This window comes from Jiangella mangrovi (assembly GCF_014204975.1).
Classification (GTDB): domain Bacteria; phylum Actinomycetota; class Actinomycetes; order Jiangellales; family Jiangellaceae; genus Jiangella; species Jiangella mangrovi.
Genome location: NZ_JACHMM010000001.1, coordinates 5,692,642 through 6,615,387, shown reverse-complemented (window position 1 = coordinate 6,615,387; position 922,746 = coordinate 5,692,642). Strand labels below are relative to the sequence as shown.

Below are 922,746 nucleotides of genomic sequence, written 5' to 3'. Positions count from 1 at the left end.
AGCCGGCTCGGCGGCGGGCGCCTCGGCGGCGGGCGCCTCGGCCTCGGCGGCCGGCGCGGCCGGAGCCTGCTCAGCGGCCGGAGCGGACTCCTGGGCCGGGGCCTCCTCCGCCGGCGCCTCGGCCTCGGCCGCAGCCGACTCCTGGCCGCCGCTGGCGCCGTCGCCGCTGGACTCGCCCGCCTCGCCGATGACCGCGAGCTCGGCGCCGACCTCGACGGTCTCGTCCTCGGCGACCTTGATCTCGAGCAGCGTGCCGGCGACCGGCGACGGGATCTCGGTGTCGACCTTGTCCGTCGAGATCTCGAGCAATGGCTCGTCGACGGCGACCGTGTCGCCCGGCTGCTTGAGCCAGCGCGTGACCGTGCCCTCGGTGACGCTCTCGCCGAGTGCGGGCAAGGTGACGGAGGTTGCCATCGTCTGTCCTCTCGAGTCCTACATACCGTCTTCGCTACAAGGCCGAGGCAAGCTTATGCCCCGGCAGGTCAGCCGTGGACGTGCAACGGCTTGCCGGCGAGCGCCATGTGCGCCTCGCCCAGCGCCTCGCTCTGCGTGGGGTGCGGGTGGATCTGCTGGGCGACCTCGTAGGGCATGGCCTCCCAGTTGTAGATGAGCTGGGCCTCGCCGATGAGCTCGCCGACCCGCGCGCCCACCAGGTGGATGCCGATGACGGGGCCGTCCTTCTCGCGGACGACCTTGGCGAAGCCCTGAGTCTTGAGGATCTGGCTCTTGCCGTTGCCCGCGAGGTTGTACTCGAACGCCTGGACCTTGTCGTCGCCCAGGCGCTCCTTGGCCTGCGCCTCGGTGAGCCCGACGGAGGCGACCTCGGGGTCGCAGTAGGTGACCTTGGGGATGCCGAGGTCGTCGACCGGGACCGGGTTGAGGCCGGCGATGTGCTCGGCCACGAAGATGCCGTGCGCGAAGCCGCGGTGGGCGAGCTGCAGGCCGGGGACGAGGTCGCCGACGGCGTAGACGTTCGGCACCGACGTGCGCAGCCGCTCGTCGGTGACGACGAAGCCGCGGTCGAGCGTGATGCCGTTCTCCTCGTAGCCGAGGTTCTCGGTGACCGGGCCGCGTCCGACGGCGACCAGCAGCACCTCGGCGTCGATGGTCTCGCCGTTCTCGAGCGACACGGTGACGCCGCCGTCGCGCTTCTCGACGCCGGCGAACCGGACGCCGGTCTTGAAGCCGATGCCGCGCTTGCGGAACGTGCGCTCGACGACCTTCGACGACGCCTCGTCCTCGGCCGGGACCAGCCGGGGGAGCGCCTCGACGATGGTGACCTCGGCGCCGAACGAACGCCACACGCTGGCGAACTCGACGCCGATGACGCCGCCGCCGAGCACGACCACCGACGAGGGCACGCGGTCGAGGGCGAGCGCCTCGGTGCTGCTGAGGACATGGGTGCCGTCGATCTCGAGACCGGGCAGCGAGCGGGAGCGCGAGCCGGTGGCCAGGATGACGTTGCGGCCCTCGTACCGGGTGCCGTCGACCTCGACGGCGTTGGGCGCGACCAGCTGGCCCTCGCCCTCGATGAGCGTGACCTTGTTGGCCTTGACCAGGCCCTGCAGGCCCTTGTACAGCCGCGCGACGATGCCGTCCTTGTAGGCGTTGACGCCCGGCATGTCGATGCCCTCGAACGAGGTCTTGACCCCGAACTGCTCGCTCTCGCGGGACTGGTCGGCCACCTCGGCGGCGTGCAGCAGCGCCTTGGTCGGGATGCAGCCGTTGTGCAGGCAGGTGCCGCCGACCTTGTCCTTCTCGATCAGGGCGACGTTCAGCCCCAGCCCGCTGGCGCGCAGAGCCGCGGCGTAACCGCCGCTTCCGCCGCCGAGGATGAGGACGTCGAATGCGGCGGTGTCGGCCACGGTGGTGCTCCTCGATGTCGTCGGTGTCGTCGAGACGTCTGTCGCGGGTGGCTCCGGCCGGGATCGGCCCTCCGGAGCTCCTTCCACGTCAACAGCATCCTTCCATCTGCTGTTCCGACACCATTCACCGGACCGGAACGTTGCACTGTGGGGAGGTACTGTCGCGATACGGTCCTGGTTTCCACCAGGCGAACGAGACTCGGAGGTCGACACGATGGGGTTGTTCCGGCGACGGCGGAAGAGCGCCGAAGGCAGCTTGGACCGCGCTGCCGACTCCGCCGACGTCAAGCACCTCGAGGAGTTCGCCCGGACCCGCCGCGGCGTCGAGGCGTTCGTCGAGCCGCCGACCACCATGACGGCCACCACCGTCGTCTTCGTCGCCCACGACGGCGAGTGGACCCGCCGCCGGGTGCGCGACGCCGCCGCGGCGCACGGGCTGGCCCGCAAGCTCGGCATCCCCGCCTACGACGCGCAGGTCGTCGGCTACCCGCAGCGCATGCGCGACTGGAACCGCAAGAACGGCGGCCGGGGGGCCTGAGCCCCCGCGAACCGCACGCTCACGCCGTCGTCGACCGTCAGATGACGCCGTCGGCGACGTCCTCGACCAGCTGCACCAGGGTGCGCACGCCGGCGCCGGTGCCGCCCTTGGGGGTGTAGCCGAACGCCTTGTCGCTGAACGCCGGGCCGGCGATGTCGAGGTGCGCCCAGCCGATGCCGTCGGCGACGAACTCCTGCAGGAACAGCCCGCCCTGCAGCGCGCCGCCCCAGCGGTCGCCGATGTTGGCGATGTCGGCGATGGGGGAGTCGAGCTTCTCGCGCATGTCGGCCGGCAGCGGCAGCGGCCACATGGCCTCGCCGGCGCGGCCCGCGGCGTCGTGGATGCGGGCGCCGAGGTCGTCGTCGTTGGCCATGATGCCGGAGACCCGCTTGCCCAGTGCGACGACGGCGGCGCCGGTCAGCGTGGCGACGTCGATGATGAGGTCGGGCTCGTCCTCGGCGGCGCGCACGATGCCGTCGGCCAGCACGAGGCGGCCCTCGGCGTCGGTGTTGAGCACCTCGACGGTCTTGCCGCCGTAGATCGTGATGACGTCCGACGGTCGCTGGGCGCTGCCCGACGGCATGTTCTCGGCCATGGCGGCGTACGCGGTGACGGCGACCTTGGTGCCGAGCTGGGCGATGGCGTGGATGGCGGCGACGACGGCCGCGGCGCCGCTCATGTCGCTCTTCATCTCGACCATGCTGTCGGCCGGCTTGAGCGAGAGACCGCCGGAGTCGAACGTGATGCCCTTGCCGACGAGCGCGACGTGCTTCTTCGCCCGCGACGGCCGGTAGGCGACGCGGACCAGCCGCGGCGGGTGCGCCGAGCCCTGCCCGACGCCGATGAGGCCGCCGTAGCCGCCCTTGGCCAGCGCCTTCTCGTCGAGCACCTCGACGTCGAGCTTGACGCTCTTGGCCAGCTTGGTGGCGGCCTCGGCGAACGTGGCCGGGGTGAGGTCGCGCGGCGGGAGGTTGACCCAGTCGCGGGCGCGGTTGACGGCCGTGGAGACGGCCTCGGCGCGGGTGACCGCCTCTTTGACGCCCTTGGCCTTGATGCCCGGGCCGATCAGCGTGACCGACGCCAGGGGGGCCTTCGGCTCGCCGCTCTTGTACTGGTCGAACGAGTAGCCGCCGAGCAGCAGGCCCTCGACCACGGCGGCGGCGTCCTGCTCGTCGAGGACGGGCAGCGCCACGGCCGCGGACTGCGTGCCGGCCAGCGCGCGGGCGGCGGCACCGGCGGCGCGGCGCAGTGACTCGTGGCGGGCGGGCGTGCCGGGCTCGGCCAGCGGCCCGGTCCCGACGGCGACCAGCAGGCCGGCCTTCGCGGCGCCCATGGCCGGCAGCTTCGTGACCTCGTCGGCCTTGCCCGCGGCGCCGAGCTGCCCCAGCAGCTCTGCCAGCGAGCCCTTGAGGGCCTTGTCGAGGGATTCGCTGCCCGGCAGCAGGGCGACCTCGTCGTCGCCCGGGGCCACACCCACGACGACGGCGTCGACCTTGAGGCCGGTCGGGGCGGCGGAGGACAGGGCAATGCTGGTCACGGTTCTCCTGACAGTCGCTCGTTTCAGTTGATTCCGCCCGATGCTACCGCCGGGTCGCCTCGCGGCCGTCTCGCGGTGCGAACACCGTCAGGGCCTCGGCATCGGAGTGGACGGTGCGCGCATAGGCGTCCGCCCATTCCGCCCGGGCCGGGTATGCGCTGGCCGCGACGACGGCGTCGGCCAGCGCCTCGAGGTCCGCGGCGGTGGCCCGCAGCGTCACGACGCCGTCGCGCAGCAGCGCCCAGTGCGGGCCGGGTCGGCCGTACGGCATGCCCGCGCTGCCGGGGTTGACGACCAGCCGGCGGTCGACCAGCCGCTGGAACGGCATGTGCGTGTGGCCGCAGACGACGGTGCGGACGTCGGGCGGGACGGTGGACAGGACCTCCGCCCAGCGCGCCAGCGAGCTGTCGACCAGCACCACCTCGTCGTCGTCGCGCGGCGTGCCGTGGCAGAACAGCACCGGCCCGAACCCGTCGACGTCGAGCGTCACCGGGTGCGGCAGGCTCGCCAGCAGCTCGACCTGGTCCGGCCGCAGCTGCCGCCCGGCCCAGTCGGACACGTCGATGCCCGACGTGCCGCCGCGGGCGACGGCGACCAGCTCGCGGTCGGCGTTGCCGCGCCCAGACGACGCGCTCACCCTCGGCGACCAGCCGGTCCAGCGTCTCGACCGGCGGCGGCCCGGCCGCGATGTCGCCGGTGAGCACGATCCGCTCGGCCGCCCGCACGTCGGGCTCGGCCAGCACCGCCTCGAGTGCGGGCAGGGCGCCGTGGACGTCGGACAGGACGGCGACCGAGGCGACCATCCCCAGAGAATAGGCGGGCGGACCCACCGCCGTTCGCCGGCGCTGCGCTCGCCGCCCTCACCCGAGTTGATCATGGCGAGGATCCGGTTGCCGATGGCTGAGAACCCGATCTTCCGGGCCCTGGACGGTGTGAGATCGGTGCGGCAACGGTGTGGCATCACTGGTGTTCCAGCGACTGTTCCAGCGACAGCAACGCCACACGCACGACGCAGCAATCTCACACCGTTGGCGCCGGAGCTGCTCGGCGACCCGCGCCGCCGTCACCGCTGACGGCGGGTATGGACGCCGTAGGGTGTGCCCCGTGAGCACCGAGAACCTCGCCAGGACGTCCCTGTACGACCGCCACGTGGCGCTGGGCGCCAAGTTCGCCGAGTTCGGCGGCTGGTCCATGCCGCTGCAGTACACCGGCGTCGTCGACGAGCACACCGCGGTGCGCGAGCGGGTCGGGCTGTTCGACGTCAGCCACCTCGGCAAGGCGTCGGTCACCGGGCCGGGCGCGCGGGCGTTCGTCGACTCCTGCCTCACCAACGCGCTGGACAAGATCGGACCGGGACAGGCGCAGTACACGCTGTGCTGCGACGAGTCCGGGGGAGTGGTCGACGACCTCATCGTGTACCTGCGGGCCGACGACGACCTCCTGCTGGTCCCGAACGCCGCCAACAACGCCGAGGTGGTCCGCCGGCTCGCCGCGGCCGCGCCCGGCGGCGTCGAGGTGCGCGACCGGCACCGCGACCACGCCGTCCTCGCCGTGCAGGGCCCGAACAGCGACGAGGTGCTGACCGCGCTCGGGCTGCCGACCGGCCACCCCTACATGTCGTTCGCCGAGACCGCGCACGACGGCGTGCCCCTGGTCGTGTGCCGCACCGGGTACACCGGCGAGCGCGGCTACGAGCTGCTGGTGCCGTGGGACGACGCCGGCACGGTGTGGGACGCGCTGCTGGCGGCCGGCGAGCCGTACGGCATCGCGCCCGCCGGCCTGGGCGCCCGAGACACCCTGCGCACCGAGATGGGCTACCCGCTGCACGGCCAGGACCTCTCCCTCGACATCTCGCCGGTGCAGGCGCGGGCGGGCTGGGCGGTCGGCTGGTCCAAGCCGGCGTTCTGGGGCCGCGACGCGCTGCTGGCCGAGAAGGCGGCCGGACCGGCGCGACGGCTGCAGGGCATCAAGGCACGCGGACGGGGCATCCCGCGGCCGGGCATGACGGTGACGGTCGGCGGCACGCCCGCGGGCACCGTCACCTCGGGCACGTTCTCGCCGACGCTCAAGCAGGGCATCGGCCTGGCGCTGCTGCCACCGGACGTCGCCGAGGGCAGCGAGGTGCGGGTCGACGTGCGCGGGCGGGCCGAGGCCTTCGAGGTCGTGAAGCCGCCGTTCGTGCAGCCGTCGACCAAGGGGAGCTGACCGCTCGCCGTGACGCGGGTGATCGTCCTCAACGGCGGCTCCAGCTCGGGCACCACCGCGCTGGCCCGGTCGCTGCAGGCAGCGTTGCCCCACCCCTGGCTGCTCCTCGGCGTCGACACCTTGATCGACGCGATGCCGGCGGCCATGCAGGGTGACGACGGCGACGGCATCGGCTTCCCGGACGGCGGCGAGGTCGTCGTCGGGCCGGGGTTCCGGGCCCTCGAGGACGCCTGGATCGCCGGGGTCGCAGCCATGGCCCGCGCCGGCGCGCACGTCATCGTCGACGAGGTCTTCCTGGGCGGGGCGCAGTCGCAGGAGCGGTGGCGGCGCGCGCTCGACGGCGTCGGCGTGCTCTGGGTGGGGGTCCGCTGCGACGCCGCCGAGGCGGCCCGGCGCGAGGCCGCGCGCGGCGACCGCGTCGCCGGCATGGCGGCGGCCCAGGCCGAGCTGGTGCACCGTGGTGTGACCTACGACCTCGAGGTCGACACCACCCGCACCTCCCCGCCGGACTGCGCGCGGACGATCGCGGCGGCCCTAGTCCTCGGCGACCTCGAGGTGCCGCGGCGCCGTCCGCAGTGACGAGAACCAGGCGACCAGCGCGGCGGCCGCGAGCGACAGCTGGCTCAGGAACAGCGCCTCGTCGGTGTCGAGGGCGCCGGCCAGCGCTCCGGCGACCAACGCGCCGAGGGGGTAGCCGAGCCCGAACGTGACCATGCGCCCCGCCGTCATGACCCGGCTCATCAGCGGCTCCGGCGTGACCTGCTGGCGCAGCGTCACCGAGACCGTCGCGATGACGACGTAGCCGATGGACCAGGCGATGATGGCCAGCGCTCCGGCGACCCAGCCGTCGGCCAGGGCCAGCGCGACACCCGTGGCGGCGGCGAACGGCAGCGCGACCAGCGCGGCCCGGACGCCGCCCAGCCGGTGCATGAGCTGCGGCACGATGACGCTGCCGATGACCCCGCCGACGCCCCAGGCGCCGAAGAGCATGCCCAGCCGCCAGTCGCCCTCCTGGACGCCGAGCGTGCGGTCGGCCCAGACGACGAGGATGGCCATGAGGGCGCCCGCGCTGAAGGCGACCAGGATGCCGATGACGATCATCACCCGCACGATCGGGTGGCGCAGGATGAACCGCGTCCCCTCGGCGACGGCGCTGAGCCGCAGCGGGTTGACGCGGTCGCGTGCGCCGCTCAGGGGCCGGGTGATGCTGCGGATGAGCAGGGCCGATGCCACGAACGTCAGCACGTCGACGGCGATGATCGAGGCCGGCGACACGACGACGATGAGCGCGCCGGCCGCCATGGGGACCACGGTCTCGGCCACCGTGCTGCCGCCGAACACGAGGGCGTTGGCCGCCGGCAGCCGGTCGCGGCCGACCAGGCTGGGCAGCGCGCCCTGGTTGGCGGCGTCGAAGAACACGAAGATCGTCCGGACGCCGAACGCCGCGATGAGGACGTGGGCCGCGGTGAGGGCGTCGAGCCAGTAGGCGACGGGGACCGTGGCGAGGGCGACCGCGGCGAGGAGGTCGGCACCGACCATGACGCGGCGCCGGTCGACGTGGTCGGCCAGCGCGCCGGCCCACAGGCCGAAGATCAGGTACGGCACCGCTTCGGCGACGATCACCAGCGAGGTCCACGTGGCCGACCCGGTGATGCCGTAGATCAGCACGGGCATGGCGATGAACGTGACCGCCGAACCGGTCAGCGAGATGATGCGCGCCGCCACGTACCGGAAGACATCCGGATCGCTGAGCAGACGCGCGCGCCGCGTAGGCGCTGAACTACTCACGTCGATGTACCCCCGCCCCCCGCGGCAAACTGAACTTTACGCGGAAGGCAACAGCATGACGCGTGACTTGTCAAGGCGCGCCTGGGCGCGTCAGCGAGGACCTGAATCGGGCGCGTCGTTGCCGTCCCCTGCGCGGCAACGACGCGCCCTTGTACCCGTCAAGACAGAGCAGGCGCGCGATCATGACGCCCGCTCGCGAGGAATTTTCGTGTGACGTGGGCAACACGAGGCCGGTGGTCGTTCCGTCGGTGCCGGACCGTACTGTCGGGGCGGAGAGAACGGCGCTGATGGGGAGGCGAAGATGAGCTGGACGTGGCGGTTCCTGGCGCCGGACGGAGAGCCCGCACCGGGCGTCGACGACGGTGCCGGGCGCTCGGAGGCCGGGTTCCCGACGCAGTCCGACGCCGAGAGCTGGCTGGGCGAGCACTGGCGTGGCCTGGTCGAGGCCGGCGTCGACTCGGTGGTGCTGGTCGAGGACGGCCGCGAGGTCTACGGCCCCATGAGCCTCAAGCCGCCGGACTGACCCGGACATGGAACGGCGAGCCGGTCCGGTGTGGACCGGCTCGCCGTGTCCGGAGAGCCCGTACCCGAAGGGTTCGTGACTGCCGTCAGTACTTCGGCGACCGCTTGGCGGTCTCGGCCGGGTCGCGCACGACGGCGTCGCCCAGCACGTCGTCGATCGCCTTCATCAGGTCCGCCTCGAGCGTGACCCCGCTGGCCTTGACGTTCTCGGTGACCTGCTCGGGCCGCGAGGCGCCGACGATGGCGGCCGCGACGTTGCGGTTCTGCAGCACCCACGCGACCGCGAGCTGGGCGAGCGAGAGCCCGGCCTGGTCGGCGAGCGGCTGCAGCTGCTGCACGCGGCCGAGCACGTCGTCGGTGAGCCAGCGACGGGTGATGTCCGAGCCGCCCGTCGTCATGGCGCCGCGAGAGCCCTCGGGCGCGGCCTGGCCCGGCTGGTACTTGCCGGTGAGCACGCCCTGGGCGATGGGGGAGAAGACGATCTGCGAGACGCCCACCTCCTCCGACGCCGGCACGACCTCGGACTCGATGACCCGCCAGAGCATGGAGTACTCGGGCTGGTTGGAGATGAACGGGATGCGCAGCTCGCGCGCGAGGGCGTGGCCCTGGCGGATCTGCTCGCCGGTCCACTCCGAGACGCCGATGTAGAGGGCCTTGCCGGCGCGGACGAGGTCGGCGAACGCCTCCATCGTCTCCTCGAGCGGCGTGCTCGCGTCGTAGCGGTGCGCCTGGTAGAGGTCGACGTAGTCGACGCCGAGGCGGCGCAGGGAGTTGTCGATCGACTCGTGGATGTGCTTGCGCGACAGGCCGCGGTCGTTGGCGCCGTCGTGACCGGCGGGCCAGAAGACCTTGGTGAAGATCTCGAGCGACTCGCGCCGGATGCCGGCCAGCGCCCGCCCGAGCACCTCTTCGGCGCGGCCGCCCGCGTAGACATCGGCGGTGTCGAACGTGGTGATGCCGGCGTCGAGCGCCGCGCGGACGCAGGCGACGGCGGTGTCGTCCTGCACCTGGGAGCCGTGCGTGATCCAGTTGCCGTACGCGATCTCACTGATCTTGAGGCCGGATCGGCCGAGGCTGCGAAAGTCCATGCACGTGAATCTATCGGTCCGGCGCGGGCGGCTCGTGCCGAGGGTCCCCAGACGTCAGATGTCGTGAGGAAGCAGCAGTTCCTTGGTGAAGAACCGGCTGAACTCGGCGTCGCTGTAGTAGCCGTACGGGTCGGTGGGGACGTACCCGCTGGACTGGTACAGCGACATCGCCTCGGGCTGCTTGAGGCCCGTCTCGAGGACGACCTTGCGGTAGCCGGCCTTGGCGGCCTGCGCCTCGAGCTCGGCCAGCAGCCGGCGGGCGTGGCCGCCGCCGCGGTGGTCGTGGGCTACGTACATGCGCTTGATCTCGGCAACGCCGTCGCCGTGGCGGCGGAACCCGCCCGTGGCGACCGGCTCGTTGCCGACGAACCCGACGAGGAACTGGCCCTCGGGCGGAGTGAAGTCCTCCGGCGCGATGGGCCCGACGTCGGGGTCGCCGTAGCGCTCGGCGTACTCCAGCTGCAGCTCGCTCTCGAGCGCCCGCACGACGGGGTCGGCGTAGCGCAGCGCCCGGATGAACAGGCCGGTGTCGTCGCGGTCGGCCGTGGGCAGGGTGCTCACACGAGCGTCCCGGGCTTGACCTGGGGCTTGGGGAGACGGAGCCGGCGCAGCTGGGTGGCGCGGGTGATGGCGTACAGCACGTGTCCCTTCCCGGGGTCGTCGGGGAAGCGCTTGCGCACCTCACGCTTCACCCGGGACCCGAGGATCGTCAAGTCGACGATGAGCAGCACCATGGCCGCGACCCAGATGACGGTGGACGCGAGCTGGACGACGGGGATGCCGATGAGGCTGGTCAGCAGGATGACCAGGATGAGCGGCAGGAAGAACTCGGCCACCGTGCGCCGGGAGTCGACGTAGTTGCGGACGAAGCGCCGCACGTCGCCCTGGTCGCGCGCGAGGTAGTACTTCTCGTCGCCGGTGTTCATCGCCTCGCGGGTCTTGGCGCGCTCGGTGCGCATGCGCTCGCGGTCGCGGCGCATGGCCTCGCGCCGGTTCAGCGCGGGCCTGACCCGCTGCTTGCGGGCCTTCTCGGCCTCGGAGCGCTTGGGCGTGGGACGGCCCTTGCCACCGGCGCGGCCGGGGGCGTCCGCGGCTTCGGCGGCGGGGACGTCAGCGGTCTCGGGAGAAGTTCGGCGACGGAACACGTTTACAAGGGTAGGACAGTATTCCCACCGGCCCTGCCACGCTTCGCCCCCTACGCCGTAGGGTTGGGTGGAAACACTGTGCTCGACAGTGCCACCAGCGCGAGAAAGGGATACCTGGCCTCATGGGGATCCTCCAGCGAATGTCCATGATCTTCCGGGCGAAGGCCGAGAAGGCGCTCGACCGCGCCGAGGACCCCCGGGAGACGCTCGATTACTCCTACAAGAAGCAGCTCGAGCTGCTTCAGAAGGTGCGCCGCGGTGTGGCCGACGTCGCCACCAGCCGCAAGCGCATCGAGGTCCAGATGACCCAGCTGCAGTCGCAGTCGGGCAAGCTTCAGGAGCAGGCGCAGAAGGCACTGTCCCTCGGCCGCGAGGACCTCGCCCGCGAGGCGCTCACCCGCCGGTCCGGGCTGCAGAACCAGATCAGTGACCTCGAGGCCCAGCACCAGTCGCTGCAGGGCGAGGAGGAGAAGCTCACCCTCGCCGCCCAGCGGCTGCAGGCCAAGGTCGAGTCCTTCCGCACGAAGAAGGAGACCATCAAGGCCAGCTACACCGCCGCCGAGGCGCAGACGCGCATCGGCGAGGCGTTCAGCGGCATCTCCGAAGAGATGAGCGACGTCGGCCTGGCCATCCAGCGTGCCGAGGACAAGACGGCGAACATGCAGGCTCGTGCGGGCGCCATCGACGAGCTGCTGGCCTCGGGTGCGCTCGACGACCCCACCGGCACCACGAAGGACGACATCACGCTCGAGCTCGACCGCCTCGCGTCCACCAGCGACGTCGAGCTGGAGCTGTCGCGCATGCGGCAGGAGCTGTCCGGTGGCGCCGAGCCGCCGAAGCAGCTCGAGGGCAACGGTGCGGCCCCGGCCGCCGACGCGGCGGAGCCGCAGCGGCAGCGCGAGGAGGGTCAGCTGTGATCATCCGGATCATGGGTGAGGGCCAGTTCGAGGTCGACGACACCCACCTGACCGAGCTCAACCGTCTCGACGACGCGCTGGGCGAGGCCATCGACGGTGGCGACGACGACACGTTCCGCGCGGCGCTGTCGGCGCTGCTCGCCGAGGTACGCCGGGTCGGCACGCCGGTCGCCGACGACGCGCTGGTCGACAGCGACCTCGTCCTCCCGTACGACGAGGCGCACATCGACGAGGTGCGCGAGCTGCTCACCGACGAGGGCCTCGTCCCGTCGGAGCCGCCGGTCAAGTAGTCCCTCCTCCGCGGGGTGGGCCGGTGCTCGGCCCACCCCGGCGGTGGCGGGAACGGGGGCCGCGGGCGGCGCGTTGCACTCAGTAGGTGGGTGTCGCCCGCCGCAGGTAGGAAAGGAACAGCGTTGGCGCGCTCGAGGTTCGCCCCGGACCGCGGTCTGTCGACCCGGATGGGTCTGACGATCGTCGTCCTCGCTCTGCTCTACATCGTGCTCATCGGTGCCATCTCGTACGGCACCAGCAGTCTCTGGCTCGGCATCATCGTCGGTCTCGGCGTGCTCTGGGGCCAGTGGTACTTCTCCGACAAGCTGGCGCTGCGGGGCATGGGCGCCCGCGAGGTGACGCCGCAAGAGGCGCCGCAGCTGCACGCCATGATCGACCGGCTGTGCGCGCTGGCCGACATGCCGAAGCCGCGGGTCGCCATCGCCGACACCGACATCCCCAACGCCTTCGCCGCCGGCCGCAGTCCTGACCGCGCCGTCGTCGCCGTCACCACCGGACTGCAGCGTCGCCTCGACGAGCGCGAGCTCGAGGCCGTGCTCTCGCACGAGCTGTCTCACGTGGCGCACCGCGACGTGCTGGTCATGACCATCGCCTCGGTGGTGGGCGTGCTGGCCGGCTTCCTCACGCGCATGCTGCTCTGGTCCGGTCTGGGCAACAACCGCAGCAACAACAACAACGCCGCCGTCATGGTGCTGGCGGTCACGCTCATCGCGGCCGTCGTCTACGGCGTCAGCTACCTGCTCACGCGGCTGCTGTCGCGCTACCGCGAGCTGGCCGCCGACCGCGCCGGCGCCATCCTCACCGGGCAGCCGTCGGCCCTGGCCAGCGCGCTGACCAAGATCTCCGGCGACATGAGCCGCATCCCGAAGAAGGACCTTCGTGCGGCCGAGCCGTACAACGCGTTCTTCTTCGTTCCGGCCATCGCCGGCAAGTTCGACATCGCGTCCCTCTTCGCCTCGCACCCGCCGCTGGAGAAGCGGCTCGAGCAGCTCAGCCGCATCTCCGTCGAGCTGGGCCGGGAGTGAATTCGTGGGTCTTCTCGACGCCCTGTTCGGCCGGTCCAAGCAGGTCCAGCCCAACCTCGACGCCCTGTTCGCGCTGCCTACGGCGGCACTGACGCTGGAGGCGTCGGCGCAGATGCACCCCAGCGGGGTCGGCGCGGTCTGCTTCCGCCAGGTCGAGGGCGGCCCGTTCGCCCGCCTCAAGGCCGACGTCACCACGCTGCTCGGCGGCTCCGAGCCCGAAGAGATCCACGACGACTACGGCTACACCTGGCTGGTCGTGAAGCGCGAGCCGTCGCAGATGTCGGAGTTGTGCACCGACCTCCACGCGGTGAACTCCACGCTCGAGGAGGCCGGCTTCGGGCCGTCGCTGCTGTGCACCACCATCGGCCTGCGCTCCGAGGACGGGCGCGGGCTGGCGCTGGTGTATCTGTACAAGCGCGGCACGTTCTACCCGTTCGCCCCGCTCGACGCGCAGCGCCAGGACCGCGACAACGCGCTGGAGCTGCAGGTGCGCGCCCTGGTCGGAGGCGACCTCCCCATCGAGGCCGACGTCACCCGCTGGTTCCCCGTCTGGGGCGCCCCGGGCGTCTGACCCCGCTCACGCGCCATCGTGATCATCCAAGAAATGGGTCGGCATGACAGCCCGTTTCCAGGATGATCATGGGCGCTGAGGCGTCAGCAGTCCCGTCGTCAGCAGGGTGAGGACGCGGTCGACCTGGTCGCGGCCGGGTGGCGCGGTGTGCAGGAGCAGCCGGTAGTACAGCGGCGCGTAGAGCAGCTCCACGGCCATGCCGAGGTCGGCGCCGTCGTGCACCTGGCCGTCGGCCTGCGCCTTCTCGAGCCGCGCCCGGCACTCGGCCACCCGCGGCGCGACGATGAGGTCGAGCACCCGCCGGGCCAGCTCCGGGTCGGACTGCGCCGCCGCGATCAGCGCGGTGTACGGGACGAACGCCGGCGAGGTCATGGCCGACACGACGGCGTACATCTGGGCGCGCAGGTCGGCCACCACGTCGCCGGTGTCGGGGAAGGTGGCCGACGGCTGCGTCTGCTCGTGCAGGGCGTCCAGCACGACGGCGGCCTTCGACGGCCACCAGCGGTAGATCGTCTGCTTGCCGACGCCGGCCCGCTTGGCGATGGCCTCCATGGTCATGTCGGTGAAGCCCGGATCGCGGCAGAGCTCGATCGCGGCCCGCAGGATCGCCTGCCGGGCCCGTTCACTGCGCCGGTCGCTGTTCGGGGGTGTCATGCACCACGACCCTAGCAGAGACGAGACGTATCGTCTTGACACGCGACGAGACGCGGGTCTAGCGTCACGAAAGACGAGACGAGACGTCTCGTCTGATGAGGTCCGCGCGCCGCCGGCGCGGGCACCGTGGGCCCACGTGAAGGGGATCACCATGACCGAAGCACCGACCCGTCGCTACGCCGGCCTGTTCGGCATCGTCGCGAGCCTGTTCATCGTCGTGCAGGTGCCGTTGTACTTCCTCTACTCCGACGCGCCGCCGGACTGGAACATCCTGACCCGCAGCCTCATCGGCGTCGTCGGCTGCACGATCTACATCGTGTTCTTCATCGGCCTGCGGTACGTGGTGCAGACCGCCGACCCGGCGTACACCTGGCTGGCGACGGTGCTGCAGTCGGCCGGCCTGCTCTGGGTCGCCATGGTGTTCGTGCCGCAGTCCATGGAGGCCGGCGCCGCCATCGCCGTCGACCAGGACATCGACACCACCACCGAGGGCCCGTTCGCGGCGGCGCAGTACCTCATGCAGGGTGGCATCTCGCGGCTGCTCATGGCGCTGTTCATGATCGCCCTGGGGATCGCCGTCTTCCGGCTGCGGGTGCTGCCGCGCTGGGTGGGCACGTCGGCGTACGTGCTGGCCGCGGTGAACCTGGCCTTCCTGCCCGCGGTGTTCTTCGGCGACGACGCCGCGGACTTCTACAGCGCGCAGGGCTGGGGCACGACCGCCAGCATGGGCATGGTGTGGAGCCTCTGGACGCTGGCGGTGAGCATCAGTCTGTACCGCAGCGCCCGCCGGGTCCCCGCCGGGAACCTCCGCGCGGCCGGTCACCCTGTGCGGGCCGCTGCCTGACGCCGTCGGCAACCGGAAGCGCCCCTCGTCCCAGCACGGGACAAGGGGCGCCGGTGTCGCGGGGGAGTCAGTCCTTGACGGCGCCGCTGCCCGGCAGGGCGAGCATGCGGTCCAGCGCGACCCGCGCCCAGTGGGCGGTGTCGTCGTCGACTTCGATGCGGTTGACCACCCGGCCCTCGACCAGGCTCTCGAGCGCCCACACCAGGTGCGGGAGGTCGATGCGGTTCATCGTCGCGCAGAAGCAGACCGTCTTGTCGAGGAAGACGACGGTCTTGTCGGGGTGCTCGGCGGCCAGCCGCTTGACGAGGTTGAGCTCGGTGCCGACGGCCCAGGCCGAGCCCGCCGGGGCCTCGGCGATGGCCTTGATGATGTACTCCGTCGACCCGACGTAGTCGGCTCCGACGACGACCTCGTGCTGGCACTCGGGGTGGACCAGCACGTTGACGCCGGGGATGCGGGCCCGGACGTCGGCCACGGACTCGGCGCTGAACCGTCCGTGCACCGAGCAGTGACCCTTCCACAGCAGCATGGTCGCCGCGCGCAGCTCCTCGTCGGTGACGCCGAAGCCGGGCTTGTGCGGGTCGATGACCACGCAGTCGTCCAGCGACAGACCCAGCTGGAGGACGGCGGTGTTGCGGCCCAGGTGCTGGTCGGGCAGGAACAGCACCTTGTCGCCCTGGTCGAACGCCCACTCCAGCGCCTGCTTGGCGTTGCTGGACGTGCAGACGGCGCCGCCGTTGCGCCCGCAGAACGACTTGATGTCGGCCGACGAGTTCATGTACGTGATCGGCACGGTGCTCGACGCGACCCCGGCCTCCTCGAGCCGCGCCCACGCGTCCTCGACCTGCAGGATGCGGGCCATGTCGGCCATGGAGCAGCCGGCGGCGAGGTCGGGCAGGATCACCTGCTGGTGGTCGCCGGTGAGGATGTCGGCGGACTCGGCCATGAAGTGCACGCCGCAGAAGACGATGAACTCCGCCTCGGGGCGGGCGGCGGCGTCGCGGGCCAGCTTGAAGGAGTCGCCGGTGACGTCGGCGAACTGGATGACCTCGTCGCGCTGGTAGTGGTGCCCCAGGATGAACGCGCGGTCGCCCAGCGCCTCGCGCGCCTTGCGGGCACGCTCGACCAGGTCGGGGTCGCTGGCGGCGGGCAGGTCACCGGGACACTCCACGCCGCGCTCGCTGGTGGGGTCGGCGCCTCGGCCCAGCAGGAGCAGCGGGACGGGTGTCGACGGGGTCTGGGTCACGGTCACGGCTCGTCAGCCCTTTCTCGCCTCGGCGCTGGTGACAACACGCACCGTTCTCTCAATCGTCCCACGCGGTCAGCCGAATCCGGTCGACGGGATGTACGGCGACGGCGGGCGCATGTGGCGTAACGCCAGGTAGGAGTCCTGGTCGACGCGCAGACCAGCGGCGAGGCCGACGTCGATGGCCCACTCCTGGTCCGATGTGAGATTGCGCACGTCGACGGCGGATCCGGGCGCCGACCGGGCCAGTGCGGACCAGAGCAGCCGCTGCGCCACCGCGCGGTTGGTCGCGGCCAGCCGCGTGACGCCCCACGGCGCGACGCAGGCGTAGCCGCTGCCGGTCAGCAGGTCGCAGACCAGCAGGGTGCTGTAGCCGAGGACGTGCGCGTTGTCGGGCCGGTGCGTGGCCCCGCGCACCTGCCGGTCCACGGAGTCGACCAGGTCGAAGTCGGCCGCGGTGCCCTCGCGGACGCCGTCGACGGCGGGCAGAGCGGACCGGTCGACCACGCCGGTGAGCCGCATGGTCGGGTGCAGCGTGAACCCGGCCCGCCGGTAGCGGCGCAGCGCCTGGTGGTCCGGAAGCGAGGTCAGCATGCCGCGCAGGCAGCCGGCGCCGTAGCCGACGGCGGCGTCGAGCAGCGCGGTCCCGATGCCCCGGCCCTGGTGATCGGGGTCGACGGCGTACGCCGACAGGATCCACAGCAGGTCCCGGCGCAGCGAGATCGCGACGCCGACGACGGGGCCGGGCCCACCGCCCTCGTCGGCCACCCAACAGCCGCCCGGGTCGGTGGACAGCAGGTGGGCGGCCTGCTCGCGCCAGCGGCGGCGGTGGTCGCCGGTGCGCTCGGCGCGGTACGCGAGCGCCGTCAGCCGCTCCACCGCGTCGACGTCCTCGGGTCGCATCGGCCGGATCCGCATGCCCCCACCGTGCCAGAGGTCAGAGGTCGATGAGCAGCCACGTCGCGCAGGCGACGCCGACGCCGAGCACCGCCAGCCGCAGCCCGCGGTCGGACAGCCGCTGGGCGATCCGCGCGCCGATGATGCCGCCGGCCAGGCTGAACGCCGCCAGCACCACCGCTACCGACCAGTCGACCGGCCCGAACAGCGCGAACACCGCCACGGACAGCGCGCTGATGAGGAAGGACAGGAACGTCTTGAGCGCGTTGGCCTGCTGCAGCTTCGACGGGTGGACCAGCGCCAGCACGGCGAACAGCAGGATGCCCAGTCCCGCGCCGAAGTAGGCGCCGTACGCGCCCGCGGCGAACACTCCGCCCTCGGCGACGCCCGGCCGGCCGTCGCGCTCCGGCGAGGCCGCGGCACCGCGCGCCGCCAGCGCCCGCGACAGCCGCGGTTGCACGACGATCAGCACGCAGCTCCCGACCAGCAGGAACGGTACGACCATCTCGAAGACGCCCGGCGGCGGGAGCAGCAGCAGGACGCAGCCCAGCCCGGCGCCCACCAGCGACACGACGCCCATCAGGACCAGCTGCCGCCGCGTCACCCCACGAAGCTGGGCCCGGTAGGTGAACGCGCTGGACGCGTACCCGGGCAGCAGCCCGGCCGCCTTGGTGACGTTCGCCGTCAGCGGCGGCAGCCCCATCCAGACCAGGACCGGGAAGGCGAGCATCGCCCCGCCGCCCGCGACCGCGTTGACGATGCCGGCGAGCAGCCCGGCGGCCGCGACGACGACGAGTTCCAGGCCGCTCACGTCACTGGACCGTAGGTCTCGTCGAGCAGCCGCCGGGTGTGGTCGACGTGCTCGGCCATGCGGGCGGCGGCGCGGTCCGGGTCGGCGGCGGCCATGGCGTCGTGGATGGCCTGGTGCTGCTCCCACGACACCGGCGCGCGGTCGAGGATGATCGACGCGAGGTACCAGTCGATGCGCAGCTGCAGTCCGGCCAGCGTCTCGGCGAGCACCTGGCTGCCCGCGGCGTCGGTGACGAGCTGGTGGAACCGCCGGTTGAGCCCGACCAGCTCGCGCTTGTCGTCGCGGTCGAGCGCGGCGAAGCCGTCGGCGCAGGTGGCGGCCATGGCCCGCAGCGTCTCGGGGCCCATGTGCCGCGCCGCGAGGCGGGCGCTCTCGGCCTCGAGCAGGGTGCGCAGGTGGAACACCTCGTCGACCTCGCGGCGGGTCGGCTCGTGCACGAACGCGCCGCGGCCGGAGCGCAGCTCGACGAAGTGGCTGCGGGCCAGCATCTGCAGCGCCTCGCGGACCGGCTGGCGGCTCACCTGCAGCCGCTCGGCCAGCACCTCCTCGCGCAGGTGCTCGCCCGGCGCGAGGACGCCGTAGATGATCAGCTGCTCGAGCTCGGAGCGCACCCGGTCGCGCAGCGGCCCGCCGCGCGCGATGGGCCGCCACCCGGGCGTCCGCGTCCGCTCGCCCGCGACGCTCACGTCATCTCCTCGCGGTCGTAGACGATCTCGCCGCGGACGTACGTGGTGCGCACACCGAGGTCGGCGTCGAGGACGACGATGTCGGCGTGCTGGCCGGGGATCAGCCGGCCGCGGTCGGCGAGGTCCAGCGCCTCGGCCGGGACGACGGAGGCCATGCGCAGCGCGTCGGCCAGCTCGACCCCGCCGGTCCGGACGATGGTGCGCACGGAGTCGGACAGCCGGTGGACGCCGCCCGCGATGGTGCCGCCGGGGGTCATTGCGCCCGCCTCGCCGACGTCGACCTCGGTCCCGTCCCAGCGCCGATGCCGGCCGTGCGGCAGGCCGGACACGTCGGAACCGTCGCTGATCAGCATGACCCGCTCCCAGCCGGCGACGCCGACGGCGAACCGCACCATCTCAGGGGCGACGTGGACGCCGTCGCCGACGATCTCGCAGGTCACCCGCGGGTCGGCGAGCAGCGCCGGCACCGGCCCAGGGGAGCGGTGGTGCATGGGCGGCAGCGCGTTGAACAGGTGCGTCGCGCGGTCGACGCCGCGCGTGACGGCCGCCTCGGCCTGCTGGAACGAGGCGCCCGAGTGGCCCAGCGACGGGTGCACGCCGGCCTCGGCGAGGCGGGCGACGGCGTCCATGCCGTCGGGCAGCTCCGGCGCCAGCGTCACGACCTCGATGGCGCCGTCGCCGGCCTCGAGCAGCGCGTCGACGGCCTCGGGAGACGGCAGCCGGAGGTGCTCGGGACGGTGGACGCCGCGGTGCGCGGGGTCGAGGAACGGTCCCTCGACGTGGATGCCGATCAGGTCGACGCCGTGACCGCCGGCCAGCCGCCCGCGCAGCCCGGCCAGCCCGTCGAGCGACCGGTGCAGCTGGTCGGCGTCGGCGCCGGACGTCGTGGCCAGGCAGGACGTGACGCCGCCCGCCGCGAGCCAGCGCGAGATGCGGGTGCCGGCGGCGGCGTCGGCGGCCATGAAGTTCGCGCCCAGGCCGCCGTGCACGTGGGTGTCGACGAAGCCCGGCGCGACGATGCAGCCGGTGGCGTCGTGGACGATGTCGACGCGGATCGCGTCGGTCGGGTCGGTGCCGGCCGGGACGTCGCCGGCCGCGATGGTCTGGATGACGCCGTCGCCGAACACCACCGAGCCGGGCTCGAGGCGCCCGTCGGCCCAGAGCAGGATGCCGCCGGTCAGCGCGGTGCGCGGCGACCTGGTGCCGGACGCCCGGCGGCTCGACGCCGTCACGGCATACCCCCCAACCGCGCGGCGGGCCGGGCCGCGGCGCTCGCACCCGGCGGCGCCATCGCGTTCCCGGACTCGCAGCCGCTGGTCATGTCGTCCAGGGACGATACCCGGCGTGGCGGCCCGCCTAACCGGCCGATGCCACGGATAGTCGTCGGCCACCGTGTCACCGAGTGACTTGCGGGAGACGACACTGCTCATAGTATGAATGCATACAGGATGCAAGGATCTCTGGTCAACCCTCGCCGCCCCGGCGCGGGACAGGGCTCCGCTCGGTGGACGGCGCCGCGCCCGGCCGGCGCGATGCGGCAGACTCGGGCCATGCGGATCCTGGTTGCACCGGACAAGTTCGCCGGAACGCTCACCGCGGTCGAGGCCGCCGACGCCATCGCCGAGGGCTGGCGGCGCAGCGCCCCCGGCGACGAGGTCGTGGCCGTGCCCATGGCCGACGGCGGCCCCGGCTTCGTCGACGTGCTGCACTCCAGCCTCGGCGGCGAGCTGCTCGCGTCGACCGTCGCCGGACCGCTCGGCGAGCCCGTCCCGGCCACCTTCCTGCTGGCCGGCGGCACCGCGTTCATCGAGTCCGCGCAGGCCTGCGGGCTGGCGCTGCTGCCGCTGGGCGACGACGGCCGCACGCCGGTGCCGGGGGTGGCGGCGCGGGCGTCCACGTACGGCGTCGGCGAGCTGATCGCGCACGCCGTCGACGCGGGGGCGCGCCGGGTCGTGGTGGGGCTGGGCGGGTCGGGCACCAACGACGGCGGCGCCGGGCTGCTCGCGGCGCTGGGCGCGGTCGCGACGCCGGACGACGCGCTGCGCGGCGGACCGGACGCGCTGGCCGGGCTCACCTCACTGGACCTCGAACCGGCCCGGGCCCGGCTCTCCGGCGTCGAGCTGGTCGCCGCGTCCGACGTCGACAACCCGCTGCTCGGGCTGCGCGGCGCCACCAACGTGTTCGGCCCGCAGAAGGGCATCGTCGACGACGGCGCGAAGCTGGCGGCCGACGCGGCGCTGACGACGCTCGCCGACCTCGCCGACCGCCGGGTCGCCGACCACCGCGGGGCCGGGGCCGCCGGCGGACTGGGCTACGCGCTGCTGCTGCTCGGCGGCGTGCGCGAGCCGGGGTTCGACACCGTCGCCGGCGCCGTCGGGTTGCCCGACCTCGTCGCCGGGGTCGACCTCGTCATCACCGGCGAGGGGAAGCTCGACTGGCAGTCCATGAGCGGCAAGGTCGTGTCCGGCCTGGCGGCGCTGGCCGGGCCGGCGCTGCGGCCCTGCATCGCGTTCGCCGGCGCCGTCCAGGTCGGCAACCGCGAGCTGCGGGCCAACGGCATCGAGGCCGCGTACGCCATGGTCGACGTCGTCGGCACCGAGGAGTCCTTCGGCCGCCCGCGCGAGAGCCTCGCCGCCGTCGCCGAGCGCGTGGCCCGCACGTGGAGCCGCTGACGGGGTATGTGACGCGGAAGGAATGTCCTTCCGGCGGGTCGCGTTGTAGCGTTGAGACGTAGTCCGACCTCGAAGCAGGAGAACGAGATGACGGTTCAGGATCAGGTCGCCGACGGTGTCGTGCTGACCGACGGCGCGGCCTCCAAGGTCAAGGCGCTGCTCGACCAGGAGGGCCGCGACGACCTGGCGCTGCGCATCGCCGTTCAGCCCGGCGGCTGCTCCGGTCTGCGCTACCAGCTGTTCTTCGACGAGCGCTCGCTCGACGGCGACGTCGTCAAGGACTTCGGCGGCGTCAACGTCGTGGTCGACCGCATGAGCTCGCCGTACCTCGGCGGCGCCACCATCGACTTCGTCGACACCATCGAGAAGCAGGGCTTCACCATCGATAACCCCAACGCGGGCGGGTCGTGCGCCTGCGGCGACTCCTTCCACTGACCGACAGCGAGAGAGCCCCCGCCGTCTGACGGCGGGGGCTCTCGCGCGTGTCAGTGCAGGCGGCGGACGGTGTAGGCGTCGCCGTCGGCGCCCAGGTACTCGTGTCCGCGCATGCGGCACCAGGCGGGCACGTCCGACGCCGCCGCGGGGTCGTCGGCCAGCACCGTGACCGGCGCGCCGACCTCGACGTCGCCGATGTGCCGGGCCAGCTCGATGATCGGGAGCGGGCAGCGCATCCCGCGGCAGTCGAGGAACAGTGGGGTGTTCGTCACAGTGCCCCCAGCCCGGCCCGCAGCCGGGTGACGACGCCGGCGACGGCGGCGAGGAAGCGGTCGACGTCCTCGCGGGTGGCGTCGCTGGTCAGCGACACCCGCACGTTGCCGTGCGTGAGCGCCCCCATGGCGGCCAGCACGTGGCTGGGCCGCAGCGTGCTCGACGAGCAGGACGAGCCGCTCGAGATCGCGAACCCGGCCCGGTCCAGCTCCGTGACCAGGGCCTCGCCCTCGACGTAGAGGCACGAGAACGTCACCAGGTGTGGCAGCCGCAGCGTCGGGTGCCCCACGACGTCGACGTCGTCGAGCAGTTCGGGGACGCGGGCGCGGATGTGGTCGACCAGCTCGCGCTGCCGGTCGGCGACGGCGCCGGCCTCCTCCCAGCGGGCCCGCAGCGCCGCCGCGGCCGCGAGCGCGCCGGGGACGTTCTCGAACCCGGGCGCGCGGCCGCCCTCGCGCTCGTCCTCGGGCAGCGGGGAGCGCCAGCGCACGTTCCTGCGCACCGCGAGCACGCCGACCCCGGCCGGCCCACCCCACTTGTGCGCGCTGGCCGTCAGCACCGACCAACGTCGGGGGAGTGCGACCCTGCCGGCGGCCTGCGCGGCGTCGACCAGCAGCGGGACGCCGTGCGCGGCGCAGTGCTCGGCGACCTCGTCGACCGGTTGGACGGTGCCGACCTCGTGGTTGGCGGCCTGCAGGCAGGCCAGCAGGGTCTCGTCGCCGACGGCGTCCGCGAACGCCGCGGGGTCCACGCGACCGTCCCGGTCGACACCGACCTCGGTCGTCTCGGTGCCGGAGTGCCGGGCCAGGTGCGCCGCGGACTGCAGGACGGCGGAGTGCTCGACGGCGGAGACGGCGACCACCCGCGGGCCGCCACGCTCACGCCGTCGGGCCCCGGCCGCCCCCAGCACGCCCAGCTGGATCGCCTGCGTGCCGCTGGCCGTGAACGCCACCTCGTCGGGCCGGGCGCCGACGACCGCGGCGACGACCTCGCGGGCGTTGTCCAGCAGCATGCGGGCCCGCCGGGCCGAGCCGTAGAGGCGCGCCGGGTCGGCCCAGCCCTCGTCGGCGGCGGAGAGCAGCACCTCGCGGGCGGCCGGATGCAGCGGCTCCGTGGACGCCGCGTCGAAGTAGCCGGCCGGTGCCGACACGCCGCGCGTGCTCATCGTGTACCTCCCGGAATGACGGCGGACGGCTACCGCTAGGGTTGGGCGCGACAGGAGAAGTTTGCTCTCGCCACGGTGCCGGTTGCCAACCGCCCGCCCGGGCGAGCGGGTCGAAAGAGAAGGGCGCCTCGTGAGTCAGTCTGGCAGGGTCCGCCCGGCGCGTCGCCGGGTTGCGACCGCCGCCGTTCTCCTCCTCGGCACGGTGCTCGTGCTGGGTGGTTGCTCGGCACAGCAGCGCGACGACTGGTCGCGCCTGGCGCTCCCGGAGCCGGCCACGGAGGAGACGCCGCTGATCGGCGACCTGTGGATCGGCGCCTGGATCGCCGCGTTCGCCGTCGGTGTGCTGGTGTGGGGCCTGATCATCTGGGCGGTCATCGCCTACCGCCGCCGCAGCGACGAGCTGCCGAAGCAGACGCGGTTCAACATCCCGATCGAGTTCCTCTACACGGTCGCGCCGCTGTTCATCATCGTGCCGCTGTTCTGGTACACGGCCGACCACCAGGAGCAGATCACCGAGCTGTCCGACGACCCCGACGTCACCATCGGCGTCATCGGTCAGCAGTGGTCCTGGACGTTCAACTACATGGACGAAGAGGCGCACGACGTCGGCACCATCAACGACCGGCCGACGCTGTTCCTCCCCGTCGGCCAGACGGTCCGCTTCGACCTCATGTCGCCGGACGTCATCCACTCGTTCTGGATCCCGGCGTTCTACATGAAGATGGACGTCATCCCCGGCCACCCCAACGCGTTCCAGGTCACGCCGGACCGCGAGGGCAGCTACGTCGGCCGCTGCGCGGAGCTCTGCGGCGCCTACCACCAGTCGATGCTGTTCAACGTCGAGGTCGTGTCCGAGCAGGAGTACCAGGACCACATCGACGGACTGCGCGAGGCGGGTCAGGACACCATCATCGAGCCGCCCATCCGCGGCGCGTACGACGACGAGGTCCTGGACGACGTGAACACGGGAGGTGACCACGAGTGACCACATATCTGGAGCGCACCGCCGCCGCGGGAGCCGCCATCACGCGGCCCAAGCGGAAGGGCAACGTGGTCGTCCGGTGGATGACGTCCACCGACCACAAGATCATCGGCTACATGTACCTGATCGCGTCGTTCGGGTTCTTCCTGTTCGGCGGCGTGCTGGCGCTGTTCATCCGGGCCGAGCTGTTCTCGCCGGGGCGTCAGGTCGTCAGCGACGAGATGTACAACCAGCTGTTCACCATGCACGGCACGATCATGCTGCTGTTGTTCGCGACGCCGTTGTTCATCGGTTTCGGCAACATCATCGTGCCGCTGCAGATCGGCGCGCCGGACGTCGCGTTCCCGCGGCTGAACATGTTCAGCTTCTATCTGTTCCTGTTCGGCGGGCTGATCGTGTGCGCGGGGTTCATCACTCCGGGTGGTGCGGCCGACTTCGGCTGGTTCGCCTATGCGCCGTTGCACAACACCGTCTACAGTCCGAACGTCGGTGGTGACCTGTGGGTCGCGGGCCTGGCCATGAGTGGTTTCGGGACGATCTTCGGCGCGGTCAACTTCATCACGACCATCGTCTGCATGCGGGCGCCCGGCGTCACGATGTTCCGGATGCCGATCTTCACCTGGAACATCCTGGTGACGTCGATCCTGGTACTGATCGCGTTCCCGCTGCTGGCGGCCGCGCTGTTCGCGATGTTCGCCGACCGCAACCTCGGCACCCACATCTACGACCCCACGGCGGGTGGTGCCGTCCTCTGGCAACACCTGTTCTGGTTCTTCGGCCATCCCGAGGTCTACATCATCGCGTTGCCGTTCTTCGGCATCATCACCGAGGTCATCCCGGTCTTCAGCCGCAAACCGATCTTCGGCTACAAGGGCCTGGTGTTCGCGACGCTGTCCATCGCGGGTCTGTCCGTCGCGGTGTGGGCGCACCACATGTTCGTCACCGGAGCGGTGAACCTGCCGTTCTTCGCGGCCATGACCATGCTCATCGCCATCCCCACCGGGCTGAAGTTCTTCGCCTGGATCGGGACCATGTGGCGGGGGTCGCTGACGTTCGAGACACCGATGCTGTTCTCCATCGGTTTCCTGGTGACGTTCCTGTTCGGCGGCCTGACGGGCATCATCCTGGCGTCGCCGCCGCTGGACTTCCACGTGTCCGACACCTACTTCGTCGTGGCGCACTTCCACTACGTGGTGTTCGGGACGGTCGTGTTCGCGATGTTCGCCGGGTTCTACTTCTGGTGGCCCAAGTTCACCGGGCGCATGCTCGACGAGCGCCTGGGCAAGGTGCACTTCTGGCTGTTGTTCATCGGTTTCCACGGGACGTTCATGGTCCAGCACTGGCTGGGGGTCGAGGGCTTCCCGCGCCGGTACTCCGACTACGAGCCCGGCGACGGCTTCACCTTCCTGAACCAGTTCTCGTCGGTGTTCGCCTTCGTGCTGGCCGCCTCGACGCTGCCGTTCCTGTGGAACGTGTGGCAGACCCGGCTCGCGCCGAAGGTCGAGGTCGACGACCCGTGGGGCTTCGGCAACTCCCTCGAGTGGGCCACGTCCTGCCCGCCGCCGCGGCACAACTTCACGTCGCTGCCGCGCATCCGCAGCGAGCGGCCGGCGTTCGACCTCAAGTACCCCGAGGTCGCAGCCGTCGCCCAGGGCAAACCGGCCGGTGCCGGACCACTCACGCAGACGCTGGGACCCGCTGACGTCGCAGGGCCGGAGGAGGACAAGTGAAGATCGAAGGCATGATCTTCGCCATCGTGACGGTCTTCTTCGCGGGCGTCACGCCGGTGTACTGGTTCATGTCCGAGGACCCCACCGGCACGACGGCGCTCGTGCTGACGTTCGGCCTCGGCGGCATGATCGCGTTCTACTTCCTGCTGCTGTCGCGGCGCTTCCCGCCGCGGCCCGAGGACCGCGACGGCGAGGTCGAGGAGCTGGCCGGCGAGTACGGCTTCTACAGTCCGCACTCGTGGTGGCCGCTGGCCGCCGCCGGTGCGGTGTCGATGGTCTTCATCGGCCTCGTGTTCGCCTGGTTCATCTTCATCATCGGGGTCGCGCTGGCCGCCATGGCCGCCGTCGGCTGGGTGTTCGAGTACTACCGGGGCGAGTACGCCCACTGAGGGCCGTCACGTCGCTTTCGTCCATCGCCCGCGGGTCCTGTACCCGCGGGCGATGCGCGTTCGTGACCCTCGAAACAGGTTTCGGGGCGCCCGATCCGGGTTACCTCTGAAGGTGTCAGACGCGACAGACATCCTCGGAGGAGGTCGCGACGATGGCTCAGCCTCTGACGGCGAAGATCCGGCGCGTGGACGACACCCTGCGCAAGCTGGTCGAACGCCGCGGCGACAGCGACGACCCCGCCAACGCCCTGCGGACGGCGGAGTCGATCGACCGGTGGCTCGACGAGCGGATCCTGCTGATGCGCAGCCGCGACGGCGACCCCGAGCTCGCCACCATGGGCGAGCGGCGGAACTGACGCGGCTCTCGTTCGTGGTGCCCGGTCAGGGTTCGGCGACGGGGCTGGCGATGTCGTCGCAGGTGACGTCGAGCGCTTCGCGGCGCCCCTGGCCGGCCGGGCCCGACGCCGTCGTCGATCCGGCCGGTGACACCACGGCCGGCACGGGCTCGGGCTGCTTGTCCTTCGAGGTGGCCAGCACCGAGCCGATGAGGATGAGGCCGAACCCGAGGCCGGTGAAGACGGTGACCCGCTCGTCGAGCACCGCGACGCCGAGCACCAGCGCGACCGCCGGGTTGACGTAGGTGATGACGGTGGAGCGGCTCGGCCCGACCTCGGCGACCAGGGCGAAGAACACCAGGAACGCCACCACCGTGCACACCACGCCCAGGCCGGCGATGCTGAGCCAGACCTCGCTCGACACCGGCTCGCCGGGCCACTGGGCCAGGCCGAGCGGCAGGTACAGGACCGCCGACGCCGTCAGCGACGCGGCCATGACCCCGAGGCCGGGCAGCCGCGAGAGCCACCGCGACAGGATGATCGGCCCGACGGCGTAGCAGACGACGGTGCCGGCGACCGCCAGGACCGGCACCGGGCTGCTCGCCTCGACGTCGAAGCCGACGAGGGCCGCGACGCCGGCGAAGCCGAGCAGAAGGCCTGCCAGCCGCCGCCTGCCGGGCCGCTGCTCGGTTCCCATGACCCACACCAGCACCGCGCCGACCAGGGGCACCGCGGCGACGAGCAGGCCGGTGAGCGAGCTGGACAGCTCTTGCTCGGCGTAACCGAGCAGGTACCAGGGGATGCAGACCTCGACGAGGGTGAAGGCGAGCAGCGGCCGCCAGTGGGGGAGCAGCGGGCGCAGATAGCCCTTCCGGGCGGCCAGCGGCAGCAGCAGCGCGGCGCCGATGGCCGTCCGCGCCAGCACGATCGAGGCCGGTGACAGCTCGTCGACGGCGACCTTGATGAGCAGGTAGGGAATTCCCCAGATGATCCCCAGCGCGACGAAGAGGATCCACCCTCGACGGGACAAACCGGGCCTCCTTGCCCCTCACGCGCGCCCCCACCGGAGCACGTCGTCCACAGCGTTCTCTGGCGGCGGCAGTCGTCCACATTTCGGCGATCGGCGGTTGAGCCGGGCGGCCGGGCAGGGGAGTGTCGCCTCCATGAAGATACGCGAACACCGCAGCGACGCGATCGCAGGCGGGCCGGGCGACCTCCTGGCCGCCGTCCCGCACCTCATCGGCTTCCACCCCTACTCCAGCATGGTCGTCGTCTGTGTCGACCTCGAGGAAGGGCGCACCGGCCTCATCATGCGCCTCGACCTGCCCGCGGCCCGGCACGAGGAGGAGTATGCGGCGCAGCTGGCGCAGCGCATCGAGTGGCATCCGCCCGACGCCGTCATCCTCGCCTGCTACGGCGCCACCGGCGCACCGCCGGGCTCGGAGCCGGCGGAGTCGCTGGTGCCGCCCGAGCGGGGCGGGCTGCCGGGGGCACGGCTGATCGAACACCTCCTCGACCACCTGGCCGGAAGCCCGGTCCAGGTTCTTGGCACCGTCTACGTCGACGACGGACGGTGGTGGACCTACGACTGCGACCATCCGGGCTGCTGCCCGCCCGACGGCGTCCCGTTGCCCGGACCCGGCACCGGCGCGGCGGCCCAGGTGGCGGCGCGGACAGCGCTGCAGGGCCGGCGCACGCTGGCGTCGCGGCGCGAGCTCGAGGACGGCGTGCGCGGCCCGTCCGGCGCTCGCGAGGCCGACCTCCTCGACGTCTTCGCCCGGGTCGACCGCGAGCTGGCGGCCGAGGCGCTGGCCGGCGGCGGCTCCGCGGTGCGCGAGCGGACGGTGGCCCTCGCCCGCGACCTGGTGGCTCGCTCCGCCGAGGGCCGGCTCGACCTCACCGACGACCAGGTAGCCCGGCTGAGCCTCGGCGCGTCCGACATCCTGGTGCGCGACCGGCTGGCGGCCTTCGAGACGTCCGATCCGGCCGCCTGGCTGGGGCTGCTGACCGCGCTGGCCCGGCGGACGCCCGACGCCCGGGCGACGGCCATCTGCGCCATCCTCGCGTGGGTCGCCTACCAGCAGGGTGACGGCGCGGTCGCGAACGTCGCGCTCGACCGCGTCCAGGCCGTCGATCCCGGCCACACCCTGGCCGGCCTCCTCCGCGACTGCCTCGACGGCCAGGTCGAGCCCGGCCACATCGCTGCGGCGACCCGTGCGGCCATCGACGCCGCCGGCCGCGCCCGAGGCGAGGTGCGCCACGTCGGGGCACCCTAGAGCCGGCCTGTGTGGGGCTGACGCACCCGGGTGGTCACGACCCGGGAATGCGGAACGCCCGGGCCGTCCGTGAGGACGACCCGGGCGCTCCCGGTGGAGACCTATGGGTTACTGCTGGCCGCTGGGCAGCTCGTCGCGGTGACCGGCCTCGACCTCGTGGCCGTGCTCGCCGTCGTGGTGGGCCGACTCGAGCTCTTCCCGCGTCGGCTTCTGCACGACGTCGCCGAAGTAGAAGCGGGAGAGCCGGGCCTGCGCCCTCTTGGCCCGGTACCGCGGGTTCGGGATGCCGTTGGCGTCGGTGGCCGGCCCCGGGTCCGACGGCAGCTGCCGCTCGTGCCACGTGAGCTGGTAGGCCTGCGGCTGCGACAGCGGAGCGTGCAGTTCCGAGAACTCGCCGTCGGGGCTGACCATGACGATGCCGGTCTCGCGGCCGTGCATGACCTTGTCGCGGTCGCGCCGCTCGAGGCCCAGGCAGATCCGCTTCGTGAACAGGAACACCAGTGGTGGCAGCACGAAGATGCCGACCTGGATGAATCTGGTGATCCAGTTGACCGGTATCTCGAGCACCGTGGCGAAGAAGTCGTTGCCGCCGGCGATCATCAGGAGCACGTAGAAGGTGATGAACGCGGCGCCGATGCCCGTACGCACCGGGACGTTGCGCGGCCGGTCCAGCAGGTGGTGCTCGCGGGTGTCGCCGGTCGCCATCTGCTCGAGCCACGGATACAGCGCGAGCGGCGTCAGGATGATGCCGGGCAGGATGACCGCCGGGATCAGCACGCTCATCGTGACCGGGTGACCGAAGACGTAGAACTCCCACGGTGGCATCACGCGCAGCGCGCCGTCGAGGAAGCCGACGTACCAGTCGGGCTGGGTGCCTGCCGACACCACTGACGGATCGTACGGACCCCACAACCAGACCGGGTTGATCTGGATGGTCGCGGCCAGCAGGACGATGACGCCCATGACGATGAACTGGAATCCACCGGCCTTGGCGACGTAGATCGGGAAGAACGGCGCGCCGGCGACGTTCTCGTTGGTCTTGCCCGGGCCGCCCCAGTGGGTGTGCTTCTGGTACCAGAGGATCATCAGGTGCGCCGTGACGAGCGCCAGGATGAGCCCCGGGATCAGCAGGATGTGCATGGGGTAGAGCCGGGCGATGATGTCGTCGCCCGGGTACTCGCCGCCGAACAGGAACGACGACACGTAGGTGCCGACGATCGGGATGGCGAGCATGCCGCCCTCGATGATGCGCAGGCCCGTGCCGGACAGCAGGTCGTCGGGGAGGGAGTAGCCGGTGAAGCCGGCTGCCACGCCCAGGACCAGCAGGATGACACCGATCAGCCAGTTGATCTCGCGCGGCTTGCGGAACGCGCCGGTGAAGAAGACCCGCAGCATGTGCGCGGACATGGCGGCCAGGAAGATCAGCGCGCCCCAGTGGTGCACCTGGCGCATGAGCAGGCCGCCGCGCACCTCGAACGAGAGGTCCAGCGTCGTGGCGTACGCCTCGGACATGCCGACACCGCGCATGGGGGTGTAGGCGCCCTCGTAGACGATGTGCGCCATCGACGGCTTGAACCAGAGCGTCAGGAACACGCCGGACAGCAGGATGATGATGAAGCTGAACAGCGCGATCTCGCCGAGCAGGAACGACCAGTGGTCCGGGAAGACCTTGCGGATGTTGCGCTTCAGCCAGTTGGATGCGGTGATCCGCTGGTCGACGAAGTCGACGACCTTGCCGGCACCGTTGACGACGGCGCTCATCGTGTGCGCTCCCAGTAGCTCGGCCCGACGGGCTCTTCGAAGTCGCTCTGCGCGATCAGGTAGCCCTCGGAGTCGACGGCGATCGGCAGCTGCGGAAGGCTCCGCGTGGCCGGGCCGAAGATCACCTTGCCGTTGTCCGACAGGTCGAACGTGGACTGGTGGCACGGGCAGAGCATGTGGTGCGTGGTCTGCTCGTACAGGCTGATCGGGCAGCCGACGTGCGTGCAGATCTTGGAGTACGCCAGGATGCCGTCGACACCCCAGTTCTCGCGGCCCGGTGCGACGTGAATGTCCTCGGGCAGCATGCGCACGAGCATGACGGGCGACTTGGCCCGCTCGTTGATGCGCTCGGGGCCGTGCTCGGGGAGGTCCTCGAACGTGGCCGGCATCGTGTTGACCAGCTGGCCGATCTCGAGGTCGGCGGCGCGGATCGGCATGAACGTCACGTCGGTGAGGACGCGGACGCCCTCGCCCCAGATGGTGTGCGCCTTGCGCTCGCTGGGCGACAGGCCGGTGTTGGGGCCGAGGTCGCGCAGCATGAGCACCGCGGGCAGCGGCAGCAGCGCCAGCGCGCCGAGCAGCGAGTTGCGGATCAGCTTGCGCCGGCCGAAGCCGGTCTCCTCGGTGCCGGTGTTGAAGTCGGCCAGCGCGGCGGCGCGGGTCTCGTCGTCGCTGCGCAGCGGGTGCCGCTCGTGCACGACCTCGGGGGAGGTCATGAGCGACCGGGCCCACTGGACGGCGCCGGCGCCGACCAGGAACAACGCCAGGCCCAGGGTCAGGCCGAGCGTGATGTTCGAGATCTGCACGTCGCCGAGGCTGACGCCCGTCTCGGGGTCGTCCGGATGGATGCCGAAGACCACGTAGGAGACGATGAAGGCGACGATGAGGATCGAGGCCAGCGCGAACATGCCGGCCACCTGGCGCTCGGCCCGGCGCCCGGCCTTCGGGTCGACGTCGGTGAGCCGCGGCTCCTCGTGGTGCAGGCCGGGGTCGGTGATCGGGTCGCCGTGCGGGACCACCGCGTCCGAGCCGTGGGGGACGACGGCGTGCTCGTCGCCGCTGGGGTTCTGGTTGTGAGTGCTCATGCCTTCGACGACCTCGTCACGATCCAGGTGGCCATGCCGATCAGCAGGCCGATGCCCACCAGCCACGCCCACAGGCCCTCGGCGACCGGGCCGACGCGGCCGATGGCGAGGCCACCGGGGTCGGGCTCGTTCTGCACGGAGTCGAGGAACGCGATGATGTCGCGCTTGTCCTCGGGCGTGACCGTCTTGTCGTTGAACACCGGCATCGCCTGCGGGCCGGTGAGCATGGCCTCGTAGATGTGCCGCGGCTCGACGCCGGTCAGGTTGGGCGCGAACTGGCCCATGGTGAGCGCGCCGCCCTGGCCGGTCGTGTTGTGGCACTGGGAGCAGTTGGTGCGGAACAGCTCGCCGCCACGGGCGACGTTGCCGGCCGCCGGGTCGAGGTACTCGTCGGCGGGGCGGTCCGGGCCCGGCGCCAGCGAGGCGACGAACTCGGCCATGGCGTCGATCTGGTCCTGGTTGTACGAGACGGGCTTGCGCTCGGCCTGCGCCGACGGGGCGGCCAGCGGCATGCGGCCGGTGCCGACCTGGAAGTCGACGGCGGCGGCGCCGACGCCGATGAGCGACGGCCCGAGGACCTCGCCGTCGCTGGTGCGCTGGCCCTCACCGTTCAGGCCGTGGCACGAGGAGCAGCCGATGGCGAAGAGCTGCCGGCCCTCTTCGATCTGCGTGGACGAGGCGGCCTGCACGTTCTGCGACGTGGACGGAGCCAGCGCGGCGTAGGCGCCGCCCGTGGTGAACAGAACGGCGACCAGCACGCCGACGGCGGCGAGCGGGTGCCGCCGCCGGGTGGACACCAGCCGCCCGATCCACGAGCCGCGGGATCGGCCGGGCAACGATCTGGGCACGTCTCTCCTCGTCACTTGACCACGTAGATGGTGAGGAACAGGGCGATCCACACGACGTCGACGAAGTGCCAGTAGTAGGACACGACGATCGTGCTGGTGGCCTGTTCGTGGGTGAACCGGCGCGTCATGTAGGTGCGCCCCAGCAGGAACAGGAACGCGATGAGCCCGAGCGTGACGTGCAGGCCGTGGAAGCCGGTGGCCAGGTAGAAGATCGAGCCGTACGGGTCGCTGGAGAGGGTCAGGCCCTCGTGCATGGCCAGCTCGGCGTACTCGAAGACCTGGCCGCCGATGAAGAAGGCGCCCATGAGGAACGTCAGCACGAACCACTCGCGCATGCCCCACTTGCCGACCTGGAACACGTTGCCCAGCCGGCCCACCTGTCCGCGCTCGGCCCGCAGCACGCCCAACTGGCACGTGACGGACGACAGCACCAGAACGCTGGTGTTGAGCAGCGAGAAGGGGACGTTGAGCAGCTCGGACTGCTGTTCCCAGAGGGCCGGGGCATTGGACCGGAGCGTGAAGTAGATCGCGAACAGGGCCGCGAAGAACATCAGCTCGCTGGACAGCCACACGATGACCCCGACGGCGACGAGATTCGGTCGCTCGGGTTGCCTCGTGTGGGCAGCGTCGACGGCGGTTGCAGAAGCCACGCCCGTCATTATGTCGGTCGCTCTTCGCGAGCACGACAGGACCCCGGGGTAGAGACGCCCGGCGTGTCCCTATCGATACTCGCCGAGGCGGCGGAGATGAAGCAAGCCTTACCTTCATCATCTGGACGCGGCAGCGCCCTCGCCGGTGAGAACGAGCGCACCGGTACCATCGTTCCGACCAGCCAGCCACCACGACTGATTCCAGCGAGGGCCCGCAGGATGAGCAGCACCGAGCCGACCATGACGATCCTCGTCTACAGCGACGACCGCACCACCCGCGAGCAGGTGCGGCTGGCCGTCGGCCGGCGTCCCGCGGCCGACCTGCCGAAGGTCGAGTTCGTCGAGGTCGCCACGCCCGCCGTCGTCATCCGGACGCTCGACGCCGGCGGCATCGACATCGCCGTGCTCGACGGCGAGGCGGTCCCCGAGGGCGGCATGGGCCTCGCACGCACCATCAAGGAAGAGATCTACAACGCGCCGCCGGTGCTCGTGCTCATCGGCCGGCCGCAGGACGCCTGGCTGGCCACCTGGTCGCGTGCGGAGTCGGTCGTGTCGCACCCGCTCGACCCCATCGCCGTCGCCAACGCCGTCGCCGACCTCATGCGGCGCCGCGCCAACGGCGTCTCCGCCACGTCATGAGCGAGTCGCAGCAGACCTGGCCCGCCGTCCTGACGGCGCTCGTCAACGGCGAGGACCTCTCCACCGAGGCGGCCGCCTGGGCCATGGGCGAGATCATGCGCGGCGAGGCGACGCCGGTGCAGATCGCCGGGTTCGCGGTCGCGCTGCGCGCCAAGGGCGAGACGGTCACCGAGCTCGAGGGCCTGGTCCAGGCCATGTACGACGTCGCCACGCCGTTCCCCGACCCCGGGCCGGCGCTCGACATCGTCGGCACGGGCGGCGACCGCGCCCAGACCGTCAACATCTCGACCATGGCCGCCATCGCCGCGGCTGGCGCCGGCGCGCGCGTCGTCAAGCACGGCAACCGCGCCGCGTCGTCGCTGTGCGGGTCGGCCGACCTGCTCGAGGGGCTCGGCATCCGGCTCGACCTCCCGCCCGCCCGGGTGGCCGAGATCGCCGCCGAGGCCGGCATCACGTTCTGCTTCGCCCCGGCGTTCCACCCGTCGCTGCGGCACGCGTCGACGGCGCGCAGCGAGCTCGGCATCCAGACGACGTTCAACATGCTCGGCCCCATGGCCAACCCGGCCCGGCCCAGCGCCCAGGCCGTCGGCGTGGCCGACGCGCGGGTCGCGGCGCTGATCGCCGGCGTGCTGGCCGGGCGTGGCACGTCCGCCCTGGTCTTCCGCGGCGACGACGGCCTCGACGAGCTCACCACCACGACGACGTCGCGGGTGTGGGTCGTGCGCGGCGGCGACGTGACGGAGGAGCGGTTCGACCCCGCGTCCGTCGGCATCGCGCCGGTGCCGGCCGAGGCGCTGCGCGGCGGCGACGTCGCCTACAACGTCGGCGTGGCCCGGCGGTTCGTCGAGGGCGAGAAGGGGCCGGTGCGCGACGCCGTCCTGCTCAACGCGGCGGCGGGGCTGGCGGCCTACGACGCGCTGGACGCTGCGCTGACCGACCGGCTGGCCGCGGGCCTCGAGAAGGCGGCCGCCGCCATCGACTCGGGCGCGGCGGCGCAGGTGCTGGACCGCTGGGTGGCGGCCGCCTCGGCCTGACGGACCGGCGGGGTCAGTCCTCGGCGCCGAGCGCGAAGGCGGCCTCGAGGTCGTGCTTGGAGTACGCCCGGAAGGCGATGTGCGTCTCGGTGTTGAGGACGCCGTCGACCTTGTTGAGCTGGTCGGCGACGACGTCGGCGATGGCGTCGTGCGTCCGGACCCGCACCAGCGCGACGAGGTCGATCTCGCCGGTGACCGAGTAGACCTCGCTGACGCCGTCGAGTGCGGCGATCTCGGTCGCGACCTCGGGGATGCGCGCGACGTCGGCCTGGATGAACACGATCGCAGTGATCACGTGATGTCTCCTCGGGGTGTGCCTGTTCAGCGCCGACACTACCGGGCTGGAGGCACCTTCTAGCGCAGCGGCCGCAGAGGCCGGCGGTCGGCGAACGGGCGGGCGGAGCGCTGGTCGTCCTCGCGGGCGTCGGCGAGGGCGGTGTAGCCGGCCGCGCTGGGCCACGGCAGCGTCCAGATGCCGTCGACGCGGACCAGCCGGGTGCCGGGAGTCTCGAGCCAGCGCAGCACGCACTCGGTCTCTTCGGCGGTGGCGGCGGGCAGCGGGTGCGGCGCGGGGCGGACGGTCTCAGCGGTGGCGATCAGCGCGTCGACGTACGGAAGCGGGTCGGCGCCGGGCGGCGACACCTCGGCCCCGGCCAGCCGGCCGTAGCGGACGACGTGCAGCTCCCACCCGCCCACCTCGCGCCGTCGGGCCGCCACCAGCTGCGGCACGATGGCCAGCGAGGCCATGCGCTGCGACCGGACGAGCGAGCGGACCAGCGTGGCCAGGCGGTCGCGGCGGACGGCGGCCTCCTCGTAGCGCTCCTTGCCGGCCAGCGCGGTGATGCGGGCGAGCAGCCGGTGCACCAGCAGGCCGGGGTCGCCGGTGAAGGCCCGCCGCACCTGCTCGACGTGGACGCCGTACTCGGCCGCGGACTCCTTGCCCGTGCACGGCGCGCCGCAGCGGCCCATGTCGGCCAGGATGCAGGCCGACGACGACGGCGACGCGGACAGCCGTTGGGTGCACTGCCGGATGGGGACCGCCTCGTGGACGGCCGTCATGGCGGCCTCGGCGATGCGCCGTGACCCGAACGGCCCGAGGTAGGCCGAGCCGTCGTCGCGGACCTGGCGGACCAGCGACAGGCGCGGGAACGCCTCGACGGTGAGCTTGAGCCAGCTGCCGCGCTCGGGGAAGCGCGAGCGGCGGTTGTAGCGGGGCTTGCGCTCGGCGATGAGCCGCAGCTCGCGGACCTCGGCCTCGAGCGGCGTGGCGCACTCGATGCCCGTGACGCCGGTGGCGATGGAGACCATCTCGGTCATGCGGGGGCGGGTCTCGGACGCCGTGAAGTAGGTGCGCACGCGGGTGCGCATGTCCTTGCTCTTGCCGACGTAGAGGGTCTCGCCGTCGGGAGCGGTGAACATGTAGACGCCGGGGGCGTGCGGCAGCTGCTCGGACAGGTGCCGCTTCTGCCGCTGCGCCGGGGTGACCTTGCTCTGCCAGAGCGCGAGCTCCTCGACCGTGTGCACGCCGACGTTGCCGAGGCGCTCGAGCAGGCCGTGCAGGACGTCGACCGTGGCCCGCGCGTCGGCCAGGGCACGGTGGTTGGGCGTGGTGGAGGCGTGGAACAGCCGCGCCAGCGTGGAGAGCTTGCAGTCGCGGGCCTCGTCGCGCGAGAGCACCCGGCGGGCCAGCCGCGCGGTGTCGAGCACCTGGAACGCCGGCCAGTGCCGGCCGGTCTGCTCGCACGCGGCCTTCAGGAAGCCGACGTCGAATGGGGCGTTGTGGGCGACGATGACGCTGCCGCGGGCGAACTCGAGGAACGCCGGCAGCACCGACCCGATGCGCGGCGCGCCGGCCACCATGAGGTCGGTGATGCCCGTGAGCACGGCGATGAACGGCGGGATGGCCGACGCCGGCCGGACCAGGGAGTCGAACTCGCCGACGACCTCGCCGGCGCGGACCTTGACCGCGCCGACCTCGGTGATCTCGTTGCCGTCGGGCGCGCCGCCGGTGGTCTCGAGGTCGACCACGACGAACGTGGTGGAGACCAGCGGCATGCCGATCTCGTCGAGCGTGCCCTGGATGGCCACGGCCGTCATGTCCCACCCCTCTCGGTCGATTCGGCCACCTGATCGAACAGTAGGGACCGCCACCGACAATCTCCGGGCACGACCCGCCGTCGTACGGCCTACGCTGGGACGGAGCAGGTTCCACGCACCGACGCCGAGGAGGAGCACATGCCCGTTCCCCAGCCGTCCGAGAACACTCGGTGGCGCTGCGCGCAGTGCGGCAACCTGACCCGGTTCGACGTCGTCCGGTCCAGCCGCGTGCGCGAGTTCGTGCACGTCGACCTCGCCGGCGTCCCGAAGGTCGAGGAGACGGACGTCCTGGCCGACGCCGTCGAGCGCGTGGTCTGCCGCTGGTGCGGCGGTGAGGGAACGGTCGAGCTCGTCGCGCGGCCCGACTCCGCGTGAGCACACTGCCCGACGCGGTACGGGCGCGACTGGTCGCGCTGGGGTCCGACGTGCTCGGCGCACTGCCGGCGGGCGACGTGCCCGGCGTCCTGCGCCCCGTCGCCCGGTTCGCGGCGGCCAAGCGGGCCCGGCTCGGCGGCGGCGCGATCGCCTCGGCCCTCGACACCGAGGCCGGGTTCCGTCGCCGCGTCTACGAGGCCGCCGCGGCGGCCGACCCCGGGCTGGCGAAGGCCCTGGGCGAGGGGGCCGCCCCGGCCGCCTCCGACCCCGTCGACGTCGCCGTCATGGCCTACCTGCTGCGCCCCGACGGCTGGGAGAGCATGATCGAGACGGCGGCCACCTCGGTCCGCCGCGGCGACGACGAGGCCCGGCTCACCCGCGAGGCGGCCGCGGCCGAGCGGCTGCGCGAACAGCTCGAGGCCGCCCGCGCGTCGGCCCGCGAGATGCGCACCACCATGCGCGCCGAGATCGACCGGCTCAAGGCCGAGAACACCATGCTGCGGCGGCGGGTCCAGGAGACTCGCGAGCGGCTCAGCGAGGCGCGCCAGCAGGAGCGCGACGACGAGGATCAGGCCGGCCGCGAGCTCACCGACGCCCGCGCCGCCCTGCGCGCCGCCGAGGTCGAGGCCCGCCGGCTGCGGGCGCGGCTGGCCGACGCGGAGGGGGCACTGGAGGCGGCGCGCCGCAGCGGCCGGGCCGAACGGGGACTGGGGACGGCCCGGCTGGCGCTCCTGCTCGACACACTCGGCGAGGCCGCCGCGGGGTTGCGCCGGGAACTGGCGTTGCCGGCGTCGACACTGGCGCCCGCCGACACCGTCGAGGCGGCCGTCCCCGGCGACCCGCTGGCCGGCGGCGCGGTGGGACGGGCCCGAGGAGTGGGGGACCCCGGGTATCTGGACGAGCTGCTGGCGCTGCCCCGGGTCCACCTGATCGTCGACGGCTACAACGTCACCAAGGCGGCATGGCCCACCATGCCGCTCGACGCGCAACGCTCCCGGCTCGGGCAGGGGCTGGCCGCGGTGGCGGCCCGGACGGGGTCCGAGGTGACCCTGGTGTTCGACGGCGCCGACGTGACGGTCCCGCCGCCCGTCGCCGCGCCCGGGATCCGGGTCCGGTTCAGCCCGACGGGGCAGACGGCGGACGAGTTGATCCGGCGCATGGTGCGGGCGGAGCCGGAGGGGCGCCCGGTGGTCGTCGTGTCGTCGGACCGCGAGGTGGCCGAAGGGGTGCGCCGGCCCGGCGTTCGGAGTGTCGAGTCGGTGGCGTTGATCGGGTTGCTCAGTCGCTAGTCCTACGGTGGGGTGCTGACGTGGGTGGGCCCCTGCTGTCCTTCATTGTCGAGGGCGCGGCGGCGCGCCTCAAGTCCGCGCCCGCTGTGGTTGGGCTGGTGCTGTGGTTGGGGGGCTTGGACTTGACCCGCGCCGCCGCGCCCTCGCCTTTCACAGCACCAGGGCCCCCTCCCCAGAATGGACCCGGCCCTCAGGCCCGCTGTTCTCTCTTTGCGCTGGCCGCTCACTGTTGATCATGGAGAAGGGCGGCTTCTGTGGCCCGTTTAACCCGCACTTCTCCATGATCATCAAGGATTCGACCCCCTATGGTGTGGTGGATCCTTGATGATCATGGAAAGCGGCCGGCGGGGGCAGGGCGCCAGCGGGGGTGGGGGCCGGCCAACTGGGCAAACCCGGCGCGCGGGTGCCCGGCGAACCCCGAGCGGCCAACCACTCCTGTCACACCCGTCACGCGACTCTCGACGGACTTTGTCGGACCCTGCCTTTAACGTCGTGGATCAGGCAGGCGAGAGGACTCGCCGCAACCGGCGTGAGAAGTGAGGGAACGTCATGCACATCGACTGCGATCGGTGCGAGATGCGGGGCCTGGCGTGTTCGGACTGCGTGGTGTCGGTGCTCCTGGGGCCCATCGACTCCGAACTGGGTGGTGAGGAGCGTCAGGCGCTGGGGGTGCTCGCGGAGGCGGGCTTGGTGCCGCCGCTGCGACTGGTCGTGACAGAGGGTGACATCGCGGCGAGAAAGTCGGCCGAAACCGGGCCGAGGGATTTGCGGGAGGCACGTGAGGCTGGCTAGGCTCCCGGCCCAGGTGCCTGATTCCCCCCGAAGGAAGGACCAGAGTGCCTGAGCCAGGTGGTCACCCCCGCCGTCCGCGTCGCGCGCTTGTCGCATTGTGTACAGCGGCCGTCAGCGTCACCGGGGGACTGACCCTCATCACGCAGAGCCATGCCGATCCGGAGCCCACGCTGGCCGAGGTCAGGGAGCAAGTCGACGCCCTGTACCACCAGGCCGAGCAGGCGACCGAGCGGTACAACGCAGCCACCGACGAGCTGACCGAGGTCAAGCGCCGCATCGAGCGCGCGCAGGCGTCGGTGGAGCGCCAACAGGAGGCGGTCGACGCCGTCAGGGCGCAGATCGGGGCGTTCGCGGCCGCGAGCTACCGGTCCGCGGGGACGGTCGACCCCACCATGCAGACGCTGCTCGCCGAGAGCCCCGAGGACTTCCTCGCCCAGGCGTCGGTCATGAACGCGTTCGCCGGGCAGCAGGCCGACAGCCTCGCCACGGCCGCCGAAGTGAGCCGCAGCTTCGAGCAGGCTCGCATGGTCGCCGACGAGGAGCTGACGCGTCAGCAGGCCATCGAGACCACCCTCGACTCCGAGAAGGCGAACGTCGAGAAGCTGCTCGACGAGGCGCAGGCCATCCTCGACCAACTGGAGGCCGAAGAGCAGGCCCAGCTCGAGGAGGACCGCGAGGAGAACTCCGACGCACCCAGCCGCGGCGAGGACGAGGAAGAGGAGGACGGCGGTGGCGAGACGCCGCCCGACGTCCCCGTGTCCGGCCGTGCGGGTGTCGCCGTCGAGTTCGCGTTGGCGCAGGTCGGCGACCCCTACGTCTGGGGCGGCAACGGGCCCGACGGCTGGGACTGCTCGGGCCTCACGAAGGCCGCCTGGGGCGAGGCCGGCGTCAGCCTGTCGCGCTCGTCGGGCTCGCAGATCAACGACGGCGCGCGGGTCTCGAAGAGCCAGCTGCAGCCGGGCGACCTGGTCTTCTACTACAGCCCCATCAGCCACGTCGGCATCTACATCGGCGACGGCAAGATCGTGCACGCCACCCACCCGGGTGACGTCGTGAGCATAGACGACATCGACCTCATGCCGTTCGCGGGCGCCGCCCGGCCGGGCTGACCCCGCACCTCACCCAGACACACGACGAGCCGGGCGCCGCGATGGCGTCCGGCTCGATCAGTGACTGAGGGGCGAGAGAGAAGGACGAACCGAACGAGCCACCCGCGACTCCGTTGTCACGGGCGCTCGCTCCACCGGTTGCTCTCGCGGTGCAACCGCTGATCGGTTTCGGTCAGCTCACCGTGATGGCGTGAGCCAACTGCCAGCTGATGAACCACGTGCCGGCCAGGATCACAGCGAACACGGCCAGCCGCATCAGAGCGCTCTCGATGCGCAGAGAACTCCGTTGCTGTAGTACGTCACGCATGGTCGATCACCCCCGGGCTTCTCAACCTCATTCCGGCAGGTCGCTACCTGCCTACATCAAGGATGAGGTCTGATGACTTCGGGGTCGATGGAGCGAGCGTCTACTTACGTATCGACCGAACGGGGGAGGTGCGTCACACTCGGTGACGGCGCGTCACCGAGTGTCACAGGCAGGGCCCCGATGTCACGGGAGCGCGTCCCGGTGTCACATTACCCCGGCTGGCCCTCTTCGCCATTGCTCAACAGGCCGGCGCGTACCGCTGCCATGATGGCCTGAGCGCGGTTGGACGCGTTGAGCTTGTCGTAGAGCTTCGACACGTGGGTCTTGGTGGTCGACTCGCTGATGTACAGCTTGCGGGCGATGCTGGACACGCCCAGACCGTCGGCGAGGAGGTCGAGCACCTCGCGCTCGCGCCGCGTGAGCTGCGGCCCGGTGGGGTGCAGGCGGCGCTGCATGGCCTCGGCCAGGCCGTCGGCCACGAACGCGGACGGCGCGGTGGCGGCGTGCCGGGCCGCGGCGACGACGTCGTCGCTGGGCGAGCTCTTCGGCACGAACGCCGACGCACCGGCGTCGAGCGCGCCGAACAGGTGGTCGTCGCCGGCGTACATGGTGAGGATGACCAGACCGATGTCGCCGCGGTGCTGCCGGAGCTTCTGCGCCAGCTCGAGGCCGCTGCCGTCGGGAAGCCGGATGTCGATGACCGCCACCGTGGGCTGCGTGGCCTCGGCGAGCTTGTGCGCCTCGGCGACGGTGGCCGCCTCGCCGACCACGGTGAACCCGGCGTCACGCTCGAACGCGCGGCGCAGGCCTTGGCGGATGAGCTCGTGATCGTCCACGAGCATGACCGACATGGGCACGGTTGTTACCCCTCTCCATGAACGTTGCCGAGGGATACGTCGACGACCGTACCGCTCTCGGGCCTGTCTTCGATGACGAGTGTGGCGCCCACTCGCCGGGCACGCTCGGCCATGATCTCCAGACCGTAGCGGCCACGTGGTTGCTCCCGCATGCCCATGCCGTCATCGACCACGCGAATCTGCGCGTTGGGCGGGCTGACCGACACGGTGACCCACAGGTTCTTCGCCTTCGCGTGCTTGCGCACGTTGGTGATGGCCTCTTGGCCGATGCGCAGCAGCTCGGCCTCGACCTCGGGCCGCAGGCGGTCGTGCTCTTCCTGGTGCACGAGGTGGACCTTGAGCCCGGCCTGCGCGCCGACCTGCCGGGCATAGGCCGACAACGACGTGCCGAGGCCGCCGTCGTGGTCGAGGTCGCTGCGCAGGTCGAAGATCGAGTGCCGCAGGTTGGACAGGATGCGGGTGAGCTCCTGCCGCAGGGTGGTCGACAGCGACTTGGCGTCGGCGTCGGTGGTGCGGGCGATGAGGTCGTCGACGAGATAGCCCAGCGAGGTCAGTTCTTGGGCGATGCCGTCGTGGATCTCGCGTGCCAGCCGCCGCCGTTCTTCGCGGGTGGCCAGTTCGCGCACCTCGTCGAAGAGCAGGGCGGTCTCGAGCCGCAGCGCGCCCTCGTCGGTGGACCCGACGAGCAGTTGCAGCTCGTCGGAGGACACCTGGTCGGGCACGTCGGCGACGATGACGCCCATGGTCCGCGACCCGACCCGCAGCGGCAGCACGACGCGGTAGCCGCGCCGCCCGTTGGGGGTCCAGGCCGGGGTCTCGCTGCTCCACGCCTCGAGGACGACGGGGTCGCGCTCGGCGCCGAGCAGCCAGCCGTCGTCCTCGCCGCGATGGGCGAGCGGGAACAGGTTGCCGCCCTCGCGCCGTACTAGCAGCGCGGCGCGGCGGACCGAGAGCGGCCCGGCGACGTTGTCGAGCAGGCCCTCGGCGAGCGTGCCGGGGTCGAGGCCGACGGAGAGCCGCCGCGACACCACCCGCAGCTCGGACAGCAGCCGGTACGCGGCGGCATAGCGTCCGCCGTCGGCGATCTGGATGCTGTCGAGGCGCAGCACCCACGCCCCGATGGCGCCGGTGGCGAAGATGATGACGACCCAGACCGAGACGCTGCCGAACGTGGGCAGCTCGATGAGGCTGCCGCCGGCCAGCACGTTGCCGATGGCCAGGCCGATGGCGCCGGTGAGCGTGGTGATGGCGGTGCCCATGATGCTGCCGGCCAGCCCGGCGGCGAACGCCGGCACCAGCAGGTACGGGAGCGCGAGGTAGGCCTCGGGCAACCCGAGCCCGACGATGATCGAGGCCAGCGACATCTCCGCGGCCACCCGCACGCGGGTGCGGGGGAGGATCCGCTCGGAGATGGCGGCCGCCAGCGCGACGAGCGCCAGCGCGCCGAGCCACCACCAGTCGGTGACCACGCTGCGGGCGGACCCCGTCAGGGCGATGACGAGCGCGAGCATTCCGGGGCGCGCGACGGCGACGCCATGCCAATGACGCTGGACGGAATCGGGGGCCCACACACTCACAGGCGGCAGTTTGCCGCAAAACATCGATCCGCGAGTTCCGAATCGCGGCATGTGCCCGCACTTCGAGACATGGATTGGATCAAGAAAACGTGATCTGCCCCACAGATCGCTCCGTTACTGGCAGTGACGGCCCGAAAACTCACTGTGACGCTGTGACGCACCCTTCGCTTCGATTCGCGCGATCGCCGGAATTGGGTTATGAGCCCGAATCGGCGACGATCTTTCCCTGCCCGATTCGGACATCGCGGGCTCAGCCGCGCGGGTCGGTCATGGTCACCGCGGCCGCCTGGGTGCGGGCCTCGTCGACGCGGATGTAGGTCTTCTGCACGACGACGCCGAGGTACGGGTTCCCCGGTGACATCGGCAGGAACGCGGTGGGAATGCGCATGAGCGGCACCGTCACTGTGGCGCCGTCGGCCAGTGAGCACGTACTGGTGCCAGGACGCCAGCAGACGCTCACCCATCCGGCCACCGCCCCGGATCCCACTGAACCCTCACGCCGGCTCGGGGAAGGACCTCTCCCCGCACACCGCGCGGAATGGGTGAGGGATAGGTGTAGCCCCAGCGACACCGATCCCTCAACCATCGCGATGGGCGGTCAGTCCGGGGCGGCACCGAGGGCGTCGATGAGCTTGCCGACTTGGCGGCGGCCGTGGCACCAGTCGATGATCGCCCAGGTCTCGTGGGTCTTGAGTTCGAGTTTGGTCTCGGCCGGTGACACCTCGGACAGCCGCACCGTGATCTCCGCGCCGCCGGAAGCCGCCGTCGCTCGTGGTCCTCGGTCCGCTCGCGCACCCAGGCGTCGATGTCGTCGGCCGTCTCCTGCGCCCGAGGTCGGCGTCCTCGATGGTGGCGCCGAAGGAGTCGCGGGCGAACACGACCAGCAGTGCGGCCGTGGAGACCGGCGAGGTGACGGTGTTCTCCGTGCCGGCGGGTCAGCCGCGCGGGTCGGTCACCGCGCCGAGGAACACGATGGTCCCCGTCTGGCTGTCGGAGATGGTGAACGCGAACGGACGGTCGGCGCGGAAGCTGTCGCCGGCCGACGTGCGGGTGGCGCCGCCGGTGACCGCGGCCGCCTCGGTGCCGGCCTCGTCGACGCGGATGTAGGTCTTGTGCACGACGGTGGCGAGGTCCTGCGGCTGCGGCGACATGGGCCGGAAGTCCGCACCCGAGAAGGCCGGGCCCATGCCGAGCGCGGTCAGCGCGTCGGCGAGCTCTGAGCTCCACTCCAGCTCGAACTTGGGGATGGCGACCGTCTGCAGCTCCACCGGTGCGAGCGCGGCGACGGCGGCGGACCACTCCGCGGCGTCGAGGGACGCCAGCAGCTGCGGCAGCCCGGAGTCGGCATCGGGGAGCAGGAGCTCCATGCCGTACCGGCCGTCGGCCCCGTAGGGCAGCCGCAGCATGGTGTAGCCGTCGCGCTGGACGAACGGCAGCGTCTGCTGGCGCAGAATCATGAGCGGCACCTCGGCGCTGCCGCCGTCGGCCAGCGTGAACGGCTGCGGCCGGGTGTCGGCGGGGTCGAACTGCGTGGTCCAGGTGCCGAGGAAGTACACGGCGTTGACCAGCACCAGCGCCGCCTGCGCGTCGGGCAGGCCGAGGTCCTCGGCGATGCCCTCGATGCGGTCCTCGGTGTGCTCGCGCACCCAGGCGTCGATGTCGTCGGCGGTGTCCTGCGACCCGAGGTCAGCGTCGTCGACCGTCGCGCCGAAGGAGTCGCGGACGAAGTCGAGGTAGCCCTCCTCGAACGGGATGCCCTGCTGCGCCCACAGCGCGTTGGCCGCGGACAGCGTGACGTCGTCGGTGTCGGAGAGCTGCTGGAGCAGCTGGCCGACCCGGACGTCGCGGGGATCCTGCAGGTGCAGCGTCGCGGCCATGGCGTCGGCGGTCTCGCCGCCCGCGCCCGCCAGCAGCATGGCCAGCATGGACGCGACGGAGACCGGGGACGTGACGGTGTTCTGCGTGCCGTCGGTCAGCTGCCCGAGCAGGTCGAAGCCGAACTGGTTGACCGACGAGCCGACGGTGCCGGCGTCGGCGGGCGCGAGGTCGGCGACGACGTCGATGCGCGGCGCCGGCCCGGGGTCGATGCTCGGAGACTCGGCCGCCTCACCCCCACCCGCGGAACCGTCACCGTCGTCGCCGGCCTGGCCGGAGCCGCAGCCGGCGAGCAGCAGGGCACCGGCGAGCACCGCGGTGACCACGCGGGGCAGGGACATGAGCGCACCTCCGGACCACGATTCAAGCAGGTTCCTTCGTTTGGACGTCGCCGGAGGCGGAGCGGTTGCCGGGAAGATCGGCGAAGTAGAACCGGGACGCCAGGGCCCGGTGGTGCTCGGCGCGGTGGTGCGGATGCGGGATGCCGTTGACGTCGGCCGCGGGGGCGCCGGCGCCGACGGGCACCAGTGTGGCCCTCGGCGCCCGCCGTTCGGCCTGCCAGGGCGTGAGCGCCTGGTGCAGCTCGCTGAACCCGCCGGTCGGGCTGACGACGACGATACCCGTCGCGCGTCCGTGGGCGAGCTCCTCGCGGTCCTGCAGCTCCAGGCCGAGGCAGATCCGCTTGGTGACCCAGAACGCCACCGGCGGGACCACGAACACGGCGACCTGCAGGGCCCGGGTCAGGCCGTTCAGAGGGATGTGCAGCAGCGTCGCCAGGACGTCGTTGCCACCGGCCAGCCAGAGCACCAGGTAGAACGACACGAACGCGGCGACCAGCGCGGTGCGCACCGGCACGTCGCGCGGCCGGTCCAGCACGTCCGGGTCGCGGCGGTCGCGGGTGGCCCACTGCTCGAACCACGGGTACAGCGCCAGCGTCGTGAGCAGCACCCCGGGCAGCACCATGACGGGGATGACCACGCTCAGCGTCAGCGTGTAGCCGAAGACGTCCATCTCCCACGGCGGCATCAGCCGGACGGCGCCGTCGAGGAACCCCAGGTACCAGGGCGGACGGCTGCCGGCCGCGGCCTGCGACGGGTCGAACGGCCCCCACAGCCACACCGGGTTGACCTGCAGCGTGGCCGCCATGAGCACGAGCACGCCGCTGACGAGCGCCACCAGGCCGGCCATGCGCGCCGCGTAGCCGGGGAAGACTCGGTCCGACGGCGGCACCGCAGCTGCCGCCGTCCCCTCCGCACGCTCACCCCGTCGCCGCCGGTTCAGCAGCACCAGCCGCGCCACGAACAGCGCGACGATGACCACCGGCAGCACGTACACGTGCACCACGGTCAGCCGGGCGATGATCTCGTCGCCCGGGAAGGAGCCGCCGAACAGCAGCCACGACAGCCAGGTCCCGACCACGGGCGCCGCCAGCAGATAGCCCTCGGTGACCTGCAGCCCGGTGCCGGACTGGAAGTCGTCGAGCATCGAGTGCCCGACGTAGGCCTCGACGATCGACAGCACCAGCAGGCCCAGCAGGAGCAGCCAGCCGATCCGCCGTCGCCCGCGGAACGCGCCGGTCAGGAAGTCGCGCAGCAGTTGCGCGGACAGCGCGGCGATGAACACCAGCCCGGCCCAGTGGTGGGCCTGCCGGACCAGCAGCCCGCCGGGGACCTCGAAGGAGATGTCGACGGTGGACGCGTATGCCTCGGACACGCGGACCCCGCGCAACGGCTCGTAGCCGCCGTCGTACACGAGCTGCCGCGACGACGGCTCGAACCAGAGCGTGAGCAGGACGCCGGTGACGAGCAGGACGAGGAAGCTGCCCACCGCGATGTGGCCGAAGAGCCCGGACCAGTGGGTCGGGAAGACGGCGCGGCGACGGGCCAGCCGGCGGACCGGGCCGCCGTGGCGATCGGCCAGCCGCACCGCGCGGCCGGCCCAGTGGCGTGGATCGAACTCTGACATGGTGCGCTCCCGTGGTGTCGCTCCTGCACATACGACCCGGGACGGGCGGCGGGTGTGACATGAGGTGCGTCACGTGGACCCCGTAGGCTGCCGCGATGGGACCGGCGATCGACCTCATGGACGACACGTTCGTGGTGGCCGACCGGGCCGAGCTGGCGACCTTCTTCCGCGATCCCGCCGTCGCCCGCGCGTGGTGGCCGGGACTGACGCTGACCGTCGCGCAGGACCGCGGCCTCGAGGGCGTGCGCTGGACGGTGGCGGGCGAGCTGACCGGCAGCACCGAGATCTGGCTGGAGCGGTGGGGCGACGGCGTCCTGGTGCACTGGTTCCTGCGCGCGGACCCGCTGTCGACGCCGTCGCCCCGTGAGACGCGGCGGCTGACCCGCCGCTACACCGTCGCCTACAAGGAGCGGATCCACGAGCTCAAGGACCGGCTCGAGCACGGACGCCCGGCCGGAGTGCCGCGGCTGCCGCCGGCTCGGTAGTCTGCGATCTCCGCCTTCCGGCTGATGGGACACTGTCACACATGGCTGCGCAGACCACGTCGAGCATCGTCGTCGCCGCGACCCCGGACCGCATCATGGCCGTCATCGCCGACCTCGACGCGTATCCGGAGTGGACCGCCTCCGTGCGCGAGGTCGAGGTGCTGACGGTTTACCCGGCCGAGCCACGCACCTCCGGTGAGGCCGGAGATCATTCAGGCACCGGACGGCCGAAGGAAGCAAGGTTCGTGCTCGACGCCGGCCCCATCAAGGACCGCTACACGCTGTCCTACGAGTGGGACGGCGACGACGAGGTCCGCTGGAGCCTGGTCGAGGGCGGCCTGATCAAGGAGCTGACCGGCTCCTATGCGCTGGCCGCCGTCGACGCCGCGAGCACCGAGGTGACGTACCAGCTGACGGTCGACGTCTCCATCCCGATGCTCGGGCTGATGAAGCGCAAGGCTGAGAAGGTCATCATCGACACGGCTCTGAAAGAGCTGAAGAAGCGCGTCGAGGACGGAGTGGGCGAGTGAGTCTGACCATCGGGGTCGACGTCGGCGGCACGAAGATCGCCGCCGGCGTCGTGGACGAGAAGGGCGTCATCGGGGCGCGGGCGCGGCGCGAGACGCCGTCGCACGACCCCGCGGCCATCGTCGACACCATCATCGAGGTCACCAAGGAGCTGGCGGCCGATCACGAGGTCGACGCGGTGGGCGTCGGCTCGGCCGGCTTCATCGACTCCGCCCGGTCCCGTGTGCTGTTCGCGCCGAACCTCGCCTGGCGCGACGTCCCCGTCCGCGACCAGGTCGCCGACGCCACCGGGCTGCCCGCCGTCGTCGAGAACGACGCCAACGCCGCGGCCTGGGGCGAGTTCAAGTTCGGCGCCGCCGAGGACGTCGACGACATGATCCTGCTGACCATCGGCACCGGCGTCGGCGGCGGGCTGGTGCTCGACGGCCAGATCTACCGTGGCGCGCACGGCGTCGCGGCCGAGGTCGGGCACATGCGCGTGGTCCCCGACGGCCACCTGTGCGGCTGCGGGCTGCGCGGCTGCCTCGAGGCGTACGCCAGCGGCACCGCCCTGGTCCGCGAGGCGCGGGCGGCGGCGTCGCTGCCCTCCGCGGAGCGGCTGCTCGAGCGGGCCGGCGGCGACCCCCAGCGCATCACCGGTCCCATGGTCACCGAGCTGGCCAACGACGGCGACGAGCTCGCCATCGTGCTGATCGCGCAGGTGGGCCGCTGGCTGGGCGAGGCCATGGGCTCGTTCACGGCGCTGTTCGACCCCGCGGTGTTCGTCATCGGCGGCGGCGTGTCGGCGGCCGGCGACCTGCTGGTCGGCCCGGCCGAGGAGGCGCTGCGCAAGCACACCACCGGCGCCGGTCACCGCCCTGAGCCCGAGGTCCGGGTCGCGACGCTGGGCAACGACGCCGGCGTCATCGGCGCCGCCGACCTCGCGCGGGTGTGACGGCCGTCCGGCTGCGGGTCGTCAGCTACAACGTCCACGGACTGCGCGACGACGGTGCCGCCGTCGCGCGCGTCCTGCGCGAGCTCGACCCGGACGTGGCGTTCATCCAGGAGCTGCCCCGCTATGTGTTGTGGCGCGGCCGGGCAGCGTCGTTCGCCCGTCGTGCCGATCTGCTGTACGCGGCCGGCGGCGGCACGACCGGCGGGACGGCGCTGTTCACGGCCGTCCGGGTCGACCTGCGTGAGGTGCAGGAACACCGGCTGCGGCGCACCCCCGGCCTGACCCGGCGCGGCGTGGTGCTGGCGCGCCTCGAGAAGGACGGCGTGTCCTTCGGGGCCGGGTCGCTGCACCTGGGCCTCGACGCCGGCGAGCGGGCCCGGCACCTCACCGACATCACCGGCCTGGTCAACCGCCTGGGCGCGGCGTCGATGCTGCTCGGCGGCGACGTCAACGAGGGCCCGGCGGCGCCGACGTGGACCCGGCTGGCCTCGCAATATGTGGACGCCGGCGCGGATGACGCGACGCCGACCTTCCCGGTGGCGAACCCTCAGCACCGCATCGACGGCCTCTTCGTCCGCGGCGCTTCGGTGACGTCGTATCGCGTCGTCGACACCCCGGACGCCCGGGCGGCGAGCGACCATTTCCCGGTGGTCGCGGACGTGACCCTGTGGGACTAGGGGGTGTCTGGCGGATCTTCGGCGGCGCGACCGCCGCAGGGTGCGGCTTGCGGCCCTTTGGGGCGCTGACGGCATCGCAACGGTGTGAGATCACTGCCCTGAGTGGGTGAGGAAACTGTCGTCACAGCGACAGCATTGCCACACAGATCACGCAGAGATCTCACATCGACCTGGCTGATGCCAGCCGCTATCGGGCCTCGACGCGCTCGAGAGTGCCTGACGATCAAGGAATCCGCGACTGGCCGACGTGATCATCAAGGATCGGTGGGGTGATGACCCCACCGATCCTTGATGATCACCGGGAGGCGCGGGGGTGGCCGACGACGACCGGCGGACGATCCGTCAGACACGTCCTAATGGCGCTCGCACGGCCGGTCCCGCTGGCGACGCGTCCTCACGTCCCAGGGCCGACTTCACTAGCGGGAACCGTCTTCTGCGTGCGATTCCGGGCCCAGAGGACGGCTGGCGATAGTGAAGACGGTCGACGGAGGTGAAGTCGCGGGCGGCGACACCGTGTCGAGGGCGGGGCGTGGGCCGCCCACCACGCCTACCCGAGCCTCAACACGCGTGCAGGCGTAGTGCGACACGGAATTTCGTGCTGAACGTGATCATCTCGGGGCTGGGTGGCGCCCAAGCGGCTAGATGACCGCGCCGTCGTCGGGGTCGTTGGGGTGGTGGCCGCGCATGCGGGCGACCAGCGTGACGAAGCCGGCCACGAAGGCGACCACCGCGAAGAAGACGATCTCGTCCGACGGCCGCCAGGACATGATGGCGACGATGATCAGCGCGATGGGCGGGGCGATGACGCCGGCCCAGGCCACCTGCTGGATGCGGTCGCCGCGGGGGAGGGGCGCCGGCGGCGGGGGCACGAAGTGGTTGGCGGCCTCGTCGGCGGTGGCGTCGTCGATGCCGGCGCCCACGCCGCCCTCGGCGGCACCGTCCGACGGAGCCGCGCCGCGCCCGGTCAGCGAGCCCAGCGTCACCGAGGCGTCGCGGAAGTCGTCGGGGCGGGGCTCCTCGAGGCGTTCGTCGGGACCCAGTTCCTCGGCCGCGGGCCAGGGCTGATCGCCGTCGCCCCCGGACGATGGAGCAGGGGACGCGTGGAACGAGTCGATCAGCTCGGCCCAGGTCTGGTCGTCGTCTCGGCTCATCGCGGCAGGCCCCGGTTCCTCTTCGTGGTGACTCGTTCGACGAACGCCGTGGAGCCCGAGAAGATTTCCGGGGCGTCGTAGTCGAGGGTGGCGACGTGGTAGCTGCGCTGCAGGACGACCTCGGCGACGTCGGTGGAGGAGATGCCGGAGAGGATGACCGGGGCGCTGGTCGCGTCGACGACGTGGTCGTTCACGCTGCGGTACAGCAGCAGTGGCTGGGTGATCATGGCGAGGTCGCGGCGGACCACCTGCCACATGCGGGTCTGCGACCACAGCGCCGGCAGCGGGGTGCGGTCGTAGGCGCGCTCGTCCTGGCCGGGCATGGCGATGTCGCCGGACAGCCCGGTGGTCGACGGGCGCAGCAGCCGCAGCAGGGGCAGCGCGAGCAGCCGCTTGTCGGCGCTGGTGACGACGGGGTTCACCAGAACGAGGCCCTGGACCAGCGGGCCGTGGTCCTGGGCCAGCCGCAGCGCCAGGCAGCCGCCCATGGAGAGGCCGGCGACGACGACCTGCTCGCACCGCTCGGCGAGGTCGAGCAGAGAGCGCTCGACGCGGCGGTACCAGTCGGGCCAAGCGGTGTGGTTCATGTCCTGCCAGGTGGTGCCGTGCCCGGGCAGCCGCGGGAGGTCGACGCTGTAGCCGTGGGCGGCGAAGTGCTCGGCCCAAGGGCGCAGCGCGGCCGGCGATCCCGTGAAGCCGTGGCAGAGCAGCACGCCCACCGGGCCGCCGTCGTGCCGGTACGGCTCGATCGAGTCGACCGCCTCGCCCTCAGAGAGCATCGAGTCCCCTCCCGTTCCCGCGCCGGCACTCGCACCAGCATCGTCGCATGCGCCCGATCCGTCCGTGCGGCCGAGGCCCCCCGGTCGCTGCGCTCGCGGCGCCGATTGGCGGTAGTGTTCCGACGTGTTCTATTGGCTGATGAAGAGCGTCTTCCTCGGGCCGATCCTCAAGTTGATCTATCGTCCCTGGGCCGAGGGTGTGGAGCACGTCCCCACGAAGGGTGGCGCGATCCTGGCGGGCAATCATCTGACCGTCATCGACTCCTTCTTCATGCCGCTCGTTCTCGACCGTAAGGTCAGTTTCCTCGCCAAGAGCGACTATTTCACCCAGCGCGGTGTCAAAGGTTGGTTGAAGCGCGTCTTCTTCGGCGGGACGGGCAACGTGCCGGTCGACCGCTCGGGCGGCCGGGCCAGTGAGGCGGCGCTGAACACCGCCATCCAGATCCTCAACGAGGGTGACCTCCTGGGCATCTACCCCGAGGGCACCCGCTCGCCCGACGGCCGGCTCTACCGCGGCAAGACCGGCGTCGCCCGCATGGCGCTCGAGGCGCGGGTCCCGGTGGTTCCCGTCGCCATGATCGGGACGGCCGAGATGCAGCCGGCGGGGCGCATCATCCCCAAGCTCATGCGCCCGGGCATCCGGTTCGGGGCGCCGCTGGACTTCAGCCGCTACTACGGCATGGAGAACGACCGCCACGTGCTGCGCTCGGTCACGGACGAGATCATGTACGCGCTCATGGGTCTGTCCGGGCAGGAGTACGTCGACGTCTATGCGGCGACGGTGAAGGCGAAGGCCGTCGAGCCGAAAGAGTGACGACGGGGTCAGTGCCGACCCGGGTAGCGGTCCGGTTCGGGCTCGGCCGGCTGGACGCTGTGGCTGGGGAAGTCCGCCAGCGAGCCGCTGGGGCGGTCGTCCCACTCGCTGAACGTCAGCGGGCTGGACAGGTACGCCGTCAGCAGCTCGGCCGTGCGCCGGATGCCGTCGAGGTGGGTGCGCTCGTGCCCGTGGCTGGAGTCGACGCCGAAGCCGATGAGCGCGGTTCGGCACTCGAGCCCGGACTCGACGGCGGGCGCGGCGTCGGAGCGGTAGAAGCGGTACACGTCGCGGCGGAACGGCAGGTCGTTGCTCTCGCACAGCGCGATGAGCCGCCGGGTCAGGTGGTAGTCGAACGGGCCGGTGGAGTCGAGCATGCCGATGTTGACGGTGTCCTCGCGGGACTCCTGGCCCTCGCTGACGACGGCGTTGTCGACGGCGACCAGCTCGGCCACGTACTCGTCGAGGCCGTGGGTGGCGCCCATGCCGACCTCTTCGCCGATGGTGACCAGCAGGTGCGTGGTGACCGGCCGGCTGCGGCCGTCGTCGATCAGGGCCTTGGCGGCGGCGAGGCAGGCCGCGACGCCGGCCTTGTCGTCGAGGTGTCGTGCCTTCACGTAGCCGTTCGGGGTGATCTGCGGCGCGGCGTCGAGAGCCACGAAGTCGCCGACCGAGATGCCGAGGTCGATGAGGTCCTGCCGGCTCTCGACCGGCTCGTCCAGCCGCACCTCGACCTGGTGCCAGCCGACGCCCTGGGTGTCGACGGCGTCGCCGAAGTTGTGCCCGCTGGACATCAGCGGCAGGACGGTGCCGGTGTGCAGGTTGCTGAGGTCGTCGGTGAAGACGGTGACGTGGGCGCCCTCGGCGAAGCGCGCGCTGTGCGTGCCGACGGGGACCACCTCGAGCCGGCCGTTCTCCTTCAGCCGCTTCACCATGCAGCCGATGGTGTCGGCGTGGACGACCACGGCCCGGCTCGCGCCGCCGACGGGGCCCTCACCGGGCAGCGTCGCGCGCAGCACGCCACGCCGGGTGAGCCGGATGCGCACGCCCATGGCCGAGAGCCGGTCGCCGACGATCTGCATGACGGCGTCGGTGCGGCCCGACGGACTCGGCGTGCGCAGCAGCTCGATCAGGACCTCGCGCAGGTACTCCTCGTCGATCGGCAGGCTCTTCATGGCTCTACCCTGACATGCCCGCGCGGATGGTCGCGAGCCGCCACCAGCTCCGTCAGCGCGGTGATCAGCCGGTCGGCGTCGTAGCCGTCCAGGACGCCGGGCAGGGTGAGGTTCTCGATGATCAGCCAGCTCAGCGCCAGGTACATGAGCACGACGTCGACGTCGTCGCCGGGCAGCCCGGACTCGCGGTGCGCAGCGATGTTCCGCTCGAGGTTGGCGCGCATGGTCGCCGTCAGCGACGCCCGGACCTCCGGCCGCCGGATCGCCTCGAGCCGGAGCTCCAGCAGCGCCAGGTAGTCGGTCTGCTGGCCGGCGAGCCGGTGGTACATCGCCGTCAGTTCGCGCTCGAGCACGCCGGGCGACGGCGCCGGGCGGGTGCGGAGCATCTCGGCGACGGTCGCGTCGTCGGGCCGGAGCCGGACGTGGATGCGCTCGGCGGCCTGCGCGAGCAGCGCGTTGCGGCTGGCGAAGTAGTTCGAGGCCGTCCCCGCGGGCACGCCGGCCTGGCCGTCGACGGCGCGGAACGTGAGTCCGCGGGCGCCGTCGCGGGCGAGCACCTCGATGGCGGCGTCGGCCAGCACCGTCCGCCGTTCCGGATTCTGGACCATGGCCCGATTCTCCTCCAGGACTTGACATCCACTACACCTAGAGTACTACAACTGTAGTTGTTCGCTTCGGCCGTTCTCAGGAGGAACCATGCGCCAGCTCGTCTACTACGTCGCGTCCACCCTGGACGGCTTCGTCGCCGGCCCTCGAGGTGAGGTCGACTTCTTCTCCGCCGACGGCGACCACATGCAGGCGATCACCGAGCAGTATCCGGAGACCGTCCCGGTGCACTTCCGGACCATGCTCGGCATCGACCCGCCGAACCGGACCATCGACACCGTCCTGGAGGGCCGCGGCTCCTACCAGACCGGCCTGGACGACGGGGTCGCGAACGCGTTCCCGCATCTGCGGCACTTCGTGTTCTCGCGGACGCTCGCCCCCGACGTCGCGCCCGGCGTCGAGGTCGTGGCGAGCGACCCCGTCGAGCGGGTCCGCGAGCTGAAGCTCGAGCCGGGTGAGCGCATCTGGCTCTGCGGCGGCGGCGAGATCGCCGGCGCGCTGCGCGACGAGATCGACGAGCTGGCGATCAAGATCTATCCGGTCGCCATCGGCGCCGGCCGGCCGCTCTTCGGCACCGCCGGGTTCGCGCCGTCGCACCTCACGGTGACGTCGAGCCGGACGTTCGACGACGGCGTCGTCTTCGTCCACTACACGCGGGGCTAGCGCCGGCGCGCCGGCGCGCCGCTCAGGCCTGCGGCACCGGCGGTGGCTGCCAGGCCCGCGGGGTGGTGCGGGTGGCCGGGAATAGCAGGTCGACGAAGCGGGCAGCCGTGGGCTGGGGCTCGTGGTTCGCCAGCCCCGGCCGCTCGTTGGCCTCGATGAGCACGTACTCGCTCTCCTCCGGGCTGGGCACGATCAGGTCCAGCCCGGTGACCGGGATGTCGATGGCCCGGCTCGCCGCCACCGCGGCCGCGCCGAGCGCCGGGTGCAGGGTCGCCGTCACGTCGTGGATGGTGCCGCCGGTGTGCAGGTTGGCGGTGCGCCGGACCTTCAGCGCGACGCCGTCGGGCAGCACGTCGTCCAGCTCGTGGCCGGCCGCCCGCACCGTCGACACCGTCGTCTCGTCCATCGGCACGCGCGACTCGCCGCCCGTCGCGGCCGAGCGGCGGCGGCTGTGCGCGTCGATCAGCTCGGTGACGGTGTGCCGCCCGGTGCCGTACACGGTGGCCGGACGGCGGACGGCGGCGGCCACGACCTCGTGGCCGATGACCACGATCCGCAGGTCGTCGCCGTCGACGCACTCCTCGATGAGCACGTCGGGGCAGAAGGTGCGGGCGAGCGTGACGGCATCGGCCAGTGCCTCCGGCGACGACACGCCGACGGTGATGCCGCGGCCCTGCTCGCCGCGCACCGGCTTGACGACCACCTCGCCGACCTCGGCCAGGAACGCGGCGTCGGCCTCGGGCGAGGACGCCGCGACCCCGCGCGGCACCGACAGCCCGGCCCGCTGGAGGATCCGCCGGGTGTGCTGCTTGTCGTCGCACCGGCTCATCGCGACCGCCGTCGTCAGCTCCGACAGCGACTCGCGGGTGACGATGCGCCGGCCGCCGTGCGAGAGCCGCAGCTCGCCGCTCTCGGCGTCGGTGATCTCGACCAGGATCCCGCGCCGCCGGGCCTCGTCGGCGATGATCTTCGCGTACGGGTTGAGCGCGGTCGACTCCGCCGGGCCGGCGACGAACAGCGGCTCGTTGATCGGGTTCTTCCGCTTCACCGCGAACACCGGCACCCGCTGGAACCCGAGCTTGGTGTACAGCCGGATCGCGGGGTCGTTGTCGTGCAGCACGGAGAGGTCGAGGTGGTCGCGGCCGCGCCCGATGTAGCGCTCGGCCAGCACCCGGACCAGCGCCTCGCCCACGCCGGGGATGGTGCACTGCGGGTCGACGGCGAGGCTCCACAGGCTGGCGCCGTTGTCGGGGTCGTCGAATGCGCGCACGTGGTCGACGCCGGTGACCGTGCCGACGATCGTGCCGGTGCGCTCGTCCTGCGCGACCAGGTACGTGAAGGTCGGCGTGCGCTGGTTGGCCCACATGAGCTCGGTGTCGCCGGTGACCATGCCGCGCCCCGCGTACAGCCGGTTGATCTCCTCGGCGTCGGCGAGCTCGCTCATCTTGCGCACGAACACGCCGGCGACGGGGTTGCGCCGCGGCCGGTAGCGGTGCAGCTCGAGCCGGTACGTCAGCGACGGATCGATGAACAGCTCGCCGGGCGCGTGCGACACCAGCACGTGCGGGTCGGCGACGTACATCGCGATGTCGCGGCGGCCCTCCTCCTCGGCGCGGAGCAGGTCGATGACGTGCCGCGGCTCCTCGAAGGTCTGGGCGAAGACCAGCCGGCCCCAGGCGAGGTCGACGACGACGTCGCGTTTCATGTCCCGGACGAGGTGCTCCGGAGCCTCCTTCCACGGCCGGCTCCACAGTGACTGGCCGCTGCCGCCCCGGTTGCGACGGACGTCGCTCACCTGGCCACGCCCTCGCCCGGCAGGTGCGACTGCAGCCACAGCTCCAGCAGGCCGAGCTGCCAGAGGCGGTTGCCGCGCAGGGGAGTGAGGTCGGCGTTGGGGTCCTGGCGCAGCCGGTCGACGTACTCGGGCCGGAACAGCCCGCGGTCGCGCGCCGCGCTGGAGTGCAGCGCGTCCTCGACCAGCTCGAGGTACGGCCCCTGCAGGTACTTGAGCGCCGGCACCGGGAAGTAGCCCTTGGGCCGGTCGATGACCTCGTGCGGGATGACCCGGCGGGCGGCCTCCTTGAGCACGCCCTTGCCCTCCTGGGCGAGCTTCAGCTCCGGCGGGCACTGCGCCGCCAGCTCGACCAGCTCGTGGTCGAGGAACGGCACGCGAGCCTCGAGGCCCCAGGCCATGGTCATGTTGTCGACCCGCTTGACCGGGTCGTCGGTCAGCATGATCTGAGTATCCAGCCGAAGTGCCGCGTCGACGCCGGTCTCGGCGCCGTTCTTCGTGAAATGGTCGCGGACGAAGTCGAGGCTGACGGCGTCCTTCGTGCGGTGGGCGGGGGCGACGACCTCGGCCATGGCCGCGTGGTCGCGGTCGAAGAAGGCCTTGGCGTAGGTGCCGACGGCGTCGGCTCGGCCTACGCCGGCCAGCGGCGGGTACCAGTGGTAGCCGGCGAACACCTCGTCGGCGCCCTGGCCGGACTGCACGACCTTGACGTGCCGGCTGACCTCCTTGCTCAGCAGGTAGAAGGCGACGGCGTCGTGGCTGACCATCGGCTCGCTCATGGCGGAGATGGCGTCGCCGAGCGACGGCAGCAGGTCGGCGCCGATGCGGATGCGGTGGTGCTCGGTGCCGAACTCGCGGGCGATGACGTCGGAGTACTTGAACTCGTCGCCCTCCTCGCCGCCGACCGCGTCGAAGCCGATGCTGAACGTGTTCAGCCCGGTCTGGCCCTCTTGAGCGAGCAGCCCGACGACGAGGCTGGAGTCGAGTCCGCCGGACAGCAGCACGCCCACCGGGACGTCGGCGACCAGACGCCGGCGCACGGCCACGCGCACCGACTCGAGGACGGCCTCCTCCCAGTCGCTGGCCGACCAGCCGCTCTTGGCCGGGTCGCGGGTGAACGGCGGGTCCCAGTAGACGCGCTCGCGGCTGGCGCCGTCGGCCTCGACGACACGGATCGTGGCCGGCGGCAGCTTGCGCACACCCGCGAGAATGGTGTGCGGGGCGGGGACGACGGCGTGCCAGGTCAGGTAGTGGTGCAGCGCGACCGGGTCGATGGAGGTGTCGACGTCGCCGGCGCGGACCAGGGCGGGCAGCGTGCTGGCGAACCGCAGCCGGCCGGGCGTCTCGGCGAGGTACAGCGGCTTGATGCCGAGGCGGTCGCGGGCCAGCACCAGCCGGCCGCTGTCGCGTTCGTGGATCGCCAGCGCGAACATGCCGAGGAGGTGGTCGACGAGGTCCTCGCCCCACCGGTGGTAGGCCTTGGCGATGACCTCGGTGTCGGACGTGGAGAAGAACCGGTAGCCGTGGCCGCTCAGCTCGTCGCGCAGCTCGCGGTAGTTGTAGATGCAGCCGTTGAAGACGACCGTCAGTCCGAGCTCGGCGTCGACCATCGGCTGATGGCCGTGTGGAGACAGGTCGATGATGGACAGTCGGCGGTGGCCGAGGGCCAGCGAGCCGTGCGCGTAGGCGCCGGAATCGTCCGGTCCGCGCGACACCATGGCGTCACACATCAGGCCGACCGCGGCGAGGTCGGCGGGGCGGTTGTCGAACCTGAATTCTCCGGTGAGACCGCACATGTGTTTCGACCCTACCCACCCTCGTCGCCGGACGCCTGCGGAACGGCGCCGGGCGACGCCGCCTCGGATGGGCAATACCCGCAGCTCAGGGGCTGAAACGCAGGTCAGCGGTGGCGCATCCGTGAGATGCGCCACCGCCGAACCGGTGTTACGGGTCTAGCCGGGTGTTACGACGTGAATCGGCTCAGACGTTCGAGCCGGCCGCACGCCGCCGGGCGGCGAAGGCCACGCCGGCGCCACCGGCGGCCAGCAGCAGAGCCAGGCCGACCATGGTGGTGGTGCTGCTCGAACCGGTGTCGGGCAGCTCCTCGCCGTCGCCACCCTCGCCGTTGTCGTCGCCGTCGTCATCGCCCGGGTCCTCGGTGGGCGTGTCGGTCGGCGTCGGCGTCGGCTCCGGGGCGTCCGAGACCGTGATGGTCACCGTGGCGGGCACACCATCGGTGGCGCCGTCGTTGGCCAGGTAGAGGAACGTGTCCTCGCCGGTGAAGCCGTCGTCGGGCGTGTACGTGATGGTCGCCAGGGTGTCGTCGTCGGTGGTCAGCGTGCCCGAGCCGGGTTCGCTCACCTTGAACGACACGTCGTCGCCCTGGGCGTCCTCGGCTGTGAGCGCGATCTCGACCGGCGTGCCGGGGGTGGTTTCGACCTGGATGTCGGCGACCTCGGCCGGTGTGTCCTCGCCCCATGCGACGGCGAGGATGTCCTCGGAGAAGGAGCTCACCTGGGTGTAGATGCCCGGGAATCCCTCGCGGGCGCAACCGTTGCCCCAGCTCACGATCCCGACCACGACATCGCCGCTGTCCGTGCGCTTGATCAGCGGGCCACCGGAGTCACCCTGGCAGGAGTCGATGCCGCCATCGAGGAAGCCGGCGCAGAGCTCCGCGTCGGCGGTGAAGTCCTCGCCGTAGGCGGTGGCACAGTCCTCGTCGCTGAGCGCTGGGACGACCGCCTCCTGGAGGACCGGGCTGCCCTCGTTGGCCCCCTCGGCCAGGTCGCCCCAGCCGACGACGACCAGATCGTCGTCGTCGTCGAACGAGGTGTCCGCGGCGAGGCCGGTCGGACCGAGGATCGTGGTCCCCAGTTCCTGACTCACCGGCTCGGACAGCCGGACCAGCGCCCAGTCGTTCGGGATGCCGGAGATGTTGCCGGACCACACGTAGTCGGACTGGTAGGTGACGATGGCGTCGCTCGTCAGGTCCACGGAGCCGAAATGCGCCGTGATGCCGGTGTTGGGGCCTGTGCCGTCGACGCAGTGCGCCGCGGTGAGGACGAGATCCTGAAGCAGCAGCGAGCCGCCGCAGGCGAAGGTGCCCTCAGGGGTCTCGATGGTCAGGTGGGTGACATACGGGTACTCGCCCTGGTCGGCGGGTGCACCGCCGACGATGCGGGGCTCGATCTCGAGCTTGTCGGACTGACTCTGGACGATGAGGGACTCCTGCGGAATCTCCTCGGCGGCGGCAGCGGTGCCGGCGGCACCGATGACGGTGGCACCCGTCAGCAGGGCCGCCGCCAGCGCGCCCGCAGCGCGGACGCGCGCGCGGAGGGAGGTGGTCACACTGTCTCCAATTCACATGAATGTCAGTTCAGCGACGAGCCCTCCTGTCACCACGGTGTGCCCGTGGAACAAGAGGGCTCGAAATGCGGAAATTCTATCCGATGCATGGATTGATGGGAACTAATTAGACGGTGCGTTCCGTCCCGTCGGTTCGGCGCAGCGCAGGGGGCTGAAACGCAGTTCGGCGGTGGCGCATCCGAGAGATGCGCCACCGCCGAACCGGGTGTTACGGGTCTAGCCGGGTGTTACCGACGTGATCGGCTCAGACGTTCGAGCCGGCCGCGCGCCGCCGGGCGGCGAAGGCCACGCCGGCGCCACCGGCGGCCAGCAGCAGAGCCAGGCCGACCATGGTGGTGGTGCTGCTCGAACCGGTGTCGGGCAGCTCCTCGCCGTCGCCACCCTCGCCGTTGTCGTCGCCGTCGTCATCGCCCGGGTCCTCGGTGGGCGTGTCGGTCGGCGTCGGCGTCGGCTCCGGGGCGTCCTTGACCGTGATGGTCACGGTGGCGGGGATGCCGTCGGTGCTGCCGTCGTTGGCGAGGTAGAGGAAGCTGTCCTCGCCGGTGAAGCCCTCGGCCGGGGTGTAGACCAGCGTGGCGAGGGTCTCGTCGTCGGTGGTCAGCGTGCCCGAGCCGGGCTCGCTCACCTTGAACGAGACGTCGTCGCCGTCGGCGTCGTCAGCCGTGAGCGTGATCTCGACCGGCGTGCCGGCCGTGGTCTCGATGGTGACGTCGGCGACCTCGGCCGGCGTGTTGTCGCCGTTCGAGACGTCGGCGATCTTGCCGGCGAAGTTGCTCAGCTGGGTGTAGATGCCCGGGAAGCCGGCCTGCGCGCAGCCGTTGCCCCACGACACGACACCGACCTGGATGAGGCTGTCGTCCTCGTTCTGGGCGAGCAGCGGGCCACCGGAGTCGCCCTGGCAAGAGTCGACGCCACCGTTCTCGAGGTCGCCGCCGCAGAGCTCGGCGTCGGCGGTGAAGTCGGCGCCGTAGGCCGCGGCGCAGTCCTCGTCGGCGACGGCCGGAACCCGGACCTCCTGGAGGAACTGGCTGCCGGCGTTGGCGCCCTCTTCGAGGTCGCCCCAGCCGATGACGGTGAAGCCGGGGACCTCTTCGTCGTCGACGATGGTGCCGCCGTCGAGCGAGTCGTCGGTGACGACGTCGACCGGGTCGATGCCCGCGACGTCCTCGGTCAGCTTGACCAGCGCCCAGTCGTTCGGGATGCCGGAGATGTTGCCGGAGTACACGTACTCGGACGTGTACGTGACGATGTCGTCACTGGCGAGGTCGACCGAGCCGAAGTGCGCGGTGATGTTGTCGGCCGGGCCGGTGCCGTTGACGCAGTGCGCGGCCGTGAGGATGGTGTCCGGCGCGTACAGCGAACCGCCGCAGGCGAAGGTGCCCTCGGCGGTCTCGATGGTCAGGTAGGCGACGAACGGGTACTCGCCCTCGTCGGCGTCCTGGCCGCCGACGATGCGAGGCTCGATCTCGAGCTTGTCGGAGTGGTTCTGCACGATGAGGGACTCCTGCGGAATCTCCTCAGCGGCGGTCGCGACAACGGCGGTGCCGATGGCCGTCGCGCCCGTCACCACTGCCGCCACCAGCGCGCCCGCAAGGCGGGCGCGGCTGCGGAGGAAGGTAGCCACACTGTCTCCAATTCACAGAAAAAAATGTCAGTTCACAGTCGAGCCCCCTGCTACCGCGCGTGCCCGCGGGCGCAGGAGGGCCCGAAATGCTGGGAATGCTACACGAGCCACAGACCCGCGGGAACCAACGGGGGGCGAAGGGCGTCTAACGCGCCCACGACCCCCCGGAAGCCCCCGCGAATCGGTGCCACGCAGGGTCGGGTCACGCCACGTCGGCGTCATATCAACACAGGTCAGAGACGTTTCCCGGTCCGGTCGCATCGGTGACCCGGCACGACCGGCAGATGAAGGATGTCATGAATTGCCGCGATCCCGGGCGTGTCGCGCCGAACTGGGGGAGAAAATTCACGCGATGGCACCCGAGGGCCGAAGCTAGGCTCGGCGAGGTGACCGACACTTCCCGCACCGCACCCGCCATCCCGGACCGTCTCACCGTCGACGGGCTGGACGAGGTATGGGTGACACGCTGGGAGCGCGACGGCGTCTACCGGTTCGACCGCACGCGCCCGCGCGCGGAGGTGTTCTCCATCGACACCCCGCCGCCGACGGTGAGCGGCTCGCTGCACGTCGGTCACGTCTTCTCCTACACGCACACCGACGTCATCGCCCGGTACCAGCGCATGCGCGGCAAGGCCGTCTTCTACCCGATGGGGTGGGACGACAACGGCCTGCCGACCGAGCGTCGTGTGCAGAACCACTTCGGCGTGCGCTGCGACCCGTCGCTGCCCTACGACCCCGGCTTCGAGCTGCCCGCCGGCGGATCAGGCAAGGCGGCGAAGGACCAGCTGCCCGTCTCGCGGCGCACCTTCATCGAGCTGTGCGAGCGCCTGACGGTCGAGGACGAGCGCGCGTTCGAGGAGCTGTGGCGCCGCCTCGGCCTGTCGGTCGACTGGACGCACGGCTACCAGACCATCGACGCGACCGCCCGGCGCGCGTCGCAGCGGGCGTTCCTGCGCAACCTCGAGCGCGGCGAGGCCTACCTGGCCGAGGCGCCCACGCTGTGGGACGTCACGTTCCGCACGGCGGTCGCCCAGGCCGAGCTCGAGGACCGCGAGCGGCCGGGCGCCTACCACGACCTCGCCTTCACTCCGGTCGACGGCGGCGAGCCGCTGGTCGTCGCCACCACCCGGCCCGAGCTGCTGCCCGCCTGCGTCGCCGTCGTCGTGCACCCCGACGACGAGCGCTACACGGCACTGGTCGGGTCGAGCGTCCGCACCCCGGTGTTCGGCGTCGACGTGCCCGTGGTGGCGCACCGCCTGGCCGACCCGTCGAAGGGCACGGGCGCGGCCATGGTCTGCACGTTCGGCGACACCACCGACGTCACCTGGTGGCGCGAGCTGGCGCTGCCCACGCGGCCGGTGGTCGGGCGCGACGGCCGGTTCCTGCCCGACGTGCCGGGTTGGCTCGACGGCGCGGGTGCGGCGGCGTACCAGCAGCTGGCCGGCGCGACGGCGCACACCGCCCGGCAGCGGGTGGTCGAGCAACTGCGCGAGACCGGTGGCCTGCGGGGCGAGCCGCGCGCCATCACGCATCCGGTGAAGTTCTACGAGAAGGGCGACCGGCCGCTCGAGATCGTCACCACGCGGCAGTGGTACATCCGCAACGGCGGCCGCGACGAAGAGCTCCGCTCGGCGCTGCTCGAGCGCGGCGCCGAGCTGGCCTGGCATCCCGCGCACATGCGGGTGCGCTACGACAACTGGGTCGGCGGGCTCAACGGCGACTGGCTGATCAGCCGGCAGCGCTTCTTCGGCGTGCCGATCCCGCTCTGGTACCCGCTCGACGGGTCCGGCGAGCCCGTGTACGACGCGCCGATCGTCCCGGCCGAGGCGGACCTGCCGGTCGACCCGTCCTCCGACGCCCCGCCCGGGTTCGCCGAGGCGCAGCGCGGCGAGCCGGGCGGGTTCACCGGCGACCCCGACGTCATGGACACCTGGGCGACGTCGTCGCTGTCGCCGCACATCGCCGGCGGCTGGGGGAGCGACGACGACCTGTTCGCCCGCGTCTTCCCCATGGACCTGCGGCCGCAGGCGCACGAGATCATCCGCACCTGGCTGTTCGCGAGCGTGGTCCGGTCGCATCTCGAGAACGGCGTGCTGCCGTGGCGGCACGCGGCCATCTCCGGCTGGATCCTCGACCCCGACCGCAAGAAGATGTCCAAGTCCGTCGGCAACGTCGTCACCCCCGTCGACCTGCTCGAGCAGTACGGGTCCGACGGCGTCCGCTACTGGGCCGCCAGCGGCAGGCCGGGCGCCGACACCGCGTTCGACCCCGGCCAGATGAAGATCGGCCGGCGCCTGGCCATGAAGATCCTCAACGTGAGCCGGTTCGTGCTCGGGCTGGGCCACGTCGACGAGGCGGCGACGGCGACGCTGCCGCTCGACCGGGCGCTGCTCGCCACGCTCGACCGTGTGGTCGCCGACGCCACCCGTGCGCTCGACGACTACGACTACACCCGCGCGCTCGAGGTCACCGAGCGGTTCTTCTGGGACTTCTGCGACGACTACGTCGAGCTGGTCAAGGCGCGGGCGTACGGCGACGACGGTGACGGCGTGGGCTCGGTGTCGGCGAGGGCGGCCCTGCGGCGGGCGCTGTCGGTGCAGCTGCGGCTGTTCGCGCCGTTCCTGCCGTTCGTCACCGAGGAGGTCTGGTCGTGGTGGCGCGACGGCTCCGTGCACCTGGCGTCGTGGCCGGCGGCCACCGGCGGGCCGGGCGAGCCGGGACTGTTCGCGACGGCGTCGGCGCTGATCGGGGCGGTGCGCAAGGCGAAGACCGAGGCCCAGCTCTCCATGCGCACCGACGTGGCGCGGGCGGTCGTGCGGGTCCGGCCGGGTGACGTCGACGCCGTCGGCACCCTGCTCGACGACGTGCGCGCGGCCGGGCACATCGCCGTCGTCGACGTCGAGCCGGACGCCGCCGCCGAGGTGGTCACCGTCACGCTCGCCTGAGTCGCCGCGCCGGAATACCCCTAGGGGGTATGGTGGTTCCGTGGTCAGAACCGACGAGAGGTGAGTGACCATGGAACAGCACGATCACGCCGTCGCGACGGACGAGCACGCGGCCCACGCCGGGCACGGGGGCGGGCACGCCGCCGGTCACGACAAGCACGCCGGTCATGGCGACGGGAGCATGTTCCGCGACAAGTTCTGGGTGAGCCTGGTCCTGGCCGTTCCGGTCGTCGGCTTCAGCGAGATGTTCGCCGACCTCATCGGTTACGACGTGCCGGGCTGGGGGACGTGGATCCCGCCGGTCGTCGGCACGTTCCTGTTCGTCTACGGCGGCTGGCCGTTCCTCACCGGCGCCAAGGCGGAGCTGGCCGACCGGCTGCCCGGCATGATGACGCTGATCTCGCTGGCCATCACCGTGGCGTTCGTGGCGAGCGCGCTGACCTCGCTCGAGATCGGCAGTTTGGACCTGGACTTCTGGTGGGAGCTGGCGCTGCTCATCGTCGTCATGCTCCTCGGGCACTGGCTCGAGATGCGGGCGCTCGGGCAGGCGTCAGGGGCGCTGCAGGCGCTGGCCGAGCTGCTGCCCGACACCGCCGAGCGGATCGGTGCGGACGGGTCCGTCGTCTCCGTGCCGCTGGACGAGCTCGCCGTCGGCGACGTCGTCCTCGTGCGCTCCGGCGGGCGGGTGCCGGCCGACGGCGTCGTGACCGAGGGGACCGCCGAGGTCGACGAGTCCACCGTCACCGGCGAGTCGAAGACTGTGGCCCGCGGTCCGGGCGACCGCGTCGTCGCCGGGACCGTCGCCACCGACACCGCGATCCGCATCGAGGTCACCGCCGTCGGCGACGACACCGCGCTGGCCGGCATCCAGCGGCTGATCGCCGACGCGCAGGCGTCCAGCTCGCGGGCGCAGGCGCTGGCCGACCGCGCCGCGGCGTGGTTGTTCTGGTTCGCGTTGGGCGTGGGCCTGCTGACGTTCGTGGTCTGGGCGCTGCTCGGCGAGGCGTCGGCGGCGGTCGAGCGGACCGTGACGGTGCTGGTCATCGCCTGCCCGCACGCCCTGGGGCTGGCGATCCCGCTGGTCATCGCGATCTCGACGGCGATATCGGCCCGGGCCGGCATCCTGGTGAAGGACCGGCTGGCGCTGGAGCGCATGCGCCAGGTCGACGCCGTCCTGTTCGACAAGACCGGCACGCTGACGGTCGGCCGCCCCGCGGTCTCGGGTGTGGCGGTGGCCTCGTCGTCCCTGGGCGAGGACGAGCTCCTCGCGGTCGCCGCGGCTGCCGAGCGCGACTCCGAGCACCCGCTGGCCAGGGCGATCGTGGCGGCGGCGTCGGCTCGCGGTCCGGTGCCCGCCGGGTCGGACTTCCGCTCGCTCACCGGCAAGGGTGTGCGCGCCGTTGTCGACGGTGCCGAGGTCGCCGTGGGTGGCCCCGGACTGTTGCGTGACCTGGACCTGTCGGTGCCGTCTTCGGTGTCGGACCGGGTGGGTGAGTGGGCGGCGGCCGGGTCGACCGTCCTGTACGTGGTCCGTTCCGGTGCCGTGCTGGGCGCGTTGGCGCTGGCCGACGAGATCCGGCCGGAGTCGCGTGAGGCGGTCGCCCTGCTGCGCGACGAGGGCGTCCACACCGTCATGATCACCGGCGACGCCCGCAACGTCGCCGAATCCGTGGCCGCGAAGGTCGGCATCGACGAGGTGTTCGCCGAGGTGCTGCCCGAGGACAAGGACGCCGCGGTCACGTCGCTGCAGTCGCGCGGGCTGACGGCCGCCATGGTTGGCGACGGCGTCAACGACGCACCCGCGCTGGCCCGGGCCGACGTCGGCATCGCGATCGGCGCCGGCACCGACGTCGCCGTCGAGTCCGCCGGTGTCGTGCTGGCGTCGGACGACCCGCGCGGCGTGGTGTCGGCCCGCGTGCTCTCGCAGGCCAGCTACCGCAAGATGGTGCAGAACCTGGTGTGGGCGACGGGGTACAACCTGCTGTCCGTGCCGCTCGCGGCCGGTGTGCTGGCGCCGATCGGGTTCGTCCTGCCGCCCGCCGCTGCTGCTGTGGCGATGACGGCGTCGACGGTGATCGTGGCGGCGAACGCCCAGTTGCTGCGGAGGTTGGAGCTGCGGCCGGATCGGTTGGCTCGTTAGCCGGGGTTCTGCGGTGCGGTGCTGACGTGGGTCGGGCCCCTGCTGTCTTCATTGTCGAGGGCGCGGCGGCGCGCCTCAAGCGGACCGAATGGCGCTTCGCGCGAAGAGGACCGCTTGACCCGCGCCGCCGCGCCCTCGCCTTCAACAGCACCAGGGCCCCCTCCCCGGGATGGCCCCGGCCCTTGGTGGCGCTGTGTCTTGGGTTGCGCTGGCCGCTACCTGTTCGCGTGTGGTTGTCGGCAGTTGGTCCCGCCGTGGGTGGCGGTCTCGCCGGCCGCTGGCGGTGGTGGCGACGCCTCGCGATCCGGCTCACGCTCGGGAATTCGGCGCTTGTGGCCTGGATTCCGCTGCCAACCGCCGGTTTCCGAGGCGTCCGCCGGTTTCCGGGGCGTCGCGCCGCGCTGATTCCATGATCATCAACCTTTTGGGCTGCTCTGGCGACACGAAAGGTTGATGATCATGGTCGAGGGCTGGGGATGATCACGTTCGGCACGAGATCTCGTGTCGTACTACGCCTGCAAGCGTGTTGAGGGTCGGGTGATCCTCGTGATGTGGCGCAGTTGGGGGTGGTAAGCGGTTGCCGGGGGACGTCACGAGGGGTTCTCCTGCTTCACGAGGTCTGCAGGCCTGTGGAGCAGGGAATTGGGTGTTGTACGTGGTCATTTCGAGGCCAGCGCGACCGTCAGTGCGGCGGGACCGGTCGCCACACCCCAGCGGCGCCGTCAGCGGCCGGCGCAAAGAGGGGGCAGCGGTAGGAAGGGCCGGGGCCATTCCGGGGAGGGGTCCCTGATGGTGCTTGAGCGGGGGCGCGGGAGTCCGGGTCAAGCGGATCCTCCTCCGCGCGAAGCGCCCATTGGTCCGCTTGAGGCGGTCTCCCGCGCGCCCGACAATGGAGAGCAGCAGGGGGGCCGGACCAACTGGGCAAGCCGGCCAACGGTCACCTGGCGCACCCGGAACTCAACCGACCTAGCGGCTCCGATGGCGGCGGACGGCTTCGCGGTTGGCGCAGCGGATGGAGCAGTAGCGCTGCCGCCCGTTGCGGGTGACGTCGGCGAAGGCGACCGAGCAGTCATCGGCCCCGCAGCGGGCCAGCCGGTGCAGGCCGCGTTGGGTCAGGAACCAGGCCAGCCCGAACGCGGTGATCGCCGCGAACTGTCGTTCCGGCGGGACGTCGTCGGGGCGGAAGTGGAGGTGGGGTGGGCCGTTGTGGAGGCTGATCCGCGGGTGCGAGGTGCCGGCGGCGAGCAGCCGGTCCAGCGCCTCGATCCGCTCGTCGTCGGTCGCGGCGTCCACCACGGAGGCGAGCGCCGTCTGCCAGCGCCGCAGCCCGGCCGCATCGGCCGCCGTCGGCGCGCGCTCCAGCAGGAGGTCGTGCGCGTCCGCCAGGCGGGCGACGTCGGCCGCCGATTCGAAGCGGCCGTTCACCACCGCCGCGGCCAGTAACGCCCCCTCGTCGCTGTAATGGTTGAAATGCACAATGCCATTACAGCACGCTGGAACACATGAGCGAACGAACCCTGGAAGTGGTCCGGGCCTGCGGCCGCTGCGGCGCGGCGAAACGCCCCGGCGCCGTGACGTCCTGGCACCGCACCGGCGACGGCTTCGTCGGCTACGGCCGGTGCGCGTGCGGCGGCCTGCTCGTGGTCCGTCCGGGCTAGAGCCGCAGGACGTCGACGGCGGCGCGGGCGGCCCGGCCGATGGCGCGGTCGGCCTCGGGCTGCGACGCGGCGGCGACGGTCGAGGCGGTGAGGGCGGCGACGGCGATCCGGTCGCCTCCCGCCGTCGTCACCACGCCGGCCTCGTGGCGCAGGTTGAGGAACGTGCCGGTCTTGCTGTGGATGGTGAGGGAGTCGGCGGTCAGTTCGGAACTGAACCGGTTGCGGCTCACCTGGTGGCCCAGCAGTTCCCGCAGCCGCGCCGTCGCGGCCGGCACGCTGACGCCGTCGGTCCAGATGCGGGTGAAGAGCGAGACCAGCCCGGCGGCGGTGCCGTGGGTGGCGGCGGCGATGTCGAGCGTCGGCAGCACGTGCCCGCCGCCGTCGGTGGTCGCGCGGACGGCCAGCTCGAGCGCCAGCACCGGGTTGCCCGGGGCGACGGCGGCCGCGACCTCGTAGAGCCGGCGCATCGGGTGCCGCACGACGATGCCGTCGCACCCCCACGCCTGCAGCGTCCGCGTCACCCGCTCCGGCGGAATCAGCTCGAAGACGGCGTCGGCGGCGGCGTTGTCGCTGACCGACAGCATGAGCAGCAGCAGGTCCTCGAGGGCGATGCGGCTCGGGTGCCGGAACAGCGCGACCCCTGTCGGCCCCCGCGTCATCGAGCCGGGGACCAGGTCGATGGGCGACGACGGGTCCAGCTCACCCGCCGCGACGAGGTCGAGCGCCACCAGCGCCAGCGGCAGCTTGCTCACCGAGGCGAGCGCATAGGGGACGTGCACGTCGAAGCCGAGGTCCTCGCCGGTCTCGAGGTTGACGGCGTGCAGCGAGCCGCGCAGCCCGGTGCCCGCCCAGTCGGCGCGGATGTCGTGCGCGGTGCGCACCGCCTCGCCGGAGAACCCGAACACCTCGGCCGTCATCGCGGCACCTCGGACGACTCGGGGTCATCGGCCAGGCCGGCCGCCCGGGCCAGGGCCGGCAGCAGCGAGTCGACCAGCGGGCGCGACACCTGCGGCCGGACGGCGACGGCGTACGACCGGCGGACGGCGACGTCGCCGAGCGGGCGCCAGCGCAGCCGGTGCGCCGCGGCCCAGGCGCGCGTGCAGAGGATCGCGTCGCCGAACTCGAGCGCGCCGGTCAGCGCCTCGGTGTCGGGGGTGCCGACGCGCAGCTGCCCGTCCAGCAGGCCGGCCCGCCGGGCCGCGCGGTGCACGGGATCGCGGACCCACGGCACGTCGTCCTCGGCGGACAGGTGCACCGACCGCGGCCGGCCCTCGTCGCCGCCGGAGCGGCGCAGCTGGTCGAGGTGCAGGCGGCGACCGCGCAGGCCGTCGGTCGCGGTGGCGGCGCCGAGCTCCGCACCGGTCTCCTCCTGGTCCGGCGGGCACGGCAGCAGCGCGACGTCGAGGCGGCCCCGGCGGACCAGCTCGGCGCGACGCTCGGCGGGCTCGGCGGCGAACGTCAATGTCATCGCGGCGACGGTGTCAGCGGCGGCTCGGCGGGCGGCGACCAGGGCGTGTGGGTCGGGGCCGGGCGGGATGCCGACGACCAGGCCGGCGGCGCGGGCCGTGGCGGCCAGCTCGCGGAAGTGCCCCGCGCGGGCGACGAGGTCGGTGGCGTGGGGGAGCAGGGTGCGGCCGACCTCGGTCAGCTCGACCTGCCGTGACGTCCGGTGCAGCAGCGTGGCGCCGAGGTCCTGCTCGAGCGCCGCGATGCGCCGGCTCACCACCGGCTGCGGCGCCCCGCAGGTGTCGGCGCCGCGGGTGAAGCTGCGCGCCTCGGCCACGGCCACGAACGCCTCGAGCTGCCTCAGCAGGTCCACGGTCAGCGACGATACACATCCGGCATGGATCGGTGGCAGTTGCGTCTTGGACATCGGTGCGGCGGGCTTGCGACGGTGAGCGGGCTCGCGCCGCTTCGACCAGGAGGACCCCCGATGGACCGTCGCACCCCGTCCGCCCCGCAGCCCAGCCGCCGCACCGTCCTGCGACTCGGCCTCGCCGCCGCCCCGGTCGCGCTCTCCGCGGGCGTCCTCACGACGGCGGCAGCCGGCCTGCCCGCGGGCGCGGCCCCCGTCGGTGCGCAAGCCGGCGCCGTCGTCGACCCCGAGATCCTGGAGCTCGAGCGCACCTACGGGGTCACCATGGGATTGAGTGCGACCAACCTCGCGACCGGCGCCCGGGTGGCGCACCGCGCCGGCGACCGGTTCCCGATCCTGTCGGTGTTCAAGTCCCTCGCCGCGGCCGCCGTGTTGCGCGACCTCGCCGCCGCGCGGCTGGACCACCGGGTCTGGTATCCGCCGGCCGACATCCTGCCGGCCTCGGCGATCACGGCCGAGCACGTCGACACCGGCATGACCGTCGCCGAGCTGTGCGACGCCGCGATCCGCTTCAGCGACAACGCCGCCGGCAACCTGCTGCTCCGCGAGATCGGCGGGCCGCGCAGGCTGACCGCGTTCGCCCGCTCCGTCGGCGACCGCCACACCCGGCTGGACCGCTGGGAGGTCGAGCTGAACTCCGCCGAGCCGGGCGACGTCCGCGACACCTCCACGCCCGCGGCGCTGGCCAGGACGGTCGCCGGCCTGCTCGTCGGCGACCTGCTGCGCCCGGCGGACCGGCGCCGGCTGCGGGACTGGATGCTGGCCAACACGACGTCCGGGCCGCGGTTCCGCGACGCGCTCCCGGACGGCTGGCGGCTGGCCGACAAGACCGGCGCCGGCGACTACGGCACCAACAACGATGCCGGGGTCGCGTGGAACCCGGCGGGCGAGCCGATCGTCATCGTTGCCATGAGCCGTCGCGCCGAGCGGGACGCCCCGCGCGTCGACGCCGCGCTGGCCGACGTGGCCCGGCTGGTGGCGCGGAGGCTGGGCTGACGGGCGCTTCCTGCATTGGCGCTAGGGTATCCGGAACGACGGGCAGGGAAACGGGGAGCAATGATAAGGACGAACCCGCTGCGACGGAGCGTCGCGGCCGTGGCCGGTGGCGTGCTCGTGGCGACGGCGGCAGGCTGCAGCAGCGACCCGCCCGACCCCACACCGGTGGTCAACGCACTGATCCACGGCATCACCAGCGGCGACTTCTCCGACGTCCCGCTCGCCAACGCCACGCCCGAGGAGGCCGGGGCCGCCGTCGAGGCGATCAAGGGCGACCTGGCCGATCTCGTGACGCAGATCGGGTCCAGCCAGATCACCGAGACCGACGAGAACACCCGCGAGGCGACCATCGACATCGCGTGGGACTTCGACTCCATCGACGCCTCCGACGAAGCGCCCACGGGGCCGACGTCCACCAGCGACCCCGCGGGCCAGTTCGACTGGACCTACCAGACGACCGCCACGCTGCACCGCGACGAGGGCAGCGAGCTCGGCTGGACCGTCGACTGGTCGCCGTCCCTGCTGCACCCGCAGCTCATCGAGGGCGCCACGCTGAACCTCTCACGGACGCAGGCGCAGCGGGCCGACATCCTGGGCGCGGGCGGCGAGGTCATCGTCACCGAGCGGCCGGTCTACCGCGTCGGCATCGACAAGACCCGCGTCGACGCCGCGCTGGCGCCGGACTCCGCCACCGCGCTGGCCGAGGTCGTCGGCGTCGACCCCGCCGGGCTGGCCGAGCGGGTCCAGGGCGCGGGGGAGCGGGCGTTCGTCGAGGCCATCACGTTGCGCGAGGCCGACGCCGCCCCGCTGCTCGACCAGATCGCGGCCATCGAGGGCGCCGTCGCCATCGAGGACACGCTGGCGCTGGCGCCGACCCGCGAGTTCGCGCGGCCCGTCCTCGGCACCGTCGGCGAGGCCACGGCCGAGCTGGTCGAGGAGTCCGGCGGGCGCATCGAGGCCGGCGACGTCGTCGGGCTGTCCGGGCTGCAGCAGCAGTACGACGCCGTGCTCGGCGGGACGCCCGGTCTCACCGTCGAGCTGGTGCCGCCGGAGCCGTCGGCCGACGCCACGTCGTCGCCGTCGCCGACGGAGGGCGCCGAGGGCGAGAGCGCCGAGGAGCCGGCCGAGCCCGAGGTGCTGTTCGAGCGCGAGGCGGTCGCCGGCACGCCGCTGACCACCACGCTCGACATCGACCTGCAGTCGCGGGCCGAGGGCATCCTCGCCGACGTCGAACCGGCCAGCGCCATCGTCGCGGTCCAGCCCTCCACCGGCGCCGTTCTGGCGGCAGCAAGCGGGCCGGGCGGCGACGGCTACTCGACCGCCACGCTGGGGCAGTACGCGCCGGGGTCGACGTTCAAGGTCGTGACGTCGCTGGCACTGCTGCGCGCCGGGCTGAGCGCCGACTCCGTCGTCGAGTGCACCCCCGCGGCCACCGTCGACGGCCGCGCGTTCGAGAACTACAGCGACTACCCGTCCGGCGCCATCGGCGAGATCACGCTGCGTCAGGCCGTCGCCAACTCCTGCAACACCGCGTTCATCAACCAGAACGGCGTCGCCGACCAAGCGTCGCTGGCGCAGGCCGCCGCGTCGCTCGGCCTCGGGGTCGAGACCGCCACCGGCGCGCCGTCGTTCCTCGGCTCCGTCCCGGCCGAGGCCGACGGCACCGCTCACGCCGCGTCGATGATCGGGCAGGGCGAGGTGCTGGCGTCGCCGCTGGCCATGGCGACGGTGGCAGCCTCGGTCGCCGCCGGGCACACCGTCGCGCCCATGGTGGTCGAACAGCCCCTGGCCGACCCGGCGCCCGAGAGTACGCTGACCGCCGACGAGGCCGCCGTCCTGCAGGACCTCATGCGCGCCGTCGTCGAGGAGGGGAGCGGCGAGTTCCTCGGCGACGTCCCCGGCGACCCCGTCGGCGCCAAGACCGGCACCGCCGAGTACGGCACCGAGTCGCCGCCGCGCACGCACGCCTGGATGATCGCCACCCAGGGCGACCTCGCGGTCGCGGTCTTCGTCGAGGACGGCGAGTCCGGCTCGCGCACCGCCGGCCCGCTGCTCGAGGAGTTCCTGCGCGGCTGATTCCTGGGGTCGCGGAGCGAGACGCTCCGGTGGCGCGGGTGGGACCATGAGGTCATGGTGACCCCGACCGGCGGGATGCGGTGGACGCCCTACGAGGAGGCGGTTCGCGTCCTCAGCGGCCCGCCGCTGGAGCCGTGGAACCGCGACGAGCCCGAGGAGATCCTCGCGCCCTCGGGTGCCCGCGAGCCCTAGTTCGCCGACTCGAGCAGTTCCGCCACCAGGAAGGCGAGCTCGAGCGACTGGGTGCGGTTGAGCCGCGGGTCGCACACCGTCTCGTAGCGGCTGCCGAGGCCGTCCTCGGCGATGGGGTCGCCGCCGCCGACGCACTCGGTGACGTCGTCGCCGGTGAGCTCGATGTGGACGCCGCCCGGGTGGGTGCCCAGGGCGCGGTGGACCTCGAAGAAGCCGCGCACCTCGTCGACGACGTCGTCGAAGCGGCGGGTCTTGTGGCCGCTGGGCGCCTCGTAGGTGTTGCCGTGCATGGGGTCGCAGATCCAGGACGCGACCAGGCCGTCGGCCGTCGCCTTCTGGACCAGGGCGGGCAGGGCCTCGCGAATGCGACCCGCGCCCATGCGGGTGACGAAGGTCAGCCGACCCGGTTCGCGCTGCGGATCGAGCCGCTCAGCCAGCGCCAGCAGCTCGTCCGGTGTGGTCGTCGGGCCGACCTTGACACCGATGGGGTTGCGGATGCGCGCCGCGAACTCCAGATGCGCGCCGTCGAGCTGGCGGGTCCGCTCGCCCACCCACACGAAGTGCCCGGACACGTCGTACGGCGCGCCGGTGCGGGAGTCGACCCGGGTGAGTGCCAGCTCGTAGTCGAGCAGCAGCGCCTCGTGGCTGGAGTAGAGCTCGACGGTGCGTAGCTGCTCGACGTCGATCTCGATGGCCCGCATGAACGACAGCGCCTTGTCCAGGCGCCGGGCCAGCCGCTCGTAGCGCTGCCCGGCCGGCGAGGTGCGGACGAAGTCGGTGTTCCAGGCGTGCACCTGGTGCAGGTCGGCGAACCCGCCGCCGACGAACGCGCGGGTGAGGTTCAGCGTGGCCGCCGACGCGTGGTAGGCGCGGACCATGCGGTGCGGGTCCGGGACGCGGGCGGCCGGCGTGAACTCGAAGTCGTTGACGATGTCGCCGCGGAACGCCGGCAGTGTGACGCCGTCGCGGGTCTCGGTGGACTTGGAGCGTGGCTTGGCGTACTGCCCGGCGAGCCGGCCGATCTTCACGATCGGGACGCTGGCGGCGTAGGTGAGCACGACGGCCATCTGCAGCAGCGTCTTGAGCTTGTTGCGGACGTTGTCGGCGCTGACGCCGGCGAAGGTCTCGGCGCAGTCGCCGCCCTGCAGGACGAACGCCTCGCCCCGCGACACCGCGGCCAGCCGGTCGCGCAGCAGGTCGCACTCGCCGGCGAAGACCAGCGGCGGCATGGCGCGAAGCTGGGCGACGGCGTCCTGGACGGCGACGGCGTCGGGCCACTCGGGCTGCTGGCCGGCCGGCAGCGCGCCGACCGCCTCGGTCAGCTCGTGGTACAGCGCAAGGTCCTCCGGAGAGTTCACGTCCTCCAGGGTAGGCCGCTGCGGCCCCGTCCGCCCCGCAGGCCCACACCCCGGACAGCCAGGCCCGGGACGGGCCGGGGCCGACGATAGGGTGGCTGCCGATCCGTCCCTTTCGACAGAAGGTCACCTCACATGCCCGAGAGCACTCCTGTGCGCAAGGTCGCCATGCTCACGGCCGGCGGCCTGGCCCCGTGCCTGTCGTCGGCCGTCGGCGGCCTGATCGAGCGGTACACCGAGATCGCGCCCGAGGTCGAGATCATCGCCTATCTCGACGGCTACGCGGGCCTGCTGACCGGCCGCTCCATCACCGTCACCCCCGAGATGCGCGCCACGGCGTCGCGGCTGCACCGCTTCGGCGGCTCGCCCATCGGCAACAGCCGGGTCAAGCTGACCAACGTCGCCGACTGCGTCAAGCGCGGGCTGGTCCAGGAGGGCCAGGACCCGCTGCACGTGGCGGCCGAGCAGCTCACCCGCGACGGCGTTCACGTGCTGCACACCATCGGCGGCGACGACACCAACACGACGGCGGCCGACCTCGCCGCGTACCTCGCCGGCAACGACTACGAGCTGACCGTCGTCGGGCTGCCGAAGACCGTCGACAACGACATCGTGCCGGTGCGGCAGAGCCTCGGCGCCTGGACGGCCGCCGAGCAGGGTTCGATCTACGCGCGCAACATCATCGCCGAGCACTCGTCGAACCCGCGCATGCTCATCGTCCACGAGGTCATGGGCCGGCACTGCGGCTGGCTGACGGCGGCGACGGCGCGCGCCTACCGCAAGTGGCTGGCCGCGCAGGAGTGGGCGCCCGAGCTGGGCGTCGACCCGCGCCGCTGGGACGTGCACGCCGTCTACGTGCCGGAGCAGAAGCTCGATCTCGACGCCGAGGCCGGTCGGCTGCGCTCGCTCATGGACGACCTCGGCTGCGTCAACATCTTCCTGTCCGAGGGCGCGGGCGTCGACGCCATCGTCACCGAGCTCGAGGAAGCCGGCGAAGAGGTCCCGCGCGACCCGTTCGGCCACGTCAAGATCGACAAGATCAACCCCGGCGCCTGGTTCGCCGACCAGTTCGCCGCCCGCGTGGGTGCTGAGAAGGTCATGGTGCAGAAGAGCGGCTACTACAGCCGCTCCGCCGCCGCGAACTCCGACGACCTGCGCCTGATCAAGAGCTGCACCGACCTCGCCGTCGAGTGCGCGCTGCGGCACGAGGGCGGGCTCATCGGGCACGACGAGGAGCGCGGCGGCCGGCTGCGCGCCATCGAGTTCGACCGCATCAAGGGCGGCAAGGAGTTCGACCCGTCGACGCCGTGGTTCGCCGACCTGCTCGGCGCCATCGGGCAGCCCGCCTGACCTCCTGCTCCACGTCCGGCGCCGGCCGCGACGCGCGCTCGGGCGCGTGTCGCGGCCGGTTCTGGGTACGACCCCGGTAGTCCCACGACGATTTCACCCGGCGGCGCCCGGATGGCATCATCGTGGGCTTTGATGCTCCCGAGGTGCGTGCGCGAGGTGGTTCGATGACGGCAGCGGTCCCGTCCGCTGTCCGGGGTTCGCGGGTCGACGCGGGTGACGGTGACCGTCCCCGCTTCCGGCCCGACGTCGAGGGCCTGCGCGCCGTCGCGGTGCTGCTGGTGCTCGCCTACCACGCCGGGTTGCCGCTGGTCAGTGGCGGTTTCGTCGGCGTCGACGTCTTCTTCGTCATCTCCGGGTTCCTCATCACCGGACTGATCCTGCGCGAGATCGACACGACCGGCCGGGTGCGGCTGGGCCGGTTCTACGCCCGGCGGATCCGGCGGCTGCTCCCGGCGACGGCGGTCGTCCTGGCGGCGACGGCGGCGCTGACCCTCCTGCTGCTGCCGCCGCTGCGGTGGCCCGCCATCGCCGGCGACATCGCGGCGTCGGCGACGTACGTGCTCAACTGGCACCTCGCGTCGGAGTCGGTCGACTACCTGGCCGCCGAGGACGCCCCCAGCCCGGTCCAGCACTTCTGGTCGCTGGCGGTCGAGGAGCAGTTCTACGTCCTCTGGCCGGTCCTGATCATCGCGCTGGTGTGGTGGCACCGGCGCCGCCGCGGCACGCCGTCGCTGCGGCGGACGCTGCTGCTCGGGCTCGCGGTGGTCGCGGTGCCGTCGTTCGTCTGGTCGCTGCACTTGACCGGCGCCTCGGCCGGCGCGGCGTACTTCGTGTCGACGACGCGGGCCTGGGAGCTGGCGGCGGGCGCGGCGCTGGCGATCGGGGCACGACGGCTGGAGCGGCTGGGGTCGCGCGCAGGAGCGGGCTGGGCCGCCGGCGGGCTGGGCTGGGCCGGGCTGGCCGCGATCGGCTGGTCGGCGCTCACGTACGACGCGGCGACGGCGTTCCCCGGCGTCGCCGCGCTGGCCCCGGTGCTCGGGACGACGGCGGTCGTCGCGGCCGGCGTGCTGGCGGCGCGGACGTCCGCGGGACGCGTGCTCGGGACCGCGCCGATGCGGTGGGTGGGCGGGCTGTCGTACTCGCTGTACCTGTGGCACTGGCCGCTGCTCATGGCGGCGAGCGCGGTGTGGGGCTCGCTGTCGCCGGCGCAGGGCACGCTGGTCGTCGCCGCCGCGTTCCTTCCCGCCTGGCTGACGTTCCGGCTGGTCGAGGCGCCCATCCACCACGCCCGCGTGCTCGCCGTCCGGCCGAGCCGCGCGGTCGCCGTCGGGGTGCTCGCGACGGCGACGGCGCTCGTGGCCGCACTGATCACCGTCCGGGCCGTCCCCGACTACGCCAGCGCCGACGAGGGCGCGCCCGGCGCCGCCGTCCTCAGCGCGAACCCGGCCGGCGACCCCGACGGCGTCCCCGTCGACGAGGTGCCGGCCCTGACCCCGTCGCCGATCGAGGTGCCCGAGGACAACCCGGACATCTATCCCGACGGCTGCCAGCAGAACGCCCAGGACGCCGACCTCGCGAGCTGCGCCTACGGCGACCTCGACTCCGACCGCGTCATCGCCCTGGCCGGCGACTCGCACGCCGCGCAGTGGCAGCCGGCGCTGGACGTGCTGGGCGACCGGTACGGCTGGCGCATCGAGACCTACACGAAGTCGTCGTGCGGGTTCTTCTCCGCCGAGATCACGACGGCGGCGGGCGTGCCGTACACGTCGTGCCGCGACTGGAACCAGGCGCTGCTCGAGCGGCTCACCGGGCCGGACCGGCCGGACCTGGTCGTCACGTCGGGCAGCAACTCCTACCGGGTGTTCGAGGACGGCCGTGAGCTGGGCGACGACGCCAGCGCCGACCGCCTCGCCGACGGCCTGCGCGAGAGCTGGGAGGCCGTGCGCGCCGCCGGCGTCGAGCTGGTCGTGCTCGAGAACACGCCCTGGCTCGGCCAGGACCCGGCCGAGTGCGTCAGCGCGCATCCCGACCGGCTCACCGAGTGCGCCCAGCCGCGCGCCGACGCCGTCGAGAAGGCCGGCGACGAGCAGCTGGTCGCGGCCCGCGAGCTCGGCGGCGTCGACGTCGTCGACCTCACCCGCGCCATCTGCCCCTCCGACCAGTGCCCGGCCGTCATCGGCAACGTCGTCGTCTGGCGCGACGACCACCATCTGACGGCGACGTACTCGCGCACGCTCGCCTCGCACCTGGAGCCCGAGCTGGCGCCCTACCTGTCCGGCTGATCGCGGGCAACCCCCCGTTGATCATGGAGAAGGGCGGGTTCCGCGTCGCTGGGAACCTGCCCTTCTCCATGATCAACGAGGGTCCGGGGGTCGTCGGGCTAGTCGTTCTCCCACGCGAAACCGTCGGGGTCGATGAAGGGGCCGGCCGCGCCGCCGACGGCGATCCGGTGCGACCCGCTGCCGTCGGGGTCGACACCTACGACCTTGGCGAGTGCCTTGCGCTTGTTGAGGGTCAGCTTGACGGCGCCGGTCTCGAACTCGACGTACTTGCGGCCGAAGCTCTTCGCGACGCTGAGGCCGTGGTCGACGTAGAACTGCTTGCTCGCGGCGACGTCGTCGACGCCCAGTTGGAGGACGATCTCGTCGACCTGCCGGGTGGCCGGGCCGGTGTCCTTCTTCGACGACGACGCGACCGTCACGACGGTCCCGTCCGGCGCCTCGACGGTGCCGCCGTAGCCCCAGAGCGACTTGGACGCCGGCTTGAGCTCCTTGGCGCCGGCCTCGAGGGCGGCGCCGACCAGGGCGTCGACGGTGCTCGGCTGGGACACGACGAGCGACAGCGTGAACCCGCTGAAGCCGCTCGCCGGTGCGTCCGAGGCGCGCACGCGCACCCGCTCGTCCAGCCCGAGGGCGGAGTAGAAGCGGCCGGCGGTCGTGGGGTCGGCCACGTCGAGGGTGATGTGCTCGATCGTCGTCATGAGAGGGGTCCCTTCGGTTCGGTGGGAGAGGGGTGGGTGGTCAGCGCTGGAGGAAGCCGAGGACGTTGCCGCTGGGGTCCTCGACGACGGCCGCCAGCTGCCCGCCGCCGACGTCCTTGACGTCCTGCCGGGTCAGCCAGCCCGCCTCGACGGCTTCGCGCAGGGCGGTGGCGACGTCGCCCACGTGGCAGTAGCCGACCGGGCCGGTCATGCCGTGGTGGTGCCCGTTCGGGTCGAGCCCGATCTCCTGGTCGCCCACCCGGAAACCGACGTAGTAGGGCTCGTCGGCGTAGGGCGCCACGCCCAGGACGGTCGCGTAGAGCGACCTGGCGGCGGCGAGGTCCCGGACCGGGACGATGATGGTCTTGATGCCGTGGCTCATGAGCGGTCTCCTCGGTGCTCCGTTCTGGTGCCACCAGCCTCTCGCCGGGCCGGCCGGGCCCACATCCGTGCCGAGCACGGGGCGCGTCACGTACCCCGTACGTAGCCGGGCCGGTGTCCGCGGCGATACTGGACCGATGGCGAAGCGGCCCGTGACCACCGCGATCTCGGCCCGCGAGGCCGAGATCCTGACGCTGGTCGGCGAGCACCGCAGCAACGCCGAGATCGCCGCCGAGCTCTACATCTCGGTGCGCACCGTCGAGACGCACGTGTCGTCCCTGCTGCGCAAGCTCGACGCGCCGGACCGCCGGGCGCTCGCGGAGTTCGCGGCCGAGTCCGCCCGTGAGGAGCGGGCGGGCCAGGCGCTGGCCGGGCTTCCGGCGCCGCTGAACCCGTTCATCGGCCGGGCCGAGGAACGCCGCGCGCTGGGTGCGGCCGTCGGCGCGCACCGGGTGGTCACCGCCGTCGGACCCGGAGGCGTCGGCAAGACCCGGCTCGCGCTGGCCGTCGCCGCGGACCTGGCCGGCGACCACGCCGACGGCGTCTGGTTCGTCGACCTCGTGCCGGTCACCGATCCCGCCATGGTCGGCGCCGCCGTGGCGGACGCACTCGGCGTGGGCGAGCAGCAGGGCCGCGGCATCGACGACTCCGTGGTGGCCGCGCTGGCCGACCGGCGCACGCTGCTGGTGCTGGACAACTGCGAGCACCTGCCCGACGGGGTGGCCCCGTTCCTCGAGCGGCTCCTGGCGCGCTGCCCGGGCGTGAGCGTGCTGGCCACGAGCCGGGCCCGGCTCATGGTGCCGTTCGAGCGGGTCTACTCGGTGCCGCCGCTGTCCCTCGACGACGCGTCCGACGCCGTCGCCCTGTTCACCGACCGCGCCGCGGCCGTCGGCTGGACCGTCGAGCCCGGCCAGCTGGACCAGGTCGCCGACGTGTGCCGGAAGCTCGACGGGGTGGCGCTGGCCGTCGAGCTCGCCGCGGCCCGGCTGCCCGCGCTCGGGCTCGACGGCCTGCTCGCCGGGCTCTCCGACCACCTGCGTCTCCTGGTCGGCGGCTACCGGGCCGACGACCGGCACCGCTCCGTGCGCGCCGTGCTGGACTGGAGCCGGGCGCTGCTCGACGAGCCCGACCTGACCCTGCTGCGGCGGGTCTCGGTCTTCGTCTCGCCGTTCACCGCCGCGGCGGCCGGGACGGTGGCCGGGTTCGACCCGCTCGAGCCGGACCAGGTGGTCGACGGGCTGGCCCGGCTCGCGGACCAGCACCTGCTGAGCGTCGCCCCGTCGGCCGGCGGCACCCGCTACCGCGCGCTCGAGACGATCCGCCAGTACGGCGCCGAGCAGCTCGCCGAGGCCGGTGAGCTCGACGCCACCCGGTCCCGGCAGCTGCGCTGGTGCCTGGCCGCGGCCACGGAGCTCGCCGATGACGCGGCGCCGGGCGCCGGCGACTGGCGGGTCCGGTTCGACGCGATCGCCGACGACCTTCGCGCTGCCCTGGGCTGGGCGGCCGAACGGCAGGACCGGCGCGTTGACGCCCACCTCCTCGCCCTCGCGCTGGCCGGACTGGCCTTCACCCGCAACCTGCTCGGCGAGTCGCAGCTGCGCTACGAGCAGGCGGCCGCCCACGCCGACGACCCGGCGGCCGCGGGCGGCGCGCTGAGGTCCGCCGCGAGCGTGGCCGCGTGCCGCATGCTCGGGGACGACACCTACCGGTTGTGGCGGGCTGCCGCCGAGGCCGCCCTCGCCGGCGGTGACACGGCCGGCGCGGCCCGTGACCTCGCCATGGCGGCCGTCACCTCGTACCGCAAGGCCGGCACGTTCGCCCAGCGGCCACCGGGCGACGAGCCGGCCGGCCTGCTCGCCCGGGCGCACGAGCTGGCCGGCGACGACCCCGCGGCGCGGGCGGCCGTCACCCTCGCCGACTGCGACGCGCTCGGCTACGCGTTCTTCGCCGACCCGGGCCGGCCCCAGCCGTCGGCGGCGGAGCTGACCGGCCTCGCCGAACGGGCGGTGGAGCTGGCTCGCGGGCTCGGCGACCCGGTGGCCGAGAGCGCGGCCCTGCAGGCGCTGACCGCGGCCCGGCGCCGGGCGGGCGACACCTTTGCGGCCGCGGCCACCGCGGGCCGGCGCGTCGGCCTGCTCGACGCCGTGCCCGTCACCCCGGCCGCCGCCGACGAGCTGATCGACGCCCTCCTGATCGCCACCGCGACCAGCATCGGTGTCGGCGACCTGCCGGCGGCCCGGCGGTGGGGGCGGCGGCTGCGCGACCTGCCGCCGCTGGCCGAGACCGGCCACGTCGCGACGTCACGGCTGCTCATGGCCGACGCCCTCGCGGGCCACGCCACCGACGTCGTCGCCGCCAGCGGCCGGTTCCTCGACGGCTGGACCAGGGTCGGCCGGCCGCCGGCGCGCGGCTTCGGCCCGGTGGCCGCCGCGGTCGCGATGATCCACGCGCTGCGCGGCGACGACACCGCCCGGGCCGAGTGGTTGGCCGTCCTCGACCAGCTGGGCGTCACCCTCGAGGACCGCGCCGGCTACAGCCCCGCCTTCGACGCCATCGCCCTGCTCCACGACGGCCGGGCCGACGCGGCCCTCGACCTGCTCGAACCCGCCGACGGCGAGCCGGCCCCGTGGCGCACCGGGATCCTGCTCCACTGGCACGTCGCCCTGCGCGCCGAGGCGGCCGTGCTGGCCGGCCGGTCCGACGCCGGCGCCCTGGTCGACTCCGCCCGCCCGACGGTCGGCGACAACCCCGTCGCCGGCGCGATCCTCGACCGGGCCGAGGCGCTCGCCGCCGACGACCACGAGCGCCTGCTCGCCACCGCCGCCGCGTTCGAGGCGGCCGGCTGTCCCTACCAGCGGGCCCGGACGCTCCTGCTGGCCGACGGCGACGCCGCGGCGGCCGGTCACGCCGTCCTCGCCGAGCTCGGTCTCACCCCCGCCTGACCCCCTGGGAATGATCACGTTCAGCACGAGATCCCGTGCTGGACTACGCCTGCAATCGTGGTGGGGCTCGGGTAATCGTGGTGGTGTGCGCGGCAATCGCTTTCCGCATGGCGATGAGGGCCACCACACGATTACCCGCGCATCATGCGGCTTGCAATCGTGGTACGGCACGGGATCTCGTGCTGAACGTGATCATTCCGGGACGGGGTCAGGCGGCCGCCAGCGCGCCCGTCGTCGCCGCCAGGACGGGGCCGTGGTCGCCCGCCCAGCGCTCGGCGAGCGCCAGTAGGTCGGGCAGCTCGCGCTCCTCGATCACGAACGACGGCACCGGGAGAGTGGCGCCCAGCTCGGCGAGGACGGGACGCAGCTGCAGGTCGGCGACGAACCGATGGGTCGGCGCGGCGGCGACGGTGACCGGCACGGCCACCGTCCCGCGCAGCGCACCGCCGGGTAGCCGGTCGAGGAACGCCTTGAGCAGCCCGGTGTAGCTGGCCTTGTACGTCGGCGTCGCGACGACCAGCACCGAGGCGGCCGCGGCCGCCTCGAGCGCCGACTCGCCGTCCGGCGAGAGCGAGCCGAGCCACTGCCCGCCGAACCCGGCGAGGTCGAACACCGGCCCCTCGGAGAGCGCGCCGCCAGAACGCGCCGCGGCCGCCGACGACAACGCCGTCGCCACCCCCAGTGTGCGCGACCCGGCCCTCGGGTTGCCGACCACTGTCACGATGCTCATCCCGCACGAACCTCCAGACCGGACTGAACTGCAGAACCACCGGAACCGGTCGAGACGACCGGCGCGCCGGGCACGACCCGCACGGACACCGTCGACCCGACGCCGAGACCCAGCCGGAGGAACTCCGTCCGGGTCATCGTGGCGAGCACGACCTGCTCGCCGGTGCTGACCTCGACCCGCACCTCGAACCCGACCCGCACCACCCGCGCGACCCGGCCGGCGACGGCGTCGGGATCGTCGGCACCGAGGGAGAGCGCGACGTCGTGCGGCCGCACCAGCTCGGAGCCGAGCTGCGTCACCGGGCCGAGGAAGCGCATGACGAAGTCGCCAGCGGGGGAGTCGTACAGCTCGTCGGGGGTGCCGACCTGCTCGACCCGGCCCTCGTTGATGACGACGATCTCGTCGGCGACCTCGAGCGCCTCCTCCTGGTCGTGCGTGACGAAGACAGTGGTGACGTGCACCTCGTCGTGCAGGCGGCGCAGCCACTCGCGCAGCTCCTTGCGGACCTTCGCGTCCAGGGCGCCGAACGGCTCGTCCAGCAGCAGCACGGTCGGTTCGACGGCGAGCGCCCGGGCCAGCGCCATCCGCTGCCGCTGCCCGCCGGAGAGCTGTGCCGGCAGCCGGTCGGCGAACTGCTCGAGGTGGACGAGCTTCAGCAGCTCGTCGACGCGGCGCTGGATCTCGTCCTTGGGCCGCTTGCGGATCTCGAGCCCGAACGCGACGTTGCGGCGCACGGACAGGTGCTTGAACGCGGCGTAGTGCTGGAAGACGAAGCCGACGTTGCGCTTGCGCGCGGGCAGATGGGTGGCGTCGAGGCCCTCGATGCCGACGGTGCCGGTGTCGGCGTGCTCCAGCCCGGCGATGATCCGCAGCAGTGTCGACTTGCCGCCGCCCGACGGGCCGAGCAGCGCGGTGAGCTGCCCCGACGGGATGCTGACGGACACGTCCTCGAGCGCCACGAAGTCGCCGAAGCGCTTGGTCACGCCGGTGATCTCGATGCTCAACGGGGTTCTTCCTTCGGCCGGATGACGGACACGATGACGATGCACGCGACGGCGACCAGTGCCAGCAGGAACGCGGTGGCGTAGGCGCCGCCCTGGTCGAAGTTCAGGTACTTCTCCTCGACGACGAGCGTGGCGGTGCGGGTCTCGCCGAGGACGTTGCCGGAGACGACCTTGACGGCGCCGAACTCGCCCAGCGACCGCGCCAGGCTGAGCACCGCGCCGTACGTGACGCCCCACCGGATGGCCGGCAGCGTGATGCGGCGGAACGTCTGCAGCGCCGTCGCGCCCAGGCTCTGCGCCGCCTGCTCCTGCTCGGTGCCGATCTCCTCGAGCACGGGGACGACCTCGCGGATGACCAGCGGCAGTGCCACGAACGTCGTCGCCAGGACGATCCCGGGCGTCGCGAAGATCACCTGCAGTCCGGCGGACTCCAGGCCGGGCCCGAACCAGCCGGAGCGGCCGCCGTAGACCAGCACCAGCGCCAGGCCGACCACGATCGGCGACACCGAGAGCGGCACGTCGAGCAGCGCGTTCAGCAGCCGCCGGCCGGGGAACTCGTAGCGGACGATGAGGATCGAGATGCCCACGCCGAACACCGTGTTGATGACGACGGCGACGACCGCGACCACCACAGTGAGCTGCAGCGCGTGCACGACGTCGGGGTCCTCGACGATCCCGCGCAGGTTCTCGAGACCGCCGTCGAACGTGTTCTGGGCGACCAGCCAGAGCGGCCACGCGACCAGCAGGAACAGGTACGCCGTCACCACCGCCCGTGCGACGAACCGGCCCGGTCCACGCCCCCTACCCACGGCGGCCCACCCGGCGCTGGATGACGTCGAGCGCGACGATGACCGCGAACGAGATGGCCAGCAGGACGGCCGCCACCGCCGCCGCGTTGTCGAGGTTGTCGTTCTCGATGCTGCTCAGGATCCGCACCGACGTCACCTCCGTCTGCATCGGCAGGTTGCCCGACAGCAGCACCAGCGAGCCGTACTCGCTGACACCGCGGGCGAAGGAGAGTGCCGCGCCGGCCGCGATCGCCGGCGTCAGCGCGGGCAGGATGATCCGCCGGAACGTGGTGAGCCGCGAGGCGCCCAGCGACGCGGCCGCCTCCTCGACCTCGCGGTCCAGCTCGGCGAGGACCGGCTGTACCGTCCGCACCACGAACGGCAGCGTCACGAACAGGAACGCCAGGAAGACGGCCGCGCGCGTGTTGGCGACGTCGATGCCGAGCGGGCTGTCCGGCCCGTACAGCGAGAGCAGCACCAGCCCGGCGACGATCGTCGGCAGCGCGAACGGGACGTCGATCAGCACCTCGAGTGCCCGCTGGCCGGCGAACCGGTCGCGCACCAGCACCCACGCGATCAGCGTCCCCATGACCACGTTGACCACGGTGACCAGCAGTGCCGTCCCGACGGTGAGCCGGATCGCCGCCGCTGTCTGCTCGTTGGTGACGGCCTGCCAGAACCCGCTCCAGCCGCCGCCGGCCGCCGTCGCGACGACCGCCGTCAGCGGGATCAGCACCAGCAGGCTGAACCAGAGCATGGCCACGCCGAGGCCGAGCCCGGAGACGCGGGTGAGCCGGCCGCCGGCGCCGGCGGGCGGCCGGCGCCTCCGCCCGCCCGCGACCCCGGCCGGGACTGAGCTCACTGCGCCTTCCCGGACTCGGCGATGATCGTCGTGATGATGCCGCCCTCTTCGGCGAAGAACTTGTCCGAGAGTGCGCTCCAGCTCTCGAAGTCGTTCTCGACGGTGAGCAGGTGCTCCGGGGTGGGGAACGGGTCGTCGGGGTCCAGCGCGCCCTCGATGCCGCTGGTGTCGACGCCGTCGATGATCGGCCGGAAGCCCTTGAGGGCGAACTGCCGCTGGCCGTCCTCGCTGAGCACGAAGTCCAGCCACTCCTGCGCCTTCGGGTCGGCGTCCGTCAGCACTGCGCCCGGGTTCTCGATGAGGATCGTGGTGTCGGGGATGACCCAGTCCAGCTCCTCGCCGTTCTGCGTGGCCAGGATCGTCTCGTTCTCGTAGGCGAGCAGGACGTCGCCGGTGCCGCCGAGGAAGCTGGTGGTGGCGTCGCGGCCGCTGTTGGGCAGCGCGACGACGTTGGCGAAGAGCTGGCGCAGGTACTCCTCGGCCTCGGCGTCGGTGCCGCCGTTCGCGGCGACGTGCCCCCAGGCGGCGAGCGCGTTCCAGCGGGCCGCCCCGGACGACGCCGGGTTCGGCGTGACGATCTCGATGCCCGGCTTCACGATGTCGTCCCAGCCCTGGATGTTCTCGGGGTTGCCGGGCCGGACCGCCAGCACGACGACCGACGACGAGACGACGCCCTTGTTCGGGCCGTCGTCCCAGGTGTCCTCGACCAGCCCGGCGTCGACCAGCCGGGTCACGTCGCTGGTGACGGAGAAGTGGACGTAGTCGGCCTCGAGGCCGGACTCGACCGCGCGGCTCTGGTCGCCGGAGGCCCCATAGGAGCTGCGGAAGCGCACGCCGGCGCCCTCGTCGGTCTGGTTCCACGCTTCGGCGATCGCGACGTTCGCCGCCTCGGGGACCGCGAAGCCCACGATCGACAGCGTCGTCTCCTCGCCGCCGGACGCGGAGTCGGCGTCGTCGCCCCCGCAGGCCGCGAGCGTCAGGCCGCCGGCGAGGACGAGCGCGGCCGCTGCTGCTCTGGTTCGGGTGCTCATAGGTGGGTCCCCCTCGGATCGTTGGTGTGAACGGCGAGTCATAGTAATCACGGTGGTTTAGTAGTTAATAAGATGTGTCTCGAATGTTGAGCCGATTTCGCTCGAATCGTGGTCAGTTCAGCCGGTAGCCGTGCCCGAGCGGCGTCAGCGGCACCGCGCGGCCGTCGACGACGGCGGTGCTGCCGGACCGGCGGGCCGGCGCCTCGTCGACCTCGACGAAGACGACCACGCCCCATGGCGACGGCTCGGGCGGCGGTTCGAGGGTGTCACCAGGGTGCGGAGGGGACACGGACGCAAGGGTCATGGGTGACTCCAGGGCGGCAGGCCGGGGGTGGCGGCCGGGAGAGGAGGATCGCGGGTGGCGACGGCGTGCGCGGTAGCGGGCGGAGCCCGTCAGCGACAGAGCTGGCTGGCGACGCGCATCAGATCGACGGCGCGTCGCTGGGTGAGCAGCAGCTCGGGCATACCACCAATCTCCTATGGGTTTGATGTGAAAGCAACCGGCCATCCGGATGCTGGGAACTGCGGCAGGGATTGAGGCCGACCGCGAGGTCCTGGACGCCGGGGAGTCCCGCAACGAAACAGGAAATAGAATCCGAGACGTGATCGACCTGCGCAGCGACACCGTCACGCGGCCCACCGCCGCCATGCTGGCCGCGATGTCCACCGCCGAGACCGGCGACGACGTCTACGACGAGGACCCCTCGGTCCACGCCCTCGAGGAGCGGGTCGCCGCCCTGCTGGGCCACGAGGCCGGGCTGTTCACGGTCAGCGGGTCGCTGGCCAACGTGCTCGGGGTCCGGTCGCTGGTCGCGCCGGGCCAGGAGCTGCTCTGCGAAGAGCGGGCGCACGTGGTCCGGGCCGAGCTCGGCGCGCACGCCGTCACGCAGGGCGTCACCACGCGCACCTGGTCCGACCAGCGCGGGCACGTCGACCTCGACGCCGTCCGGCGCCTCATGACCCCCGACGCGGGTCCGTACATGGTGTCGACGGCGGCGGTGGCGGTCGAGAACACCCACAACTTCGCCGGCGGGACGGTGCAGCCGCTCGACACGCTGCGCGAGCTGCGCGCGCTGGTCGACCCCGTCGGCGTCCGGCTGCACCTCGACGGCGCCCGGCTCTGGAACGCGCACGTCGCCACCGGCGTCGCGCTGGCCGACTACGGCCGGCTGTTCGACACCGTCTCCGTCTGCCTGTCCAAGGGCCTGGGCGCGCCGGTCGGCTCGGTGCTCGTCGGCTCGGCCGCGGCCGTCGCCGAGGCGCGGGTCTGGCGCAAGCGGCTCGGTGCCGGCTGGCGGCAGGCCGGCGTGCTGGCGGCGGCCGGTCTGCACGCGCTGGACCACCACGTCGAGCGGCTGGCCGATGACCACGCGCACGCCCGGCTCATCGCCGAGGCGGTCGCCGAGGCCGACCCCGGCGCCGTCGACCCCGCCTCCGTCGAGACGAACATCGTCATCCTCGACGTGGGCGAGCGGGCGGCCGCCGTCGTCGACCGGGCCCGGGCCGAGGGCGTGCTCACCGGCATCGTCGGGCCGGGGCTGGTCCGGCTCATCACGCACCTCGACGTCGCGCCCGCGGACGCCCAGCGTGCGGCCAAGGTGCTCGCCGGAGCGGTCGCAGGCTGAGACGGACCGTCCCGCACTTCGAGACGGTGTTCTCCACCTGTTGACCCCGATTCCCTCCTTCAGCCACTATTCCTATAGTTCTGACGGGTTAAGTGGTTGGGAGGCCGCCGAGTGCGCACGCTCGTCCTGCTGGGCCTGGTCGGTTTCGCCGCCCAGCTCGTCGACGGCAGTCTCGGCATGGCCTACGGGGTCACTTCCAGCACGCTGCTGCTCGCCGTGACGGCGAACCCCGCGGCGGCGTCGGCCACCGTCCACCTCGCCGAGATCGGCACCACGCTGGTCTCCGGCCTGTCGCACTGGCGGTTCGGCAACGTCGACTGGAAGGTCGTCGCGAAGATCGGCGTCCCCGGCGGCATCGGGGCGTTCGCCGGCGCGACGTTCCTGTCCGGCGTCTCCACCGAGACCGCGGCGCCGGTCATGTCGCTGATCCTGCTGGCTCTCGGCACCTACCTGCTGGTCCGCTTCACGCTGCGCGGGCTGCCGGTGCGGCGCGACCCGCGGCCGCCGGGCAAGCGGTTCCTCACCCCGCTCGGACTGGTCGCCGGCTTCGTCGACGCCACCGGCGGCGGTGGCTGGGGCCCCGTCGGCACCCCCGCCATCCTGGCCAGCGGCCGCATGGAGCCGCGCAAGGTGATCGGCTCGATCGACACCAGCGAGTTCATCGTCGCCGTCGCCGCCAGCGTGGGCTTCCTCATCGGGCTGGGGACCGAGAACATCGACTTCGCCTGGGTCGGCGTGCTGCTGGCCGGCGGCGTCATCGCCGCGCCGATCGCCGCGTACCTGGTGCGCATCGTCCCGCCGCGGATCCTCGGCTCGGCGGTGGGCGGCATGATCGTGCTGACCAACAGCCGGACCATCATGCGCAGCGACTGGATCGACGCGCCCGGTGGCGTGCGGGCCGCCGTCTACGTCGTCATCGTCGTGGTGTGGGTGGCCGCGCTGGCCTACTCGATCCGCGCGCACCGAGCTCAGCAGCGGGCGGCCGCCGTGGCCGGCGAGAGTGAGCTGGCCGCCGTCAGTCGATGACGGGGTCAGCTGCGGCTCGGTCTCACATCACCGCGGGGGAGGGCTCGCCCAGCCGCCGCCCCGACGCCGGCACCAGCCGCCGCAGCGTCGACGCGAGCTCGCGCACGTCGGCCCCGGCCAGCGCCTGCGGACCGTCGCACAGCGCCGCCTCGGGGTCGGGGTGGACGTCGACCAGGATGCCGTCGGCGCCGACGGCGATGGCCGCCCGCGAGAGCGGCAGCACGAGGTCGCGCCGCCCGGCGGAGTGGGACGGGTCGACGATGACCGGCAGGTGCGACAGCCGCTGCGCGATGGGCACCGCGGCGATGTCGAGCGTCGTGGCGGTGGCCGTCTCGAAGGTGCGGATGCCGCGCTCGCACAGCACGATGTCGAGGTTGCCGCGCTGGGCGACGTACTCGGCCGCCATGAGCCACTCCTCGACGGTGGCCTGGATGCCGCGCTTGAGCAGCACCGGCTTCCGGGCCCGGCCGACCGCCTGCAGCAGCGCGGTGTTCTGCATGTTGCGCGCGCCGACCTGCAGCATGTCGGCGTAGCCGCTGACGAGGTCGACGTCGGCGGCGTCGATGACCTCGGTGACGACGGGGAGCCCGGTGACCTCGCGGACCTCGGCCAGGATGTGCAGCCCGACCTTGCCCAGACCCTGGAAGTCGCGGGGCGCGGCGCGCGGCTTGAAGGCGCCGCCGCGCAGCATGGTGGCGCCGGCGGCCTTGGCCATCTCGGCCGCCTCGAGCGTCTGCTCGAGCGACTCGACGGCGCACGGGCCGGCGATCAGGGTGAAGGTGTCGGGGCCGATCATGACCGGGTGCGCCCCGGTGCCGGTGCCGACGACGACGGTGCTGCGGGCGGGCTGGTGGTCGACGCTGACGAGCTTGTACGGCGTCGAGACCGCGATGACGTCGGCCACGCCGGGCATGCCGCGCAGGTTGAGCGCGCGGAAGTCGTCGACGTCGCCGACGAGTCCGATGATGGTGCGCTGCACGCCGCGGCTGACGAAAGCCTCGCCGCCCGTGGAGAGCACCCGCGCCACGATGGCGTCGATCTGTTCCGGCGTCGCATCGGGCGACATCACGACCACCATGACGCAACCTCCCGCCTCGTCCCCACCTGAAACTAAGCTACCGAAAGCCGACTTCGGCAGGGTTGTCCGGAGGGCAAGACAGTTGGTCACAATCAGGTCACTTGACATCTCATGTTGTTATTTCTGGGAACTCGGCTGTAATTCCTTCAGCAGCGAAAGATCTTCGGCATAAGCCGGAGGGCCACCCGGCGTCTCCAGCACCACGGGCAATCCGGCGACCGATTTGTGGTGCAGCAGCTCGCCGAACGCCGCGGCGCCGATGTGCCCCTTGCCGATGCGCTGGTGCCGGTCGCGGAACGAGCCGCACACGTCCATGGAGTCGTTCGCGTGCACCGCGGCCAGCCGGTCGGCGCCGGCGACGTCGGCGAAGCGGTCCAGCATGGCGGTCATGCCGCCCTCGGCGGCGAGGTCGTGGCCGGCCGCGAACAGGTGGCAGGTGTCGAGGCAGACCAGCGCGCGCCGATGGTGGTCCAGCGCGGCGAGGTACGGGCCGAGGTCGTCCACCGTCGCGCACAGGGACTGGCCCTGGCCGGCGGTCGGCTCGAGCAGCAGGTCGGGGCCGCCGGGGGAGGCGTCGAGCTCGTCGAGCAGCGGTAGCAGCAGCTCGCGGACCTGGCGCATGGCGTCGTCGCGGCTGCCCGCCGTGACGCACGAGCCGGTGTGCACGACGACGCCGCGCGCGCCGACCTCGCGGGCCCGGCGCAGCGAGTGCGCCAGAGCGGCGGCCGAGCGCTGCGCCGTCTCGGGCACCGGGCTCCCGAGGTTGACCAGGTACGCGGCGTGGACGAGCACCGTCAGGCCGTGGTCGTCGGCGGCCGTGCGGAAGGCGGCGTCGGTGTCAGGGTCGCCGGGCGTCATGGCCCAGCCGCGCGGGTTGCCGAGGAACACCTGCACCGAGGAGGCGCCCATGCCGGCGGCGCGTTCGGGCAGCGCCACCAGCTTGCCGGCGACAGGGAGGTGGGTGCCCAGCAGGGCGAGTGCAGCGGTCACGGAGTCCTCGGGGTGGGCCGGGGCCGGGTCAGAAGTGGATGATCCGGACGACGGAGTTGGGAGCGAGCGGCGTGCCCGGCTCGGGCTCCTGGCGCTGGATGCGGTCGCCGCGGCCGCCGCCGCCGATGCCGGGGATGAGGTCGACGATCTCGGGCTGGAATCCTGCCTCGCGGACCATTTGCTCGGCCCTTTCCACCCTTTCGCCGATGACATTCGGAACCTCGATCAATTCCGGCCCGAGTGACACCACGATCGTGATCTCGTCCTGACGGAATCCGGTGCCGCTGGCGGGGTCCTGCCGGATGACGGTGCCCGCGGCGACGTCGGCGTTGTGCTCCTCGGTCTTGTTCACCCGGAATCCGGCTTCGGTGAGCGCGGTCTCGGCCTGATCGGCCGGCTGTCCGGTGAAGTCCTGGATCTCGACGGGCTCCGGGCCGCGGCTCACGGTGACCACGACCTCGGTGTCGCGGCGGACCTGCTCGCCCACCTCGACGCTCTGGGTGATGATCAGGCCCGCCTCGACGTCGTCGTTCCAGACCGGGTCCTCGGCGCGGATGGTCATCGCCAACGGCTCGGCGAGCTCCTGCGCGGCCTCGACGGTGAGCCCCGTCAGCGTCGGGACCTCGTAGCGCTCCGGGCCCTTGGAGAGGACGTAGGTGATCTCGCCGCCGCCCAGCAGCCGCTCGCCGGGGCCGGGGCGGGTGCTCAGGACCAGGCCGGCCTCGACGGTCTCGGAGAACTCCTCGCCGCCGTTGACCGCCGTGAATCCGTCCTCCTGGGCACGTGCCTCGGCCTGCTCGGCGCTGAGGTCGAGCAGCGACGGCGTGGCCTCCCACCGTCCGGACCCGTACCACCAGGCCGCGGTGGCGACGCCGACGGCCAGCAGCAGGACGAACAGGAACAGGTAGAGGCCGCGGCGGCTGCGGGCCTGCTCGGTGCGGCGATGGGTGGCGGCGCGGGCGCGTGCCTCGGCCGCGCGCGCCGCCCGGGAGCCGGCCCGCGGCTCGTCGCCGCTGCCGCCGTCGTCGTCCTCGGTGAAGCGGATCGAGAGCGGCGCGTCGATGCGGCGGGTCGAGCCGGGGTGGCTCTCCTCGACGCGGGCGTGCGACGTGCCGGCGCGGCTGTCGGTGCGCCGGACGCCGTCGTCGTCGGTGAAGTCGTGGTCGGTCTCGTCGGCGTCGGCGGCGTCGTACCCGTGCACGCGGCCGACCTGCCCGGCGAGGACGGTGCCGGCCAGCGCTTCGTCGAGGGTGACGCCGGCGGAGTCGCGCGGTTCGGCGTGGATCTCGGTGAGCTCGGGGTCGTCCTCGGGCTCGACCAGCGGGACACCGGCGATGGCGGAGCGGGTGGACCGGACCGCGGCGAGGAACGTACCTGCGTCGGCATAGCGCTTCCGTGGCTCGCGCGCCGTGGCTGTCAGCACGAGGTCGTCGACGGGGGCCGGCAGCGGCACCGCCTCGGAGGGCGGCGGGACGTCGTCGTCGATGTGGCTGCGCACCACCACGAAGTCGGTGGGTCCCTCGTGCGGAGTCTTCCCGGTCAGCAGCTCGTAGAGCATGATGCCGGCGGAGTAGACGTCGGAGCGCGGCGTGGCCCGCTCACCCAGCGCCTGCTCGGGGGAGATGTAGCTAACGGTGCCGAGCAGGCCGCGGGTGGTCTTCGAGGAGCTGCTGTTGGCGCGGGCCAACCCGAAGTCGGCGACCTTGACCCGGCCGTCGTTGCCGACCAGCACGTTCTCGGGCTTCACGTCGCGGTGGACGATGCCGGCCCGGTGCGCCGCGGCGAGCGCCGACAACACCGACTCGGCGACCTCGAGGGCGAGGTCGGCACCCAGCCGCCCGCGCTCGTGCAGGACGTCGCGCAGCGTGCGGCCCGGGATGTACTCCATGGCCAGGTAGACGGCGCCGTCGTCCTCGCCCTGGTCGAAGACGTTGACGACGTTGGGGTCCGACAGCTGGGCGACGGCGCGGGCCTCGCCGATGAACCGGGCCACGAAGTCGTCGTCGGCGGCCAGCTCCGCATGCATGATCTTCAGTGCGACGGGGCGGTCGAGCCGGGTGTCGGTGGCCTTGTAGACCGTCGCCATGCCGCCGCGCGCCAGGAGCGCCTCGATCCGGTAGCGTCCGTCGAGGAGACGGCCCACCGGTGCGTCGGAGACGGAGAGGTCCACGGGTGGAGTGTACGTTCACCTGAGGGCCCTGGCCGATCGACACGGGGCGGCGATCCAGGCCGCCCGGTAGGTCGTGTCTCGCCCCGACCGGTCCGTATTGTCGTTCTTGGGTAGATCTGCGTGGCCGAAAAACCGCAGTCGGATGGCGCCGACGCCATGGGCGGGCTATGGTCGCGCCCCGTGAGTGCTGCGCCCCGACGCTCCGTGCCGTCCACGCCCTTCGGCGACGACGACGGCACGGCCGACCCCCGCATCGTTGCGGCGCTGGCGGCCTACGACCGGGGCGAAGGCGGCTCCGCCGACGTCCTCGCCGCCCTGGCCGCCGGGCGCTTGCTGATCCCCGTCGTCGCCGTCGCCGAGTCCGTCGACGCCACGGGCGCGGAGAAGGAGACCGCCATGGCGGCGGTCCTCACCACCGGCCGCGACGGCCGGCGCGGGCTGCTCGCGTTCACGTGCGTCGAGTCGCTGCAGCGGTGGAACGCCTCGGCTCGGCCGACCCCGGTCCCGACCCGCAGCGCCGCCGAGGCCGCCTTGGCCGACGGCGCCGAAGCCCTGGTCATCGATTTGGCTGGGCCCGTGACGTTCGCCGTCGATGCGCCGGATCTGCGGTCGCTGGCGTCGGGCTGGCGGCCGCTGGGTCCGTGGCCGGGCGTGGAGGAGGCGGACCCTGCGCCCCGTGGTGACGTGGCTCCGCGTGGGGCGGCTCGGGTGTGGCGTGGGGTGCGGCGGAGGGTTCGGCGGGCGTTGATCCGCTAGTTCTGCGTCAGGTCGAGGTTCGGCGGTGGCGACGCCCCGCAATCCGGCTCACGCTCGGGAAACCGGCGCTTGCGGCCCGGAATTCGCTGCCAACCGCCGGTTTCCGAGGCGTCCGCCGGTTTCCAGGGCGTCAGCGCCGCCCCCGGACCATGACCATCAACATTTGGGCTGCTCTGGCGACACGAAAGGTTGATGATCATGGAAGCGGCCGGTGGGACTGGATGTCGGCGGGACAAGTCGCCACACCACAGCGGGACAGTGAGCGGCCGGCGGGACAGGGCACCAGCGGGTCTGAGTGCCGGGGCCATTCTGGGGGCGGGGTCGCTGATGGTGCTTGAGCGGGGGCGCGGGAGTCCGGGTCAAGCGGTCCTCTCCGCGCGAAGCGCCGTCGGTCCGCTTGAGGCGGTCTCCCGCGCCCCCGACAATGGAGAGCAGCAGGGGGCCGGCCAACTGGGCAAACCCAGCCAACGCCGCACCCGGCGAACGCAGAACCCGCCGAACCTACGAGTACACCGGCCCCGTGTACTTTTCGCCCGGCCCCTCGCCCACCGGGTCGGGATAAGGCGACGCCTCGCGGAAGGCCAGCTGCAGCGTCTTCAGCCCGTCGCGCAACGGCCCCGCGTGGTGGGTTCCCAGGGACGGCGCGGCCGCCACGATCAACCCCGCGAGCGCCTCGATGAGCGATCGGGCCTCATCGAGATCGCGGTGCTCGGGCAGGTCCTCGGCCAGGCCGAGGTGGACGGCGGCCGCGCTCATGAGGTGGACGGCGGCGGTGGAGATGACCTCGACGGCGGGGACATCGGCGATGTCGCGCCCTGCCTGGGTCGCGATGTGATCCGGCGTGCTCATTCATGGTAGGCTCTCACACCGACCGGACCGTCTGACTCGAGACCCTCGGGACAGGCGGCCAGCAAGCGGAGTCCTCTCCCACCCGCATCGACCCTCGGGTCGTCGGGTTCCCTGGTCAGGGCGTCCAGTGGACGCCCTTGTGGTCGTGGTGCAGGAATGTGCCGCGACGCCGATGGGTTGGCCTCTGCGTGCACGTTCGCGGGGGCCTTTCGTGTTTTCCGCGGCGTGGTCGAGGCACCACCCCGGCGATTTCAGGAGGAAGGCATCAGCGCAGAGCCCCGCATCAACGACCGGATCCGCGTTTCGGAGGTCCGGCTCGTCGGCCCCAACGGTGAGCAGGTCGGCATCGTCCGCATCGAGGACGCGCTCCGGCTTGCGGCGGAGGCCGATCTCGACCTGGTCGAGGTCGCTCCCGGCGCCCGGCCGCCGGTGGCCAAGCTCATGGACTACGGCAAGTTCAAGTACGAGTCCGCCATGAAGGAGCGCGCGGCTCGCCGGAACCAGTCGCACGTCCTGATCAAGGAGCAGAAGCTCCGACCCAAGATCGACAAGCACGACTATGAGACCAAGAAGCGCAACGTCGAGCGTTTCCTGGCCGAGGGTGACAAGGTCAAGGTCACCATCATGTTCCGCGGCCGTGAGCAGTCGCGGCCGGAGCTCGGCTTCCGGCTGCTGCAGCGCCTCGCCGAGGACGTCAACGAGCTTGGCTTCGTCGAGTCGTCGCCGAAGCAGGACGGCCGCAACATGATCATGGTGTTGGGGCCGCACAAGAAGAAGGCCGACGCCAGGGCCGAGAAGGAAGCGGCGAAGGTCGAGCGGCAGCAGCAGAGGCAAGCCGACGAAGAGGCCGAGCGGGCCGAGCGTGCGGCGGGCCGGGCGGCGGCCGAGGCCGAGAAAGCGCAGCGGCCCGAGGTCGAGCGGCCCACCCCCGACAACGAAGACTGACGAGGAGATTGACGGCGCCATGCCGAAGAACAAGACGCACAGCGGCACGAGCAAGCGGTTCCGGATCACCGGGAGCGGGAAGGTGCTGCGCCAGAAGGCGAACCGTCGCCACTACCTGGAGCACAAGCCGTCCACGCTGACCCGGAAGCTCGCCGGCACCACCGAGGTGGCCAAGCCGGACCAGGGCCGCATCAAGAAGCTGCTCGGCAAGTAAGCGGCGACCGTCCAATCCGATCTTCGGCCGGTCCGGCCGAATCCAGCAAGGAGTACCAGTGGCACGCGTCAAGCGGGCAACCAACGCCCACAAGAAGCGCCGTGAGACCCTCGAGCGGGCCAGCGGCTACCGGGGTCAGCGCTCCCGCATGTACCGGAAGGCGAAGGAGCAGGTCACCCACTCGCTCGTCTACGCCTACCGCGACCGCAAGCAGCGCAAGGGCGACTTCCGGCAGCTGTGGATCACGCGCATCAACGCGGCGTCCCGGGCCGAGGGCCTGACGTACAACCGCTTCATCCAGGGTCTGCGCCTGGCCGAGGTCGACGTCGACCGCAAGATGCTGGCCGACCTCGCCGTCAACGACCCGGGTGCCTTCAAGGCGCTGGTCGAGGTCGCGCGCGCCGCGCTGCCCGCCGACCGCAACGCTCCGGCGGCACCGGCGGCCTGAGCGCCGCCAGCAGTACGCCGAGACCGGGCCTGTCGCGTGAGGCGGGCCCGGTCTTCGTCTGTTCCGGTGATGATGTCCTCTGGCGGTCGCAGGGTGACCGCCAGGGAACATGATCACCGGAAGGATGGGATGACCCGATGCTGACCGAACGGTCCGGCCGGGTGCGCGAGGCGCACAAGCTGCTGCGCCGGCCGGCCCGCGAGAAGGCCGGGTTGTTCCTCGCCGAGGGCCCGCAGGCCGTGCGCGAGGCGGTCGGTTCGGGCTCGGGCCGGGTCGTCGAACTGTTCGCGACGGCGACGGCGGCGGCCCGCTGGGCGCCCATCGTGGCGGCCGCTGACGCCGCCGGCATCCCTGTGCACGCGGCGGACGACGCCGCGCTGGCCGCGCTGTCGGAGACCGTGACGCCGCAGGGCCTGGTGGCGGTCTGCCGGTCACTGACGGTCGACCTCGCCGAGGCGCTCCACGGCGAGCCGCAGCTGGTCGCCATCCTCGCCGAGGCGCGCGATCCGGGCAACGCGGGCACCGTCATCCGGTGCGCCGACGCGGCCGGAGCGGACGCCGTCGTGCTCACCCACGGCTCGGTCGACCCGCAGGGCGGCAAGGCGGTCCGGGCGTCGGCCGGCAGCGTGTTCCACCTGCCCGTCTCGGCCGGTGCGCCGACGGCGGACGCGATGGCGGCGCTGCGCGAGCGCGGCCTGACGGTGCTGGCGGCCGACGGCGCCGGCTCGCTCGACCTCGACGAGGCCGAGGACGACGACCTGCTCGCGGGGCCGGTCGCCTGGCTGTTCGGCAACGAGGCGTGGGGTCTGCCGGCCGAGGTCAGCGCCCTGGCCGACCACGTGGTGCGGGTCCCGATCTACGGCCGCGCCGAGAGCCTCAACCTCGCCACCGCGGCGGCCGTCTGCCTGTACGGGTCCGCCCGTGCGCGTCGCCGCGCGTCGGCACGGCGGGCCTGACACACCCCCTGCGTAGGGTGTCACCCATGCCGAACATCGCCACGAACACCACCGTCGATCTCGCCGGGCTGCTCGAGTTCGTCCGGGTGCGCCACCACGGCATCGTCATCACCCAGCGCGCCGATGGCGGCCCGCAGGCATCGCCTGTCACGTGCGGGGTCGATGACTCCGGCCGCATCGTCGTCGCGACCTACCCCGACCGCGCGAAGGCGCAGAACATCCGGCACCGCCCGCGCGCCAGCATCCTCGTGCTGTCCGACGACTTCGACGGCGCCTGGGTGCAGGTCGACGGCCTGGCCGAGATCATCGACCTGCCCGACTCCGTCGAGCCGCTGGTCGAGTACTACCGCAACGTCGCCGGCGAGCACCAGGACTGGGACGGCTACCGCGAGGCCATGCACCGGCAGGGCAAGTCGCTGCTGCGCATCACGCCCGAGCGGTGGAGCCCCATCGCCACCGGCGGGTTCCCGCCCGGGCTGTTCCCCGACGAGGGCGACGGCCACGGTCACGGCCACGGCGGGCACGACGGTGGCGACGACGGCCACGGTCACGGGCACTGATGGCGCAGGTCGTCGCCGTCAGCTCCAACCCGGACCACACCTTCGGCAAGCCGACCCGGCCGGCCATCGCGCTGCTGGCCGGGCTCGGCGTCGAGGGTGACGCGCACCTCGGCACGACGGTGCAGCACCTGTCCCGCATCCGCCGCGATCCGTCGGCGCCCAACCTGCGCCAGGTGCACCTCATCCACGCCGAGCTGCACGACGAGCTCGCCGCCGCCGGGTACGCCGTCGGCCCCGGGCAGCTGGGCGAGAACGTCACCACCCGCGGGGTCGACCTGCTCGGGTTGCCGACGGGAACCCGCCTGGGGCTCGGGAACCAGGCGGTCATCGAGGTCACCGGGCTGCGCAACCCCTGCTACCAGATCGACGACTTCCAGCCGGGCGTGCTGAAGGAGGTCGTCGGCCGCGACGCCGCCGGGGCCATCGTGCGCAAGGCCGGCGTCATGGCGATCGTGCTGGTGGGTGGCGAGGTCCGCCCGGGCGACGCCATCGCCGTCGAGACCCCGCCGGAGCCGCACCGGCCGCTGGTCCCCGTCTGACCGAGGTCCGCGTAGACTCGCGGGGTTGCGAACCCCGCGTGAGTAGACGAGGAACATGTCCGCGCCCAACAGCGACTACGACCCAGTCCAGGTGACCCCGCTCGACCCCGACCAGGTCGCGCGCATGGTGTCCGATGCCCTGGCCGCCTTCGCCGCGGCCGGCGACCTCGACGCGCTGAAGGAGGCCCGGCTCGCCCACACCGGCGACCGGTCGCCGCTGGCGCTGGCCAACCGCGAGATCGGCGCCTTGCCGCCGGCCGCCCGCAAGGAGGTCGGCCAGCGGGTCGGCACCGCGCGCCGCGACGTCGCCGCCGCCCTCGCCGAGCGGCAGACGGCGCTCGAGGCCGAGCGCGACGAGCGGGTGCTGGTCGAGGAGGCCGTCGACGTCACGCTGCCGTGGGACCGCGCGCCGCAGGGCGCCCGGCACCCGCTGACGACCATCCAGGAGCGGGTCGCCGACGTCTTCGTCGCCATGGGCTGGGAGGTCGCCGAGGGACCCGAGGTCGAGGCCGAGTGGCTGAACTTCGACGCCCTCAACATCGGCCCCGACCACCCGGCGCGGACCATGCAGGACACCTTCTTCGTCGAGAACGAGGACTCCGGGCTGGTCCTGCGCACGCACACGTCGCCGGTGCAGGCGCGGTCGATGCTCACGCGGACGCCGCCCATCTACGTCATCTGCCCGGGCCGCACGTTCCGCACCGACGAGCTCGACGCCACGCACACGCCGGTGTTCAGCCAGGTCGAGGGCCTGGCCATCGACGAGGGCCTGACCATGGCGCACCTCAAGGGCACGCTCGACCACTTCGCTTCGTCGATGTTCGGCGCCGGCATCACCACGCGGCTGCGCCCGTCGTACTTCCCGTTCACCGAGCCCAGCGCCGAGATGGACCTGCAGTGCTTCGTCTGCCGCGGCGCGTCGGTAGGCGACCCCGACAACCCGTGTCGCACCTGCGGGTCCGAGGGCTGGATCGAGTGGGGCGGCTGCGGCATGGTCAACCCGCGCGTGCTGGTGGCCTGCGGCGTCGACCCCGAGCGGTACACCGGCTTCGCGTTCGGCATGGGCCTCGAGCGGACGCTGATGTTCCGCCACGGCATCGCCGACATGCACGACATGGTCGAGGGCGACGTCCGGTTCGCCGCGGCCTTCGGGATGGAGATCTGATGCGCGTCCCCCTGAGCTGGCTGCGCGAGTACGCCCCGCTGCCCGACGGCGTCAGCCCGCGCGACGTCGCCACCCGGCTGATCCGGGCCGGCCTCGAGGTCGAGACCGTCGACGAGGCGGGCGCCGACCTGGTCGGACCGCTGGTCGTCGGCCGGGTGCTCGAGTTCGCCGACGAGCCGCAGAAGAACGGCAAGACCATCCGCTGGTGCTCGGTCGACGTCGGCGAGGCGGAGCCGCGCGGCATCGTCTGCGGCGCGCACAACTTCGCCGCCGGCGACCTCGTCGTCGTGTCGCTGCCGGGCGCCGTGCTGCCCGGCGGGTTCGCCATCGCCGCACGCAAGACCTACGGGCACACGTCCGACGGCATGATCTGCTCCGCCCGAGAGCTGGGGCTGGGCGACGACCACGCCGGCATCATCGTGCTGCAGCCGGACGAGGCCGCGCCGGGCGACGACGCGATCGAGCTGCTGCACCTGCGCGACGACGTCCTCGACATCGCTGTCACGCCCGACCGCGGCTACTGCCTGTCGGTCCGCGGCGTGGCGCGTGAGGCGGCGACGGCGTTCGGGGTGCCGTTCACGGACCCGGGCGTGCGCGCTGAACTCTCGACGACGGGCGACGACGGGTACCCCGTCGTGGTCGAGGACGCCTTGCGGTGTCCCGTGTTCGCGGCCCGGACGGTCACCGGCTTCGACCCGTCCGCCCCGAGCCCGCGCTGGCTGCAGCGCCGGGTCCAGCTGGCCGGCATGCGGCCCATCTCGCTGGCCGTCGACATCACCAACTACGTCATGCTCGAGCTGGGCCAGCCGATCCACGGCTACGACCGCGACGCGCTGCGCGGCCCGATCGTCGTGCGCCGCGCGGTGGCGGGGGAGAAGCTGACGACGCTCGACGGCGCGGTCCGGGCGCTGGACGCCGACGACCTGCTCATCACCGACGACTCCGGGCCCATCGGCCTGGCCGGCGTCATGGGCGGCGGCTCGACGGAGCTCAGCGACGCCACCACGGCGGTCGTCGTCGAGGCGGCCCACTTCGAGCCCACCGGCATCGCCCGCACAGCGCGCCGGCACAAGCTGCCCAGCGAGGCGTCCAAGCGGTTCGAGCGCGGCGTCGACCCGGCGCTGCCGTCGGTTGCGGCCCAGCGGGTCGTCGACCTGCTGGTGTCGCTCGGCGGTGCGGTCGAGGAGCCGGGGCTGACGGTCGCCGGCGCGGTGCCGTCGCCGTCGCCGATCGAGATCCCGGTGTCGCTGCCGGCCCGGATCGCGGGCGTGGACTATCCGGCCGACGAGGTGACGTCGCTGCTCACGGCCGTGGGCGCGACGGTGTCCCCGGCGGCCGGCGATCGGATCGCCGTCGTGCCCCCGACCTGGCGGCCCGACCTCACCGACCCGTACGACCTGGTCGAAGAGGTGGCGCGGCTGCACGGCTACGACGCGGTGCCGTCGGTGCTGCCGGTCGCCCCGGCCGGGCGTGGCATCACGCCGTCGCAGCGGCTGCGCCGGCGGGTCGAGCGCGCGGTCGCCGCGGCGGGCTACGTCGAGGCGCCGTCGTACCCGTTCGTCGGCGAGGCCGACTTCGACGCGCTCGGCTTCCCGGCCGACGACGCACGACGGGTCGCGCTGCGGCTGGCCAACCCGATCTCCGAGGAGCAGCCGCTGCTGCGCACGACGCTGCTGCCCGGCCTGCTGGCCACGCTGCGGCGCAACGCGGGGCGCGGGTCGGTCGACGTGGCCGTCTTCGAGGCGGGACTGGTCTTCCGGCCGTCTCCCGGCGCGCTGCCAGTGCCACCGCGGCTGCCGGTCGACCGCCGTCCCACCGACGCCGAGCTCGCCGAGCTGCTGGCCGCCGTCCCGTCACAGCCGCGCCGGGTCGCCGTCGCGCTGGCCGGCGACCGCGAGCCGACCGGCTGGTGGGGCGCGGGCCGAGCGGCGAGCTGGGCCGACGCCGTCGAGGCCGCGAGGGTCGTCGCCCGGGCCGCGGGCGTGACGCTGCGGGTCGAGAAGGACGAGCACGCGCCCTGGCACCCGGGCCGCTGCGCCGCGCTGTATGTCGGCGACACCCTGGTCGGGCACGCCGGCGAGCTGCACCCGCGGGTCGTCGCGGCGCTGGGCCTGCCGGAGCGGACGGCCGCCATGGAGCTCGAGCTGGAGCGGTTCTTCCCTGGCGGGCTGGGCGAGCTGACCGAGGCGCCGGTGCAGGCTCCCGCGGTGTCGACCTTCCCGGTCGCCACGCAGGATGTCGCGCTGGTCGTCGACGTGTCGGTGGCGGCCGCCGACGTCGAGGACGCGCTGCGTTCCGGCGCCGGCGAGCTGCTCGAGTCGGTGCGGCTGTTCGATGTGTTCACCGGTGCGCAGCTCGGCGACGGCAAGAAGTCGCTGGCCTACGCGCTGCGGTTCCGCGCGCCCGACCGCACGCTCACCGTCGAGGAGACCACCGCCGCCCGCGACGCCGCCGTCGCCGCGGCCGCCGAGCGGACCGGCGCGGTCCTGCGCGGCGCATGACGGACGGCGTTCCGGCCGGGGTGCCCGCGGCCCGCACGGCGGTGATCACCGGTGCGAGCCGGGGGATCGGCCGGGCGCTCGCCGTCGGGCTGGCCGCGCACGGGGTGTCGGTCGGCCTCGTCGCACGCGACCGGGCCCGGCTCGACGATGCCGTGGCCGAGTGCCGGTCGCACGGCGTGGCGGCGGTCGGCATCACGGCCGACGTCACCGACCGGGCCGACGTGGCGGAGGCCGTGCGGGCGCTGGCCGGCAGCCTCGACCGCATCGACCTGCTGGTCAACAACGCCGGTGTCATCGAGTCGGCCGAGGCGCCGTTCCTCGACACCGACGTCGAGGACAGCTGGCGCTCCGTCGAGGTCAACGTGCGCGGTCCGCTGCTGGTGACGCACGCCGTCCTGCCGGTCATGCTGGCCGGTGGCGGCGGGCGGGTCGTCAACCTCAACAGCGGCCTGGGGTACCGGTCGGCGGAGATCTACACGGGGTACGCGATCTCGAAGGGCGCGCTGGCCCGGTTCACCGGGCTGCTCGACCTGCAGTACCGGTCGCGGGGCGTGCGGGCGTTCGACCTCGCGCCCGGCCACGTCGAGACCGAGATGACGACCTCGATGCCCATGCACGCCGGCCGCACCGAGTGGACGGCGCCATCGGACGTCGTCGACCTCGTCGCAGCCATCGGCGACGGCGTCCTGGACGACCTGGGCGGACGGTTCTTCCGCGCCGGCACCGACACCCCGGAGTCGCTGCTGGCGCTGCGCGACGAGATCCTCGCCCGCGACGCGCGGACCCTCCGCCTCCCCACCGCCGGCCCGGACGACCCCCTCCGCTGAGTTATCCACAGCCCTGTGGATAGCGATTCGCGCCGCGAGGCGTCGCGTGGCAGCGTTGGCGGTCGTGACGAACAGGAGGCACGATGGTGGTCATGACCGTTCCGCGCAGCGACGAGCTGCCGCCGCTCAACCCGGGGCCGATCACCCGGGCCGAGCTGGACGCGATGCCCGATGACGGGCGGCGGCACGAACTCCTCGACGGGGTGCTGCTCGTGACGCCCGCACCGGCGCGGCGGCATCAACGCGCGACCCTACGACTCTGGCGACTGCTCGACGACGCCTGCCCGAGCGGGTTCGAGGCCATAGCGGCGCCGTTCGACGTCGCGCTGAGCGACGACACAGTGCTCGAACCGGACCTGCTCGTCGCCCGTGCCGACGACTACACCGAGCGGGATCTGCCGACGGCGCCGTTGCTGGCGGTCGAGGTGCTGTCGCCGTCCACCCGGCGGTACGACCTGCTGCTGAAGCGGTCTCGCTACGAGGCCGCCGGCACGGCGTCGTACTGGGTCGTCGACCCGGAGGAACCGTCCATCACGGCCTGGGAGCTGCGCGACGGCGCCTATGCCGAGGTCGGCCGTGCCAGCGGCATCGACGCCCTCGAACTCACTCAGCCGTACCCTGTGCGCGTCGTCCCGGCCAAGCTGGTCGCGTCCCGCTGACGAGTCACTCCCAGCCGGTGCGCCGGCGGACCCAGGCGAGCGTCGTCGCGTGCTGGGCGAGCTGGAAGGCGCGCAGCGTCGGCAGCCCGGGCGGCGCCGGCCGCCGGCCACTCGAGCCGAAGAACCCGGCCATGCCGGCCACGAACGCCGTCACGTGCCACGGGTCGACGTCCGCGAGCAGCGGGTGGTCCTGCAGGTAGGGCTCGGGATCGTGGCCGTGGAACGCCGCGTTCTTCAGCAGCATCACCGAGTCGATCCACGCCGCGCCCCGGAACGCCCACGGCCAGTCCACGAACCACACGTCGTCGCCGGACAGCAGCACGTTGTCGGCGCGCAGGTCGAAGTGGACCAGCGTGTCGCCGTCGACGACGTCCAGCGCGGACGCGGCCAGGTCGGCCAGCTGGTCGAGGTGCCGGCGCTCCCACGGGTCGAGGTCGGCGGGCGGGTCGGCCGCGAGCTCCCGGTAGCCCAGCATGATGTCGCCGACCTCGTCGGCCGCGACCAGCGGCGACGGCACCGGGCACGGCGTCAGCGACCGCGACAGCTCCGTCACCGCGCGGACCACGACGCTCAGCTCGTCCGGCCGCCACGGCTCGTGCGGCATCCTGCCGTCGACCTCGTCGAAGACCAGGGCGACCCAGTCGCCGTCGTCGAACGTGCCCCGCAGCCGCGGGACCGGCACGCCGTCGGGCAGGGCCGCGGTGACCACGGCCTCGCGCCGGTGGATGTCCGGCGACTCCGGGTTGAGCGGCGTGCCGACCGCCTTGACGAACGCCCGGCCGCCGTCGGCGCAGCGCACGCGCGCGGCCAGGCCGGGGGAGAAGCCGCCGGACTGGTTGACGGCGGCGACCACCGGTGAGCCGAGCACGTCCTCGACACCGGCGCGCACGGCCGCCGGCAGCGACTCCCAGGTGGCGCGGACTCCGGACGCGGTGACGGGCGACATCGCACCATGGTCCCCAACGCCCATCGGCGGGCGCACGCGATTTTCTGCGTGACAGGAACCACGTTGCATGGATTTGCGAGACTCTGCATAATCATTCGCATGGGAGCGACTGTGGCGATCGCGGGAGCGAGCGGCTATGCGGGCGGCGAGCTGCTGCGCCTGCTGCTCGCGCACCCCGAACTCGGAGTAGGGACGGTGACCGCGCACTCGAAGGCGGGCGAGAAGCTGGGCGCGCACCACCCACAGCTGATCGAGCTGGCCGACCGGACCCTCGAGCCGACGACGGCCGAGACGCTGGCCGGGCATGACGTGGTGATCCTGGCGCTGCCGCACGGGGCGTCGGCGCAGATCGCCGCGCAGCTGCCCGACGACGTGCTGGTGCTCGACTGCGGCGCCGACCACCGCCTGACCGACGCCGCCGCCTGGCAGAGGTTCTACGGCACCGAGCACGCCGGCAGCTGGCCCTACGGCCTGCCGGAGCTCGTCCACGCCGACGGACACAAGCAGCGCGACGCACTCCCCGGCGCCCGGCGGATCGCCGTCCCCGGCTGCAACGTCACCGCCGTCACGCTCGCGCTCGCCCCCGGCCTGGCCGCCGGCGTCGTCGCCCCCGACGACCTCGTGGCGGTGCTGGCCTGTGGCACGTCCGGCGCCGGGAAGTCGCTGAAGCCGCACCTGCTGGCCAGCGAGATCATGGGCGCCGCCAGCCCGTACGCGGTCGGCGGCGTGCACCGGCACATCCCCGAGATCCAGCAGAACCTCCAGCTGGCCTCCGGCGGCACCCCGGTGACGCTCTCCTTCACCCCTACGCTCGTCCCGATGAGCCGGGGCATCCTCGCCACGGTGACGGCCAAACTGAGCGACGGCGTCGACGGTGGCAGCGTGCGGGCCGCGTGGGAGCAGGCCTACGCCGACGAGCCGTTCGTCCACCTGCTGCCCGAGGGCCGGTGGCCGACCACGGCCGCCGTCCTCGGCGCCAACACCGCGCACGTCCAGGTGACGGTCGACGAGGCCGCCGGGCGGGTGGTCGCGGTCGCCGCCATCGACAACCTCACCAAGGGCACCGCGGGCGCCGCCGTCCAGTCGGCCAACCTCGCGCTCGGTCTGCCCGAGACACTCGGCCTGCCGACGACGGGGGTGGCGCCGTGAGCGTCACCGCGGCCGCCGGCTTCCGGGCGGCGGGCGTGGTCGCGGGACTGAAGCCCAGCGGCAAGCCCGACGTCGCGCTCGTCGTCAACGACGGCCCGCTCAGCGCGGCCGCCGCCGTCTTCACGTCGAACCGGTGCAAGGCCAACCCGGTGCTGTGGAGCGAGCGGACCATCGCCGACGGGAGGCTGACCGCCGTCGTGCTGAACTCCGGCGGCGCCAACTGTTACAACGGCCCCGAGGGCTTCCAGACCACGCACGCCAGCGCCGAGCTCGTCGCCGAGCTGACCGGCGGCCAGGCGTTCGACGTCGCCGTCTGCTCCACCGGGCTCATCGGCCAGCCGCTCGACCGGCCGATCCTCGAGGCCGGCATCCGCGCCGCCCACGCCGAGCTGTCGCCCGACGGCGGCTCCGCGGCGGCGACGGCGATCATGACGACCGACACCGTGGCGAAGGAGTCCACCGCGTCGGGGGAAGGCTGGGTCGTTGGCGGCATGGCCAAGGGCGCCGGCATGCTCGCGCCCGCGCTGGCCACGATGCTCGTCGTCATCACCACCGACGCCGTCGCCGACGCCGCCACGCTGGACGCCGCGCTGCGTGCCGCCACGAAGAGCACGTTCGACCGGCTCGACACCGACGGCTGCATGTCCACCAACGACACCGTCGCGCTGCTGGCCAGCGGCGCCTCCGGGGTGACGCCGCCGGCCGAGGAGCTGACGGCCGCGGTCGCCGCCGTCTGTGCCGACCTCGCGCGGCAGCTCTGGCACGACGCCGAGGGCGCGCACCACGACATCGCCATCGAGGTCGTCGGCGCGGCGAGCGAGGACGACGCCGTCGAGGTCGCCCGCTCCGTCGCCCGCAGCAACCTGTTCAAGGCCGCGGTCTTCGGCAACGACCCGAACTGGGGCCGCGTGCTGGCCGCCGTCGGCACCACGCGGGCCGCCTTCGAGCCCGAGAAGATCGACATCTCGATGAACGGCGTCAAGGTCTGCGTCGCCGGCGGCACCCAGTTCGGCCGCCCATCCACGGACGTCGATCTGTCCGGCCGCGACGTGCACGTGCTGGTCGAGCTGAATGCCGGGCCGGCGACGGCGACGATCCTGACGAGCGACCTCACGCACGACTACGTGCACGAGAACTCGGCGTACTCGACGTGACGGCGGCTGTGAACGGGGCGCTCACGAACGGGGCACTGGCGAAGGCCGGTGTGCTGGTCGAGGCGCTGCCCTGGCTGAAGCGGTTCCACGGCAAGATCGTCGTGGTGAAGTACGGCGGCAACGCGATGATCGACGACGACCTCAAGCGGGCGTTCGCCGACGACATCGTCTTCCTGCGGCTGGCCGGGCTGAAGCCGGTCGTCGTGCACGGGGGCGGGCCGCAGATCACCGCCATGCTCGACCGCCTCGGCATCGCCAGCGAGTTCCGCGGCGGCCTGCGGGTCACCACGCCCGAGGCCATGGACGTCGTCCGCATGGTGCTGGTCGGCCAGGTGAGCCGCGAGATCGTCGGGCTGATGAACGCGCACGGCCCGCTCGCGGTCGGGCTGTCCGGTGAGGACGCTGGCCTGTTCACCGCCGAGCGGCAGTCGGCCATCATCGACGGCGAGCCGGTCGACATCGGGCTGGTCGGCGACGTCGCACAGGTGAACGCGGACGCCGTCCGCGACCTCATCGACGCCGGGCGCATCCCCGTCGTCTCGTCGGTCGCGCCCGACGCCGACGGCGTGGTGCACAACGTCAACGCCGACACCGCGGCCGCCGCACTGGCCGTGGAGCTGGGCGCGGAGAAACTGGTCGTGCTGACCGACGTCGAGGGGCTGTACCGGAACTACCCCGTCGACACCGAGATCGTGCAGGAGATCACGGCCGGCGAGCTGACGACGCTGCTGCCGTCGCTCTCGTCGGGCATGATCCCGAAGATGCAGGCCTGCCTGCGCGCGGTCGAGGGCGGGGTGCCCGAGGCGACGATCATCGACGGCCGGGTCCCCAACTCGCTGCTGCTGGAAGTGTTCACCGATGAAGGCGTGGGAACGATGGTGATCCCCTCATGACGTATCAGGCCGAGGCCTCCGCGCTGGTCCCCGGGCTCACCGAGGACTCGCTGGCGGCCAGCAACAACGCCGCGTGGACCGCGCGCTACGACCAGTCGCTGATGAACACGTTCGGCAGCCCGCAGCGCGTGCTGGTGCGCGGCGAGGGCTGCTACGTGTGGGACGCCGACGGACGGCGCTACCTCGACCTGCTCGGCGGGCTGGCGGTGAACTCGCTCGGGCACGCGCACCCGCTGCTGGTGTCGGCCGTCACCGCACAGCTGGCCACGCTCGGGCACGTGTCGAACTTCTTCGCCAGCGCACCGCAGGTCGCGCTGGCCGAGCGGCTGCTCGACCTGCTGGGCCCGACGGCGTCCGTGCTGGGCGGGCGGGTGTTCTTCACCAACTCCGGCACCGAGGCGAACGAGGCGGCCTTCAAGATCGCCCGGCGCACCGGTCGGACGAAGGTCGTCGCCGCCGAGAACGGCTTCCACGGCCGTTCCATGGGCGCGCTGGCGCTGACCGGCAAGCCCGCCATCCGCGAGCCGTTCGAGCCGCTGCCCGGCGGGGTGACGTTCGTGCCGTTCGGCGACGTCGAGGCGCTGGCGGCCGCGGTCGACGGCGACACCGCGGCGGTGTTCCTCGAGCCGGTCCAGGGCGAGGGCGGCGTCGTCCCGGCGCCGGCCGGCTACCTCGAGGCCGCGCGCGAGATCACCGAGCGGACCGGGACGCTCCTGGTCATCGACGAGATCCAGACCGGCATCGGCCGCTGCGGCGACTGGTTCGCGCACTCCGCCGAGGGCATCGTGCCTGACGTCGTCACCGTCGCGAAGGGCCTCGGCGGCGGCTTCCCGATCGGGGCCTGCATCGGGCTCGGCCGTGCCGCGGACCTGCTCGGCCCCGGCGCGCACGGCACCACGTTCGGCGGCAACCCGGTCGCGGCCGCCGCCGGCCTGGCCGTGCTGCACGCCGTCGAGCGCGACGGCCTGCTCGAGAACGTCCGCACCGTCGGCGCGCACCTGCGGGCCGAGGTGCTGGCGCTCGGCCACCCGCTGGTCAAGGGCGTGCGGGGGCGCGGTCTGCTGCTCGGGATCGAACTGGCCGCCCCGGTCGCGGCGCAGGCGCTGGGCGAGGCGCTCGGCGCGGGGTTCATCGTCAACGCCGTCACTCCCGATACGATCCGGCTCGCGCCGCCGCTGATCCTCGACACCGCGCAGGCCGACGAGTTCCTGGCGGCGCTCCCGGCGATCCTGGACGCCGTCGGGACGGCCCCGAAGGAGATCCGATGACCCGGCACTTCCTCCGCGACGACGACCTGTCGCCGGCCGAGTACCTGCAGGTCCTCGACATGGCCGCCGAGCTCAAGGCGGACCGGTTCGCGTACCGGCCGCTCGAGGGCCCGCGCGCCGTCGCGGTGATCTTCGACAAGCGCTCCACCCGCACCCGCGTCTCGTTCAGCGTCGGCATCGCCGAGCTGGGCGGATACCCGCTGGTCATCGACGCGCAGACGTCGCAGATGGGCCGGGGCGAGCCGATCGCCGACACCGCGCGGGTGCTGGACCGGCAGTGTGCCGCCATCGTCTGGCGCACCTACGAGCAGGGGCGCCTCGAGGCCATGGCCGCAGCTGCCGCCGTCCCCGTCGTCAATGCCCTGACCGACGAGTTCCACCCCTGCCAGCTGCTCGCCGACCTGCAGACCGTGCGCGAGCGCAAGGGCACGCTGGCCGGGCTGACGCTGACCTACGCCGGCGACGGCGCGAACAACATGGCGCACTCCTACCTGCTGGCCGGCGCCACCGCCGGCATGCACGTGCGCATCGCGTCGCCGACGGGGTACGCGCCGGCCGCCGCCGTGCTGTCGCGGGCGGCCGAGATCGCGGCGCAGACCGGCGGCTCGGTCGCGCACGTCACCGACCCCGCGGACGGGTTCGCGGGCGCCGACGTGCTGGCCACCGACACCTGGGTGTCCATGGGGCAGGAGGCCGAGGCCGGCGACCGCGAGGCGCCGTTCGTGCCGTTCGCGCTGACGGCGGACGCGGTGAAGGCCGCCGCCGCTGACCCCGTCGTGCTGCACTGCCTGCCCGCCTACCGGGGCAAGGAGATCGCGGCCGAGGTCATCGACGGCCCGGCGAGCGCCGTCTGGGACGAGGCCGAGAACCGGCTGCACGCGCAGAAGGCGCTGCTGACCTGGCTGCTCTCGCAGGAGGCCGTGGCATGACGCAGCCGGCCACCCGCGCGGCCCGGCACGGCCGGATCGCCGAGATCCTGGCGCAGACGCCGATCCGGTCGCAGACGGAGCTGGCCGAGCGGCTGTCCGAGAGCGGCATCGAGGTCACGCAGGGCACGCTCTCGCGCGACCTCGACGAGCTGGGCGCGGTGAAGATCCGCGGCGCCGGCGGCTCGCTCGTGTACGCGCTGCCCGGCGAGGGCGGCGACATGCGCCCCCGCGCGGCGGAAGAGGGCGCCGTCGACGCCCGGCTCGTCCGCGTGTGTGAGGAGATCCTGGTCTCGGCGCGGTCGTCGGCCAACCTGGTAGTGCTGCGCACCCCGCCGGGCGCCGCGCAGTACCTCGCGTCGGCGATCGACCATGCAGCCCACGCGGGCCTGTTGGGCACCATCGCGGGCGACGACACGGTCCTCGTCATCACGACCGACCCGGCGGGCGGGGAGCGCGTGGCCGCCTGGTTCCTGGCCCTCGCCGAGGGCAACGTGCCCGCGCCGCCGTCATGACCGTCACGTTCGATTCGGGCCGTCCGGTCGCGCTGGACGGCGAGACCGTCACGCTGGCCGAGGCGCTGCTGCTGGCCGGGCAGCTGGCTCGCGCGCACGGCCTGGTCGGGCCCGGGGGATCGGTCCTGGCCGCAGGCGCCGCCGTCCTCGATGCTGCCCGTCGCGAGTTGGCCGCCGACACGGGGACCGTGCGGGTCCCCCTTGCTGAACAGGAACGACGAGTGGCATGACGGAGGACGAGTGAGTAGCAGTGCACTGTGGGGCGGCCGGTTCGAGGGCGGTCCGTCGGACGCGCTGGCCGCGCTGTCGAAGTCGACGCACTTCGACTGGCGGCTCGCGCCGTACGACATCGCCGGCTCGAAGGCGCACGCGACGGTGCTCGAGCGGGCCGGGCTGCTGACGCCGTCGGAGCTGGCCGCGATGCTGGACGGGCTGGACCGGCTGGCCGCCGACGTCGCGTCGGGTGCCTTCGCGCCCGCGCCGGATGACGAGGACGTGCACACCGCGCTCGAGCGCGGGCTGATCGAGCGGGTGGGCGCCGACCTGGGTGGGAAGCTGCGCGCCGGCCGGTCGCGCAACGACCAGGTGGCCACGCTGTTCCGGATGTACCTGCGCGAGTCGGCGCGGACGGTGTCCGGGCTGGTGCTCGACGTGGTCGACGCGCTGGTCGCGCAGGCGTCCGCGCAGTTCGGGGTCGCCATGCCGGGGCGGACGCATCTGCAGCACGCGCAGCCCGTCCTGCTGTCGCACCACCTGCTGGCGCACGCGTGGGCCCTGCTCCGCGACGTCGACCGGTTGCGCGACTGGGACCGGCGCACCGACTCCTCGCCCTACGGCGGCGGGGCGCTGGCGGGGTCGTCGCTGGGTCTGGACCCGCTGTTCGTCGCCCAGGAGCTGGGCTTCTCGACGTCGGCGGAGAACTCGATCGACGGGACCGCGTCGCGCGACTTCGTCGCCGAGGCGGCCTTCGTGTTCGCGATGATCGGCATCGACGTGTCGCGGATCGCCGAAGAGATCATCCTGTGGGCGACGAAGGAGTTCTCGTTCGTCACCCTCGACGACGCCTGGTCCACGGGGTCGTCGATCATGCCGCAGAAGAAGAACCCGGACATCGCCGAACTGGCGCGCGGCAAGGCGGGCCGGCTGGTGGGGAACCTCTCGGGGCTGCTGACGACGCTGAAGGCGCTGCCGCTCGCGTACAACCGCGACCTGCAGGAGGACAAGGAACCCGTCTTCGATTCCGTCGACACGCTGACCGTGCTGCTGCCCGCGTTCACAGGGCTGGTGGCGACGCTTCGGTTCGCGCCCGATCGGCTGGAGGAGCTTGCGCCGCAGGGGTTCTCGCTGGCCACCGACGTCGCGGAGTGGCTGGTCCGCGAGGGGGTGCCGTTCCGGTCGGCGCACGAGATCGCGGGGGCGTGCGTGCGGGCGTGTGAGGCGCGCGGTCTGGAACTGTGGGAGTTGTCGGACGCCGATCTGGTGGAGATCTCGCCGTCGCTGACGCCCGGGGTGCGGTCGGTGCTGTCGGTGGCGGGATCGTTGGCCTCGCGGTCCGCGCGCGGCGGGACGGCGCCGGAGCGGGTACGCGAGCAGCTCGCCGCCGTGCAGGACGCGGTGGCAGCTGGGCGGGCCTGGTCCTAGGGTCGGCATCATGGCTCGGGTCGAGGTGGTGCAGGGCGACATCACCCGCGAGGACGTCGACGCGATCATCAACGCGGCCAACACGTCGCTGCGCGGCGGTGGCGGGGCCGACGGCGCCATCCACCGGGCCGCCGGGCCGCGGCTCGCGGAGGCCGGGGGAGCGCTGGCGCCATGCCATCCGGGCGACGCCGTGGCGACCCCGGCGTTCGACCTCGACCCGCCCGTCCGCCACGTGATTCACACCGTCGGCCCGGTCTGGCGCGGCGGCTCGGCGGGGGAGGCGGCCCTGCTGGCGTCGTGCTACCGCCGGTCGCTCGAGGTGGCGGACTCCTTGGGAGCGCGGTCGGTCGCGTTCCCGGCCATCTCGACCGGCATCTTCGGCTACCCGCCCGACCAGGCCGCCCGCATCGCCGTCGACACCGTCCGGTCCGTTTCGACGCAGGTGGAGCTGATCCGGCTGGTCGCCTTCGACCGCGCCACCCACGACCTGCTCGCGGCCGCCCTCGCGACCTGACCCCGTCTTCGCGCCCGGGCAGCAGAAACCCCGGCGCGGGAACCCAGTGAGTGAGAAGCGCGCCGGGGTCCGGCCGGGATCATCGGTGTGACAGCACCTCCACCGGCCACGATCAGCGTACCGCCGTTGACGGTCGATTGATCAGGTGTCATTCCGAAGGGCTAACTACATCGGGCACCCGCCCGGCGTAGTCCAGAGATGGGCTACCGGGCGGGCATCGCTCGAAGTAGCTGCGGTCGGGGCGGATCCGCGGCTCGTCGGCGTGCCAGGTCCGCAGGGGAACGGCCGGGTGCGCCTCGTAGGCGAACAGCGTGCCGCCCGGGCGCAGCAACAGGGCCACGTCGCGAGCCCACGACCGCAGGTCGGTCAGCCAGATGAGCGTGCCCTTGCCGGTGTACACGAGGTCGGCGCAGCCGTCGCGCAGCGGCACCCCCACAGCTCCGCCGACCACGCCGACGACGTACCGGCACGGAACGCCCAGCTCGTCGTACTCGCGCACGTGCTTCTGCGAGGCATCGTCTCAGGCCGATCGGTTACGTTCCACGGTCGCGCAGCCAGGCGGTCACCCGGGCCTTCGAGGCGCGCGAGATCCAGGCGTCCTGGATCTGCTCAGCCAGCTCGGCGCGGGTGAGCTCGCCCAGCCGGCTGGCGCGCACGAGCACCGAGCGGTGCCCGTTGAAGTGCGGGGTCGTGAAGTACGGCGTGCGCTCGTCCTGCACCAGCGCCGTCTTCTCGGCCTCCGACTCCACCCACAGCACGATCACGTCGTCGTAGCGCTCGCCGGTCGACGGGTCGACGGCGTCGGGGCGCGGGTTGCGGAAGAACACGAACGACTTGCCGCCCACCTGGTAGACGGGTTTCTGCTCGGTGCCGGGGTAGACGGTGGCGTGTGGCATGGCCGCCGCGATCTCGTGCACGTCGGCGACGGTCGCGGGCCGGTCGCCGTCGTCTGCCATGGACCGCAGCCTAGCGTCCGCCCATACCACTACGATGTGCGCGTTTCGGTCACTCGACCCAACTGGGGGGGGCACATGTCGGACGAGCTGCTGCGCCCGACCGTCCAGGGACTCATCGGCACGTCCGAGAAGCCCTGGCGGTTGACGTCGCAGGCCTACGTCGCGTTCTTCGGTGGCGTGCTCGCGTCCACCACCATCGCCGTCGTCAACGCCCGGCGGCTGGGCGTTCCGCCCGACAAACGGCGGCTCATGATGCTGGTGGGCGGGCTGGCGTTCGTCGCCGCGGTGGTCGTCGGTGCGCTGCTGGCCGACGACGGCACCGGCGCGGCCCGGCTCGGCGCGCGCGTCGTCGCCGTCGTCGCGATCCTGCTCCTCATCCGGCTCCAACAGCCCATGGACCGGGCGTTCGTCCTGCGCAACGGCGAGTACGGCTCGCTCTGGGGACCCGGCCTGCTGGCCGTGTTCACACTGGGCCTCGTCGAGGTGCTCGTCATCGTGGCGCTGGCGGGTGCGCTGTGACCGAGACGACGGACTCCGGCCGGCCGGGCACGGCCGAGCTGCGCATGGTCTGGGGCTGGATCGAGCGGGGCAGGCCCGAGAAGGCGCTCGAGGAGCTGCAGAGGGTCTGGCACCTCTCGTCCACCGATGTGCGGCCGCACATGCTGCGGGCCGTGGCGTTGTCGGGTCAGCAGCGCTGGGCCGAGGTGATCGAGGTCATCCGCGAGGGTTTCGCCCTGCACGGCCCGGTCGGCGTCTACTTCCCGATCATCGGCGACGCGCTGCGCAAGCTGGGGCGGCTCCAGGAGGCCGAGTCCGCCTACCTCGAAGGGCTGCGGCACTGGCCCAACGACGCGGACCTGCTGCTCGGCTACGCCCGGGTCTGCGTCGACGCCGGCCAGGCGGACAAGGCGGCGGCCCTGGCCGACCGCGCGGCCGCCCAGAACCCGGAGCATCCGCTGCTCGACAAGGACCGCGCCACCATCGCCTTCGCCCAGGGCAAGCACACCGAGATGCACCGGCACACCACCCAGGCGCTGGCCGGTGACCCCGACGACGTGGCCGCGCGCGCCCTGCACGGTGCGGCGGCGCACTCCACCGGCGACCACGACGCCGCCTACCGCTCGCTGGCCCGCGCGGCCGCAAACGAACCGGGGAACGCGCCCCTGCTCGAGGCCGCGCGCGAGGCCCGGATGATCCGGCACCCGCTGATGCGCCCGCTCACCGTCTTCGGCACCGTCAACCCGCTGGCCCTGTGGCTCGGTGCGATCCTCGTCATCGGGGTGCTCAACGCGGCCGCGCCGCAGCCGGCCGGGTTCGTCGCGGCCATCGTGTGGCTGGTGTTCTGCGTGTACTCGTGGGTGGTCCCTCCGGTGCTGCGGCGCTGGCTGGACTGGAGGGCGCGCCGATGAGCACCGAACGCATCGCCGCGCTGCGCAAGGCCGTCGAGGCCTCGCCCGACGACGACATGCTGCGGCTGATCCTGGCCGAGTCGCTGGCGACCGCGGGTGACGCCGTCGGCGCCCTCGACGAGTACGCCGTGCTGCTCGACCGCGGCGCGCTGCCCGCCGAGCACCTGGTCGCGGTCGGCGAGCTGGCGGCGACGGCGGAACGGCTGCCGTTGCTCCGGGGCTGCCTCGAGGCCGCCCGGCAGGCCGGGGTGGTCGAGGGCACCGGGCGGCTGCAGCAGCTGGTCGACGAGATCGTCACCCGGCGCACCGGGGTCCTGGTGCCGGCCGGCGGTGTCGATCCGGCGCCCATGCAGGCCGAGGTGCTGAGGGAGTCGACCACCTTCGACCGCGTCGGCGGCATGGACGATGTCAAGCAGCTGATCCACCGGCTGGTGATCCTGCCGCTCAGCCGTCTTGAGCTCTACGCGAAGTACGGGCGGCGCGCCGGCGGCGGTGTCCTCCTGTACGGGCCGCCCGGCTGCGGGAAGACGCTGCTGGCGCGGGCGACGGCGGGCGAGTGCGGGCTGCCGTTCGTGAACGTCCGCATCGAGGACGTCATGGACCCGTACCTCGGCGTCTCCGAGCGCAACCTGCACGCGGCGTTCGAGCGGGCCCGGGCCAGCGCACCGTGCGTGTTGTTCCTCGACGAGCTCGACGCCCTGGCGTTCGCCCGGCACAAGCACGGCGGCTCCGACGCGCGCCGTCTGGTCGACGTGCTGCTCCAGGAGCTGGACGCCATCGGGTCGGAGAACGACGGCCTGCTCGTGCTGGCCGCGACGAACGCACCCTGGGACGTCGACGAGGCGATGCTGCGGCCGGGCCGGTTCGACCGCGTCGTCTTCGTGCCGCCACCGGACGAGGCGGCCCGGGCGTCCATCGTCGACGTGCTGCTGCGCGACGTGCCGACGGCGGGGGTCGACCTCCGGGCGCTGGCGGCGCGGACGCCGATGTTCAGCGGCGCCGACCTGCGCGCCGTCGTCGAACGTGCCCTCGACCGCGTCATCGACGAGGCACTGGCGACCGGCCAGGAGCCGCCGCTGTCCGGGGCGCACCTCGAGGCGGCGGCCGAGGTGGTGCGGCCCACCACACTGGACTGGCTGCACCGGGTGCGCGGCTACATCGAGTTCGCCAACCACAGCGAGCGCTACGACGACGTCGCCGCCTACCTGCGGACGAAGGACGTGCGGCGGCGCATGGCCGGGTAGTCGGACGCAACGTATCGAGGCTCCCGTGCGTCTCACGCAGTGAGGGGGTGACGGCGTGCCAGGTGCGGTCCGGACGACCACGGTCACGGCGCTCGCCGCGCTGCTCGCCGCCGCCCCGCTGCTGAGCCTCATGGCGTCGCCGCGGTGGGCGCTGGCCGTGCCGCCGGCCGTCCTGCTGGTGGCGCTGGCCGGCTGGACGCTGCGCCGGATCGGGTCGGGGGACCTGCTGGTCGTGACCGGGCAGGTCGTCGTCCTGGGCTGGTGGCTGAGCGTGCTCGCGTCCGGCCGGCCGCTGCCCGCGCCCGCCGACCTCCTGACCACCGTCCGGGCCGGCATCGACGTCGTCCGGTCGCACAGCGCGCCGCTGCCGGTCGAGCCCGGCGCCGTCGTGCTGCTGGTCGCGTGCGCCGGCGTGGTGGCGATCGCCGCGGACCTGCTCGCCGCCGGGCTGCGGCGCGCGGGGTACACCGGCCCGGTGCTGGCGACCGGCTACCTCATCGCCGCCGGCGTGCTCGCCGACGGCGTCGCCTGGTACTGGTTCGTCCCGCCCGCGGCCGGCTACCTGCTGGTGCTGGCCGCCGAGGGCCGCGGCCGGGTCGTCGCCTGGGGCCGGGTGGTGCGCGCCGACGACGAGCGGGCGCGGCCGGCCGTGTTGCGCACCGGCCGCAGGGTGGGGCTGGCGGCGGTGTCGGCGGCGGTCGTCGTACCGGCGCTGCTGCCCGGGCTGGGCGACGGCGTCATCGACGGGTCGCTGTTCGCGGCGGGCGGCGACGGCGGCAGCAGCGGCCCCGTCGTCCCCGCCGAGAACCCGATCGTCGACCTGCATCGCAACCTCACCCGGCCGCAGAATCTCCCGGTGCTGCGATACCGGACCCAGGCGCCGGAGCCGGCCTACCTGCGGGTGGCCGTCCACGACGAGTTCGACGGCTGGCGCTGGCACCAGGGGAGCGGGTCGACCCTGGTGCCGGTCGATGAGGGGCTGCCCCCTCCGCCGGGCCTCGGGAGCGAGCCGCCGCTGGCCGCCATCGACATCACGGTCACGGAGAACTACCCGTGGCGGTCGCTGCCGCTGCCGTACCCGCCGCGGCACGTCGACCTGGCGGGGGAGTGGTACGCCGACCCGGACACGCTCGAGATCGCCTCGCCCGACGGCGACCCGCGCGGCCTCTCGTACCGCGCCCAGATCGCCCAGGTCCCGGCCGACGCCCGCCGGCTGCGCTCCGCCCCGGCGCCCGGCGCCGAGCTCGAGCCGCTGGTGCGACTGCCCGACGGCGTCGGCGAGAGCATCGACCCGTTCCTGACGGAGGCCGTCGGCGACGCCCCCACGCACTACGACGCCGCCCGCGCTCTGGAGGCCTGGTTCCGCGAGGGCGGCGGTTTCGTCTACGACACCGACACCGTCGACCCCGGAACCTCCACCGGCTCGCTGCTGACGTTCCTCGACGACCGGCGCGGCTATTGCGAGCAGTACGCCGCGACCATGGCGGTCATGGCCCGGCGGCTCGGCATCCCGGCCCGGGTCGTGGTCGGGTTCCTCCCCGGCGACCCGCTGCCCGACGGCTCCCGCCTGGTCACCGCCCACGACGCGCACGCCTGGCCCGAGCTCTGGTTCGAGGGCACCGGCTGGGTCGCGTTCGACCCCACCCCGCCGGACCGGACCCCGTCGCCCCCGCCGTCGCCGTCGGGCGAGCCGGCGCCGTCGGGCAGCCCGTCGCCAGGCCCGAGCGCGGGTGCCGGCGCGCTGCCCTCCCCGCCCGAGGAGCCGGCCGGTGCCGCCGGTGGATCCTCGGGTGACGACGGCGGCAGCCTGCGGCCGGGCGCGGGTTCCGCCGTCGGCCTCGCCGCGCTGCTCGCGACCGCCCTGGTGGTGGCTCGCTCGGCCGCCACCCCGATCCGCCGCCGACGGCGCTGGCGGTGGGCCGCCGGCGACCCGCACCGCGAGGCCGAGGCGGCCTGGACCGACGTGCGGCTGACCGTGCGCGACGCCGGACTCGGGCCGGCCCCGCCCACGCCGCGCGGGATGGTCGCGCGGGTCAGCACGGCGGTCGCTCTCGATACGGAGGCGCGGGCGGCGCTGCACCGCGTCGCGACGGCGGTCGAGCGGGCCCGGTACGCGCCCCGGGCCGACCCGGTCCCGACGCTGCGCCGCGACGCGCACACCGTCCGCCGCGCCGTGCTCCGGTCGCGGCCGGTCCCGATGCGGCTGCGGGCCACGCTCTGGCCGGCCCGCACGCCGTCGCCGTCCGCCCCCGCGGTCGCGCTTCGCGCGCCCGCCGTCCCTGCCCCGTGATCATCAACCTTTCGTGCCGTGATGGCAGCACGAAAGGTTGATGATCACGGGGATCCCCAGGGGGCGGGGACGATGTCCGGGCCGTCCGGGGTGTCGACGAGCCGCCAGAGGAACGACTCCAGGGTGACGTCGTCGCGGGCGCCGAAGACTCGCAGCAGCGTCGCGACGTCGCCCTTCGGGAGCCGGCGCGCCACGCCGGCGAACAGTCGCGCCGGCTTCACCCCCAGCTCACGGGCGACATGGACGAACGGCGCCAGCGCGACCATCGTGTCGCGCGGGTCGATCATCCGCAGCCGCTCCGACAGCGCGGCCGCCGTCAGGGCGTCGCGCAGCCGGGACTTCGAGCGGGTGCGGAGCGCGACGACCACCTGCCGGGCGCCGTACCGGCCCAGCGCCAGCACGTCGCCGTCATCGAGGGCCGCCACCGTGGCCGCGTCGATCCGCCTCGGCAGGCCGCGGAGGATCCGCTCCGCCCGCGCGTCGCCGTCGCCGGGGATCCGCTCGAGGTTGGGCCGCAGCGGATCCACGACGACAGCATCGCACGCCGTCAGCCGGTCGAGACCACCGCGAAGCCGCCGGGGCGCAGGGTGATCGTCGTCCGCTCGCCGATGGACTGCGACGCGATCTCGCGGCCGGTCCCGTCGTAGACCTGCACCGTGCCCGGTCCTTCGACGGGGACGCGCCGGGGCGAGGACGCCGCGGAGTGCAGCAGCTCCGCCCGGGCCCCGCCGTCACCGGTCAGCTCGAGCCGCGACACCTCCGGCCGGACGAGCAGCGCGTCCAGCTCCACCTCACCGCCCGCCGCCGAGACCGACACCGCCGAGGCCCCGGCCGGCACCGGCCGGCGCAGCGGTTGCGGCAGCAGCGCGCCCGGCACCGCCGTCAGTCCCTGCGCTCCGACACCGTGCCTCAGCGTCCCGACCGCGCGCCCGTCCGCCGTCCACGCCGTCCGCGCGTCGCCGCCCAGCGGCAGCCACGACACCGGCTCGACCAGCCGCGCGCCGTCCGACGCGCCCAGCGAGAACGTCGCCGTCTGCCCGGGCGACAGGGCGAGCAGCGTCCCGCTCCACAGCGACTCGCCCGTCCACGCGGCCGACGGCGCCCGCACCGTCCCGGTCGTCGACGTCGCCGTCTCGGCCTCGACGAGCCGCAGCCCGTCGCGCGCCTCGACCGAGGTCAGCCCCACGGCACGCGACCGCACCTCGTCACCGGCGGCGTCCAGTGCGAGCATCGACAGCTGGCCGTGGATCGTGCTCTCGGCGCCGCTGTTCCGGTTGATCGTCCCGTCGGCCGCGACGCCGTCGAAGGTCACGCCCGTCGCGGGGTCGTACATCGGCTCACCGGCCACGTTGGCGCCGAAGTACCACGAAGCCGTCAGCCCCGCGAGCTCGTCGAACGCCGCCCGCCCCGTCGCCGCCGACACCGCCAGCAGCGACTGCAGCCGCGAGTCGACGCCGTAGGCGATCTGGACGCGCTCGGTCGGCGTCGGCAGCCAGCCGTTGTCGGCCCCGCCTGCCGTGAGCAGCACCGGCACGAACCGGGCCGAGTCGGCGACGGCCGGGCGCAGCAGCGACGGCGACGACAGCGCCGTCGACGCCGCGGCCAGCGACGCCGGCATCTGCGACCCCCACGCGTGCCACATCGACCGCGACTGCGCCCACGGCAGGATCGCGCCGTACGGCCACGAGTCCGCGTCGCCGCCGCCCATGGCCGCGACGCCCTCGGCCAGCTTGCGCAGCGCTTCACGCGCCACGCCATCGGATGGCGCGGCCGCGACATACGCCGACAGCCCCAGCACGGCCTCTGCGGTCGCGTCGGCGCCGTCGACGATGAGCCACGACGGCACCCGCAGCCCGTCGGCGACGGTGAACTCGCCGTAGCGCGTCAGTACCTGCCGGTCGACGGCGTCGACGGCGAGCCGCAGCCGCTCCCGCAGGAACGCCGCGAACTCGGTGTTTTCGGACGCGAACGCCGCGTACCCCTCGCCGAACGCCCAGATCGTCCGCGCCAGCCAGTAGCTCGGCCCGGAGTCGGATGGATCGGGCAGCTCGACCGGCTCCGCGCTCGGGTTCAGCGTGCCGTCGGGCTGGATCCACAGCACGACGTTGCCGGCGTCCGGCCCGCTGACCGTCTGCAGGTAGGCGAGCGAGCGCAGCAGCTCGTACGCGCTGTCGCGGCTGGCGGACGAACCGGTCTGCTGCCAGTGCCGCAGGTAGACGACGGCCGCGCGGGACACGTCGTCGGCGTTGTAGGCGCCCTGCGACCAGTGCCCGGTCGCGGGATCCAGCGCGCCGCCGCCGATCCGCTCGAACATCCCGCCCGGCCGCGCGTCGGCGTAGGTCCACGGGAACGTCAGCGCCGGCTCCTCGGCCAGCCGGTACGTCGTGTGCCCGTCCACCGCGACCGGCGACGCCTCGTCGAGCAGGAAGTCCAGATGCGCGGTGTTCGCGAGGGGCTCGACGGTGTCGGCTTGCGGCCCGACGGTGCCGGCCTGCGGCGCCGCCGTGGCCACCAGCGTCCCCGCCGTGAGCAGTGTGGCAGCAGCGGCCGCCGTCCATCCGATCCGCGCCATGGTGCGCTCCCTTCGGTCAGGTGTCGGTGCGGTCCAGCCGCGCGACGCCGATCTTGCTGTCGGCCATGCCGTAGAAGACGTAGTGCGCGCCGCCGATCTCCTCGATCGCGGTGGGGAAGACGACGTTGGGCACGATGCCGCTGCGCTCGTCGTCGGTCTCGGGGGCGAGCAGCGGCGACGGCGTCCGCGCCAGCACCGTCGACGGGTCGTCGGCGTCGAGGAGCAGCGCGCCGGCGGCGTAGTTGACCCGCTGCTGCTGCGCGATGCCCGAGGCCAGCACGCCGGTGACGCCGTGGTGCAGCAGCAGCCAGCCCTCGCGGACCCGCAGCGGCGCCGGGCCGCCGCCGATCTTCAGCTCCTCGAACGGGAACTCCGGGCCCGCGAGGAACCGGTGCTCGCGCCAGTGCACGAGGGCGCGGAGGTCGGCGAGCACCCCGGCCAGCGGCACGTACGAGATCCAGATGCTGTGCCGCTCGTCGGTGACGCCGCGCGGCAGCACGACGCCCTGACCTGGGCGGATCTCGCCGAGGTCCCACATGGGCCGGTGCAGCACGGCCAGGCTCTCGACCCCGTCCGGCGACACCACCGGCGTCGGGAAGAACACGGTGTCCTTGTTGTGGAACAGGTTGAGGTCGACGTCGAGGTCGTCGTCGTACTCGAAGAACACCGGGCCCAGCCGTCGCCACGACCGCAGGTCCTCCGACACCGCCAGCGCGGTGCGCGGACCCAGGGGCCCGTAGGCGACGTACGTCATGACGTGCAGCCCGAGCGCCGGGACGTACGTGACCCGGGGGTCCTCGACGCCGCCGTGGGCGACGCCGCGCTCCCAGGCCCGGTCCGGCTCGAGCACGACGCCCTCGCGCTCGACGCCGACGGGCACGCCGTCGTCGTCGATGACCACGCGCGCCAGGCCGACGCGTGACACGTTGCCCGCGGCGACCAGCCGGGGGAGCAGGTACAGGACGCCGTCGGGGCCGCGGCCGGACGCCGGGTTGAGCACCCCCTCGGCCTCGTTCGGGTCGCCGTCGCGCGGGGTCATGACGACGCCCAGGCGGGTCAGCGTGTAGGGGATCGCGGTGGAGACGGTCATGCCTAGCCTTTCACTCCGGAATCGAGGTTCGTGGAGGTGAAGTAGCGCTGGAAGACGATGAACAGGACGACGGCGGGAGCCGCCAGCACGACGGCGCCGGCGAGGATCGCGCCGAACGGGTTGGCCGCCGTCGCAGCGATGTTGCCGATGTAGTTGGCCAGCGACACCGCCAGCGGCTGCATCGACTGCTCCTTGGTGATGAGGAACGGCCACAGGAACTCGTTCCACGGCCCGATGAACGTGATCAGCACGACGGTCAGAAGCACCGGCCGGACCAGCGGCAACGCGACGCTCCACAGGGTGCGCAGATCGCCGGCTCCGTCCACAGCCGCCGCGTCGAAGAGCTCGCGCGGCAGCTGCAGGAAGTAGGCCCGGAACACGATCACCGCCGTCGAGTTGATCGCGAACGGCAGGATCATGCCCAGGTAGCTGTCGGCCAGCCCGTAGTCGCGCGCGATCAGCACGTACAGCGGGATCATCAGCAGCTGGAACGGCACCACCTGCACCAGCAGCGCCAGCGCGAACGTCGTGCCGCGCCCGCGCCACTGCAGCACCGCGAGCGCGTAGCCGGCCAGCACGCCGAACACGACCGTCCCGAGCAGCACGCCGCCGGTGAAGATGCCGGAGTTCACCAGCCCCTGCAGCAGGTCGATGCGCCCGTCGATGGCGGCGTAGTTGTCCAGCGTCAGGTTCGACGGGTCCGGGAAGGCGCCCGACGGGGTGGGTTCGGGCTCGGCCTGCAGGGACCCGACGACCATGTAGTAGAAGGGGAACAGGAACGCCAGCGCGCCGATCCCCAGCACGACGTAGCGGCCGACCGTCGCCGCGGCCACGCGCCTCACGACTCACCACCTCCGACGAAGCGCCGCTGCAGCCAGGCGACCAGCAGGACCAGCAGCACGAGGATCACCCCGATGGCCGCGGCCACGCCGGGCGAGCCCTGCTCGATGCCGCGCTGGTACATGATCAGCACCGGCGACGCGGACGCCCCGTTCGGCCCGCCGCCGCCCGTCAGCAGGTACGGCTCGGTGAACAGGTTCGCGCCGGTGATCGTCGCCAGCAGCACCACCAGCACCGTCGCCGGCCGCACGGCGGGCACCGTCACCGACCGGAACGTCCGCAGCCGCCCGGCGCCGTCGGTCGCCGCCGCCTCGTACAGCTCGCGCGGCACGTTCTGCAGCGCCGCCAGGTACAGCAGGATGTAGAACCCGAGCTGCTTCCAGGTGACGAAGAACGCGATCGACGGCATCGCCCAGAACGAGTTGATCAGCCACGGCGGATCCGGCGCCAGCGGCCCGAGCACCTCGTTGACCAGGCCGTTCCCGCTGAACAGGAACAGCCACACGCCCACGACCGCCACGGACGCCGTCACGTACGGGACGTAGAAGGCGACCCGCAGGAACGTGCGGGCCCGCACCACCTGGTTGAGCAGCGTCGCGAGCACCAGCGACAGCAGCACCGTCAGCGGCACGTTGATGAGCAGGAAGATGCCGATGTTGACGAACGAACGGCGCACGTCCGGGTCGCTCAGCACCGAGGTGTAGTTGTCGAGGCCGACGAACGGGCGGTCGACGTCGGCGCCGGGCGCGGCGAAGAAGTAGTCGTGGAACGAGATCCACACCGCGAAGCCCAGCGGGAACGCGAACACCACCAGGACGAACGCCAGGTACGGCGTGCTGAACAGCAGCCCGGCCGGGTTCTTGCCCAGGACGCCGAGGATGCCGCGGCGGCGGGCCGGCCGCCGGGCGGGCGACGGTGCTGCGTCGCCCGCCGGCGGGGCGCCCGTGTCGACGACCGTCATGTCCGGCCGCCCGTCAGGACTGGCCGGCCAGGCCGTCGATCTCGTCGGCGGCGCCCTGCAGCGACTCCTCGACATCGCCCTCGCCGAAGATCACCGACTGCGACCACGCGTCGCGCAGCGTCTGCCACACCGCGACGGCGTTCGGGACGTTCGGGACCTCGACGGTGCGCGCGGCCTGGTCGCCGAACGCCTCGTAGGCCGGGTTCGCGGAGAAGTAGTCCGGGTAGGTGCCGGGCAGGTCCTGGCGCACCGGCATCTGGCCGGTCATCTCCAGCAGCAGGCCGTCCTGCTCCTCGCTGGTGGCGAACTTCAGCACGTCCCACGCCGTCGCCTGGTTCTCGCAGGCGGTGTAGAGGCCGATGTTCTTGGCGTCGCTGAAGGTGTACGTCTCTTCGGCCGGCGTGCCGGCGGAGGTCGGCACCGGCACCGCGCCCCAGTTGACGTTCTCGCCGTAGACGCTGATGGCCCACGGGCCGACGATGGCCATGGCGGCCTGGGCGTCGGCGAACGAGTCGCCCTGGTAGGCCTCGCGGCTGGCCAGGCCCTCGTCGTAGAGCGTCTTCCAGAACTCCGCGACCCCGAGGCCGGCGTCGTCGGTGAACGTCGCCGCGCCGTCCTCGACCAGCGCCGTGCCGCCCGTCTCGGCCGCGTACAGCGGGTAGAAGTCGAACCAGTTCTGGAAGAACTCGCTGGTCGGGGCCGGCCAGATGGCCTTCGGCGCGGCGCCGGACGACACCAGCGTGCGGGCCGTCGCGAGGAACTCGTCGTACGTGCCCAGCGGCGGGTTCTCGGGGTCGAGGCCGGCCGCGGCGAACATGTCCTTGTTGTAGAAGATCATCACCGGGTTCGACTTCCACGGCAGCTGGAAGTACTCGCCGCCGGGGGAGCGGTACTGCTCGGCGATGTCGCCGCTGCGCTCCTCGACGTAGTTCTCGCCGTCGTCGAAGCTCGACAGCGACACGAGGCCGCCCTGCCGCTCGAAGTCCGGCACGGCCACGGGGGCGGTGTTGAAGATGAGGCAGGGCGCGTTGCCGGCGGTGATGGCCGCGCCGATGACCTCCTCGCTGCTGGCGCCGGCGGGGATCTCCTGCGCCTCGATCTGCTCGTCCGGGTTCTCTGCGTTCCAGGCCTCGACCATCTGCTGGCCCCAGGCCACCTCGGCCTCGTTGTTGGAGTACCAGATGGTGATGTCTCCGCGGCCGCCGTCCTCGCCGCCGCCTCCGCCGGAGGTCTCGTCGTCGCCTCCACAGGCCGCGACGGTGAACAGGCCGGCCGCCGCGGTGAGGGCGGCGGCGACTCGGGTGCGTCGTTGCACGGTGTCTCCTTCTGTCGTCCCGGACGGCGTCAGCGGCCGGTCCGGGTGGGGGGTTCGGAGGGTTCGCTGTACGGAGCCGTGGATTCGCGCGGCACGAAGCGCGCGGGCGGCAGGTCGGTGTCGCCGGGCTCCTCGCCGGCGATCGACCGCAGCAGCACCCGCGCGGCGACGGCGCCCCAGCTGACCGCGTCGGTGGCCACGGTGCTGAGGGAGGGGAAGAGGTGCTCGCCGACGTCGCTGCCGTCGAAGCCGGTGATCGAGAGCTCCTCGGGGACGCGCAGGCCCGCCCGCTGGGCGAAGCCGAGCCCGGCGATGGCCATGGGGTCGTTCGCGTAGACGATGGCGGTGGGGTAGTCCGGGCCGGCGAGCAGATCGCGGGTCGCGAGGGCGCCGTCGGCGGCCCGGAACTCGGTCTCGACCACCAGGTCGGCGGGCAGGCCGGCCGCGGCCATGGCGTCCTCGAAGGCGTGACGGCGACGGCTGCCGTGCAGCATGCGGGCCGGACCGGCGACGTGCGCGATGCGGCGGTGGCCCAGCCCGACCAGGTGCTCGACGGCGGCGGCGATGCCGGCGCGGTCGTCCATGGAGACGGCCGGGAACGGCGACGGCGCCTCGGGGTGGCCCAGCGTGACGGCCGGGATCTGGAGCTCCTCGGCGAGCGCGATGCGGGCGTCGTCGTGGCGGAGGTCGGTGACGAACACGCCGTCGACCCGGCGGTCGGCGACCAGCTTGCGGTAGGCGGCCAGCTCGGCTGCCTCGTCGGGGACGACGCTCAGCACCAGAGCCTGGCCGGCCGGGGCGAGCTCGCGCTCGATGCCGGCGATGAACGACGGGTAGAACGGGTCGCCGGTGATGATCTCCGGATCCCGCGTGATGACCAGGCCCAGCGCGAACGCCCGGTCGACCGAGAGCGCACGGGCCCGCAGGTTCGGCTGCCAGCCCAGCTCGCGGGCGGCCTCGAGGATGCGCTCGCGGGTCTGCGCCGAGACGCCCGGGCGGCCGTTCAGAGCGAACGACACCAGCCCCTTGCTGACGCCCGCGCGCTGGGCGACGTCGGCGATGGTGGGCCGGGCGGCGGGCATGCGGTTCCCCTCGACGATGAGTGCTAAACCGGTTTAGAGTGGGAGCCTATACCGGTTTAGGCCCGGTCGCAAGGGTGGTCCGGTGTGGTGCGGTGCCCGCGCGGGCGGCCCGATGCCGGCGCCGGCGTCAGGCGGGCGTCAGCCGGCGGCGGACTGCCAGAGGCCCATGACGTTGCCCTCGGTGTCACGGAAGTACGCCGCGTACCCCATGCCCATGACCTCGGTCTTCGGCAGGACGGTGGACCCGCCGAGCTGCTCGACGGTGGCCAGCGCCGCGTCGACGTCGGGCACGTCGAGGGTGATGATCGGGCCCGGTCGTGCGTCGTCGCGGGTGAACATGCCGCCGTTGATGGCGCCCGGCTCCTTCGGCCGGCCGGACTCGTCGGCCGGCGTCGTCATGGCGATGGTGTAGTCGACCTCCGGCATCGGCGTGAGCTCCCAGCCGAACGCGGCGCGATAGAACTCGCGGGCCCGGTCGAGGTCGTCGGCGGGAACCTCGAAGTGCACGACTTGTCCGGTCACGATGACCGCCCCCTCAGTGGCTGTAACCGCTCTACGGGGCGAGCGTAGACCCGTTCGCGGGGTACGGCTGACGTAGATTCGAGGCAGCAGCGGCACGCGACGAAGGAGCCGACCATGGCGCACAGTCCCAGGACCATCCAGGCGGGCGACGTCCAGGACGAGCGGGTGGCGCGGCTGGCGCTGAGCGCGGCCTACACCTGGGCGTATCTGCCGACGGTGCTCGACGACGACGGCCGCGCGGTCGACAACGCCGCCGTGGTCAACGGGCGGCTGTGGGCGCTGCGGTTCGACGAGCACCCCACGGCCGCCATGACCGACGACCTCGAGGCGCTGGCCACCGAAGGCCTCATCTGCCGCTACGCCGTCGACGGCCAGTCCTACCTGCACGACCCCGCGTGGCGACGGCGGCAGCGGCTGGTCCGCCCGGAGAGGTCGGCGCTGCCGCGCTGTCCGGTGCACGACTCCGGCATCCGCGAGTTCGTCGGCGACACTCTCACCTCGGTGCAGGACCAGGTCAGCTCCATCCTCGGCGGCGCGGCCACCAGCGCCGGCACCACCAAGGTCCGCGACACCGTCGCCCGGCTGGTCGAGGACGTCACGTTCCCCGTCGACCCCAGCAGGGCGACGGCGTACGGGCAGCGCATCCGCGACTTCCTCGGCGGCGCCCCGGCCCGCCACGACGACGATCCCGCCGACGCCGAGCGGTTCCCCGTCGCGGGCAGTCCCGGGGCCGGCGCTGGGGCCGCGGCCGACCCGCCCGAGGTCGAGTACGACGCCCATGGCAGCGCGGTGACGAGGGACGCGGGGGAGGCGAGCCCCGCGGAACCGCAGGCTGACGCCGTCGTCGATGAGGGCGGGGACGGCGCCGCGGGCGAGCAGCGGGCGCCGGGCGAGGTGTGGCGCGACGCCACCGACGACCCGACCCCGGGGAGCAAGGCACCCTGACGCTGTCGGTGCGAGCGGCCACAATGGCCGTGTGACCCGCTGGGTGCTGCACGTCGACCTCGACCAGTTCCTCGCCGCCGTCGAGGTGCTGCGCCATCCCGAGCTGCGGGGCAAGCCGGTCGTCGTGGGCGGCGACGGCGACCCCACCAAGCGCGGCGTCGTCGCCACGGCGTCGTACGAGGCGCGCGCGTTCGGCGTGCACTCCGGCCTGCCCATGCGCACGGCGCTGAAGCGCTGCCCGGACGCCGTCTTCCTGCCGTCGGACAAAGAGGCGTACGAGGCGGTGTCGGCCGACGTCATGGCCACGCTGCGCGAGTTCGGCACGGTCGAGGTGCTCGGCTGGGACGAGGCGTTCGTCGACCCCGGCGAGGACGATCCCGAAACCGTCGCGCGGCGCATCCAGCGGCGTGTGCGCGAGGCCACCGAGCTCGAGTGCACCGTCGGCATCGGCGAGAACAAGCTCCAGGCCAAGCTCGCCACGGGCTTCGGCAAGCCGGCCGGCGTCGCCACGCTGACCTACGCGTCCTGGTTCGACGTGCTCGGCGACCACCCCACCGACGCGCTGTGGGGCATCGGCGCCAAGACGGCGAAGAAGCTGGCCGAGATGAACATCCACACCGTCCACGATCTCGCGACCACGCACCCCGACGTCGTCGCCGCCCGGTTCGGGCCCGCCACCGGGCCGTGGCTGGTGCGCATCGCCCGGGGCGTCGCGTCGGCGCGGGTCACCGGCGAGGCCTGGCTGGCCCGCTCGCACGGCAAGGAGACCACGTTCCAGCAGAACCTCGAGGACTGGTCCGAGGTGCAGGCCCAGGTCGTGCGGCTGGCCCACGACGTCACCCGCGAGGTCGTCGCCGAGGGCCGGCCCGCCGTCCGCGTCGTCGTCAAGGTCCGCTACGCGCCGTTCTTCACCTCCACCCACGGCCACAAGCTGCCCCAGCCCACCAGCGACGGCGACGCGCTCGCCGCGGCGGCCCTGGTCGCGCTCGACCGGTTCACCGACCGCAGACCGGTCCGGCTCCTGGGCGTTCGTGCCGAGTTCGGTGGTTGAGGGCCGCGACATCCCGAATGCTCTGGACTCCTGGGCCGGGGGAGAGGACCATGTCCGCCAGGGTGGGAGGGGCGCGTGCCCGCAGGCGCGACGCGGGGAAACGGGGTTGGAACTATGGGGATCGTGTCTCCGGGGTTCCGGAGGAAGAGGCGTGACGACGTCAGGCTGCCGCCGGGCCAGTACCTGACCGAGGACTTCCCGGTGCTGTCGGCCGGGCCGACGCCGTACGTCCCGCTGGACCGGTGGGAGTTCACCATCACCAGCGAGACCGGCCAGTCCTACCAGTGGTCGTGGGACGAGCTGCAGGAGCTGCCGGCCGAGGAGCCGACGGTCGACATCCACTGCGTCACCAAGTGGTCCAAGCTCGAGACCACCTGGCGCGGTGTGTCGCTCGACCTGCTCATGGAAGAGGTCGAGACGACGGCCGACTTCGCGCTCGTGCACTGCTACGGCGGCTACACCACCAACCTGCCGCTCGAGGACCTCCTCGACGGCAAGGCGTGGGTCGCCTACGAGTTCGAGGGCGACGAGCTGGCGCCGCAACACGGCGGGCCGGCCCGGCTGCTCGTGCCGCACCTGTACTTCTGGAAGTCGGCGAAGTGGGTGCGCGGCATCCAATTGCAGGAGTTCGACGAGCCCGGATTCTGGGAGAGCGTCGGCTATCACAACTACGGTGACCCATGGCGCGAACAGCGCTACCAGGGCGATTGAGCCCCCGGCTCGAGTGGCGCGTCGCAACCCTCGCTGACTTCGTCGACGAGACCGCGACCGCGCGCACGCTGCTGCTCGACGTCCCCGGCTGGCCCGGACACCTGCCCGGGCAGCACGTCGACGTCCGGCTCACCGACGAGGACGGCTACAGCACCCAGCGCAGCTACTCGCTGGCCGCCCCCGCCGACGGTGAGCGCGTCGAGCTGACCATCCAGCGCGTCGAGGACGGCGAGGTGTCGCCGTACCTCGCCGACACCCTCGCCGTCGGCGACCCCATCGAGCTGCGCGGACCCGTCGGCGGCTGGTTCCTCTGGCATCCGTCGCGCACCGCGCCCGTGCTGCTGGTCGGAGGCGGGTCGGGGATCGTGCCGCTCATGGCGATGGTCCGGGCCCGGCGGCAGGCGAGGAGCCGGGCACCGTTCCGGCTCATCTACTCCGTCCGCACGCCCATGGACCTCATCTACGCCTCCGAGCTGCGCCGCTCCGCCCGCGACGACGGCGGCCTCGACATCACGACGGTGTACACGCGGTCGGCGCCCGAGGCCTGGCCCCGCCCGCCCGGCCGCCTCGGCCTCGACGACATCGAGCGGTTCGGCTGGCCGCCGCAGTTCGAGCCCACCTGCTTCGTCTGCGGCCCCACCGGCTTCGTCGAGCACGTGGCGACGACACTGGTGCACCTGGGTCACGATCCGCGCCGGATCCGCACCGAACGCTTCGGCCCGACTGGAGGATGAGATGGTGACGAACGCGTACGAGTACGAGGACGGCAACGCGCTGGCCGGCCCCCTGTCCGAGCTCTTCGCCGTCGACGTCACCGCCGCGACCGGCCGGTGCGTGTCGTGCGGCGACACCGGGCGGGTCGCTGACCTGCGGGTGTACGTGAACGCGCCTGGTTACGTGGCCCGGTGCCCGGGGTGTGACCACGTGATGCTCCGGCTGGTCCGTTCCCCGGACGCGGCGTGGTTGGACCTGCAGGGGACGTTGTCGTTGCGGGTCCCGATGCCTCCGGGATGATCTTTCTCGTTCTGCGGGGATTGAGGTTCGGCGGTGGGGTCCGAACGTGGGTCGGGCCCCTGCTGTCTCGATTGTCGAGGGCGCGGCGGCGCGCCTCAAGTCCACGCCCTCTGTGGTTGCTTCGCTGCTGTGCTTCCGGGGCTTGGACTTGACCCGCGCCGCCGCGCCCTCGCCTTTCACAGCACCAGGGCCCCCTCCCCGGAATGGACCCGGCCCTCAGACCCGCCGTGCTCCTGTTCCGCTGGCCGCTGGCGGTTCCGCTGGGGGTGTTCGGCAGGTGGTTCTGCTGGGGTGGGGTCGCGCCGGCCGCTGGCGGTGGTGGTGACGCCCGGCAAACCGGCTCACGCCTCGGAATCCGGCGCTTGCGGCCCGGAATCCGCTGCCAACCGCCGGTTTCCGAGGCGTCCGCCGGTTTCCGAGGCGTCGCGCCGCCCTGATTCCATGATCATCAACCTTTTGGGCTGCTCTGGCGACACCAAAGGTTGATGATCATCGGCTGGGTGCTCGAGATGATCACGTTCAGCACGAGTTCTCGTGTCGTACTACGCCTGTAGGCGTGTTGAGGGTCGGGTAATCGTGGTGATGGCCCGCCAGGCGGCCTGGTAAGCGGTTGCCTGGCGGCGTCACGAGGTGTTCTCCTGCTTCACGAGGTCTGCAGGCCTGGTGGAGCAGGGAATTGGGTGCTGTACGTGGTCATTTCGAGGCCGGCGGGGCCGTCACCCACGGCGGGACCGGTCGCCACACCTCAGCGGAGCCGTCAGCGGCCGGCGCAAAGACAGAACAGCGGGGCTGGGGGCCGGGGTCATTCTGGGGGAGGGGTCCCTGGTGGTGCTGTGAGCGCGCCCGACAATGGAGAGCAGCAGGGGGCCGGCCAACTCGGCGAACCCGGCGCACGGTCACCCGGCGAACGTAGAACTCCTCAGAACCCCAGATCGGGCTCCACCAACCGCACCCCGGTCGACTCGCGCAGCATCAGCCACGCCGGCACCGTCTCGACCCCACCCTCGACGGAGCGGCCGGCGATCATGTCGAGGAGCCGGGTCGCCGCGAGCTGGCCCACTTCGCGCAGGTTCGGGTCGACGGTGGTGAGCGGCGGCCGGCAGCCGGCGGCCATGGGCTCCCAGTTGTCGAAGCCGATGACGGCGATGTCGCCGGGCACCCGTAGTCGCCGGTCGCGCAGGGTCTCGACCACGCCGCGCGCGATCTGGTCGGACCCGCAGAAGATGGCGTCGGTGTCGGGGGCGGCGTGCAGCAGCATCTCGACGGCCCGCCGGCCCCAGTCCTCGCTCCACTCGCCGTAGAACACCTGCCCGCCCGCCAGTGACAGGCCGGCCTCGTCGAGCACCGCGCACAGGCCGGCGGCGCGTTCCTGCGGGTCGGCGAAGCGCTCGGGCCCGGTGATGTGGCCGATGCGGGTGCGTCCGCTGGCCAGCAGGTGCCGCCCCGCGATGGCGCCGCCGCCGACGTCGTCGGTGGTGACGCAGAAGTCCGACGGGTCGCTGGACTGTGCGATGACGTAGACCACCGGTACGCCCGACGCCACCGCGAGCGGGGGCCGGGTCTGCTTGCGGCGGCCGGCGACGATGATGCCGTCGACCCGGCGCTCGTCGAGGGTCTGCGCGTGGTGGTGCTCGCGGATGGGGTCGTCGCGGGTGTCGCAGAGGAAGACGGAGACGCGGTCGGCGCCGAGGGCGTCCTCGACGCCGAGCATGAGCGGGTTGCCGAACCGGCCGAAGCGGTCGGTGGTGATGACGGCGACGGTGTAGGTGCGCCCGGACTGCAGGCTCTGGGCCAGCGCGTTGGGCCGGAACCCCAGGTCGCGCGCGGCGGCGAGGACGCGGGCGCGGGTCGCCTCGCGCAGCTGTCCGCGGTTGTTCAGCGCCTTCGAGACCGTCCCGACGGACACCCCTGCGCGCGCGGCGACGTCACGGACGGTGGGCACCCGCTGGGACACCGTCGACCACCCCTTCCAAGCCCTGGCGGGCCGGCCCGCCGCGATGATCCGCTCATTGTGCTTCCGCTTGACGAGTTCTGGCGACGCACACTAGCGTGCCGACAGAAAACCTATTCCGGATGTTCACCATACATCCTCGCCACGCGCAGGAAAACAGTTTCCGAGCGGAGCAGCTATGACAGAGTCCACGCCGGCCGGCCCGGTGGCGCCGTCCGCCGCGGCTGCCGTCAGGCTCCGTCCGCTCGGGGTCGGCCAGGTGCGCATCACCGGCGGCCTGGCGGGTGAGTGGCAGCGCCGCACGCGTGAGGTCACGGTCCCGACGGCGGTCGCCCTGGTCGAGAGCACCGGCACGCTGCGCAACCTCGAGATCGCGGCCGGCGAGGCCGACGGCGGGTTCCAGGGCATGCATTTCGCCGACTCCGACGTCGCCAAGGTGCTCGAGGCGGTCGCCTGGCGGTTGGCCGCGCACGGGCCGGACGACGATCTCCGCCGCACCGTCGACCACTGGACCGGCGTCCTCGAGCGCGCCCAGCGCCCCGACGGCTACCTGAACTCCTGGGTCCAGATCACCGCGCCCGACCGCCGCTACGGCGCCCTCGTCTCCAGCCACGAGCTGTACTGCTACGGCCACCTCATCCAGGCCGCCGTCGCCCTCGACCGCGCCACCGGCGACGGCCGCCTGCTCGCCGTCGCCCGCCGCGTCGCCGACCACGTCGTCGCCGAGTTCCTCCGCGCCGGCCGGCCCGACCTCGACGGCCACCCCGGGGTCGAGACCGCGCTGGTCGAGCTCTACCGCCACACCGGCGAACGCTCCTACCTCGACCAGGCCGCCGACTTCGTGGAACGGCGGGGTCACGGTCACGCCGGGCGGTCCGACCGCGGCTCGGTCTACCTCGTCGACCACGAGCCCGTCCGCACGTCCACCACGCTCAACGGGCACGCCGTCCGAGCCCTCTACCTCGAGGCCGGTGTCGTCGACGTCGCGACCGAGACCGGCGACGACGAGCTGCTGGCCGCGTCGGTCCGGCGCTGGGAGGACACCGTCGCGCACAAGACGGCCCTCACCGGCGGGCACGGGTCCCGGCACCTGTTCGAGGCGTTCGGCGACCGCGACGAGCTGCCGCCCGACCAGTCGTACAACGAGACCTGCGCCGCCGTCGCGAGCATCCACTGGAGCTGGCGGCTTCTGCTGGCCACGGGCGAGGCGCAGTTCGCCGACCTCGTCGAGCGCACGCTCTACAACACCGTCGCCGCCAGCACCAACGTCGACGGCGACCGGTTCTTCTACGTCAACGCGCTGCAGCGCCGCCCCGACGCCACCCCGCCGCCCAAGGGCGGGCGCCGCCGTGCCTGGTTCACGTGCGCCTGCTGCCCGCCCAACGTGGCGCGGCTCCTCGGCTCGCTCGGCCACTACACGGCCACCACCAGCGCCGACGGCGTCCAGCTGCACCTGTTCGTCCCCGCAGAGATTCAGGCGAACGACGGCGTCCAGCTCAGGGTCGCGACGGAGTACCCCGACGACGGCCGCGTCCGCGTCACCGTCGACGCCACGCCCACGACGCCCTGGCGGCTCGAGCTGCGGCTCCCCGCCTGGAGCGCCCCCGGCCGCACCGCGCTCACCGTCGCCGGCACCCCGGCCGACGTCCGTCCGGACGAGCGCGGCTACCTGGTCGTCCACCGCGCGTGGCGGGCCGGTGACACCGTCGAGCTCGACCTCGACGTCGCGCCGCGGCTCACCTACCCGCACCGCCGACTCGACGCGCTGCGCGGCACCGTCGCCGTCGAGCGCGGACCGCTCGTGTACTGCTTCGAACAGGTCGACCAGCCCGCCGGCGTCACGCTCGACGACCTCGCGCTGACCGGCGGCGACCCTCTGACGGCGCACCAGGAGAGCAGCCTCGGGCTGCCCGGCCCGGTCACCGTCGTCGACACCGGGGCCGACGTCCTGGCCGCGCCGGCCCACGACGGCCCCGTCCACGACGGCCTGCCCTACGGCGCCGCCCACGCGGCCGCCCCGGCCGTCAAGGCCCGGGTCACCGCCCGGGCCGTGCCCTACCACCTCTGGGACAACCGCGACGGCGGCGCCATGCGCGTCTGGTTGCCCCGCTCACCCCGATCCACCCGATGAACCCGACAGGAGATCCGACGATGCCTCTCTCCACGATCCGCCGCCGGCCGGGCCGGCGCCGTCTCGTCCTGGCGCTCACCGCGGCCGCGGCCACGCTCGCCGTCGCCGCGTGTGGTGGTGGCGACGACACCGAGGGTGACGGCGGCGAGTCGTCCGAGCCGCTGACCTTCTGGACGCTCGAGTCCGAGCCGAACCGCGTCGCCCGCACCGAGGCCAACCTCGAGCGGTTCACCGAGCAGACCGGCATCGAGGTCGAGCTGGTCACCGTCGAGGAGACCGCCGTCCCGCAGCAGATGATCACCAACGCCGCGTCCGGCACCCTGCCCGACGTCGTCGACCACCCCATGGTCATGACGAGCCGGTGGCTGGCCGACGGGCTGCTCGACGCCGAGGCCGCGCAAGAGGTGGTCGACGAGCTCGACCCGTCGACGTTCCGCGAGGCGGGACTCGACTTCGCCACCGTCGACGGCACCGTCGCCGCCGTGCCCACCTCGGGCTGGGGCCTGATCATGCACTACCGCAAGGACTGGTTCGACGCGGCCGGCCTCGAGCCGCCGACGTCGTTCGAGAACATCCTCGCCGCGGCGCAGGCGCTGCACGACCCCGACAACCAGCGCTACGGCATCGTCCTGGGCAACGACCCCGGCCACCAGGTCACGCAGCAGATCTTCGAGCACTTCGCGCTCGGCAACGGCTGCCAGCTCATCGGCGAGGACGACCAGCTCGCCCTCGACGACGAGCGCTGCGTCGAGACGTTCGAGTTCTACGACGAGCTGCTGCAGAACTACTCGCCGGCCGGCACGTTCAACAGCGTCGACCAGCGCGCCGCGTACCTCGCGGGCCAGGCCGCCATGATGCCGCAGGGACCGTTCACGCTGCACCGCCTCGCCGGGCTCGAGGACGCCGAGCTGGCCAACTGCGCCGAGTGCGCCGCCGACCCCGGCTACCTCGCCACCAACACCGGCATCGTGTCCGAGATCGAGGGCTTCCACGGCGACACCGCGCAGTACGGCCGCATCAGCAACCTCGGCATCACCGTCGACGCCGACACCGAGAACGCCCAGGAGCTGGTGAAGTACCTGGTCGGCGACGGCTACACCGAGTGGCTCGCGCAGGTTCCCAACGGCATGATCCCCATGCGCACCGGCACGCCGGACAACCCCACCGAGTTCGTCGACGCCTGGCAGGACCTCGACATGGGCGTCGACCGCGAGGGCACGCTCGTCGAGTACTACGGCGAGGACACGGTCACCGAGCTCGTCGACGGCGCGCAGAACTTCGACGCGTGGGGCATCCAGCAGGGCTTCGGCGAGCTGGTCGGCGTGCTGTACGAGCTCACGACCATCCCGGCCGCCGTCGGCGACGTCCAGAACGGCGTCCTGACGCCCGAGGAGGCCGCGGCCGACGTCCAGCAGAAGCTGACCGACGAGCTCGACCTCATCGAGTCCGCCGGCTGACCCCGCACGCTAGCCGAAGTGCGCTTCTCAGCTGAGGCTCAGGAGGCCGGGAACCAATGACCACCACCACGCAGGCGCCGCCGGGATCCGACCGGCCCGGCGGCGCCACGCACCCCGGCAAGCGCGACCGCAAGCTGTCGCTGTCGCGCCGCCGGGAGGCGCGCTTCGCCTACCTGCTCCTGCTGCCGGCGATCCTCGCCACCGTCGTCCTGGTCGTGCTGCCGGTGCTGTGGAACGTCACCATCAGCCTGCAGAGCCTCCGGCTCATCGAGCTACGCAACTTCACGCCGTTCGGGTTCCTCCAGGCCGAGCTCGGTTTCGACAACTTCCGGCTGGTGACGGGGCAGCGCGAGTTCTGGTCGACGGTGGGGCGCACCGTCGTCTACGCCCTGCTCGGCACCACGCTGTCGCTGCTGCTCGGCGTGTGGGCCGCGCTGGCCATGCGGCGCCCGTTCCGCGGCCGCGCCGCGGTGAAGGCGCTGCTGCTGGTGCCGTACGTGCTGCCGGTCGTGGCCGCGGCGTTCGTCTGGCGGACCATGCTGTCGCCGCAGTACGGCGTCGTGAACGCCTGGGGACAGGACTGGTTCGGCTGGTCGCGGGTCGATTTCTTCGGCCAGCAGAACATCGACCTGCCGCTCGTGGGCACCGTCCCGCTGGCGTTCAGCACCGTCATCGCATTCGAGGCGTGGCGCTACTTCCCGTTCGCGTTCATCTTCGTCTACGCGCGGCTGCAGGCCATTCCCAAGCACCTGTACGAGGCGGCGACCATCGACGGCGCCACCATCACCCAGCAGTTCCGCCACGTCACGTTCCCGGCGCTGCGCGGGGTGCTGGCGGTGCTGTTCCTGCTGCGGTTCATCTGGAACTTCAACGACTTCACCAACATCTACCTGCTCACCGGGGGCGGCGCCGGCACGCGGGTCATCTCCATCGAGATCTACGAGTGGCTGATCGGGCGGAGCAACCCCGGCGCGGCGGCGGCGCTGTCGCTGATCCTGGCCGCGGTGATGCTCGTCGTCCTGACGGTGTACGTCCGCTGGCAGGCGAGGAGGGACCAGACATGAGCCGGCACGCGTTCGAGGAACGGTTCTTCCGCATCTTCCGCTGGGTCAGCATCGCGTTCTTCATCTGCATCACGGCGTTCCCGCTGATCGTCATGCTCGGGTTGTCGTTCCGGCCGGTGTCGTCGCTGCTCAACGAGCCCAGCCGGCTGCTGCCGCGGCTGTCCGAGATCGACCTCGACGGCTACACCCGCATCCTGTCCAGCCGCGAGGACGGCGGCTTCGGCTTCGGCGGCTTCATCGGCAACAGCGCGTACATCGCCGGCGTCACCGTCGTCCTGTCGCTGACGTTCGGCATCTTCGCCGCGTACGCCGCCACCCGGCTGCGCTACCGGGGCGCCTCGTTCGTCAACGCCTCGATCCTCATGGTGTACCTGTTCCCGCCGCTGGTGTTCGCCGTGCCGCTGTTCGTCATGTTCACGCGCATGGGCATGCGGCCGTCGTTCACCGCCGTCATCATCATCTACTTCGCCTACACGCTGCCGCTGGCGCTGTACATGCTGCGCAACTACTTCAGCAGCGTCCCCGTCGACATCGAAGAGGCGGCACGCATCGACGGCGCCTCCCGGCTCGGCGTCATCCGGCACGTCATCGTCCCGCTCTCGGCGCCGGCCATCGCCACCGTCGGCATCTACGTGTTCATGTCGGCGTGGGACGAGTTCCTGTTCGCCCTGCTCTTCCTGGTCGAGGACCGCGACTCGTGGACCGTCGCCCTGGGCATCAACCAGCTGGAGGCGAACGTCGGCACCCCGACGACGGTGCTCATGGCCGGCTGTGTGGTCATCACCATCCCCGTCGTCGTGGCGTTCTCGCTGGCCCAGCGTTTCCTCACCGAAGGACTCACGTCCGGCTCGGTGAAGGACTGACCCGTTCAGTAGACACCGTGGAGAAGACACCGTGATCGTGACCGATGTTCGTCCCCTCCTGCTCGACCGCTACCTGCTGGTCGAGGTTCGGACCGACACCGGCCTGACCGGGCTCGGCGAGTCCGGTGCGTGGGGGTTCCTCGAGGCGTCGGCGGGGGCGGTCGAGGCGCTCGGCCGCTACCTCGTCGGCAAGGACCCGCTGCTCATCGAGCACCACTGGCAGTACATGTACCGCTCCAGCCACTTCGGCGGCTCGGCGGTCATGGGCGCGCTGAGCGCCATCGACATCGCGCTGTGGGACATCAAGGGCCAGCACTACCAGGCGCCGGTCTACGACCTGCTCGGCGGCAAGGTCCGGTCGAAGGCGCGGGCCTACGGTCACGTCTTCGGCTCGACGCGGCAGGAGCTGGTCGACGGTGTCATCGCCGCCAAGGCGGCCGGGTTCACCGCCGTCGGCCACCTGACGCCGTTCCTCGACGAGCCCTTCTCCGAGCCGTACTTCGAGACGCACGCCCAGAAGGTCGAGGGCGCCATCGACGCCGTCCGGCAGTACCGCGAGGCCGTCGGCGACTCCGTCGACCTGTGCATCGAGATCCACCGCCGGCTCACCCCCACCGAGGCCGTGCAGGTCGCGCTGGGGATCGAGCAGTACCACCCGATGTTCATCGAGGACCCCGTCCTGCCCGACAACGCCGACGAGATGGCCTACGTCGCCGACAAGATCAACATCCCCATCGCGACTGGCGAGCGGCTCACCAGCATCTGGGAGTTCGACATGCTGCTGCGCCGCGACGCCGTCCAGTACGTCCGCCCCGACGTCTGCCTGGTCGGCGGCATCACCGGCGCCAAGAAGGTCGCCGCGCTGGCCGAGGCCCGTCACGTCGGCGTCATCCCGCACAACCCGCTGAGCCCGGTGTCGACGGCGGCCTGCCTGCAGATCGCCGCCAGCGTGCCGAACTTCGTGCTGCAGGAGTACCCGCTGGGCGAGGACGAGTTCCCGAAGAAGGACATCGTCGAGCGCGCCTACGGCTACGACGGCGCCGGCTTCCTCACCATCCCCGACGTGCCGGGCATCGGCGTCACGCTGCGCGAGGGCGCGGTCGAGGCGGCGCCGCCGAAGCCCTGGGAGATTCAGACCCGGCTGCATGTCGACGGGTCGGTCATCGACCAGTAACCGATACTGGCGCCGTGACGACGGCGACGATGGAGCGTGCGTTCCTGGCCCGGCCCGGCCTCGCGGTGGCCCCGGACCTCTTGGGCTGTGTACTGCGGCACACGACCCCCGAGGGGACGGTGGCCGTGCGGCTGACCGAGGTCGAGGCCTACCAGGGCTCCGAGGACCCCGGGTCGCACGCGTTCCGCGGCCCCACCCCGCGCAACGAGGTCATGTTCGGCCCGGCCGGGCACCTGTACGTCTACTTCACCTACGGCATGCACTTCTGCGCGAACGTGGTGTGCGACGTCGAGGGGACGGCGACAGCTGTCCTGTTGCGCGGTGGTGAGGTGATCCAGGGCGCGCCACTGGCCGCGACGCGACGGCTGTCCGCACGGTCGCCGCGCGACTACGCGCGCGGTCCGGCCCGGCTGGTGTCGGCGCTCGGACTGGGCCGGTCCGACAACGGCGCCGACCTGTGCTCGTCCTCGTCGGCGACCCAGCTCCTGCCGGCAGCCGACGCCGTCGACCCCTCCTCGGTGCGGACGGGCCCGCGGGTCGGAGTGAGCGGGCCGGGCGGCGACGGCGTCAGCTTCCCGTGGCGGTTCTGGCTCGACGGGGAGGCGACGGTGTCGCCGTACCGCCCGCACGTGCCCAAGCGCCGGAAGTGATTGGCCTCGCTCGGCAGGGGTGCGGAATCATGGGGGCGTTGTGCTGTTGACCACCCACGAGGAGACCGAGGACCGACCGTGACCGACATCCTGGACGAGCTGCACTGGCGCGGGCTCATCGCGCTGTCCACCGACGAGCAGGAGTTGCGCTCCGCTCTGGCAGCCGGTCCGGTCACCTATTACTGCGGGTTCGACCCCACGGCGCCGAGCCTGCACATCGGCAACCTCGTGCAGATCCTCACGGTGCGACGCCTCCAGCTGGCCGGCAACGATCCGCTGGCGCTGGTCGGCGGCGCCACGGGGCTCATCGGCGATCCGAAGATGACCAGCGAGCGCTCGCTGAACGACCGCGACATCGTCGCCGGCTGGGTCGAACGCATCCGCAAGCAGATCGAGCCACTGCTCGACTTCGACGGTCCCCATCCGGCCCGCATGGTGAACAACCTCGACTGGACGTCGCCGATGTCGGCCATCGACTTCCTGCGCGACATCGGCAAGCACTTCCGGCTCAGCCGCATGCTGGCGAAAGAGACGGTGAGCGCGCGGCTCAACAGCGATCAGGGCATCAGCTTCACCGAGTTCAGCTACCAGATCCTGCAGGGCATGGACTACCTCGAGCTGCACCGGCGCTACGGCTGCGTCCTGCAGACCGGCGGCAGCGACCAGTGGGGCAACCTCACCAGCGGCGTCGACCTCATCCATCGGGTCGAACGGCAGTCGGTGCATGCCCTGGCCACGCCGCTCATCACCAAGGCCGACGGCACCAAGTTCGGCAAGACCGAGTCCGGCACCGTCTGGCTCGATGCCGAGATGACCAGTCCGTACGCGTTCTTCCAGTTCTGGATGAACGCCGAGGATCGCGACGTCATCGGCTACCTCAAGGTGTTCAGCTTCCGATCACGCGAAGAGATCGCGGCGCTGGAACAGGAGGTCGCCGACAAGCCGGCGGCGCGGTCGGCGCAACGGGCGCTGGCGTCCGACGTCACGTCACTGGTGCACGGCGAGCACGAGACCGCGAAGGTCATCGCCGCGTCCAGGGCGCTATTCGGTATGGGCTCGCTCGAAGAGCTCGACGCCGGAGTCGTGAAGGCCGCCCTGGACGAGGCGGGGGCGCCGGTGGTCGAGGCGGGGGAGGAGCTGCCCTCGTACGTGGACCTGTTCGTGCGATCAGGGCTCGTCGACTCACGCTCCGCGGCCCGGCGGGCGATCTCCGACGGCGGCGCGTACGTCAACAACGTGCGGCTCGATCCCGGCCTTTCGCCGGAAGATCGTCCCGCCCGCGATGATCTTCTGCACGGCCGGTGGCTGGTGCTCCGCCGCGGCAAGCGGACCGTGGGCGGCGTCGAACTCGCGTGATCTTGCCGCGCAAGGCGCTGACCTGCGCAAACGCGGATGAGACGGCCGTCACAGTAATTCACCGGATCTGGATTTGACTCCCGCTCCCTGGGACCGTAAGTTTCTCTTCGGCTCGCAGGGAGCGGGACGCCGGAAACGGCGGCCGGCCGGCAGAGTCACCCACTACTTCAGCTCGCTGGGACGACCCATGTCCGGGTCCGATCGGAGCGGTAGCGGGAACTGCGAAGCGGTTTGTTTCGGCGGACCGGACGCAGTAAGCTTGAGGAACTGCTTCGGGCAGGGGTCCTGGTTCCAGGACCGTCCGCCGGAAGATCCACCTGATGGTAGGGTCCCGGCGTTGACCGAAGAAGATCCACACGGATCAAAAGCGTCTCACGCTGACTCCCTAGCGGGTCGTCATGTGAGTGCGTCCGATTTTTGAGAACTCAACAGTGTGCCTGATGATGTTTGGTTGATGCCAATTGTTTGTGTCCTCGGGCCAGCTCTTTGTGGGGTTGGTTTGGGGTTCCTTTGGTGATGCAGCCATCTCTTACCGGGGGTGGTTGTGTTGCTGGGGTTGAGTTTCTTCTGATGATGGTTGATCCACCCTTTTTGGGTGATCGGATATTCATTGATGGAGAGTTTGATCCTGGCTCAGGACGAACGCTGGCGGCGTGCTTAACACATGCAAGTCGAGCGGAAAGGCCCTTCGGGGTACTCGAGCGGCGAACGGGTGAGTAACACGTGGGTAACCTGCCTTCAGCTCTGGGATAAGCCTGGGAAACTGGGTCTAATACCGGATATGACGCGCCTCCGCATGGTGGTGTGTGGAAAGTTTTTCGGCTGGAGATGGACTCGCGGCCTATCAGCTTGTTGGTGGGGTAGTGGCCTACCAAGGCGATGACGGGTAGCCGGCCTGAGAGGGCGACCGGCCACACTGGGACTGAGACACGGCCCAGACTCCTACGGGAGGCAGCAGTGGGGAATATTGCGCAATGGGCGGAAGCCTGACGCAGCAACGCCGCGTGAGGGATGACGGCCTTCGGGTTGTAAACCTCTTTCAGCGCTGACGAAGCCTTCGGGTGACGGTAGGCGCAGAAGAAGCACCGGCTAACTACGTGCCAGCAGCCGCGGTAATACGTAGGGTGCGAGCGTTGTCCGGAATTATTGGGCGTAAAGGGCTCGTAGGCGGTTTGTTGCGTCTGCTGTGAAAGCCCGGGGCTTAACCCCGGGTCTGCAGTGGATACGGGCAGGCTAGAGTCCGGCAGGGGAGACTGGAATTCCTGGTGTAGCGGTGGAATGCGCAGATATCAGGAGGAACACCGGTGGCGAAGGCGGGTCTCTGGGCCGGTACTGACGCTGAGGAGCGAAAGCGTGGGGAGCGAACAGGATTAGATACCCTGGTAGTCCACGCCGTAAACGTTGGGCGCTAGGTGTGGGTTCCCTTCCACGGGATCCGTGCCGTAGCTAACGCATTAAGCGCCCCGCCTGGGGAGTACGGCCGCAAGGCTAAAACTCAAAGGAATTGACGGGGGCCCGCACAAGCGGCGGAGCATGCGGATTAATTCGATGCAACGCGAAGAACCTTACCTGGGTTTGACATACACGGAAATCCGGCAGAGATGTCGGGTCCTTCGGGGCTGTGTACAGGTGGTGCATGGCTGTCGTCAGCTCGTGTCGTGAGATGTTGGGTTAAGTCCCGCAACGAGCGCAACCCTCGTCCCATGTTGCCAGCACGTAATGGTGGGGACTCATGGGAGACTGCCGGGGTCAACTCGGAGGAAGGTGGGGATGACGTCAAGTCATCATGCCCCTTATGTCCAGGGCTTCACGCATGCTACAATGGCCGGTACAAAGGGCTGCGATACCGTGAGGTGGAGCGAATCCCAAAAAGCCGGTCTCAGTTCGGATCGGGGTCTGCAACTCGACCCCGTGAAGTTGGAGTCGCTAGTAATCGCAGATCAGCAACGCTGCGGTGAATACGTTCCCGGGCCTTGTACACACCGCCCGTCACGTCATGAAAGTCGGTAACACCCGAAGCCGGTGGCCTAACCCCTTGTGGGAGGGAGCTGTCGAAGGTGGGACTGGCGATTAGGACGAAGTCGTAACAAGGTAGCCGTACCGGAAGGTGCGGCTGGATCACCTCCTTTCTAAGGAGCATTCAGCACACCGTTTCCTGGCTCTGAAGGCCGGGGAGGGTGGTTGACCACGCCACTGACGAGTGTTTGGTGGGTGGTTTTGCTCATGGGTGGAACGTCAACAAAACGCTGCTCACGTGAACTCGTGGACCGCCTTCATGGTGGTCGTGGGGTTGGGGTGGGTGAGAATCAGTGCACACTGTTGGGTCCTGAGAAATCGGGCCCGCTTTTGGCGTGTCTGGGTTTCTTTCAGGGCCGGCCCTCCTGAGACCGCATCACTTCTTTGTTGGTGTGGGTCAGGGGTGTGGGTTGGTGTCTGGTCGTTGTTTGAGAACTGTATAGTGGACGCGAGCATCTTCATCTTTGTGGTCAAGTTAGTAAGGGCACATGGTGGATGCCTTGGCACCAGGAGCCGATGAAGGACGTGGGAGCCTGCGATAATCCCTGGCGAGCTGGCAACCGAGCTATGACCCGGGGGTGTCCGAATGGGGAAACCCGGCGGCAGTCATGTGCCGTCACCGTCACCTGAACACATAGGGTGGTCGGAGGGAACGTGGGGAAGTGAAACATCTCAGTACCCACAGGAAGAGAAAACAACATGTGATTCCGTGAGTAGTGGCGAGCGAAAGCGGATGAGGCTAAACCGTGCGCGTGTGATAGCCGGCAGGCGTTGCGTGTGCGGGGTTGTGGGGTTGCGTTGACTAGTGGCTGCCGCTGCTGGTCTGGAGTGATCAATCGCTTGTGAAGTCGAAGGACTTGAGAGGTCCGGCGTAGAGGGTGTTACCCCCGTAGACGTAAGTGAGCGACTCCAGTGGCGTGATTCCCGAGTAGCACGGGGCCCGAGAAATCCCGTGTGAATCTGGCGGGACCACCCGTTAAGCCTAAATACTCCCTGGTGACCGATAGCGGACAAGTACCGTGAGGGAATGGTGAAAAGTACCCCGGGAGGGGAGTGAAATAGTACCTGAAACCATGTGCCTACAAGCCGTCAGAGCCGTGTGCCCTTCGGGGTTGGTGATGGCGTGCCTTTTGAAGAATGAGCCTGCGAGTTAGTGGTATGTGGCGAGGTTAACCCGTGTGGGGGAGCCGTAGCGAAAGCGAGTCCGAATAGGGCGTATCAGTCGCATGCTCTAGACCCGAAGCGGAGTGATCTACCCATGGGCAGGGTGAAGCGGAGGTAAGACTTCGTGGAGGCCCGAACCGACCTACGTTGAAAAGTGGGCGGATGACCTGTGGGTAGGGGTGAAAGGCCAATCAAACTCCGTGATAGCTGGTTCTCCCCGAAATGCATTTAGGTGCAGCGTCGCGTGTTTCTTGCCGGAGGTAGAGCACTGGATGGCTGATGGGCCCTACAAGGTTACTGACGTCAGCCAAACTCCGAATGCCGGTAAGTGAGAGCGCGGCAGTGAGACTGCGGGCGATAAGGTTCGTAGTCGAGAGGGAAACAGCCCAGATCACCAGCTAAGGCCCCTAAGCGTGTGCTAAGTGGAAAAGGATGTGGAGTTGCGAAGACAACCAGGAGGTTGGCTTAGAAGCAGCCACCCTTGAAAGAGTGCGTAATAGCTCACTGGTCAAGTGATTCTGCGCCGACAATGTAGCGGGGCTCAAGCACACCGCCGAAGCTGTGGCAATCACACGTGTACTAAGCCTTTGTGGTTCAGGTGTGTGGTTGGGTAGGGGAGCGTCGTGTGGCGGTTGAAGCGGCGGGGTGACCCAGTCGTGGACGCTACACGAGTGAGAATGCAGGCATGAGTAGCGAAAGACGGGTGAGAAACCCGTCCGCCGAATGACCAAGGGTTCCAGGGCCAGGTTAATCCGCCCTGGGTAAGTCGGGACCTAAGGCGAGGCCGACAGGCGTAGTCGATGGACAACGGGTTGATATTCCCGTACCGGTTGTGGCGCGACCATGCTGAGCCCGGTGATGCTAACCACCCGAACTCATCTCTGCTCCTTCGGGAGTGTTGGTGGGGGAGCGTGGGACCCGAGCCGGTAGTAGGCAAGCGATGGGGTGACGCAGGAAGGTAGCCCAACCCGGGCGATGGTTGTCCCGGGGTAACAGTGCAGGGCCGTGGTAGGTAAATCCGCCACAGTAGCGCCCGAGGCTGGATGCCGAGCCGATTGCGGCGAAGTGGGTGATCCTATGCTGTCGAGAAAAGCCTCTAGCGAGTTCCATAGCCGCCCGTACCCCAAACCGACACAGGTGGTCAGGTAGAGAATACCAAGGCGATCGAGTGAACCGTGGTTAAGGAACTCGGCAAAATGCCCCCGTAACTTCGGGAGAAGGGGGGCCGGATGCGTGAACGGACTTGCTCCGGGAGCGTTGAAGGCCGCAGAGACCAGGGGAAAGCGACTGTTTATTAAAAACACAGGTCCGTGCGAAGTCGCAAGACGATGTATACGGACTGACGCCTGCCCGGTGCTGGAACGTTAAGGGGACGAGTTAGCCTCACGGCGAAGCTCAGAACTTAAGCGCCAGTAAACGGCGGTGGTAACTATAACCATCCTAAGGTAGCGAAATTCCTTGTCGGGTAAGTTCCGACCTGCACGAATGGCGTAACGACTTTCCCACTGTCTCAACCACGGACTCGGCGAAATTGCACTACGAGTAAAGATGCTCGTTACCCGCAGCAGGACGGAAAGACCCCGGGACCTTTACTATAGCTTGGTATTGGTGTTCGGTTCGGCTTGTGTAGGATAGGTGGGAGACTGTGAAGCCGGCACGCCAGTGTCGGTGGAGTCAACGTTGAAATACCACTCTGGTCGTACTGGATATCTAACCTCGGTCCGTGATCCGGATCAGGGACAGTGCCTGGTGGGTAGTTTAACTGGGGCGGTTGCCTCCCAAAAGGTAACGGAGGCGCCCAAAGGTTCCCTCAGCCTGGTTGGCAATCAGGTGTCGAGTGCAAGTGCACAAGGGAGCTTGACTGTGAGACCGACAGGTCGAGCAGGTGCGAAAGCAGGGACTAGTGATCCGGCAGTGGCTTGTGGAAGCGCTGTCGCTCAACGGATAAAAGGTACCCCGGGGATAACAGGCTGATCCTGCCCAAGAGTCCATATCGACGGCATGGTTTGGCACCTCGATGTCGGCTCGTCGCATCCTGGGGCCGTAGCAGGTCCCAAGGGTTGGGCTGTTCGCCCATTAAAGCGGTACGCGAGCTGGGTTTAGAACGTCGTGAGACAGTTCGGTCCCTATCCGCTGCGGGCGCAGGAGACTTGAGAAGGGCTGTCCCTAGTACGAGAGGACCGGGACGGACGAACCTCTGGTGTGCCAGTTGTTCCGCCAGGAGCACCGCTGGTTGGCTACGTTCGGAAGGGATAACCGCTGAAAGCATCTAAGCGGGAAGCCTGCTTCAAGATGAGGTCTCCCACACGGTTGACGTGGTAAGGCCCCCAGCTAGACGACTGGGTTGATAGGCCGGACGTGAAAGCCCAGCAATGGGTGAAGCTGACCGGTACTAATAGGCCGAGGACTTGACCACACACACTCTTTCCCCACCACCCACACTCCGGTGTGCCTGGTGGGGGCTGCGAAGACAAAACGCGTCCACTATACGGTTCCCGACCAACGAACGGGCACCACCCCCACCGCACCCACCCCCACGCACCATCCCCGGGGCGTGTCGAGTGCGAACGGGGCCGGTGACACAACTCCATAGATGTGCCGGCGGTCATAGCGGCGGGGAAACGCCCGGACCCATTCCGAACCCGGAAGCTAAGCCCACCAGCGCCGATGGTACTGCCCTCGAGAGGGGGTGGGAGAGTAGGACACCGCCGGACACTTACCCACCGTGAGGCCCCGACCCCTAGTGCGTCGGGGCCTCACGCATGTCCGTACCCCCTCCTCGACGGCGCCCAGGTGGTCGACGGGGGAGAATGGGGTAACGGCATGAGGAACGAGAGGAATCATTGATGTCTGGTCGCGACCGCGATGACACGCCCGAGTCGTCCGACGGCGGCCGAGCTCGGCGAGGCGGCGGAGACGACCGGCCGGCCCGTGGCTCGGGCGGCAACCGGTCCTCGGGCGGTGGCCGTTCTTACGGTCAGCGCTCCGGTGACGACTCCCGCGGCGGTGGCCGGCCTTCGGGTGGTGGCCGTTCCTATGGCCAGCGCTCCAACGATGATTCCCGTGGCGGCGACCGTTCCGGTGGCGGGCGTTCCTACGGTTCGCGTTCCGATGACTCCCGCGGCGGTGGCCGCCCCTCGGGTGGCGGCCGTTCCGGCGGCGGTGACCGCTGGAGCGGTGGCTCCGGCGGCGGTGACCGCTGGAGCGGTGGCTCCGGTGGCGGCGAGCGCTCCGGCGGCGGCCGGCCCTCGGGCGGCGGTGGCCGCTCCTACGGTCCGCGGTCGGGTGATGAGTCCCGCGGCGGTGGCCGTCCTTCGGGTGGCGGTGGCCGCTCCTACGGTCCGCGCTCCGGTGACGACTCCCGCGGCGGCGACCGCGGAGGCTCGGGCGGAGGCGGCCGCTCCTACGGTCCCCGCTCCGGTGACGACTCCCGCGGCGGCGACCGCGGAGGCTCGGGCGGAGGCGGCCGCTCCTACGGTCCCCGCTCCGGTGACGACTCCCGCGGCGGCGACCGCGGAGGCTCGGGCGGAGGCGGCCGCTCCTACGGTCCCCGTTCGGGTGATGACTCTCGTGGGGGAGACCGCTCCGGCGGCGGCCGTTCCTACGGTCCCCGTTCGGGTGATGACTCTCGTGGGGGAGACCGCTCCGGCGGCGGCCGTTCCTACGGTCCCCGTTCGGGTGATGACTCTCGTGGGGGAGACCGCTCCGGCGGCGGCCGTTTCTACGGTCCCCGTTCGGGTGATGACTCTCGTGGGGGAGACCGCTCCGGCGGCGGTGGCCGCTCCTACGGTTCCCGCTCGGGTGACGATTCCCGTGGCGGTGGCCGTCCCTCGGGTGGCGGCGGTAGCCGCCCCTACGGGCCCCGCTCCGGTGACGACTCCCGCGGCGGCGACCGCCGCGGTGGCTCGGGTGGCGACCGTCCCGGCGGTGGCTACCGCGGTGGCCCGAGTGGCGGCTCCCGCGGCCCGGCCGACGGTGGCGACCGCTCGGCCCCCGGCCCGTCGAGTGCCCCTCGCGTCCCTGACCCCATCGTCGACGAGGATGTGACCGGCCGCGAGCTCGACGAGGAGATCCGGGCGGAGCTGAGCGCGCTCTCCGGCCAGATGTCCGCCGCCGTCGCGCGACACCTGGTCATGGCGCAGCGCCTGCTCGAGGACGAGCCGCAGCGTGCCTACGAGCACGCCATGGCCGCGCGCCGCAAGGCCGGGCGCATCGGTGTGGTCCGCGAGGCCGCCGGCGTGGCCGCGTACATGGCCGGCAAGTACGCCGACGCGCTCGCGGAGCTGCGCGCCGCCCGGCGCATGACCGGCTCGGCCGAGTACCTGCCCATGATGGCCGACGCCGAGCGAGGGCTCGGGCGGCCGCGGCGGGCGCTCGACCTCTCGCACGATCCCGCCGTCACCGGCCTGAACACCGCCGGGCGCATCGAGATGCTCATCGTCGCCGCCGGCGCCCGCCGCGACCTTGGTGACCACGAGGCGGCCGCGGTGTCGCTGCAGGTCCCGGAGCTGCGGTCGAATGCGCACGCCGAATGGGTCGCCCGCCTGCGCTACGCCTATGCCGACGCGCTGCTGGCCGCGGGCCGCGACAAGGAAGCACGCCGCTGGTTCCTCCGCTCGGCCGACGCCGACATCGACGGCGAGACCGACGCCGCCGAGCGCGCGGCCGAGATCGGCGAGGACTGATCCTGCCGATGCGGCCGTTCGAGGCGACTCGAACGGCCGCTCAGCAGGGCGATCGTCCACAGCCCTGACGACTTCGGCTCGTCGTCCACAAATCGGCGATCCGCCGCTGCACGACTACCCGGCCGCACTCCACGATGGGGACAGCACCCGATCCCCGTCAGCCGAAGGAGTCGTCATGAACACCACCGCGGTGGTCGCCGAGCATCTGAACCAGGTCCGGCTCATCGGCCGGTTGTCCGCCGAGCCCGAGGTCATCCTGTTGCCCAGCGGCGACGAGATCGTGTCGGCGCGCCTCGTGGTCCAGCGCCCACGCCCGCCCGCCGGGCTGGGCGCGCCCCGCCGGGTCGACACCGTCACCTGCACGGCCTGGGCCTCCGCCCAACGCCGCAAGCTCCGCGTCCTCGAAGAGGGCGACACCGTCGAGATCACCGGTGCGCTCCGCCGCCGGTTCTGGCGCTCCGGCGGCGCGGGCCAGAGCACGTTCGAGATCGAGATCGACTCCGCCAGCCGGGTCGCGCGGAAGCCGCCGGTGAAGCAGAAGAAGCGGTCGGCCAGAAGGGCCGATCCACCCGCAGAGCACGGCTCGGCGCAGCCCGAACGCCGGCTCGCGCTGGTCGGAGCCGGCGCCGGCTCCGCGGCCGCTGGCCCGTAGGGGGCGGCCGGGCGGCGCGGGTGCTGGCGGTTTACTGGTGGTCGGTGGTGAGCTCGCGCATGAGCAGGCCGGTCCACGGCTTGGGCCCGAACGAGGTCGACTTGCGGGGCATCCGTTCGCCGCGGGCGGCCAGCGCGAGCACGTCGTCGAGCGCGGGCGGCCGGGTCAGGACGGCGACACCGGCCTCGCGGCCCGCGGCGAGCAGGGCGTCGGAGCCGTTGTGGTGGTACGACACGCGCGGGTCGGCGTCGTCCACGCCCCACAGGTGCGCCAGCAACACGTCCACCAGCACGCCGGCGTCCAGGTCGCGCCAGCCCTCGGGCCGGTCGGCGGGTACGGCGTCGTCGATGACCGAGGACCGCGGCGAGCGCAGCAGGGCCAGCCGCGTCCCTGCGCCGATGACGAACGCGGTGCCACGCTCGGCACCGAGCACGGCGGCCGGTTCGTCGCCCGCAGACAGCGGGACGACGTCGAAGCCCTTGGCCGCCGCGGCCGCCGCGTCGTCGAAGGAGAGGCCGCCGACGCTGCGGTGGATGCCGCGCAGCTCCAGCGGGTGCCGGGCGGCGTCGACCAGGAGCGCCAGGCCGTGATCGGCGCCGATGGGTGCCTCGCCGGCCGCGTGGACCGCGCGGTAGGCGGCGAACCGGTGGTGTCCGTCTGCGATCAGCGCGGTGCGGCCGGCCAGGTCGGCGGCGATCTCCGCCAGCTCGCCGGGGTCGGCGATCCGCCAGAGCCGGTGCACCTGACCGGCCACGGTGAACTCCAGCATCGGTGCGGTGGCGGCTGTGCGATCGACGACGTCGCTGGCCGCGCCGCCCCCGTCATACGTCAACAGGATCGGCTCGAGCTGCATCCGGGTCGCGCTCATCAGCGCGGCGCGGTCGGCCACCGGGCCGGGGAAGGTGTTCTCGTGCGGAAGTACCGGGCCGTCGATCCCGACGCCGCCCACCAGGCCGATCGCCGCGCCACCGTCGGTCGTGTGCTCGTAGACGTACAGCGCGGGCGACGGGTCGCGGACCAACACGCCCGCCTCGCGCCAGGCGGCCAGCGAGCGCGCGGCCCGGGCGTACCGGTCGTCCTCGCCCGGCGCCGGCCGGGGGAGCGTCAGGTGGACGATGTTGTGCGGGTCCTGCGCCTCGAACGTCGCGAGCCGGTCGCCGATGACGTCGTACAGCGGGCAGACCACGGCCGCGAGATCGGTGCCGGGGGCGTAGGTCGTCGCCCGGAACGGCGTCAAGCGCAACGGCGGCCTGGCGGAGGTCATCAACGGATGGTACGCGGGCCCCACCGGCCGCCCGGCCGCGACCACCAGGAGCACTGGCTGGGAGGATGGGTGCCGTGCCGCACTTGACCGAGCTCTACGACGTCGCCCTGCTCGACCTCGACGGGGTCGTCTACATCGGACCCCGGCCCGTGCCCCACGCACCCGAGGCGTTGCGGCAGGCCCGCGAGGCCGGCATGCGGCTGGCGTTCGTCACGAACAACGCGTCCCGCCCGCCGGACCGGGTCGCGGCGCACCTCACCGAGATCGGCGTCGAGGCGCGGCCCGAGGAGGTCGTGACGTCGGCGCAGGCGGCCGCCCGGTTGCTCGCCGAGCAGCTGCCGGCGGGCTCGAAGGTGCTGGTGGTGGGCGGCGAGGGGCTCGAGGTCGCGCTCCGCGAGCAGGACCTCGTCCCGGTCTCGGGCGCCGACGACGGCCCGGTGGCTGTCGTGCAGGGCTTCTCGCCGAAGGTCGGCTGGCCGCTGCTCGCCGAGGGCACCTACGCCGTGGCGTCCGGGCTGCCGTGGGTGGCGAGCAACACCGACCCCATCGTGCCGACCGACCGTGGCCGGGCCCCGGGCAACGGCACCCTCGTCGACGCCATCCGCACGGCGACCGGCCGCGACCCGGTCGTCGCGGGCAAGCCGGAGCCGCCGATGCACCGCGAGGCGATCCTGCGGTCCGGGGCGACGCGGCCGCTCGTGGTCGGCGACCGGCTCGACACCGACATCGAGGGCGCCAACGCCGCCGAGGTCGACAGCCTGCTGGTGCTCACCGGCGTCACGGATCCGATCGACGTGGTGCTGGCGCCGGCGCGGCTGCGCCCCACCTACGTCGGACACGACCTGCGCTCGCTGCACGCCTCGCCCGGCGGGCTGAGGGTAGGCGCCGGCGACGCGACGGTGGGCGACTGGCATGCGGTCGTCGACGGCGGCACGCTGCGGCTCACCCGGGCGGCGGCCGACGGCTCCGGGCCGGGTGACGGTGCGTCCGGCGGTGCCGGGTCCGGCGGCGAGGATGACGGAGCCGAGGGCGACGGCGCGGAGGCGGATCGGCTCGCGCTGGACGGGTTGCGGGCGGTCTGCGGCGCGGTGTGGGCCGCGGCCGACGACGCTGGTGCCGGCGGTGCGGCCGTCGACGCCGGCGGTGCGGCCGTCGACCGGGCGTCGGTCCAGGCCGCGCTCGATGCCGCCCGAACCACCCGTGCGCCCGCACGGCCGTACTAGCGTTACCGTCATGCGGGAACTGACGGACGACGGCGGCACCGGCGACGCCCAGGTGGACGAGGCGGTGCGGACCCTCGAGACGCTCGACGGGCTGCCGGTGCACGAGCACGCGGCCGTGTACGAGCGGGTCCATCAGGTGCTGCAGGACCGCCTGACCGGCGAACCCGACGCCCACGACGACCAGGAAGCCGCCGACGGCTTCGGCGACGGCGAAGGCTGACCGGCCGGTGCCGCCTCGACGACGCCTGGACGCGGAACTGGTCCGCCGTGGGCTGGCCCGCTCGCGCGAGCACGCGGCGACCCTCGTCGGCGACGGCCGGGTGCTGGTCAGCGGCCGGGTCGCGACGAAGCCGGCCACGGCAGTCGACCCGGCCGACCCGGTGCTGGTCACCGAGCCGGCCGAGGGCGACGAGTACGTCTCGCGCGGCGGGCACAAGCTGGCCGGTGCACTGGACGCGTTCGAACCGGCCGGCCTGACGGTGAACGGAAAACGCTGCCTCGACGCCGGCGCCTCGACCGGCGGCTTCACCGACGTCCTGCTGCGGCGCGGGGCGGCGTCCGTCGTGGCCGTCGACGTCGGGTACGGGCAGCTGGCGTGGTCGCTGCGCTCCGACGAACGCGTCGAGGTGCACGACCGCACCAACATCCGCGACCTGACCCCCGACACGGTCGGCGAGCCGGTCGCCGTCGTGGTGGGCGACCTGTCGTTCATCTCGCTGCGACTGGTCCTCGGCCCGCTGGTCCAGGTCAGCAAACGCGACGCCGACTTCGCCCTCATGGTGAAGCCGCAGTTCGAGGTCGGCAAGGACCGCGTCGGCAAGGGCGGCGTGGTCCGCGATCCGGAACTCCGCGCGGCAGCGGTCGTCGACGTCGCGCGGGCGGCGGGCGAGCTCGGCCTCGGCGTCAACGGCGTCACCGCGAGCCCGCTGCCCGGCCCGTCCGGCAACGTCGAGTACTTCCTCTGGCTGCGTGCCGGCGCACCCGAGGTCCGCCCCGAGGACGTCCAGCGTGCAGTAGAGGAAGGGCCGCAATGACCCGCACGGTACTGCTCGTCACCCACACCGGGCGCGAGGAGGCCAGACAGGTCGCCGCCAAGGTGATCGACAAGCTCAGCGACGCCGGCGTCGCCGTCCGCGTCATGGCCGACGAGCGCCACGACATCCCCATCCCCGAGGCCGACACCCGGGTCGCCGATGTCGTCGCCGAGGGCGACCCGCTGGCCGCCGACGGCTGCGAGCTCATCGTCGTCATCGGCGGCGACGGCACCATCCTGCGCGGCGCCGAGGTCGCGCGGTCCACGGGCACCCCCGTTCTGGGCGTCAACCTCGGCCACGTCGGCTTTCTCGCCGAGTCCGAGGTCGACGACCTCGGGTACACCGTCGACCACATCGTCAAGCGCGACTACGCCGTCGAGGAGCGCATGACCATCGACGTCTCCGTGCGCCACGACGGCACCGAGATCGCCACCGGCTGGGCGCTCAACGAGGTCAGCGTCGAGAAGGCCAGCCGCGAGCGCATGCTCGACGTCGTCGCCGAGATCGACGGGCGGGCGCTGTCGCGCTGGGGCTGCGACGGCGTGGTCATGGCCACGCCGACGGGGTCGACGGCGTACGCGTTCAGCGCCGGCGGCCCGGTGGTATGGCCCGAGGTCGAGGCGCTGCTGATGGTCCCGATCAGCGCGCACGCCCTGTTCGCCCGCCCGCTCGTGGTCGCGCCGTCGTCGACCATGGCGGTGACGATCCAGCACCGCACGCCCGGCGCGGTCCTCTGGTGCGACGGCCGGCGCGCGGTCGAGCTGCCCGCCGGCGCCCGGGTCGAGGCCTGCCGCGGCTCGCAGCCGGTCCGCCTGGCGCGGCTGCACGAGGCCCCGTTCACCAAGCGCCTGGTCGCCAAGTTCGCCCTCCCCGTCGAGGGCTGGCGCGGCGCCCGGCCATCGCGCAGCCATGATCATCCGACGTGACACCCGGGGCGGCCGACATCCCGGACCATCCGCACATCGACCACTAGGCTGAGGTTCCGTGCTTGAGGAAATCCGTATCCGTGGACTCGGCGTCATCGACGACGCCCAGCTCGAGCTGGGTCCGGGGCTCACCGTCGTCACGGGCGAGACCGGCGCAGGCAAGACCATGGTGCTGACCGGCCTCAACCTGCTCATGGGCGGTCGCGCCGACGGCGGCGCCGTCCGCACCGGCACCAGCCGCGCGCTGGTCGAGGGCCGCGTCACCATCGACGCCGGTGGACCGGTCGCCGAGCGGGCCGCCGAGGCCGGCGCCGAGCTCGAGCCCGCCGAGCCCATCGGCAAGGGCAAGAGCAAGCGGGAACGCCTCGAGCTGCTGCTCAGCCGCACCGTCATGGCCGAGGGCCGTTCGCGCGCCCACGTCGGCGGGCACAGTGCGCCGGTGAGCCTGCTCGGCGAACTGGCCGACGGCCTGGTCGCGGTGCACGGCCAGAGCGACCAGCAGCGGCTCCTGCGCAGCTCGCGCCAGCTCGCCGCGCTCGACCGGTTCGCCGGCGCCGCCGTCGCCGAGCCGCTGGCCGACTACGCGACGCGCTACGCCCGGCTCCGCTCCGTCGAGGCCGAGCTCGACGAGGTCACCTCCAAGGCCCGCGAGCGCGCTCAAGAGGCCGACCTGCTGCGCCTCGGCCTGGGCGAGGTCGAGTCCGTCGACCCGCAGCCCGGCGAGGACGAGACCCTGCGCGCCGAGGAGGGCCGGCTCGCCCACGCCGACGCGCTGCGCACGGCCGCCGTCACGGCGCACCAGAGCCTTTCCGGCGACGAGTCCTTCCCCGACGCGCCGGACGTGCTGGGCCTGCTGGCCCAGGCCCGCCAGGCGCTCGACCCCGAGCGCGACCACGACCCCGAGCTCGCCGCCCTGGCCGACCGGCTCGCCGAGGCGACCTACCTCGTCGGCGACGTCGCCGCCGACCTCGCGTCCTACGGCGCCGGCGTCGACACCGACCCCGAGCGCCTCGCCGAGGTCCAGTCCCGCCGCGCCGCGCTCACCGCGCTGACCAGGAAGTACGGCGAGACCATCGACCAGGTCCTCACCTGGGCGGAGCAGGGATCCCGCCGGCTGCTCGAGCTCGACGGCGACGACGACCGCGTCGCGGCGCTCGGCCAGGAGCGCGAGCGGCTCACCGCCGAGCTGGGCGACCTCGCGGCCACCATCACCAAGGCCCGCACCGAGGCCGCCGCCCGGTTCGCCGACGATGTCAGCGTCGAGCTCACCGCGCTCGCCATGCCGCACGCCCGCATCGTCGTCGAGGTCCGCCCGCGCGACGGCTTCGGCCCCACCGGCGTCGACGACGTCGAGATCCTGTTCACCGGGCACAACGGCGCCCAGCCGCGGCCGCTCGACAAGGGCGCGTCCGGCGGCGAGCTGTCGCGGCTCATGCTGGCCATCGAGGTCGTGTTCGCCGGCGCCGACCCGGTCCCGACATTCGTGTTCGACGAGGTCGACGCCGGTGTCGGCGGCAAGGCCGCGGTCGAGGTCGGCCGCCGCCTGGCCATGCTCGCCCGGCACGCGCAGGTCCTCGTCGTGACCCACCTGCCGCAGGTCGCGGCGTTCGCCGACCATCACCTCAAGGTCGTGAAGTCCGACGACGGCCGGGTCACCAGCAGCGGGGTCGAGATGCTCGACGACACCGGCCGGGTGAACGAGCTCTCGCGCATGCTGGCGGGCCTCGAGGGCTCCGCGTCGGCCCGGGCGCACGCCGAGGAGCTGCTCGAGACCGCGGCCGGCTCCAAGCGCGGTCGCTGACCCGCCGCCCGGCGCGGCGATCGTGGCGAAGGTCCTGTCCGGCGGGACCCGTCCGGGCTAGGGTGATCACAGTTCGGTGGGGGAGCGACGCCGTCGCGACCCGGACCCAGGGGGCACCTATGGTCGCGGCTCTCATCGCCCTGCTGGCTGTGGCCGCCACGTCGGTCCCGGCGCAGCAGGCGACGGCGCTGGACGCTGCCACGACGCCCGCCGCAGCCGTCCCCGTCGTCGCCGCCGAAGACCTGCCGCCTCCGCTGCCGGAGCCCGAGGACGTCCCGCCGCCCGAGCCGAGCACGCCCGAGCAGGACCGCGCGTCCGCCGAGCTGATCGAGCGGTACGCGCCCGTCGTGCGGATCCGGGAGCAGCTCGAGGCGTGCGGCGACGGCGAGCCGTACCTGCCGGTCGACGTCGACGTCGTCATGGACAACGACGGCGTCGCCTTGCGCGGGCCGTGGACGCAGAACGACCTGGTCGAGATCGCGCCCAGTGAGGAGCGCATCGGGACCGGCCTGCTCGAGTACCACCTCGACTTCCCGGGCGACGCGCTCAACCCCGGCTGCGGCTACGAGCAGTGGAGCCGTCAGATCAGCGAGGGCACGGCGCCGACGGCGTACGGCCGGGTGGTCACCGAGCGGGCCCGCCCCGGCAAGGTCGCGGTGCAGTACTGGTTCTTCTACGTCTACAACGACTTCAACAACCTGCACGAGGGCGACTGGGAGATGATCCAGCTGATCATCGACGCCCCGGACGCCGTGGCCGCCCTCGACGCCGAGCCGTCGAGCGTCGGCTACAGCCAGCACTCCAGCGCCGAACGGGCCGAGTGGGGCGACGACAAGCTCGAGATCGTCGACGGCACGCACCCGGTCGTCTACCCGGCCGAGGGGTCGCACGCCAACTTCTTCAGCCCAGGGCTCTACCTCGGCGCCAGCTCGGCGGCCGGCGTGGGCTGCGACGACACCACCGGCCCGCACACCGAGCTGGACACCGAGACCGAGGCGGTCCCGACCGACACCGAGGACTACCTGGCCGGCTACCCGTGGCTGGGCTTCGAGGGCCGCTGGGGCGAGCGCCAGGAGGCCTTCTACAACGGCCCCACCGGCCCGAGCATGAAGACGCAGTGGGCGTCACCGATCCGCTGGTCCGAGCGGAGCTGGCGCGACGACAGCGCGACCGTGCCGCTCGGCTCGTCGCTGGGCCCCAGCGCCACCGGCGCGTTCTGCGGCGTCGTCGAGGCCGGCTCGAACCTGCTGCTCCAGCTGATCCGCAACCCGGCCGCCGTCCTGCTGGCGCTCGCCGCCATCGTCATCGCGATCCTGGTCATCGCGACCCGCACCACCTGGTCGCCCAGCGACCCGTACCCCGTGGCGCAGCGGCGCAGCTGGGGCCGCATCATCGGCGCCTCCCGCCGCATGTACGGACGGCACCCGCTGCTGTTCAGCGGCATCGGGCTGGTGTACGTGCCGGTCATGCTGGTGGCGGCCGGGCTGCAGTGGGTGCTCGTCGAGGCCGGCGAGCTGACGTCACTGGTCGACACCGACGGCGACCAGAACGCGGCGACGGTGTTCGTGGTGGTCCTGCTGGGCGGCGCGATCTCGCTGCTGGCCTACTTCTGCGTGGTCGCGGCCGTCGCGCAGGCGCTGCGCGACCTCGGCGCCGGCGTACCAGTCACCGTGCTGTCCGCGTATCGCGAGGTCAGACGGCACATCCGGCCGCTGGCGCTGGTCGCGGCGCGACTCGTGGTCGTCTGCTGGGTGCTGCTGGTGTTCGTGTTCACGGCGCCGCTCGCGCTGTTCTACGCCGTCCGCAACGGGTTCGCCGTCCAGGCCGTCATGATGGAGGACCGCGCCGCCGGCGACGCGTTCCGGCGCAGCCGCGAGGTCGTGCGCGGCCACTGGTGGCGCACCACGGCGGTCGCCGCGCTGGTGGTGGGCCTGGGCGCCATCACCGGGCCGCTGATCGGCGTCATCCTGCTGCTGGTGTCGGACGGCTCGTTCAACGTCATCAACCTCATCACCGCGCTGGTGTACGTGGTGACCATCCCGTTCGTCGCGCTCGTCCTCGGCTACCTGTACCTCGATCTGCGCATCCGCGCCGGATCACCTGAGGCGGGTGAGGACCGCCCCGAGGTGGCCGCGGGAGCCTTGCCGTGATGCGAGGTGGCGCGATGGGCGCGAACGGGACGGCAGGCAGCAGCCGGCCGGCGGTGCTGCGGGCCGCCGGCCGGGCGGGACGCGTGGTCGCCGGGGCGGCCGGGCTGGCGATCCGCGTGGCCACGGAGTCCACGCGACCGGGTCACCACGACCGCACGCCGGACGGCTGGGAGGCCCCGCCGCCACCGGTCCCGGAGGGTCCCGGCCAGACGGCCGCGGTCGTGCGGCTGGCGGCCGTCCGGCTGGGCGAGGCGGCGCTCGGGCTGGCCGCCGTCTCCACCCGCCGGGCGCTGGACGTCGCCTCGGCCGTCGCGATGCCGGTCGAGGCCGCCGCCACGCTCGTCGTCCGAGTGGGCACGTCCGTCGCCGGCCAGAGCCGCGTCGCCCGGCGCATCGACCGGCTGGCCGCCGTCGGCCGCGCGGAGCAGCGCCGGAACGAGCGTGAGGCGGCGCTGCTCCTGCGGTCGGCGTGGCGCCGGTCGGTGGCCCGCGTCGTCGCCGAGACCGACGTCGACGCCGTCCTCGAGCAGGTCGACCTCGACGCCGTCGTCGCGCGGCTCGATCTCGACGCCGTGGTCGCGCGGGTCGACATCGAGGCGGTCATCCGCAGGGTCGACGTCGACGCCGTCGTCGCCGGGGTGGACGTGGACGCCGTCGTCGAGCGGCTGGACATTCCCGAGCTGGTCGAGCGGGTGCTCGACGACATCGACCTGGGCCGGATCGTCCGCGAGTCCAGCACCGGCATCGCCGCCGAGACCGTCGACGCGGTCCGGACGCGCAGCGCCGGCGCGGACCGCGCGATCAACGGGTTCGTCGACCGCGTCGTGCTGCGCCGCCCGCCCCGCGACGCCGTCCCACCGGCCGACCCCGTCCCGCCTGCCGACCCCGGCCGGGCGCCGCCGTGACGGGCGCCGGTCTGGTCTCGCGCGGCGCCGCGTCGCTCGTCGACGTGGGTGTCGTCGCCGCGGTGTCCGCGCTGGTGGGCTTCGTGCTCAGCGGCATCCGCTACACCGTCGACGGGCCGCCGTTCGAGTACCCGTCGGTGCCCGGCTGGTCGCTCGCCGCCGGGCACACGCTGCTGGTGCTGGCCTACCTGACCATCTGCTGGTCGTTCGCCGGGCGGACGCCGGGCCAGCTGATGCTCGGCCTGCGCGTCATCACCGCGGGCGGCCGGCCGCCGGCTCCGCTGCGCGCGCTCGTCCGCGCCCTGGTCTGCGTGTTCTTCCCGATCGGGGTGCTGTGGGTGCTGGTCAGCCGCCGCACGGCCGCCGTCCACGACCTCGTGGCCCGGACGGCGCTCGTCTACGACGCGCCGCGGCGGTGAGGGAGGGGGCCGCATGGGACACGTCGTCCGCAGCACCGCGATCCTGCTCTGCGCGCTGGTCGCCTACTACGCGCTGCCCCTGAGCATCCCGGAGGACCTGCCGGGGGCCGTGGGCGGCGTGCTGTTCCTGGCCGGCGTCGGCGGGCTGGTGTGGCTCACCGTGCACGAGGTCCGCCGCTTCGCGGCCCGGCTCAACGAGGCCAGGACCAGGGTGTTCGGCCTGATAGCGGTGCTCTACATCGTCGTCGTGTTCTTCGCGCTCGCCTACTACCTCATGGAGCGCAACGACCCGTCCCAGTTCGCCGACCTCGAGACGCGCACCGACGCGCTGTACTTCTCCATCGTCACGCTGGGCACCGTCGGCTACGGCGACGTCCACGCCACCGGGCAGGGGGCGCGGATCGCCGTGATGGTGCAGATCGTCTTCGACCTCGTGGTCATCGGCGCGCTGTTCGCCGTCGCGTCGTCGCAGATCGCGCACCGGATGAACGTCGCGCGCACCGGCCAGGGCCACGAGGACGCCGGGGACCCCCCACCGCCCGAGATCACCCCTCGGGGGTGAGACGGAGCACCGTCCCGGCCTGCCACGCTGCGACCGGAGGTGGACCATGGACGACTACCCGCTCCTCAACCTGTTCCTCACGATGCTCTGGTTCTTCCTGTTCATCGCGTGGATCTGGCTCCTGGTGACCCTGCTCACCGACGTGTTCCGCAGTGACGACCTCAACGGCTGGACGAAGGCGCTGTGGACGATCTTCATCCTGGTGCTGCCACTGCTCGGCGCGCTGATCTACCTGATCGTGCGCGGCTCCAGCATGACCGAGCGGATGGCGCGCGAGTACCAGCGCCGCGACGACGCGTTCCGCGAGTACGTGCGCGACGCCGCCACTACCAGCAACGGCGCGAGCACGCCGAGCACCGCGGACGAGCTGACGAAGCTGGCCCGGCTGCGTGACGAGGGCGTGCTGAGCCCCGACGAGTTCGCGGCGCAGAAGGCGAAGCTGCTGCAGCACACGACCGCCGCCTGACCCCGTCGTCACCCGCACGACACACCGTCACCACCGTCTGACCACCACAAGGGGGATCTCCACCATGCCGCTGACCGAGTACCCGGCCGGGCGGGCGTTCCCGGGCGTCATCGGCCGGACGTTCGACGTCTCCGAGCCGGCCTGGCCGGAGCCGCGGCGAGCGGCCGACGGCGCCCCGAACGTGCTGTTCGTGATCCTGGACGACACCGGTTTCGGTCAACTCGGCTGCTACGGGAGCCCGATCGAGACGCCGAACCTGGATCGGCTGGCGGACGGCGGCCTGCGCTACGCGAACATGCACACGACGGCGTTGTGCTCGCCGTCGCGCTCGTGCGTGCTCACGGGCCGCAACCACCACTCGAACCACATGGCCGGCATCACCGAGATCTCGACCGGCTTCCCGGGCTACGACGGCTACATCCCGTTCGAGAACGGCTTCCTGCCGGAGATGCTGCTGGGCCACGGCTACAACACCTACGCCGTCGGCAAGTGGCATCTGACGCCGTCGGACCAGACGTCGGCGGCGGGGCCGTACGACCGCTGGCCGCTGGGCCGCGGGTTCGAGCGCTACTACGGCTTCATGGGCGGCGACACGCACCAGTACTACCCGGAGCTCACGTTCGACAACCACCGCGTCGAGCCGCCGCGCACGCCCGAGGAGGGGTACCACCTCACCGAGGACCTCACCGACCGGGCGATCGCGTTCATCGCCGACGCCAAGCAGGTGGCGCCGGACAAGCCGTTCTTCCTGTACTTCGCGACCGGCGCCATGCACGCCCCGCACCACGTCCCGCGCGAGTGGGCCGACCGGTACGCGGGCGTGTTCGACGACGGCTGGGACGCCTACCGCGAGCGGGTGTTCGCCCGGCAGAAGGAGATCGGCCTGCTGCCGGCGGACGCGCAGCTCTCGCGGCACGATCCCGACGTGCAGCGGTGGGAGGACTGCAGCGCCGACGAGCGCCGTCTGTACGCCCGCATGATGGAGGTCTTCGCCGGCTTCCTCAGCCACACCGACCACCACATCGGCCGGCTGCTCGACTTCCTCGAGAGCATCGGCGAGCTGGACGACACGCTGGTCATGGTGCTGTCCGACAACGGCGCCAGCGCCGAGGGCGGGCCGACGGGCTCGGTCAACGAGAACAAGTTCTTCAACTACGTGCCGGAGTCGCTGGAGCAGAACCTCGCCGCCATCGACGAGCTCGGCGGCCCGAAGCACTTCAACCACTACCCGTGGGGCTGGACGTGGGCCGGCAACACGCCGTACCGGCGCTGGAAGCGCGAGACGTACCGCGGCGGCATCAGCGACCCGTTCATCGTGCACTGGCCGGGCGGGTTCGGCGCCCGCGGCGAGATCCGGCACCAGTACGCGCACGCGATCGACATGGTGCCGACCGTCCTCGACGCGCTCGGGCTGGAGCCGCCGGACCGGATCCGCGGGGTGACGCAGGCGCCGCTCGAGGGGGTCAGCTTCGCGCACACCTTCGACGCCGCCGACGCGCCGACCAGGCACGTCACGCAGTACTTCGAGATGCTCGGGCACCGCTCCATCTACCACGACGGCTGGCGCGCGGTCTGCCCGTGGCCGGGGCCGTCGTTCAGCGAGGCCGGCCGCCCGTTCGGGCAGCCGATCACCGCCGAGGAGCTCACCGCGCTCGACGCCACCGGCTGGGAGCTCTACCACGTCACCGAGGACCCGACCGAGACCCACGACGTCGCCGCCGAGAACCGCGCCACGCTGATCGAGCTGATCGCGCAGTGGTACGTCGAGGCCGGCAAGTACGACGTGCTGCCGGTCGACGGACGGGGCCAGGAGCGCCTCGCCGAGGAGCGGCCCACCATCGCGCGGCCGCGCACCCGCTACGTCTTCCATCCGGGGACCCAGGAGGTGTCGTCGGTGGCGGCGCCGCGCATCGTCAACCGCGCGCACACCATCACCGTCCTGGCCACCATCCCCGACGACGGCGCCGAGGGCGTGCTGGTCTCGCAGGGCGGCGTCGACGGGGGGTTCACGCTCTACCTGAGCGACGGGCGGCTGCACTACGTCTACAACTACGTCGCCGACCAGGAGTTCCACATCGTCTCCGAGGGCACCGTCCCGGCTGGACGGCACGCGCTGAGCTTCGAGTTCGAGCCCACGGGGGAGGCCCGGCCCCTGGAGGGCAAGGGGACCCCGGGGACGGCGTCGCTGTTCGTCGACGGCGAGCCGATCGGCTCCGGCGAGCTGCCGGTGACCATCCCGATCGCCATGGGACTGGCGTCCGGCATCGCAGTCGGCGCCGACGCCGGCTCGCCCGTCACGGCGCTCTACCGCACGCCGTACGCGTTCACCGGCACGATCGAGCGGGTGGTGTACGACCTCTCCGGCGACGGAGTCGTGGATCATGCTGCGGAGATCCGTATGGCGCTCGCCCGGCAGTGACGCGCGAGGGGTCGGCTGAACGGCCGGGAAACGGCCAACACACACCGGACCGATGCGGTGTTACGGGCCTGGACGTGGCAGGATTCGCTTGGTGAGGATGCCCGCACTGCGCCGCCGCAAGCCCGATGACCTGCCCGGGGTCAGCGGCGTGGTGCGTCTGGACCACCGCACGAAGAACCTCACCAAACGCCTCAAACCGGGCGAGATCGCCGTCATCGACCACCTCGATCTCGACCGCGTCAGCGCCGAGGCGCTCGTCGCCTGCCAGGCCGGTGCCGTCGTCAACGTGCGCCCGTCGGTCAGCGGCCGCTACCCGAACCTCGGGCCCGACATCATCGTCCGGGCCGGCATCCCGCTCATCGACGACGTCGGCCCCGACCTGTTCAGCGCGGTCAAAGAGGGCGAGCGGCTGCGGGTCGACGGCACCACGCTGCACCGCGACAGCACGGGCGAGGCCGTCGGCGTCGGCATCCGGCACGACGAAGAGAGCCTCGCCAAGCTGATGAGCGCGGCCCGCGAGGGCCTGTCGGCGCAGCTCGAGGCGTTCGCCGCCAACACCATGGAGTTCCTCAAGCGCGAGCGCGAGCTGCTCCTCGACGGCGTCGGCGTCCCCGAGATCCGCACCGACCTCGACGGCCGCCACGTCCTCATCGTCGTGCGGGGGTACGACTACAAGGAAGACCTCTCCACGCTGCGGCCGTACATCCGCGAGTACGACCCCGTCCTCATCGGCGTCGACGGCGGCGCCGACGCGCTGCTCGAGGTCGGGCTGAAGCCGCACATGATCGTCGGCGACATGGACTCCGTCTCCGACTCCGCGCTGTCCAGCGGCGCCGAACTGGTGGTGCACGCCTACCGCGACGGCCGTGCGCCGGGCCTGGGACGGCTCGAGCGCATGGGCCTGTCCGGCGTCCCGTTCGCCGCCACGGGGACGAGCGAGGACATCGCCATGCTGCTGGCCGACGACAAGGGCGCGAGCCTCATCGTCGCCGTCGGCACACATGCCACGCTGGTCGAGTTCCTCGACAAGGGCCGCTCCGGCATGGCCAGTACCTTCCTCACCCGCCTGCGGGTGGGCAGCAAGCTCGTCGACGCCAAGGGTGTGAGCCGGCTCTACCACAGCAGCGTCCCCACGTGGATGCTGGCCGTGCTCATCATCGCGGGCATCACGGCGGTCGCGGCCGCCATGTACTCGACCCCGACGGGCCAGGCCTACCTCGACATCGTGGGCTCGTGGTGGGACCGCTTCTACTTCTGGGTGCAGGGACTCTTCTGACGTGATCGACTTTCGTTACCACCTGGTCTCGATCATCGCCGTCTTCTTCGCGCTGGCGGCCGGCATCGTGCTCGGCGCTGGCCCGCTCGGCGACACCGTCGACGACACGCTGGCCGAGCAGACCTCCTCGCTGCGCGACGAGAACCGCGAGCTGCGCCAGCAGCTCGAGGCCACCGAGGCCGACACCGCCTACCAGCAGGCGTTCCTCCAAGAGGTGACGCCGCGGCTGGTCACCGGCCAGCTCGAGGGCCAGTACGTCGGTGTCATCGCGCTCCCGGGCGCCGACGAGGACACCGTCACCGCCGTCCGCGAGACGCTCGAGACCGCGGGGGCGACGGCCGACCTCACCGTCCGCATCGAGCCGACGTGGACCGACCCCGACTCCGAGCCGGTGCTCGACGAGCTCGCCACCGAGCTGGTGTCGTCGGGCACCGAGCTGCCGTCCACCGGCGACGGCTACGCCCGCGGCGCCGCCGTGCTGGCCGCCGCGCTGCTGGCGCCGCCGGTCGAGCCGGGCGCGTCGCACGAGACCATCGACACCGCCACGGTCACGGCGTTCGAGGAGTCCGACCTCATCACGCTCGAGCAGGACGCCTCGGTGGCGCCGTCGCTCGCGGTGCTGGTGGCCGGGTCGGTCTCCGGCGACGACGCCGACGACCGGCTGAACCGGCTGGCCACGCTGGCCGCCAGCGTCGACGCCGCCGGCGCCGGTGCCGTCGTCGCCGGTCCCGCCTCGACGGCCGAGGACGGCCTGCTGCGCACCATCCGCGACGACGGCGACGTCGCCGAGATCGTGTCCACCGTCGACTCCGTCGACCTGCCCAGCGGCCGCGCGGCCGTCGTCTTCGCGGTCAGCGAGCAGTCCGAGGGCGGCTCCGGGCAGTACGGCGTGGTCGGCGAGACCGACGGCGCGCTGCCGCCCGTGCCCGAGGAACCCGGGCAGAGCGTCACCGACGAGGCCACCGAGGGGAGCTCGGAGTGAGGCGCATCGTCGGCTCGCTCGTCGCCGCCGGGGCCGCGGGCGCCGCGGCCTGGGTCGCCTCGCGCCGCATCGGTGCCGCGAAGCCGGGCGGCGCCGAGCTCTGGGAGCGCAAGAACTTCCGCGGCTCGACGGTGACCCTGGCGGCCGGTCCCGCCGTCGCCGCCGGAGCCGCCGCGGGCGTGCTGGTCGCGCCGGGCCTGCCGTCGCGCGTCCGCACGGCCGGGGTGTGCGCCGCCGTCGCCGTCGGCGCGGTCGGGCTCTACGACGACCTCTTCGGCTCCACGGCGAGCAAGGGCCTGCGCGGGCACCTGTCGGCGCTGCAGTCCGGCGAGGTCACCAGCGGCGTCGTCAAGATCGGCGTCATCGGCGCGGCCGGGGTCATCGGCGGGGCGCTGGTCAGCGACAACGTCGTCGACGCCGCCATCGGCGGTGCCGCCATCGCCGGGCACGCCAACCTGCTGAACCTGCTCGACCTGCGCCCTGGCCGGGCCAACAAGACGGTGCTGCTGCACACGCCGCTCGTGGTCGGCGGGCCGGCGGCGCCGGTCGGTGCGGCCGCGGTGGGCGCCGCGCTGGCCATGCTGCCGGACGACCTCGGCGAGCGCACCATGCTCGGCGACGCCGGAGCCAATACGCTCGGCGCGCTGCTCGGGCTGGCGCTGGTCGCCCGCGAGGGCCGGGCCGCACGGCTGGCGCACCTCGCCGTCGTCACCGGGCTGACGCTGGCGAGCGAGAAGGTCAGCTTCACCAAGGTCATCGAGCGCACTCCGGTGCTGCGCGAGCTCGACGGCCTCGGCCGCCAGCGCTGACCTCCGTGAGCGCACGCCGGTCTGACGCCGGGCGGGTCGCCGCGGGGGTGGCGGCCGGGATCGCCGGGGGAGCGGCGCTGATCGCCGTGGTCAGTGTGCTGGCCCGGGTGGTCGGCTTTGGCCGGCAACTGGTCTTCCAGGCGCAGGTCGGCGAGACGCTGCTCGGCTCCGTCTACGCGACGGCCAACGCGATCCCCAACGTCGTCTTCGAGATCGTCGCCGGCGGCGCGCTGGCGGGCGCCGTCGTGCCGCTTCTGGCCGCCGCGGCCGGGCGGGGCGACCACGCCCACGTCAAGCAGACGGTGTCGGCGTTGCTGGGCTGGACGCTGGTGCTGCTGGTGCCGGTGGCGCTGCTCGGCGTGCTGGTGGCCGGCCCGCTGATGTCGGTCATGCTCGGCGACGCCGGCGGCTCCGAGGGCGTCACCGTCGGGCGGGCCATGCTGCTGCTGTTCCTGCCGCAGATCCCGCTGTACGGCATCGCGGTCGTGACCGCGGGGACGCTGCAGGCGCACAAGCGCTTCCTGGCCGCGGCGCTCGCGCCGGTGGTGTCCAGCGTCGTGGTGGCGACGGCGTACGTGGTGTTCGGGGCGGTGTTCACGGGGTCCGCCGACGACCTGTCGACGCTGGACCGCCGCGACGAGCTGGTGCTGGCCGGCGGCACGACGGTGGGCGTGCTGGCCCTGGCGCTGGCCACCCTGCTGCCGATGCTGGTGCGGGTCACCGGCGTGCGGCCGACGCTGCGCTTCCCCGACGGCGTGCGGCGGCGTGCGGCGCTGCTGGCCGGCGCCGGGCTCGTGACGCTGGTGGCGCAGCAGTTGGCGTATCTGACCTCGTACTTGATGTCGAACGAGCACGGCGGCACCGGCGGCGCCGTCACCTACCTGAACAGCTGGATGGTGTACCTGCTGCCGTACGCCGTGCTGGCCGTCCCCATCGCGACGGCGGCGTTCCCGCGGCTGTCGGAGCACGCGGAGACGTCGCGGCCCGCGTATGCCGACGTGCTCGCACGGTCGACCCGGGCTGTCGTGCTGGTGTCGCTGCTCGGCGCGGCGGTGCTGACGGCGGTCGCCTGGCCGGTCGCGCGGTTCTTCGCGGCCATCGGCGCCGGTGACGCGCCGCCGGAGCGCATGGCGTGGGCGCTGGTGGCGTTCGCGCCGGGCCTGGTGGGCTACGGGCTCGTGGCGCACCTCGGCCGGGCGCTGTACGCGCGCGGCCGCGGCAAGACGTCGGCGGCGGCGACGGCGGGCGGCTGGCTCGTGGTCATCGCGCTGGCGGTCGTGCTGTCGTCGTCGGTCGGCGAGGACGGCGTGACGGCGGCGCTGGGCGTCGCGCACACCGTCGGGCTCAGCGTGGCGGGCGTGTTGCTGCTGGCCGGCGTCGTGCGCGACTCCGGCGGCGTGGCGCTGGCAGGCGTCGCGCGGACCTTCGTGGTGGGGCTCGTCGCCGCGGGGCTGGGCGCGGCGGTGGGATGGGCGGTGGCGTCGGCGTTCGGCGACGGCTCGGCGGGGTACCTGGTGCTGGCCGGCGTGGCGGCGGCGCTCGCGGTGACGGTGGTCGCCGCCGTCCTGGCCTGGCCGCTCCTGGGCGGCGACCTGCGCGCGCTGCTCCGCCGCTGACGCTTGCGTGGGGAGTCTGGCAACGGGTGGGTGACAGCGTCCTGGTCTGCCGTCACGTGCTGGTCTGGCGTCACGCGAAACGGTCGAACTCGGCCCGAACGCGTGACTGGGGACCAGGACGTGACAGCAGACCAGCGCGCGCGGCGAACGTTAGGTTGGACCCTTTCCAGCACAGGAGGAGAGCGATGAGGCTGACGATCGTCGTCGGCATGACGGCGGGGGGCGTCGGCATGCACGTGCGGTCGCTCGTGGAGCGGCTCGGCGGGCTGGGCATCGAGGTCGGCGTCGTCGGCCCGGCCGAGACCCAGGAACGCTTCGACTTCACCGGGGCCGGCGCCCGGTTCGCGCCGGTGCGCATCGGCAGCGCGCCGAACCCGCCGGCCGACCTCGCGGCGGTCCGCGGGCTGCGGCGGGCGTTCCGCGGCACCGACGTCGTGCATGCGCACGGGTTCCGCGCGGCGGCGCTGTCCGGGCTGGCCCTGGGCCGACGGCGTCCCGGGCGGGTCCCGCTGCTGGCCACCTGGCACAACGCCGTCCTGGCGACGGGGCCGAAGCGGGTGCTCATCGGCAGGCTGGAACGGCTGGCCGCGCGCCGGGCCGACGTCACGCTGGGCGTGTCGTCGGACCTGGTGGCCCGGGCCCGCGAGCTCGGCGCGCCCGACGTCCGGCTGGCGCCCGTGGCCGCGCCGCGCGTCCAGCCGGCGAAGCGCGACGCCGCCGCCGTCCGGGCCGAGCTCGGCGCGGGGGAGCGGCCGCTGCTGCTGGCGGTGAACCGGCTGGCCGAGCAGAAGGGCCTCGACGTCCTCCTGGCCGCCGCGAAGCGGTGGCGTGAGCTGACGACGTCGCCGCTGGTCGTCGTGGCGGGTGACGGGCCGCTGGAGGACGAGCTGAACCGGGCCATCACGTGGGACGACCTGCCGGTGCGGCTGCTCGGCCGGCGCTCGGACATCCCGGACCTGCTGGGCGCCGCCGACGTCTACGTGCTGACGTCGGTCTGGGAGGGCCGCCCCCTGGTCATCCAGGAGGCGATGCAGGTGGGCCTGCCGGTGGTCGCGACGGCGGCCGGCGGCGTCCCCGAACTGGTCGGCGACGGCGCGCAGGTGGTGCCCGTCGGCGACGTCACCGCCGTCGTCGAGGCCGTGACCGCGCTGCTCGACGACCCGGTACGGCGGTCGGAGCTGGGCGAGCGGGGCCGGCGCCACGCCGCCACCTGGCCGGACGAGGACGACAACGCCCGGCTGGTCGCCGGCCTGTGCCGGGACCTCGCCGGGCGTTGACGCATGCTTGGTCCGCCCCCGCCAGCCGCGAGTCCGGCGGGGGCGGTGGCCACCACGGGGGAAAGTGGCCGAAGCCAAACGTACCGGATCAAGATCGGCAAGCCACCCCGATCGGAGAAAGATCTCATCAAGTTCTACGACGGCGAACACGGGTCGCGGCGAGTCGGCACGGAGGACCCCGGGAAACTGTTAGGCTGGAGGTCCGTGGGAACAAGGTTCAGCGTTCTTCGCCTTGAGCCACCAGCTGACGGATTGACCACGGGAGCCCCTCTTGGCCTTGCAGCCGACCACCCATGTGTTCGTGACCGGTGGAGTCGCGTCCTCTCTCGGCAAGGGGCTCACCGCCTCCTCGCTGGGGAGCCTGCTCACCGCCCGCGGCCTCCGGGTCACCATGCAGAAGCTCGACCCGTACCTCAACGTCGACCCCGGGACGATGAACCCGTTCCAGCACGGTGAGGTCTTCGTCACCGAGGACGGCGCCGAGACCGACCTCGACGTCGGCCACTACGAGCGGTTCCTCGACCGCGACCTCAACAAGTCGGCCAACGTCACTACGGGTCAGGTGTACTCCGACGTCATCGCGAAGGAGCGCCGCGGCGAGTACCTGGGCGACACCGTCCAGGTCATCCCGCACATCACCAACGAGATCAAGGACCGCATGATCGGCATCGGCGACGGCGAAGTCGACGTCGTGATCCACGAGATCGGCGGCACCGTCGGCGACATCGAGTCGCTGCCGTTCCTCGAGGCCGCGCGCCAGGTCCGCCACGACGTCGGCCGCGACCGCTGCTTCTTCCTGCACGTCTCGCTGGTGCCGTACCTCGCGCCGTCGGGCGAGCTGAAGACGAAGCCGACGCAGCACTCCGTCGCCGCTCTGCGGCAGGTCGGCATCACGCCCGACGCCATCGTGTGCCGGTCCGACCGGCCCATCCCGGCCGGCGTGAAGAAGAAGATCTCGCTGATGTGCGACGTCGACGCCGAGGCCGTCGTGGCCGCCGTCGACGCCCCGTCCATCTACGACATCCCCAAGGTGCTGCACGCCGAGGGCCTCGACGCCTACGTCGTCAAGCGGCTCGGGCTGTCCTTCCGCGACGTCGACTGGACCGCCTGGGACGAGCTGCTGCGCCGCGTGCACCACCCGCGCCACGACGTCACCGTCGCACTGGTCGGCAAGTACGTCGACCTCCCCGACGCCTACCTCTCGGTCACCGAGGCGCTGCGGGCCGGCGGGTTCGCCAACGACGCCAAGGTGCACATCCGCTGGGTCCCGTCCGACGAGTGCGAGACGCCCGAGGGCGCGGCGGCCCGGCTGCACGACGTCGACGGCGTGGTCATCCCGGGCGGCTTCGGCATCCGCGGTATCGAGGGCAAGATCGGCGCCATCCGGTACGCCCGCGAGCACCAGATCCCGACCCTCGGGCTCTGCCTCGGCCTGCAGTGCATGGTCATCGAGTACGCCCGGTCCGAGGCCGGCCTGGTGCAGGCCAGCTCGGCCGAGTTCGACCCCGGCACGCCGGAGCCGGTCATCGCGACCATGGAGGACCAGAAGGGCATCGTGGCCGGTGAGGGCGACCTCGGCGGCACCATGCGGCTGGGCTCGTACCCGGCGGTGCTGGGCGAGGGCACGCTGGCGCGCGAGCTGTACGGCTCCGGCCGCGTCACCGAGCGGCACCGGCACCGCTTCGAGGTCAACAACGAGCACCGCGACCGGCTGGTCAAGGCCGGGCTCGTGGTCTCGGGCACCTCGCCCGACGGCACGCTGGTCGAGTTCGTCGAGCTGCCCCGCGACGTCCACCCGTTCTTCGTGGCCACGCAGGCGCACCCTGAGCTCAAGTCGCGCCCGACCCGCCCGCACCCGCTGTTCGCCGGGCTGGTGGCGGCCGCCGTCAGCCGCCAGCAGGAGACCCAGCTGCCGGTCGACGTCGAGCCGGCGGTGGTCAGCTAGCCGGCGGTCGTCGGTTCGTCGGTCGCCGTGGCGCGAGCTTCGCGCCGCAGACGGAGCCGGACCTCGTCCAGGAGGGCGGGGTCCGGCATGGGCAGCCCGGCCAGCGCGCTGAGGTAGAGCCCGTCGCCGACCAGGCGCAGGATCTCGGCCGTCACCGGGTCCTGCACGTTCCTGCGGATGATCTCGGCCCAGCGAACGAAGCAGTAGATGACCAGTTCGCGGGCCTCGTCGCTGGCGATGTCATTGGTGCGAAGCGCCGCGAGGAGCGGCCAGTAGACGGCGTCGTCGGAGCTCGCCACAGACGACCGCAGGTAGTAGTCGACGACGTCGTCCGGGGTCATGGTCTCGGTCTTGTCGAAGTCGGCCTCGACGTTGTCGGCCAGTCGCCGGGCCAGGCCCGTGATCAGCGCTTCCTTACTGGGGAAGTGGTAGAGCAGGCCGCCCTTCGACACACCGGCCTCGTCGGCGACGGCCTCCAGCGTGACCGCGTGCAGGCCGGTGTCGACCAGGATCCGCTGCAGCGCGTCGAGGATGCGATCGCGGGACGAAGGACGTGGCACGGGAATGGACCTCGCTTTCGATGAGTTACTGTACCGTCTGGACGGTTAAGTTTACCTCGGCGGAGGATGAGATGGCGATCATGGAGCAGGACCGCTTGCTTGCCGGACGTCGCGAGTGGCTGGCGCTGGTGGTCCTCCTGCTGCCGGTGCTGCTGATCTCCATCGACATGACGGTGCTCAGCTTCGCCGTCCCGCACCTGAGCGCGGATCTGGCGCCGTCGGGCACCGAGCTGCTGTGGATCGTCGACGTGTACGGCTTCATGATCGCCGGGCTGCTGGTCACCGCGGGCACGCTGGGGGACCGGATCGGACGGCGGAAGCTGCTCCTGGCCGGCGCGACGGCGTTCGGCGTGGCGTCCGCGCTGGCGGCGTACTCGACGTCGCCGGAGATGCTGATCGCCGCGCGGGCGCTGCTCGGCGTGGCCGGGGCGACGCTGATGCCGTCGACGCTCTCGCTCATCCGCAACATCTTCCACGACGTCCGGCAGCGGACGCTCGCCATCGCGATCTGGGCGACGATGTTCTCGGCCGGCGCCGCCCTGGGCCCGGTGGTCGGCGGCTGGCTGCTCGAGCACTTCTGGTGGGGCTCGGTGTTCCTGGTCGCGCTACCGGTGCTGGCGCTGCTGCTGATCTTCGCGCCGATCCTGGTGCCGGAGTCGAAGAACCCCGCGCCGGGGCCGTACGACCTGCCCAGCGCCGGGCTGTCGCTGGTGGCGATGCTGGCGGCCGTGTACGGGATCAAGGGCCTGGCGACGGGGTCGCTGTCGGTCGGGTACGTGGCGGCGCTGGTGGCGGGCGTGCTGGTCGGGGTGGCGTTCGTCCGGCGGCAGCGCCGGCTCGAGACGCCGCTGCTGGATCTCGGGCTGTTCGCCCGGCCGGCCTTCCGCGCGTCCGTCGTGACGAACCTGCTGACGACGTTCGCGATGATCGGCGCGCTGTTCTTCATGACGCAGTACCTGCAGCTCGTGCTGGGCATGCAGCCGCTGGAGTCCGGCCTGGTGCTGGTGCCCGGGCTCGTGCTGGCGATCCTGACCGGGCTGGTCGCCGTCCCGCTGATGCGCCGGGTGCCGACGCCGTGGCTGCTCTTCGGGGCGCTGCTGGTGGTGGCGGGCGGGTTCGGGCTCATGGTGCTGGCCGGGCGGGGCTTCGGCGCCGGACTGGTCATGACGGCGTTCGTGCTGGTCGGCGCCGGGGTCGGGCTGGTCCAGACGATCACCAACAACATCATCATGGGCTCCGTCGACCCGGCCCGGGCCGGTGCCGCGGCGGCGGTGTCGGAGACGGCGTACGAGGTGGGCGGCGGTCTGGGCACGGCTGTCCTGGGCAGCGTGCTGACCGCGGTGTACGCGTCGTCGCTGGGTGCGGTACCGGGGGTCGACGGGGCGGCGTTGTCGCAGGCGCGTGAGACGCTGGGCGGCGCGGTGGACGTGGCCGGGTCACTGCCGTCGTCGGCCGGGGCTTCGCTGCTGGCGGCGGCGGACGGCGCGTTCACGCACGCGGTCGAGGTGACCAGCGTCATCGGGGCGCTGGTGGTCGTCGGCGCCGCCGTGCAGGCGCTGGTCGTGCTGCGCCGCTCGCGGAGCGCCGCGCTGCCGTCGCCCGTGTCGTCCGGCGGCGAACACTGAGGCCAGGCGGGTAGCCTGGGCGACCGTGGGGATTCAGATCGCGCCGAGCATCCTGTCGTCCGACTTCGCCAACCTCGAGTCCGAGATCGCGCGCCTCGGCGACGCCGACCTCGTGCACGTCGACGTCATGGACAACCACTTCGTCCCCAACCTGACGCTCGGGCTGCCGGTGGTCGAGGCGATCCTTGCCAGGACGGACCGGCGGATCGACTGCCATTTGATGATCGAGGCACCCGACCGGTGGGCGCCCGCGTATGCCGAGGCCGGCGCCCACAACGTCACGTTCCACGCCGAGGCGGCCGCCGCGCCGGTCCGGCTGGCCCGCGAGTTGCGCCGGCACGGTTCACGGGCCGGGGTCGGGCTCCGGCCCGCCACCCCGATCGAGCCGTGGGCCGACCTGTTGCCCGAGATCGACATGCTGCTGGTCATGACGGTCGAACCCGGCTTCGGCGGCCAGGCCTTCCTCGACGTGTGCCTGCCGAAGATCCGCCGGGCGCGCGAGCTGGTGTCGCGGTCCGGCCTCGACATCCGGATCCAGGTCGACGGCGGGGTGTCCGCCGACACGATCGAGCGCTGCGCCGACGCCGGCGCCGACGTCTTCGTCGCCGGCTCCGCCGTCTACGGCGCCGAGGACGCGGCCGCCGCGGTGACCGAGCTTCGTGCGCTGGCCCAGAAGGCCGCCCCCGGCCACTGACCGCCGCCCGCCCTCGACGTTGATCTTGGAGTAAGTGGCGTATTGCGATCCGATATGCCCGATTGATGGCCCGCTTCCTCCAAGATCAACTTCCGGGGTTCGGGAGGCATGCGGGGGTAGCCGTGGAGTTTGCCCGACGGTGCGGGGCGGGAGCGGGCGGAGTTGCCCGATCAGGGCAACCTTTCGGGCAACCGGCGGGCTAACGCCACGAGGCGACAGCGGGTGAACCGGCTGCTTAGCGTGGTGCGGGTCGCGGATCGATCGCGACGGTCCAGCCCGCATCCGTGCCCCTGAGGAGTCCCCGTGAACGCCACCCACGTGCTCGACCGCACCCCTGGACCGCTGGGGTTCCGCACGTCCGACCTGGACGCACTGCCCACCGACGGGCCTCGCTATGAGCTCATCGAGGGCTCCGTCGTCGTGTCGCCGCCGCCGACCGCTGCCGAGACCGCGCTGACGGAGTGTCTGGCGAACATGCTGGAGGTGGCGAACCGCGGCAGTCCGCTGGTGGTCGATCGCGCTCAGCCGGTGCGGATCGGCGAGTACGACGAGGTCGGGCCGGACATCGTGGTCGCGCACGTGTCGATGGCCGAGACGACACCGATTCCGATCGAAGCCGTCGCACTGGTCGTCGAGGTGGTGTCGTCGACCTCGCTTCTGCGTGATCTCACGACGAAGCACGCCCTCTACGCGTCGGCCGGGGTGCCCGCGTACTGGATCGTGGTGCCGAACCGCCATCCGGCCAGTGCCAGCGTCGTCGAGCTGCGCCTCGATGCATCTTCCGGCTGGTACGTCGAACGCACTCGAGCCTCGTCGGCGATGTTCAGCACCGATTACCCCTGGCCCGTCACCATTGACGTCTCCGCTCTGGCCGACGCGTGGGCGGCACTGGTGCTGGACGCGCGCCGGCGCGGAGAGGAGGTCTGAAGCGGGGCCGGGAATGCGTGCCGGACGGCGGCGGTTACCCTTCAAGAGACACAACGCGTGCTCCGGGGTCGGTGAAAGTCCGAACCGGCGGTGACAGTCCGCGACCCGGCCGTCGTCTACACGAGGCGTCCGGTTGACTCGGTGGAACTCCGAGACCGACGGTGAAAGTCCGGATGGGAGGCAGCACGCGCGGCCGTCTCGGCTGGTCGCGCCTTGGTGCGCGCCCGAACCGCCGAGCCGGTCGTCAGTGGCGCACCCGCGCCCGCCCCGGAGCTCGCCCGAATGAGGCGAGGAGGGCCGGTGGCGAGTCCTGGGGAACTGGCGGCGATGCGCCGTGCCGTCGAGCTGTCCCTGAACGGCGCCTACACGACGCCGCCCAACCCCGACGTCGGCTGCGTGATCCTCGACGCGACCGGCGCGACGGTGGGCGAGGGCTGGCACGAGCACGCCGGCGGCCCGCACGCCGAGGTCAACGCTCTCGCGCAGGCGGGCGAGCGGGCCCGGGGCGGCACCGCGGTCGTGACGCTGGAGCCGTGCGACCACACCGGCCGCACCGGTCCGTGCACCCATGCGCTCCTCGAGGCGGGCATCGCCCGGGTGGTGGTCGCGGTCGCCGACCCGAACCCGGTCGCCGCCGGGGGAGCGGCCACCCTGCGCGCCCACGGCGTCGACGTCGAGGCCGGCGTGCTCGAGGACGAGGCGAGCACCGCCAACGCGCGCTGGCTCACGCCGTTCCGCACCCACCGGCCGTTCGTCGTCTGGAAGTTCGCCGCCACGCTCGACGGGCGCAGCGCGGCCGCCGACGGCTCCAGTCGCTGGATCACCGGTCCCGAGGCGCGCGCCGACGTCCACCGGCTGAGGGCCGCCGTCGACACCGTCGTCGCCGGCTCCGGGACCGTGCTCGCGGACGACCCGCAGCTCACCGCCCGTCTCGACCCCAGCGACGCCGGCCCGGCCGACGCCGGCCCGGCCGGCGAACGGCCGCAGCCACTGCGCGTCGTCGTCGACAGCCGGGGCCGCACGCCGGCGACCGCCCGGGTCCACGACGACCAGGCGGCCACGTGGATCGCGACGGCGGCAGAGGTCGGCGCGACCCCCGACGGGCGGGTCGACCTCGCGAAGCTCCTGAACGCCCTCTACGAGCAGGGACGCCGCTACGTCCTGCTCGAGGGCGGACCCACGCTGGCCGGCGCGTTCTGGCAGGCCGGCCTCGTCGACCGCGTCGTCGGCTACGTCGCGCCCGCGCTGCTCGGCGCCGGTCCGGCCGCCCTCCACGACGCCGGCGTCGGCACCATCGCCGACACCATCCGCCTCGACGTCACCGACGTCCGGACCGTGGGCCCGGACCTCCGCATCACCGCAACACCGCGCGAACGACCGCAAGACCACAGGAAGGCGTGAGGCCATGTTCACCGGGATCGTCGAAGAGCTGGGCGAGCTGCTCCGGACGGAGGGCGACGCCGAGGACGGCCGGCTCACCGTCCGCGGCCCCAAGGTCGCGGGCGACGCCGTGCACGGCGCATCGATCGCCGTCGACGGCGTCTGCCTGACGGTCACCGCCGTCGACGGCGACACCTTCACCGTCGACGTCATGCGCGAGACCTTCGACCGCACCACGCTGGCGAAGCTGACCAGCGGCGACGCCGTCAACCTCGAGCGGGCGGTCAAGGCGTCGGACCGGCTCGGCGGGCACATCGTCCAGGGTCACGTCGACGGCGTCGGCAGCGTGGTCGCGCGCACGCCCGGCAGCCGCTGGGAGGTCGTCCGCATCGAGGCCCCGGCGCACCTGCTCCGCTACGTCGCCGAGAAGGGATCGATCGCCGTCGACGGGGTGTCGCTGACGGTGTCGGGGCTCGGCGCCGACTGGTTCGAGGTGAGCCTCATCCCGACCACGCTCGAGCTCACCACGCTCGGCCGCCGGCAGCCCGGCGACGGCGTGAACCTCGAGGTCGACGTGGTCGCCAAGTACGTGGAACGACTGCTCGAGACAGGAGTGCGCGCATGACCGTCCAGCTGGACTCCGTCGAACGGGCCATCGCCGACATCGCGGCCGGAAAGGCGGTCGTGGTCGTCGACGACGAGGACCGCGAGAACGAGGGCGACCTGATCTTCGCCGCCGCCCGCGCCACGCCGGAGCTGATGGGCTTCATGATCCGGCACACCTCGGGCGTGGTGTGCGTCCCGATGCTGGCCAGCGAGCTCGACCGGCTCAAGCTGCCGCCCATGACGTTCGTCAACGAGGACCGCAAGGGCACCGCCTACTCCGTCTCCGTCGACGCCCGCGACGGCATCAGCACCGGCATCTCCGCCGCCGACCGCGCGCACACGGTGCGGGTGCTGGCCGACTCCGCCACCGAGGCGTTCGAGCTGACCCGGCCCGGCCACGTCTTCCCGCTGCGGGCGAAGGACGGCGGCGTGCTGCGCCGGCCCGGCCACACCGAGGCGTCGGTCGACCTCGCCCAGCTCGCCGGGCTGTCGCCGGCCGCCGCCATCTGCGAGATCGTCCACGACGACGGCTCCATGATGCGGGCGCCGGCGCTGCGCGAGTTCGCCGACGAGCACGGCCTGGCCATGATCTCCATCGCCGACCTCATCCGCTACCGCCGTCGCACCGAGCGGCAGATCCAGCGCGTCGCCACGACCCGCCTGCCCACCCAGCACGGCACGTTCACGGCGCACGCCTACCGCGACGTCCTGGACGGCAGCGAGCACGTCGCCCTGGTCATGGGCGACGTGGCGTCCGACGAGGTCGGCGACGACGCCGTCCTGGTCCGGTTGCACTCCGAGTGCCTGACCGGCGACGCGTTCGGCTCGCTGCGCTGCGACTGCGGCCCCCAGCTGCGCGCCGCGCTCGACATGGTCGCCGGCGCCGGCCGCGGCGTCGTCGTCTACCTGCGCGGACACGAGGGCCGTGGCATCGGCCTGGCGCACAAGCTGCAGGCCTACGAGCTGCAGGACGGCGGCCTCGACACCGTCGACGCCAACGTCGAGCTGGGGCTGCCGGCCGACGCCCGCGACTACGGCACCGGCGCGCAGATCCTCGCCGACCTCGGCGTGCGCACCATCGCCCTCATGACTAACAACCCGGCCAAGCTGACCGGCGTCGAGGGCTACGGCCTCAAGCTGGCCGAACGGGTCGCGCTGCCGGTCGCCGTCAACCCCGAGAACCTGCGCTACCTGACGACGAAGCGGGACCGCATGGGACACGACCTGCGCGATCTGCCAGGCTCGGGGCCACAGGAGCCCCACGAGGAACGAGAGGACGTCGGACGATGAGCGGTCAGGGCGCGCCGGAGCTGCAGATCGGCAAGGTCGGGGACCTCCGGGTCGCCGTCGTCGCCTCGCTGTGGCATCAGCAGGTGATGGACGGGTTGATCGCCGGGGCGCAGCGGGCGCTGGACGAGGCGGGCATCGACGACCCGCTGGTGCTGCGGGTGCCGGGCTCGTTCGAGCTCCCGGTCGTCGCCGCCCGGCTGGCCCGCGCCAACTACGACGCGGTCGTCGCGCTCGGCGTGGTCGTCCGCGGCGAGACGCCGCACTTCGACTACGTCTGCCAGGCCGCCACCGAAGGGCTCACCCGGGTCGCCGTCGACACCGGCGTCCCCGTGGGCTTCGGCCTGCTGACCTGCGACGACGAGGAGCAGGCGCTGGCTCGGGCGGGGCTGCCGGGGTCCAAGGAGGACAAGGGCTACGAGGCGACGCAGGCCGCGCTGGCCACCGTCGTTGCGCTGCGCAACTGCTACGCGTAGACGGGCCGCGTGTCCGGACCGTGAGCCGGTCCGGCGTCGAGGGGTGCGGTATCCGTACCCTTGTGCGACGTGAAGAGTTTCGATGACCTCTGGGTCGAGCTGTCCGCGAAGGTGGAGTCCGGTGAGGCCGGCTCCGGAACCGTCGAGGCGGTCCGTCATGGGGTCCATCACGTCGGCAAGAAGGTCGTGGAGGAGGCCGCCGAGGCGTGGATGGCGGCCGAGCACGAGAGCACGGAGCGGGCGGCTGAAGAGATCTCCCAGCTGCTCTACCACGTGCAGGTACTCATGCTGGCCCGCGGCGTGACCCTCGCCGACGTCTACAACAAACTCTGAAAGGGCTCTGTCCGATGACATTGCGGATCGCTGTGCCCAACAAGGGCTCGCTGTCCGGACCCGCCGCGGAGATGATGCGCGAGGCCGGTTACCGGCAGCGCTCCGACGGCGGCCGCGAACTGGTGCTGCGCGACCCCGACAACGACGTCGAGTTCTTCTACCTGCGCCCCCGCGACATCGCCGTCTACGTCGGCGCCGGCACCGTCGACGTCGGCATCACCGGCCGCGACCTGCTGCTCGACTCCGGTGCCTCGGCCGCGGAGCTGCTGCCGCTCGGCTTCGCCCGGTCGACGTTCCACTTCGCCGCCCGCCCCGGCACGGCCGAGAAGGTCTCCGACTTCGGCGGCCTGCGCGTCGCCACGTCCTACGCCGGCCTGCTGCGCGACTACCTCGCCGACCGCGGCGTCGACGCCTCGGTGGTCCGGCTCGACGGCGCCGTCGAGACCGCCGTCCAGCTCGGCGTCGCCGACGTCATCGCCGACGTCGTCGAGACCGGCACCACGCTGCGCCAGGCCGGCCTCGAGATCGTCGGCGAGCCCATCCTGCGCTCCGAGGCCATCCTCATCGGCCGGCCCGACGGTGAGCGCCCGGCCTCCGTCGACCTGCTGCTGCGCCGGCTCAACGGCGTCATGGTCGCCCGCGGCTACGTGATGATGGACTACGACATCCGCGCCGACCGCGTCGACGAGGCCAGCGCCCTCACCCCGGGCCTCGAGTCGCCGACGGTGTCGCCGCTGCACCGCGAGGGCTGGGTCGCCGTCCGGGCCATGGTGCCGAGGGCCGAGGCGCAGCGCGTCATGGACGACCTCTGGGCCGTCGGCGCCCGCGCCATCCTGGTCACCGAGATCCTCGCCTGCCGCATCTGACTGACATACTGGACGCACATCGTCACGATGCAAGCCGCTCCACTGCGCCAGGTGGTGGCGCGGGCGCGACGAGCGACAGGGGCGGACCATGCTGGGCATCGACGAGGCGTCGTACGGCGAGTTCGTCCGTGCCCGTCGCCGGTCGCTGCTGCGCACCGCGTTCCTGCTCACCGGCGACTGGCACGCGGCCGAGGACCTCGTGCAGGAGACGCTGACCAAGCTCTACCTGCACTGGAGGCGGGTGCGGCGGCGTGAGGACACCGACGCCTACGTCCGCCGCATCCTCCTCAACGCCTACATCGACTCCACCCGCCGGCCCTGGCGGCGCGAGCATGCCGTCGGAGTCGTGCCCGAGGACGCCGTCGGCGGCCAGTCGCCCGACCTCGGCGACCCCGGCACCCGCGGCCAGCTGCTGACGGCGCTGGCCGAGGTCCCGCCGCGGCAGCGTGCCGTCCTGGTGCTGCGGTTCTGGGAGGACCTGTCGGTCGACCAGGTCGCGGCGCTGCTCGACTGCAGTCCCGGCACGGTCAAGAGCCAGACCGCCCGCGGCCTCGACCGCCTGCGCGAGGTGCTGGGGTCCGAGACCCTCGCGGCCATCAAGGAGCAGCTGTGAGTCCCCGCGAGCTCAGGGAGCTCTTCGAGGACGCTCTGGCCGGCGAGCCGGAGCGGGAGGTCCCCGTCCGCGACGACGTCGACCGCGGCCGGCGCTCGCTGCGGCGCCGGCGACGCCGCTGGACGGCCGGCGGCGCCCTCGTCGCGGCGGTGTCCGCGGCGGTGCTGGTGCTGCCCGCGTCGCCGTTGTCGCTGGTCGACGGCGATCCCGCGGACCTCGACGAGGTGATCCGGGACGAGGCGGTGGCGGGGCCCGACGGCGGCGTCGACGCGCTGGAGCAGGAGATGTGGCAGGCGGTCGAGGCCGTGCTGCCCGGCGACGTCGGCCCGGCGGCGGACTTCGCCCCCGGCGGCGACGGTCCCGGGCCGGACCTCTCGCTGCGGCTCGAGCGCCGCGGCGCCCCGTTCACCGTGCGGGTCTGGCTGCAGGAGGCCCGCACCGATCCCGAGGCGTTCCGGCCCTGCAGCCGGCCCGGCACCGCGCTCGAGGTCACCGGCGGCTGGCAGGACTGCCAGGAGGGCGCCGACTCCGACGGGCGCTGGCGCATCTCCGCCGACGTCGACCAGAACGATCACATCACGGTGCTCGAGGGCGATGGAGCCGCCGTCACCGTCGTCCGTCCGGCCGGCACCGGCGTCACCCTCACCCAGGACGAGACCGACGCCGTCGCCGACGCGGTGTGGCAGGTCGGCCGCGACCGCCCGGCCGAGCAGCTGCGGACCGCGATCGACATGGACGCCGCGGCGTCCGAGGCCACGGTCGACGACGTCGTGGCCGTGTTGCAGGAGCGCCTCGGCCTCGGCACGTTCGGCTTCCGGACCTCCGGCCTGACCCACAGCGCGCTGTCCGAGCTGGGGCCGGACTCCGCGTCGGTCTGGGGCCGCTACGTCACCACGTCCGGGGTCGGCGTCGACGTCGTGCTCTGGCAGAAGGACCGCGTCTACGAACCCCTGTGCATCAGCGCGGTCGACGGGTGCCTGGCGCATCCCGGCTCCGTCGTCTACTTCGGCAACGAGCTGGCCGGCCGCTACGACGGCCCCAGCCTGCTGCTGCCCGCCGGGCCGCGCGGCGGCCTGTGGCTGCACCTCGGCTCGACCGATCCCGAGCTCGGGCAGCGCTTCGAGGCGGCCGGCGCCGAGGCGGCCGGGCGCATCAGGTTCGCGGGCGACGACCCGTACCCGCTGCCGTGACCGGTAGCACCGTCAGCCGGCGGTGACCCGAACCTCGTCGCCGACGGCGATGGTGCCGGTGCCGTCGGGGACGAGGTTCATACCGAACCAGACCTTGCCGTCCCAGTTGCGGTGCCGGGCCAGCGTGCGCAGCGGCTCCTTGCCGCGCGTCTGGGTGTCGGGGTCGATGGTGGTGAGCACGCACCGGTCGCACAGCTTGACCGCCCGGAACGGGACGTCGCCGATGCGCAGCTTGCACCAGGTGTCCTCGGCGAACGGCTCGGCGTTGTCGACGACGACGCTGGGCCGGAACCGGCGCATGGGCAGCGGCGCCTCGGGCGGCTCCTCGCCGCGCAGCAGCGCCTCCTCGACCACCCAGTCGTTGAGCCGCGCGAGCGACCCCGTGGTGGTGGCCAGCAGCGGGAACGCGTCGGCGAAGCTCACGCGGTCGGCGGGCAGGCCGTACGCGGGGTTGACGGGGCGCCGGGTGGGGTCGTCGAGCCAGACCAGGCGGACGTCGTCGTCGAGGAGCTTGCCGAACCAGGCGTCGGCGGTGACGCTGGGCCGGACGGCGTCGAGGGTGTTCTTCCAGATCTGCACCGGCACGTACTCGCGCGACGTCGTGGCGTCGACCTCGACGGCGGCGGCGTGCGGCCCCTCGAGCAGGATGCGGCCGCGGCCCAGCGGCGTCACCCGCACGCCGAGCAGCGCCGGCCGGACGCGCGCCGTCACCACGTAGCCGGAGTCGTCGACGACCATCCAGCGGCGGTCGTCGACCAGCCCCCACGGCTCGACCTGGGCCTGCGTCAGCGGCAGTGCCCGGGTCGACTTGACGGGGTAGATGTTCAGCTCGGCGACACGCACGGCAGTACGCTAACCGAGTTCCGGCACGGGCTCATCCTCCGCTTCGACGACCACGTCCCGTAGGGGATCGTGGGGGACGGCGGACGCCGTGTCGACGCGCAGGTCGGCCCGTTCGCGGGTGTGCTCGGCGGCGAAGAGCGCGGTCTCCTGCCGGGCCCAGCGCTCCCAGTGCGGCCGGAAGGCCTCGCCGTCGCGCTCGATGCCGCGGGCCAGGCGCACGTCGTGCGGCGCTTCGACCCAGAGCAGGAACGCCAGGTACGCCGCCCCGGGCGTCGAGCCGCTGCCGCAGCCCTCGACCACGAGGACCGGCGCCGACGGGACCTCGACCCACTCGGCGTAGCGGTCGGCGTGCCAGTCCCAGCGCCGGTACCGGGCCGGGCGCCCGCCGGCGAGCGGCACGAGCACCTGCTCGGCGACGGTGGTGGCGGCGTGCGCGAGGCCGTCCCAGCCGGGGTAGAGGTCGTCCATGTGCACCACCGGCGCGTCGTCGAGGCGCGCCGCCAGCCGGGCGGCCAGCGTCGTCTTGCCCGAACCGGCCGGGCCGTCGACGGCGACCACCGTCGTCGAGCCGGCCCGCGGCAGGGTGGCGCGGATGCGTCGGACGAGGGCGTCCAGCGAGACGACGGGCACGCCCGGAGCGTACCCGCCGCGGCCGCCGTCTAAAGGAAGGTCTTGCCGTCGCCGCGGTAGGTCGCGATGGTGTCGACCAGCCGCTCGCCGCGGACGAGGTAGTACTGGTCGAACCGTTCGGACAGCTCGCCGGCCTTGGCGTGCCGGAACCAGACGCGGTCGCCGATGGCGAGGTCGTCGGCGGGGGAGCCCAGCAGCGGCGTCTGCGCCTCGCCGGCGCCCTCGTTCTTGTCCAGCGTGAGGCCCTCGGGCAGCCACGGGACCGGGAGGCGGTCGCCGCCGGCCGCGCCGCTGGCGATGTAGCCGCCGCCCGCGACGGTGACGATGCCCGCTGCCGGACGGCGGACCACCGGCACCGCGAAGAACGCCGCCGGCCGCGGCGAGAAGCTCGTGTAGCCGTCGAACAGCCGCGGGGCCAGCAGCCCGGACCCGGCCGTGACCTCGGTGATCGACAGGTCCGACACCGTGCGCTCGACGGAGCCGCTGCCGCCGCCGTTGACGAACTCGAGGTCGGCGAACTTGCGGACCGCCTCGACGGCGGCGATGCGCCGTTCGGACAGCTCGGCCCACGACCGCTTCTGCATGGACCGCACCATGCGCCCGCGCCAGCCGCGCCCGGGCGGGGCGTCCTGCACGCCGGCGATCTGCGACTCGTAGCCCATGACGCCGACCAGTCGGAACCCCGGCCGCGACTGCACCGCGTGGGCGAGCCGGACGAGGTCGTCGACGGAGTGCAACGGCGAGCGCTTGGCCCCCACGCGGACGCGCCCGCCCACGGGCTGCCACGAGAGGTCCAGCTCGAGGCAGACCCGGATCTCGACCCGACCGTCCGACGGCGCCACCGCGTCGACCAGGTCGAGCTGCGCGACGTCGTCGACCATGATGGTGATGCCGGCCGCCAGCTCGTCGTCGCCGGCCAGCCGGGCCAGGCCGCGCCGGTCAGCGGTGGGGTAGCCGACGACGACGTCGGAGCTCAGCTCGGTGCCCACGAGCCAGAGCGCCTCGGACAGCGTCAGCGCCAGCACGCCGTGGAAGCCGTCGCGGCCCAGCACCTCGCGCAGCAGCGCCCGGCTGCGCAGCGACTTGCTGGCCACCCGGATCGGCTTGCCCGCGGCGCGCCGGACGAGGTCGGCCGCGTTGACGTCCCACGCGTCCATGTCGATGGCGGCGAGCGGCGCCTCGAAGCCCGCCGTGGCCGTGTTGAGCCGATGCCGCAGGTCAGCGCGGGAACTCGCGACCGGTGGCGTGGGCGCAGGGGCAGCGGGCGGCGGGGGTACGTCTGGCACGGTGGCATCGGGCACGGTGATCTCCACAGCGAATCCTTACCAGATCGGGACGATCGTGGCCATGTCCGCCGGAGTTGTGGCGGGACGACCCCATCCTGCCGCAGGGTACTGGAGCGCTTAGGCTGCGTGGATGGCGAGGACCCTCGTTCTCATCCGGCACGCGAAGGCCGTCCACCCAGAAGGGCGCGACGACCACGCCCGCAAGCTGGCCGACCAGGGCCGCCGCGACGCGCCCGTCATCGGCCGGTGGCTGCGCTCGCAGGACGTCGCGGTGCAGGTGGCGGTCGTGTCGAGCGCGCGGCGAACGGTCGAGACCTTCCGCCTGCTGGCCGACGAGCTGGGCTCCGGTGCGCCCGACCCCGTCGTGACCGACGACGTCTACTACGCGTCGGCCGGCGACCTCCTCGAGATCGTGCGCGCCCTGCCGGCCGAGGCGGCGTCGGCGGCGATCGTCGGGCACAACCCCGGCATCGGCATGCTGGCCGGCGCGCTCGACGACGGCGAGTCCGCGGTCGAGGCGGTGCGCATGCGGGCCGGCTTCCCGACCTCCTCGGTCGCCGTCTTCACCGTCGACGGCGACTGGGCGACGGTCGATCCCGGCGGCGCACGGCTGGTGGGGTACTCCGTCGCCCGGGGTTGATTCGAGGTTCGGCGGTGGGGTGCTGACGTGGGTCGGGCCCACTGCTGTCCGATTGTCGAGGGCGCGGCGGCGCGCCTCAAGTCTGCGCGCGCTGGGGTCGTTTCGCGCTGTGGTGGGGGCGCTGGACTTGACCCGCGCCGCCGCGCCCTCGCCTTTCACAGCACCAGGGCCCCCTCCCCGGAATGGACCCGGCTCTCAGACCCGCTGTGCTCTCTTCTCGCTGGCCGCTACCTGTTGGCGCGTTGGTTTGGCCATTGGTCTCGCTGTGGTCCAGTTCCGCCGGCCGCCCACTGTTGATCATGGAGAAATGCGGGTTCCGAGGCCGGTTTAACCCGCACTTCTCCATGATCATCAAGGATTCGACCCCCTATGGTGTGGTGAATCCTTGATGATCATGGAAAGCGGCCGGCGGGGCTGGATGTCGGCGGGGCGGGTCGCCACACCCAGCGGCACAGTTAGTGGCCAGCGCAAACTGAGGCACAGCGGGGCTGCGGGCCGGGGTCATTCTGGGGGCGGGGTCCCTGATGGTGCTTGAGCGGGGGCGCGGGAGTCCGGGTCAAGCGGTCCCCGATGCGCGAAGCGCCTACTTGGTCCGCTTGAGGCGGTCTCCCGCGCCTCCGACAATGGAGAGCAGCAGGGCCGGCCAACTCGGCAAACCCAGCCGACGGCACACCCCGCCGAACGCAGAACCGAAGGAACCTCAGCGGACGGGTGGCGACGGGGTCGGGGTGCCGTCGGCGGCGTCGGCGGCCTCGATGTCGTCGCGGCTGATGCCGAGCAGGTAGAGGATCGCGTCGAGGTAGGGCACGTTGACGGCGGTGTCGGCGGCGCTGCGGACGATCGGCTTGGCGTTGAAGGCAACCCCCAGGCCGGCCGCGGCGATCATGTCGAGGTCGTTGGCGCCATCGCCCACGGCGACGGTCTGCGACAGCGGGATGCCCTCGGCGGCGGCGAACCGGGCGAGCGCGGCGGCCTTGCCCGCCCGGTCGAGTACGGGCCCGACCAGCCCGCCGGTCAGGACGCCGTCGGCGATCTCGAGGGTGTTGGCGGCGGAGTAGTCGATGCCGAGCTCGTCGGCCAGCGGGTCGGTGATCTGCGAGAACCCGCCGCTCACGATCGCGCACTTGTAGTCCAGCCGCTTCAGCGTGCGCACCAGTGTGCGGGCGCCGGGCGTGAGCTGCACCTCGGCCCGCACCTCGGCGACGGCGGATGCGGAGAGTCCGGCGAGCAGCCGGACCCGCTCGCGCAGCGACGCCGCGAAGTCCAACTCGCCCTGCATGGCACGGGTCGTCACCGACGCGACCTGGTCGAGCTTGCCCGCGCGGGCGGCCAGCATCTCGATGACCTCGCCCTGCACCAGGGTGGAGTCGACGTCCATGACGACCAGGCGTTTGGCCCGGCGCAGCAGCCCGGACGGCTGGACGGCGACGTCGGCGCCCTCGGCCAGCGCGACGGCGGCCAGCTCGGTCTTCAGGCGAGCGGGGTCGGCACCGGACACCTCGAACTCGATGGACGTGACGGGGTACGACGCGAGCCGCACGATGCGGTCGATGTTGGCGCCGGCCTTGGCGACGGTGTCGGTGAGGGCGGCGACGGCGCTCGGGCGCAGCGGGAAGCCGAGGGCGGTGATGTGCGCGCGCCCCGGGGGCCGGCGGTGGTCGCCGTGGCCGGGGGAGAGCTCGACCTCGACGCCCAGCTGGTCGCCCAGCCCCACCAGCGACCGCCGGAACGCGACCTCGTCGAACGAGGCGGCGGGATTGAGGAGGACGGCCAGCACCAGCCGGCCGCGGACCGTGACCTGTTCGACGTCGAGGACCTCGACGTCATGGGCGGACAGTGCGGTGAACAGCTGCGCGGTCAGCCCGGGCCGGTCGCGGCCGGTGAGGCTGACGAGCAGGGTGTTCGCGGGGGGTTCCGGTGGCAGGCTCATCGCAAGCTGAAACGCTATCGCGTCGCCAACGCGTTGCACGCGGCGGCCAGGGCCGAACGCGACGCCCGCTCCAACGGCGTCAGGGCGTCGCGACGCGAGGCCGCCGACGACACCGTCACCGCGCCGCCGTCGTCGCCCAGCGCGAATCGGACGACGGCGAGCAGCCGCGCCGCCCGCGCCGCCACGGCCTGCGCCTGCTGCGGGAATGCACGAGGCAGCGGGTCGGACTCGCGGTTGGTGCGGATGTCGGTGAGCAGCGCCTCGACCTCGGGCCGCCAGGACGGCACGTCGAGGTCGGTGAGCGTCGACCCGGCCGCCAGCAGCGCCGTCGTCAGCTCCTTGTCGGCGTCGGCCAGCGACGGCCCGAGGGGAGCCGGCTGCGCAGAGCGGACCATCCACGTGACCATGTGGCCCTGGTCGCCGGGCGGGCCGAACGTGCGGACGTCGGGCACCAGGGCGTACGGGGCGCCGTCGGCGATGACCGCTTCGCCGGCGTCGACCGCGTAGCCGTTGAGGTCGGCCGGACCACCCAGGCCGGTGGGGTCGCCAGGCGCGGGCAGCGCGACCAGGAACGCCGTCGCGCCGGCGCCGCGCAGCGCCCGCAGCGCCTCGGACAGCCCGGTGGCGGTGGCCGCGCCGGGGACGTCGACGGCGTCGTGCGGCTCGTCGTCGGCACGGACGCGGTCGACGACGTCGTCGACGCTGGCCTCGTTCCGCAGCCAGGCCGTGCCCCACGCCGCGAGGCGTGCGGACCGGGGGAGGGTGACCATGAACCAGAGCCTACGACGTGCCCGATAGAGTCGGGCGGGGGTTCCGGGGCGAGCACCCGCCATCGCCGCCGCTAGTCGTTTCGAGGGAGCCGGGTCCACGCGATGTCCGATGTGCTCGAACTGGCCGACGTCACACTCGTGCGCTCGGGGAACCGGCTGCTCGACGAGGTCACCTGGTCGGTGTCCGACGGGCAGCGCTGGGTGATCCTCGGGCCCAACGGCGCCGGCAAGACCACCCTGCTGCAGATCGCGGCCGCCCAGATGCACCCCACCAGCGGCTATGCGGCCGTGCTGGGCGAGATGATGGGTGCGGTCGACGTGTTCGAGCTGCGCCCGCGCATCGGCATCACCAGCGCTGCGCTGGCCGAGCGCATCCCGCGGCAGGAGTCCGTGCTCGACGTCGTGCGGACCGGCGCGTACGCCGTCGTCGGCCGGTGGCGCGAGTCGTACGAGGACCTCGACGACGACCGCGCCCGCTGGCTGCTCGGCCGCATGGGGGTCGCGCACCTCGCCGAGCGCACGTTCGGCACGTTGTCCGAGGGCGAGCGCAAGCGCACCCAGCTCGCCCGCGCGCTCATGGCCGACCCCGAGCTGCTGCTGCTCGACGAGCCCACCGCCGGTCTCGACCTCGGCGGCCGCGAGACGCTGGTCGCCACGCTCGGCGAGATCGCCGCCGACCCCGCCTCGCCGGCCACCGTCCTGGTGACCCACCACGTCGAGGAGATCCCGCCCGGGTTCACGCACGCGCTGCTGCTGGCCGGCGGCCGCGTCGTCGCCGCCGGGCCCATCGCCGAGACCCTGACCGACGAGCATCTGACGACGGCGTTCGGGCTCCCGCTGCGCATTCGCCACGACGACGGACGATGGTCCGCCAGAGCCGTCGCAGGGGAGCGCGAGGGCGTCGCCACGCCCTAGACTTGACGCTATGCAGGACTTCCTGGACTGGCTCGCCGACCACGACTGGGTCGCCTGGCTGGGCCTCGCGTTCGTCCTGGGCATCGTCGAGACGACCACCGTCGACCTCATCTTCCTCATGCTGGCCGGCGGCGCACTGGCCGGTGCGCTCGCGGCGGCCATCGGCATCGACGCGCTGTGGCTGCAGATCGTCATCGCCATCGCCGTCAGCGTTGCGCTGCTCGGGTTCGTCCGGCCGGTCGCCAAGCGGCACCTGCGCACCGGCGGCAGCACCCGCACCGGCGCCGCCGCGCTGGTCGGCCGCAAGGGCGTCGTCGTCGAGACCGTCGACTCCGAGCGCGGTCTCATCAAGCTGGCCGGAGAGATCTGGACCGCGCGCAGCTACGACGGCAGCTCCGTCATCGAGGCCGGACGCGACGTCGATGTCATCGAGATCCAGGGCGCGACGGCGCTCGTGTTCGAGGCCGACCCGCGCTAGACACCTCCCGGAGGGTCGGGCGAAGCCGGGAGCGACAGGGGGCCGGAGGCCTCCTCGAGCTCTCGGCCCGCCGCAAAGGACTAGGTGACCGTGCAAGGGTTCGCCCGGCCCGACCTGTGTTATTGATAGGTTGTCGCAGACCCGCCTGGCCCCCAGAAAGTAGCGGAAGGTCGTTCATGGAAGCCGGTCAGATCTTCGTCCTCCTCGTCGTCATCCTCTTGGCCATCTTCGTCCTGGTGACGCTGGCCAAGTCGGTGCGCATCGTGCCCCAGGCGCGGGCCGGCATCGTCGAGCGCCTCGGCCGCTACCAGCGCACCCTCGACCCCGGCCTGACGGTCGTCGTGCCGTTCATCGACCGCGTGCTGCCGCTGCTCGACCTCCGCGAGCAGGTCGTGTCGTTCCCGCCGCAGCCGGTGATCACCCAGGACAACCTGGTCGTGTCCATCGACACCGTCATCTACTACCAGGTCAACGACCCCAAGGCCGCGACGTATGAGATCGCGAACTACATCCAGGGCATCGAGCAGCTGACGGTCACCACGCTGCGTAACGTCATCGGTGGCATGGACCTCGAGCGCACGCTGACCAGCCGCGAAGAGATCAACAATGCGCTGCGCGGCGTCCTCGACGACGCCACCGGCAAGTGGGGCATCCGCGTCAACCGCGTCGAGCTGAAGGCCATCGACCCGCCGCCCTCCATCCAGGACTCCATGGAGAAGCAGATGCGCGCCGACCGCGACAAGCGGGCGGCGATCCTCAACGCCGAGGGTGTGCGGCAGTCGCAGATCCTCACCGCCGAGGGCCAGAAGCAGTCCGCGATCCTCACCGCCGAGGGCGACAAGCAGTCGACCGTCCTGCGGGCCGAGGCCGAGAAGCAGGCGCAGATCCTGCGCGCCGACGGCGAGGCGAAGGCCATCGGCGCCGTCTTCGATGCCATCCACCGCGGCAACCCCGACCAGAAGCTGCTGGCCTACCAGTACCTGCAGATGATGCCCGAGATCGCCAAGGGCGACGCCAACAAGGTCTGGATCGTGCCGAGCGAGTTCGGCAAGGCCCTCGAGGGCCTGGGCGACGCCGTCGGCCGGTTCGGCTCCGGCTTCGCGCCGGGCGCCATCCCGGCCGACGACACCGCCGCCGAGGAGATCGAGGCCGCCGCCCAGGAGGCCGCCGCCGAGGGCGAGGCCGCCGCTGCCGCCGCGCAGGAAGAGGTCCGCCGCGCGCTGCAGGCCGCCCAGGTCGCCTCCGACCCGACGACGCCGCTGCCGTCCGGCATCAACACCGGCGAGCCCGGCTCGGCCGAGGACGCCCCGGCCGACGGAGCCGACGCGACCGCCCCGGCCGACGAGGACGACGCCACCGCCGCGGACGACGAGGCCGACGCGACCGGCGAGATCCCGGTGACGGGGACGCATGACCGTCCGGGGACGGGGAACGGCCCGGCCATCGGGCGCGACCTGACCCAGGACGAGCCGCCCTCGACGCCGCCGAACCACCCGCCGGCGCCGCCCGCGCCGCCGGCGGGGTGAGCCTGCTCGACGTCGTCGCGATCGTCGCGGCCGGGTTCGCGGCGGGAGCCATCAACGTCGTCGTCGGCTCCGGGACGATGATCACGTTCCCGACGCTGCTGGCGCTCGGCTACCCGCCGGTGGTGGCCAACGTGTCCAACACCGTCGGGCTGGTGCCGGGCTCGGTCATGGGCGCCTGGGGCTACCGCGAGGAGCTGCGCGGCCAGCGCGACCGGCTCGTGCGGTTCGGGGCGCTGGCGCTGGTCGGCGGGGCGGCGGGCGCCGTCCTGCTGCTGGCGCTGCCGCCCGGGGCGTTCGAGGCGATCGTCCCGGTGCTCATCATCCTGGCGTGTGTGCTGGTCGCGCTGCAGCCGTGGATCGCCCGGCGGCTGAAGGAGCGGCCGGCCGGGCGCGAGCACGGAGGCCCCGTCGTCTGGTTCCTGATCCTGCTGACGGCGGTCTACGGCGGCTACTTCGGCGCCGCGCAGGGCGTGCTGCTGCTCGCCGTCATGGGCGTCGCGCTCTCCGACACGCTGCAGCGGCTCAACGCCGTCAAGAACGTGCAGGCCGGGCTGGTCAACCTGGTCGCCGGCATCGTGTTCGTGTTCGTCGCCGACGTCGACTGGGCGGTCGCCGGGCTGATCGCGGTCGGGTCGGCGCTGGGCGGCCTGCTGGGCGCACGCATCGGGCGGCGGCTCTCGCCGGTGGTGCTGCGGGTGGTCATCATCGTGGTGGGTGTCGCCGCGGTCGTCTACCTGGTGGCGGGGTGACGGTGCCACCGGCCGGCAGCGGCCCGCGGATCGTCGAGGTCGACGCCGTCGACGACGAGCGGCTGGCCGACTACGTCTCGCTGCGTGACGTGCAGCTGCGCCAGTCGCTCGAGGCCGAGCACGGGCTGTTCCTGGCCGAGGGCGAGAAGGTGGTACGCCGAGCGGTCGCCGCGGGGTACCGGCCGCGCTCGTTCCTCATGGCGCCGCGCTGGGTCGAGGCGCTCGCCGACGTCCTGGCCACGGCCGCCGACGCACCCGTCTACGTCGCGCCGGAGCCGGTCATCGAGGCCGTCACCGGCTTCCACGTGCACCGCGGCGCGCTGGCGTCGCTGCACCGCCGCCCGCTGCCGCCGGTCGCCGACGTGCTGGCGGACGCCGCGCGGGTGGTCGTGCTCGAGGACCTGGTCGACCACACGAACGTCGGCGCGATCTTCCGCTGCGCCGCGGCGCTGGGCTGGGACGCCGTCCTGCTCGGGCCGCGCTGCGCCGACCCGCTCTACCGGCGCGCCGTCAAGGTCTCCATGGGCACCGTGTTCTCGGTCCCGTACACGCGGGTCGACGAGTGGTACGACGCGCCCGGCGCGCTGGCCGCGGCGGGCTTCGAGACGCTGGCGCTGACGCCGGCCGACGACGCCGTCGACCTCGCCGACGTGGCGCCCGCGGGCCGGACGGCGCTGCTGGTCGGCGGCGAGGGGCACGGGTTGTCGGCGCGCTGGATGGCCGTCGCGGACCGCCGCGTGCGCATCCCCATGCAGGCCGGCGTCGACAGTCTCAATGTGGCTGCAGCGACTGCTGTGGCCTGTTATGCCCTACGTCGTCACAGGTAGTCTGTGCCGATCATGCGTGGGGGAAACGGTTGCCGAGCCGGCGGACAGCACCGATGAGGGTCAAGCGCGCGCGTGCCCACGGCGCTGTCATCGCCACCGTCGCGGCCTGGGTGTTCGTGGTCGCCGCCGTCACCACCGGACTGGTCGGTTACCTGGTCGTGGCCAGCCAGGACGGCGTCCGCGAGGCCCTGCGCGACGCCCCGCCCGCCGAGGCCGCCGTCCAGGCCACCACCCGGCTCGGGCCCGACCCCGCCGCCCAGGACGCCGCCGTCCGCGAGGACGTCGCGGCTCGCTCCGGCGGCGCTCCGCTCGAGGTCCACCGCAGCCTCGCCGGCGGCGAGGACGCGCTGGCCGTCCCCGGCAGCGACGACGAGGCGCGCGGCGTCCTGACCGTCTACGACGACCTCGGGGCGCACGCCGAGCTGGTCGACGGCGCCTGGCCCATCGAGGCCCAGGTCGGCATCACGATGCCCGAGGCGCCCACCGCCGTCGCCGCGGCTCTGCACGCCACCGCCGCCGAGGCGCTCGGCCTCGCCGTCGGCGACGAGATCACCGTCGGCGAGACCGTCGTGCAGGTCACCGGCACCTGGCTGCCCGCCGACCCGCGCGACCCGTTCTGGTTCGGCGACCCGCTCGAGGTCGCCGGCGTGGACGGCTCCGCCTACGGGCCGTTCGTGGTCACCGAGGCCGCGCTCGCCGCCGTCGAGCCGTCGCCGCAGGTCCGCTGGCGGGTGACGCCGCAGGCCGACGCCATCACGCCCGGCCAGGTCGCGGCACTGGCCGACACCCTGCCCGGCCTTGCGACCACCCTCGAGGACGACGATCGCGTCAACGTCCGCGGCGTCGCCGTCAGCGGCGAGCTCGCCGCGACCGCCGCCGCCCTCGACGCCGACGTCGACCGCGGCACCAGCGTCTCGGCCGTCCCGCTCATCGTGCTGGTGGCGGTCGCCGTCGTCACCGGGGCCCAGGTGGCGCGGCTGCTCGGCGTGGTGCGCGAGGTCGAGACGACGCTGCTGCGCTCGCGCGGGCTGTCCGCGGGCCAGCTCGTGTGGTGGTCGGTCCTCGAGTCGGTGGCCGTGGTGCTGCCGTCGGCGGCGCTCGGCGCGGCGGCGACGGTGGCCGCGCTGCGGGCGGGCGGCGGCCCGGCCGTGGACGCCGGCGTGGCCGCGTGGTGCGCCGCGGGCGTCGCGGTCGGCACCCTCGCGCTGCTGGTCACCGGCGCCGCCCTGACCGCGCGTCGCGGCGTCGAGGACACCGTCGCGTTCACCAGCCGGCGGGCCACTGGCGCCATCGGCTGGACCTTCGCCGCGGTCGCGCTGATCGCCGCGGGGGTCGCCATCTGGCAGCTGCGCCGCTACGGCACCGGCGCCGACGGCGGCGGCAGCGCGGACCTGCTGGCGACCCCCGGCCCGGCGCTCGCGCTGCTGGCCTGCGCGGCACTGGCCCTGCTCGCCGTCCCGTTCCCGCTGGCGCTGACCGAGCGGGTGCTGTCCGGACGGCGCCGCCTCGGGCTGCTGCTACCGGCCTGGCAGGTCACCCGCCGGCTGCCTGTGTACGCGTCGGTGGTCGTGCTCGTGGTGGTGACGGCGGGCGCCGGCGTGCTCGCGGCGTCGTACTCCGCAACCTGGACCGGCCTGCAGGAGGACCTCGCCGACGTGCGCACCGGCGCGGACGTGCGGGTGACCTTCGACCGCGCCGGCCCGCTCACCGCGGCCCGCCCGGCCGAGTCCGCGGAGCCGTTCCTGCAGGTCGACGGCGTGAGCGACGCGGTCGGCGTGCTGGCCACCGGCGCCCGGGTAGGCGACGAGAGCGCCGCCCTGCTCGCCGTCCCGGCCGGCGGGCTGCGCGACGTGGCCGAGACCCGCGACGACGTGTTCCCGGCGGACCGCGTGGCCGACGCCGTCGCCCCCGGGCAGGAGCGGCTGACCGGCCTCGAGCTGCCGGCCGGCACCGAGCGCGTCGAGATCGAGTCCGACGGCGTCTCCGCGGCCACGCTGCTGGTCGCCGACGACGACGGCGTGCTGGCCCAAGCCGAGGCCGACGGCGGGATGGCCACCGTGCCGGCCGGGTTCGGCACCGTCGTGGCCGTCGACCTCACCGTGTCCGTGGCCGGCCCGACCACCGCCGCGGTCACCGCGCTGCGCGCCGTCGACGGCTCCGGCGCCGCCACCGACCTGCCGCTGGACGGCCTCGCGCCGTGGACGCCGCAGGTCGCGGCCAGCTACCGCGTGAGCATGGGCGACCCCGGTGAGACGCCGCTGTCCGCCGTCATCCACGCCGACAGCTCCGGCGCCGTCGTCCGGCTGATGCCGCCCGGCAACGCGAGCGAGCCGATCCCCGTCGTCGCCTCGCAGGCCGCGCTCGACCGGTTCGGCCTGCAGGTCGGCGACCCGGTCAGCCTGCACGTCGTGGGCACCCGCGTCGACGCGAAGGTCGAGTCGGCCGTGGCGGTCGTGCCCGGCGTCGCCGACCCGGTCGCGTTCGTCGCCGACCTGCCGAGCATCACCGAGACGCTGCTGCGCACCGCCGACCGGCCGCAGCGGATCACCGAGGTCTGGCTGAGCGCGGGAGCGACCGACGGCGCCGGCGGCTCCGGCGGCTCCGACGGCGACACCGCGGCGCTCGCGGCCGCCGTCGAGGACGCCGGGCTGAGTGGCGCCGCGCAGGTCACCGACCGGCAGACGGTCCGCTCCGGGCTGCTCGACCACGGGCTCGCACGGCACGTCGTGCCGGCGTTCTGGTCGGTCGCGGTGGCGGCGATCGTGCTGACGGCCATCGGCGCGGTCGCGTCGGCGGCGACGCTGCAGCGGCAGCGACGGGGTGAGCTGGCCGTGCTGCGCGTGGTGGGAGTGGCGCCGTCGGAGCAGGCCCGGTCGCGGCGCATCGAGCAGGCCGGCATGGGGATCCTGGCCATGGTGGCCGGTGCGGTGGGCGGGGTGGTGGTCGCCGCGCTGACGGTGACGGTGCTGGCCCGCGCCGCGACGTCCGGGGTGCCGGAGGCGCTGGACCCGGTCGGCGGGGCGAGTCTGGGCGCGCTGGCGGTGTTCGCGCTGGTCCTGGCCGGGGTCGTCGCGGCGGTGGCGCTGCTGCACGCCTCGCGAGCGGGTCGTGACGCCGCGCTGGCGGTACCGGGGGAGGAGCGGCGATGAGCGGGCGACGGGGTACCGGGCGCCTGGGGACCGGGCGGCTGTTCCGCCGGCAGTTCCTCGCCGACCGCGCGGCCGCGCTGGTCGTGGTCGGCGTCGTGTTCGTGCTCGCGCTGGTGGCGGCCGCGCTGCCGCGGCTGGCCGAGCAGGTGTTCACCGACGACCTGCGTTCGGAGATGGCCGGCACGCCGGCGACCCTGCGCGACGTGACGTCCGTCGCCGCCGTTCCGCCGCCCCTCGGCAGCGGCGACGACGTCTGGACGACGTTCGACCAGGGGCTGGCCTCGGTCCGCGACTCCGCGCCGGCCGCCGTCCGCGAGGCCACCGGGCCGGGCCGCTTCGTGCTCACGACGCCGACCGCCCGGGTCGAGGTGCGCACTCCCGAGGCCGTCGTCGACGTGCTGCCGACCGTCGACCCGTACTGGACCGAGACCGTCCGCGTCGTCGACGGCGAGCCGCCGGCCCCGTTCACTGCGCCCGCGACACCGGGCGAGCCGGTCGTCGTCGACGTCATGCTCGCAGCAACGTCGGCCGAGGCCCTGGGCTGGGCGGTCGGCGACACCACCGCCGTCGAGCCGGCGCGTGGCGCGACGGTCACCACGGCGCCGCTGGTCTACCGGCTGTCCGGCGTCTACGAGGCCGTCGATGCCGCCGCGACGGGGTGGACGCACCACCGCGCCGCGCTGGAGCCCGAGGTCTTCGACGACTGGGACCGCGGCCGCGTGCTGACGGTGGCCGCGTACGTCGAGCCGAACTCCTGGCCCGAGCTGGCGCCGTTCATCGGCTGGCCGGTCGAGACCCGGCTCTGGTTCCCGGTCGACGTGTCCGACGCGCGGGCCGGGTTCACCGAGCCGCTGCGTGACGGGCTCAGCCGGTTCGTCGCCGCCGCGCCGACGCTGGCCGCGGGCGACGCCGCCGACCCGACCCGCACGCTGGTCAGCCCGATCCTCACCACCGGCTCCATCGACGTGCTCGACCGCGTCGCCGACCGGCACGCGAGCTCGTCGGCGGTCATGGCGATCGTGGCTGCTGGCCCGCTGGGCGTCGCGCTCGCGGTGCTGGCGCTGGCCGCCCGGCTCATGGTCGAACGGCGGCGCACGTCGCTGGGGCTCATCGGCGCCCGGGGCGCGTCGCCGCTGCAGTTGCGGCTGCTCATGGCCATCGAGGGGCTGCTGCTGGGGCTGCCGGCCGCCGCCGTCGCGACGGTGCTGGCCCGGCAGGTCGTCGACGGTCAGGGCGGCAGCGCCGGCCTGCTGCTGCCGGTCGCCGTCGGACTGGCGCCCGCCGTCCTGCTCCCGCTGGCCGCGCGCCCCAAGGGGCTGCGTGCCGTCCGCCGCGACCTCGGCCTGGCCCGCCCGTCGCGGGCCCGCAAGCTGGTCGAGGGGCTCGCCGTCGGCGCGGCCGTCGCGTCCGCCGTCGCGCTGAACTCCCGCGGCCTCGACGCCGGCGAGGGTGCCGGGGTCGACCCGCTCACAGCCGCGACCCCGCTGCTGCTCGCCCTGGCGGTGAGCCTGCTGGTCATGCGGCTCTACCCGCGGCCCATGGCGGCCATGGGGCGCCTGCTCGGCGGCCGCCGCGGCACCGTCGCCTATCTCGGCACCGCGCGCGCCCTCCGCGATCCCGTCGCCGGGTTCGTGCCGATGCTCGCGCTGGTCGTGGGCATGTCGATCGCCGCGTTCTCCACCGTCGTCTGGTCGACGACGGAGCGCGGCATCGAGGAGACCGCCTGGCAGCAGGTCGGCGCCGACGTCCGGGTGTCCGGGTCGCCGCTGACCGAGGCCGAGCTGGCCGCCGTCCGCGACCTTCGCGGGGTGGCCGCCGTCGCGCCCGTCGTCACCACCGGCTCGACGCTGTTCAAGGTCGGCGCCATCGACAACCGCATCCCGCTGTACGTCGTCGACGTCGAGGAGCTCGACGCGGTGCGCGCCGGCGGGACCGCACTGGACCCGCTGCCCGGCGGGCTGACGACGCTCGGCCCCGGCGGCGAGGTGCCGCTGCTGGTGGGCGACGGGCTGATCGACGACGGCGCCACCGGCACGCTGACGCTGAGCGAGAAGCTGGACGCCTTCGTGGCTGGGTCGGCCGGCCCGATCCCGGGGCTCACCACGGGCAACCGGTGGATGATGGCCGACCGCGGAGTGCTCGAAGATGCCGGCGTCCGGATCATCCCGCCGCGGCTCACACTGGTCGACCTCAGCGACGGCGCCAGTGCGGCCGCCGTGGCCGACGCCGTCGGTGCGCGGATCGTGACGACGCCGGACTCCGCCATGGCCGACCTGCGCGGGCCGGTCAACGACGGCACCGCCAGGGCCATCGTCGGGGCCATCGCGCTCACCGGGCTGTTGTGCGCGGCGGCCGTCGTGCTCACCATGGTGGTCGGGGCGCCCTCGCGCGGCCGGCTGCTCTCGCAGCTGCGCACGCTGGGGCTCTCCGGCCGGCAGGGCGAGGGCCTGGTCGTCTGGGAGGCCGCCCCCGTGGCGGCGGTGTCGCTGGTGACGGGGCTGCTGCTCGGCGTCGGGCTGCCGTGGGCGGTGCTCTCCGGCGTCGACCTGCGGTCGCTGACCGGCGGCGGCGAGCAACCGGCGGTGCACCTGCCGTTCGGACTGCTGGTCGCGGTGACGCTGGGCTTCGTGCTGGTGGTCGCGGTGGCGGTGGTGGTGGCGGTGCTGACGGGACGGCGACTGGCTCCGGCCAGCGTCCTACGGATGGGTGACGAGACGTGACAGCTGTTCTGGACGGCGCCGAGCGGCGCGACATCGTGTGCGAGGACCTCGTGCGCATCTACACCGCCGAGGGCGTCGAGGTGCAGGCGCTGCAGGGCCTCAACCTGCGCGTCGACGCGGGCGAGGTCGTCGCCGTCGTCGGCGCCTCCGGGTCCGGCAAGTCGACGCTGCTGAACATCCTGTCCGGGCTGGACACCCCGACGGCCGGCGTCGCGAAGGTCGCCGGGCACGACATGCTGACGATGCGCGGGCGCGAGCGGGTGCGCTACCAGCGCCACACCGTCGGGTTCGTGTGGCAGCAGACGTCGCGCAACCTGCTCCCGTACCTCACCGCCGCCGAGAACGTCGCCGTTCCCGCCGCCATCGCCCGTTCGGGTGGGCGCGCGCGGTCGTCGCGGGTGGAGTTGCTGCTCGAGGCCATGGGCGTCGGTCACTGCCGCGACCGCCGTCCGGCCGAGATGTCCGGCGGCGAGCAGCAGCGGGTGGCCATCGCCGTCGCGCTGGTCAACGAACCGCGCGTCCTGCTGGCCGACGAGCCCACCGGCGAGCTCGACGAGGCCACCTCGGCCGACGTGTTCGAGGCGATCCGTCACGCCAACACCGAGTTCGGCGTGACGGTGCTCGTGGTGACGCACGACCAGGCGGTCGCCGGGCACGTCGGGCGGACGGTGCAGATCCGCGACGGCCGCACGGCGACGGAGATCCTGCGGCGCACCGAGCTCGACGAGCACGGTCAGGAACAGCACATCGCCGAGGAGTTCGCCGTCCTCGACCGCGCCGGCCGGCTGCAGCTGCCCGACGACTTCGTCGGCGCGCTGGAACTGCGCGACCGCGTCCGGCTGGCGCTGGAACCGGACCACATCGGCGTGTGGCCCGACGAACGGGACCGACGGACGGAAGGGGTCGCCGGTGAGTGAGGGTCACGCCGTCCGGGCGGTCGCCGTGAGCCGGGTGTTCGGCAGCGGGGCGCGCGAGGTGCACGCCTGCAACGCCGTCGACCTCGAGGCCCACCCCGGCGAGCTGCTCGTCGTGAAGGGGCCGTCCGGGTCCGGCAAGACGACGCTGCTCAACCTGCTCGGCGCGCTGGACCGGCCGACCAGCGGGCAGGTCTTCATCGGCTCGCTCGAGGTGTCGGCGATGAGCGAGAAGGACCTCGTCCCCGTGCGCCGGCACGAGATCGGCTACGTGTTCCAGTCCTTCGGCCTGATCCCCATCCTCACCGCCGCCGAGAACGTCGAGATCCCGCTGCGGCTGCAAGAGCTGGACCCGGCCGCTCGGACGGCGCGGGTTTCCGAGTTGCTGGCGCTGGTGGGGTTGGACGGGCACGCCGAGCAGCGGCCGTACGAGCTGTCCGGCGGGCAGCAGCAGCGGGTCGGCATCGCGCGGGCGCTGGCGGGCGACCCCGACGTGCTGATCGCCGACGAGCCGACGGCCCAGCTCGACACCCGGACCGGTGCCTCGGTGATGGCGCTCATCCATGATCTGGTGCGGACGCGCGGGATGACGGCGGTCGTCGCGACCCACGATCCTGCGCTGATGGAGCAGGCCGACCGGACCGTCGAACTGCGCGACGGCCGCGTGGTGGACGCCGCCGTGGCGTGAGTCTTGTCGTTCGGCGGGGGAGTGCTGACGTGGGTCGGGCCCCTGCTGTCCTTCATTGTCGAGGGCGCGGCGGCGCGCCTCAAGTCCGCGCCCGCTGTGGTTGCGTTGGTGCTGTGGTTGGGGGGCTTGGACTTGACCCGCGCCGCCGCGCCCTCGCTCTCAACAGCACCAGGGCCCCCTCCCCGGAATGGCCCCGGCCCTTGGTGGCGCTGTGTCTCGGGTCGCGCTGGCCGCTGGCGGTTCCGCTGTGGTGTTCGGCAGTTGGTTCCGCTGGGGTGGGGTCGCGCCGGCCGCTGGCGGTGGTGGCGACGCCTCGCGATCCGGCTCACGCCTCGGAATCCGGCGCTTGCGGCCTGGATTCCGCTGCCAACCGCCGGTTTCCGAGGCGTCCGCCGGTTTCCGGGGCGTCGCGCCGCGCTGATTCCATGATCATCAACCTTTTGGGCTGCTCTGGCGACACGAAAGGTTGATGATCATGGTCGAGGGCTGGGGATGATCACGTTCGGCACGAGTTCTCGTGTCGTACTACGCCTGTATGCGTGTTGAGGGTCGGGTGATCCTCGTGATGTGGCACAGCTGGGGCCGGTAAACGGTTGCCAGGGGCGTCACGAGGGGTTCTCCTGCTTCACGAGGTCTGCAGGCCTGGTGGAGCAGGGAATTGGGTGTTGTACGTGGTCATTTCGAGGCCAGCGCGACCGTCAGTGCGGCGGGACCGGTCGCCACCCCAGCGGGACGGTGAGCGGCCGGCGCGACCCGAGATACAGCGGCGGGAAGGGCCGGGGCCATTCTGGGGGCGGGGTCCCTGATGGTGCTTGAGCGGGGGCGCGGGAGTCCGGGTCAAGCGGTCCCCGCTGCGCGAAGCGCCCTCTTGGTCCGCTTGAGGCGGTCTCCCGCGCCCCCGACAATGGAGAGCAGCAGGGGGCCGGCCAACTCGGTAAACTCAGCGCACGGTCACCCGGCGCACCTAGAACCCAACCGACCGTCGTCGATCAGACTGCGACCGGCTGGAAGATCGACTCGATCAGTGGCAGGTCGCCGTTGAACACGGCGGCCGAGCACTCCCGGCAGGCGAACTCCACGCCCAGCCCGCCCGGGACCTTGTCGAACTCCGTCTCCGCGTCGCACTCGCCGCACCAGGCCGTGAGGGACCCGATGAGCAGCTCGGGCGCCGCGACGTTCAGGTTTCTTCTTGCCCTCATGCCTTCGAGGGTGACACGCGGGATCGGCGGGGCCCAGGAGGCGCGCCGAAGGCCGTGACGAGCCACACTAGGCTGAGCAACGGGCACGCATCGGATGAAGGTGCCGGCGGACGGAGTGGAACATGCCTGCTGTACAGACGGTTTGGAAGGGCTCGATCTCGTTCGGCCTCGTGTCGATCCCGGTGCGGTTGGTGTCGGCCACGCAGGAGAAGGATGTCAGCTTCCGGCAGGTCCACGCGGCCGACGGCGGGCGCATCCGCTACAAGCGCGTGTGCGAGGCGGGCGGCCACGAGGTGGCGTACGCCGACATCGCCAAGGGCTACGAGCTGCCCGGCGGCCAGCTGGTCGTGCTCACCGACGAGGACTTCGAGGATCTTCCCATCACGTCGTCACGCGCGGTCGAGGTGCTCGGGTTCGTGCCGTTCTCGCAGATCGACCCCACGTCGCTGAACCGCGCCTACTACGCCGAACCCACGGGCGACACCAAGCCGTACGCCCTGCTGCGCGACTCCCTCGAGCGGTCCGGCCGGGTCGGCGTGGTCAAGGTGGCACTGCGCAACAAGGAGCGGCTGGCGGTGCTGCGCTCGTTCGAGGGCGTGCTGATCGTGCAGACCATGTTGTGGCCCGACGAGATCCGCCGGCCCCAGTTCGACTTCCTCGACGAGGACGTCGAGGTGCGCAAGCAGGAGATGGCCATGGCGGAGTCGTACATCGACACGCTCTCCGGCGACTTCGACCCCGACGAGTTCCACGACGACTACCGCGAGGCGTTGCTGAAGGTGGTCGAGGCCAAGGCCGAGGGTGCCGAAGTCATCCCCGCGCCCGAGGCTGCGCCCGCCGAGGGCAAGGTCGTCGACCTCATGGAGGCGCTGCGCCGCAGCGTCGAGGAGGCCAAGCAGGGCCGGGCCACCAAGGCCGACGACGACGAGGCCGCTCCGGCCAAGAAGACGGCGAAGAAGACCGCCGCCAAGAAGACGGCCGCCAAGCGCAAGTCCGCCTGACGGCGTCAGCTGCGACGGCCGGCCAGCTCGAAGAGGGTCGACGGGCCGATGTGCTCGCCGCCTGCGGCGTCGACGCGGGAACGGAGCTCGCGGTCGGCGGTCACGGCGATGACGTGGTCCTGGGGGCGGTCGGTGACGGCCGAGGCGACGGCGGCCGCGATGGCGTCGTCGCCGCTGCCCGGGGCGTCGATCACGGTGACGCCGTCGAGCGACGGCACCCCGCGCGCCTTGCCCTCGGCGACCAGCACGATCCGCGGCCACCAGTGCGTCGCCGGCAGTCCGAGCGACGCCGCGGGGACGGGTGACAGCAGGCTCAGCTCGTCGCGCAGCCGGGCCGTCGCCCCCGCGCGGTCGCGCCACCAGCCGTCGGGGCGCGAGCCGACCACGTTGGCAGCGTCGACCACCAGCACCAGCTCGGCGGTGGCCGACGCGAGGATCCGCGGCCACATCGCCCCGAACGCCGGCAGCAGCGGCAGGTCGCCCACCGAGTCGAGCGGCACCCAGGTGATGTCGAGGCTCTCGGGGTCGGCCGGCCGCGCGTCGACCGGCCGGGCCGGGTCCGCCAGGTGGGCGACGATGGTCGTGTAGGACCAGGTGCCGTGGTCCTCGACCCAGGCGTGGCTGGGGCGGACCGCGTCGGGCGGCACGGCGGCCTCTTCGGCAGCCTCGCGCAGGGCCGCCTCGAGCGCCGTCTCGGCCGACGAGCGTGCCCCGCCCGGCACGCCCCACGTGCCGCCGTGGTGGCTCCAGAGGGCCCGGTGCTGCAGCAGCGCGCCGCGCTCGTCGTCGACCAGCAGCAGTCCGGCCGCGCCGAAGCGCCCCCAGTGTCGCTGACCGCAGTCGCAGTCCACCCAGCCGTCGCCGTCGTGCCGGTGGTGCACGAGCGTCAAGACCGGCCTCCCGCGCGCACCCGGCCGGGGATGACGTACCAGAACGTGACGAACCAGAGCAGAGCGACCGACGCGACGGTGATCGCCAGCCAGCGGACCAGCACGACGTCGAGCGCCAGCAGCAGCCCGCCGCACACGGCGAGCATCAAGAAGAACAGGCCACCCGCGGTCATCTTCGAAGCCATCGGGATCATTCTGTCGCGAAGCTTCTTCTTGTACACCACCCGGTGGAAGGAGACCGGCGCGATCAGCAGCGCCATCGACAGCGCGGCGAGGACGATCGTCACCGCGAACACGTCGTGGGTGAACTCGTCGGAGTCGTCGCGGAAGGGGGTCGTGAACGCGATGGTCAGCAGGAACGCGAACAGGATCTGCACGCCCGTCTGGGCGATCCGCAGCTCCTGCAGCAGCTCGTTCCAGTGCCGGTCGTAGCGCTCGGCCTGGTCCTCGTCGCGCCTGTAGCGAAGCTCAGCCACCGCTCCTCCTCGTGGACCGATGCGTACCCAATGCCGGGATTGTCACCGCACTGTGGCGTTCATTCTCCGTTCACGCCGGTCTGCGAGCCTGGGGCGAATGACGGAGCGGGACGGCGAACCGCGGCAGCCCGGATGGTACCCGGACGATGCCGGAAATGTCCGGTGGTGGAACGGCCAGTTCTGGTCGCACACCTCGCCGTCGGCCCGGATCCAGGCGCCCGCGGCGGCACCGAACCCGCCGATGCCGCCGTCGTCCCCGGCCTCCGAGCCCAGTGGCGACGGCGTCCTCCTCGGCGTCGCCGGGGTCGTCACGGGCCTGGTCGGCAACGCCGCCGGGCTGTACTCGTTCGTGCGGCCCGTGAGCGAGATCGGGAACGGGAGCGTGTCCCTGCCGGTCGTGCTGGGGATCGTCGCCGTCGGGCTGTCCATCGGGGCGTTGCGACGGCGGCGGCTGCTGCTGGGCGTGCTGGGCATCATGGCGGGGACGGCGTCGTTCATGCTGACGGCGCTGGTGATCCTGGTGCTGTCGACCCTGGCGTACTGAGGACGCGGCGGTCGGTAGAGTCCCGCACGTGGGTGACCAGGACGATGCTGAACACGACATTGGGGCCTACGAGCGGCGGTTCCGGCGCAGCGGGCTGCCGCTGTTCATCGAGGACTACACCGCGAGCGAGGACATCTTCACTCGTGCGGCGCCCTGGCTGGCGCTGGTGTTCCTGGGCGAGATGCTCGGTGCGACGGAGCTCGAGTGGCCGTTCCTGCTCAACGTGGTGGCGGCGCTGGGCGGGCTGGCGATCCTCGTCGCCGCGTTCGGCCTGCTCAACCGTGCGCGCGGCCGGCGCTTCCTCGAGCTGCCGCGCGAGGTCGGCTGGCCCGAGCTGACGGCGTTCGTGCTGGTCCCGGCGCTCCTGCCGCTGATCTTCGGCGGCCAGTGGCGGCAGTTCTTCGGCATCGCAGCCGGCAACACGCTGTTCCTCCTGCTGGTGTACCTGGTGGTCGGCTACGGCCTGATCGCGACGGTGTTCTGGGCGCTCAGCCGCATGGCCGACGAGCTCGCGGCGTCGCTCGGCCGGCTGGTGCGGACGCTGCCGCTACTGCTGATCTTCTCGGTGGTGCTGTTCGTCAACGCCGAGATGTGGCAGATGTTCGGCACCATGCCGCGGGCGTTCGTGTTCGTCGTGACGGGGATGCTGTTCGGGCTGGGTCTGGTGTTCCTGGTCGTGCGGGCGCCGGGCCTGGTGCGTCAGCTCGAGGCGGAGCTGAACGAGGGCGCCCGGCCGCTGACCCGCCGCCAGCGCGTCAATGTCGGGCTCACACTGGTGGTGAGCCAGGTGCTGCAGGTGTCCGTGGTGGCCGCAGGCATCGGGGCGTTCTTCGTGGTGTTCGGCCTGTTCGCGCTGACGCCGGACGTGGGGGTCGAGTGGGCCGGCACCGCGGGCTCCTGGTCGAACGAGTTCAGCCTGCTCGGCCATCCCGTCGAGCTCACCGAGACGCTGCTGCGGGTGGCCGGCGGGATGGCGGCGTTCACCGGGCTCTACTACGCCATCTCCATCCTCACCGACTCCACCTACCGCGACGAGTTCATGGCCGGCGTGACCCACGAGATGCGCGGCGTCTTCGAGGCCCGCACCCGCTACCTGTCGCTGCGCGGCTGACCGCGCTTCACTGCGGCTTCCATGCGTCGAGCAGCCGGGAGTCCCCTCCGGGCACGCGCCCGACGGTCGCGGCGATGGCCAGCAGTTCCTCCGGATCGTCGGCGCCGTACAGGATGGTCGTGGTGGCCGGATCGAGCTGCCAGCTGAGCCGCCAGGTGCCGCCGCCGTCATCGGACAGCAACCCCGGCACGCCTGCGACGTCCACCTCGCGGGTGCCGGCCATCGCCTCGATCCAGAGAGTCCGGTTGTCGTCGTCGACCATCAGCTGCAGCTGCGGCGTCCCGCCGTCGAGCTGGACCGTCGCGCTGTACGCGTACGTGGCGGGCCGGTCGCCCACACCGGCGTGCTGAATGATCTGCTCGGCGTCCTGGGCCACCGACCAGGCCGACAGGTCGATCTCGTCGCCCACGGTCCCCATGGTCTGGACCAGCTCGACGAGCTCGTCGTCGGTGAGCGAGCTGCCGGCGACGTACCAGGTCATGCCGTCGGCGTCGTGCCACCATGCGGTGACCAGCCCGTCCAGGGGTCGGGCCTCCGACTCGATCAGGATCTCCGCCGCCCCCGCGTCGATCGTGCGCACGACGTCGCTGATCTCGCGTTCCTGGCCCACCGCCATGACCAGGACGCGGCGCTCGACGACGCCACCGGCTGACTGCACGACCACGACGCTCAGGTCATCAGGCGGCGGGCACTGCTCGAAGGCGGCCTCCAGCGCGGCTGCCTCGTCGCTGTTGTTGAAGGCGGAGGCCTCGGTGGGCGGCGGCGCGGCGCTCTCGTCCCAGAGCAACCGGATCGACGGCGGCAGCATGTCCGGACGGGCGAGTTGCGCCCAAGTGTCGATCGGCTGGATTGAGGTGAGCCGGTCGTCGTAGGTGACGGGGCAATGGGCCGGGTCGTCCGCGGGGGTGGGGGTGCCGCCGTCGCCGCTGGTGAGGGCGAGCGCCGACGGGATCCCAACCGCCACTGCGGCGGCCGCCGCGACCCCGGCGCCGGTCAGCCGGCGGCGGACGTGCAGTTGGTGCGCGCGGTTCTGCAAGCTGTCGAGTGACGCGTAGGTGCCGACGGGGACCCGGGCGAGCGCGCGGGCCAGCTCGTCGTCGTCGAACGGGGTCATGATGTCTCCTCGTGGGTGAGGGCGGTCGCGAGCTGCTGGCGGGCCCGGCTCAGCGTCGACGCGACCGTGCCCCGGGTGATGCCCAGGGCGGCGGCGATCTCGTGCTCGGTGAGGTCGAGAACGTAGCGCATCGCGATCACCTGGCGACTGCGCTCGGGCAGCGCCGCGACCGCCGACCACAGCGCGTCGTCGCGCGGCTCGGCGGCCGGGGTGTGCCGTTCGGGCTCCGCGGCCAGGCGCTGCAGGTGCCGCCGCTCGAGCCGGCCGCGCCGCCAGCGCGACCGGACCTCGTTGACGGCGACCTTCAGCAGCCAGGTGACGGGGGAGTCCAGGGCCGCGCCGGCGGGCCAGCGCGCCAGTGCGCGGGCGAACGCCTCGGCGGTGGCCTCCTCGGCCAGGTCGCGGTCGCCGACGGCGATGGTCACGGCCCGCAGCACGCGCGGCCGCAGCGCCACGTACCAGTCGGTGAAGTCCTCGTCCGTCGTGCTCACACAGTCAACACGCTCAGCAGCCGCGATGTGTTGCGCCGGCCGTCACCAGTTGCTCGTCCGGTAAGGAATGTCGAAGGTGTCCGGGTCGTCGTCGAGGACCTGCGGCTCGGTCGCCAGCTCGCACTCGCCGTCGACCGTGCACCGGACGAGCGCGGCCGTGGCGCCGTCCTGATACGCGCCGAAGACCAAGCCGGTCTCGTTTTCCCACACCGGCAGCGACTCCGGCGCCTCGGTGTCGAGCCGGACGACCTCCTCGCCGCTGTACGCGTCGCGGATCACCAACTGGTCGCGCCCGGTCCCGGTGCCGAGGGTCGTCCCTGGCCGGGTGATCGTGGCGACATACCGGCCGCCAGGGGAGTAGACCGGCCAGCCCGGGTCGGCCTCCGGGACCAGCGTCGTGCCGGCCTCGAGGTCGAGGGTCATCGGAGGAGAGGCGGCCAGGCGGACGAGGCCGGTGCCCTGTGACACGGCGTCGACACCGGTGTCCGCCCGTAGCAGCGTGACCTCGCCGTCGAATTCCCAGACGTAGGCGCCCCAGGCCGTGTTCGCCGCCGCTTCGAAGACCACCCGGTCCTCGCGAACGAAACCCTTCGGGCTGGCGCTGGGACTGGGCGCCTCGTCGAGGCGGTGCGCTACCTCGCCGGTCGTGAGGTCCACGACGACGATGGAGCTGGTGACACCCTGCTCGCGGGCCTCTTCGTCGAGGACCCAGTCGTCGTTCCGCACTCCCCAGGCGGCGATGTCGCCCGCCGCGGACACCACCGGCGGTGTCAGATCGCCCGAGCCCAGCTCCACCCGCTCGCCGTCGTCGGGAACCAGCCAGATCGTTGCCGTGTGGTCCGCCGAGTCCGGGCCGGGGACGCTCTCCCAGACGAGGTATCCGTCGGGTAGCCGGATGATGACCGGATAGTCGGTCTCCAGGTCGAACGGGGTCGACTCTGTGCCATGGTGCAGGGCGCCGTCGGCGTACCAGGCGATCTCCGGCGGCGGGCCGGCGTCGAGGTGCGCGAGGTCGACGACGGTGCCGTCGGTCCCGCCGGCCGGTGGGGCGTCGGTGCGTATCTCGGTGGGGTCGACGACGGCGATGGCTGCGGCGGCGAGCCCGAATGCCGCCACCCCGCCTGCGACGGCGATCCGGGTGGTCCGCCGCTGCCGCTTGGCCCGCCGGATCGCACCGTCGGCGAGGCCCGGCGGCACCGAGCGGACGCCGTCGTCGACCGCGGTCCTGAGCAGTTCTTCGAGGTTCATGCGTGCCCTCCGTCCACGGGAAGCGTGGCATTCAGTTCCGGTGCCAGGACGCGGAGCCGGGCGATGGCCCGGGACGCCTGGCTGCGAACCGTGCCGAGGGAGCAGCCGAGCACCGCGGCGATCTCGCGTTCGGACAGGTCCTCGTAGTAGCGCAGCACCAGCACCGCCCGTTGTCGTGGCGCCAGTTGCTGCAGCAGCTCCCACACGTCGAGGCGGGCGTCGACGCTGGCGACACGGTCGGGGAGCGGCGCATCGGGGACGGCGTCGACGGGGTCCTCACGCAGGATCCCGCGGCGGCGCCACTTGCTGACCTGGTCGTTGTAGAGGATGCGCCGGACGTAGCCCTCGGGATCCTCGACTTTCTGCCATCGCCGGTACAGCTTGGCGAGGGCGCCCTGCACGAGGTCCTCGGCGGCGTGCCGGTCGCCGCACAGGGCGTACGCCGTGCGCAGCAGCGCGAGCGACCGCCCCTCGACGAAGCTCCGGAACTGCTCCTCGGTCTGCGCGTCCACGCCTGGCCTCCTCCGCCGCACACGGTCTCACAGCCGAGGACGCATCACCCCGCGGAAACGATGCATGCGACGGCGACGGCGTCAGCGGGCGGTGATCGGGGCGAGCGCGAGGACGTCGTCGGGCGAGGCGAGGTCCTGGACGGCGACGAAGATCGTCCGGACGCCGCGGGCGAACAGCTCCTGGTACCGCTCGGCCGTCGCCTGCACCGTCGCCGCGTGGTGCTTGGCGGCATAGGCGGCGGCGGGGGCGTTGCCGCGGGCCCGCTCGACCCGCCGCCACACGTCGTCGCGGTCGCGGCCGACGATCGGCAGGTCGAGGACGGTGACGGCGACATCGCGCCCGGTGCGGTCGCGGTGCTTCTCGAACACCGCCAGCTTCTCCTCGAAGCCGTCGTCGGTGCGCACGTTGCAGGCGTCGCCCAGTTCGGCGGCGATGCGCAGCGACCGGTCGCCGCCGCCACCCACGATGATCTGCGGCGACCCGGTGGGCCGCGGGTAGGAGGTGGTCTCGGGCAGGCTGACGTGCGCGCCGGCGTAGGCCTTGGTGCCGCTGGCCCAGAGCGCCCGCATGGTCTCGACGGCGCGCTCCAGCTCGTCGAGGCGCTCCTTCGGCGACGGGAACGGCAGGTCGTGCACCTCGTGCTCGCGGCCGAACCAGCCTGCGCCGATGCCGACGAACGCCCGCCCGCCGGACAGCACGTCGAGCGTGGCGATCGACTTCGCGATGACGCCGCCGCGGCGGAACGTCACCGGCGTGCACAGCGGGCCGAGCCGCAGCCCGGTGCCGAGGCCGGCGATCATGCCGAGCGTCGTGAACGGCTCCGGGACCGGGTCCCACGCGCGGCCGACCTGCGGAATCTGGATCAGGTGGTCCATCAGCGCCAGGCCCGCGAACCCGGCGGCGTCCGCGGCCAGCGCGACCTCCCTGAGCCAGGTCGCGGGGTCGTCGCCCCAGGGGAAACGCGAGACCTGCAGGATCACCTGCCGGTCGGGGTCGCGGGCGGGTTCGGCTGCTGTTGCGGGGGAGACGACCGGAGCGGCGGCCGAGCGGACGCCGTCGTCGCTGCGCACCGTGACGACGAGGTCCCAGCCCTCGCCGTCGAGCTCGGCGCCCACCTGTCCGGCCTTGCGCAGCTGACCCGCGAGCGCCGGCGCCGGCACCGGCCGGTCGCGGGCGGTGTTGCGGGCCCGGCACACGTCGGCGGATGTGTCGACGAGGACGGCGACGGCGGGCAGCCCGGCAGCTCGGGCCTGCGCGAGGTACGACCGCCGGCGGGCGCCGTCGAGCCCCAGGGTGTCGACGACGACGGTGAGCCCGCGGCCCGCCCGTGCGGCGACGATGCGGTCGAGCAGGTCGAACGCGTCGTCGGTGGCGTCGAGGTCGTGCCGGCCGCTGCCGACCACGCCGCGCAGGTCGTCGGACGAGACGATCTCCTGCGCGCGGTAGCGGGCCTGCGCCCACGTCGACTTGCCCGAGCCGGAGGCGCCGACCAGCACCACCAGCGCCGGATCGGGGATCGGCGGCTCCGTCGTCACGCGCCCAGGCTAGCCGCCCGACGTCACGGTGGGATCACGGCGCCATCCTCGCGCGGCCACGGCCCGTAGTACACCGTGTGGCCGCGAACGCCGCGGCGGGAGGGGGATCCTCATGAGGATCAGCACAGCGGTCGCGCTCGGCGCCGGACTCGTGCTCGCGCTGGCGGGCTGCTCGGACGACGACGGCGACGGCGGCAGCGGCGACACCGCGGCTCCGTCGGCCGAGGCGCCCGCGGGCGGCACGACGCCGTCGGAGGGCGTGACACCGCCGTCGGAGGAGCCCACCTCGGAGGCACCGGCGGCGGCCGCCGAGCTGGCCGTCGCGACCGGCGACCTCGGCGAGGTCGTCGTCGACGGCCAGGGCATGACGGTGTACATGTACACCAACGACACCCAGGGCTCCGGGTCCAGCTCCTGCGCCGACCAGTGCGCGGCCGCCTGGCCCGCCGTCCACGCCGCGTCGGCGACCCCGACGGTCGAGGGCGTCACGGGTGAGGTCGGCACCATCACCGGTGTCGACGGCGAGCTGCAGGTGACGCTCAACGGCTGGCCCCTCTACACCTACGCGCAGGACCAGGCCGCCGGCGACGTGACCGGCCAGGGCGTGGGGAGCGTCTGGTACGTCATCTCGCCCGCGGGCGAGCCCGTCATGTCGGGCGGCTCGACCTACTAGACCGGCGGCTCCGCGGCCGCGAGCGCGTCGATGCCCGCGGTGGGCACCGCGATCCAGCCTTCGACGGCCGCCGCGGCGGCCTGGTCACTCGCAGGGGTGGTGACCAGGCCGATCGCCGCCGCCCGGGCACTGAGCGCCGCGACGACGGCGTCGAGCGCGTGGTCGGACGCGCGGCATTGCTCGTCATGGGCGCCGAGGTCGAGCCAGGGTGCCGCGGCACGCAGCTCCGTGACGATCTGGTCCCGCTCCGCGCGGTGGGCGGCTCCCTTGTAGCCGCGCTGCCGCAGGCCCCAGACCTTCAGCGAGGCCGCCGGATACACCTCGACGACCCGCCCGGTCCCGGCCCGGTGCACGTCGACGCCGCGCCGGCTGAGCTGGGCGAGCAGCCAGGCGCACCGGAACGCGGCGTGCCCGATGCGGTCGGCGGCGACGCTGAGCGGGATCAGGCCGGTCCTCTCGCGGACGGCGGTGTCGGTGGTGCGGTTGGCCAGCTCGCGCCGCCAGTCGCGCCCCTCCAACGTCGGATGGCCGGACACGTGACCGTCGCGATGCCCGGACACGAAGTCGACGAACGGCAGCGGCCAGCCGAACGGGCAGTCGATGCCGGCCTTGTCGGCCTTCGTGATGGCTTCGAGGACGACCTCGTCGTCCGCCCGCTCGGCCAGCCCGGTGACGACGGCGGCACCGTCGGCCCACTCCAGCGTGGCGACGGCCGTCCCGGCCGGTTCCGCGCTCAGATCGACGCCGACGGTCCGCACGCTCATCCCTGCGTCGGTCCGGCGAGGCAGCTCCCGTCGGCGATGTCTGCGGGGAGGCTGGTGTCGAACGGCTCGAGGTCCGTGATGAGGGCCCAGTAGGAACGCATCACCGTGCCCTCAGGGAACGGCTGGCCCGAGAGCTCGCCCATGACCTCACTGAAGTCGATGCTGACCTCGAGCGCTCCGCCGTCGGGCGGCAGCAGGACCTCGGCGACCGTCTCCATGCTCGTGAGGGTGTCGACGACCGAGGGGTTGGTGCGCTGCTCGGCCGCGATGGTGAGTCCGGCCGCGGCCGGCAGGGCAACCTCGTACGTCGAGCCTTCGGCAGTGGTCTCGACGTGCACCGGCTCGCCGACGGCCTGGTCCAGGACGTCGAGCGGCTCGATGATCAGCGCGAGAAGATCGTCGGTCAGGCCCGGGACGGACGGCAGGTTGTCGCTGCTGGTCAGGTCGACCCACGACGCGCCACAGCTCTCCTCGATGCCCGGCACAGACATGTAGTAGGCGGTCCCGGTCTGAATGACGCCGAAGGTCAGGCCATCCGGGGCGAGCGCAGCCTGTTCCGACGGCATGCCGTCGGCGGGGATCTCGATCGTCCGCTCGAGATAGCCGGCCTCGAGGTCGTACCGGGTGGTCTCCTGCAACATCGTCGTCTGCGCGCCGCTCTCGTTGACGCCGTGGACCTTGGTGTACCGGCCGCGCGGCGCGGCGAGGTAGTCCTGGAGCGTCTCCCACGGGACGTCCTCGAACTCGGCGGGCTCAGGGGTCTCGGACTCGGTGGCCGGCACCGTCACCGTCGCCGTCCGCTCGACCTGGCTCAGCGCCGCGAAGACCTGCGGATGTTCCGGAAACTGCGGCAGCCCGAACCAGCCGGGAACCGGGACCTCGTAGGTCGTGACTCCGGTAGCGGTGCGCACGTGCCGGGGCTCGTCCGGTCCGACCGTCGCGGCCAGCACGGCCGGCACGGACGACAGGGTGTCGGCCCGCTCGGCGGCGCTGCGCTCGAGGTGGACGTCCGTCAGGTCGAGCCAGGGTGTCCCGCACCGTCGCCCACCGATCGGATCGCATGAAGCTCGTGGAGTCGGTGTAGACGATCGAGATCGGCTCGGCGGCGCCGTGGATCGTGAGCTCGAGGAACGAGGCGTCCAGGTCGAACCGCGTCGTCTCGTTGGTGATGATCTCGGTGCCGTCCGCGGCGATCCCCGACTCGCGGACGGCGTACTCGCCCTGCCGCGCTGAGAGGATCTGCTCGATCGCCTCCCACGGCACGACCTCCTCGGCGGGCGTCCCGGTGGTGGCGACGGCCGCCGGGTCGGCGCCCTTCGTGCCTGCGCAGCCCGCGGCCACGATCAGGGCGAGGACGAGGAGGCCGGCCCGGAGCCGGCGGCGCGCCGTCATGTCGCCGTCCCGGGGTCCATGCAGGTGTGGTCGGCGACGTCGGTGGGGAGCGTGGTGTCGAACTCTGGGATTTCCGGCGTGAGGGTCCACGAGGTGTGGGCGGTGTCTCCCGCCGGGAGGCCCCTCCCGCCGCCGATGGCGCCGTAGACGTCGGTGACGTCGACGCTCATGCGCAGCGAGCCGTCGTCGGGTGGCAGCAGCACTTCGACCACGGCCTCCATGTCGAGGATCGCCTCGTAGTCCTCCGGGTTCCTGGCCATGTCGCTGGTGATCGAGAGGGTCATGTCGGCGGGCACCGTGACCTCGTAGGTGGAGCCCTCCGGGGTGGTCTCGATGTGCCGGGGCTCGTCGACCGCCCAGTCGAGGATGTCGAGCGGCTTGACGGCGAGGAACTCCTCGAGGTCGGTGTCGAACCCGAGGATGGCGCCGTAGTCGACGTCCGTCATGTCCACCCAGGGCGTGCCGCAGGCGTCGGCCGCGCCGGGGTTCCACATGAGGATGGACGTGTCCGTGTAGACGAACTTGAGGTCGCCGAGAGGGTCGGCCCCGGCGGTGGGGATCCGAACCGTCCGCTCGAGGTACGGCGCGTCGAGGTCGTAGCGGACGGTCTCCTGGAGGATCGTCTCGTACAGAATGCCGTCGGTGCTGGCCTGGACCACCTCGGTGTAGCGGCCGCGGGCGGCCTCGTAGAACGCGTCGATGGTCTCCCAGGGGACGGCATCGTCGGGCGCGGGCGCCGGGGTCGACTCGGCCACGGGCGACGGCTCGGCGGGCGCCGGTTCGACGCTGGGAGATGCGGAGGGAACGACGTCAGCGGCCCCGGGCGACCCGATGCCGGCGGCGCACCCGGCTGCGGCGAGCACCGCGAGACCGAGCCCGGCACGGACCGTCACGCGAAGTGTCACGTGTGTTCGACGATGCGCTCTCACGAGCGGACTATAGCGGCAATCCAGCCCGCCCGCGCGCGAGCGTCACCTTGGCACGGCCGGCCATGCTCTTGGCTCTGCTGGCCGTCACTCCCGTGGGCGAAATGTCCGATCCTGTGCGACGGTGAGCCGTGCCAAGGCCTGGGCACGAGCGTCAGCCCTGGTCGAGGAGGCCGTGCTCGTGGGCGAAGACGACGATCTGGACCCGGTCGCGCAGGGCGAGCTTGCGCAGGATCGCGCCCACGTGTGTCTTCACCGTCGACTCGCTGGCGAAGACGAGGCCGGCGATCTCGGTGTTGGACAGTCCGCGTGCGACGGCGGTGAAGACCTCGCGCTCCTTGTCGGTCAGCGACAGGTACGCCGTCGGCACCGCGGAGCGGGACCGGAACTGGCCGTCGAGCAGGGTCGCGAGGTCCTGGGGCGCCAGCACCGCGTTTCCCGCGTACACCGTGCGGATCGCGTCGCGCAGCTGCAGTGGCGTGGTGTCCTTGAGCAGGAAGCCGCTGGCGCCGTAGCGGATCGCCGTCGCCGCGCGGTCGTCGAGGTTGAAGGTCGTCAGGACGACCACCCGCACGGGCGAGGCGCGCCGGGCCACGCGGTCGGGCAGGAAGATCTGCCGGGTCGCCTCGACGCCGTCCATGTCGGGCATCCGGATGTCCATGAGGACGACGTCGGGGGAGAGCCGGTCGACCAGGCGGACCGCCTCGAGCCCGTCGCCCGCCGAGCCGACCACCGTCATGCCGTCCTGGGCGTCGACGATGACCCGGACGCCCTCACGGAAGAGCTCCTGGTCGTCGACCAGGAGCACCCGGATGTCGTCCGCCGAGCCAGCCGTCATGCGCCGCCCGCCCGCACCGGCACCCACGCCGTCGCCGTGAAGGTCGTCCCGTCCGCTTCGTCGCGGCGGCGGACGTCCAGGCGGCCGCCGACCGACTCGAGGCGGCGGCGCATCCCGTCCAGCCCGGCCCCGCCGGAGCCGCCGGTCCCGCCGGAGCCGCCGGTCGACGGCGCGAACGGCGACACGTGGACGACGTTGCGGACCTCGATGCGCAACTCGCCCTCCCAGTGGCGCTCGACGTGGACGGGGGAGTCGCGCCGACCGTGCTTGATCGCGTTGGTCAGCATCTCCTGCAGCACCCGGAACGCGACGACCTCGAGTTCCGGCGGCATCGGCCGGGGCACGCCGATCTCCGCCGACACCACCTCGTGGCCGCTGGCCCGGACGCCGTCGATCAGGGTGTCGAGGCCGGCCGGCTGCGCGGGCGGCTGCTTGGTGTCGGCCAGCACCTGCCGCACGTCGCGCAGCGAGGTCCGTGCGGACGTCGCGATCTTCGCCATCGTGTCCTTCATGGCCTGCGGGTCGGTGTCGTCGAGGTACTGGGCGGACTCGGCCTGCGCCAGGATCACCGCCAGCGAGTGCCCGACCACATCATGCACGTCGTTGGCGAGGCGGGCCTGCTCTTCGCGCAACCGGGCGATCTCGCGGGCCTGCTCGGTCTCGCGGACGGCGCGCGCGGCGTCCTCCTCGGCGGCCTCCTGCGACGCCTGGGAGGAGCGGGCGCGGTCGCCGTAGCGCAGCGCGAGCCCGATCAGCCACGGTGCCCCGAGCGTCGCCATCCCCATGACGGCGGCGGCGAGCTGCCACGTCACGCTCAGCTCGCGGACGGCGTCGAGGAGGCTCCGGTTGCCGGCGAGCTGGGCCAGCCCGCCGAGGCCGCGCGAGTTGACGATGACGGTGACGATCATCGCGGCGACCGGGATGGACAGCGCGCTCAGCCACACCGTCGCGGCGCTGCCCCAGCGGGCCGTCCCGAACGCCACCGCCGCGACGAACAGCTGCACCAGCATGAGGTCGATGCCGGCCAGCAGCTGCAGCCCGCACACCGCCCACGCCAGGCCCAGCGCGGCGGCCGGCAGCCGGCGGCTCAGCCCGACGGCGGCGGCGGTCCCGACGGCGACGAACGCCAGCTGGACCTGGTGCCCCGGCAGCACCCACGCCGTCGCCGCCTCGTACAGCCCGAGGAACGCGACGACCACCGCCGCGGAGATGTCGGGGACCCAGCCCCGCCAGTCGGTGGTCATGGGCAATGGAACCACGTGCGTCATCCGAGGACGTCGCGGACGAGCAGGTCCAGCAGCTCGGCGTAGGAGACCCCCGCCGCGGCGAACATCTTCGGCACCTGCGACTGCTCGGTGAAGCCCGGCATGGTGTTGACCTCGTTGAGCACCGGGCCGTCCGCCGTCAGGAAGAAGTCGATCCGCGCGAAGCCGGCGCACCCGAGCCCGTCGAACATCGCGACCGCGGCGTCCTCGAGGGCCTTGCGCTCGGTGTCGGCGAGCTCGGCCGGGATGCGGAAGTCCGCCCCGCCGCCGTACTTCTGCTCGTAGTCGAACACCCCGCCGGCGACGACGATCTCCAGCGCGGGCGCGACGGTGCGCGACCCGTCCGGGCGGGCGAGGACGGCGAGGTCGATCTCGCGGCCGACGACGAGGTCCTCGACGAGCACGCGGTCGTCCAGCGCGAACGCGGCATCCAGCGCGGCGGGCAGGCCGGCGGCGTCGCGGACCAGAGTGACGCCCTGGCTGGATCCCGCGGCGACCGGCTTGACGACGACGGGACGGGTCCAGCGGCAGCCGGGCGCCGTCGACGGCGTCAGCAGCACGCCGGGCGCGATGGCGATCCCGAGGTCGGCCGCGATCAGCTTCGTCGCCCACTTGTCCATCGCCAGCGCGCCGGCCAGCACGCCGGACCCGACGTACGGCACGCCGGCCAGGTCGCACAGGGCGGCGAGCGTGCCGTCCTCTCCGCGCGGCCCGTGCACGACGGGGACGGCGACGTCGCAGGTCCGGAGCACGTGGATGGCGTCGGCGAGGTCGACGGGACAGCCACCGTCGCCGGGTGGGGAGCCGTCGTGCCGCCAGCCGCCGTCCCGGTCGATGGTGAGGCGCACGACGGTGTATCCGGCGGTCTCGAGGGCGTCGGCGACGGCGGCCGCGGAGGCCAGCGACACCTCGTGCTCGCAGTTCTGCCCGCCGCCGATCACGGCCACGCGCGCACTCATCGGACGCTCCTCAGCGTCGCGCGGGCCGGAGCCGTCCGTCGGGCGACCCGGCGGCCGATGCCGGTGACGATCTCGTGCTCGATCGTGCCCGCCCACGCGGCCCAGTCGGCCGCCGTCGGCTCCCCGTCGTCGCCGGGGCCGAACACCGTCGCGACCTCGCCGGGCGGCACCGCGTCGTCGCCGAGGTCGACGACGGCCTGGTCCATGGAGATCAGCCCGACGACGCGCCGTCGGCGGCCACGGACCAGGACCTCGGCCCGGCCGTCCGGCCCGGACGCCGACCGCGGCAGCCCGTCGGCGTACCCGAGCGGCAACAGCCCGAGGTGGGTCGCCGCGGGCGCCGTCCAGGTGTGCCCGTAGCCGACCGGCGTCCCGGCGCGAACCCGCCGGACGGACACGACCGGGGCCGTCAGCGTCTGCGCCGGGCGCAGCCGGACCGTGCCCGACGGGTCGATGCCGAACAGGCCGGCGCCGACGCGGACCAGGGTGTGGTGGGTGCGCGGGTCGGTGAGGGTCGCGGCCGTCGCGGCGAGGTGCCGGTGCACGGGCCGCAGCCCGGTGGCGCGGGCGACCTCGACACCCCAGGCGAACCGGGTCCGGCCGGAGGCGTTGGACGGGTCCGCAGGGACGTCGGCGCAGGCCAGGTGGCCCATGACGCCGTCGACCCGCAAGAGCCCGCGCTGCTCGGCGAGGCGGGCGGCCCGGCAGAGCTGGGACCACTCTGCCGGGGGAGCGCCGTCGCGGGCCAGCCCGGTGTCGAGGTGCAGGTGCACGCGCGCGGTCCCGGCGTTCGCCGCCGCGGCGACGGCGTCGAGGTGTTCCCGGCTGGGGACGGCGAGGTCGATCCCCACTGCGACGGCGGCCGCGAAGTCCGCGTCGACGGGGTTCAGCCAGCTCAGGATCGGCGCGTCGATGCCGGCGGCGCGCAGGGCGAGCGCCTCGTCGACGCTGGTGACGCCGAGCCGGGTCGCGCCCGCGGCGAGCGCCGTCCGGGCGACCGCGGCGGCGCCGTGGCCGAACCCGTCGGCCTTGACGACCGCCATCAGGGCCGAGGCGGGCGCGTGGGCGGCGAGCGTGCGGGTGTTGGCGGCGACGGCGGCGAGGTCGACGGTGAGCGTCGGCCGGCTGATCACGGCGGGGGCGGCGGTCTCCACGGCGACGGCGGCAGCGGCGGTCATGCCGCCACCAGGTGGGCGCCGATCGGGCCGTAGAGCGCGGCCGGCGCGCCGATCACCAGCGCCCAGTAGCGGTCGCCGTAGCTCCAGTGCCACCACTCGGTCGGGTAGTTGACCAGCCCGACCGAGCCGAGCACGTCGGCCAGCAGCGCGCGGTACACCCGGGCCTCCGGGCCGATGTTCCGCGCGGCGAAGTAGCAGGCGCCGTCGCTCCGCTCCGGCGTCGCGTCGATCGGCGTCCCGAGGTCCAGCTCCCGCCCGTCGCCGTCGACCAGCGTCAGATCGACGGCCGCGCCCGCCACGTGCGGCGCGACCGCGACGGGGGAGACGAACCGGCTGGTCAGCCGCTCGAGCTCGGGGAGATCGTGGACCAGTCCGGGGTGGGCGGCGGACAGCTCGGCGGCGTAGCGGGCGATGATGGCCCGTTGGTCGGCGATGCTGCGGTGCCCCTCGACCACCCGCAGGCTCACGCCGTCGGGCATCCGGTCGCGGGCCAGCAGGAGCCGCTGGGCGAGCGAGACCCGCACCCGCGCGCGGGCCGGGCCGAACGCCGCGGTGAGCTCGACGAGCGGCTCACCCTCGTCGTCGACGGGTATGGCTGCGACCCGCGGGTCGGACAGGAGAATCGTCATGTCCAGCACGCTAGGAATCGCGGCCGGTCCGGGTCCTCCACCTGAGGTGCCGGAGCGCTGTCCCCGAGGACGAGATCCCTGACCCGCGGTCCCGGGCCGATACCCTGCGACGGAGTACGTCGGTCATCGGGGGAGGCGCGCGGTGTTGCTGTCGTTCGGGCGGCCCCTGCACCTGCTCGTCATCGGCGTCTTCGGGCTGTTCGTCGGCGCGCTGTTCGCCCTGCTCGCCCTCGCCGCGTCGTCCCGGCCGGCCGATCTCGCCGGCTCGCCCGTCTGTGAGCACGGCTTCGCCGACCGCTGCGTGACCGAACGCACCGTGCTGGCCGCGGCCGACCGCGTCAACGCGGGGAACTGGCTGGCGGGGACCCGGACCTGGGAGCTGACCGTCCAGGGCGGCTGGCCCTACGGGGACCACCCGAGCGTGTCCGTCCGTTCCCAGCCCTCCGACGACGGCCTGCGTGCCGGCCGGCGGGTCACAGCGATCTTCAACGGCCCGGACCTGCTGGGGCTGCGGCTGCCGTCCGGCGTCGTCCTCGAGACCGAGCTGCACCCGCGGTTCGCCGTGCCGGTGAACGCCGGTGTGGCGCTGCTCGCCGGCGGCATCGGCCTCATCCTCGTCGGGTTCGCGGTGAGCACGGCACGCGAGTACGGGTCCTGGCGGGTGGACGCCGGCGCGCCCGTCGCGCGGCCGAACGTGGGGATGGTCGTCGCGCTGCTCGGCGTCGTCGCGTTCGCCGGCGCCCGGGCCTACCCGCGGCCCGCGCCGATCGTATTCGTGCTGCCGATCGTGGTGGCGGTGATCGTTGTCCTGATCGTGCGCGCCCGCCGCACGGCGCAGCGGTGGGCCTGGCAGGAGCGGCGCGGCGCGGTCGATCCGACCAAGGCCATGGCCGCGCTGATCGCCGCCGACCCCGTCCCGTCGCGAGCCCGTCGGAACGGGCACCTCTACCTGCTCGCCCGACCTGCGGCGCCGCCGGAGGCCGCGTTGCCGGGCCCGGCCCGCCTGGCCGTCGACGTCGAACGTCTCCTGGCTGCCCAGGGCGTGGCGGACTCCTGGCCGGGACTCCGCCGGCTGCTCTGGGCTTCCGACGGTGGCGGCGACGGCGACCGCGTGCGGCTCACCCACGGCGTCGTCGCGGGCCGGGTCGACGAGGACCAGCTCCTGGTCCTGACGGTGACGGCCGACGGCGCCGTGGCCTTGACCTGCGGCCGCGGCACGGCCGGCCCGTCAATCCGTGAGCCGGACGTGCGCGAGCTGGACCCGGCCCTCGTGCTCGGGCTGATCCGCACCGTCCTGCTTCTCGCCGGCTGGCAGAGCGGACCGGGGGACCATCGCGAGTGGTCGCTGGAGCTGTACCTCGACGGGCTCCGGGGTGCGGTCATGCGGAACGGCGCCTCGCCCGACGTGCCGCCGCGGCCGTATCGCCGCGACGCCCACCGGCAGCTGATCCACGCCAGCGGGCGGGGGCTGCGGGAGCGCACCGACGCCGTCGCGGGCCAGCTCGCCGCGCTGTTGCTGGCCGGCTTCGGCGTGCCGCGTGGGTGACCCGGCCGGACGTTCAGTGGATGGTCACTTCCTGTCATACTCCCCGTTAACCCCCGCGGGAAGCGTGAGTCCATGGATGTCTCCCCCCAGCGTCCCCTGTCCCGTCGTCTCTTCGTCACCGGCCTCGGCGCAACCGCCGCGGCCGCCTCCGTCCCCGGCCTCATCCGCGTCGACGGCGCGCATGCGGCGCCGCCCGGCACCGGCGGCACGCTGCCCGACGGTGTCTTCTCGCTCGGCGTCGCCTCGGGCGACCCGCTTCCCGGCGGCGTCGTGCTGTGGACCCGGCTGGCGCCGGACCCGCTGTTCGGCGGCGGCATGCCGGACCGTCCCTACCCCGTCGAGTGGGAGGTCGCCGACGACGACACGTTCGCGCGCGTCGTCCGCCGCGGCCGGGTGGTCGCGCTGCCGCAGCAGGGTCACAGCGTGCACGCCGAGGTCGAGGGCCTGCGGCCGGGCGCGACCTACGCCTACCGCTTCCGCGCCGGCGGTCGCATCTCGCCCGTCGGGTACACCAGGACGGCGCCGGCGGGCTCCGTCGCGGCCGTGCGCTTCGCGTTCGCCAGCTGTCAGAACTGGCAGGACGGCTACTTCACCGCCTATCACCACTTGGCCGGTGAGGATCTGGACTTCGTCGCGTTCCTCGGCGACTACATCTACGAGTCCGTTCCGCGCACCACCACCGTCCGCACCCACGAGGGCACCGGCGAGCCGGTCGGCCTGGTCGAGTACCGCAACCGGCACGCGCAGTACCGCTCGGACCCGAACCTGCAGGCCGCACACGCGAACTTCCCGTGGATCGTCACCTGGGACGACCACGAGGTCGACAACAACTGGGTCGACGAGATCCCGCAGGACCCTGCCCAGCAGAGCCCCGAAGCGTTCCGGGCCCGCCGCCAGGCCGCGTTCCAGGCGTACTACGAGCACATGCCGCTGCGGCGCGGGTCCCGCCCGCGCGGCCTCGACCTGCAGCTCTACCGGCGGCTGCGCTTCGGCGACCTCGTCGACCTGCACGTGCTGGACACCCGGCAGTACCGCTCGGACCAGCCGGCGACGCTCGAGGCCGCGTCGACCGACGCGTCGCTGACCATGACCGGCGAGGAGCAGGAGCGCTGGCTCGTCGACGGCCTCACCGACGGCGGCACGCGCTGGAACCTGCTGGCCAACCAGGTCATGTGGGCGCAGAACGACCGCACCGCCGGCGAGGTCGACACCTTCGACTTAGACAACTGGGACGGCTACCGCGTGCAGCGCCGGCGGCTGCTCGAGCTGTTCGGCAGCGGGTCGGTCGCGAACCCCGTCGTGCTGACGGGGGACCGGCACTGCACGTGGGTCGCCGACCTGGAGCCCGACTTCGACGACCCGTCGTCGCCGGTGGTGGGCGCGGAGATCACCGGCACCTCGATCTCGTCGGGCGGCGACTCCGACCCCGTCGCGTTCCAGAACACCTACCGGCCCATCGCCGAGGAGAGCCCGCACTGGAAGTACTGGGACAACCAGCGCGGCTACGTCGTCTGCGACGTGACACCGGAGCGGATGCTCAGCTCGCTGCGGCTGGTCGACACCGTCTGGCAGTCCGAGGGCGCCACGGTGCGGACGTCGGCGGAGTTCCTCGTCGAGGCAGGCCGGCCGGGCGTCACCGTCGAGTACCAAGAGCCGCGGACGGTCCAGCAGCGGGCGCAGTCCCGCCGCGACTCCGGCCCCGTCTACGACGTCGACGACGTCGACGAGACCGCGGACCTGCAGCGCTGACGCCGTCGCACCCCAGGACGGTCCGGCGCCGCGCTTTCATCGGGCGGGCGCGGCGCCGGACCCCGTCGGGCGCACACCGTCAGTCGCGCCCGGTCGCGCAGGTGACGTCGACCTCGTTGCCCTCGGCGTCGGCGAGCGTCCACCACGTCGGCCCCGCGTCGCGGACCAGGTGCCCGCCGGCCGCGAGGGCAGCCTCGACCCGGGCCTGCGCCAGCTCCGGCGGCACCCAGACGTCGAGGTGGAAGCGGTTGCGCTGCGGGCGCGGCGCGTCCATGTCCTGGAACCAGATCGACGGCCCCCGCCAGCGCGGGTCGACGAGGTCCTCGTCCGGGCTGTCGGCGCGCCGCTCGTACCCGAGCACGGCCGCCCAGAACGGCATGACGTCGGCGCTGACCAGCGCGTCCATGGTGACCTGGACGCACTGGATCGACGACGGGTCGGCGGTGAGGCCCTGGTCGCGGGCCAGTTCCGAGATCCGCAGCGCCAGCTCGAGGTCGCCGGTCGTCAGGCCCATGTAGTCGGGCCGCTCGGTGAGGATCCGGACGGTGACGGTGTCGTGCCGCAGGTCGACGTCCGGATGATGCGGCCCGGCGTCGCCGACGGCCCCGGCGATCGCCTCGACCAGCGCGGCGCCGGCGCCGAACGATCCCGTGCGGAAGACCGCGGTGGCGCCGTCGCCGACCACCCGCCAGTCGCTGGTGCGCTCGTCGGCGTGGAACTCGCGCATGGTGAAGGGCTCGGACATGGTCACTCCCCGGTGCTTCCGTCGACGGACTCGCGCAGGAGGTCGGCGTGGCCGTTGTGCCGCGCGTACTCCTCGATCATGTGGGTGAGGATCCAGCGCAGGCTGGGGGAGCGGCCGTCCGGCCAGGTGCGCTCCGCGGGCTGCTCGAGGCCGCCGTGGGTGAGCGCCTCGACGAGACCGGCGCGGGACCGCTCGACCGCCGTCTCCCAGAGCGCGAACAGCTCTTCGGCGGTGTCGTCGGCGGCGGAGTTCCAGTCCCAGTCGTTGTCGGCGGCCCAGTCGACGGTGTTCCAGGGTGCGCTGCGCTCGCGTCCGAACAGGGCGCGGACGAACCAGTCGTCCTCGACGTAGGCGAGGTGCTTGAGCAGTCCGCCGAGCGTCATGGTGGAGGCGCCGACGGTCGCGGTCAGGCCGGCGGGGTCGACGCCGCGGCACTTCCACGCCAGCGTGGCGCGCTGGTAGTCGAGGAAGCCGGCCAGGGTCGCGAGTTCGTCGCCGTCGACCGGGGGCTGAGGCCGTCCGTACTCGTCGAGGTCGGTCATCCCGCGGCCTGCGTCGCCTTGGCCGCCGCGTCGTTGATGGCGCGGCCGAGGTCCTCGGGGCGGCTGAACTGCGGCCAGTGGCCGGTCGGCAGGTCGACGTACTCGACGTCGCGGAGCCTGGTGAACTCCTGCACGGGCGGCGCGCCGCCGTCGATCCACTCGCGCAGGTCGGCGGCGGTGAACTCCGGGCAGATGACGGTGACGGGGACGTCGTAGCGGCGGTCGCTGGTGAGGCGGACGGGGTCGGTGGTGACGCGCTCGGGCGACGGGATCGCGCGGGCGCGGAAGTCGGCGCGGGCGGCGTCGTCGAGGTCCTTGAGGTCGTCCTCGCCGAGGTCCTCCCAGCTGGGCAGCGGGATCTCGCCGTTCTCGGCCGCGAAGCTGCCGAGCGGCTCGCCGTCGACGGCCGGGAAGCCGCCGACGTAGACCGTGCGGGCCACCCGGTCCGGCCGTGCGTCGGCGACGGCGTAGGCGAGCCCGGCCCCGAGCGAGTGCCCGACGACCAGCACCTGGCCGTCGTCCTCGGGGACGGCGTCGACCGCCGCGACGATCGCGTCGATGTGGTCCCGCAGGCCGATCGTCGAACGGTCGGCGTCCTTCGACTCGAGACCGGGGAGCGTGAGCGGGTGCGTCGTGTGGCCGGCCTGCTCGAGGACGGGGATCACCCGGTCCCACGACGAGCCGTCGAGCCAGAGCCCGGGGATCAGAACGATGTGCATGGTCGAGTCGCCTCTCGGGGTTTCTCTGTATGATCGGGAACCACGGATCAATCCAAACTAGTGGAACGGACCGTAAATGTCGATCGATCGGACGATGCCCGACTACGACCTGGACGACCAGGCCGTCGTGACGGCGCCCGCGCAGCTGCGCGCGATGTCCGACCCGCTGCGATCGACCATCCTCGATCTCGTCCTCGAGCGGGCGGCGACGGTGTCCGAGCTGGCTCTGGCGGTGGGGCGCCCCAAATCGACGGTGGCCCACCACGTGGGCGTGTTGGTCTCGGCCGGGCTGTTGCGGGTCGTCCGGACCCGGCGGGTCCGCGCCATCGACGAGCGCTACTACGGCCGGACGGCGCGGCTGTTCCGCATCGGCAAGATCGACCACCCGGTCATCTGGGAGAACGACCTCTCCGTCGCCGCCGCCGAGGCCCGGGCCGCGTACGAGGCCGACGTGATGATGAGCATCCACCGGCACGCCCGGATCCCGCGCGAGCGTGGGATGGAGTTCTGGGAGAAGGTGCTCGAGCTCGTGCGCGAGTTCAGCACGATGGAACGCTCGGGCGACACGGTGTTCGGCTTCGTGGCGGGCCTGTACCCGACCGACCACCCGGCGCTGCCCGACCCTCCGCGTGAAGATTGAGGTTCCGTGGGGTCTCGCGCGGTTACGACGGGGGGAGTCTGGCGACGGGTGGGACGCGTCTTCGATAGTGGCCGCCATGCTGGTCTGGTGTCACGTGCTGGTCTGGTGTCACGCGAAACGGCCGGAATGAGCCCGCACACGTGACGGAGAACCAGGACGTGACGTGAGACCAGGACCTCGACGACGGCGAGGCGAGCCCACCTCACCACCCCCGCAGAACCTCGCGCACCGGACAACCGTGGGCCACATCACGAGATCGCGGCTTGCATAATCATGCGGAACCTTGCATACTTTTGCTCGTGTCCAAGGTGCTCACCTCCCTGCCCGCCGGCGATCGGGTCGGCATTGCGTTCTCCGGCGGCCTCGACACCTCTGTGGCGGTGGCGTGGATGCGCGACAAGGGGGCGGTGCCGTGCACGTACACCGCCGACCTCGGTCAGGCCGACGAGGACGACATCGACTCGGTGCCGGGCCGGGCGAAGTTGTACGGCGCTGAGATCGCGCGCCTCGTCGACTGCCGGGCCGCGCTGGTCGAGGAGGGTCTGGCCGCGCTGACGTGCGGCGCCTTCCACATCCGGTCCGCGGGCCGCGCCTACTTCAACACCACCCCGCTCGGCCGCGCCGTCACCGGCACGCTGCTGGTGCGGGCGATGCTCGAGGACGACGTCCAGATCTGGGGCGACGGGTCGACGTTCAAGGGGAACGACATCGAGCGGTTCTACCGCTACGGCCTGCTCGCCAACCCCAACCTTCGCATCTACAAGCCGTGGCTCGACGCCCAGTTCGTGGGCGAGCTGGGCGGCCGGCGCGAGATGAGCGAGTGGCTGCGCGAGCACGACCTCCCGTACCGCGACAGCACCGAGAAGGCGTACTCGACCGACGCGAACATCTGGGGCGCGACGCACGAGGCGAAGACGCTCGAGCACCTCGACAACGGCATCGAGACCGTCGACCCGATCATGGGGGTCCGGTTCTGGGACCCGTCGGTCGAGATCGCCACCGAGGACGTCACCATCGGCTTCGAGCAGGGCCGCCCGACGACCATCAACGGCCGAGCGCACGCGAACCCCGTCGAGCTGGTCCTGGAAGCCAACGCCATCGGCGGGCGGCACGGCATGGGCATGTCCGACCAGATCGAGAACCGCATCATCGAGGCCAAGAGCCGCGGCATCTACGAGGCGCCCGGCATGGCCCTGCTGCACGCGGCCTACGAGCGGCTGGTCAACGCGATCCACAACGAGGACACCGTCGCCAACTACCACAACGAGGGCCGGCGGCTCGGCCGGCTCATGTACGAGGGCCGCTGGCTCGACCCGCAGGCGCTCATGTTGCGTGAGTCGCTGCAGCGGTGGGTCGGCTCGGCGGTGACGGGCGAGGTGACGCTGCGGCTGCGGCGCGGCGAGGACTACTCGATCCTCGACACCACCGGCCCGGCGCTGAGCTACCACCCGGACAAGCTGTCCATGGAGCGCACCGAGGACTCCGCGTTCGGCCCGCTCGACCGCATCGGCCAGCTCACCATGCGCAACCTCGACATCGCCGACTCGCGCGCCAAGCTCGAGCAGTACGCCGGGCTCGGCATGGTCGGCAGCACCCACGCGGAGCTCATCGGCGCCACGCACCTGGTCGGCGAGCTGCCCCAGGGCGGCGCCGAGGCCATCGCCTCGCGCGGCGAGGTCGACGCCGACGACGTCATGCTCGACCGGGCGGCCATGGAGGCCGGCACCGACTGACCCGGCACCACACAGCCCATCGACGACGGCGGCAGCTCCCCTCCCGCGGGAAGCTGCCGCCGTCGTCGATCAGGCACTGAGGAACGAACGGAAGGACTCGGCGACGGTGTCGGGTGCCATCCAGAACGCACCGTGGTCCTGGCCGGGCAGCTGCTCGACAGTGACGGCGGGCAGGATCTCGGCCAGCGCGTGGGCGCCGTCGAGGAAGAACTGCTCGCTGTTCTCGCCGACCAGCACCAGGATCGGCGCCTCGACGGACCAGCGGTCGCGGGGGAGCGGCCGGCCGGACAGCAGGCCCTCGACGATGCGCCCGTCGTAGGCGTAGGTGTGCGCGAGTGCGGCCATCGCGTCCCAGGACGGGTCCTGCTTCATGGCCTCGACCCACTCGGCCGGGACCAGGAGCGTGTCGGTCATGAAGTACTCGACCGCCTCGCTGCGCCTGCCCGCCGCGACCAGCGCCTCCTGGTGCGCGACGTAGCCCTCGGGAGCCGGCGGCCGGGAGTCGTCGATGATGAACGGCGGCTCGTACAGGCCCAGGCCGGTGACCTTCGGGCCCAGCGCCGTGGCGGCGTCGAGCGCCAGGATGCCGCCGGCGGAGCCGCTGACCAGCGCCGCCGTGCCGCCGACGGTGTCGATGAGCGCCTCGATGTCGTCGATCTCGCGGGCCGGGTCGTAGGGCTGCGGGTCGCCGCTGCCGCCGCGGCCGTGCCGGTCGTAGTTGACGACGGTGAAGTGCTTGGCCAGTGCGGCGGCGATGCCGGCGACGCCGGTGTGGTCCTCGGCGACGGTGCTGATGACGATGACGGCGGGGCCGGAGCCGGCCGTCTCATAGGCGATGGTGGTGCCGTCCTTCGAGGTCAAGGTGTCCATGGTGGTGTCCTTTCAGAGGATGGTGTCGAGGCGCTCCAGCGCCTCCAGGTAGCCCTCGCCCATGCCGCTCGCGACCCACTGGCGCAGGGTGTCGCCGTCGGGGAAGCCGGCGTTGATGCTGACGTGGGTGCCGGTGCCGTCGGGCGTGAAGACGACATCGGTGGGGATGCCGTCGCCGACGGCGACCCAGTCCGCGGTCGCCTGCCGGTCGAGGTAGCTCAGCCGCTCCCGCGGGCGCACCTCGCCGTAGGTGGCGACGAGGTGGACGGGGCCGCCGGAGCCGTCGTCGGCGGCCATGGAGTACCGCCACTCGCCGCCGGGGCGGACGTCCATCCGCTCGACGGTGGTGGTCCAGCCGTGCGGTCCCCACCAGCGGGCGATGGCGTCGGGCTCGGTCCACGCGGCCCACACGCGGTCGGCCGCCGCGGGGTAGCGCCGGGCGATGGTCAGGGTGTAGTTCTGCTCGTCGATGACGATGCCGTCGGCGCTCATGGGCGCTCTCCGTTCGGTTCGGTAGTGGTCTCGGCGGCGCCGAGGAAGTCGCCGAGGCGGTCCAGCCGGTCGGTCCACAGGACGGCGAAGGTCTGCGCCCAGGCGCCGATGTCGCGCAGCGGCTCCGGACGCAGCCGGTAGATGCGCTGCTGGGCCTGCCGGGTCGCCTCGACGACGCCGGCGTCGGCCAGCAGCCGCAGATGCCGCGACACGTGCGGCTGCGCCAGCCCGAGCGCGTCGACGATGGCGCCGACGCTGCGCGGGCCGGACCGGAGCAGCTCGACGATGCGGAAGCGGTTGGGCTCCGCGATCACGCTCAGCCGGTGCTGCAGCTCGTCCATGCCTCGAACATACACAAGTACATATATACATGCAAGTAGATGTTCGAGACATCGCTACGCTGAGCCCGTGGTGCGGATCGAGCCGGTGACGGTCGCGGTCGACGGCGCCGTGCTGGACGACCTCGGCGCGCGGCTCCGGGCGACGCGGTGGGCGCGGCGCGAGGCGTCCAGCACCGCCCTCGGGCCGCGCAGCGCCGAGCTACGGGAGCTCTGCGACCGATGGGCCGGCGGGTTCGACTGGCCGGCGGCCGCGGCGCGCATCAACCAGGCCCGCCACCTGCTCGTGCGGGCGAGTGGGGGCGCGGGCGCCGTCCATGTTGCGGTCCACGACGGCGACGGGCGCCCGCCGCTGCTCCTGCTGCACGGCTGGCCGAGCAGCTTCCTCGAGTTCGAGCGGCTGGTCCCGCTGCTGGTGCCGCGCACCGTCGTCGTCGCGTCGCTGCCGGGCTACGGGCTGTCGCGACGCCCGGCCGGACGGTGGACGACGCGCGACACCGCGGGGCTGCTGGCGTCGACGATGGCAGCGCTCGGCTTCGGCCGGTTTGTCGCGCACGGCACCGACTTCGGGTCCGACGTCGCGAGCTGGCTGTCCCTGGACCACCCGCGCGCCGTCGCCGGGCTGCACCTGTCCAACGTCGACCTCGCTCCGTCGCTCCCCGAGGGTGACGAGCCGACGGCCGAGGAGCAGGCCTACCTCGCCCGGTTCGGCGGCTGGTGGCGCGGCGAGAACGGCTACAAGGAGATCCAGTCGACCCGGCCGGGCGCGCTCGCCCCGGCGCTGCTGGACTCGCCGGCCGGGCTGGCCGCCTGGGTGCTCGACAAGTGGGACGCGTGGACCGACCCCGCGCTGGGTCCGACGGTGGCCGCCCGGGTCGGGCCCGACGCCCTGCCCGAGCTGCTGACCTGGTGGTGGGCGACGGCGACGGCGGAGACCTCGGTGCTCGACTACGCCGACAACCGCGCCGCCGGCACGACGGTGTTGCCCCGTGGTGTGCGGATCGAGGTGCCGACGGAGGTCGCCAGGTTCGGCCACGAGCGCGGGTTCCGCGAGGACGCGCCGCGCTCCTGGCTGGAGCGGATGTACCGCCTGGAGCGCTGGACCGACCAGCCGCGCGGCGGCCACTTCGCCGCCCTCGAGGCGCCCGACCTCCTGGCTGCCGACCTGCTCGCCTTCGCCGACGAGGTCGGCTGACGGTTCGGCCCGACCTTGTCGGTGGTGGGTGAGAAGGTACGACCATGATCATTTCGCATCGTGTTCCCTGGCCCATGCACCGGCGTCGCCTCGAGCGCGCCTCCGACTACTGGCTCAGCACCACCCGGCCCGACGGCCGGCCGCACGTGGCGCCGTTGTGGGGCGTGTGGCTCGACGGCCGGCTCTATTTCAGTACCGACCCGGCCTCGGTCAAGGGCCGCAACCTCGCGAGCGAGCCGCGCGCCGCCGTCCACATCGACGGTGGCCACGACGTGCTGGTCATCGAGGGGACGACGGCGCGGGTCGACGACGACGCCGTCAGGCAGCGGGTCGACGACGCCATGGCGGCCAAGTACCTCACCCCCGACGGCACCGCGTACCGGCTGGCCATGGACCCTCCCAACCGCCTCTGGGAGCTCCGCCCCGAACGCGCGCTGGCTTGGTGGGAGGCGCTCACCGGCCCCACGTTCACTCGCTGGGTGTGGAACGGCGGCCCCGACCCGTCGCCCGACTGACCGTCGCCGGTGCCCGGGCGGCCAGCGCGTCGGCCGTGGCCACGATGACCTGCTGCATCGCCGCGGCGGCCCGGGTCGGCGTCACGTCCGAGCGGTGCGCCAGGCTGACGGTGCGGGTCAGTGTGGGCCCGGTGAGCCGCACCGAGCGCAGCCCCGGCCGGTCGAGCAGCACCATGGCGGGCACGACGGCGACGCCCAGGCCGCGCTCCACGAAGCGCAGCACGGCGTCCATCTCGGCCCCTTCGAGCACGACCGACGGGGCGAGGCCGGCGGCGCGGAACGCCGCCTCCGTGGTCACCCGCAGGTCGTAGCTCTCGTGGAAGACGATCTGCGGCAACTCGGCCAGCCGGTCGAGGCCGATCGACGCCCGCGTGGTCACGGGCGGCCGAGCGGCCGAGGAGACGACGACGAGCTCCTCGGTCAGCAGGGGCGTGCGGGTGAGGCTCGCCCCGGCCACCGGTGGTCCCTCGGACGCGGTGATCAGGGCGACGTCCAGCGCGCCGCCGGCCAGCTGGTCGATCAGCACGCGCGAGCCGCCCTCGGTGAGGTGCAGGTCGATGCCCGGATGCGCGCCGTGGAAGGCGCTGACCGCCTCGGCGACCAGACTGATGCACAGCGTCGGTGTGGCGCCCAGCCGCACCCGGCCGCGGCGCAGCCCGGCGAGCTCGGCCATCTCGCGGCGGACGGCGTCGGCGTCGGCCAGCATGCGCCGGGCCAGCGGCAGCAGGGCCTCGCCGGCCGCGGTCAGCGCGATGTGCCCGCGGGCGCGGTGGAACAGCTCGGCGCCCAGGTCGTGCTCGAGTGACGCGATCTGCCGGCTGAGCGAGGGCTGGGCCAGGTGCAGGTGCTCGGCCGCGCGGGTGAAGTGGCCGAGCCGTGCGACCTCGACGAACCCGCGCAGTTGCTCCAGGTTCATGCTTCATAGTCTATGCGTATCGAAACGAGCCGAACTATGCATTGGAGTTATCGTCGGATCCGGCCTAGCGTCGAAGACATGACTGAACGCCAGCTGTCCACCACCGTCCTCGTCATCGGAACAGGAGGGTCTGGCCTGCGGGCGGCCATCGAGGTCGCCGAGCAGGGCGTCGACGTGCTCGCCGTCGGCAAGCGGCCCCGTCACGACGCCCACACCGCCCTCGCCGCCGGGGGCATCAACGCCGCGCTCGGCACCATGGACGCCGACGACAGCTGGCAGCAGCACGCCGCCGACACGATCAAGGAGAGCTACCTCCTCGCCAACCCGCACACGGTCGAGATCGTCGCGCGCGGCGCCGAGCAGGGCATCCGCGACCTCGAGCGCTACGGCATGGCGTTCGCCCGCGAGGCCGACGGCCGCATCTCGCAGCGCTTCTTCGGCGCCCACACGTTCCGGCGCACCGCGTTCGCCGGCGACTACACAGGGCTGGAGATCCAGCGCACGCTGGTGCACCGCACCGAGGAGCTGGACATCCCGATCCTCGACACCGTGTACGTCACGCGCCTGCTCGTGCGCGACAACGTCGTGTTCGGCGCGTACGGCTTCGACCTGCGCGACGGCACGCGCTACCTGATCCACGCCGACGCGGTCATCCTGGCGGCCGGCGGCCACACCCGCATCTGGCGCCGAACGTCCTCACGCCGCGACGAGAACACCGGCGACGCGTTCCGGCTGGCCGTCGAGGCAGGCGGGCGGCTGCGCGATCCCGAGCTGGTGCAGTTCCACCCGTCGGGCATCATCGAGCCCGAGAACGCGGCCGGCACGCTGATCTCCGAGGCCGCGCGCGGCGAGGGCGGCATCCTGCGCAACGCGCTCGGCGAGCGGTTCATGGACCGCTACGACCCCGACCGCATGGAGCTGTCGACCCGCGACCGCGTCGCGCTGGCCGCGTACACCGAGATCAAGGAGGGCCGCGGCACCGCCAAGGGCGGCGTCTGGCTCGACGTGTCGCACCTGCCGCGCGAGACGATCATGAGCCGGCTGCCGCGCGTCTACCAGACCATGCTCGAGTTCCAGATGCTCGACATCACCACCACCCCGGTCGAGGTCGCGCCGACGGCGCACTACTCCATGGGCGGCGTGTGGGTCCGGCCCGACGACCACGGCACCGGCGTCGACGGCCTCTACGCCATCGGCGAGGCGGCCAGCGGGCTGCACGGCGCCAACCGGCTCGGCGGCAACTCGCTGATCGAGCTGCTGGTCTTCGGGCGCATCGTGGGCCGGGCCGCCGTCGCGCACTCCGCCGGCCTCGACGCCCAGCGACGCTCGCCCGACGCCGTCGCCCAGGCCCGGGCCGAGGTCGACGACCTGCTGGCCGCCGACGGTCCCGAGAACGTGCGCGCCCTGCAGCGGGCCATCCGCGACACCATGACCGAGCACGCCGGCGTCGTCCGCGACGAGACGGGACTGAAGGCCGGGCTGGCCGAGCTCGACCACATCGACGCGCGCATCGCCGACGTCGGCATCCACCCCGACATCGCCGGGTTCCAGGACCTCGCGCACGCCTTCGACCTGACGTCGTCGGCGCTGGCCGCCCGGGCGACGCTCGAGGCCGCACTCGAACGGCGCGAGACCCGCGGCTGCCACAACCGCGCCGATTACCCGCAGCTCGACCCGTCGCTGCAGGTCAACCTCGTGTGGTCGCCCACGGCGGGCGTGGTCCGCGAAGAGATCCCGCCGGTGCCGGCCGAGATCGCCGCGCTCATGCGCGAGGTCGACACCGCGGGCAAGCTCGTCGAGTAGGAGCCTGCACGCTTCGTCCATGATCATCGCTTTCTCCAGGTGTGGGCGCGTTTTCGTCATTCCGGACGACACCGGGTCACGACTAGCGTCACGCGGCGGGGGACCCCCAGCCCCGTCCGCAGCACCTCGAGGAGGAGTGCCGTGATCCCAGGTTCGAGACGCCGCCGGCGGCCCGCCGCACTGGCCGCAGCCGCCGTCGTCGTCACCACGTCCGTCGTCGCGTCGCTGATGACGACCGACATCGGCGTGGTGCCGGCGCAGGCGCTGACCACGCACACCGTCACGTCCCCGGACGGCGAGATCACCTTCGCCGTCCACGAGCAGGCGTCCGGCGCGCTGACCTACGAGGTCACCGCCGGCACCACCACGATCTTCGAGGAGTCGCCGCTGGGCATCGCCACCAGCGGCGTCGACTTCTCGACCGGCCTGGCGTACGCGTCGCAGAGCCGCACGACCATCGACGACACCTACACGCTGCCCGCCGGCACGAAGCCGTCGTACCGCGACCACGCCAACGAGCTGGTGCTCAGCTACACCAAGGGCGGCCAGACCATGCGGCTGGTGGTGCGCGCCTACGACGACGGCGTCGCCTACCGCTACGAGCTGCCCGGCGGCAGTGGCGCCGTCAGCATCACCGACGAGACGAGCGGGTTCCGGCTGCCGGCGCCCACCGGCGGCTGGGCCGCGGTGTGGAACGGCAACTACGAGCAGGACTACGTCTACCGGTCCGCGGCCGGACTCAACGACGGCACCGAGCTGACGATGCCGCTACTGGCCTCGATCGACGACAACGCCTACTTCACCGTCATCTCCGAGGCGAACGTCTACAACGCCGACGCGAGCTACGCGCCGTCGCTGCTCAAGGGCAGCCAGGCCAACGACGGCCTGCTGAACGTGGAGCGGACGCCGGACCAGGCGTTCCCGATCTCGAGCACGTACCCGTTCCAGACGCCGTGGCGGGCCGCGGTCATCGCCGCCGACCTGGACACGCTGGTCAACTCCGACCTCGTGCAGCACCTCAACCCGCCGGCAACGGCCGATGCGGACTGGGTGAAGCCGGGCCGGGCGGCCTGGTCCTGGTTCAGCGACGGCGACAGCGCGGCCGACCTCGACAAGCAGAAGCAGATGGTCGACTTCGCCGCGTCCATGGGCTTCGAGTACGTCACCGTCGACTGCTGCTACGACCCCGACGTCGACCTGCCGGCCATCTCGCAGTACGCCGCCCAGCGCAACGTCGACATCTTCGCGTGGGTCACCGCCGAGCCGTTCGCGACGCCCGCCCAGGCCGACGCGCTGGTCTCCGAGCACAAGGCGTACGGCGTCGTCGGGCTCAAGGTCGACTTCTTCCTCAACGACTCGCAGGAGGTCATGGGCTGGTACCAGTCCATCGGCGACGCCGCCGGCGAGCACGAGCTGATGCTGAACTTCCACGGCAGCACCAAGCCGGGCGGCGAGAACCGCACCTGGCCGTGGGTCGTGACGTCCGAGGCGGTCGCCGGCACCGAGCACTACCTGTACCCGCCGCCCACGACGGCCCGGCTGGACGCCACGTTCCCGTTCGTCCGCAACCCCATCGGCGGCATGGACTACACGCCGACGATGATCTCGCTCAACGGCTCGATCCTCACCCAGGCGCACACCCTGGCGCAGGCCGTCGTGTTCACGTCGGGCATGGTCAACTACTCCGACTCCGCCGCCGCATACGAGCAGTGGCCGGGCCGGCACCTCATGCGGGCGGTCCCGACGGTGTGGGACGAGACCCGCGTGGTCGAGGGCTTCCCGGGCGACCACGTCACCATGGCCCGGCGCAGCGGCGACGACTGGTTCATCGGCGCCATGACCGACCCGGCCCGGACCGCGTCGGTGCCGCTGTCCTTCCTCGGCTCGGGGACCTACACCGCGACGATCTTCGGTGACGACGCCAACGGCCGGGTGTCGTCGGTGACGACGCAGCAGGTCACCAGCGCGTCGACGCTGTCCCTGCCGATGATCGCCACCGGCGGCGCCGCCGTGCACATCTCGAAGACCCCGCTGGCGCAGATCGGCAGCGGCGACGTGCGCTACGAGGCCGAGGCGCCGGGCAACACGCTGTCCGGTGGCGCCGTGACCGACAACTGCAAGGGCTGCTCCGGCGGCGCCAAGGTCGGGTTCCTCGGCAACGGCGGCGCGGTGCAGTTCAACAACGTCATGGCCGGGGTGGCCGGGACGCACGAGCTGACCTTCACCTACACCTCCGGCGACCCGCGCTCGATCCAGATCGAGGTCAACGGGTCGGTCGTCGGCACCGAGGCGCTGAAGGACTCCGGCGGCTGGGAGTTCGTCAACAAGTGGACCATCGACGTGCCGCTGAACGCCGGCGCGAACACGATCCGCTTCTCCAACCCGGCGGCCTTCGGCCCGGACATCGACGCGCTCATCGTGTCGCGGCACACCGAGGCGGAGGCGGCCGGCAACACCCTGGCCAGCGGCGCGACGGTGTCAGCCTGCGGTCCGTGCTCGGGCGGGTCGAAGGTGACGGGGCTCGGCGGTGGCGGCTCGGTGCGGTTCAACGGGCTGACGGCGACAGCGGCCGGCAACCACACCGTCCGGGTCGACTACGCCGCGACGGTGGACAGCACGGCGCAGGTCAGTGTGGGTGGTGCCGCCCCGGTTACCGTCGAGTTCCCGTCGACCGGCGGCGCGACGGCGACCGCGACGGTCACGCTCGGGCTCGGCCTCAACGCCGGCGCGGGCAACACGGTCACCGTCACCGGCGGCTCCGGCGCTGCGCCTGACATCGACCGCATCACCGTCACCAACTGATCCATCGGGAGTTCCGTGGGACGGGGGACCCGCGTGGTTGCGCTGGGTTCCCCGTCCCCCTGCTGCCCAGTGTCTTGGCCGCGTGCACCCGCCTCAAGTCCGCGCGCCCTGGGGGCGCTTGGACTTGACCCGGCTACCCGCGGCCAAGAACTCGGCAGCTATCAGGGGGACGGGGGGAGTCTGGCGACGGGTGGGTCGCGTCTTTACTAGCGCCAGCCGACTTCACTAGCGAGAACCGTCTTCTGAGCTCTGGCGGGGCCGCAGAAGATGGTTGTGCCAAGTGAAGTCGCCAATGGCGAGGTCAAGTCCGGTGACGTGGTGTACGAGGTCTGATCCCTCGTCGTTGTGCTTCAGGCCGTGATGGCTTGCAGGGTCAGCTCCTCGTCGGTCACCTCCTGCTCGGCTGTTGCGACGGCCTGGGAGCGGGTGAGGACGTCGAGTCCGAGGTAGCGGCGGCCTTCGGCCCACTCGTCGTGCTGTTCGGCCAGGACGGCGCCGACGAGGCGGATGATCGAGGGCCGGTCGGGGAAGATCCCGACCACGTCGGTGCGGCGGCGGATCTCGCGGTTGAGGCGCTCGTTGGGGTTGTTCGACCAGATTTGTCGCCAGATCTCCTTGGGGAACGCGGTGAAGGCCAGGATGTCGGCGCGAGCGTGTTCGAGGTGGTCAGCGACGGCGGGGAGTTTCTCGGTCAGGGCGTCGACGACGCGGTCGAACTGGGCATGCACCGACTCGGCGTCGGGCTGGTCGTAGATGGAGTGCAGCAGGGCCTTGACCCAGCCCCACGAGTTCTTCGGTGTCGCTGACATGAGGTTGGCGGCGTAGTGGGTGCGGCAGCGTTGCCAGGCCGCACCCGGCAGAGTCGCCTCGATCGCGGAGGTCAGCCCGCGGTGGGCATCGGACGTGACGAGCTTGACCCCCGTGAGGCCGCGGGCGGTCAGATCTCTGCAGAAGGCGAGCCAGCCGGCGCCGTCCTCGCTGGTGGTCACGTGGATGCCGAGGATCTCGCGGTGCCCGTCGGCGTTCACGCCGGTCGCGACCAGCGCGTGGACTGCGACGACCCGGCCACCCTCGCGGACCTTGAGCACGAGTGCGTCGGCGGCGACGAACGTGAACGGCCCGGCGTCGGCCAGCGAGCGGGTGCGGAACTGCTCCACGTGCGCGTCGAGGTCCTTGGCCATCTCCGAAACCTGCGACTTCGACAGGGCCGTGATGCCCAACGACTGCACCAGCTTGTCCATCCGCCGGGTGGACACCCCGAGCAGGTAGCAGGTCGCCACCACCGAGGTGAGTGCCCGCTCGGCCCGCTTCCTGCGCTCGAGCAGCCACTCGGGGAAGTAGGACCCCTGACGCAGCTTGGGCACCGCGACATCGATCGTGCCGGCACGGGTGTCGAAGTCGCGGTGCCGGTAGCCGTTCCGCCGGTTCACCCGCTCCGGGCTGGTCGTGCCGTACTGCGCACCACACACCGCGTCAGCCTCGGCCGACAACAGCGTGTTGATGAACGTCTGCAGCAACTCGCGCAACAGATCCGGGCTGGCCTGGGCCAGCTGTTCCTCGAGCAGGCGGGCAGGGTCGATACTGGTCCTGACGGTCATCGTTGGTGTCCTTCTTCGAGTCGGTTGTGAGAGATCACTCGAAGGATCACCCGGTGGCCGTCACCCACATCTACAGCGACACGCTCACCGGGATCGGTACACCACTCTGCCGGACGTCACTAATGGCGAGTGAAGTCGACCCTTTGATGGTGTCGGGAGGGACTTCCCTCGCTATGGTGGGGAGAACTCTCTCCTGACGGGCGTCGTGGGCGAGTTACTGCTGCTAGAGCGGTAGTAACTCTCCCTCGAGATCCGCGGTGTCCCACGATGTGGGATTTCGGGGGCGTTTGCTGGGCCGCCCACCACGATTACCTGATCCTCATCACGCCTGCAATCGTGTTGGGGCTCGGGTAATCGTGGTGATGTAGCGGATCGTTGATGATCATCGCGGCCCGCAGCCCGCCAAAGCGGGACGAAACGGGCACGGAAGGGGCGAGGCGTGCCCAGGGCCTCCCCGTCCCCCTGATAGCTGCCAGGTTCTTGGCCGGGTGCGCGCGGGTCAAGTCCGCCTCTCCGGCGCGAAGCGCCTCCATGTCGGACTTGAGGCGCGCGTGACCGGCTAAGAGAATGGGCAGCAGGGGGACGGGGAGCCCAACCTCATCCCCCCGGCCAACCATCAACCGGAAGAGCGCCGGCGGAAGTCCGTCGGGCTCATCGCGTGCGCCTGGCGGAACTGGCGCGAGAAGTGGAACGGGTCGCCGTAGCCGACGTCGCGGGCGATCTCGCCGACCGTCGCCTCGGTGGTGGTCAGCAGCAGCCGGGCCCGTTCCATGCGCAGCGTCGTGTGGTAGGCGTGCACCCCGCCGCCGGTGGCCCGCCGGAACAGCGTCGTCAGGTGCGACGTCGACACACCCACCAGGGCGGCCAGCTCCGGCACCCGCACGGTGCCGTCGAGCCGCGAGGCCAGGTACGCCATGGCCCGCTCGAGCGGGTCGTCCGCCGCCGGCGGAGTCGCGGCGCGGTCGGCGATCAGCTGGGTCAGCAGCTTCCACGCCGTGCCGGCCACCCCGACCAGCCGCGCCGGACCGCCGTCGTCGTCGCGGGCGAGGCGGGCCACGATCTCGTCGGCCAGCGCGACCGCACGGTCGAGCCGGCGGATCGGCACGACGGGGGAGCCCAGCGCCTCGACCAGCTCGGGCACGTCGCTGCCGCGCAGCCGGCACCACCACACCGTCCAGGGCGACGACGGCGACCCGCCGTAGGCGTGCGGCGTCCCGGCCGGGACGACCAGGGCTGCGCCGGCCCCGATGCGATGACGGCGGCCGCTCACCTCGGCCCAGCCACTGCCGGAGGCGCACACCGCCACCAGGGTCTGCCGCGCACCGTCACAGCCGGCCACCCCGAACCCCACGGACGCGGGGGAGTAGCCGGCGTCGGTGACCACCAGCCGCCGTGTGACAGGGGCGCCCAGTGCCGCCGTGATCTGCCGCCGCGGCACGGCGTACAGCCGCTCCTGCTGGCGTAGACCGTCGCGGGCTGGCACACGTCCACTATGTCACGAGTTACATACTTGACAAAGTTTATTAAGTCTCCGTAGCGTCGGCTACGTGCCGATCCAGCGAGGCGGCCCGGTCGAGGGAACCCCGGCCGAGGGCGCCGTCTTCCTCTCCGCGTTGACCGCCGGGCCCATCGCCCGCGTCGACATCGCCCGCGAGACCGGGCTGTCGTCGGCCGCCGTGACGCGGGTGGCGAAGCTGCTCATCGACGAGGGCTACCTCGAGTACGCCCCGGACCAGCCCCAGCAGAACAACGGCGACGAGACCCGCATGGGCCGGCCGAGCAGCCCGCTTCAGGTGCACGCCCGGCAGACCGGGTCGTTCGGCATCATCGTCCGCCGCGACGAGCTGATCGGCATGGTGTGCGACCTCGCCGGTGCACCTCGGGTCTCCGAGCGCCGCCCGCTGCCGGACAACTCCGTCGACGCCACGGTCGCCGCGATCGCCGCGTTCCACCGCGAGCTCGTCGCCCGCGCCGAGGACGTCGGCTTCGTCGTCGCGCCGCACGACCTGGGGCTCAGCCTCTCCGGCGACATCGACCACGACACCGGCTACGTCCGCTACTCGCCGTTCCTCGGCTGGCGCGACGTCGACCTCGGCGCCGCCGTCAGCATCGCCGTCGGCGCCCCCGTCGTCGTCGAGAACGACGTCAAGGCGCTCACCGTCGCCGAGCAGTGGTTCGGGCTCGGGCGCGGCATCACGAACTTCGCCGTCGTCACCATCGGCACCGGCATCGGCTGCGCCCTCGTCGTGGACGGGAGCCTGGTCCGCGGTGCGCACAGTGTGGCCGGCGAGATCGGGCACCTGCCGCTCGGCGACCCCGCGGTCCGCTGCCACTGTGGCGCGCACGGCTGCGTCGAGGCCGAGGCGTCGACGAAGGCGCTGCTGGACAGTTGCCGCGCCGTCACCGGCCGCGACGACCTCACCATCGAGTCCGCGGTGGAGCTGGCACGCACCGGCGACGACGGCGTCCGCGCGATCTTCGCCCGGGCCGGCCGGCTCATCGGGCTGGCACTCGCGTCGGTGGCCAACCTGCTCGGCCCGGAACGCGTCATCGTCGCCGGTGAGGGCGTGTCCAGCTTCGACCTGTTCGAGACCGCCCTCCGCGAGGCCTTCGCGGAGCAGGCGTTCGGCGCCGCCCACCAGGTGCCCATCCACGTGCGCGACCTGCCGTTCGAGGAGTGGGCCCGCGGTGCCGCCGCGGTCGCCATCCAGGAGCTCGTTTTCCCGTCCCGCCAGCGCGTCACCGCCGACGTGCGCCGTCGCCCAGGGGTCCGTCGTGTCTGAGTCCTCCACCTGGTCCGTGTCCCACGGCGCGAACACCATCGCGCTCACGTGGTTCCGCGGCCGCCTCACCTGGACCGCGCTGCACGACGGCGTCCAGGTCACCGCACCCGCGCCGCTGCACCTGCGCACCGGCGACGGCCGCGACCTGCTGTCGGGCGCGACCTACCGGGGCGACGACACCCGCGAGGTGACCGAGGAGTACGAGCTGGTCGTCGGCAAGCGGGTCGGCCCGCACGCCGTCGACCACCGCGAGCGCACCATCCGCTTCGCCACAGCCGGCGACGGCGGTGGCGAGGTCGCCGTCGTGCTGCGGGCCGCGCCCGACGGCGTCGCCTTCCGGTTCGTCCTGATCGGGCTCGACGGCGTGACGGTGACCGGCGGCGACGCGGGCCTGCGGTTCCCGGCGACGGCGCCGGTCTGGCCGCTCACCTACACGCCCTGGTACGAGACCACCCGATTCACCAGCACGCTCGACGCGCTGGAGCCCGGCGACTACGGCTTCCCGTTCCTCGTCGAGCTGGCAGAGGACACGTTCGCGCTGGTCACCGAGGCCGACCTGGACGGCCGCTACGGCGGCTCGTTCGCGCGGTACGACGGCGGCGGCGCGCTCACCGTCACGCTCGCCGACGACGTGGTGCTCGACGGCGACAGCGTGGCGACGCCGTGGCGGGTCGCCATCGTCGGCGACCTCGGCACCGTCGTCGCGTCGCACCTGGTCGACGACCTCGCTCCGCCGGTGGCCGGCGGCACCGTGCCCGTCTGGGCGCGGCCGGGTCGCGCCGCGTGGTCGTGGTGGTCGGACTTCTACAGCGGTGCGCACCTGTCCAAGCAGTTGCGCATGCTCGACTACGCCGCCGCCCGCGGCTGGGAGTACGTGCTGGTCGACTGCGGCTGGGACGGCGTCTGGATGCCCGAGCTGGTGTCGGCCGCCAGCGAGCGCGGCGTCGGCGTGTTCGTCTGGGTCGTCTGGGACCACCTGGCCACACCGGAGCAGCGGCGGAAGCTCGCCGAGTGGGCGTCGTGGGGCGTCGCCGGCGTCAAGGTCGACTTCATGGAGTCCGAGGCGCAGGCGCGCTACCGCTGGTACGACGAGGTCATCGCTGAGTGCGCCCGCGTGGGCCTGATGATCAACTTCCACGGCTCGGTCATCCCGCGCGGCTGGTCGCGCACGTATCCGCACGTCATGAGCTACGAGGCGGTGCGCGGTGCCGAGTACTACGTCTTCTACAGCGAGCCGCTGACCCCCGAGCACAACACGATCGTGCCGTTCACCCGCAACGTCGTCGGCTCGGCCGACTACACGCCGGTGACGTTCTCGGCCGCCGCCCGGCTGACCACCGAGGCGCACGAGCTGGCGCTGGCCCTGGTGCTGGAGTCGGGGCTGCTGAACTACGCCGACGAGATCGACGAGTACGCCAAGCGGCCCATCGCCGAGGCGGCGATCGAGCGGATCCGGGCGCACTGGGACGAGACGCGGCTGCTGGCCGGGCGGCCGGGGGAGTACGTCGTGCTGGCCCGCCGCTCGGGCGCCGAGTGGTTCGTCGGCGCGCTGTCCGCGCTGGCCGAGCCGAAGCCTGTCACCGTCGACCTCACCGTTCTAGGCCTGAACACCGGTGAGTACACCGCTACGATCATCACCGACGACGACGGCGGCAAGCTCTCCCGGGCGATCCGGCCGGTGACCGCGGCGGACGCCGTCGACCTCACCCTGCGGCCCAACGGCGGCGCGCTGGTCCTGCTCGCCCCGCCCGGCGGCGCGGGGGCCGCTGCGTCACGACAGCCGCAGCCGGCAGCCGTCGCCGTCGCCGTCGCCGACCCGATCGTGCGCGGCGTCCCCGGTGAGCCGGTCGAGATCGCCGCCACCGTCACCGGCGCCGAGCCGCACCTCGTCGTCCCGCCCGGCTGGGACCCGCCGCGCCCAGTCCGCGACGGCGTCTGGTCGGTCACCGTCCCCGCGGACACCGAGCCCGGCCACGTCGCCGTGCTGGCGGTCCACGCCGGCGAGCCGCTCGGACCCCGTCGTTCCACCCTCGCGCACGTGCGCGTCGTCAGCCCCCTCGGCGCGCAACCCGCGTCGCTCGTCGCGCTCACCCCCGTCGCCGCCGTCAACGGCAGCGGGCCGGTCGAGCGGGACATGTCCAACGGCGAGGGCAACCCCGCCGACGGCCGGCCGATGTCCGTGGCCGGCGTGCACCACCCCCGTGGCCTCGGTGTCTGCGCCCCGGCGGACGTCACCTGGGTGCTCGACGGCACGGCGGCGCGGCTCACCGCGTCCGTCGGCGTCGACGACGAGAGCCCGGCCGGCACGACGGCGACCTGCGCCGTCGTCGGCGACGGGCGCGTCCTGTCCACCGTCGAGGTCGCGCACGGCGAACCCGCGCGCGAGCTGGACGTGGACCTCACCGGCATCACCCGGTTGCGGCTGGTCGTGCAGCCACCGCCCGCCGGCGCCGAGCCCGCGCACGTGGACTGGATCGACCCGCACGTGCGGCCCCTGACCTGAGTCACGCTCCCATACGAACGGAAGGTACGACGATGAAGTCGACGAAGACCCTGCTCGGCCTGATGGCCGCGGCGGCCGTCCTGACGCTGGTCGCATGCGGCGACAACGGCGCCTCGGCCGGCGGCTCCGACGACGGCGACGGCGGTGACAGCGCCGAGGAGGTCAACCTGACCTTCGCGACGTTCTCGCCGGACCAGGAGTCGGCCATCCGCGAGGTCCTCGACGTGTTCGAGGAGCAGAACCCGGGCGTCTCGGTCGAGATCCAGATCATCCCGTGGACCGACTACTGGAGCACGCTGCAGACGTCGACCGCCGGCGGCACCGGCCCGGACGTCGCCTGGATGCTCGGCGCGAAGATCGGCCAGTACATCGACGGCGGCGTGCTGCTGCCGCTGGACGACGCGTTCGAGGAGTCCGGCCTCGACATCGAGAAGTACCCGGAGCAGCTGGTCGACCTGTTCGTCGACGACGGCACCACCTACGCGCTGCCCAAGGACTTCGACACCATCGGCCTCTGGTACAACAAGGCGCTGTTCGACGAGGCCGGCCTGGCCTACCCGACGCCGGACTGGACCTGGGACGACGTCATCACCAACGCGAAGGCACTGACCAAGCCCGACGGCAGCGTCTACGGCATCGGCGCGCCCATGGACCCGCAGGCCACGTACTACAACACGATCTACCAGGCCGGCGGCGAGGTGATCTCCGAGGACGGCACCACGTCGGGCTACGACAGCCCCGAGGCGATCGAGGGCATCAAGTTCTGGACCGACATGATCAACGTGCACCACGTGTCGCCCACGCTGGAGTCGTTCGCCGACACCGAGTCGGTCGCCCAGTTCATGTCCGGCCGGCTCGCCATGCTGACCACGGGCTCGTTCTACGCGATCCGGTTCGCGAACGACCCGTACTCGTCGGAGAACTTCGACGTCACCGAGCTGCCGGGCGGCGCCCAGGAGGCGACCATCATCAACGGCATCGGCAACGTGGCCCTCGCCTCGACCGAGCACCCCGAGGAGGCCGCCCGGCTCGCCGTCTTCCTCAGCGGTGAGGAGGCCTCGCAGATCTCCAGCGAGACCGGCACCGTCATCGGCTCCTACGACGGCACCCAGCAGGCCTTCGTCGACGCGTTCCCGCAGTTCAACCTGCAGGCGTTCCTCGACCAGGCCGAGAACGGCGTCGTGCTCCCGGTGTCGCGCAACACCGACGCCTGGGCCAGCCGCGAGGGCGAGTTCCTGACCCCGGCCTGGACCGGTGAGCAGACCGTCGAGGAGGCGGCCGCGGGTCTCGCCGGGGCCATGAACGAGGCACTGGCGCAGGAGAACTGACGCTCTGATGACCGTCACCCAGACGAAGGGCTCGGCGGCGCCACCCGCGCCGCCGGCCCCGCCGGGCGGCCGCCGCCGGCCGAACCGGCACCCGGACAACGCGTGGGCGGCGATCCTGCTCGCGGTGCCGTTCGCCGGCCTGGTGATCTTCTACCTGTGGCCGCTGCTGCGGACTGTGCTGCTCAGCCTCTCCGAGGGGACGGCGTTCACCGGCTACACGGTCACGGGGTTCGACAACTGGCGGCAGCTGTTCGAGGGCGACGACGTCTGGCGGGCGCTGGTCAACACGCTGGTGTACGCGGCGATCGTGCTGCTGGGCGTGCCGCTCGCCATGGTGATCGCCGCCCTGCTGCACCAGAAGGGCCTGCGCGGCCGGTCGTTCTACCGCACGCTGTACTTCGTCCCCGTCGTGACCATGCCCGTGGCCGTCGCGATGGTCTGGCGCTACATCTACAACGGCGACTTCGGCCTGCTCAACGAGGTGCTCGACTCCGTCGGCGGGCCGACGAGGGCCTGGGTGGCCGACCCCGACACCGCGCTGTACGCCGTCGCCGTCGTCGGCATCTGGATGGCGCTGGGCACCAACCTGATCATTCTGGCGGCCGGGCTCGAGGCCGTGCCGGAGACACTGGAGGAGGCGGCGATGCTCGACGGCGCCGGGCCGATCCGGCGGTTCTTCTCCGTGACGGTGCCGCTGCTGACCCCGTCGATCTTCCTGGTGTCGGTGCTGAGCGTGATCGGGTCGCTGCAGATGTTCGACCTGCTGTTCATCATGCTCGGCCGCACGAACCCGGCGCTGGCCGACTCCAAGACGATCGTCTACCTGTTCTACGAGGAGGCGTTCGTGCGCAACGACCGCCCGCTCGGCGCGGTGATCGCGCTGGTCACCCTGGTGGTGACGCTCGCGGTGACGGCCGTGCAGTTCCGCCTGCAGCGACGGTGGGTGACCTATGCGTGAGTCTGCGCGTTCTTCCCGTCACCTGGTGACGCACGTCGTGCTGATGGCCGGCGCGCTGCTCATGGTGTCGCCGTTCCTCTGGCAGTTCCTGACGTCGCTGAAGACGCTGGGGGAGTCGACCCGGATCCCGCTGACGGTGCTGCCGTCGTCGCCGCAGTGGTCGAACTACTCCGAGTTCTTCGACGTCGTGCCCGTCGGCTCGATGGCCGTGAACAGTGTGCTCGCGCTGGTGCTGCGCGTCGTCGCCCAACTGCTGATCGCGTCGCTGGCGGCGTACGTGTTCGCGCGGCTGCGCTTCCGCTTCCGCGGGCCGCTGCTGGCCTGCTTCCTGGTGGTGCTGATGGTGCCGCCGCAGCTGTTCGTGATCCCGCAGTACGAGGTGATCCGGACGATGGGCTGGCTGAACTCGGTCCAGGCGCTGGCGCTGCCCGGTGCGTTCAGCGCGTTCGGCGTGTTCGTGCTGTACCAGTTCATGCGGACGCTGCCGCCCGAGCTGGACGAGGCCGCGAAGATCGACGGGGCCAACCCCTGGCAGATCTATCTGCGGATCATCCTGCCGCTGTGCCGGCCGGCGCTGGCCGCCCTGACCATCCTCACCTCGCTGTTCTCCTGGAACGACCTGCTCTGGCCGCTGATCGTCAACACCATCCCGGACCGGATGACGCTGCCGGTCGGCCTGGCCACCCTGCAGGGCGCCCAGGGCACCGACTATCCCGTCCTGATGGCGGGCTCGCTGCTGACGATCCTGCCGATGGTGCTGGTCTTCGTCCTGCTGCAGAAACAGTTCATCCGCGGCATCGCGATGTCCGGAATCAAGGCCTGACGGCCCCTCTCTGAAAGCTCTGTCTATGTCTCTCTCTCCCGGTTTCGACGTCGTGCACGAGCTGACCGCTTCCTCCTCGGGGGCCGAGGTGTTCGAGCACGGCTGGCAGTCCTTCAGCCCGACCACCGCCTACCCACTCGGCACCCGGCCGCACCGGCCCACGTCCGAGCGCAACCGGATGCTCAACTACCGGCAGGCGTCGCACCCCGGCCGCGAGGGTTACTTCAGCGAGGGCGTGCTGGCGGTGGCCGACGGTTCTGGTGCCGTGCACGTCGTGGCCGCGGCCGACCCGTTCACGACGGGGGTGCGGCTGCAGGCGGTCGCTGACCCTGGCGGCTCGGTCGTGGTGGGGGCGGACGGGCCGGTGGCCGTCACCGTCGTGCCCGGGTCGTCGGTTCAGGAGGCCCTGCGGTCGTGGGCTGTCGGTGCCGTGGAGGGGGCCGGTCTAGCGCCTGCTCGCCCCGCGCCGACCGCCTGGTGCTCCTGGTACGAGTACTGGGGCGACGTCCGCGAGACCGACGTCGTCGAGAACCTCGGGGCCATGCGCACGCTCGACCTGCCGATCGACGTCGTGCAGATCGACGACGGCTACTCCGCCGAGATCGGCGACTGGCTGACGCCGTCGTCGACCTTCACCGATCTCCGTGGCCTGGTCGAGAAGATCCGCGGCGAGGGCCGCCGGGCCGGCATCTGGCTGGCGCCGTTCTTCGCCGGCGCGCGGTCGCGGCTGGCCGACGAGCACCCGGACTGGCTGCTGCGGCACCCGCACGGCGGCCTGTTGCACGCCGGCAACAACTGGAACCAGGACCTGTACTCGCTCGACCTGTCGCACCCCGGCGCGGCGGAGTGGATGAGCTCGGTGTTCTCCACCTTCGCCGAGTGGGGGATCGACTACTTCAAGATCGACTTCATCGCGGCCGGGGCGATCCCGGGCTCGCGTTACTCGGGAGTCGATCCGGTGACGGCGTACCGGGACGGGTTGCGGCTGATCCGGTCGGCCGTGGGTCCGTCGGCGCACATCCTCGGCTGCGGGGCGCCGGTCCTGCCCTCGGTCGGCCTGGTCGACTCGATCCGCGTCAGCGCCGACACCGGCCACACCCTCGAGCCCGGCGACGGCGACATGTGCTCGCCGAGCCAGCAGGCCGCGGTGCTGTCGGCCGACGGGCGGCAGTTCATGAACGGCGTATTCTTCGCCAACGACCCCGACTGCCTCATCGTCGGGCCGAAGGTCGAGAACCGCGAGACCTGGGCCGCGCACGTCGAGAAGGTCGGCGGCGCCGTCGTGAGCAGCGACCGCCTGCTCGGCCTGGACGACTGGGGCCTCGAGACCACCCGCCGGTTGCTGACCCGCTGACCGGCTGGTCGCGTCGGGAGGGAGTTGTCCGCGCTATAGCGGGTGAAACTCCCTCCTGACGACGCCCACAGTGTCGGTGCCTGTCCGTACTCTCATCCGGACGGATGGAGGCACGGGTGCAGAACTGGGGTGCGTCGCAATGGTCCGCGGTCGGAACCGTCGCGACTCGCCCCTGACATCCTCGTTGCACGACACGAGGCTCGAGGGCTCTTACCTGCTGGTCAATGGGATACCAACCATGCCTCCGCGCATGCGCCTGGCCCGAATCTTCGATTCGGCCATTCAACGGAACAAGGATCCCGAGCTCCCTTGGCGCTTCGACGTGTGCGTGCAGTTCTCGGATTATCGCGGGAAGGGGCAGGAGCCGCTTCGCTACGTGCTCGATCTTGAGCCGTTCCGAAGCGGCCGTTTCGTCAATGAACGAGGCATCCATCACGCGGCTGAGGCCCTGGGGGAGATTCGTACGCTATTGAAGCGTTCCATGCGAGGCGGCCGCTTGAGAGTCTCGATCCACGACGAGGATTACGCGCGTTGGTCCGATCGGTGGCAGTACGACCGCAGCGGCGACACTCCGTCCCTGGGTAACAGATGGCCTGCCGGCCGCCCGTCGCCCTCGAAGTTTCAGAATCTCGAGGAGTCATGGGTGAGGCGTGTCTGGTACTCGACGAAAGTGCGAGTCCGCCGTCGCTGAGGGCGGGGTTACTACCGCTATAGCAGTAGCAACTCGCCCTCGACCCCTACCGGCCGTCGTCAGTTCGCGCACAAGCAGCGACCTAGATTGGGCGCAACGTGCGACCCAGGGAGGATCCATGCCACATGTGAGATCGGCCGACGGCACCAGCATCGGGTACGACCGGCTGAGCGACGACGGCGACACCGTGGTGCTCGTCGGCGGCGGGCTCGACGACGGCAGCGAGAACGTGCCGCTGGGCGAGCACCTCGCGGGCGCCGGGTTCGCCGTCGTCAACTACCGGCGCCGCGGCCGGGGCGACAGCGGCGACACGCAGCCGTACGCCGTCGAGCGGGAGATCGAGGACCTCGCCGCGGTCATCGACGCGACCCGCCGTCCGGCGCACCTGTTCGGCGCGTCGTCGGGCGGGGCGCTGGTGTTGGAGGCGGCGGCCGCGGGGCTGCCGGTGGGCCGGATCGCCGTGCACGAGGTCCCGTACCTGCTGACCGAGCCGATGGTCGCGGCCTGGCGCCAGTACGTCACCGACCTCGGCCGCGCCCTCGATGCAGGGGACCGCGACGAGGCGTTGCGGCTGTTCATGCGGCTGGCCGGGTCGTCGGACGAGGACATTGCCGGGGCCGAGGCGGCGCCGGTCTGGCCCGCGCTGCTCGACCTCGCGCCGACGCTGCGCTACGACGCCGCCTGCCTGGGCGACGGCCCGCCGCCCGCGGACCGGCTGGCGCAGGTCGCGCAGCCGGTGCTGCTGTCGACCGGCGCGACGGTGGACCCGCACTCGGCCGGGCTGCCGGTCGACTTCTTCGGTGCGGCCGCAGACGCCGCGGCAGACGCGCTTCCGGACGCCCGGCGGCTCACCGTCGAGATCGCCGGCCACGTCGCCGATCCCGCGCTGCTGGCGCCGAAGCTGGCGGAGTTCTATCGCACTGGCTGAGCGGGTCAGGGCTCCCAGCGCAGCCGCTCGTGCAGGATCGCCTGCTCGGCCGGGTTGCTGGTGAGACGCAGGGCGCGCTCGTCCGCCGCCCGAGCCTCAGCCGGTCGGCCGAGGTCGCGCAGCAGGTCGGCCCTGGTCGCGTGCCACAGGTGGTACGCGTCGAGCCGCCCGGCCGGCTCGCCGTCCAGCTCGGCCAACGCCGCCTCGGGCCCGGCCACGTACCGCAGCGCCACCGCCCGGTGCAGACGCGTCACCGGCGACGGCGCGACCGCCAGCAGCAGGTCGTACAGCAGCACGATCTGCTCCCAGTCGGTGTCCTCCCACCGCGGCGCCTCGGCGTGACAGGCGACGATCGCGGCCTGCAGCTGGTAGGGCCCCGGCTGCCGGCGCCGGGCCGTGCGGGTCAGCAGGTCGACGGCGTCGGCGATGGCCGCGTGGTCCCAGCGGGACCGGTCCTGGTCGGCGAGCAGCACGAGGTCGCCGCCGGCGGAGAAGCGGCCGCCCGCCCGGGCGCGGTGCAGCCGGATCAGCGCCAGCAGCCCGGCGACCTCCGGCTCGTCCGGCAGCAGCTCGTGCAGCAGCGCCGCCAGCCACTCGGCGTCGTCGACCAGCCGCTGTGACGCGACCTCGCCGCCTGAGGACAGGTAGCCCTCGTTGAGCATGAGGTAGACGACGGTGAGCACCTCGGCCGTCCGCGCCCGGAGGTCCGCCTCGACCGGTAGCCGGTACGGGATCCCGGCGTCGGCGATCTTCCGCTTCGCCCGCGTGATCCGCTGCGCCACCGTCGTCTCCGGCACCAGGAACGCGCGCCCGATCTGCGCCGTCGTCAGCCCGCACACCACGCGCAGCGTCAGCGCGACCTGCGCGGACCGGGGGAGCGCCGGGTGGCAGCAGGTGAAGATCAGCCGCAGGCGCTCGTCCGGTTCCGACGGCACCGGCCACTGCACCTGGGCCAGCTTCTCGCGGTAGCGGGCCTCGCGGCGCAGCACGTCGAGGCCGCGGCGCCGGGCGACGGTGAACAGCCAGGCGTCCGGCCGGTCCGGGATGCCGTCGACAGGCCACCGCCGCAGCGCCTCGACGACGGCGTCCTGGACCAGGTCCTCGGCGGCGCCGAAGTCGCCGATCAGCCGGACCAGGGCGGTCGCGAGCCGGCCCGCGTGCTCGCGCACGGTGCGGGCCAGCTCGTCGTAGGCCGCCTCGTCGCGAGCCGGGCCTGCCGCCGTCATGACTCCAGCGGCCGGATCTCGATCACCGGGCAGCCCGGCCAGCTCTTCGCCATGCGCAGCGCCTCGTCGAGATCGGCGACCTCGATCTCGAAGTAGCCGCTCACGACCTCCTTGCCCTCGACGAACGGTCCGTCGGTGACGACCGGCTCCGGCCCGTCGAGGCGGACGGTGGTCGCGGTGTGGGCGTCCTGGAGCTTGTTGCCGCCGCGGATGACGCCGCGGTGCTCGGCCACCCACGCGTCGACCAGCCCGAACGCGCGGGCGCGGTCGTCGGGCGTCATAGCCTGAAGGTCGGCGTGGAACTGCTCGGTGTCGACGAACAACAGCACGTACTTCATGTAGTCAGGCTCCCTGCAGCGCGGCCAGGCGGCGGCCCAGCTCCTCGGGCTCGACGTCCTCGACGTGCGTCGCGATGGTCCAGCCGTGCCCGAACGGGTCGACGACGAAGCCGTCGCGGTCGCCGTAGAACTGGTCCTCGGGTGCCCGCTTCAGCGTCGCCCCCAGCTCGACGGCGCGGGCGACGACGGCGTCGACGTCCGCGACGTAGAGGAACAGGAACGACGGCGACCCCGGCAGCCCGCCGGCCGGCGGCGCCTCGGTGCCCATCATCGGCGACGCGTCCTCGACGATCAGCACCGAGTCGCCGATCTCGATCTCGGCGTGCGCGACGCTGTCGCCAGGCCCGGGGAACCGCATCCGCTCGGTCGCGCCGAACACCTCGGCGTAGAACTCGAGCGCCTTCGCCGCCCCGTCGACGACGAGGCAGGGGGTGACGCGGCGGTAGTGCGCGGGGGTCGGCTGCACGCTCATATGGTCCTCCTGGGTGTCTCGGCCCGTGTGGCCTTTCTACCCAGGAGACGAACGACGGTGTGCCGGTTACGACAACCCGGCCGCCGGTTTGATCACTTTTCGCCGAACCGGCGGCGGGCGCGACCGGGCTGTGCTTACCGTTCCGGGGTGCGCAACCGTCTCCGGCCTGCCGGCCTCCTCGTCCTTCTGCTGCTCGTGACGGCGTGTTCGAGCGACGGCGACGGCGACGGGGACGGCGGCGGCTCCCCGGACGCCACGCCGACCGACGGCGGCGCCGAGCTGGTCCGGGTGCCGGCCGACGCGGCCACGATCGCTGCCGCCGTCGACGCCGTCGCCCCGGGTGGCATGGTGCTGATCGATGCGGGCACGTACCCCGAGGCCGTCGTCGTCGACAAGACCGACGTCACCATCCGCGGCGCCGACCGCAACGCCGTCGTCGTCGACGGTGAGGGCGAGCGGTCCATCGGGATCCTCGGCATCGCCGACGGCGTGCGGGTACAGAACCTCACGACCACCCGGTACACGCTGGCCGGGGTGCTGATCTCCGGCGTGCACGACGCGTCCGGCACCGTCCCCGGCGACGGCTACTCCAGCGCCGCGCCGGAGGAGGAGCTGCTGCAGCGCTACGAGGTCCGCAACGTCACGTCGACGAACAACGGCCTGTACGGCATCTATGCGTTCCACTCCCAGCACGGCGCGATCATCGACAGCTACGCGTCGGGCGGGGCGGACTCCGGGCTCTACCTCGGCCAGTGCGTCGACTGCGACGCCGTCGTCACCGGCAACGTCGCCGAGCGCAACGCCGTCGGCTTCGAGAACGCCAACGCGTCGGGTGGCGTGCTGATCACCGGCAACCGGTTCGCCGGCAACCGCGTCGGCATGACGCTGACCTCGGACTACCAGGAGGCGTTCGTCCCGCAGCAGGGCAACGTCGTCGTCGGCAACGTCATCAGCGACAACACCCAGGCCGACTCGCCGGCCCACGCCGAGGGCGGCTTCGGCGTCGGCATCGGGATCAGCGGCGGGCAGCAGAACGTCGTCGAGCGGAACCTCATCGGCGGCAACACCACCGCGGGCGCGCTGATCGGCAGTGCGGAGGACGTGCCGTCGCTGGGCAACCGGTTCGTGTCCAACCTGTTCAGCCGGAACCGCGTCGACATCGCCGACGTCTCCACCGAGCGGGCGCCGTCGAACGGCACCTGCCTCGAGGACAACGGGTTCGCCTCGGTGCTGCCGGACGTCCTGGGGACGGCGATCTGCCCGGCCGGGACGGCCGACATCTCCGGCGTGACCCTGACCGACGTCCCCGCCGCCCCACCCGGCGTCCCCTTCCTCGACGTCACCCCGCCCGGCCCGCAGCCCGGCCTCGACGGTGACCTCACCGTCGTCCCCGAGCCTCTCCCGGACACCCCCGAGCGCCCCGACGCCGCCGCAATCGCCGTCCCCGACCCGGCCCTGCTCGCCGACCGCTCCGCCCTCTGAGGGTGATGGGTGCGGGTAGCCATAGCAGCACGGATCCCTCAACCATCGCGCCCGGGTGCCCTCGGGCGTCGATGGGTGAGCGTCTGGTGGCGCTATGGCACCAGCAGGTGCTCACCCATCCTGGGCCGAGCGTCCCAGGGGTGAGCAAGCAATCACCCTCGGGGGGTGATGCGACCGCACCCCCGGTCGGGAGAGCGTCGCACCTAGCCGGCGCGAACCGCGTGCCGGCAGTAGACCGCCGTCGAGGCAGGTGCGAGATGACCGATCTCCACATTCCGAGAGACACGGAGGACGACTACCGCGAGCCGAGTGCGTGGGCCGTGGGCTGGATCGTCTTCGCCGCCGTCATGATGGTCATGATCGGCGTGTTCCACGCGATCGCCGGACTGGTCGCGATCTTCGACGACGACTTCTTCACGCAGGTCAGGGAGTACGTCTTCGACTTCGACGCGGACACCTGGGGCTGGATCCACCTCATCCTGGGCATCGTGCTGGTGATCGCGGGGGCCGCGCTGTTCACGGGGTCGGTCGCGGCCCGCACCGTGGGCGTGATCCTCGCGGGACTCAGCATGCTGGCGGCGTTCGCGTGGCTGCCGTACTACCCGATCTGGGCAGTCGTGATCATCGCGGTGGCCGTGAGCGTCGTCTGGGCGCTGACGGTCCACGGCCGGGACATCACCGCCGGCAGCTGACCGGCCGGCGCCGATGAACATCGTCGTCGCCGCGGTGGTCGTCATCGCGGTGACGGCGGTGGCGGTCGGCGTCATGCTGCTGGTCCGGCGCGGTGCACCGGACGGCGGCTACTTCCACGACGGCGACCGCGCGGCCGGGGTGTTCGGCGTGCTCGCGACGGGGTTCGCCGTCCTGCTCGGCTTCGTCGTCTTCCTGGCCTTCACCAGCTACGACGCTGCCCGCGTGGGCGCGGAGGACGAGGCGCTGATCGTCGCCCAGCAGGTCGAGACCGCGCAGCTGCTGCCGGCCCCCCAGGCGGCGGAGCTGACGGGGGAGCTGGTCTGCTACGCGCGGTCGGTCGCCGGGGTGCAGTGGGAGCGGATGTACGCGGGCACCCTCGGCGAGGAGCTCAACCCGTGGGGTGCGGAGCTGTTCCGGACGATCCGCACGGTGGAGCCGACGACATCGGTCCAGGAGTCGGCCTTCGACACCTGGCTGAGCCAGACGTCGGACCGCGAGGCGGCGCGCAACGACCGCATCCACGGCGCCGTCGGCGTGATCCCGGCGCCGATGTGGATCGTGCTGCTCTTCGCCTCGGTGCTGATCTTCTTCTACATGCTGTTCTTCGCCGACAGCGGCGAGGCGATCCAGGTGCAGGCGCTGCTCATGGGCACCGTCGTCTCGGTCATCACGGCGCTGCTGCTCCTGGTCCAGGCGCTCAACGACCCGTTCCATCCCGGCGTCGGCGGGCTGCAGCCGGTGGCGATGGAGCGGGTGCTGCAGGTCATCGACCAGGAGCTCGAGCTGGTCGGCACGGACGACCCGCCGCCCTGTGACGACCGGGGCATCGCCCTGGAGGCCGGCCGATGACCTGGCTCAGCTCGCTCCCGGCCGGCGTGCTCGTCGGGGGCTGCCTCGTGCTGGCGCTGCTGGTGGTCGTCGCGTCGACGGCGGCCGTGCGGGCGCTGGTCCCCGAGGCCGAGCGGGACCGCGTCCAGCGCATCGCCGCGCCGCTGATGCCGGCCCTGGGGGCGGCGTTCGCCATCCTCAGCGCGCTGACGCTGTCCAGCGAGGCCGGCTACCTGCGCGCCGCGGAGGGCTACGTCAGCGACGAGGGCGCCGCGGCGGCGCGGCTGGCCTGGGCGGCGACCAACCCCGGCGTGGACTCCGAGCCGATCCACGCGGCCCTGCGCGACTACCTGATCACCACGCGCGAGCGGGAGTGGAGCGGCCCGGCCGCCGCCACCGGCGACGACGCCGACACCGAGCGCGCCATCGCGGCCATGGAGCAGGCCGTCCGGACGCAGGCGGGCCGCTGGCAGCAGATCGGCACGCCGGCCTCGACCGAGCTGCTCACGGCCGTGGACGCCGTCACCAGCACTCGCCGGGCCCGCATCGTCGCCGCGGACCACGAGATCCCGGCGCTCTACGTCGTCACGCTGGTGGCCAGCGGGGTCGCGCTGATCGTCAACGCGAGCGCGCTGGCGGTCCGGGGCGGCGCGCGGATCTCGCTGCTGGTGGTCGGTCTGGCCGGCGTGGTCGGCCTCAGCCTGGCGCTGCTGTTCGCGCTCAGCGCGCCGTGGCGCGGCCCGATCACGGTCGGCGGCGATGCCGTCGACGCCGTCGTGCGCGACCTGGATACCGGCTTCTTTCAGCGCGGATGAGAGTGCTCTCACCTTTTTCGGGTGATGGCTCACGGCCGTAGCCGTGAAGGGATGTGGAACACGGGGGTGAGGCATCGTGACGGGGCACGCTGCCAGAACGATCATGGGTGAGCGCGTGAGCGGCGCACGGCCGCCGGCGCTGCCCGCCCGGCTGCGCCCGCCCCGGCCCGCCTTCCCGGTCGTCGACCGGCACCGGCTGGTCGACGCCGTCGCGGCAGGGGTGCAGAGCGCTCCGCTCACGCTGATCCGGGCACCGGCGGGATCCGGGAAGACGGTGCTCGCCGCGGCCTGGGCCACCCGGGCGCGCCGGGGTGTGCCGCCGGCGCGGCTGGCCGGCCCGCCCGCGTGGCTCACGCTCGACGACGGCGACGACCGGCCCGGCGTGTTCTGGTCGCACGTGATCGCCGCACTCTCCCGGACCGGCGCGGTGGTCGACGGCGCCCCGGACCCGGGCCGCGACCTGGACCCGGCGTTCGTCGACCGGCTCGCGGCCGAGCTGCTCACGCACGACGCCCCCGTCGCCCTCGTCCTCGACCAGGCCGAACGGCTGACCGACCGGCGCATCGGCCGCCAGCTCGACCAGCTGCTGCGCGCCGCCGGGCCGCGGTTCCGGCTGGTCATGGTCACGCGGACCGATCCCGCGCTGCCGCTGCACCGGTACCGGCTGGACGCGACGGTGGCGCAGGTCCGCTACGACGACCTCGCCTTCACCCCCGCCGAGGTCGCCGTGCTGCTGGAGCTGCACGGCGTCCGCACCCCCGAGCTGACCAGGATGGTCGCCGAGCGCACCGAGGGCTGGGCCGCGGGCGTCCGGTTCGCCGCCATGGCGCTGCAGGACCACCGCACCGCCGCCGCGGCCGACGAGGTCCGCGCCAGCCTGGAGCCGGACGGGTCGGTGCTGGGGGAGTACCTGGCCGCGGAGGTGCTCGACGCGCTGCCGCCCGCCCACCTGGACTTCCTGACCCGCACCAGCGTCGTGGCGGAGCTGACGCCCGGCCTGGCCGAGGCCCTCAGCGGGCGCCGCGACAGCGAGCGGCTGCTGGCCGAGCTGGTCCGCGGCAACGCGTTCGTCCTGGCGGTGCCCGACGCCGCCGGCGCCTACCGGACCCACCCGCTCGTGCGCGACCTGCTGGGCACGGTGCTGGCGCGGGAGAGCCCGGGCGAGGCGGTCACGCTGCACCGCCGGGCGGCGCGCTGGTTCGCCGCGTCGGGCCGGCTCACCGAGGCGGTGGACCAGCTGGTGGCCGCGGGCGACTGGGCCGGCGCGGCCACCCTGGTGGTCGACGGCGGCGCGCTGGCGCCGCTGCTGGTGCCCGGCCCGGGATCGGCCCTGGTGGGGCGGCTGGAGCGGCTGCCCGCCGACGTGGACACGCCGGCCGCCGCGGCGGTGCTGGCGGCACTCGCGGTCGGACGGGGCGAGCCGCGGCGGGCCGCACGCCGGCTGTCGCGGTGTGACGAGCGGCTGGCGTCGCTCGGCCGAGGCGCGTCCGGCTCCGGCCTGGCGCTGGCGGTCGCGGCCACCCGGACGATGCTGGCCGACGGGGTCGGCGACGCCGGCGCGACGCTCGCGGCCGCCGGGCACCTGCTCGAGGTCGTGCGCGGCGCCACCTGGGTGGACCCGGCCCGGCTCGGGGAGCTGCGGGCGCTGGGGCTGCTCGCGGCCGGCACCGCCCGGCTGCGCGACGGCGACCCGGTGGCCGCCTGCACCGACCTGGCCGAGGCCATGGCGGCCCTCGCCGCCGCCGGCGACGAGCAGCCGGGCACGGACGGTAGCGCCGGGCGCCGCGCGAGCGCGGGCGGCGACGGCGCGGGTGGGAACGGGGTCGACGGGGTCGACGGCAGGGCGGCCGGCCCGGGCGGCGGCGGGGACGACGGCGTCGACGGCTGCGCCGCGGCGATCCGGCTGCGCTGCCTCGGGATGCTCGCCCTCGCGGAGGCGAGCCGGGGCCGGCTGTCGCGGGTGCGGGAGCTGGCCGGCGCGGCCGAGGCGCTGGCCGGCGAGTCGTCCGTCGCGGCCGCCGACCGGCCCGCCGCGGCGCACCTGGCGCGGGCGTGGACGGCGTTGCAGCGCCAGGACCTGGCCGGCGCCCAGCACTGGCTGCGCCGGGCCGTCCGGATCCAGGAGAGCCGCGACGACCCGCTGCTGGCGTCGGTCGGGGTGCTGCTCCAGGTCCGGCTCCGCCGCGACCAGGGCGACGCCGACGGCGCCCGGCGGCTGCTGGAGCGGTCTGGGACCGGCCCGGCCTGGGTCCGGGCCCTGATCGACGCCGAGGCGGCCGCCGTCGACGCCCGCAGGGACCCCACCCGGGACGCCACCCGCGACACCCCGGCCGCACCCCGTCCCGCCGGGATCGAGCCGCAGGCCGCGCGGGTCGAGCAGCTGCTCCAGCAGGCGCATCGCCAGCTCGCCCGCGGCGAGGCCGAGGCGAGCCGGGCCGCCGTCGTGCGCGCCCTGCGCCTGGCCGAGCGCGACGGACTGCGGCGCCCGTTCACGCACGTCTCGCCGCGGGTGCGCCGGCTGATGCGCCTCGACGCGGACGTGGCCGCCCGGGCCGACTGGCTGCGTCCCGGCGGCGCCGGGCCGGCGCACACCACCCGCGCGGAGGACGAGGACCCCGACGGTGGCGTGCCGCCCGGGCGGGCGCTCTCGGACCGCGAGCTCGAGGTGCTGCGGCACCTGTCGTCGCTGCTCACGACGGAGGAGGTCGCGTCGGCGATGTACATCTCCGTCAACACCGTCCGGACCCACATCCGCGGCATCCTGCGCAAGCTGTCCGCGTCGCGCCGCAACGAGGCGGTCCGCCGGGCCCGTCAGCTGGGCCTCGTCTGAGATGGGCTCCCTCGCCGCGGCGCTGGCCGCCGTCGACCCCGTCCCGTGGGCACGCGGGCAGATGGCGTTCACGCTCGGCTTCCACATCATCCTGGTGCCGCTCGGGGTGTCATGGGCGTTCTTCACCCTCATCGCGAACTATCGCGCCCTCAAGCACGACGACCGCGACGCGCTGCTGCTGGCCCAGCGCTGGTCGAAGTACATGGCCGTGACGTTCGCTGTCGGCGCCGTCACCGGCACCGTCCTGAGCTTCGAGTTCGGCCTGCTCTGGCCCAGGTTCATGGGTCAGTGGGGCGACGTCTTCGGCATCCCGTTCATGTTCGAGGGGATCTTCTTCTTCACCGAGGCGATCTTCATCTCGATCTACATCTTCGGCTGGCGCCGGCTGCGGCCCTGGACGCACTTCTGGACCGGCGTCCCGATCGTGCTGGCCGGCATCTTCGGCAGCGCCTCCGTCGTCGCCGCGAACGCCTGGATGAACGCGCCCGGCGGCTTCACCCTGGACTCCGACGGGAACGTCGTCGACGTCGACCCGGTGCAGGTGATCTTCAACGACTCGATGCCGCTGCAGACCGCGCACATGATCATCGCCGCGTACCTGGTGGGCGGGTTCCTGGTCGCCTCCGTCTATGCGACGGGGATGCTTCGCGGGCGCCGCGACCACTACCACCGGCTCGGCTTCGTCATCGCGTTCTCCGTCGCCGCCGTCATGACCCCGATCCAGCTGGGGGTCGGCGACGCCCTGGCCCGCTGGGTGTACGACAACCAGCCGGCGAAGTTCGCCGCGATCGAGCTGGTGCCGGAGACCGGCAGCGACGTCCCCGAGACGCTGCTCGGCCGGCTGAACGACGACGGCACCGTCAGCGGCGGCTTCCCGATCCCCGGGCTGGCCTCGTGGCTGTCCGACCCGAGCACCGGCAGGGACACCGTCGTGCAGGGCCTCGACGCGTTCCCGGCGGACGAGCGGCCCACGACGCGGCAGGTCAACATCGTCCACCTGGCCTGGGACGTCATGGTCGGGCTCGGGACGCTGCTGTTCCTGCTCTCGGTCTGGTACGGCGTCGTCTGGGCGTTCCGCCGGCACATGCCGCAGAGCAGGTGGTTCCTGCGCTGCGCCGCCGCGTCGGGCGTGCTCGCCGTCATCGCCATGGAGGCCGGCTGGGTCGTCACCGAGGTCGGCCGGCAGCCCTGGATCGTGTACGGCCACATGAAGGTCGAGGACGCCGCCACCGGCAACACCGGCGTCTGGATCATGTTCGTCTCGGTCGTCGTCCTCTACGCCGCGCTCGGGACCACGCTGGTGCTCGTCCTGCGCGGGATGAGCCGGCGGTGGCGGCAGGGCGAGGGGCAGCGCGAGGGCGACGCCCCGTACGGCCCGCGCGCACCCGCCGAACGCGGAGCCGGGGCCGGGGCCGGGCGGGAGGCCGAGTCCGAGGAGGAGACGGTCCCGTGAGCACGACGGTCGCCATCGTGCTGCTGGCCGGGATCATCGCGTACGCGATCTTCGCCGGCGCCGACTTCGGGGCGGGGTTCTGGGACCTCGTCGCGGGCGGGCCGGAGCGGGGCGCCCGGCCGCGCGCCGTCATCGAGCACTCCGTCGGCCCCGTGTGGGAGGCCAACCACGTCTGGCTGATCTTCGTGTTCGTCGTGCTGTGGACGTCGTTCCCCGAGGCCTACGCGTCGGTGACGCTGACGCTGTTCGTGCCGCTGGCCATCGCCGCGCTCGGCATCGTCCTGCGCGGGGCCGGGTTCGCGTTCCGCAAGGCCGTCGTCCGCCTGGAGCACCGGCGGGTGTTCGGCGGGGCGTTCGCGCTGTCGTCGGTGCTGGTCCCGTTCGCCCTGGGCGCGATCGCGGGTGGCATCGCGTCGGGCCGGGTGCCGGCGGGCGGGCGGGCCGGCGACCCGGTGGACAGCTGGATCAACCCGACCTCGATCCTCGGCGGCGTGCTGGCGGTCGCGGCCGTCGCCTACCTGGCCGCCGCCTACCTGGTGTGGGACGCCCGGCGGCTGGGCGACCCCGAGATGGCGGCCTACTTCCGCCGCCGCGCGGTGGCCGCCGCCGTCGCCGTCGCCGTCATCGGGATCATCGGCCTGTTCGTGCTGCGCGCCGACGCGGAGTACGTGTACGGCGAGCTGACGTCGCGGGCACTGCCGGTGGTCCTCGTCAGCGTCGCGGCCGGAGTCGGCGCCCTCGTGCTGCTGGTCCGCGACGCCGCGCGCGGCGGGCGGCTGCTCGCCGTCGGCGCCGTCGCGAGCATCGTCGCCGCCTGGGGCGTGGCGCAGTGGCCGTACCTGCTGCCCGAGAGCCTGAAGGTGTCCGCGGCCGCCGCGCCGGACGCCACCCTGACCACGGTCCTGGTCGTCGTCGGGCTCGCCGTACTCGTCGTGGTGCCCGGCTTCATCGTCCTCTACGTCCTGGACCAGCGCGGACTTCTACCCGAGGAGGGCTCATGAGCCTGTCCACATCCCCGTTCCCGCCCATCGCGGACTACGCGTTCCTCTCCGACTGCCACACCGGCGCACTGGTCGCACCGGACGGCTCGGTCGACTGGCTGTGCGTGCCCGCCTTCGACGCGCCGAGCGTCTTCGGCAACCTGCTCGACCGGGGCGCGGGCTCGTTCCGGTGGGGCCCTTACGGCATCAACGTGCCGACGTCGCGGCACTACGTGCCGGGCACGAACGTCCTGGAGACGACCTGGCACACCACCGGCGGCTGGGTGCGCATCCGCGACGCGCTCGTCATGGGGCCGCGCCGGGGGACCGACATCGTCACACCGCACACCCGGCCGCCGACGGACGAGGACGCCGAGCACCTGCTGGTGCGCACGGCCGAGTGCCTCGACGGCGAGGTCGAGATCGAGGCCGTCTGCGAGGCGGTCTTCGACTACGGCCGCGAACCCGCCAGCTGGACCGTGGTCGACGCCGACGACGGCGCGCACGCGGCCGACGCCTCGGGGAACGGGCAGACCGTCCGGCTCAGCACCGACCTCTCGATCGGCATCGAGGGCGGCTCGGCACGCGCCCGGCACGTGCTGGCGAAGGGGGAGCGGTCCTGGTGCGCGCTGTCCTGGAACCACGACCTCACCGTGCCGGACGGCGACGAGGACGCCTTCGGCCGCCTCGACCGGACCATCGAGTTCTGGCGCGACTGGCTGGCCCGCGCCCGCATCCCCGACCATCCGCTGCGCCACCCGCTGGAGCGGTCCGCGCTGACCATCAAGGGCCTCACCTACATGCCGACCGGCGCGACGGTAGCCGCGCTGACGACATCGCTGCCGGAGACGCCGGGCGGCGAGCGCAACTGGGACTACCGCTACACCTGGATGCGCGACACCACGTTCACGCTGCAGGCGCTGCACTACCTCAACCTCGACTGGGAGGCCGAGGAGTTCATGCAGTTCGTCGCAGACGTCGAGCCGCGGACCGACGGCAGCCTGCAGATCATGTACGGCATCGACGGACGGCGCGACCTCACCGAGACCACCCGCGACGAGCTGTCCGGCTACGAGGGCGCCCAGCCGGTGCGGATCGGCAACGGCGCCTTCGACCAGCGGCAGAACGACGTGTACGGCGCGGTCCTCGACGCGATCCTGCTGCACACCCGGCGCAGCAAGCACCTGCCGCGACGGCTCTGGCCGCTGGTGACGTCGCAGGCCGAGGCCGCTGCCGCGGTCTGGCGCGACCCCGACCAGGGCATCTGGGAGGCGCGAGGCAAACCGCAGCACTACGTGTCGTCGAAGCTCATGTGCTGGGTGGCCATGGACCGCGCGGCGCGGCTGGCGGCGATCCGCGACGACCCCGCGAAGGAGCGGGAGTGGGCCAAGACCGCCGAGGAGATCCGCGAGGACATCCTCGCTCACGGCGTCAGCGACCGCGGCGTGCTGCGCCAGCACTACGACACCGACGCCCTAGACGCGTCGACGCTGCTCGCGCCGCTGTTCGGGTTCCTGCCCGGCAACGACGAGCGGATCCGCAAGACCATCGACGCCATCGACGAGGAGCTGACGGACAACGGCTTCGTGCTGCGCTACCGGACCGGCGAGACCGACGACGGCCTCTCCGGCGAGGAGGGCACGTTCCTCATCTGCTCGTTCTGGCTGGTGTCGGCGCTGACAGCGGTGGGCGAGATGGACCGGGCGAGCGCCATGATGGAGCGGCTGCTCGCCATCGCCTCGCCGCTGGGCCTGTACGCCGAGGAGTTCGAGGTCGGCCGGGCCCGCCACCTCGGCAACACCCCGCAGGCGTTCTCGCACCTCGCCCTGATCCAGGCGGCCGGGCGGATCGTCCTGCACGAGCGGCTCGAGGAGCTGTCGCTGTGACCGGGACCGCCGACCGCGTGCTGGTGCTGGGCGGCGGGCTGGCCGGCGTCGCCTGCGCGCGCCGGCTCGCCGAGGAGGACGTCGCCGTGACGCTGGTGGACCGCAACGACTACCACCAGTTCCAGCCGCTGCTGTACCAGGTGGCCAGCTCGCAGCTGCCCGCCGTGGACGTCGCCCGGCCGCACCGGGCCATCTTCAGGGAGCACGACGCGGTCGAGGTCGTGACGGCCGACGTGGCCGAGGCGCGGCTGGCCGAGCGCGGCCTCGTCCTGGCCGACGGGCGCACGCTCAGCGGGTCGCACGTCGTGGTCGCGGCCGGCGCCCGGCCGAACTTCTTCGGCATCCCGGGCGCCGCCGAGCACGCGTTCCCGCTGTACTCCGTCGCCGACGCGGAGCGGCTGCGGCTGCACCTGCAGGACCTGCTGCGGTCGCCGGACGAGCCGGGTGCGCTCGACGTGGTCGTCGTGGGCGGCGGGCCGACCGGCGTCGAGACCGCCGGCGCGCTGGCCGAGTTGATGGGCGTCTGGGACGAGACCGGCCGCGTCGTGCGGCCGGGGCGGATCACCCTCGTCGACCGCGGCGACGCCCTGCTCGGCGAGTTCTCGCCGAAGGCGCACGAGTACGCCGCCCGCAAGCTCACCGAGGCCGGCGCCGAGGTGCGGCTGGGCACCGGCGTCGCGGCCGTGCGCCCGGACCGGGTCGAGCTGGACGACGGCGGCGGCATCCCGGCCCGGACGGTGGTGTGGGGCGGCGGCGAGCTGGCCTCGTCCGTCGCGCGGTCGGCCGGGCCGTCTCCCGGACGGGGCGGACGGCTGGACGTGCGGGCGGACCTCGGCGTCGACGGCTACCCGGGGGCTTACGCCGTCGGCGATGCGGCGAACATCCCGTCGGGCTCGGGCGGCGGGACGTGGCCGCAGCTGGGCTCCGTCGCGCAGCAGTCGGGGAAGTGGGCCGCCGAGAACATCCTGCGCGACCTGAAGGGCGAGCCGGCCCGGCCGTTCCGCTACAAGGACAAGGGCATCATGGCGATGATCGGCCGCAACGCCGCCGTCGCCGAGGTCGGCAAGCGCCACCACCAGGTCGAGGGACCGGTCGCGTTCGCCGCCTGGCTCGGGGTGCACATGATGCTGATGAGCGGCGTGCACAGCAAGACCGACGCGTTCGTGACGTGGGCCTGGGACTACTTCGACCGCGACCGCACCGCCACCATCGAGGCCTCGTCCGCGCCGCAGCGCATCGCCTGGGGCGACGACGAGGCCGACCGGCCGCACATCTCGCTGGACTGAAATCGCTGAGGGGGCCGTCATGGCCGACGAGTACGACGTCATCATCGTGGGATCCGGGGCCGGCGGGGGCACGCTGGCGCACCGGCTGGCACCGTCGGGCAAGCGCGTTCTCATCCTCGAGCGCGGCGACTGGCTGCCGCGCGAGATCGAGAACTGGGACGCGGCGGCGGTCTTCGTCGACAACCGGTACGTGTCGGCCGACACCTGGTACGACGGCGACGGCAAGCCGTTCCAGCCGCAGATCCACTACTACGTGGGCGGTGCGACCAAGTTCTACGGCGCCGCCCTGTACCGGCTGCGCGAGCGCGACTTCACCGAGCTGCGCCACCACGGCGGCGTCTCGCCGGCCTGGCCCATCGGCTACGACGAGCTGGAGCCGTACTACACGCAGGCCGAGCAGCTGTACCAGGTGCACGGCGCCCGCGGCGAGGACCCGACCGAGCCGCCGTCGCCGTCGCCCTATCCCTACCCGCCGGTGTCGCACGAGCCGCGCATCCAGCGGCTCTTCGACGACCTCGCCGACACGGGGCTGCACCCGTTCCACGCGCCGAGCGGGATCATGCTGGACGAGGCCCGGCCGGAGCTCAGCGCCTGCATCCGGTGCGCCACCTGCGACGGCTTCCCCTGCCTGGTGCACGCGAAGTCCGACGCCGACGTCGTCGCCGTCCGGCCCGCGCTGCGGCACCCGAACGTGACGCTCGTGCGCAACGCTGAGGTGCGCCGGCTCGAGACGGACCCGGCCGGGCGGACGGTGACTACGGTGGTCGCTGCGGTCGGCGGGGTCGAGCAGCGGTTCACGGGGTCGGTGGTCGTCGTGGCGGCGGGGGCGGCGAACACGGCGAAACTGCTGCTGGCGAGCGCTGGTGAGCGGCATCCGGGTGGGCTGGCCAACGGGTCGGACCAGGTCGGGCGGAACTACCTGTTCCACAACAGCCGCGCGTTCCTGGCGGTGTCGACGGAGAAGAACGACACCCGGTTCCAGAAGACGCTGGGCCTCAACGACTACTACTTCGGCGACGACGACTTCGAGTACCCGATGGGCAACGTGCAGATGGTCGGCAAGTCGTCGGCGCCCATGTACCGCGGCGAGAAGCCCGTGCTGGCGAACCTGGCGCCGATGTTCGCCCTCGACGAGGTCGCCGAGCACGCCGTCGACTTCTGGCTCTCCGTCGAGGACCTGCCCGACCCGGACAACCGGGTGACGCTGAGCCCCACCGGCGACGTCGTGCTCCACTACACGCCGAACAACCGCGAGCCGCTCGAGCAGCTGTACAAGCGGGTCAAGGGCCACCTGGGGCACCTCGGGATGCACCCGCACCACCTGATCCCGCGCGACGTCTACATGAAGAACGACGTCCCCGTCGCCGGCTGCGCCCACCAGGCCGGAACGGCCCGGTTCGGGAGCGACCCGGCCACGTCGGTGCTCGACCGGAACTGCAAGGCGCACGAGCTGGACAACCTGTACGTGGTCGACACGAGCTTCTTCCCGAGCATCGGCGCGGTCAACCCGGCGCTGACGGTCATGGCCAACGCGCTGCGGGTGGGCGACCACCTCCTCGACCGCCTGAACTAGGCGCGGTTCGCCAGGCCCGAGTTGATCTCGGAGTAACGCGGGATCAATCGGGCGAATCGGGCGGTGACTCCGCGGTTACTCCAAGATCAACTTCTGGGGAGGGGTCGCCTCAGGGGTCGTCGGGTGGGGGGACCGCCTCGGGGAGGGTGCGGGCGTCGGCGGCGTGGTACTCGGCGAGGAGGCGGGACTCGTCCTCCTTGACCGGGAACAGCAGGCTGACCAGCGCGGACCCGATGAGGATGGCGACGATCCCGGCGATGTAGGCCCAGTCGGCGCCGTCGAGGAAGGACTGGGCGGCGGCAGAGGTGATGGCGTCGGCGTACTGGGGGTACTGCTGGGCGGTCGCCTCGGCCGACGCGAAGGAGTTCATCAGCTCCGTCTGCACGCCGTCGGTGATGTCCTGCTTGTTGGGCGCGGCGGCGATCGCGGCCGAGACGGCGGACGCGTAGCCGGCGGTGAGCAGCGCCCCGAGGATCGACTGCATGATCGCGCCGCCGAGGTCGCGCTGCAGGTCGGCGGTTCCCGACGCCATGCCGGCCCGGTGCACGGGCACCGACCCGGTCAGCGCGTGCGACGCGGGCGTGCCGGCGAACCCGACGCCCGCCCCGACCAGCGCGTAGGCGAGACCGATCACCCAGTACGACGCGTCCTGGTCCCACAGCAGCAGCATCGCGACGAAGCCGAGCAGGCAGCAGGCGTAGCCGAGCAGCAGGACGACCCGCGACCCGTGCGACTCGACCAGCGAGGCCGACCGCGGCGCCACCAGCACCATCAGGATGGCGGCAGGCAGGATCGACAGGCCCGCCTCGAAGGTGGAGTAGCCGAGCACGTTCTGCAGGAACTGCTGCCCGACGAACATGGCACCCATCAGTGTGCCGAACACGATGATCCCGGCGACGGCGGCGACCCAGAAGATGCGCCGGCCGGCCACCGTCAGGTCGTAGAGCGGGTTCGGCGCCCGGCGCTGGCGCAGGAGGAACGCCGCGCCCGCGGCCAGAGCGATCACCGCCAGCCCGATGGCCAGCGCGCCCTTGCCCGGCACCGGCGCGAAGTTGATCGCCAGTACCAGCGATGCCACGAGCACGATCGACAGCAGCCCGCCGAGGTTGTCGACGGGGTCGGTGGTCTCGTTGACGTGGCTCGGCACGAACAGCCACGCGAGCACGAGCGCGACCACCGCCAGCGGCAGCGTCACCAGGAACACCGAGCCCCACCAGAAGTGCTCCAGCAGCCAGCCCGACAGCAGCGGCCCGAGCGAGGCGATGGCGCCGCCGATGCCGGACCACAGCGCGATCGCCTTGGTCCGCGCAGGACCGGCCCACAGCGCCGTGATCAGTGCCAGCGTCGTCGGGTAGGCCATGCCGGCGGACAGCCCGCCCAGCACCCGCGCGAGGATCAGCACCTCGTCCGACGGCGCGTACGCGGCCAGCAGGCAGGCCGGTATCGACAGCGTCACGCCCAGGATCAGCATGAGCTTGCGGCCGTAGCGGTCGCCCAGCCCGCCGAGGTACAGCACCGACGCCGCCAGCCCGAGCGAGTAGCCGACGGCGATGAGGTCCAGCGTGGTCTGCGACGAGCCGAACGCCCGCCCGATGTCGGGCAGCGCGACGTTGGCGACCGCGAGGTTGAGGTTCGCCACCGCCGCGACCAGGATCAGCGCGCCGAGGACCAGCCCTGGCCGCGCCGGCGTGCGGGGCGTGCGCGCCGGCGCGCCCATGTCGTGACGCCTACCTTCCGGCCGTCGTCACGACGACACCCACGGATCCTGCCAGCCGCCCTCGCCGGCCGTCAGCGCGTCGGCGGCCGCCGGACCCCAGGTGCCGGGCTGGTAGCGGTGCACCGGCGGCGCGGCCTCGAGCAGCGGCTGCATGACCCGCCAGGTCTCCTCGATGCCGTCCTGCCGGGCGAACCTCGTCGACTCGCCGCGCATCGCAGCGAGCAGCAGCACCTCGTACGGCGTCGGGCCCTCGCCGCCCTCGGCCGCGAACTCCATGTCCAGGCCGATCGGCGCCGCGCCCTGGCGGTCGGCCCGCCGGGCGTCGAGCACGACCCTGATGCCGGTCGACGGGTCCAGCCGCACCACGATCTGGTCCGACCCGGGCCGGCTCTCGGCCGGCCAGAACCCCAGCCGCGGCGGGTGCTTGAAGACCAGCCGCAGCTCGGTCTGCGTCGCCGCGAGCCGTTTGCCGGTGCGGATGAAGAACGGGACGCCCGACCAGCGCCAGTTCTCGATCTCGAGGCGCAGCGCGGCGTACGTCTCGGTCTCCGAGTCCGCCGCGACGCCGTCGATGCCCAGGTAGCCGTCGTACTGCCCGCGCACGTAGTGGGCCGGGTCGGCGTCGGCGACGGCCCGGAACAGCGCGACCTGCGACTCCTTGATGGTGCGCACGTCGCCGCGGGCCGGCGCCTCCATGGCGGCCGCCGCGACCACCTGCATGAGGTGGTTGACGACGACGTCGCGCAGCGCGCCGACGGGGTCGTAGAAGTGGCCGCGGTCCTCGACGCCGAAGCTCTCGGCCATGGTGATCTGCACGCAGCGCACGTGGTCGCGGTTCCACACCGGCTCGAGGATCGAGTTGGCGAAGCGCAGGTAGAGGATCTCCTCGATCCCCATCTTCCCGAGGTAGTGGTCGATCCGGTACAGCTGCGACTCGTCGACGTACTGGTGCAGTTCCTCGGCCAGCGTGTGGGCCGAGGCGAGGTCGTGGCCGAACGGCTTCTCGACGATGACGCGAGCCGACTCCGTCAGGCCGGCGTCGGACAGCCCCTTCACGACGGTGCCGAACAGGAACGGCGGGATCTCCAGGTAGAAGACCGGTGACTCCGCACCCTTGATCGCGTCACCCACCCGCCCGTACGTGGCCGCGTCGGTGAAGTCGCCGCTGACGTAGGACAGCCGGGCGGCGAACCGGTCGAAGACGGCCTGGTCGACGTGCTCGCCGGACCCCTCGATCGACGCGCGCGCCCGCTGCACCAGGCGGTCCACCGTCCAGTCGTCGACGGCGACGCCGACGACCGGGCAGGTCAGCAGGCCGCGGGCCTCGAGCCGGTACAGCGAGCGGAACGTCATCACCCGCGCGAGGTCGCCGGTGATCCCGAAGACCACGAGGACGTCGGCCGGGCTCGTACCTGTCGTCGTCATGGCCACCTCCACCGGTGCGGGTCAGCTACCCCCACCCTCCCGCGGGGCCGCGGCGACCGCTTCGTCCGTTCCGGATGAGGTGGCGGGGCCGGTCTCGGCCTCGACGGCCGGGCGGCGGTTGCGGGCGCCGAGGGTCGCGGCGACGAACGCGGCCCGCGGGTGCTGCACCGAGAGCAGCGACGCGATGTCGCGCCCGTAGAACAGCGCCGCGACCCAGACCAGGAAGACCCGGACCTTGCGCTCCCATGTCGGGACGGCCAGCACGTGGTAGCCGCGGTGCATGAGCCAGGCCAGCAGGCCCTTGATGACGATGCGGCGGTACTGGAAGATCCCCTTGCCCAGGCCGAGCGTGGCGACGGTGCCGAGGCTGTGGTGCACGTACGGCTTCACCGTGCGTCCGCGCAGGTCGGCGACGAGGTTGGCGGCCAGCCGCTTCCCCTGCCGGACGGCGTTCTGGGCGTTCGGGACGGTGTAGGCGCCCGGCACGTCCGACGCGAGGTCCGGGACGGCGGCGTTGTCGCCGGCCGCCCACGCGTCCGGCACGGGGGCGTCGTCGGTCCCGACCCGCAGGTCGGCGCGGACCTGGAACAGCCCGTCCGGGTGCACCGGCAGGTCCGTGTGCCGCGCGACGACCGGGTTGCTCTGGTTGCCGGCGGTCCAGACGAGCAGGTGGTTGTCGTACTCGGTGCCGTCGGAGAGCACGATGTGGTCGTCCGCGGCCGACACCAGCTTGGTGCCGAGGTGGACGTGCCCGCCGCGCTTCTCGAGGTGCTCGACCACCCACTGCCCGGGCTTGTCGGTGACCTCCGGGAGGATGCGGTCGCGGACCTCGACGAGGTGGAAGTCGAGGTCGTCGAAGCTCAGCTCCGGGTAGAACTTCAGCAGCGCGGTGCCCAGCGAGAGCAGCTCGCCGAAGCCCTCGACGCCGGTGAACCCGCCGCCGACGAACGTGACGGTGAGCAGCTTGCGCCGCTCCGGGCCGGGCGGGAGGGTGGCGGCGCGCTCGAACGCCGTCAGCAGCCGGTCGCGGATGGCGACGGCCTCCTCGACGTGCTTGAGCCCGATGGCCTCGTCGGCGACGCCCGGGATGGGGAACGTCCGGGTCACCGCGCCCGCCGTCAGGACGATGGTGTCGTAGTGGAGCTCTCGCTCCGGCCCCTCGGCCGGGTGGACCGTCGCCCTGCGGTGGGCGTGGTCGATGTTGACGACGGTGCCGGCGATCAGCCGGGTGCGGCGCAGGTTGCGCCGCAGCGGGACCGCGACGTGCCGCGCCTCGACCGAGCCGGCGGTCACCTCGGGCAGGAACGGCTGGTACGTCATGTACGGCCGCGGGTCGACGAGCGTCACCTCCGCCTCGTCCCGGCGAAGCTTCTTCTCCAGCCGCCACGCGGTGTAGAAGCCGGCGTAGCCGCCACCGACGATCAGGATCCTGCGCATCTGCGTGCCTCCTCGTGTTCCTACCCTGACGACGGCGTACGGGCCTCCGACGTGACAACTATCGACCCGATGTGACCGGCGGAACAGTGGCGCGTCGGCTCCAGTTCGCGCAGGGACCCGTCGACGGGTGGTTGAGGGATTGGTGTCGCCCTGGCGACACCAATCCCTCAACCACCTCCGGACCGCGTCAGGAGATCGGCAAGGCAGGTGGGTGCGGCCGTCCGAGGTGTCAGCTCGAGGATGCCAGTGAACGTTGGGGTGCATCGCAATCTAGTCGTTCAAGGATCTCGACAGATGATCACTCCCTGGTCGACAATCCATGACCAAGTTGGGCGATACGTACGGTCAATGTGGGGCGAGGGGCAGCATGGCGCGACGGCGTTCATTCACGGCAAGTCTGGTGTAGATGCAGCGTGAGATGGCTCGCGCAGAAGCAGCCAGGGCGCGCGAGCAGGCGAGGGCACGTCGGGAGGCGGAACGTGCTCGGGCGGCTTACGCACGGGGGCTTGCCGCAGAAGAGAAGGAACGGAAGAGACTCTACGTGGAGAGTCGCGCTGCCGACGTCGAGGTGATGAACGAGGAACTCGACTCTCGTATGAAGGCCTTGGACGACCTGTTGCGGGACACGCTCGGCGTCGACGATCACCTCGACTTCGAGACACTCAAACAGCCGCCGCGGTTGCCGGGATGGCGGTTCTCCGAACTCGAACGTGCAGCCCACCCGCCGCGGCCGGAGCAGTTCGCTCCGCCATCACCGTCGGGACTGAACAAGGTGTTCGGAAAGACGAAGCACCAGAAGGCGGTCGAAGCCGGCAACACCGCGTACGCAGCGGCTTTGACGGCCCATCAAGGTCAGGAACGCTCACGACTTGCCGAGCTGGATCGGCGACAGAAGGACTACGCTGCCGCAGTTCGGGATGCGGAGGCGAAGGCAGCAGCCCAACACGCCGAGGTCGATGCGTTCCGTCGGGATTTCGAAGGCGGTGATCCCGAGGCCGTCATCAACTATTTCGAGCTGATCCTCCAAGCCTCGGACTACCCAGAGGGCTTCCCGCAGTCGTTCAAATTGGCTTACGTTCCGGAGTCCCGACAGGCGGTGGTGGAGTACGAACTGCCGCCCGTCGACGTCGTCCCGGCCGTCAAGGGATACAGGTACGTCAAGTCCACCGACAAGGTCAACGAGACTGCTCGGCCGGCTTCACAGGTGCGGGCGACGTACGCGTCCGTGGTCGCACAGATCGCGTTGCGCACGGTACACGAGCTGTTCGAGGCTGATCGCGGCCGTCACCTGGATGTGGTGGTGCTGAACGGCGTTCTCCACACGATCGACCCTGGAAGTGGCAGACCGATCAAGCCGTGCCTGGTCACTCTGCGGACGACCAGGGACACCTTCGGCGAGCTCGATCTTGGGCGGGTTGAGCCATTGGCCTGCCTGAAGCACCTCTCCGCGGGTGTTTCGAAAAGTCCTGCAGAGCTGGTGCCGGTACGTCCCGTACTCGAGTTCGACATGGTGGATCCGCGCTTCGTTGCCGAGTCTGATGCTTTGGCCCTCCTCGATCAGCGGACGAACCTCATGGACCTCAGCCCCGGTGAGTTCGAGTCCCTGATTCAGAACCTGTTCGCCAAGATGGGCCTGGATACGAAACAGACCCGAGCATCTCGCGACGGCGGAGTCGATTGTGTCGCATGGGATCAACGGCCGATCTTCGGCGGCAAGGTCGTCATCCAAGCCAAGCGGTACAGGCACACGGTCGGGGTCTCTGCCGTTCGGGATCTGTTCGGGACGCTTCAGAACGAAGGCGCCAGCAAGGGGATCCTGGTGACAACGAGCGGCTACGGACAGGCGTCGTTCGATTTCGCGAAGAACAAGCCGATAGAACTCATCGATGGCGCGAATCTCCTGTATCTCCTGGAGGAACACACGGGAACAGCCGCGAAGATCGTTCCGCCGGAGGGTTGGAAGGATCCCCTCCCGGACTCGCCGGTGCACGAGTAGCCGATACGGCTAAGCACGGGGACGGGCGGCGGAGGTGCGCTCGACCAGGACGGCCGGGCGGGTGATCAAGGTCGGTGCGGGGTCGGCGTCGCGGGGGGCGGGGATGCGCTTGAGCAGCAGCTCCGTCGCCAGCTCACCCACGCGGACGGCGTCGCTGTCGATGGTGGTGAGGCCGATGCCGGGGAGCTGGCCGACGGTGACGTTGTCGAAGCCGACGATGGAGACGTCGTCGGGGACGCGCAGGCCGAGGTCGGCGCAGGCCATGAGGCCGCCGAGCGCCATGGTGTCGCTGGCGAAGAAGATCCCGGTCGGCGGTGAGCCGACGTCGAGCAGCCGCAGCGCCGCCGCCCGGCCGCCCTCGATGCTGGACTGCGCGACCGCCACCGGCACCTCCGCGCCGAGCCCTGCTGTCTCGAGCTCGAACCCGCGCCGCCGGTCGGCGAACGGCTTCACCGTCGCCTCGCCGGCCACGTGCGCCAGCCGCCGGTGCCCCAGCGACACCAGATGCCGGGTCGCGGCCCGGCCACCGGCCAGGCTGTCGACGACGACGGTGTCGGCGACGAGCTCGGGCAGGTCGCGGCTGGCCAGCACGATCTGGATGCCGCGCCGGCGCAGGTAGTCGATGTTGTCGCTCTCGGAGCGCACGGCCACCAGCACGACCCCGTCGACCCGGCGGTGGGCCATGGAACGGACGATGTCGAGCTCGCGGTGCGGGTCGTCGCCGGAGCTGCCGAGGACCAGGGTGTAGCCGGCCGCCTCGGCGGCGGCCTGGATGCTGGCGACGAGGTCCGGGTAGAACTGGCTGCGGATGTCGGCGACCACAAGGCCGATGGTCGACGTGGCGCTGCGGGTCAGGCCGCGGGCCAGCGGGCTGGGCTCGAAGTCGAGCTCCTGGATGGCCGCCCTGATGCGCTCGCGGGTCGACGCCGCCATGGCGTAGCCGTGCGCGCGGTTGAGGTACTTCGAGACGGTCGCCTTCGTGACGCCGGCGCGGTCGGCGACGTCCTTGATGGTCGGCCGACGGGTGTGCTCGGGCGCGGCCTGGTCGTCGTCCATCATCTGCACCTACTGAAAGTACTCGGGCTCCATCGTCTTCACGTCCTCGACGAGCACGGGGAACGGGAGGTGTTCGACGACGTCGCGCCGCACGTCGACGCCGGGCGCCACCTCGAGCAGCCGCAGGCCGCCGGCCGTCAGGTCGAACACCGCCCGCTCGGTGACGTAGCGGACCCGCTGCCCGCGGGCGACGGACTCACGCGCGCTGAAGGTGACCTGCGTGACGGCGGGGACGAACTTGGGGTGCCGGCCCTCGGCCAGGATCGACAGCTCGCCGCCGCCGACCCGGACGTCCAGCCCGCCCGCGGTGAAGGTGCCGCAGAACACGACGGTGCCGGCGTTCTGGCTGATGTCGACGAAGCCGCCGGTGCCCACCACCCGCGAGCCGAACTTCGACACGTTGACGTTGCCGACGGCGTCCACCTGCGCGAACCCGAGGAACGCGATGTCGAGCCCGCCGCCGTCGTAGAAGTCGAACTGGGCCGGCTGGTCGAGGATCGCCTCCGGGTTGGTCGCGACGCCGAAGATGACGCCGCGGGCGGGGATGCCGCCGACGGCGCCCTGCTCGATGGTCGTGGTGAACTCGTCGAGCCGGCCCTCCTCGGCGGCCACCGAGGCGATGCCGTCGGCGATCCCGACCCCGAGGTTGACGACGTCGCCCGGCGAGATCTCCGCCAGCGCCCGCCGCGCCACCACCTTCCGGGCGTCGAGGGCGAACGGCGGCAGCGTCGACACGGCGGCGCGCACCTCGCCGGAGAACGCCGGGTTGTACTCGTGCGTGACCACCTGCCGCTGCGACGGGTGGTGCACGACGACGTCGACGCAGATGCCGGGGACGACGACCAGCCGCGGGTCCAGCGTGCCGGCCTTCGCGACGTTCTTGACCTGGGCGACGACGATGCCGCCGCGGTTGTGCGTGGCCTGCGCGATGGCCAGCATCTCCAGCCGCGCGCCCTCCTGCTCGAACGAGAGGTTGCCGCGCTCGTCGGCGGTGGTGCCCCGGATGAAGCAGACGTCGAGGTCGAACGCCGGGTAGAACAACCACTCGCGACCGGCCAGCTCGACCACCTCGACGCGGGTCTGCGGGCTGACGTCGTTGAGCCGGCCGGCCTCGACCCGCGGGTCGCAGAACGTGCCCAGCCCGACGTGGGTGACGACGCCCGGCCGGCCCGCGGCGATCTCGCGGAAGAGCTGGCTCATGACGCCCTGCGGAAAGTTGTACGCCTCGAACTCGCCCGCCACGGCCATGGCGCTCATGGCGGGCGCCATGCCCCAGTTGCCGGCGACGACGGAGCGCACCAGCCCACGCTGCGCGAGGTGGTCCATGCCGCCGCCCTCACGGTCACCGATCCCCGTCGTGTGCACGAGGTCCAGCCCGCGCGGCGACCCCGTCTCGCGGAACCGCCGCCCGAGCGCCGCCAGCAGGGCGTCCGGCTCGAGCAGGCCGCCGCCGGACCCGCCGACGGCGAGCGTCTGCCCGTCCTGGACGAGGTCGGCCGCGGCCGCCGCCGTCAGGAACCGGATCGGCCGGCGTCCGCTCACGCCATCACTCCGCCACCGTTGAGGTGCAGCGTCTGCCCGTGCATCAGCTCCGCGCCGGGCCCGGCCAGGAACACGACGGCCGGACCGATCTCCTCGGGCGCCCCGAGCCGGCCGGCGACGGAGTCGCGCGTGCGGGCGTGCACCCACTCCGGCGTGGCGTGGGGCCGGACCATCGGCGTGTCGATGGGCCCCGGTGCGATCGCGTTGACCCGCACCCGCGGCCCCACCTCGCGGGCCAGCGCCTTGGTGAAGCCGAGCACGCCGGCCTTCGCGGTGGCGTACGCGACGTAGTCGACGGCGCCCTTGAACGCCAGCTGCGACGACACGTTGACGATGCGCCCGTGCATCTCGAGCATCCCCGGGAGGACGTGCCGCGTGACGATGAAGACGCCGTCGAGGTCGACGCCGAGCGTGCGGCGCCAGTCGGCCAGCTCGGAGTCGACGATGCGCACCGGCTCCATGAAACCGGCGTTGTTCACCAGGACCGTGATGGTTCCCAGCTCGCGGGCGACGACGGCGACCGCCTCGGCCACCTGGTCCCACGACGTGACGTCCGCGGACACCGTCGTCGCCCGGACGCCGAACGACGAGGTCAGCTCGGCGGCCAGGGCCTTCGCGGCGGCCTCCTCGCCCAGGTGGTGGACGGCGACATCGGCGCCGGCCCGGGCGAGATCGCGGCACATCGCCGCACCCAGGGCTCCTGTCGCGCCGGTGACCAGCGCGACCTCGCCGGCGAGTGGTCGGGTCTCGGTCATACGCGGGCCTCCTCGAGGGTGTCGGAACCGAGGAACGCCGTGAGCGGCTCGCCGCGCGCCAGCATCCGCAGCGCCCGGCGACCGAGCATGGTCTCGTGGATCTCGCTGGTGCCGTCGAAGATCTGCGTGACCTTGGCGTCGCGGTGCATGCGGTTGACGTCCTCGTCGGCGACGACGCCCAGGGCGCCGTGGATCTGCATCGCCTCGTCGGTGTGCCGGCGGGCGGCGTCGGAGGCGAACATCTTGGCCATCGACACGACGTCCTGGTCGCCGCCACCGCCGAGGGCGAACGACTCGGCCGCGCGCCGGGTCAGCTCGCGGGCGGCGCGGTAGTCGGCGGCCATGCGGCCGAGCTTGCGCTGGATGACCTGCAGGTCGCCGATCGACCGGCCGAACGCCTGCCGCGCGTTGGCCCGCGCGAGACTGACCAGCAGCGATCCGCGCAGCAGTCCGCACGCGTAGGCGGCGGCGTCGATGCGGGCCATGTTGAGGCCGTCCATCATGCCGGCGAACCCCTCGACGTCGAGCCGGTCGCCGCGCGGCACCCGGACCGCGTCGAAGTGCAGCTCGCCGTTGGGCATGCCGCGGAAACCGGACAGCGCAGGTCCGGGCCGCCCGGATGCGCCGGGGGAGGCCATGTCGACGACGAGCGCGACCATCGGGGCATCTCGGTTCGTCGTGCCGACCTTCGCCAGCACGATCGCGACGTCCGCCACCGGCGCGAACCCGACCCAGCACTTGTGCCCGCTCAGCAGGTAGTGGTCGCCGTCGGGGATCGCGACGGTGCTGAGCGCGCGCACGTCGGTGCCGGCGTCGGGTTCGGTGATGGCGAACGAGCCGTACGTCCGCGCCGCGAGCGTCGAGGCCACCCACCGCTCCCGCAGGTGCGCCGGCGCGTACTTGGCCAGCAGGTACGCCGACAGCCGCGCCCCGGCGACGCCCAGCGCCACCGCCGGGCTGTGCACCGAGATGCGCTCGGTCACCTCGCGGGCGAGGTCCATGCGCGACACGTCGAGCGAGCCGGCGCCGTCGTGCACGAGTCCCTGCAGCCCGAGCGCCGCCGCACCGGTCAGCAGGTCGGGGAAGAAGTCGGCGTCGGCGTCGATGGCCCGGGCGGCCGGCGCCACCCGCGTCTCGATGAAGTGGTCGACGGCATCCAGCATCAGGCGTCTCCCTCCGGCGGGTAGCAGTAGAGGACGTGGGTCCCAACGAGGACCGGCTCGCCGCCCGTGGTCGCCGTCATCGCCGCGAACGCCTTGCGCGCCTCGGCGTCGACGCGGTCGATGACGTAGTCGACGGTCACGGTGTCGCCGAGGTAGACCGGGCGCAGGAACCGGACCCGGTCGTAGCCGTAGGACACCGCCGTCACGCCATGCGCCTCGCAGAGCCGGGCCGCCGCCGTCGACGTCAGGCCCAGCGTCAGCACGCCGTGCGCGATGCGCCGGCCCTGCGGACGGGAGCGCATGTACTCGTCGTCGGTGTGCTGCGGCGCGAAGTCGCCGGTGATGCCGGCGAACAGGCCGACGTCGGACTCAGTGACGGTCTTGCGGTACGTGCTGCGCGCCCCGACCGGCGGGAACCAGGACGTGGTGGTCATCGGGGCACCTCCACGACGCCGTCGGCCACCAGTTCGTCGGCGTCGAGGCCGAGCTCGGCCAACAGCTCGGCGGTGTGCTCGCCGAGCAGGGGAGCGGGGCGGCGGGCCGGCAGCTGGTCGCCGTCGAGCGTGATGGGGTTGCCGACCAGCTCGACGGTGCCGGCGACGGCGTGTTCGACCTCGAGCCGGCGCCGGTCCCAGCGGACGTAGGGGTCGGTGGTCATGGCGCGGTGGTCGTTGACCGGGGCGCACCAGACCCCGGCGGCGTCGAGCGCGTCCAGCACCTCCTGCGCCGGCCGCGTGGCGACCAGGGCGCTGACCAGTGCGTTCAGCTCGTCGCGCCCGGCCGTCGCGGCCTCCTTGTCGGGGAACTTCTCCAGGATCTCCCGCGCGTCCAGGGCCTCGGCCAGCGCCTCCATGGTCGTCAGGGATATGGCGACGTAGCCGTCGGCGGTCGCGTGCACGCCGTAGGGCGCCTCGATGTAGGCGCTTCCCGGGACCGACGACGGGCGAGTCGGCGGCTCGCCGGAGTTCACCGTCGCGACCACCTCCTGGACGGTCTGGTGCAGCATCGCGCCGACCAGGTCGACCTCGACCAGCCGGCCGCGCCCGGTCCGCACCCGCTCGACCAGCGCCGCCGTCGCGCCGAGCGCCAGCATGGTCGCGGCGTGCACGTCGGCCACGAACGGGCCGGCCGGCGTCGGCGGGTCCTCGGCGGTGCCGGTGAGCCAGAGCGCGCCGGTGCGGGCCTGGGCGAGCAGGTCCTGGCCGGGCTTGCGCGGGTCCGGCACGTCGGCGCCGTACCCGCTGGCCGTGCAGTAGACGAGTGACGGGTTCAACTCCCGCACCCGGTCGACGCCCAGGCCGAGCCGCTCCATGACTCCGGGACGGAAGTTCTGGATCAGCACGTCGGCGGTTCCGACCAGCGCCTCGGCCACCCGCAGGCCGGCGGCGGTCTTGAGGTCGACGGCGACCGAGCGCTTGTTCCGGTTCATCGCGAGGAACTGTGCGCTGACGCCGTTGAGGAAGGTGGTGCCGGACTGCCGGCCGCGTTCGCCGCTGCCCACGACCTCGACCTTGATGACGTCGGCGCCGAGGTCGCCGAGCATCTCGGCGGCCCACGGGCCCTGCATCATGTGGGCGAAGTCGAGGACCCGGATGCCGGTCAGCGGAAGACTCTGCACGTCGCTCACCTCCCGTCGAAGACCGGCGCGCGCTTCTCGAGGAAGGCGGCGGTGCCCTCCCGGAGGTCGTGCGTGGGCAGGGTCTCCTCGACCAGCGCCGTCAGCGCCCGCCGGACCTTCGGCAGCCCGACGGCGACCAGCTCCTCGTTGAGGAAGCGCTTGGTCATCCGGACCGCGTGCGGTGACGCGGCGCGGATGCGCCCGACGGCCGCGGCGACCTCGGCCTCCAGCTCCGCGGCCGGGACGACGCGGTTGACGAGGCCGATCCGGCGGGCCTCCTCGGCGTCGAGCCGGCCCATCTCGTAGACGAGCTCGCCGAACGGCTTGCGCCCGGTGACGTGCGGCGCGACGCCGACGGCGATGGTCGCCCAGGCGCCGATGCGGCCCTCCGGCAGGCTGAAGGTGGCGCCGTCGGACGCGATGGCGAGGTCGCTGACCAGCACCAGCTCGCACCCGCCGCCGAAGGCCAGTCCGTTGACGGCGGCGATCACTGGATACGGGTGCAGGGCGATCGCCTCGACGGTCCGGTAGAGCCCGCCGATGAAGAAGTCCATGCCCTGCTCGGGCGTGGCGTGCTCCTGGAAGGTGGCGATGTCGTCGCCGGCACAGAACGCGCGCCCTGTCCCCGTCAGCACCACCGGGCCGGGCGCCTCGTCGGCCGCGCGCGTCAGGTGGTCCGTGATGGCGTGCCACCCGGACAGGTCGAGCGCGTTCAGCTTCTCCGGGCGCTCGATCCGGATCCAGGCGGTCCCCTCGCGGACCTCGTAACCGACGTACATGCGACTCCTTCTCTGCGGCGAACGACTTACTTGATGGCCCCCGCGCCCCAGCCCGCGACCAGGTACTTCTGGACGAAGAGGAACGCGATGAGGACGGGCACGTTGATGAGGACGGCGGCCGCCATGAGCAGCGGCCAGTCCTGCAGGCTGGCGTTGTAGAGGTCGTGCAGCGCGATGGGCAGCGTCTTCAGCTCGTCCTCGGTGATCAGCACCCGGGCGAACAGGTAGTCCTCCCAGGCCAGCAGGAACGTGAAGACCGAGACCGCGATCAGCCCGGGAAGCGCCTGCGGGAACACGACGTACCACGCGCTCTTCACCCGGTTGGCGCCGTCGACGAACGCCGCCTCCTCGAGCTCGCCCGGGATGGCGCGGAAGAACGGCTGCAGCAGCCACAGGCTGAACGGCACGCCGAACGAGGCGTAGGCCAGGATCATGCCGAGGTGGCTGTTGATGAGCCCGGCCTCGCGGAACATCCCGTACAGCGGCACGACGATGACGATCGGCGCGAAGGTGTACGCGTAGAGGATCGCCGTGCTGAAAGCCCGGCTGCCGGGGAACGGGAACCGCGTCAGCCCGTAGGCCGCCAGCGCGGACACCACCACCGACACCACCGTCGCGCCCGTCGCGATGATCAGGCTGTTCTTGGCGTACGTGAGGAAGTTCGTGGTCTCGAAGAGCCGCTCGAAGCCACTGAAGTCCGGCGCCGTCGTGATGAACCGCGGCGGGAACGCGAACAGCTCCGTCCCCGGCTTCACCGAGGTCAGCGCCATCCAGTAGAACGGGAAGCCGTTGATCACGACCAGCACCACGATGCCGATGACGAGGTACCAGCGGACCCGGCTCAGCCGGTGCAGGGCGGCGGTCATGCCGTCTCCTCCCTCTCGCGGTAGAGCGTGCGCAGGTAGACCGTGGTGAAGATCAGCAGCAGCACGAACAGCACCATCGCGACGGCGGCGCCGGAGCCCAGCCGCGCCTCGCCGAAGATCCGCTGGAACGTCAGCACCGGCAGGGTGCGCACCTCGGTCCCCGTCCCGGCGAAGAGGTACACCACGTCGAACTTCGTGAACATGAACATGAAGCGCAGCAGGATCAGCGTGTAGAGCACGGGCTTGAGCTCCGGCAGCACGATGTGCCAGAACCGCCGCCACGCCCCGGCGCCGTCGACGGTCGCCGCCTCGACGACCGACGGGTCGATGGTCTGCAGCCGAGCCAGCACGCTGATGACGATGAACGGCGTGAACATCCACACCGACACCGCGATCAGCGACCAGAAGATCAGGTTCGGGCTGAGCAGGTTCGGCGGCTCCGAGCCGGGCCAGACCTTGTCGATCGCCCACGAGTAGGCGCCGGTGGTCGGGTCGAGCAGCCAGCGCCACACCAGCGCCACCACGATCGACGGCACCATGTACGGCGCCAGCGCGACCAGCCGCACGACGCCGCGGCCGCGGAACCGCTGGTGCAGCATCAGCGCGATCAGCACGCCGAGCACGAGCTGCAGGCCCACCGTCAGCCCGGCGTACCAGACCGTCGTGCGGACGCTGTCCCAGAAGTGCGGCGCGCGCAGCAGCGCGGCGTAGTTGTCGAACCCGACCGAGCTGAACTTCGGCAGGTAGGCGTGGGCGTCGGTGAAGCTGAGCCGCACCAGGTAGGCGATCGGCGCCGCGATGACGCCGAGCACCAGGAGGAACGCCGGGCTCAGCAGCAGCGCGCCCCAGAACCAGCCCGGCATGCGCCGGCGTGGGGCGCTCGCCCGGGGCTCGGTATTCACGGCCGGGGCGCCGGTCGTCGTCGTTCGCGTCAGAGACATCGTCGTTCCCTTCGCGCTGGTCGGTTGTGCGCTGGTCAGTCGGCGTACAGGGGGGAGAGGAGCTCGTCGGCGCGGGCCTGGGCGTCGGACATGGCCTCGTCGATGTCCTTGCCGCCCTCGACGACCTCCATGACCATGTCGACGAGGATCTCCGAGCCGTAGAGGTCGCTCAGGTACGGCAGCTCGAGGTCGGACGGCCGCGTCACCATGAGGGGGTAGGCCCGGCCGGTCTCGAGCATCTGGCGCTGCTGGTCGATCCAGAAGCCCCAGTTCCGCACCTCGGGCAGTGCCTGGTACTCGGGATCGTCGAAGAGCGACGCCCGCACCGGCAGCAGCTGCGTCGGGACGGAGCCGATCCAGCGCAGGTAGTTCTGGCGCTCGAAGAAGAACTCGAGGAAGTCGGAGGCCGCATCGGCGTCGGGGGAGTCCTTGAAGACGACCCACGGCTCGGCGTCGAGCTGGGTGATCCACTCATCGCCGGACGGGCCGACCGGGCGGTTTGCGGTGACCTTGATGTCCTCGCCCGGCACGAGGTCCGGCGCCTGGTCCTCGAACGTGTACGTGGCCCGGCCGAACGAGAAGATGGTGGCGGCCTCGCCGAGGGCCAGGGCGCTCAGGCTGTCGGCGTAGGTCTGCGACGACCACGCCGGCGACAGCGCCCCGCTGTCGCGCAGCTCGACCCAGTACTCGAGCACCTCACGCATCTCCTGCGTGTCGATGGTGACGTGGCCGTCGTCGTCGAACAGGCGCCCGCCGTTCGACCCGAGCCAGAGGTAGGTCTCCTCGTTGACGTTGTGGGCGGCGTCGCCGGCGAGCATCAGGCCGTAGGCGTCGTCGTTCGCCTCGGACACGGCCTGCCACTGCTCGACGGAGTCGTCCCACGTCTCGAGGTCCTCGGGCGTGCCGGCGCCGGGCGCGTTCGCGTACAGGTCGGCGCGGTAGACGACGGAGTCGGTGCCCCACGCGTGCACGACGCCGTAGTCGTGACCGTCGGGCAGCGCGAACATGTCGCGCAGCTCCGGCAGGTAGTCGTCGCCCAGCGAGTCGACCACGCCGTCGAGCGGCACCAGCAGGTCCTGCGAGTAGAGCGTGCGGACGAACATCGGCTCGACCTGGGTGATCTCCGGCAGGTCACCGGCGGCCAGCGCCGCCTGGAACTTCACCTGCAGATCGCCCCAGCCGACCGACTCCTGCGAGACGGTCACGCCGGGGTTGGCGGCTTCGTAGTCGGCGATGATCTCGTCCAGCGCCTCGACGGTCGTGGGCGTCGACTCGGTGTGCCAGACGGTGATCTCGACACGGCCGTCCTCGGCCGTGGAGTCACCGCCACAGCTCGCCAGTGCGAGTGACGACGCCAGCGCCAGCGACGAGGCGGCGACCAGGACGGTGCCTCGGCCCTTCGCGCGCATGTGGCCTCCTTTGGCGACATCGTGCGGTGTGTTGCGGTGTCGTCCGGCTGTGGAAACCGGTTTCCGTGGCAATGATGGACACCGGTTTCCGTCCTGTCAACACCTGGTACCGACGTACCCCCACGGCGATCACGGACCGGCGGTCTCGGCGGGGAGGGCGCTGAGGAACACGTCGTGGGCGGCGGAGTGGCGGTTGGCGCGCCAGGCGACGACGAGCGTGCTGGAGTGGCCCTCGACCGGGACGAAGGAGAGTCCGTCGTCGCCCCAGGAGGCGTAGCTGGCCGGCATGAACGAGATGCCGAAGTGCGCCCTGACCAGTGAGAAGATGCCGTGTGTCGCGCCCATCTCGTCGGTGACGCGCGGCTCGAACGGCCAGTCGCGGCAGTGCGTCGCCATCCACGACGGGTTGGTGAGGAACGGCGTCTCGGCGATCTGCGGCAGCTCCGACCGGAGCACCAGGGCCCGGCCGGCGAACGGGTGGTCGGCGGGGACGACCAGGCACACCGGCTCGGTCGCCACGTGCGCCGTCGTCCAGGGTGCGCCGGGCGGGAGGTCGCGGACGAAGGCGAGGTCGTCGTCGCCGTTCTCCAGCCCCGCCGCCTGCTCGACCCAAGGCCGGTCGATGAGCGTGAACGTCAGCCGGGGATGCCGCCGTCGCACGGTCTGCAGCGTCGGCACGACGAACGAGTCGATCGACGAGCCGATGACGCCGACGAACAGGTGACCGACGTCGCCGCGCCCGGCGCCGCGGACCCGCTCCACCGTGCGCTCGAGGTCGGCCAGCAGCCGAGTCGCCTCGCGGTGCAGCAGCCGGCCGCACTCGGTCAGCGCGACGGTGCGGGTGTCGCGGACCAACAGGTCGGCTCCGATGCGTCGCTCCAGGTCACGGATCTGCCGGCTCAGCGCGGGCTGGCTCACGCGCAGCCGCTCGGCCGCCCTGCTGAAGTGCAGCTCCTCGGCGACGACGGTGAAGGACCGGAGCAGGCGCATCTCGATGTCCATGCTCGCAAGTTATCAATTATGACCAATTCAGTATTGGACCGCATAGCCGAGGCGGCCCTAGGTTCCAAGGGAACCGCACGCACAGCCATCCCGCGGAGGACCCGTTGAAGACGCAGGATCACTACGACGTCGTGGTCGCCGGCGGAGGTACCGCCGGCGCCTGCGCCGCCATCGCCGCCGCCCGCACCGGCGCCCGCACGCTCGTCGTCGAGCCGTACTCGTACCTCGGCGGGAACATCGCGCTGGGGATGAACCTCCTCGGCGCCGCCGACGCCGAGGGCCACTGGGCGCTCGGCGGGGTCGGGCGCGAGCTGGTCGACCGGCTGGAGCGCGAGGGCGGCGCGACCCCCGTCTCGCTGGACCCGCAGTTCGGCTCGATCCTGGGTCACGATCCCGAGATGGCGAAGATCGTCCTGCTGGAGATGGCGGTCGAGGCCGGCGTCGAGATCCTCTACCACGCGCTCGTGGTCGACGCGGTCGTCAGCAACGGCGCCGTCACCGGCCTCACCGTCGCGACGAAGCAGGGGGTGCGCACCATCGGCGCGCGCGTCGTCGTCGACACGACCGGCGACGCCGACGTGCTGGCCAAGGCCGGCGGGGCGCACACGTTCGGCCGCGACGCCGACCGCAAGACCCAGCCGGCGAGCCGGATCTTCCGCGTCGGCGACGTCGACCTCAAGCGCGTCTACGAGTACCTGTCCGAGCACCCCGAGGACCTCAAGCCGCCGAAGGGCTGGAGCGGCGGCGACTACGACGTCGACACGCTGGCCGCGACGCCCGGTGCCACCATCGAGGCGTTCGGCGACCTCATCAGGCGGGCCCGCGCGGCCGGCCACTGGAGCATCCCGCGCTGGCGGCTCGGCCTCTACACGCTGCCCGGCCGGTCCGACGTCGGCGTCAACGTCACCCGCGTCCACGGCGTCGACGGGACCGACCCCGACGACGTCACCCGTGCCGACGTCGAGACCACGCTGCAGATGGCCGAGGTCATGCGGTTCCTGCGCGGCTACGTCCCCGGCTTCGAGAACTCGCGCATCGTGTCGGCCCCGCACCAGGTGGGTATCCGGGAGACACGGCGGGTCCGCGGGGGCTACGCGCTCACGCAGGAGGACGTGGTGGAGGGTCGCAGCTTCGACGACCAGATCGGGCGCGGCGCCTACCCCCTCGACGTCCACGACGTGGAGCCGGGCCTCGGCGGTTCGGTGCTCTGGCCGATCCGCAGGTCGTTCGGCATTCCGGTGCGCTGCCTGGTTCCGGTCGACGTCGGCGGGCTCGTCGTCGCCGGGCGGGCGATCTCGGCCACGCACGAGGCGGCCGGCTCGACCCGCGGCCAGGCGGTCTGCATGGTCACCGGGCACGCCGCCGGCACCCTCGCGGCACTGGCGGCGGCCGGCGACGGCGTCACCTCGGTCGAGGTGACGCGGTTGCAGGACACACTGCGGGCCCAGGACGCCGTGCTCGAGCGCGGCCGTCTCATCGAGTCACTGACGGACGGTGGGTGAGACGCCATGACGACCTCGGTCACGCCAACGCTGCCGTCGACCGCCGAGCAGAACCGTCCGGCCGCCGGCGGGGCCGGCCGGGCCCGCCGCCGTCGTTCCACCGGCTGGCTCTACATGGCACCGGCGTTCGTGCTGGTGCTGGTCGTGACGGCGTACCCGCTGTACTTCGCGGCGCGCTACAGCGCGTTCCGCATGCGCATGTGGGAGCCGGTCGAGTTCGTCGGGCTGGGCAACTACACCCATCTGCTGACGGAGCCGCGGTTCCTCACCAACCTGCTGGCGTCGGCCGTCTACGTGTTCGGAGGCGTCCTGGCCTGCGCGGGCATCGGGCTGGGGCTGGCGCTGGCGCTGCGGGGCGGCGGTCGCTGGCAGCGGGTGCTGCGTACGTTCATCCTCATCCCGTGGATCACGTCCGAGGTGGTCGTCGCGATCACCTGGCGCTGGCTGCTCAACCCGCAGTACGGGCCGCTGACCTCGGTGTTCGAGCGGCTCGGCCTGCCCGACTTCCCGAACCTGTTCGCGTCGGAGACCAGCGCGCTGGCCGCGTTGACGCTGGTCAACGTCTGGCGGTCGCTGGCGTTCCCGATGCTGATGTTCCTGGCCGCGCTCCAGGCGGTGCCGAAGCAGACCGAGGAGGCCGCCGAGGTCGACGGCGCCGGCTACTGGAAGCGCGTGCGCTACGTGCTGGTGCCCGCGATCATGCCCGTGATCGTCGTGACGGTGATCGTGCTGACGATCAACTACTTCAACATGGTCGTGCTGGTGCTCGACCTGACCGGCGGCGGCCCGACCGGCGCGACGGAGATCCTCGGCCTGCGGTTGTACCGCGAGGCGTTCGAGTACTTCAGCGTCGACACCGCCGCGACCCTGACCATGGTCATGCTGCTGATCAACTTCGTGCTGGCCATCTTCTACTTCCGGGCGCTGCGGCGTCAGGCGGGAGGCGAGGCATGACGACCACGGTGGAGGCGCGCCCGGCCGCGGTCCGGCCGTCCGGGCCGGTCGCGACGAAGCGGCGGCGTGCGTGGCGGATCGCCGCGATCGTGCTGGTGATCCTGGGCGTGGTGGTGTTCTCGGCCAACACGCTGTGGGCGCTGAGCACGTCGCTCAAGGCGCCCGACGACATTCTGGCCTATCCGCCGTCGCTGATCCCGAGCCCGGTGTCGTTCGACAGCTACGCGCGGGTGCTCGACGGGCAGTTCCTGCGCTGGATCCTCAACAGCCTGATCGTCGCCGTCGGCACGGTCGTCGTGGTGCTCGGCGTATCGATCCCGGCCGCGTACGGCGCCACGCGGTTCCAGTTCCGCGGGCAGACGGCACTGCTGTTCGTCATCCTGGCCGGGATGGCGGTCGGCCAGGTCGCCACCGTCGTCCCGTTCTACTTCCTGGCGTCGCGGCTCGGCCTGATCGACACCTACGTCGTGCTGATCCTCGTGTACTCGGTGTGGATGACGCCGTTGTCGGTGTGGCTGCTGCGCGGCTACTTCAAGTCGATCCCGGTGAGCCTGGACGAGGCGGCCATGCTGGACGGCTGCTCGCGGTTCCGGGCGATGCTGCGGGTCGTGGTGCCGCTGGCCCGGCCCGGCGTCGCGGCCGCCGCGCTGATCGTGTTCGTCTACGCGTGGAACGAGTTCATCCTCGCCGTGGCGCTGACCATGTCCGACTCGATGCGCACGGTGCCCGTCGGGCTGCACATGTTCCTCGCCACGTACGGGGTCGACTGGGGCGCCATCAGCGCCGGCTCCATCGTGTCGCTGCTGCCGGTGCTGATGCTCTTCCTGGTCCTGCAGCGCCAGTTCATCTCCGGCCTGACCGCCGGCACGCTCGGAAGCCAGTGAGGGGAGTGGCGATGCGATCGACACGAGGGCTTTCTCGCCGCGACTTCCTGGGCCTGGCCGCCGGTGCCGCGGGCGCCGCGGTACTCGGCGGCGGGCTCGCCGGCTGCGCGCGCGGCGCTCAGGCGACGCCGGGGACGCTGCGGTACTGGACGCTGCTGGACCCGAACGGCGACGACCCGCGCGGGCACGCCGAGCGGCAGATCTTCGACCTGTTCGAAGAACGCACCGGCCTGACGGTGTCCGAACAGGTCATCCCATGGCAGGAGATCGACCCGAACCTGCTGACGTCCGTGCAGGCCGGCATCCCGCCGGAGGTCTCGCGGACCAACTACTACAACTTCCGCCGCCACGCCGAGGCCGGCAGTCTGGAGCCGTTGCAGGCGATGGCCGACGCCGACTTCACGAACGGCGAGCTCGACGACTTCGTCGTCAGCCTCGAGGGCGAGGAGGGTGTCGAGGCGTTCCTCATCGAGAACATCGGCAACGCGCTGTTCCTGCGCCGCGACTGGCTCGACGCGGCCGGCATGTCGGTCCCGACGACGTGGGACGAGTTCGTCGAGGTGGGCAAGGCGTTCGTGGCGGCGCAGCCCGACGTCAGCGGGTTCCTGACCTTCGGGTCGACGACCGAGACCGGGCACGTCGCGTACATCTTCCAGCCGATGATCCTGGGCCGCGGCGGCCGCATCCTCGACGACGACGGCCGGGCCGCGTTCCACGAGGACGCCGGCGTCGAGACGTTCGAGTTCCTGCGGTCCCTGGCGTACGAGCACGAGATCATGCCGCGCGACGCCGCCACCATGGCGTACTCGGAGCAGATCGACGCGTTCATCGCCGGGCGCACCGGCATGATCATCGAGGGCTCGCACCGCTACGCCCGCATCGTCGAGAGCCTCGGCGCCGAGAACGTCGAGGTCGCCGTCATCCCCGGTCCCGCCGCCGACCGGCCCTCGCCGTGCAGCATCACCGGCTGGGCGATCGCGATCCCGCAGGGCTCACCCGACGTCGAGGGCGCCTGGGAGCTCATCAAGCACCGCACCGACCCCGCGATGCAGGAGATCTGGGCCGAGGTCGCCTTCGGCCTGCCGACCCGGCGGTCCACCCTCGAGCTGCCGTACTTCCAGCGCGACGAGGCCGCGATCATGCGATGGTGGCTGGACTACATGGAGACCGACGGCCAGCTGGTCACGTCGCCGGTCGACGACACGCAGCTCAACGAGATCCTCGCCGAGGCGCTTCAGGAGGTGCTGCTCGACGACGGGGTCGGCGTGCGGTCCGTGCTGGCCAAGGCGGCGGAGCGGTTCGACGCGGTGGTGCGCTGATGCCGGTAGTAAAATGCAAGCAGTAGGCGTCGGCGGAGGAGGGGCATGCGCGAGCCCGCCCGGTCAGGGTGTCCCATCAACCTGGCCGTCGAGGCGTTCGGCGACCGGTGGACGCTCCTGGTGCTGCGCGACATCATGTTCGGCACCCGCCTGTACTTCCGCGAGCTGCTGGCCGGCTCCGAAGAGCGCATCGCCTCCAACATCCTCGCCGACCGGCTCAAGCGGCTGGTCGAGGCCGGCCTGCTCACCCGCGACGCCGCCGGCCGGGGACAGCGGGCCGCCTACCGGCTCACCGAGGCCGCCATCGAGCTGGTCCCCGTCTTCGCCGAGCTGGGCGCGTGGGGCGTGCGGCACCGCGAGACGACGCCGCGGCTGCGGATCCGGGCCGAACTGCTAGCGGCCGGCGGCCGGCCGTTGTGGGAGGAGTTCATGGCCGAGCTCCGCTCGATCCACCTGGGGGAGCCGCGGCGCGACCCGGCGGCGCCGTCGTTGCTGGAGCAGATGGGTGCGGCCGTGGCCGAGATCGAGGCGAAGGCCGCGTCGGGCGGGGCCGCGGGCTGACGCCGATCAGTAGACGGCGCGCCCGCCGGTGAGGTCGAAGGTGAAGCCGGTGGTGAAGCTGCAGTCCGCCGAGGCGATCCAGGCGATCATCCGGGCCGCCTCGTCGAGCCGGCCGAGGCGGGCCATGGGGATCTTCTCCGTCATGTAGCGGACCTGCTGCTCCGGCATGGCCTCGACCATGGGGGTCTGGATGACGGCCGGCGCGAGCGCGTTGACGGTGACGCCGCTGGTCGCGTACTCCTTGCCCATCGACTTGACCAGGCCGATCAGTCCCGCCTTCGTCGCGGAGTAGGCGGCCATGCCGGCGTTGCCCTCCTTGCCCGCGATGGACGCGACGTGCAGGACGCGCCCGTAGCCGCGCTCGACCATGCCCGGCAGGACCGCCTGCGAGAGCAGTAGCGCGCCGCGCAGGTTCACCCGGTAGACCAGGTCGAAGTCGTCGACGTCGACCTCGTGGGTGGGGTGGCCGGTGCGGCCCGTGGTGCCGGCGCAGTTGACGAGCGCGTGCAGGTCGTTGCCGAGGACGGGGTTCGCGAAGGCGGCGCGGACGGAGTCCTGGCTGGTCACGTCGAGGTGGACGGCGACGGCGTCATGCGGGAGCCCGGCGGCGACCTCCTTCGCGCCGTCGGCGTTCAGGTCCAGGCAGATCACGCGGGCGCCCCGGCCGGCCAGCTCGACGGCGGCCGCCCGGCCGATCCCACTGGCCGCCCCGACGACGGCGACGGTCTGGCCCGCGTACTCCACGATGACGCTCCTTCGAATCGTTTCAAAGTTCGGCTCTCGGGAACGCTAATCTCCGCGCTCGGGCGCGGTCAATGCACGGATCGCCGGTCAGGCGTCGACCGTGAAGCCGAACATCATGCCGCTCTCCATGTGCTCGGCGATGTGGCAGTGCGCCATCCAGCGGCCCGGATTCGTCACGTCGAACAGGATGTCGACCGTCTGGCCGGTGCGGATGAGGATGGTGTCCTTCCAGACCAGGTTCGCCTCGGTGACGCCGTCGCGAGCGAGGACGAGGAACCGGCCGGCGCCGTGCAGGTGGAACGGGTGATGCATCGGGTGGTCCGAGTCCAGCCCGTTGACCAGGCGGATCTTGACCCGGTCGCCGACGGTGAACCGCCAGTCCGGCGGCCCGCCCGTCGCCGGGTCGACGAAGCTCCAGAGCATGGTGGCCGGCGTGGAGACGCGGTTCATCTCCGCCATCTCGTCCTCCCACTCGATGCCGCCGGCCGTGGCTTCGCCGTGGCCCATGTCGCCGTGGCCCATGTCGTGGCTCATGTCGTGGCCGTGATGCATGTCGTGGTCGCCGTGGTCCATGCGCATCTCGGCGACCAGGGAGAGGACCTCATGCGGCTCGGTCGCGAGCCAGGCGTCGAGGCCGGCGCGTTCGACGGCCAGGTCCGGGTCGCCGCCCAAGGCGTCGAACTCGGCCGCCAGGTCGGGTGCCGGCGGGACCGCAGCTGACACCGTCACCGTCGACAACCGGTGGGTGCCGACGGGGGTGTGGTGCTCGATCGCGTACTCGCCGGCCGCCGGGAACAGCACGTCGACGACGGCCCGCTCGGACGGCGCGATCAGCACCTCGTCGACGAACTCGTCGCGCTCGAGCCGGCCGGAGTCGCCGCCGACCAGCTTCAGCCGTGCGCCGGGGATGCGCACGTTGAACACGCGCGTGTTGGCGGTGTCGACGAGCCAGAACCGCACGACCTCGCCGGCGACGGCGCTGAGCGACGACGGCGCCGGCTCACCGTTGGTCAGGTAGACGTTGCCGAAGCGGCCCATCGCGGCGTGGGTGGTCTCGGTGGGGCTGAACGGGGCGATGCGGCCGTCCTCGAGCAGCAGGTCGTCCAGCGTCAGGACGACGTCGCGATGCGCGCGCGGCCAGTAGCCGTCGTCGGCAGGGCGGACGAGGATGGTGCCGTAGAGGCCGAGCTCCTGGGTGTAGTCCTCGCGGATGTGCGGGTGGTACCAGTACAGGCCGGGGTCGGGGAAGCGCAGCCGGTAGCCGAACTCGCCGCCGACCTCGATGGGCGCCTGCGTGTCGTGCGGGACGCCGTCGCTGCTGTTGTCCAGCCGCAGGCCGTGCCAGTGCACGGTGGTCTCGAGGTCGCCGTGGTTGCTGACGTCGACGCTCAGCTCCGTGCCCTGCCGCACCACCAGCGTCGGGCCGGGAACCGAGCCGTTGTACGCGAGCATCCGCACCGTCGTGTCGCCGATCCGCTTCGCCACCGGCCCCACCGCGAGCGCGACGGTGTCGCCGTCGCCGGGCTCGATGATCGCAGGCGGGGCCGCCTCGGGCAGCCCGGCCGGATCGGTGGGGAACGGCGTCGCGGGCGGGTGCGCAGAGCCGTGCGTGTGGTGGTGAGAGTGATCCATGCTCCGACCTTGACCCAAGCCGCTTCTGATGCCGAGTACCCACCACCGTACTGTCCGAAATCCAGGGATTCTCGGCCGGTTCCTGGGCCGGCTGATGATCATCCAGGATTGGTGGTGTCATAGCGCCACCAATCCTGGACGATCTTCGGTCAGGGCCCGAGCCAGACGGCTGGCCAGCAGCTGAGCGGCGACATCGGCGCGATCGCCGCGCGGCAGTGCGAGCGCAGCGCGCAGTAGTTCCTCTCCCTGGCCCGTCATGAAGAACAGTTAGGCGGGACCGACGACAGGCGGCGCCTGCCCAGTCGCGCGAAGGGAGACGCCGGCTTCGCCGGTCTGGAGGAGGAAGGTGAAGGACTCCTCGAAGTAGAGCTGCACGGTGTCGGCGTCGTGCGAGAGGTACCCGATCGAGAGGTCCTGCGCGAGGTGCAGCTCGTAGTCGCCGCCCCGTGACGACAGCAGGAGCGCCCCCGAGATGGCCGGCGCCCAGATGATCTCGCCGTCGTGCAGGACGCGGGCGACGTGCTCGCGGATGGGGTAGCCGTGGTCGGTGGTCTCCTCGAGAGCCGTGTAGAGGTCGGCCGACAGCAGCAGGCTGTACGGGCCGCCGACGCCGGCGAGCCGCAGGGTGGTGACGGCCTGGGCGACGGCGTTGTCGAGCTCGCGGATGTCGGCCGGCACGGTGATCGGGGCGTTCGTCGTGCCCGCCAGGAGCCCGCCCATGCCGGCCGCCGTGAACCCGTTCACGATGGCGCGGTCCTCGACGAACGCGATCTGCTGCGCGGCGTCCTTGACCGGTTGCCAGTCGGCGTCCTTGGCGCCGCGCTCGACGTCGTCGACGGCCTGGCGGTCGACCGTGAAGGGGACCCGGAACTCGACGATCGGCTGCACCTCGCGTGCGCGCGCCAGGACGCCGTCGCCGGGACCGTCGAGCCGGCGGAGGTGACCGGTGCCCACGCCGTGCACGACGTCGTCGCCGGGGCCGATGACGTCGACGACGCGGCGGCACGCCACGTACTGGACGAAGGTGCGGCGCGCCTCGGCCTCGATGTCGGCCCAGGCGGCCGCCGAGATGGGTGCGAGTTCGCGGTGCAGGTTGTTCATGAGGCGCTACCCCTCTTGAGACTGCCGATGTTCAGACTGCCAGTACCCGGCCCGCCCGCACCGGAGGACGACGGCGGATCCGCGAGCGACTCCAGGAAGTCGCCCGACGGAGCGAAGAACAGCCCGCCGGTCACCGCGAGCGAGAAGTCGAGGATCCGGTCGTGGTTGCCGGGCGGGTCGCCGACGAACATGTGCTCGAGCATGAGCTCGGTGACGGCGGGGTCGGCGGCGTAGCCGATGAAGTAGGTGCCGAACTCGCCGGAGCCCGGCCGACCGAACGGCATGTTGTCGCGCAGGATCTCGAGCTCCTCGCCGTCGTCGTCGGTGATCGACGTGAGCGCGACGTGCGAGTTCGCCGGCTGCTCGGCCTCGGACAGCTCGACGTCGGAGAGCTTGCGCCGGCCGATGACCCGCTCCTGCTCCTCGGTCGGCAGCGCGTTCCAGGCGTCCATGTCGTGCAGGTACTTCTGCACGATGACGTAGCTGCCGCCCTCGAACCCGGGCTCGTCGGTGAGGACGGCGGCAGCCGCGGCCGCGCCGGTCGGGTTCTCGGTCCCGTCGACGAACCCCAGCAGGTCGCGCTGCTCGAAGTAGCGGAACCCGTGCACCTCGTCGACGACGGTGGCAGCTCCGGCCAGGCGGGTGGTCACCAGCGACGCCAGCTCGAAGCAGAGGTCCATGCGCCGCGCACGGATGTGGAACAGCAGGTCACCCGGGGTGGCGATGGCGGTGTGCGTGGGGCCGCTGATCTCGCGGAACGGGTGCAGCCCCGACGGCGGCTCGCCGCCCACCAGCCGCGGCCACGCCTCGGCGCCGATGCCCGCCACGCAGGTGAGGTCGCCGTCGGCCGCGCGGAAGCCGACCGCCCGCGTGAGACCGGCGAGATCGGCCAGCAGGTCGCGGGCGGTGTCCTCGCCGCCGCCGTCGACGGTGGCGACGAGGAAGATCGCCGCCTCCGTCAACGACCCCAGGACGGCCTGCGGGCTCGCGGGATCGGTCACTGCCGCATTATCGCTCACCAGTACGCCACGCCGAACCCGTACCGGTATTCCTCCTGGCCGAGACGCTCCACGGGCGCGGCAACCTCGCAGGAGCCGGCGAGGTCGCACCGGAGAATCGCCGCCAGCCGGTCGTCGCCGTCGACGAGCCGCACGCTGATCAGCAGGTGGTCGTCGTCCTCGAACGTCGCCTCGTTGATGAACCGGCCCTCGTAGGTGTGGACGACCTCGCCGGTGCGGGCGTCCACCACGACGGCGTACGGGTTGCCCTCGCCGTCGCGATAGGCCACCGACCCCACGAGATACCGCCCGTCCGGGCTGAAGTGGTCGAACGAGTAGTCACACGTCTCCCACAGTGGCTCACCCGCGTCGGCCTCGTACACGGCCGAGCAGCTGCCGTCGTCGCGCAGCTCCGTGTATCCGGCGACGAGTCCCGCCGGCGCGGAGACGGCCGAGACCCGCTCGAGGTCCCAGAGCAGGTCGGTCGGATCCACGTCCATCCCACCGGCGAGGTCGTTGAGCAGGTTCATCTCCAGCGCCCCGTCCGGGGTGAGGACGCTCGACACCAGGACCCCGCCGTCGAGGAAGCCGACCGGTTCGATCCGCCGGCCGGGTGGCACCTCGTGTGCGCGGGGCTCGGTGCCGCTCCCGTCGGCCGGCTCGGCCCAGAGCTGGCCCGCGTCCTGGTCGTAGTAGGCCTGCAGGGAGCCGTCGGGGGAGACCACCGGCCCGGCGCCGGCCCGGCTGTCGGTGACCCGGCCGTCGTCGTCGAGCGACACCACCTCGGCCCCGTCGTCGCCGACGCGGGCGGCCGTGAAGCCGTCCGCCAGCTCCAGCACGTCGTACACGTTCTCCGGCAGCTCCACCGTCGAGCCGTCCGCGCGGTGGAACGTCCGCCCCGCGGACCAGCCGATCGCCGGGGGCGGGCCTTCGGGCAGGCCGTCGAGCTGCAGCTCGGTCGTCCCGCCGAGTGTCGGCGGGCCGGCCGGCTCGCCCGCCGTCTGCGGCACGGATCGCAGCGACAGCGCCGTCGGGACGGCGATGGCCAGCGCGACCGCCGTCACCGCACCCACCGCGACGGCACGCCGCCGTCGCACCACGCGAGCGCGACGCCGCGCCCGGTCGGCCATGCCCGAGGTGGGGAACACGTCGCCGGAACGGTGACGCAGCTCCGCTGCCAGCGTGTTCTCGAGATCGTCGAACTCGTTCACCGGTCGTTCCCCTTTCGCTCCTGGAGCCGGGTCCGCAGGGTCGCGAGCGCCCTGCTGGTCTGCGACTTCACGGTGCCCACCGAGCAGCCGAGCGTGATTGCGACGTCCTGTTCGCTCATGTCCTCGTAGAACCGGAGGACGACGGCGGCGCGCTGCCGTGGCGGCAGCGACTGGACCACGGACCACAGCGCGTCGCGTTCGACGAGCGTGTGGCCGAAGTCCGTGGTGGCGGCCCGTTCCGGGACGGCGTCCGTGGTCGTCTCGACCCGCCGCCAGGCACGCCGCCACCAGCTGGAGTGCTCGTTGATCATGATGCGTTTGGCGTAGGCGTCGACGGAGTCGGCGCGCTCCACGCGGTTCCAGGCCAGGTACAGCTTGGCCAGGGCGGTCTGCACGAGGTCCTCGGCCGCGTGCTGCTCGCCCGTCAGCAGGTAGGCGAGGCGCAGGAGTGCCGACTGCCGTACCTCGACGTACTGCTCGAATGCGCTGTCACGATCCATCGCGACCAGTGTCGCGTCTGCTTCGATGTCCATCCCACCCCCTTGGGTTTCTCTGAAGACGCGAGCCGTGGCCGCGGAGTCGCATGCCGTCCGGCGCAATCCATTCGATCTCTGCCGCCGTATTACGGCCCGGTATTGGCCTGGCAACAACTCATCGTCAGTGAGGAGTGTCATGTCCGCTCCATCCATCCCCCTCACCCGCCGGATCCGGCTCGCCCTGGTGCTGCCCCTCGTCCTGATCGCCTCGGTGGCGACGACGGGGGCGGCGTCGATGTCCGACCGCGACCGCACGCTCCCCGTCGACCGCCTGACCGTCGGCAGCGAGCTGGTCGCGACGACGGGGCTCCGCCTCACCGCGATCGCCACCCCTGACGACCGCAGCGGGCGCATGTTCGTCGTCGACAAGGGCGGGCGCGTCCTGGTCTTCCACCCCCACACCGGGACGCTCGATCCGCAGCCGCTGCTGGACCTCACCAGCCGCGTGAGCACCGCCGGCAACGAGCGCGGCCTGCTCGGCGTGGCGCCGTCGCCGAACTTCGCGAAGACGAAGACGCTCTTCGTCAGCTACACCGCGCTCGGCACGGGCGTCGAGAACGGCGCGCTCACCGTCTCGCGGTTCATGCTGGACAGCGCCGGTCAAGCGACCATCGACCCGGCGACGGAGCAGCGCGTGCTGCGACAGCAGCACAACCTCAACGGCAACCACAACGGCGGCGACCTGATGTTCGGTCCCGACGGCTACCTCTACTGGTCCACCGGCGACGGCGGCAGCGCGGACGACCCGCTGTTCGGCGCGCAGAACCTCAGCACCCTGCTGGGCAAGATCGTGCGCATCGACGCCATGCGCGAGTGCGACGGCCGGCTCTACTGCATCCCGAAGGACAATCCGTTCGCGCGCAGCGCCATCGGCCGGCCGGAGATCTGGGCGTACGGCCTGCGCAACCCGTGGCGGTTCTCGATCGACGAGAAGAGCGAGTCGATCTGGATCGGCGACGTCGGCCAGAACCGCTGGGAGGAGATCAACCACGTCTCCGTCGACGACGATGACCAGCCGCGCGACGGCTGGAACTTCGGCTGGTCCTGCCGCGAGGGCAACGACATCCACCGTGTGCCCGCGTCGGCCGGCGAGGCGCCCGACCCGTTCATCGACATCCGCTGCAACTCGCGTGCGGACTTCGAGGACCCGGTCTACGCGTACGGGCTGGCCGACAACGACCGCTGCGCGATCATGGGCGGCGTCGTCTACCGCGGCGAGGAGTACGAGGACATCGCCGACGGCACCTACGTGGCGGCCGACTACTGCACCGGCCAGGCGTTCGCGGTCCAGGAGCGCCGCGGCCGGCACCAGGTGAGCGACGCGGTCGGCTCGCTGCCGCCGCGGGTCACGTCCTTCGGCCTCGACGCCGAGGGCGAGACCTGGTTCGTGACCGACAACGTCGCGGGCGGCCTCGGGGAGATCTACAAGCTGACCTTCGCCGAGGCGACGGCACCGTAACGGGCTCTCTGCAGGGCCGGGGGACGACGGCGACCGGCTGCGGTCGCCGTCGTCCCCTGTCTGACACTTCGGCCCGTTGCCACGCGCCGTCCCTGCCCATGAAGGGGTGTCGACGCGGCAAAGGTGTCTGATACGTTGCGGCCCATGTCCGACACCGCACTGGCCCGGGCGGTCGCCGCCGCCGAGGGCCTCGTCGTCGACGAGTACGAGCCGGGGGCGCGGCTGCCCGGCGAGGCCGAGCTGGCCCAGCGGTTCGGGGTGAGCCGGCTGACGCTGCGCGAGGCGCTCAAGGTGCTCGCCGGGCGGGGTCTGGTCGAGCTCGGCCGGGGCCGCCGCCCGGTGGTGCGCGAGCCGGACGGCTCGGTGCTGTCGGGCTATTTCGCCGTCGCCATGCGGCGCGACCCGCACGCGTTGCTCGAGCTGGTCGAGATCCGCGAGTCGCTCGAGGTACTGGCCGCGGGCAAGGCCGCGCGCCGCTCCGGCCGGGCGACCGCGGCGGTGCTCGAGACCGCGCTGGAGCGCATGGCCGGCGCCGTCGACCTCGGCGAGCCCGAGCGCGAGCGGCGGTTCCACGAGGCCGACGCCGCCTTCCACGAGGCGCTGGCGCTGGCCGCCGGCAGCCGCATGCTGGCGTTCGTCCTCGAGGGGTTCGAGGACTCCCTGAAGCGCAGCTTCGCCGCCAGCTACCGCGGCCACTTCGCCCGCGGCGGCGACTTCGCCGAGGTCCTGGGCGCGCACCGGGCCGTCGTCGAGGCCGTCCGGGCACACGACGTGCCGGCGGCCGAGCAGGCCATGCGGGCACACCTGCGGCAGGTCGAGAAGGACCTGCGCGCGGCGATCGAGGCGGCGGCGTGAGCGCGGCGCTGCTGGACGAGACTTCCGTCGTCGCGTACCTGCGCGACCGGGGCGTCGTCGGCGCCGGCCCGGCGACCGCGGCCGCGCTCGGCGGCGGGGTGAGCAACGTCGTGCTGGCGGTCGGCGACGGTCGGCGCCGGCTGGTGGTCAAGCAGGCGCTGCCGCGGCTGCGCGTGGCCGCCGAGTGGACCGCGCCGACCGACCGCACGCTCACCGAGGCCGACGCGCTGGTGCTGGCCGCCGGGCTGACGCCGGGCGCCGTCCCCGCCGTCGTCGACCGCGATGACGACCGGCACGTCCTCGTGCTCGAGCACGCGCCGCCCGGCTGGCGGGACTGGAAGGCCGACCTGCTGGGCGGGACGGCCGACCCGGCGGTCGCGGCGCGGCTGGGCGAGGTGCTGGCCCGCTGGCACGCCGGGACGACGGAGCCGGACGCACTGCCGCCGCGGGTGCGCGCGGGCGGCGACGCGTTCGAGCGGCTGCGGGTCGAGCCGTTCTACCGCCGGGTCGCCGCCCAGACGCCGGGCGAGCTGGGCGAGCGGATCCTCGCGACGGCGGACGCCATGACGGCGCGCCGGACCTGCTTCGTGCACGGCGACTTCTCGCCGAAGAACGTGCTGGTGGCGCCGGACGGGCAGGGGCCGGGACCGGGGCTGTGGGCGATCGACTTCGAGGTGGCCCACCTCGGCGATCCGGCCTTCGATCCGGCCTTCCTGCTCTGCCACTTGTCGCTGAAGGCGGTGCACCGGCCGGCGTCAGCGGCGGCCTACGCGCGGTGCGCGGCGGCATTTGCCGCGGCCTACGAGGGCGGCGGCCCGGCGCCGGACTGGCCGTACGTCCTGCGCCACGCCGGCTGCCTGATCCTGGCCCGCGTGCGCGGCGCGTCGCCGGCCGAGTACCTCATGGCGGCCGAGCGCGAGACCGCCTGGCGGCTCGGCGTGGACCTGCTGACCGGCGCCGTCGCCGGTCTCGACGACCTGTTCGCGGAGGTGACCCGATGACGGCGACGACCATCACCGAGGTGCTGGCCTGGGAGGCGCTGGACTCCCGCGGCCGCCCGACGGTGGCCTGCCGGGTGGAGCTGGCCGGCGGGGCGACGGGCCGCGCGGTGGCGCCGTCGGGCGCGTCGACCGGCGGCCACGAGGCGCGCGAGCTGCGCGACGGCGACCCCGCCCGGTACGGAGGCTACGGCGTGCTCCGGGCGGTCGCGTCGGTGGGCGCGACGCTCGCGCCGCTGGTCACCGGCCTGGACGCCGTCGACCAGACCGCAGTCGACGCCGCCCTCGAGAGCGCCGACGACGACCCGCTGCTCGGCACCGTCGGCGCGAACGCGGTCCTCGCCGTGTCGCTGGCGACGCTGCGGGCGGCGGCCGCGAGCACCGGCCGGCCGCTGTGGCGGCACGCGGCGGACGACGGCGGGGGAGCGCCCCTGCTGCCGCTGCCGATGGTCAACATCGTCTCCGGCGGCGCGCACGCCGGCCGGGCGCTGGACCTGCAGGACGTGCTGGCCGTCCCGGTCGGCGCAACGAGCTTCGCCCAGGCCATCGAGTGGGCCGCGCGGGTCCGCGCGGCCGCCGCGGACCTGCTGGACCAGCGTGGCGTGCCGACGGCGCTGGTCGCCGACGAGGGCGGGCTGGCCGGTGGGCTCGACGGCAACGAGGCCGCGCTCGCGCTGGTCACCGACGCCGTCCAGCACGCGGGCCTCACCCCGGGCGCCGACGTGGGCATCGCCGTCGACCTCGCCGCCAACCAGCTCCACGACGGCACCGGCTACCGGCTCGAGCGCGACGGCGTCACGCTGGACACCGCGGCCTGGCTGCGCCGGCTGGAGGCGTGGTGCCGCGACTACCCGGTGGTGTCGCTCGAGGACGTGCTGGTCGAGGACGACTGGGCGGGCTGGGCGACGGCGACCGGGGCGCTCGGGGCGACGCGGCAGCTGCTCGGCGACGACCTGTTCGCGACGAACGCCGGGCGGCTGCGGCGCGGCATCGACGACGGTGTCGCCAACGCCGTGCTGGTCAAGGCGAACCAGGCCGGCACCGTCAGCCGTGCCCGTCACGTCACCGAGCTGGCTCGAGCCGCCGGCTACGCGACCGTCATCTCCGCGCGCTCCGGCGACACCGAGGACGACTGGCTGGCCGACCTCGCCGTGGGCTGGCGGACCGGGCAGATCAAGGTCGGCTCGACCATGCGCTCGGAGCGCACCGCCAAGTGGAACCGGCTGCTCGAGATCGAGGCGACGGCCGGCGACGGCGGTGCCGCCTTCGCCGGCGCGGCGGCGCTCAGTAGGTCGCCCGCCCGCCGCTGATGTCGTACACCGCGCCGGTGGAGAAGCTGACCCGCTCGGAGCAGAGGAACGCCACCAGCTCGGCGACCTCCTCGGGCCGGCCGACCCGCTTCATCGGGATGAGGCTCGTGATGTGCGCCAGCACCTCGGGCGCGGTGTCGTCGTTCATCGGGGTCGCGATGACGGCCGGCGCGATGGCGTTGACCAGGACGCCGGTGGTGGCCAGCTCCTTGCCCGCGGACTTCGTCAGCCCGATGACGGCGGCCTTCGACGCCGAGTACACCGACAGGTTCGGGTTGCCGTCCTTGCCGGCCATGCTGGCGATGTTCACCACCCGGCCCCAGCCGCGCTCGCGCATGCCCGGCACGAACGCCCGCATGGTGTTCACGGTGCCGATGACGTTGACCTCGAACACCCGGCGCCAGTCGTCGGCCGTCGTCTCGACCAGCGGCCGGTTCGGCCCGACGACGCCCGCGGAGTTCACCAGCACGTCGACCGGGCCTACGTCGGCGGCGACCCGCGCCAGCGATGCCTCGTCGGTGACGTCGGCGTCGACGTCGGCGCCCTTCAGGTCCAGCGTCGTGACGGTGACGCCGTCGGCGCGCAGCCGCTGTGCCGTCGCCGCGCCGAGACCGCTGGCGCCGCCGGTGACCAGTGCCGTTCTGGGGGACATGGTTCTCCTGTCAGTGGGATTCACGGCTCACGTCCGAGCCGCTGGAGCCGAGGAGGAAGTCGAGGTCGGCGCCGGTGTCGGCCTGCAGCACGTGGTCGACGTAGAGCCGCTGCCAGCCGCGGGCGGGGCGCGCATAGGCGGCGACGGCGGCAGCTGCCGGTTCGCGCCGGGCCAGCTCGTCGTCCGGCACCTCGACGTCGATGCGCCGCGCCTCGATGTCGAGGCTGACGACGTCGCCGGTGCGCACCAGCGCCAGCGGGCCGCCGGCCGCCGCCTCGGGCGCCACGTGCAGCACGACGGTGCCGTACGCCGTTCCGCTCATGCGTCCGTCACACACCCGCACCATGTCGCGCACGCCCTGGGCCAGCAGTTTCTTCGGCAGCGGCATGTTCGAGACCTCGGGCATGCCGGGGTAGCCGCGCGGGCCGCAGCCGCGCAGCACCAGGACGGAGTCGGCCGTCACGTCGAGGTCCGGATCGTCGATGCGGGCGTGGAAGTCCTCGATGCTGTCGAACACGACCGCCGGTCCGCGGTGGCGCAGCAGGTGCGGCGAGGCGGCGGCGGGCTTGACCAGCGCGCCGCCGGGCGCCAGGTTGCCGCGCAGCACCGCGATGCCGCCCTCGGCGACCAGCGGCGCCGAGCGCGGCCGGATGACCTCGGGGTCCCAGATCTCGGCGTCGTCCAGGCCCTCGACCAGCGGCTTGCCGGTGACCGTCAGCGCCGTGGGGTCGAGCAGGTCGCGTACCTCGCGGAGCACCGCGCGCAGCCCGCCGGCGCGGTGCAGGTCGTCCATGAGGAACCGCCCGGCGGGCAGCAGGTCGACCAGCACCGGCACCCGCGAGCCGATGCGATCGACGTCGTCGAGCGTGAGGTCGACACCCAGCCGCCCGGCGATGGCCAGCAGGTGCACGACGGCGTTCGTGGAGCCGCCGATGGCCGCCAGCGCCACGATCGCGTTGTGGAACGAGGCCTTCGTCAGAACGGTGCTGGGCCGGCGGCCGGCGCCGATCAGCTCGACGGCGAGCCGCCCGGTGTCGTGGGCGCCGGTGAGCAGCCGGCTGTCCGGCGCGGGCGTGCCGGCCAGGCCCGGGACGACCATGCCGAGCGCCTCGGCGACCAGCGCCATGGTCGACGCCGTGCCCATGGTGTTGCAGTGGCCGCGACTGCGGATCATGGCCGACTCCGAGCGCACGAACTCCTCGCGCGACAGGGTCCCGGCCCGGACCTCCTCGGACAGCCGCCACACGTCGGTGCCGCAGCCCAGCGGGACGCCGCGGAACGTGCCGGTGAGCATGGGCCCGCCGGGCACCACGACGGCGGGCAGGTCGACCGACGCGGCGGCCATGAGCAGCGCCGGGATGGTCTTGTCGCAGCCGCCGAGCAGCACCACGCTGTCGATCGGGTTGGCGCGCAGCATTTCCTCCGTCGCCATGGCGGCCATGTTCCGCCAGAGCATCGCCGTCGGGCGCAGCTGCGTCTCGCCCAGCGACACGACGGGCAGTTCGAGCGGCAGCCCGCCGGCCTCGAAGACCCCGTCGCGCACCGACCGTGCGACCTCCGTCAGGTGCGAGTTGCAGGGCGTGAGGTCCGACGCGGTGTTGGCGATCGCGACCTGCGGCCGGCCGTCGAACGCGTCGTCGGGCACGCCGCGGCGCATCCACGCGCGATGGATGTAGGCGTTGCGGTCGCCGCCGCCGTACCACTGACTGCTGCGGAGCTCGCCCACGAGTGGTCCTTCCGATTATCGACACGGCGGTCTAATCTTTGGAACATGGACATGGTGGGCGGAAGTGCGGCCCCGGGTCAAGCGGACGACGGCGACCGCCTGGTCGGCTCCGACCGCGTGCTGGCGGTGCTCAAGGAACTGGCCCGGCACCCCGACGGCGTCACGCTCGACGAGCTGACGCGCGCGATCGGCAGCCCCAAGCCGACGGTGCACCGGGCGCTGCGCTCGCTGCGCCGGGCGGGCCTGGCGAGCCAGGACGCCCGCGGCCACTACCTGCTGGGCGACGAGTTCCTGCGCATGGCCTTCGCCCACCACGAGGCCCGGCCCGAGCACGTGCGCATCCTGCCGGTGCTCGAGGCGCTGGCCGAGCGGTTCGGCGAGACCACGCACTACGCGGTGCTGGACGGCCGCGAGGTCGTGTACCGCGCGAAGGTCGACCCGCCCACGGGCGCGGCCCGGCTCACGTCGACCATCGGCGGGCGCAACCCGGCGCACGCGACCGGGGTGGGGAAGCTGCTGCTCGCCCACCAGCTGACCACGCGCGACGCCGTCGACGCCTGGGTCGGCGACGGTTTGCTGGAACGGCGGACGGCGCACACCGTCGGCACCGCGGCCGAGCTGCACGCCGCGCTGGAGTTGATCCGCGCGCGCGGCTACGCGCTGGACGAGGAGGAGAACGAGGCCGGCGTCGGCTGTCTGGCGCTGCCGGTCTACGCGCTGTCGCCGTCGGTGCCGTCGGGTGCGCTGAGCGTCAGCGCCCTCACCTACCGCACCCCGCTGCCCACGCTGATCGACGCCGTCGACGAGGTCCGCGCGGTGCTGGGACCACTGGGCTCGGCGGGCGGGTCGGCCGCATGAGCGGCTCTATGCGGGCCGTCGTGCTCACCGGCCCGGGGAAGTGCGTCGTCCAGGAGGTCCCGCGCCCGGTCGCCGCACCGGGCGAGGCGGTCGTCGACGTCGAGCGGGCCGGCGTCTGCGGCACCGACGCCGAGCTGTTCCACGGCCACATGGCCTACCTGCACACCGGCCACACCACCTACCCGCTGCGGCCCGGGCACGAGTGGTCCGGCGTCGTCTCCGCGATCGGCGACGGCGTCGACCCCGCCTGGCTGGGCCGGCGGGTCATGGGCGACACGATGATCGGCGACGGCGTGTGCCGGCGGTGCCGTCGCGGGACCCAGCACCTGTGCGAGCGGCGCGGCGAGGTGGGCATCCGCGACGGCCGGCCCGGCGCGCTGGCCGAGCAGATCGCCGTCCCGGTCTCGTCGCTGCACGAGCTGCCCGACTCCGTCGACGCCGTGCTCGGCGCGCTGGTCGAGCCCGGCGGGAACGCCCTGCGCGCGGCCGTGGCCGCCGGGGTCGGCGAGGGGGACCGGCTGCTGGTGTTCGGGCCGGGAACCATCGGCCTGCTCGTGGCGATGTTCGCCCGTGCTGCCGGCGCCGAGGTGCACCTGATGGGCCGCACCGAGTCGTCGCTGCGGTTCGCCTCGGACCTCGGCTTCACCCACGTCTGGCCCGAGGGCGCCGTCCCCGACCTGCCCTTCGACGCCGTCGTCGACGCCGCCACCGCCTCGCACCTGCCGGCGTATGCGGCCGATGTGGTGGAGCCCGGCGGCCGGGTCGTCTACATCGGCCTGTCCGTCACGCCGAGCATGTTCGACACCCGGACCCTGGTCTTCAAGGACGTGACGGCGATCGGCATCCTGTCCGCCTCGCCCGGCCTGGCCGCCACCATCTCCGCCTATGCGAGCGGGACGGTCGACCCCCGGCCCCTGGTGGGCGCCACCGTCGGCCTCGACCAGGTCGGCGCGGTGCTGAGCGGCGAGTACGAGGTCGGGCCAGGGCCCAAGGTGCACGTGGACCCGCGGTTGGCTTGAGCGCGCGTGGTTGCGCTGGGGGAGTCTGGCGACGGGTGCGGGGTCGCGCGGCCTGCTTGGTCCTGGGTGTGACGTCGTGGTCTGCCGTCACGTCCTGGTCTGGCGTCACGCGAAACGGCCGATTTCGGCTCGCGGGCGTGACGGGGGACCAGGATGTGACGGGAGACCAGGATCTCGACGCCGGCGAGGCGTGCCCAGGGTCTCCCCGTCCCCCTGATAGCTGCCAGAGTTCTTGGCCGCGGGACCGCGGGTCAAGCGGTCCTCCCTGGCGCGAAGCGCCCCTATTGGTCCGCTTGAGGCGCGGGCCTGCGGCTAAGACACTGGGCAGCAGGGGGACGGGGAGCCGACCTCAGATCCCCGGCCGAACCTCCAACAACCGACCCGCCCACGGCCCCGGCAGACCGACACTGAGGACACCCGCGGCATCGTCCCAGGTCAGCGACGTCGGGAGGTCGACCGGGAAGAGCACCTCCACCCGGGCACCGGTGCCGGCCAGCCACGGCAGCGGCACCTCGACCCGGTCAGGCCCAGGACCGCGGCCGAGGTCGCGCCGCCACACCGACAGCAGCGTCCCGGCGTCATCGACCTGGGCGAGCGCGACCCACGGATCGGACCAGCGGGGGAGACCCAGCGGCCAGCGCGGCAGCATCTCCGCCAACCGGGACCGGATCGACTTGTAGACGTCGACGGCGCCGGACACGGCCGCAGCCTGCACACCGTCGAGCAGGTCGATCCGCCCGCTCAGGTGGACCCGGCCCAGTAGCGCGTTGACCATCGTCAGCGCGTTCTCCTCGGCGGTGAAGTGCGGCTGCGGGTAGGCCCACACGGCGGCCTGCTCGGGCGGTGCGACGGTGGGGGCGGCGGCCGCGATGGCCGGGTAGCGGCGGTGGTCGGTCTGGTCGCTGGTCGAGTGGATGCTCAGCCGCGACAGCATGGCGCCGTCGGCCCGCATGCCGCCGGAGGCGCAGTTCTCGATGACCAGCCCGGGGTGCCGGTCCAGCACACCGTCGAGCCAGGCGAGCAGGGCCCGGTCGTGCCCGAGCAGGCCGTTGCCCAGGCTGTCCGACGCGAAGTCGGTCCCGGGGCCGATGTCGATGTTGTAGTCGAACTTCAGGTAGCCGACGCCGTAGTCGGACACCAGGCGATCGACGACGGCGTCGAGGTGCGAGCGGGCGGCCGGGTGGCGCAGGTCGAGGTGGTACCGGCTCACTTCGACGATGCGGCGCCCGTCGCGCTGGAAGAACGCTTCGTCGGGCAGGGTGCGCGCGGCCGGGCTGCGGACGCCGACGACCTCGGGCTCGACCCAGAGGCCGGGCACCATGCCCGCGGCGCGGATGCGGTCCATCGTCGCGGCCAGTCCGTGCGGGAACCGCTCGCGCGACTCCTCCCAGGCGCCGACCTCGTCCCACCAGGGCTTCGGGACGGCGTGCCAGCCGGCGTCGATGACGAAGTACTCCGCCCCCGCCGCGGCGGCCGCGTCGATCAGCGGCACGAGGTCGGCCTCGGTGGGGTCGCCCTTGAGGCAGTTCATGTAGTCGTTGAAGACCACCGGCAGCCACTCGTTGTCGGCGTGCGGCCGGCGCACCACGCGGCGGTGCCCGGTCAGCAGGCCGAACGCGTGCTCCAGCCCATGGTCCGAAACGACGACGGTGACCGGCACCGACTCGAACGTGTCGCCGGGCGCGAGCCGCCGCCGCCACTGGTGCTCGGCCGACGCCGGCCCGGAGCAGAGCAGGAACAGGTCGCCGTCGTGGTCGCCGACGGCCCAGTGCGACGGCCCGTTGTGCTCGATCTGCCACAGCCAGGTCGCCCCGCGGCCGCCGTCCTCGATCGCGCCCATGGGCAGGTGGTCGCCGGTGGACCAGCTGCCGGTCGTGGTGACGGCGAACTGGCCCAGCGTGGTGTCGGCGACACCGCCGAGCCGGGCCACGTCGACGATGCCGGCCGACTCGAGGTCGACCTGCTGCCAGCGCGCCTCGGCACACCAGGCGTTGCGGGCGTGGTGCAGCCGCAGGTCCGCGTCGAGGCCGCCGAAACCGGTCAGGACCAGCGACGACACGAAGTCCAGTAGCACCGGGTCGGAGCCCGCGTTGTGCGTCGACGTGTGGCATCGGACCGTCCCCGGCGTGGTCCGCTCGACCACCGAAGTGACCACGAGCCCGCTCGCCGGGTCCGCCTGGACCACCCGCAGGTGGTCGCCGTCGGCGCTGTGCGAGCGGTACCGCAACCGGCTGCCGGCGGCGGTGAAGCGGTGCTGGGCGTGCGCGCTGCGGTCGACCCGGCCCTCGCCGCCCACCGCGAGCTCGACGAGCGGATGCCCGCGGTCACCCATGACGACGCCTGGGCGCAGGCCCAGCACCCGCACGGGCCCGTCCACGGGAACGGACAGCGCCAGCCGCACGCCGTCGCCGGTCCACTCGATCGTCTCCGGCTCCTCGGACACCGAGGCCTCCCGTCGCAAATCTGGAACTCCATTCCAACAATCGATGATCTGCGAGGTCGGAGCCCGGAGTCAAGAGTGCGGGGGACGTGACATTCCCGCTGCTAGCATCTCAATCTGAAACTGAGTTCCTTTCTTCCGACACCTGGAGGTCGTCCCATGTCCCGCTCCCAGCCGCCCGGCTGGCGTCGCTCGTCCGACAGCGAGACCGACGCCGTCCACTACCACGCACAGGCCCTCTCCAGGGGCCTCAACCTGCTCGAGATCCTGGCCCGCGGCCGCTCGCCGCAGACCATCGCCGACTTCCACGAGCACACCGGCATGCCGAAGAGCACGCTGGTCAGGCTGCTCAGCGTGCTGGACCGCGAGGAGTACGTGGTCCGCGTCGACGAGCGCCCGGCCTACCGCCTGGGGCACAAGGTGCAGATCCTGTCCGACGCCTACGTCGCGCAGCTCGACATCTCGCAGGTGGCCGGCCGCTACCTCGAGGAACTGGCCGGCGAGACCGGGCAGACCGGCAACCTCGGGCTGCTCGACGGCGACCAGGTGCTGCACGTGTGCGTCCGCGAGCCCGACCGCGCGCTGCGCTACGCCAGCGCCGCCGGCCACCGGGCGCCGGCCTACGTCAGCGGCCTGGGCAAGGTGCTGCTGGCCACGCTCGACGCGGCCGACGTCGCGCCGCACACGCCGGCCGAGCCGTTCCCCGCGTACACCGACCGCACCATCACCACGCTGGCCGCGCTGCAGCGAGAGCTGCGCACCACCATGCGCCGCGGCTACGGGTTCGACGACAACGAGTCCAGCACCGGCCTGCGCTGCCTCGCGGTGCCGGTCGCGGTGCGCGGCGAGGTGCTCGCGGCCATCAGCGTCTCGGGGCCGTCGGCCGAGTTCGGGCTCGAGGAGCAGAAGCGCTACCTCACTGTGCTGGGCCGCATCGCGTCCGGCCTGGCCGGCGACGCCGACGTGGTCGCGGTGCTCGAGTACCTGCGCTCGTCGCTGCTGCGTTCCACCATCGAGCCCGTGGGGTAGACCTTGACAGTCACCTGAACCGCCGCAATCCTTGGAACACTGTTTCAGATTGCGGCGGGCTGGTGATGTCATGCTCAAGGGTCGGGGGGTCGGCCGGTGACGGCGTACCTCGTGCGGCGCTTCGCGGTGAGCGTCCTCGTGCTGTTCCTGGTGACTGTCGGGCTCTTCGGGCTCGTCCACGCCGCTCCGGGCGATCCGGTGACGATGATGGTGCCGGTCGACCAGCTAGGCGCCGACAGCGCCGCGTTCATCGAGCAGAAGCGGCAGGAGCTGGGGCTGGACCGGCCGCTGCCGGTGCAGTACTGGTCCTGGTTGCAGGGCGTGGCGACGGGTGACCTCGGCTACTCGCTCACCAACAACCGGCCGGTGTCGGAGCTGCTGGCCGAGCGGCTGGTGCCGACCATCGAGCTGATGGGGCTCGGCCTGGGTCTGGGCATCGCCATCGCGATCCCGCTGGGCATGCTGGCCGCGGTGCGGCGCAACACCGCCGCCGATTACTGGACCGCGGCGCTGAGCCTCGGCGCGGTGTCGATCCCCGGCTTCTTCCTCTGCATCCTGGCCATCTACGTGTTCGCGCTGCAGCTGGGCTGGGTGCCGTCGGCGGGCATGTCGACGCCGGGCGCGCCGAGCCTGGGCGACTCGCTGCACCACCTGGTCATGCCGGTGGCGATCCTGGCCTTCGGCGTGGCCGGCCCGTTCACGCGCTACGTGCGCAGCGGCGTCATCGCCGAGCTGGGCTCGGAGTACGTGCGCACGGCGGAGTCCAAGGGCGCGACGCCGAGGCGGATCCTCTTCGGGCACGTGCTGCGCAACGCGCTGATCCCGCTCATCACGGTCCTCGGCCTCACGCTTCCGGCGCTGCTGGTCGGCGCCGTCGTGGTCGAGCAGATCTTCGCCTGGCCCGGCATGGGCCAGTTGGTCATCTCCGCGGTGAACCAGCAGGACTACCCGGTGATCATCGGGTTCGCGTTCTTCGTCGCGATCCTCGTCCTGCTGTCGAACATGCTCGCGGACGTCCTGTACTCCGTCGCCGACCCACGGGTGAGCCTGCAATGACGACTGCCATCGAACCGGCGCCGGCTCTCGCCACGGCGGTGCCGGCCACACGCGGACCGCGCGGCCTGGCCTGGCGGCGCTTCAAGCGCCACCGCATGGCCATGGCCGGGCTGGTGACGCTCAGCATCGTCATCCTCGCCGCGCTGCTGGCCGACGTCATCACGCCGCACCACCCGAACGCCGTCGACCTGACGGCGTTCCGGCAGCCGCCGTCGGCGGAGCACTGGCTGGGCACAGACTCCGCCGGCCGCGACGTGTTCGCCCGGCTGCTGCACGCGGGCCGGGTGTCGCTGGGCGTGGGCATCGCGGCGTCGCTCATCTCGGTGGCCATCGGGACGCTGCTCGGCGCCGTCGCCGGGCTCTTCCGCGGCTGGGCCGACACCGTCATCATGCGGACGGCGGACATCATGCTGTCCTTCCCGGCGCTGGTGGTCATCATCGTGGTGGCCGGCGTGCTGGGGCCGAGCGTCGTCACGCTGGTGCTGGCCATGGGTGTGTTCGGCTGGCCGGCCGCGGGCCGGGTCGTCCGCGGCGTCACCCTGTCGGTGCGCGAGCGCGAGTTCGTCAAGGCGGCGCGGTCGTTCGGCGCCGGCGGCTGGTGGCTGATCACCCGGCACCTCGTGCCCGCCGCGCTGGGCCCGGTCACCGTCGTCGCCACGCTGGGCGTCGCGCAGGCGATCATGGCCGAGGCGACGCTGTCCTTCCTCGGCCTCGGCGTGGTCCCGCCCGCGGCGAGCTGGGGCAACATGCTCACCGACGCGCAGAACCTCACGCTGATCAGCGGCATGCCGTGGATGTGGCTGCCACCGGGCATCGCGGTGGCGCTGACGGTGCTCGCGGTCAACTTCGTCGGCGACGGCCTGCGCGACGCCCTCGACCCGCAGACGGCCCAGGGGAGGCTGCGATGAGCCCGCTGCTGGAGGTCCGCGACCTCGTGGTCGAGTTCGCCACCGAGGGCGGCACGGTGCACGCCGTCAACGGCGTCTCCTTCGACGTCGAGCCGGGCGAGATGCTCTGCGTGGTCGGCGAGTCCGGCTCCGGCAAGAGCGTGACCGCCATGGCCGTGCTCGGCCTGCTGCGCCGCCCGCCGGCCACTGTGACGGCGACGCGCGTCGGCTTCCGTGGCGAGGACCTGCTGGGGGCGACGCCGGAGCGGCTGCGCGAGCTGCGCGGCGACGACATCTCCGTCGTCTTCCAGGATCCCATGACCGCGCTCAACCCGGTGCACCGCGTGGGCAAGCAGATCGCCGAGATCGTCCGGCTGCACCGGCCGGTGTCGCGCAAGCAGGCCTGGCAGCGTGCCGTCGACCTGCTCGCCCTCGTCGGCGTCCCCGACCCGGCGGCGCGGGCGCGGCAGTACCCACACGAGTTCTCCGGCGGCATGCGGCAGCGGGTGATGATCGCCATGGCCATCGCCAACGAGCCCGCGCTGCTCATCGCCGACGAGCCGACCACCGCGCTCGACGTGACCATCCAGGCGCAGGTCCTGGGGCTGCTGCGCAAGGCCCAGCGCGAGACCGGCGCCGCCACCATCCTCATCACCCACGACCTCGGCGTCGTCGCCGAGATGGCCGACCGGGTCGTCGTCATGTACGGCGGCGCCATCGTCGAGCAGGGCGACGTCGCGACGGTGTTCGCCGCGCCCCGCCACCCGTACACGCTCGGCCTGCTGCACAGCCTGCCCCGGCTCGACCGCGACACCGGCGAGCTGACCCCGATCGCGGGCAGCCCGCCCAACCTCACCGCGCCGCCGGGCGGCTGCACGTTCGCGCCGCGCTGCGCGCAGTCGGCCGGCCGCGAGCGCTGCCTGACCGACCGGCCCGCGCTGGTGCCGCTGGGGACGGGCCACGAGACGGCCTGCCATTTCCACGACGAGCTGCTGGCGGTGGCGCGATGACGACGACGGCGGTGGAGGAGGTCGTCGGCGTCGAGGACCTGACCAAGGCGTTCCCGGTCCGTGGCGGCGTGCTGAGGCGGCAGGTGGCGGCGGTGCGTGCGGTCGACGGCGTCAGCTTCGCGCTGCACGCGGGCGAGACGCTGGGCCTGGTGGGGGAGTCCGGCTGCGGGAAGTCCACCGTCGGGCAGATCCTGGTCGGCCTCACCCGCCCGACGTCGGGCACGGTGCGCTTCCGCGGCGTCGACGTCGAGCGGATGTCCGCCGCCGACCGGCGCGAGCTGCGCTGCCGCATCCAGGTCGTCTTCCAGGACCCGTACTCGTCGCTGAGCCCGCGCATGACGGCGCGCGAACTGGTGTCCGAGCCGCTGCGGGTGCAGGGCGGCTACCGCTCCGGCGGCCGCGAGCGGGTCGTCGAGCTGCTCGAGATGGTCGGGCTGTCTGCGGCGCACCTGAACCGGTACGCGCATGAGTTCTCCGGCGGGCAACGGCAGCGCCTCGGCATCGCCCGCGCGCTGGCGCTGGAGCCGAGCGTGCTGGTGCTCGACGAGCCGGTGTCGGCGCTGGACGTGTCGATCCGGGCGCAGGTGGTCAACCAGCTCGCGGCGCTGCAGCGCGACCTCGGCCTGGCGTACCTGTTCATCTCGCACGACCTGTCCGTGGTGCGGCACGTCTGCGACCGCGTCGTCGTCATGTACCTCGGGAAGATCGTCGAGGCCGGCGACAAGCGCGACATCTTCGAGCGGCCGGCCCACCCGTACACCCGGGCGCTGCTGTCGGCGATCCCGCTGCCCGACCCCGCCCTGCGCGATCGCCCCGACCGGATCGTCCTGACCGGCGACGTGCCCAGCCCGCGCAACCCTCCGAGCGGCTGCCGGTTCCGCACCCGCTGCTGGAAGGCGCAGGACGTGTGCGCCCGCGAGGAGCCGGTGCTGACGCCGACGGGGTCCGGCGCGCAGACGGTCGCCTGCCACTTCCCCGAGTCCTAGCCGAGTAGGAGTCACCCGTGTCCGCGAGTTCCCTCGAGCACTTCGCCGCGTCGGTGAGCCGGTCGCCGTCGGCCCCGTGCCTGATCTACTTCGACACCGTCCTCGACTATGCGACGGTGGACGAGCTGTCCGGCGCGCTCGCCGTCGCGCTGTCCGAGCGCGGGGTGGGCGCCGGGTCGCGGGTGGCGCTGATGACGCAGAACGTGCCCCAGTTCATTCTCGCGGAGCTGGCGGTCTGGAAGCTCGGCGCGATCTGGGTGCCGCTGAACCCGATGTTCAAGTCCGCCGAGGTCGAGTACCACCTCACCGACTCCGGCGCGACGGCCATGGTGGTGCTCGAGTCGCTGTACCGCGACGTGGTGTCCGACGTCGTCGCCGGCACCGACGTGAAGGCCGTCATCACGACGTCGGAGCTCGACTTCCTCGCCGAGCCGCTGCCGCCGCTGCTCGCCGGGGTGCGCCGCGACCCGCCGGAGGGGACGGAGGACCTGCTGGCGCTCACCCGGCGCTACGCGGGCCGCACGCCGCCGCCGCACCACCCGGCGCCGGGCGACGTCGCCGTGCTCAGTTACACGTCCGGCACCACGGGCCGGCCCAAGGGTGCGATGAACACGCACCGCAACCTCGCCTTCATCGCCGAGCTGTGGCGCTCGTGGGCGCGCGTCGACGACCGCGACGTGGTGGCGGCGCTGGCGCCGTTGTTCCACATCATCGGCCCGACGGCGATCACGGGGGTCGCGTTCGCCGCGGGCGCGCCGATCGTGCTGACCTACCGGTTCGACCCGGCCACCATCCTGGGAGCGCTGGAACGCCACCGCGGCACCTTCACGCTGGCGAGCATCACCGCGTTCCGCGCGCTCATGGCCTGCCCCGACATCGGCACCCGCGACCTGACGGCGTTCACCAAGGTGTTCAGCGGCGGCGCGCCCGTCCCTCCGGCGACCGTCGAGCAGTGGCAGGAGCTCGCCGGCGGCTACATCCACAATTGCTACGGCCTGACGGAGACGACGTCGCCCACGCACATGGTCCCGTTCGGCGGCCGTGCGCCGGTCGACGAGGGCACCGGCGCGCTGTCCATCGGCGTCCCGGTGCCGGACACCGACGTGCGCGTGGTCGACCCGGACACCCGGCAGGACGTGCCGGTGGGCGAGGTGGGCGAGTTCTGGATCCGCGGCGAGGGCGTCGTGCCCGGCTACTGGCAGCGGCCGGAGGCGACGGCGGAGGCGATCGTCGACGGCGGCTACCTGCGCACCGGCGACGTCGGCAAGCGCGACGCCGACGGCTGGTTCTACCTGCTGGACCGCTCGAAGGACATGATCATCGCGTCCGGCTTCAAGGTGTGGCCGCGCGAGGTCGAGGACGTGCTCTACCAGCATCCGGCCGTGCACGAGGCCGCCGTCGTCGGGCTGCCGGACGAGTACCGGGGCGAGACGGTGAAGGCGTTCGTGTCGCTGCGCGCCGGCGCGTCCGCCGAGCCGGCCGAGCTGGTGGAGTTCTGCCGCGAGCGGCTGGCCGCCTACAAGTGCCCCCGGACCATCGAGATCCTGCCCGAGATCCCCAAGACCGCCACCGGCAAGGTGCTGCGACGAGAGCTGCGCGCGTGACGTCGCACCTCAAGTCGCCGCTGAAGTCGCCCAGTTGGGAGGCGGTCGAGGTCGGCGAGGAGCTGGGCCCGGCCGTCGTCGCGGTCGACGAGCACGCGATCAGGGCGTTCGCGTTCACCCAGGACGACCACCACCCGTGGTACCTCGACGACTCGCCGTTCGGCGGGCCGGTCGCGCCGCCGGGCCTGCTGGCCAACGAGCTGCTGCTGGTCTACTACCACCAGTACCGCCAGGAGGAGTGCCGGCAGATCCACACCCACGAGCGGCTCGACTTCCACCACCCCGTGCGGCCGGGCGACACGGTCACGATCCGCGGCCGCTACGTCGACAAGTACGAGCGGCGCGGCAAGGGCTACGTCGTCATCGAGGCCGAGGCCCGCGGCGCCGACGGGACGCTGCTGGTGAGCCACCGTGGCGTCGAGATCCTCAGCGCCCGGCCGGGGGAGTTCGTCCGCCCCGGCGAAGGCCCGGCCGCCCCGGCGACGGCGACGCTCTCGCGGCGCAAGGTGCCGCACGCCGACCAGGTCGTGCTGTTCTCCAACGCGGGCAAGTTCCAGCGCAACATCCACACCGACCTCGACAAGGTCCGCGACGCCGGCCTGGACGCGCCGCTGGTCCAGGGCCTGCAGCAGGCCTGCTACCTGCTCGAGCTCGGCGTCGAGCGGTTCGGCGCCGCCTGGTTCACGGCCGGCCGGCTCGACGTCCGGTTCGTGGCGCCGCTGGCGGTGGGCGAGCCGGTGTGGGCGGAGGCCGACGGCGACGACTGCTGGGTCCGCGACGGCGCCGGCCGCCTCACCACCGTCGGGACGCTCGGGGTCAGCGCAGCGCGAACCAGTCCTTGACGTCGTCGGTCAGCCGGGCGCCCCAGCCCGGCGCCTCCGGCGGCAGCAGGCGGCCGTCGCGGACGGTGACGGCGTCGCCCCACAGCTCGGTGTGCAGCGGGCCGGGCGACGGCGGCAGCTCCAGCGCCAGCGTGCTCGCGCAGGCGAACCCCGCGTGGATGTTCTGCAGCGTGCCGACGCCGGCGCTCCAGCTGTGCGGCGCGATCGGCACCCCACCGGCGGCGACGGCGAGCAGGTCGGTGAGCCCGGCCCACGAGGCGTCCGGCTGGGCCACGCCGAAGGCGCCGGCCCGCAGCCAGGGTGCGAACTCGGCGTGGCTGGCCAGCCGCTCGCCGCCGGCGACGAGGACGTCCGACGCGTTACGCAACGCCGCGTAGGCGGCCGGGTCGTCGTAGACCAGCGGCTCCTCGACGTACAGCGGCCGGTACGGCGCCGCGGCGGCCAGCACGTCCGCCGCGGCCGCGACGTCCCAGCGCCGGTCCGGCGGACGCAGCTCCATGTGGCAGTCGAACGCCAGCTCCGGGCCGGGACCGAGCCGGTCGCGCAGCTGCGCGAGCAGGGCGGCGAGGTCGTCGTCCTCGTCGACGCCGAGCCGCACGCCGGCGAAGCCGCGGTCCAGGTGTCGTTCGATCGCCCGCAGCAGCTCGCCGGCCGGCTGCCGCGCGACCCCGCCGGTGACCAGGACCGGCAGCCGGTCGTGCTGAGGCCCGCCGAGCAGCCGGTACACCGGCAGCTGGAGCGCCTTCCCGCACAGGTCCCACAGCGCCGCCTCGACGCCCGCGAGCACACCCGCGCCGAGCCCCGCCGACGCCCAGAACGCCGTCTCGCGGCGCAGCCGCCGCAGTTCGGCGGCCGGGTCGTCGGCGTCGATGCTGCGGCCGGTCAGCAGCGCCGCGAACCGGTCGACGAGCGGTGGCACGGTGTGCGGGACGAACGCGCCGGCGTAGGTCTCGCCGATCCCCACGAGCCCGGCGTCGGTGCGCACCTCGACGATCGCGGCGGTGTGCTCCGCGCGCAGCAGGACGGTGGTCACGTCGGTGATGATCACGTCAGTGCCTCGCCTCGATCGGCCACTGGTCGACGACGGCGCCGTCGTCGACCACGTGCACGGCGCTGAACATGTTCGTCGTGCCGCAGGCGTGGTTGGGCACGATCCGCAGCAGGTCGCCGACGGCGAGCCCCGCCGTCCCGGGCCCGGTGAGGAACCCGTGCTCCTCGTGTGCGTAGGCGAACACGACACCTGGCAGGGGAGCGAGAACGGCGTTGCAGACCGTCCCCAGCCCGCCGCCGGCCGCGGCCGGGTCGTTGCTCATCGCCTTCAACCCGGCGTCGACGATCACGCGGTCGCCGCGCTGGGTGCTGACGACGCGCGTGAGCACCGTCAGCGCGCAGTCGGCGAGGGCCGCGGCGCCGACGGCGACCTGGTTGCTGTCGTAGTAGACGTACGTACCGGGCCGGGCCTCGGTGACGCCGGGGACGCACGGCGTGCTGGCCGCGCCCGGGGTCGACCCGACCGACACGACCGGGCAGTCGTGCCCGGCCGCCCGCAGCGCCTCGGCCGCCTCGACCATCGCCGTGCCGGCAGCTCGTCCGGCCTCGGCCTGCGCCTCGCGGTCGCCCAGCGCGGCGCCGACGTGCCCTTCCTGCGTCATCACGCCGCGCAGGACCAGCGAGCGGTACGGCGCCAGCTTCTCGACCGCGGCGACGGCGTCCTCCGGGGCGACGCCCATGCGGCCCAGCCCGGTGTCGACCTCGAGCAGGTACGGCACGGTGACCCCGGCGGCCGACGCCGCCGCAGCGAGCGGCTCGGCCACCTCGGCGGAGTCGAGCGCGACGGTCAGCCGGCCGTCCGCGGCGGCCGCCACGGCGAACGCGACCTTGGTCGGGCCGACCGGCGCGTGCGCCCACAGGACGTCCTCGACGCCGGCGTCCAGCAGCAGTCGGACCTCGGCCGGGGTCGCGCACGTGAACCCAACGGCACCGTGCGCGAGCTGCCGCCGGGCCACCTCCAGGCACTTCGAGGTCTTGAAGTGCGGCCGGTGCGCCACGCCCGCCGACGCCAGCAGCGCCGCCATGCCGGCCAGGTTGGCGTCCAGCCGCTGCTGGTCGACCAGCAGCGCCGGGGTGGCGACGTCGTCGAGACCGCTCGTCACGCGAGCCCCAGCGCCGGCCGCGGGTCGCCGTCGATCAGCCACTCGAGGGTCGACGCCTCGATCCGCGGCAACCCGTCCGGGCGCATGCCGGCCAGCATCCGCAGCCCGTCGGCGGCCTGCGCCGGCGTCCACAGCGGGTAGTCCGAGCCGAACAGCAGCTTCGGCACCACGTTCCACTCCTGGGCGCGCACGAGCGCGTGGTAGCCGTCGAACGGCAGCGCCCAGGCGGCGGACACATCGGCGAAGACGCGGCGGTTCTTGCGCAGCACGACGATCGTCTCGCGCTGCCACGGGTGACCCAGGTGCGCGATGATCTGCACGAGGTCGGGGTGCCGCCGCGCGACGTCGTCGACCAGCAGCGGCTCGCTCAGCGACAGGTCGCCGGCCGGGCTCGGCGTGGCGCCCATGTGCCACAGGACGACCAGCCCGTGCTCCGTCGCCGCGCGGTAGAACGGGTCGTACGCGGTGTCGCGCGGGTCGAACCGGGCGAGCACCGGGTACAGCTTGATGCCGCGCAGCCCCTTCGCGACGCCGTCGGCCAGCTGGTCCAGCGCGTCCGGGTCCGACGGGTCCAGCGCCATGAAGCCGACGGTGTCGGTGGCGGTGTTCGCGCAGAACCAGGCCACGAAGTCGTTCGGCGTCGCCACCCCCACGGCCGTGGCGCGCAGGCCGAACACGAACGCCGTCGTGACCCCCTGCATCGCCTCGTCGAAGTGCTCGGTGCTGACGTCGGTCCACTCGCGGCCGTACACCGGCTGCCAGTGCCGCTCCCACTCGTGGCCCCAGTGCTCACGCAGCAGGCAGTGGGTGTGTACGTCGATCACAGGGCTTCTCCTCGGGTTCGAAGGACGCTCCCGGGCCGCGTGCCGGTGTGGCCGCGGCCGTCCACCACGATCATCCCGTTGACCATGACCAGCGCGATGCCGCCGGGGAAGCGCTGCGGGTCGGCGTACGTGGCGTGGTCGGTGACGGTGTCCGGGTCGAGGACGACGATGTCGGCGGGGCGGCCTGCCGTCAACACGCCCCGGTCGCGCAGCCCGGCCCGCGCCGCCGGCGCGGACGTGCACTTGGCGACGGCCTCGGGCAGGCTCAGGCGGCCCGGCCCGGTGTAGTCGCTGAGCAGCCGGGCGTAGGTGCCGTAGGAGCGCGGGTGCGGCAGGCCGGCGCCGGTGGGGCCGTCGGGGTCCGTGGCCAAGCCGTCGGAGCCGATGACCGACACCGGGTGGCGCAGCGCCGCGAGCAGGTCGTCCTCGCTGCGGCCGGTCCCGACGGCGAGGACGGCGTTGCCGTGGCGCTGGATGAGGTCCATCGCGGCCTCCGCCGGGTCCGCGTGCTCGGCCAGCGTACGGCCGGTGGTGGCGTCGTCGGGGGACCCGGGGGAGCCGGGCGGCACCCGGCTGACGGTGATCTCGTCCCAGGTCCACGGCAGGTCCCGCCAGGCGACGGCGACCCGCTCGCGCACGTCCGGGTCGGCCAGCCGCGCGCGCATCGCGTCGGCGCCGCCGTTCTGCGCCCACGCCGGCAGCAGCTGCGAGAGCGGGGCGTTGCCGGCGAGGTACGGGTAGACGTCGACGGCGACGTCCACGCCGCGCTCGCGGGCGGCGTCGATGCGCTCGAGGGCGGCCGCGACCCCGCCCCAGTTCTTCCTGCCGACGGAGACGAGGTGCGAGAGCTGCGTCCGGCAGCCGGTGCGCTCGGCCACCCGCAGCGCCTCGTCGACGGCGTCCATCAGGCCGGCGCCGTAGTCGCGCAGGTGCCATGCGAACAGCCGGCCGTGGCGCGCGGCGACCTCGCCGATCGCCGTCAGCTCCGCCTCGTCCGCGTGCGCCAGCGGGCCGTAGCAGAGCCCCGTCGAGACCCCCGCCGCGCCCGCCTCGAACGACTCTGTGAGCAGGCCGCGCAGCCGGTCGAGGTCGGCCTGGCCATCGTCCCAGCCGGCGGCGGCGACGTGCAGCGGCAGGTGCGGGACGAGCGCGGCGACGTTGACGCTGGTCCGGGCCGCCGTCAGCGCGTCGAGGTACTCGCCGAAGCCGCGCCAGCCGAACGCCACGTCCGGGTCGAGGTCGAGGTATCCGGCGGCGGCGCGAAGCTCAGGTACGTCGGCCTCGTCCGCGATGGGTGCGACACCCAGGCCGCAGTTGCCGACGACCTCGGTGGTGACACCCTGGCGGACCTTGCTCGGCGCCTCCGGCGCGGACAGCAGCGTGAGGTCGGAGTGCGAGTGCAGGTCGACGAAGCCGGGGCAGACGGTGAGGCCGGTGACATCGACGGCGGTGTCGGGGCGCCCGTCCGCGACTACCCTCCCGTCGCGGACCAGCACGTCGGCGCGGACCGCCGGCCCGCCGAGCCCGTCGAGGACGTCGCCGCCGCTCAGGAGGATGGTCAGGCCCCCGGTCACTTCACCATCCGGTTGGTCAGCTCGCCGAGCGCCCCGATGCTCACGGTGACCTCGTCGCCGTCGGCCAGGAACTCGCCGCTGGCCATGCCGACGCCGGCGGGGGTGCCGGTCAGCAGCACGTCGCCGGGCTCGAGGGTCATCAGCCGCGAGGCGAAGGCGAGCAGCTCGGCCACGGTGAAGATCATGTCCTTGGTCGAGCCCGCCTGCTTGAGGTTCCCGTTGACCGTCAGCGTGATCGGCAGGTCTTGCGGGTCGGGCACCTCGTCGGCCGTCATCAGGTACGGGCCGAAGGGGCAGAAGCCGTCGGGCCACTTGCCCGCCAGCCAGTCGAAGAACCCGACGGCGGCGTCGGTGTCACGCGGGTAGCCGTAGTCCATCGAGCGGGCCGAGACGTCGTTGCCGGTGGCGTACCCGGCGACGACGCCGAGCGCCTCGTCCGGCGTGAGGTCGCGGGCCCGGGCGCCGACGACGACCACCAGCTCGGCCTCCCAGTCGATCTGGCTGCTGACCGAGGGGAGCGTGATCGGGTCGCCGGGGCCGGCGACGGCGGTCGGCGGCATGAGGAACAGCCGCGGCGCCAGGGCCGACTTGTCCAGCGGCGCCGCGCCGCCCTCGACGACGTGCGCCTGGTAGTTCGCGGCGGTGGCGAGCAGCTTGCCGGGCCGGGTGAGCGGCGCCCGGAGCCGGACGCCGTCGAGCCGGTGCCGCGGCCCGCCGGGCGGGGTCCAGTCGCGCAGCGTGCCATGCGCCTCGAGCAGGACAGCGAGGTCGCCGTCGCCGAGCTCGACCACGTGCTCGGCGTCCGCGACCACGCCGTGGCGCAGTGCGCCGTCGCGCAGGTAGCTGACCAGCCTCATGCCGTGCTCCCCTCGGTGATGACCCGCTGCGCCTCGACCGCGTCGTCGAGGCTCAGCTCAGCCGGCCGTCCGGTGACGACGGCGGTGTGCAGTTCGGTGAGCAGCCCGGCCATCGACGCGCCGCCGGCCCAGGCGGGCTTGCTCGCGTCGACGTCGAGCATGCCGTGCGAGCCGCTGATCCGGTAGCGGTGAGTATCCGCGCCGGGTGCGTGCCCGACGGCGAGCGTGCTGGTGACGCCGTGGTCGTGGGTCAGCAGGAGCAGCAGCACGCTGCCGGCGTCGTGCGTGCGCACCGCGCGGACCGGCAGCCCGACGAGCGCCCGCGCGGTGTCGACGGCGTGGACGGCCAGCGACTGCGGGCGGGCGTCGGTGTCGGCGCTGACGAGGTCGCCCTGCAGGTTCCACGGCAGCCCGATGCGGCCGGCCGCCACCGCGGCCCGGGCCGCGCGCACGGCCGGCTGGAACCGTACGTGGTAGTCCGGCAGGCAGACGGTGCCCTGGTCGCGTGCGAGCGCGGCGATGGCCGCGGCGTCGTCCGGGTCCTCGGCCAGCACGCCGTGCACGACGACGTGCTTGCCGGCCTTGATCGCGGCCTCGACGGTGCGCGGCCGGTCGGCGAGCGGCGCGGCGACGAAGACGACCTCGGCCTCGTCGTCGCCGGTGACGACCCGGAAGCCGGGGTGCGACCGGAACGCCGTCACGTACGGGTGCTGCTCGGTCAGCCCGAGGAGCCGGGCGCGGAGCGTGGGGCCGGTCATGCCGCAACCTCCACCGGGACGCCGTCGGCGATGGACCGCCGCGCGGCGACCGCGAGCGTGACGGCCAGCGCGGCCTCGGCGGCGGGCATCGGGTCGGGGCCGCCGCGCACCGCCGTCAGCCAGGCGTCCAACTGGGTGGCGAAGCCGTCGGACTCGGCGACCGGGAGCAGCGCCGTGCCGGACTCGCCGAACAGCACCGACGCGGCCGCGTCCCACGGGACCGCCAGGCTGCCGCCGTCGCCGACCGCTAGCACGTCGCGGTAGCCGAGCGTCGCCGGGCGGTGGCCGCGGCTCATCTCGCAGACGGCGACGCCGCCGCCCTCGAACTCGACGACGAGCTCGAGGTAGTCGTGGATCTCGAGCTCGGCCGCGGTCTGCTTGCGGCCGCGCGCGAAGACCCGCGTGGGCCGGTCGCCCATCCACCAGGTCACGAGGTCGAGCAGGTGCACGCCGTTGTGCAGCTCGTGGCCGCCGGACTTCGCCGGGTCGAGCACCCAGGCGCGCCAGTCCGGCCAGATCCAGCCGCCGAGGACGCTGAGGCGGATCAGCCGCGGCAGCCCGACCGCGCCGGCCGCGATGGCGGCGTGCACGGAGCGCGCGTACTCGTAGTGCCGGTGCGTGTGCGCGGCGGTGAGGATCAGGCCGCGCTCGGCGAACGCCGCGACCAGCCGGTGCGCGTCGTCGACGGTCGTGGCCAGCGGCTTCTCGATGAGCAGGTGCTTGCCCGCGGCCGCGACCGCGACGCCGATCTCGGCGTGGGCGTCGTTGGGCGCGCAGGCGATGACGGCGTCGACGCCGGGCCAGGCCAGTGCCTCGGCGAGGTCCGCGCTCCACGGGGCGCCGCCGTTGGCGCGGGCGGCCGCGGCGGCGCGCGCGGGGACGAGGTCGACGACGCCGGCCAGTTCGGCATCGGGGTGACGGTGGACGGCGGCGAGGTGCAGCTCGGCGATGGCGCCGGTGCCGACGACGAGGACGCCCACCCGCGGGTTATATCCGGAACTCGATTCCACAACTCAAGACTAGGTCTCGGTAGTCCACTGTCAAGTGCCTGGTGGTTGACATGGAACTGTGGCGGTCCTTAGCCTCCAAATACAAAACACAATTCCAGATCAAGGTTCAGATCAAGGGGACGACATGGCCATCCCAGACCTGCAGCCGCGCACGGTGGGCACCCTGTCCGTGGGCTCCGTCGCGTCTCCTCGCGGCGCGGCGCTCGACGAGGCGGCCCGCCGGGTCATCCCGGGCGGCGCGAACACCGTGACGCGGTGGATCGGCTCGCCGTACGCGTTCACCGGGGCCGACGGCGCCTACGTCACCGACGCGGACGGGCGGCGCTACCTCGACTACCACGCGGCGTTCGGCGCGGTGCTGCTCGGGCACAACCACCCGGTGGTCAACCAGGCCGTGATCAGCGCGATCACGGACCGGCCCGACCTCATCGGCCTGGGCATCACCGAGCTCGAGATCGAGATGGCCGAGCTGCTGACCAGCGTGATCCCGTCGGCGGAGCAGGCTGTGACGGTCATGAGCGGCAGCGAGGCGGTGGCGCACTCGATCCGCATGGCCCGCGCCGTCACCGGGCGGCCGCTGCTGGTGAAGTTCCAGGGCACCTACCACGGGTGGTCGGACTCCGTCGCCCGCAACATGATCTCGCCGCCGGAGCGTGCGTACGGCCGCGACCCGTTGTCGGCCGGCATCCTCGACGCCGTCCTCGACGCCACGGTGATCGCGGAGTTCAACGACCTCGACTCCGTCCGCGCCCTCTACGAGGCGCACCCGGAGCAGATCGCGGCCGTGATCCTCGAGCCGATCCCGCACAACGTCGGCGCGCTGCTGCCCACCCAGGAGTTCGTCGAGGGTCTGCGCACGCTGACGCGCGAGCAGGGCTCGCTGCTGATCTTCGACGAGGTCATCACCGGCTTCCGGCACAGCCTGGGCGGCTACCAGCAGGTCTGCGGCGTGCTGCCGGACCTCACGACGTACGGCAAGGCGATGGGCAACGGCTTCCCGGTGTCGGGGCTGGCCGGGCGGCGCGAGCTCATGGAGCGCTTCGACACCGCCGGCGGCGACGTCCTGATGGCCGGCACCTTCAACGGCAACCGCGTCTCGGCCGCTGCGACGATCGCGACGGTGAGCTACCTGCGCGACCACCCCGACTTCTACGAGCGGACGCACCGGCTGGGCCAGCGGATGCGCGACGGGCTGGCGGCGCTGCTCGCGGAGAACGGCATCTCGGCCTCGGTCAGCGGTTTCGGCGGCACGTTCAACGTCTACTTCGTCGCGCCGCCGGTCCGCGGCTACCGCGACCTGCTGCGCAACGACGCCCGCGCCTACGTCACCTTCCACCGGCGGATGACCGACAAGGGCTTCCTCATGCTGCCGATCGCCCTCAAGCGCAACCACGTGTCCGGCTCGCACACCGACGAGGACATCGAGCGCACGCTCGACGCCGCCGGCGCCGTGCTGAAGGAGATGGCCGCCGAGGGCCTCGCCCCCCGGGTCTGACCGGCCACTGGTGGTCATGGCGGGTCGGCTCCGCTGACGGGGCCGATCCGCTCGAGTGGTCGGGTGAAGGTGTGGCCGGTGGGGCTGATCCATCGGGTGGTTCCGTCGGGTAGCCGGGTCACTCGCCAGCGTCCGTGGTGTTTGAGCAGGTGGTGGGTCTCGCAGAGGGTGTGGCAGTTCGCCGCGCAGGTGGTCCCGCCCTGGTGGAAGGGCTTGACGTGGTCGATGTGACCACCGCGGGCGGCCCGGTGGCAGCCGGGCATCCGGCAGGTCCGGTCCCGGGCGGTGATGAAGTCGGCCAGCGCCTTGGACGGCCGGTACCGGGTGCGGCCCATGTCGAGCAGGTGCCCGGTCCCGGGATCGGTCTTCAACCAGGTCCAGACACCTTCTTCGGCCAGGGTGCGGGCGACCTGGGCGGTGATGGGCCCGTAGCCGTCGAGCTCACCCGGCTCATCGGTCAGCCCGACCAGCGACCCGAACGGGATGGTGACGTGCACGCTCACCGGCCGCGCCCGCCGCTTCGACGCCCTGGTTCCGGGAGCGGCCGAGCCGGTGGTCGAGTCGGCAGCCGCGGCATGACCGGTCGGGTCGGCGAGGCCGGTGTGGTCGGGCGTGGTCGCGGCGGGATGGCCGAACGCCGTGGTGCCGGTGGCGCCGTCGGCGCACGCCGTCAGGGCGGCCCAGCCGAGCTCGGCGAGCGCGTCGGCGCGGCGCTGGTCCTTCGACCTGACCGGCCCACCCGCGGCCGCGTCGGCGCGCTTCAAGTCCGCGGCGGCGGCGTTCAGCGCGGTGTTCAGGGCGGCGGCGTCCTCGGCTGGCAACCGCGCCTCCAGGTGAGCCATCCCATCCGACGCCGGGGTCACCATGACATAGCGGGAGTCGCGGGCGACCTGATGGCGCTGCGCCGCCGACACCGGCGCGAGCTCGTGCAGCAACTGCCGGATCAGCTTCCGCAGCGCGACGGAGTCCAGCTGCGGCGCCCGCGGCAGTACGGCCGCCTCGACCCGCCGCCGCACGTCCGGGTCCTGCCCGCCGAGCTCGTCGAGGATGGCGCGGACTCGCCGCCAGTCGATCAACCCGGCCCACCACGCCGCCCACGTGTCGGGGAAGTCACGCAGGAGTTGGACCGCGGGTCCGACCAGGCCCTCGGCCTGCTTGGCCGTCAGCTGACACCGCCCCGCCACCACCACCGCCGCGTTCGTCACCGGGTTCACCGAGCGATAGCCCGTCTCGGCCGGCCGCAGCTCCGCCCGCGCCGCCAACGCCGCGAGCGCCCGAGCCCGCCCGGCCTCGGCCCAGGCGACCTGCCGCACCCACCCGGCGACCTGTTCGACCACGTCGAACACATCACCCGCCGCAGCAGGATCGCGCCGCGCCAGCAACGCCGCCAACTCCGGCCCCACCGCCACCGCATCAATGTCCAGCACCGCCGCCGAACCATCCGCATACGACGCCGCCACCCCATTCAACAAGGCACGCAGCTCGGCATCCATCGCCGGGGCATCACCCGGCGACGGAGCAGACAGCTCGGCTTCTTCGAACATGCAAATGATCTTACCCGGACCCACCGACAAGGTCGCTCAGCCTGAGTAACCGGGCGACCGGCGCGGCCGGCAGCGTCACCGTCAGCACGCCGCCGTCGCCGTCCCACCGCAGACCGACGTCGGCGCCGGCGGGGTACGCACACTCCACGGTGACCGGGCGGCCGCGCAGGTGCGGGAGCGGCAGCTCCACGGACGCAGGCCCCACGGCGCCCCGCCGCCACACGGCGAGCAGCGTCTCGGCGCCGGCCACCAGGCCGTAACTCACCAGGTCGTCGGTCCAGCCGGGCAGCCCGAGCGGCCACAGCGGCCGCCCCGAGCGGATCAGCCCGCGCAGCGACCTGTAGACGGCGATCCCGGCCGCGACCGCCTCGAACTGCTCGTCGGACAGCAGGTCCGGCCGGCCGCTGACGTGCATGCGCCCGAGCAGGCCGTTGACCACGCAGAGGTGTGTCTCGTCGAGCGTCAGCTCGGGCCGCGGGCTGACCCACACGCCCGCTTGCTCGGGCGCGACGGCGCTGGCGGCGGCCGCGGCGATGGGCACGGTCCTCAGGTGGTCGGCCTGGTCGCTGGTGGACTGGAGGGTGTGCACGGCCAGCGTCGCGTAGTCGAGGCGGGCGCCGCCGCCGGCGCAGGACTCGATGACCAGCCCGGGGTGGCGGTCCAGCAGGTCCTCGACCCAGCGCAGCCAGGCCCGGTTGTGGCCGAGCAGCCCCGCTCCGGGTCCGTCGGCGTCGACGTCGGTGCCGGTCCCGATGTTGATGTTGTAGTCGAACTTCAGGAAGCCGACTCCGTACTCCGACACCAGGCGGTCGACGACGGCGTCGAGGTGCGCGCGGGCGGCGGGGTGGCGCAGGTCGAGCTGGTACCGACCGCGCTCGTCGACGCGGTGGCCGTCGCGCTGGAAGAACGCCTCGTGCGGCAGCGACGCGGCGACCGGGCTGTCGACGCCGACGACCTCGGGCTCGAGCCAGAGCCCGGGCGTCATTCCCAGCGCGGCGATCCGGCCCAGGACGGACGACAGCCCGTTCGGGAACCGGCGGGCCGACGGCTCCCACTCGCCGACGCTGGACCACCACGACGGCTCGTCGCTGTACCAGCCGGCGTCGACGCAGAACACCTCGCAGCCGGCCTTGGCGGCGGCATCGACGATCGGCAGCAGCTTCTCCTCGGTGGGGTCGGCCCACAGGCAGTTGAGGTAGTCGTTGAAGACCACGGGCAGCTCGACGGTGTCCGGGTGCGGCCGGCGGATCGCCCGGCGGTGCTCCGTGAGCGAAGAAATCGCTCCAGTCAGGTCATCCCCGACGGCGACCGCGACCGGCACCGTCCGGAACACCTCGCCGGGCCGCAGCACCTGCCGCCACTGGTGCTCCTGGTCGGCTGGGCCGCTCACCGCGAGGTACCCGTGGTCGCGGTGGTCGCCGACCTCCCAGTGCCAGGCGCCGTTGTGCTCGATCTGCCACGCCCACGTGGTCCCGCCGACGGTGTCGGTGACGGCGCCGGCCGGCAGGTACTCGCCCGACGGCGTCGAGCCCAGGCTGGTCAGCGCGATGCGCCGGCGGGTCGACCCGGCGATGCCGACGTCGACGATGCCCAGCTCGGCCGGCGTCTGCGTGCGCCACTGGAACTCCGCGCACGTGTCCATCGACGCGTACGAGAGCCGCAGCCGCTCCGTCCAGTGCGGCCCCGGCGCAGAACCGCCGAGCCCGGCCACGACCAGCGACGACACATACCGGAGCGTCACGGGCGCCGTGCCATGGTTGCGCACCTCGGCGTGACACTGCAGGACGGGGACCGCTGCCCGTCGGCGCCAGGTCTGCACGACCAGCAGGCCGGTCTCGGGGTCGGTCAGCCGCAGTTCCAGCCGCTCCTCGGACGCGTCGTGGCCGGCGTAGCGCAGCCGGGCCGACGCAGCCTGCTCGACGTGGCGCGACCCGCGGCCCTTCGCGGCGCCGTGGAACTCCAGCTCGACCGGTGGCAGCGCGACCTCGAGCGGCACCGCCGAACCGGGCGGGCCGAACCGGACCAGCCGCGGCCGGTCGTCGTCGAGCGCGATCGCCACGGTCAGCGGCGCCTCGCCCCATTCGACGACGGTGTCGGTCACCGCTTCGCCCACGGCTGCGGCTCGGCCCGGACCGCTTCGCCCGACGCCGCCGCCTCGTCGATCAGCGCGGCCAGGTACTGGTCCTGGGCGGCCTCGGCCAGGCCGTAGCCGCAGCCACCCCCGTCGCCGCCCGTGCGCACGAACTCCGCCAGCTCGGCCAGCACGCCGGCCCCGGCGAGCTCGTCGTCGGACAGCCGGGCCGTGCCGAACGGGTTGGTCCACGCCCGCCGCCCGTCGCAGTCCAGCCCGCGCAGGTGGTGGCCGGCGAGGTCGCCGTCGAGCCCGGTGTCGTCGCGCACGATGCGGGTGCGGACGACGTCGCGGGGGCCGCGCACGTACGCGACGGCGTCGTCGGCGATCTCGCCGCGTTCGCCGCGGATCGTGAGGTGCCGGCCGCGGATGGGGGAGAGGTACTGCTCGCCGGTGAACTCGTAGACGCCCATGCGGTCGCCGAAGTCCAGCGTCGCGATCGTGTTCACCCCCGGCCGCACGACCACCTCGGCATGCCAGTCGTCGCGGCCATGCACGCGTGCCGCCGGGTCCAGGTGGGTGACCGCGCGGACCAGCGGCGACTCCATGCCGGCGTCGAGCGCCAGCCGCAGCAGGCTGGTCGCGTGGTAGCCGTGCGCGACGGAGACCCGGGCGTAGCCGACCGGGCCGATGACGCCGGAACCGGCGAGCGCGAGCCGCGCTGCGTGGTGCGGCTGCAGCCGGTACTGCTCGGCCACGCGCACCGGGGCGTCGCCGCCGAGGACCGCCCACAGCTCGTGCATGGCCGCGACGTCCGGCGCCGGCGGCGTCTCCGTCAGCACCGGCGTCCCGGCCTTCACCAGCGCCGTCGTGACCTCGGGGGCCGCGGCGGCGGGCAGCACGACGACGGCGGCGTCGCCGGCCCCGTCGCGGAACAGGGCGTCGACGCCGTCGACGACCCGCACGCCGTAGACCGCACGCAATCGCTCCGCACGCGCCTCCGAACGGGCGACCACGGAACGCACGGCGAACAGCGAGGGCAGCGCCTGGGCGATGCGCAGGAAGAACTCGGCGCGCCAGCCCGCGCCGACCACGGACAGCTCGATCATCTACAGCTCCCGCCCGTTGCGACCGCCGCCGGTCCCGGAGTACGGCATGCCCGGGTCCCACGGCGCGGGGTCCGGCGGGGTGTACGACGACAGCGGCAGCGTCACCGCCGCGCGCACCCGGTGCGACAGGTAGGCGGCCTCGACCAGCTCCAGCGCGGCCAGCGACGTCTCGGGCACGTAGTCGTCGGTGGTACCCGCGACGACGAGGTCGGCCAAGTGCTCCAGGTGCCGGCGGTGCAGCGCGACCTCGTACTGCTCGACCTGCACGTCGAGCCGGGGCTGCCCGTCGGCGACGATCGTGTAGCCGTTCTCCCACGGGGCGTACTCGATGAAGCCCGTGGTCCCGACGATCCGGAACAGCGCGCCGGTGCGCTCGCGGGCGATCGGCAGGTAGTCGCCGGTGTTGAGCACCACACGCACGCCGCCGCGGGTGCGGGCGAGCACGACCGCCTCGGTCTCGACCTGCATCCCGTCGCGGTAGGTGCGGCTGGACGTGTCGGCGGCGGTGAGGACGGTCTCGACCGGGTCGGGGTGGACCAGGGCGAGGAAGAACTGCAGCCAGTGGATCCCGGCGTTGATGACATCCCACTGGGCGCACTCGATCTCGACCAGCCGCAGCTCGCCGACGGCGCCGTCGCGCACCCGCGACAGCACCTCCGCCGGCCCGCTCATGGTCATGAGCCCGTGCGGGACGACGACCGGCACGCCGCGCTCGAGGGCGAGGTCGAGCACGGCCCGGCCGTCGGCCGTCGTGTCCGACAAGGGCTTCTCGACCAGCAGCCCGCGCGCCCCGGCGTCCAGGGCGGCGCGGGTCAGCTCGAGGTGGCTGGGGGCGTAGGTGGAGACGCACACGACGTCGGGCGTGCACGTCTTCAGCATCTCCTCGTGGCCGGTGAAGGTGGCGACGTCGGCGGCGTACTGCTCGAGCGCTTCCGCCCGGACGTCGGCCACCCCCACCAGCCGGAACCGCGGCGACTCGCGCAGCGCGCGGATCGACAAGGACCCGCCCAGGCCGGCACCGACCACGGCCGCGGTCAGTGGGGAACTCTCCTGCATGGACGGGTCCTCTCGGTTCATCGGTTCGTCAGTGGATCTGGTTGAAGCACACGGTATTGCGGCCGGACAGGTGGGTGAGCTTGCGAGCCGACGTGAAGCTGCGCACCCGCACCGACAGGGTCACCGTCGGGTTGTAGGCGGTGGTCCAGCCCGGCATGACCGCCCACGCCGTGCCGCTCCATCGCTTCAGCACCTTCGTCTGCTGGTTGAACCAGAGCAGTCCGGCGTCGCCGCTGTTGACGCCAGGCGGGGGTGTGGCCCCCAGATAGGTGTCACGCTGGATGGCCGCCACACTGGCCTCGAAGGTGAACGACTCGGGGTAGTTGGTGCTGAGCGCGCCGGTGCAGACCCGGCGGAAGTCCGACAGAACCACGTCGGTCGGATTGGGGACGGCGGCCGGGTCCAGCGGGACGCCGTTCTCGTCGAGCGTGATGGTGCGCTGGATGACCGAGACCTGGATGACGTCCCCGGCGATGGAGTCGGACAAGGCCAGCGTGCCGTTGACCTGGTAGACGCCGGAGCCCTTGACGAAGTACCGCCCGGTCGGCGCGTCGCTGACGACCTGCATCCGCTTGTACGGGTCGAAGATGACCTGGGTGAACGGTACGTCGACCGCCGTCGTCGGCACGACGAACCCCAATGCTGGCTCGGCGGCGCCGGGGACGCGCGCGAGCGTCGTGTTGTTGCCGCCGACCATGTGCGGGCGGTCCAGTGTCCAGTCCTGCACGTCGATCAGCGCGAAGGGCTGGGTGTCGTCGAGGTTGGCGAACTTGGTGTAGGTGGCCGGCAGCTGGCTGGGCACCGGCATCTCGACCTTGATGGCGGCGTTGGCGATGGTGCGGCCGAAGTCGTACCAGTTCACGTTGTTGTCGCCGATCGCCTCCTTGATGACCGCGCCGGCCCCGATGGCGAGGGTCTCGGTGGGCGCGTTCTCCAGCACCATCTCGTCGTTGTCGTAGTCGACCGACTCGACCGTGGTGGTGGTGCCGCCGCCGGCGAACGTGACCAGGGTGCCGCCGGACTTGACGATCTTGACGGTGACGCCGGGGTAGAAGTCCAGGATCGGGTTCGCCGCGTGGTCCTCGGTGAACGTGACCGTGTCGTTCCCGCTGCTGGTGGCGACGGGGCTGGTGGCGACGAAGCCGTCGTTCGGCTGCGCCCGGTGGATGCACCGGCTCAGCTTGATGCCGTTGTTCGCGACCCGGTAGTTGCCGATGTCGAACTTCACCTGCGACGGCGGCAGCTGGCCGATCCGGGGCACGATGTCCGGCCTGATCGTCACCCAGGAGTTCATCCGGGTGTCCTCGACCAGGGCGCCGGACGCGCCGTCGAAGCAGATGTGCGCGTAGCCGTTGCCGTCCAGCTCGCAGCCCTGGGTCCGGAACCCGTTGACGCTGGAGTAGCCGCGGCGCACCCAGATACCGGGGAAGAAGCCGGCCGTGGGGTGCACGCCGTTGGACGCGACCGCGCCACCGATGATGTGGGTGGAGTTGCCGCCCACGATGACGCCGTGCATCTTGTTGTCGACGATGTAGCAGCTGTAGAGGTGCCCGCCCGAGGCGAAGTGTGGCATCGAGACGCCCCACCCGTCGTTGCCGACGATGATGACCTCACGGAACGTGAAGCCGGCGACGTTGAAGGCGTCCTCGTTGTTGTAGAGCGTGTCGGTGTCGTAGCCGCTGCCGTTCTCGTCGACGACGATCGCGGTGATGCCGCCGTTCGCGTCGACCGCCGAGACGTGCCCCTCGAAGCCCGACCCCGTACCGGTGACACGGACCGGGTCGTTCACCTGGTAGCCGAAGCCGGCCCGGCGGATGAGGAAGCCCTGGATCGCGCCGCCGTCGATGTCGACGTGCGCCAGGATCTCGGCCATGCTGCCGTGCCGGTTGCCGGTGTTGTCGACCCACGCGTACGGCTTGTCGTTGGGCCGGCGCTGGTCCGCGCCGGACAGCGGGTTGCCCCCGTCGCTCACGCTGATGTCGATCGCGGTGAACCGGGTGGGCGCCCAGATGCCGTGCCCGTGGGTCTTGATGATCGAGACGCTCTCGATGCTGAACAGCCACCAGTTCGACAGCTCGATGCCGGCCGCCTGCGAGTTCGGCGGTAGGTCCGGATCACCGGGCCGGGGCTCGGCGTCGATGCCGAAGTCGCGCAGATAGCCGCCCTCGTTGAAGCGCTGCGGCTCGTCGTTGCTGATCCGCAGCAGTGAGTGGCCGGTGAACCGCCAGTGCAGCGCGGTGCCGACCGGGCCCATGACCTCCGCGTCCTGACGGTGCCCGGCGCCGCGGATCTGCGGCCCGACGGAGTGGCCGGACGTGACGTAGCTCAGCGGCGAGCGGATGTCGTAGTCGCCGGCCGGCAGGTACAGCTCGTACGGCGTGTCGTGCGCCATGAAGTCCAGCGCGTTCTGCAGCGCCGGTGCGTCGTCGGTGAGGTTGTCGATGTGCGCGCCCCACGCCTTGGCCGACATGGTGCCGTTCTCGATGATGCGGTGCCAGCGGCCGCTGCCGCTGGTGGGCGCGATGTAGGTGCCGGCGTTGTCGTCCTTGGTGGAGCCCGAGTCGAAGACGAACCGGCCGTCGCCGCCGTCGCCGGCCTCCCAGTAGCCCAGGACGTCGGCGAGGGTGCCGTCGGCGGGGACGGACGCGGCCTTGAGGTCGGCGATCGTGTCGTAAGTCGCCATGACGTCAGCCCAGCGCCGGGACGTGGAGGTGGTCGAGCAGCCGCGCCTCGTGGGCGCGGGTGGCCTCGTCGGGTCCTTCGTCGGCGGGCGGGAGAACGTCCAGGCGGGTGACGGCGGCAGCCACGGCCGCCGCGCCTCCCGCGGTCGCGAGCACGCCCACCAGGGCGGATCGTCGGCTGAGATTGACCATGCTGACCTCCAGGGGAGAGGGAGAGGGAATGGCCGAATTCATGCAGTCGATCGTGGAATGACCTGTCAGAAACGCGCTCATGAGCCGACGTCAGCAGGGAAGATGGCGTAATCCTGATCCAAAAGAGAGTTTCATGTCAAGAGTCCGCAAGCTCCAGATCGTCCCGCGCGATCACGTTCAGCATGCGGTCGCCGCCGAGGTGCCGCTCGAGGTTGCGGGCGAACAGGTCCCAGATCCGCTCGACGAACCAGGTGCTCGAGTTGGACCCGGAGACGTGCGCGGTGACGATCACGTTCGGCAGGTCGAAGAACGGGTCGTCCGGCGGCATCGGCTGCCGGTAGTGGTCGTCCAGGGCAGCCCCGGCGATGGTCCCCTCGCGCAGCGCCGCCAGCAGTGCCGCCTCGTCGACCACGCCCGCCCGCGCGGGGTTGAGCAGCACCGCGTGCGACGGCAGCAGCTTCAGTGCCGCCTCGTCGACCAGGCCGCGCGTCGTGCTGGTCACCGGCGTGGTGACGACGAGGACGTCCAGTCCGGCGAAGAACTCGTCGCGCTGGTCCCGGGTGAACGAGCGGTCGGGGACGGGGACACTGCCGGCGGGCCGGTCCAGCGGGTCGTAGCGCAGCTCGCGCCCGCCGGGGCGGAACCGCGACAGCGCCCACACCTCCAGGCCGTGGGCGCGGCAGAGCCGGGCCAGCTCCTGGCCGATGTTGCCGTAGCCGAGGATGCCCACCCGCCGCCCCCGCAGCTCCGCCTGGAACCGCGCGTCGCGGTCCCACCGGTGCTCGCGCTGCGCCTCGAGCATGCCGGGGACGTCGCGGGCCAGCGCGAGCATCATCAGCACGCACCACTCCGCGATGGGGATGTCGTTGACGCCGCTGGCGTTCGCCACCACCGCGTCCCGGGGCAGCGGCACGCCGTTGAGGTGCGAGTAGCCGTGCGAGCCGAGCTGCATCCAGCGCAGCCGGGTCATCGCGGTCACGTTGGCCGGGCACCAGTCGGAGAACAGCACGGTCGTGTCGCGGACCAGCTCGTCCGGCAGGACGGCATCGGGGCCGAACGGCTCGACGACGTCGACGACGGCGTCCGGCGCGAGTCGCCGGACCCGCTCCAGGCCGGCCTCGAGCACGGGTTGGGCGACGAGAATGCGCTCGGTAGGGGTCACTTGGGTCATCGTCAGCTCCGCAGGGTCTTGCCGGGCACACTGGAGAACTCCTCCATGCCGGGCTGGAAGGGGAACCGCCGCTTGACCTCGTCGGTCAGCTCGACGCCGAGGCCCGGCGCGGTCGGCGGAAGGACGTGGCCGTCCTCGATGACGAGGTTGTCGCCCCACAGGGCGGTGTGCAGCTCGCCCGGGTCCGGGGCCATCTCGACCATCAGCGTCGACGGCGACGCGAACGCGGCGTGGACGTTCTGCATGAACCCGCCGCCGGCGCTCCACGCGTGCGAGACGACGTGCCGGCCCTGCGTTGCGGCCAGCTCGCCGACCCGCACGAACTCGGGCATGCTCAGCAGCGCGGCGTCGGGCTGGGCGATCGCGAACGCGCCGCGGCTCATCCAGAGCCGGAACTCCTCGTAGGAGAACAGCTGCTCGCCGCCGGCGATGGGGACCGGGGACGTGCTGGTCAGGGCCGCGTACTCGTCAGGGTCCTCGTAGGCCAGCGGCTCCTCGAAGAACGCCGGCCGGTACGGCGCCGCGGCCTCCATGACGGCCTGGGCGGTGGCGAGGTCCCAGCGGTGCACGCCGTTGCGGTGGCCCATGTGGCCGTCGAGCATGATCTCGGCGTCCGGGCCCAGGTGCCCGCGCATGAGCGCCAGCTTCTCGGCCTCGAACTCGGCCGCGGCCTGCGGGCCGGGGGCGGGCAGGATCTCCTCGCGCCCGGACATCTCGAGGTAGCCGGTGGCGACCTTGAGCGCGGTGAAGCCGAGCTCGGTGTACCGGTCCAGCTTGCGCTTCAGCTCGTCCGGCGGCCACGGCGACGGCCCGCCGGTGGCGTACGCCCGCAGCCGGTCGTGCTTGCGGCCGCCGAGCAGCTCGTGCACGGGGACGCCGGCCGCCTTGCCGGCGAGGTCCCAGAGGGCGGCCTCGACCCCGGACAGCACGCCCGCGCCGGCGCCGACCCGGGCCCAGAACCCCAGGCAGCGGCGCATCCGGGTGCTGAGCACGGCGGGGTCGGTGGTGTCGCCGTCGACGAGGATGGGCCGGACGTAGTCGACGACGTGCGGCACCACCTCGGGGAAGAAGTAGCCGATGTAGGTCTCGCCGATCCCGACGAGGCCGGCGTCGGTGCGGACCTCGATGAACGCGGCCGTCCGCAGCTTCTTCGCGAACGTGATGTAGGGGTCGTTGCTGGACGGGCCGGTGAGCAGCACGGCCGTGACGTCGGTGATACGCATGTGAGCCATCGTTTTTGACACGATGTTCCAAGTCAAGCCCTTCGCCTTCAGATCCTGCCTGATCAGCGATGGTCTTGACAGTGAGAGCCTGTCGCCAGGACACTCCCCAATGTGAAAGACCGTTTTGAATCCGGCGATTGTTCACCACACTGAGAGGTCCTCATGGCCACACACATCTCGCGTCGGGAGCTGCTGGGCGCCGCGGCACTACTGTCGGCGGCGAGTCTGGTCGGCTGCTCCGACCCCACGAACAACACGCCGGCCCGGGCGGCCGAGCGCGTCGTCAACGTCTACCTGGGTGGCAAGCCGAAGATCTGGAGCCCGCTGGCACCGGGTTCGGCGCCGGACCAGCAGGTGATGTCGTTCATCTGGCACGCACTGGTCCAGGCGGACGACAAGGAGGTCCTGCAGCCGATGCTCTGCGAGAGCTTCGACGTGTCCGAGGACGCCCGGACGTTCACCTTCCACCTGCGCCAGGGGCTCGAGTGGAGCGACGGCACCCCGTTCACCTCCAAGGACGTCCTGTTCACGTTCAACACCTACGCGGACCCGAAGAGCACCAACGCCGCCGCCGGCGTCTACAAGGTGGTGCAGGGTGTCGCGGAGTTCACCGCCGGCACGGCCACGAGCATCTCCGGCTTCGAGGCGCCCGACGAGCACACCTTCGTCGTCACGACGGTCGACCCGAACTACGGCTTCCTCATGCAGATCAGCTCGCACTGGATCCTGCCCGAGCACATCCTCGGCGCGGACCCGATCGAGTCGGTGGCGCAGAACCCGTTCTTCATGAACCCGAACGTCAGCCTCGGCCCGTACGTCTTCGTGCAGTACAAGACCGACCAGTACGTCGAGCTGAAGAAGAACCCGTCGTACTTCAAGAACGAGGTCCAGATCGACAAGGTCTTCCTCAAGCCGCTCACGTCCGACGTCGCCGTCGCGCAGCTCGGCACCGGCGAGGTCGACATCGCCTCGATCTCGGCCACGGACCTCCCGACGGTCGAGGGCCAGGACGGCGTCGAGGTCACCACCATCGAGGGCATCGTCCTGCAGCGCCTGGTGGTCAACCAGGCCAAGCCCTACTTCGCCGACGTGCGGGTGCGGCAGGCGATCCTGTGCGGCATCGACCGGCAGGGCATCGTCGACACCGTCCTGGGCGGGCAGGGCAAGGTCCCGAACTCGATCCTGGGCCCGGCCTGGACGCCCGACGACGTCGACCCGTACGCGTACGACCCCGACCGCGCCACCCAGCTGCTCACCGAGGCCGGCTGGGACTTCGACCGGACCATCGACCTCATGATGATCCCGGGCGCGCGCGACAAGGACCAGGCGGCCACCATCCTGCAGGACCAGCTGGGCCAGATCGGCGTCAAGGTCACCATCAGCAACGTCCAGGGTGCTGAGATGGCCGACGGGTACACGAACAAGACCTACGACATGCTCATCGGCGGCGCGGGCGCGGCCGACCCGTGGCTCAACTACGGCATCACGGGCTGCGACCAGCAGTTCCCGGCCGGCGGCAACATCGGCTACGGCTGCGACCCGGAGTTCGACGCGCTCATGAAGGAGGCCAACGCCACCGCCGACGAGGCGCAGCGCCGCGAGCTGTACGAGCAGGCCGCGCGGCAGGACAACCAGACCATCTCCTACCCGCTGCTCTACAACGCGTACTCGCTCTGGGCGCACAACACCCGGGTCGAGGACTTCAAGGCCAAGGACGGCGCCTTCTGGGGGCAGGGCGACTGGAAGATCAAGGCCTAGGACGGCGCCGGTGTCGCGGGGGGCGGTGGCCGCCCGCGACGCCTGGGTCCGCCGGGGTGCTGGGTCCGGGCGCCTGGGCCCAGAGTTCTAGCCCCAGTCCTCGCAGCCGCGGAAGGCCAGATGCGTGCCCTCGACGTAGCGCGGCCGCGGCTGGTAGACGTTCACGCCCGGTTCGCCGCGCAGCAGGAACGCGCTCGGGAACGGCTGCTCCGGGTGGGTGATCCGGGTCGACGTCGGGATGTAGCGGATGGTCAGCCCGCACCGTCGTCGCGGCGAGGTGTTGGCGTTGCTGCCGTGCACGATGTTCGGGTGGTGCACCTCGACGTCGCCGGGGGCCAGTACGACGTCCAGGACCTCGGACTCGTCGACGTCGACCTCGATGTCCACGCCGAGGACGTTCTCGACCTCGTCGCTGACCCGCACCGGCTCGAAGCTGCGCAGGTGGCTGCCCGGAACCACACGCAGGCACCCGTTCTCCGTCGTCGAGTGGTCCACCGAGAGCCAGAGCGTCGTCACCTCCACCGGGTCCAGCGGCCACAGCGAGCCGTCCTGGTGCCAGAGCACCGGCTGGCCGGAATACGGCGGCTTGCTGATGTAGTGCGACGCGAACAGCGCGATGTCCGGGCCGACGAACTGCTCGGCGATGTCGAGCAGGCGGTCGTCGCTCACGAGCCGGATCCAGAACGGGTCGTCCTTGACGTACTTGTGCCCGAGCTGCTCGGGCCGGACGTCGGGATGGCGGCGCTGCAGCCATGCGACGTGCTCGTCGACCTCGGCCATCAGGTCCGGGTCGAGGACGTCGCGGAAGATCGCGTAGCCGTTGCGGTCGTAGTGCTCACGCGGGGTGAGCCGTTCCTGGGTGTGGGTCATGCACCTCACTGTGGGCGCGCATCCCGGCCGGCGGATACCACGCTGATCGCAGGCGATTGCACTGTGGTGACCTGCCTCGGTTCGCGCCGCAGCGCAGGGGAGTGCGGCTCTGTACGCTCGTGACATGCCCGACGGGGTGACCCGGTTCCGGTTCCAGGAGCACGCGCTCGGCCAGCCCTGCCACGTGGCCCGGGTGACCATCCGCGGCGTCTCCGAGTCGCACCTGCATCTGGACTATTACGAGGTCATGGCGGTCTTCGGCGGCGCCGGCGAGCAGCGGCTGCGCTCCGAGCGGCAGGCGCTGGCCCCGGGCGACGTCGTGCTGGTCCGCCCGGGCGACCAGCACGCCGTCGTCGGCGACCCGCTGACCGGCGTCGAGTTCTTCAACGTCGCGTTCTCGGCGCAGTCCTGGCGCACGTTCGCCGACCTCGCCCAGCTCGCCGAGCCGCGCCGCTGGGATGACGCGCCCCGCCCGCCACTGGTGCGCCCCGAGCCGGCCGGCCACGAGGCCGTCCTGCGTGCCTGCGAGACGCTGGCCCGGCGGTTCCCCACCGGCACGACCATGCTCGACCTCGTCCGGTTCTGGACGGCGCTGACGGAGGTCGTCTGCCCGGAGGCGCCCGCCGTCCCGGCCGGCCCGTCGCCGTCGACGCCGTCGTGGCTGTCGGCCGCCTGCGCCGCCATGCGCCGCGAGGAGAACCTGCGCGACGGCGTGCCGCGCCTGCTCGAGCTGGCCTGCGTGAGCCCGGCGCACCTGTCGCGCAGCATGCGCCGGCACTACGGCGTCACCCCCACCGAGTACGTGACGGCGCTGCGGCTGCAGCACGCGGCCGGCCTGCTCGCGACCACCACCGGCACCGTCACCGGGATCGCGTTCCGCTGCGGCTTCCTCAGCCAGTCCTACTTCATCCGCTGCTTCGGCCGCCTGTACGGCAGCTCGCCGCAGCGGTTCAGGCTCGAGCTGCAGCGCAAGTACGTCCCGTGAGCGGGGGCTTCGGAATGGGGCAGCGAACAGGTTAGGCTCTCCTTACCCTGTCGTCGCTTCGAGGAGCGCGGATGTCCGTCGGTGCCGATCTGCCCATGCGGTTCTTCCGTGCCGAGGTCCTCGATGCGCGGCCCGTGTGCGCCGACATGATGCGTGTGGTCTTCGGCGGTCCCGGCCTCGCCGACTTCGCCTCGACCGGCGTGGGCGACGAGTACCTGCGGGTCTTCTTCCCCACGGGCGACGGTGCCGAGCCGGTCCTGCCGGTCATCCACGACAACGGCCGCTGGACCTATCCCGACGGCGCCGAGCCGTCGCCGATGCGCACCTACACCGTCCGCGACCACCGCCCCGAGCGCGGCGAGGTCGTCATCGACTTCGTGGTCCACGACGGTGGGGTGGCGGCGGAGTGGGCGCGCACGGCCGGGCCGGGTGACGTCGTCACCCTCAACACGCCGACCGGCATGTACGACGCGCCCGCGGACTTCACCTGGCAGCTGCTGCTCGCCGACTCCGCCGCCCTGCCTGCGGCGACGCGCATCCTCGAGAGCTGCCCGCCCGGCGTGCGGACCCGCGCGGTCTTCGAGGTGGCGTCGCCCGCGCACGAGGTGGACCTGCCCGCGCGCGACGGCGTCGAGGTCGTCTGGCTGCACGGCGGTAACGGCCACGGGCCGAGCCGGCTCGCGGACGTGCTGCGCGCGTGCGACCTGCCTGAGGGTCTCGCGTCCGGCGCCGGCTACGTCTGGGTCGCCGGCGAGACCGCCGTCCTGCGCGACGCCCGCCGCTACCTCCGGCACGAGCTGAAGCTGCCGCCGTCGGCCTACAAGGTGGTCGGCTACTGGACCGACAACGGCGAGGAGTACAACCGCCGCCTCGCCGAGCTGGACGAGAAGACGCAGGAGTGGCTGCTCGAGCCCTGGGACTCCGACGCCGACGAGGAGGACCAGGAGGACGAGTACATCGCCCGCCTGGAGAAGCTCGGCCTCTAGATGGGTGGTGGGCTCCCCGTCCGTCGTGGGCGAGTTACTACCGCCATAGCAGGAGTAACGCGCCCACGGCGCTCGCCGGGAGGGAGTTCTCCCCGCTATAGCGAGGAAAAGTCCCTCCCGACGACGCAGTAACCCCGCACCCGTCGCCAGACTCCCCCCGTCCCCTGATAGCTGCCCGTTCTTAGGCCGCGCGCCTGCGGGTCAAGCGGTCTTCTCCGCGCGAAGCGCCATCAGTCCGCTTGAGGCGCAGGTGCGCGGCCAAGAGAATGGGCAGCAGGGGGACGGGGCCACCCAACGCAACCACGCGCACCCACCCGATTGGTTCACCCGCCGGTAAGGCTCAGCCGGCCGGGGGCGTCGGGGCCGAGGCGGTGGTGGCGCGGGGTGGTGCCGCGCACCCGCTTGAACGCGACGCTCAGGGCGAAGGCGTTGGCGTACCCGACCCGGCGGGCGATGGTCTCGACTGTCGAGTCGGTCTGGCGCAGCAGGTCGGCCGCCAGGGTGAGCCGCCAGCCCGTCACGTAGGTCATGGGCGGCACGCCGACGAGCGCGGCGAAGCGGCGGGCGAACGCGGCCCGGGAGGCGCCGGCGCGGGCGGCCAGCTCGGCGAGGGTCCACGGGAACGCGGGGTCGTCGTGGATCAGGCGCAGCGCCGGGCCGACGACGGGGTCGCTGAGGGCGCGGTACCAGCCGGGCGCCTGCGCCTCGGGGCGGGCGAACCAGGCCCGCAGGCTCGCGATGAGCGCGAGGTCGAGCAGCCGGTCGAGGACCACGGACTGGCCGGGGTCGTCGCGCTCGAGCTCGGCGGCGAGCAGGGCGAGGACGGGGGCGACGTCGGCGTCGCGGGGGACGTGCACGATGGTGGGCAGCGCGCTGAGCAGCCGCGCCCCGATGTCGCCGCCGACCTGGTAGGTGCCGCTGACGACGACGGCGGCGCCCTCGCGTTCGGCGTCGCCCGGGCCGGCCTGGCCGATCAGGGCGAGGGCCTCGGCCATGGAGACGTCGGCGCCGTCCATGGTGCGCAGCGCGTTGCCGGCCAGCACCTGCAGCATCGGCGCGGTCGAAGGGTCGTCGCCGACGGTGTACGGGTGCGGACCGCGGACGATGGCGACCTCGCCGGCGCGGACGAGCACGGGCTCGGCGTCGTCGGGCACCACCCAGGCGTGCCCGCGCAGCACCGTCGCCAGGGCGAGGGCGGCGCCGTCGGTGATCCGGAGCGCCCACGGCGGCTCGAGCACCGTCCGGCAGAAGTCGGCCGAGCGCGCCCGGACGCCGTCGAGCACGTCAGCGAGAGCGTCCATACCCGCGAAGCCTAGACGATCAGACATGCAATCGACCAGAGCAGATATGGATCGTCTCGCCCACCGCCGCTGTACTGGACTCACCCGAACGGAAGGAGAGACCGATGTACGCGATCACCGGCATCACTGGTCACGTGGGCGGGGCGGCGGCGCGGACGCTGCTGGCCGCCGGAGAGCAGGTCCGGGCCGTCGTCCGCGACCCGGCCCAGGGCGAGGCGTGGCGGCGCGCGGGCGCCGCCGAGGTCGCCGTCGCCGACTTCACCGACCCCGCCGCCCTGGCCGCGGCGCTGGACGGCTGCCGCGGCGCGTTCGTCCTGCTGCCCACCGTCGCCACCGGCGGCGACGCCGAGCACCGGGGGCTGGCGGACGCGATCGCGGCGGGCGTCGCCGGCAGCGGCGTCCTGCACGTGGTCGCGCTGTCCTCATACGGCGCCGACCTGCCCGACGGCACCGGGCCGGTCCGCTGGCTGCACCACCTGGAGAACGCGCTGCGCGGCACCGGTGCGGTGGTGACGGCGATCCGCTCGCCGCACTTCCAGGAGAAGGCCGGCGACGTGCTCCCGGCCGTCCTGGCCGACGGCGTCTACCCGGTCTTCGCGAGCTCCGCCGACGTCGAGGTCCCGATGGCCGCCACCCGCGACATCGGTGCGGCGGTCGCGGCGGCACTGACGGACCCGCCGCTCACCTCGGAGGTCGTCGACCTCGACACGCCCCAGTACACCGAGCGGCAGGTGGCCGAGACTCTGGCCGGGCTGCTGGACCGGCACGTCGAGGTGGTCGTCCTGCCGCGGCCGGCCTGGACCGACGCCTTCCTCGGCGCCGGCCTGCCGCCCGAGCTGGCGGCGGAGCTCGTCGCGCTCTACGAGGCCACCGACCGCGGCCTCCTGGTCCCGCGCGGCGACCGGACCCACCCCTGCACCACTCCGTTGGAGACGACGCTGCGCGACCTGGTCGCTGACGCCGTCGCCGCCGCGTAGTCGCCTACGGCGCCACCGCGACGTACTTCTCCTCGAGGAACTCGAGGATCCCCTCCGAGCTGCCCTCGCGGCCCAGGCCGCTCTGCTTCGTGCCACCGAAGGGAGCGGCCGGGTCGCTGGCGACGCCCCGGTTGACGGCGACCATGCCGGCGTCGAGGCGCAGCGCCACCCGCAGCGCCTCGTCCTCGCGGCCGAACACGTAGCCGATGAGGCCGTAGATGGTGTCGTTGGCCATCCGGACCGCGTCGTCGACGGTGTCGAAGGGGACCAGCGCGGCGACCGGGCCGAAGATCTCCGTCCGGTTGATCGTCGAGCCGTGGGCGACGTCGACGAGGACGGTGGCGGGGTAGAAGGCGCCGGCGCCGGACGGGGCGGTGTCGCCGCCGAGCCGCACCTTCGCCCCCTCGGTGACCGCGGTGTCGACCAGGGAGGCGACCTTGTCGCGCTCCTCGGGCGAGACCAGCGCGCCGAGGGTGCTGGCGCGGTCGGTGCCGGGACCGAGGACGAAGGCGTCCATCGCGGCGGTGAGCTTGGCGGCGAACTCCTCGTACAGCGACGCGTGCACGTAGAACCGGTTCGCCGCGGTGCAGGCGGCGCCGCCGTTGCGCATCTTCGCGACGATCGCGCCGTCGACCGCGGCGTCGACGTCGGCACCCTCGAGGACGACGAACGGGGCGTTGCCGCCCAGCTCCATGGACGTGCTGACGACGGTGTCCGCTGCGGCGTGCAACAGGACGCGGCCGACCTCCGTCGACCCGGTGAAGGAGAGCTTGCGGACGGCGGGGTGGGCGACCATCGCGGCGACGGCCGGGCCGGTCGGCACCGGCGTGACCAGGTTGACCACACCGCGCGGCGCGCCGGCCCGCTCCAGTACGTCGACGACGTAGGCGGCGGTCAGCGGCGTCTCACGGGCCGGCTTGAGCACCGTCGTGCAGCCTGCGGCCAGCGCCGGAGCGAGCTTGCGCGTCGCCATGGCGGCCGGGAAGTTCCACGGCGTGACCAGCAGCGACACGCCGATCGGCTGGTGGGTGACGACAATGCGCTTGTCGCCGCTGGGGGAGAGGCGGAAGTCGCCGCCGACCCGCACCGACTCCTCGGAGAACCAGCGGAAGAACTCCGTCGCGTAGACCGCCTCGGCCAGCGCGTCGGGGAACGCCTTGCCGTTCTCGCGCACGATGATCTCGGCGAGGACCTCGCGCTCGGCGGTCAGGAGGTCGAACGCGCGCCGCAGCAGCTCGCCGCGCTCGCGCGGCGGGGTTGCCGCCCAGCCCTCGAACGCGGCCGCGGCCGCCTCGACCGCGGCCAGGCAGTCCGCCTCGGTGGCCGCGGCGAACGCCGCCAGCTCCGTCCCCTCCGCGGGGTCGAGCACGGGGAACGTGCGGCCCTCGCCGCCCGCGCGCCAGGCGCCGTCGATGTAGAGGTCGCTGCGGTAGTCCATGTGTGCCCCCTGGGCGCCGAAGAGAGTCAGGTGAGTGCCGAGACGTCGCCGGTCAGGGCGGCCTCGAGGATCGCGAGCAGCAGCTCGCGGGTGGCCGGGCGCGGCGAGTTGCCAGCCAGGCGGGTGACGCCGAGGGCCAGCTCGGCGATGCGGGGAAGCTGGTCGCGGGTGATGCCGATCTCGGCGAGCGTCGCCGGGATCCCGACGGCCGCCCGGATCTCCGCGACCCGGTCGATGGCGGCGTCCGGGGTGGCCGGCGCTCCCAGCGCCGCGCCCAGGGCGCTCAGCCGCGGTGCGCAGGCCGGCCGGATCGCCGCCATGACGTAGGGCAGCATCATCCCGGTGCCGACGCCGTGCGGCGTGTGCGTCAGCGCGCCGATCGGGTACTGCAGCGCGTGCGCCAGGTGTGTCCCGCCGCTGCCGAACGCCATGCCGGCCAGCAGGCTGCCGTAGGCGCACTGCTCGCGGGCGGCGAGGTCGGCGCCGTCGGCCACGGCCCGCGGCAGCGCGTCGCCCAATGCGTGTGCCGCCTCCAGCGCCAGCACCGAGCTGAGCCGGTTGTGCCCGACGAAGATCGGCAGCTGCGCGTCCCACGACGGCGGCCGCTCGATCGCGGTGTACGACTCGACGGCGTGCGCCAGCGCGTCGATGCCCGACGCCGCGGTCACCGACGGCGGCACGCCCACCGTCAGCTCCGGGTCGACGATGGCCACCCGCGGGACCAGCGCCGCGTCGGAGACGCCGACCTTCAGCTCGCGGTCGGGGTCGGACACGACGGCGACCGGCGTGACCTCCGAACCGGTGCCGGCCGTCGTCGGCACCGCCACGACCGGCAGCACCGGGCCGGGCACCGCGTTCTCGCCGTAGTACGCCGACAGCGGGCCCGGGTGCACCAGCAGCAGCGCCACCAGCTTGGCCAGGTCCAGCGCGCTGCCGCCGCCGAACCCGACGACGACGTCGGGCCGCACGTCGCGCGCCGCCGACACCGCGGCGTCGATACCGTCCAGCGGCAGCTCCGGCACCACGCCGGTGAAGACGTGCGCCTCGACGCCGGCCGCCTTCAGCCCGTCGAGGGCCGCCGCGAACTCCGTCATGCCGGCCACCACCGGGTCGGCGACCACGAACGCGCGCCGCCCGAGCCGCGCCACCGCGACCGGGATCCCGGCCCGCGCGCCGCGGCCGAACTGCACCGCGTCCGGCAGTCTCAGCACGCTCATTCCGTCTCCTCCGCCAGCTCACGAACCTGCCGCCACACCGCCGCGTCCACGGGGACACCGTCGCGTAGGTGCCGCTCCCGGGTCGCCCGGGCGCGGTCGCCGGGCACCGTCACGGGAGCACCGTCGCCGCTGGCCCGCACGTCGTCGAGGTAGCCGGCGATCCCGGCCAGCCGCGGCGCGAGGCCCATCGCGTCGACCGAGAACGCGACGAAGACGTCGCCCTTCGTCGAGGGGTGCTCGGTGTCGAGGGTGCCGGTGACGGCGGCGCCGAGGGCGCTGCCGGTGAGCGCGGCGACCAGCGTCTCCAGCGCCACGCCGAGCGCGTACCCCTTCGGCCCGCCGAACGGCGAGATGGCGCCGCCGGCCGCGGCGGTCGCGTCCGTCGTCGGCGCCCCGGCGGCGTCGATCGCCCAGCCGAGCGGGATCGCCTCCTCGCGCGCCGCGTGGTCGAGGATCCGGCCCATCGACACCGCGCCCGTCGACATGTCGAGGATCAGCGGGTCGCCGCCGGTCGGTACGCCGATGCCGACGGGGTTGGTCCCGACCATCGCGCGCGCCCCGCCCCACGGGTGGACCAGCGCCTCGCTGATCGTCAGCACCAGCGCCACGCAGTCGCCGTCGACCATGGTCTCGAGGTACGGCGCCAGCATGCCGACGTGCCCGGAGCCGCGGACCGCCGCGACGGCGACGCCTTGCGTGGCAGCCCGCTCGACCGCGAGACCGGCCGCGTGCCGCGCCACCACGGGGCCGAAGCCGCGCCGCCCGTCGACCACCGCCAGCCCCGGCGTCCGCCACTCGCAGCCGACTCCGGCGCCACTGACGATCAGGCCGGCGCGCAGCCGTGTGACCAGCACCGGAAGACGGCGCACCCCGTGCGACGGATGCCCGCGCAGGTCGCCCTCGACCAGCTGCTCCGCCTGCACGGCCGCCTCGTCCGGCACCGCGCCGGCGGCGGTCAGCGCCGCGTGCACCGCGGCGCGCAGCTCGGCCGCGCCGACCCGCGTCACCGTCGCCTCGACGGCGCTCATCGTGCGTCCTCGTTCATGCGGCCAGCGTCGCGGCCGGGCTAGTCTCCCGCCATGCCCCGTCCCGTGCAGCAGGACACCTACTCGTCGCTCCAGCGCGCGTTCGCCCTCCTCGACGTGTTCGGCTCCGACACCGGCGAGCTGAGCATCCGCGCGCTCGCCCAGGCCAGCGGCGTGCCGCGGTCGACGACGCACCGGCTGGTCCGCGAGCTGCTCGACTGGGGCGCGCTGGAGGCGGGGGAGTCCGGCGTGCGGCTCGGGGTGAAGCTCTTCGAGCTCGGTGCGCTGGTCCCCAGCCCGGCCGGCCTGCGCGAGGCCGCGCTGCCCTACATCCACGACCTCAGCGAGGTCACCGGGCTCACCGCCAACCTCGCCGTGCGCGACGGCACCGACATCGTCTACGTCGAGAAGGTGTCGCGGCGGTCGCTGCGGGTGCCGCACTCGCGGCTGGGCGGGCGGCTGAGCCTGCACGCCACGGCGCTGGGCAAGGCGATCCTCGCGTTCAGCGACGATGCGACCGTCGACGCCGTCGTGGCCGCCGGGCTGACGCGGCTGACCGACGGCACGCTCACCGACCCCGCGGCGCTACGGCGTGAGCTGGCCGCCGTCCGCCGGCAGCGGGTCGCCTACGACCTCGAGGAGTCCCAGCCCGGGCTGTTCTGCGTCGCGGCGCCGATCCTGTCGCCCCGGAAGGACGCCGTCGCCGCGGTCTCGGTGACGGGGGCGACGGCCCGGTCGCAGGCCCGGCTGTTCGCCGCCGCGGTGCACGGCGCGGCGCTGGCGATCGCGCGGGCGCTCCCGCCGCGGGCGCTCCCGCCGCGGGCGTCGCGTTAACGTTATCCTCAGCCGAACGACCGACGAGCGACGTCGATAGGGTGGCGATCATGGACGAGGGAGCAGGGCGCCCCGCGCGCCGCGAACCCGGCATCGCCGCGGTCGCCGAGGCCGCCGGCGTCTCGTACATGACGGTGTCGCGCGTCATCAACGGCCGCGGCGGCGTCGGCCAGGCCACCCGCGAGCGGGTCCGCAAGATCATCGACGAGATGGGCTACCGGCCCAACGTCGTCGCGCGGGCACTGCGCACCGGGCGCACCCACTCCATCGGCGTGGTCTGCTTCGCCTCGACCTTCCACGGCCCGGCCAGCCTGCTGTTCTCCGTCGAGCAGGCGGCCCGGTCGGCCGGCTTCTCCGTCAGCGTCGTCACCCTCAACGTGCTCGACGACATGAGCATCGACCAGGCGCTGGCCGAGCTGCGCGAGCAGGCCATCGAGGCGATCATCGTCATCTCGCCACACCGCTCCTCCGGCGACGCGCTGCGCTCCATGCACTCCGACATCCCGGTCGTGGCCATCTGGGGCCCCGAAGAGGTCGGCATGCACGTCATGGGCATGGACCACGTCGAGGCCGCCGCCAAGGCGACCACCCACCTGCTCGACCTCGGGCACCCCACCGTCTGGCACGTGTCCGGCCCGGCCGGCTGGACCGGCAGCGACCTGCGCGTCAAGGGCTGGCGCTCCACCCTGGCCGACGCCGGCCGCGAGATCCCGCCCGTCTACGAGGGCGACTGGCTGGCCACCAGTGGCTACGAGGCGGGGCGGCAGATCCTGGGGCGTGGCGACGTCAGTGCGGTGTTCCTGTCGAACGACCAGATGGCGCTGGGCTTCATGGCCGCGGCCCGGGAGCTGGGGCGGACGATCCCTGATGATCTCAGCGTGGTCGGCTACGACGACGAGCCCGGGTCGGCGTTCTTCAGCCCGCCGCTGACGACGGTGCACCAGGACTTCGAGCTGATCGGGCGGCGGGCGTTCGAGCTGACCGAACGGCTGCTCGACTCCGGCGACCGCGACTCCACCATGGTGACGGCGTTGCCGCCCGAGCTCGTGGTTCGCGCCAGCACGGGTCCCTACGCGGGGTGACGCGTTCGGCGGTGGGGTCTTGGCGTGGGTCGGGCCCACTGCTGTCTCGATTGTCGAGGGCGCGGCGGCACGCCTCAAGTCCGCGCCCTCTGTGGTTGCGTTGGGCGCTGTGGTCGGGGGCTTGGACTTGACCCGCGCCGCCGCGCCCTCGCCTTCAACAGCACCAGGGCCCCCTCCCCGGAATGGACCCGGCCCTCAGACCCGCCGTACTCCTGTCCCGCTGGCCGCTGACGGTTCTCGTGTGGTGTTCGGCAGGCGGTTCCGCCGGGGTTGGGTCTCGCCGGCCGCTCTCCATGATCAACAACCCTTTTGTGCTGCCCTGGCGACGCGAAAGGTTGATGATCATGGAAACCGGCGGGCGTGAGCCTGTCCGCGGTCACGGAGAGGTAACGTTAACGTTCGTGCCCGCGAGGTAGTTGACAATCCCCGCAGAGTTAACGTTAACCTACCCGGACGTTCGTGCTGCGGAGGTCATTTTGAAGATCACTGAGATCGTCACCACGCCGGTCGAGATCAACTACCGGTCCGAGTACCAGGCCGACAAGCGGTTCTATCCGAAGGCTCCGGAGCAGACCAACGTCATCGTCGAGATCCACACCGACACCGGCGTCGTCGGCATCGGGGAGGCGGCGCACTCGCCCGGGGTCTACGGCGAGACGGCCTGGCAGACCATCGAGGGCATCGAGTACCTGAAGCCGCACATCGTCGGCAAGGACCCGCGGCAGATCACGCGGATCCTCATGGAGGTCGACCGGCACTCGCCGATCAGCAACGTCGCGGCGAAGGCCGGCATCGACATGGCGTTGTACGACACCGTGGGCAAGGCCCTCGGCGTCCCCGTGTACCAGCTGCTCGGCGGCCGGGTGCACGACTCGCTGCGGACGCACATCACGCCGGCCACGTACGACGACACCACGTCGGACCTGCTGGCGCTGATCGACCAGGGGTACCGGGCGTTCAAGCAGAAGATGAGCGGCGACACCGACTACGACATCGCCCTGGTCAACCAGATCCTCGACGCCATTCCCGAGGACGTCGTGCTCAGCATCGACGTCAACCAGGGGTGGAGCGTCAACCAGACCCTCGACATCGTCGGGGTACTGGAGCGCCGGGCCCGCTTCCCGCGCAACCTCATCCTCGAGCAGCCCATCGACGGGTACGACCTGAAGGGCGCCGCCGAGATCCGGCGCGCCACCAGGATCCCTCTGATGCTCGACGACGGCATCCGCTCGGTCGCCGACCTGCGCAACGTCATCGACGCCCGGGCTGCCGACATCGTGAGCCTGAAGATCAGCCGGGTCGGCGGCATCCAGCCGTGCCTGCAGATGATCAAGATGGCCGAGGCGGCCAACATCGCCTACATCGTCGACGAGATCAACGAGATGCGCGTGGCCAACACCGCCGTCGCGCACCTGGCGCTGGCGTCGAAGCGGCCGATCTACACCGGCGTCTGCTGCCACCTGCTGCTCGAGGAGGACATCGTCACCGGCGGCGGCGTCCGGGTCGAGAACGGCGCCGCGGTCGTCGACGACGCGCCGGGCCTGGGCATCGAGGGCCTGGACCTGTCCAAGGTCCGCGCCAGCCGCAAGGCGGCCTGACATGAGCGTCCCGTTCGACCGGAAGGTCCGCGTCGGCGTCACCGAGAAGAACCAGCACGCGTACTGGGACATGGTGAACGCCGGCTGGCACGACGCGGCCGGGGCGCTCGGGCTGGACCTGCGCATCGAGGCCCCGCCGAGCGAGGACGTCGCGGCGCAGGTGGAGCTCATGCGCCGCCAGCTCGACGACGGCGTCGACGCGCTCGCGTTCGTGGCCACGCGGGCCGACGCGTTCGACGAGATCGTCGCCGAGGCGGACCGCCGCGGCGTCCCCGTCGTCGCGTTCGACCTGGACGCGCCGACGAGCGGGCGGCTGACGTTCGTCGGCATGCCGGCGATCAGGGACGTCGCGAACCGGCTCGGCGACGTGCTCGCCGAGCGGTTGCCGGCGGGGTCGACGGTGATCGCCCAGACCGGCTCCGACCACGCGCCCGGCGCGGCCGCCAAGCTCGCCGGGTTCCTCGAGTCCATGCAGCGCCACGGCCACCGCGTGGTGGTCGGCGAGAGCGACGGCGAGGACGTCGCCCGCTCGCTGCAGGTCGCGCGGCGGCTGCTCGAGGAGAACCCCGAGGCAGCCGGCATGTACGGCGTCTACGGCTACCACCCGATCGTGCAGGCCAGGGCCGCCGAGCTGGCCGGCCGCCCCGACCTCACGATCGTCGGCTACGACCTGCTGCCCGAGACCGTGGACCTGGTCGAGAGCGGCGCCGTCGCCTGCTCGGTCTGGATCCAGGAGTACTACTTCGGCTACCACACGGCCGTGCTGGTCAACGCGCTCGCGCGCACCGGGTCGCGCGAGGCGCTGCGAGCGTTCCGGATGGACCCCGACGACCTCGCCGGCAACGCCGTCTACCCGCCCGTCGCCTTCCACACGAAGGACACCATCGCCGGCTTCCGCAGCTTCGCGGCGGCCAAGTCGCTGCAGGCCCGCACGGCCACGACCGTGCTCTAGGCCTACGACCGCCGCCGCTCTCCTCAACGTCGACAGGAGGCACCATGATCATCGGAACACCCACCCGCCGGGTGCGCCGCGCGCTCGCGGCCCTCACCCTCACCACCGCCGCGGTCGCGCTGTCCGCCTGCGGCGGCGGTGACAACGCCGGTTCGTCCGGCGACGGCGACGTCACGCTCAACGCCCTGTTCCTGGACACCGACGTGTACACGCCGTGTGTCACCGACTACGTCCAGCGCTTCACCGACGAGACGGGCATCGAGGTCAACGTCCAGTCGGAGGGCTTCCAGGGCTACCACGACAAGCTGCTGACCACGCTGTCCAGCGGCTCGGACACCTACGACCTCACGATGATCGCCTACCAGTGGACGGGGGAGTTCTCGCCGTTCATGGTGCCGATCACCGACAAGGTCGAGGAGGACGAGGACGTCCTGGGCGGCATCCTGCCGGCGTCGACGGACACCTACGTGTTCGAGGACCAGCAGTACGCCATCCCGTTCACGGCTCAGGCCGAGACGCTGTTCTACCGCACCGATCTGTTCGAGCAGGCCGGGCTGGAGCCGCCGACGACCTGGCAGGAGTTCACCGACACGGCGGAGTTCTTCTCCGACAACCCGGACTTCCCAGGGGTGTACGGGACCTCCGTCAAGGCGGCGCCGTCGCACGCGCAGACGATGTTCGACAACCGCTACTACGGCTTCGGCGGCGAGGCGCTCGGCGAGCCCGGCAGCGAGATGGACGTCGACGCGGCCGCGCAGGCGCTGCAGCAGCTGAAGGACGACGCGACGGTGTACTCGCCGCCCGGCGCGCTGGCCGCGACGTTCGCCGAGGTGGCCGCGCAGTTCGCCGGCGGCACGGTCGCGATGGCCGAGCTGATGCCGACGACGGTGCTCGGCCTGGTGAACGACGAGGGCGACAGCAACAAGGTGCTGGGCAACGTCGGCGCGACGGTGATCCCCGGCGGGCACGGTGAGGCCGGCGGCTGGGGCCTGAGCGTCACCCAGACGTCGAAGCAGCAGGACGCCGCCTACGAGCTGGCCCGGTTCATGACCTCGGAGGAGGCGGACCTCGCCTGCTACAACGACTACGGCAAGCCGGCCGTGCAGCAGGCGACCTACGACGACCCCGACGTGCAGGCGGCCTGGCAGACCCAGGGCATCCTCGACGCGCTGTCCAGCTCGCTGGGCAAGGCCCGGGGTGCGACCGCCGCGCAGATCAACGGCATGATGGACGACACCGTGTCGCGGTTCCTCGCCGGCCAGGCCGGCAGTGCCGAGGAGGCCGCCCAGGAGCTGGCCGACCAGTACCGCGACCTCGTCGGCGACTAGGACCGCACCTCATGACGACCACCCTGAGTCCGCGCACGCGGCGGACCGACGTCGGCGGGCCGGCTCCCGGCCGGTCCCGCCGGCGGACGCCGACGGCGTACTTCTGGATGCTGGTGCCCAGCGTGGCGCTGCTGCTCGCGTTCGCCGGGTATCCGCTGGTCCGCACCGTGATGTACAGCTTCACCGACCTGAACGCGGCCGGTGTCGGCGACATCGTCGGCCTCGACAACTACGTGCGGCTGTTCGAGGACGACCTGTTCCGCGAGGCGGTGCGCGTCACCGTCGTCTACACCGTCGTGTCGGTGGCGATCGAGGTCGTGCTCGCGTGGGGACTGGCGCTGCTCCTGCAGGGCCCGATCTCGCGGCTGGGGCACCTGCTGCGGGTGATCATCGCGATCCCCATGGCGCTGTGCCCGGTGGTCGTCGGCATCGTCTGGCGGTTCCTGTTCAACCCCCAGTACGGGTGGATCAACGCGCTGCTCGGGACGCCGGACCGCGACTGGACCGGCGATCCCGAGCGGGCGCTCGGCGTCATGATCTTCGTCGATGTGTGGGCGTGGACGCCGTTCGTGTTCATGATGCTCTCGGCCGGGCTGCTGGCGATCCCGGACGACATCAAGGAGGCCGCCCGCCTCGACGGGGCCAATGCCGTGCGCAGCTTCTGGAGCATCACGCTGCCGCTGATGATGCCGGTGACGCTGGTGGCGATGCTCCTGCGGATCATCGACGCCGCCAAGGCGTTCGACCTGCCGTACGCGCTCACGTCGGGCGGGCCGGGCAACGCGACCACGACCGTCGGCATCTTCCTGTACAAACGCGGCTTCGCGGAGTTCCAGCAGGGGTACGCGTCGGCGCTGGCCGTGGTGTTCACGCTCGCGCTCGTGGTGTTCGCCGTGGTGTACCTCGGCGTCATGCGGCGCGCGGACAGGAGGGCCGGGCTGTGACTCGCATCCTGCTGACGGCGCTGCGCACGGTCGCCGTGCTCGTGCTGCTCGTGGCCACCCTGCTGCCGCTGGTGTGGGTCGTGAGCACGACGTTCAAGTCCAACAGCGACATCCTGGTGTTCCCGCCGCAGGTCATCCCGCTGAACCCGACGCTGGACAACGTGGTCGACTTCTTCTCCGACCCCGCCCGGCTGAAGTTCTTCGGCAACAGCCTGGTGGCGACGACGGTGTCGACGGTGCTGACCATCGCGCTGGCGGTGCCGGCGGCCTACGCGCTGACGGTGCACCGCTTCCCGCGCGACGTCGGGCGGCACGTGCGGGTGGGGTTCCTGCTGCTGCGGTTCCTGCCCGCGTTCGCCGTCGTGGTGCCGATCTTCGTCCTGCTGCGACAGGCCGGCCTGATCGACAGCGTGGGCGCGCTGATCCTCGTGTACACGGCGTTCCACCTGCCGATCGCGATCTGGATGATCAGCCCGGCCATCGCGCAGCTCCCGGTCGAGGTGCGCGAGGCGGCGTCGGTCGACGGCGCCGGGCCGGTGCGCGCGCTCTGGTTCGTGGTCGTGCCCTTGATCCGGCCGGCGACGGCGACGGCTGCGGCGTTCTGCTCGATCCTGTCGTGGAACGAGTTCTTCTTCGCGCTGATCTTCACCAACCAGAACGCGCGGACGTACCCGATCCTCATCAGCTCGTTCGTCACCGACTCCGGCCCGCAGTGGGGCGCCATCGCGATGACCGCGCTCATGGCGATCGTCCCGATCGTGATCCTGTGCGCGTTCCTGCAGCGCAACCTGGTCAGCGGCCTGACGGCGGGAGCGGTGCGGTGAGCGACGGGCGCGGGTCAGCGCGAGGCGAGGACGGCCGTGATCGCCGTCGCCGCGTCGACGACCCGGGCGCCCAGCCGGGCCCGGTCGTCGACGCGGTACCGCAGCACCGGCACCACCAGGACGATCGCCGCGACCGGCGCGCCGGACCCGTCGGTGATCGCGGCGCCGATGCCGACGGTGTGCCCGCTCTCGGCGGGGCGCACGCAGTAGCCGTCGCGGCGGGCGGCGGCCACCAGCTCGTCGGCCGCCGCGTCGCCGGTGGTCTCGCCCGCGGCGGCCAGCACGGCCAGCCCGCCGGCCGTCGTCGTGCCGTCGAAGACGGTGCCGATGGGCGCGACGATGCGCAGCTCGTGCCGGCTCTCGGCGTGGTCGACGACGACCATGCGGCCGCCGGGTCCGGGGACGGACAGGTGGACGGTCTCGCCGGTGTCGTCGCGCAGCGCGGCCATGACCGGCGCCGCCGCCTCGCCCAGCCGCAGCGGACCCCGTCCGGCCGACAGCGCCTCCCGCGGGCGCGGCGCGACCTGCCAGCGGGTGACGTCGCCGGAGGCGATCTCGATCCAGCCGGCGCTCTCGAGCGTGCGGAGGATGCGTTGCACCGTCGACTTCGACAGCTCCAGCAGCGGGACCAGCTCGGCCAGCCGGACCGGCTGCCGCTCGGCGATGAGCTCGAAGGCGCGCAGGCTGCGCAGCACGCTCTGCATGCCGGGGTCGTCGCGCACACCCCATCGTGGCACGGCAGGAGCGTCGGGGATCATGCGGTGCTCACGATGCCCCGCGACTCCATGAGGAAGCCGGCGAGGTAGTCGTCGTGCGGGACCCGCGGGTCGGCCCACCAGGTCGGCCGGGCGCCCACGTAGACGTTGCGGATGGTGCGCTCCTCGGCGAGCGCGTCGATGAGCGCGTCGTCGTTGGTCAGCGCGGTGAGGACGAGCGTCCCGCGCAGCGGTGCGACCCCGTCGCCGGCGCGGCTCCAGGGCGCGACCCACACGCACGGGAACGGCAGCTCGGCGCCCAGTTGCGGCGCCGCGGCCGACGCCAGCAGGTGCACGGCGGGCCGGAGGGCGGCACTGCCGTCGCCGAGCTCGGCGACGATCGAGTCCGCCGTCGCGCCGACCGGCTCCGCGTCCGCCGCGACCGACCGGAGCTGCGTCTCCAGCGCGCGTGCCGCGGCGACGGGGTGGACCGGCAGCACGGCGTCGTCGTCCTCGGGGTGGGTCACCGGCAGCGTCGCGAGCCGGTCCGCGAGCGCCGTCGCGAAGGCCCGGGCCTCGTCCGCGCCGCCCTCGACCAGCACGCCGGTGACGTTGGTGCAGCCCGCGCCGCCACTGCGGGCGGCGGAGTCGGCGACCAGGTCGACGAGGTCCGCGTGGTCGCGCCAGTCGGCGTCGGCGGCGAGCAGGATCTTCGTCCGGCCCGGGCCTTGGGGGAGCACCGTGGGGTCGGCGCCGTAGCGCTGGATCACCGCGTCGCCGCCGTAGACCATCGAGAGGTCGGCCAGTCGCAGCATCGTGGCGGACACAGCGTGGTCGGTGGGCAGCAGAACGACGGCGTCGGCGCCGAAGCCGGCCTCGCGCAGCGCCGCGACCAGCCGGGCCGGGGTGAACGGCTCCTTGCGCGACGGCCGGACGGCGACCCGGTAGCCCAGGGCGAGCGCCTGGATCCAGGCGGCGTGCACGGACGGATGGTTGCCCGCGGCGTGCACCCCGAACACGTCGCCGCGGCGGGACCAGAGCGCGGCGCCGTCGCGGGCCTCGGGGTCGCGCCAGCCGGTGACGGCGCCGGCCGGGCGCGCCGCCTGGGCGTCCTCCCACGCCGACGCGCAGCGGGCGACGATCTTCTCCGTCGACGCGCGGACCGCGGTGATGCCCAGTCCGGCGACCCGGCTGACCAGGTGCTGGTAGTCGTCCGGGCCGAGGCCCAGCAGGGTCGCGGACCCGAACAGCCCGGCCGCCGTCCGCAGCATGGCCCGGCGCTGCTCGAGCGGGGCGGTCGTGCCCTTGCGCAGCGCGGCCATGGCGCGGGCGACGTACGGGTCCGGAACCAGGCCGACCTCGGCGACGGTGCGGCCGGTGACGTCGGTGACCGGCTCGCGGTACCGGGCCCGGTAGGCGCCGGCCGGGCCGAGCGCGTCGACCTGCACGAGGGCGTCGGTCGTCATCAGTACACCCCTTCGACGACGGCCACGCCGCCGAACTCCGCCAGCGGCGCGACGTCGGCGATCGCGTCGCCGACGTGGCCGGGCAGCGGCTCGAGCCGGGTCGCGGTGTCGCGCTCGGCGTTGTTCGGCAGCAGGAACGACTTGCTCACGTGGTGGACGACGAGCCGGCCACGCTCGCCGTAGGGCACCGGCTCGCCCGTCTGGGCGTCGACGACGCTCAGCGTCACGTACGGCGACACCGACGGGTCGAGGGCGCAGGGCGCGTCGTCGTCGAGCCCGGGCCGCTCGGCGCCGCCGGCGCCCAGAGCCATCGTCGTGCCGTAGCGGCAGGACAGGACGGCGTCCGGCAGCAGCTCTGTGCGGTAGTAGTGCCGCGCCTCCGGGTCCATGGACGCGCCGCCCCACACCAGGTAGCGGATCTTCTGCTGGACCGCCTCGAGGAGGTCGTCGCGCTCGGTCAGCCGGGCCAGCACCGGCGGCGTGATCCGCATGGCCGAGACCGGCTGCTGCAGCAGGACGAACGCCGCCTGGTCGAGCAGGTGGTCGACGTAGGCGTCGACGCCCTGGCCGGCGCCGGCCAGCTTCTTCACCCACCGCGGGTCGAGGTCGATGCCGAACACCAGGCTGCCCCGGCTGTGCGCCGACGCCGCGCGCTTGACCTGCTCGAACGCGCCGTGCGGGCCGGCCGGCAGCATGGCCAGCCAGTGCGTGCCGGGCCCCAGGCCCGCGGCGGTCAGGACGCCGGCCTCGCGGTGCGAGAACAGGTCGGCGAACGGGCGCAGCAGCGGGATCCGCTTCGGCGCGCCCGTGGTGCCGCCGCTCTCGATGACGGAGACGACGTCGGGGTGCGGGCCGAAGCCCAGGGGGATGAGGTCCGCCACCGCGACGTCGCGCAGCTCGTCGGTGACGTTCGGGAACAGCCGCAGGTCCGCCCAGGTCCGCACGTCGGCGACCGGGTCGAACCCGAGCGTCGCGGCCCGGCGCAGCCAGAAGGGCGTACCGGTCTCGGGGCCGAAGTGCCAGCGCATGGCCGCCCGGACCAGCTCGTCCGGGTCGACCCGGGCGTCCGGGCCGACGTCGAGGATCCGCAGGGCGGTGTCGAGATCGAGGTCCATGATGCAGCACGCTATGCCACGATGCGGCACATGCGCCAGGGTCGGTCTCGCCCGTCGGGATTGGTGATCGTCAAGGGCTTACCAACCCGCCCGTTTTCTGATAGATCACCCGGCTAGGCGAAACCTTCGGGGGGCAGGTATGAGCCTGTGGGACGACATGCCGTCGTCGCTGAAGAGCGGCGGCCAGCTGGACTCTCTGGAGCCCGTGCTCGACAGCGTCGACACGCCGGTCGAGACGGAACGCACCGAGGACGACGGGTTCACGTGGCGCATCTGGACGACCACGGTCGGCGGTGACCAGCCGCTCAGCGTCGACCCAGCGACGGGGTCGTTCAGCCGCAGCCCGAGCGCCGCGATCAGCACCGGGACGCCCGTCGTGTTCCCGGACCCGCGGGTCGGGTTGGAGCTGGGCCTGCGCCTGACCGGGCCGGGCGGCGATCCCGACGGCACTGTCCGGCTGGTCATCGACACGCCGAGCGCGTTCGTCAGGGTGCCGTTCCTGCGCGGGGCAAAGCTGGACGCGCAGGGCCAGCTGCGCGCCGACCCGGACAACCCGGACGTGCGCTTCACACTGCCCGCGATACGGGTCCGGCTGCTGCGCCCGTCCGGCGGCGGCATGGAGGTCGACCTGCTGAGCAGCACCATCGGCGGCGGGCCACCGCGGGACCAGATCTTCGACTTCATCCGCATGGAGCCGCGGCACGCGCTGATCGGGCCCGGCGAGGTGGTCGGGTTCGCGTTCCGCAGCGCCACCCTCGACCTCACCGGCGAGGCCGGGCCGGCCGGGGTGCCGGCGAACGCGCGCACCCAGCCCGACGACTGGCAGGGGCTGTACCTGCCGGAGGTGCGGTTGTTCGTCGCGCCGTCCGGGCTGGAGGGCCTGGCTGCCAGCGCCGGCGTGCGCGACCTGTGGATCGGCATCGGCCGGCACGCCGGCGTGACCGGCCTGTTCGAGGCCGAGGTCGTCAACCGCGGGCAGTCGCCGACGGTGCGGCTGTCGTTCCAGGGGCCGGCGGGGGAGTGGTACTCCGTCCAGGACGGCGACCCGGTCCTGAGCCCCGTCGAGCTCCCCGACAGCGCCACCCTGTACATCAGCGCCGGCGGTGGGCTGGCGCCGTACGCCTACCGCGTGCAGGTGAACGGGGACGACCCCACGACGCTGGACCGGCGGACGATCCTGCTGCCCGCGACCGGAACGATGACGCTGGACGTGCGGGTCACCGACGCCGGGCTGCACGAGTACACCCGCACCGTCACCGTCCGCCGAGCGACCTCCGCCGGCGGCGGCGCGCCCACCCCGCCGGAGCCGAAGGAGGTGAAGCCGCGCACGCTCACCAGCACCGGCCACCGGGTCGTCGTCCTCGGGCAGACCGACACGCACGCCACCGTCGCGCTCAGCCCCGGCGACGACGGCGGCACCATCGCCTGGAGCTGGCCCGGCGGCAGCGCCACCGGGCCGACGGCGCAGATCCCGGTGGCGGCCGGCCCGCCGGTGACCGTGACGGCGACGCGTACGGTGACGGCGGCGACGGTCGCGCCGTTCAGCATGTACACGCTGTTCGACCGGCCGAAGAAGGCGGAGTTCCCGTCGCCGCCGGCCAACGACTGGACCCGCAACCCGGTGAACGTCGGCACGGCGCCGGCGTCGTCGCGGGACGGCTGGGGGAGCACGCCGTCGTTCCTGGGTGAGGACTCGCTGGCCCGGCTCGAGCAGCTGCCGAAGGACACCCCGATCGAGGTCGAGGGCTTCGCGTCCTACGAGAACAAGGACGACGCCGACACCGTCGACTGGAACCAGGAGCTGAGCGAGCGCCGTCGCGACGCCCTGATCCACCTGCTCACCACCCACCCGAGGCTGGAGTTCACGGCCGTCACCCCCGGCACCGCGCACGGCCAGGGCGAGGCCAAGGGGTCGACGGCGCCCGCGCCCGGCGCGTCGGACTGGTGGCGCGCGACCGCGACCCCGGAGCCGGCCGACGACACCGTCGAGACGATCACCGCCGAGCTGACCCGGCCGCCGGCCGAGACCGGCGACGTCGACCCGGAGCCGCAGCGCCCGCTGGTGCCGGACTGCTTCCGCAAGATCGGCGTGCGGGTCGAGCTGATCCGCGGCACCTTCGTCCGCGCCGAGGTCTACGGCGAGTTCGACGTCCGCACCGCCGCCGAGGCGCGGCTGGACGAGCACACCAGCGAGGAGCTGCCGGCCCGGACCAACCCGAGCGACGGCATCTGCACGTTCCTGGTCCGCCTGCGCATCGCCGAGGACCGCGCGAACTGGCTGGCCAGCGCGGAGTTCCGGGCGATCGAGGGCGACCTCGACGGCCTGGCGAAGGTCGAGCGGTCCGCCACCGGCTCGAACACCGCGCTGAACGTCCTGGGCGCCGTCGCCGCGCTGTCGCCGCTGCTGGCCGCCGCCACGCCGCCCAGCCCGACCGCGGGCGAGCTGGTGCCGCTGGTGGTCCTGGGCAGCGCCGCTGTCGGGCTCGGCGCGGCCGGGCGGATCCAGGCGCAGTCGGTGATCCTGCGCGGCGGCGAGCTGATCGTCACCGACGGCCTGATCGACCCGGCGACCGGCAGCGGGCCGACGACGACGCAGGTCAGCGTGCTGCTGGACCTCGAGACGGCGTTCTCGTTCGACCTCGGCTTCATCCGGGTCGACCCGGCCAAGCCGATCGTCACCCGGTACAAAGCTGTCGGCGTCCGCAGCTCGTGGGACACCCGGACCGACGGGGACGGGACCGTCGAGTACGTCCCGCTCCCGGTCTTCGACCCCAGCCGCGGCTACACCCTCGACGTCCCGGCCGGGTCGCTGGCGGCCGCCCCGCCGCTGGACTCGCTGCTGCGCGTCCTCGGGGTGAAGGTCAGCCGGCTCAACCCGACCTACCTCGAGGTCGAGGTGGGCCTCGGCGTCGACCTGGGCATCGTCGAGGTCGACACCGTCCGGGTCCGGCTCCGGCTCGACGCCGACGAGGCGCCACAGCTGACCAAGCTCGGCGCGACACTGGACATCCCCGGTGCCGTCCACGGCACCGGCTACCTCGAGATCACCGAGTTCGGCTTCAAAGGCGCGTTCGACCTGACCTTCCCGTCGGTCGGGCTGCGCGCGGCGGCGATCCTGGCGCTGGAGAGCCGGGCCGGGACGACTGGCGTGCTGGTCGGCGCCGAGGTCGAGTTCCCGGTGCCGCTGCCGCTGGGCAACTCCGGCCTGGGCATCTTCGGGTTCCTCGGCGGCGTGGGCGTGAACTACCGCCGGCTGGAGCCGACGGGCGTGCAGGCGCCGGCGCTGAAGTGGCTGGAGGCGCAGCTCACGCCGGCGCGCGGGTTCAACGTCATGCACCCGGCCGGCTGGGAGCTGGCGGGCGGTTCGTTCGCCATCGCGGCGGGCGTCATGCTGGGCACGGCCGAGGGCGGGTTCCTGCTGCACCTCAAGGGCATCGTGCTGGTCGAGGTGCCGGGGCCGCGGCTGCTGCTGATGATGAAGGCCGACGTGCTGAGCCTGCCGCCGGTGCTGAAGTCGCAGAGCAGCGCGACCTTCCTCGCCGTCCTCGACCTCGACTTCGGCCGCGGAACCATCACCATCGGCATCGTCGCCGAGTACGACGTCGTCGACCTCGTGCACATCCGGGTCCCGGTGACGGCGTTCTTCGACCTGACGGAGTCGAAGGACTGGTTCATCGACCTCGGCCGCTACGACGACCCCGTCACCGTCCGTGTGCTCGACGTCTTCAAGGGCACCGGCTACCTGATGATCCACGGCGACGGCACCACGCTGGCGAACCCGGACCTGCCGATCGTCACCAGCGGCCTGGCCATCGCCATCGGCTTCCACCTGCAGGCCGTGCTCATGGGCAGCAAGGCCGTCGGCCTGTACTTCGAGGTCGCCGCCGGGTTCGACGCGCTGATCTCGTTCGAGCCGTTCGCCATCGGCGGCAAGATCTACGCCCGCGGCGAGCTGCGGCTCTGGGTCGTCGGCGTCTCCGCGAAGGCCGAGCTGACGGTGCTCGTCGGTCGCCAGCTCGAGAACGGCGTCGAGGTCGAGCGCACGTACATCCACGGCGAGGTCTGCGGCAAGGTCGACCTGTTCTTCTTCGACATCGAGGGCTGCATCGAGCTGACCATCGGCGAGTCCGAGCCGTCGCCGCCGCCCGCGCCGCCGCTGGTGGCGGGCGTGTCGCTGGTGAGCCGCTCGCCCGCGCTGATCGAGGGCAGCGCGACGGACCGGGCGGTCGACGGGAAGCTGGCCGACGCGCTCGGGGCGGGTTCCGGAGAGCCGCTTCCCACCGTGCCGCTGGACGCCGTGCCGGTGGTGCTGTTCGACGTCCCGCCGATGGTCGCGTCCGGCGACGTCGTCCTCGGCGGCGTGGCGCGCGGCGAGTCCGGCGTCGGCGCCGACCCGTGGGTCCGCCGCGGCGACCGCTGGTGGCGCTACCAGGTGACCCGGATCGAGCTGGCCGGCGACCTGCAGCCGGACCCGCCCGCCGGCAAGACCCCGGCCACCTGGTGGGCCCGCAACGCCCCCGGTCAGAGTCAGCTGGGCCCGGCGCTCGCGCTGCTGTCCTGGCTGCCGACGCCGACGCCGCGGGCCGTGCCCTACGGCGAGAGCCTGACGACCAGCGTCCGCGAGCGCTGGGGGCACATCTGCGCCGAGGTCGCGCCGCCCGCCTTCGTGCTGTGGACGTTCGACGGCAAGCCCCCTGGCCCGAACCCGCCCGGCTGGCTGCTCGACGGCGTGCCCTGGCCGGACCCGGACGGGGCGTTCCGGACGGCGGACGTGCGGGCCGCTCTGGACGTCACCGAGGCGTGGCGCACCGGTGACGCCGTCGCCGACCTGCTGCAGGGGACCGACCCGGCGATCGTCGTCGGCGACGTCGTGCCGTGCCCGAAGGGGCGGATCCGGCTGGTCGAGTCCGTCCACGACTGGGACGCCGGCAACCCGCTCGAGTACGGCAACGGCGCGCTGCCCACCAGCGGCGACGCGCTGGGCGACGTCGTCGAGCTGATGGCCGCGGGCGCGTCGCTGGCCGACGTCGCCGCCACCTGGGTCGACACCGCATGGGACAAGGAGCTCTCGCGCACGCCGCTGCGCTGCCAGGGCCGGGTACTGCGCTCGCCGTCCGGCGACGAGCCCGAGGTCGCCCCGGACGCGCCCGAGGACGAGCGTGCGCTGGTGAAGCGGGCCTGGGAAGAGACCGGCTTCAGCCCGTCGGAGCTGGCCAACTGCCTGCGGCTGCGCTGCGACGACGGCGTCGAGGCGCTCGAGCTGCTGCTGCTCGTCTCCGAACGGATGCTGAACGAGGGCCTGACGATCGTCTGCCGCGACGCGTCCGGCGCCGAGGTCGCGCGGCAGCCGGTCACCGGCGACAGCATGGTGACCTCGTCGAACCCGCTGCCGGCCGAGTGGACCGACCCGGACCGGCCGTGGGCCGACCCGATCGAGCGGGCCGGCCGGCTCGCCGCGCGGGTCGTCGCCAACCAGCGCGACCTGCTGCTGAGCCGCGTCGTCGTCGACGTGCCCGGTCCCGTCACGGTGGTCGAGATCGGCGCCGACCGGAGCGAGGAGAACCTCGTCGGCACGCCGTACTGGCTGATCGCCGCCGTCGGGCTGACCAGCGCCGAGCGCTACCGCTTCGACTACGACAGCCGCGTCGTCACCACCGAGCGCGACCTGCTGGAGTCGACCGTCAGCCAGGACCCGACCGACGTCGCGCTGCTGGTGCCGTCGGAGCAGTACACCGTCCGGGTGAGCTGGCGGGCGGAATCCGTCCAGCAGGAGGCCAAGCCGTCGGCCACCGCGACGGAGAACTGGGGTCCCGAGGAGGTGCAGGAGTTCCGGTTCGGCGCCGACGGCCCGGACGAGGCGCCGGCCGACCTCGGCGGCTGGCTGCTGGCCAGCGCGCCGTCCATGGGCGAGACCGGCGTGCTGTGCGCGGAGCCCATCCGGATCGCGCTGGCCACGCAGAACGTCACCGCCCTGTTCGACGCCTACGGCGAGGAGCTGCGCGTCAGCGTCCAGGCGGCGTCGGGCTTCCACCCCGAGCCGCCCGGCGGCGGGCCGGCGGGCGGGGCGCTGACGCTGCCGGTCGGCGTGGGCGGGGTGCTGGGCGCGCTGACGCCGGCGCTGGCCGGGGTGATGACGCCCTGGCAGCAGGCGGCGACCGAGCTGCTCGACGAGCTGCCCTGCACCAGCAGCGGCGGCAGCCGGTCCTACGGGACCATCGTGACGCTGCCGTACGACCTGCAGCCGCTCACCGACTACCTCCTCGACGTCGAGGCCGTGCCGAAGAACGCGCCCGTGGGGGCAACCGGCCGCCGGGTGCACCGGGTCGGGTTCACGACGTCGCGGTTCGCCACGGTGGCGGACCTGGCCGAGCTGATCCGGCTGGCGCCGCGCGAACTGCGGCTGGTGCCGACGCCGTCGGGCCTCGGCTCGCTGCCGGTCGCGCCGGCCGGCGACGTGCTCGACGCGGCGTACCAGGCGGCCGGGCTGGCCGTGCCCGAAGTGCCCCGGTACCCCGTCGTGCACGTGCTCTGGTCCGGCGACGCGGTGCCGCAGCCGGTCGCCGTCGTCGTCGAGAGCAGCGAGGCGATGTGGCGGTCGCGGCCGATGCCCGCCGTCGTCGCCGGGCCGCCGGACCCGTCCGCCGGACCCGGGCACCAGTGGTGGGCCGCGGTCGAGGCGGACTGGCTGTCGCTGCAGCCGAGCACCGCGGTCCCGGCGGGCGGTGATCCGCCGCGGGCCGGCATCACCCGGCTGGTCCGCGGGCCGGGCGGGACGCGGGCGGTCGTGCTGCTCGCACCCGGCTCGCGCGGCGCGGAGCTGCGGCTGGACCTCGTCGTCGCCGGCGATGCCCTGGCCGGCAGCGCCGAGCAGCGGGCCGAGGCCCTGCGGATCGTGCTGGACAAGGCACCGTGGGAGGTGGAGGACTGATGGCCCGTCGCATCGCCTGGCCCTATTGGTTCCGCGCGGAGTCGGCCAAGCTCGTCTGGCCCGCCATCGCCGACCTCCAGCTGACGCAGATCCGCCAGCACGGCGTCGACGTGGACCCGCGCGTCCTCGAACGCCTCAAGACCATCCGCGAGCTGCGGCCCACCGAGATCCAGCTCCGCTGGGCCTGCGCGAAGGAGCTGGGCGTCCCGGCCGAGCCGTTCGTCGTCTGGCGCCGCGACCGCCGCGACGAGCCGCGCGAGGTCGACGTCCGGCAGCGGCTCGCGCACGGCGGGCTGGCGCTGTCGTGGGGCCGCGTCGCCGCGTACGTCGAGGTCGAGTGCGACGTCATCAACCCGACGCGCGCCGTGGGGCTGCTGGTGACCCGCGGCGGCATCGGCCTGCGCGAGACCGTCGGCGCCGACGCCGTCCCGCCCGGCGGCGGGTCGCGGGTCACGCTGACGGTGCGCTGCCCGGGCGGCACCCGGGCGCTGCTGGTCAACGGGTTCAACCCGACGGTCCGGATCGTCACGCTGCAGCGCGTCATCGAGGACGACGGCTGGAAGCCGTTCGAGCGGGTCGGACTGCCGGTCGACGACCCCTGGCCCGGCACCTCCTACGACACCCGTGAGCAGGGACTGGCCGACGACCCCGTCGACCCGGTCGAGGCGGCGATTCGACGGCTGCAGCGCGGCGGGCCGCCGCTGGGCTGGTACCCGGTGACCAGCACCGCGCGGACCGCCCCGGTGTGGGTGCCGCCGGACTACGAGCGGCTGCTGAAGGAGGTGCGCAGCGAGACGCTGCCGCGGATCGAGCGCATCTATCGTCCGGCACTGCCGCCGTGGCAGCAGCACGAGGTTCTGGACACGTCGCCGGTCGACGGGCCGGAGGGGTCCTCGCTCCCCGCGACCGCACAGCTGCCGCCGTTGTCGCTGCTCACCCTGCCCGCGGCCGGCGATCCGTTCCTCGCGCTGGCACTCGGGTTCGGCACGTCGTACCTGGAGGAGCCGCGGTTCGACCTGCCCGCCGTCGGCGGCGACGACCTCATGGTGACCGCCGACTACACCGACCTGCCCGACCGCAGCGGGCCGGCGACGATGGCCGCGTACGTGCCGTCCGCGCCCCGGCACGTCTCGACCGCGACGCCGACGACGGTGACGGCGGTGCGCGACGGGCTGGGCGCGCCCGAGGTCGTCGACGGGCCGTGGCGCGAGACGATCCGGGTCTCGTGGGACCGGCCGGAGCCGACGGCGGCGCTGGGGCAGGGGACGGGCGCTTCTCTGGCGCGGTTCTCGTCTCCTTCCGATGTCGGGGCTGAGTGCCTGCTGCCGGTGAGGGCGGCCGGTGACTTCCGGCCGCTGCTGCCGGTGCCCGACGGCGAGCGCGGCGAGCCCGGCTTCCGCCGCACCGGCATGGTCGACGCCGTCGCCGAGATCTCGATCGGCAGCGGCGGGCGGCAGCCCGGCTACCCCGTCGCCTGGCAGGACGTGTTCGGCGTCTGGTCGCGCTGGCAGGACGCGCTGTACGCGGGGACGGAGCCGGCGCCGCCGCGGCCCCGTCTGGTGGCGATGGCGCTGACGTCGGTGTTCGCGGGCTCGCCGGTGTGCCCCGCCACGCTGGAGCTCGAGGTCGCCGTCGGCTGGGAGGAGCGGACGCCGTCGGCGCTCGAGGTGCGGGCGGTGCTGTTCCCCATGCTGTCGTCGACGACGTCGCCGCCGGCCGGCGTGACCCCGTTCGGGGCGGCGCCGCCGGGGTGCTTCCGGCGCGACGCCGTGCTGACGTTCAGCGGCGCGACGTTGAGCGGGGGCGCCGGTGTCACCGTCGAGCACCTCGACTCCGCCGGCGAGAACGTCGTGGCGCCCGGTCCGGCACAGGGTGAGGAGGGGCGGCGGTACCGGCTGCGGTTCGCCGTCCCCGTGCTGGACTTCGCCACGACGCAGCGGTGGGGGATCGCGCTGTGGACGCGGACCCAGCTGGCGATCGGCATCCCGTCGGGGCTGTCGCCGTCGGCCGGGTCGCCGGCCCTGACCAGCGCCGCCAGCCCGGTGCCGGTCGCGCCGATCCCCCCGCCGCTGCCCCCGGGCGTGCCGATGGGCAGCGCGCCGGACGCGCAGGGCCGGTCGCACGTGCGGGTGCACTGGTCGGTGCCGGGCGGGGCCGACCTGGACCCGTCGCGCGGCGTCATCGTGTGGGAGGTCGCCGAGACGTCGCTGCGCCAGTCCGTCGGCCTGCCGCCGCAGGCGCCCGAGGGGACGCTGCCGGGCGTGCGGCTGCAGCAGCTCTGGGACGCCTACGACGCGCTGTCCCAGGACCGGCGCCGGGCGCTGTTCCGCCGGCTGACGGTGCTGCCGGGGTCCTCCCGTGAGGCCGACGTCCCGCTGCCGAAGGGGTCGGCGGACATCCACCTGTTTACCGTCACGACCCTGTCCCGGTCCGGCGTCGAGTCGCCCTGGCCGGCGCCGACGGCCGGGCAGGACGCGCACGAGCACCTGCAGGCGGTCGCGGCGCCACGGGTGCGGGCGCCGTCGGAGCCTCGGGTGGCCTCGGTGATCGGCGCGGGCGGGACGGTGACGCTGTCGCTGTCCTCGGAGAGCCGGATCCCAGTGCGCGAGTTCCGGGTGTTCCGGTCGCGGTCCGCGGTGGCGGCGCGGTCGTACGAGTCGATGGGGCCGCCGTTCGCGGTCGTGCCGGCGGTGCCTGCTGGTGGGTCGGCGTACGCGGCGGAATGGTCCGGTCCGTTCGACGCCTCCTGGGACGACTGGTTCGTCCGCGCGGTCGCGGTGCCCGTCGACGCCGTCCCGGTCGAGGCGGTCCGCGGCCGGCCGTCGCCCGCCTGCGAGCCGGTGGTCGTCACCGTCCTGCCGGCGGCCGGTCCCGACCTGGCGCCGCTGGTGGCGTCGCCGCTGGGTGCCGGCTCGCTCGTGCTGGTCACGACGTCGACGGCGGCGCCCGCGCGGGCGGTGGGGCTGGGCAGTCACCGCGTTTCGGTGGAGGTCGCCGGTCCGGGAGCGGGCGGGATCGCGCCGGCGGCGCCGTTGCCGCTGGAGTCGGTCCCGGCCGGTCCGGTGGCCGACGGCGCCGGCGGACCGCCCGCGGGGGCCGACCCGGGCGCGGTCCTGGTGTCCGGTCCGCGGTCGGGCGGGCGGACGCCGCTCGCCGTCTGGCTCACCCGCGCCGACCCGCACCAGCCCCTCGACGTCGTCGTCCGGCTGGCCGACCCGCTGAGCCGGCTCACCGAGCAGCGCGTCACCGTCCCTCCGGTGGCCGACGAGCCGCCGTCGCTCGAGCTGATCGACGTCATGACGATCGTCGGGCGCGGCGTGGTGCTCCGGATCCGCTCCGACGCCGACATCGAGGCCGAGCCGCCGTACGTGCTGCTCGTCCAGGCGCAGCGGACCCGCCGTCCGTTCCCGATCGCCCCGCCACCGCCGCCCGTCCGTGCCCGCTTCGAGCTCGACGACATTCCCACCCGGGCCGGCGGTTTCCCCGCGGGCACCGTCATCCAGGCCGTCCGCGTCACGACGTCCGAGCCGCACGAGTACCAGGTGCTGGTCCAGCTCGCCCCGCCGCTGCTGGTTACCCTGACCCTCGTCGCCCCGGACGGCGAGCGGGCCCAAGTCATAGTGCCGGTGCCCGGCCCGTAGGGTTGCGCGGGTGAGTGCTGCTCTTCGATGGTTCCGGATCGCCGCGATAGCCGAGGCCGTGTCCTGGGCCGGCCTGCTCGTGGGGATGTTCTTCAAGTACGTCGTGGTCGAGAACGAGATCGGGGTGCAGATCTTCGGGCCGATCCACGGCGTGATCTTCCTCGCCTACGTCGGCACGGTGCTGGCGGTCTGGCGGGCCGAGCGGTGGAGCTTCTCCACGACCATCCTCGGCCTGGCGTCGGCGATCCCGCCGTTCATGACGGTCTGGTTCGAGCGACGGGTCATGAATCGAGAAGCGCGGGCCGCGGAGGCCTCCGTAGCCTGACCGGCATGACGGACGCCTCGCCGGTCAACCGGTCGTACCGCGAGGTGCTGCGCGACCGGCGGGTCGCCGGGCTGCTGGTGGGCGACCTGCTCGCGCACGTCGGCACCGGCATGATCATCGTCGCGATGCCGGTGCAGACGCTGGCGATCCACGGCAGCATGCCGAAGGCGATCGCCGTCGGGCTGGTCGAGGCGGCCCCGTTCGTGCTGTCGACGATGCTGGCGCTGGCCATCGGGCTGGGCCGGGTGCGGGTGCCGCCGCGGACGCTGCTCGTCGCCGACTGCGTGCTGCGCTCGGCGACGTTCGCCGTGCTGGGCTGGCTGTCGCTGGCGGGTCGCCTGACGCTGCCGGTGCTGATCGGCGGACTGCTGATCGGCGCGACGTTCCGCGTGGCGGGGTCGAGCAGCCGCCGGCTGCTGGCCACGTCCATGGCGGGGGAGTCGGGCCGGTTCGCCGTCAACGGCCTGCTCGGGGTCAACCAGACCTTCGCCCTGTACATCGTCGGGCCGGTGGTCGGCGGCCTGATCGTCGCGACGACGAGCGCCGGGGTCGCGCTGCTGGCCGATGCGGCCGGGGCGCTGATCCTGCTGGTGGCGGTGGTGCTGACCGTGCCGCGGTCGGCGGGCGACGACGGCGGCCGCTCGCGTGCCGCGGGGGTCGAGTCGGGCTGGCGGATCCTGCGCCGCCGCCCGGTCGCGGCCCGGCTGCTGGTCGTCGTGTTCTTCTTCGACTTCTTCTACATGCCGATCGCTGTGGCGCTGCCGCTCTACGTCGGCGACCCGCTCGGCGGCGACGCGTCGTCGCTGGGCCTGTTGTGGGGTGCACTGGGTGTCGGCGCCTTCGTCGGTGCCACGCTCGTCGACCGGCTGCGCAACCTGCCGCAGCGGCACCTGCTGATCGCGATCATCGGGCTCTGGGCGCTCTGCCCGATCGCGCTCGCCCTCGTCGACGACCTCACGGTGGCGATGATCGTGTTCGGGCTGGGCGGGCTGGTGTGGGCGCCGTTCACCCCGGTCGCGTACAGCTTCCTGCAGTCCGGGGTGGCGGCGCACGAGCAGCAGCAGGTCGTGACGCTCTGGACGACCGGCACGATGCTCGCCGCGCCCCTCGGCCTCGCCGCCGGCGGCCCGCTGATCGAGGCCGCCGGAACGGCCGGCGGGCTGGTGATCAGCGGTGTCCTGACCCTGCTGTTGCTGCCCGTCGCGGCCCTCGCCGTCCTCCGTCGTTAGCTGACCGCCCTCGGAGATCGTCCAGGATCACTGGTGCCATCACGCCAGTGATCCTGGACGATCTTGGATCGCGGCCGGGCATCCCGGCCGGCAGGTACGGATGGTGCCGGTCCATCCGCGGGCGCTGAGGACGCGGGCCTGCTCGGTCGCGACCCCACACGGGTCACCGAAGACGTCGGCGTGGCCGTACCGGAGCGTCACGTGACCGTCGACGGTGGCCCGGTTGTCCCGGCGACGGTCGCGAAACCGGCCCTCGCCGGTGTGCCCGACCCGGCCGTCCAGCTCCACCCGCACCTGGTATTCGGAATAGTCGACGTCGACCCAGGTCACGCGCCGGCCCTCGACACGGCGCTGCCGGCAGCCCGCCGGCAACCCATGGGCGCGTTCGACCCGGCGCAGGTGGTGGAGCTCCAGCGCAGACTGGGCGCCGTCGGCGACATCGCTGAGCATCGCCTCGACCATGCTCCGCCGGCGGATCCGCTTCCGTTGCCGCAGCGCGAGCGCCAATCGCCGAGGTGTGGTCAGACGGCGTTGGCAGGCGGCCGTCACCCAACCCTCCGCCTCACCCGGGTTCGGTGCGGCGTCGACCAGGTCCAGCACCGTCGCCTCGACCCGAGTCCGCGGCGGGGTCTTCACCGGGTGCCGCGTCAGCGCCAGACGGCGCGAGAGATGGACCCGAACCCCGTCGATCCCGGCCTCGACGTAACGGCCGGCGGGCACGGTCACGTGAATGACCGGGCCCGGGTCGTCACACAGGCCGTCCAGGTAGGCCGCGGTGCGGTGGCAGGCAACGGCGCCGGTACCGGCACGCAGGATCGCCGCCCATACCCTGGCCTCGAACTGCAGCGGTCCGGTGAACGTCGCATAGACGCCGGCGTGCACGCGCTGCCATCTTCCGGTTCGAAGCAGCCAGCGCAGCGCGTCCGCCGTCATGCCGGCAGCCAGCGCCTGGGCACGGCTCACCACGCCGAGCTGGACGGCTGCCTGGCGATCGAGATCGGACACCTGCTCAGCCTGCGCGGCCAGACGGGGCTGCGCCAGACCCATTCCGTGATCTGTGGATATCGATGTTCGTCCAGGATCAGTGGGGCTCGAACTGGCGCAACTTGTCGGGGTTGACGACGAAGAAGATCCGCTCGACGCCGCGTTCGGTGGCGTCGAGGGCGAGGATCGCCTGGGGTGTGCCGGTGCGGTCGGTGACGAGCATGCCGGCGCCGCCGTTGACGTCGACGACGGTGAAGGTGGCGTCCTGCCAGTACTTGCGCAGGATGTTGTCGATGAACAGGACCACCCGTTCGGCGCCGTGCAGGTCGATCTTCGAGGCGTGCACCTTGCCGCCGCCGTCCGCGCGGGCGACCGCGTCGTGGGTGAAGAGCCGTTCGAGCGATTCGAGGTCGCCGTTGCGGGCGGCCGCGACGAACGTCTCGAGCAGCTCGCGGCGGACCTCGGGCGGCACCTCGGCGGCCCGGCCGGACTCCAGCGCCTGCCGCGCCCGCCGGGCCAGCTGGCGGGCGTTGACCTCGGAGATCTCGAGGATCTCGCCGATGTGCCGGTAGGAGTAGTCGAACGCCTCGTGCAGGACGTAGACGGCCCGCTCGGCGGGGCTGAGCTTCTCGAGCAGCACCAGGACGGCGAGGTCGAGCGCCTCGGCCCGCTCCGCGCCCAGCGTGGGGTCCTCGCTGGTGTCGACGGGCTCGGGCAGCCACTGCCCGACGTACGTCTCGCGGCGGGCGCGGGCCGACGTCGCCGCCGTCAGGGCCAGGCGGGTCGTCGTGGTCGTGAGGAACGCGGCCGGGTTGCGCACCTCACGGCGGTTGGCGCCCTGCCAGCGGATCCACGCGTCCTGGACGATGTCCTCGGCCTCGGCGACGCTGCCCAGCATGCGGTAGGCGATGCCGAACAGCTGCGGGCGCACGTCGAGGAACTCCGCGACGTCTGCATCGCGGACCTCGTCGGGCTCGGCGACGTCGTCCCTGCTCACCCCCTCAACATACGGGAGGAAGGACTACCTCGCGGCCTGCGCGGCCTGCCAGTCCGCGAGCGTGGTCGGGCCCTGCTCGGCCTCGCCGGCCGGGACCAGCGTGGTCTCCTCGAGGGGAGCGCCGAAGTACCGCGCCGACGGGTCGGTGCGCACCTCGCGCGGGTCCTGCCGGGCTGCGAGCGTGGCGCGGACGAGTTCGTCGAGGCGGAAGCGCTCCGGCCCGGCGATCTCCTCGATCCCGTTCAGCGGGCCGCCGACCGCAACCCGGGCGACGGCGGCAGAGACGTCCTGGGCGGCGATCGGCTGGATGTACACCGGCGCGAGCCGGACCACGCCGTCCTCCGTCGCGTCGTCGGTGATGCCCTCGAGGAACTCGAAGAACTGCGTCGCGTGGACGATCGAGAACGGCACCGCGGACTCGGTGATCAGCCGCTCCTGCACGATCTTCGCCCGCATGTAACCGCTCTCGGCGAGCTTCTCGGTGCCGACGACGGACAGCGCGACGTGGTGGCCGACGCCGGCCTTCTCCTCGGCGGCGAGGATGTTGCCGGTCGCCGTCCGGAAGAACTCCATCGCCGGCTCGGTGTCGAACGACGGCGAGTTCGACACGTCGACGACGACGTCGGCGCCGTCGAGCGCCTCGGACAGCCCCTCACCCGTGATCGTGTTGACGCCCGTGTTGGGCGCGGCCGGCACGGCCTCGTGGCCCTCTCCGGCGAGGATCGAGACGACCTTGGAGCCGATCAGCCCGGTGCCACCGATGACGACGATCTTCATGGTGCTGCCTTTCGCGAGGGTCTGCGCGGTCGGTGACCGCCCTACATCAGGACGACCGGACAGCCTGCCGAAGCGTGACAGCGTGACGGCGGCGGATCGGGGCTCACGCGGTGAGGCGGGCGGCGTAGCTGCCGGGGGTGCGGCCGAAGTGCCGGCGGAACGCGCCGATGTAGCCGTTGGCGCTGCGGTAGCCGACCCGGGCCGCAACCGCGGCGACCGGCAGCTGGTCGGCCAGCAGCGGCAGCGAGGCGCGCAGCCGGACCCGCGTGCGCCAGTCGGTGAACGTCATGCCGGTCTCGGCGAGGAACGCGCGGCGCAGGGTCTTCTCGCTGACGTGCAGGGCGGTGGCCCACTCGCGCAGCCCGCGGCCGTCGGCGGGCTGCGCGACGATCGCCTCCGCCAGCGCGCGGGCCGGCGCATCGACGGGCATCGGGACGTCGGGCGCCGGGCCCGGGTCGGGACGGAGCAGGTCGACGAGGAGCGCGCGGGCCCGCTGGGCGGCGACGACGGTGGTGGCGGTCCAGTCGACGACGCAGTCGGCCGGCAGGAGGTAGAGGCAGTAGAGCTGGGTCGGCCGGGTCGCGCGCAGGGCGTGCGGCGTTCCGCCGGGGATCCAGACCGCGTGCGACGGCGGCAGGGTCCAGCTGCCGTCCGCGGCCTCGACCGCGAGCTGGCCGTGCGCGACCCAGGACAGCTGGTGCTCGGCATGCTCGTGGGTGCCGAAGCCGCTCTGCCGGGGGAGGTCGAACCGGGAGAGGTGGAACGCCTCGGGGTCGTCGATACCGGCGCCGAACGACCGCGCGAACACCCGTACCTCCCGTGACGATCGTCGACGATGTGTCCGCGCCCAGGTGCGACCTGACCGCTGGGTTGGACCCCATCAGGTTAGTCGACCCTAACCTGGCGTGATGCCCACCCCGACCCGCGGCCCCGGCCGCAGCCTGCTGAGCGAGGTGTCCGCCGGCGGCGGCGCGTCCTCGTCGCCGGCCTGGCCTGCGGGCTGGCCGGCCAGCTCGCCTACCTGGCGACACCGGCGCTGGTGCAGCGCGCCGTCGACGACGGCCTGGACGCGGGGGAGCCGGGCCGGGCGGCCGGGTGGGCTGCCGCCGTCGTCGCGACTGCGTTAGTGGTGCTGGTGGGCGGGCTGCTGGGGGAGCGGCTGACCCGGCACGCGGCCAACGCGACGGCGCAGGACCTGCGCGAGCGGCTGCTGGACCGCGCCGGCGCCGCCGACGGAGCCGTGGCGGCCCGCTTCGACCGCGGCGACCTGGCCTCGCGCGCCGAACGCGACGTCGCCGCCGTCGCCGACTGGGTCGACAAGCTCACCTACTGGACGCTGGCGATCGGGACCATCCTCGTGGTGGTCCCGGCCATGGCCACGCTGCACCCGCGGCTGCTCGTCGTCACCGCCGTCATGGCGCCGCTGGTCGTCCTGACCCAGCTGATCTTCCCGAGCCGCTACGGGGCGGCCGCCGAGCGGGTCGCCGGCGCCCACGCGCAGCGGGCCGGCGCCGTCGAGGAGCTGCTGTCGGCGCTCGGTGCGGTGCGCGGCCTCGGCGGCACCGGACGCCTGGTCCGCCGGCACGCCGACGCCAGCGCCGAGGTCTCGCGGCAGACCCTGGCGCTGGCCCGGATCGCCGCCTGGTGGGCCGCGGTGCCGCCGTCGGTACCGCGGCTCGCGATCGCCGCCGGGCTGGCCGCCGGTGGGCTGGCGGTGCTGGACGGCGACCTCAGCATCGGCGGGCTGATCGCCTACACGTCGTGGATGACCATGCTCACGATCGCGCTGAGCTTCCTGGTGCTGCTGGTGTCGAACCGGCGCGACGCCGAGGTGTCCGGGACGCGGATCGCGGCGGTGCTGGACGTGGAGGTGGAGGTGGACGTGCCCCGCCCCGTGAGGGAGGGTCCCCACCCTACGGGCGGGCACCGACAACCGCCGGAACCGAGCGGGAACGCGCACCCGCCGGACGTTCCCTCCGTCCTGCCGGACCGGGGCGAGCTGTGGCTGATCGACCTGTCCGCCCGGACCGGCGCGGACGGGGCGCCGACGCCGCCGCTGCGGCTGACGGCGGCGCCCGGCGAGCTGGTGGTCCTGCGGGGGCCGGTCGGCAGCGGCAAGTCGTCGCTGCTGCGCGTCGTGGCCGGGCTGGACGCGCCGGCCGCGGGCACCGTCTGCTTCGGCGGCGTCGACCTCGCGCTGGCCGGCCGCGAGGAGTGGTGGGCGCGGCTCGGCTACGTGCCGCAGCGCCCACTCGTGCTGACGGGCACCGTCCTGGACAACGTGCGGCTGGGACGCGACGCCGGCGACGACGAGGTCGCCTGGGCCTGCGCGGTGGCCGGCGCCGACGGCTTCGTCGGCGAGCTGCCCGGCGGGTACGAGACGGCGGTCGGCGAGCGGGGGACGACGCTGTCCGGCGGGCAGGTGCAGCGGCTCGCGCTGGCCCGCGCCGTGCTCGGGCGGCCGAAGGTGCTGCTGCTCGACGACGTCACCTCGGCCATCGACGTGGTCACCGAGCGGGCGATCCTGGACCGGCTGCGCGCCGACCTGCCGGAGACGGCGATCGTCGCGGTCTCGCACCGTTCGCAGATCCGGGAGCGAGCCGACCGCGTCGTCGACCTCCTCGAGCCGGTCACCGCGGGGAGGGCCGATGGCTGAGGCGCCGGTCCTCGCCGAGGCGCCGCCCACCCGCGGTGCGTTCCGGCGCTTCGCCGCGTTCGCCCGGCCGCACCGCCGCGAGGCCGTCGGCGCGCTCGCCGTCAGCGTCCTCAGCGCCGGCTCGTTGGTGGCGATGGCGCCGCTCATCGGCCGCGCGATCGACGAGCTCGTGCAGCGGTCCCGGTCCGGCCTGTTCACGACGGTGGCCGTGCTCGCCGTCGTCGTGGTCGCCCGGATCTTCCTGCTGCGGACGTCGGAGGTGCTGCTCACGCGCGTGGGCGAGCGGGTGGTCCGCGAGCTGCGCGACACCGCCGTCGCCCGGATCGCGTCGGCCCCGCTGCGGTTCATCGAGTCGCACCGGGTCGGCGACCTGCTGCAGCGCACGACCGGCGAGGTCGCCGTCGTCACCGACTTCGTCCGCCAGCAGCTGCCCGACGTCGTGAACCTGTCGCTGTCGCTGCTGCTCACGCTCGTGGTGCTGGTGTCGTACTCGTGGCAGCTGACGCTGATCACGCTGGCGGTGACGCTGCCGGCGACCTGGCTGGTCATCCGCTGGTTCCGGCGCGACGCGACGACGGCGTACGCTGCGGCCGCGACGGGCCGGGCCGGGCTGGCCGCGATGTTCACCGAGACGCTGACCGGCCGCGAGACGCTGCACCTCATCGGCGGCATGGCCGACCGGCGGCGCCGGTTCGCCGCCCGCAACGCCGAGCTGCGCGCCGTCGAGGACCACACCGTGGACGTCGAGCTGCGGCTGCGCGGGGTCGGCTTCCTCGAAGGCCTGTCCGTGGCGGTGCTGTTGGTGGCGGGCGCCTGGCTGGCCGGGTCCGGACGGGTCACCATCGGCACGGTCGCGGTGTTCGTGCTCGCCGTCGCGAACCTGTTCGAGGGCGTGCTGCGGCTGTCGCAGGTGCTCGGCGAGCTGCAGTCGACGGCGGTCAGCCTGGCCCGGCTGCTCGACCTGCTGGACCGGACGGCGACCCCGGCGGCACGGCAGGCGTCGCCGTCGTCGCCCTCGGCGCCGGAGTTGCCCGCCGCCGGTGACCTCGTCCTGCGAGGGCTGCGCTACGCCTACCGCGACGGCGTCGACGTGCTGGCCGGCGTCGACGTGACGTTCCCGCACGGCGCGCACGTCGCGATCGCCGGTCCGACGGGGTCGGGGAAGAGCACGCTGGTGAAGCTGGCCAGCGGCCTCTACCGGCCCGACGGCGGCAGCGTCACCTTCGCCGGGGTCGACCTCGCGGACGTGCCCGAGGGCGAGGTGCGCCGGCGGATCGTGCTGGTCCCGCAGCAGGTGCACCTGGTCACCGGCACGCTTGCCGACAACCTCGCGCTGGTCCCACACGCGCCGACCCGCGAGGAGATGCGCGACGCGGCCGAGCGGCTCGAGCTGGGCGCCTGGCTGGCCGGGCTGCCCGACGGGCTGGAGACGCTGGTCGGCTCGCACGGCGGCGCGTTGTCGGCGGGGGAGCAGCAGCTGGTCGGCATCATCCGGGCGGCGCTGGTCGACCCGGCCGTCCTCATTCTCGACGAGGCGACGGCCGACCTCGACCCTGGAGTCGCCGCCCGCATCGAGACCGCCGTCGACCGGATCCGCGCGGGCCGCACGCTGATCCTCGTTGCGCACCGGCCCGAGACGATCGCCCGGCACGCCACCGTCGTCCGGGTCGACGACGGTGTCGTCACCGTCACGTGAGGGGTGGGACGGGGCCGCCGCCCGGCACTGCGGCGGCCCCGTCCCGGCGGGGTCAGCGCTGCTCGACCACGCGGAAGATGAGGGTGTCGGTGAACTTGCGGCCGTAGACGTCGGTCGCGGTCACGTGCGCCCGGTGCGTGCCCGCGCGCAGGTCGGCAGGGAGCTCGAAGCGCCACAGGTGCATGGTCCGGTCGGCGGGGCCGCCGCCGTGGACCAGTTGCTCCGCGATCGCGGCCGGGTCGGAGTACTCCGGGCCGACGAGCTGGTCCTCGCCGCGCATCGGCTGGGTGCGGACGGCCTGACGGGGCCGGCCGTGGTCGATGCGGACGCTCACCGTGGAGCCGGTGGAGCCCATGAAGAAGTTCGTGGTGAGCCAGGTCGTGCCGGCCAGGTCGGCCCGGTCGATGACGAGCGGGTCGCCGAGCTCCGGCGCCGGCGTGGTGGGCTCGTCCTCGTCGTTCCACGCGTCGCGGGCGACGTACCACTCCCGGTAGGTGGGGCTGTTGAGGCCGAGCTGGGTCTGCACCCGGTCGTTCTCGCCGGTGACCGTGAACCGCTCCTGGAAGCGGTTGTCGTTCAGGTCGAGCGTCAGGACACCCGGCCGGCCGCCGTCACGCTGCAGCGCGGTGGGATAGCCGTCCTCGGTGACCCGGCCGGAGAACCAGTCGCCCGCGATCGCGCCCGCGGTCAGGTGCGGGAAGGGCAGGCCCTCGAGGCCGAACAGGTCCCTCCACCCCTTCATGAGGTCGCCGGTACGCATGTTCTCGATCGAGTGGCTGTGCCCGGCCAGCGCGACCGCCCGGCGGCCCTCCAGCATGGCGTACACCTCGTTGGCCTGGTCGACCTGGTGGATCATGCTGCCCTCGTCGGCGTAGTTCATCAGCGCGATGTGGCCGGCGATCACGATGAGCTTGTCGCGGTCGACCTTGGCCAGGTCGCGGCGCAGCCACTCCATCTGGGTGTCGTCGATGCGGCCGTTGTAGCGCGGCCGGGTCGTCGGGTTGTTGCACTCTGGGTGCCGGCCGTCGGCGTTGTCGAGCTCCGGCGTGCACGGGTAGCGGACGGTGTTCAGCGCGATGATGTGCGCCTCGCCGACGTCGTAGGAGAAATACGCCGGCGCGAGCTGCGCGCGGAACGTGTCGAACGAGTGCTCCGGCGTGGCGGAGTCGAAGTCGAGGTCATGGTTGCCGGGGAGGAACCGGGCCGGCCCGTTCGTCTGGGCGGTCAGCTCCTTCACCTCGTCGTACAGCGAGAGGTCGTCACCGACCACGTCGCCGAGGAAGAGGCTGCCGCAGCCCTGGTAGTCGTTGCGCCGCGCGAGGTCGCGGATCGCGCCCTTGCGCGCGTACTCGACCTCGGTGATGTTGTACGTCTGCAGGTCGCCGGCCATGATGCAGCTGAGCTGGCGGTCGTCGGTGAGCCTGCTCTCCACCAGCGGGAAGTTCACCGCGTCCGGGATCGCGCCGGTCGGGCTGATGCCGCCGTAGCGCAGGGTGGGCGACCCCGCGGGCAGGTGGTTGTAGTGGAACTGCGCGACGTTGAACTCGTCGACCGGCACCTGGTAGCCCGCGGGCTGGGTGACGAAGACGGTCATGTTGTCGTAGACGGGCAGCCGGTAGCGCCCGCGCGAGTCGGTCGTGGCGACGTCGCGCCCGTTGGACACCTCGACGCCGGCGATGCCGCGCTCGCTCCGGTCGTGGCGGCTGTCACGGTCGCGGTCGTCGAAGACGGTGCCGTTCAGCACCGTCGGGTCGGCGGGGCCGTCGTCGCTGCGGACGACCTCGATCTGGCCACGGTAGGCGGTCCGGTCCCAGTCCTGGTGCCGCCCGGACGCGGCGGCGCCGGGCGCCGCGACGGCCGCTCCGACGGCGACGACGGTCGCCACCGCCACGAGGGTGCGCTTTCTCGAAGACATGCAGGCTTCTCCCTGTAGTCGTCGGGTGCCGGCCGGGGGTGACCGGCCCGAGCGACTCTTCCCGACAGGGCTGAATTCCTACCGACGAGATCGATAACGTCAGAAATCGCCCACGAGAACCGCGGTGGCGACTACTAGTGCGGATAGTTGTCACGCGCGCGAGACGGCTCCGCCGGCCGCTCACTGTTGATCATGGAGAAGGTCGGTTTCCGAGGCGCTGTTGAGCCGACCTTCTCCATGATCAACAAGGATTCGACCCCCTATAGGTGGTCGGATCCTTGATGATCACGGGGAGGGGGAGGCGAGGTGGGCGGCGAGGTGGGCCACCACTGCGCGGGCGTCGTCCTCGATGCCGTGGATGAAGGTCGACCGGCGACGGCGGAGGACGGGGAGGCCGAGCGCATAGAGGCCCGGGCTGGCGACGACGCCGCCGTCGTGGCGGAGGCGGCCCTTCTCGTCGACCACGGGGACGTCGAGCCAGGAGTAGTCGGGGCGGTAGCCCGTCGCCCAGACCACGGTGCGGATCTCGCCGCTGCGCAGGTCCAGCTGCAAACGCGGGGCGGCGGGCACGCGGGTCGGCTCGAAACGCTCGCCAGCGGCGCCGTCGCCGGCCCACTCGTCGAACGTCCCCAGCAGCCGGTCCATTTTCAGGTCGGCCAGCGCGAACACGTTGCGCAGGCCGCCGGAGAACAGCGCCCGGCCGTCGCGCACCGCCGCGAACCGGCCGACCAGCTCCACTCCGAGCGCCGAGAGCGCGTTGAGGTCCAGCGTCGAACGCTCGGGGGTCCCGACGAGCTGTGGTGACGGGAGCCGCCGGGCCCGCTCGAGGTCGTCGATCTCGTCGTGGCGCTGGTCCCACACGCCCGACGCGTCCATCCACCAGAGCACGTCGCGCCCACGATAGACGCGCGGCAGCCGGACGTGCTCGCCGACCGACAGGGTGACCGGGCGGCCGGAGCGCTGGATCTCGGCCGCCAGCTGCACGCCGGTGGCCGACGCTCCGACGACCAGGACGCCGCCGTCGGGCAGGGCGGAGGGGTCGCGGTAGTCGAACGACGTGAGCTGCTCGATCTCCTTCGGCACGGCGTCCGCCAGAGCCGGTACGACCGGCCGGTTGCAGGCGCCGCTCGCGATGACGACGGCCCTGGCCTCGACCGGGCCCTGGTCGGTCGCCACCACGTAGCCGTCATCGGACCGGCGCGCCGAGGTCACCGTCGTCCCCGTCCGCACCGGCGCATGCGAGAACCGCGCGAAGCGGTCCAGCAACCCGACGACCTCGCCCATCGACAGGTAGCCGTCCGGGTCCGGGCCGTCGTAGGGCAGCCCGGGCAGGCCGCTCTGCCAGTTCGGCGTGAGCAGCCGCAGCGAGTCCCAGCGCTCGTGCCGCCACGAGTTCGCCACCTCGCCGCGCTCGAGCACGACGTGGTCGATCGACCGCTCGCTCAGGAAGTGGCTGGCGGCGAGGCCGGCGTGACCGGCCCCGATGACGACGACGTCGACCCGGCCGGCGTCCCGGCCGGCCAACTCAGGCGACCGTGACGGAGACGTCCGTGGGGTTGGTCAGCGCGTCGAAGACGGCGGAGCGCTTCTGCGACTGCGCCACCAGCGCCTCGATCTCCTCCTGGGAGGCGTCGGCGTCGATGCTGAAGGTCACCCGGACGTCGTTGAAGCCGTTGCGGACGTCGCTGTCGGCGCCAAGGATGCCGCGGATGTCGTGGTTGCCCTCGACGGTCGCCTCGACGGAGCGCAGCTGGATGCCGCGGTTCTGCGCGACGGAGGCGACGCCGGCGGTGAGGCAGCTGGCCAGGCCGACGAGCAGGTACTCGATGGGCGTGATGCCGTTGTCCTGGGCGGCGAAGACCTCGGGGTGGTCGGCGTCGAACACCGCCTCGCTCTTGTGCGTCTGCTCGGCGCCGAGGCCGAAGAAGTTCTGGATCCGCGTCTGGCTGTGCACGCCGTTGCTCCACGTCGACTGCGCCCGCCACGTGAACTGGGCGGCCTCGGGCGCGCCCTTCAGCACGTCGCGCGCGTCGAGCAGCGCCTGCACGTTGACCCCGTTGTCGATCGTCATCTCGCCGATGCCCCTCTCGCCGGTACCCGAGATTCCCTACGGTCTTGCTGGACAATACACCGCGGCGGCCGAAAGTGGGGACTGCTTATGATCGGGGGCATGACGCCGGCTTCGACCCTCGCGGCCGGCTCGGCCGGCACCGTCGAGACCCACTTCGTCGACCTGCCGGCGCCCGTGCGGCTCGACTCCGGCGGCGAGCTGCACCCGGTGCGCGTCGCGTACGAGACCTACGGCACCCTGGCGCCGGCCCGCGACAACGTGATCCTCGTCTGTCACGCGCTCAGCGGCGACGCCCATGCGGCCGGAGTGTCGGCGACGGCGGCAGCTGCCAGCACGCGCGACGGCTTCGGGGCCGACGACCGCGACGGCTCGGCCGGCAAGGCACTGGGCTGGTGGGACGGCATGATCGGCCCGGGCAAGGCGTTCGACACCGACCGCTACTTCGTCGTCTCGACCAACCTGCTGGGCGGCTGCCGCGGCACGACGGGGCCGTCGTCCACGGACCCGGCGACGGGGGAGCCGTACGGCCCGGACTTCCCGGTCGTCACCGTCGCCGACATGGTGCGCACCCAGCGCGCGTTCCTCGACGAGCTCGGCATCGAGCGGCTGGCCGCGGTCGCGGGCGGCTCGCTCGGCGGCATGCAGGCGCTGCAGTGGGCGGTGCTGTACCCGGACGCCGTCGACGCCGTCGTGGTCATCGCCAGCACGCACGCGCTGCACCCGCAGGGCGTGGCCTGGAACGCCATCGCACGCGAGGCGATCATGCGCGACCCCGACTGGCAGGGCGGGCGCTACCACGGCACCGGCCGGGCACCCGACGCAGGCATGGGCGTGGCGCGCATGGTCGGGCACATCACCTATCTGTCCGCGCCGGCGCTCGAGGACAAGTTCGGCCGGCGGCTGCAGTTCGCCGACGACGTCCGCTACACGCTCACCGAGCCGGAGTTCGAGGTCGAGAACTACCTGCGCCACCAGGCCGAGACGTTCGTGCAGCGGTTCGACGCCAACACCTACCTGACCATGTCGCGGGCGCTCACCTACTTCGACCTCGCACGCCAGCACGGCGACGGCTCGCTGGCCGCGGCCCTGGCCGGGGTGCGGGCGCGCACGCTGCTCATCGCGTTCAGCTCCGACTGGCTCTACCCGCCGGCCGCGTCCGAGGAGCTGGCCGGCGCGCTCACCGAGCAGGGCCTGCCGGCCGAGCTGCACGTCATCGACGCGCCGTACGGCCACGACTGCTTCCTCCTCGAGGAAGCCCGGCAGACCCCGATCATCCAACGGTTCCTGGAGGGACAGTGACCGACCGCGTCGAACAGGACCGGACGTTCGGGTTCGAGACCCGGCAGCTGCACGCCGGGCAGCGGCCCGACCCCAACACCGGCGCCCGCGCCGTGCCGATCTTCCAGACCACGAGCTACGTGTTCGAGGACCCGGAGTCCGCGGCGGCCTACTTCAACCTGCAGGAGTACGGCAACACCTACTCCCGCATCATGAACCCCACCGTCGCGGTGTTCGAGGAGCGCGTCGCGAACCTCGAGGGCGGCGCCGGCGCCGTAGCGTTCGCCAGCGGCATCGCCGCGCAGGCCGCCGCGCTGTTCACGCTGCTCGAGCCCGGCGACCACGTCGTCTCGTCGTCGGCGCTCTACGGCGGCACGGTGAACCAGCTCAAGCACCTGCTGCGCAAGATGAACGTCGAGCTGACCTGGGTCGACCCCGACGACGTCGACGCCTGGCGCGGCGCCGTGCGGGCGAACACGAAGGCGTTCTTCGCCGAGACCATCGGCAACCCGGCCGGCAACGTGCTCGACATCGAGGCCGTCGCGACCGTCGCCCACGAGTACGGGCTGCCGTTGATCGTCGACAACACGTTCGCCACCCCGTACCTGTGCCGGCCCATCGAGTGGGGCGCCGACATCGTCGTCCACTCCGCCACCAAGTTCCTCGGCGGTCACGGCACCAGCATCGGCGGCGTCGTCGTCGAGGCCGGCACGTTCGACTGGTCGAACGGGCGCTATCCCGTGGTCGCGGAGCCGTCGCCGGCCTATCACGGCCTGAAGTTCCACGAGACCTTCGGCATGTACGGCTACCTCATGAAGCTGCGCGCCGAGACCCTGCGCGACCTCGGCGGCGCGATGTCGCCGTTCAACGCGTTCCTGTTCCTGCAGGGCCTCGAGACGCTGTCGCTGCGCATGGAGCGCCACGTCACCAACGCGGCGGCCGTCGCGGCCTACCTCGACGCGCACGAGCTGGCGTCCAACGTCACCTACGCCGGGCTCGCATCCAGCCGGTACGCGCCGCTGGTCGCGAAGTACCTGCCGGGCGGGGCGGGCGCGGTGTTCTCGTTCGACTGCGCCGGCGGCCGCGACGGGGGACAGGAGCTGATCCGCGGCATGTCGCTCTGGTCCCACCTGGCCAACGTCGGCGACGCGAAGAGCCTGGTCATCCACCCCGCCAGTACCACACACCGCCAGCTCAGCGACGACGAGCTGACGGCGGCCGGCGTGGCGCCGGGGACGGTGCGGCTGTCGGTCGGCACCGAGTCCGTCGACGACCTCATCTGGGACCTCGAACAGGGCTTCACGCACGTCCGGAAGGTGGCGACGGCATGACGGACCTCGACCTCGACCTCGCGCGCTACCAGGACCCGCTGACCATCCAGCGGGTCCTGAACGGGGCCAAGACCATCGCGATCGTCGGCCTGTCCGCCAACGAGCTGCGGGCCAGCTACTTCGTCGGCTACTACCTGCAGCGCCACGGCTACCACGTCATCCCGGTGAACCCGCGCGAGACGACGATCCTGGGCGAGAAGAGCTACCCGAGCCTGCGCGACGTGCCGGAGCCGATCGACATCGTCAACGTCTTCCGCGCGCCCGACGCCGTGCCCGGCATCGCCACCGAAGCGGTCGCCGTCGGCGCCAAGTCGATGTGGTGCCAGTTCGGCGTCGTCAGCGAGGAGGGCGCGCGCATCGCCGACGAGGGCGGCCTGACGGTCGTCATGGACCGCTGCCTCAAGGTCGAGCACGCCCGCTACGTCGGGCGCATGCACTGGCTCGGGTTCAACACTCAGCGCATCACGTCGGTCCGCGCCGGCCTGCAGTGAGCCGGCCTGCGGTGAGCAGGACGCAGCAGCGTCCTTCGGCGGGGTCGAGGCGGGCCTCGAGGGTGCCGGGCGCGAGTTCGTCGGCCAGGGCGGCGAGCAGGGCGTGGTTCATGCCGCAGACCAGCTCGGTGTGGGTCTGTGCGAGCGGGTGGAACGGGCAGTTGGCCAGCACGACGGTGTGATCCTGGCGGCGCGGCTCGTAGCCGTTCTCGCTCAGCGTGTCGGCGGCCAGGTGGAGCGCGTGGTCGGGGTCCGTGGTCTTCGGCGTGGTGGCCGCGCCGGCCAGCCGGCGGCCGTGCTCGCGGGCGACGCGGGTCAGGGCCTCGCCGACGGGGGCGCCGGTGGCGGCCGCGTCGCTGATGGCGCGGGCCATGAGGTCGGCCGCCAGCTCGTAGCGGCGATCCGGCAGCGAGACGGCGACCCGCTCGGCGGCGCGCCGGTACAGCTTGGCCGGGCGGCCCGCGCCCGGGCCCGTGCGGCCGGTCAGCCGGGCGTACTCGGCCTCGAGCAGGCCGGCCTCCTCGAGCCGGTCGAGGTGGAACTTGGCCTGGTGACGCGGGAGCTCCAGCGCCGCCGCGGCCTGGTCGCGGCCGACGGGGCCGGGCTGGGCGCAGACGTAGAGGTAGAGCTCGCGCCGGGTGTCGTCGGCCAGCGCGCCGATGCCGGCGACGTGATCCTCGAACTCCGCCACGGTGGCTCCCTCGGTCGTCTCGAGTCGTATCGAACGGATCCCTTGACGATAGGCGCTGGTAATTCTAACGTAGAGAGATCAATCCGTTAGAAGGAGTCAACATGGCCCAGACCAGCGGAACCACTCTGTCGCGGACGTGGAGCACCCCCACCGGCCGCGCCTTCCTCCTGTTGCGCACGGCCTTCACCGTCGCGCCGATCCTGTTCGGCCTCGACAAGTTCCTGAACTGGATGGTCGACTGGCCGATCTACCTGGCGCCCTGGATCAACGACATCGTGCCGGGGAGCGCGGCCGACGCCATGAAGATCGTGGGCGTCGTCGAGATCGCGGCCGGCCTCCTGGTCGCCGTCGCACCCCGCATCGGCGGCTACGTGGTGGCCCTGTGGCTGGCCGGCATCATCGTGAACCTGCTGACCATCCCGGACTTCTACGACATCGCCCTGCGCGACTTCGGCCTCTTGATCGGCGCCCTCGCCCTGGCCCAGTTGGCCGAGGGGGCGCACCGCGAGGGCGGCAGCAGTTGACGCCGTCGCCGCTCATTGTCACGTTCCGCGGCTATGGTCGGTCAGTAGTGCATCCGAGTGCACTGGCCGAGCCGCGAGGTAAGAGTGGGAGACCGGGTTTCAGACGGCTTCGGGTCCGAGCAGACGTCCCGGGGTAGGCGTCAAGCAGACCGCGGCTGGTCCCGCCCGCCGCCAGCGCACCGGCTGGAAGGGTGAGGCCATGACCAACGACTCCGAGCCGCGCATCCAGGGCGCCGTCCTGCATGTCAGCGACCTCGAGCCGGCGACCGCGTTCTACACCGAGCTGCTGGGGCTCGAGGTCGCCCGCCGCACCGCTGACGCCGTCATCCTGGCGACCCGGGCCGGCGCCTTCTCGCTGGCGCTGCGCCAACGGCCGGTCCGCCGGGTCACCGACCGGACGGTGCAGGCGCTGGTCTGGCGGGTCGCGAGTCTCGACCGGCTGGACCGGATCGAGCAGCAACTCGCCGGCCTGGGCGCCAAGTCGACCCGGCACGTGCTCGCCGAGGACCCGACCACACTGGTCAGCACCTGGGACCCCGACGGGCAGCGGGTCGTCTTCGTCCACCACGACGGCGAGGAGGACGTGCCGCAGACGATTCCGCCCGAGGTGTTCTGGTACTGAATCGCGGGTCATGGCCGATGCTGGTGTGATGTACGAGCGTCTCACCGTGCACCAGCGCATCACACCGATGGTCAACCGGTACGCCGTCCACACCCTCGGCATCGACGGCCGCGAGGGCGAGCTGATCGCGTTCGCGCAGCAGAAGCGCATGGCGCTCAAGGAGCAGGTCACCTTCTACGCCGACGAGGACCGCTCGGACCCGCCGCTGTTCGCGTTCAAGGCCCGCTCACGACTCGACGTCGGCGCCGGCCACGACGTCACCGGCCCGGCCGGCGAGCCGATCGGCTGGTTCAAGAAGGAGTTCCGCAAGTCGCTGACCCGGTCGACCTGGACGCTCGGCGAGCCGTCGCTGGGGCTGGAGGCCGTCGGCCGGGAGCGCAGCCAGGGGGTGGCGATCGTGCGGCGCGTCTGGGACATCGTGCTCAACGACGTTCCCGGCCCGTGGCGGTTCCACTTCGACTTCACCACCGCCGACGGCACGCTCGTCATGTCCTCGGAGCGTCGCAAGACCCTGCGCGACGCCTACGACGTCGAGCTGCCCGCCCTGCCCGACGGCTCCCGCCTCGACTGGCGGCTGGGCGCGGCCATGGCGGTGGCGCTGGACGCGCTGCAGTCCCGCTGATCCGGCGGCCCACCGAGGATGTCGATGAGTGGAGGGTGCGGGGGCGAAAGATGGCCACGTGCTCCCATTCTTTTATAGCAGAGTTCCGGCGATCTCATGAGCCAGAAAATTTGGATCTAAGGTGGCGTACCTCGGAACGGAGCTCATGAGGTGAATCCCTTGACGACCAGCGCATTCGACCTTCCCGGCCACCTCGCCCACAAAGCCGACCCGGCCTTGATCGCCGCCGACGACCAGCATTTCGCCCGCATCCGCGAGAGCCTCGAAGAGACCATCGCCGAGCTCGACGAGCGGCTGGCCGCCGAGCTGAAGCGGCCCGGCGGCAGCGGCCAGGAGGCCATGGACCGCGACCTCGAGGTCCACCGGCTGACCAGCCGCCTGCGCACGCTGCGCCGGTTCGGGCTGGACCTCTGCCTCGGGCACATGGTCACCGCCGACCACTCCGAGCCCGTCTACGTCGGCCGCCTCGGCCTCACCGACCGCGCGGGCCACCGCCTGCTGCTCGACTGGCGTGCCCCGGCGGCCGAGCCGTTCTTCGGTGCGACGCACGCGAACCCCATGGGCCTGGCCAGCCGCCGCCGGTACCGCTGGACCCGCGGCAAGGTCGGCGACTACTGGGACGAGGTGTTCGCCGCCGACGACTTCGACGGGCACGCCGCGGCGCTCGACGACCAGTCGGCGTTCATCGCCAGCCTCGGCGGCACCCGGTCCGGGCGCATGCGCGACGTGCTGGGGACCATCCAGGCCGATCAGGACGCCATCATCCGCGCGGGCTCGCGCGGCGCCCTCGTCGTCGACGGCGGGCCGGGGACGGGGAAGACGGTCGTCGCGCTGCACCGCACGGCGTACCTGCTCTACTCCGACCCGCGGCTCGGGCACCGGCGCGGCGGGGTGCTGTTCGTCGGGCCGCACCAGCCGTACCTCGCCTACGTCGCCGACGTGCTGCCGAGCCTGGGCGAGGAGGGCGTGCGCACCTGCACCCTGCGCGACCTCGTCCCCGACGGCCACAAGGCGGCGGCCGAGCCGGACCCCGTCGTCGCCCGGCTGAAGTCGTCCGTCGACATGGTGAAGGCGATCGAGAAGGCGGTCCGGTTCTACGAGGAGCCGCCGACCGAGGCCATGACCGTCACCACCCTCTGGGACGACGTGCGGCTCAGCGCCGAGGACTGGGCCGAGGCGTTCGAGGCCGCCGACCCCGGCATGCCGCACAACGAGGCGCGCGAGGAGATCTGGTCAGCGCTGGTCGCGATCCTGCTGGACCGGCAGAAGGAGGACGTCCCCGAAGACCGGTTCGCGGCGTCGCTGCGGCAGAACCGGCCGCTGGTCACCACGTTCAACCGGGCCTGGCCGGTGCTCGAGGCGGCCGACGTCGTGGGCGACCTGTGGTCCGTGCCCGCCTACCTGCGTCTGTGCGCGCCGTGGCTCGGCGCAGACGAGGTGAAGCTGCTGCAGCGGGCCGAGGCGCAGGCGTGGACGGTGCCGGACCTGCCGCTGCTCGACGCCGCGCGGCTGCGGCTCGGCGACCCCGAGACCTCGCGGCGCCGGCGCCGGCAGGAGGCCGAGGTGGCCGCCCGCCGCGCGAACATGGCCGACGTCGTCGACCACCTCATCGAGACCGACGACTCCGAGATGGCGCTGATGTCGATGCTGCGCGGACAGGACCTGCAGGGCGCCCTGGTCGACGCCGCCGTGCTGCCCGACCTCGACCCCGACGAGCTCGCCGGCCCGTTCGCCCACGTCGTCGTCGACGAGGCCCAGGAGCTGACCGACGCCGAGTGGCAGATGCTGCTGCAGCGCTGCCCGTCGCGCAGCTTCACCATCGTCGGCGACCGCGCGCAGGCCCGCCACGGGTTCACCGAGACGTGGCAGGAGCGGCTCGCGCGGATCGGCCTCGACCGCGTCGAGATCGCCGCGCTGAGCATCAACTACCGCACGCCCGAAGAGGTCATGACCGAGGCCGAGCCGGTCATCCGGGCCGCCCTCCCGGACGCCAACGTGCCGACGTCCATCCGCAGCACCGGCGTCCCTGTCACGCACGGGCCGGTGTCGGAGCTGCGGACGATCCTCGACACCTGGCTCGCCGCCCACGTCGACGGCGTCGCCTGCGTCATCGGCGACCCGGCGTTCGCGCCGACGACCCGGGTCCGGTCGCTGACCCCGGAGCTGGCGAAGGGCCTCGAGTTCGACCTCGTCGTCCTCGTCGACCCCGAGGACTTCGGCACCGGCATCGAGGGCGCGGTCGACCGCTACGTGGCCATGACCCGCGCCACCCAGCAGCTGGTCGTCCTGACCAGCTCCTGAGCCCGGGGTCGCACCAGGGACGCCCACGGGTGCGAGCGGGCGGTGCGGGCGCGACGCTGAGGAGTGCGCGCGCCCGCACCGCGCGAAGGGGGTGCCCGATGTCCGCACGGCGGCAACTGCCCGCGCTCGACGGCGCGGTGGCGTGGATCGGCTCCGCGCCGCTGCGCCCCGCCGACCTGCACGGCCACGTGGTCCTGGTGAACTTCTGGACGCTGACCTGCATCAACTGGCTGCGCACGGCGCCCTACGTCCGCGCCTGGGCCCGGGCGTACCGCGACGACGGGCTGGTCGTGGTCGGCGTCCACACGCCGGAGTTCTCCTTCGAGCACGACGGCGACCGCGTGCGGCGGGCGACGGCGCGCCGGTCGATCGAGTACCCCGTCGCCGTCGACAGCGACTACCGGATCTGGTCCGCCTTCGACAACCACTACTGGCCGGCGCTCTACTTCGCCGACACGGGCGGGCTCGTCCGCGACCAGCACTTCGGCGAGGGCCGCTACGCGTGGTCGGAGCGGCTGCTGCAGAAGCTGCTCGGCGTGGAACGCGAGCTGGTCACCGTCGCGGGGGAGGGTGACGAGGCCGAGGCCGACTGGGACCGGCTGCGCACCGGTGAGACGTACCTCGGCTCGTGGCGCGGCGAGCGCCGGGCGGACGTGCCGCCCGAGCGGCTGCGCCACCAGCAGTGGACGCTGCGCGGTGAGTGGACCGTCGGCGGCGAGTGCGTCGTGCTCGGTGCGCCGGGCGGCAGCGTCGCCATCCGCTTCCACGCCCGCGACGCGCACCTGGTCCTGTCACCCGGTGCTGGCGGCGGTCCGGTGCGGTTCCGGGTCCTCCTCGACGGCGCCGCGCCCGGCCCGTCGCACGGCGCCGACGTCGACGCGGACGGGAACGGGATCGTCGACGACGGGCGCATGTACCAGCTCGTCCGCGTGCACGACGGCGTCCGCGAGCGCACCGTCGAGGTCGTCTTCCTCGACGCCGGCGCCGAGGCCTACGCGTTCACGTTCGGCTGACCGGCGAGCCTGCTCACTCCCAGGTCGCCGTCGCGGGGTCGACGCCGTGGGCGGCGGCGTTGGCGTCGACCACCTCGCGTAGCCAGCCGGCGAGCCCGGCTCCGAACTGCTCGTAGTGGGCGACGAACTCCGGGTCGTCGGCCTGGCAGCGCAGCAGAGCGACGTGCATGGCGTGGGTGCAGTCGAAGTAGGCGCCGATGCTGGCCCGGTGCCGCTCGGCCAGAGCGTTGGCGGCCGGGCTGCCCGGCGCCACGCCGTCGCGGTGTGCGGCGGCGAGGTCCTCGTACAGGGCGGTGACGCCGGCCGCGATCTCGCGCCAGTCGTCGGCGGTGCGGGTCGCGGAGCGCTCGGCGAACTGGCGCCACTGCGGGGTGTCGCCCCACCGCTCGCGCGCCTGGCCGGCCCACTCCGGCCGCCAGTCGGTGCCGAACAGCGCCACCTGCTCCTCGGGGGTCAGCAGCACGCCGCCCTCTTCCGCCTCGATCATGCGGTCGACGGCGTCGACCATGCCGCGCAGCCGGTCGATGCGGGCGACCAGCTGCTCGCGCTGATCGCGCAGGGGCACGGCCGCGCTGAGCGACGGCTCGTCGAGCAGTTCGGCGATGCGCTCGAGCGGCAGGCCGAGCTCGCGGTACACGAGCACGCGGTGGATCCGGGCGACGGCGGCCGCGTCGTACAGGCGGTAGCCGCTCGCGGTGCGGCCGGACGGCGAGACCAGCCCGACGGCGTCCCAGTGGTGCAGGGTGCGGACGGTGACGCCGACCAGCGCCGCCGTGGCGGCGACGGTGAGTCCGTCGTCGCCACGCTCGTCGTCGGGGCCCGGGCTGGTCACGCCCCCCAGTCTGGCAGCTGCCGCCGTCACGCCGGGGGAGCCTCGATGCCGACCGCCCGCCAGTTCGCGGCCAGGTCGGAGTCCGGATCCCACGGCCGGGCCGCCGTCATGACGACGTGGGCCCGCTCCGGCGTGACGACGTGCAGCTCGAGCGAGTTCCACGGCGTCGGCTCCGGTCCGGTCGTGCTCCCGGGCAGGGTCGCCTCGCAGGACCGCACGAGGCCGTCGAGCTGACTCTCGACGCACGAGAAGCTCACCGTCATCGTCGGCCGCTCGGACGCCGCCGGGCCCGGCACCAGCAGGACGTCCTGGAAGGCCCAGCGGCGCAGGTGGGTCACGCCGCCAGGAACCGTGAAGAGGTCGATGAACCCCAGACCGTTCGTCCAGAAGTCCACCGACGCTGCCAGGTCCTCCGTCGGGACGATGACGAACATCGGCATGCCGTAGATACCCCGATAGACCTCCGGCGCGACGGCGTCGGGGCCCGGTTCCGGGACGGGACTGATCTCGAAGGCGTTGAAAGTGTCGGTCATGCCGTCGATGCTGAGGTCTGACGTAGCGTGAGGGTCAAGCCGGGTTTCTTGTGGGTGTCGCCTACGGTGGGCGGATGACGGTGCGGGAGCGGCGACCGGCCGACGTGGAGCCGCTGGCCGAGGTGCTGGTCCGCCTGCACGCGGCGACGGGGTACCCGCACGTCCTGCCGGACGACCCCGAGGCCTGGATCGCCGGCCCCGCCGACCTGGCCGCCTTCGTCGCTGTCGACGTCGACGGGGGTAGTCGCGTGGTCGGCCAGGTCGGCATCGAGCCGGCCGCCGCCACCGACCACGGCGGCGCGGGCTCGGCCCTGCGGCAGGCCTGGAGCGCCGCCCACGGCCGGCCGGTCGAGGAATGCGCCACGATCGGCCGCCTGTTCGTCGACCCGGACCGGGCCGGACTGGGCCACGGAACCGCTCTTCTGACCGCCGCGGTCGGCTGGATCCGCGCCCACGACCTCGCGCCGTGCCTCGACCTCTTCCCCATGGGCCCGACCGCGACCGTCCAGCGCTGGTACGAGTCCCACGGCTGGGTCGTCGCCGGCACCGCCTGCCCATCCTGGCGCCGCCCCGGCTGGCCACCCCTCGTCGCCATGATCATCAAGGATTGATGGGGTCAGGGCACCACCGATCCTTGATGATCATGGGACCGGACGGGACAGCCGGGCCTGCACCTGCGGGCGGTTCCGGTCCAGCCGCGGGCGGTGAGGACGCGGGCCTGTTCGGCGGCCACGGCGCAGGGGTTGCCGAACACGTCGGCGTGGCCGTAGCGCAGCGTGGCGCGGCCGTCGACGGTGGCGTCGTTGTCGCGGTGGTGGTCGCGGAAGCGTCCTTCGCCGGTGTGGCCGAGGCGGCCGTCGAGCTCGACCCGCACCCGATACTGCTCGTAGTCGACGTCGATCCAGCTGACGCGCTGGCCGGCGACGCGGCGTTGGCGGCAGCCGGTGGGCAGGCCGTGGGCGCGTTCGACCCGGCGCAGGTGCCGCAGTTCCAGCGGCGACTGTGCCCCGGACGCCACGTCGTCGAGCATGGCCTCGACCATGGCTCGCCAGCGGATCTTCTTCCGCCGCGCCAGCGCCCCGGCCAGCCGGTCGGGCCTGGTGAGGCGGCGCTGGCAGGCCGCCGTCACCCAGCCTTCTGCCTCGCGCGGGTGCGACGCCGCGTCGACGAGGTCCAGGACGGTGTCCTCGACCCGGGTGCGCGGCGGGTTCTTCGACGGGTGTCGGGTCCGCGCGAGACGGTGCGCGAAGTGGACCCGCACGCCGTCGATGCGCGGCTCCACGTACCGGTCGGCGGGAACGGTCACGTGGATGACCTCGCCGGGCTCGTCGCACAGCCCGTCGAGGTAGGCGGCCGTGCGGTGACTGGCGACGGCGCCCGGACCGGCGCGCAGGAGCGCCGCCCACACCTGCGCCTCGAACGGCAGCGGGCCGGAGAACATCGCGTACACACCGGCGTGCGCCCGCTGCCACCGCCCGGACCGCACCGCCCAGCGCAGCGCCTCGACCGTCAGGCCGGACGCGAGCACCTGGGCGCGGCTCGCCATGCCCTGCTGGGCACCGGCCAGCTCATCGAGATCGGTCACCCGTCAAGCCTGATCGGGCGATGGGCCGCGCGCCAGGCCCGAATCGCGATCTGTGGACAACCATGATCATCAAGGATCGGTGTGGGCAGGACCCCACCGATCCTTGATGATCATGGAATGTCAGGGGGCGTAGAGCTCGACCTGGGTGAGCCAGAGCCGCTCCGGGAAGCCGGCCGAGCCGCCACCCGCGGGCTGCACCAGCCGGACGTGCGTCGCACGGCGGGCAGGAGCGTCGTGGACCGAGTACGGCGTCTCCGGGCCGGACGTCACCTCGACCCAGGGCTCCCAGGCGCCGTCGTCGCCGTCGCGGGTCTCGAGCCGGTAGGTCGCGCTGCTGTGGTAGCTGAGCTGGTACTCCGGCCAGTGCAGGACGGCGCGACCGAGTAGGCGCGGCCCGGCCAGCGCGATCTCGACCGTGTGCTCGGCCGCCGAGTCGGCAGACGCCCAGCTGGTCCGGCGGTTGCCGTCCGTCAGCACCGGCGTCACGTCGGTGTAGGGCTGGGCTACAACGACCGGGCCCATGAGGTGCGGCTGCAGCCGGTTGTCCGACCCGCGGTGCCACAGCAGCGGCGTCGCGGTGTCGTCGACGAGGTGGGCCATGGTGACCGGGCCGTCGGTGTCGCTGAGGAAGTCGTTGCGCATGAGCACGGTGACGTGCGCGTAGTAGGCCGGCAGGCCGGTCGCGAAGAAGTCGTCCTCGTCGGGCAGCCGCTCGCCGTAGGCGTTGAACGACAGCGAGTGTGGACCGCGCTGCGGCTCGATCTTGGCCAGCTCGTCCTCGGCGAACGCCTCGTGGATCTCCCAGGCCGACAGCGGAATCCCGTCGCGCTGGTAGTGGACGTCGAAGTCCGTGTCCATCATGACCCATTTGTCCAGCTCCGACGCCCAGACCTCGGCGACGACGTGCTCGTCGACGGGCGGGTCGGCGACGGCCTCGTCGCCGATGCGGTAGTGGTCGGAGAGGCCGCGGTGCAGGTTGATCATCCGGGCCGGCAGCCCGAGCGCGAGGCAGCACTGCACCAGCGACACCGAGTAGTGCACGCAGATGAAGTGCTCGACGCCGCGGGAGCCACGGTCGAGGATCAGCAGCGCGTTCCACTCCGGCATCCGGTAGGGGATGTGGTGCGGGAACAGCGACTTGATCCAGTCGCGCAGCCGGATGGCCTTCTCGACGTCGGTGCCCTCGCCGGCCACCTCCTCGAGCGGGAACCGCTCCCGCAACTCGGCAAGAACCGGGTGGTCCGGGTCCTCCGAGGTGAACGGCAGCGCGGTCGCGCCGGGCGCCTGCAGGTCGTAGTAGACGTCGCCGACGGCGTGCGCGTTGGCGGTCCCGAGGAAGCTGTCGACCCGCGTCGTCGCGCCGGCCTCGCGGGCCAGGTTCACCCGAGGGAACGTCGGCAGCACGGGCAGCTCGTCGAGCCGGTCCATGCGGGTGAGGATCTCGGTGCGCCACTCGGCGAGCCGTTCGTCCAGCGTGCGGTAGTCGGCGTGCTCCTGCACGGTGTCCTCCAGGGGGTGACGTCGTGTCGGTTTCGAGGCTACGGACCGGGGGTCGACGGCGACAGGCTCAGACTTGTCCTGCGAACTCGCGCAGTCCGGCGGCGACCGCGGTGACGACGGCGTCGAGGTAGCGGCGGCCGTCCTCGGCGGTGCCGGCCGAGGGGTCGTCCGAGAACCCGTCGCCGCTCGCCATCGCGTCCGGCTGCTCGACGTGGTAGCGGCCGAAGTAGCCGGCCGGGTTGCGCTCGAACCGGGTGCCGGGACGGTGGGGAGGGTCGACGACGAGGTCCGGGCGCAGCGCCAGGGCCAGCGACGTCTCGAACGCGCCCGCGTGCCCGGGCAGCCGGCCGCGGTCCTGCGCGCCGGCGGCGATCAGCTCGTCCCACGCCATGACCCAGTAGGAGCCCGCGCCCACCCGCACCCGCAGCGTCTGCCCGGCCTCGCGGGCCGCGACGACGACCAGCTCGGCGTTGCCGCCGTGCCCGTTGAGCAGGAACACCCGGCGGAACCCGGCGGCCGTCAGCCCCGCGCACACCTCCTGCAGCTGCGTCAGCAACGTGACGACGCCGGCCGTCAGGGTCGCGCCGATGGGCACGTGGTGCGGCGAGTACCCGACGGCGACGCTCGGCGCCACGACGACGTCGAGCTCACCGGCCAGCCGCGCCGCTGCCGCCGTCGCCACGTGCTCGGCCACCATGAGGTCGGTGCCGAGCGGCAGGTGCGGGCCGTGCTGTTCGCAGGCGCCGACGGGGACGACGGCGACCGCGTCCGGCGCGCGCTGGGCGACGGCGGCGCGGGTCAACTCGGAGAGAAGGCTCACGAGGGCCCCGCGTGCAGTGTGTGGTCGCCCGATCGCAGCACGTGGCTGCGCATCAGCGCCTCGGCGCGGTCGGCGTCGCCGTCGAGGATCGCGTCGCCGACGTCGATGTGCTCGGCGTTGCCGCGCTGCAGCTCCTCGGGGTCGGCGAGGGCGCGCTTGCGAACCGCGGCGTCGACGCCGAGGAGCGTGCCGACGAACTGGACGATCACGCGGTTGCCGGACAGCTCGCGGATCGCCTCGTGGAAGCTGGCGTTGATGCCGACGATCTCGTCGACCGGCCGCAGGATCGGGTCCTTCATCAGCGCCAGCGGCACGGTCAGCGCTTCGAGGGTCGGGCCGTCGATCTCCCCGGCCGCGACGCGGACCGCGCAGAGCCGGGCCGCCAGCCCTTCCAGCCAGGCCCGGACCGTGATGACCTGCTCGAACGAGGTGAGCGCGTTCTCGCCGACCACGATGCCGCGGCGCGGGATGGTGCGCACGAAGCCCTCGTTCTCGAGCCGGCGCAGCGCCTCCTTGACCGGCGTGGTGCTGATGCCCAGCTCGCTGGCCGTCAGCCGCTCGGTGATCTTGTCGCCCGGCGCCAGCTCGCCACTGATCAGCTTCGTCAGGAGCACCTGGTACACCTGGTCGCGGATCAGCGGCGCCTCCTGGATCAGCGGCATTCTCGGCTGCTGGTCGGTCACCATCGGACCACCGTCCCCTCGCGCAGGGCCTCGGTGACGGCGGCCCCGAGCCGCAGCGAGGCGAGGCCCGCCGCCGTCGACGTCTCCGGCTCCGTGCGGGTGCGCACGCACTCGACGAAGTGGGCCAGCTGCCGGTCGAAGCACTCGTCGTTCCACGGCCGCTCGAACCGGACCTCCTCGGTCCGCAGCGCGCCGTCGTCGTCGCGGGTCGTGAGCGTCGCAACCTGCTCGGGACGGTCGATCAGCGCGACGCCGCGCGGGCCGAGGATGCGGAACTCGCCCTTCGGCGAGGTGGGGAAGAACCAGCCCACCTCCATGCGCGCGACGTCGCCGTTGTCGTAGTCGACCAGGGCGGACACGAAGTTCTCGCCGTGGAACGACGGCTGTGACCGGACCCCCGCCGCCCGCACGGACACCGGCGCCGCACCGGTCAGGTAGGCGAGGTAATCGGCCAGGTGCGCACCCTCGTGCAGGTACGACGGACCGTGGGCGAGGAAGTCCTGGATCCGCCCGACGTGGACGGTGTCGGCGGCGTCGTAGCGCTCGTCGAAGCCGCCGAGCGTGTAGACGACGGGCGAGCCGATCAGGCCGTCGTCGAGCCAGCGCCGCGCGGCCCGGACGAGCGGCGAGAACCGGTTCTTGAAGCCGATCTGGACGATCCGCCCGGTCCGCCGTCCCGCGTCGTGCACCCGCTGGGCGGACGCGAGGTCGACGGCCATCGGCTTCTCGCAGAGCACGTCCAGCCCGGCCTCGACCGCGGCGATCGTCGGCGACGGCGCGACATGCGGCGGGACGGCGACGACGGCGGCCTGGGCGCCCACGCCGGCGGCCAGCGCCGCCTCGAGCGAGTCCCACGCCGGCACGCCGTACTTCGCCGCGGCGGCCTCGCGATGCGAAGCGACCACGTCGACGACGGCGACGAGCTCGACATCGGGGGAGCGGTCCAGCGCCGGCAGGTGCCCCGTCGTCGCGATGTCGCCGCAGCCCACCTGGACCACGCGCAGGGTCCCAGCGGTGTCAGCAGTGCTCACGGCAGCCCCAGGAGTCGTTCGGCGTTGCGGTGCGCCAGTGCCGCGGCGTCGTCGCCGGGCAGTTCGGCCAGGATCGCACGATGGACGGACAGCCGGTGCCGGGGAAGGTCCGGGTCGCCGAAGCCGCTGTCGGTGCCGAGGCTCAGCTTCTCGACCGGCACCTGCGCCACGATCTGCCGGAAGATCGCCCCAGGCGCCGTCCCGCACATCGTGACGTGCACGTTCGGGTAGCGCAGTGCGGCGGCGACGGCGTCCTCCCACAGGTCGAACAGCCCGCCGTGCGCCAGCACCACCGTGAGCTCCGGGAAGCGCGCGGCCAGCCGGGCGATCTGCAGCGGCGACGCGTACGGCGGCGTGCCGTCGTGGACGACGAACGGCAGCCCGTGCTCGATGGCGGCCTCCGCGACCGGGTCCATGTACGCCTCGAGCGGCGAGAACCCCTGCATCCACGGGTGCAGCTTGAGCGCCCGGAAGCCGCGGTCCGCGCAGCGGTGCACCTCGGCGGCGGCATCGGGGCGGCGCGGGTCGACGGTGCCGAGCGGGATCAGCCGCCCGTCCGACCCGGCGCAGGCCTGCGCGACGACGTCGTTGCCGGCCACCGCGTCGAAGCCGAGCCCATCCAGCGTCATCACCGCCGCCCGGGTGACGCCGTGGCGGTCCATGGCGGCCAGCACGTCGGCCTGCCGCCAGCGGGCCCAGTCCGGCGACGTCGCGGCCGGCAGGTGCGTGTGCATGTCGACGAACGTCATCGCGACGCACCCCCGCCCAGCAGCAGTTTCGTGGCGGAACCGCCCAGCACGGCGGCCCGGTCCGCGTCGGCCAGCCCGGCCCGCTCGGCCCGCGCCAGCTCCAGCCCGGCGTCGTTGAACGGCGCGTCGCTGCTGAACAGCACCCGATCGGCCCCCAGCGTCGCCACCAGCGTGGCGATCAGCGAGGCGCCGTTGTAGGCCGTCTCCGCGACCAGGTTCGGCCCGGTCGTCAGCGCCGGCAGCAGGTCGAGGGAGAAGTCGGTGCGCCCGGACCGGCCCATGACGAACGTCAGCCCGGGCCGGCGCAGTGCCAGCTCGGCCAGCTGCAGCGGCTCGCTCGCGACCGGCACCCCGGTGACGACGTAGACCGGCCGGCCGTGCTCCTCGGCGACGTCGAGCACCGGCTCGAGCAGCGGCGACAGCAGCCCGAACCCCTGGACCGACGGCGCCAGCTTCAGCCCGCACGCGCCGTCGGCGAACGCCCGTTCCAGCTCGGCGCACGCCCGGGCTCCGTACCAAGGGCTCACCGTCGCCCAGAACGCCAGCCGGTCCGGGTGCGCCTGCGCCCAGCCGGCCAGCGTGCGGTTGCCCTCCGCGTTGTCGACGGCGACCCAGCGGCCGACCGCGCCCACGACGGCGCGCTCGATGCCGCCGTCGTCCATTGCCTGCAGCAGGGCGTCGACCCCGAGAGTGGGCAGGCTCGGATGCTCGCCGGCGGCGACGTGGGCGTCGACGACGGTGTTCATCAAGCGACGGGTTCCGGGCGCCGGTAGCCGCAGCGGTCCAGGTGCTCGGCCAGCGCGGCGCGGTCCTCGGGGCGCAGCGGCAGCAGCGGCAGCCGGACCGCCGGCCCGCACCGTCCGAGCAGAGCCATGGCCTCCTTGATGACGGTGATGTGGTAGCCGGGGCGGGCGGTGCGCAGGGCGGCGATGGGGGCGATGCGCTCCTTCACCAGCGTCGCGTGCCGGTCGGCGTCGCCGTCGAGCGCGGCCGCCCACACGTCCAGCGCCACGTTCGGGTCGAGGTTGACCAGGCCCGAGGTCATGGCGACGGCGCCCATGCGGGCGTACTCGACGGCGGGCAGCTCGGCCATGCCGTTGATCCAGACGTAGCGGTCGCCGAGCCGGTCGACGCAGCGGGCGAACAGCGCCTGGTCGCCGGCCTCGTCCTTGACGGCGACGGCGGCCTCGACCTCGGCCAGCCGCTCGAGGTCGGCCTCGTCGTAGACGGCGCCGTCGGTGCTGAACACGATCATCCCGAGCCCGGAGGCCGCGCCGATCTCGCGGTAGTGGCGGACCATGCCGTCGGCGTCCGGGGTCACGAAGTAGAGCGGGTTGACCATGAGCCCGTCGGCGCCGGCACCGGCCGCGATGCGGGCCAGCCGGGTCGCGATGTCGGTGGCGTGTCCGACGCCGGCCAGCACCGGGACCCGCCCGCCGACGGCGTCGACGGTCTCGCGGACCAGGTCGGCGTACTCGGCCTCGTCGAGGGCGTAGAACTCGCCGACACCGCCGGCGACCACGACCGCCCCGACGCCGCTGCCGGCGAGGAAGGCCGCGTGGCTGCGCTGGCCGTCGAGATCGAGGGCGCCGTCGTCGAGCAGGCACGTCGGGGTGAAGGCGAGGACGCCGCGCAACGAGGTGCGCAAGGTCTGCAGGTCCACGGATTGGCCTTTCCTCGAAGGGAGAGCTCTGGTATATCAGACATCAGCTGGTACTGAACAGCCCGCTGACTGGAGGAGCCATGCGACACCACGCGACCGTTCTCGGCCAGCCGATCGCCGTGCCGGAGCAGGAGACCGACGAGGGCCACGTCCTCGTCGTCCTGGCCGACGTCGACGACTTCGAGGTCAGCCGGCTGGCCCGCGGCGACGAGTGGGCGTCGAGGATGCTGGAGGCCGCCGCTGCCGCCGTCGAACGGTGCGCCGCGAGCTACGCCCCGGACAAGCACGGCCCCGTCGTCGCGGTCCCGCCGGACGCGTGGATGGTGACCTTCCACGGCGACGACGCCACCGAGCTGCGGGCCACCGGGCGCCGGTTCGCCGCGCTGGTGCGCGACCGCGTGCAGGCCGCCTGCGGGGTGGCCGTGACGGTGGGCATCAGCCGGCCCAGCTCGGGTTCGGCCCGGGTCGAGGCGGCGACGGCCGAGGCGGTGTCGGCGCTGGATCACAAGCTCGTGAGCGGCGGCGACGCGGTGTACGACCTCGCCGAGGTGCGCTCGGCCCGCGGCACCGGAGGCGCTCCGGTACCGGTGCCGGACCGCGTCGAGGAGCGGCTCGCGCAGTGCGTCCGGCGCGGCGACGCGACCGGCGCGGTGGCCACGCTGCGCTCGTGGATCGACCGCGTCAGCGCCGTCGACGGCGTCACCCCCGACGTGCTGCGCGAGTGGCTGGCCGCGGAGGTGCTGTACGCGCTGGAGGTGGCGGGGCAGCGGCGGCTGTCCGACGGGTCCACCGACTGGATCGCGGCCTGCTCGAGGCTCCCGCTCAACGAGGTGGTCGAGATGTACGACATCCACGACCGGTCGTACCTGGTGCTCTGGCTCGAGCAACTGCTGCCGCGGATCGTCGCGTCGCACGAGGCGCCGTCGCCGGCCCGGCACGTGCTCGCCGTCGTCGAGCGCTACATCCAGGACCACTACGCCGACGACCTGCGGCTGGTCACCGTCAGCGAGGCCGTCTTCGTCAGCCCGTACTACATCAGCCACCTGTTCCAGCGCGAGCTGGGCACGACGTTCCTCAAGTACCTGACGGCGGTGCGCATGCGCCACGGTCGGCGGCTGCTCGCCGACACCGAGCTGCCGGTCGAGCTGGTCGCCGAGCAGGTCGGCTACCAGGCGCCGAAGCGCTTCCGCGAGCTGTTCAAGCGGACCTTCCACGTGACGCCCAGCGAGTACCGCCGCCAGGTCACGACGCCGGTGCTGCGGGCGGTGGGCTGATGCCCGCCGGGCTGGGGTCCGACGACGCGCGGATCGTCGACGTCCACACCCACGTCATGTGGTACCCCGACCACATCAGCGAGCAGACCGCCGGCGAGGCGCAGGCGGCGAAGCTGGTCAAGCTCGAGCGCAGCGGCGGGCTCACCAACGCCGCCCACCTCGACCTGCACTGCTACGACTCCACGCCGGCCGAGCACTGGGCGGCCGCACAGCAGGCCGACCGCGTCGTCGTCTTCGGGCTGGCCGCCAAGCCGACCGGGTTCGACGTGCCGAACGACGTCATCGCCGACTACGTCGCCGAGCACCCGGAGCGGCTCGAGGGCTGGGCGTCGGTCAACCCGGGGGAGCCGGACGCCGTCGACGAACTGGTCCGCTGCGTCGAGGACCGCGGCCTGCGCGGGCTCAAGGTCGGCCCGACGTACCAGCACTGGGACCCGCGCGACCCGTCGCTGTGGGGCGTGTTCGAGTACTGCGAGCGCCACGACCTGCCGGTGATCATCCACCAGGGCACGACGTTCCCGACGACGGCGCGGCTGGAGTACGCGCAGCCGCTGCTGCTGGAACGGCTGGTCATGCGGTTCCCGGCGCTGCGGGTGATCATCGCGCACCTCGGGCACCCGTGGGAGGAGGACGTCGTCGCGCTGATGCGCAAGGCGCCGAACGTCTGGGCCGACATCTCCGCCCTGCACTACCGGCCGTACCGGTTCTGGCACGCGATGACGACGGCGTTCGAGTACGGCGTGACGGGGAAGCTGCTGTTCGCGTCGGACTTCCCGAGCGCGACCGTCGCGCAGACGCTCGAGGGGCTGCACCGCGTGAACGACGTCGTCGCCGGGACACCGCTGCCGACCCTGCCGGTCGATGTGCAGGACCAGATCGTCCACGAGAACTGGAAGCGGTTCTTCGGTACCCCCTGACCGCGGGCAACGGGGCAAGTCTCCGGTCCGCCGGGCAACTATCCGGCTGTTGCCGCCGCCCGCCGCGCACCTAGGTTCGCGGCAAGCGTCCTGGCTTCATCCGAATCGTCCCCCCCCGGCCGTCAGGAGCACTCATGCCCTTCCTGCGCGCACGATTCCCACGACGTCGATCCCTCGCCGCCCTGGCGGTGGCCGCCGCGGGCGCCTTGCTGGTGCCCGCGGCGTCGGCACCCGCCGCGCCCGAGTCCGACCCGGGTGTCGTCGAGAACCTCGGCATCCCGATCTCCACCTACCTCGTCCTCGACACCGTCCTGTCCGACGACGCGAACGGCGACCCGACGCTCTACGGCAGCACCTACAACGCGCCGAGCGACGCCGTCACCTTCTTCGGCGTCGACCCCGAGACCGGCGCCGTCCGCACCGAGCTGCCGATGCCCGGCGCGTGGGGCGGGTACCACGTCGCCGCGGCGCCGAACGGGCACGTCTTCCTCGGCCCGCTGAACTCGTCCAGCGCGTCGCAGATCTGGGAGTACGACCCGGTCGCCGACACCGTCACGCTGGCGGCGACGATGCCCAGCGGCATCATGTGCTTCGGCATCACCGTGTCGCCGTACACCGGCAAGGTCTACTGCGGCGTGCACTCCGGCACGGGCGTCTACGAGTACGACCCGGCCACGGACGCCGTCCGGCTCGTCGTCGCGACCCGCACCTATCCCAAGGGCCTGACGGTGCTCGACGCGAACCGGCTCGTGGTCGCGCAGGGCACCGACGCGAGCGTCCTCGTCGTCGACATCGCCACCGGCGCGACGACGGAGGTGCTGCCGGCGGCGTACCAGCACTACTCGTTCGCCTACAACTCCCTGCGCATCGGCGACTGGGTGTACGTGCAGCTGGTGACGCCGGACTCGAGGATCATCCGGTTCGACGCGGCGACGATGACGTTCGACGCCGAAGTCACGGGCATCACCGGCATGGGGTTCGCCCCACAGGGCGGCGCCGATCCGAACGACTTCTACGCGATCGGCGGCGGCGCCGGCGGCACCAGCATCATCGCCGTCGACGGCGACACCCTCGCCACCACCGACACCGGGACGCCGCCGTCGTTCGTGTCGGCCGCGCGGATGTGGCCGGTGACCATCGACGGGCAGCAGTGGTTCACCAGCGTCGGCAGCGGCGGCCTGCTCGGGCGCTGGAACCCGGCGACCGGCGAGGTCTGGACCCACCAGCTCGCGCTGCCCGGCAACCCGACGAACATCACCGCGCTGGTCACCGGCCCCGACGGGTCGGTGTACGGCGGCACGTACGAGACGAACGCGCTGTTCGGCTACGACCCCGGCACCGGCGACACCACCGTCTACGGCAACGTCGCGCCCGGGCGGACCGGCGAGATCCTGTCGATGGCGACGGCCGGCGACAAGATCTTCATCGGGTCGTACATCAACAATGTGGTGACCGTGTTCGACCCGTCGGAGCCGTGGAACCCGGGCAGTTCGGCGACCTCGAACCCGCGGGACCTGGGCCCCGTCGGCGACAACCAGTACCGGCCCTGGGACATGGAGGTCGGTCCCGACGGGCGGGTCTGGGTCGCGTCGTCGGCGGCGTACGGTGCGCTGCAGGGTGCGCTGACGGCGATCGACCCGGTGACGTACGACGTCGAGTCGTTCCGCGGGCTGGCCGGGAACCAGCATTTCTTCGCCGTGGCGGCCGGCGACGGCGTCATCTACGGCGGCACGACCCGCTACGGCGACGACACCGACGCCGGCGGCGACGCGCAGGTGCTCACCGTCGACCCCGATGACGGGACGGTGATCGACTCGGTCGTCCCCGTGCCGGGCGCGACCCGGATCCTGTCGCTGGAGACGGCGGCCGACGGGACGCTGTACGGGTCGGCGGACGGCTCGTGGTTCCGGATGGACCCGGTGTCCGGTGCGGTGACCGTGCTGGGCGCGTTCCCGGGCGGGCAGCTGCTGGGCCTGATCGACGGTCCCGGCGGCGACCTGTACGGCCACACGGGCAGCGCGATCGTCCGCATCCCGGCCGGCACGGACACCGTCGAGACGGTGGCGACGCCGGGCAGCGGCTACTACCGGACGCTGGCGTTCGACGGGTCGGACCGGGCGTACTGGGGCGGTGGCGCGGCGTTGCTGCGGGTGCTGCCGGACGTGGCGCCGGCTGCGACGTCCACCGCGGCGTCGACCGGGCTGCGGCCGGCGGCGGCCGGTGGGCCGGCCTCCGTGACCGTCCGGGTCGACAGCCCGCCGGGGGAGCCGCAGGGCACCGTCACGCTGCACCGTGTTCGTGCTGATGGTGGGGTGGGCGAGGCCGTCGCGTCGGCGTCGTTGGCCGACGGCACCGCCGTCGTGACCGCCAGCGCATCCGATGTGGGCGGGCCGGGCCGGTACTCGCTGGTCGCCGTGTACGGCGGCGACCTGGCGCACGCGCCCAGCACGTCCGCGCCGGTGCGGGTCATCGTCGGGCCGGGGCGGTGAGGACCGTGTCCGGACGCAGGCTGATCTCCGCCGTCCTCGCCGTCGCGACCCTCGTCACCACGGCCGTCGCCGGGCCGATCGCGCCCGCCGCGGCGTCGTCGACCACCGTCTCGACCATCTCGTCCACCATCGGCGCCACCAACGTCACGCCGATGCACAGCCCGCAACTGCCGAAGATCGTCCAGGACTCGAACGGCTGGCGCTATGCCGTGACGCTGGACGGCTCCGGCACCTCCTACCCGTGGATCTCGCGCATCTGGAAGTCGCCCGACGGCGTCAACTGGACCCTCGCCGTCACGCTGAACCAGTGGGTCTACCAGCCGCCGTCGCTGCTGCTGGACTCGGGCAACAGGCTCTGGCTGACCGTCCCGTGCTACACCGGCGGCCAGTGCTACCCGGGCGTCGCCGCCGCCAGTGGCGCGTCCATGGAGCGCGTCTACCTGACCCGCCTGCAGTTCTCGACGCGGCTGGGGGACGGGTCGTTCGACTTCGGCTCGTGGAGCGACCAGTCGGTGCGCTCGGCCGGCGCGGAGCGGTACTACGGCGGCATGGCGATCGACAACGACCGCCGCTACATCTACCACGCCTACAGCAAGGCCGACTGGAGCCTGAACGTCAGCCGGTTCGACACCTGGACCAACACCGAGACGAGCACGCTGGTGGCCAACCCGGGGGTCGACGAGGCGTACCTGTATCCGCGGGTCCGGCCGGGCACGTCGAGCGGCGAGGTGTGGCTGCTGTTCAACCAGACGGTGCTCAACACCGGCAGCAGCGCGACGATCCACGGCGTGCAACTGTGGCGGTCGACCGACGGCGGCGCCTCGTTCCCGTCGGGCCAGCGCTACATGGTCGCCTCGTGTCCGTCGCCGGACGGGGTGTCGAACTGGTGCGACGCGGCGGACCTGGTGGTCGACGGGTCCAACCAGCCACACGTCCTGTTCTACAAGATGATCTCCGGGGTGTCGCACCTGTACTACTGGCGCGGCAACGCCGGTTCGGTGACGCTGCCCGGCAGCCCGGTCGACCTCGGCACCTACGAGAACCACGCGCAGCTGGCGGTCGCGGCGTCGGGTGAGCGGTTCGTGCTCGGCACACCGGCGGCCGGCTCCGGATCGCTGCACGTCCTGCGGTCGACGACCGGGACGTCGTGGGCGACGGAGACGTTCCCGGTCAGCGGGGCGGCGCAGGTGTACTCGCCGAACCTCGAGCGCAAGGAGACCGGCTCCTGGGTGCCCGACGCCGGGAGCGGGATCCGGATGCTGCTCTCGACCCGCCCGACCGGCTCGTCGGCCTTCACCCGGCTCGACTACCTCACCTACACCCCGACGTAGGGATCGGTCAGTCCGACATCGCCGCCGCCACCTTCGTGAGGGCGGCGGCGATGTCGTCGACGTCGGCGTCGGTGTAGTTCTCGTTCCACTGCAGCACGACGAGAGTGTCGTCGACGAGCCGCTCGGCCTGGGGGCAGAGACCTCGGTGAAAGGTCCAGTCCCTCCGGGCCGGGGGACTGGTCAGGGGGAACGCGGACTGCCCGTACGTGCGCCGCTCGGTCAGTGCCGGGTAGAGGTAGACCGGCGACTGCAGCCAGCCCGCGACCGCCGGGATCCCCTCGGCGGTGAGCGCCTCGGCCCAGCGTCGGTTGCGGTGGTTGCTGCCGTCGACGATGAGAGGGAGGACCCACCAGGCGTGCAGGTCCGGCTCCGGTGGGAAGCGGACGCCCGGGAGGTCGCCGACGGCGTCGAGCAGCCGGGCCGCATGCTGACGCCGTCGTTCCACCACGTCGGGGAGCCGGCGCAGCTGGACGCCGGCGACGGCCGCGGTGAGGTTGGTCATGCGGTAGTTCAGGGCGAGGAAGCGGTGGAACCGGCCCTCGTCGCGCGGCCAGGCCTTGTCGGCGAAGAGCCGCATCCGTTCCGCCACCGCGGGGTCGTCGGTGATGCAGAGGCCGCCGTCGCCGGCGGTGACGTGCTTGTACTGCTGCAGGCTGAAGCAGCCGACGGCGCCGTACGTGCCGACGGGCGGGGCGCCGGAGGCAGGGCGGGCGAGGTAGGCCTGGGCGCAGTCCTCGATCAGCGGGACGCCGGCGCGGTCGGCGAGCGCCCGGAGCTCGCGGACCGCCGCGGCCGCGCCGAACAGGTGCACGACGAGGATCGCCCGGGTCCGCGGCGAGAGATACGCGGCCACCGAGGCAGGGTCGAGGTTGCCGGTCAGCGGGTCGACGTCGGCGAAGACGGGGACCGCGTTCTGGGCGAGGATCGCGGCGATCGTGCCCCAGTCGGTCAGGGGAGTGGTGATGATCTCGTCGCCCGGCTCCGGATCGACGGCAGCGACGGCGAGGTGCAGTGCGGCCGTGCCGGACGAGCTGGCGACGGCGTGCCCGATGCCGTGCAGGTCCGCCATGGTCGCCTCGAGCTCGCGTAGCCACGGTCCGCCGCACGACGCGTTGAGCACCCCGCTGTCGATCACCTCGAGGACGGCCGCGCGCTCCTCCGCGCCGAACGTCCGCCCGGCCGGGACGAGGACGGTGGGCAGCGGGCGGGTCCGCACCGGCCTGCCGCCGTCGAGCGCGAGCCGGGTCACGCCGGGACCAGCCTGAGGGCGCGGCCGTCGAGCCGGACCTGCGTGAAGGCGCGGCCGTAGCGGACGACCCGCTCGTGCGCCTCGCCGCCACCGGGCCGGAGGTGCGCCGGGAACAGCAGCGCGACGCCGTCGACGTCTCCCTCGACGGTGACTGTCACGGCGCCGTCCTCCTGCTCGCTCACCCGCAGCCGCAGCTGCCGCCGTCGCTCCGACCAGTCCGCCAGTGCGGCGCTGGTGTGGAACCCGACTCCGGCGGCGCGCAGCCGATGCACCGTCTCGGCCAGCGCCGACCGGACCTCGACGTGGTGCTGCAGGTGCTGGCCGTGGAAGAGCAGGTGCACCAGGCCGTGCCGGCGCAGCACCTCGCCGACGAAGGCGTCGCGGACCTCGAGTGTGCAGGTCAGCCAGAGGTCCTGCGTCTGCAGTGGCAGGTCGAGCACGTCGGCCGGCCGGTTGCCGTGGGCGGCGCTCGTCAGCGGATGGTGCGGGTGGCAGGTCCCGAACGGGAACCCGATCGCGCCCTGGACGCTCGGCCCGTGGCTCTGGTCGACCCGCAGGCCGAGATCCTCGCACCACAGGTGGAACTCGTCCCACCCCTCCCACCGGGTGAAGTGGTTCTTGTTCGTGACGATCGGCGCGCCGCGCACCTGGTGGGTCGCCCAGGCCAGCTGCTCACGCAGCCGCTCGAAGCCCCACGTGCAGTCCGGCGTGTCGAGCATCGCGTTGTAGTGCAGCGCCGGCTCGTGCCCGGCCGCGACCACCTCGTCGTACACGTCCTGCGAGTAGCCGCCCGGATACAGGAAGCACCAGGTCACCGGGATGCCGGCGGCGGCGAACGCGTCCAGCGCGGCGCGGGCCGACGGGTCGTCGTTGGCATCGGAGTCGTGGCTGACGTGCGCCGCGGCGGGCGCGCCGTCCGGCCACGGCGCCACCAGCGGCAGGACGGTGCCGGCCTCGCCGGCCAGGTCGAGCAGCAGGTGCAGCAGCACCTCGCGCCACCGGTCGGCCTGCGCCGCGCCGAAGAACGGCAGGCTGCGCGTGGGCGGGTGGTCGTGCTCGTAGGCGGCGTCCGGTGTGCCGCCGTCGGCGGTCGTCCGGTCCTCGGCCCACGAGAGCGCGATGCCGTCGTCGCACTTGAGCAACCCGTCGTCGATCGGCGCGGACCCGTCGGCCGGCGGAACCCCGTCGCGGTGCACCGGATGACCCTGCGTGATCCGCACCAGCGTGTGCCAGAGATCCGGCCCGACGACGGCGACCGCGCCATGCCCGCGCGCGGTCGTGACGATGGCGGGGCTCTGGTCGTGGGCCCAGCGGGCGCCGACGCTGCCGCCGTCGGGCACGGCGAGCGACCAGCCGCCGAACGCGCGCAGCCGGTCGTCGCCGACGTGGACGAGCGCCTCGGCGGGTGCCGGTGTCGCCGTCAGGCCGGTCCAGCCCGGGTCGTGACCGCACACCACGAGCGCGCCGCCGCCGTCGGCCCAGTCGAGCAGGGCGGCGGCGGTGTCCGGGTCCGGCTCGTCGACGACGAGAACCGGCAGGCTGACGCCGTCGTCCATCGGCGGGAGCCCGTCATGGACGGTCGCGGGGACGCCGAGAATGCTCAGCGCTTCGGCAGCGGCCGGCGCCGACCAGACGTCCCGCCCCTCGCGCCGGGCCGCGTCGGCGCCCTTCTGATCGGTGACGATGCGGATCATTGCCGCCACGATAGGGAGCGCGGCGGCGGCGCACAGGGTGGATTCTTGCCCTCTGAAGTGCGCAATCACGCGCCTGGGCCGGGGCGTGCCGCACCGTCTACCGTCCGGGGCAACCATCGTCAGAGGAGGCCCCCGGATGCTCAGACGGCTCACCGCTCTGCTCGCCGCCGTCCTCATGGCCACGGGGGCGACGGCCGCAGCCGCCCCCGTCGCCCCAGCCGCCATCGGTCCTGCCGCCATCGGCACGGTCGAGGACCTCGGCGTCCCGATCACGAACTTCCTCATCCTCGACAGCGTTGTCGGCGCCGACCGCGACGGACGCCCGATGCTCTACGGCAGCACCTACGCGGCCAGCTCGCCCGGCGTGACGTTCTTCGCGATCGACGTCGAGACCGGTGAGCTGGTCAAGGAGCTCCCGATGCCCGACTCGTGGGGTGGCTACCACACCTCGATCGGCTCCGACGGCCGCGTTTACCTCGCCACCCAGCACGGCGACGGCCTGGCGCACCTGTGGCGCTACGACCCGGAAACCGAGCAGCTGGGGATCGTCGCGACCACCGACGAGACCGACATCGGCCACACGTTCTTCTTCGGGGTCGGCGCCGGCCGCGGCGGCAAGACGTACCTCGGCACCTACCCGTCGGGGAAGCTCTTCTCGTACGACCAGGAGTCGGCGGAGCTTCGCGATCTCGGTGTCGTGCAGGCGGACCGGCTCTATGCGAAGGCGATCGTGCCGCTCGACGGCCGGCGGGTCTTCGTCGGCGGCGGCACCCCCGCGTCGGCCAACATCGTCGACACCCGCACCGGCGTCGCGACGTCCATCCTGCCGGAGCAGTACGCCGACTACTCGTTCGCGTACAACGCGGCGGTCGTCGGCAACAACCTGCTGGTGCAGCTAGTCGTGCCGGACCAGCGGGTGCTCCGCTTCGGGCTGCGTGGCACCCGCACCGAGTTCCTCGGCGAGGTCCCGGGACTGACCGGGACCGGGATCGTGCCGATCTCCGCGAACGAGGCCTACGCCGTCGGGACCTGCCCGGGCTCGGCGTTCGGGATCGTCCGGCACTCCTTCAGTTCTGGATCCTGCTCGTACCTGACGGACGCGTCCTGGGTGTCCGGGCAGATCTCGCGGGCGACGATCGACGGGTCGGAGTGGCTGGTCGGCGTCGGCCAGAAGGGCCTGTTCGGCCGCTTCAACCCTGCGACCGGCGAGGTGGTGACGGCACAGCTCACGTTCGCGGGCTCCGGCAGCAACGTCACGGCTCTGCGCACCGGCCCGGACGGCGCGATCTACGGCGGCACCTACGAGACGAATGCGCTGTTCCGGATCGATCCTGGTTCCGGGGCGACAACGGTGCTGGGTGGGGTGGCCGCGGGGCGCAGCGGCGAGATCCTGTCGCTGGCGTCGACCGACTCCGAGCTCTACATGGGCTCGTACACGCACAACGTGGTGACGGTGTACGACCCTTCGCGGCCGTGGGCGCCCGGGGTCGATCCGTTGGTATCGAACCCGGTCGATCTCGGGCCCGTGGGGGAGGAGCAGTACCGTCCGTGGGACATGGTCCAGGGCTCGTCCGGCGACGTCTATCTGGCATCGGGCGCGGCGTACGGGCAGCTGGGTGGCGCGCTGTCGCGGATCGACGGCGACACCCATGCGGTGTCGTCGTGGCGCGGCCTGGCCGGCGACCACAACCTGTTCGCCCTGGCCGCAGGCTCCGGTGAGGTGTATGTGGGCTCGACCACCCACGGCGACGGCGTGACGGCGACGGGCCCGGCTCAGCTGCTGGTGTTCGACGAGGCGTCGTCGACGGTGACGTATTCCGTGGTCCCGGTGCCCGGCTCGGAATGGATCGCGTCGCTCACCGTGGCCGGGAACGGTGTCGTCTACGGGTCGACGCTCGAGGGCGACTGGTTCCGCTTCGACCCGTCGACGCGCGTGGTGACGGTGTTGGGCTCGTTCCCGCTGGGGTCGGCTCTGGCACTGGCGACCGGTCCGGACGGCCTCGTGTACGGGACCTCGGGCGGCGCCCTGTTCCGCATCGACCCGGCAGATGACTCGGTCACGACCCTCGCCGAGGTGGGTGGTGGCTACTACCGCACCATCGCCTTCGACGATTCCGGGCGGGTCTACTGGGGCAGCGGCACCCACGTCATGCGCTGGACCCCGTAGTGCACTGATGGCGGGTGGTTTGGTGGTGCTATAGCCCCACCAAACCACCCGCCACGCGCTGAACCCGGATGGTGAATGGTTGAGGGATCAGTGTCGCCAGAGCTACACCGATCCCTCAACCATAGAGATCGGGGCGGCGGTCGGCGCGGTAGGTGGCGATGCTCGACCAGCGGCGGGTGTCCTCGTCGTCCGTCTCGAGCTGGGCGGTGGTCACGCCTTCCTCAGACCCGAGCGATGCAAGGACTCGGCCGGAGGCCGAGGCGATGGTCGAGTGGCCGATGCTGGTGAAGCCGCCACCGGCACCCGCCAGGCAGGACATCACCACCGGCACGCCGTTCTCCAGCGCTCGCACCCGCGCCAGCGACCGCACCATCGACCCGTCCCAGCCCATGCCGGTCTGCCACGGATCGGTGATCCAGTTGGTCGCGTTCACGATCATCGTGGCGCCGGCGTCGACCAGCGCGCGGACGTACTCGGGGAAGATCAGGTCGTAGCAGACCGTCAGCCCCAGCCGCCCGATCGCGGTGTCGACGACCAGAGGACCGGGCCCGGCGGCGTAGACCGAGCGCTCGGTGCTGAACAGGTGCGCCTTCCGGTACGTCGCGAGCCGCGAGCCGTCCGGGCCGAACAGCGACAGCGCGTCGTACAGGTCGGCGCCGGACGACTCGATGTGGCCGGCCGCGAGATGCACCCCGAGTGAGGCGGCCACCGTCCCCAACTCCTCAGCGACCGGGCCATCGGCCGGTGACGCCACGGCTTCGGCGTCGGAGCGGGAGAAGGGATAGCCGGTCACCGCGCACTCCGGAAGGACGACCAGCGATGCGCCGCCCGCCGCGGCTTCACGTGCCGACGACGAGATTGCGGCCAGGTTGGCGGGCACGTCGCCCAGGACCGGTGCGACCTGGGCGCAGGCGACCGTCACGGCCATCAGACCGGTGCCCCCACGGTCGCGCGTTCGTACGCCGCGGTGTTCACCAGCGAGCCCACGCCCTCGACCGTCGCGACCATGGTGCCGCCGTCGTCGACCTTGCCGATGCCCGACGGGGTGCCGGTGGCGATGATGTCGCCCGGCTCGAGGGTGATGCCGGCCGAGATCACCGAGATCAGCTCGGGCACGCCGAACACCATGTACCGCGTGTTCGACGACTGCCGCACGACGCCGTCGGTCGTGAGCGACAGGTCCAACGACCCCGGGTCGGCGATCTCGTCCGCCGTCACCAGGTACGGGCCGCAGGGGGCGAACGTGTCGAAGCCCTTGCTGTGGTCCCACGGCTGGTTCTTCTCGATCGCCACGAGCTGCAGGTCGCGCGCCGTCATGTCGTTGAGGACGGTGTAGCCGAGCACGGCGTCCCGCCAGTCGGCGACGGCGACGTCCCGGGAACGGCGCCCGATCACGACCGCGAGCTCCACCTCGAAGTCCAGCCGCTCGGAGCGCGCCGGGCAGCGGACCGTCTCGCCGTGGGGGAGCAGCGACGACGGCGGCTTGAAGAAGATGACCGGCTCGGTGGGCACGGCCTGGGCGCCCTCCTCGGCGTGGGCGACGTAGTTGAGGGCGACGCAGACGATCTTCTGCGGGCGGGCGACGGGCACGTCGAACCGCGCCGACGCGACCGGAATCCGCACCCCGGCAGCGGAAGCCGCCAGTGCGGCCACCTTCGCCTCGAGGTCGGGGGTCTGCAGCAGCTCCACGAGGTCGTCACCACCGAGCGGCGACAGGTCGAGCAGCGTCTCGTCGTCGAGCCGGACGGCGGGGACGGTGCCGGCGTCGGTGCGGATACGGCAGAGGAACATCAGTGACCTCCTGCGAGCGGTGAGGGGGAGCGGGCCGACAGGCCGAGGACCCGGCGGGCGTTGCCGCCGAGCACGAGCGCCTGGGCGGCGGCGGAGAGGCCGGCGCCGAGCACGCGCCCGACGCCGTACCGCGGGTCGATGAGGCAGGCGTCCGTGCCGTGCAGCACCCGGTCCGCCCCGAGTTCCGAGACCAGCCGGCGCAGCCACCGGCCGGTCATCCACGAACCGCAGGTCTCGGCCAGGATCGACGGGTGCTCCTGGGCGACGGCGATGGTGCGGCGGAAGCCGTCGACGGTCGCGCCGGAGTGGCCGACGATCAGCGGTAGCGACGGGTAGCGGGCGGCCACCGCGCCGAACAGCAGCGGGTCGCTGTGCACCGTCCCGGCGAAGCCATGCGCCAGCACCGGCACCGACGCCTCCACCGCGAGCCGCCAGACCCAGTCCAGCCGGGCGTCGTCGATGGGGCAGTCGTGCGTGTCGGGGTGCACCTTGAACCCGCGGACCAGCGGCGATTGCAGTTGCTCCGCCAGGAGCGCGGCGTCCTGCGGCCGGTTCGGGTTCGCGACCAGCCACACGGAGAGCCGGTCCGGGTGCGCCTCGGCGGCGGCCAGCGCGGCGGCGTTGCCGGCCGGGGTGTCGCCGCCCCAGATCGAGGACAGGTGCGAGATGACGGCGTGCCGGGTCCCGGTGCGGTCGTACGCGGTCAGCAGCGTGTCGGCGTCGGGGTGCGGCAGCCAGGACGACGGCCAGCGACCCAGGTGGACGTGCGCGTCGACGATGTCCGGCTGCTCATCGACGACGGCGTCAGCCTGCGGTTCCGCGGTGTTCGGTCCCCGCCCGGTCGGGAGGGTCCCCACCCTAAGGGCGGGGACCGACAACGTGCTTTCGCCGACCGGATCCGGGACCGGATCCGCGGCGAGACCGAGGAGGCGGGCGGCGGTGCCGCCGACGACCATCGCCTGGTCGGCGGTCGACAGTCCTGAGTGCGAGAGCAGGAACAGCGGCGCGGCGTCGTCGCGGACCGGCGCCCCCGTGCCCAGCAGCACCCGCGAGGCCCCGTACCGCGACACGAACAGCTCGAGCCCGTCCAGCGCCGCGAGGTAGGAGAGGTCGACGTGCAGGCGAGGGCGCCGGTCCATGACGGGGAACGCCTGCCGCAGCGTCCGGTACCCGATCCCGGCGACGACGACGTCGACGGACGGCAACGCGGCGCACAGGGCGTCGATCGCCGACCAGTCGGTCTCCTCGAGGTCGATGAACACAGGGAGACCGGCTCGCCGCAGCACGTCTTGCAGCGAACCGGCCTCCGGTCCAGTGAGGCTCCAGCCGTGCCGCGCGGGCAGCAGCCAGATCGCCTTCGCGCCGGCAACGGGGTCGGCGCCGTGCTCACCGCAGTCCAGCGGCCCCAGCACGAACGACGGCAGCAGCCGCGGGTGCCCCTCGACGTCGGCCAGCAACGCAGCGTTGCCCAAGGCAGCGTCGTACGTCACCGCCAGCGCGGACCGCACGAGCGCAGCCGACAGCCCGAACCGGTCCAGATGCCGCTCGACGTCGTCGACCGTCCACGACGCAGACGCGTCCGACGGCCACGGGCCGACCACGACGTTCGCATCGACCCGCATCGAACCCCCGGTCATCCGGCGTCCGGCAGGTCGGTGAGCAGCCCGGCCTCGTGCGCCCGCCGCAGGAACGGCAGGTGCCCGCGCCATTCGGCGACGTCGTTGCTCAGCGCAACCCCCACCCCACGCGGCCGGTACCAGCGCAACCCGCCCGCCAGCCCGGCCCGCAGGAAGGCGTCGTCGCCGGTCGCGTCGAACGCCAGCGCCAGCGCCTCGCGGATCAGCGCGGACCGGTTGGCCCAGCGGTAGTCGAACCGGGTCAGGTAGACGAAGCTGCCGTCGCGGTTGCGGCCCAGCGTCAGCAGCGCCCGCGCTCCGGCCTCGAACGCCGCCGCGACCTCCGATGACGGCGACAGCGCCTGCAACCGCGCCAGCCCGGTCAGCAGCACCGCGTTCTGCCAGGCGCAGTAGTCGTCGACCAGCCCGAGCCGCATCAGCCAGCGCCCGTCCGGGTGCTGCGCGGCCAGCGCCGCCTTCGCCGTCCGCGCCGCGGCGTCGAGGTACACCGGCGAACCGGTCGCGGACGCGACAGCACAGAGCGCCTGCAGCGACCAGCCGCTGTTGCGCGGGCCGGGTTCCGGCCGGGTCCAGCCCAGATCCGTCAGCCCGACGATGCAGTCGGCGACTCGCCGCGCGGCCTCGAGATACCGCCCGTCGCCCGACACCTGACCGAACAGCACCAGCCCCTCGGTCCACAGGTGCCCGGTGTCGATCGACGTCCGCACCGGGCCCGACGGCGTCCGCGCGGTCACGTAGTGCACGTGCGCCCGCCCGTGCGCCCGCAGCCCGCCGACCTCGTGCGGATGCACGCTGTGGTGGATGAGGTCGACGTCGCAGAGGTGGTCGGCGTAGGCCTGCGCGGAGTCGTAGTACGCCCGCTCGCCGGACCTCAGGTAATGCAGCGAGAGCGCCAGCAGCGCGTCGTGCTCGTTGTTCGCGCTGTACCCGGTGCGCGGCCCGGTGGTGATGCCCTGGACGCTGTCGCCGAAGTCGTGGAAGCCCAGCGACTGCCCGCCCTGGTACCAGCCGGACAGTTCCTCGCGGATGTGCGCCTCGAGGTTCGGGTACCGCTCCGGCAGGTACGGCAGATACCCGGGCACCATCGACGCGACAGCAGGCACGAGCGGCGAGTCCAGCACCGCGCCCGCCCGCCGGTCCTCGCCGCCGGTCACCCGCAGCAGCCGGGTCTTCGCGGCGCCCTGGGTCAGCCGCAGCGGTCCCGCGTCGGCCGGCCAGAACCGCACGGTCACGCCCGACGGCGTCACCGCCAGGTCGCTCGGGTGGTTCTCGGCGAACCGGTGGACGGCGACGGTGACGGCGTCAGCCCCACCCGGCCGCGATGCCACCAGCCAGTTCACCGCCTGCCGGCCGTGCAGCTCGGCCCACTCCCAGCGGGTCGCGTAGTCCGGCTCGCTCGCGTCCTCCCACTCCGACCCGCCCACGACCTGCGACGTCGCGAAGATCCCGCGCGGGTGTCCCTCGCCCCGGTGGCTGACGGCGAACGGCGGCGCGCTGCGGTGGGCGGCCCCGAACACGCCGCAGACGGCGGAGTCGACGGGGCCGGTGGACAGCTCGACGGCCCACTCGGCAACCTCGCTCTCCGGCGCGTCGTCGTCGTTGACGATCGCCACCTGCAGGTCCACCGACGAGGCCCCCGCGCGCGCCGTCAGCCGGGCCCGAAAACCCCAGGACGGTCCGTACCGCCCGGCGAGCTCCACCTGCGCCACCAACGGTCCCGTACAAGTGACGGTGACACCGTCGTCCGGCACCACTGCGGCGTGCCGGACGCCGTCGTCGCTCACGAGCACGACCTCAGTAGCCGGCAGCCCGAGCGCAGGCACGGCGACGGCGAACGGGTCCAGCCCGACGACCGCCGACACCGTCCCCGTCGAGACCTCGGAGACCGTTGCCGAGGCGGCCACCGGCACACCGGGGACATCGCCGGACCCGGGCCGCACCACTACCGGCACCGACCCGAGCGCGCCGACCGTCACGGGGAACGCCAGCCCCACCCACCCGGCCTGCCGCCACAGCACCTGGTGCGGCACCTCGATGCCGTCCACCAGCACCGACACCGGTCCGTCGACAGCCCAGGGGACGCCGCAGCGCACCACCTCGCCGCTCCGGGGGACGCCGATCTCCTCGGTGACGCTCAGCCGCACGTCGGTCATCTCAGCCCTTCAGCGCTCCGACACTGACACCCCGCGCGATGCGTTCCTGCGCGAAGGCGAAGAGCACGAGCATCGGGATCATGGTGATCACCAGGCCCGCGAACAGTTGCACCCAGTTCGCGCTGTACTGCGCGTTCACCGACAGCCCCAGGACGCCGACGGGGATCGTCTGCTGTTGCGGGTCGGTGAGGAACACCAGCGCGAAGAAGAACTCGTTCCAGATGGTCAGCGTGTTGAGCAGCGCCACGCTGGCGACGGCGGGGGAGACCTGCGGCAGCACGACGGAGAAGAACGTGCGCGTGGGCGAGGCGCCGTCGACGCAGGCGGCCTCCTCGAGCTCCTTCGGCAGCGACTGGAAGAAACTCTGCAGCAGGTAGATGCTGAACGGGATCTGGGTGGCGATGTAGACCAGGATCAGGCCGTGCAGCGAGCCGAGCAGGCCGAGGTTGCGCAGCAGGAAGTACAGCGGCACGATCACCAGGAACGCGGGCATCATCAGCCCGCTGAGGAAGACCATCCGGACCGCCGTCCGGCCCGGGAAGTCGACCCGGGCCAGCACGTACGCCGCCATCACCGAGAACAGCAGGCTGATGCCGACGCTGGCCACGGTCACGTAGAGGCTGTTGACGAAGAACCGGCTGATCTGGGCGCTGCTCCACGCCTCGGCGTAGTTGCCGAACTGCGGGTCCGACGGCAGTGACCAGGGGCTGGTGGAGAAGAACTCGGGGTTCGTCTTCAGCGACACCATGACGCACCAGACGAACGCGCTGACCGAGGTCAGGCAGTACGACGCGAGCGCCAGGTGGGTCAGGACGCGGCCGGGACGGACCGGCTTGCGCGGCCGCGACGGGTGCGGCGGCGCCGGCGGCGACGGCGTGACGGCGGCGGCCGGCGGGGTGGTGGTCGGGGTCGTCATCAGTACTGCTCGCTTTCGCGCCGGGTGAGTCGCTGGGAGAGCAGGGTCAGCACGAGGATCGCGGCGAACAGCACGACGGCGATCGCGGCGCCGTAGCCGAACTCCGACGACGCGAACGCGACCTTGTACAGGTAGGTCCCGATGACCTCGGTGGCGCGCAGCGGGCCGCCGTTGGTCATCGCGATGATGAACGCGAACGTCTGGAGTCCCTGGATCATCCAGAGCACCAGCAGCGTGCGGGTGACCTCCCACATCAGTGGCCAGACGACGAACCGGAACACCTGGAACGAGCTGGCGCCGTCGAGCGTCGCCGACTCCTTCATCTCCGCCGGCACCCGTTCGACCGCGGCGGCGAAGAACGTCATCCAGAGCCCGATGCCGTGCCAGACGGTGGCCAGCACGACCATGACCATGGCGGTGGACGACCGGCCGAGCAGCTCGATCGAGGCCAACGAGTCCAGCCCGACGGCGCGCAGGATGCTCTGCAGCGCGCCGAAGTTCGGGTCGACCAGGAACTTCCACAGCAGCGCGGCGGTCGTCACCGACAGCGCGACCGGCGCCAGGATGAGGAAGCGGTAGAGCCGCCCGAACTTCAGCCGCTGCGTCACATAGCCGAAGAACATCGCGCCGGGGAAGAGCACCAGCGCGCCGAGCACGGTGAAGACGATCGTGTTGGTGATGGTGCTGGTGAACAGCGGGTCGTCGGCGAGCCGGCTGAAGTTGCCGGCCCCGACCCACTCCGGCGCGGACACCCCGTCCCACTTCGTCAGCGCGACGTAGAAGGTGGTGAACGCCGGGTAGAGCATGAACAACCCGTAGAGCACCAGGGCGGGCAGGAGGAACGGCACCACGAGCCGGCGTCGCTGCCGTTCGAGCAGGTTGGGCCGGCTGCGTGGCACCGTCGCTCCCTTCGTCCTCATCGTCTACGGGGTCCCGCGGCTCAGCCCGCGGCGGCCAGCAGGCCGTCGGACATCGCCGTCAGCATCTGCGCGCCGTCGATCTCGCCGAAGAACAGCTGGGCGATCGGCTGCTGGTAGGCCGTCTGGACCTCCTGGCTGAGTGCCAGCAGACCCATGTACGACGGCGCGAACGCCGCGCCCTCCTCGAGCATGGCGGTGACGTCCTCGAAGCCCTCGGGCGCCGCGACGCCGGTGTAGGCGGAGATGCCGCCGGTGCCCTCGACGTAGGCCGACTGGTTCTCGGGCTCGGCGATGAACTGCAGCCAGGCCACGGCCGCGTCGGTGTTCTCGGCGTCCTGCGCGACGACCTGCGCGTTGGTGCCGCCGAAGAGCCCCTCCTGGTCGCCGCTGCCGCCGTCGACTGCCGGGAACGGGAACGTGCCGACCTGGAAGTCCGCCGGGATCGCGGCCGCCATCTCACCGATCAGCCAGGAGCCCATGAGGATCATCGCGGCGTCGCCCTGGAAGAACGACATCTGCGCCGAGGTGAAGTCGACGCCGCGGAAGCCGTCGAGGAAGTACCCGCCGGTCGTCAGCCGCTCGAGGTCGGCCGCGGCCTCGGCGGCGCCGGGCAGCGTGGCCAGCTCCGTCTCGCCGGCGATGGCCTGCTGCAGCCCGTCGAGGCCGATGTGGCGCAGCGCCAGATAGTCCCAGTACATCTGCAGGTACGGCAGGAACGTGCCCGTGACGGTGAACGGCGCGATGCCGGCCGCCTTCAGCGTGTCGGCCGCCGCGACGAGGTCGTCGAAGGTCTGCGGGGGCTCGATGCCCTGCTCCTCGAAGATCGCCGCGTTGTAGAAGAACTGCAGCGTGGTCACCGACTCCGGCGCGCCGTAGATCTCGTCGCCGACGCTGATCAGCGGGCGGACGCCGGGCAGGATCGCGTCCTCCCAAGTGCCGTCGTAGCCCTCGAGCGGCTCCTGCATGACGTCGTCGAGCGACATGACCTGGCCGCCCGCGACCCAGGGGCCGCCGTCGGGCGCCGCGGCGTCCATGAAGCCGTAGTTGACCTCGGGCGGGTCGCCGGCGCGCCAGCGCGCCTCGATCTGCGGGGTGTCCTGGCCGCCGCCGAACGTCAGCGTGACGGTGACGCCGGGGTGCCGCGACTCGAACTCCTCGGCCAGGCCGGTGAGCCGCTCGTGGTCGGGGGAGCCCTCGGGGTAGAAGCTGACCACCTCGAGGTCGCCGGTGAGCTCCGCCGGCTCCTCGCCGGCCGCGCCGGTGGCGTCGCCGGTGTTCTCCGTCTCCGGCTCGTCGCCGGAGTCCGAGCCGGTGATGCACGCCGTCAGGCTGAGCATGACGGCGGTCGCGACGGCGGTGCCGCGCAGGATGGATCGTCGGTTCATCAGTCTGTCTCCACGGTCAGGTCGACCGGCCGGCCGGAGCGCCAGGACCGGTCGATGGCGGCGAGGACCTCGGTGACGTGCACCGAGCTGTCGATCGACACGATCGGCGGGTGGCCGTCCAGCACGGCGTCGACGAAGTGTTGGACGGCGCCGGCGATCGAGCCCGACGGCTTGCCGCCCACCCGCCCCGCCAGCTGGTTGCGCGGGTAGGCGTACGCGTCGTGGGTCGCGATCTCGATCTGCTCGTGCTTGCGGTCGAGGTGGATCACCGCGTCGCTGAACACGAGCTCGAGGAAGGAGTCCGTCATGGTGGGGAACGTGTCGGGGTAGATCCAGCAGGCCTCGAGGGTGACGACGGCGCCGCCGGACAGCCGGAGCTGGGCCTGGACGGCGTCGGGGGTGTCGATGCCGCGGTCGCGGAGCACGCCGTGCACCGCGGTCGCGTAGACCTCGACCACGTGGTCCTCGAAGCACCACAGGATCAGGTCGAGGTCGTGCCCGGACAGGAAGAACGACGGCGTCGTCCGGTCCGCCCAGTCCAGCATCTCGGTGGGGACGAAGAGGGTGTCGTTCTTGCGCGCGTAGGCCAGCACCGGCCGGCCGAGCGCGCCGTCTGCCGCCCGCTCGTGCGCCTGCCAGTAGGCCGGCACCCAGCGGTGGTTGTAGAGCGTCATCACGGTGACCCCGGCGGATCGCGCCGCGTCCCGGATGCGCCGGGCGTCGTCGACGGTGGTCGCCAGCGGCTTCTCGATCAGGACGGACCGGCCGGCCTCGACGGCGGCCAGGGCGGCCTCGGCGTGCGCGTGGTCCGGGGTGGCGACGAGGACCGCCCCCACGCCGTCGTCGGCGAGCAGGTCGGTGAGGCTGCCGTGCACCGGCGCCGGGCCGAACTCGTCCAGCCCGGCGGTTCTGGCGCTGCCGGGGTCGCGGCTGGTCCAGCCCGCGACGCGGCTGCGGTGGTAGGCGGCGAGCACGGCGGCGTGCTGGCGGGCCATGATGCCCGTCCCGACGATGCCGATGCCGAGCTGGTCCACGGTGCGCTGTCCTCCCCGTCGTGTCGCTTGCGTCTCGTGCCGCCAATGCGGCGAGGCCGCCACGCTAGGGGTCGCGCGACGGCGGCAGCAAGCGCAGTTCGTGTCGTGCCGGGTCCGTTGTTGTCCTGTTGGCGGGCAGCGGCGCGGTGCGGTTGACACGCCCGTGACGAGGGACTCTACGGTCGGACCACCGCTGATCGAGGAGGATCGATGACCAACCCGACCGTCGCCGTGGGCGCCCGCACACCGCTGCGGCGCGGCGCCGAGCTGGCCGCCCGGGCGAGCCGGGTGCTGCCCGCCGGCGTGTCCAGCGACGCCCGGCGCGGCCTGCCCGAGCCGGTGTACGTCGACCACGCTCTCGGGGCGCACCTGACCGACGTCGACGGCAACGACTACGTCGACTACGTGCTCGGCCAGGGCCCGATGATCCTCGGCCACAGCGCGCCCGAGGTGGTCGAGGCCGTGACCCGCCAGGTGGCGCGCGGCCAGGCCTACGCCGGCCAGCACGCCCTCGAGATCGAGGCGGCCGAGCTGGTCCAGGCGATGGTGCCGGGCGCGGAGCTGGTCCGGTTCAACACGGTCGGCTCCGAGGCGGTCATCGGCGCGTGGCGGCTGGCCCGCGGACTGACCGGGCGGCAGAAGATCCTCAAGTTCGAGGGGCACTACCACGGCTGGCTCGACGCCGCGCTGTGGAGCCTGCACCCGCCGGTGGACGCCGCGGGCCCGCGTGAGGCGCCGCTGCCGGTCGCGGGCAGCGGCGGGCAGCAGGTCAGCGCCGCCGGCGACATCGTCCTGGCGCCCTGGAACGACCTCGACGCGTTCAGCGCCGTCCTCGCCGAGCACCGCGACGACATCGCCGCCGTCGTCATGGAGCCGCTGCTGTGCAACACCGGCTGCATCGCGCCGGCGCCGGGCTTCCTCGAGGCGGTGCGGAAACTGACCTCGGCGGCCGGCGCCCTGCTGGTGTTCGACGAGGTCATCACCGGTTTCCGGCTGGCCCGCGGCGGAGCGCAGGAGTGGTTCGGCGTCGTGCCCGACCTCGCGGTGTTCGGCAAGGCGATCGCCGGCGGCCTGCCGGTGGCCGCGATCGCCGGGCGCGCCGAGGTCATGGACCAGATCACCGCCGGGTCGGTGGGCCACGCCGGGACGTTCAACAGCAACCCCGTCGGCATGGCCGCGGCGGTCGCCACGCTGGGCCGGCTGCACCGCGACGGCGACGAGCTCTACCCGTCGCTGCGGGCGACGGGGCAGCGCCTGATGTCCGGGCTGCGCTCGGCGGCGGCGTCGGCCGGGGTGCCGATGCTGGTCGACGGCCCCGGCCCGGTCTTCCAGACCTACCTGACCTCGGCGGACGCCGTGAACGACTACCGCGACTTCGCCGCCACCGACCGCGCCGGCATGGCCCGCCTGCACGCCGAGCTGCTCCGGCGCGGCGTCAACATCGTGCCGCGCGGCCTCTGGTTCCTCTCCGCCGCCCACACCGACGACGACGTCGACCGCACCGTCGAGATCGTCGCCGACATCCTCCGCACCTGGTAACCGCGCGCTCCCACCAACGGAGGGTGGGGGGACTGGGCAAGATCGGGGGAGCGCCGGGCAACGAGGGGTCCTGCCGGCCCGGCGGCGGGTCCCTAGCGTCGGGGGCACATCCACCGACGTCACCAGGGAGCCGCCATGCCCGTGCACCGTTCCCTCCTGCTTGCCGTGGCCACCGTGGCCGCAGTCCTCTCCGGAGGCTCCGCGGCCGCCGAGCCCGATCCGCCCGCCGTGGTCCGCGCGTCCGTCGTCTCCGACGACCTCGCGCTGACCAACGTCGTCCCCACGTGGGGCGCGCAGATCCCGAAGGTCGTCTACGACGGCCGCTTCTACTACGCGGCCACGCTCGACGGCGACGGGGCGCAGTACCCGTGGTCGGCGCAGGTGTGGCGCTCGCGCAACGGCACCGTCTGGACGCCCGTCGTCCGGCTGCCGGGGCACGTGTACCAGCCGGTCGCACTGCTCGTCGACGGCGAGGGCGACCTGCACCTGCAGGTGGCCTGCTACACCGGCGCCGAGTGCTACCCGGGCGTCGCGCCCGCCCCCGGCGCCGACCTGGGCGCCGTCTACCCGGTGCGGCTGGAGTTCACCGAGCACCATGCCAACGGCTCCGTGGACTTCGACCAGCCGACCGACCACACCATCAGGCAGCCTGGCAGCGAGCGCTACTACCAGGGCCTCGCCATCGACAGGGACGGCCGCTACCTGTACTCCGCGTACGCCGTCGACGGCTGGGACCTGTGGATCAACGTCTTCGACACCGTGACCGGGCAGGACGTCCACACCAGCAAGGTCGGCAGCCCGCCGGCCGGCCGCGCCTGGCTCTACCCGCGGGTGCAGCCGGGCACGGAGCCGGGGGAGGTGTCGCTGAGCTTCAGCCAGTACGTCCTGGGCACGCCGAACTCCGCGTACCTCGACGCCGCGCTGCTGTTCTCGTCGGCCGACGACGGCCGCAGCTTCCCGGAACAGCGCATCCTCACCGAGAACCCGGCGCCCGACGGCGACGGCAACTGGGTCGACGCGTCGGACCTCACCGTCGACGCGGACGGTGTGGTCCACAGCGTCTTCTACCGGCGCGACGGCGGCGTCGGCACGCTGTACTACCAGCGGGGGCTCGACGGCGACCCGGTCCCTGTCGGCGCCATGGACAACCACTCGCAGGTCCTGGTCGCGCCGGACGGCGAGATCACCGTCTTCTCCAGCGAGGGCGCTGACCTCGTGGTCGCCACCAGCACCGACGGCGTCGACTGGACCGTCGACCACCACACCATCCCCGGCGTCGCGGCCGCGCTCTGGCCGAACCTGCTCAGCGCGCGCCAGGGCAGCCGGGTCCCGCCCGGTTTCGGCGGGCGGCGGCCGACCACCGGCATGCTCATGGCCGGCCAGCTGACCGGCGACCCGTCGTTCCACCCGCTGCTGTTCGTCCGCTACAAGGACTGACGGCACCGGGGCTGACGGAGTCAGCACCGCATCGCCTCGATCGCCTCGGGGTCGACCTCGACCCCGAGGCCGGGGCGGTCCGGCGGGACCAGCACGCCGCCGGCGATGACCGGCGGCTCGTGGACGATGTCGCGGACGTAGCGCAGCGGCCCGACGACGTCGGACTCGTAGGCCAGGTTGCTCACGACGACGCCGACGTGCGCGCACGCGGCTGTGGCGAGGCCGAGTTCGCACTGGCTGCCGAGCAGGCCGACCAAGCCGGCGGCCTCGCCCGCGGCGAACGCCTTGACCGCCTGCGCCGGCCCGCCCATCTCCGTCACGTACACGTTGAGCACGTCGCCGGCGCCGCGGCGGACGATCTCGCCGACGTCGCGCAGCTCCCAGCAGGACTCGTCCAGCAGCAGCGGCGTCTCGAGCCGGTCGCGCAGGCGCGCCAGCTCGTCCAGGTCGCGCGGCGGCAGCGGCTGCTCGATCAGCTGCAGGCCGTGCCGCTCCAGCGGGCGCAGCGCGGCCAGCGCCTGGTTCGCGCTGCGGTAGGCCATGTTCGCGTCGACCTTGATGGCGATGTCGTCGCCGACGGCGGCCCGGACCGCGGCGACCACGGTCTCGTCGAGCCGTCCCGCTCGGCCGATCTTGAGCTTCACTGTCGGGAAGCCGGCCGCGACCGCCTCCTCCGCCGCGGCGACGGTGGCCTCGACGGTGCCCCAGGGGATCGGCCAGGCGACGGGGACGGTGTCGCGGGCGCGGCCGCCGAGCAGCTGGTACGCCGGCAGCCCGGCCGCCTTCCCGGCCACGTCGAGCAGCGCCATCTCGACGCCGGCCCGGGCCGCGTGCCCGCCGTCCATCGGCAGCGGCAGCCGCTGCTCCATGGCGGCGGCGCAACGCGGCAGGTCACGCGGGTCGAGCCCGTTGACCGTGGGGCCGAGGGTCAGCTCGACGTCGCGGCAGAGCGCGCGGCCGACCCGGCCCCACGACATCGCGATCTCGCCCCAGCCGGTGAGGCCCTCGTCGGTGTCGACGCGCACCACGCCGAACTCGGACACGTCGATCGAGCCCTGCGTCGCCACCATGGGGGTGTGCCGGCGCGCGCGGATCGGGACGGCCGTGACCGACGTGATCTTCATGCGAGTCCTCCTGTGTGGGGCCTTCGGGTCCGCTCCCGATCCTGCCCCCTCGGGCCCGTCGCGCCAGGCCGGTTCTTGCCCAGCTGGACGGCGACCTCGATGCGCCCGGCGTCCGGCTCGACGGTCGCGAGGGGGTACGCGCGCGGGTCGGTCTCGACGACGTCGAGCAGGCCGTAACCGGCCCGCAGGTCCGGCCGGTACCCGTCCGCGGTGATCTCCGTGACGGTGCCGGCGACGACGGCGGGAGTGGCGGCCGTCGCCCACCACCAGCGCCGGCGATGCCCGTCGAGGCGCAGCACGGTGACCGTCCGCCGGCGCCGGTCGACGCTCACCCGCAGCAGCGGCCGGCCGTCCGCGTCGGCCCCGGTGACGACGACGGCGTCGCCGAGGTCCGCGACCCGCAGCCCGGCCGGCTCCAGCCCGGGCGGTTCGACGCGGTAGACGCCGGAGCCGGTGCGACGCGACTCCTCGACGTCGACGACGGTGTGGGGGGTGAGGTCGGCGAGCGCGCAGACGCCGTCGGCCCACGCCGTGACCTTGCCACGGCGGACGGCGACGACGAACGATCCGGGGCCCCAGCCGGAGCGGACGTACGCCTCGCCGAGCGTGGGGGAGTGCCAGCTCAGTGCGGGCGGCGGCCCGACGGCGTCATCCTCCGGCCCGCCGGGGTGCCAGAGCGCCGCGTACGCGTTCCATGCCATCCAGAGCTGCTCGCCGCGGCGCGGGGACCGGGCGGGCCAGACCTCCATGCGCCCCGCCGCGGCCTCCTGGGCGGCGACGGCGGCCAGCCCGGGGTCGTCGCGCTCGCGGGCCAGCGCCGAGAACACCGCGCACAGGCCGGTGCTGGGCCCGTAGTGCGGGTGACCCTCGGGCGTCGCCGTCCGCCGGGGCAGGTACATCGCCAGGCCCGGCACCGGGTCCAGCGAACGCGCGTGCGCCGTCAGCAGGTCGTGGCCGGTCGCGCGGCGCAGCGGGTCGAGGAACTGCACCTGGCTGAGCACCGTCGACGCCCAGAAGTCCATGCCCTCGGGCGCGGCGCCGTCGGGAGCCAGGGCGCCGGGCAGCAGGTGGTCGCGGAACTGCCGCTCGGCATCCTCGACCCACGTCGAGGCCTCAGGGAGGCGCCCCAACAGCGCCAGCGCGCCGATCCCGAACGAGGACCACTCGACACTGGAGTGGTGCGGGGAGTGCCGGTCCGCCCCGACGCCCACCGGCCCGCGGACCAGGGGCCGGGAGAACCAGTCCGCCGCGAGCCGGCGCAGGCAGTCCGCCAGCACGCCGGTCACCTCCTCGGCGGCGGCCGACGGCAGCACGTCGCGCAGGCACTCGTAGCCGACCGCGAGCGCCTTGACGATCCGCGTCGTCGCGTACGCGGTCCCGTAGTCCGGCGCCAGCTCTGCCTCGCGCCGCCACCGCCGGGCCGTCCCCAGCAGCCGGGTCGCCGCCGCGTCCGCCGCCCACCGCGAGCCGTCCACCCGCGCCGTCAACGCCAGGTGCTCGAGGGCGGCGGCGTCGGCCATGATCGCCCAGAACCGGTCGTAGAGGTTCTCGTACACCGGGTCGTCGGCGACCGGGGCGATCCACTCCACGCCCACCGGCCGCGACGCCCACACCCGCGCGTCGGCCAGCATCCCGTCGGCCACCCGGTCCCGGAAGCCCATCGGGCCGCAGCTCATCGCTCCGCCAGGAACCGGTCCAGCACGTTCCGGGTCAGGGCCGACACGACGTCGTCGGCCAGCAGCGACATGACGAACGCGATGGACCCGGCCGACACCACCTCGCCGCGGCCGAACGCCGGCACGTGCACCAGGTGCGCCCCGCCGCCGTCCGCGTTCACGCCGCGCGCCAGCAGCGTCGTGCCGGGCGGCGAGTGCGGCGAGATCTTGTCCGTCTCGTGGCCGGACGCGCCGCCGAGGATCCGCCCGTTCAGTGACCGCTCGCCGAACAGGTCGCCGGCGCCCACCCCCGTTCCTTCGAACGCCCAATGCGAGGGCGACACCACCTCGTACGGCGCCGCCGTCAGCAGGCCGCGCTGGTCGTAGCCGACGCCCAGCAGCGCCGCCTCGGGCTCGCGCCGGGCGGTGAACCGGCTCCAGTCCGGACCCTCGCCGGGACCGAGCTTGCGGGTGTCGCCGTTGTGCACCAGCAGGCGGTCGCCGTCGAGCAGCTCGACCTCGCAGTTGAGGCCGTTGCCGCCGAGGTGCAGCAGCCGGCCGCCCGCGTGCACCCAGTCGCGGACCCGCTGGAACATCGCGTACGTCCAGTACTCCGGGTGGCAGCCGAGGACCAGCACGCGGTAGGCGTCCAGCGGCACCTCGCCGCGGTCCAGCCGCGACTCCGCGTACAGGTCGTGGGCATAGCCCTGCCGCTCCAGCCAGGCCAGCAGCCGCCAGTCCGCGGCGGCCAGGTGCGGGCCGGGCCGGGTCGTCGTCGGGCCGTCGACCTCCTCGTCGAGCGGGATGCTGGCGTCGGGCTCGGGGCGGCGCAGCGAGAGCGGCGGGTAGTACTCGTCCTCCCACTCGCCCCGCTCCGGCGTCGCGTAGAACGCGAGGTCCTGGCGCCGCGACACCGTCGGCGCCGGTGGCAGCCCAGCCGGGTTCAGGTAGTTGCTGCGCCCGCCGAAGGAGTTGTACGCCGTCCACGTCAGGTCGCTGGCCAGCACCGCCACGGGTGCCGTGGGGGCCGACGGCGACACGATCCAGGGCAGCCCGTGGAACCCGCCGCCCTCGTCGTCGACGTGCACGAAGTACAGGCCGCTCCGCTCCGGCGCGACCACGCGCTGGCCGGGAAAGTCGCCGGGCGACCAGTCCACGCCGGAGCCGGCGACGTCGCCGTCGGGCAGCGGGTTCGCCGTGGCGCCGGGCTCGTGCTCGCCGACGCCCAGCGGCGCGACGGGCTCGCGGGCGGCGCCGTAGCGCCAGAGCGACAGCCGGTAGGGGAGCGGGCACGAGACGCGGATCTCCGCCGTAGTGCCCGACGTCGTCTCCTTCGGCCAGACGAACCCGTACGTCCGGTCGCTGAGCAGGCGGAACCGCACCGGCTCGGCCCCGACGACGGCGGTCGTGCGCTTCGGCCCGTAGCCGTCGCGCGCCAGCACGACGTCGTACCGGCCGGGCGCGACGTCGGCGTCGACGCGGCCGCTCGCGCTGGACCGGCAGACGACCGGGACGCCGTCGGCGCCCATCAGCTCGACGGCGGCATCGGCGATCGCGACGTCGTTCTCGTCGCTGACGTAGCCCACTAGCATGAGGCCTCCAGCCTGGAGCCTAGGTCTGAGGTGACGTGATGACGGCAGAGACGACGGAGGTCACGACGGCGGACGTGCGCGCCGCCGCGGAGCGGCTCGGGCTGGCCGGGCGGCCGGTGTGCCTGCACTCGGCGCTCTCGTCGTTCGGCCGGGTCGCCGGGGGAGCGGACGCCGTCGTCGACGGGCTGCTCGCGGCCGGCTGCACGGTGCTGGTGCCGTCGGCCAGCGCGACCTTCGCCGCCCCGCCGCCCGCCGGGCACGTCCCGCTGCCGCACAACAGCGAGGACGACGGCTCGATCCCGGCCGTCGCGCCCGCCACCGGGTACGACCCCGCGGAGGACACCGTCGACCGGGGGATGGGGGCGATCCCGCGGGCCGTGCTGGCCCGGCCGGACCGGTACCGCGGCGCCAACCCGCTGTCGTCGTTCGCCGCCGTCGGCCCGCTGGCGGAGCCGCTGGTCGCCGGGCAGAGCGCCGCCGACCCGTTCGCGCCGCTGCGCGAGCTGGGCCGGCACGACGGCGTGGTCGTGCTGGCCGGTGTGGGGCTGGACGCGCTGACGCTGCTGCACGCCGCCGAGGAGGCGGCCGGGCTGGCGCTCATGGTCCGCTGGGCGCGGGTCGGCGGTGTCGACGCACCCGTCGAGACGCGCCACGGTGGCTGTTCCCGCGGGTTCGAGCGGCTCGCACCGGCCGTGGCCCACCTGGAGCGCACCGGCGTCGTGGGGGCGAGCCGGTGGCGGACGTACCCGGCGGCCCAGGTGCTGGCCGCGGCGGCGGACGCGTTCCGTCGCGACCCGCTGGCCGGCGTCTGCCACGACCCCGGCTGCCGGCGCTGCGCCGCCCGGGTCGTCGCGCGCTGACCCGCGAGCGCGGCGGCGGGTGCGGCGCAGGAAGAGCGCCGGGACGATCGTGAGCATCACCAGGGCAACGGCGACGGCGTAGGTCGACGCGAACGCCCGCGCCACGGCGGACCGGTCGCCGGCGGCGGGGACCTCGAGCAGGCGGCTGGTCAGCAGTACCGACGTGACGGCGATCCCGGCGGACGTCGCGGCCTGCTGGACGATGTTGATCAGCGTCGAGCCGCGGGCCACCTGGGCGGGGGCGAGGCTGGCGAGCGCGGCGGCCGTCAGCGGCATCGTCGTCATCCCGAGGCCCAGCCCGATCACGACCAGCGAGCCGGCCAGCAGCGCGTACGACGTGTCCGCCCCGACCCGGGCGAGGGTCGTCAGGCCCAGCACCACGAGCGTCAGGCCGCCGGCCACGAGCCGCCGCGGCCCCGTCCGGTCGGCGTACCGGCCGCACACGAGCATGGTGACGATGGCGGCGACGCTCTGCGGGGCCATCAGCAGCCCGGCGGTCAGCGCGCTCTCGCCGCGGACCTGCAGGAAGTAGGCGGGGAGCAGCAGCCCCGTGCCGGTGAACGCCACGAAGAACATCGCCATGGTGACGACGGCGACGGTCAGCTCACGGTGACGGAACATCCGCAGGTCGATGACCGGGTGGTCGGTGCGCAGCGCGTGCAGGACGAACGCCGCGACCAGCAGCAGGCCCGCGGCAGCCGGCACCAGCACCGCCGCCGTGGCGAGGGACGACCGTCCCGGCGCCGACGAGACACCGAAGAGGATCGCCGCCAGGCCGGGCGACAGCAGCGCCAGGCCGGCGAAGTCGAAGCGCTCCGTCCGCTGCGACGGGACCCTCGGCAGCACCCGGAACGCGGCCGCGAACGTGACGACGCCGAACGGCACGGTGACGAGGAAGACCCAGTGCCAGGAGGCGATCCCGAGCAGCCAGCCGGCCAGGACCGGCCCCACGATCGCGCCGGTGGCCGCCACCGCGAAGAGGACGGCCGTGAGGCGGCCGACGCGGCCCGGCCCGGCGGCGCGGGTGGTGATCGTCATGGCCAGCGGCACGAGCATGCCGGCGCCGGCCCCCTGCATGGTCCGGGCGCCGATCAGCGCGCCGATGTCCCAGGCGACGCTGCACAGCACCGCCCCGCACAGGTACAGCGCGAGCGCGCTCAGGTACAGCCGCCGGGCGCCGAACCGGTCCGTGGCCCAGCCGGTGAACGGGATGACGGCGGCGAGCGCGAGCGTGTAGCCGGTCATCGTCCAGGCCGCCGTGGCGACGGTCGTGCCGAACGCGGCCTGGAACGTCGGCAGTGCGACGCTGACCGCGGCGATGTCGAGGTTGAGCATGACGGCGCCCGTGATCACGGTGCCGACGTGGGTCGTGGTGGAGGACGGGCGGCGGGGCCGCCATGATCCTGATCTGGTCATGGACGCGCGGCCGCGCGGGCGGCGCCGAACAGCGCCGGGTTCTCGGCCATGAGCCGCTCGAGCTCGGCCCGCTGCTCCGCCGTCAGCGGCAGCAGCGGCGCCCGGCAGTGTCCGCCGTGCTGCCCGCGGAGCTCCAGCATCGCCCGGTAGAGCGCCAGGTCGCCGACCTGGCCGAGCGGACGGCGCGTGTACAGGTAGCGGTACTGCCGGATCACGGCCGCCCAGTGCCGCGCCGTCGCCAGGTCGCCCGCGCGGACCGCGTCGTACAGCGCCAGCGCCTCGGTGACCGCGACGTTGAGGACGCCGCTGATCCAGCCGTGCGCGCCCTCGGCCAGCCCGGACAGCGGCGCCATGAACCCGCCGTAGAAGACGGCGAAGTCGGGGCCGGTCTCGTCGATGACCTCGGGCACCTGGTGGACGGTGGGGAAGGTGCTCTTGACGCCGTGGACGACGCCCTCACGGTAGAGCATGCCGATGTCGACGGCGTCGAGCTCGGTGGTGCCGCTGTTGGCCGGGTTGTTGTAGACCAGCACCGGCACCGGGCTGGCCGCGCCGACGGTGCGCAGGTGGGCCAGCACCTCCTCGCGGTGCGGGCGCATGTAGTAGGGGAGGATCACCAGCGCGGCGGCGGCGCCGGCGTCGGCGGCCGCCCTGGTCAGCTCGACGGTCTCGGCCGTCGACGCCGTCCCGGTACCGGCGACGACGGGGACCCGCCCGGCCGCCGCGGCCACCGCCGTCGCGACCAGCCGGACCTTCTCGTCCGAGGTCATGGCCACGAACTCGCCGCTGGTGCCGGCGACGACCAGGCCGTGCGCACCCGCGTCGACCAGCGACTCGAGGTGGGTGCGGGAGGCCGGCTCGTCCAGGCGGCCGGCCTCGTCGAACATCGTCAGGCTCGCGGGGAACACCCCGGACAGGGAGAAGCCGTCGCTCATGTCGTAACCCAATCCTTACATAGGACCTATGTCAAGAGACTTGACTACACTTTGAACCGGAACCTAGGGTCCCGTCCATCCCCTCCGGCGGATCGACCACCTGAAGGAGCGTGCGATGCCGAAGCGTCATCACTTCCGAGTCCTGGTCACCGGCCTGGTGACCGCGGTCGCGCTCGCCGGCTGTGGCGGCGGCTCGTCCGAATCGCCTGCCGCGGGCGAGGGCGGCGACGGCGCCACCGGCGGCCAGTCCGCCGGCCCGCTGCGCATGCTCGGCGTCGAGCCCACCCAGGGCTTCGACCCCTCCACCGCGTTCGCGGACGCCTCCCGCGTCCCGATGGCGATGATGTACGAGACCCTCACCGAGCGCGACGGCGAGGGTGAGATCGTCGGCGCGCTGGCCGACTCGTGGGAGGTGTCCGACGACGGCACCGTCTACACGTTCACGCTGCGCGACGGCATCGCCTTCAGCGACGGCTCGCCCATCACCGCGGCGGACGTGAAGTTCTCGTTCGACCGCATGAAGACCGGCGAGGCCCTGCAGGCCCAGCTGGCCACGCTGACCTCCGTCGAGGCCGTCGACGACACCACCGTGGTGTTCGCGCTGTCCGGGCCGATGAGCACGTTCCCGGCGCTGGTGGGGCGTCCCGCCAACGCGGCGATCCTGTCCGAGGCCGCAGTCAGCGCCGACCCCGACTACTTCACCATGCCGACCGTGACGTCGGGCCCCTGGACGCTGTCGGAGTACACGCCCAAGAGCCAGATGACGTTCACGGCCAACGAGCACTACTTCAAGCCGCCCGGCATCGCGACCATCCAGGTCTCGTTCAACAACGACCCGACGGCCAACGCGGCCGCGCTGGAGTCCGGCTCGGCCGACGTCGCCAGCGTCGCCTACTCCGACGCCGAGCGGCTGAAGTCCGAGGGCACCCTGCAGATCGTGCAGTCCGACCAGCTGGCCCCGCTGTTCTGGGGCTGGGACCGGACCAAGGCGCCGTTCGACGACAAGGACGTCCGTCAGGCCGTCGCCTGGGCCGTCGACCGCGAGGGCAAGCAGGAGGCCTGCTGGTTCGGCACCGGCGGCGTCACCTACGGCAACATCCTGCGCCCGTGGGACCCGGCCTACGAGGAGATCAATACCTACAAGGCCGACAACCGCGAGGACGCGCTGGCCGAGGCCGCCGACCTGCTCGACGCGGCCGGCTGGGTCGAGCCCGACGGCGGCGGCACCCGCGTGGCCGACGGCGTCGACGGCGTCGAGGACGGCACGCCGCTGGCCTTCGAGGTCCCGTACGAGGGCAACTGGCCCGCCGCCGAGTGCCACGTGCAGATCCTCCAGCAGAACCTGCAGGAGGTCGGCATCGAGGTCACGCCGAGCAAGTACGACCCGGCCGCCTACTGGGGCGACGTCTCCGCCGGCAAGTTCACGATGTACCACGGCGGCGCCGGCGCGGCGGACTCGATGGACCTCTACGCCAACTGGTTCGCCACCGGCGGCTCGCTCACCGCGCTGACCACGCACCTCGACGACCCCGAGATCAACGCCAAGGTCACCGAGGCGCAGCAGGTCGACGAGGAGACCTCCATCCAGATCATCAAGGACCTGGAGGAATGGCAGGCCGACGAGCTCCCGATGCTCGTGGTGGGATACCAGTGGCCGCAGGTCGGCATGACCCAGCGGGTGCAGAACTACAAGCCGGGCGTCGACGCCGACTCGTACACCCTGGTGGAAGCGACGCTGAGCGAGTGACGCACACTGCCGACCAGGGAGGGAGGTGCCGGTGCTCCAGTACATCGCGCGACGTCTCCTGCTCGCCGTCCCGCTGCTTTTCGGCCTGAGCATCCTGGCCTTCGCCTACGTCCGGCTCATCCCGGGCGACCCGGTGACCGCCATGCTCGGGGTGAACAGCGATCCCGAGCTGGTCGCGAAGCTTCGCGACCAGCTCGGCCTCGACGAACCCTGGTACCAGCAGTACACGAGCTGGCTCGGCAACGTCGTGACCGGCGACTTCGGGCTCTCGTACCGCTCGCGGATGCCGGTGTCGGACATCCTGATCGACCGGATCCCGGCGACGCTCGAACTGGCGCTCGGCGGACTCCTGGTGGGGCTGGCGCTCGCGATCCCGGCCGGGCTGTATGCCGGGTTCCGGCGCGGCAGCCGGGCCGACAACGTCATCACCGGGGCGACGCTGGTCGGCCTGGCGACCCCGGGGTTCTGGCTGGGGACGCTGCTCATGCTGCTGCTGGCGCTGCAGCTGGGCTGGCTGCCGAGTCAGGGCTACGTGCCGTTCGACGTCGACCCCGGGCAGAACCTGCGGCTGCTGGTGCTGCCCGCACTGACGCTGGGACTGGCCATCGCGCCCTACCTCGCCCGGCTGACCCGCACCGCCGTCGTCGAGACCGGTGGTGAGCCCAGCGTCGCGTACGCCCGGGCGCAGGGCCTGCCCGAGGGGACGGTGGCGCGCACGGTCGTGCTGCGCATCTCGATGCCGCAGCTCATCGTCGCCATCGCGCTGACGGTCGGGTTCCTGCTGGCCGGTTCCATCGTCGTCGAAGAGCTGTTCAACTGGCCCGGCATGGGCCGGCTGGTCGCGGCCGGCGTCAGCGAGCGCGACTACCCGATGATCCAGGCGCTGATGCTGGTGTACGGGGCGATCTTCATCGTCGTCAACGTCATCGCCGAGGTCCTGCAGGGCCTGCTGGACCCGCGGGTGAGGCTCACGTGAGCGCCGTCGCCGTCGTGGCCGCGACCGCCGACGGCCCCCGGGTGAAGCGCGGCTGGAAGCTGATCGTGGGCGGCGGGCTGCTCGGCCTGCTGGCGCTGTTCATGCTGGTCGGGCCCATGATCTCCGGGTACGACCCGAACGCCACCGACCTGAACGCACGGTTCTCCGGGCCGTCGGCCGAGCACTGGTTCGGCACCGACGACCTCGGCCGCGACCTGTTCACCCGCATGGCGGTCGGCGGGCGCATGACCATGCTGATCGCGCTCGGGACGGTGGCACTGGCCTCGGCCATCGCGGTCCCGCTCGGGCTGCTGACGGGGTACCTCGGCGGCTGGGTCGACCTCGCCGTCATACGGGTGGTGGACCTGTTCTTCGCCATCCCGACGCTGCTGGTCGCCATCGGCATCGTCGGCATCTTCGGCCCGTCGTTCACCACGACCATGCTGGCGCTCGGGCTGGCGTTCTGGCCGTTCTACGCCCGGCTGGTGCGCAGCGCCGTCGTCGGCGTCCGCGACCTCGCCTTTACCGACGCCGCGCGGGTCATCGGCGCCGGGCGCTGGCGGATCATCCGCAAGGAGATCGTGCCGGCGCTGCTGCCGCTGCTCATCGTGCAGACGACGGTGCTGCTGGGGTTCGCCGTGCTCGACGAGGCCGGCCTCGGCTTCCTCGGGCTGGGCGTCCAGCCGCCCGACGCGTCGTGGGGCGCGCTGCTCGCGCAGTCGCGCGGGTTCGTGCTCAGCCATCCGTGGATCGGCGTCATCGCCGGCGTCCCGATCCTGCTGGTCGTCCTCGGCATCAACATCATGGCCGACGTCCTGCGCGACCGGCTCGACCCGCAGGGGGCCAGCCAATGACCGACCAGCCGCTGCTCAGCGTCCGCGACCTCGCGGTCGAGTTCGGCCACGGCGCCGGCGTGTCCCGGCCGGTCGACGGCGTCGGCTTCGAGGTCGGCGCGCGCGAGATCGTCGGCATCGTGGGGGAGTCCGGCTGCGGCAAGAGCCTGACCCTGCTCGCGCTGCTCGGCCTGCTGCCGGCGGGCGGGCGGGTGGCGGGCGGCAGCATCACGTTCGGCGGGCGCGACCTGCTCGGCGCCGACCCGTCGGTCATCCGCTCGCTGCGCGGCCGGCAGGTGGCGCTGATCCCGTCCGACGCCGGAGCCGCGCTGAACCCCGTCGCCCGGATCGGGAGGCAGCTGCGGCTCAGCCTGCGCACCCACAGCCCGGAGCTGAACTCCCAGCAGCGCCGCGGCCGGGCTCTCGACGCGCTGCGCCGGGCGCGGCTGCCGCGGCCCGAACAGGCCCTCTCGGCGTATCCGCACGAGCTGAGCGGCGGCATGCAGCAGCGCTCGGCCATCGCGCTGGGGTTGCAGAACGAGCCGGTGCTGCTGCTGGCCGACGAGCCCACCACCGCCCTGGACGTCTCGATCCAGGCGGAGATCCTGCGGCTGCTGGTGCAGCTGCGCGACGAGCTGGGCACGGCCATCGTCTTCGTGACGCACGACATCAGCACGGTCCGCGAGATCTGCGACCGCGTCGTCGTGATGTACGCCGGCCAGGTCGTCGAGCAGGGCGGCGTCGACGAGGTGCTCACGTCCCCGAGCCATCCGTACACCGCCGCCCTGCTCGGCAGCATCCCGCCGCTGGGCGGGGTGCCGCCGGACCAGCTCGAGACGGTGCCCGGCATGCCGCCGGATCCCGCCGCGTGGCCCGGCGGCTGCCGGTTCCAGGCCCGCTGCCGCCATCACGTCGCGCTCGGCGGACCCGAGGAGTGCTCGTCGACGTGGCCCGGCAGCGCCGACGGCGTCGCCGTCCACGCCGCCTGTCACTTCCCTCTGGATGCCAGTCCGCTGGAGGAGGTGCGCCGATGAGCGAGCCGCTGCTGAGAATCGAGCAGGTGTCGCACGAGTTCGGCGCCCGCCGCGCGCTGCTGCCGGGCCGGCGCACCCACCTGGCCGTCGACGACGTGTCGCTCACCATCGCCGCGGGCGAGTCGGTGGCGCTGGTGGGCGAGAGCGGTTCCGGCAAGACGACGCTGGGCCGGGTGGTCGCGAAGCTGCTGACGCCGACGTCCGGCCGGGTGCTGGTCGAGGGGCAGGACATCGGGGCCCTGCGCGGCCGCGACCAGCTCGCGTACCGGCGCACCGTCCAGATGATCTTCCAGAACACCCAGCACGCGTTCAACCCGCGGCGAAAGATCCGCGACATCCTCTCCGACCCGTACGAGATCCACCGGCTCCCGACGCCCGGCGGTCGCGACGCCGCGCTCGGCGAGCTGCTCGAACGGGTCGGCCTGCACCCCTCGATGCTGGACCGCTACCCGCACCAGTTCAGCGGCGGGCAGCGCCAGCGCATCGGCATCGCCCGCGCGCTGAGCCTGTCGCCGCGGCTGATCGTCGCCGACGAGCCGGTGTCCGCGCTGGACGTGTCCGTGCAGGCGCAGGTGCTGAACCTGTTCTCCCGGCTGCGCCGCGAGCTCGGGCTGTCGCTGCTGTTCATCAGCCACGACCTGCGCGCGGTCTACTTCCTGTGCGAGCGCATCGCGGTGCTCTACCAGGGCCGGCTGGTCGAGGTGGCGCCGCGTGAGCGACTGCTCGAGAGCCCGCTGCACCCGTACTCGCGGCGGCTCATCGCGGCGGTGCCCGGGCTCGGCGAGCGCGACGGCGCCGCGGCGGACCTCGCCGCGGACCTGGCCGAGGCGACCGGAGACGCGCCCGACGCGGCGCCGGACCGCGGGGAGTCGACGGCGGATGGCGTGGCGGGCGCGGAGCCGTCGCCGGCCCTGGCCACCGGCTGCCACTACGCGTCGCGCTGCCCGCTGCACGTGCGGCTGGGCCGGCCGGAGCGGTGCCTGACGGAGCGGCCGGTACTGCGGGCGGTGGCCGGCGGGTCCGCCGTCGCCTGTCATTTCGCGGAGTCGGCCGAGGACACGGCCGGTGCGCCGTCGCCGTCGGGCCCTGGCATTTCGGTGGTCTCGGAGGAGGTCGGGTGAGGATCGCAGTCGTCGGGATCGGCCTGATGGGCCGGCCCGTGGCGCAGCGGCTGGTCGACGCGGGGCACGAGGTCACCGTGCACTCGCGGCGCAAGGAGAGCGCCGAGGAGGTGCTGGCGGCCGGAGCGTCGTGGGCGGACTCCGCCGCGGCGGCCGGCGACGGTGCCGACCTCGCCATCGCGTTCCTGCCCGACCCGGACACCGTCGAGGCGGCCGTGCTGGGCCCGTCGGGACTGCTCGCGGCGGCCGCGCCACCCGCCGTCGTCGCCGACATGTCCACCAGCCCGCCCGAGCTGGCCCGGCGCCTCGCTGTCGCGGCCACTGACCGGGGTGTCGAGGCGCTGGACGCACCGGTCTCCGGCGGCCCGATGGGCGCGGCGGCCGGCACGCTGACGATCATGGCCGGCGGGTCGGCCGAGGCGTTCGAGCGGGCCCGGCCGGCGTTCGAGGTGCTCGGGACGCCGGTGCTCATCGGCGGGCCCGGCGCCGGGCAGAGCGTCAAGCTGGTCAACCAGCTGCTCATCGGCGGCATCGCGGGCGGCATCGCCGACGCGTGGGCGCTCGCCGGCGCGCTGGGACTGGACCCCGAGGTCGTCGCCGACGTCGTCGGGCGCGGCCTGGGCACCGGCCCGCTGCTGGACTTCATGTGGCCGCGGCTGGTCCGGGGCGACCTCGCGCCCGGCTTCAAGGTCGACCACATGATCAAGGACCTCGCGCTGGCCGAGGCCGCGGGCGAGGAGCACGGGCTCGACCTCGCGGCGGGCCGGTCCGCCCGCGAGCGCTACCGCTGGCTGTCCGACGCCGGCGGCGGCGACCTGGGCACCCAGGCGCTGTACCGGCACGCCGTCCGCGACCGGCCGGACGCCCCCACCGCACCCGTCGCCGAGGAGGACGACCGACCATGACGCTGCGCCTGCCCGGCCGCTACTACCGGCTGTACCCGACCATCGACTCGCCGCTCGGTCACGCCGAGGACGACCTGGAGCTCGGGCTCGACGACACCGCGCTGCTCATCGTCGACGTCTACGGCGCCGGCTTCGACGACGACGTGCCCGAGGGCCTGGACGGCATCTACGAGGTCGACGAGGCGACCCGCGACATGGTCCGGAACAAGATCCGGCCGGTGAAGGATGCCGCCCGGGCGATCGGCCTGCCGACGGTGTACCTGACGAACTACCTGTCGCCCGGCATCGACGAGGGCAACGAGTGGCGCAACATGTCGCAGCGGGTCTGCGACGTCGACGTGCTGACCGCGTGGAAGCCGCCGACGCCGATCCTCGAGCACTCCAAGGTCATCGCCCCGGACGACGACGACGTCCTCATCCGCAAGCAGTACTACAGCGGCTTCCACGAGACCGAGCTGGACAGCGCGCTGCGCAACCGCGGCGTCCGCAACCTCGTCGTCGTCGGGTTCGACAGCCGGGTCTGCCTCGGCACCACCGTCACCGACGCGCTGTACCGCAACTACCGCGTCGTCGTGCTGCGCGACTGCGTGTCGACGTTCGAGTTCCCCGAGACCCGCGAGGGCGGCTGGGCGAACTTCATGGCGATCCGGCACATCGAGTGCAACGTCGGCTACACCTCGACGGCGGAGGACTTCCGGGCGGCCTGCGCCACCGTGGACGTCGCGTGAGTCCGGTCGCCGTCGTCGATGCCCATGTCCACACCGGGCCGCCGAAGTACGCCGCGATCTCGGACTACCGAGCGGCGATGACGGCGTCGGGCGTCGCCGGGGCGGTGCTCGTCCAGCACCTGGGCACCACCGACAACCGGTACCTGCTCGACGCCGTCCGCTCCGACCCGGGACGCTTCGCCGGCGTGGCGATCGCCGACGGTGTGGAGCACGCGGCCGCGCTGCTGTCGGGCGGCTTCGCCGGGCTGCGGGTGGCGCCGTCCGGGCTGGCCGACGGCAGCGGCGACGCCGTGTTCGACGTGCTCGCCGACGCCGGGGCGGTGGCCAGCCTGACCGGCCCGTTCGCGTCCGTCGTCTCCGACGAGTTTCGTTCCGTCGTCGCCGAGCGGCCGCGACTGCACGTGCGGCTGGAGCACCTGGGCTGGTTCCGCTACGGTCCCGGCTCGCCGGACGCCGAGGCGTTTCCGTCGCTGCTGGAGCTGGCGTCGCTGCCGAACGTCAGCGTGATGTGGTCGGGCTTCTTCGCCAACGCCGGCACCCCGTACCCGTACCCCGACGCCCTGCCGTACCTCGAGCGGTTGCTGGACGCGTTCGGGTCCGAGCGGACCATGTGGAGCGGCGACTGGAACCGGGCCGGCCTCGCGGCGGGGGAGTACGACGCCGCCGCCGAGCTGGCGCGGTCGCACTGGGGACTGGACGCGCGGCAGCAGGCCGATGTGCTCGGCCGCACCGCGGCGCGGGTGTTCGGCCTGCCCGCCACGGTCACATCGTCGACGGAGGGAGCACACCCATGACCGGAGTCGCGATCGTCGGCCCGGGCGCCATCGGCGACGTGCACGCGCAGGCGCTGGCCCGCCTCGGCGTCACGCCGGTCGCCGTCGCGGGGCCCAAGCCGGACGAGCTGGCCGCGTTCGCTTCGACGCACGGTGTCGCGCGGACGTACGGCGCGCTGGACGACCTGCTCGCCGACGACGACGTCGAGGCGGTCATCGTCGCCACCCCCAGCCACCTGCACGCGTCGCAGTCGGTGGCGGTGCTGGAGTCGGGCCGGCACGTGCTGTGCGAGATCCCCGTCGGGCTGTCCGCGTCCGACGCCGCCGCGGTCGCCGACGCCGCCGCCCGCGCGGGGCGCGTTGCCGCCGTCGGGCACACGCTGCGCTACTGGGAGCCGCACCGCCGGCTGCAGGACCGGCTCGAGTCGACCGGCACGCTGCCGTCCCTGGTCGTCGTGCGGCAGCTGATGCTGCGGCAGACCGACATGGGCTGGACCGGCAAGCTGCGCGACTGGACCGACAGCGCGCTCTGGCACCACGGCGGCCACGCGGTCGATGCCGCGCTCTGGCACCTGCGCCCGGCCGAGCCGGTGACCGTCACCGGGACGGCGGCGCCTCCGTGGCCCGGCAGCGGCTCGCCCATGGACGTCGCCGGCGCCTTCGTGACCGCCGACGGCCGACTGGCGTCGGTGGCAGTCTCGTACCACTCGCGCGAGGCGGTCAGCGACTTCCTCGTCATCGCTCCCGAGCGGACGCTGCTGGTCAACGGGGCGGTGCTGCGCGAGAACGGCGAGGTGGTGTACGACGGCGGCGACGTCGCCACCGTCCAGTTCGACGCCGTCACCGCCCAGGACCGCGCCTTCCTCGACGCCGTCGCCGGCGGCCCGCCGCCCGCCGTGCAGGCGGCCGACATCCTGCCCGCCGCCCGTGTCCTCGCCACCCTCGAAGCGGGTGCTCTTTCCACCTGACCCGCCGACCGCCTTGCCCGCCCCGCGACGTGCAGCGGGGCGGGCAGGGCGCTGTTTCGCGTCCCTTCCCCGGCCGCTTCGTCACCTGATCGTCTTCAGCATTCGGACACCCGGCGATCAGGTGACGAAACCGCGGCTTTACCGTGCCACTTCGTCACCTGATCGTTTCGCGTCCACCTGGTGGAGATGATCAGGTGACGAAGCGACGCACGGAAGGGGCCGGACGGTCACCTGATCGTCGCGTCGAAAACGATCAGGTGACGTCCGTTCGGGTCAGGCGATGACGTAGAGGTAGCCGTCGTCGGCGGTGACGAGGAGCTCGCTGCGCCCGTCGCCGTCGACGTCGGCCGCGACCACGTCGCCGAGCTTGTGGCCCAGCTCGACCGTCCACCTGACGACGGCCTGCCCGCCGTCCGAGGTGAGGCAGACGACCCGGCCGTCGACGGTGCCGACGACGAACTCGGGGCGGCCGTCACGGTCGGCGTCGACGGTGGTGACGGCGCTGCCGGCGGCGCCCAGGTCGTGGGTCCACAGCAGCGCGCCGGTCGCGGCGTTGCGGCACTCGAAGGTGCCGTCGTTCAGCAGGACCCCGAGCTCGACCACGCCGTCGCCGTCGACGTCGGCGATGCCGGGCTGGTGGCCGAGGTGCGCGCCGGGGACGGTCGCGACCCGCCACAGCGTGCTGCCCGACGGCGACGACGCGAACGTCACCACGTCGAGGTAGTCGAACCCGGCCGCCAGCACGACCTCCAGCGCGCCGTCGCCGTCGACGTCGACCAGGATCGGCGTGTGGTAGAGCCCGACGTGGCCCTGCACGATCCCGGGGTCGGCGAAGTCGGTCCCGCTGATGTCATAAAGCAGGTCGGCGGCCAGGAAGAACGCGTTGTCGACGCCGTCGCCGTCGGTGTCCGCGGCCGCCGGCGGGCCGACCCACGGGCCGAACTGCCCGCCCGCGTGACCCGGGCCGTCATTGTCGCGGCTGGCCAGCAGCGTGCCGTCGCGCCCGTCGAGGATCCGCGAGATCTCGGTGTTGTAGCCGGCCTTGTTCGCGCCGACGTACACGTCGAGGCGGCCGTCGCCGGTGAAGTCGCCGAACGTCCACAGGTAGACGCCGTTGGGGCCGACGAACGTGGGTGCGGGCAGGTCGTCGAAGACGTGGCTCCACACCTCGTTGCCGGCGCCGTCGAACACCCGCAGCCGTGACCGCGGGCCCACGGCGTCGACGAACACCACCTCGGCCCGGCCGTCGCCGTTCAGGTCCGCCGCGGTGGCCGACTGCAGCCCGCCGAGGTACACGTACTCGCCGCGGCCGGGCACCCGCCAGCGCTCCTTGAAGGTGCTGCCGCGCAGGTCCAGCACCCGCACCTCGTCGAACGCGCTGACGACGACGCTGCTGCGGCCGCGCCCGTCGAGGTCGGCGACGATCGGGTCGCAGACCAGCGCGCCGAGCCGGGTGCTGCCGAGCACCGTGCCGGCGGCGTCCTCGGCCTGCAGCTCGCCCGACGGCAGCTGGTAGAGCACCGTCGCCGTGCCGCTGCCGTCGAGGTCGCCGGCCCGGTGCAGCACGCCGCCGTCGTCGGCCCGGGTCCACGTCTGCGTGACGGCGCCGCCGGCGAACGTGTAGCCCCGCAGCGAGCCGCCGGTGCGCACGACGAACGAGGCCAGCGGCCCGGGCCGCAGGATCTCGGAGCGGCCGGTGCGCGAGTGCGGGCTCAGCGTCGCCGGGACCGGCGTGTGCGGGTCCATGACGTACTGGGCGTCCGCGAGCGACCAGACCGGGGACCACGCTCCGGCGCCGTCCAGGGCGTAGACCTCGAGCGTCGCCACGGCGGGCGGGGTCTGGTCGGTCGTGACGGCGACCAGCAGCTCGCTGCGCCCGTCGCCGTCGAGGTCCTGGACGCCCCAGAGGTAGCGGTCGACGAGGTCGGCCTTGACCGGGCCGCCGAAGCCCTGCAGCGCGTCGATGACCAGGACGTGCCAGCGCCCGTCGCCGGTGTGGTTGAACAGCGACACCGCGATCTCGACCCGGCCGTCGCCGTCGAGGTCGCCGACGCCGTTGACCGTGGTGCGCAGGGACTTGCCGCTCTCGGGATACTCGACGAACTCGTCCCACAGCAGCTTCAGGCCCTCGGCGTCGCTGTCGACGACGGCGGCGTGCAGCGTGACGCCGTCGCACACCTCGACCAGCTCGAGCCGGCCGTCGCCGTCGAGCTCGATCAGCTGGACCTGGCCGTAGTTGCGCCCGTCGACGTTCGGCCCGGTGACCCAGTCCGCCCGGCCGCGCCAGCCGCTGCCGGTGTCGCGCAGCACGCCGGTGCGCCCGTCGTAGGCGAGGATCTGCGCGTAGCCGGCGATGACCAGCTCGTTGCGCCCGTCGCCGTCGGCGTCGCCGATGACCAGCTCGGGCGCGTACGCGGGCTGGACGTAGTCCGGCGACGTCCGCCAGAGCTCGTACCCGTCGGCGACGCCGCGGTCGAAGGCGATCGAGATGCCGACGGGGCTCAGGTACGGCCAGACGACGATTTGCTGCCCGGCGACGCCGTCCGCGAGCGGGCCGATGCTCATCCAGTCGAACGCGACGACGGCGCCGAAGTCGTGCGACCACAGCACCTCGCCGGTCGCGGCGTCGAGCGCCGCCACCGTCGTCGTGCCGATGACGACCACCTGACGGCCGCCGTCGCCGGCGAGGTCGTAGACGCCGGCGATGTCGGCGGGGGACAGGCCGGGCGCGGACCAGCGCGGTTCCAGCCGCGGCCCGGTCGCGACGACCGAGCCCGCGGTCAGGAACAGCAGCGACGTCGAGCCGTCGCCGTCGAGGTCGGCCGCCATCACCCACGGCGTCGAGCCGCCCAGGTAGGCGCTGGCGACCACCTTCGGCTGCCGGCGCAGCCCGCCGGGGAGCGGCTGGTGGCCGGTGTTGCGGGCGTCGGCGCGGGGGAGTGCCCACTGGCCGGGGGTGCCGCCGGGGCCGGTGACCGCGGCGGCGGTGCCGGTCAGCCGGGACAGGGCGGGGACGCCCGGGACACCGGTGACGCCGGCCAGGGCAGCGGCGCCGGCGGTACCGGCGAGGAACGTTCGGCGACGTACGGGGGGCATCTCGGTCTCCGATCGTTGCTGGGGATGGGTCAGAGGGTGCGGCGCTCCACGGTTCCGGAGCTGGTGCGCACGAGCAGCTCACGCACGCCGCCGTCGGCGACGACGTGCGCCTGCGCCAGCGAGCCGTCGCTGCTCGACGTGTTGGCGGTGGTGAAGGTCTTCTGCAGGTACGGGATGGCGTCGGTGAAGGTGGCGATGCTGGTGAGCGTCAGCGCCGTCTCGTTCCAGTGGTAGGCGCCGGTCTGCCACTTCGGGAAGTAGTACCCCGGGCCCAGCGGGTCCGAGCCGAACCGCGTCGGGCTGATCAGCCACTCCTGCGTCCCGTCGCCGTCGACGTCGACGATGTCCCACAGGAAGACGTCGTCGAGCTCGTACAGCGACGTCGTCGAGCCGGCCTGGCTGACGTGCAGCCGCCACCGGCCGTCGCGGAACACGTTGTAGGCCAGCCGCGAGGCGCCGGCGCGCTGGACGAACGGGTGCGCGGGGTAGGAGACGCGGTACTGGTAGCGGTTGCCGTCGTTGTTGTCGTGGGCGTAGCTGAAGAAGCGGTCCTGGACGGTGTTCGCGGCGGCGTCGTAGATCGAGACGTGCCGCTCGATGCCGCCCCAGATGTCGTAGCTCTGGGTGCCGGTGATCGCGTCCTGGTAGAGCGAGTAGTTGCTGGTCCCGGCCAGCAGGACGATCGAGTTTGGGCTTCCGGGGTCGACGGCGACCAGCCCGTAGTTGCGCCCGGCGATGTCGGTGCGCCCGCCGGTCAGGTACGGCCGGTCGGCGACCAGCTGGCTGCTGCTGAGCGCGCCGATGGAGTACTGCGCGACGCGGCCGCTGGTCCAGAAGACGGCCCGGTTCTGCCCGCTGACCGACGTGATGAGTCCGTTCGCGACGTGGGCGTACTGGATGTAGTCGGTGCCGGTCGGGTACGTGTTCGGCTGGGAGTTCGTGTACGTGGCGTCGTACGACGACGTCGACGGATAGTAGAGCGCGCCGGCCGTGTTGAAGCTTCCGCTCGCGAAGCCGAGGTACCACGACGTCGTCGCGTAGTAGGGCGACGTGAACAGCGTGCTGGTCTCGTCGCCCCAGAGCGGCGCCAGCTCCGACCACTGGCGCGTCGGGTACGGCGTCGTGCCCGGGAAGGACCAGCAGATGTCGCTCATCGGGCTGAGCGGGGTGTGCTGAGTGCCGGTGGCGCCCTGGTAGAAGTGCAGCGTGGTGGTCGTGAGCGGCGTGACGCCGCAGGTGGACCCGGTGCTCGCCGAGATGGTGACGGCCACGTCCGGCCAGCCGTCGGCGTCGAAGTCGTAGCCGCCGGACAGCTGCGTGCCGGTGGTAGAACGGGCCCACAGCTGGACGCCGTCCTGGTCGTAGGCGCGCAACTGGCCGCCGCTGACCCGGTACCCGACGGCCTCGACGGGGGAGTGTCCGGTGACGGGGACGATCGGCAGATAACTGCCGTCGGACAACTGGATGACGGTGCCGTCCTCAGGAGCGACGGCGTGGGCGGGGACGGCGGCCAGGCCGAGCCCGGTGGCGGCGGTCGCGAGCGTCGCGACGGCGGCGATGACGTTCCGGAACAGGTGACGACGTGGCATGGCGGGCTCCTTACCACAGACCTAGGACCTTAGTGACATGACCTAGGTCCTATCATGTCGTGATTTGCCCCGTCTACACCCGTTCCACGGCCGGAGTGCCGACCGGCTCGCCCCTCGACCGTTGATCATGGAGAAGGTCGGCCTCCGAGGCGCTGTTGAGCCGACCTTCTCCATGATCATCAAGGATCCGACCCCCTATGGTGTGGTGAATCCTTGATGATCATGGAAAGCGGCCGTCGGGGCTGGATGTCGGCGGGACCAACTGCCGAACACCACAGCGCAGCCGTCAGCGGCCAGCGCAACCCATCGCCAGCGCGCGCCCGACCATGGAGAGCAGCAGGGGCCGGCCAACTCGGCAAACCCAGCGCACGGTCGCCCGGCGAAACCCCTCAGAACGCGACGGCGTGCACCACTCCGTCGGCGGTCCCGGCGAGGAGCCGCGGCCCGCCGAACGAGCACACCACCAACGTCTCGACGGCGACGCCGAACGACACCGACCAGTCGCGCCGCTCACCCGACCCGGCAGAGAACGCGACCAGTGAACCGTCGGCCGTCCCTGCCACGAAGCTCAACCCCTCCCCACTGGCCAAGGACACGGCGACCAGCGGCGGCCGCTGCGCCACCGCGCCCAGCTCAGCGCTCCACAGGACCCGCCCATCCGCGACGGAGAACGCGTCCAGCCGGCCGTCGCGCGTCACGCAGCCGAGCACGGCACCGGCCAGCGCCGCCTCGCCGGGGAAGTACGTCCACAATGGCGCGCCGTGCCGCCAGCGGACGGCGCCGGCCTCGTCGACCGCGTCGATCCCGTGGATGCCGCCCACCCGCAGCCACCCGGGCGGCGACTCGACCCGCATGGGTGTCGTGTAGGCGGCCGTCCAGTCGTCCTTGGCCAGCACCTCGCCGGTCAAGCCGTCGCGGACGGTGAGCTGGCCGTGATCGTCGTACGCGACCAGCCACCGGCCGTCCGCATCCTGGGCGACGGCAGGGGTGTTGGGGTGCGGGCCCTGGTCGGGGTCGGTCCAGAGCGGCGAGCCGTCGACGACCCGGAACACGCCGATCGTCGCCGTGTGTACGCCGGTCCGCGCCGCCACCAGCAGCAACCGCGCCTCGTCGAACAGGACGGCGTGCGTCGGCCGGCCACGTGCCGGCACCACGGCACGCGCCTCGCCGCCTCCGAGACCCACGCACCGCACGCCGTCGTCCATCAGACAGGCGACGACGGCGGCACCGGACGGCTCGCGCGCGGCCGCCACGACCCGCCCCGGCAACGCGACCTCGGACCCGTCGAGCCCCACCGCCCGGCTGGAGCGCTCACCGTCGAGCAGGACCAGAGGCCGGTCGCCGTCGGTGACGACGAGCGCCTGCGCCCGCCGTCCGCCCGGCCGCACGACCCCGCCCAGAGACAGGTCCGCCCCGATCCGGTGCAGCGCACCCTCGGCATCGAGGAGCACCACCGCGCCGCCCACGCCCGAGTACGCGCCCACCACATCGGGCACCCCCAGCGGCGTCGTCGAACCCGTCGCCGGCGACCACCAAACCGCCGTCCCGTCCGGTTGCCGGGTCACCACACCGCCCGCGAGGCCCACGAGCGACCGCCGCTCGGCGTGGAAGGACACGTCGGCCGGCAGCTCGTCGGCGCCGCACACCACCGGTTGACCCTCGTGCGAGGCCACCACGGCGTCGAGGTCGTCCAGCCGCACCGCCAGCGTCGGCTCGCGGCCGGTCAGCGCCCGCGCGGTCGCGGGGGAGACGATCGCCAGCGTGCCCGCAGCGCCCCAGAAGTAGTGCCCGGGCAGGGACCGCAGCCGCTCGCCGGTGACGGCGTCGTCGACGACGGTGGTCCAGGTCGCGCCGTCGTGGTGGCCGGTGACCAGCCACGGGTTCGACCCGTGCCGCGGCACGACGGACGACACCTGCGGCCGCAGCTCCTGGGCGTCGTGCGGCCAGTCCTTCTCGACGAACCGCCCCCACGCCCGCGACAGCTCGCCGTCGCGCACCCGCGTGACGGCGTAGTACTCCTCGACCTGGCAGCTCACCATGACGACGATCCGCTCGCCATCGGGCGCGGACGCCACCCGTAGCAGGCCGTACGGGCGGGCGCACGGGTAGTCGCCGGGATCGGGACGGTAGGCGACCTCCGTCACCGTCGACCCGTCGTCGATCGACAGGACGACCTGCAGCAGCCGCCCGTCCTCGCGGCCGAGCACCAGCCGCTCGCTGCTGACGTCGTCGTCGCTGGTGCCGTAGCCCGAGCCGGTGCGCGTGGACAGCAGCAGCTGCGGCTCACCCGAACCCAGTACGTCGTCGACCACCATGACCGGGCCGAAGCCGGTGTCGTAGTGGCCGCCGAAGTCGCGCACCCAGCGCGTCTCGACCGAGCCGCCGGGCAGCAGCTCGCGGCACGTGACGGCGGTCGCGTAGGTCGGCGCGGTGAACCAGAGGACGCGGCCTCCCACATCGGCCACCTTCGACGACCCCGGACCGGACAGGTTCGTGCCGTCCGGAGCCACGCCCTGCCACGTCGAGGCGCCGGTCCGCAGCGACACCCGCCGCACCACGCGCTCGCCCGACAGGACGAGAGCCGTATCGCCCACCACGTGCAGCACCCGCGTCGCCGCCGACGTCCCGTCCGACCACAGCAGCGTGCCGTCCCAGGACCAGGCCTGCAGCGTCGCGCCGGCCAGGACCAGCACGCCCGAGTCGAACTCGGCGACCTGGCGGACGTCGGCGCCGGTCGCCCAGCGACCCACCACGGCCGGCGGCGTCCCGCTGCCGACCACCGCGGAGACGCCACGGTTCGCGGCGCCCCGAGCGGTCAGCCAGTCGCCGCGCCCGGAGGAGTCAGGACCCGTCATGGCGCGCGGCCGACGACCAGTAGCCCAGCGCTCGCTGGACGATCTCGACCGCGCACCGCTCGGCGGCGTCGCCGTCGTGGGCGGCGATGGCCTCGATGAGCGCGACGTGCTGCTGGTTGGTCTCGTCGTGGCCGACGCCCTTGGACCGGGTGATCTGGGCGCCGCGGCGGCGCTCCTCGGCCAGCGTCTCGGAGAGCACCTGCAGCATGCTGTCGACGAGGCGGTTGCCGCAGGCCTGCGAGATGAGCTCGTGCAGCCGCAGGTCGGCGGGGACCCGCGCCTCGAGGTCGTCGCCGGTCTCGAGCACCCGAGAGAGCGCCTTGCGCATCTCGGCGACGTCCTCGGCGGTGGCGCGCTCGGCGGCCAGCCGGGCGGCGTGCCCCTCGAGCAGCGCGCGGAAGTCCATGAGCTCGTCGATGGCCGACGGGTCGGTGTCGACGAGGAAGCGGATGTAGTTGCCCATGGCGGCCGGGCGGAGGCTGCCGACGACGGCGCGCTTGCCCTGCCGCGTCGAGATGATGCCCTCGTTGTTGAGGGTGCGCAGCGCGTCGCGGACCACGCGCTGGCTGACGTCGAAGCGCTCGCCGTACTCGGCCTCGGAGGGCAGTTCCTCGCCGGGCTGCAGGCCGCCCTTGGAGATGTCGGCCCGGATGCGCTCGGCCACCTGGACGCCGAGGGGGACACGGCGCCCGTGGTCGGACAGCCGCCGGGTGAGGCGGTCGTCGTCGTCCGCCGCGGGTGCGGACTCGTCGACCTCTGTGCCGGATCGCGCCACTGTCGCGTCACATCCTCTCGACCACTACCGGGGCAGGTGAGGCACGAGCATAGTTCAGGGCTTGATAAGTAAACACCTAAGTCCTAGGTTCTAGGAAGGAGGTGTCATGAAGATCGATCGAATTCGTTCGTGGCCGGTGGACTTCGGCTTCTACAACGCCGTGTACGTCAGGGTCGAGACCGACGACGGCGCGGTCGGGGAGGCCGAGGTCGCCATGCGGCGGCGGACGCGGTCGATCGTCGCGTTGCTCGACGAACTGGGCGACGAGCTGCGCGGCCAGGACCCGACCCGCATCGAGCAGCTCAGCGAGCGGATGTACCGCGACGCGTTCCTCGGCGGGACGCTGCTGACCATCGGCATCAGCGCGGTCGACATGGCGCTCTGGGACCTCAACGCGCGGGTGCTCGGCGTGCCCGTGCACCGGCTGCTCGGCGGCGCGTTCCGCGACGAGGTGCTGGTCTACACCCACGCGAAGGCCGGCGAGTCGCCGGACGCGCTGGCGGCGACGGCACGCGCCCGGGTCGACGCCGGGTTCAAGGCGATCAAGACGACGCTGCCCGGGTTCTACGAGAAGGTGACCAGCGTCCACCACGAGCACGGCCAGCTCGTCCCCGCACGCCAGACCGAGACCGAGCTGCTGCCGCCGTGGATCTTCGGCTACATCGCCGAGTACTTCCAGGCCGCGCGCGAGGCCGTCGGCCCCGACGTCCACCTCATGGTCGACTGTCACGGCCGGCTCAACGTCGCGAACTCGATCCGGCTGGCCGAGGCGCTGGCGCCGTACGACCTCACCTTCATCGAGGAGCCGGTGCCGTACGAGCGGCCGGACTGGTTGCGCGAGGTGTCCAGCCGGGTCAGCACGCCCATCGCGGCGGGGGAGCGGTGGGGCAACCACTTCTCGAGCGCGCCGTTCATCGAGCAGCACACCGTGGCCGTCGCTCAGCCCGACGTGGGCATCTGCGGCGGGCTGACGGCGGCGCGGAAGATCGCCACCCTGGCCGAGGCGCACGGCGTCTCCGTCGCGTTCCACAACCCGTTCGGTCCGCTGCAGAGCGCCGCGACCTGGCAGCTCTCCGCTACGCTGCCGAACTTCCTCATGAGTGAGTCGATGATCACGCCGGAGCAGGCGCCGTACTGGGAGCGCTACGTCGAGAACCCGCCGCGCGTCGACGGCGGCGTCTGGCGGGTGGACCCGTCACCAGGGCTCGGCCCGCGGCTGCGGCTGGAGGAATTGGAACGTTCCGAGCCGCGCTTCGTGCTCGACCTGGGCGGGACCCGATGACGGCCTCGACGCGGGCGCCGTTCGACGTGCTCATCGAGCACGGCACGGTCGTCGACGGCACCGGCAACCCGGCCTTCACCGCGGCCGTCGGGATCCGCGACGGCCGGGTGACGCTGCTGCGGGGGTCGACGGCGGACGTGCCGGCCCGCGAGCGCGTCGACGCCACCGGCCGCATCGTCGCGCCCGGCTTCATCGACCTGCACAGCCATTCCGACCTGGTGCTGCTCGGCGACCCGGACCTGGAGATGAAGATCCGCCAGGGCGTCACCACCGAGGTCATCGGCGTCGACGGGCTGTCCTACGCGCCGTTCGACCGGCCGGCGGACCTGAGCGCGTTCTCGGAGCAGAACGCCGGCATCGCGGGGCTGCCCGCCGAGCCGCTGGGCTGGGGCTCGGTCGCCGACCAGCTCGCCGCCTACGACCGCACCGTCGCCGTCAACGTCGCGACGCTCGTCGGCAACACGGCGCTGCGGGTCAACGCGCTGGGCTGGGAGCCCGGCATCGCCGACGGCGCCGCTCTGGACCGCATGCGGGGCCAGGTCCGCGACGCGATGTACGACGGCGCCTTCGGCCTGTCGACGGGGCTGGACTACCCGCCGGGCGCGCACGCGACGACGGACGAGCTCGTCGCGCTGGCGGCCGAGGCGGCGGAGCTGGGCGGGATGTACCACACCCACGTCCGCTACGGCCTGGGCGACACCTACCTCGACCCGTTCCGCGAGGCCGTCGACATCGCCCGCCGGTCCGGCGCGCCGCTGCAGGTCACGCACTTCTCCCGGTCCGCCCGAGCCGAGTACACCGGCGGCGCGCAGCGGATGCTCGACCTGCTGCAGGCCGAGCGCGACGCCGGCCTCGACGTCACGTTCGACACCTACACCTACGAGTGGGGCGGCACCCGGCTCAGCCGGCTGCTCCCGCTCTGGGTGCAGGAGGGCGGGCCGGACCGCCTGCGCGAACGGCTGGCCGACGGCGCCACCCGCGAGCGCATCGCCGCCGAGGTCGAGTCCAGCGGCGCGGCCCGGCAGTACGTCGCCAGCGCCCCGTTCTCGGACCTGCGGCTGGGCTATCTCACCAGTTCCGAGTACGACCGCTTCGAGGGCTGGTACCTCAGCGAGGTCGTCAGCACCCTCGGCGTCTCGCTCGGCGTGGCCGTCTGCGACCTCGTGGCGGCCAACCCCGGCGCGACGTTCACCCGGCCCAGCCCGCACGCGATGACGCTGTGGAAGTTCGTCTGCCACCCGCTCGGCATGATCGCCAGCGACTCCGTCTTCATCGGCCTGGCCCCGAGCCCGCGCGCCTACGGCTGCTTCACGCGCGTCCTGGCCGACTTCGTCCGCGAGGAGCGGCTGCTCAGCCTGCCCGAGGCCGTCCGCAAGATGTCGTCGTTCCCCGCCCAGAGGCTCGGCCTGCCCGACCGCGGCGTCCTGCGCGACGGCGCCGTGGCCGACGTGGTCGTGTTCTCGCTCGAGCGCAGCCTCGCCCCGGCCAACTTCGAGCGCCCCCGCCAGCTCGCCGAGGGCGTCGACGACGTCTTCGTCTCCGGGACGGCGGTGCTGCGCGACGGCGCTCTCACCGGGGCGCGGCCGGGGCGGGCGCTGTACGGCCCGGCGAAGGACCGCGGCCCGGCAGCGGCGGTGGTGACGGCGTCAGCTGCGGCTCCCGCACTGGTGGAGCCCGCGGCCGAGGGCTGACCCCGTCGCCGCCGGAGCGGTTGGGGAGTGGGTCCTGACCCGCTCGTGATCATGTCCCCTCGCGGTCGCTGTGGCGCCGTGAGGGGACATGATCATCGGACTCAAGTGGGCTATTCGGCGGGGACGGCGTCGCGGATCGCCTTCGCCGTGGTGGCGGGGTCGTAGCCGTCGGGGACGCCGTCGACCATGATGATGTCGCCCTCGATGTGCCGCGAGCGCAGCGGTGCGATCTCTTGGTACTCGGGGGAGTCCCACCAGGTCCGCGCCTCGGTGAGGCTCGGGAAGCCGATCATCACGACGCCGCCCGGCCAGCCGCCCTCGAGCACCGCGTGCTGCGTGGCGTGCACCAGGAATCGGCCGCCGTACGGCTCGAACGTGCCGGGAATGCGCTCGATGTACTCGGCGATGTCCGGGTGCGGGGCGGCGTCCTGCAGGTGTGCGATGACGTAGGCGGGCATGGTGTCCTCTCCGTCGGCGGGGTTCTTCACAACGTCAGTCGCGCCCGCGGAACCAGACCGCCAGCAGGGCCGTCACGGCGGGCAGCGCCATGACCAGCAGGATGGTGGTGCCCAGCCAGAGCGGGACGTACTGGTCGTAGGGCTCGCCGCCGACGCCGGCGACGACCGTCAGCGTGCCCATGCCGAGCGCGAACAGCGTCGTCACTGTAGCGCGCACGCCACGGTCGCGCTTCGCCGCCCAGAGCGCGCCGAACCAGCCCGCCAGTCCCAGGACGCCGATGACCACCAGCGTGATGGCGATGGCGTTGCGGTCGAGCGCGACGTCGTCGGCGCCCCACTCGGGATAGGCGTCCTGCACATGCCCCTCGATCGAGCCGAAGAACCAGAGGTCGAGCAGCGGCAGCAGGAGGCACACGACCTGCAGGCCCACCCCGAGCTGCAGCGCCTGCGCCGTGCTCTGCCAACGGCGGGTGCGGGTCTCGGTCTGCGTCGTCATGGTGGACTCCCTTCTCTTACGGTGTATGACTTACGGCTCGATGGTAGTCTTACGCCGTAAGTGATGCAAGGAGGTTCTGACGTGGGCAAAGCGCGAGTGCAGGGCCGCCACGCGGGGCTGACCCGCGACCAGGTGCTCGAGGCCGCGGTCCGCCTGGTCGACCGCGACGGCGTCGACGCGCTGTCCATGCGCAAGCTGGCCGGCGAGCTCGGCGTCGAGGCGATGACGCTCTACCACCACGTGCGCAACAAGCAGGGGCTCGAGGACGCCATCGTCGAGTACGTCCTCGCCGAGTCGCTCGGCCCGCCGCGCGAGTCCGCGCCCTGGCAGGAGGTCGTCGCCGGCCACGCCGACGAGCTGCACCGCGGGCTGACGCGCCACCCCGGCGCCGTCGTCCTGTTCGCGTCGCGGCCCGCGATCACCCCGGCGACACTGGCCGTCCTCGAGGGCGTCCTGCGGGTCCTGCGCGACGCCGGGTTCGCGCCGCGGACGGCGTTGCACCTGGTCTACGCGGTCGCCTCCGCCGTCGTCGGGCAGCACCTCGCCTACGCGACGGCTCCGGCCGAGCCGCCGCCCGACGCCGGCGCCCTGGCCGACGCCGGGCTGCCCGTCTTCGCCGCGGCGCTCGCCGACGGCCCGGTCACCGTCGAGAGCCGCCTCGAGATCACCGTGACGGCGCTGATCGCCGGCTTCGCGACCTTCCTCGACGCCTCCTGACCACGGCCGGGTTGCCGGCCGCGACGGCGCGGCGCCTGGGCTAGTCGCCGGGGTGGACGGCGAAGACGGTGCCGGAGGCGTCGAGGAACACGTCGTACTCGGCGCCGTCGCCGCTGACGACGTCGACCTCCCAGCCGTCCCAGCCGTCCTCGGTGTTCCACTCGACCTCGACGACGCGGGCGCCGGGGCCGACGGCGTGGGCGGCGGTCGTGGCGACGGTCACGTGGTCGACCATGGCGGCGATGTCGGTCTGCCAGGGGGTGTCGCCGATGGCGTCGCGGTAGGTGATGCCGTTGACCGTGAACACGTCGGCGTCGTCGCGCTGGTCGTCCGGCTCGTAGCGGACGCCGAGGGTGACCTCGGTGCCGTCGAGGTCGCGCAGCTCGGCGAGGACGGGCTCGGTGACGCCGTCGCGGTCGAAGTCGTCGGCGACGGGATCGGAGAACAGCCAGGCCTCGGGCCCGAAGTCGACCTCGACGCCGGCGACGTACCAGTCGTCGGCCTCGGTGCCGGGCCGCAGCTCGCCGACCAGCTGCTCGAGGCCCTGGACCGACTCGGACTCGGGCCCTCCGCCGGGCCCTCCGTCGGGCGGCGGCGACGGCGTGCCACTGACGGCGACGCCCACCCGGATGGGCTCGAAGGTCCCGACGGGGTCGCTGATCAGGAGGTAGCCGACCGCCGCGGCCCCGCCGAGCCCGGCGGCCGCGAGACCGGCGGGGACGAGCAGCTGTCGAACGCGCACTGTGGATCCCATGCTCGAACCGGTTGGACTACCGACGATCCACCGGCACCATGATGCTGAGATGAAGGCGACCTGAAAGCCGTCTTCAGGTTCTCCTCATGGAGCCTTCAGCATCGGTCGCGACGCTGGACGCCACCGCGGATCGAGAAGAGGCGAGGGTTGGCAATTCTGCTGGTCGAGGACGAGGCAGGGATCGTCGCGTTCGTGCGCCGCGGCCTCGAGAACGCCGGTTACCAGGTGGTCGTCGCTGACGACGGCATCGACGGGCTGGTCATGGCGCTGTCCTCCGAGGTCGAGATCGTCGTGCTGGACCTCGGGCTGCCCGGCATCCCGGGCGAGGAGCTGCTGCGCCGCCTGCGCCGCCGTCGCCCCTCGGTGCCCGTGATCGTGCTCACTGCTCGCGATTCGGTGAGCGACCGCGTCGCCAACCTGGACGCCGGGGCCGACGACTACATGGTCAAGCCGTTCAGCATGAGCGAGCTGCTGGCCCGGATCCGGGCCCGGCTGCGCGGCGGCGACCAGGGCCGCGGCGACGTGCTGGCCGTGGGTCCGCTGACGCTGCACCTCGGCGCGCACACCGCGGCGGTCGACGGCCGGACTGTGACGCTGTCGGCCCGCGAGTTCGCCCTGCTCGAGGTGCTCATCCGCCACCCCGGGCAGGTGTTCTCGCAGCCGCAGCTGCTGGACCGGGTGTGGGGCTACGACTTCGAGGGCGCGTCGAACGTCGTCGAGGTCTACATCAGCCAGCTGCGCCGCAAGCTCGGCGGCGACCTCATCCAGACGATCCGCGGCGCCGGCTACCGGCTCGGGACGGGAACCGAGTTCGAGTGACCCTCACCGGCCGCGTCCTCATCCGGTCGCTGGCGGTCATGGCGCTGGTGATCGGCGGCGTGGCGGCGCTCACCTACGAGATGGTGCGGATGTCCGGCCGCGGCGACATCGACGTCCTGCTCGAGGACGAGGCGGTCCAGCTCGGCGCCGCGCTGGACGACCAGCTGGCCGCCGCGGTGGGTCCGGGCGGGACGGTGTCCGGCCCCGAGGCCGAGCGGGCCGCACGGCAGGCGCTGGCCATCCATCCCAGCGGCACCCGCCACGTGTCGCTGGTGACGGTGAACGGCACCCGCCTGCAGAGCACCGGCGGCCCGTCCCGCGTGGCGACCCTGATGCGCGGCCGCGACGCACCTCCGGCCGAGCCGGGCACCATCCGCTCCCTCGACACCACCGGCGGCTCGGTGCGGGTCCTCGACGCCACCGTCCTCGACGAGTCCGGCGACGGCGTCGCCACCGTCACCGTCGTCGCGCCCCTGGATCCCGCCACCGACACCGCGGCCACGGTGCTGCGCGGCGCGGCCCTCGCCGGGGTGATCGGCCTCGCCGGCGGCGGGCTCGCGCTCTGGCTGGTGGTGCGGCGCACGCTGCGCCCCGTCCGCGACGTCTCCGCGGCCGCGAAGGCCATCTCGCCCGCCGACCTCGCCAGCCGCGTCCCGGTGCCGGCCACCGAGGACGAGATCGCCGAGCTGGCCACCGAGCTGAACCAGATGCTCACCCGCATCGAGCAGGGCGACATCAGCCGGCGCCGCTACCTGGCCGCGATCTCGCACGAGGTGCGCACGCCCCTGGCCGTCGCCGAGGGCCACCTGGAGCTGCTCGGCACCGCCGACGCGGCGATCGTGCGGCACGAGCTCGACCGGTTGAGGCGCGTGCTCGACGACCTCACCGACATCGCCCGCGGCCGCGACGAGATCGACGTGCGGCGGGACCTGGTGTTCGTGCCCGACCTGTTCGGCGCCGTGCAGGATCGCGTGGACGCCCTGCCCTACGCCCCGTCCGTCACCGTCGTGCCGCCGCCGCCCGACGTGCTGCTCGGCGACCAGGCCCGGCTCGAGCAGTGCCTCGCCCACCTCATCGCCAACGCCGTCGACCACAACCCGCCCGGCACCCGCGCCACCGTCGGCGCCGCCCTCCGCGACGACACGATCGTCCTCACCGTCGCCGACGACGGGCCCGGCATCGACCCGGAGCTGCTGCCGCACCTGTTCGAGCCGTTCCTCAACACCCGCGCCGTCGGCTCCAGCCGCACCTCGGGTTTGGGTCTCGCCGTCGTGCGCGCCCTCGTCGACGCCCAGCACGGCCGGGTCGAGATCGACAGCGGCCCCTCCGGCACGTCGGCGACGATCACCCTTCCGCGCCCCACCGCTGAGCCCGGGCTTGCGTAGAGTGCGTCGCCATGGGCGACGAACCGGTGCGGCGCGGGGACGAGGCGTCGTGGGCGCTGGAGCGCGTGTCCGACGCCGACCGTGAGCGGGGCGCGGAGCTGGTCCGGACAGCCTACGGCGACGGGCGGATCGGGCTCGACGAGATCGACGAACGGCTCGGGGCGGTCATGTCGGCTCCCCCGTTTCCATGATCATCAACCATTTGGGCTGCTATAGCGACCCGAAACGTTGATGATCATGCTTCACGGCGAGCGAGCGTCAGGAGGGAGTTGTCCTCGCTATAGCGAGGAGAACAGCCTCCTGACGGTCTAAGTACCTCGCGCCGTGGCGGCGACGCAGCCGGTCGTCGCCTGAGCGGCCGCGTGCGGCTGCGGTTGGTGGCGGGTGAGGTGACGGTGGTGCCAACTGTTGGCCTGAGCGTCACCTCGTTCGTGCGATTCTCGGCGGCGGCGGGCGCCGCGCGGCCGCACGATGATCATCAAGGATCGACCCCGTCATAGCGATGCGAATCCTTGATGATCATGTCGGTGCACCGGTGCCGGCTCAGCGGCGCGGTTCCCAGCGGAACATCCGGCCGGCCAGCGCCACCGCGACGACCACCCAGCTCAGGGTCGGCACCAGGAGGATCAGCGAGTCCGCGACGGCGGCCCCGCCGTCCCAGGCGTCGACGACGAGCTCGGTGGCCGAGCCGCCGGGCAGCACCCGCTTGAGCGGCGCGAGGTCCTCGGTGCCGGTGATGCCCACCCAGCTGGCGACCGCGATCACCGACAGGCTGACCGGCAGCGTCGTCACCTGGGCGTGCTCCGGCGAGTTCGTGAGTCCCGCGGTGGCCAGGGCCAGGCCGGCCATCATGGCCAGCGTCGCCACGACCGCCACGGCCAGTAGCGCCACCTGGGCCGGTCCGCCGGCGACCACGCCCAGCACGATCAGGATCACGGCCACCTGGAGCAGCGCGATCACCGTCACCGGCAGGAGCAGCCCGGTGATGATGTCGGCGTCGCCCGCGGCGGTCGAGCGCAGCCGCTTGAGGAAGAGGTTCTGCCGCCGCGAGGCCAGCGTGGTCACGGCGGTGGTGTAGAGCCCGAAGGCCATCACGGTGAACATGACGATCGCCGCGATGTAGCCGAGGCTGGCCGCCTCGGCGAAGATCTCGTGCCGGTGGACGAAGAAGGCGCTGACGAAGACCGGGATGATGAGCCCGGTGACCAGGACGAGCCGGTTCCGGAAGATCTGGATCAGCTCACTGCGAGCGATCGCGAGCATGGGACGTGTCCTTCCTTCAGCCGCGCTCGATGGCGCGGAAGACGTCGTCGAGGCTGGTCGGGCCGGCCTTCAGCTCCCGCAGGTCCACCCCGGCGTCGTGCGCCCAGCCCAGCAGGCGGTGCAGGTCGCCCTGCAGGTCGAAGGTCTCGACCAGGACCGCCCCGTCGGCGGCCACACCGGCCCCCAGCGGCGGCTCGGGAGCGCCGGGCGGGAGCGTGAAGCCGATGAGCGACGGCAGCGTCTGCGTCAGCTCGACGACGGTGCCCTCGCGGTGGAACGTGCCCTGGTGCATGAGCCCGATGCGGTCGGCGCGCTGCTGCGCCTCCTCGAGGTAGTGGGTGGTGAGCACGACGGTGGAGCCCTCCTCGCGCAGCCGGTCGACGGCTGCCCAGAGCGCGTCGCGCGACTGGATGTCGAGGCCGGTGGTGGGCTCGTCGAGGATGACCAGCTCGGGTCCGCCGTAGATGGCGGTGGCGAAGTCGAGGCGCCGCTTCTCGCCGCCGGACAGCTGCGACACCAGCGTGCCCGCCTTGTGCGTCAGGCCGGCGACGCCGAGCACGCGGCCGGCGTCGTCCTGGCGGCGGGTCAGCGTGCCGATGAGCCGGACCGACTCCGTCACCGTCAGGTCGGGGGAGAAGCCGCTCTCCTGCAGCATGATGCCCATGCGCGGGCGGACGGCGCCGCGGTCGTCCGGGCGCCGCCCGAAGACGCGGACGGTGCCCGAGGCGGCCGGCCGGTGCCCCTCGATGACCTCGAGCGTCGACGTCTTGCCGGCGCCGTTCGTGCCGAGCAGCGCGTACAGCTCACCCCGTCGCACCTGGAAGGACAGATCGTCAACGGCGTGGAAGTCGCCGTAGCGGACGTGCAGGTTCTCGACCTCGATGACTGCTGTGGACATACCTCGATCTCACCGGCGGGGAGCCGTTGCCGGTAGTGGCGCCGCGTCATGTGCACGTATGACGCAGTGTCACTGGCACGCCCGCACGTCCGCCCGAATACTGGACGCACGATGTCCGAGACCACGACCCGGGGACAGCTGCGCAGGCTCAACCTCCTCATGGTGCTCCCGGCGGTCGCTCTCGGCGGCGTGCTGACGGTGGCGCTGGACGCCGAGACGTGGGTCGACGGCGTCGGCTCGAGCATCGGCGTGGTCGCGGCCATGGTGGCGTTCGTGGCCTGGACGAGGGGGGACCTCGCGCGGGTCGCCGTGCCCTGCCTGGTCGTCGCCGCGGGCGTCTGGGCCTTCGGCGTGCTGGTCGCCGGCAGCGGCAAGGCGATCTTCGCCCTGTCCGTCGTCGGGCCGATGATGGTGCCCCGGCTGCGACGGCACCGCACCGCTGCCGCCGTCGCCCTGATCGCCTTCGTCGCCGTCGTCGGAGCGACCCGGTTCCTGGTGACGCAGGACGTCCCGCGCGACGTGCTGATCGAGTACGTCATCGTCCCCGTGGGCGTCGTCGCCGTCGTGACCGGGCTGATGTTCCCCAACAAGCGGTTCTACGACGTCGTCGACGAGCTGGAGGAGTCGCGACGGCGTGAGGCGGAGCTGGCGGTCGTGCGCGAGCGGGTGCGCTTCGCCAGCGACCTGCACGACATTCAGGGCCACACGCTGCACGTGGTGAAGCTCAAGATCGCCCTCGCGCAGAAGCTGGTGCACCGCGACCCCGGCCGGGTGGAGCAGGAGCTGCGCGAGATCCACGCGCTGGTCAGCGACACCATCACCCAGACCAAGGAGCTCGCCTACGCCCAGCGGCGGCTCAACCTCAGCGCGGAGCTGGAGAACGCGAAGAACCTCTTCGAGGCCGCCGGCATCGACGTGCGCATCGACCGCGACGGCGACGCCGGCCCGCACGCGAACGAGCTGCTCGGCCAGGTGCTGCGCGAGACGACGACCAACATCCTGCGCCACGCCCAGGCGGGGCAGGTGCGCATCACGCTCACGCCGTCGGGCATCGCCATCGCCAACGACGGCGCCCCGGAGAGCCCGCTGCCGGAGCTCGGCGGGCTCGCCGCGCTGCGGGACCGCGTGGCTGGCGACGGCGGCGAGCTGACCGTCGAGCAGAGCGACGGATGGTTCCTGACGGCGGCGACGTTCCCCCAGTCCGCACCGACCGCATCGTCGACACCGTCCGCACCCGAGACAGGGGAGGCCCGATGACCACCGTCGTGCTCGCCGACGACGAGGTGCTGCTGCGCAAGGCGCTCGCGGCGCTGCTGCCGCTGGAAGGCGACATCAGCGTCCTCGCCGAGGCGGAGAACGGCGAGGAGGCCGTCCGGGCGACGCTGCGGCATCAGCCCGACGTGCTGGTCATCGACCTCGAGATGCCCGGCGTCGACGGCCTCGGCGCGGTCTCGGCGATCCGCCGGGTCCGGCCCGACCAGGTGATCCTCATGCTGACCCGGCACGCCCGGCCCGGCGTCCTGCGCAAGGCCTTGAAGCTGGGCGTCCAGGGCTTCGTCAGCAAGTCCGCGGAGCCGGCGCACATCACGTCCGTCATCGCGAGCCTGCACCAGGGCCGGCGCTGGATCGACCCGGACGTCTCGGCCCTGGCGCTCGTCGACGACTGCCCGCTCACCGACCGCGAGGTCGACGTGCTCCGCGCGACCGGCGAGGGGTACGCCGTCGCCGACATCGCCCGCCAGCTCCACCTCGCCGAGGGCACCGTCCGCAACTACCTGTCCAACGCCATGCAGAAGACCCAGACCCGGACCCGGCACGACGCCGCGCGGTACGCGCGCGAGCACGACTGGCTATGACGCCGCTCGCGGCGACGAGAGGACGACCATGGAGAACGACCTGCTGATCGTCGAGGACCTCATGCTCCTGCTGCTCGACGACGACCACGGCATCCCGGCCGGCGCCGGCACGCTGTACTACACGCTGGGCGGCGCCATGCTCGTCGACCTGGCGCTGCGCGGCCGCATCGAGATCGACGAGGGCCACGCCGGGCTGAACGGCCCGAAGGTGCTCGCCGTCGACGGCGACCCGCTCGCCGACCCGTTGCTGCGGGACGCCCACGAGAAGGTCGCCGAGAAGCCCCGCGGCGTGCAGACGCTGCTCATCACCCTCGGGTCCGGGCTCGACACCCAGGTGGTCGACCGGCTGGTCGAGCGCGGGCTGCTGCGCCGCGAGAAGAAGAAGCTGCTGCGGCTGTTCCCCACGACGTCGCTCGAGGTCGAGGACGGCCGGCACGAGGCCGAGCTGCGGCGCCGGGCGCGCGCCGTGCTCGAGGACGGCGCGCCCCCCGACCCGCACACCGCCGCGGTGCTCGGGCTGGTCTCGGCGAGCGGCACGCTGCCGTCGATCCGGCCCGCCCTCGCGACGTGGTCCAGCACGACCTACCAGCGGGCGAAGGAGCTCGAGCAGGGCCACTGGGGCGCCGAGGCCGTGAACGCGGCCGTCATGCGCACCGCTGCGGCCGTGGCCGCCGCATCAGCCGTCGCCATCACCACGGTGACCACGACCACCACCTGACGGAGACGGCGGCTCAGCGCTCGTCGTCGCGGCGGTCCGGATGGGCGGTGATGACGCCCAGGTCGAAGGTCTCGACGTCGCCGAGAGCGCGGTCGAGCGGATTGGACTCCAGCGGCGCCGGCTCACGTCCCCGGAGCGCGTCGCGTACCCGGGCCCAGGCGCTCCGGCGCGGAGGCCGTTCCGCGCGGGCGGCGGTCGCCGTGGCGGCGATGGCCGCGACGAGCTCGGGGCCGCCGTAGCTCCGAGCGACGATCAGGGCGGCCTGGAACGCCGCCGGGCCGCCGGAACACGTGATGACCGGCCCGTCGATGACCAGCCGCTCGGCCGATGGGTGGGCGCCGTAGCGCTCGAGGAGCGGGCCGGCCAGCCAGTGGGTGGCCGCGGTGGCGTCGTCGAGCAGACCGGCCGAGGCCAGCAGTGTCGAACCCGTCGAGCTCGCCAGCAGCCACCGCGGTGACACGCGGCGCAGCCAGGATGCGATCTCGGGGTGCCGGTCGGCCCCCACACCACCCGGGACGGCGACGATCTCAGGGGCGTTGATCTCGGCGAAGGTGGCGTCGACGGTCTGGGCGCCGCCCGGGCCCGGCACCTGGCCGAGCGCGGTGCCGACGACCACGGTGCGGAAGCCCGGGATCTGTGACAGCACGAAGCGGAAGATCTCGGCCTCGTCGGCCGAGACTCCTCGATAGGCGACGATCGCGCACGTCGAGCTGGCGGCCATGACCACTCCTCGTCACTCTCATCATAGGAGTCAGCGCGGCCAGGCCGAGCCGAGGACCCGCTCGACCATGCTGACGCGGCGGAAGCCGGGAACGAAGTGCTCCAGCACGTCCGCGTTCATCGTGCCGTAGGTGGTCCCCGGCCGGTCCCGGAGCCCGTCGGCCATCGCCTGCAGGAACCCGTTCGCGAAGTCCTCGCGCGGATGCGCCGCGACGATCGCCGCCACCCGGTCGCCGTCGAGCCGGTCCAGGCCCAGCCCTACGGCGTCGGTCTGGACGCCGTAGGCGGTGGCGGCGACCTCCGGCGCCAGGCGGCCGGGGATCCCCGGCGTCGTGTGCAGCGCGATCGCGGTCCAGACGACCTCTGTGGCCCCGGCGTCGAACCCGTGCTCGAGCATGAACCGCCGCGCGTGGTCGGCTCCGTCGAGCTCGAACCGCTGCACGGCGTCGGAGAAGGGCGTCGCCAGGCCGACGTCGTGGAACAGGGCGGAGAGGTAGAGCAGCTCGGGATCGGGCTCCAGGCCGAGCTCACGCGCCTGCAGCGTGCCCAGCAGGAAGACCCGCCTGGAGTGGTGGAAGAGCAGTGGGCTGGTCATGGTCTCGACCAGTCGCGTGGCCGCCGCTGCCGCCGTCGTCGCCGGGATCTCGACTCCCGCGATGGTCTCGCTCATGGTCGATCCTCACACGGCGACATCGGCTTTGGGCGGTCCGGGCCGGCGGGCCATGGTGTGCCCGTCGGTGAAGCGGACGGCGTCGTCGAAGCGCGCCTCGACCGTGCCGCGGCCGAACTGCTCCTCGTAGAGCCTGGCGTACAGCCCGCCCCGCGCCAGCAGCTCGTCGTGGGTACCGTGCTCGACGAGCTCGCCGTCCTCGATCCCGAAGATCACGTCGGCGTTCATGATGGTCGACAGGCGGTGGGCGATGGCGAACGTGGTCCGGTTCGACATCGCCCGCTCCAGCGCCTCCTGCACGAGCCGCTCGGTGGCGGTGTCCAGCGCGCTGGTCGCCTCGTCCAGGATCAGCACTCGCGGGTCCATGAGCAGGACGCGGGCGATCGACAGACGCTGCTTCTCGCCGCCGGACAGCCGGAACCCGCGCTCGCCGGTGATGGTCTCGTAGCCGTCGGCGAAGCTCATGATGCGGTCGTGGATGTTCGCCGCGCGGGCGGCGTCGACCACCTCGGCGTCGGTGGCGTCCGCCTTGGCGTAGCGGAGGTTCTCGGCGATGGAGCCGTGGAAGAGGTAGGGCTCCTGGGTCACCATGCCCACGACGTCGGCCAGCGACGACAGCGTCACGTCCCGCACGTCGACGCCGTCGATGAGGCAGGCGCCCCGGGTCACCTCGTGGAGTCGCGGGACGAGGTACGTCAGGGTGGTCTTGCCCGATCCGGACGGGCCGACGATGGCCGCCAGCTGCCCCGGCCGCACCCGCAGCGAGATGCCGCGCAGCGTCCAGGGCGCCTCCTGGGGGCTCACGTCGGGCGCGGGGCCGCCGTCGTCCACCGTCTCGAGCACCGCCACCGCGGGCGCGATCGACGGCGCCGACCCCGGTGGCAGCACGTTGGCCGCCGCCGGGTCGGCGACGGTGGCCACCGGCGGGACGACGAGCGCGCGCTGCCGCCCGTCGCGCCGCCTCGATCGCTCGCGGGTGGTGCTCGACAGGGCGTGCGGCTCCGGGTACCGGAACCAGACGTCGCGCAGCTCGACGTCGCCGCGCGTGGTGGCCGGGTCCAGCGTCGCCGCGCCGGGGGAGTCCTGGATCGCCGGCACCAGGTCGAGGTACTCGAAGAGCCGGCGGAACAGCGCCAGTGACGTCTGCACGTCGAGCGTCACCCGCATGAGCTGGACCAGCGGCATCTGCAGCCTCGACTGCAGGGTGGTGAAGGCGATGATGGTGCCGGCGGTCAGGGTTGTGTCGCCGCCGGTCACCAGGTAGCCGGCCACCAGGTACACGATGGCCGGCGTCAGCCCGAAGAACGTGCTCACCAGCGTGAAGAAGGTCCGCCCCGACATGGCCGTCTTCAGCTGCAGGCGGGCCTGGCGGGCGTTCTCGCGCCGGTAGCGCTCGATCTCCGCGTCGGAGCGGTTGAACACCTTGGCCAGCAGGATCCCCGAGACCCCCAGCGACTCCTCGGTGATCGCGGTCATCTCCGACATCGACTCCTGGGTGCGCTTGGCGAGCCGCTGCCGCCGTCGTCCCACCCGGATCTGCACGACCACGAAGACCGGCATGAGCACCAGGGTGATCAGGGTCAGCTGCCAGGACAGCAGCACCATGGAGACGAACGCCGCCACCACCGTCACGGTGTTCTGCAGGATCGTCGTCGCGGTGTTCGTGAGGACGTCGCGGACGCCGCCGACGTCGTTCGCGAGCCGGGACTGGATGTCGCCGGTCCGGGTCGAGGTGAAGAAGGCGAGATCCATCTTCTGCAGGTGGCTGAAGAGCGCCACCCGCAGGTCGGCCATCGCGCCGTTCCCGACCTGCGTGGTCAGGTACGTCTGCCCGACCCCGATCAACGCCGTCACCAGCGGGATCGCCACCAGCCCTCCGACCAGCCAGGCCAGCAGCGTCAGGTCCGGCTCGCCAGACGGCGGGAACAGCGCGTCGTCGAACACGGCCTTGGTGAGGAACGGCGCGACCGAGGTCAGTGCCGCGCTGGCCACCACCGCGAGCGCCACCGCGAGCAGAGGCCAGCGGTAGGGCGCGAGCAGGGTGACGATGCGCCGCAGCACCGGCGCGGCCTCCGGGGCGTCTGCTCCCGGCGCGCCGGGAGCAGACGCTGATACAGGATCAGTGGGGGCGCTCATAGGGCGAGCCTGGCCACCGCGACCTGGTCGTGCAAGCGAATCGCCGACGTCGGTCGGTCCCTCGTTCAGGCGGGGATCGTGTCTCCGGGGAAGCCGTGGCACTGGTGGATCTCGCAGCTGATCATCCCGGCCCGGACGCAGGGGTCCTCGGCCATGATCGCCTGGGCCTCCTCGACCGGGACGGTCATGACGGCCACGCCGGCCATGGTGTCCGAGGCGACCGGGCACAGAACCGCGATGACGCCGTCGGCGCGCAGCGACACCATGCGCCGCTGGTGCTCCCGCTCGATCGCCTCGGCGCCGTCCGTGCTGCGCCGCGGACCCCACCGGAGCACCGCCAGGCTGAACGGCTTCGCCGTTGCCGCCAGTGCCTGGATCTGCTCGTCGGTCACGGTCGTGCTCATGCTGTCTCCTCGATCCGGTCGGTCAGCGAGACGATGATGCCCTCCGGCCCGCGCACGTAGGCCATCCGCGCGCTTTCGTACCGGCCGATCCCGCCGACCAGACCGTACCCGTCGGCCGCCAGGCGGTCGACTGCCGCCTCGAGGTCGTCGACCACGAAGCACACGCTGCGGATGCCCAGCTCCGTGGCCATGGCGGCGGGCGACCCGGGCTCGTGGGTGGGCCGGACGAAGCGCGAGAGCTCGAGCCCGGTGCCGCCGTCAGGTGAGCGCAGCATCACCATCTCGGTCCGCGCGTCCGGGATGCCGATGACGGTGTCGACGAACTCGCCCTCCAGGAACGTGCGCCACTCGACCTCCAGTCCCAGGCCGACGAAGAACGCCGTCATCTCGTCGAGGTCGGCGACGGTGATGCCGATGTGGTCGAACTGCTTGATCCGTCCCATGACTGTCATCCTCCAGTACTCGGTGTCTGCGCCAGGGACGAAGCTGTTGAGCGGTTCTCGACATGGTGGCGCGCCTTGGCAGGGCTGACCGCCCTGGAGATCGGGATGAAACGGACATCGGAGCGACGGTGAGCCTTGCCAAGCAGATGGCCAGGCGTGCCAAGGCCGCCGGCGAACTCCGGGCCGCGCTTGACGGTCGAGGCGTGGGGAAATCGAGTCGTCGGCTCGCTCCCGGAGGGGTGACCCACGGCGTAGCGTGAGGAACGTCGCGTGCCCCGGAACGGCGACTCTCAGAAGGGCACCATCCTCAGGGGGTGAGCTGCGATGCCCACATTCGTCAGCTTGATCAACTGGACCGACCAGGGGGTCCGTCAGTCCAAGGAGTCGCTCGACCGCGCCAAGGCCGCCGGTGAGCTGGCCGAGCGCATGGGCGGCAGTCTCAAGGACGTCTACTGGACCGTCGGCCCGTACGACATCGTCTCGGTCGCCGAGTTCCCCGACGACGAGTCCGGGACGGCGTTCCTGCTGGCCATCGCCGGGCAGGGGAACATCCGGACGACGACGCTTCGCGCGTTCGACGCCGATGAGATGAGGGGGATCCTCGGGAAGCTCGGCTGACGGGATCGTGAGGTTCGGTGCGCACCTGCCGCTGATCGATGCCGACGGCTCGGGACATGTCCCGCTGGCCGGCTATGTCGATGCCGCGCGCGAGGCGGGGTTCGACGCGATCAGCGCCAACGACCACCTGGTGTTCCAGCGGCCGTGGCTGGACGGGATCGTCGCGCTGTCCACGGTCGTGGAGCGCAGCGTCGATCTGACCTTGGCGACGACGGTGGCGCTGCCGGTGGTCCGGGGGCCGGTGGCGCTAGCCAAGGCCGCGGCGGCGTTGGACCTCCTGTCCGGCGGCCGCTTCGTGCTCGGTGTCGGACCGGGATCCTCGGCCGCCGACTACGAGGCGGCCGGGGTGTCGTTCGAGGAGCGGTGGCCACGGTTCGATGCGTCGGTCCGCGTGCTCCGCTCCGTGCTCACCGACGACGCGGTGCCACCGCCGGACCGGCCGATCCCGATCTGGGTCGGCAGTTGGGGCTCGGCGGCCGGGCTCCGGCGGGTGGCCCACCTCGGCGACGGCTGGCTGGCGTCGGCGTACAACACGACCCCCGGTCAGATCACCGCCGGCCGCGACCTGCTGCACCGCGCCCTGAAAGCCGCGGGGCGAGACCCGCACGCCTTCCCGACCGCTCTCGCGACGACGTGGACCTACCTGACCGACGACGGGGCCGAGGCTCGGACGCACCTCGACGCGCTGGCTCGCATGCTCGGCCGGGACCCCGTCACCCTCGCCGATCAAGTGCTGATCGGGCCTGCCGAGGAGTGCGCCGCCAAGCTGGCTCGCTACGCCGATGCGGGCGTCGGCCAGGTCTTCGTCTGGCCGGTCGCGGACCCGATCACCCAACTGCGCCGCTTCGGAACGTCGGTGATCCCGCACCTGAGCTGACTCAGTGCGTGTTGGGGAAGGGTTCCTCGACCCGATTCGGGGGCGGGCGCCTGCCGCGTGCTCCGGTGATCCGGTGGTGCGGGCGGAGTGTCGACGGTGTGGTGGTGCTGCCGGAACGTGGGTGGCGGTGCTGTTGCCGGGGCGACAGTTCGGCCACCCACCTGGTGCAGTGTCGCCACGCCGTGGGCCGAGCCGAGCCAACGACACGCCCGCGCGGCGCGGCGCGACGGCCGTTCCGGGTCACCGTGCAGCGATCGCTGTGGCCATACTGCGCAAACGCCGCGGCATCACTGTCGCGTCCACGACAGCGATCTCACATCGTCGGCGCAGCGATCCCACACCCATCACCCGCACCACACGATTGATCAGGGGCGCCAGGACCCTGGCATCAACCACCTCGCCCCGTTCTCCGGCATGCCGCAGCACTTTCGCCACACGTTCTCAGCGACCGGAGCGGTCGACCCGCTGCCAGGGCCAGTCGGTGGCGAGCCAGCGTGCGACGGCGTCGGCCAGCGGTACGTCGAGATGCGATCTGTTGGCCCGCACCCAGGACCGCACCCTGACGTCCCACTCCTCGGAGGCCGAGGGATAGAGGTACACGCACCCGATGACGTCGTGATCGCCCGGGTCGAGGACGGTGAAGGTGAATCCGGCACCCCGGGTGAAGTCGTCCGCGTGCTGACGAAGGTCGGAGAGGTTCTCCTCGAGGGTCATGCCGTCGCGTGGTGGCCAGTCGCCGTGGGGATAGCCGGGAGTGGAGCGGATGTGCTCGATGCTCGACATCCAGGCGGCATGGTCCGCCGGATTGTGCCGCGGCCCCAGCGGTTCGAGGATGAACTGATCGGTGGTCAGTGAGGTCGGCGGCTCGAAGCCGGCCGGCACGAACTCGTCCGAGGTCATGACCGTGACGGTACCGGTCCTCTCCTGGCGTCGACGGCGCGAGAGGTCAGTCCCGCCCACGGGCGCTGGCCAGGGACGCCAGCTCGGTCCGGTTGGCCACGTCGAGCTTGCCGAAGATGTGCGCCAGATGGGTCTTGACCGTGCCCCGCCCCATCAACAGGCGGGCGGCGATCTCCGGGTTGCTGCATCCGTCCGCCACCAGGGCGACGACCTGCAGCTCGGTCGGGGTCAGGCTGGCCCAGCCGCTCGCCGGACGGCCGCGCGACCCGCGGGCGCGGCGGACGAAGCCGGCCGCCTCGTCGAGGGCCAGCCGGGCTCCCTCGTCCCAGGCCGTCGCCACGGCGTCCGCGCCGAGGGCCGTACGGAGTCCGGCCAGCGTGGTGACGAACTGGCGGTGCCGGCCCGGGGGCCGGGGGAGGCCGAGGCTCGAGCGCGCCGCGTCGGCGGCGCCGAGCACCCGGACGTCGTCGGGCGTGGGCCGGATCGCCGACCCGTGCCGGGCGAGGGCCTCCAAGGTGTCGGGCAGGCCGGCCCGCAGGCCGTGCTCGACCTGGAGGGTCAGGGCCTCGTGGACCAGCTCGACGGCGTGGGGTGTTCCGTCGGCGCCTGCCACGGCGAGCTCGGCCTGTGCCAGCCGGGCGACCGCCAGGACCCGCGGCATGCCGAGCCGGGCGGCGGTCGCGACGGCCCGGTCCAGCGCGACCTTCGCCGCCGCCGCGGACTCCGCGTCCCCGGCTGTCGCCAGCACGGCGCCGAGCTCGGCGAGCGACTGCGCGGCGATCCAGGAGTCCACCCCGCGGTCCGAGGCGGCCGCGCCGCGGCGGTACCACCCGGCCGCTGCGGCCGGATCGTCGCGACTGACGGCGAGCAGGCCGAGGGCGTACGGGAGACCGGTGACGAACACCTCGTCCTCGCCGGCCAGCCGCAGCACCGGGTCGAGCACCGCGTCGGCGGCGTCCGGATCGCCGGCCCTGATGTGCACGACCGCCTGGACCGCGCGGGCCATGCCGACCCGCAGGATGTCACCGAGCGGCAGCGCGACGGTGAGGCCTTCGGCGGCCAGCCCTTGCGCCCGGTCGACGTCGCCGGTGGCCAGCGCGCCGGTGGCCTGGAAGCCCAGCATCGTGGCGGCGATGCCCCGGTGCTGACGGACCAGCGCCGGGACGATGTCGTCGAAGACGGCGTTCGCCTCGGCGTGCCGGTCCCGGTGGTGCAGGACGAGCGCCTGGACCGCCCGGCTGCTCGTCGCCGCCAGCCCGTCATCGGCCCGAGCGGCCGCGGCCGCCGCGGCGGCCTGTTCGGCCAGCTCCCACGCCTGGTCGAAGTCGGTGTAGCAGGCCCCGACGGCGGCCAGGTCGAGGCACAGCGCGCGAAGGTCGTCGTCGCCGAGCTCCGTCGCCAGCTCCAGGGCCCGGGTCGCCGCGTCGTACTCGAGGTCGAGCGGGGCGGCGGTGTCGAGGACCAGCGCGAGCCCGGTGAGTAGCCGCGCCTGCACGATCGAGCGCTCGTCCGGAGCCACCCCGATCGCCCGGCGGAGGTACTCGACGCCCTCGATGCCGCGCCGGTCCAGGTGCCACAACCACGCCATCGACGCCGCCAGCCGCCGGCCCGTGTCAGGGGCGCCGCCGTCGCTGAGCGCCCAGTCCAGTGCCGCGCGCAGGTCGGCGTACTCGCCCTGGAGCGTCGACTGCCACCGGTCCGGGTCGGCCTCGCGCCAGGCGTCCGCGGCCTCGGTCAGGCCGGCGTAGTACCGCAGGTGCCGGCCACGCACGACGGCGTCCTCGTCCGTCTCGCCGAGCCGGGCGCCGGCGAAGGCCCGGATCGTCTCGAGCAGCCGGTAGCGGACCTGGCCGGCGTGCTCCTCGGTCATCACCAGGGACGCGTCGACCAGCCGCGCGAGCGCCGTCAGCTCCTCGCCGTCCGGTACCGGCGAACCGCACCCGACCGACGTCGCCGCATCCAGCGGGAACGGCCCGGCGAAGACCGACAGTCGCCGCAGCAGCGCGCGGTCGACCTCGTCGAGCAGCGCATGGCTCCAGCCGATCGAGGCGGCGAGCGTCCGCTGGCGCCGTTGCGCGTTGCGCGGACCCCTGACGAGCAGCCGGAACCGGTCGTCCAGGCCGGCGAGGATCTGCTCTGCGGACAGCGTGCCCAGCCAGGCCGCAGCCAGCTCGAGGGCCAGCGGGATCCCGTCCAGGTGCCGGACGATCGCGCGGATCGCCTCCGCGCCGGACGGATCGGGGCGGTACGACGGACGAACCAGCGCCCCGCGCTCGACGAACAGCGTCACCGCCTCGTCGTCGCCGAGCGGCGGCACCCGCCACACCTGCTCGCCGGCCAGCCGCAGCGGCTCGCGGCTGGTGACCAGCACCGTCACCTCCGGGCCGGCCTGCACGACGGCCTCGGCCACCGAGGCGACCTCGTCGCCGAGGTGCTCGGCGTTGTCCAGGCACAGCAGCGCGCGCCGGCCGGCCAGGTGCGCCGAGAGGGAGGCGACCGGACCGCGCCGGGGATCGACCAGGGCGCCGGTGACCTCCGCCGCGGCGCCGGCCACCGCGGAGCCGTCGGTCAGGCCGGCCAGCTCGACCCACCAGACACCGTCGGGGAACGACGGCGTGAGCGTGCGGGCCGCCTCGATCGCCAGCCGCGTCTTGCCGGCGCCGCCCGGGCCGGCCAGCGTCACCAGCCGGTGGCTGCCGAGCAGGCCGGTCACCGCCCGCACCTCGTCCGCCCGGCCGACGAACGACGTCGCCGGCCGCGGGAGGCCGCGCCCGGCCGAAGGGCGCGCCGTTGCCTGATCGGTCATCGGTGCCTCATCCTGCCAGGTTCGGCCACCTGGCAGATGTTCCGGGCCGCCGCCTCCTCGACGCTGGTCGCATCGACCTCGAGAGTCCGTCTCGAGTCCGAACCCGAGGAGCAACCGATGACCTCCGAGACGCCGATCGGCCCCGGCCCGCTGGTCGTGTCCGCTCGCAACCCGCGCTACTTCACCCACCGCGACGACGACACCGGCCGCGCGGTCTACCTCACCGGGTCGCACATCTGGAACAACCTGCAGGACGGCATGGGTCCCGGCGCCGAGGCCCCGGACGAGCCGGAGAGCGTCGACTTCGACGCCTACCTGCGCTTCCTCACCGAACGCGGCCACAACCTCATCCGCCTCTGGCGCTGGGAGCAGTTCCGGTCGCAGGCGGCCGGCGGCAACTACCACCTCGACATGTCCCCGCAGCCGTGGGCCCGCACCGGGCCGGGCACCGCCAAGGACGGCAGGCCGCGGTTCGACCTCGAGCGGTTCGACGAGGCGTTCTTCGACCGCCTGCGCCAGCGGGTCGTACAGGCGGGCGAGGCCGGCATCTATGTCGACGTGCTGCTGTTCGACGGCTGGGCCCTGCACCTGAGCCCGCCGCCCGACCACATCGAGGGGCACCCGTTCCACGAGCTCAACAACGTCAACGGCGTCTCCGCGGAGTCGATCGACGATCTGCAGGTGCTGCCGCTCGACCCGCGCGTCGAGGCGATCCAGCGGGCGTTCGTCACCAAGGTCGTCGACACCCTGCACGACCTGCCGAACGTGCTGTGGGAGGTGTCCAACGAGTCCACCGGCGACGGCGCGGTGAGCCAGGAGTTCGCCGAGTACCTCGGGATGAAGGAGGTTCCGTCGTGGGGTGATTCAACCTCCTGGCAGTACTGGGTGATCGACGTCGTCCAGCGGCACGAGCGCGACCGCGGCTACGACCCGCACCCGATCGGGATGACGATGCAGTTCCCGGTCCGGGACCAGACCCGGGTCAACGAGCCGCTGCTCGCCAGCGCCGCCGAGTGGATCTCTCCCGGCTACGACGACGACCGGTTCACCGACGGACGGCACCCGATGGACCCGGGTGCCGAGCCCTCGCGCTGGTTCGCCGACCCTCCGGTCGCCGACGGGGGCAAGGTCGTGATCAGCGACACCGACCACTATGCCCCCGGCAGCGCCGACCCGTTGTGGGCGTGGAAGTCGTTCCTGCGCGGCCACCACCCGATCCTCATGGACTTCGGGCTGATCGGCGGCCTGGAGCCGACCGGGACGGCCGACCCGGAGGCCGGCGTCCCGCCCTTCGAGTACTACGAGGCGGCCCGGTACGCGATGGGCGACACCCGCCGCTACGCGGAGCGACTCCCACTGGTCGACACCGAGCCGCGCACCGACACCGCGTCGACCGGATACGCGCTGGTCGCCCACGGCCGCGAGGTGCTCGTGCTGGAGCCCGACGGCGGTGCCTCGTTCACCGTCGACCTCGCGCCCGGACGGTGGCGGGCGGAGTGGTTCGACGTGACCCGTCGCGTCGAGGCGGACGCCGCCGACGTCGAGGTTGCCGAGACCCGGCCCGTTCCCTTCGCCGCGCCGTTCGACGGCCCGGCGGTCCTGTACCTGCGGGCGGTGTGACGATGCGGGGTGTGACGATGCGCAGCGAGGCCATGCAGCGGCTGGACGTCCTGACCGGATCCTGGCGGGTGACGATGAGCAACGCCTGGTTCCTGGAACCGGCCGGCCGGGAGGTGCCGGGCACGGCGACGGCGGAGTGGCTCGACGACGCGGTCGTGGTCTTCCGCTGGACCATGGACGGCGACGTCGCGCCGGCCACGAGCACGATGATGCTGGTGCTCGGCCGCAACGACCCGCAGGACGCCTACACGGCCCTCTACCACGACGAACGCGGTGTCTGCCGGGTCTACGCCATGACCTTCGACGGCTCGCGGTGGACCCTGGTGCGCGACGATCCCGACCGGTCCCAGCGGTTCGTCGCCGACGTGGGACCGGACCGGATCACGGGCGCGTGGGAGGCGTCGGAGGACCACGGGGTGACCTGGAGCAAGGACTTCGACCTCGTCTTCGAGCGGACGTAGCAGCCGGCCCGGGGCGTCGGTGTCACCACCGACGTCAGGACGTCATCCCGGTGAGTGCGGCATGGAACGCGACGATCCGCGCCCGCTCGGCGTCGAGCCCGGCCGCGGCGAGCAGGTCGGCGATCCGGGTGCGCTGTTCGTCGGTGAGGTGGTCCCAGGTCGTGGCGGCGCCGACCGCCAACCAGTTCGCGATGCCGGCCTCGCCGAGCGACGCGAGGTGCGCATCAGGATCACCCGCCGCACGCAGGTCGGCTTCGACGCGGTGCCATCCGCCGCTCGCGCGCGACAGCTGCCAGGCGGCTCGCCGGTGCGCTGGACGTTCCGACGCCCACGCTTCGCTCGCGAGCGATGGCGGTGCGCCCGACCGGGCCAGGGAGCGAGCGGCGGTCGCGCTCACGCGGGGGCTGGGGTCGAGAAGAACAGGGGCGAGAAGACCTGCGACCTCGTCGCTCGAAGCGCGCCCGAGGATGGCGCTGACGGCCGCGGCGCGGACGCGCACGTTCCGGTGGCCCAGGTGGTCGATGAACGACGGCAGATCGGACTCGTCGCCGACGGCCGCGATCCCGTCCAGGCAGGCTGCGAGGACCCGCGGCGACATGGGTGACGTGGCGAGTTGGCTCCGGTAATGGCCGACGATGTCGAGTCCGCGGCGGCGCGCACGCCATCGGGCCAATTCGCGCACTCTGGGTGCGCGGTCGGTCAGGAGCGCCCGGATGGCTTCGTCCGAGAGTCGGTCGTCCGGTAGTCGTGTGAGCGCGACGAGGCGGCTCTCCACGCTGCCGGCGTCGAGGAGCTGGACGATGTGGCTCGGGTCGCCGACGTGCATGAGCCAGTCGGCGCAGGCGGCGCGGAGCCATTGGTCGGGGTCGTTGCCTGCGGTGTCGACGAGTTGGTCTGCGGTGAGAAGGTCGCGCTGATGGCCGAGCTCGTGGGCCCACCTGCGGACGTTTCGTCGGCTGCTCGTACGGAGAGTCCGAACGACGTCTTCGAGACCTGGGCCGGCGATCAGGGCCTGCCGGACCTGGTCGACCGCCCAGGCTGCGTGTTGTCGGCCGCGGCCGGCCAGGAGGACCTCGAGGACGGCGGCGGCGTTGTCGGCGTCGATCTGCGGTTGCAGGCTCGTCCACGCGGCCGCGCGGACTTGTGGGACGTGGTCGAGGAGGCGGACAGCGAGTGCCGAGGCCGCGATACCTGCCGGATTCGTCGCCAGGATCTGGGTGGCTCGTTCCCGCAGTCGGCCGTCGACGTGCATGCTGGTGACGACGGCGACGAATCCGGTCGGCTCGCCGACACTGGGGTCGAGCCAGCCACGCACCCCGCCGACCGGGGTGCCCGTGGCGTAGGTGAAGGTGCGGGCGGCCTGATCGAGGACGAGCCAGGAACGGCCGTCGAGTGCCTCGAGTTCCGCAGCGCCGCCGCGCCAGTCGGCAGGTCCACCGTCGCGGGCCTTGGAGGCCAACGTGACGGCCAGTTCACGGGCTTCCGTCAGCGACGTCACGGGTTCATCGTCTCGCGCCGGCCACCGGGGGTCGTACCGATTTCTGCCTTCACCATGCAGGCACATCATGTCGTCGTCGCTTCGTCACGACGCCGGCTCGAGCACCTCGACGCGGAGGATGCGGTCGTCGCCGGGGCGCGGGTCGGTCCCGCCCCAGGTCGCGCGATCGGTGTTGGACGTGACGAGCCACAGCGCGCCGTCGGGTGCGACCTCGACGGTGCGGATCCGGCCGTAGGTGCCGACGAGATGGTCGATCGGCTCGGCCGTCGCCGTGCCGTCGTCGACGGGGAGCTGCCAGAGCCGCTGCCCGCCCAGCGCGCCGATCCACAGTGAGCCCGCGGCGTGGGCCAGGCCGGAGGGGCTGGCGTCGTCGGGGTGGAGCGTCGCGATGGGTGCCACGCCGGTGTCGCCCGCGACGCCCTCGGTCTCGGGCCAGCCGTAGTCCTGGCCGGGGCGCAGGACGTTGACCTCGTCCCAGGTGCGGTGTCCGAGCTCGGAGGCGTAGGCGGTGCCGTCGGGCCCGAACGCGATGCCCTGCACGTTGCGGTGCCCGCCGGAGAAGATGGGCGAGTCCTCCGGGTTGTCCGCGGGGACGGAGCCGTCGGTGGCGATGCGCAGGATCTTGCCGTTGAGGGAGTCGGCGGCGGCGGCGTTCTCGGGTTCGAAGGCGTCGCCGGTTCCGATCCAGAGGTGCCCGTTCGGGCCGATGACGATTCGCCCGCCGTGGTGGCGGTCGGCGGTCCGGATGCCGTCGAGCAGCACACGTTCGACGGCGAGGGAGCCGAAGTCGTCGGCGATGGTGAGCGCGACGATCCGGTTCTCGTCGGCGCCGGAGACGGACGCGTACACCGTGCGGTCCTCGTCGAAGCCGGGGGAGGCGACGATCCCGAGCAACCCTCCTTCGGAGGAGACATCGACGTCGGGGACGACGCCGACGGTCCGGGCGTCTCCGCCGTCGGCGGGCACGCGCAGGATCCGTCCGCTGATCCGCTCGGAGACGAGCGCCGTCCCGTCGGGCAGGAAGGTCAGTCCCCATGGCGCTTCGAGGCCGGCGGTCAGCTCCTCCGGCTCGGCCAGCGTCGCCACGGCCGTCGCGACGGCCGTGGCCGGCCGCTCTGTCGGCGCCGATGGCTCGGCCGGCGCGTTCGTGCAGCCCATGAGGATGACGCCCACCGCCGCGGCCAGTGTGGCGGGCCTCAAGCTGCGCCGCCGTTGACGAAGATGGTCTGGCCGTTGACCCAGCGGGCGGGTCCGGCCAGGAACGCGACGGCCTCGGCGATGTCGCCCGGGTAGCCCAGCCGCTGGAACGGGTTGTTGTTCGCGATCTGCTCGATCAGCTCCGGGCTCTTCCCCTCCAGGAACAGCGGGGTGGCGGTGGGTCCCGGGGCGACGGTGTTGACGGTGATGTCGCGGCCACGCAGCTCGCGGGCCAGGATCAGGGTCAGCGCCTCGACGGCGCCCTTGGAGGCCGCGTAGGCGCCGTAGGCCGGGGCCTGCAGGCGCGTGATCGAGGTGGAGAGGTTGATGATCGCCCCACCCGGGCGCACCAGCCGCGCGGCGAGCTGGTCGACGACCACGGTTCCCCGCACGTTGACGCGCAGGACCCGGTCGAGGACCTCGAGGTCGAGCTGCGCGATCGGCGCCAGCGGCATGATGCCCGCCGTGTGGACGAGCACGTCGACGCCGCCAAAGGCGCGCTTGGCCACGTCGAACAGGGCCGCGGCCGCCTCCTCGTCGGCGATGTCGCCGCCGGCGGCCACCGCGTGCCCTCCGGACGCGGCGATGGTCGCCACGGTCTCGTCGGCGCGGTCCTTGTTGCCGTTGTAGTGCACGACGACGGCGGTGCCGTCGGCGGCCAGCCGCAGGGCGCTGGCCCGGCCGATGCCGCCGGAGGCGCCGGTCACGATCGCGACACGCTCGCTGGTGCTGGTCATGGCTGGGCTCCTCGCTAAGATGTGAACAAGATGTACATTAATGCTCGAGCAAGAAATGTACAACCTGTTCACATGACGTCGTTCCGAGGTGGGCATCGATGACCGAACAGCACGCGACCCGCCATCGCGGTCGTGGCCGCAGGCCGGCCGCGGAGGTCCGCGCGGACGTGCTCGCCGCGGCCGGCCGCCTGCTGCTGCACGAAGGGCTGCCCGCGGTGACCTTCGATCGCGTCGCCAGGGAGGCGGGATCGAGCAAGGTCACGCTGTACAAGTGGTGGCCCTCGCCGGGAACGCTGGCCGCCGAGGCCTACTTCGCTCAGAGCGCGCCGGTACTGCGGTTCCCGGACACCGGCGACATCCGGGCGGACCTCGTCGCGCAGCTGACGGCCTTCGTGCGGTGGCTGACACGCGAGGGCGCCGCCACACCGGTGTCCGAACTGGTCGGCGCCGCGCAGACGGACCCGGACGTCGCGCGGGCATGGGCCGAGGAGTACGCGCGCCCGCGGCGCGAGCTCGCCCGCGACCGTTTGCACGCCGCCCAGCAGCGGGGCCAGCTGCGCGAGGACGCCGACCTCGAGGTGATCGTCGACCAGCTCTGGGGCGCCTGCTATCACCGGCTGCTCGTCCTCAAAGTTCCCTTCGACGAGACCCTCGTCCCCAGGCTGGTCGATCAGGCTCTCTACGGGGCGGCCCGCGCACGCTGACGTTCGGCAGCGTCTCGCCGGTACCGCATCGGCACCGTCAGGCTGCCTGCCGATGCCGCCGGCTCAGGCGGATGGCCGAGATCAGGAAGAAGATCCCGCCGAGCATGGCGTAGCCACCCACTCCGGAGATGCTGTCGGCGTCCTGGAACGACTGCGCCAGGAAGGCCAGTCCGGCCACGACGGAGATGGCGCCGCTCAGGATCTGCGGCACCTGGCCGCCGGAGCGGCGGCGCTGTGTGGCGGCGACGAGCTGCGCGAGGCCGGATGTCGCGGCCCACGCGCCCCAGACCCCGAGAGCGGCGGCGACGGACACGGTCGACGCCCAGCCGAGTGCGATGGCGACGGCGAGGCTGACCGCCACGTTGATCCGCTCCGCCACCCGCGGGCCCGGCGTGTGGCGATCGGATCGCAGCTGCCAGAGCACGGCGGCCGCGTCGGCCAGCGGATAGACGACCAGGAGGACGGTCAGGAGCGGCCCGGTGCCGGGTGCGGTGAGCAGGAGGGTTGCGGCCCAGGCGGCCGCGAACGCGAAGCGGACGAGGTACAGGCGGCGCAACGTCGCGGTGAGCTGCGGCAGGGGAGCCGATTCCACTGTGGTCATGATGTCTCTCTGTCGGGGTAGTGGGCCGATCTACGATGTAGAGTTACTAGTACGTCTACATTGCTGACTCTAGACTGACCGCAGCGCCGGCGCAACGCCGGCCGGACCGAGAGGGGAGCACGGCATGTCCGCCGACACCACCGGACCGGCGGTGCGCACGACGTCGGCGTCCGCCACGAGAAGCCGCATCCTCGCCGCCGCGAACGAGCTGTTCTACGCCCACGGCATCCGCGCCACGAGCGCCGACCGCATCATCGAGCAGGTCGGCATCACCAAGGTCACCTTCTACCGCCACTTCCGCACCAAGAGCGAGCTCGTCGTCGCCTACCTCGAGCAGCAGGCGGCCGCGGAGCGGGCGTGGATGGGCAGCACGCGTCATGACGGTGACCCCGTGGCGTCGCTGCGCGAGCTCGCTGCCGGCATCGGCGCCGCCAGCTGCCGCCCGGGGTTCCGCGGCTGCGCGTTCATCAACGCCGCGGCGGAGTACCCCGATCCCGGCGACCCGGTCCGGGCCGCCGTCGACGCGCACCGGCGATGGACGCTCGACCACTTCGCCGGCATCGCCGCGGAGGCCGGGGTCGGCGACGTCGACTCCACCGCGCGGCAGCTGCTGATCCTGCGCGACGGGGCGATGGTGAACGGCTATCTCGGCGAGCCGGCGTCAGTGGCCGATGCCCTCGGGGACGCCTTCGTGGCGGTCATCACGACGGCGACGCCGGCCGCCAGCGACTCCTCCGGTGCGCCGAGCGGCCGGTGAGCCGTTCGCCGGTGCACGACCCGCGCGTCGACGGCGATGCACCCGTTCCGCCGCTGTGGACGGCGGACTTCCGGCTGTTCTTCGCGGCCCGTACCACCTCGCTGCTGGGCGACGCGATGCTTCCGGTCGCGATCACGGCCGCCGTGATCGGAGCGGGGTACGGGGCGAGTGGCGTCGGCTACGCGCTCGCTGCGCTGATCGCGCCGTTCGCCGTGCTGATCATCTTCGGCGGAGTGCTGTCCGACCGCTTCGGCGCCCGGCGGATGATGATCGTGTCGGACGCGACCCGGCTATGCTTCCAGTCGGTGCTCGCGGGGGTGTTCCTTCTGGGCTCGCCACCTCTGTGGCTGATCCTGGTGCTGCTGGCACTGGTCGGAGCCGGGAGCGCCCTGTTCCAGCCGGGAGTCGCCAGCATCATTCCGCGCATCTCGCGCGACGTGCAGAAGGCGAACGCCACGCTGCGGATCTCGGAGTCGGTGACCGCCGTGATCGGCCCGTCGGTGGCCGGTCTGCTCCTGGTGGTCGCCTCACCCGCGGCGGTGGTCGCGCTCGACGCGCTGACCTACGCGGTGAGCGGCGTGTGCCTGCTCCGGATCCGCTCGGTCTCCATGGGCCCGGCCGAGCGCGGCGGCGTGTCGTCGTTCCGGGACGATCTCGTCGAAGGGTGGCGGGAGTTCCGGGCCAGGACGTGGCTGTGGAGCGTCATCGTCGTCTACATGCTCTGGCAGCTGGCCGGCGCCGGACCCGCCATGACCCTCGGCTACAGCACCCTCGTCACCGACTACGGATCGACGACGTTCGGCCTGGTCATGTCGGCCCTCGGAGCGGGCAGCGTGCTGGGCGGGCTCGTCGCGATCAGGCTCCGCCCCAGGTATCCGCTTCGGGCCGGCGCCCTCGCCATGATCCTGTGGACGCTCATGCCGCTGAGTGTCGCGCTCGGCCTTCCCGGTCCCTTCGTCGCCGGGTGCTACGCGGTGAGCGGCGTGGGCATGGCGTTCTGGATCGTCATGTTCCACACCAGCGTGCAGACGCACATCCCGCAGGAGGTCCTCGGCCGGGTGCACGCGTACGACGCGGCCGGCTCGCTGGTGATGAAGCCGATCGGTCAGGCGCTGGCGGGGCCGCTCGCGATCATCGCCGGTACGGTGCCGCTGCTGTTCGTGTCGGCGGCGATGGCGCTCGTCACCTGCACCCTGCTGCTGGCGATCCCGGCCGTGCGCGACCTGCGGCGCGTGGAACGCTGAGGCGGCCACGTGCCCGGAATGCGGGTCGCTCGGCGGTGAGGACACCCCGGCCGGGTGGAGATCCACGTCGCCGCCACGCCGGCTCTGGAGCCTGAGAGCCATCGGGGCGGCTCCGCGCGAGCGTGAGCTCTCACCCGAGCCGGCGCCGAGCTACTGCAGGGGTTCGGCGGCCGGCGCCTCCGCCGCCGGGCCCTCGGTGAGCTTGGACTCGATACCGATGTAGTGGTCCTGTATCGCCTGGCGCGCCTGGTCCGGGTCGCCGGTGAGGATCGCGTCGAGGATGGCGGCGTGGCCCTGGTAGGCGTCCATCGGTGTGCGGCCGCGCGCCGGCGGGGCCGCCGCGTGGAACGCCCGCCAGAACAGGTCGAACAGGCGCAGCAGCATCGTGTTGTCGAGATCGCGGAACAGCAGCTGGTGGAACTGCCGGTCCTGCTCGGGGAAGTCCTCGCCCCGCTCGGCGAGCTCGTGCATGGTCGTCAGGGTCTCGCGCATCGCCGCGATGCTCTCCGGGGTCATGGCCCGCATCGCGTCGGTGATGAGGGCGGACTCGAGGGTCTTGCGCAGTGCGGCCAGCTCGCGCAGGGCCCGGTTGCCCTGCATGAGGCCGTAGGGGAGGTGGTCGAGCAGCGGGGCGAAGGAGAAGTCGCGGATGTAGACGCCGCTGCCACGGCGCGTCTCGAGGACGCCGGTGGACTCCAGGGCCTTGACCGCCTCGCGGACCGAGTTGCGGCTGACTCCGAACAGCCTGGCCAGCTCGGACTCCGACTTGAGCGGGTCGCCGGGGCGCAGCCCCTCTTTGAGGATGTGGTTCCTGATCTCGTGCTGCACGATCTGGTGCAGCGGAGCCCTGTCGTCCAGTCGCCGGAAGTCTGGCTCCACGTCGTTCCGCTGAGTGGCCACGTTCTGGCTCGCCCTCCCTTTCGGTGCTGACCTGTAGGATATCTTGCGAGCCTTGACACGATCAAGCGTCGACTCTACGGTGGCGAAAACTGTAGGACATCTTGCAGAAACTGCGGTCCGCGGTGGAGCGACGAGGAGGTCGTCGGTGTCTGGTGGAGCCCTCGATGGCGTGACCCGGGACGGGATCGCCCCCCGTGACGGCACGCCGGTCGCGGCCGGCGGCGGTGCCGGGCAGCCGGTGCTGAGCCTGCGCGATCTGGTCGTCGAGTTCGCGACTCCGGCGGGTCTGGTCCGCGCGGTCGACGGCATGAGCTACGACGTGTTCGAGGGCGAGACGCTCGGCGTGGTGGGGGAGACCGGATCGGGCAAGAGCGTGTCGGTACTCGCCGCGCTGGGTCTGCTGCGCACACCGAACCTGCGCCGGGTGTCCGGCCGGGCCCTGCTCGGCGGCGTCGACCTGCTCGCCCTGCCCGAGCCGGAGCTGCGACGCCGGCTCGGCCGGGACGTCGCCATGATCTTCCAGGACGCCATCTCGGCGCTGAACCCGGTCCAGCGGGTCGGTCATCAGATCGCCGAGACGCTGCGGGTGCACGACCGCGCCCTGACCGCAGCCGGGGCGCGCGCCCGGGTCGTCGACCTGCTCGGTATGGTGGGCGTCCCTCATCCGGCGGCGCGCTACGACCAGTACCCGCACCAGTTCTCCGGTGGCATGTGCCAGCGCGTGATGATCGCGATGGCGATCGCCAACCGCCCGAAGGTGCTGATCGCGGACGAGCCCACCACCGCGCTGGACGTCAGCGTGCAGGCGCAGATCCTGGACCTGCTGCGGGTGGCGCGGCAGGAGACCGGTGCCGGCGTGGTGCTGATCACCCACGACCTGGGCGTGGTGGCGGAGACCGCCGACCGGGTCGGCGTGACCTACGGCGGCCGCATCGTCGAGTCCGGCGACGTCACCCGGATCTTCACCCGGCCGCGACACCCCTATACGGCGGCCCTGCTCGGCGCCCTGCCCCGGCTCGACACGGCGTCCGAGCGCCTGCTCCCGATCCCGGGGCAGCCACCGGACCCGAGCGAGCTGCCGCCGGGGTGCGCCTTCGCGCCGCGGTGCCCGGTCTCGCGCGGACGTTCGGTGTGCACCGAGGTGCGGCCCGAGGCGCTGGCGGACGACGACGGCACCAGCGCCTGCCACTTTCCGGACGAGGCGGCGAGCCTGCTCGCCGCCCAGCCGGTCGGCGTGCCGGCCGGGTCGCCGGACGCGTCGGACCCCACCGGCGAACCGGCCGCGCCGGTGCTCGACGTCCAGGACGCCGTGGCCCGGTTCCCGGTGCGGTCCGGCGTGTTCGCTCGTCCGTCGGCGTGGGTGCACGCGGTCGACGGGGTCTCGCTGCGGGTCCCGGCCGGGAGGACACTGGGGCTCGTCGGCGAGTCCGGCTGCGGCAAGACCACCCTGGCGCGACTCGTCCTGCGTCTGGTCGAGCCGACCGGCGGGCGGGTCCTGGTCGACGGCGACGACGTCGGCATGGCCGGCCGCTCCCGGCTCCGGCGCATCCGGCGCCGCGCGCAGATGGTGTTCCAGGACCCGTACGCGTCGCTGAACCCGCGACTGAGCGTCGGCGACAACGTCGCCGAGCCGCTTCGCCTGCAGGGTGTGCCCCAGGACCAGCGCCGGCGCCAGGTGGCCGAGCTGTTCACCCGGGTGGGCCTGCGCACCGAGCACGCCGACCGTCTGCCGGCGCAGTTCTCCGGCGGCCAGCGCCAGCGGGTCGCGATCGCCCGTGCGCTGGCGTCGCGGCCGGGGCTGCTGATCCTCGACGAGCCGGTGTCGGCGCTGGACGTCTCGGTCCAGGCGCAGGTGCTGAACCTGCTGGCCGACCTGCAGCGCGAGTCCGCCATGGCGTACCTGTTCGTCAGCCACGACCTGGCGGTGATCCGTCAGGTCGCGGACGAGGTCGCGGTGATGTATCTCGGCCGGATCGTCGAGTCCGGATCGGTGCGGCGGGTATACGACGACCCGCGTCACCCGTACACCCGCGCCCTGCTGGCCTCGGTGCCGGTACCCGATCCCGTCGGCCGCGCTGACCGGCAGCGGGTACCGCTGGGCGGCGACGTCCCCAGCCCGGTGGATCCGCCCTCGGGCTGCCGGTTCCGGACCCGGTGCCCGATCGCCGCAGCCGTCTGCGCGGAGAAGGAACCGCCGTTGCGGCTCGTCGACGGCGGCCACACGGCCTGTCACTTCGCGGAGCTGACGCCGGAGGTGGCCGGATGAGCACCACCCCGAACCCGTCCGGCTCCGCGCTGGTCTCGCGCCGACGCCTGGCGTCGCTGCGCCGGTTCGCCCGGTCCCGGTCGGCCGTTGTCGGGGCCACGGGAATGCTCCTGCTGGTCGTGGTCGCGATGGCCGCGCCGCTGATCGCGCCGTTCGACCCGGCCGCGCAGGACGGCGAGTCGCTGCTCGGCCCGTCCGGCGCGCACCTGCTCGGCACCGACCAGCTCGGCCGGGACATCCTGTCCCGCCTGATCTACGGCGCCCGAGCCTCGCTCATCGCCGCCGCCGGCGCCGCGGCGGTCGGCGCGGGCATCGGAGTGCCGCTGGGGCTGCTCGCCGGCTACCTCGGACGGTGGGTCGACGCGGTCGCGATGCGCCTGGTCGACCTGCTGCTCGCGGTGCCGGGGATCCTCCTGGCGCTGGTCATGATCGTCGTGTTGGGTCCGGGCCGGTTCAACCTGATCCTCGCGATCGGGATCGGCGCGGTGCCGGAGTTCGCCCGGCTCACCCGGGTGGCCACGCTCGGCATCCGGGACCGCGACTTCGTACTGGCCGCGCGGGGGATGGGGGCGAGCACACCGGACACGATGCTGCGGACGGTGCTGCCGAACGTGCTCGGCCCGATCGTCATCCAGCTCGTCGTCACCGCGTCGATGGCGGTCGTGGTCGAGGCGGGCCTGGCCTTCCTCGGCCTGGGCACGCCCCCACCGGCGCCGTCGTGGGGCGGCATGCTCCAGGAAGCCCGCTCCTACCTCTACCAGAGCCCGAGCTACGGGTTGTTCCCCGGGCTCTGCCTGGTCGCGACCGTCTTCTGTCTCGACCGCATCGGGCGCGGCCTGCAGCTCGCGGTGAGCGGCGCGAGCCCTTACTCGGCGGTGCGCATCACGACCGGAGGTGCGGTCTAGATGTACGGGCACCTGATCCGCCGGCTGCTGCAGTTCGCCGTGGTGCTGCTGCTCGGCTCGATCGCCGTGTGGGCGTTCACGTTCGCGCTGCCAGGCGACCCCGCGTCGGTGCTCCTCGGTCCGGACGCGAGCGAGGCGGAGCTGAGCGCGACCCGCGAGCGGCTCGGCCTGGGCGGGTCCGTCGTGGAGCAGTACTTGTCGTGGATCGGCCACGCCGTCTCCGGCGATCTCGGCGCCTCGTACTACTCGGGACAACCGGTGGTCCGGGAGCTGTTCGACCGGATCCCCGCGACGGTGCAACTGGCCGCGTTCGCGATGGCGCTGACGCTGCTCATCGCCGTGCCGGTCGGCATCGTCGTGGCACTGCGGCCGCACTCGGTGGCCGGCCGGCTACTCCAGGGCTACCTCACCGCGGGCCTCGCGGTGCCGACGTTCTGGCTCGGCCTGCTGTTGATCATCGTGCTGGCCGTGCAGCTACAGTGGCTGCCCGCGTCGAGCGACTTCATCCCGGTCTGGCAGGACCCGGGCGGCGCGTCGACGGCCACGATCCTGCCGGCGCTCGCGGTCGCCGTGCACACCTCCAGCGTCACCGCCCGCTTCCTCGCCACGTCGCTGGGCGAGGTCATGGGCAAGGACTACATCCGGACCGCCCGCGCCAAGGGCGTGCCGGAACGCGACGTGATCCGCCGCCACGCGCTGCGCAACGCGTCGTTGCCCACCGTCACCATCGTCGGACTCCAGCTCGGCAGCTTCCTCGGAGGCACCGTCGTCATCGAAGCCGTCTTCAACTACCCCGGACTGGGCCGGCTGCTCTACACCGCGATCGGCGAACGCGACTATGCCCTCGTCCAGGGCGGCGTGCTGTTCGTGGTGGCCACGTTCCTGCTGCTCAACCTCTTCGTGGACACGCTCTACGCCGTCCTCGATCCACGTATCCGGCTGACCTGAGATCCACTCCGTCTCGACCTCGGGAGGCATCGCCATGCCCACTTCGCCGATTCAGTCCCGCCTGATCGCCCGCCGGACGCTGCTGCGGGCCGGGTTCCTCGCGGCCGGCGCGGTCGCCGGCGCGCCGCTGCTCGGCGCCTGCGGCTCCGGCAGCAGCGAGAGCTCCGGTGGCGGCACGACCGGCAGGATCACGCTCGGCACGACGAAGATCATGCAGTTCGATCCCTACCTCACGAACACCGACATCCACATCCACTCCTTCTACACGTACCTGCTCGACTATCCACCGGACGGCACCTACGAGCCCATTCCGGCCGGGGCGGAGAGGTGGGAGCTCGCGTCCGACGGCACGTCGGTCACCATCACCCTGCGCGAGGCGACCTACCACTCCGGGGAGCCGGTGACCGCCGACGACGTCGTCACCGGGGTCACCCGGGCGCAGGACCCGGACGCCGGGTTCACCCTCGCCCAGCCGACCGCGTTCATCGCCGCCGCGACCGCGGTCGACGAGCGGACCGTGCGGCTGGACTTCCACCAGCCGACGCCCGAGTCGCTCGTGCTCGACTGGATGTTCGCGTTCCCGCTGGTGCTGGCCGCCAGCAACACTCCCGCGGCACTGGAGCGCGAGCCGGCCGGGTCGGGCCCGTTCCGGCTCGCGGACTTCCGGCGCGACCAGCGCCTGGTCCTGGAGAAGAACCCCGACTTCTACGACGACGGCAAGCCGTTCCTGGACGAAGTGGAGTACCGGTTCTTCACCGACGAGGACGCGCTGGTCGCCGGGCTCGAGTCGGGTTCGGTCGACGGCGCCGCGTACATCGGGTTCCGCCATGCCGACCGGCTGCGCGACCGGTTCACCATGGTGGAGGGCAACGGCCGGATGTCGCTGTTCTTCATGAACGCGATCATCCCGCCGTTCGACAACAAGCTCCTGCGGCAGGCGCTCGCGCGGGCGATCGACCGGAACCGCATCCTCGAGCAGGTCAACTTCGGCATCGGCGACCCGGTGTACACGGCGTTCATGCCGTCCTCGCCCGCGTTCGACCCGGCGTACCTCGACTCGAACGGTTTCGACCTGGACGCGGCCGCGGCACTGCTGGAGCAGTCGGGCGGCGGCACCAGCGCCGTCGCCGGCGTGGCCTCGGGGACGCCCGCCGTCCAGACGCTCGAGATCATCCAGGCGGACCTGAAGAAGATCGGGTTCGACCTGGAGATCGCGCCGCAGGAGGAGGCGGCGTACCTGGAGGCGCTGTTCGCCAGCGAGCTGCAGTGCACCGTCGCGTACCAGCCGAACAACCTGCAGAGCCCGTCGCTGATCGCCCGCGGCCGGCAGATGCTGACCACCGAGGCGAACACCACGTTCGGCGCCGCCGTGCCGCCCGCGTACGTCGAAGCGGTCGGCGCGGCCGGGACCGCCATGACACCCGAGGACCAGCAGGCCGCCTACGCGGCGCTGAACAGCACCCTCATCGACGAGGCGTGGGCGATCGGCATCTCCACCGTGCCGTCACTGTTCGCGCTGGACAAGCGCATCACCGGCCTGGTCACGGACGCCCGCGACTTCGTCGACCTCACCGACACCAAGGGCTGACCTGCCCGCAGGCAGCAGCGCCCGCCCGCAGGCGGGCACCGAGAAAGGAACCGCATGACCGGGTTGCGCTACTCCACCGACGGCCCCGACATGGCGCTGCTCACCGCCGTGTTCACCCCGTTCACCGAGACCGGTGGGCTTGCCCTCGACACCGTGCAGAAGCAGGCCGACGACCTGGTCGCCTGGGGCTCGGCGGCGGCGTACATCGGCGGCACCGCCGGTGAGGGGGCGTCGCTGTCGACCGAGGAACGCATGGCGTTGGCTGAGCGGTGGTGCGAGGTCGCCGACGGGAGGCTCGACGTCATCGTCCACGTCGGACACTCCAGCCTCGTCGAGGCCCGCCGGCTGGCCGCGCACGCCGAGTCCGCGGGCGCCAAGGCGATCTCCGCCGTCGCGCCCTACTTCCACCGTCCGGAGACAGTGGCCGCGCTGGTCGACGCCTGCGCGGCCATCGCCGACGCCGCGCCGGGGCTGCCGTTCACCTACTACCACATCCCCTCGATGACGGGGGTGAACCTGCGGGCCAGCGACGTGCTGCTGGTCGCGCGGGACAAGATCCCGACGTTCGCCGGCGTGAAGTTCGCCCACAACGACATGGTCGACCTGCAGCGCTGCCTGCATCTCGCCGGCGGGCAGCACGAGGTCTTCGTCGGGGTCGCCAAGCTGGTGCTCGCCGCCTGGCAGTCGGGCGCCCGGGCCGCGATCGGGTCGGTGTACAACTTCGCCGGTCCGCTGTTCCGGCGCCTGCTCGACCACGCGGTCCGCGGCGAGCTGGCCGAGGCCCGGGCGGGCCAGCAGCTGGCGCAGCAGGTCATCGACACGGCCGCGCGGTACGGCGGCGAGCTGGCCGGCTTCAAGGCGCTCGGCGCGCTCAGCGGGGTCGACTGCGGTGGCTGCCGGCCGCCCCTGGTGTCACCCGGGCCGGAGCAGCTGGCGTTGCTGCGCGCCGAGGTGACGGAGCTCGGCTTCCTCGACACGGGCCACTGACCGTGACGAACGTCCTGATCATCCAGGCCGACCAGTTCCGGGCGGACTGCCTCGGCGCGGCCGGGAACCCGGACGTGCGGACCCCGCACCTGGATCGGCTGGCCGGCGACGGCGTGCGCTACCGCAACGCGTACTGCTCGTTCCCCGTCTGCACCCCGTCTCGGTACTCGCTGCTGACCGGCCTGCACGTCCGCCAGCACGCCGGCTGGTCGAACCGCTGCACACTCGCCCCCGGCATCGACACCTTCCCGCGCGCGCTGCGCCGGGCCGGGTACGACACGGCCGCGGTCGGCAAGATGCACTTCACGCCCACCTACCTCGACGTCGGCTACGACCGCTTGGAGCTGGCCGAGCAGGACGGCCCCGGCCGGTACGACGACGACTACCACCGGGAGCTGGCGGCGGCCGGGCTGGCGCCGGTGACCGACCTGACTGACCAGGAGCACGAGTTCCGCGCCACCGCGCCACCGTCCTACTGGGACACGTACGGCACCGGCCGGTCGAACCTGCCGGAGGAGTGGCACTCCACCAGCTGGATCGGCGAGCGGGCGCGGCAGGTGCTGACGGGCTGGACCGAGACCGGCGACCACCTGCTGCACGTCTCGTTCGTCAAGCCGCACCACCCGTTCGACCCGCCGGCCGGGTGGGACGACCTGTACGACCCGGCGGCGCTGACCCCGCTGCCCGGCTGGACCGACACGATCCCGGCGGCCGACCAGCGGCACCGGCGGGAGTACTTCGACTACGAGCCGCTGGACCTGCCGCGGCTGCGGCAGGTGATGGCGCACTACTACGCCACCATCACGCACCTGGACCACGAGGTCGGGCGCATGCTCGACCTGCTGCGGCGGCGCGGGCTGTACGACGACACGCTGATCGTCTTCACCGCCGACCACGGCGAGTACCTCGGCTTCCACCACCTCCTGCTCAAGGACGGGCCGATGTACGACCCCGTGGTGAAGGTTCCGCTGCTGGCCAAGTTCCCGGGGCAGCGGCGACGGGGTGAGGTCTCGGACGCGCTCGCCTCGCTGGTCGACGTCGCCCCGACGGTCCTCGCCGCGTGCGGCGTGGCGCCGACGACGCCGTTGCCGGGCCAGGACCTGGGCGATCCGGCCGCCGGGCACGACCACGTCCTCGCCGAGGACCGCCGGCACGGCGTCGCCGGGATGGTCCGCACCGGCAGCCACAAGCTGCTGTGGTCCGACGCCGCGGGCGAGGCCCTCTTCGACCTGGCCGCCGACCCGTACGAGCTGACGAACCTCGTCGGCGATCCGGCACACGGCGACCAGCTGCGGCGGATGCGCGAGGCAGCGGCGCGATGGGCTCTGTACGACGCGACACCACCCACCTATGTCGACCCCGCCGCCCCGCAGCGCGGCGCCGTCACCACCACCGACCGCGCGGCCCGGCAGGAGCTGTTCGCCGCCGCCGTCGCTGAACGTCTTCGGCACCAACTCTGACGCACTGCCCCCTCGAGAGGAAGGAGCACGATGTCGACCACGACACGTCGCACCACCCGCCTGCTCGCCGTGACCGGCCTGGCCGGGCTCGCCCTGGCGGCCGTGCCCGGACCGGCCGGCGCGGGCTGGTCCCCATCGGCGGCCGACGCCCCACCCGGACGGGCGATCGAGCAGAGCACGGTCTTCAGCCGGGGCCAGGACGGCTACCACACCTTCCGCATCCCGGCCGTCGCCCAGGCACAGGACGGCACCCTGCTGGCCTTCGCCGAGGGCCGGGTCGACAGCCCGGGTGACGACGGCAACATCGACCTGGTCCTCAAGCGCTCGGCCGACGGCGGCCGGACCTGGGGGCCGTTGCAGGTGGTCGCCGACGCCGGGCCGGACAAGTTCGGCAACCCGGTCCCGATCGTCGACGAGCGCACCGGGCGCATCGTCCTGAACGTCACCCGCACCGGCGGCGACGTCTCCGGCGACGACATCCGCTGCGGCCGCGCCGACGCCGAGCAGACCCGGCGGTCGTTCGTCCTCCACAGCGACGACCACGGAGCCACCTGGTCCGATCCGGTGGAGATCACCGCTGACGTGAAGCCGGCCGACTGGCGGCACTTCGTCGGTGGGCCCGGCCACGGGATCCAGATCACCCAGGGCGAGCACGCCGGCCGGCTGGTCGTGCCCGGCAACCACTCGGCCGCCCCGCCGCCCGGCTCGGACATCGCGTGCACCGACGACCGGTTGTTCGGCGCGCACTCGCTGTACAGCGACGACGGCGGCACCACCTGGCACCTCGGCGGCGTCGACACGACGCCGGAGGGTGTGGTGAACCCGAACGAGAACACCGTCGTGGAACTGAGCGACGGCACGCTGTACTTCAACGCGCGCGACCAGAACGGGACCAGCGTCGGCGCCCGGGCCGGCACCCTCAGCAGCGACGGCGGTGCGTCGTTCGACACGCCGTACCAGGAGGTCACGGACATCGTGGCACCGGTCGTCCAGGGCTCGATCCTCGGCCTGTCGCGCGACGCCGACCGGCGCGAGCGGCTCGTGTTCGCCGCCCCGGGGCATCCGACGGCGCGCGAGAACCTGACGCTGTGGTCCAGCTTCGACGAGGCCGGCAGCTGGGTCCGCGGCCCGGTCGTCTACGACGGCCCGTCCGGATACTCCGACCTGGTCCAGGTCGACGACCACGGGAACGCGCGCCGGCTCGGCGTGATCTACGAGAACGGCGACCGGCTGGGCGAGGGCGCGACGCTGACCTATCACCAGCGGATCAGCTTCGCCCGGGTGATCGTGCCCACGCTGGACGCCCCGTCCCCGCCGCCCAGGACCACGCCCGACGCGTCCGGCCGCGGGTTCGACGCGGTCATCAGCGGAACGCCCCGGCGCGTCGGCGGCGTCGTCGGCTCCGGTCTGGACCTGGCGGGCGACTACGTCGAGATCCCGGCCGAGCCCGCCCTCGAGTTCGGCGACGGCCCCTTCACGGCGGCGGCCTGGTTCCGCACCGACAGCACCGCGGTCCAGACGATCGTCTGGGCGCACTCCAACCGGGACGTCGACCCGAAGTGGTGGATCCGGCTGGAGCCGGACCAGAGCCGCATCCGCGGGCACGTCAACACCGGCGCCGAGACCAGGTTCGTGACGGCCGCGGGCGACTACGCCGACGGCGCCTGGCACCACGTCGCCCTCACCCGCGGCGACGACGCCGTGACGATCTACGTCGACGGCGAGCCGCTCGGGACGTCCGCACCGGTCGCGGGCTCGGTGTCGGCAGGCGCGCTCACCGGCATCCGCATCGGTTCGCGGGTCGACGGCATCAACAACCCGCTGGACGGCGCCGTCGATGATGTCTGGATGTTCGATCGGGCTCTCGGCGCCGACGAGATCGCGGCGCTGGCCGCCGGTGACGCTCCGGCGGACGCCGAGCCCGTGCTCTACCTCCCGCTGGACCGCATCACGCGCTGACAGCCGTCGATGAGGCGGCCCGGTGCCGGACCACCGGGCCGCCCAGACGTCCCTAGACGCCGAGCCGGGCGAGGAGCCCGCCGTCGACCAGGTAGGGCGCACCGGTGATGGTGACGGCGTCGTCGCTGGCGAGGAACGCGACCAGGGCGGCGACGTCGGAGGGCTGGATGAGCCGGCCGATGGGGTGCTGGCGGCCCCAATCGCGCATGGTGGCGACGGCGTCCCCGTCGCCCAGGAGCTCGGCGCCGTAGCGCAGCATGGGTGTCTCGACCGAGCCCGGGCACACGCAGGTGACCCGGATGCCGTCGGCGGCGTGGTCGACGGCGAGGGAGCGGGTCATCGCGACGACGGCGCCCTTGGACGCCGCGTACGCGGCCACCAGCGGCTGGCTGGCGAACGCCTGCGCCGACGCCGTGTTGACGATGGCGCCGCCGCCCCGCGCGCGCATCTCGGGGATGGCGTACTTGCAGGTGAGGAACGTCCCCGTCAGGTTCGTGGCGAGGGTCAGGTGCCAGTCCTCGACCGAGAGCTCCGGCACCGTGCCGTACCTGACCACCCCGGCGTTGTTGACCAGCACGTCGATGCCGCCGAACGCCGCGACCGTGCTCCGGACGCCGGCATGCACGTCGTCCGGCGAGGCGACGTCGGCCGCGACGGCGAGCGCCTGCCCGCCCGCGTCGGTGATCGCCGCGACGGTGTCCGCGGCGGCCGCCGCCGCGAGGTCGAGGACAGCGACGGCGGCACCCTCGGCCGCCAGCCGGACGGCGACGGCGCGGCCGATACCGGCACCGGCGCCGGTGACCACCGCCACCTTGCCCGAGAACCGCTGCGGTGTCATCGGACCTCCTCGTCGGCGGCGGCCAGGATCTCGTCGGTGTGCTGGCCGGCGCGCGGCACGCCGCGACGCAGGGACGGCGCCGTGCGCGAGAACGTGAACGGGGACCCGACGGTGCGGAACGTCGCGCCGCCGGCCCCGATGGGCACCTCCCAGAGCAGGCCCGCGTGGCGCACCTGCGGATCGTCCTCCAGCGCCGCGTAGTCCTGCACCGGGGCGCACCAGACGTCGTGCTCGTCGAGCAGCTTCAGCCACGCCGCCGTGGTGTCGGTGGCGAAGTGTGCCGACAGCCGGCGATGGACGACGTCGCGGCCGGCGAACATCGTGTCGTTGGTGTCGAACTCGTCGAGCCAGCCCACGCCGAGGATCGCCCCCAGCCGCGGGCAGGGCATCATCGCCAGCGCGAGGTGGCCGTCCAGGGTCGGGTACGTGCCGAAGGGCGCGGTGGCGCCGACGTGGCCGACGTTCTCCGCCGCACGCGGCATGGCGTCGCCGTGGTTCAGCCAGACGGTGAGCTCCTGCTGCTGGGCCGCGATCGTGCAGGAGAACAGGTCGACGGCGACCCGCTGGCCCACGCCGGTGGCCTGGCGGTGGCTGAGCGCGGCCAGGATCGCCACCACCAGATGCAGGCCGGTGTACTCGTCGCTGATCCCGATGCCGCTGGGCGTCGGCGGGTCGTCGCGGCGGCCGGTCAGGTGCAGGGCACCGGCCAGCGCCTGGACGAGCAGGTCCTGACCCGGCCGCTCCCGGTAGGGGCCGGTCTGCCCGTACCCGCTGGAGCTGGCGTAGACGACGCCCGGGTTCACTGCGGCGAAGTCGTCGTAGCCGAGTCCGAGCCGGTCCATGACGCCGGGCCGGAAGTTCTCGACGACGACGTCGACGTCGCGGCCCAGCTCGAGCAGCCGGTCCCGCACGGCCGGGTCCTTGAGGTCGGCGGCGACGCTGCGCTTGTTGCGGTTGAAGGCGAGGAAGCTGTCCATCTCGCCGCCGGTGGTGCTGGCCAGGATGCCCCAGGAGCGCATCCACTCGCCGTCCGGCTTCTCGACCTTGACGACGTCGGCGCCGAGGTCGCCGAGGATCTGGGTGGCCAGCGGGCCCTGCAGCAGCTGGGTGAAGTCGAGCACCCGCACGTGGGACAGCGGGCCGGTGGGCTCAGTGGACGGCATCGGCGCTCCGGATGGTCGGTGGGTCGAGGACGGTCTCTTCGAGGTCGAGGATCCGGTCGACGAGCCGCTGCCGGTCGGCCGCGCCGACGAGGTCGAGGCGCCGGACGCCGAGCGGGTCGACGACGGTCCGCAGGGCGTGCAGCTCGTCGGGCGTGGGCGGCTCGGTGGTGCCGGCGCCGGGCGGGACGACGACGTCGAAGCCGGTCCGTGCGCGCAGGTCGTCGAGCGAGACGCCGGGATGCAGGCTGCGCAGCCGCAGCGTCCCGTCCGCCGGGTCGTCCTCGAAGACCGCGAGGTCGGTGACGACGAGGGTGCGCCCGGGCTGCAAGCCGAACCGCCGCCGCTGGTCCGGGTCGTGCCAGGCCCGCCGCGCGCTCACCGTCTCGACCCGGGCGGGGGTGTTGCGGGTGCTCTGCCGCGGCAGGTAGATCATGAAGTTCGCGTGCAGGTTGGCGACGTCGGCCATGCCGCCCTGCCCGGGCAGTCGCACCGGCGTGCCGTCGCTCTTCGCGACCCACAGGTTGTTGGTGGCGCCGCGGCCGTCGACCTGGGCCGACCCCACGACCTCGTGCGTCACGAGGCCGCGCTGGTAGTACCAGTGGTACGTCTCGTCGCCGCCGGTGTGCGCGGCGGCCAGCTCGTGGTCGAGCTGCTCGGACGCCGCCAGCGCGAGCGGGCGCACGGGCACGTCCACGAGGCCGCCGTTGTGCGACATGAGCAGCAGGTCCGGCGCCCAGAGGTGTTTGGCCAGGAAGTACGCGGCGGTGGGCAGCGGACTGGCGGACCCGAACGAGCAGACGCCCGTGGGTCCGATCGTCCGCGCCAGGACCGCCACCATGAGCTCGTCGATGGTGTACGGCGCGTCGGCGGCGACGGTCGCCAGCGCGCGGAGCCCGGCGCCGACCGACCTCGCCGGCACCGCTGCCCGCCGGGCCAGTGCGGGCCGGACGGCGGGCGACGGGCGCAGCGCCTCCTCAGGCACCGGAGCCGCGGGATCGGCATCGACGACGGTGCGCAGGGCGCGGTAGTCGGCCGGGTAGTAGGGCAGGCACGAGGTCGGGTACGCGCCGAACTGCGCCACGGCCAGGCGGCTGACGAACGTCCGCGGCAGGACGAACGACCGGGCGGCGCCCAGGGACCCCCGGGGGACGCGTTCCTCGACGGTGACCAGGACCCGGCGTGCGGCGAAGATCGCGGGCAGGTCCAGGCCGCGCGCGCCGGCGAGCTCCACGTTGCCGTCGTCGTCGGCGCGCTGTGCGTGCAGCAGGAGCACGTCGAGCGGCACCGGCCGGACCGCCCGCAGCGGCGCGCCGCCGGACCCGTACGGATCGGGTGCCGGGGCGCTGAAGCCGTCGGCCAGCGACGAGCCCGCCGGTTCCTGGAACACCTCGAACGGCAGGTTCTCGCCCGCGGCCCGCAGCCCGCTGATCAGGCCGAGCGCCGTCTGCTCGTTCAGGGCGAGGGCGCCGGACTCGACGGCGCGGCGGAACCGCGGCGCCGGCCCGAGCACGTCGAGACTGGAGAAGCAGAGCGTCGCGTGGGTGACGGCGCCCCGGCCGAGCAGGATCTCGAGGGGCAGCCCGCCGCCCCAGGCGACGTAGTGCAGGTCGCGGACGCCGGCGTCGGCCAGCGCCAGCAGCGCGGCCACGGGCGCGCGGGTGAAGTGGAAGCCGCTGACGCCGACGCGGGCGCCCGCCGGGACGTCCGCGACGAGCGACGCGACGTCGTCGGCCCAGACCGCGCTCACTGTGACATCACCCCTTCGCGGTGCCGGCCGGCCAGGGTGGCGAGCCGGCGGTGGATCGACGCGGGACGCTCGCCGGACCGTAGCGACTCCGCCAGCGACAGGCCCGCCTCGCGGTGGAACTCCGGCCACCAGGCGTCGCGCGGGCGCACGAACGCGTGCGCCAGGCTCTGCCGGGTGTCGCGGAAGAAGTCACCCGACGCGGGGTGTCTCGAGACCGCCCGGTGCGCCGGCTGGCCGCCGGCCGGCAACAGGACGTCGCGCTGGACCTCGGCGTCCAGGCACCAGGCGGCGAACTCCGCCGCCTCCGCGACGTGCGGACGGCCGGGCAGGACGGCAAGCCCGGCGCCGCCGAGGATCGCGCCGTACGGGCGGCCGTCGACACCGGGGATGTCGGCGAACGCCAGCGGCGGGCGGGCCGCGACGGCGTAGCCGAACACGAACGGCGCGTAGGCCACGACACCGTCCCCGGCCATCAGCTCGAGCACCTGTGGCGGGGTCAGCTCGAAGGACGCCGGGGTGACCACGCGCGCGAGCGCGACGAGGAACTCGACCGCCTCGGGTCGCAGCCAGTGCGGCTCGTCGCTGGCGGCGAGCGCCGCGTTGGCCGACAGCGAGATCAGCGTGCACAGGGCGTCCGCGGGGGCCAGCGGCAGCGCGACCGCGCCGGGCGCCCGCAGGGCGAGCCCGAGCACGTCGTCCCAGGTCCGGGGCACGGCGTCGAGCCGGTCGGGCCGGACCACGGCCACCTGGCAGGCGACATCGACGCTCAGTGCCCACTGGTGACCGGCCCAGGCGTAGGCGTCGTGCCCGATCGACTCCGCGGCGATCCGGTCCAGCCGCTGCGGCGGCAGGACGGCGTCCAGCGGGACCAGGGCGCCGCGTTCCGCCGCCGCGCCGGTCATCGGATGGTCGACGAGGAGCAGGTCGTAACCGTCCGGGACCGCCCACGGCGGCTGGTCGTTGAACGCCGCCAGCGGCCGGACGCCGCACTCCAGCGCGACGTCCGGGCGCACCGACCGGTAGGCGGCCGCGGCCGCGGTCATGGGCCCGGTGCAGCGGGGATGGTCCCAGCACAGGACCCGCAGGGTGGTCGTCACGACAGCGGCGCGTCGAACCTGACGGCGTAGTGCCGGACCGTCGGCGGGATCGGGAAGCCGGCCGCGGCGTAGTGCGACGGCCGGCCGCTGTCGCTGTAGAGCTGGCCGCGGGCCGACGACCAGTGGTCCTGGGTCAGCGGCTGCTCGTTGCCCAGGGCGTACCGGATGACCGGGCGGGTGCCCGTCGGCTGCGCGGAGAGCTTGATGCACACGGTGTTCGACGAGGCCAGTTCGACCGACTCGATGGTGGCCGACGACGCGTCGTCGCTGTAGGTGAAGCCGTAGTGGGGGACCGGCGCCACCCAGTCGGTGTCGAGGAGCAGCCGGCCGCCGGGCACCTCGAACCTGATCAGTACGATCCGGCCGCGCAGGGTCGCCGACGTGGGCCACAGCGGCTGGAACGTCGCACCGGCGCGGATCGTGCGGTAGACCTCGGCGAGCAGCTCGCCGACGATCAGCCGGCCCAGGTTGTCGGTGTGGACGCTGTCGGCCAGCCGCGTGTGGTACGCCGGGCCGGCCATCGTCACGCCCTGGCCCAGCCGCTCGCGGGCCAGATCGAGCTGGGCCAGCACGCCGCCTGCCAGGTACGGGTCGTACGTGGGCAGCACCTGGTGGTCCGGGGCGTTGGTCTGCAGCAGTACGAACTCCGGCGGGAACGTCTGCCCCAGCCGCGACTGGAGCTCGGCCGTGACGTCGTCGGCGTAGGCGGCGAGCATCGTCCGGTACACCGTGCGCTTGGTGGCGAGGTCGGGCGGCGACACCGCCGTCGGCCCGTTCTCGCCGTGGATGAAGACGTAGGCGTGGCAGACGCCGGACCCGCCGGCCGTGCCCAGCACCGGCTGGACCCGGCTCGCGGCGGCGAGGGTGTTGACGAAGCTGAAGTGGCCGCTCGCCTCGGCGCCGCGGGTCAGGTACTCCAGCGGCACACCGCCCTCGCCGGCGGAGAAGGCGAAGTAGCCGGGCGAGGCCGTGCCGTCGGCGAGGTGCCCGTTCTCGAGGGCGAAGGACATGGCGGTGGCGGCCAGCTGAGCGCCCCACGGGCGGTCGTCCTGGGGCGCCAGGGCGGTGAGCGCGGCGCCGTCGAGCAGCGTGCGTCCGGGCGCGTAGCCCTTCGTGCCGGCGAACGTGAGCGCCGAGGCCGGGAACTCCGCGCCCAGCAGCGGCGGTGAGATGCCGCCCGCGGGCGCCGGCCCGGCGTTGGACTGACCGCCGAAGAGCAGGACGTCGAAGGGGGTCGCGCCGTTCGCGGCGGCCGTCCGGGCCGCTCCCACGCTCGCCCCCACTCCCGCCCCCACGCCCGTCAGCGCGGCGGCCGCGGGAATCACCGTCGCACCGAGGAACCGTCTCCTGCTGAGCCTCATGCCGACCCTCCATCCGAGTTCGCTGCTCATGAAATGACGCCGTCCGGACGCCGTTAGTGTTCATGAAATAGTCAGTGCCGTCAATAGTGGCCACGCCTCTTGACGTCCGCCGACCGCTTGTGAACAATCATCCTGACGTTCATGAACATCGAGAAGGGCGTGCTGATGAAGATCCTCGTCACGGGTGCGGCCGGGACGATCGGGCGGGCGGTCGTCTCCGAGCTGTCCGGACGCGGCCACGACGTCGTCGCCCTCGACCTGGCCCCCGAGGTCGAGGCCCTCGACGGGGTGGCGAAGACGGTCCGGGCCGACGTGACGTCCATCGACGAGGTGGGCCGTGCGGTCGCCGGCTGCACGGGCATCGTGCACCTCGCCGGCTACGTCGAGCCGATGGTCGCCACGCCGGAGGAGGTCTTCACCAGCAACGCCGCCGGCGCGTTCGTCGTCCTCCAGGCTTTGGCCGACGCCGGCGGCGACCGCGCCGTGCTGGCCTCGAGTGCGTCGGCGCTGGGCATGGCGTGGTCGCCGACCCGGTTCTCGCCGCGCTACGTGCCCATCGACGAGGACCACCCGCCGCTGCCGGCCGACCCGTACGGGCTGTCGAAGCTGGTGCTCGAGCAGGTCGGCGCGATGTTCACGCGGCGGCACGGCATGACGGTGGCGGCCCTGCGGTTCCCGTGGGCCCCTGGCGACGACGTCCGCTGGTCGCGCATCGCCGAGGTGGCGGCCGACCCGGACCACGAGGGCGCCGTGCGCGACCTGTGGAGCTACGTCCACCCGCGCGACGTCGCCCTCGCCGCCGCCCTCGCGCTGGAGGCCGACCCGTTCGGCTTCGAGGTCTTCAACGTCACCGCGGCCGACACCATCTCCGACCTGCCGACGGCCGAGCTGCTGCGCCGGTTCCACCCCGCGACGCGCGTCCGCGAGGAGATCGACGGCACCGCCGCCGCCTGGTCGACGCGCAAGGCCGCCCGGCTCCTGGGCTTCGAGCCGACGTACAGCTGGCGCGCGGAACGCCGATGACGGTCACCTGCCGCGTCACCGTCGACGCCGGCGCGACGCTGGAGCCGCGCCTGCTGGGCCTCGGCATGCAGGCCGGGCCCTACGAGTGGTTCGACCTCGGCGACGACGACTGGCACACCATGCTGACGCGGCTCGAGCGGCTGCGGCCCGGGCTGCTCCGCGTCATGCTGCGCGCCTGGTGGTACGCGAAGGGGTTCGACGAGCGCGGCGAGCCGGTGTACGACTGGTCCAGCCCGCAGCTGACCCGGCTCTACCGGCTGCTCGACTTCGCCCGGGCGCACGACATCGACGTGGTGACGGGGGAGTGGGACGACCCGTCCGCGGTGGGCGACCGCCCGCCGGGCGACCCGCTGCACCATTACGGCATCACCGCCACGGACCCGCGCTGGGCGCGGCTCGTCGGCGACTTCCTCCACCAGCTCCTGGACGTGCGCGGCTACGGCAACGTCCGGTACTACACGTTGATCAACGAGCCGAACGGCGACTGGTCGCACTGCGGCGACCGGCCGACCTGGGAGCGGGCCGTGTCGACGCTCGCCGCCGAGCTGGACCGGCGCGGCCTGTCCGGCCGGATCTCGATCGTCGGCCCCGACACCACCGGCGCCGACCACTGGGTCGCCACGACCGTCGACTCGCTGTCCTCCGTGATCGGCGAGTACGAGATCCACCGGTACGCCACCGCGTGCGACCTCGACGGCGGCGCGTTCGAGGCTCAGATGGCGGAGCTGCGCGCGTACATCAGCGACCACGACTCCGCGGCCAAGCGGTTCTTCATCGGCGAGGCCGGCATCGCCCGGCCCGGCCCGGACGACAGTCAGCCCGCCCGCACGACGTTCCGCTACGGCGTCCGGATGGCCGACTACGTCGTCCAGGCGCTGCGTGCGGGCCTGGCCGGCGTCATCGCCTGGAACCTGGACGACGCGATGTTCGTCGGCGGCGGGTACGGCGCCCTGGACCTGAAGGGCTGGGGGTGCTGGAACATCGTCGGCGGCCGCCACGGCTACCCGCTGTCCGACCGCGACCTGCGGCCGTGGGGCTACGCCTGGGCAGCGCTGAGCACGGCGTTCCCGCACGGTGCCCGCAGCGTCGCCGTCCCGGCCACCGGGGCGCCCGGCCTGCGCGTGGCCGCCGCGACCGACCCGACGGGCGAGCGGCTCTCGGTGGCCGTCGTGAACACCGCCGACGAGCCGCGACGGGTCGAGCTGACCGTCGACGGCCTCGGCACGACGTCGCCGCTGGCCGAGTACCGGTACTTCGCCGACGACCGCCCGGCCGGCGCCGACGGCTTCCCGGTCCCGGCGGCGACGAGGACCGCGCCGTCCGGCCCGGTGACCGTCGAGCTCCCCTCAGCCGGACTGACGGTTCTGACCGGCATCGACGGAAGGAGCTGACCCGAGCACACCCCCGGCCGACTCACGAGGAGGTGAGATCGATGCGGCTGCATGCCCTACTGGCGGCGTTGCTGCTCGTCCCCCTGGGCGGGCAGAGCCACGCCACCGACGACGCCACGACCGTCTACGACTTCTCCCAGGCGCACGACTTCGACGGCTACGGCGCGCACGTCTGGATCAGCAACCAGAACACCGTCCAGCGCGAACAGGCCATCGACGAGCTCAGGTACCGCCATGTGCGTGCCGCCGGACCCCGTCCGCCCATCCCGGACAGCGAGCTGAGCGGCACCGGCCACACCGTCGCCGAGCTGCTGGACCTGTTCGAGACCTACCACCAGCTGCCCGCGTCGGCGATCGACGGGCTGGTCCAGGACATCAGCGGCACGACGCTGCACCAGATCGTCTGGAGCATGCCGAAGCCGTGGATGACGCTGCAGAACGGCTGCGCCACCTGCTGGGAGGCGAACACCGCGCACCTCGCCGACTACGTCAACCTCATCGTGGCCGAGGTGCTCTACGCCCGCCAGTACGGCATGAACGCCACGTACGTCGAGCTGACCAACGAGCCCGACGGCAACTGGAACACGTACTGGGAGCCGGAGGACTACGCGGACCTGGTGGAGCAGACGCGGGCCGCGCTCGACGCGCACGGCCTGCAGTCCGTCGGCATCGAGGGACCGGGCACCGGCACGCAGCGCAACGCCGTCGCGTACCTGGAGGCCCTGGTGGCCGAGAGGGCCGTCGGCAGCCTCGACGCCATCTCGGTGCACGACTACGACACCTCTTACACCGACGACTGCGACGAGCGCCCGTGCCTCGAGCCGCCCATCGGGCTGAGCGACGAGTTCCAGGCCGCCTGGGACGAGCTCGGCCTCACGCTGCCGATCCACGTCACCGAGTACACCAACCGCGACCGCACGAAGTGGAACGCGGCGCCGTACGACTGCTCCGACGGCGCGGGGGCTGGCCGCGTCAACGGCGTGTGCGCCCTCAACACGCCGGTGTACGGGCTGTGGCTGGCCACCGAGGGCCTGAAACTGGCCGCCGACGGCGCCACCGCCGCGATCCAGTGGGAGCTGCAGGACGGCCCCTGGGGCACGACGAACTGGGGACTGATCAACGTCAGCGGCGGCTTCCGGCCGGCCTACCGCGCGTTCAAGCCGTTCCTGCTCCAGCTCAGCGGCGACATGACCGCCGTCACCGGGAGCCCCAGCAGTCAGCAGACCGTGACCGCCGCGTTCGACGTCGGATCCGACGTGGTCGTGGTGGTGTCCAACCTGACGACGTCCGCCGTCACGCTGACGCCGTCGTTCGCCGGCCTGAGCCAGGACACATCGGCCATCGAGCGGCAGCTGGTCTACCGCGTCAGCACCGGGAACACGGCGGAGGAGAGCGTCACCGACCCCGCCACCCACACGATCACCGTCCCCGGGCAGTCCCTGGTGGCCGTCCGGTTCGGCCCATCCACCTAGAGAGGCACGCGATATGACGCAACGGCGCAGATCCGCCCGCCGGCCGCTGGCGCTGCTGGCGGTCGCCCTCCCGGCCGTGCTGCTCGCCCCGCCGGCTCTGGCCGACGACGAGCCGGCCGAGGCGCTCCCGCCGGCGGCCACGGTCGCCACCACGTACGACTTCGACGACGCCCATGCCTTCGACGGCCTCGGGTCCAACGTCTGGATGAACAACGAGAACGCCGACGGCCGCGACCGCGTGCTCGACGAGCTGGAGATGCGCTGGGTGCGGGTGGCCAGCGGGCGGCCGGTGGTGCCGGCGGACCGGCTCGACGCCGCCGGTCACTCCGTCGAGGCGATCCTCGGGCTGTTCCGCGAGTTCATGGCGCCGACGGTGCCGGCCAACGCGGACCGGCTCACCGGCGTGATGAACGAGCTCGGCATCGGTCAGCAGATGGTCGTGTGGACGATGCCGGCGCCCTGGATCACGGTCCGGACCACGGACTGCCCGGAGAACGCGACCCGGTGCGTCTTCGCCGAGGACGACCACCTCGACGAGTACGCCAACTACGTGACGGCGGAGGTGCTGTTCGCGCGCGAGATCGGGCTGCCGGCCGACCTCGTCGAGATCGGCAACGAGCCGGACGGGTACTGGAACACGCTGTTCACCCCCGAGCAGTACGCCCGGCAGGTGACGCTCACGCGTGACGCCCTGGACGCGCACGGACTCACCGACGTCGGCATCCAGGGCCCCGGCACCGGGTCGCAGCGCAACGCCGTCCCGTACCTCGACGCCCTGGTGGAGACCGGGGCGATCGACGACCTGGCCGCGCTCTCGGTGCACGACTACGACACGTCCTACACCGACCGGTGCGACGAGCGGCTGTGCATCGAGACCCCGGTCGGTATGAGCGACGAGTTCCAGGCGGCGCTCGACCGGCTCGGCATCGATCTGCGCATCAACGTCACCGAGTACACCAACCGCGACCGGGCGATGTTCAACAGCGCGCCGTACGACTGCGACGACGGCTCCGCGGGAGCCGGCCGGCGCAACGGCGTCTGCGGGCTCAACCACCCCGAGTACGCGCTCTGGCTGGTGACCGAGGGCCTGAAGCTGTTCGCCGACGGTGCCTCCTCGGTGCTCCAGTGGGAGCTGACCGACCAGTCGTGGCAGCCGGTGAACTGGGGCATCGTCCGCCGCGACGGGCAGGTGCGGCCGTCGTACCACGCGTTCCGGACCATGCAGGAGCGCATGGGGCACGCCACGTCGGTGGTCCGCGGCAGCACCAGCGACCGCGACGTCATCACGGCGGCGTTCCGGGTCGGCTCCGAGGTGGTCGTGGTGGTCTCCAACCTCACCGACCGGGACGTCACACTGCGCCCGGTGGTCCGCGGACTGTCCCGGCCGCCGACCCGGGTCGTCGACCAGCAGATCTACTCGGGTGACACCGGCCAGTCCACGCCGGCCGACGTCGTGCTGAGCGGGCAGAGCGCCCTGCGGGTGCAGGTCCCGCCGCGGTCGCTCGTCGCGATCACGCTGTCGTGACGTCCCCCGGGTGCCGGCGATGAACCGATCCGCGCGCCACCAGGTCGACCGGCAGCATCACCGTCGTCGCAGTGGACGACGGTGCGGCCAGCCGGTCGACCAGGCGGCGCACGGCCGCGGCACCCAGGTGCTCCTTGTCCAAGCGGACGGTGGTGAGCGGGGGCACCGTCTGGCCCTCGTGCTCGTCGTCGACCGCCGTGACGGAGAGGCCGGCCGGGATCGTCCGGCCGGCCTCGCGGGCCGCCCGCATGACGCCGGTGGCCACCCGGTCGCCGGCGCAGAACACCGCGGTGAGGTCCGGCCGCCGGGCGAGCAGACGCAGCCCGGCCGCGTAGCCGCCCTCGGGGGTGAGATCGCAGCTCTCGCAGGTGCCGGGGTCGAACGGCAGGCCGGCGTAGGCGAGCGCGGTCCGGTACCCGATGGCCTGCAGCTCGATGGTCGGGATGGCGCACCGGACCGGCGAGTCCGGGCGCAGTGGGCCGCCGACGAACCCGATGGCACGGTGCCCGGCCCGGACGAGCTGGTCGGTGGCCTCGCGTCCGGCGGCGACGTAGTCGAAGATCACCGCGTCGACGGGCACGCCGGCCAGCTGGTTGTCGACCAGGACGGCCGCGTGACCCGCGTCCTGCGCGGCCGTCACCAGGTCCGCCGACGCGACGCCGACGAGCAGCACCCCGTCCAGGCCGACGGCGCCGAGGTGACGGCGGTAGGCGGCCGGGCCGTGGGGGAGCGACAGGTAGGTCACCTGGGCGCCGTGGCGCGTCGCCTCGGCCTCGGCGCCGTGCAGGATGCTGGCCCAGAACGGCGACATCGGCTCCAGGCGATCGGGCAGGTGCGGCAGCGTCAGCAGGAACCCCAGCCGGGTGCTCGCGCTCGCTGTCCTCCCGGGCCGGGCCTGGGCCTGGGTGGCGGGGGACCGGCCGTTGCCCCGAGGGGGCCGCGTCGCCCGGTAGCCGAGCGCCTCGGCCGCCTCCAGCACGCGCTCGCGGAGGTCCGGGGCCACGTTGGCGTGGTGGTTCAGCACCCGCGAGACGGTGCCGTTCGAGACACCGGCCCGTCGGGCGACGTCGCGGATGGTCACGTTCTCCGGCACTGGCGCCTCCTGGTGTCGCTCGGTGGAGAACGCCGCCATCGTGGCACAAACGTTCATGAACATCAACTCGCCGCGTCATCGTGGACAGGCCTTGTCGATGGTGACGCATCGCGCCGCGACGGGCGCGCTCTGACGCATGTTCGACGAGGTCATAGGCGATCTTTCGCGCGCTCTTGACGCGAGCGAAACAGTCGGTAGACTTCCACGCAACGTTCATGAAACACGCTCATCCACTTGAGTCTGTTCAAGGAACAGGCGGCCTCGGAAGGACGCCCCATGGCGCTGACCGCCACCCGAAGAACCGACCGCGACGCGCCGCCCGGGCGCGGCTCCGGTCGACGCGGCGAGCCCGCGCGCCCCAGGGCGAGCCTGCGCCGGCGCCTCTGGCGGGAACGGTGGATGTACCTGTTCATCGCGCCGGGCCTGCTGTTCTTCGTCGTCCTGAAGTACGTGCCGCTGCTCGGCAACGTCATCGCGTTCCAGGACTACTCGCCCTTCCTCGGGTTCGGCGGCAGTCCGTGGGTGGGGCTGGCGAACTTCGCGGCGATGTTCACCGACCCCGAGCTGGGCACCGCGCTGAAGAACACGCTGGTGCTGAGCCTGCTGCAGATCGTGGTCGCGTTCCCCGCGCCCATCGCGCTGGCGCTGCTGCTCAACAGCCTGATCTCGACCCGGGTCAAGCGGATCATCCAGTCGGTCGTGTACCTGCCGCACTTCATCGGCTGGGTCATCGTCGTGTCGATCTGGCAGGAGGTGCTGGGCGGGGGCGGCGTGGTCAGCGAGGTGCTGCAGCGCTTCGGCGCCGGTCCGATCGACCTGATGTCCAACCCGGACACGTTCCCGATGCTGGTCACGTCGCAGGTGATCTGGAAGGAGATCGGCTGGGGGACCATCATCTTCTTCGCCGCCATCACCATGATCTCCACGCAGCTGTACGAGTCGGCGGCGGTGGACGGCGCCGGGCCCTGGCGGCGCATGTGGCACGTCACCCTGCCGGGCATGAGCACGGTCATCGTGCTGCTGCTCATCCTCCGGCTGGGCACCGTGCTCACCGTCGGGTTCGAGCAGCTCCTGCTGCAGCAGACCATGGTCGGCTCGGACGCCGCGCTGGTGCTGGACACCTTCACGTACTACCGCGGCGTCGTGGCCGGCGACTGGGGCTTGGCCACGGCGGCCGGCCTGGTCAAGGGCGTCGTGGGCACGCTGCTCGTCGTCGCCGCCAACAGGTTCGCCAAGCGCATGGGCGGAGAGGGGATCCTCTGATGACCGAGACTCGATCGGCCGAGACCCGTCCGGCCGAGACCCGTCCGGCCGAGACCCGTCCGGTGTGGATGGAACGGCCGACCGTCCCGACGAGCGTCATCAAGGCGATCGTGCTCGTGGTGGTCGCGGTCATCATGATCTACCCGTTCGTCTACGTCATCTCCGTCAGCCTGTCCTCGCCCGACGCCGTCCGCGCCGGCGACGTGCTGCTGTTCCCGATCGACCCGACGCTCGAGGCGTACCGGATCATCCTGTCCAACGGGCTGGTGGCTCGGGCGCTGCTCGTCAGCGTCGGCGTCACGGCCGTCGGGACGCTGCTGAGCGTGGTGCTCACGGTCACGCTGGCCTACGGGCTCACCCGTACCCGCGACGTGCCCGGCGCCCGGATCATCCTCTACCTGGTGCTGTTCACCATGCTGTTCAGCGCCGGGATCATCCCCAACTACCTGCTGGTGAAGTCGCTCGGCCTGCTGGACACGTACGCGGCGCTGATCATCCCCGTCGCGGTCAGCGCGTTCAACCTCGTGGTCATCCGCAACTTCTTCATGAACCTCCCGCAGGAGCTGCTGGACTCCGCCCGAGTCGACGGCGCCAGCGAGTGGCAGATCCTCTGGCGCATCGTCATGCCGCTGTCGAAGGCGGCGGTCGCGGTGATCGCGCTCTTCTACGGCGTGGCGTACTGGAACGACTTCTTCCACGCGATGATCTACCTCAACGACACCGAGAAGTGGCCGGTCCAACTGGTCCTCCGGCAGTACGTGCTCGGCGGGTCGCCCTTCGGCGACCAGGCCGTCAACGAGCAGATCCAGCTCGTCGCGAAGAACCTGCAGATGGCGGTGGTCGTCCTGGCCACCATCCCGATCCTCGTGGTCTACCCGTTCCTGCAGCGGTTCTTCACCACCGGCGTGCTCACCGGTGCCATCAAGGGCTGACGACGTCACTGACGCGCACGAGAAGAGAGGCCTCGACCATGTCCTACCCCACCTCCATGCCACGACGCCGGTTCCTCGGCCTCGGGCTGGGCCTCGCGGCCACGGCCGCCCTGGGCAGCTGCGGCGGCGGATCGAACCCGCGCGCCGAGCGCGACGCGCTGGAGCTCCCGACCTACCTCCAGCCGCGCGAGTTCCCGGGCGCCAGCCTCAGCACCGATCCCGCCGTGCTGCCGGCCTACTCCACCTACCCCCAGCCGTTCGCGTCGGTGAGCAGCCCGCCGGGCAGCGGCGGCACGGTCACCAGCGTGCACACGCTCTTCACCACGCCGCCGCCCGCGCAGCAGGACAACCCGTGGGCGGTCGAGCTCAACCGGCGGCTGAACGTCGAGCTCGAGCCGACGTTCGTGCCGACGTCGGGCTACGGCGAGAAGCTCTCCACCATGCTGGCCAGCGGCGACCTGCCCGACATCACCTGGATCCCGAACGGCCAGGTCGACACCGGCGCCGCCGGGGTCTGGCGCTCGGTGACGCAGGGCGCGTTCACCGACCTGACCGACGTGCTGGGCGGCGACGGGATCGAGAAGTACCCGAACCTCGCCCAGCTGCCCACGTACGCCTGGCGCAACTGCGCGGTGGAGAACACGATCTACGGCGTCCCGCGGGCGCTGCCGCTGCTCACGGCGTGCATCGGGCTCTACCGGCACGACTGGGCCGAGCAGGCCGGCTTCTCCGAGCCGCCGGCCGACGCCGCGGAGTTCCGTGAGCTGCTGACCGAGTTCACCCGGATCCGGCCCGGCGAGACGTTCGCGCTGGCCCGGGTGGCGGGCACCGAGGCCGACTTCGTCAACCAGATGTTCCGGGTGCCCAACCGCTGGCGCAACAACGGCGACGGCACCCTGACGTACTACATCGAGACCGACGAGTTCGAAGCGGCCATGGAGTACCTCGTCACGCTCTACCAGGACGGCGTCTTCCACCCGGAGGCCAACGCGCCGGGCGACGCGGCCCAGCGGGCCCGCGACTTCCTCACCTCCGGGCAGACCGGTTTCAACATCGCCAGCTTCATCCCGTCGTTCGGCACCACCGGCCTGCGCGGTGCGGTCGCCGCGGGCGACCCGGGCGGCGACCTGCGGCCCCTGGTCCCGCCCGGCCACGACGGCGGCGACCCGCTGATGTACCAGCACGCCGGCTGGTTCGGCGTCGCGGCCATCCCCGCCGAGGCCGGCAAGGACCAGGCCCGGCTCGAGGAGCTGCTCGGCGTCATCGACTACTTCGCCGCCGGGTTCGGCAGCGAGGAGTACGTCTTCATGAACTACGGCATCGAGGGCCGGCACTTCACGTTCGGCGCCGAGAACGCGCCTGTGCCCAGCGACGACCCCAACATCGCGGTCGAGCTCAACTCGCACTACCTCGTGCAGTCCAAGGAGGTCCTGCTGTACTACCCGGGCGCGGAGTCGGACGCCACGATGGCCCAGGACGCGCTGAAAGCAGCGGCCCCGTACTCCGAGCCGAGCGCCACGTACGGCCTGTACTCCGAGACCGAGCTCCGCACGCTCGCCCTGCTCGACCAGATCAACATCGACTACCGCGTCGGCATCCTCACCGGGCGCCGCCCGCTGTCCGACCTCGAGACCTGGCGCGACGAGTGGCGCGATGCCGGCGGCGACACCGTCCGGCGCGAGTTCGAGGAGTCCCTCGAACGCGCCGAGAACGCCTGACCCCCGACAGATCAGGAGAACCGAGCGATCATGACGACCCCCGATCCCGCCCCGCACGACTCCTTCGACGTCGTCGTCTACGGCGGCACGCTCGCCGGCCTCATGGCGGCCGCCCGCGCGCACCGTCGCGGCCTGCGGGTCTGCCTGCTGGAGCCGACCGGCTACCTCGGCGGCCACATCGCCGGCGGCCTGGTCATGTCCGACGTGCCGCTCGAGCCGTCGGCGCTGCGCGGGCTGACCGACGAGCTGTTCTTCGGCGGCATCGGCGCGGAGTACGGCTCGGCCGAGCCGGTCTACGACTTCGAGGCGAAGGTCGCCCAGCGGGTCTCGGACCGTCTGGCGGAGGCCTCTTGCGCGCGCATCGAGCGTCACGTGCGTCTCGAGCGGGGCGACGTCGACGTGGCCGGCACCACCATCCTCGGTGTCCGCGCGGGCGGCGAGTGGATCCGGGGCAGGTTCTTCATCGACGCCTCGTATCAGGGCGACCTCATGGCGTTCGCCGGCGTGCCGTACACGGTGGGCCGCGAGTCGTCGGCGACGTACGGCGAGCCCACCGCCGGCTTCATCCCGGACCGCGCGTTCACCGTCGCCGGCGTCCACGCGGACGGTCGCTACCCGCTGCGGGGGCGTCCGCTGAGCAAGCCCGGCGACGGCGACGACAAGGTCCAGTCGTACAACTTCCGCTGCATCGTGACCCAGGACCCGGCCACCCGGCTGCCGTTCCCGAAGCCGGAGGGCTACGACCCGGGGATGTACGAGATCGTCCGCCAGGTCATCGAACTGGAGAAGCCGGCCACGTTCTTCGACGTCGTGCAGAACCAGGCGGTGTTGCCGAACGGCAAGATCCAGACCAACAACGGGCTGAAGACGCTCTCCTGCGATCTGCCCAACGAGTCGTGGGAGTACCCGGACGCGACCTGGCGGATCCGCGACGACGTCGTCGATCGGCACGTGCGCTGGCAGCAGGGCCTCTACCACTGGCTGGCCAACGACCCCGCCGTCCCGCCGCACCTGCGCGCCGACGCCGCGAGCTGGGGGCTGCCCGCCGACGAGTTCGCCGACAGCCCGTACGGCGCCGGCTGGCCGCACGCGCTGTATGTCCGCGAGGGACGGCGGATGATCGGCGCCTACGTGCTCACCGAGCACGACCAGAACGTCCCCCACGACACCAAGGCGACGTCGGTGTGCCGGTGGCTCTACCCGCGCGACTGCCACGGCGTCCAGCTCTACGTCGACGGCGACGTCCTGGTCTGCGAGGGCCCGATCACGAAGATCTGGATCGACCCGGACAACAAGGTGGACCAGTACCAGATCCCCGCCGAGATCCTGTTCCCGGCCGCGGGCGGCGTCACCAACATCGCGGTGCCGGTGTGCCTGTCGTCCAGCCACATCGGGTACGCCACCACGCGGCTGGAGCCGGCGTTCGGCATGCTCGGCGAGGCCTGCGGCGAGCTGGCCGCACTGTCCATCGCGCACGACCGGCCGGTGCAGGACTACGACTACGCCGAGCTGGCCGCCCACCTGACCGAGTACGGGAGCGTGTTGTGAGGATCGTCGCCGGGCGGGTGATCGTCAGCTCGCCGGGACGCAACTACGTCACGCTCAAGCTCGAGACCGACGAGGGTCTGTACGGCCTGGGCGACGCGACCCTGAACGGCCGCGAGCTCGCCGTCGCGGCGTACCTGCGCGAGCACGTCGTGCCGATGCTGATCGGGCTGGACCCGGCGAACATCGAGGACATCTGGCAGACCCTCTACCGCGGCGCGTACTGGCGGCGCGGCCCGGTGACGATGACCGCCATCGCGGCGGTGGACGTCGCGCTGTGGGACCTCAAGGGCAAGGCGCTGGGCACGCCGGTGTGGAACCTCCTCGGCGGGCGCAGCCGGCCCGGCATCACGGTCTACACCCACGCGCACGGCCACTCCGTCGGCGAGGCGGTCGAGGACGTCGAGCGGCTGGTCTCGCAGGGGTTCGGTGCCGTGCGCGTGCAGTGCGCGGTGCCGGGCATCGGCCGCATGTACGGCGTCGGCCTGCCGCGGCCGTCGACCGACGACCCGACCCTGCCGGAGGTCGAGGAGGACTGGTCGACGGAGAAGTACCTGCGGTTCGTGCCCGAGCTGTTCGACGCGGTCCGCTCGAAGGTCGGCTTCGACGTCCACCTGCTGCACGACGCCCACCACCGGCTCACGCCCATCGAGGCCGGCTGGCTCGGCCGGCGGCTCGAGGACCACCGGCTGTTCTGGCTGGAGGACCCCGTCCCGGCGGAGCTCCAGGAGAGCTTCCGGCTCATCCGTCAGCACACCACCACGCCGCTGGCCGTCGGCGAGGTGTTCAACAGCGTGTACGACTGCGAGCTGTTGATCCGCGAGCAGCTGATCGACTACGTGCGCGCCTCCGTGCCGCACGCGGGCGGGCTCACCCACCTGCGCAAGCTCGCCGCGCTGGCCGAGCCGTACCACGTCCGCACCGGCTGCCACGGCGCCGCCGACCTCTCGCCGGTGTCGACGGCGGCAGCCGCGCACTTCGGCGTCGCGGTCCACAACGCCGCGATCCAGGAGTACCAGGACCACCCCGTGCCGGCCCGCGACGTGTTCGACGTGGGCTGGACCGTGCGTGACGGCCGGCTCGACCCGGGCGACCGGCCCGGCCTCGGCGTCGACATCGACGAGCAGGCGGCCGAGCGCCTCCCCTACGAGCGGTCCTACCTGCCGATCAGCCGCCGCGTCGACGGTTCCGTGGGCAACTACTAGCGCAGCCGAACAGGGCCGACCGAGCCGCGCGAGACGAGCTCGACGGGCGCCATGATCGTCACCGGGTTGGGGCGGGGGCGGTCGCTGCTGATCTCGAGCAGCCGGCGCACGGCCACGGCGCCCATCAGCTCCTTGCGCACGCGGACCGTCGTCAACGGCGGCAGTGTCTGCTCGCTGCCGTACTCGTCGCCCACGCTGACGACGGACACGTCGCCCGGCACGTCCAGGCCCACCTCGTGGAGCGCCCGCAACACCCCGGAGGCGAGCCGGTCGCCGGCGCAGAAGATCGCGGAGAACTCCGTGCCGCGGTCGAGCAGCGCCCGCGCCGCGTCGTACCCGCCCTGCGGCGTCAGGTCGCAGCTCACCGCGAGGTCGGGGCCGGAGGGGATGCCGGCGTAAGCGCACGCCGTCCGGTACCCGATGGCGCGATCCTCGATGGTCGGGATCGCGTTGCGCACCGGCGAACCGGGCACGAGCGGCCCGCCGATGAACGCGATGCGACGATGCCCGGCCTCGATGAGATGCTCCGTCGCCAGCAGGCCCGCCTGCAGGTAGTCCGACACCACCTCGTCGACGTCCAGCGTCGGCAACCGGTGGTCGACCAGCACGACCGCGAGGCCGGCGTCGCGCGCGGCAGTCACCATGTCCGCCGGCGTCACGCCGACCAGCATGACCGCCTCGAGATCCATCTGCCGCAGCTGGCGGCGGAACTCCGCCGCGCTGGCCGGCACCTCGGTCACCGACCGGTACGACACACTGCCGCCGTGGGCGGTGGCCTCGCGCTCCGCGCCGTGCAGGATCTCGGCCCAGAACGGGGCCAGCAGGTCCTTCTGCGGCGGCAGGTGCGGCAGCGTGAGCAGGAACCCCATGCGGGGCGTGGCCTGCCGCTCGCCGCCCGCCCCCGGCCGCGACCGGCTCGACCGGACCGACGGGCGGTAGCCGAGATCGGCGGCGGCCCGCAGCACCCGGTCGCGGAACTCCGGAGCCACGTTCGCGTGGCCGTTCAGCACCCGCGACACCGTGCCGATGGACACCTCCGCCCGATCGGCGACATCGCGGACAGTGACGGTCGAACTCACAGCTCAAGACTAGACGCAACTCCCGCAGCCGACGGGCTACCGGCATCGCGACGCGACCACGTGTCCAGAACCTCACGACGAGCGATCGAGTCTCGTACCTTGGATACCGTGATCCTGCCTTGAGCGCCGCCAGCGTCGTCGTCGTCCATCGTGGCGGTTGCTTCGTCATCTCCGGCTACTCTCCGACGCCGAGTGGTGTGGGGGTCATCAACGATCACATGGGGGCGCTGGACGAGACGGTCAACGACTCTGAGCTTGGCGAGTTCGTGATGGCAGCGCTGGAGTCGAGTGGGAGGACCGTCGCCGCTTCCAGCCAGGAGATCTCCGCCAGGCTGAAGCGTCTCCACAGGCTCGCCCGCGTGCGCTCTCAAAGACAGTTCATGGCGGGAGCCAAGGCTGTCAGCGTCGAGCGAGCATCGGGGGAGTTGGTGGTCAGTCCGTTCGCGAACCTTGGATCAGCGGGTGGCTTCGAGCCTTCCGGCACCTACATTCGTCCAGACTCACGCGATCCTTCGGATGTGGCCCGGTCAATCAAGATGGCCTTGGAGCAAGCCACCTAGGACGCGCTCGCCTGTTCGGTGCTCTCGTTGGTGCGTTCGGGGAGCAGCAGCACGGCGCCGATGAGGAAACACACCGCGCCGATGAAGGTCTGGGTGTTGGCTCGGGCGAGGTCGTGCACCTGGCCGGTGAGCGGGTCGATGTAGCCCGCCACGGCGGAGACGCCGAACGCGATCGACCCGATCAGGTTGGTCAGGGTGATCCACCAGGACCACGACCGCGGACGCCAGGCGACCCAGCCGTGGCAGGCCTCGTACCAGGCCAGGAGGCTGGAGACCAGGAAGCAGACGGAGCCGACGGCGTCGGGCCGCCAGACGTGCTGGTGCGCGGCCTCGGCGGACAGGTTGTCCACCATGGCGACTCCCGTGCTGACGTTGAAGTACAGCGTGCCGGCCAGCTGAACGGCGGTGGCCCACCAGTCGATCCGCCGGCGCTGGTAGACGAAGAAGCGCCGGTGTGCCGGGTTGAGCGTCTCCGGGCCGGCGTCGACGGCCTCCCGATAGGACAGGAACGAGGCCGAGGTGAAGAACAGGGAGCCGATGAAGTAGGTGGCGGTGTCCCACCGGGCCCCGACGGCGCTGCCGAACGCGGGCACGGAGCCGACCGCGAACAGCACCGACCCGATGGCGAACAGCACGGCGATCCACCAGCCGCGAGCCCCGGGCGCCCACCACGTGGACCCGGCGGCCGGCCCCTGGTGCTTGCGATGGAAGCGCGACTCCAGCACATCCGAATCGTGTCCCCGTCCGGTTCCGGGGGCGAGAGCCGAAAGGCCCGGCGTTCGCTCGATCCCGGCCTGCCGCCGGGCGGGTGAAGTCCGTTTACAACGTCGTATTTACAACGTCGTAAACGATCGATAGCCTTGCGTCGCCAGACGGTGGTCCGGCGCCCCGCTGCCTTCGAGGAGGAACGTGATGAGGGTCGTGCACCTGATCGGACAGGCTGGAGAGGCGTGGGGCGAGAGGGGTGGCGGAGGCCGTCGCGCCCGGCTCCTGAACGTGGTCGCGGCCCTGGCGCTCGCTGGGGCGATGGTGCTGGGCATGTCGTCCGTGGCGGCGCGGGCCGACGAGGTGGACCTGACGCCGGGGCCGACCGTCGTCGAGGACCCCGACTCGCCGACCGGCTACACCGGGCACTTCGTGCTCTACGACCCGGACGCGACCAGCGTCCGGTTCGTCGCCGACATCCTGCTGCGGGACTGGGAGAATCCCGGCGACCCGACCGTCTACCAGCCGTCGCAGTTCCGGCCCGGTCTCATGCGCGGCGGCGGCGCCTACGACGTCGAGATGACGAACGCCGGCAACGGCTACTGGGTCACGGACGTGCCGCTGGCCGCCGGCGCCAACCAGTACTGGTTCTACGTCGACGACGACACGAGCCTGTGGGTGCCCGACCCGGCGAACTCGCCGATCTTCGCTCCCGACGGCCTCACCGGCACCGCCCGGCGCGCCTTCAACAAGGTGTACGTGCCGTACGACGCGGAGAAGCAGGACTACGCCCCGCTCGCGGCGCGCGAGATCGAGAACCCCCGGCCCGACTCGGCGAAGGGCACGTGGAGCTACGTGCCGATCCAGGTCGGCGCCGCCACGCGGACCATGGGTGTGTACCTGCCGCCGGGCTACGACCCGGACCGCGCCGAGCCGTACAAGACGATCTACATGCAGCACGGCGGCGGTCAGGATCAGTCCGACTGGATGAACATGGGCGACGTCCCGGTCATCATGGACAACCTGCTCGACGACGGCGTCACCGAACCCGCGATCGTCGTCACCACGGCCACCAACTACCTGGGCAGCGCCGCAGCGGGCTACCCCAACCTTCGCGACGTCGTCCTCCCGTTCGTCGAGAGCACCTACAACGTCTCGACGCAGCCGCGGGACCGGGCCTTCGCGGGTCTGTCGGCGGGCGGGATCGTCACGATGAACCTCATCAACCAGGACCCCACGCTGTTCGGCTACTACGGCCCCTGGAGCGGCGGTGCGCGCGTCGACAACGCGACGCCGGATCTCGCGGCGCCCTACATCCTCTTCGGCGGCGGGGCGTGGGACTTCGGTCTGCCCAACGCCGCGCAGGTCGCCGCACTGGACAACGCGGTCGTCGAGAACGTCGTCGTCGCCGGCGCGCACGACTTCAACGCCTGGAACCAGCTGTTCACGACGTTCGTCCGGGACTACCTGTGGCAGCCGCAGGCGTTCCTCGCCGACGAGATCGACGTGCTGAAGGACGGCGTGGCGAGCACGAGCCTGAACCGGGGCAATCGCAACGCCCTCACGGTGAAGCTCGACCGGGCGTACGAGCTCCTCACGCGCGACGAGAACGGCTCGCTCTACCTGCTGAACGCGTTCGTCGACCAGGTCGGCGAGCTCGAGAGCGACGCGAAGCTGACCGCGGAGCAGGCGGCGGAGCTCGTCGAGACGGCCGCGAAGATCATCGCCAACCTGGAATACCGGCAGTAGTCCCCTCACGCCGGCCCGCCCACAGCAACGGCAGACCGAGCGGGCGGGCCGGAGCCGTCAGTACAACGTTATACAGGGAGAGGAATCAATGGTGATGACATCTCACCGGAGTCCCACGCGCCGCAGGGGGTTACGCGCGCGGCTCGCCGCGTTCGCCATCGGCGCCACCATGGCGACCGCGACCCTGGTCGCCGCACCACAGACCGTTGCCGCCGCCACGCCGTGGGTCACCGTGGACGACGACGGCTTCGTCACGTTCACGATCTCGGCCGCGGAGGTCGAGGAGACGTTCGGCGCCGTGTCGCAGGTCGTCGCGGAGGGCAACTTCGGCCCGTCGGCCAACTGGGCCCAGTGGGGCCTCACGCGCCGGGGCAGCAACTGGACGTCGGTCATGGGCCCGCTCGAGCCCGGCCTGTACTACTACCAGTTCACCGCCGACGACACGAAGGTCGTCAAGGACCCGACGAACCCCACGAGCGTGGCGTCCGAGCCCGAGTGGAGCACGTTCTTCGTCCCCGGCGAGTCCGCGAGCCTGCTGGCCGACGTGCCCGAGGGCCAGGGCGGTGCCATCGAGACGATGACCTACCGCAGCACCGTCACCCGCGGGGAGCGGTCGGCCCTCGTGTGGACGCCGCCGGGCTACGACGCCGACCGGCGTCAGCCGTACCCGGTGCTGTACCTGCAGCACGGCAGCGCCCAGGGCTACCGCGACTGGGTCGAGGTGGGTCGCGCGAAGCAGATCTTCGACAACCTCACGCTCCGGGGCGAGATGGAGCCCATGGTCGTCGTGATGGGCGACGGGAACGTGCCGGACTTCCAGAAGGAGCTGCTGCGCAACATCATGCGGGAGGCCCGCCACGACTACAACATCTCGCACAGCCCCTCGCAGCAAGCACTCGCCGGGCTCTCCCTGGGTGGTTTCCAGACGCTGAGCACCGTGTTCGAGCGTCCGGGTGAGTTCGCCTACGTCGGCTCGTTCGCCGGCTTCTACTTCGGCAACGCCTCCGGTGTCGACGCCGCCGAGATCAACGAGGGCACCGAGCTCCTGCGCATCTACACGGGCAACGTCACCGACCTGGCGTACAACCTCGACTTCCGCCTCATGCAGCAGCTCGACCAGGCCGGCGTCGAGTACCAGTTCGACGGCGTCAACCCCGACCGCGGGCACAACTGGAACGCCTGGCAGGAGAACCTGGTCGACTTCATGCCACGGCTCTTCCGCGACGTGGAGGACGACGGCCCCAGCCCGGGGCACCTCCCGCTCGAGTCCGAGTTCCGCCTGCCGCCCGCCGGCACCACCCCGACGCCGTGGATCACCGAGGACGGCTTCGTCACCTTCGAGACCACCACGGCGTTCAAGGACGCGCAGAACGTCACCGTATGGGGCAACTGGGCGCCGGGCGGCAGCTGGGTCCGCGTCGAGATGACCCGCTCCGGCGACCGCTGGCGTGCCACCGTCGGGCCGCTGAAGCCCGGCTTCCACTACTACCGGTTCATCGTCGACCGCGTCTCCACGAAGGACGCCTCGAACCCGACCCGCGTCACCACCGAGCCCACGTGGAGCACGTTCTTCATCCCGGGGGAGTCGGCCCGCATGGTCGCCGACGTGCCCGAAGGGCAGGGCGGCGCCGTCGAGACGCTCACCTACCAGAGCGCCGTCGCCGGGGCCGAGCGGAAGGCCTACGTCTGGACCCCGCCCGGCTACGACCCCGACCGGGCCGAGCCGTACCCCGTGTTCTACCTCCAGCACGGCGGCGGCCAGAACTACACGGACTGGATCGAGATGGGGCGGGCCAAGCAGATCCTCGACCACCACTACCTCGACGGCAACCTCGAGCCGATGGTCGTCGTGATGGGCAACGGCAACTCCTCGAACTTCACCAGGGAGCTGCTCGAGAACCTCGCACCCGCGGCGCGCGCCGCGTACAACATCTCCGACGAGCCGTCGAAGCAGGCCCTCGCCGGCCTCTCGATGGGCGGCGGGCAGACCTACACGGTGCTCAAGACGCACCCGGGTGAGTTCGCCTACGTCGGAGCCTTCTCGGCCGGGTTCGGCAGTGCGACCGGCGTCGACGCCGACGCGATCAACGACGGGACGACCCTGCTGAAGATCTACGTCGGCGACCCCACGGACTTCGTGTATCCGTCCTTCATGAGCTCGCTGCCGGTCATGGACCAGCTCGGCATCGACTACGTGTTCGACGGGCCGACACCGGGTCCGCACGGCTGGGACGCGTGGCAGAGGAACCTCATCGACTTCGCGCCCCTGTTGTTCAAGTAGGGGCGGGCAGTCGTCCGTCGCCGGCGCCGGCGTCCGCAGACCGGCGCCGGCGACGGGACCGCGTCAAGTGGCGGTGGACTCGCGCGCGACGATCCGGAACTCCGGCTTGATGAGACGGGGCGGGAGCTCCTCGTCGCCCTTCTCGTTGATGCGCTCGACGAGCAGCTGGACGGCGGTCTCGGCGATCTCGTCGCGGCCCGGGTCGACGCTGGACAGCGAGGGGATGGAGAACCGGGCCTCGTCGATGTCGTCGAACCCGATGACGGCGACGTCGTCCGGGACTCGCCGGCCGGCGTCGCCGAGTGCGCGCAGCGCGCCGAGCGCCAGGGTGTCGTTCAGTGCGAAGAGTCCGTCGAACTCGATGTCGGACGCGATGAGGTCGCGCATCGCCTCGGCGCCGTTCTCGCGGTGCCACGGCGCCACGACCCGGACGAGCTGCGGGTCGAGCGGCAGACCCGCCGCCTCGAGGGCCGCCTTGTACCCCTTGACGCGCAGGTCGGCCGAACGCACCTGTTCACGCTGGTCGGGGTGGGCGCCGATGAGTGCGATGCGCCGGCGCCCGATGGCGAGCAGGTGCTCGACGGCGGCCTGGGCGGAGCTCACGTTGTGCATCGTCACGTGATCGGTCGGGCCGCCGAACATGCGCTCGCCGAGCATCACGAAGGGGAAGGAGTTGCTGAGCAGATGGCGATCGTCCTGTCCCAGGCGCTCGGGGCTGAACAGCAGCCCGTCGGTCAGCCGCAGACGGCCGGCGCCCGTGACGGCGGCGATCTCGCGGTTGCGGTCGCCGCTGGTCTGCTCGACCAGGACGCCGAGGTCGTGCTTCTCGGCCGCGCGGATGACGGCGTCGGCCAGCTCCGCGAAGTAGTTCTGCCGCAACTCGGGCACGGCGAGACCGATGACGCCCGTGCGACCGGAACGCAGGCCCCGTGCCGACAGGTTGGGGCGGTAGCCGAGCTCCTCGATGGCCGCCATGACGCGCAGCCGGGTCGTCTGCCGGACGTGCGGGAAGTCGTTGATCACGTTCGACACGGTCTTGATCGAGACGCCGGCGACGCGCGCCACGTCGTGCATCGTCGGGCTCACGCATGCCTCCTCGTCTTCGCGGCCTCATCTGCGCAATCACGCATTCTAGAGGGGCCGCCTGGCGTTCGGTCGTTACCGAACCGAGGCCTGCGACCACTCTTGACACCGGCCGAGCGGATTGCCATAGTCACCTTTATCGCTAAACATACAACGTTATAAAAGCTTACCCGTTGACCGCGTCGACGGTCCGGGTCGAAACGGCGACGCGCCGACATCACGTCCCACGCATCCCGAAGGGAACCCACGCAATGAAGCGGAAGCCATTCCTCGCCGCGGCGACGGCGCTCGTCCTCGCGGGCACGCTCGCCGCCTGCTCGTCCGGCGATGACGACACCAGCAGCAGCGACGGCGGTAGTGGTGGTGGCGGGTCCGACGCCAGCAGCTGCACGAACACCATCCCCAAGACGGACCTGCCGGCCGTGACGCTGTGGGCGTGGTACCCGAACATGGAGCTGGTCGTCGACAACTTCAACGAGCAGAACGACGAGGTGCAGGTCTGCTGGACCAACGTCGGGCAGGGCGGCGACGAGTACGAGAAGTTCCAGACGGCGATCGCCGCGGGCACCGGGGCACCCGACGTCATCATGATCGAGGCCGACCGCATCCCGACGTTCCAGATCCAGGAGGCGCTGGTCGACATCAGCGACTACGGCTACGAGGACGTCCGCGACAACTACAGCGAGGGCGCCTGGAAGGACGTCTCGGTCGGCGACGCGGTCTACGGCGTCCCGGTCGACGGTGGCCCCATGGGCATGATCTACCGCAAGGACATCTTCGACCAGTACGGCATCACGCCCCCCACGACCTGGGCTGAGTATGAGCAGGCCGCGCAGACGGTGCGCGACGCCGGCGGGCCGCTCTTCGGCGACCTCGGGGCCAACGTGCCTGCGGTCATGATGGCCCTGCAGATCCAGAAGGGCGCCGACCCGTTCTCCTATGACACCGCCGACCCCGAGAACATCGGGATCGAGCTGAACGACCAGGCGTCGAAGGACGTGCTCGACTATTGGGGCGGCCTGGTCGAGAAGGGGCTGGTCGGCACGCAGGACCAGTTCACGCCCGAGTACATCTCCGGCGTCATCAACGGCGACTACGCGACCTACATCTCCGCCGCCTGGGCTCCGGGCTACCTCACCGGCGCCGGCGTGGGCGAGGGCGCGGACTCCGGGCAGTTCGCGGTCGCGCCGCTGCCCCAGTGGGACCCCGCCAACCCGGTGCAGGTGAACTGGGGCGGGTCGGCCTTCTCGGTGACCAGCCAGGCGACCGACCCGGAACTGGCCGCGAAGGTGGCCTTCGGCATCTACGCCGACGAGGCCTCGCTCACCGACGGCTGGACCAACCAGGTCATCTTCCCGCTGAACCTCAACGCCCTGGAGGACCCGGCCTTCGCCGACCTCGCGGTGGAGTTCTTCGGCGGCCAGCAGGCGAACAAGGAGGTCTACGTCCCGGCGGCGAACGCGTACGGCGGCTTCACCTACAGCCCGCTACAGCAGTACTACTACGACGCCATGACCGAGCAGCTCGCGGCCGTCAACCAGGGCTCGATCGCCGGGTCCGAGGCCGCGGACGCGCTGCACGACGACGTCGTGGGCTACGCCGAGGAACAGGGCTTCACCGTCCAGTGACCGACGGTGGCGGGGCCGGTGCGTCCGCAGGGCGCGCCGGCCCCGCCCGTCCAACCCGCCGCCCACTGACCTCCGGAGCACGAGCATGACCCTGCAGATCACCGAGACACCACCGCCGTACATCGAGAAGAAGACCAGACGCGGAGCGCGGAAGGTGCCCCTCCGCGAGCAGCTGATCGGCTGGATCTTCGTCGGGCCGTTCGGTCTCGTCTTCCTCGCCTTCCTCGTCGCGCCGCTCGCGTACGCCCTCTACCTCAGCCTGTTCCGGAAGGCGATGATCGGCGGCACGAGCTTCGTCTTCCTCGGCAACTACGCGAAGGCCTTCACCGACCCGAGCTTCCTCGACGGCGCCTGGTTCGTGGTCCGCTTCTCGCTCGTGCTGATCCCCGTGCAGATGCTCATCTCGCTCGCGATGGCGCTCATCCTCGACATGGTCACGTCGTCCTTCGCGCGCTTCTCGCGGCTGATGATCTTCCTGCCGTATGCGATCCCCGCTGTCATCGGCGCACTCATGTGGGGATTCCTGTACAGCAAGAACTTCGGGCCGCTGGGGGACATCTTCGGGTTGTTCGGCGCCTCGGCTCCGGACTTCCTCAGCAACGACCTGGTCTTCTACGGCCTGCTCAACATCGTCACGTGGCAATGGGCCGGCTACTACATGATCATCCTGTACGCCGCCCTGCAGGGGATCGACCCGACCCTGTACGAGGCCGCCCGGATCGACGGCGCGAGCAGCTGGCAGATCGTCTTGCGGATCAAGGTCCCGCTGATCACGCCCGCGCTGGTCCTGATCCTCGTTTTCGCGCTGATCGGAACCCTGCAGTTCTTCAACGAGCCACAGATCCTGCGCGACCTCGCCGCCGGCACCATCGGACCGGACTTCACCCCCAACATGTACGCGTACCAGCAGGCGTTCGGGCTGGCGAACTTCAACTACGGGTCGGCGATCTCGTTCGCGCTCGGGGGCGTGGTCTTCGTCTGCGTCTACATCTTCCTGTTCGCCACCCGCAAGCGGGGGAGCTTCCTCTCATGACCGCCAGCATCGACGTCGCCGCACGTCGCCGACGCCCACAGCGCTACCTGCCGCTGCAGGTCCTGCTCGGGTTCCTGCTCGTGTACTTCCTCGTGCCCTTCTGGTGGGTCATCGTCAACAGCTCGAAGGACGCCGCCGGGCTCTTCGGCGGCGGCAACGCCCTGTGGTTCGCCGACGACATCGACTTCGTCGGCAACCTCCGGGAGCTGTTCACCTACAGCGGCGGCATCTACGCGCGCTGGCTGCTCAACTCCGTGCTCTACGCGTTCGTCGGCGGCCTCGGCGCCACCGCGCTGGCGGTGCTGGCCGGCTACGGCTTCGCGAAGTACCGCTTCGCCGGCCGGCGGTTCAGCTTCGCCGTCCTGCTGGGCGCCGTGATGGTGCCGTCCACGGCCCTGGTGATCCCGACGTTCATCATGTTCTCCGGCCTGGGGCTGACGAACACGATCTGGGCGGTGATCCTGCCGTCGCTGCTCAACCCGTTCGGCGTCTACCTGATGCACGTCTACGCGCGCGACGCGGTGCCCGACGAGCTGCTCGACGCCGCCCGTGTCGACGGCGCCGGCGAGGCGCGTTCGTTCCTGCAGGTCGCGCTGCCGCTGATGCGGCCGGCGATCGTCACGGTCCTGCTGCTGTCGATCGTGGCGACCTGGAACAACTACTTCCTGCCGCTGGCGATGCTTTCCGACAACGACCTGTACCCGGTGATCGTCGGCATCGGACAGTGGCAGGGGGTCGCCTCGGCGAACAACGCCGGCGGCACCTCGCTGTGGAGCATCATCATCATGGGCTCGCTCGTGTCCGTGATCCCCCTCATCATCGCCTTCCTCACCCTGCAGCGCCATTGGCGGGGAGGCCTGGCCATCGGCAGCCTGAAATAGGCCGGCTCGCATCTGCGCCCCCGCCCCATCGACCACCAAGAGGATCATGAACCGCGCTCATCTGACCATCGACCCCTACTTCACCGTGGGGCCGGTCAACCGCCGCCTGTTCGGCTCGTTCGTCGAGCACCTGGGCCGCTGCGTCTACGACGGGATCTACGAGCCCGGACACCCGACGGCGGACGACCAGGGGTACCGCGAGGACGTCATCGCGCTGGTCCGCGAACTCGGCGTGTCCACCATCCGCTATCCCGGCGGCAACTTCGTCTCGGGCTACCGGTGGGAGGACGGGATCGGGCCCCGCGACCAGCGACCCCGGCGGCTGGACCTGGCCTGGCACTCGACCGAGACCAACGAGGTCGGCCTGGACGAGTTCGCCGGGTGGCTGCGCAAGGTCGGCAGCGAGCTCATGTACGCCGTGAACCTCGGGACGCGCGGCGTCCAGGAGGCCCTGGACGTCCTCGAGTACGCCAACGTCCCTGCGGGCACCCGGCTCTCGGACCTGCGCATCGCCAACGGCGTGCCGGCCCCGCACGACATCCGGATGTGGTGCCTGGGCAACGAGATGGACGGCGCCTGGCAGCTGGGTCACGGCACGGCCGACGAGTACGCGAGCGTCGCCGGCAAGGCCGCCCGCGCGATGCGCCAGCTCGATCCCGACCTCGAGCTCGTCGTCTGCGGCAGCTCCAGCGCGCAGATGGCGACGTTCGGCAGCTGGGAGCGGACGGTGCTCGAGGCGACCTACGACGAGGTCGACTACATCTCGTGCCACGCCTACTACGAGCCGAAGGACGGCGACTACGCCAGCTTCCTCGCCTCCGCGGTGAACATGGACCGGTTCATCGACTCGGTCGCGGCGACGGCCGACCACGTGAAGGCGGAGCGGCGCAGCACGAAGACCATGTACATCTCGTTCGACGAGTGGAACGTCTGGTACCAGTCGCGGTACCAGGGCGAGCGGCACACCGGCCTCGACGACTGGCCGATCGCGCCGCGGCTGCTCGAGAACACGTACTCGGCCATGGACGCGGTGGTCTTCGGCAACCTGCTCATCTCGCTGCTCAGGCACGCCGACCGGGTCACGTCCGCGAGTCTCGCCCAGCTGGTGAACGTCATCGCGCCGATCATGACCGAGCCCGGCGGGCCGGCCTGGCGGCAGACCACGTTCTACCCGTTCGCGCTCACCTCGCGGCTGGCCCGGGGAGAGGCGCTCGAGGTGAAGCTGGACAGCCCGGCCTACGTCTCGGCGCAGCACGGCGAGGCCACCGTCGTCGACGCGGTGGCGACGCACGACGGCGGCAGCGGCGCCACCGCCGTCTTCCTCGTCAACCGCGACGAGGAGTCGCCGGCCGAGATCGAGATCGACGTGCGCATGCTCGGCGGGGTCGGCGTCCGGGACGCCTGGACGCTGAGCGACAAGGACCCGCACGCGGCCAACACGCTCGAGCAGCAGGACCGCGTGCGGCCGGCGGCCAACCCGACCGCGGCGCTGACCGACGGCACGGTGACGATCACCCTCCCGCCGGTCTCGTGGACGGCCCTGACGCTCGGATGACGGCCCCCATGGTTCGTGATCGGCGCGACAGCACGGGATGATGGGCCCGTGGTGCGAATGATCGATGTGGCCCGTGAGGCCGGCGTGTCGGCCATGACGGTGTCCAACGTCATCAACGGCCGGCCCGGCGTGAGCGCGGAGACCCGGCTGCGGGTGCTCGCGACCATCACGAGGCTCGGCTACCAGGTGAACCTCGCCGCACGCCACCTGCGAGCCGGCCGCACGGGCGCCGTCGGCCTGATCGTCCCGGACATCGACCGGCCGTACTACGCCCAACTGGCCGGCCGGCTCGCCAAGGGGGTCGAGAAGCGCGGGCTGCACCTCGTGGTCGAGCGCACCGGGGGCGACGCCGAGCGCGAGCTCGAGGCCATCTCGTTCGGCCGGCTGCGCATGTACGACGGTGTCGTCATCAGCCCGTTGCGGGTCGACGCCGCCGACCTGGACCAGCTGCGGTTCGAGACCCCGGTCGTGTTCATCGGAGAGCGGCCGGTCCCGGCGACGTTCGACCACGTCATGATGGACAACGTCGGCGGCGCCCGCCAGGCCACCCGGCAGTTGCTCACGACCGGGTCGCGCCGCGTCGCCGTCATCGGCGGCCGGCACGACGACCACGTCGACGACATGCCGTCGCTGCGGACCCGCGGCTATCGACAGGCGCACGCCGAGCTCGGCATCGAGGTCGACGAGCGGCTGGTGATCGAGGTCGAGTCCTTCGATCCCGCGTCCGGGGCCCGCGGCCTGAAGCGGCTGCACGAGTCCGGCGTCGCGTACGACGGGGTCTTCGCGCTGACCGACGCTGCCGCGATGGGTGTGCTGCGGGCCCTGGCCGACCTGCGGGTCGACGTGCCCGGCGAGGTGCAGGTGATCGGCTTCGACAACGGCGAGGAGACGGAGTTCCTCGTGCCGCGGCTGTCGTCCGTCGAGCCGGGCAACGACGCCATGGCCGATCGGGTCCTCGAGCTGCTGGAGCACCGCATCGCCGCCGCGGGCGACGGCGGGACGGATGCGCCGGACCCGGCGACGACCATCGTGAACGCGCAGTTGATCCTGCGCGAGTCGACCCGCTGAGCTCCGGCGCACCCGCGCGCTACGAGGTGCCGGGACGCCCCGGTTCGACCCGGCCGTCGACCCGCCTGGAGATCTCGGTGTAGCCGTCCCTGAGCTCCTGGGGCAGGATCCAGCCGGCCGCGTCCTGCCAGGCCAGCGGGCGCAGGAAGCGGCGTATCGAGGTGGCGCCCACGGACGTGTGCACGGTGTTGGTGGCGGGCCAGGGACCGCCGTGGTGCTGCGCCCACGAGACCCGGACGCCGGTGGGGAAGCCGTCGAAGACGATGCGGCCGGTGCGGGCCGCGAACAGGGTGCTGAGGTGGCGGACGGTGTCGTGGTCGTCCTGCTCACCGGCGTGGATCGACCCGGTGAGTGACGGGGGAACGGTGGCGAGCGCCGCGTCGAGGCCGGCGGGATCGTCGTAGCGGACGGCGATGACGAGCGGGCCGAAGCACTCCTCGGCGATCTGCGCGGACAGCTGGGTGACGTCGGTCTCCAGCAGCACCGGTGCCACGCCGAAACCCTCCGGCGACCGGACGTCCGGCCTGGCGAGAACTCGGGCGCCCGCCTGCTCGAGGGCGGCCTCGCGGGCGGTGAACGCGTCGCGGATCCGCTCGTTCAGCAGCACCGCGCCACCGGCCGTGGCGACCCGGGCGCGCAAGGCCTCGACGAGTTGGTCGCCGGCGGGATCGGAGGGGACGAAGGCCAGTCCCGGCTTGGTGCAGAGCTGGCCGGCGGAGCCGGTGAACGAGGCGAAGAGCCCGGCGGCGATCTGTTCGCCCCGCTCGGCCGCCGCGGCGGGCAGGATGACGATCGGGTTCACGCTGCTGAGCTCGCCGTAAAGCGGGATCGGGTCGTCGCGCTCGTCGATGGCGGCCTGGATGGCGCGGGCCGCCCCGACGGACCCCGTCAACGCGGCCGCTCGTACGGCGGGATGGCGCACCAGTGCCAGCCCGGCGTCCTGCCCGTGGACAATGCCCAGGGCCCCGTCGGGTCCGCCGGCGCCACGTACGGCCGCGGCGATCACGTCGGCCGAGACCTGCGAGGTCAGCGGGTGCGACGGGTGCGCCTTCACCACGACGGGGCAGCCGGCGGCCAGCGCGGCGGCCGTGTCGCCGCCGGCGACCGAGAAGGCGAACGGGAAGTTGCTGGCGCCGAAGACGGCGACCGGACCCAGGGGCACGAGCATCCGGCGCACGTCCGGCGCCGGGCCCAGCGGAGTGTCGGCCGCATGGTCGATGGCGGCTTCGAGGTACCCGCCGTCGCGCACGACGTCGGCGAACATCCGGAACTGCAGCGCCGACCTGGTGAGCTCGGAGGCGAGGCGGTCGCGGCCCAGCCCGGTCTCGGACGACGCCGCCGCCACGAGGTCGTCGCGGCGCGACTCCAGCGCGGCCGCCACGGCGTCGAGCAGCCGGGCCCGGCCGCGACGTCCTGCGGCGGTGAGCGGGTCCGCCGCCGCAGCCGCGGCGGCCAGCAGGGCGTCCAGCTCGCTGCCGGTCGTCTCGTGCAGCCCGGTCTCGCGACTCCGGCCGTCCCTCGGATCGACGGTGCTGACGGCGTTCACAAGAGTCCTCTCTGCACGAGATTGCCCATGAGCGCGCGGATCCCGAAGTCCCACGGCGCGCAGTCCTCGGCGTGCCGGACCCGGTTGACGAGGGTGCCCAGCGCCGGCGAGCCGATCCTGACGACGTCGTCGAGCTTGTGCGTGAACCCCTCGCCGGGCCGGTCCCGGTCCTGGATCGGCGCGAACATGGTGCCGAGCATCAGGACGGCGCCGTCGGGATAGTGGTGGTGCGGGCCGATCAGCTGGCGCACGAGTGCCTCCGGATCGCGCGAGATCCGCGACATCTCCGAGACCGCGTCGAGGCGGAACCCGTCGTCGCCGGAGATGTGCAGTCCGACCGCCAGCCCGCGCACGTCGTCCAGCCCGAAGCGGTCGTCGAAGAGCCGGATGAACGGCCCCAGCGCGCAGGAGGCGTTGTTGTCCTTGGCCATCGGCAGCAGCAGCGCGGACCTGCCCTCGACGTCGCGCAGGTTCACGTCGTTGCCGAGGGTCGCTCCGATGATCCGGCCGCTGGACTGCACGACCAGCGCCACCTCCGGCTCGGGGTTGTTCCAGGTCGACGCGGCGAGCACCCCGACGGGCACGGCCGTGCCGACGGCGGACAGGACCTGGCCCTTGGTGAAGATCTCCGCATCGGGACCGATGCCCACCTCGAGGTACTGGCTCCAGGCGCCCTCGGCGACGAGCAGGTCCTTGAGCCGTCCCGCCTCCTCGGAGCCGGGCGACAGGTCGTGGAAGTCCGCGCCCACGCCGGCGAGCATGCGGCCGCGAATGTCCGCCGCGAGCGTCAGGTCCCCGCGGGCCCGCTCCTCGATGACCCGTTCGATCATCGAGACCGCGAACGTCACTCCCGCGGCCTTCAGGGCCTGGAGATCGACGGGGGCCAGCAACCAGGGCCGGGCGGGGTCGCGCTCGGCGGCGCCGGTGTTCGCGAGCAGCTCGTCGACGGTCCCGACCCGCCGCCCGGCCAGTCCGGCGGCGGCCGTCGCGGGATCGGGCAGCTCGCAGAGGTCACGCACGGTGGCGACGTGCTCGCTGATGTCGACGACGTCGCCGTCGCGCACGACGACGGGGGAGGGTCCGGCGGCGGCGGGATCCCAGATCCGGCCGACCAGGACGCTGCCGGCGGCGTCGTCCGGCAGCGCCTCGGCGGCCGTTCCGAACCACGGCGTCATTCGCTCGCTCCCAGATTGAAGAAGGACCGCTCGTCCGGCGGGCGGATGTCGTAGACGGCGTCGTCGAACAGCCGCATGGGGCGCGGGGTGAACGGGTGCCGCGCCATCTCCTCGAGGTCGAGCTCGATGCCGAGACCGACGCCGGCCGGGACCATGACGTCGCCCTCCTCCGTCAGCGTGAGCCGCTCGCTGGTGATGCGCGGGCGCCAGGGCACGTCGGTCGCCATGATCTCCAGGTAGCGGAAGTTGGGCAGCACCGCGCCCAGCTGCAGCGTCGCCGCGGTGCTCAGCGGCCCGCTGGGATTGTGCGGCGCGAAGCCGACATAGCTCGTCGCCGCCAGCGTCGAGATGAAGGCCAGCTCGGCGAGGCCGCCGGCATGGGTCACGTCGGGCTGCACGAAGTCCACCGCCTGGCGGGCCAGCGCGGGAGCGAAGCCCTGCCGGCCGAACCAGCGCTCTCCGGCGGCGATGGGGACGGGGGAGGCGCGGCGGATGTCGGCGAGCGCGTCGAGGTTGTCCGGCGGGCAGGGCTCCTCGAACCACACCGGCTCGAACGGGGCGAGCTCGCGCGCGATCTGGACCGCGTGCCGGACGTCGAAGCGGCCGTGGCCCTCGACGAACAGCTCGACGTGGCGCCCGACGGCGGAGCGCACGGCGTCGACCTGCGCGAGGACGCGGTCCAGCTGCGCCGTGGAGATGGTGAGGTCGTAGTTCTCGAACGGGTCCCACTTGAGCCCGCGGAAGCCGGTCTCGACGGTCCGGCGCGCGGCGGCCGCATAGTCCTCGGGCGTCACCGCGCCGGAGAACCAGCCGTTCGCGTAGGCGCGGACCCGGTCGCGCGTGGGGCCGCCGAACAGCCGCGAGACCGGCACCCCGAGATCGCGGGCGGAGATGTCCCACAACGCCATCTCCAGCGAGCTCAGCGCCGTCATGATGACCGGGCCGCCGCGCCAGTACCAGTCGCGGGCCAGCTCGTGGACGGTGCCGGAGATGCGGGTCGGGTCGAGGCCCACCACCGCCTCGGCGAGCTCCGCGACGGCGCCCTGCACCGCCCGCTCCTTGCCCTCGAGCGTCGCCTCGCCCAGGCCGACGATGCCCTCGTCGGTCGAGACCCGCACGATGACGAGATTGGTGCGGTAGAAGTCGACGACGAGCGTGTCGACCGAGGTGATCTTCATCGGAATCAGCCCTTCACGGCGCCGGCGGTCATGCCGGCCACGACGTACTTCTGCGCGAACAGGTAGAAGGCGACGGCAGGGAGCGTGAACAGGAACGCCACCGCCATGACGGTCTGGACCGGGGTGCCGACCTCGCCGATGAAGCCCGCGATGCCCACCGAGGCCGGCTGCATCTCCGGCGCGTAGATGAACGTCACCGCGAACACGAACTCGTTCCAGGCGTGGAAGAACGAGATGACCGCGGCGGCCGCGATCGACGGCGCGATCAGCGGGACGTTGATGCGCACTAGCATGGTGAGCGGCCGCGCGCCGTCGACCCGTCCGGCCTCCTCGAGCTCGCGAGGGATGGCGTCGATCGCGCCCTTGAGGATGAGCGCCACGATCGGCAGCACGAACGCCGAGTTGGCCAGGACCAGCCCGATCAGCGAGTCGAGCAGGTCGAACCGGTTGAACAGCGCGAACAGCGGCACCACCATGAGCGCCTCGGGGAGCATCTGCGTCAGCAGCAGCACGACCGTCATGACGACCTTGCCCCGGAACGAGAACCGCGAGAGCGCGTAGCCGAGCGGGATGCCCAGGCCGATCGAGAGCAGGGTCGTCCCGGCGGCGATCACGAGGCTGTTGCGCAGCCAGCCCACCACCTCGCCCTCGGCGAGCGCGTCGGCGAAGACCCCGAACTGCGAGAAGTCGGGCAGCAGCCGCGCCTCCCCGGCGAACAGGTCGGCGTCGCTCGACAGGGCCGTGACGAACATCCAGTACAGCGGGAAGACCGCGATGCCCAGGACTCCAAGTACGGCGACGATGCGCAGGGTGAGACCCATGCGGAACCGGCTCACCGGATTCCCTCCTTCGCGGCGCCGCGGGCGACGAACCTGCTGCCGGCGATGACGATGAGTGAGATGACGACGCCGACCATGCCGATCGCGGCCGCCGTGCCGAGCTGCTTGGAGTCGAAGGCCTGGGCGTAGAGGTCGATGACGAGCGTCTCGGTGGACCCCACCGGGCCGCCCTTCGTCATCAGCCAGATGAGCTCGAACCGCCGGATCGACCAGATCGTCATGAGCAGCGCGAGCAGGCCCACGGTCGGCTTGATGACCTGCCAGGTCACGGCGCGGAACGTCCACCACCGGCCGGCGCCGTCCATCGTCGCGGCCTCGGTCAGGTCCTTCGGGACCGCCTGCAGCGCCGAGAGCAGCACCACCGAGGTGAGCGGGAAGAGCTGCCAGATGGTCGTCACGAGGATCGCCGGGAGGGCGTAGGTCTGGCTGTCGAGGATCGCGCCGCCGGGCACCCCCAGCCCGACGGCGTCGAGGAACCGGTTCACGATGCCGTACTGGGGGTTGAGCATCCAGGTCGCGATGAGCGCGACCGCGATGCCCGGGGCTGCCCACGGCACCGTCACGAGCGCGCGCACGACGCCGCGGCCGCGGAAGCCGCGGTTGAGCAGGAGCGCCACCAGCAGGCCGGCCCCGACCGAGCCCACGACGCAGACGACCACGTAGATCAGCGTGGTCAGGAGCGTCCGGTGGAAGTCGTCGTCGCCGAAGATGTGGGCGTAGTTCTCCAGCCCGACCCACGTGCTGCGCGTGGGGTTGAGCAGCGACGTCCGCGTGAAGCTCAGGTAGATCTCCTGAGCCAGCGGGACCCCCTGGAACAGGAGGATGAAGACGGCCGCCGGGGCGAGGAACAGGTACGGCGTCCAACGGCTGCCCAGCGGGCTGCGCCGCCGGCGGGGGGAGGTCTCGGATCGGGGCGCTCTCGTCTGCTCGAGCACGGTCATCGAGTGGGTGTCCTTCGTCACGAGGGGACGACACCGGGGCGGGTGGGGAGCCCGCCCCAGCGCCGCCGGTTCAGCCGACCAGTTCGGTCGCCTGCTCCTGGGCGTCGTCGAGAGCGGTCTGGAGGTCGACCTGACCCTGCAGGGCGGCGATCACGTTCTGCACGACGATCTTGCGGATGTCGGGGGTCTGCGCCTCGAAGCCGAGGACGACCTGCGGGAGGCTGGACTCGGTGAGCTCGTCGAACGTCGGGAGGAACGGCAGCTCCTGCAGCGACTCGGGCGTGCGCTCGGTGGCCGTCGCGACGCTGCTCGCGCCGAGGATCTCCTGCAGGCTCGTCTGGTTCTCCGGCTCGAGGGCCCACGTGATGAACGTCGCCGCCTCCTCCTTGGCCTCGCTCGCCTCGTTGATGACGATGGGCGCGAGGATGGCGCCCTGGCTGCGCTCGGGGAACGGGATGGGGGCGACGCTGAAGTTCAGGTCGGGGCTCTCGGCGAGCAGGTGGGTGGCGTAGCCGCCGTTGTTGAGCTCCATGGCGACCTTGCCCTCGGCGAACATGCGCCGGAAGGTCGCCGCGTCGGCGCCGCGAGGGATGACGTTCGCGTCGTAGAGGTCCTTGTAGGCCTGCAGGCCCTCGAGGTTCTCCGGCGCGTTGATGGTGAGGTCCTCGCCGTCGGACCAGGCGCCGCCGAAGCCGTAGACGTAGTTGAAGATGTCCTGCCAGACGCCGGCCTCCTCGGCCTCCGTCTGACGGAACGCCAGCCCGAAGGTGTCGCCGGACGTCAGGGACTGAGCGATCGCGAAGAAGTCCTCGTACGTCGTCGGCGGCTCCGGGATCAGGTCGGCGTTGTAGAACATCGCGTAGTTCGACGCCTCGAAGATGATCCCGTGCCGGACGTCGTCGTGGACCATGAACCGGTCCGGCTGCTCGAGCAGCTCGTACTCGCCGGCGTCGATCAGGTCGTCGAGGGGTGCGATCAGGCCTGCGTCGGAGGCGGCCTCGAACTCGGGCATGTCGAAGCGGACGAGGTCGGGTCCCTCGCCGCCGCCCATCTGCGTGAGCACCGTCTGGCCGAAGGTCGGGTAGGGCACCGACGCGGCCTCGACCCGGATCTCGTCCTGGCTGGCGTTGAACTGCTCGAGCCACTCCTCCAGCTGTGGCCCGCGGCCCGGGTCGCCGAAGGTCGAGGCGGCGAAGGTGAGCGTCGTGACGCCGCCGCCGTCCGAGGCCGAGCCGGAGCCGGAGTCGTCGGAGCCGCATCCGGCCGAGACGACGGCGACCAGGCCGACGACGGTGGCCGCGGCGACCGTGGCGCGGCGAACGCGAGGTTTCCTCATCGGGTGCTCCTAGGGATTCGTGGCACTGATTGAACGTTAAAGGTCTGCAACGATCGTAGGAACATATGCAACGCTGTCAAGTCGTGGTTGCACATCGCTACGCATCTGTTGCGTATAGTGCAATCGGGAGGTGGTCGTGGCTCAGACGATCCAACGGGCGATCGAGCTCATCAGGAGATCCGCGGAGCACCCGCTGAGCCTCACGGAGGCCGCGGAGGTGCTCGGTGTCCACAAGTCGACGGCACTGCGGATGCTCCAGACCCTCGAGGCGGCGCGGTTCGTCCGGAAGACCGGTGCGGGGACGTACGTGTTCGGCAGCGGTCTCATCGAACTGTCCGAGCTCGCGCTCGGCTCGATGGATCTTCGTCAGTTCGCCTCGGCGCACCTGCGCCGGCTCCAGCGCGAGACGGGGCACACCGTCCACCTCGCGCAGCTGACCGGCGACGAGATCATCTACATCGACAAGGTCGACAGCGCCGCCTTCGACGCCGTCAAGCTTCCGTCGCGGGTGGGCCGGGCCGTCTCGATCTACGCGAGCGCCGTCGGCAAGGTGATCCTGGCCTTCCTGCCGCGCGAGGAGCGCGATCGCCTCCTCTCGCACGTCACGTTCGAGCGGTACACGGCGACGACGTTCGCCGACCGGGCGTCGCTCGAGCTCGAGCTCATCGACGTGCGCGAGCGCGGGTGGGCGGCGGACGACGGTGAGCACGACGCGTACGTGATGTGTGTGGCCGCGCCGATCAGGGACTCGCGCGGCCAGGTCATCGCGGCGGTCTCGATCACGGCGATCGAGGTGATCGCGACCCTGTCCCAGCTGGAGGCGCGACTCCCGCTGCTGCTCGACACCGCGAGCTCCATCTCCGCCGAGCTCGGCCACACCGCCGGCGCCGGGCCGGCCGAGACGGCCCCGGCCGGCCCGGCGGCCGGTTGAGTCGCGGCCGCCGGGCGGGGTCAGGGGTCAGAGGGCGCCGGACGGCACGCTCTGCGACTCGTCGAACAGGTCGTCGCCCCGGTAGCGGGCGACCACCGGCTCGTCCAGCAGGTCGCCGTCGACCGGCTTGTGGAACCGGGCGACGCCGTTGCGGACCGGTGCCGAGCCGAGATGCCGGTCGCCGGCGTAGAAGTCGACCTTGCCCGACGGCGCGGTGATGCTGGTCGTCACGGGGTCGACCGTGGCGACCGCGGTGAGCCGCACGTGGTGGGAGCGCCCGACCGGCTCGGTGGCTACCTCGAGATCCGTCGTGGTGGCCCGGAAGGCCAGCTCACGCAGGTAGTGGTTCAGCAGCGGCCGCCAGACGTGCCAGGTGTGCACGCCCGGCACGTTGAAGTGGTCGACGTCGACACCCGCCGCCTGCAGCGCGACGGCGTTGCGCTGCGAGTTCTCGGCGATGTTGCCCAGGCGGTCCTGCAGCCCGGTGCCGATCATGATCCCGCCGGCGACGTCCTTCATCCGGTCGATCTGGGCCTGGCTCGCGGACGGTCCGCCCGCGCTCCACGCGGCGTGGTAGCCGAAGAGCGAGGTGTGGTCGTACATGAGCGTGTAGGCGCGGCTGCCGCCGGCCGAGAAGCCGCCGAACGCCCGGTCGTCGGCCCTGGCCGAGACGTTGTAGTTCTGCTCGACGAACGGGATGACGTTGTTCCTGAGCTCGTTGACGTAGCCCGTGTTGCCACCCGGCAGGCCGTTGAAGTCGGTCGACACGATGACCATCGGTTGTGCGGCACCGTCGCGGATCGCGTTCTCCAGGATGTGGTGGGCGACGCCCTGCATCGTCCACGCGGTCGAGTGGTCGCCGCTGCCGTGGCTCAGGTACAGCGTGGGGTACGGCGTCGCCCGGTCCGGGTCGTAGCCGTGCGGCAGGTAGACGACGAGGTCGTGGACGCCGGCGGGGTTGGTGGAGAGCGGCGAGGGGTAGCGGCGCGCCTCCAGGGTGCCGGCCCGGTGCGGCTTCGCCGGAGCCTGGTAGTCGGTGTCGTACGTCGGGAACCTCTTGCTCTCCGGCACGAAGACGGTGCTGCGCACCGCGCCCGGCGCGCCCGGGTACGGCGGCGGGAGCTGCCACGGGTTCGCCGGGTCGTCGTGCAGGGTGCAGCCGGTGGCCAGCACGTTCGTGCAGTCGTGGGTGAAGGCGTAGCGGAAGCTGCCGGACGGCAGTGGCACGGTGATCGACCAGACGCCGTCGTCGCCGCGCTCCATCGGCAGGATCTGCCACGGCGTCGCGGCGATGTCGCCCGGCCGCCACTCCGAGGGATGCCGTCCGTCGCCGCAGTCGTTGCAGGTCACGCTCTCGGGCCGCGAGTAGAACCAGTCGCCGTAGAGGTGGACCGACTCGACGCCTTCGGGCGCTTCGTACCTGAAGGTGACCGAGTTCCCGGTCGGCGGCTGATCCGTCCGGACGACCTCCGGCCCGAGCGGCTTCGGCGGCGCGGCCGTCGCCGGCGGGGTGATCGCCGTCGCCGCCAGCGTCCCGGCGACCATGAGGGCCGCCAGCAGCGCTGAGCGGCGGGGAAGTGCCAGGTGCATGTAACTCTCCCTCCATTGGGTCGATTACATCGTTGGAACCATGGCGGAGGGCGTGAGACCGTGTCAAGGGGCGATTGCGAATCATGAGAATAGCGTTGCGTAGAGCGCAACGAGTCGCTCAGGCCTGCCAGAAGGCCTGGCGCGCCACGGAACCGTTGACCGTCCGGCGATACTGGCCCGGCGACTGGCCGGTCTGCTTCTTGAAGACGACACTCATGTACTCCGAGTGGCTGAAGTTCAGGCGCTCGGCGATCTGCTGCAGCGTCCAGTCCGTCGACGAGAGCAGCTCGGCGACATGGGCGACGCGGACCCGGATGATCTCGGTGTGGACCGTCCGGCCGAGGGTCTCGGCGAAGCGGAGGTCGAGGGCGCGGCGCGAGAGCCCGACGTGCCGGAGCACCGCGGTGACGGCGAGGTTCTGGTCCGACCTCGCTCGGATGAACCGCAGCGCCTCGGAGACCAGCGGATCGTCGACGGCGAGGATGTCCGACGACTGCCGGGCGACGATGCGGATCGGTTCGATGAGTCGCAGGCCCGGCTCGAGGGAGTGGCCCTGCATCATCAGGTCGAGCAGATGCGCCGCCAGGTACCCCGTCGCGGTGGTGTTCGGCTCGATGCTCGACAGCGGCGGCGTGGTGAGGTTGCCGATCAGCTCGTCGTTGTCGACGCCGACGACGGCGACGGAGTCCGGCACCGCCAGCCCGGCGATCTTGCAGGCCTCGAGCACCTCCTGGCCGGCGATGTCGTAGCAGGCGAGGACGCCGACGGGCTTCGGCAGCCCGGTGAGCCAGGTGGCCAGGAGCTCGCGGTCGGCGGCGCGCATGCTGGACGGCTTCATCCGGAACTCGTGCGGAGTCGCCCCGTGCTGGCGGACATGGCCGGCGAACCACTCGCTGCGCTTCACCGACCAGGCGAACCGCTCGTCGCCGCAGAACGCGAAGTTCCGCAGGCCGCGCTCGGCGAAGTGGCCGACCGCCCAGCGCGCGATGGTGCCGTCGTCGGTCTCGACGCCGGGAAGCTCCGGGACCAGCCGGGCGGCGCTCAGATCGACCGTCGGCAAGCCGAGCCGGCGGATGAAGCGGGCGGTCTCCTCGTTCTCGATCCGGGCCATGACGCCGTCACCCCGCCACCCCTCGAGCCACGAGAAGTCGGTCTCGTGCCGGCTGTGTTCGGCCAGGTAGATCGACCAGTGCGGGTGCTCCTCGACGTACTTCTTCACGCCGACGAGCAGGCCGCGGGCGTAGGCGTTCGAGGTCTCGACCAGCAGCGCCACGTGCCGCGTCTCGATGACAACCATGTAAAAAATCTAAGGTCTGCTGCTGGATTGCGCATGGTTCGTCCCGATGTGTCCTCCGTAACCTTCACGACACAGGAGGTCAACGATGACGCAGAGAGTACGTGTGGCCATCGCCGGGCTCGGTTTCGGGTCGGAGTTCGTGCCGATTTATCAAGCCCATCCGGACGCCGAACTGGTGGCCGTATGTCAACGGACCGAGGCCACGCTCAATGAGATCGCGGACCGTTTCGGAGTGGTGGGCCGCTACACGGATTTCACCGCGATGCTCGACGATCCAGACATCGACGCGGTGCACATCAACACCCCCATTCCCGATCACGCGCACCAGTCGATCGCCGCGCTCCGAGCGGGAAAGCACGTCGCCTGCACCGTCCCGATGGCCACGACGCTCGAGGAGTGCCGGGCGATCGTCGAGGCCGCCAGGGAGTCCGGCAAGAACTACATGATGATGGAGACCGTCGTCTACTCGCGGGAGTTCCTGCACGTCAAGGACCTCGCCGACAACGGAACGCTGGGCCGGATCCAGTTCCTCAGGGGAGCGCACCACCAGGAGATGGCCGGATGGCCCGGGTACTGGGAGGGCCTTCCGCCCATGTACTACGCCACCCATGCGGTGAGCCCGGTGTTGTCGTTGGCCGGTGCGCTGGCCGACAGCGTCGTGTGCCTCGGCTCGGGGCGGATCTCCGCGGAACTCACCGCCAAGTATGGCTCCCCATTCGCCGTCGAGAGCGCACTCATCACGCTTCGTGACTCACCCGTCGGCGCCGAGATCGCGCGTTCGTTGTTCCAGACCGCTCGTGAATATGTCGAGAGCTTCACCGTGTTCGGAGAACTGGCGACATTCGAATGGGAACAGACCCAGGGCTCCGGTCATGTTCTGCATGTCGGCGAGATTCCCAAGCCTGTCGAGGTCCGGGACTTCGCCCATCGGCTGCCGCCGGAGATCGCGCCGTTCACGACCCGCGGGGTCTACGACGCCGAGAACGAGCACCTCTCGTTCATCCAGGGCAGCGGGCACGGCGGTTCGCATCCGCACCTGGCGCACGAGTTCGTGCGCAGCATCGTCGAGGACCGGACGCCCGCGATCGACGAGGTCACCGCCGCGAACTGGACGTCGGTGGGGATCTGCGCCCACGAGTCGGCCATGAACGGCGGCAGCCGGGTCGCGATTCCCGACTACACGAGCTGACGAGTCGTCCGACGACCCTGCGCCGAACGGCGCTGACCTGTGGGAGGTAGTGATGACGCCTGCCCTGATCGAGGTGGACCGGGGCTCGCCGAGAGGCCGGCTGGCGGACCTGCGCCGCCCGCCCGTCCTCGTCGCCGCCGTCGTCGTGCTCGCCGTCGCCGCCTGGGTGCTGTTCCTCGCGGACGGCACCCCGGCGGGCGCGGCGGCGGGCGACCCGGGCACGTTCCTGGTGACGGCGCTGGACGCGGTAACCTTCGCCGGCCTGCTCTTCGTCGCCGCGTCCGGCTTCACCCTCATCTTCGGGCTGATGCGCACGGTGAACATGGCGCACGGCTCGCTGTTCCTGCTCGCCGCCTACGTCGCCATCCGCGTGCAGGAGGCCATGGTCGGCCGGTCCCGCAACATCGACGCCGCGGACGTCGGCCTGCTCGACTGGCTGGTGCCGCTGCTGGCCGGCGCCGGCGTCGCCGCCGTCCTCGGTCTGCTGATCCAGCAGGTGTTCCTGCAGTGGAACGAGGGCCAGGAGATGCGGCAGACGCTGGTGACGCTCGCCATCACCGTCGTGCTGGCCGACCAGATGCTGCGCGAGTTCGGCGGGCTGGCGCAGCGGATGGTCTGGCCGGGCGCCGTGACGCACTTCTTCTCGATCTTCGGCGAACGCTATGCGGCCACCAGGCTCTTCATGCTCGGCATCGCCGTCCTGGTCGGCGTGCTGCTGTGGCTCTGGCTGAACCGCACGAGCGTGGGCATGGTCATCCGGGCGGGCGTCGACGACCGGCAGATGGTGCGTGGCCTCGGCATCAACATCCGCCGGGTGTTCGCGCTCACCTTCTTCGTCGGCTCCTTCCTGGCCGGCGTCGGCGGAGTGCTCGGCGCATCGTTCGCCGGCGCCGCTCCCGGCACGGACGGCAGTTGGCTGCTCAACGCCCTCGTCGTGGTGATCATCGGCGGCCTGGGCTCGCTCAAGGGCGCCGCCGCCGGCTCGCTGCTGTACGGCACGGTCGTCGCCTTCTCACCCGCGTACCTGCCGAGCCAGTACTCCTACTACGCGATCATCCTGACGTTCGGTCTCCTGGCCGTCGTGCTGGCCGTCCGTCCCTACGGGCTGTTCGGGAGGCCGGCATGAACCTGCGTGAACGCCCGACCCCTGAGACGATCGCCGGCGCCGGCGTGGTGCTGATCCTGGCGCTGCTGCCGAGCCTGGCCACCGCGTTCTTCGTCAACTTCGTCATGACCCAGACGCTGATCCTCGGGCTGGCGGCTGCGACCATCGTGGTCTTGGCCAGGTACGGCGGCATGACGTCGCTGGCGCAACTGCTGATGTTCGGCATCGCCGGCTTCATGTTCGGCAACGCGGCCCTGCAGGGCGGCGCCCGCGGCCTGAACCTCGGCTGGCATCCCTGGGCCGCCGTCGGGTTCGCGATCGTGGTGACGACGCTGGCCGCCTTCGTGCTGGGGGCGATCGCCAGCCGGACCACGGGCATCTACTTCCTGATGCTGACCCTGGTGTACGGGGTCATCGGCTACTTCGTGTTCGCGCAGATCGTCGAGATCTCGGGGCCCGGCGGCATCACCAGCATCCAGCGGCCGGAGCTCCTGGGCCCGCCCGTGCGGCTGTACTACGCCGCGCTGCTGCTCTCGGTGCTCGCCTACCTCGGTTTCCGGGCGCTGCGACACACGGCGTTCGGGCTGGCCCTGCAGGGTGTGCGCGACGACCCGGTCCGGATGGCGTCGCTCGGGTTCAACGTGGCGCTGCACCGGACGCTGGCGTTCACGCTGGCCGGCCTCGTGGCGGGGCTGGCCGGACTGCTGAACGTGTGGTGGAACGGCCAGATCGATCCCGCGTCGATCTCCATCGGGCCCACGCTGATCCTGCTGATCATCGCCGTCATCGGCGGCATCTCGTCACTCGAGGGCGCCTGGCTCGGCGCGTTCGTCTACGTCCTGGTCTTCACCTACCTGCGCGACCTGCCGCTCGTCGACCGCATCGGCATCACCGAGGCGCGGTTCAACACCGTCATCGGCGTCATCGTCCTGGTGATCATGGTCCTCTCACCCGAGGGCCTGACGGGGATCATCCGGCGGCTGCGCGGCGGATCGCCACCCATCCGCACGACCCAGAAGGAACTCGGAGGAACACGATCATGAGCAGACTGAAGCGACGAACATCGCTGGCACTGTCCGTGACGGCGGGCCTGGCGCTGGTGGCCGCCGGCTGCGGCGGGGACGACGCCGATTCCGCCGGACTGCCCGCCGACCAGGGGTCGTCGGCCGACGGCGGGACCGCTCCGCCCGCGGACGGCGAGGGGATCCGGCTGGGAATCCTCGGGCAGTGCGAGGGCCCGTTCGGCGGCTTCCACGAGGACGTCGTCGCGGGCACCACGCTGGCCCTGGCCCGGTTCGCCGGTGCCACCCCCGCCTCCACGACCAGCGCGCTGGAGGGGTTCAGCGGCGCGGAGGTCGCGGGGACGCCGATCGAGCTCGTCGGCGTCGGCTGCGGCGACGACACCGCCGACAGGATCGTCCAGGAGGTCCGCCGGCTGGTCGAGCAGCTCGGCGCGAACGTGATCATCGGGCCGCTCTCCGGCGACGAGGGCATCGCGATCGCCGAGTACGCCAAGGCGAACCCCGAGCTCACCGTGCTCGCCGGCATCTCCGGGTCGCAGGAGCAGACGCTGCAGGTCCAGGCGCCGAACTACTTCCGCTTCTACGGCGACGGCGCCATCTGGAGCGCCGGGCTCGGCGACCTGCTGCACAACCAGGAGGGCTGGGACACCGTCGCCGTCATCGCCGACGACTACAGCTTCGGCCACACCTCGGCGGCGGGTTTCGTGGCGGACTTCTGCGCCGTCGGCGGCGAGGTCACGCACCGTGTCTTCCCGCCGCTGGGCACCACGGACTACTCGTCCTACATCGCCCAGCTGCCCAACCCGGACGAGGTCGACGGCTACTTCTGGGCCGTCGGCGGGACCGGGACCCAGGCCGCGCTCGAGGCGTTCGTCAACGGCAAGGGCGACCTCACGGGTGACCAGCACGCGGGCAACCTGTTCTTCAACCCCGCCCTGGCGCAGGCGCTCGGCACCGGCATCGCCGGCGCCTACGTGGGTGGGTTCGCCACGCTGCCAGCCGACGTCGAGACGCCGGAGATCGAGGAGTACCTGGCCGCCGCGGACGCGACCTGGGAGACCATCCCCGGTTCCCTGAGCGGCAACGAGCCCGCACCGCCGTCGGTGGCCGCGGAGTTCGGCTTCTTCTACGGCTACTACACGGCCGGCGTGGCGCTGGTCGAAGCCCTGGAGTCGGTGGGCGGCGACATCTCCGACCTCGATGCCTTCCACGCGGCGATCTCGGGTCTCACCCTGGACCTGCCCTACGGCGACATCAGCCTGGACGAGAACCGCAGCGGCATCGTCGACGTCGGCCTGTCGCGCCTCGCGCTCGACGACTCCGGCGAGGTCGTCCAGGAGACGGTGGCCATCGTGCCGGGTGTCGACCAGACCTTCGGCGGCACGTTCAGCCCGGACACTCCGTCGCCGGGCCGGGACTTCCCGGCGTGCGAGGAGCGGGAGCTGCCCTGGGTGGGCAACGCCATCCCCGTCGTCGACGGCGTCCCGCAGAACTAGGGGGCCGGCTGCTATGGCGTCCGTCGTCCAGGTCAGTGCGGTCACGGTGGCGTTCGGAGGCCTGCGCGCCCTGCGCGGTGTCGATCTCGACATCGCGCAGGGCGAGCGGCTGGCCGTCATCGGGCCGAACGGGGCCGGCAAGACCACGCTGTTCAACGTCATCGCCGGCGACATCGCACCGACCACCGGTTCGGTGGCCATCCGCGGGCAGGACTGCACCCGTCGGCCCTCGCGGCACCGCCCCCGCCTCGGACTCGCCCGGACCTACCAGAAGGCACGCGCCTTCGCCGGCCTCACGGTGCGGGAGAACATCTATCTCGCGCTCGCCGGTCATCGCGGCCGGCATCGGGCGCTCTGGCGGTCTCCGGCCGATCGTGCGATGCGCGACGAGGCGGCCGGCGTGGCGGCCCGAGCCTGGCTGGCCGGGCAGATCGACGTCGTGGCGGGCGAGCTCGCGCACGGGCAGCGGCGCCAGCTCGAGCTGGCGATGGCCATCGCCACCGACCCGGACGTGATGCTGCTCGACGAGCCGGCGTCGGGCCTGTCCCGGGGTGAGCGCGAGCGGCTGGTCGAACTGCTCGAGTCGTTCGACGACCAGCTGACCCTGCTGCTCATCGAGCACGACATGGACGTGGCGTTCCGGATCGCGCAGCGGGTCGTCGTCATGGCGGACGGTGAGCAGGTCATGACCGGGACACCCGAGGAGGTCCGTGCGGATCCGCACGTCCACCACATCTATCTCGGCACGGAGGCGGCATGACACGGGACGACGCTCTGCTCGAGGTCCGCGACCTGCGGGCCGGCTACGGAACGTCCCTGGTCCTCGACGGCCTGAGCTTCAGCATGGGGGTCGAGTCGGTCGCGGTCGTGGGGCGCAACGGGATGGGCAAGACCACGCTCTGCGACACGCTGGTCGGCTTCCTGCCCGCCTCGGGCGGCGAGGTCCGGCTGGCCGGCCGGCGGCTGGACGGCATGGCTCCCGAGACGATCGCCATCGCCGGCATCGCCTACGTGCCCCAGGGCCGGCGGCTCTTCCCCTCGCTCACCGTCGACGAGCACCTGGCCATGCTCGCCCGGCGAGCGCGGGGGAGACGGTGGACGCCCGACGCCGTCTACGAGCTGTTCCCCCGGCTCGCCGAGCGGCGCCACCACGGCGGAGCGGACCTGTCCGGCGGCGAGCAGCAGATGCTCGCCGTCGGCCGGGCACTGCTCCTGAACGCGCCGCTGATCGTGATGGACGAGCCCTCGGAAGGGCTCGCTCCCACGATCGTCGACGTGCTGGTCGAGGTCGTCCACCGCCTGGTGGCCGAGGGCGTGGCCGTGCTCGTGGTCGAACAGAACCTGCGCGCCGCGGTGCGGCTGGCGGACCGCCAGCTCGTCATGGTCTCCGGCCGCATCGAGGCGGAGTTCAGCGGCGACGAGCTGCTGGACCGGCCGGAACTGCAGCACCGGTATCTCGGCGTCGGCGTCACGATGGGAGAGCACGCATGACCAACGGCAGAGCGCTCGGGGCCAACACCTGGATCTGGACCTCGCCGCTGACCGACCAGAGGCTGGCCGAGCTGGCACCGCGGATCCGGGAGTGGGGCTTCGACGTCATCGAGCTCCCGGTCGAGACCGTGGGCGACTGGGATCCCCGCCGGGCGGCAGCCCTGCTCGACGGGCTCGGCCTGTCGGCCACGGTCGTCGTCGGCATGGGTCCGGGGCGGGAGCTGGTGAGCACCGACCGCGAGACGATCGAGACGACGCGCGACTTCCTCCGCCACGTCGTCGACATCGCGGCGACGGTGTCGTCGCCGGTGATCGCGGGCCCGATCTACACGTCGGTCGGGAGGACCTGGCGCATCGCCGACGCCGAGCGGCGCGGTTGCTACAGGCAGCTGCGCGACAGCCTCGATCCGGTGGTCCGGCACGCGATGGACGCCGGCGTCACGGTCGCTGTCGAGCCGCTCAACCGCTTCGAGACCAGCCTGATCAACACCGTCGACCAGGCCCTGGAAGCGCTGGACGGCCTGCCCGTCGCCGGCTGCGGCCTGGGCCTGGACGTGTTCCACATGAACATCGAGGAACGCAGCATCACGGAGGCCATCCGGAGGGCCGCCGGCCGGATCGCGCACGTGCAGGTCTGCGCGAACGACCGAGGCGCGCCGGGCGCGGACCACCTGAACTGGCCCGGCATCGTCACCGCCCTGGACGCGGCCGGCTATCGGGGACCGCTCGTGATCGAGTCCTTCACCGGCGACAACGCGACCATCGCCACCGCCGCGTCGATCTGGCGGCCGCTGGCGAAGTCGCAGGACGCCATCGCCGTCGACGGGCTCGCCTTCCTCACCGGGGTTGTGCGGGGAGGGGGTGTGTCCTCACCGAACTGAGCACGTCGGGCTGTTCACCCTCGGACGATCTTCGGTCCACATCCGCAACGAAGCGACGGTGAGAGGTCTATGCGACGACTTTATCGTTACATCCCATTCGCGCTGCTGGCGGCCCTCCTGGCCTCACTGCTCCCGGGCTTGGCCATCAGCTCCGCGCACGTCCCCGAGGACGAGTACCAGGTCCTGTTCTTCCACAAGACGACCGGTTTCCGGCACGACTCCATCCCGGCCGCCCTCAACGCCGTCGAAGAGCTCGGCGCGGAGCACGGCTTCACCGTGACCGAGACCCAGGACGCGTCGGTCTTCACCGACGCCGGCCTGGCCGAGTTCGAGGCCATCGTCTTCTACACCGACGGCGAGAACACCCTCGACGCCGCGCAGCGCCAGGCGTTCGAGCGCTACATCCACAACGGCGGCGGCTTCGCCGGCCTGCACTCGACGGCGAACATGGACAAGACCAACTGGCCCTGGTGGTCGGACCTGATGGGCGGCGCGTTCTTCCGGAACCACCCGTCGGGCGCGGACCAGTTCCAGGACGCCACGGTCCGGATCGAGGACGACACGCACCCGTCGACGGCCGGCCTGCCGGCCGAGTGGGTCCGCGAGGACGAGTGGTACAACTTCACCGCCAACCCGCGGGAGAAGGTCCACGTCCTCGCCACGCTCGACGAGTCGACCTACAACCCGGGTTCCGGCGCCATGGGCGAGGACCACCCGATCTCCTGGTGCGCGAACTTCGACGGCGGGCGCACCTGGTACACCGCGCTCGGCCACAGCTCGGAGTACTACGACGAGCCGCTGATGCGCGAGCACCTCCTGGGCGGCATCGAGTGGGCCGCCGGCGCCGCCGAGGGCGACTGCGGCGAGCCGCGCGACGGCATCCCCACCGAGGCGTCGTTCGAGAAGATCGCGCTGGACGACAACACCGCCAACCCGATGGAGCTCGCCGTCGCGCCCGACGGCCGGGTGTTCTACGTCGAGCTGGGCGGCGCGGTGAAGCTCTACGAGCCCGAGACCGGGGCCGTCAAGGTCGCCGCGCAGATCCCCGTGCACCGCGGCAACGAGAACGGGTTGCTGGGCATCGCCCTCGACCCCGACTTCGAGACCAACCAGTGGCTCTACCTCTTCTACAGCGCACCCTCGCCCGAGGTGCAGCACGTCTCCCGGTTCACCGTCGACGGCGACGAGCTCGACCTCGCGTCCGAGTCGGTGCTGCTCGAGATCCCGCACCAGCGCGAGGTCTGCTGCCACTCCGCGGGGTCCATGCGCTTCGGCCCGGACGGGAACCTCTACATCTCCACCGGCGACGACACCGCCCACTTCGCGTCGCAGGGCTTCGCCCCCATCGACGGGCGCATCTACGACAACCAGGTCAGCGAGGACGCCAAGCGCTCCTACGACGCCCGGCGGACCTCGGGCAACACCAACGACCTGCGCGGCAAGATCATCAGGATCACGCCCGAGGACGACGGCACCTACTCGATCCCCGAGGGGAACCTGTTCCCACCCGAGACCTCGGATCCGGACCTCACCCGGCCCGAGATCTACACGATGGGCCATCGCAACCCGTTCCGCATCGCCATCGACGACGAGACCGGCTGGGTCTACGCCGGCGAGGTCGGGCCCGACGCCGGCAGCGACAACCCCAACCGGGGCCCGCGCGGCTACGACGAGTGGAACCAGATCCGCGAGGCCGGCAACTACGGCTGGCCGTACTGCATCGGCGACAACCAGGCCTACCGTGAGTGGGACTTCGCCACCAGCACCCCCGGAGAGTTCTTCGACTGCGAGAACGGCCCGGCCAACGACTCGCCGTTCAACACCGGTCTCGATGTGGTGCCTCCGGCCAAGGACGCGTTCATCTGGTACCCGTACGGCACGTCGCCGCAGTTCCCCGAGATCCCCACCGGTGGCGGCCGGACCGCCTATGCCGGCGACGTCTACAACTACGAGGAGGGCCTGCTCGGCGACGGGCAGTTCCCCGAGTACTTCGACGGCGCCGTCTTCGTCATGGAGTGGTCGCGCAAGTGGATCGGCGCCCTCCGCCTGGACGAGAACGGCGGCTACGAGAGCTTCGAGCGGTTCATGCCGAGCACGCTCTTCCGCAGCCCGCACGACATGGAGTTCGGGCCGGACGGCGCGATGTACCTCATCGAGTGGGGCATGGACTTCAACTACGCCGGGGGCAACGTCAACCCCGACTCGGGGCTGTACAAGATCAACTACACGGAGGGTGCGCGCACCCCGATCGCCGAGGCCGGCGCCGACAAGGACTCCGGCCCGACCCCGCTGGAGGTCACGTTCTCGAGCGAGGGCAGCATCGACCCGGACGGCGACGAGCTGACGTTCGCGTGGGACTTCGGCGACGGCGCCACCTCCACGGACGCGAACCCCACCCACACCTTCACCGAGCCCGGCGAGTACACGGTGCGGCTGACCGTCACCGACCCGTCCGGACGTTCCGGCAACTCGAACCTGACCGTCACCGCCGGCAACACCCGGCCCGAGGTGACCATCGAGCTGCCGGCGCACGGGCAGGTGTTCGACTGGGGTGACGAGATCCCGTACCGCGTCACCGTCGACGACGCCGAGGACGGGTCGGGCGCGGCGATCGACTGCGAGCGCGTCACCGTCCAGCAGGGCCTCTACCACGACGAGGGCGGCAACGCCCACGTCCACCCCGGTCAGCCGCAGACCGGCTGCGAGGGCGTCATCGCCACCCAGCACGACGCGGAGCACGGCGACGCGGCGGACATCTCCCTCACGGTGACGGCCAGCTACACCGACGACGGCGGCGAGGCCGGCTCGCCGGCGCTGACCGGCGGCGTCACGCATCTCCTGCAGCAGTCGCGCAAGGAGACGGAGCACTTCGCCGAGGCCGAGGGCATCGAGGTCGACGACGCGGACGACGAGGAGACCGGCGGCGGCGAGGCCATCAGCGGCCAGGACGGCGCCTGGGCCTCGTACGAGCCGTACAACCTGGCGGGCATCGGCGAGATGACCCTCCGCGTCGCGACCGCCGACGACACAACGGTGGAGGTCCGGCGCGACGGTCCCGACGGCGAACTGCTCGGCACCGCCGCCATCGAGGGCAACGCCGATATCGGCCGCGCCGCCGGCCCGGAGGGCTTCCACAGCGCCGTCCGGATCGGCGGATCCAGCCAGCTGGACTACGTGGACCTGCCCGACGGCGTCGTCAGCGAGGTCGAGGACTTCACCGTCTCGTCCTGGGTGAACTGGTCCGGCGGCCAGTCGTGGGCGCGCATCTTCGACTTCGGCTCCGGCACCGGGAACTACATGTTCCTGACCCCGAGCGCCGGAGGGACGAACAACCTGAGGTACGCGATCACGACCGGGTCCGGTGAGCAGATCATCAACGGCTCGCAGGCGCTGCCGAGCAACGGCTGGCACCACGTCGCGGTCACGTTGTCCGGCACGACGGGCACCCTGTACCTCGACGGCGCCCCGATCGGGACCAACACCAACATGACGCTCTCGCCGTCGGACCTGGGGGAGACCGATCAGAACTGGATCGGCGACTCCCAGTACTCGGCGGACCCGCTGCTCAACGGTGCGGTCGACGACGTCAACATCTTCGGCCGCGCGCTGTCGCAGAGCGAGATCCACGCGCTGGTGGCGGCTCCGGGCGGAGGTGACGGCGGCGACGTCGCCTGGTACCGGTTCGACGAGGACGGCGGCACCACCGCGACGGACTCGTCCGGGCAGGGCAACGACGCGATCATCGTCGTCGCCGACGACGCCGCGACCTGGCAGGACGTGACCCTCGACCTGAGCCCGACCGAGGGCACGTTCCCGCTGCACCTCGTGTTCCCCGACGGTCCGGTGCGGGTGAACTGGATGGAGCTCGCCGCCGGCGACGGCGGTCCGGGCACCTGCCCCCATCCGGACGAGCGCGCGACCGTCGTCATCGGCGACGTCGACAGCGGCGTCACGAACCACGGCGTCGACGGCGGCTGCACGGTCAACGACCTGATCCGGGACGAGGAGCCGTGGGCGATCCGCGGCGAGTTCATCCGCCACGTCCGTGAGGTGACGGACCAGCTCGTCGCCGACGGTGTCCTCACCACCCGCGAGGCGCTGGCCGTCAACCTCGCCGCAGGCCGGAGCGACGTCGGCAAGGGCTGAGCCGGCTCGCTCCCGAAAGACGGGTGGCCCGGGGGGACTCTCCTCGCCCCGGGCCACCCGGCTGCTCAGGCGGCCGCGGCTGCCGGAGCGTGCCTGCCGGGCTTGCCGCTGAGCTCGCCGGGGAGCAGCGCCCGGAGCTCGGCCTCCTCGTCCGGCGTGGGCAGCCAGCCGGTGGCCGCGGCGTTCTGCTGCACCTGCGCGACGGTGGTCGCCCCGGTCACCAGGCCGGAGACCCCCGGCTGGGCGAGCAGCCAGCCGTAGGCGACGTGGATCGGTGTGATGGACCGGGCCGCGGCGAACTCGTGCAGCCGGTCCAGCGCGTCCCAGGGGGCCGACTCGAGCAGGTGCGGCTTGAACCGGGTGATCTTCCCCGACGCCGGCGCCTCGGTCCGGGTGTACTTGCCGGTGAGCAGGCCGTTCTGCAGCGGGAAGTAGGGCAGCAGCCCCAGTCCGTAGTGCCGGACGGCGGGCAGCAGGTCCCGTTCCGGCGCCCGCCATAGCAGGTTGTACTCGACCTGGACGGAGACGAAGCCGGCCAGCCGCCCGGTCCGGGCGACGTGGTGGGCGTCGGCCAACCGCCAGGCCGGCAGGTTGGACGCGCCGGCGTAGCGGATCTTCCCCTCGCGCACGAGGTCGTCGAGCACGCCCAGCGTCTCCTCGATCGGCGTCGCCGGGTCCGGGGTGTGGATCTGATAGAGGTCGATCCAGTCCGTGCCCAGCCGTCGCAGCGAGTCCTCGACCGCCCGGCGCACGTTGGCCCGCGAGCCGAGGGTGCCGCGCGACGCCGACGACGCGAGCGCGCGGGTGCCGAACTTCGTCGAGACGACGGCCTCGTCGCGGCGCCCGCGCAGGGCCCGGCCGAGGATCGTCTCGCTGTCGCCGGGCTGGTCGCCGTAGGAGTCGGCGGTGTCGAAGGTCGTGACGCCGAGGTCCAGGGCGGCCCGGACGATGCCGTCGGCGCCGTCCTGGCCGTCGGCGATGCGCCCGGCCTTGCCGAACGCGGCGGTGCCGATGACCAGCTCGGAGATCACCAGGCCGGACGTGCCGACCTGCCGGTAGCCGTTGCTCACGCCGTCGCTCACGGCACCAGCACCACCCTTCCGCGCGCATGCCCGGTCTCGCTGAGCCGGTGCGCCTCGGCGACCGCAGCGAGCGGGAACTCGGCGGCGACCTCCCACTCGAAGGCCTCCTTCGCGGCCAGCTCCAGCGCGAGCGCGACGCCCTCACGGCGCAGCGCCCGCTCGTCCGGCGTGAGCCGGCCCGGCCGGCTGCCGCTCCAGGCGCGGATGCCCAGCTCCTCGGCCCGTTCGACGGCGACGACGGTGCCGATGCGGGTCCGGTCGGCGACGAGTGCCAGCGACACCTCCAGCGCCTCGTCGGTGCCGGCCGCGTCCAGGGCGACGTCGACGCCGTCGGGCGCCGCGGCCCGGACGCGGTCGAGCAGGCCCGGGCCGTACTCGACCGGGACGGCGCCCAGCTCGCGCAGCCGGTCGTGGTTCTCCGCCCGCGCGGTCGCGATGGCCCGGACACCCCACTGACGGGCGAACTGCAGGGCGGCCTGACCGACGGCGCCAGCCCCGGCGTGCACGAGCAGGATCTCCTCGCCGACCAGCCGCAGCGACGTCAGCGCCTGGTAGGCGGTGCCGGTGGGGATCCCGACGGCGGCCGCCTGCGCCCACGACAGCTGCCGCGGCTTGGGCAGCGTCCGGGCCGGCGTGGTCACGAGGTGCGAGGCGTAGGCGCCCTGCGTTCCGATGACGACCACCTCCTCGCCCACGGAGGGTGCGCTGACGCCGTCGCCCACCGCCACCACGACCCCGGCGGCGTCGGAGCCGAGCCCGCGCGGCCCGTCCAGGGGCACCGTCGCCCGCTGCCCGCGCCGGGTCTTCCAGTCGACGGGGTTGACCCCGGCCGCGCGCACCTCGACCAGCAGCTCGCCGGGGCCGGGCGCCGGCCGGGGGAGCTCCACCACGTCCAGCACCTCGGGCCCGCCGTACCTGCGCAGGCGGACCGCGCGTGCGATGCCGCGGTCCGGGCCCGTGGCGACCGGGCGCGTGGTGTCGGCCGACCACGCCGACCACGAGCCCACGAACAGCGCGGCGTCGATGCCCAGCGACTTGAGCACCAGCACCTGGTGGGCGGCCGCGACCCCGCCGCCGCAGTAGGCGCCGACCGGCTCGCCGGCCCGCACGCCCAGGCCGTCGAAGCGGGCCCGCAGCGTCGCGTCGTCGGCCAGCAGCCCGGACTCGTCCAGGTTGTGCCGGGTGCCGGCGTCCAGGGCGCCGGGGATGTGCCCGGCCGCCGGGGCGCCGCCCTCGTAGGCGGCGGTCCCGCGCGAGTCCAGCAGCACGCCGGTCAGCGCCAGCTGCTGCGCCTCGTCGGCGGTCAGGGTGGGCAGCCGTCCGGGGGTCAGGACGACGGCGCCGGGCGCGGGCGGCGCCGGTTCCTCCGTCGTCGTCGGGCCACCGGCCGCGAGCCACGCGCCGTACCCGCCGTCGAGCAGCCGCACGTTGGTCAGCCCGGCCCAGGTGAGCACCCACCACGCCCGCCCCGCCGTCAGCCCGTGCTTGTCGTCGTAGACGACGACCGGCTGGCCGAGGTCGTCGACGCCCCAGCCGCGCAGCGTCTCCTGCAGCGCCTCGGGGGAGGGGAGCGGACGCCGTCCGGCCGTGCCGCCGCCGGGCCCGGCCAGCTGCGCCTGCAGATCGACGAAGTGTGCGCCCGGCAGGTGGCCGGCCTCGTACTCCGGCCGCAGGTCCGGGCCCGACGGCGCGAACCGGACGTCGAGCAGCAGGGGAGGGGTGCCGTGTGCGAGCGAGTCGGCGAGGTCCGCCGCGCCGACGAAGAACCGGCTTCGGTGGGTCACAGCGACTCCTCAGGACGCGACGGACGCGAGGCCCGCGACGTTGCGGTTGGCGGGGCGGCCGGGCAGGCCGAAGATCTCGCGGAACGTCTTCGGCGCGCCGTACTCCTTCTTGAACAGGTCGCGCCGCTGCAGCTCGGGGATGACGAGGTCGACGAACGCGTCCAGCGGCCCGGGCAGGTACGGCGGGAACAGGATGAACCCGTCGGTGGTGCGCTCCTCGAACTGCTCCTGGATGTAGTCGGCGACGTCGACGGCGTCGCCCACGACGGCCTGCTTGCCGTGGGTGCGCTTGAAGAACAGCGCCAGCTCGCGCAGCGTCGGCGAGGGGTCGTCGTAGGCCTCGCGCGCACGGTCGAGGATCAGCAGCCCCCGCGCCGACGACACCGTGGCCAGCTCGGGGACGTCGTCGAGCGGCGTGTCCAGCCGGCGGCCGGTCAGGTCGACGCCGAGCGCCTCGGAGATCGGGCCGAGGCTCGCCTCGACAACCGTCAGGGACTGGATCTGGCGGAACTTCTCGTGCGCCTCGCGCGCGGTGCCGGCCACGTACACCGGCAGCCCGGCGACCGCCTGCTGGCCGTCCGGGAAGCCGGCCTCGGCGCGGCGTCGCTGCAGGTCCGCGTAGTACGCCTTCGCCTTCGGGGTGTCCTGCAGCAGGATGAACCGGATGTCGGCGTGCTGGGCGCCGAACACGTGCGACTCCTCCGAGGAGCCCGCGTGCAGGATCGGCACGTGGCCCTGCGGCGGCCGGGCGATGTTGAGCGGGCCGGTGACGGCGAAGTGCTCGCCCCTGTGGCCGATGGCGTGCACGCGGTCCTCGTCGATGAACTGCCCGCCGGCCTTGTCGCCGAGCAGCGCGCCGTCCTCCCAGCTGTCCCAGAGGCCCTTGACGACCTCGACGAACTCGCCGGTCCACTCGTAGCGCCTGACCGAGTCCCAGTGCTCGTCACGCCCGAAGTTGCCGGCCGCCTCCTCGTTCTTGCCGGTGACGATGTTCCAGGCCAGCCGGCCGCGGCTCAGGTGGTCCACCTGAGCGGTGGCGCGGGCCAGCGTGTACGGCTCGGCATAGGTGGTGTTGACGGTGGTGACGATGCCGATGTGGGTCGAGAGCGCGGCGACGTAGGCCGAGAGCGTCAGCGCCTCGGGCCGCAGCACCTCGTTGGGGCTCTCGTGCTGCGACGACGGCAGCCCCACCACGCGGTCGCCGATGAAGTAGAAGTCCAGCAGGCCGCGTTCGGCCGCCCGGACGGTGTCGGCGATGAAGCCGGGGTCGAAGGTGCCGTGGGCGTTCGCCTCGGGCAGCCGCCAGCCGGCCGGGTGGATGCCGGTGGCCCAGATCGAGAAGCCGAGCTTGACGTGCTTGCGTTCGGTGGACACGTGGGGTTCTCCGTTCGAGGTCAGGCGGCCGCGCCGAGGTCGCGGCGGATGCGGGTCTGCAGGTCGGCCAGGACGTCGTCGCGCAGGGCGTCGTGCCGGCGAGGCCGCTTCGAGCCGGCGATGGTGTAGTCGCCGAGAATTCGGCCGGGCCGCGGCGCCAGGGTCACGATCCGGTCCGAGAGCGAGATCGCCTCGCCGACGTCGTGGGTGACGAGGATCGCCGTCGTGCCCAGCTCGGCCTGCACGTCCAGCAGCAGGTCGTGCAGCGACTCGCGGGTCCAGACGTCCAGCGCGCCGAACGGCTCGTCCATCAGCAGGACGGCCGGCTCGTAGACCAGCGCCTGCGCGATCGCGACGCGCTGGCGCATGCCGCCGGAGAGCTGGTCGGGCCGCTGGTGGACGGCGTCGCCGAGCCCGACCCGCTCGAGCAGGCGGCGGGCGCGGTCCAGCCGCTCCTTCTTCTTCACGCCGTGCAGCTCCAGCGGCAGCGCGACGTTCTGCAGCGCCGTCCGCCACGGCAGCAGCCGGCTGTCCTGGGTGATGTAGCCGCGGTTCGGCAGGCCCGGCAGACCGGAGCCGCGCACCGCGATCTCGCCGCCGGTCGGCGTCAGCAGGCCGGCCAGGATGTTCAGCAGCGTCGACTTGCCGCAGCCGCTCTTGCCGACCAGGGAGACGAACTGCCCCTCCGGGATCTCCAGGCTGATGCCGCGCAGCGCCTCGACGACGGTGGTGCCGGCCACGAACGCGTGGCCGACGTCGTGGACGGAGATGGCCGGCCCGGCGTCCGCGGAGCCGACGGCCGCGGGACCGCCGCTGCCGCCGTCGTCGATGAGGGTCTCGGTGCTGGTGGCGAGCGTCATCACTTCTTCTCCTTCGGCACCCAGGTGAGCAGCCGCGACTCCAGGGCGGCGGCCGCCAGCGTGAGGATCTGGACCAGCGCCGTCACCACCAGCACGGCGGCGAACAGGCTGGCCATGTCCAGCAGGTTGCTGGCCCGGATGAGCAGGAACCCGATGCCGCGGTTGGAGCCGAGGAACTCCGCCGTGACGACGGCGAGCGCGGTGGCCGGCAGCGCCAGCTTGAAGGCCGACGCCAGGAACGGCACGGCCGCCCAGAGCCGGAACTTCACCAGCCGCTGCCAGGTGTTCGCCTCGAGCACGCGCGCCAGCTCGAGGTAGCGCGAGTCGGTGTTGCGCAGCGCCTGGAACGAGGCGATGAAGACGATGAAGAACACGGTCAGGAAGCCCATGAAGATCTTCGTCTCGATGCCGAACCCGAACCAGACGATGAACACCGGGATCAGCGCGATCGTCGGGATGCCGTTGAACACGATGATGTAGATCTCCGCGAACCGGCCGGCCCGCGGCAGCTCGGCGAACAGCACCGCCAGCCCGAACGCCACCACCGCGCCCAGCAGGAAGCCGATGACCAGCGCCGTCAGCGTGAACTGCAGGTGGAACGCGAGATGGCCGGTGACGATCCAGTCCCACAGCTGGCGCAGCACCTCCGACGGCTTGCTGAGCAGCAGCGGGTCGATCCAGCGGCCGGACGAGAGCTCCCAGGCGGTGAGGACGGCGCCCACGAAGCCGACGTGCAGCAGGGCGCGCAGGGCGAGGCCGCGACGGCGGCGGGGCGGCGACTCCGGGGCGGCGACGGCGGCCGGCTGCCCGGCGGCGTCCGCCGGGGCCGGGCGGTGCTCGGTGACGACGACGGTGGACATGGCGGCTCCCGTCACTCCGCGGGCAGGTACTCGTCGGTGTAGACCTCGTCGATCGGCAGCGGCTCGGCGATGTTCCCGCTGGCGACGGCGAAGTCGATCTGCGCCTGGATGGCCTCCTCGGAGTGCCGGCTGTCCGGCGGGAGGTTCTCCTTGTTGACCTCGACGACGGTGCGGATGCGCTCGACGTCGAAGTCGGCGTACTGCTCCTGGGCGATCGCCAGGATGTCGTCGACGCTGTTCTCGACGACGAAGTCGGCGCCGCGCTGGTAGGCCCGGAAGAACGCCTCGGCCAGCTCGCGGTTGTCCTGCGCCCAGTCGTCGTTGACGATCGTCTCCGCCGCGCGGGCGTTGGCGACCAGCGGGACCTCGTCGACCAGCTCCTGCGTGCTGAGCGCCTCGACGGCGTCGCCGGACTCCACCAGCAGCCGGTTGTCCGGCGAGCTGGCCAGCCACACCTGGACCGAGCCGTCCTTGATGCCGGCGATCTTGTTGATGTTCTCCAACGGCGCCAGCTGGACGTCGGTCTCGGGGTCGAAGCCGAACCAGTCGGCGAGGTAGGCGCTGGCCCGCTCCCACAGCCCGCCGGCCGAGTTCGTCGCCCACAGCGCGTTGTCGCCGAGGACGGCGCCGCGCTCCTCGATCGGCCAGCCGGCGAATTCCTGCGGGTCGATGCCCTGGTCCTCGAGCCACTTCGTCGAGACGATGAGGCTCCAGTCGTTGGTGATCTGCACCGCCGCGGCGAGCTTGACGTTGCGACCCTGCTCGACCGCCTGCGCCGTCGTCGACAGCGACAGGAAACCGACGTTGACCTGGTCGTTGATCAGCGCCTGGAGGGTGTTGGGCGCGGTGTCGGTGATGTAGTTCTCGATCCGCACGCCCTCCTCCTCGAAGTAGCCGTTGGCGACGGCCATGGTGTAGGCGAGCTGGCCGCCGGTGAAGTCGTCGGCGGACGTGGCGACCACGACGGTGCCGAGGCTGTCGCCGTCGTCCGCCGTGGCCTCCTCGCCGGCGCAGGCCGCCAGGGCGAGTGCGGCCGCGGCCAGGACGGCCGGCAGCACCGGGCGGCGGCCGAGGGTACGAAGCGTCACGTGGTCCTCCTGGTGGGATGCCGGTTCCGGGCAGCGTGCGGCGACCCGGAACGGGCGGATCGAAGGTCGGGGAGGCGCCCTGGACGGGCGCGGTCGACTCGTGCGGTGACGGTGTGGCGGCGGCGCGTCGGCCGCGGTCAGGCCACCCGTCCCTGCGGACAGAGCTGCCCGGCGACGCGCATGAGGTCGACGTAGCGCCGCTGGGTCAGGAGGGAGTCGAACACGTGACCAGATTCCTATCAAATCAGTGGGAAATACAGGGTGCGTCCGCGATGCGAGATCGGATGCCCGGAATGTGGAAGGCTCAGGACGTCTGGAGTCGTCCGTACGTGCCCGCGTGGTACACGAGCGGCGCGTGCGGCTCGGCGCTCCACGCGTGCGTGACCCGGGCGACGACGATGTGGTGGTCGCCCACGGGGTGCCGGTCGACGACCTCGGCGCGCAGGTGGCCGGGGGCGTCGTCGAGGAGGGGCTCGCCCGTGACCAGCCGGGACCATGCCGTCGGCGCGGCGAACCGGTCGATGCCGCTGGTGGCGAACGTGGTCGCCAGCCGGTGCTGGTCGTCGGCGAGGAAGTTGACGACGAGGGTCGGGGCGATGGCGACGGTCGGCCAGCTCGACGCCGTCGTCGCGAGGGCGAACGAGAGCAGTGGCGGATCGAGCGAGACCGATGCCAGCGAGGTGGCGGTGAAGCCGACCGGGCGCCGGCCGGCGTCGGCGGTGATGACGACCACCCCGGCGGCGTGCCGGCGGAAGGCGGCCTTGAAGGCGTCGGGGTCGACCGAGCCGGCCCGGCGGGCGTCGACGGCGTCGGGGACATCGGAGGCGTCGGGGGTGGGTGAGGCGAGGCGGACGGACATGCGGCGGCTCCTGGGTAGGTGAAGGCGGAGGTGCGCCGTTGCGGCGGACCTCGACGAAGAACCCGGGATCAACGACAGAGCTGGCTGGCGACACGCATCAGATCGACGGCGCGTCGCTGGGTGAGCAGCAGCCTGTACATGTCGTCCAATTTCCTACTGAGACACTAGGAAATGCAACCATCGATCCACATCGTGGTACTCGTCGCCCGCCCGTGCGACCGGGCGTGGTCCGCCGGCCATCCGGGTACAGCCACGTCGACGGGGCAGAAGGGAACGGGATCAGCGTGACCGAACCGACGCACAAGGCTGTGGCCGGCCCGGACGTCCACGAGGACCATCGCGGGCAGATCCTGGTGACGCGCAACCACGACGTGATCCGCGCCTGGGCCGCCGACCGCGAGGTCGAGCCGGCCACGACGCGCCCGGCCGAGGGCGGATGGCTTCCCGTCGACGCGCTGCGCCTGTCGGCGCCGGGTACCGCCGGCGGCGAAACCGTCTCGTGGGACACGTGGTTCGAGGCGTTCGACACCCACGATCTGCGCTTCCTGTTCCGTGAGCACGAGCCGGACGGCGCCACGAGCACGTTCTGGCGATTCGACACCGTCGACCGCGACGAGGGCTGAGGCGGGTCAGTCCGTTCCGTCCGGCATCCGGCGGCTGCGGACCAGGTGCTCGGCGATGTCGGCGAGTTTGGTGTTGGTGGTCTGGCTCGTCCGGACCAGCAGGGCGAACGCCTGATCGCTGTCGAGTCCGTAGCGTTCCATCAGGATGCCCTTGGCCTGGCCGATGAGGTCGCGGCTGGCGACCGCGAGGTGCAGGCTGGCGATGCTCTGGGCGTCGGCCATGGCCACGGCGGCGTGTGCGGCGAACAGCAGCCCGATCTCCTAGGCGTCGCGCCCGGTGAAGGCGCCGGCCTCGGGGGAGTACAGGTTGAGCGCGCCGAGGTTGTCCCTGGCGACGAAGAGCTGGAAGGACAACATGCTGCGCACCCCGAGATCCACCGCGCGGGCGGCGAAGCGGGGCCAGCGCGGCTCGTCGGCGAGGTCCGGCGAGCGGACGGTGTGCCGCTGATGGAGCGCGTCGAGGCACGGCCCCTCGCCCAGCTCGATCTGGGCATGGTCGACCTTCGTGACCAGCACGTCGGAGAAGATGGGCGTGCGCATGTTCGCGCGGCCCTCCACCACCGAGATGCCAGCATGCCGGGCTCCGGGCACGGTGTCGACCGCGGCGTGCACGATGCTGTGCAACGTCTCCTCGACACTGATCTGCTCCTGCAGGTGCCGCGCCAGCTCGCCCATCCGCTGAGCGAGAGCGTTGTCCATCGTGGCACACCCCCCCTTCGGCCCTTTCGATGATGAGACACGTCCCCGAACCGCGACTCGGTAAACCGGGCATGAGAAATCGGGATCAGGTGACGACAACGGGGTAGAGGGGTCAAGTAGATCGCCTGGTCTCCCGGGACACCAGACGGTTCAGGTTTCGGTCGTTGAACACCCAGCGGCCGAGACCGCTCCCTTTCACGCGCGCTCTGGAGACGATGATGAACCGTTGGGGCCGTGGTCTCGTGGCCGGGACCGTGGCGACGGCGGCTCTCGAGCTGGCCACCTACGCGGACATGCTGGTGCGCGGCCGGCCGGCGAGCACGGTCCCTGCGGCCGCGGTCGGCCACCTTGCCGAGCGTGCCGGTGTGGACCTGGGGAACGAACCCCAGGCCGCCCACCGCAGAGAGGCGGCGGGCGCACTGTCCGGTTACGCCACCGGCATCGGCGTGGCGACGCTGTACCTGCTGACGGAGCGGCGGGTCCCCGGTCGCCGCCCCTTCTGGGTGGCCGCGTCGGCGTTGGGCGCGCTGGCGATGACGGCGGGCAACGTCCCCGCGATCGCCTCGGGCAGCACCGACCCGAGGCAGTGGGACCTCGCGGACTGGCTGGCCGACGTCGTCCCGCACCTCGCCTTCGGACTGGCGGGGGCTGCGACCGCCGACGCGATCAGCCGGCGTCGCTGACTCCCGACCTCCGACCCACGCGACCTCCGACCCACGAGGCGGCCGGCAGGTCTGCTCTGCATTCTCTGATATGGCTGTATCCGGAACCGGCGATATGGCACGCGGCGCCAGTGGCGAATGGCGCAGGCTGAAGCTGTGCCTGCGAGGAGGGGGGAGTAGCCGCATGGAACCCACCTACATCGGCGCCTATTGGGGCTCTCGGCAAGCGCTGGCAACGCAGGCTGCCGCGACGTTGGCTACGTGCCTGACCGGGCTCGCCGCCGGTCAAGTCCGGTGACGTGGTGTACGAGGTCTGATCCCTCGTCGTTGTGCTTCAGGCCGTGATGGCTTGCAGGGTCAGCTCCTCGTCGGTCACCTCCTGCTCGGCTGTTGCGACGGCCTGGGAGCGGGTGAGGACGTCGAGTCCGAGGTAGCGGCGGCCTTCGGCCCACTCGTCGTGCTGTTCGGCCAGGACGGCGCCGACGAGGCGGATGATCGAGGGCCGGTCGGGGAAGATCCCGACCACGTCGGTGCGGCGGCGGATCTCGCGGTTGAGGCGCTCGTTGGGGTTGTTCGACCAGATTTGTCGCCAGATCTCCTTGGGGAACGCGGTGAAGGCCAGGATGTCGGCGCGAGCGTGTTCGAGGTGGTCAGCGACGGCGGGGAGTTTCTCGGTCAGGGCGTCGACGACGCGGTCGAACTGGGCATGCACCGACTCGGCGTCGGGCTGGTCGTAGATGGAGTGCAGCAGGGCCTTGACCCAGCCCCACGAGTTCTTCGGTGTCGCTGACATGAGGTTGGCGGCGTAGTGGGTGCGGCAGCGTTGCCAGGCCGCACCCGGCAGAGTCGCCTCGATCGCGGAGGTCAGCCCGCGGTGGGCATCGGACGTGACGAGCTTGACCCCCGTGAGGCCGCGGGCGGTCAGATCTCTGCAGAAGGCGAGCCAGCCGGCGCCGTCCTCGCTGGTGGTCACGTGGATGCCGAGGATCTCGCGGTGCCCGTCGGCGTTCACGCCGGTCGCGACCAGCGCGTGGACTGCGACGACCCGGCCACCCTCGCGGACCTTGAGCACGAGTGCGTCGGCGGCGACGAACGTGAACGGCCCGGCGTCGGCCAGCGAGCGGGTGCGGAACTGCTCCACGTGCGCGTCGAGGTCCTTGGCCATCTCCGAAACCTGCGACTTCGACAGGGCCGTGATGCCCAACGACTGCACCAGCTTGTCCATCCGCCGGGTGGACACCCCGAGCAGGTAGCAGGTCGCCACCACCGAGGTGAGTGCCCGCTCGGCCCGCTTCCTGCGCTCGAGCAGCCACTCGGGGAAGTAGGACCCCTGACGCAGCTTGGGCACCGCGACATCGATCGTGCCGGCACGGGTGTCGAAGTCGCGGTGCCGGTAGCCGTTCCGCCGGTTCACCCGCTCCGGGCTGGTCGTGCCGTACTGCGCACCACACACCGCGTCAGCCTCGGCCGACAACAGCGTGTTGATGAACGTCTGCAGCAACTCGCGCAACAGATCCGGGCTGGCCTGGGCCAGCTGTTCCTCGAGCAGGCGGGCAGGGTCGATACTGGTCCTGACGGTCATCGTTGGTGTCCTTCTTCGAGTCGGTTGTGAGAGATCACTCGAAGGATCACCCGGTGGCCGTCACCCACATCTACAGCGACACGCTCACCGGGATCGGTACACCACTCTGCCGGACGTCACTTCGCCGGCCGTCGACCCGGCTTTCGCATCATGGTTTCGCAAGGGACGCAGAGTTCCGGCCGCTCGAGATCGGGTGGATCTGGGGGAGACGTCGCTCGCGCAGTTGCTCGCCGCGAATCGCAACCGCAAGGATTCCGACGGAGAGATCATCGAGGAGCTGGGGTATTACCTGGGTCTGTGGAACGGATTGGAGGCCGGCGTCGGCCTGATGGCGAAGCTCGGGGCCTCCCACACCGATCCTGGCGCGATGAATCACTTCGTCCTGGAGTTGCCGCCGGCCAATGAGGCGCCTGGCCTCTATCGGCACGAGACCGCTCGCGCGGCGCTCGACGTGATCACGACCAGCTGGGCGCCCGACTGGGCGACGTGGTCGTCGTCGACGTTGCGGGAAGCCCAGGGGGCGCCTCCGAGGTCACCCGTCCTCGGCTGGATCACCTTCCTGTCCGATCGTCGCCGCGTGGACCCCGATCTCTCGGGTGTGGGTGTGGAGAAGACCCACGGGGGTTCTCTCGTGACCCTCCCCGCAGATGTGGGCGCGAGTGGTGCCTCAGCGATGATCAGCATTCGGAAGCAGGTCGAGAGATCCGCGGACCTCACGCCAACACCCTGACCTCCACCTCCGGGCCGCTGCAGAGCATCCGCACCCTCGCACGACTCGGCGCCTTCTTCGCCGGAGGTGTCGGCAGGGCCTACCTGCCACGCCACCATGGATGAGCCCGGCGGTGGACCACGTCCTCCCTGGCCGTGCCCGACGGACGGTCCGCAGGGCGTCGTCGACACCCCAACCGCGCATCAGCCAGGTTGATGTGAGATCTCTGCGTGATCTGTGTGGCGCTGCTGTCGCTGTGGCGACAATTTCCTCACCCACTCAGCGCAGTGATCTCACACCGTTGCGGGTGCCGTCAGTGGCCGAAAGGGCCGGAAGCCGCACCCCGCGACGGTCGCGCCGCCGAAGATCCGTCGAACACGCCCCAGCGCCGAGGGTTTCCCGGCCCGCTGCGCCGGTGCCTTGCGGCGTCGCCGCATAATCGAACGTCGTGCGCGAGATTCCGTACCGGACCGTCGGCGGCCGGACCCTGCTTCTCCACGTCTCGGCCCCGCTCGAGCCGAGTGACTCACCGGCTCCGACGGCGGTCTTCTACCACGGTGGTGGCTGGGAACGAGGGGACTGGACGCAGTTCCAGCCGCAGGCGGCTCGGCTCAGTGCGCTGGGTATGGTCTCGGTCCTGGTCGAGTACCGCACGGAGGGTCCGGTGGCGGCGACCGAGGACGCGGTGGCCGCGATGAACGCCGTCTTCGAGCGTTCTCAGGACATCGGGTGCGACACCGAGCGCATCGTCGCGATCGGCGGGTCGGCCGGCGGGCAGCTGGCACTGGCGACGGCCGTGCTCGACCTGCCGGACGGCGACGACCGTCATCGGCCGGTGGCCCTCGTGCTCTTCAACCCGGTCACGGACACGACCGGAGACTTCCCGGCCGGATTCGGCAGGCGGCATTTCGAGAATGACGAGAACGCCCGTCGGCATTCACCGGTGCATCATGTCCGCGCGGGAATTCCGCCGCTGTTGATCATGCATGGGACGGCTGATTCCGCCGTTCATCACGAGAACTCGATGGCGCTGGTCGACGAGGTGAGGGGCCGCGGCGGCCTGGCCGAGATCGTGCTCTATGCCGGCCGGCGGCACGGGTTCTTCAATTCCGCGGGCGTGGGAATTCGCGGAGCCGGCGAAGACGCCAATGCAGATTTCGAGATCACGACCGGCGAGATGATCCGTTTCCTCCGCCGCACGGTCGTCGGCTGACGCCGACCGAGCCGCAGGCCCAGCGGCACCCGGGCTACGTGAGGGTGTCATCCATGTTACGAACATCGTCATCACATTTCGAATGGAGCCCTTGACGTCGGGCGCCATCGATCCGTAACGTGAGCGCGCATCGAGACCCAATACGTATTAAGGACTCAGATGGCAGCGCAACGACGGCGACCCACCCAGGTGGACATAGCCCGTCGCGTCGGCGTGTCGCAGGCGACGGTGTCGCTGGTGATCAGTGGCGGCGCGGCCAGCGAGCAGGTCGCCGAGGGCACGCGCCGGGCCGTGCTCGAGGCGGCCGCGGAACTGGGCTATACGGTCAACGCGGCGGCGCGCAGGCTCAAGGGCGGGCGCAATCGCATGCTGGGCCTCTATACGTTCGAACCCGTATTTCCGGTCGGTCAGAGGGACTTTTACTTTCCGTTCCTCCTCGGTGTGGAAGAGGCGACGGCCGAATATGGCTACGATCTGCTGTTGTTCAGCTCGGCGAGCTCCGGAGGCGATCGCCGCATCTATGCGGGAGGCGTCAACCGGCTGAAGGTGGCCGACGGTTGCGTGCTCCTCGGGCGCCATTTGCATCGAGATGATCTGGCCGCGCTGGTGCAGGAGGACTTCCCGTTCGTGTTCGTCGGCCGGCGTGAGGTTCCCGGCGCGGAGCTGTCCTACGTCGCAGCGGACTACGTGGGCGCCACCAGCGACATGGTCGGGGAGCTGGCCCGGCTCGGGCACCGCCGTCTGGCGTACCTGAAGCTGAGCGACGGGCAGGAGCCGAGCCAGGACCGCGAGGCCGGCTTCCTGCGAGGCCTCGGCGAGACCGGGATCCCGGCCGGCGAGTGCCACACCCACGTGGTCGACGACCCGGGCTCCGTGACCGGCGACCTGCTGCGCGGCTGGCTGTCCGACGGCGTCACGGCACTGCTGGTCGAACCCAGCGAGGACGACTCCACCATCGCCGCGGTGGAACGTGCCGCCGAGGAGGCCGGCGTCCGCATCCCCGAGGACTGCTCGGTCGTGCTCCTCGGCGACCCGGCGCTCGGCGAGAACGCGCGCGACTGGACCCGGTTCTCGCTGCACCGCGAGCAGATGGGACGAGAGGCCGTCCGACTGCTCCTCGACCTGCTCGACGACGAGGACGGCGCCCCCCGGCAGCTGAGCGTCGCCTGCACGCCCATCGCCGGCGACTCGGTCGCCGCGCCGCCGAAGGGATCGTCGCGATGAGCTACTTCGTCATCAAGCGGCTGGCGATCGGCCTGCTCACCATCTGGGGCGTCGTCACCGCGGTCTTCGTCGTCGTCAGGCTCGCCCCCGGCGACCAGGCCACCGTGGCGCTCGGCCCGGACGCGACCCCGGCGGAGCTCGAGGCGCTGCGGAGCAGCCTCGGCCTCGACCGGCCGCTCCCGCTGCAGTACCTCTCCTACCTCGGCGACGTCGTGCGGCTCGACTTCGGCGAGTCCTACCGCTTCGGCCGCCCGGCGATGGACCAGGTGATCGAGCGCTTCCCGGCGACCGTCCAGCTCACGTTGGCCGCCACTGCCATGGCGATCGTCTTCGGCCTGATCCTGGGAGTCGTCGCCGGCAAGAAGCCGGGGAGCGCGCTGGACCGGGCGGTCTCCACGGTCGCCCTCGGCCTGCAGGCACTGCCGCCGTTCTGGGTCGGGATCATGTTCATCCTGATCTTCGCGTTGCAGCTCCAGGTGCTGCCCAGCGCCGGCGGCGGCAGCCTCGCCAATCTCGTCCTGCCGGCGGTCACGCTGTCGATCCCGTTCACCGCGCTGGTGGCGCGCATGACCCGCAGCGGCGTGGCCGAGACCATGTCCGAGGCCTTCGTCCTGACCGCGCGGTCGAAGGGCCTCACCGAGACGCAGGTGCTCACCGGCCACGTCGTGAAGAACTCGCTCATCCCCGTGGTGACGGTGGTCGGCCTGCAGGTCGGGACGCTGCTCGGGGGCGCGGTGATCATCGAGACGGTGTTCGCCTGGCCGGGCCTCGGATCGCTGCTCGTCGGCGCGGTCGGCAACCGTGACTACGCGGTCGTCCAGGCGGCCACCGTCCTGATCGGGCTGTGCGTGATCGTCCTCAACCTGGCCGCCGACATCGTCAACGCCAAGCTCGACCCCCGCATCCGGCTGGAGGCGCGCCGATGACCCAGTCGGACATCCTGCTCACCGAGGCCGCGCCGGGTCCGGCGGCGCCGCCCGGCCCCCGCCGGCGCCGCCGCCCACTCTCGGCGATCCCGTACGTGATCATCGGCATCTACGTGCTCGCGGCGGCGATCGGCCCGTTCCTGATCGACTACGACCCGGTAGCCACCGAGGTCACCGAGCGCCTCCTGCCTCCGGGATCGGCGACGGGGTCGGGTACCGCCTGGCTGGGCACCGACGCCGTCGGCAGGGACGTCCTGGCCCAGGTGGTCTACGGCGCGAGGACGTCGTTCATCATCGGCATCTCGGTCGTCGCGCTGTGCGGCCTGATCGGTGTCGCGCTGGGCGCGATCGCGGGATACTCGGGCGGGCTGTCCGACGCGGTCATCTCACGGACCGTCGACATCCTGATGGCCTTCCCCGGCATCCTGCTCGCGATCGTCATCGCCGGTCTGCTCGAGCGCGGTATGAACGTCGTGATCATCGCGTTGTCGGTGGGGGGCTGGGTCGGCTTCGCCCGGCTGTCGCGCAGCATCACGATGTCCACCCGGGAGCGCGACTGGGTCGATGCCGCCCGGATCATGGGCCTCTCCAAGTCCGCGACCCTGACCCGTCACATCGTGCCGTTCCTGACCGGATCGGTCGTCGCCCTGGCCACCATCGAGCTCGCATCGGCGGTGCTGTCCGAGGCCGCCCTCAGCTTCCTCGGCCTGGGCCTCCCTCCGCACATCGTCTCGTGGGGACAGGCCATCGCGGGTGGCCGGGAGCACCTGGGCACGGCCTGGTGGATCACGGTCTTCCCCGGCATCGCGCTCACCGTCCTGGTCATCTGCATCGGGCTGGTCGGCGACAGGCTCACCCGGCGGTTCACGCGTCAGCGGGACTAGGGCGCCGGCGTCTCACTTCCTCCCATGACGAAAGGACTCTCACCATGACGTTCCGTACCCGGCGACCACTCGCCTCGGCGGCAGGCGCCCTCGCACTGCTCATCGTGGCTGCCGCCTGCTCCTCCTCCGACGACCCGGCATCGGAGACCGGTGACTCCGTCGCGGCCGGCGGCGACCTGACCGTCGCCGGGCCGATCCCGATCGAGAACCTCGACCCCCACGGGCCGGCGAGCATGGACGCCGGCACCCAGCTCGCGGCCCGGGCGATCTTCAGCCAGCTCGTCGTCAGCACGGGGTCCGGAGAGTTCGAGGGCGAGCTCGCGGAGTCGTGGGAGCCCAACGCCGACGCCAGCGAGTGGACCTTCACGTTGCGCGAGGGCGTCGAGTTCTCCGACGGCACACCCGTGACGGCGGCCGACGTCGTGGCGTCGTTCGAGCGCGTCCTGGCGGGGGAGGGGCCGCTGGCCGGCAACTTCGGCGGGTACACCGTCGCCGCTCCCGACGAGTCGACGGTCGTGTTCACGTCCGCGGCGCCGGACGCCGCGTTCCTCGGCAAGATCTCGTCGTTCTTCGTCACGCCGCAGGCCGCAGCCGAGGCGGGCTTCTTCCAGGAGCCGATCGGGTCCGGCCCGTTCGTCGTGGAGTCGTTCGAGCCCGGAGCCACGCTCCGGCTCACCCCGAACGCCGGCTACTGGGACGGCGAGCCGGCCCTGGACTCGCTGGAGTTCCAGTCGATCCCCGAGGTGGCGGCGCGGATGACGGCGCTGCAGACCGGCGAGGTCGACGTCACCTGGAGCATGCCCGACGACCAGATCGCCGCGCTGAAGTCCGACTCCGACCTCACCGTCGAGACCGTCCCCAGCCCGGGCGTCCTCACGATGTGGATGAACGGCTCCACCCCGGCCCTGCAGGACCCGGCCGTCCGGCGGGCGCTCTGGCAGGCGGTCGACTTCGAGGCGATCATCGCATCGCTCTACCCCGAGACCGGGACGCCGGCGGACTCGCCGATCAGCCCCGCCGTGCTCGGCTATGCGCCGCAGGAGCCGGTGGAGTACGACCCGGAGGCGGCCAAGGCGGCGCTGGACGCGGCCGGGTTCGACTACGGCACCGTGATCCGCTGGCAGTTCTCGCAGGCCAACTTCCGCAACTTCGTCGACGCGGTGGTCTCGGACCTGGCCGACATCGGCGTGACAGTCGAGCCGCAGGAGAAGGAGCAGGCCGTCTTCCTCGAGGACCTGCTGGCACTGAACTGGGACATGAACCTGCAGCAGCTGGGGTCGCAGGGGTACGACGCGGCGACCAACCTGGGCCGTCTCTACACCTGCGAGGCGAACCGCATGGGCTACTGCAACGAGGACCTCGACCGGATCCTCGCCGAGGCCGGCTCGACCAGCGACACGGCACAGCGCGAGGAGCTGTACGCGCAGGCGATCGAGATCATCTGGAACGACGGGGTCGGCATGTACCCGATGTTCGTCGAGCAGCCGTATGCGTGGCGGAGCGGTGTCGAGGGATTCGAGCCCGTCTCGGACGGCGTGCCCTACTTCGACGAGGTCACGGTCTCGGGTGACTGACCAGCACTCGGCCACCGTCGTGGCGCCCGCGGCAGGCGACCCGGCCCCCGCACCCGGAGCGCCCCTGCTCCGGGTCGAGGACCTCGAGGTCGTGCTGCCGTCGGGCGCCACGACCGGCACCGTGATCGACAAGGTGTCCTTCGCCGTGGACGCCGGCCGCACGACCGGCCTGATCGGGGAGTCCGGCAGCGGCAAGACGATGAGCGCCATGTCGATCGTCGGGCTGCTGCCGCCTGAGGCCGTCACCTCCGGCCGCGTCACCTGGAGGTCGGAGGACCTCCTCACCGCTGCTCCGCGCCGGCTCCGGCAGGTCCGGGGGCGGGAGATCGGCGTGATCTTCCAGGACCCGCTGGCTGCCCTCAACCCGATCCAGACGGTCGGCCGGCAGATCGGCGAGATCCTGCGCCGCGGCGGCATGGCGCGTCAGCAGGTCCGAGTCAGGGTGCTGGAGCTGCTGGACCGGGTCGGCATCCCGGACCCGGACCAGCGGATCGACGTGTACCCGCACGAGCTGTCCGGCGGCATGCGCCAGCGGGTCATGATCGCGATGGCCCTGGCCGGGGAGCCGCAGCTGATCATCGCCGACGAGCCGACGACTGCCCTCGACGTCACGACCCAGGCGCGCATCCTGCGGCTGCTGGCCGACCTGCGCGAGCAGGAGCACCTGGCGCTGCTGCTGGTGAGCCACGACCTGCGGGTCATGGCGCACGTCGCCGACGACGTGGTGGTCATGTACGCCGGACGGGTCGCCGAGCGCGGCCCGGCGCGGGAGGTGCTGGAGCGCCCACGCCACCCGTACACCCGGGCGCTGGCCAACAACGTGCCGGCGGTCAGCACGAGGTCGGCGATCGCCGAGCCGTTGCAGGGGGCTCCGGCCAACCCGTTCGAACGGCCCGCCGGGTGTGCGTTCCATCCGCGCTGCCCGCTGGCGCAGGACCGCTGCCGTACCGAGGTGCCGGTGCTGCGCGAGGTCGAGCCGGGCCGGTTCAGCGCCTGCCATCGTGCCGAGGAGGTGCTGCCGTGAGCTCGCCCGTGCTCGAGATCCGCGACCTGAGGGTGGTGTTCACCGGACCCCGCCGGTCGCTGCGCGGCGGCCGGACGGTCGTCCAGGCCGTCGCCGGTGTCGACCTGGACGTCCGGGCCAAGGAGACGCTGGCGCTGGTCGGCGAGTCCGGGTCGGGGAAGTCGACCGTCGCGCGCTGCGTCCTCGGGCTGGTCCGCCCGCAGGCGGGCACCGTCACCTATGAGGGCCGGGCGCTCGGTCCGGTGGACAAGCGGCCGGCCGAGGTGCAGCGCGCCATCCAGATGGTGTTCCAGGATCCCGGCTCGTCGCTCAACCCGCGGATGACCGTCGGCGCGATCATCCGTGAGGCGTGGAAGGTGCATCCCGCGGTCGCGCCGGAGGGCGACCGCCGGCAGGCGCTGGCGGACGTGCTCGCCGACGTCGGCCTCGACGCGGGGGTCGCCGGCCGTCGTCCGTCGGCGCTCTCGGGCGGCCAGCGCCAGCGGGTGAGCATCGCCCGGGCCCTGGCGCTGCGGCCGCGGCTGCTGGTGTGCGACGAGGCGGTGTCGGCCCTGGACGTGTCGGTCCAGTCGCAGATCCTGCGCCTGCTGGTCGACCTGCGGCGCACCCACGACCTGTCGGTCCTCTTCATCACGCACGACCTCGCGGTGGTGCGCCAGATCGCGGACCGGGTGGCGGTGATGAGGACCGGCGAGCTGGTGGAGTGCGCGACCGCCGAGCAGCTGTTCACGGCGCCGGCCCATCCCTACACGCGTGGGCTGCTGAGCGCGGCACACGACCTGGAGGGCACGCGGGCCGGGTTCGAGCACACACGGGAGCAGATCAGGTGACGACAGACGCGAACCTGCGCACCGACATCCTGATCGTCGGCGGAGGTGTGGGCGGGGTCGCGGCGGCTCTGGCGGCGCTGCGACGCGGCCGCTCGGTGATCGTGACCGAGGAGTACGACTGGCTCGGCGGGCAGCTCACCAGCCAGGCCGTCCCACCCGACGAGCACCCGTGGATCGAGCAGTTCGGCTGCACCCGCTCGTATCGCGCGTTCCGTGACGGCGTGCGCGACCACTACCGGACCTGGTATCCGCTCACCGCGGCCGCACGCCGTCGGGCCGACCTGAACCCGGGCCTGGGTCGGGTGAGCCGGCTGTGCCACGAGCCGAGGGCCGCCCTGTCCGTGCTCGAGGCCATGCTCGCCCCGTACCGCTCCGCCGGTACGTTGCGGGTCCTGACCGGCCGGCGTCCCGTCGCCGCCCGGACCGACGGCGACCGCGTCAGCGCCGTCACCGTCGTCGGCCGCGACGGAGCGGAGCACACCATCGAGGCGGCGTACGTCCTGGACGCCACCGAGCTCGGCGACCTGCTGCCGCTGGCCGGGGTCGAGCACGGCATCGGCTTCGAGGCCCAGTCGGAGACCGGCGAGCCGAGTGCGCCGAGCGAGGCCCAGCCGCTCAACCAGCAGGCGTTCTCGTGGGTGTTCGCCGTCGAGCACCTCGAGGGCGAGGACCACACGATCGACCGCCCCGATCAGTACGGCTTCTGGCACGACTACCAGCCGGACTTCTGGCCGGATCGCCTGCTCAGCCTCACCGCGCCCGACCCGCGCACGCTGGAGCCGCTCACCCGGACGTTCGTGCCCCACGCTCCTGCCGGCCCGGTGGTGGCCGACCAGAGCAAGGACCCCGGCGACCGCGACCTGTGGCTGTTCCGCCGGATCCTCGCCCGAGAGCAGTACGAGCCGGGCTTCGCGGCGAGCGACGTCACCGTCGTCAACTGGCCGATGATCGACTACCTGCCCGGCCCGCTGGTCGGTGTCCCGGACAACGAGCGCGTCGAGCACCTGGAAGGTGCCCGGCAGCTGTCGCTGAGCATGCTCTTCTGGCTGCAGACCGAGGCGCCGCGGCCCGACGGCGGCGCGGGCTGGCCGGGGCTGCGGCTGCGACCCGACCTCATGGGCACCGACGACGGCCTGGCCATGGCGCCGTACATCCGCGAGTCCCGCCGCATCAAGGCACGGACGACCGTCGCCGAACAGGACCTGTCGATGACAGTCCGCGGCGATGCCGGCGCCGTGCGCTACCCGGACTCCGTCGGCATCGGGATGTACCGGATCGACCTGCACCCGTCGACCGGCGGCGACACCTACCTCGACGTGCCCAGCAGCCCGTTCCAGATCCCGCTCGGCGCGCTGCTGCCGATCCGCGTGGAAAACCTGCTGGCCGCCGGGAAGAACCTCGGCACGACGCACATCACCAACGGCTGCTATCGCCTGCACCCCGTCGAGTGGAACATCGGCGAGGCCGCGGGCGCCCTGGCCGCGCACTGCCTGGCCAACTCCCTCACCCCCGAGCAGGTGCGCGGCGACGCCGGCCGGCTCGAGGACTTCCAGCGCGAACTGGTCGCCGACGGGTTCGAGCTCGCCTGGCCCGAGGTCAAGGGCTACTGACGGCCACCTGAACCAGACACCGCACGAGAACCGGCTACTCCACCCAGCGAAGGGACACAGCAGCATGGTCACACCCGTGAACAGGCGTCAGCTCCTCCGTACCGCCGGCATCGCGGGGGTCGCCACCGCGACGCTCGGCGCGGTGAGCGCGTCGGCGCAGGCGGCACCCGCCGTCGACGTGTCCGGCGCCACGACCCCGCAGGACTTCGGCGCCGCCGGTGACGGCGTCGCCGACGACACCGACGCCATCCAGCAGGCCATCGACGCCCAGCAGGCCAAGCCGAACAAGCTCGTCTACTTCCCGCCGGGCACCTACCGCATCACGCGCACGCTCGTGATCCCCGATGTTGAGAAGACGGAGGCCACGAACTTCAACCGGATCGTCCTCGCCGGCGCGGGGACCATGGGGTCGCGGACGTCGATCATCGACGTCGACTTCAACGGCACGGGGATCCAGTGCGGCGCGCCCCTGTCGGCCTTCCGCGGCCTGGCCTTCGTCACCCCCGCGAGCCAGACGAACTCGGTGGCCATCCAGACCAAACGCGACGACACACTGCCCGTGGGACTCGCGAACACCGACGACACCGACGCCACCATCACCGAGTGCACGTTCGTCGAGTTCTTCACCGCGGTGAAGCACGTCGGCCGCGGACTGGTGTTCACCAACAACCTCGTCGCCGTCGGCGATGTGGGCCTCGACATCTCGTGGCCCACCGCGGGCGTCGCCGGCACCAACGTCCACGTGCTGCCGTACGGAATGCGCAAGTGGCTCATCGAGGGCAACCACTTCCACAGCATGAGCTTCGCGATCAGGACGACCGGCGCCGATGCGGACCACTTCCGTGGCGCGATCATCGCGAACAACATCCTCGACATCGGCCGGCGGTTGTTCACCGGCGGCATCATCAACTCGACGTTCTCCGGCAACGTCGTCGAGAACGGGGCCACCAACGCCACCGACGCCGCCGTGATCTCGGTGCAGTCGGGAGGCTCCAACCTCACCTTCACCGGGAACGTCCTGGGCGGGGGCGAGCCGGGTGGGGGCGCGCGGCCGCGACACGCCATCGAGTTCCGTCCCGAGGCGGCCGGGCGCAACGTCACGATCACCGGCAACAGCTTCAACTGGGTCGACGGGTCGCCGGTCTACTTCGCCGCGGCGGCGTCGGAGGTCACGATCACGGCGAACTCGTTCGACAACTGGAACCTCGTCGCCGAGGAGCGGTGGAGCGCCGTCCGCGTCAACGGGAACGCCACCGGGATGTCGGTCATGGGCAACGCGTTCGGTGCGAACACCGTCGCCGGCGCACCCCCGGTGCGGGTGATCGGGACGCTGGCCGGATCGACCGTCGTGGGCAACATCGTCGACGGCGCGAGCGGTCTCGTGTACGCCGACGCGTTCGGGCCGGACAACTACATCGAGCGCCGCAGCTCCGGCGCGCGCCAGCACGAGCTCAGCGCGGCGAAGAACGGCGCACTCGTCGTCCGGGCGACCACCGCGCCCGCCCCCGGCACCGACGCGTACGGCAGCTTCGTCGCCGCGTCGGAGCAGGCGACCGGCGCAGGACCGGGGGTGAAGGGCGGCGTGCGGGTCGTCCCGGCCAATGCGTCGGGCGCGGCCGCCGTCGAGCTGCTCTGCTCGACGAACGACACCAACGGCGTCGCGTCCATGCGCGTGGACATCAACGGGCTCGTTCCCACCGTCGACAACGCCCGCGACATCGGCTCGGCGGACCGGAAGATCCGGACCGTCTTCGCGCACAACCTGCAGCTCACCGTCGTCTCGGCGGCCGATCTGGGGGAGCCGGCCGCGGGCACGGTGGCCCTGGTGCAGGACGCGTCGACCGGCTCCGGCGTGCTCGCCGTCGGCGACGGCACGGCCTGGCGGCGCCTGCCGCTGGGTGGACCGCTCCGGAACTCCTGAGACTCGAAGGGATCGACACGTGAGGCTCGCCAGCCATCTCGCCGACGGCGTCGAACGGTGGGGTTTCGTCATCGACGAGCCGGCGACCGGGCAGACCTGGGTGGTCGAGCCCGCGCGGGCCGAGGCCTTCCTCGCCCGGTACGCGTCGATCCCGTCGTCCGGCCTCGTCGCCAGTCGTCCCCGGTTCCGCGGGGACGACTGGCCGACCACGCTCGTGGGGTTCCTCGCCCTCGAGGACGAGGGCATGGCGGCGCTGTCGCGGCTGGTCGCGTACGTCGAGCGGTTCGTGGCCCGGTCGGACGCCACGCTGCTGCCGAAGGCCGGGCTCCCGCTGGAGGAGGTCGAGCTCCTGGCGCCCGTTCCCCGGCCGCGGCTCTACTGGGGGCTGGTCGCGAACGCTCCGTCGTTCGTGCGGAACAGGCCGGGCATCCCCCTCGTCAACCTCTTCCCGCTCGGGCACCAACGACCGCAGGGGGCGGCGATCGGCCCGGGCGCGCCGGTGACGTTCCGGAACGGTCACCACCTGCCCCTCATGGCCTACAACGTCGAGCTGGCCGTGGTGATCGGCAGGGCCGGCCGGTACATCCCGCTGGAGCGGGCCATGGAGCACGTCGCCGGCTACACCGTGGTGAACGACGTGTCCGGCACCTACTACTACGACATCGTCCCGGGCAACGCCGGACGCGGGTACTCGTTACCGGAGGGCTACAGCGACTGGCTGTACCAGGTGACCGCCTCGTGGGGCGGGAAGAAGGCCGACACGCTCGCCCCGATGGGCCCGTTCCTCGTGACGAGGGACGAGGTCGGCGATCCGTACGACCTGCTGATGTACACCCGGCAGACGGGGCGGACGCGGGACCGCGCGCACAGCGGGGCGACCCTGCTGGGGATCGAGCGCGTCATCTCCTGGTACTCGTCGTTCGCCTCGTTGTACCCGGGCGACGTCCTCCACTTCGCGACCATGGGGGTCGACGGGCTGCCGGTGTTGCCGGAGGACGTGGCCGACCCGCGGACCCGCCTGGAGGTCGAGATCGAGGACGTCGGAACGCTGGTGAACCCGGTGGCCGTCGCCGAGAGCCCGGTGTCGCTGGAGTCGCACCCGTCCTATGCGGTGCGGCAGGTGGCGGCCTCCGGCGCGTCCGCGCTGGAGTCGCCGGACGCTTGGACGCCCGGGTCGGCCCGGCACTTCTACACGTCGTTCGGCAACCACGTCGGCGCCGAGGAGACCGACGGGCTCGCCCGGCTCGAGGTGCCGCGGTTCCTCAACGGGCCCGCGAGCTCCCTGGGCGTCAGCGGCCCCCTGGAGATCCCGCCGCGCGCCACCGACCTCGTCGTGAGCATCGAGCTCGCCGTCGTCGTCCGTGCCCTCGCGGCCGAGGCGCAGGACGGGCGAGAGCTCGTGCTCGGGTACGCGCCGCTGATCTCGGTGTGCGACCGCTCGTTCGCCGACGCGGTCGTCGAGCCGGCGCGGACCGGTGAACGCGGCATCCCCGCCATGTACGGCCGGTGGGCCGACGGGTTCAACGTGGTGGGAGCGCCGCTCACGCCGCTCCCCGGCCACGACTGGCGCGGCCGGGCCATGTCGCTGACGGCCGGTTCGCTGACGGCCGGTTCGCGGATGGTGAGCGGTTCGACCTCGGAGTACATCGCCGGACCGGACGACCTCATCAGGACCATCTCGGCCATGATCACGCTGTTCCCCGGCGACGTCATCACGCTCGGGTCGGCCGCGGCGCGGCTCGTGCTCAGCCGGGCCGAGTACGAGGCCGGCATCGTCGTCCGCGGCGGCATCGAGGGCCTCGGGGAGGTGTGCGCCGATCTCGCGCCGCACGGATCGGCCGGCCGCGCATGACCGCGGCCGAGCGCCCGAACGTGGTGCTGATCCACTGGCACGACGTCGGCACGCATCTGGGTGCGTACGGCCATGGTGACGTGACCAGTCCTGCCGTCGATCGGCTGGCCGCCGAGGGCCTGCGGTTCGACCGGGCGTTCTGCACGGCGCCGTTGTGCAGCCCGGCCCGGGGCTCGTTGTTCACCGGCCGTTACCCGCACACGAACGGGCTGATGGGTCTGGTGAACCGGGGTTGGGAGTACGGGCCGGGTGAGCGGACGGCGCCGTCGTTGTTGTCCGAGCTCGGTTACCGGAGCGCTCTGATCGGTCAGCAGCACGAGAGCCGGGACCCGTACCGGCTCGGTTTCGACGAGGTCCATCCCTGGCTCACGGGTCCGGCCCGGTGCGGGCCGGTGGCGCAGAAGGCGGTGCAATGGCTGGAGGCGGCACCGGCGGAGCCGTTCTTCCTCACGGTCGGGTTCTTCGAGACGCACCGCCCGTATACGGCGGAGGAATACCCGCCGGTCGACCCGGGGTCGGTCGAGGTTCCGCCGTACCTGCCGGACAACCAGCACACGCGGGCGGATCTGGGCGCGTTCCTCGGCTCGATCCGGGTCGCCGACGCCGCGACCGGGCGCGTCCTCGACGCCATCGATCGGGCCGGCCTGGCGGAGTCGACGCTGGTGCTGTTCACCACCGATCACGGGATCGCGTACCCGCGGGCGAAGGGCACGCTGTACGACCCCGGCATCGGGGTGGCGTTCCTCGCCCGGCCGCCACGCTCGTGGGGTGTCGCGCCGGGTGCTCCGGACGGGCTGCTCAGCCATGTCGATGTGCTGCCGACGCTGCTCGAGCTGGCCGGTGGGGAGGTGCCGCCGTCCGTCCAGGGGCACAGCTTCGCTCACGTCCTGCGTGGCGAGCCCGGCCCGCGGCGCACGGAGGTCTTCGCGGAGAAGAACCACCACGACGAGTACGACCCGATCCGGGGGATCCGCACCGACCGGTTCGCCTACATCCGCAACCTCGATCCGGGCACGCCGCCGAGGCTGTCCGGTGACATCGAGCGCAGCCCGGTGCGGCTGGGCCTGGGTGAGGATCGCCTGCGGCCCCGGCCGGGCGAGGAGCTCTACGACCTCGACGACGACCCCTGGCAGCTGCACGACCTCGCCGACGACGCGTCGTACGCGCTGGTGAAAGCCGATCTCGCGGCGCGTCTCGAGGCCTGGATGACCGAGACCGGCGATCCGGCGCTGGACCAGCACGAGGACACGGGGAGACGATGAGCGACCATCCGCCCGCCCAGACCCGGCCGAACATCGTCCTGGTGGTGATGGACGACCTCGGCTACGGCGACCTGAGCTGCATGGGGAACACGATCGTGCGGACGCCGCGGATCGACTCGGTCGCCGCCGAGGGGATCACGGTGCGGCACATGTACGCGGCCTCGGCGGTGTGCACCCCGTCGCGCGCGGCGTTGCTGACCGGCCGGTATCCGCAGCGGGTCGGTCTGCCGAAGGTGCTGAACCCGCGCGACGGGACCGGGTTGCCGTCGTTCGAGTACACGTTGCCGCAGCTGCTGCGCGATGCCGGCTACCGGACGGCCATGTTCGGCAAGTGGCATCTGGGGTGCCGGCCGGAGCACTACCCGACCCGGCACGGCTTCGACGAGTACGCCGGGCTGCTCTACAGCAACGACATGCACCCGGTCGAGCTGTTCGAGGGGGAGGAGATCACCACTGCCGACGTCGACCAGGCGGCGCTCACCCGTACCTACACCGACCAGGCCATCGCCTTCGTCGAGCGGCACAGTATCGAACGGCGCGCCCACGAGCCGTTCTTCGTGTATCTCGCGCACACCATGCCGCACATCCCGCTGCATGTGGAGGACGAGTTCAGCGGCCGGTCGGCCGGCGGCCGGTACGGCGACGTCGTCGAGAGCCTGGACCACCATGTCGGGCGGCTGCTCGACCGGCTGGACGACCTCGGCCTGGCCGACGACACGCTGGTGATGGTGACCAGTGACAACGGGCCGTGGTTCGAGGGCAGCACCGGGGGACTGCGCGGCACCAAGCTGCACACGTACGAGGGTGGCATCCGGGTCCCGTTCGTCGCACGCTGGCCGGGGCGGATCCCGGAGGGCGTGGTGTCCGACGAGGTGGTGTGCCTGTTCGACCTGCTGCCGACGCTGGCCGGGCTGGCCGGGGGAGCGGTGCCGGGGGATCGGCCGATCGACGGGGTCGACATCACCGACGTCCTCACGGGCGGCGTGCAGCCGGAGCCGCGGGCGTTGTTCTTCTTCCACTGGTGGACACTCAACGCGGTGCGGTGGGGGCGCTGGAAGCTGCATCTGGACCGCTTTCCGCGTGACCCGAACCGCGCCCAGGGCCGGGAGCTGCCCCAGTTGTTCGACCTCGAGCTGGACCCGGCGGAGACCTACGACCTACGGCACGGGAATCCTGGCGTGGTCGAGCACCTCACCGAGCTGGCGGCGGCCTTCGAGGCCGAGATCGCCGGCCAGCGCGATGCCGCGGAGGCCCGCGCGGCCGGTCGAGCGACCCTGCCGTAGCCGAGATGAGGCCCGGCTCGTCACCCGGCGGACCGCGGCCGGCCCTTGTCGAGGCGATGCGGCTGCACGGCGTCGTAGGTGGACTGCAACTCCGGTGTCGAGCTCCGGTAGAGGCGCTGGGCGATCCGCACGAACAGGAAGTCCACGACGGCGAGCTGGGCGATGCGGCTGGACATGTTGGCCGGTCGGTAGGCCGTCTCGCTGGTGCTCGTCGTGAGGACGTGGTCGGCCTTCTCGGCCATCGGGGAGTTGCGGAAGTTCGTGATCAGCGCGGTGGTGGCGCCGGCCCGGCGGGCGGCGGTGAGGAACTCGGCGATCTCTACCGTCAGGCCGGAGTGGGAGAAGCCGATCGCGATGCAGCCCGGCTCGAGGACGGCGGCGCTCATCAGCGCGAAGTGCGCGTCGCTCCAGTAGTAGGACGTGAGTCCGATGCGGTGCAGCTTGTGCTGGAGATCGGCCGCGGCCAGCCCGCTGGACGCGACCCCGTAGACGTCGGTGCGCGGCGCGGCGACGACGGCCTCGGCGATGCGGTCCAGCGCGTCCGCGTCCAGGCCCTCGGCGGTCGCCTCGATCGACCGGGCCTCATGGAAGGCGAGCTTGGCGATGACGTCGCGGGCCGAGTCGTCCGGATCGATGTCGCTGTCGGACACCCCGAACCGGTTGAGCGACACCTCGTCGCGGCCCACCGACGAGGCCAGCGCACGCCGGAACTCCCGGTAGCCGGCGAACCCGACGTTGCGGCAGAAGCGCACGACGCTCGCGATGGACGTCGAGCAACTGGCCGCGAGTTCGGTGATGGTCTGGTCGATGACCACCGCCGGGCTCGCGATGACGTGCTCGGCGATGCGCCGCTCGGACGGTGGCAGGCCGGGGAGCGCGCCGCGCAGCGCCGCTACCACATCGTGTGCCACTGGCTCATCGTAATCCGGCAACTGTTTTCGGTGTGGACAGAACTCTCGGAAGCTGTTTACATTGCCTGCGACGACCGACCCGATGACTCCGAGTGACTGGGACACACCATGAGCACCTCTCGCACGCCGGGTTCTTCGCGCGACCAGCGGTTCGCGGTGATCAGCCGCCGGATCGTCTTCGTCGTGGGATCCGTCCTGCTGGTGGCCGGTGTCCTCGCCATCCTCGCCGACCAGGTGCTGCTCGGAATCGCCCTCATCGTGGTGGCGGCCCTCGCTGTGGCGTGGCGTGGTCTCTGGACGGTGCAACGCGGGCGCCGCGCGCTGGCCGGCCGCGATCGCGCCCAGGTGCCCGACGGACCGGTCCGCGGTGCCGGCGCGCCGGCACCGGTGGACGACGTGGTCGCCGCACTGGTGGGGATGAACAGCGACGAGCTGCCCTACACGATCGATGCCTCGCCGAGCGCCGACGGCGTGCGCGTCGAGGTGAAGTGGAAGCACGAGGAGATGCGCTGGCAGACCCTCTTCGTGCGTGGGTCGCAGGCCTACGCGTGGCGCATGGAGGTCGATCTCGACCCGTCCAAGGCGACCTACAGATTCGTCGAGCACTCCGGGACGGCGGCTGTCCGAGCCGCGGCCGGTCCGTTGGGCGCGGTGGCCTACGGCACCTGGACGTGGAAGAAGGGCAAGACCACCGGCGGCACGTCGGCGACGTTCGTCGAGGGCGCCGACGGCCAGGTCCGTGTGACCGGTCCGAGCGGCACCCGCACCTCGTGGGAGGGGGCCGTCATGATCAAGCCGGCCGACGCGAAGGTGCCGGTGTTCACGGTCCTGCGGACCAACGGCTGGCGCCCGCGTCGCGACTGGTTCGGCGCCCGGCTGTTCGAGAAGTAGAGAGCAGAGATCACATGCGTATCCGCCGTTTCATCCTGGCCGCGGTCACGGCCCTGATCCTTGCGCCGGTATGGGAGTCGATGGGCGACGTCGACGGCTGGTCCTACGTCCACCAGCGCAACTGGCAAGGAACCGATGGCTGACCGCGAGACCGACCGGTGGTCGGATCTCGGCGACCCTGCCAGAGCACGCCGCCTCGCCTGGATGTGGGTGATCTTCGCGCTCATCGCGGCGGGCGGGGCCGGGCTCACCTGGTTGGCCTGGTGGGTCGCCCAGGTGGGGAACTACCGGGACAACTGGCGCGGTTTCAACGAGGACGACGGCTTCCCCTGGATGTTCGTCGCGGTGTGCGCGGTCGCCGGCGTGTGGTGCCTGTTCGTCGCACGACGGCAGTGGGCCCGAGCCCGCCATCTGGCGCAGGGCCGAGACCTCGACACGTGAACCGATCAGCGGCCCTCGCGGATCTCCCGTTCCCGGTCCCGGCGGGCCTTGGCCGCCCCTCGGCGTCGTTGGACGCGGCCCAGCCACTCGTAGAGCGCGTCGTAGCCCGCCATGCCGATCGCGATGAGGCCCACGATGCCGACGATCACGGTGACCGGGATCATGTCCATGGCCCGGAACAGCACGGCCACCGCCAGGAGCCCCGTACCGATACCGAGGCTCCACTTCCCGAGTCCGCTCATGGTCACATCTTCTCTCAGGGGTCGCCCTCGTCACCCGATGGGACTGAAGCGCACGGCGTCGGACCGCACGGTCCCGCCGCCGACGGTGAGGGTGACCTCCGCGAACCCGTCGGCGAAGTCATGGCTGCCGAGTGAGTGCCACTGACCGCCGGTCGCGCACTGGTCCACCGGGATGTCGTCCGACCCGCCGGCGTGCCGGACCGTGTAGGTCGTGTCCGAGCTGCAGATGCTGTTCGCCGGGAACCAGACGGCGACGTCGTAGGCGCCGGGCGTCAGCGAGGCCCGCCAGGTCGCCGTCGCGCCGATCTCACGACTGAAACGGGTCCTGGACTCGTCGAACCCGCTGACGGCGCTGGGCGACCAGACCCCCGTCTCCTCGTACGCGGGATGCTCCGGGTCGCAGGTGGGCGGCTCGCCCTCGTTGGTGACGACGACAGGGCCGGGATCGTCGTCGGCGGGCGGGACGACGGTGTGGCCCTCGGAGAACGGGCCCGCGCCGATGTTGTTGACCGCCTGTACCCGGTAGGTCCCGCCGACCGACTCGGGCGCACCGAGGGTGAGCTCGACCGCACCGCTCGTGGCGCCGGAGACGACCTCGTCGTCGGTCGGGCACGCGCCGTGGCCGCTGACCGACACCACGTAGCCGCGGGCACCCGCCGCCGCGTCCCACCGCAGCGTCGTCAGATCGCCGGCCTCGGTGTGCGACAGGCCGGTGACCGGCTCGGGCAGCGTGGTGTCGACCGGCACGCTGTGCTCCGCGGTGCCGCCGCCGGTGAGCCGGTAGTCGTGGCCGGGCGTCAGGGGGAACGACAGGGCCCCGGTGACCGGATCGACGTCGAAGTCCACCGCCGTCCGCGTGGACGTGTCGGTGACCGTGAGGGACGCCGGGTCCCAGCCCGTGTTGTCGTTGCGGATGTGCGAGGTGTCGTCACCGTCGCTGAACTCGTAGGTCGAGCCGGTCCGGATCGGATAGACCTGAGCTCGCAGTTCGTCGGCCGTTCCGGTGACGGTGACGCCCTTGCCGCCGACGAACGCCGGCACCCGGTCGTAGCCCATCGCGTAGTCGTCGAGGGTGACCGGCCCTTGGAAGACCGAACCCGTCGCGATGTCGATCCACTTCCCGGCCGGGAGGTACACGTCACGCGACTGCGCCGTCTCGAAGTCGGCGCCGAACACCGGTGTCGCGAGCACGGACTCGCCGAGCATCCATTCGTACTGGCGGGTCGTGTCATTGGCGAGCCCGTACGTCGTCTCGTCGTCGGGATAGGCGATGGGCAAGGGCGTCATGGCGTAGGGGTAGCCCGTCTCGTGCCCGTCCAGCGCCGCGTCGTAGATGTACGGCCGCATCGACTCGTGCCACAGCGCCACGTGCTTCACTGCGGCGGCGAGGTCGTCGCGTCCCATCTCCCAGGGGCCACGCCCGAACGCCATCACCGGTTGCAGCGCGTCGAACTGAGCGTTGCGGACGTAGTACTTCTGGTACGACGGATCACTCATGGGGACTTCCGGAGTTCCGCCCACGTAGTCGCCGTACAGACTGGAGACCCCGCTGGCGGCGAAGTTCAGGAGATTGACCGGCATGCGGTCTGGGTCGGTGTGGTAGTTCTCGCCGGTCCCGTAGATCGTGTCGTTGATCCGGAGAATGTCTCCGGGCAGTGAGTACGCGGCATTCCTCGCCATCACCAGATCGCCGGACTCGTGCAACGCCTGCAGCACCGGATTCCAGTTCGCGTCGCGGTGCAGTCTGGGCGTGTAGAGCATGGCGTCCTCCTTCCACCCGTCCACGCCCCACGCCTGCAGCCGCTCGACGAACCAGTCCACCGCGTCGTCGTTCGAGCCGTCGAGCACATAGCTGTGGCCGTCGGGGAACACCGCACCGGTGATGACCGTGGGCGTGCCGTCGGGGTCGCTGACCAGATAGCCGCGGTCGATCGCCTCGTGGACGAACGGGCCGTCGTACTTCTCGACGAGGTTGCCGCCGTCCTCCGGCAGCGCCTTGAAGTTGTTGCGGGCGCCGAGCAACAGCTTCACGTCGTTGTCCGCGAAGAACCGCTTGAGCGCGTCGGGATCGGGGTAGCGCGGGTTCGGCAAGCCGTCGTCGCGCCCCGGTTCGGCGGTGTCGTCCCACATGCCGAAGCTGTTGGTCGTGCCCTCCTCCTGCGTGCTCCGAGCGCCCGGCCAGAAGCCGGATCCGACGACGCCCCAGGACAGCGGGTAGCCCTCGTCGAGGAACCGCTGCACCGTCTCGGTCACCGACGACTGGTACGTGTCCCAGCGCAGGGCTCCGAACGCTTCCCAGCCCAGTCCGAAGAACTCCGGGTGGGGGCGGCCGTCGTAGTAGCCGTGCTCTGCGCGAACGTGCCGATAGTCGGCGTAGACCTGCTCGAGGTCGCGGCCGGCGAAGTAGTAGAGCGCGTCGACCCGGTCGACGCCCTGGGCGCCGAGACGGTTCTCCGACTGCGTCAGGGCGACCCGCTTCTGGCCGTCCTCGAACCACACCTGCCCGAATCGCTGCTTCGGGAAGACGGTGAAATTGCTGATGAAGCGCTGGCAGCTGCCGCCGTTGGTGACGTCGTCCAGTTCCAGCCCGGTCAACTCGGTGGTGGGTCGTGCGCGGACCCGGCTGTTGCACGACTCGCCCTGCTCGGTCGAGCCGTCGGCCCACGAGCCGTGGTCGCCGAGTCCGTAGGCGGGTGCGACCGGGCCGGTGCGGAAGTCCACGGTGCCGCCGTCGCCGGGCAGATTGCCCACCGAGATGCGCACATAGCTGTCGAAGGGACGCAGGTTCACCGTCAGGCGCGACCCGTCCTCGAGCGTCACCGCGACGATCGCGGTGCGGGCGTTCGGGCGAGAGACCAGATCGGCGTCGACCGCGTCGGCGAACTCCGTCTCTCCGTCAGGACGCAGCCGCACCCCCGACTCGCCATGCGGCGGAACGATCTGCGTGCCGGTGGCGTCGGTGAACGAGTACCGGAAGCCGTCCTTGAGAATGCGCAGGTCGTAGGTCTGGCCCCGCACGACGATGGTGTCCTCGGAATCGATGGCCGTGGCCGGCTCGGCGGCCTCGGGCCCGGCGGCGGCCGGTGCGACCAGTGCGGCGACTGCCAGCGGTAGGGCCACGATCCCGGCGGCCGACCGCCTGACGATTCCTCGGTCCACGACGACTCCCTCGCGTCCAATGATCTGCCGAACACAGGGAGGTTTGCACAGTAGATCTGCTTTACGCAAGGCTCATCCAGGTATCAGATGTATTAGTCAGTATTAGATTGCCTAGCGCGTTGACAGGTGATTCGACGGCTAGGGCGTGTCTCTTAAGTCGTCAGCCAGATGGTGATGGCGCGTAGGACGACGCCTCCTCGGTAGTTGACGGCGTGTTTGTCGTAGCGGGTGGCGATGCCGCGCCACTGCTTGTGGGCGTTGAAGGAACGCTCGATGACGTTGCGGCCCTTGTAGGCGACTGGGTCGAAGCTGGGTGGGCGGCCGCCGGCTGCGCCGCGGCGTTTGCGGTGGCCGATCTCGTCGGCGCGCTGCGGGATCACGGCCTTGATGCCACGAGCGCGCAGCAGCGCTCGTGTGGCTCGTGAGGAATAGGCCTTGTCACCCAGGACTGCGAGCGGGCGGGTGCGTGGTCGACCGGGCCCCAGGCGCCGGACCGCGAGCTGGGCCAGCAGCGGCTTGATCATCGTGGAATCACCGGCCTGGCCGGCTGTCACCGCGATGACCAGTGGCCGGCCACGGCCGTCGACGAGCTGGTGGATCTTGGTCGACAACCCGCCGCGGGACCGGCCGATCGCGTGATCGAGCGGCTCGGCGAGCCCGAACGTGTAACTCGACTCAGCCCCCTGTGCGGGCCGCGGCGCGCGCCGCGCGCGCTGCCCGGGAGTCCCCGGCCGGCTGCTCGAGTCTGGCGGCGTTGGTGGCGTGCTGGTGGGCCCGGTTGATGGTGGCGTCCACGCTGACCATCCAGTTGATGTCCCCGACCGCGTCGGCTTGGGCCAACAGGCGGGCATGGATCTTGTCCCAGGTGCCGTCGACGGAGAAGCGGTGGTGTCGCTTCCATGCTGTCTGCCACGGCCCGAACGCGGCCGGCAGGTCACGCCACGCGATCCCGCTGCGGAACCGGTAGATCACGCCCTCGACCACCTGCCGGTGGTCGCGGAAGGGCCGCGACTTCACCCCATCGGTCGAGGGCATCAACGGCGCAATCCGCTCCCATTGAGCATCGGTGAGGACTCGCTCACGAGACATACCAGCAGCAAATCAGCCCAGCACGCCCGGACTTAGGAGACACGCCCTAGTGCATCGAGGGCACGGGCGCTGCCCTGCAGGCAACTGCGGCCGAGTGGCCGGCCGGGCCTGGTCGATCTCGACGGGCGTTCTCGACACGTGAACCAGAACCGCGCCCGGCCAGGGGAGTACCTGACCAAGCGCGGAGGACGATCCAGAAGAGCCGCTCCAGTATCACGTGGGCGACGAGGACATCCCTCGTCCACAATGTGGCGGCACGGCTAGCCAGATTGATCCAGAAGAGTGTCCGCGGGCGGAGTTGTCCATCTTCCCTCCGCAGACCGTGCTCCGGTTGGCCGCCTGACTTGCGATGTTGATGAAGCGTCTCAGGCGCGCAGCGAAGCGGCGCCGGACCCTAGAGGCGACCGGCTCCCAGGACAGTCAATCATCGCGAATGGCAGCCCGCGCGGTGGCGCGAGGACGAGGGGAGCGTGCGGACGACGGCTGGGCACCTCCTAGCCGCAGCCGGCCGCCTGTGTCAGCGCGGTCCCGTGGCCATCACGTGCTCAGCAGTGCGGGTTCGCCTCCCATCGGGGGCATGCGGAGAATTGCCGCCTCTACTCCCGGAACGCTGTTGGAAACTTGCCATGGACCAGCATGACATGTCATTATGTCAGACAAGTGACGGAGGGTGGAGTCGTGGCTTTCATCATTGGGCTGCCCGCGGCCCTGGACGCGGTACGAAGGGCGGGGCGATGAGCGTGCGCCGGGATCGGTTCGCTCGCGACGTCGCTACCTCGGGACTCGCGTGAGCGGAACCATCCTGCTGAAGCGGACACCCGGCCTCGACGTATCGCTCGTGGCGGCCGCCTCCGGTCGCACGGTGATCGAGATGGACACGGTGACCCGGCAGGCCTGTCAGGACCGGGGCGTGGACCCAGATGCCGTCGAGGCCGTGCTGAACGCGTCGCCGCGCGACGAGATCGCGCTGTTCCCGGCGCTGCGATGGATCCATGCCGGCACCGCAGGCGTGGACGGATGGTTCGAGGCCGGGGGAGTGCCGACCGGCGTGCGCCTGACATCAGCCGTCGGGAACGGTGCGATCCCGCTGGCGGAGCACGCCCTCATGCTCATGCTCATGCTCAGTCGTCAAGCCACACGATGGCTCGCGGCACAGCAGCGGCACGAGTGGGACCGATTCGTCCACGGCGAGTTGTCCGGTGCCACTCTGGGCATCGTGGGGTACGGCCACAGTGGCCGCGATCTGGCGCGCAAGGCCCGGGCCTGTCACATGCGGGTCCAGGCACTGCGTCATACGCCATCAAGTGCGCGGGACGGCGACATCCGGCTGCTCTTCGGGCCGAGTGGCCTGCACGAGCTCTTGGCCACGAGCGACTTCGTCGTGGTGACCGCCCCGCTGACCCGTGGGTCGCGCCACCTCATCGGCGCTCGGGAGCTCGCCACCATGAGATCGAGCGCGTTCCTGATCGTCGTCTCCCGCGGCGGCATCGTCGACGAGGGCGCGCTCATCGTCGCGCTGCGGGAGGGTGGCATCGCCGGTGCGGGGCTCGACGCCCACCAGGACGAGCCGCTGCCGGAAGAGAGCCCGTTCTGGGATCTGCCCAACGTGATCGTCACTCCGCACAATGGCGCCACAACCCCCGAGACCGCCGAGAGGGGCCGCGAGATCGTCCTCGACAACCTCACCCGCTGGGTCGAGAACCGGCCGTTGCGGAACGTCGTCGACATCGGCCGGGGCTACTGAGGTGCGACCACGCGTCATGACGGTGAGGTGCAGCGGATGACACGATCACATGCACCGCCGTCAGAGAACTTCTGCGCCACAATGTCAATTTGTACGTCAGGATGGCCTGTCTGGTGTACGCGCAATCCGCGGGCATCTGCAGACCCGGCAGTGAGGACAATCCATGTCGACCTCGGACCCGCAGTTCAGGCTCGGAACGGCCACGCTCGCCGAGGCTCTCTTCGAATCGCTGCGCTCGCGCATCATCAGCGGTCAGATCGAGCCCGGTGAGAAGGTCACCGAGTTCAGGCTCGTCGAGGAGTACGGCGTGGCGCGGCCGACCGCCAAGTCGTGCATCGAGCGCCTCACCGGCCTGGGACTCCTGCGGCGGGTGGCGCACAAGACGGCGGTCGTGCCGAAGCTGGGAGCCGAGGACATCGAGGACCTCTTCTTCAGCCGCTCCACGTTCGAGTCGACCGCGGTCACGCTCCTGGCCCGCAGGCGCGAGGTGCCCACCGACCTGGTGCGGGCCCAGCGCCAGATCCGGCTGGCCGAGGAGCACGAGGACTTCGCCGAGCTGGTCCAGGCCGACATCGCCTTCCACTGGGGCATCGTGCTCGGGCTCGGAAGCGAACGGCTCACGCGCATGTACGAGATGATCTCCGGCGAGATCCACATGACGATGGGCCTGCACCGAGCTCACCGGCGTACGACGCTGTCGACGGTCGTGGCCGAGCACCAGGTCGTGGTCGACGCCGTCGCGGCGGGCGACGAGGCGGCAGCGCGGCAGGGGCTGGAGACGCACATCAGGCTCGCCAAGGAGCGGGTGCTCGCCGACCTGCAGGAGGCCGGCACCGCGGCCGAGGAGGCGACCGTCTGAACGCGGACGCCTCGCGCGGGCTCAGCCGCCGGCGCCCGGTCGCACGAAGCGGCGGTGCACATCGCGGGTCAGCGGGTCGCAGCAGCGCTGCAGCAGCCAGAGGATCGCGGGCCCTGCGAAGGCGAGCACGGCGGTGAAGGTCAGCGTGGCAATGCCGTAGGCGAGGACCAGCACACCCAGCACGCCGAGCGCCACGAGCGGCAGCCGGAAGGTGTAGTACACGGCGAGTCTCGCCACGTCCCGGGTGCGGAACGCGAAGCGCGAGCTGATGACCAGCGCCAGGAGCGCCCAGATCACCACGCCGGCGGCGATGACCACCAGGCCCACCCGGTAGGCGGCGGGCAGCTGCACCCGGCCCTCGCCGAGGACGCCGATCGCGATGATCGTGAGGACGACCAGTGCCGCCACGCCGATGCCCGCCGCCTGCACCAGGTTCATCCGGTAGCCGCGCAGGAACGTCCTGAAGGTGCTGTCGCCGTCGTCCGGCGCGCCCAGCGCGAACAGCCCCGCCGACGTCGCGGGGGCGAAGGGGAGCAGGAACAGGGCGTACAGCGGCGCGTTGCCGAGCGAGCGGTCGAGCAGCAGCAGGCCCACGAGGCCGGGCAGCGTCGTCAGCACGAGCGCTACGGCGATGCTCGCGTAGCGGTAGGTGTTCTCACTCACCCGGACGAACTGCTGGATCCTCGTCGTGCCCACTCGATGCACCTCGCTCCTGTCGGTGGTCGGTGCCCGGTGACCGCACGACGGCGGTCACCGGGCACGCACATGACGGTAGCCCGCGGCCTCAGCCGAAGGCGTCCTCGTCGAACTCCCGCTGTGTCGCCTCGTTGGCGAGGTCGACGTATGCCTGCATGTTCTGCGACTCGAGCTGGGCGACGTAGTCGTCCCAGTCGTCCTCCAGCGACGCTTGCCCGAGGATGAACTGCGAGGTGTACTGCATGACCGTGTCCTTGAGCTGGCTACCGGTCAGGGCCTGCTGCTCGAGTTCGAGCTCGTCGTAGAGCAGCGCCGGCGCGGTCGGGCGCAGGGTCTTGCGCTCGTCCATCTCTGCGAACCACTGGGCGACCTCCTCGCGGCGCTCGGACTGCATGAGCTCCATGCTCGAGCCGTGCTCCAGCATGAAGACGCCGTTGTAGAACCCGTAGGCCGCCTGGATGCTCTGCGGTGCGTCAGGGTTGAGCCCGGCCATGTCGATGTCGTCGGCCAGGACCCGGGTGTCCCCGTCGCGTGTGAACGTCTTGCCCTCGACCCCCCACATCGCGAACTCGCGTCCTTCGTCGGAGTAGTAGAGCCAGTCGGCGAACTGCAGGGTCGCGACCAGCGTGTCCTTATCCGCCAGGTCCGAGGAGAACATCAAGCCGGTCGAGATGCGCGACGAGCCGACGATGTCTCCGGCCGGCCCGGCCGGCACGACGATCTGCCGCAGCCGCGCGTTCGGGTCGTTCATGGCGTTGCGGTAGAGGAGGATCTCCTGGTCGTTGCTCCCGATTGCCGCGGACTGGCCGCTGGCGAACTTGGCCATCGCGGTCTCGTCGTCCTGGCTCAGCGACTCCGGGTCGAGCAGGCCGCGCTCGTACATGTCGTTGAAGTAGGCGAGCATGTCGCGATACTCGTCCTGGGCGCCCGCGTAGACGTACTCGCCGGCCTCGTCGTCCCAGTGCAGGCCGTCGTGGTACTCCCAGCCGGCATCCGTGCCGAAAGACGGTCCCGCGAATCCGAGCGTCGCCCCCATGGGTTCGCCGAAGTTCCACCGGTCCGAGAACCCGTACTGGAGGTCGTTGTCGGCCATGACCTTCTCGAGCTGGTCGGCGAACTCGTCCCAGGTCTGCGGGTCCTCGTCGAACCCGGACGCCTCGAACAGGTCGGCGCGGATGGTGATCGAGTTACTGTCACGCGGGGCCTCGAGCAGGCTGGGAATCATGTAGTACTTGCCGTCGAGCTTGCGCTGGGCCTCGATCTCGTCCTCGAGGCCCCATTCCTCGACGTAGTGCTGGAAGTTCGGCATGAGATCGACGTAGTCCGAGATGGGCAGCAGGCTTCCCGACGCGATGAAGGGCTGCTCCTCGCTCGGTTTGGTGTTCGGCATCACGTCCGGAGCGTTACCGGCGCCGACCAGCACCGAGCGCCGCTGGTCGAGGTCAGGCAGCGGCACCGAGGTGAAGTCGAAGACGACGTTGTTGACGTCCTGCAGCTGCTGCAGGATCAGCCAGTTCTCGTCGAGGGGGTAGTTGGGGTGGTCGCGGTACAGCATCGAGATCGTGAGCGGCTCGTCTGAGCTGGCCACGAACGTGTCGCCGAAGGCGTAGTCCTGCATCGCGCCGACGGAGTGCTCGTCGCCGCTGAGGAGTTCGTCGACGTCGACCGGCGCGCCCTCGTCACCGCCGCCGCCACTACCGCCACCGCAGGCGCCGGCCATGAGGGCGAGCGCCACGGCGGATGCCGCTCCGGCAGCGGTCCGCCGCCTAGAAATCGTTCTCATTGCTCCTCCATCTGTGCAGACTGCTGCGAGCGAATGACGTGAGTTCTTCATTGCTTGACCGCGCCGAGCATCACGCCCGAGACGAAATACCGCTGCACGAACGGGTACACGCACAGGATCGGCAGCATCGTCAACAACATGGCGACGGCCTGGATGTTCGAGCTGATCTGCGCGCTGTCGGTCCCGAGGTCCTCGTTGACCAGCGCAGCAGCCATCAGATTCCGCAGATACATGGTGACGGGGTACTGATCTGCGTCGTCGAAGTACAGGAGTGCGGGGAACCACTGGTTCCAGAAGAAGACGGCGTAGAACAGCACCATGGTGGCGATGACCGCTCTGGACAACGGCAGGACCACCCGCAGCAGAACGCCATAGGTGGTGAGGCCGTCGATCTGTGCCGCCTCTTCGAGCTCCGCGGGGAAGTTCTCGAAGAATGACTTCATGATCAGCAGGTTGAAGGCGCTGATCGCGTTGGGGATGACGATCGCCCAGATGGTGTTCCTCATCCCGAGGCCTTCGACGAGCAGATAGTTCGGGATGATGCCGCCGTTGAAGACCATGGTGCCCAGCGCCACCGCGATGATGAAGCCGCGGCCCTTCAGGTGCTTCTTGGAGATCGCATAGGCGAGCATCGTCGTCAGGGTGATGGCGATCGCGGTGGCCACGACGGTGTAGACGACGGTGTTGCGGTAGTTGATCCAGAACCGGTCGTCGGAGAAGACTGCGGAGAATGTCGTCAGGTTGAAGCCGCGAGGGACGAGGTTGACCTGTCCGCGGGTGATGTACTCCTCGGCGGAGAACGCCTGGGCGATGACGTTGACGAAGGGGTACAGCGTCGCGGCGCACACCAGCACGAGGAACACGGTGTTGATCCAGCGGAAGACCCGGTATCCGGGGGAGTCGTCGGCCCGGCTCGCCGGCGCGGACGTGCCGAGGATCTTCTCGGCCTGCTCCTGGGCTCGTTCGTCGATGCTCGTCACCAGAGACTCTCCCCGACGAGGCGGCGCGAGATGAAGTTCGCGCTCACGATCAAGATGATTCCGATGGCCGCTTCGAACAGGCCGATGGCGGCGGCGTAGGAGTAGTTCCCGATCTCGAGACCGATGCGGTACAGATACGTCGAGATGACGTCGGCCGTCGGATAGAGGAGCGGGTTGTAGAGCAGCAGGACCTTCTCGAATCCGACCGCCATGAAGTTACCGATGTTGAGGATCAGCAGAACGATCATCACCGGGCGGATTCCCGGCAGGGTGACGTGCCAGGTCTGCCGCCACCGACTGGCGCCGTCGACGCGCGCGGCCTCGTACAGCTGCGAGTCCACGGTGGTCAGCGCGGCCAGATAGAGAATGGTGCCCCAGCCGACCGTCTGCCAGACCTCCGACGAGATGTAGATCGTGCGGAACCAGTCCGGCTCCTGCATGAACGAGATCGGCCCGACGTCGAAGAGCCCGAGCGCCTGGTTGACGGTGCCCCGGATCGAGACGAGCTGCATGACCATGGCGGCCACGACGACGATCGACATGAAGTGCGGAAGATAGGAGACGGTCTGCGCGAACCTCTTGAAGAGTCGCGAGCGGACCTCGTTCAGCGAGAGCGCCAGGATGATCGGCAGCGGGAACACGATCACGAGCGTCAGCGCGCCGAGCACGATCGTGTTCTGGAACGCGTTCCAGAACCCGGCGTCGCCGATGACCTGGCGGATGTAGTACAGCCCCACGAACTCGTCGCCGAAGATGCTGCCGCCGGGCCGGTATCGACGCACCGCGACGACGTTCCCGAGCATGGGGACATAGCGGAAGACTGCGAAGTACGCCAGGGGCAGGATGACGAGCGTGTAGAGGCGCCAGTCCTTCCGCAGCGCCACCCGCCACTCGCGCAGGTGTCTTCGCAGCCAGGACCCAGGCGTCCGTCGTGTCGCGGACGGACGGGTCTTGGCCGACCCGTCTGCCGCCGTCGCGGCGGGTACCGCGACTGTCGTCGGGCCTTTGGCTCGACGCGAGTCATTGCCGACCCGCATAGCGGCCTTCACCTCATCTCACCTCGTTGTGAATGGAATCGGGGCCGATCAGCGCCTGATCTCGACGACCTCGAACGTCTCGAAGCGTGGGGTGCGGACCGTGAGCCGGCCCTCGTCGACCGCCCACTCGAGCTCGATGCCTGAAACGCGAGCACGAACCTGGGCCGGCGGCGGCCCCGGCATGTCCAGCTCGATCGATCCCGCTGGAATCGGCACGGGCGCACGAAACCCCTGTGGTGCGTCTCCGGAGCGGTTGAGCAGGTGCAGGACGAGGTTCGGCCCGGCTCGTCCGGCAACCACCTCGACCTGCTCGGGGAGCTGTGTGCGCAGCTGCGGCACACCCTGCGACAGCGACAGCGCCTTGCCGACCCAGGCATCGCGGACCCTCGTCAGGCCGGTGCGTTCATAGACGCGCCCGACGCCCCACGGGATCAACCCGAGAGTGCCGCCGTTCACCGCACCCGATACCCAGGCGGAATGGCCGGTCCGGCGGTGTCCGTAGCAACGTTCGGGCGGACCGAAGGGCGCCGTTCCGAGCAAGGGCCAAGCGACCTCTGCCTCCGCGGAGGGTTCCAGCGTGGTGAATCCGCCGACGACGGGAGCCAGGTCCGCCTCTGAAGACAGCTGGACGTGCATCGACCGGACGCTCTCAGGCGTGGCGTAGCGGGTGAGCGGGCGAGCCAGCGGTGATCCGGCTCCGATCTGGAGCACATCGGCCCGACATGCCGAATCACCCGTGAGCAGGATCGCATTCCCGCAGGCCAGGATCTGTTCGACGGCGAAGACCTCGTTCTCCGTGAGCGGTCCAACGTCCGGAAGCACCACCAGTCGATATCGACCCGCAGGAGTACTCGGGAGATCCGTGAGATCGACGACGTCGAACGGGACATGCGACTCGACGAGGCTGCGGTAGCAGCCCCGGAACTCGACCGAGAGCTCCGGGTCATTCGTCTCTGCACGATCGGGGCGGCGCACCAGTGCGACCTCGGCGGCGGACTCCAGGCAGCTGTACAGGTCGGCGTTGTCGCGATGGAACCGCGTCAGGCGCCGGCCAGCCTCGAGGGTCGCAGCCGAGGTCATCTCGGGCGTCCCCATGACATAGGTCGAGGGTTGCCCACCGTGAGCAATCGTCTGCAGCAGGTGTTGCGCGAAGTGGTGCGGATCCTCGGATGACCACCGATACGGGATGTCTACGAAGCTCACCGCGTTGACGACGACAGGTCGCCGCCTGTCGGCGGTCCGCAGCGCGCTCACCTGCTCAGCGGTCCGGTGATGCCAGACGGTGCGGCCGACGGCGTTGTTCGCCTCGTGGAACGCGAGATCGACACCCGTCTTGGCGAAGACCACGGCGTCGGTGCCGAGTCCATCGACGGTCTCGCGCAGCCTGGTTACCAACGTGTCGATCACCCCGCTGGCGTATGCCAGGTAAGCGCCGGAGTCGGCGGAGTGGGGGAAGGCCACGCCGGGGGCGAAATCCGCGAAGCCGGCCTGACAGCGATCGCAGTGGCAGACGCCCCAGTAGCGTCCGGAATAGTCCCGCTCGCCGAATGCCTTGATCGAGAGGCCGTTGACGAAGACGCCACTGAGCTCGTAGCGGCCGACCGCCTCCTCGACGACGGCGAACATCCCGTCCTGGTAATAGGCGCCGTTCGGGCAGGCGCTGATGTAGCCGTTGTAAACCTGGCGGCGACGGTCGGCGCTGACATAGGTCCAGTCCGGGTGCAGCTCGGCCCGCCGCGCATCGAGCTTCTGGAAGTCCATCCGGCCCACCACGCGAATCCCCCGATCGCGTGCGGCCGCGACGGCGTCGCCGACGAGGTCGCCTGAGGCTCGAGCAGCCAGGAACGGGTTCACCGTCTGCCAGTGCAGGTCACTGGGGTAGTTGGCGACGATTCCCGCCACGCTGAGCAGCCAGGTGTCCGCACCGTAGTCCTCGATGAAATCGAGCACCGCCTCGACGTCCATGTCGACATCGATCTCGCGGATGTTCGTCTGCACGGTCCGAAACGGCTCGCGCCACCATCGCTCACCCATCAGTCCACTCCCTGTGCCCAGGTCAGGTGGACGATCTCGAGCCACTCGATGCGTTCGACGATCACTCGTGCGACGCCGTCGCGAACCTCGACCGGGGCCGGCCGGTCGGCGACGACGAGGCGGGCTTGCGGCGCCGTCACGCCGTCGGGAAGCTGGATCAGCACCTCCTGGTCGTGCATGGGCAGCATCTCGTGCAGCTGCCCGCGCATCGCCATCGGGTTGTTGAGGTTGACCAGGATGACGGCCCGCTCGTTCTCGCCCTCCTGCACCGCGACATCGACGAGCCCGGCGCCGCGGACCTCGACCTGGGGGCGTCGCTCGCCCATGCACCAGTGGACGGCGTTGGTGATGAGCCGCAGGTGATCGGACTGCAGCGCCTGCCAGTAGACGTCGCCGACGTTGAAGGCCAAGTGCACCGTCCGCCCGCCGGAGGGATGCGTCCGCGTCACGACGGCCGCGCTGGTGCGCCCGGGCCGCGGGTAGACCTCCTCCATCGGCAGGTCGGGGTAGTCGGGGACGAACCGGAAGATCTCCTCGGCGTCGCCGACGGCCTCGACCTCCAGCACCCGCGTGCCGGCGACGATGCGCTGGGCGACGCCGAAGCCCTCGGACAGGTCGTGCTCGCGCTCGATGGTCATGTACTTGTTCTTGAGCGGGCCGCGCACGCCGCCCACGAGCCGCACCCCCAGCAGCTCGCCCAGGCCCAGCTCCGCGGAGTCCCCGGTGCCCCGGACCGACGAGTCGAAGGCCGACACCACGCTGCCGCCGGCCGCGACGAACTGCTCGATCATGGCGACGTGCTCGGGGCTCAGGTCGCGGCAGGCGGGGAGGATCAGCACCCGGTAGCGCAGCAGCCGCTCCAGGCTCAACCCCTCGTCGGCGATGTACTCGAAGGGCAGCCGCGACTGGACCAGGGCGTGGTAGAAGCCGGTGTCGTCGGCCTCGCCGTCGGCGGCCGGCACCGGAACGGGCAGGGTGGCCGGCGCGTTGTCGAGTACGGCGATCTCGGCGGTGTAGCGCAGCCGGCCGAGCACCGGCTCGCACCGGGCGTGCAGCGCGAACGCCTTCTCGATGGTCGGCACCCAGCGCTTGTCGAAGCACTCGGCCTTGAACTTGGAGAACCACGGGCGGGCGCCCTGCGCGAACCCGTCGACGATGAGGCTCATCGTCTCGTCCGGATTGGCGACGGCGTCCTTCCACCGCAGCACCCGCGACTCGGGGCCCACTGACGTCAGCAACGCGACCGGCCGATCGGGATGCAGCCCACGGCCCAGCTTGCTGACCCGTCCGGCCACCCACGAGGCGTCGAGGTCGTAGCGGCCCTGCTTGTCCACCACGAAGAACGGGTACCGGTCCCGCACGAGTTCGGGGACCAGCCCGCGCGTCAGCTTCATGCCGCGGTTGGGGATGAACCGCACGTGCGGCTTGACCGAGCGCACGGCATCGTCCCACTGCACGACGAGCTCGCTCAGCCGGAGGCTGCGCCACTGCGCGAACACCTCCCAGGCAGGGTCGCCGGGGTTGCTCTTGGACGGCAGGTCCACCCCGGTGTCGGCCCGGAACCGAGCCGCCGTGCCGGGGGAGTAGGAAATGGTGGCGGCGGCGTGCCCCTCCCAGCGGTTCGCGAAGACCGCGTCGACGTCGTACTCGCGCACGATCTCGCGCGAAATCTCGGTGACGAACTCGCTGTGGTGAGTGCTGAACGGGTCGGTCCAGTACACCCCGGGCATCGACGCGTGCCTGATGGGCGTGCCGTCCTCCTCGTGCGCGATCCACTCCGGGTGGGCCTGCGCGGCCGCCTCGTGCGTCGCGTGCGGGTCGATCCGGGCCATGACGTGCATCCCGAGGCTCCGCGCGCCCTCGACCAGGGCACCGAATGGGTCGGAGTCACCGAGGAACGTACTGCGGTAGTGGTGCGGCACCGCTGTCGGGTAGAACGCCATGTAGCCGCCGGCGCTCAGGCACAGGGCGCGGGAATCGATACGGCGCATGACGTCGATCCAGAAGTCGACGTCGAGGGTCTTCGGGTCGTCCTCGGTGAAGGTGAGCTGGGTCCACCGCGTGGCGTCGTGGTACCAGTCCAAGGTCCTGAGGTCCGTCGACCGCTCCGATTGCAGCGCCGTCACTGAATCTCCCTATCGCCGTCATGCACGATTGTCAGACATGCCATAGTGACATGCAGGTAAGGGCCTGGCAAGACGGTTGACCCCTCTCGGCGCCTCTCATATTGTCTGACAGGATTAACTGCATATCGTGTCAGCCTGGAGGGATTCTGTGGCCATAAGCGACTCCGACGGACCGTGGTACGAGAGGACCCTGAGGTGGGGGCAGACGAACCTCACCGAGATCGATCCGGACCGTTACGACCACGACCTGTGGATCGCGCAGTGGGAGAAGACGGCGGTGCAGGGCGTCGTCGTCAACGCCGGCGGCATCGTGGCCTACTACCCCAGCCGCTTCCCGCTGCACTATCGGGCGCAGTACCTGGGTGGGCGCGACCTGTTCGGCGAGATCGTCGAGGCGGCCCGCGAGCGCGGCCTGACGGTGGTGGCCCGCATGGACTGCAACCGGGCGGACCAGCGCTTCTACGACGAGCACCCCGACTGGTTCTGCGTCGACGCGGACGGCGTCCCGTACACCTCGACCGGCCGGTACCACTCGTGCGTCAACAGCCCGTACTACGACACCTACATCCCGCAGGTGCTCACCGAGGTCATCGAGCGCTACCGGCCCGACGGGTTCGCGGACAACAACTGGAGCGGCCTGCCCCGAGAGCGGATCTGCTACTGCCGCAACTGCGCCGCCGGGTTCCGCGATGCCGTGGGCGAGGCGCTGCCGGCGAACCACGACTGGGACGACCCCGTCTATCGGCGCTGGATCCGCTGGAACTACGACCGGCGCATCGAGATCTGGGACCGGTTCAACGAGGTCACCAGGTCCGTGGGCGGGCCGGACTGCCTGTGGATGGGCATGAACAGCCCGCACGTGGAGCACCAGTCGCGGCGGTTCCGGGACCTGAAGCGGATCAGCGACCGCACCCCGTACATCCTGCTCGACCACCAGTACCGCCAGCACCTCGGCTTCCAGGAGAACGCGCACGGCGGCAAGCTGATCCGCGGGCTCCAGGGCTGGCGGCACGTCGCCGCCGAGAACACGGCCATGTACAACTTCCAGAAGCCGCCGTTCCGGACGAGCGCCCAGGCCGAGCCCGAGGCGCGGATGTGGATGGTCGAGGGGATCGCCGGCGGCCTGCACCCCTGGTGGCACCACATCGGCGCGCACAGCGAGGACCACCGCCAGTACGACATCGCGGCGCCGACCTTCACCTGGCACCGTGACCACGAGGACCTCCTCACCGACCGCCGGCCGGTGGCGAACGTCGGCCTGGTCTGGTCGCAGGACAACACCGACTTCTACGGCCGCGACGACCCGGAGCTGCGGACCCAGCTGCCGCACTTCGGGGTCGTGGACGCCCTGGTGCGGGCGGGCATCGGGTACGTGCCGATCCACGTGAGCCGGCTCGAGTCGCAGCTCGACGGCATCGATGTGCTCGTGCTGGCGTCGGTCGGCGCGCTCTCGGACGACCACTGTGCCGCCATCCGCCGGTTCGTGCAGGCCGGCGGCGGACTCGTCGCCACCGGCGAGAGCAGCCTGTACGACGAGGACGGCGTGCGCCGCGAGGACTTCGGCCTCGCCGACGTCTTCGGCGCGAGCGCGAAGCACGCGCACCTCGGCGCCATGCGCCATCCCGTGACGAGCTGGGAGGCGGCGCCCACCCACACGTACCTGCACATCCCGGTGCGTTGGGACGACGAGGCGACGACCAGGCATCCGGTGCTCGACGGCTTCGTCCGCACCAACCAGCTCCCGTTCGGCGGCCGCGTCGAGTGCGTCGAGGCGACCGACGCCGAGGCGCTGCTGACGTTCGTGGCACCGTTCCCCGTTGTGCCGCCGGAGACGTCGTGGCAGCGGTTCCCGGCCACCGGCGTCCCGTGCCTGCTGGTCCGCGAGAGCGGTGGCCGGGTGGCGTACTTCCCGGCCGACGTCGACCGGTGCTTCGGCCGCGGCTTCCAGCCCGACCACGCCGTCCTGCTCGCCAACGCCGTGCGCTGGGCCGCTCACGGCCGTCAGCCCGTGACGATCTCCGGCGTGGGGACCATCGACGCGCACCTGTACGTGCGCGGCGACGGCAGCCACGTGCTGCACCTGGTCAATCTGAGCGGCTCCGGCACCTGGCGCGCCCCGATGCACGAGTACATCCCGGTGGGGCCCATCCACGTCGAGCTGACGGCCGGGGCCTCGCCCGGCGGCGCGGCGCCGCGCATCGCACGACTCGCCGTCAGCGGCGGGGAGATCGAGGTCTCGGCCGACGGCGACGTGCTGGCGCTCGACGTGCCCCGGATCGTCGACCACGAGGTCGTGGTCATCCCCACGGGGTGACCACGACAGGCGCCCCGACCCTGCGGTTCCTCCGAAAGGTGACGCACATGCACGAGCTCGACCGGCTGCCATGGCCGGGCACGACCGTCCTGCTCCACAGCCTCGGACTCTCCGGCGCGATGTGGGCGCCGACCCTGGCCCACGTCGATCCCGCCGCGACCGTCCACACCCCGACGACGCTGGGGCACGGCGGCCGCGGTGTCGGGGCGGGGGTGGGGCTCAAGGAGTGGAGCGACGATCTCGAGCGCATCCTCGCCGACACGGCCGACGGCCCGGTGACGTTGGTCGGCCTGTCGCTCGGCGGGATGCAGGCCGCCCACTACGCCGCCACCCGGCCCCAACAGGTGAGCCGGCTCGTGATCGCGGACTCCTACCCCTTCCTGCCCGACGCCGAGGCCGCGACCCGGCTCGAGCGAGCCGTGCGCGAGACCGCCGAGGCCGGCATGGCAGGCTTCGCCGAGCTGTACCTGGGCCGCACACTCAAGAGTCACCCGGAGCCCGGGCTAAAGGCCGAGCTCGTCGGCCAGATCGCCGCCATCAGCAGGGACGACTACCTGCAGGTCGCCGAGGCGTGCTACCGCGCCGACATGCGGGCCGCGCTGGACGCCGTCCGCTGCCCGGCCCTCGTGGTCGTCGGTGACCGTGACGACCGGTCGCCGCTGTCGGACGCCGAGGCGATCGCGGCGGCGGTGCTGGGGAGCCGGGTCGAGGTGATCCCCGACGCGGGGCACCTGCCCGCCGTCGACACCCCGCGCGCCTTCGCCCAGGTGGTCTCCGACTTCCTCGTGGCGGCTGAGCCAGAACCGACGTCGACGGAGGACGCGGCATGAGGATCGAGTCGATCGAGACCTTCCAGCGCGACGTGGAACTGGCCGTCGTGCGGATTCGGACCGACGACGGCGCCGAGGGGATCGGGCAGATCTCGCAGCACCGCGCCGACCTCAGCGTGCACCTGCTGCACGAGTTCGTAGCGCCGCATTTCCTCGGCGCGGACCCGTGGAGCATCGACGTCCTCACGCAGCGGTTCGTCCGCGACACCTACAAGTTCCCCAGCACGTTCGCGCTGCGCGCCCTGAGCGGTATCGACACGGCGATCTGGGACCTGCTCGGTCAGGTCACGGGTCAGCCCGTCTACAACCTGCTCGGCGGCAAGGCCCGCGACAGCGTGCCCGTCTACGCCTCCAGCATGAGCCGGAGGATCACGCCCGAGGCCGAGGCCGAACGGCTCACCGAACTGGTGGAGACCTACGGGTTCAGGTGCGTCAAGGTGCGGCTCCACGAGGTCATGGGACGCGACACCGACGCCGCGCCCGGACGCACCGAGAAGCTCGTCCCGCTCATCCGCGAGACGCTGGGTCCGGACGTCGCGATCAACGCCGACGCCAACGGCGCCTTCTCGGTGTCCAAGGCCATCAGGGTCGGCCGGCTGCTCGAGGAGTACGACTACCACCACTTCGAGGAGCCCTGCCCCTACCAGGAGATCGAGAACTCGGCCAAGGTCGCGGCCGCACTCGATATCCCGGTGGCCGGCGGCGAGCAGGACGCGGTGCTGGAGCAGATCCAGCGCATGGTCAACATGCGCGCCGTCGACATCCTGCAACCCGACGTGAACTACATCGGCGGCATGGCACGCGCGCGGCGAGCCGTGCTGATCGCGGAGGCGGCCGGAATCCCGTGCACGCCGCACTGCCCGAACCAGTCGCTGCTGCAGGTCTTCACCCTGCATCTCGCGACGGCGTTCGGCTCGGTTAGCCAGTACCAGGAGTGGGGCATCGAGAGCTACGACTGGGTCCGCGACCTCTACGACCCGATGCCGCAGGTGGTCGGCGGTGAGGTGGTGCTCGGTGACGCCCCGGGGTGGGGCGTCACCGTCAACCCGGACTTCCTCGCGACCGGCACGCGGCGTGTCAGCACGCTGTAGTCGCGCGGCCGCACGGCCGGGTCAGTGGATGACCCGGCCGTGCGCGTCGGCGATGCCGGACTTGCGCCAGAAGTAGGTGTTGACCTGGTCGCGCCACTCGACGGCCGACCGCAGCTGCTCGGCGAGTCGCTCGCGCACCCGCGCGGTGAGGTCGTCGTCGGTGAGGTGGGCGACGGACTCCCACGCCTCGACCATGCGCTCCACCCGCTCCACGCCGGCGAAGTGCGTGTCGTAGATGTGCTGGATCACCGTCGTGCCGCTGTGCAGCACGTGGGTGTACGGCACGTGGTGGAAGAACAGCAGCAGCTCGTCGGGGCAGGACTCGGCCGACTCGTAGACGTCGCGCCACGGTTCGGGGTACTGGCCGGCGTAACCGGTGCCGGTGGCGCTGCTCCGGTCGACTCCGACGCCGTCGCGGTCGGCGAAGTGGTACGTCCCCCACGGGGTGTACTCGTAGCCGTCGACGTCGGGCCCGTAGTGATGACCGGGGCGCACCATGAACCCGACCCCGAGGGGAGTGGTGTACTGCTCATAGGTCAGCCACGACTCGTCGAGAATGGCGTGGATCGCCTCGCGCAGCGCAGCAGGCGCGCCCGGGAACGTCAGCGTGACCCACTCGTCCAGCAGGTCCGACGGGTCCAGCGTGGGGTCCCAAGCGAGCCGGCCGAAGGCGTACAGGTTGGCCTGCGCGAACGGGTGCCCCGTCCAGTACGGGTCGTCGCCCACGTTCGACACGGCGGTGAATCCGCCCGCACGCGCGACGTCCTCGGCCACCGTCGGCGTACCGTCGCCGCGGGCCTGCCAGCGCAGGATCTCGCTCCACTCCGGCCCCAGGTAGACGGCGTGCCGCTGCTGCCCGGTGTACTCCTGCGTCACCTGCAGCTCGAGCGCCACCCGTGTCCGCGGCAGCGCGGCGAGCAGGGGCGAGACGGGCTCGCGCACCTGGAAGTCCATCGGGCCGTGCTTGACCTGCACGACCACGTTCTCGGCGAAGTGCCCGTCCAACGGTGCGAAGTGGTCGAACGCGGCCCTGGCCCGGTCGGTCGAGCGGTCGCGCCAGTCCTGCCGGTGGTTGTAGACGAACGCACGCCAGTGGATCAGGCCGCCGTATGGGGCGACCGCCTCGGCGAGCATGTTGGCGCCGTCGGCGTGGTCGCGCCCGTACGCGAACGGTCCGGGCTGTCCCTCGGAGTCGGCCTTGACGACGAAGCCGCCGAAGTCGCCGACGGCTCCCCAGACCCGTGCGGCGGTGTCGCGCCACCAGGTGCGCACGTCGGCGTCGAGCGGGTCCGACGTCGTCAGTCCGCCGAGCGTGATGGGCGAGGCGAAGCTCACCGACAGGTGGGTGCGGATGCCGTACGGGCGGAGGACGGCCGCGATCCGCGCGACGTCGTCGAGGCCGTCGGTGAGCAGGCGGGCCTCGCGCGCGGCTACGTTGACGTTGTTGATCGCGACCTGGTCGATGCCGATGGCGGCGAGCAGCCGGGCGTACGCGGCGACGCGGGACAGGTCGGTGCGCACCGCGCCGTCGGCGTAGAAGATCGACCCGCCGGAGTAGCCGCGCTCCACCTGCCCATGCCTGGGGTGCGATGCGACGTTGTCCCAGTGGTTCAGCATGCGCAGGCCCGACACGGGGGAGTGCTGCTCGTCGCCGTCGGGGCCGTCGAACGCGGCCTCGCCGAGCCGGACCACGTGGAACAGGCCGTGCAGCAGCGCCGTCGGGCGCGCGGCCGAGACCGTGAGGCGGTCGCCGTCGCGGACGACCCGGAACCCGGAACCGGTGGCCGTCGGCTCCAGGACGAGCACGAGGTCGGGGTGCTCGTCCGGTCCGACGACGGAGCCGCCGTGGGCACTGGTGGCGGCGGCGACCTCGCGCCGCACCGTGGCCGCCACTTCCGCGTCGTCGTTGCCGTCGGGGAGGACGACGGCGACTCGGCGCCGTCCGATCGGGGCGAACGCGGCCGTGGGGAGCCAGGCGGGGTGCGGCACCGCGGCGCTGCCGTCCGGGCCGCCGTCGACGATGTCGGAGGTCACTGCTCGGTCCCTTCCTGCAGGTCGTGGCCCTCGGCTGGGGTGGCATAGCGGAACGCGTCCCAGGCGCCGAGGAGGTACTGGACGCCGAGGGCGCGGTCGTACAGCCCGTAGCCCGGCCGCGGCCGGTTCGTGGTGTTCTCGTCCCACAGGTGACGCCCGTGGTCGGGCCGGACGTACCCCTGGAAGCCGGCCTCGGCGTAGGCCTTCATGATCCCGGTCGTGTCGACGTGGCCTTCGCCTGCCCGGTGTGCGACCTCGACGAAGTCGCCGCCGCCGAGGTGCTTGATGTTGCGCACGTGCGTGAAGTGGATGCGGTCCATGAACGTGCGCACCGCGTCGACGCCGTCCTGGTCCGGGTTGGCGGAGAAACTCCCCAGGCACAGTGTCAGCCCGTGGTGGGGGCTCGGGTGGAGGTCGAGGACGCGGGCGAGGTCGGCCTTCGTCGACACGACCCGCGGCCAGCCGAAGACGTCGAACGGCGGGTCGTCGGGGTGGACGCCCAGCTTGACGTCGTACTCCTCGCATGCGGGGATCACCGCCTGGAGGAAGTGCCGGTAGTTCGCGTACATGTCGTCGCGGGTGACACCCTCATAGGCGGCAGTCAGTTCAGCGAAACCGGCGAGCCGCTCCGGTTCCCAGCCCGGCAGGGTGAGTCCCTGGGAACCGGCCGCCATGTCCGCGATGAGGCTCTCGGGCGTCATCCGGTCGACGACGGCGCGCTCGAAGAAGAGGGCGGTCGAGCCATCGGGCAGCGGTCGCCACAGATCGGTGCGCAACCAGTCGAAGACCGGCATGAAGTTGTAGCAGACAACCTTCACGCCCGCGCGGCCCAGCCGCCGGAGGGTCGTGATGTAGGCGTCGATCGCCTCGTCGCGGCTGCGCCCCAGCACCGTCCGGCCGAGCTTGATGGACTCGTGCACGTTGACCGACTCGACGACGTCGGCGGCCAGCGTGCGGGTCACGCCCAGCGCGCGGGCCTCGTCGGACAGGTCGGTGATCCGCGCGATCTCCGCGTCGATCTCGGCCTGCTCCCAGACCTCGCCGGCCTGCTTGTGGTGCAGGCTCCACACGATGGTCTCGACCCCGGGGATCTGGCGGATCTGGTCCAGCGTGACGGTGTCGTTGCCCTCGCCGAACCAGCGGAAGCCCATCTTCACTGCGCGACTCCTGCTCGTTCGTAGGCAGCCAGTGCGTGCCGGTACGCGAGGTCGACCGCTATCTCGACGGCCTCGTCGAGCTCCAGGCGGTGCTCGGCGACGAGCCGGGCGAGGTACCCGGCGTCGACACGGCGGGCCAGATCGTGGCGAGCCGGTATGGAGCAGAACCCTCGCGTGTCGTCGACGAATCCGGCCAGGTTGGAGAAGCCCGCCGTCTCGGTCGTGGCCTCGCGGAACCGCCGCATCGCGTCCGGGGCGTCGAGGAACCACCACGGCGCGCCGAGCTTGAGACTTGGGTATACCCCGGCGAGCGGTGCGAGCTCGCGCGAGTACACGTCTTCGTCGACGGTGAAGACGATCATCCGGAAGCCCGGGTGGTGTCCGAAGGCGCCCAGCAAGGGGCGCAGGGCGTGGGTGAACTCGGCGACGACGGGGATGTCGTAACCGAGGTCGGGGCCGAACGCGTTGTACGGGCCGTTCGCGTGGTCGCGCACCACCCCGTGGTGCAGTTGCAGGACGAGGCCGTCCTCGGCGGACATCGCCGCCATCTGGAACACCATGTGCCCGCCGAACGCCCGGGCTTCGGCCGCCGTGACGGTGCCGGCGAGCGCGGCGTCGAAGACGCGTCGCGCCTCGACGTCCTCCAGCGGCGTGGTGTCGGCGAACGGGTGGCCGTGGTCCGTGGCGCGAGCGCCGGCCGCGGCGAACCTCGCCCGCTGCGTGCGCAGCGCCTCGAGGTAGGTGGTGTACGAGGTGACCTCGACGCCGGAGGCGCCCGCGAGCCGGGCGACGTCGTCGCGCCAGCCCGGCCGGTCGAGGCGCAGCAGCGGGTCGGGGCGGAACGTGGGCAGCACGCGGTCGCCGTACCCGTCCGCGGCGAGGGCGGCGTGCTCGTCGAGCGGTGCCCACGCCGGGTCGGTGGTCGCGATGACTTCGATGCCGAACCGGTCGAGCAGCGCCCGGGGGCGAAACGCGGGCTCGGCGAGCCGGGCCGCGATCTGGTCGTAGATCGCGTCGGCCGTCTCGGCGGACGGGCGCTGGGTGACGCCCAGGATCTGGACCAGCTCGTGCTCCAGCCAGAACCGGGTGGGCGTCCCGCGGAAGTGCTTCCAGCCGGCGCAGAACCGGCGCCAGATCGCGCGGGGGTCGGTCTCGGCCATGTCGCCGAGGCCGAGTCGCTGCAGGGTCTCGCCCTGGGAGACCAGCATGCGCGTCACGTAGTGATCGGGGACCACGAGGAGCTGGGCCGGGTCGCCGAACGGCTCGTCGCGGGAGAACACCGTCACGTCGACATGCCCGTGCATGGACACCAGCGGCAGGTCCCTCGTGGCGGCGTAGATCTCCCGCGCCACGGGCCGAGTCGCAGGGTCGGCGGGCAGGGCCCGGTCGGGGTGCAGGGCCCAGGGCTCGCTCACGCAACCTCCGCATCGATACGATGACAACGTTTGCATCATCTTGGCACAGTTGTCGGCGTGAGCAAACACCGGACTGCAGCTCGAATGGGCGACAACGCGCTCCGTCCTGGCGTGATAACGTTCGCAAAACGAGGCGGGAATGGGAGGTCTTGCGTGGTCACGGTGCATGACGTCGCCCGCGAGGCCGGAGTGTCCATCTCCACCGTCTCGCGCACGCTGGCAACGCCCGAGCGGGTGGCGCCGGGCACCCGCGACCGCGTGACGCAGGTCGCCCGCCGGCTCGGCTACACGGTGAACCGCGCCGCGAGCGTGCTGCGGGCCGGGCGCACGGGCGCGCTCGGACTCGTCGTCCCCGACCTCGCGAACCCCTACTTCGCGGCGGTGGCCAAGGGGGCGCAGACCCGAGCCCGCGAGCGCGGACTCGGGCTGTTCGTGGTCGACACCGACGAGGACCCCGACCTCGAGATCGACGCCGTCGCAGGGCTCGTGCCGCAGACCGACGGCGTGCTGCTGTGCTCGCCACGCGCAGTCGGCCGCGCACTGGAGGTCGCGGGCGAGGCCGTGGTGCTGGTGAACCACCAAGCGGACGGCGTGCCTTCCGTGGTCGCCGACCACGCCGGCGGCATGCTGCGCGCCGTCGAACACTTGCGCGCGCTCGGGCACCGGCGCATCGCCTACGCCGCGGGACCGGAGCGGTCCTGGTCCGACGGGCAGCGCCGTCAGGGCCTGCAGCGAGCCGCCGAGCACTTCGACGACGTCGAGGCCGTGACCTTCGGCCCGTTCGCGGCGCAGGTGCCCGGCGGCGAGGCGGCGGCCGACCTCGTCGTCGCGTCCGGAGCCACCGCCGTCGTCACCTTCAACGACCTCATCGCCATCGGGCTCATCGGCCGGCTGCGCGCCCGCGGGCTCGAGGTCCCGCGCGACCTGTCCGTCGTCGGCTGCGACGACTCCTACGTCGCCTCGCTCGTGACGCCGGCCCTGACCACGCTACGCGCGGACCTGCGCGCCATCGGACGGCGTGCCGTCGACCACCTGGTGGCCGTGGCGGCCGCGGGGGCGACGGCGCCCGACCCCGTCCCGCGGCTCGCCGTCGAGCTCGTCGTCCGCTCCACGACGGCGCCACCGGCGACCAACCTGCCGTGACCGCCCGGCTGCACCGGGCCGCCGTCCCCGCCGGGCTCGACCAGCCAGTGACGCCCGACCAGGTCGGCATCGTCCACCTCGGCATCGGCGCGTTCCATCGCGCGCACCAGGCGGTCTTCACCGAGCTGGCGGCGCGGGCCACAGGGGAGCGGGGCTGGGGCATTCTCGGCGTCACCCAGCGGTCGGCGTCGGTGCGCGACCAGCTCCGGCCGCAGGGCGGGGTGTACTCCGTCGTCACGGCCGGGACGAGAGCGTCGTCCCTCGACCTGGTGGGTTCGGTGGTCGACGTCGCGTGGCCGGCTGAAGAGACGGCTCGTGTGCTCGCCGCGATCGCGGCGCCGACGACGCACGTCGTAACCCTGACGGTGACGGAGAAGGGCTACTGCCGCGCCGTCGGCGGCGACCTCGACGTCGACTGCGTCGGCGCCGACCTCGCGACGCTCGCGGCCGAGGAGGCCGGGGACGGTACGGGCGCGGCCTCGACGAGTGCCATCGGACTGCTCGTGCGCGGGCTGGCCGCGCGCCGCCGGGCGGCCGCCGCTGCCCGGGACCGACGCCCGATCACAGTGCTGAGCTGCGACAACATGCTTGACAACGGGCACGTTCTCGAGCGCCTCCTGCGCTCCGCGGTCGAGGCCGCGCTGCCTGCCGCCGCGGCCAGCGAGCTCCTGCACTGGCTGGCTGCCGACGTCGCCGTCCCCTGCTCCATGGTCGATCGCATCGTCCCAGCCACGACGGCGGCCCAGCGCGACGCCGTCGAGCGCGAGCTCGGGGTCCGTGACGAAGGACTCGTGGTCGCCGAGCCGTTCCGGCAGTGGGTCATCGAGGACCGGTTCGCGGGTCCGCGGCCGGCCTGGGAGATGGCCGGCGCCACGCTCACCGCCGACGTCGCGCCCTGGGAACGAGCGAAGCTGCGGCTGCTCAACGGGACGCACTCGCTGCTCGCATGTGCCGGCCGGCTCGCGGGGCACGAGACCATCGCCCAGACGGTGGGTGACGCGGCCATCGCCGCGCGTGCCCGCCGGTTGCTGTTCGAGGACGCCCTGCCGACGCTGACGCCGCCCGACGGTGCCGACCTCACCGCCTACGGCGAGTCCGTGCTCGAACGCTTCGCGAATCCGGCGACCGGGCACACGACGGTGCAGGTGTCGTCGGACTCCACGCAGAAGATCCCGATCCGCTGGGGTGGCACGATCGCGGATCGGCTGGCCGTGGGCGTCGTTCCGCACGGAGCCGCATTCGCGCTCGCCGCCTGGTCGGAACTCGTGCGGCGCGAGGCGGCCGGCGGCCGCTCGGTCGACGACCCCCGAGCCGGCGAGCTGCGTGCGATCGTCGCCGCGGCCGGCGCCGGCGACCCCGCACAGGCAGCGCCACCCGACGTCGCCTGTGCACTCGTCGCGCTGCCCGGCCTGCTGCCGGACGCCGCGGGAACCGACGAGCGCCTGGTCGACGCCATCCTCGCCGAGGTGGACGGCCTCGCGGCTCGCTAGAGCCGGCCCGCTGCCAGGAAAGATCTCCAACAACGAGCATCGCCGCTCCGTGATCGCCCCGAAGGCGCTGGCCACGACCACGAACAGGAACAGGAACAGACCGACGAGAGCGCGACCCGGACGGGTGTACAGAGTGCGGAGCAGCCGCCGCCCCGGGCCCCCCGGATCGTTGGCCGGGGAAGGGGAAGCGTCGGTGCTCCGAGTGAGATCCAGGCCCCAGACACTCGCCGAGCCGAAGGCACACCGAGTCTGGTCAGGGGAGTACCTGACCAAGCGCGGAGGATGTTTCCAGAAGAGTGTCCGAGGAAGGACTTGTCCATCTTCCCTCCGCGGGCGGTACTCAGCCTGGGCACATGACCCGCGCATACTCGAGCAGTGCTGGAAGCACTGGCACGTCCGGCCGCCGTCGACGATGGCCCGCGCACAAGGGCGGATCGGTGAATGTCGTGGTCCATCTGAAGAAGGACTCGTTGGAGGCGATCGCGACGCTGTCGCGTTTCGCGCTCGGTCAGGACCTGGAAGAGGCCAAATCAAGCCGGGAGGCTGGCTTGTCAGTGCTCGGACCTAGCATGGGGAGCATGACGCGGTATGTCGACGAGGATCTGCACGGTGCGGAGTTCCGCGAGTGCGATCTGACCGAGGCACGCCTGATCGGCGTCGTCATGCAGGATGCCGTGATCGACGGGCTCATCACCAACCTCGTGGTGAACGGTGTCGAGGTCACCGAGTACGTCGAGGCAGAGCTGGACCGGCGCCATCCGGTGCGGGTGCTGATCCGCTCCGAGGACCCTGCCGATCTGCGCGAGGCAACGCGTCAGCTCCATGCCGGCTGGGCCGCCACGATCGAGCGAATCCGCCGTACGCCCGGCATCGAGCGCCGCAGCGTGAACGACGAGTGGTCGGCGGTGCAGACGATGCGCCACCTGGTCTTCGTCCACGACTCGTGGTTCCGCCGCTGCTGCCTGGGCTCGTCGGAGCTGTTCACGCCGATGGGCATCGGGACGACCGTCGAGCCCTACCGTGGAGCGCACGGGCTTGACCTCTCGCTCGATCCGGCGCTCGACGAGATCGTGAGTGTGCGTGAAGCACAGGCCGCCGAGCTCGAGGCCTGGCTCGACATGGTCAGCGCTCCGCAGCTCGCAGCGCGAGCGCCGGTGCCCGACGACGATGTCTGGCCGCCGTACGCCCGGGGTCGCTCGGTGCGGCAGTGCCTCGGCACGGTGCTCAACGAGACCTTCGAGCACCACGGCTTCTGCGTCCGCGACCTCGACCTGATCGAGGCACAGGACGCTGAGTAGGGCGGCAACGGACTCAGCATCCTGCGGATGCGGGTCCATCGGTGCGCGATCGGCGGCGATGGCCGTGTTCAGCTCGCGGTGGCGCTCGACGACGCCCTGAGGTGGACCGGGTAGCGCTCCTGTCAAGCCTCCAGGCGGGGCCGAATCACGCCGATGAGGCCTGCCATCCCCACGGACACAAGCAGAACCGTTTACATCAAGCCGATCGTGCTGAGATCACCTCATTGACTGCCTACCGTTTGAAGAGCACGGCTAAGTAAGGAACCCGTGGTGGCCTACTCGCAGCGCAGCCCTGGGCTGGCCAACAGGCCGCGGAGGTCCGCGTGGACGTGCTCGCCGCGGCAGGTGACATTCGATCGCGTCGCCAAGGAAGCGGGATCGAGCAAGGTCGCGCTGTACAAGTGGTGGCCCTGGCCTGGAGCCTCGCAACTGACGGCCTTCGTGCGGTGGCTGACCCGCGAGGGCGTGGCGGCGCCCGTGTCCGCCCTGATCGGTGCCGCGCAGCGAATCGGCGTGGGTGCCAGGCTCATCCGTGCCGATGCTGGTCTCTGGACGGCGTACCGGGTCCTTGCGGTGTCGTGGCCGATCCTCTGCGCCAGGAAGACCTCGCCCGAAGGTAGGGTCTGGACGGCCTGCGCGCGATGGCGCACCAGTCGGTCGGCCTCGGTCAACCTGGTCGGGCGCTCGAGCTGGCGGACGCATCCGTCGACGGCGACCGCTACAACCTGGCGGCACCTCGGGAGCGTGCGCTTCTCGGAGTCGTGCACGCCAGGGCCCTCGCGAGTGCCGGGCGGGACGCCGAGGCCGCCGCCGCGCTGAACCGAACCGAGGACGATCTGGCTGCCGCCAGGCCCGGTGACGAGGAGCCGGCGCGTGTGTTCTTCTTCGGCGAGGCGAGCCTGGCCCACGAGACCGCCTGCACGCTGCGCGACCTCGGTGATTTGGGCGGCGCCGAGAGGCAGTTCGCCCGCAGCGTGCAGACCCGGAAGGCCAGCACTTTCACCCGCACTCACGCCGTCACACTCGGCTACCTGGGTTCGGTACAGCTGCGTCGAGGTGAGGTCGTCGCGGCATGTGGCACTTGGTCCACGGCGCTAGACGCCATGCGCGGCGTGAGTTCTGGTCGGACTCGCAGGTCGTCCTCGACATGCGGACGTCGCTGGCTCCGTTCCGGCGCGACCGCCTGCCGGCCGCGCTCGAGCTGGATGCTCGAGCGACGGCGTACCTCGATACGGTTGCCTCGGCGGCTCACTGATCGCCAGGCGCCAGCGAGCTCGGCGCTCCGTTTCTGTGACTCGGGGAGGGTGTCGATGGCGGAGTCGTATGAGGTCGTGCCGGTAGCGCACGTTGTTGGTGGCCGGGCGGAGCCGACCGATGACTACTGGGGCGGCACGCGATCGATCATCCGCGTCGACGGGGAGCGCTTCACCCCTGACGCGGTGAAGGGGCTTGACGACTTCTCGCACCTCGAGGTCGTCTTCCGCTTCCACCTGACCGACCCCGCGGATCTGAACACGGGTGCGCGCCGGCCCCGGGACAACCCGGACTGGCCCGAGGTCGGCATCTTCGGGCACCGCAACATGCGGCGGTTGAACTGGCTCGGCGTCTCGCGCTGCCGGCTCATCTACATCGACGGCCTCGACCTGCACGTGGAGGATCTGGACGCCGTCGACGGGACGCCGGTCCTGGACGTCAAGCCCTGGTTTGCGGTCATGGGACCGCGCGGTGACGTGCGCGAGCCGACGTGGCCGTCGACCATGCTGGCCGACTATTACGCGATGCCGGGAGAGCGCTGAGCACTGCTGCTCGCCGCGCCAGCCGTTGCCAGGACGATCGGGCGGACCGGCCGCCTCTTGCGCCGCCGCTACCTCTCGTTGACGGTGGTCGGCGTCCGCGGCTGGTCTTGGGAGTGACTGTCGTGGGCGCTGGGTGCTGTGAACAGATCGAGGTCACCGCAGGCCCTCATCAAGGTCCGCCGACGGTCATCGTGGCTTTGGAGGTCTCCACCAGCACCGTTTGTAGGTCAGTGCTGACACCACCCGGACCAGGAGAGCACCCTAGTGTTGGTGGGAGTTGACACCACCCTGGCGGGCGCGCAAGCGGAGCGAGTCCGAGCAGGTTGAGCGGAGGTGGGCGTATGTCGGCGACGAAGCTCCTGGTACTCGGTATCGTGCACCTCTCCGGCGGCGCGCATGGCTACCAGGTGCGGTCCGAACTGCAGAGCTGGGGTGCGGAGATTTGGGCCAAGATCAAGCCCGGCTCGATTTATCACGCGCTGAAGAAGGCGGCGGCTGATGGCCTCCTCACCGAACACGCCGAGCCGGGCAATTCCGGGCCGGAGCGCGTTTTGTACCGCGCGACAGCTCGGGGACGTGACGAGATAGTCGAACTGGTCCGCGACGGTCTGCGGCGCACCCATGACCCCACCATGCTCGACGCGTCCATCGCCATGTTGCCCATGCTGACCAGGACAGATGCCATCGCGCACGTTAACGAGCGGGTCGCGCGCCTGGAAGCGGAGCTCGTAGAGCAGGCCAAGTGGCGGGAGAACCCGAACCCCGACATTCCCGAACACGTCCGCGATCAGGCCGAACTGTGGGCGGGACACGCACGCACCGAACTGGAGTGGGCGAAGAGCCTGAGCAAACGACTGTCTGAGGGCGCCTACACCATGGCCGATGATCCGGGTTCGTGGCGAACGGTCCCCGATCCCCTCAAGATGCGCTTCTAATCAACCTTGACTAGTTGTTCCCCCTCGCGTACTTTGGCCAAGTAGTCAAACTTGACTAGTTCAATCAATCCGTTCGCAACACCGAGAGAAGGAATCGAAGCCATGGGAAAGTTCGCGATCGAGACGAGAGGGTTGAAGAAGAGCTTCGGCAAGACCCACGCGGTCGCCGGCGTGGACCTGGCCGTGAGCGCCGGGGGCGTGTACGGCGTGCTCGGCCCGAACGGGGCGGGCAAGACCACCACGATCCGCATGCTCGCCACGCTCCTGCGCCCCGACACCGGAGAGGCGCAAGTGCTCGGCTACGACGTCGTGCGTGATGCGCGTTCGGTACGGACCCGGGTGAGCCTTACCGGGCAGTTCGCGTCGGTCGACGAGGACCTCACCGGGGCGGAGAACCTATTGCTGCTCGCCAGGCTGCTCGGCTACTCGCGCCGCCGAGGCAGGGAGCGGGCGACCGACCTGCTCGACGCGTTCGGTCTTGCCGACGCGGCCGACCGGCAGGTGAAGAAGTACTCCGGCGGGATGCGCCGGCGCATCGACATCGCGGCGAGCCTGGTCGTCACCCCCGAACTGATCTTCCTCGACGAGCCCACGACCGGGCTCGACCCGCGCAGCAGGAACCAGGTCTGGGAGATCGTCAGGGGCATGGTCGCCGAGGGCGCCACCGTGTTGCTGACCACGCAGTACCTCGACGAGGCCGACCAGCTGGCCGACCGCATCGCGGTGATCGACCACGGGAAGGTCATCGCCGAGGGCTCTAGCGGCCAGCTCAAGGCATCGGTCGGCGCCGGCTCGCTGCACGTACGCCTCCGTAGTCCCGAGCAGCGGGCCGAGGCCGAGCGGGTCCTCGCCGCCGCTCTCGACGTGCCGGCCGAGCCGTCCGCCGACCCGGTCGCGCTGTCCGCGCGGATCTCCGACCCCGAGCGGGTCGCCCGCGCCCTGGCCGAGCTATCCCGCGGCGGCATCGACGTCACCGAGTTCGCGCTCGGTCAGCCGAGCCTGGACGAGGTGTTCCTCGCCCTGACCGGACACGCCGCCGAGGAGACACCCAAGGAGGATGCCGCATGAATGCCACGTCCGCGGAGCAGGCGTCGCCGCCAGTCACCGAGGACGCGCTGCGCAGTGTGCTGGCCGGCGAGCGCCCGCCCCGACCCGGTCCGGTGAGCACCTCGTTGACATTCGGCTGGCGCGCCCTCCTGAAGATCAAGCACGTGCCCGAGCAACTCGTCGACGTGACCATGTTCCCGATCATGTTCACGCTGATGTTCACCTACCTGTTCGGCGGCGCGCTCGCCGGGTCGACACAGGAATACCTGCAGTTCCTGCTGCCCGGCATCCTGGTGCAGGCGAACGTCATGATCACCATGAACACCGGCATAACGCTGAACACCGACATCCAGAAAGGCGTTTTCGACAGGTTCAGGTCGCTCCCGGTGTGGCGACCGTCCCCGCTGGTCGGCGCCCTGCTCGGCGATCTGGTGCGCTACTCGATCGGGTCGGCGATCGTCATCACGCTCGGCCTGGTCCTAGGGTTCCGGCCGGAGGGTGGCGCCGTCGGCGTGGTGCTGTCGGTCGCGCTGCTGCTGGTGTTCTCGTTCTGCCTGTCGTGGCTGTGGACGATGCTCAGCCTGATCCTGCGCACGCCGAACTCGGTGGCGGGAGTCAGCATGATGGTGATGTTCCCACTGACGTTCGTGAGCAACATCTTCGTGGACCCGAAGACGATGCCCGGATGGCTTCAGGCGGTCGTCGAGGTCAACCCGATCACCCACCTGGCGACCGTGGTACGCGGCCTGATGGACGGCTCGGTGCCCGCCGGGGAAATCGGCTGGGTGCTCGTCTCGTCCGTACTTCTCGTCGCGGTCTTCGGTCCCATCACCATGGTCCTCTACCGCAACAAGAAGTAGATGCCGCTCCCGCGAGCACTTGGTCGACATCAACTCCGACAACCCGGCCCACTCGGCCAACGCCATCACCGGTACCAGGCCCGGACACGACAAAGAGAGACGCATGAGCACCATCCCCAAGAACAACTCGGAAACCGTTGCGCACACGCCCGGGCGGGCGAGCAGCATCGGCGTCTGGATTCTGCAAGTCGTCCTGGCGACGATAATCGCCGGCGGCGGAATCTCGAAGCTCGCCGGCGACCCGGTCATGGTGGACATGTTCGCCGACATCGGGGCTGGCCAGTGGCTCCGGTACCTGGTCGGAGCGCTGGAGGTCGCGGGAGGGGTTGGACTTCTGATCCCGGCTCTGGCGGGCCTGGCCAGTCTCGGGTTGGCGGCATTGCTGACCGGTGCTGTCATCACCGATCAGTTCGTGCTCGAGCAGAGCCCTTGGCTGCCGCTCGCCTGTCTCGTCGTGGCGGCCGTGATCGCAAGGGCGCGGTGGTCGCGCACCAAGGCCGTCGTCGGCACGCTGCTCAGGCGCTGAGACAAACCTCTCGAACGGAGATGTGAGATGAACGAGATGGCCTTTCGCGTGACATCAAACGATGGCACCACCATCGCCTACGACCGGAAGGGAAGCGGTCCGGCCGTCATTCTGGTGGGCGGAGCACTCGACGAGGGGGTGGAGAACGCTCCCTTGGCGCCAGCTCTCGCCGAGCACTTCACGGTCTACAACTATGCCCGTCGGGGACGCGGCGCGAGCGGCTTCACCGAGCCCTACGCCGTGGAAAGGGAGATCGAGGACCTGGATGCGTTGATCGCGGAGGCGGGCGGCTCGGCACACCTGTTCGGGACGTCCTCAGGCGGCGCGCTGGCGCTGGAAGCCGCCGCGGCCGGGTCAGCCATCGACACGATCGCCGTCTGGGAGGTGCCCTACGCGGTCGGGGACGACATACGCCCGCGATTCGAGGAGTACATCGCAGACACCCGACGCGCCTTCGACGCCGGGCGAGACGAGGAGGTTCTCGAACTATTCATGCGCATGACCGGCGCCTCCGACGACAACATCGCGGCCAGGAAAGCGGCAGGCAAGCAGACGGCGCATTGGGCGCATTCGGTCGCCCTCGCGCCCACGCTGGTCCACGACAGCGTCTTCCTCAACCGCTACCAATTGCCGGCCGATCGACTGGCAACGGTCACCCAACCGGTCCTGGTCACCACCGGAGGACCGATCACGGTCCCCTACATGGCAGGCCTGCCCTCGGACTTCTTCGACCGCGCGGCCGACGAGCTTGCAGACCTACTACCCCACGCTCAACGGGAGACCCTCGAGGGGCCGGATCACGTCGTCGACCCACAGACCGTCGGCCCGCTGTTGCTACGGTTCTTCAGCACCGAACACTGAGGGGCCCGCGAGGTGTTGCGGGAAGACCGATGAGGCACCGCGCAAGCAGATCTTCGTCGCGCCAGGGACACGGGGCGGACAGGTGGTGTCGAGGTTGATGTCGTCGGCGGCATCACAGGCCTGATCCTGGGCGTGCTCGTCACCAACGTCTTCGTCACCACGCAAGGCCAGGCCGTCGTACTGACCTGGGCCTCAGTGGGACTCGACCTGGCCTACTCGCTGCTCATCGGCTCCGTCGTCGGTCGTACCCCGCACTCCGGGCCGACTCAGTACCGCCCACCGAAGCCCTGCGCAGCACATGACCAGGCACCTCGGTGCCGGCGGCCGCGGATAACGCGCCGTGCACAGGCTCAACGGGCCTACCCATTGTCCGGGCTGCTGCACTGTGGTCTCTGCGGGTTCAAGATGGAGGCGCAGCACCGCGCCTCTCGGTCGGGTGATGGGCTGGGTTGGAATCGCTACCGCTGCCGGCCCGGCACGCACCGGTCGATCTCGACGGATATCGCTGACCACCCCAAGAACGTCTACGTCCGCGAGGACGTGATCCTCGAGCGCCTGGACGAGTGGATCGCCTCCTTCACGAACGCGGAGTGGCTGGCGGCCGGCCAGCAGGCAGCCGGCGGTGAGAACCCGGCCGCCGCGGCCCTGCATGGGCGGATCAAGGAGCTGGACCGCAAGATCGAGAACCTTGTCGTCGCGATCGAGAACGCTCCGGAGAGCGCCGCCATCCTGGCGAAGAAGCTGGCGCAGCGCACGAGCGAGCGGGGCGACGCGGCAGCCAAGCTCAAGCGCCTCACGACGACGGACGAACTCACTGTGGCCGACATCACGACGCTGATCGACCAGCTCGGCGGCATCGTGAAGGCGCTGAGGCACGCGACGGCGGAAGAGCGCGCCGAGATCTACGAGGCGCTGGCGCTGAACCTGACCTATGAACCAGAACCGCGCCTGGTCACAGTAGATGTTGACCAAGCGCGGGGGGTATGGATGTGTCCGAGGAGGGATTCGCCCACTTGGCCTCACCCTCCGAACGACGCTGGACCTGGCGTGACGGCCGCGGGGCGGGCGTGGTGGTCGGGCTGTGAGCGGCCTATTTGCGCAGGCGGAGGCCTTGCATGCCTCCGTCGACGGCGAGGGTGGTGCCGGTGGTGGAGCCGGAGTGGGGGCCGGCGAGGTGGGCGATGGCGTGGGCGATGTCTTCGGGTGGGACGAGGCGGCCGGTGGGTTGGCGGGCTTCGAGGGCGGCGCGTTCGGCGGCGGGGTCGGGGGCGGCGTGGAGGAGGCGGGTGACCCAGGGGGTGTCGGCGGTGCCGGGGTTGACGGCGTTGACGCGGATGCCCTCGCCGATGTGGTCGGCGGCCATGGCCTGGGTGAGGGAGAGGACGGCGCCTTTGGTGGAGGAGTAGAGGGCGCGTTGGGGGAGGCCTGCGGTGGCGGCGATGGAGCAGACGTTGACGATGGCGGCGTGTTGGGAGCGGCGCAGGTGGGGGAGGGCGGCGCGGGCGGTGCGGACCATGCCGAGGACGTTGACGTCGAAGACGTGGTGCCATTCGGTGTCGGGGTTGTCGGCGATGGTGCCGGCGGCGCCGATGCCGGCGTTGTTGACGACGATGTCGAGGCCGCCGAAGTGCTCGGCGACGGCGTTCACGGCGGTGGTGACGGCGTCGGAGTCGGTGACGTCGCACTCGACGGCGAACAGGCCCGGCGCGACCCCGTCGATCGTCCGGTCCAGCACCCCCACGTTCGCGCCGGAGGCGGCCAGCAGCTCCGCTGTGGCCAGCCCGATGCCCGACGCGCCGCCGGTCACCACCGCCGTCAGTCCCTGGAAGTCGCTCATGTCCTCACCCTTCGGTGGTCGGGCGCAGCGGTGTGCGCGTGGTGGTCAGGTCCAGGTCGAGCATGCTGGCGGGGGCGAGTCGGACGGCGAACCGGGCGGACCCGACCCGCCAGGAGGCCGACGGCGTGCGAACCTCGTCGATGCGGAACTCGCCGAACGCGCCGCCCTGGACGACGAGCTGGCGCGACTCCGCCGGATGCAGGTTGACCAGCCGCACGCTCACGCCGTCGGCCGCGACACGGTGGACCAGTGCAGCGACGTCCGGCGGCAGCCCCGGCCGCCGTGCGTCGAGGCCGGTGAACCAGCGCAGCCTCGCGTGCAGCAGTCCGCCGTTGTAGATCGGGGCCGGCCCGCCGAGGGTGAGCTGGACCAGCGCCTCGGTGGTGACGGGGTTGCGCTGCTGCCAGTGGTGCAGGTCGTACGTGGCGGGGTCGGCGTCGTCGGCCCGGACCAGCCGCGTCTGCCGGGCGACCTGGGCGGCAGCCTCGGCCGCGGCCCGCCGCGGGTAGTCGGCGTTGGCGCCGGACAGGTAGGTCAGCCAGGGCCGGGTGCCGGCGTCGCGGAACCGTCCCGGATCGGACGGCACCGCCGTCCAGTCGTCGGGGTCGCCGGTCTCGAGCTCGTCGAGCAGGGCGCGGTCCGCGGGATCGCCGGACAGATGCCAGAGCGCCAGGGCGAACCGCGGCGGCAGCGGCCGGAAGTCGAACCAGCCGGAGTCGTCGTGGCGGTGCGGCACGACCAGTCGACCGTGGTCGATGCGGCCGCGTTCCAGCACGCCGCGCAGCAGCCTGCGGGGGAGCTCGAGGTGGCCCGGGTCGGCGGTCAGCAGATACGCCGACGACGCCGCCACCATGATCGCGCTGGCGATCGGTTCCAGGCCGTGCGGCCACGACCAGCCGTAGTGGCCGCCGTACCAGCGACCGCCGAGATACTCGCCGACCTCGCCGGACAGACCCACGTTGTCCGGGATCAGCCCGCCGTTGGCAGCCGCCCGCTCACGCCAGGCGTCGACGTAGCCGATCACCCAGTCGCGCAGCCGCTCGTCGCCCGTCGTGGCGTACGCGAGCGTGACCAGCCCGGTCGAGGTGAGGTTGACGACGGTGTCGCCGCGCGCCAGACGCTCGTGCATGGCCGCGCCCATCAGACGGGCGTTGGCCGGGTCCTTCAGGTCGGCGAACGCGTCGATGCCCGGCAGGTCGCGGAAGGGCAACCCGTACGGCTCGTGCCGGCTGCTCCACTCGTAGACGTTCTCGTCGTCGGTGAACGGGTGGGAGTAGCGGTAGGGGCCGTACCGGGGGCCGCCGCTGCCGGTGTGTGCCGCGCGGATGAGCCGGTGGACGGGGTCGTAGTTGCCGTGCGCGGGGTCGGTGTAGAGGCCGGCGAACCGGGCGACGCGGTCGCGCCAGGCCGCCGGGTCGGCGAGGCACAGGTGGTAGAGCAGCAGGTTGCCCTCGCCCTGGTGGAACCAGTCGTAGCCGCGCTCGTACTCGTCCAGCGCCTGCCCGTACCGGGTGAACTGGGTGGTGATGCCGGCCCAGGCCCGAGCTGCCACCGTCATCAGGTCGTCGTCGGCTCCGAGCAGGTACGCCAGGGGCCAGTCGTAGACGGACTCGTAGCCGTCGTCGAGGCCGTCCCGGCCGGGCAGCTCGTCGCGCCAGATCAGGCTGCCGTCGTCGTGCAGATACTTCGCAGCGAACACGCGTGCCGCCGGCGCGAGGTCGTCGAGCAGTCGACGCTGCTGGACCGCCCACGATGGCGGAGGCCCGAGCGGCGCAGTCGACTCCACGATCCTCATGGCGGGGACTCTAGGGCGAGCCTGCCTCGTCGTCAACATGCTGATGCCCTGTCAATATATCGACAGGTGCCGTCCCTGTCAGTATGCTGACGCGATGTCGACCTGGACGAGTGTGTCGCCGGCACCCGCAGTCCTGCGGGCCGGAGCGACGTTGGACCTCATTGCCGCGGGCGGCCGGCGGCCGGTGCGGTTGCCGGAGATCGCCGCGGCCCTGGGCATCGCCCGTTCCTCCGCCGCCAACGTCTGCGCCGCCCTGGCGGAGATCGGCCTGATCAAAGAGGTCGACCGCGGCTTCGTCCTCGGGCACAAGCTCGTGGAGCTCAGCGGCTACTACCTGGCGGCGTTCGACCCGATCCAGCGGTTCAACGACTACTGCCGCATGCACGAGGAGGTGCACTCCTACACGCTGCACCTCGCCACGCTCGAGGGCGTGAACTCGATGAACGTGGCCCGCAGTTACGGCACCGACTCGGTCGCGGTCGCGCCGCGCGTCGGGCAGCACCTGCCGGCGAACTGCACGGCCATCGGGAAGATCATGCTGGCCCAGTTCGACGACGACGAGGTCCGCCGCCGGGTGGAGGCGGCCGCACCGCTCCAGGCCATGACGACGCACAGCAGGACCGACGTCGACGAGGTGCTGGCCGACATCCGCGCCACGCGTGATCGCGGGTACGCCGTCAACGACGAAGAGACCTACCTCGGCGTCTACGGCGTCGCGGTCGCGGTCCCCGACCTGGCTCCCGGTGAGGGCCCCTATGGGGTGAGCTGCTCGACGCTCAAGGCCTCCATGGGTCCCAGTCAGGTCGACGAGATGCTGCAGCTGCTGCGCAACGTGGCGAGCGCGACGGCGGGCTGAGGGTCCGTCGTCCACCCGTCCGGGCGGGCGCCGGATGCTGGGCACGCGTGTCAGCATATTGACAAGAGGTCGACCTATTGACTCATTCGTAGGTTCCCTCTACTTTTCGAGGACCCCGACGGAAACGAAGGAGTCTCCGGAATGGTCCGTAGATCGCGTCGCGAACTGCTCCGCGACCTGGGCGCCGTAGGCGTCGGGTCGAGCGTCCTCTCCGCTCTCCCGGCCGGCCTCGCCTCGGCGATGGCGCCGGTCGGCAACAAGCCGGCCCGCAACGACCCCGCCGCCGACCACGTCTACGTCTCGCTCCAGGGCGACGACCGCTGGTCCGGACGGCTCGCCGACCCGGCGCCCGACGGCAGCGATGGCCCGCTGCGGACGCTGGTCGAGGCCCGCGACGCGGTGCGCCGGCTGAAGGCGCAAAGCGGCCTCACCCGCCCGGTCCACGTCGTCGTCCGCGGTGGCACCCACCACCTCGCCGAGGCGTTGCTGCTCACGCCCGAGGACTCCGGCACCGAGGAGTGTCCGATCGTCTGGCGGGCCGCCGACGGTGAGCACGTCGTCATCTCCGGCGGGCGGCCCATCGAGGGCACCTGGACGCGGGGGAGCGACGGCGTCTGGTCGACACCGATCCCCGTCGGCTGGCCGTTCCGGACGCTGTTCGCCGACGGCCGGCGCGAGACGCTGGCCCGCTATCCGAACCCCGACCCCGAGCACCCCGGCCGGAGCTACCTCTACCACGGCGGCCAGAACCCGAACCTCATCCTGGCCGGGCTGGCTCGCGGCGGCGACTTCGTCGAGTACCGGTTCGACGTGACGACGGCGGCGACGTACGACCTCTGGATCGGGGTCGCGACCGTCGAGGCCGACAACCAGGACTTCCTCGCGGTCACCGTCGACGGCGAGCCGATCGCGCTGTCGGTCATCGACGGCAGCGGCGGCTACCGCGCCATCCGCTACAGCCGCGCCGGCACGGGCATCGCGCTCGAGCCGGGCGAGCACCGGATCCGCATCGAGAGCACCACCCCGCCCGGCGGAGACCACCGGGTGCACCTCGACGCTCTGGTGTTCACCGACGACCCCGGCGTTGCCGCCGACGGGCCGGGCCTGACACCGGCCGCGCCCGGCGAGCACCGCGTCGTGATCCAGGCCGAGGACGAGGACGCCCGGGTAGCCGGCTACAGCTCCATCCGGTTCCAGCGGTTCATCGTTTCCGACGTTCCCGCCACGGCCACCGACCTGTACGCCGACCCGGCGCTGGTGAAGGCCGCCTGGAAGGACGACCCCGAGGCTCTGGTCGACGTCGTCACGGTCCTGCAGTACTGGAACGAGCTGGCGCCGATCACCGCCATCGACACGGCTCGCGGCATCGTCTCCGTCGACCGGCCGGCCGCCCCCGGCGCCCTGCAGGCCGGCAACTACTTCTTCGTCTCCGGTGTGCGGTCCGAGCTGGACACGCCGGGGGAGTTCTACGTCGACAGCACCCGCGGGCGCCTGGACTACCTGCCGCGCGACGGCGCCGACCCGAACACGTCGGACTTCGTCGCGCCGTACCTCGAGCGGCTCGTCACGCTGCGCGGCGACGCCGTCGGCGACGCCCGGGTCGAGTGGGTGAGCTTCCGCGGGCTCACGTTCAGCCACACCCGCGGCAGCCTCCGCTACCTCTCCGACCGCTCACCGACCGACGCGGCCATCCAGCTCGACTGCGCGTGGCACTGCACCATCGAGGACTGCCACATCACCGGCGTCGACGGCTACGGCCTCTGGCTGCACCTCGACAGCTGCGAGAACGTCGTCCAGCGCAACGAGATCGACGACATCGGCATCGGCGGTGTCCTGCTCAGCGGCCCGGTGCTCGACTACCTCGACCTCGCGCCCGGCATGACCCTCGACCCGCGCCCCGAGGTGCAGGGGTACGCGCCGCTGCGCAACGCGTTCCTGCGCAACCACATCCACCACGGCGGCAGGGTGCGCGTCCTCGCGGCCGGGTTCAACCTGGGCAGCCGGCCCGCGTCGACGGCCTACGCCGCCGGCAACCTCATCGCGTTCAACGACGTCCACGACATGACCCGCCAGGGCGTGTTCGGCTTCCGTCACCAGGGCGGGAACGTCATCGCGTACAACCGGTTCACCGACGTGGTCACCTCGACCGCCGACACCGGGGCGATCAACCTCGCGGTCATGACCAACCTGGTGGCGCCCAACCTGGTGATGCACAACGTCGTCGACGGCGCCCGCGGGCTGTTCCGGCTGGGTGCTGAGGAGGTCTTCCCGTACGGGTTCGGCCTGTACGCGGACCACTCGGCGAGCCACTTCTGGTTCGAGGGCAACCTCGTCGTCGGGGCGTCGTACCCGGCCATGGCCAACGGCGGGCAGTTCAACGGCTACGTCAACAACGTCCTGGCTGATCCCGGGCAGTTCTGGTTCACCGACACCGATGGCATCGCCCGCGGCAACCGGATCGAGCGTGGCGTCATCGCGAACGTCCGCACCGCTGACGACGTCCTCTACCGCCTCGACGTCCTGCCGCCGCTCCTCGACGTCGTGCTGGCCGACCCGCGCGCTGTCGTCGCGACCGATCGCAACGTCCTGTTCAACGGCGGCCGCCCGGTCGAGATGGTGCCGCACCGCTCGCTGGCGTCCTGGCAGGACCACGGCAACGACGCGGCGTCGGTCGCGGCCGACCCCGGGTTCGCCGACCCCGGGGCCGGCGACTACCGGCTGCTGCCGTCGTCGCCCGCCCTCGCGCTGGGGATCCGGAGCATTGACACCGCGAACACCGGGGTCGGCGCGCAGGCGCAGCTGCCGGCGATCCGCACCATGGCCGCAGTCCGGGCCGCGGCACCGCTGACAGCCGTCGACGCCTCCACCGTGCGCGCCAGGCTCGAGATCGCCGACGCCGGCCTCTACCGGGTCTACCTGCGCCGCGACGCCAGTACGACGGCGCCGCAACACCTCAGCGTCGTCATCCGGCACGCCCGGGGCGAGAGCCGGATCGTCCTCGACGAGGTCGTCAACGCGGGCCGCAACCCACCCCAGCGCTTCGGCCTGTACGCCGGCACCCACCCGTTCGAGCCGGACGGCCCGGCCGAGGTGACGGTGCTCCAGCCGGGCACGGCCACCCCGGTGTTCCCGGCCGAGGTCGTGCTGCTGCGCGTGCCCCGCATGCCGACCGCCGCTGCGGGCGTCCTCTGGGAGGCGACGGCGTCGGCCGAGACCCCGAAGCTCGCCATCGGCCGTCGCACCCGCATCCGGGTCGACGCCTGGACGGCCGACGGGCTGGCGCTGCGGACCAGTCTCGGGTCGACCACGTTCGCCAGCGACGCGCCCGATGTCGCCACGGTCAACGCCGCAGGCCTCGTCACCGCCGTCGCACCGGGCCAGGCGCACGTCACGGCGACCGTCGACCACGCCAGCGGGCCGGTGTCTGCGCCGCCCGTGCGCATCGTCGTCGGCGACCTCCTCTGGGAGGTCCGGGTCGCCGCGGAGACCGAGCTGCTGGGCGTGGGCGAGACCACTCGCCTGACGGTGTCCGGCCGCACCGACACCGGCGCGAGCGCAGAATTCACCGGCGCCGTCGTCGCGTACGCCAGCGATCGGCCCGCCGTCGCCGCCGTCGACCCCTCGACCGGCACGATCACCGCCGTCGCCGAGGGGAGCGCAGTGCTCACGGCGACGGTCACGCAGCACGGCGTCACGTTGACCGCGTCGACGCCGCTCACCGTGGCCGCGCGGGTGACGCCGCTGCTGTCCTACGGCTTCGACGAGTCGAGCACCGGCACCGAACCGGCCGCCGACGCGGGTGCCGCACCGGCGGCCCCGGGCACGTTCGCCGGCGCCGCCCGGCGCAGCGCCGACACCCCGCTCGGGACTGGCGCGTCCCTGGACCTCGCCGCTGGCGGCGTCGCCTACGTCACGCCCGGCGTGGCCGGCTCGGCCAAGGTGAACGCGCTGGCGCAGTTCAGCGTGGTGCTCTGGCTGAAGCTCACCGCCGACCCCGCCGCCAACGACCGGATCTTCGGCCGCGGCAGCGCGCTGGACTGGTACGTCCTGGCCGGCTCGACGGCGGGTGCGGTCTCCACGCTGTTGCAGGCCGGCCCGCTGGGGCTGCGGCCGGCGGCCTTCGACGCGCGGGACTGGCAGTTCCTCGCCGTCGTCGGCGACGGCACCGGCCTGCGGGTCTACCGCGGCAACCGGACCACCGCCGTCGCCGAGATCGGCCGCGTCGCCGGCAACGGCGCACTGCCGCCCGCACCGAGTGCCGAGCTGCGGCTCGGCTCCACCACGCTTACCCCCGCCGACCGCACCCCGCCGGCCCGGCTGGACGCCTTCCGCATGTACGGGCTGGCGCTGCCCGCCACCCAGCTGGAGCTGCTCCGGCGCCGCGACCTGCGGACCTCCTGACCCGACCCACGACGCTCGAGGAGACAGACCGATGAGAACGATCCGCTGGACCCGCGCGACCGCCGCCGCCGCGGCCGTCGCCCTGACCCTCACCGCCTGCGGCGGCGGCGACGACGAGACGGGCGCCGACGCGGGCCCCGTCGAGCTGCGCATGGTGACGTGGACCCCGAACGAAGCGCACCTCGCCATCCTCAACGAGATCGCCGACGAGTTCGTCGCGGCGCACCCGGACGAGGTGTCGTCGGTCGCGATCGAGACCACGCCGACCGGCGAGAACTACCGGACGGTGGTCACCACCCAGATCTCCGGCGGCGACGCCCCCGACGTTGGCTGGCTGAGCGAGGTCGACGCCCGCGACTTCATCGCGCTGGACGGCCTCGTCGACCTCGGGCCGACCGTGCACGAGGACGAGGGCTACGCGTTCGACGACCTCACCCCGAGCGCGATGGAGCTGTGGAGCGACGGCGACTCCGTCTACGGCATCCCGTTCTCCACCTCGCCGGCCGGCGTCTTCTACAACGCCGACATGTTCGCTGCCGCTGGCCTCCCGGCCCCGGACGAGATGCTGGCCGACGGCACGTGGACCTGGGAGAACCTGGCCGCCGCGGCCAAGGCGATCAGCGACTCGCAGCAGGTGGCCGGCTTCTACATCGGCCCGTACCTCAACTTCGACCAGAACTGGCAGTTCCTCTCCCACGTGAGCTACGCCTACGGCGGGGCGCCGTGGGACGAGGACGGCACCGAGTGCACGTTCGACGACGCCGGCAACGTCGAGGCCTTCACGCTGCTGCACGACATGATCTACACCGACGGGTCCTATCCCACACCGGGCGAGGTGGTCGACTTCGCCGCCGGCAACGCCGCCATGGTCGACACCTTCATCAGCATGGCGAACACGCTGGAGAGCGCGCCGTTCGAATGGGGCCTCGTCCCGCTGCCGAGCGGGCCGGAGACCTCCGATGGGCGGACCGCGGTCATCGGGCAGTCCGCCGTCGTGGCCTTCGCCGAGGGCGACCATCCCGACCTCGCCGCCGAGTTCGTCGCCTTCATGACCAACGAGGAGAACTCCCGCAAGCTCAGCGAGTTCTTCCCGTCGATCCGGACCCCGCTGATCGACGTCGACACCCTCGCCGCCGCGAACCCCGTCCTCACCCCGGAGCAGTTGCAGTCGGTCGTCGTCGACGGCATCACGCACGGCCGGCTGGCGCCGACGCACACGAACATGGGCGACATCCAGACCGAGGGCCGCATCGGGCTCGAGACGCTGTGGCAGCCGGGCGCCGACGTCCAGGCCGCACTGACCGGGGTCTGCGACCGCATCGGCCCGCTGCTGTCCGAGTAGGACGGACGATGACGCAACTGACCGATACCGGTCGTCGGCCGGCGCCGCCCGGTGGCTCCTTGGGGCCACCGGCGCGGCGGCCGCGGCTCACCCAGGCTCGCCGCGAGCTCATCGCCGGCTACCTGTTCACCTCGCCGCAGGTCATCGGCTACCTCGCGGTGGTCGTGGTCCCGATGGTGGCGCTGTTCTGGTACAGCTTCCAGGAGTTCAGCGCGCTGTCCGGGAGCAGCGAGTTCGCGGGCACCGAGAACTACCAGCGGCTGCTCGACGACCCGAACCTGCCGACGGTGCTCCGCTCCACCGGCATCTTCGTGGTCGGGCTGGTCGTCCTCGGCGTGCCGTTCGCGCTGTTCCTGGCGGTCCTGGTGAACCAGCGGATCGCCGGCATCAAGGTGTTCCGGGCGATCTTCTTCGCCCCGGCGCTGGTGTCGGTCGCCGCATGGGTCATCGTCTGGCAGTTCATGCTGCTGCCCGACGGCGCCGTCAACGGGCTGCTGCGGATGATCTCGGTCGACGGCCCCAACTGGCTGCGTGAGCCGGTGCCCGCGATGGTCTGCGTCATCGTCGTGCAGGCACTCAAGGGCGTCGGCATCAACATGCTGATCTTCCTGGCCGCGCTGCAGGGCGTGCCGAAGGAGCTGACGGAGGCCGCGCGGGTCGACGGGGCCGGCCGGCTGCGGACGTTCCGCTCCGTCACGGTGCCGATGATCTCGCCGGAGATCCTCATGGTCACGATCCTGATGACCATCGGCTCGCTCAAGGTGTTCGCGCAGGTGCTGCTGCTCACCGAGGGCGGGCCGGGCTACGAGACGACCGTCCTGGCCTACTACATCTACCGGCAGGCCTTCGGCAACGGTGACTTCGGCTACGCCGGCGCGCTGTCGGTGCTGCTGTTCCTGGTGCTCGTGGTGCTCACCGGCGTCATGTGGGTCGCGCGCAAGCGGGTGGTGTTCCATGAGTCGGACTAGGGCCTTGCAGGCGCTGGCCTCGCGGGCCGGGCTGTATGTGGTGCTGCTGCTCGCGGCGGCGCTGTTCGTCCTGCCCGGGCTGTGGATGGTGACGGCGTCGCTGAACTCCAACGACGCGGTGTTCTCCTATCCGCCGCGGTTCTTCCCCACGCAGTGGAACTGGGAGAACTACCGGACGGTGTTCGAGGTGCAGCCGTTCGCCCGGCAGTACCTCAACAGCCTGTACATCGCCGTACTGGCGACCGCCGGCACGGTCCTGGTGTCGACGATGGCCGGCTACGCGCTGGCGCGGTTCCGGTTCCGCGGCCGCAACGGGATCTTCCTGCTGCTCATCAGTGGGATCCTGATCCCCGAAGAGGTGACGGTGGTACCGCTGTACCGCATCGTCAACTCCCTCGGGCTGATCGACACCCACTGGCCGCTGATCGTGCTGCCGATCTTCTCCGGAGGCGGCGTCATCGCGACCTTCATCATGCGTCAGGCGTTCCTGTCGCTGCCCAAGGAGCTGGAGGACGCGGCCCGGTTGGACGGACTGGGCCGCTGGGGCACCTACTGGCGGGTCGCGGTGCCACTGGTGCGCCCGACCGTGGCCGTTGTGGTGATCCTCTCCGTCTACAACAGCTGGAACATGTTCCTCGAACCGCTGATCTTCCTGCGCACGCCGGAGAACTTCACGCTGCCGCTCGTGCTCACCGAGATCGAGGACGCGTACGGCACCCAGTTGTGGAACGTGCAGATGGCGGCGACGACGCTGTCCATCCTGGCCGTCCTCGTGGTCTTCGTGGCCGCGCAACGTCATGTGATCGCGGGCCTCACCGCAGGGAGCGTCAAGGGATGACCATCGAACTGGCCAGGTACAACCCGCTGCGCCGGGTGCTGTCGTACGACGACTTCGACCGCGGGGTCAACGGGTGGTGCGAGCTGTGCGGCAACCACGACGGCGACCTCGACACCGTCCGGCCGTCGTTCGGCGACCTCCGCCCGCCGCAGCTGTCCACCGTCCCCTTCTTCGACATCGGCTCGCACGGCGCCATGACCGGGACGTACGCGCTGAAGCTGGCCACCCGCCCGCGCGCCGGGCACACGGCCTGCCTCATCAAGCGGCTCACGCTGGCCGACGAGGCGCTGGTGCAGTTCGAGACGTACTTCGCCGCCAAGCCCGAGGCCCGGCAGGGCAACGGCGTCTACGCCGACCGCGGCTGGGACGGCAACGAGGACCCGAGCGAGTACGACCTCGGCGCCTTCACCCTGAGCAACGACATCGGCCGGTTCGACGGCAGCCGCTACCACTGCGCGCTGCGCTACCAGAACACCAGCGTCGACGGCCGGCTGGTGCAGGGCTGGTACTACAAGACCAGCCTCCAGCCGACCACCAAGATGCAGCTGGTCGGCCAGATCCCGAACGGCGACTTCCACACACTGTCCGACGACGACTGGCAGCCGGTGCCGGGCGGGCAGGGGCCGCTGTGCTTCAACGAGGTGCCCACCAAGGTCAACTGGCACTACCTGCGCTGGCAGGTCGACACCAAGGCGGGGCGCAACGTGGAGCTGCAGGTCAACGACCGGGTGATGGACCTGCGCGACATCGACGTCCCGGTCTACCCACACCCCTACACCGGCCTGCGCGGGCTGTTCAACCTGCTGCTGGACGTCCGGACGCACCGCGACGTGCGCAATTTCCTGTTTCTCGATTCCTGTGTCATCTCGGCGGACTGGTGAGGCATGAGGGTTTCCCATACGGCTGTCATCGAACGCAACGGGCGCTTCGACACCCACTTCGCCACCGAGCCCTATGAGGCCGGCTGGGCCGGTGAGGCGCGGTGGTTCCTCCGGGTCGCGTCGGCCACCGGGATGTGGGTGGTCCAGACGGAGATCTCGCCCGACGGACACCACTGGTGCCCCCACGGTGAGGCGGTGCGGTTCGACGCACCCGGGCTGTACACCGTCGGCGTCACCCAGTTCGGAGGGTGGCTGCGGCTGGCCGCACACCCCGAGCAGGGCGAGGCACACCTGCACGCCCAGGTGTACCTGACGCTCAAGGAGTGACCATGGCTGAACCGCTGCCGTCGTTCGGTCTCGGACTGGCACCGCTGGGCAAGGACCCGGACGCGCCCTGGAGGGAGACCGTCGACACCGCCTGGGACGCCGGCGTGCGCTTCTTCGACACCGCACCGCTGTACGGCCCGTCGCGGCGGGCCGAGCATCGGCTGGGCGCGGCCCTGCGCGGGCGGCCTCGGGGCTCGTTCGCCGTCGCCACCAAGAGCGGCTGGATCATGCTCGACGACGGCGCCAGGGTCGCCGACTTCTCCTACGACGCGACGCTGCGCTCGGTGGCCGAGAGCCTGCGCCTGCTCGACATGGACCGGCTGGACGTCCTGCACGTCCACGACCCGGCCGAGCATCACGACGCCGCGCTGGCCGGCGCCTACCGGGCCGCCGCGCGGCTGCGCGACGAGGGCGTGGTGGGCCGCATCGGCGCCGGGTTCAACGACGGCCCGGCCGCGGCCCGGTTCGTCCGGGCCGCCGACCTCGACTGCCTGCTGATCGCGCTGCGCTACACGCTGCTCGACCAGTCGGCGCTGACGTCGCTGCTGCCGTTGTGCCACCAGCGCGGCGTCGCAGTCATCGCGGCCGGCGTGTTCGGCTCCGGCCTGCTCGCCGACCCCGCCGACGGCGCGCCGTACGCCTACGTGCCGGCGCCGCCGGAGCTGGTCGGCCGGGCCAAGCGGCTGGCGGCCGTCTGCGCCCGCCACGGCGTGCCGCTGGCGGCCGCGGCGCTGCGGTTCCCGTTCGGTCACCCGGCGGTGCGCAGCGTCGTCGTCGGCGCGGGCACCCCGGCGGAGATCGCCGACGACGTCCGTCTCGAGAGCCTGGAGGTACCGGGGGAGCTGTGGGCGGAGCTGGTGGCCGAGAGGCTGCTGCCCGAGGAGGTGCCCACGCCGTGATCGTCGACGCCCATCACCACCTGTGGCTCGACGCCGGCCGCGGCTACCGCTGGCTCGAGGGACCGGCCATGACCGCGCTGCGCCGCCCGTTCTGGGTGCCGGAGCTGCGGGCGGCGCTGGCCTCGTCGGACGTCGAGAGGACGGTGCTGGTCGAGTCCGGGCTCGGCCGCGAGGTCGAGGTCGAGGAGTTCCTGGCGGTCGCCGAGAAGACCCCGGAGATCGGGGGAGTGGTCGGTTGGGTCGACCCGGCCCGGCCGGACCTCGCCGACGCACTGGCCCGCTACCGGTCGCTGCCGGGCGGGCGGTTCCTGTCCGGTGTGCGGGCGCATGCGACGCACCGCCCCGACGCGGACTACTTCGACCGGCCCGAGGTGCGCCGCGGCCTGGCCGCCGTGGCGGCGGCGGGGCTCACCTTCGACCTCGTCGTCCGGCACGAGCAGCTTCCGGCCGCGGCACGGGCGGTGGCGGCGCTGCCGGAGCTGACGTTCGTGCTCGACCATCTCGCCCACCTGCCGCTCGACGGCGGGGCGTCCGGCCTGGCGGGGTGGCGGGCGCTGGTCATGCCGCTGGCCGCGTGCCCGAACGCCGTCGCGAAGGTGTCCGGCCTCGTGACGCTGCCGGGTGCGGGTGCCGAGACCGCAGCGCCGTTCGTCGCGGCGGCGGTCGAGCTGTTCGGCCCGAACCGGCTCATGCTGGCCGCCGACTGGCCGAACTGCCTGCGCGCGGCGAGCTACCGCGAGACCTGGGACTTCCACGAGGCGGCGCTGCCCGAGCTGTCCGCTGCGGAGCTGGCGGCGGTGCGCGGCGGCACGGCCGAGCGCGTCTACGGACTGCGATGACGAACAGCGCACCCCGCGGCTGGAACAGCTTCGACAGCTACGGCGGGTTCATCGACGAGGTCGCCGCGCGCGCCAACCTCGAGCGGTTCGCGCAGCGGTTGCGCCCGCACGGCTACGACTACTTCGTGCTCGACATCGGCTGGTACTGCGAGTACGACCTGTTGCCCGGCTCGCTGGTGCCGGCGCGCTCGGCCCCGTCGGGCTTCCGCGTCGACGAGTACGGCCGGTACCTCCCGTCGCGCACGTACTTCCCGAGCGGCCTGGCCGCGCTGGCCGCTCAGGCGCACGAGCTGGGGGTGAGGTTCGGCGTGCACGTCATGCGCGGGATCCCGCGCGTCGCGGTCGAGCGGCGCCTGCCCGTGCTCGGCACGCCGTACACCGCGGCAGACGTCGCCGACCCGTCCAGCGGCTGCCGCTGGTGCGACTACAACGTAGGCGTCGACATGAGCCGGCCCGGTGCCCAGGAGTACTACGACTCCTGGGTGGCGTTGCTCGCCTCCTGGGGCGTCGACTTCATCAAGGCCGACGACATCACCCGGTTCCCCGCCGAGATCGATGCACTGGCCACGGCGATCCAGCGCAGCGGCCGGCCGATGGTCCTGAGCCTGTCGCCCGGCAACGACACCGACCACCGCTACGCCGGCGCCTATCGGCGGGCCGACCTGGTCCGCACGACCAGCGACATCTGGGACACCCGCGACGACCTCGATCGGGCGTTCCGCGCCTGGTACGCCTGGCCCTGCGGTGACGGCTTCTGGCCCGACCTCGACATGCTCTGCCTCGGCCGGCTGCGCGTCCGGGTCCCGGCCGACGCCGCTGACATCGACGACGACCTGATGGCGGCCCGCCACGGCAAGGGCCGCGATCGCGACTGCCGGCTGACACCGTCGCAGCAGCGCACGTTCGTGACGCTGCGTGCCATGGCAGCCGCGCCGCTCATCCTCGGCGGCGACCTGGTACTCACCGACGACGCCACCTTCGACCTCGTCACCGACCCGGAGCTGCTGGCCTGCCAGGGCAACGGCGTGGTCGGCCGGCTGCGCTACGCCGCGGACGGCATCGAGGTCTGGGCGACGCCGCGCCGCGACGACCCGGGTTCGGGCTGGGTGGGCGTCTTCAACCGCACCACCGAGGCGCTCCTGCGGACCGTTCCTCTCGGGGCGCTGGGGCTCGGACGGACTCCGGACGAGGAGCTCCTCGTCCGGCTCGAGCCGGACGACGTCCGGTTCACCCGCTATCGCACGACGGGGGATTCGAACGGCCTGACCTGATGCTCAACGTCGAGGAGGCAGTGCCATGACAACCGAACTGAGCCGCCGGACCCTGCTGCGCGGGGTGGGTGCGGTCGCCGTGGGCAGCGGGCTGCTGGGCCTGGGAGCCCTGCCCGCCCACGCCGCGGGCAAGACGTTCTACGTCGCCACCGACGGCGACGACGGCTGGACCGGCGAACACCCGAGCCCGCAGCCGGGCGCGACCACCGGCCCGCTGCGGAGCCCGCAGGGCGCCCTGAACGCCGTGCGCACCTGGTTGAACTCCCATGCGCTACCGGCCGGCGGCATCGAGGTGGTCGTCCGGCCGGGCACCTACTACCTGGACGCGCCGCTGACCTTCGGCCCGCAGGACTCCGGCGCCGACGCCGCCAGCCCCGTGGTGTGGCGCTCCGAGGTGCCGGGCGCCGCCGTGCTCAGCGGTGGCCGGGTGCTGTCCGGCACCTGGGGCGCGCCGGACGCCGACGGCATTCGCAGCCTGAGCGTGCCGGGCGCCGGGCGGTTCCGGACGCTGTTCGTGGACGGCGTGCGCGCCCCGCTGGTGCGGTACCCCGCGACCGGGAACCTCTACCACGGCGGGCAGTACCCGAACCTGATCCTGGCCGGCCTCGCCCGCAGTGGCGACTACGTCGACTACACCGTCGACGCCCCCGTGACCGGGACCTACGACCTCTGGCTCGGTGTGTCGACCGGGTACGAGAACAGCCAGACCTGGCTGCGGCTGCGCATCGACGGCGGGCCGACGCTGACCCCCGGCACCATTGCCAAGAGCGACGACGACTTCCGCGTCGTCCGGTACAGCCGGGTGCTCACCGGGCAGTCGCTGACCGCGGGCACCCACACCGTCCGGGTGTCCAACATCCGCACCGCGGCAGAGGGCCGGGTGCACCTCGACGCACTCGTGTTCACCACCAATTCGGCCATGGCCCAGCCCGACGGCGAGATCCTGCCGGCCCCAGCCGTGGGCGAGCAGCGCGTCGTGGTGGACGCCGTCGACTACGTGGCCGGCTACAGCTCGATCGAGTTCCAGCGCATCGCCGTGACCGGCTGGGACCCGAACAACCACCAGACCCTGAAGGCGGAGTTCGCCCGGCAGCCCTGGGCGGACGACCCTGAGGCGTTCGTCGAGGTCGTGAGCGGCTTCCAGTACTTCAACGAACGCCGCGACATCGACTCGGTGGACACCTCGACCGGGGAGATCCAGTTGGCGGCGCCCACCACCGGGCGGCTGGAACCGGCCAGCCCGTTCACCGTCCGCGGCGTGCGCACCGAGCTGAAGGTGCCGGGTCAGTGGTACCTGTCGACCGCGGACGAGCGGCTGGACTACCTGCCTCCCGCGGGGCAGGACCCGGCCACCCAGGAGTTCGTCGTCCCGGTGCTGAACCGGCTGGTCGTCCTGGCCGGCGACGGCGTGACCGGCGCCCGGGTGCGCTGGCTGACGTTGCGCGACTTCACGTTCACCCACTGCGCCACCGCGGAGTCCTACCCCGAGCCGCGGGTCGTCACCGATGCGGCGGTCGTGCTGGACTGCGCCTCGGACAGCCGCATCGAGGGCTGCCACGTCACCGCCGTCGACGGCTACGGCATCTGGCTGCACCTGGACAGCTGCGACAACGTCGTCGACGGCAACCTGATCGACGACATCGGGGCCGGCGGGATCCTGCTCACGTCCGCCCGGCTCGGCTACGGCTACGAGTACGACGCCCGCGACGAGGTCGAGGACTTCGCCCCACTGCGCAACGCGCTGACCGGCAACACCATCCGCGACGGCGGCCGGGTGTGGCTCTGCGCGGCCGGGATCAACCTGGACAGCCGGCCGCCGAGCACCGTCTACGCGGCCGGCAACCTCGTCGCCGGCAACCTGATCGAGAACCTGCCGCGGCAAGGCGTGTTCGCGTTCCGGAACCAGGGCGGCAACATCATCGCCTACAACCGGATCCAGGACGTGGTGCTGTCGACCGCGGACGCCGGCGCCATCAACATCGCGACCATGACCAACCTGTCCGCGCCGTCGCTGGTGCGGCACAACGTCATCGTGGACGCGCCCGGGATGCTCCGGCTGGGCACCGGTGTCAGCCGGCCGTTCGGGTTCGGTCTCTACGCCGACCACAGCACCAGCAACGTCTGGTGGGAACGCAACAGCGTCACGGGCGCGTCGCTGCCCATGCTGGTGCACGCGGGGCAGTTCAACGCGCTGGTCGGCAACGAGTTCCTGAACCCGCACCAGGTCTGGTTCGTCGACACCGACGAGCACATGCGCGACAACCGGATGCGCCGCAACGTCCTGTCGGACCCGTCGGCGGCCACGCAGCCGGCGGTGCGCCTGTTCAGCCCGGTGTTCGCCTTCCAGAACCTGCTGACGGCCAACCCGCGGGCGGTTCTCGAGAGCGAGCGGAACGTGCTGTGGAGCGACCCCGCCGTGTGGTTCGAGCCCGGCCGGCGCACGTTCGCGGCTTGGCAGGCCCTGGTGGTGGACGTCGGCTCGGTCAACGCGGTGCCCGGCTCGACGTCGTACGCTGCGGTCGGCTTCCAGCCGATCGACACCGCCAACGCCGGGCCGGGCGCCGTCACCACTGTTCCCGTTCTGGCGAGCATGGCCGCCGTCACGACGACCGCCCCACCGGTCGCCGTCGACACGAAGACGACGCGCTACTCGCCGACGTTCGGCCAGGAGGGCGCCTACCGCGTCTACGCGCGCCGGTCATCGTCGACGGCGCCGCAAGCGCTGCGGATCCTCGTCGAGCACGCCGACGGACAGTCAATGTCGGTCTACAGCGAGTGGTCAGGCACCGGCCGCAACCCCGAATACACCCGGTTCGGGGTCTACGTGGGGACCTACCGGTTCAACGCCGGCGCCGGTCACCACGTCACGTTCAGCCAGCCCGGCACGGCGACGCCGGTGATGCCGTCCGAGCTCGTGTTCATCCGGGTCCCGCAGTTCCAGACCGCGACCGCCGGCGAGCTGTGGGACGCGGTCACCGCGGTCGGCGCAGCCACGCTGACCGTCGGCGCCACCACGCCGGTCATCACCCGCGGCCTGCTCGGCGACGGCACGCTCGCCGACCTCACCGGCGCTTCCATCTCCTACGGCAGCGACAACTCCGCCGTCGCGACGGTCGTGACCGGCGGGCCGACTGGCCACCTGGTCGACGCGGGCGGCGCCGGTACGGCGCGCATCTGGGCGGCGGTGACGCTGAACGGCCTCACCGTGCGCTCGCGGCCCGTGACCGTGGTCGTCGAGCCGTAGGACATCGACACAGGAGCTGATCCATGGGACGACATGCGGGGACCGTCGCGTTCGTGACAGGCGCGGCGCACGGCATCGGGCGGGCGATCGTGGCCCGGCTGGTGGCCGAGGGTGCTCGCGTGGGGTTCTGCGACGTGGACGACGCGGGCGGCCGGGCCGTCGCCGACGAGCTCGGCCCGGCCGCCCTGTTCGTGCCCGCCGACGTCACCGACGAGGATCAGATCGCCGCCGCGGTGGCAGCCGTCTCCTCGCGGTTCGGCGGCGTGACGGTCCTGGTCAACAACGCCGGCGTCAACGCACACTTCGAGCTCGCCGACCTCACGGTCAGTGAGTGGGACAGGTTCCTGGCGATCGACCTGCGAGCGGCGTGGCTGTGCGCCAAGTTCGTCATCCCCGGCATGCGCACGGCCGGCGGTGGCGCCGTCGTGAACGTCTCCTCACTGCACGCCAAGCTGACCACACGCGGGATGTTCCCGTACGCCGCGGCCAAGGCCGGGCTCGTCGGCCTGACCCGCAGCATGGCGGTGGAGCTCGGGCCGGACGGCGTCCGGGTCAACGCGGTCTGCCCGGGCTGGACCCGTACGGGGCCGGTCGAGGCCGCCTTCGCCGCCACCGGCGACCCGGATCGGGCCGAGCGCGAGGTGGCGGAGTCCTGCCCCCTCGGCCGGCTGGCCGAGCCGGACGAGATCGCGGCGGTGGTTGCCTTCGCCGCCAGCGCCGAGGCCACGTACATGACTGGCACCGAGCTGTACGTCGATGGCGGGCTGGGCGCCCGCTTCGCCACCTGACCGGAACGGACACCATATGAAGATCACCCGAATCGAGACCTTCACCGTCCCGCCGCGTTGGCTGTTCCTGCGCATCGAAACCGACGACGGTGTGGTCGGCTGGGGCGAGCCGGTGCTGGAGGGCCGGGCCGCGACCGTGGCCGCCACCGTCGACGAGCTGTCGGACCAGCTCGTCGGGCGCGATCCGCTGCGCATCGAGGACCACTGGCAGGTGCTGACCAAGGCCGGCTTCTACCGGGGCGGCCCGGTGCTGTCCAGTGCAGTCGCCGGCATCGATCAGGCACTGTGGGACATCGCCGGCCGGGCGCGAGGCGCGTCCGTGCACGAGCTGCTCGGCGGACCGGTTCGGGAGCGGGTGCGCATCTATGCCTGGGTACACGGGTCAGGGCCCGAGGAGCTGGCCGACCAGGCGGCCGAGGCCATGGCGACCGGGCTGACGGCGGTGAAGTTCAACGGGTGGGACGATCCGGTCGCCACCATCGACACGCCGGCACGCATCGACGCGGTGGTGGCACGAGTGGCGGCCGTGCGCGCGGCGATCGGCCAGGACGCCGACCTCGCCATCGACTTCCACGGCCGGTTCTCCCCGGCAATGGCCCGCCGCGTGCTGCCTCTGCTCGAGGAGTTCCACCCCCTGTTCGTCGAGGAACCGGTCGTTCCGGAGCTCTCTAGCGAGCTGGTGAGCATCGCCGCGACGACCTCGGTGCCGATCGCGACGGGGGAACGGCTGTACTCCCGCTGGGACTTTCGCGACGTCCTGGCCAGCGGAATCGCTGTCGCCCAGCCAGATCTCTCCCATGCGGGCGGGGTGTCGGAATGCCGCCGGATCGCCGCCATGGCCGAGATCCACGGCGTGTCTCTGGCACCGCACTGCCCACTGGGCCCGATCGCATTGGCCGCCTGCCTGCAGGTCGACCTCGCCACGCCCAACTTCCTCATCCAGGAACAGGCACTCGGCCTGCACGACGGCAAGGCCGCCGGCCTCCTGGGCGACCTCGTCGATCCGGCCGGCTTCTCCGTCCGTGACGGGTATGTCGAGCGGCCGATGGCGCCTGGTCTCGGCCTGGAGATCGACGAGAAGGCCGTCCGTCGAGTCGCCCAGGACGGTCATCGCTGGCGGGCGCCGATCTGGCGGCATCCCGACGGCTCGCTCGCAGAGTGGTGAGACCGCCGACGCCTCGGCCGGACGGAGGGTGGGCTCGGCCGGCCCTCGGGGCGCGCAGGTACGGTTGCGCGGGCACACCTGCATCGTGATCCTTCAGAGACCGACGAATCGGTGACGTAGCCATGGGCACGCCGCGATGACGTGAACTCTCACCAACATCTCTGCTGATGAGGGGCACAATGAAGAGTGTCCGAGGGGGGACTTGAACCCCCACCCCCTTGACGGGGACTAGCACCTCAAGCTAGCGCGTCTGCCTATTCCGCCACCCGGACTTGCTGCGCTTCGTGGAGCGCCAGCGGCTGCGTAACCATACCAAACTCGCGGGGTGCTCTGTCCAACTCGGGGCGGCCCGCGCGTCCGTGGCGTCCGCGACCTGTGTGAAGAGAGTTTCGCGTGATCCGTGTCTCGCTCTCGTGATCATGTCCATGCTCGGAAACATCGCCTCGCGCAGGGGAGGGCGAGGCGGCCGACCACGGGAACGAGGTCGCCCGATGGGACCCAGCGCGAGGACCAGTCCGAGGAGCGACCCGAGGAGAACCGGCCGGGGTCGACGGGCCGGCGTCGGAGGCGCTGCTGAAGGCGGGCCGGTTCTTCACCCGCTGGGACGAGTCCGCCGACGGGCGGGTGGTGTTCAGGGAGGGCGGCCGGCAGGGCGACGTCTTCTATCGGGACCGGTGGAGCCACGACGAGGTCGTCCGGTCGACCCACGGCGTCAACTGCACCGGCTCATGCTCCTGGAAGGTGTACGTCAAGGACGGAATCATCACCTGGGAGACCCAGCAAATCCTGGCCGGCGCCCTGACCGACCGGTTCGGCGGCCGGCTGATGTTCCCCGTCCTCATGGTCGCGGCGGCGCCGTTCGTGGTCCTGGTGGCAGTGGCCGGCGAGGCGGGGTCGTACGCGCTGCTGCTGGTGTTCGGGTTCTTCCTCGGCATCGCCGGCACGACGTTCGCGGTCGGCATCCCGTTCGTCAACGCCTGGTACGAGCAGTCGCGGCGCGGCTTCGCCACCGGCGTGTTCGGTGCGGGCATGGGCGGGACGGCGCTCTCGGCGTTCTTCACGCCCCGGTTCGTCGACTGGTTCGGCTACGTGGCGACGCACGTGATCGTGGCCGTGGCGCTCGTCGCGACGGCCGGGGTGTGCTGGCTGCTGATGCGCGACGCGCCGACCTGGTCGCCCAACACCGCACCGGTCCTGCCCAAGCTGAACGACGCGGTCCGGCTGCCGGTGACGTGGCAGATGTCGTTCCTGTACGCGGTGGCGTTCGGCGGGTTCGTGGCCTTCTCGACCTACCTGCCGACCTACCTCAACGACATCTACGACTTCGACCTGACGGCGGCCGGCACCCGCACCGCCGGCTTCGCGCTGGCCGCCGTCGTCGCCCGGCCCGTCGGTGGCGTGCTGTCCGACCGGATCGGGCCGCGGACGGTGGTCGCGATCTCGCTGGCCGGGACGGCGGTCATGGCGATCCTGGTCGCGTTCCAGCCGCCGCTCGAGGTGCCCGCCGGCATCGAGTTCGTGCTGCTCGCGTTCTTCCTGGGGCTGGGGACCGGCGGCGTGTTCGCGTGGGTGGCTCGCTTGGCGCCGCCCGAGAAGGTCGGCACGGTGACCGGCGTCGTCGGCGCGGCCGGCGGACTGGGCGGCTTCTTCCCGCCGCTGGTCATGGGGGCGACGTACGAGGTGCTGCTGGACGGCTACGGGGTCGGGCTGACGCTGCTGGCCCTGACGGCGGCCGGGGCGCTGGCGTTCGCACTGCTCGGGGTGAAGCCGCGAACGGCGACGGCGCCGCCCCGGATGTGAGGCGGCGCCGTCGTTCCCCTGAGAGGGCTCGAGCGGGTCTCTAGCAGTACGGCGGGGCCGCGCCGATGTTCGTCACGTAGCGCGCGGACACCCACTGGCCGCCGCCGTCGCCGGTGAGCTGGTACCAGCGCCGGTTGCCGTCGATGGTCTGCGAGTCGACCTTGCAGACGATGGCCAGGTTCGAGCCGCGCGGGGCGGAGCTGACCTTGGGGTTCGCCGTGTTCGGGCCGCTGCGCACCGCGAGCGCCGTCGACGACGACACCCGGCCGACGTACTCCTTGCCGTCGCCGCAGAAGCGCGGCGCGGCGCCGACGTTCGCGACGTAGCGCGCCGACACCCAGCGCCCGGTCGCCAGCTTGTACCAGAGGCTGTTGCCGCTGACGGTGGGCCCGAACACCTTGCACTGGATCGTGATGGTCGCGCCCTTGGCGTACGACCCGACCTTCGTGGCATAGCTGGTCGGCGCGCTGCGGACGTTGACGCCCTCGGTGACCTTGCCCTTGTAGGTGGTCGCGGCCTCCGCGGCGACACTGGTCGCGAGCAGGCCGATGGGCACGATGACGGCCGTGGCGAGGGCGATGGCCGCCCGCCGGACCCGTTGCCGGACGATCATGGTGGACCTCCTGACATCGCCGTCCCGGACGGTGCGACCGGGTATCGGCTCTCACCATCAATCACTCCTCAGCCTGGTGCTCGGTTGCATGGGCCGGGGAGATTCTCTGGGATGTGTAGGTCGTATCGGCGCAGGTCAGCGGACGTACTGTCACTTAGTGCGACAAGGTGGTCACGCTCCGCTACCATGGAACTCACAAGGGCCGCTCCGCCAATTGCCCCCCAACTGGCGGAGCGGCCTCTTTGTGTCCGCGTTCCGGGCGCGGCGCCGACCCCCGCAGATCATCGGCGATCACTGGCGTCATAGCACCAGCGATCGCCGATGATCATGGTCAAGACCGGAATCCGCGATCATCGAGGGCGGGTCGCATCGACCAGATGAGGTCAACGACGAGGCCGACGCCTTCCTCGTCCGACTGAGCACACGGCTGGTGGCCACCGCCGGCCCATGATCATCAATGATCCAACCACCCATAGGGGGTCGGATCATTGATGATCATGGTCGAGAGCGGTCAGGGTGGGGTGGCGGGGAGGCCGAGGTGGGGGAGCAGCGCCGGGTCGATGAACGTGCTGAGGTGGGTCACCAGGCCGTCCCGCACGCTCAGCACGTTGACCCCGCTCAGCCGGAACACGCCGTCGGCCACATTGCGCTGGTAGCAGGCGAACCCGAGCTGGCCGTTGAGCGAGGCCGGCCGCAGCTTCCACGGCGTCTCGAACACCCGCTCCGCCAGGAAGCGCCCGACGTCCACCCGGCCGGAGTACCAGGCGGGGAGGGGCGGCATGGTGAACCGGGCGTCCTCGCTCAGCAGCGAGAGCAGTGCCGGCACGTCGGCGGCCTCCCAGGCCGACACGAACGCGTGGACCAGGTCCCGCCGGCCCGACGCCCCGAGTGCTGACAGCTCGTCGCGCTGGCTGACGGCGGGCAGCCGGTCGCCGACCGAGGCCCGGGCGCGCTGCAGGGCGCTGTTCACCGACGCTGGCGTGGTGTCGAGCAGCGACGCCGTCTCGGCCGCGGAGTACTGCAGCACCTCGCGCAGGATCAGCACCGCCCGCTGGGTCGCCGGCAGGTGCTGCAGGGCCGCGACGAACGCGAGCTCGACGCCCTCCCGCGAGACGTACTCGTCGGCAGGGTCACCCCCACCACCCGTCGGCCACGGCTCCAGCCACACCGGGCCGTCCACGGGCGAGCCGAGGTCCCACACGTCGGTGAAGGCCGGGCCGTGGTCGGGCGAGAGCAGCCGCGGCGGCCGCTTGGACGCCTGCCGCAGGCACACGCGGGTCGCGATGCGGTAGAGCCACGTGCGCACCGAGCTGCGCCCCTCGAACCCGTCCAGTCCGCGCCAGGCCGCGAGCAGCGTCTCCTGCACGGCGTCCTCGGCGTCCTGCACCGAGCCGAGCATGCGGTAGCAGTGCGCCGCCAGCTCGCGGCGGTGCGGGGCGACCAGTCGCTCGAACGTCTCGTCACTCACTCGCGACTCCGCTAATGTATCCAAAATCTACTTGCTGTGAGCCAGCGCACAGACGGCTCACAGGGTCGGAGAGTAACGTCGCGACGGTTTCGCCGAACGAGAGGGGACGGGGATGGTCTCGGCCGTGCCGGGCTATGTGTGGGTCCTGACGGTCGTGGGGCTGCTGGCGATCGTGGTCCTCGACCTCACCGTCATCGCCCGCCGCGACCGCGAGGTCACCGTCGGCGATGCGACCCGCTGGGTGCTGTTCTACGTCGGCCTGGCCGCGCTGTTCGCCGGCGCGCTGTTCGTCTTCGGCTCGCCGAGCCAGGGCTCGGAGTTCGTGGCCGGCTACGTCACCGAGTACAGCCTGAGCGTCGACAACCTCTTCGTCTTCGTGATCATCATGGCTCGGTTCGCGGTCCCGCCGCTGGCCGAGGACAAGGTCCTCTACATCGGCATCGTGGCGTCGCTGGTGCTGCGGGCGGCGTTCATCGCGGCCGGCGCGGCGGCCATCGCGGCCGCGAGCTGGGTGTTCTACCTGTTCGGCGCGTTCCTCATCTACACGGCGTACCGGCTGGCGACCGAGAAGGACGACGGCGAGCCGGACTTCCAGGAGAACGCGGTCCTGCGCGGTCTGCGCAGGGTGCTGCCGCTGCGCGCGGAGTACGACGGCAGCCGCATCGTCACGCGGGCGGACGGGCGCCGCATGCTGACGCCGTTGTTCATCGTCATCGCGGCCATCGGCATGGCGAACGTGATCTTCGCGCTGGACTCGATCCCGGCGATCTTCGGCCTGACGCAGGACGCGTACATCGTGTTCACGGCCAACGCGTTCGCGCTGATGGGGCTGCGGCAGCTGTACTTCCTCATCGGCGGGCTGCTCGAGCGGATCGTCTACCTCAACGTCGGGCTGTCGCTGATCCTCGGCTTCATCGGCGTCAAGCTGGTCATCGAGGCGCTGCACGGCTCGCACGTCGACCACCTCGGCTCCATCCCGCTGCCGGAGATCGGCATTGCGACGTCGCTCGGCTTCATCACGCTGACGCTGCTGGTCACGACGCTGGTGAGCCTGCTGAAGACGCGGCTCGAGCGAGCAGAGGAAGCCGAGGGCTGACGGCGTCGGCCTGCCGGCAGCGACGGGGCCGGCTGCGGCTGGCCGGGCCGGTCGGAGGAGGCGTGATCGTGGTGACCGGCGCCGCACAGGCGGTCACTATGTGCTGCTACCGCTCGTTGAGCCCGCAGCCGCCCAACGTCGGGAGCACCGCACGATCACGAGACCTCGCATGGGTCAGCAACCCTCCGCCGAACCGGCCCGTGACTGTATGACGATCGGCGGAGTGAAATGGTTCACACTTCCGCCGATCTTTTTCGGCGAAGTTCCCGGGGGAGCGTGACGGCGACCGCGACGGTGGCGAGCGTGCCCCCGACGCCGGCGATGACGAAGGTCGCCGGCGCGGACGTCGCGTCGAGCAACAGGCCGCCGGCCACGTACGACACCCCGGCGGCGAGGCCGATCGCGCCGTAGAGGTTGCCGAAGACCCGCCCGAGCATCGCGTCCGGCACCAGCCGCGGCAGCAGCGTGTTCGTCGCGACGTCCATCGCGGCGATGCCCAGGCCGCGCACCGCCTGCAGGGTGAACGCCGCGGCGACCGCCCACGCGAGCCCGGTGAGCAAATTGCCCACGCTGCTGACGGCGAACCCGGCGAGCAGCAGCCACAGCATCGACGCCCGTGCCGACCAGCGGGCGAGTAGCGCGTACCCGGCGAACAGCCCGATGCCGACGGCGGCCAGCAGCGTCGCCGCCGCCGAGTCGCCCGCGTCGAAGGTGTCCGTCGCCAACACCACCAGCGCGACGTCGTCGATCCCGTTGAACGCGACGACCGCGCAGAAGCCGAGCCCGATGATCCGCAGCGCCGGCTCGCGCCACAGGTACGCCAGCCCCTCGCGGGCCCCGCGCAGGAGCGAGCCGCCGCCGTCGTTCCCCGGCTCCCCATCGGGTGCCGACGGCGGCAGCTGCGGCAACCGCAGGAGCAGCAGCGCCGACAGCAGGAACGTCGCGGCGTCGACCAGCAGCACGCCCCGGACGCCGACCAGCGGGAACAGCACCGCCGCGACGAGCGGGCCGACCGCCTCGCCGCCGTTGGTCGCCAGCCCGAGCGCGGAGTTCGCGGCGGCCTGGTCGCCCGGCCGGACCAGCGTCGCCACGGCCGCCCGCGACGCGGGCAGGAACACGTGCCCGGCGATCGCCCGCGTGCCCACCAGCACGAGCAGCAGCGGCAACGGCGGCAGCGAGAGCGCGATCGCCGCGAGCAGCCCGGCCTGCACCAGCTCGCAGGCGATCATCACCCGGCGCCGGTCCCAGCGGTCGCTCACCGCGCCGGCCAGCGGGCTGAGCAGCGCCGGCGCGAGGTCGCCGACCAGCAGGAGCAGCGCGACCGCCAGCGCCTGCCCGGCGGTGTCGGCGACGTAGAGCATGAGCGCGACCAGGCTCAGCGAGTCGCCGAGGAACGAGATGGTCCGCGCCGCGAACAGCGTCCGGAACGCGCCGTCGTGTCTGAGCAGTCCGGCCGCGGTCACCACGCCCACGAGGATGGGCCATCGGGCTACCTGGTGACAAGGTGATATGTCCGGGGCGGTCGCTCTTCTGCTGGTACCTGTCGAAGCGGGGATGGCGGTGACGATTCCTGACGATCCTCGATGTTGCGCAAGACATCTGTATTACTCCCTATTCGATTGCATCAGACGGTCGTATAGGGAATGATGAATGACATGACAGCAGGGACCCTCTACTCCGCCGAGGACGTCGCCGAGCTGCTCGGCCTGCACGTCCGCACCGTCCGCGCGTACGTGCGCGACGGGAGGCTGCCGGCCGTGCGCATCGGGAAGCAGTACCGCATCGCTCCCGAGGACGTCGACGCGCTGACGGGCGGCCGGACGAGCGCCGTCCGTCCACAGGCGCCGGCGCCCGCGCGCAGGGTCGAGGTCACCGCCGTCGTCCAGGTCGAGGGCGTCGACCAGACGGCCATGAGCCGCCTGTCGACCCTCGTGACGGCGGCCGTGGGCGGCCGGTCCGGCGACGGCCCCCGGCTGCACCTCGAGACGGTGTACGACCCGCAGCGGCAGAGCCTGAAGATCGTCGCCATCGGCGGCGCCGAGGACACCGCGGCGGTCGTCGGGCTCGTCGGCACGTTCGCGGAGTCCGAGCTGTGAGCGCCGTCTACCGGTCGGCCGAGGCGCGCCGGGCGGTCGAGGCGCGGTACCGGACGTTCCTCGACGGCTGGCCCGTGCCGGCCACCGAGGTCACGCTGCCCACGCGGCACGGCCACACGTTCGTACTCGCCTCCGGTCCCGACACCGCGCCGCCGGTCGTCCTGTTGCATGGCGCCGGCTTCAACTCGGTGGCGTGGGCGGGCGACGTCGCGGCGTGGTCGACGACGCACCGGCTGTACGCCGTCGACCTCCTCGGCGAGCCGGGGCTCAGCGCGCCGGCCCGGCTGCCACTGACGTCGGACGGCTACGCGGAGTGGCTCGACGACGTGCTCGACGGGTTGGGGGTCGCGCAAGCGGCGTTCGTCGGCACCTCGCTCGGCGGCTGGACGGCGCTCGACTACGCGCTGCGCCGGCCGGAGCGCGTCGAGCGGCTCGCCCTGCTCGTGCCCGGCGGCATCGGACGCCAGCGCTACGCCGCGGTCCTCGCGTCGGCGTTCCTGCTGCCGTTCGGCGACCGCGGGCGGCGGGCGGCCGGCCGGATCGTGCTCGGCCCCCGCGGCATCGACGACGGCGTCACCAGCGGTGACGCCGCGGCCCTGCGCGCGCTCGACGAGTACCTGCTGCTCATCCAGCGCGGCTTCCGGTATCGCCGCGACCCGCTGCCGGTCTTCACCGACGACCAGCTGCGCGGGCTCGCGATGCCGCTGCTGGTCGTCGCCGGGGCGAAGGACCGCATGTTCGACCAGCGGGCCACCGCCCGCCGGGTCCGCGACCTGGTGCCCGGCGGCACCGTCGTGCTGCACCCCGGCGCCGGCCACGTCCCCGCGGGCTACGCCGACGACGTCCACCACTTCCTCACGAACGGAGCACGACCATGACCGCCGACGTCCAGGCCGTGCGCGCCCGGCTGCGCGCCGACCTCGTCGCCGCCATGAAGGAGCGCCGCAAGGACGCCGTCACCGCCCTGCGCACCACCCTCGCCGCTATCGACAACGCCGAGGCCGTCGCCCCGGCCGGGCCCACCGGCAAGGCGACCAGCGAGCACGTGGCCGGTGCGCACGTCGGGCTCGGCGCGGCCGAGGCCGAGCGGCTGCTGCTGACCGCCGGCGACGTCCGGGCGATCATCGAGGAACAGGTGGCCGAGCGGCGCGCCGAGGCCGACCGCTACGACGCCCTGGGGCGTCCCGACGCCGCCGACCGGCTCCGGCGCGAGGCGGCCGCGCTCGACCCGTACCTGGCCGGCTGACCGGTGCCGGCGGCGCGCGAGCGCGAGCGGGGAGCGGCCGGCGCGGCGTAGCGTGGTGTCATGGCGGACACCGAGGGAGCGACGACGCCCGGCGAGCTGGCCCAGCGGCTGGACACCGCCGGGTATCTGGCCGATGAAGGGCTCGCGACGGCCGCGTTCCTGGCGTTGCGCATGGGCCGGCCGCTGTTCCTCGAGGGCGAGGCCGGAGTCGGCAAGACCGCCCTCGCCCAGGCACTCGCCGAGGTGCTCGACGCGCCGCTCATCCGGCTGCAGTGCTACGAGGGCGTCGATGCCGCGCAGGCCCTCTACGACTGGGACTTCCCGCGCCAGCTGCTGCACCTGCGCGCCGCCGAGGCGGCCGGCGTCACCGACGTCGAGCGGCTCGAGCACGAGCTCTACGACCGCCGGTTCCTGCTGGCCCGGCCGTTGCTGCGGGCGCTCGAGACGACGCCGTCGGTGCTGCTGGTCGACGAGATCGACCGCGCCGACGACGAGTTCGAGGCGTTCCTGCTCGAGGTGCTGTCCGAGTTCACCATCTCGATCCCCGAGCTGGGCACCGTCCGCGCCGGGACGCCACCCGTCGTCGTCGTGACCAGCAACCGGACCCGCGAGGTGCACGACGCGTTGAAGCGGCGCTGCCTCTACCACTGGCTCGCGCACCCGACGTTCGAGCGCGAGGTCGCGGTCATCCGGCGGCACCTGCCGGGCGTGAGCGAGCGGCTCGCCGACGACGTCGCCCGCGCGGTCCAGCGGCTGCGCGCCGCCGACCTGCTGAAGCCGCCGGGGCTGGCCGAGTCGATCGACTGGGTGACGGCGCTGACGGCGCTCGGCGCGACGGAGCTCTCCGCCGACCTCGCGACCCGCACGCTCGGCGCCGTGCTCAAGTACCAGGAGGACACCGAGCGCGTCACCGGCGAGGTGGCGGAGCTGGTCGGCCGCCCATGAGCGGGCGGGCGCCATCGCCGGTCGCCGTCGACGTCGCCGTCGACACACAGGTCCTCGGGTTCGCCCGGCGGCTCGCCGCGGCGGGGGTCGACGTCCCGCCCACGCGGGTGCACGCCATGCTCGAGGCGCTCGACGTCCTGGGCGCGGCCGAGCTGCGGCCGGTGTACTGGGCCGGGCGGACGACGCTGTGTGGCTCCCTCGAGGACGTCGAGACCTACGACCGGGTGTTCGCCGCGTACTTCGGCGGCGGCCCGGCGCGCCCGCCGAACCGGGTCGCCGTCCCGCCGGTGCAGCGGCTCGTCGCGGTCCCGGTCGACCCCGCCGACGTGAGCGGCGACGGCGACGACCGCGACGCCCCCGAGCAGCGCATCGCCACCGCCAGCCGCATCGAGGTGCTCCGCCACCGCGACGTGGCCACGCTCAGCGCCGCCGACCGCGCCGAGGTGCACCGCTACGTCAGCGCGCTGCTCCCGGCGGCCCCCGACCGCACCACCCGCCGGCGCAAGCCGTCGCCGTCGGGCCCCGTCGACGCCCGCCGCACCGTGCGGAGCATGCTGCGCCACGGGGGCGAGCCGGTCGAGCTGCGGAGGCACTCGCACGGACGGCGGCAGCGGCGGCTGGTCTTCCTCATCGACGTCAGTGGATCCATGGCCGCGTACGCCGAGACGCTGCTCCGCTTCGCGCATGCTGCCTGCCGCGTGCGCCCCGGCACCGAGGTGTTCACCGTCGGGACCCGGCTGACCCGTGTCACCCGTGAGCTGCGACGGCGCGATCCCGCGGCCGCTCTGGCGGCGGCATCGGCGACCATCGATGACTGGAGCGGCGGGACCCGGCTGGGCGACGAGCTGAAGGAGTTCCTCGACCGCTGGGGGCAGCGCGGGACGGCCCGCGGCGCCGTCGTCGTCATCGGCAGCGACGGCTGGGAACGCGGCGGGCCGGAGCAGCTCGCGACGCAGATGGCGCGGCTGTCGCGGCTGGCCAGGCGTATCGTATGGGTGAATCCCCATCGCGGATATATTGGATACAGTCCGAGCACGGGTGGCATGCGGGCCGCGCTCCCGTACGTCGACCGGCTGGTCGCCGGGCACTCGCTGGCGGCGATGCAGGAGCTGGCCGGGCTGCTCGACTCGTCCGGGAGGGAGGGTGACCGTGCAAGAGGTCATGCGTGAGCTGGTGGGCGCCGTCGGCGACGGCGAGCGGGCCGGCCTGGTCACCGTCGTCAGCACGTTCAAGTCCGCGCCCCGCCAACCGGGCGCATCGATGGCCGTCACCCAAGCGGGCGAGGCCGTCGGCAGCGTCTCCGGCGGCTGTATTGAGGGCGCGGTGTACGAGCTCGCGCAAGAGGTCATGGACGGCCGCGCGCCCGTGTTGCAGCGCTACGGCGTCAGCGACGACGACGCGTTCGCGGTCGGGCTGACCTGCGGCGGCATCATCGACGTGTTCGTCGAGGCGGTCGACCGCACGACCTTCCCGGGACTGGTCGACGTCGCGGCGAGCATCGACGAGGCCGAGCCGGTCGCCGTCGCCACCGTCGTCGCCGGGCCGGGGCCGGTGGGGGCGCACCTGGTGGTCTGGCCGGACCGTGTGGCCGGGTCGCTGGGCGGCGAGCGGCTCGACGACGCCGTCGCCGACGACGCCCGCGGCATGCTCGAACAGGGCATGACCGGCATCCGGCGTTACGGCGCCGAGGGGGAGCGGCGCCTGGACGACCTGCAGGTGTTCGTGCAGTCGTTCGCGCCGCCGCCGCGCATGCTGGTCTTCGGCGCCATCGACTTCGCCGCGGCGCTGGTCCGGGTCGGCCGCTTCCTCGGCTACCACGTGACGGTGTGCGACGCCCGGCCCGTCTTCGCGACGCCACGGCGGTTCCCCGACGCCGACGAGGTCGTGGTCAAGTGGCCGCACGACTACCTCGCGGCGACGCAGGTCGACTCGCGGACGGTCATCTGCGTGCTCACCCACGACCCCAAGTTCGACGTGCCGCTCCTGGCCGAGGCCGTCCGCACCCCGGCCGCCTACATCGGGGTCATGGGGTCGCGGCGCACTCACGACGACCGACTGGCGCGGCTGCGTGCCGAAGGGGTGTCGGAGGCGGATCTGGCCCGGCTGGCGTCGCCGCTCGGCCTCGACATCGGTGCCCGCACGCCCGAGGAGACCGCGGTGTCGATCGCGGCCGAGATCATCGCGGCGCGCTGGGGCGGGTCGGGCCGCCGGCTGCGCGACACCAGCGGGCCGATCCACCGTGAACCGCTCGCGTCGGATGCCCTCTGACGTCGCGGGGCTCGTCCTCGCGGCCGGGTCCGGGTCGCGGTACGGCGGGCCGAAGGCGCTGGTCGAGTACGAGGGATCGCGGCTGGTCGACCGGGCGGCGCGGTTGCTGTCGTCCGGGGGCTGCGACCCGGTCGTCGTGGTGTCCGGCGCGGTCTCGCTGACGGTGCCGGGCGCGATCGTCGTGCACAACCCCGACTGGGCGAGCGGCATGGGCTCGTCGCTGCGGGCCGGCCTGCGCGCGTTGACGGCGTCAGCTGCCGGCGCCGTCGTGGTGGCGCTGGTCGACCAGCCCTGGGTGGGGGTGGAAGCGGTCCGCCGTCTGGCCGCAGCCTGGTCATCGGGTACGCAGGTGGCGGTGGCGACCTACGACGGACGGCGCGGCAACCCGGTCCTGCTGTCCCGTGCCGTCTGGTCCGAGGTCGCGGATCTCGCCGTCGGCGACGTCGGTGCCCGCCCCTTCATGCAGGCCAACCCGTCCCTGGTCACGCCGGTCGACTGCACCGGCACCGGTCTCCCCGCCGACGTCGACACCCCCTCCGACCTCCCCGCCTCGGAATGATCACGTTCACCACCCGAGTCCCTGCTCCACGAGGGCTGCAGCCCTCGTGACGCACGGGCAGGCCTGGTGAGGCGGGCGGCAATCGCTTTCCCGAGTTCAGGTCCACTCATCCCGAGGATCGCCCGCGCATCAGGAGGGCTGCAGGCCTGCTGTGGGACGGAATCGGGTGGTGAACGTGATCATTCCGGGGCGGGCGGCGGAGGGACGGCGGCGGCGAGGGCGGAGAGGGCGGCGGTGAAGCAGTCCATCGGGGGCTGCACCAGGCCGGCGCCGACCTGACCCGTTCCGGCCACGCGCCCGGCGATACCGGTGTTGATCTGCGGCAACACGCCCGTCCGCGCCACCAGCGTGATGTCGATGCCGGTGGGCGCGCCGCGGAACTCGAGGATCGGGAACGCATAGGCGGGGTTCTCGCCGACGGTGATCTCGTACATGAGCCGGCTGGTCGCCAGCGCGTCGGGCACAGAGCCGCCGACGAAGCGGACGATGGCGGGGGCGGCGGCCATGGCGAACCCGCCGAGGCCGATGGTCTCGGTGATCGCGGAGTCGCCGATGTCGGGGTTGGCGTCGTCGGGACCGTACGCCCCGAGGTACATCCCGACCGGCGTGTTGGCGGGGGCGGTGAACCAGGCCGACCCGGTTCCGGACACCTGGATGCCGAAGTCGGTGCCGTTGCGGGCCATGGTCGTCACCACGCTGGACCCCGGGATGCCGGCGGCCGCCGCCGTCTGCAGCTTCCCGGCCGGCATGACGAGGTTGAGGAAGAAGTGGTCGTTGCCGCCGATGAACGCCGCGGCCGCCGCGACGTCCGACGACGGCGCCCCGCTGTCGACCATGGCCGGCAGCAGGTCGCGCAGCAGCATCAGCGTGCCGGCGCGGTTGCGGTTGTGGCCCTCGTCGCCCATCTGGACCATCTGCGCGACGATCGCCTTGACGTCCACCGGTCCGCCCCGGCGCACGGCGGCCTGCAGCAGCGGCCCCAGCACGTCGGCCATCCAGCGCAGCCGCTCGATCACCTCCGGCCCGTACGCGCCGTAGCGCAGAACCGCCCCGAGGCCCTCGTTCAGCGAGCACCACGCCGTCCGCCCGCTCGCGGGATCGGCCAGCTCGAACAGCCACATCGACGGCGACACGACCCCGGCCATGGGGCCGACGCCGCCACGGTCGTGGCACGGGCCCCACTCGACGGACGAGCCTGCGGCCAGCAGCGATTCCGCAGCGGACGCCGTCGGGGCCAGGCCCTCGAACAGCGTCGCCCCGATCAGCGCGCCCCGCAGCGGCCCGGACGCCCGCTCCCACGTGACCGGCGGGCCGGCGTGCAGGAACTGCCCGGGCTCCAGCCCGAGCACCTCGCGGGCCGGACGGACGTCGACGAGCTCGGCCCCGGCCTCGAGCATGCGCGTCAATGCCAGCTCGTTCGCCTCGGGTCGCCGCGGGTCGGCCAGCACACGAACCAGGTCGTCCGACGTCCCGTCGACCGGCGGCCGCCAGTCGACCGTCGTCACCGGCACGGCCTGGGCCACCAGTGCGGCCGCGAACAGGTCGACGCCCGCACTGACCACGCGCGGCTCGTCGTTGAGCAGGTCAGCCATCGGCACCGTCCCGGACCAGCGCGACCGCCTCGCGGGCCGCCGCGGCGTTGGACAGCTGCACGGACGCGCCGGCGTCGCGCAGCGCCCGGGCCTGGTCGTCCAGCCGCTGCGGGTCGGCGTCGGTCCCGATGAGGGCGACGACGACGGCGAGGTCGCGGCCGCGCGAGCCGGCCACGTTGCGGGCCCGCACGATCGCCGGCGCCAGTTCGCCGGCCGGGTCCGGGTGCGCGCCGTGCCCGAGGACGACGTCGAGCAGCACCACACCGCAGGACGGGTCGCGTGCCTCGGCGAGCAGGCGCTCGATGCGCAGCGAGTTGTCGATCATCGGGTGCGGCCGGCCGCGGGTCAGGGTGTCGTCGCCGAAGTCGATCATCGTGTGCCCGTCGGCGCGCAGGTCCGGCTCGAGCGCCCAGGCCGGCGCCAGCGGGATGTTCGACCGCACAGGTCCGAACTCCGCGCTGACCAGCAGCATCGCCTCGTCGCAGAGCGTCCCGCCGGCATAGAGCCCGCGCACGAACGGGTACGGACCGGCACCTGGCGCCGTCGACGGCCAGGACCGCGGCGGCGCCCACTCGGCGCCGGCGGTGGTGACGACGGTCTCGGCGACGGCGGTGAGGTCGGGCCGGCCGGGGCCGAGCAGCGCGAGGACGACGGGCTTGCCGAGCTTCTCGGTGCGCTCGCGGACGGCGTCGGCGACCTCGGGCGCGGGCGGCTTGCTGACGACCACGACGACCTCGGTCGCGTCGTCGTCGGCCAGCAGGTCGAGCGCGGCCAGCGTGGACGCGCCGCCCACCTCGGCGGACAGGTCGCGGCCGCCGACCCCGAGGCAGTGGCTGATGCCGACGCCTGCGCCGTCGATCAAGGCGAGCAGCTGCTGTGCGCCGGTGCCGGACGCCGCGACGACGCCGACCGGGCCGGGCCGCACCACGTTGGCGAACCCGAACCCGACGCCGCCGACCACCGCGGTGCCGCAGTCGGGACCCATGACCAGCAGTCCGCGCTCGGCGGCCTCGCGCTTGAGCCGGACCTCCTGCTCGACGGGGACGTTGTCGGAGAACACGACGACCTGCAGGCCGTGCTGCAGCGCGTCCATGGCGTCGACGAACGCGTACGGGCCGGGCGTGGAGACGAACGCGACGGTGGCGCCGTCGCGCCGGGCGGCCGACCCGACGGACCGCGGGGGAGCGGCGTCGAACCCGCCGCCCTCGGATCCGCCGCCGGAACCCCCCGCCGACAGCGCCGCCTCGAGCCGCACCAGCGCCCGGCCGAGCGCGGCGTCGTCGTCCGCGGTGATCCCGACGACGAGGTCGTTGGGGCCGGCGGACGGCGGCTCGAAGCCCATGCCGGCCAGGAGGTCGAGGTTCAGCTGGGTGGCCATGGCGACGAGTGCCGCCCCGACCCCGTCCTCGCCCTGGACCGCCTGGCTGACCTGCATCAACGTGACGGAGTCGTGGTAGGTGCCGGTGCGCACCTCGATGTGGCGGATCACCGCGGACCGCCGGCGAGCGCGGCCAGGGCGACCACGGCGCCCAGCCGCAGCGCGGCGCCGGAGGTGTGGCCGACGTCGAGCAGCCGCCGTTCGGCCGCGTCGACGTCGCCGCGGGCGGCGCCCAGCGCGGCCAGGTACGCGGCGAGCTGCGGGGCGGCCAGGCCGTGGGCGGCGTGGGGGAGCAGACCGGCGGAGACGGCGGTGGTGCGCGCGAACGGGACGGCGGCCCCGACGGCGGATGCCAGCCGCGCCGCCCGGCCGAGCGCGGCCGCGACGACCAGCGCGCCGGCCAGCACGTCGTCGCCGGCGGGCGTCAGGCCGGGCCCGAGACCGAGCAGGCCGTCGACGGCGTCCGCCAGCTCGTCGTCGTCGCCACAGAGCAGCGCCAGCCCGAGCCGCCCCGAGGCCGCCACGATGCCGCCGTCGAGCCCCGCGCCGTCCGCGAGGCCCGCCGTGCGCGAGCGCGCGAGCGCGACGTCGCCGATGGTCGCCGGGCGCACCCGCCACCACCGCGCGACCGACACGAGGACGCCGTCGGCCCCCGGATCGCCGATGCTCAGCTCGCCGTCGCCGACGACCGCCCGCTGGCCGGGTCGCAGCCCCGACACCGGCCAGGGCGTGACGACGGCGCACGGGAGGCGCACGGCAGCCGGGCCGGTGATGCACAGGAGCACCGGCCCGGTTCCGTGGTCGACCAGGACGGCGGTCAGCGTGCGGGTGGCGGCCACGACCTCCCCGGTGAGCCGTGGACCCCCGACGAGAGCGGCGACGACGGTGCTCGCGGCGCCCGGCAGGACCTGCCGTGACGCGGCGCCCGGCCATGGCCGGGCGGCCCGGACCCCGGTCGGAACCGTCGGTACCGGCACTCGCGACCTCCGTTTCCGCCCAAGATCACCTGAACTGGGACTGCCACGAAACTAGCCGGGAGGGATACCGTCATCGCATGGGCAAACTTGCCAACGATCGGGCCCAGGGTTCGCCGGAGTTGCCAGCCGACGCTGCCAACTGGCCGGCGCACGCCATGCCGGGCCTGACGGTGCGCAAGGCGATGGAGATCCCCGCGCTCGCCGGAGCGCGGCTGCTGGCGGGTGAGTCCGGGCTCGACCGCGTGGTCCAGCGGGCCAACATCATGGAGGTCCCCGACATCCTGCCGTGGGTCAAGCCGAACGAGCTGCTGCTGACCACCGGGTACCCGCTGCGCAACACCCCGCAGGGCCTGCCGGGCCTCGTCGCCGAACTGGACGCGCGCGGGCTGGCCGCGCTGGGCGTCAAACTGCACCGCTACCTCGATGCCCTGCCGGACGAGATGATCCACGAGGCGGACCGGCTCGGGCTGCCGCTGCTGCTCCTGCCCGACGCCGTCGGCTTCGACGACATCCTCAACCAGGTCCTCACCGGCGTGCTGAACAAGCAGGCCGCCGCGCTGGAGAGGTCCTGGGAGGTGCACCACGCGCTGCTGTCGGTGGTGCTCGAGGGCGGCGGGCTGACGGAGCTGGTCACGAAGACGTCCGCCGTGCTCGGGGTGCCGGTCATGGTGACGACGGCGGACGGGCGCATCCTCGCCGAGGGCGGCAACGTCGACGACCTCGCGTCGTGGCGGCACACGCCGTGCTTCGACACCTCCGGCCGGTTCCGGACCGAGTACGAGCCCGGCGGCGTCCACTCGCACGTCGACGTGCCCGGCTGGCACGCCGTCGTGTCGATCGTGGCCGGCCGCGTCGACCACGGGCGCATCGTCGCGTTCGCCCGGCACCGCAGCCTCGACGTCGCCGACGTCACCGTGCTGGAGCGGGCCGCCACCGTCGCCGCGCTGGCCGTGAACAAGCAGCTCGCCGTCACCGCCGTCGAGAGCAAGTACCGCGGCGACTTCCTCCGCGACGTGCTGTCCGGGCGGGCCGGCGACCGCGAGCGCATCGTGGCGCACTGCGAGTCGCTGGGCTGGGACGTCGGCCGCGAGCTCGTCGTCGTCGTGGCCGAGCTGGATCCCGAGAACGGGACGGCCGGGTCGGCCGGGCTGCAGCTGCGCCCCGTCCAGGAGCGGTTCACCGTCGCCTGGCAGTCGGTCGTCGGCCGGCGCGACCCGCGGGCCGCCGTCGTCGGGTTCGCGCAGGAGGTGGTGGCCCTGCTGCCGGTCGGGCCGCGCCAGGACGCGGAGTCGGCCGTGCGCGAGGCGGTCCGGCAGGTCTCCGGCGACGGCGGTGGCGGCCGGCGGTCGTTCTCCACCGGCGTGAGCCGGCTCGTCGACGACCCCGAGCGGCTGCCCGTCGGCTACGAGCAGGCCCGCCGCGCCGTCGACGTCGGACGGCAGATGAACGGCCGCGGATCCCTGGCACATTTCGACAGCCTCGGCTCGTTCCGGCTGCTCAGCCAGATCGAGGACCGTGAGGAGCTGCGCGGCTTCGTCCGCGAGACCCTGCACGGCCTCGCCGCCGAGGACGACCCCGAGATGGAGGACCTGCGGCACACGCTGAAGGTCCTGCTCGACACCAACCTCAACGTCGCCGAGGCGGCGCGGCAGCTGCACTTCCACTACAACACGCTGCGCTACCGCATCAGCAAGCTCGAGCGGATCCTCGGCCCGTTCACCACCGATCCGGAGCTGCGGCTGGATCTGGCGCTGGCCCTGAAGGTGCTGCAGATGCGGGGGATCGGCTGAACGCCCTGGGCAGGCCGAACGCGGGGAACAGGGTGTCGTCCATGAAGCGCGTGATCCGGGCGACCCGGTCGCCGTCGAGGGCGAGCACGACGAGCCCGGCGGGGGCCGCGTCGAGGTAGAGGCCGAACGCGGGCTGGGCGTTGGCCCGGGTGGGGAGCAGTGAGTAGAGCCGGCCCGCCCGCCAGCCCGCGCTGGCGCGGAGGAACCCGGCGATCGCCGCCGCCCCGACGTACTGGTGCGGCGCCGGCGGCATGGCCAGCCAGGCGTCGTCGGTGAGCAGCGCGACGACGGCGTCGACGTCGTCGGCGACGAACGCGGTGGCGAACTCCTTGCTGAGGCGGCGCTCCTCGGCCGAGCCGTGCGCCGGCGGCCGGGTGGTGCTCGATCGCAGCGTCGACCGGGCCCGCTGCAGCGCCCCCTTGACCGCCGTCGCCGTCGTGTCGAGCATGGCCGCCGCCTCGGCCAGCGGGAAGCCGAGCACGTCGCACACCACGAGGGCGGCGGTCTGCCGCGGCGGCAGCTGCTGCAGCGCCTCGACGAAGGCCAGCTCGACCTGCTCGCGGTGCAGGTAGGCCGACTCGGGCAGCAGGACGTCGGGGTACGGCTGCAGCCAGGGGACCTCGGTGTGCGTGGTGGGCTCGGGTGCCTCGAACGGCGGGACGGGCGACGGCGGCGGCCTTCGTCCACCGTCGCGGATCGCGTTGAGACAGCGGTGCGTCGCGATGCGGTACAGCCAACTCCGCACCGACGCCCGGCCCTCGAACTCCGGCAGCCCGCGCCACGCCGCGAGCAGCGTCTCCTGCACCGCGTCCTCGGCGTCGGCGAGGCGGCCGAGCAGCCGGTAGCAGTGCAGCTGCAGCTCACGGCGGTACGGCTCGACCAGCTCGGCGAACGCGTCGTGGTCACCGGCCCGGGCGCGGTCGAGGAGCGGGGACGTCACGCCCGAATCGTCCCACGAGACGTCCCACGAGTCGTCCCACGACCGTTCCGTTCCGGGGGCCGACGGTGTCAGCACTGCTGTCGGTATGAACTCACCTCGGAAGGACCGTTGATCATGAGTAGTGCAGCCCTGGACGTCGCGCTTGCGTACCACCGGGCCTGGGCGGGCGGTGACCTCGACGCGGCGCTGGAGTACATCGCCGTGGACGTCGTCTGCGAGGCGCCGCCCGGCCGGCTGGAGGGGGTCGACGCGTACCGCGCCTTCATGGAGCCGTACGTGTCGCAGCTGCTCGGCGTCACCCTGCTGGGCGCGTTCGGCGACGACTCGACAGCCGTCGTCATGTACGACTCCGCGACCCGGCTGGTGGCCCAGGCCCCCGGAGCCGAATGCGTCACCGTCGTCGATGGGAGGATCGCGCACAGCTGGTTCGTGTTCGACCGCCTGCCGTTCCAGGCGGCGCGGGCGGCGCAGGCGGCTGTGGTTGGATCGGGGGATGCCGAAGCCCCCGCTTCCTGACGACATCAGCGCGTTCCTCGCCCAGCCCAACCCCGCGGTCATGGGGACCATTGGCCCGAGCGGCCCGGTCACCGTCGCGACCTGGTACTTCTGGGAGGACGGGCGCATCCTCATCAACCTCGACGAGTCGCGCAAGCGGGTCGAGCACCTGCGGGCCGACCCGCGGGTCAGCCTCACCGCGCTCGCCGAGGACTGGTACACCCACGTCAGCGTCCAGGGCCGCGTCGTCGACCTCTTCGACGACGAGGGCCTGGCCGACATCGACCGGCTGTCGCGGCACTACACCGGCCACGAATACGGACGGCGCGACCGCGGGCGCATCAGCGCCTGGATCGAGGTCGACCGGTGGCACGGATGGGGCAAGTTCGCCGGGCGGTGAGCCGTCGACGTCTCGTCAGCGGAGGCCGACGGCGTCGTGGCGCCAGAAGATCTCCGAGTAGACGAGCGTGCCGGTCATTCGCGGGTCGTAGGCGCTGAGACGCCGGACCTGGAACGCGGCGTCGGGGATGCGCAGCGACGGCTTGCGGAACCCGAGCGGCTCGCCGGGCTCGAACCCGAGGCGCGGGTAGTAGGTCGGCGAGCCCTCGAGGAAGACGGCGGGGGCGTGTTGCTCGTCGGCGAGCTCGAGGGCGCGGGTGATGAGCGCGCTGCCGGCGCCCTGCTTCTGGTGCGTCGGCAGCACCCCGACCGGGCTCAGCACCAGCACGTCGACCAGTCGCTCGGGCGCGTCGAGGATGGAGTGGGTCAGGAGCACGTGCCCCACGATCTGTTGCCCGGCGCCGTCGCCCTCGACGGCGACGAGCGAGAGCCCGCGCTCGGGTTCGAGCAGGGCGCGGAGCTCGCGGGTGAGGGTCGCGACCAGCTCCCCGTGCTCGCCTCCGAACGCCTGCCGATGCAGGTCGTGGACGGCGTCGTGGTCGGCGGGTCGTTCGAGGCGCAGCTCCATGGGTGGTCACCGTAGGTGCCCCGGCCCGGCGGCCGCACCCCGATTTCGCGGGCCCTGTTCGCCAACGGTGTGGGATCGCTGCGCCGACCGGGTGGCATAGCTGTCGTCCTGGCAACACCTATGCCACACCGTCGCTGCAGCGATCCCACACCGTTCCGTCGTAGGCGGGCAGCGGGGGCGGTGCCTACCAGTCGCGCTGCTCCACCAGGCCGTCGTAGTACTCGGCGAGGTGCTGCGGCAGTGAGTCGCGGCCGATGGACTCGAGCCGGTTCAGCGTCGCCTCGGGGAGGAGGTGCCGCTCGGTCATGGCGCCCAGCGCGTTCAGCTGGGCCTCCAGGCAGTTCTCCTCGGTCTCCACCGCTGCGAGGCTGACCAGCACGTACGAGACGACCAGCACCTCGGTCACGTCGAACGCGTCGTACACGTCGGTGATCACGTCCGCCGCGAGCCGGCGCGAGGGGACGTCGCGGTCGGTCAGCGCGCGGAGGTGGTCGATCAACTGCCCGCTCGAGATGCTCACAGCGTCATCGAACCATTCCGGCAGTCAGGCGTGCCAAGGGAACCAATCGGGAAGAGATCTCGGTCGCGCTGTCACATTCCGGCTCCGGAAACCACCCATAGGTAGTGAGTGGCCGACCAGCCGGCCGCATGGGAGGAGCCGACATGCAGACGCACAGCCGAGAGACCGAGCCGTCGGCCGAGGCCGAGGTACGCGACGAACTACGCGAGGCGTACGACCCCGAGGAGGACGACGAGGAGGACGACGAGAGCTGATGGTGCTACGTTTGCTACACCTCGAGGAGGTGGGGCCGATGGCGCGAACCATCCCGCATCGCGAGCTGCGCAACAACAGCAGCGCCGTCCTGCGCGACGTGCAGGCGGGCGAGAGCATCGCGATCAGCAACCACGGCGAGATCGTGGCGATCCTGGTGCCGCCGGCCAGTCGCCGGTCTAGTCTGCGGGTGCGTGAGGCCCGGGTCCGCGGCGGCCTGGCCGGACTCGAACGGGTCCGGCTCGACACGCCGGTACGGGAGCTCCTCGACGACCTCCGCGGCGAGCGGTGAGCGGTGAGCGCTCGATGAACGTCTACGTCGAGACGTCCGCCGCGGCGAAGCTGCTGATCGAGGAGCCGGAGTCGGGGGCGCTCGCCGACTACCTCGATGCCCGCCAGGACGCAGGGCTGCCGCTGGTGTCGAGCATGCTGCTCGAGACCGAGCTGCGCCGGCTCGCCACGCGAGTCGGACTGGACCAGGGCCGGGTCACCGAGGTGCTGGAACGCTTCGACCTCTACGAGCCCGATCGCGCCACCTTCGTCGAGGCCGGGCTGCTGCCCGGGCAACAGCTTCGGAGCCTGGACGCCCTGCATGTCGCCGTCGCGATCCGGGTCGAGGCGGTCGAGCTGGTCGCCTACGACCTCCGGCAGGCGGACGCCGCCCGGGCCGTCGGCCTCCGCGTCGTCGCACCGGTCAGCCACGAGGAGGTGTGACAGGACCGACAGCGTGCCGGGCCGGAACGACGCAGGCCCCGCTGATACTCTCGCAACTGACCGACATCCTTTAAGTCCCGTCCCGTGAGGCGGGGAAGGAGGTCCTGCGAAGCATGTCTCGCGACCTGACCGGCGCGCGCGAGGTACTCGACGGCGACGACGTCGCCCGGGCCTTGACGCGTATCGCCCACGAGGTGGTGGAGCGCAACAAGGGCGCCACCGACCTCGTCCTCCTCGGCATCCCGAAGCGCGGCGTCCCGCTCGCGCACCGGCTGGCCCAGCGGATCTCCGCGGTCGAGGGCATCGAGGTCCCCGTCGGGGCACTCGACGTCACCATGTACCGCGACGATCTGCGGCTGCGGCCGGCCCGGGCGCTCGAGCACACCGAGATCCCGCCCGGCGGGGTCGACGACCGCATCGTGGTGCTGGTCGACGACGTCCTGTTCTCGGGGCGCACCATCCGGGCGGCGCTGACGGCGCTCGAGGACATCGGGCGGCCGCGCGCGGTCCGGCTGGTCGTCCTCGTCGACCGCGGCCACCGCCAGCTGCCCATCCGCGCCGACCACGTCGGCAAGAACATCCCGACCAGCCTGGCCGAGAGCGTGAAGGTGCGGCTCACCGAGTCCGACGGCCACGACGGCGTCCTCCTCGACAAACCCGCCCGCGAGCCCGGCGAACCGGCCGAATCCGCCGAATCCGCCGAATCCGCCGAGGCGGCAGGAAGCGAGGTCGCCCCGTGATCCGCCACCTGCTCTCCGCCGGCGACCTCTCCCTCGAGGACGCCACGCTGGTGCTCGACACCGCCGACGAGATGGCCCGCCTGACCGAAGGCCGCGCCGTCAAGAAGCTGCCGACCCTGCGCGGCCGGACGGTGGTGAACCTCTTCTTCGAGGACTCCACCCGCACCCGCACGTCGTTCGAGCTCGCGGCGAAGCGGTTGTCGGCCGACGTCGTGAACTTCTCGGCCAAGGGGTCCAGCCTGTCGAAGGGCGAGAGCCTCAAGGACACCGCGCTGACGCTCGAGGCCATGGGCGCCGACGGCGTCGTCGTCCGGCACTCGTCGAGTGGCGCGCCGTACCGGCTGGCGACGTCGGGCTGGATCAACGCCTGCGTGGTCAACGCCGGCGACGGCACCCACGAGCATCCCACCCAGGCCCTGCTCGACGCGTTCACCATGCGCCGCCACCTGGGCGAGCTGGCCGGCAAGAAGATCGTCATCGTCGGCGACGTGCTGCACAGCCGCGTGGCGCGCAGCAACGTCCTGCTGCTGGCGACGCTCGGCGCGAAGGTCACGCTGGTCGCGCCGCCCACGCTGCTGCCCAACGGCGTCGACGCCTGGCCGTGCGCCACCAGCTACGACCTCGACGACGCCCTGGCCGGCGCCGACGCCGTCATGATGCTCCGCGTCCAGAACGAGCGCATGAACGCCGCGTTCTTCCCGTCGGCCCGCGAGTACAGCCGCCGCTACGGCCTCGACTCCCGCCGCCAGGCGCTCATGCCGCCCGAGGCGCTGGTCCTGCACCCCGGCCCGATGAACCGCGGCATGGAGATCACCGCCGAGGTCGCCGACAGCGCCCGCTCGGTCATCGTCGAGCAGGTCACCAACGGCGTCTACGTCCGCATGGCGGTCCTCTACCTGATGCTGGCGGGCACGAACACGACGGAGGAAGCGTGACCCCGATCCTGATCCAGAACGCGCGCGTCCTCGGCGGCGACCCGCAGGACATCCTCATCGACGACGGCGTCATCGTCGCCCTGGGCGCCGGGTTACGTCCCGAGGGGGAGCACAGCAGCGTCGACGCCACCGGCCTCATCGCCCTGCCCGGCCTCGTCGACCTGCACACCCACCTGCGCGAGCCCGGCCGCGAGGACGCCGAGACCGTCGAGACCGGCACGAAGGCGGCCGCTCGGGGCGGGTTCACCGCCGTCCACGCCATGGCCAACACCGACCCCGTCGCCGACACCGCCGGCGTCGTCGAACAGGTGTGGCGGCTCGGGCGCGAGGCCGGGCACGCCGACGTGCGCCCGGTCGGCGCCGTCACCATCGGGCTGAAGGGCGAGCGGCTGGCCGAGCTCGGCGCCATGGCCGAGTCCGCCGCGGGCGTGCGGGTCTTCTCCGACGACGGCCTGTGCGTCCACGACGCCCAGCTCATGCGCCGCGCGCTCGAGTACGTCAAGGCGTTCGACGGCGTCATCGCCCAGCACGCCCAGGAGCCGAGGCTCACCGAGGGCGCCCAGATGAACGAGGGCGAGCTGTCCGGCCGCCTCGGGCTGCGCGGCTGGCCGTGCGTCGCCGAGGAGGCGATCGTCGCCCGCGACGTCCTGCTGGCCGCGCACGTCGGCTCGCGGGTGCACATCTGCCACCTGTCCACGAAGGGCTCGGTCGAGATCGTCCGGCTGGCCAAGGAGCGCGGGCTGCCGGTGACGGCCGAGGTCACGCCGCACCACCTGCTGCTCACCGACGAGCTGGTGGCCGGCTACGACCCGCGCTACAAGGTCAACCCGCCGCTGCGCACCGCCGAGGACGTCGCGGCGCTGCGCGAGGCGCTGGCCGACGGCACCATCGACATCGTCGCCACCGACCACGCACCGCACCCGGTCGAGGCCAAGGACTGCGAGTGGGACGCCGCCGCGTTCGGCATGCTCGGCCTCGAGACCGCGCTGTCGGTCGTGCAGCACACCATGGTCGACACCGGGCTGCTCGACTGGGCCGGGGTCGCCGACCGCCTCTCGTTCGCGCCGGCCCGCATCGGCCGCTGCGACACCGGCGACGTCCCGCACGGGCGCCCCGTCGCCGCCGGCGAGCCGGCCAACCTCACCCTGGTCGACCCCAGCACCACGACCACCATCGACCCGTCGACGTCAGCGTCGCTGTCGCGGAACACGCCGTACGAGGGCATGAAGCTGCCGGGGACCGTCGTCGCGACGTTCCTGCGCGGCCGGCCCACGCACTCGATCACCGCAGGAACCACAGGGGGACACGCATGACGACCCGCGCACCGGCGCTGCTCGTGCTCGAGGACGGCCGGGCCTTCCGCGGCCATGCCTACGGCGCCGACGGCGAGACGTTCGGCGAGGCCGTCTTCTCCACCGGCATGACCGGCTACCAGGAGACGCTCACCGACCCGTCCTACCACCGCCAGGTCGTGGTGCAGACGGCGCCGCACATCGGCAACACCGGGGTCAACGACGACGACCCCGAGTCCGGCCGCATCTGGGTCGCCGGCTACGTGGTCCGCGACCCCGCCCGCCGCGCGTCGTCGTGGCGCAGCGAGCGCAGCCTCGACGAGGAGCTCGCCGCCCAGGGCGTCGTCGGCATCAGCGGCATCGACACCCGCGCGCTCACCCGTCACCTGCGCGAACGCGGCGCCATGCGGGTCGGCATCTCCACCGTCGAGACCGACCCCGACGCGCTGCGGCAGCGGGTGCTCGACAGCCCCGAGATGCTCGGCGCCGACCTCGCGGCCGAGGTCAGCACCCAGGAGCCCTACGTCGTGCCGGCCGACGGCGAGCGGCGGTTCACCGTCGTCGCCCTCGACCTCGGCATCAAGACCATGACGCCGCGGCGCATGGCCGAGCGCGGCATCGAGGTGCACGTGCTCCCCGCCACGGCGAGCATCGACGACGTCCTCGCGCACGAGCCCGACGGCCTGTTCCTGTCCAACGGCCCGGGCGACCCCGCGACGGCCGACGGCCCGATGCACGTCGTCCAGCAGGCGCTCGAGCGCGACCTGCCGTTCTTCGGCATCTGCTTCGGCAACCAGGTGTTCGGCCGCGCGCTCGGCTTCGGCACCTACAAGCTCGGCTACGGCCACCGCGGCATCAACCAGCCGGTCCAGGACCGCGGCACCGGCAAGGTCGAGGTGACGGCGCACAACCATGGCTTCGCGGTCGACGCCCCGCTCGACGGGACGACGGAGACGCCGTACGGCACCGCCGAGGTCAGCCACGTCTGCCTCAACGACGACGTCGTCGAGGGCCTGGCCCTGCGCGGCGGCGACGGCCGGCTCAAGGGCTTCTCCGTCCAGTACCACCCGGAGGCCGCGGCCGGCCCGCACGACGCCGCCTACCTGTTCGACCGGTTCACCGACGTCATGACGGCGGCAGCTGCGGCCTCGCAGCCCCAGAAGGAGGCCTGATGCCCAGGCGCACCGACATCGACAGCGTCATGGTCATCGGGTCCGGCCCGATCGTCATCGGCCAGGCCTGCGAGTTCGACTACTCCGGCACGCAGGCCTGCCGCGTGCTGCGGGCCGAGGGGCTGCGGGTCATCCTGGTCAACAGCAACCCGGCGACCATCATGACCGATCCCGACATCGCCGACGCCACCTACGTCGAGCCCATCACGCCGGAGTTCGTCGAGAAGGTCATCGCGCTCGAGCGGCCCGACGCGCTGCTGGCGACGCTGGGCGGGCAGACGGCGCTCAACACGGCGGTCGCGCTGCACGAGCGCGGCGTGCTCGAGCGGTTCGGCGTCGAGCTCATCGGCGCGTCCATCGACGCCATCGAGCGCGGCGAGAACCGCGAGTCGTTCAAGAAGATCGTCGAGGAGGTCGGCGGCGAGACCGCCCGCTCGGAGATCTGCCACTCCATGGACGACTGCCTGACCGCGGTGCAGAACCTCGGCTACCCGGTCGTCGTCCGGCCCTCGTTCACCATGGGCGGCGCGGGCTCGGGCATGGCGTTCGACGAGGACGACCTGCGCCGCATCGCCGGCGCCGGCCTCGACGCGTCGCCGACCACCGAGGTGCTCCTCGAGGAGTCCATCCTCGGCTGGAAGGAGTACGAGCTCGAGGTCATGCGCGACGGCGCGGACAACGTCGTGATCGTCTGCTCCATCGAGAACGTCGACCCCATGGGTGTGCACACGGGCGACTCCGTCACCGTCGCGCCGGCCATGACGCTCACCGACCGCGAGTACCAGATCATGCGCGACCAGGCCATCGCGATCATCCGGGCGGTCGGCGTCGACACCGGCGGCTGCAACATCCAGTTCGCGGTCGACCCCGCCGACGGCCGGCTCATCGTCATCGAGATGAACCCGCGCGTCTCCCGGTCCAGCGCGCTGGCCAGCAAGGCGACCGGCTTCCCGATCGCGAAGATCGCGGCGAAGGTCGCGCTCGGCTACACGCTGGACGAGATCCCGAACGACATCACGGGGGAGACCCCGGCCTCGTTCGAGCCGACGCTGGACTATGTCGTGGTCAAGGCGCCGCGGTTCGCGTTCGAGAAGTTCCCGGCCGCCGACTCCACGCTGACCACGCACATGAAGAGCGTCGGCGAGGCCATGGCCATCGGCCGCAACTTCACCGAGGCGCTGCAGAAGGCGCTGCGCTCGCTCGAGAAGTCCGACGGCGCGCTCGACTTCGCAACCGACCCGGGCGACAAGGCCGAGCTGACGGCGAGGGTCGCCCGGCCCTACGACGGGCGGCTGCGCGACGTCGTCGACGCCCTGCGCGCCGGGGCCACCGTCGACGAGCTCTACGCCAGCACGCGCATCGACCCCTGGTTCCTCGACCAGCTGCTGCTGCTCACCGAGGTCGCCACCGAGGTCCGCGACGCCGCCCAGCTCACCCCGGACGTGCTGCGCGAGGCCAAGCGGCACGGGTTCTCCGACGTCCAGCTGGCGGCGCTGCGCGGCACGTCACCCGAGGTCCTGAGGGGCGTCCGGCACGCGCTGGGCATCCGGCCGGTGTACAAGACCGTCGACACCTGCGCCGCCGAGTTCGCCGCCAGGACGCCGTACCACTACTCGTCCTACGACGAGGAGACCGAGGTCGGGCCGCGCGAGAAGCCCGCCGTCATCATCCTGGGCAGCGGCCCGAACCGCATCGGCCAGGGCATCGAGTTCGACTACTCGTGCGTGCACGCGGCCATGGCGCTGCACGAGGCCGGCTACGAGACCGTCATGGTCAACTGCAACCCCGAGACGGTGTCGACCGACTACGACACGTCGGACCGGCTGTACTTCGAGCCGCTGACGCTCGAGGACGTGCTCGAGGTCGTCCACGCCGAGTCGCAGGCCGGCCCCGTCGCCGGCGTCATCGTGCAGCTCGGCGGACAGACGCCGCTGGGCCTGGCCGCCGCGCTGGCCGAGGCGGGCGTCCCGATCGTGGGCACCTCGCCGAAGGCGATCGATCTGGCCGAGGACCGCGGCTCGTTCGGCCGGGTGCTGGGCGAGGCCGGGCTGCCGGCGCCGAAGCACGGCACGGCCAGCTCGTTCGCCGAGGCCCGCGACATCGCCCACACCATCGGCTACCCGGTGCTGGTGCGGCCGTCGTACGTGCTCGGCGGGCGCGGCATGGAGATCGTCTACGACGACGACACGCTGGCCGACTACATCGGCCGGGCCACTCAGGCCAGCCCCGAGCACCCGGTGCTGGTCGACCGGTTCCTCGATGACGCCGTCGAGATCGACGTCGACGCGCTGTACGACGGCGACGAGCTGTACCTCGGCGGGGTCATGGAGCACATCGAGGAGGCCGGCATCCACTCCGGCGACTCCGCGTGCGCGCTGCCGCCCATCACGCTGGGCCGCGACGAGCTGACCCGCATCAAGGCCTCCACCGAGGCCATCGCCCGCGGCGTGGGCGTGCGCGGCCTGCTGAACGTGCAGTACGCGCTGGCCGGCGACGTCCTCTACGTGCTCGAGGCCAACCCGCGCGCCTCGCGGACGGTGCCGTTCGTGTCCAAGGCCACCGGGGTCCCGCTGGCGAAGGCCGCGGCCCGGGTCATGCTCGGCGCCTCCATCGCCACCCTGCGCGACGAGGGGCTGCTCCCGGCCGACGGCGACGCCGTCGACCTGCCCGCCGACGCCCCGGTCGCCGTCAAGGAGGCGGTGATGCCGTTCAACCGCTTCCGCACGCCCGACGGCCGCACCGTCGACACCCTGCTCGGCCCCGAGATGCGCTCGACCGGCGAGGTCATGGGCATCGACGAGCAGTTCGGCACCGCGTTCGCCAAGTCCCAGTCCGCGGCGTTCGGCGCGCTGCCCACGGCCGGGACGGTGTTCGTGTCGCTGGCCAACCGCGACAAGCGGCACATGATCTTCCCGGTCAAGCGGCTGGCCGACCTCGGCTTCACCATCCTGGCCACCGCCGGCACCGCCGAGGTGCTGCGCCGCAACGGCGTCGAGGCCGAGGTCGTGCGCAAGCGCTGGGTCGGCCACGAGCGCGACGGCACCCCGACCATCATCGGGCGCATCCTCGCCGGCGACGTCGACCTCATCATCAACACCCCCAGCGGCACCACCACCGGCGGCAGCCCCCGCGCCGACGGCTACGAGATCCGCCGCGCCGCCATCCAGGGCAACATCCCCTGCATCACCACCACGCAGGGCCTGGCTGCGGCGGTGCAGGGCATCGAGTCGCTGCGCGCCGAGTCGGTGGGGGTCCGGTCGCTGCAGTCGTGGGCGGAGCGCGTGTGACGGCGTACGACCTGCTGTTCCGGCGGGTGCTGTCGAGGCTCGACGCCGAGACGGCACACAAAGGGGCGTTCGCGGCCATGCGGCTGGCGGCGCGGGTGCCAGGCCTGGCCGCGTACGGACGGCGCCGGCTCACCCCGTCCGGCGGCGCGGCCGGGGGACCGGCCGGGGGAGTCGAGGCGTTCGGGCTGCACTTCCCTGGCCCGCTCGGCCTCGCCGCCGGGTTCGACAAGAACGCCGCCGGCATCGACAGCCTGGCCGGCCTCGGGTTCGCGTTCGTCGAGGTCGGCACCGTCACCGGGCGCCCGCAGCCGGGCAACCCGAAGCCGCGGCTGCACCGCCTGGTCGCCGACCGCGCCGTCGTCAACCGCATGGGCTTCAACAACGACGGCGCCGCGGTGGTGGCCGCCCGGCTGGCCCGGCGCCGGCGTCGACGGGGTGCGCTGCCGGTCGTCGTCGGGGTCAACATCGGCAAGTCCAAGGTCGTGCCCGAGGCCGAGGCGATCAGCGACTACGAGGCCAGCACCCGGCTGCTCGCGCCGTACGCCGACTACCTGGTGGTCAACGTCAGCTCGCCGAACACCCCGGGCCTGCGCGACCTGCAGGCCGTCGAGCTGCTCCGGCCGCTGCTCACCGCCGTGCGGGCGCAGGCCGACGCCGTCACGTCGCGCCGGGTGCCGCTGCTGGTGAAGATCGCCCCCGACCTCAGCGACGACGACGTCCTGGCGGTGGCGAAGCTGGCGGTCGAGCTCGAGCTCGACGGCATCATCGCCACCAACACCACCATCGGGCGCGACGGGCTGCGTTCCACGCCCATCGCCGTCGAGCGGGCCGGCGCCGGCGGGCTGTCCGGCGCGCCGCTGGCCGAGCGGTCGCTCGAGGTGCTGCGGCTGCTGCGGGGGAGCGTGGGTGAGCAGCTCACGCTGGTCTCCGTCGGCGGCATCAGCACCGCCGAGGACGCCCACGCGCGGCTGAAGGCCGGCGCCACGCTGGTCCAGGCCTACACCGCGTTCATCTACGGCGGCCCGTTCTGGCCGGCTCGCGTGCAGCGCGACCTCGCCCGCCTGCTGGCCGAGGACTGAGGAGGACCCGTGACCCAGACGTTCGGGCGGCGGCTGCACGCGGCCATGGGGGAGCGCGGGCCGTTCTGCGCCGGCGTCGACCCGCACCCGGGCCTGCTGGCGGCCTGGGGGCTCGACGACGATGCCGCCGGGTTAGAGCGGTTCTCGCGCACGGCCGTGGAGGCGCTCGGCGACACCGTCGCGCTGCTCAAGCCGCAGTCGGCGTTCTTCGAGCGGCACGGGTCGCGCGGCGTCGCGGTGCTCGAGCGGGTCATCGCCGACGCCCGGGCGGTCGGCGCGCTGGTGCTGCTCGACGTCAAGCGCGGCGACATCGGCTCGACCATGCAGGCCTACGCCGACGCCTACTGCGACCCCGCCTCGCCGCTGTGCGCCGACGCGGTCACCGTCTCGCCGTACCTGGGCTTCGAGTCGCTGCGTCCGGTGCTCGACACCGCGCTGGCGCACGGCAACGGCGTCTTCGTGCTCGCGCTGACGTCCAACCCCGAGGGCCCCGAGGTGCAGCACGCCGTCCGCCCCGACGGCCGCACCGTCGCCGGGACCATGCTCGGCCACGTCCGGGCCGCCAACGCCGCCGCCCTGGCCGACGGCGACCCGCTCGGCAGCGTCGGGGTCGTCGTCGGGGCCACGACCGGCGGGAACGGCGAGGATCTGGCCGTCGGCGGGCCGCTGCTGGCGCCCGGCATCGGGGCCCAGGGCGCCACCGTCGAGGACCTCGCGACGGTGTTCGGGCCGGCATTGGCGCAGGTGGTACCGTCCGCGTCCCGCGAGGTCCTGGGCGCCGGGCCGGACCCCGAAGCGCTTCGCCGAGCCGCCCGCCGAACCATCGACGACGTCCGTGACCTGCTGATTCGTGCCTCGGCAGGAGCCTGACCGGCGTCGATCCCGCGACTTCCGGCGCGACACGCGGGGGACCTTGCACCGCGGATTCATATGGACAGGTACGGTGGATTGCGTTGCTGACCTGGTGCTTCACTCGCTAGGTTCCTAAAACAAGGCCATCGTTCACGGTGGTCGGACCCACATCCACACAACGACACAACAGAGGTGACCCGCTCGTGGCGCTCCCTAACCTGACTCCCGAACAGCGCGCGGCCGCTCTCGAGAAGGCTGCCGAAGCTCGCCGGGAGCGTGCGGAGGTCAAGAACCGCCTGAAGAACGCTGGAGCCCGTCTCGGTGACGTGCTCAAGGAAGGCGAGAAGAATGAGGTCATCGGCAAGATGAAGGTTTCCGCCCTCCTCGAGTCGATGCCCGGCGTCGGTAAGGTCCGCGCCAAGCAGATCATGGAGGAGATCGGCATCGCCGAGACCCGTCGCGTGCGTGGCCTGGGCGCCAACCAGTCGGCGGCGCTGATCGAGCGTTTCGGCGGTTGAGCCTGCACGCGTCCCATCCGCAGTCGGCCCCGCGGGTCATCGTCCTGTCGGGGCCGACTGCGGTCGGAAAGACGACCGTCGTCAAGAAGCTGCGCGCCGCCCACCCGGAGTTGTGGATCTCGGTGTCCACGACCACCCGGCCGCCGCGGCCGCGCGAGATCGACGGTGAGCACTACCACTTCGTCGACGACGCCACGTTCGACAAGATGATCGAGCAGGGCGAGTTCCTCGAGTGGGCCGTGGTCCACAAGCGGGCGAAGTACGGCACGCCGCGGGGGCCGGTCGAGCGTGCGCTCGGCAACGGTCACTCGGTGCTGCTCGAGATCGACCTGCAGGGTGCGCGGCAGGTCAGGGAGACCATCCACGACGCGCTGTTCGTGTTCCTCGCACCGCCGAGCTGGGACGAGCTGGTCCGCCGGCTCATCGGGCGCGGCACCGAGACCGAGGCCGAGCGCGACCGGCGCCTGGCCACGGCCCGCGAGGAGCTGGCATCGGAGGCCGAGTTCGACGTCACGCTCGTCAACACGGACGTCGAGACGGTTTGCGAAGAGTTGGTAGCCTTGATGCGTACACCCCACTTGACAAGCCCGGAGGCATGAGCGTGTCCGGTACCCAAGGCGTTGCCGAGGGCATCACCTATCCCCCCATCGACGACCTGCTGGCCAAGACCGACTCCAAGTACGGTCTGGTCATCTACGCGGCCAAGCGCGCGCGGCAGATCAACGCCTACTACTCGCAGCTGGGCGAGGGCCTGCTCGAGTACGTCGGCCCGCTCGTCGAGACGCACGTCCAGGAGAAGCCGCTGTCCATCGCGCTGCGCGAGATCGACGCGGGCCTGCTGACGGCCGAGCACATCGACCCGAACGACATCGACGCCGAGATCCCGGTCGCGCCCGCGACGGCCAAGGCGGACGAGCCCGCGGCCGAGCAGAGCTGACGACGTAGCCGGCGACATGGCGGAACCCGCCGGGTCAGGCGACATCGATGGTGTGTGAAGGGCCGGAGGTCCTCCCAACCATCGATCCGTCGCTGAGAGATTTCGAAAGGTCGGAAGCGTCGCATGACCCGGCAGATTGAAATCGTCCTCGGCGTCGGGGGTGGCATCGCCGCCTACAAGATCGCCGAGGTGCTGCGCCGGCTCACCGAGTCCGGCCACGGCGTCACCGTGGTTCCCACCAGGTCGGCCCTCCGTTTCGTCGGAGAGCCGACCTGGGCCGCGTTGTCGGGCCGTCCGGTGCACACCGAGGTCTTCGACGACGTGCACGAGGTGCCGCACGTGCGCATCGGCCGACACGCCGATCTGGTGCTGGTGGCGCCGGCGACGGCGGACCTCATGGCCCGCGCGGTGGCCGGCATGGCCGACGACCTCCTGACGTCCACCCTGCTCACGGCGCGTGGGCCGGTCATCTTCGTGCCGGCCATGCACACCGAGATGTGGGAGCACCCGGCCACCGTCGCCAACGTCGAGACGCTGCGCAAGCGCGGCGCGCTCGTCGTCGAGCCCGCGGTGGGCCGGCTCACCGGCGCCGACACCGGCAAGGGCCGGCTGCCCGAGCCCGCCGACATCGTCGCCTACGTCACCGACGTGCTGGGCCGCGGCGGCGCCGGACCGGACCTCACCGGCCGGCACGTCGTCGTCTCCGCGGGCGGCACCCGCGAGCACCTCGACCCCGTCCGGTTCCTGGGCAACCGCTCGTCCGGGCGGCAGGGCTACGCGCTGGCCCGGGCCGCGGCCGCGCGCGGCGCCCGGGTCACGCTGGTCGCGGCCAACGTGGCGCTGCCCGACCCCGCCGGCGTCGACCTCGTCCGCGTCGGGTCGGCCGCGCAGCTCTTCGACGCCATGGTGGCCGCGGCGGCCGACGCCGACGCCGTGGTCATGGCCGCCGCCGTCGCCGACTTCCGGCCGGCCGCGTACACCGACACGAAGATCAAGAAGTCGGCCGACGGCTCGTCGCCGGTCATCGAGCTGGAACGCACCGCCGACATCCTGGCCCACCTGGCCGCGCACCGGCCCAGCCCCGCGCAGGTGGTGGTCGGGTTCGCCGCCGAGACCGGCGACGCCTCCGGCAGCGTCCTCGACCACGGCCGGGCCAAGCTGGCCTCCAAGGGCTGCGACCTGCTGGTGGTCAACGAGGTGGGCGCCGACCGCGGCTTCGAGTCCGAGGACAACGCCGCCGTCATCCTGAGCGCCGACGGCGGCTCCGTCGCCGTCGAGAACGGCCCCAAGTCCGCGCTCGCCCACGTCGTCTGGGACCTCGTCCGCGACCGGCTCTGAGCCGCGGCAGCGCCCTCGCTGCACCCTCGCCGCACCCCAAGTGTGCGGATTCCCTCATTTCGGTCTCGAATCGAACACGCGGCGCCCTGCTGGGACGTTTCAGCGCTACGGTGATGGAGTCGACACATGAGACGGTGCTGAATTAACAGAAGATGTTATCTTGACACCAACCTCGACGAGGACTTCAATGGCGACATTCGACGGGGCGCGTTCCTGCGGCTGCCGTGTACAGAACCTCACAGGGAGACGTTCAATGAAGACGCGAATCCTGACGTCGGGCGCCTCGGCGCTGGTGCTGGCCGCCGCTCTCGCCGCGTGTGGCGGCGGCGGTGACGAGACGGAAGGCTCCGGTGGCGACGGCGGCGGTGGGGGCGGGACCCTCACCTACTGGGCGAGCAACCAGGGCGCCAGCCTCGACAACGACATGGAGATCCTGACTCCCGAGATCGAGAAGTTCGAGGAGCAGACCGGGATCCAGGTCGACGTCGAGGTCGTGCCGTGGTCCGATCTCACCAACAACACGCTGGCCGCCGCCGTCAGCGGCCAGGGCCCTGACGTCATCAACATCGGCAACACCAACGCCGTCACGTTCCAGTCGACCGGCGCGTTCCACGAGTTCAGCGACGAGGACTTCGAGCAGCTCGGCGGCGAGGACCGGTTCGTCGACTCCGCTCTGGGGACGGCCGGCGCCGAGGGCCAGCCGCCCACGTCGATCCCGCTCTACAGCCAGGTCTACGCGCTCTACTACAACAAGCAGCAGTTCGCCGACGCCGGCCTCGAGCCGCCGGCCACCTGGGAGGACCTGGTGTCTGCCGCCCAGGCGCTGACCGACGCCGACGCCGGCCGCTACGGCATCGTCCTGCCCGGTGGTGTCGTCAACGCGAGCATGCACATGGCCTTCATCCTCAGCGAGCAGGACGGCGGCTCGGCGTTCGACGACGACGGCAAGCCGACCTTCACGTCCGACGGCATGGTCGCCGGCGTCAAGCGCTACGTCGACCTGCTCAGCGAGTACCACGTGGTCAACCCGAGCGTCGCGCAGTTCACCGAGGGCCCGCAGGCGGCCGGCGAGTTCGCCCAGGGCAACGCCGCGATGCTCATGGCGCAGACGGCGTCGATGAACGTGCTGCGCGAGAACGGCATGACGCCGGACCAGTACGGCATCGTCCCGATCCCGTCGCCCCAGGGCGGCGACCAGATCGGCAGCTTCGTCGCCGGCACGAACATCTCGATCTTCGAGAACACCGACAACCTCGACGCCGCCCTGCAGTTCGTGGAGTTCATGACCAGCGACGAGGAGCAGCAGATCCTGAACGAGGCGTACACGTCGCTGCCGGTCATCGAGGGCCTGCAGCCGACCTTCGAGGCCGAGCCGGACCAGCTCGAGACGTGGGCGACCATCGTCGCCGACTACGCGAAGCCGCTGCCGCTGGTGCCGGAGATCCAGGCGTTCCAGGCCAACGTCGGCGAGGCGGTCGTGTCCCTGATCGCCAAGGCGGCGTCGGGCGGCACGGTCAGCGAGGACGACGTGCGCGCGGCCCTCGACGAGGCGCAGCAGAAGATGGGCGCGACGTCTTGACCGAGGCCCGGACGAGCGAGGCCCGGCCGGCGGGGGGCATCCCGTCGGCCGGTGCCCCGGCAACGCCCGGCGGCCCGCGTACCGACGCGGGCCGCCGGAGCGGCGTCGGCAACGGTGGCGACGGCCGCCGCGGCTCCGGGTCGTGGGTGGCCCGGCGGCTGCGCGGCCCGGACGGGCGGTGGAGCTGGGCGCGCATCACGCCGTACCTGCTGATCCTGCCCGCCATCCTGCTCGAGCTGCTGATCCACGTGGTCCCCATGGGCGTCGGCATCTGGATGAGCTTCATCCGGCTGACGCAGTTCTTCATCACCAACTGGGGCGCCGCGCCGTTCGCCGGCTTCGGCAACTACGCCGTCGCGCTGGACTTCGACAACCCGCTGGGCCGGCAGCTGCTGCAGTCGTTCGGCATCACGCTGGTGTTCACGATCCTGGTGGTCGGCATCTCGTTCGTCTTCGGCATGAGCGCGTCGCTGGTGCTGCAGAAGTACATGCGCGGCCGCGGCGCCCTGCGCACGCTGTTCCTGGTGCCGTACGCGCTGCCGGCGTACGCGGGCATCATCACCTGGAAGTTCATCCTCCAGCGCGACAACGGCCTGCTCAACGAGTTCCTGGTGAACACGCTCGGGGTGGTCGACAATCCGCCGTTCTGGCTGATCGGTGGCAACGCGTTCCTGTCCGTGGTCATCGTCTCGATCTGGCAGCAGTGGCCGTTCGCGTTCCTCATGACCATGGCCGGCATGCAGGCGATCCCCGACGACGTGTACCAGGCGGCCTCCATCGACGGCGCCGGCATCTGGCAGCAGACCCGCTACATCACGCTCGGCATGATGCGCCCGGTCAACTCGGTGCTGCTCCTGCTGCTGTTCCTGTGGACGTTCCGCGAGTTCAACACCCCGTTCGTGCTCTTCGGGGACGTGCCGCCGGACTCCGCGAACCTGCTGACCGTGCACATCTACACCAACTCGTTCATCCAGTGGAACTTCGGGCTGGGCTCGGCGATGTCCGTGCTGCTCATGTTGTTCCTCGTCGTGGTGGCCGGCGTGTGGGCGCTGTGGAACAGGAAGGTGCGCCGCGATGCGTGAGCAGTTGTCGTTCCGGATCTTCCGGTGGGTGGTGCTGGTCCCGCTGGCGCTGTTCACGCTGATCCCGCTGTACGTCATGGTGACGTCGGCGCTGAAGCCGTTGCGCGACGTGCAGGGCGACTTCCAGTGGTGGCCCAGCAACATGACGCTGCAGCCGTTCATCGACATCTGGTCGACGGTGCCGTTGGGGAAGTACTTCGTGAACAGCCTGGTCGTGTGCACCGTCGCGACCATCGCCAGCGTGATCATCGCGATCTTCGCCTCGTACGCCATCTCGCGGTACCGCTTCCGCGGCCGCGGCGCGTTCTCGGGCGTCATCCTGTCGACGCAGATGTTCCCCGGCGTGCTGTTCCTGCTGCCGCTGTTCATCATCTTCGTCAACATCGACCGCTGGCTGGGCTTCACCTTCCTGTACCAGACCCGCCTCGGCCTCATCGTCACCTACCTGACGTTCACGCTGCCTTTCTCGATCTGGATGCTGGCCAGCTACTTCGACGGCATCCCGCGCGACCTCGACGAGGCGGCCCGGGTCGACGGCACGTCGGCTATGGGCGCGCTCTGGCGGGTCGTGCTGCCGGCCGCCCGGCCGGGCGTCATCGCCGTCGCCGTCTACTCCTTCATGACGGCGTGGGGCGAGATCCTGTTCGCCTCACAGATGACGAACAGCGCCACCAGAACGCTCTCGATCGGGCTGCAGAGCTACTCGACCGAGGTCAACGTCTACTGGAACCAGATCATGGCGGCCTCGCTCGTGGTGAGCGTGCCCATCGTCGTCGGGTTCCTGTTCCTGCAGCGCTACCTCGTCGCCGGGCTCACGGCCGGCGCGGTGAAGTGAGGCGCGCGATGCCTCTGGACGTGATCTGCGTCGGCACGGCCACCGTCGACACCATCGCGGTGGTCGACCGGATGCCGGCCGCCGACGATCGCGTCGTCGCGGAGCCGTTCGTCACCGCGTGCGGCGGACCGGCCGCCACGGCCGCCGTCGCGCTGGCCCGCCTCGGCGCCCGCGTGGGCTTCTGCGGCGTGGTCGGCGACGACGACGCCGGGCGGCTGGTCCGGGCCGGCTTCGAGCACGAGGGCGTCGACACCACCTGGCTGCGCACGGTCCCCGGTGTGGCGACCACCACCAGCCTGGTCATCGCGGCGCGGTCGGGGAGCACCCGGGCCATCGTCACCACGGCCCAGCACGCGCCGTCGCCCGACGACGTCCCGGCCGGCGCCGCCACCTGGCTGCACGCCGACCAGACCGGATACCGGAGCGCGCTGGCCGCCGTCCGCTCCGGGACGCGCGGGGCGGGGTCGCGGCTGAGCCTCGACGCCGGCAACCCGATCCCGGGGCTCGACCTCGCCGGCGTCGACCTCTACGTCCCGACCACCGCGGCGCTCGCCCGCGAGTTCGGCACCGACGACGTCGACGAAGGCCTGTGCGCCGCCGCGAAGGCCGGGGCCGGCGCCGTCGTCGCGACCGCCGGGTCCACCGGCAGCCATGTGCTCGACGGCGACGACGTCACCGTGGTCGCGCCGTTCCGCGTCGACGTCGCCTCCACCATCGGCGCCGGCGACGTGTTCCACGGCGCGCTGCTCGCCGGGCTGGTCGGCGGCGGCACCCTCGCCGAGGCCGCCCGGCTGGCCAACGCCGTCGCCGCGCTGTCCTGCCGTGCCCTCGACGGGCGCTCGGCCATCCCGAGCCGCGCCGAGGCCGACGCCCTACTGCTTGCCCAGCACCGCCACGACACAGGAGACACGCATGACGAGTGACCAGACGCCCGCCGACCTGCTGGCCCCGTTGCGGACCGAGGACGGCGGATTCGCCATGGTCGCACTCGACCAGCGGGAGTCCCTGCGCCGCATGTTCCCCCTCACCGACGACGGCGCCGAGGCCGGCGACGACGCCCTGCGCGAGTTCAAGGCGACCGCCACCCGGGTGCTCTCGCCGCTCGCGTCGGCCGTCCTGCTGGACCGGCCCTACGCCGTCACCGACGCCCGCCCGGCCGAGCTGGCGCCGTCGTCGGGGCTGATCCTGGCCGCCGACGTGCTCGAGCAGCCGCCGGGTCTCCCGGTCCTCACGACCTGGCTGGACGACGTCGTCACCCCCGAGTTCGTCGAGCGGGTCGGCGCCGTGGCGCTGAAGTTCCTGGTCATCTGGCGCGAGGGCGTCGAGGTGGCCGAGCGGGCCGACCTCGTCGGCCGGTTCGTCGAGCTGGCCCGCGAGGCCGGCGTCGCCGGCCTGGTCGAGGGGATCGTCCGGCCCGCCGACGCCGACGAGTGGACCGACCCGGCCGCCCGGCACGACGCGATCCTCGCCGCCGCGGCCGAGCTCTCCGCCCTCGGCGGCGACATCTACAAGGCCGAGGTGCCGGGCTACGTCCCGGGCGACCTCGGGCTGGTCGAGGAGCACGCGAAGCGGCTGACGGAGGTCGTCCCCGGCCCGTGGGTGGTGCTGTCGAACGGCGTCGAGCGACCCGACTTCGCCGACGCCGTGCGCGCCTCCTGCGCCGGCGGCGCGTCGGGGTTCCTCGCCGGCCGCGCCATCTGGGCCGACACCGTCGCCGAGGCCGACCACGAGGCCGCTTTGACCGAAAGGTCGACACGCCGTCTGCAGGACCTCACGAGGATCGTCGCGGACACCGCGCGTCCGTACAGTCGTCACCAGTCGCGTGAGAGGTGAGTGAGATGACGGTCGAAGAGAACTTCCGATATACGTCCGCCCCCGAGCGCCGTGAGCGGCTGGTCCAGTTCATCGGCGATCAGGGCTACTGCACCATCAGCGAGCTGTCCCGGGCCTTCGCGGTGTCCGAGATGACCATCCGGCGCGACGTCATGCGGCTGGTCGAGAGCGGCCGGGTGCGCGGCTTCCGCGGCGGCGTCGGCTCGCTGTCGCGCAAGGACATGCTCGGCAGCGACTACCAGTTCCGCGACCACAAGATGGGCGAGGCCAAGCGCGCCATCGCGGCCCGGGCGATCGAGCTGGTCACCGAGAAGTCCATCATCGCGATCGACGCCGGCACCACCGCCAGCCAGGTCGCCGCGCAGCTGCCGCCCGACCGCGACGTCAAGGTCGTCACCAACTCCTTCCCGGTGGTCTCCAACCTCATCGGCAACGGCGGCGCCGAGGTCATCTGCCTCGGCGGCACGCTGCACCCGGAGTCGCTCTCGTTCGACGGCCCCGCGACCCTCGCCGCCATCGAGAACCTGCAGGTCGAGATGTTGTTCCTGGCCGCCAGCGGGGTCAACGAGCGCGGCGCGTTCTGCGGCAACGGGTTCGACGCCATCACCAAGCGCGCGCTTATCGAGGTCGCCGAGCGGGTGGTGCTGCTCATCGACTCCTCGAAGTTCGCCAGTTCCGCCATGGTGAAGATCTGCGACTGGGACGCCATCGACCGCGTCATCGTCGACGACGGCATCAGCGACGAGCAGGAGCGCATCCTCGAGCAGAACGAGGTCGACGTCGTCAAGGTGGCGGTGCCGACCGAGAACGGCCAGCCGGTCGCGGCGGCCGACGGCGTGGCCCGGTGACCGCCGGGGCTGCTGCTGCCGCGGACATCGCCGTCATCGCCGGTGACGGCATCGGGCTCGAGGTGGTGCCGGCAGCCATCTCGTGTCTGGACCGGGTCGCCTCGGTGCACGGGCTGACGCTGCGCTGGAACCACCTCGACTGGGGCTCGGACTACTTCCGCGCGCACGGGCGCATGCTGCCGGTCGACGGCCTCGAGACGCTGGCGAAGCACGACGCGATCTTCCTCGGCGCCGTCGGCGTGCCCGACATCCCCGACGTCGAGACGCTGTGGGGGCTGCTGATCCCGATCCGGCGGACCTTCGACCAGTACGTCAACCTGCGGCCGGTGAAGACGCTGCCCGGCGTGCGCTCGCCGCTGGCCGACGACCGCCCCGTCGACCTCGTGATCGTCCGCGAGAACACCGAGGGGGAGTACTCCGAGGTGGGCGGGCGCTCGCACCGCGGGCAGCCGCACGAGCTCGCCGTCCAGGAGGCGCTGTTCACCCGGCCCGGCATCACCCGGGTCGCGCGCTACGCGACCGCGCTGGCGGCGTCGCGGCGTGGCGGGCTGACGTCGGCCACGAAGAGCAACGGCATCGTGCACACCATGCCGTTCTGGGACGAGGTCGTGCGGTCGGTGGTGTTGGAATCGCCGGATGTCGAGCTGCGCAGCGAGCTGATCGACGCGCTGGCCGCCAGCCTGGTGCTGCGGCCCTGGGACTACGACGTCATCGTCGCCTCGAACCTCTTCGGCGACATCCTCTCCGACCTCGCCGGCGCCGTCACCGGGTCCATCGGGTCCGCGCCGAGCGCCAACCTCAACCCCGAGCGCGTGCACCCGTCGATGTTCGAGCCGGTGCACGGGTCCGCCCCGGACATCGCCGGCCAGGGCGTGGCGAACCCCGTCGGGCAGCTGTGGAGCGGGGCGCTCATGCTGTCGCACCTCGGGCACGCCCGGGCGGCGGCGCACCTGATCGCGGCGTTCGAGGCGGCGCTGGCCGACGGCGTCCGCACCCGCGACCTCGGCGGCACCGACGGGACCGCCGACGTCACCCGAGCCGTGCTGGAGCGGATCGACCGGCTGGCGGAGTCGTACGTGACGGAGGAGGCGAACCGTGTCGGCTGAGCAGCTGCTGTACCTCGACGGGTCCTGGGTGCCGGGCGACGGCGTCCAGGAGGTCCGCGACCGGTGGACGGGCGCGGTGCTCGGGACGGTGGCCGTGGGCGGCGCGGTGCACGCGCGGCTGGCGGTCGACGCCGCTTGTGGCGCGTTGGGGCGACCGTTCGACGTGCCGGCGCGGTCGCGGGTGCTGACGGCGGTGGCTGCCGCCGTTGCCGACCGTGCTGAGGAGTTCGCCGACGCGATCGTCGCCGAGACCGGCAAGCCCGTCACCGCCGCCCGCGGCGAGGTCGGCCGCGCCGTCGAGACCCTGACCTGGGCCGCCGAGGAGGCGAAGCGCCTCACCGGTGAGGTCGTCGCACTCGACGCCGTCGAGGCCGGCGCCGGGACGCTCGCGTTCACCGTGGCCGAGCCGCGCGGCGTCGTCGCCGCGATCACGCCGTTCAACTTCCCGCTCAACCTCGTGCTGCACAAGGTGGCGCCCGCCCTCGCCGCCGGTAACGCCGTCGTGCTGAAGCCGTCGGACAAGGCGGTGCTCGTGGCCGGGCTGCTGGTGGCCGCGTTCGCCGACGCCGGGCTGCCCGTGGGACGGTTGAACCTGGTCACCGGGCCGCCGGCCGAGATTGTCGACGCCTGGATCGACGACCCGCGCGTGGCCGTGCTGACGTTCACCGGGTCCAGTCGCGTCGGGTGGGAGCTCAAGGCGCGGTCGCCGCGGAAGCGGCACGTGCTCGAGCTCGGCTCCACCACCGCCATGGTCGTCCGCGCCGACGCCGACCTGCCGCGGGCCGCCGCTGACGCCGTCACCGCGGCCCTGTCGAACTCGGGACAGGCGTGCGTGTCGCTGCAGCGGGTGTACGTGGAGCGCGCGGTCGTGTCGGAGTTCGTCGAGGAGCTGGCGACGCGCATGGGTGCGGTCGCGTCCGGCGACCCGCGGCTGCCGTCGACCATGGTGGGTCCGCTGATCACAGCGGAGGCGACATCGCGCCTGGTGGGGACCATCGAGGCGGCGGTGGCCGACGGCGCCCGCGTGGTGACCGGCGGGACGGTGTCGGCCGACGGCGTGCTGGCGCCCACGCTGCTGGTCGACGTCGACGACAAGAGCCGCATCGTCTGCGAAGAGGCGTTCGGCCCCGTGGTCAGCGTCATCGAGGTCGACTCGCTGGCCGACGCGCTGGCCCGGGTGAACGGGTCGGACGACGGCCTCAACACGTCGATCTACACCGGCGACCTGGCGTCGGCGCTGACCTATGCGCGGTCGGCCGAGGCGGGCAGCGTCCTGGTCAACATGCCGCCGTCGTTCCGCGCCGACCACATGCCCTACGGCGGCGTGAAGGACTCCGGGCAGGGCACCGAGGGCGTCCGCTACGCCATCGAGGAGCTGCTGCACCACAAGCTGGTGGTGCTCAAGCCGTGACCCGTTCGCGCGGATAGGCTCGGCGGGTGGAGTACATCGACATCGGCGGGACGGGGCCGCGCGGCTCGGTCATCACGCTCGGGTGCATGCGCATCGACCAGCTGTCCGAGAGCGAGGTCGCCGGGCTCATTGGGACCGCCGTCGACGCCGGCATCACGGTCTTCGACCACGCCGACATCTACGGCGGCGGCCGCTGCGAGGAGGTCTTCGGCGCCGCCCTGGCCTCCTCGGGCGTCCGCCGCGAGGACATCGTCGTCCAGACGAAGTGCGGCATCCGGTCCGGGTTCTACGACTTCTCCGCCGAGCACATCCGGACTTCGGTCGAGGGGTCGCTGCGCCGGCTGAACATGGACCACGTCGACCTGCTGCTCCTGCACCGGCCCGACACGCTGATGGAGCCCGAGGAGGTCGCCGCCGCCCTCGACGAGCTGGTCACCGCGGGCAAGGTGCGGCACGTCGGCGTCAGCAACCAGAACCCGGCCCAGCTCGACCTGCTGCGCGCGCACGTCCGCCAGCCCATCATCGCCAACCAGCTGCAGTTCGGCCTCGCGCACACCGGGCTCGTCGACGCCGGTCTCACCGTCAATACCGGTTTCGATGGTGGGATCGTGCGCGACGGCGGGGCGCTGGAGTACTGCCGGCTGCACGGCATCACCATCCAGCCCTGGTCGGTGCTGCAGCACGGCCAGATCGCCGGGACGTTCCTCGGCAACCCGGACTTCCAGCAGGTCAACGACGCGCTCGACGAGGTCGCGGCGCAGCTCGGCGCCACGCCGGCGGCCGTCGCCATCGCCTGGATCCTGCGCCACCCCGCCCGCATGCAGCCCGTCATCGGCACGACGAAGCAGGCGCGGGTCGCGGAGATCGCCCGGGCGGCGCACCTCGAGATCGACCGCGAGACCTGGTACGCGCTGTACCGGGCGGCCGGCAACGTGATCCCATGACGGCTCCCGGTCGCCGGCCCCGATAGGGTTCCAGACGTGACGACGCGGGTGCTGGTGCTCAACGGTCCCAACCTCGGCCGCCTGGGGTCGCGCGAGCCGGACGTCTACGGCAGCACGACCTTCGCCGGCCTGGTGGAACGCTGCCGCAAGACCGCCGCCGACCTCGGCCTCGACGCCGACGTGCGGCAGACAGACGACGAGGCCGAGCTGGTGCACTGGCTGCACGAGGCCGCCGACGCCGGCACGCCGGTCGTGCTCAACCCGGCGGCCTTCACGCACTACTCGTACGCGCTGCGCGACGCCTGCGCCCAGCTGCGCGCGCCGCTCATCGAGGTGCACATCTCGAACCCGGCCACGCGCGAGGAGTTCCGGCACACCAGCGTCGTGGCGGGCGTGGCCACCGGCACCATCGCCGGCTTCGGGCTGGGCTCGTACGACCTCGCGCTGCGCGCCGTCGCCGACCTCGTCTGAACCCGGCGGTCAGAGCCGGTCGACGATCTCCTTCGCCTTCCGCAGGTCCAGCTCCGGGGCGTTCTCGAGCAGCAGCTTGATCGCCTGGATCTTCTTGCCCCGCGCGACCAGCGCCTGCACCTGCCCCATGACCTCGTCGGTCCGGTCGGCGGCCGGGCCATCCGCGGGGCCGGGGACGTCCAGGGCGGCGACGGTGGCGGAGTCCTCCATACGGTCGACCAGGTCCTTGGCCTCCTTGAGCCCGAGGCCGGTGTGCTCGCGGACCTCCTTGATGGCCTGGATCTTCTTGCCCTGCGCGACCAGCTGCTGGATGTGTGCCATCGCCTCGGAGGAGATGGACGAGCGCGTGGAGGCGGCCGGTGCGGCGTTGGCGGCGTCGGCCCCGGCGGCCAGCCGCTCGGAGTACTGCACGGCCTCGCGCAGCCCGAGCCCGGTGTGCTCGCGGATCAGCTTGACCGCGGGGACCACCCGGCCCTCGGCCAGCAGCTTCCCGACGGCGGCATCGAGGGTCTCGCGGTCCATGCGTGCGGAACCGGCAGCTGCCGCCGTCACCCCTGAGGAAGCGGAGGACGACGTGCCGCGGACGGCGTCGGCCCGGCCGCGCAGGATGACGAAGCCGAACCCGATGACCAGGGCGGCCGCGAAGACGATGACGACGATCAGCCAGAAGTCCACGGGCCGACCGTACCGGTCCGGCCGTGACTCACACCGCGACGAACCCGAGATCGGCCGCGGCGGCGCGCTGGGCGGGGTCGTGCGAGGCGAAGCCGACCTGCTCGCCGGAGCGGGCCAGCGGCCGGGCGGCGAGGTCGGCGATGGCCAGGTGCAGGGCGTCGAGCGCGCGGATGCCGAACCGGCGGACCAGGACGCGCGCGGTGTTCTCGGTGTCGAGCAGGTCGGCGCGGACCAGCGTGACCGGCCCGGTGGGGGAGACCTCTTCGTAGAGCTTGGCCAGCAGGGTGTCGACGTCGCCGATGCGCCGGGTGCGGGCGGCCCGGACCAGCGCGGACGACGTCTCGAGCAGCGCCAGCGTGGAGGTGAGCAGGACGCTGCGGCCCTCGATGAGCCCGCGCGCGACGGCGTGCTTCGGCTCGTCGGCGAGGTAGGAGTGCACCAGCACCGAGGAGTCGACGTAGGTGAGCATGCTCAGCGCCCGTCGGCCCACAGCTCGTCGAGCACGGGGCCCACGCCCTCGGTGGCCTGGAGTGCCTTGGTGAACTGGGCCGGCGGGACGGACGGGGCCGGGCTCTCGACGAGGATGCCCATGTCGCGGGCCTTCTCGCGCAGCTCGAGACGGCGCACGTCGACGTCGTCGTCGGACGGGGGAGGCGGCGGCGCGGCGGCGGAGAGCACCTTGTTGGCCAGCGCGTTGATGGAGACGCCCTCGCGCTGCGCACGCGCGGTCAGCCGCCGGTGGAGATCGTCGGGGATCCGCAGCAGCAACTGGCGCATGACGGCATGCTATCACCGTCGTGTGCCGTGATATCAAGAGCGGATCGTCGGATCAGAGGGCGTCGAGGAACCGCCTCGCGTCGCGGGTGTTCATGCCGGTGCGCTCCTTGAGCAGCCGGATGGCGGCCGTGCGGCGCAGGCGGTCCTGGCTGACCAGCCGGCGCAGCGTCGCCAGCAGCTCGGCGTCGACGGCGCCGCGGCGGCGCGCGGGCGAGGCGGGGGCGGCGGTGCTGGGCGGTTCCGGCTCCGGAAACACCTGACCGGCGTGAAGCGCGTAGACGATGGCGGTAGCCTGCGCGGTAGGAAGACTTGCCCGCTTGTGCAGGACTTTGACGGCTTGGTCGGTATTGCCACGAGAGGCGATGTCGCGGATCTCGTCCTGCAACTCGCGGGGGAGTCGCACGCCGGGGGGCGGCGTCAAGGAAGAGGAGAACGTGCGCGTGGTGGTGGCCTCGGGCCCGCGGCGAATGACCAAGAAGCTCATGACGAGGGCCAGAATGACGATGACGACCAGGCCTAGAATGAGCATGATCATGAGCGTAGTCGAGCGGTGATCAACTGCGAAGCACCCGTCTCAATTATTGAAACCGAACGATGTCTGTGCAGGTCAAGAAGGCTGGAGAGGGCTGGAAGATGACGGAGACCCACGCGAGGCGGCGCGCTGAACTGGCCACGAAGCTGGTTGATGACAAGATTGATGCCGCACTAGTCACAAGCCTGGTCAACGTCCGTTATCTCACCGGCCTCGACAGCAGTAACGCGGCTTTGCTCCTGACCTCCGGCGGTTCGGCCGTGCTGGCGACGGATAGTCGTTATTCTACCGCCGCGAAGGCCGTGGCAGAAGACGTCGAGTTGCTGGTCGAGCGCAGTGTCGCCACGGCCCTCGCCGCGCGTGCGGCGAAGGCCGGGGGGAGTCTACGGCTCGCCGTCGAGGAGCACGCCGTCACCCTCGAGCTCTGGGAGTCGGTGCGCGCCGCGCTCGACGACGGGCCGGCCACCGTCGAGCACGTCCACCTGGGCCGCGCGGTCGAGGGGCTGCGCGCCGTCAAGGACGAGGGCGAGCTCGCGCTGCTGGCCGAGGCCTGCGCCATCTCGTGCCGCGCGCTCGAGGACCTCTACGCCGCGGGCGGGTTCATCGGCCGTACCGAGAAGGAGATCGCGCGCGACCTCGAGTGGCGCATGTTCGGCCACGGCGCCGACGGCATCGCCTTCGAGACCATCGTGGCCACCGGGCCGCACAGCGCCATCCCGCACCACACGCCCACGGAGCGCCCGGTCGAGCGCGGCGACCTGCTGAAGATCGACTTCGGCGCCGTCTACCAGGGCTACCACGCCGACTGCACCCGCACCTCCGTCGTCGGCGCCCAGCCGCAGGACTGGCAGCGCGAGATCTACCAGCTCGTCGCCGACGCCCAGCGCGCCGGCCGCGAGGCCATCGCCGTCGGCGACGAGTGCGTGGCCGTCGACAACGCCAGCCGCGCCATCATCGACGACGCCGGCTACAAGGAGAACTTCGGCCACGGCACCGGGCACGGCGTGGGCCTCGAGGTCCACGAGGCACCGACACTCGGGTACTCCGCGACGGGTACACTGGCCGATCGCATGGCTGTGACCGTCGAGCCCGGGATCTACCTGCCCGGCCGCGGCGGCGTCCGGATCGAGGACACGCTGGCGGTTCGCGCTTCCGGCGGTCCCGAGCTGCTCACACCCACCACCAAGGACCTGCTGGTCCTGGACGCCTGACGCGGCCGGGACCCGACACCCAGACGACACGAAGAAGGCATCGAACGACGTGGCGACGACCAACGACCTCAAGAACGGCATCGTGCTGAACATCGACGGGCAGCTGTGGAGCGTGGTGGAGTTCCAGCACGTCAAGCCCGGCAAGGGCGGCGCGTTCGTCCGTACCAAGCTGAAGAACGTCCTGTCCGGCAAGGTGGTCGACAAGACGTTCAACGCCGGCGTCAAGGTCGAGACCGCCAACGTCGACCGCCGCGAGATGACCTACCTGTACCGCGACGCCGACGACTTCGTGTTCATGGACACCCAGTCGTACGAGCAGATCCACATCTCCTCGGGCGTCGTCGGCGGGGCCGAGAACTTCATGCTCGAGAACCAGGACGCCAACGTCGGCCTGCACGACGGCACCCCGCTGTTCGTCGAGCTCCCGGCGTCGGTCGTGCTCACCATCGAGTACACCGAGCCCGGCCTGCAGGGCGACCGCTCCACCGGCGGCAACAAGCCGGCCCGCCTCGAGACCGGCTACGAGATCCAGGTCCCGCTCTTCATCACCAGCGGCGAGAAGGTCAAGGTCGACACCCGCGACGGCTCGTACCTCGGTCGCGCGGGCTGACGGGCGCCGGGCCATGCCTGCACGGAGCCGTGCCCGCAAGCGCGCGCTCGACATCCTGTACGAGTCCGAGATGCGCGGGCTCACCCTCGGCGCCACGCTGTCGCACCGCATGGCTGCCGCGACCGCCGGGGAGCCGCTGAACGAGTACACCGTCCAGCTGGTCGAGGGCGTCATCGCGCACCGCGACCGCATCGACGAGCTCATCGCGACCTACGCCGAGGGCTGGACACTCGAGCGGATGCCGGCCGTCGACCGCAACGTCCTGCGCATCGGCGTCTACGAGGTCCTCTACCGCGACGACGTCCCCGACCCGGTGGCGCTCGACGAGGCGGTCTCGCTGGCCCGCGACCTCTCGACCGACCAGTCGCCGACGTTCGTCAACGGCCTGCTCGGCCGGCTGGTCGCCATCAAGCCCAGCCTCAGCGCGTAGTCGCCCGGCTGCCGGCCGGATGTGGCTTGGCACGCCTGAGCGTCGTTTGAATGCGGACATTCCGGGCACGTCAACGACGCTCAGCCGTGCCAAGCACGACGCTCAGACGTGCCAAGGCGCGATGAGCCTTGTGTGGTCGCGGCGGATCGACGCCCAGCCTCGGCAGGCGTGAGTCCGGCGTGTCCCAGCTCGGCTTCTGCGTGCCGGCTGGAGTGTGGTCCCCGCCCGGTTGGGAGGGGGCCCACCCTACGGGCGGGCACTGACAGTCAGCGTCGATCACACGTCGACCGGGGCGGCGTCAGCCGTCGTCGGGACGGCGGCGCAGGCGCTTGGTCTCGCCCTGTCTCTTCTTCGCCTCGACGCGGCGGGCCTGGGCCCGGCGCGACGGCTTCGTCGGGCGGCGTGGCGGCGGGGGAGGTCGCAGGGCGTCGTTCAGCAGGGCGGCCAGTCGGTCCTGTGCCGCCTCGCGGTTGCGCAGCTGCGACCGGTGCTCCGACGCGACCACCGTCAGCACGCCGTCGACCAGCCGGTGCGCGAGCCGCTCGAGCAGCCGCGCCCGCGCGGTCGGCGACAGCACCCGCGAGTCCACGATCGAGAAGGACAGTTCCACCCGCGAGTCGGTCGTGTTGACGCCCTGCCCGCCGGGCCCGCTGGACCGCGAGAACCGCCAGGACAGCTCGTCGTCGGGAATGACGATCGTCTCGCGGACTCGGACCGGCGCCACCCCGCTATTCTCCCCACCACGGCCGTAGACTCGCCAGCATGCGACCGGCCACGGGCACGGCCGGCCGCCACCTTCGGGGGGAGGTGTGCGCGTGGCTCCATCCGGGCGGCCGGACCAACGGCGACCGGTGCTGGTGGTCATCGAGCACGAGCATCACACGACCGGCCAGGATCGCATCGCCGACCAGTTGCGACGGCGTTATGGCGGCGACTACGACGTCGTCGACGAGCGCACCGGCGAGGCCGGGCTGACGACGCTGGAATCGTTGCACGACCGCGGCCTGCAGGTCGCGCTCGTCCTCTGCGATCGTCCGCCCGAGCACGTCGACGCCGCCGACGCCGTCTTCGGGCAGGTCAAGGAGCTGTACCCGGAGGCCAAGCGCGCCCTCGTCGTCGACTGGGGCGCGTGGGCCGACCGCGAGACCGCCGACGCCATCCACCGGCTGATCGCGCTCGGCAAGATCGACTACTACGCGTTGCGGCCGTGGCGCTCGCCGGACGAGTACTTCCACCGCACCGTCACCGAGTTCCTGCTCGAGTGGGAGCGGTCGGTGTCGGCGGCGCCGCGCGAGGTGACGGTCGTCGCGGAGCGCTGGTCGCCGCGCGCCCACGAGCTGCGCAGCCTGCTGGTCCGCAACGGCGTCCAGCACCAGTTCCACGCCCACGACACCGAAGAAGGCCGGACGGCGCTCGCCGAGGCCGGTCTCGAGGGCACGACGGCGCCGGTGATGCTCCTGCACGACGGCCGGGCGCTGGTCGACCCGACCAACACGCAGGTCGCCGACGCCTACGGGGTCACCACGACGCTGGGCGCCAAGACCGACTTCGACGTCATCGTCGTCGGCGCCGGTCCGGCCGGGCTCGCGGCCGCCGTCTACGCGTCGTCGGAGGGGCTGCGGACGCTGGTGGTCGAGCGCGAGTCCATCGGCGGCCAGGCCGGGTCCAGCTCGCTGATCCGCAACTACCTCGGTTTCGCCCGCGGCATCAGCGGTGCCGAGCTGGCCCAGCGCGCCTACCAGCAGGCCTGGGTCTTCGGCACGTCGTTCCTGCTCATGCGCGAGCTGGTCGACCTGAAGTCCGCCGACGGCGTGCACGTCCTGACGGCCGCCGACGGGCAGCAGGCCCGGGCCCGCGCCGTCGTGCTGGCCACCGGCGTCAGCTATCGGCGCATGGGCGTGCCGTCGCTCGAGGCGTTCGAGGGCGCCGGCGTCTTCTACGGCGCGTCGGTGTCCGAGGCGCGGGCGCTGGCGGGCGAGCCGGTGTTCGTCGTCGGCGGCGGCAACTCGGCCGGGCAGGCCGCCATGCACCTGTCGCGCTATGCGAGCTCCGTCACGCTGCTGGTCCGCGGCGCGTCGCTGGCCGACAGCATGTCGCAGTACCTCATCGACTCCATCGACGCGGCCGGCGTCCGGGTGCGACTGCGCACCGAGGTCGTCGACGGCGGCGGCTCCGGCCGGCTGGCCTGGGTCGAGCTGCGTGACCGCGACTCGGGGGAGAGCTGGACCGAACCCGCGACCGGGCTGTTCCTGCTCATCGGCGCCGAGCCGCACACCGCCTGGCTGCCCGAGCGGATCGAGCGCGACCAGTGGGGCTACCTGTTCACCGGCCCCGACGTCATGGAGAGCCACGCCGCGCGGCGCTGGCCGCTCGAGCGCCAGCCGCTCATGCTCGAGACCTGCGTGCCGGGCGTGTTCGCCGTCGGCGACGTCCGCCGCCGCTCGGTCAAGCGGGTCGCGTCCGCGGTCGGCGAGGGGTCGGTCGTCATCGCGCAGGTGCACCAGTGGCTCGCCGCCGCCGCTTCACCGGACCGGCCGTGACGGAGACGCCCGCGGACCCGCCCGCCCACGCCGTCGCCCCGGGCTCGCGCCTCGCGACGACGGCGTTGTTGCTGACGCTGCCGGTCGCCGGGCTCGTCGTTCTGCTCGTGGTGCCGGACTGGGACGTCATGTGGCAGCACCATCCGGCGCACTTCTGGCTGGTGCTCGGGGCGGCCGCTCTGAGCATGGCGCTGGCCTACGCGACGGGGACGGCCGCACGTCGCCGCAACGACGCGCGCGTCTTCCTCGTCTCGCTGGCGTTCCTGGCGGCCGCCGGGTTCCTGGGGCTGCACGCGCTGGCGACGCCCGGGGTGCTGCTCGACGCGCCCAACGCCGGGTTCGCGCTGGCGACGCCGGTGGGGTTGCTGGTGGCGTCGGTGTTCGCGGCGGCATCGGCGACGGAGCTGGCCCGCGGCCGGGCGCAGTCGGTCATGCGGCGCTCCGGCCTGATCCGCGGCGGCCTGATCGCCGTCATGGTGCTGTGGGGCGCGGCGTCGGTGGGCGGGCTGGCGCCGCTGGACGACCCCGCGCCGCCGGAGCGGGCGTCCGGGCCGCTGGTCTGGCTCGCCGTGGTCGCCATGCTGCTGTACCTGTTCGCCGTCGTCCAGTACCTGCGGCTGCCCAGCCACCCCGGTTCGGTGATGCTGCTGATGGCCATGGCCGCGGCGTTCGTGCTGCTGGCCGAGGCGTCGCTGGCGGTGGCGCTCGGGCGCAACTGGCACGCCAGCTGGTGGGAGTGGCACCTGCTGATGCTGGCGGCGTTCGCGCTGGTCGCGTTCAGCGCGCACCGGCAGTGGTACGAGGAGCGCTTCGCCGGCCTCTACCTCGGCGACACCGCCAAGGGGTCGCGCGAGCTCAGCGTGCTCTTCGCCGACCTGCAGGGCTTCACGTCGTTCTCCGAGCGCACCCGCCCGCAGGACGTCACCGAGATGCTCAACGAGTACTTCACCATCGCCATCCCACCCGTCGTCGAGCAGTACGGCGGCACCGTCGACCGCCTCGTCGGCGACGCGCTCATGGTGACCTTCAACCGCGACGGCGACCAGCCCGACCATGCGCGGCGAGCGGCCGCGGCGGCGCTGGCGATCCAGGAGGCGACGGCGACGGTGGCGGCTCGCAACCCCGGCTGGCCCCGGTTCCGGGTCGGCGTCAACACCGGCGAGGTCGCCGTCGGCATCCTCGGCACCGCCGGCGGGCGCACGTTCACCGTCATCGGCGACACCGTCAACCTCGCCGCCCGGCTCGAGAGCGCCGCACCCGTCGGCGGCGTGCTCATCGGCGCCGAGACCGCCCGGCAACTCTCCGGCGCACGCACCGAGGCGGTCGAGGGCCTGGAGGTCAAGGGCAAGACCGGCGTCGTCGAGGCGTACCGGCTGCTGGGGCTCTGACGTCGGGGGTTAGGCTCACGTGGTGCGTCGAGATGCTCTGCCCTTCTACCGCGTGATGGCCTACCTCACCGGTGTGGTCCTGCTGATCCTCTGCGTGGCGATCTTCGTCCGCTACGGCCCGCCCGGCGATGCGACCATGAGCCGCACGGTCTCGCCGATCCACGGCTGGCTGTACGTGATCTACCTCGTGGCCACCGGGCTGCTCGTGCACCAGCGCGGCTGGAAGGCGAGCTGGGCGATCCTCATCGCCCTGGCCGGGACGGTGCCGTTCGCGTCGTTCTTCGCCGAGCGGTTCGTGGTCAGGAAGGCGCGTGAGACGGAGCGGGTGCGCTGACGCCGTCGTCGGTCGGCTCGCCCTGCTCGTTCTGCTCCCGGCGGCGGACCCGGATGCCGTTGCGGACGATCGACGCCCAGAAGATCACCGCGGCCAGGGCGAACACCCACCACTGGGCCCAGTAGGAGAGGTTCTGCCACGGGCTGACGTCGCGAATGGGTGCGACGGAGTCGACGTCGAGCACCGCCGGGGCGGCGGCCGGCTGCGGCGACTCGGCCTCGAGCAGCAGGTAGCCGTGCAGCGCCTCGGCCGCGGGCACGCCGGCCCGCTGCGCCAGCTGGTCCGGCGCAATGTAGGCAACGCGGCCGTCCTCGAGTTCCTGCCCGGTGCGGACGGTGGCGTGGTCCGGCGTCTCGGGCGCCAGCAGGTAGCCGGTGACGGTGACCTCGCCTTGGGGGACGGTGAGAGCGGGCTGTCCCGCGTCGTCGGCGTCGTCGACCCAGCCGCGCAGCACCGGCACGATCATGCCGTCGTCGGTCCGCAGCGGCGTGACGACGAACGAGCCGAGCGTGCCGTCGTGCACCCGCCCGGGAACGATCTGCTGCCCGCCGGACAGGTACTCGCCGGTCGCGACCGCCTGCCGGTCGGCGCCGTCGCCCAGCTCGGCGCCGGGGGAGGCCAGCTCGGTGACGGCGACCGGCTCGCGGTCGCGCAGCTCGTGGCGTCCGTGGCTGTCCTGGTACACGCCCGCCTGCCACCAGCCGAGCACCAGGCACCCCGCCACCGCCGCCACCGCCACGGCGTGCAGGAGGAGCCAGCGAGGCGTCAGCAGGAACCGGTACACACCACCACGGTAGCCGCCGCTGCCACGGCGGATCGGGCCGGGCGTAGCATGCCGGGTGTTCGCCCGCGAGCCGAGAGGGCGAGATCAGGCATTTATGTCCGAATGGCCCCGTGATCTTGGTCATGGGTTGGGTAGGCTTCGAACAGTCTCGTTCGGGGGACGGGCGCACAATCCACCCTGGTGATCACGATGGAGAGAAGATCGAGATGAGCCGACCGCACCCGCTGAGCGCGATGAAGGAGTGGGAGTGGTCGCAGGCCTGGGAGCAGCAGCAAGAGATCGTCGACCGCCTCAAGGCGAAGCGCGGGTCGTGGTTGCCCAACGTCGTCGAGAAGCGGCCGTGGGGCGCGGTCCGGTGGACGTCCGGCCGGCCCTCGCACGCCGCGACCTCCGGCCAGGCGGTCCCCGAGACCTTCGCCGTGCTGCGCCCTGGGGTGAACGACCAGCCGCTGCGTGACCGCGTGGCCGAGGCGCTCAGCCAGCCGGCGCCCATGTTCCAGGTGGTCGGCGTCGGGCTGCGCCGACACCAGCTCGTCCCCGCCATCGCCGGCGCCGCCATCGGCGCCGTGCTGCTCATCGTGCTGGCCCTGGTGCTCGGGCTGGGCGTCATCGGGGCGATCGTGGGCTTCCTGGTCGGCCTGGGTGGCGGCGCCGCCGGTGGGGCCGCTCTGGGGCAATACTTGTTCGACCGCGAACGCGACGCCGTCCTCAAAGAGGGCGAGCGGGTCCGCGTCGTCACCGGCCGCTACGCGCCGACCTCCTGGTCCCGCCTCGTCGACGCGACGACGGGCCTCGAGACGGCCGCGTCCGCCGGCACCGATGGGCAGACCTCCAGCGCGGTCCAGACGGCCTTGTGGGAGGCCGCCGGGTTGCTGCTGCGGTCGTCGGACCACACCGGCGTCGAGGTGCTGGCCGACGGCATGGAGCGGCTGGCGCAGGCGCACCGGGGGATCAGCGGGGGTCGCTGAGGTTCTGCGGTGGGGTGCTGACGTGGGTCGGGCCCTCAGACCCGCGCTGCTCCTGTTCCGCTGGCCGCTGGCGGTTCCGCTGGGGTGTTCGGCAGGTGGTTCCGCTGGGGTGCGGCCACGTCGGCCGTTGGCGGTGGTGGTGACGCCTCGCAATCCGGCTCACGCTCGGGAATCCGGCGCTTGCGGGCCCGATGTGGCTGCCAACCGCCGGTTTCCCGAGCGTCCGCCGGTTTCCAGGGCGGGATGCGGGTCAGCGGTTGCCCGTCGCGCAGCACCAGGCGTTCTCGCGCTTCACGAGGTCTGCAGGCCTGGTGAGGCAGGGAATCGGGTGGTGAACGTGGTCATTTCGAGAGAGGTCAGGCGGGGAGGGGGCCGCGGATGGCCAGCACCGAGTCGATGGTGTCGGCCTCGGCGGCGGGTTTGTCGGGGCGGTGCCTCAGTACCCGGGCGAACCGTAGCGCCACCCCCGCCGGATAGCGCGGCGAGGTCTGGACGCCGTCGAAGGCGATCTCGACCAGGAGCTCGGGCCGCACGTGCACGACCCAGCCGTCGGTGGGCCCGGTCGCCAGCGCCTGCAGCTCCTGCGTCTGCCAGGTCAGCATCGTGTCCGTCAGCCCCTTGAACGTCTTGCCGAGCATCACCCAGCCGCCTGCCGGGCCGTAGGCGCCCGCGGGGTCGAGTGCGCCCAGGTGCAGGTTGGACAGCCAGCCCTGCCGCCGTCCGTGGCCCCATTCGGCGGCCAGGATGGCGAGGTCGAGGGTGTGCCGGGGCTTCACCTTCAGCCACCCCGAACCGCGCCGCCCCGCCTCGTAGGGGACGTCGAGGCCCTTGACGATGACACCCTCGTGACCCTGGGCGACGGCGTCGTCGAAGAAGGCCTGCGCCTCGTCGACCGACGCGGTCACCAGGCGCGGTACCCGGGCCGATGAGGGGACGACGGCGGACAGCGCGGCCCAGCGGTCGGTGCCGGGCAGGCCGATGAGGTCGGCGCCGTCGAGGTGCAGGGCGTCGAAGACGAACAGCGACAGCGGCACCTTGGCCCGCGCCGTCGCGACGTCGACGCGGCTGCTGACGCGGGAGCCGGTGCGCTGGAACGGCAGCGGCCGGCCGGACTGGTCGAGCGCGATGGTCTCGCCGTCGAGCACCGCCGAGCGGACCGGGAGCGCCAGCACGGCCTCGACGAGCTCGGGGACGTTGGCGGTGATGTCGTCGAGCGTGCGGGTGAACACGGCGACGTCGGAGCCGTCGCGGTGGATCTGGACCCGGACGCCGTCGAGCTTCCACTCGACCGCGGCCTCGCCGGTGCGCCCGAGCGCCTCGGCGATGTCGGGCGCGGGGGAGGCCAGCATGGGCCGCAGCGGCGACCCCACGGTCAGCCGGAACCGGGCCAGCCCCTCGGCCCCGGACGCCAGCACGGCGGCCGCCACGGGCACCAGAGCACCGGCGACGGTGACCGCGCGGCGCACGTCGGTGGCGGGCACCTCGGACGCGCGGGCGACGGCCTCGGTGAGGACGCCGTCGAGGGCGCCCTGACGCAGCTCGCCCGAGACCAGCCCGGCCAGCAGCCGCTGCTCGGACGCCGTGGCCCGGGCCAGCAGCTCGCGGAAGCGCTCGCGCCGCGCCGCCGTGGACCCCTTGCCGGACAGCTCGGCCAGCGCGGCGAACGCGGCGTCGACCTCGAGCACCTGCAGCGAGGCCTCGGAGGCGGGCGGCGGCATGTCGCGCAGCGACGCGTAGCCCAGCCCGGTGCGGCGCTGGCGCAGCTCGCCCGCGAGGTAGCTGGCGACGACCTCGGCCTCGGCGGGCTCGGCCCGGCGCAGGCAGCCGGCGAGCAGGTCGGTCTTCGCGAGCCGGCCGGACACCCCGGCGACGGCGGCGGAGGTGTCGGCGACGTCCTTCAGCAGCACGTCCCCAGTCTGCCGCCTGCCACCGACAAACACCCGGCCGAACATACGGGGACGCCCCCAGAGCACACGCACCAGGCGCTCTGGGGGCGTCCTTTCCCGGACGACGGCGTGGCTCAGCTGGTCTGTGCGTCGCTGCCCAGGGTCACCGTGGTGGTGTGGTCCTGGCCGTCGCGCACATAGGTCAGTTCGATCTCGTCGCCGGGACGGTGCGACCTGACGGCCGCGATCAGGGAGGTGGCGTCGGTGATCACACGGTCGCCGACGTGAGTGACGATGTCGCCCTCCTGTAGGCCGGCGTCGTCGCCGGCGCTGCCCGCGTTGACCGAGGCGATCAGCGCGCCGCGGACGTCGCCGCCCTGCGGGTCGCCGACGCCGACGCCGATCTGCGCGTGCGTGGGCTGCTGGCCCTGGCGCAGCTCGTCGATGATCGGCTTGGCCTGGTCGATCGGGATGGAGAAGCCCAGCCCGATGGAGCCGTTGCCGCTGCCGGTGGTGAGGATGGCGCTGTTGATGCCGACCACCTGGCCGTCCATGTTGACCAGCGGCCCGCCGGAGTTGCCGGGGTTGATCGGGGCGTCGGTCTGGATGGCGTCGATGACGGAGTTGACGCCGCCCTGCGGCTGGCCCTCGCTGCTGGCGGCCATGGGCCGGTCCAGCGCGGAGACGATGCCACTGGTGACGGTGCCGTCGAGGCCGAGCGGCGAGCCGATCGCGACGACCTGCTGGCCGACGGCGAGGTCGCCGGAGTTGCCGAGCTCGGCCGCCTGCAGGCCGGACACGTCCTGCGCCTTGATGACGGCGAGGTCGGTGAGCGGGTCGGTGCCGACGACCTCGGCGTTCGCGGTGGTGCCGTCCTGGAAGGTCACCTGGACGGAGCCGCCCTGGCCGGCGCCCTCGACCACGTGGTTGTTCGTCACGATCTCGCCGTCGGACGAGATGATGACGCCGGTGCCGCCGGCCTGGCCGAACTGGCTCTGCGCCGTGATCGACACGACGCTGGGCAGCACGTCGGCGGCGACGGCCTGGACGCCGGTCGCGTTGGAGGCCTGCTGGCCGCTGCCGTTCGAGGAGTTGCTGAGGTCGCTGCGCGACACCGGGCTGGAGCCGTTGCCGTCGTCGTCGTTCACATACGCGACGACGCCCGCACCCGCGGCGCCTCCGACGACCGCGCCGAGCAGGACGCCGGCGAGGACCAGCGGGGCCCGGCGGCGCTTCGGCTCGGGGGCCCGGCCGTGCTCGGTCGGCGGCAGGTGCGGCGGCGGCGAGCCGGCCGCGGCGCCCGCGTCGGTCGGGAGCTGGGTGGTCGCGTGCGGGTCGGTGGCCTGCGGGCCGGCGTGGTGGCCGGCGGGCGGCGGTGTCGACCAGCCGGCCCGAGGCGCGGCGGCCGGGTCGCCCGGAGTCTGCGCGGGCGTCTGGGTCGGGGCGGTGCCGGCCGGGGTCCCCGCGGGCGGCGGGGGCACGGGAGCGGCCGGAAGCGTCGTGGTGGTTCCCGGGCCCTGGGGCTCACCGGGGTTGTTGCGGGTCACGTCGTCCATGTCTCCACGGTGCCGCGCGCGTCTGAGAGCAGGCTGAGAGTCAGTCAAGAGCAGCCGAAGAAGAGCCGGGGACCCGCATCGTCAAGCGTGCGCCGCCCGACGGGGCCCGGCCGGCCTCGACGCTGCCGCCGTGACGCTCGGCCGCCGCCTTGACGATGGCCAGCCCCAGCCCGGAGCCCGGCAGCCCCCGCGCCTCGGACGACCGGTAGAAGCGGTCGAACACGCGCGGGAGGTCGACGTCGTCGATGCCGGGGCCCTCGTCGCAGACGTCGAGGGCGCCGTCGTGCAGGGTGACGGTGACGGTGCCGTGCGGCGGGCTGAACTTGGCGGCGTTGTCGAGCAGGTTCGTGGCGGCGCGGCCGAGCTGGGTGGCGTCGCCCTGGACGAACCAGCTGTCGAGGTCGGCGGAGAACGCGACGCCCGGCGCCCGGCGGCGCACCCGGCTGAGCGCGTCGCGGACGACGTCGGCGAGGTCGAGCTGCTCGCGCGACGCGGCCGGTGGGTCCTCGCGGGAGAGCTCGACGAGGTCGCCGACGAGCGTGGACAGCTCGACGGCCTGGGCCCGGGTGTCGGCGATCAGCTGCGCGCGGTCCGACGCAGCCAGCCCGCCGCCGGACCCGCCCCCGGCGTCGCTCTGGGCGAGCAGGTCGAGGTTGGTGCGCATGCTGGTCAGCGGCGTGCGCAGCTCGTGCCCGGCGTCGGCGACCAGACGCGACTGCCGCAGCCGGGCCTCCTGCAGCGCGGCCAGCATGGCGTTGAACGCGTGCGCCAGCCGGGCGATCTCGTCGCTGCCGGTGACCTCGATGGGCTCGAGCTGGCCGGTGGCGGCGACGTGCTCGGCGGCCTGGGTGAGCTGGCGGACGGGGCGCAGCCCGGCCCGCGCGATGGACAGCCCGGCCCACGTCGCGAGAATGATGCCGACGCCGCCGGCGATGAACGACACCAGTCGCAGCCGGTCGAGCACCTGATCGGTCTGCGCGGTCGGCTGGGCGAGCACCAGCGCGTACTCGAAGCCCCGTGGGTCGTTGCCGGCGGGGACGGCGACGACGCGGTAACGCTCGCCGTCGAGGCTCAGCGTGCGGACGCTCTCGGGCTCGGCGCCTCGGGCGACGGCGAGCTCGGCGCTGCCCATGGGCGGCGTGCTGCGCTGGTCGGCGGAGAACGGCTGGCCGTCCTGGCGCAGCAGTGCGATGCGCAGGTCGGCGGCCAGGATCGCCTCGGCCGGCTGGTTCACCAGCTGGGCGGGGTCGCCGAACGGCGTCTCGACGGCCTGGGTGGCGCGGTCGAGCAGGTTGGCGTCGACCGACGAGCGCAGCTGCGACGACACGGTGAGGTACGCGGCCAACGCGGTCAGCGTGACGGCCAGGCCGACGCCCAGCGCCGCCAGCGCCCCGACCCGGGTGCGCAGCGACAGGCGCGACGCGAAGCCCCCGGACGACGGCGGGCCGGCCGGCGGCGGGGGTGGCGGGGGACCGGCGCCGGGGTTGCCGGTGACGAGCGCCTCCGGGGGCGGCGGCAGCGGCGGGACGATGTTCGACGGCGACCAGGTGCGCCGGGCGGCGTCGCTGGTCACGGCGGATCCTCGCGGGCGACGTAGCCGACCCCGCGGACGGTGTGGATGAGCCGCGGCTCGCCCTGCTCCTCGGTCTTGCGGCGCAGGTAGCCGACGTAGACCTCGAGCGAGTTCGCCGTGGTCGGGAAGTCGTAGCCCCAGACCTCCTCGAGGATGCGGTCGCGCGTGAGCACCTGGCGCGGGTGCCGCAGCAGCAGCTCGAGCAGGGAGAACTCCGTCCGGGTGAGCCGGATGGCGCGGGCGCCGCGGGTGACGTCGCGGGTGACGGGGTCCAGCGCGAGGTCGCCCATGCGCAGCTGCCGCTCTGCCGCGGGGTCGGTGGCCGGGGCGGCGCGGCGCAGCAGGGCGCGCAGCCGCGCCAGCAGCTCCTCGAGGGCGAACGGCTTGGGCAGGTAGTCGTCGGCGCCGGCGTCGAGCCCGGACACGCGGTCGGACACCTCGTCGCGCGCGGTCAGCATGAGGATCGGCAGGTCGCTGCCGGCGGCCCGCAGCGCGCGGCACGTGGCGAGGCCGTCGAGGCGCGGCATCATGATGTCGAGGACGACGGCGTCGGGCGCGTCGTCGCTGATGGCGCGCAACGCCTCTTCGCCGTCGGACGCCAGCTCGACCTGGTAGCCGTTGAACGCCAGCGACCGGCGCAGCGACTCTCGCACGCCGGGATCGTCGTCGACGACTAGAACTCGCATGCCCTCAGTCTGCCCGCCCGAGGTGAGAATCGCCTGAGAGCACGCGCGAGAAGAACGACGGCGGCGGATGACCCCCGTGAAGGGGCCACCCGCCGCCGTTGTCAGCTATCGGCTAGAGCCGGTTCAGCTGAACGCGGGGCCAGCAGCCTCGGCCGCGTCGGACGCGACCTCGGAGCGAGCCTCGGCGTCGGCGCGAGCCTCAGCCTTGCGGTCCGCCGCCACGTCGGACGGGGTCGCCGAACGCAGGGCCGCACGAGCGGCCGACGCGCCGGAGTTGTCCTCGCCGCGAACGCGGTTGTTCTCGATGACCGACGTGCCCGTGTTGTCCGAGGCGGTGAAGTCGCCGCGGATGACGTTGTCGGACACGTACACGTCAGCGCTGTTGCCGGTGATGCTCAGGTTGCCGCCGAAGGCGTTGTAGCCGCAGCCGGTCAGCGGGGCGGAGGCGCCGATCTGGATGATCTCGCCGCTGCCGCTGAACGACGCGTCGCCGTCGACCTCGGACAGGCACAGAACGCCGCCCTGCTCTGCACCGGTCACGGAGTAGGTGCCCTCGATGACGGTGTCGTAGACGTCGGTCAGCGTGTCGCCGGTGGTGGCGAGGTTGCGGGTGACCCAGCCACTCTCGATGAAGGTCTCACCGTTCGTGGAGGTGACGCTGCGGGCGTGGTCCGAACCGACCGAGTAGAAGAACCCGGAGTCGGTGGCGGTCACGTTGTTGCCCAGCGTGCTGTCCTCGGCGTACGTACCGTACGCCGCGACGAGGGTCGTCGTGCCGGTGACCGACGTGCCCACGACGTCCGCGAAGCCGTTCGAGTTGACGCGAACGTTGCCGTTGACGGTCGAGCCGTCGAGCAGCAGGTTGGCGTCGTTGCGAACGGTCACGTTGCCGTTGATGACGACGTTGGTCAGCTCGCACGACTTGCCGGCGGCGACAACCAGGTCACCGGGGACGGTGACGTCAGCTGCGACACCGTCACAGAACGTGGTCAGTGCGGCCTGGGACGGCGCAGCGAAACCGACGGCCATGAGACCGGCGGCAGCAGCCGTCAGGGCGATCTTGCGGTAGCGCATTTGCGCTCCTCTCTGCGGATCCTGCGGATGGTGCGTGAATGACGCGTTCCTCGTGCGATTCGTCCCAGTGCCGGCCGGGTCACGGACCTTCATCGGGACGGATTGCGCGAGGAGGGTGGAGGCCTTGCGCGCGCGATTCAGTTGTCAACACCGAGTCGAAGCGCCACATACCCCCCGCTCCTGTCGGAGACTTCGTACGACGTGCACTCTTTCCGGGAAATGACGATCATGTCAAGGTTTGGCCCGTATTTCGGGGCGACTTGTCGACACGAGTTCGCTTGCGGGACACGATACGAGGAGGCGGTCACGAACGCGTTCATCACGGCGACATTTGTCCGTTGTGTCGCGCCGAATCGAGGTGCTCCTGGGCCCGGACGAGGACGTCCAGGATCCGCGCACCGAAGGCCACGCTCTGCGGATGGGCCGCGGCGCCCGGCGCGGCGGCCTGGGTCAGCTCGGTGACGGCCCTGCTCAGGGCCTCGACGACGGGAGTCTCGGGCGCTGGCGCGACGGCGTGTCCGGCGCCGCCCCACACGCGCGAGTAGGAGACGGCGGCGGCCGACGGGACGTTCTGCGAGACGGTGGCCGTGCTGGACGCGCCGCCACGGTGCCCCAGGACGAGGTGGACGGCGCCGAGCGGGTCCTCGTGGGCCGCGACGGACTCCACCGGCCCGAGGACGCTCACGAGGACGGAGAGGGCGTGCGGGGCGAGGTCCCACAGGCCGCCGTGCTCGAGCCGCCACGGCGTCGAGAAGTCGCCCTCTTCGCGCTGCACGGTGCCCAGAGCGAGCGCCACGCCGCCCTCCCACGGGTGCTCCTCGGCCGCGGCGGCGAGCTCGGCCAGCCAGGCCCGCGTCTCGGGCCGGAACAGGTGCGTGAAGAACACCACCGAGGCGACCCCGGAGGCGTCGGCGGCGTCGACGAGCGCCCGCCCGCCGGCGGCGTCCAGCGCGATGGGCTTCTCCAGCAGCAGGTGCTTCCCGGCCGCGGCCGCCGCCGTCGCGTACCGGGCCTGCACGTCCGGAGGGACCGAGAACTGGACGGCGTCGACGTCGCCCAGGAGGTCCTCGAAGGTGGCATAGGGCCGGACGCCGAACTCGCCGGCGATGGCCGCCGTCCGGCCGGGGTCGCGGCCCCAGACCCCCGAGAACGTCACGCCCTCCGTCGCCGCGATCGCGGGGGCGTGGGCCACCCGGGCCCAGTGTCCGGTGCCGACCAGTCCGAAGCGCATGACACGGGACCCTATCCGCGCCCCGACACCCGGCGTCGTGACGGTCCCGGCCGCTAGCCTGGGTGACCGTGGACGAGACGGCGGTCTATCCGGCGCACTGGGAGGCCGATGTCGTGCTGTCCGACGGTGCCACGGCGCACCTGCGGCCCATCGCCGCGGCCGACGCCGACCGCCTCGTCCAGTTCTACGCGCGCGTGAGCGACCGGTCGAAGTACTACCGCTTCTTCGCCCCCTACCCGACGCTGACCAGCCGCGACGTCGAGAGATTCACGAACGTCGATCACAGCGACCGGGTCGCGCTGATCCTGCTGGTCGGCAACGACATGATCGCCGTCGGCCGGTACGAGCGGCTCAGCCGCGCCGACGCCGAGGTGTCGTTCCTGGTCGAGGACGAGCACCAGGGCCGCGGCGTGGGCAGCGTGCTGCTCGAGCACCTGGCCCAGGCGGCCCGCGAGCGCGGCGTGCGCCGGTTCGTCGCCGACATCCTGCCCGCGAACCACAAGATGATCGACGTCTTCGCCGACGCCGGCTACACCGTCGACAACCGCTACGAGGACGGCGTCGTCCACGTCGAGTTCGAGATCGCGCCCACCGGCAGCTCGCTCGAGGTCATGGCCGCCCGCGAGCACCGGGCCGAGGCGCGCTCCATCGAGCGGCTGCTGACCCCGCGGTCGGTCGCGGTCATCGGTGCCAGTCGATGGCGCGAGAAGATCGGCCAGACGCTGGTGCGCAACCTCGTGCTCGGCGGGTTCACCGGCCCGGTCTACGCCGTCAACCGCGAGGCGACGGCCATCACCGGGCTGCCGGCCTACAAGAGCGTCCGCGACGTCCCCGGCGAGGTCGACCTCGCGCTGGTCGCCGTCCCGGCCGACGCCGTCGCCGAGGTCGTCCTCGACTGCGCCGCCAAGGGCGTGCGCGGGCTGGTCGTCGTGTCGTCGGGGTTCGCCGAGACGGGCGAGCCGGTCGGGCGGTCCCGGCAGGCCGAGCTGGTGCGCCTCGCGCGGGCGCACGGCATGCGCATCGTCGGGCCGAACTGCCTGGGCATCGTCAACACCGACCCCGCCTACTCGCTGAACGCGTCGCTGGCCACCACGTTGCCTCCGGCCGGGCGGGTCGGGTTCTTCGCTCAGTCCGGCGCCCTGGGCTCGGCCATCCTGGGCGACGGCGCCGCCCGCGGCCTGGGCGTGTCGACGTTCGTGTCGGCCGGCAACCGCGCCGACGTGTCCGGCAACGACCTGCTGCAGTACTGGCGCGACGACCCCGCCACCGAGGTGGTGCTGCTGTACCTCGAGTCGCTGGGCAACCCGCGCAAGTTCTCGCGGCTCTCGCGCGCCGTGGCCGAGGTCAAGCCCGTCGTCGCGGTGAAGAGCGGCCGGTCGACCCAGGGCGTGCCGCTGGGGCACACCGTCCGGGCCATCGAGGCGCCCGCCGATGCGCTGGACGCCATGTTCCGCCAGTCCGGCGTCATCCTGGTCGACACCATCCCCGAGATGTTCGACGTCGCCCAGCTGCTGGCGTACCAGCCGCTGCCCAGGGGCCGCACGGTCGCCGTCATGGGCAACTCCGGGGCGCTGTGCCTGCTGGCCGCCGACGCCGCCGTCAGCGCCGGCCTGGACGTCTACGGCGATCCCGTCGGCTTCGGGGCCGGGGCGACGGCCGACGACTACCGCAAGGCGCTGCGGGCGTTCGTCGACGAGCCCGCCGTCAGCTCCGTCCTGGTCGTCTACGCCCCGGCCGTCGATGCGCCCGGCGACGACGACGTCGCGGGGGCGCTGGAGGAGGTGGCGGCCGCGGCGGGCAAGCCCGTCGTCACGACGTTCCAGGGCCGACGGGGCGTCCGCGGGCCGGGGGCGGTGCCGTCGTACCCGTCGCCCGAAGAAGCCGCCCGGGCGCTCGGCCACGCCACCGCGTACGCGGAGTGGCGACGGCGCAGCCACGGCCGGGTGCCGCGGCTCGAGGGCCGCGATCCCGCGGCGGCCGGGAAGCTGGTGCGGCGGGTGCTGAGCACGACGGCGTCGCCTGCCGGTGCACCGGGGGAGTCGAGGCCCGACGGAGTCGAGCTCGGACCTGGAGAACTGCGCGAGCTGCTGGCCGCCTACGGGGTCGACCTCCTGCCGATGATCCCGGTGGCGACGGTCGACGCCGCGCTGGCGGCGCTGGACGAGCTGGGCGGCGAGGTGGTCCTCAAGGCGACGTCGCCGCGGCTGCGGCACCGTCCCGACCTCGCGGCCGTCTGGCGCCACATCGACACCCAGTGGGAGATGCGCGACGCCTGGACCACCATGACGCGCACGCTCACCGACCCCGCCGAGGCCGGCTTCGTCGTGCAGCCCATGGCCCCCGGCGGCGTGCCGGTCGCCGTCCGCGCCTGGGAGGACCCCCTGTTCGGCCCGGTGGTGTCGTTCGGCGTGTCGGGAGTGGCGTCGGAGCTGCTGGGGGACCGCTCGTACCGCATCCCGCCGCTGACCGACCGCGACGCCGCGGAGATGGTGCGCGAGGTGAAGGCGGCCGCCTTACTCATGGGCTACCAGGGTGGCATCATGGCCGACCTGGGGGCCGTCGAAGACCTGGTCCACCGCATGTCGCGGCTGGTCGACGACGTACCGGAGATCCGCTCCGTCGAGCTCGACCCGGTGCTCGCCGGCGAGTCGGGGGTGGCCGTCGTCAACGGTTCGGCCAGGGTGGCGGCGCCGGCCGGACGACAGGACTGGTATACCCGGCGCCTGCCGTGACGCTAGGCACCACGAGCGTGCGAGGATGGAGGAATGGCGGACACAGGGACGCGTGAGGGCCTTCGCCTGGCCATCCAGGAGGCCGGGTACTACCCGGACCTCGTCGCGGACATGCTCGAGACCTCGCTGGCCGGCGAGGCGGTCGACTCCTACGTGGTGCACCACGAGCCGCACTTCGACCGCGACGAACTGCGACGGCACGTGAGCGTGCTGGTCCTCACCCCCACGAGGCTCATCGTCGGCCATACCGACGAGTACCCCTCCGACGACACCCACGACGTGCCGTACGCCACCACGTCCACCGAGGCGGTGCCGCTCGACCGCGTCACGTCGGTGGTCGTGAGCCGCACGGTCACGTCGCCGGCCGCGTACCGCACGGGCACGCCCGCGCTCGACGTCGTCCTCACCGTCGGCTGGGGCGCCATGAGCCGCATCGACCTCGAGCCGGCCACGTGTGGCGACCCCGACTGCGAGGCCGACCACGGCTACACCGGCGCCCTGACCTCCGACGACTTCACGCTGCGGGTCAGCGAGGCCGGCGACGGCAGCGGCCGGGTCCGCGACCTCCTGACCTTCGCCCGGGCCCTGTCCGCCGCCACCATCAGCGTGCGGTGAGCGGTGCCCCTTCCCCGTTACGGCGAGGCGGCACTCGCTGACCTGCTGCCGTCCGTCCTGGCCGCGCTGGGGGTCAACGGCGAGGTCGACGTGCTCGGGCTGCCGCCGGCGCGCCGCTACTGCGTGCTGCTGGTCGACGCGCTCGGCTGGAACCTGCTGCGCGCCCACCCCGCGCAGGCGCCGTTCCTGGCGTCGCTGGCCGGCCGCGCCATCACCGTCGGCACCCCCACCACCACCGCGACCAGCCTGACCAGCCTGGGCACCGGCCTCCCGCCGGGCAAGCACGGCATCGTCGGCTACACCTCGCGGGTGCCGGGCGGCGACGGGATCTTCAACGCGCTCAAGTGGGACCCGCCGCTCGACCCGTCGACCTACCAGCCGTACCCGTCGCTGTTCGACCGCGCCGCGCGGTCGGGGGTCGCGACCACCGTCATCGGGCAGAGCAGCTTCCGCGACACCGGCCTGACCCGCGCCGCCATGGGCGGGCCGTTCCGCGCCGCCAACTCCTACGGCCAGCGGGTCGCCGCGGCCGTCGAGGGGTCGTCCGGGGCGGCGCCGTCGCTGGTCTACGTGTACGACGGCGACCTCGACTACACCGGTCACCAGCACGGCTGGCGCTCGCCCGCGTGGCGCTACCAGCTGGCCATGGTCGACCGGTTCGCCGAGCAGCTCTACGACGAGCTGCCCGCCGGCACCGTCTTCGTCGTCACCGCCGACCACGGCATGGTCGACGTCGACCCCGACCGCCGCGTCGACGTCGACGACGTCCCCGCCCTGCGCGACGGCGTGGCGCTGGTGGCCGGCGAGGCGCGGTTCCGGCACGTGTACACGGTGTCGCCGGATGCCGCTGCGGACGTCAGGGACGCGTGGCGGTCGGTGCTGGCGGACCGGGCCGAGGTGCTGACCCGCGCCGAGGCCGTGGCCGCCAGCTGGTTCGGCGCCGTCGAGTCGCGGGTCACCGAGCGCATCGGCGACGTCGTCGCCAACGTGCACGGCGACTGCGCGGTCGAGCGGCGCAGCGTGTTCCCCGTCGAGACCCGGCTGCGCGGGCTGCACGGGGCGTTGAGCGAGGACGAGCTGATGGTGCCGCTGCTCGTCGGAGAGGCCTGATCCGGTTGGCTGAGCTGCACTTCTTCACGGGGACCATGGACTGCGGCAAGTCCACGCTGGCCCTGCAGACCGACTACAACCACCGCCGTCGCGGGCTGTCCGGGCTCATGCTGACCTCGCACGACCGCGCCGGCGAGGCGACGGTGTCCAGCCGCCTCGGCCTGTCCGCCGACGCCGTCGAGGTGTCGCCGTCGACGCAGCTGTGGTCGGTGGTGGCGGCCCGGCTGGCGGCGGGGGAGCGCATCGACTACGTCATCGGCGACGAGGCCCAGTTCTACACGTCGGAGCAGGTCGACGACCTCGGCCGGGTGGCCGACGAACTCGACGTCCCGGTGTACGCGTTCGGCATCCTCACCGACTTCCGCACCCGGCTGTTCCCCGGGTCCGCTCGGTTGGTCGAACTGGCCGACCGCGTCGAGACCCTGCAGGTCGAGGCGCTGTGCTGGTGCGGCCGGCGCGCGACCCACAACGCCCGCACCGTCGGCGGCATCATGGTCACCGAGGGCGAGCAGGTCGTCGTCGGCGACACCGACGGCGCCGGCGTGGTCGGTTACGAGGTGCTCTGCCGCCACCACCACCGGCGCCGCATGACCGCCGTCAGCGCCCGGGTCGCCGAGGCCGGCGCCGAGCCCCTGCCCTTCGCCGCCGGCTGAGGTTGGGTTCCCCCCCCGTCCCCCTGCTGCCGATTCTCTTAAGCCGCGCGGGTGCCCTCAAGTCCGCGCGCTCTGTGCTTGCGCGGGACTGTGGTGGGGGCGCTTGGACTTGACCGCACCCGCGCGGCCTAAGAACTGGCAGCTATGAGGGGGACGGGGGAGTCTGGCCACGGGTGCGGGGTCGTAGTGAAGTCGGCCGTGGTGGTGTCGGGAGGGACTTTTCCTCGCTATAGCGGGGAGAACTCCCTCCTGACGCGCGCCGTGGGCGAGTGACAACTGCTATAGCGGTAGTAACTCGCCCACGACGGACCGGTAGATGACGGCGAGGCGAGCCCACCTCATCACCCCGGCAGAACCTCAGAAGAACTCGTCCAGCAACCGGTAGAAGGTGAGCTTTTCGGCATCGACCTCGACCCCATAGGACCGCAGGTACCGCGCAGAAGCACCATCGCCGCCGACCCGGCCCTCGAGCGACCGGGTGGCGATGGCGAGGTCGAGCCAGCGGTCGGCGACCCCCAGGCTGCCGGCGTCGACGACCCCCGTCACCTCGAACGTCGACGGATCGACCATGACGTTCAGCGTCCCGAGATCGCCGTGGCAGACCACGAGGTCCTCGGAGGCCGGGCGAGTGGCCAGCAGCTCGGCGACCAGCTGGTCGCGGGTCCAGCCGTGGCGCTCGTCGTCGAGGTCGTCGAGGTCCACCTCGGCCGACAAGGCCGCAGGCATCGTCACCGCGAGCCGGCGGTCGAACGGGCACTCGCCGACCGGCAGGGCGTGCAGCGCACGCGTCAGCTCGGCCAGGGCGTCGACGACGCGGTCGCGGGCCTCGGGCGGCCAGTCGCCGGCCGCGGGGCGACCGGGCACCTCGGCGGTCACCAGCAGGCCGGGGCCGCACTCGAGGACCTCGGCGGCAGGGATGCCATGGGCGGCCAGCCAGATGAGCCGGGCGCCCTCGCCGATGAGGTCGTCGTCGGCGGACTCCTTGCGGTAGGTGCCGGCCGTGCGGACGACGGTGGCGCCGGACTTCCCGGTGGTGATCTCTTCGCCGGCCGGCGAGACGTCGCTCATGCTCAGATGCTCACCCAGCTGGTCACGACGGCCGGGCGCTCGCTGTCGTCGAAACGGCAGCTCACCGAGATGGGGCCGCCGGGGACGGGGGCGGCGCGGAACCGGCCGTCGGCGTCGGTGGTGACGGAGACGACGCCGTCGGAGTGCCGCACCTCGACCGTCGCCGCGCCGGGCGCCACGATCTGGCCCATGAGGCGGTGCTCCCCGGCCGCGCCGGCAGCGCCGCCCTCGCGGGTCACCTCGAGCACCACGACGGTCTCGCCGGCCGTGAACGTCAGCAGCCGCGGCGCCTCGCCCGCCGACCGGACGGCCAGGGCGGGCTCGGTGCTGGAGTCGGAGATCAGCTCGGCCAGCTCGGCGTCGACCGTGCGCCACGCGAAGCTCGCCTTGGCCACCTCGATCAGCCGCTGGGGCGGCGGGTCGGTGGCCTCGATGACCTCGCGGAGGCGGTCGACCAGGCGGTCGTCGTCAACCATGGGGTCCCCCTTCAGCGCCGGCCGGTGCGCCGGTGGGCGTCGGCCGGGCTGGAATCGTCAGTGGCGCCGTCCTCGTGGTCGTGCATGAGGCGGCGCAGGTGTTCGATGCAACGTCGCCGCGTCGGGCCGATGCTTCCGACGGGCATCTCGAGCTCCGCGGCGACCTCGGTGTAGCGCGGGTCGGCCGCGGCCACGGTGAGCCGCAGGAGGTCCTGGCAGCGTGGCTCGAGCCGCTGGAAGGCCCGGAGGACCTCGACCTGCTCTTCGTGCGCGAGCAGCGCCTCGGCAGGCCCGGGAGCGGGAGGGCTCGCGTCGTCGGCGCGGTCGGCGATGTGGACGTCGGGCAGCTCGGTGCCGCCGCGCCGGAGCAGCCGCAGGCATTCGCGTTTCGCCGTCGTGACCAGCCAGGCGGCCAGCCGATCCGGGTGGACGAGCCGCTCGAGGTTCTCGACCAGCCGCAGCCAGGTGCTCTGGAAGGCGTCCTCGGCGTCGCCGCCGTGGAGCCGATGACTCCGGACGACCGCCCAGACCAGCGAGGCGTGATCGTCGACCAGGCGGTCCCAGGCGAGCTGATCGCCCCTGGACGCCGCCTCGACGAGCTCGCTGACGGACAGGTCGGCCACCGCCCAGAGTATAGATGCAGGTAGATCGCCGTCAGTGACGGGCACGTGCCCCCGGGCGCGGCGCACCACGCCCTGCCCACGTACCCGTCACCCCCCGTTGTGCTGATCATCGCAGCAGCCCCCCGGCTTCACAGACGTTGTACGAGCAGACGTCGTGGACGTCTGCGCCGCCTGGCTGCGAGGATCTCGACGACGCGGTTTCTCGAAAGAGCCCGCCACGGTTCCAGGGGAGCGAGGCCGTCGCGCACGGGCTGGATGGGTGCGGCCCGACGTGGTGCGAGTGGTGCCGCCACGGCCGCCTCCCCTCGGTGTGCACGACGCGGCCGGAGGTCCCTGGTCCGCGGAACGCCGGCTGGTGACCTCTCGCGGCGTTCACAGATACAGAGCCCGATGGGGCGGCTCAGATACGTCCAGATGAGACTTTTTTCAGATTTCTCCGTTTCCGCAGGTCAAACGGGTGGGGGAGCGGACGGCCGGACCGCCCGCTCCCCGCCCGTCAGTCCTGGCCGGGCCGGTCGCCGTCGACGACGACGGGCCGGACGGCGGCACCCGTCAGGGCGACCTCGACGGTGCCGCCGGGGACGTTGCCCTCGACGACGAGGTCCGCGACCGTGGTGCCGGTGCCGGCCGGGGTGAACCGGACCGGCACGTCGCACGACGCGCCCGGAGCGATCGGTGCGTCGGTGCACGCGCCGGCGTCGGCCACCGCGAACTCGCCCGCCGTCACCGTCAGGCCGGAGACCACCAGCGGCCGCTCGCCCGTGTTCGTGAGCGTGACCGGCTGGACGGTGCCGGCCTCGCCGGAGGTGCCGGCCACGGCAGTGAACACCGGGGCGTCGGCGTCGACCCGCGCACCAGCGCCGGCCGCCGCCACGACCCGCACCGTCGTCCGGCCGGTGACCGGCGCCAGCGACGCCTCGCCGGTGTAGGCGCGCATCGAGTCGTTGGTCACCTCGAGCGTCACCTCGCCGGTGCGCAGGCCCATGAGCTGCCGGGTCACCGGGTCCAGGATCGCCACCCGGCCCTCGGAACGCGCGCGCCGGGCCGCCGCGTCGCCGGAGCCGATGGCGAGGCCGTCGTCGCCGGACCAGTGCACCGACATCGGGTAGGCGAGCGGGACGACCCGGCTGCCCGGCAGCACGCCGGAGGGCTGGACGATGTGCCCGCCGACGGTGGCCGCGCGGCCGACCTCGACCGTCTCGGGCGCCTCGACGACGACCTCCTGGGCGAAGGCGCGCACGTCGGCGCTGAGCCAGCGCTGGGCGCCGGAGCCGTCGCGGTCGACGCTCCACTCGATCCAGCCGGTGAAGCCGCCGCGATCCGGGGTGCCGTACGGCGCCTTGCCCGACGACGGGTGGACGACGTACTGGACGCCCTCCTGGCGCTGGACGTTGGCGATCTGGGCGTGCGAGCCGACCATCGTGGCGCCCTTGTCGCTGGCGTCGCGGAAGTCGGCGAGCAGCTTCTCGACCAGCCGGACCTCCATGCGGTCGCCGAGCTGGCTGGCCTTGGTCTCGGCCGGGTCGTCGACCGGGTGGTGGGCGAAGACCATGACGTTGCTGATCGACTCGTCGCCGGCCGCGGTCTCGAGCGCCACCTGCAGCATGGGCAGCTGTTCCCAGTCCGAGCCGCGCAGGCTCCCCAGGGAGCTGTTGAGCAGGATGAACCGGGTGCCCTTGTGGTCGAAGGTCCGGAACGGCTGCCCGAACTCGGCCTCCCAGGCGGCCAGCGTGCCCTGCGTGTTGTTGACGCCGTAGGACTCGTGGTTGCCCGGCACGTAGTAGCAGGGGATGGTGCCGGTGCCGTGGTCGGGCGTGCTCTCGGCCGCGGGCTCCTCGCCGACCGGGATCAGGTCGCAGCCGCCCTCCTCGAGCGTCCGGCGGGCCAGGGCGATGTCCTCCGGGAGGCCGCGGTCGACGATGTCGCCGTTGAGCACGACGAGGTCCGGCTCCTCGGCCCGGATGCGGTTCAGGGCGGCGACGGCGACCTGGGTGAGGTCGGGCGCGGCCGCGGTGAACTGCACGTCGGACAGCGTGGCGAAGGTCCAGTCGGCGCCCGGCTGAGCCTGGCCGTCGGCCGAGAACAGCGGGTCGGCGCGCAGCGGGTCCTGCTCGGGCAGATCGATCTGCGACGGCACGTCGGCCTCGATGCCGCCGATGACGAACCGGCCCGGGACCTGCTGGTCGACCGCGGTGTTGATGCCCTGGAACGAGTTGAAGCGGATCGGGAACACCGCCGTCGACGGGATGGTGAACGTCGCGTACTGCCACTCGTCCGACGGCTGCAGCCCGTTGCCGTAGATGCCGACCGAAGTGCCCTCGGCGTCCCAGAAGCCGGCGTAGGTGAGCCCGCTCGGGATGAACACGTCGGACTTGATCTTGATCCGGACGCGCAGCGGCTGGCCGGGGATCTCGACCCAGCGGTTCGCGTTGCTGGCGGCGGTGATGCCCTTGTTGCGGGCGGCGCCGAACTCCAGGCGGATGCCCTCGGGGTCGTCCAGGATGTCCATGCGCGCGCCGGCGGTGCCGTTGCGGGTCCAGCGGCCGTTGGCGGCGTAGTCGTCCTGGAAGTCGTACACCTGGATGGTCTGCACACCGACGGTGACCGGCAGCTTCACGGTGTGGCCGGCCGCCGTCAGCTCGACGACGGTGCCGCCGGCGGTCAGCGGGGTGATCTTCAGGCCCGTGCCCGACGGCGTGATGCTGACGACGGACTCGTCGTAGCTGAGGTCGAGGTCGACCAGCTCGACGGGAGCGGCGAAGCCCTGCGCGTCGCGGCCCGTGACAGCGACCTGGACGGCGTTCTGCGGCGTTGCCTCGCTGATCGAGATGCGGTTCGTCGACAGCTCCAGCGAGTTCAGCTCGCCGAGGATCTGGACGCTCCGGACGCCCTGCGCCGCGCCCGATGTGGCGTGGACGACGACGCGCCCGCGCCGGTTCGCCGGCACCTCGAGGACGGAGCCGTCGAAGCTGCCGCCGCTGCTGCGCCACCGGACGCCGGCGGGGTCGACGGCGACCGGTGTCAGGTGGTTGTCGACGGCCTTCGCGGTGAGCGTGCGGTGCAGGCCCGGGAACGCCCGCGCCTCCTCCTCGCCCGGCGTGATGACCAGCTCCTTCGCCCGGCCGTTGCCCGGCGTCACGAACAGGCCGACGCCGTTGGGGTCGAGCCGCTCGCCGCCGTCGGACGGGCTGTTGCGGACGGTGGCGGCCTCCTCGCCGAGCGGGCGGGCCACCATGGAGGTCGAGCCGCCGCCGTCGAGGTTCCAGGCGGTCTCGGCGCCCAGGCGGACCATGAAGCGGGCCAGCTCGCGCATCGTCATGCCGTTGACCGGCGACTGCCGCCCGTCGTTCGTCATGAGGATCATGGTCCTGCCGTCGTCCTTGAACCCGATGACGGTGCGCGGGTGGACGTCGTTGTCGAGCTCGGAGTCCGGGCGGGCGACGCCGTCGCGGACCAGCTCGCGGTTGGAGCCGATGACGAACGTCATCTGCTGGGCGATCTCGTCGCTGAGCTCGTAGGTGAGCGTGACGGGGTCACCCGGCTGCAGGGTGCGGATCGCGGCGGCGCCGGCCTCGCGGCCGACCAGCACGAACGCACCGCTGGGGATCGGTCCCTCGCCGGCGGTCGTGGTGTCGACGGAGACGACCTTCTCGTCCTGGACGAGCACGGACGCGACGTCGGTGGCGCCGTTGACGCCGATGCTGCGACGGTACGAGCCCCACTTCTCGGTGTAGGCGACGATGGCGCCGTTGGGGGAGCCGGCGAGGTTGTTCGAGGCGTTCAGCGAGACCACGCGGTGCGCCGTCCCGCCGAAGGTCGCCGTCGCGTCCAGCGTCATGTCGACCGCGCGGCCGATGCCGTCGGCCCCGACGCCGACGTGCGTCCAGGTGCCGTAGTCCGAGGACTTCAGCAGCTCGCCGTCGCGCACCTCCGCACCCAGCGGCGCGCCGGAGTTGTTGATGTCGAAGAAGTCGCCATTGACGCCGGCGACGGCGCCCACCTCGTTCACGTGCACCGACGTCGGCGCCCGGTCGGTCACGTGCTCACCCGCGAGCAGGTCGCTCGTGACGGCAGGGTTGGCGAGGTCGGCGGTGAGAATGTGCTGGTCGTACCACCCGGTGGGCGTCACCGAGGTCAGCTCGCGCAGCGTGATGCCGGGGCCGATCTGCTCGGTGCGGTCGACCAGTTCGATCGCGTCATCGGTCAGCGGCGGGCCGCTCGGGCTTTCGGCGGCTGCTGCGGGGACGGTCGTGAGGAGACCGAACGCGACGGCACTCGCCGTCAATGCGGACAACGACGACGTCAGCCGACGGCGTCGTGTTCTGGTGCTGGCTGCGGACATCTGAATCCTTGCGACTGAGGAGATGTGTCAGCAGCAGTGAATGCTTTCGATGCACCTTGTCCGGATCATCCCATTGGCGGTAGATCGAACTTTGGATGAATCCCCGACGGGTACCGGGTGCCGTCGGCCCCATAGCTCACGGCAATGCCCACGGCACGACGAAGCCCCGCCGCGTCACGAGGACGGGCGGGGCTTCGGGGCAATGCGTCAGTCGTTCTTGCGGCGGCCGAACATGATCTCGTCCCAGCTCGGAACGCTCGGCCGGCGGTTGCGCGACGAGGCCGGCTTGCGGGCGGGCGGTGCGGCTTCGTCGGCGGTCGCGGCGAGGTCGGCCTCGGCGGCCTCCTCGGTCTCGACGTGCTGGGCGATGTCGCTGAGCCGCAGCCGCTCGCTGGTGACCGCATCGTCCTCGTCGTGAGCGGCGGGCTCCTCGCGCGCGACCTCTCGCGACGACGGGGCAGACGGTGCCGGGGCCGGCTCGGGCGCGTGGTCGTGGAAGAGGTCGGGCTCGCGGCGACGGCGCTCGCGGCCGGGGCGACTGGTCGTGCGCCGGGTGCCACGACGGGAGGCGGCCGTCGGGATCGGCGTGGTGTTCTCGAACTCGTCGTCGTCGGGGTCGGCGGCGTCGTCGTAGTCGCGGACCAGGCCGCGCACCGGGCCCACGCCCGCGGACGGCTTGAGGAACGCCGGAAGGTCGGGTCCCTCGTCGTCATCGACGGGAGCGGCGGCCCCCCGCGAGCCGACGACCGAGAGCCGCGCGGGCCCCGTCGGGACGTCGGGCTCGGGGCCGGCGGGCGCCTCGGCGGGCAGCACGCCGGCGATTGAGCGGGCGTTGTCGTCCTCGGGCACGACGGTGCGGCCGGAGGGGTCGAACGAGAAGAGGGCGGAGTCCTCCTCCTCGCCGGCCCAGGCGAAGCGGACCAGCCAGCGGCCGTCCTCGCGCCGCCAGGCGTCCCACTCGACGAGGTCGGGGTCGGCGCCGTGGACCTTGGCGGTGGCGCCCGCGGCGGCCTCGAGGGTCTGGGGCGGGCCGTCGCCGCCGAGCCGGCGGACGGTGGCCTGCCGGGCGCGGCCGGCGATGTGCTCGCGCTCGGCGAGGACGGGGCCGGCGAAGCGCTCGACCTTCTCGCGGGGCATCCCCGCGACCGCGGCCACGGAGTCGACGGACTCGCCTGCGCGGATGCGTGCCTGGATGTCGCGTGGACGTAGCTGGCTTTCGAGCCGGATATCCAACTGTCCCAACCTCGCTCGGTCGCCTCGGATCGCGGCGAGCAGGCGGTCGTCCACCCGCAACGCGAACTGTTCACCGTCGTGCCCGGAGAGGATCAGATGGGCGCCGTCCTCGCTGACCGCGATCAGCCGAACCTCGCGCACACCGTCACCTCCCAATCACGACTGCCACCATCGTCACCCGTGGGACAGGGTCGATCCAAGCCGCCACGCCGCCGTACCGGCCGGTCTGACGAGCAGTTTTTCACGTCCGGCTCACTCGCCCAGGACCTGGTCGAGGTACTCGTTGACCATGATCCGCCGGGGGTCGACCCGGTCGCGCACCGCCCGGAACGACCCCATTCGCGAGTATTGATCGCGAAGATACCCTGAATCGCGGGTATGGAGCTTTCCCCAGTGCGGCCGGCCACCGTACTCCAGCCACAGCTTCTCGACGGCGGCGAACCAGCCGGGGTAGTCCGTGCGGGGGTAGGCGTGGGTCGCGACGTAGACGGTGTCGCGGCCGTACGCGGGCGAGAGCCAGACGTCGTCGGCGGGCGCCAGCCGGATCTCGACCGGGAACGCGACCCGCCACGGTCCCCGCCTGGTGAGGTCGCGCAGAGCGTGCAGCGCGCAGGCGGCCGCGGACCGGGGGAGCGCGTACTCCATCTCGTGGAACCGGACCCGCCGCGTGCTGGTGAAGACCTTCGGCGCGGCGTCGACGAACGTGCGACCGCCGATGAGCCGGGCGGCGACGGCGTTGACGGCCGGTGTGGTCTTGGGTGCGGCCCTGGTCACGCGCTGGACGAGGGCCAGGCCGGCGTTCTCGACGACGTCGCCGGACCACCAGGCGGCGACGGGGTGCGGCGGCGCGGCCGCCTCGCCGGTGCGCCGGTTGACGGTGAGCTGCACGGTGTCGGTGAACGGCAGCCAGTAGAGGTCGCAGTGGTCCTCGGCCTCGAGGTCGGTGAACCGCTCGCAGACGGCGTCCAGCGTGGTCCGCTCGACGGTGGAACGCAGCGTGAACGCCGGCTCGACCCGGAAGGTGACACTGGTCACGATGCCCAGCGCCCCCAGGCCGAGCCGCGCGGCCTGAAAGAGGTCGCCGTCGTCGCCCGCATCGGCCGCCGAGACCTGCCGCACCGAGCCGTCCGGCAGCGCGATCTCGAGCCCCACCACCTGCTCCGACAGCGACGCCGACACCCGGCCGCTGCCGTGCGTGCCGGTCGCGATGGCGCCGGACACCGTCTGCACGGCGATGTCGCCCATGTTCGTCAGGCCGTGGCCGCGGGCCGCGAGCAGCGCGTTCAGCTCGTGCAACCGGGTGCCGGCGCTGACGGTGGCCGTTCCCGCGTCCGCGTCGAGTGCGAGCAGACCGCTCAGCCCGTCGAGCCGCACTTGGACGCCGTCGGTCGCGGCGATGGGGGTGAAGCTGTGCCCCGCCCCGACCGGCTTGACCCGGACGCCGTCGTGCGCGGCGGTGGCCAGGACGGCGGCGGCCTCGGCCGCGGAGGCGGGTCGCTCGACGCGCACCGGGCGCGCCTGCACCGTGCGCGCCCAGTTCTGCCAAGGCATGGGCGCTGACCCCCTTTCCGTTGTGGGACTCGCCGCCGCAGGGACGTCGCGGTCGGCCTTGGGTAGGCTCTCACGGTGAGCATCACCGATCCGTACGACGCTCTCCTGGTCGTCTCCTTCGGCGGTCCGGAGGGGCAGGACGACGTCATCCCGTTCCTCGAGAACGTCACGCGCGGCAAGGGCATCCCGCGCGAGCGGCTGGAAGAGGTCGGCGAGCACTACCGCCTGTTCGGCGGGCGCAGCCCGATCAACGACCAGAACCGCGCGCTCATCGCGAACCTCGAGCACGAGCTGGCCGAGCGGCGCATCTCGCTCCCGGTCTACTGGGGCAACCGCAACTGGGACCCGTACCTCGCCGACGAGCTCGCCCGCATGCGCGACGACGGCGTCCAGCGCGTCGCTGCGTTCGTGACCAGCGCGTACGACTCCTACTCCGGCTGCCGGCAGTACCGCGAGGACCTCTGGCGCGCGGTGCAGCAGGTGGGGCCGGGCGCGCCGCGCATCGACCGGCTGCGGCACTCGTTCGACAACCCCGGGTTCGTCACCGCCAACGCCGACGGCGTCGTGGGCGCGCTGGGCGACCTCCCGCGCGACCTCGCAGACGGGGCGCGCATCGTCTACGTCACGCACTCCATCCCGGACGCCATGGCCGAGACCTCGGGGCCGACGGGCGGCGCCTACGTCGCGCAGCACCTGGCCGTCGCCTCGGCCGTGAGTGCGCAGGTCGAGGAGCGGACCGGGGTGTCGCGGCAGCACGACCTCGTCTACTGCTCACGCAGCGGCCCGCCGTCCATGCCGTGGCTGGAGCCCGACGTCAACGACCACCTGGCGTCCCTGGCCGCCGACGGGGTCGAGGCCGTCGTGCTGGCGCCCATCGGGTTCCTGTCCGACCACATGGAGGTCGCCTACGACCTCGACACCGAGGCCCTGGCGACGGCGAAGGAGCTCGGCATCGCGGCGGCCCGGGCGGCCACCGCCGGCACCCACCCGGACTTCGTCGACACCGTCATCGACCTCCTGCTCGAGCGGGCCGCCGTCGAGCGCGGCGAGTCGGTCACGCGGGCGAGCATCGGCGCGCCCGGCCCTGCGCACGACGTGTGCCCGGCCGGCTGCTGCCCGAACCTGCGCGGCGACCAGCCCGCCCTGTGCGGCGTCGACTCGCCTCCGTACCCGTCGTGACGCCCGCCGAGCTGCTCGGCCTGGCCGAGAAGACCGCCCGCGAGGCCGGTGACCTCGTCCGCGAACGGCGTGAGGCCGTCGAGCGCATGGCCGTCGCCGGCACCAAGTCGACGCCCACCGACGTCGTGACGGAGTCCGACACCGCCGCCGAGGCGCTGATCCGCTCCCGGCTCTTCGCCGCCCGCCCGGACGACGGGTTCGTGGGCGAGGAGGACGGCTCGGTCGTGGGGTCCTCCGGGGTGGAGTGGGTGGTCGACCCGATCGACGGGACGGTCAACTACCTGTACGGCATCCCGCAGTACGCGGTGTCGATCGCGGCTTCCGTCGACGGCGTCGTGGTCGCCGGGGTGGTGCTGAACCCGGCGAGCGGCGAGCTCTGGACGGCGGTGCAGGGCGGCGGCGCCTTCCTCGACGGCCGGCCGGTCCGGGTGTCGTCGTGTACGTCACTGTCGTTGGCGCTGGTGGGGACCGGTTTCGGTTACGACGCCGGCCGGAGGGCGCGGCAGGCTTCGGTGCTGCTGGAGGTCGTGCCCCGGGTGCGCGACATCCGGCGGGCCGGGGCGGCGGCCCTGGACCTGTGCGCGGTCGCGTCCGGCCGGCTGGACGCGTACTACGAGCGAGGACTGAACCCCTGGGACCTCGCGGCCGGCGGTCTGATCGCCGCCGAGGCCGGGGCGGTGGTCAGTGGGCTGCGCGGCGCTGCCGCGGGCGGAGAGCTGGCGCTGGCCGCGACGCCCGGGGTCGCTGTTGAGCTGACGTCGTTGTTGGAGCGGCTGGGCGCTGATCGGGACTGACGGTGGGGGACGGGGGGAGTCTGGCGACGGGTGGGTGGTTCCGGCCTGCTTGGTCCTGGGTGTGACGTCGTGGTCTGCCGTCACGTCCTGGTCTGGTGTCACGCGAAACGGCCGATTTCGGCTCGCGGGCGTGACGGGGGACCAGGACGTGACGCCAGACCAGGAGGGAACGGCTCGAGGCGAGCCAACCTCATCACCCCGGCGCACCTCAGGACCCTGACGAGCTCACCTTTCGGCGGGCGGCCCAGGCGTCCTTCAGGGACACCTTGGCGCCCATCCGGAGCACCGCGCCCTCGTAGATCCGCGCCGCCAGCACGACCAGTACCGCGATCAACGCCAGCATCAGCCCCAGCGCCAGCGCGACCTCCCAGCCGGCGGCATCGCCCCGGGCCATGCGCAGCGGCATGATCAGGGCGCTGAAGGGCGGCACGATGCTCAGCACCCCCGCGGCGGGGGTGTCGGGGTTGAGGAAGACGAAGAACGCGCCGAAGTACGACACCATCATCAGCGTGTTCACCGGCGTGGTGACGTTCTGCAGGTCCTCCTGCCGCGAGATCCGGGCGGCTGCGGCGGCGGACAGTGAGGCGTAGGCGGCGAAGCCGAGCACGAACCAGCCGAGCGCCGTCAGGACCGGAGAGATCATCGGGCCGGTCAGCTCGACCGCTCCCAGGGCTGCCGCGATGCCCAACCCCAGTCCGCCGATCAGCGTCAGCTGCACCAAGCCCAGCAGGCCGATACCGATGATCTTGCCGGCCAGCAGCGCACGGGCCGGGATGGTCGACAGGATGACCTCGACGACGCGGCTGGACTTCTCTTCGACCACGCCCATGGCGACCCACATCGAGTACGTGATCAGCTGGCCGAACAGGATGATCGTCCCGAAGAAGGCGATGCCGCCGCGAGTCTCGCGCTCGTCGGCGTCGGGGTCGAGCGTCACTGTCTCGAGGGTCGCGGACGTCAGGGCGGCGGACACCTCGGCGGGGTCGATGCCGGCCGACTCCAGCGCCCGCGCCCCCTCGACCTGGCTGTACGCGTTCTCGAGGACGGCGCGCAGCGTGCTGTCGAGCGACTGGTCGACGTAGACGGTGTCACCGTCGACGTAGGCGTCGATGTCACCGTCGCGGACCGCCTGCTCGGCCGCGGCGGCGTCACCCACCGACGTGTCGAAGCTCACCTCGATGTCGGACACCTCGGCCTGCCGCTCGACCGCCTCCTGCAGCGCCGACGCCTCGCCGACCAGGGCGACGTCGTAGCTGTCGTTGCCGAGGTCGGTGAACCGGGGGAGCAGCACGACGACGGCGATGATGCCGATGGTGATGAGCAGCGAGATGAAGAACGAGCGCTCGCGGATGCGCTGGCCGAACTCGCGCTTCGCGACCAGCGTGACGGCCTCGCGGAACGACAGGGGGCGGGTCATCGGGCGGCCTCGACCTTCTCGGAGCCGACGGCGGCGGGTTCGGCGGGCGGCTCGGCGACCACCGAGCGGAACAGCTCGGCCAGCGTCGGCCGCTCGGGCGTGAACTGGTGCACGGGCCCGAGCGCGCGGGCGGCGTCGAGCAGGGTCTGGTCGTCGGCCGACGGCGGCAGCTCGACCAGGGCGACCCGGTCGCCGTCGTCGATCACGGACAGGCCGGGCACGGCGGCGACGAGCGACTCCGTCCACCCGGGAGCCGCACCGACCGAGAGGCGGTACCGGCGGCCGGCGTCGCCACGCAGCTCGTCGACGGAGCCGTCGGCGACCATGCGCCCCGCGCGGATGATGCCGACGGCGTCGCAGAGGCGCTCGACCAGCTCGAGCTGGTGGCTGGAGAACACGACGGCGGCCCCGGCGTCGACGCGGGCGCGCAGGACGGCGGCCATGGCGTCGACGCCCATGGGGTCGAGGCCGCTGAACGGCTCGTCGAGGACCATGACCGTGGGGTCGTGGACGAGCGCGGCCGCCAGCTGGACCCGTTGCTGGTTACCGAGTGAGAGCGATTCGATGCGATCCGACGCACGTTCGCTCAGAGCGAGCGCGTCGAGCAGGTCCGATGCAGCCTTTCCGGCTGTGATGCGTGCCACACCGTGGAGCTGCGCGAGGTACACGAGGTGCTCGTGGACCTGCATCTTCGGGTACAGACCGCGCTCTTCGGGCATGTACCCGAACTCGCGGCGAATGTCCTGGTCGAGGGGGGTGCCGTTCCACCGGACCTCGCCGCTGTCGGGCTCGAGAACGCCGAGGACGATGCGCATCGCGGTGGTCTTGCCGGCCCCGTTGGTGCCGACGAATCCGTACATCTGCCCTGGTCGGACCGCGAACGAGAGGTCGTCGAGGGCCACGACGTCCCCGTAGCGACGCGACAGCCGGTCGATCTCGAGCATGCGGTTCCTCTCAGCCTCATACGGTCCGTTGACAGCTTCTCGCCTGGAATGGTGACATCCCTCGTCCGCGAGGGCGGTGTGACGCGTCGGTCCAGAGGACGACACGAAATCCCACAGTGTGGGGTGCCGTGCCATCGGGGTACGGCATCAGGCAGAATCTCCCGCTCGGAGCGGGCACAACCGTGGGCCGTCGTGCGTTACGGAGGGGCACGGAGTCCAACCGACCCGGCCAACGGACGAACCACAACGCGCCCAGTGAGGGGGAATAGATCGATGGCAACCGATTACGACGCGCCACGCAAGACCGACGACGAGATGTCCGAGGACTCGCTCGAGGAGCTGAAGAACCGGCGCATGGACAAGTCGTCCGGCATCGTCGACGTCGACGAGTCGGACCTGAACGAGTCCATGGAGCTTCCGGGAGCAGACCTCTCGAACGAGGAGCTGGCGGTCCGGGTGCTGCCGCGGCAGGCTGACGAGTTCACCTGTTCGCAGTGCTTCCTGGTACACCACCGCAGCCAGCTGGCGAAGGAGAAGGACGGGATGCTCATCTGCCGCGACTGCGCGGCCTGAGCCCAGCCCCGTCACCCAGCCGGGCCGTCAGCGGCCCGTGCTGAGCCTTTCCCCGTTCACTGGCCGGTGGTCTGACGCGCCGCCTCGAGCACGGCTACGAGCCGTTCGGGGCGGCGCGTCGACACGAGCCAGTACGGGGTGGGGTCGGCGTCGTCGTCGACCCCGATCCGAACGACCCCCGGCACGTATCCCCGGATCGCCAGGTAGGCGCGGGGATCGAGGCCGGGGCCGCGGGCGTTCCGCGCGGCATCGCCGGTGAGCGCCTCGGCCGGGCCGAGCGCCGTCAGCGGCAGCCGGGCCCGTCCCACCGTCACGCTCTCGGCGTCGACGGCGATGAGCAGCCGCCCGTAGGCGACCAGCCCGGCGACGCCCAGGACGAGCACGCCGGCCAGTACCGGCAGCGACACGCGGGGGCCGTAGGCGTAGTCGTAGACCAGCCAGGCCGACCCGGCCAGGCCCGCCAGCAGCACCCACCACAGGACCGGCACGACGAGGCGCTCGCGGTAAGCAGTCACTCTTGCAGCCTGCCACGGATCGCCGAAGGCGAGCGGGTAGGGTCGTCGATCGTGATCGAACGGCACCCCGACGCGCCGGCGCCCGGCTCCACCATCGCGTCGCACTACCGCATGTGCGTCGGCTGCGGGCCGGACCACCCGACGGGGCTACACGTCACGGTCACCGCGGGCGAGGGGCTGACGGTGTCGGGCCGGTTCACCGTCACCGACGACCACCAGGGCGCCCCCGGCCTCGCACACGGCGGCATGCTGTCGCTGGCGTTCGACGAGGTGCTCGGCTCGCTGATCTGGCTGGTCGGCAAGCCCGCCGTCACCGGCCACCTCGAGACCAGCTACCGCCGTCCGGTCCCGGTCGGCACCACGCTGCACATCGACGCCGAGGTCGACCGCGCCGAGGGCCGCAAGATCTTCATGTCCGCGACCGGCCGCGAGAACGCCGCCGACGGCCCCGTCAGCGTCACCGCGTCGGCCGTCTTCGTCGTCGTGCCGCCCACCCACTTCATCGAGCACAGCCGGGCGGTCGAGCCGTCCGAGCTGTCTGAAGCGGCCGCGAAGGTCGCGGAGGTGAATCCGTGACGAACGACTCCCGTCCGGTGGACGTCCTCATCACCCGGCTGGACCCGGAGGTGCCGCTGCCCGGCTACGCGCACCCCGGCGACGCGGGCGCCGACCTGGTCACGACCAGCGACGTCAGCATCGCGCCGGGCGAGCGGGCCATGGTGGGGACGGGCATCGCGATCGCCCTGCCCGCGGGTTACGCTGCATTCGTCCACCCGCGATCGGGGCTCGCGCACCGGCTCGGGGTCAGCATCGTCAACACACCGGGCACGGTCGACGCGGGGTACCGGGGCGAGATCAAGGTGGTGCTGGTCAACCACGACCTGCGGGAGCCGGCGGTGTTCGCGCGCGGTGACCGGATCGCTCAGCTGGTCATCCAGCGCGTCGAGCAGGCCCGGTTCCACGAGGTCGAGCGGCTGCCGGGGTCCGCGCGGGGCGACGGTGGGTACGGCTCGACGGGAACGGCAACTCAGGCCGGCAACGCCGGCGTTCGATAGCGAAGGGGACGGTCAGGTGTGGGGACGGCGGCGCCACGACGGCGATGAGGACGAGCCCGAGGTCGAGGAGACCGCCGGGACCACGTCCGAGAGCCCGGGCGATGACGAGGGCGACTCGCCGAAGAGCGACCGCACGGGCGGCCCGCTCGACGAGTCCGAGGTCGACCTCGCCGAGGCGCGCAAGGGCCGCATCGACCTCGGCGGGCTGCTGGTCAAGGGCGCGCCGGGCATGAAGCTGCAGCTGCAGGTCGACCAGCGCACCGGCAATGCCACCAGCGCCGTGCTCGCCATCGAGGACGCCGCGGTCCAGCTGATCGCCGTCGCCGCTCCGCGCAGCTCCGGCATGTGGGGGCAGACGCGGCTGCAGATCACCCAGGACGCCAAGCGCCGCGGCGGCCGCGCCGACGAGGCGCCCGGGCCGTTCGGTCCGGAGATCCGGCTGGTCGTGCCGGTGCAGGCGCCCGACGGCAAGCAGGTGCTGCAGCCGTCGCGCGTCTCCGCCGTCGACGGCCCGCGCTGGATGCTGCGCGCCACGTTCCTCGGCAAGGCCACCAACGACGCCGCCGTATTCCAGCAGTTCGTCGAGCTGGTGAAGCAGACGGTGGTCGTGCGCGGCCAGGCGCCCATGGCCCCGGGCGACGTCATCGTGCTGAAGCCGCCGGCCGGCAGCCAGCAGCCGGTCGACCCGTCCCAGCCGCTGCAGGCCTGACCAGCGCGTTTGCCGGGCGGAATAGACTTACACCCGTGGAAGAGAACACCACCACAGGGCGTCGTGGACTCTGGGGCGCCATCACTCGGTGGGTGGCCTCCGACGAGGAGGTCGAGGCCGAGGAGCTGCGCGACGACGCGCGAGAGGCCGGCTGTCAGCCGTTGGCCGACGTCGAGGACCGCACCACCGTGCGTGTCCGCGGCGTGCTGCAGTCGGTGACGCTGCAGCCGCGTCTGGGCACACCCGCGCTGGAGGCGGACTTGTTCGACGGCTCCGGTGCGGTGACACTGGTCTGGCTCGGCCGGCGGCGCATCGCCGGCATCACCTGTGGACGGCGTCTGGTCGCGACCGGCAGGGTCGCGACGCTCGACGGCCGCAGGGTCATGTACAACCCGCGATACGAGCTGCTACCCGCAGGCATGGAGTGAGATGAGCCAGAGCGATCCCGGCGCCCCCGACCGCACCGGCCGGCAGAGCTGGGCCCAGGCGATCGCCTCGGACGAGCGGTTCCGCCCCCAGAACGTCCTGGGGCCGGGCGCCCTGCTGGACGCCGGGCTGCCGCTCGCGCTCTTCACCCTCGTCTACACCGCCGCCGGGCGCGACCTCACCCTGTCGCTCTGGGTCGCCATCGGCTCCGGCCTGCTGCTCGGCGTGGTCCGGCTGCTGCGCAAGGAGCCGCTGCAGAACGTGGTGGCCGGCTTCCTGGGCGTCGGCCTGGCCGCGTTCATGGCCAACCGCACCGGCAACGCCGAGGACGTCTTCCTGCCCGGGCTGCTCATCAACATCGGCTACGGGCTGGCCTATCTGATCTCGATCCTGGTCCGCTGGCCGCTGCTGGGCGTCTTCGTCGGCCTGGTCACCGGGCAGGGCACGGGCTGGCGCAGCGACCCCGCGCTGCTGCGCGCGTACACCCGGGCCAGCCTGCTGTGGGTGGGCATGTTCGCGCTGAGGCTGGCCGTGCAGCTGCCGCTCTACCTCGCCGGCGAGTCGCAGATCGGCTGGCTGGCCGGCGCCCGGCTGGTCATGAGCTGGCCGCTGTTCCTGCTGGTCGCGTACCTGTCCTGGCTCATCATCCGGCCGGCCTACCGCGCCCACCAGGACCGCATCGGGGCCACGGCGGCCCCGTCGTCGCCCGCCGCCAAGACCGACCCGGACCCCGCCGACGGCTGACGCCGTCGCCCCGCGGGCCGCCATGATCATCCAAGATTCGGGCTGCCAGAACGACCCAAAAGTTTGATGATCATGGGCCAGGGGCTGCGGCGGCGCAGGCCATCCCGTCGGTGCCGAACGCGCCGACCGGCGCCGGAAGACGCGGTGCGTGTGCACTGCGACCCACCTACCGGTCCTTGATCATCAATGATTCGACCACCTGTAGGGGGTCGAATCATTGATGATCATGAGTCAGAGGCCGCTGCGGCGCCGTCGTCGCCCAGGCCTACCCGGACCCCGCGGGAAGCTCACGCCGTCGGCGCCCGCCGCGTTCCGCCCTCACTCCAAAGTCGATCTTGGAGAAAGTGGGCAGTTGCGGGGGAAATGTCCGATAAATTGCCCCGTTACTCCAAGATCAACTTCGGAGGGTGGCGGCCTCAGGCGGTGTGGGGCGAGAGCAGGTCCTCGAGCTGCTTCTCGCGCTCCGGCGCGGCCACGAAGAGCAACTCGTCGCCGGCCTCGAGCGGGAGGTCGGGGAGCGGGCTGTGCACGTGCTTGCCGCGGATGATCGAGACCAGCGAGGTGTCGACCGGCCACGCGACGTCCGCGACCGCCGTCCCGACGATGGGGGAGTCGGCCGGCAGGGTGAGCTCGACGAGGTTGGCCTCGCCCTGGCGGAAGCTGAACAACCGGACCAGGTCGCCGACGCTGACCGCCTCTTCGACGAGGGCGCTCATGATGCGCGGCGTCGAGACCGAGACGTCGACGCCCCAGGACTCGTTGAACATCCACTCGTTGCGGGGGTGGTTGACCCGGGCCACGACGCGGGGGACGCCGAACTCCGTCTTGGCCAGCAGCGACACGACGAGGTTGACCTTGTCGTCGCCGGTGGCGGCGATGACGACGTTGCAGCGGTCGAGCGCGGCCTCCTCGAGCATGGACAGCTCGCAGGCGTCGGCCAGCAGCCACTCGGCCTCGGGCACGCTGGCGGCCTTGATGGCCTTGGTGTCCTTGTCGATGAGCAGCACGTCGTGACCGTTGGCCAGCAGCTCCGACGCGATCGAGCGGCCGACGTTGCCAGCGCCGGCGATGGCGACCCGCATCAGACCTCCACCTCCGGGTCCTTCGAGAGGATCTGGGCGACGTACGGGATGCGCTCGGTGTTGACGAGAACGTGCACGAGGTCGCCGTCCTGGATGACGGTGTCGACGGTGGGCAGGACGCCCTCGCCGTAGCGGGTGAGGAACGCGACCCGGGCGCCGGACGCCTCCTCGAGCTTGTCGGCGGTGAGGCCGATCCAGCCGCTGCTGATGTGCAGCTCCGCCAGCTGGACGGTGCCGGTGGGGTCGACCCACTCGGTCTGGGCGCCCTCGGGGAACAGCCGGCGCAGGATCTGGTCGGCGGTCCAGCGCACGGTCGCCACCGTGGGGATGCCGAGGCGCTGGTAGACCTCGGCGCGGCCGGGGTCGTAGATGCGGGCCACGACGTTGTCGACGCCGAAGGTCTCGCGGGCCACCCGGGCGGCGAGGATGTTGGAGTTGTCGCCGCTGCTGACGGCGACGAACGCGTCGGCGCGCTCGATGCCGGCCTCGATGAGCACGTCGCGGTCGAAGCCGACCCCGGCCACCGTCGAGCCCTCGAACCCGGGCTGCAGGCGCCGGAACGCCTCGGGGTTCTGGTCGACGATGGCGACGGTGTGGTCGTGCGACTCGAGGATGTGCGCGACGGTCGAGCCGACCCTGCCGCAGCCCATGATGACGACGTGCACTCTGGTCCTTCCGCGCTGGCCGGGCACCACGTGGCCCGCCGTGTCGCAGTCGACGTTACACGTCCGCGGTGGAAGGCATACCATTGCCGATCGTGCCGAGCCTCGGCGATCTGTCCAAGCGACTGCTCATCGGTCGGAAACTCCCCAGCGAGCGCATGGGGCACACGCTGCTACCCAAGCGGCTGGCCCTTCCGGTCTTCGCGAGCGACCCGCTGTCCTCGGTCACGTACGCCACCCAGGAGATCCTGGTCATCCTGACGCTGGGCGGCCTGGCGTACCTCACGTACACCCCGTGGGTCGCGGCCGTCGTGGTCCTGCTGCTGGTCACGGTCGTGGCGTCGTACCGGCAGCTGGTGCGGGCCTACCCGACGGGCGGCGGCGACTTCGAGGTCGCCAACACCAACCTGGGGCCGACGGCGGGCCTGATCGTCGCGAGCGCGCTGCTCATCGACTACATCCTGACGGTGGCGGTGTCGGTGTCGGCCGGCGTCGACAACCTCATCTCGGCCGTCCCGGAGCTGAACGACTACCGCGTGCCCATGGCCATCGGCCTGGTGGTGCTGCTGGCGGCCATGAACCTGCGCGGCATCCGCGAGAGCGGCACCGCGTTCGCCATCCCGACGTACCTGTTCATCGTCGGCATCGGCGCGCTGATCGTCTGGGGCCTCGGCCAGACGGTGTTCGGCACCGACCCCGTCGCGGAGTCGGCCGGGTACGACGTCGAGGCGGAGATGACCGACCTCGGCGGCATCGCGCTCATGCTGCTGGTGCTCAGAGCGTTCGCCTCCGGCTGTACGGCATTGACGGGGGTCGAGGCGATCGCCAACGGCGTGCCCGCCTTCCGCAAGCCCAAGGCGAAGAACGCCGCCGCGACGCTGGCCATCATGGGCACGCTCTCGATCACGATGTTCAGCGGCATCACCGCGCTGGCCGTGATCGCCGACGTCCGCTACGTCGAGAACTCCTGCGACCTCGTCGGGTTCGACTGCACCCAGCCGCAGCCGACGGTCATCTCGCAGCTGGCCGAGGCCGTGTTCGGCGGCGACACCATCCCCTTCTACTACATCCAGGGCGCGGCGGCGCTGATCCTCATCCTGGCCGCGAACACCGCCTTCAACGGCTTCCCGCTGCTCGGCTCGATCCTGGCGCAGTACCGCTACGCGCCCCGACAGCTGCACACCCGCGGCGACCGGCTGGTGTTCAGCAACGGCATCATCGTGCTGGCCGTCCTGGCCGGCCTGCTCATCGTCGCGTTCGACGCCTCGGTGACACGCCTGATCCAGCTCTACATCGTCGGCGTCTTCACGGCGTTCACGTTCGGCCAGACCGGCATGGTGCGGCACTGGAACCGGCTGCTCGCGGCCGGTCCGACGGGGCCGGAACGACGGCAGATCCTGCGGTCGCGGGTCATCAACGGCACCGGCGCGGTCCTGACCGGCGTCGTCCTCGTGGTCGTCCTGATCACCAAGTTCACCCACGGCGCATGGCTGGTCGTCGCGATGATGCCGCTGCTGTTCCTGCTCATGCGGGGCATCCGGCGCCACTACGACACCACGTCCGAGGAACTCGCGGTCGAGGACTGGCCGTCAGAGTCGCTGCTGCCGTCGCGCGTGCACGCCGTCGTGCTGGTCTCGCGGCTGCACAAGCCGACGGTGCGGGCCATCGCCTACGCCCGGGCGGCCCGGCCGGACATCCTCGAGGCCATCACCGTCGACGTCGACGCCGCCGCGACCAACGCGCTGCTCGACCAGTGGGACCGGCACGACATCCCGGTGCCGCTGCGCGTCCTGGACTCCCCGTACCGCGAGATCGCCCGGCCGGTCGTCGAGTACGTGCGGGCCATCCGCCGGGCCAGCCCGCGCGACGTCGTGACGGTGTACGTGCCGGAGTACGTCGTGGGGCACTGGTGGGAGCGGATCCTGCACAACCAGAGCGTCTTCTGGCTCAAGGGCCGGCTGCTGTTCACGCCCGGCGTCATGGTGACGAGCGTCCCGTGGCAGCTGCGGTCGGCGGCGTCGGTGAAGGCCAAGCCCGTGCGCCGCGCGCCGGGCGACGTGCGCCGAGGCGGCCCGCACTGACCGGCAGGGCCCGCACCGTCAAGGGCGAGTCGGTCGTCGGCACCGAGCTCGTCGTCGAGGTCGGCGCCGTCGCGCACGGCGGAGTCTGCGTCGCCCGGCACGAGGGCCGCGCCGTCTTCGTCCGGCACACGCTGCCCGGCGAGCGGGTCCGGATCCGGGTCACCGAGGGCGGCACCGAGGACCGCTTCTGGCGCGCCGACGCCGTCGCGGTCCTGACCCCGTCGCCGGCCCGCGTCGAGCCGCCCTGCCCGTGGTCCGGGCCGGGGAGGTGCGGCGGCTGCGACTGGCAGCACGTCCTGCTGCCGGCCCAGCGGTCGCTGAAGGCCGCCGTGGTGTCGGAGCAGCTGAAGCGGCTGGCGGGTCTGGACGTGGCCGTGACCGTCGAACCGGTCGTTGGCGACGTCGACGGTCTCGACTGGCGGACCCGCGTCACCTACGCCGTCGACGCCGGCGGCCGGGCCGGGCTTCGTCAGCACCGCTCGCACGAGGTCGTGCCGATCGACTTCTGCCGCATCGCGCATCCCGAGGTCCGCGCGGCGCGAGTCGAGGACGGCCAGTGGCCGGGCGCCGAGACGGTCGAGGTCGTGGCGGCGAACACGGGGGAGCGTCAGGTCATCGTCGACGGCGAGATCGTCGAAGGACGAGCGCACGTCGCCGAGGAGGCCGCCGGCCGGACCTGGCGGGTCAGCGGCGGCGGGTTCTGGCAGGTGCACCCCGGCGCGGCGAACACGCTGGTCAATGCCGTGCTCGACGGCGTCAGCGCCCGGCCGGGCGAGCGGGCCATGGACCTGTACTGCGGCGTCGGGCTGTTCGCCGGGGCGCTGGCCGACGTCGTCGGGCCGACGGGCTCGGTGTTCGGCGTCGAGGGGTCGCGGCAGGCCGTCGCCGACGCGCGGCGCAACCTGCACGACGTCCCGTGGGTGCGGCTGGCGACCGGCCGGGTCGACCGGGTGCTGTCGTCGGCCGGGCCGGCCGGGGTACCGGACGCCGCCGACATCGTCGTCCTGGACCCGCCGCGCGAGGGCGCCAAGTCCGCCGTCGTCCGCCGGATCGTCGCCCGCCGGCCGCGCGTGGTCGCCTACGTCGCCTGCGACCCGGCCGCGCTGGCCCGTGACCTGGCCACCTTCGCAGGTCACGGCTACCGGCTCACCTCGCTGCGCGCCTTCGACCTGTTCCCCATGACGCACCACGTCGAGTGCGTCGCGATCGTGGAGCCGGACCGGCCGAGCTGATCGCCGTCCGGCCCCCGGTGGACTATCCTGTAGGGCGGCACAGCGGCGACGAATCGGGAGGTGAGGCTGCCATGCGCAGTGAACCCCCTAGTCATGCGCCGCAGGGCACCGAGGTCACGGGCAGCTGATGCCTGGCGGCCGGGTTGTCCTGCGTCCCACGACACCCGATTCCGTCCGCCTCACCGTCCCGGGAGCGACGTCATGCCACCTCGTCGTCAGCGTGCACTGCGTGTCATCAGGCCGGCTCTGCGCCGTCAGGGCCGCGGCAACACCGTGACCGACGATCCCACCGGTGAGCCCGAGGCCACCGAGCCGGTGTCGAGCATCGTCGACGCGGCGCTGTACCGCGACGGCAAGCGCATCAGCACGCCCAGCTCCCTGGCCGAGACGTACCGCCAGCTGCGCGCCGACGCCGAGGCCATGGCCTGGATCGGGCTCTACAAGCCCAGCGACGCCGAGCTGATCTCGCTGGCCGACGAGTTCGACCTGCACGAGCTGGCCATCGAGGACGCCATGGAGGCGCACCAGCGGCCTAAGCTCGAGCGCTACGGCGAGACGCTGTTCGTCGTGCTGCGAGCGGCCCGCTACCTCGACTCCGTCGAAGAGGTCGACTTCGCCGAGCTGCACCTGTTCGTCGGGCCCGGCTTCGTCATCACCGTCCGCCACGGCGCGGCGCCGAACCTGTCGGGCGTCCGGCGGCGCATGGAGGACGACCCCGACCTGCTCCGGCTCGGCCCCGAGGCGGTGCTGTACGCCATTCTCGACTCCGTGGTCGACGGCTACGTGCCCGTCGTCAACGGCGTCAGCAACGACGTCGACGAGATCGAGGTCCAGGTGTTCGGCCGCGACCCCCAGGTGTCGCGGCGCATCTACGAACTCTCGCGCGAGGTGCTCGAGTTCCAGCGGGCCACGCGGCCGCTGTCGGGCATGCTCGGCGGGCTCGAGGCGGGCTTCGAGAAGTACGGCACCGACGAAGAGCTGCAGCGCTACCTGCGCGACGTCGCCGACCACGTCACGGAGGTCACCGAGCGCGTCGACGGCTTCCGGCAGGTGCTGTCCGACATCCTCGCCGTCAACTCCACGCTGGTGACGCAGCAGCAGAACGAGGAGATGAAGTCGCTGACGGAGGCCAGCTTCGAGCAGAACGAGGAGCTCAAGAAGATCTCCGCCTGGGCCGCCATCCTGTTCGCGCCGACGCTGGTCGGGACCATCTACGGCATGAACTTCGACAACATGCCCGAGACGCACTGGGGGCTGGGCTACCCGTTCGCGGTGCTGCTCATGGCCATGGTCTGCGCCACGCTGTTCGTCGTCTTCCGGCGCAAGGGCTGGCTCTAGGGGTTCGCGCGGCTGCTCGCCGGCGCCGGCCGGGGCCGTGAAAGGCTGGCCCCATGCAGCTTCGCATCTTCACCGAGCCCCAGCAGGGGGCCGGCTATGACGACCTTCTCGCCGTCGCGCAGGCCACCGAGCGGCTCGGGTTCGACGCCTTCTTCCGCTCCGACCACTACCTGAAGATGGGCTCGGTCAGCGGCCTGCCCGGCCCGACCGACGCGTGGACGACCCTGGCCGGCCTGGCCCGCGAGACGTCGCGCATCCGGCTCGGCACGCTGGTGTCGTCGGCGACGTTCCGCCAGCCCGGGGTGCTGGCCATCCAGGTGGCGCAGGTCGACCAGATGTCCGGCGGCCGGGTCGAGCTGGGCCTGGGCGCCGGCTGGTACGCGGCCGAGCACGCGGCCTACGGCATCCCGTTCCCCGAGAAGCGGTTCGGTCTGCTGGAGGAGCAGCTGGCGGTCATCACCGGGCTCTGGAACACCCCCGCCGGGTCGACGTTCGACTTCTCCGGCGCGCACTATCAGGTGTCCGACTCGCCCGGCCTGCCGAAGCCGGTGCAGCAGCCGGTCCCCGTCATCGTCGGCGGCAACGGCCCGCGCCGCACGCCCGCCCTGGCCGCGAAGTACGCCGCTGAGTACAACACGTCGTTCCCGCCCAAGGCCGACATCGCCGACCGGTTCCTCGCCGTCCGCAAGGCCTGCGAGGAGGCCGGCCGCGACCCCGACTCCATGGTCTACTCCGTCGCGCTGGTGGCCTGCGTCGGCGCCGACGAGACCGAGTTCGCCCGCCGGGCGGCCGCCATCGGGCGCGAGCCCTCCGAGGTGCGGCAGAACGGGCTGGCCGGGACGCCGCAGGAGGTCGTCGACGGCATCAACGCCATCCGCGAGCTGGGCGGCAGCCGGGTCTACCTGCAGATCCTGGACCTGTCCGACCTCGACCACCTCGAGTTGATCGCGGCCGAGGTCGCCCCGCACGTCGGTTAGGCGTGTCGCGTCGGGGCCGTCACTCGACAGTGACGGACTTCGCCAGGTTGCGGGGCTTGTCGACGTCGTGGCCGAGCGTCAGCGCGGCGTGGTAGGCGAGGAGCTGGAGCGGGATCGTCAGCAGCAGCGGATCCAGCTCCGGCTCACTCCTCGGCACGGCGATGACGTGCGCCGGCGTCACGCCGAGGTCGACGCCGTCGTGCGTCACCACCACGAGCGGGCCGGAGCGCGCGGTGATCTCCTGCAGCGCGCCGAGGTTGCGGTCGAGCAGCTCGTCGTCGGGGACGATCGCGACGGTCGGCAGGTCCGGGCCGACCAGCGCGAGTGGGCCGTGCTTCAGCTCCGACGTCTGGTACGCCTCGGCGTGCCGGTAGGAGATCTCCTTGAACTTCTGCGCCCCCTCGCGGGCGACGGGGAACCCGCGGGTGCGGCCGACGAAGAACAGGCTCGGCGCTTGGGCGAGTCGTTTCGCGACGGTGGCGAGCTGCGGCTCGGTCTCGAGGATCGTCTCGATCTGCTCGGGGAGCCGCTGCAGGGCGGTGATGAGGCGGCGGCCGTCGGCCGGTGAGACGTCGCGGATGCGGCCCAGGTGCACGCCGAGCAGCGCGAACCCGACCATCATGTTCGTGAGGGCCTTCGTCGACGCGACGGCGACCTCGGGGCCCGCGTGCAGGTAGACGCCGCCGTCGCACTCCCGCGCGATGCTCGACCCGACCGCGTTGACCAGGCCGATCACCCGGCCGCCCTTGCGCCGCAGCTCCTGGACGGCGACCAGCGTGTCGTAGGTCTCGCCGGACTGGCTGACGGCGACGTAGAGCGTGTCCTTCTCGATGACGGGGTTGCGGTAGCGGAACTCCGAGGCCGGCTCGGCGTCGGCGGGGATGCGGGCCAGCTCCTCGATGAACTGCGCCCCGGCCTGGCCGGCGTAGTAGGCCGAGCCGCAGCCAAGGATCTTCACGCGGCGGAACTCGCGCATCTCGCGTGCGTCCATCTCGAGGCCGCCGAGCCGCACCGTGTGGAAGCGCTCGTCGAGGCGGCCCTTGAGGACGCGGCGGACGGCGTCGGGCTGCTCGGCGATCTCCTTGTGCATGAAGTGCTCGTGGCCGTCGGTGCCGTAGTCCGAGGTGTCCCAGTCGACGGTGACGGCGGTCTTCGTCGTGCGGGCGTCGCGGGTGAACGTCTGGTAGCCGTCGGCCCTGAGGGTGGCCAGCTCGCCGTCGTCGAGGTGGACGACCTGCTTCGTGTAGCGGACGAGCGCCGCGGTGTCGCTGGCGACGTGCATCTCGCGGTCGCCGATGCCGATGATGATCGGACTGCCGTTGCGGGCGACGACGATGCGGTCCGGGTGGTCGCGGTCGAGGACGGCGAGGCCGTAGGTGCCGTCGACGCGGCCGAGGGTGGCGAGGACGGCCTGCTCGAGGCTCTCGGCGTCGCTCCTGGCGATGAGGTGGGCCAGCACCTCGGTGTCGGTGTCGGAGGTGAGCGTGACGCCGTCGGCCTCCAGCTCCGCCCGCAGCTGGGCGGCGTTGTCGATGATGCCGTTGTGCACGACGGCGACCCGTCCGTCCGCGCTGAGCTGCGGGTGGGCGTTGCGCTGCGACGGCACACCGTGCGTGGCCCAGCGGGTGTGGCCGATGCCGGTCCTGCCGCCGAACCGCCTCGGCAGGCTCGCCTCCAGGTCGCGGACGCGGACGGCGTCGCGGTGCAGCCGGATCTCGCTCGGCCCGAGGACGGCGACGCCGGCGGAGTCGTAGCCGCGGTACTCCAGCCGCGCCAGGCCGTCGACCAGGATGGGGGCGGCCGGCTTCGCGCCGACGTAACCGACGATTCCGCACATGGTGGCGTGTCCTCTCGTTGCTGTGTGTCTAGTTCGTGGGCCTGGCGCGCGGCCAGGGGGCCGCGTCAGCCGGTCGTCAGCCGTAGACGATGCGGCGCAGTTGCCGGGCGGTGAGGTCGGGCGCGCGGACCGGGCGGTGGGTCAGCTCGGCGCGGATCCGCTCGAAGATCTCGTCGTTCTTCGCACCGCGCAGCTGCAGCTCCTGGTGCCGCCGCTTCACGTACTCGTCGACGTCCTCGGAGAAGTAGGCCGCGACGTCGGCGACCACCCGTCGCGCCTCGCCGGAGGAGAGGCCCGTGGTCCGGACGATCTGCTCGACGAGGTCCGCGGCGGTGTGCGTCACGCGCTTGACAATGCCTTGCGTGGGGTCGGATTGGCAAAAATCTGCCCGGAATCGGGCAGGATCTCTAGTCTCCCGGTCGCACCAGGCCGGTCTCGTAGGCGATGACGACGGCCTGGGCGCGGTCGCGCAGGTCGAGCTTCATGAGGATCCGGCCGACGTGGGTCTTGACGGTCTGCTCGGCCAGCACGAGCGCGTCGGCGATCTCGCCGTTGGACCGGCCGGCCGCGATGAGCTTGAGCACCTCGGTCTCGCGCGGGGTCAGGACGCGCAGCCGCTCGGGCCGCGGGCGGTTCGGGTCGGGGCGGCGGGCGAAGTCGGCGATCAGCGTGCGGGTGATCGACGGCGCCAGCAGCGCGTCGCCCGCCGCGACGACCCGGACCGCGTGCACCAGGTCGGCGGCGGGGGCGTCCTTGAGCAGGAAGCCGCTGGCGCCGGCCCGGAGCGCCTCGTACACGTAGTCGTCGAGGTCGAACGTGGTGAGCATGATGACGCGCGGGTGCTGCAGGCCGGGCGCCTTGAGGATGCGCCGGGTCGCTTCGAGCCCGTCCAGCACCGGCATCCGTACGTCCATCAGCACGACGTCGGGCCGGTGTCTCCGCACGGCGTCCACCGCCTCGGCGCCGTCGGCCGCGCTGCCGACCACCTCGAGGTCGTCCTGCGCCGCGAGCAGCGCACCGAACCCCTCCCGCACCATCGCCTGGTCGTCGACGATCAGCACGCGTGTGGTCATGCGAAGTGCTCCTCGGTGGTCCGGTAGGGGAGGACGGCGGTGACGGCGAAGCCCCCGGTCGTCGTCGGGCCGGCGGTCAGCGTGCCGCCCACCACAGCCGCGCGTTCGCGCATGCCCGGCAGGCCGTGCCCCGATGCGGCCGCACGGCTCACCCCGTCGGCGACCGCACCGCTGACGCCGTCGTCGACCGGCGGGGAGTTGCGGATCCGCAGCTCGACGGCGGTCTCGGTGTAGCGGACGTCCACGGTGACCTCGGAGCCGGGCGCGTGCCGGACGGCGTTGGCGAGCGACTCCTGCACGATCCGGTACGCCGAGAGGCCGGTCGTGCCCGGGAGGGCGGCCGGCGGTTCACCAGTGGTGCTGAGCTCGACCGCGACACCCGATCTGCGGGCGCCGTCGACCAGGTCGGTGAGCTGCTCGACGCCGGGCTGCGGCGCGAGGGCGACCGCCTCGTCGGTGCCGCGGAGCACGCCGAGCAGCCCGCGGATCTCGTCGAGCGCCTGCCGGGCCGAGCCGCTGATCGAGGCGAACTCGGCGCGGGCGTCGTCGGGCAGGTCCTCGAGCCGGTAGGGCGCGGTCTCGGCCTGGACGACGACCATCGACATGTGGTGGGCGACGACGTCGTGGAGGTCGCGGGCGAGCCGGCTGCGCTCCTCGAGGACCGTGCGGCGGGCCTTCTCGAGCTCGCTGAGCTCGGTCTGCCGCTCGAGGTCGCGGCTGGTGGAGCGGCGCGACCGGACGAGGTCGCCGATGACGGCGACGGCAGTGGCCGCGATGATCAGCGTGACCGAGGTGCCCGCGTTGTCGCCCGACCCCGTCGTCATCGCGGCGACGGTGACGGCCCAGACACAGATCGTGGTCCAGCGGTCGTAGCGGACGGCGACGAAGAACACCGTCGCGAGCCACACCCACTGGAAGATCACCGGCCAGGCGCCGTCGTACTCGCCGTCCGCCGGCGGGCCGAGCAGGACGAGGACGATGCCCAGCACCGTCGCGAGCCGCCAGCCGATGAGCGGGTGCCGGTCGACCAGCCCGGCCGGGAGCGCCATGGCCAGGCCGGCGGCCGGAACCAGCAGCGGGTGGATGTCGACCGACGCCTCGATGGTCGCGATGGCCGTCCAGAAGATCACGAAGGCGGCCAGCCAGGGGACGAAGCGGCGGACCCAGGGGGCGACGGCGCTCGGCTCGCTGACGGCCGGCGGCGGTCCCCAGTCGGCGACAGTGGTGGTGAGCGCTCGGCGGAGCAGCCGGGGGAGCTCGCCGGGCGGGACGGCGGGGCCGGGCGGGACGGCGGGGCCGGCCGGGAGCGCGGGGAGCAGGTGCAGCCGCGCGGTGACGATGCCGGCGGCGCCGATCACCGCCACGCCGACCGTCCAGCCGGCCCGCAGGTCGTCGGGGACCGAGAACGCGAAGAGGAACGCCGTGGCGACGGTGGCGACCACCGGCAGGGCGATGCTCGTGACGGCCCGCCCGGCTCTGGGGAGCGGCTGGAACGCCGTCGCGAACAGCAGCGCCAGCAGGACGACGCCGTGCACCATGGGCCACGGCCAGGGGTCGCCGTCGGTGACCTCGAACGCGCGCGACACCGCGAGCGCCGTGCCGGCCGACAGCAGCCAGCCGAGCGCCGGCAGCGTCGTGATCAGCCCGAGCGGGACGGCGGCCGCGGCGGCGACGAGCGGGGTCGTGGTCAGCGGGACGTCGAGCACGTCGTCGGCGGTCTGCAGGGTCGCGACGAACGCCGCCGCGGCGCCGAGCCACGGCAGCCACGTCCAGGCGGTACGCCGGTCCCCGTTCACGCGGTTCACCCTAGGGCGGCGGCCGCGCCGGCGCGTCGTACTACGGGGGTGTCCCTCAGGGGATACCAGCGGGGTAGGCCGAACCTGGCTCCGTAGCGGGACGATCCGCCGAGGCCGCGTTCCTAGCGTTCGGCGGCATGTGGAATCGCATCGTGCTGCTGGCGGCCGCCGTGGCCGCGTCGTTCGCGGTGACCGGCGCCGGCCAGGTCGCGTCACCGGCGACCGTGGAGGATCCGGCCGCCGCCCATGCCGTGCGGGTGCTCACGGGGTCGGATTCGGCCGCAGGGCCGGCGCCGGCCGCGGTGCTGGCCGCGGCGATCCCCGCCGACTTCGCCGCCGTCTCGGGCTACCGCCCGGTCGCCGTGACCGACGCCGACGGGTCGGCGCGGCTGGTCGACCCGTCGGGCGGCTGCTCCTGGCTGGGTAGCACGACCTACGACTTCGGGCCGGCCTGCCGGTCGCACGACCTCGGGTACGACCTGCTCCGCTACGCGACGGCGAAGGGCGGCACGCTGGGTCCCTGGGCCCGGCACGCCGTCGACGACCGGTTCGGCGCCGACCTGCGGGAGCGATGCGCGGCGGTGTCCGGTGGCGCGGGGTGCGCGGGGCTGGCTCACGTGACGGCGGGCGCGGTCGGCTTCAATTCGTGGCGCCAGGGCTACGGCAGCCCGGGCGACGAGGCGGTCTGGCCGTACCTGGTGTCCGGCGTCCTCATCGCCGCCGCCCTCGCCGCCCCGTCGGTCGTCCGGCGGTTTCGATGACCGCCGTCGCCGCTCCGTGGGACGGAGTCGGGGGCTCGGTCGTGGCCGGGCGTGACCGGTTGGTCGATGCCGTCCGGGCGGGCAGCCTGGCGGTCGTCGTGATGGGGCACTGGCTGATGGCCTCCGTCTCCGTCTCGTCCGACGGGCGGATCGTGGGGGAGAACGCCCTGACGTCTCTCGCCGCGCTCCGGCCCGCGACCTGGGTGCTGCAGGTGATGCCGCTGTTCTTCATGGCCGGCGGGTTCGCGAACCTGACGGTCTGGCGGCGGACGGTCGCAGCCGGTTGCGGGCCGCGGGACTTCGTGCGGTCGCGGCTCGTGCGGCTGTGGCGGCCGGCGGCGGTGTTCCTGGGTGTCGTGTTCCTGGCCGTGGCGCCGGTCGTGGCGGTGGTGGCGCCGGCGGCCGGGTTTCCGGCAGGCGATGCCCTCGCGGTGGCCGGCCTGCTGGTGCAGCCGCTCTGGTTCCTGGCCGTCTACACGGGGATCATCGTGGTCGCTCCCTTCCTGGCGCGCTGGCATGCGGTGGCGCCCCGGGCGACGCCGGCGCTGCTCGCGGCCGGCGCCATCGCCGTGGACGTCGTGCGGTTGACCAGCGGACTCCTCGACCCCGCGGTTGGTGCCCACGGGCCGGCCGCGGCGGTCCTGAACGCCGTGCCGTTCGCCAACCTGGCGCTCGTCTGGCTGTTCGCGCACCAGCTCGGCGTCTGGTACGCCGACGGCCGGTTCGCCGCCCTGTCGCGGCGCCGGTTGTGGCTGACGCTGGCGACCACCGTGGCCGCGCTGGTGCTGCTGACTGGCCCGGGACCGTATCCGGTCAGCATGGTGGGGCTGCCCGGGCAGCTCTCGAACATGTCGCCGCCGACCGTGTGCGTGGTCGTGCTGAGCCTGGCCCAGGGTGCGGCCCTGCTGCTGGCCCGGCCTCGGCTGCTCGGCTGGCTGGATCGGCCCGCGGTCTGGGTGGTGGTGCGCCGCTTCGGTGCGGTCGCGATGACGGTGTACCTGTGGCACCTCCTGGTCCTCGTGGCGGGGTTCGGTGTGCTGATCGCGGTGGACTGTCAGCCGCCCGCGCCGGGCAGCACGACCTGGTGGCTGACCCGGCCGGCCTGGCTGCTGGCGCTGACCCTCGTGCTGCTGGCCGTGGTGACGCTGGTGCGTCGGTACGGCACGCGTGATCGTGTTCCCTCGCGGTCGGCTGCGCGCCGCGAACGGACATGATCATGGAGCGGAGACCCCCGCCGCCGGAGGGGTGGCCGCGGCGGGGGTGGTCGGTGGGTGTGATCTCGGGTGCGCCGTCCCGTCCCGTGCCAGTGCGCCGTCCCGTGGGGTGTAGACGCTGAGCGCAACAGTTGGCGCCGGTGTCTACACGCCCGCATCGGACCTGGGCCGGGTCGGCTGGAGCCCGGGACCGCCACGCACGCCCGAGCCCGCGGCCGCCCGGACACGGTGGGCGACCCCGCCCTGCCCGAGGCGGCCTGAGCATCGAGGTGGTCATGGGAGTGTGATCTCGGCCGTGAGCGGCTCGGGCGCCCGGAACTCGTGGTGGGCGTCCGGTGGCAGGCCGACCGTGCCCACGGGCCTGTAGGCGAGCGTCACCGAGCGGACATCGTCGGGGATGAGGAAGGTGACGACCTCCGCGGGTGAGGGCGGATACGCGGGCGTTGCCACCCCGGCGTCGTGGGTGAGGGTCCAGCTCGCCGCAGCGTCGAGCTCGGCCCGCCAGGAGGTCAGCGCCGGCTGGCGGAAGGTGTCCTCGACCCGCAGCACCAGCCAGGCGTGGCCCGGCGGCGCCCAGCCCTCGACGCGGTCGAACGGTGACAGGAACGCCTCGGCGACCCGGCCGCCGTAGCCGACCTCGAGACCGCCGCGGGTGAGGTCGCCGGCGCCTGTGCCGAACTCGGCCTCGAGCTGCGCCTCCGAGCGCACTGGCAGCGACCGCTGCGGCCAGGCCGGCGCGGCCACCGGCACGGCACCCGCCCGCTCGGGGCCGACCTGCGACACCGTCGACGTCACCTCGCCGGTGTGCAGGTCGAGCCGCTGGTCGACCCCGTCGACGGTCGCGACCAGTACCGGCCGTGCCGAGGCCTCGACCTCCGCCACCAGCAGGAACGTCCCCGGATCGGGCCCACGGCAGGGCAGCTCGTCGCACCGCGCCACCGTCGGATCGGAGCCGTCGGGCGCCGTCACCGGCAACCGTTCGGACCCGGTGTCGAGCCAGAGCGTGGTCGACGCGTCGCGGGGCGCGAGGTCGTCGTCGCCCGGCAGCGACCCGTCCACCGCCGGCGCGAGCGGCGGGGGAGCGGCGAGCCGGACCAGCCAGGCCAGCGCGAGCCGGTCGCCGTCGGGCGGACCGAGCCCCCATTCACCCGCAGCTGACACCGTCACGACCACCGACGGCGTGACCAGTGACGCCTCGGCCGCCAGCGGCGACAGCCCGCTGACGCCGTCGGCACCCACCAGCACCGCCCGCCCCGGTGAGACCGCCCCCGCGACCTCCCGCGGCGGCGGCTCCGGAACCACGGGCGTCCCCGTCGGCGCCTCACGAACGACATCGGCCACCGGCCGCACGTCCTCACCCGCGCAGCCGGCCAGCACCACGACCACCAAACCCAGCAGCATCCATCTCTTCACACTTCCTATGGGTGGTTTTCGAAGGCCGAATGTGACAGCGGGCCCAAAGAAAATCCGGCCATGATATCTTGAAGTCAAGAGACTTCAGTTAGGCGAGCCTCAGCGCGCCCCACCGTCAGCGGTGCGCGACGATGTGCGGGAACGCCACGGATGCGAGAGGTTGGGGATCAGACGTGACCAGCAAGGACAGCTTCGGCGCGAAGGGAACCCTGCAGGTCGGTGACGCCTCCTATGAGGTGTACCGGCTGGCCGCCGCGGGCGACGTCGGCCGGCTGCCGTACAGCCTGAAGATCCTGCTGGAGAACCTGCTCCGCACCGAGGACGGCGCCAACATCACCGCCGACCACGTCCGCGCGCTGGTCGACTGGGACGCCGACGCGCAGCCGAACACCGAGATCCAGTTCACCCCGGCGCGTGTGGTCATGCAGGACTTCACCGGCGTGCCGTGCGTCGTCGACCTCGCCACCATGCGCGAGGCCATGAGCGACCTCGGCGGCGACCCGTCGAAGATCAACCCGCTGGCGCCGGCCGAGCTGGTCATCGACCACTCCGTCATCGCCGACGTGTTCGGCGCGCCCGACGCGTTCGTGCGCAACGTCGAGCTCGAGTACGGCCGCAACAAGGAGCGCTACCAGTTCCTGCGCTGGGGCCAGGGTGCGTTCGACGACTTCAAGGTCGTCCCGCCGGGCACCGGCATCGTGCACCAGGTGAACATCGAGCACCTCGCTCGCACCATCTACACGAAGACCGTGGGCGACACCACCGTCGCGTACCCGGACACCTGCGTGGGCACCGACAGCCACACCACCATGGTCAACGGCCTGGGCGTGGTCGGCTGGGGCGTCGGCGGCATCGAGGCCGAGGCGGCCATGCTCGGCCAGCCGGTCAGCATGCTCATCCCGCGCGTGGTCGGCTTCAAGCTGTCCGGCTCGCTTCCCGAGGGCGCCACGGCCACCGACCTCGTCCTCACCATCACCGAGCAGCTGCGCAAGCACGGCGTCGTCGGCAAGTTCGTCGAGTTCTACGGCCCGGGTGTCGCCGAGGTGCCGCTGGCCAACCGCGCCACCATCGGCAACATGAGCCCCGAGTACGGCTCCACCATCGCGGTGTTCCCCATCGACGACGAGACCGTCCGCTACCTGCGCCTCACCGGCCGCACGGACGATCAGGTCGCGCTGGTCGAGGCGTACGCCAAGGAGCAGGGCCTCTGGCACGACCCCGCGAGCGAGCCCACGTACTCCGAGTACCTCGAGCTCGACCTCGGCTCCGTCGTCCCATCCATCGCCGGCCCCAAGCGCCCGCAGGACCGCGTCTCGCTGACCGACGGCAAGACGGCGTTCCGCACGTCGCTGCGCGACTACGTGTCGCACGACGAGGGCCCGCACACCAAGCTCGACGAGGCGGTCGAGGAGTCGTTCCCGGCCAGCGACCCGATCGCGGTCGGCGCCAACGGCGAGGACGAGCCCGCGCCCGGCGAGCTGGTCTCGGCGGCGACGGGGGCCGAGGGGCGCCCGTCAGCGCCCATCACCGTGACCCTCGACGACGGCACCGAGTGCGAGATCGACCACGGCGCCGTCGTCATCGCCGCCATCACGTCGTGCACCAACACCTCGAACCCGTCGGTCATGATCGGCGCGGCGCTGCTCGCCAAGAACGCCGTCGACCGCGGCCTCAACCGCAAGCCGTGGGTCAAGACCACGCTGGCGCCGGGCTCGAAGGTCGTCATGGACTACTACGAGCGCGCCGGCCTGACGCCGTACCTCGAGAAGCTCGGCTTCCACTTGGTCGGCTACGGCTGCACCACGTGCATCGGCAACTCCGGCCCGCTGCCCGAGGCCATCTCGGCCGCCGTCGACCAGAACGACCTCGCCGTCGTCTCGGTGCTGTCGGGCAACCGGAACTTCGAGGGCCGCATCAACCCCGACGTCAAGATGAACTACTTGGCGTCGCCGCCGCTGGTCGTCGCGTACGCCCTGGCCGGCAGCATGGACATCGACATCACCACCGAGCCGCTGGGCACCGGGAACGACGGCGAGCCCGTCTACCTGCGCGACCTGTGGCCGTCGCCGGCCGAGATCGAGGCGGTCGTCGAGTCGGCCATCGCGAGCGAGATGTTCACCCGCGACTACGCCGACGTCTTCGCCGGCGACCAGCAGTGGCAGTCGCTGCCGACGCCGTCGGGCAACACGTTCGCGTGGGACGCCTCGTCCACCTACGTGCGCAAGCCCCCGTACTTCGACGGCATGGGCACGTCGCCGTCGCCGGTCGAGGACATCGCGGGCGCGCGGGTGCTGGCCAAGCTGGGCGACTCGGTGACCACCGACCACATCAGCCCGGCAGGCGCCATCAAGGCCGACTCGCCGGCGGGCAGGTACCTGTCCGAGCACGGGGTGGAGCGGCGCGACTTCAACTCGTACGGGTCGCGGCGCGGCAACCACGAGGTGATGATCCGCGGGACGTTCGCCAACATCCGGCTGCGCAACCAGATCGCGCCGGGCACCGAGGGCGGCTTCACGCGCGACTTCACGGCTCCGGACGCCCCGGTGACGACCATCTACGACGCGTCGGTGGCGTACGCCTCGGCCGGCGTGCCGCTGGTCATCCTGGCCGGCAAGGAGTACGGCTCGGGGTCGTCGCGCGACTGGGCCGCCAAGGGGACGGCGCTGCTCGGCGTGCGGGCGGTCATCGCGGAGTCCTACGAGCGCATCCACCGCTCCAACCTCATCGGCATGGGCGTCCTGCCGCTGCAGTTCCCTGAGGGTTCGACGGCGGAGTCGCTCGGCCTGACCGGCGAGGAGACCTTCTCGATCACCGGCGTGACGGCGCTGAACGACGGTTCGACGCCCGCGACGGTGCGGGTTCAGGCCGGGGACGTCGAGTTCGACGCAGTGGTCCGCATCGACACGCCGGGCGAGGCGGACTACTACCGCCACGGCGGCATCATGCAGTTCGTGCTGCGCAGCCTGCTCTGAGGTACCGCCGGCCGGCCTGTCGTCCACAGGCCGGCCGGCGGCGCCGCGTCGTCCACATTTCGGCGAATCGGCCTGGCGGCGCGAGTGCCGGTCTGATCGGCTCGACGGCGTGAGCCTCCTGCCAGCCCTCCCCGCCGACGTCGCCCTCCTGCTCCGCAAGGGCCACGGCGTCTTCAGCGTCGCCGAAGCTGCCGCTCGCGGTATCACCCGCGCCCGCTGGCCCGGCTCGCCCGCGCAGGCGCGTTGGTGCGCCTCGCGCGGGGCGCCTATGCAAGCGCGGCCGGGTACGCGGCGGCGGATGAGTGGACCGCGTTCGGCCTGCAGTCCCGCGCATTCACCCTCGCCTGCGGGCCATTGGCGTTCGCGGCCGGCTGGTCCGCAGTGGCCGCCTACGGCCTGCCCACCATCAGCCCTCCGCCTCGTCGGCCTCTGGTGTACCAGCGGGAACGTGGCGGATCGGCCGTGAACAGCCGCCACGGCGCCGTTCGGGTGGCGGCGCTGCCGCCCGACCAGTGTCGTTTCCACGACGGCTGCCGGGTGACCGCCGTGGCGCGCACCGTCGTCGACATCGCGCGGACGGCGCCGCGGGCCGACGCGCTCGTCGTCGCCGATGCCGTGTTGGCCTCGGGCACCACCCGCGCTGACCTTCGAGCAACGTTGGACCTGCAGGCGGGCTGGCCCGGCAGCCGCGGCGCCGACTGGGTGATCGACCACGCCGACGGGCTTGCGGAGAGCCCGCTGGAGACCCTCGGCCGGCTGACGTTCCTCGAGAAGGGGCTGCCGGTGCCGGAGTCGAACGCCTGGGTCGAGGCCGGCGGCCGCAGCTACCGCGTCGACCACCTGCTGGCGGATCGCTGGCTGGTGTTCGAAGCCGACGGGTCGCTGAAGTACGACGGCCGCCTCGATGCCGGGCGAGTGGTCGCCGCGCAGCAGGAGCGCGAGTGGCAGCTGCGCGCGGCCGGACTCGAGGTGGTCCGCTACGGCTGGGAGCTGGCCCGATACCACCGCAGGGAGCTGGCCGCGCGTTTCGCGGCGGCGATCCACCGTTGCCCGGTGCGCCCGGAGCCCTTCCCCTCCTGGTCTGGTGTCACGTCCTGGTCTGGCGTCACGCAGGAGCGTTGAAATCACGCTCGCAGCGTTACGGCAGACCAGAACGTGACACCAAACCAGGAAGAGGGTCAGGGTGGGGGCGGGACGGGCTCGATGCGGGTGCCGTCGTCGTGGACGGGGGAGCGGGTGCGGTCGCCGCGGCCCATGCCGATGATGCCGGCCAGCATGACCAGCAGCCCGGCCGCGCACACCCAGACGCCGGCGCCGAGGTCGCCCACGGACACCGACAGCCGCGAGTCGTTGGCGGACATGACGATCCAGAGCACCAGCGTGGCCACCCCGATCAGCCAGCCCAGCCCGAGGACGAACCGCGACAGCAGCAGCGCCCCGACCACGCCCAGCACCGTCACCAGCGACAACGCGAGCGCCATGGAGTTCCAGTAGGACGACGGCTCGCCGGTGCCGATGGAGGTCTGGAAGAGCCGCTCGAGCGGGATCTGGGTGGCGTCGCGGCCGCGGTACCAGGTGAGGTAGGCGCTGGCGGTGACACCCAGGGCGCCGACCAGGGCGACGACGGCGCCGCCGATGCGCTGACGTGCGGGCATGTGGATCGCCTCCTCCGCAGGAAGGCTTACCCACTCAGGATCGCACGCACGCCGTCAGCTGTCGTCCCCGAACATCGACAGCGGGGCGTCGACCTCTTCCTTCCGCGGCCCCATGACGACGATGCCGACCAGGATCAGCAGCAGCCCCACGGCGCACACCCACACGCCGGACCCGACGCCCACACCGGAGCCGGTGCTGTCCGTCGCGTTGCCGATGGCCCGCATCAGCCCCCACAGCACCAGCGTCGCGACGCCGATCATCCAGGCCAGCCCCATCAGGAACCGGAACCGCACCAGCGCCCCCAGCGCGCACGCAGCAGCCACCACGGCCAGCGGCGCCGCCACCGACGCCCAGTACCCCGACGCGGCGCCGGGCGCCCCCGTCGAAGCAAGGTGGCGGATGGGGAGCTCATAGGGCGCGCGGTCGCCGTACCACGCCACGTAGGCGCTCAGCGCGCACAGCAGCGCGCCGGCGGCGGCGACTATCGCTCCGGTGGTGCGGCGTCCCAGATGGCTGACCGGTCCCCACACCCGGTGCCACGCCCGTTCCTCGTGAGGCACAGCGGAAGGGTAGTGCTCGGCGAGCCACGCGCTCAACAACGACACCTGAACGTGATCGACAGCGATTCGCCCACTAGACTCGGCAACCGGCACCGACGCTACTTGGAGGCGGCACGCGTGGGACTTCTCGACCGCATCAAGGACCCCCGCGACCTGCGGGCGTTGTCCGATGACGAGCTCGAGTCGCTGGCCGCGGAGATCCGCGACCGGCTGGTGGCGACGTGCGCCTCGAACGGCGGGCACCTCGGGCCCAACCTCGGCGTCGTCGAGCTGACCATCGCCGCGCACCGGGTGTTCGACTCCCCGCGCGACCCCATCGTCTTCGACACCGGCCACCAGGCCTACGTGCACAAGATGCTGACCGGCCGGCACGACTTCTCCAAGCTCAAGCAGGCCGGCGGCCTGTCGGGCTATCCGAGCCGGGCCGAGAGCGAGCACGACTGGGTCGAGAACTCGCACGCGTCGACGGCGCTGTCCTACGCCGACGGCATGGCCAAGGCGTTCGCGGTCCGCGGCGAGCGCGACCGCACCGTCGTCGCGTTCATCGGCGACGGCGCCCTCACCGGCGGCATGGCCTGGGAGGCCATCAACAACATCGCCGGCGGGCCGCAGACGGGCCCCGACCGCCGCCCGCTGGTCATCGTCGTCAACGACAACGGCCGCTCCTACTCGCCGACGGTGGGCGGGCTGGCCACGCACCTCAGCGGCCTGCGCACCGACCCGCGCTACGAGCAGACGCTCGAGGTCGTGAAGCGCACCCTGGGCCGCACGGCGTTGGTCGGGCAGCCGGTCTACGACGCGCTGCACGGGGTCAAGAAGGGCCTCAAGGACATGTTCGCGCCGCAGGGCATGTTCGAGGACCTCGGCCTCAAGTACATCGGGCCCATCGACGGCCACGACCGCGCGCAGGTCGAGCAGGCGCTCACGCAGGCCAAGCGGTTCCGCGGCCCGGTGCTGGTGCACTGTCTCACGCAGAAGGGGTTCGGCTACGACCCCGCCGTCCGCGACGAGGCCGACCAGATGCACAGCCCGCGCCCGTTCGACCCCGCCACCGGCGCCCCCGCGGGCACGCCCGTGCGCGAGTGGACCGACGTGTTCAGCGAGACCATCGTCCGAGCCGGGCGCGCGCGACCCGACGTCGTCGCCGTCACCGCGGCCATGCTGGGGCCGACGGGGCTCGAGCCGTTCGCGCGGGCGTTCCCCGACCGCTGCTTCGACGTCGGCATCGCCGAGCAGCACGCCGCCACGTCGGCGGCCGGCATGGCGGCCATGGGCCTGCACCCGGTCGTCGCGGTCTATGCCACGTTCCTCAACAGGGCGTTCGACCAGGTGCTCATGGACTGCGCGCTGCACAAGGCCGGCGTCACGTTCGTCCTCGACCGCGCCGGCGTCACCGGCAACGACGGCCCGTCGCACAACGGCATGTGGGACCTCTCGATCCTGCAGGTCGTGCCGGGGCTGCGGCTGGCGGCGCCACGCGACGGCGAGCAGTTGGCCGAGCAGTTCACCGAGGCCCTCGACGTCGACGACGCCCCCACCGTCGTGCGCTTCCCCAAGGGCGCCGTCGGCTCCGACGTCCCGGCGCTCGAGCGCCTGGGCACGGTCGACGTGCTGGCCCGGGCCGAGGCCAAGGACGTGCTGCTGGTCGCCGTCGGGGCCATGGGCAAGGTCGGGGTCGACGCCGCGAAGCGCCTCGACGCGCAGGGCGTCGGCGTCACCGTCGTCGACCCGCGCTGGGTGAAGCCGCTCGACGACGTCCTCGTCGACCTCGCCCGGCAGCACCGGCTGGTCGTGACCATCGAGGACAACGGCCGGGTCGGCGGCGTCGGCTCGGTGCTGGCCCAGAAGCTGCGCGACGCCGGGGTCACCGTCCCGGTGCGCGACCACGGGCTGCCGCAACGCTTCCTCGACCACGCCAAGCGCGACGCGATCCTGGCCGAGGCCGGGCTCACGGCGCAGGACCTGGCGCGCGAGGTGTCCGGGCTGGTCGCGGCGCTCGACAGCGTGACGCACGACCGGACCACCACGGTCGATCGGTGACCACGACGCCTCCCGGACGCCGTCCGGACCCTGACTGGTTGCGGCCCGAGTCGATCATCGCCGGCCGCCTGCTGATCATCGGCCTCGCCGTCGCCGCGGCCATGTGGCTGGTCCTTCAGGTGCAGTTCATCGCGACGGCGGTCGTGCTGGGCTTCGCCGAGGTCGCGCTGCTGTGGCCGCTGGCTCGCGGGCTGCGCCGCCGCAAGGTGCCGGCCGTGCTCGCCGCGCTGATCTGCGTGCTGCTGTTCCTGGCCTTCTTCGCCGGGCTGCTCGTGTTCGTGGTCACCGAGGTGGTCGACTCGTGGCCGAACATGGTCGACGCCATCACCGGCTCGGTCAACGAGGTCAGCGACTGGCTCGAGAGCGGGCCGTTCGGCATGGACACGCAGAACGTCCAGGACCTGCTGAGCGAGTTGCAGTCGCGGCTCGGTGACCTGCTCGGCGGCGTCACCAGCGCCGCGGTGGGCGGGCTGTCGCTGGTCGGCAACTTCGTCACCGTCATCCTCATCGCGACGTTCTTCGCCATCTTCGCGCTGACCAGCGGCGACAAGCTGTGGAAGCAGTTCGTGGGCGCGCTGGCCCCGACGCACCGCGACCCCGCCGACGCCGCCTTCCGGGCGTCCATGCGCACCGCCGGCAACTGGTTCTACGCCTCGACGCTGACCGGCCTGGTCGACGGCGTGCTGATCGGCGTGGGCCTGCTGATCCTCGACGTGCCGCTGGCCGTGCCGATCGGCGCGCTGACATTCATCATGGCCTACATCCCGCTGGTCGGCGCGACGCTGGCCGGTGCGGTGGCCGTGCTGGTGGCGCTGTTCTCGGGCGGGTTCTCGACGGCGCTGTGGGCGCTGATCATCGTGGTGATCGTGCAGCAGATCGAGGGCAACGTGCTGTCGCCGCTGCTGATGTCGCGGGCGCTGAACTTCCACCCCGTCGTCACCCTCATCCTGACGACGGCGGCAGCTGCGGCCTTCGGGCTGGTCGGCCTGTTCCTCGCGGTCCCGGTCACCGGCGCCATCGTGGCGGCGGTGCTGGCCTGGCGACGGGTCACCCGGGCCAGGGAGCAGAACGAGGACGACGACCCACCCGATCCGGAGCACGACATCGGCCCCCTCGCCGCCGATCCGTCGGAGGCGGAGAAGGCCGGCGCGCCGATCGGCCGGTCCTCGGAGGCGCCGAAGCCGGAGTCGAGCTAGCTGTAGCTCCGCCGCGCGGGTCAGGAGGGAGTTCTCCCCGCCATAGCGAGGAAAAGTCCCTCCCGACGACCGCAGCAGCCAGCCCGCTGGCCGCGCACCCGTCGCCCGACTCCCGCCGTCGGTGAGCGGCGGTCAGCCGTGGACGACGCTGGCGACGCCCGGCGGGAGGAACCGTCCGCCGGTGGCCCGCTCGGACACGCCGCTGCGGTCGAGATACGGCGTGATGCCGCCGAGATGGAACGGCCAGCCGGCGCCGAGGAGCATGCACAGGTCGATGTCCTGCGCCTCCGCCACGACGCCCTCGTCGAGCATGATGCGGATCTCGTGCGCGACGGCGCCGAGGGCCCGTTCGCGCACCTCGTCGGCCGTCAGTGCCACGCCGCCCTGCTCGAACAGCGCCGCCGTCTGGTCGTCGAGGTAGGGCTTGCCCTGCTCGTTCCAGGACCAGATGCCGGGCTTGCCGGCCGCGACCAGGCGGCGCAGGTTCTCCGACACCGGGAAGCGGTCGGGGTAGGTGTCGTGCAGGGTCTCGGCGACGTGGAGGGCGACGGCGGGGCCCACGAGCTGCAGCAGCACGAACGGCGTCATGGGCAGACCGAGCGGCGCCAGCGCGTTGTCGGCGACCTCGAGCGGGGTGCCTTCGTCGGCCGCGCGGGTGATCTCGCCGATGAACCGGGTGAGGACGCGGTTGACGACGAACGCCGGCGCGTCCTTGACCAGCACGCACGACTTCTTCAGCGTCTTGCCGACCGCCAGCGCCGTCGCGAGGGTCGCGTCGGACGTCGCGGCCGCCCGGACCACCTCGACCAGCGGCAGCACCGCGACCGGGTTGAAGAAGTGGAAGCCCACCACCCGCGAGGGGTGCTGCAGCTTCGAGGCCATCTCGGACACCGACAGCGACGACGTGTTGGTGGCCAGCACGCACTCGGGGGAGACGACGGCCTCGAGCTCGGCGAAGACCTGCTGCTTGACCTTCATCTCCTCGAACACGGCCTCGATGACGAAGTCGGCGTCGGCGAAGACGGCCTTGTCGGTCGAGCCCGTGACCAGCGCCGTCAGCTTGTTGCGGGCGTCGGGGGAGAGCCGGCCCTTGGCCGCGAGCTTGTCGATCTCCGCATGCACCCAGCCGACGCCCTTGGCCACACGCTCGGCGTCGAGGTCGGTGAGCACCACCGGGACCTCGAGCCGCCGCACGAACAGCAGCGCGAGCTGACTGGCCATGAGCCCGGCGCCGACGATGCCGACCTTCGTCACCGGCCGGGCCAGGGACTTGTCCGGTGCGCCGGCCGGCCGCTTGGCGCGCCGCTGGGTGAGGTCGAACGCGTAGACGCCGGAGCGGAGGTCGTCGCCCATGACGAGGTCGCCGAGCGCCTCGTCCTCGGCCGCGAAGCCCTCCTCGCGCGTGACGGTGCGCGCGGCGGTGATCAGCTCGAGCGCCCGGTACGGGGCCGGGGTCGCGCCGTGCAGCCGGCCGTCGGCGGCCGCCCTGCCGCGCGCGACGGCGGCGTCCCAGGCCGACTCGGACCGGTCCACCTCGGGCCGCGAGACGACCACGTCGCCACGGAGCACCTGCGCCGCCCAGTGCAGCGACCGCTCGAGGAAGTCGGCGCCATCGAACGCGACGTCGGCGATGCCCAGCGACGCCACCTGCGGGCCGCGCAGCATGCGGTTCTGGTTGAGGGCGTTCTCGACGATGACGGTGACCGCGCGGTCGGCGCCGATGAGGTTCGGCAGCAGCCAGGCGCCGCCCCAGCCGGGGATCAGGCCGAGGAAGACCTCGGGCAGCGCGATGCCCTGGGCCGCCTTCGACACCGTCCGGTAGGTGCAGTGCAGCGCGATCTCGAGCCCGCCGCCCAGCGCCATGCCGTTGATCAGCGCGAACGTCGGTACCGGACCGTTGGCGAGCTTGCCGAACACGCGGTGCCCGAGCTGCCCCAGCGCCACGGCCTGCGACCGCTCGGTGACCAGCGCCATGCCCTTGAGGTCGGCGCCGGCGGCCAGGATGAACGGCTTGCCGGTGACGGCGACGGCGACGATGCCCGGTTCGGCGTACGCGGCGTCGATGGCCTGCTCGAGCCCCAGCAGCGTGGCGGGGCCGAGCGTGTTCGGCTTCGTGTGGTCGTGGCCGTTGTCGAGCGTGATGAGCGCGGCCTTGCCCGCATCGAGTGGCAGCGAGACGAACCGCACGTGCGACGTGGTGACGACCTCGTCGGGGAAGACGGTGGCCAGGCCGGTGGTGTCGGTGGTCATCAGGCCGCGGCCTCCTGCGCGTAGTCGGTGTGGTGGGGGTTCTCCCAGACGACGGTGCCGCCCATGCCGATGCCGATGCACATGGTGGTGACGCCGTAGCGGACCTCGGGGTGCTCCTCGAACTGGCGGGCCAGCTGGTTCATCAGCCGGACGCCGGACGAGGCGAGCGGGTGGCCGACGGCGATGGCGCCGCCGTACTGGTTGACGCGGGGGTCGTCGTCGGCGATGCCGAAGTGGTCGAGGAAGGCCAGCACCTGGACGGCGAACGCCTCGTTGATCTCGAACAGCCCGATGTCGTCGATGTTCAGGCCGGCCTTGGCGAGAGCCTTCTCCGTCGCCGGGACCGGGCCGACGCCCATGACCTCGGGCTCGACGCCGGCGAAGGAGTACGACACCAGCCGCATCTTCGGCGTCAGCCCGAACTCGGCGGCCGCCTCGTCGCTGACCAGCAGGGCCGCGGTGGCGCCGTCGTTCAGGCCCGCGGCGTTGCCGGCGGTGACCCGGCCGTGCGGGCGGAACGGCGTCTTGAGCCCGGCGAGGTCGTCGACGGACGTGCCGGGGCGCGGCGGCTCGTCGGCCGTGGCGAGGCCCCAGCCGTGCTCGACCGAGCGGGTGGCGACGGGGACGAGGTCGGGCTGGACCTTCCCGTCCGCCAGCGCCGCCGCGTACTTGGCCTGGCTGGCGGCGGCGAACGCGTCGGCGCGCTCCTTGGACAGGTGCGGGAAGCGGTCGTGCAGGTTCTCGGCGGTGCTGCCCATGACCAGCGCGGACGGGTCGACCAGCTTCTCGGCGAGGATGCGCGGGTTGGGGTCGACGCCCTCGCCCATGGGGTGGCGGCCCATGTGCTCGACGCCGCCGGCGATGACGACGTCGTAGGCGCCGAACGCGATACCGCCGGCCGTGGTGGTGACGGCGGTCATGGCGCCGGCGCACATGCGGTCGATGGCGTAGCCCGGCACCGACTTCGGCAGCCCGGCCAGCAGCGCCGCCGTCCGTCCGATGGTCAGGCCCTGGTCGCCGAGCTGCGTGGTCGCGGCGATGGCGACGTCGTCGACGCGCTCGGGCGGCAGGCCCGGGTTGCGGCGCAGCAGCTCGCGGATGCAGTTGATGACGAGATCGTCGGCGCGGGTCTCGTGGTACATGCCCTTGGGTCCGGCCTTGCCGAACGGCGTGCGGACGCCGTCGACGAACAGCACGTCGCGAACAGGCCTGGTGGAGCGTGGCACGTGGCCCTCCTCGGATCGAAAGCTACCCACGAGTAACAATACTCGGTGGGTCGATGGTACGCAGTGCCTCGCGGCGTGACAACGGCGACAGGTCGGCCTCGTGCGCGGCCACGAAGGCGCGGACCCAGTCGGGGTCGACGCGCGCGTGCTGGCGCAGCGCCCACCCGATGCCCTTGCGCAGGAAGAAGTCCGGGTCGTGGGTGTTGGCCTCGATCGCCTCGGCCAGCAGGTCCACGTCGATCGCGGCCTTCGAGCCGACCTGACAGATGACCGCGGTACGACGGCGCCAGCGGTCGGCGTCGTAGGCCCACGCGCGGACCGGCGGGGTGACGACCGCCGGATGGGCGCGCAGCAGCGGGCCGACCGAGCGGATGGCGACCTCGTCGACGAAGTCCCACCAGGCGCCGGTGACGATCAGGTGGTCGTAGAGGTCGAGGGCCTCCGGCTGTGTGGCGTGGACGGCGTACGGCTTCAGCTGCGCCATCGTGACGGCGGCGTAGCGCTCCTCGCGGAACTCGGCGCCGTCCCACAGGGCGAGCACCGCGGACCGCCAGCTCACGCCGTCGTCGATCCGATGAGTCGCGAAGACGGGCTTCAGTGCGGCCGTGCGGGCCGGCTTGGGGACGCCGAGGAACGGCATCTCCGACTTCATGTACGCGCGCATCGGCTCCGCGGCCGTGGGGTCGGCGGCCGCGCGCAACGCCGTCCGCACGGCGTCGACGAGAGCGGTGACGGCGGCGGTCATGCCCGCAACGGTAGGCCGTCACAGATCGCGACCGTGACGCTCCTCCGCGTGCGTGACGGCGTGTCGCGTGGACAGGTGTCGTTAGGCTGAGTCCTCACATGACCGGCTCGTACGATCTCATCGTGATCGGCGCGGGGCCCGCGGGCCTCGCCGCCGCCTGGCGCGCTGCCCAGCGGGGCATGAAGGTGACGCTGCTCGAGCGCGCCGACCACGTGGGCGGCCTGGCCGCGTCGTTCGAGGTGGGCGGGGTGCGCGTCGACCAGGGCTCGCACCGGCTCGACCCCAACACGCCGCCGGCCATCCTGCACGACCTCCGCGCCCTGCTCGGCGACGACCTCCAGCAGCGACGGCGGTCCAGCCGCATCCGCGTCGGCGACCAGTGGCTCGGCCTGCCGCTGCGCGCCGAGGAGGCCGCCCGCAAGCTGCCGCCGTCGTTCCTCGCGAAGGTCGCCCGCGACTCCGCGGTGTCGAAGTTCCGGCGCGAGGAGTCCGAGACCTACGGCGGCCTGGTGCGCACGCGCGTCGGGCCGGCGCTGTACGAGTCGGTCTACGGCCCGCTCGCCGAGAAGCAGTGGGGTCTGCCGGGCGATCGCATCAGCGCCGACCAGGCCCGCCGGCAGACCGACCGGCTCGGCACCTGGCGGGTCGCCGCCCGGGCACTGCGCCGCGGCCGCAAGGGCGGCAAGCCCGGCGCCGGTGGCGCGTCGGCCACGGGTGGCGGCTACTACTACCCGCGCACCGGGTTCGGGCAGCTCGTCGAGGCGCTCGCCGACGCCGCCGTCACGGCCGGGGTCGAGATCCGCTGCGAGGCCGAGGTCGACCGCGTTCGCGTCACCGAGGACGAGGTCGAGGTCAGCACGCAGGACGGCGACCTCATCACCGGCGGGCTGGTGTTCTCGACGCTGCCGCTGCCGGTGCTCGCGCGCATCGCCCGCCCGGCGCCGTCGCTGACGTCCATCGAGTCGTCGGCGCGGCTGCGCTACCGCGCCATGCTGCTGGTCTACGTCGTGCACCAGGGTGGACGGTGGAGTCCGCACGACTCCCACGACATCCCCGACCCGCGCACGCCGGTCATCCGCATCTCCGAGCCGGCCAACTACCGCGCCAACCCGTCGGACCCCGCCGACCGGTCCGTGCTGTGCGCCGAGATCCCGTGCTCCATGACCGACGACGTGTGGGGCCTCGACGACGAGTCGCTCGCCGACCTCGTCGACGAGACCCTGGGCCTCACCGGGCTGCCCAAGGTCAACCGGGTGCACGTCGAGTCGCGCCGCATCGGCCAGGTGTACCCCATCTACCGGGTGGGCTACGAGCACGACCTCAGCGACGTCGACAACTGGGCCCGCATGATCCGCCGCGTCGTCACGCTGGGCCGGCAGGGCCTGTTCGTCCTCGAGAACATCGACCAGGCGCTGCTCATGGCCTACGGCGCCGTCGGCGCCATCCGCGACGACGGCCGCTTCGACCGGTACGCCTGGACGGTGGCGCGCGAGCGGTTCGCCCGCTCCGGCTACGTCGACGGCCTCAGCTGACGGTTCGCGCGACCCGGGTGGTCCCGCGACCCCGGATCCTTCTTGATCATGGAGAAAAGCGGGTCTCCAGCGCCGCGGAACCCGCCCTTTTCCATGATCGACAAAGACTGACGCGGCCTGGAGCGTGTCTGACGGACGCCCCTGCGGCCGCATCGTGTCGGTGGCCTTCGGCCTGAGAGCCGAACATCGCCGCTCCAGGGTCTGCGATGCGGCCCTGGAGCGGGTGAGGTGAGCGAAACGCGAGTGAGGACGCGGGCCGCGGTTCCGCCGATGACCGTCGTTGTTCGGATGATCATGTGCCTTCGCGGCGCCACAGCGCCCGCGAGGGGACATGATCATGAGCGGAGGGGAAGAATCTCGGGGCGCGGTGTCGAAATCGGGTAGCGGGGTTCGTAGCAGGGGTGAGAGGCGCCCACGAGGCGCACCCCCGAGGAAGGAACCGCGATCATGAAGCTCACCACAGTCACCAATGTCTCCGTCGACGGCGTCATGCAGGGGCTCGGCGGGGCTGACGAGGACCGCAGGGGCGGGTTCGAGCGCGGCGGCTGGGCGCTGCCGCTGTTCACCGGCGAGAGCGAGGCGTACCTCGGCCAGGTCTACGAGCGCGCCGACGCGTTCCTGTTCGGCCGGCAGACCTACGAGATCTTCGCCGGCTCGTGGGGCACCTGGGCCGACCCGGGCGACAGCCCCATCTGGACGGCCCTGAACACGCGCCCCAAGTTCGTCGCGTCGACCACGCTCACCGACCCGCAATGGGCCGGCACGACCGTGCTCGACGGCGACACCGCGGCCGCCGTCGCCGACCTGAAGGCCCGGCCGGGCGGGGAGCTGCAGGTCCACGGCAGCGGCACCCTGCTCCGTTGGCTGCTCGACCAGCAGCTGGTCGACGAAATCGTGCTGCTCACCTACCCCGTCGTCGTCGGCCAGGGCGTGCGGCTGTTCCCCGACGACGGCCCGGACCGTGCGCTCGAGCTGGCCGACTTCCGCGCCTTCCCGAACGGCATCACGGCCCAGGTGTACCGGCCGGCCGGGCCCCCGCAGTACGCGAGCTGACGCCGTCAGCCCGCGGCGGGCGGTGGAGTGTCGACGGCGGCAGCCGCGGGCGGCGCGGGGTTCGCGAACGCGTCGGCGACGGCCTCGGCCGTCAGCGCGATCTGCCACTCCCGCGCCCCGCGCGAGCGGAACACGTCGGCGATCGCCTCGGTGCTCAGCGGCGACGGCGGCTGCCAGGCGGCCCGGCGCAGGGTGTCGGGCGTCAGCAGGTTCTCGACCGGCAGGTCGTGGGCCTCGGCGATCTCGACGACGCGGGCGCGCGCGGCCGCCAGCCGGGCGGCGGCGTCGGGCTGCCGGGTCGCCCAGGCGCGCGGCGGCGGCGGGCCGTCGTACGGGGCGGTCTGCGGCGGCAGCTCCTTGTCCGTCATGGCCCGGGCGTCGGCGACCGCACCGAACCAGCGGGACAGCTCGCGCCGTTGCGACCGGCCGCGGTAGACCGGCATCGCCGCCATGGCGTCGGCCGTGGTCGGCATGGTGAGCGCGGCCTCGATGATGGCGGAGTCGGGCAGCACCCGGCCGGGGGAGAGGTCGCGCTGCCGGGCGAGGTCGTCGCGGGCGTACCAGAGCTGCCGCACGACGGCGAGCCGGCGGCGGTCGCGGATGCGGTGCAGGCCCGACGTGCGCCGCCACGGGTCGGCACGCGGCTCCTGCTGCGGCGCCGCGGCGATGGCGGCGAACTCCTCGTGCGCCCAGTCGAGCTTGCCCGTCTCGATGAGCGACGCCTCCAAGGCGTCCCGCAGCTCGATGAGCAGTTCGACGTCGAGGGCGGCGTAGCGCAGCCAGTCCTCGGGCAGCGGCCGCGTGGACCAGTCGGCGGCCGAGTGCCCCTTCTCGAGCGCGTAGCCGAGCACGCTGTCGACCAGCGGGCCGAGGCCGACGCGGGGGAGTCCGAGCAGCCGCCCGGCCAGCTCGGTGTCGAACAGCCGCTCCGGCTTCATGCCGACCTCGGCGAGGCAGGCGAGGTCCTGCGACGCGGCGTGCAGCACCCACTCGGACTCGGCCAGCACGTCGCCGAGCGCGGAGAGGTCGGGCACCGCGATGGGGTCGATGAGCGCCGTGCCCGCGCCGGTGCGGCGCAGCTGGATGAGGTAGGCGCGGTGGCCGTAGCGGTAGCCGGACGCGCGCTCGGCGTCGACGGCGACCGGCCCGTCGGCGGACGCGAACGCCGCGATGACGGCCTTCAGGGTCTCACCGTCGGTGATGACCTCCGGAAGGCCGTCGCGGGGCTCCAGCAGCGGAGTCGAGACGTCGTCGTCCGTCAACGGCTCCGCCTACGACGTGTCTGTGGCATGGCGACCACGCCGACCGGCAGCGGCATCAAGCCGGCCGCCGTCGCGAGCGCGTCGCCCCAGGCCAGGGCGTGCGGGGTGAGATCGGACTCGAGGGGCGTCCAGGACGCGCGGATCTCGATCTCGGCACTGGCGAGTTCGCCGGCCATGCCGCCGAACCCCTCGGACGCGACGCGCGTGACGGTGCCGCTGGCGGCGGTGTACGGCGCGGACCGGCCGGCCAGGGAGTCGATGATCCAGGTCCAGCCGACGGCGAGCAGCAGAGGGTCGGCGCCCATCTCGGGTTCGAGGCTGGCTCGTAGATAGGTGACCAGGCGGAACTCGCCGTGCCAGGCCTCTTGCCCGTCGGGGTCGTAGAGCAGCACGAGACGGCCGGTGGCGGTGGCGTCCTCGTCGCCGTCGTCGACGAAGACGTCGGCGCTGAGTGCATGGGTGTGCGGGGCCAGCCGCTTCGGCGCGGGCGTCTGCTCGAGGCTGACCTCGGGCCGGAACTGGGCAGACGTCAGGGAGCGCACCGCACGCTCGAACACAGCCGGTACCCCCGGCTGGAGACCCTCGGTGTCCCTTGCCACAATTGGCAGACTAGGCCCGTTTGACGGTCGCGTCAGGCAGGCACGCCCGCCATGCGACCATCAGTGATGTGACCGTGACCTACGACGACAACGCCTCCGCGCCCGCCGGGCCGTCCGAAAGCCTCTTCGTGCGCGCCTGCCGCGGCGAGCGCACGAGCCGTCCACCTGTGTGGTTCATGCGCCAGGCCGGGCGCTCGCTGCCGGAGTACCGGCGGCTGCGCGAGGGCGTGCCCATGCTGGAGTCGTGCACCCGTCCCGACATGGTGACCGAGATCACGTTACAGCCGGTGAGGCGCTACGGGGTCGACGCCGCCATCTTCTACTCCGACATCGTGGTGCCGCTGCGCGCCGTGGGGGTGGACGTCGACGTCAAGCCCGGCGTGGGCCCGGTGCTCGGCAGCCCCATCCGCACCCGCGCCGACCTCGAGCAGTTGCGCCCGCTGGAGCCCGGCGACGTTGCGTTCGTCGACGAGGCCGTCCGCACGCTGGTCGGCGAGCTGGGCGCCACGCCGCTCATCGGCTTCGCCGGCGCGCCGTTCACGCTGGCCTCGTACCTCGTCGAGGGCGGCCCGTCGAAGAACCACGAGGTCACCAAGGCGCTCATGCACAGCGACCCCGAGCTCTGGCACGAGCTGCTGAGCCGGGTCGCCGGCATCTCCGCGATGTTCCTCGACGTCCAGGTGCGCGCCGGCGCCAGCGCGGTGCAGCTGTTCGACTCGTGGGCCGGCGCGCTGTCGGCGGCCGACTACGCCAAGTACGTCCACCCGCACAGCGCCGAGGTCCTCGACAGCGTCATCGACGTGCCGCGCATCCACTTCGGGGTGGGCACCTCGGAGTTCCTGCCGCTCATGGCCTCGGCCGGCGCCGACGTCGTGGGCGTCGACTGGCGCCTGCCCCTCGACGAGGCCGCGCTGCGGGTCCCGGGCAAGCCGCTGCAGGGCAACCTCGACCCCGCGCTGCTCGGGGCCGACTGGCCGGTCGTCGAGCGCGAGGTGCACCGCATCGTGGCCGAGGGCCGGCGGGCGCCGGCGCACGTCTTCAACCTCGGCCACGGCGTGCTCCCCACCACGAACCCCGACGTGCTGGCCCGGGTCACCGAGACGGTTCAGGCGGCCGGCGCGGCCGCCTGAGGCGTGTCCGGCGGTGCGGGCGAGGCGTCGACGGTGTGGCGCTGCTGCCAGACGTGGGTGCTGTTGCCAGGCGACAGTTCGGCCACCCACCGGGTGCAGTGTCACCACACCGTGGCCGAGCCGAGCCAGCGACACGCTGGCGTGGCGTGACGGGCCGTTCTGGGTCATCGTGCAGCGATCGCTGTGGCCATACTGCGCCAACGCCGCGGCAGCACTGTCGCGTCCACGACAGCGATCTCACATCGTCGGCGCAGCGATCCCACACCTCTCACCCTCGAGCCACACGACACGACTGGTCAGGGGCGCCAGGACCTGGCATCAACCACCTCGCCCCGTCATTCCGGCATGCCGCCTCACTTTCCCACACGTTCTCAGGTGTGTCTGACGGATCAGCGGTCCGCGACCGGCCGGCGTGGTCATCCAGGATCGGTGGTGTCATGACCCCACCGATCCTGGATGATCACGGGGAAGGAACGACACCTAGGCGGCGGGGGAGTCGGGCAGCGGCGGCGCCGCACGCTGACCCCGTCGCCGCTTGGTGATCTGCCAGGCGGGGATGCCGACCAGCGCGGCGACGGCGGCGAACGGCAGCACCGCGCCCAGGGCGGTCAGGAACCCGCCGCCGACGGTGACGAACGCGTCCCAGCCGCCGGACAGCCCCGCCAGGAAACCGCCGTCGTCGTCATCCGGCTGGACCGGCTCCTCGCCGTTCTCGAACAGCTGCAGCGTGATGGTGGCCATCGCCGTCAGCCCGGCCAGCTGCTCCTGCCGGCTGAGCAGCGCGTCGAGGTCGGCCTCGCGGCCGGCCAGCTCGGACTCGATGCTGACGACGTCGGCGAGCTGCGTGGCCTCGGCCAGCAGGGCGCGGATGCGGGCAATGCTGGCCCGCTGCGACTCGATGCGCGACGCGACGTCGACGACCTCTTGGGTGACGTCCTCGGTGCCGCGGCTGCGGCTGGTGACCTCGCCGAGCGTCTCGAGCTCGGCGACGGTGTCCTGGTGGTCCGCCGACGGCACCTTGAGCGTGAGAACGGCATTGTCGTCGCCGTAGACCTGCTCGTCGGCGACGTACCCACCGGCGGTGACGGCGGCAGCCGCGGCCTGGTTCGCGGCGGCCACGACGTCGTCGGTGCTGATGGTGAGGTCGACGGTGTAGATGATCGAGCGGTCACTCGCCGCCGCGGAGACGACCTCGGCCAGGACGCCGCCCTCGGAGCGCGGGCCGGCGTCGCCGTCGCCGGCGTCGTCCTGGGCCGCCTCGCCGTCGCCGGAGCCGCCGCCTTCGGCCGGCGCCTCGGCGGCGGGCGCCTCGAGCGAGCCGTCGCCACCGGCCGAACTGCCCGAGTCGTCGCTCCCGCTGCCACCGCAGCCGGCCAGCGCGAGCGCCGCCAGCAGGGCCACCGTCGTCGTTCCGAGCACCGTCCGTCGCCGCACCATGACGCCTCCCGAGGTCGACCGGTTCGTTGTCTGCTTCGACGGTCACGCGACCGGCGGGGTTGCGAATGCGCTGGTCACGACCTGGTCACGGGTTGATCTCGCGTCGTGCGATGCTGGTCTGCGTGAGTGGAGTTCGGGTGGCGGTCGTCGGTGGCGGGATCAGCGGACTGGCGGCGGCCTGGTTCCTGCGGCAGGAGCTCGGGCCGTCGGCGCAGATCGTCGTGCTCGAGAAGCAGCCGGTCGTCGGGGGACACCTGCGCGTCTCCGAGGTCGCCGGCCTGCCGGTCGACGAGGGCGCGGAGTCGCTGCTGGCGCGGCGGCCCGAGGCGGTCGACCTGGCGCGCGCTACCGGGCTGGGCGACGACGTCGTACATCCGGCGTCCGTCGGGGCCGGCCTGTGGAGCCGCGGCGATGTCGTGCCGATGCCGGCCGGGACGGTCATGGGCGTGCCCGCCGATCCCGCGGGCCTGGGCGGCGTGCTGACGGCGGGTGAGGTGGCGGCGGCGATCGCGCGGGACGCGTCCCCGCCGGGGCTGGCCGTCGACGAGGACGTCGCGATCGGGCGGCTGGTCCGGTCGCGCTACGGCGACGCGGTGGCCGACCGGCTGGTCGAGCCGCTGCTCGGCGGCGTGTACGCGGGACGGGCGGACGAGCTGTCCCTGGACGCGACCGTGCCCGCGCTGGGCGCGGCGGTGCGCGAGGCGCGGACGCTGGGCGAGGCGGTGGCGGCGACGGCGTCCGCTGCGGGCCCGTCGGCGCCCGCGGGTCCGGTGTTCGCCGGGCTGGCCGGCGGCGTCGGGCGGCTGCCGGGCGCGGTGGCGGCGGCGTCCGGGGCGGACGTGCGGACCGGCGTGACGGTGCGGTCCCTGGAACGGACGGCGGGCGGCTGGCGGCTGGTCACCGGCCCGGTCCCGGCGCCGGTCGTGCTCGAGGCCGATGCGGTGGTCGTGGCGACGCCGGCGGCGGCGGCGGCCCGGCTGCTGGCGACGGCGGCTCCGGCGGCGGCCGCGGAGCTCGGCGCCGTCGAGGCGGCGTCGATGGCGATCGTGACCGTCGCGCTGCCTGCCGACGGCTTCCCGGTGCCGCCGTCGTCCTCCGGGTTCCTGGTGCCGCCGGTCGACGGGCGCACGATCAAGGCGGTGACGTTCTCGTCGGTGAAGTGGCCGTGGCTGGGGGAGCGCGCCGGGACCGACGGGCTGGTGCTGCTGCGCGCGTCGCTGGGCCGGCACGGCGAGGCCCAGGACCTGCAGCGCGACGACGACGAGCTGGTGGCGGCCGCGCTGGCCGACGTCCGGGCGGCCACGGGCTACGCGGGCGCCGTCGCCGACTCGCGGGTGACCCGGTGGGGCGGCGCCCTGCCGCAGTACGCCGTCGGGCACCTCGACCGGGTCGCGCGTGTGCGCGCCGCCGTCGACGCCGTCCCCGGCCTCGCGGTCTGTGGTGCCGTGTACGACGGTGTGGGCGTGGCGGCCTGCATCGGGTCAGCCCGGGAGGCCGCCCGGAGGGTGGTCGCGGCGCTGTCGGAGGGGCGTGTCAGGATCGAGTCATGAGCGACGACGCGTCCAAGCCGAAGGCCCGCGAGCTGAACCAGGTCATCCGCTACACCATGTGGTCGGTGTTCCGGTTGCGCTCGCCGCTGGGCGCCACGTCGCGGGCCGACCTCGCCGACGAGGTGGCCGGGCTGTTCGCCGAGCTCGCCGCCAAGGACGTCGTCGTCCGCGGCACCTACGACGTCTCCGGCCTGCGCGCCGACGCCGACCTCCTCATCTGGTGGCACGCGCCGGCCATCGAGGACCTGCAGACGGCGTACCAGCGGTTCCGGGGCACGGCGCTCGGCCGGCAGCTCGACCCCGTCTGGTCGCAGGCGGCGCTGCACCGTCCGGCGGAGTTCAACAAGAGCCACATCCCGGCCTTCCTCGCCGACGAGGAGCCGCGCGCGTACGTGTCGGTGTACCCGTTCGTGCGGTCCTACGAGTGGTACCTGCTGCCCGACGCCGAGCGCCGCCAGATGCTGGCCGAGCACGGCCAGCTGGCCCGCGAGTACCCCGACGTCCGCGCCAACACCGTCGCCTCGTTCTCGCTCGGCGACTACGAGTGGATCCTCGCCTTCGAGGCCGACGAGCTGCACCGCATCGTCGACCTCATGCGGCACCTGCGCAGCTCGACGGCGCGGCGGCACGTCCGCGAGGAGATCCCGTTCTACACCGGCCGCCGCCTTGCCCTGCCCGAGCTGGTCGCCGCTCTGCCCTGACGGGTCACTCGAGGTCGAAGGCGATCGGCCCGCTGTAGAGCGTGATGGGGTTGCCCGCGCTGTTGCCCGGCACGGACTCGCGCATGGTCCAGGTGACGTACAGCTCGTAGCTGCCCGGCGGCAGCCGGTCGTTGACCGGCTCGGGGTAGGGGGCACCAGGCAGGTACCCCGGGTCAATGGGGGCAGGGTCGCACTGCGTCAGGAACGGGCTCAGATCGTCGGTGAGGCTCTCACCTGGTTGGAGCTCGATCGGGTCGACACCGATAAGCGCGCGCAGGTCGTTCTGTTCCTGGACGGTGACTCCGTCCCGCGTGATCGATGGACTCGCGATGTCCGGGGTCCCGATGACGACCTCGTCGCTGACGTTGGTGATGGTCGCGGTACCGATGGTGTCGTAGAGGCCTCGCTTCGTCGGTTCGTGCAGGTCGACCGTCAGCTCGAGGGGAGCGTCTGGGGCGCGGCCGAGGGTGCGCACCGGCTGGCCGCAGGCGCCGGCCTCGAACGCCTGCTGCACGGGAGCGGGCGTGGCGACGGGCGGGCCGGCGGGAACGTCGCCGCCGGGCAGCAGTGTCGCCGCCGCGGTGCCGACGGCTGCCACCGTCGCCACCACCGCACCACCCGCGGCGGCGAGCCGGCCCCGTCGGCGGCGGATGATGCGGCCACGGAGCAGATCGAGGTCGAGCGCACCGGGCTCCGGCGCGTCGGCGGCCAGGTCGGACAGCTGGGTACGCAGAGTCATCGCAGTCCCTCCCGCGAGTCGCTGAGCAGGGGTTCGAGGCGGGCGCGTGCGTCGCTGAGGTAGCGCTTGACCGCGCCGGGGGCGCAGCCGAGCACCTCGGCGACCTGCGTCACCGAGAGGTCCTCGTAGTAGTGCAGCACCACGCAGGCCCGCTGCCGCGGCGACAGCGTCGCCAGGGCGGAGCGCAGGTCGGCGCCGTCGACCACCGAGACCTCGGGGCCGGGAGCCTCATCGCGCGAGGCGACCAGGTGCCGGACCCGCGTCCAGCGGCCCGAACGGCGCCGGCCGTCGATGTGGACGGTGAGGATCGTCCGCCGCACGTACGCCTCGGCCGACTCCAGCGTCAGCCCGCGCGTCGTCCGGCCGAACGTGCGCAGCAGCGCCTCCTGCACCAGGTCCGCCGCCTCCGCGGCGTCGCCGGTCAGCAGGTACGCGCACCGGAGCAGCGCCCGGCCGCGGCTCTGCGCCAGGTCGGTGAAGACGTGCTCCCAGCTCGCCACCTGATCCTCCGCCCTCTCTCACCACCTAGGACGAGCGAGACGGCGATCCGGTTGGGGTGCGGCTCGGAACGCGGCGACGGGTCAGCGCAGCTCGAAGCCGGTAGGCCCGGCGTACAACGCGATCTCGGTGCCGTCGTGGTCGCGCAGGTCCCAGCGCACATAGACCTCGTACCGGCCCGGCGGCAGCGCTTCGGCGCCGCCGTCGGGGAGCAGCGAGTACAGGTCCGACGTGAACGACTGGCCGGGCGCGAGCTCGACCGGCACGGCGACAGCGGGCATGGCGCCCGGCTCGCTGACCACGACGCCGTCGCGGGCGACCCAGGCCCAGGCGGCCGGCCCGCTTCGGCCCTCGACCGTCCGGTCGCCGGGATTGGCGACGGTGAACGTGCCGATGGGCCCGCGGTGATCCCGGTCGACGCCGTCGGGCACCCGCACCGTCAGCTCCAGCGGCGCACCCGGCGCCGGGCCGAGCATGGTCACCGGCCGGCCGCGGCCGCCGGCTCGGAAGGCGTGCTGCATAGCGACACGGTAACAAGGGCCCCGGTCACAAACCTCGCAACCCGGGTCGAACGGTGCCCGGGCGGGTCATGGGCAGGTGCGGGATGCTGCCGTCGAGGAACTCGGGTCCGGTGACCTCGAAGCCGAAGCGGGCGTAGAAGTTCGCCAGGTGGGACTGCGCGGCGAGCACGCATCGACGCCCGCCGATGCGCTCGAGGGCCGCCGTCATGAGCCGCCCGGACAGCCCGGCGCCGCGCGCGTCGGCGGCGACGACCACCCGTCCGATCCGGGCTGTCCCGTCGGGGTCGTCGAGGATGCGCAGGTAGCCGACCGGCTCGTCGCCGCGGGCCAGCCAGAGGTGGACGGCCGACGGTTCGAGGTCGCGGCCGTCCAGCTCGGGGTACGGGTCCTTCTGCTCGACGACGAAGACGTCGGTGCGCAGCTTGAGCAGCCGGTACAGCGTCGCCGCGTCGAGCTCGTCGAAGGACGCGACGTGCAGCGTGAGGTCGGTGGTCACCGGCCCAGTGTGCCGGATCAGCTCGCCGGGTCGGCGGCCCGGCGCTGCAGCGAGATGCCGTTGATGCAGTAGCGCAGGTCGGTGGGGGTGGCGAAGCCCTCGCCCTGGAAGACGTGGCCCAGGTGCGAGCCGCAGCGGGCGCAGCGGACCTCGGTGCGGACGGTGCCGAAGCTGCGGTCCTCGATGTACTCGACGCGGTCCTCGGCCAGTGGCGCGTAGAACGACGGCCACCCGCACTGGGCGTCGAACTTCGTCGCGGACTCGAACAGCTCCGCGCCGCACGCGCGACACGAGTACACGAACGGCTGGTCGTCGGCGTGCTCGAGCGGACTGGTGAAGGCGCGCTCCGTGCCGGCCTCGCGCAGGACGTGGTACTCCTCGGGCGTCAGCTCCGCGCGCCACTCGGCGTCGGTCTTCTCGATCTGGTAGCTCATACCTGGAAAACCCCCTGCACGATGGCCGTGTTCCCTGGAGCGTGTCTGACGGATCGACACGCACTTCCCACCTGTTCGTGATCATGTTCCCTCGCGGTCGCTGTGGCGCCGTGAGGGAACATGATCATCGGAACGGCGACTGTCATCGGCGGACGTCCTCACTCGCGTGGGGTGCTCCGCACGCGCATGACGTGGCCATCTGTTGTTGATCATGGAGAAGTGCGGCTGCCACGGCCCTGGAAACCCGCCTTTTTCCATGATCAACCCGGATCCGGGGCCGCGGACCCATTGATCCGTCAGCCACGCCCTAGTCGAAGGTCGCGCGGCGGGAGGGCTGCACCCGCAGCGGCTCGCCGGGCATCTTCGGGTACTCCGGCGGATACGGCAGGTCGCCGAGGCCGTGGTCCTTCTCGTCGCGGGCGGCCAGCTCGAGCAGCGGCTCGAGCGAGTACGCCACCTCGGCGACCCCGGCGTGCAGGTCGCCCACCGCGGCGAACCGGGCCGGCATGGTCGTGATGTCGAAGTCCTCGGGCCGGGCGTCGTTGACCTCGTCCCACGCGAGCGGAGCGGACACCGTCGCCCGCGGGCGGGGCCGGACGGAGTAGGCCGACGCGATGGTGCGGTCGCGGGCCATCTGGTTGAAGTCGATGAAGATGCGCTCGCCCCGCTCCTCCTTCCACCAGTCGACGGTCACCTGGTCGGGCATCCGTCTCGCCAGCGCGCGGCCGAAGGCGATGACGGCGCGGCGGGCCTGGACGAAGTCCCACTCGGGCCGGACCGGCACGTACAGGTGCATGCCGCGGCCGCCGGACGTCTTCGGGAAGCCGTCCATGCCGAGCTCCTGCAGCAGCGCGCGAGCCTCGTGGGCGACGACGACGGCGTCGGAGTAGTCGGTGCCGGGCTGCGGGTCGAGGTCGATGCGCAGCTGGTCGGGGTGCTCGGCGTCGGGCCGGCGGACCGGCCACGGGTGGAACGTCAGGGTGCCGAGGTTGGCCGCCCACGCGACCACCGCGACCTCCGTCGGGCAGACCTCGTCGGCGGTGCGGCCGCTGGGGAACGCGACCGTCGCGGTCTCGACGTAGTCGGGGGCGCCCTTGGGGATGCGCTTCTGGTAGAACGCGTCGCCGCGGTTGTCCTGACGGGTCGACAGCTTGGCGCCCTCGAAAACGCCGCCCGGCCAGCGCTCGAGCGTGGTGGGCCGCTCGCGCAGCGCACCGAGGATGCCGTCGCCGACGGCGAGGAAGTACTGCACGACGTCGAGCTTGGTGAGACCGCGCTCGGGGAAGTAGACCTTGCTGGGGCTGGAGACCCGGACCATGCGGCCGCCGGCCTCCAGCTCGATCGCTTCCCTCATGCCGTCCCCGACGTGGTCCCGGCCGGCCCGCCGTTGGGTTCCTGGCCGGTCGCCCGCCGGGCCCGTTCCGCCGCCTCGGCGGCGTGCTCGGCCTCGACCTCGGACTCCCAGTCGGGCTCGCCCTTGGCCAGCAGGTGCAGGACTGGCACCTTCAGCCGGCGCCGTGCGCGCGCCGTCCAGTCGACGTGGAAGAGCTCGGCGATGACGTGCGGGCGGGTGAGGATGATGATCTCGGCCGCGCCGCACTCGGTCGAGAGCGCGCAGAGGCGGTCGAGCGGATCCGTCGCGGTGACCTCGCCGCCGGCCTGGGCGCCCGCGTGGGCGAACGCCTCGAGCGACTGGGCGAGTGAACGCTTGCTGGCCGCCCGGATCTCCTCGTGCACCCGCTCGAGGTCGGCCTCGTCAACGTACATGGCGGCGGTGCCCATGACCTCACTGGCCGCGAGCGAGCCGATGGTCGACTCGACCCGGCTGGCGGCGTCCTCGACCGGGATCAGCACGTGGTAGCGGACGGGTTCGGGTGAGTCGGCATGCAGCGCCACGATCTGGCGCGCATCCCAGTCGGCAACGGGTTCTTCCACGAGCACCACGATGTTGTACGACATGTCGACCTCCCCGGGTCGGCGCCTGGCCGGATGCGGCTGGGTGGCACACCATACCGGCCTCGTCTCCATTGTCGCTCAGGGGTGGCAGATCAGCGAAGGACATCGGCGAGGTCGAACTTGACCGGCTCGTCCAGCTGCGCGTAGGTGCACGACGACGGCTCGCGGTCGGGGCGCCAGCGGACGAACTGGGCGGTGTGCCGGAACCGGACGCCCTCCATGTGGTCGTAGCGGACCTCGACGACGCGCTCGGGGCGCAGCGGGACGAACGAGAGGTCCTTGCCGTTGCTCCAGCGGCTGTACTCGGCGTTGCGCGGCGTGCGGGTGCCCTCTTCCTGCTTGGCCCACGCCCAGGGGTGGTCGTCGAACGACGTGACCAGCGGCTGCAGCTCTTCGAACAGCTCTTCGCGCCGCTTCATGGGGAACGCGCCGATGACGCCGACACTGGCCAGGGTGCCGTCGTCGCCGTAGAGGCCGAGAAGCAGCGAGCCGATGCGGTCGGGACCGCTCTTGTGCACGCGGTAGCCGGCGACGACGCAGTCGGCCGTGCGCTCGTGCTTGATCTTGAACATGACGCGCTTGTCGGGCTCGTAGAACCCGTCGAGCGGCTTGGCGATGACGCCGTCGAGCCCGGCGCCCTCGAACTGGTGAAACCACTGCTCGGCCAGCGACTTGTCGGTGGTGGCGTTGGTGACGTGGACGGGCGCCTGGGCGGCGGCGAACGCGTCGAGCAGCGCGGCGCGGCGCTCGCGGAACGGGCGCTGCGTGTAGTCGTCGTCGCCGAGGGCGAGCAGGTCGAACGCGACGAACGTGGCCGGCACGGTCTCGGACAGCATCTTCACCCGGCTGGCGGCGGGGTGGATGCGCTGCTGCAGCATCTCGAAGTCGAGGCGGTCGCCGTCCTGGCCGACCAGCACGATCTCTCCGTCGACGACCGCGCGCTCGGGGAAGTTCGCCTTGACGGCCTCGACCAGCTCGGGGAAGTACCTGGTCATGGGCTTCTCGTTGCGGCTGCCGATCTCGACGTCGTCGCCGTCGCGGAAGATGATGGACCGGAAGCCGTCCCACTTGGGCTCGAAGCTGAGGTCGCCGTCGGGGATCGCCTTGACCGGCTTGGCCAGCATCGGCGGCACGGGCGGGAGCACCGGGAGTCGCATGCGACCAGTCTGTACCACGCCGCTGACAACGGTCAGGTCCGGCGCGCCACCCAGCGCATCAGCAGCGTGCCCTGGTCCTCGAGGACATGCCCGATCGACCAGTCGCTGACCAGGTTCGACGGCGTCGCCAGCATGCGCTCCGACACGCCGCCCACCATCGACGGCGTCATCGTGTAGCAGAGCTCGTCCAGCGCGCCGGCCGCGACGAGCGCCGCCAGCAGGTGCGGTCCGCCCTCGCAGAGGATCCGGGTCAGGCCGCGCTCGGCCAGCGCCCGCACGGCGGCCGGGACGTCCAGGTCGTGCTCACCGGCGACGACGACGTCGGCGACGGCGCTCAGCGCGGCCAGCCGGTCGGCGGGCGCCGCGGCGCAGGTCAGCACGATGGTCCGGTGCGTCGCCGCGGTGAACAACCGGTCCGCCGGATCGAGGGCGAGGGACCGGCTGACGACGGCGATGGGCCGGTCGACGGGGCCGTAGTGCTCCGCCCGGACGGTGCCGGCGCCGGCCACGATGACGTCGGCCAGGCGGCGCAGCAGCGACAGCACCACGCGGTCGGGCGGGCTGGACACCGTCGCCGACCGGCCGTCCGGACCCTGCACGGCACCGTCGATGCTGGTCACCATGTTGGCGCGCAGCCAGGTGGCGCCGTCGTCGAGCGGCGGGTAGGCGTAGGCGGCCGCGAGGTCGGCCGACGCCGGGGCGGTCGTGGGCGGATAGAGCTGCTGCACGAGGAGAACCCTACGATTGTCGGCATGCCGCCGGACCGCCTCACCGACCGCCGTCCGGAGGTCCCGGCGTCGCGGCTCGTCGCCGACATGGTCCCGCCACCGCGGTTCCGCGACGTGAGCTTCGACGGCTACCGCGCCGATCCCGCCGTCCCCAGCCAGGCTGCCGCCGTCACCGCCGCTCGTTCGTTCGCCGCGGGGATCGACGACGGGGTCAGCATGCGGCGCCGCGGGTGGTTCCGTTCGCGGGCGCCCGAGCCGGCCGCCGGCAGCGGGATCTATCTCGACGGCGGGTTCGGCGTCGGCAAGACGCACCTGCTGGCGTCGCTCTGGCACGCCGCGCCGGTGCCGCCGGAGCGCAAGCTGTTCTGCACGTTCGTCGAGCTGACCAACCTGGCCGGCGCGCTCGGGTTCGGCGCCGCGGTGACGGCGCTGTCCGGGCACCGGCTGGTGTGCATCGACGAGTTCGAGCTCGACGACCCCGGCGACACCGTGCTCGTGTCGACGCTGCTCAGCCGGCTGTCCGAGCAGGGCGTGCGGCTGGCGGCGACCAGCAACACGCTGCCCGGCCAGCTCGGCGAGGGCCGGTTCGCGGCGGCGGACTTCCTGCGCGAGATCCAGCGGCTGGCCGGCCGGTTCACCGTCGTGCGGGTCGACGGCGACGACTACCGGCACCGCGGGCTGCCGTCGGCGCCGTCGCCGATCCCGGATGCTGTCGTCACGGAAAGCGCGGCGGGCGACGGCGTGACCCTCGACGATTTCGCCGCGCTGGTCGCGCACCTGGCCACCGTCCATCCGTCGCGCTACGGGCCGCTGCTCGACGGGGTCCGCCGTGTCCACCTGCGCGACGTCCACACTGTCGACGACCAGTCGGCCGCCCTGCGCCTCGTCGTCCTGGCCGACCGGCTGTACGACCGCGACGTGCCCGTCGTCGCCGGGGGAGTGCCGCTGGACCGGCTGTTCACGCCGGAGCTGCTGGCCGGCGGTTACCGCAAGAAGTACGTCCGGGCGGTATCGCGGCTCACGGCCTTGAGCAGGGACGGCGCCGCCTCTCTCGAATCGCGATAAGAGCACTGGTCGGGCGCGTCGTTGCGGCGAAGACTGCGGAGTGGAGAGTCCGTCGTGACGAGGAGGTCCTTCCCATGCCCAAGGTGCTCATCCTGACCGGTGACGCGGCCGAGGATCTGGAATTCTTCTACCCGTACCAGCGGCTGCTCGAGGAGGGCTACGAGGTCGACGTCGCGGCGCCGTCGGTGAAGAAACTGCAGTTCGTCGTGCACGACTTCGTCGACGGGTTCGACACCTACACCGAGAAGCCCGGCCACAGCTGGCCCGCCGACATCGCGTTCGCCGACGTCGACGTGTCTGCCTACGTCGCCGTCGTCGTGCCCGGTGGCCGCGCGCCCGAGTACATCCGCAACGACCCCGACGCCCAGCGCATCGTCAAGCACTTCATGGACAGCGGCGCGCCGACGGCCGCCCTGTGCCACGGCCCGCTGCTGCTGGCGGCCGCCCAGACCCTGTCCGGTCGCCGGTCGTCGGCCTACCCGGCCCTCGCGGTCGACGTCGAGACCGCCGGCGGCACCTTCGTCGACGGCGCCGGAGTGGTCGACGGCAACCTGGTGACCGGCCGGGCCTGGCCCGACCATCCGCAGTGGTTCGGCGCGTTCATGGAGCAGCTGCGCAAGGTCGCCCCCGCCTGACAGCGGCTCCGTCGGCTGGATGGCGGGTGGTTCGGTGGCGCCATGGCACCACCGAACCACCCGCCATCACGCGCCCGTCGGACTCAGGAGGTCAGCATGGGCGGCAGCGGCTCGGCGTGGACGAGGACCAGCCGCTGCGTCGGCCGGGTGACGGCGACGTAGAGGTCGGTCGCGCCGCGCACCGACTCGGCCAGCAGCTCGGCCGGCTCGACGACCACGACGGTGTCGAACTCGAGGCCCTTCGCCTGGCCGACCGTCAGCACCGTCACCGCGGCGTCCAGGGCGTCGGTCGTCGACGCCCGCGAGACGGCGACCGGCAGTGCGTCGGCGAGCCCGCCGAACACCTCATCCAGGCGCCCCGCCGGCACCAGCACGGCCAGCCGTCCCGCGCCCAGGGCCGGCAGCTCGGCCGTGATCTCGGCCGCCACCTGCGACACGAGGTCCAGCGACGACCACACCGGCACGACCCGCGGCGCCTCGCCCGTCGAGCGCACCGACGTCGGCACCTCCAGCGCCGGGTCGATCGCCGCCAGCACCCGCCCAGCCAGGTCCATGACCTCGCTCGGCGTGCGGTAGTTGACCGTCAGTGCCTCCTGGCGCCAGCGGCCCGGCACGTGCGGCTCGAGTACGTCGGCCCACGAGCGCGCACCGGCGGCCGCCCCCGTCTGCGCGATGTCGCCGACCACCGTCATGGACCGGGCCGCCGCGCGCCGCATGACCATGCGCCACGCCATGGGCGACAGCTCCTGCGCCTCGTCGACGATGACGTGCCCGAACGTCCACGACCGGTCCAGCCCGGCCCGCTCGGCCACGGATCGGCGCGCCTCGCCGCCGCGGTACCGCTCGGCCACCAGAGAGGGGTCGACGGGGATCTCGAGCGCCAGCTCGTCGAGCAGGTCGCGCGCGTACTGGATCTCGGCCTCCTCGCGCTGCCGGGCCAGCCGCGCGGCCTCGTCGGGGTCGTCGATCTCGCCCAGCAGCTCGGCGGCCTCGTCGAGCAGCGGCACGTCGGCGGTGGACCAGGCGGCGCCGGGCTCGCGGGCCAGCAGCGAGCGCTCGGCCGCCGTCAGGTCGCCGGCCGCCGTCGCGAGCAGCGACGGCGACGCGAACAGCTCGCCGAGCAGCCGCTCGGGCGTCAGCGCGGGCCACAGCTCGTCGACGACGGCGGCAACGCTCGGCTCCCCGGCGAGGTCGGCGCGGATCTCGGCGAGGTCGTCGTCGTCCAGCGACTCGCCGAGCACCCGGGCCTGCTCGTCGGCCAGGTGGTTGAGCAGCTCGCGGACGAAGACGCGGCGGGCGACGTTGTGCGGCTTGCGGGCGCGGCGGGCGCGGGTGCGCGCGGCGCGGACGGCCGGCGGGGCCAGCGTCAGCTCGACGCGGTCGACCTTCAGCTCCACCGCGCCGCCGGTCAGCAGCCGCTGCCGGTCGCGGACGGCGGCGGCGACGACCTCGGCCATGCGGGCGTCGCCCTTGACGACCGCGACGTCGGCGGGGTCGTCGGCGGCGGCCTCGACGCCCGGCACCAGCTCACCGACCGTCGACAGCACGACGCCGGTCTCGCCCAGCGACGGCAGCACCTGGTCGATGTAGTGCAGGAACGTCCGGTTGGGGCCGACCACCAGCACGCCGCTGGAGCCCAGGCGGTCGCGGTGGGTGTACAGCAGGTACGCCGCGCGGTGCAGCGCCGCGACCGTCTTGCCGGTGCCCGGGCCCCCCTGGACCACCAGCACGCCGCCCAGCGGCGAGCGGATGATGCGGTCCTGCTCGGCCTGGATGGTCGCCACGATGTCGGACATGCGGCCGGTGCGGGCCTCCGTCAGCGCCGCGAGCAGCGCCGCCTCGCCGCGGAGCGTGCCCTGGCCGCCGGCCGGCATGGCGTCGAGGTCGAACACCTCGTCGTCGACGGCGAGCACCTTGCGCAGGCGGGTCTGGATGTGCCGGCGGCGGACGAGGTCGCCGGGGTCGGCGGCGGTGGCCCGGTAGAACGGCTCCGCGGCCGGGGCGCGCCAGTCGACCAGCAGCTGCTCGTAGTCGTCGTCGGCCAGCCCCATGCGCCCGATGTAGCTCGTGTGCGCGTCGTGGAAGTCGAGCCGGCCGAAGCAGAGCCCGCGGTCGACGGAGCCGAGGCGCTCGAGCCGCTCGACATCGCGGGCGACGAACGCCTCGCGGTCCCAGACCGACGCGTGGGTGCCGCCGTGCTCGCGGTAGAGCGTGGCCAGCCGGGCGGTGAGCCGTGACTTCAGCTCGTCGAGCCGCTCGTAGAGCCGGGTGATGTAGGGCTGCTCCTCGTCGACGGCGTCGTCGTGGGCGGCCCGGGCCGGCGGAGTCTGGGCCGGCGCGGCCTTCAGGTGTTCCGCGCCGTCGCGCGAATCACCGGACGGAACGCGTGGAGGCGTTTCCGCCCTGCGGTTCTCGGCGTCGATGAGATTCCCTTTCCGAAGCCGTTTCGGTCCTGCCGACCGAATCGTCAATTGTAGTCGCCCCCGGCCCGACCCCGTCCGTTACGCTGAATCGATGAGTCAGCCGTCGTGGTCGTCGCTGCTGCGGGTTCCCTCCGGTCCGGTCGATCTCGCCGCCGTCGACCCCCGGTCGACGCCCGGTTTCAAGGGCAAGAAGGCCGACGGCGAGGCCGCGCTCGCCGAGTTCGAGCCCGCCATCTCCGACCTGCAGGAGCGACTGTTCGCCCACGGCCGCAGCGGCGGCGAGCGGCGGTTGTTGCTGGTGCTGCAGGGCATGGACACCTCGGGCAAGGGCGGCACGCTGCGCAAGGCCGTCGGCCTCATGGACCCGCAGGGCGTCGCCATCCGGTCGTTCAAGGCGCCGACGGCCGACGAGCGGCGGCGCGGGTTCCTGTGGCGCATCCGGCAGGCGCTGCCCGGTCCCGGCAGCGTGGGCGTGTTCGACCGCAGCCATTACGAGGACGTCCTGGCGGCGCGGGTGCGCAAACTCGTTCGCCCCGCGGTGATCGAAACGCGCTATGACGCGATCAACGACTTCGAGCGGGAACTCACCGACGCCGGCTGCGTCGTCCTGAAAGTGATGTTGCACATTTCCGCGGACGAGCAGAAGGCGCGGCTCGCGGAGCGGTTGGACAATCCCGCGAAGTACTGGAAATACAACCCCGGCGACATCGAGGACCGAAAGCTCTGGCCCGACTTCCAGGCCGCCTACGAGGTCGCACTCGAGCGCTGCAACACCGATGCCGCGCCCTGGTTCGTCGTCCCGGCCGACCGCAAGTGGTACCGGAACCTCGCGGTGACGCACCTGATCGTCGAGCACCTCGAGGCGATGAAGCTCGAGTGGCCGCCCGCCGACTTCGACATCGAGGCCGAGCGGGCGCGGCTCGAGGCGTCCTGACGGTGTCCTGAACCGCGTCCTGGACCGCGTACGCCCGGGGGAGTACGCGGCGCCGGCCGGCCTACGCAGATCTGCGTAGCGGAGGCCGTTCCCGAGCGGACGACTCGCACCCCCGCACGGGCGAATGATCGCTCCCGAAGGCCGGCGCCGGTGCCGGCCGGAGGGAGCGCGACATGCGCAAGGTCTTTCTCGGCTTCGCGGTGCTCATGCTGGCCGCGGTCGTGGTGCAGTTCTACTTGGCGGCGGTCGGCGCGTTCGACGAGCGGCCCCGCGACGAGGCGTTCGGCCCGCACGCCGTCGTGGGCATGGTGTTGCTGCTGCTCGCCGTCCTAGCGACGATCGTGGCCGCGATCGCCCGGGTGGGCGGCCGGCTGATCGGCATGACGGCGGCGATCGCCGGCCTCGTGCTGCTGCAGAGCCTGATCCGGGTGCTGGCCGACGCCCTGAACGACTCCGGCGACACGTCGACGACGGCCGGGCGGCTGGTGTTCGGCCTGCACGCGCTGAACGGGCTGGCGATCGGCGGATTGGCCGGCAACGTCCTCGCGGAGGCTCGTAAGGCGGCGCGGACCGAGCGGCCCTCCGTCAGCGCGGCGTGAGCACCGGGCAGCTCGTCCTCCTCGACCACGTCGTCGCGGTCCTGACGGCGGCGCTGTGGCTGGCGGCGGGCGTGCTGGCGGCCTCGTCGCGACCACGCGTGCTGGTGGCGGCGCTGGCCGGGGCGCTGGCAGTGGCCGGGCGGCTCGCGCTGGTCGCGGTGCTGGCCGATCGTGGCTGGTGGTTCGTGCAGGAGAAGGTGCTGCTCGGGCTGCCGCTCCTGGTGGTGGCGACGGCGGCGGCCGCGGTCCTTGCCGGGCCCCGGCTGGTGGCCCGGCCCGGTGCGGACGCGGGCGGGCTGCCGCCGGCGGGAGTGGTCTCGCTCCTCGCCGTCGGCTACGCCGCGCTGGCCGGCTTCGTGGTCACGTTCGTGGGCGGCTACCCGCTGACCTGGAGCGCCGGCCTCCTCACGGTGGCCGGCGTGGGCGGCGCCGTGCTGCTGACCGCGCAGCTCGTCACCCCGCGGGCGACGACGCCCGCGCAGGCAGCTCCGGGAGGGAAGGTCACGCGGCGCCAGCTGGTCACCGCCGCCGTCTCGATCACCGGTGTGTACGGCCTGGCCCTGTTGTTCGTCCGCGCGCCGTCCGCCGACGCGGGCGGGGGAGCCGCCGCCGTCGAGCCGCCCACCCGTGGCACGCCGGTGACCGGCCTCCGCGGGCCGTCGACGCCGGCTGTGGGCGGCGCCGTCCGCCCCTACACCGTCACGGCCCGCACGGCGACCGTCGCGCTCGCGTCGGGCCAGGAGATCGACGCGTGGACGTTCGACGGGGCGCTGCCCGGGCCGCCGCTCACCGCCGTCCAGGGCGACCTGCTCGACGTGACGCTGCGCAACGAGGACATCGACGACGGCGTCACGCTGCACTGGCACGGCTACGACGTCCCGTGCGGCGAGGACGGCGCGCCCGGCACCACGCAGGCGGTCGTCGCGGCCGGGGACGAGTTCCGCTACCGGTTCCGCGCCGACCAGGCGGGCACGTTCTGGTACCACACGCACCAGGTCTCGCACGTCGGCGTGCGCCGCGGCCTGTACGGCACCCTCGTCGTCACCCCGCGCGAGGCCGAGGCTGCCGCCGTCGACCTCGTGCTGCCGGTGCACACGTTCGACGGCGTCGTGGCGATCGGCGACGACGACGGCGTGCTCGAGCAGGCGGCGGACGAGGGCGCCACCGTCCGGCTGAGGCTGCTCAACACCGACTCCGAGCCGCACCGGTTCGCTCTCGCCGGGACGGTGTTCCGGCTGGCCGCGGTCGACGGGCGCGATCTCAACGAACCGGGCGAGCTGTCCGAGCGGGCTCTGCGCCTGCCCGCCGGCGGCCGCTACGACCTGGTGTTCACCATGCCCGCGGGACCGGTCGCCCTCACCGTCGACGGCGAGGTGCGGCTGCGGGTGGGCGGCGGCGACGGCGACGTGGCGACAGGGGAGTGGCCCGAGCTCGACCTGCTCGGCTACGGCGAGCCCGGCGACGTGCCGTTCGACCTCGACACCGCCTACGACCGGCACTTCACCATGGTGCTCGACCGCGGCGTGGCGATGGTCGACGGCCGGCCGGCGTTCGCGCAGACGGTGAACGGCCGCGGCCATCCGTCGATCCCCGAGCAGGTGGTGGCCGACGGCGACCTCGTCCGGTTCACCGTCGTCAACCGCGGCCTCGAGACCCACCCGTGGCACCTGCACGGGCACGGCGTCCTCGTGCTCGCGCGCGACGGCCGGCCGACGACCGGCAGCCCGCTCTGGGTCGACACCTTCGACGTCCGCCCCGGCGAGGTCTGGGAGGTGGCGTTCGAGGCCGCCAACCCGGGCGTCTGGATGAACCACTGCCACAACCTGCCGCACGCCGACCAGGGCATGATGCTGCGGCTCCGGTACGACGGCGTCAGCGAACTGCCGGGCGCGCAGGGAGGCGGCCATGGCCACTGACGCGGACGTGGCGCCGACGGTGGAGCGGCTGCGCCTGCGCGGCGACGCGATCATCGGCCGCGAGCTGACCCGGCTGGCCGGTCGCGCCCGGACCCTCGGACCGCAGGACCTCGCCGTCGTCGAGTCCGCCCTGAACGAGCTGGTCGAGCGCCTGGTGCTCGCCCGCCTGCGGGCCGTCCCGCACCGCGCCGCCGAGGTCGACCGCCTCTTCACCGACCCCGCCCCGCGCGTCCCCACCAAGAGTTGATCTTGGAGTAACCGCGCAGTCGCCGGGTGAGATGTCCGATTGATCCCGCGGATTCTCCAAGATCAACGTGGCCCGGGGCGGAGGGGAGGCGGGGACCTGGCCCGGCGACCCCCCAAGTGCGCCGGGCCAGGACTCCTGCCGGCCCGCGATGCCCCCCGATCTCGCATGGCCGGAGCTCTATTGTCGCGCCTCCGCATCGATTATCTTAAATCCATCCCGACCTGGAGGCCACATGAGCGACCCCGACATCGAACAGTTGAAGCGCGACCTCGTCACGTGTACCCGGCTGCTGGTGATGGCCGACATCCTCGACTACAGCGGTCATCTGAGCGCGCGGATCCCCGGCACCGACACCGTCCTCATCCAGCCGCGCGACGCCAGCCGCGCGGCTCTGACCGCGGACGACATGCTGGTCGTCGACCTGAACGGCAACCTCGTCGAGGGCGAGATCCCGCCGCCGGCCGAGACGGCGATCCACACCGGCGTCTACCGCAACCGCCCGGACGCGGCGCTCGTCTGCCACGGCCACCCGACGCTGTCGACGACGTGGAGCATGACCGACCGGACGTTCCTGCCGATGCGCCACTTCGCCTACAAGCATCCCGTAGGCCTCGCCGTCCACCCCGACGCCACCCACATCACCACGCGCGAGCAGGGCGACGCCGTCGCGAAGACCCTCGGCGACGACAGCGCCTGCCTGCTGCGCGCCCACGGCACCGTCCTCGTGGCGCCGACCATCCAGGAACTGTTCATGGACTGCCTCGACCTCGAGGAGAACGCGCGCACGCTGCTCGTCGCGACGCAGCTGACGGCGGGCGGGGGCGAGCTCCGGCCGCTCAGCGCCGACGAGTGCGCCGAGATCGGCCAGAGCTACAGCCGCAGCCGGCATCGTCCCAACAAGGTCTGGGAGCACTACGTGCACCGCGGTACCGTCGCGGGCGTCCTCTAGCACCGGGAGAACCACCCAGTTACGACGACGGCGGCGGTCCCAGTCGCGACTGGACCGCCGCCACCCGTCGCGCCACGCCGACCGACGCCAGGCCGACGGCGCCCAGCACCAGGAACGTCTGCGTGATCGACAGCACCAGCGTCGCGGCGCCGAACAGTGCGGGCGCGGCGAACTTGCCGACGTTGCGGACCATGCCGGTCAGCCCGACGTAGGTCGACCGCAGCCCCGGCGGTGCCAGCTCGGTCACCAGCACGTTGTGCGCGACGCCGTAGACGCCGTCCTGTGCGCCGAACAGGAACATCGCGACGATCGCCAGCGCGACCCACTCGCCGGCCGCCATGCCGCCCACGGCCAGCGCCGCGACCACCAGGCTGCCGCCGATGAGCTGCGCCGACGTCCAGCGCCCGGCCAGCTTCTCGGTCAGGGCCGCGGTGCCGGCGGAGATCGCGGCCGAGACGCCCATGACGACGCCGACGGTCGCAGGGGACAGTCCGAGCTCGTCGGTCGCGAGCAGCGGGAAGAACGTGATGACGGGGAACTTGAACACGAACCGCATCGCGGCCAGGATCTGCACGCCGACGACGGCGGGCGCCCTCAGCACCGCACGCATCCCGCTCTGCTTCGGATCGGCCGGAGCATCGGGGGTCCCGACGGCGTCGGCCTCGGCTCCCGCGGGAGCCCGGACCAGGGGCGGCAGCACCCGCCAGGCCATGAGCGCCAGTGGCAGCGCCAGGAGCTGCAGCGCGAACGGCGACGACCAGCCCAGGTGCCAGGCGAGCAGCAGCCCGGCGATGATCGGCAGGACCGCCTCGGCGATCGCCATCATGATGATCCGTCTGCTCTGTCCCCGGGCGGCCGCGGGCCCGGACGACACCACGTCGCCGATCACCGCCACCGTCAGCGACAGCACCGCGCCGAACGCCGCACCCTGCACGAACCGGACCGCCAGCAGCCCCCAGAACGGCATCTCGAGCAGGAGCAACCCGCCGCCGAGACCGAAGAGCAGCAGCGACCCGGCGATGACCGGCCGGGTCCCGATGCGGTCGGCCAGCATGCCGCCGACCAGCGCCGACAGCACGCTCGGCAGCAGGTAGACGCTGGTGATGAGTGCGACTTCGGCCGAGCTCAGGTCGAACTGGTCCTGGATCGCCGGCAGCGCGGGCGCGATGCCCTGCATGCCGGACGTGACGATCGCCGAGGACAGGCTCGCGACCGCGATCACCATCCCCGGCGAGACGCCGCCTGCGCCCTTCGCGCCATCCGCCATGGGCGGGCCACTCCCTTTCTCGAACCGACTCGGGTCACAGCAGCACGTCGCGCGGGCCGGTGGTGACGGGTACGCACCGGCCCGCGCGACGGCGGTCAGAAGGTCAGCAGCAGGCCGCCTTCGAGTGGCATTCTCAGGATGGACACGAACGTGAAGTACAGCGCCACCGAGGTGACGACGGTGGTGATCGCCGACACCCGCCAGCTCTCGCGCCCGACGTAGCGCATGAGCAGGAAGAGCACGACCGGCACCGTGATCGCCAGGCCGACCAGCCAGGTCCCGGCGGCGAACGCGATCAGCAGGATGACCGAGTTGCGCATCCGGGCGGCGATGTCGGCCTTCTCGGCCTCCTCGTCGACCTCGGCCGCCGACGCCGCCGGAGCCGTCGTCGTCTCGACCTTCGTCGCCACCTGCCGGGCCGGCTGCGTGCCGTCACCGTCGCCGTCGGCCGCCCCGGGCTCGTCGAGGTGGTCGAGCAGCCCCTCGGGCACCTGCATCATCTGCTCCATGCCGTGCCCGTCGGCGATGACCCCGCCGAACCGGCGCCGCAGCACCGGCACGGCCGCGATGGCCAGGTAGAGCAGCACCAGCGCCAGCATGATCGTCGAGATGATCAGCGGGAACGTCCGCGACTGCTCGCGGAAGTCGGTCGCCAGCACCAGCGAGCCGGCCGCCACGACGCCCAGCCCGCCGATGACCGCGAGGGTGAACGGCCGGGTCGCCGACCGGATCCCCTCCTCCTTGGCCTCGGCGGACACCTTCGCGCGCCGGTTCGACACGATCTCGAAGACGATGACGGCGACCGTGAGGATCACCAGCACCAGCGAGATCGGCCGAGTGACGAACGCGCTGAGCCCGCCGAACGTCTCGACCGACTGCAGGTACGACCGCTCGACCATCGGGCCGAGCACCAGGCCGAGGATCAGCGGGATGACCGGCATCCCGATGGCCCGCATCGCGTAGCCGAGCAGACCGAACGCGATGGCCAGCAGGACGTCCGTCGTCCGCGACTCCAGGCCGTACGCCCCGGTGACCGCCAGCACGATGATGAGCGGGGCCAGCAGGCTGGCCCGCACCTTCGTCACCTTCGTCAGCCACGGCGCGAACACGATGCCGAAGCTCGACGACACGAAGCTCGCGCCGATGATCACCAGGATGCTCATCCAGACGATGTCGGGCTGGTCGCGGATGAGGTTCGGGCCGGGCGTGATGCCGTGCATGACCATCGCGCCCAGGACGATCGCCCAGTCCGCGCTGCCCGGGATGCCGAACGCGAGGCTGGGCAGCGCCGCGCCGGCGTCCTTGGCGTCGTTGGCGGCCTCGGGAGCCAGGACGCCGCGCGGGTCGCCCTGGCCGAACTTCGGGTTCCGGACGGTCTTCGCGGCCTGGAAGTAGGCTAGGAAGGCCGCCAGCGTCCCGCCGACCGCCGGGATGAGGCCGATGCCCGTGCCGAGCACCGAGCTGCGCAGCAGCAGGAACGGCTTGGTGAAGACGTAGCGGGCGCCCTCCCAGACCTGCGAGCGGCCCAGGCGTGCGGTGCGGGTACCCGCCGCCACCTTCTGGTTGTGCACGATCAGGCTGAGCGCCTCGGTGACGGCGAACAGGCCGATCAGCACGATGACCGCGCCGATGCCGTCGTACAGCTCCGCCTGGCCGAAGACGTACCGGACGTCACCGCCGATGGGCGCGAAGCCGACGAACGAGATCAGCAGGCCGACCATGCCCGCGATCAGGCCCTTGATCATCGAGCCGCGCGACGCCACCGCGATGACCGCCAACCCGAGCACCCCGAGCATCGTCAGCTCCGGGAAGGAGAACGAGAGCAGGATGCTGCGGGTCAGCGGAAACAGCGCGATGATGATCGCGATGCCGATGAGCGAGCCGAGGAACGACGCCATCGCCGACACACCGATGGCGAAGCCGCCGCGCCCCTGTCTCGACAAGGGGTAGCCGTCGTAGGTCGTCGCCGCGTTCACCGACGACCCCGGCGTGTTGATGAGGATCGCCGTGATGGATCCGGCGAAGTTCTGGCCCGCGAGGGCCGCCACGAACAGGCCCATCGCCTGCATGGGCTCCATGTCGAAGGTGAACGGGATCATGAGGGCGATGCCCACCGACCCGCTCAGCCCCGGCAGCAGTCCGAAGATCGTTCCGTTCAGAACGCCGATGAAGAACCACAACAGGAACGACCACGTCGTCATCTGCTGCAGGGCTTCGACCAGGCCAGAACCGAAATCCACGAGCCAAACCTCCTGTCAGGCGCGCCGGAGCGCGGCCCGATCCGTCAGCCGTCGGCCAGTTGCGGGACGAGCTCTTCCATCTGCTCGATCTGATCCGCGATGTTCGCCTCGGTCTCCTCGGCGGTCCGCGGAACGATCGGCCGGCCGGCCTCCTCGGCCCAGGTGACGAACTCCTCGTCGGCCATGGTCTCGGCGAGCGCGGTGCGCAGGTACTCGGCGACGGGCTCCGGAAGGTCCGGCGGGGCGACGATGACACGCAGCTCGGTGACGGCGCCGGCGAGGTCCGGGAAGCCGGCCTCCTCGGCGGTCGGCACGTCCTGCAGCCAGTCGACGTTGTCGGGCAGCTGGTCCTCGGTGCCCAGGTACATGAGCGGGCGGATGTCGCCGGACTCGACGAACCCGACGAGGTCGGTGCTGCCGTAGACGAAGAAGTCGGCGTCACCGCGCAGCGCCGCCGTCACGACCTCGGCCGAGCCCTCGGCGCCGTAGGTGACGTCGGCGTCGAGGTCGAGCGCCTGGATGGTGGCGAGGCCGGCCAGCGCGGACGACGAGCCCTCCTCGACGGTGATGGCCCGGATGTCCTGGGCCGCGATGAGGTCCTCGATGGTCTCGAACTCGGAGTCGTCCGGCACGTAGACGACGTAGCCGTTCTCGTCGACCTGCCCGAGGACGGTGAACTCGCTGGTCGTCCACTGCGCGAGGTCGGGCTCCTGGATCTCCTGCGCGATCGCCGCGGGCATCGGCAGGATGCCGATCGTGTAGCCGTCGGGATCGGCGTTGAACATCGAGGCGATGCCCTGGGGCAGCGGGGGAGAGTTGCGGACGACGATGTTGACACCGTCGGGCAGGTGGCCGGCCTGCATGACCTCGGCGATGCCGCGCGAGTAGGTGTCGAAGCCGCCACCGGGCGTGTACGGCACGATCCACTCGATGTCGCGGTCGGGTTCCCACGCCTCGTCGTCGGAGCTGGCCGCCGTGTCGTCGCTGCACGCGGCGAGGATCAGCGGGGCGGCGACGGCGAGCGCGGCCGCGACGGCCGCACGACGGCGGCGTGGCGGCTGGGGTGTGGTTCGGGACATGAACTCGTCCAATCCTTCAGCTGGGATGTACGAACGAACTCCGGGGTCTCTTGGGGGTTGCCGCGTCTCTCCGCCGGACGGTGTCAGTCCCGGTAGAGCGGCAGGATCTCGTCGGCCCAGAGGGTCATCTGGTCCTCGAGATCGTCGATGGTCGGGTAGATGAGCTTGAGCTCGAAGTGGGTCACGCCCGCCTCGACGAACTCCTCCACCCGGCGCTTCACGTCGTCGACCGAGCCGAAGATGTGCCGGTCGAGCGCGAACGAGATGTCGTCGACATCGCGCTCGTAGGTCGTGCTGCTGGTGCGGACCGTGGGGATCGCGCGCTCCAGGGCGGCGTCGCGGTCGCGCTTGATGACGGCGAGCTTCTCGACGGCGATCGTGATCGCCTCGGGGTCGCGGCCGTGCTCGGTGGCGGTGCCACGGACGATCTCCGCGCCGCGGGCCATCTCCTTCGGCGAGAGCCAGCCGGGCACCCAGCCGTCGCCGACGCGGCCGGTGCGGCGCGCGGCGAAGTCGGTCCAGCCGCCGACCCAGATGGGCGGGTTCGGCTGCTGCAACGGCTTCGGGTAGATCTCGGCGTCCTCGAAGTTGATGTGCGTGCCGTGGTACGTCGCGAGCGGCTGCGTCCAGATGGCCCGCATGGCGTCGATGTACTCGTCGGTGAGGCTGGCCCGCTTCTTGAAGTCGACCTCGAACACCTCGAACTCGTTCGACGACTGGCTGGCCTTCGAGCCGAGGCCGACGCCGGCGATGAGCCGCCCGTTGCTGAGGTGGTCGAGGGTGGCCAGCTGCTTGGCCGCGTAGATGGGGTTGCGGGTCGGCATGACCAGGCAGGCCACGCCGATCTGGACCCGGCTGGTGACGGCCGCGAGGTAGCCGATGACGGTGAGGGCTTCGTAGAAGTCAGCCGACTGGTCGTCGGCGAGTGCCTCGTGTGCGCCCGACGAGATGTGGTGCCGGTGCATCTCGGTGCTCCAGACCACGTGGTCGTGCACGAAGATCGAGTCGAAGCCCAGCTCCTCGGCCTTCTGCGCCGTCCGGACGATGTTCTCGACACCGGACAACGGGCCCGAATTGGGCACCCGGATACCGAAAGAGATCTTGGCCATCAACCGCTCCTGTGAGTCGTGCCGACGTCGACCGTGTGAATCGGCCGGCTGCGGACGAGTGCGCTCAGCCCGCAGCCGGCCGGCTTGTGACGACCAGGGCAACCCCGGACGTATGTCGATTGAAGATACAGGATCCAATCTTCACGTCAAGGGGTGCGAGCGCTACTTCTTCATGCCGATCCGGGCATGTCATGAGCGTTTGTTAAGTACGGGTTACGGCTGCTTCGGTCACGGGTTCGCAGTTGCCACAAGGTCGCGAAATCCGGGGCCGGGTGAAGGGCCGAATCGGACCGCGGAATTGGATCCGAAATGGCGCGCGGAGAATGGCGCGCGAACCCGCCCGCGGCCGACAGCGTCAGGCTGCGGTGGGGTGGGTGCGGGGTGGTGTCAGCCGATCGCGAGGGCGGCGACGTCGCCGACGACGATGACGGCGGGCGGCTGTGCACCGGCCGCCTCGGCCGCCGCGGCGATGCCGGACAGCGGCGCCGTCGTGACCCGCTGCCTGGGGCCGAAGCCGTCCTCGACGACGGCGGCCGGGGTGTCCGGGTCCATGCCGTGCGCGACGAGCTGGGCGGCGGTGTCGGCGAGCAGGCTGACGCCCATGAGGAAGACGAGGGTGCCCTCGGTGCCGGCGAGGTTGGCCCAGTCGAGGCCCTCGTGCCCGGAGACGACGGTGAACTGCTTGGCCAGCCCGCGGTGCGTGACGGGGATGCCGGCGGACGCGGGGACGGCGACGGCGCTGGTGACGCCGGGGACGACCTCGACGGGGACGCCGGCGGCCCGGCAGGCTGCCGCCTCCTCGCCGCCGCGGCCGAGGACGAACGGGTCGCCGCCCTTGAGCCGGACGACCTGCTTGCCTGCCTGCGCGTGCTCGACGAGGAGCCGGTTGATCTCGTGCTGGGGGACCGGGTGGTGGCCGGGCGTCTTGCCGACGTCGATGACCTCGACCTCGTCGTCCAGCTCGGCCAGCAGCGCCCGCGGCGCCAGCCGGTCGACCACGACGACGTCGGCTTCGGCCAGCAGTTGCCGGCCGCGGGTCGTGATGAGCCCGGGGTGCCCTGGGCCGCCGCCCACGAGGGCGACCTGTCCCCGTCGTTCCCCCTGCCGGATGCGGCGCAACGGGAGCTCGCCGGTCTCCAGGGCGGTCTGGATGGCGCCCCGCAGCCGGACCGCGCGCCGCGGGTCGCCGCCCGCCGTCACCGCGACCAGCACATCGCCGACCCGGGCCACCGCCGGGGTCCACGCGGCCGAGCGGGCCGCGTCGTCGGCGCGGACGCACCAGGTGCGCTGGGCGTCGGCGGCTTCCGCGACGGCGTCGTCGACCCGTGGGTCGCCGGTCGCGGTGTGCGCCAGCCACGCGCCGTCGAGGTCGCCGGGGGCGTAGTCGCGCGGCGACCAGGTGACCCGGCCGGCCGCGACCAGCTCGGCCAGCGGCTCGCACAGGTACGGCGCGACCAGGTGCACCTCGGCGCCGGCGTCGACGAGGGGTCGCGCGCGGCGTGCGGCGACGGGTCCGCCGCCGACCACGACGACCCGTTTCCCGGCGACGTCCAGCTGCAGCGGGTACATCAGAGGTGGATCCCGCACTCGGTCTTCGACGAGCCGGCCCAGCGGCCGGCGCGCGCGTCCTCGCCCGCCGCGACGGGACGGGTGCACGGCTCGCAGCCGATGGAGAGGTAGCCGATCTCGCGCAGCGGGTTGACCAGGATGCTGTGCTTCTCGACGTAGGCGTCGACCTGCTCGTCGGTCCACGTGGCCAGCGGGTTGACCTTCACCTTGCCGCGCTTGGGGTCCCAGGCGACGACGGGGGTGGCGGCGCGGCTGGGCGACTCGGAGCGGCGGACGCCGCCGGCCCAGGCGTCGTACGGCTTCAGCGCGCGGTCCAGCGGCCAGACCTTGCGGATGGCGCAGCACAGGTCGGAGTCGATCTCGTAGAGCTTGCCGTACTCGGCCTCGTGCTCCGGGACGCGCAGCGGGTGCGTGATCGTCTCGACCTCGACGTCGTAGGTGGCGGCGACGGCGTCGCGGGTGCCGATGGTCTCGGCGAAGTGGTAGCCCGTGTCGAGGAAGAGCACCTTGATGCCGGGCACCGCCGTCGACGCGACGTGCGAGAGGACGCCGTCGGCCATGGAGGCGGTGATGGCGAACCGCTCGCCGAAGGTCTCGTGCGCCCAGCGGACGATCTCGCCGGCCGGCGCGTCCTCCAGGTTGCGTGCGGCGTCCAGCGCGAGAGCCTCGAGGGAGTTCGTCGGGCAGAGGGTCATCCTGCACTCCTTCTGGTCGAGAGTCCGCTGGTCGAGAGGCCGAGCAGTTTCACCGAGAAGACCCGCAGACAGGACCGGCACTCCCACGCGCCGTGCGGCTCCTCCACGGGGTGGAGGTCCTCCTCCGCACAGAACGGGCAGTGCATGATCGCGGCCCGGGTCTCAGCCATGTCTGGTTCGCCGTCCCTCTACTGGAGTGCTTCTTCGTCGGCGCGGGCCACCCACTGGGCGAACCGCTCGCCGTCGGTGCGCTCGTCCACGAAGCGGCGGACGAGGCGCTCGACGTAGTCCGGCAGCTCGGCCGCCGTCACCTTGTGGCCGCGCAGCTTCCGGCCGAACCCGGCGTCGAGGCCGAGGCCGCCGCCGAGGTGGACCTGGAAGCCCTCCTCGCCCTTGACGATCTGCCCTTTGAGGCCGATGTCGGCGACCTGGATGCGCGCGCACGAGTTCGGGCAGCCGTTGATGTGCAGCGAGATCGGCACGTCGATGCCGGCGGTCAGGTCGGCGAGGCGCCGCTCGAGGTCGCCGACGGTGTCGACGGCCAGCTGCTTGGTCTCGACGATGGCCAGCTTGCAGTACTCGAGGCCGGTGCAGGCCATGGTGTTGCGACGGAACACGCTCGGCCGGGCCTGCAGCCCGATGGCGTCGAGCGCGGTGACCAGCGACTCGACCTGGTCGCCGTCGACGTCGAGGATGACGAGCTTCTGGTGCGGCGTGGTGCGCAGCCGGCCCGAGCCGTGCGCCTCGATGACGTCGGCCAGCTTGGACAGGATGGAGCCGGAGACGCGGCCGACCAGCGGCGCGACGCCGACGTAGAACCGGCCGTCCTTCTGCTCGTGCACGCCGACGTGGTCGATCGGCTCGACGTGCCCGGGCGGCGGCGGGCCGTCGATGAGCTTGCGGCCGAGGTACTCGGTCTCGAGAACCTCCCGGAACTTCTCCGTGCCCCAGTCGTCGACGAGGAACTTCAGCCGCGCACGGTGGCGCAGGCGGCGGTAGCCGTAGTCGCGGAAGATGCCGACGACGCCGGCCCAGACCTCGGGCGCCTCGTCGAGCGGCACCCACGCGCCCAGCCGGACCGCCAACTTCGGGTTCGTCGACAGGCCGCCGCCGACCCACAGGTCCAGGCCGGGGCCGTGCTCCGGGTGGTTGACGCCGACGAACGCGATGTCGTTGGCCTCGTGGACGATGTCGGGCAGGCCGCTGATGGCAGACTTGAACTTGCGGGGGAGGTTCGAGAACTCCTTGGAGCCGATGTAGCGGCGCTGGATCTCGTCGATCGCCCAGGTCGGGTCGAGCACCTCGGCGGCGCTGATGCCGGCGACGGGGGAGCCGAGGATGACACGCGGGACGTCGCCGCAGGCCTCCGTCGTGCTCAGGCCGACGGCCTCGAGCTTCTCCCAGATGACCGGCATGTCCTCGACGCGGATCCAGTGCAGCTGGATGTTCTGCCGGTCGGTGACGTCGGCGGTGTCGCGCCCGTACGTCGTCGAGATCTCGGCGACGGTGCGCAGCTGCTCGAGGCTGAGCGCGCCGCCGTCGATGCGGACCCGGAGCATGAAGTACTCGTCGTCGAGCTCGTGCGGCTCGAGGACGGCGGTCTTCCCGCCGGGGATCCCGGGACGGCGCTGCGTGTAGAGGCCCCACCAACGGAACCGGCCGCGGAGGTCCTGCGGGTCGATGCTGGCGAACCCGCGCTTGCTGTAGATCGTCTCGATGCGCTTGCGGACGTTGAGGCCGTCGTCGTCCTTCTTGACCCGCTCGTTCGGATTCAGCGGCTCCAGGTGGCCGAGGGCCCACTGCCCCTGGCCCTTGGGGCGCTTGGGGGCCGGTGTCTGCGTGGGAGACATGTGCAGTGCAGTCCTCGAGGTTTCGGGGACGCACGGTGCGCGCTGGTTCTTCGGCGTGTGGGGTGTCCGGAGTGCCCGGAGTGCCCGCCGGCGCGACCGCGCGCCCGGCTGAATGAGTCCGGGGCGGTCAGAACGCCAGACAGAGCATGCTGTCCATGCGGCCGTAGTCGACGTGACGCCGACTCACCAGCAGCAGAGGAATGACGGACAACATGTCGAGCATCGTGCCATGTCCCGGGGTTCGGCGCGAATGGGCTGTCCGCGATTTGGGCACTTGTGTCTTGCATCCTGAGATTTCCTAGCGATCAAGTAGGTTTTAATGTGGGCTGTGTAGGGTCGCCGCCGTGCGACGATTCCTGCTTCCCGCTGTCCTGATCTCCTGTGGCGTCCTGGCCCTGTCCGCCTGCTCCGAACAGCTCGACCAAGGCCTGAACGACCTCGCCGCGACGGCGTTGGAGGACGCCGTCACGCGGCAGCTGTCCGACGCGGGGGTGACGCTGGAGAGCGGCCCCGACTGCTCGACCGACCTGAACCGCTCCGGCACGTCTCTGTCGGGCGATGCGTCGTGCACGGGGACGGCCGTTGACGGGCGCGACGTGCGCGCGGAGTTCGACGGGACGCTGTCGAGCTCCGGGTGCACCGGTTCGCTGGGCGTGTTCGTGGACGACGAGGCGATCGCCCAGATCGACGAGATCCCCGACTGCTCCGTGAACGTCAGTTTCTAGGGTTCGTGTGGTTGCGCTGGGAGTCTGGCGACGGGCGGGTGGTGGCTTCCTGGCTGCGGTCGTCGGGAGGGACTTGTCCCCGCTATGGCGGGAAGAACTCCCTCCCGACGCCTCGTGACCGCGTTTCTTGGGCCGCCCACCACGCTTACCCGAGCCTCAACACGCCTGCAATCGTGTTGGGGCTCGGGTAATCGTCGTGATGTACGCGATCGTTGATGATCATCGCTGTCCACAGGCCACTAGAGCGGGACGAAACGGGCACGGAAGGGCGAGGTGTGCCCAGGGTCTCCCCGTCCCCCTGATAGCTGCCAGGTTCTTGGCCGCGGGACCGCGGGTCAAGTCCGCCCTCCGCGCGAAGCGCCCGATCGTCGGACTCGAGGCGCGGTCACGCGGCTAAGAGACTGGGCAGCAGGGGGACGGGGAACCAACCCACCACCCCGGCAGAACCTCGAACCCGGCCAACCGATCATTCCGACGCGTGACCGGTCGCGGGCTCGACCGGGCGGTCACTCGCCTGATGCTGGCAATCGCACCAGGAGCGGCCCTTCGAGAGGGCCGGGCACTCCTGATGCCGCTGGTCACTGCACGCTGGACAGATCACGGCACCTCCGGGGTGGCGCGGCGGACGATCGCCTCGGTGTCGAGCCCGGCCGGCAGCGCGCCATAGACCCCGTGCCTCGCGTCCAGCCGGCTCGTGCAGAACGCGTCGGCGACGGCGGGCGGCGCGTACCGGACCAGCAGGCTCGCCTGCAGCAGCACCGCCATGCGCCCGGCCAGCACCCGCGCCTGCCCCGGCTCGGCCGCCTCGATGTCGAAGGCAGACAGCGCGTCGTCGAGGCGGCGGTCCTGGCCCTTGGCCGCCTCGACCTCGGCGCGCCACGCGAGGGCGACCTCGGGCGAGCGTTCCAGCACGCGCAGCAGGTCGAGCGCCTGGATGTTCCCGGCACCCTCCCAGATCGAGTTCAGCGGCGCCTCGCGGTACAGCCGCGGCATCCCGCTCTCCTCGACGTAGCCGTTGCCGCCCAGGCACTCGAGCGCCTCGGCGACGGCGGCCGGGGTGCGTTTGCAGACCCAGTACTTCGCCAGCGGCAGCCCGATGCGCCGCAGCGCCTGCTCCTGAGGATCGTCCGCGTGGTCGACCGACGCCGCGAGCCGCATGGCCAGCGCCGTCGCCGCCTCGGACTCCAGCGCGAGGTCGGCCAGCACCGCGCGCATGAGCTCGGAGTCGGCCAGCCGGGCGCCGAACGCGGACCGGTGCGCGGCGTGCCAGGTCGCCTCGGCGACGGCCCGGCGCAGCAGTGAGGCCGACCCGAGCACGCAGTCGAGCCGGGTGGCGGCGACCATCTCGATGATCGTCGCGACGCCGCGGCCCTCGGCGCCCAGCCGCTGCGCCAACGCGCCGTCGAACTCGACCTCCGCAGAGGCGTTGGCGCGGTTGCCCAGCTTGTCCTTCAGCCGCTGCAGTCGCAGGCCGTTGCGGGCACCGTCGTCGAGGATGCGGGGGAGGACGAAGCAGGTCAGCCCGCCCGGCGCCTGGGCGAGCACCAGGAACACGTCGTTCATGGGCGCGGAGCAGAACCACTTGTGCCCCGTCAGCCGATACCAGCCGTCGACGGGGTCGGCTCGCGTCGTGTTGGCGCGCACGTCGGAGCCGCCCTGCTTCTCCGTCATCGCCATGCCGGCGAGGCAGCCCTCCTTCTCGGCAGGCGGGCGCAGGACGGGGTCGTAGAACGCACTGAGCCGCCCCTCCCAGACCTCGCTGATGGCGGGGTCGGTGCGCAGGGCGGGAACGGCGGCGTAGGTCATGGAGACGGGACACAGGTGGGCGGCCTCGACCTGGCTCCACACCAGGAACTTCGCGGCCCGGGTCGCATGCGCGCGCCCCGGAAGGTCGACCCAGGGTCCGGCGTGCAGGCGATGATCGACGGCGGTCGCCATGAGCCGGTGCCACGACGGGTGGAAGTCGACCTCGTCGACGCGATGGCCGTAGCGGTCGTGGGTGCGCAGCGCCGGGTGGTGGGTGTCGGCCTCGCGCGCCCACCGCTGCGCCTCGGCCGAGCCCGCCAACCGGCCCAGCGACTCCAGCTCGACGCGGTCGGAGGCGTTCCCGTAGCGCGAGAACGCCTCGACGAGCGCGGCGTCGGCGCCGAACACGTCGTAGCCCGACAGCGGCGGTGGCTGGTTGGTGACCTCGTGTGTCGCTCCCACGCCCCCACCGTAGACCGGCCCGCCGGTTATTCGCTGGCCCGAATCGGCCACCTGTGGATAACCTCGGCAGCAGCGTTGGCCGGTGGACAACCGAGGAGGTGAGCGGCCATGACCGTGTTCGGATCCGTTCTCTCCCGTACCCTCAGGCCAGCACGCCGCGGCTGACACCGTCGCGCGTGAGGCCGCACAGAAGAAGGTCTCACATGTCTGCTTCCCAGCAACGCCTGCTCGACCTCGGCTGGACGCCGGAGATAGGCCGGGCCTTCCACCCGTACCGGGGCGCCCACCGGCTCGCCCGGGTGTGCCGCGTCGACCGCGGCTCGGCCGACCTGGCCGGCGGCATGGGGGCCGTCCGGGCCTCGTTCGGCGGCGAGGTGCTGCGCGCCGTCGCCGACGACCGCATGGCGCTGCCCGCCGTCGGCGACTGGACCGCCGTCCGCGACTGGCCGGACGACCGGGTCACGCTCGAGGCGCTGCTGCCGCGGCGGACGGCGATCGTGCGCGACAGCGCCGACCGGACCTCGGAGGGGCAGGTCGTCGCGGCGAACGTCGACGTGGTGGTCATCGTCGAGCACCTCGATCCCGACCCCGACCTCGGGCGCATCGAGCGGCTGCTGGTCCTGGCGTGGGGGAGCGGCGCGCAGCCGGTGATCGTCCTGACGAAGTCCGACCTCGTCCCCGACCCGCTCGGCATGCGCGACGAGGTCGCCGAGGTCGCGCCCGGAGTCGAGATCATGCTGGTCAGCTCGGTGCGCGGCAACGGCGTCGACGAGCTGGGCGCCCTCGTGCGCAACGGCCGGACGCTGGCGCTCGTGGGACCGTCGGGTGCGGGCAAGTCGACGCTCACCAACCTGATCGCGGGGGTCGACGTCATGCCGACGGGGTCCGTGCGGGCCCGCGACGGCCGCGGCCGGCACACGACGACGCATCGCGAGCTCGTCGTCCTGCCCGGGCGCGGGGTGCTCATCGACACGCCGGGGCTGCGCGCGGTCGGGCTGGTGGCTGACGACGCCGCCGTCGCGGGCGCGTTCGCGGACGTCGAGACGTTGGCGCGACGATGCCGGTTCCGCGACTGCGGCCACGTCGCCGAGCCCGGCTGCGCCGTGCTGCTCGCCGTCGCCGACGGAGAGCTCGACGAGGACCGGCTCGCGCGGTGGCGCAAACTGCGGCGCGAGGCGGCGCGGGGCGAGGCCCGGCGCGCGGGTGACCGGCGCGCCGTCGTCGCCGAGCTGGAGGCCCGGCGGCACCGCCGCTGACGCCGTCGCTCGCCGTGCCGTGGGCGGAGACGGTTGCCGCGGGCTGACGCCGTCGGGAAGGATGACCGGGCGGGCATGCACGCACTGTTGCGAGGACGCCATGACGCTCGAGGACACCGCTCGCCAGGTCATCGACACCACGCGGTACATGAGCCTGGGCACCGTCGACCCCGACGGCCGGGCGCGGGTGTCGCCGGTCTACTACGCGCCCGACGGCTACGACACCTTCTACTGGATGTCGGTGCCCGAGGCGCACCACTCGCTGAACATCGGACGCCAGCCGAACGTGAGCATGGCGATCTACGACTCCACCCAGCCGGTCGGGAGCGACGTCCGCGCCGTCTATCTGCTCGCAGTGGCCGAGCGGGTCCCCGACGACGAGCTCGCGGCGGCGGCTCCGATCGCGTGCCGGTCGCGGTTCCCGGAGCGGCCGGAGCCGTTCCCCGTCGAGTGGCTCTACCCGCCGGAGCGCTTGCGGCTCTGGCGGGCGCGCGTGACGGAGCACTCGGTGCACATCCGGGGGCGGGACCCGGAGTACGGGACCGGCGCCGACAGCCGGCGGGTGGTGACCCTGTGAGTGGCGGGGGGTGTTGCGACCCGCGGGGTTGCGACCGGATGTTCTCGCCGGGTTTCGCGCGGCACGCGGCGCGGAGGTACCGGTCACGCGGCCTGGACAAGACGGCGGCGCGGATGGTCGCCTTCCTGGAGTCGCGGGGGATCGAGGGCGCGACGGTGCTCGAGGTCGGCGGCGGGGTGGGCGAGATCCAGCTCGAGCTGCTCAAGCGCGGCGCGGCGTCGACGACGGGGCTGGAGCTGTCGCCGTCGTACGAAGCGGAGGCCATGCGGCTGGCGGCCGAGGCGGGTCTGACCGGCCGGATGACGCGGCGGCTGCACGACATCGCGGCCGACCCCGCGGGGGTGGCCGCCGCTGACGTCGTCGTCCTGCACCGGGTGGTCTGCTGCTACCCCGACTACGAGCGCCTGCTCGCCGCCGTCGCCGACCACGCCGGGCGGCTGGTCGTGTTCAGCCACCCGCCGCGGCATGTCGGCGGGCGGGTGTTCGTCGGGCTGACGAACCTGATGATGCGGCTGCGGGGTCGCGAGTACCGCGCGTTCGTCCACCCGCCCGAGGCGATGCTGGCGGTGCTGCGGTCACGCGGGCTGCGGCAGACGTTCGCGGGCGGCGGTCTGACGTGGCGGATCGCCGGGCTGGAACGCTCTTAGGCGATCGCGGCGGCGCAGCTCATGGCCTCGCCGGGAACGGTCTCGGCGTGGGTGTGTTCGAGGTGCGCCTCGCCCCAGGCCCGGACGTGCTCGACGACGGGGAGCACCGTCCGTCCGTACGGGGTCAGCCGATAGATGACCGGAGCCGGGACTGGCCCCGTCTCGACCCGCTCGACGAGCCCGTCGGCCTCGAGCTCGCGCAGCTGCTCGGCCAGCACCTTCGGAGTGATCGGCGCACCCCGGCGCCGCAGACCGGCGAAATGGCACTCGCCGTGGGCGAGCCAGTACAGCAGCGTCAGCTTCCACTTCCCGCCGATCGCGGCGAAGGCCGCGGCCATGGGGCAGCCGGGGATCGGGTTGGGGCGCGACGGCGAGGGGTTACCTGAAAGTGCGTTCTTGATCACGGGCCTGCTCCGCTCCGATATTCGGGTCATGAACCCTCACACGAAGGTCACCATGCCACAGAAGCGGATCCTGGTCGCGTGCCTGTCGCTCCTCGCGCTGACCGCCGGCGCGGCGCCGGGAGAGGCGGCGCCGTCACCGGACCCGTCCCAGGCCGAGGCCGCCGTCGCGGACGGGCAACGCAGCTTCGACTGGGAGATCGGCACCTGGCGCTCGAGCGTGCGGGTGCTCGCCGAACCGCTGTCGGAGTCCGCGGACCAGTGGCTCACCTTCGAGGGCACCAGCGTCGTCCGCCCGCTGATGGACCGCCGCGCGAACGTCGTCGAGTTCGACGTCGAGGGTGTCCGGGGGACGACCGGGCGCATCGAGGCGCTCAACCTGCGGCTCTACGAGCCCCAGGCCGACCGCTGGAGCCTGACCTTCGTCAACATGCGCGACGGTCTGCTCACGCCGGCCGTGTACGGCGGCTTCCGCGACGGCGTGGGCGAGTTCTACGGCTCCGACCAGCTCGACGGTCGCCCGATCGAGGTGCGCTTCCGCATCATCCGGCAGGGACCGGACAAGGCGCGCTTCGAGCAGGCATTCTCCGACGACGGCGGCGAGACCTGGGAGACGAACTGGATCGTCGTCGACAAGCGGATCTGACGGGCGGCGTTGCCCGTCCGGCCTCGGCACCACTTCGATGATCATCAAGGATCGACGGCGTCAGGACACCAGCGATCCTTGATGATCATGGAACTTGATGACTCAGGCGCCTCCGGCTGAAGGACCCAGTCTCGCGCACCGGGGTTGACGTCCGGGCTGTAGCAGGCGGGGTCGGTGGTCGACGGGTCGCTGTGCAGTTCGTACGACCGGCGGTTCGCCGTCTTCAGCCACGCGTGGTCGTCGGCGGTGAGCATGCCGTGTGTCGCCAGACCGTTGGCGAGGGCGAAGACGCCGGGAAACGTCCCCCTCCGGTTCGGAACTGCGCTCTGGAACCGGTGAACCCTCGGCATGGTGCGGCAGCATAGCCCGCCGTGGTCGCACGACCCGGGAATGCGAAAGGCCCTGCCGCAAGCAGGCGGCAGGGCCGATCATGACTGGTGGGCGATACTGGGATTGAACCAGTGACCTCTTCCGTGTCAGGGAAGCGCTCTCCCGCTGAGCTAATCGCCCGAGTCTTCGTACCGAGGTGGAGACGGGATTTGAACCCGTGTAGACGGCTTTGCAGGCCGTTGCCTCGCCTCTCGGCCACTCCACCGTGATGAGGGCTAAAGCCCCGCTCCGAGCGGACGACGGGACTCGAACCCGCGACCCTCACCTTGGCAAGGTGATGCGCTACCAACTGCGCTACGTCCGCACTGCATCGCGCCGGTTTCCCGGAACCGCGGTGCGGGTGAAACATTAACCCATCCGAGCCGCCCTCGCCAAACGCGATAGCGTCGCGTGTTGTGGACGTGCCGCCGAGACCCCTGGCGCATCTTGGGGGCATGCTGGCCGCGGGCCTGGCCGAGACCTCGTCCGACCTGCGGGTCCTCGACGGGTCGGGGCGGTGGGCAGTGGTCGTCACGTTCGAGGGCGAGGTCGTCTGCGCCCGCTTCGACCAGTGGACCGCAGCCCCGTTACCGCGGGCTGAACACCCGTGGAACGGTCCCCGAGCAACCGACTGGACGTCGTCGCTGGATCGCGACGGCTACATCGCCGCCGTCCGTGACGTGCGCGAACGCATCGCCGCCGGGACGGTGTACCAGGTCAACGTCTGCCGGGTCCTCGAAGCCCCGCTCCCGGACGACGCCGATGATCTTCTGCCCCTGGCGAACATCCTCGGTGAGCGCCACGACGCGCCGTTCGCGGGCCTCGTCGCGCTCCCGGACCTGCAGGTCGTCTCCGCCTCGCCCGAGCTGTTCCTGCGCCGCGACGGCGACAGGGTCACGTCGTCGCCGATCAAGGGGACGGGGCGGACGGCGGCCGACCTGACGGCGAAGGACGGCGCCGAGAACGTGATGATCGTCGATCTCGTCCGCAACGACCTCTCGCGGGTCTGCGTCACCGGCAGCATCGCCGTCGACGAACTGCTGAGCGTCGAGAAGCATCCCGGCCTCGTCCACCTGGTGTCGACGGTGAGCGGCCGGCTCCGGCCCGGCACGGGCTGGAGGGACCTGTTCGAGGCGACGTTCCCGCCCGGCTCGGTCTCCGGCGCGCCGAAGTCGACCGCCCTGCGCGCCATCGAGGAGCTCGAGCCGGTCCCGCGCGGGCCGTACTGCGGCGCCGTCGGCTGGGTCGACGCCGACACGGGCGAGGGCGAGCTGGCCGTCGGCATCCGCACGTTCTGGGCGCGCGACGGCGTGCTGCGGTTCGGGACCGGCGCGGGCATCACCTGGGGCTCGGACCCGGAACGCGAGTGGGCCGAGACGGAGCTAAAGGCGGAGCGCCTCGTAGGCTTGGCCTCGTGCTGACATGGGTGAACGGTGAGCTGCTCGACGAGTCCCAGGCGACCGTCAGCGTCTTCGACCACGGCCTCACGGTGGGCGACGGCGTCTTCGAGACCGTCAAGGTCGTCGACGGCGTGTCCTTCGCGCTGGGCCGGCACCTCGCCAGGCTGGGCCGCTCGGCCGCCGGGCTGGGGCTGCCCGTGCCCGACGGCGTCGAGCTCGCCAAGGCGTGCGAGCAGGTCGCGGGCCAGGGGACCGGCCCCGGCATCCACCGGCTGCGCATCACCTACACCGGCGGCATCGCGCCCATGGGCTCCGGGCGCGGCGACTCCGGGCCCACGCTGATCATCGCGATCGCGCCGGCCGCCCCGCAGCCCCCGACGACGACGGTGTCCGTGGCGCCCTGGCCGCGCAACGAGCGCGGCGCCCTGGCGGGCCTGAAGACCACCTCGTATGCGGAGAACGTCGTCGCGCTGGCCCGGGCGGCCGAGCTGGGCGCCACCGAGGCGCTGTGCGCCGACACGCGCGGGCGGCTCTGCGAGGGCACCGGCAGCAACGTGTTCGTCGTGGTCGGCGGCAAGCTGATCACCCCGACGACGGCGACCGGCTGCCTCGCCGGGGTCACCCGCGGCCTCGTCGTCGAGTGGTGCGGCGCCGCCCAGGCCGACGTCGACCTCAGCGTCCTCGAGACCGCCGAAGAGATCTTCCTCACCTCCACGACCCGCGACGTGCAGGCGGTCACGGCGGTCGTGTGGGACGACGGCAGACGGCGTGAGCTGGCGGCTCCTGGCCCGGTGACGGCGCGCGCGGCGGCGACGTTCGCCGAGCGCGCAGCGGCCGACCCCGAGCCCTGACCCCCCGCGGACGGTGAGCTGACGCCGTCGTCGATCAGGATGGATCAGACGGCGGCGGCGCGCTGCCGCTCACGATAGGCAGCGACGTGCAGACGGTTGCCGCAGGTGCGGCTGTCGCAGTAGCGCTTGGAGCGGTTGCGCGAGAGGTCGACCAGCACGCGCGAGCAGTCCGGCGCGGAGCAGACCTGCAGCCGCTCCTGCTCGCCCGCGACCACCACGAACGACAGCGCCATGCCCGCGTCGATGAGCAGGTGCTCGGCCGGCGCGGAACCGGGCGCGAAGTAGTGGATGTGCCAGTCGTAGCCGTCGTGGTTCGTCAGTCGCGGGCAGACCCGCGAGCCGGTGAGGAGGTCGTTCACCAGGTCGGCGGCCGTCGCGGTGTCGCTGGCCTCGAAGACCTCGCGCAGCCGCGGGCGCAGCGCCCGGACCGCCTGCAGGTCGGCCTCGGTGACCGTGGGCAGGTCGCTGATCTTGTAGAGATCGATGAACGCCCGCAGCGCGCCGACGTCGGGCAGGCCCTCGGCGCCGCCGGCGTTGGGATCGCTGTTCACCAGGTCGACGACAGCCTCGAGAGCGTGTTCGGTGTCGTGGCTGAAGGTCACGTGCCTGCCCTTACCTCGGATTCCGGGGTCTCAAGTGGAGATGACCGTAATCGACCGGTGCGCAGGGCACAACAGCGACGTGGAACGTGGTGGGGTCAGGTACGGTCCAGTAGGGAGTCGAGGACGGCGTCGATGCTGAGCAGCCGCCCCTCGATGCCCGTGGGCACCAGCGTCCACGTCTGGATCAGGAAGTCCTCGACGGCGCTCGACGGCGCCTCCAGGACGGCATCGCCCTCGGGTGAGCGCAACCGGATCCGGACCGTCGGCATGCCGTGCGAGTCGAGCGCCGGCCAGATGTTGATGTCGCCCTTGCCGCTGGGTTGGTCGAGCCCCGCACTCAGCAGATCGCGGGCGAACACCCACGGCACCGGCTCGCGCGCTGTGGTGTCGAACACCGCCGTGACCGCCAGCGGGTCGGCCGCGGAGTAGCGCAGCTCCGCCTGGATGTACCGCTCCGCGTCGCCCTCGTCGAGCAGGCGCAGAGCCAAGGGGTAGGAGATGGTCGACGCGGTCATGGCCAGTAGTGTCAGCCCATTCCGGACATCGCGCAACGCGAAACTCTGGCGGTGGTTTCTGCTGGGGCCGGGGGTGCGGTATGGTTCAGGTCGCGCCCGGGCGATTAGCTCAGCGGGAGAGCGCTTCGTTCACACCGAAGAGGTCACTGGTTCGATCCCAGTATCGCCCACCCAGGTCAGCCCCCATCTCGATCATCACAGCCAAGCCCTCGATCTTGTTCTGTGGGCCACCTGTGGGACGATCTTGAGATTCTCATCTCCGGCGTGGCCCGGGAAGCCTCGATAACGATCTCGTGACGTCGGCCACTGCCCCCGCACTGCGCCTGTCAACGTGCCCGGTCTGCCGGGGCGCCTTGGCCCGCAGGCTTGGTGTGCCGTCGGATGCATCAGGAGGCAGCATCACCGGTCTTGGGGCGGGCGGCTGCCTGCTACCACTCCGCTCGCTCAGCAATTGGTCAAGGGCCTGGACGGGGGAGCGCGGGTGCATCGCGAGGCGCTCGTCGAGTGCGGCGAACCACTGCTCGGTGAGGGTCTCGATCAGTTCCTGACGCATGGCGCTCGTGACGTGCGAGTATCGCCCTCCGATCCCACCGAGCTCGTGACCGAGCCGCTCGTGGGAGAGGATCTCCGGCGTCCGGAGCTCGATCATCAGCGTCTTGTGGCTGTGCCTCAGGCCGTGCGGGGTGAGCATGGGGGCGATCGGCGTCCAGCAGGCGGTCGCCCTTTCGGCGTTACCCCGGCCGCGGAGGACCCGGCCGGGCCACGGATCCGCCGCGATCGAGACCGGACGCTTCGGAAGCCGGCGCCCCCGCGATGGGAACCATCCGGTTGCCGCCGGGTCGAAGATCCAGTCGCTGAACGACGACCTTCGCGGATGGGCACTGCGCTGCGCGCGGAACACGTATCTCCGGCCGTGGCAGGCACACGGCTCCGGCTTGGTGTGCGCGAGGTGACTGCCGATGAGCTGCGCGAGCCACGGAGGCAGATCGAGGTCCCGATAGGAGTCGTCCTTGGGCGGTTGCTGATGGAAGACTCCGGCGTCGTCCTCCCATAACTGCCACTCCACGCGTATCTCCCGTGGCCGCACGAACGTCGATTCCAACCCGACCACCTCACCCCAGCGCAGCCCCATCCAGTACGTCGTGAGGACCATGACGAACTCGTCGTCGCGGCCTGTGAGAATGGCGGCTCGCTCGGCGATGAGGAGGGCGCCCAGCGCGTCAGTGATCGCCTTCTCGGGCCGCCGGTGCCTCGATCGTCCCGCCCGCCTGCCCCTTCCACGTTGCTTCAGTGCGGGGTTGGCGGCGATGAGCCCCTCATCGACGGCGTCGGACAGGATCGTGGACAGGGTCGTGCGCCACGTCCGAACTGATGACACGGAGTAGCCCGCTGCCCGCTCATCTCGCTCCCAGGCGTCGACGTCGGCACCGAAGATGTCGGCGAGGGGCGTGTTCTCGAAGGCCGGCAGGAGGTGCTCCTCGAGATGGTGCCGGTAGTTCTGCATCGTCGATCGGGCGAGGTCCTGCCGGGCATACCAGCGGTTGGCCCAGGTTCCGAACGCAAGCAGGCCGGCGGCCGGGTCGCGCCAGGTCCGTTCTCGGACCTTGACCTCCTCTGCGTTGGCAGCAGCCTTCGCGGCCCGCTTGGTGCCGTAACGGATCGTTTCGCCGCGGCTGTTCTTGACGGTGATCGACTTCCCGCTGACCTTGTAGCGAGCGAGGTAGTAGCCGTTCCGCTTTTCTGCATAACCCACAGAGGTGTCCTCCATCCGCCGTGCTCATGGCGCGGAAGGGAGGATGAACATGACGCCCACGAATGGGGGAGACGACGCCTTAGCCTCGATCCACCGATGGTTGAGTGTGGTGGTTGGGCGTGGGGGCGTGAGAATGCCCTTCTGAGCTGGGAAGATACGACTTGTCTAAGGTCCGTATCGCCAGTTCAAGAAGGGCATCTCGTAGATGCAACTTTGCCATAGACTCGCGGCGACGTCGGCGGTGTTCGATGATCGGAATCTGGTGTCGTCGTCCGGGCTGGTCCCGACGCTGGCGTTGGCTCGCTCCGCTGGCCTGCACGAGCTGGCCCAGCAACACTTGAGTGTGCCGACCGACAAGGGCGCGAACGCCGGGTTGAAGGTCTGTTCGCTGGTGGCCGGGATGGTCGCGGGTGCGGACAGCATCGATGACCTGGCGTTGCTGCGTCATGGCGGGATGGGCCGGGTGTTCAAGAACGCCTACGCGCCCTCGACGTTGGGGTCGTTCCTGCGGGCGTTCACCTTCGGCCACGTCCGCCAGCTCGACGCGGTCGCGTCGAGGTTCCTGACCCGGCTGGCGACCCGGGCCCCGTTGATCGCTCAGTCAGCCGGACCGGATGTGCCTGGGCGGGTGCTGGTGGACATCGACGACACCATCATCGAGGTCCACGGCTACGCCAAGCAGGGCTCGGGCTACGGCTACTCCGGCGTGCGCGGACTCAACGCGCTGCTCGCCACTCTCAGCACCGCGGAGTCCGCGCCGGTGGTCGTGGCCCAGCGGCTGCGGAAGGGGTCGTGTGGTTCGGCGCGGGGCGCGGCCCGGTTGGTCGCCGACGCGTTGAAGACCGTCAGCAACCTCACGTCCACCCAGCCAGCGGCCAAACCCTTGGTGCGGGCGGACTCCGCGTTCTACACCCACGCCACCATCGGTGCCGCGCTGCGCGCCGGTGCCGACGTCTCGGTCACTGTCCGGGCCAACCCCAAGGTCAAGGCCGCCATCGCCGCGATCGGTGACGATGCGTGGACCCCGATCGAGTACACCGACGCCGTCTTCGACGAACACACCCAGACCTGGATCTCACAAGCCGAGGTCGCCGAGATCGAGTTCACCGCGTTCACGAAGAAGCCCAAGTCCGAGCAGGTGCCCGGACGGCTCGTAGTCCGCCGCATCCCCGACCTCAACCCCACCCGGACCGATGGCCAGGCCACGTTGTTCGACACCTGGCGTTTCCACGCCTTCTTCACCACCACCAACCCCGACCAGGCCGACACGGTGACCGCGGACAAGACCCACCGCGCTCACGCGATCATCGAGCAGGTCTGTCCCGCGTCAAGCTGCCGGCAGGTTTTCGGGGCTGGGAAAGTTGGGGATCAGGGGGCTGGCGAGGCCGAGGTGGACCTCGATCGGCCGGTTCCAGGAGAGTGCTTCGTGCGGGCGCACGGTGTTGTAGTCGGCGCGGTAGGCGTCGGCGTGGGCAACCAGGTGCAGGACGTCGTCGATCTCTTCGAGGAACAGCCGTTCGTACTTCAGCGAGCCGAAGCCGCGTTCGCGTGACCCGTTCTGCCCGGGCGTGCGCACCCGGGTGCGCACGTGCCGCAGCTCGGGGTGGGCGGTGATGAACGCCTCGAACCGGAACGCCCGGAACGGGCCGCCGTTGTCGGTCGCGATCGTCACCGCGGGGATGACGTTTCCAGCCTCGTCACGGGCGCACGCCTCGATCAGCGGGCGAGCGAACATGGTCTCGTAGTCGGCCAGGGCGAGCTCGATCGCCGCGATCGCGTCGTGCTGGTTCGCCGTCGGCGACACATGCCACGGGTGCTCGTACTTCGACCAGTAGTCTCGGCAGCCGGCGATCCGCCAGGTGCCGCCGGTCGTGGTCTCGAACTCGCTGAAGTCGAGCTGCCAGACCTGGTTCGGCCCTGTGGGCTCGGTAGCGAACGCGGCCTTGCGGCGGGCGGCGAGCTGGCGGCGTTCACGCTGGTAGGCGGCCGGCAGGATCAGGCCCTCGTCGCGCAGCAGCCGCAGCACAGTCGCCTGAGAGACGCGGTGCCCGTCGTGGCGCACCATGGCCCAGACCTTGCGATGCCCCCACGCCGGGTGCGCCAACGCGTGCCGCCGGGCGGCCTCACGCACGTTCTCGCGAGCCGGACGCGGCCACGGGCCGCGGACCTGAGCCCCGGCTCGGGCGCGGGACTGCCAGCGCCGCCAGGTGCGCTCGGGCACGCCAATCACGGTGCAGAACCTCGTGGTCGGCATGCCCGCCTCGACGCGGATCACCTCGAGGTCCTCGAAGGGCCCACCCGGCCCTCCGCGGACTTCTTCCACACCCGGGCCTCCAGGTGCGCCTCGCCGAGCGCCTGGGTCAGGTCGGCGACCTCGGCCTCGAGCTGCTGCTCGCGGGTCGACGGACCCGACCTACCGGCGACCAGGCCGGTCTTGCCCGCCTCGAGGAACTGCCGCTTCCAGTTCCCGACCGACTGCTCGGACACCTTCGCCCGCCGCGCCGCCTCCGCGACGCTCACCTCACCGGCCAGGATCGACAACACGATCCGAACCTTCTCCTCGGCCGGCACGGCCGACGGTCTTGCCATGAACGATCAGACTCCTTCACAGGTCAAACCCGCAAACAGCGGGTCCTGCCACAAAGTCTGACGCGGGACAGTGGCGTGCTGGTGGGCCCGGTTGATGGTCGAGTCCACACTGACCATCCAGTCGATGTCCCCGACCGCGTCAGCCTCGGCCAACAGGCAGGCATGAATCTTGTCCCAGGTGCCGTCGACCGAGAACCGGTGGTGCCGCTTCCACACCGTCTGCCACGGCCCGAACACCGCCGGCAGGTCACGCCACGCGATCCCGGTACGGAACCGGTAGATCACCCCCTCGACCACCTGCCGGTGATCACGGAACGGCCGCGACTTCACCCCATCGCTCGAGGGCATCAACGCCGCGATCCGCTCCCACTGAGCATCACTGAGAACTCGCTCACGAGACATACCCGCAGCAAACCAGCCCGCCACGCCCGAACTAAGGAGACACGCCCTAGGGCGCTCGTACTACCAGTTCAAGCCACACGCGGTGCGCGTCGCTGCCCGAGTTGCGCGCCTGGGTCCGGAACTCTCCCTCGAGCAACGTGCAGAGAGCATCCGGCAGATCGAGACGGAAGAGGCCGCGCGCTCGCGGCCCCGGACCGTGGCCGGCTACGACTTCACCTTCTCGGTCCCGAAGTCGGTGTCCGTACTGTGGGGACTCGCCGACGTCGGCACGCAAGCGCTGATTCTGCAGGCGCACCATGGCGCGGTCGCGGATGTACTTGCCTTGCTCGAGCGCGACGTCGCGATGACCCGTACTGGAACCGGTGGCGTCGCACAGGTCGAGTCCCGTGGTGTCGCCGCGACGGCGTTCGACCACTACGACTCCCGGGCCTCGGATCCGCAGCTGCACACCCACGTCGTCATCGCGAACCGAGTGCAGGGACGCGACGGCCGCTGGCGCACCCTCGACGGGCGCCCGATGCATGCTGCGGTCGTCGCGTTGTCGGAGCACTACAACGCCGTCCTGGCCGATCACCTGACCCGAGTGCTCGGCATGGGGTGGGAGCGGCGCAGCCGGGGTGAGAAGCGAAATCCGTCCTGGGAGATCGTCGGTGTCGGAGACGATCTCATCCGCGAGTTCTCGGCTCGAGCGGCGGACATCGAGGTTCAGACGGATCGGCTGATCGCCGAGTACGTTCAGACGCATGGGCGACGCCCATCGCGACGGACGGTGTTGCAACTGCGCCAGCGGGCCACGCTCGAGACGCGGCCGGAGAAGGAGGTCCGTTCGCTGGCGGAGCTGACTGCCGAGTGGCGGCATCGCGCCGGACAAATCCTCGATGCGGATCCGGCGGTCTGGGCGCGCGAGCTCGTCGCCACGAGCGTCGATCGTGCGGTTCTGCGCGCCGACGACCTTCCGGTCGCCGTCGTCGACGAGCTGGCGCGTGCGGTCGTCGAACGGGTGGAGCAGAAGCGTTCGACCTGGCGGCGTTGGAATCTCTACGCCGAGGCATCCCGTCAGCTGATGCACCTGCGCTTCGCTGCGACGGCAGACCGCGAAACGGTCGTCGGCATGGTCGTCGACGCTGCCGAGGGTGCGTCGATGCGGCTGACACCGCCGGAACTGGTGGCGACGCCGGCGATGTTCCGGCGCGCTGACGGCTCGAGCGTGTTCCGGCCCAAGCACGGCGCCGTCTACTCCTCGGCCAGCGTGCTCGACGCCGAGGACCGGCTGCTGCAGCTTGCCGAGAATCGTGCGGCTCCGACGGTCGAGCTCGATGCCGTCGCCGACCACGACATGGTCCTGGCCGGCGACCAGGTGCTCACGATCGAGCAGATCGCCACTTCGGGCCGTGTGGTCGACGTCCTCGTCGGGCCAGCGGGTACGGGGAAGACGACGACGCTCGGCGGGTTGCGGCGCGCGTGGGAGGCGGAGCACGGATCCGGCAGCGTGGTCGGCCTTGCGCCGTCTGCGACGGCGGCCGATGTGCTCGCCGAGGACCTCGGCATCGCGACGGAGACAACGGCCAAGTGGCTCCATGAGTTCGAACGGGGCCGATGGCAGCTCCGACACGGTCAACTGGTCGTGCTCGACGAGGCATCGTTGGCCGGCACGTTCGCGCTCGACGCGATCGCCGGTCATGTTGTGGCAGCCGGCGCGAAGCTGGTGTTGGTAGGGGACTGGGCGCAGTTGGACGCCGTCGACACCAGCGGAGCGTTCGGGCTGCTCGTTCGATCCTGCGACGACGCACCGGAGCTCACGGACGTCCGCCGGTTCAGCGAGGGATGGGAGAAGAACGCATCGCTCCAGCTTCGTCTGGGCCGGCCCGACGTAATCCGCCGGTACGAGGCAAACGGACGTGTTGCCGGCGGTGAGTCCGACCTCATGCTCGACACGGCCTACCGTGCTTGGGCCCTCGACCTGGCGGCAGGCAAATCCACCATGCTGATCGCCGATGACGCCGAGACGGTCAGCTCGCTCAACGCGCGGGCTCGAAACGACCGCGTCCTCGCCGAGGAGGTTGCAGACGGCGGTGTTCGGCTCGCTGACGGCAACCGGGCGAGCAACGGCGACATCGTGATCACGCGGCGGAACGACCGTAGGCTCTCCGTCGGCACCGGCTGGGTGAAGAACGGCGATCGTTGGATCGTCACCACGAACCACCTGGACGGCGCACTGACAGTGCGTCGTGCCGACGGAAGGTGGCGCGGATCCGTCACGCTCCCTTCCTGGTATGTGGGTGAACACGTCGACCTCGGCTACGCCATCACCGCTCACCGAGCGCAGGGCGCGACCGTCGACACGTCCCACGTCATCGTCCGCTCACCGGCCATGTCGCGGGAGGCCTTCTACGTCGCCATGACCCGCGGCCGTCACCGCAATGTCGCCTACGTCGCCACGGATCGGGAACATCTCGAGGAGCATCAGCGCGCCGGCGACGACCCCACGGCCCGGTCAGTCCTGCAAGCCGTGCTCCGCAACAGCGCCAGCGCTCTGTCGGCCCATGAGACGATCCGGGCCGAGCACGAGGTGTGGACGAGCATCGCGCAGCTTGCGGCCGAGTACGAGACCATCGCCCAGCACGCCGAGTCGCAACACGTCGCGACACTCCTTGCCGGCGGCGGGCTCGACGATAGAAAGCTCGATCAGGTGGTTCGGGATGACGCATTCGGATCGTTGGTAGCAGAGTTGCGACGAGCCACCGCGAACGGCTTCGATCCGGCTGCGGTCGTGCGGAACGCCGTCCTCGCGGGCAGCCTGGAGCGGGTCGACGACCTCACGACGCTGCTCCGTTACCGCGTCCAGAGACTGACGGGCGGTGGCCGTGTGCGAACACCAACTCGAGGCGACCAGCGGCTCATCGCTGGGCTCGTCCCGAAGGCCTTCGGAGCAATGACCGATGAGATGGCTGCGGTTCTCCGCGAACTCGAAGGACTCATGGAGCGACGGGTTGACGGGAAGGTGAGTGGCGCAGTTGCCGACGGCGAGCCATGGCTCATCCGATGCGGGAGACCGCCGCAAGAACTGTCGGCACGCCGGGCTTGGGCCGACGCCGTGCGTGTGGTGGCGGCTTACCGCGACCTGCACGGTGTCGACGGTGACGAACCCCTTGGGCCGATGCCATCGACCGATCGTGAGCGGATCGATTTCAACCGCGCGGCCCGTGCACTCCGAGACGCTCGTGCTTGCGCTGGTCCACGCGACCAGGCAGTACCCGCACTGCAGCAGAGCACCGGCTCGATCCACTCAACTCGTGATCCAGCTGCGGCGCCACGTAGACTATGAACCGCTGCAGCCATGTTCATCGTTCGGCGTTCTGGAGCCGGCGACCCACTCCGCCTTCGGAGTCCTCTCAACTCCTCCTGCAGCGATCACCGGGAGCCGTTGAGAGGTGCCGCCGTGTTCGTACTGATCAGGAATCTAGGGACAGCCGTCGAGCGCGCCCTCCGGCCATCACCGTCCAGGAGAGTCCGAACCGAGCTGAGACGTCGCGCGAGCATCGGTCTGGCGATTTCGGCGCTGCTCGGCGTTGGCTGCCTGTTCGTCGCCTCGGTATGCCGAGTGTTCCTGGAGCGCGGCGGAGCCGGCTGGCTGCACGTCCTGGTGATCCTCTTGGCCTGGAACGGGCTCAGCCTCTGTTGGGAGGCAGTACTCGGCGCAGCGAAATTGGTGGGCACCCGCCTAAGACCGCAGTCACGCGCCGTGGCGAATGGGACAGGAGTGGGGCTCGATGCATGATGGGCGGTATGCCGCCGTCGAAGCCGCAGATCGAGGTCAGGGTTCAGGACGCTGTCACCAGGGTTCTCACTAGCGGGGCTGTCGAGGACGACCTGATCGAGTGCAAGTCTGTCTGGCCAGATCCGGTGAGGAAGGCACGCCAACTGGCCGCGATGGCCAATCGGGCAACTCCGGACCCGATCACGTGGATCATTGGCATCGACGAGAAGGCGCAGACCATAGCGGCGCCACCCGGCGTGGAGGTCAGCGACTGGATCGCGCAACTCGAGAAGCAGTTCGATGGCGGGGCGCCGGCGCTGCTCCACCATTTCAACGTGACGGTGGCGGACGGCGAGCAGGTCACAGTGCTCACCTTTGAGACCGACCGCGCACCGTACGTCGTGAAGTCGTCCGGAGGAACCGCGACACGCGAGGTGCCCTATCGTTCGGGCACCGGCACGCGCAGCGCGAGTCGGGCCGAGCTGCTGCGCATGCTCGCTCCCACTATCGACGTGCCGGCGGTGGTTATTCTCAGCGCCCGATTCTCACTGACCCTGAATGAACCAATGGGACGCGAGCCGAGCGTCGACTGTTCCGGACACGTTGGCGTTTTCGTCGAGCACCTCGCGGACCGAACGGCCATGATGCCGAACCACATCATGTCCGGGACGCTCCGCGGATTGGACCGATCCGCGACGCTGGAGCTCCGTGCTTGGAGCCCGGCATGGTGGGCGCCTGTCGCAGTACCGGCAGAGACTCGCCTTGGGGTCAGCGAGACCAAGGACGGGCTGCTCATCACGGCGCCCGGCAGCGGCGGCATCGGCTTCGAGCCCAAGAACAAGATCGACGCCGAGATATTCGGCGAGTGGATATTGGAGAAGACGCTGGACCTTCAGATGCAGCTCGGCGTCACGGGTGTGAGCAGGGCAATCCATCTACGAGCGGTAATGCGCCGACAAGCGATGGACTCCACGACCAACGGTGGGCAGAAGGAGACACGCGTGTCCTGGCTGATGCAGTAGACGACTCCGAACCAGCCGTGCGACGCCAGCACCAGGAAGGGAAGAGCTGACGGCGACCTGGTCCGGTCCGCGGGAAAATCGGTCGGCCGGGTGCGGGCGCGTTGCCTACACTCGGAGGGCGTCGTCGGGGGCGGACGAGAGGGGCAAGGCGTGGGCACGCGGCTGAAGGACGTGGCGGACCTCGCCGGGGTGTCGTTCAAGACCGTCTCGAACGTCATCAACAACCACCCGAACGTCACCGAGAAGACCCGCCAGAAGGTGCTCGACGCCGTCGCCGAGCTGCGCTACCGGCCGAACGTATCGGCACGCAGCCTGCGGCACGGGCGATCCGGGTTCCTGGCCATCGCGCTGCCCGAGCTCACGTCGCCGTACTTCGCCGCGCTGGCCTCACAGATCGGCGCCGTCGCCAAGCAGCAGAGCCTCATGGTCCTGATCGAAGAGACGTTCGGCGAGGCCGAGCGCGAGCGGCTGGCGCTGGACTCCTTGGACACCCGGCTCATCGACGGCGTCGTCTTCAGCCCCATGGCCATGACCGCCGAGGACGTCGCCGCGCACCCCGGGTCCACCCCCATGGTGCTGCTCGGCGAGCGCGGCCACCCCGCCGGCTTCGACCACATCGCCGTCGACAACGTCCGCGCCGCCTGTCAGGTGACGGAGCACCTCATCGGGCTGGGCCGGCGGCACATCGCCGCCGTGGGTGCGGAGTCGGGGTCCGGCACCGGCGGGCTGCGGGCGCGCGGCTACCGCGCGGCACTGCGGGCGGCCGGACTGCCGGTCGACCGCCGCCTCGTGGTGTCCGATGTCGACTTCGACCGCGAGAGCGGCGCCCGCGCCATGGTGGAGTTGCTCGACGGCGGCCGCCCGGTCGACGCCGTGTTCTGCTTCAACGACCTCATGGCGCTGGGCGCGCTGCGGGTCCTGCACGAGCGCGGCCTGCGCGTCCCCGACGACGTCGCCGTCGCCGGCTTCGACGACATCGAGGACGGCCGCTACTCGACACCGTCGCTCACCACAGTGGCGCCCGACCTGCCCTTCCTCGCCGAGGAAGCGGTCCGCCTGGTCGTCCGCCGCCTGGCGACGCCCGACGCCCCCGCCGAGCGCATCGACGTCCCGTTCGCCCTCACCATCCGCGAGTCGTCAGGAGGGACTTCTCCCCGCTATAGCGGGTGAAACTCCCTCCTCACAACCCAGAGTTATCCACAGATCGCCGTAGGGCCTGGCGCACCGGTTACCGTGCGACGCAGGCTGTCGGTCGTGTCCCATGTGCGTGTCGTACAGCTGGCCAAGATCCAGGACGGCCTGATCACCCGAGCCCAGGCGCTGGCGGCCGGGCTGACCTCGTCGGCCATCGAGCATGCGTCGCGGCCCGGTGGGCCGTGGCAGCGGGTGATCCGCGGCGTCTACGCGACGTTCACCGGTCCGCTCACACCGCTGCACCGATTGCGTGCGGCCTGCCTGCGTGTGGGCGACGGCGCGCTGGTCACGGGCGCGTGGGCGTGCTGGATGTCGGGGCTGCGCTACGGCCCACCCGTCGGCGATGTGGTCGACGTGCTGGTCGCGCGCGAGGTGGATCGGTCCGGCACCGGCTTCGTCCGGGTGCACCAGACGTCGCCGCTGCCGGCAGCGCAGTTCTGGGTCGATCGCGACGAGACGGCGGGGCGGGTGCCGGCGCCGACCGAGATCGCCCTCGACCGGCTGGCTCCCGCGGCCCGGCCCGGGACCATTCCGAAGGTGCCGGCCGCGCGCGCCGTCGTCGACGCCATCGTGCTCACGGAGCCGCGGCCGCCCGACTGGTCGCCGGAACACCGGCAGGCGGCGCTGCGGAACGTCCGGGCACTGATGTGCGAGGCGGTGCAGCGGCGGAAAGCCCGTCTGACCGAGCTGCGGACCGAGGCGCTGGCGGCGCGGCGACGGGGATCGGCGCTGGTCCGGGTGGCGCTGGCGGACATCGAGGCCGGGTGCCGTTCCGCGCCGGAGTGCGAGCTGCGTGATCTCGTGCAGATGAGCCGGATCCTGCCGGAGCCACTCTGGAACCGGCCGCTCCCGGGCATCCCTGGGATCGTGCCGGACGCATGCTGGGAGGAGCGGCGGCTGATCGTCGAGGTCGACTCGCGCTCGTTCCACGGATTCGGTGACGCGCCGGAGCGCACCGAGAACCGGCGGGCCAGGCTGGCCGCACGCGGTTGGGTCGTACTGCCGGTGTCACCGGCAACGCTGCGCACGAACCCGGCAGAAGTACTGGCGCAGATCGAGCATGCTTACATCGTCGGGAGGGAGTTCTCCTCGCTATAGCGGGGAGAACTCCCTCCCGACGACGGCGGTCAGCGCAGGGGCGGGGTGCTGGCCGGGGGCGTACGGTGGTGGGTGGCCTGCTCGTAGTCGTAGCCGAGGCCGAGGAGGGCCGGCTCGCTGAAGGGCAGGCCGAGCAGCTCTACGCCCACGGGCATGCCGTCAGGAGTGAAGCCGGCCGGGACCGTCAGCGCAGGGAAGCCGGTGTTGGCCGACAGCGAGCAGTTGCTGCCCGGCTGCGACAGCCCGATGACGGCGGCCTGCTGGCGGATCGTCGGGTAGACGATCGCGTCGAGGTCGTTCGCCTCCAGTAGCGTCCGCAGCAGCGTCTGCGCCTCGGCCCGCCGGGCCAGCCGCTGGTGGTAGGCGTCCTGCGGCCCGGTCGACACGCCCTGGCGGTTCCGCAGCGAGGACAGCACCGTCGGCGTGACCTTCCCGGACGTGATGATGTCGTCCATGGTGACGGCGTCGAACGGCGGCTCGAGCCGGGCCAGCGTCGCGGGGAACCGGGACCCGGGCGCGGCGAGGTACAGGTTGAGGTCGCGCTCGAACTCGTCGTTGATCACCCCGGAGGCCCCCACCGCGGACAGCAACGCGGCCTGCGTGGGCAGCTCCACCACCGAGGCGCCCTGGGCGGCCATGTCGGCGACGGCGGCACGGATCAGCGCCGTCGTGGGCTGCTCGGCGGCGGACGAACCGAGGTAGTCGGTCAGCACCCCGATCCGCGCGCCGGAGAGCGCGTCGTCGTCCAACGACGGCAGGTACGACGCCGGCACTCGCCCCACGGAAGCTGAAGTCGACGGGTCCGCCGGGTCGTAGCCCACCGTCGCGTCGAGGACCAGCGCGACGTCGGTGACGGACCTGGCGATCGGCCCGCCGACGTCCTGGGTGTACGACATCGGGGCGATGCCGTCGCGGCTGGACAGACCGTGCGTCGGCCGCAGCCCGACCAGGCTGTTGTGCGCGGCCGGGATGCGGATCGAGCCGCAGGTGTCCGAGCCCATGCCGACGGCGCCGAACCCGGCCGCGATGCCCGCGCCGGTGCCGCCGCTGGAGCCGCCCGGGTTGCGGGTCTGGTCGTACGGGTTGCGCGTCTGCCCGCCCAGCGAGCTGATGGTCGTGATGCCCGACGCGTACTCGTGCAGGTTGGTCTTGGCGACGATGATCGCGCCGGCCGCGCGCAGCCGGGCGACCTGCTCGGCGTCGTCGGCGGTGTGCCAGCGCTCCAGCGCCAGCGATCCGTTCGACGTCGGCAGGTCGAAGGTGTCGTAGTTGTCCTTGATGAGGATCGGGATGCCGTGCAGCGGGCCGCGCACCTGGCCGCGCCGCCGTTCGTTGTCGAGGCGAGCGGCCGCCGCGACGGCGCGCGGGTCCTCGGTGATGACGGCGTTCACGCCCGGCTGGTCCGCGTACGCCTCCTCGTAGGCGTCGATGCGCGCCTGGTAGGCCTTGACCAGCTGCACCGACGTCACCTCGCCGGTCGCCAGCAGCTCGCGCAGGGCGTTCGCGTCCAGGTCGACGACCCAGTCGGCGATCTCGGCGTCCGTCGCCCGTTGGCCCGGCGCGGCGCCGACCGGCACCACCGTCGTCGCCAGGAGGGCGGTGCCGGCCAGTAGCGCCGCCACCGTTCGTGCTCGTCGGTTCCGCCACCGTCGTGCCACGTCGTCTCCTCGTCTCGATGCGGCCCCCGCGCAGTGCAGACTCCGGCCCCGTTGTTCCGGGACCGTTTCGTCCGGATGACGGCTTTGGATATGTGATACTCGCCACTGTGACCGACATGAGCTACCGCCAGCTGGGCGCGTCCGGCCTCACCGTCTCCGTCGTCGGGCTGGGGTGCAACGCGTTCGGGCGCCGCATCGACGATGCCGCCGCCACCGCCGTCGTGCACGCCGCGCTCGACCACGGCGTCACGCTGTTCGACACCGCCGACACGTACGGGTTCGGCGAGAGCGAGCGGATGCTCGGCGCCGCGCTCGGCAGTCGCCGCGACGACGTGGTCATCGCGACCAAGTTCGGCAGCGACATGCAGGGCGCCAACGGGCCGGACTGGGGCGTCCGCGGGTCGCGGCGCTACATCCGGCGGGCGGTGGAGTCGAGCCTGCGCCGGCTCGGCACCGACTGGATCGACCTGTACCAGCTGCACTTCCCGGACCCGCGCACGCCGCTCGAGGAGACGCTGGCGGCGCTGGACGAGCTGGTGGGCGAGGGCCTGGTCCGCTACGTCGGCTCGTCGAACTTCGCAGCCTGGCAGGTGACGGAGGCCGCCTGGATCGCGCGGACCGAGGGCCTGTCGCCGTTCGTCAGCGCGCAGAACAAGTACTCCGTCTACGACCGGTCCGCCGAGGCCGAGCTGATCCCGGCCGCCGAGCACGCCGGCGTCGGCATCCTGCCCTACTCGCCGCTCGCGTGGGGCCTGCTCACCGGCAAGTACCGCCGCGGCCAGGCCGCGCCCGAGGGGTCCCGGCTCGCCGACCCCACCCAGGCCAAGCGGCTCGACGGCGCCGACTTCGACCGGCTCGAGGCGCTGGAGCGCTACGCCGCCGAGCGGGGCGTCGGCATCCTCGACGTCGCGATCGGCGGGCTGGCCGCTCAGCCCGCCGTCGGCTCCGTCATCTCCGGCGCGGTGACGGCGGAGCAGGTCGCGGCGAACGTCGCCGCCGGCTCGTGGGAGCCGACGGCGGACGACCTCGCGGCCCTCGACGCGATCTGATCGACGACGGCGTCAGCCTGCGGCGGGGCGCACCCGCCAGGCGGCCTCGACCAGGGCCGTCAGCGCGGGCTCGACCTGCTCGTACGTCCGGGTCTTGAGGCCGCAGTCGGGGTTCACCCAGAGCCGGTCGCCGGGGATCGCGTCCAGCGCACGACGCAGCAGCGCCTCGACCTCGTCGGCCGACGGCACCCGCGGCGAGTGGATGTCGTACACGCCGGGGCCGATGCCGCGGGCGAACCCGGACGCGGCCACGTCGGGCACGATCTCCATGCGCGACCGGGCCGCCTCGATGCTGGTGACGTCGGCGTCCAGGCCGTCGATCGCGGCCACGACGTCGCCGAACTCCGAATAGCACAGGTGCGTGTGCACCTGCGTCTCGTCGGCCACCCCGGCCGTGGCCAGCCGGAACGCGCCCACCGACCAGTCGAGATACGCCGCCCGGTCCACACGCCGCAACGGCAGCAGCTCGCGCAGCGCCGGCTCGTCGACCTGCACGATCCCGATGCCGGTCGCCTCGAGGTCGACGGTCTCGTCGCGGATCGCCAGCGCGACCTGCCGGGCGGTGTCGCCGAGCGGCTGGTCGTCGCGGACGAACGACCACGCGAGGATCGTGACCGGACCGGTCAGCATGCCCTTCACCGGCCGGTCGGTCAGCGACTGCGCGTACGTCGCCCACTCGACCGTGATCGGCGCCGGCCGCGACACGTCGCCGTAGAGGATCGGCGGGCGGACGCAGCGCGACCCGTACGACTGCACCCAGCCGTGCTCGGTCGTGGCGAAGCCGTTCAGGTGCTCGGCGAAGTACTGCACCATGTCGTTGCGCTCCGGCTCGCCGTGCACGAGGACGTCGAGGCCGAGCTTCTCCTGCAGCCGGATCACCCGCTCGATCTCGGCGCGCATGCGGGTCGTGTACTCGGCGCGGTCCAGCCGGCCGGCGCGGTAGGCCGCCCGGGCCCGGCGGATGTCGCCGGTCTGCGGGAACGAGCCGATGGTCGTGGTCGGCAACGGCGGCAGCCCCAGCCGGTCGCGCTGGACGTCGGCCCGCTCGGCGAACGCCGTGCGCCGGGCGTCCTCGGGGGTGAGTCCCGCGAGCCGCGACCTGACGCCGTCGTCGATCACCTCCGGAGCGGACGCGCGATCGGACAGCGCCGTCCGGGCCTCCTGGAACGACGGCGTCAGCTGCCCGTCCCGTAGCGCTGCGGCGAGCGCCACCACCTCGGCGACCTTCTGGTCGGCGAACGCCAGCCACTCCTTCAAGCGCGGGTCCAGAGAGGCCTCGGCGTCGAGGTCGTAGGGGACGTGCAGCAGCGAGCAGGAGGTCCCGACGGCGACGGCGGCAGCCTGCGGTTCCAGGGCGCGCAGCGTCGCGAGGGCCGCGTCGAGGTCGGTGCGCCAGACGTTGCGGCCGTCCACGACCCCGGCGACGACGGTCTTCGTGGCCAGCCCGGGGACGTCACCCGCGACGGGAACCGAACCCGCCACCAGGTCCAGGCCGATCGCCTCGACCGGCGACGACGCGAGCACCGGCAGCGCCTCGCCCAGGTCGCCGAAGTAGGCGCTGACCAGGATCGCCGGCCGCTCCGCCAGGCCACCCAGCCGCTCGTAGACCCGGCCCAGCGCGGCCAGCTCCTCAGCCGTGCGGTCGGCGGCGTAGGCCGGCTCGTCCAACTGCACCCACGCGACCCCCTCGTCTGCGAGCGTCGTGAGCAGCAGCGCGTAGACCGCGACGAGGTCGTCCAGCCGGTCGAACGGCCGGAAGCCGTCCGGCGCGTCGTCGGCCGGCTTCGCGAGCAGCAGCAGGCTGGCCGGTCCGATCAGCACGGGCCGGGTGGTGATGCCCAGCGCCAGCGCCTCGCGGTACTCCGACACCGGCTTGGTGGGGTCGAGGTGGAAGCGCGTCGTGGGCGCGATCTCCGGGACCAGGTAGTGGTAGTTGGTGTCGAACCACTTCGTCATCTCCAGCGGCGCGGCGCCGGACGTGCCGCGGGCCATGGCGAGGTAGGTCCCGAGGGCGTCCAGGCCCAGCGCGGCGAATCGCGGCGGCACGGCGCCGGCCAGGACGGCGGAGTCGAGGACCTGGTCGTACAGCGAGAACGTGTTCGACGGGACGGTGTCCAGGCCCAGCGCGGTGAGCCGGCGCCAGGTGCGTTCCCGTTCGGCGCGGGCGGCGGCGTCGAGCTCCTCGCGGCCGGACTCGCCGGCCCAGTAGGACTCGAGGGCGCGCTTGAGCTCGCGGTTCGGGCCGATGCGCGGGTAGCCGGGGACGGTGGCGCCGAGGGGCGCAGTGGTGCCTTGGTCGGGGGTCGTGCGGGTCATGAAGGTGTCTCCTCGCGAGCGCGGACAGGCGTTCGTCGGGGGCCGGCCGTCCCGGTCGACGTCAACCGCGCCGGGAGCCTCTTGCGTCGGCCGGCTCGTACCCATCAGGTACCCGCCGGCCGAACCACCAGTGCCAGTGATCGTAGGCGCCTCGTGGAGGACCGCAAGGTGACATCCCGTGATACGGACGATGGCGTCTCAGAATGCGGGAACGAAACAGCCTAGTTGTGCTCTTGCGCTACGTGCGACTTTGTCGCATCATGCTTAGGACGAAGACGTACGTGCTTGTCGCAGCGGTTCAGATACAGAATCACTGTCCGCAATCGGACATTTCACTCCCGTTCACGAGGAGGACACCCATGCACGTGCCCGACGGGTTCCTGAACGCCCCCACCTCGGTCGCGACCGGCGCCGTCGCCGTCGCCGGGGTCGCCATCGCGCTGCGCAAGGCCCAGGGCGAGCTCGACGAGCGGACCGCTCCGCTGGCCGGCCTCACCGCGGCGTTCGTGTTCGCCGTGCAGATGCTGAACTTCCCGGTCGGCGTCGGGACCAGCGGGCACCTCATGGGTGGCGCGCTCGCGGCCGTTCTGGTGGGGCCGTGGACCGGGGTGCTGGTCCTGTCGGTGGTGCTCCTCGTCCAAGGGCTGCTCTTCGCCGACGGCGGGCTGACGGCGCTGGGCACCAACATCACGCTCATGGGCATCACGACGGTGTTCGTCGGCTGGGCGGTAACGCGCGCGCTCATGGTGATGCTGCCGAAGCGGCCGGCCTCGGCGGTGCCGGCGGCCGCGGTCGGCGCGCTGATCTCCGTGCCCGCGGCCGCGCTGCTGTTCGTCGTGCTGTTCGCGATCGGCGGCGAGGCGTCGCTCTCGCTGGGCGCGCTGACGGCGAGCATGCTCGGCTGGCACACGCTCATCGGCATCGGTGAGGCGGTCATCACGGGGCTGACGGTGAGCGCCGTCGTCGCCGTCCGGCCCGACCTCGTCCACGCCGCCCGCGGCCTGCGGCCGGCGCTGCAGCTCAAGCAGGCCGACGGCACGCTGGCCCCGGCTCCGGCCGCACCCGAGCCGGTGGGCGCCGCGTCGGCGCGGGGGAGCGCGAAGCCGCTGCTCATCGGCGGTGGCGTGGTGGCGCTGGCGCTGGCCGGCATCGTGAGCTTCTTCGCCAGCAGCAACCCCGACGGCCTCGAGTACGTGGCCGAGGGCGAGGGCTTCCTCGACACCGCCCAGGACCACGCGTTCGGCGGGTTCGGGCTGGCCGACTACGGCGAGGTCGGCGGCATCCCGGTCGGCGTGGCCGGCATCATCGGCGTCGCGGTGGTCGTGGTGCTCGGCGTGGTGCTGTTCAAGCTGGTCGCCGGCCGGTCGCGGACCGCATCGGCGTCGCGGGCGACGGAGGACGCCGTCCGGTGAGTGGCGGACACGGGCACGGGCACTCGCTGTACCGGGCGGGCGACTCCCCGGTGCACCGGCTGCCCGCGCACGTCAAGGTGCTCGCGCTGCTGGCGTTCGTGCTGGTGGCCGTCGCGACGCCGCGGGAGCGGTACTGGGCCTTCGGGGTCTACGCGCTGCTGCTCGCGGCGGTCGCCGTGGTCGCGCGCGTGCCGGCCCGCGTCATCGTCAGGCGGATGGTCGTCGAGGTGCCGTTCGTGGTGTTCGCGCTGCTGATGCCGATCGTGTCGCAGGGTCCGCGGGTCGATGTGCTCGGCCTGTCGCTGAGCGAGCAGGGCCTGCTGACCGGCTGGAACATCCTGGCCAAGGGCACGCTCGGCGTCGTCGCGTCGATCCTGCTGGCCGCGACGACCGAGGTGCGGGCGCTGCTGCTCGGCCTGCAGCGGCTGAAAGTGCCGGAGCGGCTGGTCGAGATCGCGTCGTTCATGATCCGCTACGCCGACGTCGTCACCGGCGACATGCAGCGCATGCGCATCGCCCGCGAGTCCCGCGGCTTCGAGGCCCGGCACCTGGGGCACGTCCGGGTGGTCGCTCAGGGGGCCGGGGCGCTGTTCGTCCGGTCGTACGAGCGGGGGGAGCGGGTGCACCTGGCCATGCTGTCGCGTGGCTACGCTGGCGCCATGCCGCTCACCTCCGTCGCCGTCGCCTCACGGGCCGACTGGCTCCGTGCCGCCGCGCTGCCGCTGGCCGCCGCCGTCGTCGCCCTGACGGCGGTGCTCGCATGACGGGGACGGCGTCGGGTGACGCGTCGCTCGAGGTGGCCGGGCTGGCCTATGCCTACGCCGACGGCCACCAGGCGCTGTTCGGCGTCGACCTCACCATCGCCCGCGGCGAGCGGGTCGCGCTGCTCGGGCCCAACGGCGCCGGCAAGACGACGCTGGTCCTGCACCTCAACGGCATCCTCACCGGCGGGGTGGGGACCGTGCGGGTGGGCGGACTCGAGGTGCGCGCCGGCGACCGCGACACCCTGCGCGAGGTCCGGCGCCGCGTCGGCATCGTCTTCCAGGACCCCGACGACCAGCTGTTCATGCCGACGGTGCGCGACGACGTCGCCTTCGGCCCGGCGAACCTCGGCCTGCGCGGCCCGGAGCTGGACGAGCGGGTCGACGAGGCGCTGGCGCTGGTCGGCATGTCCGAGGTCGCCGACCGCCCGCCGCACCACCTCTCCTTCGGGCAGCGCCGCCGGGTCGCGGTCGCGACTGTGCTGGCCATGCGGCCGGAGATCCTGGTGCTCGACGAGCCGACCAGCAACCTCGACCCCGCCAGCCGTCGCGAGCTCTACGAGATCCTCGACTCCCTCGACGTGACACAGCTCGTGGTCACGCACGACCTCCCGTTCGCGCTGCAGCTGTGCGGGCGCTCGGTCGTGCTGTCCGGCGGGACGGTGGTCGCCGACGGCCCGACGGCGGACGTGCTCGCCGACGAGGCGCTGCTCGAGGCGCACCGGCTGGAGCTGCCCTACGGTTTCGACCCCCGCTCGGTCGCCCCGCGCCGCTGACGCGGCGACGGCAGCGTGGGCGCTGATATCAGGTCCACAGGTCTGCTGCCGGCAGCGCAAAGAGCCGATCGCCGAACGGAAGCCGTCTCTCCCCTGTGTGGAGGACGACGCCTGCGACGAACTCCGTGCCCGTCTGAGCGAGACGATCCCGGAGCAGCCGGAGCCCGCGGAAGTCGTCGCCTCGTGGGGTCGACGTCGCCTTCACCTCGATGCCGACAACACGCCCGTCGTCGGATTCGAGCACCAGATCGACCTCACTGCCGCTCGCATCGCGGAAATGGAACAGACGGGCGGAGACGTCGCTCCACGTGAGCTGTTTGGAGAGTTCGTTCGCGACGAAGGTCTCGAACAACGGCCCGGCAGCGGGGTCGGTGGGTTGCTGCAGCGCGGTGCTGTCCTTGCCCAACAGGGCAGCAGCGATGCCGGTATCGGACAGATAGATCTTCGGCCGCTTGATGACCTTGGCCGTGAGATTGCGGCTCCAGGCGGGAATGCGGTGCACGAGGAAGACCGTCTCCAACCACGGCTCGTAAGTACTGACGGTCGATCGATCCAGCCCGAGCCGTTCTGCGGCCTTGCTCAGCACCAGTTCTTGCGCGGTGGTCGCCGCGAAGAACCGGACGAGATCGCGCAGAGCGTCCGCGCGCCGGATGTCAGCAGCCACCTCGATCTCTCGCTGGATCACCGTTTGGACGTATCGCGCGAACCAGCGCTGACGTAGCCGTCCGCTGAGGTCCTGGACCTCGGGATATCCACCTGCGCAGAGGAGGTCGAAGTACTCGGACCGGGAACGCGGCCGGCCTTCGTGATCGAGAAGGCGCTCCGGGTCGCTGAAGGCGCGATCGACGAAGTCGTCGTCTCCCTGAGTGACTTCGCCCATCGACAAGGGCCACAGAGGAACGATGTCGGTGCGCCCGGCGAGCGTCTCGGCGATCGAGGGCACGGTGAGGAAGTTCGTCGATCCGGTCAAGAGGTACTGACCCGGGCGGCGGTCCGCGTCGACGACCTGCTTGATGGCGAGAACGAGTGGCTCGCCCACACGCTGGACCTCGTCGATCACCTGAGGTGTTCCGAGAGACTCGATGAAGGTCTGTGGATCGGCAACGGCAACCTCGCGGTCTTCGTTGCGGTCGAGGGTGACGTAGCCCGCATCGATATGCGCTGCGAGGAGCTGCGCCAAGGTGGTCTTGCCGACCTGTCGTGCACCGTGCAGAACGACGACACGAAATGCCGTCATCGATTCCAGAGCTATGCCGAAGACCCGACGGGAGATGAGGCCAGGACGCTCATCCGTGGTGTCCATGAACTGCACGCTATCAGCAAACCCGCAGATTCTCTCGTCGCTGTGCCGCAGATTCTCCCCACGTTCTCCCGCAGATCCTCCCTGGAGTCTTCCGCAAATCCTCCCGCGGGTGTTGCGTCACTCAACCGAGTCCAGCGGGAATGTCGTAGAGGGCGTCGATGGCTTTGAGCAGGCGTTTCTCCGAGACCGGCTGGGCCGTGCCCAGCTCCTGGGCGAACAGGCTGACGCGCAGTTCCTCGATGAGCCAGCGGACGGCGTCGTGGGCGGGCGTGGGGCCGTGGCCGGGTGGGAGGGCGGCCAGCGCGGCCTCGTACTCCTCGGTGACGCGGCGGACGGTGTCCATGTTCTGGTGGTCGCGCTGCGGGCTGGTCGGCAGCTTCTCGAGCCGCCGCTCGATGGCGCGCAGGTAGCGCAGCAGGTCGGGCAGTCGCCGCCGGCCGATGGAGGTGACGAAGCCGGGCGCCATGAGCCGGGCGTGGTGGTCGCGCGCGTCGACCAGGGATGCCGTCAGCGCCAGGCTGGAGGTGCTCTTCAGCGCCGACGCGACCCGGTGCGACACCTCGAGGACCTTCTCGACGTCGGCGACCACCTCGAAGACGGTCTCGATGAGGTCCTGCCGCACCCGCGCGCGCAAGGCCGCGAACCCGGCCTCGTCCCACGCCGGCCCACCGGCGTCGGCGACCAGCCAGTCGACCGAGGCCGCGGCGACGTCGTCGAGCAGGCCGGCGATCGAGCCGTCGGGGTTCTGGCTGAGCACCAGTTTCGAGCGGTTGCCGAGGTGGCGCTGCACGAACGCCGTCGGCGACGCGACGCTGAGCAGCAGCAGCCGCCGGTTGCCCGTCCACATGGCGCGGGCCTGGTCGGCGGGGGTCGGCAGGACTCGCAGCGCCACGCCGGCGCCGTCGTCGACCAGGGCGGGATAGCCGGTGACGACGTGCCCGGAGCGGCGCTGCTCGAAGGTGCGCGGCACCTCGCCGCCCGGCCACTCCGTCAGGCCGGTGCGCTCGATGCTGCTGGCCGCGGCCGCCATGGACGTGCGCAGCTCCTGCTCGAGCTGCACCTTCAGGGCGTCGAGGTCCTTGCCCTCGGCCGCGAGCCTCCCCTTCTCGTCCAGCACGCGGAACGTCATGCGCAGGTGGTCGGGCACCTTGCCGAGGTCGAAGTCGTCCGCCGTCAGTGGCACGGCCCGCAGCCGGTGCAGCACGCGCGCGACGGCGGCGGCGAACGGCTGGCCCGAGGGCGACGGCGGCAGCTGCGCGAGCGCCTCGCGGGCGGTGTCGGGGGCCGGCACGAACGAGCGCCGCAGCGGCTTCGGCAGCGCCTTGATCAGCGCCGTGACCAGCTCCGGCCGCAGCCCCGGGACCTGCCAGTCGAACCCGTCGGGCTCGACCTGGTTCAGCACCTGGATCGGGATGTGGACCGTGACGCCGTCGGCGCTGGCCCCGGGCTCGAACTGGTACGTGAGCCGGAGGTCGAGGTCGCCGGCCCGCCAGGTGTCGGGGTAGTCGGCCTGCGTGACGGCGCCGGCGGCGTCGGTGGTCAGCAGGTCGGTGCTGAACGTCAGCAGGTCCGGCCGCTCGTGCTGGGCCTTCTTCCACCAGCTGTCGAAGTGCCGGCCCGAGACGACGTCGGCCGGGAGGCGCTCGTCGTAGAAGGCGAACAGGGTCTCGTCGTCGACGACGATGTCGCGGCGGCGGGCGCGGTGCTCGAGCTCCTCGACGTCCTCGAGCAGCTCGCGGTTCTCGTGGAAGAACCGGTGGTGCGTCGACCAGTCGCCCTCGACCAGCGCGTGCCGGATGAACAGCTCGCGGCTGAGCTCGGGGTCGACCCGCGCGTAGGTGACCTTGCGCCGCGGCACGATGACGACGCCGTAGAGCATGACCTTCTCGTAGCCCATGACGGCGCCGGCCTTGCGCTCCCAATGCGGCTCGCTATAGGTGCGCTTGACCAGGTGCTCGGCCAGCGGCTCGGCCCACGCGGGGTCGATGCGGGCGTTGACCCGGGCCCACAGCCGCGACGTCTCGACCAGCTCGGCCGACATCACCCAGCGCGGCGGCTTCTTGAACAGCCCCGACCCGGGGAAGACCGCGAACTTCGCGCCGCGGGCGCCCTGGTACTCGTTGGCCGACTCGTCCTTGACGCCGATGTGCGAGAGCAGGCCCGACAGCAGCGACTGGTGGATGTGCTCCGGCGTTCCATCCGGCGTATTGAGGGTGACGCCGAGCGGTTTGACCAGCTGGCGCAGCTGCGACTCGAGGTCCTGCCACTCGCGGATGCGCAGGTAGTTGAGGTGCTCGGTGCGGCAGAGGCGGCGGAACGCGCTGGACGACAGCGCCTCCTGCTGCTCCTTGACGTAGCGCCACAGGTTGAGGAAGGCCAGGAAGTCCGACGTGGGGTCGGCGAAGCGGGCGTGGAAGGCGTCGGCGACCTCGCGTTGGTCTGTCGGGCGCTCGCGCGGGTCCTGGATGGTCAGCCCGGCGGCGATGATCAGCACCTCGCGGACGCAGCCGTTGCGGTTCGCCTCGAGGATCATCCGGGCCAGCCGCGGGTCGATGGGCAGCTGCGACAGCGACCGGCCCATGGTGGTGAGGCGGTCCTTCGGGTCCGGCGCGGTGGGCTCGAGCGCGCCCAGCTCGACCAGCAGGTTGACGCCGTCGGCGATGCTGCGCCGGTCGGGCGGGTCGAGGAACGGGAACGCCGCGACGTCGCCCAGGCCGAGCGCCGTCATCTGCAGGATGACCGAGGCGAGGTTGGTGCGCAGGATCTCGGGCTCGGTGAACGTGGGCCGCGACTCGAAGTCCTCTTCGGAGTACAGCCGGATGCAGATGCCGTCGGAGAGCCGCCCGCAGCGGCCCGTGCGCTGCCGTGCCGACGCCTGCGACACCGGCTCGATGGGCAGCCGCTGCACCTTGGTCCGGTTGCTGTAGCGCGAGATGCGGGCCGTGCCGGGGTCGACGACGTAGCGGATGCCCGGCACCGTCAGCGACGTCTCGGCGACGTTGGTGGCCAGCACGATGCGCCGGCCGGTGTGCGGCTGGAAGACCCGGTGCTGCTCGGCGGCGGACAGGCGGGCGTAGAGCGGGAGGACCTCGAGCGCTCCCGGCGGCGCCGAGGCGTAGCGCTTGCGCAGCGCGTCGGCGGTGTCGCGGATCTCGCGCTCGCCGGACAGGAACACCAGCACGTCGCCGGACGGCTCGAGCGCGAGCTCGTCGCAGGCCTCGACGATGGCCTGGATCTGGTCGCGCGGCTCCCCGCCGTCCTCGAGGTCGAGCGGGCGGTACCGGACCTCGACCGGATACGTGCGGCCGCTGACCTCGATGATCGGCGCGTCGTCGAAGTGCTGGGCGAACCGCTCGGGGTCGATGGTCGCCGAGGTGATGATGACCTTGAGGTCGGGGCGTTGCGGCAGCAGCTGCTCGAGGTAGCCGAGGATGAAGTCGATGTTGAGGCTGCGCTCGTGCGCCTCGTCGATGATCAGCGTGTCGTAGCGGCGTAGCAGCCGGTCCTGCCCGATCTCGGCCAGCAGGATGCCGTCGGTCATGAGCTTGACCAGCGTGTCGTCGCTCGCCTTGGCGGTGAACCGGACCTGGTAGCCGACGGCGCGGCCCAGTTCGGTGTTCAGCTCCTCGGCCACGCGCTCGGCGACGGTGCGGGCGGCCAGCCGGCGCGGCTGCGTGTGCCCGATGGTGCCGCGGATGCCCCGGCCCAGCTCGAGGCAGATCTTCGGCAGCTGTGTCGTCTTGCCCGACCCGGTCTCGCCGGCGACGATGACGACCTGGTGGTCGCGGATGGCGGCGGCGATGTCGTCGCGCCGCTGGCTGACCGGCAGCTCCTGCGGGTAGCGGACGGCGGGGACGGTGGCCTTGCGCCGGGCGAGGCGGCGCTCGGCGGCCTCGACCTCTCGAGCGATCTCGGCCAGCGCCTTCGACCGGGCCTCGTCGGAGCGGGACTTGCGTACGCCGTCGAGCCGACGGGCGAGGCGCCGCTCGTCCCGGAGCATCAGCTCGGGCAGCCGGGCACGCAGGTCGGCCGGGGAAACGGTACCGGGGGACGACGTGGGCATACGCCGTCAAGCCTACGTTGCGGACGGCGCGAGGATCATCCCGTTTATCCGGGCCCTCCGCGGCGGACCGGGGCCCGACCGGCGGGTTGCTGCGGCTCGGGGTCGGGCGGCGGTACCGGCGGAATGGCGACGGTGACCGGCGCGCTGGTGCGGACGGTGACCGGCATGCCGTGGTGCAGCAGCTCCAGCTGCGACCCGTCGTCGTGGTCGCCCTCGCGCAGGTAGTACGTGACCTCGGTGGGTCGCACGCTCACGCGCAGCCGCAGCCCGTGCCAGAGCAGCGAGAAGTCCAGCCCGGCGATCCGGCTCGGCAGGCGCGGCGCGAACGAGAGCACGCCGTCGTGGTCGCGCATGCCGCCGAACCCCGCGACGAGGCCCAGCCAGGAGCCGGCGAGCGAGGCCAGGTGCACCCCGTCGCTGGTGTTGGCGTGGCTGTCGTGCAGGTCGGTCATCGCGGCCTCGCCCAGGTAGTCGTGGGCGAGCTCCAGGTGCCCGGTCTCGGCGGCCATCACCGCCTGGGTGCACGACGACAGCGAGGAGTCGCGCACCGTCCGGGCGTCGTAGTAGTGGAAGTTGCGGGCCTTCTCCTCGGGCGAGAACGCGTCGCCGCGCCAGTGCATGGCCAGCACGAGGTCGGCCTGCTTGCACACCTGGCGGCGGTAGAGGTCGAAGTAGGGGTGGGTCAGCAGCAGCGGGTACTCCTCCGGGGCGGTCCCCTCGAAGTCCCACTCCTGGAACCGCGTGAACCCCTCGGACTGCTGGTGCACGCCGAGCTCGTCGTCGTACGGGACGGTCATGGCGTTGGCGGCGTCGCGCCAGGAGGCCGCCTCCTCGTCGTCGACCTCCAGTGCGGCGGCGACCTCGGTATGGCGGAGGACGGCGTCGGCCGCGCCGAGCAGGTTCCGCTGTGCCATGAGGTTCGTGTAGACGTTGTCGTGGCCCATGGCCGAGTACTCGTCCGGCCCCGTCACGCCGTCGATGTGGAACGCGCCGTGGCGGTCGTGGTGGCCGAGCGAGCGCCACAGCCGCGCGGTCTCGACCAGCAGCTCGACCCCGACCTCGCGTTCGAAGTCCTCGTCGCGGGTGGCCTGGATGTAGCGGATGGTGGCGTCGGCGATGTCGGCGCCGATGTGGAACCCGGCGGTGCCGGCCGGCCAGTAGCCCGACGTCTCGTGGCCGCGGATGGTGCGCCACGGGAACGCGGCGCCCCTGAGGCCCAGCGTGCGGGCGCGGTCGCGCGCGAGGTCGAGCGTGGCGTGGCGCCACCGCAGCGCCTGCGCCGCGGCCTGTGGCTTGGTGTAGGTCAGCACCGGGAGCACGAACATCTCGGTGTCCCAGAACGCGTGGCCGTCGTAGCCGGGCCCGGTCAGGCCCTTCGCCGCGATGGGCCGCATCTCGTTGCGCGCGCCGGCCTGCAGGACGTGGAAGAGGCCGAACCGGACCGCCTGCTGGACCTCGGGGTCGCCGTCGACGCGGACGTCGGCGGCGTCCCAGTAGGCGTCGAGGTACTCGCGCTGACCCCGGCGCAGGCCCTCCCAGCCGGTGAGCCGGGCCGACGCCAGCGCCGCGCCCACCTGGTCGCGCAGCGCGGGCAGCGACCGCCGGCTGGAGAAGCCGTAGGCCAGCAGCTTGACGACGCGCAGCTTCTCGCCGGGCTTCAGCACGCAGGCGATGGTGGTGCGGGCCCAGTCGGGGAACGCCTCGGTGCTGACCGACGTGCGGTCGGGACCGTCGACGACGTGGGTCATGGCCGCCGCCATGCGCAGCCCGCTGGTCTTCGTCCGGTGGATCAGCAGGCCGCCGGCGCCGTTGGCGAGGTGCTGCTCGGACTCGAGCGGCTCCTCGAGGACCGCCGCGACGCGAGGGTCCTTCTTGGTGACCGGGAGCTCCTCGTTGGCGACCAGCCCGGACTGGATGACCACCCGGGTCTCCTCGCCGAGCGGCTCGACCTCGTAGCAGATGGCGGCCACGGCCCGCTGGGTGAACGACACCAGCCGGGTCGAGCGCACGCGCATGGCCTGACCCGCGGGGGACACCCACTCGACCGTGCGTTCCAGCGTGCCTTCGCGCAGGTCCAGCACCCGCTCGTGCGAGCGGACCTCGCCGTAGCGGACGTCGAACGGCTCGTCGTCGACCAGCAGCCGGATCAGCTTGCCGTTGGTGACGTTGACGACCGTCTGGCCCTGCTCCGGGTAGCCGTAGCCGGCCTCGGCGTACGGCAGCGGGCGCAGCTCGTAGAAGGAGTTGAGGTAGCTGCCGGGAAGACCGTGCGGCTCGCCCTCGTCGAGGTTGGCGCGCAGGCCGATGTGGCCGTTGGAGAGCGCGAAGACCGACTCGGACTGGGCCAGGATCTCGAGGTCCAGTGCCGCCTCGCGGATACGCCACGGCTCGCTCGGGTACGCACTCTCGCGGATCACCCGTGCTCCTCGTTCAGCAGTTCCCCCAGGTCGGTGACGACGACGTCGGCGCCGTGCTCGCGCAGGGCGTCGGTCTGGCCCACGCGGTCGACGCCGACGACGTAGCCGAAGTCGCCCGCGCGGCCCGCCTCGACCCCGGCGAGCGCGTCCTCGAACACGGCCGCCTCGGCCGGGGCGACGCCCAGCCGCTCGGCGGCGGCGAGGAACGCGTCCGGATGCGGCTTGCCGCGCAGCCCCTCCTGCCGGGCGGTGACGCCGTCGACGCGTACCTCCAGCAGGTCCTCGATGCCCGCGGCGGCGACGACCTCGCGGCAGTTCGCGCTGGCGGAGACCACCGCCCGGCGCAACCCGGCCTCGGTCGCGGCCCGCAGGTAGGCGACGGAGCCCGGATACGGCCGCACGCCGGTCTCGCGCAGGCGCTGCAGCAGGACGGCGTTCTTGCGGTTGCCCAGGCCGTTCACGGTCTCGGCGTCGACGGGGTCGTCGTGCGTGCCCTCGGGGAGGACGATGCCGCGCGAGCCGAGGAAGCGCCGGACGCCGTCGGCGCGCGCCATGCCGTCGACGTAGCGCTGGTAGTCGAGGACGGGGTCGAACGGCACGAACGGCTCACCCGCGTCTTGTGCGCGATCGCGGAGGAAGGCGTCGAACATGGCCGTCCAGGCGGCCTTGTGCACGTCGGCCGTCGGCGTGAGTACCCCGTCCAGATCGAACAGGCACGCCTTGATCTGATCCGGCAGGCCCAGCATTGAACGACTGTAGGTCATCACAAGGGAGGCGGAGCGAACTCCGCGAGATCGGAAGCTCCGGGCGGCGCCGTGGCGACGGCCGTCAGGCCTCCTGGCCCTCTGACGTGACCTCGGTGTCGAGCGCCAGCTCGGTCACCACCTCGGCGTCGGCGCCCGGCCGGCTGCGCCAGCGGACCGTCAGCTCCGAGACGTGGCCGTGCATGGGCTGGATGAGCAGGAAGTCGCGGGCGTGGCCGGCGCTGAACTCGCGCATGTGGGTCTCGCCCTCGGTGACGGTGAGGTCCTTGGTGTCGACCCGCACGTCGAAGGCGGCGGTGGCACCGTCGTTGTGCAGCACGTACCGGTGCTGGCTGAGCCGCTCGAGCCGCAGCCGCGGCGCCATGCGCACCCGGCGTCGCCGTCCGTACCGCGAGGGCCGTTGAGCGCCGACGCCGGCCTGCCGCGCGGAGATGAGGATCAGCGCCGCGAGTATGAGCACCGCGACCACGATGAGCACCACGACGACCGTCACAAATCGACTCTAGTGCGGCGGTTCGTCAATGACGAGGGACTCGGTTCGCCGGCTCGGTTCAGCGGAACAGGCCGGCGTTCGTCTTCGCCCAGTCGGCGAACGACGTGGCCGGCCGCCCGAGCACGTCGGCGACGCCGGTGGTGGGTTGCTGCGGGTGCTCGACCTGCTGGCCCTCGCCGTCGACGTACCACTCGGCGTACTCGCCCATCGAGGCGCTGAGCTCGGCGATCGCGTCCTCGCGGCTGAGCTCGACGTACGGGAGGTCGCGGCCCAGGGCGCGGCCGATGCGCTCGACCTTCTGGGCGCGGGTCAGCGTCTCGGGGCCGGTCAGCGTGTGGGCGCGGCCGACGTGGCCGTCCTGGGTGAGGGCGACGGCGGCGACGGCGGCCACGTCGTCCATCGCGATGGCGGCGTTGGCGGAGTCCGCGTAGCCGTCGCGCACCTGGCCGGTGGTGCGGATCTGGTCGGCCCAGATGGTCGAGTTCTCCATGAACTCGCCGGGCCAGAGGTGGGTCCACTCCAGACCCGACGCCTCGACGTCGTCGACGATGGAGCCCCACCAGCTCTCCCGTTCGCCGGACAGGCTGACGACGTGCCGGACGCCGGCCTTGCGGGCGCGGGCGAGGACCTCGGCCGCGGTGTCGCTGTAGGACGTCAGGTACATCCGGTCGACGCCGTCGAAGGCGCCGTCGAGGGTGTCCGGTTCGCCGACCCAGCCGGTAGCGACGTCGACGCCGTCGGGCAGCTGGGCCTTGGCGGGGTCGCGGACGAGGGCGCGCACGTCTGTTGCGTCCAGGGTGAGGAGGTGGTCGAGGACGATGCGGCCGACGCTGCCGGTGGCGCCGGTGACGAGGATGGTCATGGCGACAGCGTACACCGTACGCGTACGACGTACGCACATATTTTCGTGAGGCCGGGCCGTAGGATCCTGCGTTGTGATATTGGATTCACAGCTGCTGCGCCGCCCGTGCTGAGGCGGCGGCTCGGCGCGGCCGCCTCGGGCTGGCTGGGTCGAGTGCTGCTGTACGTCCTGCTCACCCAGTTCGCGATCTTCCTCATCCGGCCGGTGCTGACCTACCGCGCGCTCGACCTCGGCGCCGGCGACCGCGAGGTCGGGCTGCTCGTCGTCGCGTTCGCGCTGCTGCCGGCCGTGGTCGCGATCCCGCTAGGCCGGCTGTCCGACCGCCGCCGCCCGTCGATCGTCGTTCAGGGCGGCGCGGTCCTGCTGGTCATCGGCAGCGGGCTGCTGTACCTGGCGTCGAGCCTGACGGGGCTGGCGCTGGCGACCGTCGTGCTCGGCACCGGCGCGGTGGCCGGCCTGGTCGGCGCCCAGTCCGTGATCGCGCGGCTCGCCCCGGACAGCCGGCTGGACCGCGACTTCGGCCTGCTCACCGCGGCCGCGTCGGTCGGCCAGATGATCGGCCCGCCGATCGCCGGGCTCCTGCTCAGCACCGACGCCGACCGGACGATCACGACCGGGCGGGCGTTCCTCGCCGGCGGCGCGCTGTTGTGCGTGGCGCTGGTGGTGTGCTGGCGCTTCGGCGACCGCGACTCTGTCGCGGGGCGGGCTCCGGCGGGTGACGGGGCCGGCGATGGGGGGACGGCGGCAGCTGCGGCCGCGCCGGCGCCCGGGTCGTTCGGGATCCTGCGGCTGCCCGGCGTGGCCGGCGGGATCGTCGCCAGCATGACGCTGCTCACCGCCGTCGACCTGCTGATCGCCTATCTACCGGTCATCGGCGAGGAGCGCGGCATCAGCCCCGGCGTCGTCGGGCTGCTGCTCAGCGTGCGGGCGGCCGCGTCGGTGCTGTCGCGGCTGCTGATCCCGCCGATGCTCCGGCGCTGGGGCCGGACCCGGCTGCTCTGGGCCAGCACCTTCGGGACCGGTGTGCTGCTGGGGCTGCTGCCGCTGTCGGAGCCGGTCTGGCTGCTGGCGGTGCTGCTCGTGGTCGCCGGCTTCCTGCTCGGCATCGGCCAGCCGCTGACGATGTCGCTGGTCGTGCAGGCGGTCCCGTCGGCGTCGCGGGGCGCGGCGCTCTCGATCCGGATCATGGGCAACCGGCTCGGGCAGGTCGTGCTGCCCGCCGGGATCGCCGTCGCGACCGGCGTGTTCGGCGCGTCGGCGGCGTTCGTGCTGGTGGGTGGCCTGCTGGTGGCGTCGGCCGCAGGCGTGCCCCGTCAGCCCCGCGGCTGATCGGCGGACGGCGGCTGGGCGAGGCGGAAGGGCGGTTGCGTGCCTCGGGGGAGCATACGGTCGCGGTGCTGCTTCGCGTTGACGGTTAGCCGGGATTCGAGGTCTTGCCGGGGTGTTGAGGTAGGCACGCCTCGCCGGACCGACGTCCTGGTCCACCGTCACGTCCTGGTCCCACGTCACGCCGCTGGGTAGAAGTCGGCCGTCTCGCGTGACGCCAGACCAGCACGTGACACCAGACCAGCACGGTGTGGCGCGCAGGGGGCCCTGGGCATGCGTTCGTTTTGTCCGATCCAGCCCCACCCGGATCGCCGTCAGTCGGTCAGGTGGCCGCCGACGTCCGGCACGGCGTGCAGCACCATGCTCGTCGACGTGGTCGCGGCGCCGCCGCGCTCCTTGAGCTCGTTCAGCTCTTCGTCGAGGCCGGCGATGTCGTGGCAGGCCAGGTGGACCACGTAGTCGGCGTCACCGGCGAGCTGCCAGGCCGCCGTCACCGCCGACCGCCCGCTGAGCCACTTCTCGAAGATCGGCCGGTCGGTCGCCGGGGCGAGCCCGACCCGCACGACCGCCTGCACGGGCCGTCCGACCGCGTCGAGGTCGAGCTGGGCCCGGAAGCCGGCGATGATGCCCGCCTCCTCGAGCCGGCGGACGCGAACCGACATCGCCGACACACTCAGCCCGGCCCGCCGCGCGAGGATGTGCAGCGGCGACTTCCCGATCCGCAGCAACTGGCCGAGGATGACGCGGTCGACGGCGTCCAGGCGCGGCGCCGCCCGCTCAGGCCGCATCACGGACACCCACCCTGACGAGGGCCGGGGCCGCCGGTCTCGTCGTCACCACAGGGGCGACGAGGTCGGGGTCGACCTGGATCCGTGCCACACCGAGCGGGGCGAGCAGGGCCCGCGTCGCGGCGAGGCTGAGCCGGACCCACGGCTGGTGGCGGCCCATGGCGGCGGCGAGCGACTCGGCGATGCTGAAGGCCAGGCCGACGCGGTCGCCCTCCGGCAGCCGGGCGGTGAGGACGACGAGACATGACGTCGCCGGTCCAGTCGAGCGGACGGGGACGAACAACGGCTGTGAGTGCTCCATGACGTGCACGCTAGGGTCGCGAGGGCCGGGTCCGACAGGATCTTCACGCGTTCTCAACGCTTGCGGCCGCAATCTTTGCGTCCGCTTGACGATCATGGGGTTGGTTGTGTCCGCCCTGCCTGCCACGATGATCGTCGTGACCCCGACACGCGCCCGTCGGCCGTCCCCCGCTCAGCTCGACCGCGCCACGTCGGCCACGCTGAGTGCACTGAAGGACCCGGCCGCCGTCGAGAACCTCCGCCTCTTCTACGACCGCGACTCCAACTACCCCGGCCGCAGCTTCCTCGCCGTCGGGCCGGTGGAGTACGACACCATCACCGCCGCCGACCTCTACGCCACGTCGCTGCTGGGCATCAGCGTCGGGCCGCGGGCCGGGCGGCAGCTGCTGCAGGGCGGCCCGCACCGCAACGACGTCCTCAAGGCGCTGCGCGCCGTGCCGGTCGAGACCCACCTGGCCGACGCCGACGACACCGTCCTCGACGCCGCCGAGCATCTGCACCTGCAGCTGAAGAACGCCCTCGGCGGCAACAAGTGGGTGGCCGCGTCGAAGCTGTGCGCCCGCAAGCGGCCGCGCCTCTTCCCGGTTCGCGACTCGCTGGTCACCCGCGCGTTGTTGGGGGTCGGGCAGGACCGCCGCGTCGACTGGCTCGTCTACCAGCACCTCATGACCGACGACGAGGTCCAGGGCCTGCTGCGCGAGGTGACGCGCGAGTCCGCCATCCGCGAGTCAGACCTCCTCGACCCACCATTGCGCATCCTCGACGTCGTCCTCTGGATGCACGTCAAGACGACGGGATGAGTCGTCAGCTCGGCGCTGGTCCCGCGGTGACGGTGATGTCGCACCGGCGGTTGCGGGCCTTTCCCTCGGCCGTGTCGTTCGTCGCGACGGGTCGGCTCTCGCCGTAGCCGATCGCGACCACCTGGTCGGCCCGCAGGCCGTGGTCGATGAGCCACCGCCGAGTGGTGTCGGCCCGGGCTCGCGACAGAACCAGATTGTCGGTCTCCGAACCGTCGCCGTCCGTATGACCGGCGACGGTGACGATGGCGCCGGGGCGCTCCCGCGCGGCGGCCACCACCGCGGCCAACTGCGTCGAAGCGGCCATGCTGAGCGTGGAGCTTCCGACGTCGAAGAGCACGTCGCCGCTGAAGCTGAAGGACGTGTCGGCCCGCGGGACGTCCGGCTCGGCCGGCGCGGTGGGCTGCTGCCACCATGGTCGTTCGGCGCCGGCGGCTTCGGCGACGGCTTCAGCTGCGGTGCCGCTGTGGGCGGGTATCGACGCGGCGGGCTCGGACTCCGCCGGAGCGACGCAGGCGACGAGCGACGCCAGCGCCGCGACGAGGATCGCGGTGCGGGGCATTCCGCGGCCCGTGAACAGGATCGTCATGGTCGTGCCTCCGTCCCGGTTCGCAGTCGCCGCCCGGGGCGGCCCGCGGTGATCGCGGCGAAGACGGCCGCGCCGAGGGTTCCCAGCACGGTGTCGTAGCCGATGGCGGTGACGTCGATCCGCGGCTCCTCGACGAGAGCCGGGAGGGGCGCGGAGCGCAGCACGATCGCGTGCACGTCTCCGTCGAAGTCGGCCAGCTCCTCGATCGGCCCGGGCGGACCGTCGTCGAGCTGGAAGTCCGAGAGCACCACGAGGGTCGCCGCGTGCCTCGGATGGGCGCGTGCGTACGCCTTGGCGATGCGCAGGGACGGCCGCAGGAGGCTGACGGCCGGGCCGTGGACCGGCGTCCTGAGTCCACGGCGCAGCCGATGCGCTTCGGGTCCGCCGATCGGTGTGGGCCCGATGTCGTGTGAGGTCGGGGCGCCGAAGTGGAGGATCGCCGCCAGCTCGCGACCGCAGCGGCACTGTCCCCCGGCCTGCTCGAGCGCGGCGCCGGCCTCCACGTAGCGCCCGCCGATCGCGTCCGCCCCGGTCGAGATCGACGCGCTGTCGTCGAAGAGCAGGATCGTCAGTCGACCCGCCGGTGGGCAGCTGCCCGGATACCCGAAGCGGATCCTGCTCATCGCCGGGCTCCGTTCCTGGTGGCTGGCGGGGTGGCCGCGCGTGCGGTGACGTCCGACCCGTTCGCCAGGGGCCGGCTGCGCCGCGGTCCGTGGCCGACGACGGCCGGATTCTGGCGCAGGATGCGCCACTTGAGCACGCGGACGTGCGCCGCCGCGGCGGCACCGCGCTGCAGTTCCTCCGTCGTGATCGAGTCGGCCAGCGCCATGGCTTCGGCGTGACGGCGGATCGCGCGGCTCCGTGCGGCCCGGGCGTGGCGGCGGGTCGCCCGCCGCTGGGCGAGCTCGGCCCGGTCGAGGAGGTCTGCGACCTCGTCGGCGTAGACGTAGCTGTTGATCGCGCTCGCGCAGCAGATCGCGACGGCCAGGCAGCCGAAGATGATGCCGTTGTCCGTGCCCTCGACGTTGCTGCGCAGGACGAAGATGCCGCCGGCGGTCAGCAGCGCGATGGTCACCGCGACGCCGGCCATGACCTTGACGACGGCGTCCCTGGCTCGTGGGGCGGTGAAAAGCCGCGCGAACCGCAACTCCTCCGCCGTCAGCTCGTCGAGGTCGCGGTGCCGGCGTCGGGCCAGCACCAGGTCGCGGAGGTCCTGGCCGACCAGGCCGGCGGTCACGGCCGCGATGCCCGTGGCGACCGCCTGCATCAGCGCGAGCTCGACCAATTCGCCGAGCAGGATCGCGGCGCCGGCGATCCCGGCCACGTCGCCGACGACCAGCAGCAGCCAGCGCAGGACGTACCAGAACTTCGCGTGCGGCTCGCGGCGGGTGAGTGGGCCGAGCACGGTGAGGGCCTGGGCGCGCGCCGTCGTCGCCGCTCGTGCCGACTCGGCGAGATCGGCCACTCGAGCGCGTGCGGCGACCGCCCGGGCCTCGTAGCGCGCGACCCGGGCACGGTGGCGGCGGGCTCGCCGCTCCCCGCGCTCTGCGTGCAGGGGCAGGAGCTCGCGCGCGAGCTCGTCGAATTCAGCCTCCAGGTAGGTCGGGCCGAGCTCGTCGGGTCGGACCTGGACGTGGACGTGATCGACGACGCGGAGGGTGACCCCGTCGGCGGCCTCGATGCAGCGGTCGATGATCTCATCGGCGTCGTCCCGGTCGTGGCGGCCGGGCGCGCGGCGGTTCTCTCCGAACATGGTCAGCTCCCCGTGACGTGATCGGTGACGACGGTGCACGCGGCCGCCGTGCGACGGCAGTAGGCGTCGTAGAACGCCTTGAGAGCGTCGACGTACGTGGTCGGCGGCGGCGGGCCGGCCACACGCCCGATGCCGGCGATCGTGACGGCCGAACCCGCGGGAAGGGTCGGGGCGGGCAGTCGGCTCGCGAGCTCCTGCGCGACGGCGACCGTCAGCTCGGCGGTGTTCAGCGTGACGCCGCTCGTCTGCACGCCGTCGGTCAGCAGGGTCACGTCGAGACGGTGTGCGCCGGCTCCGGCGGAGTCGAGCTGGCCGATGAACTCGGCGGCGGCGCCGAACTGTGCCGTGATATCGGACCCATCGGCGGGGAGGGCCTCCGCCGCCGCCTCCAGCGCGGCGACGATCGTCGGCACCGTCGACTCGACCAGGTCCGGCACCTTGCGCAACCGTGCGATCTGTGTGGCGCCCGGCGGCCGCAACTCGCCGTCGAACACGGGGAGTGACGCCGCCGAACTCGCTGAGAAGGCGACGACGCGCAATCGCCCGGAACAGACGGCCACTCGCCGGACGATGTCCTCGATGACGGTGGCGCGCCTTGTGGCAATACTGGGGTCTCGTCCGGTGCCGCTCAGATCGGTGCCGACGAATGCCGCCAGTTCCTGTCCGTCGGGGCACGTCTCGGCGAGACGCTGATTCACCCGAAGCTGATCGGTCGCCTGCCTGGCGTCCGCGGGGTCGCCGCAGGCAGCCAAGAAGACGGTGATGATGCTGGTGATGAGCAGAGTCGCAGTCGTGGTTTTCATGCCGCAGCCCCCTCGTCGATGGGTACCAAGAACGAGAGCTCCCTGCCTTGGCGAAATCCTTTCTATGTCCCCGTTGTGGCCCCTTGACCAGAGCGCCCGTTCCGGTACGATCACGGAATACTTGTCAGGAAAGCATTCCCCTCCCAGAGGGGTGCAACGTGGGGAATGTGCGCCGCTGAGGGGGGCCTTACCGGTGCCTCGACGCCCCACTGGTGGTACACCTTCCGCCCGGCTTCTCGAGGACGGCCTTCGCGACCTCGTGAAGGAACCGGGCCCCAGTGCGCAGCGACTGCTCCGTCGCGAGACGCCCGGCATCCAGGCGCTCATGGCGGGAGCACCTGAGGCTTGGCCACCCGAGGTCCGCGCCGAAGCCGTGCTGCGCCTGATCTACGACCTCATCACCGACATCACGAACGAGCGCTGGCAGCGAGTTGCCATGGCGGCGTTCCGCAATCCGCCGGAGGACTACGTGGGCCAGAGCTTCGACTCGCTCCACAATCGGTTCCGGCATCTGGCCCTGCAGGACCTGGGTTCCGACGGCGGCGACGTCGAGATCCACATCGAGCGTCACCGCGGTTATTGGAGTGGCGCTGCCAATCAGCTGGCGACTCTGCTCGAAGAGCGGCTCGTGCGAATGAGCCAAGCTCCCGAGGAGTGGGTCGTCTATCGCCGTGAGGAGCATCAGCCGCCACCCCTGCTACTCCCGATCTCGTTCGACCGGACCGATGTCCTCTATCAGTTCGACGGCCTCCGGGGTGTGAAGGTTTACACATACCGATGGCTGACCGCGCACGCAGCGATCGATCGCTACGAGACGGTCGCGTGGTACTACTCGGATCCGGATGCGCCCGTCGAGGTGGAGCCGCTCGCGAACTGTGTCATCGACGGTCCGTCGCGGGAACTCCCGCAGGGCGGGCGGACAGAGGCTCTGAAGTTCTCGCACATGCTGAGCGCCGACGAACAGTACTTCTTCGCCTACGCCGTCCACTTCAATTCCGATCGGCCTTGCCGGCCTTCGATTCTCTACGAGTCGCGGGGGCGCACCATCAAACACCTGATTGTCAGGGCCCAGTTCGATCCGCGTGAACTGCCCGCCAAGTGCTGGCACGTCGACATGTCCGCACACGTGAGCGCATCCTCCGAACCGCCCGACGACTCGCCCGAAGTGATGAGCATCCCCGAAAACGGCTACCTCGCTCATGAATGGCGATACTGTCAGCCAGGCCGTAAATACGGCCTGCTCTGGACGTGGAGACCTCCAGAGCTCGCACATGACTGAGAGGCTGTCCCCATCATGGGTAACGGGTGATGCTACCCCCGGGGCCCGGGCGTCTCTCTTCGCATCGGTCCCCGGGGCGCCGTGCCGGCGCATCACGTCGACTCAGCTCTTGTGCTCTCTGGGTGCGGGAGGGGGGAGTTGAACCCCCACGTCCGAAGACACCAGAACCTAAATCTGGCGCGTCTACCTGGTTCCGCCACTCCCGCGCACCCGCCATCGTAGGGCACCGCGCCTTGGCACCGCTGGCCACCACCTTGGCACGCCTGGTCGTCGCTCATGCGGGGTGATTCGTCCCATTTGTGGAGCGCTCAGCCGTGCCAAGGCAGCCGGCGGCTGAACCCTACGGGAGCGACCAGGTCATGCCGATCGGCTGCATGCGCTGCCCCACCACGGTCGCCGACCCGTCGGTGTCGACCGACAGGATGAAGGTGGCGTTCTGCGAGATCTCTGCCTGCGAGATCTGCGACCCGCCCGGGATCGTGCCGAGGCCGGCGGCCTCGATGACCACGGAGTAGCCGGAGTTGACCATCACCGACTGCGTGCAGCTGATGGAGGCCAGCGCCACCGCGCCGTACTCGGTCTGGAGCCAGTGGATGTTCTCGGGGGACTCGACGGCGCAGCTGCGCGAGGTGGTGCCGAACTCCGGCGGCGCGGTGTCGAGCTGCAGGCCGTGGTCGGGGAGGCGGGTGAGGCCGTCGGCGAAGGAGAGGTCGATGTTCTCGGGCTCCTCACCGGTTTCCCCATACTGTCGCAGCGCTTCCAGGACCTCGTCGCCGCGGCGGGTGGCGGCGTCGTCGGCGACGACGGCGGCACCGTCGGCCGTGAGGGGGGCGGTGACGGACGTGCCTTCCGCCGGGTGGACGGCGAGGCTGGCCAGCCACGGCGAGGCCGCGTTCTCGCGGGTCAGCAGGAACCACGAGGGTGCGCCACCCGACGAGGACGCGCCCGTCACGATCGCCCACATCGGGTACGAGTCGACCTCGGGCGAGAGGACGATCGACGGGGTGACGGGGGTCGGCGGGGTCTCGGGCGTGACGCCGGTCGCCAGCTGCTCCTCGACGGCGAACTCGGAGGTCGCGAGGAGGGCGCCGGTCTCGACCTCGCCGAGCTGGGAGGCGTCGAGGGAGACGCCGGCGAGGTCGACGATCTCGTTGTACTGGCCGAAGAATCCCTCGGCCCGGTCGAACGTGATCGCGGGGATCAGCGCGCCGCGCGCGGCCTGGTCGATCTCGGCCGGCACCTGCGCGCACGCCGTCACCAGCCCGGTCAATCCCAGTACGACGGCGATGCGCGCGGTCGGCGTCGCCGGCGGCTTCGGCGGCGGCTCGGGCGCCGGAGGCGGCGGGGTGCGCTGGGGCAACGGCCGCTTGGGCAGCGGCGTGACGGTCGCGACCTTCTCCTTCTCCGGCTCCTCGTCCTTCGAGGGCTCGTCGTCCTTCTCGTCCTTCTCTTTCGGGGACGGCTTCTCGTCGACGACGGCGGCAGCCTCGGCCTTGGTCTCGGCCTCGGGCTTCGGCTCGGCCTTGGTGTCGGGGACGACGGCCAGCTTCCGCTTCCGCCGTCGTCGCCGGGGAATCACGATCAGCAGCACGCCAGCGGCCACGAGCAGCAGCCCGCCGACCCCGACGAGGACGGCGGTGAGGAAGAAGCCGTCCACCTCGACGCCGAAGGACAGCTCGACGTTCAGCGGCTCACCGGACGCCGACGGCGACATGACGACCACCCGCACGGGCTCGTCGGTCAGCTCATAGGAGACGCCCTGCCAGCCGGGCCCGGACGCCTGCTCCTCCCACCAGTCCAGCTCACCGGGCGGCACCGCCGGAGCACCGCCCGGTGCCGCCGACGACGTCACCTCGCCGCGCAGGTCCGCCGCCGTCACCGTCTGCTGGCCCACGCCGTCGAGGTAGGAGTCGACGTGGATGCGGTGCGCCGCGCCCACGAACACCTCGCCGTCGTCGGCGGACCGGGCGCTGACGTGCAGGACCGGGCCGGTCACCGTCGCCACCCCGACGTCGGTCGCGACGACCGAGCCGTCGCCCGAGACCTCCGACCGCGCGTACTCGACGGTGTCGTCGGGCCCGACGTACACGGCGGCCGCCGCGCCGGCGAGCAGCAGCGGCGTGCCGAGGACGATCAGCGCGACGGCGAGGACGAGGCGCAGGCGGGCACGTGTCACGCCGCGTCGAGCCCCAGGTCGCGACGGAGCTTGGCGACGTGCCCCGTCGCCCGGACGTTGTACATGGCCTTCTCGACCGTGCCGTCGGCGTCGATGACGAACGTCGACCGGATGACGCCCTGCACGAGCTTGCCGTACAGCTTCTTCTCGCCGTAGGCGCCGTACGCCTCGAGCGTCGTGCGGTCGACGTCGGACAGCAGCGGGAAGGTGAGGTGGTCGCGCTCGCGGAACGTCGCCAGCTTGGCCGGCGCGTCGGGCGAGATGCCGATGACGGCGTACCCGGCGCCCTGCAGCGAGCCGAGGTTGTCGCGGAAGTCGCAGGCCTGCGTGGTGCAGCCCGGAGTCATGGCGGCCGGGTAGAAGTAGACGACGACTCGCCGGCCCTTGAAGGAGGAGAGGGAGACGGGGTTGCCGTCGGCGTCGGGGAGGGTGAACTCGGGCGCGGCGTCGCCCGGCGAGAGTCGCGAGTCAGTCACGGTGACACCGTATCCGTCCGTCTGGAGGCATGCATCGGTACGGTAGATCCCAACGATCCACGGACTGAGGAGGTGCCGGTGGCCACGAACGAACCCGTCCTGCCCGCGTCGCGCCAGCCGGTGCCGCTGGCGCCCGAGGTGCAGGCCGAGCTCGACAGGCGCCCCCGCACCGTCCGGCAGATCGAGCAGGACATCGCCGCGCGCACCGACCGGCTGGCCGCGAACATCGACGAGCTCAGCGCGCGGCTGTCGCCGTCGCGGCTGGTCAAGGACACGACGGCGGGCATCCGCGCCAGGGTCACCACGCCCGAGGGCAACCCGCGGCTCGAGGTCGTCGGCGCGGTCGCGGGGGCGGTGCTGGTGCTCGGCGTGCTGATGTGGCGGGCACGGCGGCGCTGACCGCTCCGATCCGGACGTACCCTCTCTGTTGTGACCTCCCAGGACCCCGACAAGCTCCCCATCCGCATGCTGCACGACCGCGTGCTGGTCTCGCAGGACGGCGAGGACGGCGAGCGCCGCTCGTCCGCGGGCATCGTCATCCCCGCGACGGCCGCCATGGGCCGGCGGCTGGCCTGGGCCCGGGTCGTGGCGGTGGGCGCCAACGTCCGCACCGTCGAGGTCGGCGACCGCGTCATGTTCGACCCCGAGGACAAGGCCGAGGTCGAGGTCCGCAGCGAGACCTACGTGCTGCTGCGCGAGCGTGACCTGCACGCCGTCGCGGCCGAGCGGCTCACCGACGGGCAGACGGGTCTGTACTTGTAGCCCTACCATCACTGATGTGCCCGGAGCGCCCGAGAACTCGCCGATGCAGCGGGGTGAGGAAGCGCTCGAGGCGCTGGCCCAACGGTCCAAGGAGAGCGCGGGCACCCGGTTGCGAAGGGTCCGGCTCACCGCGCTGCCCATCGTCCAGTCCGCCATCGGCGCGGCGCTGGCCTGGTGGCTGGCGACCATCCCGCCCATCGACCACGCGCAGCCGTTCTTCGCGCCGATCTCGGCACTGATCGTCCTCGGCGGCGGGCTCGGGCAGCGGCTGCCGCGAGTGCTCGAGCTGGTCGGCGGCGTGGCGGTCGGCGTGCTGGTGGGCGACCTGCTGGTGTCGTGGATCGGCGGCGGCGTCGTGCAGCTCGCGGTCGTGGTGGCGCTGGCGATGATCGCGGCGGTGCTGCTCAACGGCGGCCCGCTGATCGTCACCCAGGCCGCGGCGTCCGCCGTCCTCGTCGTCGCACTCGCTCCGGATGTGTCCGGCGGGCTGAACCTCGACCGGTTCGTCGACGCGCTCATCGGCTGCTGCGTCGGCCTCGTCATCAGCATCGTGCTGCTGCCACTGAACCCGGTGTCCGCGGCGCGCCGGCAGATCGACCCGCTGCTCACCACCGTCGCCGAGGTGCTCGAGTCCGGCGCCCACGCGCTGGCCGACCACGACCGCGCCCAGGCCACCGAGGCGCTGGAGCGGGCCCGCGAGACCCAGGCCGACGTCGACGCCATGCACGCAGCGCTCGAGGGCGCGAACGAGGTCGCCCGCATCGCGCCCGTCCGCTGGCAGAAGCGCGGCCATCTCGCCTCCTACCTCGACGTCGCCACGCCGCTGGACCACATGACCCGCAACACCCGCGTCCTGTGCCGCCACGTCATCAGCCTCCTGCAGCGCGACGAGCCGGTCCCGACGGTGCTGCCGCAGGCGATGCGGGCCCTCGCCGGCGCCGTCCGGCTGCTGCGCATCGACCTCGAACGCGACGACGAGCCGCGCGAGGCCCGGGTGTCCGCGGTCGAGGCCGCCCGCATGGCGACCGAGGCGCTGGAACACACCGGCGGGTTCGCCGGGCAGATCGTGATCGCCCAGATCCGGTCGCTCGCGGTCGACGTCCTGCTGGCGACCGGCGTCACCCGCGACGAGGTGCAGTCGCTGCTGCCCGGCCTGCCGGAGGGCCCGGTCAGTTACGGCTGAGCGGGCGGGGCGACGGGAGTCACTCCTCGTCGAGCTCCGGGAGGGCGTAGGCCTCGTCGAGCAGCGGCTCCAGCAGGTCACCGTCCTCCTCGACGCGGGCCAGCACGTCGTCGATGTCGAACTGGAGCGGCAGCCGCTTGCGCGCCGTCGACCGGGCGCCCTGCTCGACCTCGTCCCACGTGACGGGGGTCGACACCGTCGGCCGCGGCCTCGCGCGCACCGAGTACGGCGCCACCGTCGTCTTCGCGCCGGCGTTCTGCGACCAGTCGATGAACACCTTGCCGGGCCGGGCTGCGCGCTCCATGCGCGAGATGACCAGCTTCGGGTGCTCGCGTTCGAGCCGTTGCGCCAGCCCGCGGGCGTATGCGCTCACCTCGTTGGACGTGGCGCCGCCGTCCAGTGCGACGTACATCTGCATGCCCTTGGAGCCGCTGGTCTTGGGGTACGACGGCAGGCCGGCGTCGTCGAACAGCTCGCCGAGCAGCAGCGCGACCTGGCAGCACTCGATGACGTTGGCCGGCTCGCCGGGGTCGAGGTCGACGACCAGCCGGTCCGGGTTCTGACCCTTGCCGTCGTCGCCCACCTTCCACTGCGGCACGTGCAACTCGAGCACCGCGAGGTTGGCCAGCCAGACGATCGTCGCGAGCTCGTCGGTCATGACGTAGACGACGGTCTCGCGGTCCATGGTCGACCCGGGCGACGGCAGCTCGGCCGTCCGCACCCAGTCGGGCGTGCCGCGCGGCGCGTTCTTCTCGAAGAAGCTGGCCTCCTCGACGCCGTTGGGCCAGCGTTTGCGGGTGACCGGGCGGTCGCGCAGATGCGGCAGCAGGATCGGCGCGATGTGGGTGTAGTACTGGATGATCTCGCCCTTGGTCGTCCCGGTCTCCGGGTAGAGCACCTTCTCGAGGTTGCTCAGCCCGAGGGTGCGGCCCTCGACGTCGACGTTGACCTTGCTCGGCATGCCTCGAAGTCTTGCCCACCCGGGATAGGTTCGCCAGCATGCTCGACGACATCCGCGCGGCGCTCGGCCGCCACCTGCCCCGATACGACGGCGCGCCGGTCGTGCCGCTCGGCGCCGGTCTGGACAACATCGCCTACGAGGTGGGCGGCGACCTGGTCCTCCGCCGGGCTCGCGAGGGCACCATGGCCGAGCGGCTGGCGGCGGCGTTGCACGAGGCGGACCTGCTGACGGCGGTCGCGGCGGTGTCGAGCCTGCCGGTGCCGGAGCCGGTGTTCGTCGACGAGCCCACGGCGATCCTCGCCTATCGCATGCTCCCCGGTGGCCCGCTGCACCTCAACCCCGTCGCCGATCCGGGCGCCCTGGCCGAGCCCCTCGCCGCGTTCCTGTCCGGCCTGCATGGTGCAGGGAGCAACCAGGGCGACGACGGCGGCAGCTCACCCGCCGCCCTGGTCGAGGTCGACGACACCCCGGCGGCGGACTGGCTGGCCGACGCCGCGGAGTCGTACGAGACCGCGGCCGTCGCGCTCGAGCCGGCCGACCGCGCGCGGGTCGAGGCGTTCCTCGCCGCCGCGCCGCCGCCCGCGCCGAAGCGGCTGACGTTCTGCCACAACGACCTCGGCGCCGAGCACGTGCTGGTCGACGGCGCGACGATCACCGGCGTCATCGACTGGAGCGACGCGGCGGTCGCCGATCCCGCCGTCGACCTCGCCCGGCTCTACCGCGACCTCGGCCCCGGCGTGTTCGAGAAGATCGCCGCCGCCTACACGGGTGACGTCGACGCCGTCAACCCCGGACGGGTCGCGTTCTACGCCCGGTGCGCGCTGCTCGAGGACATCGCGTACGGGCTCACCAGCGGTGCGACGGAGTACGCGCGGCTGGGCCTGGCGCACCTGGACCGGACGTTCGCCTGAGCGCCTGCGCCGCGCCCACGGGTCGCACTCAGGGCGCCGGCGGGCTCTCGGGGTCCGGCGTCGCCGTGGGAGCGGGCGTGGGCGTCGGGCTCGGCGCGTAGGGGACCGGCGACGGGCTGGCCTGGCCGCCGCCGAGCAGGCAGAGCGCCAGCTCGAGCGGGGAGAGGTCGATCTCGAGGCAGAGGCCGTCGTTCTCTTCCTCGCCCTCGTCCGGCTCCTCGTCCGCCGGGTTCTGCGTCGGCTTGCCGGCCGTCGGGGAGTCGGTGGGTGTCGGGTGGTCGTCGTCGTCCTCGTCGCCGGGCGACGGCGAGCCGCTCGGCCGGCCGGGGATGTCGGTGCCGGGCACCTCGGTGGAGCCGCCACTGGGCTCCTCGGACGCGTCGTCGCCGGACGGGTCGTCGCCGGGGCCGTCGGTCTCGGTCTCGCCCGGGTCGTCGGAGGAGTCGCCGGTGCCGTCGCCGCCACCCGGCTGCGCGCCGGGGTCATCATCGGAGGGGTCGTCGCCGTCGTCGGGCCGGCCGCCCTCGGAGCCGCCGCTGCCGCCGTCGCCCTGGTCCTCGGAGTCGGGGGAGGCCGAGCTGCCACCGTCACCCTCGGAGGGCTCGTCGGACGGGTCGCTCGTGCCGGTGGGCGAGTCGGGCTCGTCGGCGGGCGAGGCGATGATCTGCGGGCCGGACGGGAAGTCGTCGATGCCCAGCGCGTGGTCGATGCTCGGGACCAGCATGTTGCCGAGCGTGATGCCGAGGGTGGCCGCGAACGCGCAGACGATGACGACGGGGTAGCGGCGGACCTTCTCAGCGACCTGGCCGACGAGGGAGGGGCGGCGGGACACACCGAAGCGCGGACCGCTCGACCTGGCCCCATGGCCACGCCGTCGTCCCGTGGACTTCTCTTGCCGCGCCCTGCTGATCGACCGGGTCCCTTCTGGCTCCCGGGGGTGACCTGGCGAAATCGCATGAAGCCGCTACAGATCGCCCCCCAGTTGCGTAACCCTACTCAGGCCCGCGGAGGCGGTAAAAGCCGTTCGGGATATTTCGTCAGTTCAGTTCCCGAAGGTGGTCCGTTCGGACGGTAGACAGGCCCTCGATTGTGCGGCATAGGGCCTCTGGCCTGGGTAAACATAGTCTCATGAGACTGCAGGCGGCGCCCAGCGGGGGCCTCCTGCAGCTGCATGTGCGGGAGCATGTGCGGGTCCCGTCAGTACCAGCCGAGCTCCCGCAACCGCTCCTCCTTCAGGCCGAACGCGTGACCGATCTCATGGCCCAGCACCTTGCGTACCCGCGCCGCGACGTCGTCGGCCGTCCTGCTGACCTTCAGGATCGGGACGCGGTACAGCTCGATGCGGTCGGGCAGGCTGCCCGGCACCCGGCCGCCGATGCGCGTGCGCGCAACCCCATGGAACTGGCCGAGCAGCAGGCCGCGGCCGTGCCAGTCGGCGGGCGGCTCGTCGTCGACGATGATCGCGATGCCGTCGACGGCCTCCTGCACCCAGTCGGGCAGCTCGTCGAGGGCCTCGGTGACAATGCGCTCGAACGCGTCGAGGTCGATGGAGTCGGCGTCCACGGCGTCGAGTCTATGCCGGGCGGCTGTGTGTCGACGGGTGGGTTGTGTTTTCCAACTCAGGAGTTAAAGTGGCGTCATGCGAGAAGCAGTCATCGTCGACGCCGTCCGCACACCACTCGGCCGGGGCAAACCGGGCGGCGCGCTGGCCGAGGTCCACCCCGTCGACCTGCACGCGGCGGTGCTGCGGGCGCTGATCGAGCGCACCGGACTCGACCCGGCCGCCGTCGACGACGTCGTCAGCGGCGCCGTCGGGCAGATCGGCGAGCAGAGCATGAACACCGCGCGCTGGGCCGTGCTGGCCGCCGGGTTCCCCGAGTCCGTGCCCGCCGTCACCGTCGACCGGCAGTGCGGCAGCAGCCAGCAGGCCGTCCACTTCGCGGCGCAGGGCGTCCTCAGCGGCGCCTACGACATCGCCATCGCGTCGGGTGTCGAGTCGATGAGCCGGGTGCCCATCGGGTCGCAGGCGGCGGGGGCGGACTTCCTCGGTGCATCGGTCGCCGCGCGATACCCGGACGGGCTGGTGCCGCAGGGCATCTCCGCCGAGCTGATCGCGGCCCGGCGCGGGCTGTCGCGGGAGCGGCTGGACGAGTTCGCGGTGCGGAGTCATCAGCGCGCCGCGACGGCGTGGGTGTCCGGCAGGTTCGCAGGCGAGGTCGTCGCCGTCGACGGTGTCGATCTGGCAGTGGACCAGTCGGTGCGGCCGGACACGTCGGCCGAGGTGCTGGCCGGGCTGAAGCCGGCCTTCTGGGCCGACGCGTGGGAGCGGCGGTTCCCCGAGATCGGCTGGCGGGTCACGGCGGGCAACTCGTCGCCGGTGAACGACGGCGCGGCGGCAGTGTTGATCGTCGAGGCGGCGACGGCGCGACGGCTGGGGCTGCGGCCGCGCGCCCGGCTGCACTCCTTCGCCGTCGTCGGCGACGACCCGCTGCTCATGCTCATGGGGATCGTGCCGGCGAGGCGGAAGGTCCTCGCCCGCGCGGGCCTGACGCTCGGCGACATCGACGCGTTCGAGGTCAACGAGGCGTTCGCCAGCGTCGTGCTGGCCTGGCTCGACGAGACCGGCGCCGACCCCGCGAAGGTGAACGTCAACGGCGGCGCGACAGCCATCGGGCATCCGCTGGGCGCGAGTGGCGCCCGGCTCCTCACGACTCTGCTCAGTGTGCTCGAGCAGACCGGCGGCCGGTACGGGCTGCAGACCATGTGCGAGGCCGGCGGCCTCGCCAACGCGACCATCATCGAACGATTGGACGACTGACGTGACCCGCATCGAAGGAACCGTCGCCCTGGTCACGGGCGGCAACCGCGGCCTGGGCAAGGCGCTGGTGTCGGAGCTCCTGGCCCGGGGCGCGTCGAAGGTGTACGCGGCCGCGCGTACGCCGTCGGCCGTGCAGGTCGACGACGCGCGCGTGGTGCCGCTGCGGCTGGACGTCACGTCCGACGACGACGTGCGCGCGGCGGCCGAGGCGGCCGGCGACGTCAGCGTCCTGGTCAACAACGCCGGCGCGCTGGTCAGCGCGTCCTTCCTCGACTCCCCGGTCGACGACGTGCGGCGCGAGTTCGAGACGAACTTCTACGGGCCGCTGCGCGTGACGCGGGCGTTCGTGCCGGTCATCGCGGCCAACGGCGGCGGGCACGTGCTGAACGTGCACTCCGTCCTGTCGTGGCTGGCGATCTCCGGCTCCTACAGCGCGTCGAAGGCGGCGCTCTGGTCGCAGACGAACTCGCTCCGGCTCGAGCTGCGCGAGCGCGGCATCGGCGTGACAGGGCTGCACTCGGCCTACATCGACACCGACATGGCCGCCGCCGTCGACGCCCCGAAGTCCTCTCCCGCCGACGTCGCCCGGCTCGCCGTCGACGCCGTCGAGGCCGGTCAGTTCGAGGTGCTCGTCGACGACGTGACGCGCGGCGTCAAGGCCGGGCTCGCCGGCGACGTCTCCGCCCTCTACCCGCAACTGGCGGCGTCGTGACCGCTGCCGTCGCCGAGTGCTCCATCGCCAATGCCCTCGCCGTCGTCGGGGAGCGGTGGAGCCTGCTGGCGCTGCGCGAGGTGCTGCTCGGGCGCACCCGGTTCGACGAGATCGCGGCCAACACGGGTGCCAGCCGCGACATCCTGGCCGCCCGGCTGCGCTCCCTGGTCGGCGCGGGCGTGTTGGAGAAGCGGCTCTACGACGAGCACCCGCGCCGCTACGAGTACCTCCCGACCGAGTCCGGCCGGGCGCTGCGGCCGATCCTGCTCTCGCTCATGGAATGGGGCGACCGGTACGTGACGCAGGGCCCGCCGCCGACGGTGTGGGAGCACTCCTGCGGCTCGGTGCTGCACGTCTCGGCCGTGTGCGCGTCGTGTGGCGCACCGGTGGGGGCGGGCGAGTCGCGACTGCTGCGGCTGGGCGGAGTGGATCAAGAGGTCGATCAAGAACCGGAATAGGCTAGCCGGCATGACCGACCTGGACGCCGACGGTGTCAGTCTGCGGACCGTCGTCGCCAACACGTCGGAGTGGCTCGCGCCGTCGTTGCGTCGGGATGACGGTGGGCGCTGGGTCCTCACGCTGACGACAACTGGTCGGCCTCACGGGTTCGTGGATTTATCGGCCGTCCCGCCGGCCTTCGCCCTGCTGATTGAGTTCGTGGGCGCGGCCGGATATGAGCTGACGCCGATAAGGGTATCCGGCCTGCGCCGAGACTGCGTCGCGGAGATCGTGTTTAGCGGCCAGCCTGGTGGCGTTGTGGTGACGGACAATCTAGGCACTCTGCGATTCAGGCAGGACCTCGATGATCCGGCAGAATCATCGTTGTTCCTCGGACCCGGGACCGACGGACGCTTGGTGCTTGACTCGGGGATCTACGCGCTTGCGGTCGGTGCTGTGAGGAATGTCCTGATCGAAGTGAGCCAACGCGCCTATGTCTCGTTCCTTGGATGGCTCCGTGATCCTGCCCAGCTTCCAACTGTCCGCCTCGGCTTCCAAATGCTGGCTCAGGCCGGTCAATGGGGAGCCGACCAGCCCCCGTGCCCAGCGGTCTTTGGTTTGAAAGCCCCTGGTGGCGCCTACCTGCGAGTAACAGCCGGTACATCGGAATCGAAACCGTCGGCCAGGCTCGATGTCGTCGGCGCGACGGCGCTGAGCGTTGGTGCAGCGGTGGACATTTCCATCGGCCGTCCGAGGCGTGGCGTTGATCCTTTCAGTCTGAGCGTGCGCGGTGCCGGCGGATTGTCGAACGTGATGCTCAACGGGCCAACGGAAGTATGGATTGAAGCGGCGTCGAGGGCGCATGGTCTGATAAGCCAGCCGTTCTTCGGGACGAATGATCTGTTTGCCGCTCCCGCGACTGTCGTGACGGGCCTAACTGGACCATGGAACCTGCGACGCGTCGAGGGCAGCCATGTGAGCGGCGGCCTGGCCGGGTTCGAGCTAATGAGCGTCGCAGCGGCCGACAGCGGGTCTCGCGCGGACACAGTCAGGGACGCTGTCGTGACAGGGTTCTCGCTGGCGTCGCACACGGAGCGACGGTCCGCCGTCGCCGCCCTCGAATCCGCCCACCACATCGACCCGCGGATAGACAGGCTGCCCGGGGCTGGACGGCGCTATCGCTGGCCCCGTCAGCTCTTCCTCCGCCGCGAACGCGACCTGGTCGCGCGGCTGCCCGAGGACGCCGAGTTCGTCGATGCGCTGGCCCGGCTGGCCCGCGACAAGGGCGCGCCCGGCGCCACCCGGACGAAGATCGCGTGGTGCGCGTACCGGCTGCGGCATCTGTCGGCGCGCTCGGTGTGGGAGCGGCTCGCGCTGACCGGCTACCGCCTGCTCGGCTACGGCGAACGCCCCGGGCCGGCGCTGTTGACCTGGCTCGTGCTCGCGCTGACCGCCACCGTGCTGTCGGCGCAGGTAGTGGGGCTGGGGCAGTCGGCGTTCGACGAGTTCCTGTCGTATGCCTTCGGGCCTGCCGGCGTGCTGTTCCAGAGCGGCGGGCCCGACCAGCCCCATCCGTGGCAGTACCTGGTGCGGGCGATCGTCGCCGTCCCGCTCGTCACAGGGCTGATCGCGCTGCGGAACTTTCGTCAAGCAGGGACGGGCGTGACGCGCAGCGTCGAGCGGCGGGCGTCGTCGGTGACCATCATGCGAAGGGCGGAGCCGCTGCCCGCATACTTGCTGGTGAATGCCTCGTCGACCTGGTCGTTCGTCTCCTCGTCGGCGACGTTGTCGACGGTGACGTCGTAGCGGTTCCGCCCGTCGATGAAGGCGCCCGTCCTCGTGCGCTGGATGCGCCGGTACCACTGGGACGAGTCTCCGTAGGCGTTGCGGATGTACGCCTTCCCGTCGACGACGACGGCCCAGATCTTGGTGACGATCTCGCGCCCGTCCAGCGTCGTGGTCGCGAGCCGGACGACGCCGGTGCGGGCGAGATGGTCGACTGCCGCGCTGCTCTCGGTCATGCTCTCGACAACGACGGACCGGGCGCGGCTATGCCGCGCGGATCCGGTCCAGCACCCGGGCGACGGCCTCGTCGACAGTGACCCCTACCGTGTCGACGACGGTGACCCCTGCGTCTGTGAGGGGAACGAACTCGGCCCGCATCCGCTCGACATGCGCCCAGTCGACCTCGTGCCAGCCGGGGATGCCGCGCACACGACCCTCGATGCGGCGGCGATGAACAGTGACGTCGCCGCACCGGCACTCGACGACGACCAGCCGGGCCTGGTGCTCGGTGGTCAGCGTGCGCCACCGATCGACCGTTTCGTCGTCCACCAGACAATCGAGTACTGCCGACTGCCCGAGCAGGAGCTGACGGGTGATCAGCGTGGTCAGCAGGTCCGTGTAGAGCCGCAGGTACGTCTTCCGGTCCAGCCCGCGGAGGACACCGTGCGGGGCGAGCGCTCCGAGGAGCCAGTCGCCTGCGAACGACGGCGCTCCCATCGCCACGGCGACGCGGTCGGCGAGGGTGGACTTGCCGGTCCCAGGCAGGCCGGTGAAGACGACGACGGCGTTCGCTGCGGGCACGGCGTCCATACTCCCGGAGGTTGTCGGCGGTGGCATCTACCATCGGCCCATGCCGCCCGAAGACTCGCCCGTCCCGACGGAGTATCCGCAGCGCCTCGGCCGCACCGCCCGCCGCGAGCTCGCGCTGAACGGCTACACCCGTTACGAGCAGCTGACGTCGGTGACGCCGAAGGAGCTGCTCGCCATCCACGGGGTCGGCCCCAAGGCGATCCGCATCCTCACCGAAGAGCTCGAGGAGCGCGGCCTCTCCTTCGGCTCCTGAAGACGGGGCCACCATCCCGCCGGGAGGGAGTTGTCCTCGCCATAGCGGGTGAAAGTCCCTCCTCACACCGCCGACGGGCTCGCCGGAGACTCGGATCCTGCCATCCCGTCCGGCAGACGCTCGACGCCGGAGTGTGGGGCGAACATGTAGACGCTGATGCCAACTGTTGGCCGCACCGTCTACATGTTCGGCACGCATTGACGGCCCCATGGCGCGAACCGGGGCGCCGGTCAACGGAGCGGCCCCGAGGCGGCCGGAGGAGATCCGGGCCGCATCGGGGCCGTCCGATCAGCGGAACAGCGGAGTGGCTACGGACTCAGCTGATCCCGCAGCGTCTCGGCCGCGGTCAGCAGCCGGGACCGAGCCGTGACGTCGATGACGCCGAGGGCCTCGGACGCGAACCGCTGGACGGCCTGGTCGGCCTGACGGATCTGGCTGCGGCCGGCCGCGGACTCCGCCGCCTGCAGGTGCGCGAGTAGACGCAGGCGCTGGCTGTTCGTCACCAGCCCGTCGGCCACGTACCGCTCGACCAGCGCACCGACCGTGTCGAACGAGACCACGACGGTGAAGGTCGCCGTCGTCTCCGTGGAGTTGCCCGCGGCATCGACCGCCACCACCTCGACCACATGCGATCCGGCCAGCAGTCCGGCCAGGTCCAGCGTCAGCGGCGAGTCTCCAGGTTCGCCGTCGAGCAGCAGCTGGGACGAGGCCAGGCCCGAGCCCGCGTCGGACGCGGACGCCGTCACGGTCAGCACTTCGTGCAGCCCGTACGACCCGCCGTCGTCGACGCCATCCAGCACAGCGCCCGGCGCCGTCGCGTCGACCTTCAGGTCGAGCGTCTTCTCCTCCTCGACCACGCCGGCCGAGTCCGACGACCGGTAGCGCAGCGAGTGCACGCCGTCCGGGACGGTGATCGGGCCGGAGTAGGCCGTCCACTCGCCCGAACCGTACGCGTACTCCGTCGTCACCGGGGCGGTCCCGCCCGTCACCGACAGGGTCACCGTCGGCGCCGTGACGTACCAGCCGTCGTCACCGTCCGGCGAGGCCGGGGCGACGGTGGCCGTCGTCACCGGGGAGCCGGCCGGCTCGCCCTCGAACAGCTCCTGCACGTCGTCGTCGCTGAGGGCGTGCTCGTAGATGCGGACGTCGTCGATCAGGCCGTTGTACAGGCCGTCCGGGTAGTCGTTGTTGCCGATGTAGTTGCTGCTGGTGTTGCCGTTCAGCCCGACGTCGTCGATGCCCAGGGTGAAGTCGGACCGGGTGCCCATCAGCTCACCGTCGAAGTAGAGCTTGCCGGTCGAGCCGCTCATCGTGAACACGATGTGCGTCCACTCGCCGATGGGCAGGTCGTTCGCGGCGCCCAGCGTGAGCCGTTCCTGCAACGGGTTCCCCGGCGCCTTGAGCGTCGCCGCGAAGCCGGTCGCCCCGGCGGCCTGCGTCCGGGACTGCAACAGGAGGAACGTGTCGGTGCCGTTGCCGATCTGGAAGATGGGCACCCAGGTCGGCAGCGCCGTGGGCCGGGCCCACATCGACACCGTGATCTCGTCCTCCATGTTGGCCGACAGGTTGTTCGGCAGCCGGACGAAGTTCTCGCTCGACCCGCCGCCACCCGGCAGCGACACCACGCCGCCGCGCGGACCGCCGGTTCCCCAGGACGTGGTCCCGCCCAGGGTCGCCGCGCCGATCTCCACGTCGGTGCCGGAGTTGGCCGCCGTCCGGCCCGCACCCTCGTCGAAGGTGTAGTGGACGGGGATGCCCTCGCCCGGCGGTGGTCGCTCGACGGTGTGAACCACCGACGCGCTCGACGCCCGCGTTCCTGGGTCGCCGTCCGCACCGAGGTAGCGGACCTCGACCGTGTAGTCGCCCCGGCCGAGCTGCAACGGCGTGAAGCTGACGGACCCGTCCTCGTCCAGTGCGACGGGGTTGCCCTGGCGCTGGTTCAGGTCGACGGGGTCGTCCGGCCGGACCGGCTCGACCCACAGCTCCGCGAACCCGCTCGCCGGCGTTCCACCGGCGGTCTCGACCGTCGCGGACACCGTCACCGGCTCACCGAAGGGCGACGGCGACGGTGTCACCGTGACGCTCGTGGTGGTCGGGACGGCGGCGCCGTCGGCGTGCAGGACGGCGATGTCCGCCGCCGTCAGCGCCGAGCCGTAGGCGCGGACGTCGTCGATCAGCCCGGCGAACGACGGGTCGGGCCACTCGTTGTTCCCGATGAAGTTGTCCGTCGTCGTCGAACCGTTCCCGACGTCGGACAGCCCGATGGAGAAGTCGTCGCGAGACGCCGCCTCCTCGCCGTCCAGGTACAACGTGCCGGTGTCGCCCTGCATCGTGAACGCCACGTGCGTCCACTCGCCCGGAGTGAGGTCGACCCCGTCGCCGAGCGTCAGCCGTTCCTCGACCGCCGCGCCGCCACCGGACGGCTCCGCCTTGAACGTGGCGGCGAGGCCGGTCGGGCCGTCCGCCTGCGTCTGCGACTGGAGCAGGAAGTACGTGTCCGTGCCGTTGCCGATCTGGAACAGCGGCATCCAGTTCTTCAGCGAGTCGGCGTAGGCCCACATCGACACCGTGAAGTCCTCGGCGCCGGAGAGCAGGCCGTCGGGCAGGTCGGCGTAGTCGGCGTCGCCGCCGGGCAGGTCCAGTGCTGCCCCGTGCACGCCCGACGACGTCCAGCCGGCCGCGCCGGTCAGCGTCGCCGCGCCGGCCCCGTCGTGGTGACCGGAGTTGGCCGCCGAGTCGCCCTCGCCCTCGTCGAAGGCGTAGTGGATCGGCACGTTCTCGAGCCCGGGCTCGACGGCGACGACGGTGAGGTCGTCGACGATGACGCCGGCGCTGGTCCCGGACGCGGTCAGAGTCAGCGGTTCGGAGCGCTCCGATGCCGTGAACGTGCCGACGTAGGTGCCGAACGTCGAGGGTCTGGGGATCCCGGAGATGCCCGACGGTTCATCGGCGGTCGCCGTGATCGTGGCGTCGAGCGAGCCGACGCTCAGATCGGCGCTGACGGTGCCACCGGCGGGCACCGAGACCCGGCTGTCGCGGGCGTATCTCAGCGAGACCCGGTACTCCTTCCCGGGCACGAGCCCGTCGATACTCCGGGTGAGGCTGCCGGACTCGCCGAGGTCGAGGTGGTACCCGACGACGCCGAGCCCGCCCATGCCGGGCGCCAGGCCGCGCACCAGCTCGACGGTGCTGTCGACCGACCACGGCGCGATGCGCCCGTTGCCGGCCTCGACCTCGACCGTCATCGGCGGGTTCTCGGCCCGCCACTCGGCCGGCACCCGCGGGTACTCGAACTGGTCGACCAGCAGGGTCTTGCTGTCCATCACGGTCTCGGGGTCGATCTCGAGGATCTCCGCGACCGACGGGGTGCCGTCGGCGTCGAGGACGAACAGCATGTAGGCCCCGGGCGGCGCGTACGTGCCGTCGGCCGGCGCCTGGACGGTGATCTCGCCCTCGGCCGACTGCGCGAACTCCAGCTCCTGGAAGGTCTGCGCGTTGTTGAAGCCGTGCGTCACCGAGCCGTTGCGGATCAGCGCGACCTTCGCGACCTCGCCGGACACCTCGACGTCGAACGTGCCGTCGTAGCCGATCTTCTCCGGCGCCGCGACGATCTCCGGCCGGGGCGCGAGCTCGTCGCCGTCGAACAGGTACGGCGGCGAGTAGAACTCGGCGTCGGTGTAGTTGCGCGGGCCGGGCGACCCGCCGCCGGCGATCATGACCCGGCCGTCGGGCAGCAGGATCGCCGTCGAGTGGTACAGGCGGGCGTGCGCGTACGGGTTCAGGTCACTGGTCCACTCGCCGGTGTCCGGGTTCCAGATCTCCGGGACCGTGGCGATGCCCTGGCCGCCGTTGTTCTGGTTGCCGCCGCCGGTCACCAGCACCTCGCCGGTGGGCAGCACCGTCGAGTTGACCCAGTGCCGCGGGTAGCGCATCGGCTCGGTCGCCTCGATGACCGGCTCGGCGGTGCCGCCGTCGGTCATGAGGTCGACGGTGAACCCGGCGCGGGCGCCGGCCGGGCCGCCGCCGTTGCCCCACCAGCCGCCACCGACCTGCAGGATCTTGCCGGGCCGGTACATGACGGCGGTCGAGGTCGCACCGACGGGGTTGCCCAACTCGCCCTGGTTCGCGACCTCTGCGGGAACGCGCCCACGCAGCGTGAGCGTGCCGGTGCCGGACGGGTCAAGCTCGTACATCTGGGTGCCGGTGATGTTGAAGAGGTTGCCGTTGCCGGGCGCCACGAACGCGCGCGGGTACCACCAGCGGTTCTCGTCCGGCCCCAGCTCGCCGCCGCCGTCACCGTACGCGGCCGCGCTCTCGGCGCCGGTCAGCAGTGTCCAGCCGGACCCCTCGTCGGGGCTGTAGCGCTCGGGCATGAGGACACCCGGCCCGGCGACGCCGCGCACGCTGCCGCCCTGGACGACGATGTCGCCGTTGGGCATGACGGTGCCGGTCGGATACCAGCGCGGCTCGTTCATCGGGACCTCGTTGCGCAGGCCGGTCCGGGTCGAGTAGCTGGTGACGCCGATGGCGCCGTTGACCGGGTCGTTGCGCACGCCGAGGCTGTCGTCGCCGCCGACGGTGAGCATGGCGCGGCGGCCGGGGTCGTGCACCTGCATCGAGCAGAACAGGTCGGTGTACGTGCCGTTGGGCACCAGGCCCGCCGTGAGGTTGAGCAGCGTGCGCGGCACGTCCGGATCCCAGACGTCGGTCATGAACTGCCCGCCCTGGGCGACGCAGTCGTTGCCGCTCCAGTCGAAGGCGGTGGCGTCGGTGCAGCCCGTGGGTGTGCTGCCGAACGACTGGATCTTGCCGTCGTGCGTGAGCGCCATGTTGATCGCCATGAGCGGCCACGGCGTGACGGGGCTCCACTCGCCCGCGTGGTCCTTGGCCGGCGGCGAGCAGTCGGCCGGGAGCAGACCGGCGGTGTAGGCGATGCCGTTGCGGATCTGCGTGCGCATGACCGGCTCGGAGTAGTGCGCGCCCTCGTGGCCCATGGCGGTGTACCAGGACCGGCCGCCGTCGTACTCCTGGCACCAGGTGATGGGGTGCTTGCTGCCGTGGTGCCCGCCGGTGTAGCTGGTCTCGTCGACCTCGAGGACCGTGCGGACGTTCTGTGCCGGGTTGACGTTCCAGTCGTACCACTCGTCGCTGCGGACGAAGGAGTCCGGGAGGCCGGCGGCCAAGGGGTGGCCGGGCTCGCTGACCCGGACCGTGCCCGCGCGGACGGCGGGGTTCTCCGGGTGCCCCTCGGAGACCGCGCCGAGCAGTCCGAGGTACCACGGGTTGACGTCGTGCTCACTGACGGTGCCGGCCGACCAGCCGGCGTAGTGGATGCCCATCCAGCCGCCGCCGCCCTGGATGTACTCCTGGAGCGCGGTCCGCTGGGCGTCGTTGAAGAGGATGCCGCCGGTCTGCGCGAAGACCAGCGTGTCGAAGTCCGCCAGGCCCTCCTCGGTGAACACGGTGGGCTGGTCGGTCTCGGTGATCTCGACGGTCTGGCCGTACTGCGTGCCGAGCTCGGTGGCGAGATCGCGCACGGCCTGGCGCGCCTGAACGTGCGATGCGTGGAAGTTGGGTTTGTAGAAGAGCAGGACGTTCAGGGTCGTGTCCTGGGCGCCGGCTTGCGCGCGCGGTGCGACCGCGGAGCCGGGCAGGGCGGTGAGGACCGGTACGGCGAGGACCAGCGCCAGGAGCAGCGCGAAGCGACGCACGAACCAGCGGGTGAGAGGTGCCTGGGCTGAAGCTCTGTGCTCGGTCATTCGGAACCCCATCGTTCGACGACGGCGACACGTGGCCGGCCCCCCGCGCCGGGCACTTGTCGCGGACGATAGGGGTCACGATTGTCCAGAGTCAAGAACTCTGTCCCGGATGTGGAACATTTTGAGCTATTCGTCCACGGATGTGGACGACGGGTTCCAGTCGCCGCTGAGCGCTGCCAGAACCGCGGCCTCGGGATCGTCCGAGCGCAGCACCGTCTCGCCGGCGAAGAGCAGGACGACCAGGGCATGGTCGCGCAGGTCGCGGGCGGCCAGCCCGACCTCCTCCCACATCAGGACGAGCTCGAGGGTGAGGCGGGCCAGGCCGGCTCCGGGCTGGCTGTCGAAGCTCCAGGCGAACTTGGGCGTCTTCACGTTGCCCAGCCGGCCGAGCTCCTCGGCCAGCTCCACCTGGGCGAGCGCGGGGTAGGGGCGGGAGAGTCTCGAGGTGTACGCGGCGACCAGCAGCTTCGCCGCCAGGTCGTCCAGGTCGGAGTTGAGCAGGGCCAGCAGCTCCGGCGACATCTCGTCATTGGTCACGGCGTCACGGTACCGGGGTGATGAGGTTCGGCGTGTGGGTGCTGACGTGGGTCGGGCCCCTGCTGTCTCGATTGTCGAGGGCGCGGCGGCGCGCCTCAAGTCTGCGCCCTCTGTGGTGCAGCTTCGTGGGTGCTTCCGGGGCTTGGACTTGACCCGCGCCGCCGCGCCCTCGCCTTTCACAGCACCAGGGCCCCTCCCCAAAATGGACCCGGCCCTTGGTGACGCTGTGCTCCTGTTCCGCTGGCCGCTACCTGTCTCACTGTGGTCTTGGCGACCGGTCCCGCCGTGGGCGGCGGTCGCGCCGGCCGCTCACTGTTGATCATGGGGGAATCGGGGTTCCGTCGCGCTGGAAGCCCGGGTTCTCCATGATCATCAAGGATCGACCACGTCAGGGTGTGGTGAATCCTTGATGATCATGAGGGAGTGGCGTGGAGGAGCATGATCATCATCCTTTTGTGCTGTCCTGACGTCGCAAAAGGTTGATGATCAAGGGGCGCGATGTGAGCCGGTTTGCGGGGCGTTGGCGTCAGCGGGCGAAGGAGTAGCGCGCCTCGAAGAGCAGCCGGACGACGGCCTCTTGGCGCTCGTCGTCGAGGCGGAAGATCGGCACCGAGATGCTGATGGCGTCGTGCGTCGGCGCGCGCTGGGGGAGTGCGATGGCGAAGCAGCGCAGCCCCTGCGTCGTCTCTTCGTCGTCGATGGAGTAGCCGCGGACCCGGGCCCGGCGGATGTCCTTGATGAGCAGGTCGGGGTCGGTGATCGTCTTCTCGGTCGCGGCCTCGAGCTTCTCGGGCATGCGGGCGGCGATCTCTTCGTCGGTCAGCGTGGCGAGCAGGCACTTGCCCAGCGCCGTGGAGTACGCCGAGAGCCGCCGGCCGACCGCCGAGAACATGCGCAGCGGGTGCACGGACTCGCGTTTGGCCATGTAGACGACGCTGTCGCCCTCGAGCCGGCCGAGGTGCACCGTCTCGCCGGTGTTGGCGGCGAGGGTGTCGAGGATGGGGCTGGTGCGGGCCACGACGTCGTCGCCGTCCACGTACGCGGACCCCACGAGCAGGGCGTGGACCCCCAGGCCGTACTGCTTGCCGGTGGCGTCGAGCTCGAGCCAGCCGTAGTGCTGCATGGTCCGCAGCAGCGCGTGCATGCTGCTCTTCGGGACGCCCAGCTGGTCGGCGAGGTCGCGCATCGACTGCGGGCCCGTGGAGGCGAGCACGTCGAGCACCTCGAGCACGCGACCGGCCGACTTCACGGGCTGGAAGTCGCCGTCGTCGCTGCCCTCGGTGTCGGGGTGGTCGTCCATCTCATCGGCCCTCATCACAGACAAAGCTAGCAGACCCATCCTTGACAGGTCATTCACATCCTGGTTGAGTGCGGTCGCAAATGAGGACAGCGGTCCGCATATGTGAACCTAAGGCGCCGCCGTCCCACCCGTCTCGCCGATTCGACGTTCGATGGGAGAGCACATGATGGAGGTCCGCCAGGCGACCGCGCCAGCGTCGGTCGAGACGGCCACCAACGCCGAGCTGCGGGAGCGCTACCTCGTCGACGGCCTGTTCGCCACCGGTGAGGTGCGCGCGGTCTACACGCACGAGGATCGCATGGTCCTCGGCGGCGCGGTGCCGGCCGGAGCCGAGGCGCTGCCCCTGCCGGCCTTCGACCCGCTCCGCGCGGCGCACTTCCTCGAACGGCGCGAGCTCGGCGTCGTCAACGTCGGCGACGTCGCCGGCGAGCTGCTGGTCGACGACCAGCCGCACGAGCTGGGCCCGCTCGACGGCGCCTACGTCGGCCTCGGCCGGCGGGTCGCGTTCCGCGGCGACGGCGCCCGGTTCTACCTGGTCTCCGCCGCCGCGCACGCCGACCACGGCGTCGCCGTCTTCCGCCGGGCCGAGGTCGAGCCGGTCGAGCTGGGCGAGCAGCGCGGCGCCAGCGTCCGCAGCCTGTACCGCTACGTGTGGGGTCCCGGCGGGCACCCGTCGTGCCAGCTGCAGCTCGGCGTCACCGTCATCGCCGACGGGTCGGTGTGGAACACCATGCCGCCGCACCGCCACGACCGCCGCACCGAGGTCTACCTCTACACGCACCTCGCCGACGGCGCCCGCGTCCTGCACGTCATGGGCGAGCCGGACCGCACCCGGCACCTGTGGGTCGCCGACGGCGAGGCGGTCATCTCACCGTCGTGGTCGGTCCACGCCGGCGCGGGCACCGGGTCGTACGCGTTCGTCTGGGCCATGGCCGGCGAGAACACCGACTACGGCGACCTCGACCCCGTCGCGCTGGAGGCCCTGTGAGCACCGACGGCCGCCAGGCCGTCCCGCAGGCAGCCGCCCAGCCCGCCCCACAGCCCGCCGACCTGCAGGCGTTCTCGCTGGTCGGGCGGACGGCGCTGGTCACCGGCGTGAGCCGGGGGATCGGCCGGGCGATCGCGATGGGTCTCGCCGTCGCGGGCGCCGACCTCGTCCTCGCCGGGCGGTCCGGCAGCCTCGACGCCACCAAGGAGGCGGTCGAGGAGCTGGGCCGGACGGCGACGACGATCGACGTGGACCTGGCACACCCGGAGGTCATCGCGAGCGGCGCACTGGACGACCAGCTGCCGGCCGACGTCGACATCCTGGTGAACAACGCCGGGGTGATCCACCGCGAGGAGGCGCTGACGGTCGACGCGGACTCCTGGAACCGGGTGCTCGACGTCAACCTGACGTCGTTGTTCTTCCTGACCCAGCGGGTCGCCGGGCCGATGGTCGCCCGCGGCAGCGGCAAGGTCATCAACGTCGCCAGCCTGCTCTCGTTCGAGGGCGGCATCGGGGTGTCGTCGTACGCGGCGAGCAAGCACGCCGTCGCCGGCGTCACCCGCGCCCTGTCCAACGAGTGGGCGCCGCGCGGGGTGCAGGTCAACGCCATCGCGCCCGGCTACATCGTCACGGACAACACGGCCCGGCTCCGCACCGACCCGGCGCGGGCGACGAGCATCGGCGACCGCATCCCCGCGGGTCGCTGGGGCCTGCCGTCCGACCTCGTCGGCGCCGCGGTCTTCCTGGCGTCCAGCGCCTCCGACTACGTGACGGGACACGTCCTGCTCGTGGACGGGGGCTGGAGCGCCCGATAGGTCAGCGCACCGCAGACAGGACTACGCAGCCCGCGACCGCGGACTGTGCGAAGCGGAGAGGGAACTTCAATGAGGAAACCCACACGTCAGCGACTGGCGGTCCTCACCGGCGTCCTCGCCGGCGGCCTCCTGCTCACCGCCTGTGCCGATGACGGCGGCACCTCCAGCGCGTCGGGTGACGGCGGCGCCTGCAGCCCCGAGGACGTCACCCTGATCGGCCAGGTCCGCAACCAGACCAACCCGTACGAGGCGGCGTGGCTCAGCGGCGGCGACGAGTTCGCCGAGTCCGTCGGTCTCGAGCAGCAGCACCTGACCTACGACGGCGACTCGCAGCGCCAGCAGGAGCAGATCCGCCAGGCCCTCGCGGGCAGCGGCATGGAGTGCGCCGTGCTGAACGTGCTGCCCAACGGCGACTCCGACACCGCCCCGATCGTCGCGGCCGCGAACGAGGCCGGCGCCTACCTCGTCACCCAGTGGAACAAGCCGGCCGACCTCAACCCGTGGGACGGCTACGACCGCTGGGTCTCGCACATCACCTACGACGGCGAGGAGTCCGGCTATCTCATCGCGAAGGCGCTGTTCGAGTCAATGGGCGGCAGCGGCGGCGTCATCGCGCTGCAGGGCATCCTCGACACGTCCGCCGCGCAGGACCGCTTCGCCGGCCTGCAGCGGGCGCTGTCCGAGCACCCGGAGATCGAGCTGCTGGACGAGCAGACCGCCGGGTTCGACCGGGCCGAGGCGCTCAACGTCACCCGGACATTGCTGACCGCGCACGGCGAGCACGTGGGCGGCGTCTGGGCGGCCAACGACGACATGGCGCTCGGCGCGATGCAGGCGCTCGAGGCGGCCGGGGCGACGGGCGTCGGCGTTGTCGGCATCGACGCGGTCCCGGAGGCGATCGCCGCGATCGAGGCGGGGACCATGACGGCGACGGTGTCCAGCGACGGCCCGTGGCAGGGCGCGATCGGCCTGGCCATGGGGTACTGCGCCGCGACTGGCGAGCTCGACGTGGCCGACGTGGCCAACGATGACCGCGCGTTCTTCGCCGAGCAGTTCCTCATCGACCAGACGAACGCCGCCGAGTTCGCTGAGCCGGAGCTGAACCTCGACGACGTCGACTGCGCCAACCTCTTCACCCGCGCCACGGGCCCGATCGGCTGATGACCTCGCCAGACACGGCGCGGCCGCGCGCCACCGACGCCGCCGGACCGGCCCCGCCCCAGGGACCGGCCCCGGCGGCGGCCGGGCGAACGCCGTCGCGCCCCCGCCTGCCCTGGCGCCCGAGCGGCACCGACGCCGTCCAGACCACGGCGTCGCTCGCCGCCCTCGTGCTGATGATCCTGGTGTTCTCGGTCCTCGACGCGCAGTTCCGCACCTGGGGCAACCTGGTGGCCGTGGTCGACGCGGCCGCCGTGCTGGCCGTCGTCACCGTCGGGCTCACCTTCGTGCTGCTGCTCGGCGCGATCGACCTGTCCGTCGAGGGCGTGATCGGCGCGTGCGCGCTCACCGTCGCGCTGCTGGTCGCGAACTCGCGGACGGGGCTGGACCTCGGGGTACTCGGGGTCGTCGCGACGGTCGCGCTGGGGGCGGCGTTCGGGCTGCTCAGCGGCCTGTTGTCGACCCGGCTGCGGATCCCGTCGTTCCTGACGACGCTCGGCGTGTACGCGATCGGGCTCGGTGTGGCGACCATCCTGTTCTCCGGCGAGCGGCCGATCGTCGGGGACCCGTGGCTGAGCGGCTGGGCGTCGTCGAAGTTCCTCGGGTTCGCCGTGGCGAGCTGGGTGGCGGCGGGCGCGATCCTCGTCGGCTGGCTGATCCAGCGCTACACCCGGGTCGGGCGCTACGCGTACGCGATCGGCGGCGCCGAGGACATCACTCGGCTGTCCGGCGTGCCCGTGGCGCGCTTCAAGACCGCCGCGTTCGCCGTCGCCGGCGCCTTCTACGGGCTGGGTGCCGTCATGGCGACCTCTCAGCTGGGCTCCGGCGTCGTCACGGCCGGCAGCGGGCTGAACTTCTCCGCCATCGCCGCGGCGGTGATCGGCGGGACGCTGCTGGTCGGCGGGCGCGGCGGCGTGCTGCAGTCGATGATCGGCGTGCTCGTGCTCACCGTCCTGCAGAACGGGCTGATCCTCGCGGGCGTCAGCCCATACGCCCAGCAGGCGGTTCAGGGCGTCATCGTCGTGGTCGCCGTCGCCGCCGCGACGTGGCCCGTCCGGCACCGGCTGGGGGTGGTGAAATGACGGCGTCCGCTGCGGCTCCCGTCCTCGCCGTCGAGGGCCTGACCAAGCGGTACCCGGGTGTCACGGCGCTCGACGGCATGAGCTTCGAGGTCCGCCCGCACGAGGTCGTCGGCCTCATCGGCGAGAACGGTGCGGGCAAGTCGACGCTGCTGAAGTCGCTGGTCGGACTGGTGACCCCGGACGCGGGCACCATCCGGGTCGGCGGCGAGGCGGTGCGCCTGCGCGGCGTGGCGCACGCCGGCTCCGTCGGCATCGGCATGGTCTTCCAGGAGCAGTCGCTGGTGCCGAACCTCACCGTCGCCGAGAACATCCTGCTCGGTGCCGAGCGGTCCGCCGTCCGCGCGGGCTTCTACCGCTGGCGCGCGATGAAGGCGCTGGCACAGGAGCAGCTGGACAAGATCGGCTCGCGGATCGACCCCGGCGCCCGGACCGACACGCTGACGTTCGCGCAGCGGCAGATGGTCGAGGTCGCCAAGGTTCTCACCATCGAAGAGCGGATCACCGGTGAGCCGGTCGTGCTGCTCGACGAGCCGACCAGTGTGCTCGAGCGCGACGAGATCGCGACGCTGTTCGCGCAGATCGAGCGGCTGCGACGGCGGGCGTCGGTGGTGTTCGTGTCGCACCGCCTCGACGAGGTGCTCGAGGTCTCCGACCGCGTCTACGTCCTGCGCAACGGCCAGGTCGTCGCCGAGGTCGACCCGTCGACGGTGGACGCGACCGACCTGCACCACCTGCTGATCGGCCGCGAGTCAGGCGGCAGCCACTACCACGACGAGAAGCAGAAGGAGTGCGACGGCGCCCCCGTGCGGCTGCGGGTCTCGGACCTCTCCACGGCGGGGTGCGACGGCGTCAGCTTCGAGATCCGCGCGGGTGAGGTCCTGGGCGTCGCCGGCGTCCAGGGCTCCGGGCGCGAGGACGTCTGCCGGGCGCTGTTCGGGGCGATCCGGTCGTCGGGTGGTCGCGTGACCCTCGATGACCAGCCGTTCCGGCTCGGCTCGCCGCGCTCGGCCGTGCGCTCCGGCGTCGGCTACGTCCCGTCCGAGCGGCGCACCGACGGCATCGTCCCGCCGATGTCGGTGGCCGAGAACCTGTCCATGGCGCACGTCGGCGAGGTGTGCACGGGCCCGGTCCTGCAGGCCAAGCGCGAGCGCGGCCTCGTCGAGCACTGGGTGCGGCGGCTCGGCATCAAGACACCGTCGCCCGAGACCGCCATCGGCACGCTGTCCGGCGGCAACCAGCAGAAGGTCGTGCTCGCGCGGTGGATGATCGACGACGACCTCCGGCTGCTGATCCTCGACCACCCGACCCGCGGCCTCGACGTCGGCGCCAAGTCCGACGTCTACGCCCTGATCAGGGACCTGGCCGCGGCCGGGTGCGCGGTGCTGCTGCTCTCGGACACGCTCGAGGAGATGATCGCGCTCAGCCACCGCGTCGTCGTCATGAAGGACGGCGTGGTCGTGACGACCGTCGAGACCCCGAAGGGCGCCAAGCCGGACCCCGTCGTGATCCTCGAGGAGATGGTATGAGCACCGACATCGCGCCCGAGGTCACTCCCTCTGCGGGCAAGGCGCCGCAGCCGGACGGGTCGAGCCGGGTGCGGCGCGAGCTGGTCCGGTTCATGCCGCTGATCATCCTCGCCGTCCTGCTGGTCCTGCTCTCGCTGCGCAACCCGGACCTGCTGACCCAGCGCAGCCTCACCACCATGGCCGACTCCGCTGCGCCGCTGATGGTGCTGGCCGTCGGCATCACGGTGGTGATCATGTGCGGCGGCATCGACCTGTCCATCGGGGCGCTGGCGTCGTTCGCGTCGGTGCTGACGGCGTTGTGGGTGCCGTCGATGTCCGGAGCGGTGGTGGTGCCGGTCGTCCTGGTGTGCGCGCTGGCCGGGGTGGTGCAGGGCTGGATCCACGTGGCCGCGCGGGTGCCGTCGTTCATCGTCACCCTCGGCGGGATGTCGCTGTGGACCGGGCTGGCGCTCGCGTTCTCCGGCGCCAGCACCGTCGCGGTCACCGACATCGCGGCGCTGCGCTGGGCGTTCACCCGCATCGGCGGCACTGTGCCGAGCGCGCTGGTGATCGCGCTCGTGGTCGTGGCCGTGCTCGGCGCGGTCATGAGGTTCACCCCGTTCGGCCGGTGGGTCGCCTCCGTCGGCCACGCGGAGCCCGCCGCCCGGCTGGCCGGACTGCCGGTGAGCGCGGTGAAGATCGCCGCGTTTGGCGTGTCCGGCGCGTGCGCGGGGCTGGCCGGCGTGCTGCTGGTGGCCCGCACGTTCAGCGGCGCCCCGACGCTCGGCGAGAGCCTGCTGCTGCCGGCGGTCGCGGCGGTCATCGTCGGCGGGACGGCGATCACCGGCGGCCACGGCGGGCTGTTCCGGACCGTCGTCGGCGCGCTGATCGTGGTGCTGCTGCGCACCGGGCTCTCGCTCATCGGCGTCGACGCCGGCTTCGAACCGATCTTCTACGGCGTGCTGATCATCATCGCGGTCAGCGTGACGATCGACCGTTCCAAGGTGGCGGTCCTGAAATGAGAGGCCCTTCTCGATGACGACGACTGACGCGACCCTCCTGCCCTCGGTCTCCGAGTTCATCTCCGCCGAGCGCCCGTTGCTGATCGGGGACACCTGGTCGGCGGCCGCCTCCGGGCAGACCTTCGAGACCCTGGACCCGTCGACCGGCGCCCTGCTGGCCCGCGTCGCCCGCGGCGGCGACGAGGACGTCGACCGTGCGGTGGCGGCCGCGCGGGCCGCCTTCGAGCCGGGGTCGGCCTGGCGTTCTACGACGCCGCGGCAGCGGGCGCGGCTGCTCTGGCGGATGGCCGAGCTGATCGACACGCACGCCGACGAGCTGGCGCAGCTCGAGACGCTGGACAACGGCAAGCCGTTCACCGGGGCGCGTGACGGTGACGTCGCGACCGCCGCCGAGCTGTTCCGCTACTTCGCCGGCTGGGCGACGAAGATCGAGGGCACCACCATCCCGATGTCGGCCGACCAGCCGTACTTCGCCTACACCGTGCGCGAGCCGGTCGGCGTCGTCGCCGGGATCGTGCCGTGGAACTTCCCGCTGCTCATGGCCTGCTTCAAGGTGATCCCCGCGGTCACCGCAGGCAACACCGTCGTGCTCAAGCCGGCCGAGCAGACCCCGCTGTCCGCGCTGCGGCTGGGGGAGCTGTTCCTCGAGGCCGGCTTCCCGCCCGGCGTGCTCAACGTCGTGACGGGGTTCGGCGAGGCGGGCGCGGCGCTGGTCCGGCACCCGGGTGTGGACAAGGTCGCGTTCACCGGCTCGACCGCCGTCGGCAAGAAAATCGTCGAGGCCGCGGCCGGCAACCTCAAGAAGGTGTCGCTGGAGCTGGGCGGCAAGGCGCCGAACATCATCTTCGCCGACGCCGACCTCGGTGCCGCGATCGTGGGGTCCGCGCACGCGGGCTTCTTCAACCAGGGCCAGTGCTGCGTCAACGGCTCCCGCCTGTACGTCGAGCGGTCGGCGTTCGACGAGGTGGTGTCCGGTGTGGCGGAGATCGCGCGGGGTGTGCGGCTCGGGAACGGCTTCGACCCGGCGACGGACATGGGCCCGCTCATCACGGCCGAGCAGCAGTCGATGGTGCTGGGGTATGTCGAGGGCGGTATCCGGGCCGGTGCGTCTGCGGTGGCGGGCGGTTCGCGCGGGCTGGACGCCGGGTTCTTCATGGAGCCGACGCTGCTCACCGGCGTCGCGGAGGACGCCGAGATCCAGCGCAACGAGGTGTTCGGCCCGGTCGTGACGGCGGTCCCGTTCGACTCCGAGGACGAGGTGTTCCGGCTGGCCAACGACACCCGCTACGGCCTGGCCGCCGGCGTCTGGACCCGCGACGTGGCGCGGGCGCACCGTGCCGGCTCGGCGCTGCGGGCCGGCACCGTCTGGCTCAACACCTGGCACGCGGACGACGTGGTGCTGCCGCGGGGTGGCTTCAAGGAGTCCGGCTGGGGCCGCGAGCTCGGCTCGTTCGGGCTGGACGACTTCACCGAGCTCAAGACCGTCATCACCGCCCTCTGAAAGGACTGGTTCGGATGCCGAGCATCACCGTTCAACTGCTGCGGGGACGGACCGTGGAGCAGAAGCGCGCCTTCGCCGCCGCCGTCACCTCCGCGGCCGTCGCCGAGTTGGGGGCGCGGCCGGGCGACGTCCGGATCGCCTTCGAGCACATCGAGCCCGACGACGTCGCCAACGGTGGCGTCCTGGCGTCGGAGGACGCCTCGCGCTCCGGTGTGCTGTCGAACCTGGGACACGAGTCGGCCGCCCCGGCGACCGAGGCTGCCGCCGTCGCCGACTGACGCTGCCCCCACCTCCTGTTGATCATGGAGAAGGTCGGCTCTGGAGCCCGGCGAGAGGCGACCTTCTCCATGATCAACGTGGTCGGCTGGCCGCCAGCGGGTCGCCGTGGTCGGTCTCGAGGTCGTAGTCGAGGAGGCGGCGGACGGCGGCCCGGGACGCGAGCAGGACGAGCACGAGCAGCGTCACCGAGAAGAAGCCGCCCAGGCTCACGGCGTCGCCGAAGACCAGGTCGACCAGTTCGAGGACGACGAACTTGCTCCCGGCCGCGACCGCCCACAGCGTCAGGCCGGCCACGACCTTCCCGCCCCGCGTCGTCGCCGCGTGGAAGCGGGCGACGATGCGGCCCTTGACGGCGATGACGACCTCGAGGGCGAGCTTGAGCAGCACCGCGGTGAGCAGCGAGAGCGTGAACCCCTCGCTGATGACCGAGGGCACGTACTCGATCGCCAGGTTGAGCACGACGACGTACACGAACAGGTCGACGACGTGGCCCGGGTGCTCGCGGACCCAGCGGCCCGCGGCCCGCCCTGCGGTGATCACAGCGCCATCATGACGCACGTCCCTTGACCACCTGGTTCCAGCGGCCGATTCTGGAATCGAGGTCACCGGGGGGCGTCATGTCCGTGGCACACGTGAACGGCGTGGACATCTACTACGAGCTCCACGGCGCGGGCGTGCCGATGGCGCTGGTGCACGGATCATGGACCGACGCGACCCGGTGGGAGCTCGTCCTGCCGGGTCTGACCGACTCCTTCCAGGTGATGGTCTACGACCGGCGCGGCCACTCGCGAAGCCAGGGCGCCGACGGCCGGGGCAGCGTCGACGAGGACGGCGACGACCTCGCGGGACTGCTCGAGACGCTCGCGCTCGCTCCGGCCCATGTGGTCGCGAACTCCTGGGGCGGCAACGTCGCCCTGCGGCTGGCGTGCCGGCGACCCGAGCTGTTCCGGTCACTGACCTGCCACGAGCCGCCGCTCTGGGGACTGCTCGAGAACGACCCGGACAGCCGGGCGATGCTGGCGTCGAGCAGCGCGAGGCTCGAGGCGGTGGGCGTGCGGATCGCGGCGGGCGACCACGAGGGCGGGGCGCGGATCTTCGTCGACGAGGTCGTGTTCGGCCCCGGGACCTGGGACGGCGAGCTGCCGCCCGAGTTCAGGGAGCTGCTGGTGCGGAACGCGCCCACCTTCCTGGACGAGCTGCGTGATCCCGATCAGCTCTCCGTCGACGAGCACGCGCTGACGACGCTCGAGGTGCCCGTGTGGCTGACGGACGGATCCGCGAGCCCGCCCGTGTTCGCCCGCGTGATCGACCGGCTCGAGGACCTGATCCCCATCGTCGGGCGCGAGACCTTCGAGGGGGCCGGGCACGCGATCCAGAGCACCATGCCCGACACGTGGGTCGCGGCCACGAAGCGGGCGGTCGGCTGGGCCACCGGCCGCCCCGCCGCGGGCGGCCCGCCCTGACTCACCGCCGCGGCTCACCGCCATGCCACGCGCAGCGCCGTCGTCGCCGCGAACGGGTCCAGCCCGCGGTGCGTGACGAGGATCCCCTCGCCCTCGGGGGTCGCCGTGCGCACCGGCGCGCCGCCGCTCACCCAGCGGTTCCAGGCCGCGGCGAAGGCGCGCACGCGACCCGCGTTGACCCCCAGGACCGACGGCACCGCGTGGTAGACGACGGCGTTCGGCGGCGCGTCGCCCGCGAGCCAGTCGCGGCCGGCCCGGCGGAGGGCCGCGTCGTCCGCCGGCAGCCGGTCGACGAGGTAGCGCGGCACCACGTACCGGGGCGAGACCGGCGGCGCGAGCACCTCGTCGACGGCTCCGACGAAGAGCCGGGACGTCTCGGCGTCCGCTCCGGCAAGGACGATGCGATACGTGCCGTCACGCTCGACGGCGGCGGTCACCGCGGCCGCGCCGACCGTCGACAGGCCGGTTTCGTGCAGAGCATCGGCGACGGCGGCCGCGAAGACGAGCGGATCGGGACCGGTCGCCAGCGCAGCCAGGTCGCGCCCGGCGGCGAGCCGAGCGGCACGGATGCGCCGGACCTGGGCGCCGCCGGCGAGGGCGGCGACGACCAGGGTCGCGACGGACGCCGGCCACCACACCGCGGTCAGGGCCAGCGCCGCCAGCAGGACGGCGACGGTGGACGCTGTGGCAACCGCCGCCTGCCGCCATCGGGCCGTTCGCCCGTCACGGCGCACCGGGACGCCCTCCCCGACGGCCCCATGGGATGCCGGCACCAGAGCGGGTGGTCTGCGGTCCGGCAGGACGTCGGCCGGCGCGGACCAGCCGGGCTGCCGGCCGCTCCGCGGGGTCACCCGGATGGTGTGCACGAGCTCGTCGCCGTACGGGGTGCCCACCTTCCAGAGCGCGCGCACCCGGTCCCGGTCCTCGGCCCGGGCCAGCATGAGGGCGTTCTCGGCCGCGAACTCGGCCACCGGCGGCGGCGCGAAGGGGGAGAGCCGGGGGTCGACGTGGCCGACGCCGGCGGCGATCTCGCCGGAGTCCGTCACCGCGAAGTAGCCCTCGTGCTTGCGGACGAACCGGTCCCAGCTGCTCGTCCCGCCGGGATGCTCCTCGGAGACGCAGACGACGGTCCAGGTGTGGGCGACCTTCTCGGGCCAGTCCGGGTCGATGCGCAGCGCCCGGCCGCGGGTCTGCACCACCGCGGTCGGCGTGGTGGCGGTCGTCAGGTCGACGAGCGTGTTGACGCCGCGCGCGTCCCAGCCCTCGCCGAGCAGTGCGCGCGTGCCGACGAGCGCCCGGGTCGCGCCGGTCTCGTAGAAGCGCGTGACCAGCGGCACCCAGTGCCGCGACCGCCAGCGGCCGGTGATGTCGACCGGTCCGTTGGCCTCCGGCGGGACGGCGTCCAGGTCGAGATCCGGTGCGTGCCCGGCGACGAAGTCCACCAGCGTGCGCGCCGTGGCCGCGTCCGTGGCCACGGCCCGTCCGGTGACCATGACGGGGTTCAGGCCGGCGGTCCGGGGGTCGGCCAGCAGGGTCGCGAGCACCATGCGCGCCGAACCCGCCTCGGCGTCGAGGACCCCGCGCAGCCGGGCCGGCAGGGTGGCCGACGCCCGTTCGTGGTCGCACAGCACCAGGGCGCGCAGCCGGCCGCCGAGGTTCGCCGACTCGGCGGCCAGGATCTCGGCCGTGGCGTCGGTGGTCGCCTCGCTCCGGGCGAGCACGCGGTCGACCGGCGAGCGGCCGCGGCGGATCCCGCGCTTCGTGAGCTGGTAGCCGACCCCCGGCAGGGCGGCCCGGATCTCGTCGACGGCGGCCTGGTCGCGCGGCTGGTCCGACGGGAGCAGGCAGGCGGTCACGTAGTCGTGCAGCAGGGTCACCCAGTCCTGCGCGGTGGGGTCGTGGCGGTGCTCCTCGCGCACGACGGCGCCCTTGGGAAGGGCGAGCAGCCCGGCGTGGTGGAAGCGGAGCGCGGCCGCCGCCAGCTCCGGTGCGTCGCCCTCGAACCGCGACCAGGCCACAGCGGGAGCCGCGCTGCCGCCGTCGTCGATGAGGGTCCGTCGTGACACGAAGCGCTCGTCGAGCCAGCTCAGGAAGCCGAAGCTCGCGAAGTCCGGTGCGAGCAGGTCGTTCTGCAGTTCCGCGAAGCGCTCGGCCTGCGCGGCCAGCCACTGCGACTCCGTCGGCGACGGCGAAGTGAACCAGGCCAGCTCGGCGAACGGGGCGAGGTGTCCCTCGCGGACGACCGACGGGATCGACGTGCTGTAGAGCGGCGAGCCGAACAGCCGGTCGACCAGCTCGGCCTGGTCGGCGGTCAGGGTGTTCGGCGGCGTGCCGGTGAGCCCGATGACGTGCGCGCGGGGCAGGTCCTCGAGCAGCTCGGCCAGCAGCCGCCCCCACACCTCGAGCAGATGGTGGCACTCGTCGAGGACGACGGTGATGGGACCGGCGGTCTCGAGCGCCTCGACCAGCGCGCGCCCGTTCTCGTGCAGCCGGTCGCGCAGGGTTCCGGTCCGGGGCCCTGTCGCGCGACCGTGACCCTCCTCGTCGACCTCGGCGTCCGGGTCGAAGGTGGCCAGCGACTGGTAGGTGAGGGCCGTCACGGGCAGCTCGAGGCTGCGGTCCGATCCCGCCGGGATGTGCGACGGCGTGAACTCGCGCCACGCCGCGAGCCACTGCCCCTGGATGGCCGTGTTCGGCCCGAACACGACGATCGGTTGCCCGAGCCGTCGTGCCGCCTCCAGCCCGACGAGCGTCTTGCCGGCCCCGGGCGGCAGGACGACCCAGGCCCGGCGCCGGCCGTTCGCGAATGCTGTGCTGAGGGCGTCGAGGGCGAGCCGCTGATGCTTGCGGAACGGCCGGGGGTACCCGACGTCGCTCCACTGCGCCTGGATGCGTGGGGCCGGGTCCGCATCGCGCATCGGCCCATCATGCCCGAGGCGCACGTCAGTGAGGATGGAGAGATGTCGAGTGAGAAGGCGGACGAACAGCTGGCGGGCATCCACGAGGTCCTCGAGGTCCTGCGGCGAGCGGCGGTCAGGGCCTGGCTGTTCGGAGGATGGGGGCTCGACGCACGGATCGGCCGGATCACCCGCGAGCACGGCGACGTCGAGCTCTGGGTCGAGCGATCGGACAGCGAGCACGCCACCGCGGCCCTCGTCGAGGCGGGCGCCGTCCTGCTGGACACGCAGCCGCCCGAGGAGTCGCGCGAGTTCACCTGGAACGGTGTCGCCTTCAGCACTGCGTACTTCGACGCGCATCCGGACGGCACGTTCCGCCCGCGAGGACGCTGGTCGGACTGGGTGTTCCCCACCGGCTCCTTCGGCGACGTCCCCGGCGAGCTCGGCGGCCGCGCCGTCCCGGCGATGAGCGCCGCCGGGATGCTGGCGATGAAGCAGCAGTTCCCCGGCCTGCGCAACGGCCGGCCGTGGCGGCCGAAGGACGTCCGCGACATCGCCACGTTGCGTGAACTGCTCGCCCGGCAGGGCACGCCGACGGGCGGTGATCGCTGACGGGCGGCAGGACGACCCGGGCACGAGGCGACGGGCGTCAGGCGGCGGGCCGGGTCCCGACCTCGGCGTCGGCCGCGTAGGCGGCGTCGCGTCGAGCCTCGAACCCGGAGAGTCGCTCGCGCAGCGCGGCGGTCACGGCCTCGTAGGCGTCGGAGTTGACCAGCAGGCGAAGCGGCGGGTTCTCGGCCAGTGCCGCCTCGATGGTCGCGTGCGCGACACCGGACTGGCTGGCCGGCATCTCCTCGACCGACAGCGGGCCGACGTCCGCCGGGCCGCCGACGTAGGGGTCGCTGAGCGGCACCCGCTCGGCCGCGTCGTAGAAGGTGGTGCGCACCATGCCCGGCTCGACGAGGATCGTCGTGATGCCGAACGGCTCGACCTCGGCGGCGAAGGACTCGAAGTAGCCCTCGACGCCCCACTTGGTCGCGTGGTAGATCCCGAAGCCCGGGAACGTGATGTGCCCGCCCATGCTCGACATCTGGACGAACACGCCGCCGCCCTGCTCACGCAGGTGAGGGACGACGCGTCGCGCGAGCTGGATGGAGCCGGTGAGGTTGGTGGCGATCGTCCTCTCCACCTGGTCGTCGCTGAGGTCCTCGGCGACTCCCATGACACCGAAGCCGGCGTTGGACACGACGACGTCGATGCGTCCGAGGCCGGCGAACGCCGCTGCCACGGCCGCGTCGAGCTGTGCGTCGTCCGTCACGTCGAGGGCGTGCCGCCACAACCGGTCTCCGTACCGGGCGGCGAGGTCGTCGAGTTGCTCGGGCCGGCGCAGGGTCGCCGCGACGCGGTCGCCGCGGGCGAGGATCTGCTCCGCGAGCTCGCGGCCGATGCCGCGCGAGGCGCCGGTGATGAGCCAGGTCTTCACGGTGTGTCCTTTCTTCGGCTGCTTCCAGCGTCGCTCGGGTGAGCCATGCGCACAAGCGAGAGAAATGCACCGCTCCCATGCGAACTGCTCATGTGTCGAGGTAAGGTCGCGTCCATGGCCGAGCTGACGCTCGCGGGTCTCCGCGTGGTGGCCGAGGTGGCCCAGCGGGGCTCCTTCACGGCCGCCGCCGAGGCCCTCGGCTACACCCAGTCGGCCATCTCGCGGCAGGTGAGCGCCACCGAGGCCGCGGTCCGCACCGCGGTCTTCGACCGGAGGCCTCGCGGGGTGACGCTCACGCCGACCGGCGAGGTGCTGGTCCGGCACGCTCGGCGGGTCCTGAGCCAGCTGGCGGCCGCCGAGCTCGAGATCGCCGGCATCCGCGATCGCGTGGCCGGCCGGCTGGTCGTCGGCGCGTTCCCGCTCGCGGCCGCCCACTGGGTGCCGCGAGCGATCGCCCTCGTGCGCGAACGTCATCCGGCGCTCGTCGTGGATCTCCGCGAGGCCGGCAGCCCGACCCAGCTGCGCTGGCTGCGGGCCGGGCGGATCGAGGTCGCGCTCGTCGCGCGCGGCGACGGCCTGCCGGAGTACGACTTCACCGGCCTGACGACCGAGGCGCTGCCGCCGTCGAGCTACGGCATCGCCGTCAGCGCCGGCCACGCCCTGGCCCAGCGCGTCGACGTCGACACCGTCGACGTCGAGGACATCGCCGACGAGCCGTGGGTGGTGGGCTCCGGCAGCGAGCCCCAGTTCCTCGCCTGGCCGACCCTGCCGGAGCCGCACATCGCCTATCGGGTGGAGAGCTGGCAGACCCGGCTGGGGCTGGTGGCCGCCGGGCTCGCCATCGCGGTCATCCCCGAGAGCGCGGCGGCAACGGTCCCTCGCGGCGTCCGGTGGTTGAAGGTCGACGACCCCGGCCTGAGGGTCGGCAGGGAGGCCGTCGTCGTGACCCATCCGGATCGCAGCCCGGGTGCGGCCGAGTTCAGCCGGGCCCTCCGCGAGGTGACGACGAAGTCGCGCTCATAGACGTCGCGACGGGTGACGTCAGCGCCCGCCGAACGTCTCCAGCAGAATCGCCCGCTCGGCCTCCGTGAGGTTGGTGCTGATCAGGGTGGCGTCCCGTCCATGGAAGCGCTCGCCCAGCCGGTCGACGTCCGCGTCCTCGGTCACCATGAACAGCGCCGAGGTGCCGGGAACGACCTCGGTGCGGATGCGTTCGAGGTCACCCTTGGTGATCCCGGTCCCGTCGGTGGCCTTCGCGAGCGCGCCGATGCCGGCTCCGATGATGGCTCCGGCGACGGGGATCATGAAGAGAGCGCCGCCGAGGATTCCCCACAGCGCACCCCAGCCGGCACCCCGCTTCGTGCTGTCCTGCTTGTGCTCGAGCGCGGGCTTCTCGGCACCTTCCCGCCAGCTCAGCATCGCGTGGTCCACGATCGTCACGACACCATCGGCCTCCGCGGCCTTCAGCGAAGCCGCCGCCCGCGCCGCACCTTCCGGATCCTCGAACTTCCAGACCGTGAACGTGGTCATGGTCCCTCCTCCTCGAACCAGCCGTCTCGCTGTCACGTCGGTCTTGTCGATCAGTCCAGGTCATCGGATGTGGGCGGTCGATCGTCGTCTTCGTCGTCGAGATCGACCAACCACTGCTTCGCCTCGAGAATCTCGTCGGGTTCGAAGACCTTGATCTCGAAACGAGTTACTCGATGATCGGGAACGCCAGCCCAGCTCACGCGGGTGCCGAGGGACTCGTCCGGCGGACGCGACGGGCTGAGTTCGCACCCCGGACGTCTTGACAGCGAACCACCGGCGACGATCGTGGGGAATCACCCCGTTCGGGTGAATGAGATCAGGCTGGGAATTCCATACAGCGGGCTGCTCGACACAGGGTCACTCATGCCTGCACCACCAGTTCGGTGCGGTGCACCCGGTGCTGCAGCGGTTCGCCCCGGACCAGCCTTTCGAGTTCGTCGAGCGCGAGCGTGGTGAGGCGGTGGCACTCGGTGCCCATGGCGCCGGCGATGTGCGGGGTGAGCACGACGTTGGGCAGCCGGTAGAGCGGGGAGTCCGGCGGCAGCGGTTCGGGGTCGGTGACGTCGAGGACGGCGTGCAGCCGGCCGGTCTCGCACTCGGCGGACAGGGCGGCGTGGTCGACCAGCGCGCCGCGGGCGGTGTTGATCAGGGTGGCGCCGTCGTTCATCAGGGCACAGGAGCGGGCGTCGATGAGGTGGTGGGTCTCGGGCAGCGCCGGGGCGTGCAGGGTGACGGTGTCGCTGCGGGTGAGCAGGTCGTCGAGGCCGGCCGGTTCGGCGCCGGCGGCGGTGACGGCCGCCGGGTTGGCGTACGGGTCGGCGACCAGCACCGTCAGGTCGAACGGGCGGAGCAGGTCGACGACGCGGCGCCCGATGCGGGAGAACCCGACGACGCCGACGGTGCGCCGGTAGTTCGACACGCCCGTGATGTCGTGGCGCCAGGCCAGCTCGCCGGGGTGGGTCCGGAACCCGGCGGCGAACGCGTGGGCCCGTTTGCCGGCGGCCAGGATGGCGGCGAGGGTGAACTCGGCGACCGGGACGGCGTTGGCATCGGCCGCGGTGGTGACGGCCAGGTCGCGGTCCCAGCAGGCGTCGGTGACGTGGTGTTTCACGCTGCCGGCGGCGTGCAGGACCGCCCGCAGCCGGGGCGCGGCATCGAGCACCGCGGCCTCCAGCGGCGGGCAGCCCCACGAGGTCAGCAGCACGTCCGTGCTCCCCAGCGCGGCCCGCACCTCGGGCGGGTCGAAGCTCGCGACCGGCCCGGGCAGGACCAGGTCGGCGAGCGCCTCGAGCCGCGACCGCAGCTCGGCGTCGAACAGGTCGCGGTAGGCGGTGTCGGTCATGGCGAGCACGACCCGGACCCGTTCGTCGGCCATGACTGCTCCCTCTCCATACGGCTCGGCGTTCAGGCTCTGACGTCAGCGGGACCGAGGGTACATCCGCAGGACGTGACGTTACGTCGATACCATGACGCGCATGGGTACCCAGAAGGAGATCGCACGCCGTGCCGGGGTCTCGGTCTCCGTCGTGTCCGCCGTCGTCAACGGCACCACGCACACGCGGATGAGCGACGAGACGCGTGCTCGCGTCGAGGCCGTCATCGAGGAACTGGGGTACGTCCCGAACGACGCCGCACGAGCCCTGCGCCGGCAACGCTCGGGGATGATCGCCGTCGTCGTCGAGAAGATCGAGAACCCGATCTACCGCGACATGTTCCACGGGATCTACGACGCCGCGGAGGCGCGCGGGTGGGCGGTCGTGCTGGGCGACGCGCGCTGGATGCGCTCCGGCAGCCACTTCCTCGCGCGCCTGCTGGGGCACGGTTCGATCGACGGCATCATCCTGCGGAGCGAGGGCCTCATCGACGACGAGGTGCTCGCCCACCTGCGAGCCCGGCCCACCCCGGTGATCCTGGTCGAGGGACGACACGGCCCGGATGGCCGATGGCTCGCGATCGACGACGCCGCGGCAGGTCGCGTGGCGACGCAGCACCTGCTCGACCTCGGTCACCGGGACATCGAGTTCGTGGGCGGCGACCGGTGGGTACCGACGATGGAACGGCACCGGGGCTACGCCGACGCGATGCTCGACGCCGGTCTCGAGGCGCGCGACGCGATCCCGACCGGCTACGGGTCCCGGGCGGGCGCCGCGGCCCTCCAGGAGGTCATCGACTCCGGCCGCCGGCCGACGGCGCTCGTGGTCGACAACGTGCTCTCGGCCATCGGGATCCACGCGGCGGCTCACGAGGCGGGTATCTCGATCCCGGGTGACCTGTCCGTGATCGCGATCCACGACGCGGACATCGCCGGGGACGTCCGCCCCGCCCTCACGACCGTGCGCATGCCGATGGCCGAGCTCGGGGCACGCGCCGTCGACGCGATCGCGGCGATCCTGGACGACGAGCCGACGCGGTTCGGCCTCGTCGACGAGCCCGCACCCGTGCTGATCACGCGCGCGAGCACGGCACCGTTGCGGGTTTCGCCGCGCTCCTGGTCACCCTCCTGACGCATGTCGTGCCCGTCACGATGAGGTAACAAAGCGTTGACGTGACGATGCGTCTGTCGCTACGTTGACGCAACGAAACGTCAGCGGCGTCCAGCGAGGGACGCCACGGGATCGCGGTGCGGACGCCGCACTACGGAAGGACACCGTTGACCTCCAGCACCGCCACGCCCCGCTCCGTGCTCCTGCGCTCGTCGTGGGCGAACGTGAACATCGGCGACGTCGCACACTCGCCGGGTCTCATCGCCGCCCTGCTCGACGCCGAGCCCGACGCCCGCATCACGCTGTGGCCGATGCGCCTCGGCGAGCGTGAGGAGGCGATGATCCGCCGGGCGATCCCGACCGTCACGATCGTGCGGGGCGACCTCGACGAGGCCGGGGTGCCGACGACGCCGGAGCTCGCCGCGGCGTGGGACGGCGCGGACGTCTTCGTGCACGGCTCGGCGGCGAGCGCCTCGCTCGTGCCGGAGCTGGCCGTGTGGCGTGAGCGGTCCGGCCGCCCGTACGGCTACGGCGGCGTGACGGTCGACCCGTTCTCCCCTCCTGCCTGGGGCTCGCTCGAGCGGTTGCGCGTCATGACGCAGGACCTGCCGGCGACGTTCCTCGAGGACGACGCCCGCGCGATCATCGACGGCGCCGAGTTCCTGTTCGCGCGAGACTCGATCAGCCTCGAGTACCTGCGCTCCCAGAGGGCACGCCCCGGGGTGCTCGAGTTCGGACCGGACGGCACGTTCGCCTATCGCTACCGCGACGACGCTGCGGCCGACGCCTTCCTGGTCGCGCTGGGTCTCACGGCCGGGGAGTTCGGGTGCTTCGTGCCCCGGCTGCGGTACACGCCGTACCCGGACATCTACGGAACGGAGCGCACCCGGGAGTTCGACCGCCGGTACGCGATCAACGCCGGCACCGTCGGCCTCGACCTCGACACTCTCGCCGCCGCGATCGCCACCTGGGTCCGTTCCACGGGCCAGCGGGCCGTCGTCGTGCCCGAGATGAGCTACGCGGTGGAGCTGGCGCAGGACGAGCTGTTGCCACGCGTCCCGGACGACGTCGTCGACCAGGTCACCGTCCTCGACCGGTACTGGCCGCTCGAGGAGGCGACCGCCGTCTACGCCCGCGCCCGCGCCGTCGTCAGCATGGAGTGCCACTCGCCGATCCTCGCGTCGGTCCATGGCACGCCCACGCTCTACGTGCGTCAGCCCACCGACACCGTCAAGGGTGAGATGTACGCCGACCTCGGCGGGGCGGACGTCGTGGTCGAGATCGAGCCGGACGGCCCGGAGGGCGCGGCCGCGGCCGTCGAAGCGCTCCTCGAGGACGAGGCCGCGTCCCGGGCGACGTCGTCGGCGATGAACGCCGCGGCCGTCGGCCGCCTGCGGGAGGTCGCCCGCACCATCCTGTTCGGCGAGGGGGCATCCGAGTTCACCCGAGGGGCCCAGGAGGCAGACCTTGTCTCAACTCGCTGAACGGCCGCCTCGGAAGTCCGTGCGGAAGGGCTCGCCGCCGGCGGCGACCACCCGCCCGGCGCGACGCCCCGGCCAGACCCTCGCCCGCTGGCGGCGGGACCGGCTCCTTCTGCTGCTGGCCGCCCCGGGCGTGCTGGTGGTGCTGGTGTTCCACTACCTCCCCCTGCTGGGCAACGTGATCGCCTTCAAGGGGTATCTGCCGTTCTTGACGATCGCGGAGAGTCCCTGGGTCGGCTTGGACAACTTCCAGGTGATCTTCTCGGGTGACCCACTGTTCGTGAACGCGTTGACGAACACGTTGATCATCACGCTGATCCAGGTGCTGTTCGTGTTCCCGCTGCCGCTCGCGCTCGCCCTTCTCCTCAACGAGGTCATCTCCGAGCGGCTCAAGCGGATCGTGCAGTCCGTCCTCTACATGCCGCACTTCCTGTCCTGGGTGATCGTGGTCGCGTTGTTCCAGCAGATCCTCGGGAACGCGGGCATGGTGAACACGCTCCTGCGAGAGCACGACATGACGACGTTCTCCATCATCGGCGTGCCGGAGCTGTTCGAGGTCCTCATCACCAGCCAGGTGATCTGGAAGGACACCGGGTGGGGCACGATCATCTTCCTGGCTGCCATCTCGCGGGTCGACACCTCCCTGTACGAGGCGGCGGCGATGGACGGCGCCGGCGCGCTGCGGCGCATGTGGCATGTCACGCTGCCGGCGATCCGGTCCGTGTTCATTCTGCTGCTGATCCTGCGGCTCGGGGACGCCCTCACGGTCGGCTTCGAGCAGATCATCCTGCAGCAGGGCGCGGTCGGCGCGACGGCGAGCGAGGTCCTCGACACCTACGTCTACAACCACGGAATCGTCGGCGGCAACTGGGGCCAGGCGGCCGCCGTCGGCCTCACGAAGGGTGTCATCTCAGTGCTCTTGGTGCTGGGTGCGAACACGCTCGCGCACAAGTTCGGTGAGCGGGGGGTGTACCAGAAGTGACCACGACCTCCCCCCTGGGGCTCACGACCAAGCCGCGAAAGGCGGGGCCGTCGACGTCCACCGGGCGCCCGGTCTGGATGGGGCCTCCGAACCGGGCGCTGACAGCCTTGCGCGGCCTCATCCTGACGATCGGTTGTGCCGTCGTCATCCTCCCGTTCCTCGCCGTGGTCTCGACCTCGCTCGCCACGCAGGAGGAGGTGACCGAGAACGGCGGTTTCGTGCTGCTCGTCCGTGAACCGACCCTCGCCTCCTACCAGGCGATCCTGTCCGGCGGCGTGGTCACCCGCGCACTGCTCATCAGCATCATCGTGACCATCGCCGGCACGCTGCTGTCGTTGGCATGCACCATCGGGCTCGCCTACGCGCTGTCACGGCCCGGATCGCTCGGTTCACGCCCGATCTTGCTGGCGGTTCTCTTCACGATGCTGTTCAGCCCCGGCATGATCCCGATGTATCTCGTGGTCAAACAGCTCGGCCTACTCGACAACCTGCTGGCGTTGATCCTCCCGGTGCTCATCAACGCCTTCAACGTCATCGTCATGCGGGAGTTCTTCCTCGACATCCCGGACGAGCTGATGGAGAGCGCCCGCATCGACGGCGCGAACGACCTCAGGATCCTGGTGCGCATCGTGTTGCCGCTGTCCAAGGCCGTGATCTCCGTCATCGGGCTGTTCTACGCCGTCGGCTACTGGAATGCGTTCTTCAACGCCCTGCTGTACATCAGCTCGCCCGAAAAGTGGCCCCTGCAGCTGGTCCTGCGGACCTACGTCGTCAACGAGACCCCGATGGGTGTCGATCAGGTCTCCGCCGGCTCCGACAGCCTGCCACCGCAGCTGTCCATCCAGATGGCGATCCTCGTCATCTCGGTCGTCCCCATCCTCCTCGTCTACCCGTTCCTCCAGAAGCACTTCACCAAGGGGCTCATGATCGGCGCCGTCAAGGGCTGACCACCTGTTCTTCATCCCGTCCTCGATGTAGCGGAAGGAATCCCATGTCCGGCACCATCTCTCGTCGTAGGTTCCTGGGCACCACCGGCGCTTTCGCGGCGATGGGCCTGTTGGGGGCCTGCTCAGGCTCGCCGAGCAGTCAGTCGCCGAATGGGGGATCCACCGGTGGCGGTGGTGCCGGCGACGGACTGCTGCCGACGTACCGGCCATTCGACAAGTTCCCGCCCGACCTCGCCTCGAGCAACCCGGACGTGGCCCCCGGCTACTTCTCGTATCCGGATCCGCCCACGGCGACCACCAGCGGGGTTCCGGCATCCGGTGATCCGATTCGGGCGCTGACCTTCACGTATGATCCGGTCGCTCCCGAGCTTGCCGACAACACGCTGTGGCAGAGCATCAACGAGGCGCTCGGCACCGAGCTGGACCTGGAGTACGCGCCCGCGGCGGACTACAACGCCCGGTTCGCGACCACGATCGCCGGCAACGACCTGCCCGACCTCGTGGCGATCAGGGGTCAGCAGCAGCAGATGCCGGCGATGCTGGCGGCGAAGTTCACCGACCTCACCGAGTACCTCTCCGGCGACGCCGTGCTGGACTACCCGAACCTCGCGGCACTACCGACGCCGGCCTGGCTGAGCACCGTGTACGACGGCAAGCTCTGGGGCGTCCCGGTGCCGCGCTCGCTGATCGGCAACGTGCTGTACACACGTGCGGACCTCCTCGAGCGGGCGGGCCTGTCCTTGCAGCCGGAGTCGCTCGAGGAGTTCACCGAGATGGCGCAGGCCCTCACCAACGATCGGGAGGGTCGCTGGGCCTTCGGACAGGCGCCCCTGTCGGTGCTGCTCGAGACGAACGGCATCGCGAACCCATGGTCGGTCGACGACAGCGGCGTCTTCACCTTCAATGGCACCCTGCCGGGATACGAGCAGGCCCTGGCCGACTCGGTCGCCCTCAACGACCTGGGGGTCGTGCACCCGGACGGCAACGCCGTTCAGAACACCCAGCGCAACGAATGGATGATGGCGGGCACGACCGCGTTCCAGATCGGTCTCTACGCGGGTTGGCCCAAGTTCTACGTGCAGGGGGCCGACATCGAGGGCTTCCGCCTGACGGGCATGCTCTCCCCCGCACGCGAGGCCGGCGGGGAGATGGTGCGCACCGCCGGCCCCTCGGCCTCGCACTTCTCGGCCATCGCCAAGCAGGACGACCCGGAGCGCCTCGCCGAGATCCTTCGGGTGCTCGACTGGCTGGCCGCGCCCTTCGGCAGCACCGAGTACATCACCCGCCGGTTCGGTCAGGAGGGTGGGACCTTCACCTTCGACGGTCCGGATCCGGTGCTCACATCACAGGGCATCAACCAGGCGACGCTGCCAGTGCGGTACATCACGGAGAACTCACCGGTGATCTTCGAGTCGCGCAACGAGCAAGCCGTCCAGGATCAGTTCGACCACCAAGAGGCGGGTCTGCAGTACACCGTGCCCAACCCGACGGAGGGGCTCTACTCCGAGACCGCCGTCAGCGAGGGTGCCAGCGCGCAGCAGGCGCTGACCGCGACCGAGCTCGAGATCGTCCTGGGAAACCGGCCGGTGACCGATTGGGCCGCCGCGGTCGAGAGCTACATGTCCGCCGTCGGCAACACGATCAAGGCCGAGTACGAGGAGGCGTGGACTCAGCTCAACGGCTGACGCCACGGATGGTTCGGAAGCACCGGGTGGACACCTTCACAGCAAAGGAGTCACGGAGATGCAACGAAGCACTTCTCGGCGGAGCGGCCGCCGTCGTGCCCAGGTGATGGCCGGCGCGGCAGTCACGCTGGCCGTGGTGGCGACGGGTCTGTCGTCGGTTCCGGCCGCTGCGTCCGACATGTCGGATCTCGGCGAGCTTCTCGACCTGACCCGTCCGGAGCTCGCCGACGTCGCGGCAGAGCTCGCGGCCGGCGATGAGGCGGGCGCCGCCGACGAGCTCAAGGACTACTACGCGGGCCGCACGGGTATCGAGTACCCGACTCCGGGAGCGGCGGGAGTCGGTGACGCGACCGCCGACGAGCTCGCCGCCGGGATCTTCCGGTTCGGCACCGAGACCCGCGACTTCTACGACGACGCCGAGCAGCGGATCGACGTCGACTGGCAGGACACCTGGGGCGGGACGGAGACCGCCCCCGGCAGCGCACAGGTCCTGATGAGCGACTTCGCCTTCATGCCGACACTGGCGAGCGCCTACGTGAACGAGAACGACCCGGAGAAGCGTGCGGCGTATGCGAAGGCGTGGATGGAGATCTCGCTGGACTTCTTCGCCGACAACCCGAGCTGGCCGCAGGCCCGCAATCTTTCGGCCGGCAAGCGGCTGAGCCAGCTCGTCAGCGCGTTCTCCGTGTTCCGGACGGAACCGACCACCGACGCGGGCGACCTGGTGACGTACCTGTCCGGCGTGCACGAGACGACCGACTTCCTCACGCAGGTTCTGCAGGTCCACGTGGGAAACAACTGGTACATGTCGATGGCTCGCTCGATCTACTTCGCGGCGGTGTACCTGCCCGAGTTCACGACATCCGTCGGCTGGGAGTCGTTCGCCGTGCGGTCCGTCGAGCGGTTCCTGCGCGCGTACATGCAGAGCGACGGCGTGTACCGCGAGCCGACGTTCAACTATCAGGCCTACGTGGCGGACCTGATCAACACCATGATCGGCGTCGCGGATGCCAACGGGCGGAAGCTTCCCGATGCGATCGTCCAGTCGGCGGACTGGATCGCGGACGTGCTGTTCGCGACCCGGAAGCCGGATCTCGAGGCCGCGCTGATCGGCGACACCCCGAACACCGACGCGGGCAGGAGCGCCATTCGGGTGACCGGTGAACGCCACTCGTGGTCCGACTTCACCTGGGTCGCCTCCGGTCGAACCGAGGGGACGACCCCGGCACTGGGGTCCACGCTGTATCCGATCAGCTTCGCCGTTCAGCGCTCGGGGTGGGACGCCGATGCGCAGTACATGCTGATCAACAACCACAACTCCAGTTACACCGCCTCGCACCGGCATCCGGACGACCTCAGCCTGGTGATGTCGGCGTACGGGCGTCCGCTGATCGTCGACTCCGGCGTGGGCGACTACAGCGCGACCCCGACGAACGACTGGATGCGCAGAACGACCGAGGCGCACAACACGATCGAGGTCGACGGAGAGCCGCAGGCCGCCGGCGTCACCCGCGCGATGTCGCTCTGGCGGTCGAGTGCGGGTCTCGACGTCTACCGCGGTCAGGCGATGGGCTACCAGCCGGTCACCCACGACCGGGTCGTCTATTTCGTCAAGCCAGGCTTCTGGGTGGTCTCCGACGACCTCACCGGTGACACCGCCGCGCACGACTATCGGCAGCTCTGGCACTTCCCTGGTGATCCGGTCACCGTCGACCCGGCGACGAACGTCGCCACGGTCGGGTTCGACACCGTGCCCGGCGCCGCACCGGGTGCCGGGGTGCAACTCGTTCCCGTGACCACGGCCGGCGTCGAGGTCGCGCCGAGCGTCCACGAGGACGGCGCCGTGCGCGTGGGCGAGGACGTGCTCACAGACGTCGACTATCTGTCCTACGACTGGTCCGCCACCGGCGCCACGGGACTGGACACCATCGTGTTTCCCGGCAAGGCCGGCCCGGCGCCCTCGGTGACGGCGACCCGCATCGAGCTGCCCGGGGTGGATCACTCCGTGGCGACCGCGATGGAGATCGACCTGCCGCACGAGACCGGCCGCTTCTACCTCTCGCGCGAGGAGACGCCCTCGTCGCGGGAGTTCGGGACCGCCGCGACCGACGCCGAGACCGCGTATCTCCAGCGTACCGTGCACGGCAGGCTCACGCGGTACGCGCTGACCCGAGGGTCGTCGCTGGTCGACGACGGGGACACCGTGCTCGACGCGTCCGGAGTGGTGTCCGACGTCAGCGTGGAGCTGCGGGGCGGGACCGCCCGGATCTCGCTCGGGGACCCGTTCACCGGCACACTCACGATCAACGCGCCGACGGCGAGGGTGGTGAAGGTGAACGGCACCCCGACCGCGTTCACTCGTTCCGGTGACCTCGTGACCGTGACGGTCCAGCCGGCCTTCGCCCCGACGCCCGTGCTCGACGAGGAGTTCGAGGACGCGAGCCTGGACCGCACCGTCTACGGCTTCGACGGCGGATTCGAGGGCTGGACGCCGGTGCAGGGCACCTGGGAGCTGGGCGGCGATCCATCGAACACCGAGCTGGCACAGACCTCGAGCGCGGACATGCAGGCGTTCGCCATGCTGCAGGACGTGCCGGATGACGTGATCGTGTCCGCGGACATCGATCCCGGCACCGCTGGCCAGGCGACCGCCCGGACCGGCCTGGCGTTCCGTTACCACGATTCCCGCAACTACTACCGGGCCAACGTTCTCAGTACACCGGCGGGCGCGAAGCTGCAGCTCGTCAAGGTCTACAACGGGACGTCCACGCTCCTTGCGGAGACCGACGTGGAGCTGAAAGCCAACGACCCCTACACGTTGACCGTCTCCGCGGCCGGGCGCCACTTGGTCGCCACCGTCGGCGACACGTCGATCTCCGCGAACGACAGCCAACTGCCGACCGGCGGGGCTGCGGCCTACACGCATCGGCGGGCCGCGACCTTCGACGACATCACGATCACCGAGGCACTCGATCAGGCGACCTGGCGCGGGATCCGGGGCCACGTGTCCGTCGGCTCGGGTCGGCTGACCCTCACGCCGGTCGATGGCCGAGCGCACGTGCTCGCCGAATCGACACTGCCGGCGCGGTTCTCCCAGCAGTGCGACTACGTCGCGGAGACCACGGTCACGATCAACGGCGTCGGCACAGCCGGCATCTCGCTGCGCGACACCACGGACTCCTACGGCTACCGGATCCACATCGGCAGGACGAGCAGCGGTACCCGATACGCGAGCATCATCCGCGAGGCCCACAGGTCGGGCCCGGTCACGGTGGACACGGTCTCTCTCACTGACCCGCTCAACGGTCCCGTCCGGCTCGGTGCCGCCGTTCACGGCGACCGCATCACCGCGACGTTGAACGGCGTACAGATCCTGGAGGGTCGCGACACCGTGGTGCGAAGCGGCGGCGTCGGGCTCTACGCCACCACGCAGAGCACGTTCGACGACCTCACCGTCGCCCAGTCCTGCGGAGGGAAGGACGGATGATCTCCCGTGACCTGCCCGTTCCGGCACCGCCCGCGGACATCGCGGCGCTCATCACGCCGAGCCACCCGCGCCTGATGGTCGACGACGCGGCGCTCGCCGGGATCGCCGAGCGCATCGCGTGCGACGACCTCACCGCGCAGCTGTACGACGACCTGATCGCGCAGGCGGACGCGCAGCTCACCATGCCGGCCTCCGGGTACGAGTTCCCCGACGGGCGCACGCTGCTCATCGTCACCCGCGAGGTCCAGACGCGCCTCTACTCGCTGGCGATGGCGTACCGGCTCACGCAGGACGAGCGGTACGCGGCGCGCGCGTACGAGGAGATGGCGGCCGTCGCCGCGTTCCCGGACTGGAATCCGGAGAGTTTCCTGTCCGTCGCGGAACTCATGCACGCGTTCGCGGTGGGCTACGACTGGCTGCACGGGTACCTCGACGAGGCGCAGCGCCAGGTCGTGCGCGACGCGATCGTCAGGTTCGGGCTGGAGCCCGCGATCGCACAGCACGAGTCCGGGGCGTCGTGGACCACGAGGACGAACAACTGGAACATCGTGTGCAACGGCGGGACGATCATGGCCGCGCTCGCCATCGGCGTCGAGGAGCCGGAGCTCGCGAACGAGGCGATGCACCTCGCGTTCGGCTCGCTGCCCGTGGCGCTCGCGCGGTACGGGCCGGACGGCGGCTACCCCGAGGGCGCCACGTATTGGGGCTACGCCACCCGGTTCCTCGTGCCGGTCATGGCGTCGCTCGAGACGGCGGTCGGTGACGATTTCGGCATCACGGAGACCGCGGGGCTCGGCCGCACGGTCGACTTCGGGATCTACCTGACCGGCCCGGCGGGCCAGCCATTCAACTACTACGACGCCCCCAGCGGCGCCCGCCCCGGGAGGACCGCCGCGCACTGGCTCGCCGCGCACTACGGCGAGCCGGCCTACGCGTGGTGGGCCGAGCAAGGAGCCGTAGGGCAGTCGCGTCCGCTTCCCCCGCTGCACCTGATGTGGCAGGGACTGATCGATGCCGTGCCGCCGGACGAGGCCGGCCTGCCGCTGGACCGCGAGTTCGAGGCCATCTCCACCTTCCTCTCGCGCAGCGCGTGGAACAGCACGACCGCGAACTTCTTCGGGTTCAAGGCGGGGGACAACGCGACCAGCCACGCCGACCTCGATCTGGGCACGTTCGTGCTCGACGCGCTCGGTACACGGTGGGCCACGGAGCTCGGGCCGGAGAGTTACGACCTGCCCGGGTACTGGTCGGCCGGTCCCGAGGGCCGTCGCTGGACCTACTACCGCAAGCGTCCCGAGGGACAGAACACGCTCGTCATCAACCCCGACGCGACGCCCGGTCAGGCCGTCGACGCGAGGGGGACGCTCGTGGCGACCGGCTCGAGCCCGGACGCGAGCTTCGCCGTCGCCGACCTGTCGGAGGCGTACACGGCCCAAGGCGTGACGAGCTGGCGACGCGGCATGGCGCTGATCGACGGCCGGAGCCGCTTCGTCGTGCAGGACGAGGTCATGGCGTCCTCCCCGGTCGAGGCGTGGTGGTTCATGCACACGTCCGCCGACATCGACGTCGCGGCCGACGGCCGGTCCGCCACACTCACCCTCGACGGCCGGCAGCTGCGAGCCGTCCTGCTCGATGCGGCCGACGGCGCCCGGTTCTCGGTCATGGACGCCGTGCCGCTGCCGACGTCGCCGAATCCGGACGGCCAGACGCCGAACGCCGGCGTCCGCAAGCTCGTCGTCACGGGGCCGGAGGTGGCGCAGTTCCGCCTCAGCGTGCTCCTCGAGCCGCTGCCCACGGGCGTGCACGGGCCGGAGCCCGCCGTGGCGGACCTCGCGGACTGGGCGGTGGCGCCCGCCCTCGATGTCGCTGCCAATCCCGGGTAACCAGGGGATCCGGCCACTAGGACGACGAAGCGGCGGGGCCTGCAGGGCTCCGCCGCTTCTCGTTGGTGGGAGTGCGCCATCAGGTGTGCGCCATCAGGGACTCGAACCCCGAACCCGCTGATTAGGGTGATTAGGATCCACTGGGTGTATAGGGATCATCAAAAATAAGGTGCAGGCGGCCTGAGCTGCGATGATGCGTCATGCGGCATCATCTGAAATCAGCCCAGCTCATCGTGAAAGTGGGGGATAAGTGGGGTACACCTGGGGGACAGCAACGTGAAGCGATGGGCTGGCGGAGGCTTCCGACGCCCGGTGCTCTGAGCCCTCGCCGTTCTCCATCCAAATTGCACCGTCGGCAGCCCGGTGCTTGACTTCGATCCAACCTCTTCTCGGCGCGCACGAGTCGGCAGCCTAAACGCACGTCTCCTAGGGTGTGTCTCCCATATCTGTGATGAGTCGCGCTGCATGATCGCAGTGTGAGTTCGTCTCGGTTTGAGTCGTTGACCGAAGTGACGTCCGGCAGAGTGGTGTACCGATCCCGGTGAGCGTGTCGCTGTAGATGTGGGTGACGGCCACCGGGTGATCCTTCGAGTGATCTCTCACAACCGACTCGAAGAAGGACACCAACGATGACCGTCAGGACCAGTATCGACCCTGCCCGCCTGCTCGAGGAACAGCTGGCCCAGGCCAGCCCGGATCTGTTGCGCGAGTTGCTGCAGACGTTCATCAACACGCTGTTGTCGGCCGAGGCTGACGCGGTGTGTGGTGCGCAGTACGGCACGACCAGCCCGGAGCGGGTGAACCGGCGGAACGGCTACCGGCACCGCGACTTCGACACCCGTGCCGGCACGATCGATGTCGCGGTGCCCAAGCTGCGTCAGGGGTCCTACTTCCCCGAGTGGCTGCTCGAGCGCAGGAAGCGGGCCGAGCGGGCACTCACCTCGGTGGTGGCGACCTGCTACCTGCTCGGGGTGTCCACCCGGCGGATGGACAAGCTGGTGCAGTCGTTGGGCATCACGGCCCTGTCGAAGTCGCAGGTTTCGGAGATGGCCAAGGACCTCGACGCGCACGTGGAGCAGTTCCGCACCCGCTCGCTGGCCGACGCCGGGCCGTTCACGTTCGTCGCCGCCGACGCACTCGTGCTCAAGGTCCGCGAGGGTGGCCGGGTCGTCGCAGTCCACGCGCTGGTCGCGACCGGCGTGAACGCCGACGGGCACCGCGAGATCCTCGGCATCCACGTGACCACCAGCGAGGACGGCGCCGGCTGGCTCGCCTTCTGCAGAGATCTGACCGCCCGCGGCCTCACGGGGGTCAAGCTCGTCACGTCCGATGCCCACCGCGGGCTGACCTCCGCGATCGAGGCGACTCTGCCGGGTGCGGCCTGGCAACGCTGCCGCACCCACTACGCCGCCAACCTCATGTCAGCGACACCGAAGAACTCGTGGGGCTGGGTCAAGGCCCTGCTGCACTCCATCTACGACCAGCCCGACGCCGAGTCGGTGCATGCCCAGTTCGACCGCGTCGTCGACGCCCTGACCGAGAAACTCCCCGCCGTCGCTGACCACCTCGAACACGCTCGCGCCGACATCCTGGCCTTCACCGCGTTCCCCAAGGAGATCTGGCGACAAATCTGGTCGAACAACCCCAACGAGCGCCTCAACCGCGAGATCCGCCGCCGCACCGACGTGGTCGGGATCTTCCCCGACCGGCCCTCGATCATCCGCCTCGTCGGCGCCGTCCTGGCCGAACAGCACGACGAGTGGGCCGAAGGCCGCCGCTACCTCGGACTCGACGTCCTCACCCGCTCCCAGGCCGTCGCAACAGCCGAGCAGGAGGTGACCGACGAGGAGCTGACCCTGCAAGCCATCACGGCCTGAAGCACAACGACGAGGGATCAGACCTCGTACACCACGTCACCGGACTTGACCTTGACCGATGCTCAGTGGGAGCAGATCGAGCCGTTGCTGCCGTCGAACGCGGGGCGGCGGGGCCACCCGTTCTGGGATAACCGGCGGGTGGTGGAGGGGATCGTCTACCGGTACCGGACCGGGATCCCGTGGCGGGACCTGCCCCGAGAGCCATTCGGGCCGTGGAAGACGGTCTGGAAGCGGCACCGCCGATACGCCGAGGATGGGACCTGGGACAAGGTGCTGGCCGGGCTGCTTGCCCAGGCGGACGCCGCTGGTCAGATCGATTGGACGGTGTCGGTGGACGCCACGATCAACCGTGCCCACCAGCACGCCACGAACACCACGCGCCCGGAGCGGGACACGGGGGGCGCGGGCGAATCACACGAGTCAGCCTGACGGGTTCGTTCCTAGCCCGATCGGCGGGGAACGTGAACCTGCAGGTCACGGTATCGGCAAGTCGCGTGGCGGACTGACCAGCAAGATCCACTTTGCGGTGGATGGACACGGCCGCCCGCTGGCCGCGGTCATCACCGGCGGGCAGCGCAACGATGGCGTGATGCTTACCGAGGTGCTGGCCGACATCCGCGTCCCTCGCCTGGGGCCGGGCCGGGCCCGCACCACCCCGGACGCGGTGATCGCCGACCGCGCCTACACCTCCGGCGTCAACCGCCAGATGCTCGCAGCCCGGCACATCAAGGCCGTGATCCCGCAGAAGAAGAACGAGATCGCCGCCCGCAAACGCAAGGGCTCGGCCGGCGGGCGACCTCCGGCCCTGGACGAGCAGACCTACAAGCAGCGCAACGTCGTCGAACGCTCCTTCGCTCTGATCAAGCAATGGCGAGGACTGGCCACCCGCTACGACAAGCTCGCGATCACCTACCGCGCCGCCGTCGTGCTGTCCGCCTGCATCACATGGGCGCGCATATAGGAGACACGCTCTAGCGGTCCTGCGCTGTCGGCGCCACAGATCCCGGCCCATGCCTCGACCGTATCCCGGCTTCGTACCCCGGCTGGGACGGGCGATGAGCGGCGGTGCGTCGTGAGCCACCACCCCCTTCCGACAAGTCCGACGCCGAACTAGACGCGGAGCTGGACGCCATCGCAGCCATCTGTCCGCGCCACAAGGCAGAGCCGGACCGGCGCCGTGCGACCGAGCGGCGCAGAGCCAGGCACCACGTGCGGGCGCAGCTGAAACTGGTGACCTCGTAAACCGGCGTGAACACGGCCGAGAGGTCGCCGTGCCCGCGCTGGTGCGACTTCCGGGACGCGCGTCGCCACCCGGACAACCACGTGGTCATCCTGGGTGCCGTCGTGTCGTCGGTGTTCTCCCTAGGGCGTGTCTGGCGGATCTTGTCGTTGGTGGTCGCGGAGCCAGATTCTGATGCTGGCGACGTCGATGGTTCCGCGGTAGACGAAGTCGCGTTTGTCGGTGCGCATGGCCACGGCGCGGTAGCCGCGCAGCTTGTTGATCGTGCGCTCGACGGTGTTGCGGTCGCGGTAGGCGGCGGGGTCGAAGTTCGGGGGCCGGCCGCCGTTGCGGCCGCGGTTGCGGCGTCCACGCTGCTGGCTGCTGGGGGTCGGGATGACCGCGGTGATGTGGTGTTTGCGCAGCCACGCGCGGATGGGCCCGGTGGAGTAGGCCTTGTCGGCCAGCAGCTGGCTGGGCCGGGTGCGTGCCCGCCCGCCGCCGCGGCGGCGGATCGACAATCGGGTGATGAGCGGTTCGAAGGCCAGCGAATCGTTGCGGTTCCCGGCGGTGGTCACCCGCGCCAACGGACGGCAGCGGCGATCAGCGATCAGGTGAAGCTTCGTGGTCAATCCGCCGCGAGAACGACCCAACCCTTCCCGCAGCGGCGGCTTCTTGTCATTCGATGCCGCCCCCCCGTCCGGGCCGGCTGGTCGCCCAGGGCGACCCCCAGCCGCTCGGCAGGCACATCCTTGGGCGGTTCATGCCGCGCGCCCGCGGCATGCTGGTGGGCGCGGACCACCGTCGAGTCCATCGCCACCACCCACCGCCCGGCGTCGTCGGTGTCGCTCCCGGCCTGCAACCCAGCGACGATCCGTTCCCACGTACCATCGGCTGACCAGCGGCGATGCCGCGCATACACGGTCTGCCACGTCCCGTAGTCCGGCGGCAGATCGCGCCACGGGGCGCCGGTCCGGGTCCGCCACAGCACCCCGTTGATCACCATGCGGTGATCCACCCAACGACCGCCCCGGCGCGGACTCCGATCCGGCAACAACGGCTCCAGACCAGCCCACTCCACATCGGTCAGGTCATGTCGATCAAGCACAAACCCGTTCTACCGAGACCAACCAACAAGATCCACTAGACACGCCCTAGTGAAGGTGTTGTCGCTGACGGCCGAATGCGGGCTCGCAGAGACGGAGCCGGTGCCGGCCCCGGTGCGTCATCCGCGACCACGACGGAGCCGCGTGCACGATGCACATCACGTGGGCCAAGGCCGAGCAGGTCGCGCGGCTGCTCGTCGAAGCGTAACGGAGGTACGCGGCATGAGCCTGTCGGGGCTGGCCCGCTGGCTGGGCAAGGCGTCCGTCGTCACGTGAGACGCAACGCGGTGGCGCGGGGGCGTATCGGGCCCAGGATCGCGAACCGCGTGATGGGACCGGGCCGTGAGCAAGGCGATGCGGCGGATCTGGCGCTGACCGACAATAACGGCGGCCCCGGCCGAGTTACTCGGCCGGCCGGGCCGCTCCGCCTATTTGCGCGGGCTTACCCGTCAGATTTCGGCTTGCTTGGTCGATCCATGGACCCTGGCTGCTCAAGTAGGACGCGCTGCGCGGCGGCCTCAAGTTCCTTAAGCTTCTTCTCGGCGGGGTCGGTTGACCTCATGGCGTTGACTGCGGCGGACTTTAGTTGCTGCGGAGAGCCAGCATCCTTGGCCTTCACGACTGCGTCGATACCGCCCGCCTTCTTGAATGCATCAGCGAGTTGGTCGACCACGGATCTAAGTTGTGGCTCGGTCACTACCAAGCGTGCGATCGTGAGCGCGCGTGCGAATCGGGCCCTCGGCTCGCCGGCGCCGCCAGCGAATCCGTACTGCGTCAACGTTTCGTAATCCATCACCGCGGTTGCACCCGCAAGTGCTTGGTGGGCAGGAATCCAAACCTGACCAGCATCAAGTACCTCGGCGATCGCATCACGCTCCTCGATTCGCCGTGCCTCACGTCTGTCGTCGGCGCGTTCCTCGCTTCGGATCCGCTGTGCTTGTCGGTCCCGAATCGCACCGACGATCAGTGTGAGCACGGCGCCGAGGCCAACGCCCAGAATCGTCTCAAGCATGGCTGAACTCCCTGCGCGTCGGTGGTGGGGAAGGCTATAGCGAACCTGGGACACAACGGCTCGCACCCGTTCTGTCCCACCCAAGGAGTACGGTCCGGGCCGCCATCTAATCGATCTTGCCAATGGGGGCGACGTCATGGCGAAGGTACCGCCGTTCCACTCCAGCAACCCGTCCGATCCCGACGTCTACCACGACCGTGACGAGTGCTCGCGCGGCAAGCTGATCCCGCCGCACAACCGCGTCTCGGGGACCGGTGGCTATCCCAGGTGCAAGGTCTGCGGCTACCTCGGGTGACGCACGCAACCACCCCCGTCAGGTGGTGGCCTGGCGGGGGTCGTTCGGCTTCACGGCAGCCGCGCCCGGCCATCTCCCCCGACCTGCTCGCACCGGCTCGGATCGCACGCCGGGTCAGTCTGTCGTTCCGACGGTGAGCCCCCCGCTGGGCCACCGGTCCAGTCAGGCCCGTTCCTGGCGATGCGCTGGCAAACGGCCGTCGATCGCCTCGCGCGGGGCAGACTCGAAGTCCTCGAGCGCGTCACCGATGTTCTTGGTTGCCGCGGCGGCAAACAGGGCATCGGTGACGTCATTCAGTTCGGGGCAGTGCAATCGCACCGCAGAGCGGGCATGGCCAACGTCCAAGGCCAGAGTCTCCCCATCGGGAACGCGATCTCCGTAGGCCTGTATCGCCAGGTGTGACCGCATCGCGGCGGTTGAGAAGTCCAAGACGGCGTCCCTGCGGAGGGCGGCGACACGGTCAGCGCGATCCCGACGGTATTGGAGCCAGTCGTGGAAGGCCGTACCACCGATGCCCAACAGAGCCCCGACGAGCACAAGCACAATCGCGTTCCAGTCCATGCGTCCTTAGCCCGTCAGTTCGTGCCGCCGTCGGGTGCTGGGGGCAGGCCCTTGAACGGTTCGTCGAGGTCGATGCTCGCGTCCTCAAGCCGTTTGCGAATCCCGGACAGCACCGACTCGGGCGAGCGGCCGTTCGCGAGAGCCTGCAGGAGCACCAGGTACGAGAGCTCGGTGTCCAGGAATACGTCGGAGTTGCGCTCGACGACGGCGGCGTAGCCCTGCTTGTCGGTCGGCGGGTTAAGGCCCAGCGCCCAGCCGGCGGCCGTGGCGAGCCGCGCCAGTTCGGCTACGTCGGCGGACTTGTGGATGAGATCGACGGTGACCCGGATGTTGGAGAACGCACGCATGGTCTGCCCCCTCGACGGCCAGTGGAGAGGGCACGCTACAGCCGACCCCGGACAGAACGACTGCGGCGCATCGAAGGCCGACGAGGACGCCCCAGGGCGCGGGCCCATAGTGACCCGAGTTCTGTCCGCCTCCCGGGTAGGGTCGCCGGGCATGGAAGTTGTCACCCTGGTGATCGCGGTTCTCGGCGTTGTTCTGGGCGTCGCCTCGCTCACGTGGCAGATCGTGGCCCACGTCCTAAGCGGCGGTCGCGTGAAGACCGCACTGAAGGTCGGTGCACACTCCGGCGCCGCCATGGTGAGCATGGCGGCGGACAAGGTGACGCCCGAGTCGCTGAATCAGATGGCGACCCAGGGGTTCCCTCAACCGGTCATCGCCGTCGAGGTCCGCAACGTCGGTCGCCTGCCCGTAACCGTCGAGCGATGGGGCATAACGTCCGCCCAAGGGCTACAAGCCATACCGTGGGGAGATTCCATCGGCCCACGCCTTCCGCATCGGCTTGAGTCGGGAGAGTCGGCGACGTGGGCTGTCGACCTAAGGACTGCGTTGGCGCTTTCGAAACATCGCTGCACGTCCTGGGCAAGGGCCAGTCATCGACGCGGATTACCGGCATGGTGGAACTGGCGGACGGTCGCAAGTACAAGACGCCGGAGGCGTTCACCGCAGGGGCATGACGCGAATCGGCATGAGGTCGTCGAAGACAGGTCCGGCGTCCGCTGAGCGCGGTCGAACTCGGCGCCCGTCTCGTCATGTACCCGTCCCCGCCCCACCGCGGCGCGATCACAGTTCATCACCTAGGGCCATGCGCCGGTGCGCGTCGCGAGCGCGTTCGTCGGCGGCGGAGGCGGCGTAGCGGCTGATCATCTCGCGGGAGCGCCAGTCGGCCAGCCGCATGAGGTCGTTCTCCTGGCCGCCGGCGGCGAGCCAGCGGTGGACCATGGTGTGGCGGAACTGGTGCGGGTGGATGTGCGGGATGCCGGCGTCGTCGCAGCGGCGTTCGAGCACCTGTCGGACGCCGGAGTCGGTGAGGCTGCCGCGCTTGCTCAGCCACAAGGCCTTCAACGCCGACTGTGGGTGCTTGGCCCGCGCGCAGCTAATGGCGCAGCACCTCGGCCGTCTTGACCCCGTACCGGCAGGCCCGGCCGCGGCCACCCTTGCCCGTGACGAACGCCATCGACTGTTCACGGTCGACGTCATCTAACTCGAGGCCCAGCAGCTCGCCGGCCCGCATGCCCGTGTCGAGGAACAGCCGGATGACCGCCTCGTCGCGCCGGTTGTAGAACGTGTTGCCCTTGCAGGTCGCGAGCAACGCAGTGAGCTCGTCGACGCCGGAGGAGCCGGGACGACCAGGCCAGGCCCTGGAGGCTGCGTCCCGACTGGCGGCGGCGTGTGGCGTCGCGCCGGGCGAGGGCGCGGTGGTGTCGGTGCCGCTACCGGGACCCAGGGAAGCCGTCGACGTCAGCCGGCGCTGCCTGGTCGCAGGGGTCCGCGTGGGTTGCTTTCGGCCGCCATCCGTCCCTGACGGGATCAGCCGGATCCGCCTCACTGGCCGGGCGGGGCTGACGGGCGATGTGCTGACCAATGCCGGCGAGCTGGTTGCTGCCGTCCTCGGGAAGGCCCGGTGACGGCGCCGAGGGTCGTCGTCGTGACCGGCACCGACGCCGGCGTCGGCAAGACGATCGTGACCGCGGCGCTCGCGGCGATCGCGGCCGGACGGGTGGCCGTGGTCAAGCCGGCCCAGACCGGCGTCCGGCCCGGCGAGCCCGGTGACATTGACGTCGTCCGGGCCATGACCGGGATCGACGACGTTCACGAGCACGCCCGCATGCCCGATGCACTCGCACCAGCCACGTCCGCACGGCTGCGGAACGTGCCGCTGCCCGACATCGCCGAGCACGAGGCGCGGATCGACGACCTCGCGCGGACGCGCGATCGCGTCCTGGTCGAAGGTGCCGGCGGTCTGCTGGTTCGACTTGACGGCGACGGGGCCGACCTCGCCGGCCTAGCGGCCCGGCTGGCGACGCCGTTCGACATCGTCGTGGTGGTTCGCGCGGGGCTCGGCACGCTCAACCACACGGCGCTCACCGTCGACGCACTACGCAGCCGCGGCCTGCCGATCGCCGGCCTGGTGATCGGTTCGTGGCCCGAGACTCCGGACCTCGCCGCCCGACACAACCTCGCAGACCTGCCCGCGACGAGCGGCGCGCCGCTCCTGGGTCGGATTCCCGCGGGCGCTGGCAGGCTGCCGCGGGCGGACTTCGTCGCAGGCGCCCGGGACTGGCTGAGTGATGCGGCGTGGCTGGGCAGTGCCGAGCAGCTGGGCTGCGCCAAGTGACCGGCTGCCCGGTGCAGCACGACCCCGGTCTGCGCCACTGGGTGGTCGAGGACCCGGCGCTGGTGCGCCGGATCCTCCTCGATCCTGAGACGTTCCGCCCCGACAACGCGCTCCAGGCGCACACCCCGCTCACGCCGGCGTCGCTGCGTGTCCTCGCAGCCGCGGGATTTGCGCTTCCGCCGACGCTGGCCAGCAATAGCGGCCTGGCACATCGAGGCATCCGCCGCACGGTGGCCGCGTACTTCAGCCCGCGCAGAGTCGCCGCCGCCGAGCCGCGGATACGGCAGCTGATCACGGCCCGACTGGACGGCATCGCCCGCAGGCTCGCCACGGGCGACACCGTCGACCTGGTCGCAGACGTCGCGGCAGGCCCGCCCGCGTTGGTGCTGCTGGATCTGCTGGGCATCGCCGCGGCCGACGTCGGCGCGCTGTCGAGGTGGAGCCAGCACTCCCTGGAGTTGTTCTGGGGCCAGCCCGACCCGGCCCGCCAGCTCGAGCTCGCCCGGAGCGCTGCCGCCTACTACTGCTGGCTGCGCCAACGCACGGCCGCGGGACGGAAACGGCCCGGCACAAGCGACCTGTTCGGTACGCTCGCCGGATCCCAGCTCTCCGACGAGGAGATCTGCGCGACCGTGTACTTCCTGCTGATCGCCGGCCACGAGACCACGAGCCAACTCGTCTCGGCCGCCTTCGATCGCCTGATCGGAACCGCCGTCACCGATGCCGCCGCGGCGACCGAGCAGGTGCTGCGCGAGGCGTCATCGGTGCCCACCTGGCGCCGGCTCACATCTCGCCCCGTGAACCTCGACAACGTCGAGCTGCCCGCCAAGGCTCCGCTCCTGCTTCGCCTCACCGGCACCGGCGGACCGGGGGATCTGGCCTTCGGCATCGGCGTCCACAGATGCCTCGGCGCACAGCTGGCGCGCATGGAGACCACGGTGGCATTGGAGTGTGCCGCGCCGCTGCTCCCGCGCCTGCGCCGAGCGGAAGCTGCATCCCCCATGATCGACCTGCTGTCGTTCCGCGCGCCGGCCCGGCTGCTTGTGCGTGCATCTGGCCCGGCTTGAGCAGTACGCGCAGGCAATGCCACGCCCGGTGTACAGACTGGGGTCGACTCTCCAGGAAGACCCGCGCCACGGCAACCTGCTGCCCCGGAGCCAGCTCATGGATGCGCGGGTCGGCCCGTATGACTGTCGTCACATCGCCGTCCATCGGCGGCCTCGGCACGTACTCGATGCTGAGGGCTCTTCTACCCGGCGGGCCGCGGTTCTGCCCTCACGTGGATCTGCCGGCGAACTCTGGAGGATCGTGCATGTTCGTACGGATCTCGGCCGTCGCGCTCGCGGCGGGCTTAGTGGTGTCCACCGGTATTGGGCCTGGCGCTGCGTCGCCCGGTGACCAGCCCGCGGCGAGCCGCACGCTCGTCGTCGGCAACGGCGCCAGCAGCGACGTCGCGTCGTTCGCCGTCGGCGCGGACGGGACGCCGGTGCCGACTGGCGTCGTCGAACCCACCGGTGGGCGAGACGGCTCCAACGGCGTTGTGTTCGCCCCCGACGGTGACGTCGCCTACGTGGCCTACCGCGACTCCGGGCGGGTCGCCACCTACGAGGTGGGCGAGAACGGCGAGTTGTCCCTGCTGGCGCCGCCGGTGCCGACCGGCGGCAGCGTCGTTTTCGGCATCGCGATGGCACCCGACGGGCGGTCACTGTACGTCAGCAACGTCGGCTCCGGCACCGTCACTGCCTTCGACATCGCCGCCGACGGCACCCTGGCGCGCCGCGGGAACCCGGTGCCGACGGGGTTCGACAGCCCACGCGGCCTGGTGGTCACCCCGGACGGCCGTTCGCTCTACGTCGGCCACGGCATCCCACTGACCGAGCCGACGAACATCCTCGTCCGCTTCGCGATCGGTCACGACGGCGAGCTACGGCCACGCGGCGTCGTGGCCGAGACGGGCGGCGCGGCGACCGGCATGGGGATCACCCCCGACGGCAAGTTCCTGTACACCGCAACCATCAGCACCGACGAGGTCTACGGCTTCCGCATCCGCCCCGACGGCCGGCTCACCGCCCTGCCCGGGTCGCCGTACGCCGTCGCCGACCACTCCGAGGGCATCGCGATCTCGCCCGACGGGCGGCGGCTGTTCGTCGCCAGCCCGGGCCAGGACCGTCCCGACGCCGGTACGAGCGCGGTCACCGCGTTCGACGTGCGGCCCAACGGCGCGTTGCGCCCGCTCGGGGAGCCGGTCAAGGCCGGACTGGGTCCGGTCGGCATCACCACAAGCCCGGACGGCCGGTTGCTGTTCGTGAGCAACTTCGACTCAAGCGAGCTGTCTGCGTACCGGGTGACATCCGGCGGTCTGGTCCCGACCTCGGACTCCGCGGTGCCGACCGGTGGTCGCGGCCCGGCCTCGCAGTCGCTGGCGATCCGGCCGAACCAGGGCCCTATCGCGGCCATCACAGCCGACGTCGGTCGCGCCGGGACCGTGACCAGGTTCGACGCCACCGGCTCGGCCGACCCGGACGGGAGGGTCGTCCGCTACGACTGGGACTTCGGCGACGGCACCAGACTGCTCGACGGCGGTCCAATGCCCACACACGTGTACCGTTCGCCGGGCGTCCACCTGGCTCGGGTCACCGTCACCGACAGCGAGGGCTGCTCCACCGCCGACGTGTTCACCGGCCAGTCATTCCTGTGTCACGCAACGGCAGCCGGACGAGGCACGGAAACAATCATGGTGCCGCCCCGGCACTGACGCGTCAGCGCCCTTCGGCTGGCCCGCCGGACACCTGGATATGGAACGAGTGTCCGGCGGATCGCCACGTAGACCATCTGAACCGCCTGTATGCGTTCGTGGTGGCTGGCCTGGGGCTGGCGGGCAGGGTTAGCGGCCGGTCGCTCGGCGCCCCGGGGTGACTCCTGAATCGTCTGACCCCTCCGAGGTGTCATGCCCGGGATCTGTCCATCGGGTGCTGGGTGCCGGCGCCGACCCCGGCCCACCACGATGGCTTGATCAGAAGCATGTCCGCCACGGGGATTGCCGTCCCGCGGCGTGGCTCGTTACAGGCCTGCCTCGTAGTGACTCTCACCCTGGGCTGACGCCGGCAACGACGTCCGTCCCAGCGAAGTGAAGGGGAACATCGTCTTGTCCAGTGTGACAACCACTGTGGCTGACTTCTACCGGTACGTGGTCGGGTGGACAGGCACGCCGCGACCCACAGCTACGCCTGAACCGCCCCGGGGTTTCTGGAGGTGTCCGGAAACCCCGGGGCGGTTCACAGAGAACCTGGGGCGCTTCACACTCCCCAAGGGGGTGCGGTACTGTTGCAACGTAGTGTCTAGGGTTCCGTCGCTGTTCTGTTTGCAGGAGCAGCGGGCCTGGTCCGAGCGACACCACCGGTCGCCTGAGAATGACGGCCGGTCATCTTAAGGGATAAAAGCCTGGAGGACCCGGGCTCCCGCGTGCGTGGGAGCCAGAGAGGTCCTGGTGCCCATCTGCGAGTTTCTCCCGATCTTGCCGCTGTTCGCGGTTCTCGGTTGGCTCTCCGCCGTAGGCGGTGTGGGCGGTGGAGTGCTGATGCTTCTAGCACTGACCTGGATGGTCGGGCTGGAGGTGGCGGTGCCCACGTTGGCCTTGGCCCAGCTGTCCAGCAACGGTTGCCGTGTTTGGCTCAACCGCACCGCTGTGCGAGCGCGGCTCGTTGGCTGGCACGCCGTCGGAGCGGTCCCGTTTGCCTTGGCGGGTGGCCTGTTGTTGGCTCACATGCCGCCCGGGCCACTTCAACGCATTTTGGGGGGATGTTTGATTGCCACAATTCTGTGGCGCCGGCTACGGCTCTTCCCTGTACGACCGGGGGAGAGATGGTTTGTCGCCGTTGGTGGGTTCACGGGACTGGCTTCTTCTATGCTCGGAGCCGCCGGGCCGATAGCCGCTCCCTTCTTCCTAGCGTATGGGCTAGTCGGTGAGGCGTACATCGGGACGGAGGCCGCGGCATCGGTTGTTGTGCACCTGAGTAAGGTCGCCGCATACGGGACGGCGGACCTGTTGTCTGTTGAGGTTCTCGTGCTGGCGGCTGGGCTGATGCCGGCCATCCTGGGGGGATCCTGGGTTGGCAAGAAGACCGTTCAGCGGATGAGCAATCGCCTATTCGTGGTCGTAATCGAGATCGGTGTGCTCTTTGCTGGAGTCGGCTTCCTCATCGGACTCTGACGATCTGCCAAGCGGGCCTCGCGGTCAGCGGCGAGTTTCGTCGAGCAACTGATGTGTCGCGCACGGATAGGTGACAGGGGTTCTAAGGCGGCGAGTGCGGTGTTGATGGTCTCGTACTCGATCGAGGTGAGGCGTCCGAGGCGAGTCTGGCGGCGCCGTCGGTGGTAGGTGCGTTCGATCCAGGTGATGTTCGCCAATGCAGCTCGTGGCGGGTGGTCCAGCGGCGGCGGTCCACGAAATTCTTCTGCGGTAGGGCGAAGAACGACTCCATGGCGGCGTTGTCGCCGGCCCTCCGGGAGATCCAGAACGATTCAGTCCCAGGCGGGCTACGGCGGTTGGCTCGACTGCACCGACGGCGGCTCCGACCAACGAGTCTGATTTCGAGCCGCAACGAGGACCCGGTGGCAACACCGGCGGAACGAACTGACAAGGTGCTAGCCGCCCGGGCGGGGTGCGCCGAGCTGGGCGAGCTGGCGCCTGCTGTGTTCCTCCCAGTGGGCCAGCCCGAGCCGGTGGTGGGTTTCCAGCCCGGCGCGTGCGTGTCGGCGGGCGTCGTCTGGGCGGCCGAGCCGCTGGGCGAGGTCGGCGAGGACATGACGGGTGGAACCGAGGCCGGAGCTGCCCATGCCGCCGATGACGAGCAGGTCGGGTGTGCCGAGCAGCGTCAAGTACAGGTGCTTTGGATCGGGTTCGCCGAGGCGAGCGGCGACGAGTCCCCAAACCGGGATTAGGAAGTCGGCGGTCCAGTCCTTGGCGATCCGGCTGCCCCAGCGGCGGACCAGCCGTCGCGCCTGGTTGTCGTCGCCGAGGTCGACGGCGGCGAGGATCGCGAGTGGGCGCAGCGAGGTCAGGTCCGGCCGGGCGGCGGCGGTGGTGAGCTCCTCGGCGATGTCTGCGACCCGGCCCTGGCCGCGTCGGCAGGTGTAGAGCGTGACGAGCCGGTGGAAGTCGAGGCCCCAGGGGGTGGAGCCGTATCTGACGCGGCCGTACCGGGCGAGGAGATCCTCGGCTTCGGCCCAGTGGCCGTCCAGGGTGCGGCGGGCGGTCTCGGCGATGCGGACCATCGCCTCGAGTTCCGGGCGCGAGCCGCGCTGCAGTAGTCGCTCGCACCGCTCGAGGTCGCGATCCCACTCGGCGAGGTCACCGGCGCGGAGGAGGCAGGCCATCCGCAGGACGCGGGCCACGAGCCGGGTGGCACGGGGCAGCCCTGGGATCGAGAGCATCTCATCGGCGGCACGCAGCCGCTCGGTGTTGCGGCCGGGGACCCAGGAGGCGAGCAGGTAGTTGTTCAGCGTGCGTGCGCGCAGCTCGGGATCGCCCAGCCGGCGGGCGAGGTCGACGGCATCGGCGGCGTGCCGCTCTCCCTCGGCGCGGCGGTCGCTGTAGTGCAACTCGACGCCCAACGTGCCCTGCAGTGCTGCTCGGTCGGTGTCGTCGAGGTGGCCGGCGAGTAGCTCCTCCAGGAGCTCCACGATGTCGTCGTCGACCGTGCCGTAAGGCCGCCAGTTCCATACGGCCGGCCCGCCGAACACGCTGATGGCCGGCACCAGGGCCGCGCGGTTGCCTGTGCGCTGTGCCAACGTGATGGCCGAGTCGAGGTCGCGGACTGCGCCGGCGGCGTCGCCGAGATCGCGCCGCGCCTGGCCCAGCTCGGTCAGCAAAGTGCAGCGATCGGCGTCGTCGTCGGGGCCCAGGGCGCCGAGGGCGGTCTCCCAGTGTTGGACGGCCTCGGTAAAGGCCAGCTGCGTGGTGGCCTCACGGGCCGCCCGTGAGGCGTAGTGGACTGCTTTGGCGGCGGCGCCTACTTTGGCCGCAGCGGCGAAGTGGTGGGCCAGCTCGACGGGGTCGACCCCGGGCCGCCATTCGAGGCAGGTGCCGACGGCCAGGTGCGTCCGGGCCCGCTCGAGCCGGCTCATCCCCCAGTACAGGGTGTCGCGGACAAGGGTATGTGCGAACCGGTAGTCGTGGCCGTGTGGCGGCTCGTGCAGCATGCCCGTCGCCACGGCCGGCTCCAGCGCTGCCATCACCTCCGGGGTGGGCCGGTCGGCGACGGCGGCGAGCAGTTCCACGTCGAGGTCTCGGCCGATGACGGACCCGGTGCGCATGAGCTCCCGGGTCTGTCGGGGGAGCCTGGAGATCCGCCGATCGATGACGTCGCGGGCGCCGGCGGGCACGCCCTCCTGCTGTTCACTGTCGCGCAGCCGCAGCAGCTCGCCTAGATAGAACGGGTTCCCTCCGCTGCGCTCGAGCAGCGTTCGGACCAGATCGCGGTCGTCCGGTGCGTGCCGCAGGCGCAGGTAGGCTGCGACCTCGTCGGCGCCGAACGCGCTCAGATCGATGCGGTCGGTGGACGGCTCGCCGGATATCGCGCCGAGGATGTCCCGGAACAGCTCAGGGTGTGAGCCCGGCTCGGGGCGAAAGGTGGCGACGATCAGGACGGGACGGTCCCCGAGGTCACCGGCGACGAAGGCGAGCAGCCGCAGCGAGGAGATGTCGGCCCAGTGCAGGTCGTCCAGCACCAGCAGGACCGGGCGGCCGACGGAGCCCAGGGCGGTGATGACGCGTTCGTGCAACTCGAAGAGCGCCGCATCGGGATCGGGGATGCGCTGCTGTTCTCGCACAGTGAGGACACCGGTGTCGATACCGGCGGCACTTAGTGCCTGGCGCCACGGCCAGTACGTGGGAGCGGCCTCCTCGGCGCAGCGTCCCCAGGCCGTGGTCATGCCGTGGGCGGCGCCGGCCGTTACGGCGGCGCGGGCGAGGCTGGTCTTCCCGACGCCGGCCTCGCCGGAGATCAGCATAACGCCGCCGTGGCCGTCGCGGGCGCGGTCCAGGCGCCGGCGCAGCCGGTCCAGGTCGTCGTCGCGGCCGATCAGCTCGCCGTCCGCGCCCTGGGCCGTGACAACGCGAGCCGGCGGCGGTGCCGTCGGGAGGTCCAGCTCTGAGGCCTGGTCGAAGACCGCCTGCTCGAGTCGTCGCAGCTCCGTCCCCGGCTCGATGCCGAGGTCGTCGGCGAGGTACGCGCGGATCCGGCGCAGTGCCGCTAGCGCGTCGGCCTGCCGTCCGGACCGGTACAGGGCGAGAACGAGCAGGGCCCACAGGCGTTCGCGGTAGCGGTGCTGCTCGACCAGCGTCTCGAGCTCCGCCACGCAGCCGCGTGCGTCGCCCAGGGACAGACGGGCGTCGAAGCGGTCTTCCATGGCGGCGATCCGCAACTCGGAGAGCCGAGTGATCGTGGGCGCGAGGGACCGCAGGGAGGAGAACTCGGCCAGCGGTTCACCGCGCCACAGCGCCAGCGCCGCGTCCAGGACCGTCACCGCCTGCTCATGGTCGCCCCGGCGAAGCGCCTGCCGGCCCTGATCGGCATGGACCGTGAACCGGGACAGGTCGACCCGCTCCGCTGGGACGTCGAGCAGGTAGCCGGGCGGCCGGGTGAGGATGACCCGGGGCGGGGTGCGCGGCCTGCGATCTGGCTCGATCACCCGGCGCAGGTGCGACACGTAGGCCTGCAGCGATCCCGTTGCGCTGGCGGGCGTCTCGCCGGGCCACAGGTCGTCGATCAGCCGGTCCAGTGACACGACCTGTCCGGGCTCCACCGCGAGCAGTGCCAGCACCGCTCGCTGCTTGAGGGCGCCCACATCGAGCAGGCGACCGGACGCGTCCTGCACCTCGAAACGGCCGAACAGCTGGAAGGTCAGTGTCACCCGCACCCTCCTTCGATCGGCAGGACACCCCGGCGCTGCTGCCGGTCTCCGCTCGTATTCCACCTCAAGTCGGCCTCAAGTCGCATCCAAGCAGCGCCCTGCACCGTGGGGTCACACCGAACGACCGACCAAGGAGGACATCATGAACGTTGGCGACGACCTGCGGCGAACGATCCGCGGACGAGTCCTGGCGAGCGGCGACGACGGCTTCGACGCAGCACGCCGGCCCTGGAACCTGGCCGTCGAGCAGCCGGTGCGGGCGGTCGTGGAGGCCGCCGACGCCGACGATGTTGCCGCGACGGTCCGGTTCGCCCGTCGCGCCGGCCTGTCGGTCGCGGCCCAGCCCAGCGGCCACGGCGCAACCGGCGACGTCGACGGCGTCATCCTGTTGCGCACGGGCGCTCTGAACGGTGTGCAGGTGCGGCCCTCGGAACGGCTGGCCTGCGCCGGCGCCGGCGCCTCGTGGGGCGCCGTGCTCACCGGCGCGAGCCCGCACGGCCTGACCGGGCTGGCAGGGAGTACACCGGCCACCACCGTGGCGGGGTTCTCGCTCGGCGGCGGGCTGAGCTGGTTCGGCCGCCGGTTCGGGTTCGCTGCGAACAGCGTCCGCTCCTTCGACATCGTGGACTCTGATGGCGAGCGTGCCACCGTGACGGCCGACTCCGACGCAGACCTGTTCTGGGCGCTGCGCGGTGGAGGCGGCGACTACGCGCTGGTGACCGCGATCGAGTTCGGGCTGCACCCGGCGCCGGAGCTGTACGGCGGGCGCATGATGTGGCCGGCCGAGCGGGCCAGAGAGGTGCTCGCCGCCTACCGGCAGATCGCCGCCGACGCGCCGGACGAGCTCACGGTCTGGTTCGACCTGCTCGAGTTCCCCGACCTGCCGTTCCTGCCCGACCTGCTGCGTGGCCGCTCACTCGTCGCGGTGGACAGCACCTACCTCGGACCGGCGGCCGAGGCCGAGGAGCTGCTCCGCCCGCTGGACAAGATCGGCGGCACCGACCTGGACAACCGCCGCAGCATGCCGGTGGCCGACCTGGGGTCGATCTGCGCCGAGCCCACCGACCCCTCGCCAGGCACCTCCCGCGCCGAACTGCTGCTCGAACTCGACGACACGGTGGCGGCGACCCTGCTGGACCGGCCCATCACGCCGCTGCTCAGCGTCCAACTGCGCCGCCTCGGCGGCGCGCTGGCCCGACCCGCGAGCGACGGCGGCGCGTGCGGCCAGCTCGCCGAGCCCTACCTGCTGTACACGTTTGGTGTCCCCGCGACACCGCAGATCGCTGCCGAGGTCCGGCGTCGTCAGACCGAGATCGCCGAGGCCCTCCTGCCGTACACGAGCGGTCGCAAGCCCTTCACGTTCCTCGCCGGCGGCGACCGCGCCGGGGCAGCCTTCCCGACGGACGACCTCGGACGGCTGCGCGCGATCAAGCAGGCGCGGGACCCGCACGGCGTGTTCCGCAGCAACTTCCCGGTCGCCGCGTGAGCGCCGGCCGTCCCCGCCCCGACCCCCGAGAGGACCGTACCGTCATGTCGCTGCACACCCTGCGACCTCACCCGGCCACGCCCGCCACCCGCGGGCGCGTGCTGGCCCTGGCCCTGCTGGCACTCGCCCAGTTCATCATGGCGTTGGACTACAACATCGTGTACGTCGCGCTCCCGCAGATCGGCGACCATCTCGGGTTCTCCGCACAGACCCTGCAATGGGTGGCCAGCGCGTACACAGTCGTGTTCGGCGGCTTCCTGCTCTTCGGCGGCCGGCTGTCCGACCTGCTCGGCCGGCGCCGGATGTTCGTTGCGGGACTCCTGCTCTACGGCGTGTCGTCACTGGTCGGAGGACTGGCGAGCACGCCGGGAATTCTGGTCGCCGCACGCGCGGTACAGGGCCTCGGCGGCGCGGTGCTGTTCCCGGCCACGTTCTCCCTGGTCACGACCATGTTCGCCGAGGGTCCGGAACGCAATCGGGCCATGTCAGTCTGGGCCGGTGCCGGTGCCGCCGGTATGGTGTCCGGCTCGCTCCTCGGCGGTTTGCTGACCGACGCCTTCGGCTGGCCGGCGGTGTTCGTCGTGAACGTGCCGCTCGCCGTCGTCGCTGCCGCCGCAGCGGTCCGGCTGCTCCCGACCGATGCCAGGTTTATCCGAGGGCGCCGATTCGACCTGCCCGGAGCGCTGACAGCGACCGCGGGAATCACGTCGGTCGTCTCCGGGCTCGTGCAAGGCCCCGAAACCGGGTGGAACTCGCCGATCGTCATGACAAGCCTGGTCGCCGGAACGGCGCTCCTCATACTCTTCGCGGCGATCGAGTACCGCAGTGCCGACCCCCTCATGCCGATCCGGCTGCTCACGAGCAGGAACCTCGGCACCGGGGTGGCCACGACCTTCCTGTTCGCGGCGACCTTCGCCACGCTGCTGTATTTCCTGACCATCTATTTCCAGGGCGTGCTCGGGTTCAGCGCGCTGAGCACCGGCGCCGCCTTCATCATCCCGACGACCGGCGTGCTGATCGGTTCCGCGGTCGGCGGGCGGCTGGCGACTGCGATCGGCACCCGCAGGACGCTGTTCGTCGGGCTTCCGCTCGGCGCCGCCGGGACCATCCTGCTCGGCCTGCTCATGTCGCCCGGCCGGTCGCTCGTCGCGCTCGCCCCAGCGCTGGTCTTGCTCGGGATCGGCCAGGGCATCACCTACACCACGATGTATGCCGCGGCGTCCACCGGCGTGGCGATACACCAGCACGGTGTCGCGGCCGGCATGGCCTCCACCGGGCAGCAGGTCGGCAGCGCCGTCGGCCTGGCGCTGCTGGTGGCACTGGCGAACTCCACCGGCAACGGCCTCCGCCCCGCCATGTTCGCCGCCGCCGGCGGCATCGCTCTCATGGTGATCGTCGCGGCCAACTTCCGTTTCACGAACTCGCCGGATCGGGTTTAACGCGCTCGCGGTCAAACGCGCCGTCACGACCCGGCCCCCAACCGAGCATCCCCCGAGAGGGTCCGGCGACGGAGCCAAGGATCACCGAGTGCGGGTCCCGCTGGCGAACCGGATGCCCTGCAATGCCAAGAGCACTGATCTCATCCGACGACCGAGGTGATCGCGCCAGCGATGGCCCCCGACGGACCGGGCGGACGGACCGCGGCAGCGCCTGCCAAAGCACCCGCCAACCCCCAGCGCCTCCTCCTCCGCTGAACGCGGTCGCCAGCGTCTCAATAGCGTCGCCATCGGGCGGCCCGCACCATGTCGGAACCTCGTCGCCTGGGGATGCTCCTGATCGCAGAGGAACCGATATAATTCTAGGTAAGTCCTCATCATGTGCACGACATTGATATCACCCTTGAATAGTCGATCGCGCGTGTTCGGTACCCGTCGTGTAATGGACGCCCATCCCAATAGCCTCGACCAGCCCAATCTCGTCTAGCCAAGTTCTACGGACCACTCGATGACGGTCGGCTCGTGCATGACGAGGAACGCCACGGCGCGACGCCGCTGTGACGATCGTCAGGTGCGCGCCACTGCGCCCTGCCGCCTATCCGTCGATGTCGGCGAGGATGCGCTCCTTGACCGAATCTGGGGCGAACGAGGCTCGCACGCCTGCGCGGGCCAGCTCGGCCAGCTCGGTCTCGCCGTAGCCGGTGACAGCTGCGACATGCTCGTACTCGGTGTTCAGATCGGTATCGAACATCCCTGGGTCGTCGGTGGCTACCACCACGCGGATCCCTTCCGCAAGCAGTATGCCGACCGGATGCGTAGCGAGCTCGCCAACGACGTTGGTGCGCAGATTCGAGGTCACGCACACCTCCAACGGCACGCCTGTGCGCGCGAGACGGGTCAGCAGGGCCTGGTCGTCGACGGCGCGGATCCCGTGCCCGATCCGGTCGGCATGTAGGTCGTCCAGCGCGGACCAGACGCTTTCGGGTCCGCTGGACTCCCCGGCATGGATGACCGCCCGGTAGCCGAGGTCTCGTGCCTGGTCCACATGCCAGGCGAACTGCGCGCGCGGAACGTCTCGTTCGATGCCGGCCAGCCCGATGGCGACCGTTCCCATAGGAGCGTGGTCCTGCAGGAATGCCACGGTGGCGTCGGCTGCGTCGAGACCGAACTCGCCCGGGATGTCGATGATCCAGCCCAGCTGGACACCGTGGTCACGGCTGGCGATCTCAGCGCCGAGCTCTAGGGCGTCCCTCAGCGCCGAGCCGTCGATGCCGGCCCGCAGATGCGTAGTCGCCGTGACCGTCAGCTCCATCCAGCGCACATTCGACACCGCGGCGTCGCGGGCGGCGCCGACCACGAGGGCAGTGACATCCTCGGGCTCTCGCACCAGCCGATCGACGGTGTAGTAGACCTCGACGAAATGGGCGAAGTCGGTGAACGTGTAGAACTGCGCCAGCGCGGCCGGATCCGTCGGCACCCCAGCATCGGGTCGGCGCCGTGCCAATTCAAGGACAGTCGAGGCCGAGGCCGATCCCACCAGGTGTACGTGTAGGTCGGTCTTGGGCAGCGCGGCGATAAACGAGGATATGGACAAAGCAGGGCTCCAGGGTGATGTCGGTCGACTAAGGAAAGATCACTCACGTGAGTGAAGGGGAGACAGCGGATCACCGACATGGAGCAAGGTCGCCGCGGTCGCGGTCGTGCCCATACAAGGGCAGCTTGAACAGCGCGGGCGACATGAACACATCCTACTCAGACGCAATTGGCGTCGGCCTGGGCGTGATGAGAAGCCGCTATTCCCGCCACTGTGGCCGGATCCTTCCCGCAGAGGCGGCACGCGGAACGGCGTCGCGGAACGGTCGCGACGCCGACACGGCGCCTGAGGAGTCACGCGGGTAGTTGTCGAAGGCAACTTGGGGGCGTCGCTCTTCCGATGCCGCGGCTGACGGTGGGCGTCGAACAACGTGTTGGCCAGATACGCCTGCCCAAACTCACCAGCGGTGACCGGGTCGGCGAGCCAACGGTAGTAGGGCTGGCGGGCGAGTTTCAGGACCCGGCAGGTCACCGCGACCGGCAACCGGACACCGGCGTCGGCAGCGGCAAGGTCACGGACCAGCGGGTAGATCATTTTCCCGGCAGATGTGCCTGGGCGAAATAGGCGGCGGCGCGGCGCAGGACCTCGTTCTCCTGCTCCAGCAGCCGGTTGCGGCGCCTCAGCTCGCGCAGCTCGAGCGACTCCGACGCGGTCGTCCCGGGCCGGTGGCCGTCCTCGACATCGGCGGCATGCAACCAGTTGCGCAGGCAGGATTCGCTGATCCCGAAGTCCTTCGCGATCTGCGCGATCGGGGCCGCGCCACGACGGGCCACGGCCACGACGTCGTCGCGGAACTCCTTCGGATGGGGTCTGGGCACGTTCGACATCCTCTCAGCGGTGCCCTCCGGCACCACAGATCAGGTGTCACCCATCCGTGCAGCAGACCCCGTTGACGTTCTGCCGGGTCTGCGCGTGGACCAGCAGTTGCTCACCGCGTCGGAGCAGCGTGACCGCGAGCGAAGCACAATCTGCCGGCCGTCCCGATGGCGCCCGGTCCGCTCCCACAGGGCGGCGTCCGCCAAATGTGCGCGGCTGGGGCCACCCCTTGGATAGGAGATGCCTCCGCGTTCGCAGGCATCAGAGCGGAAGGACACCCAGACATGGTGGATCTCAACCCGAGCATCCAGGTCGAACCGACGTGGACGACACAGGAGGTGTCCGCGTACCTGCGGGTGCCGGTCGCGACGCTCTATCAGTGGCGATGGAAGAAGTACGGGCCGCCCGCTGCTCGCGTCGGCCGTAACCTCCGCTACCTACGTGCCGACGTCGAGGCATGGCTTGCCGCACAGATGGAGGCTGCCTGATGGGCCGCGCACCGCTGCCGATCGGCACATGGGGCAAGATCCGCACCTACGTCGACAAGGTCGACGACAAGGGCAAGCCCATCCGCCACCGTGCCGTCACGCAGTTCCGCGACTTCAACGGCCGCACACGGCAGGTCGAAGCGCACGGGAAGACCGCCACCGCAGCTGCGAACGCGCTCCGGGAGAAGCTGCAACGCCGTGTGTCGACCGGCAAGGCGGGGGAGTTGACCGGCATGCATCGGTTCTCGGCTGCTGCTGATCTATGGATGGCCCGGTTCAAGGGGATGGTCGAGGATGGTCGGCGGTCCGCGGGCTCGCTCGACACGTACGAGCGACAGATGCGACATGTGCTGCCAGCGCTCGGAGAGGTCCGGCTCGGTGAGGTCAAGACACCTCTTGTCGACAAGGTCATTGCGGCCATCAAGACCGACGCGGGGGCACCCACCGCCAAGACATGTCGGAGCATCATCTCTAGCGTCATGGGCCTGGTGGTCAGGCACGGCGTCATCGACATCAACCCGGTGCGGGAGGTCGACCGCATCGAGGCACCGCCGAAGAAGCCGCCCCGAGCCTTGACCGAGGCAGAGCAGGTCACGTGGTTGTCCGCGCTCCGCGCAGACCCTCAGGCAGTCCGCAAGGACCTCCCGGACCTCACGCTGTTCATGCTGGGCACCGGTGTCCGCATCGGTGAGTCTCTGGCCGTCCTGTGGGAGCAGATCGACCTTCAGAGCGAAGAGGTCGCCATCACACACACCGTCATCCGCGTCCGGGGTCAAGGGCTGATCCGCAAGACCACCAAGAGCGCGGCCGGCGTCCGGACCCTCGCATTGCCTCCGACGCTCGTGTTCATGCTCCGCCGCCGCTTCGTGCCGGGCACACAGCTCGAACGCCCGGTGTTCCCCGACAGCATCAGGGGCCTGCGTGACCCGTCGAACGTGCGCCGCGACATCCGCCACGCGCGGGGCGAAGACGCGTTGGCCTGGCTCACATCGCACGCATTCCGCAAGACCACGGCGACGGTGCTCGACGCCGCCGGCCACTCGGCACGGCAGGTCGCGGACCAGCTCGGCCAGGCTCGCGTCTCGATCACTCAGGACCACTACCTGGCCCGCCGCGTGCGGAACCCACACGCCGCCGAAGTCATCGACCAGGCGCTACGGCACACCCTCGACTCGATGAGCGAGGGAGGCGAAAACCATGGGTAAACCATGGCCTGTGAGGTGGGTACAGCTCGGCCAAGGTCTTGACCTGCTGGGGAGTGCGCCATCAGGGACTCGAACCCCGAACCCGCTGATTAAGAGTCAGCTGCTCTGCCAATTGAGCTAATGGCGCAACGACGGTGAAGATTACCACCCCCGCTCGGGAAGCTGAAATCGTGAACCGATGCGGGCCCGCCGTGCGTCTCCACCTGATGTGACGGCAGGAGAGGGCTCCGACGACGAGCTGCTGCGCCGGGTCGGGCGGGGCGACCGGGCGGCGTTCGACACGTACTACGAGCGCAACGCCGCCTGGCTGGCCGTCCGCATCCGGCGGCGGTGCGGCGGCGACGCCGAGCTGACCGCCGACGTGCTGCAGGAGACGTTCATCGCGGTGTGGCGGGCGGCCGGGTCGTACGCCGGGAACGGGCAGTCGGGCGGGTGGTTGTGGGCCATCGCGACCCGGCGGCTCATCGACGCGCACCGGCGGCGGGTGGTGCGGGGCGTCAACGTCGGCGAACCGGACGACGAGCGGGCCATCGCGCCCGCTCCGTCCGCCGAGGACGAGGCACTGGCCAGCACGTACGGCGCGGAGTTGGCGACGGCGCTCGACCGGCTCTCGCCGGAGTTGCGCGCCGTTCTGCAGGCCACCGTGCTCGACGGGTTCACCGTCCGCGAGACGGCGATCCTGCTCGACGTGCCCGAGGGAACCGTGAAGTCGCGCGCCGTGCGGGCGCGCCGTCAGCTGAGGGAGGCGCTCTCATGAGTTGGCACGTCCCCGAGACGACACTGCGGGCCTACGCCGACGGCGTCATCGGCGACGCCGACGCGTGGTCGGTCGAGGCGCACCTGGTCGGCTGCGAGCGCTGCCGGCACGCCGTCGGCGCCGTCGCGACAGCACAGACGCGCACGATCGTCCGCGCCGCCGCGCCCGCCGACCTGCCGCCGCAGGGCCGGGTCCGGCGGGCCACCCGGCTGCGGGCCGCGATCATGCTGACGGCGTCCGGCCCGGCCGCGCGGACGGCGTGGATCGTCGCCGTCGGCGTCGTGCTCACGCTGGCCGTGGCCATGGACACGACGTGGCAGGAGCGCGGGTTCGCGTGGCTGACACTGGTCGCGCCGTTGCTGCCGGTCGCGGGGGTCGCGACGGCGTACGGATCGGGCCTGGACGAGCCGGGCGAGATCATAGCGTCGACGCCGTCGGGCGGGCTGCGGCTGCTGCTCTGGCGCACGCTCGCCGTCCTTGCGGTGTCCTTGCCTGCGGCGCTGGTCGCGGGCATCTGGGCCGGGTCGCCCGCCGTCTGGCTGCTGCCGGCGCTGGGGCTGACGGCGGTCACGCTCGCGGTCGGGACGGTGACGGGGCTCGCGCCGGCCGCCGTCGTCGTCGGGCTCGGGTGGGCCGCCGTCGTCGCGGGACCGTCGGTCGGCGAGCACGCGTCCGGCCCGCTGCTCGAGCCGGACACCGTCGCCGTCTGGATCCCGCTGACGGCGCTGGCGGCCGTCGCCGTCGTCCTCAACCAGCACCGCCGCGTCCACGTCCGTCGTCCGCACCGAGAGGCCTGATGACCATGACCGCCACCCACGTGGACGTCCGCGACCTCGTCGTGCGGTACCGGGGGCGCACGGCGCTGGACGGGCTCGACCTGCAGCTGGGCGCGGGCGTGCACGGCCTGCTCGGGCCGAACGGCGCGGGCAAGACGACGCTGATGCGGGTGCTCGCGACGGTGGTGCGCCCGGCGTCGGGCAGCGCGACGGTGCTCGACGGCGACGTCACGGCCGATGCGCGGCTGCGCCAGGTCCGCCGCCGGCTCGGTTACCTGCCGCAGCAGTTCGGCTACTACCCGCGCTTCACCGTCCGCGAGTTCGTCGAGTACTTCGCCTGGCTCAAGGAGGTCCCGCGCGAGCGGATCCCGGCGGCGGTCGACCGCGCCATCGAGCGGGTGGGCCTGCTCGACCGCGCCGACGACCGGCTCAAGCGGCTCTCCGGCGGCATGCTGCGGCGCGCCGGCATCGCGCAGGCGATCGTCAACGACCCCGACCTGCTGCTCCTCGACGAGCCGACCGCCGGCCTCGACCCGGAGCAGCGGGTCGACTTCCGCGAACTGCTCCGGGCCATCGGGGTCGACGCGTGCGTGCTGGTCAGTACGCATCTGGTCGAGGACGTCGCGGCCGCGTGCGCGCACGTGACGCTGCTCAACGAGGGGAGGGCGGTGTTCCGCGGGACGCCCGCCGAGCTCGCGGCACGGGGGACCGGCGGCGACGGCGACAGCCCCATCGAGCGCGGCTACACCGCCGTCCTGCGCGCGGCCCGGGCCGCCTGATGCGGCGCGTCCTGCGGGCGGAGACGTTCCGGGGCGTCGCCGCGCCGGCCGCCCTGGTGATCGGCGCCGCCACGCTGGCGATGGTGTTCAGCGAGGTCGGGACCTGGGCCGGGCGGTGGTCCGCACTGGCGGCGTACCTGCGGGTCGTGATGATCGTGCTGATCCCGCTGACGCTGGCGGCCGGTGCCTGGCAGGGCGGACGGGATCACCGCCGGCGCACGGCAGAGCTGCTCACCAGCACGTCGCGGCCGCTCTGGCAGCGGACCACCGCGGCGTGGGGCTCGGTCACGGCCGGCGTCGTCGCGGGCTTCCTGCTGGCCACCGCGGTCTGCGCGCTGCTGGTCGGCCGGGTCGCGACGTACTCCAGCGGCGGCTGGTGGTGGCTCGTCGTCGTCGGTGTGATCGCGCTGGGCGCGGCCGCCGCCGTCGGCCTGGCCGCGGGGATGTTGCTGCCGTGGCGGCTGACGGCGCCGGTCGTGGGGCTGGCCGGCTACTTCGGCCTGGGCATCCTGACCTACGTCGACGACGGCCGGCTCTGGCTCAGCCCGGCCGTCAACGCCGTCATGGACGGGTCCTACCTGCCGTTCGGCGACCACCTCCTGCAGGCTGCCTGGTTCGCGCTGCTCGCCGTGGCGGCGTTGACCCTCGTCGGCAGCCGGCGGCGCTGGCCCGCCGCGGGAGCCGCGGCTCTAGCCGTCGCCGCCGGGGTCGTCATCGCGACCGGACCGACCGACGACCGCTGGCAGCCCGACCCCGTCGCCCGCGAGCTCGTCTGTGTGGATGGCGACCCGGAGATCTGCACCACGCGCGAGACCGAGTTCCTGCTCGGCGACTTCGCCGTGGCCGCCCGCGAGACGCTCACCCGGCTCGACGGCATCGGCAACCTGCCGGGCCGCGTCGAGGCCGTCATCAGCTACGACGACCTCGACGACGGCCGCGTGCACACGTCGGTCGAGCAGTACATCTCCTGGGCGGGGACGCTGCGGCGCAGCGGCGCCTACGGCGGCGCACTCGAGACCGACCTCGTCCGCAACGTGCTGCCCAGCGGGTTCTGCGCCGACGCCGACGGCGCGGAGCTCGTCGGCGAACTGCACGACGTCGCCCTGCTGTGGGCCGGCGTCGATCCCCGTGCCGATCAGCAGACGGTGGCGACGGGAACCGGCGGCATGGTCGTCGAATCCACCGTCGACGGGCCGCACGACCGGCCGCTCGACGCCACGCTCCACGACCGGCTGACCGCGTGGCCGCGCGCTGAGCAGGTCGCGTGGATGGAGTGCTACATCACCGCGGGACGGGACTGTGACCTGACGGCACTCGCGGTGCTGCGCGCCGAGCTGGCGAAGGGCGCCGCGCGGTGAGCCCGGTCACGGGCGACGGGGACGCCTCATCGGGACAGGGCGCTGTGGCAGGGTAGAACGCATGGCCAACCCGCCCGAACGCCGTGAGTACGACATCGACATCCCGGCCGAGGTGGAGCCCGGCACCTACGCCGACTTCGCCTCCATCTGGCACACCGCCGACTCCTTCGTCCTCGACTTCGCCGTCCTGAAGCGCCCGCCGAAACCGACCGTCAACGAGGACGGGAGCCGCGTGCTGAAGGTGCCGACGCGCGTCGTGACGAGGGTGCGGGTGCCACCGAGCCAGGTCTTCGAGATCATGAAGGGCTTGGAGAAGCAGCTGTCCATGTGGGAGCGCAGCCACGGCGTCAAGCGCAAGTCGCCCGAGGACACCTGACCCCGTGGGGAACATCCTGCGCATCGTCATCGGCCTGGCCGGGCTGACGGCGGCCGCGTGGTCCGCGTCGCGCTCGCTGCGGCTGCGCCGCCGCGGACTGGAGGCTGACGCCGTCGTCACCCGGTCGGAGCAGCACCAGCGGAACATCGGCCAGGGCGAGCGAAGCAGCCGCTGGGTGTCGACGGTCGAGTACCTGGACGACGACGCGGTGACACGGACGTCGACGCTGCCCGGGCGGTTCACCGTCGGCGAGACCGTTCCGATCCGGTACCTGCCGGACGGCTCCGAGCGGGTCGCGCGGGCCGGCAAGGCCACGTTCGCCGAGGCATTCGCGATCCTCGGCGCCACGGCCGGCGGCATCGCGCTCACCGTCCTGATCTAGACGCGGACCCGCCCCCGCGGGCGTGACCCAGCGGGGGCGGATGGTCCGGCGGGGGCGGTCAGCGCTTGAAGGCGTCCTTCACCTTCTCGCCTGCCTGCTTGAGGTCGGACTTCGACTGCTTGCCCTTGCCCTCGGCCTGCTTGCCCTCGTCGTCCGTCAGCTTGCCGAGCGCCTCCTTGGCTTCACCGGCGGCCTTCTCAGCAGCGTTCTTCACTTTGTCGTCTGCGCCCATCGTGATCCCCTCCGTCGATCGGGTCTCTCGGCCCGTACCCAGGGAGGCGACGGCTACACCGACGGGCAGGTGTCGGTGGCCTCGACGCGGGCGATGACGCGGTCGGCGATGGCGGCCAGGGACTTGACGTCGTCGCTGGTGACGGCGTCGAAGAAGTAGCGGCGGACGGCGTCGACGTGCGACGGGGCGGCGGCCTCGATGGCGGCCCGGCCCTGGTCGGTCAGGACGATGAACGCGCCGCGGCCGTCCGAGGCGCACTCCTCGCGCCCGACGAGCCCGCGCTTCTCCATGCGGCTGAGGTGGTGCGACAGCCGGCTCTTCTCCCAGCGCATGACGCGGGCGAGCTCGGACACCCGGATGCGGGCGTCGTCGGCGTCGGTGAGGTGCACGAGGACCTCGAAGTCCGGCATCGACAGCATCGAGTCGGACTGCAGCTGCCGCGCGAGGGCGGCGTTCAGCACGGTGTTCATCCGGAGGTAGGCCCGCCACGCGCTCTGCTCGTGGTCGTCGAGCCACCGGGTCTCTTCCATGCCCAGCAGTCTACCGGAATAGTTGACACGTCACCAAAGTTGAGTAGTCTGTGACGCGTCAACTAATGATAGTTGACCCACAGACCCCGGCAAGGAGCAGGAGAACATGACCACGACGACCGATCTGAACCAGCTGACCGGCGACTACACGCTGGACGTGGCGCACTCGCGGCTCGGTTTCGTCGCCCGGCACGCCATGGTGACCAAGGTGCGCGGCGCCTTCAACGAGTTCGAGGGCACGGCCCGCATCGACGGCAGCGACCCGAGCCAGTCGACGGTGAACATCGTCATCAAGACGGCCAGCGTCGACACCCGCAACGCGCAGCGCGACGGACACCTGCGCACCAACGACTTCTTCGAGATCGAGACCTACCCCGAGATCGTCTTCGCCTCCACGGCGATCGGCCAGAAGGACGAGGTCACGTTCCAGGTCACCGGTGACCTGCGCATCAAGGACGTCACCCGTCCCGTCACCTTCGACCTCGAGTTCACCGGCGCCGCGACCGACCCGTTCGGCAACCAGCGCGTCGGCTTCGACGGCTCGCTCCAGATCAACCGCAAGGACTGGAACGTGACGTGGAACGCTCCGCTCGAGGCCGGCGGCGTCCTCGTCAGCGAGAAGGTCACGCTCGAGTTCGAGATCTCGGCCATCAAGCAGGCCTGACGCACCTCACTCAGCGGTTCCTCCGACGCCGCGCCCGGATCCGTCCGGGCGCGGCGTCGTCTTTTTGGGGGGTGGCGGGCGTTGACATGGAACGGTGTGCCGTATTGCATGATCGGCACCCCCGACCTCGACCGCCGGCTCTCGCGCCGCGATCCGGCCTGGAGGAACCATGAGATCCGTTCCGATCGTGCTGGCCGGCGTCGTCGCGCTCGGCCTGCTCGCAACTCCGGCGAGTGGTGAGCCGGCGCCGTCGTCCCCCAGTTGGTCGCCCGGCACGCCCGACGTCGTCATCGCACAGGCCGCGCCGGGCAAGAAGCTGCACTTCCCGAACGCCGAGCGACTGGCCGATGGGTCGGTCGTCGCGGTCGCGCGCGAGGGCGCCGGGCACACCGGTCAGGACGGCCGCCTGCTCATCATGACCAGCGACGACGGCGGCAGCTCCTGGTCCGCGCCGGAGGTCGTCTTCGACAGCCCGTACGACGACCGCGACCCGATGATCACGCAGCTCGCGTCCGGGCGGCTGCTGCTCAGCTGGTTCCAGAACGACTACTCCGTCACGCCGGCCGAGCCGATGGGCACCTTCGTGGCGCACAGCGACGACGGCGGCACGACGTGGTCCGCGCCGGTCGCCGTGCAGTCCATGCTCAGCGGCGAGTCCGACATCGTCGACACCTACGAGCTGGGCTGGAACGCCAGCCACGGCCAGGTCAAGGAGCTGCCCGGCGGCGACCTGATCATCCCTCTGTACGGCACCGTCCCCGACGACAAGTGGCAGAAGGCGACCGTCGTCCGCAGCACCGACGGCGGTGAGACCTGGTCCGCGTCGACGGAGTCGCTGGTCGCGTCGGCGAGCGGCACGCACTACCAGGAGCCCGTTCTGACGGTGCTACCCGGCGGCGTCGTGCACGCGCTGCTGCGCATCGGCACCTCGGCGTCGACGATGGGCGCGGTGCACTCGCAGGAGTCGTGGTCGCGCGACGGTGGCCGGACGTGGTCGGCGCCCGCGGAGATCGACCTCGTGACGTCGTCGGCGCACACGGAGGTCCTGCGCGACGGCTCGGTGTTCCTCGCCTACGGCGACCTGTCCGGGCACTTCACCGACAAGCGCGGGACGGTGGGCGCGGTGATCCGGTCGCCGCTGTCGCCGTGGACCGGAGCGCCGCGCGAGCTGGTGTGGGACTCCGGCACCGGCGACCAGGCCAACCCCGCGGCCGTCGAGGTCCGGCCCGGCCGCGTGCTGGTGATCGGCTTCGACTCGGCGACCAGCAGGCTGGTGGGCACCTTCGTGCCGGTGTCGGAGGTACGCCCGGACCGGCCCGATCCCCGTCGCGTCGACCTTGCGGCTCTGGTGTCCGCTGGTGCGGCCAGCGTGTCGACCGACATGACGCACGTCCAGGCGGGCCGGCCGGGTGTGGGTGTGCTGGGCGCCATCGACGGAGTGGTGGGGTACTGGGACGCCTCGTGGGCGCCGCATGCCGCGCCGGCCTCGTACACGGTGGAGTTCGACCGGCCGCAGCGACTGTCCTCGGTCGGGGTGGCGCTGAAGCCCGGCTACGCGTCGGCGGCCGTGGTGTCGGTGCGGTCCGCCGTGGACGGAGCGTGGCGGGACGTGGGGACGCTGGAGTCCGCCGTTCGCTGGGGTGACGACCTGACCTGGTTCCGGTCGGCCGGTGTGGTGGACGCCGTCCGGGTCTCGATCACCTCGTCGAACGGCTGGGCGGTCCTCGCCGAGCTCGGCGTCCGCGCCCCGGCGGCGGCCGGCTGACCGTCCCGCGGTCCGGCGGTCCGCCGGTCCGCCGGTCTCATGATCATCAAGGATCGACCCCGTCATGGTGTGGTCGATCCTTGATGATCATGATCGGCGGGTGATGAGAACGCGAGAACGGCCCCGTCGGATCGACGGGGCCGTTCTTCGTGTGGGGTGAGTGACGGGACTTGAACCCGCGACTTCCTGGACCACAACCAGGTGCTCTACCAGCTGAGCTACACCCACCATGCGCGCCCGGAAGGGGCGCGGCTGAACAAGTATACGGTGCCGGACGGAGTGGTCGAGAACGGGTTACGTCGGGGCGCCGTCGGACGCCTGATCGGCGCGGGCACCCTCGGCGCGGGCCTCGTTCATGACGGAGACCGCGGCGGCGCGGGAGCTGGTGCTGTCGGGCCCCGGCATGGGGACGAAGACCGTGCGCCGGTAGTACCGCAGCTCGTCGATGGAGTCCTTGATGTCGCCGAGCGCGCGGTGGTTGCCGGTCTTGGCGGGGCTGGCGAAGTAGACCCGCGGATACCAGCGGCGCACGAGCTCCTTGATCGACGACACGTCGATGTTGCGGTAGTGCAGCCAGCTCTCGACCTCGGGCAGGTCGCGCGCGAGGAACAGCCGGTCCATGTGGACGGTGTTGCCCGCGAGCTGCGCCTTCGACGGCTCCGGCACGTGCTCCTTGATATAGGCCATGACCAGCGCGTTCGCCTCGTCCATGGTGACGCCACCGGGGAGCTCCTCGAGCAGGCCGCTGGCGGTGTGCATGGTGCGGACGACGTCGTTCATGTTCTCGAGCGCGGCGTCGGGAGGGCGGATGACCACGTCGACCCCGTCGCCGAGGACGGTGAGCTCGGCGTCCGTCACGAGTACCGCCACCTCGATGAGCGCGTCGCGCTGCAGGTCGAGGCCGGTCATCTCGCAGTCGATCCACACCATTCGATCATTCGTCACGCCCACAACCCTATGGGAACGCCCTACGTGCGCCGGCGTCGTCGGTCCTCGGGTCGCGGTCGTGTTGGATCGTCGGCGGGCCGGTCCGGCCGCGATCGCGCCGCCACGACGGCCAGCAGCACGATCAGCAGGGCGGCACCGGCGACGACGGCGGCAGCCTGCCAGTAGGGCCGGTCGTTCACGATCAGGACGGCGACGGCGACGGCGGTCGCGAGCGTCCCGTACAGCGCGAGCTCGCCGATCGACGGGATCTCGATCGGCCCGGACCGGCGCGGCACGGGGCCCGACGGCGTCACCTGCGGCCGCGCGGGTGGTCCCGTGTGGTCAGGGGCCGACAGCGGCAGCGTCGGCTGGCGGGCGGCGCGGCGGGGGCGGGGCGGTGAGTCGGGGAACGCCGACCAGGTCGCCGTCGCCTCCCTGTCGCGGGTCGAGGGTTCGTTGCTCGCCGGCTCGGGCAGGCCGCGACGGGCCGCCCGGCGACCGGCGGCGAGACGCTGGGCCGCACGAGCTCCGGCGGCGGCGCGCTCCGCGCTCGGATCCACGGCCGGGGCCGGCTGACTGAGGGTCTGACCGGGGGCCGGCTGACTGAGGGTCTGACCGGGGGCCGGCTGACTGGGGGCCGGCTGACTGGGGGCCGGCGGACCGGGGGCCGGTCGAGCGGGGGAGGGCTGCACGGGGGAGGGCTGCACGGGGGCGGGACCCCTCGCCGCTCGCCGGCCGGCGGCGAGGCGCTGCGCCGCGCGAGCGCCGGCCGCGGCCCGCTCGGCGGCAGGGCCACCCGGGGCCCGGCCGCCGGCGCGGTCGTCGGCAGGAAGGAGCGGGTCGGCCGCCGCTTCCGGCAGGTCGTCGCCGCCCTCGCCGGGGTCGGGCCGGCCTGCCGCCCGCCGGCCTGCCTGACGGCGCTTCGACACCGGAACTCCTCGCAGCGTGGAACGGACGATCAGGATGCGCCGCCGAGCCTAGTCCTCGATCGCCCATTCCGGGCACCGATCACTACTTGAATTTGAGAACCGTTCTCGATTACCGTCCTGCCATGACCACACCACGCATCACCGTCGCCGCCACGCTCGCGCTGTCCGGACTCCTCCTCGCCGCGTGCGGCGGCGAGAGCTCCGCACCGCAGGGCACGTCGCGGAGCACTTCGACGCCTGTGTCCGACGGCGGTCGCGAGGTCGACGAGGCCGAGTCGCGGCTGGTCGCGACGTACGACGGCGGCCTGATGGTGCTCGACGGGGAGTCGCTCGAGGTGCTCGAGACGATCGAGCTGCCCGGCTTCATCAGGGTCAACGCGGCGGGCGACGGCCGGCATGTCCTGGTCTCGGCCGACGCCGCGTTCCGGGTCCTCGACACCGGCGCCTGGAGCACCCGGCACGGCGACCACGCCCACCACTACGTCGGCGAGCCGGCCCTCACCGACGTCGAGTTCGAGGCCGACCACCCGGGCCACGTGGTCCGGCACGCGGGCGCGACGGTCCTGTTCAGCGACGGCTCGGGCCGGATCGAGCTGTTCGCCGCCGCCGACCTCGCCGCCGAGGACCGCGCCGACGGCGTCGCCCCGGAGACCGAGGTCGTCCTCGCCGACCAGCCGCACCACGGCGTCGCCGTCCAGCTCGCGAACGACGAGCTGCTCGTCACGCTCGGCGACGAGACGACTCGCACCGGCGCCAAGGTCCTCGACGCCGGCCGCGCCGAGATCGCCCGCAGCGAGGAGTGCCCTGGCGTGCACGGCGAGGCCGTCGCCGCCGACGAGGCCGTCGTCGTCGGCTGCGAGGACGGCGTGCTCGTCTACCGCGACGGCGCGTTCACCAAGATCGCCAGCCCGGACCCGTACGGACGAATCGGCAACCAGGCGGGAACCGACGCGTCCGCCGTCGTCCTCGGCGACTACAAGTCCGACCCGGACGCCGAGCTGGAGCGGCCCGAGCGGGTGTCGCTCATCGACACCGCCACGAGCACGCTGCGCCTGGTCGACCTGGGCGTCAGCTACACGTTCCGCTCGCTCGGCCGCGGCCCCGAGGGCGAGGCGCTGGTGCTCGGCACCGACGGCGCCATCCACGTCATCGAACCGGTGACGGGACGGGTGACGTCGACGATCCCGGTCATCGAGGAATGGACCGAGCCGCAGGACTGGCAGCAGCCGCGGCCGACCCTCGTCGTCGACGGCGACACGGCGTACGTGACCGACCCCGTGGCGAGCGAGATCCACGCCGTCGACCTCGCCGCCGGAACCGTCACCGCCACGGCCGCGTTGCCGGAGATCCCCAACGAGCTGACGGGCGTGAACGGGTAGCATTCTGCGCCAAATGAGCTTCCAGCCCGTGCCGTCCGCCCCGCCGCCACCCCCGCCGCCGCCGCCGCCGGGCGAGCCTCGTCGGCGCCGGTGGGTGTGGCCGCTGGTGGCGGTGCTGGCGCTGCTCGTGGGCGCGGGCGCCGGGCTCGTCGTCGGGCTGGCCGTCGACGACGACTCCACCCCGTCCGCCCAGCAGACGCCGTCGCCCGGCGAGACCGGCGACGAGAGCGACGAGCTCGAGCGGCTGCGCGACCGGCTCGCCCAGATCGAGGAGCAGCGCGACGACCTCAAACGCCGGCTCGACGAGGCGCGGGCCGAGCTGGAGTCGCGGGCGACCGAGACGCCGGAGGAGCCGCTCGAGTCCGAGCCGACGCCGTTCGAGGGCGAGTTCACCGTGGGCGACTACACGTTCACCGACGTCGAGGTGCTGCGCGACTTCGCCGGCGACTTCGAGGTCCGCGCGACGGTGACCAACGACGGCGACGCCGACGTCGACTTCGCCTCGCTGACGGCGACCGTGCTCAACGGCGACGAGGCGGTGTCGACGCTCACCACGTCGGTCTCGGCGCTGGCCGCGGGCGACTCCGTCGAGGCCCAGTTCATCGGCTTCGACGACTACGGCGACTGGGACGCCGTCGAGTTCTCCGTCGACGGCGGGTCCGACACCACGACCTGAGCGACCGGAGCGGCCGGGGGGAACCGTTCGCACAGTCGTCGTCCGCCCGTCGCGAACCCGACATTGACTCGTTGTCAATCGCCTCGACGGTAGCGGTCATGAGCGATCGGTCCCGTTTCCGTCGAATCGTCCGCGCCGTCGTCGTGGTCCCGCTGGCGGCCGCTCTCGGCCTCGCCGTCACGGCCACGGCGAACGCCGTCGGCGACCCCCACGACCCAGCCCACGCCCACAACGACTACGAGCACGAGCGCCCGCTCCTCGACGCGCTCGACCACGGGTTCACCAGCGTCGAGGCCGATGTCTGGCTCGTCGACGGCGAGCTGCTGGTCGCGCACGACGCCTGGCAGGTCCAGCCCGGCCGCACCCTGGAGTCGCTGTACCTCGACCCGCTGCGCGACGTCGTCCACGCCAACGGCGGCTCGGTGTACCCGGGCTGGGACGGCTCGCTGCAGCTGCTCATCGACATCAAGAACACCGGCGAGGCGACCTACGCGGAGATCGACTCCGTGCTGCGCCGCTACCAGGACATCATGACCCGGTTCATGGGCGACCGCGTGCAGACCGGCGCCGTGACGGCGGTCATCAGCGGCGACCGGCCGCGCGCGACGCTGCTGTCGCAGCGGCTGCGCTTCGCCGGGTACGACGGCCGGCTGGGCGACCTGACCGGCGGCCTTCCGGCCAGCTTCATGCCACTGCTCAGTGACAACTGGGGCAACCACTTCACCTGGCGCGGCGTCGGCCCGATCCCGGAGGCCGAGCGGGCGAAGCTGCGGCAGATCGTCGCGACGGCGCACACCGCGGGCTACCGGGTCCGGTTCTGGGCGACGCCCGACACCCCCGGCCCGGCGCGCGACGCGATCTGGACCGAGCTGCTCGCCGCCGGCGTCGACCACCTCAACACCGACGACCTCGCCGGCCTCGACGCGTTCCTGTCGGCCCGTTAGCCGACGATCCGCGACGCGCGGATCTCCAGCGGCGCGCTGACCCCGTCGACCGTGACGGCGGTCAGCGCGCTGTCGCGTTCCAACGTGGCCGCCACGAGGCCGCCCGTGTCGCGGCCGCTGCCCGGGCCGCCCGGGCGGCTCACGCCGTCGCCGGGGCCGTAGCCGTAGAAGAGGTGCAGCCGGCCGCCCGGCGCGAGCAGCCCTGCCAGCGTGGCGACGTTCGCCTTGTCCGGGTGCGTCCAGAACACGTTGACGTTGGATGCGAAGATCACGTCGAACCGCGCCGGCCTCAGGCTGTCGCCGTCGAGCATCGTCAGGTCCTGCTCGAGGACGGTGAGCCGCCCGGCGTCGACGAGATCGCGGTTGCGTTCGTGGATCCGCCGCACCCCGACGGCCGACCGGTCGAGCGCCGTCACGTGCCCGTCGCCCGCGAGCAGCGGCCCGATCACCGCGACGGCGGCCCCCGGCGCCGCGCCCAGTTCGAGGATGCGCTCCGTGCCCGTCAGCCCCAGCCGGGGGACCAGACGGGCGATGTGGTCCGGCGTTCGGTCGGTCATGGTGCCGAGTCTGCCGATTCATCCCTGACGAGGGGCGTCAACTGTCCGGGGAACGGGGTACGGTGCGCGCGAGAAAGTTCCCGGTTGCCCTGGTCATCCCAGACTCGGCACAGCGGGTCCGTCGGGGGACGGGGACCTCCCGGCTGCCCGCGAGCGCCCCCGGAGGGACCGTGTCCGCAGCACGTTCCGGCCCGTTCACGTGGTCGTCGTTCGGCGCCGGCTACCTCGTCGCCTCCATCGACGACGGCGGCAGCCCGGTCGTCGACGTGGTGCTGCCGGGACCGGCCGACGGCTCGCTGCAGTGGGTGGCGGAGTTGCAGCCCGCCGAGGCCGCTCGGCTCGCGGCCGAGCTGACCTCGCTGACGGTGTCGTCGTCCGACGAGGGGCCGGTGCGGCTGCTGCCGGACCTGCGCGACCGGGTCGCGGCCCTGGACGCGGCGCTGCTGGACCTCGCTGCGGAGTCGCGGGAGCTGAGTGCGGACGACGCCGTCGCCGCCGTCGACGATCTGCTGCTCCGCCTGCACGGCCTGCGCGGGGAGCTGACCGGATCGGCGGTCGCGGAGCGGTCCGCTGTCGCCCGGACGGCCGCAGGCGGTCGAGGCGAGACGGTCATGACGGGTCCCGCCCGGTCGGTCGCGGCGGACCGCCGGCTCACGAGCATGGGCGGGCTTGCCTTGGCCCTCGGCATCGTGGCGGTCTTCTGGGTCGCCCTGGGGGTGCTGCTGTGGCTGCTGCTGAGGTGAGGCCGGACCGGCTCGAGTCGCTGCGCGGGTAGATGTCGCGTGTGCCCGCGGGCGCACGGTCGACGGCGAGCGCGTCCGCGCCGTCGAGCTGCACCGGGGCTACCTGCCGCTCGAGCTCACCTGCGAGTTCGAGGACGGCACCGTCGAGCGGACCGTCCCGGTCACGGCGAGCGTCGTCGCGTACGGCGGGCTGGCCGGCGCCGCCGTCAGCCTCGCCGGGGCCGTGGTCCTCAACCGCCGGCTCGGCCGTCGGGACCAGCCAGCCGCGTCACCTGGATGAGGGGCCGTCCCCACCGCCCGAGCACCTCGTTCGCCGTCGCGACCACCGCCGCCAGGTCGTCGTCGCCGTAGCGGCCGGCGACGCGGGCCGCCAGCAGCCCGGACGGCACGCTGTCGCCGTCGAGCACCGTCCGCCACTCGGCGAGTCCCATCGACAGATACTCGAGGCCGGGGAAGCGCGCGGCCTGCCGCGGGTCGGCGAGCGTGCCAGGCGGGGCGTCGAGGGTGCGGATGCGCGGCCGGTCGAGCAGCGGCGTCAGGTCCGCGGGCGCGTCGAGCAGGCCGAGACTGACGACCTCGAGATCGTCGTCGCTCGCCGCCTGGGCGACGGTGACGCCGTTGCGGTCGTTGACGTGTGCGGTGTGGGCGTCGGCGACGGGGCCGGTCGGCTCGCCCTCGCGGCCGTGGACGAGCAGCTCGGTGAGCGACTCGGCGACGAAGGTCGCGCCCGCGTTCTGCTCGTGGTCGAGGAAGACGACCTGGCCGCGGTGCCCGCGTACGTCCGGCGTGAGGTCGACGGCGTAGGCGTTGCCGCCCCAGTCGTGCCCGACGGGGAACCACAGCGGCGTCGCGCCGAGCGGCTGGACCTTGCGCTGCGGGTCGAGGCCGAGCGTCTCCTTCGCGCCGAACCGCCATTCCGACATCCGCGCCTCGGGGAGGTACCAGCCGCGGGTCTCGTGGTCGTCGAGCGGGATCAGCTCCATGCCGTAGAACCCGTCCTCGCCGCCGACGATCAGCTCACCCCGTCCGGCCGCCAGATAGAGGGCCCGGACCTCGTCGGTGAGCGTGGTGCCGAGCCGGCTCTCGACCGCGTCGAGCTGTGCCGAGGTGGCTCCGCCGCTGGTCGGGAGCTTGTCGTGGGCGAGCCGGGTGAGCGCGGCAGGGTCGGCGGACGGCGCGGTGGGCCGGCTCGTGGCCGCGAGGCCCGGTTGCCGCCGGTACAGCGCGGGCAGGGCACCGTAGACGAGGATCAGGTCGCCGACGATGTCGCCCATGCCGTAGGACGCGGCCTCCGGCAGCTCGATCAGCTCGACCTCGCGGCGCCCGGACCGGCTCGCCCGCAACACGACGCCGACGGTGCGGCCGTTCGCTTGGCCGGCGACGTCCATGAGCGCGTCGAACAGCGCGAAGTCCGCGTGCCACCCGTCCGGCGGGCTGCCGCCGTCCATCCGGTGCGACCCGCCACTCGAGCCGCTGCCGACGGTGCCGCTGAACTCGACGAGGTCCACGTGCGCCGGCGCGTCGCGAAGGAGGGTCTCGAGGGCGGGGATCCAGGTGCTCAGCTCGTGCAGCGTGGCCACGCTGGCGAGCGTACGGGGGGCACGTGTCGCCTGCGCGACGTTCGACTGAATTGTCCGCCCCCGCGAGTAGGTTCCGCCGCTGCGAGAACGGATCTCGCAGCAAGGGGGGCTCCATCATGTCCAACACGACACCGGCGTCGCCGGATCCAGCGAACACACCCGTCCAAGGGCCGCCGCCTGGCTACGATCAGCCGCCGCCGGGATACCCGCAGCAGCCACCGCCGTCCGGCTACTACCAGCAGCCACCGCCCGGCTACTACCAACAGCAGCCGCCGGCACCCAGGAATGGCATCGGCCTCGCCGCGATCATCGTCGGAATGGCCGGACTGGTCTTCGGTCTCGTGCCCTTGACGGGCTTCATCGCCATCATCCTGGGCCTCACTGGGCTTGCACTCGGCCTGGCGGCGCTGGGTCGAGTCCGCCGTCGCCAGGCGACCAACAAGTGGACGACGAGAATCGCCGTGCTCGTCAGTGCTGGTGCCATGGCGCTGGGCATCTGGGGGATGACCATCGTCTTCGGTGCCGTCGAGGACCTGGACGAGGGTCTCGACTGCATTGCCGAGGCGGACACGCCCGAGCAGATCGAAGCCTGCGAGTAGGCGGCTGCAGTGGACACGAGCGTCGATGTTCCACCGCCACCTCCACCGCCGACGGAGGTATCGGCCGAATCCGCGCGGAGAGGCCGGTTCCTGATCCCCGTCGTGATCGGCCTGCTGTTGCTCGCCGCAGCATTTGCCGCAGGGTGGGGAGTTCGCGAGGGTCGCGCAAGCGATCAGCAAGCCGCAATGGAAGCCGAAGCCGCTGAGCTCGTCGCCGATGGCCGCCAGGCCGAAGCCCGCGCCGACCAGCTCGAGACCGATCTGGGAGAGACGCAGGTCCAACGCGACGACCTGAAACGGCGCCTCGACGAGGCCGAGCAGGCCAACACCGATCTGGAAGAACGGTCCGCTGCGCTCGATCAGCGCGAGTCCGAACTCGACCAGAGACAGACGGCCATCGAGGAGACCGAAGCCGGTATCGAGGCCAACACCGTCACCGACGGTGTCTGGACCGTCGGCGTCGACATCGCACCCGGGACGTATCGCGCCACGGACGTATCGGACTCCTGCTATTGGGCCATCCTCCGGACCGGCACCAACGGTGACGACATCGTCTCCAACGACCTGCCGAGCGGCGGCAATCCGCAGGTCACCGTCGAGGAGGGACACGACTTCGAAACCGTTCGCTGCGGCGAATGGGTCAAAGTCGAATAGGGCACCTCGATGGCTGAGGATTCGGGTCGCTCCGGCGGCCCGAATTCTCAGCCATCTCGGAGAGCGCACTATCGTTCGCGGCTGTGAGGATCCTCGTCGTCGGCGGCAGCGGCTTCCTGGGTGGTGAGCTCATCCGGCGCTCCATAGCTGCGGGTCTCGACGTGGTGGCGACGTACCGTCGCCGGTCGGGTACGGGCTCCGGCAGCGGTCTCGACTGGCGGCCGCTCGACATCCGTCGCCGCTCGGACGTGGTTGCGTTGCTGGCGGCGGTGTCGCCCGACGTCGTGGTGAACGCCGCCTACGTCCAGGCCGACTGGACGACGACGGCGGACGGTGCGGCCCATGTCGCAGTGGCTGCGGCCGACGCTGGGGCGCGGCTCGTCCACGTGTCCAGCGACGCGGTCTTCTCCGGCGCCGCCGTGGTCTACGACGAGCTGTCCGTTCCGGATCCGGTCAACGCCTACGGCGCGGCGAAGGCGGCGGCCGAGACGGTCGTCAAGGCGGTCGCGCCGTCGTCGGTGATTGCCCGGACGTCGCTGATCGTCGGCGACGGCGGCTCGCCGCACGAGCGTTTCGTCCACGACCTGGCGGCCGGCCGGCGGTCCGGAGTGTTGTTCACCGACGACATCTGCTGCCCCGTCCACGTGTCAGACCTCGCTTCGGCTCTGCTGGAACTCGCGGTCTCCGACCGGTCGGGTGTGTGTCACGTCGCCGGTGCCGACGCATTGAGCCGGTACGAACTCGGCCTGCTCGTGGCGCAGCGGGACGGCCTCGACCCGGACCTGCTGACGACGGGGACTCGGGCCGCGTTGGGTCCGCCCGGCCCGCTCGACGTGCGACTCGACTGTCGATCGACGCAGCAGCATCTCCGCACTCGGCTCCGCGGCGCGCGCGAGTTCCTGACGCCGTCCACCTGAAATGTCCGGCCCCGTCGCTACCCTCCGGCGCACCAGGGGAGCGAGAAGTGGGGGCGGTCAGCATGACCGAAGAGTCCTGGCACGAGGCGCGGTTGATTCCGACCTCGGGCATCAACGGCGCCGAGGAGCAGGAGCGTCGGGCGACGTCCGCGCTGCTGGCGGTGATGACCGCCGTGCGCGAGTTCGGCCGGGCGCTGACGAAGCCGATCGGTGCACCCGCCGGCAACGTCGAGACCTACATCGAGGTGCCGTTCATTCTCGGCGAGAAGAAGCTGTTCCCCGACGGCCTGGTCCGGGTCAGCCGCGGCCAGAAGTCCTGGACGGCGCTGGTCGAGGTCAAGACGGGAAGCAACGAGCTCGTCGCGGAGCAGCTGGAGAACTATCTCGACATCGCCCGCGAACAGGGCTTCGACGCGGTACTGACGATCTCGAACGAGATCCCGGCGATCGCCGGGCAGCATCCGACGAAGGTCGACAAGCGCAAGCTGCGCAAGGTCGCGATGCATCACCTGTCGTGGACGAAAGTGCTGACCGAGGCGGTCATGCAGAAGGAGTTCCGCGGCATCGCCGATCCCGATCAGGCGTGGATCCTCGGTGAACTCATCCGCTACCTCGAGCACCCTCGATCCGGCGCGCTCGAATTCGACGACATGGGCGAGACCTGGGTCGGGACGCGCAACGCGATCGCCGCGGGCACGCTGCGGCCGACCGACAATGGCGTCAGCGAGGTCGCCAACCGTTTCGACGCGCTCCTGCGGTTCGCCAGTCTCCGTCTCGGCCGACAGTTGGGCGCCGAGGTCACGCCGGTGCTGGCGCGCAAAGAGCTCGCGGACCCGTCGCTGCGCACCCAGTCGCTCATCGAGACCCTGGCGCACGACGGCACCCTCTGCGGCGCAATCCGCATCCCCGACACCGTCGGCGAGCTCGTCGTGACGGCGGACCTGCGCGCCGGGCGCCTCACCTGCCACGTCGACGTCGACGCGCCGAAGGAGGGCCGGCAGACGACGCGGGTCAACTGGCTGGTCCGGCAGCTGAAGAACGCGCCACCCGACCTGCGCGTCGAGGCCTTCGTGATGCACGGGCGCGGCGCGGGAGCCGCCGAACTGCTCAAGGTCGTCCGCGACGATCCCACCGTCCTGGTGAGCGACCCGGCGAAGGACCTCCGCTCGTTCCGGGTGGCGTTGAGCCTGCCCATGGGCAGCAAGCGTGGTCGCGGCCGTGGCTCGTTCATCGACTCGCTGCTGGCCGCCGTCGACACGTTCTACGGCGAGGTCATCCAGCACGTGAAGGCGTGGTCGGCGGCACCTCCTCGCCTGCGTCCCGAGCCGGACGCGGCCGAGCGCCAGCCCGATGTGCCGCCCGCGCTGGTCTCGACCTCACTCTCCTCCCAGGACGGTGCGGAGGCCGTTCCCACGGCTGCGGAGGACGGCGCGGCCGAACCCCTGAATGAAGGAATCAATGACGAGGCCGAGGACGCCGCCGAGGGCGAGGTGACGACCGGGGCTTGACGCACGATCGCCCGGCACTCGGCCGGGCGACTCGTTCTCTGCGGCCTCGTCCGCTACGTCAGCAGCGCGACGAGGTGGCGCAGAGCATCATCTGCATCGAGAACCAGCCCGGCTCCCAGGAGCGTCAACGCGACGATCAACGGTCTGAGATCCCGAAGGGTCTCGCCGAGGATGCGCGTGTGCGCCCTGATGAGTGTCAGCCTGGCGAGCAGGCTGCGTGGACCGGCCTTCCTGCCGTCGCGGAGCAATGGTTCTCCCTAGCGTGAGCAGATGGAGAGGCCGAACGCGCCGCTGGCACAGCCCGCTCGGTCACCATCCGCAGATGGCTTCACCGAGCGGGAATGCACGATGGAGTTGTGCATTCAGGATGACCCAGCCCTATACCGAACGTCAATGCATTGCTGCCCGGGACAGATGGGACCGTCTAGGCTGGTGGTCGCCGGAGGAGGTGCTGGCACGCCGATGATCCCGGTGGCCTCGGCGCGTCGAGCAATGGCGACGCGCTGAGGCCTTACATCCGGAACGGATGAGGTGCGCCTGGAGGGACTCGAACCCCCGACCAAGAGCTTAGAAGGCTCCTGCTCTATCCGACTGAGCTACAGGCGCATCGCAGACAGGGACCATTGTGACCGATAGGTCAGTCCTGCTGCACGGGCCGGCCGAGGCCCTCGACCACCTGAGCGCCGGGCCAGGAGGCCAGGACCGAGCCGGGGAGCGTCAGTTTCGAGCCGCGCACCCCGCTGCCGACCACCGCGAAGGGTAGCGCGGCGACGGCGGGGTCGACCAGGATCGGCCAGTCGGCGGGGAGGCCGAGGGGTGTGATCCCGCCGTATTCCATCCCCGTCGCCGCGACAGCGGCGTCCATGGGCAGGAACGACGCCTTCCGCACCCCCAGTAGTTTTCGCACGACCCCGTTGACGTCGGCGCGCGTCGTCGCCAGCACCATGCATGCCGCCACATATTCGACGCCCTCGCGCTTGCCCGCCACCACGACACAGTTCGCCGACTCCGCCAACGACACCTCGTACGCGGCGCAGAACGAGGCCGTGTCGGCCAGTGACGCGTCGATCGGCGCCACGAAGACCGACTCGGCCAACGAACCCGCACCTTCGAGCGCGGACTTCACCGGCCCCGCGAGCAGGTCGGGACGGGACAGCGCCGGCTCCGTGGCCAGCCGGCCGATCTTCGGAGTTGTCACCCCCCGATGCTACGGTCCCCTCTTCGTGACCCTCTTCCAGCGTCTGCGCGTCTCCGCCTACGTCATCTGTGAGGACGGCGGCAGCGTCCTGCTCTCGCGCTGGATCGGCTACGAGGACGGCCCGCAGTGGTCGCTGGCCGGCGGCGGCCTCGACCCCGTCGAGCATCCGCAAGATGGCGCGTTGCGCGAGCTGTTCGAGGAGACCGGCTACATCGGCGAGCTCGACGCGCTCCTCGGCATCGACGTCGAGCATTTCGTCAGCGAGAGGCATGTGCCCGAGGGGTTCGACCGCGTCGACGTGCATGCCGTGCGCATCGTCTACCGCGGCCACGTCGTCGGCGGCGAGCTGACGCCCGAGGTCGGCGGCACCAGCGACCTCGCCGAGTGGGTGCCGCTCGACAAGCTTGCCGGCCTCGACGCCGTCCCTCTCGTCGCCATCGGCATGGGCATGTACGACGGCGACGGCGTGCGGCTCACGCCCCGCGAGCCGAACCCGCCCATCGCCGACGGCGTCAGGGTCGAGCACCGCGTCGCGGCGTACGGGCACGGGCCCGACGGCGTCACCGTCGGTGGGCTGCTCGAGCACGGCGCCGACCCGGAGGAGGCGATCCGCACCGCCTTCCGCGAGCAGCGCGGCGTCGACGTCATCATCAAGGGCGCCCGCGACGTCAGCAGCTCCGTCCAACCCATCGACGACGGCGACGGCGTGCGCTGGACCGTCCGCCTCGACTACGACGTCTCCGCATGACGTGACCGCGCCGGCGCCCGCCGTTCGTTCATGAGCCGGAAGGCGGGGACCACGAAGGGGCCGAGCGTGAGCAGCGCCATGACGACGGCGACGGCTACGAGCGCCGTCTGGACGCCGGCCTGATCGGTCAGGGCGCCGACCACGACCGGGCCCAGCGGGATGCCGGCCCAAGCGGATGCCTTCACCGCGCCCAGGACCCTGGGCAGCATCTCGGCCGGGATCCGCTCGTACTGCACCGCGCCGATGATCGGGTTGATGCCGCCCGTCGCCAGGCCGCAACAGGCCGCCACCACGACGACGGGGAGCAGGCTGCTGCTCACGGCAAGGGCCACGAACAGCGGCGATCCGCCGACCAGGAAGCCCACGGCGTAGGCGAGCCATCGGTTCACCCGCGGCGCCAGCCAGGCCCCGAGGAGGCTGCCGGCCAGCGCGCCCAGCCCCGACGCGGCCGCGACCGTGCCGACGGCGGCCACCGCCAGTCCGTTGTCGCGGACCCACGACGGCAGCAGCACGCTCAGGTAGCCGGTGCCGAGCAGGTTCGTCGCGGCGATCATGACGACCAGCGCGCGGAGCAGGGGGTCGTGGACGAGGAAGGAGAGGCCGTCGGCGATCCGGCGCAGGTACGGCTCGACCGGGTCGGTGCCCCTGCCGAGCTCGCCCGGCACCAGGAATCGGACCAGCAGCGACGCGAGCACGAACCCGCCCCCGCTGACGATCAGGACCAGCGGCGCGGGCAGCAGGCTCAGCAGCACCGCCGCCAGCGGTGCGCCGAGCAGGTTGCCGGCCTGGCTGGCCGAGGCGTGCAGTCCGGCCGCCCGGCTCAGCGAGGTCCGGCTCAGGGACGCGGAGCCTGGGACCAGCGGTGCGCTGCCGCAGTCGGCCACGCCGCGCACCGCGCCCACCACGGCGACCAGGGCCACCAGCACGCCGTAGCCGAGCTGCCCGCTCGCGTACAGCAGCGGGACGAGCAGCAGGACCAGCCCCGCGACGAGGTTGGCGAGCCAGCTGGCCCGCCGGGGCCCGATGCGCTCGACCCATGGGCCGGCGAGCGCCTGCATCGCGACGTACGGAGCCATCTCGGCGAACACGACCACGCCGGTACGGGTGGCGCTGCCCGTCGTGCTGAGCACCAGCCAGGGGATGGCGATCGCGGAGACGGCGGTGCAGGTGACCGACGTGAGGTACGCGCCCAGGACGGCGGCCAGCGGCAGCCGGCGTGGTGCGGCCGAGACCGCGGGCGCCGCGCCCATCAGCCCGGCTCGACGCCGGCGGGACGGGGATCGGGATGCGGGTCGGGCAGCAACTGGAACTGGAACACCGCCCGCCGCCGCTCCGGTCCGCCGGGCGCCGGAGTCTCGTCCGGCCCGCCCGATCCGCGGGCCCGGCCCTCCTGGTCCCGCCGATACCGAGCGACGAGCGCGATGATCTGCTCGGACAGCTCCCGTGCCTCGTCGTGGGTGAGGCTCAGCGACGACTCACCCAGCTGCCAGGGCGACGTGGCGAGCTCGTCCTGGCGCTCCACCAGCGTGCCGATCCAGGACAGGACCCGCTCGTAGCCGACCTGGGCGACCATCCGCAGGTACTGCTCGGCGACCTCGAGCTGCTCGGTGTCGCCGGCCTGCCCGGGAACGCGGAAGGAGAACGTCGTCGCCGCGTGGGCCGCCCGCCACCAGCGGTCTCGCCGGTTCCCCAGCGCCACCTCGTCGACGACGAGCCCGGCCTTGGCCATGGTCCGCAGGTGGTAGCTGGTGACGCCGCTGGACTGGCCGATCCGCTCGGCCAGTCCGGACGCGGTGGCCGGACCATCCTCGCGCAGCAACCTGAGCAGGGTGAGGCGGACGGGGTGGGCCAGCGCGCGCACGTTCAGCGGGGTGAGCAGGTCGTGCCGGTCCGGGTCGAACCACGACGGCGGCCACGGGTGCGAGCCCTCCATGCAGGCAGGCTACGACTCCAAACACATTTTGCAAAGTGCTTCTGCAATCACCCGAGGGCTCGACTACGACGTCAGCTCGAACCGCCACACGATCGCCAGGGGGCCGCCCTCGTAGGCGGCGTTCGTCGCGTCGGGCGCGAACCGGTGCAGCGACCAGATGTCCGGCGGGGTGCCCGACGGCCTCAGCGGCGGCACCGGTGTCACGGCACCGCGCGGAACGCCCTCGGGATCCACGAACGGCGGCCGGCGCACCGGCTCCTCGCAGTGCCGGACCTCGAAACCGAGCGGCAGCGCGGCGGCCAGGTACTCGGCGGCCGACCGGCTGCGGTTCGGCAGGTAGCCGGGGGCGCCGTCCGCCCCGCGCACGACGATGGGAAGGCCGACGCCGATCACCGGGCCGTGCGGGTCCGACACCACCAGCGAGCCGCCCGGCCGCAGCACGCGCGCGAACTCGGCGAACACCGGCCTCAGGTCCGGGACGTGGGTCAGCGCCAGCGCGCACACGACCACGTCGACGGCGTCGTCCGGAACCGGCAGCGCCTCGAGCGAACCGTCCAGGAACGAGCCCGACGGCACCTTCGTCCGCGCGACCGCCAGCATGTCCAGCGAGCTGTCCACGCCGATGACGGTGTGCCCGAGCTCGGCCAGGTACGCCGCGTGCCGGCCGGTCCCGCAGGCCGCGTCCAGCGCGACGCCCACCGGGAGCGCGTCGAGCAGCGGGTGGACCAGTCCGGCCTCGATGTCGAGGAGCTGGTTGCCCGGCTGGTCGTACGACGGAGCCCACGAGCCGTACGCCTCGACGGACGTGAGCGGACGCGCGGCGCCACCGGACCCCAGCTCGCCGGCGGGGTCGAGCAGCGCGCGGATCTCGGCCAGCCGGGCGGTCACGAACTCCTCGTCGTATTCGCCGGCGAACGCGCGCAGCAGCGCCACGCCCTCGAGCCCGATCAGGTACGCGAGCGGATGCTGATGGATCACCCGCCGCAGCCTAGGAACCGGCCGCGGCCGCCCTCAACGCAATTTCGTCGCCGTCGGCCCCCGTCAGTGCGAGTAGACCGGCACCACCATGCCGCGCGCCAGCGTGTGGAACGCCAGGTTGAACGAGACGACGGCGGGCGAGGCGTCGCCGTCGACCCCCAGCGTCTCGACGTCGACCGCGTGGACGACGAAGAAGTACCGGTGCGGCACGTCGCCCTGTGGCGGGGCGGCGCCGGAGTACTCCGTCGTGCCGGCGTCGTTGCGGACGGCGAACGCGGGGTAGGGGAGGCCCGCACCACGCGCCAGCGACGTCGTCGTGACCGGAATGTCCGCGACGACCCAGTGCCAGAAGCCGCTCGGCGTCGGCGCGTCGGGATCGAAGCACGTGACGGCGTAACTGCGGGTGCCGTCGGGCGCGCCGGACCACGACAGCTGGGGCGAGAGATTGGCCCCGCCGGCACCCGCCGAGATGAAGTCAGCCGCCAGTTGCTCGCCGTCGCTGACATCGTCGCTGGTCAGAGTCATGGAGGCGACGGCCGGGAGCAGGGTGTACGGGTCGGGCGGGGTGGGACGTTCGAGCGACATCGAGTCCTCCGAGGATGGCGATCCGGCTCTGCCGACGTTAGTCCATCGACTCTGTACTGTGACTCGGCATGTGAACGATTGGCATCAATGACGCCATGAGTCTTGGCCAGGGGCGGTGCGAGAGTGCAAGATTCGCCAGTGGATACCGCTGAGGTGAGCATTCATGGTGCTCTCGCCGCTCTTCGCGGCCGTCTCTCCGGGGTGCAGTATCCGCTGGACGTCAGCGACGCCGAGGATGCCCGCCAGACGCGCCGCGACATGCTCGCACAACTCGACGACTACATCCTGCCGCGCCTCGACCAGCTCGACGCGCCGCTGCTCGCCGTCGTGGGCGGATCGACGGGGGCCGGCAAGTCCACGCTCGTGAACTCCCTCGTGCGGCGGAAGGTCAGCGACGCCGGGGTGCTGCGGCCGACGACGCGCTCACCGGTCCTCGTCCACCACCCCGACGACGTCGGCTGGTTCGACGAGCTGCGCATCCTGCCGGACCTGCCGCGCGTCGCCATCCACGACCAGGCCGGCGGTGCGCTGCGACTGGTCGCCGACGACGGGCTGCCCGCCGGCGTGGCGATCCTCGACGCGCCGGACGTCGACTCCGTCGTGACGGAGAACCGCACACTCGCCGCACAGCTGCTCGCGGCCGCCGACCTGTGGCTGTTCGTCACCACCGCGGCGCGCTACTCCGACGCCGTCCCGTGGGACTTCCTCCGCGCCGCCGCCGACCGGCAGACCGCCGTCGCCGTCGTCCTCGACCGGGTCGCGCCCGACGCCGTCAGCGAGGTCCGCACCCACCTCGCCGCCATGCTCACGCAGCACGGCCTGAGCGACGCGCCCCTGCTGGTCGTCGAGGAGACCGCGCCCGACGACTCCGGCCTGCTGCCCGAGGAGGCGGTCGCGTCGGTGCGGGGCTGGCTCGACGGGCTGGCCGCCGACGAGTCCGCGCGCAACGAGATCGTGCGGCGGACCCTCGACGGCGCCATCAGCGGCGCGCTGCGACAGGTCCCGAAGCTCGCCGACGCCGCCGACCGACAGGTCGAGGTGCTGGCGCGGCTGCAGGCCGAGATCAAGCACGTGTACGGCAAGGCGGCCAAGCGCATCGACGACACGTCCGCCGACGGCAGCATGCTGCGCGGCGAGGTGCTCGCCCGCTGGCAGGACTTCGTCGGGACCGGCGACTTCATGCGCTCGCTCGAGGCCAAGGTCGGCCGGCTGCGCGACAAGGTGACGGCGTTCCTGCGCGGCCGCCCGCAGCCGGTCGCCGCCGTCGAGGAGGCCATCGAACACGGCCTCGCCACGATGATCGTCGAGGAGGCCAACCGGGCGGCCGAGAAGGCCGACGGCAAGTGGCGCGACTCTGCGGCCGGCCGGGCGCTCCTGGCCGGCGACGACCTCACTCGCACGGCGAGTGACCTTCCTGAACGCAGCGCCAGGGCCGTCCGCGAATGGCAAGACGCGGTCCTGGCGATGGTCCGGTCCGAGGGCGCCGACAAGCGCTTCAATGCGCGGCTGTTGTCGTTCGGCGTCAACGGGCTCGGGCTCTCGCTGATGATCGTCGTGTTCGCGTCGACGGGCGGCGTCACCGGCGCCGAGGTCGGCGTGGCCGGCGGCACCGCCGTCGTCGGGCAGAAGCTGCTCGAGGCGTTCTTCGGCGACGAGGCCGTGCGGCGGCTGGCCGCGCGGGCGCGCGCCGACCTGTCGCAGCGGGTCGAGGAGCTGCTGCGGACGGAAGCGGTACGGTTCACGGATCGGCTCGGGGGGCTATCTGTCGAGGTGGGCGCGGGCGACGCGCTGCGTGCCGCACTCGTCACCGTCGAGCAGGCCCGGGAGGACCACGGATGAAGAGGTGGTCCCGCCGCGACCGCATCACGCTTCCGGAACGGGTGACCGCGCTGCAGGAGGCCGTCGCCGTCGGCGGCAAGCGGCTGTCCCCGGACCTCGCCGAGACCGTGCAGGTCGTGGTCGACCGTGCGGGCGAACGGCGGCAGCTGTCGGTCGAGCACACCGTCGTCGCACTGGCCGGCGCCACGGGGAGCGGGAAGTCGACGCTGTTCAACCGCATCGCCGGCATGGAGGTCTCGGTCGTCGGCGTCCGCCGCCCGACGACGTCGGACCCGCTCGCGTGCGTGTGGGGGACCCAGGGCGTCATCCCGCTGCTGGACTGGCTGAAGGTGCCGCCGCGGCACCGCGTCTCGCGCGAGAGCGTGCTCGACTCCGGCGCGGGCGACGACCTCGACGGGCTCGTCCTGCTCGACCTGCCCGACCACGACTCCACGCAGCTGTCGCACCGCGACACCGTCGACCGTCTCGTCGAGATGGTCGACCTGTTCGTCTGGATCCTCGACCCACAGAAGTACGCCGACGCCGCGTTGCACGAGCGATACCTGCGGCCGCTGGCGTCGCACCAGGCGGTCACGGTCATCGTGCTCAACCAGATCGACCGGCTGACCAGGGCCGACGTCGTCGAGTGCGTCACCGACCTGCGGGGGCTCTTGGATGCTGACGGGCTCGACGAAGTCCCCGTGGTCGCGCTGTCCGGCGCGACCGGCGACGGCGTCGACACGCTGGTCGACCTGATCCGGACCGCCGTGACCAAGCGCCGCGCCGTCGACGAGCGCATCGAGGCCGACATCCGCATGACGGCGGAACTGGTCGCTTCGGCCGTTGGGGACGGGGCGCCGGGTTCCGTGGGCGCCGGCGAGCGCGAGCGGCTGGCGTCGGCGGTGGCGGAGGCGTCGGGAGCCGACGTGGTCGCGACGGCGGCCGGGCGGTCCTACCTGCAGCGCGCGCGTGCGGCGACCGGCTGGCCGGTGACCCGGTGGCTCGGGCGGCTGCGGCGCGACCCGCTGGCGAAGCTGGGCGTGCGCGTGCGGCGGTCGTCGGTGCTGTCGAGCTCTCCTCCGGATGCGGAGGAGATCGCCCGGATCTCGCTGCCGGTGACGTCGCCGGTGCAGCGGTCGCGGTCCGACGCGGCGGTGCGGGCGTACGGCGACGCGGCGGCGGGGACGCTGCCGTCCTCGTGGCGCGACGCGGTCCGCTCGGTGGCGACGTCGTCGAGCGCGCGGCTCTCCGACGAGCTCGACCGCCGGGTCGGCGGCACGGACTTCGGCATCGCGACGCGGCCGGGCTGGTGGCGGTTGCTGAACGCGCTGCAGTGGCTGGCCCTGCTGACGGCGGCCGCCGGGGTCCTCTGGCTGCTCGCGCTGGCGGGGACGTCGTTCCTGCGCTTCGACGTCGCCGAGCCGTCGGTCGGCGGGATCCCGGTGCCGACGGTGCTGCTGGCCGGCGGGCTGGTGCTCGGCGTGCTGGTCGGGTTGGCCG

General features: G+C 72.1%; 814 protein-coding genes, 9 tRNA genes, 3 rRNA genes, 11 pseudogenes and 1 riboswitch (2 of these 838 cut by a window edge). Of the genes and pseudogenes, 458 read left to right on the top strand and 379 right to left on the bottom strand.

Features of this window, described 5'->3' with window-relative positions; translation table 11 throughout:
• Positions 1-414, bottom strand: partial view of a 2-oxoglutarate dehydrogenase, E2 component, dihydrolipoamide succinyltransferase gene (gene sucB / locus HD601_RS30530; protein ID WP_184828412.1) — the beginning only. It extends 1,449 nt beyond the left edge of the window; the window shows 414 of its 1,863 coding nt (coding positions 1-414); it begins with the start codon at positions 412-414; its stop codon lies off the left edge, out of view.
• A gap of 68 nt (positions 415-482) precedes the next feature.
• The gene (lpdA, locus tag HD601_RS30525; RefSeq protein ID WP_184828410.1) at positions 483-1,865 is read right to left on the bottom strand and encodes a dihydrolipoyl dehydrogenase; all 1,383 of its coding nucleotides are present in this window, start codon (positions 1,863-1,865) and stop codon (positions 483-485) included.
• A gap of 214 nt (positions 1,866-2,079) precedes the next feature.
• On the opposite strand from lpdA, the gene HD601_RS30520 reads away from it, so the two are divergent.
• Complete coding sequence (locus tag HD601_RS30520; protein ID WP_046770650.1) at positions 2,080-2,403, top strand: hypothetical protein; 324 nt, start codon at positions 2,080-2,082, stop codon at positions 2,401-2,403.
• A gap of 37 nt (positions 2,404-2,440) precedes the next feature.
• Here the strand turns inward: HD601_RS30520 and HD601_RS30515 are convergent, their stop codons facing one another.
• Together HD601_RS30515 and HD601_RS30510 are read right to left on the bottom strand one after the other, a co-directional pair.
• A complete protein-coding gene (locus HD601_RS30515) occupies positions 2,441-3,940 on the bottom strand; it encodes a leucyl aminopeptidase (protein ID WP_184828408.1) in 1,500 nt (499 codons plus the stop codon).
• 43 nt (positions 3,941-3,983) lie between these two features.
• Positions 3,984-4,743, bottom strand: a pseudogene (locus tag HD601_RS30510) (metallophosphoesterase family protein).
• Positions 4,744-5,044: 301 nt separating this feature from the next.
• On the opposite strand from HD601_RS30510, the gene gcvT reads away from it, so the two are divergent.
• Both gcvT and cpt read left to right on the top strand, forming a co-directional pair.
• Positions 5,045-6,145: a glycine cleavage system aminomethyltransferase GcvT gene (gene gcvT / locus HD601_RS30505; RefSeq protein WP_184828406.1), complete on the top strand. Its 1,101-nt coding sequence runs from the start codon at positions 5,045-5,047 to the stop codon at positions 6,143-6,145.
• An 18-nt stretch (positions 6,146-6,163) separates the two neighbouring features.
• A complete protein-coding gene (cpt, locus tag HD601_RS30500; protein ID WP_184830288.1) occupies positions 6,164-6,724 on the top strand; it encodes a chloramphenicol phosphotransferase CPT in 561 nt (186 codons plus the stop codon).
• On the opposite strand, the gene HD601_RS30495 is transcribed toward cpt, so the two are convergent.
• Complete coding sequence (locus tag HD601_RS30495; protein WP_184828404.1) at positions 6,680-7,870, bottom strand: MFS transporter; 1,191 nt, start codon at positions 7,868-7,870, stop codon at positions 6,680-6,682. The two genes, cpt and HD601_RS30495, sit on opposite strands and share 45 nt — an antisense overlap.
• A 364-nt stretch (positions 7,871-8,234) precedes the next feature.
• On the opposite strand from HD601_RS30495, the gene HD601_RS30490 reads away from it, so the two are divergent.
• Positions 8,235-8,456, top strand: coding sequence for a hypothetical protein (locus tag HD601_RS30490; protein ID WP_184828402.1), 222 nt, complete (start codon positions 8,235-8,237; stop codon positions 8,454-8,456).
• An 85-nt stretch (positions 8,457-8,541) separates the two neighbouring features.
• Here HD601_RS30490 and HD601_RS30485 read toward each other — a convergent pair whose 3' ends face one another.
• Genes HD601_RS30485 through HD601_RS30475 form a run of 3 tightly spaced genes read right to left on the bottom strand, consistent with a single transcriptional unit; the run spans position 8,542 to position 10,688 of the window.
• A complete protein-coding gene (locus tag HD601_RS30485) occupies positions 8,542-9,543 on the bottom strand; it encodes an aldo/keto reductase family protein (RefSeq protein ID WP_184828400.1) in 1,002 nt (333 codons plus the stop codon).
• A 54-nt stretch (positions 9,544-9,597) separates the two neighbouring features.
• Positions 9,598-10,104, bottom strand: coding sequence for a GNAT family N-acetyltransferase (locus HD601_RS30480; protein WP_221441444.1), 507 nt, complete (start codon positions 10,102-10,104; stop codon positions 9,598-9,600).
• On the bottom strand, positions 10,101-10,688 hold the full coding sequence (locus tag HD601_RS30475) for a DUF3043 domain-containing protein (protein ID WP_184828398.1): 588 nt from the start codon (positions 10,686-10,688) through the stop codon (positions 10,101-10,103). The genes HD601_RS30480 and HD601_RS30475 overlap by 4 nt, the downstream gene beginning before the upstream one ends.
• 122 nt (positions 10,689-10,810) lie before the next feature.
• On the opposite strand from HD601_RS30475, the gene HD601_RS30470 reads away from it, so the two are divergent.
• The 4 genes from HD601_RS30470 to pspAB all read left to right on the top strand — a co-directional run bounded on the left by HD601_RS30470 (position 10,811) and on the right by pspAB (position 13,492).
• Positions 10,811-11,605, top strand: coding sequence for a PspA/IM30 family protein (locus HD601_RS30470; RefSeq protein ID WP_184828396.1), 795 nt, complete (start codon positions 10,811-10,813; stop codon positions 11,603-11,605).
• Positions 11,602-11,895 carry a PspA-associated protein PspAA gene (pspAA, locus tag HD601_RS30465; protein WP_184828394.1) on the top strand — a complete coding sequence of 98 codons (294 nt, stop codon included), beginning with the start codon at positions 11,602-11,604 and terminating at the stop codon, positions 11,893-11,895. The genes HD601_RS30470 and pspAA overlap by 4 nt, the downstream gene beginning before the upstream one ends.
• 123 nt (positions 11,896-12,018) lie before the next feature.
• A complete protein-coding gene (gene htpX / locus HD601_RS30460) occupies positions 12,019-12,921 on the top strand; it encodes a zinc metalloprotease HtpX (protein ID WP_184828393.1) in 903 nt (300 codons plus the stop codon).
• Positions 12,922-12,925: 4 nt separating this feature from the next.
• A complete protein-coding gene (gene pspAB / locus HD601_RS30455; protein ID WP_184828391.1) occupies positions 12,926-13,492 on the top strand; it encodes a PspA-associated protein PspAB in 567 nt (188 codons plus the stop codon).
• Positions 13,493-13,558: 66 nt separating this feature from the next.
• Here the strand turns inward: pspAB and HD601_RS30450 are convergent, their stop codons facing one another.
• Positions 13,559-14,146 carry a TetR/AcrR family transcriptional regulator gene (locus HD601_RS30450; protein WP_184828389.1) on the bottom strand — a complete coding sequence of 196 codons (588 nt, stop codon included), beginning with the start codon at positions 14,144-14,146 and terminating at the stop codon, positions 13,559-13,561.
• A 151-nt stretch (positions 14,147-14,297) separates the two neighbouring features.
• On the opposite strand from HD601_RS30450, the gene HD601_RS30445 reads away from it, so the two are divergent.
• Positions 14,298-14,990, top strand: coding sequence for a hypothetical protein (locus tag HD601_RS30445; RefSeq protein WP_184828387.1), 693 nt, complete (start codon positions 14,298-14,300; stop codon positions 14,988-14,990).
• A 67-nt stretch (positions 14,991-15,057) separates the two neighbouring features.
• On the opposite strand, the gene nadA is transcribed toward HD601_RS30445, so the two are convergent.
• From nadA to nagA, 5 genes are all read right to left on the bottom strand, one after another.
• Positions 15,058-16,242 carry a quinolinate synthase NadA gene (gene nadA, locus HD601_RS30440; RefSeq protein ID WP_221441441.1) on the bottom strand — a complete coding sequence of 395 codons (1,185 nt, stop codon included), beginning with the start codon at positions 16,240-16,242 and terminating at the stop codon, positions 15,058-15,060.
• 69 nt (positions 16,243-16,311) lie between these two features.
• Complete coding sequence (locus tag HD601_RS30435) at positions 16,312-17,154, bottom strand: GNAT family N-acetyltransferase (RefSeq protein ID WP_184828385.1); 843 nt, start codon at positions 17,152-17,154, stop codon at positions 16,312-16,314.
• A 19-nt stretch (positions 17,155-17,173) separates the two neighbouring features.
• Complete coding sequence (locus HD601_RS30430; RefSeq protein ID WP_184828383.1) at positions 17,174-17,944, bottom strand: TSUP family transporter; 771 nt, start codon at positions 17,942-17,944, stop codon at positions 17,174-17,176.
• A complete protein-coding gene (locus HD601_RS30425) occupies positions 17,941-18,630 on the bottom strand; it encodes an FCD domain-containing protein (protein WP_184828381.1) in 690 nt (229 codons plus the stop codon). Before HD601_RS30425 ends, HD601_RS30430 begins: the two co-directional genes overlap by 4 nt.
• Positions 18,627-19,862: an N-acetylglucosamine-6-phosphate deacetylase gene (nagA, locus tag HD601_RS30420; protein ID WP_184828379.1), complete on the bottom strand. Its 1,236-nt coding sequence runs from the start codon at positions 19,860-19,862 to the stop codon at positions 18,627-18,629. The genes HD601_RS30425 and nagA overlap by 4 nt, the downstream gene beginning before the upstream one ends.
• A 318-nt stretch (positions 19,863-20,180) precedes the next feature.
• On the opposite strand from nagA, the gene HD601_RS30415 reads away from it, so the two are divergent.
• Positions 20,181-21,302, top strand: coding sequence for a glycerate kinase family protein (locus HD601_RS30415; protein WP_184828377.1), 1,122 nt, complete (start codon positions 20,181-20,183; stop codon positions 21,300-21,302).
• Between the two features lie 87 nt (positions 21,303-21,389).
• Entirely contained in the window at positions 21,390-21,737 is a 348-nt protein-coding gene (locus HD601_RS30410) for a HesB/IscA family protein (RefSeq protein ID WP_184828375.1), read from the top strand.
• Positions 21,738-21,787: 50 nt separating this feature from the next.
• Here the strand turns inward: HD601_RS30410 and HD601_RS30405 are convergent, their stop codons facing one another.
• Positions 21,788-21,973, bottom strand: coding sequence for a sulfurtransferase TusA family protein (locus HD601_RS30405; RefSeq protein WP_184830285.1), 186 nt, complete (start codon positions 21,971-21,973; stop codon positions 21,788-21,790).
• A 32-nt stretch (positions 21,974-22,005) separates the two neighbouring features.
• Entirely contained in the window at positions 22,006-23,175 is a 1,170-nt protein-coding gene (locus tag HD601_RS30400) for a cysteine desulfurase family protein (protein WP_184828373.1), read from the bottom strand.
• Positions 23,176-23,305: 130 nt separating this feature from the next.
• Here HD601_RS30400 and ctaC point away from each other — a divergent pair, with 130 nt between their 5' ends.
• The 4 genes from ctaC to HD601_RS30380 all read left to right on the top strand — a co-directional run bounded on the left by ctaC (position 23,306) and on the right by HD601_RS30380 (position 26,632).
• A complete protein-coding gene (ctaC, locus tag HD601_RS30395; protein ID WP_184828371.1) occupies positions 23,306-24,160 on the top strand; it encodes an aa3-type cytochrome oxidase subunit II in 855 nt (284 codons plus the stop codon).
• Positions 24,157-25,887, top strand: coding sequence for an aa3-type cytochrome oxidase subunit I (ctaD, locus tag HD601_RS30390; RefSeq protein WP_184828369.1), 1,731 nt, complete (start codon positions 24,157-24,159; stop codon positions 25,885-25,887). The genes ctaC and ctaD overlap by 4 nt, the downstream gene beginning before the upstream one ends.
• Complete coding sequence (locus tag HD601_RS30385) at positions 25,884-26,276, top strand: aa3-type cytochrome oxidase subunit IV (RefSeq protein ID WP_184828367.1); 393 nt, start codon at positions 25,884-25,886, stop codon at positions 26,274-26,276. Before ctaD ends, HD601_RS30385 begins: the two co-directional genes overlap by 4 nt.
• Before the next feature lie 152 nt (positions 26,277-26,428).
• Positions 26,429-26,632, top strand: coding sequence for a hypothetical protein (locus HD601_RS30380; RefSeq protein ID WP_184828365.1), 204 nt, complete (start codon positions 26,429-26,431; stop codon positions 26,630-26,632).
• Positions 26,633-26,657: 25 nt separating this feature from the next.
• On the opposite strand, the gene HD601_RS30375 is transcribed toward HD601_RS30380, so the two are convergent.
• Positions 26,658-27,641, bottom strand: coding sequence for a DMT family transporter (locus HD601_RS30375; RefSeq protein WP_184828363.1), 984 nt, complete (start codon positions 27,639-27,641; stop codon positions 26,658-26,660).
• A 133-nt stretch (positions 27,642-27,774) separates the two neighbouring features.
• Here HD601_RS30375 and HD601_RS30370 point away from each other — a divergent pair, with 133 nt between their 5' ends.
• Entirely contained in the window at positions 27,775-28,887 is a 1,113-nt protein-coding gene (locus HD601_RS30370) for a DUF4192 domain-containing protein (protein ID WP_184828361.1), read from the top strand.
• A gap of 108 nt (positions 28,888-28,995) precedes the next feature.
• Here HD601_RS30370 and qcrB (HD601_RS30365) read toward each other — a convergent pair whose 3' ends face one another.
• From qcrB (HD601_RS30365) to ctaE, 4 genes are read right to left on the bottom strand one after another with little or no spacing between them, the layout of a single operon-like run.
• Entirely contained in the window at positions 28,996-30,648 is a 1,653-nt protein-coding gene (gene qcrB, locus HD601_RS30365) for a cytochrome bc1 complex cytochrome b subunit (RefSeq protein WP_184828359.1), read from the bottom strand.
• A complete protein-coding gene (qcrA, locus tag HD601_RS30360; protein WP_184828357.1) occupies positions 30,645-31,733 on the bottom strand; it encodes a cytochrome bc1 complex Rieske iron-sulfur subunit in 1,089 nt (362 codons plus the stop codon). The genes qcrB (HD601_RS30365) and qcrA overlap by 4 nt, the downstream gene beginning before the upstream one ends.
• Positions 31,730-32,581, bottom strand: coding sequence for a cytochrome bc1 complex diheme cytochrome c subunit (qcrC, locus tag HD601_RS30355; RefSeq protein WP_343076464.1), 852 nt, complete (start codon positions 32,579-32,581; stop codon positions 31,730-31,732). The genes qcrA and qcrC overlap by 4 nt, the downstream gene beginning before the upstream one ends.
• Positions 32,582-32,592: 11 nt before the next feature.
• The gene (gene ctaE, locus HD601_RS30350; protein WP_184828355.1) at positions 32,593-33,240 is read right to left on the bottom strand and encodes an aa3-type cytochrome oxidase subunit III; all 648 of its coding nucleotides are present in this window, start codon (positions 33,238-33,240) and stop codon (positions 32,593-32,595) included.
• A gap of 210 nt (positions 33,241-33,450) precedes the next feature.
• Between ctaE and HD601_RS30345 the strand changes: the two genes are divergently transcribed.
• Both HD601_RS30345 and trpD read left to right on the top strand, forming a co-directional pair.
• Positions 33,451-33,870 (top strand): hypothetical protein, encoded by a 420-nt coding sequence (locus tag HD601_RS30345; RefSeq protein WP_184828353.1) that lies wholly within the window; start codon positions 33,451-33,453, stop codon positions 33,868-33,870.
• Positions 33,867-34,904, top strand: a complete 1,038-nt coding sequence (gene trpD, locus HD601_RS30340) for an anthranilate phosphoribosyltransferase (RefSeq protein ID WP_184828351.1) — start codon at positions 33,867-33,869, stop codon at positions 34,902-34,904. The genes HD601_RS30345 and trpD overlap by 4 nt, the downstream gene beginning before the upstream one ends.
• Before the next feature lie 13 nt (positions 34,905-34,917).
• On the opposite strand, the gene HD601_RS30335 is transcribed toward trpD, so the two are convergent.
• Both HD601_RS30335 and HD601_RS30330 read right to left on the bottom strand, forming a co-directional pair.
• Positions 34,918-35,199 carry an Lrp/AsnC ligand binding domain-containing protein gene (locus HD601_RS30335; protein WP_184828350.1) on the bottom strand — a complete coding sequence of 94 codons (282 nt, stop codon included), beginning with the start codon at positions 35,197-35,199 and terminating at the stop codon, positions 34,918-34,920.
• 59 nt (positions 35,200-35,258) lie between these two features.
• Entirely contained in the window at positions 35,259-37,001 is a 1,743-nt protein-coding gene (locus HD601_RS30330; RefSeq protein ID WP_184828349.1) for a DEDD exonuclease domain-containing protein, read from the bottom strand.
• A 138-nt stretch (positions 37,002-37,139) separates the two neighbouring features.
• On the opposite strand from HD601_RS30330, the gene HD601_RS30325 reads away from it, so the two are divergent.
• From HD601_RS30325 to HD601_RS30315, 3 genes are all read left to right on the top strand, one after another.
• The gene (locus tag HD601_RS30325) at positions 37,140-37,376 is read left to right on the top strand and encodes a hypothetical protein (RefSeq protein WP_184828348.1); all 237 of its coding nucleotides are present in this window, start codon (positions 37,140-37,142) and stop codon (positions 37,374-37,376) included.
• Positions 37,373-38,665 (top strand): NYN domain-containing protein, encoded by a 1,293-nt coding sequence (locus HD601_RS30320; protein ID WP_184828347.1) that lies wholly within the window; start codon positions 37,373-37,375, stop codon positions 38,663-38,665. Before HD601_RS30325 ends, HD601_RS30320 begins: the two co-directional genes overlap by 4 nt.
• Positions 38,666-39,552: 887 nt before the next feature.
• Positions 39,553-40,566, top strand: coding sequence for a C40 family peptidase (locus HD601_RS30315; protein WP_184828346.1), 1,014 nt, complete (start codon positions 39,553-39,555; stop codon positions 40,564-40,566).
• Positions 40,567-40,738: 172 nt separating this feature from the next.
• Here HD601_RS30315 and HD601_RS35220 read toward each other — a convergent pair whose 3' ends face one another.
• From HD601_RS35220 to qcrB (HD601_RS30285), 7 genes are all read right to left on the bottom strand, one after another.
• Entirely contained in the window at positions 40,739-40,873 is a 135-nt protein-coding gene (locus HD601_RS35220; protein ID WP_281386375.1) for a hypothetical protein, read from the bottom strand.
• Between the two features lie 209 nt (positions 40,874-41,082).
• Entirely contained in the window at positions 41,083-41,724 is a 642-nt protein-coding gene (locus HD601_RS30310) for a response regulator (RefSeq protein WP_184830283.1), read from the bottom strand.
• 11 nt (positions 41,725-41,735) lie between these two features.
• Positions 41,736-43,241, bottom strand: coding sequence for a GAF domain-containing sensor histidine kinase (locus HD601_RS30305; RefSeq protein WP_184828345.1), 1,506 nt, complete (start codon positions 43,239-43,241; stop codon positions 41,736-41,738).
• A gap of 316 nt (positions 43,242-43,557) precedes the next feature.
• Positions 43,558-43,695, bottom strand: coding sequence for a hypothetical protein (locus tag HD601_RS30300; RefSeq protein WP_184828344.1), 138 nt, complete (start codon positions 43,693-43,695; stop codon positions 43,558-43,560).
• Positions 43,696-43,905: 210 nt separating this feature from the next.
• The gene (locus HD601_RS30295; protein WP_184828343.1) at positions 43,906-44,043 is read right to left on the bottom strand and encodes a hypothetical protein; all 138 of its coding nucleotides are present in this window, start codon (positions 44,041-44,043) and stop codon (positions 43,906-43,908) included.
• Positions 44,044-44,242: 199 nt separating this feature from the next.
• Positions 44,243-45,523: a serpin family protein gene (locus tag HD601_RS30290; protein WP_184828342.1), complete on the bottom strand. Its 1,281-nt coding sequence runs from the start codon at positions 45,521-45,523 to the stop codon at positions 44,243-44,245.
• 22 nt (positions 45,524-45,545) lie between these two features.
• Positions 45,546-47,147, bottom strand: a complete 1,602-nt coding sequence (gene qcrB, locus HD601_RS30285) for a cytochrome bc1 complex cytochrome b subunit (RefSeq protein WP_184828341.1) — start codon at positions 47,145-47,147, stop codon at positions 45,546-45,548.
• A gap of 95 nt (positions 47,148-47,242) precedes the next feature.
• Here qcrB (HD601_RS30285) and HD601_RS30280 point away from each other — a divergent pair, with 95 nt between their 5' ends.
• Genes HD601_RS30280 through HD601_RS30265 form a run of 4 tightly spaced genes read left to right on the top strand, consistent with a single transcriptional unit; the run spans position 47,243 to position 49,771 of the window.
• Positions 47,243-47,632, top strand: a complete 390-nt coding sequence (locus HD601_RS30280) for a polyketide cyclase / dehydrase and lipid transport (RefSeq protein WP_184828340.1) — start codon at positions 47,243-47,245, stop codon at positions 47,630-47,632.
• Between the two features lie 41 nt (positions 47,633-47,673).
• On the top strand, positions 47,674-48,162 hold the full coding sequence (locus HD601_RS30275; protein WP_184828339.1) for an SRPBCC family protein: 489 nt from the start codon (positions 47,674-47,676) through the stop codon (positions 48,160-48,162).
• Positions 48,159-49,094, top strand: a complete 936-nt coding sequence (locus HD601_RS30270; protein WP_184828338.1) for an ROK family glucokinase — start codon at positions 48,159-48,161, stop codon at positions 49,092-49,094. The genes HD601_RS30275 and HD601_RS30270 overlap by 4 nt, the downstream gene beginning before the upstream one ends.
• A complete protein-coding gene (locus HD601_RS30265) occupies positions 49,091-49,771 on the top strand; it encodes an endonuclease/exonuclease/phosphatase family protein (RefSeq protein ID WP_184828337.1) in 681 nt (226 codons plus the stop codon). Before HD601_RS30270 ends, HD601_RS30265 begins: the two co-directional genes overlap by 4 nt.
• A 638-nt stretch (positions 49,772-50,409) precedes the next feature.
• Here HD601_RS30265 and HD601_RS30260 read toward each other — a convergent pair.
• Together HD601_RS30260 and HD601_RS30255 are read right to left on the bottom strand one after the other, a co-directional pair.
• Complete coding sequence (locus HD601_RS30260; protein ID WP_184828335.1) at positions 50,410-50,922, bottom strand: hypothetical protein; 513 nt, start codon at positions 50,920-50,922, stop codon at positions 50,410-50,412.
• Complete coding sequence (locus HD601_RS30255) at positions 50,919-51,701, bottom strand: alpha/beta hydrolase (RefSeq protein ID WP_184828333.1); 783 nt, start codon at positions 51,699-51,701, stop codon at positions 50,919-50,921. The genes HD601_RS30260 and HD601_RS30255 overlap by 4 nt, the downstream gene beginning before the upstream one ends.
• Positions 51,702-51,825: 124 nt before the next feature.
• On the opposite strand from HD601_RS30255, the gene HD601_RS30250 reads away from it, so the two are divergent.
• Positions 51,826-52,515, top strand: a complete 690-nt coding sequence (locus HD601_RS30250) for a 1-acyl-sn-glycerol-3-phosphate acyltransferase (protein WP_184828331.1) — start codon at positions 51,826-51,828, stop codon at positions 52,513-52,515.
• Positions 52,516-52,523: 8 nt separating this feature from the next.
• On the opposite strand, the gene HD601_RS30245 is transcribed toward HD601_RS30250, so the two are convergent.
• Together HD601_RS30245 and HD601_RS30240 are read right to left on the bottom strand one after the other, a co-directional pair.
• Positions 52,524-53,690, bottom strand: coding sequence for an osmoprotectant NAGGN system M42 family peptidase (locus tag HD601_RS30245; RefSeq protein WP_184828329.1), 1,167 nt, complete (start codon positions 53,688-53,690; stop codon positions 52,524-52,526).
• Entirely contained in the window at positions 53,687-54,298 is a 612-nt protein-coding gene (locus HD601_RS30240; protein WP_184828327.1) for a TetR/AcrR family transcriptional regulator, read from the bottom strand. Before HD601_RS30240 ends, HD601_RS30245 begins: the two co-directional genes overlap by 4 nt.
• 88 nt (positions 54,299-54,386) lie before the next feature.
• Here HD601_RS30240 and HD601_RS30235 point away from each other — a divergent pair, with 88 nt between their 5' ends.
• Positions 54,387-54,959 (top strand): dihydrofolate reductase family protein, encoded by a 573-nt coding sequence (locus tag HD601_RS30235; protein WP_184828325.1) that lies wholly within the window; start codon positions 54,387-54,389, stop codon positions 54,957-54,959.
• Positions 54,960-54,981: 22 nt separating this feature from the next.
• Here HD601_RS30235 and ngg read toward each other — a convergent pair whose 3' ends face one another.
• From ngg to HD601_RS30215, 4 genes are all read right to left on the bottom strand, one after another.
• A complete protein-coding gene (gene ngg / locus HD601_RS30230; protein ID WP_343076528.1) occupies positions 54,982-56,712 on the bottom strand; it encodes an N-acetylglutaminylglutamine synthetase in 1,731 nt (576 codons plus the stop codon).
• A 38-nt stretch (positions 56,713-56,750) separates the two neighbouring features.
• Positions 56,751-58,547 (bottom strand): N-acetylglutaminylglutamine amidotransferase, encoded by a 1,797-nt coding sequence (locus HD601_RS30225; protein ID WP_184828323.1) that lies wholly within the window; start codon positions 58,545-58,547, stop codon positions 56,751-56,753.
• A 184-nt stretch (positions 58,548-58,731) separates the two neighbouring features.
• A complete protein-coding gene (locus HD601_RS30220) occupies positions 58,732-60,099 on the bottom strand; it encodes a trypsin-like serine protease (protein WP_184828321.1) in 1,368 nt (455 codons plus the stop codon).
• A 262-nt stretch (positions 60,100-60,361) separates the two neighbouring features.
• Positions 60,362-61,741, bottom strand: coding sequence for a trypsin-like serine protease (locus tag HD601_RS30215; protein WP_184828319.1), 1,380 nt, complete (start codon positions 61,739-61,741; stop codon positions 60,362-60,364).
• A 386-nt stretch (positions 61,742-62,127) separates the two neighbouring features.
• On the opposite strand from HD601_RS30215, the gene valS reads away from it, so the two are divergent.
• Together valS and HD601_RS30205 are read left to right on the top strand one after the other, a co-directional pair.
• Positions 62,128-64,686 (top strand): valine--tRNA ligase, encoded by a 2,559-nt coding sequence (gene valS, locus HD601_RS30210; protein WP_221441438.1) that lies wholly within the window; start codon positions 62,128-62,130, stop codon positions 64,684-64,686.
• 70 nt (positions 64,687-64,756) lie between these two features.
• Positions 64,757-66,826 carry a heavy metal translocating P-type ATPase gene (locus tag HD601_RS30205; protein ID WP_184828317.1) on the top strand — a complete coding sequence of 690 codons (2,070 nt, stop codon included), beginning with the start codon at positions 64,757-64,759 and terminating at the stop codon, positions 66,824-66,826.
• 966 nt (positions 66,827-67,792) lie between these two features.
• Here the strand turns inward: HD601_RS30205 and HD601_RS36135 are convergent.
• Positions 67,793-68,302 carry a CGNR zinc finger domain-containing protein gene (locus HD601_RS36135; RefSeq protein WP_184828315.1) on the bottom strand — a complete coding sequence of 170 codons (510 nt, stop codon included), beginning with the start codon at positions 68,300-68,302 and terminating at the stop codon, positions 67,793-67,795.
• 26 nt (positions 68,303-68,328) lie between these two features.
• On the opposite strand from HD601_RS36135, the gene HD601_RS30195 reads away from it, so the two are divergent.
• Positions 68,329-68,484: a hypothetical protein gene (locus HD601_RS30195; RefSeq protein ID WP_184828313.1), complete on the top strand. Its 156-nt coding sequence runs from the start codon at positions 68,329-68,331 to the stop codon at positions 68,482-68,484.
• On the opposite strand, the gene HD601_RS30190 is transcribed toward HD601_RS30195, so the two are convergent.
• Positions 68,481-69,401, bottom strand: coding sequence for a serine hydrolase (locus HD601_RS30190; RefSeq protein ID WP_184828311.1), 921 nt, complete (start codon positions 69,399-69,401; stop codon positions 68,481-68,483). The genes HD601_RS30195 and HD601_RS30190 overlap by 4 nt on opposite strands.
• Positions 69,398-70,303, bottom strand: a complete 906-nt coding sequence (locus HD601_RS30185; RefSeq protein WP_184828309.1) for a LysR family transcriptional regulator — start codon at positions 70,301-70,303, stop codon at positions 69,398-69,400. The genes HD601_RS30190 and HD601_RS30185 overlap by 4 nt, the downstream gene beginning before the upstream one ends.
• A gap of 114 nt (positions 70,304-70,417) precedes the next feature.
• Between HD601_RS30185 and bla the strand changes: the two genes are divergently transcribed.
• From bla to HD601_RS30170, 3 genes are all read left to right on the top strand, one after another.
• Complete coding sequence (gene bla / locus HD601_RS30180; protein ID WP_184828307.1) at positions 70,418-71,356, top strand: class A beta-lactamase; 939 nt, start codon at positions 70,418-70,420, stop codon at positions 71,354-71,356.
• Positions 71,357-71,455: 99 nt separating this feature from the next.
• Positions 71,456-73,432, top strand: coding sequence for a penicillin-binding transpeptidase domain-containing protein (locus tag HD601_RS30175; protein WP_221441437.1), 1,977 nt, complete (start codon positions 71,456-71,458; stop codon positions 73,430-73,432).
• A gap of 54 nt (positions 73,433-73,486) precedes the next feature.
• Complete coding sequence (locus HD601_RS30170) at positions 73,487-73,624, top strand: hypothetical protein (protein ID WP_184828303.1); 138 nt, start codon at positions 73,487-73,489, stop codon at positions 73,622-73,624.
• Here HD601_RS30170 and HD601_RS30165 read toward each other — a convergent pair.
• A complete protein-coding gene (locus HD601_RS30165) occupies positions 73,621-74,982 on the bottom strand; it encodes a class II 3-deoxy-7-phosphoheptulonate synthase (RefSeq protein WP_343076463.1) in 1,362 nt (453 codons plus the stop codon). The genes HD601_RS30170 and HD601_RS30165 overlap by 4 nt on opposite strands.
• A gap of 132 nt (positions 74,983-75,114) precedes the next feature.
• On the opposite strand from HD601_RS30165, the gene HD601_RS30160 reads away from it, so the two are divergent.
• Together HD601_RS30160 and HD601_RS30155 are read left to right on the top strand one after the other, a co-directional pair.
• Positions 75,115-76,329 carry a pyrophosphate--fructose-6-phosphate 1-phosphotransferase gene (locus HD601_RS30160; protein ID WP_184828301.1) on the top strand — a complete coding sequence of 405 codons (1,215 nt, stop codon included), beginning with the start codon at positions 75,115-75,117 and terminating at the stop codon, positions 76,327-76,329.
• Between the two features lie 164 nt (positions 76,330-76,493).
• Positions 76,494-78,611, top strand: coding sequence for an acyltransferase family protein (locus HD601_RS30155; protein WP_184828299.1), 2,118 nt, complete (start codon positions 76,494-76,496; stop codon positions 78,609-78,611).
• A gap of 98 nt (positions 78,612-78,709) precedes the next feature.
• On the opposite strand, the gene HD601_RS30150 is transcribed toward HD601_RS30155, so the two are convergent.
• Positions 78,710-79,309, bottom strand: a complete 600-nt coding sequence (locus tag HD601_RS30150; RefSeq protein ID WP_184828297.1) for a VOC family protein — start codon at positions 79,307-79,309, stop codon at positions 78,710-78,712.
• Between the two features lie 40 nt (positions 79,310-79,349).
• Complete coding sequence (locus tag HD601_RS30145) at positions 79,350-79,691, bottom strand: VOC family protein (RefSeq protein WP_184828295.1); 342 nt, start codon at positions 79,689-79,691, stop codon at positions 79,350-79,352.
• Between the two features lie 136 nt (positions 79,692-79,827).
• On the opposite strand from HD601_RS30145, the gene HD601_RS30140 reads away from it, so the two are divergent.
• On the top strand, positions 79,828-82,632 hold the full coding sequence (locus tag HD601_RS30140; protein ID WP_184828293.1) for an ATP-binding protein: 2,805 nt from the start codon (positions 79,828-79,830) through the stop codon (positions 82,630-82,632).
• 208 nt (positions 82,633-82,840) lie between these two features.
• On the opposite strand, the gene HD601_RS30135 is transcribed toward HD601_RS30140, so the two are convergent.
• The 7 genes from HD601_RS30135 to HD601_RS36325 all read right to left on the bottom strand — a co-directional run bounded on the left by HD601_RS30135 (position 82,841) and on the right by HD601_RS36325 (position 87,512).
• Positions 82,841-83,362: an NAD(P)H-dependent oxidoreductase gene (locus tag HD601_RS30135; RefSeq protein ID WP_184828291.1), complete on the bottom strand. Its 522-nt coding sequence runs from the start codon at positions 83,360-83,362 to the stop codon at positions 82,841-82,843.
• Positions 83,359-84,366 carry a sulfate/molybdate ABC transporter ATP-binding protein gene (locus HD601_RS30130; protein ID WP_184828288.1) on the bottom strand — a complete coding sequence of 336 codons (1,008 nt, stop codon included), beginning with the start codon at positions 84,364-84,366 and terminating at the stop codon, positions 83,359-83,361. The genes HD601_RS30135 and HD601_RS30130 overlap by 4 nt, the downstream gene beginning before the upstream one ends.
• Positions 84,363-85,175 (bottom strand): sulfate ABC transporter permease subunit, encoded by an 813-nt coding sequence (locus HD601_RS30125; protein WP_184828286.1) that lies wholly within the window; start codon positions 85,173-85,175, stop codon positions 84,363-84,365. The genes HD601_RS30130 and HD601_RS30125 overlap by 4 nt, the downstream gene beginning before the upstream one ends.
• Positions 85,168-85,911 carry a sulfate ABC transporter permease subunit CysT gene (gene cysT, locus HD601_RS30120; RefSeq protein WP_246402275.1) on the bottom strand — a complete coding sequence of 248 codons (744 nt, stop codon included), beginning with the start codon at positions 85,909-85,911 and terminating at the stop codon, positions 85,168-85,170. Before cysT ends, HD601_RS30125 begins: the two co-directional genes overlap by 8 nt.
• A 101-nt stretch (positions 85,912-86,012) precedes the next feature.
• Positions 86,013-87,047: a sulfate ABC transporter substrate-binding protein gene (locus HD601_RS30115; protein WP_184828284.1), complete on the bottom strand. Its 1,035-nt coding sequence runs from the start codon at positions 87,045-87,047 to the stop codon at positions 86,013-86,015.
• Between the two features lie 112 nt (positions 87,048-87,159).
• Positions 87,160-87,336: a hypothetical protein gene (locus HD601_RS30110; RefSeq protein WP_184828282.1), complete on the bottom strand. Its 177-nt coding sequence runs from the start codon at positions 87,334-87,336 to the stop codon at positions 87,160-87,162.
• A gap of 104 nt (positions 87,337-87,440) precedes the next feature.
• A complete protein-coding gene (locus HD601_RS36325; RefSeq protein WP_425503496.1) occupies positions 87,441-87,512 on the bottom strand; it encodes a putative leader peptide in 72 nt (23 codons plus the stop codon).
• A 137-nt stretch (positions 87,513-87,649) separates the two neighbouring features.
• Between HD601_RS36325 and HD601_RS30105 the strand changes: the two genes are divergently transcribed.
• Positions 87,650-88,672 carry a GntG family PLP-dependent aldolase gene (locus HD601_RS30105; protein WP_184828280.1) on the top strand — a complete coding sequence of 341 codons (1,023 nt, stop codon included), beginning with the start codon at positions 87,650-87,652 and terminating at the stop codon, positions 88,670-88,672.
• Positions 88,673-88,783: 111 nt separating this feature from the next.
• A complete protein-coding gene (locus tag HD601_RS30100; RefSeq protein ID WP_184828278.1) occupies positions 88,784-89,698 on the top strand; it encodes a TSUP family transporter in 915 nt (304 codons plus the stop codon).
• 22 nt (positions 89,699-89,720) lie between these two features.
• On the opposite strand, the gene aroF is transcribed toward HD601_RS30100, so the two are convergent.
• The 3 genes from aroF to pknB all read right to left on the bottom strand — a co-directional run bounded on the left by aroF (position 89,721) and on the right by pknB (position 93,936).
• Positions 89,721-90,776 (bottom strand): 3-deoxy-7-phosphoheptulonate synthase, encoded by a 1,056-nt coding sequence (aroF, locus tag HD601_RS30095; RefSeq protein ID WP_184828276.1) that lies wholly within the window; start codon positions 90,774-90,776, stop codon positions 89,721-89,723.
• 117 nt (positions 90,777-90,893) lie between these two features.
• Positions 90,894-91,766, bottom strand: a complete 873-nt coding sequence (locus HD601_RS30090; protein WP_184828274.1) for a deoxyribonuclease IV — start codon at positions 91,764-91,766, stop codon at positions 90,894-90,896.
• 28 nt (positions 91,767-91,794) lie between these two features.
• A complete protein-coding gene (pknB, locus tag HD601_RS30085; RefSeq protein WP_184828272.1) occupies positions 91,795-93,936 on the bottom strand; it encodes a Stk1 family PASTA domain-containing Ser/Thr kinase in 2,142 nt (713 codons plus the stop codon).
• 180 nt (positions 93,937-94,116) lie between these two features.
• On the opposite strand from pknB, the gene HD601_RS30080 reads away from it, so the two are divergent.
• Positions 94,117-94,692, top strand: coding sequence for an SseB family protein (locus HD601_RS30080; RefSeq protein WP_184828270.1), 576 nt, complete (start codon positions 94,117-94,119; stop codon positions 94,690-94,692).
• A 501-nt stretch (positions 94,693-95,193) separates the two neighbouring features.
• Here the strand turns inward: HD601_RS30080 and HD601_RS30075 are convergent.
• Positions 95,194-95,541, bottom strand: coding sequence for a DUF1844 domain-containing protein (locus tag HD601_RS30075; RefSeq protein WP_184828268.1), 348 nt, complete (start codon positions 95,539-95,541; stop codon positions 95,194-95,196).
• A 156-nt stretch (positions 95,542-95,697) separates the two neighbouring features.
• On the opposite strand from HD601_RS30075, the gene infC reads away from it, so the two are divergent.
• The 10 genes from infC (at position 95,698) to HD601_RS30025 (ending at position 104,355) form a co-directional block, all read left to right on the top strand.
• Positions 95,698-96,486 (top strand): translation initiation factor IF-3, encoded by a 789-nt coding sequence (infC, locus tag HD601_RS36130; protein ID WP_184828266.1) that lies wholly within the window; start codon positions 95,698-95,700, stop codon positions 96,484-96,486.
• Between the two features lie 19 nt (positions 96,487-96,505).
• Positions 96,506-96,700 (top strand): 50S ribosomal protein L35, encoded by a 195-nt coding sequence (gene rpmI, locus HD601_RS30065; RefSeq protein ID WP_184828264.1) that lies wholly within the window; start codon positions 96,506-96,508, stop codon positions 96,698-96,700.
• A 58-nt stretch (positions 96,701-96,758) separates the two neighbouring features.
• Entirely contained in the window at positions 96,759-97,148 is a 390-nt protein-coding gene (gene rplT, locus HD601_RS30060; protein WP_184828262.1) for a 50S ribosomal protein L20, read from the top strand.
• Between the two features lie 137 nt (positions 97,149-97,285).
• On the top strand, positions 97,286-98,104 hold the full coding sequence (locus HD601_RS30055) for a TrmH family RNA methyltransferase (RefSeq protein WP_184828260.1): 819 nt from the start codon (positions 97,286-97,288) through the stop codon (positions 98,102-98,104).
• Between the two features lie 26 nt (positions 98,105-98,130).
• Positions 98,131-98,664 (top strand): PPOX class F420-dependent oxidoreductase, encoded by a 534-nt coding sequence (locus HD601_RS30050; RefSeq protein ID WP_184828258.1) that lies wholly within the window; start codon positions 98,131-98,133, stop codon positions 98,662-98,664.
• Positions 98,664-99,203: an MOSC domain-containing protein gene (locus tag HD601_RS30045; RefSeq protein ID WP_184828256.1), complete on the top strand. Its 540-nt coding sequence runs from the start codon at positions 98,664-98,666 to the stop codon at positions 99,201-99,203. Before HD601_RS30050 ends, HD601_RS30045 begins: the two co-directional genes overlap by 1 nt.
• A gap of 55 nt (positions 99,204-99,258) precedes the next feature.
• Complete coding sequence (gene pheS, locus HD601_RS30040; RefSeq protein WP_184828254.1) at positions 99,259-100,368, top strand: phenylalanine--tRNA ligase subunit alpha; 1,110 nt, start codon at positions 99,259-99,261, stop codon at positions 100,366-100,368.
• On the top strand, positions 100,368-102,869 hold the full coding sequence (gene pheT / locus HD601_RS30035; protein WP_184828252.1) for a phenylalanine--tRNA ligase subunit beta: 2,502 nt from the start codon (positions 100,368-100,370) through the stop codon (positions 102,867-102,869). The genes pheS and pheT overlap by 1 nt, the downstream gene beginning before the upstream one ends.
• Positions 102,866-103,696, top strand: coding sequence for an SDR family NAD(P)-dependent oxidoreductase (locus tag HD601_RS30030; RefSeq protein WP_184828251.1), 831 nt, complete (start codon positions 102,866-102,868; stop codon positions 103,694-103,696). Before pheT ends, HD601_RS30030 begins: the two co-directional genes overlap by 4 nt.
• Before the next feature lie 92 nt (positions 103,697-103,788).
• Positions 103,789-104,355, top strand: coding sequence for a Uma2 family endonuclease (locus HD601_RS30025; protein WP_184828249.1), 567 nt, complete (start codon positions 103,789-103,791; stop codon positions 104,353-104,355).
• Between the two features lie 4 nt (positions 104,356-104,359).
• On the opposite strand, the gene HD601_RS30020 is transcribed toward HD601_RS30025, so the two are convergent.
• Complete coding sequence (locus HD601_RS30020; protein WP_184828247.1) at positions 104,360-105,301, bottom strand: phosphotransferase family protein; 942 nt, start codon at positions 105,299-105,301, stop codon at positions 104,360-104,362.
• 99 nt (positions 105,302-105,400) lie between these two features.
• Between HD601_RS30020 and argC the strand changes: the two genes are divergently transcribed.
• From argC to HD601_RS29975, 9 genes are read left to right on the top strand one after another with little or no spacing between them, the layout of a single operon-like run.
• Positions 105,401-106,450, top strand: coding sequence for an N-acetyl-gamma-glutamyl-phosphate reductase (argC, locus tag HD601_RS30015; protein ID WP_184828245.1), 1,050 nt, complete (start codon positions 105,401-105,403; stop codon positions 106,448-106,450).
• Entirely contained in the window at positions 106,447-107,604 is a 1,158-nt protein-coding gene (argJ, locus tag HD601_RS30010; protein ID WP_184828243.1) for a bifunctional glutamate N-acetyltransferase/amino-acid acetyltransferase ArgJ, read from the top strand. The genes argC and argJ overlap by 4 nt, the downstream gene beginning before the upstream one ends.
• Positions 107,601-108,497 (top strand): acetylglutamate kinase, encoded by an 897-nt coding sequence (gene argB / locus HD601_RS30005; protein WP_343076462.1) that lies wholly within the window; start codon positions 107,601-107,603, stop codon positions 108,495-108,497. The genes argJ and argB overlap by 4 nt, the downstream gene beginning before the upstream one ends.
• Positions 108,494-109,765 (top strand): acetylornithine transaminase, encoded by a 1,272-nt coding sequence (locus HD601_RS30000; RefSeq protein ID WP_184828240.1) that lies wholly within the window; start codon positions 108,494-108,496, stop codon positions 109,763-109,765. The genes argB and HD601_RS30000 overlap by 4 nt, the downstream gene beginning before the upstream one ends.
• Positions 109,762-110,694, top strand: a complete 933-nt coding sequence (gene argF / locus HD601_RS29995) for an ornithine carbamoyltransferase (protein WP_184828238.1) — start codon at positions 109,762-109,764, stop codon at positions 110,692-110,694. Before HD601_RS30000 ends, argF begins: the two co-directional genes overlap by 4 nt.
• Entirely contained in the window at positions 110,691-111,206 is a 516-nt protein-coding gene (locus HD601_RS29990; RefSeq protein WP_184828236.1) for an arginine repressor, read from the top strand. The genes argF and HD601_RS29990 overlap by 4 nt, the downstream gene beginning before the upstream one ends.
• On the top strand, positions 111,203-111,436 hold the full coding sequence (locus HD601_RS29985) for a hypothetical protein (RefSeq protein ID WP_184828234.1): 234 nt from the start codon (positions 111,203-111,205) through the stop codon (positions 111,434-111,436). The genes HD601_RS29990 and HD601_RS29985 overlap by 4 nt, the downstream gene beginning before the upstream one ends.
• A 10-nt stretch (positions 111,437-111,446) precedes the next feature.
• Positions 111,447-112,847 (top strand): argininosuccinate lyase, encoded by a 1,401-nt coding sequence (gene argH / locus HD601_RS29980; RefSeq protein ID WP_343076461.1) that lies wholly within the window; start codon positions 111,447-111,449, stop codon positions 112,845-112,847.
• Positions 112,848-112,857: 10 nt separating this feature from the next.
• Positions 112,858-113,361 carry an O-acetyl-ADP-ribose deacetylase gene (locus HD601_RS29975; protein ID WP_184828229.1) on the top strand — a complete coding sequence of 168 codons (504 nt, stop codon included), beginning with the start codon at positions 112,858-112,860 and terminating at the stop codon, positions 113,359-113,361.
• Positions 113,362-113,509: 148 nt separating this feature from the next.
• Here HD601_RS29975 and HD601_RS29970 read toward each other — a convergent pair whose 3' ends face one another.
• Positions 113,510-113,860: a class I SAM-dependent methyltransferase gene (locus HD601_RS29970; protein ID WP_184828227.1), complete on the bottom strand. Its 351-nt coding sequence runs from the start codon at positions 113,858-113,860 to the stop codon at positions 113,510-113,512.
• Between the two features lie 34 nt (positions 113,861-113,894).
• Positions 113,895-114,317 (bottom strand): MmcQ/YjbR family DNA-binding protein, encoded by a 423-nt coding sequence (locus HD601_RS29965; RefSeq protein ID WP_184828225.1) that lies wholly within the window; start codon positions 114,315-114,317, stop codon positions 113,895-113,897.
• A 75-nt stretch (positions 114,318-114,392) separates the two neighbouring features.
• On the opposite strand from HD601_RS29965, the gene HD601_RS29960 reads away from it, so the two are divergent.
• Genes HD601_RS29960 through HD601_RS29945 form a run of 4 tightly spaced genes read left to right on the top strand, consistent with a single transcriptional unit; the run spans position 114,393 to position 119,260 of the window.
• A complete protein-coding gene (locus tag HD601_RS29960) occupies positions 114,393-114,836 on the top strand; it encodes a hypothetical protein (RefSeq protein WP_184828224.1) in 444 nt (147 codons plus the stop codon).
• Positions 114,833-115,726, top strand: a complete 894-nt coding sequence (locus HD601_RS29955) for a tetratricopeptide repeat protein (RefSeq protein ID WP_184828221.1) — start codon at positions 114,833-114,835, stop codon at positions 115,724-115,726. The genes HD601_RS29960 and HD601_RS29955 overlap by 4 nt, the downstream gene beginning before the upstream one ends.
• The gene (locus HD601_RS29950) at positions 115,723-116,970 is read left to right on the top strand and encodes an ATP-binding protein (RefSeq protein WP_184828219.1); all 1,248 of its coding nucleotides are present in this window, start codon (positions 115,723-115,725) and stop codon (positions 116,968-116,970) included. The genes HD601_RS29955 and HD601_RS29950 overlap by 4 nt, the downstream gene beginning before the upstream one ends.
• 55 nt (positions 116,971-117,025) lie before the next feature.
• Positions 117,026-119,260, top strand: coding sequence for a transglutaminaseTgpA domain-containing protein (locus HD601_RS29945; protein ID WP_184828217.1), 2,235 nt, complete (start codon positions 117,026-117,028; stop codon positions 119,258-119,260).
• A 44-nt stretch (positions 119,261-119,304) separates the two neighbouring features.
• Here HD601_RS29945 and HD601_RS29940 read toward each other — a convergent pair whose 3' ends face one another.
• The 8 genes from HD601_RS29940 to HD601_RS29905 form a co-directional block, all read right to left on the bottom strand.
• Positions 119,305-119,787 (bottom strand): hypothetical protein, encoded by a 483-nt coding sequence (locus HD601_RS29940; RefSeq protein WP_184828215.1) that lies wholly within the window; start codon positions 119,785-119,787, stop codon positions 119,305-119,307.
• Between the two features lie 20 nt (positions 119,788-119,807).
• Entirely contained in the window at positions 119,808-121,832 is a 2,025-nt protein-coding gene (locus tag HD601_RS29935) for a hypothetical protein (RefSeq protein WP_184828213.1), read from the bottom strand.
• Positions 121,833-121,848: 16 nt separating this feature from the next.
• A complete protein-coding gene (locus HD601_RS29930) occupies positions 121,849-122,922 on the bottom strand; it encodes a glycoside hydrolase family 130 protein (RefSeq protein ID WP_184828211.1) in 1,074 nt (357 codons plus the stop codon).
• A 2-nt stretch (positions 122,923-122,924) separates the two neighbouring features.
• Complete coding sequence (locus HD601_RS29925; RefSeq protein ID WP_221441435.1) at positions 122,925-123,764, bottom strand: ABC transporter permease subunit; 840 nt, start codon at positions 123,762-123,764, stop codon at positions 122,925-122,927.
• Entirely contained in the window at positions 123,761-124,723 is a 963-nt protein-coding gene (locus HD601_RS29920) for a carbohydrate ABC transporter permease (protein WP_184828209.1), read from the bottom strand. The genes HD601_RS29925 and HD601_RS29920 overlap by 4 nt, the downstream gene beginning before the upstream one ends.
• 13 nt (positions 124,724-124,736) lie before the next feature.
• Positions 124,737-126,038 (bottom strand): extracellular solute-binding protein, encoded by a 1,302-nt coding sequence (locus HD601_RS29915; protein ID WP_184828207.1) that lies wholly within the window; start codon positions 126,036-126,038, stop codon positions 124,737-124,739.
• 29 nt (positions 126,039-126,067) lie between these two features.
• A complete protein-coding gene (locus tag HD601_RS29910) occupies positions 126,068-127,120 on the bottom strand; it encodes a LacI family DNA-binding transcriptional regulator (RefSeq protein ID WP_184828205.1) in 1,053 nt (350 codons plus the stop codon).
• A 138-nt stretch (positions 127,121-127,258) separates the two neighbouring features.
• Positions 127,259-127,642 (bottom strand): VOC family protein, encoded by a 384-nt coding sequence (locus HD601_RS29905; RefSeq protein ID WP_184828203.1) that lies wholly within the window; start codon positions 127,640-127,642, stop codon positions 127,259-127,261.
• Between the two features lie 114 nt (positions 127,643-127,756).
• On the opposite strand from HD601_RS29905, the gene HD601_RS29900 reads away from it, so the two are divergent.
• The 5 genes from HD601_RS29900 (at position 127,757) to HD601_RS29880 (ending at position 131,363) form a co-directional block, all read left to right on the top strand.
• Positions 127,757-128,587, top strand: coding sequence for a hypothetical protein (locus HD601_RS29900; RefSeq protein ID WP_184828201.1), 831 nt, complete (start codon positions 127,757-127,759; stop codon positions 128,585-128,587).
• A 31-nt stretch (positions 128,588-128,618) separates the two neighbouring features.
• Positions 128,619-129,638, top strand: coding sequence for a DNA polymerase IV (locus tag HD601_RS29895; RefSeq protein WP_221441434.1), 1,020 nt, complete (start codon positions 128,619-128,621; stop codon positions 129,636-129,638).
• Positions 129,639-129,752: 114 nt separating this feature from the next.
• Complete coding sequence (locus HD601_RS29890) at positions 129,753-130,349, top strand: sulfite oxidase-like oxidoreductase (RefSeq protein ID WP_184828197.1); 597 nt, start codon at positions 129,753-129,755, stop codon at positions 130,347-130,349.
• Positions 130,319-131,083, top strand: coding sequence for an FAD-binding oxidoreductase (locus tag HD601_RS29885; protein ID WP_184828195.1), 765 nt, complete (start codon positions 130,319-130,321; stop codon positions 131,081-131,083). Before HD601_RS29890 ends, HD601_RS29885 begins: the two co-directional genes overlap by 31 nt.
• 1 nt (position 131,084) lies before the next feature.
• The gene (locus HD601_RS29880) at positions 131,085-131,363 is read left to right on the top strand and encodes a DUF6510 family protein (protein WP_184828193.1); all 279 of its coding nucleotides are present in this window, start codon (positions 131,085-131,087) and stop codon (positions 131,361-131,363) included.
• Between the two features lie 919 nt (positions 131,364-132,282).
• Here the strand turns inward: HD601_RS29880 and HD601_RS29875 are convergent.
• Positions 132,283-133,305, bottom strand: coding sequence for a substrate-binding domain-containing protein (locus HD601_RS29875; protein ID WP_221441432.1), 1,023 nt, complete (start codon positions 133,303-133,305; stop codon positions 132,283-132,285).
• Between the two features lie 187 nt (positions 133,306-133,492).
• On the opposite strand from HD601_RS29875, the gene HD601_RS29870 reads away from it, so the two are divergent.
• The 12 genes from HD601_RS29870 to HD601_RS29815 all read left to right on the top strand — a co-directional run bounded on the left by HD601_RS29870 (position 133,493) and on the right by HD601_RS29815 (position 150,526).
• Entirely contained in the window at positions 133,493-135,445 is a 1,953-nt protein-coding gene (locus HD601_RS29870; protein ID WP_184828189.1) for a glycoside hydrolase family 127 protein, read from the top strand.
• A 20-nt stretch (positions 135,446-135,465) separates the two neighbouring features.
• Positions 135,466-136,902, top strand: coding sequence for an ABC transporter substrate-binding protein (locus tag HD601_RS29865; RefSeq protein WP_184828187.1), 1,437 nt, complete (start codon positions 135,466-135,468; stop codon positions 136,900-136,902).
• A gap of 56 nt (positions 136,903-136,958) precedes the next feature.
• The gene (locus tag HD601_RS29860; protein WP_184828185.1) at positions 136,959-137,966 is read left to right on the top strand and encodes a carbohydrate ABC transporter permease; all 1,008 of its coding nucleotides are present in this window, start codon (positions 136,959-136,961) and stop codon (positions 137,964-137,966) included.
• Positions 137,963-138,829, top strand: coding sequence for a carbohydrate ABC transporter permease (locus HD601_RS29855; RefSeq protein WP_184828183.1), 867 nt, complete (start codon positions 137,963-137,965; stop codon positions 138,827-138,829). Before HD601_RS29860 ends, HD601_RS29855 begins: the two co-directional genes overlap by 4 nt.
• 31 nt (positions 138,830-138,860) lie before the next feature.
• Positions 138,861-140,003, top strand: a complete 1,143-nt coding sequence (dgoD, locus tag HD601_RS29850) for a galactonate dehydratase (RefSeq protein WP_184828181.1) — start codon at positions 138,861-138,863, stop codon at positions 140,001-140,003.
• A gap of 29 nt (positions 140,004-140,032) precedes the next feature.
• Positions 140,033-140,653 carry a DNA-3-methyladenine glycosylase gene (locus HD601_RS29845; protein ID WP_184830276.1) on the top strand — a complete coding sequence of 207 codons (621 nt, stop codon included), beginning with the start codon at positions 140,033-140,035 and terminating at the stop codon, positions 140,651-140,653.
• Between the two features lie 78 nt (positions 140,654-140,731).
• Entirely contained in the window at positions 140,732-142,009 is a 1,278-nt protein-coding gene (gene tyrS, locus HD601_RS29840) for a tyrosine--tRNA ligase (RefSeq protein ID WP_184828179.1), read from the top strand.
• Positions 142,010-142,619: 610 nt separating this feature from the next.
• Positions 142,620-144,138: ribosomal RNA gene (locus HD601_RS29835) — 16S ribosomal RNA — on the top strand.
• 355 nt (positions 144,139-144,493) lie between these two features.
• Positions 144,494-147,605 (top strand): 23S ribosomal RNA (locus HD601_RS29830).
• A gap of 181 nt (positions 147,606-147,786) precedes the next feature.
• Positions 147,787-147,903 (top strand): 5S ribosomal RNA (gene rrf / locus HD601_RS29825).
• Together the 16S, 23S and 5S rRNA genes form the textbook arrangement of a ribosomal RNA operon.
• A gap of 1,329 nt (positions 147,904-149,232) precedes the next feature.
• Complete coding sequence (locus HD601_RS29820) at positions 149,233-149,874, top strand: hypothetical protein (RefSeq protein WP_184828178.1); 642 nt, start codon at positions 149,233-149,235, stop codon at positions 149,872-149,874.
• Positions 149,875-150,049: 175 nt separating this feature from the next.
• Complete coding sequence (locus tag HD601_RS29815; protein WP_184828176.1) at positions 150,050-150,526, top strand: single-stranded DNA-binding protein; 477 nt, start codon at positions 150,050-150,052, stop codon at positions 150,524-150,526.
• A 31-nt stretch (positions 150,527-150,557) separates the two neighbouring features.
• Here HD601_RS29815 and HD601_RS29810 read toward each other — a convergent pair whose 3' ends face one another.
• Positions 150,558-151,790, bottom strand: coding sequence for a DUF1015 family protein (locus HD601_RS29810; protein WP_221441429.1), 1,233 nt, complete (start codon positions 151,788-151,790; stop codon positions 150,558-150,560).
• Positions 151,791-151,855: 65 nt separating this feature from the next.
• Here HD601_RS29810 and HD601_RS29805 point away from each other — a divergent pair, with 65 nt between their 5' ends.
• The 17 genes from HD601_RS29805 (at position 151,856) to pyrG (ending at position 171,600) form a co-directional block, all read left to right on the top strand.
• Positions 151,856-153,013, top strand: a complete 1,158-nt coding sequence (locus tag HD601_RS29805; RefSeq protein WP_184828172.1) for an HAD-IIA family hydrolase — start codon at positions 151,856-151,858, stop codon at positions 153,011-153,013.
• A gap of 10 nt (positions 153,014-153,023) precedes the next feature.
• Positions 153,024-153,233, top strand: a complete 210-nt coding sequence (locus tag HD601_RS29800; RefSeq protein ID WP_184828170.1) for a hypothetical protein — start codon at positions 153,024-153,026, stop codon at positions 153,231-153,233.
• A 7-nt stretch (positions 153,234-153,240) separates the two neighbouring features.
• A complete protein-coding gene (locus HD601_RS29795; RefSeq protein WP_184828168.1) occupies positions 153,241-154,047 on the top strand; it encodes a TlyA family rRNA (cytidine-2'-O)-methyltransferase in 807 nt (268 codons plus the stop codon).
• Complete coding sequence (locus HD601_RS29790; protein ID WP_184828166.1) at positions 154,044-154,973, top strand: NAD kinase; 930 nt, start codon at positions 154,044-154,046, stop codon at positions 154,971-154,973. Before HD601_RS29795 ends, HD601_RS29790 begins: the two co-directional genes overlap by 4 nt.
• Before the next feature lie 58 nt (positions 154,974-155,031).
• A complete protein-coding gene (gene recN / locus HD601_RS29785) occupies positions 155,032-156,774 on the top strand; it encodes a DNA repair protein RecN (protein WP_184828164.1) in 1,743 nt (580 codons plus the stop codon).
• 119 nt (positions 156,775-156,893) lie between these two features.
• Positions 156,894-158,924 (top strand): Vps62-related protein, encoded by a 2,031-nt coding sequence (locus HD601_RS29780; protein WP_184828162.1) that lies wholly within the window; start codon positions 156,894-156,896, stop codon positions 158,922-158,924.
• A 14-nt stretch (positions 158,925-158,938) separates the two neighbouring features.
• Positions 158,939-159,829, top strand: a complete 891-nt coding sequence (locus HD601_RS29775) for a hypothetical protein (protein ID WP_184828160.1) — start codon at positions 158,939-158,941, stop codon at positions 159,827-159,829.
• Complete coding sequence (locus HD601_RS29770) at positions 159,826-160,248, top strand: RDD family protein (protein ID WP_184828158.1); 423 nt, start codon at positions 159,826-159,828, stop codon at positions 160,246-160,248. Before HD601_RS29775 ends, HD601_RS29770 begins: the two co-directional genes overlap by 4 nt.
• A 13-nt stretch (positions 160,249-160,261) precedes the next feature.
• Positions 160,262-160,810: a potassium channel family protein gene (locus tag HD601_RS29765; RefSeq protein ID WP_184828156.1), complete on the top strand. Its 549-nt coding sequence runs from the start codon at positions 160,262-160,264 to the stop codon at positions 160,808-160,810.
• Positions 160,811-160,856: 46 nt separating this feature from the next.
• Positions 160,857-161,276 (top strand): SHOCT domain-containing protein, encoded by a 420-nt coding sequence (locus tag HD601_RS29760; protein WP_184828154.1) that lies wholly within the window; start codon positions 160,857-160,859, stop codon positions 161,274-161,276.
• A 64-nt stretch (positions 161,277-161,340) separates the two neighbouring features.
• Positions 161,341-163,695, top strand: coding sequence for an arylsulfatase (locus HD601_RS29755; protein WP_184828152.1), 2,355 nt, complete (start codon positions 161,341-161,343; stop codon positions 163,693-163,695).
• Positions 163,696-163,792: 97 nt separating this feature from the next.
• Positions 163,793-164,971, top strand: coding sequence for a putative cytokinetic ring protein SteA (gene steA, locus HD601_RS29750; protein ID WP_246402241.1), 1,179 nt, complete (start codon positions 163,793-163,795; stop codon positions 164,969-164,971).
• Position 164,972: 1 nt separating this feature from the next.
• Positions 164,973-165,953 carry a copper transporter gene (locus HD601_RS29745; RefSeq protein WP_184828148.1) on the top strand — a complete coding sequence of 327 codons (981 nt, stop codon included), beginning with the start codon at positions 164,973-164,975 and terminating at the stop codon, positions 165,951-165,953.
• Positions 165,950-166,762: a hypothetical protein gene (locus HD601_RS29740; protein ID WP_184828146.1), complete on the top strand. Its 813-nt coding sequence runs from the start codon at positions 165,950-165,952 to the stop codon at positions 166,760-166,762. Before HD601_RS29745 ends, HD601_RS29740 begins: the two co-directional genes overlap by 4 nt.
• Positions 166,763-166,767: 5 nt before the next feature.
• Positions 166,768-168,378 carry a lipid II flippase MurJ gene (gene murJ / locus HD601_RS29735; RefSeq protein ID WP_184828144.1) on the top strand — a complete coding sequence of 537 codons (1,611 nt, stop codon included), beginning with the start codon at positions 166,768-166,770 and terminating at the stop codon, positions 168,376-168,378.
• A gap of 185 nt (positions 168,379-168,563) precedes the next feature.
• Entirely contained in the window at positions 168,564-169,655 is a 1,092-nt protein-coding gene (locus HD601_RS29730; protein ID WP_184828142.1) for a glycosyltransferase family 4 protein, read from the top strand.
• Between the two features lie 271 nt (positions 169,656-169,926).
• Complete coding sequence (gene pyrG, locus HD601_RS29725) at positions 169,927-171,600, top strand: CTP synthase (RefSeq protein ID WP_425503453.1); 1,674 nt, start codon at positions 169,927-169,929, stop codon at positions 171,598-171,600.
• Here pyrG and HD601_RS29720 read toward each other — a convergent pair.
• Positions 171,597-172,160, bottom strand: a complete 564-nt coding sequence (locus HD601_RS29720) for a TetR family transcriptional regulator (RefSeq protein ID WP_184828140.1) — start codon at positions 172,158-172,160, stop codon at positions 171,597-171,599. The genes pyrG and HD601_RS29720 overlap by 4 nt on opposite strands.
• A gap of 80 nt (positions 172,161-172,240) precedes the next feature.
• Between HD601_RS29720 and HD601_RS29715 the strand changes: the two genes are divergently transcribed.
• The 11 genes from HD601_RS29715 (at position 172,241) to HD601_RS29665 (ending at position 182,157) form a co-directional block, all read left to right on the top strand.
• Positions 172,241-173,785, top strand: coding sequence for an MFS transporter (locus tag HD601_RS29715; RefSeq protein ID WP_221441426.1), 1,545 nt, complete (start codon positions 172,241-172,243; stop codon positions 173,783-173,785).
• Between the two features lie 25 nt (positions 173,786-173,810).
• Positions 173,811-174,479 carry a ribulose-phosphate 3-epimerase gene (gene rpe, locus HD601_RS29710; RefSeq protein WP_184828135.1) on the top strand — a complete coding sequence of 223 codons (669 nt, stop codon included), beginning with the start codon at positions 173,811-173,813 and terminating at the stop codon, positions 174,477-174,479.
• Between the two features lie 318 nt (positions 174,480-174,797).
• Complete coding sequence (locus tag HD601_RS29705; protein WP_184828133.1) at positions 174,798-175,406, top strand: Uma2 family endonuclease; 609 nt, start codon at positions 174,798-174,800, stop codon at positions 175,404-175,406.
• A 53-nt stretch (positions 175,407-175,459) separates the two neighbouring features.
• Positions 175,460-175,597, top strand: a riboswitch (FMN riboswitch).
• A gap of 91 nt (positions 175,598-175,688) precedes the next feature.
• Complete coding sequence (gene ribD / locus HD601_RS29700) at positions 175,689-176,807, top strand: bifunctional diaminohydroxyphosphoribosylaminopyrimidine deaminase/5-amino-6-(5-phosphoribosylamino)uracil reductase RibD (protein ID WP_184828131.1); 1,119 nt, start codon at positions 175,689-175,691, stop codon at positions 176,805-176,807.
• A gap of 4 nt (positions 176,808-176,811) precedes the next feature.
• Positions 176,812-177,411, top strand: a complete 600-nt coding sequence (locus HD601_RS29695; protein WP_184828128.1) for a riboflavin synthase — start codon at positions 176,812-176,814, stop codon at positions 177,409-177,411.
• A complete protein-coding gene (locus HD601_RS29690) occupies positions 177,408-178,682 on the top strand; it encodes a bifunctional 3,4-dihydroxy-2-butanone-4-phosphate synthase/GTP cyclohydrolase II (protein ID WP_184828126.1) in 1,275 nt (424 codons plus the stop codon). The genes HD601_RS29695 and HD601_RS29690 overlap by 4 nt, the downstream gene beginning before the upstream one ends.
• A complete protein-coding gene (gene ribH / locus HD601_RS29685) occupies positions 178,679-179,155 on the top strand; it encodes a 6,7-dimethyl-8-ribityllumazine synthase (RefSeq protein ID WP_184828124.1) in 477 nt (158 codons plus the stop codon). The genes HD601_RS29690 and ribH overlap by 4 nt, the downstream gene beginning before the upstream one ends.
• Positions 179,156-179,224: 69 nt before the next feature.
• Positions 179,225-179,488, top strand: a complete 264-nt coding sequence (locus HD601_RS29680) for a phosphoribosyl-ATP diphosphatase (RefSeq protein ID WP_184828122.1) — start codon at positions 179,225-179,227, stop codon at positions 179,486-179,488.
• A gap of 14 nt (positions 179,489-179,502) precedes the next feature.
• Positions 179,503-180,354: an ATP phosphoribosyltransferase gene (gene hisG, locus HD601_RS29675; RefSeq protein ID WP_184828119.1), complete on the top strand. Its 852-nt coding sequence runs from the start codon at positions 179,503-179,505 to the stop codon at positions 180,352-180,354.
• Positions 180,355-180,442: 88 nt separating this feature from the next.
• Positions 180,443-180,967 carry a SigE family RNA polymerase sigma factor gene (locus HD601_RS29670; protein WP_184828117.1) on the top strand — a complete coding sequence of 175 codons (525 nt, stop codon included), beginning with the start codon at positions 180,443-180,445 and terminating at the stop codon, positions 180,965-180,967.
• Entirely contained in the window at positions 180,964-182,157 is a 1,194-nt protein-coding gene (locus HD601_RS29665) for a hypothetical protein (protein ID WP_184828115.1), read from the top strand. The genes HD601_RS29670 and HD601_RS29665 overlap by 4 nt, the downstream gene beginning before the upstream one ends.
• Before the next feature lie 12 nt (positions 182,158-182,169).
• Here HD601_RS29665 and HD601_RS36125 read toward each other — a convergent pair whose 3' ends face one another.
• From HD601_RS36125 to HD601_RS29650, 3 genes are read right to left on the bottom strand one after another with little or no spacing between them, the layout of a single operon-like run.
• Positions 182,170-183,000 carry an MOSC N-terminal beta barrel domain-containing protein gene (locus tag HD601_RS36125; RefSeq protein ID WP_184828113.1) on the bottom strand — a complete coding sequence of 277 codons (831 nt, stop codon included), beginning with the start codon at positions 182,998-183,000 and terminating at the stop codon, positions 182,170-182,172.
• Positions 183,001-183,009: 9 nt separating this feature from the next.
• Positions 183,010-183,630, bottom strand: coding sequence for a uridine kinase family protein (locus HD601_RS29655; protein ID WP_184828111.1), 621 nt, complete (start codon positions 183,628-183,630; stop codon positions 183,010-183,012).
• Positions 183,631-183,659: 29 nt separating this feature from the next.
• Positions 183,660-184,916, bottom strand: a complete 1,257-nt coding sequence (locus HD601_RS29650; protein ID WP_221441423.1) for an amino acid deaminase/aldolase — start codon at positions 184,914-184,916, stop codon at positions 183,660-183,662.
• Positions 184,917-185,046: 130 nt separating this feature from the next.
• Here HD601_RS29650 and HD601_RS29645 point away from each other — a divergent pair, with 130 nt between their 5' ends.
• Positions 185,047-185,556 carry a SixA phosphatase family protein gene (locus tag HD601_RS29645; RefSeq protein ID WP_184828109.1) on the top strand — a complete coding sequence of 170 codons (510 nt, stop codon included), beginning with the start codon at positions 185,047-185,049 and terminating at the stop codon, positions 185,554-185,556.
• Between the two features lie 700 nt (positions 185,557-186,256).
• Here HD601_RS29645 and serB read toward each other — a convergent pair.
• A complete protein-coding gene (gene serB / locus HD601_RS29640) occupies positions 186,257-187,486 on the bottom strand; it encodes a phosphoserine phosphatase SerB (protein WP_184828107.1) in 1,230 nt (409 codons plus the stop codon).
• A gap of 14 nt (positions 187,487-187,500) precedes the next feature.
• Positions 187,501-188,256 (bottom strand): hypothetical protein, encoded by a 756-nt coding sequence (locus HD601_RS29635; RefSeq protein ID WP_184828105.1) that lies wholly within the window; start codon positions 188,254-188,256, stop codon positions 187,501-187,503.
• Positions 188,257-188,358: 102 nt separating this feature from the next.
• Between HD601_RS29635 and HD601_RS36320 the strand changes: the two are divergent.
• The 9 genes and pseudogenes from HD601_RS36320 to HD601_RS29590 all read left to right on the top strand — a co-directional run.
• Positions 188,359-188,883: pseudogene (locus HD601_RS36320) on the top strand (ABC transporter ATP-binding protein); the annotation flags it as partial.
• Between the two features lie 298 nt (positions 188,884-189,181).
• The gene (locus HD601_RS29625) at positions 189,182-189,649 is read left to right on the top strand and encodes an NfeD family protein (protein WP_184828101.1); all 468 of its coding nucleotides are present in this window, start codon (positions 189,182-189,184) and stop codon (positions 189,647-189,649) included.
• 176 nt (positions 189,650-189,825) lie between these two features.
• Positions 189,826-190,732 (top strand): annotated as a pseudogene (locus tag HD601_RS29620) (SPFH domain-containing protein); the annotation flags it as partial.
• Positions 190,733-191,171: 439 nt separating this feature from the next.
• On the top strand, positions 191,172-191,924 hold the full coding sequence (locus tag HD601_RS29615) for a TSUP family transporter (RefSeq protein WP_184828098.1): 753 nt from the start codon (positions 191,172-191,174) through the stop codon (positions 191,922-191,924).
• Complete coding sequence (locus tag HD601_RS29610) at positions 191,921-192,751, top strand: TrmH family RNA methyltransferase (RefSeq protein WP_221441422.1); 831 nt, start codon at positions 191,921-191,923, stop codon at positions 192,749-192,751. The genes HD601_RS29615 and HD601_RS29610 overlap by 4 nt, the downstream gene beginning before the upstream one ends.
• Before the next feature lie 53 nt (positions 192,752-192,804).
• The gene (locus HD601_RS29605) at positions 192,805-195,900 is read left to right on the top strand and encodes a hypothetical protein (RefSeq protein ID WP_184828096.1); all 3,096 of its coding nucleotides are present in this window, start codon (positions 192,805-192,807) and stop codon (positions 195,898-195,900) included.
• Entirely contained in the window at positions 195,897-198,620 is a 2,724-nt protein-coding gene (locus tag HD601_RS29600; protein WP_184828093.1) for an ABC transporter permease, read from the top strand. The genes HD601_RS29605 and HD601_RS29600 overlap by 4 nt, the downstream gene beginning before the upstream one ends.
• Entirely contained in the window at positions 198,617-199,537 is a 921-nt protein-coding gene (locus tag HD601_RS29595; RefSeq protein WP_221441421.1) for an ATP-binding cassette domain-containing protein, read from the top strand. The genes HD601_RS29600 and HD601_RS29595 overlap by 4 nt, the downstream gene beginning before the upstream one ends.
• The gene (locus HD601_RS29590; RefSeq protein WP_184828091.1) at positions 199,530-200,222 is read left to right on the top strand and encodes an ATP-binding cassette domain-containing protein; all 693 of its coding nucleotides are present in this window, start codon (positions 199,530-199,532) and stop codon (positions 200,220-200,222) included. The genes HD601_RS29595 and HD601_RS29590 overlap by 8 nt, the downstream gene beginning before the upstream one ends.
• Before the next feature lie 989 nt (positions 200,223-201,211).
• Here the strand turns inward: HD601_RS29590 and HD601_RS29585 are convergent.
• Positions 201,212-201,421, bottom strand: a complete 210-nt coding sequence (locus HD601_RS29585) for a hypothetical protein (RefSeq protein ID WP_184828090.1) — start codon at positions 201,419-201,421, stop codon at positions 201,212-201,214.
• Positions 201,422-201,543: 122 nt separating this feature from the next.
• Here HD601_RS29585 and ku point away from each other — a divergent pair, with 122 nt between their 5' ends.
• On the top strand, positions 201,544-202,422 hold the full coding sequence (gene ku, locus HD601_RS29580; protein ID WP_184828087.1) for a non-homologous end joining protein Ku: 879 nt from the start codon (positions 201,544-201,546) through the stop codon (positions 202,420-202,422).
• 5 nt (positions 202,423-202,427) lie between these two features.
• Here ku and HD601_RS29575 read toward each other — a convergent pair whose 3' ends face one another.
• Together HD601_RS29575 and HD601_RS29570 are read right to left on the bottom strand one after the other, a co-directional pair.
• Positions 202,428-203,312: an NUDIX domain-containing protein gene (locus HD601_RS29575; protein WP_221441420.1), complete on the bottom strand. Its 885-nt coding sequence runs from the start codon at positions 203,310-203,312 to the stop codon at positions 202,428-202,430.
• Positions 203,309-203,788: a DUF6328 family protein gene (locus tag HD601_RS29570; protein ID WP_184828085.1), complete on the bottom strand. Its 480-nt coding sequence runs from the start codon at positions 203,786-203,788 to the stop codon at positions 203,309-203,311. The genes HD601_RS29575 and HD601_RS29570 overlap by 4 nt, the downstream gene beginning before the upstream one ends.
• A 97-nt stretch (positions 203,789-203,885) precedes the next feature.
• Between HD601_RS29570 and HD601_RS29565 the strand changes: the two genes are divergently transcribed.
• Positions 203,886-204,332 carry a DUF2510 domain-containing protein gene (locus tag HD601_RS29565; protein ID WP_184828083.1) on the top strand — a complete coding sequence of 149 codons (447 nt, stop codon included), beginning with the start codon at positions 203,886-203,888 and terminating at the stop codon, positions 204,330-204,332.
• A 28-nt stretch (positions 204,333-204,360) separates the two neighbouring features.
• Entirely contained in the window at positions 204,361-205,443 is a 1,083-nt protein-coding gene (locus HD601_RS29560) for a hypothetical protein (protein WP_184828081.1), read from the top strand.
• A 7-nt stretch (positions 205,444-205,450) separates the two neighbouring features.
• Here the strand turns inward: HD601_RS29560 and HD601_RS29555 are convergent, their stop codons facing one another.
• The 5 genes from HD601_RS29555 to HD601_RS29535 form a co-directional block, all read right to left on the bottom strand.
• Positions 205,451-206,557, bottom strand: coding sequence for a hypothetical protein (locus tag HD601_RS29555; RefSeq protein ID WP_184828078.1), 1,107 nt, complete (start codon positions 206,555-206,557; stop codon positions 205,451-205,453).
• Positions 206,554-207,048 carry a sigma-70 family RNA polymerase sigma factor gene (locus HD601_RS29550; RefSeq protein ID WP_184828076.1) on the bottom strand — a complete coding sequence of 165 codons (495 nt, stop codon included), beginning with the start codon at positions 207,046-207,048 and terminating at the stop codon, positions 206,554-206,556. Before HD601_RS29550 ends, HD601_RS29555 begins: the two co-directional genes overlap by 4 nt.
• A 42-nt stretch (positions 207,049-207,090) precedes the next feature.
• A complete protein-coding gene (locus tag HD601_RS29545) occupies positions 207,091-208,296 on the bottom strand; it encodes a TolB-like translocation protein (protein ID WP_184828074.1) in 1,206 nt (401 codons plus the stop codon).
• The gene (locus tag HD601_RS29540) at positions 208,293-208,808 is read right to left on the bottom strand and encodes a SigE family RNA polymerase sigma factor (protein ID WP_184828072.1); all 516 of its coding nucleotides are present in this window, start codon (positions 208,806-208,808) and stop codon (positions 208,293-208,295) included. Before HD601_RS29540 ends, HD601_RS29545 begins: the two co-directional genes overlap by 4 nt.
• An 81-nt stretch (positions 208,809-208,889) precedes the next feature.
• Positions 208,890-210,344 carry an LLM class flavin-dependent oxidoreductase gene (locus tag HD601_RS29535; protein ID WP_184828070.1) on the bottom strand — a complete coding sequence of 485 codons (1,455 nt, stop codon included), beginning with the start codon at positions 210,342-210,344 and terminating at the stop codon, positions 208,890-208,892.
• Positions 210,345-210,456: 112 nt separating this feature from the next.
• On the opposite strand from HD601_RS29535, the gene HD601_RS29530 reads away from it, so the two are divergent.
• Positions 210,457-211,017, top strand: a complete 561-nt coding sequence (locus HD601_RS29530) for a COG4315 family predicted lipoprotein (RefSeq protein WP_184828068.1) — start codon at positions 210,457-210,459, stop codon at positions 211,015-211,017.
• Here the strand turns inward: HD601_RS29530 and HD601_RS29525 are convergent.
• From HD601_RS29525 to HD601_RS29490, 8 genes are all read right to left on the bottom strand, one after another.
• Positions 211,014-211,781: a DUF429 domain-containing protein gene (locus HD601_RS29525; protein ID WP_221441419.1), complete on the bottom strand. Its 768-nt coding sequence runs from the start codon at positions 211,779-211,781 to the stop codon at positions 211,014-211,016. The two genes, HD601_RS29530 and HD601_RS29525, sit on opposite strands and share 4 nt — an antisense overlap.
• Positions 211,778-212,740, bottom strand: a complete 963-nt coding sequence (locus HD601_RS29520; RefSeq protein ID WP_184828066.1) for a hypothetical protein — start codon at positions 212,738-212,740, stop codon at positions 211,778-211,780. The genes HD601_RS29525 and HD601_RS29520 overlap by 4 nt, the downstream gene beginning before the upstream one ends.
• A 429-nt stretch (positions 212,741-213,169) precedes the next feature.
• The gene (locus HD601_RS29515) at positions 213,170-214,078 is read right to left on the bottom strand and encodes a hypothetical protein (RefSeq protein WP_184828064.1); all 909 of its coding nucleotides are present in this window, start codon (positions 214,076-214,078) and stop codon (positions 213,170-213,172) included.
• A gap of 175 nt (positions 214,079-214,253) precedes the next feature.
• Positions 214,254-214,937, bottom strand: coding sequence for a response regulator (locus HD601_RS29510; protein WP_184828062.1), 684 nt, complete (start codon positions 214,935-214,937; stop codon positions 214,254-214,256).
• Complete coding sequence (locus tag HD601_RS29505; RefSeq protein ID WP_184828059.1) at positions 214,934-216,181, bottom strand: sensor histidine kinase; 1,248 nt, start codon at positions 216,179-216,181, stop codon at positions 214,934-214,936. The genes HD601_RS29510 and HD601_RS29505 overlap by 4 nt, the downstream gene beginning before the upstream one ends.
• Positions 216,182-216,201: 20 nt before the next feature.
• The gene (locus tag HD601_RS29500) at positions 216,202-217,161 is read right to left on the bottom strand and encodes a D-alanine--D-alanine ligase family protein (protein ID WP_184828057.1); all 960 of its coding nucleotides are present in this window, start codon (positions 217,159-217,161) and stop codon (positions 216,202-216,204) included.
• Complete coding sequence (gene alr, locus HD601_RS29495; RefSeq protein WP_184828055.1) at positions 217,158-218,339, bottom strand: alanine racemase; 1,182 nt, start codon at positions 218,337-218,339, stop codon at positions 217,158-217,160. The genes HD601_RS29500 and alr overlap by 4 nt, the downstream gene beginning before the upstream one ends.
• Positions 218,336-218,968 carry a M15 family metallopeptidase gene (locus HD601_RS29490; RefSeq protein ID WP_184828053.1) on the bottom strand — a complete coding sequence of 211 codons (633 nt, stop codon included), beginning with the start codon at positions 218,966-218,968 and terminating at the stop codon, positions 218,336-218,338. Before HD601_RS29490 ends, alr begins: the two co-directional genes overlap by 4 nt.
• Before the next feature lie 142 nt (positions 218,969-219,110).
• On the opposite strand from HD601_RS29490, the gene HD601_RS29485 reads away from it, so the two are divergent.
• Together HD601_RS29485 and HD601_RS29480 are read left to right on the top strand one after the other, a co-directional pair.
• Positions 219,111-220,514: a hypothetical protein gene (locus HD601_RS29485; protein WP_184828051.1), complete on the top strand. Its 1,404-nt coding sequence runs from the start codon at positions 219,111-219,113 to the stop codon at positions 220,512-220,514.
• A gap of 72 nt (positions 220,515-220,586) precedes the next feature.
• The gene (locus HD601_RS29480) at positions 220,587-222,263 is read left to right on the top strand and encodes an alkaline phosphatase D family protein (RefSeq protein ID WP_184828049.1); all 1,677 of its coding nucleotides are present in this window, start codon (positions 220,587-220,589) and stop codon (positions 222,261-222,263) included.
• 79 nt (positions 222,264-222,342) lie between these two features.
• On the opposite strand, the gene HD601_RS29475 is transcribed toward HD601_RS29480, so the two are convergent.
• From HD601_RS29475 to HD601_RS29465, 3 genes are read right to left on the bottom strand one after another with little or no spacing between them, the layout of a single operon-like run.
• Complete coding sequence (locus HD601_RS29475) at positions 222,343-223,008, bottom strand: VOC family protein (RefSeq protein ID WP_184828047.1); 666 nt, start codon at positions 223,006-223,008, stop codon at positions 222,343-222,345.
• Positions 223,009-223,010: 2 nt separating this feature from the next.
• Complete coding sequence (locus HD601_RS29470) at positions 223,011-223,550, bottom strand: DinB family protein (protein ID WP_184828045.1); 540 nt, start codon at positions 223,548-223,550, stop codon at positions 223,011-223,013.
• Positions 223,547-224,269 carry an alpha/beta fold hydrolase gene (locus HD601_RS29465; RefSeq protein WP_184828043.1) on the bottom strand — a complete coding sequence of 241 codons (723 nt, stop codon included), beginning with the start codon at positions 224,267-224,269 and terminating at the stop codon, positions 223,547-223,549. The genes HD601_RS29470 and HD601_RS29465 overlap by 4 nt, the downstream gene beginning before the upstream one ends.
• A 76-nt stretch (positions 224,270-224,345) precedes the next feature.
• Between HD601_RS29465 and HD601_RS29460 the strand changes: the two genes are divergently transcribed.
• Positions 224,346-224,909, top strand: coding sequence for an ArsR/SmtB family transcription factor (locus HD601_RS29460; protein WP_184828041.1), 564 nt, complete (start codon positions 224,346-224,348; stop codon positions 224,907-224,909).
• Positions 224,910-225,208: 299 nt separating this feature from the next.
• A complete protein-coding gene (gene argG / locus HD601_RS29455) occupies positions 225,209-226,642 on the top strand; it encodes an argininosuccinate synthase (protein WP_184828039.1) in 1,434 nt (477 codons plus the stop codon).
• Positions 226,643-226,711: 69 nt separating this feature from the next.
• On the opposite strand, the gene HD601_RS29450 is transcribed toward argG, so the two are convergent.
• Genes HD601_RS29450 through HD601_RS29440 form a run of 3 tightly spaced genes read right to left on the bottom strand, consistent with a single transcriptional unit; the run spans position 226,712 to position 228,345 of the window.
• Complete coding sequence (locus tag HD601_RS29450) at positions 226,712-227,512, bottom strand: alpha/beta fold hydrolase (protein ID WP_184828037.1); 801 nt, start codon at positions 227,510-227,512, stop codon at positions 226,712-226,714.
• A 12-nt stretch (positions 227,513-227,524) separates the two neighbouring features.
• Positions 227,525-228,004, bottom strand: coding sequence for an SRPBCC family protein (locus HD601_RS29445; protein WP_184828035.1), 480 nt, complete (start codon positions 228,002-228,004; stop codon positions 227,525-227,527).
• Entirely contained in the window at positions 228,001-228,345 is a 345-nt protein-coding gene (locus HD601_RS29440; RefSeq protein ID WP_184828033.1) for an ArsR/SmtB family transcription factor, read from the bottom strand. The genes HD601_RS29445 and HD601_RS29440 overlap by 4 nt, the downstream gene beginning before the upstream one ends.
• Before the next feature lie 67 nt (positions 228,346-228,412).
• Here HD601_RS29440 and HD601_RS29435 point away from each other — a divergent pair, with 67 nt between their 5' ends.
• Together HD601_RS29435 and HD601_RS29430 are read left to right on the top strand one after the other, a co-directional pair.
• Positions 228,413-229,537: an alpha/beta fold hydrolase gene (locus HD601_RS29435; protein WP_184828031.1), complete on the top strand. Its 1,125-nt coding sequence runs from the start codon at positions 228,413-228,415 to the stop codon at positions 229,535-229,537.
• A 44-nt stretch (positions 229,538-229,581) separates the two neighbouring features.
• Complete coding sequence (locus HD601_RS29430) at positions 229,582-230,052, top strand: pyridoxamine 5'-phosphate oxidase family protein (RefSeq protein WP_184828029.1); 471 nt, start codon at positions 229,582-229,584, stop codon at positions 230,050-230,052.
• On the opposite strand, the gene HD601_RS29425 is transcribed toward HD601_RS29430, so the two are convergent.
• The gene (locus HD601_RS29425; RefSeq protein ID WP_184828027.1) at positions 230,006-230,968 is read right to left on the bottom strand and encodes a LysR family transcriptional regulator; all 963 of its coding nucleotides are present in this window, start codon (positions 230,966-230,968) and stop codon (positions 230,006-230,008) included. The genes HD601_RS29430 and HD601_RS29425 overlap by 47 nt on opposite strands.
• 78 nt (positions 230,969-231,046) lie before the next feature.
• On the opposite strand from HD601_RS29425, the gene HD601_RS29420 reads away from it, so the two are divergent.
• Both HD601_RS29420 and HD601_RS29415 read left to right on the top strand, forming a co-directional pair.
• Positions 231,047-232,771, top strand: coding sequence for an L-aspartate oxidase (locus HD601_RS29420; RefSeq protein WP_184828025.1), 1,725 nt, complete (start codon positions 231,047-231,049; stop codon positions 232,769-232,771).
• Positions 232,772-232,912: 141 nt separating this feature from the next.
• On the top strand, positions 232,913-235,573 hold the full coding sequence (locus HD601_RS29415) for a glycoside hydrolase family 97 N-terminal domain-containing protein (protein ID WP_184828023.1): 2,661 nt from the start codon (positions 232,913-232,915) through the stop codon (positions 235,571-235,573).
• Positions 235,574-235,923: 350 nt separating this feature from the next.
• Here HD601_RS29415 and HD601_RS29410 read toward each other — a convergent pair whose 3' ends face one another.
• Entirely contained in the window at positions 235,924-237,171 is a 1,248-nt protein-coding gene (locus tag HD601_RS29410) for an IS256 family transposase (RefSeq protein ID WP_184818915.1), read from the bottom strand.
• A gap of 616 nt (positions 237,172-237,787) precedes the next feature.
• Positions 237,788-238,654, bottom strand: coding sequence for a helix-turn-helix domain-containing protein (locus HD601_RS29405; RefSeq protein WP_184828021.1), 867 nt, complete (start codon positions 238,652-238,654; stop codon positions 237,788-237,790).
• Positions 238,655-238,718: 64 nt separating this feature from the next.
• Between HD601_RS29405 and HD601_RS29400 the strand changes: the two genes are divergently transcribed.
• The 8 genes from HD601_RS29400 (at position 238,719) to HD601_RS29365 (ending at position 248,539) form a co-directional block, all read left to right on the top strand.
• The gene (locus tag HD601_RS29400) at positions 238,719-239,954 is read left to right on the top strand and encodes an ROK family protein (protein WP_221441418.1); all 1,236 of its coding nucleotides are present in this window, start codon (positions 238,719-238,721) and stop codon (positions 239,952-239,954) included.
• A complete protein-coding gene (locus HD601_RS29395) occupies positions 239,947-242,457 on the top strand; it encodes an NPCBM/NEW2 domain-containing protein (RefSeq protein WP_184828019.1) in 2,511 nt (836 codons plus the stop codon). Before HD601_RS29400 ends, HD601_RS29395 begins: the two co-directional genes overlap by 8 nt.
• A 32-nt stretch (positions 242,458-242,489) precedes the next feature.
• Entirely contained in the window at positions 242,490-243,785 is a 1,296-nt protein-coding gene (locus HD601_RS29390; protein WP_221441417.1) for an ABC transporter substrate-binding protein, read from the top strand.
• Between the two features lie 7 nt (positions 243,786-243,792).
• Positions 243,793-244,743 carry a carbohydrate ABC transporter permease gene (locus HD601_RS29385; RefSeq protein WP_184828017.1) on the top strand — a complete coding sequence of 317 codons (951 nt, stop codon included), beginning with the start codon at positions 243,793-243,795 and terminating at the stop codon, positions 244,741-244,743.
• Positions 244,744-244,768: 25 nt separating this feature from the next.
• Positions 244,769-245,566, top strand: a complete 798-nt coding sequence (locus HD601_RS29380) for an ABC transporter permease subunit (protein WP_221441416.1) — start codon at positions 244,769-244,771, stop codon at positions 245,564-245,566.
• Positions 245,567-245,591: 25 nt separating this feature from the next.
• Entirely contained in the window at positions 245,592-246,920 is a 1,329-nt protein-coding gene (locus HD601_RS29375) for a glycoside hydrolase family 36 protein (RefSeq protein ID WP_184828013.1), read from the top strand.
• 250 nt (positions 246,921-247,170) lie between these two features.
• A complete protein-coding gene (locus tag HD601_RS29370) occupies positions 247,171-247,611 on the top strand; it encodes a hypothetical protein (RefSeq protein WP_184828011.1) in 441 nt (146 codons plus the stop codon).
• 118 nt (positions 247,612-247,729) lie between these two features.
• Positions 247,730-248,539 carry an alpha/beta hydrolase gene (locus HD601_RS29365; RefSeq protein ID WP_184828009.1) on the top strand — a complete coding sequence of 270 codons (810 nt, stop codon included), beginning with the start codon at positions 247,730-247,732 and terminating at the stop codon, positions 248,537-248,539.
• A 5-nt stretch (positions 248,540-248,544) separates the two neighbouring features.
• Here HD601_RS29365 and HD601_RS29360 read toward each other — a convergent pair whose 3' ends face one another.
• The 3 genes from HD601_RS29360 to HD601_RS29350 are packed head-to-tail and all read right to left on the bottom strand — an operon-like array spanning position 248,545 to position 250,575.
• The gene (locus HD601_RS29360; RefSeq protein WP_184828007.1) at positions 248,545-249,765 is read right to left on the bottom strand and encodes an RNA polymerase sigma factor; all 1,221 of its coding nucleotides are present in this window, start codon (positions 249,763-249,765) and stop codon (positions 248,545-248,547) included.
• Positions 249,762-250,103, bottom strand: a complete 342-nt coding sequence (locus HD601_RS29355; RefSeq protein ID WP_184828005.1) for a YciI family protein — start codon at positions 250,101-250,103, stop codon at positions 249,762-249,764. The genes HD601_RS29360 and HD601_RS29355 overlap by 4 nt, the downstream gene beginning before the upstream one ends.
• Positions 250,104-250,107: 4 nt before the next feature.
• Entirely contained in the window at positions 250,108-250,575 is a 468-nt protein-coding gene (locus HD601_RS29350) for a VOC family protein (protein ID WP_184828003.1), read from the bottom strand.
• Between the two features lie 147 nt (positions 250,576-250,722).
• Between HD601_RS29350 and HD601_RS29345 the strand changes: the two genes are divergently transcribed.
• The 10 genes from HD601_RS29345 to HD601_RS29300 all read left to right on the top strand — a co-directional run bounded on the left by HD601_RS29345 (position 250,723) and on the right by HD601_RS29300 (position 264,401).
• On the top strand, positions 250,723-252,057 hold the full coding sequence (locus HD601_RS29345) for a NosD domain-containing protein (protein WP_221441415.1): 1,335 nt from the start codon (positions 250,723-250,725) through the stop codon (positions 252,055-252,057).
• A gap of 257 nt (positions 252,058-252,314) precedes the next feature.
• Positions 252,315-252,749: a DUF7144 family membrane protein gene (locus tag HD601_RS29340; protein WP_184827999.1), complete on the top strand. Its 435-nt coding sequence runs from the start codon at positions 252,315-252,317 to the stop codon at positions 252,747-252,749.
• Between the two features lie 13 nt (positions 252,750-252,762).
• Positions 252,763-253,599 carry a bestrophin-like domain gene (locus HD601_RS29335; protein WP_184827997.1) on the top strand — a complete coding sequence of 279 codons (837 nt, stop codon included), beginning with the start codon at positions 252,763-252,765 and terminating at the stop codon, positions 253,597-253,599.
• On the top strand, positions 253,596-254,393 hold the full coding sequence (locus HD601_RS29330) for a bestrophin-like domain (protein ID WP_184827995.1): 798 nt from the start codon (positions 253,596-253,598) through the stop codon (positions 254,391-254,393). Before HD601_RS29335 ends, HD601_RS29330 begins: the two co-directional genes overlap by 4 nt.
• Positions 254,394-254,508: 115 nt before the next feature.
• Complete coding sequence (locus HD601_RS36120; RefSeq protein WP_184827993.1) at positions 254,509-257,223, top strand: winged helix-turn-helix domain-containing protein; 2,715 nt, start codon at positions 254,509-254,511, stop codon at positions 257,221-257,223.
• A 1-nt stretch (position 257,224) separates the two neighbouring features.
• Positions 257,225-258,676, top strand: coding sequence for a cytochrome ubiquinol oxidase subunit I (locus HD601_RS29320; protein ID WP_184827990.1), 1,452 nt, complete (start codon positions 257,225-257,227; stop codon positions 258,674-258,676).
• Complete coding sequence (locus tag HD601_RS29315) at positions 258,673-259,677, top strand: cytochrome d ubiquinol oxidase subunit II (RefSeq protein ID WP_184827988.1); 1,005 nt, start codon at positions 258,673-258,675, stop codon at positions 259,675-259,677. Before HD601_RS29320 ends, HD601_RS29315 begins: the two co-directional genes overlap by 4 nt.
• Complete coding sequence (locus HD601_RS29310; protein WP_184827986.1) at positions 259,674-261,542, top strand: glycoside hydrolase family 15 protein; 1,869 nt, start codon at positions 259,674-259,676, stop codon at positions 261,540-261,542. The genes HD601_RS29315 and HD601_RS29310 overlap by 4 nt, the downstream gene beginning before the upstream one ends.
• Positions 261,539-262,828, top strand: coding sequence for an FAD-dependent oxidoreductase (locus tag HD601_RS29305; RefSeq protein ID WP_184827984.1), 1,290 nt, complete (start codon positions 261,539-261,541; stop codon positions 262,826-262,828). The genes HD601_RS29310 and HD601_RS29305 overlap by 4 nt, the downstream gene beginning before the upstream one ends.
• Before the next feature lie 19 nt (positions 262,829-262,847).
• Positions 262,848-264,401, top strand: a complete 1,554-nt coding sequence (locus HD601_RS29300; RefSeq protein ID WP_184827982.1) for a GMC oxidoreductase — start codon at positions 262,848-262,850, stop codon at positions 264,399-264,401.
• Positions 264,402-264,510: 109 nt separating this feature from the next.
• On the opposite strand, the gene HD601_RS29295 is transcribed toward HD601_RS29300, so the two are convergent.
• The 3 genes from HD601_RS29295 to HD601_RS29285 are packed head-to-tail and all read right to left on the bottom strand — an operon-like array spanning position 264,511 to position 268,980.
• Positions 264,511-266,118 (bottom strand): MFS transporter, encoded by a 1,608-nt coding sequence (locus HD601_RS29295; RefSeq protein ID WP_184827980.1) that lies wholly within the window; start codon positions 266,116-266,118, stop codon positions 264,511-264,513.
• Between the two features lie 27 nt (positions 266,119-266,145).
• A complete protein-coding gene (gene zwf / locus HD601_RS29290) occupies positions 266,146-267,543 on the bottom strand; it encodes a glucose-6-phosphate dehydrogenase (protein ID WP_184827978.1) in 1,398 nt (465 codons plus the stop codon).
• Positions 267,544-267,564: 21 nt separating this feature from the next.
• Complete coding sequence (locus HD601_RS29285; RefSeq protein ID WP_184827976.1) at positions 267,565-268,980, bottom strand: NAD(P)/FAD-dependent oxidoreductase; 1,416 nt, start codon at positions 268,978-268,980, stop codon at positions 267,565-267,567.
• 406 nt (positions 268,981-269,386) lie between these two features.
• On the opposite strand from HD601_RS29285, the gene HD601_RS29280 reads away from it, so the two are divergent.
• Complete coding sequence (locus HD601_RS29280; RefSeq protein ID WP_184827974.1) at positions 269,387-270,976, top strand: restriction endonuclease; 1,590 nt, start codon at positions 269,387-269,389, stop codon at positions 270,974-270,976.
• A gap of 9 nt (positions 270,977-270,985) precedes the next feature.
• Here HD601_RS29280 and HD601_RS29275 read toward each other — a convergent pair whose 3' ends face one another.
• From HD601_RS29275 to HD601_RS29225, 11 genes are all read right to left on the bottom strand, one after another.
• Positions 270,986-272,032, bottom strand: coding sequence for a LacI family DNA-binding transcriptional regulator (locus HD601_RS29275; RefSeq protein ID WP_184827972.1), 1,047 nt, complete (start codon positions 272,030-272,032; stop codon positions 270,986-270,988).
• Positions 272,033-272,041: 9 nt separating this feature from the next.
• On the bottom strand, positions 272,042-273,574 hold the full coding sequence (locus tag HD601_RS29270) for a CoA-transferase (RefSeq protein WP_221441414.1): 1,533 nt from the start codon (positions 273,572-273,574) through the stop codon (positions 272,042-272,044).
• Complete coding sequence (locus HD601_RS29265) at positions 273,571-274,329, bottom strand: SDR family NAD(P)-dependent oxidoreductase (RefSeq protein ID WP_184827970.1); 759 nt, start codon at positions 274,327-274,329, stop codon at positions 273,571-273,573. The genes HD601_RS29270 and HD601_RS29265 overlap by 4 nt, the downstream gene beginning before the upstream one ends.
• On the bottom strand, positions 274,326-275,492 hold the full coding sequence (locus HD601_RS29260; RefSeq protein WP_184827968.1) for an acyl-CoA dehydrogenase family protein: 1,167 nt from the start codon (positions 275,490-275,492) through the stop codon (positions 274,326-274,328). The genes HD601_RS29265 and HD601_RS29260 overlap by 4 nt, the downstream gene beginning before the upstream one ends.
• The gene (locus HD601_RS29255; RefSeq protein WP_184827966.1) at positions 275,492-275,926 is read right to left on the bottom strand and encodes a MaoC family dehydratase; all 435 of its coding nucleotides are present in this window, start codon (positions 275,924-275,926) and stop codon (positions 275,492-275,494) included. Before HD601_RS29255 ends, HD601_RS29260 begins: the two co-directional genes overlap by 1 nt.
• A complete protein-coding gene (locus HD601_RS29250) occupies positions 275,923-277,110 on the bottom strand; it encodes a CoA transferase (RefSeq protein WP_184827964.1) in 1,188 nt (395 codons plus the stop codon). Before HD601_RS29250 ends, HD601_RS29255 begins: the two co-directional genes overlap by 4 nt.
• A gap of 5 nt (positions 277,111-277,115) precedes the next feature.
• Positions 277,116-277,889, bottom strand: coding sequence for an enoyl-CoA hydratase/isomerase family protein (locus tag HD601_RS29245; RefSeq protein ID WP_184827962.1), 774 nt, complete (start codon positions 277,887-277,889; stop codon positions 277,116-277,118).
• Between the two features lie 26 nt (positions 277,890-277,915).
• Positions 277,916-278,755, bottom strand: coding sequence for a carbohydrate ABC transporter permease (locus tag HD601_RS29240; protein WP_184827960.1), 840 nt, complete (start codon positions 278,753-278,755; stop codon positions 277,916-277,918).
• Positions 278,752-279,696, bottom strand: coding sequence for a carbohydrate ABC transporter permease (locus HD601_RS29235; RefSeq protein WP_184827958.1), 945 nt, complete (start codon positions 279,694-279,696; stop codon positions 278,752-278,754). The genes HD601_RS29240 and HD601_RS29235 overlap by 4 nt, the downstream gene beginning before the upstream one ends.
• Positions 279,697-279,731: 35 nt before the next feature.
• Complete coding sequence (locus tag HD601_RS29230; RefSeq protein ID WP_184827956.1) at positions 279,732-281,105, bottom strand: ABC transporter substrate-binding protein; 1,374 nt, start codon at positions 281,103-281,105, stop codon at positions 279,732-279,734.
• 129 nt (positions 281,106-281,234) lie between these two features.
• Positions 281,235-282,107: a LysR family transcriptional regulator gene (locus HD601_RS29225; protein WP_184827954.1), complete on the bottom strand. Its 873-nt coding sequence runs from the start codon at positions 282,105-282,107 to the stop codon at positions 281,235-281,237.
• A 104-nt stretch (positions 282,108-282,211) separates the two neighbouring features.
• Between HD601_RS29225 and HD601_RS29220 the strand changes: the two genes are divergently transcribed.
• Genes HD601_RS29220 through HD601_RS29200 form a run of 5 tightly spaced genes read left to right on the top strand, consistent with a single transcriptional unit; the run spans position 282,212 to position 287,327 of the window.
• Entirely contained in the window at positions 282,212-283,609 is a 1,398-nt protein-coding gene (locus tag HD601_RS29220; protein WP_184827952.1) for an FAD-dependent oxidoreductase, read from the top strand.
• A 6-nt stretch (positions 283,610-283,615) separates the two neighbouring features.
• Positions 283,616-284,563 (top strand): carbohydrate ABC transporter permease, encoded by a 948-nt coding sequence (locus tag HD601_RS29215; protein WP_184827950.1) that lies wholly within the window; start codon positions 283,616-283,618, stop codon positions 284,561-284,563.
• On the top strand, positions 284,560-285,447 hold the full coding sequence (locus HD601_RS29210) for a carbohydrate ABC transporter permease (RefSeq protein WP_184827948.1): 888 nt from the start codon (positions 284,560-284,562) through the stop codon (positions 285,445-285,447). The genes HD601_RS29215 and HD601_RS29210 overlap by 4 nt, the downstream gene beginning before the upstream one ends.
• Positions 285,448-285,458: 11 nt before the next feature.
• Positions 285,459-286,766 (top strand): ABC transporter substrate-binding protein, encoded by a 1,308-nt coding sequence (locus HD601_RS29205; protein WP_184827947.1) that lies wholly within the window; start codon positions 285,459-285,461, stop codon positions 286,764-286,766.
• 45 nt (positions 286,767-286,811) lie between these two features.
• Entirely contained in the window at positions 286,812-287,327 is a 516-nt protein-coding gene (locus tag HD601_RS29200; protein ID WP_184827945.1) for a winged helix-turn-helix transcriptional regulator, read from the top strand.
• A gap of 6 nt (positions 287,328-287,333) precedes the next feature.
• Here HD601_RS29200 and HD601_RS29195 read toward each other — a convergent pair whose 3' ends face one another.
• The 6 genes from HD601_RS29195 to HD601_RS29170 form a co-directional block, all read right to left on the bottom strand.
• A complete protein-coding gene (locus tag HD601_RS29195) occupies positions 287,334-288,071 on the bottom strand; it encodes an SDR family oxidoreductase (protein WP_221441413.1) in 738 nt (245 codons plus the stop codon).
• Positions 288,072-288,158: 87 nt separating this feature from the next.
• Entirely contained in the window at positions 288,159-289,703 is a 1,545-nt protein-coding gene (locus HD601_RS29190; RefSeq protein WP_184827943.1) for a multicopper oxidase family protein, read from the bottom strand.
• 267 nt (positions 289,704-289,970) lie between these two features.
• Positions 289,971-290,804, bottom strand: coding sequence for a family 1 encapsulin nanocompartment shell protein (locus tag HD601_RS29185; RefSeq protein ID WP_184827941.1), 834 nt, complete (start codon positions 290,802-290,804; stop codon positions 289,971-289,973).
• On the bottom strand, positions 290,801-291,805 hold the full coding sequence (locus HD601_RS29180; RefSeq protein ID WP_184827939.1) for a Dyp-type peroxidase: 1,005 nt from the start codon (positions 291,803-291,805) through the stop codon (positions 290,801-290,803). The genes HD601_RS29185 and HD601_RS29180 overlap by 4 nt, the downstream gene beginning before the upstream one ends.
• 14 nt (positions 291,806-291,819) lie before the next feature.
• Positions 291,820-293,013, bottom strand: a complete 1,194-nt coding sequence (locus HD601_RS29175; protein WP_184827937.1) for a PQQ-binding-like beta-propeller repeat protein — start codon at positions 293,011-293,013, stop codon at positions 291,820-291,822.
• Complete coding sequence (locus HD601_RS29170) at positions 293,010-293,546, bottom strand: SigE family RNA polymerase sigma factor (protein WP_221441412.1); 537 nt, start codon at positions 293,544-293,546, stop codon at positions 293,010-293,012. The genes HD601_RS29175 and HD601_RS29170 overlap by 4 nt, the downstream gene beginning before the upstream one ends.
• A gap of 139 nt (positions 293,547-293,685) precedes the next feature.
• On the opposite strand from HD601_RS29170, the gene HD601_RS29165 reads away from it, so the two are divergent.
• The 4 genes from HD601_RS29165 (at position 293,686) to eno (ending at position 298,171) form a co-directional block, all read left to right on the top strand.
• Entirely contained in the window at positions 293,686-295,008 is a 1,323-nt protein-coding gene (locus HD601_RS29165) for a PQQ-dependent sugar dehydrogenase (protein ID WP_184827936.1), read from the top strand.
• A gap of 144 nt (positions 295,009-295,152) precedes the next feature.
• A complete protein-coding gene (locus tag HD601_RS29160; protein WP_184827934.1) occupies positions 295,153-295,863 on the top strand; it encodes a FadR/GntR family transcriptional regulator in 711 nt (236 codons plus the stop codon).
• Positions 295,860-296,864 (top strand): phosphotransferase, encoded by a 1,005-nt coding sequence (locus tag HD601_RS29155; RefSeq protein ID WP_184827932.1) that lies wholly within the window; start codon positions 295,860-295,862, stop codon positions 296,862-296,864. The genes HD601_RS29160 and HD601_RS29155 overlap by 4 nt, the downstream gene beginning before the upstream one ends.
• Positions 296,861-298,171 carry a phosphopyruvate hydratase gene (gene eno, locus HD601_RS29150; protein ID WP_184827930.1) on the top strand — a complete coding sequence of 437 codons (1,311 nt, stop codon included), beginning with the start codon at positions 296,861-296,863 and terminating at the stop codon, positions 298,169-298,171. The genes HD601_RS29155 and eno overlap by 4 nt, the downstream gene beginning before the upstream one ends.
• On the opposite strand, the gene HD601_RS29145 is transcribed toward eno, so the two are convergent.
• Positions 298,146-298,823, bottom strand: a complete 678-nt coding sequence (locus tag HD601_RS29145) for an SDR family NAD(P)-dependent oxidoreductase (protein ID WP_184827928.1) — start codon at positions 298,821-298,823, stop codon at positions 298,146-298,148. The two genes, eno and HD601_RS29145, sit on opposite strands and share 26 nt — an antisense overlap.
• A 10-nt stretch (positions 298,824-298,833) precedes the next feature.
• Entirely contained in the window at positions 298,834-300,549 is a 1,716-nt protein-coding gene (locus tag HD601_RS29140) for a dihydroxy-acid dehydratase (protein ID WP_184827926.1), read from the bottom strand.
• 45 nt (positions 300,550-300,594) lie between these two features.
• Between HD601_RS29140 and HD601_RS29135 the strand changes: the two genes are divergently transcribed.
• The gene (locus HD601_RS29135) at positions 300,595-301,407 is read left to right on the top strand and encodes an IclR family transcriptional regulator (protein WP_221441411.1); all 813 of its coding nucleotides are present in this window, start codon (positions 300,595-300,597) and stop codon (positions 301,405-301,407) included.
• The gene (locus HD601_RS29130) at positions 301,404-302,426 is read left to right on the top strand and encodes a zinc-dependent alcohol dehydrogenase (protein ID WP_221441410.1); all 1,023 of its coding nucleotides are present in this window, start codon (positions 301,404-301,406) and stop codon (positions 302,424-302,426) included. Before HD601_RS29135 ends, HD601_RS29130 begins: the two co-directional genes overlap by 4 nt.
• Positions 302,427-302,775: 349 nt before the next feature.
• On the opposite strand, the gene HD601_RS29125 is transcribed toward HD601_RS29130, so the two are convergent.
• Complete coding sequence (locus HD601_RS29125) at positions 302,776-304,869, bottom strand: alpha-galactosidase (RefSeq protein ID WP_221441409.1); 2,094 nt, start codon at positions 304,867-304,869, stop codon at positions 302,776-302,778.
• A gap of 156 nt (positions 304,870-305,025) precedes the next feature.
• Here HD601_RS29125 and HD601_RS29120 point away from each other — a divergent pair, with 156 nt between their 5' ends.
• The 7 genes from HD601_RS29120 (at position 305,026) to HD601_RS29090 (ending at position 312,280) form a co-directional block, all read left to right on the top strand.
• Entirely contained in the window at positions 305,026-305,895 is an 870-nt protein-coding gene (locus tag HD601_RS29120) for an IclR family transcriptional regulator (protein WP_184827924.1), read from the top strand.
• Between the two features lie 96 nt (positions 305,896-305,991).
• A complete protein-coding gene (locus tag HD601_RS29115; RefSeq protein ID WP_184827922.1) occupies positions 305,992-306,951 on the top strand; it encodes an ABC transporter permease subunit in 960 nt (319 codons plus the stop codon).
• Positions 306,948-307,859, top strand: coding sequence for an oligopeptide ABC transporter permease (gene opp4C, locus HD601_RS29110; RefSeq protein WP_184827920.1), 912 nt, complete (start codon positions 306,948-306,950; stop codon positions 307,857-307,859). The genes HD601_RS29115 and opp4C overlap by 4 nt, the downstream gene beginning before the upstream one ends.
• Entirely contained in the window at positions 307,856-308,848 is a 993-nt protein-coding gene (locus HD601_RS29105; RefSeq protein ID WP_184827918.1) for an ABC transporter ATP-binding protein, read from the top strand. The genes opp4C and HD601_RS29105 overlap by 4 nt, the downstream gene beginning before the upstream one ends.
• Positions 308,845-309,834 (top strand): ABC transporter ATP-binding protein, encoded by a 990-nt coding sequence (locus HD601_RS29100; protein ID WP_184827916.1) that lies wholly within the window; start codon positions 308,845-308,847, stop codon positions 309,832-309,834. The genes HD601_RS29105 and HD601_RS29100 overlap by 4 nt, the downstream gene beginning before the upstream one ends.
• A 17-nt stretch (positions 309,835-309,851) precedes the next feature.
• A complete protein-coding gene (locus tag HD601_RS29095) occupies positions 309,852-311,438 on the top strand; it encodes an AMP-binding protein (RefSeq protein WP_184827914.1) in 1,587 nt (528 codons plus the stop codon).
• Complete coding sequence (locus HD601_RS29090; protein WP_184827912.1) at positions 311,435-312,280, top strand: FAS1-like dehydratase domain-containing protein; 846 nt, start codon at positions 311,435-311,437, stop codon at positions 312,278-312,280. Before HD601_RS29095 ends, HD601_RS29090 begins: the two co-directional genes overlap by 4 nt.
• Here HD601_RS29090 and HD601_RS29085 read toward each other — a convergent pair.
• From HD601_RS29085 to HD601_RS36115, 7 genes are read right to left on the bottom strand one after another with little or no spacing between them, the layout of a single operon-like run.
• Complete coding sequence (locus HD601_RS29085; protein WP_184827910.1) at positions 312,255-313,313, bottom strand: enolase C-terminal domain-like protein; 1,059 nt, start codon at positions 313,311-313,313, stop codon at positions 312,255-312,257. The two genes, HD601_RS29090 and HD601_RS29085, sit on opposite strands and share 26 nt — an antisense overlap.
• Positions 313,314-313,329: 16 nt before the next feature.
• Positions 313,330-314,433 carry an alanine racemase gene (locus HD601_RS29080; RefSeq protein WP_184827908.1) on the bottom strand — a complete coding sequence of 368 codons (1,104 nt, stop codon included), beginning with the start codon at positions 314,431-314,433 and terminating at the stop codon, positions 313,330-313,332.
• Positions 314,430-315,257, bottom strand: coding sequence for an amidohydrolase family protein (locus HD601_RS29075; protein WP_184827906.1), 828 nt, complete (start codon positions 315,255-315,257; stop codon positions 314,430-314,432). Before HD601_RS29075 ends, HD601_RS29080 begins: the two co-directional genes overlap by 4 nt.
• The gene (locus tag HD601_RS29070) at positions 315,254-316,831 is read right to left on the bottom strand and encodes an amidohydrolase family protein (RefSeq protein WP_184827904.1); all 1,578 of its coding nucleotides are present in this window, start codon (positions 316,829-316,831) and stop codon (positions 315,254-315,256) included. The genes HD601_RS29075 and HD601_RS29070 overlap by 4 nt, the downstream gene beginning before the upstream one ends.
• Positions 316,828-317,688: a fumarylacetoacetate hydrolase family protein gene (locus tag HD601_RS29065; RefSeq protein WP_184827902.1), complete on the bottom strand. Its 861-nt coding sequence runs from the start codon at positions 317,686-317,688 to the stop codon at positions 316,828-316,830. The genes HD601_RS29070 and HD601_RS29065 overlap by 4 nt, the downstream gene beginning before the upstream one ends.
• A complete protein-coding gene (locus tag HD601_RS29060) occupies positions 317,685-318,446 on the bottom strand; it encodes a Gfo/Idh/MocA family oxidoreductase (protein ID WP_184827900.1) in 762 nt (253 codons plus the stop codon). The genes HD601_RS29065 and HD601_RS29060 overlap by 4 nt, the downstream gene beginning before the upstream one ends.
• On the bottom strand, positions 318,443-319,456 hold the full coding sequence (locus HD601_RS36115; RefSeq protein ID WP_184827898.1) for a Gfo/Idh/MocA family oxidoreductase: 1,014 nt from the start codon (positions 319,454-319,456) through the stop codon (positions 318,443-318,445). Before HD601_RS36115 ends, HD601_RS29060 begins: the two co-directional genes overlap by 4 nt.
• A 124-nt stretch (positions 319,457-319,580) precedes the next feature.
• Between HD601_RS36115 and HD601_RS29050 the strand changes: the two genes are divergently transcribed.
• Positions 319,581-320,951, top strand: a complete 1,371-nt coding sequence (locus HD601_RS29050) for an aspartate aminotransferase family protein (RefSeq protein WP_184827896.1) — start codon at positions 319,581-319,583, stop codon at positions 320,949-320,951.
• Positions 320,952-320,965: 14 nt separating this feature from the next.
• Here HD601_RS29050 and HD601_RS29045 read toward each other — a convergent pair whose 3' ends face one another.
• The 8 genes from HD601_RS29045 to HD601_RS29010 all read right to left on the bottom strand — a co-directional run bounded on the left by HD601_RS29045 (position 320,966) and on the right by HD601_RS29010 (position 331,998).
• The gene (locus HD601_RS29045) at positions 320,966-322,519 is read right to left on the bottom strand and encodes an HNH endonuclease signature motif containing protein (protein WP_343076526.1); all 1,554 of its coding nucleotides are present in this window, start codon (positions 322,517-322,519) and stop codon (positions 320,966-320,968) included.
• On the bottom strand, positions 322,506-324,608 hold the full coding sequence (locus tag HD601_RS29040) for a glycoside hydrolase family 36 protein (protein ID WP_221441408.1): 2,103 nt from the start codon (positions 324,606-324,608) through the stop codon (positions 322,506-322,508). The genes HD601_RS29045 and HD601_RS29040 overlap by 14 nt, the downstream gene beginning before the upstream one ends.
• Positions 324,593-325,675 carry a Gfo/Idh/MocA family oxidoreductase gene (locus HD601_RS29035; protein WP_184827892.1) on the bottom strand — a complete coding sequence of 361 codons (1,083 nt, stop codon included), beginning with the start codon at positions 325,673-325,675 and terminating at the stop codon, positions 324,593-324,595. Before HD601_RS29035 ends, HD601_RS29040 begins: the two co-directional genes overlap by 16 nt.
• Positions 325,676-326,731 carry a Gfo/Idh/MocA family protein gene (locus tag HD601_RS29030; RefSeq protein ID WP_184827890.1) on the bottom strand — a complete coding sequence of 352 codons (1,056 nt, stop codon included), beginning with the start codon at positions 326,729-326,731 and terminating at the stop codon, positions 325,676-325,678.
• 28 nt (positions 326,732-326,759) lie between these two features.
• The gene (locus tag HD601_RS29025) at positions 326,760-329,414 is read right to left on the bottom strand and encodes a glycosyl hydrolase family 28-related protein (RefSeq protein ID WP_184827888.1); all 2,655 of its coding nucleotides are present in this window, start codon (positions 329,412-329,414) and stop codon (positions 326,760-326,762) included.
• Positions 329,415-329,418: 4 nt separating this feature from the next.
• Complete coding sequence (locus tag HD601_RS29020; RefSeq protein ID WP_184827886.1) at positions 329,419-329,604, bottom strand: twin-arginine translocation signal domain-containing protein; 186 nt, start codon at positions 329,602-329,604, stop codon at positions 329,419-329,421.
• 136 nt (positions 329,605-329,740) lie between these two features.
• On the bottom strand, positions 329,741-330,775 hold the full coding sequence (locus tag HD601_RS29015) for an NAD(P)-dependent oxidoreductase (RefSeq protein ID WP_184827884.1): 1,035 nt from the start codon (positions 330,773-330,775) through the stop codon (positions 329,741-329,743).
• A gap of 2 nt (positions 330,776-330,777) precedes the next feature.
• Complete coding sequence (locus HD601_RS29010; protein WP_184827882.1) at positions 330,778-331,998, bottom strand: mandelate racemase/muconate lactonizing enzyme family protein; 1,221 nt, start codon at positions 331,996-331,998, stop codon at positions 330,778-330,780.
• 162 nt (positions 331,999-332,160) lie between these two features.
• Here HD601_RS29010 and HD601_RS29005 point away from each other — a divergent pair, with 162 nt between their 5' ends.
• On the top strand, positions 332,161-333,756 hold the full coding sequence (locus tag HD601_RS29005; RefSeq protein ID WP_184827880.1) for an ABC transporter substrate-binding protein: 1,596 nt from the start codon (positions 332,161-332,163) through the stop codon (positions 333,754-333,756).
• An 87-nt stretch (positions 333,757-333,843) separates the two neighbouring features.
• Here HD601_RS29005 and HD601_RS29000 read toward each other — a convergent pair whose 3' ends face one another.
• A complete protein-coding gene (locus tag HD601_RS29000; RefSeq protein ID WP_184827878.1) occupies positions 333,844-334,626 on the bottom strand; it encodes a phytanoyl-CoA dioxygenase family protein in 783 nt (260 codons plus the stop codon).
• A gap of 124 nt (positions 334,627-334,750) precedes the next feature.
• Here HD601_RS29000 and HD601_RS28995 point away from each other — a divergent pair, with 124 nt between their 5' ends.
• The gene (locus HD601_RS28995) at positions 334,751-335,611 is read left to right on the top strand and encodes an AraC family transcriptional regulator (RefSeq protein WP_184827876.1); all 861 of its coding nucleotides are present in this window, start codon (positions 334,751-334,753) and stop codon (positions 335,609-335,611) included.
• A 71-nt stretch (positions 335,612-335,682) separates the two neighbouring features.
• Positions 335,683-336,597: a siderophore-interacting protein gene (locus HD601_RS28990; RefSeq protein WP_221441407.1), complete on the top strand. Its 915-nt coding sequence runs from the start codon at positions 335,683-335,685 to the stop codon at positions 336,595-336,597.
• Positions 336,598-336,920: 323 nt separating this feature from the next.
• Here the strand turns inward: HD601_RS28990 and HD601_RS28985 are convergent, their stop codons facing one another.
• Positions 336,921-337,898, bottom strand: coding sequence for an AraC family transcriptional regulator (locus HD601_RS28985; protein WP_184827873.1), 978 nt, complete (start codon positions 337,896-337,898; stop codon positions 336,921-336,923).
• A 104-nt stretch (positions 337,899-338,002) separates the two neighbouring features.
• Between HD601_RS28985 and HD601_RS28980 the strand changes: the two genes are divergently transcribed.
• A complete protein-coding gene (locus tag HD601_RS28980; RefSeq protein WP_184827871.1) occupies positions 338,003-338,875 on the top strand; it encodes an NAD(P)H-binding protein in 873 nt (290 codons plus the stop codon).
• Between the two features lie 4 nt (positions 338,876-338,879).
• On the opposite strand, the gene HD601_RS28975 is transcribed toward HD601_RS28980, so the two are convergent.
• The 3 genes from HD601_RS28975 to HD601_RS28965 are packed head-to-tail and all read right to left on the bottom strand — an operon-like array spanning position 338,880 to position 342,558.
• Positions 338,880-340,313, bottom strand: coding sequence for an NAD-dependent succinate-semialdehyde dehydrogenase (locus tag HD601_RS28975; protein ID WP_184827869.1), 1,434 nt, complete (start codon positions 340,311-340,313; stop codon positions 338,880-338,882).
• A 26-nt stretch (positions 340,314-340,339) separates the two neighbouring features.
• Entirely contained in the window at positions 340,340-341,530 is a 1,191-nt protein-coding gene (locus tag HD601_RS28970) for an iron-containing alcohol dehydrogenase (protein WP_184827867.1), read from the bottom strand.
• Complete coding sequence (locus HD601_RS28965; protein ID WP_184827865.1) at positions 341,527-342,558, bottom strand: Ldh family oxidoreductase; 1,032 nt, start codon at positions 342,556-342,558, stop codon at positions 341,527-341,529. The genes HD601_RS28970 and HD601_RS28965 overlap by 4 nt, the downstream gene beginning before the upstream one ends.
• Positions 342,559-342,609: 51 nt before the next feature.
• On the opposite strand from HD601_RS28965, the gene HD601_RS28960 reads away from it, so the two are divergent.
• From HD601_RS28960 to HD601_RS34380, 7 genes are all read left to right on the top strand, one after another.
• Entirely contained in the window at positions 342,610-343,389 is a 780-nt protein-coding gene (locus HD601_RS28960) for an IclR family transcriptional regulator (protein WP_184827863.1), read from the top strand.
• 50 nt (positions 343,390-343,439) lie between these two features.
• Positions 343,440-344,471 (top strand): LacI family DNA-binding transcriptional regulator, encoded by a 1,032-nt coding sequence (locus tag HD601_RS28955; protein WP_184827861.1) that lies wholly within the window; start codon positions 343,440-343,442, stop codon positions 344,469-344,471.
• A 476-nt stretch (positions 344,472-344,947) separates the two neighbouring features.
• On the top strand, positions 344,948-346,069 hold the full coding sequence (locus HD601_RS28950) for a mandelate racemase/muconate lactonizing enzyme family protein (RefSeq protein WP_184827859.1): 1,122 nt from the start codon (positions 344,948-344,950) through the stop codon (positions 346,067-346,069).
• 1 nt (position 346,070) lies between these two features.
• Complete coding sequence (locus HD601_RS28945; RefSeq protein ID WP_184827857.1) at positions 346,071-347,021, top strand: substrate-binding domain-containing protein; 951 nt, start codon at positions 346,071-346,073, stop codon at positions 347,019-347,021.
• Between the two features lie 44 nt (positions 347,022-347,065).
• A complete protein-coding gene (locus tag HD601_RS28940; RefSeq protein ID WP_184827854.1) occupies positions 347,066-348,349 on the top strand; it encodes an ABC transporter substrate-binding protein in 1,284 nt (427 codons plus the stop codon).
• A gap of 11 nt (positions 348,350-348,360) precedes the next feature.
• Complete coding sequence (locus tag HD601_RS28935) at positions 348,361-349,293, top strand: carbohydrate ABC transporter permease (protein ID WP_184827853.1); 933 nt, start codon at positions 348,361-348,363, stop codon at positions 349,291-349,293.
• On the top strand, positions 349,290-350,117 hold the full coding sequence (locus HD601_RS34380; RefSeq protein ID WP_184827851.1) for an ABC transporter permease subunit: 828 nt from the start codon (positions 349,290-349,292) through the stop codon (positions 350,115-350,117). The genes HD601_RS28935 and HD601_RS34380 overlap by 4 nt, the downstream gene beginning before the upstream one ends.
• 14 nt (positions 350,118-350,131) lie before the next feature.
• On the opposite strand, the gene HD601_RS28925 is transcribed toward HD601_RS34380, so the two are convergent.
• From HD601_RS28925 to HD601_RS28915, 3 genes are read right to left on the bottom strand one after another with little or no spacing between them, the layout of a single operon-like run.
• Positions 350,132-350,854, bottom strand: coding sequence for an IclR family transcriptional regulator domain-containing protein (locus HD601_RS28925; protein WP_184827849.1), 723 nt, complete (start codon positions 350,852-350,854; stop codon positions 350,132-350,134).
• A gap of 17 nt (positions 350,855-350,871) precedes the next feature.
• Positions 350,872-352,278, bottom strand: a complete 1,407-nt coding sequence (locus HD601_RS28920) for an aldehyde dehydrogenase family protein (protein WP_184827847.1) — start codon at positions 352,276-352,278, stop codon at positions 350,872-350,874.
• Entirely contained in the window at positions 352,278-353,393 is a 1,116-nt protein-coding gene (locus tag HD601_RS28915; protein WP_184827845.1) for an AMP-binding protein, read from the bottom strand. The genes HD601_RS28920 and HD601_RS28915 overlap by 1 nt, the downstream gene beginning before the upstream one ends.
• 139 nt (positions 353,394-353,532) lie before the next feature.
• Between HD601_RS28915 and HD601_RS28910 the strand changes: the two genes are divergently transcribed.
• Genes HD601_RS28910 through HD601_RS28895 form a run of 4 tightly spaced genes read left to right on the top strand, consistent with a single transcriptional unit; the run spans position 353,533 to position 365,516 of the window.
• Positions 353,533-360,321, top strand: a complete 6,789-nt coding sequence (locus HD601_RS28910; protein ID WP_184827844.1) for a DUF6603 domain-containing protein — start codon at positions 353,533-353,535, stop codon at positions 360,319-360,321.
• The gene (locus tag HD601_RS28905) at positions 360,321-363,962 is read left to right on the top strand and encodes a hypothetical protein (RefSeq protein ID WP_184827842.1); all 3,642 of its coding nucleotides are present in this window, start codon (positions 360,321-360,323) and stop codon (positions 363,960-363,962) included. Before HD601_RS28910 ends, HD601_RS28905 begins: the two co-directional genes overlap by 1 nt.
• Before the next feature lie 10 nt (positions 363,963-363,972).
• Positions 363,973-364,287 (top strand): DUF3817 domain-containing protein, encoded by a 315-nt coding sequence (locus tag HD601_RS28900; protein ID WP_184827839.1) that lies wholly within the window; start codon positions 363,973-363,975, stop codon positions 364,285-364,287.
• Positions 364,288-364,292: 5 nt separating this feature from the next.
• The gene (locus tag HD601_RS28895) at positions 364,293-365,516 is read left to right on the top strand and encodes an MFS transporter (protein WP_221441406.1); all 1,224 of its coding nucleotides are present in this window, start codon (positions 364,293-364,295) and stop codon (positions 365,514-365,516) included.
• Positions 365,517-365,555: 39 nt separating this feature from the next.
• On the opposite strand, the gene HD601_RS28890 is transcribed toward HD601_RS28895, so the two are convergent.
• From HD601_RS28890 to HD601_RS36110, 4 genes are all read right to left on the bottom strand, one after another.
• Positions 365,556-366,563: a type IV toxin-antitoxin system AbiEi family antitoxin domain-containing protein gene (locus HD601_RS28890; protein WP_184827837.1), complete on the bottom strand. Its 1,008-nt coding sequence runs from the start codon at positions 366,561-366,563 to the stop codon at positions 365,556-365,558.
• A gap of 34 nt (positions 366,564-366,597) precedes the next feature.
• Positions 366,598-367,497 carry an RNA polymerase sigma-70 factor gene (locus tag HD601_RS28885; RefSeq protein WP_184827835.1) on the bottom strand — a complete coding sequence of 300 codons (900 nt, stop codon included), beginning with the start codon at positions 367,495-367,497 and terminating at the stop codon, positions 366,598-366,600.
• Positions 367,498-367,521: 24 nt separating this feature from the next.
• Positions 367,522-368,274 (bottom strand): SDR family oxidoreductase, encoded by a 753-nt coding sequence (locus tag HD601_RS28880; protein WP_184827833.1) that lies wholly within the window; start codon positions 368,272-368,274, stop codon positions 367,522-367,524.
• A gap of 103 nt (positions 368,275-368,377) precedes the next feature.
• Complete coding sequence (locus HD601_RS36110) at positions 368,378-369,082, bottom strand: helix-turn-helix transcriptional regulator (protein WP_221441405.1); 705 nt, start codon at positions 369,080-369,082, stop codon at positions 368,378-368,380.
• Positions 369,083-369,262: 180 nt separating this feature from the next.
• On the opposite strand from HD601_RS36110, the gene HD601_RS28870 reads away from it, so the two are divergent.
• Together HD601_RS28870 and HD601_RS28865 are read left to right on the top strand one after the other, a co-directional pair.
• Positions 369,263-370,930, top strand: a complete 1,668-nt coding sequence (locus HD601_RS28870; protein WP_184830257.1) for an ABC transporter ATP-binding protein — start codon at positions 369,263-369,265, stop codon at positions 370,928-370,930.
• On the top strand, positions 370,923-372,626 hold the full coding sequence (locus tag HD601_RS28865; protein WP_184827831.1) for an ABC transporter ATP-binding protein: 1,704 nt from the start codon (positions 370,923-370,925) through the stop codon (positions 372,624-372,626). The genes HD601_RS28870 and HD601_RS28865 overlap by 8 nt, the downstream gene beginning before the upstream one ends.
• Positions 372,627-372,678: 52 nt before the next feature.
• Here the strand turns inward: HD601_RS28865 and HD601_RS28860 are convergent, their stop codons facing one another.
• From HD601_RS28860 to HD601_RS28850, 3 genes are all read right to left on the bottom strand, one after another.
• The gene (locus HD601_RS28860; protein ID WP_184827829.1) at positions 372,679-374,541 is read right to left on the bottom strand and encodes a calcineurin-like phosphoesterase C-terminal domain-containing protein; all 1,863 of its coding nucleotides are present in this window, start codon (positions 374,539-374,541) and stop codon (positions 372,679-372,681) included.
• A 285-nt stretch (positions 374,542-374,826) separates the two neighbouring features.
• Positions 374,827-376,065: an NAD(P)-binding domain-containing protein gene (locus tag HD601_RS28855; RefSeq protein ID WP_184827827.1), complete on the bottom strand. Its 1,239-nt coding sequence runs from the start codon at positions 376,063-376,065 to the stop codon at positions 374,827-374,829.
• A 1-nt stretch (position 376,066) separates the two neighbouring features.
• Positions 376,067-376,612 carry an OsmC family protein gene (locus HD601_RS28850; RefSeq protein ID WP_184827825.1) on the bottom strand — a complete coding sequence of 182 codons (546 nt, stop codon included), beginning with the start codon at positions 376,610-376,612 and terminating at the stop codon, positions 376,067-376,069.
• A gap of 99 nt (positions 376,613-376,711) precedes the next feature.
• On the opposite strand from HD601_RS28850, the gene metX reads away from it, so the two are divergent.
• Genes metX through HD601_RS28835 form a run of 3 tightly spaced genes read left to right on the top strand, consistent with a single transcriptional unit; the run spans position 376,712 to position 379,712 of the window.
• Entirely contained in the window at positions 376,712-377,911 is a 1,200-nt protein-coding gene (metX, locus tag HD601_RS28845; RefSeq protein ID WP_184827823.1) for a homoserine O-acetyltransferase MetX, read from the top strand.
• Entirely contained in the window at positions 377,908-379,221 is a 1,314-nt protein-coding gene (locus tag HD601_RS28840; protein ID WP_184827821.1) for an aminotransferase class I/II-fold pyridoxal phosphate-dependent enzyme, read from the top strand. Before metX ends, HD601_RS28840 begins: the two co-directional genes overlap by 4 nt.
• A complete protein-coding gene (locus HD601_RS28835) occupies positions 379,218-379,712 on the top strand; it encodes a CoA-binding protein (protein ID WP_184827819.1) in 495 nt (164 codons plus the stop codon). Before HD601_RS28840 ends, HD601_RS28835 begins: the two co-directional genes overlap by 4 nt.
• Here the strand turns inward: HD601_RS28835 and HD601_RS28830 are convergent.
• Positions 379,684-380,403, bottom strand: a complete 720-nt coding sequence (locus HD601_RS28830; protein WP_184827817.1) for a helix-turn-helix domain-containing protein — start codon at positions 380,401-380,403, stop codon at positions 379,684-379,686. The genes HD601_RS28835 and HD601_RS28830 overlap by 29 nt on opposite strands.
• Positions 380,404-380,504: 101 nt before the next feature.
• Here HD601_RS28830 and HD601_RS28825 point away from each other — a divergent pair, with 101 nt between their 5' ends.
• The 5 genes from HD601_RS28825 (at position 380,505) to HD601_RS28805 (ending at position 385,485) form a co-directional block, all read left to right on the top strand.
• A complete protein-coding gene (locus tag HD601_RS28825; RefSeq protein ID WP_184827815.1) occupies positions 380,505-380,927 on the top strand; it encodes a hypothetical protein in 423 nt (140 codons plus the stop codon).
• A gap of 199 nt (positions 380,928-381,126) precedes the next feature.
• On the top strand, positions 381,127-381,549 hold the full coding sequence (locus tag HD601_RS28820; RefSeq protein WP_184827813.1) for a VOC family protein: 423 nt from the start codon (positions 381,127-381,129) through the stop codon (positions 381,547-381,549).
• A gap of 28 nt (positions 381,550-381,577) precedes the next feature.
• Positions 381,578-382,171 carry a hypothetical protein gene (locus HD601_RS28815; RefSeq protein WP_221441403.1) on the top strand — a complete coding sequence of 198 codons (594 nt, stop codon included), beginning with the start codon at positions 381,578-381,580 and terminating at the stop codon, positions 382,169-382,171.
• A gap of 150 nt (positions 382,172-382,321) precedes the next feature.
• Positions 382,322-384,472, top strand: a complete 2,151-nt coding sequence (gene helR, locus HD601_RS28810) for an RNA polymerase recycling motor ATPase HelR (protein ID WP_184827809.1) — start codon at positions 382,322-382,324, stop codon at positions 384,470-384,472.
• Positions 384,473-384,570: 98 nt separating this feature from the next.
• Positions 384,571-385,485 (top strand): thioredoxin family protein, encoded by a 915-nt coding sequence (locus tag HD601_RS28805; protein WP_184827807.1) that lies wholly within the window; start codon positions 384,571-384,573, stop codon positions 385,483-385,485.
• 13 nt (positions 385,486-385,498) lie between these two features.
• On the opposite strand, the gene HD601_RS28800 is transcribed toward HD601_RS28805, so the two are convergent.
• Positions 385,499-386,317 (bottom strand): TipAS antibiotic-recognition domain-containing protein, encoded by an 819-nt coding sequence (locus tag HD601_RS28800; protein WP_184827805.1) that lies wholly within the window; start codon positions 386,315-386,317, stop codon positions 385,499-385,501.
• A 26-nt stretch (positions 386,318-386,343) separates the two neighbouring features.
• Positions 386,344-386,850 (bottom strand): VOC family protein, encoded by a 507-nt coding sequence (locus HD601_RS28795; protein ID WP_184827803.1) that lies wholly within the window; start codon positions 386,848-386,850, stop codon positions 386,344-386,346.
• Between the two features lie 74 nt (positions 386,851-386,924).
• Between HD601_RS28795 and HD601_RS28790 the strand changes: the two genes are divergently transcribed.
• Positions 386,925-387,461, top strand: a complete 537-nt coding sequence (locus HD601_RS28790; protein WP_184827801.1) for a GNAT family N-acetyltransferase — start codon at positions 386,925-386,927, stop codon at positions 387,459-387,461.
• A gap of 5 nt (positions 387,462-387,466) precedes the next feature.
• Here the strand turns inward: HD601_RS28790 and HD601_RS28785 are convergent, their stop codons facing one another.
• The 8 genes from HD601_RS28785 to HD601_RS28750 all read right to left on the bottom strand — a co-directional run bounded on the left by HD601_RS28785 (position 387,467) and on the right by HD601_RS28750 (position 394,881).
• Positions 387,467-388,435 carry a type IV toxin-antitoxin system AbiEi family antitoxin domain-containing protein gene (locus HD601_RS28785; protein ID WP_221441401.1) on the bottom strand — a complete coding sequence of 323 codons (969 nt, stop codon included), beginning with the start codon at positions 388,433-388,435 and terminating at the stop codon, positions 387,467-387,469.
• A 120-nt stretch (positions 388,436-388,555) separates the two neighbouring features.
• Positions 388,556-389,935, bottom strand: coding sequence for a transglutaminase domain-containing protein (locus HD601_RS28780; protein ID WP_184827799.1), 1,380 nt, complete (start codon positions 389,933-389,935; stop codon positions 388,556-388,558).
• A 67-nt stretch (positions 389,936-390,002) separates the two neighbouring features.
• On the bottom strand, positions 390,003-390,755 hold the full coding sequence (locus HD601_RS28775) for a creatininase family protein (RefSeq protein WP_184827796.1): 753 nt from the start codon (positions 390,753-390,755) through the stop codon (positions 390,003-390,005).
• Positions 390,752-391,441, bottom strand: a complete 690-nt coding sequence (locus HD601_RS28770) for a GntR family transcriptional regulator (RefSeq protein WP_184827794.1) — start codon at positions 391,439-391,441, stop codon at positions 390,752-390,754. Before HD601_RS28770 ends, HD601_RS28775 begins: the two co-directional genes overlap by 4 nt.
• On the bottom strand, positions 391,435-392,469 hold the full coding sequence (locus HD601_RS28765; RefSeq protein WP_184827792.1) for a Gfo/Idh/MocA family oxidoreductase: 1,035 nt from the start codon (positions 392,467-392,469) through the stop codon (positions 391,435-391,437). The genes HD601_RS28770 and HD601_RS28765 overlap by 7 nt, the downstream gene beginning before the upstream one ends.
• On the bottom strand, positions 392,466-393,218 hold the full coding sequence (locus HD601_RS28760; protein ID WP_184827790.1) for an amidohydrolase family protein: 753 nt from the start codon (positions 393,216-393,218) through the stop codon (positions 392,466-392,468). Before HD601_RS28760 ends, HD601_RS28765 begins: the two co-directional genes overlap by 4 nt.
• Positions 393,215-393,964, bottom strand: a complete 750-nt coding sequence (locus tag HD601_RS28755) for an amidohydrolase family protein (protein WP_184827788.1) — start codon at positions 393,962-393,964, stop codon at positions 393,215-393,217. Before HD601_RS28755 ends, HD601_RS28760 begins: the two co-directional genes overlap by 4 nt.
• Positions 393,964-394,881 carry a dihydrodipicolinate synthase family protein gene (locus HD601_RS28750; RefSeq protein WP_184827786.1) on the bottom strand — a complete coding sequence of 306 codons (918 nt, stop codon included), beginning with the start codon at positions 394,879-394,881 and terminating at the stop codon, positions 393,964-393,966. Before HD601_RS28750 ends, HD601_RS28755 begins: the two co-directional genes overlap by 1 nt.
• An 80-nt stretch (positions 394,882-394,961) precedes the next feature.
• Here HD601_RS28750 and HD601_RS28745 point away from each other — a divergent pair, with 80 nt between their 5' ends.
• The 4 genes from HD601_RS28745 to HD601_RS28730 all read left to right on the top strand — a co-directional run bounded on the left by HD601_RS28745 (position 394,962) and on the right by HD601_RS28730 (position 400,892).
• Positions 394,962-396,155 (top strand): helix-turn-helix transcriptional regulator, encoded by a 1,194-nt coding sequence (locus tag HD601_RS28745; protein WP_184827784.1) that lies wholly within the window; start codon positions 394,962-394,964, stop codon positions 396,153-396,155.
• Complete coding sequence (locus tag HD601_RS28740; protein WP_184827782.1) at positions 396,155-397,072, top strand: amidohydrolase family protein; 918 nt, start codon at positions 396,155-396,157, stop codon at positions 397,070-397,072. The genes HD601_RS28745 and HD601_RS28740 overlap by 1 nt, the downstream gene beginning before the upstream one ends.
• A gap of 134 nt (positions 397,073-397,206) precedes the next feature.
• Positions 397,207-399,561, top strand: a complete 2,355-nt coding sequence (locus HD601_RS28735) for an Ig-like domain repeat protein (RefSeq protein WP_184827780.1) — start codon at positions 397,207-397,209, stop codon at positions 399,559-399,561.
• A gap of 5 nt (positions 399,562-399,566) precedes the next feature.
• The gene (locus HD601_RS28730; protein ID WP_184827778.1) at positions 399,567-400,892 is read left to right on the top strand and encodes a hypothetical protein; all 1,326 of its coding nucleotides are present in this window, start codon (positions 399,567-399,569) and stop codon (positions 400,890-400,892) included.
• 7 nt (positions 400,893-400,899) lie between these two features.
• Here the strand turns inward: HD601_RS28730 and HD601_RS28725 are convergent, their stop codons facing one another.
• On the bottom strand, positions 400,900-402,141 hold the full coding sequence (locus HD601_RS28725) for an aminotransferase class V-fold PLP-dependent enzyme (protein ID WP_184827776.1): 1,242 nt from the start codon (positions 402,139-402,141) through the stop codon (positions 400,900-400,902).
• Positions 402,138-403,835: a hypothetical protein gene (locus tag HD601_RS28720; protein WP_184827774.1), complete on the bottom strand. Its 1,698-nt coding sequence runs from the start codon at positions 403,833-403,835 to the stop codon at positions 402,138-402,140. The genes HD601_RS28725 and HD601_RS28720 overlap by 4 nt, the downstream gene beginning before the upstream one ends.
• Before the next feature lie 136 nt (positions 403,836-403,971).
• On the opposite strand from HD601_RS28720, the gene HD601_RS28715 reads away from it, so the two are divergent.
• On the top strand, positions 403,972-406,002 hold the full coding sequence (locus HD601_RS28715) for a hypothetical protein (RefSeq protein WP_184827773.1): 2,031 nt from the start codon (positions 403,972-403,974) through the stop codon (positions 406,000-406,002).
• Positions 406,003-406,117: 115 nt separating this feature from the next.
• Here HD601_RS28715 and HD601_RS28710 read toward each other — a convergent pair whose 3' ends face one another.
• From HD601_RS28710 to HD601_RS28675, 8 genes are read right to left on the bottom strand one after another with little or no spacing between them, the layout of a single operon-like run.
• Positions 406,118-406,930, bottom strand: a complete 813-nt coding sequence (locus HD601_RS28710) for a carbon-nitrogen hydrolase family protein (protein WP_184827771.1) — start codon at positions 406,928-406,930, stop codon at positions 406,118-406,120.
• Positions 406,930-407,793, bottom strand: a complete 864-nt coding sequence (locus HD601_RS28705; protein WP_184827769.1) for a fumarylacetoacetate hydrolase family protein — start codon at positions 407,791-407,793, stop codon at positions 406,930-406,932. Before HD601_RS28705 ends, HD601_RS28710 begins: the two co-directional genes overlap by 1 nt.
• Positions 407,793-409,430 (bottom strand): amidohydrolase family protein, encoded by a 1,638-nt coding sequence (locus HD601_RS28700; protein WP_184827767.1) that lies wholly within the window; start codon positions 409,428-409,430, stop codon positions 407,793-407,795. Before HD601_RS28700 ends, HD601_RS28705 begins: the two co-directional genes overlap by 1 nt.
• Positions 409,427-411,583: a hypothetical protein gene (locus HD601_RS28695; RefSeq protein WP_184827764.1), complete on the bottom strand. Its 2,157-nt coding sequence runs from the start codon at positions 411,581-411,583 to the stop codon at positions 409,427-409,429. The genes HD601_RS28700 and HD601_RS28695 overlap by 4 nt, the downstream gene beginning before the upstream one ends.
• A 1-nt stretch (position 411,584) precedes the next feature.
• The gene (locus tag HD601_RS28690; protein ID WP_184827762.1) at positions 411,585-412,499 is read right to left on the bottom strand and encodes a carbohydrate ABC transporter permease; all 915 of its coding nucleotides are present in this window, start codon (positions 412,497-412,499) and stop codon (positions 411,585-411,587) included.
• A complete protein-coding gene (locus tag HD601_RS28685) occupies positions 412,499-413,398 on the bottom strand; it encodes an ABC transporter permease subunit (protein ID WP_184827760.1) in 900 nt (299 codons plus the stop codon). The genes HD601_RS28690 and HD601_RS28685 overlap by 1 nt, the downstream gene beginning before the upstream one ends.
• Positions 413,399-413,439: 41 nt before the next feature.
• A complete protein-coding gene (locus HD601_RS28680; protein WP_184827758.1) occupies positions 413,440-414,804 on the bottom strand; it encodes an ABC transporter substrate-binding protein in 1,365 nt (454 codons plus the stop codon).
• Positions 414,804-415,838, bottom strand: coding sequence for a Gfo/Idh/MocA family oxidoreductase (locus HD601_RS28675; protein WP_184827756.1), 1,035 nt, complete (start codon positions 415,836-415,838; stop codon positions 414,804-414,806). The genes HD601_RS28680 and HD601_RS28675 overlap by 1 nt, the downstream gene beginning before the upstream one ends.
• 210 nt (positions 415,839-416,048) lie before the next feature.
• Between HD601_RS28675 and HD601_RS28670 the strand changes: the two genes are divergently transcribed.
• Entirely contained in the window at positions 416,049-417,377 is a 1,329-nt protein-coding gene (locus HD601_RS28670; RefSeq protein WP_184827754.1) for an aspartate aminotransferase family protein, read from the top strand.
• A 135-nt stretch (positions 417,378-417,512) separates the two neighbouring features.
• A complete protein-coding gene (locus HD601_RS28665) occupies positions 417,513-418,814 on the top strand; it encodes a YncE family protein (RefSeq protein ID WP_184827752.1) in 1,302 nt (433 codons plus the stop codon).
• Between the two features lie 20 nt (positions 418,815-418,834).
• On the opposite strand, the gene HD601_RS28660 is transcribed toward HD601_RS28665, so the two are convergent.
• Genes HD601_RS28660 through HD601_RS28650 form a run of 3 tightly spaced genes read right to left on the bottom strand, consistent with a single transcriptional unit; the run spans position 418,835 to position 423,185 of the window.
• A complete protein-coding gene (locus HD601_RS28660; RefSeq protein WP_184827750.1) occupies positions 418,835-419,938 on the bottom strand; it encodes a mandelate racemase/muconate lactonizing enzyme family protein in 1,104 nt (367 codons plus the stop codon).
• Complete coding sequence (locus tag HD601_RS28655; RefSeq protein ID WP_184827748.1) at positions 419,935-421,599, bottom strand: hypothetical protein; 1,665 nt, start codon at positions 421,597-421,599, stop codon at positions 419,935-419,937. Before HD601_RS28655 ends, HD601_RS28660 begins: the two co-directional genes overlap by 4 nt.
• 11 nt (positions 421,600-421,610) lie before the next feature.
• A complete protein-coding gene (locus tag HD601_RS28650; protein WP_184827746.1) occupies positions 421,611-423,185 on the bottom strand; it encodes a carboxypeptidase-like regulatory domain-containing protein in 1,575 nt (524 codons plus the stop codon).
• A gap of 38 nt (positions 423,186-423,223) precedes the next feature.
• Here HD601_RS28650 and HD601_RS36315 point away from each other — a divergent pair, with 38 nt between their 5' ends.
• Positions 423,224-424,045: an AAC(3) family N-acetyltransferase gene (locus tag HD601_RS36315; RefSeq protein ID WP_184830255.1), complete on the top strand. Its 822-nt coding sequence runs from the start codon at positions 423,224-423,226 to the stop codon at positions 424,043-424,045.
• A gap of 153 nt (positions 424,046-424,198) precedes the next feature.
• Here HD601_RS36315 and HD601_RS36310 read toward each other — a convergent pair.
• Positions 424,199-425,461: pseudogene (locus HD601_RS36310) on the bottom strand (DHA2 family efflux MFS transporter permease subunit); the annotation flags it as partial.
• Positions 425,458-426,396: a dihydrodipicolinate synthase family protein gene (locus tag HD601_RS28635; protein WP_184827744.1), complete on the bottom strand. Its 939-nt coding sequence runs from the start codon at positions 426,394-426,396 to the stop codon at positions 425,458-425,460. The pseudogene HD601_RS36310 and the gene HD601_RS28635, both read right to left, overlap by 4 nt.
• A gap of 115 nt (positions 426,397-426,511) precedes the next feature.
• Here HD601_RS28635 and HD601_RS28630 point away from each other — a divergent pair, with 115 nt between their 5' ends.
• Genes HD601_RS28630 through HD601_RS28590 form a run of 9 tightly spaced genes read left to right on the top strand, consistent with a single transcriptional unit; the run spans position 426,512 to position 435,481 of the window.
• On the top strand, positions 426,512-428,143 hold the full coding sequence (locus tag HD601_RS28630; RefSeq protein WP_184827742.1) for an ABC transporter substrate-binding protein: 1,632 nt from the start codon (positions 426,512-426,514) through the stop codon (positions 428,141-428,143).
• A 31-nt stretch (positions 428,144-428,174) separates the two neighbouring features.
• Entirely contained in the window at positions 428,175-429,119 is a 945-nt protein-coding gene (locus tag HD601_RS28625) for an ABC transporter permease subunit (protein ID WP_184827740.1), read from the top strand.
• Entirely contained in the window at positions 429,116-429,973 is an 858-nt protein-coding gene (locus tag HD601_RS28620) for an ABC transporter permease subunit (RefSeq protein WP_184827738.1), read from the top strand. The genes HD601_RS28625 and HD601_RS28620 overlap by 4 nt, the downstream gene beginning before the upstream one ends.
• Positions 429,970-430,986: an ABC transporter ATP-binding protein gene (locus tag HD601_RS28615; protein WP_184827736.1), complete on the top strand. Its 1,017-nt coding sequence runs from the start codon at positions 429,970-429,972 to the stop codon at positions 430,984-430,986. Before HD601_RS28620 ends, HD601_RS28615 begins: the two co-directional genes overlap by 4 nt.
• On the top strand, positions 430,983-432,107 hold the full coding sequence (locus tag HD601_RS28610; RefSeq protein ID WP_184827734.1) for an ATP-binding cassette domain-containing protein: 1,125 nt from the start codon (positions 430,983-430,985) through the stop codon (positions 432,105-432,107). Before HD601_RS28615 ends, HD601_RS28610 begins: the two co-directional genes overlap by 4 nt.
• On the top strand, positions 432,104-433,012 hold the full coding sequence (locus HD601_RS28605) for an NAD(P)-binding domain-containing protein (protein ID WP_184827732.1): 909 nt from the start codon (positions 432,104-432,106) through the stop codon (positions 433,010-433,012). The genes HD601_RS28610 and HD601_RS28605 overlap by 4 nt, the downstream gene beginning before the upstream one ends.
• A complete protein-coding gene (locus HD601_RS28600) occupies positions 433,009-433,740 on the top strand; it encodes a cysteine hydrolase family protein (RefSeq protein WP_184827730.1) in 732 nt (243 codons plus the stop codon). The genes HD601_RS28605 and HD601_RS28600 overlap by 4 nt, the downstream gene beginning before the upstream one ends.
• Positions 433,737-434,534 carry an amidohydrolase family protein gene (locus HD601_RS28595; RefSeq protein WP_184827728.1) on the top strand — a complete coding sequence of 266 codons (798 nt, stop codon included), beginning with the start codon at positions 433,737-433,739 and terminating at the stop codon, positions 434,532-434,534. Before HD601_RS28600 ends, HD601_RS28595 begins: the two co-directional genes overlap by 4 nt.
• On the top strand, positions 434,531-435,481 hold the full coding sequence (locus tag HD601_RS28590) for a Gfo/Idh/MocA family protein (RefSeq protein WP_184827726.1): 951 nt from the start codon (positions 434,531-434,533) through the stop codon (positions 435,479-435,481). Before HD601_RS28595 ends, HD601_RS28590 begins: the two co-directional genes overlap by 4 nt.
• Before the next feature lie 273 nt (positions 435,482-435,754).
• Here the strand turns inward: HD601_RS28590 and HD601_RS28585 are convergent, their stop codons facing one another.
• The 4 genes from HD601_RS28585 to HD601_RS28570 all read right to left on the bottom strand — a co-directional run bounded on the left by HD601_RS28585 (position 435,755) and on the right by HD601_RS28570 (position 443,796).
• Positions 435,755-438,577, bottom strand: a complete 2,823-nt coding sequence (locus HD601_RS28585) for an FG-GAP-like repeat-containing protein (RefSeq protein ID WP_184827724.1) — start codon at positions 438,575-438,577, stop codon at positions 435,755-435,757.
• 29 nt (positions 438,578-438,606) lie between these two features.
• Positions 438,607-440,166, bottom strand: coding sequence for a hypothetical protein (locus HD601_RS28580; protein WP_184827722.1), 1,560 nt, complete (start codon positions 440,164-440,166; stop codon positions 438,607-438,609).
• Positions 440,167-440,555: 389 nt separating this feature from the next.
• Positions 440,556-443,021, bottom strand: coding sequence for a PQQ-binding-like beta-propeller repeat protein (locus HD601_RS28575; protein WP_184827720.1), 2,466 nt, complete (start codon positions 443,019-443,021; stop codon positions 440,556-440,558).
• Positions 443,008-443,796 carry an FCD domain-containing protein gene (locus HD601_RS28570; RefSeq protein ID WP_184827718.1) on the bottom strand — a complete coding sequence of 263 codons (789 nt, stop codon included), beginning with the start codon at positions 443,794-443,796 and terminating at the stop codon, positions 443,008-443,010. The genes HD601_RS28575 and HD601_RS28570 overlap by 14 nt, the downstream gene beginning before the upstream one ends.
• Before the next feature lie 106 nt (positions 443,797-443,902).
• Here HD601_RS28570 and HD601_RS28565 point away from each other — a divergent pair, with 106 nt between their 5' ends.
• Complete coding sequence (locus tag HD601_RS28565; protein WP_184827716.1) at positions 443,903-445,078, top strand: mandelate racemase/muconate lactonizing enzyme family protein; 1,176 nt, start codon at positions 443,903-443,905, stop codon at positions 445,076-445,078.
• On the top strand, positions 445,075-446,769 hold the full coding sequence (locus HD601_RS28560; RefSeq protein WP_184827714.1) for an N-acyl-D-amino-acid deacylase family protein: 1,695 nt from the start codon (positions 445,075-445,077) through the stop codon (positions 446,767-446,769). Before HD601_RS28565 ends, HD601_RS28560 begins: the two co-directional genes overlap by 4 nt.
• A 110-nt stretch (positions 446,770-446,879) precedes the next feature.
• On the opposite strand, the gene HD601_RS28555 is transcribed toward HD601_RS28560, so the two are convergent.
• Both HD601_RS28555 and HD601_RS28550 read right to left on the bottom strand, forming a co-directional pair.
• A complete protein-coding gene (locus HD601_RS28555) occupies positions 446,880-447,227 on the bottom strand; it encodes a DUF1330 domain-containing protein (protein WP_184827712.1) in 348 nt (115 codons plus the stop codon).
• A gap of 34 nt (positions 447,228-447,261) precedes the next feature.
• Positions 447,262-447,723: a hypothetical protein gene (locus tag HD601_RS28550; RefSeq protein WP_184827710.1), complete on the bottom strand. Its 462-nt coding sequence runs from the start codon at positions 447,721-447,723 to the stop codon at positions 447,262-447,264.
• Between the two features lie 81 nt (positions 447,724-447,804).
• On the opposite strand from HD601_RS28550, the gene HD601_RS28545 reads away from it, so the two are divergent.
• Positions 447,805-448,440 (top strand): TetR/AcrR family transcriptional regulator C-terminal domain-containing protein, encoded by a 636-nt coding sequence (locus HD601_RS28545; RefSeq protein WP_184827708.1) that lies wholly within the window; start codon positions 447,805-447,807, stop codon positions 448,438-448,440.
• A gap of 40 nt (positions 448,441-448,480) precedes the next feature.
• Here HD601_RS28545 and HD601_RS28540 read toward each other — a convergent pair whose 3' ends face one another.
• Entirely contained in the window at positions 448,481-449,182 is a 702-nt protein-coding gene (locus HD601_RS28540; protein ID WP_184827706.1) for a PepSY domain-containing protein, read from the bottom strand.
• Between the two features lie 159 nt (positions 449,183-449,341).
• Here HD601_RS28540 and HD601_RS28535 point away from each other — a divergent pair, with 159 nt between their 5' ends.
• The 3 genes from HD601_RS28535 to HD601_RS28525 are packed head-to-tail and all read left to right on the top strand — an operon-like array spanning position 449,342 to position 451,589.
• Positions 449,342-450,013, top strand: coding sequence for a response regulator transcription factor (locus tag HD601_RS28535; protein ID WP_184827705.1), 672 nt, complete (start codon positions 449,342-449,344; stop codon positions 450,011-450,013).
• Positions 450,010-451,398, top strand: a complete 1,389-nt coding sequence (locus HD601_RS28530) for an ATP-binding protein (protein WP_184827703.1) — start codon at positions 450,010-450,012, stop codon at positions 451,396-451,398. The genes HD601_RS28535 and HD601_RS28530 overlap by 4 nt, the downstream gene beginning before the upstream one ends.
• An 11-nt stretch (positions 451,399-451,409) precedes the next feature.
• Positions 451,410-451,589: a DUF1707 SHOCT-like domain-containing protein gene (locus tag HD601_RS28525; protein ID WP_184827701.1), complete on the top strand. Its 180-nt coding sequence runs from the start codon at positions 451,410-451,412 to the stop codon at positions 451,587-451,589.
• A gap of 352 nt (positions 451,590-451,941) precedes the next feature.
• Here HD601_RS28525 and HD601_RS28520 read toward each other — a convergent pair whose 3' ends face one another.
• Positions 451,942-452,661 (bottom strand): ABC transporter permease, encoded by a 720-nt coding sequence (locus HD601_RS28520; RefSeq protein WP_184827699.1) that lies wholly within the window; start codon positions 452,659-452,661, stop codon positions 451,942-451,944.
• Positions 452,662-452,677: 16 nt separating this feature from the next.
• Positions 452,678-453,559 (bottom strand): ABC transporter ATP-binding protein, encoded by an 882-nt coding sequence (locus HD601_RS28515; protein WP_184827697.1) that lies wholly within the window; start codon positions 453,557-453,559, stop codon positions 452,678-452,680.
• A 111-nt stretch (positions 453,560-453,670) separates the two neighbouring features.
• Between HD601_RS28515 and HD601_RS28510 the strand changes: the two genes are divergently transcribed.
• Genes HD601_RS28510 through HD601_RS28500 form a run of 3 tightly spaced genes read left to right on the top strand, consistent with a single transcriptional unit; the run spans position 453,671 to position 456,133 of the window.
• Entirely contained in the window at positions 453,671-454,816 is a 1,146-nt protein-coding gene (locus HD601_RS28510; RefSeq protein WP_184827695.1) for a sensor histidine kinase, read from the top strand.
• Complete coding sequence (locus HD601_RS28505) at positions 454,813-455,415, top strand: response regulator transcription factor (protein WP_184827693.1); 603 nt, start codon at positions 454,813-454,815, stop codon at positions 455,413-455,415. The genes HD601_RS28510 and HD601_RS28505 overlap by 4 nt, the downstream gene beginning before the upstream one ends.
• A gap of 28 nt (positions 455,416-455,443) precedes the next feature.
• Positions 455,444-456,133, top strand: coding sequence for a GOLPH3/VPS74 family protein (locus HD601_RS28500; protein ID WP_184827691.1), 690 nt, complete (start codon positions 455,444-455,446; stop codon positions 456,131-456,133).
• 13 nt (positions 456,134-456,146) lie between these two features.
• On the opposite strand, the gene HD601_RS28495 is transcribed toward HD601_RS28500, so the two are convergent.
• From HD601_RS28495 to HD601_RS28475, 5 genes are all read right to left on the bottom strand, one after another.
• Positions 456,147-456,854, bottom strand: coding sequence for a DJ-1/PfpI family protein (locus tag HD601_RS28495; protein ID WP_184827689.1), 708 nt, complete (start codon positions 456,852-456,854; stop codon positions 456,147-456,149).
• A 30-nt stretch (positions 456,855-456,884) separates the two neighbouring features.
• Positions 456,885-457,523, bottom strand: a complete 639-nt coding sequence (locus tag HD601_RS28490; RefSeq protein WP_184827687.1) for an HD domain-containing protein — start codon at positions 457,521-457,523, stop codon at positions 456,885-456,887.
• Between the two features lie 9 nt (positions 457,524-457,532).
• On the bottom strand, positions 457,533-459,659 hold the full coding sequence (locus tag HD601_RS35150; RefSeq protein ID WP_184827685.1) for an ABC transporter transmembrane domain-containing protein: 2,127 nt from the start codon (positions 459,657-459,659) through the stop codon (positions 457,533-457,535).
• Positions 459,660-459,724: 65 nt separating this feature from the next.
• Positions 459,725-460,063: a YciI family protein gene (locus HD601_RS28480; RefSeq protein ID WP_184827683.1), complete on the bottom strand. Its 339-nt coding sequence runs from the start codon at positions 460,061-460,063 to the stop codon at positions 459,725-459,727.
• Positions 460,060-460,506 (bottom strand): VOC family protein, encoded by a 447-nt coding sequence (locus tag HD601_RS28475; RefSeq protein WP_184827681.1) that lies wholly within the window; start codon positions 460,504-460,506, stop codon positions 460,060-460,062. Before HD601_RS28475 ends, HD601_RS28480 begins: the two co-directional genes overlap by 4 nt.
• A 324-nt stretch (positions 460,507-460,830) precedes the next feature.
• Here HD601_RS28475 and HD601_RS28470 point away from each other — a divergent pair, with 324 nt between their 5' ends.
• Both HD601_RS28470 and HD601_RS28465 read left to right on the top strand, forming a co-directional pair.
• The gene (locus HD601_RS28470; RefSeq protein WP_184827679.1) at positions 460,831-461,124 is read left to right on the top strand and encodes a GYD domain-containing protein; all 294 of its coding nucleotides are present in this window, start codon (positions 460,831-460,833) and stop codon (positions 461,122-461,124) included.
• Positions 461,125-461,131: 7 nt separating this feature from the next.
• Entirely contained in the window at positions 461,132-462,001 is an 870-nt protein-coding gene (locus HD601_RS28465; RefSeq protein WP_184827677.1) for an LLM class flavin-dependent oxidoreductase, read from the top strand.
• Positions 462,002-462,442: 441 nt separating this feature from the next.
• Here the strand turns inward: HD601_RS28465 and HD601_RS28460 are convergent, their stop codons facing one another.
• Positions 462,443-462,901: a GNAT family N-acetyltransferase gene (locus HD601_RS28460; RefSeq protein ID WP_184827675.1), complete on the bottom strand. Its 459-nt coding sequence runs from the start codon at positions 462,899-462,901 to the stop codon at positions 462,443-462,445.
• Positions 462,902-462,947: 46 nt separating this feature from the next.
• Complete coding sequence (locus HD601_RS28455; RefSeq protein ID WP_184827673.1) at positions 462,948-465,707, bottom strand: helix-turn-helix transcriptional regulator; 2,760 nt, start codon at positions 465,705-465,707, stop codon at positions 462,948-462,950.
• Between the two features lie 117 nt (positions 465,708-465,824).
• On the opposite strand from HD601_RS28455, the gene HD601_RS28450 reads away from it, so the two are divergent.
• Together HD601_RS28450 and HD601_RS28445 are read left to right on the top strand one after the other, a co-directional pair.
• Positions 465,825-467,327, top strand: coding sequence for a hypothetical protein (locus tag HD601_RS28450; protein WP_184827671.1), 1,503 nt, complete (start codon positions 465,825-465,827; stop codon positions 467,325-467,327).
• 11 nt (positions 467,328-467,338) lie between these two features.
• Positions 467,339-467,788, top strand: a complete 450-nt coding sequence (locus HD601_RS28445) for a hypothetical protein (protein WP_184827669.1) — start codon at positions 467,339-467,341, stop codon at positions 467,786-467,788.
• 34 nt (positions 467,789-467,822) lie between these two features.
• Here the strand turns inward: HD601_RS28445 and HD601_RS28440 are convergent, their stop codons facing one another.
• The 3 genes from HD601_RS28440 to HD601_RS28430 all read right to left on the bottom strand — a co-directional run bounded on the left by HD601_RS28440 (position 467,823) and on the right by HD601_RS28430 (position 471,220).
• Complete coding sequence (locus HD601_RS28440; RefSeq protein ID WP_184827667.1) at positions 467,823-469,286, bottom strand: HEAT repeat domain-containing protein; 1,464 nt, start codon at positions 469,284-469,286, stop codon at positions 467,823-467,825.
• 84 nt (positions 469,287-469,370) lie between these two features.
• The gene (locus tag HD601_RS28435; RefSeq protein WP_221441398.1) at positions 469,371-470,486 is read right to left on the bottom strand and encodes a PQQ-dependent sugar dehydrogenase; all 1,116 of its coding nucleotides are present in this window, start codon (positions 470,484-470,486) and stop codon (positions 469,371-469,373) included.
• Entirely contained in the window at positions 470,483-471,220 is a 738-nt protein-coding gene (locus HD601_RS28430) for an SDR family oxidoreductase (RefSeq protein WP_184827665.1), read from the bottom strand. Before HD601_RS28430 ends, HD601_RS28435 begins: the two co-directional genes overlap by 4 nt.
• A gap of 98 nt (positions 471,221-471,318) precedes the next feature.
• On the opposite strand from HD601_RS28430, the gene HD601_RS28425 reads away from it, so the two are divergent.
• Positions 471,319-471,924, top strand: coding sequence for a TetR/AcrR family transcriptional regulator (locus HD601_RS28425; protein WP_184827663.1), 606 nt, complete (start codon positions 471,319-471,321; stop codon positions 471,922-471,924).
• A gap of 37 nt (positions 471,925-471,961) precedes the next feature.
• On the opposite strand, the gene HD601_RS28420 is transcribed toward HD601_RS28425, so the two are convergent.
• A complete protein-coding gene (locus HD601_RS28420) occupies positions 471,962-472,525 on the bottom strand; it encodes a hypothetical protein (RefSeq protein WP_184827661.1) in 564 nt (187 codons plus the stop codon).
• Between the two features lie 124 nt (positions 472,526-472,649).
• On the opposite strand from HD601_RS28420, the gene HD601_RS28415 reads away from it, so the two are divergent.
• Complete coding sequence (locus HD601_RS28415; RefSeq protein WP_184827659.1) at positions 472,650-473,282, top strand: TetR/AcrR family transcriptional regulator; 633 nt, start codon at positions 472,650-472,652, stop codon at positions 473,280-473,282.
• Positions 473,279-474,526, top strand: coding sequence for an MFS transporter (locus HD601_RS28410; protein WP_221441397.1), 1,248 nt, complete (start codon positions 473,279-473,281; stop codon positions 474,524-474,526). The genes HD601_RS28415 and HD601_RS28410 overlap by 4 nt, the downstream gene beginning before the upstream one ends.
• Before the next feature lie 150 nt (positions 474,527-474,676).
• Here HD601_RS28410 and HD601_RS28405 read toward each other — a convergent pair whose 3' ends face one another.
• Positions 474,677-475,405, bottom strand: a complete 729-nt coding sequence (locus HD601_RS28405; protein ID WP_221441396.1) for an FCD domain-containing protein — start codon at positions 475,403-475,405, stop codon at positions 474,677-474,679.
• A gap of 190 nt (positions 475,406-475,595) precedes the next feature.
• On the opposite strand from HD601_RS28405, the gene HD601_RS28400 reads away from it, so the two are divergent.
• Genes HD601_RS28400 through HD601_RS28370 form a run of 7 tightly spaced genes read left to right on the top strand, consistent with a single transcriptional unit; the run spans position 475,596 to position 485,539 of the window.
• Entirely contained in the window at positions 475,596-477,692 is a 2,097-nt protein-coding gene (locus tag HD601_RS28400; protein WP_221441395.1) for a dipeptide ABC transporter ATP-binding protein, read from the top strand.
• Entirely contained in the window at positions 477,689-478,597 is a 909-nt protein-coding gene (locus HD601_RS28395; RefSeq protein WP_184827655.1) for an ABC transporter permease, read from the top strand. Before HD601_RS28400 ends, HD601_RS28395 begins: the two co-directional genes overlap by 4 nt.
• Positions 478,598-479,545, top strand: coding sequence for an ABC transporter permease (locus HD601_RS28390; protein WP_184827653.1), 948 nt, complete (start codon positions 478,598-478,600; stop codon positions 479,543-479,545).
• Between the two features lie 34 nt (positions 479,546-479,579).
• Positions 479,580-481,133 carry an ABC transporter substrate-binding protein gene (locus HD601_RS28385; protein ID WP_184827651.1) on the top strand — a complete coding sequence of 518 codons (1,554 nt, stop codon included), beginning with the start codon at positions 479,580-479,582 and terminating at the stop codon, positions 481,131-481,133.
• A 54-nt stretch (positions 481,134-481,187) separates the two neighbouring features.
• The gene (locus HD601_RS28380) at positions 481,188-482,120 is read left to right on the top strand and encodes a dihydrodipicolinate synthase family protein (RefSeq protein WP_184827649.1); all 933 of its coding nucleotides are present in this window, start codon (positions 481,188-481,190) and stop codon (positions 482,118-482,120) included.
• Between the two features lie 2 nt (positions 482,121-482,122).
• Positions 482,123-483,580: a sulfatase-like hydrolase/transferase gene (locus HD601_RS28375; RefSeq protein WP_221441394.1), complete on the top strand. Its 1,458-nt coding sequence runs from the start codon at positions 482,123-482,125 to the stop codon at positions 483,578-483,580.
• 30 nt (positions 483,581-483,610) lie between these two features.
• The gene (locus HD601_RS28370) at positions 483,611-485,539 is read left to right on the top strand and encodes a sialidase family protein (protein WP_184827647.1); all 1,929 of its coding nucleotides are present in this window, start codon (positions 483,611-483,613) and stop codon (positions 485,537-485,539) included.
• 52 nt (positions 485,540-485,591) lie between these two features.
• On the opposite strand, the gene HD601_RS28365 is transcribed toward HD601_RS28370, so the two are convergent.
• Genes HD601_RS28365 through HD601_RS28345 form a run of 5 tightly spaced genes read right to left on the bottom strand, consistent with a single transcriptional unit; the run spans position 485,592 to position 491,745 of the window.
• Positions 485,592-486,377, bottom strand: coding sequence for an SDR family NAD(P)-dependent oxidoreductase (locus tag HD601_RS28365; protein ID WP_184827645.1), 786 nt, complete (start codon positions 486,375-486,377; stop codon positions 485,592-485,594).
• Entirely contained in the window at positions 486,374-487,540 is a 1,167-nt protein-coding gene (locus HD601_RS28360; protein WP_184827643.1) for a CaiB/BaiF CoA transferase family protein, read from the bottom strand. The genes HD601_RS28365 and HD601_RS28360 overlap by 4 nt, the downstream gene beginning before the upstream one ends.
• Positions 487,527-489,287, bottom strand: a complete 1,761-nt coding sequence (locus tag HD601_RS28355; protein ID WP_184827641.1) for a CoA-transferase — start codon at positions 489,285-489,287, stop codon at positions 487,527-487,529. Before HD601_RS28355 ends, HD601_RS28360 begins: the two co-directional genes overlap by 14 nt.
• Positions 489,284-490,384, bottom strand: coding sequence for an extracellular solute-binding protein (locus HD601_RS34365; protein WP_184827639.1), 1,101 nt, complete (start codon positions 490,382-490,384; stop codon positions 489,284-489,286). The genes HD601_RS28355 and HD601_RS34365 overlap by 4 nt, the downstream gene beginning before the upstream one ends.
• Positions 490,381-491,745 carry a hypothetical protein gene (locus HD601_RS28345; RefSeq protein WP_184827637.1) on the bottom strand — a complete coding sequence of 455 codons (1,365 nt, stop codon included), beginning with the start codon at positions 491,743-491,745 and terminating at the stop codon, positions 490,381-490,383. The genes HD601_RS34365 and HD601_RS28345 overlap by 4 nt, the downstream gene beginning before the upstream one ends.
• Positions 491,746-491,886: 141 nt before the next feature.
• Here HD601_RS28345 and HD601_RS28340 point away from each other — a divergent pair, with 141 nt between their 5' ends.
• Genes HD601_RS28340 through HD601_RS28325 form a run of 4 tightly spaced genes read left to right on the top strand, consistent with a single transcriptional unit; the run spans position 491,887 to position 497,156 of the window.
• On the top strand, positions 491,887-492,768 hold the full coding sequence (locus HD601_RS28340) for an NAD-dependent epimerase/dehydratase family protein (protein WP_184827635.1): 882 nt from the start codon (positions 491,887-491,889) through the stop codon (positions 492,766-492,768).
• Positions 492,765-494,159 carry a hypothetical protein gene (locus HD601_RS28335; protein WP_184827633.1) on the top strand — a complete coding sequence of 465 codons (1,395 nt, stop codon included), beginning with the start codon at positions 492,765-492,767 and terminating at the stop codon, positions 494,157-494,159. The genes HD601_RS28340 and HD601_RS28335 overlap by 4 nt, the downstream gene beginning before the upstream one ends.
• Before the next feature lie 41 nt (positions 494,160-494,200).
• Positions 494,201-495,631, top strand: a complete 1,431-nt coding sequence (locus HD601_RS28330) for a hypothetical protein (RefSeq protein ID WP_184827631.1) — start codon at positions 494,201-494,203, stop codon at positions 495,629-495,631.
• Positions 495,632-495,644: 13 nt separating this feature from the next.
• Positions 495,645-497,156 (top strand): hypothetical protein, encoded by a 1,512-nt coding sequence (locus tag HD601_RS28325; protein WP_184827629.1) that lies wholly within the window; start codon positions 495,645-495,647, stop codon positions 497,154-497,156.
• On the opposite strand, the gene HD601_RS28320 is transcribed toward HD601_RS28325, so the two are convergent.
• Positions 497,143-498,249, bottom strand: coding sequence for a substrate-binding domain-containing protein (locus HD601_RS28320; RefSeq protein ID WP_184827627.1), 1,107 nt, complete (start codon positions 498,247-498,249; stop codon positions 497,143-497,145). The genes HD601_RS28325 and HD601_RS28320 overlap by 14 nt on opposite strands.
• Before the next feature lie 276 nt (positions 498,250-498,525).
• Here HD601_RS28320 and HD601_RS28315 point away from each other — a divergent pair, with 276 nt between their 5' ends.
• Genes HD601_RS28315 through manD form a run of 5 tightly spaced genes read left to right on the top strand, consistent with a single transcriptional unit; the run spans position 498,526 to position 504,912 of the window.
• On the top strand, positions 498,526-499,512 hold the full coding sequence (locus tag HD601_RS28315; protein ID WP_184827625.1) for an ABC transporter permease: 987 nt from the start codon (positions 498,526-498,528) through the stop codon (positions 499,510-499,512).
• Positions 499,512-500,444 carry a carbohydrate ABC transporter permease gene (locus HD601_RS28310; protein WP_221441393.1) on the top strand — a complete coding sequence of 311 codons (933 nt, stop codon included), beginning with the start codon at positions 499,512-499,514 and terminating at the stop codon, positions 500,442-500,444. Before HD601_RS28315 ends, HD601_RS28310 begins: the two co-directional genes overlap by 1 nt.
• A gap of 56 nt (positions 500,445-500,500) precedes the next feature.
• Positions 500,501-502,162: an extracellular solute-binding protein gene (locus HD601_RS28305; protein ID WP_184827624.1), complete on the top strand. Its 1,662-nt coding sequence runs from the start codon at positions 500,501-500,503 to the stop codon at positions 502,160-502,162.
• A 30-nt stretch (positions 502,163-502,192) separates the two neighbouring features.
• On the top strand, positions 502,193-503,710 hold the full coding sequence (locus HD601_RS28300) for an FAD-dependent oxidoreductase (protein ID WP_184827621.1): 1,518 nt from the start codon (positions 502,193-502,195) through the stop codon (positions 503,708-503,710).
• Positions 503,707-504,912 carry a D-mannonate dehydratase ManD gene (manD, locus tag HD601_RS28295; protein WP_184827619.1) on the top strand — a complete coding sequence of 402 codons (1,206 nt, stop codon included), beginning with the start codon at positions 503,707-503,709 and terminating at the stop codon, positions 504,910-504,912. The genes HD601_RS28300 and manD overlap by 4 nt, the downstream gene beginning before the upstream one ends.
• Here manD and HD601_RS28290 read toward each other — a convergent pair.
• Complete coding sequence (locus HD601_RS28290; RefSeq protein WP_184827618.1) at positions 504,909-505,991, bottom strand: substrate-binding domain-containing protein; 1,083 nt, start codon at positions 505,989-505,991, stop codon at positions 504,909-504,911. The two genes, manD and HD601_RS28290, sit on opposite strands and share 4 nt — an antisense overlap.
• Positions 505,992-506,110: 119 nt before the next feature.
• Here HD601_RS28290 and HD601_RS28285 point away from each other — a divergent pair, with 119 nt between their 5' ends.
• Complete coding sequence (locus HD601_RS28285) at positions 506,111-506,551, top strand: hypothetical protein (protein ID WP_184827616.1); 441 nt, start codon at positions 506,111-506,113, stop codon at positions 506,549-506,551.
• Here HD601_RS28285 and HD601_RS28280 read toward each other — a convergent pair.
• On the bottom strand, positions 506,548-507,276 hold the full coding sequence (locus HD601_RS28280; protein WP_221441392.1) for a hypothetical protein: 729 nt from the start codon (positions 507,274-507,276) through the stop codon (positions 506,548-506,550). The two genes, HD601_RS28285 and HD601_RS28280, sit on opposite strands and share 4 nt — an antisense overlap.
• A gap of 187 nt (positions 507,277-507,463) precedes the next feature.
• On the opposite strand from HD601_RS28280, the gene HD601_RS28275 reads away from it, so the two are divergent.
• Both HD601_RS28275 and HD601_RS28270 read left to right on the top strand, forming a co-directional pair.
• A complete protein-coding gene (locus HD601_RS28275) occupies positions 507,464-509,005 on the top strand; it encodes an alpha/beta hydrolase-fold protein (RefSeq protein ID WP_184827614.1) in 1,542 nt (513 codons plus the stop codon).
• A gap of 169 nt (positions 509,006-509,174) precedes the next feature.
• Entirely contained in the window at positions 509,175-511,286 is a 2,112-nt protein-coding gene (locus HD601_RS28270; RefSeq protein ID WP_221441391.1) for an alpha/beta hydrolase-fold protein, read from the top strand.
• A 63-nt stretch (positions 511,287-511,349) separates the two neighbouring features.
• On the opposite strand, the gene HD601_RS28265 is transcribed toward HD601_RS28270, so the two are convergent.
• Positions 511,350-512,372 (bottom strand): substrate-binding domain-containing protein, encoded by a 1,023-nt coding sequence (locus tag HD601_RS28265; protein WP_184827612.1) that lies wholly within the window; start codon positions 512,370-512,372, stop codon positions 511,350-511,352.
• 248 nt (positions 512,373-512,620) lie between these two features.
• On the opposite strand from HD601_RS28265, the gene HD601_RS28260 reads away from it, so the two are divergent.
• The 5 genes from HD601_RS28260 (at position 512,621) to HD601_RS28240 (ending at position 518,534) form a co-directional block, all read left to right on the top strand.
• Positions 512,621-513,997: an ABC transporter substrate-binding protein gene (locus HD601_RS28260; RefSeq protein WP_184827610.1), complete on the top strand. Its 1,377-nt coding sequence runs from the start codon at positions 512,621-512,623 to the stop codon at positions 513,995-513,997.
• A gap of 85 nt (positions 513,998-514,082) precedes the next feature.
• Positions 514,083-515,030: a carbohydrate ABC transporter permease gene (locus HD601_RS28255; protein WP_184827608.1), complete on the top strand. Its 948-nt coding sequence runs from the start codon at positions 514,083-514,085 to the stop codon at positions 515,028-515,030.
• Positions 515,027-515,911, top strand: a complete 885-nt coding sequence (locus tag HD601_RS28250; protein ID WP_184827606.1) for a carbohydrate ABC transporter permease — start codon at positions 515,027-515,029, stop codon at positions 515,909-515,911. Before HD601_RS28255 ends, HD601_RS28250 begins: the two co-directional genes overlap by 4 nt.
• Before the next feature lie 46 nt (positions 515,912-515,957).
• On the top strand, positions 515,958-517,466 hold the full coding sequence (gene arfA / locus HD601_RS28245; RefSeq protein ID WP_184827604.1) for an arabinosylfuranosidase ArfA: 1,509 nt from the start codon (positions 515,958-515,960) through the stop codon (positions 517,464-517,466).
• 57 nt (positions 517,467-517,523) lie between these two features.
• The gene (locus tag HD601_RS28240) at positions 517,524-518,534 is read left to right on the top strand and encodes a LacI family DNA-binding transcriptional regulator (RefSeq protein ID WP_184827602.1); all 1,011 of its coding nucleotides are present in this window, start codon (positions 517,524-517,526) and stop codon (positions 518,532-518,534) included.
• Positions 518,535-518,553: 19 nt separating this feature from the next.
• On the opposite strand, the gene HD601_RS28235 is transcribed toward HD601_RS28240, so the two are convergent.
• From HD601_RS28235 to HD601_RS28210, 6 genes are read right to left on the bottom strand one after another with little or no spacing between them, the layout of a single operon-like run.
• Positions 518,554-520,080 carry an aldehyde dehydrogenase family protein gene (locus tag HD601_RS28235; RefSeq protein ID WP_184827600.1) on the bottom strand — a complete coding sequence of 509 codons (1,527 nt, stop codon included), beginning with the start codon at positions 520,078-520,080 and terminating at the stop codon, positions 518,554-518,556.
• The gene (locus HD601_RS28230) at positions 520,077-521,255 is read right to left on the bottom strand and encodes a fumarylacetoacetate hydrolase family protein (protein WP_184827597.1); all 1,179 of its coding nucleotides are present in this window, start codon (positions 521,253-521,255) and stop codon (positions 520,077-520,079) included. Before HD601_RS28230 ends, HD601_RS28235 begins: the two co-directional genes overlap by 4 nt.
• On the bottom strand, positions 521,252-522,433 hold the full coding sequence (locus HD601_RS28225; protein ID WP_184827595.1) for a mandelate racemase/muconate lactonizing enzyme family protein: 1,182 nt from the start codon (positions 522,431-522,433) through the stop codon (positions 521,252-521,254). Before HD601_RS28225 ends, HD601_RS28230 begins: the two co-directional genes overlap by 4 nt.
• A gap of 5 nt (positions 522,434-522,438) precedes the next feature.
• Entirely contained in the window at positions 522,439-523,269 is an 831-nt protein-coding gene (locus HD601_RS34360) for an ABC transporter permease subunit (protein ID WP_221441390.1), read from the bottom strand.
• Positions 523,266-524,234 carry an ABC transporter permease subunit gene (locus HD601_RS28215; protein WP_221441389.1) on the bottom strand — a complete coding sequence of 323 codons (969 nt, stop codon included), beginning with the start codon at positions 524,232-524,234 and terminating at the stop codon, positions 523,266-523,268. The genes HD601_RS34360 and HD601_RS28215 overlap by 4 nt, the downstream gene beginning before the upstream one ends.
• 49 nt (positions 524,235-524,283) lie before the next feature.
• Positions 524,284-525,549 carry an ABC transporter substrate-binding protein gene (locus HD601_RS28210; protein WP_184827594.1) on the bottom strand — a complete coding sequence of 422 codons (1,266 nt, stop codon included), beginning with the start codon at positions 525,547-525,549 and terminating at the stop codon, positions 524,284-524,286.
• Positions 525,550-525,685: 136 nt separating this feature from the next.
• Between HD601_RS28210 and HD601_RS28205 the strand changes: the two genes are divergently transcribed.
• Complete coding sequence (locus HD601_RS28205; protein ID WP_184827592.1) at positions 525,686-526,480, top strand: IclR family transcriptional regulator domain-containing protein; 795 nt, start codon at positions 525,686-525,688, stop codon at positions 526,478-526,480.
• Positions 526,481-526,507: 27 nt separating this feature from the next.
• On the opposite strand, the gene HD601_RS28200 is transcribed toward HD601_RS28205, so the two are convergent.
• Together HD601_RS28200 and HD601_RS28195 are read right to left on the bottom strand one after the other, a co-directional pair.
• A complete protein-coding gene (locus HD601_RS28200; RefSeq protein ID WP_184827590.1) occupies positions 526,508-528,070 on the bottom strand; it encodes an alpha/beta hydrolase-fold protein in 1,563 nt (520 codons plus the stop codon).
• Between the two features lie 118 nt (positions 528,071-528,188).
• Complete coding sequence (locus HD601_RS28195; RefSeq protein WP_184827588.1) at positions 528,189-529,367, bottom strand: XylR family transcriptional regulator; 1,179 nt, start codon at positions 529,365-529,367, stop codon at positions 528,189-528,191.
• Between the two features lie 85 nt (positions 529,368-529,452).
• On the opposite strand from HD601_RS28195, the gene HD601_RS28190 reads away from it, so the two are divergent.
• From HD601_RS28190 to HD601_RS28155, 8 genes are all read left to right on the top strand, one after another.
• On the top strand, positions 529,453-530,556 hold the full coding sequence (locus HD601_RS28190; protein WP_184827586.1) for a Gfo/Idh/MocA family protein: 1,104 nt from the start codon (positions 529,453-529,455) through the stop codon (positions 530,554-530,556).
• Positions 530,557-530,608: 52 nt separating this feature from the next.
• On the top strand, positions 530,609-531,682 hold the full coding sequence (locus HD601_RS28185) for a branched-chain amino acid ABC transporter permease (RefSeq protein ID WP_184827584.1): 1,074 nt from the start codon (positions 530,609-530,611) through the stop codon (positions 531,680-531,682).
• Complete coding sequence (locus HD601_RS28180; protein ID WP_184827582.1) at positions 531,679-532,704, top strand: branched-chain amino acid ABC transporter permease; 1,026 nt, start codon at positions 531,679-531,681, stop codon at positions 532,702-532,704. The genes HD601_RS28185 and HD601_RS28180 overlap by 4 nt, the downstream gene beginning before the upstream one ends.
• A complete protein-coding gene (locus HD601_RS28175) occupies positions 532,701-534,179 on the top strand; it encodes an ABC transporter substrate-binding protein (protein WP_184827580.1) in 1,479 nt (492 codons plus the stop codon). The genes HD601_RS28180 and HD601_RS28175 overlap by 4 nt, the downstream gene beginning before the upstream one ends.
• Positions 534,180-534,192: 13 nt before the next feature.
• Entirely contained in the window at positions 534,193-534,939 is a 747-nt protein-coding gene (locus tag HD601_RS28170; RefSeq protein WP_184827578.1) for an ABC transporter ATP-binding protein, read from the top strand.
• Entirely contained in the window at positions 534,936-535,670 is a 735-nt protein-coding gene (locus HD601_RS28165) for an ABC transporter ATP-binding protein (protein WP_184827576.1), read from the top strand. The genes HD601_RS28170 and HD601_RS28165 overlap by 4 nt, the downstream gene beginning before the upstream one ends.
• Positions 535,667-536,551 (top strand): sugar phosphate isomerase/epimerase family protein, encoded by an 885-nt coding sequence (locus HD601_RS28160; protein WP_184827575.1) that lies wholly within the window; start codon positions 535,667-535,669, stop codon positions 536,549-536,551. The genes HD601_RS28165 and HD601_RS28160 overlap by 4 nt, the downstream gene beginning before the upstream one ends.
• 69 nt (positions 536,552-536,620) lie before the next feature.
• Positions 536,621-540,697 (top strand): ThuA domain-containing protein, encoded by a 4,077-nt coding sequence (locus tag HD601_RS28155; RefSeq protein WP_184827573.1) that lies wholly within the window; start codon positions 536,621-536,623, stop codon positions 540,695-540,697.
• Positions 540,698-540,762: 65 nt separating this feature from the next.
• Here the strand turns inward: HD601_RS28155 and HD601_RS28150 are convergent, their stop codons facing one another.
• The 9 genes from HD601_RS28150 to HD601_RS36300 form a co-directional block, all read right to left on the bottom strand.
• Positions 540,763-541,779: an aldo/keto reductase gene (locus HD601_RS28150; protein WP_221441387.1), complete on the bottom strand. Its 1,017-nt coding sequence runs from the start codon at positions 541,777-541,779 to the stop codon at positions 540,763-540,765.
• Positions 541,776-543,563 (bottom strand): rhodanese-like domain-containing protein, encoded by a 1,788-nt coding sequence (locus HD601_RS36105; protein ID WP_221441386.1) that lies wholly within the window; start codon positions 543,561-543,563, stop codon positions 541,776-541,778. The genes HD601_RS28150 and HD601_RS36105 overlap by 4 nt, the downstream gene beginning before the upstream one ends.
• 9 nt (positions 543,564-543,572) lie before the next feature.
• Positions 543,573-544,937, bottom strand: coding sequence for an NtaA/DmoA family FMN-dependent monooxygenase (locus HD601_RS28135; RefSeq protein WP_184827571.1), 1,365 nt, complete (start codon positions 544,935-544,937; stop codon positions 543,573-543,575).
• A 20-nt stretch (positions 544,938-544,957) separates the two neighbouring features.
• Positions 544,958-545,797, bottom strand: a complete 840-nt coding sequence (locus HD601_RS28130) for an ABC transporter ATP-binding protein (protein ID WP_184827562.1) — start codon at positions 545,795-545,797, stop codon at positions 544,958-544,960.
• Positions 545,797-546,657, bottom strand: coding sequence for an ABC transporter permease (locus HD601_RS28125; RefSeq protein WP_184827560.1), 861 nt, complete (start codon positions 546,655-546,657; stop codon positions 545,797-545,799). The genes HD601_RS28130 and HD601_RS28125 overlap by 1 nt, the downstream gene beginning before the upstream one ends.
• A gap of 11 nt (positions 546,658-546,668) precedes the next feature.
• The gene (locus tag HD601_RS28120) at positions 546,669-547,745 is read right to left on the bottom strand and encodes an ABC transporter substrate-binding protein (protein WP_184827558.1); all 1,077 of its coding nucleotides are present in this window, start codon (positions 547,743-547,745) and stop codon (positions 546,669-546,671) included.
• A gap of 137 nt (positions 547,746-547,882) precedes the next feature.
• Positions 547,883-547,969, bottom strand: a complete 87-nt coding sequence (locus tag HD601_RS36305; RefSeq protein ID WP_425503495.1) for a putative leader peptide — start codon at positions 547,967-547,969, stop codon at positions 547,883-547,885.
• Between the two features lie 80 nt (positions 547,970-548,049).
• Positions 548,050-548,604 (bottom strand): flavin reductase family protein, encoded by a 555-nt coding sequence (locus HD601_RS28115; RefSeq protein WP_184827557.1) that lies wholly within the window; start codon positions 548,602-548,604, stop codon positions 548,050-548,052.
• 68 nt (positions 548,605-548,672) lie between these two features.
• Positions 548,673-548,744, bottom strand: a complete 72-nt coding sequence (locus tag HD601_RS36300) for a putative leader peptide (RefSeq protein WP_425503494.1) — start codon at positions 548,742-548,744, stop codon at positions 548,673-548,675.
• A 144-nt stretch (positions 548,745-548,888) separates the two neighbouring features.
• Here HD601_RS36300 and HD601_RS28110 point away from each other — a divergent pair, with 144 nt between their 5' ends.
• The gene (locus tag HD601_RS28110) at positions 548,889-549,227 is read left to right on the top strand and encodes a hypothetical protein (protein ID WP_184827555.1); all 339 of its coding nucleotides are present in this window, start codon (positions 548,889-548,891) and stop codon (positions 549,225-549,227) included.
• A gap of 6 nt (positions 549,228-549,233) precedes the next feature.
• Here HD601_RS28110 and HD601_RS33245 read toward each other — a convergent pair whose 3' ends face one another.
• Positions 549,234-549,449, bottom strand: coding sequence for an ANTAR domain-containing protein (locus HD601_RS33245; RefSeq protein ID WP_221441385.1), 216 nt, complete (start codon positions 549,447-549,449; stop codon positions 549,234-549,236).
• A 39-nt stretch (positions 549,450-549,488) separates the two neighbouring features.
• The gene (locus HD601_RS33240) at positions 549,489-549,926 is read right to left on the bottom strand and encodes a GAF domain-containing protein (protein ID WP_221441384.1); all 438 of its coding nucleotides are present in this window, start codon (positions 549,924-549,926) and stop codon (positions 549,489-549,491) included.
• A 242-nt stretch (positions 549,927-550,168) separates the two neighbouring features.
• On the opposite strand from HD601_RS33240, the gene HD601_RS28100 reads away from it, so the two are divergent.
• Positions 550,169-550,609, top strand: a complete 441-nt coding sequence (locus HD601_RS28100; RefSeq protein WP_221441383.1) for a hypothetical protein — start codon at positions 550,169-550,171, stop codon at positions 550,607-550,609.
• A 313-nt stretch (positions 550,610-550,922) separates the two neighbouring features.
• On the opposite strand, the gene HD601_RS28095 is transcribed toward HD601_RS28100, so the two are convergent.
• The gene (locus HD601_RS28095; protein ID WP_184818915.1) at positions 550,923-552,170 is read right to left on the bottom strand and encodes an IS256 family transposase; all 1,248 of its coding nucleotides are present in this window, start codon (positions 552,168-552,170) and stop codon (positions 550,923-550,925) included.
• Between HD601_RS28095 and HD601_RS36100 the strand changes: the two genes are divergently transcribed.
• The 13 genes from HD601_RS36100 to HD601_RS28030 all read left to right on the top strand — a co-directional run bounded on the left by HD601_RS36100 (position 552,073) and on the right by HD601_RS28030 (position 568,482).
• Positions 552,073-552,900, top strand: a complete 828-nt coding sequence (locus HD601_RS36100) for an Imm52 family immunity protein (protein ID WP_343076460.1) — start codon at positions 552,073-552,075, stop codon at positions 552,898-552,900. The genes HD601_RS28095 and HD601_RS36100 overlap by 98 nt on opposite strands.
• A 427-nt stretch (positions 552,901-553,327) precedes the next feature.
• Positions 553,328-554,092, top strand: coding sequence for an alpha/beta hydrolase fold domain-containing protein (locus tag HD601_RS28085; protein ID WP_184827549.1), 765 nt, complete (start codon positions 553,328-553,330; stop codon positions 554,090-554,092).
• Between the two features lie 159 nt (positions 554,093-554,251).
• Complete coding sequence (locus HD601_RS28080; RefSeq protein ID WP_184827547.1) at positions 554,252-555,316, top strand: LacI family DNA-binding transcriptional regulator; 1,065 nt, start codon at positions 554,252-554,254, stop codon at positions 555,314-555,316.
• On the top strand, positions 555,313-556,242 hold the full coding sequence (locus HD601_RS28075; RefSeq protein WP_184827545.1) for an ABC transporter permease: 930 nt from the start codon (positions 555,313-555,315) through the stop codon (positions 556,240-556,242). Before HD601_RS28080 ends, HD601_RS28075 begins: the two co-directional genes overlap by 4 nt.
• Positions 556,239-557,126, top strand: coding sequence for an ABC transporter permease (locus tag HD601_RS28070; protein ID WP_184827543.1), 888 nt, complete (start codon positions 556,239-556,241; stop codon positions 557,124-557,126). The genes HD601_RS28075 and HD601_RS28070 overlap by 4 nt, the downstream gene beginning before the upstream one ends.
• Before the next feature lie 44 nt (positions 557,127-557,170).
• Complete coding sequence (locus HD601_RS28065; RefSeq protein WP_184827541.1) at positions 557,171-558,700, top strand: ABC transporter substrate-binding protein; 1,530 nt, start codon at positions 557,171-557,173, stop codon at positions 558,698-558,700.
• Positions 558,693-559,724 carry an oligopeptide/dipeptide ABC transporter ATP-binding protein gene (locus HD601_RS28060; protein ID WP_221441382.1) on the top strand — a complete coding sequence of 344 codons (1,032 nt, stop codon included), beginning with the start codon at positions 558,693-558,695 and terminating at the stop codon, positions 559,722-559,724. The genes HD601_RS28065 and HD601_RS28060 overlap by 8 nt, the downstream gene beginning before the upstream one ends.
• Complete coding sequence (locus HD601_RS28055; protein ID WP_221441381.1) at positions 559,721-560,554, top strand: ATP-binding cassette domain-containing protein; 834 nt, start codon at positions 559,721-559,723, stop codon at positions 560,552-560,554. The genes HD601_RS28060 and HD601_RS28055 overlap by 4 nt, the downstream gene beginning before the upstream one ends.
• Before the next feature lie 14 nt (positions 560,555-560,568).
• Positions 560,569-562,164, top strand: coding sequence for an FAD-dependent oxidoreductase (locus tag HD601_RS28050; protein WP_184830242.1), 1,596 nt, complete (start codon positions 560,569-560,571; stop codon positions 562,162-562,164).
• A 76-nt stretch (positions 562,165-562,240) separates the two neighbouring features.
• Positions 562,241-564,085 (top strand): glycoside hydrolase family 55 protein, encoded by a 1,845-nt coding sequence (locus HD601_RS28045; RefSeq protein WP_221441379.1) that lies wholly within the window; start codon positions 562,241-562,243, stop codon positions 564,083-564,085.
• Positions 564,086-564,104: 19 nt separating this feature from the next.
• Positions 564,105-565,937: a fumarylacetoacetate hydrolase family protein gene (locus tag HD601_RS28040; RefSeq protein ID WP_184827529.1), complete on the top strand. Its 1,833-nt coding sequence runs from the start codon at positions 564,105-564,107 to the stop codon at positions 565,935-565,937.
• Complete coding sequence (locus HD601_RS28035; protein WP_184827527.1) at positions 565,934-567,199, top strand: sulfatase family protein; 1,266 nt, start codon at positions 565,934-565,936, stop codon at positions 567,197-567,199. The genes HD601_RS28040 and HD601_RS28035 overlap by 4 nt, the downstream gene beginning before the upstream one ends.
• The gene (locus HD601_RS28030) at positions 567,196-568,482 is read left to right on the top strand and encodes a sulfatase family protein (RefSeq protein ID WP_184827525.1); all 1,287 of its coding nucleotides are present in this window, start codon (positions 567,196-567,198) and stop codon (positions 568,480-568,482) included. Before HD601_RS28035 ends, HD601_RS28030 begins: the two co-directional genes overlap by 4 nt.
• A 20-nt stretch (positions 568,483-568,502) precedes the next feature.
• On the opposite strand, the gene HD601_RS28025 is transcribed toward HD601_RS28030, so the two are convergent.
• The gene (locus tag HD601_RS28025; protein WP_184827523.1) at positions 568,503-569,393 is read right to left on the bottom strand and encodes an SIS domain-containing protein; all 891 of its coding nucleotides are present in this window, start codon (positions 569,391-569,393) and stop codon (positions 568,503-568,505) included.
• Between the two features lie 108 nt (positions 569,394-569,501).
• On the opposite strand from HD601_RS28025, the gene HD601_RS28020 reads away from it, so the two are divergent.
• Genes HD601_RS28020 through HD601_RS28015 form a run of 3 tightly spaced genes read left to right on the top strand, consistent with a single transcriptional unit; the run spans position 569,502 to position 570,725 of the window.
• Complete coding sequence (locus HD601_RS28020) at positions 569,502-570,284, top strand: hypothetical protein (protein ID WP_184827521.1); 783 nt, start codon at positions 569,502-569,504, stop codon at positions 570,282-570,284.
• 14 nt (positions 570,285-570,298) lie between these two features.
• A complete protein-coding gene (locus HD601_RS35125; protein ID WP_281386368.1) occupies positions 570,299-570,427 on the top strand; it encodes a hypothetical protein in 129 nt (42 codons plus the stop codon).
• A complete protein-coding gene (locus tag HD601_RS28015; RefSeq protein WP_184827519.1) occupies positions 570,420-570,725 on the top strand; it encodes a hypothetical protein in 306 nt (101 codons plus the stop codon). Before HD601_RS35125 ends, HD601_RS28015 begins: the two co-directional genes overlap by 8 nt.
• A gap of 5 nt (positions 570,726-570,730) precedes the next feature.
• On the opposite strand, the gene HD601_RS28010 is transcribed toward HD601_RS28015, so the two are convergent.
• The 3 genes and pseudogenes from HD601_RS28010 to HD601_RS28000 all read right to left on the bottom strand — a co-directional run bounded on the left by HD601_RS28010 (position 570,731) and on the right by HD601_RS28000 (position 575,215).
• Positions 570,731-570,967 (bottom strand): hypothetical protein, encoded by a 237-nt coding sequence (locus tag HD601_RS28010; protein WP_184827517.1) that lies wholly within the window; start codon positions 570,965-570,967, stop codon positions 570,731-570,733.
• Positions 570,968-570,997: 30 nt separating this feature from the next.
• The gene (locus tag HD601_RS36095) at positions 570,998-574,126 is read right to left on the bottom strand and encodes a golvesin C-terminal-like domain-containing protein (RefSeq protein ID WP_221441378.1); all 3,129 of its coding nucleotides are present in this window, start codon (positions 574,124-574,126) and stop codon (positions 570,998-571,000) included.
• Positions 574,127-574,278: 152 nt separating this feature from the next.
• A pseudogene (locus HD601_RS28000) lies at positions 574,279-575,215 on the bottom strand (IS5 family transposase).
• 787 nt (positions 575,216-576,002) lie between these two features.
• On the opposite strand from HD601_RS28000, the gene HD601_RS27995 reads away from it, so the two are divergent.
• The gene (locus tag HD601_RS27995) at positions 576,003-576,959 is read left to right on the top strand and encodes an NAD(P)-dependent oxidoreductase (protein WP_221441377.1); all 957 of its coding nucleotides are present in this window, start codon (positions 576,003-576,005) and stop codon (positions 576,957-576,959) included.
• A 163-nt stretch (positions 576,960-577,122) separates the two neighbouring features.
• Positions 577,123-577,818 carry a GntR family transcriptional regulator gene (locus tag HD601_RS27990; RefSeq protein ID WP_184827515.1) on the top strand — a complete coding sequence of 232 codons (696 nt, stop codon included), beginning with the start codon at positions 577,123-577,125 and terminating at the stop codon, positions 577,816-577,818.
• A 21-nt stretch (positions 577,819-577,839) separates the two neighbouring features.
• Here the strand turns inward: HD601_RS27990 and HD601_RS27985 are convergent, their stop codons facing one another.
• The 6 genes from HD601_RS27985 to HD601_RS27960 form a co-directional block, all read right to left on the bottom strand.
• A complete protein-coding gene (locus tag HD601_RS27985) occupies positions 577,840-578,514 on the bottom strand; it encodes a DUF624 domain-containing protein (RefSeq protein WP_184827513.1) in 675 nt (224 codons plus the stop codon).
• Positions 578,515-578,602: 88 nt separating this feature from the next.
• On the bottom strand, positions 578,603-580,297 hold the full coding sequence (locus HD601_RS27980; protein ID WP_184827511.1) for an extracellular solute-binding protein: 1,695 nt from the start codon (positions 580,295-580,297) through the stop codon (positions 578,603-578,605).
• Between the two features lie 47 nt (positions 580,298-580,344).
• The gene (locus tag HD601_RS36090; protein WP_343076525.1) at positions 580,345-581,235 is read right to left on the bottom strand and encodes a carbohydrate ABC transporter permease; all 891 of its coding nucleotides are present in this window, start codon (positions 581,233-581,235) and stop codon (positions 580,345-580,347) included.
• Positions 581,236-581,273: 38 nt separating this feature from the next.
• Positions 581,274-582,314: an ABC transporter permease gene (locus tag HD601_RS27970; RefSeq protein ID WP_184827509.1), complete on the bottom strand. Its 1,041-nt coding sequence runs from the start codon at positions 582,312-582,314 to the stop codon at positions 581,274-581,276.
• 48 nt (positions 582,315-582,362) lie between these two features.
• Positions 582,363-584,348 carry an alpha-amylase family protein gene (locus tag HD601_RS27965; RefSeq protein ID WP_184827507.1) on the bottom strand — a complete coding sequence of 662 codons (1,986 nt, stop codon included), beginning with the start codon at positions 584,346-584,348 and terminating at the stop codon, positions 582,363-582,365.
• Positions 584,348-586,474 carry a family 10 glycosylhydrolase gene (locus HD601_RS27960; RefSeq protein WP_221441374.1) on the bottom strand — a complete coding sequence of 709 codons (2,127 nt, stop codon included), beginning with the start codon at positions 586,472-586,474 and terminating at the stop codon, positions 584,348-584,350. The genes HD601_RS27965 and HD601_RS27960 overlap by 1 nt, the downstream gene beginning before the upstream one ends.
• A 148-nt stretch (positions 586,475-586,622) precedes the next feature.
• Here HD601_RS27960 and HD601_RS27955 point away from each other — a divergent pair, with 148 nt between their 5' ends.
• The 3 genes from HD601_RS27955 to HD601_RS27945 are packed head-to-tail and all read left to right on the top strand — an operon-like array spanning position 586,623 to position 590,709.
• Positions 586,623-588,788, top strand: a complete 2,166-nt coding sequence (locus tag HD601_RS27955; protein WP_221441373.1) for a beta-galactosidase — start codon at positions 586,623-586,625, stop codon at positions 588,786-588,788.
• 47 nt (positions 588,789-588,835) lie between these two features.
• A complete protein-coding gene (locus tag HD601_RS27950) occupies positions 588,836-589,618 on the top strand; it encodes an alpha/beta fold hydrolase (RefSeq protein WP_184827505.1) in 783 nt (260 codons plus the stop codon).
• Complete coding sequence (locus HD601_RS27945) at positions 589,615-590,709, top strand: mandelate racemase/muconate lactonizing enzyme family protein (protein ID WP_184827503.1); 1,095 nt, start codon at positions 589,615-589,617, stop codon at positions 590,707-590,709. Before HD601_RS27950 ends, HD601_RS27945 begins: the two co-directional genes overlap by 4 nt.
• A gap of 21 nt (positions 590,710-590,730) precedes the next feature.
• Here HD601_RS27945 and HD601_RS27940 read toward each other — a convergent pair whose 3' ends face one another.
• The 3 genes from HD601_RS27940 to uxaC are packed head-to-tail and all read right to left on the bottom strand — an operon-like array spanning position 590,731 to position 595,315.
• A complete protein-coding gene (locus HD601_RS27940) occupies positions 590,731-592,743 on the bottom strand; it encodes a hypothetical protein (protein WP_221441372.1) in 2,013 nt (670 codons plus the stop codon).
• Positions 592,740-593,900 carry a mannonate dehydratase gene (locus tag HD601_RS27935; RefSeq protein WP_184827501.1) on the bottom strand — a complete coding sequence of 387 codons (1,161 nt, stop codon included), beginning with the start codon at positions 593,898-593,900 and terminating at the stop codon, positions 592,740-592,742. The genes HD601_RS27940 and HD601_RS27935 overlap by 4 nt, the downstream gene beginning before the upstream one ends.
• A complete protein-coding gene (gene uxaC, locus HD601_RS27930) occupies positions 593,897-595,315 on the bottom strand; it encodes a glucuronate isomerase (RefSeq protein ID WP_184827498.1) in 1,419 nt (472 codons plus the stop codon). Before uxaC ends, HD601_RS27935 begins: the two co-directional genes overlap by 4 nt.
• A gap of 153 nt (positions 595,316-595,468) precedes the next feature.
• Between uxaC and HD601_RS27925 the strand changes: the two genes are divergently transcribed.
• Both HD601_RS27925 and HD601_RS27920 read left to right on the top strand, forming a co-directional pair.
• Complete coding sequence (locus HD601_RS27925; RefSeq protein WP_184827496.1) at positions 595,469-596,458, top strand: substrate-binding domain-containing protein; 990 nt, start codon at positions 595,469-595,471, stop codon at positions 596,456-596,458.
• Entirely contained in the window at positions 596,455-597,948 is a 1,494-nt protein-coding gene (locus HD601_RS27920; protein WP_184827494.1) for a mannitol dehydrogenase family protein, read from the top strand. The genes HD601_RS27925 and HD601_RS27920 overlap by 4 nt, the downstream gene beginning before the upstream one ends.
• A 418-nt stretch (positions 597,949-598,366) precedes the next feature.
• Here the strand turns inward: HD601_RS27920 and HD601_RS36085 are convergent.
• Positions 598,367-598,472 (bottom strand): annotated as a pseudogene (locus HD601_RS36085) (IS21-like element helper ATPase IstB); the annotation flags it as partial.
• A gap of 45 nt (positions 598,473-598,517) precedes the next feature.
• Here HD601_RS36085 and HD601_RS27915 point away from each other — a divergent pair.
• From HD601_RS27915 to HD601_RS36295, 9 genes and pseudogenes are all read left to right on the top strand, one after another.
• The gene (locus HD601_RS27915; RefSeq protein ID WP_425503493.1) at positions 598,518-599,246 is read left to right on the top strand and encodes a DinB family protein; all 729 of its coding nucleotides are present in this window, start codon (positions 598,518-598,520) and stop codon (positions 599,244-599,246) included.
• A 641-nt stretch (positions 599,247-599,887) separates the two neighbouring features.
• A pseudogene (locus tag HD601_RS36345) lies at positions 599,888-600,346 on the top strand (NsdA family TPR-like regulatory protein); the annotation flags it as partial.
• Positions 600,347-600,556: 210 nt separating this feature from the next.
• Complete coding sequence (locus HD601_RS36080; protein WP_184830234.1) at positions 600,557-601,042, top strand: TrmO family methyltransferase domain-containing protein; 486 nt, start codon at positions 600,557-600,559, stop codon at positions 601,040-601,042.
• A 341-nt stretch (positions 601,043-601,383) separates the two neighbouring features.
• Complete coding sequence (locus tag HD601_RS27905) at positions 601,384-601,977, top strand: PadR family transcriptional regulator (protein ID WP_184827492.1); 594 nt, start codon at positions 601,384-601,386, stop codon at positions 601,975-601,977.
• Positions 601,978-602,079: 102 nt separating this feature from the next.
• The gene (locus HD601_RS27900; RefSeq protein WP_184827490.1) at positions 602,080-603,045 is read left to right on the top strand and encodes an ATP-binding cassette domain-containing protein; all 966 of its coding nucleotides are present in this window, start codon (positions 602,080-602,082) and stop codon (positions 603,043-603,045) included.
• Complete coding sequence (locus HD601_RS27895) at positions 603,042-603,884, top strand: ABC transporter permease (protein ID WP_184827487.1); 843 nt, start codon at positions 603,042-603,044, stop codon at positions 603,882-603,884. The genes HD601_RS27900 and HD601_RS27895 overlap by 4 nt, the downstream gene beginning before the upstream one ends.
• A 103-nt stretch (positions 603,885-603,987) precedes the next feature.
• Entirely contained in the window at positions 603,988-604,410 is a 423-nt protein-coding gene (locus tag HD601_RS27890; protein ID WP_184827485.1) for a DoxX family protein, read from the top strand.
• 27 nt (positions 604,411-604,437) lie between these two features.
• Entirely contained in the window at positions 604,438-605,271 is an 834-nt protein-coding gene (locus HD601_RS27885; RefSeq protein WP_184827483.1) for an alpha/beta fold hydrolase, read from the top strand.
• Between the two features lie 405 nt (positions 605,272-605,676).
• Positions 605,677-605,763 (top strand): annotated as a pseudogene (locus HD601_RS36295) (hypothetical protein); the annotation flags it as partial.
• 598 nt (positions 605,764-606,361) lie between these two features.
• Here HD601_RS36295 and HD601_RS27875 read toward each other — a convergent pair.
• Positions 606,362-607,108 (bottom strand): SDR family NAD(P)-dependent oxidoreductase, encoded by a 747-nt coding sequence (locus HD601_RS27875; RefSeq protein ID WP_184827479.1) that lies wholly within the window; start codon positions 607,106-607,108, stop codon positions 606,362-606,364.
• 4 nt (positions 607,109-607,112) lie between these two features.
• A complete protein-coding gene (locus HD601_RS27870) occupies positions 607,113-608,903 on the bottom strand; it encodes a DUF8034 domain-containing protein (RefSeq protein ID WP_184827477.1) in 1,791 nt (596 codons plus the stop codon).
• Between the two features lie 94 nt (positions 608,904-608,997).
• Between HD601_RS27870 and HD601_RS27865 the strand changes: the two genes are divergently transcribed.
• The 13 genes from HD601_RS27865 to dgoD (HD601_RS27805) all read left to right on the top strand — a co-directional run bounded on the left by HD601_RS27865 (position 608,998) and on the right by dgoD (HD601_RS27805) (position 626,722).
• On the top strand, positions 608,998-609,759 hold the full coding sequence (locus tag HD601_RS27865; protein ID WP_184827475.1) for an IclR family transcriptional regulator: 762 nt from the start codon (positions 608,998-609,000) through the stop codon (positions 609,757-609,759).
• A 141-nt stretch (positions 609,760-609,900) separates the two neighbouring features.
• Positions 609,901-614,160, top strand: coding sequence for an Ig-like domain-containing protein (locus HD601_RS27860; protein ID WP_184827473.1), 4,260 nt, complete (start codon positions 609,901-609,903; stop codon positions 614,158-614,160).
• 31 nt (positions 614,161-614,191) lie between these two features.
• A complete protein-coding gene (locus tag HD601_RS27855) occupies positions 614,192-615,502 on the top strand; it encodes an ABC transporter substrate-binding protein (RefSeq protein WP_184827471.1) in 1,311 nt (436 codons plus the stop codon).
• 17 nt (positions 615,503-615,519) lie between these two features.
• Positions 615,520-616,470: a carbohydrate ABC transporter permease gene (locus HD601_RS27850; protein ID WP_425503492.1), complete on the top strand. Its 951-nt coding sequence runs from the start codon at positions 615,520-615,522 to the stop codon at positions 616,468-616,470.
• A complete protein-coding gene (locus HD601_RS27845; RefSeq protein WP_184827467.1) occupies positions 616,457-617,308 on the top strand; it encodes a carbohydrate ABC transporter permease in 852 nt (283 codons plus the stop codon). Before HD601_RS27850 ends, HD601_RS27845 begins: the two co-directional genes overlap by 14 nt.
• Positions 617,305-618,189, top strand: coding sequence for a DUF6772 family protein (locus HD601_RS27840; RefSeq protein ID WP_184827465.1), 885 nt, complete (start codon positions 617,305-617,307; stop codon positions 618,187-618,189). Before HD601_RS27845 ends, HD601_RS27840 begins: the two co-directional genes overlap by 4 nt.
• A 3-nt stretch (positions 618,190-618,192) precedes the next feature.
• Positions 618,193-618,516 carry a hypothetical protein gene (locus tag HD601_RS27835; protein ID WP_184827463.1) on the top strand — a complete coding sequence of 108 codons (324 nt, stop codon included), beginning with the start codon at positions 618,193-618,195 and terminating at the stop codon, positions 618,514-618,516.
• 2 nt (positions 618,517-618,518) lie between these two features.
• Positions 618,519-619,415: an aldo/keto reductase gene (locus HD601_RS27830; protein ID WP_184827461.1), complete on the top strand. Its 897-nt coding sequence runs from the start codon at positions 618,519-618,521 to the stop codon at positions 619,413-619,415.
• Positions 619,412-620,254, top strand: coding sequence for an amidohydrolase family protein (locus HD601_RS27825; protein WP_184827459.1), 843 nt, complete (start codon positions 619,412-619,414; stop codon positions 620,252-620,254). The genes HD601_RS27830 and HD601_RS27825 overlap by 4 nt, the downstream gene beginning before the upstream one ends.
• A complete protein-coding gene (locus HD601_RS27820; RefSeq protein WP_184827457.1) occupies positions 620,251-621,525 on the top strand; it encodes a glycoside hydrolase family 27 protein in 1,275 nt (424 codons plus the stop codon). The genes HD601_RS27825 and HD601_RS27820 overlap by 4 nt, the downstream gene beginning before the upstream one ends.
• Positions 621,526-621,550: 25 nt before the next feature.
• Positions 621,551-624,769 carry a right-handed parallel beta-helix repeat-containing protein gene (locus tag HD601_RS27815; RefSeq protein WP_184827455.1) on the top strand — a complete coding sequence of 1,073 codons (3,219 nt, stop codon included), beginning with the start codon at positions 621,551-621,553 and terminating at the stop codon, positions 624,767-624,769.
• 23 nt (positions 624,770-624,792) lie between these two features.
• Positions 624,793-625,557, top strand: a complete 765-nt coding sequence (locus HD601_RS27810) for an SDR family NAD(P)-dependent oxidoreductase (RefSeq protein WP_184827453.1) — start codon at positions 624,793-624,795, stop codon at positions 625,555-625,557.
• A gap of 16 nt (positions 625,558-625,573) precedes the next feature.
• Positions 625,574-626,722 (top strand): galactonate dehydratase, encoded by a 1,149-nt coding sequence (gene dgoD / locus HD601_RS27805; protein WP_184830233.1) that lies wholly within the window; start codon positions 625,574-625,576, stop codon positions 626,720-626,722.
• Between the two features lie 187 nt (positions 626,723-626,909).
• Here the strand turns inward: dgoD (HD601_RS27805) and HD601_RS27800 are convergent.
• A tRNA-Leu gene (locus tag HD601_RS27800) sits at positions 626,910-626,994 on the bottom strand.
• Between the two features lie 352 nt (positions 626,995-627,346).
• On the opposite strand from HD601_RS27800, the gene HD601_RS27795 reads away from it, so the two are divergent.
• Positions 627,347-628,522 carry an MFS transporter gene (locus HD601_RS27795; RefSeq protein WP_343076459.1) on the top strand — a complete coding sequence of 392 codons (1,176 nt, stop codon included), beginning with the start codon at positions 627,347-627,349 and terminating at the stop codon, positions 628,520-628,522.
• 40 nt (positions 628,523-628,562) lie between these two features.
• Here HD601_RS27795 and HD601_RS27790 read toward each other — a convergent pair whose 3' ends face one another.
• On the bottom strand, positions 628,563-629,135 hold the full coding sequence (locus HD601_RS27790) for an SH3 domain-containing protein (protein WP_184827451.1): 573 nt from the start codon (positions 629,133-629,135) through the stop codon (positions 628,563-628,565).
• Between the two features lie 511 nt (positions 629,136-629,646).
• Complete coding sequence (locus HD601_RS27785; RefSeq protein ID WP_221441369.1) at positions 629,647-630,603, bottom strand: RNA polymerase subunit sigma-70; 957 nt, start codon at positions 630,601-630,603, stop codon at positions 629,647-629,649.
• 124 nt (positions 630,604-630,727) lie between these two features.
• Between HD601_RS27785 and HD601_RS27780 the strand changes: the two genes are divergently transcribed.
• A complete protein-coding gene (locus HD601_RS27780; RefSeq protein WP_221441368.1) occupies positions 630,728-631,699 on the top strand; it encodes a TerC/Alx family metal homeostasis membrane protein in 972 nt (323 codons plus the stop codon).
• A gap of 233 nt (positions 631,700-631,932) precedes the next feature.
• Here the strand turns inward: HD601_RS27780 and HD601_RS27775 are convergent, their stop codons facing one another.
• Positions 631,933-633,165, bottom strand: coding sequence for an MFS transporter (locus tag HD601_RS27775; RefSeq protein ID WP_221441367.1), 1,233 nt, complete (start codon positions 633,163-633,165; stop codon positions 631,933-631,935).
• A 189-nt stretch (positions 633,166-633,354) separates the two neighbouring features.
• On the opposite strand from HD601_RS27775, the gene HD601_RS27770 reads away from it, so the two are divergent.
• The 7 genes from HD601_RS27770 to HD601_RS27740 are packed head-to-tail and all read left to right on the top strand — an operon-like array spanning position 633,355 to position 638,813.
• Complete coding sequence (locus tag HD601_RS27770) at positions 633,355-633,795, top strand: helix-turn-helix domain-containing protein (protein WP_184827445.1); 441 nt, start codon at positions 633,355-633,357, stop codon at positions 633,793-633,795.
• Positions 633,792-634,673, top strand: coding sequence for an alpha/beta fold hydrolase (locus tag HD601_RS27765; protein ID WP_184827443.1), 882 nt, complete (start codon positions 633,792-633,794; stop codon positions 634,671-634,673). The genes HD601_RS27770 and HD601_RS27765 overlap by 4 nt, the downstream gene beginning before the upstream one ends.
• Entirely contained in the window at positions 634,670-635,041 is a 372-nt protein-coding gene (locus HD601_RS27760) for a GatB/YqeY domain-containing protein (RefSeq protein ID WP_184827441.1), read from the top strand. Before HD601_RS27765 ends, HD601_RS27760 begins: the two co-directional genes overlap by 4 nt.
• A gap of 60 nt (positions 635,042-635,101) precedes the next feature.
• Positions 635,102-635,986, top strand: coding sequence for an AAA family ATPase (locus tag HD601_RS27755; RefSeq protein ID WP_184827439.1), 885 nt, complete (start codon positions 635,102-635,104; stop codon positions 635,984-635,986).
• The gene (locus HD601_RS27750) at positions 635,983-637,155 is read left to right on the top strand and encodes a vWA domain-containing protein (protein WP_184827437.1); all 1,173 of its coding nucleotides are present in this window, start codon (positions 635,983-635,985) and stop codon (positions 637,153-637,155) included. Before HD601_RS27755 ends, HD601_RS27750 begins: the two co-directional genes overlap by 4 nt.
• Entirely contained in the window at positions 637,136-638,254 is a 1,119-nt protein-coding gene (locus HD601_RS27745; RefSeq protein WP_184830230.1) for an XdhC family protein, read from the top strand. The genes HD601_RS27750 and HD601_RS27745 overlap by 20 nt, the downstream gene beginning before the upstream one ends.
• Positions 638,244-638,813: a nucleotidyltransferase family protein gene (locus tag HD601_RS27740; protein WP_184827435.1), complete on the top strand. Its 570-nt coding sequence runs from the start codon at positions 638,244-638,246 to the stop codon at positions 638,811-638,813. The genes HD601_RS27745 and HD601_RS27740 overlap by 11 nt, the downstream gene beginning before the upstream one ends.
• Positions 638,814-638,992: 179 nt before the next feature.
• Here HD601_RS27740 and HD601_RS27735 read toward each other — a convergent pair whose 3' ends face one another.
• The 3 genes from HD601_RS27735 to HD601_RS36075 are packed head-to-tail and all read right to left on the bottom strand — an operon-like array spanning position 638,993 to position 642,760.
• Positions 638,993-640,405, bottom strand: a complete 1,413-nt coding sequence (locus HD601_RS27735; RefSeq protein WP_184827433.1) for a YlbE family protein — start codon at positions 640,403-640,405, stop codon at positions 638,993-638,995.
• Positions 640,398-641,894 (bottom strand): AllF/FdrA family protein, encoded by a 1,497-nt coding sequence (locus tag HD601_RS27730; protein ID WP_221441365.1) that lies wholly within the window; start codon positions 641,892-641,894, stop codon positions 640,398-640,400. The genes HD601_RS27735 and HD601_RS27730 overlap by 8 nt, the downstream gene beginning before the upstream one ends.
• Positions 641,891-642,760 carry an oxamate carbamoyltransferase subunit AllH family protein gene (locus HD601_RS36075; RefSeq protein ID WP_184827431.1) on the bottom strand — a complete coding sequence of 290 codons (870 nt, stop codon included), beginning with the start codon at positions 642,758-642,760 and terminating at the stop codon, positions 641,891-641,893. The genes HD601_RS27730 and HD601_RS36075 overlap by 4 nt, the downstream gene beginning before the upstream one ends.
• A 119-nt stretch (positions 642,761-642,879) precedes the next feature.
• On the opposite strand from HD601_RS36075, the gene HD601_RS27720 reads away from it, so the two are divergent.
• Positions 642,880-644,550, top strand: a complete 1,671-nt coding sequence (locus HD601_RS27720; protein WP_221441364.1) for a PucR family transcriptional regulator — start codon at positions 642,880-642,882, stop codon at positions 644,548-644,550.
• Here HD601_RS27720 and HD601_RS27715 read toward each other — a convergent pair.
• On the bottom strand, positions 644,477-645,490 hold the full coding sequence (locus HD601_RS27715) for an RNA polymerase subunit sigma-70 (protein WP_184827429.1): 1,014 nt from the start codon (positions 645,488-645,490) through the stop codon (positions 644,477-644,479). The two genes, HD601_RS27720 and HD601_RS27715, sit on opposite strands and share 74 nt — an antisense overlap.
• A 114-nt stretch (positions 645,491-645,604) precedes the next feature.
• Here HD601_RS27715 and HD601_RS27710 point away from each other — a divergent pair, with 114 nt between their 5' ends.
• Together HD601_RS27710 and HD601_RS27705 are read left to right on the top strand one after the other, a co-directional pair.
• Entirely contained in the window at positions 645,605-646,006 is a 402-nt protein-coding gene (locus HD601_RS27710) for a nuclear transport factor 2 family protein (RefSeq protein ID WP_184827427.1), read from the top strand.
• Entirely contained in the window at positions 645,984-646,385 is a 402-nt protein-coding gene (locus HD601_RS27705; RefSeq protein ID WP_184827425.1) for a pyridoxamine 5'-phosphate oxidase family protein, read from the top strand. Before HD601_RS27710 ends, HD601_RS27705 begins: the two co-directional genes overlap by 23 nt.
• Positions 646,386-646,400: 15 nt before the next feature.
• Here HD601_RS27705 and HD601_RS27700 read toward each other — a convergent pair whose 3' ends face one another.
• Positions 646,401-646,952, bottom strand: a complete 552-nt coding sequence (locus tag HD601_RS27700) for a GNAT family N-acetyltransferase (protein ID WP_184827423.1) — start codon at positions 646,950-646,952, stop codon at positions 646,401-646,403.
• Positions 646,953-647,136: 184 nt separating this feature from the next.
• The gene (locus HD601_RS27695; RefSeq protein ID WP_184827421.1) at positions 647,137-647,472 is read right to left on the bottom strand and encodes a hypothetical protein; all 336 of its coding nucleotides are present in this window, start codon (positions 647,470-647,472) and stop codon (positions 647,137-647,139) included.
• Between the two features lie 292 nt (positions 647,473-647,764).
• Here HD601_RS27695 and HD601_RS27690 point away from each other — a divergent pair, with 292 nt between their 5' ends.
• From HD601_RS27690 to aroQ, 23 genes are all read left to right on the top strand, one after another.
• Entirely contained in the window at positions 647,765-648,016 is a 252-nt protein-coding gene (locus HD601_RS27690) for a type II toxin-antitoxin system Phd/YefM family antitoxin (protein ID WP_184827419.1), read from the top strand.
• A 14-nt stretch (positions 648,017-648,030) separates the two neighbouring features.
• Positions 648,031-648,438 carry a type II toxin-antitoxin system VapC family toxin gene (locus HD601_RS27685; protein WP_184827417.1) on the top strand — a complete coding sequence of 136 codons (408 nt, stop codon included), beginning with the start codon at positions 648,031-648,033 and terminating at the stop codon, positions 648,436-648,438.
• A 113-nt stretch (positions 648,439-648,551) separates the two neighbouring features.
• Positions 648,552-649,178, top strand: coding sequence for a bifunctional pyr operon transcriptional regulator/uracil phosphoribosyltransferase PyrR (gene pyrR / locus HD601_RS27680; protein ID WP_184827415.1), 627 nt, complete (start codon positions 648,552-648,554; stop codon positions 649,176-649,178).
• Positions 649,175-650,113 (top strand): aspartate carbamoyltransferase catalytic subunit, encoded by a 939-nt coding sequence (locus HD601_RS27675; protein WP_184827413.1) that lies wholly within the window; start codon positions 649,175-649,177, stop codon positions 650,111-650,113. Before pyrR ends, HD601_RS27675 begins: the two co-directional genes overlap by 4 nt.
• Positions 650,110-651,426 carry a dihydroorotase gene (locus HD601_RS27670; protein WP_184827411.1) on the top strand — a complete coding sequence of 439 codons (1,317 nt, stop codon included), beginning with the start codon at positions 650,110-650,112 and terminating at the stop codon, positions 651,424-651,426. The genes HD601_RS27675 and HD601_RS27670 overlap by 4 nt, the downstream gene beginning before the upstream one ends.
• Positions 651,423-652,577 (top strand): glutamine-hydrolyzing carbamoyl-phosphate synthase small subunit, encoded by a 1,155-nt coding sequence (gene carA / locus HD601_RS27665; RefSeq protein ID WP_184827409.1) that lies wholly within the window; start codon positions 651,423-651,425, stop codon positions 652,575-652,577. Before HD601_RS27670 ends, carA begins: the two co-directional genes overlap by 4 nt.
• A complete protein-coding gene (gene carB / locus HD601_RS27660; protein ID WP_184827407.1) occupies positions 652,577-655,864 on the top strand; it encodes a carbamoyl-phosphate synthase large subunit in 3,288 nt (1,095 codons plus the stop codon). The genes carA and carB overlap by 1 nt, the downstream gene beginning before the upstream one ends.
• Entirely contained in the window at positions 655,861-656,943 is a 1,083-nt protein-coding gene (locus tag HD601_RS27655) for a quinone-dependent dihydroorotate dehydrogenase (protein ID WP_221441363.1), read from the top strand. The genes carB and HD601_RS27655 overlap by 4 nt, the downstream gene beginning before the upstream one ends.
• Positions 656,944-656,952: 9 nt before the next feature.
• Entirely contained in the window at positions 656,953-657,813 is an 861-nt protein-coding gene (gene pyrF, locus HD601_RS27650; RefSeq protein WP_184827403.1) for an orotidine-5'-phosphate decarboxylase, read from the top strand.
• Positions 657,814-657,998: 185 nt separating this feature from the next.
• Positions 657,999-658,313, top strand: a complete 315-nt coding sequence (gene mihF / locus HD601_RS27645; RefSeq protein ID WP_026875881.1) for an integration host factor, actinobacterial type — start codon at positions 657,999-658,001, stop codon at positions 658,311-658,313.
• Entirely contained in the window at positions 658,310-658,912 is a 603-nt protein-coding gene (gmk, locus tag HD601_RS27640) for a guanylate kinase (protein ID WP_246400415.1), read from the top strand. Before mihF ends, gmk begins: the two co-directional genes overlap by 4 nt.
• 2 nt (positions 658,913-658,914) lie before the next feature.
• Positions 658,915-659,250 carry a DNA-directed RNA polymerase subunit omega gene (gene rpoZ / locus HD601_RS27635; RefSeq protein ID WP_343076458.1) on the top strand — a complete coding sequence of 112 codons (336 nt, stop codon included), beginning with the start codon at positions 658,915-658,917 and terminating at the stop codon, positions 659,248-659,250.
• 123 nt (positions 659,251-659,373) lie between these two features.
• A complete protein-coding gene (gene coaBC, locus HD601_RS27630) occupies positions 659,374-660,588 on the top strand; it encodes a bifunctional phosphopantothenoylcysteine decarboxylase/phosphopantothenate--cysteine ligase CoaBC (protein ID WP_184827399.1) in 1,215 nt (404 codons plus the stop codon).
• A 253-nt stretch (positions 660,589-660,841) separates the two neighbouring features.
• Positions 660,842-662,167, top strand: a complete 1,326-nt coding sequence (locus HD601_RS27625; RefSeq protein WP_184827397.1) for an ABC transporter substrate-binding protein — start codon at positions 660,842-660,844, stop codon at positions 662,165-662,167.
• A gap of 38 nt (positions 662,168-662,205) precedes the next feature.
• Complete coding sequence (locus HD601_RS27620) at positions 662,206-663,249, top strand: carbohydrate ABC transporter permease (protein WP_425503491.1); 1,044 nt, start codon at positions 662,206-662,208, stop codon at positions 663,247-663,249.
• Positions 663,242-664,084 (top strand): carbohydrate ABC transporter permease, encoded by an 843-nt coding sequence (locus HD601_RS27615; RefSeq protein ID WP_184827395.1) that lies wholly within the window; start codon positions 663,242-663,244, stop codon positions 664,082-664,084. The genes HD601_RS27620 and HD601_RS27615 overlap by 8 nt, the downstream gene beginning before the upstream one ends.
• 8 nt (positions 664,085-664,092) lie before the next feature.
• Positions 664,093-665,007 carry a carbohydrate kinase family protein gene (locus tag HD601_RS27610; RefSeq protein ID WP_184827394.1) on the top strand — a complete coding sequence of 305 codons (915 nt, stop codon included), beginning with the start codon at positions 664,093-664,095 and terminating at the stop codon, positions 665,005-665,007.
• Positions 664,997-665,917: a hypothetical protein gene (locus HD601_RS27605; protein ID WP_184827392.1), complete on the top strand. Its 921-nt coding sequence runs from the start codon at positions 664,997-664,999 to the stop codon at positions 665,915-665,917. Before HD601_RS27610 ends, HD601_RS27605 begins: the two co-directional genes overlap by 11 nt.
• Positions 665,918-665,922: 5 nt before the next feature.
• Positions 665,923-666,765, top strand: coding sequence for a DeoR/GlpR family DNA-binding transcription regulator (locus tag HD601_RS27600; protein WP_184827390.1), 843 nt, complete (start codon positions 665,923-665,925; stop codon positions 666,763-666,765).
• The gene (locus HD601_RS27595; RefSeq protein ID WP_221441361.1) at positions 666,762-667,871 is read left to right on the top strand and encodes a tartrate dehydrogenase; all 1,110 of its coding nucleotides are present in this window, start codon (positions 666,762-666,764) and stop codon (positions 667,869-667,871) included. Before HD601_RS27600 ends, HD601_RS27595 begins: the two co-directional genes overlap by 4 nt.
• A complete protein-coding gene (locus HD601_RS27590; RefSeq protein ID WP_184827388.1) occupies positions 667,861-669,282 on the top strand; it encodes an aldehyde dehydrogenase family protein in 1,422 nt (473 codons plus the stop codon). Before HD601_RS27595 ends, HD601_RS27590 begins: the two co-directional genes overlap by 11 nt.
• Positions 669,283-669,308: 26 nt before the next feature.
• Positions 669,309-670,226 carry an aldo/keto reductase gene (locus HD601_RS27585; RefSeq protein WP_184827386.1) on the top strand — a complete coding sequence of 306 codons (918 nt, stop codon included), beginning with the start codon at positions 669,309-669,311 and terminating at the stop codon, positions 670,224-670,226.
• A gap of 36 nt (positions 670,227-670,262) precedes the next feature.
• On the top strand, positions 670,263-670,697 hold the full coding sequence (gene aroQ, locus HD601_RS27580; RefSeq protein ID WP_184827384.1) for a type II 3-dehydroquinate dehydratase: 435 nt from the start codon (positions 670,263-670,265) through the stop codon (positions 670,695-670,697).
• Positions 670,698-670,706: 9 nt separating this feature from the next.
• Here aroQ and HD601_RS36070 read toward each other — a convergent pair whose 3' ends face one another.
• Genes HD601_RS36070 through HD601_RS27560 form a run of 4 tightly spaced genes read right to left on the bottom strand, consistent with a single transcriptional unit; the run spans position 670,707 to position 672,684 of the window.
• Positions 670,707-671,372 carry a ribosomal protein L7/L12 gene (locus HD601_RS36070; RefSeq protein WP_343076457.1) on the bottom strand — a complete coding sequence of 222 codons (666 nt, stop codon included), beginning with the start codon at positions 671,370-671,372 and terminating at the stop codon, positions 670,707-670,709.
• Positions 671,373-671,400: 28 nt separating this feature from the next.
• Positions 671,401-671,841 (bottom strand): type II toxin-antitoxin system VapC family toxin, encoded by a 441-nt coding sequence (locus HD601_RS27570; protein WP_184827382.1) that lies wholly within the window; start codon positions 671,839-671,841, stop codon positions 671,401-671,403.
• Positions 671,842-671,843: 2 nt separating this feature from the next.
• Positions 671,844-672,149, bottom strand: a complete 306-nt coding sequence (locus HD601_RS27565) for a toxin-antitoxin system HicB family antitoxin (protein WP_184827380.1) — start codon at positions 672,147-672,149, stop codon at positions 671,844-671,846.
• Between the two features lie 52 nt (positions 672,150-672,201).
• On the bottom strand, positions 672,202-672,684 hold the full coding sequence (locus HD601_RS27560) for a hypothetical protein (RefSeq protein WP_184827378.1): 483 nt from the start codon (positions 672,682-672,684) through the stop codon (positions 672,202-672,204).
• Positions 672,685-672,743: 59 nt separating this feature from the next.
• On the opposite strand from HD601_RS27560, the gene HD601_RS27555 reads away from it, so the two are divergent.
• The 3 genes from HD601_RS27555 to nusB are packed head-to-tail and all read left to right on the top strand — an operon-like array spanning position 672,744 to position 674,932.
• Positions 672,744-673,892: a M24 family metallopeptidase gene (locus tag HD601_RS27555; protein ID WP_221441360.1), complete on the top strand. Its 1,149-nt coding sequence runs from the start codon at positions 672,744-672,746 to the stop codon at positions 673,890-673,892.
• 49 nt (positions 673,893-673,941) lie between these two features.
• On the top strand, positions 673,942-674,502 hold the full coding sequence (efp, locus tag HD601_RS27550; protein WP_184827376.1) for an elongation factor P: 561 nt from the start codon (positions 673,942-673,944) through the stop codon (positions 674,500-674,502).
• A gap of 13 nt (positions 674,503-674,515) precedes the next feature.
• Positions 674,516-674,932, top strand: coding sequence for a transcription antitermination factor NusB (nusB, locus tag HD601_RS27545; protein WP_184827374.1), 417 nt, complete (start codon positions 674,516-674,518; stop codon positions 674,930-674,932).
• A 298-nt stretch (positions 674,933-675,230) separates the two neighbouring features.
• On the opposite strand, the gene arfB is transcribed toward nusB, so the two are convergent.
• On the bottom strand, positions 675,231-675,656 hold the full coding sequence (arfB, locus tag HD601_RS27540) for an alternative ribosome rescue aminoacyl-tRNA hydrolase ArfB (RefSeq protein WP_221441359.1): 426 nt from the start codon (positions 675,654-675,656) through the stop codon (positions 675,231-675,233).
• Between the two features lie 91 nt (positions 675,657-675,747).
• On the opposite strand from arfB, the gene HD601_RS36065 reads away from it, so the two are divergent.
• From HD601_RS36065 to HD601_RS27525, 3 genes are read left to right on the top strand one after another with little or no spacing between them, the layout of a single operon-like run.
• Entirely contained in the window at positions 675,748-677,472 is a 1,725-nt protein-coding gene (locus HD601_RS36065) for an NAD(P)/FAD-dependent oxidoreductase (protein ID WP_343076456.1), read from the top strand.
• A complete protein-coding gene (locus HD601_RS36060; RefSeq protein ID WP_184827371.1) occupies positions 677,469-678,860 on the top strand; it encodes an adenylate/guanylate cyclase domain-containing protein in 1,392 nt (463 codons plus the stop codon). Before HD601_RS36065 ends, HD601_RS36060 begins: the two co-directional genes overlap by 4 nt.
• Positions 678,861-678,882: 22 nt before the next feature.
• Positions 678,883-679,194 (top strand): DUF3817 domain-containing protein, encoded by a 312-nt coding sequence (locus tag HD601_RS27525; RefSeq protein WP_221441358.1) that lies wholly within the window; start codon positions 678,883-678,885, stop codon positions 679,192-679,194.
• Here the strand turns inward: HD601_RS27525 and HD601_RS27520 are convergent.
• Positions 679,160-679,978, bottom strand: coding sequence for an SURF1 family cytochrome oxidase biogenesis protein (locus HD601_RS27520; protein WP_184827369.1), 819 nt, complete (start codon positions 679,976-679,978; stop codon positions 679,160-679,162). The two genes, HD601_RS27525 and HD601_RS27520, sit on opposite strands and share 35 nt — an antisense overlap.
• Before the next feature lie 206 nt (positions 679,979-680,184).
• Here HD601_RS27520 and HD601_RS27515 point away from each other — a divergent pair, with 206 nt between their 5' ends.
• On the top strand, positions 680,185-680,946 hold the full coding sequence (locus HD601_RS27515; protein ID WP_184827367.1) for a hypothetical protein: 762 nt from the start codon (positions 680,185-680,187) through the stop codon (positions 680,944-680,946).
• 356 nt (positions 680,947-681,302) lie between these two features.
• On the opposite strand, the gene HD601_RS27510 is transcribed toward HD601_RS27515, so the two are convergent.
• The 6 genes from HD601_RS27510 to HD601_RS27485 all read right to left on the bottom strand — a co-directional run bounded on the left by HD601_RS27510 (position 681,303) and on the right by HD601_RS27485 (position 688,952).
• Positions 681,303-682,853, bottom strand: a complete 1,551-nt coding sequence (locus HD601_RS27510) for an ATP-dependent DNA ligase (RefSeq protein WP_184827365.1) — start codon at positions 682,851-682,853, stop codon at positions 681,303-681,305.
• A gap of 113 nt (positions 682,854-682,966) precedes the next feature.
• Positions 682,967-684,388 carry a S1C family serine protease gene (locus HD601_RS27505; RefSeq protein ID WP_221441357.1) on the bottom strand — a complete coding sequence of 474 codons (1,422 nt, stop codon included), beginning with the start codon at positions 684,386-684,388 and terminating at the stop codon, positions 682,967-682,969.
• A 40-nt stretch (positions 684,389-684,428) separates the two neighbouring features.
• Positions 684,429-685,961, bottom strand: coding sequence for an ATP-binding protein (locus tag HD601_RS27500; RefSeq protein ID WP_221441356.1), 1,533 nt, complete (start codon positions 685,959-685,961; stop codon positions 684,429-684,431).
• On the bottom strand, positions 685,958-686,647 hold the full coding sequence (locus tag HD601_RS27495) for a response regulator transcription factor (RefSeq protein WP_184827363.1): 690 nt from the start codon (positions 686,645-686,647) through the stop codon (positions 685,958-685,960). Before HD601_RS27495 ends, HD601_RS27500 begins: the two co-directional genes overlap by 4 nt.
• A 123-nt stretch (positions 686,648-686,770) precedes the next feature.
• A complete protein-coding gene (locus HD601_RS27490; protein WP_184827361.1) occupies positions 686,771-687,721 on the bottom strand; it encodes a hypothetical protein in 951 nt (316 codons plus the stop codon).
• 319 nt (positions 687,722-688,040) lie between these two features.
• Positions 688,041-688,952, bottom strand: a complete 912-nt coding sequence (locus HD601_RS27485; RefSeq protein ID WP_184827359.1) for a Gfo/Idh/MocA family protein — start codon at positions 688,950-688,952, stop codon at positions 688,041-688,043.
• Positions 688,953-689,020: 68 nt separating this feature from the next.
• Between HD601_RS27485 and HD601_RS27480 the strand changes: the two genes are divergently transcribed.
• From HD601_RS27480 to HD601_RS27465, 4 genes are read left to right on the top strand one after another with little or no spacing between them, the layout of a single operon-like run.
• The gene (locus HD601_RS27480) at positions 689,021-691,684 is read left to right on the top strand and encodes a GNAT family N-acetyltransferase (protein ID WP_221441355.1); all 2,664 of its coding nucleotides are present in this window, start codon (positions 689,021-689,023) and stop codon (positions 691,682-691,684) included.
• 33 nt (positions 691,685-691,717) lie between these two features.
• Complete coding sequence (locus HD601_RS27475; protein WP_184827355.1) at positions 691,718-692,299, top strand: DUF5998 family protein; 582 nt, start codon at positions 691,718-691,720, stop codon at positions 692,297-692,299.
• Between the two features lie 3 nt (positions 692,300-692,302).
• Positions 692,303-693,409, top strand: a complete 1,107-nt coding sequence (locus HD601_RS27470; protein ID WP_184827353.1) for an alkaline phosphatase family protein — start codon at positions 692,303-692,305, stop codon at positions 693,407-693,409.
• A gap of 5 nt (positions 693,410-693,414) precedes the next feature.
• A complete protein-coding gene (locus HD601_RS27465; protein WP_184827350.1) occupies positions 693,415-694,062 on the top strand; it encodes a thymidine kinase in 648 nt (215 codons plus the stop codon).
• Between the two features lie 357 nt (positions 694,063-694,419).
• On the opposite strand, the gene HD601_RS27460 is transcribed toward HD601_RS27465, so the two are convergent.
• The 6 genes from HD601_RS27460 to HD601_RS27435 all read right to left on the bottom strand — a co-directional run bounded on the left by HD601_RS27460 (position 694,420) and on the right by HD601_RS27435 (position 703,355).
• Positions 694,420-695,130 carry an APH(3') family aminoglycoside O-phosphotransferase gene (locus HD601_RS27460; RefSeq protein WP_184827348.1) on the bottom strand — a complete coding sequence of 237 codons (711 nt, stop codon included), beginning with the start codon at positions 695,128-695,130 and terminating at the stop codon, positions 694,420-694,422.
• A 2-nt stretch (positions 695,131-695,132) separates the two neighbouring features.
• Complete coding sequence (locus tag HD601_RS27455) at positions 695,133-695,606, bottom strand: carboxypeptidase-like regulatory domain-containing protein (RefSeq protein ID WP_184827346.1); 474 nt, start codon at positions 695,604-695,606, stop codon at positions 695,133-695,135.
• Positions 695,607-695,617: 11 nt separating this feature from the next.
• Positions 695,618-696,229 carry a sigma-70 family RNA polymerase sigma factor gene (locus HD601_RS27450; protein ID WP_221441354.1) on the bottom strand — a complete coding sequence of 204 codons (612 nt, stop codon included), beginning with the start codon at positions 696,227-696,229 and terminating at the stop codon, positions 695,618-695,620.
• Between the two features lie 496 nt (positions 696,230-696,725).
• Positions 696,726-700,571, bottom strand: coding sequence for a phosphodiester glycosidase family protein (locus HD601_RS27445; RefSeq protein ID WP_184827344.1), 3,846 nt, complete (start codon positions 700,569-700,571; stop codon positions 696,726-696,728).
• Between the two features lie 207 nt (positions 700,572-700,778).
• A complete protein-coding gene (gene sepH, locus HD601_RS27440) occupies positions 700,779-701,945 on the bottom strand; it encodes a septation protein SepH (protein WP_184827342.1) in 1,167 nt (388 codons plus the stop codon).
• 111 nt (positions 701,946-702,056) lie between these two features.
• Positions 702,057-703,355 carry a D-arabinono-1,4-lactone oxidase gene (locus HD601_RS27435; protein WP_184827340.1) on the bottom strand — a complete coding sequence of 433 codons (1,299 nt, stop codon included), beginning with the start codon at positions 703,353-703,355 and terminating at the stop codon, positions 702,057-702,059.
• Between the two features lie 75 nt (positions 703,356-703,430).
• Between HD601_RS27435 and HD601_RS27430 the strand changes: the two genes are divergently transcribed.
• A complete protein-coding gene (locus HD601_RS27430; RefSeq protein WP_184827338.1) occupies positions 703,431-704,534 on the top strand; it encodes a ferrochelatase in 1,104 nt (367 codons plus the stop codon).
• Positions 704,531-705,328: an inositol monophosphatase family protein gene (locus HD601_RS27425; protein ID WP_184827336.1), complete on the top strand. Its 798-nt coding sequence runs from the start codon at positions 704,531-704,533 to the stop codon at positions 705,326-705,328. Before HD601_RS27430 ends, HD601_RS27425 begins: the two co-directional genes overlap by 4 nt.
• A gap of 208 nt (positions 705,329-705,536) precedes the next feature.
• Here the strand turns inward: HD601_RS27425 and HD601_RS27420 are convergent, their stop codons facing one another.
• Complete coding sequence (locus HD601_RS27420) at positions 705,537-706,745, bottom strand: ABC transporter permease (RefSeq protein ID WP_184827334.1); 1,209 nt, start codon at positions 706,743-706,745, stop codon at positions 705,537-705,539.
• Positions 706,742-707,689 carry an ABC transporter ATP-binding protein gene (locus tag HD601_RS27415; RefSeq protein ID WP_184827332.1) on the bottom strand — a complete coding sequence of 316 codons (948 nt, stop codon included), beginning with the start codon at positions 707,687-707,689 and terminating at the stop codon, positions 706,742-706,744. The genes HD601_RS27420 and HD601_RS27415 overlap by 4 nt, the downstream gene beginning before the upstream one ends.
• 273 nt (positions 707,690-707,962) lie before the next feature.
• Between HD601_RS27415 and HD601_RS27410 the strand changes: the two genes are divergently transcribed.
• Entirely contained in the window at positions 707,963-708,262 is a 300-nt protein-coding gene (locus tag HD601_RS27410; RefSeq protein WP_184827330.1) for a DUF4193 domain-containing protein, read from the top strand.
• A gap of 56 nt (positions 708,263-708,318) precedes the next feature.
• Here the strand turns inward: HD601_RS27410 and HD601_RS27405 are convergent, their stop codons facing one another.
• The gene (locus tag HD601_RS27405) at positions 708,319-708,777 is read right to left on the bottom strand and encodes a DUF3093 family protein (protein ID WP_184827328.1); all 459 of its coding nucleotides are present in this window, start codon (positions 708,775-708,777) and stop codon (positions 708,319-708,321) included.
• A gap of 111 nt (positions 708,778-708,888) precedes the next feature.
• Here HD601_RS27405 and HD601_RS34335 point away from each other — a divergent pair, with 111 nt between their 5' ends.
• The 5 genes from HD601_RS34335 to HD601_RS27380 are packed head-to-tail and all read left to right on the top strand — an operon-like array spanning position 708,889 to position 711,711.
• The gene (locus tag HD601_RS34335; RefSeq protein WP_184830217.1) at positions 708,889-709,353 is read left to right on the top strand and encodes a PaaI family thioesterase; all 465 of its coding nucleotides are present in this window, start codon (positions 708,889-708,891) and stop codon (positions 709,351-709,353) included.
• Entirely contained in the window at positions 709,350-709,832 is a 483-nt protein-coding gene (gene dut, locus HD601_RS27395; protein ID WP_184827326.1) for a dUTP diphosphatase, read from the top strand. The genes HD601_RS34335 and dut overlap by 4 nt, the downstream gene beginning before the upstream one ends.
• Before the next feature lie 16 nt (positions 709,833-709,848).
• Entirely contained in the window at positions 709,849-710,541 is a 693-nt protein-coding gene (locus HD601_RS27390) for a DUF3710 domain-containing protein (RefSeq protein ID WP_184827324.1), read from the top strand.
• Between the two features lie 35 nt (positions 710,542-710,576).
• On the top strand, positions 710,577-710,969 hold the full coding sequence (locus HD601_RS27385; protein ID WP_343076455.1) for an OB-fold nucleic acid binding domain-containing protein: 393 nt from the start codon (positions 710,577-710,579) through the stop codon (positions 710,967-710,969).
• Position 710,970: 1 nt separating this feature from the next.
• Positions 710,971-711,711 (top strand): DUF3159 domain-containing protein, encoded by a 741-nt coding sequence (locus HD601_RS27380; RefSeq protein ID WP_184827322.1) that lies wholly within the window; start codon positions 710,971-710,973, stop codon positions 711,709-711,711.
• A 416-nt stretch (positions 711,712-712,127) separates the two neighbouring features.
• Here the strand turns inward: HD601_RS27380 and HD601_RS27375 are convergent, their stop codons facing one another.
• Positions 712,128-712,793 (bottom strand): potassium channel family protein, encoded by a 666-nt coding sequence (locus HD601_RS27375; RefSeq protein ID WP_184827319.1) that lies wholly within the window; start codon positions 712,791-712,793, stop codon positions 712,128-712,130.
• A complete protein-coding gene (locus HD601_RS27370; RefSeq protein ID WP_184827317.1) occupies positions 712,793-713,458 on the bottom strand; it encodes an NAD-binding protein in 666 nt (221 codons plus the stop codon). Before HD601_RS27370 ends, HD601_RS27375 begins: the two co-directional genes overlap by 1 nt.
• Positions 713,459-713,550: 92 nt before the next feature.
• Between HD601_RS27370 and HD601_RS27365 the strand changes: the two genes are divergently transcribed.
• From HD601_RS27365 to HD601_RS27350, 4 genes are all read left to right on the top strand, one after another.
• Positions 713,551-715,536 (top strand): APC family permease, encoded by a 1,986-nt coding sequence (locus HD601_RS27365; protein WP_221441351.1) that lies wholly within the window; start codon positions 713,551-713,553, stop codon positions 715,534-715,536.
• Positions 715,533-716,768 carry a class I SAM-dependent RNA methyltransferase gene (locus tag HD601_RS27360; RefSeq protein WP_184830214.1) on the top strand — a complete coding sequence of 412 codons (1,236 nt, stop codon included), beginning with the start codon at positions 715,533-715,535 and terminating at the stop codon, positions 716,766-716,768. Before HD601_RS27365 ends, HD601_RS27360 begins: the two co-directional genes overlap by 4 nt.
• 201 nt (positions 716,769-716,969) lie before the next feature.
• Positions 716,970-718,106 carry a magnesium and cobalt transport protein CorA gene (locus HD601_RS27355; protein ID WP_184827315.1) on the top strand — a complete coding sequence of 379 codons (1,137 nt, stop codon included), beginning with the start codon at positions 716,970-716,972 and terminating at the stop codon, positions 718,104-718,106.
• 53 nt (positions 718,107-718,159) lie between these two features.
• Positions 718,160-719,083, top strand: coding sequence for an LLM class F420-dependent oxidoreductase (locus HD601_RS27350; RefSeq protein ID WP_184827313.1), 924 nt, complete (start codon positions 718,160-718,162; stop codon positions 719,081-719,083).
• A gap of 19 nt (positions 719,084-719,102) precedes the next feature.
• Here HD601_RS27350 and glmS read toward each other — a convergent pair whose 3' ends face one another.
• From glmS to HD601_RS36055, 4 genes are all read right to left on the bottom strand, one after another.
• Entirely contained in the window at positions 719,103-720,920 is a 1,818-nt protein-coding gene (gene glmS, locus HD601_RS27345; protein WP_184827311.1) for a glutamine--fructose-6-phosphate transaminase (isomerizing), read from the bottom strand.
• Between the two features lie 76 nt (positions 720,921-720,996).
• The gene (locus HD601_RS27340; RefSeq protein WP_246400413.1) at positions 720,997-721,263 is read right to left on the bottom strand and encodes a hypothetical protein; all 267 of its coding nucleotides are present in this window, start codon (positions 721,261-721,263) and stop codon (positions 720,997-720,999) included.
• Positions 721,264-721,327: 64 nt separating this feature from the next.
• A complete protein-coding gene (locus HD601_RS27335) occupies positions 721,328-721,993 on the bottom strand; it encodes a response regulator transcription factor (RefSeq protein WP_184827309.1) in 666 nt (221 codons plus the stop codon).
• Complete coding sequence (locus HD601_RS36055; RefSeq protein ID WP_221441349.1) at positions 721,990-723,789, bottom strand: histidine kinase; 1,800 nt, start codon at positions 723,787-723,789, stop codon at positions 721,990-721,992. The genes HD601_RS27335 and HD601_RS36055 overlap by 4 nt, the downstream gene beginning before the upstream one ends.
• Before the next feature lie 137 nt (positions 723,790-723,926).
• On the opposite strand from HD601_RS36055, the gene HD601_RS27325 reads away from it, so the two are divergent.
• Positions 723,927-724,550 (top strand): phospholipase A2 family protein, encoded by a 624-nt coding sequence (locus tag HD601_RS27325; protein ID WP_184827307.1) that lies wholly within the window; start codon positions 723,927-723,929, stop codon positions 724,548-724,550.
• Positions 724,547-725,764: an acyltransferase family protein gene (locus tag HD601_RS27320; protein WP_184827305.1), complete on the top strand. Its 1,218-nt coding sequence runs from the start codon at positions 724,547-724,549 to the stop codon at positions 725,762-725,764. The genes HD601_RS27325 and HD601_RS27320 overlap by 4 nt, the downstream gene beginning before the upstream one ends.
• Positions 725,765-726,037: 273 nt before the next feature.
• Here HD601_RS27320 and HD601_RS27315 read toward each other — a convergent pair whose 3' ends face one another.
• Entirely contained in the window at positions 726,038-727,165 is a 1,128-nt protein-coding gene (locus HD601_RS27315; RefSeq protein WP_184827303.1) for a hypothetical protein, read from the bottom strand.
• 143 nt (positions 727,166-727,308) lie between these two features.
• Between HD601_RS27315 and HD601_RS27310 the strand changes: the two genes are divergently transcribed.
• Together HD601_RS27310 and HD601_RS27305 are read left to right on the top strand one after the other, a co-directional pair.
• Complete coding sequence (locus HD601_RS27310) at positions 727,309-730,149, top strand: aconitate hydratase (RefSeq protein ID WP_221441348.1); 2,841 nt, start codon at positions 727,309-727,311, stop codon at positions 730,147-730,149.
• 462 nt (positions 730,150-730,611) lie between these two features.
• Positions 730,612-731,271: a hypothetical protein gene (locus tag HD601_RS27305; RefSeq protein WP_184827299.1), complete on the top strand. Its 660-nt coding sequence runs from the start codon at positions 730,612-730,614 to the stop codon at positions 731,269-731,271.
• 56 nt (positions 731,272-731,327) lie between these two features.
• Here HD601_RS27305 and HD601_RS27300 read toward each other — a convergent pair whose 3' ends face one another.
• Together HD601_RS27300 and HD601_RS27295 are read right to left on the bottom strand one after the other, a co-directional pair.
• Positions 731,328-731,804, bottom strand: a complete 477-nt coding sequence (locus HD601_RS27300) for a hypothetical protein (protein WP_184827297.1) — start codon at positions 731,802-731,804, stop codon at positions 731,328-731,330.
• A gap of 54 nt (positions 731,805-731,858) precedes the next feature.
• The gene (locus HD601_RS27295) at positions 731,859-732,365 is read right to left on the bottom strand and encodes a hypothetical protein (protein ID WP_184827295.1); all 507 of its coding nucleotides are present in this window, start codon (positions 732,363-732,365) and stop codon (positions 731,859-731,861) included.
• Positions 732,366-732,482: 117 nt separating this feature from the next.
• On the opposite strand from HD601_RS27295, the gene dxs reads away from it, so the two are divergent.
• Together dxs and HD601_RS27285 are read left to right on the top strand one after the other, a co-directional pair.
• Complete coding sequence (dxs, locus tag HD601_RS27290) at positions 732,483-734,405, top strand: 1-deoxy-D-xylulose-5-phosphate synthase (RefSeq protein ID WP_184827293.1); 1,923 nt, start codon at positions 732,483-732,485, stop codon at positions 734,403-734,405.
• Positions 734,402-735,601 (top strand): AI-2E family transporter, encoded by a 1,200-nt coding sequence (locus HD601_RS27285; RefSeq protein ID WP_184827291.1) that lies wholly within the window; start codon positions 734,402-734,404, stop codon positions 735,599-735,601. Before dxs ends, HD601_RS27285 begins: the two co-directional genes overlap by 4 nt.
• 132 nt (positions 735,602-735,733) lie before the next feature.
• Here the strand turns inward: HD601_RS27285 and HD601_RS27280 are convergent, their stop codons facing one another.
• The 3 genes from HD601_RS27280 to HD601_RS27270 are packed head-to-tail and all read right to left on the bottom strand — an operon-like array spanning position 735,734 to position 739,822.
• Positions 735,734-737,851: a 3-hydroxyacyl-CoA dehydrogenase NAD-binding domain-containing protein gene (locus HD601_RS27280; RefSeq protein WP_184827289.1), complete on the bottom strand. Its 2,118-nt coding sequence runs from the start codon at positions 737,849-737,851 to the stop codon at positions 735,734-735,736.
• The gene (locus HD601_RS27275; protein WP_184827287.1) at positions 737,851-739,077 is read right to left on the bottom strand and encodes an acetyl-CoA C-acyltransferase; all 1,227 of its coding nucleotides are present in this window, start codon (positions 739,075-739,077) and stop codon (positions 737,851-737,853) included. The genes HD601_RS27280 and HD601_RS27275 overlap by 1 nt, the downstream gene beginning before the upstream one ends.
• A gap of 22 nt (positions 739,078-739,099) precedes the next feature.
• Complete coding sequence (locus HD601_RS27270; RefSeq protein WP_184827285.1) at positions 739,100-739,822, bottom strand: DNA alkylation repair protein; 723 nt, start codon at positions 739,820-739,822, stop codon at positions 739,100-739,102.
• Between the two features lie 98 nt (positions 739,823-739,920).
• On the opposite strand from HD601_RS27270, the gene HD601_RS27265 reads away from it, so the two are divergent.
• Both HD601_RS27265 and HD601_RS27260 read left to right on the top strand, forming a co-directional pair.
• The gene (locus tag HD601_RS27265) at positions 739,921-741,354 is read left to right on the top strand and encodes a protoporphyrinogen/coproporphyrinogen oxidase (protein ID WP_184827283.1); all 1,434 of its coding nucleotides are present in this window, start codon (positions 739,921-739,923) and stop codon (positions 741,352-741,354) included.
• Between the two features lie 447 nt (positions 741,355-741,801).
• Positions 741,802-742,407, top strand: a complete 606-nt coding sequence (locus HD601_RS27260; RefSeq protein WP_184827281.1) for a dihydrofolate reductase family protein — start codon at positions 741,802-741,804, stop codon at positions 742,405-742,407.
• A 5-nt stretch (positions 742,408-742,412) separates the two neighbouring features.
• On the opposite strand, the gene HD601_RS27255 is transcribed toward HD601_RS27260, so the two are convergent.
• Positions 742,413-743,669, bottom strand: a complete 1,257-nt coding sequence (locus tag HD601_RS27255; RefSeq protein ID WP_184827279.1) for a ribonuclease D — start codon at positions 743,667-743,669, stop codon at positions 742,413-742,415.
• Complete coding sequence (locus tag HD601_RS27250) at positions 743,666-744,226, bottom strand: DUF3000 family protein (RefSeq protein ID WP_221441347.1); 561 nt, start codon at positions 744,224-744,226, stop codon at positions 743,666-743,668. The genes HD601_RS27255 and HD601_RS27250 overlap by 4 nt, the downstream gene beginning before the upstream one ends.
• 110 nt (positions 744,227-744,336) lie before the next feature.
• Here HD601_RS27250 and hemE point away from each other — a divergent pair, with 110 nt between their 5' ends.
• Entirely contained in the window at positions 744,337-745,398 is a 1,062-nt protein-coding gene (gene hemE, locus HD601_RS27245; RefSeq protein WP_184827276.1) for a uroporphyrinogen decarboxylase, read from the top strand.
• 480 nt (positions 745,399-745,878) lie between these two features.
• On the opposite strand, the gene HD601_RS27240 is transcribed toward hemE, so the two are convergent.
• A complete protein-coding gene (locus HD601_RS27240; RefSeq protein ID WP_184827274.1) occupies positions 745,879-746,835 on the bottom strand; it encodes a DUF4349 domain-containing protein in 957 nt (318 codons plus the stop codon).
• Between the two features lie 122 nt (positions 746,836-746,957).
• On the opposite strand from HD601_RS27240, the gene hemG reads away from it, so the two are divergent.
• Positions 746,958-748,385, top strand: a complete 1,428-nt coding sequence (hemG, locus tag HD601_RS27235) for a protoporphyrinogen oxidase (RefSeq protein ID WP_221441346.1) — start codon at positions 746,958-746,960, stop codon at positions 748,383-748,385.
• Positions 748,382-749,086 (top strand): hydrogen peroxide-dependent heme synthase, encoded by a 705-nt coding sequence (hemQ, locus tag HD601_RS27230; protein ID WP_184827270.1) that lies wholly within the window; start codon positions 748,382-748,384, stop codon positions 749,084-749,086. The genes hemG and hemQ overlap by 4 nt, the downstream gene beginning before the upstream one ends.
• Positions 749,087-749,090: 4 nt before the next feature.
• On the opposite strand, the gene HD601_RS27225 is transcribed toward hemQ, so the two are convergent.
• The 9 genes from HD601_RS27225 to HD601_RS27185 form a co-directional block, all read right to left on the bottom strand.
• Complete coding sequence (locus tag HD601_RS27225) at positions 749,091-749,825, bottom strand: hypothetical protein (RefSeq protein WP_184827268.1); 735 nt, start codon at positions 749,823-749,825, stop codon at positions 749,091-749,093.
• Positions 749,822-750,325 (bottom strand): sigma-70 family RNA polymerase sigma factor, encoded by a 504-nt coding sequence (locus HD601_RS27220; RefSeq protein ID WP_184827266.1) that lies wholly within the window; start codon positions 750,323-750,325, stop codon positions 749,822-749,824. Before HD601_RS27220 ends, HD601_RS27225 begins: the two co-directional genes overlap by 4 nt.
• A gap of 81 nt (positions 750,326-750,406) precedes the next feature.
• Complete coding sequence (locus HD601_RS27215) at positions 750,407-750,844, bottom strand: hypothetical protein (RefSeq protein WP_184827264.1); 438 nt, start codon at positions 750,842-750,844, stop codon at positions 750,407-750,409.
• Positions 750,845-750,869: 25 nt separating this feature from the next.
• The gene (locus HD601_RS27210) at positions 750,870-751,340 is read right to left on the bottom strand and encodes a GNAT family N-acetyltransferase (RefSeq protein WP_184827262.1); all 471 of its coding nucleotides are present in this window, start codon (positions 751,338-751,340) and stop codon (positions 750,870-750,872) included.
• A gap of 17 nt (positions 751,341-751,357) precedes the next feature.
• Positions 751,358-751,774: a peptide-methionine (R)-S-oxide reductase MsrB gene (gene msrB / locus HD601_RS27205; RefSeq protein WP_184827260.1), complete on the bottom strand. Its 417-nt coding sequence runs from the start codon at positions 751,772-751,774 to the stop codon at positions 751,358-751,360.
• Between the two features lie 307 nt (positions 751,775-752,081).
• Positions 752,082-753,128: a non-homologous end-joining DNA ligase gene (gene ligD, locus HD601_RS27200; protein WP_184827258.1), complete on the bottom strand. Its 1,047-nt coding sequence runs from the start codon at positions 753,126-753,128 to the stop codon at positions 752,082-752,084.
• Entirely contained in the window at positions 753,125-753,733 is a 609-nt protein-coding gene (locus HD601_RS27195; RefSeq protein ID WP_184827256.1) for a hypothetical protein, read from the bottom strand. The genes ligD (HD601_RS27200) and HD601_RS27195 overlap by 4 nt, the downstream gene beginning before the upstream one ends.
• Before the next feature lie 89 nt (positions 753,734-753,822).
• The gene (locus HD601_RS27190) at positions 753,823-754,887 is read right to left on the bottom strand and encodes an ATP-dependent DNA ligase (RefSeq protein WP_184827254.1); all 1,065 of its coding nucleotides are present in this window, start codon (positions 754,885-754,887) and stop codon (positions 753,823-753,825) included.
• A 32-nt stretch (positions 754,888-754,919) separates the two neighbouring features.
• Entirely contained in the window at positions 754,920-755,615 is a 696-nt protein-coding gene (locus HD601_RS27185; protein WP_221441345.1) for a dihydrofolate reductase family protein, read from the bottom strand.
• Positions 755,616-755,639: 24 nt separating this feature from the next.
• Between HD601_RS27185 and zapE the strand changes: the two genes are divergently transcribed.
• Positions 755,640-756,680 carry a cell division protein ZapE gene (zapE, locus tag HD601_RS27180; RefSeq protein WP_184827252.1) on the top strand — a complete coding sequence of 347 codons (1,041 nt, stop codon included), beginning with the start codon at positions 755,640-755,642 and terminating at the stop codon, positions 756,678-756,680.
• Positions 756,681-756,754: 74 nt separating this feature from the next.
• The gene (locus HD601_RS27175; protein ID WP_184827250.1) at positions 756,755-757,315 is read left to right on the top strand and encodes a DJ-1/PfpI family protein; all 561 of its coding nucleotides are present in this window, start codon (positions 756,755-756,757) and stop codon (positions 757,313-757,315) included.
• Positions 757,316-757,398: 83 nt separating this feature from the next.
• On the opposite strand, the gene HD601_RS35120 is transcribed toward HD601_RS27175, so the two are convergent.
• A complete protein-coding gene (locus HD601_RS35120; RefSeq protein ID WP_184830210.1) occupies positions 757,399-759,663 on the bottom strand; it encodes a HelD family protein in 2,265 nt (754 codons plus the stop codon).
• A 166-nt stretch (positions 759,664-759,829) separates the two neighbouring features.
• On the opposite strand from HD601_RS35120, the gene HD601_RS27165 reads away from it, so the two are divergent.
• From HD601_RS27165 to HD601_RS27145, 5 genes are all read left to right on the top strand, one after another.
• Positions 759,830-760,672: a PPK2 family polyphosphate kinase gene (locus HD601_RS27165; protein WP_184827249.1), complete on the top strand. Its 843-nt coding sequence runs from the start codon at positions 759,830-759,832 to the stop codon at positions 760,670-760,672.
• A gap of 173 nt (positions 760,673-760,845) precedes the next feature.
• A complete protein-coding gene (locus HD601_RS27160; RefSeq protein ID WP_184827247.1) occupies positions 760,846-761,271 on the top strand; it encodes a DUF6220 domain-containing protein in 426 nt (141 codons plus the stop codon).
• Positions 761,268-763,187 carry a multicopper oxidase domain-containing protein gene (locus tag HD601_RS27155; protein WP_184827245.1) on the top strand — a complete coding sequence of 640 codons (1,920 nt, stop codon included), beginning with the start codon at positions 761,268-761,270 and terminating at the stop codon, positions 763,185-763,187. Before HD601_RS27160 ends, HD601_RS27155 begins: the two co-directional genes overlap by 4 nt.
• The gene (locus HD601_RS27150; protein ID WP_184827243.1) at positions 763,177-763,434 is read left to right on the top strand and encodes a hypothetical protein; all 258 of its coding nucleotides are present in this window, start codon (positions 763,177-763,179) and stop codon (positions 763,432-763,434) included. Before HD601_RS27155 ends, HD601_RS27150 begins: the two co-directional genes overlap by 11 nt.
• 232 nt (positions 763,435-763,666) lie before the next feature.
• The gene (locus HD601_RS27145; protein ID WP_184827241.1) at positions 763,667-764,383 is read left to right on the top strand and encodes a class II aldolase/adducin family protein; all 717 of its coding nucleotides are present in this window, start codon (positions 763,667-763,669) and stop codon (positions 764,381-764,383) included.
• Positions 764,384-764,402: 19 nt separating this feature from the next.
• Here HD601_RS27145 and HD601_RS27140 read toward each other — a convergent pair whose 3' ends face one another.
• The 8 genes from HD601_RS27140 to HD601_RS27105 form a co-directional block, all read right to left on the bottom strand.
• Positions 764,403-765,650, bottom strand: coding sequence for an MFS transporter (locus tag HD601_RS27140; protein ID WP_184827239.1), 1,248 nt, complete (start codon positions 765,648-765,650; stop codon positions 764,403-764,405).
• Between the two features lie 95 nt (positions 765,651-765,745).
• The gene (locus tag HD601_RS27135; RefSeq protein ID WP_184827237.1) at positions 765,746-767,890 is read right to left on the bottom strand and encodes a tripartite tricarboxylate transporter permease; all 2,145 of its coding nucleotides are present in this window, start codon (positions 767,888-767,890) and stop codon (positions 765,746-765,748) included.
• Between the two features lie 44 nt (positions 767,891-767,934).
• Entirely contained in the window at positions 767,935-768,969 is a 1,035-nt protein-coding gene (locus HD601_RS27130) for a Bug family tripartite tricarboxylate transporter substrate binding protein (protein ID WP_184827235.1), read from the bottom strand.
• Between the two features lie 83 nt (positions 768,970-769,052).
• On the bottom strand, positions 769,053-770,078 hold the full coding sequence (locus tag HD601_RS27125) for an LLM class flavin-dependent oxidoreductase (protein ID WP_184827233.1): 1,026 nt from the start codon (positions 770,076-770,078) through the stop codon (positions 769,053-769,055).
• Positions 770,079-770,465: 387 nt separating this feature from the next.
• On the bottom strand, positions 770,466-771,647 hold the full coding sequence (gene cobA / locus HD601_RS27120) for a uroporphyrinogen-III C-methyltransferase (protein ID WP_184827231.1): 1,182 nt from the start codon (positions 771,645-771,647) through the stop codon (positions 770,466-770,468).
• Complete coding sequence (locus tag HD601_RS27115; RefSeq protein ID WP_184827229.1) at positions 771,647-772,342, bottom strand: phosphoadenylyl-sulfate reductase; 696 nt, start codon at positions 772,340-772,342, stop codon at positions 771,647-771,649. Before HD601_RS27115 ends, cobA begins: the two co-directional genes overlap by 1 nt.
• Positions 772,339-772,512 (bottom strand): hypothetical protein, encoded by a 174-nt coding sequence (locus HD601_RS27110; RefSeq protein ID WP_184827227.1) that lies wholly within the window; start codon positions 772,510-772,512, stop codon positions 772,339-772,341. The genes HD601_RS27115 and HD601_RS27110 overlap by 4 nt, the downstream gene beginning before the upstream one ends.
• An 18-nt stretch (positions 772,513-772,530) precedes the next feature.
• Positions 772,531-774,192 (bottom strand): nitrite/sulfite reductase, encoded by a 1,662-nt coding sequence (locus HD601_RS27105; protein ID WP_184827225.1) that lies wholly within the window; start codon positions 774,190-774,192, stop codon positions 772,531-772,533.
• A 344-nt stretch (positions 774,193-774,536) separates the two neighbouring features.
• Here HD601_RS27105 and HD601_RS27100 point away from each other — a divergent pair, with 344 nt between their 5' ends.
• Positions 774,537-774,917, top strand: a complete 381-nt coding sequence (locus tag HD601_RS27100) for an LPS-assembly lipoprotein LptE (protein ID WP_184827223.1) — start codon at positions 774,537-774,539, stop codon at positions 774,915-774,917.
• Between the two features lie 597 nt (positions 774,918-775,514).
• Here HD601_RS27100 and HD601_RS27095 read toward each other — a convergent pair.
• Positions 775,515-777,125: an acyl-CoA dehydrogenase family protein gene (locus HD601_RS27095; RefSeq protein ID WP_184827221.1), complete on the bottom strand. Its 1,611-nt coding sequence runs from the start codon at positions 777,123-777,125 to the stop codon at positions 775,515-775,517.
• A 203-nt stretch (positions 777,126-777,328) separates the two neighbouring features.
• On the opposite strand from HD601_RS27095, the gene rsgA reads away from it, so the two are divergent.
• The 3 genes from rsgA to HD601_RS27080 all read left to right on the top strand — a co-directional run bounded on the left by rsgA (position 777,329) and on the right by HD601_RS27080 (position 779,605).
• The gene (rsgA, locus tag HD601_RS27090) at positions 777,329-778,381 is read left to right on the top strand and encodes a ribosome small subunit-dependent GTPase A (protein WP_221441344.1); all 1,053 of its coding nucleotides are present in this window, start codon (positions 777,329-777,331) and stop codon (positions 778,379-778,381) included.
• 100 nt (positions 778,382-778,481) lie between these two features.
• Complete coding sequence (locus HD601_RS27085; protein WP_184827219.1) at positions 778,482-778,958, top strand: pyridoxamine 5'-phosphate oxidase family protein; 477 nt, start codon at positions 778,482-778,484, stop codon at positions 778,956-778,958.
• A gap of 38 nt (positions 778,959-778,996) precedes the next feature.
• Positions 778,997-779,605 carry a methyltransferase domain-containing protein gene (locus HD601_RS27080; protein ID WP_184827217.1) on the top strand — a complete coding sequence of 203 codons (609 nt, stop codon included), beginning with the start codon at positions 778,997-778,999 and terminating at the stop codon, positions 779,603-779,605.
• Here HD601_RS27080 and HD601_RS27075 read toward each other — a convergent pair.
• Positions 779,602-779,943 carry a winged helix-turn-helix transcriptional regulator gene (locus HD601_RS27075; protein ID WP_184830208.1) on the bottom strand — a complete coding sequence of 114 codons (342 nt, stop codon included), beginning with the start codon at positions 779,941-779,943 and terminating at the stop codon, positions 779,602-779,604. The genes HD601_RS27080 and HD601_RS27075 overlap by 4 nt on opposite strands.
• Before the next feature lie 94 nt (positions 779,944-780,037).
• Here HD601_RS27075 and HD601_RS27070 point away from each other — a divergent pair, with 94 nt between their 5' ends.
• Positions 780,038-780,652 (top strand): hypothetical protein, encoded by a 615-nt coding sequence (locus tag HD601_RS27070; protein WP_221441342.1) that lies wholly within the window; start codon positions 780,038-780,040, stop codon positions 780,650-780,652.
• Positions 780,653-780,696: 44 nt separating this feature from the next.
• Here the strand turns inward: HD601_RS27070 and HD601_RS27065 are convergent, their stop codons facing one another.
• The 4 genes from HD601_RS27065 to HD601_RS27050 all read right to left on the bottom strand — a co-directional run bounded on the left by HD601_RS27065 (position 780,697) and on the right by HD601_RS27050 (position 781,346).
• A complete protein-coding gene (locus HD601_RS27065) occupies positions 780,697-780,906 on the bottom strand; it encodes a hypothetical protein (protein WP_184827215.1) in 210 nt (69 codons plus the stop codon).
• 181 nt (positions 780,907-781,087) lie between these two features.
• Positions 781,088-781,162: transfer RNA gene (locus HD601_RS27060), tRNA-Val, on the bottom strand.
• Positions 781,163-781,176: 14 nt separating this feature from the next.
• Positions 781,177-781,247 (bottom strand) — tRNA-Cys (locus HD601_RS27055).
• A 26-nt stretch (positions 781,248-781,273) separates the two neighbouring features.
• Positions 781,274-781,346 (bottom strand) — tRNA-Gly (locus HD601_RS27050).
• 130 nt (positions 781,347-781,476) lie between these two features.
• Between HD601_RS27050 and HD601_RS27045 the strand changes: the two genes are divergently transcribed.
• Complete coding sequence (locus HD601_RS27045) at positions 781,477-782,442, top strand: chorismate-binding protein (protein ID WP_184827213.1); 966 nt, start codon at positions 781,477-781,479, stop codon at positions 782,440-782,442.
• The gene (locus HD601_RS27040) at positions 782,436-783,272 is read left to right on the top strand and encodes an aminotransferase class IV (protein ID WP_184827212.1); all 837 of its coding nucleotides are present in this window, start codon (positions 782,436-782,438) and stop codon (positions 783,270-783,272) included. The genes HD601_RS27045 and HD601_RS27040 overlap by 7 nt, the downstream gene beginning before the upstream one ends.
• Positions 783,273-783,316: 44 nt before the next feature.
• Here the strand turns inward: HD601_RS27040 and HD601_RS27035 are convergent, their stop codons facing one another.
• Entirely contained in the window at positions 783,317-783,874 is a 558-nt protein-coding gene (locus tag HD601_RS27035; RefSeq protein WP_184827210.1) for a CGNR zinc finger domain-containing protein, read from the bottom strand.
• Between the two features lie 95 nt (positions 783,875-783,969).
• Positions 783,970-784,389: an SsgA family sporulation/cell division regulator gene (locus HD601_RS27030; protein WP_184827208.1), complete on the bottom strand. Its 420-nt coding sequence runs from the start codon at positions 784,387-784,389 to the stop codon at positions 783,970-783,972.
• 98 nt (positions 784,390-784,487) lie between these two features.
• Here HD601_RS27030 and HD601_RS27025 point away from each other — a divergent pair.
• A tRNA-Val gene (locus HD601_RS27025) sits at positions 784,488-784,559 on the top strand.
• Between the two features lie 83 nt (positions 784,560-784,642).
• On the opposite strand, the gene HD601_RS27020 is transcribed toward HD601_RS27025, so the two are convergent.
• Complete coding sequence (locus tag HD601_RS27020) at positions 784,643-786,157, bottom strand: tyrosine-type recombinase/integrase (RefSeq protein ID WP_221441341.1); 1,515 nt, start codon at positions 786,155-786,157, stop codon at positions 784,643-784,645.
• A 190-nt stretch (positions 786,158-786,347) separates the two neighbouring features.
• On the opposite strand from HD601_RS27020, the pseudogene HD601_RS27015 reads away from it, so the two are divergent.
• Positions 786,348-787,460 (top strand): annotated as a pseudogene (locus HD601_RS27015) (IS1380 family transposase); the annotation flags it as partial.
• Between the two features lie 9 nt (positions 787,461-787,469).
• Here the strand turns inward: HD601_RS27015 and HD601_RS27010 are convergent.
• The 3 genes and pseudogenes from HD601_RS27010 to HD601_RS27000 form a co-directional block, all read right to left on the bottom strand.
• Positions 787,470-788,417 (bottom strand): integrase core domain-containing protein, encoded by a 948-nt coding sequence (locus HD601_RS27010; RefSeq protein ID WP_184827206.1) that lies wholly within the window; start codon positions 788,415-788,417, stop codon positions 787,470-787,472.
• Positions 788,414-788,731, bottom strand: a complete 318-nt coding sequence (locus tag HD601_RS27005; protein WP_184827204.1) for a helix-turn-helix domain-containing protein — start codon at positions 788,729-788,731, stop codon at positions 788,414-788,416. The genes HD601_RS27010 and HD601_RS27005 overlap by 4 nt, the downstream gene beginning before the upstream one ends.
• Before the next feature lie 69 nt (positions 788,732-788,800).
• Positions 788,801-789,133 (bottom strand): annotated as a pseudogene (locus tag HD601_RS27000) (IS5 family transposase); the annotation flags it as partial.
• Between the two features lie 82 nt (positions 789,134-789,215).
• On the opposite strand from HD601_RS27000, the gene mobF reads away from it, so the two are divergent.
• The 4 genes from mobF (at position 789,216) to HD601_RS26980 (ending at position 796,204) form a co-directional block, all read left to right on the top strand.
• Positions 789,216-792,458 carry a MobF family relaxase gene (mobF, locus tag HD601_RS26995; protein WP_184827200.1) on the top strand — a complete coding sequence of 1,081 codons (3,243 nt, stop codon included), beginning with the start codon at positions 789,216-789,218 and terminating at the stop codon, positions 792,456-792,458.
• A gap of 461 nt (positions 792,459-792,919) precedes the next feature.
• The gene (locus tag HD601_RS26990; protein ID WP_184827198.1) at positions 792,920-793,912 is read left to right on the top strand and encodes a hypothetical protein; all 993 of its coding nucleotides are present in this window, start codon (positions 792,920-792,922) and stop codon (positions 793,910-793,912) included.
• 150 nt (positions 793,913-794,062) lie between these two features.
• The gene (locus tag HD601_RS26985; protein WP_184827197.1) at positions 794,063-795,082 is read left to right on the top strand and encodes a substrate-binding domain-containing protein; all 1,020 of its coding nucleotides are present in this window, start codon (positions 794,063-794,065) and stop codon (positions 795,080-795,082) included.
• Positions 795,083-795,166: 84 nt separating this feature from the next.
• Positions 795,167-796,204, top strand: coding sequence for a type IV toxin-antitoxin system AbiEi family antitoxin domain-containing protein (locus HD601_RS26980; protein ID WP_184827195.1), 1,038 nt, complete (start codon positions 795,167-795,169; stop codon positions 796,202-796,204).
• A 29-nt stretch (positions 796,205-796,233) separates the two neighbouring features.
• Here HD601_RS26980 and HD601_RS26975 read toward each other — a convergent pair whose 3' ends face one another.
• A complete protein-coding gene (locus HD601_RS26975; protein ID WP_221441339.1) occupies positions 796,234-797,826 on the bottom strand; it encodes an amidase family protein in 1,593 nt (530 codons plus the stop codon).
• A 152-nt stretch (positions 797,827-797,978) separates the two neighbouring features.
• On the opposite strand from HD601_RS26975, the gene HD601_RS26970 reads away from it, so the two are divergent.
• Positions 797,979-798,911 carry an aldo/keto reductase gene (locus HD601_RS26970; RefSeq protein ID WP_184827191.1) on the top strand — a complete coding sequence of 311 codons (933 nt, stop codon included), beginning with the start codon at positions 797,979-797,981 and terminating at the stop codon, positions 798,909-798,911.
• A gap of 12 nt (positions 798,912-798,923) precedes the next feature.
• Here HD601_RS26970 and metE read toward each other — a convergent pair whose 3' ends face one another.
• Positions 798,924-801,227, bottom strand: a complete 2,304-nt coding sequence (gene metE / locus HD601_RS26965; RefSeq protein ID WP_184827189.1) for a 5-methyltetrahydropteroyltriglutamate--homocysteine S-methyltransferase — start codon at positions 801,225-801,227, stop codon at positions 798,924-798,926.
• A 359-nt stretch (positions 801,228-801,586) separates the two neighbouring features.
• Between metE and HD601_RS26960 the strand changes: the two genes are divergently transcribed.
• From HD601_RS26960 to HD601_RS26950, 3 genes are read left to right on the top strand one after another with little or no spacing between them, the layout of a single operon-like run.
• Positions 801,587-802,639, top strand: coding sequence for an energy-coupling factor ABC transporter permease (locus HD601_RS26960; protein ID WP_184827188.1), 1,053 nt, complete (start codon positions 801,587-801,589; stop codon positions 802,637-802,639).
• Positions 802,636-803,403 carry a cobalt ECF transporter T component CbiQ gene (gene cbiQ, locus HD601_RS26955; protein ID WP_184827185.1) on the top strand — a complete coding sequence of 256 codons (768 nt, stop codon included), beginning with the start codon at positions 802,636-802,638 and terminating at the stop codon, positions 803,401-803,403. Before HD601_RS26960 ends, cbiQ begins: the two co-directional genes overlap by 4 nt.
• On the top strand, positions 803,400-804,176 hold the full coding sequence (locus HD601_RS26950) for an energy-coupling factor ABC transporter ATP-binding protein (RefSeq protein WP_184827183.1): 777 nt from the start codon (positions 803,400-803,402) through the stop codon (positions 804,174-804,176). Before cbiQ ends, HD601_RS26950 begins: the two co-directional genes overlap by 4 nt.
• Before the next feature lie 28 nt (positions 804,177-804,204).
• Here HD601_RS26950 and HD601_RS26945 read toward each other — a convergent pair whose 3' ends face one another.
• From HD601_RS26945 to HD601_RS26920, 6 genes are all read right to left on the bottom strand, one after another.
• On the bottom strand, positions 804,205-805,479 hold the full coding sequence (locus HD601_RS26945; protein WP_184827181.1) for an ATP-binding protein: 1,275 nt from the start codon (positions 805,477-805,479) through the stop codon (positions 804,205-804,207).
• A 121-nt stretch (positions 805,480-805,600) separates the two neighbouring features.
• Positions 805,601-809,542 carry an ATP-dependent RNA helicase HrpA gene (hrpA, locus tag HD601_RS26940; protein WP_184827180.1) on the bottom strand — a complete coding sequence of 1,314 codons (3,942 nt, stop codon included), beginning with the start codon at positions 809,540-809,542 and terminating at the stop codon, positions 805,601-805,603.
• Between the two features lie 44 nt (positions 809,543-809,586).
• On the bottom strand, positions 809,587-811,959 hold the full coding sequence (locus HD601_RS26935) for a glycosyl hydrolase family 65 domain-containing protein (protein WP_184827178.1): 2,373 nt from the start codon (positions 811,957-811,959) through the stop codon (positions 809,587-809,589).
• A complete protein-coding gene (locus HD601_RS26930; protein ID WP_184827176.1) occupies positions 811,956-812,705 on the bottom strand; it encodes an HAD family hydrolase in 750 nt (249 codons plus the stop codon). The genes HD601_RS26935 and HD601_RS26930 overlap by 4 nt, the downstream gene beginning before the upstream one ends.
• 82 nt (positions 812,706-812,787) lie before the next feature.
• Positions 812,788-813,216 (bottom strand): hypothetical protein, encoded by a 429-nt coding sequence (locus HD601_RS26925; protein WP_184827174.1) that lies wholly within the window; start codon positions 813,214-813,216, stop codon positions 812,788-812,790.
• A gap of 58 nt (positions 813,217-813,274) precedes the next feature.
• Positions 813,275-814,078, bottom strand: a complete 804-nt coding sequence (locus HD601_RS26920) for an NAD(P)H-binding protein (protein ID WP_184827173.1) — start codon at positions 814,076-814,078, stop codon at positions 813,275-813,277.
• Positions 814,079-814,183: 105 nt separating this feature from the next.
• Here HD601_RS26920 and HD601_RS26915 point away from each other — a divergent pair, with 105 nt between their 5' ends.
• On the top strand, positions 814,184-815,407 hold the full coding sequence (locus HD601_RS26915; protein ID WP_184827171.1) for an MFS transporter: 1,224 nt from the start codon (positions 814,184-814,186) through the stop codon (positions 815,405-815,407).
• Between the two features lie 311 nt (positions 815,408-815,718).
• On the opposite strand, the gene HD601_RS26910 is transcribed toward HD601_RS26915, so the two are convergent.
• Both HD601_RS26910 and HD601_RS26905 read right to left on the bottom strand, forming a co-directional pair.
• Complete coding sequence (locus HD601_RS26910; RefSeq protein ID WP_184827169.1) at positions 815,719-816,192, bottom strand: Lrp/AsnC family transcriptional regulator; 474 nt, start codon at positions 816,190-816,192, stop codon at positions 815,719-815,721.
• On the bottom strand, positions 816,182-816,493 hold the full coding sequence (locus HD601_RS26905; protein ID WP_184827167.1) for an SAV_915 family protein: 312 nt from the start codon (positions 816,491-816,493) through the stop codon (positions 816,182-816,184). The genes HD601_RS26910 and HD601_RS26905 overlap by 11 nt, the downstream gene beginning before the upstream one ends.
• A gap of 136 nt (positions 816,494-816,629) precedes the next feature.
• Between HD601_RS26905 and HD601_RS26900 the strand changes: the two genes are divergently transcribed.
• Positions 816,630-817,292 (top strand): DUF6308 family protein, encoded by a 663-nt coding sequence (locus HD601_RS26900; protein WP_184827165.1) that lies wholly within the window; start codon positions 816,630-816,632, stop codon positions 817,290-817,292.
• Positions 817,293-817,296: 4 nt separating this feature from the next.
• Here HD601_RS26900 and HD601_RS26895 read toward each other — a convergent pair whose 3' ends face one another.
• Genes HD601_RS26895 through HD601_RS26880 form a run of 4 tightly spaced genes read right to left on the bottom strand, consistent with a single transcriptional unit; the run spans position 817,297 to position 820,383 of the window.
• The gene (locus HD601_RS26895; protein WP_184827163.1) at positions 817,297-817,878 is read right to left on the bottom strand and encodes an OmpA family protein; all 582 of its coding nucleotides are present in this window, start codon (positions 817,876-817,878) and stop codon (positions 817,297-817,299) included.
• Positions 817,875-818,501, bottom strand: a complete 627-nt coding sequence (locus HD601_RS26890) for a hypothetical protein (RefSeq protein WP_184827161.1) — start codon at positions 818,499-818,501, stop codon at positions 817,875-817,877. Before HD601_RS26890 ends, HD601_RS26895 begins: the two co-directional genes overlap by 4 nt.
• Entirely contained in the window at positions 818,498-819,631 is a 1,134-nt protein-coding gene (locus HD601_RS26885; protein ID WP_184827159.1) for a hypothetical protein, read from the bottom strand. The genes HD601_RS26890 and HD601_RS26885 overlap by 4 nt, the downstream gene beginning before the upstream one ends.
• A gap of 2 nt (positions 819,632-819,633) precedes the next feature.
• Entirely contained in the window at positions 819,634-820,383 is a 750-nt protein-coding gene (locus HD601_RS26880) for a hypothetical protein (RefSeq protein ID WP_184827157.1), read from the bottom strand.
• Between the two features lie 310 nt (positions 820,384-820,693).
• Here HD601_RS26880 and HD601_RS26875 point away from each other — a divergent pair, with 310 nt between their 5' ends.
• Entirely contained in the window at positions 820,694-821,713 is a 1,020-nt protein-coding gene (locus tag HD601_RS26875) for a hypothetical protein (RefSeq protein WP_184827155.1), read from the top strand.
• A gap of 123 nt (positions 821,714-821,836) precedes the next feature.
• Here HD601_RS26875 and HD601_RS26870 read toward each other — a convergent pair.
• The 3 genes from HD601_RS26870 to bcp all read right to left on the bottom strand — a co-directional run bounded on the left by HD601_RS26870 (position 821,837) and on the right by bcp (position 824,365).
• Positions 821,837-821,919 (bottom strand) — tRNA-Leu (locus tag HD601_RS26870).
• Between the two features lie 134 nt (positions 821,920-822,053).
• The gene (locus tag HD601_RS26865; RefSeq protein WP_184827153.1) at positions 822,054-823,889 is read right to left on the bottom strand and encodes a DUF8094 domain-containing protein; all 1,836 of its coding nucleotides are present in this window, start codon (positions 823,887-823,889) and stop codon (positions 822,054-822,056) included.
• Entirely contained in the window at positions 823,886-824,365 is a 480-nt protein-coding gene (gene bcp, locus HD601_RS26860) for a thioredoxin-dependent thiol peroxidase (RefSeq protein WP_184827150.1), read from the bottom strand. The genes HD601_RS26865 and bcp overlap by 4 nt, the downstream gene beginning before the upstream one ends.
• Positions 824,366-824,443: 78 nt before the next feature.
• Between bcp and HD601_RS34320 the strand changes: the two genes are divergently transcribed.
• From HD601_RS34320 to HD601_RS26845, 3 genes are all read left to right on the top strand, one after another.
• Positions 824,444-824,764, top strand: a complete 321-nt coding sequence (locus HD601_RS34320; protein WP_221441338.1) for a DUF3618 domain-containing protein — start codon at positions 824,444-824,446, stop codon at positions 824,762-824,764.
• Between the two features lie 66 nt (positions 824,765-824,830).
• Positions 824,831-825,127 (top strand): GroES family chaperonin, encoded by a 297-nt coding sequence (locus HD601_RS26850; protein ID WP_184830204.1) that lies wholly within the window; start codon positions 824,831-824,833, stop codon positions 825,125-825,127.
• A 16-nt stretch (positions 825,128-825,143) separates the two neighbouring features.
• Positions 825,144-826,310, top strand: a complete 1,167-nt coding sequence (locus HD601_RS26845; RefSeq protein WP_221441337.1) for an FUSC family protein — start codon at positions 825,144-825,146, stop codon at positions 826,308-826,310.
• 19 nt (positions 826,311-826,329) lie between these two features.
• On the opposite strand, the gene ligD (HD601_RS26840) is transcribed toward HD601_RS26845, so the two are convergent.
• Positions 826,330-827,271 (bottom strand): non-homologous end-joining DNA ligase, encoded by a 942-nt coding sequence (gene ligD, locus HD601_RS26840; RefSeq protein ID WP_184827148.1) that lies wholly within the window; start codon positions 827,269-827,271, stop codon positions 826,330-826,332.
• A 38-nt stretch (positions 827,272-827,309) separates the two neighbouring features.
• Here ligD (HD601_RS26840) and HD601_RS26835 point away from each other — a divergent pair, with 38 nt between their 5' ends.
• Positions 827,310-828,182 (top strand): phosphotransferase family protein, encoded by an 873-nt coding sequence (locus HD601_RS26835; RefSeq protein ID WP_184827146.1) that lies wholly within the window; start codon positions 827,310-827,312, stop codon positions 828,180-828,182.
• A 28-nt stretch (positions 828,183-828,210) separates the two neighbouring features.
• Here HD601_RS26835 and HD601_RS26830 read toward each other — a convergent pair whose 3' ends face one another.
• A complete protein-coding gene (locus HD601_RS26830) occupies positions 828,211-829,014 on the bottom strand; it encodes a hypothetical protein (RefSeq protein ID WP_184827144.1) in 804 nt (267 codons plus the stop codon).
• A gap of 365 nt (positions 829,015-829,379) precedes the next feature.
• Entirely contained in the window at positions 829,380-829,745 is a 366-nt protein-coding gene (locus HD601_RS34315; RefSeq protein WP_184827142.1) for a metallopeptidase family protein, read from the bottom strand.
• Positions 829,746-829,821: 76 nt separating this feature from the next.
• On the opposite strand from HD601_RS34315, the gene HD601_RS26820 reads away from it, so the two are divergent.
• The 3 genes from HD601_RS26820 to HD601_RS26810 are packed head-to-tail and all read left to right on the top strand — an operon-like array spanning position 829,822 to position 832,170.
• Positions 829,822-831,000: a thiolase family protein gene (locus tag HD601_RS26820; RefSeq protein ID WP_184827140.1), complete on the top strand. Its 1,179-nt coding sequence runs from the start codon at positions 829,822-829,824 to the stop codon at positions 830,998-831,000.
• A 1-nt stretch (position 831,001) separates the two neighbouring features.
• On the top strand, positions 831,002-831,712 hold the full coding sequence (locus HD601_RS26815; RefSeq protein ID WP_184827138.1) for an SDR family oxidoreductase: 711 nt from the start codon (positions 831,002-831,004) through the stop codon (positions 831,710-831,712).
• On the top strand, positions 831,709-832,170 hold the full coding sequence (locus HD601_RS26810; protein WP_184827136.1) for a winged helix-turn-helix transcriptional regulator: 462 nt from the start codon (positions 831,709-831,711) through the stop codon (positions 832,168-832,170). The genes HD601_RS26815 and HD601_RS26810 overlap by 4 nt, the downstream gene beginning before the upstream one ends.
• Before the next feature lie 1,626 nt (positions 832,171-833,796).
• Here the strand turns inward: HD601_RS26810 and HD601_RS26805 are convergent.
• Positions 833,797-834,171 carry a DUF2255 family protein gene (locus HD601_RS26805; protein WP_184827134.1) on the bottom strand — a complete coding sequence of 125 codons (375 nt, stop codon included), beginning with the start codon at positions 834,169-834,171 and terminating at the stop codon, positions 833,797-833,799.
• Positions 834,172-834,199: 28 nt separating this feature from the next.
• A complete protein-coding gene (locus HD601_RS26800; RefSeq protein ID WP_184827132.1) occupies positions 834,200-834,736 on the bottom strand; it encodes an AAA family ATPase in 537 nt (178 codons plus the stop codon).
• Between the two features lie 49 nt (positions 834,737-834,785).
• Between HD601_RS26800 and HD601_RS26795 the strand changes: the two genes are divergently transcribed.
• On the top strand, positions 834,786-834,998 hold the full coding sequence (locus HD601_RS26795) for a helix-hairpin-helix domain-containing protein (protein WP_184827130.1): 213 nt from the start codon (positions 834,786-834,788) through the stop codon (positions 834,996-834,998).
• Positions 834,999-835,306: 308 nt separating this feature from the next.
• On the opposite strand, the gene HD601_RS26790 is transcribed toward HD601_RS26795, so the two are convergent.
• From HD601_RS26790 to HD601_RS26780, 3 genes are all read right to left on the bottom strand, one after another.
• Positions 835,307-840,709: a LamG-like jellyroll fold domain-containing protein gene (locus tag HD601_RS26790; RefSeq protein WP_221441336.1), complete on the bottom strand. Its 5,403-nt coding sequence runs from the start codon at positions 840,707-840,709 to the stop codon at positions 835,307-835,309.
• Positions 840,710-840,883: 174 nt separating this feature from the next.
• Complete coding sequence (locus HD601_RS26785; protein ID WP_184827126.1) at positions 840,884-841,294, bottom strand: hypothetical protein; 411 nt, start codon at positions 841,292-841,294, stop codon at positions 840,884-840,886.
• A 526-nt stretch (positions 841,295-841,820) separates the two neighbouring features.
• Positions 841,821-842,594, bottom strand: a complete 774-nt coding sequence (locus HD601_RS26780) for an IclR family transcriptional regulator (protein WP_184830202.1) — start codon at positions 842,592-842,594, stop codon at positions 841,821-841,823.
• A 163-nt stretch (positions 842,595-842,757) separates the two neighbouring features.
• Here HD601_RS26780 and kduI point away from each other — a divergent pair, with 163 nt between their 5' ends.
• The 8 genes from kduI (at position 842,758) to HD601_RS26740 (ending at position 850,943) form a co-directional block, all read left to right on the top strand.
• Positions 842,758-843,582 (top strand): 5-dehydro-4-deoxy-D-glucuronate isomerase, encoded by an 825-nt coding sequence (gene kduI, locus HD601_RS26775; RefSeq protein ID WP_184827124.1) that lies wholly within the window; start codon positions 842,758-842,760, stop codon positions 843,580-843,582.
• A 62-nt stretch (positions 843,583-843,644) separates the two neighbouring features.
• The gene (locus tag HD601_RS26770) at positions 843,645-844,397 is read left to right on the top strand and encodes an SDR family oxidoreductase (protein ID WP_184830201.1); all 753 of its coding nucleotides are present in this window, start codon (positions 843,645-843,647) and stop codon (positions 844,395-844,397) included.
• Between the two features lie 69 nt (positions 844,398-844,466).
• Positions 844,467-845,558: a sugar ABC transporter substrate-binding protein gene (locus tag HD601_RS26765; RefSeq protein WP_184827122.1), complete on the top strand. Its 1,092-nt coding sequence runs from the start codon at positions 844,467-844,469 to the stop codon at positions 845,556-845,558.
• A complete protein-coding gene (locus HD601_RS26760) occupies positions 845,558-846,637 on the top strand; it encodes an ABC transporter permease (protein ID WP_221441334.1) in 1,080 nt (359 codons plus the stop codon). Before HD601_RS26765 ends, HD601_RS26760 begins: the two co-directional genes overlap by 1 nt.
• Positions 846,634-848,163 (top strand): sugar ABC transporter ATP-binding protein, encoded by a 1,530-nt coding sequence (locus HD601_RS26755; RefSeq protein ID WP_184827120.1) that lies wholly within the window; start codon positions 846,634-846,636, stop codon positions 848,161-848,163. Before HD601_RS26760 ends, HD601_RS26755 begins: the two co-directional genes overlap by 4 nt.
• The gene (locus HD601_RS26750) at positions 848,160-849,164 is read left to right on the top strand and encodes an ABC transporter permease (RefSeq protein WP_184827118.1); all 1,005 of its coding nucleotides are present in this window, start codon (positions 848,160-848,162) and stop codon (positions 849,162-849,164) included. Before HD601_RS26755 ends, HD601_RS26750 begins: the two co-directional genes overlap by 4 nt.
• Positions 849,165-849,177: 13 nt before the next feature.
• Complete coding sequence (locus tag HD601_RS26745; protein ID WP_184827116.1) at positions 849,178-850,665, top strand: aldehyde dehydrogenase family protein; 1,488 nt, start codon at positions 849,178-849,180, stop codon at positions 850,663-850,665.
• Positions 850,666-850,679: 14 nt separating this feature from the next.
• Positions 850,680-850,943 carry a tautomerase family protein gene (locus HD601_RS26740; protein ID WP_184827114.1) on the top strand — a complete coding sequence of 88 codons (264 nt, stop codon included), beginning with the start codon at positions 850,680-850,682 and terminating at the stop codon, positions 850,941-850,943.
• 73 nt (positions 850,944-851,016) lie between these two features.
• Here the strand turns inward: HD601_RS26740 and HD601_RS26735 are convergent, their stop codons facing one another.
• The gene (locus HD601_RS26735; RefSeq protein ID WP_184827111.1) at positions 851,017-851,484 is read right to left on the bottom strand and encodes a hypothetical protein; all 468 of its coding nucleotides are present in this window, start codon (positions 851,482-851,484) and stop codon (positions 851,017-851,019) included.
• Positions 851,485-851,561: 77 nt separating this feature from the next.
• Between HD601_RS26735 and HD601_RS26730 the strand changes: the two genes are divergently transcribed.
• Positions 851,562-852,407 carry an alpha/beta fold hydrolase gene (locus HD601_RS26730; RefSeq protein ID WP_184827109.1) on the top strand — a complete coding sequence of 282 codons (846 nt, stop codon included), beginning with the start codon at positions 851,562-851,564 and terminating at the stop codon, positions 852,405-852,407.
• A 14-nt stretch (positions 852,408-852,421) separates the two neighbouring features.
• Here HD601_RS26730 and HD601_RS26725 read toward each other — a convergent pair whose 3' ends face one another.
• Complete coding sequence (locus HD601_RS26725; protein ID WP_184827107.1) at positions 852,422-855,325, bottom strand: DEAD/DEAH box helicase; 2,904 nt, start codon at positions 855,323-855,325, stop codon at positions 852,422-852,424.
• Between the two features lie 42 nt (positions 855,326-855,367).
• On the opposite strand from HD601_RS26725, the gene HD601_RS26720 reads away from it, so the two are divergent.
• Entirely contained in the window at positions 855,368-855,916 is a 549-nt protein-coding gene (locus HD601_RS26720) for a nucleotidyltransferase domain-containing protein (protein WP_184827105.1), read from the top strand.
• Between the two features lie 37 nt (positions 855,917-855,953).
• On the opposite strand, the gene HD601_RS26715 is transcribed toward HD601_RS26720, so the two are convergent.
• Positions 855,954-856,787, bottom strand: coding sequence for an SDR family oxidoreductase (locus HD601_RS26715; RefSeq protein ID WP_184827103.1), 834 nt, complete (start codon positions 856,785-856,787; stop codon positions 855,954-855,956).
• Positions 856,788-856,901: 114 nt separating this feature from the next.
• Here HD601_RS26715 and HD601_RS26710 point away from each other — a divergent pair, with 114 nt between their 5' ends.
• Positions 856,902-857,810 carry a LysR family transcriptional regulator gene (locus HD601_RS26710; RefSeq protein ID WP_184827102.1) on the top strand — a complete coding sequence of 303 codons (909 nt, stop codon included), beginning with the start codon at positions 856,902-856,904 and terminating at the stop codon, positions 857,808-857,810.
• An 18-nt stretch (positions 857,811-857,828) separates the two neighbouring features.
• Here the strand turns inward: HD601_RS26710 and HD601_RS26705 are convergent, their stop codons facing one another.
• Both HD601_RS26705 and HD601_RS26700 read right to left on the bottom strand, forming a co-directional pair.
• Complete coding sequence (locus tag HD601_RS26705; protein ID WP_184827099.1) at positions 857,829-858,317, bottom strand: DUF1269 domain-containing protein; 489 nt, start codon at positions 858,315-858,317, stop codon at positions 857,829-857,831.
• A gap of 361 nt (positions 858,318-858,678) precedes the next feature.
• Positions 858,679-859,692 carry a hydroxyacid dehydrogenase gene (locus HD601_RS26700; RefSeq protein WP_184827097.1) on the bottom strand — a complete coding sequence of 338 codons (1,014 nt, stop codon included), beginning with the start codon at positions 859,690-859,692 and terminating at the stop codon, positions 858,679-858,681.
• 100 nt (positions 859,693-859,792) lie between these two features.
• On the opposite strand from HD601_RS26700, the gene HD601_RS26695 reads away from it, so the two are divergent.
• The 9 genes from HD601_RS26695 to HD601_RS26655 all read left to right on the top strand — a co-directional run bounded on the left by HD601_RS26695 (position 859,793) and on the right by HD601_RS26655 (position 874,103).
• Complete coding sequence (locus HD601_RS26695; RefSeq protein WP_184827095.1) at positions 859,793-860,821, top strand: LacI family DNA-binding transcriptional regulator; 1,029 nt, start codon at positions 859,793-859,795, stop codon at positions 860,819-860,821.
• A 146-nt stretch (positions 860,822-860,967) separates the two neighbouring features.
• Entirely contained in the window at positions 860,968-862,284 is a 1,317-nt protein-coding gene (locus HD601_RS26690; RefSeq protein WP_184827093.1) for a polysaccharide pyruvyl transferase family protein, read from the top strand.
• Positions 862,268-863,263, top strand: coding sequence for an ABC transporter permease (locus HD601_RS26685; protein ID WP_184827091.1), 996 nt, complete (start codon positions 862,268-862,270; stop codon positions 863,261-863,263). Before HD601_RS26690 ends, HD601_RS26685 begins: the two co-directional genes overlap by 17 nt.
• A 107-nt stretch (positions 863,264-863,370) precedes the next feature.
• Positions 863,371-864,210 (top strand): carbohydrate ABC transporter permease, encoded by an 840-nt coding sequence (locus HD601_RS26680; protein WP_221441333.1) that lies wholly within the window; start codon positions 863,371-863,373, stop codon positions 864,208-864,210.
• 44 nt (positions 864,211-864,254) lie between these two features.
• Complete coding sequence (locus HD601_RS26675) at positions 864,255-865,895, top strand: substrate-binding domain-containing protein (RefSeq protein ID WP_184827089.1); 1,641 nt, start codon at positions 864,255-864,257, stop codon at positions 865,893-865,895.
• 58 nt (positions 865,896-865,953) lie between these two features.
• Entirely contained in the window at positions 865,954-869,382 is a 3,429-nt protein-coding gene (locus tag HD601_RS26670; RefSeq protein ID WP_184827087.1) for an alginate lyase family protein, read from the top strand.
• Positions 869,379-871,265 (top strand): heparinase II/III domain-containing protein, encoded by a 1,887-nt coding sequence (locus HD601_RS26665; protein WP_184827085.1) that lies wholly within the window; start codon positions 869,379-869,381, stop codon positions 871,263-871,265. Before HD601_RS26670 ends, HD601_RS26665 begins: the two co-directional genes overlap by 4 nt.
• Positions 871,266-871,894: 629 nt before the next feature.
• A complete protein-coding gene (locus HD601_RS26660) occupies positions 871,895-873,142 on the top strand; it encodes an IS256 family transposase (protein ID WP_184818915.1) in 1,248 nt (415 codons plus the stop codon).
• Positions 873,143-873,187: 45 nt separating this feature from the next.
• Positions 873,188-874,103, top strand: a protein-coding gene (locus HD601_RS26655; RefSeq protein ID WP_425503444.1) for an IS5 family transposase whose coding sequence is annotated in 2 segments (ribosomal slippage) — positions 873,188-873,552 and positions 873,551-874,103 — 918 coding nt in all. Because the reading frame shifts where the segments join, the coding sequence is not laid out codon by codon here.
• A 401-nt stretch (positions 874,104-874,504) separates the two neighbouring features.
• Here the strand turns inward: HD601_RS26655 and HD601_RS26650 are convergent.
• Together HD601_RS26650 and HD601_RS26645 are read right to left on the bottom strand one after the other, a co-directional pair.
• A protein-coding gene (locus tag HD601_RS26650; protein WP_425503412.1) for an IS5 family transposase occupies positions 874,505-875,469 on the bottom strand; the annotation gives its coding sequence in 2 pieces (ribosomal slippage) (positions 874,505-875,065 and positions 875,068-875,469; 963 coding nt in all).
• Positions 875,470-875,909: 440 nt separating this feature from the next.
• Positions 875,910-876,479 carry a hypothetical protein gene (locus HD601_RS26645; protein WP_184827083.1) on the bottom strand — a complete coding sequence of 190 codons (570 nt, stop codon included), beginning with the start codon at positions 876,477-876,479 and terminating at the stop codon, positions 875,910-875,912.
• Between the two features lie 136 nt (positions 876,480-876,615).
• Here HD601_RS26645 and HD601_RS26640 point away from each other — a divergent pair, with 136 nt between their 5' ends.
• A complete protein-coding gene (locus HD601_RS26640; protein WP_184827081.1) occupies positions 876,616-876,774 on the top strand; it encodes a hypothetical protein in 159 nt (52 codons plus the stop codon).
• Between the two features lie 162 nt (positions 876,775-876,936).
• On the opposite strand, the gene HD601_RS26635 is transcribed toward HD601_RS26640, so the two are convergent.
• From HD601_RS26635 to HD601_RS36050, 4 genes are all read right to left on the bottom strand, one after another.
• Positions 876,937-877,335 (bottom strand): hypothetical protein, encoded by a 399-nt coding sequence (locus HD601_RS26635; RefSeq protein ID WP_184827079.1) that lies wholly within the window; start codon positions 877,333-877,335, stop codon positions 876,937-876,939.
• A gap of 14 nt (positions 877,336-877,349) precedes the next feature.
• On the bottom strand, positions 877,350-877,682 hold the full coding sequence (locus HD601_RS26630) for a hypothetical protein (RefSeq protein ID WP_184827077.1): 333 nt from the start codon (positions 877,680-877,682) through the stop codon (positions 877,350-877,352).
• A gap of 778 nt (positions 877,683-878,460) precedes the next feature.
• Positions 878,461-878,742: a tyrosine-type recombinase/integrase gene (locus HD601_RS35115; RefSeq protein ID WP_221441332.1), complete on the bottom strand. Its 282-nt coding sequence runs from the start codon at positions 878,740-878,742 to the stop codon at positions 878,461-878,463.
• A gap of 31 nt (positions 878,743-878,773) precedes the next feature.
• Positions 878,774-878,989: a tyrosine-type recombinase/integrase gene (locus HD601_RS36050; RefSeq protein ID WP_221441331.1), complete on the bottom strand. Its 216-nt coding sequence runs from the start codon at positions 878,987-878,989 to the stop codon at positions 878,774-878,776.
• A gap of 336 nt (positions 878,990-879,325) precedes the next feature.
• Here HD601_RS36050 and bioD point away from each other — a divergent pair, with 336 nt between their 5' ends.
• The 4 genes from bioD to HD601_RS26605 all read left to right on the top strand — a co-directional run bounded on the left by bioD (position 879,326) and on the right by HD601_RS26605 (position 884,225).
• Positions 879,326-880,015, top strand: a complete 690-nt coding sequence (gene bioD / locus HD601_RS26620) for a dethiobiotin synthase (RefSeq protein ID WP_343076452.1) — start codon at positions 879,326-879,328, stop codon at positions 880,013-880,015.
• Complete coding sequence (locus tag HD601_RS26615) at positions 880,012-881,082, top strand: cytochrome P450 family protein (protein ID WP_184827073.1); 1,071 nt, start codon at positions 880,012-880,014, stop codon at positions 881,080-881,082. The genes bioD and HD601_RS26615 overlap by 4 nt, the downstream gene beginning before the upstream one ends.
• Positions 881,083-881,327: 245 nt before the next feature.
• Entirely contained in the window at positions 881,328-882,770 is a 1,443-nt protein-coding gene (locus HD601_RS26610) for a beta-propeller fold lactonase family protein (RefSeq protein WP_184827071.1), read from the top strand.
• 732 nt (positions 882,771-883,502) lie between these two features.
• Positions 883,503-884,225: a TSUP family transporter gene (locus HD601_RS26605; protein WP_221441330.1), complete on the top strand. Its 723-nt coding sequence runs from the start codon at positions 883,503-883,505 to the stop codon at positions 884,223-884,225.
• A gap of 86 nt (positions 884,226-884,311) precedes the next feature.
• On the opposite strand, the pseudogene HD601_RS26600 reads toward HD601_RS26605, so the two are convergent.
• Together HD601_RS26600 and HD601_RS26595 are read right to left on the bottom strand one after the other, a co-directional pair.
• Positions 884,312-884,508 (bottom strand): annotated as a pseudogene (locus tag HD601_RS26600) (IS3 family transposase); the annotation flags it as partial.
• Positions 884,509-884,659: 151 nt separating this feature from the next.
• Positions 884,660-887,929: a BTAD domain-containing putative transcriptional regulator gene (locus HD601_RS26595; protein WP_184827069.1), complete on the bottom strand. Its 3,270-nt coding sequence runs from the start codon at positions 887,927-887,929 to the stop codon at positions 884,660-884,662.
• A gap of 142 nt (positions 887,930-888,071) precedes the next feature.
• On the opposite strand from HD601_RS26595, the gene HD601_RS26590 reads away from it, so the two are divergent.
• Together HD601_RS26590 and HD601_RS26585 are read left to right on the top strand one after the other, a co-directional pair.
• Positions 888,072-889,415, top strand: coding sequence for an FAD-binding oxidoreductase (locus tag HD601_RS26590; protein WP_184827067.1), 1,344 nt, complete (start codon positions 888,072-888,074; stop codon positions 889,413-889,415).
• Between the two features lie 44 nt (positions 889,416-889,459).
• Entirely contained in the window at positions 889,460-890,854 is a 1,395-nt protein-coding gene (locus tag HD601_RS26585) for an MFS transporter (RefSeq protein WP_184827065.1), read from the top strand.
• Between the two features lie 592 nt (positions 890,855-891,446).
• On the opposite strand, the gene add is transcribed toward HD601_RS26585, so the two are convergent.
• Together add and HD601_RS33200 are read right to left on the bottom strand one after the other, a co-directional pair.
• Positions 891,447-892,445 carry an adenosine deaminase gene (add, locus tag HD601_RS26580; RefSeq protein WP_221441329.1) on the bottom strand — a complete coding sequence of 333 codons (999 nt, stop codon included), beginning with the start codon at positions 892,443-892,445 and terminating at the stop codon, positions 891,447-891,449.
• A gap of 530 nt (positions 892,446-892,975) precedes the next feature.
• Positions 892,976-893,272, bottom strand: coding sequence for a transposase (locus tag HD601_RS33200; protein ID WP_221441328.1), 297 nt, complete (start codon positions 893,270-893,272; stop codon positions 892,976-892,978).
• Between the two features lie 273 nt (positions 893,273-893,545).
• On the opposite strand from HD601_RS33200, the gene HD601_RS26570 reads away from it, so the two are divergent.
• Complete coding sequence (locus HD601_RS26570; protein ID WP_184827063.1) at positions 893,546-893,749, top strand: helix-turn-helix domain-containing protein; 204 nt, start codon at positions 893,546-893,548, stop codon at positions 893,747-893,749.
• A complete protein-coding gene (locus HD601_RS26565) occupies positions 893,749-894,954 on the top strand; it encodes a site-specific integrase (protein ID WP_184827061.1) in 1,206 nt (401 codons plus the stop codon). Before HD601_RS26570 ends, HD601_RS26565 begins: the two co-directional genes overlap by 1 nt.
• Before the next feature lie 54 nt (positions 894,955-895,008).
• On the opposite strand, the gene HD601_RS26560 is transcribed toward HD601_RS26565, so the two are convergent.
• Positions 895,009-895,081 (bottom strand) — tRNA-Lys (locus tag HD601_RS26560).
• 51 nt (positions 895,082-895,132) lie between these two features.
• On the opposite strand from HD601_RS26560, the gene HD601_RS26555 reads away from it, so the two are divergent.
• From HD601_RS26555 to HD601_RS26530, 6 genes are all read left to right on the top strand, one after another.
• Positions 895,133-895,711, top strand: a complete 579-nt coding sequence (locus HD601_RS26555; RefSeq protein WP_184827059.1) for an RNA polymerase sigma factor — start codon at positions 895,133-895,135, stop codon at positions 895,709-895,711.
• On the top strand, positions 895,708-896,508 hold the full coding sequence (locus HD601_RS26550) for a zf-HC2 domain-containing protein (protein WP_184827057.1): 801 nt from the start codon (positions 895,708-895,710) through the stop codon (positions 896,506-896,508). Before HD601_RS26555 ends, HD601_RS26550 begins: the two co-directional genes overlap by 4 nt.
• Positions 896,508-897,266, top strand: a complete 759-nt coding sequence (locus HD601_RS26545) for an ABC transporter ATP-binding protein (RefSeq protein WP_221441326.1) — start codon at positions 896,508-896,510, stop codon at positions 897,264-897,266. Before HD601_RS26550 ends, HD601_RS26545 begins: the two co-directional genes overlap by 1 nt.
• Positions 897,266-898,624 (top strand): hypothetical protein, encoded by a 1,359-nt coding sequence (locus tag HD601_RS26540; RefSeq protein WP_184827055.1) that lies wholly within the window; start codon positions 897,266-897,268, stop codon positions 898,622-898,624. The genes HD601_RS26545 and HD601_RS26540 overlap by 1 nt, the downstream gene beginning before the upstream one ends.
• A gap of 61 nt (positions 898,625-898,685) precedes the next feature.
• Positions 898,686-899,000 (top strand): DUF3467 domain-containing protein, encoded by a 315-nt coding sequence (locus HD601_RS26535; protein ID WP_184827054.1) that lies wholly within the window; start codon positions 898,686-898,688, stop codon positions 898,998-899,000.
• A 4-nt stretch (positions 899,001-899,004) separates the two neighbouring features.
• Complete coding sequence (locus HD601_RS26530; RefSeq protein ID WP_184827052.1) at positions 899,005-899,382, top strand: DUF3592 domain-containing protein; 378 nt, start codon at positions 899,005-899,007, stop codon at positions 899,380-899,382.
• Between the two features lie 58 nt (positions 899,383-899,440).
• On the opposite strand, the gene HD601_RS26525 is transcribed toward HD601_RS26530, so the two are convergent.
• Together HD601_RS26525 and HD601_RS26520 are read right to left on the bottom strand one after the other, a co-directional pair.
• Positions 899,441-899,614 (bottom strand): CsbD family protein, encoded by a 174-nt coding sequence (locus tag HD601_RS26525; protein ID WP_131988226.1) that lies wholly within the window; start codon positions 899,612-899,614, stop codon positions 899,441-899,443.
• 53 nt (positions 899,615-899,667) lie between these two features.
• Entirely contained in the window at positions 899,668-900,144 is a 477-nt protein-coding gene (locus tag HD601_RS26520; protein WP_184827050.1) for a MarR family winged helix-turn-helix transcriptional regulator, read from the bottom strand.
• Between the two features lie 106 nt (positions 900,145-900,250).
• Between HD601_RS26520 and HD601_RS26515 the strand changes: the two genes are divergently transcribed.
• Both HD601_RS26515 and HD601_RS26510 read left to right on the top strand, forming a co-directional pair.
• Entirely contained in the window at positions 900,251-900,808 is a 558-nt protein-coding gene (locus HD601_RS26515; RefSeq protein ID WP_184827048.1) for a YceI family protein, read from the top strand.
• A gap of 169 nt (positions 900,809-900,977) precedes the next feature.
• Positions 900,978-902,573, top strand: coding sequence for an exo-alpha-sialidase (locus tag HD601_RS26510; RefSeq protein ID WP_184827046.1), 1,596 nt, complete (start codon positions 900,978-900,980; stop codon positions 902,571-902,573).
• A 152-nt stretch (positions 902,574-902,725) separates the two neighbouring features.
• Here the strand turns inward: HD601_RS26510 and HD601_RS26505 are convergent.
• From HD601_RS26505 to HD601_RS35105, 3 genes are all read right to left on the bottom strand, one after another.
• A tRNA-His gene (locus HD601_RS26505) sits at positions 902,726-902,801 on the bottom strand.
• A 66-nt stretch (positions 902,802-902,867) separates the two neighbouring features.
• Positions 902,868-903,503: an oligoribonuclease gene (gene orn / locus HD601_RS26500; RefSeq protein WP_184830195.1), complete on the bottom strand. Its 636-nt coding sequence runs from the start codon at positions 903,501-903,503 to the stop codon at positions 902,868-902,870.
• Between the two features lie 38 nt (positions 903,504-903,541).
• On the bottom strand, positions 903,542-904,429 hold the full coding sequence (locus tag HD601_RS35105) for a hypothetical protein (protein ID WP_184827044.1): 888 nt from the start codon (positions 904,427-904,429) through the stop codon (positions 903,542-903,544).
• Positions 904,430-904,551: 122 nt separating this feature from the next.
• Between HD601_RS35105 and aztD the strand changes: the two genes are divergently transcribed.
• From aztD to HD601_RS26480, 3 genes are all read left to right on the top strand, one after another.
• The gene (gene aztD / locus HD601_RS26490; protein WP_184827042.1) at positions 904,552-905,808 is read left to right on the top strand and encodes a zinc metallochaperone AztD; all 1,257 of its coding nucleotides are present in this window, start codon (positions 904,552-904,554) and stop codon (positions 905,806-905,808) included.
• 13 nt (positions 905,809-905,821) lie between these two features.
• Positions 905,822-906,484, top strand: a complete 663-nt coding sequence (locus tag HD601_RS26485) for an FxLYD domain-containing protein (protein WP_184827040.1) — start codon at positions 905,822-905,824, stop codon at positions 906,482-906,484.
• Between the two features lie 98 nt (positions 906,485-906,582).
• Positions 906,583-907,428: a phosphatidylinositol-specific phospholipase C/glycerophosphodiester phosphodiesterase family protein gene (locus HD601_RS26480; protein WP_184827039.1), complete on the top strand. Its 846-nt coding sequence runs from the start codon at positions 906,583-906,585 to the stop codon at positions 907,426-907,428.
• Here the strand turns inward: HD601_RS26480 and HD601_RS26475 are convergent.
• A complete protein-coding gene (locus HD601_RS26475; protein ID WP_184827037.1) occupies positions 907,425-907,985 on the bottom strand; it encodes a class I SAM-dependent methyltransferase in 561 nt (186 codons plus the stop codon). The genes HD601_RS26480 and HD601_RS26475 overlap by 4 nt on opposite strands.
• A gap of 170 nt (positions 907,986-908,155) precedes the next feature.
• Between HD601_RS26475 and HD601_RS26470 the strand changes: the two genes are divergently transcribed.
• The gene (locus HD601_RS26470) at positions 908,156-908,728 is read left to right on the top strand and encodes a hypothetical protein (RefSeq protein ID WP_184827035.1); all 573 of its coding nucleotides are present in this window, start codon (positions 908,156-908,158) and stop codon (positions 908,726-908,728) included.
• 99 nt (positions 908,729-908,827) lie between these two features.
• On the opposite strand, the gene HD601_RS35100 is transcribed toward HD601_RS26470, so the two are convergent.
• Positions 908,828-908,962, bottom strand: coding sequence for a hypothetical protein (locus HD601_RS35100; protein ID WP_281386355.1), 135 nt, complete (start codon positions 908,960-908,962; stop codon positions 908,828-908,830).
• Positions 908,959-910,308, bottom strand: a complete 1,350-nt coding sequence (locus HD601_RS26465) for an SMI1/KNR4 family protein (RefSeq protein WP_184827033.1) — start codon at positions 910,306-910,308, stop codon at positions 908,959-908,961. Before HD601_RS26465 ends, HD601_RS35100 begins: the two co-directional genes overlap by 4 nt.
• A gap of 116 nt (positions 910,309-910,424) precedes the next feature.
• Between HD601_RS26465 and HD601_RS26460 the strand changes: the two genes are divergently transcribed.
• The 4 genes from HD601_RS26460 to HD601_RS26445 all read left to right on the top strand — a co-directional run bounded on the left by HD601_RS26460 (position 910,425) and on the right by HD601_RS26445 (position 913,986).
• The gene (locus HD601_RS26460; protein ID WP_184827031.1) at positions 910,425-910,907 is read left to right on the top strand and encodes a DUF4190 domain-containing protein; all 483 of its coding nucleotides are present in this window, start codon (positions 910,425-910,427) and stop codon (positions 910,905-910,907) included.
• 102 nt (positions 910,908-911,009) lie between these two features.
• The gene (locus tag HD601_RS26455) at positions 911,010-911,561 is read left to right on the top strand and encodes an Rv1352/Rv1906c domain-containing protein (RefSeq protein ID WP_184827029.1); all 552 of its coding nucleotides are present in this window, start codon (positions 911,010-911,012) and stop codon (positions 911,559-911,561) included.
• 83 nt (positions 911,562-911,644) lie between these two features.
• On the top strand, positions 911,645-912,478 hold the full coding sequence (locus HD601_RS26450; protein ID WP_184827027.1) for a sugar nucleotide-binding protein: 834 nt from the start codon (positions 911,645-911,647) through the stop codon (positions 912,476-912,478).
• A gap of 62 nt (positions 912,479-912,540) precedes the next feature.
• Positions 912,541-913,986: a hypothetical protein gene (locus HD601_RS26445; protein WP_221441325.1), complete on the top strand. Its 1,446-nt coding sequence runs from the start codon at positions 912,541-912,543 to the stop codon at positions 913,984-913,986.
• A 53-nt stretch (positions 913,987-914,039) separates the two neighbouring features.
• Here HD601_RS26445 and HD601_RS26440 read toward each other — a convergent pair whose 3' ends face one another.
• From HD601_RS26440 to HD601_RS26430, 3 genes are all read right to left on the bottom strand, one after another.
• Positions 914,040-914,234, bottom strand: a complete 195-nt coding sequence (locus tag HD601_RS26440; RefSeq protein WP_184827025.1) for a hypothetical protein — start codon at positions 914,232-914,234, stop codon at positions 914,040-914,042.
• A gap of 284 nt (positions 914,235-914,518) precedes the next feature.
• A tRNA-Arg gene (locus HD601_RS26435) sits at positions 914,519-914,592 on the bottom strand.
• A gap of 31 nt (positions 914,593-914,623) precedes the next feature.
• Positions 914,624-915,169, bottom strand: a complete 546-nt coding sequence (locus HD601_RS26430; protein ID WP_184830194.1) for a YbaK/EbsC family protein — start codon at positions 915,167-915,169, stop codon at positions 914,624-914,626.
• A gap of 40 nt (positions 915,170-915,209) precedes the next feature.
• Between HD601_RS26430 and HD601_RS26425 the strand changes: the two genes are divergently transcribed.
• Positions 915,210-915,932, top strand: a complete 723-nt coding sequence (locus HD601_RS26425; RefSeq protein ID WP_184827023.1) for an NUDIX domain-containing protein — start codon at positions 915,210-915,212, stop codon at positions 915,930-915,932.
• On the opposite strand, the gene HD601_RS26420 is transcribed toward HD601_RS26425, so the two are convergent.
• The 4 genes from HD601_RS26420 to HD601_RS26405 form a co-directional block, all read right to left on the bottom strand.
• Positions 915,914-917,182, bottom strand: coding sequence for an MFS transporter (locus HD601_RS26420; RefSeq protein WP_184827021.1), 1,269 nt, complete (start codon positions 917,180-917,182; stop codon positions 915,914-915,916). The two genes, HD601_RS26425 and HD601_RS26420, sit on opposite strands and share 19 nt — an antisense overlap.
• Positions 917,182-917,865: a winged helix-turn-helix domain-containing protein gene (locus HD601_RS33195; protein ID WP_221441324.1), complete on the bottom strand. Its 684-nt coding sequence runs from the start codon at positions 917,863-917,865 to the stop codon at positions 917,182-917,184. Before HD601_RS33195 ends, HD601_RS26420 begins: the two co-directional genes overlap by 1 nt.
• A 63-nt stretch (positions 917,866-917,928) precedes the next feature.
• The gene (locus tag HD601_RS34300; RefSeq protein WP_184827019.1) at positions 917,929-918,843 is read right to left on the bottom strand and encodes a methyltransferase domain-containing protein; all 915 of its coding nucleotides are present in this window, start codon (positions 918,841-918,843) and stop codon (positions 917,929-917,931) included.
• 63 nt (positions 918,844-918,906) lie between these two features.
• Entirely contained in the window at positions 918,907-919,428 is a 522-nt protein-coding gene (locus HD601_RS26405) for a YbhB/YbcL family Raf kinase inhibitor-like protein (RefSeq protein ID WP_184827017.1), read from the bottom strand.
• A gap of 201 nt (positions 919,429-919,629) precedes the next feature.
• Here HD601_RS26405 and HD601_RS26400 point away from each other — a divergent pair, with 201 nt between their 5' ends.
• Positions 919,630-921,267, top strand: a complete 1,638-nt coding sequence (locus tag HD601_RS26400) for a GTPase family protein (RefSeq protein ID WP_221441323.1) — start codon at positions 919,630-919,632, stop codon at positions 921,265-921,267.
• On the top strand, positions 921,264-922,746 hold the 5' portion of the coding sequence (locus HD601_RS26395; RefSeq protein WP_184827015.1) for a GTPase. It continues 167 nt past the right edge of the window; 1,483 of the gene's 1,650 nt are visible here — the first part of the coding sequence; the start codon lies at positions 921,264-921,266; its stop codon lies off the right edge, out of view. Before HD601_RS26400 ends, HD601_RS26395 begins: the two co-directional genes overlap by 4 nt.

Excerpts from the sequence above, each read along its gene's own strand:
- HD601_RS30520 (WP_046770650.1), top strand. The coding sequence starts at position 2,080 with ATGGGGTTGTTCCGGCGACGGCGGAAGAGCGCCGAAGGCAGCTTGGAC.
- HD601_RS30490 (WP_184828402.1), top strand. The coding sequence starts at position 8,235 with ATGAGCTGGACGTGGCGGTTCCTGGCGCCGGACGGAGAGCCCGCACCG.
- HD601_RS30485 (WP_184828400.1), bottom strand. The coding sequence starts at position 9,543 with ATGGACTTTCGCAGCCTCGGCCGATCCGGCCTCAAGATCAGTGAGATC.
- HD601_RS30470 (WP_184828396.1), top strand. The coding sequence starts at position 10,811 with ATGGGGATCCTCCAGCGAATGTCCATGATCTTCCGGGCGAAGGCCGAG.
- HD601_RS30450 (WP_184828389.1), bottom strand. The coding sequence starts at position 14,146 with ATGACACCCCCGAACAGCGACCGGCGCAGTGAACGGGCCCGGCAGGCG.
- HD601_RS30445 (WP_184828387.1), top strand. The coding sequence starts at position 14,298 with ATGACCGAAGCACCGACCCGTCGCTACGCCGGCCTGTTCGGCATCGTC.
- HD601_RS30435 (WP_184828385.1), bottom strand. The coding sequence starts at position 17,154 with ATGCGGATCCGGCCGATGCGACCCGAGGACGTCGACGCGGTGGAGCGG.
- HD601_RS30415 (WP_184828377.1), top strand. The coding sequence starts at position 20,181 with ATGCGGATCCTGGTTGCACCGGACAAGTTCGCCGGAACGCTCACCGCG.
- HD601_RS30410 (WP_184828375.1), top strand. The coding sequence starts at position 21,390 with ATGACGGTTCAGGATCAGGTCGCCGACGGTGTCGTGCTGACCGACGGC.
- HD601_RS30405 (WP_184830285.1), bottom strand. The coding sequence starts at position 21,973 with ATGCGCTGCCCGCTCCCGATCATCGAGCTGGCCCGGCACATCGGCGAC.
- HD601_RS30400 (WP_184828373.1), bottom strand. The coding sequence starts at position 23,175 with ATGAGCACGCGCGGCGTGTCGGCACCGGCCGGCTACTTCGACGCGGCG.
- HD601_RS30380 (WP_184828365.1), top strand. The coding sequence starts at position 26,429 with ATGGCTCAGCCTCTGACGGCGAAGATCCGGCGCGTGGACGACACCCTG.
- HD601_RS30370 (WP_184828361.1), top strand. The coding sequence starts at position 27,775 with ATGAAGATACGCGAACACCGCAGCGACGCGATCGCAGGCGGGCCGGGC.
- qcrB (WP_184828359.1), bottom strand. The coding sequence starts at position 30,648 with ATGAGCGCCGTCGTCAACGGTGCCGGCAAGGTCGTCGACTTCGTCGAC.
- qcrA (WP_184828357.1), bottom strand. The coding sequence starts at position 31,733 with ATGAGCACTCACAACCAGAACCCCAGCGGCGACGAGCACGCCGTCGTC.
- ctaE (WP_184828355.1), bottom strand. The coding sequence starts at position 33,240 with ATGACGGGCGTGGCTTCTGCAACCGCCGTCGACGCTGCCCACACGAGG.
- HD601_RS30345 (WP_184828353.1), top strand. The coding sequence starts at position 33,451 with ATGAGCAGCACCGAGCCGACCATGACGATCCTCGTCTACAGCGACGAC.
- trpD (WP_184828351.1), top strand. The coding sequence starts at position 33,867 with ATGAGCGAGTCGCAGCAGACCTGGCCCGCCGTCCTGACGGCGCTCGTC.
- HD601_RS30330 (WP_184828349.1), bottom strand. The coding sequence starts at position 37,001 with ATGACGGCCGTGGCCATCCAGGGCACGCTCGACGAGATCGGCATGCCG.
- HD601_RS30325 (WP_184828348.1), top strand. The coding sequence starts at position 37,140 with ATGCCCGTTCCCCAGCCGTCCGAGAACACTCGGTGGCGCTGCGCGCAG.
- HD601_RS35220 (WP_281386375.1), bottom strand. The coding sequence starts at position 40,873 with ATGCGTGACGTACTACAGCAACGGAGTTCTCTGCGCATCGAGAGCGCT.
- HD601_RS30310 (WP_184830283.1), bottom strand. The coding sequence starts at position 41,724 with ATGTCGGTCATGCTCGTGGACGATCACGAGCTCATCCGCCAAGGCCTG.
- HD601_RS30305 (WP_184828345.1), bottom strand. The coding sequence starts at position 43,241 with ATGCTCGCGCTCGTCATCGCCCTGACGGGGTCCGCCCGCAGCGTGGTC.
- HD601_RS30300 (WP_184828344.1), bottom strand. The coding sequence starts at position 43,695 with ATGCGCATTCCCACCGCGTTCCTGCCGATGTCACCGGGGAACCCGTAC.
- HD601_RS30290 (WP_184828342.1), bottom strand. The coding sequence starts at position 45,523 with ATGTCCCTGCCCCGCGTGGTCACCGCGGTGCTCGCCGGTGCCCTGCTG.
- qcrB (WP_184828341.1), bottom strand. The coding sequence starts at position 47,147 with ATGTCAGAGTTCGATCCACGCCACTGGGCCGGCCGCGCGGTGCGGCTG.
- HD601_RS30280 (WP_184828340.1), top strand. The coding sequence starts at position 47,243 with ATGGGACCGGCGATCGACCTCATGGACGACACGTTCGTGGTGGCCGAC.
- HD601_RS30275 (WP_184828339.1), top strand. The coding sequence starts at position 47,674 with ATGGCTGCGCAGACCACGTCGAGCATCGTCGTCGCCGCGACCCCGGAC.
- HD601_RS30260 (WP_184828335.1), bottom strand. The coding sequence starts at position 50,922 with ATGAGCCGAGACGACGACCAGACCTGGGCCGAGCTGATCGACTCGTTC.
- HD601_RS30255 (WP_184828333.1), bottom strand. The coding sequence starts at position 51,701 with ATGCTCTCTGAGGGCGAGGCGGTCGACTCGATCGAGCCGTACCGGCAC.
- HD601_RS30245 (WP_184828329.1), bottom strand. The coding sequence starts at position 53,690 with ATGAAGAGCCTGCCGATCGACGAGGAGTACCTGCGCGAGGTCCTGATC.
- HD601_RS30240 (WP_184828327.1), bottom strand. The coding sequence starts at position 54,298 with ATGGTCCAGAATCCGGAACGGCGGACGGTGCTGGCCGACGCCGCCATC.
- HD601_RS30235 (WP_184828325.1), top strand. The coding sequence starts at position 54,387 with ATGCGCCAGCTCGTCTACTACGTCGCGTCCACCCTGGACGGCTTCGTC.
- HD601_RS30225 (WP_184828323.1), bottom strand. The coding sequence starts at position 58,547 with ATGTGCGGTCTCACCGGAGAATTCAGGTTCGACAACCGCCCCGCCGAC.
- HD601_RS30205 (WP_184828317.1), top strand. The coding sequence starts at position 64,757 with ATGGAACAGCACGATCACGCCGTCGCGACGGACGAGCACGCGGCCCAC.
- HD601_RS30195 (WP_184828313.1), top strand. The coding sequence starts at position 68,329 with ATGAGCGAACGAACCCTGGAAGTGGTCCGGGCCTGCGGCCGCTGCGGC.
- HD601_RS30190 (WP_184828311.1), bottom strand. The coding sequence starts at position 69,401 with ATGACGGCCGAGGTGTTCGGGTTCTCCGGCGAGGCGGTGCGCACCGCG.
- bla (WP_184828307.1), top strand. The coding sequence starts at position 70,418 with ATGGACCGTCGCACCCCGTCCGCCCCGCAGCCCAGCCGCCGCACCGTC.
- HD601_RS30170 (WP_184828303.1), top strand. The coding sequence starts at position 73,487 with ATGGTGACCCCGACCGGCGGGATGCGGTGGACGCCCTACGAGGAGGCG.
- HD601_RS30160 (WP_184828301.1), top strand. The coding sequence starts at position 75,115 with ATGCCCGAGAGCACTCCTGTGCGCAAGGTCGCCATGCTCACGGCCGGC.
- HD601_RS30155 (WP_184828299.1), top strand. The coding sequence starts at position 76,494 with ATGACGGCAGCGGTCCCGTCCGCTGTCCGGGGTTCGCGGGTCGACGCG.
- HD601_RS30150 (WP_184828297.1), bottom strand. The coding sequence starts at position 79,309 with ATGACGACGATCGAGCACATCACCCTCGACGTGGCCGACCCCACGACC.
- HD601_RS30145 (WP_184828295.1), bottom strand. The coding sequence starts at position 79,691 with ATGAGCCACGGCATCAAGACCATCATCGTCCCGGTCCGGGACCTCGCC.
- HD601_RS30140 (WP_184828293.1), top strand. The coding sequence starts at position 79,828 with ATGGCGAAGCGGCCCGTGACCACCGCGATCTCGGCCCGCGAGGCCGAG.
- HD601_RS30135 (WP_184828291.1), bottom strand. The coding sequence starts at position 83,362 with ATGAGCATCGTGACAGTGGTCGGCAACCCGAGGGCCGGGTCGCGCACA.
- cysT (WP_246402275.1), bottom strand. The coding sequence starts at position 85,911 with ATGCTCTGGTTCAGCCTGCTGGTGCTGATCCCGCTGACGGCGGTCGTC.
- HD601_RS30115 (WP_184828284.1), bottom strand. The coding sequence starts at position 87,047 with ATGAGCACCCGAACCAGAGCAGCAGCGGCCGCGCTCGTCCTCGCCGGC.
- aroF (WP_184828276.1), bottom strand. The coding sequence starts at position 90,776 with ATGGTGGTCGTGATGTCGCCCGATGCGACGCCGGAACAGATCGACGCC.
- HD601_RS30075 (WP_184828268.1), bottom strand. The coding sequence starts at position 95,541 with ATGAGCACGCCGGATCACATCGCGACCCAGGCAGGGCGCGACATCGCC.
- infC (WP_184828266.1), top strand. The coding sequence starts at position 95,698 with ATGTGCCGCGACGCCGATGGGTTGGCCTCTGCGTGCACGTTCGCGGGG.
- rpmI (WP_184828264.1), top strand. The coding sequence starts at position 96,506 with ATGCCGAAGAACAAGACGCACAGCGGCACGAGCAAGCGGTTCCGGATC.
- HD601_RS30055 (WP_184828260.1), top strand. The coding sequence starts at position 97,286 with ATGCTGACCGAACGGTCCGGCCGGGTGCGCGAGGCGCACAAGCTGCTG.
- HD601_RS30050 (WP_184828258.1), top strand. The coding sequence starts at position 98,131 with ATGCCGAACATCGCCACGAACACCACCGTCGATCTCGCCGGGCTGCTC.
- HD601_RS30045 (WP_184828256.1), top strand. The coding sequence starts at position 98,664 with ATGGCGCAGGTCGTCGCCGTCAGCTCCAACCCGGACCACACCTTCGGC.
- pheS (WP_184828254.1), top strand. The coding sequence starts at position 99,259 with ATGTCCGCGCCCAACAGCGACTACGACCCAGTCCAGGTGACCCCGCTC.
- pheT (WP_184828252.1), top strand. The coding sequence starts at position 100,368 with ATGCGCGTCCCCCTGAGCTGGCTGCGCGAGTACGCCCCGCTGCCCGAC.
- HD601_RS30030 (WP_184828251.1), top strand. The coding sequence starts at position 102,866 with ATGACGGACGGCGTTCCGGCCGGGGTGCCCGCGGCCCGCACGGCGGTG.
- HD601_RS30025 (WP_184828249.1), top strand. The coding sequence starts at position 103,789 with ATGACCGTTCCGCGCAGCGACGAGCTGCCGCCGCTCAACCCGGGGCCG.
- HD601_RS30020 (WP_184828247.1), bottom strand. The coding sequence starts at position 105,301 with ATGTCGCCCGTCACCGCGTCCGGAGTCCGCGCCACCTGGGAGTCGCTG.
- argC (WP_184828245.1), top strand. The coding sequence starts at position 105,401 with ATGGGAGCGACTGTGGCGATCGCGGGAGCGAGCGGCTATGCGGGCGGC.
- HD601_RS30000 (WP_184828240.1), top strand. The coding sequence starts at position 108,494 with ATGACGTATCAGGCCGAGGCCTCCGCGCTGGTCCCCGGGCTCACCGAG.
- argF (WP_184828238.1), top strand. The coding sequence starts at position 109,762 with ATGACCCGGCACTTCCTCCGCGACGACGACCTGTCGCCGGCCGAGTAC.
- HD601_RS29990 (WP_184828236.1), top strand. The coding sequence starts at position 110,691 with ATGACGCAGCCGGCCACCCGCGCGGCCCGGCACGGCCGGATCGCCGAG.
- HD601_RS29985 (WP_184828234.1), top strand. The coding sequence starts at position 111,203 with ATGACCGTCACGTTCGATTCGGGCCGTCCGGTCGCGCTGGACGGCGAG.
- HD601_RS29975 (WP_184828229.1), top strand. The coding sequence starts at position 112,858 with ATGGCTCGGGTCGAGGTGGTGCAGGGCGACATCACCCGCGAGGACGTC.
- HD601_RS29965 (WP_184828225.1), bottom strand. The coding sequence starts at position 114,317 with ATGGCAGACGACGGCGACCGGCCCGCGACCGTCGCCGACGTGCACGAG.
- HD601_RS29960 (WP_184828224.1), top strand. The coding sequence starts at position 114,393 with ATGTCGGACGAGCTGCTGCGCCCGACCGTCCAGGGACTCATCGGCACG.
- HD601_RS29950 (WP_184828219.1), top strand. The coding sequence starts at position 115,723 with ATGAGCACCGAACGCATCGCCGCGCTGCGCAAGGCCGTCGAGGCCTCG.
- HD601_RS29935 (WP_184828213.1), bottom strand. The coding sequence starts at position 121,832 with ATGGCGCGGATCGGATGGACGGCGGCCGCTGCTGCCACACTGCTCACG.
- HD601_RS29930 (WP_184828211.1), bottom strand. The coding sequence starts at position 122,922 with ATGACCGTCTCCACCGCGATCCCCTACACGCTGACCCGCCTGGGCGTC.
- HD601_RS29920 (WP_184828209.1), bottom strand. The coding sequence starts at position 124,723 with ATGACGGTCGTCGACACGGGCGCCCCGCCGGCGGGCGACGCAGCACCG.
- HD601_RS29910 (WP_184828205.1), bottom strand. The coding sequence starts at position 127,120 with ATGCCCGCCGCCCGGCCCACCATCGCCGACGTCGCCCAGCGCGCGGGC.
- HD601_RS29900 (WP_184828201.1), top strand. The coding sequence starts at position 127,757 with ATGGCGCACAGTCCCAGGACCATCCAGGCGGGCGACGTCCAGGACGAG.
- HD601_RS29890 (WP_184828197.1), top strand. The coding sequence starts at position 129,753 with ATGGGGATCGTGTCTCCGGGGTTCCGGAGGAAGAGGCGTGACGACGTC.
- HD601_RS29885 (WP_184828195.1), top strand. The coding sequence starts at position 130,319 with ATGGCGCGAACAGCGCTACCAGGGCGATTGAGCCCCCGGCTCGAGTGG.
- HD601_RS29880 (WP_184828193.1), top strand. The coding sequence starts at position 131,085 with ATGGTGACGAACGCGTACGAGTACGAGGACGGCAACGCGCTGGCCGGC.
- HD601_RS29870 (WP_184828189.1), top strand. The coding sequence starts at position 133,493 with ATGACAGAGTCCACGCCGGCCGGCCCGGTGGCGCCGTCCGCCGCGGCT.
- HD601_RS29865 (WP_184828187.1), top strand. The coding sequence starts at position 135,466 with ATGCCTCTCTCCACGATCCGCCGCCGGCCGGGCCGGCGCCGTCTCGTC.
- HD601_RS29860 (WP_184828185.1), top strand. The coding sequence starts at position 136,959 with ATGACCACCACCACGCAGGCGCCGCCGGGATCCGACCGGCCCGGCGGC.
- HD601_RS29855 (WP_184828183.1), top strand. The coding sequence starts at position 137,963 with ATGAGCCGGCACGCGTTCGAGGAACGGTTCTTCCGCATCTTCCGCTGG.
- HD601_RS29845 (WP_184830276.1), top strand. The coding sequence starts at position 140,033 with ATGGAGCGTGCGTTCCTGGCCCGGCCCGGCCTCGCGGTGGCCCCGGAC.
- HD601_RS29815 (WP_184828176.1), top strand. The coding sequence starts at position 150,050 with ATGAACACCACCGCGGTGGTCGCCGAGCATCTGAACCAGGTCCGGCTC.
- HD601_RS29810 (WP_221441429.1), bottom strand. The coding sequence starts at position 151,790 with ATGACCTCCGCCAGGCCGCCGTTGCGCTTGACGCCGTTCCGGGCGACG.
- HD601_RS29805 (WP_184828172.1), top strand. The coding sequence starts at position 151,856 with ATGGGTGCCGTGCCGCACTTGACCGAGCTCTACGACGTCGCCCTGCTC.
- HD601_RS29800 (WP_184828170.1), top strand. The coding sequence starts at position 153,024 with ATGCGGGAACTGACGGACGACGGCGGCACCGGCGACGCCCAGGTGGAC.
- HD601_RS29790 (WP_184828166.1), top strand. The coding sequence starts at position 154,044 with ATGACCCGCACGGTACTGCTCGTCACCCACACCGGGCGCGAGGAGGCC.
- HD601_RS29780 (WP_184828162.1), top strand. The coding sequence starts at position 156,894 with ATGGTCGCGGCTCTCATCGCCCTGCTGGCTGTGGCCGCCACGTCGGTC.
- HD601_RS29775 (WP_184828160.1), top strand. The coding sequence starts at position 158,939 with ATGGGCGCGAACGGGACGGCAGGCAGCAGCCGGCCGGCGGTGCTGCGG.
- HD601_RS29765 (WP_184828156.1), top strand. The coding sequence starts at position 160,262 with ATGGGACACGTCGTCCGCAGCACCGCGATCCTGCTCTGCGCGCTGGTC.
- HD601_RS29760 (WP_184828154.1), top strand. The coding sequence starts at position 160,857 with ATGGACGACTACCCGCTCCTCAACCTGTTCCTCACGATGCTCTGGTTC.
- HD601_RS29755 (WP_184828152.1), top strand. The coding sequence starts at position 161,341 with ATGCCGCTGACCGAGTACCCGGCCGGGCGGGCGTTCCCGGGCGTCATC.
- steA (WP_246402241.1), top strand. The coding sequence starts at position 163,793 with ATGCCCGCACTGCGCCGCCGCAAGCCCGATGACCTGCCCGGGGTCAGC.
- HD601_RS29730 (WP_184828142.1), top strand. The coding sequence starts at position 168,564 with ATGAGGCTGACGATCGTCGTCGGCATGACGGCGGGGGGCGTCGGCATG.
- HD601_RS29715 (WP_221441426.1), top strand. The coding sequence starts at position 172,241 with ATGGAGCAGGACCGCTTGCTTGCCGGACGTCGCGAGTGGCTGGCGCTG.
- ribD (WP_184828131.1), top strand. The coding sequence starts at position 175,689 with ATGAGGCGAGGAGGGCCGGTGGCGAGTCCTGGGGAACTGGCGGCGATG.
- HD601_RS29695 (WP_184828128.1), top strand. The coding sequence starts at position 176,812 with ATGTTCACCGGGATCGTCGAAGAGCTGGGCGAGCTGCTCCGGACGGAG.
- HD601_RS29690 (WP_184828126.1), top strand. The coding sequence starts at position 177,408 with ATGACCGTCCAGCTGGACTCCGTCGAACGGGCCATCGCCGACATCGCG.
- ribH (WP_184828124.1), top strand. The coding sequence starts at position 178,679 with ATGAGCGGTCAGGGCGCGCCGGAGCTGCAGATCGGCAAGGTCGGGGAC.
- hisG (WP_184828119.1), top strand. The coding sequence starts at position 179,503 with ATGACATTGCGGATCGCTGTGCCCAACAAGGGCTCGCTGTCCGGACCC.
- HD601_RS29670 (WP_184828117.1), top strand. The coding sequence starts at position 180,443 with ATGCTGGGCATCGACGAGGCGTCGTACGGCGAGTTCGTCCGTGCCCGT.
- HD601_RS29645 (WP_184828109.1), top strand. The coding sequence starts at position 185,047 with ATGGCGAGGACCCTCGTTCTCATCCGGCACGCGAAGGCCGTCCACCCA.
- serB (WP_184828107.1), bottom strand. The coding sequence starts at position 187,486 with ATGAGCCTGCCACCGGAACCCCCCGCGAACACCCTGCTCGTCAGCCTC.
- HD601_RS29635 (WP_184828105.1), bottom strand. The coding sequence starts at position 188,256 with ATGGTCACCCTCCCCCGGTCCGCACGCCTCGCGGCGTGGGGCACGGCC.
- HD601_RS29625 (WP_184828101.1), top strand. The coding sequence starts at position 189,182 with ATGCAGGACTTCCTGGACTGGCTCGCCGACCACGACTGGGTCGCCTGG.
- HD601_RS29605 (WP_184828096.1), top strand. The coding sequence starts at position 192,805 with ATGAGGGTCAAGCGCGCGCGTGCCCACGGCGCTGTCATCGCCACCGTC.
- HD601_RS29600 (WP_184828093.1), top strand. The coding sequence starts at position 195,897 with ATGAGCGGGCGACGGGGTACCGGGCGCCTGGGGACCGGGCGGCTGTTC.
- HD601_RS29585 (WP_184828090.1), bottom strand. The coding sequence starts at position 201,421 with ATGAGGGCAAGAAGAAACCTGAACGTCGCGGCGCCCGAGCTGCTCATC.
- ku (WP_184828087.1), top strand. The coding sequence starts at position 201,544 with ATGCCTGCTGTACAGACGGTTTGGAAGGGCTCGATCTCGTTCGGCCTC.
- HD601_RS29565 (WP_184828083.1), top strand. The coding sequence starts at position 203,886 with ATGACGGAGCGGGACGGCGAACCGCGGCAGCCCGGATGGTACCCGGAC.
- HD601_RS29555 (WP_184828078.1), bottom strand. The coding sequence starts at position 206,557 with ATGACCCCGTTCGACGACGACGAGCTGGCCCGCGCGCTCGCCCGGGTC.
- HD601_RS29545 (WP_184828074.1), bottom strand. The coding sequence starts at position 208,296 with ATGAACCTCGAAGAACTGCTCAGGACCGCGGTCGACGACGGCGTCCGC.
- HD601_RS29530 (WP_184828068.1), top strand. The coding sequence starts at position 210,457 with ATGAGGATCAGCACAGCGGTCGCGCTCGGCGCCGGACTCGTGCTCGCG.
- HD601_RS29525 (WP_221441419.1), bottom strand. The coding sequence starts at position 211,781 with ATGAGCGTGCGGACCGTCGGCGTCGATCTGAGCGCGGAACCGGCCGGG.
- HD601_RS29510 (WP_184828062.1), bottom strand. The coding sequence starts at position 214,937 with ATGACGGCTGGCTCGGCGGACGACATCCGGGTGCTCCTGGTCGACGAC.
- HD601_RS29505 (WP_184828059.1), bottom strand. The coding sequence starts at position 216,181 with ATGACCACCGACTGGCGGGGCTGGGTCCCCGACATCTCCGCGGCGGTG.
- HD601_RS29500 (WP_184828057.1), bottom strand. The coding sequence starts at position 217,161 with ATGAGTGCGCGCGTGGCCGTGATCGGCGGCGGGCAGAACTGCGAGCAC.
- alr (WP_184828055.1), bottom strand. The coding sequence starts at position 218,339 with ATGACCGCCGCTGCCGCCGTCGCCGTGGAGACCGCCGCCCCCGCCGTG.
- HD601_RS29490 (WP_184828053.1), bottom strand. The coding sequence starts at position 218,968 with ATGACGATTCTCCTGTCCGACCCGCGGGTCGCAGCCATACCCGTCGAC.
- HD601_RS29480 (WP_184828049.1), top strand. The coding sequence starts at position 220,587 with ATGGATGTCTCCCCCCAGCGTCCCCTGTCCCGTCGTCTCTTCGTCACC.
- HD601_RS29475 (WP_184828047.1), bottom strand. The coding sequence starts at position 223,008 with ATGTCCGAGCCCTTCACCATGCGCGAGTTCCACGCCGACGAGCGCACC.
- HD601_RS29470 (WP_184828045.1), bottom strand. The coding sequence starts at position 223,550 with ATGACCGACCTCGACGAGTACGGACGGCCTCAGCCCCCGGTCGACGGC.
- HD601_RS29465 (WP_184828043.1), bottom strand. The coding sequence starts at position 224,269 with ATGCACATCGTTCTGATCCCCGGGCTCTGGCTCGACGGCTCGTCGTGG.
- HD601_RS29460 (WP_184828041.1), top strand. The coding sequence starts at position 224,346 with ATGTCGATCGATCGGACGATGCCCGACTACGACCTGGACGACCAGGCC.
- HD601_RS29450 (WP_184828037.1), bottom strand. The coding sequence starts at position 227,512 with ATGGACACCTTGACCTCGAAGGACGGCACCACCATCGCCTATGAGACG.
- HD601_RS29445 (WP_184828035.1), bottom strand. The coding sequence starts at position 228,004 with ATGAGCGCCGACGGCATCGTCATCGACGAGCAGAACTACACCCTGACC.
- HD601_RS29440 (WP_184828033.1), bottom strand. The coding sequence starts at position 228,345 with ATGGACGAGCTGCAGCACCGGCTGAGCGTGATCGCGGAGCCCAACCGC.
- HD601_RS29430 (WP_184828029.1), top strand. The coding sequence starts at position 229,582 with ATGATCATTTCGCATCGTGTTCCCTGGCCCATGCACCGGCGTCGCCTC.
- HD601_RS29425 (WP_184828027.1), bottom strand. The coding sequence starts at position 230,968 with ATGAACCTGGAGCAACTGCGCGGGTTCGTCGAGGTCGCACGGCTCGGC.
- HD601_RS29420 (WP_184828025.1), top strand. The coding sequence starts at position 231,047 with ATGACTGAACGCCAGCTGTCCACCACCGTCCTCGTCATCGGAACAGGA.
- HD601_RS29410 (WP_184818915.1), bottom strand. The coding sequence starts at position 237,171 with ATGACCGTCAGGACCAGTATCGACCCTGCCCGCCTGCTCGAGGAACAG.
- HD601_RS29390 (WP_221441417.1), top strand. The coding sequence starts at position 242,490 with ATGAAGTCGACGAAGACCCTGCTCGGCCTGATGGCCGCGGCGGCCGTC.
- HD601_RS29385 (WP_184828017.1), top strand. The coding sequence starts at position 243,793 with ATGACCGTCACCCAGACGAAGGGCTCGGCGGCGCCACCCGCGCCGCCG.
- HD601_RS29375 (WP_184828013.1), top strand. The coding sequence starts at position 245,592 with ATGTCTCTCTCTCCCGGTTTCGACGTCGTGCACGAGCTGACCGCTTCC.
- HD601_RS29370 (WP_184828011.1), top strand. The coding sequence starts at position 247,171 with ATGCGCCTGGCCCGAATCTTCGATTCGGCCATTCAACGGAACAAGGAT.
- HD601_RS29365 (WP_184828009.1), top strand. The coding sequence starts at position 247,730 with ATGCCACATGTGAGATCGGCCGACGGCACCAGCATCGGGTACGACCGG.
- HD601_RS29360 (WP_184828007.1), bottom strand. The coding sequence starts at position 249,765 with ATGACGGCGGCAGGCCCGGCTCGCGACGAGGCGGCCTACGACGAGCTG.
- HD601_RS29355 (WP_184828005.1), bottom strand. The coding sequence starts at position 250,103 with ATGAAGTACGTGCTGTTGTTCGTCGACACCGAGCAGTTCCACGCCGAC.
- HD601_RS29350 (WP_184828003.1), bottom strand. The coding sequence starts at position 250,575 with ATGAGCGTGCAGCCGACCCCCGCGCACTACCGCCGCGTCACCCCCTGC.
- HD601_RS29340 (WP_184827999.1), top strand. The coding sequence starts at position 252,315 with ATGACCGATCTCCACATTCCGAGAGACACGGAGGACGACTACCGCGAG.
- HD601_RS29335 (WP_184827997.1), top strand. The coding sequence starts at position 252,763 with ATGAACATCGTCGTCGCCGCGGTGGTCGTCATCGCGGTGACGGCGGTG.
- HD601_RS29330 (WP_184827995.1), top strand. The coding sequence starts at position 253,596 with ATGACCTGGCTCAGCTCGCTCCCGGCCGGCGTGCTCGTCGGGGGCTGC.
- HD601_RS29320 (WP_184827990.1), top strand. The coding sequence starts at position 257,225 with ATGGGCTCCCTCGCCGCGGCGCTGGCCGCCGTCGACCCCGTCCCGTGG.
- HD601_RS29310 (WP_184827986.1), top strand. The coding sequence starts at position 259,674 with ATGAGCCTGTCCACATCCCCGTTCCCGCCCATCGCGGACTACGCGTTC.
- HD601_RS29300 (WP_184827982.1), top strand. The coding sequence starts at position 262,848 with ATGGCCGACGAGTACGACGTCATCATCGTGGGATCCGGGGCCGGCGGG.
- HD601_RS29295 (WP_184827980.1), bottom strand. The coding sequence starts at position 266,118 with ATGGGCGCGCCGGCGCGCACGCCCCGCACGCCGGCGCGGCCAGGGCTG.
- zwf (WP_184827978.1), bottom strand. The coding sequence starts at position 267,543 with ATGACGACGACAGGTACGAGCCCGGCCGACGTCCTCGTGGTCTTCGGG.
- HD601_RS29285 (WP_184827976.1), bottom strand. The coding sequence starts at position 268,980 with ATGCGCAGGATCCTGATCGTCGGTGGCGGCTACGCCGGCTTCTACACC.
- HD601_RS29280 (WP_184827974.1), top strand. The coding sequence starts at position 269,387 with ATGCAGCGTGAGATGGCTCGCGCAGAAGCAGCCAGGGCGCGCGAGCAG.
- HD601_RS29275 (WP_184827972.1), bottom strand. The coding sequence starts at position 272,032 with ATGGACGACGACCAGGCCGCGCCCGAGCACACCCGTCGGCCGACCATC.
- HD601_RS29265 (WP_184827970.1), bottom strand. The coding sequence starts at position 274,329 with ATGACCGAGACCCGACCACTCGCCGGCGAGGTCGCGCTGGTCACCGGC.
- HD601_RS29260 (WP_184827968.1), bottom strand. The coding sequence starts at position 275,492 with ATGCTGGATGCCGTCGACCACTTCATCGAGACGCGGGTGGCGCCGGCC.
- HD601_RS29255 (WP_184827966.1), bottom strand. The coding sequence starts at position 275,926 with ATGACCACCACGTCCTGGTTCCCGCCGGTCGGGGCGCGCAGCACGTAC.
- HD601_RS29245 (WP_184827962.1), bottom strand. The coding sequence starts at position 277,889 with ATGTACGTCGGTTACGAGGTCCGCGAGGGGACCGCCTGGATCCGGATC.
- HD601_RS29240 (WP_184827960.1), bottom strand. The coding sequence starts at position 278,755 with ATGACCGCCGCCCTGCACCGGCTGAGCCGGGTCCGCTGGTACCTCGTC.
- HD601_RS29235 (WP_184827958.1), bottom strand. The coding sequence starts at position 279,696 with ATGTCTCTGACGCGAACGACGACGACCGGCGCCCCGGCCGTGAATACC.
- HD601_RS29230 (WP_184827956.1), bottom strand. The coding sequence starts at position 281,105 with ATGCGCGCGAAGGGCCGAGGCACCGTCCTGGTCGCCGCCTCGTCGCTG.
- HD601_RS29225 (WP_184827954.1), bottom strand. The coding sequence starts at position 282,107 with ATGGACATCGAGATGCGCCTGCTCCGGTCCTTCACCGTCGTCGCCGAG.
- HD601_RS29215 (WP_184827950.1), top strand. The coding sequence starts at position 283,616 with ATGACGACCTCGGTCACGCCAACGCTGCCGTCGACCGCCGAGCAGAAC.
- HD601_RS29210 (WP_184827948.1), top strand. The coding sequence starts at position 284,560 with ATGACGACCACGGTGGAGGCGCGCCCGGCCGCGGTCCGGCCGTCCGGG.
- HD601_RS29205 (WP_184827947.1), top strand. The coding sequence starts at position 285,459 with ATGCGATCGACACGAGGGCTTTCTCGCCGCGACTTCCTGGGCCTGGCC.
- HD601_RS29200 (WP_184827945.1), top strand. The coding sequence starts at position 286,812 with ATGCGCGAGCCCGCCCGGTCAGGGTGTCCCATCAACCTGGCCGTCGAG.
- HD601_RS29190 (WP_184827943.1), bottom strand. The coding sequence starts at position 289,703 with ATGGATCACTCTCACCACCACACGCACGGCTCTGCGCACCCGCCCGCG.
- HD601_RS29185 (WP_184827941.1), bottom strand. The coding sequence starts at position 290,804 with ATGAACAACCTGCACCGCGAACTCGCACCCATCTCGGCGGCCGCCTGG.
- HD601_RS29170 (WP_221441412.1), bottom strand. The coding sequence starts at position 293,546 with ATGGACATCGAAGCAGACGCGACACTGGTCGCGATGGATCGTGACAGC.
- HD601_RS29165 (WP_184827936.1), top strand. The coding sequence starts at position 293,686 with ATGTCCGCTCCATCCATCCCCCTCACCCGCCGGATCCGGCTCGCCCTG.
- HD601_RS29160 (WP_184827934.1), top strand. The coding sequence starts at position 295,153 with ATGTCCGACACCGCACTGGCCCGGGCGGTCGCCGCCGCCGAGGGCCTC.
- eno (WP_184827930.1), top strand. The coding sequence starts at position 296,861 with ATGACGGCGACGACCATCACCGAGGTGCTGGCCTGGGAGGCGCTGGAC.
- HD601_RS29145 (WP_184827928.1), bottom strand. The coding sequence starts at position 298,823 with ATGTCCCCCAGAACGGCACTGGTCACCGGCGGCGCCAGCGGTCTCGGC.
- HD601_RS29135 (WP_221441411.1), top strand. The coding sequence starts at position 300,595 with ATGGACATGGTGGGCGGAAGTGCGGCCCCGGGTCAAGCGGACGACGGC.
- HD601_RS29130 (WP_221441410.1), top strand. The coding sequence starts at position 301,404 with ATGAGCGGCTCTATGCGGGCCGTCGTGCTCACCGGCCCGGGGAAGTGC.
- HD601_RS29120 (WP_184827924.1), top strand. The coding sequence starts at position 305,026 with ATGTCCCGCTCCCAGCCGCCCGGCTGGCGTCGCTCGTCCGACAGCGAG.
- opp4C (WP_184827920.1), top strand. The coding sequence starts at position 306,948 with ATGACGACTGCCATCGAACCGGCGCCGGCTCTCGCCACGGCGGTGCCG.
- HD601_RS29105 (WP_184827918.1), top strand. The coding sequence starts at position 307,856 with ATGAGCCCGCTGCTGGAGGTCCGCGACCTCGTGGTCGAGTTCGCCACC.
- HD601_RS29100 (WP_184827916.1), top strand. The coding sequence starts at position 308,845 with ATGACGACGACGGCGGTGGAGGAGGTCGTCGGCGTCGAGGACCTGACC.
- HD601_RS29065 (WP_184827902.1), bottom strand. The coding sequence starts at position 317,688 with ATGAGGCTGGTCAGCTACCTGCGCGACGGCGCACTGCGCCACGGCGTG.
- HD601_RS29060 (WP_184827900.1), bottom strand. The coding sequence starts at position 318,446 with ATGACCGGCCCCACGCTCCGCGCCCGGCTCCTCGGGCTGACCGAGCAG.
- HD601_RS29050 (WP_184827896.1), top strand. The coding sequence starts at position 319,581 with ATGGCCATCCCAGACCTGCAGCCGCGCACGGTGGGCACCCTGTCCGTG.
- HD601_RS29035 (WP_184827892.1), bottom strand. The coding sequence starts at position 325,675 with ATGATCGAGCTGTCCGTGGTCGGCGCGGGCTGGCGCGCCGAGTTCTTC.
- HD601_RS29030 (WP_184827890.1), bottom strand. The coding sequence starts at position 326,731 with ATGCAGGAGAGTTCCCCACTGACCGCGGCCGTGGTCGGTGCCGGCCTG.
- HD601_RS29025 (WP_184827888.1), bottom strand. The coding sequence starts at position 329,414 with ATGGCGACTTACGACACGATCGCCGACCTCAAGGCCGCGTCCGTCCCC.
- HD601_RS29020 (WP_184827886.1), bottom strand. The coding sequence starts at position 329,604 with ATGGTCAATCTCAGCCGACGATCCGCCCTGGTGGGCGTGCTCGCGACC.
- HD601_RS29015 (WP_184827884.1), bottom strand. The coding sequence starts at position 330,775 with ATGACCCAAGTGACCCCTACCGAGCGCATTCTCGTCGCCCAACCCGTG.
- HD601_RS29010 (WP_184827882.1), bottom strand. The coding sequence starts at position 331,998 with ATGCGTATCACCGACGTCACGGCCGTGCTGCTCACCGGCCCGTCCAGC.
- HD601_RS29005 (WP_184827880.1), top strand. The coding sequence starts at position 332,161 with ATGGCCACACACATCTCGCGTCGGGAGCTGCTGGGCGCCGCGGCACTA.
- HD601_RS29000 (WP_184827878.1), bottom strand. The coding sequence starts at position 334,626 with ATGACCCACACCCAGGAACGGCTCACCCCGCGTGAGCACTACGACCGC.
- HD601_RS28995 (WP_184827876.1), top strand. The coding sequence starts at position 334,751 with ATGCCCGACGGGGTGACCCGGTTCCGGTTCCAGGAGCACGCGCTCGGC.
- HD601_RS28990 (WP_221441407.1), top strand. The coding sequence starts at position 335,683 with ATGTCCGTCGGTGCCGATCTGCCCATGCGGTTCTTCCGTGCCGAGGTC.
- HD601_RS28985 (WP_184827873.1), bottom strand. The coding sequence starts at position 337,898 with ATGGACGCTCTCGCTGACGTGCTCGACGGCGTCCGGGCGCGCTCGGCC.
- HD601_RS28980 (WP_184827871.1), top strand. The coding sequence starts at position 338,003 with ATGTACGCGATCACCGGCATCACTGGTCACGTGGGCGGGGCGGCGGCG.
- HD601_RS28975 (WP_184827869.1), bottom strand. The coding sequence starts at position 340,313 with ATGGACTACCGCAGCGACCTCTACATCGACGGCGCCTGGCGCGCGGGC.
- HD601_RS28970 (WP_184827867.1), bottom strand. The coding sequence starts at position 341,530 with ATGAGCGTGCTGAGACTGCCGGACGCGGTGCAGTTCGGCCGCGGCGCG.
- HD601_RS28965 (WP_184827865.1), bottom strand. The coding sequence starts at position 342,558 with ATGAGCGCCGTCGAGGCGACGGTGACGCGGGTCGGCGCGGCCGAGCTG.
- HD601_RS28960 (WP_184827863.1), top strand. The coding sequence starts at position 342,610 with ATGCCCCGTCCCGTGCAGCAGGACACCTACTCGTCGCTCCAGCGCGCG.
- HD601_RS28955 (WP_184827861.1), top strand. The coding sequence starts at position 343,440 with ATGGACGAGGGAGCAGGGCGCCCCGCGCGCCGCGAACCCGGCATCGCC.
- HD601_RS28945 (WP_184827857.1), top strand. The coding sequence starts at position 346,071 with ATGAGCGTCCCGTTCGACCGGAAGGTCCGCGTCGGCGTCACCGAGAAG.
- HD601_RS28940 (WP_184827854.1), top strand. The coding sequence starts at position 347,066 with ATGATCATCGGAACACCCACCCGCCGGGTGCGCCGCGCGCTCGCGGCC.
- HD601_RS28935 (WP_184827853.1), top strand. The coding sequence starts at position 348,361 with ATGACGACCACCCTGAGTCCGCGCACGCGGCGGACCGACGTCGGCGGG.
- HD601_RS28920 (WP_184827847.1), bottom strand. The coding sequence starts at position 352,278 with ATGACGACCGACGCCCTCGTGCAGGTCGACGCGCTCGGCCCGGCCGGC.
- HD601_RS28915 (WP_184827845.1), bottom strand. The coding sequence starts at position 353,393 with ATGGACCTCGATCTCGACACCGCCCTGCGGATCCTCGACGTCGGCCCG.
- HD601_RS28910 (WP_184827844.1), top strand. The coding sequence starts at position 353,533 with ATGAGCCTGTGGGACGACATGCCGTCGTCGCTGAAGAGCGGCGGCCAG.
- HD601_RS28905 (WP_184827842.1), top strand. The coding sequence starts at position 360,321 with ATGGCCCGTCGCATCGCCTGGCCCTATTGGTTCCGCGCGGAGTCGGCC.
- HD601_RS28895 (WP_221441406.1), top strand. The coding sequence starts at position 364,293 with ATGACGGACGCCTCGCCGGTCAACCGGTCGTACCGCGAGGTGCTGCGC.
- HD601_RS28890 (WP_184827837.1), bottom strand. The coding sequence starts at position 366,563 with ATGGGTCTGGCGCAGCCCCGTCTGGCCGCGCAGGCTGAGCAGGTGTCC.
- HD601_RS28880 (WP_184827833.1), bottom strand. The coding sequence starts at position 368,274 with ATGAAGATCGTCGTCATCGGTGGCACCGGGCTGATCGGCTCCAAGGTC.
- HD601_RS28865 (WP_184827831.1), top strand. The coding sequence starts at position 370,923 with ATGGCTGAGGCGCCGGTCCTCGCCGAGGCGCCGCCCACCCGCGGTGCG.
- HD601_RS28860 (WP_184827829.1), bottom strand. The coding sequence starts at position 374,541 with ATGTCTTCGAGAAAGCGCACCCTCGTGGCGGTGGCGACCGTCGTCGCC.
- HD601_RS28850 (WP_184827825.1), bottom strand. The coding sequence starts at position 376,612 with ATGACGATCGACAACGGGGTCAACGTGCAGGCGCTGCTCGACGCGCGC.
- metX (WP_184827823.1), top strand. The coding sequence starts at position 376,712 with ATGACGCCGGCTTCGACCCTCGCGGCCGGCTCGGCCGGCACCGTCGAG.
- HD601_RS28835 (WP_184827819.1), top strand. The coding sequence starts at position 379,218 with ATGACGGACCTCGACCTCGACCTCGCGCGCTACCAGGACCCGCTGACC.
- HD601_RS28825 (WP_184827815.1), top strand. The coding sequence starts at position 380,505 with ATGGCCCAGACCAGCGGAACCACTCTGTCGCGGACGTGGAGCACCCCC.
- HD601_RS28820 (WP_184827813.1), top strand. The coding sequence starts at position 381,127 with ATGACCAACGACTCCGAGCCGCGCATCCAGGGCGCCGTCCTGCATGTC.
- HD601_RS28815 (WP_221441403.1), top strand. The coding sequence starts at position 381,578 with ATGTACGAGCGTCTCACCGTGCACCAGCGCATCACACCGATGGTCAAC.
- HD601_RS28805 (WP_184827807.1), top strand. The coding sequence starts at position 384,571 with ATGTCCGCACGGCGGCAACTGCCCGCGCTCGACGGCGCGGTGGCGTGG.
- HD601_RS28795 (WP_184827803.1), bottom strand. The coding sequence starts at position 386,850 with ATGACCGACACTTTCAACGCCTTCGAGATCAGTCCCGTCCCGGAACCG.
- HD601_RS28790 (WP_184827801.1), top strand. The coding sequence starts at position 386,925 with ATGACGGTGCGGGAGCGGCGACCGGCCGACGTGGAGCCGCTGGCCGAG.
- HD601_RS28770 (WP_184827794.1), bottom strand. The coding sequence starts at position 391,441 with ATGGTGACCGACCAGCAGCCGAGAATGCCGCTGATCCAGGAGGCGCCG.
- HD601_RS28760 (WP_184827790.1), bottom strand. The coding sequence starts at position 393,218 with ATGACGTTCGTCGACATGCACACGCACCTGCCGGCCGCGACGTCGCCG.
- HD601_RS28755 (WP_184827788.1), bottom strand. The coding sequence starts at position 393,964 with ATGAACACCGTCGTCGACGCCCACGTCGCCGCCGGCGAGCATCCGAGC.
- HD601_RS28745 (WP_184827784.1), top strand. The coding sequence starts at position 394,962 with ATGCGACACCACGCGACCGTTCTCGGCCAGCCGATCGCCGTGCCGGAG.
- HD601_RS28740 (WP_184827782.1), top strand. The coding sequence starts at position 396,155 with ATGCCCGCCGGGCTGGGGTCCGACGACGCGCGGATCGTCGACGTCCAC.
- HD601_RS28735 (WP_184827780.1), top strand. The coding sequence starts at position 397,207 with ATGCCCTTCCTGCGCGCACGATTCCCACGACGTCGATCCCTCGCCGCC.
- HD601_RS28720 (WP_184827774.1), bottom strand. The coding sequence starts at position 403,835 with ATGATCCGCATCGTCACCGATCAGAAGGGCGCCGACGCGGCCCGGCGC.
- HD601_RS28715 (WP_184827773.1), top strand. The coding sequence starts at position 403,972 with ATGCTCAGACGGCTCACCGCTCTGCTCGCCGCCGTCCTCATGGCCACG.
- HD601_RS28710 (WP_184827771.1), bottom strand. The coding sequence starts at position 406,930 with ATGGCCGTGACGGTCGCCTGCGCCCAGGTCGCACCGGTCCTGGGCGAC.
- HD601_RS28705 (WP_184827769.1), bottom strand. The coding sequence starts at position 407,793 with ATGTTCCTCTGCCGTATCCGCACCGACGCCGGCACCGTCCCCGCCGTC.
- HD601_RS28700 (WP_184827767.1), bottom strand. The coding sequence starts at position 409,430 with ATGACCGGGGGTTCGATGCGGGTCGATGCGAACGTCGTGGTCGGCCCG.
- HD601_RS28695 (WP_184827764.1), bottom strand. The coding sequence starts at position 411,583 with ATGACCGACGTGCGGCTGAGCGTCACCGAGGAGATCGGCGTCCCCCGG.
- HD601_RS28690 (WP_184827762.1), bottom strand. The coding sequence starts at position 412,499 with ATGACGACCCCGACCACCACCCCGCCGGCCGCCGCCGTCACGCCGTCG.
- HD601_RS28680 (WP_184827758.1), bottom strand. The coding sequence starts at position 414,804 with ATGAACCGACGATCCATCCTGCGCGGCACCGCCGTCGCGACCGCCGTC.
- HD601_RS28670 (WP_184827754.1), top strand. The coding sequence starts at position 416,049 with ATGACCAACCCGACCGTCGCCGTGGGCGCCCGCACACCGCTGCGGCGC.
- HD601_RS28665 (WP_184827752.1), top strand. The coding sequence starts at position 417,513 with ATGCCCGTGCACCGTTCCCTCCTGCTTGCCGTGGCCACCGTGGCCGCA.
- HD601_RS28660 (WP_184827750.1), bottom strand. The coding sequence starts at position 419,938 with ATGAAGATCACGTCGGTCACGGCCGTCCCGATCCGCGCGCGCCGGCAC.
- HD601_RS28655 (WP_184827748.1), bottom strand. The coding sequence starts at position 421,599 with ATGGGCTTCCGGGACCGGGTGGCCGACGGGATGCTGGCCGACGCGCGG.
- HD601_RS28650 (WP_184827746.1), bottom strand. The coding sequence starts at position 423,185 with ATGCTAGTGGGCTACGTCAGCGACGAGAACGACGTCGCGATCGCCGAT.
- HD601_RS36315 (WP_184830255.1), top strand. The coding sequence starts at position 423,224 with ATGACGGCAGAGACGACGGAGGTCACGACGGCGGACGTGCGCGCCGCC.
- HD601_RS28635 (WP_184827744.1), bottom strand. The coding sequence starts at position 426,396 with ATGAGCGACGGCTTCTCCCTGTCCGGGGTGTTCCCCGCGAGCCTGACG.
- HD601_RS28630 (WP_184827742.1), top strand. The coding sequence starts at position 426,512 with ATGCCGAAGCGTCATCACTTCCGAGTCCTGGTCACCGGCCTGGTGACC.
- HD601_RS28615 (WP_184827736.1), top strand. The coding sequence starts at position 429,970 with ATGACCGACCAGCCGCTGCTCAGCGTCCGCGACCTCGCGGTCGAGTTC.
- HD601_RS28610 (WP_184827734.1), top strand. The coding sequence starts at position 430,983 with ATGAGCGAGCCGCTGCTGAGAATCGAGCAGGTGTCGCACGAGTTCGGC.
- HD601_RS28600 (WP_184827730.1), top strand. The coding sequence starts at position 433,009 with ATGACGCTGCGCCTGCCCGGCCGCTACTACCGGCTGTACCCGACCATC.
- HD601_RS28590 (WP_184827726.1), top strand. The coding sequence starts at position 434,531 with ATGACCGGAGTCGCGATCGTCGGCCCGGGCGCCATCGGCGACGTGCAC.
- HD601_RS28585 (WP_184827724.1), bottom strand. The coding sequence starts at position 438,577 with ATGCCCCCCGTACGTCGCCGAACGTTCCTCGCCGGTACCGCCGGCGCC.
- HD601_RS28580 (WP_184827722.1), bottom strand. The coding sequence starts at position 440,166 with ATGCCACGTCGTCACCTGTTCCGGAACGTCATCGCCGCCGTCGCGACG.
- HD601_RS28575 (WP_184827720.1), bottom strand. The coding sequence starts at position 443,021 with ATGACGGGTCCTGACTCCTCCGGGCGCGGCGACTGGCTGACCGCTCGG.
- HD601_RS28565 (WP_184827716.1), top strand. The coding sequence starts at position 443,903 with ATGAAGATCGATCGAATTCGTTCGTGGCCGGTGGACTTCGGCTTCTAC.
- HD601_RS28560 (WP_184827714.1), top strand. The coding sequence starts at position 445,075 with ATGACGGCCTCGACGCGGGCGCCGTTCGACGTGCTCATCGAGCACGGC.
- HD601_RS28555 (WP_184827712.1), bottom strand. The coding sequence starts at position 447,227 with ATGCCCGCCTACGTCATCGCACACCTGCAGGACGCCGCCCCGCACCCG.
- HD601_RS28550 (WP_184827710.1), bottom strand. The coding sequence starts at position 447,723 with ATGACGACGCAGACCGAGACCCGCACCCGCCGTTGGCAGAGCACGGCG.
- HD601_RS28525 (WP_184827701.1), top strand. The coding sequence starts at position 451,410 with ATGGGCGACGAACCGGTGCGGCGCGGGGACGAGGCGTCGTGGGCGCTG.
- HD601_RS28520 (WP_184827699.1), bottom strand. The coding sequence starts at position 452,661 with ATGCTCGCGATCGCTCGCAGTGAGCTGATCCAGATCTTCCGGAACCGG.
- HD601_RS28515 (WP_184827697.1), bottom strand. The coding sequence starts at position 453,559 with ATGTCCACAGCAGTCATCGAGGTCGAGAACCTGCACGTCCGCTACGGC.
- HD601_RS28510 (WP_184827695.1), top strand. The coding sequence starts at position 453,671 with ATGTCCGAGACCACGACCCGGGGACAGCTGCGCAGGCTCAACCTCCTC.
- HD601_RS28505 (WP_184827693.1), top strand. The coding sequence starts at position 454,813 with ATGACCACCGTCGTGCTCGCCGACGACGAGGTGCTGCTGCGCAAGGCG.
- HD601_RS28500 (WP_184827691.1), top strand. The coding sequence starts at position 455,444 with ATGGAGAACGACCTGCTGATCGTCGAGGACCTCATGCTCCTGCTGCTC.
- HD601_RS28495 (WP_184827689.1), bottom strand. The coding sequence starts at position 456,854 with ATGGCCGCCAGCTCGACGTGCGCGATCGTCGCCTATCGAGGAGTCTCG.
- HD601_RS28490 (WP_184827687.1), bottom strand. The coding sequence starts at position 457,523 with ATGAGCGAGACCATCGCGGGAGTCGAGATCCCGGCGACGACGGCGGCA.
- HD601_RS35150 (WP_184827685.1), bottom strand. The coding sequence starts at position 459,659 with ATGAGCGCCCCCACTGATCCTGTATCAGCGTCTGCTCCCGGCGCGCCG.
- HD601_RS28480 (WP_184827683.1), bottom strand. The coding sequence starts at position 460,063 with ATGAGCACGACCGTGACCGACGAGCAGATCCAGGCACTGGCGGCAACG.
- HD601_RS28475 (WP_184827681.1), bottom strand. The coding sequence starts at position 460,506 with ATGGGACGGATCAAGCAGTTCGACCACATCGGCATCACCGTCGCCGAC.
- HD601_RS28470 (WP_184827679.1), top strand. The coding sequence starts at position 460,831 with ATGCCCACATTCGTCAGCTTGATCAACTGGACCGACCAGGGGGTCCGT.
- HD601_RS28460 (WP_184827675.1), bottom strand. The coding sequence starts at position 462,901 with ATGACCTCGGACGAGTTCGTGCCGGCCGGCTTCGAGCCGCCGACCTCA.
- HD601_RS28455 (WP_184827673.1), bottom strand. The coding sequence starts at position 465,707 with ATGACCGATCAGGCAACGGCGCGCCCTTCGGCCGGGCGCGGCCTCCCG.
- HD601_RS28450 (WP_184827671.1), top strand. The coding sequence starts at position 465,825 with ATGACCTCCGAGACGCCGATCGGCCCCGGCCCGCTGGTCGTGTCCGCT.
- HD601_RS28430 (WP_184827665.1), bottom strand. The coding sequence starts at position 471,220 with ATGACCAGCACCAGCGAGCGTGTCGCGATCGTGACCGGCGCCTCCGGC.
- HD601_RS28425 (WP_184827663.1), top strand. The coding sequence starts at position 471,319 with ATGACCGAACAGCACGCGACCCGCCATCGCGGTCGTGGCCGCAGGCCG.
- HD601_RS28420 (WP_184827661.1), bottom strand. The coding sequence starts at position 472,525 with ATGACCACAGTGGAATCGGCTCCCCTGCCGCAGCTCACCGCGACGTTG.
- HD601_RS28415 (WP_184827659.1), top strand. The coding sequence starts at position 472,650 with ATGTCCGCCGACACCACCGGACCGGCGGTGCGCACGACGTCGGCGTCC.
- HD601_RS28395 (WP_184827655.1), top strand. The coding sequence starts at position 477,689 with ATGAGCACCACCCCGAACCCGTCCGGCTCCGCGCTGGTCTCGCGCCGA.
- HD601_RS28390 (WP_184827653.1), top strand. The coding sequence starts at position 478,598 with ATGTACGGGCACCTGATCCGCCGGCTGCTGCAGTTCGCCGTGGTGCTG.
- HD601_RS28385 (WP_184827651.1), top strand. The coding sequence starts at position 479,580 with ATGCCCACTTCGCCGATTCAGTCCCGCCTGATCGCCCGCCGGACGCTG.
- HD601_RS28380 (WP_184827649.1), top strand. The coding sequence starts at position 481,188 with ATGACCGGGTTGCGCTACTCCACCGACGGCCCCGACATGGCGCTGCTC.
- HD601_RS28370 (WP_184827647.1), top strand. The coding sequence starts at position 483,611 with ATGTCGACCACGACACGTCGCACCACCCGCCTGCTCGCCGTGACCGGC.
- HD601_RS28365 (WP_184827645.1), bottom strand. The coding sequence starts at position 486,377 with ATGACACCGCAGCGGTTCTCGGGCAAGGTGGCGGTGGTCACCGGCGCC.
- HD601_RS28360 (WP_184827643.1), bottom strand. The coding sequence starts at position 487,540 with ATGCCGTCCACTGAGCCCACCGGCCCGCTGTCCCACGTGCGGGTGCTC.
- HD601_RS28345 (WP_184827637.1), bottom strand. The coding sequence starts at position 491,745 with ATGAGGCTCAGCAGGAGACGGTTCCTCGGTGCGACGGTGATTCCCGCG.
- HD601_RS28340 (WP_184827635.1), top strand. The coding sequence starts at position 491,887 with ATGAACATCGAGAAGGGCGTGCTGATGAAGATCCTCGTCACGGGTGCG.
- HD601_RS28335 (WP_184827633.1), top strand. The coding sequence starts at position 492,765 with ATGACGGTCACCTGCCGCGTCACCGTCGACGCCGGCGCGACGCTGGAG.
- HD601_RS28330 (WP_184827631.1), top strand. The coding sequence starts at position 494,201 with ATGCGGCTGCATGCCCTACTGGCGGCGTTGCTGCTCGTCCCCCTGGGC.
- HD601_RS28325 (WP_184827629.1), top strand. The coding sequence starts at position 495,645 with ATGACGCAACGGCGCAGATCCGCCCGCCGGCCGCTGGCGCTGCTGGCG.
- HD601_RS28315 (WP_184827625.1), top strand. The coding sequence starts at position 498,526 with ATGGCGCTGACCGCCACCCGAAGAACCGACCGCGACGCGCCGCCCGGG.
- HD601_RS28310 (WP_221441393.1), top strand. The coding sequence starts at position 499,512 with ATGACCGAGACTCGATCGGCCGAGACCCGTCCGGCCGAGACCCGTCCG.
- HD601_RS28305 (WP_184827624.1), top strand. The coding sequence starts at position 500,501 with ATGCCACGACGCCGGTTCCTCGGCCTCGGGCTGGGCCTCGCGGCCACG.
- HD601_RS28300 (WP_184827621.1), top strand. The coding sequence starts at position 502,193 with ATGACGACCCCCGATCCCGCCCCGCACGACTCCTTCGACGTCGTCGTC.
- HD601_RS28275 (WP_184827614.1), top strand. The coding sequence starts at position 507,464 with ATGAGGGTCGTGCACCTGATCGGACAGGCTGGAGAGGCGTGGGGCGAG.
- HD601_RS28270 (WP_221441391.1), top strand. The coding sequence starts at position 509,175 with ATGGCGACCGCGACCCTGGTCGCCGCACCACAGACCGTTGCCGCCGCC.
- HD601_RS28260 (WP_184827610.1), top strand. The coding sequence starts at position 512,621 with ATGAAGCGGAAGCCATTCCTCGCCGCGGCGACGGCGCTCGTCCTCGCG.
- HD601_RS28255 (WP_184827608.1), top strand. The coding sequence starts at position 514,083 with ATGACCCTGCAGATCACCGAGACACCACCGCCGTACATCGAGAAGAAG.
- HD601_RS28250 (WP_184827606.1), top strand. The coding sequence starts at position 515,027 with ATGACCGCCAGCATCGACGTCGCCGCACGTCGCCGACGCCCACAGCGC.
- arfA (WP_184827604.1), top strand. The coding sequence starts at position 515,958 with ATGAACCGCGCTCATCTGACCATCGACCCCTACTTCACCGTGGGGCCG.
- HD601_RS28240 (WP_184827602.1), top strand. The coding sequence starts at position 517,524 with ATGATCGATGTGGCCCGTGAGGCCGGCGTGTCGGCCATGACGGTGTCC.
- HD601_RS28230 (WP_184827597.1), bottom strand. The coding sequence starts at position 521,255 with ATGACGCCGTGGTTCGGAACGGCCGCCGAGGCGCTGCCGGACGACGCC.
- HD601_RS28225 (WP_184827595.1), bottom strand. The coding sequence starts at position 522,433 with ATGAAGATCACCTCGGTCGACACGCTCGTCGTCGACTTCTACCGCACC.
- HD601_RS28210 (WP_184827594.1), bottom strand. The coding sequence starts at position 525,549 with ATGAGGAAACCTCGCGTTCGCCGCGCCACGGTCGCCGCGGCCACCGTC.
- HD601_RS28200 (WP_184827590.1), bottom strand. The coding sequence starts at position 528,070 with ATGCACCTGGCACTTCCCCGCCGCTCAGCGCTGCTGGCGGCCCTCATG.
- HD601_RS28195 (WP_184827588.1), bottom strand. The coding sequence starts at position 529,367 with ATGGTTGTCATCGAGACGCGGCACGTGGCGCTGCTGGTCGAGACCTCG.
- HD601_RS28190 (WP_184827586.1), top strand. The coding sequence starts at position 529,453 with ATGACGCAGAGAGTACGTGTGGCCATCGCCGGGCTCGGTTTCGGGTCG.
- HD601_RS28185 (WP_184827584.1), top strand. The coding sequence starts at position 530,609 with ATGACGCCTGCCCTGATCGAGGTGGACCGGGGCTCGCCGAGAGGCCGG.
- HD601_RS28180 (WP_184827582.1), top strand. The coding sequence starts at position 531,679 with ATGAACCTGCGTGAACGCCCGACCCCTGAGACGATCGCCGGCGCCGGC.
- HD601_RS28175 (WP_184827580.1), top strand. The coding sequence starts at position 532,701 with ATGAGCAGACTGAAGCGACGAACATCGCTGGCACTGTCCGTGACGGCG.
- HD601_RS28170 (WP_184827578.1), top strand. The coding sequence starts at position 534,193 with ATGGCGTCCGTCGTCCAGGTCAGTGCGGTCACGGTGGCGTTCGGAGGC.
- HD601_RS28165 (WP_184827576.1), top strand. The coding sequence starts at position 534,936 with ATGACACGGGACGACGCTCTGCTCGAGGTCCGCGACCTGCGGGCCGGC.
- HD601_RS28160 (WP_184827575.1), top strand. The coding sequence starts at position 535,667 with ATGACCAACGGCAGAGCGCTCGGGGCCAACACCTGGATCTGGACCTCG.
- HD601_RS28155 (WP_184827573.1), top strand. The coding sequence starts at position 536,621 with ATGCGACGACTTTATCGTTACATCCCATTCGCGCTGCTGGCGGCCCTC.
- HD601_RS28130 (WP_184827562.1), bottom strand. The coding sequence starts at position 545,797 with ATGACGCTCGCCACCAGCACCGAGACCCTCATCGACGACGGCGGCAGC.
- HD601_RS28125 (WP_184827560.1), bottom strand. The coding sequence starts at position 546,657 with ATGTCCACCGTCGTCGTCACCGAGCACCGCCCGGCCCCGGCGGACGCC.
- HD601_RS28115 (WP_184827557.1), bottom strand. The coding sequence starts at position 548,604 with ATGTCCGTCCGCCTCGCCTCACCCACCCCCGACGCCTCCGATGTCCCC.
- HD601_RS33245 (WP_221441385.1), bottom strand. The coding sequence starts at position 549,449 with ATGGCCGACGCCCAGAGCATCGCCAGCCTGCACCTCGCGGTCGCCAGC.
- HD601_RS33240 (WP_221441384.1), bottom strand. The coding sequence starts at position 549,926 with ATGGACAACGCTCTCGCTCAGCGGATGGGCGAGCTGGCGCGGCACCTG.
- HD601_RS36100 (WP_343076460.1), top strand. The coding sequence starts at position 552,073 with ATGAACGTCTGCAGCAACTCGCGCAACAGATCCGGGCTGGCCTGGGCC.
- HD601_RS28095 (WP_184818915.1), bottom strand. The coding sequence starts at position 552,170 with ATGACCGTCAGGACCAGTATCGACCCTGCCCGCCTGCTCGAGGAACAG.
- HD601_RS28080 (WP_184827547.1), top strand. The coding sequence starts at position 554,252 with ATGGCAGCGCAACGACGGCGACCCACCCAGGTGGACATAGCCCGTCGC.
- HD601_RS28075 (WP_184827545.1), top strand. The coding sequence starts at position 555,313 with ATGAGCTACTTCGTCATCAAGCGGCTGGCGATCGGCCTGCTCACCATC.
- HD601_RS28070 (WP_184827543.1), top strand. The coding sequence starts at position 556,239 with ATGACCCAGTCGGACATCCTGCTCACCGAGGCCGCGCCGGGTCCGGCG.
- HD601_RS28065 (WP_184827541.1), top strand. The coding sequence starts at position 557,171 with ATGACGTTCCGTACCCGGCGACCACTCGCCTCGGCGGCAGGCGCCCTC.
- HD601_RS28035 (WP_184827527.1), top strand. The coding sequence starts at position 565,934 with ATGACCGCGGCCGAGCGCCCGAACGTGGTGCTGATCCACTGGCACGAC.
- HD601_RS28030 (WP_184827525.1), top strand. The coding sequence starts at position 567,196 with ATGAGCGACCATCCGCCCGCCCAGACCCGGCCGAACATCGTCCTGGTG.
- HD601_RS28020 (WP_184827521.1), top strand. The coding sequence starts at position 569,502 with ATGAGCACCTCTCGCACGCCGGGTTCTTCGCGCGACCAGCGGTTCGCG.
- HD601_RS35125 (WP_281386368.1), top strand. The coding sequence starts at position 570,299 with ATGCGTATCCGCCGTTTCATCCTGGCCGCGGTCACGGCCCTGATCCTT.
- HD601_RS28015 (WP_184827519.1), top strand. The coding sequence starts at position 570,420 with ATGGCTGACCGCGAGACCGACCGGTGGTCGGATCTCGGCGACCCTGCC.
- HD601_RS28010 (WP_184827517.1), bottom strand. The coding sequence starts at position 570,967 with ATGAGCGGACTCGGGAAGTGGAGCCTCGGTATCGGTACGGGGCTCCTG.
- HD601_RS27990 (WP_184827515.1), top strand. The coding sequence starts at position 577,123 with ATGTCGACCTCGGACCCGCAGTTCAGGCTCGGAACGGCCACGCTCGCC.
- HD601_RS27980 (WP_184827511.1), bottom strand. The coding sequence starts at position 580,297 with ATGAGAACGATTTCTAGGCGGCGGACCGCTGCCGGAGCGGCATCCGCC.
- HD601_RS27970 (WP_184827509.1), bottom strand. The coding sequence starts at position 582,314 with ATGCGGGTCGGCAATGACTCGCGTCGAGCCAAAGGCCCGACGACAGTC.
- HD601_RS27965 (WP_184827507.1), bottom strand. The coding sequence starts at position 584,348 with ATGGGTGAGCGATGGTGGCGCGAGCCGTTTCGGACCGTGCAGACGAAC.
- HD601_RS27950 (WP_184827505.1), top strand. The coding sequence starts at position 588,836 with ATGCACGAGCTCGACCGGCTGCCATGGCCGGGCACGACCGTCCTGCTC.
- HD601_RS27945 (WP_184827503.1), top strand. The coding sequence starts at position 589,615 with ATGAGGATCGAGTCGATCGAGACCTTCCAGCGCGACGTGGAACTGGCC.
- HD601_RS27915 (WP_425503493.1), top strand. The coding sequence starts at position 598,518 with ATGGGGAGCATGACGCGGTATGTCGACGAGGATCTGCACGGTGCGGAG.
- HD601_RS36080 (WP_184830234.1), top strand. The coding sequence starts at position 600,557 with ATGGCGGAGTCGTATGAGGTCGTGCCGGTAGCGCACGTTGTTGGTGGC.
- HD601_RS27905 (WP_184827492.1), top strand. The coding sequence starts at position 601,384 with ATGTCGGCGACGAAGCTCCTGGTACTCGGTATCGTGCACCTCTCCGGC.
- HD601_RS27900 (WP_184827490.1), top strand. The coding sequence starts at position 602,080 with ATGGGAAAGTTCGCGATCGAGACGAGAGGGTTGAAGAAGAGCTTCGGC.
- HD601_RS27895 (WP_184827487.1), top strand. The coding sequence starts at position 603,042 with ATGAATGCCACGTCCGCGGAGCAGGCGTCGCCGCCAGTCACCGAGGAC.
- HD601_RS27890 (WP_184827485.1), top strand. The coding sequence starts at position 603,988 with ATGAGCACCATCCCCAAGAACAACTCGGAAACCGTTGCGCACACGCCC.
- HD601_RS27885 (WP_184827483.1), top strand. The coding sequence starts at position 604,438 with ATGAACGAGATGGCCTTTCGCGTGACATCAAACGATGGCACCACCATC.
- HD601_RS27875 (WP_184827479.1), bottom strand. The coding sequence starts at position 607,108 with ATGAGCGACTTCCAGGGACTGACGGCGGTGGTGACCGGCGGCGCGTCG.
- HD601_RS27870 (WP_184827477.1), bottom strand. The coding sequence starts at position 608,903 with ATGAGGATCGTGGAGTCGACTGCGCCGCTCGGGCCTCCGCCATCGTGG.
- HD601_RS27865 (WP_184827475.1), top strand. The coding sequence starts at position 608,998 with ATGTCGACCTGGACGAGTGTGTCGCCGGCACCCGCAGTCCTGCGGGCC.
- HD601_RS27860 (WP_184827473.1), top strand. The coding sequence starts at position 609,901 with ATGGTCCGTAGATCGCGTCGCGAACTGCTCCGCGACCTGGGCGCCGTA.
- HD601_RS27855 (WP_184827471.1), top strand. The coding sequence starts at position 614,192 with ATGAGAACGATCCGCTGGACCCGCGCGACCGCCGCCGCCGCGGCCGTC.
- HD601_RS27845 (WP_184827467.1), top strand. The coding sequence starts at position 616,457 with ATGAGTCGGACTAGGGCCTTGCAGGCGCTGGCCTCGCGGGCCGGGCTG.
- HD601_RS27840 (WP_184827465.1), top strand. The coding sequence starts at position 617,305 with ATGACCATCGAACTGGCCAGGTACAACCCGCTGCGCCGGGTGCTGTCG.
- HD601_RS27835 (WP_184827463.1), top strand. The coding sequence starts at position 618,193 with ATGAGGGTTTCCCATACGGCTGTCATCGAACGCAACGGGCGCTTCGAC.
- HD601_RS27830 (WP_184827461.1), top strand. The coding sequence starts at position 618,519 with ATGGCTGAACCGCTGCCGTCGTTCGGTCTCGGACTGGCACCGCTGGGC.
- HD601_RS27820 (WP_184827457.1), top strand. The coding sequence starts at position 620,251 with ATGACGAACAGCGCACCCCGCGGCTGGAACAGCTTCGACAGCTACGGC.
- HD601_RS27815 (WP_184827455.1), top strand. The coding sequence starts at position 621,551 with ATGACAACCGAACTGAGCCGCCGGACCCTGCTGCGCGGGGTGGGTGCG.
- HD601_RS27810 (WP_184827453.1), top strand. The coding sequence starts at position 624,793 with ATGGGACGACATGCGGGGACCGTCGCGTTCGTGACAGGCGCGGCGCAC.
- dgoD (WP_184830233.1), top strand. The coding sequence starts at position 625,574 with ATGAAGATCACCCGAATCGAGACCTTCACCGTCCCGCCGCGTTGGCTG.
- HD601_RS27790 (WP_184827451.1), bottom strand. The coding sequence starts at position 629,135 with ATGATCGTCCGGCAACGGGTCCGGCGGGCGGCCATCGCCCTCGCCACG.
- HD601_RS27770 (WP_184827445.1), top strand. The coding sequence starts at position 633,355 with ATGACAGCAGGGACCCTCTACTCCGCCGAGGACGTCGCCGAGCTGCTC.
- HD601_RS27760 (WP_184827441.1), top strand. The coding sequence starts at position 634,670 with ATGACCGCCGACGTCCAGGCCGTGCGCGCCCGGCTGCGCGCCGACCTC.
- HD601_RS27755 (WP_184827439.1), top strand. The coding sequence starts at position 635,102 with ATGGCGGACACCGAGGGAGCGACGACGCCCGGCGAGCTGGCCCAGCGG.
- HD601_RS27750 (WP_184827437.1), top strand. The coding sequence starts at position 635,983 with ATGAGCGGGCGGGCGCCATCGCCGGTCGCCGTCGACGTCGCCGTCGAC.
- HD601_RS27740 (WP_184827435.1), top strand. The coding sequence starts at position 638,244 with ATGCCCTCTGACGTCGCGGGGCTCGTCCTCGCGGCCGGGTCCGGGTCG.
- HD601_RS27735 (WP_184827433.1), bottom strand. The coding sequence starts at position 640,405 with ATGGCTGACCTGCTCAACGACGAGCCGCGCGTGGTCAGTGCGGGCGTC.
- HD601_RS27710 (WP_184827427.1), top strand. The coding sequence starts at position 645,605 with ATGAGTAGTGCAGCCCTGGACGTCGCGCTTGCGTACCACCGGGCCTGG.
- HD601_RS27705 (WP_184827425.1), top strand. The coding sequence starts at position 645,984 with ATGCCGAAGCCCCCGCTTCCTGACGACATCAGCGCGTTCCTCGCCCAG.
- HD601_RS27700 (WP_184827423.1), bottom strand. The coding sequence starts at position 646,952 with ATGGAGCTGCGCCTCGAACGACCCGCCGACCACGACGCCGTCCACGAC.
- HD601_RS27690 (WP_184827419.1), top strand. The coding sequence starts at position 647,765 with ATGGCGCGAACCATCCCGCATCGCGAGCTGCGCAACAACAGCAGCGCC.
- HD601_RS27685 (WP_184827417.1), top strand. The coding sequence starts at position 648,031 with ATGAACGTCTACGTCGAGACGTCCGCCGCGGCGAAGCTGCTGATCGAG.
- pyrR (WP_184827415.1), top strand. The coding sequence starts at position 648,552 with ATGTCTCGCGACCTGACCGGCGCGCGCGAGGTACTCGACGGCGACGAC.
- carA (WP_184827409.1), top strand. The coding sequence starts at position 651,423 with ATGACGACCCGCGCACCGGCGCTGCTCGTGCTCGAGGACGGCCGGGCC.
- carB (WP_184827407.1), top strand. The coding sequence starts at position 652,577 with ATGCCCAGGCGCACCGACATCGACAGCGTCATGGTCATCGGGTCCGGC.
- coaBC (WP_184827399.1), top strand. The coding sequence starts at position 659,374 with ATGACCCGGCAGATTGAAATCGTCCTCGGCGTCGGGGGTGGCATCGCC.
- HD601_RS27625 (WP_184827397.1), top strand. The coding sequence starts at position 660,842 with ATGAAGACGCGAATCCTGACGTCGGGCGCCTCGGCGCTGGTGCTGGCC.
- HD601_RS27615 (WP_184827395.1), top strand. The coding sequence starts at position 663,242 with ATGCGTGAGCAGTTGTCGTTCCGGATCTTCCGGTGGGTGGTGCTGGTC.
- HD601_RS27610 (WP_184827394.1), top strand. The coding sequence starts at position 664,093 with ATGCCTCTGGACGTGATCTGCGTCGGCACGGCCACCGTCGACACCATC.
- HD601_RS27605 (WP_184827392.1), top strand. The coding sequence starts at position 664,997 with ATGACGAGTGACCAGACGCCCGCCGACCTGCTGGCCCCGTTGCGGACC.
- HD601_RS27600 (WP_184827390.1), top strand. The coding sequence starts at position 665,923 with ATGACGGTCGAAGAGAACTTCCGATATACGTCCGCCCCCGAGCGCCGT.
- HD601_RS27570 (WP_184827382.1), bottom strand. The coding sequence starts at position 671,841 with ATGCTCACCTACGTCGACTCCTCGGTGCTGGTGCACTCCTACCTCGCC.
- HD601_RS27565 (WP_184827380.1), bottom strand. The coding sequence starts at position 672,149 with ATGCGCCAGTTGCTGCTGCGGATCCCCGACGATCTCCACCGGCGGCTG.
- HD601_RS27560 (WP_184827378.1), bottom strand. The coding sequence starts at position 672,684 with ATGATCATGCTCATTCTAGGCCTGGTCGTCATCGTCATTCTGGCCCTC.
- HD601_RS27555 (WP_221441360.1), top strand. The coding sequence starts at position 672,744 with ATGTCTGTGCAGGTCAAGAAGGCTGGAGAGGGCTGGAAGATGACGGAG.
- nusB (WP_184827374.1), top strand. The coding sequence starts at position 674,516 with ATGCCTGCACGGAGCCGTGCCCGCAAGCGCGCGCTCGACATCCTGTAC.
- HD601_RS27515 (WP_184827367.1), top strand. The coding sequence starts at position 680,185 with ATGAGCCGACCGCACCCGCTGAGCGCGATGAAGGAGTGGGAGTGGTCG.
- HD601_RS27505 (WP_221441357.1), bottom strand. The coding sequence starts at position 684,388 with ATGGACGACGTGACCCGCAACAACCCCGGTGAGCCCCAGGGCCCGGGA.
- HD601_RS27495 (WP_184827363.1), bottom strand. The coding sequence starts at position 686,647 with ATGCGAGTTCTAGTCGTCGACGACGATCCCGGCGTGCGAGAGTCGCTG.
- HD601_RS27490 (WP_184827361.1), bottom strand. The coding sequence starts at position 687,721 with ATGCGCTACCGCAAGATCGCCCTGACGGCTGCTGCCGCCGGTCTCATG.
- HD601_RS27485 (WP_184827359.1), bottom strand. The coding sequence starts at position 688,952 with ATGCGCTTCGGACTGGTCGGCACCGGACACTGGGCCCGGGTGGCCCAC.
- HD601_RS27475 (WP_184827355.1), top strand. The coding sequence starts at position 691,718 with ATGGCGGACACAGGGACGCGTGAGGGCCTTCGCCTGGCCATCCAGGAG.
- HD601_RS27460 (WP_184827348.1), bottom strand. The coding sequence starts at position 695,130 with ATGAGCGACGTCTCGCCGGCCGGCGAAGAGATCACCACCGGGAAGTCC.
- HD601_RS27455 (WP_184827346.1), bottom strand. The coding sequence starts at position 695,606 with ATGGTTGACGACGACCGCCTGGTCGACCGCCTCCGCGAGGTCATCGAG.
- HD601_RS27445 (WP_184827344.1), bottom strand. The coding sequence starts at position 700,571 with ATGTCCGCAGCCAGCACCAGAACACGACGCCGTCGGCTGACGTCGTCG.
- HD601_RS27435 (WP_184827340.1), bottom strand. The coding sequence starts at position 703,355 with ATGCCTTGGCAGAACTGGGCGCGCACGGTGCAGGCGCGCCCGGTGCGC.
- HD601_RS27420 (WP_184827334.1), bottom strand. The coding sequence starts at position 706,745 with ATGACCCGCCCCCTGTCGTTCCGCGAGGCCGTCACGCTGGTCGCGAAG.
- HD601_RS27415 (WP_184827332.1), bottom strand. The coding sequence starts at position 707,689 with ATGCTCGAGATCGACCGGCTGTCGCGTCGCTACGGGGACGTCGTGGCC.
- HD601_RS27410 (WP_184827330.1), top strand. The coding sequence starts at position 707,963 with ATGGCAACCGATTACGACGCGCCACGCAAGACCGACGACGAGATGTCC.
- HD601_RS34335 (WP_184830217.1), top strand. The coding sequence starts at position 708,889 with ATGTGCGTCGGCTGCGGGCCGGACCACCCGACGGGGCTACACGTCACG.
- HD601_RS27380 (WP_184827322.1), top strand. The coding sequence starts at position 710,971 with ATGAGCCAGAGCGATCCCGGCGCCCCCGACCGCACCGGCCGGCAGAGC.
- HD601_RS27375 (WP_184827319.1), bottom strand. The coding sequence starts at position 712,793 with ATGCGGGTCGCCATCGCCGGCGCTGGCAACGTCGGCCGCTCGATCGCG.
- HD601_RS27355 (WP_184827315.1), top strand. The coding sequence starts at position 716,970 with ATGCCACCTCGTCGTCAGCGTGCACTGCGTGTCATCAGGCCGGCTCTG.
- HD601_RS27350 (WP_184827313.1), top strand. The coding sequence starts at position 718,160 with ATGCAGCTTCGCATCTTCACCGAGCCCCAGCAGGGGGCCGGCTATGAC.
- glmS (WP_184827311.1), bottom strand. The coding sequence starts at position 720,920 with ATGTGCGGAATCGTCGGTTACGTCGGCGCGAAGCCGGCCGCCCCCATC.
- HD601_RS27335 (WP_184827309.1), bottom strand. The coding sequence starts at position 721,993 with ATGACCACACGCGTGCTGATCGTCGACGACCAGGCGATGGTGCGGGAG.
- HD601_RS27325 (WP_184827307.1), top strand. The coding sequence starts at position 723,927 with ATGTGGAATCGCATCGTGCTGCTGGCGGCCGCCGTGGCCGCGTCGTTC.
- HD601_RS27320 (WP_184827305.1), top strand. The coding sequence starts at position 724,547 with ATGACCGCCGTCGCCGCTCCGTGGGACGGAGTCGGGGGCTCGGTCGTG.
- HD601_RS27315 (WP_184827303.1), bottom strand. The coding sequence starts at position 727,165 with ATGCTGCTGGGTTTGGTGGTCGTGGTGCTGGCCGGCTGCGCGGGTGAG.
- HD601_RS27310 (WP_221441348.1), top strand. The coding sequence starts at position 727,309 with ATGTGCGGGAACGCCACGGATGCGAGAGGTTGGGGATCAGACGTGACC.
- HD601_RS27300 (WP_184827297.1), bottom strand. The coding sequence starts at position 731,804 with ATGCCCGCACGTCAGCGCATCGGCGGCGCCGTCGTCGCCCTGGTCGGC.
- HD601_RS27280 (WP_184827289.1), bottom strand. The coding sequence starts at position 737,851 with ATGACCACCGACACCACCGGCCTGGCCACCGTCTTCCCCGACGAGGTC.
- HD601_RS27270 (WP_184827285.1), bottom strand. The coding sequence starts at position 739,822 with ATGACCGCCGCCGTCACCGCTCTCGTCGACGCCGTGCGGACGGCGTTG.
- HD601_RS27265 (WP_184827283.1), top strand. The coding sequence starts at position 739,921 with ATGACCGGCTCGTACGATCTCATCGTGATCGGCGCGGGGCCCGCGGGC.
- HD601_RS27260 (WP_184827281.1), top strand. The coding sequence starts at position 741,802 with ATGAAGCTCACCACAGTCACCAATGTCTCCGTCGACGGCGTCATGCAG.
- HD601_RS27240 (WP_184827274.1), bottom strand. The coding sequence starts at position 746,835 with ATGGTGCGGCGACGGACGGTGCTCGGAACGACGACGGTGGCCCTGCTG.
- hemQ (WP_184827270.1), top strand. The coding sequence starts at position 748,382 with ATGAGCGACGACGCGTCCAAGCCGAAGGCCCGCGAGCTGAACCAGGTC.
- HD601_RS27225 (WP_184827268.1), bottom strand. The coding sequence starts at position 749,825 with ATGACTCTGCGTACCCAGCTGTCCGACCTGGCCGCCGACGCGCCGGAG.
- HD601_RS27215 (WP_184827264.1), bottom strand. The coding sequence starts at position 750,844 with ATGCAGCACGCCTTCCGAGCCGGCGGCCGCGGCCGGCCGGTGACCATG.
- msrB (WP_184827260.1), bottom strand. The coding sequence starts at position 751,774 with ATGAGCTACCAGATCGAGAAGACCGACGCCGAGTGGCGCGCGGAGCTG.
- ligD (WP_184827258.1), bottom strand. The coding sequence starts at position 753,128 with ATGAGGGAAGCGATCGAGCTGGAGGCCGGCGGCCGCATGGTCCGGGTC.
- HD601_RS27195 (WP_184827256.1), bottom strand. The coding sequence starts at position 753,733 with ATGTCGTACAACATCGTGGTGCTCGTGGAAGAACCCGTTGCCGACTGG.
- HD601_RS27190 (WP_184827254.1), bottom strand. The coding sequence starts at position 754,887 with ATGCGACTCCCGGTGCTCCCGCCCGTGCCGCCGATGCTGGCCAAGCCG.
- zapE (WP_184827252.1), top strand. The coding sequence starts at position 755,640 with ATGCCGCCGGACCGCCTCACCGACCGCCGTCCGGAGGTCCCGGCGTCG.
- HD601_RS27175 (WP_184827250.1), top strand. The coding sequence starts at position 756,755 with ATGCCCAAGGTGCTCATCCTGACCGGTGACGCGGCCGAGGATCTGGAA.
- HD601_RS27165 (WP_184827249.1), top strand. The coding sequence starts at position 759,830 with ATGAGTCAGCCGTCGTGGTCGTCGCTGCTGCGGGTTCCCTCCGGTCCG.
- HD601_RS27160 (WP_184827247.1), top strand. The coding sequence starts at position 760,846 with ATGCGCAAGGTCTTTCTCGGCTTCGCGGTGCTCATGCTGGCCGCGGTC.
- HD601_RS27150 (WP_184827243.1), top strand. The coding sequence starts at position 763,177 with ATGGCCACTGACGCGGACGTGGCGCCGACGGTGGAGCGGCTGCGCCTG.
- HD601_RS27145 (WP_184827241.1), top strand. The coding sequence starts at position 763,667 with ATGAGCGACCCCGACATCGAACAGTTGAAGCGCGACCTCGTCACGTGT.
- HD601_RS27140 (WP_184827239.1), bottom strand. The coding sequence starts at position 765,650 with ATGGCGGATGGCGCGAAGGGCGCAGGCGGCGTCTCGCCGGGGATGGTG.
- HD601_RS27130 (WP_184827235.1), bottom strand. The coding sequence starts at position 768,969 with ATGTCCCGAACCACACCCCAGCCGCCACGCCGCCGTCGTGCGGCCGTC.
- HD601_RS27125 (WP_184827233.1), bottom strand. The coding sequence starts at position 770,078 with ATGGCCAAGATCTCTTTCGGTATCCGGGTGCCCAATTCGGGCCCGTTG.
- cobA (WP_184827231.1), bottom strand. The coding sequence starts at position 771,647 with ATGTACCCGCTGCAGCTGGACGTCGCCGGGAAACGGGTCGTCGTGGTC.
- HD601_RS27115 (WP_184827229.1), bottom strand. The coding sequence starts at position 772,342 with ATGACCCTCTGCCCGACGAACTCCCTCGAGGCTCTCGCGCTGGACGCC.
- HD601_RS27110 (WP_184827227.1), bottom strand. The coding sequence starts at position 772,512 with ATGGCTGAGACCCGGGCCGCGATCATGCACTGCCCGTTCTGTGCGGAG.
- HD601_RS27105 (WP_184827225.1), bottom strand. The coding sequence starts at position 774,192 with ATGTCTCCCACGCAGACACCGGCCCCCAAGCGCCCCAAGGGCCAGGGG.
- rsgA (WP_221441344.1), top strand. The coding sequence starts at position 777,329 with ATGTCTGCTTCCCAGCAACGCCTGCTCGACCTCGGCTGGACGCCGGAG.
- HD601_RS27085 (WP_184827219.1), top strand. The coding sequence starts at position 778,482 with ATGACGCTCGAGGACACCGCTCGCCAGGTCATCGACACCACGCGGTAC.
- HD601_RS27080 (WP_184827217.1), top strand. The coding sequence starts at position 778,997 with ATGTTCTCGCCGGGTTTCGCGCGGCACGCGGCGCGGAGGTACCGGTCA.
- HD601_RS27075 (WP_184830208.1), bottom strand. The coding sequence starts at position 779,943 with ATGGCCGCGGCCTTCGCCGCGATCGGCGGGAAGTGGAAGCTGACGCTG.
- HD601_RS27070 (WP_221441342.1), top strand. The coding sequence starts at position 780,038 with ATGAACCCTCACACGAAGGTCACCATGCCACAGAAGCGGATCCTGGTC.
- HD601_RS27065 (WP_184827215.1), bottom strand. The coding sequence starts at position 780,906 with ATGCTCACCGCCGACGACCACGCGTGGCTGAAGACGGCGAACCGCCGG.
- HD601_RS27045 (WP_184827213.1), top strand. The coding sequence starts at position 781,477 with ATGCTGGCCGCGGGCCTGGCCGAGACCTCGTCCGACCTGCGGGTCCTC.
- HD601_RS27030 (WP_184827208.1), bottom strand. The coding sequence starts at position 784,389 with ATGACCGCGTCGACCATCTCCTACCCCTTGGCTCTGCGCCTGCTCGAC.
- HD601_RS27020 (WP_221441341.1), bottom strand. The coding sequence starts at position 786,157 with ATGGAGGACACCTCTGTGGGTTATGCAGAAAAGCGGAACGGCTACTAC.
- HD601_RS27005 (WP_184827204.1), bottom strand. The coding sequence starts at position 788,731 with ATGGCAAGACCGTCGGCCGTGCCGGCCGAGGAGAAGGTTCGGATCGTG.
- HD601_RS26990 (WP_184827198.1), top strand. The coding sequence starts at position 792,920 with ATGCCGCCGTCGAAGCCGCAGATCGAGGTCAGGGTTCAGGACGCTGTC.
- HD601_RS26970 (WP_184827191.1), top strand. The coding sequence starts at position 797,979 with ATGAGCTACCGCCAGCTGGGCGCGTCCGGCCTCACCGTCTCCGTCGTC.
- metE (WP_184827189.1), bottom strand. The coding sequence starts at position 801,227 with ATGACCCGCACGACCCCCGACCAAGGCACCACTGCGCCCCTCGGCGCC.
- HD601_RS26960 (WP_184827188.1), top strand. The coding sequence starts at position 801,587 with ATGCACGTGCCCGACGGGTTCCTGAACGCCCCCACCTCGGTCGCGACC.
- HD601_RS26950 (WP_184827183.1), top strand. The coding sequence starts at position 803,400 with ATGACGGGGACGGCGTCGGGTGACGCGTCGCTCGAGGTGGCCGGGCTG.
- HD601_RS26945 (WP_184827181.1), bottom strand. The coding sequence starts at position 805,479 with ATGGACACCACGGATGAGCGTCCTGGCCTCATCTCCCGTCGGGTCTTC.
- hrpA (WP_184827180.1), bottom strand. The coding sequence starts at position 809,542 with ATGCCCACGTCGTCCCCCGGTACCGTTTCCCCGGCCGACCTGCGTGCC.
- HD601_RS26930 (WP_184827176.1), bottom strand. The coding sequence starts at position 812,705 with ATGCTGGGCCTGCCGGATCAGATCAAGGCGTGCCTGTTCGATCTGGAC.
- HD601_RS26920 (WP_184827173.1), bottom strand. The coding sequence starts at position 814,078 with ATGACCATCCTCGTCACCGGCGCCACCGGCAGCGTCGGCCGCATCGTC.
- HD601_RS26910 (WP_184827169.1), bottom strand. The coding sequence starts at position 816,192 with ATGCGGCCTGAGCGGGCGGCGCCGCGCCTGGACGCCGTCGACCGCGTC.
- HD601_RS26905 (WP_184827167.1), bottom strand. The coding sequence starts at position 816,493 with ATGGAGCACTCACAGCCGTTGTTCGTCCCCGTCCGCTCGACTGGACCG.
- HD601_RS26895 (WP_184827163.1), bottom strand. The coding sequence starts at position 817,878 with ATGACGATCCTGTTCACGGGCCGCGGAATGCCCCGCACCGCGATCCTC.
- HD601_RS26890 (WP_184827161.1), bottom strand. The coding sequence starts at position 818,501 with ATGAGCAGGATCCGCTTCGGGTATCCGGGCAGCTGCCCACCGGCGGGT.
- HD601_RS26885 (WP_184827159.1), bottom strand. The coding sequence starts at position 819,631 with ATGTTCGGAGAGAACCGCCGCGCGCCCGGCCGCCACGACCGGGACGAC.
- HD601_RS26850 (WP_184830204.1), top strand. The coding sequence starts at position 824,831 with ATGCTGCACGACCGCGTGCTGGTCTCGCAGGACGGCGAGGACGGCGAG.
- ligD (WP_184827148.1), bottom strand. The coding sequence starts at position 827,271 with ATGCCGAGCAAGGTCAACGTCGACGTCGAGGGCCGCACCCTCGGGCTG.
- HD601_RS26835 (WP_184827146.1), top strand. The coding sequence starts at position 827,310 with ATGCTCGACGACATCCGCGCGGCGCTCGGCCGCCACCTGCCCCGATAC.
- HD601_RS26820 (WP_184827140.1), top strand. The coding sequence starts at position 829,822 with ATGCGAGAAGCAGTCATCGTCGACGCCGTCCGCACACCACTCGGCCGG.
- HD601_RS26805 (WP_184827134.1), bottom strand. The coding sequence starts at position 834,171 with ATGACCGAGAGCAGCGCGGCAGTCGACCATCTCGCCCGCACCGGCGTC.
- HD601_RS26795 (WP_184827130.1), top strand. The coding sequence starts at position 834,786 with ATGCCGCCCGAAGACTCGCCCGTCCCGACGGAGTATCCGCAGCGCCTC.
- HD601_RS26780 (WP_184830202.1), bottom strand. The coding sequence starts at position 842,594 with ATGGACGACCACCCCGACACCGAGGGCAGCGACGACGGCGACTTCCAG.
- kduI (WP_184827124.1), top strand. The coding sequence starts at position 842,758 with ATGATGGAGGTCCGCCAGGCGACCGCGCCAGCGTCGGTCGAGACGGCC.
- HD601_RS26765 (WP_184827122.1), top strand. The coding sequence starts at position 844,467 with ATGAGGAAACCCACACGTCAGCGACTGGCGGTCCTCACCGGCGTCCTC.
- HD601_RS26760 (WP_221441334.1), top strand. The coding sequence starts at position 845,558 with ATGACCTCGCCAGACACGGCGCGGCCGCGCGCCACCGACGCCGCCGGA.
- HD601_RS26755 (WP_184827120.1), top strand. The coding sequence starts at position 846,634 with ATGACGGCGTCCGCTGCGGCTCCCGTCCTCGCCGTCGAGGGCCTGACC.
- HD601_RS26750 (WP_184827118.1), top strand. The coding sequence starts at position 848,160 with ATGAGCACCGACATCGCGCCCGAGGTCACTCCCTCTGCGGGCAAGGCG.
- HD601_RS26745 (WP_184827116.1), top strand. The coding sequence starts at position 849,178 with ATGACGACGACTGACGCGACCCTCCTGCCCTCGGTCTCCGAGTTCATC.
- HD601_RS26740 (WP_184827114.1), top strand. The coding sequence starts at position 850,680 with ATGCCGAGCATCACCGTTCAACTGCTGCGGGGACGGACCGTGGAGCAG.
- HD601_RS26730 (WP_184827109.1), top strand. The coding sequence starts at position 851,562 with ATGTCCGTGGCACACGTGAACGGCGTGGACATCTACTACGAGCTCCAC.
- HD601_RS26725 (WP_184827107.1), bottom strand. The coding sequence starts at position 855,325 with ATGCGCGATGCGGACCCGGCCCCACGCATCCAGGCGCAGTGGAGCGAC.
- HD601_RS26720 (WP_184827105.1), top strand. The coding sequence starts at position 855,368 with ATGTCGAGTGAGAAGGCGGACGAACAGCTGGCGGGCATCCACGAGGTC.
- HD601_RS26710 (WP_184827102.1), top strand. The coding sequence starts at position 856,902 with ATGGCCGAGCTGACGCTCGCGGGTCTCCGCGTGGTGGCCGAGGTGGCC.
- HD601_RS26705 (WP_184827099.1), bottom strand. The coding sequence starts at position 858,317 with ATGACCACGTTCACGGTCTGGAAGTTCGAGGATCCGGAAGGTGCGGCG.
- HD601_RS26700 (WP_184827097.1), bottom strand. The coding sequence starts at position 859,692 with ATGGCCGACGAACGGGTCCGGGTCGTGCTCGCCATGACCGACACCGCC.
- HD601_RS26695 (WP_184827095.1), top strand. The coding sequence starts at position 859,793 with ATGGGTACCCAGAAGGAGATCGCACGCCGTGCCGGGGTCTCGGTCTCC.
- HD601_RS26675 (WP_184827089.1), top strand. The coding sequence starts at position 864,255 with ATGTCCGGCACCATCTCTCGTCGTAGGTTCCTGGGCACCACCGGCGCT.
- HD601_RS26670 (WP_184827087.1), top strand. The coding sequence starts at position 865,954 with ATGCAACGAAGCACTTCTCGGCGGAGCGGCCGCCGTCGTGCCCAGGTG.
- HD601_RS26665 (WP_184827085.1), top strand. The coding sequence starts at position 869,379 with ATGATCTCCCGTGACCTGCCCGTTCCGGCACCGCCCGCGGACATCGCG.
- HD601_RS26660 (WP_184818915.1), top strand. The coding sequence starts at position 871,895 with ATGACCGTCAGGACCAGTATCGACCCTGCCCGCCTGCTCGAGGAACAG.
- HD601_RS26645 (WP_184827083.1), bottom strand. The coding sequence starts at position 876,479 with ATGCTTGAGACGATTCTGGGCGTTGGCCTCGGCGCCGTGCTCACACTG.
- HD601_RS26640 (WP_184827081.1), top strand. The coding sequence starts at position 876,616 with ATGGCGAAGGTACCGCCGTTCCACTCCAGCAACCCGTCCGATCCCGAC.
- HD601_RS26635 (WP_184827079.1), bottom strand. The coding sequence starts at position 877,335 with ATGGACTGGAACGCGATTGTGCTTGTGCTCGTCGGGGCTCTGTTGGGC.
- HD601_RS26630 (WP_184827077.1), bottom strand. The coding sequence starts at position 877,682 with ATGCGTGCGTTCTCCAACATCCGGGTCACCGTCGATCTCATCCACAAG.
- HD601_RS26610 (WP_184827071.1), top strand. The coding sequence starts at position 881,328 with ATGTTCGTACGGATCTCGGCCGTCGCGCTCGCGGCGGGCTTAGTGGTG.
- HD601_RS26590 (WP_184827067.1), top strand. The coding sequence starts at position 888,072 with ATGAACGTTGGCGACGACCTGCGGCGAACGATCCGCGGACGAGTCCTG.
- HD601_RS26585 (WP_184827065.1), top strand. The coding sequence starts at position 889,460 with ATGTCGCTGCACACCCTGCGACCTCACCCGGCCACGCCCGCCACCCGC.
- HD601_RS33200 (WP_221441328.1), bottom strand. The coding sequence starts at position 893,272 with ATGTCGAACGTGCCCAGACCCCATCCGAAGGAGTTCCGCGACGACGTC.
- HD601_RS26570 (WP_184827063.1), top strand. The coding sequence starts at position 893,546 with ATGGTGGATCTCAACCCGAGCATCCAGGTCGAACCGACGTGGACGACA.
- HD601_RS26565 (WP_184827061.1), top strand. The coding sequence starts at position 893,749 with ATGGGCCGCGCACCGCTGCCGATCGGCACATGGGGCAAGATCCGCACC.
- HD601_RS26555 (WP_184827059.1), top strand. The coding sequence starts at position 895,133 with ATGCGGGCCCGCCGTGCGTCTCCACCTGATGTGACGGCAGGAGAGGGC.
- HD601_RS26550 (WP_184827057.1), top strand. The coding sequence starts at position 895,708 with ATGAGTTGGCACGTCCCCGAGACGACACTGCGGGCCTACGCCGACGGC.
- HD601_RS26545 (WP_221441326.1), top strand. The coding sequence starts at position 896,508 with ATGACCATGACCGCCACCCACGTGGACGTCCGCGACCTCGTCGTGCGG.
- HD601_RS26540 (WP_184827055.1), top strand. The coding sequence starts at position 897,266 with ATGCGGCGCGTCCTGCGGGCGGAGACGTTCCGGGGCGTCGCCGCGCCG.
- HD601_RS26535 (WP_184827054.1), top strand. The coding sequence starts at position 898,686 with ATGGCCAACCCGCCCGAACGCCGTGAGTACGACATCGACATCCCGGCC.
- HD601_RS26525 (WP_131988226.1), bottom strand. The coding sequence starts at position 899,614 with ATGGGCGCAGACGACAAAGTGAAGAACGCTGCTGAGAAGGCCGCCGGT.
- HD601_RS26520 (WP_184827050.1), bottom strand. The coding sequence starts at position 900,144 with ATGGAAGAGACCCGGTGGCTCGACGACCACGAGCAGAGCGCGTGGCGG.
- HD601_RS26515 (WP_184827048.1), top strand. The coding sequence starts at position 900,251 with ATGACCACGACGACCGATCTGAACCAGCTGACCGGCGACTACACGCTG.
- HD601_RS26510 (WP_184827046.1), top strand. The coding sequence starts at position 900,978 with ATGAGATCCGTTCCGATCGTGCTGGCCGGCGTCGTCGCGCTCGGCCTG.
- orn (WP_184830195.1), bottom strand. The coding sequence starts at position 903,503 with ATGGTGTGGATCGACTGCGAGATGACCGGCCTCGACCTGCAGCGCGAC.
- aztD (WP_184827042.1), top strand. The coding sequence starts at position 904,552 with ATGACCACACCACGCATCACCGTCGCCGCCACGCTCGCGCTGTCCGGA.
- HD601_RS26485 (WP_184827040.1), top strand. The coding sequence starts at position 905,822 with ATGAGCTTCCAGCCCGTGCCGTCCGCCCCGCCGCCACCCCCGCCGCCG.
- HD601_RS26480 (WP_184827039.1), top strand. The coding sequence starts at position 906,583 with ATGAGCGATCGGTCCCGTTTCCGTCGAATCGTCCGCGCCGTCGTCGTG.
- HD601_RS26475 (WP_184827037.1), bottom strand. The coding sequence starts at position 907,985 with ATGACCGACCGAACGCCGGACCACATCGCCCGTCTGGTCCCCCGGCTG.
- HD601_RS26460 (WP_184827031.1), top strand. The coding sequence starts at position 910,425 with ATGTCCAACACGACACCGGCGTCGCCGGATCCAGCGAACACACCCGTC.
- HD601_RS26445 (WP_221441325.1), top strand. The coding sequence starts at position 912,541 with ATGACCGAAGAGTCCTGGCACGAGGCGCGGTTGATTCCGACCTCGGGC.
- HD601_RS26420 (WP_184827021.1), bottom strand. The coding sequence starts at position 917,182 with ATGGGCGCGGCGCCCGCGGTCTCGGCCGCACCACGCCGGCTGCCGCTG.
- HD601_RS33195 (WP_221441324.1), bottom strand. The coding sequence starts at position 917,865 with ATGGAGGGCTCGCACCCGTGGCCGCCGTCGTGGTTCGACCCGGACCGG.
- HD601_RS26405 (WP_184827017.1), bottom strand. The coding sequence starts at position 919,428 with ATGTCGCTCGAACGTCCCACCCCGCCCGACCCGTACACCCTGCTCCCG.